Annotated in this window: 897 protein-coding genes, 14 tRNA genes, 2 other RNA genes, 3 pseudogenes and 2 riboswitches (2 of these 918 only partly in view); of the genes and pseudogenes, 569 read left to right on the top strand and 347 right to left on the bottom strand. The window is 37.6% G+C overall.

All coding sequences use genetic code 11. The features are described from left to right. A protein-coding gene (locus UCH001_RS02350; protein WP_067173836.1) for a methyl-accepting chemotaxis protein crosses the window boundary here: on the bottom strand, positions 1–68 show its 5' portion. It extends 1,918 nt beyond the left edge of the window; 68 of the gene's 1,986 nt are visible here — the first part of the coding sequence; its start codon is at positions 66–68; its stop codon lies beyond the left edge, outside the window. A gap of 130 nt (positions 69–198) precedes the next feature. After that, positions 199–627: a desulfoferrodoxin family protein gene (locus UCH001_RS02355; protein ID WP_067173839.1), complete on the bottom strand. Its 429-nt coding sequence runs from the start codon at positions 625–627 to the stop codon at positions 199–201. A 184-nt stretch (positions 628–811) separates the two neighbouring features. Between UCH001_RS02355 and UCH001_RS02360 the strand changes: the two genes are divergently transcribed. Beyond that, a complete protein-coding gene (locus UCH001_RS02360; RefSeq protein ID WP_067173842.1) occupies positions 812–1,408 on the top strand; it encodes a superoxide dismutase in 597 nt (198 codons plus the stop codon). Positions 1,409–1,455: 47 nt separating this feature from the next. Here UCH001_RS02360 and mscL read toward each other — a convergent pair whose 3' ends face one another. The 3 genes from mscL to ribA are packed head-to-tail and all read right to left on the bottom strand — an operon-like array spanning position 1,456 to position 2,892. Next, positions 1,456–1,884: a large conductance mechanosensitive channel protein MscL gene (mscL, locus tag UCH001_RS02365; RefSeq protein WP_067173845.1), complete on the bottom strand. Its 429-nt coding sequence runs from the start codon at positions 1,882–1,884 to the stop codon at positions 1,456–1,458. Beyond that, entirely contained in the window at positions 1,868–2,320 is a 453-nt protein-coding gene (locus UCH001_RS02370) for a GNAT family N-acetyltransferase (RefSeq protein ID WP_067173848.1), read from the bottom strand. The genes mscL and UCH001_RS02370 overlap by 17 nt, the downstream gene beginning before the upstream one ends. 8 nt (positions 2,321–2,328) lie before the next feature. Then, positions 2,329–2,892: a GTP cyclohydrolase II gene (gene ribA / locus UCH001_RS02375; RefSeq protein WP_067173850.1), complete on the bottom strand. Its 564-nt coding sequence runs from the start codon at positions 2,890–2,892 to the stop codon at positions 2,329–2,331. 77 nt (positions 2,893–2,969) lie between these two features. Between ribA and hemB the strand changes: the two genes are divergently transcribed. From hemB to UCH001_RS02400, 5 genes are read left to right on the top strand one after another with little or no spacing between them, the layout of a single operon-like run. Further along, on the top strand, positions 2,970–3,944 hold the full coding sequence (gene hemB, locus UCH001_RS02380) for a porphobilinogen synthase (RefSeq protein ID WP_067173853.1): 975 nt from the start codon (positions 2,970–2,972) through the stop codon (positions 3,942–3,944). Position 3,945: 1 nt separating this feature from the next. Then, positions 3,946–4,872 (top strand): ornithine carbamoyltransferase, encoded by a 927-nt coding sequence (gene argF / locus UCH001_RS02385; protein ID WP_067173864.1) that lies wholly within the window; start codon positions 3,946–3,948, stop codon positions 4,870–4,872. A gap of 29 nt (positions 4,873–4,901) precedes the next feature. Continuing rightward, positions 4,902–5,360, top strand: a complete 459-nt coding sequence (locus tag UCH001_RS02390) for a DUF2603 domain-containing protein (protein ID WP_231963951.1) — start codon at positions 4,902–4,904, stop codon at positions 5,358–5,360. A gap of 8 nt (positions 5,361–5,368) precedes the next feature. Then, positions 5,369–6,742, top strand: a complete 1,374-nt coding sequence (gene hemN, locus UCH001_RS02395; RefSeq protein ID WP_067173869.1) for an oxygen-independent coproporphyrinogen III oxidase — start codon at positions 5,369–5,371, stop codon at positions 6,740–6,742. Positions 6,743–6,745: 3 nt separating this feature from the next. After that, a complete protein-coding gene (locus tag UCH001_RS02400) occupies positions 6,746–8,008 on the top strand; it encodes a (Fe-S)-binding protein (RefSeq protein ID WP_067173872.1) in 1,263 nt (420 codons plus the stop codon). A gap of 43 nt (positions 8,009–8,051) precedes the next feature. On the opposite strand, the gene UCH001_RS02405 is transcribed toward UCH001_RS02400, so the two are convergent. Continuing rightward, positions 8,052–9,230 (bottom strand): sugar transporter, encoded by a 1,179-nt coding sequence (locus UCH001_RS02405; RefSeq protein WP_067173874.1) that lies wholly within the window; start codon positions 9,228–9,230, stop codon positions 8,052–8,054. A gap of 140 nt (positions 9,231–9,370) precedes the next feature. Here UCH001_RS02405 and UCH001_RS02410 point away from each other — a divergent pair, with 140 nt between their 5' ends. The 11 genes from UCH001_RS02410 (at position 9,371) to UCH001_RS02460 (ending at position 23,169) form a co-directional block, all read left to right on the top strand. Beyond that, on the top strand, positions 9,371–9,772 hold the full coding sequence (locus tag UCH001_RS02410; protein WP_067173877.1) for a YchJ family protein: 402 nt from the start codon (positions 9,371–9,373) through the stop codon (positions 9,770–9,772). A gap of 2 nt (positions 9,773–9,774) precedes the next feature. Then, complete coding sequence (locus UCH001_RS02415) at positions 9,775–10,431, top strand: Crp/Fnr family transcriptional regulator (RefSeq protein WP_067173881.1); 657 nt, start codon at positions 9,775–9,777, stop codon at positions 10,429–10,431. Positions 10,432–10,501: 70 nt separating this feature from the next. After that, complete coding sequence (locus UCH001_RS02420) at positions 10,502–10,930, top strand: Hsp20/alpha crystallin family protein (RefSeq protein ID WP_067173884.1); 429 nt, start codon at positions 10,502–10,504, stop codon at positions 10,928–10,930. Between the two features lie 118 nt (positions 10,931–11,048). Continuing rightward, positions 11,049–13,343, top strand: a complete 2,295-nt coding sequence (locus tag UCH001_RS02425; RefSeq protein WP_231963987.1) for a diguanylate cyclase — start codon at positions 11,049–11,051, stop codon at positions 13,341–13,343. Positions 13,344–13,397: 54 nt separating this feature from the next. Then, a complete protein-coding gene (gene lgt / locus UCH001_RS02430) occupies positions 13,398–14,216 on the top strand; it encodes a prolipoprotein diacylglyceryl transferase (protein ID WP_067173890.1) in 819 nt (272 codons plus the stop codon). A gap of 187 nt (positions 14,217–14,403) precedes the next feature. Next, positions 14,404–15,186 (top strand): fumarate reductase cytochrome b subunit, encoded by a 783-nt coding sequence (locus UCH001_RS02435; protein ID WP_067173892.1) that lies wholly within the window; start codon positions 14,404–14,406, stop codon positions 15,184–15,186. Positions 15,187–15,188: 2 nt separating this feature from the next. Further along, positions 15,189–17,174: a fumarate reductase flavoprotein subunit gene (locus UCH001_RS02440; RefSeq protein WP_067173895.1), complete on the top strand. Its 1,986-nt coding sequence runs from the start codon at positions 15,189–15,191 to the stop codon at positions 17,172–17,174. Beyond that, entirely contained in the window at positions 17,171–17,893 is a 723-nt protein-coding gene (locus UCH001_RS02445) for a fumarate reductase iron-sulfur subunit (RefSeq protein WP_067173897.1), read from the top strand. The genes UCH001_RS02440 and UCH001_RS02445 overlap by 4 nt, the downstream gene beginning before the upstream one ends. 127 nt (positions 17,894–18,020) lie before the next feature. Then, positions 18,021–20,393, top strand: coding sequence for a dynamin family protein (locus UCH001_RS02450; protein WP_067173900.1), 2,373 nt, complete (start codon positions 18,021–18,023; stop codon positions 20,391–20,393). Next, positions 20,390–22,414, top strand: a complete 2,025-nt coding sequence (locus UCH001_RS02455) for a dynamin family protein (protein WP_067173903.1) — start codon at positions 20,390–20,392, stop codon at positions 22,412–22,414. The genes UCH001_RS02450 and UCH001_RS02455 overlap by 4 nt, the downstream gene beginning before the upstream one ends. A gap of 92 nt (positions 22,415–22,506) precedes the next feature. Further along, positions 22,507–23,169 (top strand): Bax inhibitor-1 family protein, encoded by a 663-nt coding sequence (locus tag UCH001_RS02460; RefSeq protein WP_067173905.1) that lies wholly within the window; start codon positions 22,507–22,509, stop codon positions 23,167–23,169. A gap of 39 nt (positions 23,170–23,208) precedes the next feature. Here the strand turns inward: UCH001_RS02460 and UCH001_RS02465 are convergent, their stop codons facing one another. From UCH001_RS02465 to panB, 3 genes are read right to left on the bottom strand one after another with little or no spacing between them, the layout of a single operon-like run. After that, positions 23,209–24,249 (bottom strand): AI-2E family transporter, encoded by a 1,041-nt coding sequence (locus UCH001_RS02465; RefSeq protein WP_067173908.1) that lies wholly within the window; start codon positions 24,247–24,249, stop codon positions 23,209–23,211. Further along, positions 24,246–25,268 (bottom strand): Holliday junction branch migration DNA helicase RuvB, encoded by a 1,023-nt coding sequence (gene ruvB, locus UCH001_RS02470; protein ID WP_067173910.1) that lies wholly within the window; start codon positions 25,266–25,268, stop codon positions 24,246–24,248. Before ruvB ends, UCH001_RS02465 begins: the two co-directional genes overlap by 4 nt. Before the next feature lie 5 nt (positions 25,269–25,273). Continuing rightward, a complete protein-coding gene (panB, locus tag UCH001_RS02475) occupies positions 25,274–26,062 on the bottom strand; it encodes a 3-methyl-2-oxobutanoate hydroxymethyltransferase (protein ID WP_197651433.1) in 789 nt (262 codons plus the stop codon). A gap of 79 nt (positions 26,063–26,141) precedes the next feature. Here panB and UCH001_RS02480 point away from each other — a divergent pair, with 79 nt between their 5' ends. Together UCH001_RS02480 and trpA are read left to right on the top strand one after the other, a co-directional pair. Next, the gene (locus UCH001_RS02480) at positions 26,142–26,552 is read left to right on the top strand and encodes an Hpt domain-containing protein (RefSeq protein ID WP_067173913.1); all 411 of its coding nucleotides are present in this window, start codon (positions 26,142–26,144) and stop codon (positions 26,550–26,552) included. Continuing rightward, positions 26,549–27,289, top strand: a complete 741-nt coding sequence (gene trpA, locus UCH001_RS02485; RefSeq protein ID WP_067173916.1) for a tryptophan synthase subunit alpha — start codon at positions 26,549–26,551, stop codon at positions 27,287–27,289. The genes UCH001_RS02480 and trpA overlap by 4 nt, the downstream gene beginning before the upstream one ends. Positions 27,290–27,323: 34 nt before the next feature. On the opposite strand, the gene UCH001_RS02490 is transcribed toward trpA, so the two are convergent. After that, a complete protein-coding gene (locus tag UCH001_RS02490) occupies positions 27,324–27,923 on the bottom strand; it encodes a phospholipid-binding protein MlaC (RefSeq protein WP_067173919.1) in 600 nt (199 codons plus the stop codon). A gap of 3 nt (positions 27,924–27,926) precedes the next feature. Further along, complete coding sequence (locus UCH001_RS02495; protein ID WP_067178442.1) at positions 27,927–28,673, bottom strand: VacJ family lipoprotein; 747 nt, start codon at positions 28,671–28,673, stop codon at positions 27,927–27,929. 227 nt (positions 28,674–28,900) lie between these two features. On the opposite strand from UCH001_RS02495, the gene rpsB reads away from it, so the two are divergent. The 9 genes from rpsB (at position 28,901) to UCH001_RS02540 (ending at position 37,113) form a co-directional block, all read left to right on the top strand. Next, positions 28,901–29,692, top strand: a complete 792-nt coding sequence (rpsB, locus tag UCH001_RS02500) for a 30S ribosomal protein S2 (protein ID WP_067173921.1) — start codon at positions 28,901–28,903, stop codon at positions 29,690–29,692. After that, positions 29,692–30,759, top strand: a complete 1,068-nt coding sequence (tsf, locus tag UCH001_RS02505) for a translation elongation factor Ts (RefSeq protein WP_067173924.1) — start codon at positions 29,692–29,694, stop codon at positions 30,757–30,759. Before rpsB ends, tsf begins: the two co-directional genes overlap by 1 nt. Positions 30,760–30,817: 58 nt before the next feature. Next, entirely contained in the window at positions 30,818–31,462 is a 645-nt protein-coding gene (locus UCH001_RS02510; protein ID WP_067173926.1) for an ABC transporter ATP-binding protein, read from the top strand. A gap of 1 nt (position 31,463) precedes the next feature. Beyond that, positions 31,464–32,237 carry a flagellar biosynthetic protein FliR gene (fliR, locus tag UCH001_RS02515; protein ID WP_067173929.1) on the top strand — a complete coding sequence of 258 codons (774 nt, stop codon included), beginning with the start codon at positions 31,464–31,466 and terminating at the stop codon, positions 32,235–32,237. A gap of 305 nt (positions 32,238–32,542) precedes the next feature. Further along, complete coding sequence (locus UCH001_RS02520; protein WP_067173932.1) at positions 32,543–33,739, top strand: hypothetical protein; 1,197 nt, start codon at positions 32,543–32,545, stop codon at positions 33,737–33,739. A gap of 2 nt (positions 33,740–33,741) precedes the next feature. Continuing rightward, a complete protein-coding gene (gene gmk / locus UCH001_RS02525) occupies positions 33,742–34,356 on the top strand; it encodes a guanylate kinase (protein WP_067173935.1) in 615 nt (204 codons plus the stop codon). Between the two features lie 81 nt (positions 34,357–34,437). Continuing rightward, the gene (locus UCH001_RS02530) at positions 34,438–34,671 is read left to right on the top strand and encodes a twin-arginine translocase TatA/TatE family subunit (protein WP_067173937.1); all 234 of its coding nucleotides are present in this window, start codon (positions 34,438–34,440) and stop codon (positions 34,669–34,671) included. A gap of 9 nt (positions 34,672–34,680) precedes the next feature. Next, entirely contained in the window at positions 34,681–36,267 is a 1,587-nt protein-coding gene (gene argS / locus UCH001_RS02535; protein ID WP_067173939.1) for an arginine--tRNA ligase, read from the top strand. Between the two features lie 9 nt (positions 36,268–36,276). Then, on the top strand, positions 36,277–37,113 hold the full coding sequence (locus UCH001_RS02540) for a DNA/RNA non-specific endonuclease (RefSeq protein ID WP_067178443.1): 837 nt from the start codon (positions 36,277–36,279) through the stop codon (positions 37,111–37,113). 52 nt (positions 37,114–37,165) lie between these two features. On the opposite strand, the gene UCH001_RS02545 is transcribed toward UCH001_RS02540, so the two are convergent. Beyond that, entirely contained in the window at positions 37,166–37,576 is a 411-nt protein-coding gene (locus UCH001_RS02545; RefSeq protein ID WP_067173942.1) for a Fur family transcriptional regulator, read from the bottom strand. A 172-nt stretch (positions 37,577–37,748) separates the two neighbouring features. Here UCH001_RS02545 and UCH001_RS02550 point away from each other — a divergent pair, with 172 nt between their 5' ends. Then, complete coding sequence (locus tag UCH001_RS02550; RefSeq protein WP_067173945.1) at positions 37,749–38,777, top strand: cytochrome-c peroxidase; 1,029 nt, start codon at positions 37,749–37,751, stop codon at positions 38,775–38,777. A gap of 45 nt (positions 38,778–38,822) precedes the next feature. Here the strand turns inward: UCH001_RS02550 and nadD are convergent, their stop codons facing one another. Continuing rightward, positions 38,823–39,704 carry a nicotinate (nicotinamide) nucleotide adenylyltransferase gene (gene nadD, locus UCH001_RS02555; protein WP_067173947.1) on the bottom strand — a complete coding sequence of 294 codons (882 nt, stop codon included), beginning with the start codon at positions 39,702–39,704 and terminating at the stop codon, positions 38,823–38,825. A gap of 114 nt (positions 39,705–39,818) precedes the next feature. Here nadD and gap point away from each other — a divergent pair, with 114 nt between their 5' ends. Genes gap through UCH001_RS13250 form a run of 6 tightly spaced genes read left to right on the top strand, consistent with a single transcriptional unit; the run spans position 39,819 to position 44,729 of the window. Then, positions 39,819–40,817, top strand: a complete 999-nt coding sequence (gene gap / locus UCH001_RS02560) for a type I glyceraldehyde-3-phosphate dehydrogenase (RefSeq protein WP_067173950.1) — start codon at positions 39,819–39,821, stop codon at positions 40,815–40,817. 12 nt (positions 40,818–40,829) lie between these two features. Then, positions 40,830–42,029: a phosphoglycerate kinase gene (gene pgk, locus UCH001_RS02565; protein ID WP_067173951.1), complete on the top strand. Its 1,200-nt coding sequence runs from the start codon at positions 40,830–40,832 to the stop codon at positions 42,027–42,029. 2 nt (positions 42,030–42,031) lie between these two features. Continuing rightward, on the top strand, positions 42,032–42,745 hold the full coding sequence (locus UCH001_RS02570) for a triose-phosphate isomerase (RefSeq protein WP_067173954.1): 714 nt from the start codon (positions 42,032–42,034) through the stop codon (positions 42,743–42,745). A 14-nt stretch (positions 42,746–42,759) separates the two neighbouring features. Then, on the top strand, positions 42,760–43,581 hold the full coding sequence (gene fabI / locus UCH001_RS02575; protein WP_067173955.1) for an enoyl-ACP reductase FabI: 822 nt from the start codon (positions 42,760–42,762) through the stop codon (positions 43,579–43,581). Between the two features lie 8 nt (positions 43,582–43,589). Further along, positions 43,590–44,555, top strand: a complete 966-nt coding sequence (locus UCH001_RS02580; protein ID WP_067173958.1) for an ABC transporter permease — start codon at positions 43,590–43,592, stop codon at positions 44,553–44,555. 21 nt (positions 44,556–44,576) lie between these two features. Beyond that, positions 44,577–44,729 carry a hypothetical protein gene (locus tag UCH001_RS13250; RefSeq protein ID WP_173636807.1) on the top strand — a complete coding sequence of 51 codons (153 nt, stop codon included), beginning with the start codon at positions 44,577–44,579 and terminating at the stop codon, positions 44,727–44,729. A 56-nt stretch (positions 44,730–44,785) separates the two neighbouring features. Here UCH001_RS13250 and nusA read toward each other — a convergent pair whose 3' ends face one another. Next, positions 44,786–45,910, bottom strand: coding sequence for a transcription termination factor NusA (gene nusA, locus UCH001_RS02585; RefSeq protein WP_067173961.1), 1,125 nt, complete (start codon positions 45,908–45,910; stop codon positions 44,786–44,788). A gap of 252 nt (positions 45,911–46,162) precedes the next feature. Here nusA and UCH001_RS02590 point away from each other — a divergent pair, with 252 nt between their 5' ends. From UCH001_RS02590 to UCH001_RS02615, 6 genes are all read left to right on the top strand, one after another. After that, the gene (locus tag UCH001_RS02590; protein ID WP_025343768.1) at positions 46,163–46,405 is read left to right on the top strand and encodes an HP0268 family nuclease; all 243 of its coding nucleotides are present in this window, start codon (positions 46,163–46,165) and stop codon (positions 46,403–46,405) included. A gap of 60 nt (positions 46,406–46,465) precedes the next feature. After that, a complete protein-coding gene (miaB, locus tag UCH001_RS02595) occupies positions 46,466–47,731 on the top strand; it encodes a tRNA (N6-isopentenyl adenosine(37)-C2)-methylthiotransferase MiaB (RefSeq protein WP_067178444.1) in 1,266 nt (421 codons plus the stop codon). Further along, complete coding sequence (locus UCH001_RS02600; protein WP_067173964.1) at positions 47,712–48,347, top strand: lysophospholipid acyltransferase family protein; 636 nt, start codon at positions 47,712–47,714, stop codon at positions 48,345–48,347. Before miaB ends, UCH001_RS02600 begins: the two co-directional genes overlap by 20 nt. Before the next feature lie 125 nt (positions 48,348–48,472). Further along, on the top strand, positions 48,473–49,546 hold the full coding sequence (locus UCH001_RS02605) for a hypothetical protein (protein ID WP_067173966.1): 1,074 nt from the start codon (positions 48,473–48,475) through the stop codon (positions 49,544–49,546). Continuing rightward, positions 49,543–50,064: a hypothetical protein gene (locus tag UCH001_RS02610; protein ID WP_067173969.1), complete on the top strand. Its 522-nt coding sequence runs from the start codon at positions 49,543–49,545 to the stop codon at positions 50,062–50,064. Before UCH001_RS02605 ends, UCH001_RS02610 begins: the two co-directional genes overlap by 4 nt. Beyond that, on the top strand, positions 50,057–50,599 hold the full coding sequence (locus UCH001_RS02615; RefSeq protein ID WP_067173971.1) for a hypothetical protein: 543 nt from the start codon (positions 50,057–50,059) through the stop codon (positions 50,597–50,599). The genes UCH001_RS02610 and UCH001_RS02615 overlap by 8 nt, the downstream gene beginning before the upstream one ends. Here the strand turns inward: UCH001_RS02615 and tilS are convergent. From tilS to panC, 3 genes are read right to left on the bottom strand one after another with little or no spacing between them, the layout of a single operon-like run. Beyond that, a complete protein-coding gene (gene tilS / locus UCH001_RS02620) occupies positions 50,580–51,572 on the bottom strand; it encodes a tRNA lysidine(34) synthetase TilS (protein ID WP_067173973.1) in 993 nt (330 codons plus the stop codon). The genes UCH001_RS02615 and tilS overlap by 20 nt on opposite strands. Then, on the bottom strand, positions 51,547–52,857 hold the full coding sequence (gene rimO, locus UCH001_RS02625; RefSeq protein ID WP_067173975.1) for a 30S ribosomal protein S12 methylthiotransferase RimO: 1,311 nt from the start codon (positions 52,855–52,857) through the stop codon (positions 51,547–51,549). Before rimO ends, tilS begins: the two co-directional genes overlap by 26 nt. Positions 52,858–52,870: 13 nt before the next feature. After that, positions 52,871–53,692 (bottom strand): pantoate--beta-alanine ligase, encoded by an 822-nt coding sequence (gene panC / locus UCH001_RS02630; RefSeq protein ID WP_067173978.1) that lies wholly within the window; start codon positions 53,690–53,692, stop codon positions 52,871–52,873. A 101-nt stretch (positions 53,693–53,793) separates the two neighbouring features. Here panC and prfB point away from each other — a divergent pair, with 101 nt between their 5' ends. The 4 genes from prfB to UCH001_RS02650 are packed head-to-tail and all read left to right on the top strand — an operon-like array spanning position 53,794 to position 57,384. Next, positions 53,794–54,888: a peptide chain release factor 2 gene (prfB, locus tag UCH001_RS02635; RefSeq protein ID WP_067173980.1), complete on the top strand. Its 1,095-nt coding sequence runs from the start codon at positions 53,794–53,796 to the stop codon at positions 54,886–54,888. 14 nt (positions 54,889–54,902) lie between these two features. After that, positions 54,903–55,226, top strand: a complete 324-nt coding sequence (locus UCH001_RS02640; RefSeq protein WP_067173982.1) for a hypothetical protein — start codon at positions 54,903–54,905, stop codon at positions 55,224–55,226. 12 nt (positions 55,227–55,238) lie between these two features. After that, positions 55,239–56,633, top strand: coding sequence for a hypothetical protein (locus UCH001_RS02645; protein ID WP_067173984.1), 1,395 nt, complete (start codon positions 55,239–55,241; stop codon positions 56,631–56,633). 4 nt (positions 56,634–56,637) lie between these two features. After that, on the top strand, positions 56,638–57,384 hold the full coding sequence (locus tag UCH001_RS02650) for an EI24 domain-containing protein (RefSeq protein ID WP_067173987.1): 747 nt from the start codon (positions 56,638–56,640) through the stop codon (positions 57,382–57,384). On the opposite strand, the gene UCH001_RS02655 is transcribed toward UCH001_RS02650, so the two are convergent. From UCH001_RS02655 to rho, 3 genes are read right to left on the bottom strand one after another with little or no spacing between them, the layout of a single operon-like run. Further along, a complete protein-coding gene (locus UCH001_RS02655; protein WP_067173990.1) occupies positions 57,381–57,875 on the bottom strand; it encodes an asparaginase domain-containing protein in 495 nt (164 codons plus the stop codon). The two genes, UCH001_RS02650 and UCH001_RS02655, sit on opposite strands and share 4 nt — an antisense overlap. Before the next feature lie 2 nt (positions 57,876–57,877). After that, the gene (locus UCH001_RS02660; protein ID WP_067173992.1) at positions 57,878–59,560 is read right to left on the bottom strand and encodes a DNA polymerase III subunit gamma/tau; all 1,683 of its coding nucleotides are present in this window, start codon (positions 59,558–59,560) and stop codon (positions 57,878–57,880) included. Between the two features lie 17 nt (positions 59,561–59,577). Continuing rightward, the gene (gene rho, locus UCH001_RS02665) at positions 59,578–60,975 is read right to left on the bottom strand and encodes a transcription termination factor Rho (protein ID WP_082705650.1); all 1,398 of its coding nucleotides are present in this window, start codon (positions 60,973–60,975) and stop codon (positions 59,578–59,580) included. Between the two features lie 197 nt (positions 60,976–61,172). Between rho and UCH001_RS02670 the strand changes: the two genes are divergently transcribed. Together UCH001_RS02670 and hcp are read left to right on the top strand one after the other, a co-directional pair. After that, positions 61,173–61,859, top strand: a complete 687-nt coding sequence (locus UCH001_RS02670) for a di-trans,poly-cis-decaprenylcistransferase (RefSeq protein WP_067173997.1) — start codon at positions 61,173–61,175, stop codon at positions 61,857–61,859. 87 nt (positions 61,860–61,946) lie between these two features. Next, positions 61,947–63,278, top strand: coding sequence for a hydroxylamine reductase (gene hcp, locus UCH001_RS02675; protein WP_067173999.1), 1,332 nt, complete (start codon positions 61,947–61,949; stop codon positions 63,276–63,278). A gap of 37 nt (positions 63,279–63,315) precedes the next feature. On the opposite strand, the gene UCH001_RS02680 is transcribed toward hcp, so the two are convergent. Together UCH001_RS02680 and UCH001_RS02685 are read right to left on the bottom strand one after the other, a co-directional pair. Next, on the bottom strand, positions 63,316–63,960 hold the full coding sequence (locus UCH001_RS02680) for a DUF2971 domain-containing protein (RefSeq protein ID WP_067174002.1): 645 nt from the start codon (positions 63,958–63,960) through the stop codon (positions 63,316–63,318). A gap of 34 nt (positions 63,961–63,994) precedes the next feature. Further along, complete coding sequence (locus UCH001_RS02685) at positions 63,995–64,201, bottom strand: RNA-binding S4 domain-containing protein (protein WP_067174004.1); 207 nt, start codon at positions 64,199–64,201, stop codon at positions 63,995–63,997. 227 nt (positions 64,202–64,428) lie between these two features. Here UCH001_RS02685 and UCH001_RS02690 point away from each other — a divergent pair, with 227 nt between their 5' ends. Genes UCH001_RS02690 through UCH001_RS02700 form a run of 3 tightly spaced genes read left to right on the top strand, consistent with a single transcriptional unit; the run spans position 64,429 to position 66,345 of the window. Next, positions 64,429–64,929 (top strand): ubiquinol-cytochrome c reductase iron-sulfur subunit, encoded by a 501-nt coding sequence (locus tag UCH001_RS02690; protein ID WP_067174007.1) that lies wholly within the window; start codon positions 64,429–64,431, stop codon positions 64,927–64,929. After that, positions 64,926–66,086, top strand: a complete 1,161-nt coding sequence (locus tag UCH001_RS02695) for a cytochrome b N-terminal domain-containing protein (protein ID WP_067174010.1) — start codon at positions 64,926–64,928, stop codon at positions 66,084–66,086. The genes UCH001_RS02690 and UCH001_RS02695 overlap by 4 nt, the downstream gene beginning before the upstream one ends. Next, positions 66,073–66,345 carry a hypothetical protein gene (locus UCH001_RS02700; RefSeq protein WP_067174013.1) on the top strand — a complete coding sequence of 91 codons (273 nt, stop codon included), beginning with the start codon at positions 66,073–66,075 and terminating at the stop codon, positions 66,343–66,345. Before UCH001_RS02695 ends, UCH001_RS02700 begins: the two co-directional genes overlap by 14 nt. Before the next feature lie 3 nt (positions 66,346–66,348). Here the strand turns inward: UCH001_RS02700 and hemJ (UCH001_RS02705) are convergent, their stop codons facing one another. Further along, positions 66,349–66,861 carry a protoporphyrinogen oxidase HemJ gene (gene hemJ, locus UCH001_RS02705; RefSeq protein WP_082705651.1) on the bottom strand — a complete coding sequence of 171 codons (513 nt, stop codon included), beginning with the start codon at positions 66,859–66,861 and terminating at the stop codon, positions 66,349–66,351. 110 nt (positions 66,862–66,971) lie between these two features. Between hemJ (UCH001_RS02705) and UCH001_RS02710 the strand changes: the two genes are divergently transcribed. After that, entirely contained in the window at positions 66,972–68,198 is a 1,227-nt protein-coding gene (locus UCH001_RS02710; RefSeq protein WP_067174015.1) for a DEAD/DEAH box helicase, read from the top strand. A 5-nt stretch (positions 68,199–68,203) separates the two neighbouring features. Here the strand turns inward: UCH001_RS02710 and UCH001_RS02715 are convergent, their stop codons facing one another. Further along, on the bottom strand, positions 68,204–69,826 hold the full coding sequence (locus tag UCH001_RS02715; RefSeq protein WP_067174018.1) for a YcaO-like family protein: 1,623 nt from the start codon (positions 69,824–69,826) through the stop codon (positions 68,204–68,206). Between the two features lie 130 nt (positions 69,827–69,956). Continuing rightward, positions 69,957–70,334: a transfer-messenger RNA gene (ssrA, locus tag UCH001_RS02720) on the bottom strand. Positions 70,335–70,407: 73 nt separating this feature from the next. On the opposite strand from ssrA, the gene UCH001_RS02725 reads away from it, so the two are divergent. Then, a complete protein-coding gene (locus UCH001_RS02725) occupies positions 70,408–70,911 on the top strand; it encodes a hypothetical protein (RefSeq protein ID WP_067174020.1) in 504 nt (167 codons plus the stop codon). 84 nt (positions 70,912–70,995) lie between these two features. Here the strand turns inward: UCH001_RS02725 and UCH001_RS02730 are convergent, their stop codons facing one another. Further along, a complete protein-coding gene (locus tag UCH001_RS02730) occupies positions 70,996–72,594 on the bottom strand; it encodes a cache domain-containing protein (RefSeq protein WP_082705652.1) in 1,599 nt (532 codons plus the stop codon). An 84-nt stretch (positions 72,595–72,678) separates the two neighbouring features. Here UCH001_RS02730 and UCH001_RS02735 point away from each other — a divergent pair, with 84 nt between their 5' ends. The 12 genes from UCH001_RS02735 to UCH001_RS02790 all read left to right on the top strand — a co-directional run bounded on the left by UCH001_RS02735 (position 72,679) and on the right by UCH001_RS02790 (position 87,565). Continuing rightward, entirely contained in the window at positions 72,679–73,353 is a 675-nt protein-coding gene (locus UCH001_RS02735) for a response regulator transcription factor (protein ID WP_067174023.1), read from the top strand. A gap of 162 nt (positions 73,354–73,515) precedes the next feature. After that, on the top strand, positions 73,516–74,505 hold the full coding sequence (locus UCH001_RS02740; protein ID WP_067174025.1) for a TRAP transporter substrate-binding protein: 990 nt from the start codon (positions 73,516–73,518) through the stop codon (positions 74,503–74,505). Between the two features lie 340 nt (positions 74,506–74,845). Beyond that, positions 74,846–76,090, top strand: coding sequence for an OprD family outer membrane porin (locus tag UCH001_RS02745; protein ID WP_067174027.1), 1,245 nt, complete (start codon positions 74,846–74,848; stop codon positions 76,088–76,090). A gap of 160 nt (positions 76,091–76,250) precedes the next feature. Continuing rightward, positions 76,251–77,552: an OprD family outer membrane porin gene (locus tag UCH001_RS02750; RefSeq protein WP_067174030.1), complete on the top strand. Its 1,302-nt coding sequence runs from the start codon at positions 76,251–76,253 to the stop codon at positions 77,550–77,552. A 183-nt stretch (positions 77,553–77,735) separates the two neighbouring features. Next, positions 77,736–78,953 (top strand): OprD family outer membrane porin, encoded by a 1,218-nt coding sequence (locus tag UCH001_RS02755; protein ID WP_067174032.1) that lies wholly within the window; start codon positions 77,736–77,738, stop codon positions 78,951–78,953. Positions 78,954–79,115: 162 nt separating this feature from the next. After that, positions 79,116–80,234 carry an ABC transporter substrate-binding protein gene (locus UCH001_RS02760; RefSeq protein WP_067174034.1) on the top strand — a complete coding sequence of 373 codons (1,119 nt, stop codon included), beginning with the start codon at positions 79,116–79,118 and terminating at the stop codon, positions 80,232–80,234. Between the two features lie 100 nt (positions 80,235–80,334). Further along, positions 80,335–81,231: a branched-chain amino acid ABC transporter permease gene (locus tag UCH001_RS02765; protein WP_197651434.1), complete on the top strand. Its 897-nt coding sequence runs from the start codon at positions 80,335–80,337 to the stop codon at positions 81,229–81,231. A 13-nt stretch (positions 81,232–81,244) separates the two neighbouring features. Continuing rightward, the gene (locus UCH001_RS02770; RefSeq protein WP_082705739.1) at positions 81,245–82,273 is read left to right on the top strand and encodes a branched-chain amino acid ABC transporter permease; all 1,029 of its coding nucleotides are present in this window, start codon (positions 81,245–81,247) and stop codon (positions 82,271–82,273) included. Next, positions 82,270–83,037: an ABC transporter ATP-binding protein gene (locus UCH001_RS02775; RefSeq protein ID WP_067174038.1), complete on the top strand. Its 768-nt coding sequence runs from the start codon at positions 82,270–82,272 to the stop codon at positions 83,035–83,037. Before UCH001_RS02770 ends, UCH001_RS02775 begins: the two co-directional genes overlap by 4 nt. After that, entirely contained in the window at positions 83,030–83,725 is a 696-nt protein-coding gene (locus UCH001_RS02780) for an ABC transporter ATP-binding protein (RefSeq protein WP_067174040.1), read from the top strand. Before UCH001_RS02775 ends, UCH001_RS02780 begins: the two co-directional genes overlap by 8 nt. Before the next feature lie 177 nt (positions 83,726–83,902). Further along, the gene (ccsA, locus tag UCH001_RS02785) at positions 83,903–87,049 is read left to right on the top strand and encodes a cytochrome c biogenesis protein (protein WP_067174043.1); all 3,147 of its coding nucleotides are present in this window, start codon (positions 83,903–83,905) and stop codon (positions 87,047–87,049) included. 69 nt (positions 87,050–87,118) lie between these two features. Beyond that, the gene (locus tag UCH001_RS02790) at positions 87,119–87,565 is read left to right on the top strand and encodes a hypothetical protein (RefSeq protein ID WP_067174046.1); all 447 of its coding nucleotides are present in this window, start codon (positions 87,119–87,121) and stop codon (positions 87,563–87,565) included. Between the two features lie 7 nt (positions 87,566–87,572). On the opposite strand, the gene UCH001_RS02795 is transcribed toward UCH001_RS02790, so the two are convergent. The 7 genes from UCH001_RS02795 to UCH001_RS02825 form a co-directional block, all read right to left on the bottom strand. Continuing rightward, positions 87,573–87,647: transfer RNA gene (locus UCH001_RS02795), tRNA-Glu, on the bottom strand. Positions 87,648–87,672: 25 nt separating this feature from the next. Then, positions 87,673–87,748, bottom strand: a tRNA-Lys gene (locus tag UCH001_RS02800). Positions 87,749–87,797: 49 nt separating this feature from the next. Continuing rightward, a tRNA-Asp gene (locus UCH001_RS02805) sits at positions 87,798–87,874 on the bottom strand. A 5-nt stretch (positions 87,875–87,879) separates the two neighbouring features. Then, positions 87,880–87,955, bottom strand: a tRNA-Val gene (locus tag UCH001_RS02810). 28 nt (positions 87,956–87,983) lie between these two features. Continuing rightward, positions 87,984–88,059, bottom strand: a tRNA-Glu gene (locus UCH001_RS02815). A gap of 13 nt (positions 88,060–88,072) precedes the next feature. Next, positions 88,073–88,148 (bottom strand) — tRNA-Lys (locus UCH001_RS02820). A gap of 55 nt (positions 88,149–88,203) precedes the next feature. Then, positions 88,204–89,313 carry a CinA family protein gene (locus UCH001_RS02825; RefSeq protein ID WP_067174049.1) on the bottom strand — a complete coding sequence of 370 codons (1,110 nt, stop codon included), beginning with the start codon at positions 89,311–89,313 and terminating at the stop codon, positions 88,204–88,206. Between the two features lie 147 nt (positions 89,314–89,460). Between UCH001_RS02825 and ileS the strand changes: the two genes are divergently transcribed. From ileS to UCH001_RS02900, 15 genes are all read left to right on the top strand, one after another. Continuing rightward, positions 89,461–92,217 (top strand): isoleucine--tRNA ligase, encoded by a 2,757-nt coding sequence (ileS, locus tag UCH001_RS02830; protein WP_067174051.1) that lies wholly within the window; start codon positions 89,461–89,463, stop codon positions 92,215–92,217. A gap of 117 nt (positions 92,218–92,334) precedes the next feature. After that, a complete protein-coding gene (gene gatA, locus UCH001_RS02835) occupies positions 92,335–93,693 on the top strand; it encodes an Asp-tRNA(Asn)/Glu-tRNA(Gln) amidotransferase subunit GatA (protein ID WP_067174053.1) in 1,359 nt (452 codons plus the stop codon). A gap of 9 nt (positions 93,694–93,702) precedes the next feature. Next, complete coding sequence (gene guaB, locus UCH001_RS02840; RefSeq protein WP_067174056.1) at positions 93,703–95,154, top strand: IMP dehydrogenase; 1,452 nt, start codon at positions 93,703–93,705, stop codon at positions 95,152–95,154. A 44-nt stretch (positions 95,155–95,198) separates the two neighbouring features. Further along, on the top strand, positions 95,199–96,311 hold the full coding sequence (locus tag UCH001_RS02845) for a homoserine O-acetyltransferase (RefSeq protein ID WP_067174058.1): 1,113 nt from the start codon (positions 95,199–95,201) through the stop codon (positions 96,309–96,311). 1 nt (position 96,312) lies between these two features. Beyond that, complete coding sequence (gene xseB / locus UCH001_RS02850) at positions 96,313–96,516, top strand: exodeoxyribonuclease VII small subunit (RefSeq protein ID WP_067174062.1); 204 nt, start codon at positions 96,313–96,315, stop codon at positions 96,514–96,516. Beyond that, complete coding sequence (locus tag UCH001_RS02855) at positions 96,513–97,304, top strand: carbon-nitrogen hydrolase family protein (protein WP_067174065.1); 792 nt, start codon at positions 96,513–96,515, stop codon at positions 97,302–97,304. The genes xseB and UCH001_RS02855 overlap by 4 nt, the downstream gene beginning before the upstream one ends. Further along, positions 97,301–97,966, top strand: a complete 666-nt coding sequence (locus UCH001_RS02860; RefSeq protein WP_067174067.1) for a ThiF family adenylyltransferase — start codon at positions 97,301–97,303, stop codon at positions 97,964–97,966. The genes UCH001_RS02855 and UCH001_RS02860 overlap by 4 nt, the downstream gene beginning before the upstream one ends. 30 nt (positions 97,967–97,996) lie before the next feature. Continuing rightward, positions 97,997–99,127: a succinyldiaminopimelate transaminase gene (locus tag UCH001_RS02865; protein ID WP_067174069.1), complete on the top strand. Its 1,131-nt coding sequence runs from the start codon at positions 97,997–97,999 to the stop codon at positions 99,125–99,127. Beyond that, positions 99,124–100,434: a UDP-N-acetylmuramate--L-alanine ligase gene (gene murC / locus UCH001_RS02870; RefSeq protein ID WP_067174071.1), complete on the top strand. Its 1,311-nt coding sequence runs from the start codon at positions 99,124–99,126 to the stop codon at positions 100,432–100,434. Before UCH001_RS02865 ends, murC begins: the two co-directional genes overlap by 4 nt. Continuing rightward, entirely contained in the window at positions 100,434–100,778 is a 345-nt protein-coding gene (locus UCH001_RS02875) for a hypothetical protein (protein ID WP_067174073.1), read from the top strand. The genes murC and UCH001_RS02875 overlap by 1 nt, the downstream gene beginning before the upstream one ends. After that, positions 100,778–102,979 (top strand): endonuclease MutS2, encoded by a 2,202-nt coding sequence (locus UCH001_RS02880; RefSeq protein WP_067174075.1) that lies wholly within the window; start codon positions 100,778–100,780, stop codon positions 102,977–102,979. The genes UCH001_RS02875 and UCH001_RS02880 overlap by 1 nt, the downstream gene beginning before the upstream one ends. A gap of 74 nt (positions 102,980–103,053) precedes the next feature. Then, a complete protein-coding gene (gene dapE, locus UCH001_RS02885) occupies positions 103,054–104,166 on the top strand; it encodes a succinyl-diaminopimelate desuccinylase (RefSeq protein ID WP_067174078.1) in 1,113 nt (370 codons plus the stop codon). Beyond that, on the top strand, positions 104,163–104,534 hold the full coding sequence (locus tag UCH001_RS02890) for a RidA family protein (RefSeq protein ID WP_067174080.1): 372 nt from the start codon (positions 104,163–104,165) through the stop codon (positions 104,532–104,534). Before dapE ends, UCH001_RS02890 begins: the two co-directional genes overlap by 4 nt. Before the next feature lie 78 nt (positions 104,535–104,612). After that, positions 104,613–105,953 (top strand): FAD-dependent oxidoreductase, encoded by a 1,341-nt coding sequence (locus tag UCH001_RS02895; RefSeq protein ID WP_067174083.1) that lies wholly within the window; start codon positions 104,613–104,615, stop codon positions 105,951–105,953. Between the two features lie 48 nt (positions 105,954–106,001). Then, positions 106,002–106,691 (top strand): class I SAM-dependent methyltransferase, encoded by a 690-nt coding sequence (locus UCH001_RS02900; protein WP_067174085.1) that lies wholly within the window; start codon positions 106,002–106,004, stop codon positions 106,689–106,691. On the opposite strand, the gene UCH001_RS02905 is transcribed toward UCH001_RS02900, so the two are convergent. Further along, entirely contained in the window at positions 106,688–107,173 is a 486-nt protein-coding gene (locus UCH001_RS02905) for a hypothetical protein (RefSeq protein WP_067174093.1), read from the bottom strand. The two genes, UCH001_RS02900 and UCH001_RS02905, sit on opposite strands and share 4 nt — an antisense overlap. Positions 107,174–107,255: 82 nt before the next feature. On the opposite strand from UCH001_RS02905, the gene UCH001_RS02910 reads away from it, so the two are divergent. Together UCH001_RS02910 and UCH001_RS02915 are read left to right on the top strand one after the other, a co-directional pair. Next, on the top strand, positions 107,256–107,723 hold the full coding sequence (locus UCH001_RS02910) for a GNAT family N-acetyltransferase (protein ID WP_067174094.1): 468 nt from the start codon (positions 107,256–107,258) through the stop codon (positions 107,721–107,723). Positions 107,724–107,785: 62 nt separating this feature from the next. Then, on the top strand, positions 107,786–108,934 hold the full coding sequence (locus UCH001_RS02915; RefSeq protein ID WP_067174096.1) for a S41 family peptidase: 1,149 nt from the start codon (positions 107,786–107,788) through the stop codon (positions 108,932–108,934). Here the strand turns inward: UCH001_RS02915 and UCH001_RS02920 are convergent, their stop codons facing one another. Further along, positions 108,935–109,990 (bottom strand): chemotaxis protein CheX, encoded by a 1,056-nt coding sequence (locus UCH001_RS02920; protein ID WP_067174098.1) that lies wholly within the window; start codon positions 109,988–109,990, stop codon positions 108,935–108,937. A 129-nt stretch (positions 109,991–110,119) separates the two neighbouring features. Here UCH001_RS02920 and UCH001_RS02925 point away from each other — a divergent pair, with 129 nt between their 5' ends. The 28 genes from UCH001_RS02925 (at position 110,120) to UCH001_RS03060 (ending at position 132,401) form a co-directional block, all read left to right on the top strand. Continuing rightward, positions 110,120–110,572 carry a hypothetical protein gene (locus tag UCH001_RS02925; RefSeq protein WP_145973099.1) on the top strand — a complete coding sequence of 151 codons (453 nt, stop codon included), beginning with the start codon at positions 110,120–110,122 and terminating at the stop codon, positions 110,570–110,572. Positions 110,573–110,652: 80 nt separating this feature from the next. Continuing rightward, positions 110,653–112,098, top strand: a complete 1,446-nt coding sequence (pyk, locus tag UCH001_RS02930) for a pyruvate kinase (protein WP_067174102.1) — start codon at positions 110,653–110,655, stop codon at positions 112,096–112,098. 132 nt (positions 112,099–112,230) lie between these two features. Beyond that, the gene (rplU, locus tag UCH001_RS02935) at positions 112,231–112,539 is read left to right on the top strand and encodes a 50S ribosomal protein L21 (protein WP_067174103.1); all 309 of its coding nucleotides are present in this window, start codon (positions 112,231–112,233) and stop codon (positions 112,537–112,539) included. 38 nt (positions 112,540–112,577) lie between these two features. Continuing rightward, positions 112,578–112,838 carry a 50S ribosomal protein L27 gene (gene rpmA / locus UCH001_RS02940; RefSeq protein ID WP_067174106.1) on the top strand — a complete coding sequence of 87 codons (261 nt, stop codon included), beginning with the start codon at positions 112,578–112,580 and terminating at the stop codon, positions 112,836–112,838. A gap of 122 nt (positions 112,839–112,960) precedes the next feature. Then, positions 112,961–114,067 carry a GTPase ObgE gene (gene obgE / locus UCH001_RS02945; protein WP_067174108.1) on the top strand — a complete coding sequence of 369 codons (1,107 nt, stop codon included), beginning with the start codon at positions 112,961–112,963 and terminating at the stop codon, positions 114,065–114,067. Continuing rightward, positions 114,048–114,812, top strand: a complete 765-nt coding sequence (gene proB, locus UCH001_RS02950) for a glutamate 5-kinase (protein WP_067174109.1) — start codon at positions 114,048–114,050, stop codon at positions 114,810–114,812. Before obgE ends, proB begins: the two co-directional genes overlap by 20 nt. 1 nt (position 114,813) lies before the next feature. After that, positions 114,814–115,737 (top strand): methionyl-tRNA formyltransferase, encoded by a 924-nt coding sequence (fmt, locus tag UCH001_RS02955; RefSeq protein ID WP_067174111.1) that lies wholly within the window; start codon positions 114,814–114,816, stop codon positions 115,735–115,737. Then, positions 115,700–116,353, top strand: a complete 654-nt coding sequence (locus UCH001_RS02960) for a biotin--[acetyl-CoA-carboxylase] ligase (RefSeq protein WP_231963953.1) — start codon at positions 115,700–115,702, stop codon at positions 116,351–116,353. Before fmt ends, UCH001_RS02960 begins: the two co-directional genes overlap by 38 nt. Further along, positions 116,350–117,135, top strand: a complete 786-nt coding sequence (locus UCH001_RS02965; protein ID WP_067174115.1) for a ParA family protein — start codon at positions 116,350–116,352, stop codon at positions 117,133–117,135. The genes UCH001_RS02960 and UCH001_RS02965 overlap by 4 nt, the downstream gene beginning before the upstream one ends. Positions 117,136–117,139: 4 nt before the next feature. Then, positions 117,140–117,994 carry a ParB/RepB/Spo0J family partition protein gene (locus tag UCH001_RS02970; RefSeq protein WP_067178448.1) on the top strand — a complete coding sequence of 285 codons (855 nt, stop codon included), beginning with the start codon at positions 117,140–117,142 and terminating at the stop codon, positions 117,992–117,994. 143 nt (positions 117,995–118,137) lie between these two features. Further along, positions 118,138–118,560 carry a FoF1 ATP synthase subunit B' gene (locus UCH001_RS02975; protein WP_067174117.1) on the top strand — a complete coding sequence of 141 codons (423 nt, stop codon included), beginning with the start codon at positions 118,138–118,140 and terminating at the stop codon, positions 118,558–118,560. Positions 118,561–118,571: 11 nt separating this feature from the next. Beyond that, positions 118,572–119,087, top strand: a complete 516-nt coding sequence (locus UCH001_RS02980; protein WP_067174119.1) for a F0F1 ATP synthase subunit B — start codon at positions 118,572–118,574, stop codon at positions 119,085–119,087. Next, on the top strand, positions 119,087–119,617 hold the full coding sequence (locus UCH001_RS02985; protein WP_067174121.1) for a F0F1 ATP synthase subunit delta: 531 nt from the start codon (positions 119,087–119,089) through the stop codon (positions 119,615–119,617). Before UCH001_RS02980 ends, UCH001_RS02985 begins: the two co-directional genes overlap by 1 nt. Before the next feature lie 50 nt (positions 119,618–119,667). Continuing rightward, positions 119,668–121,173 (top strand): F0F1 ATP synthase subunit alpha, encoded by a 1,506-nt coding sequence (gene atpA, locus UCH001_RS02990; protein ID WP_067178449.1) that lies wholly within the window; start codon positions 119,668–119,670, stop codon positions 121,171–121,173. Positions 121,174–121,182: 9 nt separating this feature from the next. Beyond that, positions 121,183–122,067 (top strand): ATP synthase F1 subunit gamma, encoded by an 885-nt coding sequence (gene atpG, locus UCH001_RS02995; RefSeq protein WP_067174123.1) that lies wholly within the window; start codon positions 121,183–121,185, stop codon positions 122,065–122,067. A gap of 32 nt (positions 122,068–122,099) precedes the next feature. Further along, positions 122,100–123,497: a F0F1 ATP synthase subunit beta gene (gene atpD / locus UCH001_RS03000; RefSeq protein ID WP_067174125.1), complete on the top strand. Its 1,398-nt coding sequence runs from the start codon at positions 122,100–122,102 to the stop codon at positions 123,495–123,497. Between the two features lie 19 nt (positions 123,498–123,516). After that, positions 123,517–123,912: an ATP synthase F1 subunit epsilon gene (atpC, locus tag UCH001_RS03005; RefSeq protein WP_067174129.1), complete on the top strand. Its 396-nt coding sequence runs from the start codon at positions 123,517–123,519 to the stop codon at positions 123,910–123,912. A gap of 5 nt (positions 123,913–123,917) precedes the next feature. Then, entirely contained in the window at positions 123,918–124,505 is a 588-nt protein-coding gene (locus UCH001_RS03010; protein WP_067174131.1) for a MotA/TolQ/ExbB proton channel family protein, read from the top strand. Next, positions 124,506–124,898 carry a biopolymer transporter ExbD gene (locus UCH001_RS03015; protein ID WP_041956711.1) on the top strand — a complete coding sequence of 131 codons (393 nt, stop codon included), beginning with the start codon at positions 124,506–124,508 and terminating at the stop codon, positions 124,896–124,898. Positions 124,899–125,041: 143 nt separating this feature from the next. Beyond that, positions 125,042–125,677, top strand: coding sequence for a TonB C-terminal domain-containing protein (locus UCH001_RS03020; RefSeq protein WP_231963954.1), 636 nt, complete (start codon positions 125,042–125,044; stop codon positions 125,675–125,677). Positions 125,678–125,683: 6 nt separating this feature from the next. After that, positions 125,684–126,949 (top strand): Tol-Pal system protein TolB, encoded by a 1,266-nt coding sequence (tolB, locus tag UCH001_RS03025; RefSeq protein ID WP_067178450.1) that lies wholly within the window; start codon positions 125,684–125,686, stop codon positions 126,947–126,949. A 66-nt stretch (positions 126,950–127,015) separates the two neighbouring features. After that, positions 127,016–127,513, top strand: a complete 498-nt coding sequence (locus UCH001_RS03030; RefSeq protein WP_067174136.1) for an OmpA family protein — start codon at positions 127,016–127,018, stop codon at positions 127,511–127,513. 11 nt (positions 127,514–127,524) lie between these two features. Next, a complete protein-coding gene (locus UCH001_RS03035; RefSeq protein WP_067174138.1) occupies positions 127,525–128,466 on the top strand; it encodes a tetratricopeptide repeat protein in 942 nt (313 codons plus the stop codon). A 110-nt stretch (positions 128,467–128,576) separates the two neighbouring features. Continuing rightward, positions 128,577–129,206 carry a peptidylprolyl isomerase gene (locus UCH001_RS03040; RefSeq protein WP_067174141.1) on the top strand — a complete coding sequence of 210 codons (630 nt, stop codon included), beginning with the start codon at positions 128,577–128,579 and terminating at the stop codon, positions 129,204–129,206. 25 nt (positions 129,207–129,231) lie between these two features. Beyond that, positions 129,232–129,957, top strand: a complete 726-nt coding sequence (locus UCH001_RS03045; protein ID WP_231963955.1) for a Fis family transcriptional regulator — start codon at positions 129,232–129,234, stop codon at positions 129,955–129,957. Positions 129,958–130,016: 59 nt separating this feature from the next. Beyond that, positions 130,017–130,940 (top strand): ACP S-malonyltransferase, encoded by a 924-nt coding sequence (gene fabD, locus UCH001_RS03050; protein WP_067174146.1) that lies wholly within the window; start codon positions 130,017–130,019, stop codon positions 130,938–130,940. An 11-nt stretch (positions 130,941–130,951) separates the two neighbouring features. Then, positions 130,952–131,647: a 5'-methylthioadenosine/adenosylhomocysteine nucleosidase gene (locus UCH001_RS03055; protein WP_067174149.1), complete on the top strand. Its 696-nt coding sequence runs from the start codon at positions 130,952–130,954 to the stop codon at positions 131,645–131,647. Beyond that, positions 131,640–132,401 carry an ATP-binding protein gene (locus UCH001_RS03060; protein ID WP_067174152.1) on the top strand — a complete coding sequence of 254 codons (762 nt, stop codon included), beginning with the start codon at positions 131,640–131,642 and terminating at the stop codon, positions 132,399–132,401. The genes UCH001_RS03055 and UCH001_RS03060 overlap by 8 nt, the downstream gene beginning before the upstream one ends. Positions 132,402–132,488: 87 nt before the next feature. Here the strand turns inward: UCH001_RS03060 and recO are convergent, their stop codons facing one another. Continuing rightward, positions 132,489–133,106, bottom strand: a complete 618-nt coding sequence (recO, locus tag UCH001_RS03065) for a recombination protein RecO (protein ID WP_067174154.1) — start codon at positions 133,104–133,106, stop codon at positions 132,489–132,491. Between the two features lie 239 nt (positions 133,107–133,345). Between recO and gltB the strand changes: the two genes are divergently transcribed. From gltB to UCH001_RS03105, 8 genes are read left to right on the top strand one after another with little or no spacing between them, the layout of a single operon-like run. Further along, positions 133,346–137,770: a glutamate synthase large subunit gene (gene gltB, locus UCH001_RS03070; RefSeq protein WP_067174157.1), complete on the top strand. Its 4,425-nt coding sequence runs from the start codon at positions 133,346–133,348 to the stop codon at positions 137,768–137,770. Position 137,771: 1 nt separating this feature from the next. Next, entirely contained in the window at positions 137,772–139,154 is a 1,383-nt protein-coding gene (locus UCH001_RS03075; RefSeq protein ID WP_067174160.1) for a glutamate synthase subunit beta, read from the top strand. 10 nt (positions 139,155–139,164) lie between these two features. Further along, positions 139,165–139,890: an inositol monophosphatase family protein gene (locus UCH001_RS03080; RefSeq protein ID WP_067178451.1), complete on the top strand. Its 726-nt coding sequence runs from the start codon at positions 139,165–139,167 to the stop codon at positions 139,888–139,890. 23 nt (positions 139,891–139,913) lie between these two features. Beyond that, entirely contained in the window at positions 139,914–140,792 is an 879-nt protein-coding gene (gene accD / locus UCH001_RS03085) for an acetyl-CoA carboxylase, carboxyltransferase subunit beta (RefSeq protein WP_067174163.1), read from the top strand. Beyond that, positions 140,789–141,244 carry a 23S rRNA (pseudouridine(1915)-N(3))-methyltransferase RlmH gene (locus UCH001_RS03090; protein ID WP_067174165.1) on the top strand — a complete coding sequence of 152 codons (456 nt, stop codon included), beginning with the start codon at positions 140,789–140,791 and terminating at the stop codon, positions 141,242–141,244. Before accD ends, UCH001_RS03090 begins: the two co-directional genes overlap by 4 nt. 53 nt (positions 141,245–141,297) lie before the next feature. Then, positions 141,298–141,657 (top strand): RNA polymerase-binding protein DksA, encoded by a 360-nt coding sequence (gene dksA / locus UCH001_RS03095; protein WP_067174168.1) that lies wholly within the window; start codon positions 141,298–141,300, stop codon positions 141,655–141,657. A gap of 13 nt (positions 141,658–141,670) precedes the next feature. Then, positions 141,671–142,681, top strand: a complete 1,011-nt coding sequence (locus UCH001_RS03100) for a fatty-acid--CoA ligase (RefSeq protein WP_067174171.1) — start codon at positions 141,671–141,673, stop codon at positions 142,679–142,681. Then, entirely contained in the window at positions 142,678–143,616 is a 939-nt protein-coding gene (locus UCH001_RS03105) for a tRNA-dihydrouridine synthase (protein WP_067174173.1), read from the top strand. Before UCH001_RS03100 ends, UCH001_RS03105 begins: the two co-directional genes overlap by 4 nt. Here the strand turns inward: UCH001_RS03105 and UCH001_RS03110 are convergent. Genes UCH001_RS03110 through fliN form a run of 4 tightly spaced genes read right to left on the bottom strand, consistent with a single transcriptional unit; the run spans position 143,610 to position 146,088 of the window. Next, positions 143,610–143,972 carry a hypothetical protein gene (locus UCH001_RS03110; protein ID WP_067174176.1) on the bottom strand — a complete coding sequence of 121 codons (363 nt, stop codon included), beginning with the start codon at positions 143,970–143,972 and terminating at the stop codon, positions 143,610–143,612. The genes UCH001_RS03105 and UCH001_RS03110 overlap by 7 nt on opposite strands. Then, the gene (locus tag UCH001_RS03115; protein WP_067174177.1) at positions 143,969–144,898 is read right to left on the bottom strand and encodes an AEC family transporter; all 930 of its coding nucleotides are present in this window, start codon (positions 144,896–144,898) and stop codon (positions 143,969–143,971) included. The genes UCH001_RS03110 and UCH001_RS03115 overlap by 4 nt, the downstream gene beginning before the upstream one ends. A gap of 6 nt (positions 144,899–144,904) precedes the next feature. Next, complete coding sequence (locus tag UCH001_RS03120; RefSeq protein WP_067174180.1) at positions 144,905–145,780, bottom strand: hypothetical protein; 876 nt, start codon at positions 145,778–145,780, stop codon at positions 144,905–144,907. Further along, positions 145,777–146,088 (bottom strand): flagellar motor switch protein FliN, encoded by a 312-nt coding sequence (gene fliN, locus UCH001_RS03125; protein WP_067174184.1) that lies wholly within the window; start codon positions 146,086–146,088, stop codon positions 145,777–145,779. Before fliN ends, UCH001_RS03120 begins: the two co-directional genes overlap by 4 nt. Before the next feature lie 250 nt (positions 146,089–146,338). Between fliN and UCH001_RS03130 the strand changes: the two genes are divergently transcribed. Together UCH001_RS03130 and UCH001_RS03135 are read left to right on the top strand one after the other, a co-directional pair. After that, positions 146,339–147,613 carry a sulfite oxidase gene (locus UCH001_RS03130; RefSeq protein WP_145973100.1) on the top strand — a complete coding sequence of 425 codons (1,275 nt, stop codon included), beginning with the start codon at positions 146,339–146,341 and terminating at the stop codon, positions 147,611–147,613. Between the two features lie 11 nt (positions 147,614–147,624). Then, complete coding sequence (locus UCH001_RS03135) at positions 147,625–148,038, top strand: hypothetical protein (protein ID WP_145973101.1); 414 nt, start codon at positions 147,625–147,627, stop codon at positions 148,036–148,038. Between the two features lie 29 nt (positions 148,039–148,067). Here the strand turns inward: UCH001_RS03135 and UCH001_RS03140 are convergent, their stop codons facing one another. Next, a complete protein-coding gene (locus tag UCH001_RS03140) occupies positions 148,068–148,832 on the bottom strand; it encodes an exodeoxyribonuclease III (protein WP_067174186.1) in 765 nt (254 codons plus the stop codon). A gap of 159 nt (positions 148,833–148,991) precedes the next feature. Between UCH001_RS03140 and UCH001_RS03145 the strand changes: the two genes are divergently transcribed. Next, the gene (locus UCH001_RS03145; RefSeq protein ID WP_067174189.1) at positions 148,992–149,240 is read left to right on the top strand and encodes a hypothetical protein; all 249 of its coding nucleotides are present in this window, start codon (positions 148,992–148,994) and stop codon (positions 149,238–149,240) included. Positions 149,241–149,286: 46 nt separating this feature from the next. On the opposite strand, the gene UCH001_RS03150 is transcribed toward UCH001_RS03145, so the two are convergent. Continuing rightward, complete coding sequence (locus tag UCH001_RS03150; protein WP_067174191.1) at positions 149,287–150,213, bottom strand: AEC family transporter; 927 nt, start codon at positions 150,211–150,213, stop codon at positions 149,287–149,289. 114 nt (positions 150,214–150,327) lie between these two features. Between UCH001_RS03150 and UCH001_RS03155 the strand changes: the two genes are divergently transcribed. The 3 genes from UCH001_RS03155 to UCH001_RS03165 all read left to right on the top strand — a co-directional run bounded on the left by UCH001_RS03155 (position 150,328) and on the right by UCH001_RS03165 (position 151,852). Next, entirely contained in the window at positions 150,328–150,762 is a 435-nt protein-coding gene (locus tag UCH001_RS03155; RefSeq protein ID WP_067174193.1) for a MarR family winged helix-turn-helix transcriptional regulator, read from the top strand. A gap of 107 nt (positions 150,763–150,869) precedes the next feature. Continuing rightward, positions 150,870–151,265, top strand: coding sequence for a cupin domain-containing protein (locus UCH001_RS03160; protein ID WP_067174195.1), 396 nt, complete (start codon positions 150,870–150,872; stop codon positions 151,263–151,265). 101 nt (positions 151,266–151,366) lie between these two features. Next, a complete protein-coding gene (locus tag UCH001_RS03165) occupies positions 151,367–151,852 on the top strand; it encodes a HugZ family protein (RefSeq protein WP_067174197.1) in 486 nt (161 codons plus the stop codon). 30 nt (positions 151,853–151,882) lie between these two features. On the opposite strand, the gene thiC is transcribed toward UCH001_RS03165, so the two are convergent. Beyond that, entirely contained in the window at positions 151,883–153,751 is a 1,869-nt protein-coding gene (gene thiC / locus UCH001_RS03170; RefSeq protein ID WP_067174199.1) for a phosphomethylpyrimidine synthase ThiC, read from the bottom strand. Continuing rightward, positions 153,750–153,867: riboswitch (TPP riboswitch) on the bottom strand. It overlaps the preceding gene by 2 nt. Before the next feature lie 117 nt (positions 153,868–153,984). After that, the gene (locus tag UCH001_RS03175) at positions 153,985–154,401 is read right to left on the bottom strand and encodes a chemotaxis protein CheX (RefSeq protein WP_067174201.1); all 417 of its coding nucleotides are present in this window, start codon (positions 154,399–154,401) and stop codon (positions 153,985–153,987) included. A 196-nt stretch (positions 154,402–154,597) separates the two neighbouring features. Here UCH001_RS03175 and UCH001_RS03180 point away from each other — a divergent pair, with 196 nt between their 5' ends. The 8 genes from UCH001_RS03180 to UCH001_RS03215 all read left to right on the top strand — a co-directional run bounded on the left by UCH001_RS03180 (position 154,598) and on the right by UCH001_RS03215 (position 166,749). Continuing rightward, positions 154,598–155,935: an amino acid permease gene (locus tag UCH001_RS03180; protein ID WP_067174204.1), complete on the top strand. Its 1,338-nt coding sequence runs from the start codon at positions 154,598–154,600 to the stop codon at positions 155,933–155,935. A 122-nt stretch (positions 155,936–156,057) separates the two neighbouring features. Then, complete coding sequence (locus UCH001_RS03185; protein WP_067174206.1) at positions 156,058–156,807, top strand: sulfite exporter TauE/SafE family protein; 750 nt, start codon at positions 156,058–156,060, stop codon at positions 156,805–156,807. After that, positions 156,804–159,620, top strand: a complete 2,817-nt coding sequence (gene uvrA, locus UCH001_RS03190) for an excinuclease ABC subunit UvrA (RefSeq protein ID WP_067174208.1) — start codon at positions 156,804–156,806, stop codon at positions 159,618–159,620. The genes UCH001_RS03185 and uvrA overlap by 4 nt, the downstream gene beginning before the upstream one ends. Positions 159,621–159,751: 131 nt before the next feature. Then, entirely contained in the window at positions 159,752–161,077 is a 1,326-nt protein-coding gene (locus UCH001_RS03195; RefSeq protein ID WP_067174210.1) for a cation:dicarboxylate symporter family transporter, read from the top strand. Between the two features lie 229 nt (positions 161,078–161,306). Further along, positions 161,307–162,635 carry a cation:dicarboxylate symporter family transporter gene (locus tag UCH001_RS03200; protein WP_067174212.1) on the top strand — a complete coding sequence of 443 codons (1,329 nt, stop codon included), beginning with the start codon at positions 161,307–161,309 and terminating at the stop codon, positions 162,633–162,635. An 85-nt stretch (positions 162,636–162,720) separates the two neighbouring features. Then, a complete protein-coding gene (locus tag UCH001_RS03205; protein ID WP_067174214.1) occupies positions 162,721–163,530 on the top strand; it encodes an HDOD domain-containing protein in 810 nt (269 codons plus the stop codon). Between the two features lie 25 nt (positions 163,531–163,555). Further along, positions 163,556–166,213, top strand: a complete 2,658-nt coding sequence (polA, locus tag UCH001_RS03210; protein WP_067174216.1) for a DNA polymerase I — start codon at positions 163,556–163,558, stop codon at positions 166,211–166,213. Continuing rightward, complete coding sequence (locus tag UCH001_RS03215) at positions 166,210–166,749, top strand: manganese efflux pump (protein WP_067174219.1); 540 nt, start codon at positions 166,210–166,212, stop codon at positions 166,747–166,749. Before polA ends, UCH001_RS03215 begins: the two co-directional genes overlap by 4 nt. A 45-nt stretch (positions 166,750–166,794) precedes the next feature. On the opposite strand, the gene UCH001_RS03220 is transcribed toward UCH001_RS03215, so the two are convergent. Continuing rightward, positions 166,795–167,415 (bottom strand): outer membrane protein, encoded by a 621-nt coding sequence (locus UCH001_RS03220; protein WP_067174220.1) that lies wholly within the window; start codon positions 167,413–167,415, stop codon positions 166,795–166,797. Between the two features lie 213 nt (positions 167,416–167,628). Between UCH001_RS03220 and UCH001_RS03225 the strand changes: the two genes are divergently transcribed. Next, positions 167,629–167,892: a helix-turn-helix domain-containing protein gene (locus tag UCH001_RS03225; protein ID WP_067174222.1), complete on the top strand. Its 264-nt coding sequence runs from the start codon at positions 167,629–167,631 to the stop codon at positions 167,890–167,892. On the opposite strand, the gene UCH001_RS03230 is transcribed toward UCH001_RS03225, so the two are convergent. Together UCH001_RS03230 and dnaJ are read right to left on the bottom strand one after the other, a co-directional pair. Further along, positions 167,871–168,485, bottom strand: a complete 615-nt coding sequence (locus UCH001_RS03230; RefSeq protein WP_145973102.1) for a M48 family metallopeptidase — start codon at positions 168,483–168,485, stop codon at positions 167,871–167,873. The genes UCH001_RS03225 and UCH001_RS03230 overlap by 22 nt on opposite strands. Before the next feature lie 3 nt (positions 168,486–168,488). Further along, the gene (dnaJ, locus tag UCH001_RS03235) at positions 168,489–169,622 is read right to left on the bottom strand and encodes a molecular chaperone DnaJ (RefSeq protein WP_173636810.1); all 1,134 of its coding nucleotides are present in this window, start codon (positions 169,620–169,622) and stop codon (positions 168,489–168,491) included. A gap of 153 nt (positions 169,623–169,775) precedes the next feature. On the opposite strand from dnaJ, the gene UCH001_RS03240 reads away from it, so the two are divergent. The 4 genes from UCH001_RS03240 to recR all read left to right on the top strand — a co-directional run bounded on the left by UCH001_RS03240 (position 169,776) and on the right by recR (position 172,862). After that, complete coding sequence (locus UCH001_RS03240) at positions 169,776–170,279, top strand: Spy/CpxP family protein refolding chaperone (protein ID WP_067174226.1); 504 nt, start codon at positions 169,776–169,778, stop codon at positions 170,277–170,279. A gap of 101 nt (positions 170,280–170,380) precedes the next feature. Next, positions 170,381–171,052 carry a response regulator transcription factor gene (locus UCH001_RS03245; protein ID WP_067174229.1) on the top strand — a complete coding sequence of 224 codons (672 nt, stop codon included), beginning with the start codon at positions 170,381–170,383 and terminating at the stop codon, positions 171,050–171,052. Then, positions 171,049–172,296 carry an ArsS family sensor histidine kinase gene (locus UCH001_RS03250; RefSeq protein WP_067174231.1) on the top strand — a complete coding sequence of 416 codons (1,248 nt, stop codon included), beginning with the start codon at positions 171,049–171,051 and terminating at the stop codon, positions 172,294–172,296. The genes UCH001_RS03245 and UCH001_RS03250 overlap by 4 nt, the downstream gene beginning before the upstream one ends. Continuing rightward, positions 172,293–172,862, top strand: a complete 570-nt coding sequence (gene recR / locus UCH001_RS03255; RefSeq protein WP_067174233.1) for a recombination mediator RecR — start codon at positions 172,293–172,295, stop codon at positions 172,860–172,862. Before UCH001_RS03250 ends, recR begins: the two co-directional genes overlap by 4 nt. 3 nt (positions 172,863–172,865) lie before the next feature. Here recR and UCH001_RS03260 read toward each other — a convergent pair whose 3' ends face one another. Continuing rightward, positions 172,866–175,061, bottom strand: coding sequence for a bifunctional diguanylate cyclase/phosphodiesterase (locus UCH001_RS03260; RefSeq protein ID WP_067174235.1), 2,196 nt, complete (start codon positions 175,059–175,061; stop codon positions 172,866–172,868). Positions 175,062–175,321: 260 nt separating this feature from the next. On the opposite strand from UCH001_RS03260, the gene UCH001_RS03265 reads away from it, so the two are divergent. After that, positions 175,322–175,585 (top strand): zf-TFIIB domain-containing protein, encoded by a 264-nt coding sequence (locus UCH001_RS03265; RefSeq protein WP_067174237.1) that lies wholly within the window; start codon positions 175,322–175,324, stop codon positions 175,583–175,585. Between the two features lie 37 nt (positions 175,586–175,622). Here the strand turns inward: UCH001_RS03265 and UCH001_RS03270 are convergent, their stop codons facing one another. From UCH001_RS03270 to gatC, 12 genes are all read right to left on the bottom strand, one after another. Next, entirely contained in the window at positions 175,623–177,263 is a 1,641-nt protein-coding gene (locus tag UCH001_RS03270; RefSeq protein ID WP_067174240.1) for a fatty acid--CoA ligase, read from the bottom strand. 20 nt (positions 177,264–177,283) lie between these two features. Then, entirely contained in the window at positions 177,284–178,075 is a 792-nt protein-coding gene (locus UCH001_RS03275) for a shikimate dehydrogenase (RefSeq protein ID WP_067174243.1), read from the bottom strand. Positions 178,076–178,082: 7 nt separating this feature from the next. Then, positions 178,083–179,495 carry an anthranilate synthase component I family protein gene (locus tag UCH001_RS03280; RefSeq protein ID WP_067174246.1) on the bottom strand — a complete coding sequence of 471 codons (1,413 nt, stop codon included), beginning with the start codon at positions 179,493–179,495 and terminating at the stop codon, positions 178,083–178,085. A gap of 1 nt (position 179,496) precedes the next feature. Then, on the bottom strand, positions 179,497–180,240 hold the full coding sequence (locus UCH001_RS03285; protein ID WP_067174249.1) for an SPOR domain-containing protein: 744 nt from the start codon (positions 180,238–180,240) through the stop codon (positions 179,497–179,499). A 24-nt stretch (positions 180,241–180,264) separates the two neighbouring features. Next, complete coding sequence (locus UCH001_RS03290; RefSeq protein ID WP_067174252.1) at positions 180,265–180,807, bottom strand: DUF1882 domain-containing protein; 543 nt, start codon at positions 180,805–180,807, stop codon at positions 180,265–180,267. An 8-nt stretch (positions 180,808–180,815) separates the two neighbouring features. Further along, complete coding sequence (locus UCH001_RS03295; RefSeq protein WP_067174254.1) at positions 180,816–182,063, bottom strand: serine hydroxymethyltransferase; 1,248 nt, start codon at positions 182,061–182,063, stop codon at positions 180,816–180,818. A 2-nt stretch (positions 182,064–182,065) separates the two neighbouring features. Then, complete coding sequence (gene lysS, locus UCH001_RS03300) at positions 182,066–183,583, bottom strand: lysine--tRNA ligase (protein ID WP_231963988.1); 1,518 nt, start codon at positions 183,581–183,583, stop codon at positions 182,066–182,068. Between the two features lie 27 nt (positions 183,584–183,610). Next, entirely contained in the window at positions 183,611–184,072 is a 462-nt protein-coding gene (locus UCH001_RS03305) for a Fur family transcriptional regulator (RefSeq protein ID WP_067174260.1), read from the bottom strand. A gap of 12 nt (positions 184,073–184,084) precedes the next feature. Continuing rightward, positions 184,085–184,618, bottom strand: a complete 534-nt coding sequence (locus tag UCH001_RS03310) for a CvpA family protein (protein ID WP_067174263.1) — start codon at positions 184,616–184,618, stop codon at positions 184,085–184,087. Then, positions 184,618–185,565, bottom strand: a complete 948-nt coding sequence (locus UCH001_RS03315) for a GGDEF domain-containing protein (protein ID WP_067174265.1) — start codon at positions 185,563–185,565, stop codon at positions 184,618–184,620. Before UCH001_RS03315 ends, UCH001_RS03310 begins: the two co-directional genes overlap by 1 nt. Before the next feature lie 89 nt (positions 185,566–185,654). Continuing rightward, the gene (locus UCH001_RS03320) at positions 185,655–186,722 is read right to left on the bottom strand and encodes a type IV pilus twitching motility protein PilT (protein WP_067174268.1); all 1,068 of its coding nucleotides are present in this window, start codon (positions 186,720–186,722) and stop codon (positions 185,655–185,657) included. Between the two features lie 25 nt (positions 186,723–186,747). Next, positions 186,748–187,038 carry an Asp-tRNA(Asn)/Glu-tRNA(Gln) amidotransferase subunit GatC gene (gene gatC / locus UCH001_RS03325; RefSeq protein WP_067174271.1) on the bottom strand — a complete coding sequence of 97 codons (291 nt, stop codon included), beginning with the start codon at positions 187,036–187,038 and terminating at the stop codon, positions 186,748–186,750. 144 nt (positions 187,039–187,182) lie between these two features. On the opposite strand from gatC, the gene UCH001_RS03330 reads away from it, so the two are divergent. From UCH001_RS03330 to hisG, 5 genes are read left to right on the top strand one after another with little or no spacing between them, the layout of a single operon-like run. Continuing rightward, positions 187,183–187,764 carry a hypothetical protein gene (locus UCH001_RS03330; RefSeq protein ID WP_067174274.1) on the top strand — a complete coding sequence of 194 codons (582 nt, stop codon included), beginning with the start codon at positions 187,183–187,185 and terminating at the stop codon, positions 187,762–187,764. Continuing rightward, positions 187,764–188,774 (top strand): PQQ-binding-like beta-propeller repeat protein, encoded by a 1,011-nt coding sequence (locus UCH001_RS03335; RefSeq protein ID WP_067174277.1) that lies wholly within the window; start codon positions 187,764–187,766, stop codon positions 188,772–188,774. Before UCH001_RS03330 ends, UCH001_RS03335 begins: the two co-directional genes overlap by 1 nt. Before the next feature lie 30 nt (positions 188,775–188,804). Next, complete coding sequence (locus tag UCH001_RS03340) at positions 188,805–189,131, top strand: hypothetical protein (protein WP_231963956.1); 327 nt, start codon at positions 188,805–188,807, stop codon at positions 189,129–189,131. Next, on the top strand, positions 189,118–189,744 hold the full coding sequence (locus tag UCH001_RS03345) for a type III pantothenate kinase (protein WP_067174282.1): 627 nt from the start codon (positions 189,118–189,120) through the stop codon (positions 189,742–189,744). The genes UCH001_RS03340 and UCH001_RS03345 overlap by 14 nt, the downstream gene beginning before the upstream one ends. A gap of 14 nt (positions 189,745–189,758) precedes the next feature. After that, entirely contained in the window at positions 189,759–190,379 is a 621-nt protein-coding gene (hisG, locus tag UCH001_RS03350; RefSeq protein ID WP_067174285.1) for an ATP phosphoribosyltransferase, read from the top strand. Here hisG and UCH001_RS03355 read toward each other — a convergent pair whose 3' ends face one another. From UCH001_RS03355 to UCH001_RS03380, 6 genes are all read right to left on the bottom strand, one after another. Next, on the bottom strand, positions 190,380–190,760 hold the full coding sequence (locus tag UCH001_RS03355; protein ID WP_067174288.1) for a response regulator: 381 nt from the start codon (positions 190,758–190,760) through the stop codon (positions 190,380–190,382). Positions 190,761–190,770: 10 nt separating this feature from the next. Next, entirely contained in the window at positions 190,771–194,010 is a 3,240-nt protein-coding gene (locus UCH001_RS03360; RefSeq protein WP_067174291.1) for an ATP-binding protein, read from the bottom strand. Between the two features lie 15 nt (positions 194,011–194,025). Continuing rightward, the gene (locus UCH001_RS03365) at positions 194,026–194,424 is read right to left on the bottom strand and encodes a sel1 repeat family protein (protein ID WP_067174293.1); all 399 of its coding nucleotides are present in this window, start codon (positions 194,422–194,424) and stop codon (positions 194,026–194,028) included. Then, entirely contained in the window at positions 194,421–195,611 is a 1,191-nt protein-coding gene (locus UCH001_RS03370; protein WP_067174296.1) for a hypothetical protein, read from the bottom strand. The genes UCH001_RS03365 and UCH001_RS03370 overlap by 4 nt, the downstream gene beginning before the upstream one ends. Before the next feature lie 61 nt (positions 195,612–195,672). Beyond that, entirely contained in the window at positions 195,673–197,472 is a 1,800-nt protein-coding gene (gene uvrC, locus UCH001_RS03375) for an excinuclease ABC subunit UvrC (RefSeq protein ID WP_067174299.1), read from the bottom strand. Next, on the bottom strand, positions 197,466–197,804 hold the full coding sequence (locus UCH001_RS03380) for a hypothetical protein (RefSeq protein ID WP_231963957.1): 339 nt from the start codon (positions 197,802–197,804) through the stop codon (positions 197,466–197,468). The genes uvrC and UCH001_RS03380 overlap by 7 nt, the downstream gene beginning before the upstream one ends. A gap of 87 nt (positions 197,805–197,891) precedes the next feature. Between UCH001_RS03380 and UCH001_RS13320 the strand changes: the two genes are divergently transcribed. The 19 genes from UCH001_RS13320 (at position 197,892) to argH (ending at position 221,640) form a co-directional block, all read left to right on the top strand. Beyond that, positions 197,892–198,041 (top strand): hypothetical protein, encoded by a 150-nt coding sequence (locus UCH001_RS13320; protein WP_231963958.1) that lies wholly within the window; start codon positions 197,892–197,894, stop codon positions 198,039–198,041. Continuing rightward, complete coding sequence (gene nadB / locus UCH001_RS03385; protein WP_067174305.1) at positions 198,038–199,498, top strand: L-aspartate oxidase; 1,461 nt, start codon at positions 198,038–198,040, stop codon at positions 199,496–199,498. Before UCH001_RS13320 ends, nadB begins: the two co-directional genes overlap by 4 nt. Then, positions 199,495–200,844, top strand: coding sequence for a sodium:proton antiporter NhaD (gene nhaD / locus UCH001_RS03390; RefSeq protein ID WP_067174307.1), 1,350 nt, complete (start codon positions 199,495–199,497; stop codon positions 200,842–200,844). The genes nadB and nhaD overlap by 4 nt, the downstream gene beginning before the upstream one ends. Positions 200,845–200,857: 13 nt before the next feature. After that, on the top strand, positions 200,858–202,393 hold the full coding sequence (gene guaA, locus UCH001_RS03395; RefSeq protein ID WP_067174309.1) for a glutamine-hydrolyzing GMP synthase: 1,536 nt from the start codon (positions 200,858–200,860) through the stop codon (positions 202,391–202,393). A 3-nt stretch (positions 202,394–202,396) separates the two neighbouring features. Beyond that, entirely contained in the window at positions 202,397–203,023 is a 627-nt protein-coding gene (locus UCH001_RS03400; RefSeq protein ID WP_067174312.1) for a uroporphyrinogen-III synthase, read from the top strand. Between the two features lie 274 nt (positions 203,024–203,297). Next, positions 203,298–204,572: a phosphoribosylamine--glycine ligase gene (gene purD / locus UCH001_RS03405; RefSeq protein WP_067174314.1), complete on the top strand. Its 1,275-nt coding sequence runs from the start codon at positions 203,298–203,300 to the stop codon at positions 204,570–204,572. After that, a complete protein-coding gene (locus UCH001_RS03410) occupies positions 204,562–205,017 on the top strand; it encodes an RDD family protein (RefSeq protein ID WP_067174316.1) in 456 nt (151 codons plus the stop codon). The genes purD and UCH001_RS03410 overlap by 11 nt, the downstream gene beginning before the upstream one ends. Then, positions 205,007–207,124, top strand: coding sequence for an LPS-assembly protein LptD (locus UCH001_RS03415; protein ID WP_231963959.1), 2,118 nt, complete (start codon positions 205,007–205,009; stop codon positions 207,122–207,124). Before UCH001_RS03410 ends, UCH001_RS03415 begins: the two co-directional genes overlap by 11 nt. Before the next feature lie 38 nt (positions 207,125–207,162). Beyond that, positions 207,163–209,409: a polyribonucleotide nucleotidyltransferase gene (locus UCH001_RS03420; protein WP_067174320.1), complete on the top strand. Its 2,247-nt coding sequence runs from the start codon at positions 207,163–207,165 to the stop codon at positions 209,407–209,409. A gap of 102 nt (positions 209,410–209,511) precedes the next feature. Then, positions 209,512–209,814, top strand: a complete 303-nt coding sequence (locus UCH001_RS03425; protein WP_025343956.1) for a F0F1 ATP synthase subunit C — start codon at positions 209,512–209,514, stop codon at positions 209,812–209,814. Positions 209,815–209,863: 49 nt separating this feature from the next. Next, a tRNA-Leu gene (locus UCH001_RS03430) sits at positions 209,864–209,948 on the top strand. Positions 209,949–210,045: 97 nt separating this feature from the next. Beyond that, on the top strand, positions 210,046–210,306 hold the full coding sequence (locus UCH001_RS03435; protein ID WP_067174323.1) for a hypothetical protein: 261 nt from the start codon (positions 210,046–210,048) through the stop codon (positions 210,304–210,306). A 90-nt stretch (positions 210,307–210,396) separates the two neighbouring features. Then, a complete protein-coding gene (locus UCH001_RS03440) occupies positions 210,397–212,505 on the top strand; it encodes a sensor histidine kinase (protein ID WP_231963960.1) in 2,109 nt (702 codons plus the stop codon). Further along, positions 212,502–213,143: a response regulator transcription factor gene (locus UCH001_RS03445; protein ID WP_067174324.1), complete on the top strand. Its 642-nt coding sequence runs from the start codon at positions 212,502–212,504 to the stop codon at positions 213,141–213,143. The genes UCH001_RS03440 and UCH001_RS03445 overlap by 4 nt, the downstream gene beginning before the upstream one ends. A gap of 186 nt (positions 213,144–213,329) precedes the next feature. Further along, the gene (locus tag UCH001_RS03450; RefSeq protein ID WP_067174327.1) at positions 213,330–216,155 is read left to right on the top strand and encodes an FAD-binding and (Fe-S)-binding domain-containing protein; all 2,826 of its coding nucleotides are present in this window, start codon (positions 213,330–213,332) and stop codon (positions 216,153–216,155) included. Between the two features lie 172 nt (positions 216,156–216,327). Beyond that, positions 216,328–216,558 (top strand): sodium pump decarboxylase subunit gamma, encoded by a 231-nt coding sequence (locus UCH001_RS03455; protein WP_067174328.1) that lies wholly within the window; start codon positions 216,328–216,330, stop codon positions 216,556–216,558. 34 nt (positions 216,559–216,592) lie between these two features. Continuing rightward, the gene (locus UCH001_RS03460; protein WP_067174331.1) at positions 216,593–218,410 is read left to right on the top strand and encodes a biotin/lipoyl-containing protein; all 1,818 of its coding nucleotides are present in this window, start codon (positions 216,593–216,595) and stop codon (positions 218,408–218,410) included. A 201-nt stretch (positions 218,411–218,611) separates the two neighbouring features. After that, positions 218,612–220,189: a phosphoenolpyruvate carboxykinase (ATP) gene (gene pckA, locus UCH001_RS03465; protein WP_067174337.1), complete on the top strand. Its 1,578-nt coding sequence runs from the start codon at positions 218,612–218,614 to the stop codon at positions 220,187–220,189. Between the two features lie 65 nt (positions 220,190–220,254). Then, on the top strand, positions 220,255–221,640 hold the full coding sequence (gene argH / locus UCH001_RS03470; protein WP_067174351.1) for an argininosuccinate lyase: 1,386 nt from the start codon (positions 220,255–220,257) through the stop codon (positions 221,638–221,640). 36 nt (positions 221,641–221,676) lie between these two features. On the opposite strand, the gene UCH001_RS03475 is transcribed toward argH, so the two are convergent. Then, on the bottom strand, positions 221,677–222,033 hold the full coding sequence (locus UCH001_RS03475; RefSeq protein WP_067174354.1) for a histidine triad nucleotide-binding protein: 357 nt from the start codon (positions 222,031–222,033) through the stop codon (positions 221,677–221,679). A 175-nt stretch (positions 222,034–222,208) separates the two neighbouring features. Here UCH001_RS03475 and pheS point away from each other — a divergent pair, with 175 nt between their 5' ends. The 11 genes from pheS to UCH001_RS13440 all read left to right on the top strand — a co-directional run bounded on the left by pheS (position 222,209) and on the right by UCH001_RS13440 (position 237,077). Next, positions 222,209–223,201: a phenylalanine--tRNA ligase subunit alpha gene (gene pheS / locus UCH001_RS03480; protein WP_067178455.1), complete on the top strand. Its 993-nt coding sequence runs from the start codon at positions 222,209–222,211 to the stop codon at positions 223,199–223,201. After that, positions 223,198–225,537: a phenylalanine--tRNA ligase subunit beta gene (pheT, locus tag UCH001_RS03485; protein WP_067174356.1), complete on the top strand. Its 2,340-nt coding sequence runs from the start codon at positions 223,198–223,200 to the stop codon at positions 225,535–225,537. The genes pheS and pheT overlap by 4 nt, the downstream gene beginning before the upstream one ends. Beyond that, entirely contained in the window at positions 225,534–226,817 is a 1,284-nt protein-coding gene (gene aroA, locus UCH001_RS03490; RefSeq protein WP_067174359.1) for a 3-phosphoshikimate 1-carboxyvinyltransferase, read from the top strand. Before pheT ends, aroA begins: the two co-directional genes overlap by 4 nt. After that, positions 226,814–227,647 carry a 4-hydroxy-3-methylbut-2-enyl diphosphate reductase gene (locus tag UCH001_RS03495; RefSeq protein ID WP_067174362.1) on the top strand — a complete coding sequence of 278 codons (834 nt, stop codon included), beginning with the start codon at positions 226,814–226,816 and terminating at the stop codon, positions 227,645–227,647. The genes aroA and UCH001_RS03495 overlap by 4 nt, the downstream gene beginning before the upstream one ends. 64 nt (positions 227,648–227,711) lie before the next feature. Then, a complete protein-coding gene (locus UCH001_RS03500; protein WP_067174365.1) occupies positions 227,712–229,388 on the top strand; it encodes a 30S ribosomal protein S1 in 1,677 nt (558 codons plus the stop codon). 3 nt (positions 229,389–229,391) lie between these two features. After that, entirely contained in the window at positions 229,392–229,880 is a 489-nt protein-coding gene (locus tag UCH001_RS03505) for a hypothetical protein (protein WP_067174368.1), read from the top strand. Continuing rightward, entirely contained in the window at positions 229,877–231,463 is a 1,587-nt protein-coding gene (gene serA / locus UCH001_RS03510; protein ID WP_067174371.1) for a phosphoglycerate dehydrogenase, read from the top strand. The genes UCH001_RS03505 and serA overlap by 4 nt, the downstream gene beginning before the upstream one ends. A gap of 235 nt (positions 231,464–231,698) precedes the next feature. Beyond that, the gene (locus UCH001_RS03515) at positions 231,699–233,036 is read left to right on the top strand and encodes a TolC family protein (protein WP_067174373.1); all 1,338 of its coding nucleotides are present in this window, start codon (positions 231,699–231,701) and stop codon (positions 233,034–233,036) included. Then, a complete protein-coding gene (locus tag UCH001_RS03520; protein ID WP_067174376.1) occupies positions 233,033–233,842 on the top strand; it encodes an efflux RND transporter periplasmic adaptor subunit in 810 nt (269 codons plus the stop codon). Before UCH001_RS03515 ends, UCH001_RS03520 begins: the two co-directional genes overlap by 4 nt. A gap of 3 nt (positions 233,843–233,845) precedes the next feature. After that, complete coding sequence (locus UCH001_RS13435; protein ID WP_067174379.1) at positions 233,846–235,435, top strand: efflux RND transporter permease subunit; 1,590 nt, start codon at positions 233,846–233,848, stop codon at positions 235,433–235,435. Further along, positions 235,422–237,077, top strand: a complete 1,656-nt coding sequence (locus tag UCH001_RS13440; protein ID WP_067174381.1) for an efflux RND transporter permease subunit — start codon at positions 235,422–235,424, stop codon at positions 237,075–237,077. Before UCH001_RS13435 ends, UCH001_RS13440 begins: the two co-directional genes overlap by 14 nt. Positions 237,078–237,105: 28 nt before the next feature. Here UCH001_RS13440 and UCH001_RS13200 read toward each other — a convergent pair whose 3' ends face one another. Beyond that, positions 237,106–237,273, bottom strand: coding sequence for a hypothetical protein (locus UCH001_RS13200; protein ID WP_158508927.1), 168 nt, complete (start codon positions 237,271–237,273; stop codon positions 237,106–237,108). Then, complete coding sequence (locus tag UCH001_RS03535) at positions 237,270–237,518, bottom strand: DNA-binding protein (protein WP_067178456.1); 249 nt, start codon at positions 237,516–237,518, stop codon at positions 237,270–237,272. The genes UCH001_RS13200 and UCH001_RS03535 overlap by 4 nt, the downstream gene beginning before the upstream one ends. Before the next feature lie 220 nt (positions 237,519–237,738). On the opposite strand from UCH001_RS03535, the gene efp reads away from it, so the two are divergent. The 4 genes and pseudogenes from efp to UCH001_RS13445 all read left to right on the top strand — a co-directional run bounded on the left by efp (position 237,739) and on the right by UCH001_RS13445 (position 242,596). Further along, positions 237,739–238,302: an elongation factor P gene (efp, locus tag UCH001_RS03540; RefSeq protein WP_012856424.1), complete on the top strand. Its 564-nt coding sequence runs from the start codon at positions 237,739–237,741 to the stop codon at positions 238,300–238,302. Between the two features lie 1,032 nt (positions 238,303–239,334). Continuing rightward, a pseudogene (locus UCH001_RS13540) lies at positions 239,335–239,935 on the top strand (methyl-accepting chemotaxis protein); the annotation flags it as partial. A 353-nt stretch (positions 239,936–240,288) separates the two neighbouring features. After that, positions 240,289–240,834, top strand: coding sequence for a DJ-1 family glyoxalase III (locus UCH001_RS03550; RefSeq protein WP_067174386.1), 546 nt, complete (start codon positions 240,289–240,291; stop codon positions 240,832–240,834). Between the two features lie 148 nt (positions 240,835–240,982). Then, positions 240,983–242,596 (top strand): methyl-accepting chemotaxis protein, encoded by a 1,614-nt coding sequence (locus UCH001_RS13445; protein ID WP_067174388.1) that lies wholly within the window; start codon positions 240,983–240,985, stop codon positions 242,594–242,596. A gap of 33 nt (positions 242,597–242,629) precedes the next feature. Here the strand turns inward: UCH001_RS13445 and UCH001_RS03560 are convergent, their stop codons facing one another. Next, a complete protein-coding gene (locus UCH001_RS03560) occupies positions 242,630–245,563 on the bottom strand; it encodes a DNA mismatch repair protein (protein WP_067174389.1) in 2,934 nt (977 codons plus the stop codon). Between the two features lie 138 nt (positions 245,564–245,701). Here UCH001_RS03560 and UCH001_RS03565 point away from each other — a divergent pair, with 138 nt between their 5' ends. Genes UCH001_RS03565 through UCH001_RS03575 form a run of 3 tightly spaced genes read left to right on the top strand, consistent with a single transcriptional unit; the run spans position 245,702 to position 248,172 of the window. Continuing rightward, a complete protein-coding gene (locus UCH001_RS03565; RefSeq protein WP_067174391.1) occupies positions 245,702–246,106 on the top strand; it encodes a DUF2721 domain-containing protein in 405 nt (134 codons plus the stop codon). Positions 246,107–246,121: 15 nt separating this feature from the next. Continuing rightward, the gene (locus UCH001_RS03570; RefSeq protein ID WP_067174393.1) at positions 246,122–246,961 is read left to right on the top strand and encodes a S1 RNA-binding domain-containing protein; all 840 of its coding nucleotides are present in this window, start codon (positions 246,122–246,124) and stop codon (positions 246,959–246,961) included. Beyond that, positions 246,958–248,172 carry an NAD(P)/FAD-dependent oxidoreductase gene (locus UCH001_RS03575; protein ID WP_067174396.1) on the top strand — a complete coding sequence of 405 codons (1,215 nt, stop codon included), beginning with the start codon at positions 246,958–246,960 and terminating at the stop codon, positions 248,170–248,172. The genes UCH001_RS03570 and UCH001_RS03575 overlap by 4 nt, the downstream gene beginning before the upstream one ends. Here UCH001_RS03575 and hemJ (UCH001_RS03580) read toward each other — a convergent pair. The 8 genes from hemJ (UCH001_RS03580) to UCH001_RS03615 all read right to left on the bottom strand — a co-directional run bounded on the left by hemJ (UCH001_RS03580) (position 248,169) and on the right by UCH001_RS03615 (position 257,752). After that, positions 248,169–248,693 (bottom strand): protoporphyrinogen oxidase HemJ, encoded by a 525-nt coding sequence (gene hemJ, locus UCH001_RS03580; RefSeq protein WP_067174397.1) that lies wholly within the window; start codon positions 248,691–248,693, stop codon positions 248,169–248,171. The genes UCH001_RS03575 and hemJ (UCH001_RS03580) overlap by 4 nt on opposite strands. A 61-nt stretch (positions 248,694–248,754) precedes the next feature. After that, complete coding sequence (cowN, locus tag UCH001_RS03585) at positions 248,755–249,057, bottom strand: N(2)-fixation sustaining protein CowN (RefSeq protein WP_067174400.1); 303 nt, start codon at positions 249,055–249,057, stop codon at positions 248,755–248,757. A gap of 60 nt (positions 249,058–249,117) precedes the next feature. Then, positions 249,118–250,362, bottom strand: a complete 1,245-nt coding sequence (locus UCH001_RS03590; protein WP_067174402.1) for a GGDEF and EAL domain-containing protein — start codon at positions 250,360–250,362, stop codon at positions 249,118–249,120. Positions 250,363–250,514: 152 nt separating this feature from the next. Next, positions 250,515–250,949: a host attachment protein gene (locus UCH001_RS03595; RefSeq protein WP_067174404.1), complete on the bottom strand. Its 435-nt coding sequence runs from the start codon at positions 250,947–250,949 to the stop codon at positions 250,515–250,517. Positions 250,950–251,043: 94 nt separating this feature from the next. Then, positions 251,044–252,069, bottom strand: a complete 1,026-nt coding sequence (locus UCH001_RS03600) for an NADH:flavin oxidoreductase/NADH oxidase (RefSeq protein WP_067174406.1) — start codon at positions 252,067–252,069, stop codon at positions 251,044–251,046. A gap of 10 nt (positions 252,070–252,079) precedes the next feature. Beyond that, the gene (locus tag UCH001_RS03605; protein ID WP_067174407.1) at positions 252,080–253,480 is read right to left on the bottom strand and encodes an efflux transporter outer membrane subunit; all 1,401 of its coding nucleotides are present in this window, start codon (positions 253,478–253,480) and stop codon (positions 252,080–252,082) included. Next, positions 253,470–256,598 (bottom strand): efflux RND transporter permease subunit, encoded by a 3,129-nt coding sequence (locus UCH001_RS03610; RefSeq protein WP_067174410.1) that lies wholly within the window; start codon positions 256,596–256,598, stop codon positions 253,470–253,472. Before UCH001_RS03610 ends, UCH001_RS03605 begins: the two co-directional genes overlap by 11 nt. Further along, positions 256,598–257,752 (bottom strand): efflux RND transporter periplasmic adaptor subunit, encoded by a 1,155-nt coding sequence (locus tag UCH001_RS03615; RefSeq protein ID WP_067174412.1) that lies wholly within the window; start codon positions 257,750–257,752, stop codon positions 256,598–256,600. Before UCH001_RS03615 ends, UCH001_RS03610 begins: the two co-directional genes overlap by 1 nt. Before the next feature lie 179 nt (positions 257,753–257,931). Here UCH001_RS03615 and UCH001_RS03620 point away from each other — a divergent pair, with 179 nt between their 5' ends. From UCH001_RS03620 to dnaE, 4 genes are all read left to right on the top strand, one after another. Continuing rightward, a complete protein-coding gene (locus UCH001_RS03620) occupies positions 257,932–258,327 on the top strand; it encodes a PAS domain-containing protein (protein ID WP_067174413.1) in 396 nt (131 codons plus the stop codon). Further along, complete coding sequence (locus UCH001_RS03625; protein ID WP_067174415.1) at positions 258,328–260,031, top strand: cache domain-containing protein; 1,704 nt, start codon at positions 258,328–258,330, stop codon at positions 260,029–260,031. A gap of 97 nt (positions 260,032–260,128) precedes the next feature. Continuing rightward, positions 260,129–260,647 (top strand): hypothetical protein, encoded by a 519-nt coding sequence (locus tag UCH001_RS03630; protein ID WP_145973103.1) that lies wholly within the window; start codon positions 260,129–260,131, stop codon positions 260,645–260,647. A 126-nt stretch (positions 260,648–260,773) separates the two neighbouring features. Further along, a complete protein-coding gene (dnaE, locus tag UCH001_RS03635; protein WP_067174418.1) occupies positions 260,774–264,319 on the top strand; it encodes a DNA polymerase III subunit alpha in 3,546 nt (1,181 codons plus the stop codon). An 11-nt stretch (positions 264,320–264,330) separates the two neighbouring features. Here the strand turns inward: dnaE and UCH001_RS03640 are convergent, their stop codons facing one another. Then, positions 264,331–265,347 (bottom strand): PAS domain-containing sensor histidine kinase, encoded by a 1,017-nt coding sequence (locus tag UCH001_RS03640; protein WP_067174421.1) that lies wholly within the window; start codon positions 265,345–265,347, stop codon positions 264,331–264,333. A gap of 68 nt (positions 265,348–265,415) precedes the next feature. Here UCH001_RS03640 and UCH001_RS03645 point away from each other — a divergent pair, with 68 nt between their 5' ends. Next, on the top strand, positions 265,416–266,684 hold the full coding sequence (locus UCH001_RS03645) for an aminotransferase class V-fold PLP-dependent enzyme (RefSeq protein ID WP_082705740.1): 1,269 nt from the start codon (positions 265,416–265,418) through the stop codon (positions 266,682–266,684). 169 nt (positions 266,685–266,853) lie between these two features. Continuing rightward, positions 266,854–268,674: a KUP/HAK/KT family potassium transporter gene (locus UCH001_RS03650; RefSeq protein WP_067174423.1), complete on the top strand. Its 1,821-nt coding sequence runs from the start codon at positions 266,854–266,856 to the stop codon at positions 268,672–268,674. A gap of 12 nt (positions 268,675–268,686) precedes the next feature. Here UCH001_RS03650 and UCH001_RS03655 read toward each other — a convergent pair whose 3' ends face one another. From UCH001_RS03655 to UCH001_RS03675, 5 genes are all read right to left on the bottom strand, one after another. Beyond that, positions 268,687–270,126 carry a TrkH family potassium uptake protein gene (locus UCH001_RS03655; RefSeq protein WP_067174425.1) on the bottom strand — a complete coding sequence of 480 codons (1,440 nt, stop codon included), beginning with the start codon at positions 270,124–270,126 and terminating at the stop codon, positions 268,687–268,689. 14 nt (positions 270,127–270,140) lie between these two features. Further along, complete coding sequence (locus UCH001_RS03660; RefSeq protein ID WP_067174427.1) at positions 270,141–271,481, bottom strand: NAD-binding protein; 1,341 nt, start codon at positions 271,479–271,481, stop codon at positions 270,141–270,143. Between the two features lie 133 nt (positions 271,482–271,614). Beyond that, positions 271,615–272,094 carry a hypothetical protein gene (locus UCH001_RS03665; RefSeq protein WP_067174429.1) on the bottom strand — a complete coding sequence of 160 codons (480 nt, stop codon included), beginning with the start codon at positions 272,092–272,094 and terminating at the stop codon, positions 271,615–271,617. A gap of 50 nt (positions 272,095–272,144) precedes the next feature. After that, positions 272,145–272,221, bottom strand: a tRNA-Ile gene (locus UCH001_RS03670). Positions 272,222–272,301: 80 nt separating this feature from the next. Then, entirely contained in the window at positions 272,302–273,408 is a 1,107-nt protein-coding gene (locus UCH001_RS03675) for an FtsW/RodA/SpoVE family cell cycle protein (RefSeq protein WP_067174430.1), read from the bottom strand. Positions 273,409–273,466: 58 nt separating this feature from the next. Here UCH001_RS03675 and UCH001_RS03680 point away from each other — a divergent pair, with 58 nt between their 5' ends. The 12 genes from UCH001_RS03680 (at position 273,467) to UCH001_RS03735 (ending at position 286,693) form a co-directional block, all read left to right on the top strand. Continuing rightward, complete coding sequence (locus UCH001_RS03680; protein WP_067174432.1) at positions 273,467–274,447, top strand: RluA family pseudouridine synthase; 981 nt, start codon at positions 273,467–273,469, stop codon at positions 274,445–274,447. Next, positions 274,374–275,630: a hypothetical protein gene (locus UCH001_RS03685; protein WP_231963961.1), complete on the top strand. Its 1,257-nt coding sequence runs from the start codon at positions 274,374–274,376 to the stop codon at positions 275,628–275,630. The genes UCH001_RS03680 and UCH001_RS03685 overlap by 74 nt, the downstream gene beginning before the upstream one ends. 9 nt (positions 275,631–275,639) lie before the next feature. Further along, positions 275,640–276,818: a tRNA (guanosine(46)-N7)-methyltransferase TrmB gene (gene trmB / locus UCH001_RS03690; RefSeq protein WP_067174433.1), complete on the top strand. Its 1,179-nt coding sequence runs from the start codon at positions 275,640–275,642 to the stop codon at positions 276,816–276,818. Beyond that, positions 276,802–277,473, top strand: a complete 672-nt coding sequence (locus UCH001_RS03695) for a cell division ATP-binding protein FtsE (RefSeq protein WP_067174436.1) — start codon at positions 276,802–276,804, stop codon at positions 277,471–277,473. The genes trmB and UCH001_RS03695 overlap by 17 nt, the downstream gene beginning before the upstream one ends. Further along, entirely contained in the window at positions 277,460–278,269 is an 810-nt protein-coding gene (locus tag UCH001_RS03700) for an ABC transporter permease (protein ID WP_067174438.1), read from the top strand. The genes UCH001_RS03695 and UCH001_RS03700 overlap by 14 nt, the downstream gene beginning before the upstream one ends. After that, complete coding sequence (locus tag UCH001_RS03705; protein ID WP_067174439.1) at positions 278,266–279,495, top strand: murein hydrolase activator EnvC; 1,230 nt, start codon at positions 278,266–278,268, stop codon at positions 279,493–279,495. The genes UCH001_RS03700 and UCH001_RS03705 overlap by 4 nt, the downstream gene beginning before the upstream one ends. A gap of 67 nt (positions 279,496–279,562) precedes the next feature. After that, complete coding sequence (gene pyrH, locus UCH001_RS03710; RefSeq protein ID WP_067174441.1) at positions 279,563–280,282, top strand: UMP kinase; 720 nt, start codon at positions 279,563–279,565, stop codon at positions 280,280–280,282. A gap of 9 nt (positions 280,283–280,291) precedes the next feature. Then, positions 280,292–280,507 carry a DNA-directed RNA polymerase subunit omega gene (locus UCH001_RS03715; RefSeq protein WP_067174443.1) on the top strand — a complete coding sequence of 72 codons (216 nt, stop codon included), beginning with the start codon at positions 280,292–280,294 and terminating at the stop codon, positions 280,505–280,507. Positions 280,508–280,516: 9 nt separating this feature from the next. Beyond that, complete coding sequence (locus UCH001_RS03720) at positions 280,517–282,673, top strand: bifunctional (p)ppGpp synthetase/guanosine-3',5'-bis(diphosphate) 3'-pyrophosphohydrolase (RefSeq protein WP_067174445.1); 2,157 nt, start codon at positions 280,517–280,519, stop codon at positions 282,671–282,673. Positions 282,674–282,700: 27 nt separating this feature from the next. Continuing rightward, positions 282,701–283,906, top strand: coding sequence for a tyrosine--tRNA ligase (gene tyrS, locus UCH001_RS03725; protein WP_067178459.1), 1,206 nt, complete (start codon positions 282,701–282,703; stop codon positions 283,904–283,906). Beyond that, complete coding sequence (locus tag UCH001_RS03730) at positions 283,906–285,003, top strand: nitronate monooxygenase (protein WP_067174447.1); 1,098 nt, start codon at positions 283,906–283,908, stop codon at positions 285,001–285,003. The genes tyrS and UCH001_RS03730 overlap by 1 nt, the downstream gene beginning before the upstream one ends. Next, positions 284,972–286,693, top strand: coding sequence for an N-acetylmuramoyl-L-alanine amidase (locus tag UCH001_RS03735; RefSeq protein ID WP_231963962.1), 1,722 nt, complete (start codon positions 284,972–284,974; stop codon positions 286,691–286,693). The genes UCH001_RS03730 and UCH001_RS03735 overlap by 32 nt, the downstream gene beginning before the upstream one ends. Here the strand turns inward: UCH001_RS03735 and UCH001_RS03740 are convergent. Genes UCH001_RS03740 through aspS form a run of 3 tightly spaced genes read right to left on the bottom strand, consistent with a single transcriptional unit; the run spans position 286,680 to position 289,750 of the window. Then, positions 286,680–287,414: a molybdopterin-binding protein gene (locus tag UCH001_RS03740; RefSeq protein ID WP_067174451.1), complete on the bottom strand. Its 735-nt coding sequence runs from the start codon at positions 287,412–287,414 to the stop codon at positions 286,680–286,682. The two genes, UCH001_RS03735 and UCH001_RS03740, sit on opposite strands and share 14 nt — an antisense overlap. Next, a complete protein-coding gene (locus tag UCH001_RS03745; RefSeq protein WP_067174454.1) occupies positions 287,415–287,987 on the bottom strand; it encodes an adenylate kinase in 573 nt (190 codons plus the stop codon). It abuts the gene before it with no gap. 14 nt (positions 287,988–288,001) lie between these two features. Continuing rightward, on the bottom strand, positions 288,002–289,750 hold the full coding sequence (gene aspS, locus UCH001_RS03750) for an aspartate--tRNA ligase (protein ID WP_067174456.1): 1,749 nt from the start codon (positions 289,748–289,750) through the stop codon (positions 288,002–288,004). A gap of 169 nt (positions 289,751–289,919) precedes the next feature. On the opposite strand from aspS, the gene UCH001_RS03755 reads away from it, so the two are divergent. Next, complete coding sequence (locus UCH001_RS03755) at positions 289,920–290,759, top strand: GGDEF domain-containing protein (RefSeq protein WP_067174458.1); 840 nt, start codon at positions 289,920–289,922, stop codon at positions 290,757–290,759. A 35-nt stretch (positions 290,760–290,794) separates the two neighbouring features. On the opposite strand, the gene UCH001_RS03760 is transcribed toward UCH001_RS03755, so the two are convergent. Next, positions 290,795–291,361, bottom strand: a complete 567-nt coding sequence (locus UCH001_RS03760; RefSeq protein ID WP_067174461.1) for a YajG family lipoprotein — start codon at positions 291,359–291,361, stop codon at positions 290,795–290,797. Positions 291,362–291,461: 100 nt separating this feature from the next. Between UCH001_RS03760 and UCH001_RS03765 the strand changes: the two genes are divergently transcribed. From UCH001_RS03765 to mrdA, 15 genes are all read left to right on the top strand, one after another. Continuing rightward, positions 291,462–292,340: an NAD(+) kinase gene (locus tag UCH001_RS03765; protein ID WP_067174464.1), complete on the top strand. Its 879-nt coding sequence runs from the start codon at positions 291,462–291,464 to the stop codon at positions 292,338–292,340. Next, positions 292,337–293,878 carry an AAA family ATPase gene (locus UCH001_RS03770; RefSeq protein WP_067178460.1) on the top strand — a complete coding sequence of 514 codons (1,542 nt, stop codon included), beginning with the start codon at positions 292,337–292,339 and terminating at the stop codon, positions 293,876–293,878. Before UCH001_RS03765 ends, UCH001_RS03770 begins: the two co-directional genes overlap by 4 nt. A 101-nt stretch (positions 293,879–293,979) precedes the next feature. Beyond that, complete coding sequence (locus UCH001_RS03775) at positions 293,980–295,629, top strand: lactate permease LctP family transporter (protein ID WP_067174466.1); 1,650 nt, start codon at positions 293,980–293,982, stop codon at positions 295,627–295,629. Positions 295,630–295,752: 123 nt separating this feature from the next. Continuing rightward, the gene (locus UCH001_RS03780) at positions 295,753–297,006 is read left to right on the top strand and encodes a diguanylate cyclase (protein ID WP_067174468.1); all 1,254 of its coding nucleotides are present in this window, start codon (positions 295,753–295,755) and stop codon (positions 297,004–297,006) included. Continuing rightward, a complete protein-coding gene (locus UCH001_RS03785; RefSeq protein WP_067174470.1) occupies positions 297,006–297,806 on the top strand; it encodes a TatD family hydrolase in 801 nt (266 codons plus the stop codon). The genes UCH001_RS03780 and UCH001_RS03785 overlap by 1 nt, the downstream gene beginning before the upstream one ends. Before the next feature lie 37 nt (positions 297,807–297,843). Beyond that, a complete protein-coding gene (locus tag UCH001_RS03790) occupies positions 297,844–299,088 on the top strand; it encodes a lytic transglycosylase domain-containing protein (RefSeq protein ID WP_067174472.1) in 1,245 nt (414 codons plus the stop codon). Next, complete coding sequence (locus tag UCH001_RS03795; RefSeq protein ID WP_173636811.1) at positions 299,069–299,869, top strand: septal ring lytic transglycosylase RlpA family protein; 801 nt, start codon at positions 299,069–299,071, stop codon at positions 299,867–299,869. Before UCH001_RS03790 ends, UCH001_RS03795 begins: the two co-directional genes overlap by 20 nt. Position 299,870: 1 nt before the next feature. Beyond that, positions 299,871–300,443: an imidazoleglycerol-phosphate dehydratase HisB gene (gene hisB, locus UCH001_RS03800; protein WP_067174474.1), complete on the top strand. Its 573-nt coding sequence runs from the start codon at positions 299,871–299,873 to the stop codon at positions 300,441–300,443. Then, entirely contained in the window at positions 300,443–300,940 is a 498-nt protein-coding gene (locus UCH001_RS03805; RefSeq protein WP_067174476.1) for an HAD family hydrolase, read from the top strand. The genes hisB and UCH001_RS03805 overlap by 1 nt, the downstream gene beginning before the upstream one ends. A gap of 50 nt (positions 300,941–300,990) precedes the next feature. Next, positions 300,991–301,473 carry a hypothetical protein gene (locus UCH001_RS03810; protein ID WP_231963963.1) on the top strand — a complete coding sequence of 161 codons (483 nt, stop codon included), beginning with the start codon at positions 300,991–300,993 and terminating at the stop codon, positions 301,471–301,473. Beyond that, positions 301,474–301,938, top strand: coding sequence for a lipopolysaccharide transport periplasmic protein LptA (lptA, locus tag UCH001_RS03815; protein ID WP_067174481.1), 465 nt, complete (start codon positions 301,474–301,476; stop codon positions 301,936–301,938). After that, complete coding sequence (yihA, locus tag UCH001_RS03820; RefSeq protein WP_173636812.1) at positions 301,935–302,537, top strand: ribosome biogenesis GTP-binding protein YihA/YsxC; 603 nt, start codon at positions 301,935–301,937, stop codon at positions 302,535–302,537. Before lptA ends, yihA begins: the two co-directional genes overlap by 4 nt. Beyond that, a complete protein-coding gene (locus UCH001_RS03825; RefSeq protein ID WP_067174485.1) occupies positions 302,534–302,992 on the top strand; it encodes an N-acetyltransferase in 459 nt (152 codons plus the stop codon). The genes yihA and UCH001_RS03825 overlap by 4 nt, the downstream gene beginning before the upstream one ends. Continuing rightward, positions 302,941–303,432, top strand: coding sequence for a hypothetical protein (locus UCH001_RS03830; RefSeq protein WP_231963964.1), 492 nt, complete (start codon positions 302,941–302,943; stop codon positions 303,430–303,432). The genes UCH001_RS03825 and UCH001_RS03830 overlap by 52 nt, the downstream gene beginning before the upstream one ends. Next, positions 303,429–305,246, top strand: coding sequence for a penicillin-binding protein 2 (gene mrdA, locus UCH001_RS03835; protein WP_067174487.1), 1,818 nt, complete (start codon positions 303,429–303,431; stop codon positions 305,244–305,246). Before UCH001_RS03830 ends, mrdA begins: the two co-directional genes overlap by 4 nt. A 17-nt stretch (positions 305,247–305,263) precedes the next feature. Here the strand turns inward: mrdA and UCH001_RS03840 are convergent, their stop codons facing one another. Genes UCH001_RS03840 through mobB form a run of 7 tightly spaced genes read right to left on the bottom strand, consistent with a single transcriptional unit; the run spans position 305,264 to position 310,772 of the window. Then, positions 305,264–305,842 (bottom strand): DJ-1/PfpI family protein, encoded by a 579-nt coding sequence (locus UCH001_RS03840; protein WP_067174490.1) that lies wholly within the window; start codon positions 305,840–305,842, stop codon positions 305,264–305,266. A gap of 3 nt (positions 305,843–305,845) precedes the next feature. Beyond that, positions 305,846–306,265: an rRNA maturation RNase YbeY gene (gene ybeY / locus UCH001_RS03845; protein ID WP_067174492.1), complete on the bottom strand. Its 420-nt coding sequence runs from the start codon at positions 306,263–306,265 to the stop codon at positions 305,846–305,848. A gap of 11 nt (positions 306,266–306,276) precedes the next feature. Next, complete coding sequence (locus UCH001_RS03850) at positions 306,277–307,281, bottom strand: hypothetical protein (RefSeq protein WP_067174496.1); 1,005 nt, start codon at positions 307,279–307,281, stop codon at positions 306,277–306,279. Further along, positions 307,278–309,212 (bottom strand): methionine--tRNA ligase, encoded by a 1,935-nt coding sequence (gene metG / locus UCH001_RS03855; RefSeq protein WP_067174498.1) that lies wholly within the window; start codon positions 309,210–309,212, stop codon positions 307,278–307,280. The genes UCH001_RS03850 and metG overlap by 4 nt, the downstream gene beginning before the upstream one ends. A gap of 34 nt (positions 309,213–309,246) precedes the next feature. Continuing rightward, entirely contained in the window at positions 309,247–309,444 is a 198-nt protein-coding gene (locus UCH001_RS03860) for a hypothetical protein (RefSeq protein ID WP_067174501.1), read from the bottom strand. After that, complete coding sequence (locus tag UCH001_RS03865; protein ID WP_067174503.1) at positions 309,437–310,273, bottom strand: class 1 fructose-bisphosphatase; 837 nt, start codon at positions 310,271–310,273, stop codon at positions 309,437–309,439. Before UCH001_RS03865 ends, UCH001_RS03860 begins: the two co-directional genes overlap by 8 nt. A 1-nt stretch (position 310,274) precedes the next feature. Next, positions 310,275–310,772: a molybdopterin-guanine dinucleotide biosynthesis protein B gene (mobB, locus tag UCH001_RS03870; RefSeq protein ID WP_067174506.1), complete on the bottom strand. Its 498-nt coding sequence runs from the start codon at positions 310,770–310,772 to the stop codon at positions 310,275–310,277. Positions 310,773–310,872: 100 nt separating this feature from the next. On the opposite strand from mobB, the gene UCH001_RS03875 reads away from it, so the two are divergent. Next, positions 310,873–311,349 (top strand): hypothetical protein, encoded by a 477-nt coding sequence (locus UCH001_RS03875; RefSeq protein WP_067174509.1) that lies wholly within the window; start codon positions 310,873–310,875, stop codon positions 311,347–311,349. Here the strand turns inward: UCH001_RS03875 and UCH001_RS03880 are convergent. The 8 genes from UCH001_RS03880 to UCH001_RS03915 form a co-directional block, all read right to left on the bottom strand. Then, on the bottom strand, positions 311,291–312,934 hold the full coding sequence (locus tag UCH001_RS03880) for a lytic transglycosylase domain-containing protein (RefSeq protein WP_067174512.1): 1,644 nt from the start codon (positions 312,932–312,934) through the stop codon (positions 311,291–311,293). The two genes, UCH001_RS03875 and UCH001_RS03880, sit on opposite strands and share 59 nt — an antisense overlap. Then, positions 312,924–313,220 carry a YggT family protein gene (locus UCH001_RS03885; protein ID WP_082705655.1) on the bottom strand — a complete coding sequence of 99 codons (297 nt, stop codon included), beginning with the start codon at positions 313,218–313,220 and terminating at the stop codon, positions 312,924–312,926. Before UCH001_RS03885 ends, UCH001_RS03880 begins: the two co-directional genes overlap by 11 nt. Next, positions 313,217–314,392, bottom strand: a complete 1,176-nt coding sequence (locus UCH001_RS03890; RefSeq protein WP_067174515.1) for a glutamate--tRNA ligase family protein — start codon at positions 314,390–314,392, stop codon at positions 313,217–313,219. Before UCH001_RS03890 ends, UCH001_RS03885 begins: the two co-directional genes overlap by 4 nt. Beyond that, positions 314,385–316,640 (bottom strand): glutamine--tRNA ligase/YqeY domain fusion protein, encoded by a 2,256-nt coding sequence (locus UCH001_RS03895; RefSeq protein ID WP_067174518.1) that lies wholly within the window; start codon positions 316,638–316,640, stop codon positions 314,385–314,387. The genes UCH001_RS03890 and UCH001_RS03895 overlap by 8 nt, the downstream gene beginning before the upstream one ends. 237 nt (positions 316,641–316,877) lie before the next feature. After that, entirely contained in the window at positions 316,878–318,227 is a 1,350-nt protein-coding gene (locus UCH001_RS03900; protein WP_197651435.1) for a hypothetical protein, read from the bottom strand. A gap of 82 nt (positions 318,228–318,309) precedes the next feature. Further along, on the bottom strand, positions 318,310–319,563 hold the full coding sequence (locus UCH001_RS03905) for an OprD family outer membrane porin (protein ID WP_067174523.1): 1,254 nt from the start codon (positions 319,561–319,563) through the stop codon (positions 318,310–318,312). 162 nt (positions 319,564–319,725) lie between these two features. Next, positions 319,726–320,436, bottom strand: coding sequence for a response regulator transcription factor (locus UCH001_RS03910; RefSeq protein ID WP_067174526.1), 711 nt, complete (start codon positions 320,434–320,436; stop codon positions 319,726–319,728). Between the two features lie 14 nt (positions 320,437–320,450). Continuing rightward, positions 320,451–321,887, bottom strand: a complete 1,437-nt coding sequence (locus UCH001_RS03915) for a DASS family sodium-coupled anion symporter (RefSeq protein ID WP_067174529.1) — start codon at positions 321,885–321,887, stop codon at positions 320,451–320,453. A gap of 93 nt (positions 321,888–321,980) precedes the next feature. Between UCH001_RS03915 and UCH001_RS03920 the strand changes: the two genes are divergently transcribed. The 3 genes from UCH001_RS03920 (at position 321,981) to UCH001_RS03930 (ending at position 326,051) form a co-directional block, all read left to right on the top strand. After that, positions 321,981–324,404: an ATP-binding protein gene (locus UCH001_RS03920; RefSeq protein WP_067174532.1), complete on the top strand. Its 2,424-nt coding sequence runs from the start codon at positions 321,981–321,983 to the stop codon at positions 324,402–324,404. Positions 324,405–324,491: 87 nt separating this feature from the next. Next, positions 324,492–325,412 carry a cache domain-containing protein gene (locus UCH001_RS03925; RefSeq protein WP_067174535.1) on the top strand — a complete coding sequence of 307 codons (921 nt, stop codon included), beginning with the start codon at positions 324,492–324,494 and terminating at the stop codon, positions 325,410–325,412. A 3-nt stretch (positions 325,413–325,415) separates the two neighbouring features. Then, positions 325,416–326,051 (top strand): hypothetical protein, encoded by a 636-nt coding sequence (locus tag UCH001_RS03930; RefSeq protein WP_067174538.1) that lies wholly within the window; start codon positions 325,416–325,418, stop codon positions 326,049–326,051. A 31-nt stretch (positions 326,052–326,082) separates the two neighbouring features. Here UCH001_RS03930 and UCH001_RS03935 read toward each other — a convergent pair whose 3' ends face one another. Further along, positions 326,083–326,982: a LysR family transcriptional regulator gene (locus UCH001_RS03935; protein ID WP_067174541.1), complete on the bottom strand. Its 900-nt coding sequence runs from the start codon at positions 326,980–326,982 to the stop codon at positions 326,083–326,085. Positions 326,983–327,163: 181 nt separating this feature from the next. Between UCH001_RS03935 and sdhA the strand changes: the two genes are divergently transcribed. From sdhA to UCH001_RS04005, 14 genes are all read left to right on the top strand, one after another. Beyond that, positions 327,164–329,014 (top strand): 8-methylmenaquinol:fumarate reductase flavoprotein subunit, encoded by a 1,851-nt coding sequence (gene sdhA / locus UCH001_RS03940; RefSeq protein ID WP_067174543.1) that lies wholly within the window; start codon positions 327,164–327,166, stop codon positions 329,012–329,014. After that, positions 329,014–329,973: a succinate dehydrogenase/fumarate reductase iron-sulfur subunit gene (locus UCH001_RS03945; RefSeq protein ID WP_067174546.1), complete on the top strand. Its 960-nt coding sequence runs from the start codon at positions 329,014–329,016 to the stop codon at positions 329,971–329,973. The genes sdhA and UCH001_RS03945 overlap by 1 nt, the downstream gene beginning before the upstream one ends. 3 nt (positions 329,974–329,976) lie before the next feature. Further along, complete coding sequence (gene sdhE / locus UCH001_RS03950; RefSeq protein WP_067174548.1) at positions 329,977–330,831, top strand: 8-methylmenaquinol:fumarate reductase membrane anchor subunit; 855 nt, start codon at positions 329,977–329,979, stop codon at positions 330,829–330,831. Between the two features lie 65 nt (positions 330,832–330,896). Beyond that, positions 330,897–332,240: an OprD family outer membrane porin gene (locus tag UCH001_RS03955; RefSeq protein WP_067174550.1), complete on the top strand. Its 1,344-nt coding sequence runs from the start codon at positions 330,897–330,899 to the stop codon at positions 332,238–332,240. Positions 332,241–332,347: 107 nt separating this feature from the next. Continuing rightward, entirely contained in the window at positions 332,348–333,961 is a 1,614-nt protein-coding gene (locus tag UCH001_RS03960; protein ID WP_067174553.1) for a methyl-accepting chemotaxis protein, read from the top strand. A gap of 82 nt (positions 333,962–334,043) precedes the next feature. Further along, positions 334,044–334,766 carry a sulfite exporter TauE/SafE family protein gene (locus UCH001_RS03965; RefSeq protein WP_067174556.1) on the top strand — a complete coding sequence of 241 codons (723 nt, stop codon included), beginning with the start codon at positions 334,044–334,046 and terminating at the stop codon, positions 334,764–334,766. 115 nt (positions 334,767–334,881) lie between these two features. Continuing rightward, entirely contained in the window at positions 334,882–335,520 is a 639-nt protein-coding gene (locus tag UCH001_RS03970; protein WP_067174558.1) for a Crp/Fnr family transcriptional regulator, read from the top strand. A gap of 217 nt (positions 335,521–335,737) precedes the next feature. Then, the gene (gene nrfH, locus UCH001_RS03975; protein ID WP_067174562.1) at positions 335,738–336,271 is read left to right on the top strand and encodes a cytochrome c nitrite reductase small subunit; all 534 of its coding nucleotides are present in this window, start codon (positions 335,738–335,740) and stop codon (positions 336,269–336,271) included. 11 nt (positions 336,272–336,282) lie between these two features. Next, complete coding sequence (gene nrfA / locus UCH001_RS03980; protein ID WP_067174564.1) at positions 336,283–337,815, top strand: ammonia-forming cytochrome c nitrite reductase; 1,533 nt, start codon at positions 336,283–336,285, stop codon at positions 337,813–337,815. 104 nt (positions 337,816–337,919) lie between these two features. Further along, positions 337,920–340,301 carry a cytochrome c biogenesis protein CcsA gene (gene ccsA / locus UCH001_RS03985; protein WP_067174567.1) on the top strand — a complete coding sequence of 794 codons (2,382 nt, stop codon included), beginning with the start codon at positions 337,920–337,922 and terminating at the stop codon, positions 340,299–340,301. Between the two features lie 37 nt (positions 340,302–340,338). Beyond that, a complete protein-coding gene (locus UCH001_RS03990; RefSeq protein ID WP_067174569.1) occupies positions 340,339–340,989 on the top strand; it encodes a hypothetical protein in 651 nt (216 codons plus the stop codon). 16 nt (positions 340,990–341,005) lie between these two features. Next, a complete protein-coding gene (locus UCH001_RS03995) occupies positions 341,006–341,668 on the top strand; it encodes a Crp/Fnr family transcriptional regulator (RefSeq protein ID WP_067174572.1) in 663 nt (220 codons plus the stop codon). A 20-nt stretch (positions 341,669–341,688) separates the two neighbouring features. Then, positions 341,689–343,062, top strand: a complete 1,374-nt coding sequence (locus UCH001_RS04000; protein ID WP_067174575.1) for a type IV pili methyl-accepting chemotaxis transducer N-terminal domain-containing protein — start codon at positions 341,689–341,691, stop codon at positions 343,060–343,062. A 56-nt stretch (positions 343,063–343,118) separates the two neighbouring features. Continuing rightward, positions 343,119–343,688 (top strand): alpha/beta hydrolase, encoded by a 570-nt coding sequence (locus UCH001_RS04005; RefSeq protein WP_067174579.1) that lies wholly within the window; start codon positions 343,119–343,121, stop codon positions 343,686–343,688. Between the two features lie 7 nt (positions 343,689–343,695). Here UCH001_RS04005 and UCH001_RS04010 read toward each other — a convergent pair whose 3' ends face one another. The 4 genes from UCH001_RS04010 to UCH001_RS04025 are packed head-to-tail and all read right to left on the bottom strand — an operon-like array spanning position 343,696 to position 347,194. Then, the gene (locus tag UCH001_RS04010; RefSeq protein ID WP_067174582.1) at positions 343,696–344,406 is read right to left on the bottom strand and encodes an LrgB family protein; all 711 of its coding nucleotides are present in this window, start codon (positions 344,404–344,406) and stop codon (positions 343,696–343,698) included. Next, complete coding sequence (locus tag UCH001_RS04015; protein ID WP_067174584.1) at positions 344,403–344,750, bottom strand: CidA/LrgA family protein; 348 nt, start codon at positions 344,748–344,750, stop codon at positions 344,403–344,405. The genes UCH001_RS04010 and UCH001_RS04015 overlap by 4 nt, the downstream gene beginning before the upstream one ends. A 42-nt stretch (positions 344,751–344,792) precedes the next feature. After that, positions 344,793–346,118, bottom strand: a complete 1,326-nt coding sequence (locus tag UCH001_RS04020) for a TIGR04283 family arsenosugar biosynthesis glycosyltransferase (protein WP_067174587.1) — start codon at positions 346,116–346,118, stop codon at positions 344,793–344,795. Beyond that, the gene (locus tag UCH001_RS04025) at positions 346,100–347,194 is read right to left on the bottom strand and encodes a phosphotransferase (RefSeq protein WP_067174590.1); all 1,095 of its coding nucleotides are present in this window, start codon (positions 347,192–347,194) and stop codon (positions 346,100–346,102) included. Before UCH001_RS04025 ends, UCH001_RS04020 begins: the two co-directional genes overlap by 19 nt. 209 nt (positions 347,195–347,403) lie before the next feature. Here UCH001_RS04025 and UCH001_RS04030 point away from each other — a divergent pair, with 209 nt between their 5' ends. Genes UCH001_RS04030 through UCH001_RS04055 form a run of 6 tightly spaced genes read left to right on the top strand, consistent with a single transcriptional unit; the run spans position 347,404 to position 353,683 of the window. Beyond that, the gene (locus tag UCH001_RS04030; RefSeq protein WP_067174593.1) at positions 347,404–347,844 is read left to right on the top strand and encodes a rhodanese-like domain-containing protein; all 441 of its coding nucleotides are present in this window, start codon (positions 347,404–347,406) and stop codon (positions 347,842–347,844) included. Positions 347,845–347,866: 22 nt separating this feature from the next. Beyond that, the gene (locus UCH001_RS04035) at positions 347,867–348,304 is read left to right on the top strand and encodes a rhodanese-like domain-containing protein (RefSeq protein ID WP_067174596.1); all 438 of its coding nucleotides are present in this window, start codon (positions 347,867–347,869) and stop codon (positions 348,302–348,304) included. Further along, the gene (locus UCH001_RS04040; protein WP_067174599.1) at positions 348,304–348,975 is read left to right on the top strand and encodes a TVP38/TMEM64 family protein; all 672 of its coding nucleotides are present in this window, start codon (positions 348,304–348,306) and stop codon (positions 348,973–348,975) included. Before UCH001_RS04035 ends, UCH001_RS04040 begins: the two co-directional genes overlap by 1 nt. Before the next feature lie 58 nt (positions 348,976–349,033). Further along, on the top strand, positions 349,034–350,068 hold the full coding sequence (locus UCH001_RS04045; RefSeq protein WP_067174601.1) for a (Fe-S)-binding protein: 1,035 nt from the start codon (positions 349,034–349,036) through the stop codon (positions 350,066–350,068). Between the two features lie 35 nt (positions 350,069–350,103). Next, positions 350,104–350,709: a TVP38/TMEM64 family protein gene (locus tag UCH001_RS04050; RefSeq protein ID WP_067174603.1), complete on the top strand. Its 606-nt coding sequence runs from the start codon at positions 350,104–350,106 to the stop codon at positions 350,707–350,709. Beyond that, complete coding sequence (locus UCH001_RS04055; protein ID WP_067174605.1) at positions 350,699–353,683, top strand: DUF5714 domain-containing protein; 2,985 nt, start codon at positions 350,699–350,701, stop codon at positions 353,681–353,683. The genes UCH001_RS04050 and UCH001_RS04055 overlap by 11 nt, the downstream gene beginning before the upstream one ends. A gap of 76 nt (positions 353,684–353,759) precedes the next feature. On the opposite strand, the gene UCH001_RS04060 is transcribed toward UCH001_RS04055, so the two are convergent. Next, positions 353,760–353,972 carry a 4Fe-4S dicluster domain-containing protein gene (locus tag UCH001_RS04060; protein WP_067174608.1) on the bottom strand — a complete coding sequence of 71 codons (213 nt, stop codon included), beginning with the start codon at positions 353,970–353,972 and terminating at the stop codon, positions 353,760–353,762. Positions 353,973–354,152: 180 nt separating this feature from the next. Here UCH001_RS04060 and UCH001_RS04065 point away from each other — a divergent pair, with 180 nt between their 5' ends. The 12 genes from UCH001_RS04065 (at position 354,153) to UCH001_RS04120 (ending at position 366,104) form a co-directional block, all read left to right on the top strand. Continuing rightward, positions 354,153–355,289 carry a hypothetical protein gene (locus UCH001_RS04065; RefSeq protein WP_067174611.1) on the top strand — a complete coding sequence of 379 codons (1,137 nt, stop codon included), beginning with the start codon at positions 354,153–354,155 and terminating at the stop codon, positions 355,287–355,289. 261 nt (positions 355,290–355,550) lie between these two features. Continuing rightward, positions 355,551–356,921 (top strand): OprD family outer membrane porin, encoded by a 1,371-nt coding sequence (locus UCH001_RS04070; protein WP_067174614.1) that lies wholly within the window; start codon positions 355,551–355,553, stop codon positions 356,919–356,921. 287 nt (positions 356,922–357,208) lie between these two features. Next, on the top strand, positions 357,209–359,998 hold the full coding sequence (napA, locus tag UCH001_RS04075) for a nitrate reductase catalytic subunit NapA (RefSeq protein WP_067174616.1): 2,790 nt from the start codon (positions 357,209–357,211) through the stop codon (positions 359,996–359,998). A gap of 8 nt (positions 359,999–360,006) precedes the next feature. Continuing rightward, complete coding sequence (gene napG / locus UCH001_RS04080; protein WP_067174619.1) at positions 360,007–360,822, top strand: ferredoxin-type protein NapG; 816 nt, start codon at positions 360,007–360,009, stop codon at positions 360,820–360,822. Further along, positions 360,819–361,652: a quinol dehydrogenase ferredoxin subunit NapH gene (gene napH / locus UCH001_RS04085; protein ID WP_067174621.1), complete on the top strand. Its 834-nt coding sequence runs from the start codon at positions 360,819–360,821 to the stop codon at positions 361,650–361,652. Before napG ends, napH begins: the two co-directional genes overlap by 4 nt. Then, positions 361,649–362,173 (top strand): nitrate reductase cytochrome c-type subunit, encoded by a 525-nt coding sequence (locus tag UCH001_RS04090; RefSeq protein ID WP_082705659.1) that lies wholly within the window; start codon positions 361,649–361,651, stop codon positions 362,171–362,173. The genes napH and UCH001_RS04090 overlap by 4 nt, the downstream gene beginning before the upstream one ends. A 2-nt stretch (positions 362,174–362,175) precedes the next feature. After that, entirely contained in the window at positions 362,176–362,691 is a 516-nt protein-coding gene (gene napF / locus UCH001_RS04095) for a ferredoxin-type protein NapF (protein ID WP_067174624.1), read from the top strand. Further along, positions 362,688–363,635, top strand: a complete 948-nt coding sequence (locus tag UCH001_RS04100; RefSeq protein ID WP_067174626.1) for a WD40 repeat domain-containing protein — start codon at positions 362,688–362,690, stop codon at positions 363,633–363,635. The genes napF and UCH001_RS04100 overlap by 4 nt, the downstream gene beginning before the upstream one ends. Further along, complete coding sequence (locus tag UCH001_RS04105; RefSeq protein ID WP_067174629.1) at positions 363,632–363,985, top strand: chaperone NapD; 354 nt, start codon at positions 363,632–363,634, stop codon at positions 363,983–363,985. Before UCH001_RS04100 ends, UCH001_RS04105 begins: the two co-directional genes overlap by 4 nt. A gap of 9 nt (positions 363,986–363,994) precedes the next feature. Next, positions 363,995–364,531, top strand: a complete 537-nt coding sequence (locus UCH001_RS04110; RefSeq protein ID WP_067174631.1) for a PAS domain-containing protein — start codon at positions 363,995–363,997, stop codon at positions 364,529–364,531. A gap of 178 nt (positions 364,532–364,709) precedes the next feature. Continuing rightward, positions 364,710–365,678, top strand: a complete 969-nt coding sequence (locus tag UCH001_RS04115) for an SLAC1 anion channel family protein (protein WP_067174633.1) — start codon at positions 364,710–364,712, stop codon at positions 365,676–365,678. A 39-nt stretch (positions 365,679–365,717) separates the two neighbouring features. Then, positions 365,718–366,104, top strand: coding sequence for a DUF6858 family protein (locus UCH001_RS04120; RefSeq protein ID WP_067174636.1), 387 nt, complete (start codon positions 365,718–365,720; stop codon positions 366,102–366,104). A 1-nt stretch (position 366,105) separates the two neighbouring features. On the opposite strand, the gene UCH001_RS04125 is transcribed toward UCH001_RS04120, so the two are convergent. Beyond that, the gene (locus UCH001_RS04125; protein WP_067174638.1) at positions 366,106–366,696 is read right to left on the bottom strand and encodes a DUF134 domain-containing protein; all 591 of its coding nucleotides are present in this window, start codon (positions 366,694–366,696) and stop codon (positions 366,106–366,108) included. Positions 366,697–366,811: 115 nt separating this feature from the next. Here UCH001_RS04125 and UCH001_RS04130 point away from each other — a divergent pair, with 115 nt between their 5' ends. Both UCH001_RS04130 and ychF read left to right on the top strand, forming a co-directional pair. Further along, entirely contained in the window at positions 366,812–367,177 is a 366-nt protein-coding gene (locus UCH001_RS04130) for a NifB/NifX family molybdenum-iron cluster-binding protein (protein ID WP_067174641.1), read from the top strand. A gap of 100 nt (positions 367,178–367,277) precedes the next feature. Then, positions 367,278–368,378: a redox-regulated ATPase YchF gene (gene ychF / locus UCH001_RS04135; RefSeq protein ID WP_067174643.1), complete on the top strand. Its 1,101-nt coding sequence runs from the start codon at positions 367,278–367,280 to the stop codon at positions 368,376–368,378. Between the two features lie 48 nt (positions 368,379–368,426). Here ychF and UCH001_RS04140 read toward each other — a convergent pair whose 3' ends face one another. After that, a complete protein-coding gene (locus UCH001_RS04140; RefSeq protein WP_067174646.1) occupies positions 368,427–369,170 on the bottom strand; it encodes a ferredoxin-thioredoxin reductase catalytic domain-containing protein in 744 nt (247 codons plus the stop codon). Positions 369,171–369,398: 228 nt separating this feature from the next. On the opposite strand from UCH001_RS04140, the gene UCH001_RS04150 reads away from it, so the two are divergent. From UCH001_RS04150 to UCH001_RS04245, 20 genes are all read left to right on the top strand, one after another. After that, positions 369,399–369,959 (top strand): molecular chaperone, encoded by a 561-nt coding sequence (locus UCH001_RS04150; RefSeq protein ID WP_067174651.1) that lies wholly within the window; start codon positions 369,399–369,401, stop codon positions 369,957–369,959. Then, positions 369,956–372,232, top strand: coding sequence for a molybdopterin-dependent oxidoreductase (locus UCH001_RS04155; protein ID WP_067174654.1), 2,277 nt, complete (start codon positions 369,956–369,958; stop codon positions 372,230–372,232). Before UCH001_RS04150 ends, UCH001_RS04155 begins: the two co-directional genes overlap by 4 nt. A gap of 12 nt (positions 372,233–372,244) precedes the next feature. Next, positions 372,245–372,883, top strand: a complete 639-nt coding sequence (locus UCH001_RS04160; RefSeq protein ID WP_067174656.1) for a 4Fe-4S dicluster domain-containing protein — start codon at positions 372,245–372,247, stop codon at positions 372,881–372,883. 4 nt (positions 372,884–372,887) lie between these two features. Further along, the gene (locus UCH001_RS04165) at positions 372,888–373,250 is read left to right on the top strand and encodes a hypothetical protein (protein ID WP_067174659.1); all 363 of its coding nucleotides are present in this window, start codon (positions 372,888–372,890) and stop codon (positions 373,248–373,250) included. 81 nt (positions 373,251–373,331) lie between these two features. Continuing rightward, positions 373,332–374,024 carry a response regulator transcription factor gene (locus UCH001_RS04170; protein WP_067174662.1) on the top strand — a complete coding sequence of 231 codons (693 nt, stop codon included), beginning with the start codon at positions 373,332–373,334 and terminating at the stop codon, positions 374,022–374,024. A gap of 1 nt (position 374,025) precedes the next feature. Beyond that, entirely contained in the window at positions 374,026–375,681 is a 1,656-nt protein-coding gene (locus UCH001_RS04175) for an ABC transporter substrate-binding protein (protein ID WP_082705660.1), read from the top strand. After that, the gene (locus UCH001_RS04180; protein WP_231963965.1) at positions 375,674–377,338 is read left to right on the top strand and encodes a sensor histidine kinase; all 1,665 of its coding nucleotides are present in this window, start codon (positions 375,674–375,676) and stop codon (positions 377,336–377,338) included. Before UCH001_RS04175 ends, UCH001_RS04180 begins: the two co-directional genes overlap by 8 nt. Positions 377,339–377,464: 126 nt before the next feature. Beyond that, positions 377,465–377,653, top strand: coding sequence for a hypothetical protein (locus tag UCH001_RS04185; RefSeq protein ID WP_067174666.1), 189 nt, complete (start codon positions 377,465–377,467; stop codon positions 377,651–377,653). Further along, entirely contained in the window at positions 377,647–378,765 is a 1,119-nt protein-coding gene (locus tag UCH001_RS04190; RefSeq protein WP_067174669.1) for an OprD family outer membrane porin, read from the top strand. The genes UCH001_RS04185 and UCH001_RS04190 overlap by 7 nt, the downstream gene beginning before the upstream one ends. A gap of 199 nt (positions 378,766–378,964) precedes the next feature. Beyond that, positions 378,965–379,639: a response regulator transcription factor gene (locus UCH001_RS04195; protein ID WP_067174672.1), complete on the top strand. Its 675-nt coding sequence runs from the start codon at positions 378,965–378,967 to the stop codon at positions 379,637–379,639. Next, positions 379,632–381,269, top strand: coding sequence for an ABC transporter substrate-binding protein (locus UCH001_RS04200; protein WP_067174673.1), 1,638 nt, complete (start codon positions 379,632–379,634; stop codon positions 381,267–381,269). The genes UCH001_RS04195 and UCH001_RS04200 overlap by 8 nt, the downstream gene beginning before the upstream one ends. After that, on the top strand, positions 381,262–382,917 hold the full coding sequence (locus UCH001_RS04205; protein WP_067174675.1) for a sensor histidine kinase: 1,656 nt from the start codon (positions 381,262–381,264) through the stop codon (positions 382,915–382,917). Before UCH001_RS04200 ends, UCH001_RS04205 begins: the two co-directional genes overlap by 8 nt. 113 nt (positions 382,918–383,030) lie before the next feature. Beyond that, positions 383,031–383,603 (top strand): cytochrome C, encoded by a 573-nt coding sequence (locus UCH001_RS04210; protein ID WP_067174678.1) that lies wholly within the window; start codon positions 383,031–383,033, stop codon positions 383,601–383,603. 19 nt (positions 383,604–383,622) lie between these two features. Next, positions 383,623–386,160: a molybdopterin guanine dinucleotide-containing S/N-oxide reductase gene (locus UCH001_RS04215; RefSeq protein ID WP_305809507.1), complete on the top strand. Its 2,538-nt coding sequence runs from the start codon at positions 383,623–383,625 to the stop codon at positions 386,158–386,160. Positions 386,161–386,314: 154 nt separating this feature from the next. Next, complete coding sequence (locus UCH001_RS04220) at positions 386,315–386,608, top strand: c-type cytochrome (protein WP_067174684.1); 294 nt, start codon at positions 386,315–386,317, stop codon at positions 386,606–386,608. A 14-nt stretch (positions 386,609–386,622) separates the two neighbouring features. Further along, positions 386,623–387,120 carry a ubiquinol-cytochrome c reductase iron-sulfur subunit gene (gene petA / locus UCH001_RS04225; RefSeq protein ID WP_067174686.1) on the top strand — a complete coding sequence of 166 codons (498 nt, stop codon included), beginning with the start codon at positions 386,623–386,625 and terminating at the stop codon, positions 387,118–387,120. 9 nt (positions 387,121–387,129) lie between these two features. Next, positions 387,130–388,380, top strand: a complete 1,251-nt coding sequence (locus UCH001_RS04230; protein ID WP_067174689.1) for a cytochrome bc complex cytochrome b subunit — start codon at positions 387,130–387,132, stop codon at positions 388,378–388,380. After that, positions 388,377–389,231, top strand: a complete 855-nt coding sequence (locus UCH001_RS04235) for a c-type cytochrome (protein ID WP_067174691.1) — start codon at positions 388,377–388,379, stop codon at positions 389,229–389,231. Before UCH001_RS04230 ends, UCH001_RS04235 begins: the two co-directional genes overlap by 4 nt. Positions 389,232–389,276: 45 nt before the next feature. Continuing rightward, positions 389,277–390,863 carry a methyl-accepting chemotaxis protein gene (locus tag UCH001_RS04240; protein ID WP_067174693.1) on the top strand — a complete coding sequence of 529 codons (1,587 nt, stop codon included), beginning with the start codon at positions 389,277–389,279 and terminating at the stop codon, positions 390,861–390,863. Between the two features lie 288 nt (positions 390,864–391,151). Continuing rightward, a complete protein-coding gene (locus UCH001_RS04245) occupies positions 391,152–392,351 on the top strand; it encodes an OprD family outer membrane porin (RefSeq protein ID WP_067174696.1) in 1,200 nt (399 codons plus the stop codon). Positions 392,352–392,396: 45 nt separating this feature from the next. Here UCH001_RS04245 and UCH001_RS04250 read toward each other — a convergent pair whose 3' ends face one another. Next, entirely contained in the window at positions 392,397–394,385 is a 1,989-nt protein-coding gene (locus tag UCH001_RS04250) for an EAL domain-containing protein (protein WP_231963966.1), read from the bottom strand. After that, a complete protein-coding gene (locus UCH001_RS04255; protein WP_067174701.1) occupies positions 394,321–395,211 on the bottom strand; it encodes a phosphatidylserine decarboxylase in 891 nt (296 codons plus the stop codon). Before UCH001_RS04255 ends, UCH001_RS04250 begins: the two co-directional genes overlap by 65 nt. Positions 395,212–395,377: 166 nt before the next feature. Here UCH001_RS04255 and dbpA point away from each other — a divergent pair, with 166 nt between their 5' ends. After that, on the top strand, positions 395,378–396,748 hold the full coding sequence (dbpA, locus tag UCH001_RS04260; protein ID WP_067174703.1) for an ATP-dependent RNA helicase DbpA: 1,371 nt from the start codon (positions 395,378–395,380) through the stop codon (positions 396,746–396,748). A 3-nt stretch (positions 396,749–396,751) separates the two neighbouring features. Beyond that, positions 396,752–397,321 (top strand): hypothetical protein, encoded by a 570-nt coding sequence (locus tag UCH001_RS04265; RefSeq protein ID WP_067174706.1) that lies wholly within the window; start codon positions 396,752–396,754, stop codon positions 397,319–397,321. Here UCH001_RS04265 and UCH001_RS04270 read toward each other — a convergent pair. Continuing rightward, the gene (locus UCH001_RS04270) at positions 397,318–397,929 is read right to left on the bottom strand and encodes a transcriptional regulator (RefSeq protein WP_067174709.1); all 612 of its coding nucleotides are present in this window, start codon (positions 397,927–397,929) and stop codon (positions 397,318–397,320) included. The two genes, UCH001_RS04265 and UCH001_RS04270, sit on opposite strands and share 4 nt — an antisense overlap. 91 nt (positions 397,930–398,020) lie before the next feature. On the opposite strand from UCH001_RS04270, the gene UCH001_RS04275 reads away from it, so the two are divergent. From UCH001_RS04275 to UCH001_RS04285, 3 genes are all read left to right on the top strand, one after another. Then, the gene (locus tag UCH001_RS04275; protein ID WP_067174712.1) at positions 398,021–398,872 is read left to right on the top strand and encodes an NAD(P)-dependent oxidoreductase; all 852 of its coding nucleotides are present in this window, start codon (positions 398,021–398,023) and stop codon (positions 398,870–398,872) included. Between the two features lie 394 nt (positions 398,873–399,266). Continuing rightward, positions 399,267–400,583, top strand: coding sequence for a 2-isopropylmalate synthase (locus tag UCH001_RS04280; protein ID WP_067174714.1), 1,317 nt, complete (start codon positions 399,267–399,269; stop codon positions 400,581–400,583). A gap of 89 nt (positions 400,584–400,672) precedes the next feature. Further along, positions 400,673–401,362, top strand: a complete 690-nt coding sequence (locus tag UCH001_RS04285; protein WP_067178467.1) for an MOSC domain-containing protein — start codon at positions 400,673–400,675, stop codon at positions 401,360–401,362. Positions 401,363–401,397: 35 nt separating this feature from the next. On the opposite strand, the gene UCH001_RS04290 is transcribed toward UCH001_RS04285, so the two are convergent. After that, on the bottom strand, positions 401,398–402,108 hold the full coding sequence (locus UCH001_RS04290; RefSeq protein ID WP_067174718.1) for a YebC/PmpR family DNA-binding transcriptional regulator: 711 nt from the start codon (positions 402,106–402,108) through the stop codon (positions 401,398–401,400). 97 nt (positions 402,109–402,205) lie between these two features. On the opposite strand from UCH001_RS04290, the gene UCH001_RS04295 reads away from it, so the two are divergent. From UCH001_RS04295 to UCH001_RS04315, 5 genes are all read left to right on the top strand, one after another. After that, positions 402,206–402,802: a lactate utilization protein gene (locus UCH001_RS04295; protein WP_067174721.1), complete on the top strand. Its 597-nt coding sequence runs from the start codon at positions 402,206–402,208 to the stop codon at positions 402,800–402,802. A 178-nt stretch (positions 402,803–402,980) separates the two neighbouring features. Continuing rightward, positions 402,981–403,922, top strand: coding sequence for a TAXI family TRAP transporter solute-binding subunit (locus UCH001_RS04300; RefSeq protein ID WP_067174724.1), 942 nt, complete (start codon positions 402,981–402,983; stop codon positions 403,920–403,922). A 59-nt stretch (positions 403,923–403,981) separates the two neighbouring features. Next, positions 403,982–406,048, top strand: a complete 2,067-nt coding sequence (locus tag UCH001_RS04305) for a TRAP transporter permease (protein WP_067174726.1) — start codon at positions 403,982–403,984, stop codon at positions 406,046–406,048. 11 nt (positions 406,049–406,059) lie between these two features. Beyond that, positions 406,060–406,422 (top strand): DUF1850 domain-containing protein, encoded by a 363-nt coding sequence (locus UCH001_RS04310; protein WP_145973105.1) that lies wholly within the window; start codon positions 406,060–406,062, stop codon positions 406,420–406,422. A 34-nt stretch (positions 406,423–406,456) separates the two neighbouring features. Beyond that, positions 406,457–407,290, top strand: coding sequence for a YitT family protein (locus UCH001_RS04315; RefSeq protein WP_231963967.1), 834 nt, complete (start codon positions 406,457–406,459; stop codon positions 407,288–407,290). Here UCH001_RS04315 and UCH001_RS04320 read toward each other — a convergent pair. From UCH001_RS04320 to groES, 3 genes are read right to left on the bottom strand one after another with little or no spacing between them, the layout of a single operon-like run. Beyond that, a complete protein-coding gene (locus UCH001_RS04320) occupies positions 407,287–408,096 on the bottom strand; it encodes a hypothetical protein (protein ID WP_231963968.1) in 810 nt (269 codons plus the stop codon). The genes UCH001_RS04315 and UCH001_RS04320 overlap by 4 nt on opposite strands. Before the next feature lie 35 nt (positions 408,097–408,131). Next, positions 408,132–409,772, bottom strand: a complete 1,641-nt coding sequence (gene groL, locus UCH001_RS04325) for a chaperonin GroEL (protein WP_067174732.1) — start codon at positions 409,770–409,772, stop codon at positions 408,132–408,134. Between the two features lie 30 nt (positions 409,773–409,802). Then, positions 409,803–410,069 (bottom strand): co-chaperone GroES, encoded by a 267-nt coding sequence (gene groES, locus UCH001_RS04330; protein ID WP_067174733.1) that lies wholly within the window; start codon positions 410,067–410,069, stop codon positions 409,803–409,805. Positions 410,070–410,281: 212 nt separating this feature from the next. Here groES and UCH001_RS04335 point away from each other — a divergent pair. After that, a tRNA-Met gene (locus UCH001_RS04335) sits at positions 410,282–410,358 on the top strand. A gap of 88 nt (positions 410,359–410,446) precedes the next feature. Beyond that, complete coding sequence (locus tag UCH001_RS04340; protein ID WP_067174744.1) at positions 410,447–412,288, top strand: site-specific integrase; 1,842 nt, start codon at positions 410,447–410,449, stop codon at positions 412,286–412,288. A 51-nt stretch (positions 412,289–412,339) separates the two neighbouring features. Here UCH001_RS04340 and UCH001_RS04345 read toward each other — a convergent pair whose 3' ends face one another. Then, positions 412,340–412,906: a hypothetical protein gene (locus UCH001_RS04345; protein ID WP_067174754.1), complete on the bottom strand. Its 567-nt coding sequence runs from the start codon at positions 412,904–412,906 to the stop codon at positions 412,340–412,342. Beyond that, positions 412,903–413,523 carry a hypothetical protein gene (locus UCH001_RS04350; RefSeq protein ID WP_067174757.1) on the bottom strand — a complete coding sequence of 207 codons (621 nt, stop codon included), beginning with the start codon at positions 413,521–413,523 and terminating at the stop codon, positions 412,903–412,905. Before UCH001_RS04350 ends, UCH001_RS04345 begins: the two co-directional genes overlap by 4 nt. Before the next feature lie 195 nt (positions 413,524–413,718). On the opposite strand from UCH001_RS04350, the gene UCH001_RS04355 reads away from it, so the two are divergent. Genes UCH001_RS04355 through UCH001_RS04365 form a run of 3 tightly spaced genes read left to right on the top strand, consistent with a single transcriptional unit; the run spans position 413,719 to position 416,403 of the window. Beyond that, positions 413,719–414,858, top strand: a complete 1,140-nt coding sequence (locus UCH001_RS04355) for a replication endonuclease (RefSeq protein ID WP_067174760.1) — start codon at positions 413,719–413,721, stop codon at positions 414,856–414,858. Then, a complete protein-coding gene (locus UCH001_RS04360) occupies positions 414,848–415,102 on the top strand; it encodes a hypothetical protein (RefSeq protein WP_067174765.1) in 255 nt (84 codons plus the stop codon). Before UCH001_RS04355 ends, UCH001_RS04360 begins: the two co-directional genes overlap by 11 nt. A gap of 47 nt (positions 415,103–415,149) precedes the next feature. Then, a complete protein-coding gene (locus tag UCH001_RS04365) occupies positions 415,150–416,403 on the top strand; it encodes an FtsK/SpoIIIE domain-containing protein (RefSeq protein WP_158508931.1) in 1,254 nt (417 codons plus the stop codon). Positions 416,404–416,457: 54 nt separating this feature from the next. Here UCH001_RS04365 and UCH001_RS04370 read toward each other — a convergent pair whose 3' ends face one another. Together UCH001_RS04370 and UCH001_RS04375 are read right to left on the bottom strand one after the other, a co-directional pair. After that, positions 416,458–417,627, bottom strand: a complete 1,170-nt coding sequence (locus UCH001_RS04370) for an SEL1-like repeat protein (protein WP_067174774.1) — start codon at positions 417,625–417,627, stop codon at positions 416,458–416,460. Between the two features lie 20 nt (positions 417,628–417,647). Beyond that, positions 417,648–418,706 (bottom strand): SEL1-like repeat protein, encoded by a 1,059-nt coding sequence (locus UCH001_RS04375; RefSeq protein ID WP_067174777.1) that lies wholly within the window; start codon positions 418,704–418,706, stop codon positions 417,648–417,650. Positions 418,707–418,918: 212 nt separating this feature from the next. Between UCH001_RS04375 and UCH001_RS04380 the strand changes: the two genes are divergently transcribed. The 3 genes from UCH001_RS04380 (at position 418,919) to UCH001_RS13240 (ending at position 420,035) form a co-directional block, all read left to right on the top strand. Then, positions 418,919–419,185, top strand: coding sequence for a hypothetical protein (locus UCH001_RS04380; protein WP_145973107.1), 267 nt, complete (start codon positions 418,919–418,921; stop codon positions 419,183–419,185). Positions 419,186–419,817: 632 nt separating this feature from the next. Next, positions 419,818–419,925, top strand: coding sequence for an SEL1-like repeat protein (locus UCH001_RS13545; protein ID WP_082705663.1), 108 nt, complete (start codon positions 419,818–419,820; stop codon positions 419,923–419,925). Then, a complete protein-coding gene (locus tag UCH001_RS13240; protein WP_162492340.1) occupies positions 419,907–420,035 on the top strand; it encodes an SEL1-like repeat protein in 129 nt (42 codons plus the stop codon). The genes UCH001_RS13545 and UCH001_RS13240 overlap by 19 nt, the downstream gene beginning before the upstream one ends. Before the next feature lie 217 nt (positions 420,036–420,252). On the opposite strand, the gene UCH001_RS04385 is transcribed toward UCH001_RS13240, so the two are convergent. The 5 genes from UCH001_RS04385 to hemH all read right to left on the bottom strand — a co-directional run bounded on the left by UCH001_RS04385 (position 420,253) and on the right by hemH (position 425,808). Continuing rightward, positions 420,253–421,419 (bottom strand): amidohydrolase, encoded by a 1,167-nt coding sequence (locus UCH001_RS04385; protein WP_067174785.1) that lies wholly within the window; start codon positions 421,417–421,419, stop codon positions 420,253–420,255. Between the two features lie 320 nt (positions 421,420–421,739). Then, on the bottom strand, positions 421,740–422,447 hold the full coding sequence (locus UCH001_RS04390) for a LytTR family DNA-binding domain-containing protein (protein ID WP_067174789.1): 708 nt from the start codon (positions 422,445–422,447) through the stop codon (positions 421,740–421,742). Continuing rightward, the gene (locus UCH001_RS04395; protein WP_067174791.1) at positions 422,425–423,447 is read right to left on the bottom strand and encodes a sensor histidine kinase; all 1,023 of its coding nucleotides are present in this window, start codon (positions 423,445–423,447) and stop codon (positions 422,425–422,427) included. Before UCH001_RS04395 ends, UCH001_RS04390 begins: the two co-directional genes overlap by 23 nt. Beyond that, positions 423,440–424,867 carry an NAD(P)/FAD-dependent oxidoreductase gene (locus UCH001_RS04400; RefSeq protein WP_067174794.1) on the bottom strand — a complete coding sequence of 476 codons (1,428 nt, stop codon included), beginning with the start codon at positions 424,865–424,867 and terminating at the stop codon, positions 423,440–423,442. Before UCH001_RS04400 ends, UCH001_RS04395 begins: the two co-directional genes overlap by 8 nt. Further along, a complete protein-coding gene (gene hemH, locus UCH001_RS04405; protein ID WP_067174796.1) occupies positions 424,864–425,808 on the bottom strand; it encodes a ferrochelatase in 945 nt (314 codons plus the stop codon). The genes UCH001_RS04400 and hemH overlap by 4 nt, the downstream gene beginning before the upstream one ends. Before the next feature lie 275 nt (positions 425,809–426,083). On the opposite strand from hemH, the gene UCH001_RS04410 reads away from it, so the two are divergent. After that, on the top strand, positions 426,084–426,338 hold the full coding sequence (locus tag UCH001_RS04410; RefSeq protein ID WP_067174798.1) for a hypothetical protein: 255 nt from the start codon (positions 426,084–426,086) through the stop codon (positions 426,336–426,338). Further along, positions 426,335–427,870: an AarF/ABC1/UbiB kinase family protein gene (locus UCH001_RS04415; protein ID WP_231963969.1), complete on the top strand. Its 1,536-nt coding sequence runs from the start codon at positions 426,335–426,337 to the stop codon at positions 427,868–427,870. The genes UCH001_RS04410 and UCH001_RS04415 overlap by 4 nt, the downstream gene beginning before the upstream one ends. A gap of 314 nt (positions 427,871–428,184) precedes the next feature. Here the strand turns inward: UCH001_RS04415 and UCH001_RS04420 are convergent, their stop codons facing one another. The 3 genes from UCH001_RS04420 to UCH001_RS04430 all read right to left on the bottom strand — a co-directional run bounded on the left by UCH001_RS04420 (position 428,185) and on the right by UCH001_RS04430 (position 429,400). Continuing rightward, positions 428,185–428,484 (bottom strand): hypothetical protein, encoded by a 300-nt coding sequence (locus UCH001_RS04420; protein ID WP_067174802.1) that lies wholly within the window; start codon positions 428,482–428,484, stop codon positions 428,185–428,187. Between the two features lie 73 nt (positions 428,485–428,557). Beyond that, positions 428,558–429,001 (bottom strand): hypothetical protein, encoded by a 444-nt coding sequence (locus UCH001_RS04425; RefSeq protein ID WP_067174804.1) that lies wholly within the window; start codon positions 428,999–429,001, stop codon positions 428,558–428,560. 51 nt (positions 429,002–429,052) lie between these two features. After that, a complete protein-coding gene (locus UCH001_RS04430) occupies positions 429,053–429,400 on the bottom strand; it encodes a hypothetical protein (protein ID WP_145973108.1) in 348 nt (115 codons plus the stop codon). A gap of 128 nt (positions 429,401–429,528) precedes the next feature. Between UCH001_RS04430 and UCH001_RS13340 the strand changes: the two genes are divergently transcribed. From UCH001_RS13340 to UCH001_RS04515, 17 genes are all read left to right on the top strand, one after another. Beyond that, positions 429,529–429,879: an aldehyde dehydrogenase family protein gene (locus UCH001_RS13340; protein WP_067174808.1), complete on the top strand. Its 351-nt coding sequence runs from the start codon at positions 429,529–429,531 to the stop codon at positions 429,877–429,879. Beyond that, positions 429,822–430,987, top strand: a protein-coding gene (locus UCH001_RS04445) for an IS3 family transposase (RefSeq protein WP_145973095.1) whose coding sequence is annotated in 2 segments (ribosomal slippage) — positions 429,822–430,074 and positions 430,074–430,987 — 1,167 coding nt in all. Because the reading frame shifts where the segments join, the coding sequence is not laid out codon by codon here. The genes UCH001_RS13340 and UCH001_RS04445 overlap by 58 nt, the downstream gene beginning before the upstream one ends. Before the next feature lie 98 nt (positions 430,988–431,085). After that, complete coding sequence (locus UCH001_RS04450) at positions 431,086–433,758, top strand: bacteriohemerythrin (protein WP_067174811.1); 2,673 nt, start codon at positions 431,086–431,088, stop codon at positions 433,756–433,758. Positions 433,759–434,198: 440 nt separating this feature from the next. Beyond that, a complete protein-coding gene (locus UCH001_RS04455) occupies positions 434,199–435,764 on the top strand; it encodes a flavocytochrome c (RefSeq protein WP_067174812.1) in 1,566 nt (521 codons plus the stop codon). A 2-nt stretch (positions 435,765–435,766) separates the two neighbouring features. Further along, positions 435,767–436,201 (top strand): cytochrome c3 family protein, encoded by a 435-nt coding sequence (locus UCH001_RS04460; protein WP_067174815.1) that lies wholly within the window; start codon positions 435,767–435,769, stop codon positions 436,199–436,201. Then, positions 436,198–436,833 carry a NapC/NirT family cytochrome c gene (locus UCH001_RS04465; protein ID WP_067174817.1) on the top strand — a complete coding sequence of 212 codons (636 nt, stop codon included), beginning with the start codon at positions 436,198–436,200 and terminating at the stop codon, positions 436,831–436,833. The genes UCH001_RS04460 and UCH001_RS04465 overlap by 4 nt, the downstream gene beginning before the upstream one ends. Positions 436,834–436,914: 81 nt before the next feature. Next, a complete protein-coding gene (locus UCH001_RS04470; RefSeq protein WP_067174819.1) occupies positions 436,915–438,291 on the top strand; it encodes an OprD family outer membrane porin in 1,377 nt (458 codons plus the stop codon). Between the two features lie 78 nt (positions 438,292–438,369). Next, entirely contained in the window at positions 438,370–438,531 is a 162-nt protein-coding gene (locus tag UCH001_RS13205; RefSeq protein WP_158508933.1) for a hypothetical protein, read from the top strand. Positions 438,532–438,706: 175 nt separating this feature from the next. Next, positions 438,707–439,474 (top strand): winged helix-turn-helix domain-containing protein, encoded by a 768-nt coding sequence (locus UCH001_RS04475; RefSeq protein WP_082705666.1) that lies wholly within the window; start codon positions 438,707–438,709, stop codon positions 439,472–439,474. Between the two features lie 436 nt (positions 439,475–439,910). Next, complete coding sequence (locus UCH001_RS04480) at positions 439,911–441,233, top strand: TolC family outer membrane protein (RefSeq protein ID WP_067174822.1); 1,323 nt, start codon at positions 439,911–439,913, stop codon at positions 441,231–441,233. 31 nt (positions 441,234–441,264) lie between these two features. Beyond that, a complete protein-coding gene (locus UCH001_RS04485; RefSeq protein ID WP_067174824.1) occupies positions 441,265–441,909 on the top strand; it encodes a transglutaminase-like cysteine peptidase in 645 nt (214 codons plus the stop codon). Continuing rightward, positions 441,906–443,867 carry a LapD/MoxY N-terminal periplasmic domain-containing protein gene (locus tag UCH001_RS04490; protein ID WP_067174826.1) on the top strand — a complete coding sequence of 654 codons (1,962 nt, stop codon included), beginning with the start codon at positions 441,906–441,908 and terminating at the stop codon, positions 443,865–443,867. Before UCH001_RS04485 ends, UCH001_RS04490 begins: the two co-directional genes overlap by 4 nt. Positions 443,868–443,869: 2 nt before the next feature. Next, complete coding sequence (locus UCH001_RS04495) at positions 443,870–446,038, top strand: type I secretion system permease/ATPase (protein ID WP_067174828.1); 2,169 nt, start codon at positions 443,870–443,872, stop codon at positions 446,036–446,038. After that, the gene (locus tag UCH001_RS04500) at positions 446,035–447,360 is read left to right on the top strand and encodes an HlyD family type I secretion periplasmic adaptor subunit (protein WP_067174834.1); all 1,326 of its coding nucleotides are present in this window, start codon (positions 446,035–446,037) and stop codon (positions 447,358–447,360) included. The genes UCH001_RS04495 and UCH001_RS04500 overlap by 4 nt, the downstream gene beginning before the upstream one ends. A 1-nt stretch (position 447,361) precedes the next feature. Further along, positions 447,362–447,976, top strand: coding sequence for a response regulator transcription factor (locus tag UCH001_RS04505; RefSeq protein ID WP_067174835.1), 615 nt, complete (start codon positions 447,362–447,364; stop codon positions 447,974–447,976). Between the two features lie 112 nt (positions 447,977–448,088). After that, complete coding sequence (locus tag UCH001_RS04510; protein ID WP_067174836.1) at positions 448,089–452,555, top strand: retention module-containing protein; 4,467 nt, start codon at positions 448,089–448,091, stop codon at positions 452,553–452,555. A gap of 128 nt (positions 452,556–452,683) precedes the next feature. Next, positions 452,684–453,259 (top strand): hypothetical protein, encoded by a 576-nt coding sequence (locus UCH001_RS04515; protein WP_067174837.1) that lies wholly within the window; start codon positions 452,684–452,686, stop codon positions 453,257–453,259. 62 nt (positions 453,260–453,321) lie between these two features. On the opposite strand, the gene UCH001_RS04520 is transcribed toward UCH001_RS04515, so the two are convergent. The 7 genes from UCH001_RS04520 to UCH001_RS04550 form a co-directional block, all read right to left on the bottom strand. After that, entirely contained in the window at positions 453,322–454,266 is a 945-nt protein-coding gene (locus UCH001_RS04520) for a M14 family metallopeptidase (protein WP_067174839.1), read from the bottom strand. Beyond that, positions 454,263–455,210: a M14 family metallopeptidase gene (locus UCH001_RS04525; protein ID WP_067174841.1), complete on the bottom strand. Its 948-nt coding sequence runs from the start codon at positions 455,208–455,210 to the stop codon at positions 454,263–454,265. Before UCH001_RS04525 ends, UCH001_RS04520 begins: the two co-directional genes overlap by 4 nt. Then, complete coding sequence (locus UCH001_RS04530; RefSeq protein ID WP_082705667.1) at positions 455,207–455,992, bottom strand: transglutaminase family protein; 786 nt, start codon at positions 455,990–455,992, stop codon at positions 455,207–455,209. The genes UCH001_RS04525 and UCH001_RS04530 overlap by 4 nt, the downstream gene beginning before the upstream one ends. Beyond that, positions 455,976–456,638: an alpha-E domain-containing protein gene (locus UCH001_RS04535; protein WP_067174845.1), complete on the bottom strand. Its 663-nt coding sequence runs from the start codon at positions 456,636–456,638 to the stop codon at positions 455,976–455,978. The genes UCH001_RS04530 and UCH001_RS04535 overlap by 17 nt, the downstream gene beginning before the upstream one ends. Further along, positions 456,635–458,008: a circularly permuted type 2 ATP-grasp protein gene (locus UCH001_RS04540; RefSeq protein ID WP_067174847.1), complete on the bottom strand. Its 1,374-nt coding sequence runs from the start codon at positions 458,006–458,008 to the stop codon at positions 456,635–456,637. The genes UCH001_RS04535 and UCH001_RS04540 overlap by 4 nt, the downstream gene beginning before the upstream one ends. A gap of 223 nt (positions 458,009–458,231) precedes the next feature. Further along, the gene (locus UCH001_RS04545; RefSeq protein WP_067174849.1) at positions 458,232–459,587 is read right to left on the bottom strand and encodes a hypothetical protein; all 1,356 of its coding nucleotides are present in this window, start codon (positions 459,585–459,587) and stop codon (positions 458,232–458,234) included. A 109-nt stretch (positions 459,588–459,696) separates the two neighbouring features. Then, complete coding sequence (locus tag UCH001_RS04550) at positions 459,697–461,310, bottom strand: methyl-accepting chemotaxis protein (protein WP_067174851.1); 1,614 nt, start codon at positions 461,308–461,310, stop codon at positions 459,697–459,699. A gap of 209 nt (positions 461,311–461,519) precedes the next feature. Between UCH001_RS04550 and UCH001_RS04555 the strand changes: the two genes are divergently transcribed. The 3 genes from UCH001_RS04555 to UCH001_RS04565 are packed head-to-tail and all read left to right on the top strand — an operon-like array spanning position 461,520 to position 462,795. Continuing rightward, positions 461,520–462,137, top strand: coding sequence for a TetR/AcrR family transcriptional regulator (locus UCH001_RS04555; RefSeq protein ID WP_067174854.1), 618 nt, complete (start codon positions 461,520–461,522; stop codon positions 462,135–462,137). Next, positions 462,134–462,481 carry a multidrug efflux SMR transporter gene (locus UCH001_RS04560; RefSeq protein ID WP_067174857.1) on the top strand — a complete coding sequence of 116 codons (348 nt, stop codon included), beginning with the start codon at positions 462,134–462,136 and terminating at the stop codon, positions 462,479–462,481. The genes UCH001_RS04555 and UCH001_RS04560 overlap by 4 nt, the downstream gene beginning before the upstream one ends. Next, positions 462,481–462,795: a multidrug efflux SMR transporter gene (locus UCH001_RS04565; protein ID WP_067174859.1), complete on the top strand. Its 315-nt coding sequence runs from the start codon at positions 462,481–462,483 to the stop codon at positions 462,793–462,795. The genes UCH001_RS04560 and UCH001_RS04565 overlap by 1 nt, the downstream gene beginning before the upstream one ends. Before the next feature lie 38 nt (positions 462,796–462,833). Here the strand turns inward: UCH001_RS04565 and UCH001_RS04570 are convergent, their stop codons facing one another. Continuing rightward, positions 462,834–464,864 carry a heavy metal translocating P-type ATPase gene (locus UCH001_RS04570; protein ID WP_067174861.1) on the bottom strand — a complete coding sequence of 677 codons (2,031 nt, stop codon included), beginning with the start codon at positions 464,862–464,864 and terminating at the stop codon, positions 462,834–462,836. After that, positions 464,851–465,228, bottom strand: a complete 378-nt coding sequence (locus UCH001_RS04575; protein WP_067174862.1) for a helix-turn-helix transcriptional regulator — start codon at positions 465,226–465,228, stop codon at positions 464,851–464,853. The genes UCH001_RS04570 and UCH001_RS04575 overlap by 14 nt, the downstream gene beginning before the upstream one ends. Positions 465,229–465,492: 264 nt before the next feature. Here UCH001_RS04575 and UCH001_RS04580 point away from each other — a divergent pair, with 264 nt between their 5' ends. Both UCH001_RS04580 and UCH001_RS13095 read left to right on the top strand, forming a co-directional pair. Then, the gene (locus UCH001_RS04580) at positions 465,493–466,755 is read left to right on the top strand and encodes a serine hydroxymethyltransferase (RefSeq protein ID WP_067174864.1); all 1,263 of its coding nucleotides are present in this window, start codon (positions 465,493–465,495) and stop codon (positions 466,753–466,755) included. Positions 466,756–466,779: 24 nt separating this feature from the next. Continuing rightward, positions 466,780–468,051: a methylated-DNA--[protein]-cysteine S-methyltransferase gene (locus tag UCH001_RS13095; RefSeq protein ID WP_082705669.1), complete on the top strand. Its 1,272-nt coding sequence runs from the start codon at positions 466,780–466,782 to the stop codon at positions 468,049–468,051. A 2-nt stretch (positions 468,052–468,053) separates the two neighbouring features. On the opposite strand, the gene UCH001_RS13550 is transcribed toward UCH001_RS13095, so the two are convergent. Then, the gene (locus UCH001_RS13550) at positions 468,054–468,656 is read right to left on the bottom strand and encodes a methyl-accepting chemotaxis protein (protein ID WP_371258012.1); all 603 of its coding nucleotides are present in this window, start codon (positions 468,654–468,656) and stop codon (positions 468,054–468,056) included. Positions 468,657–470,016: 1,360 nt separating this feature from the next. Here UCH001_RS13550 and UCH001_RS04595 point away from each other — a divergent pair. From UCH001_RS04595 to UCH001_RS04605, 3 genes are all read left to right on the top strand, one after another. Beyond that, positions 470,017–471,897 carry a methyl-accepting chemotaxis protein gene (locus UCH001_RS04595; RefSeq protein ID WP_067174867.1) on the top strand — a complete coding sequence of 627 codons (1,881 nt, stop codon included), beginning with the start codon at positions 470,017–470,019 and terminating at the stop codon, positions 471,895–471,897. A 105-nt stretch (positions 471,898–472,002) separates the two neighbouring features. Then, the gene (gene thiE / locus UCH001_RS04600; protein ID WP_067174870.1) at positions 472,003–472,629 is read left to right on the top strand and encodes a thiamine phosphate synthase; all 627 of its coding nucleotides are present in this window, start codon (positions 472,003–472,005) and stop codon (positions 472,627–472,629) included. Between the two features lie 10 nt (positions 472,630–472,639). Beyond that, on the top strand, positions 472,640–473,626 hold the full coding sequence (locus tag UCH001_RS04605) for an acyltransferase (RefSeq protein ID WP_067174872.1): 987 nt from the start codon (positions 472,640–472,642) through the stop codon (positions 473,624–473,626). 35 nt (positions 473,627–473,661) lie between these two features. Here the strand turns inward: UCH001_RS04605 and UCH001_RS04610 are convergent, their stop codons facing one another. The 3 genes from UCH001_RS04610 to UCH001_RS04620 all read right to left on the bottom strand — a co-directional run bounded on the left by UCH001_RS04610 (position 473,662) and on the right by UCH001_RS04620 (position 475,473). Further along, a complete protein-coding gene (locus UCH001_RS04610) occupies positions 473,662–474,171 on the bottom strand; it encodes a ferritin family protein (RefSeq protein WP_067174875.1) in 510 nt (169 codons plus the stop codon). Positions 474,172–474,297: 126 nt separating this feature from the next. Then, positions 474,298–474,780: a ferritin family protein gene (locus tag UCH001_RS04615; RefSeq protein WP_067174877.1), complete on the bottom strand. Its 483-nt coding sequence runs from the start codon at positions 474,778–474,780 to the stop codon at positions 474,298–474,300. 66 nt (positions 474,781–474,846) lie between these two features. Continuing rightward, the gene (locus UCH001_RS04620; RefSeq protein WP_197651436.1) at positions 474,847–475,473 is read right to left on the bottom strand and encodes a hemolysin III family protein; all 627 of its coding nucleotides are present in this window, start codon (positions 475,471–475,473) and stop codon (positions 474,847–474,849) included. Positions 475,474–475,661: 188 nt separating this feature from the next. Between UCH001_RS04620 and UCH001_RS04625 the strand changes: the two genes are divergently transcribed. The 4 genes from UCH001_RS04625 (at position 475,662) to UCH001_RS04640 (ending at position 479,151) form a co-directional block, all read left to right on the top strand. Then, complete coding sequence (locus UCH001_RS04625) at positions 475,662–476,288, top strand: LysE family translocator (RefSeq protein WP_067174881.1); 627 nt, start codon at positions 475,662–475,664, stop codon at positions 476,286–476,288. A 168-nt stretch (positions 476,289–476,456) separates the two neighbouring features. Continuing rightward, positions 476,457–477,200, top strand: a complete 744-nt coding sequence (locus UCH001_RS04630) for a (Fe-S)-binding protein (protein WP_067178470.1) — start codon at positions 476,457–476,459, stop codon at positions 477,198–477,200. Beyond that, positions 477,197–478,570 carry a lactate utilization protein B gene (locus tag UCH001_RS04635; protein WP_067174882.1) on the top strand — a complete coding sequence of 458 codons (1,374 nt, stop codon included), beginning with the start codon at positions 477,197–477,199 and terminating at the stop codon, positions 478,568–478,570. The genes UCH001_RS04630 and UCH001_RS04635 overlap by 4 nt, the downstream gene beginning before the upstream one ends. Continuing rightward, complete coding sequence (locus UCH001_RS04640) at positions 478,567–479,151, top strand: LUD domain-containing protein (RefSeq protein ID WP_067174887.1); 585 nt, start codon at positions 478,567–478,569, stop codon at positions 479,149–479,151. Before UCH001_RS04635 ends, UCH001_RS04640 begins: the two co-directional genes overlap by 4 nt. A gap of 39 nt (positions 479,152–479,190) precedes the next feature. On the opposite strand, the gene UCH001_RS04645 is transcribed toward UCH001_RS04640, so the two are convergent. Further along, entirely contained in the window at positions 479,191–480,096 is a 906-nt protein-coding gene (locus UCH001_RS04645) for a DMT family transporter (protein ID WP_067174888.1), read from the bottom strand. 81 nt (positions 480,097–480,177) lie between these two features. On the opposite strand from UCH001_RS04645, the gene UCH001_RS04650 reads away from it, so the two are divergent. Next, complete coding sequence (locus UCH001_RS04650; RefSeq protein ID WP_067174890.1) at positions 480,178–480,825, top strand: arylesterase; 648 nt, start codon at positions 480,178–480,180, stop codon at positions 480,823–480,825. Here the strand turns inward: UCH001_RS04650 and UCH001_RS04655 are convergent. Continuing rightward, on the bottom strand, positions 480,805–481,059 hold the full coding sequence (locus UCH001_RS04655; protein ID WP_067174891.1) for a hypothetical protein: 255 nt from the start codon (positions 481,057–481,059) through the stop codon (positions 480,805–480,807). The two genes, UCH001_RS04650 and UCH001_RS04655, sit on opposite strands and share 21 nt — an antisense overlap. 130 nt (positions 481,060–481,189) lie before the next feature. Here UCH001_RS04655 and UCH001_RS04660 point away from each other — a divergent pair, with 130 nt between their 5' ends. Further along, entirely contained in the window at positions 481,190–483,007 is a 1,818-nt protein-coding gene (locus UCH001_RS04660) for a putative nucleotidyltransferase substrate binding domain-containing protein (RefSeq protein ID WP_067174893.1), read from the top strand. A 1-nt stretch (position 483,008) separates the two neighbouring features. Next, positions 483,009–483,620 (top strand): 3'-5' exonuclease, encoded by a 612-nt coding sequence (locus UCH001_RS04665; protein WP_067174894.1) that lies wholly within the window; start codon positions 483,009–483,011, stop codon positions 483,618–483,620. Here UCH001_RS04665 and UCH001_RS04670 read toward each other — a convergent pair. Continuing rightward, on the bottom strand, positions 483,617–484,015 hold the full coding sequence (locus tag UCH001_RS04670; protein WP_067174896.1) for an Rrf2 family transcriptional regulator: 399 nt from the start codon (positions 484,013–484,015) through the stop codon (positions 483,617–483,619). The two genes, UCH001_RS04665 and UCH001_RS04670, sit on opposite strands and share 4 nt — an antisense overlap. Positions 484,016–484,235: 220 nt before the next feature. Between UCH001_RS04670 and UCH001_RS04675 the strand changes: the two genes are divergently transcribed. From UCH001_RS04675 to arsB, 5 genes are all read left to right on the top strand, one after another. After that, the gene (locus UCH001_RS04675; protein ID WP_067174898.1) at positions 484,236–484,823 is read left to right on the top strand and encodes a hypothetical protein; all 588 of its coding nucleotides are present in this window, start codon (positions 484,236–484,238) and stop codon (positions 484,821–484,823) included. Next, positions 484,820–486,475, top strand: a complete 1,656-nt coding sequence (locus tag UCH001_RS04680; RefSeq protein WP_067174899.1) for a cbb3-type cytochrome c oxidase subunit I — start codon at positions 484,820–484,822, stop codon at positions 486,473–486,475. Before UCH001_RS04675 ends, UCH001_RS04680 begins: the two co-directional genes overlap by 4 nt. Positions 486,476–486,525: 50 nt before the next feature. Next, positions 486,526–487,134: a hypothetical protein gene (locus tag UCH001_RS04685; protein ID WP_067174902.1), complete on the top strand. Its 609-nt coding sequence runs from the start codon at positions 486,526–486,528 to the stop codon at positions 487,132–487,134. A 36-nt stretch (positions 487,135–487,170) separates the two neighbouring features. After that, positions 487,171–488,784 (top strand): methyl-accepting chemotaxis protein, encoded by a 1,614-nt coding sequence (locus UCH001_RS04690; RefSeq protein ID WP_067174904.1) that lies wholly within the window; start codon positions 487,171–487,173, stop codon positions 488,782–488,784. Between the two features lie 231 nt (positions 488,785–489,015). Beyond that, positions 489,016–490,071, top strand: coding sequence for an ACR3 family arsenite efflux transporter (gene arsB, locus UCH001_RS04695; RefSeq protein WP_067174907.1), 1,056 nt, complete (start codon positions 489,016–489,018; stop codon positions 490,069–490,071). A 42-nt stretch (positions 490,072–490,113) separates the two neighbouring features. Here arsB and metE read toward each other — a convergent pair whose 3' ends face one another. Continuing rightward, a complete protein-coding gene (gene metE / locus UCH001_RS04700) occupies positions 490,114–492,309 on the bottom strand; it encodes a 5-methyltetrahydropteroyltriglutamate--homocysteine S-methyltransferase (RefSeq protein WP_067174909.1) in 2,196 nt (731 codons plus the stop codon). 84 nt (positions 492,310–492,393) lie between these two features. Continuing rightward, positions 492,394–492,762, bottom strand: coding sequence for a hypothetical protein (locus UCH001_RS04705; RefSeq protein ID WP_067174912.1), 369 nt, complete (start codon positions 492,760–492,762; stop codon positions 492,394–492,396). Between the two features lie 113 nt (positions 492,763–492,875). Between UCH001_RS04705 and htpX the strand changes: the two genes are divergently transcribed. After that, positions 492,876–493,727, top strand: coding sequence for a zinc metalloprotease HtpX (htpX, locus tag UCH001_RS04710; RefSeq protein WP_067174916.1), 852 nt, complete (start codon positions 492,876–492,878; stop codon positions 493,725–493,727). A 20-nt stretch (positions 493,728–493,747) separates the two neighbouring features. Then, a complete protein-coding gene (locus tag UCH001_RS04715) occupies positions 493,748–494,122 on the top strand; it encodes a cupin domain-containing protein (protein ID WP_067174925.1) in 375 nt (124 codons plus the stop codon). A gap of 23 nt (positions 494,123–494,145) precedes the next feature. Here UCH001_RS04715 and UCH001_RS04720 read toward each other — a convergent pair whose 3' ends face one another. Next, positions 494,146–494,682 (bottom strand): alpha/beta hydrolase, encoded by a 537-nt coding sequence (locus UCH001_RS04720; RefSeq protein ID WP_067174933.1) that lies wholly within the window; start codon positions 494,680–494,682, stop codon positions 494,146–494,148. Between the two features lie 97 nt (positions 494,683–494,779). Between UCH001_RS04720 and UCH001_RS04725 the strand changes: the two genes are divergently transcribed. Continuing rightward, a complete protein-coding gene (locus tag UCH001_RS04725; RefSeq protein ID WP_067174940.1) occupies positions 494,780–495,328 on the top strand; it encodes an isochorismatase family protein in 549 nt (182 codons plus the stop codon). Positions 495,329–495,351: 23 nt separating this feature from the next. On the opposite strand, the gene UCH001_RS04730 is transcribed toward UCH001_RS04725, so the two are convergent. The 11 genes from UCH001_RS04730 to folD all read right to left on the bottom strand — a co-directional run bounded on the left by UCH001_RS04730 (position 495,352) and on the right by folD (position 504,219). Continuing rightward, positions 495,352–496,194: a protein-glutamate O-methyltransferase CheR gene (locus tag UCH001_RS04730; RefSeq protein WP_067174942.1), complete on the bottom strand. Its 843-nt coding sequence runs from the start codon at positions 496,192–496,194 to the stop codon at positions 495,352–495,354. Further along, positions 496,194–496,763 (bottom strand): chemotaxis protein CheB, encoded by a 570-nt coding sequence (locus UCH001_RS04735; RefSeq protein ID WP_067174944.1) that lies wholly within the window; start codon positions 496,761–496,763, stop codon positions 496,194–496,196. The genes UCH001_RS04730 and UCH001_RS04735 overlap by 1 nt, the downstream gene beginning before the upstream one ends. Positions 496,764–496,902: 139 nt before the next feature. Beyond that, positions 496,903–498,354, bottom strand: a complete 1,452-nt coding sequence (locus UCH001_RS04740; protein ID WP_067174945.1) for a leucyl aminopeptidase — start codon at positions 498,352–498,354, stop codon at positions 496,903–496,905. Beyond that, positions 498,323–499,033: a DedA family protein gene (locus tag UCH001_RS04745; RefSeq protein WP_067174946.1), complete on the bottom strand. Its 711-nt coding sequence runs from the start codon at positions 499,031–499,033 to the stop codon at positions 498,323–498,325. The genes UCH001_RS04740 and UCH001_RS04745 overlap by 32 nt, the downstream gene beginning before the upstream one ends. Positions 499,034–499,037: 4 nt before the next feature. Next, positions 499,038–500,243 carry a tryptophan synthase subunit beta gene (gene trpB, locus UCH001_RS04750; protein WP_067174947.1) on the bottom strand — a complete coding sequence of 402 codons (1,206 nt, stop codon included), beginning with the start codon at positions 500,241–500,243 and terminating at the stop codon, positions 499,038–499,040. Then, a complete protein-coding gene (locus tag UCH001_RS04755) occupies positions 500,243–500,800 on the bottom strand; it encodes an adenine phosphoribosyltransferase (RefSeq protein ID WP_067174948.1) in 558 nt (185 codons plus the stop codon). Before UCH001_RS04755 ends, trpB begins: the two co-directional genes overlap by 1 nt. 170 nt (positions 500,801–500,970) lie before the next feature. Beyond that, complete coding sequence (locus UCH001_RS04760) at positions 500,971–501,303, bottom strand: hypothetical protein (protein WP_067174949.1); 333 nt, start codon at positions 501,301–501,303, stop codon at positions 500,971–500,973. Positions 501,304–501,305: 2 nt separating this feature from the next. Further along, the gene (rpiB, locus tag UCH001_RS04765; RefSeq protein ID WP_067174951.1) at positions 501,306–501,734 is read right to left on the bottom strand and encodes a ribose 5-phosphate isomerase B; all 429 of its coding nucleotides are present in this window, start codon (positions 501,732–501,734) and stop codon (positions 501,306–501,308) included. A gap of 87 nt (positions 501,735–501,821) precedes the next feature. Further along, the gene (locus tag UCH001_RS04770; RefSeq protein ID WP_067174954.1) at positions 501,822–502,475 is read right to left on the bottom strand and encodes a site-2 protease family protein; all 654 of its coding nucleotides are present in this window, start codon (positions 502,473–502,475) and stop codon (positions 501,822–501,824) included. Next, positions 502,475–503,365 carry a signal peptidase I gene (gene lepB, locus UCH001_RS04775; protein ID WP_067174956.1) on the bottom strand — a complete coding sequence of 297 codons (891 nt, stop codon included), beginning with the start codon at positions 503,363–503,365 and terminating at the stop codon, positions 502,475–502,477. Before lepB ends, UCH001_RS04770 begins: the two co-directional genes overlap by 1 nt. A gap of 11 nt (positions 503,366–503,376) precedes the next feature. Then, positions 503,377–504,219, bottom strand: a complete 843-nt coding sequence (gene folD, locus UCH001_RS04780; protein ID WP_067174957.1) for a bifunctional methylenetetrahydrofolate dehydrogenase/methenyltetrahydrofolate cyclohydrolase FolD — start codon at positions 504,217–504,219, stop codon at positions 503,377–503,379. Positions 504,220–504,289: 70 nt separating this feature from the next. Between folD and UCH001_RS04785 the strand changes: the two genes are divergently transcribed. Genes UCH001_RS04785 through recG form a run of 7 tightly spaced genes read left to right on the top strand, consistent with a single transcriptional unit; the run spans position 504,290 to position 510,887 of the window. After that, positions 504,290–504,634: a cytochrome C oxidase subunit III gene (locus tag UCH001_RS04785; protein WP_067174959.1), complete on the top strand. Its 345-nt coding sequence runs from the start codon at positions 504,290–504,292 to the stop codon at positions 504,632–504,634. A 54-nt stretch (positions 504,635–504,688) separates the two neighbouring features. Next, on the top strand, positions 504,689–505,975 hold the full coding sequence (hemL, locus tag UCH001_RS04790; protein WP_067174961.1) for a glutamate-1-semialdehyde 2,1-aminomutase: 1,287 nt from the start codon (positions 504,689–504,691) through the stop codon (positions 505,973–505,975). Next, positions 505,972–506,268 (top strand): AtpZ/AtpI family protein, encoded by a 297-nt coding sequence (locus UCH001_RS04795; RefSeq protein WP_067174963.1) that lies wholly within the window; start codon positions 505,972–505,974, stop codon positions 506,266–506,268. The genes hemL and UCH001_RS04795 overlap by 4 nt, the downstream gene beginning before the upstream one ends. Then, the gene (locus tag UCH001_RS04800; RefSeq protein WP_231963970.1) at positions 506,252–506,752 is read left to right on the top strand and encodes a hypothetical protein; all 501 of its coding nucleotides are present in this window, start codon (positions 506,252–506,254) and stop codon (positions 506,750–506,752) included. Before UCH001_RS04795 ends, UCH001_RS04800 begins: the two co-directional genes overlap by 17 nt. Further along, positions 506,736–507,785, top strand: a complete 1,050-nt coding sequence (locus UCH001_RS04805; RefSeq protein WP_067174967.1) for a dehypoxanthine futalosine cyclase — start codon at positions 506,736–506,738, stop codon at positions 507,783–507,785. Before UCH001_RS04800 ends, UCH001_RS04805 begins: the two co-directional genes overlap by 17 nt. A gap of 44 nt (positions 507,786–507,829) precedes the next feature. Continuing rightward, complete coding sequence (locus UCH001_RS04810; protein ID WP_231963971.1) at positions 507,830–509,080, top strand: pitrilysin family protein; 1,251 nt, start codon at positions 507,830–507,832, stop codon at positions 509,078–509,080. Beyond that, positions 509,067–510,887 (top strand): ATP-dependent DNA helicase RecG, encoded by a 1,821-nt coding sequence (recG, locus tag UCH001_RS04815; protein ID WP_067174970.1) that lies wholly within the window; start codon positions 509,067–509,069, stop codon positions 510,885–510,887. Before UCH001_RS04810 ends, recG begins: the two co-directional genes overlap by 14 nt. A gap of 20 nt (positions 510,888–510,907) precedes the next feature. Here recG and hpf read toward each other — a convergent pair whose 3' ends face one another. The 6 genes from hpf to fliW all read right to left on the bottom strand — a co-directional run bounded on the left by hpf (position 510,908) and on the right by fliW (position 517,889). Further along, complete coding sequence (gene hpf, locus UCH001_RS04820; protein WP_067174972.1) at positions 510,908–511,429, bottom strand: ribosome hibernation-promoting factor, HPF/YfiA family; 522 nt, start codon at positions 511,427–511,429, stop codon at positions 510,908–510,910. A 90-nt stretch (positions 511,430–511,519) separates the two neighbouring features. Further along, the gene (locus UCH001_RS04825) at positions 511,520–511,981 is read right to left on the bottom strand and encodes a hypothetical protein (protein WP_067174975.1); all 462 of its coding nucleotides are present in this window, start codon (positions 511,979–511,981) and stop codon (positions 511,520–511,522) included. Next, the gene (locus tag UCH001_RS04830; RefSeq protein ID WP_067174977.1) at positions 511,981–512,949 is read right to left on the bottom strand and encodes a type II secretion system protein; all 969 of its coding nucleotides are present in this window, start codon (positions 512,947–512,949) and stop codon (positions 511,981–511,983) included. Before UCH001_RS04830 ends, UCH001_RS04825 begins: the two co-directional genes overlap by 1 nt. Next, positions 512,946–513,608 (bottom strand): hypothetical protein, encoded by a 663-nt coding sequence (locus UCH001_RS04835; protein ID WP_067174980.1) that lies wholly within the window; start codon positions 513,606–513,608, stop codon positions 512,946–512,948. Before UCH001_RS04835 ends, UCH001_RS04830 begins: the two co-directional genes overlap by 4 nt. A 2-nt stretch (positions 513,609–513,610) precedes the next feature. Then, on the bottom strand, positions 513,611–517,438 hold the full coding sequence (locus UCH001_RS04840; protein WP_067174982.1) for a hypothetical protein: 3,828 nt from the start codon (positions 517,436–517,438) through the stop codon (positions 513,611–513,613). 52 nt (positions 517,439–517,490) lie between these two features. Next, positions 517,491–517,889: a flagellar assembly protein FliW gene (gene fliW / locus UCH001_RS04845; RefSeq protein WP_067174984.1), complete on the bottom strand. Its 399-nt coding sequence runs from the start codon at positions 517,887–517,889 to the stop codon at positions 517,491–517,493. Between the two features lie 166 nt (positions 517,890–518,055). Here fliW and UCH001_RS04850 point away from each other — a divergent pair, with 166 nt between their 5' ends. Next, positions 518,056–518,703: an outer membrane protein assembly factor BamD gene (locus tag UCH001_RS04850; RefSeq protein ID WP_067174987.1), complete on the top strand. Its 648-nt coding sequence runs from the start codon at positions 518,056–518,058 to the stop codon at positions 518,701–518,703. A gap of 117 nt (positions 518,704–518,820) precedes the next feature. Then, positions 518,821–521,244 carry an endopeptidase La gene (gene lon, locus UCH001_RS04855; RefSeq protein WP_067174989.1) on the top strand — a complete coding sequence of 808 codons (2,424 nt, stop codon included), beginning with the start codon at positions 518,821–518,823 and terminating at the stop codon, positions 521,242–521,244. 121 nt (positions 521,245–521,365) lie between these two features. On the opposite strand, the gene rpsR is transcribed toward lon, so the two are convergent. The 6 genes from rpsR to UCH001_RS04885 all read right to left on the bottom strand — a co-directional run bounded on the left by rpsR (position 521,366) and on the right by UCH001_RS04885 (position 526,433). Continuing rightward, on the bottom strand, positions 521,366–521,632 hold the full coding sequence (rpsR, locus tag UCH001_RS04860; protein WP_041959792.1) for a 30S ribosomal protein S18: 267 nt from the start codon (positions 521,630–521,632) through the stop codon (positions 521,366–521,368). Between the two features lie 18 nt (positions 521,633–521,650). Then, positions 521,651–522,163: a single-stranded DNA-binding protein gene (locus UCH001_RS04865; protein WP_067174992.1), complete on the bottom strand. Its 513-nt coding sequence runs from the start codon at positions 522,161–522,163 to the stop codon at positions 521,651–521,653. Positions 522,164–522,176: 13 nt separating this feature from the next. Continuing rightward, positions 522,177–522,578 carry a 30S ribosomal protein S6 gene (gene rpsF / locus UCH001_RS04870; RefSeq protein ID WP_067174994.1) on the bottom strand — a complete coding sequence of 134 codons (402 nt, stop codon included), beginning with the start codon at positions 522,576–522,578 and terminating at the stop codon, positions 522,177–522,179. A gap of 120 nt (positions 522,579–522,698) precedes the next feature. Beyond that, positions 522,699–523,685: a DNA polymerase III subunit delta gene (holA, locus tag UCH001_RS04875; protein WP_067174996.1), complete on the bottom strand. Its 987-nt coding sequence runs from the start codon at positions 523,683–523,685 to the stop codon at positions 522,699–522,701. Next, positions 523,678–525,624, bottom strand: coding sequence for a ribonuclease R family protein (locus tag UCH001_RS04880; protein WP_067174997.1), 1,947 nt, complete (start codon positions 525,622–525,624; stop codon positions 523,678–523,680). Before UCH001_RS04880 ends, holA begins: the two co-directional genes overlap by 8 nt. Continuing rightward, complete coding sequence (locus UCH001_RS04885; protein WP_067174998.1) at positions 525,621–526,433, bottom strand: HDOD domain-containing protein; 813 nt, start codon at positions 526,431–526,433, stop codon at positions 525,621–525,623. Before UCH001_RS04885 ends, UCH001_RS04880 begins: the two co-directional genes overlap by 4 nt. A 141-nt stretch (positions 526,434–526,574) precedes the next feature. Between UCH001_RS04885 and ilvC the strand changes: the two genes are divergently transcribed. The 7 genes from ilvC to UCH001_RS04920 all read left to right on the top strand — a co-directional run bounded on the left by ilvC (position 526,575) and on the right by UCH001_RS04920 (position 532,052). Further along, positions 526,575–527,597: a ketol-acid reductoisomerase gene (ilvC, locus tag UCH001_RS04890; RefSeq protein ID WP_067175000.1), complete on the top strand. Its 1,023-nt coding sequence runs from the start codon at positions 526,575–526,577 to the stop codon at positions 527,595–527,597. A 119-nt stretch (positions 527,598–527,716) separates the two neighbouring features. Next, positions 527,717–528,526: a septum site-determining protein MinD gene (gene minD / locus UCH001_RS04895; RefSeq protein ID WP_067175002.1), complete on the top strand. Its 810-nt coding sequence runs from the start codon at positions 527,717–527,719 to the stop codon at positions 528,524–528,526. After that, positions 528,523–528,762, top strand: coding sequence for a cell division topological specificity factor MinE (gene minE / locus UCH001_RS04900; RefSeq protein WP_067175006.1), 240 nt, complete (start codon positions 528,523–528,525; stop codon positions 528,760–528,762). Before minD ends, minE begins: the two co-directional genes overlap by 4 nt. Before the next feature lie 237 nt (positions 528,763–528,999). Further along, positions 529,000–529,914, top strand: coding sequence for a divergent polysaccharide deacetylase family protein (locus UCH001_RS04905; RefSeq protein ID WP_231963972.1), 915 nt, complete (start codon positions 529,000–529,002; stop codon positions 529,912–529,914). Beyond that, positions 529,914–530,687 carry a DNA-processing protein DprA gene (locus UCH001_RS04910; protein ID WP_067175018.1) on the top strand — a complete coding sequence of 258 codons (774 nt, stop codon included), beginning with the start codon at positions 529,914–529,916 and terminating at the stop codon, positions 530,685–530,687. The genes UCH001_RS04905 and UCH001_RS04910 overlap by 1 nt, the downstream gene beginning before the upstream one ends. A gap of 9 nt (positions 530,688–530,696) precedes the next feature. Next, entirely contained in the window at positions 530,697–531,500 is an 804-nt protein-coding gene (locus UCH001_RS04915; protein ID WP_067175020.1) for a sulfite exporter TauE/SafE family protein, read from the top strand. A gap of 27 nt (positions 531,501–531,527) precedes the next feature. Next, positions 531,528–532,052 (top strand): hypothetical protein, encoded by a 525-nt coding sequence (locus UCH001_RS04920; RefSeq protein WP_067175022.1) that lies wholly within the window; start codon positions 531,528–531,530, stop codon positions 532,050–532,052. Here the strand turns inward: UCH001_RS04920 and UCH001_RS04925 are convergent. Continuing rightward, positions 532,049–533,239, bottom strand: a complete 1,191-nt coding sequence (locus UCH001_RS04925) for an L-serine ammonia-lyase (protein ID WP_067175024.1) — start codon at positions 533,237–533,239, stop codon at positions 532,049–532,051. The genes UCH001_RS04920 and UCH001_RS04925 overlap by 4 nt on opposite strands. A 132-nt stretch (positions 533,240–533,371) precedes the next feature. Here UCH001_RS04925 and ruvX point away from each other — a divergent pair, with 132 nt between their 5' ends. The 5 genes from ruvX to thiS are packed head-to-tail and all read left to right on the top strand — an operon-like array spanning position 533,372 to position 536,841. Further along, on the top strand, positions 533,372–533,779 hold the full coding sequence (gene ruvX / locus UCH001_RS04930; protein ID WP_067175026.1) for a Holliday junction resolvase RuvX: 408 nt from the start codon (positions 533,372–533,374) through the stop codon (positions 533,777–533,779). Further along, positions 533,772–534,380, top strand: a complete 609-nt coding sequence (locus tag UCH001_RS04935; protein WP_067175027.1) for a trimeric intracellular cation channel family protein — start codon at positions 533,772–533,774, stop codon at positions 534,378–534,380. The genes ruvX and UCH001_RS04935 overlap by 8 nt, the downstream gene beginning before the upstream one ends. 38 nt (positions 534,381–534,418) lie before the next feature. Beyond that, positions 534,419–535,606 (top strand): aspartate aminotransferase family protein, encoded by a 1,188-nt coding sequence (locus UCH001_RS04940; protein WP_067175029.1) that lies wholly within the window; start codon positions 534,419–534,421, stop codon positions 535,604–535,606. Positions 535,607–535,615: 9 nt separating this feature from the next. Continuing rightward, on the top strand, positions 535,616–536,641 hold the full coding sequence (locus UCH001_RS04945; protein WP_067175032.1) for an SAM-dependent methyltransferase: 1,026 nt from the start codon (positions 535,616–535,618) through the stop codon (positions 536,639–536,641). Beyond that, entirely contained in the window at positions 536,641–536,841 is a 201-nt protein-coding gene (gene thiS / locus UCH001_RS04950; RefSeq protein WP_067175034.1) for a sulfur carrier protein ThiS, read from the top strand. The genes UCH001_RS04945 and thiS overlap by 1 nt, the downstream gene beginning before the upstream one ends. On the opposite strand, the gene acpS is transcribed toward thiS, so the two are convergent. From acpS to UCH001_RS04975, 5 genes are all read right to left on the bottom strand, one after another. Beyond that, complete coding sequence (gene acpS / locus UCH001_RS04955) at positions 536,842–537,216, bottom strand: holo-ACP synthase (RefSeq protein WP_067175039.1); 375 nt, start codon at positions 537,214–537,216, stop codon at positions 536,842–536,844. It abuts the gene before it with no gap. Next, on the bottom strand, positions 537,213–537,746 hold the full coding sequence (fliL, locus tag UCH001_RS04960; protein ID WP_067175040.1) for a flagellar basal body-associated protein FliL: 534 nt from the start codon (positions 537,744–537,746) through the stop codon (positions 537,213–537,215). The genes acpS and fliL overlap by 4 nt, the downstream gene beginning before the upstream one ends. 61 nt (positions 537,747–537,807) lie before the next feature. Continuing rightward, on the bottom strand, positions 537,808–539,163 hold the full coding sequence (radA, locus tag UCH001_RS04965) for a DNA repair protein RadA (RefSeq protein WP_067175043.1): 1,356 nt from the start codon (positions 539,161–539,163) through the stop codon (positions 537,808–537,810). Beyond that, positions 539,156–540,040: a signal recognition particle-docking protein FtsY gene (ftsY, locus tag UCH001_RS04970; protein ID WP_067175044.1), complete on the bottom strand. Its 885-nt coding sequence runs from the start codon at positions 540,038–540,040 to the stop codon at positions 539,156–539,158. The genes radA and ftsY overlap by 8 nt, the downstream gene beginning before the upstream one ends. Beyond that, on the bottom strand, positions 540,040–540,588 hold the full coding sequence (locus tag UCH001_RS04975; RefSeq protein ID WP_067175048.1) for a TlpA disulfide reductase family protein: 549 nt from the start codon (positions 540,586–540,588) through the stop codon (positions 540,040–540,042). Before UCH001_RS04975 ends, ftsY begins: the two co-directional genes overlap by 1 nt. Positions 540,589–540,742: 154 nt before the next feature. Between UCH001_RS04975 and UCH001_RS04980 the strand changes: the two genes are divergently transcribed. From UCH001_RS04980 to UCH001_RS05005, 6 genes are all read left to right on the top strand, one after another. Continuing rightward, positions 540,743–541,402, top strand: a complete 660-nt coding sequence (locus tag UCH001_RS04980) for a 5-formyltetrahydrofolate cyclo-ligase (RefSeq protein WP_231963973.1) — start codon at positions 540,743–540,745, stop codon at positions 541,400–541,402. Further along, positions 541,308–542,864, top strand: a complete 1,557-nt coding sequence (gene rny, locus UCH001_RS04985; RefSeq protein WP_067175057.1) for a ribonuclease Y — start codon at positions 541,308–541,310, stop codon at positions 542,862–542,864. Before UCH001_RS04980 ends, rny begins: the two co-directional genes overlap by 95 nt. A gap of 59 nt (positions 542,865–542,923) precedes the next feature. After that, complete coding sequence (locus UCH001_RS04990) at positions 542,924–544,729, top strand: ABC transporter ATP-binding protein (protein WP_067175064.1); 1,806 nt, start codon at positions 542,924–542,926, stop codon at positions 544,727–544,729. Then, the gene (locus UCH001_RS04995) at positions 544,710–545,375 is read left to right on the top strand and encodes a lipid-binding SYLF domain-containing protein (RefSeq protein WP_067175071.1); all 666 of its coding nucleotides are present in this window, start codon (positions 544,710–544,712) and stop codon (positions 545,373–545,375) included. Before UCH001_RS04990 ends, UCH001_RS04995 begins: the two co-directional genes overlap by 20 nt. A gap of 8 nt (positions 545,376–545,383) precedes the next feature. After that, a complete protein-coding gene (locus UCH001_RS05000) occupies positions 545,384–545,947 on the top strand; it encodes a DedA family protein (RefSeq protein WP_067175075.1) in 564 nt (187 codons plus the stop codon). 246 nt (positions 545,948–546,193) lie between these two features. Next, positions 546,194–546,853, top strand: a complete 660-nt coding sequence (locus UCH001_RS05005) for a LexA family transcriptional regulator (RefSeq protein WP_067175077.1) — start codon at positions 546,194–546,196, stop codon at positions 546,851–546,853. 20 nt (positions 546,854–546,873) lie between these two features. Here UCH001_RS05005 and UCH001_RS05010 read toward each other — a convergent pair whose 3' ends face one another. The 4 genes from UCH001_RS05010 to UCH001_RS05025 all read right to left on the bottom strand — a co-directional run bounded on the left by UCH001_RS05010 (position 546,874) and on the right by UCH001_RS05025 (position 551,866). After that, the gene (locus UCH001_RS05010; RefSeq protein ID WP_067175079.1) at positions 546,874–547,782 is read right to left on the bottom strand and encodes a bile acid:sodium symporter family protein; all 909 of its coding nucleotides are present in this window, start codon (positions 547,780–547,782) and stop codon (positions 546,874–546,876) included. A gap of 110 nt (positions 547,783–547,892) precedes the next feature. Beyond that, the gene (locus UCH001_RS05015; RefSeq protein WP_067175086.1) at positions 547,893–548,387 is read right to left on the bottom strand and encodes a peptidylprolyl isomerase; all 495 of its coding nucleotides are present in this window, start codon (positions 548,385–548,387) and stop codon (positions 547,893–547,895) included. A 63-nt stretch (positions 548,388–548,450) separates the two neighbouring features. Further along, entirely contained in the window at positions 548,451–550,601 is a 2,151-nt protein-coding gene (locus tag UCH001_RS05020; protein WP_067175089.1) for a hypothetical protein, read from the bottom strand. Continuing rightward, positions 550,577–551,866, bottom strand: a complete 1,290-nt coding sequence (locus UCH001_RS05025) for a hybrid sensor histidine kinase/response regulator (RefSeq protein ID WP_067175095.1) — start codon at positions 551,864–551,866, stop codon at positions 550,577–550,579. Before UCH001_RS05025 ends, UCH001_RS05020 begins: the two co-directional genes overlap by 25 nt. A gap of 127 nt (positions 551,867–551,993) precedes the next feature. Here UCH001_RS05025 and UCH001_RS05030 point away from each other — a divergent pair, with 127 nt between their 5' ends. Then, positions 551,994–552,686 carry a response regulator transcription factor gene (locus UCH001_RS05030; protein ID WP_067175098.1) on the top strand — a complete coding sequence of 231 codons (693 nt, stop codon included), beginning with the start codon at positions 551,994–551,996 and terminating at the stop codon, positions 552,684–552,686. Here the strand turns inward: UCH001_RS05030 and UCH001_RS05035 are convergent. The 4 genes from UCH001_RS05035 to UCH001_RS05050 form a co-directional block, all read right to left on the bottom strand. Then, positions 552,667–554,466, bottom strand: coding sequence for an EAL domain-containing protein (locus UCH001_RS05035; protein ID WP_231963974.1), 1,800 nt, complete (start codon positions 554,464–554,466; stop codon positions 552,667–552,669). The two genes, UCH001_RS05030 and UCH001_RS05035, sit on opposite strands and share 20 nt — an antisense overlap. Further along, complete coding sequence (locus tag UCH001_RS05040; protein WP_067175100.1) at positions 554,396–556,573, bottom strand: ATP-binding protein; 2,178 nt, start codon at positions 556,571–556,573, stop codon at positions 554,396–554,398. The genes UCH001_RS05035 and UCH001_RS05040 overlap by 71 nt, the downstream gene beginning before the upstream one ends. Beyond that, on the bottom strand, positions 556,570–557,796 hold the full coding sequence (locus UCH001_RS05045; RefSeq protein WP_067175103.1) for a sensor histidine kinase: 1,227 nt from the start codon (positions 557,794–557,796) through the stop codon (positions 556,570–556,572). The genes UCH001_RS05040 and UCH001_RS05045 overlap by 4 nt, the downstream gene beginning before the upstream one ends. Before the next feature lie 79 nt (positions 557,797–557,875). Further along, a complete protein-coding gene (locus UCH001_RS05050) occupies positions 557,876–558,928 on the bottom strand; it encodes an FIST signal transduction protein (protein ID WP_067175105.1) in 1,053 nt (350 codons plus the stop codon). Between the two features lie 134 nt (positions 558,929–559,062). Between UCH001_RS05050 and UCH001_RS05055 the strand changes: the two genes are divergently transcribed. Continuing rightward, a complete protein-coding gene (locus tag UCH001_RS05055) occupies positions 559,063–559,467 on the top strand; it encodes a PAS domain-containing protein (RefSeq protein WP_067175107.1) in 405 nt (134 codons plus the stop codon). Here the strand turns inward: UCH001_RS05055 and ybaK are convergent. Continuing rightward, positions 559,464–559,946: a Cys-tRNA(Pro) deacylase gene (gene ybaK, locus UCH001_RS05060; protein WP_067175110.1), complete on the bottom strand. Its 483-nt coding sequence runs from the start codon at positions 559,944–559,946 to the stop codon at positions 559,464–559,466. The two genes, UCH001_RS05055 and ybaK, sit on opposite strands and share 4 nt — an antisense overlap. Next, the gene (locus UCH001_RS05065; protein WP_067175113.1) at positions 559,943–560,560 is read right to left on the bottom strand and encodes a hypothetical protein; all 618 of its coding nucleotides are present in this window, start codon (positions 560,558–560,560) and stop codon (positions 559,943–559,945) included. The genes ybaK and UCH001_RS05065 overlap by 4 nt, the downstream gene beginning before the upstream one ends. A gap of 148 nt (positions 560,561–560,708) precedes the next feature. Between UCH001_RS05065 and UCH001_RS05070 the strand changes: the two genes are divergently transcribed. Next, positions 560,709–561,155 (top strand): hypothetical protein, encoded by a 447-nt coding sequence (locus tag UCH001_RS05070; protein WP_067175116.1) that lies wholly within the window; start codon positions 560,709–560,711, stop codon positions 561,153–561,155. A gap of 41 nt (positions 561,156–561,196) precedes the next feature. Further along, on the top strand, positions 561,197–561,547 hold the full coding sequence (locus UCH001_RS05075) for a hypothetical protein (RefSeq protein WP_067175117.1): 351 nt from the start codon (positions 561,197–561,199) through the stop codon (positions 561,545–561,547). 73 nt (positions 561,548–561,620) lie between these two features. Here the strand turns inward: UCH001_RS05075 and UCH001_RS05080 are convergent. Together UCH001_RS05080 and UCH001_RS05085 are read right to left on the bottom strand one after the other, a co-directional pair. Continuing rightward, positions 561,621–561,696 (bottom strand) — tRNA-Met (locus UCH001_RS05080). A gap of 18 nt (positions 561,697–561,714) precedes the next feature. Next, positions 561,715–561,790, bottom strand: a tRNA-Gln gene (locus UCH001_RS05085). Positions 561,791–561,882: 92 nt separating this feature from the next. Between UCH001_RS05085 and UCH001_RS05090 the strand changes: the two genes are divergently transcribed. The 3 genes from UCH001_RS05090 to UCH001_RS05100 are packed head-to-tail and all read left to right on the top strand — an operon-like array spanning position 561,883 to position 565,121. Further along, complete coding sequence (locus UCH001_RS05090; protein ID WP_067175120.1) at positions 561,883–562,905, top strand: bifunctional 3,4-dihydroxy-2-butanone 4-phosphate synthase/GTP cyclohydrolase II; 1,023 nt, start codon at positions 561,883–561,885, stop codon at positions 562,903–562,905. A 30-nt stretch (positions 562,906–562,935) separates the two neighbouring features. Then, positions 562,936–564,630, top strand: coding sequence for a monovalent cation:proton antiporter-2 (CPA2) family protein (locus UCH001_RS05095; protein WP_067175123.1), 1,695 nt, complete (start codon positions 562,936–562,938; stop codon positions 564,628–564,630). A gap of 2 nt (positions 564,631–564,632) precedes the next feature. Next, complete coding sequence (locus UCH001_RS05100; RefSeq protein WP_067175126.1) at positions 564,633–565,121, top strand: META domain-containing protein; 489 nt, start codon at positions 564,633–564,635, stop codon at positions 565,119–565,121. On the opposite strand, the gene UCH001_RS05105 is transcribed toward UCH001_RS05100, so the two are convergent. Genes UCH001_RS05105 through UCH001_RS05135 form a run of 7 tightly spaced genes read right to left on the bottom strand, consistent with a single transcriptional unit; the run spans position 565,118 to position 571,342 of the window. Continuing rightward, on the bottom strand, positions 565,118–565,795 hold the full coding sequence (locus UCH001_RS05105; RefSeq protein WP_067175128.1) for a histidine kinase dimerization/phospho-acceptor domain-containing protein: 678 nt from the start codon (positions 565,793–565,795) through the stop codon (positions 565,118–565,120). The genes UCH001_RS05100 and UCH001_RS05105 overlap by 4 nt on opposite strands. Beyond that, a complete protein-coding gene (locus tag UCH001_RS05110; RefSeq protein WP_067175130.1) occupies positions 565,785–566,546 on the bottom strand; it encodes a metallophosphoesterase in 762 nt (253 codons plus the stop codon). The genes UCH001_RS05105 and UCH001_RS05110 overlap by 11 nt, the downstream gene beginning before the upstream one ends. A 12-nt stretch (positions 566,547–566,558) precedes the next feature. After that, the gene (locus UCH001_RS05115) at positions 566,559–567,098 is read right to left on the bottom strand and encodes a YceI family protein (protein ID WP_067175132.1); all 540 of its coding nucleotides are present in this window, start codon (positions 567,096–567,098) and stop codon (positions 566,559–566,561) included. Next, positions 567,088–568,083, bottom strand: coding sequence for a hypothetical protein (locus UCH001_RS05120; protein WP_067175133.1), 996 nt, complete (start codon positions 568,081–568,083; stop codon positions 567,088–567,090). Before UCH001_RS05120 ends, UCH001_RS05115 begins: the two co-directional genes overlap by 11 nt. Further along, positions 568,076–569,653, bottom strand: coding sequence for a cbb3-type cytochrome c oxidase subunit I (locus UCH001_RS05125; protein ID WP_067175137.1), 1,578 nt, complete (start codon positions 569,651–569,653; stop codon positions 568,076–568,078). Before UCH001_RS05125 ends, UCH001_RS05120 begins: the two co-directional genes overlap by 8 nt. After that, the gene (locus UCH001_RS05130; RefSeq protein WP_231963975.1) at positions 569,637–570,263 is read right to left on the bottom strand and encodes an ABC transporter ATP-binding protein; all 627 of its coding nucleotides are present in this window, start codon (positions 570,261–570,263) and stop codon (positions 569,637–569,639) included. Before UCH001_RS05130 ends, UCH001_RS05125 begins: the two co-directional genes overlap by 17 nt. Further along, positions 570,260–571,342 (bottom strand): FtsX-like permease family protein, encoded by a 1,083-nt coding sequence (locus tag UCH001_RS05135; RefSeq protein ID WP_067175144.1) that lies wholly within the window; start codon positions 571,340–571,342, stop codon positions 570,260–570,262. Before UCH001_RS05135 ends, UCH001_RS05130 begins: the two co-directional genes overlap by 4 nt. 138 nt (positions 571,343–571,480) lie before the next feature. Between UCH001_RS05135 and UCH001_RS05140 the strand changes: the two genes are divergently transcribed. Further along, positions 571,481–572,368 carry a 3'-5' exonuclease gene (locus UCH001_RS05140; RefSeq protein ID WP_067175146.1) on the top strand — a complete coding sequence of 296 codons (888 nt, stop codon included), beginning with the start codon at positions 571,481–571,483 and terminating at the stop codon, positions 572,366–572,368. A gap of 139 nt (positions 572,369–572,507) precedes the next feature. Next, a complete protein-coding gene (locus UCH001_RS05145; protein WP_067175148.1) occupies positions 572,508–573,341 on the top strand; it encodes a universal stress protein in 834 nt (277 codons plus the stop codon). Positions 573,342–573,349: 8 nt separating this feature from the next. Here the strand turns inward: UCH001_RS05145 and ybaL are convergent, their stop codons facing one another. From ybaL to UCH001_RS05185, 8 genes are all read right to left on the bottom strand, one after another. After that, positions 573,350–575,047 (bottom strand): YbaL family putative K(+) efflux transporter, encoded by a 1,698-nt coding sequence (gene ybaL, locus UCH001_RS05150; protein ID WP_067175150.1) that lies wholly within the window; start codon positions 575,045–575,047, stop codon positions 573,350–573,352. Between the two features lie 117 nt (positions 575,048–575,164). Further along, complete coding sequence (locus UCH001_RS05155) at positions 575,165–575,896, bottom strand: HAD family phosphatase (protein ID WP_067175152.1); 732 nt, start codon at positions 575,894–575,896, stop codon at positions 575,165–575,167. 17 nt (positions 575,897–575,913) lie between these two features. Continuing rightward, a complete protein-coding gene (locus tag UCH001_RS05160) occupies positions 575,914–576,372 on the bottom strand; it encodes an isoprenylcysteine carboxylmethyltransferase family protein (RefSeq protein WP_067175155.1) in 459 nt (152 codons plus the stop codon). A gap of 41 nt (positions 576,373–576,413) precedes the next feature. Then, a complete protein-coding gene (locus UCH001_RS05165; RefSeq protein ID WP_067175159.1) occupies positions 576,414–576,722 on the bottom strand; it encodes a DUF6172 family protein in 309 nt (102 codons plus the stop codon). Positions 576,723–576,784: 62 nt separating this feature from the next. Next, positions 576,785–577,177: a thioredoxin family protein gene (locus tag UCH001_RS05170; protein ID WP_067175161.1), complete on the bottom strand. Its 393-nt coding sequence runs from the start codon at positions 577,175–577,177 to the stop codon at positions 576,785–576,787. Positions 577,178–577,661: 484 nt separating this feature from the next. Continuing rightward, on the bottom strand, positions 577,662–578,363 hold the full coding sequence (locus UCH001_RS05175; protein WP_067175163.1) for a hypothetical protein: 702 nt from the start codon (positions 578,361–578,363) through the stop codon (positions 577,662–577,664). A gap of 24 nt (positions 578,364–578,387) precedes the next feature. Next, on the bottom strand, positions 578,388–578,936 hold the full coding sequence (locus UCH001_RS05180) for a hypothetical protein (RefSeq protein WP_067175165.1): 549 nt from the start codon (positions 578,934–578,936) through the stop codon (positions 578,388–578,390). Between the two features lie 16 nt (positions 578,937–578,952). Further along, positions 578,953–580,194 carry an MBL fold metallo-hydrolase gene (locus tag UCH001_RS05185; RefSeq protein ID WP_067175168.1) on the bottom strand — a complete coding sequence of 414 codons (1,242 nt, stop codon included), beginning with the start codon at positions 580,192–580,194 and terminating at the stop codon, positions 578,953–578,955. Positions 580,195–580,394: 200 nt separating this feature from the next. Between UCH001_RS05185 and UCH001_RS05190 the strand changes: the two genes are divergently transcribed. Next, positions 580,395–581,318, top strand: coding sequence for a YafY family protein (locus UCH001_RS05190; RefSeq protein WP_067175171.1), 924 nt, complete (start codon positions 580,395–580,397; stop codon positions 581,316–581,318). A 79-nt stretch (positions 581,319–581,397) separates the two neighbouring features. Then, positions 581,398–582,225 (top strand): Sir2 family NAD-dependent protein deacetylase, encoded by an 828-nt coding sequence (locus UCH001_RS05195; protein WP_231963976.1) that lies wholly within the window; start codon positions 581,398–581,400, stop codon positions 582,223–582,225. Between the two features lie 85 nt (positions 582,226–582,310). Here the strand turns inward: UCH001_RS05195 and UCH001_RS05200 are convergent, their stop codons facing one another. The 7 genes from UCH001_RS05200 to UCH001_RS05230 all read right to left on the bottom strand — a co-directional run bounded on the left by UCH001_RS05200 (position 582,311) and on the right by UCH001_RS05230 (position 586,746). Continuing rightward, positions 582,311–582,637: a hypothetical protein gene (locus tag UCH001_RS05200; protein WP_197651437.1), complete on the bottom strand. Its 327-nt coding sequence runs from the start codon at positions 582,635–582,637 to the stop codon at positions 582,311–582,313. A gap of 268 nt (positions 582,638–582,905) precedes the next feature. Beyond that, complete coding sequence (locus UCH001_RS05205) at positions 582,906–584,345, bottom strand: histone deacetylase (RefSeq protein ID WP_067175178.1); 1,440 nt, start codon at positions 584,343–584,345, stop codon at positions 582,906–582,908. Next, entirely contained in the window at positions 584,329–584,712 is a 384-nt protein-coding gene (locus UCH001_RS05210; protein WP_067175181.1) for a hypothetical protein, read from the bottom strand. Before UCH001_RS05210 ends, UCH001_RS05205 begins: the two co-directional genes overlap by 17 nt. Next, positions 584,709–585,248 carry a hypothetical protein gene (locus UCH001_RS05215; protein WP_067175184.1) on the bottom strand — a complete coding sequence of 180 codons (540 nt, stop codon included), beginning with the start codon at positions 585,246–585,248 and terminating at the stop codon, positions 584,709–584,711. The genes UCH001_RS05210 and UCH001_RS05215 overlap by 4 nt, the downstream gene beginning before the upstream one ends. A gap of 80 nt (positions 585,249–585,328) precedes the next feature. Then, positions 585,329–585,859: a hypothetical protein gene (locus UCH001_RS05220; protein WP_067175187.1), complete on the bottom strand. Its 531-nt coding sequence runs from the start codon at positions 585,857–585,859 to the stop codon at positions 585,329–585,331. Positions 585,860–585,934: 75 nt separating this feature from the next. Then, a complete protein-coding gene (locus tag UCH001_RS05225) occupies positions 585,935–586,342 on the bottom strand; it encodes an ankyrin repeat domain-containing protein (protein ID WP_067175191.1) in 408 nt (135 codons plus the stop codon). Beyond that, entirely contained in the window at positions 586,342–586,746 is a 405-nt protein-coding gene (locus UCH001_RS05230) for a hypothetical protein (protein ID WP_067175195.1), read from the bottom strand. Before UCH001_RS05230 ends, UCH001_RS05225 begins: the two co-directional genes overlap by 1 nt. Before the next feature lie 253 nt (positions 586,747–586,999). Between UCH001_RS05230 and UCH001_RS05235 the strand changes: the two genes are divergently transcribed. The 10 genes from UCH001_RS05235 to UCH001_RS05285 all read left to right on the top strand — a co-directional run bounded on the left by UCH001_RS05235 (position 587,000) and on the right by UCH001_RS05285 (position 600,891). Continuing rightward, entirely contained in the window at positions 587,000–587,746 is a 747-nt protein-coding gene (locus tag UCH001_RS05235; protein ID WP_082705673.1) for a chromosomal replication initiator protein DnaA, read from the top strand. A 5-nt stretch (positions 587,747–587,751) separates the two neighbouring features. Then, the gene (locus UCH001_RS05240) at positions 587,752–588,252 is read left to right on the top strand and encodes a WD40 repeat domain-containing protein (RefSeq protein ID WP_067175198.1); all 501 of its coding nucleotides are present in this window, start codon (positions 587,752–587,754) and stop codon (positions 588,250–588,252) included. Further along, positions 588,195–589,360 (top strand): IS3 family transposase gene (locus tag UCH001_RS05250; protein ID WP_145973095.1). Its coding sequence is split into 2 segments (ribosomal slippage): positions 588,195–588,447 and positions 588,447–589,360, totalling 1,167 coding nucleotides; the frame shifts between segments, so codons are not numbered across the junction. Before UCH001_RS05240 ends, UCH001_RS05250 begins: the two co-directional genes overlap by 58 nt. Before the next feature lie 13 nt (positions 589,361–589,373). Continuing rightward, a complete protein-coding gene (locus UCH001_RS05255; protein ID WP_067175201.1) occupies positions 589,374–590,207 on the top strand; it encodes a J domain-containing protein in 834 nt (277 codons plus the stop codon). 360 nt (positions 590,208–590,567) lie between these two features. Next, positions 590,568–591,029, top strand: a complete 462-nt coding sequence (locus UCH001_RS05260) for a hypothetical protein (protein WP_067175205.1) — start codon at positions 590,568–590,570, stop codon at positions 591,027–591,029. Positions 591,030–591,051: 22 nt separating this feature from the next. After that, positions 591,052–591,960, top strand: a complete 909-nt coding sequence (locus UCH001_RS05265; protein WP_067175208.1) for an HAD family hydrolase — start codon at positions 591,052–591,054, stop codon at positions 591,958–591,960. 11 nt (positions 591,961–591,971) lie between these two features. Continuing rightward, positions 591,972–593,267 carry a DUF262 domain-containing protein gene (locus UCH001_RS05270; RefSeq protein WP_067175211.1) on the top strand — a complete coding sequence of 432 codons (1,296 nt, stop codon included), beginning with the start codon at positions 591,972–591,974 and terminating at the stop codon, positions 593,265–593,267. Beyond that, positions 593,251–595,095, top strand: coding sequence for a DUF262 domain-containing protein (locus UCH001_RS05275; RefSeq protein WP_067175215.1), 1,845 nt, complete (start codon positions 593,251–593,253; stop codon positions 595,093–595,095). The genes UCH001_RS05270 and UCH001_RS05275 overlap by 17 nt, the downstream gene beginning before the upstream one ends. A 17-nt stretch (positions 595,096–595,112) precedes the next feature. After that, positions 595,113–597,575, top strand: a complete 2,463-nt coding sequence (locus UCH001_RS05280) for a PD-(D/E)XK nuclease family protein (RefSeq protein ID WP_067175218.1) — start codon at positions 595,113–595,115, stop codon at positions 597,573–597,575. Beyond that, on the top strand, positions 597,568–600,891 hold the full coding sequence (locus UCH001_RS05285; protein ID WP_158508935.1) for an exodeoxyribonuclease V subunit beta: 3,324 nt from the start codon (positions 597,568–597,570) through the stop codon (positions 600,889–600,891). Before UCH001_RS05280 ends, UCH001_RS05285 begins: the two co-directional genes overlap by 8 nt. 184 nt (positions 600,892–601,075) lie before the next feature. On the opposite strand, the gene UCH001_RS05290 is transcribed toward UCH001_RS05285, so the two are convergent. Next, positions 601,076–601,921, bottom strand: a complete 846-nt coding sequence (locus tag UCH001_RS05290; protein ID WP_067175224.1) for a gamma-glutamylcyclotransferase — start codon at positions 601,919–601,921, stop codon at positions 601,076–601,078. Between the two features lie 895 nt (positions 601,922–602,816). Between UCH001_RS05290 and UCH001_RS05300 the strand changes: the two genes are divergently transcribed. After that, a complete protein-coding gene (locus tag UCH001_RS05300) occupies positions 602,817–603,518 on the top strand; it encodes a hypothetical protein (RefSeq protein ID WP_067175232.1) in 702 nt (233 codons plus the stop codon). A 104-nt stretch (positions 603,519–603,622) separates the two neighbouring features. On the opposite strand, the gene UCH001_RS05305 is transcribed toward UCH001_RS05300, so the two are convergent. The 3 genes from UCH001_RS05305 to UCH001_RS05315 form a co-directional block, all read right to left on the bottom strand. Next, positions 603,623–604,000 carry a hypothetical protein gene (locus UCH001_RS05305; protein ID WP_067175235.1) on the bottom strand — a complete coding sequence of 126 codons (378 nt, stop codon included), beginning with the start codon at positions 603,998–604,000 and terminating at the stop codon, positions 603,623–603,625. A gap of 46 nt (positions 604,001–604,046) precedes the next feature. Continuing rightward, on the bottom strand, positions 604,047–604,298 hold the full coding sequence (locus UCH001_RS05310) for a hypothetical protein (protein WP_067175238.1): 252 nt from the start codon (positions 604,296–604,298) through the stop codon (positions 604,047–604,049). 136 nt (positions 604,299–604,434) lie between these two features. Then, positions 604,435–605,615, bottom strand: a protein-coding gene (locus UCH001_RS05315) for an IS3 family transposase (RefSeq protein ID WP_145973094.1) whose coding sequence is annotated in 2 segments (ribosomal slippage) — positions 604,435–605,327 and positions 605,327–605,615 — 1,182 coding nt in all. Because the reading frame shifts where the segments join, the coding sequence is not laid out codon by codon here. 295 nt (positions 605,616–605,910) lie between these two features. Here UCH001_RS05315 and UCH001_RS05325 point away from each other — a divergent pair. The 6 genes from UCH001_RS05325 (at position 605,911) to UCH001_RS05350 (ending at position 610,765) form a co-directional block, all read left to right on the top strand. After that, on the top strand, positions 605,911–606,444 hold the full coding sequence (locus UCH001_RS05325; RefSeq protein ID WP_067175241.1) for a WG repeat-containing protein: 534 nt from the start codon (positions 605,911–605,913) through the stop codon (positions 606,442–606,444). A 495-nt stretch (positions 606,445–606,939) separates the two neighbouring features. Then, positions 606,940–607,308, top strand: coding sequence for a hypothetical protein (locus tag UCH001_RS05330; RefSeq protein ID WP_067175244.1), 369 nt, complete (start codon positions 606,940–606,942; stop codon positions 607,306–607,308). A 29-nt stretch (positions 607,309–607,337) separates the two neighbouring features. After that, positions 607,338–607,961 (top strand): hypothetical protein, encoded by a 624-nt coding sequence (locus UCH001_RS05335; protein ID WP_067175247.1) that lies wholly within the window; start codon positions 607,338–607,340, stop codon positions 607,959–607,961. 114 nt (positions 607,962–608,075) lie between these two features. Next, positions 608,076–608,564, top strand: a complete 489-nt coding sequence (locus UCH001_RS05340; protein ID WP_067175251.1) for a GNAT family N-acetyltransferase — start codon at positions 608,076–608,078, stop codon at positions 608,562–608,564. Beyond that, positions 608,554–609,855, top strand: coding sequence for an ADP-ribosylglycohydrolase family protein (locus UCH001_RS05345; protein WP_067175254.1), 1,302 nt, complete (start codon positions 608,554–608,556; stop codon positions 609,853–609,855). The genes UCH001_RS05340 and UCH001_RS05345 overlap by 11 nt, the downstream gene beginning before the upstream one ends. 46 nt (positions 609,856–609,901) lie before the next feature. Then, positions 609,902–610,765, top strand: a complete 864-nt coding sequence (locus UCH001_RS05350) for a hypothetical protein (protein ID WP_067175257.1) — start codon at positions 609,902–609,904, stop codon at positions 610,763–610,765. A gap of 57 nt (positions 610,766–610,822) precedes the next feature. Here UCH001_RS05350 and UCH001_RS05355 read toward each other — a convergent pair whose 3' ends face one another. Next, the gene (locus UCH001_RS05355) at positions 610,823–611,206 is read right to left on the bottom strand and encodes a PH domain-containing protein (RefSeq protein WP_067175260.1); all 384 of its coding nucleotides are present in this window, start codon (positions 611,204–611,206) and stop codon (positions 610,823–610,825) included. 148 nt (positions 611,207–611,354) lie between these two features. Here UCH001_RS05355 and UCH001_RS05360 point away from each other — a divergent pair, with 148 nt between their 5' ends. The 5 genes from UCH001_RS05360 to UCH001_RS05380 all read left to right on the top strand — a co-directional run bounded on the left by UCH001_RS05360 (position 611,355) and on the right by UCH001_RS05380 (position 616,556). Continuing rightward, entirely contained in the window at positions 611,355–612,992 is a 1,638-nt protein-coding gene (locus UCH001_RS05360; RefSeq protein WP_067175262.1) for an ATP-binding protein, read from the top strand. A 98-nt stretch (positions 612,993–613,090) separates the two neighbouring features. After that, positions 613,091–613,663: a hypothetical protein gene (locus tag UCH001_RS05365; RefSeq protein ID WP_067175265.1), complete on the top strand. Its 573-nt coding sequence runs from the start codon at positions 613,091–613,093 to the stop codon at positions 613,661–613,663. Positions 613,664–613,779: 116 nt separating this feature from the next. Then, on the top strand, positions 613,780–614,244 hold the full coding sequence (locus UCH001_RS05370) for a hypothetical protein (RefSeq protein ID WP_067175267.1): 465 nt from the start codon (positions 613,780–613,782) through the stop codon (positions 614,242–614,244). Positions 614,245–614,247: 3 nt separating this feature from the next. Beyond that, positions 614,248–615,732, top strand: coding sequence for a DUF2779 domain-containing protein (locus UCH001_RS05375; RefSeq protein WP_082705677.1), 1,485 nt, complete (start codon positions 614,248–614,250; stop codon positions 615,730–615,732). Beyond that, positions 615,729–616,556 (top strand): hypothetical protein, encoded by an 828-nt coding sequence (locus UCH001_RS05380; protein ID WP_067175269.1) that lies wholly within the window; start codon positions 615,729–615,731, stop codon positions 616,554–616,556. The genes UCH001_RS05375 and UCH001_RS05380 overlap by 4 nt, the downstream gene beginning before the upstream one ends. A 39-nt stretch (positions 616,557–616,595) precedes the next feature. On the opposite strand, the pseudogene UCH001_RS13555 reads toward UCH001_RS05380, so the two are convergent. Together UCH001_RS13555 and UCH001_RS05385 are read right to left on the bottom strand one after the other, a co-directional pair. Beyond that, a pseudogene (locus UCH001_RS13555) lies at positions 616,596–616,740 on the bottom strand (ATP-binding protein); the annotation flags it as partial. 723 nt (positions 616,741–617,463) lie between these two features. Continuing rightward, on the bottom strand, positions 617,464–617,688 hold the full coding sequence (locus UCH001_RS05385) for a helix-turn-helix transcriptional regulator (protein ID WP_231963977.1): 225 nt from the start codon (positions 617,686–617,688) through the stop codon (positions 617,464–617,466). 377 nt (positions 617,689–618,065) lie between these two features. Between UCH001_RS05385 and UCH001_RS05390 the strand changes: the two genes are divergently transcribed. Together UCH001_RS05390 and UCH001_RS05395 are read left to right on the top strand one after the other, a co-directional pair. Beyond that, positions 618,066–618,401: a hypothetical protein gene (locus UCH001_RS05390; protein WP_067175271.1), complete on the top strand. Its 336-nt coding sequence runs from the start codon at positions 618,066–618,068 to the stop codon at positions 618,399–618,401. Continuing rightward, positions 618,398–618,577: a hypothetical protein gene (locus UCH001_RS05395; RefSeq protein ID WP_067175274.1), complete on the top strand. Its 180-nt coding sequence runs from the start codon at positions 618,398–618,400 to the stop codon at positions 618,575–618,577. The genes UCH001_RS05390 and UCH001_RS05395 overlap by 4 nt, the downstream gene beginning before the upstream one ends. Positions 618,578–618,792: 215 nt before the next feature. On the opposite strand, the gene UCH001_RS05405 is transcribed toward UCH001_RS05395, so the two are convergent. After that, a protein-coding gene (locus UCH001_RS05405; RefSeq protein ID WP_145973094.1) for an IS3 family transposase occupies positions 618,793–619,973 on the bottom strand; the annotation gives its coding sequence in 2 pieces (ribosomal slippage) (positions 618,793–619,685 and positions 619,685–619,973; 1,182 coding nt in all). A 97-nt stretch (positions 619,974–620,070) separates the two neighbouring features. Here UCH001_RS05405 and UCH001_RS13450 point away from each other — a divergent pair. The 3 genes from UCH001_RS13450 (at position 620,071) to UCH001_RS05420 (ending at position 621,127) form a co-directional block, all read left to right on the top strand. Continuing rightward, positions 620,071–620,205 (top strand): hypothetical protein, encoded by a 135-nt coding sequence (locus UCH001_RS13450; RefSeq protein ID WP_256363684.1) that lies wholly within the window; start codon positions 620,071–620,073, stop codon positions 620,203–620,205. Beyond that, entirely contained in the window at positions 620,198–620,488 is a 291-nt protein-coding gene (locus UCH001_RS05415) for a hypothetical protein (RefSeq protein WP_067175286.1), read from the top strand. Before UCH001_RS13450 ends, UCH001_RS05415 begins: the two co-directional genes overlap by 8 nt. 162 nt (positions 620,489–620,650) lie before the next feature. Then, complete coding sequence (locus UCH001_RS05420) at positions 620,651–621,127, top strand: hypothetical protein (RefSeq protein WP_145973111.1); 477 nt, start codon at positions 620,651–620,653, stop codon at positions 621,125–621,127. Between the two features lie 55 nt (positions 621,128–621,182). Here the strand turns inward: UCH001_RS05420 and UCH001_RS05425 are convergent, their stop codons facing one another. After that, positions 621,183–621,863 carry a hypothetical protein gene (locus tag UCH001_RS05425; protein WP_067175290.1) on the bottom strand — a complete coding sequence of 227 codons (681 nt, stop codon included), beginning with the start codon at positions 621,861–621,863 and terminating at the stop codon, positions 621,183–621,185. A gap of 109 nt (positions 621,864–621,972) precedes the next feature. On the opposite strand from UCH001_RS05425, the gene UCH001_RS05430 reads away from it, so the two are divergent. Continuing rightward, positions 621,973–622,899 (top strand): hypothetical protein, encoded by a 927-nt coding sequence (locus UCH001_RS05430; protein WP_067175292.1) that lies wholly within the window; start codon positions 621,973–621,975, stop codon positions 622,897–622,899. A gap of 24 nt (positions 622,900–622,923) precedes the next feature. Here the strand turns inward: UCH001_RS05430 and UCH001_RS05435 are convergent, their stop codons facing one another. Continuing rightward, positions 622,924–623,697 (bottom strand): hypothetical protein, encoded by a 774-nt coding sequence (locus UCH001_RS05435; RefSeq protein WP_067175299.1) that lies wholly within the window; start codon positions 623,695–623,697, stop codon positions 622,924–622,926. Between the two features lie 166 nt (positions 623,698–623,863). Between UCH001_RS05435 and UCH001_RS05440 the strand changes: the two genes are divergently transcribed. From UCH001_RS05440 to UCH001_RS05465, 6 genes are all read left to right on the top strand, one after another. After that, entirely contained in the window at positions 623,864–624,412 is a 549-nt protein-coding gene (locus tag UCH001_RS05440) for a hypothetical protein (protein WP_067175302.1), read from the top strand. Positions 624,413–624,475: 63 nt separating this feature from the next. Then, positions 624,476–625,570, top strand: coding sequence for a hypothetical protein (locus tag UCH001_RS05445; protein WP_067175307.1), 1,095 nt, complete (start codon positions 624,476–624,478; stop codon positions 625,568–625,570). A gap of 135 nt (positions 625,571–625,705) precedes the next feature. Next, positions 625,706–626,038 (top strand): AlpA family transcriptional regulator, encoded by a 333-nt coding sequence (locus UCH001_RS05450; RefSeq protein ID WP_067175310.1) that lies wholly within the window; start codon positions 625,706–625,708, stop codon positions 626,036–626,038. A gap of 472 nt (positions 626,039–626,510) precedes the next feature. Further along, positions 626,511–627,017 (top strand): hypothetical protein, encoded by a 507-nt coding sequence (locus UCH001_RS05455; RefSeq protein WP_067175313.1) that lies wholly within the window; start codon positions 626,511–626,513, stop codon positions 627,015–627,017. 82 nt (positions 627,018–627,099) lie between these two features. Then, positions 627,100–627,627: a hypothetical protein gene (locus UCH001_RS05460; protein WP_067175316.1), complete on the top strand. Its 528-nt coding sequence runs from the start codon at positions 627,100–627,102 to the stop codon at positions 627,625–627,627. Beyond that, entirely contained in the window at positions 627,624–628,655 is a 1,032-nt protein-coding gene (locus UCH001_RS05465) for a hypothetical protein (protein ID WP_067175319.1), read from the top strand. Before UCH001_RS05460 ends, UCH001_RS05465 begins: the two co-directional genes overlap by 4 nt. A gap of 30 nt (positions 628,656–628,685) precedes the next feature. Here the strand turns inward: UCH001_RS05465 and UCH001_RS05470 are convergent, their stop codons facing one another. Then, complete coding sequence (locus tag UCH001_RS05470) at positions 628,686–629,372, bottom strand: helix-turn-helix transcriptional regulator (RefSeq protein WP_067175322.1); 687 nt, start codon at positions 629,370–629,372, stop codon at positions 628,686–628,688. Between the two features lie 87 nt (positions 629,373–629,459). On the opposite strand from UCH001_RS05470, the gene UCH001_RS05475 reads away from it, so the two are divergent. From UCH001_RS05475 to UCH001_RS05490, 4 genes are read left to right on the top strand one after another with little or no spacing between them, the layout of a single operon-like run. Next, positions 629,460–629,870, top strand: a complete 411-nt coding sequence (locus UCH001_RS05475) for a hypothetical protein (RefSeq protein WP_067175325.1) — start codon at positions 629,460–629,462, stop codon at positions 629,868–629,870. Further along, positions 629,863–630,192 carry a hypothetical protein gene (locus UCH001_RS05480; RefSeq protein WP_067175328.1) on the top strand — a complete coding sequence of 110 codons (330 nt, stop codon included), beginning with the start codon at positions 629,863–629,865 and terminating at the stop codon, positions 630,190–630,192. The genes UCH001_RS05475 and UCH001_RS05480 overlap by 8 nt, the downstream gene beginning before the upstream one ends. Continuing rightward, positions 630,185–631,363 carry a site-specific integrase gene (locus UCH001_RS05485; protein WP_067175331.1) on the top strand — a complete coding sequence of 393 codons (1,179 nt, stop codon included), beginning with the start codon at positions 630,185–630,187 and terminating at the stop codon, positions 631,361–631,363. The genes UCH001_RS05480 and UCH001_RS05485 overlap by 8 nt, the downstream gene beginning before the upstream one ends. Before the next feature lie 27 nt (positions 631,364–631,390). Beyond that, positions 631,391–631,765 carry a YbgC/FadM family acyl-CoA thioesterase gene (locus UCH001_RS05490; protein WP_067175334.1) on the top strand — a complete coding sequence of 125 codons (375 nt, stop codon included), beginning with the start codon at positions 631,391–631,393 and terminating at the stop codon, positions 631,763–631,765. Here the strand turns inward: UCH001_RS05490 and UCH001_RS05495 are convergent. From UCH001_RS05495 to UCH001_RS05525, 7 genes are read right to left on the bottom strand one after another with little or no spacing between them, the layout of a single operon-like run. Continuing rightward, on the bottom strand, positions 631,762–633,093 hold the full coding sequence (locus UCH001_RS05495) for a hypothetical protein (protein WP_067175337.1): 1,332 nt from the start codon (positions 633,091–633,093) through the stop codon (positions 631,762–631,764). The two genes, UCH001_RS05490 and UCH001_RS05495, sit on opposite strands and share 4 nt — an antisense overlap. Continuing rightward, complete coding sequence (locus UCH001_RS05500; RefSeq protein ID WP_067175340.1) at positions 633,090–633,752, bottom strand: uracil-DNA glycosylase; 663 nt, start codon at positions 633,750–633,752, stop codon at positions 633,090–633,092. The genes UCH001_RS05495 and UCH001_RS05500 overlap by 4 nt, the downstream gene beginning before the upstream one ends. A gap of 35 nt (positions 633,753–633,787) precedes the next feature. Then, positions 633,788–634,783 carry a leucine-rich repeat domain-containing protein gene (locus tag UCH001_RS05505; protein WP_067175343.1) on the bottom strand — a complete coding sequence of 332 codons (996 nt, stop codon included), beginning with the start codon at positions 634,781–634,783 and terminating at the stop codon, positions 633,788–633,790. Beyond that, a complete protein-coding gene (locus UCH001_RS05510; protein ID WP_231963978.1) occupies positions 634,776–635,039 on the bottom strand; it encodes a hypothetical protein in 264 nt (87 codons plus the stop codon). Before UCH001_RS05510 ends, UCH001_RS05505 begins: the two co-directional genes overlap by 8 nt. Position 635,040: 1 nt before the next feature. Beyond that, positions 635,041–636,153 carry a homocitrate synthase gene (nifV, locus tag UCH001_RS05515; protein ID WP_067175346.1) on the bottom strand — a complete coding sequence of 371 codons (1,113 nt, stop codon included), beginning with the start codon at positions 636,151–636,153 and terminating at the stop codon, positions 635,041–635,043. A gap of 10 nt (positions 636,154–636,163) precedes the next feature. Continuing rightward, positions 636,164–637,594, bottom strand: coding sequence for a nitrogenase cofactor biosynthesis protein NifB (gene nifB / locus UCH001_RS05520; RefSeq protein ID WP_067175349.1), 1,431 nt, complete (start codon positions 637,592–637,594; stop codon positions 636,164–636,166). A 60-nt stretch (positions 637,595–637,654) separates the two neighbouring features. After that, entirely contained in the window at positions 637,655–638,746 is a 1,092-nt protein-coding gene (locus UCH001_RS05525; protein ID WP_067175351.1) for an HD-GYP domain-containing protein, read from the bottom strand. A gap of 117 nt (positions 638,747–638,863) precedes the next feature. On the opposite strand from UCH001_RS05525, the gene UCH001_RS05530 reads away from it, so the two are divergent. The 4 genes from UCH001_RS05530 (at position 638,864) to UCH001_RS05545 (ending at position 643,031) form a co-directional block, all read left to right on the top strand. After that, positions 638,864–639,532 carry a response regulator transcription factor gene (locus tag UCH001_RS05530; protein WP_067175354.1) on the top strand — a complete coding sequence of 223 codons (669 nt, stop codon included), beginning with the start codon at positions 638,864–638,866 and terminating at the stop codon, positions 639,530–639,532. Between the two features lie 96 nt (positions 639,533–639,628). Further along, positions 639,629–641,410, top strand: coding sequence for an EAL domain-containing response regulator (locus tag UCH001_RS05535; protein ID WP_067175357.1), 1,782 nt, complete (start codon positions 639,629–639,631; stop codon positions 641,408–641,410). Continuing rightward, complete coding sequence (locus UCH001_RS05540; RefSeq protein ID WP_145973112.1) at positions 641,398–642,612, top strand: PAS domain-containing sensor histidine kinase; 1,215 nt, start codon at positions 641,398–641,400, stop codon at positions 642,610–642,612. The genes UCH001_RS05535 and UCH001_RS05540 overlap by 13 nt, the downstream gene beginning before the upstream one ends. Continuing rightward, positions 642,612–643,031, top strand: a complete 420-nt coding sequence (locus tag UCH001_RS05545; protein WP_067175363.1) for a response regulator — start codon at positions 642,612–642,614, stop codon at positions 643,029–643,031. Before UCH001_RS05540 ends, UCH001_RS05545 begins: the two co-directional genes overlap by 1 nt. On the opposite strand, the gene UCH001_RS05550 is transcribed toward UCH001_RS05545, so the two are convergent. The 3 genes from UCH001_RS05550 to UCH001_RS05560 are packed head-to-tail and all read right to left on the bottom strand — an operon-like array spanning position 642,996 to position 644,965. Then, positions 642,996–644,228, bottom strand: coding sequence for an FprA family A-type flavoprotein (locus tag UCH001_RS05550; RefSeq protein WP_067175366.1), 1,233 nt, complete (start codon positions 644,226–644,228; stop codon positions 642,996–642,998). The two genes, UCH001_RS05545 and UCH001_RS05550, sit on opposite strands and share 36 nt — an antisense overlap. Then, entirely contained in the window at positions 644,209–644,583 is a 375-nt protein-coding gene (locus UCH001_RS05555) for a NifB/NifX family molybdenum-iron cluster-binding protein (protein ID WP_067175369.1), read from the bottom strand. Before UCH001_RS05555 ends, UCH001_RS05550 begins: the two co-directional genes overlap by 20 nt. Before the next feature lie 4 nt (positions 644,584–644,587). Next, positions 644,588–644,965 (bottom strand): 4Fe-4S dicluster domain-containing protein, encoded by a 378-nt coding sequence (locus UCH001_RS05560; protein WP_067175372.1) that lies wholly within the window; start codon positions 644,963–644,965, stop codon positions 644,588–644,590. A 229-nt stretch (positions 644,966–645,194) separates the two neighbouring features. Here UCH001_RS05560 and UCH001_RS05565 point away from each other — a divergent pair, with 229 nt between their 5' ends. From UCH001_RS05565 to mmuM, 3 genes are read left to right on the top strand one after another with little or no spacing between them, the layout of a single operon-like run. Further along, positions 645,195–646,541 (top strand): nitrogenase component 1, encoded by a 1,347-nt coding sequence (locus UCH001_RS05565; RefSeq protein ID WP_067175375.1) that lies wholly within the window; start codon positions 645,195–645,197, stop codon positions 646,539–646,541. Next, positions 646,526–647,818, top strand: a complete 1,293-nt coding sequence (gene nifN / locus UCH001_RS05570; RefSeq protein ID WP_067175378.1) for a nitrogenase iron-molybdenum cofactor biosynthesis protein NifN — start codon at positions 646,526–646,528, stop codon at positions 647,816–647,818. The genes UCH001_RS05565 and nifN overlap by 16 nt, the downstream gene beginning before the upstream one ends. A gap of 42 nt (positions 647,819–647,860) precedes the next feature. Continuing rightward, a complete protein-coding gene (mmuM, locus tag UCH001_RS05575; RefSeq protein ID WP_067175381.1) occupies positions 647,861–648,799 on the top strand; it encodes a homocysteine S-methyltransferase in 939 nt (312 codons plus the stop codon). Here the strand turns inward: mmuM and UCH001_RS05580 are convergent. The 4 genes from UCH001_RS05580 to UCH001_RS05595 all read right to left on the bottom strand — a co-directional run bounded on the left by UCH001_RS05580 (position 648,786) and on the right by UCH001_RS05595 (position 654,579). After that, positions 648,786–649,640, bottom strand: a complete 855-nt coding sequence (locus tag UCH001_RS05580) for a DMT family transporter (RefSeq protein ID WP_067175383.1) — start codon at positions 649,638–649,640, stop codon at positions 648,786–648,788. The two genes, mmuM and UCH001_RS05580, sit on opposite strands and share 14 nt — an antisense overlap. Before the next feature lie 124 nt (positions 649,641–649,764). Next, a complete protein-coding gene (locus UCH001_RS05585; RefSeq protein WP_067175386.1) occupies positions 649,765–650,286 on the bottom strand; it encodes a ferritin-like domain-containing protein in 522 nt (173 codons plus the stop codon). 119 nt (positions 650,287–650,405) lie between these two features. After that, positions 650,406–653,525 (bottom strand): transporter substrate-binding domain-containing protein, encoded by a 3,120-nt coding sequence (locus tag UCH001_RS05590; protein WP_067175389.1) that lies wholly within the window; start codon positions 653,523–653,525, stop codon positions 650,406–650,408. Between the two features lies 1 nt (position 653,526). After that, positions 653,527–654,579, bottom strand: coding sequence for an HD domain-containing phosphohydrolase (locus tag UCH001_RS05595; RefSeq protein ID WP_067175393.1), 1,053 nt, complete (start codon positions 654,577–654,579; stop codon positions 653,527–653,529). 249 nt (positions 654,580–654,828) lie between these two features. On the opposite strand from UCH001_RS05595, the gene UCH001_RS05600 reads away from it, so the two are divergent. From UCH001_RS05600 to UCH001_RS05640, 9 genes are all read left to right on the top strand, one after another. Then, positions 654,829–655,185, top strand: coding sequence for a NifB/NifX family molybdenum-iron cluster-binding protein (locus UCH001_RS05600; RefSeq protein ID WP_067175396.1), 357 nt, complete (start codon positions 654,829–654,831; stop codon positions 655,183–655,185). Positions 655,186–655,189: 4 nt separating this feature from the next. Next, positions 655,190–655,630: a NifX-associated nitrogen fixation protein gene (locus UCH001_RS05605; protein ID WP_067175399.1), complete on the top strand. Its 441-nt coding sequence runs from the start codon at positions 655,190–655,192 to the stop codon at positions 655,628–655,630. 3 nt (positions 655,631–655,633) lie between these two features. Then, positions 655,634–656,152, top strand: a complete 519-nt coding sequence (locus tag UCH001_RS05610) for a flavodoxin (protein ID WP_067175402.1) — start codon at positions 655,634–655,636, stop codon at positions 656,150–656,152. A 19-nt stretch (positions 656,153–656,171) separates the two neighbouring features. Beyond that, complete coding sequence (locus UCH001_RS05615; RefSeq protein ID WP_067175405.1) at positions 656,172–656,504, top strand: nitrogenase-stabilizing/protective protein NifW; 333 nt, start codon at positions 656,172–656,174, stop codon at positions 656,502–656,504. Next, complete coding sequence (locus UCH001_RS05620) at positions 656,494–656,859, top strand: nitrogen fixation protein NifZ (RefSeq protein ID WP_231963979.1); 366 nt, start codon at positions 656,494–656,496, stop codon at positions 656,857–656,859. Before UCH001_RS05615 ends, UCH001_RS05620 begins: the two co-directional genes overlap by 11 nt. Before the next feature lie 29 nt (positions 656,860–656,888). Then, positions 656,889–657,224 carry a hypothetical protein gene (locus UCH001_RS05625; protein ID WP_067175408.1) on the top strand — a complete coding sequence of 112 codons (336 nt, stop codon included), beginning with the start codon at positions 656,889–656,891 and terminating at the stop codon, positions 657,222–657,224. A 10-nt stretch (positions 657,225–657,234) separates the two neighbouring features. Beyond that, positions 657,235–657,531 carry a 2Fe-2S iron-sulfur cluster-binding protein gene (locus UCH001_RS05630; protein ID WP_067175411.1) on the top strand — a complete coding sequence of 99 codons (297 nt, stop codon included), beginning with the start codon at positions 657,235–657,237 and terminating at the stop codon, positions 657,529–657,531. 149 nt (positions 657,532–657,680) lie between these two features. Next, entirely contained in the window at positions 657,681–658,907 is a 1,227-nt protein-coding gene (locus UCH001_RS05635; protein WP_067175414.1) for an RNA polymerase factor sigma-54, read from the top strand. After that, positions 658,904–659,263, top strand: a complete 360-nt coding sequence (locus tag UCH001_RS05640) for a nitrogen fixation protein NifQ (RefSeq protein WP_067175417.1) — start codon at positions 658,904–658,906, stop codon at positions 659,261–659,263. The genes UCH001_RS05635 and UCH001_RS05640 overlap by 4 nt, the downstream gene beginning before the upstream one ends. A 4-nt stretch (positions 659,264–659,267) precedes the next feature. Here UCH001_RS05640 and UCH001_RS05645 read toward each other — a convergent pair whose 3' ends face one another. Then, positions 659,268–661,535 (bottom strand): EAL domain-containing protein, encoded by a 2,268-nt coding sequence (locus UCH001_RS05645; protein WP_067175420.1) that lies wholly within the window; start codon positions 661,533–661,535, stop codon positions 659,268–659,270. A 44-nt stretch (positions 661,536–661,579) separates the two neighbouring features. Next, positions 661,580–662,812, bottom strand: coding sequence for a DUF711 family protein (locus UCH001_RS05650; protein WP_067175423.1), 1,233 nt, complete (start codon positions 662,810–662,812; stop codon positions 661,580–661,582). A 134-nt stretch (positions 662,813–662,946) separates the two neighbouring features. On the opposite strand from UCH001_RS05650, the gene blaOXA reads away from it, so the two are divergent. Together blaOXA and UCH001_RS05660 are read left to right on the top strand one after the other, a co-directional pair. After that, on the top strand, positions 662,947–663,720 hold the full coding sequence (blaOXA, locus tag UCH001_RS05655; protein ID WP_067175426.1) for a class D beta-lactamase: 774 nt from the start codon (positions 662,947–662,949) through the stop codon (positions 663,718–663,720). Between the two features lie 36 nt (positions 663,721–663,756). After that, complete coding sequence (locus UCH001_RS05660) at positions 663,757–664,359, top strand: hypothetical protein (RefSeq protein ID WP_067175429.1); 603 nt, start codon at positions 663,757–663,759, stop codon at positions 664,357–664,359. 50 nt (positions 664,360–664,409) lie between these two features. Here UCH001_RS05660 and UCH001_RS05665 read toward each other — a convergent pair whose 3' ends face one another. Next, positions 664,410–665,486 (bottom strand): OmpA family protein, encoded by a 1,077-nt coding sequence (locus UCH001_RS05665; protein ID WP_067175432.1) that lies wholly within the window; start codon positions 665,484–665,486, stop codon positions 664,410–664,412. Then, entirely contained in the window at positions 665,486–666,643 is a 1,158-nt protein-coding gene (locus UCH001_RS05670) for a MotA/TolQ/ExbB proton channel family protein (RefSeq protein WP_067175435.1), read from the bottom strand. Before UCH001_RS05670 ends, UCH001_RS05665 begins: the two co-directional genes overlap by 1 nt. A 182-nt stretch (positions 666,644–666,825) precedes the next feature. On the opposite strand from UCH001_RS05670, the gene UCH001_RS05675 reads away from it, so the two are divergent. Genes UCH001_RS05675 through UCH001_RS05685 form a run of 3 tightly spaced genes read left to right on the top strand, consistent with a single transcriptional unit; the run spans position 666,826 to position 669,062 of the window. Next, positions 666,826–667,701 (top strand): CHAD domain-containing protein, encoded by an 876-nt coding sequence (locus tag UCH001_RS05675; protein WP_067175438.1) that lies wholly within the window; start codon positions 666,826–666,828, stop codon positions 667,699–667,701. 15 nt (positions 667,702–667,716) lie between these two features. Next, positions 667,717–668,220 carry a YgjP-like metallopeptidase domain-containing protein gene (locus UCH001_RS05680; protein WP_067175441.1) on the top strand — a complete coding sequence of 168 codons (504 nt, stop codon included), beginning with the start codon at positions 667,717–667,719 and terminating at the stop codon, positions 668,218–668,220. A gap of 35 nt (positions 668,221–668,255) precedes the next feature. Beyond that, on the top strand, positions 668,256–669,062 hold the full coding sequence (locus UCH001_RS05685) for a PhzF family phenazine biosynthesis protein (RefSeq protein WP_067175444.1): 807 nt from the start codon (positions 668,256–668,258) through the stop codon (positions 669,060–669,062). 23 nt (positions 669,063–669,085) lie between these two features. Here the strand turns inward: UCH001_RS05685 and UCH001_RS05690 are convergent, their stop codons facing one another. Beyond that, on the bottom strand, positions 669,086–669,961 hold the full coding sequence (locus UCH001_RS05690; RefSeq protein WP_067175447.1) for a DMT family transporter: 876 nt from the start codon (positions 669,959–669,961) through the stop codon (positions 669,086–669,088). A gap of 231 nt (positions 669,962–670,192) precedes the next feature. On the opposite strand from UCH001_RS05690, the gene UCH001_RS05695 reads away from it, so the two are divergent. After that, positions 670,193–671,143, top strand: coding sequence for a multidrug resistance efflux transporter family protein (locus UCH001_RS05695; RefSeq protein WP_067175450.1), 951 nt, complete (start codon positions 670,193–670,195; stop codon positions 671,141–671,143). 51 nt (positions 671,144–671,194) lie between these two features. Continuing rightward, entirely contained in the window at positions 671,195–671,719 is a 525-nt protein-coding gene (locus UCH001_RS05700; RefSeq protein WP_067175453.1) for a hypothetical protein, read from the top strand. Here UCH001_RS05700 and UCH001_RS05705 read toward each other — a convergent pair whose 3' ends face one another. Both UCH001_RS05705 and UCH001_RS05710 read right to left on the bottom strand, forming a co-directional pair. Next, positions 671,720–672,862 carry a GGDEF domain-containing protein gene (locus UCH001_RS05705; RefSeq protein ID WP_067175456.1) on the bottom strand — a complete coding sequence of 381 codons (1,143 nt, stop codon included), beginning with the start codon at positions 672,860–672,862 and terminating at the stop codon, positions 671,720–671,722. 71 nt (positions 672,863–672,933) lie between these two features. Further along, complete coding sequence (locus tag UCH001_RS05710; protein WP_067175460.1) at positions 672,934–674,319, bottom strand: PLP-dependent aminotransferase family protein; 1,386 nt, start codon at positions 674,317–674,319, stop codon at positions 672,934–672,936. A gap of 102 nt (positions 674,320–674,421) precedes the next feature. Here UCH001_RS05710 and UCH001_RS05715 point away from each other — a divergent pair, with 102 nt between their 5' ends. Together UCH001_RS05715 and UCH001_RS05720 are read left to right on the top strand one after the other, a co-directional pair. Continuing rightward, positions 674,422–674,790, top strand: coding sequence for an FMN-binding protein (locus tag UCH001_RS05715; RefSeq protein WP_067175463.1), 369 nt, complete (start codon positions 674,422–674,424; stop codon positions 674,788–674,790). A gap of 8 nt (positions 674,791–674,798) precedes the next feature. Beyond that, positions 674,799–675,407 (top strand): pyridoxamine 5'-phosphate oxidase family protein, encoded by a 609-nt coding sequence (locus UCH001_RS05720; protein WP_067175466.1) that lies wholly within the window; start codon positions 674,799–674,801, stop codon positions 675,405–675,407. A gap of 41 nt (positions 675,408–675,448) precedes the next feature. Here UCH001_RS05720 and dat read toward each other — a convergent pair whose 3' ends face one another. Then, positions 675,449–676,303, bottom strand: a complete 855-nt coding sequence (gene dat, locus UCH001_RS05725; protein ID WP_067175468.1) for a D-amino-acid transaminase — start codon at positions 676,301–676,303, stop codon at positions 675,449–675,451. A gap of 123 nt (positions 676,304–676,426) precedes the next feature. Here dat and UCH001_RS05730 point away from each other — a divergent pair, with 123 nt between their 5' ends. The 5 genes from UCH001_RS05730 (at position 676,427) to nifK (ending at position 682,043) form a co-directional block, all read left to right on the top strand. Continuing rightward, positions 676,427–677,449, top strand: coding sequence for a sensor domain-containing diguanylate cyclase (locus UCH001_RS05730; RefSeq protein WP_158508943.1), 1,023 nt, complete (start codon positions 676,427–676,429; stop codon positions 677,447–677,449). 258 nt (positions 677,450–677,707) lie between these two features. Further along, positions 677,708–678,619, top strand: coding sequence for a nitrogenase iron protein (gene nifH / locus UCH001_RS05735; RefSeq protein WP_067175474.1), 912 nt, complete (start codon positions 677,708–677,710; stop codon positions 678,617–678,619). A 24-nt stretch (positions 678,620–678,643) separates the two neighbouring features. Then, entirely contained in the window at positions 678,644–679,003 is a 360-nt protein-coding gene (locus tag UCH001_RS05740; protein WP_067175479.1) for a hypothetical protein, read from the top strand. Between the two features lie 30 nt (positions 679,004–679,033). Continuing rightward, positions 679,034–680,488 carry a nitrogenase molybdenum-iron protein alpha chain gene (gene nifD, locus UCH001_RS05745; RefSeq protein WP_067175482.1) on the top strand — a complete coding sequence of 485 codons (1,455 nt, stop codon included), beginning with the start codon at positions 679,034–679,036 and terminating at the stop codon, positions 680,486–680,488. Positions 680,489–680,498: 10 nt separating this feature from the next. Continuing rightward, positions 680,499–682,043 (top strand): nitrogenase molybdenum-iron protein subunit beta, encoded by a 1,545-nt coding sequence (nifK, locus tag UCH001_RS05750; RefSeq protein ID WP_082705678.1) that lies wholly within the window; start codon positions 680,499–680,501, stop codon positions 682,041–682,043. A gap of 39 nt (positions 682,044–682,082) precedes the next feature. Here the strand turns inward: nifK and UCH001_RS05755 are convergent, their stop codons facing one another. Further along, entirely contained in the window at positions 682,083–683,645 is a 1,563-nt protein-coding gene (locus UCH001_RS05755; protein ID WP_067175488.1) for a transporter substrate-binding domain-containing protein, read from the bottom strand. A gap of 137 nt (positions 683,646–683,782) precedes the next feature. Here UCH001_RS05755 and UCH001_RS05760 point away from each other — a divergent pair, with 137 nt between their 5' ends. After that, positions 683,783–687,214, top strand: a complete 3,432-nt coding sequence (locus UCH001_RS05760) for a GLUG motif-containing protein (RefSeq protein WP_067175491.1) — start codon at positions 683,783–683,785, stop codon at positions 687,212–687,214. Between the two features lie 15 nt (positions 687,215–687,229). Further along, entirely contained in the window at positions 687,230–688,912 is a 1,683-nt protein-coding gene (locus UCH001_RS05765; RefSeq protein WP_067175493.1) for a ShlB/FhaC/HecB family hemolysin secretion/activation protein, read from the top strand. A 57-nt stretch (positions 688,913–688,969) separates the two neighbouring features. Here UCH001_RS05765 and UCH001_RS05770 read toward each other — a convergent pair whose 3' ends face one another. The 3 genes from UCH001_RS05770 to UCH001_RS05780 are packed head-to-tail and all read right to left on the bottom strand — an operon-like array spanning position 688,970 to position 690,985. After that, complete coding sequence (locus UCH001_RS05770; RefSeq protein WP_067175496.1) at positions 688,970–689,317, bottom strand: hypothetical protein; 348 nt, start codon at positions 689,315–689,317, stop codon at positions 688,970–688,972. Next, positions 689,314–690,363: a HAMP domain-containing sensor histidine kinase gene (locus tag UCH001_RS05775; protein WP_067175500.1), complete on the bottom strand. Its 1,050-nt coding sequence runs from the start codon at positions 690,361–690,363 to the stop codon at positions 689,314–689,316. Before UCH001_RS05775 ends, UCH001_RS05770 begins: the two co-directional genes overlap by 4 nt. Beyond that, on the bottom strand, positions 690,350–690,985 hold the full coding sequence (locus UCH001_RS05780) for a response regulator transcription factor (RefSeq protein WP_067175503.1): 636 nt from the start codon (positions 690,983–690,985) through the stop codon (positions 690,350–690,352). The genes UCH001_RS05775 and UCH001_RS05780 overlap by 14 nt, the downstream gene beginning before the upstream one ends. 130 nt (positions 690,986–691,115) lie before the next feature. Here UCH001_RS05780 and UCH001_RS05785 point away from each other — a divergent pair, with 130 nt between their 5' ends. Beyond that, complete coding sequence (locus UCH001_RS05785; protein WP_067175506.1) at positions 691,116–691,439, top strand: DUF1104 domain-containing protein; 324 nt, start codon at positions 691,116–691,118, stop codon at positions 691,437–691,439. 30 nt (positions 691,440–691,469) lie between these two features. Here the strand turns inward: UCH001_RS05785 and UCH001_RS05790 are convergent, their stop codons facing one another. The 3 genes from UCH001_RS05790 to UCH001_RS05800 are packed head-to-tail and all read right to left on the bottom strand — an operon-like array spanning position 691,470 to position 694,157. Further along, positions 691,470–692,384 (bottom strand): alpha/beta fold hydrolase, encoded by a 915-nt coding sequence (locus tag UCH001_RS05790; protein ID WP_067175510.1) that lies wholly within the window; start codon positions 692,382–692,384, stop codon positions 691,470–691,472. Continuing rightward, on the bottom strand, positions 692,374–692,895 hold the full coding sequence (locus UCH001_RS05795; protein WP_067175513.1) for a 3-isopropylmalate dehydratase: 522 nt from the start codon (positions 692,893–692,895) through the stop codon (positions 692,374–692,376). Before UCH001_RS05795 ends, UCH001_RS05790 begins: the two co-directional genes overlap by 11 nt. Next, a complete protein-coding gene (locus UCH001_RS05800; RefSeq protein ID WP_067175516.1) occupies positions 692,892–694,157 on the bottom strand; it encodes a 3-isopropylmalate dehydratase large subunit in 1,266 nt (421 codons plus the stop codon). Before UCH001_RS05800 ends, UCH001_RS05795 begins: the two co-directional genes overlap by 4 nt. A 94-nt stretch (positions 694,158–694,251) precedes the next feature. Here UCH001_RS05800 and UCH001_RS05805 point away from each other — a divergent pair, with 94 nt between their 5' ends. Beyond that, positions 694,252–695,073 carry a LysR family transcriptional regulator gene (locus UCH001_RS05805; protein WP_067175519.1) on the top strand — a complete coding sequence of 274 codons (822 nt, stop codon included), beginning with the start codon at positions 694,252–694,254 and terminating at the stop codon, positions 695,071–695,073. A gap of 31 nt (positions 695,074–695,104) precedes the next feature. Here UCH001_RS05805 and UCH001_RS13560 read toward each other — a convergent pair. The 9 genes and pseudogenes from UCH001_RS13560 to UCH001_RS05850 all read right to left on the bottom strand — a co-directional run. After that, a pseudogene (locus tag UCH001_RS13560) lies at positions 695,105–695,653 on the bottom strand (methyl-accepting chemotaxis protein); the annotation flags it as partial. Positions 695,654–696,423: 770 nt separating this feature from the next. Next, positions 696,424–697,266 carry a substrate-binding domain-containing protein gene (locus UCH001_RS05815; RefSeq protein ID WP_067175525.1) on the bottom strand — a complete coding sequence of 281 codons (843 nt, stop codon included), beginning with the start codon at positions 697,264–697,266 and terminating at the stop codon, positions 696,424–696,426. 139 nt (positions 697,267–697,405) lie between these two features. Then, a complete protein-coding gene (locus tag UCH001_RS05820; protein WP_067175528.1) occupies positions 697,406–698,830 on the bottom strand; it encodes a glutamate synthase subunit beta in 1,425 nt (474 codons plus the stop codon). Further along, positions 698,827–699,180: a hydrogenase maturation nickel metallochaperone HypA gene (hypA, locus tag UCH001_RS05825; RefSeq protein WP_067175531.1), complete on the bottom strand. Its 354-nt coding sequence runs from the start codon at positions 699,178–699,180 to the stop codon at positions 698,827–698,829. The genes UCH001_RS05820 and hypA (UCH001_RS05825) overlap by 4 nt, the downstream gene beginning before the upstream one ends. 6 nt (positions 699,181–699,186) lie before the next feature. Then, complete coding sequence (locus tag UCH001_RS05830; protein WP_067175534.1) at positions 699,187–699,660, bottom strand: 4Fe-4S dicluster domain-containing protein; 474 nt, start codon at positions 699,658–699,660, stop codon at positions 699,187–699,189. A 1-nt stretch (position 699,661) separates the two neighbouring features. Continuing rightward, a complete protein-coding gene (locus UCH001_RS05835; RefSeq protein ID WP_067175537.1) occupies positions 699,662–700,750 on the bottom strand; it encodes a nickel-dependent hydrogenase large subunit in 1,089 nt (362 codons plus the stop codon). Then, a complete protein-coding gene (locus UCH001_RS05840) occupies positions 700,743–701,237 on the bottom strand; it encodes an NADH-quinone oxidoreductase subunit C (RefSeq protein WP_067175540.1) in 495 nt (164 codons plus the stop codon). Before UCH001_RS05840 ends, UCH001_RS05835 begins: the two co-directional genes overlap by 8 nt. Beyond that, entirely contained in the window at positions 701,238–701,663 is a 426-nt protein-coding gene (locus tag UCH001_RS05845) for a 4Fe-4S binding protein (protein WP_067175543.1), read from the bottom strand. Next, positions 701,660–702,073, bottom strand: coding sequence for an NADH-quinone oxidoreductase subunit B family protein (locus UCH001_RS05850; RefSeq protein WP_067175546.1), 414 nt, complete (start codon positions 702,071–702,073; stop codon positions 701,660–701,662). The genes UCH001_RS05845 and UCH001_RS05850 overlap by 4 nt, the downstream gene beginning before the upstream one ends. 176 nt (positions 702,074–702,249) lie before the next feature. On the opposite strand from UCH001_RS05850, the gene UCH001_RS05855 reads away from it, so the two are divergent. Then, positions 702,250–702,813 (top strand): HDIG domain-containing metalloprotein, encoded by a 564-nt coding sequence (locus UCH001_RS05855; RefSeq protein ID WP_067175549.1) that lies wholly within the window; start codon positions 702,250–702,252, stop codon positions 702,811–702,813. Here the strand turns inward: UCH001_RS05855 and UCH001_RS05860 are convergent, their stop codons facing one another. Beyond that, positions 702,814–704,025, bottom strand: a complete 1,212-nt coding sequence (locus UCH001_RS05860; protein WP_067175552.1) for an MFS transporter — start codon at positions 704,023–704,025, stop codon at positions 702,814–702,816. Positions 704,026–704,274: 249 nt separating this feature from the next. Between UCH001_RS05860 and UCH001_RS05865 the strand changes: the two genes are divergently transcribed. Both UCH001_RS05865 and ldhH read left to right on the top strand, forming a co-directional pair. Further along, positions 704,275–704,838 carry a lactate utilization protein gene (locus UCH001_RS05865; protein WP_067175556.1) on the top strand — a complete coding sequence of 188 codons (564 nt, stop codon included), beginning with the start codon at positions 704,275–704,277 and terminating at the stop codon, positions 704,836–704,838. Next, the gene (gene ldhH, locus UCH001_RS05870) at positions 704,835–706,961 is read left to right on the top strand and encodes an L-lactate dehydrogenase (quinone) large subunit LdhH (protein ID WP_067175559.1); all 2,127 of its coding nucleotides are present in this window, start codon (positions 704,835–704,837) and stop codon (positions 706,959–706,961) included. Before UCH001_RS05865 ends, ldhH begins: the two co-directional genes overlap by 4 nt. Positions 706,962–707,006: 45 nt before the next feature. On the opposite strand, the gene UCH001_RS05875 is transcribed toward ldhH, so the two are convergent. From UCH001_RS05875 to cstA, 5 genes are all read right to left on the bottom strand, one after another. Continuing rightward, the gene (locus tag UCH001_RS05875) at positions 707,007–707,477 is read right to left on the bottom strand and encodes a peptidylprolyl isomerase (RefSeq protein ID WP_067175562.1); all 471 of its coding nucleotides are present in this window, start codon (positions 707,475–707,477) and stop codon (positions 707,007–707,009) included. After that, the gene (locus UCH001_RS05880) at positions 707,474–708,595 is read right to left on the bottom strand and encodes a pyridoxal phosphate-dependent aminotransferase (protein WP_067175565.1); all 1,122 of its coding nucleotides are present in this window, start codon (positions 708,593–708,595) and stop codon (positions 707,474–707,476) included. Before UCH001_RS05880 ends, UCH001_RS05875 begins: the two co-directional genes overlap by 4 nt. Before the next feature lie 84 nt (positions 708,596–708,679). Next, positions 708,680–709,729, bottom strand: coding sequence for a GTP-binding protein (locus tag UCH001_RS05885; protein ID WP_067175568.1), 1,050 nt, complete (start codon positions 709,727–709,729; stop codon positions 708,680–708,682). Further along, positions 709,707–709,907, bottom strand: coding sequence for a YbdD/YjiX family protein (locus UCH001_RS05890; RefSeq protein ID WP_067175571.1), 201 nt, complete (start codon positions 709,905–709,907; stop codon positions 709,707–709,709). The genes UCH001_RS05885 and UCH001_RS05890 overlap by 23 nt, the downstream gene beginning before the upstream one ends. Positions 709,908–709,967: 60 nt before the next feature. Then, positions 709,968–712,091, bottom strand: a complete 2,124-nt coding sequence (cstA, locus tag UCH001_RS05895) for a pyruvate/proton symporter CstA (RefSeq protein WP_067175574.1) — start codon at positions 712,089–712,091, stop codon at positions 709,968–709,970. Positions 712,092–712,422: 331 nt separating this feature from the next. On the opposite strand from cstA, the gene UCH001_RS05900 reads away from it, so the two are divergent. The 5 genes from UCH001_RS05900 (at position 712,423) to UCH001_RS05920 (ending at position 717,693) form a co-directional block, all read left to right on the top strand. Then, positions 712,423–713,550, top strand: a complete 1,128-nt coding sequence (locus tag UCH001_RS05900) for an aldo/keto reductase (protein WP_067175577.1) — start codon at positions 712,423–712,425, stop codon at positions 713,548–713,550. A 1-nt stretch (position 713,551) separates the two neighbouring features. Continuing rightward, positions 713,552–715,189, top strand: a complete 1,638-nt coding sequence (locus UCH001_RS05905; protein ID WP_067175581.1) for an L-aspartate oxidase — start codon at positions 713,552–713,554, stop codon at positions 715,187–715,189. A gap of 9 nt (positions 715,190–715,198) precedes the next feature. Continuing rightward, a complete protein-coding gene (nifT, locus tag UCH001_RS05910) occupies positions 715,199–715,408 on the top strand; it encodes a putative nitrogen fixation protein NifT (RefSeq protein ID WP_067175585.1) in 210 nt (69 codons plus the stop codon). A gap of 73 nt (positions 715,409–715,481) precedes the next feature. Beyond that, on the top strand, positions 715,482–716,879 hold the full coding sequence (locus UCH001_RS05915) for a sigma 54-interacting transcriptional regulator (protein WP_067175588.1): 1,398 nt from the start codon (positions 715,482–715,484) through the stop codon (positions 716,877–716,879). Continuing rightward, the gene (locus tag UCH001_RS05920) at positions 716,866–717,693 is read left to right on the top strand and encodes an SIR2 family protein (RefSeq protein WP_082705681.1); all 828 of its coding nucleotides are present in this window, start codon (positions 716,866–716,868) and stop codon (positions 717,691–717,693) included. The genes UCH001_RS05915 and UCH001_RS05920 overlap by 14 nt, the downstream gene beginning before the upstream one ends. A gap of 15 nt (positions 717,694–717,708) precedes the next feature. On the opposite strand, the gene UCH001_RS05925 is transcribed toward UCH001_RS05920, so the two are convergent. From UCH001_RS05925 to UCH001_RS05935, 3 genes are all read right to left on the bottom strand, one after another. Beyond that, positions 717,709–718,101 carry a class II SORL domain-containing protein gene (locus UCH001_RS05925; protein ID WP_067175591.1) on the bottom strand — a complete coding sequence of 131 codons (393 nt, stop codon included), beginning with the start codon at positions 718,099–718,101 and terminating at the stop codon, positions 717,709–717,711. A gap of 134 nt (positions 718,102–718,235) precedes the next feature. After that, the gene (locus UCH001_RS05930) at positions 718,236–719,081 is read right to left on the bottom strand and encodes a heterodisulfide reductase (RefSeq protein ID WP_067175593.1); all 846 of its coding nucleotides are present in this window, start codon (positions 719,079–719,081) and stop codon (positions 718,236–718,238) included. 9 nt (positions 719,082–719,090) lie between these two features. Continuing rightward, complete coding sequence (locus UCH001_RS05935; RefSeq protein ID WP_067175597.1) at positions 719,091–719,768, bottom strand: DUF5644 domain-containing protein; 678 nt, start codon at positions 719,766–719,768, stop codon at positions 719,091–719,093. Positions 719,769–719,970: 202 nt separating this feature from the next. Here UCH001_RS05935 and UCH001_RS05940 point away from each other — a divergent pair, with 202 nt between their 5' ends. The 16 genes from UCH001_RS05940 (at position 719,971) to UCH001_RS06015 (ending at position 738,770) form a co-directional block, all read left to right on the top strand. Then, complete coding sequence (locus UCH001_RS05940) at positions 719,971–720,798, top strand: thiamine-phosphate kinase (RefSeq protein ID WP_067175600.1); 828 nt, start codon at positions 719,971–719,973, stop codon at positions 720,796–720,798. A 79-nt stretch (positions 720,799–720,877) separates the two neighbouring features. Continuing rightward, positions 720,878–721,963, top strand: a complete 1,086-nt coding sequence (gene truD / locus UCH001_RS05945) for a tRNA pseudouridine(13) synthase TruD (protein WP_067175603.1) — start codon at positions 720,878–720,880, stop codon at positions 721,961–721,963. A gap of 12 nt (positions 721,964–721,975) precedes the next feature. After that, an RNA gene (gene rnpB / locus UCH001_RS05950) (RNase P RNA component class A) lies at positions 721,976–722,311 on the top strand. A 25-nt stretch (positions 722,312–722,336) separates the two neighbouring features. Then, complete coding sequence (locus UCH001_RS05955) at positions 722,337–723,515, top strand: cation:proton antiporter (RefSeq protein WP_067175605.1); 1,179 nt, start codon at positions 722,337–722,339, stop codon at positions 723,513–723,515. A 13-nt stretch (positions 723,516–723,528) separates the two neighbouring features. Further along, positions 723,529–726,483 carry a cache domain-containing protein gene (locus UCH001_RS05960; protein ID WP_067175608.1) on the top strand — a complete coding sequence of 985 codons (2,955 nt, stop codon included), beginning with the start codon at positions 723,529–723,531 and terminating at the stop codon, positions 726,481–726,483. A gap of 106 nt (positions 726,484–726,589) precedes the next feature. Then, positions 726,590–728,467 carry a TonB-dependent receptor gene (locus tag UCH001_RS05965; protein WP_067175611.1) on the top strand — a complete coding sequence of 626 codons (1,878 nt, stop codon included), beginning with the start codon at positions 726,590–726,592 and terminating at the stop codon, positions 728,465–728,467. Then, positions 728,455–728,868, top strand: a complete 414-nt coding sequence (locus UCH001_RS13215; protein WP_067175614.1) for a hypothetical protein — start codon at positions 728,455–728,457, stop codon at positions 728,866–728,868. Before UCH001_RS05965 ends, UCH001_RS13215 begins: the two co-directional genes overlap by 13 nt. Beyond that, a complete protein-coding gene (locus UCH001_RS05975; RefSeq protein ID WP_158508945.1) occupies positions 728,816–730,336 on the top strand; it encodes a sensor histidine kinase in 1,521 nt (506 codons plus the stop codon). Before UCH001_RS13215 ends, UCH001_RS05975 begins: the two co-directional genes overlap by 53 nt. A gap of 10 nt (positions 730,337–730,346) precedes the next feature. Further along, on the top strand, positions 730,347–732,347 hold the full coding sequence (locus UCH001_RS05980; RefSeq protein ID WP_067175618.1) for an EAL domain-containing protein: 2,001 nt from the start codon (positions 730,347–730,349) through the stop codon (positions 732,345–732,347). 57 nt (positions 732,348–732,404) lie between these two features. Beyond that, positions 732,405–732,514, top strand: a riboswitch (TPP riboswitch). A gap of 60 nt (positions 732,515–732,574) precedes the next feature. After that, positions 732,575–733,378, top strand: a complete 804-nt coding sequence (gene thiD / locus UCH001_RS05985; RefSeq protein WP_067175621.1) for a bifunctional hydroxymethylpyrimidine kinase/phosphomethylpyrimidine kinase — start codon at positions 732,575–732,577, stop codon at positions 733,376–733,378. Continuing rightward, entirely contained in the window at positions 733,375–734,586 is a 1,212-nt protein-coding gene (cytX, locus tag UCH001_RS05990; RefSeq protein ID WP_067175624.1) for a putative hydroxymethylpyrimidine transporter CytX, read from the top strand. The genes thiD and cytX overlap by 4 nt, the downstream gene beginning before the upstream one ends. Beyond that, a complete protein-coding gene (gene thiM, locus UCH001_RS05995; protein ID WP_067175627.1) occupies positions 734,565–735,368 on the top strand; it encodes a hydroxyethylthiazole kinase in 804 nt (267 codons plus the stop codon). The genes cytX and thiM overlap by 22 nt, the downstream gene beginning before the upstream one ends. Before the next feature lie 77 nt (positions 735,369–735,445). Next, positions 735,446–735,961: a ferritin-like domain-containing protein gene (locus UCH001_RS06000; protein WP_067175630.1), complete on the top strand. Its 516-nt coding sequence runs from the start codon at positions 735,446–735,448 to the stop codon at positions 735,959–735,961. Between the two features lie 16 nt (positions 735,962–735,977). Continuing rightward, positions 735,978–736,823 carry a zinc transporter ZupT gene (zupT, locus tag UCH001_RS06005; RefSeq protein WP_067175633.1) on the top strand — a complete coding sequence of 282 codons (846 nt, stop codon included), beginning with the start codon at positions 735,978–735,980 and terminating at the stop codon, positions 736,821–736,823. Positions 736,824–736,916: 93 nt separating this feature from the next. Further along, complete coding sequence (locus tag UCH001_RS13490; RefSeq protein ID WP_067175636.1) at positions 736,917–738,020, top strand: methyl-accepting chemotaxis protein; 1,104 nt, start codon at positions 736,917–736,919, stop codon at positions 738,018–738,020. Between the two features lie 9 nt (positions 738,021–738,029). Further along, on the top strand, positions 738,030–738,770 hold the full coding sequence (locus UCH001_RS06015) for an MBL fold metallo-hydrolase (protein WP_067175639.1): 741 nt from the start codon (positions 738,030–738,032) through the stop codon (positions 738,768–738,770). Positions 738,771–738,774: 4 nt separating this feature from the next. Here UCH001_RS06015 and UCH001_RS06020 read toward each other — a convergent pair whose 3' ends face one another. The 4 genes from UCH001_RS06020 to motA form a co-directional block, all read right to left on the bottom strand. Next, the gene (locus UCH001_RS06020; protein ID WP_067175642.1) at positions 738,775–739,074 is read right to left on the bottom strand and encodes a hypothetical protein; all 300 of its coding nucleotides are present in this window, start codon (positions 739,072–739,074) and stop codon (positions 738,775–738,777) included. A gap of 37 nt (positions 739,075–739,111) precedes the next feature. Further along, a complete protein-coding gene (locus tag UCH001_RS06025) occupies positions 739,112–740,938 on the bottom strand; it encodes an ABC-F family ATP-binding cassette domain-containing protein (RefSeq protein WP_067175645.1) in 1,827 nt (608 codons plus the stop codon). Between the two features lie 118 nt (positions 740,939–741,056). Beyond that, positions 741,057–741,854: a flagellar motor protein MotB gene (gene motB, locus UCH001_RS06030; protein WP_067175648.1), complete on the bottom strand. Its 798-nt coding sequence runs from the start codon at positions 741,852–741,854 to the stop codon at positions 741,057–741,059. Between the two features lie 9 nt (positions 741,855–741,863). Beyond that, the gene (gene motA, locus UCH001_RS06035; RefSeq protein WP_067175651.1) at positions 741,864–742,640 is read right to left on the bottom strand and encodes a flagellar motor stator protein MotA; all 777 of its coding nucleotides are present in this window, start codon (positions 742,638–742,640) and stop codon (positions 741,864–741,866) included. A 185-nt stretch (positions 742,641–742,825) separates the two neighbouring features. Between motA and UCH001_RS06040 the strand changes: the two genes are divergently transcribed. From UCH001_RS06040 to UCH001_RS13220, 5 genes are all read left to right on the top strand, one after another. Beyond that, entirely contained in the window at positions 742,826–743,482 is a 657-nt protein-coding gene (locus tag UCH001_RS06040) for a TetR/AcrR family transcriptional regulator (RefSeq protein ID WP_067175654.1), read from the top strand. A gap of 111 nt (positions 743,483–743,593) precedes the next feature. Next, positions 743,594–744,754 (top strand): efflux RND transporter periplasmic adaptor subunit, encoded by a 1,161-nt coding sequence (locus UCH001_RS06045; RefSeq protein ID WP_067175657.1) that lies wholly within the window; start codon positions 743,594–743,596, stop codon positions 744,752–744,754. 3 nt (positions 744,755–744,757) lie between these two features. Next, on the top strand, positions 744,758–747,886 hold the full coding sequence (locus tag UCH001_RS06050) for an efflux RND transporter permease subunit (RefSeq protein ID WP_067175660.1): 3,129 nt from the start codon (positions 744,758–744,760) through the stop codon (positions 747,884–747,886). Next, a complete protein-coding gene (locus UCH001_RS06055) occupies positions 747,876–749,300 on the top strand; it encodes an efflux transporter outer membrane subunit (RefSeq protein WP_067175663.1) in 1,425 nt (474 codons plus the stop codon). The genes UCH001_RS06050 and UCH001_RS06055 overlap by 11 nt, the downstream gene beginning before the upstream one ends. Positions 749,301–749,590: 290 nt before the next feature. Then, positions 749,591–749,752 (top strand): hypothetical protein, encoded by a 162-nt coding sequence (locus tag UCH001_RS13220; RefSeq protein WP_158508947.1) that lies wholly within the window; start codon positions 749,591–749,593, stop codon positions 749,750–749,752. A gap of 207 nt (positions 749,753–749,959) precedes the next feature. Here UCH001_RS13220 and UCH001_RS06060 read toward each other — a convergent pair whose 3' ends face one another. From UCH001_RS06060 to UCH001_RS06105, 10 genes are all read right to left on the bottom strand, one after another. Continuing rightward, complete coding sequence (locus UCH001_RS06060) at positions 749,960–750,688, bottom strand: TIGR03915 family putative DNA repair protein (RefSeq protein WP_067175665.1); 729 nt, start codon at positions 750,686–750,688, stop codon at positions 749,960–749,962. Further along, positions 750,688–751,914, bottom strand: a complete 1,227-nt coding sequence (locus tag UCH001_RS06065; RefSeq protein ID WP_067175668.1) for a putative DNA modification/repair radical SAM protein — start codon at positions 751,912–751,914, stop codon at positions 750,688–750,690. Before UCH001_RS06065 ends, UCH001_RS06060 begins: the two co-directional genes overlap by 1 nt. Before the next feature lie 112 nt (positions 751,915–752,026). Then, the gene (locus UCH001_RS06070; RefSeq protein ID WP_067175670.1) at positions 752,027–752,656 is read right to left on the bottom strand and encodes an NAD(P)H-dependent oxidoreductase; all 630 of its coding nucleotides are present in this window, start codon (positions 752,654–752,656) and stop codon (positions 752,027–752,029) included. 82 nt (positions 752,657–752,738) lie between these two features. After that, positions 752,739–754,088: a deoxyribodipyrimidine photo-lyase gene (locus UCH001_RS06075; protein WP_067175673.1), complete on the bottom strand. Its 1,350-nt coding sequence runs from the start codon at positions 754,086–754,088 to the stop codon at positions 752,739–752,741. A gap of 2 nt (positions 754,089–754,090) precedes the next feature. Further along, a complete protein-coding gene (locus UCH001_RS06080) occupies positions 754,091–755,038 on the bottom strand; it encodes a DUF523 and DUF1722 domain-containing protein (protein WP_067175675.1) in 948 nt (315 codons plus the stop codon). 224 nt (positions 755,039–755,262) lie between these two features. After that, a complete protein-coding gene (locus UCH001_RS06085; protein WP_067175678.1) occupies positions 755,263–756,561 on the bottom strand; it encodes a phenylacetate--CoA ligase family protein in 1,299 nt (432 codons plus the stop codon). A gap of 3 nt (positions 756,562–756,564) precedes the next feature. Beyond that, positions 756,565–756,999, bottom strand: a complete 435-nt coding sequence (locus UCH001_RS06090) for a hypothetical protein (RefSeq protein WP_067175681.1) — start codon at positions 756,997–756,999, stop codon at positions 756,565–756,567. After that, a complete protein-coding gene (locus tag UCH001_RS06095; protein ID WP_145973114.1) occupies positions 756,999–758,297 on the bottom strand; it encodes a phenylacetate--CoA ligase family protein in 1,299 nt (432 codons plus the stop codon). The genes UCH001_RS06090 and UCH001_RS06095 overlap by 1 nt, the downstream gene beginning before the upstream one ends. Further along, positions 758,294–758,830, bottom strand: coding sequence for a 2-oxoacid:acceptor oxidoreductase family protein (locus UCH001_RS06100; protein WP_067175684.1), 537 nt, complete (start codon positions 758,828–758,830; stop codon positions 758,294–758,296). The genes UCH001_RS06095 and UCH001_RS06100 overlap by 4 nt, the downstream gene beginning before the upstream one ends. Before the next feature lie 2 nt (positions 758,831–758,832). Further along, positions 758,833–760,644, bottom strand: coding sequence for a thiamine pyrophosphate-dependent enzyme (locus UCH001_RS06105; protein ID WP_067175687.1), 1,812 nt, complete (start codon positions 760,642–760,644; stop codon positions 758,833–758,835). A 218-nt stretch (positions 760,645–760,862) separates the two neighbouring features. Here UCH001_RS06105 and UCH001_RS13255 point away from each other — a divergent pair, with 218 nt between their 5' ends. Further along, on the top strand, positions 760,863–761,030 hold the full coding sequence (locus tag UCH001_RS13255) for a symporter small accessory protein (RefSeq protein WP_173636813.1): 168 nt from the start codon (positions 760,863–760,865) through the stop codon (positions 761,028–761,030). Next, positions 761,030–762,670 (top strand): sodium:solute symporter, encoded by a 1,641-nt coding sequence (locus UCH001_RS06110; protein WP_067175690.1) that lies wholly within the window; start codon positions 761,030–761,032, stop codon positions 762,668–762,670. Before UCH001_RS13255 ends, UCH001_RS06110 begins: the two co-directional genes overlap by 1 nt. 18 nt (positions 762,671–762,688) lie before the next feature. Here the strand turns inward: UCH001_RS06110 and UCH001_RS06115 are convergent, their stop codons facing one another. Genes UCH001_RS06115 through UCH001_RS06130 form a run of 4 tightly spaced genes read right to left on the bottom strand, consistent with a single transcriptional unit; the run spans position 762,689 to position 765,371 of the window. Next, on the bottom strand, positions 762,689–762,940 hold the full coding sequence (locus UCH001_RS06115) for a hypothetical protein (RefSeq protein WP_067175693.1): 252 nt from the start codon (positions 762,938–762,940) through the stop codon (positions 762,689–762,691). Then, a complete protein-coding gene (fliS, locus tag UCH001_RS06120; protein WP_067175696.1) occupies positions 762,927–763,304 on the bottom strand; it encodes a flagellar export chaperone FliS in 378 nt (125 codons plus the stop codon). The genes UCH001_RS06115 and fliS overlap by 14 nt, the downstream gene beginning before the upstream one ends. Before the next feature lie 15 nt (positions 763,305–763,319). Then, a complete protein-coding gene (gene fliD, locus UCH001_RS06125) occupies positions 763,320–765,005 on the bottom strand; it encodes a flagellar filament capping protein FliD (protein ID WP_067175698.1) in 1,686 nt (561 codons plus the stop codon). A 3-nt stretch (positions 765,006–765,008) separates the two neighbouring features. Beyond that, positions 765,009–765,371 carry a flagellar protein FlaG gene (locus UCH001_RS06130; RefSeq protein ID WP_067175702.1) on the bottom strand — a complete coding sequence of 121 codons (363 nt, stop codon included), beginning with the start codon at positions 765,369–765,371 and terminating at the stop codon, positions 765,009–765,011. A gap of 182 nt (positions 765,372–765,553) precedes the next feature. On the opposite strand from UCH001_RS06130, the gene UCH001_RS06135 reads away from it, so the two are divergent. From UCH001_RS06135 to UCH001_RS06225, 19 genes are all read left to right on the top strand, one after another. Next, the gene (locus UCH001_RS06135; RefSeq protein WP_067175706.1) at positions 765,554–765,916 is read left to right on the top strand and encodes a hypothetical protein; all 363 of its coding nucleotides are present in this window, start codon (positions 765,554–765,556) and stop codon (positions 765,914–765,916) included. Continuing rightward, a complete protein-coding gene (gene rsmD / locus UCH001_RS06140) occupies positions 765,906–766,481 on the top strand; it encodes a 16S rRNA (guanine(966)-N(2))-methyltransferase RsmD (protein ID WP_067175709.1) in 576 nt (191 codons plus the stop codon). The genes UCH001_RS06135 and rsmD overlap by 11 nt, the downstream gene beginning before the upstream one ends. Positions 766,482–766,485: 4 nt before the next feature. Then, the gene (locus tag UCH001_RS06145; protein ID WP_067175712.1) at positions 766,486–767,211 is read left to right on the top strand and encodes a DUF1003 domain-containing protein; all 726 of its coding nucleotides are present in this window, start codon (positions 766,486–766,488) and stop codon (positions 767,209–767,211) included. A gap of 41 nt (positions 767,212–767,252) precedes the next feature. Further along, positions 767,253–768,305: a flagellar basal body P-ring protein FlgI gene (locus UCH001_RS06150; RefSeq protein WP_082705684.1), complete on the top strand. Its 1,053-nt coding sequence runs from the start codon at positions 767,253–767,255 to the stop codon at positions 768,303–768,305. Further along, positions 768,305–768,598 carry a rod-binding protein gene (locus UCH001_RS06155; protein WP_067175718.1) on the top strand — a complete coding sequence of 98 codons (294 nt, stop codon included), beginning with the start codon at positions 768,305–768,307 and terminating at the stop codon, positions 768,596–768,598. The genes UCH001_RS06150 and UCH001_RS06155 overlap by 1 nt, the downstream gene beginning before the upstream one ends. 61 nt (positions 768,599–768,659) lie before the next feature. Further along, positions 768,660–768,860 (top strand): flagellar biosynthesis anti-sigma factor FlgM, encoded by a 201-nt coding sequence (locus tag UCH001_RS06160; RefSeq protein ID WP_067175721.1) that lies wholly within the window; start codon positions 768,660–768,662, stop codon positions 768,858–768,860. Positions 768,861–768,885: 25 nt separating this feature from the next. Continuing rightward, on the top strand, positions 768,886–769,314 hold the full coding sequence (locus UCH001_RS06165) for a hypothetical protein (protein ID WP_067175724.1): 429 nt from the start codon (positions 768,886–768,888) through the stop codon (positions 769,312–769,314). 2 nt (positions 769,315–769,316) lie between these two features. Then, a complete protein-coding gene (gene flgK / locus UCH001_RS06170) occupies positions 769,317–771,164 on the top strand; it encodes a flagellar hook-associated protein FlgK (protein ID WP_067175727.1) in 1,848 nt (615 codons plus the stop codon). Between the two features lie 17 nt (positions 771,165–771,181). Beyond that, positions 771,182–771,976 carry an ABC transporter permease gene (locus UCH001_RS06175; protein ID WP_067178479.1) on the top strand — a complete coding sequence of 265 codons (795 nt, stop codon included), beginning with the start codon at positions 771,182–771,184 and terminating at the stop codon, positions 771,974–771,976. Then, complete coding sequence (locus UCH001_RS06180) at positions 771,966–772,721, top strand: TIGR02757 family protein (protein ID WP_067175730.1); 756 nt, start codon at positions 771,966–771,968, stop codon at positions 772,719–772,721. The genes UCH001_RS06175 and UCH001_RS06180 overlap by 11 nt, the downstream gene beginning before the upstream one ends. 8 nt (positions 772,722–772,729) lie before the next feature. Further along, positions 772,730–774,424, top strand: a complete 1,695-nt coding sequence (locus tag UCH001_RS06185) for a SulP family inorganic anion transporter (protein ID WP_067175733.1) — start codon at positions 772,730–772,732, stop codon at positions 774,422–774,424. 2 nt (positions 774,425–774,426) lie between these two features. After that, positions 774,427–774,633, top strand: coding sequence for a 4-oxalocrotonate tautomerase family protein (locus UCH001_RS06190; RefSeq protein WP_037955736.1), 207 nt, complete (start codon positions 774,427–774,429; stop codon positions 774,631–774,633). A gap of 61 nt (positions 774,634–774,694) precedes the next feature. Then, complete coding sequence (locus tag UCH001_RS06195; protein ID WP_067175736.1) at positions 774,695–775,372, top strand: F0F1 ATP synthase subunit A; 678 nt, start codon at positions 774,695–774,697, stop codon at positions 775,370–775,372. Between the two features lie 14 nt (positions 775,373–775,386). Continuing rightward, complete coding sequence (locus UCH001_RS06200; protein WP_231963981.1) at positions 775,387–775,668, top strand: hypothetical protein; 282 nt, start codon at positions 775,387–775,389, stop codon at positions 775,666–775,668. After that, positions 775,643–776,200, top strand: a complete 558-nt coding sequence (locus UCH001_RS06205) for a thiamine phosphate synthase (RefSeq protein ID WP_067175741.1) — start codon at positions 775,643–775,645, stop codon at positions 776,198–776,200. Before UCH001_RS06200 ends, UCH001_RS06205 begins: the two co-directional genes overlap by 26 nt. Positions 776,201–776,215: 15 nt before the next feature. Beyond that, on the top strand, positions 776,216–777,646 hold the full coding sequence (gatB, locus tag UCH001_RS06210) for an Asp-tRNA(Asn)/Glu-tRNA(Gln) amidotransferase subunit GatB (protein WP_067175744.1): 1,431 nt from the start codon (positions 776,216–776,218) through the stop codon (positions 777,644–777,646). Then, positions 777,639–778,544 carry an NAD(P)H-dependent glycerol-3-phosphate dehydrogenase gene (locus UCH001_RS06215; RefSeq protein WP_067175747.1) on the top strand — a complete coding sequence of 302 codons (906 nt, stop codon included), beginning with the start codon at positions 777,639–777,641 and terminating at the stop codon, positions 778,542–778,544. The genes gatB and UCH001_RS06215 overlap by 8 nt, the downstream gene beginning before the upstream one ends. A 2-nt stretch (positions 778,545–778,546) precedes the next feature. Next, the gene (locus tag UCH001_RS06220; RefSeq protein ID WP_067175751.1) at positions 778,547–779,644 is read left to right on the top strand and encodes a glycoside hydrolase family 3 N-terminal domain-containing protein; all 1,098 of its coding nucleotides are present in this window, start codon (positions 778,547–778,549) and stop codon (positions 779,642–779,644) included. Continuing rightward, positions 779,634–780,860, top strand: a complete 1,227-nt coding sequence (locus tag UCH001_RS06225; RefSeq protein WP_067175754.1) for an amidohydrolase family protein — start codon at positions 779,634–779,636, stop codon at positions 780,858–780,860. The genes UCH001_RS06220 and UCH001_RS06225 overlap by 11 nt, the downstream gene beginning before the upstream one ends. A gap of 4 nt (positions 780,861–780,864) precedes the next feature. Here the strand turns inward: UCH001_RS06225 and truA are convergent, their stop codons facing one another. Genes truA through glmU form a run of 6 tightly spaced genes read right to left on the bottom strand, consistent with a single transcriptional unit; the run spans position 780,865 to position 786,583 of the window. Then, positions 780,865–781,599 (bottom strand): tRNA pseudouridine(38-40) synthase TruA, encoded by a 735-nt coding sequence (gene truA / locus UCH001_RS06230; RefSeq protein WP_067175757.1) that lies wholly within the window; start codon positions 781,597–781,599, stop codon positions 780,865–780,867. 6 nt (positions 781,600–781,605) lie between these two features. After that, positions 781,606–782,631 carry an LptF/LptG family permease gene (locus tag UCH001_RS06235; RefSeq protein ID WP_067175760.1) on the bottom strand — a complete coding sequence of 342 codons (1,026 nt, stop codon included), beginning with the start codon at positions 782,629–782,631 and terminating at the stop codon, positions 781,606–781,608. Beyond that, complete coding sequence (locus UCH001_RS06240) at positions 782,624–783,352, bottom strand: A24 family peptidase (protein WP_067175763.1); 729 nt, start codon at positions 783,350–783,352, stop codon at positions 782,624–782,626. Before UCH001_RS06240 ends, UCH001_RS06235 begins: the two co-directional genes overlap by 8 nt. 6 nt (positions 783,353–783,358) lie before the next feature. Then, positions 783,359–784,081, bottom strand: a complete 723-nt coding sequence (locus UCH001_RS06245; RefSeq protein ID WP_067178481.1) for a hypothetical protein — start codon at positions 784,079–784,081, stop codon at positions 783,359–783,361. After that, positions 784,078–785,289: a bifunctional phosphopantothenoylcysteine decarboxylase/phosphopantothenate--cysteine ligase CoaBC gene (gene coaBC, locus UCH001_RS06250; protein WP_067178480.1), complete on the bottom strand. Its 1,212-nt coding sequence runs from the start codon at positions 785,287–785,289 to the stop codon at positions 784,078–784,080. Before coaBC ends, UCH001_RS06245 begins: the two co-directional genes overlap by 4 nt. Further along, positions 785,279–786,583 (bottom strand): bifunctional UDP-N-acetylglucosamine diphosphorylase/glucosamine-1-phosphate N-acetyltransferase GlmU, encoded by a 1,305-nt coding sequence (gene glmU / locus UCH001_RS06255; RefSeq protein WP_067175766.1) that lies wholly within the window; start codon positions 786,581–786,583, stop codon positions 785,279–785,281. The genes coaBC and glmU overlap by 11 nt, the downstream gene beginning before the upstream one ends. A gap of 157 nt (positions 786,584–786,740) precedes the next feature. Between glmU and fliP the strand changes: the two genes are divergently transcribed. Continuing rightward, entirely contained in the window at positions 786,741–787,442 is a 702-nt protein-coding gene (gene fliP / locus UCH001_RS06260; RefSeq protein ID WP_067178482.1) for a flagellar type III secretion system pore protein FliP, read from the top strand. Then, positions 787,396–788,241 carry a D-hexose-6-phosphate mutarotase gene (locus UCH001_RS06265; RefSeq protein ID WP_082705685.1) on the top strand — a complete coding sequence of 282 codons (846 nt, stop codon included), beginning with the start codon at positions 787,396–787,398 and terminating at the stop codon, positions 788,239–788,241. Before fliP ends, UCH001_RS06265 begins: the two co-directional genes overlap by 47 nt. 2 nt (positions 788,242–788,243) lie before the next feature. On the opposite strand, the gene UCH001_RS06270 is transcribed toward UCH001_RS06265, so the two are convergent. Next, on the bottom strand, positions 788,244–788,621 hold the full coding sequence (locus UCH001_RS06270) for a helix-turn-helix domain-containing protein (RefSeq protein ID WP_067175773.1): 378 nt from the start codon (positions 788,619–788,621) through the stop codon (positions 788,244–788,246). 135 nt (positions 788,622–788,756) lie between these two features. On the opposite strand from UCH001_RS06270, the gene UCH001_RS06275 reads away from it, so the two are divergent. Further along, positions 788,757–789,347, top strand: coding sequence for an NAD(P)H-dependent oxidoreductase (locus tag UCH001_RS06275; protein WP_067175777.1), 591 nt, complete (start codon positions 788,757–788,759; stop codon positions 789,345–789,347). Positions 789,348–789,380: 33 nt separating this feature from the next. Here the strand turns inward: UCH001_RS06275 and UCH001_RS06280 are convergent, their stop codons facing one another. From UCH001_RS06280 to UCH001_RS06290, 3 genes are read right to left on the bottom strand one after another with little or no spacing between them, the layout of a single operon-like run. Then, positions 789,381–789,902, bottom strand: coding sequence for a diacylglycerol kinase (locus tag UCH001_RS06280; RefSeq protein WP_067175781.1), 522 nt, complete (start codon positions 789,900–789,902; stop codon positions 789,381–789,383). A 45-nt stretch (positions 789,903–789,947) separates the two neighbouring features. Continuing rightward, a complete protein-coding gene (locus UCH001_RS06285) occupies positions 789,948–790,259 on the bottom strand; it encodes a thiamine-binding protein (RefSeq protein WP_067175784.1) in 312 nt (103 codons plus the stop codon). Positions 790,260–790,274: 15 nt separating this feature from the next. Continuing rightward, positions 790,275–791,990 (bottom strand): YgiQ family radical SAM protein, encoded by a 1,716-nt coding sequence (locus UCH001_RS06290; RefSeq protein WP_082705686.1) that lies wholly within the window; start codon positions 791,988–791,990, stop codon positions 790,275–790,277. 112 nt (positions 791,991–792,102) lie between these two features. Here UCH001_RS06290 and UCH001_RS06295 point away from each other — a divergent pair, with 112 nt between their 5' ends. Next, the gene (locus UCH001_RS06295; protein ID WP_067175787.1) at positions 792,103–793,368 is read left to right on the top strand and encodes a glucose-6-phosphate isomerase; all 1,266 of its coding nucleotides are present in this window, start codon (positions 792,103–792,105) and stop codon (positions 793,366–793,368) included. Between the two features lie 39 nt (positions 793,369–793,407). On the opposite strand, the gene UCH001_RS06300 is transcribed toward UCH001_RS06295, so the two are convergent. After that, the gene (locus tag UCH001_RS06300; RefSeq protein ID WP_231963990.1) at positions 793,408–793,797 is read right to left on the bottom strand and encodes a TerB family tellurite resistance protein; all 390 of its coding nucleotides are present in this window, start codon (positions 793,795–793,797) and stop codon (positions 793,408–793,410) included. A 114-nt stretch (positions 793,798–793,911) separates the two neighbouring features. On the opposite strand from UCH001_RS06300, the gene UCH001_RS06305 reads away from it, so the two are divergent. The 10 genes from UCH001_RS06305 to nikR all read left to right on the top strand — a co-directional run bounded on the left by UCH001_RS06305 (position 793,912) and on the right by nikR (position 805,493). Continuing rightward, the gene (locus UCH001_RS06305) at positions 793,912–794,499 is read left to right on the top strand and encodes a TetR/AcrR family transcriptional regulator (protein ID WP_371258010.1); all 588 of its coding nucleotides are present in this window, start codon (positions 793,912–793,914) and stop codon (positions 794,497–794,499) included. Next, positions 794,499–795,389 carry a hypothetical protein gene (locus tag UCH001_RS06310; RefSeq protein ID WP_067175796.1) on the top strand — a complete coding sequence of 297 codons (891 nt, stop codon included), beginning with the start codon at positions 794,499–794,501 and terminating at the stop codon, positions 795,387–795,389. Before UCH001_RS06305 ends, UCH001_RS06310 begins: the two co-directional genes overlap by 1 nt. Then, positions 795,376–796,719: a nickel-dependent hydrogenase large subunit gene (locus UCH001_RS06315; protein ID WP_067175799.1), complete on the top strand. Its 1,344-nt coding sequence runs from the start codon at positions 795,376–795,378 to the stop codon at positions 796,717–796,719. Before UCH001_RS06310 ends, UCH001_RS06315 begins: the two co-directional genes overlap by 14 nt. A gap of 242 nt (positions 796,720–796,961) precedes the next feature. Then, positions 796,962–798,119 carry a hydrogenase small subunit gene (locus UCH001_RS06320; RefSeq protein ID WP_067175801.1) on the top strand — a complete coding sequence of 386 codons (1,158 nt, stop codon included), beginning with the start codon at positions 796,962–796,964 and terminating at the stop codon, positions 798,117–798,119. A gap of 15 nt (positions 798,120–798,134) precedes the next feature. Further along, positions 798,135–799,883, top strand: a complete 1,749-nt coding sequence (locus UCH001_RS06325; protein WP_067175804.1) for a nickel-dependent hydrogenase large subunit — start codon at positions 798,135–798,137, stop codon at positions 799,881–799,883. 20 nt (positions 799,884–799,903) lie between these two features. Continuing rightward, positions 799,904–800,578, top strand: coding sequence for a Ni/Fe-hydrogenase, b-type cytochrome subunit (cybH, locus tag UCH001_RS06330; protein ID WP_067175807.1), 675 nt, complete (start codon positions 799,904–799,906; stop codon positions 800,576–800,578). Positions 800,579–800,590: 12 nt separating this feature from the next. Then, complete coding sequence (locus UCH001_RS06335) at positions 800,591–801,130, top strand: HyaD/HybD family hydrogenase maturation endopeptidase (RefSeq protein ID WP_067175809.1); 540 nt, start codon at positions 800,591–800,593, stop codon at positions 801,128–801,130. After that, positions 801,127–802,791, top strand: coding sequence for a hypothetical protein (locus UCH001_RS06340; RefSeq protein ID WP_067175811.1), 1,665 nt, complete (start codon positions 801,127–801,129; stop codon positions 802,789–802,791). The genes UCH001_RS06335 and UCH001_RS06340 overlap by 4 nt, the downstream gene beginning before the upstream one ends. Beyond that, positions 802,781–805,000, top strand: a complete 2,220-nt coding sequence (gene hypF / locus UCH001_RS06345; protein WP_067175813.1) for a carbamoyltransferase HypF — start codon at positions 802,781–802,783, stop codon at positions 804,998–805,000. The genes UCH001_RS06340 and hypF overlap by 11 nt, the downstream gene beginning before the upstream one ends. A gap of 79 nt (positions 805,001–805,079) precedes the next feature. Beyond that, complete coding sequence (nikR, locus tag UCH001_RS06350; protein WP_067175816.1) at positions 805,080–805,493, top strand: nickel-responsive transcriptional regulator NikR; 414 nt, start codon at positions 805,080–805,082, stop codon at positions 805,491–805,493. A gap of 2 nt (positions 805,494–805,495) precedes the next feature. Here nikR and UCH001_RS06355 read toward each other — a convergent pair whose 3' ends face one another. Beyond that, positions 805,496–806,179 (bottom strand): hypothetical protein, encoded by a 684-nt coding sequence (locus UCH001_RS06355; RefSeq protein ID WP_067178484.1) that lies wholly within the window; start codon positions 806,177–806,179, stop codon positions 805,496–805,498. A gap of 100 nt (positions 806,180–806,279) precedes the next feature. On the opposite strand from UCH001_RS06355, the gene hypB reads away from it, so the two are divergent. The 7 genes from hypB to UCH001_RS06390 all read left to right on the top strand — a co-directional run bounded on the left by hypB (position 806,280) and on the right by UCH001_RS06390 (position 811,078). Next, positions 806,280–807,131, top strand: a complete 852-nt coding sequence (gene hypB / locus UCH001_RS06360) for a hydrogenase nickel incorporation protein HypB (protein ID WP_067175819.1) — start codon at positions 806,280–806,282, stop codon at positions 807,129–807,131. A 2-nt stretch (positions 807,132–807,133) separates the two neighbouring features. After that, entirely contained in the window at positions 807,134–807,409 is a 276-nt protein-coding gene (locus UCH001_RS06365) for a HypC/HybG/HupF family hydrogenase formation chaperone (RefSeq protein ID WP_067175822.1), read from the top strand. Next, a complete protein-coding gene (hypD, locus tag UCH001_RS06370) occupies positions 807,396–808,520 on the top strand; it encodes a hydrogenase formation protein HypD (RefSeq protein WP_067175824.1) in 1,125 nt (374 codons plus the stop codon). The genes UCH001_RS06365 and hypD overlap by 14 nt, the downstream gene beginning before the upstream one ends. Then, positions 808,517–809,521, top strand: a complete 1,005-nt coding sequence (gene hypE / locus UCH001_RS06375; protein WP_082705688.1) for a hydrogenase expression/formation protein HypE — start codon at positions 808,517–808,519, stop codon at positions 809,519–809,521. The genes hypD and hypE overlap by 4 nt, the downstream gene beginning before the upstream one ends. Then, positions 809,521–809,862, top strand: coding sequence for a hydrogenase maturation nickel metallochaperone HypA (gene hypA / locus UCH001_RS06380; RefSeq protein WP_067175827.1), 342 nt, complete (start codon positions 809,521–809,523; stop codon positions 809,860–809,862). Before hypE ends, hypA (UCH001_RS06380) begins: the two co-directional genes overlap by 1 nt. A gap of 77 nt (positions 809,863–809,939) precedes the next feature. Then, complete coding sequence (locus UCH001_RS06385; RefSeq protein WP_067175830.1) at positions 809,940–810,440, top strand: GNAT family N-acetyltransferase; 501 nt, start codon at positions 809,940–809,942, stop codon at positions 810,438–810,440. Between the two features lie 2 nt (positions 810,441–810,442). Next, positions 810,443–811,078: an HAD family hydrolase gene (locus tag UCH001_RS06390; protein WP_067175834.1), complete on the top strand. Its 636-nt coding sequence runs from the start codon at positions 810,443–810,445 to the stop codon at positions 811,076–811,078. On the opposite strand, the gene UCH001_RS06395 is transcribed toward UCH001_RS06390, so the two are convergent. Continuing rightward, the gene (locus UCH001_RS06395) at positions 811,071–813,632 is read right to left on the bottom strand and encodes a DUF3971 domain-containing protein (protein WP_067175837.1); all 2,562 of its coding nucleotides are present in this window, start codon (positions 813,630–813,632) and stop codon (positions 811,071–811,073) included. The genes UCH001_RS06390 and UCH001_RS06395 overlap by 8 nt on opposite strands. Between UCH001_RS06395 and mltG the strand changes: the two genes are divergently transcribed. The 10 genes from mltG to UCH001_RS06445 all read left to right on the top strand — a co-directional run bounded on the left by mltG (position 813,523) and on the right by UCH001_RS06445 (position 824,048). After that, positions 813,523–814,512 (top strand): endolytic transglycosylase MltG, encoded by a 990-nt coding sequence (gene mltG, locus UCH001_RS06400; protein WP_371258013.1) that lies wholly within the window; start codon positions 813,523–813,525, stop codon positions 814,510–814,512. The two genes, UCH001_RS06395 and mltG, sit on opposite strands and share 110 nt — an antisense overlap. Before the next feature lie 63 nt (positions 814,513–814,575). Next, complete coding sequence (locus tag UCH001_RS06405; protein WP_067175844.1) at positions 814,576–816,813, top strand: NADP-dependent isocitrate dehydrogenase; 2,238 nt, start codon at positions 814,576–814,578, stop codon at positions 816,811–816,813. Between the two features lie 29 nt (positions 816,814–816,842). Beyond that, complete coding sequence (mdh, locus tag UCH001_RS06410; RefSeq protein ID WP_067175847.1) at positions 816,843–817,793, top strand: malate dehydrogenase; 951 nt, start codon at positions 816,843–816,845, stop codon at positions 817,791–817,793. Between the two features lie 173 nt (positions 817,794–817,966). Then, positions 817,967–818,917, top strand: a complete 951-nt coding sequence (gene mdh, locus UCH001_RS06415) for a malate dehydrogenase (RefSeq protein ID WP_067175850.1) — start codon at positions 817,967–817,969, stop codon at positions 818,915–818,917. Between the two features lie 127 nt (positions 818,918–819,044). Continuing rightward, positions 819,045–820,214, top strand: a complete 1,170-nt coding sequence (sucC, locus tag UCH001_RS06420; protein WP_067175853.1) for an ADP-forming succinate--CoA ligase subunit beta — start codon at positions 819,045–819,047, stop codon at positions 820,212–820,214. Positions 820,215–820,216: 2 nt separating this feature from the next. After that, positions 820,217–821,092, top strand: coding sequence for a succinate--CoA ligase subunit alpha (sucD, locus tag UCH001_RS06425; RefSeq protein ID WP_067175855.1), 876 nt, complete (start codon positions 820,217–820,219; stop codon positions 821,090–821,092). 94 nt (positions 821,093–821,186) lie between these two features. After that, positions 821,187–821,504: a 4Fe-4S dicluster domain-containing protein gene (locus UCH001_RS06430; RefSeq protein ID WP_067175857.1), complete on the top strand. Its 318-nt coding sequence runs from the start codon at positions 821,187–821,189 to the stop codon at positions 821,502–821,504. A gap of 9 nt (positions 821,505–821,513) precedes the next feature. Beyond that, positions 821,514–822,647, top strand: a complete 1,134-nt coding sequence (locus UCH001_RS06435; protein ID WP_067175859.1) for a 2-oxoglutarate synthase subunit alpha — start codon at positions 821,514–821,516, stop codon at positions 822,645–822,647. Further along, positions 822,647–823,480, top strand: coding sequence for a 2-oxoglutarate ferredoxin oxidoreductase subunit beta (locus UCH001_RS06440; RefSeq protein WP_067175862.1), 834 nt, complete (start codon positions 822,647–822,649; stop codon positions 823,478–823,480). Before UCH001_RS06435 ends, UCH001_RS06440 begins: the two co-directional genes overlap by 1 nt. Before the next feature lie 10 nt (positions 823,481–823,490). Next, positions 823,491–824,048, top strand: a complete 558-nt coding sequence (locus tag UCH001_RS06445) for a 2-oxoacid:acceptor oxidoreductase family protein (RefSeq protein ID WP_067175865.1) — start codon at positions 823,491–823,493, stop codon at positions 824,046–824,048. A 55-nt stretch (positions 824,049–824,103) separates the two neighbouring features. On the opposite strand, the gene UCH001_RS06450 is transcribed toward UCH001_RS06445, so the two are convergent. The 3 genes from UCH001_RS06450 to UCH001_RS06460 form a co-directional block, all read right to left on the bottom strand. After that, complete coding sequence (locus tag UCH001_RS06450) at positions 824,104–824,544, bottom strand: hypothetical protein (protein WP_067175866.1); 441 nt, start codon at positions 824,542–824,544, stop codon at positions 824,104–824,106. Between the two features lie 119 nt (positions 824,545–824,663). After that, on the bottom strand, positions 824,664–824,963 hold the full coding sequence (locus UCH001_RS06455) for a hypothetical protein (protein ID WP_067175869.1): 300 nt from the start codon (positions 824,961–824,963) through the stop codon (positions 824,664–824,666). A 26-nt stretch (positions 824,964–824,989) separates the two neighbouring features. Continuing rightward, positions 824,990–825,064 (bottom strand) — tRNA-Gly (locus tag UCH001_RS06460). A gap of 155 nt (positions 825,065–825,219) precedes the next feature. Between UCH001_RS06460 and fumC the strand changes: the two genes are divergently transcribed. Further along, a complete protein-coding gene (gene fumC / locus UCH001_RS06465) occupies positions 825,220–826,611 on the top strand; it encodes a class II fumarate hydratase (RefSeq protein WP_067175871.1) in 1,392 nt (463 codons plus the stop codon). A gap of 37 nt (positions 826,612–826,648) precedes the next feature. Here the strand turns inward: fumC and UCH001_RS06470 are convergent, their stop codons facing one another. Further along, positions 826,649–827,950: a TolC family protein gene (locus UCH001_RS06470; protein WP_067175874.1), complete on the bottom strand. Its 1,302-nt coding sequence runs from the start codon at positions 827,948–827,950 to the stop codon at positions 826,649–826,651. Positions 827,951–828,079: 129 nt separating this feature from the next. Between UCH001_RS06470 and UCH001_RS06475 the strand changes: the two genes are divergently transcribed. The 4 genes from UCH001_RS06475 to UCH001_RS06490 are packed head-to-tail and all read left to right on the top strand — an operon-like array spanning position 828,080 to position 833,049. Then, on the top strand, positions 828,080–829,237 hold the full coding sequence (locus tag UCH001_RS06475) for an HlyD family secretion protein (RefSeq protein ID WP_067175877.1): 1,158 nt from the start codon (positions 828,080–828,082) through the stop codon (positions 829,235–829,237). A gap of 7 nt (positions 829,238–829,244) precedes the next feature. After that, positions 829,245–830,858 carry an ATP-binding cassette domain-containing protein gene (locus UCH001_RS06480; protein ID WP_067175879.1) on the top strand — a complete coding sequence of 538 codons (1,614 nt, stop codon included), beginning with the start codon at positions 829,245–829,247 and terminating at the stop codon, positions 830,856–830,858. Further along, positions 830,855–831,973, top strand: a complete 1,119-nt coding sequence (locus UCH001_RS06485; protein ID WP_067175882.1) for an ABC transporter permease — start codon at positions 830,855–830,857, stop codon at positions 831,971–831,973. The genes UCH001_RS06480 and UCH001_RS06485 overlap by 4 nt, the downstream gene beginning before the upstream one ends. Beyond that, positions 831,970–833,049, top strand: a complete 1,080-nt coding sequence (locus UCH001_RS06490) for an ABC transporter permease (protein WP_067175885.1) — start codon at positions 831,970–831,972, stop codon at positions 833,047–833,049. Before UCH001_RS06485 ends, UCH001_RS06490 begins: the two co-directional genes overlap by 4 nt. 14 nt (positions 833,050–833,063) lie before the next feature. Here the strand turns inward: UCH001_RS06490 and UCH001_RS06495 are convergent, their stop codons facing one another. After that, entirely contained in the window at positions 833,064–833,669 is a 606-nt protein-coding gene (locus UCH001_RS06495; RefSeq protein WP_067175888.1) for a MarC family protein, read from the bottom strand. Here UCH001_RS06495 and UCH001_RS06500 point away from each other — a divergent pair. From UCH001_RS06500 to UCH001_RS06535, 7 genes are all read left to right on the top strand, one after another. Beyond that, positions 833,661–834,341, top strand: a complete 681-nt coding sequence (locus UCH001_RS06500; RefSeq protein WP_231963982.1) for a hypothetical protein — start codon at positions 833,661–833,663, stop codon at positions 834,339–834,341. The genes UCH001_RS06495 and UCH001_RS06500 overlap by 9 nt on opposite strands. A 12-nt stretch (positions 834,342–834,353) precedes the next feature. Then, positions 834,354–835,016, top strand: a complete 663-nt coding sequence (locus UCH001_RS06505; protein WP_067175891.1) for a DUF1847 domain-containing protein — start codon at positions 834,354–834,356, stop codon at positions 835,014–835,016. 62 nt (positions 835,017–835,078) lie between these two features. Next, positions 835,079–836,446, top strand: coding sequence for a diguanylate cyclase (locus tag UCH001_RS06510; RefSeq protein ID WP_067175894.1), 1,368 nt, complete (start codon positions 835,079–835,081; stop codon positions 836,444–836,446). Between the two features lie 278 nt (positions 836,447–836,724). After that, on the top strand, positions 836,725–836,922 hold the full coding sequence (locus UCH001_RS06515; protein ID WP_067175895.1) for a twin-arginine translocation signal domain-containing protein: 198 nt from the start codon (positions 836,725–836,727) through the stop codon (positions 836,920–836,922). Positions 836,923–836,944: 22 nt separating this feature from the next. Further along, positions 836,945–839,806: a formate dehydrogenase subunit alpha gene (locus UCH001_RS06525; protein ID WP_231963983.1), complete on the top strand. Its 2,862-nt coding sequence runs from the start codon at positions 836,945–836,947 to the stop codon at positions 839,804–839,806. Between the two features lie 7 nt (positions 839,807–839,813). Beyond that, complete coding sequence (fdh3B, locus tag UCH001_RS06530; protein ID WP_173636814.1) at positions 839,814–840,419, top strand: formate dehydrogenase FDH3 subunit beta; 606 nt, start codon at positions 839,814–839,816, stop codon at positions 840,417–840,419. Between the two features lie 11 nt (positions 840,420–840,430). Next, positions 840,431–841,333, top strand: coding sequence for a formate dehydrogenase subunit gamma (locus UCH001_RS06535; protein ID WP_067175903.1), 903 nt, complete (start codon positions 840,431–840,433; stop codon positions 841,331–841,333). Between the two features lie 37 nt (positions 841,334–841,370). Here UCH001_RS06535 and UCH001_RS06540 read toward each other — a convergent pair whose 3' ends face one another. From UCH001_RS06540 to murJ, 11 genes are all read right to left on the bottom strand, one after another. Next, a complete protein-coding gene (locus UCH001_RS06540; RefSeq protein ID WP_067175906.1) occupies positions 841,371–842,642 on the bottom strand; it encodes a 4Fe-4S dicluster domain-containing protein in 1,272 nt (423 codons plus the stop codon). 145 nt (positions 842,643–842,787) lie between these two features. After that, positions 842,788–843,465, bottom strand: a complete 678-nt coding sequence (locus UCH001_RS06545) for a YggS family pyridoxal phosphate-dependent enzyme (RefSeq protein ID WP_067175909.1) — start codon at positions 843,463–843,465, stop codon at positions 842,788–842,790. After that, positions 843,455–844,513 carry an RIP metalloprotease RseP gene (rseP, locus tag UCH001_RS06550; protein WP_067175912.1) on the bottom strand — a complete coding sequence of 353 codons (1,059 nt, stop codon included), beginning with the start codon at positions 844,511–844,513 and terminating at the stop codon, positions 843,455–843,457. Before rseP ends, UCH001_RS06545 begins: the two co-directional genes overlap by 11 nt. Continuing rightward, positions 844,513–845,055 carry a CDP-diacylglycerol--glycerol-3-phosphate 3-phosphatidyltransferase gene (gene pgsA / locus UCH001_RS06555; protein WP_067175915.1) on the bottom strand — a complete coding sequence of 181 codons (543 nt, stop codon included), beginning with the start codon at positions 845,053–845,055 and terminating at the stop codon, positions 844,513–844,515. The genes rseP and pgsA overlap by 1 nt, the downstream gene beginning before the upstream one ends. Further along, positions 845,052–845,819, bottom strand: coding sequence for an enoyl-ACP reductase (locus UCH001_RS06560; protein WP_067175918.1), 768 nt, complete (start codon positions 845,817–845,819; stop codon positions 845,052–845,054). The genes pgsA and UCH001_RS06560 overlap by 4 nt, the downstream gene beginning before the upstream one ends. Further along, on the bottom strand, positions 845,819–846,712 hold the full coding sequence (gene dapA, locus UCH001_RS06565; protein WP_067175921.1) for a 4-hydroxy-tetrahydrodipicolinate synthase: 894 nt from the start codon (positions 846,710–846,712) through the stop codon (positions 845,819–845,821). The genes UCH001_RS06560 and dapA overlap by 1 nt, the downstream gene beginning before the upstream one ends. A 1-nt stretch (position 846,713) precedes the next feature. Further along, positions 846,714–848,015: a pitrilysin family protein gene (locus UCH001_RS06570; protein WP_067175923.1), complete on the bottom strand. Its 1,302-nt coding sequence runs from the start codon at positions 848,013–848,015 to the stop codon at positions 846,714–846,716. 6 nt (positions 848,016–848,021) lie between these two features. Beyond that, entirely contained in the window at positions 848,022–849,086 is a 1,065-nt protein-coding gene (locus UCH001_RS06575; RefSeq protein WP_067175926.1) for a quinone-dependent dihydroorotate dehydrogenase, read from the bottom strand. A gap of 73 nt (positions 849,087–849,159) precedes the next feature. Continuing rightward, entirely contained in the window at positions 849,160–850,875 is a 1,716-nt protein-coding gene (locus tag UCH001_RS06580) for an ABC transporter ATP-binding protein (RefSeq protein WP_067175928.1), read from the bottom strand. Beyond that, positions 850,875–852,272, bottom strand: a complete 1,398-nt coding sequence (gene cysS, locus UCH001_RS06585) for a cysteine--tRNA ligase (RefSeq protein WP_067175930.1) — start codon at positions 852,270–852,272, stop codon at positions 850,875–850,877. The genes UCH001_RS06580 and cysS overlap by 1 nt, the downstream gene beginning before the upstream one ends. Continuing rightward, positions 852,259–853,668 (bottom strand): murein biosynthesis integral membrane protein MurJ, encoded by a 1,410-nt coding sequence (gene murJ / locus UCH001_RS06590; RefSeq protein ID WP_067175932.1) that lies wholly within the window; start codon positions 853,666–853,668, stop codon positions 852,259–852,261. The genes cysS and murJ overlap by 14 nt, the downstream gene beginning before the upstream one ends. A gap of 137 nt (positions 853,669–853,805) precedes the next feature. On the opposite strand from murJ, the gene UCH001_RS06595 reads away from it, so the two are divergent. The 9 genes from UCH001_RS06595 to UCH001_RS06635 all read left to right on the top strand — a co-directional run bounded on the left by UCH001_RS06595 (position 853,806) and on the right by UCH001_RS06635 (position 863,463). After that, positions 853,806–855,737, top strand: a complete 1,932-nt coding sequence (locus UCH001_RS06595) for a flagellar assembly protein A (RefSeq protein WP_067175935.1) — start codon at positions 853,806–853,808, stop codon at positions 855,735–855,737. Then, positions 855,734–856,291 (top strand): Holliday junction branch migration protein RuvA, encoded by a 558-nt coding sequence (gene ruvA / locus UCH001_RS06600; RefSeq protein ID WP_067175938.1) that lies wholly within the window; start codon positions 855,734–855,736, stop codon positions 856,289–856,291. Before UCH001_RS06595 ends, ruvA begins: the two co-directional genes overlap by 4 nt. Before the next feature lie 51 nt (positions 856,292–856,342). Beyond that, entirely contained in the window at positions 856,343–857,377 is a 1,035-nt protein-coding gene (locus tag UCH001_RS06605) for a D-alanine--D-alanine ligase (RefSeq protein ID WP_067175941.1), read from the top strand. A 53-nt stretch (positions 857,378–857,430) separates the two neighbouring features. Beyond that, the gene (locus UCH001_RS06610; RefSeq protein ID WP_067175944.1) at positions 857,431–857,655 is read left to right on the top strand and encodes a type II toxin-antitoxin system Phd/YefM family antitoxin; all 225 of its coding nucleotides are present in this window, start codon (positions 857,431–857,433) and stop codon (positions 857,653–857,655) included. Next, positions 857,648–858,367: an alpha/beta fold hydrolase gene (locus UCH001_RS06615; protein ID WP_067175947.1), complete on the top strand. Its 720-nt coding sequence runs from the start codon at positions 857,648–857,650 to the stop codon at positions 858,365–858,367. The genes UCH001_RS06610 and UCH001_RS06615 overlap by 8 nt, the downstream gene beginning before the upstream one ends. After that, entirely contained in the window at positions 858,364–858,633 is a 270-nt protein-coding gene (locus UCH001_RS06620) for an acylphosphatase (protein ID WP_067175950.1), read from the top strand. Before UCH001_RS06615 ends, UCH001_RS06620 begins: the two co-directional genes overlap by 4 nt. A 3-nt stretch (positions 858,634–858,636) precedes the next feature. After that, positions 858,637–860,073, top strand: coding sequence for a UDP-N-acetylmuramoyl-tripeptide--D-alanyl-D-alanine ligase (locus UCH001_RS06625; RefSeq protein WP_067175953.1), 1,437 nt, complete (start codon positions 858,637–858,639; stop codon positions 860,071–860,073). Positions 860,074–860,143: 70 nt separating this feature from the next. Continuing rightward, a complete protein-coding gene (gene pta / locus UCH001_RS06630) occupies positions 860,144–862,252 on the top strand; it encodes a phosphate acetyltransferase (RefSeq protein ID WP_067175956.1) in 2,109 nt (702 codons plus the stop codon). Then, positions 862,249–863,463: an acetate/propionate family kinase gene (locus UCH001_RS06635; RefSeq protein ID WP_067175959.1), complete on the top strand. Its 1,215-nt coding sequence runs from the start codon at positions 862,249–862,251 to the stop codon at positions 863,461–863,463. Before pta ends, UCH001_RS06635 begins: the two co-directional genes overlap by 4 nt. A 42-nt stretch (positions 863,464–863,505) precedes the next feature. Here UCH001_RS06635 and UCH001_RS06640 read toward each other — a convergent pair whose 3' ends face one another. Then, the gene (locus UCH001_RS06640; protein ID WP_067175962.1) at positions 863,506–863,952 is read right to left on the bottom strand and encodes a GatB/YqeY domain-containing protein; all 447 of its coding nucleotides are present in this window, start codon (positions 863,950–863,952) and stop codon (positions 863,506–863,508) included. Positions 863,953–864,032: 80 nt separating this feature from the next. On the opposite strand from UCH001_RS06640, the gene flgH reads away from it, so the two are divergent. Further along, positions 864,033–864,740 carry a flagellar basal body L-ring protein FlgH gene (gene flgH / locus UCH001_RS06645; protein WP_067175965.1) on the top strand — a complete coding sequence of 236 codons (708 nt, stop codon included), beginning with the start codon at positions 864,033–864,035 and terminating at the stop codon, positions 864,738–864,740. A 24-nt stretch (positions 864,741–864,764) separates the two neighbouring features. Then, complete coding sequence (locus UCH001_RS06650) at positions 864,765–865,208, top strand: hypothetical protein (RefSeq protein ID WP_067175968.1); 444 nt, start codon at positions 864,765–864,767, stop codon at positions 865,206–865,208. 50 nt (positions 865,209–865,258) lie between these two features. Here UCH001_RS06650 and UCH001_RS06655 read toward each other — a convergent pair whose 3' ends face one another. The 14 genes from UCH001_RS06655 to UCH001_RS06720 all read right to left on the bottom strand — a co-directional run bounded on the left by UCH001_RS06655 (position 865,259) and on the right by UCH001_RS06720 (position 879,009). After that, the gene (locus tag UCH001_RS06655) at positions 865,259–866,500 is read right to left on the bottom strand and encodes a type II secretion system F family protein (RefSeq protein ID WP_067175970.1); all 1,242 of its coding nucleotides are present in this window, start codon (positions 866,498–866,500) and stop codon (positions 865,259–865,261) included. Further along, positions 866,497–868,248, bottom strand: a complete 1,752-nt coding sequence (locus tag UCH001_RS06660; protein WP_067175973.1) for a GspE/PulE family protein — start codon at positions 868,246–868,248, stop codon at positions 866,497–866,499. The genes UCH001_RS06655 and UCH001_RS06660 overlap by 4 nt, the downstream gene beginning before the upstream one ends. A gap of 63 nt (positions 868,249–868,311) precedes the next feature. Beyond that, positions 868,312–869,178, bottom strand: coding sequence for a hypothetical protein (locus UCH001_RS06665; RefSeq protein WP_067175976.1), 867 nt, complete (start codon positions 869,176–869,178; stop codon positions 868,312–868,314). Further along, positions 869,171–869,980, bottom strand: a complete 810-nt coding sequence (locus tag UCH001_RS06670) for an ATP-binding protein (protein ID WP_067175979.1) — start codon at positions 869,978–869,980, stop codon at positions 869,171–869,173. Before UCH001_RS06670 ends, UCH001_RS06665 begins: the two co-directional genes overlap by 8 nt. Next, positions 869,973–871,490 carry a pilus (MSHA type) biogenesis protein MshL gene (gene mshL / locus UCH001_RS06675; RefSeq protein WP_082705689.1) on the bottom strand — a complete coding sequence of 506 codons (1,518 nt, stop codon included), beginning with the start codon at positions 871,488–871,490 and terminating at the stop codon, positions 869,973–869,975. The genes UCH001_RS06670 and mshL overlap by 8 nt, the downstream gene beginning before the upstream one ends. Continuing rightward, on the bottom strand, positions 871,468–871,896 hold the full coding sequence (locus UCH001_RS06680) for a hypothetical protein (RefSeq protein WP_067175984.1): 429 nt from the start codon (positions 871,894–871,896) through the stop codon (positions 871,468–871,470). The genes mshL and UCH001_RS06680 overlap by 23 nt, the downstream gene beginning before the upstream one ends. Further along, on the bottom strand, positions 871,893–872,540 hold the full coding sequence (locus UCH001_RS06685) for a hypothetical protein (protein WP_067175987.1): 648 nt from the start codon (positions 872,538–872,540) through the stop codon (positions 871,893–871,895). Before UCH001_RS06685 ends, UCH001_RS06680 begins: the two co-directional genes overlap by 4 nt. Continuing rightward, on the bottom strand, positions 872,533–874,059 hold the full coding sequence (locus tag UCH001_RS06690; protein WP_067175990.1) for a hypothetical protein: 1,527 nt from the start codon (positions 874,057–874,059) through the stop codon (positions 872,533–872,535). The genes UCH001_RS06685 and UCH001_RS06690 overlap by 8 nt, the downstream gene beginning before the upstream one ends. 61 nt (positions 874,060–874,120) lie before the next feature. Continuing rightward, the gene (gene era, locus UCH001_RS06695; RefSeq protein WP_067175993.1) at positions 874,121–875,011 is read right to left on the bottom strand and encodes a GTPase Era; all 891 of its coding nucleotides are present in this window, start codon (positions 875,009–875,011) and stop codon (positions 874,121–874,123) included. A gap of 13 nt (positions 875,012–875,024) precedes the next feature. Beyond that, entirely contained in the window at positions 875,025–876,350 is a 1,326-nt protein-coding gene (gene hslU, locus UCH001_RS06700) for an HslU--HslV peptidase ATPase subunit (protein ID WP_067175995.1), read from the bottom strand. Positions 876,351–876,353: 3 nt separating this feature from the next. Further along, positions 876,354–876,890, bottom strand: coding sequence for an ATP-dependent protease subunit HslV (hslV, locus tag UCH001_RS06705; RefSeq protein WP_067175999.1), 537 nt, complete (start codon positions 876,888–876,890; stop codon positions 876,354–876,356). Positions 876,891–876,895: 5 nt separating this feature from the next. Then, positions 876,896–877,342 carry a 50S ribosomal protein L9 gene (gene rplI, locus UCH001_RS06710; RefSeq protein ID WP_067176002.1) on the bottom strand — a complete coding sequence of 149 codons (447 nt, stop codon included), beginning with the start codon at positions 877,340–877,342 and terminating at the stop codon, positions 876,896–876,898. Between the two features lie 9 nt (positions 877,343–877,351). Continuing rightward, positions 877,352–877,774 (bottom strand): rhodanese-like domain-containing protein, encoded by a 423-nt coding sequence (locus UCH001_RS06715; protein ID WP_067176005.1) that lies wholly within the window; start codon positions 877,772–877,774, stop codon positions 877,352–877,354. A 5-nt stretch (positions 877,775–877,779) separates the two neighbouring features. Beyond that, positions 877,780–879,009, bottom strand: a complete 1,230-nt coding sequence (locus tag UCH001_RS06720; RefSeq protein ID WP_067176007.1) for an argininosuccinate synthase — start codon at positions 879,007–879,009, stop codon at positions 877,780–877,782. 156 nt (positions 879,010–879,165) lie between these two features. Here UCH001_RS06720 and UCH001_RS06725 point away from each other — a divergent pair, with 156 nt between their 5' ends. Genes UCH001_RS06725 through UCH001_RS06745 form a run of 5 tightly spaced genes read left to right on the top strand, consistent with a single transcriptional unit; the run spans position 879,166 to position 882,821 of the window. Beyond that, on the top strand, positions 879,166–879,411 hold the full coding sequence (locus tag UCH001_RS06725; protein WP_067176009.1) for an RNA-binding S4 domain-containing protein: 246 nt from the start codon (positions 879,166–879,168) through the stop codon (positions 879,409–879,411). Next, on the top strand, positions 879,411–880,394 hold the full coding sequence (gene trpD, locus UCH001_RS06730; protein ID WP_067176012.1) for an anthranilate phosphoribosyltransferase: 984 nt from the start codon (positions 879,411–879,413) through the stop codon (positions 880,392–880,394). The genes UCH001_RS06725 and trpD overlap by 1 nt, the downstream gene beginning before the upstream one ends. Beyond that, positions 880,391–880,822 carry a tRNA (adenosine(37)-N6)-threonylcarbamoyltransferase complex ATPase subunit type 1 TsaE gene (tsaE, locus tag UCH001_RS06735; RefSeq protein WP_067176015.1) on the top strand — a complete coding sequence of 144 codons (432 nt, stop codon included), beginning with the start codon at positions 880,391–880,393 and terminating at the stop codon, positions 880,820–880,822. The genes trpD and tsaE overlap by 4 nt, the downstream gene beginning before the upstream one ends. After that, on the top strand, positions 880,809–881,531 hold the full coding sequence (gene lptB / locus UCH001_RS06740) for an LPS export ABC transporter ATP-binding protein (RefSeq protein WP_067176018.1): 723 nt from the start codon (positions 880,809–880,811) through the stop codon (positions 881,529–881,531). The genes tsaE and lptB overlap by 14 nt, the downstream gene beginning before the upstream one ends. A gap of 18 nt (positions 881,532–881,549) precedes the next feature. Then, positions 881,550–882,821: an RNA polymerase factor sigma-54 gene (locus UCH001_RS06745; RefSeq protein ID WP_067176021.1), complete on the top strand. Its 1,272-nt coding sequence runs from the start codon at positions 881,550–881,552 to the stop codon at positions 882,819–882,821. On the opposite strand, the gene UCH001_RS06750 is transcribed toward UCH001_RS06745, so the two are convergent. From UCH001_RS06750 to UCH001_RS06765, 5 genes are all read right to left on the bottom strand, one after another. Next, positions 882,818–883,648 (bottom strand): adenylosuccinate lyase, encoded by an 831-nt coding sequence (locus tag UCH001_RS06750; RefSeq protein ID WP_067176024.1) that lies wholly within the window; start codon positions 883,646–883,648, stop codon positions 882,818–882,820. The genes UCH001_RS06745 and UCH001_RS06750 overlap by 4 nt on opposite strands. Positions 883,649–883,710: 62 nt before the next feature. Continuing rightward, entirely contained in the window at positions 883,711–884,436 is a 726-nt protein-coding gene (locus UCH001_RS06755) for an arginyltransferase (protein WP_145973116.1), read from the bottom strand. Positions 884,437–884,439: 3 nt separating this feature from the next. Further along, the gene (locus tag UCH001_RS13260) at positions 884,440–884,610 is read right to left on the bottom strand and encodes a hypothetical protein (RefSeq protein WP_173636815.1); all 171 of its coding nucleotides are present in this window, start codon (positions 884,608–884,610) and stop codon (positions 884,440–884,442) included. A 112-nt stretch (positions 884,611–884,722) separates the two neighbouring features. Further along, positions 884,723–884,807: transfer RNA gene (locus UCH001_RS06760), tRNA-Leu, on the bottom strand. A gap of 84 nt (positions 884,808–884,891) precedes the next feature. Beyond that, the gene (locus tag UCH001_RS06765; protein WP_037955478.1) at positions 884,892–885,170 is read right to left on the bottom strand and encodes an HU family DNA-binding protein; all 279 of its coding nucleotides are present in this window, start codon (positions 885,168–885,170) and stop codon (positions 884,892–884,894) included. 232 nt (positions 885,171–885,402) lie between these two features. Between UCH001_RS06765 and UCH001_RS06770 the strand changes: the two genes are divergently transcribed. The 4 genes from UCH001_RS06770 to UCH001_RS06785 all read left to right on the top strand — a co-directional run bounded on the left by UCH001_RS06770 (position 885,403) and on the right by UCH001_RS06785 (position 893,327). Then, complete coding sequence (locus UCH001_RS06770) at positions 885,403–887,973, top strand: flagellin (RefSeq protein ID WP_231963908.1); 2,571 nt, start codon at positions 885,403–885,405, stop codon at positions 887,971–887,973. A 173-nt stretch (positions 887,974–888,146) separates the two neighbouring features. Beyond that, positions 888,147–890,180, top strand: a complete 2,034-nt coding sequence (locus UCH001_RS06775) for a DNA translocase FtsK 4TM domain-containing protein (protein ID WP_371258005.1) — start codon at positions 888,147–888,149, stop codon at positions 890,178–890,180. 28 nt (positions 890,181–890,208) lie between these two features. Continuing rightward, positions 890,209–892,767 (top strand): bifunctional aconitate hydratase 2/2-methylisocitrate dehydratase, encoded by a 2,559-nt coding sequence (gene acnB / locus UCH001_RS06780; RefSeq protein ID WP_067176031.1) that lies wholly within the window; start codon positions 890,209–890,211, stop codon positions 892,765–892,767. 62 nt (positions 892,768–892,829) lie between these two features. Further along, positions 892,830–893,327 carry a peptidylprolyl isomerase gene (locus UCH001_RS06785; protein ID WP_067176034.1) on the top strand — a complete coding sequence of 166 codons (498 nt, stop codon included), beginning with the start codon at positions 892,830–892,832 and terminating at the stop codon, positions 893,325–893,327. Here the strand turns inward: UCH001_RS06785 and ppsA are convergent. Next, the gene (ppsA, locus tag UCH001_RS06790; RefSeq protein ID WP_067176037.1) at positions 893,324–895,705 is read right to left on the bottom strand and encodes a phosphoenolpyruvate synthase; all 2,382 of its coding nucleotides are present in this window, start codon (positions 895,703–895,705) and stop codon (positions 893,324–893,326) included. The two genes, UCH001_RS06785 and ppsA, sit on opposite strands and share 4 nt — an antisense overlap. 311 nt (positions 895,706–896,016) lie before the next feature. Here ppsA and UCH001_RS06795 point away from each other — a divergent pair, with 311 nt between their 5' ends. The 5 genes from UCH001_RS06795 (at position 896,017) to UCH001_RS06815 (ending at position 903,649) form a co-directional block, all read left to right on the top strand. Further along, the gene (locus tag UCH001_RS06795; protein ID WP_067176039.1) at positions 896,017–897,237 is read left to right on the top strand and encodes a tyrosine-type recombinase/integrase; all 1,221 of its coding nucleotides are present in this window, start codon (positions 896,017–896,019) and stop codon (positions 897,235–897,237) included. A gap of 74 nt (positions 897,238–897,311) precedes the next feature. After that, a complete protein-coding gene (locus UCH001_RS06800; RefSeq protein ID WP_067176042.1) occupies positions 897,312–897,968 on the top strand; it encodes a hypothetical protein in 657 nt (218 codons plus the stop codon). An 84-nt stretch (positions 897,969–898,052) separates the two neighbouring features. Continuing rightward, positions 898,053–899,612, top strand: coding sequence for a type I restriction-modification system subunit M (locus tag UCH001_RS06805; protein ID WP_067176045.1), 1,560 nt, complete (start codon positions 898,053–898,055; stop codon positions 899,610–899,612). A 9-nt stretch (positions 899,613–899,621) separates the two neighbouring features. After that, entirely contained in the window at positions 899,622–900,779 is a 1,158-nt protein-coding gene (locus UCH001_RS06810) for a restriction endonuclease subunit S (protein ID WP_067176047.1), read from the top strand. Positions 900,780–900,787: 8 nt separating this feature from the next. Continuing rightward, the gene (locus tag UCH001_RS06815) at positions 900,788–903,649 is read left to right on the top strand and encodes a type I restriction endonuclease subunit R (RefSeq protein ID WP_067176050.1); all 2,862 of its coding nucleotides are present in this window, start codon (positions 900,788–900,790) and stop codon (positions 903,647–903,649) included. 309 nt (positions 903,650–903,958) lie between these two features. Here UCH001_RS06815 and UCH001_RS06825 read toward each other — a convergent pair whose 3' ends face one another. Further along, the gene (locus UCH001_RS06825) at positions 903,959–904,360 is read right to left on the bottom strand and encodes a hypothetical protein (RefSeq protein WP_067176055.1); all 402 of its coding nucleotides are present in this window, start codon (positions 904,358–904,360) and stop codon (positions 903,959–903,961) included. A 456-nt stretch (positions 904,361–904,816) separates the two neighbouring features. On the opposite strand from UCH001_RS06825, the gene UCH001_RS06830 reads away from it, so the two are divergent. Together UCH001_RS06830 and UCH001_RS06835 are read left to right on the top strand one after the other, a co-directional pair. Further along, on the top strand, positions 904,817–905,452 hold the full coding sequence (locus UCH001_RS06830) for a recombinase family protein (protein ID WP_067176058.1): 636 nt from the start codon (positions 904,817–904,819) through the stop codon (positions 905,450–905,452). Between the two features lie 660 nt (positions 905,453–906,112). After that, positions 906,113–906,325, top strand: coding sequence for a hypothetical protein (locus tag UCH001_RS06835; RefSeq protein ID WP_067176061.1), 213 nt, complete (start codon positions 906,113–906,115; stop codon positions 906,323–906,325). A 6-nt stretch (positions 906,326–906,331) separates the two neighbouring features. On the opposite strand, the gene UCH001_RS06840 is transcribed toward UCH001_RS06835, so the two are convergent. Then, a protein-coding gene (locus UCH001_RS06840) for an IS3 family transposase (protein WP_145973094.1) occupies positions 906,332–907,512 on the bottom strand; the annotation gives its coding sequence in 2 pieces (ribosomal slippage) (positions 906,332–907,224 and positions 907,224–907,512; 1,182 coding nt in all). Positions 907,513–907,600: 88 nt separating this feature from the next. On the opposite strand from UCH001_RS06840, the gene UCH001_RS06850 reads away from it, so the two are divergent. Beyond that, positions 907,601–907,870: a hypothetical protein gene (locus tag UCH001_RS06850; protein WP_067176064.1), complete on the top strand. Its 270-nt coding sequence runs from the start codon at positions 907,601–907,603 to the stop codon at positions 907,868–907,870. Positions 907,871–908,126: 256 nt separating this feature from the next. Here UCH001_RS06850 and UCH001_RS06855 read toward each other — a convergent pair. Next, positions 908,127–908,204: transfer RNA gene (locus UCH001_RS06855), tRNA-Pro, on the bottom strand. A gap of 115 nt (positions 908,205–908,319) precedes the next feature. Between UCH001_RS06855 and UCH001_RS06860 the strand changes: the two genes are divergently transcribed. The 3 genes from UCH001_RS06860 to trmA are packed head-to-tail and all read left to right on the top strand — an operon-like array spanning position 908,320 to position 911,717. Further along, positions 908,320–909,834 (top strand): B12-binding domain-containing radical SAM protein, encoded by a 1,515-nt coding sequence (locus UCH001_RS06860; RefSeq protein ID WP_067176066.1) that lies wholly within the window; start codon positions 908,320–908,322, stop codon positions 909,832–909,834. 25 nt (positions 909,835–909,859) lie between these two features. Continuing rightward, positions 909,860–910,570 (top strand): hypothetical protein, encoded by a 711-nt coding sequence (locus tag UCH001_RS06865; protein WP_067176068.1) that lies wholly within the window; start codon positions 909,860–909,862, stop codon positions 910,568–910,570. A 43-nt stretch (positions 910,571–910,613) separates the two neighbouring features. Continuing rightward, on the top strand, positions 910,614–911,717 hold the full coding sequence (gene trmA / locus UCH001_RS06870; protein WP_067176071.1) for a tRNA (uridine(54)-C5)-methyltransferase TrmA: 1,104 nt from the start codon (positions 910,614–910,616) through the stop codon (positions 911,715–911,717). Positions 911,718–911,731: 14 nt separating this feature from the next. On the opposite strand, the gene UCH001_RS06875 is transcribed toward trmA, so the two are convergent. Next, the gene (locus UCH001_RS06875) at positions 911,732–912,913 is read right to left on the bottom strand and encodes a methyl-accepting chemotaxis protein (RefSeq protein ID WP_067176074.1); all 1,182 of its coding nucleotides are present in this window, start codon (positions 912,911–912,913) and stop codon (positions 911,732–911,734) included. A gap of 124 nt (positions 912,914–913,037) precedes the next feature. Between UCH001_RS06875 and UCH001_RS06880 the strand changes: the two genes are divergently transcribed. Both UCH001_RS06880 and ilvA read left to right on the top strand, forming a co-directional pair. Further along, positions 913,038–913,472, top strand: a complete 435-nt coding sequence (locus tag UCH001_RS06880; protein WP_067176076.1) for a CoA-binding protein — start codon at positions 913,038–913,040, stop codon at positions 913,470–913,472. Beyond that, positions 913,472–914,683 carry a threonine ammonia-lyase gene (gene ilvA, locus UCH001_RS06885; protein WP_067176079.1) on the top strand — a complete coding sequence of 404 codons (1,212 nt, stop codon included), beginning with the start codon at positions 913,472–913,474 and terminating at the stop codon, positions 914,681–914,683. Before UCH001_RS06880 ends, ilvA begins: the two co-directional genes overlap by 1 nt. A 34-nt stretch (positions 914,684–914,717) precedes the next feature. Here the strand turns inward: ilvA and UCH001_RS06890 are convergent, their stop codons facing one another. From UCH001_RS06890 to UCH001_RS06910, 5 genes are all read right to left on the bottom strand, one after another. Then, complete coding sequence (locus UCH001_RS06890) at positions 914,718–915,167, bottom strand: hypothetical protein (protein WP_067176082.1); 450 nt, start codon at positions 915,165–915,167, stop codon at positions 914,718–914,720. Between the two features lie 25 nt (positions 915,168–915,192). Beyond that, the gene (locus UCH001_RS06895; RefSeq protein ID WP_231963991.1) at positions 915,193–915,921 is read right to left on the bottom strand and encodes an amino acid ABC transporter ATP-binding protein; all 729 of its coding nucleotides are present in this window, start codon (positions 915,919–915,921) and stop codon (positions 915,193–915,195) included. Positions 915,922–915,948: 27 nt separating this feature from the next. Continuing rightward, positions 915,949–917,034 carry an amino acid ABC transporter permease gene (locus UCH001_RS06900; RefSeq protein WP_067176087.1) on the bottom strand — a complete coding sequence of 362 codons (1,086 nt, stop codon included), beginning with the start codon at positions 917,032–917,034 and terminating at the stop codon, positions 915,949–915,951. A gap of 1 nt (position 917,035) precedes the next feature. Then, a complete protein-coding gene (locus tag UCH001_RS06905; RefSeq protein ID WP_067176089.1) occupies positions 917,036–918,190 on the bottom strand; it encodes an amino acid ABC transporter permease in 1,155 nt (384 codons plus the stop codon). Positions 918,191–918,258: 68 nt separating this feature from the next. Next, the gene (locus UCH001_RS06910) at positions 918,259–919,287 is read right to left on the bottom strand and encodes an amino acid ABC transporter substrate-binding protein (protein WP_231963909.1); all 1,029 of its coding nucleotides are present in this window, start codon (positions 919,285–919,287) and stop codon (positions 918,259–918,261) included. A 408-nt stretch (positions 919,288–919,695) separates the two neighbouring features. Here UCH001_RS06910 and UCH001_RS06915 point away from each other — a divergent pair, with 408 nt between their 5' ends. Both UCH001_RS06915 and UCH001_RS06920 read left to right on the top strand, forming a co-directional pair. Next, positions 919,696–921,807: a methyl-accepting chemotaxis protein gene (locus UCH001_RS06915; RefSeq protein ID WP_067176096.1), complete on the top strand. Its 2,112-nt coding sequence runs from the start codon at positions 919,696–919,698 to the stop codon at positions 921,805–921,807. Positions 921,808–921,880: 73 nt separating this feature from the next. After that, positions 921,881–922,746, top strand: the 5' portion of a protein-coding gene (locus UCH001_RS06920) for a class II 3-deoxy-7-phosphoheptulonate synthase (protein WP_067176098.1). It continues 499 nt past the right edge of the window; only the first 866 of its 1,365 coding nucleotides appear in the window; it begins with the start codon at positions 921,881–921,883; the stop codon falls past the right edge of the window.

Raw genomic sequence — 922,746 nt, forward strand, 5'->3', positions numbered from 1 at the left:
AGTAGCAGTGCTACAAAAACAACAACAATAGAGACTAATGTTAATTGTCGTTTGATGGTTCGTCGCATTTCATTCTCCTCAAGGAATCTTTTCTTAAAATTTTATGATAATTTTTGATTATACTCACTATGTAAACTAAAATGCATTGATATAAGTCAAATCCTTTCAAGGGTAGGCTCCCTTGAAAGGAGAGAGAATTTAAGAAAGCTTGAGAGACGAAGTATAATCTCCATGGAGATTACAGCGAGCAACGGCTGAGAGTGTTTGAATATTTTTTGTATCGACACGTGCTGCAAGATAGCCTCTTGAAGTTTTAGGCTCTAATGAAACCAGTGCTACTTTTTGACCATCAGCAAAAAGAGTAATTTCATAGATCCAATGATTTTCAACGCTTGGATGAAGTACACCTTTTTGTCCTACATTGACTTCGACAAGAGCGAAACCATTTTTATCAGGTGAACCTACGGTAATTTCAGGAGAATGTTTGAGTTCTGCTTCTGTTGGGTTAGCAGGGTCTTTGATACTCATCGCTTGTTTATTTACGATTAATTTCTCATCATACGCACTAGCAACGGTTGTTGATAAAACTGCAAGTGCAGCAACTTTTAGAGCATCTCTACGTTCCATAATAGACTCCTTACGTGCAAAATGTAAGAAAATTATACATGAAAAGAGGCGTAAATCACTTAAGATAAAATATTAAAAAAGAGTTATTCCCATTGAATTAAAATTAAATCATACGATTTATCATTCATTTATCAAGAAGCAGTAAAATGAACCCATCATTATATTTTAGACAAAGGAGTTTTTTATGGCTATAACATTACCTGCGCTTCCTTACGAAGCTAACGCACTAGAACCTTATATCACAGCCAACACCCTCTCTTTTCACCATGGCAAGCATCATCAAACGTATGTTACCAACCTAAACAATCTTATTCAAGGTGGAGAACTTGCTGATAAAACTCTTGAAGAAATCATTTTAGCAGTTGCTAATAAACCTGAAAAAATAGGTATCTTTAATAACGCTGCTCAAGTGTGGAATCATACGTTTTACTGGAATTCTATGAAAAAAGGTGGTGGTGGCGCTCCAACTGGCGCGATTGCTTCAAAAATCAATGAAGATTTTGGAAGTTATGACGCATTTGTCGATGCATTTAAAAATGCAGGCTTGACACAATTTGGTAGTGGTTGGGCATGGCTTGTTCTGGATGGCGGAAAGCTAAAAATCACTAAAACCGCAAACGCAGACACTCCAATGGCGCATGATCAAAAAGCGATTTTAACGGTTGATGTATGGGAACATGCTTACTATCTTGACTATCAAAACAGACGTGCTGATTATTTGGATCTTTTCTTGAAACATTTAGTCAATTGGGATTTTGCTAACGCTAATTTGAAAGGCTAATTTTTCTTATGACATGTAAGCCATTTTGCTTACATGTCATAGCTTTATCACTCCTGTATACTGATACAATGAGGACATTTTTTTGCAGTAACGGGTATTGACATTGAACACTCTGGACATATCTTTGTTGCGGGAGCTGCTACTTCTTTAGGGGCAAGTTTGTTGTACCCTTTAATCATCATAAACATGACAAATCCCAAAATAACAAATGAGGTGATATCATTAAAAAAGACACCCAGCTTAATGGCAGGTGCTCCAGCTTTTTCCAGATCTGCAAGCGAAGCGTAACTTTTACCATCAAGTGCGATAAACAAGGAAGAAAAATCAACATTGCCCAGTAAAAGCCCCACCGGTGGCATAATAATATTGGTGACCAATGACTTCACAACGGTAGCAAATGCTGCACCAAAGATAAAACCTACCGCCATATCGACAACATTTCCTTTGATAAGGAAGTTTTTAAACTCCTTTAGCATCATAACTCCTTTTTAATGTGATCTGTTTAACATAATATTTGGAAGACTCTACATACCCATGTTGTTCGTAAAATCTGTGGGCATCTTTTCTGCGCTCATGGCAGTGTACTTCGATGCGATCACATCCTTTTTCTTGGGCAATGTGTGTTGCAAAAGCTTCAAGCTCTGAACCAATTTTTAAAGAACGAGCATTTTCTTCAACGATAAAGTAACTGATACGTAAAAATGAGCCAAAAAGCGCGATTTGTGGAATAATATGTAAAGAGAGGAGGGCAACAGGGAGGCCCTCTAATTCATAAAGAAAGAGCATCGCATCAGGATGTTCTAATAATTCATTAATGCGGATGGAAATAAACGATGACGTATCTGCGTATCCGAGCTCAGCAAGAAGCTTTTCAATGACATAAGCATCTTCCACTGTCGCAGGGCGTATCATAGTTTCTCCTAGAAAAGGTGTCCCATTTTCTCTTTTTTGGTTTTTAAATAACCTTCATTAAATTTGTTTGATGGAATAATGACTGGAACGCGCTCTACAATTTCAACATTTTTCAAACTTTCAATTTTTTTAGGGTTGTTGGTGAGAAGTTTGATTTTGTTGATTTTATAATAATCCAAAATAAATTCAACCATCTCATATGTTCGTTCATCATCTAAAAAACCGAGCTGATGATTGGCTTCAATGGTATTAAACCCTTTATCTTGGAGAGCATACGCATTGACTTTATTTAAAAGTCCTATGTTACGCCCTTCTTGACGTAAATAAATCACCATACCACCTTGCTTTTCAATGGTCGTTAACGCAAATTCAAGCTGATCACGGCAGTCACATTTAAGACTTCCCATACTATCACCTGTCAAACATTCACTGTGCACACGCACTAACGGAATCTCACCTAAAGGCTCTTTAAAAACAACAAGATGCTCTTTAATACCCTCTTTAAAAGATTGGATTTTGAACGTTCCAAAACGTGAGGGAAGGTTCGCAACCTCGGAAATTTCTATTTTCATTTTCTTTTATATCCAGTTATGCTAAAATCACTACTTTTTATAACGAGGTCTAATTTTAACCAAGATAAGGCAAAAGAATGTTTAAAAGATTTAGAAGACTTAGAATGAATGCAACTCTTCGTTCTTTAGTGCGTGAAACAACCCTTAGTATGGACGATTTTATTTATCCATTATTTGCTAAAAGCGGTGAGGGAATTAAAAAAGAGATTGGCTCAATGCCCGGTGTTTACCAGATGAGTATCGATGAGATACTTAAAGAGTGTGGTGCACTTCAAGAGCTTGGTATTAACTCTATTATTTTATTTGGTATTCCCGAAGTCAAAGACAGCGTTGGAAGTGATGCGCTTTGTGAGCATGGCATCATCGCAAGTACAGTTAAAGCAGTTAAAAAAGCGTACCCAAATATGTTTGTCGTCACCGATCTTTGTTTTTGTGAATTTACAGACCACGGACATTGTGGCATCTTAGACATCGAACATGAAAGTGTTAACAACGATGCAACGTTAGAAATTTTAGCCAAACAAGCACTTGTCCACGCTCATGCAGGAGCTGATATGATAGCACCTTCAGGCATGATGGATGGTATGATTGAAGCACTACGTGACGCCTTAGATGCTGAAGGCTTTGTCAATCTTCCGATTATGAGTTATTCGACAAAATTTGCAAGTGCCTATTATGGGCCATTCCGTGATGTAGCAGAGTCTGCTCCAAGTTTTGGTGATCGTAAAACGTACCAGATGGACCCAGCAAATCGTCGTGAAGCCATTGCTGAATCGGTGGAAGATGAGATGCAAGGTGCGGATATCTTGATGGTCAAACCAGCCCTTGCTTACCTCGATGTTATTCGTGATGTACGCAATGCAACTTCATCACCTTTGTGTGTTTATAACGTGAGTGGCGAGTACGCGATGCTAAAAGCTGCTGGTAAGGCAGGCGTGATTGATTATGAGCGTGTGATGATGGAAACAATGATCGCCTTTAAACGTGCAGGGGCTGACATTATCATCAGTTATCACGCAAAAGAAGTAGCTGAGATTTTAAGGAGAAAGTAATATGCGACATTTTTTAACACTAAAAGATTACACTAAAGCAGAAATTTTAGAGATTATCAATCTTGCTATTGCCATTAAAAAAGAGGCAAAAGCAAAAAATTATGTGCCATACCTCAAAGATCAAACCTTAGGTATGATTTTTGAAAAAAGCAGTACACGAACACGTGTGAGTTTTGAAGTAGGCATTCATCAACTTGGTGGTGTGGGTTTGTTCCTCTCATCAAATGACTTGCAACTTGGACGTGGTGAGCCTATGAAGGACACAGCACGTGTCATTAGCCGTATGGTCGATATGGTGATGATCAGAACCTTCGCACAAAGCACACTCGAAGAGTTTGCAGCGTATTCAAAAGTGCCTGTTATTAGTGGGCTTAGTGATTCGTACCATCCTGTGCAACTTATGGCGGACTATCTCACGATGGTTGAGTATAATAAAGCGACCAACCCTATCGTAGCGTATGTTGGAGATGGTAACAACATGACCCATTCATGGTTGATGTTGGCATCTAAGCTTGGTTTTGAGCTTCGCATTGCAACGCCTAAGGGTTATGAAGTAGATGCAAAAATTTTAGAAGATGCGCTCTCATTTGCTAAAGAGAGTGGCGCGGTGATTAAAATCGGCAATGACCCTAAAGAGGCGATCAAAGGGGCTACGGTTGTGACAACCGACACATGGGTTTCTATGGGACAAGAAGCGGAAAAAGCAAAACGTGTCGCAGCGTTTCAAGGATACATGGTCGATGATGCGATGATGAGCTTGGCAGCAAAAGATGCGATGTTTTTACACTGCTTGCCAGCGTACCGTGACTATGAAGTAAGTGAGAGTGTCTTTGAAGCACATGCGGATGAGATTTTTGATGAGGCAGAGAATCGTCTTCATGCCCAAAAAGCCGTTATGGTATGGCTTGATAGGCACAGAAACAGCTAATGGAATTCAAACGAAAAAAAGAGTTTAAGATGATAGAAAAAATTTCTAAAAATTTAAGCCCAACGAAACAAAAAGAACAAACCATTTTAGAGATAGTGCCAAGTGAGGATGAAAGCACAAAGCTTTTACGCCTTAAAAATGGCTCATGGGATAATGCGAAAGAGCCATGGCTTGTGTACGATGAGAAGCAAAAACTTCATGCGCTTCTTTCCATCGATACGTTGACTAAAATGATAGAGCACTTTAAAAAAGCGGAGCAAGAGACACTTTTCCTCAAATTAGAAAAAAGTATTTTGCAACAATTGCCACTTGACTTTCAAGATGTATGGACAGTGGCTATGGAAGAGATTAAAAAGAGTAAAAAAAGCGAAATTGATTTCGACAAGTTGATCAAAAAGATCAAAAAAGATCACCCAAATCTCTTTTTAGACCTCAAAGATCTCTATTTGCCTGAAGGGGCGAGTATTATCAGCGCGATAGAGCGTTAGGATGAAACATGATTGATTTTGAAAAGTTTGCAAAGTATTCTAAAGCGGGGCCTAGGTATACGAGTTACCCAACGGCTCCAGAGTTTCATGAAGGATTTACCGCAAAAAGTTATGAGAGTATCTTGGCACATCAAGATAAAAATCGTAAGCTCTCTTTATATTTTCACCTCCCTTTTTGTAGAAGTGCCTGTTATTTTTGTGGTTGTAACGTAGTTTATACCAGTAAAGAAGATAAAAAAGAGCGCTACATAGACTATTTGGAGCGTGAATTAGAACTTCTTTCCAAACATCTTGACACTTCAAGGGAAGTGATTCAGATGCACTTTGGTGGTGGTACACCAACCTTTTTCAATACAGCTCAATTAGAGCGTATCATCGGTGCTATCAAATCACACTTTAAAAATTTTGCCAAAGATGCTGAGATCAGCTGTGAAATTGACCCTCGTTTTTTAACCAAAGAGCAACTTGATGTTTTAACCAGCAATGGTTTTAACCGAATTAGTTATGGTGTTCAAGATTTTAATGATGAGGTTCAAAAAGCAATCCACCGCATTCAACCGTATGATGTTACTCAAAATGCTGTAAAGATGGCAAAAGAAGCAGGTATTAAATCAATCAATATGGACTTGATCTATGGCTTACCATACCAAACGTTTGAGAGCTTTCAAGAAACACTTCGCCTAGCCGTTTCGCTAGATCCAACGCGTTTAGCCGTCTTTAACTACGCTCATGTGCCGTGGATGAAAAAATCGATGCGTAAGATCGATGAAACTACGCTTCCTCATCCAAGTATTAAGCTTGCTATCATGCGTTATACCATCGACTACTTAGAGTCAAATGGCTATAAAATGATCGGTATGGATCATTTTGCAAAACCTGATGATGAGCTTTTCCTTGCCATTGAAAAAGGCGAATTGCATCGTAACTTCCAAGGGTACACAACAAAAGGTGGTGCAGACTTAATTGGTATTGGACTGACCAGTATCGGCGAAGGGTTAAACCACTATGTTCAAAACTTCAAAGAGATGGACGAGTATGAAAAAGCCATCGATGAAGGTGTTTTACCAGTTCATCGTGGACTTGTTTTAAATGATGATGATGTACTAAGAAAAGCAGTCATTATGGAGATGATGAGTAACTTTAAACTCAATATCGCAGGTATTGAGAAAGCATTTGGCATCGACTTTTTTGAGTACTTCGCTGATGCTATAGCCGCCCTTGCTCCATTTGTCGAAGAAGATTTGGTTGTGATTGATAAAGTAGGTAAAAAGATTTTAGTCAATACCACAGGTACACTGCTCATTCGCAATATTGTAATGCCTTTTGATGCGTACCTCCAAAAAATACCTGAAGACAAACGACGCTTCAGTAAAACGGTGTAACAGATGTTTAAATTTAATGTAACCAGCGATGCGTGTGTTAAGTGCGGTAAGTGTATTCCTGTATGTACGATTCACGAAGTCAACCGTGACGAAGTTACCAGTCCTAGAGGTTTTCTTGATCTTTTGGGTGCGTACCAGAGGGGTGAGTTAGAACTCGATAAAAACGCTAAAAATATTTTTGAGAGCTGTTTTTTATGTACCAATTGTGTTGATGTCTGTCCAAATGACTTACCTGTGGATATGCTCATTGAGCAAGCACGCAATGACATCCGTAAAAAGTTTGGCTTGGCATGGTACAAAAAGCTTGCCTTCTTCTTGCTTCGCAATCGTAACATCATGGATGTTCTCGCACGCTTTGGTTACATGTTCCAAACCTGTGGTTTCAAAATGGTTCCAAAACAAAGCTCTATGTACCTTAGAAATTTTCCTATCATCAAGATGGATAGACTGTTCCCAAGCCTAAAGAAAAAGACATTTTTAAATTCACATCCTGATGTGATTTATAACGGGGGAAAAGGCAAAGTAGGTATTTTCATCGGTTGTTTGGCAAACTATATGTACACCGACATCGGCAAGGCGCTGCTTGAGATATTAAAAGAGCTACAAATAGACGCTTACCTTATCAAACAACAAAAATGCTGTGGTGCACCACAATACTTTACGGGTGATTTTGACAGCGTGGATTATCTTGCAAAATTCAATATCGAATACATTGAAAGCTTTAAGGATGAACTTGATGCTATCATCATTCCTGAAGCAACCTGTAGCGCGATGATCAAAGCTGACTATGTACACTTTTTCCATGATCAACCAGAATGGCAAGCAAGAGCAAAAGCCATCGCTCCACACATCTTTATGGCAACCGAATACTTAGAGAAAAAGACCAATCTAGCAGAGATTTTGGCAACCAAAGCTAAACAAAGTGACACTGTCACTTACCATGACCCATGTCATGCACGTAAAATGCAGGGCGTGTGGAAAGAGCCTCGCAATCTTATCTCTAAAAACTATGTGATTAAAGAGATGAGCGACCCGAACCGCTGTTGTGGATTTGGCGGTGTGACGATGCAAACAGGAAACTACCGCTTTGCCAAAGCTGCAGGACTTCCAAAAGCTGCTATGATTAAAGAGAGTGGTGCTGAATACGTGAGTGCTGAGTGTAGTGCCTGTCGAATGCAGCTCAGTGATGCAATGCACGGTCAAAAAGTAGATGTTATCTTCAAAAACCCGATAGAACTTATCGCTAAAGCCCTAAAAGAGGGCTAATCTAAAAATTTGCATGTAAGGCTGAAAGCTTTACATGCAAACACTACGCTTTTTTCAAAAGATACTTCTTCCAAATCCAAATCGCTAAAACAAGAGCCGCACTGCCAAAAAGGGCTCCGAAAATTCCTACATTTTTCATAGAACTGTGCGATATAACCAAACTTCCTACAAAAGCACCTCCACCAATACCAATGTTATAGATGCCAGAATATAAAGACATCGCAACATCAGTGGCATCAGGTGTGAGTTCTAAAACAGTGACTTGAAGAATGAGACTAATGAGACAAATTGCAATGCCCCAAAATAGGCATAGAATACTAAGTGGAATTTGGTAAGGTGCAATAGGAAGCATAAAGATGAGCGATACAATCAGTGCAGTAAGCGAGCTTACCACAATCGTAAAAGGGTATGTGTGTTTGAAGTGGGCAAAGATCGTGCTTCCAAGCATACCTGCGATACCGAAGATAAAAAGTGTAATAGTTGCAAAATCACCACTTAAAAGAGCAATTTGTTGTATAAAAGGCTCGATGTACGAGTACGCCGTAAAATGGGCGGTAATGGCTAAAGCGGTTAAAACATAAACGCCCATAAGGGCAGGTCTCTTAATCAAAAGAGGTAAGCTTTTGAGTGAGCCTGCATTGACACTTGGTAGCTGTGGTAGAAGTTTTAGAAGAAAAAATAGCATTACAAAGGCGACTAAAGCGATGCAGGCAAAAGTAGCGCGCCAGCCTAAACTTTGACCAATCAGTCGCCCTAAAGGCAAGCCCAAAACGATGGCAAGTGATGTGCCTGTCGCTAAGATACCAAGAGCTTTTGTTTTTTTACCATGAGGTGCAAGACGGTACGTGAGTGAAGCGGTAATCGACCAAAATATGGCATGTGAAAAAGCAATCCCAATGCGTGAAAGCATCAAAATCCAAAAATTCCATGCTAGTACAGAGAGTATGTGACTCACTATAAAAAAAGAAAAGAGTAACAACAATAATTTTCGGCGTTCCATATCTTTGGTAAGTAGCATTAGGGGCAACGACATCGTTGCTACGATCCACGCATAAGCGGTCATCATAAAGCCTGCATGCGCTTCACTGATGTGAAAATCCGCCGCAATGTCGGTAAGTAAGCTAATGGGAGCAAATTCTGTGGTATTGAAAATAAATGCAGAGATCGTGAGACAAACAACAGGAAGCCATGGTTTCCATGACATCAAAAGGGAAGCAAACATACGAAAAAAGCCTTGTAGAAAATGAGGAGAAATTCTAGCGCATCAGAGAAAAGAAACAGTTGAATGTATAGAGTTAGAAGAGGGGATTTAACGAAATATTTGTATAATAATCTCTCAAATGCAAGCAAAAAAGAGGATGAATGAAGGAAGAAAATCTTTGCCCTTGTGGCAGTGGTAAAACGTATGCTACCTGTTGCGAACCCTACCACAAACAGCATAATGCGCCAACGTGCGAAGCGCTTATGCGTTCACGTTACAGTGCGTTTGTTTTTGGCTTGATAGATTATCTTTTTGAGACGACACACCCTAATCATCGTGCAAAAAACCTGAAAGCAGACATAGCCTCTACGTGTAAAGGTTTGGCATGGACTGGCTTAGACGTGCGTGATGTATGGCAAGGTAGCGAAAAAGATAAAGTAGGTAAAGTCACTTTTCACGCTTCTTTTGTTCAAGAAGGAAAAAATGGTGTGCATGAGGAGCATTCTCGTTTTAAACGTTTTGGAAAAGCGTGGATGTATGTCGATGGTGAAGTGAAAGGGTAGCGATGTACGCACTGGAAGTCATTCAGCAAGAACTCAAAGAGGACATTGAACGTTTTGGGCGTGTAGTACATGTCAGTAAAGGCGAAATCTTAATGCGTCCAGAAGAGTGCATGGAGCATTTTTTTGTCATTTTAGAAGGACGCGTTAAAATCTCGCAAATAAACTTTGAAAATGGCAAAGAACAGATACTCTATCTTTTATCCAAAGGCGATATGTACGACATCATCACGCTTTTAGATGCCAAAGTGCATGAAAATGTGGCGATGGCACTGGATGATGTTACTTTACTTGTTTTTCCTATCGAACTCTTTCGTGAATGGATCGAAACCAAGCCTTCGTTTAACAAACTCTTTTTACCGTATGTTGCCAAACAGCTTCGTGAGGTTGAAACCTTGGCAAGTGATCTTTCTTTGTATGACACCACAACGCGTTTAGTGAAATTGATCGCTAAAAACATTGAAAAACAAGGCGATAAACAAACGCTCAAACTCATCAATAACCTTTCCCATGAAGAGCTTGCAAGTCTGATCGGTACCGTGCGTAAAGTGCTCAATCGCAATCTTCAATCGCTTAAAAGGCAAGGGCTTATTGATGTGAAACGTAAAGAGATTTTCATCAAAGACTCACAACATCTTCTTGAACACCTCCCTGAGGAATAGTGCTACTTAAGTGGCAGACAGGCATACAAGTGTTGCGTTAAACTTCTTTCAAAAAATAAAGGAGTTTAACATGTTAGTCACACGATTTAACCCATTCAAAGAACTCAAAGAGTTGGAAAATAGACTGTTCAACTATTACCCTGCTGAAGTAGATGAAAGCGGTATTTCTGCATTTCGCCCAACAGTGAGTACCCGCGAAGGTGAATTTGCTTACCACATCGAGGTTGACCTCCCTGGTGTTAAAAAAGAGGACATTAGCATCGATATCAAAGAGAATCAAATCGTTATCTCAGGTGAGCGAAATTATAAAGAAGAGCGCACTGATAAAGACTACTACAAAGTAGAAAGCTCTTACGGTAAGTTTCAAAGAAGCTTCGCATTGCCAGAAAATGTTGATGTAGAGAACATTGAGGCGAGTAGCACCGATGGTGTACTTGAAGTAACGCTTCCAAAACTCAAAATCGAACAAGCAGAAGTTAAAAAAATTCAAGTCAAATAAGTTACTAGATGCAAGGGAGTAAATTCCTTGCATCTAATAATATTTTATATAGATTATTTTTCTCAATTACGCTACAATCTCCTGCAACATCGGTGTGAGGAGAACTTTCTTGAAACGCGTGTGGGAATCTAAATTCTTACCATGGATTTTTTTGCTCTTAGGTGTGTTGTTTTCCATGATGATTGCATGGAAGAGTGATCTTTGGGTCAAAGAAACAGAGCAACTTCGTTTTCAAGCAGCGTCTCATCATATTACAAATTTAATCGAAAAAGAACTTGATGCGCACATTCAACTTATACACAGCGTAGCTGCGTTTATGAATGCTTCTGATGAAGTATCACGGGATGAGTGGAAACGATATGCACTTGAAAATCATATCAATGAACATTTTCTAGGATTTACAGCTTTAGGCTACGCTCCCTTGATTCAACCTTCTGAACGACTCAAGCATGAACAAAGCATTCGTGATGAAGGATTTTCTAATTACACTATCTTTCAAATAAATACATCCACCAATTCGGCACTCTTTCCTATAACATATCTTGAACCTATGTCTGAACTGAATAAAAAAGCGTTTGGGTTTGACTTGGCTTCAGAGATTGTGCGTAAAGATGCATTGCATCAATCTTTTGTACGAGCAGACGCAACGCTCTCTTCCAAAATCGATTTAGTGCAAAAATATGTCACTGACCATCAGGCAGGTTTTTTAATTTTCTTTCCTTTGTATCAGAGCAAAGATGTCCCCTCTTTGCCTGAAGAACGTTTACACAATGCTAAAGGGGTTGTGTACATTGCCATTGATGCAAAAAAGTTGTTTGAACAACTTTTACAAAGCAGTTATATTTTAGTTGACTTTGAAATCTACGATGGCGTAGTTCCATCAAATGAAAATCTTCTCTACAACTCTAACGCTAATTTAGTGAATCCAAGACTGAGTCATAACGTTTCTTTAGAATTTTATGGAAAAGTATGGACCATTCATTTTAAAGCGCATGATGTCTTAGAAATGAGCAGTAGCCGTTATTTACCGTGGTTCCAAATACTTTTTGGCTTACTCCTATTTAGTGTAATTAGCGGTTTAATTTATGTACTGCAACATACGCAAAAAAAAGCGTATGAAATAGCCAATGCAAAAACAAAACTTCTTGCAAAATCAGAATCAGAAATACGCTCTATTTTTCAGACAATGCAAGAAGGCATTTTGGTACTAAATGATGCGGGAATGATTCTTGAGTGTAATTTAGCGGCGCAAGAGATGCTACAACTTTCTAAAAGTGAGATTATTGGGAATTTCAGTAGCGATTCAAAATGGAAAGCGGTGCATGAAGATGGTTCGGTATTTGAATTGGAAGAGAGACCTTTTTATAAAGCATTACATACAGGTGAGCCACAAAACAATATTATCATGGGAATTAAACGAGGTGATGGTACCTATGTATGGGTGAAAGCTAATGCGCAACCTATTTACTCTGATGATTTTGAGAAGATCAATTCTGTATTGATTACGTTTAGTGATATTACTGCTTATCGCAAATCAAAATATGAACTTGAAAAATATCTTCAAATCATTGATATGCATGTCATCATTTCTAGCACAGATTTATATGGAATCATTACAGAAGTCAGTGAGGCTTTCTGTGAAATTTCAGGCTATACAAAAGAAGAACTTATTGGTAAGAGCCATAATATCGTGAGGCATCCAGACATACCATCATCCATCTACAAAGAGATGTGGGATACGTTGAAAAAAGGTATTTCTTGGTCTGGTGAAATCAAAAATAGACGCAAAGATGGGTCTGATTATTGGATAGAAACAATCATCGAGCCTAGATACAATGAAGAGTACAAAATGGTAGGTTATACAGCCATTCGCCATGATATCACAGATAAAAAAAGAGTTGAAGAACTCTCTATCACGGATCGTTTAACAGGTTTATACAACCGTCTTAAATTGGATGAACTTTTTGCATCGTATCTTAGCATTGCCAAACGCCACCAAACACCTTTCTCGATCATTATTTTGGATATTGATAAGTTTAAATCAGTCAATGATACCTATGGGCACCAAGTCGGCGATAGTTTACTCCAAGAACTAGCGAAGCTTCTAAAAACCAATATTCGTTTTGAAGATGCCGTTGGAAGATGGGGTGGAGAAGAATTTTTGATTCTTCTACCAAACAGTGATCTTGAAAGTGCACGTTTATTGGCAGAAAAACTTCGTAGTCTCATGGAAACCCAAAATTTTGCGTATGTTGGAAGACGTACTAGCAGTTTTGGTGTGGCATCGTACCATTTACACGATGATGAAAAAAGTATGATAGCAAGGGCCGATGCCGCATTGTATCTTGCAAAAGAGAATGGACGAAATCGTGTTGAAATAGAAACATATATGTGTACTTTACCTGCATTCTAAACTCCCTCTTAATCTAAATACAGTAAAATATTTTTTTATCATGTAAGGATTTGAATGCTTTTTTGGAATAACATTTATAGCCAATTTGACCCTGTCGCTTTTAAATTAGGTCCTGTTTCTGTGCATTGGTATGGGCTTATGTACATGCTTGCCCTTCTTGGGGCACTTTACGCTGCAAAATGGTTTGTTAAAAGAGACAACCTTGGATTTACCAATCAAATTTTAGAGAGTTATTTTATTTGGATTGAAATTGGCATTGTATTAGGGGCTCGTATTGGGTACATTCTCTTTTATGATCCGCATGTAGATTATTATCTCGCAAATCCATGGCAGATGTTCAACCCATTTATGGATGGAACCTTTGTAGGTATCCGCGGTATGAGTTATCATGGTGCAATTGTTGGATTTTTTCTTGGAACATGGTTTTTTTATCTTAAACACAAAATCAATGTTTGGAGGCTACTGGATGTCGTAGCCATCAGTGTTCCTGTTGGTTACATTTTTGGTCGCATTGGTAATTTTCTCAATCAAGAACTTTTCGGTCGTCCAACCGACGTGGCATGGGGTATTTACGTGGATGGCGTGCTTCGTCACCCTTCTCAACTCTATGAAGCATTTTTGGAAGGATTGATGGTTTTTGTGCTACTCTATGTCTATCGAAAATTTAAAAAATACGATGGCGAACTCATCGCTTTATATGGGCTTTTTTATTCTATTGGCCGCTTTATTGCAGAGTTTTGGCGAGAGCCAGATTTTCAAATTGGCTTTGTTTATGGCGAATGGATGAGTAAAGGACAAGCTCTTTCTATCCTAATGGCTTTGGCTTCTTTAGCATTATACATACTGATAATTAAACGGGGTAAGAGAGGATAAAAAATCCCTTTTAAATCCCCTTTCGTGTATTATAATTTCGATCAGTATGTACAAAATAGCATAGTTGTGACGAAATCAAATGAACGAAAGAGCCCTAAAATAGGCACTTTGATAACAATTGATATTCATGAGTGTGTTATCTTGCACATTTATGAGTGTTTATAAAACTTCACAAAAAGGATGAGATGTGAGTGACCTACTTGAAGGTTTTTTAGGTACGAGCGTTGAGGGAAAAAAGAGTAGAGTTCCTGCGAAACTTGACTATGTTCAAAGTGCAACAGGACTATTCTTAGGTTTGTTTATGTGGGGACATATGTTCTTTGTTTCAACTATCTTAGTTAGCAAAGATTTTATGTACACAATAACAAAAATGTTTGAAGGCAGTATGTTCTTAAGTGAGCCACAGCCTTGGATCGTTTCTGCGATCGTATTGTTTGTATTTGCTGTCTTTATTGTACACGCAATGCTCGGTATGAGAAAATTGCCTATTACATTTAGACAATATCAAGCATACAAAACACATATGGGCATGATGAAACATGATGATACGACTATGTGGTTTACACAAGCGTTCACAGGTTTTGCTATGTTCTTCCTTGGTTCTGCACACCTTCTTATGATGGCGGTTAAAGCAGATGAAATCGGACCATACGGTTCAGCTGATAGAATGTACTCTGATTTTATGTGGCCATTTTATCTTCTTCTTCTTTTAGCAGTAGAGTTTCACGGTGGTATTGGTCTTTATCGTCTCTGTGTTAAATGGGGATGGTTTGAAGGCGAGCATGCAAAAGAGTCTCGTAAGAACCTTAAAAAAGCTAAATGGGCAATTACAGCATTTTTCTTGGCACTTGGTCTTCTTACCCTTGCAGCGTATGTCAAAATCGGCTACGAGCACAGAAACAATGCGGGTGAGGCATATAAACCATCTGCTCAATTAGAAGTAAGATATGATGTGAAGGTTGGGGCGTAAAAATGAACGTAAAATATTGTGATGCACTGGTAATCGGTGGTGGTTTAGCAGGTCTTAGAGCAGCGATTGCAACTCAATCTAAAGGTCTAAGCACAACAGTTTTAAGTCTTTGTCCAGTAAAGAGATCTCACTCTGCTGCGGCACAAGGTGGTATGCAAGCAAGTCTTGGTAACTCAAAAATGAGCCGTGGTGATAATGAAGATGTTCACTTTGCGGATACTGTAAAAGGTAGCGACTGGGGTTGTGACCAAGAAGTTGCACGTATGTTCGTTACTGTTGCACCTAAAGCTATCCGTGAGTTAGCTGGTTGGGGCGTGCCTTGGACTAGAATTGCAAAAGGTAGCAGAGAAGCAATCATCAATGCTGAGAGAACAACTATCGTTGAAGACGATGAAGTACATGGTTATATCCACTCTCGTGACTTTGGTGGTACTAAAAAATGGAGAACCTGTTATACAGCGGATGCTACAGGTCATACCATGCTTTTTGGTGTTGCTAACGAAGCGTTAAAACACAATGTAAATATTGAAGATAGAAAAGAAGCGATTGCGCTTATTCATGAAAACAACCGCTGTTATGGTGCGATTGTAAGAGACCTCGTAACAGGAGAGCTTTGGGCTTATGTTGCTAAAGGTACTTTGATCGCAACAGGTGGTTACGGTAGACTTTATAAACAAACAACCAACGCGGTTATTTGTGATGGTATTGGTGCTGCTATTGCTCTTGAGACTGGTGTTGCGACACTTGGTAACATGGAAGCGGTACAATTCCACCCAACTCCAATCGTTCCTTCAGGTATCCTTTTAACAGAAGGTTGTCGAGGGGACGGTGGTATCTTACGTGACGTTGATGGTCATAGATTTATGCCAGACTACGAGCCAGAGAAAAAAGAACTTGCAAGCCGTGACGTTGTAAGTCGTCGTATGATGGAACACATCCGTAAAGGTAAAGGTGTTAAATCTCCATATGGCGAGCACTTATGGTTAGATATCTCTATCCTTGGTCGTGCACACATTGAAAGAAACTTAAGAGACGTACAAGAAATTTGTCAAATCTTTAACGGTATCGATCCTGCGGATGAAGGTCCAAAAGGTTGGGCGCCAGTTCTTCCAATGCAACACTACTCAATGGGTGGTATCAGAACAAAACCAACTGGTGAGTCTCCAACTCTAGCAGGTCTTTTCTCAGCAGGTGAAGCTGCATGTTGGGATATGCACGGATTTAACCGCCTTGGTGGTAACTCTGTAAGTGAGACTGTTGTTGCTGGTATGATCGTTGGTGATTATTTTGCTGATTACTGTTTATCAAATGAGGTAAATGTTAACACCGCAACGATTGAAAAAGCATTGAAAAAACAAAAAGATTTCATTGACCATTTATTGACTAACAAAGGTAAATATAACATCTTTGAAATCAAAAACAGAATGAGAGACATTATGTGGGAAAAAGTTGCGATTTTCCGTGATGGCAAAGGTCTTGCTGAAGCGGTTAACGAACTTGAAGAACTTCTCAAAAAATCTCATGACGTTACTGTTAAATCTAAAACAACATCTGCGAACCCAGAGCTTGAAGAAGCGTATCGTGTTCCTATGATGCTTAAACTTGCACTTTGTGTTGCTGTTGGTGCAAGAGATAGAACAGAGAGTCGTGGTGCTCACTATAGAGAAGACTTCCTTAAACGTGATGATGCTAACTGGTTGAAACGTACACTCACTTCATGGAAAGATGGTGCTACACTTCCAACAGTTACATACGAAGATTTAGATATTATGAAAATGGAAATTCCACCAGCATTCCGTGGATATGGCGCAAAAGGTATGATTATTGAGAATGAACTCAGCCTTAAACGTCAAGAAGAAGTGGATAAACTTCGTGAAGAGATGGAAGCAGCAGGCAAAGATAGACATGAAATCCAAGATGCGCTTATGCCATTTGAGCTTCAACCATATTATAAAGCTAAAAATGAGAGATTTGGAGATCCAAAATGAGTAGAACTATTACCATAAGGGCTATGAAATATAACCCACAATCAAAGCTTTCAAAAGCACATTTTGCAGAGTACAAACTTGAAGAAACAGATGGTATGACACTGTTTATTGCGCTTACAAAAATTCGTGAAACTTTAGATGCAGATCTATCGTTTGACTTTGTATGCCGCGCAGGTATCTGTGGAAGTTGTGGTATGATGGTTAATGGAACTCCAAAACTAGCATGCCGTACATTAACAAAAGATTTTAAAGATGGCGTTATTCAATTAATGCCTATGCCAGCATTCAAACTGATCAAAGATCTTTCTGTTGATACAGGTAACTGGATGAACGGTATGAGTAAGAGAGTTGAGAGTTGGATTCATACAAATCATACTGTTGATATCTCTAAACTTGAAGCACCAATGGAGCCAAAACTCGCTGATGAGACATTTGAGCTTGATCGTTGTATTGAGTGTGGTATCTGTGTTGCAGCATGTGGTACAAAACTAATGAGACCAAACTTCATTGGTGCTGTTGGCTTGAACCGTGTTGCTCGTTTTGCAATGGATCCACATGATAATAGAACTGACGAGGACTTCTATGAACTCGTTGGTGATGATGACGGAATTTTTGGATGTATGAGTCTCGTTGCGTGCGAAGACAACTGTCCAAAACACTTACCTCTTCAATCAAAAATCGCTTATATGAGAAGAAAACTCGTAGCACTTCGCTCGTAATCTTCGCTTTTAGAGGAGTAAGGTACTTGCCTTGCTCCTCGCCTTAATCTTGACATTTAGTCTCGCAATTTTGTTTCTATTATAAGAAATCTTGATATAATCAAAAAAACTTTAAAGATAGTATCACATGCATGTCATCAATGATTTTTTCTTACTCATTTGGAGTGAGAGGTTAAATAAAGACGCTGTTTTCGATGAAAAACATAAAGTAGAACTCGATAAAATTCTTTCACATACATTCGATAATTTTTGTGATGGTGCTGCCATCTTACTTATCATTAGTCCTCAAAATTTTGCCAATATGGCTACTCTTGAAGAACCCAAAATTGTTTTAAAAACACTTTTCCAAGAATCAATATTTAGTAAAGAAACCATACAATATGCTCAAAGCCAACTGCTCGGATATCTGATAACTCTTGGCAATCTACAGATTAATCATGCGATTAGTAAACGCTTAGAACTTTTAAAAAAAGAAGGTATCCTCTCTTATGATGCCCTGCGTTCACTTGGCAGTATCCTTTCGCTTATAGAAGAGAAAAAAATTGAAGTTGCTACCTTAAATGTTAAGAGTGCAACGACACAAGAAAATTACTATAAAACAGCACTACATTTGTTAGTAACAGCCATAGAAAACCTAAAGCAGGCTGTTGAAATCCCTCGTTTGAATGAACGCTTACATGCTATTCCTGAAAGACTTGAAAATCAACGTTTTTCAATTGGTATTACAGGTGTGATGAACGCTGGTAAATCTACAATGCTCAATGCTCTTTTAGGGCAAGAAGTTTTAGGAACATCTGTTGTGCCTGAAACTGCGAATCTTACGCTAATTAAATATGCACAAAACCCATATGCCGTTGTCAATTTTTGGAATGCCAAAGAGTGGAGTAAAATCGAAGAGGGCGCAGCAAGTCTTAAAAGTTTAGAAGCGTTTGTGAAAGAGAGTAAAGCGCATTTTGGCGAGAAGTTTCATACCTTTGTGACTCCACAAGGTGAGAGCGAAACGATTCCTGTACAAGAGTTAGCACTTTATACATCTGCGAAACATTCCGATAAAAAATGTAACCTTGTCAAAAGCGTTGAACTCTATACAGATTTGAAGTTTGTTCAAGACGGTGTTCAAATCGTAGATACTCCAGGTCTGGATGATCCTGTTGTCCAACGTGAAGAGATTACCCTCGAATATCTCAGCGAATGTGATCTTATGATTCATCTTATGAATGCGGCACAAGCGGCAACTCAAAAAGATGTTGATTTTATTATTGATGCACTTTTATACCGTAACGTTGCACGTTTGCTGATTGTCATTACACGTATCGATGCAATTAAAGAAAAAGAGTTACAAGAGGTTATTGATTATACAAAGCGTAGTATTGAAGCGAGGTTAAAAGAGCAAAATAAGGGTGCAAAACTCGATGAGATTATTGCGAAAATTGTCTTTATTCCTATTGCTGGAAAACTTGCATTGATGCACAAATTAGGGCAAGTAAAAGAGGCCTTAGCACTTGGTTATGATATGGAACGTACGGGACTGCCTTTGGTTGAGGCGTATCTTGAAGATGTTCTTTTTGGTAGTAACAGTGAAAAAGCCAATCTCATTATCTCCGCTAATCGTAAAGAGATTGAGTCCATTATTGCTGAATCGATGGCATCATTTGAGCAAGAACTGCATTACTTAAATATCTCACATGAAGAGATAGAACAAGCCTATGTAAAACACCAAGAAGATAAAAAAGCAATGGTGCATTTTTTAGAACAGATTAGGAACAGTGTCTCTCAAAGCAAAGAGGAGATGCAAAACTATTTTAACACATTGCAGAAATTTGCGAGCAATCAACTTGATAAACTCCAAAGTATTGTTAAGCGTCGTATTACGGATGACGTAAGCTATGAATTTAGTAAAAATAAAAAAGCGCCTAAAGAAGAGCGCATTAGTTCGATGATAGAGACAGCTATTAAAGATGGTATGGTTGATCTTATTCGTGACTATCGCTATGAATTTCAAAAGAAAATGCAAAGTTCATTAGACTATATGGATGCAAAATATGGAGAGTTTAAAAACGATACTGCATCGAATCATTTTGACGCAAAAGCATTTTGCGAAGAACATTTAGGCTCACTGTTGATCTTTAAAAATAGTGCGATTGTGAGTGCTGGAGCCAATGAAGCCATTAAAAAGTATGGCAAAAATGACATGAGTATGCTTTCAACGACACTGGATGCTCTCTTTGGAGCAGAATTCTTAACTATTAAAGAGATGTTGCATGATAAGCTCGTCAAAGTCAATCAAGAACTTTTGGCTTCATTTGTAAGTCTCTGCGAGGCACCTGCTCGTAGTATTGAGGAGCGGTTTAGTGCAGAAGAGGCATTGATTGAACGTGCGATGCGTCAAATGAAGGATGCAACGCAAAGTCGTGAAGCGCGTATTTTAGAAATTAAAGAAAAAGAACGCTTTATGGGCATAGTGTTACATGACTTAAGTGCTACAAAGGAGTCAAAATGAGTCTTATGGAAAGTTTTATAACCTCATATAAAGAAAACTTCTTAAGAGTAGTACCTGAGTTTGATGCCACACTTCTGGGTGCGCTTAAAAAAGTTCAGTATGTGCTTCTCTCCGAAGAACAGCTCCCATCCATTCAACTTAAAAAAGCGCTTGATCGTCTTCAAATGCGTTCTGAAGAGCCTATGAAAGTAGCCATTACAGGGCAATTTTCTAGTGGAAAATCCACCTTTTTGAATGCCCTTTTAGCAAAAAGTATTTTGCCTACAGGTATCACACCCGTTACATCCAAGGTTAATTATATACGTTATGGAGAAGAGTTTAAAATTCGTGTGCGTTACAAAGATGGTAGAGATGAGTATCATGACATTAGCAACATTGCCCATTTTACAGACCAAAGAGAGCATGTTGAAGATATCGCTTATCTTGTATTGTATGCACCACTAAATATTCTTAAAGATGTTGTTTTTGTCGATACCCCAGGGCTTAACTCACAAGCAGCGAGTGACACTCAGACGACAGAGCGTGTTTTGAGAGAAGTTGATGGCATTATTTGGCTAACACTGATTGATAATGCTGGCAAGATGAGTGAACTTCAAGTATTAGAAGAGTATTTGGGAAAATATCAAAATAAATCTCTTTGTGTTTTAAACCAAAAAGACAAATTTACACCACAACAAATCGAAGAGACGACCAACTATGTCAAAACGGCATTTAAAGAGTTTTTTAGCGATGTTATTCCTATCTCGGCGCGCCAAGCTTTAGAATCACGCAGTCATGATAAAAAAGTGATGATGGAAGAGAAGCTTGAAGAGTTTATGCACGATTTGCATACAAAGCTACAAAGCAGTGGAGAAAGACTTGATTTTGTTGAAGTTGAACATGATTTTAAAGCATACCAGAGAACGTTAGACTCTATCTTGCAAAGTGATTTAGGTGCAAATCTAAAGCTGTTAGAAGAGTCCAATATCGATAAAGTATTGGATTTTATTCGTAATGAAATTCAACCTAAATCAACGCAGTCAAAAGAATTTGCTATTACCAAAGAGATCAAAGATATTGCATCGAAATTGCTTGCACAACATCAACTCTTTTTAGCAATTTACGATGAACTTTTAGATGAAATTGTACGTTTTGAAGCAGAAGCCAAGGGGCTTTTTTCAGAATTTAAAGGCAAGTTTTCACATGATCTTAAAAGCGCTTTTATGCGCATAGAACAGATTATTGAAACGGTTGCTGATGCGATTTATAATCAAATCACTACTGAAAAACTGGTTCGTTATGAAGCCCAAAAAGCGGGACTTTTCAGTAAACAACCAACGTATGTTCCTTTTGAATACCAAGCACCTAAAATCAACTCAGATCTTATCTACAAAAGCCTTTTTTATGAAGAGAATCTTATTGGTAAAATGTTTAAGCAATATGTGCGAAATCTTGGATCTATTCAAAATGAAGTCAATGATAAAAACCGTTTGGTTTACCGCTCTTTGGAACAAGGCATTCTGAAATGGCAAGCACCGTATGAAGTCATTCGTAAAAGTGAAGAGTTGCATTCAGATATTGAATTTGCCAATATGCGTCGTTTTGCTTCAAAAGCTTATGAGAGTATCTTGAAACCTTTTAATGATGAGATTGCAGATTCATATGCAAAAATTAGCTCAGAATTCAATCACCTCTCCAGTGCGGTGAGTTTCAACTATCAAAACGCCACTGAAGTGTGTGTAGCATTTTTGGAAAATAAAATTGAAAAATCGGTAAAACTCTACGAAGCAAATCCAACAAAATTTTCCCTGTATCAGCCGAAACTTGATGAGATAAAAGAACGTCTTAGAACATCATTCCATCTCTATGAATTAGAGAATATGATGAACACAAAAAATACATTCTTGAGTAAAGATTACGATCGTCTAATCAGCCAATTTACAGCGATTAAAGAAGAAAAAGTGGCATTTTTAGAAGAACGTAAAGCGAGACATAACAAGATCATATCACAAATCGAAACATTGGTGAAAGAGGTTATATAACATACCTCTTTTGCCTTTTCCTCTCTAGACTGAGCAAAGAAAGATACGCTAAAATACTCTTCCAAACGCAACTTATATCTCTAAGGATTTCTATGGAAGAACATGTATCTACTCAATCTCTCCTTAGTACCGCAAAGTATAACATGGTTATTGGGCTTGTTCTGTGTTGGGGATTTTTAGTCAATTGGTTGATGGTTATTTTTATGAACCCAATGGCAGTGTTAGAAGTTGTCAATGGGTGGATAGTACTTGTTCTGTACAGTGTATCATCCTCAGTTGGTTACTATCTTTTTGTAACGTATAACACTCCTCGTATGAGCTTTATAGGGTATAATTTAGTTGTTTTACCTTTAGGCTTTGTTTTGAGTTTAGCACTGTATGATGTTGCTCCAACGTTATTGTTTTTTGCTTTAGGTATCGCATTTTTTTTAACACTTCTCATGACGCTTTTTGGTTATCTATTTCCCTCATTTTTTCAGAAAATCTATAGTGTTTTAGCGGTTGCACTTTTAGGTGTTGTCATGATCGAACTCTTTCAGACCTTTGTACTTGGTGTTCCACAAGAATGGATAGAGTGGGTTGTTATAGGGGTGTTTTGTGGCTACATTGGCTACGACTGGGGCGTTGCCAATCAAGTAGAAAAAACACTTGATAATGCTATCGATAGTGCTGCAATGCTGTATATGGATATTATTATCCTTTTTATACGAATTGTGAAAATTATTGCTCAAATTGCTGGGAAAAAAAGTTCTTGATAGTGTAGGAGATAAGGCTAAAATCTAGCCTTATCTTTTTTAGACATAGTGTTTTTCTTTAAGTAATTTATAGAGTTTGAGAAGCGATAAAAAGAGTGTCGTAATCGCTGGTCCTAAGATCATACCCCAGAAGCCAAATGTCGTAAGTCCCGCAAAAATAGCAAAGAAAATCAGCAATTCATTAACCGTAGTAGGTGTTTTGACCATTTTATCGTTGATGTATTTGATAATCAGTGGTTTGATGAACGTATCTGCTATTACTGAAATAACGATAATAGAATAAGAGGCAATAATAATAGCCGTTGTTGTATTGCCATGAGCTACTTCTAATGCGCAGATTGGTACCCACATGAGTGCGCCACCAATAATAGGAATCAGTGATGCAAAGCCATAGAAAATACCCAGTAAAAGGCCATCATACCCAAAGTACATCCCAATAACAGAAAAGAGCGCTCCTTGCAAAATAGCACTGAGTAAAATAGAGTAAAAAACAACGCTCATCACATTCGTGACTTCAGAAAAAACGATATTGACCTCTTTGGCATCAATAGGCATAACGCTTTTAATGTAATCAATCATATCTTTACCATTGAGTAGGGCAAAGAAGAAAAAGACAACAATAAGCAACATATCTTTTAAAAATCCTGCACTGTTTTTACCAATCGAGCCGAGGTACGAAAGTGTAGTACTCGAAATTTGAGCAATATTGAGATTGTTAATAAAATCGTCTAGAGCAGGTTGCGCCGAAGCAAGGGGCGCTGGCAGTTGATAATCTAAACTGCGTAAATACGTTTGCACTTTTTCAATCATTGAAAAATCAAAATTATTAACAATGCCCCCAATAGAGGTCAATGTATAGACAATAGGCCCAAAAAGAAGAACAGATAAAAATAGTGTTGATAAAGCCGCTGCAAGGTGTCTATTTTTCGTTAAACCGTATAGTTTGAGATTGAGGCTATAGGTTGCCATAGCGAGCAAAGATGCAATGGCGATAATCATCAAAAAAGGCTGATACAACTTGAGGATTGAAAACAATACAGCAAGAAAGATAGCAGTTAAAAAGAAACGATGTTCATTCATAGAGTATCCTCAAAAAGTCCATTTTGTAATGTAGGCGGCGTTAGCCTAAAAAGCTCGTACGTTTTGGGTGTTGCGATACGCCCACGGGCCGTTCGTTCAATATAACTGTTTGCCAATAAATAAGGTTCTATCACATCTTCAATGGTACCTTCATCTTCACTGAGAGCTGCTGCAATGGTACTAAGCCCTAAAGGACGCCCTTTACTTTGCAATAAAAGCTCAAGGTATTTAATATCGAGTTCATCAAAACCAAGATCATTTACACCGAGTTCATTAAGTCCATACTGTGCACGTTCTTTATGAATGTGATCTTCATCTTCTACGTCAGCATAATCACGAATACGCTTTAAAAGACGAAGTGCAATTCTAGGGGTTCCTCGTGAGCGGCGTGCCATTTCCACAGCGGCGTCTTGCAGACATATTTTCTCAAGTTTATGGGATGCTTTGGTGATGATGAGCGCAAGTTCTTCTTTGGTGTAAAATTGCAAACGGAAATGCATACCAAAACGATCTCTTAAGGGAGAGCTTATCATACCAGCACGTGTGGTTGCACCAATGAGTGTAAATCGAGGCAAGTCGATTTTGATGGTTTGAGCCGCAGGACCCGAACCTATAATGATATCAAGACGAAAATCTTCCATAGCAGGATAGAGAATCTCTTCAATGGCGGGAGAGAGTCTATGAATCTCATCGATAAAGAGAATGTCTCCTTCTTGAAGGTTGGTTAAAATTGCCGCCAAATCACCACTTTTCTCAATCATAGGAGCTGCGGTAATTTTCATATTGGCACGCATTTCATTTGAAATGATATGTGCTAACGTCGTTTTACCAAGACCAGGAGGTCCAAAAAAGAGGATGTGATCTAAACATTCAGAGCGTTTTTGTGCTGCCTGAATAAACACTTGCAAATTTTTTTTGATCTTCTCTTGCCCTATGTAGTCATCAAATGAAGAGGGGCGCAAACTTTTTTCATAGTCATTCTCAAAAGAAATCTTCTCTATTTCAACGATGCGTTCCATCTCACTCACTTTGTATACGTGTAGGGAGCTTCTGGAAAGCTACGTTCTTGAACTTCTTTAACATAAGCATCTACGGCATCTTGTACCAGTGTGGCACCTTCTAAGTAGCGCTTAACGAATTTAGGTTGAAAGGCTTGGAAAAAGCCTAACATATCGCTCCAAACCAATACTTGACCGTCGGTATATTTACCTGCTCCTATGCCAATAGTAGGGATAGTGATAGCTTCAGAAATACGTCTAGCTGCTTCTTCAACAACACCTTCAATCACCAAACTAAAAGCACCTGCTTCTTCAACGGCTTTGGCATCCTCGATTAATGCAAGAATATCTTCTTCACTGCGTCCACGTACTTTATAACCACCTTCGCTTCTGACATATTGAGGCATCAGTCCAATATGTCCCATAACTGCAATAGAGTTTTGTGTCAATGCCTTGATGATATGTGCACGACTCACACCACCTTCTATTTTCACAGCATGCGCATTGGTTTGGCTGTATACCATTGAAGCATTATGGAGTGCCATCTTCTCATCGGTGTATGTTCCAAAAGGCATATCACAAACAATGAAAGTCTCTTTTGCACCTGCACATACAGCTTTGGTGTGATAAAGCATGACTTCCATGCTCGCTGAGAGTGTGTCAGGTTTAGCATTAAAACTCATATTTAGGCTATCGCCAACAAGGATGATATCAACTCTTTGATCGAAAAGAGATGCAAAGAGCGCATCATAAGCAGTGATAACGGTGAGGGGAGTTTTCCCCTTCTGTTGTTTAATAGATGTAATTGTTTTCATGGCCTCATTATACCCTATTTTAGGACAAGAAAATTTTATAAAAAACATGGTACAATGAGCAACTTCGGAGGTAAGCAACATGGGTGTTTTGGCACAATTGGAAGTTGATTTTGACATCGAAATTGTAGGAGATTTTATCTCTCACTATGCCATTATGTGTGAAAATATGGAGCCTCTGATTATTGGGCTCAGTAAAAAAGAGCGCTATTCTGAAAACATTGGAGATCTTTTTCGTATTTTCCATAATATGAAATCAGCCGCAGGATTTTTAAAACTAGATCCTATTATAAAATTGGCAGTATTGTGTGAAGATATTGTAGAAGAGGCGCGAACGTTGCAAGGCCCCGCGAGTGAAGAGTTTATCGATTGGTTACTTTTAGTCAGCGATCAGTTTGAAAAGTACCGACAAGATGTTGAAAATGATGCATCGTTTTTTACTGTATTAAATCCGTTAATTATAAAAGTACCTCATACGTTGGAGAAAGAGTGAAGCAATTAGTTGCCTATATTACGGCGGGTTTCCCCGATAAGAATTTTTCATTGGACTTGGTTTCTGCACTAAAAGAAGCAGGTGTTGACAAGCTAGAGTTAGGAATTCCTTTTTCTGATCCTGTTGCAGATGGTCCTATTATTGAAGTTGCCAATTTGCATGCATTGCAAAATGGATTTAAAATGCAAACATTGTTTGATATTTCTTCAGTTGTTGCGCCTACTATTGAGACGTACTGGATGGGTTATTTTAATCCTTTTTATCATAAAGGTGTTGAAACATTTGCGCAAAAAGCGACAGAATTTGGGGTTAAAGGATTTATCATTCCAGATCTTCCACACGAAGAAGCGCTCCCTTACCTGCCTCTAATGGAACAATATGCCCTTTCTATGGTCAGTTTTGTAGCTCCAACAGATAGTAAAGAGCGTATTGCCAAAGTCGTTAAAGATGCAAAAGGGTTTATTTATCTTGTGGCATACGCTGGAATTACAGGGGCTCACGCGAGTGAAGATCTTACAAAAACGATTCAAGCGATCAAAGAGCAGAGCGGGACACCTTTATTTGTAGGTTTTGGTGTGAATGAAAAGACAGCAAAAGAGAGAGCTCGCGGTGTGAATGGTGTTATTGTGGGAAGTGCATTTGTAGAAGTATTACTTAATGAAAACCTCAGTGCAGCTCAAAAGATCGACACAATTGCACAAAGAGCTAAAATTATAAAAGAGAAAATTAACGCTTAAAAAAAGAAGGCAATAGTGACACACTTTGGTGTTACTATTGTTTTTGTGCTGGCTCGTCAGGTTGCTTGAGCTTTTCAAGCAATTTTTCAAATGGTTCTTTCGCCAAAATTTCAGCAAACTGTGTACGATACGTTTGAATGATACTGACACCTAAGATATCAACATCGTAAATCATCCAACTTCCATTTTTATCTTTGTAGAATTTATAGATAATTTCATAGACTTCACTATTTTTCATCAAATGCGTTGTAAGATGAATACGCGCGTCTTTGATTTTTTCCAAATTTTTAATAACAATTTTTTCATCGGTATAGAGATCTAGTTTTTCCATATACGATTTTTTGAGTTTTTGCTCAAAAAGCTTTGTAAACTCACTCTGTTTTGCAGGTGGCAGTGCTGCCCATTGTTTTCCACCAAGTGCTAATTGTGCCATGAGTGTGTAGTCAAAAATCGAATCAAAAATAGCATAAAGTTTTTCAGATTTTTCATTTTTTTGTATTTTTTTATCACGTAAAATCGTTGTTGCATTATCAATGTTGTTTTGCATAAATGTTGATATATCATGTTCTTCTATTGCAAAAATAGATTGCACACATAGAAGCGTTAGTACTACAACAGCAAGAATTTTTTTCATTGTTTATTCACTTATAAGTTTATTTCTTCTTGATTCGTAAAAATTACGCAAGAACGGATAGAGCTCAATAGCATCTTTTTTGAAGTTGTCATACTCTTTTACATGTAGAGATGTTTTATTGATTGTATAGAATGCTGTTGTCGCGATAGACTCTTCTGTACTATCAAGTAAATTAGCATCACGCGCTTCAAGGTAATTAATTGGGTTAAGCCACATATCGCCAGCAAGACCAACAATATCACGTACATTCGAAGGTCCTAAAAGTGGTAAAACAACATGGAAACCACTACCTACGCCATAATATCCCAATGTTTGACCAAAATCTTCATCATGTGCTTTAATACCTAATTCTTCACCTGCTATATCGTGAAAGCCTAAAATACCCATGGTTGAGTTTAATACAAAACGCTCTGTCTCTTCCCAACTGTTATAAAATTTTAATTGTAAAAGATTGTTCACAAGGCGAATAGGATAAAAAAGGTTATCAAAGAAATTTGCTATACCATTACGTGCCATCTTGGGAACGATGTAAGCATATCCTTGTGCTGTTGGCCTAAGAAGATATTCGTAAAATGTATCATTAAAACTTGTCATGATTTCGTTATAACCACTCAATGGATCAAACAATTTTGCATCGTTTTTGGCGTTAAATTCAGCCTCAAAATCATCACTGCCATATGAATTAGCTCCCATGTATTCTGCTGACGACAGCAAAGAAAGGCTTAATAAACAGGCCAAAATTATACGCAACATAGTACCTCTATGGTTTTAAGATTTGCGCAATTATAGAACTTTTTTGATTTAAAGTAAATTAAAGCATTACAAATAGAACTTATTTTTAGATTAAAACAAGCAAAATTTAATATTTTTTTGAATATAATCACGGTCCAAATCTCACACACACCAATCCTTTACGGTTGCAGTTGTTACTGTTGATGGGTGTGGAGGCTAAACCAAAAAAACATAAGGAGCGCTTCATGGTAACCATGAAAGACCTACTAGAGTGTGGTGTACACTTCGGACACCAAACAAGACGTTGGAATCCAAAGATGAAAAAATTCATCTTCGGTGAAAGAAAAAATATCTATATCGTAGATTTACAAAAAACACTACGTTACTTCAGATATACATACAATGTTGTAAAAGATGCAGCAGCAGAAGGCAAAACAATGCTTTTTGTCGGTACAAAAAAACAAGCTAGCCAAGCGATTAAAGAATACGCTGAGAAATGTGGTATGCCATATGTTAACCACAGATGGTTAGGTGGTATGTTAACAAACTATCAAACAATCAGACAATCAATCCGTAAACTTGACATCATCGAGAAAATGGAAGAAGATGGACAAATTGACCTTCTTACTAAAAAAGAAGCGTTAATGCTTAGAAGAAAAAAAGAGAAACTTCTTGATTATCTTGGTGGTATCAGAAATATGAAAAACTTACCAGATATGATTTTTGTTATTGACACTGTAAAAGAGAAAATTGCAGTTCAAGAAGCAAGAAGACTTGGAATTACTGTTGTAGCTCCACTTGATACCAACTGTGATCCAGATGTTGTTGATCTTCCAATTCCAGGAAATGATGATGCGATTCGTTCAATTCAACTTTTCTGTAAAGAGATGTGTGAAGCAATGACTGAGGGTTATGAAATCCGTTCAAAAGATGCTCCAGCAACTGAAGAAGCAGCTGAAGTAAGCGAAGAAGAGAAAAAAGAGATTATTGACGAAGCATTAAGCGAAGAAGAATTTGCAGTAGAGGAAGGCGAATAATGGCTGAGATTACCGCTGCTTTAGTAAAAGAACTACGTGAGTCCACTGGGGCTGGTATGATGGACTGCAAAAAAGCACTAGTCGATACCGATGGTGATTTTGAGGCAGCAAAAGACCTTTTAAGAGAAAAAGGTCTTGGTAAAGCAGCTAAAAAAGCTGATAGACTTGCAAGTGAAGGTTTGGTGAATGTTTTCGTTGACCCAAGCTTAAAAATGGCAACTGTTAGTGAAATTAATGCTGAAACTGACTTCGTTGCAAAAAATGAAGGTTTCATTAATTTAACAAAAGAGACAACAGCACATATCCAAGCGACAAATGTTGAATCAACTGAAGAGTTGATGAAAACAACTATCAATGGTACTGTGTTTGAAGAATACTTTGCTACTAAAGTTGCTACAATTGGTGAGAACTTAGTTGTTAGACGCTTTGCAACATTAAAAGCTGGAGCAAATGGCATTGTAAATGGTTATGTTCATTCAAATGGCCGTGTAGGTGTTCTCATTGCTGCAAGTTGTGATAGCGAAAAAACGGCTGCAGCTGCAGGTGAATTTATTAGAAATCTTTGTATGCATGCAGCAGCTATGAAACCAAGTTTCTTAAGCTATACAGAACTCGATCCTGAGTTTGTTGAGAAAGAGACTATTGGTATCAAAGCTGATATTGAAAAAGAGAATGAAGAGTTAGCACGTCTTAAGAAACCTCTTAAACGTATGCCGCTTTTTGTTTCTCGTGTTCAATTAACAGATGCTGTTTTAGAGAACGCTAAGAAAGAAATGCAAGCTGAGCTTAAAGCACAAGGCAAACCTGAGCAAATCTGGGACAAAATCATTCCTGGTCAAATTGAGCGTTTTATCGCTGATAACACACAACTTGATCAACAATATACACTTTTAAGCCAATTCTATGTTATGGATGATAAAAAAACCATTGCACAAGTTGTTGAAGAAAAAGCTAAAGAACTTGGTGGTAAAATCGAGCTTGTTGGCTATGTTCGTTTCGAACTTGGTGAAGGCTTAGAGAAAAAAGCATGTGACTTCGCTAGCGAAGTTGCTGAGCAGCTTAAATAAGTATTAAATTCTTTGTGGTGAAGAGGAGACTCTTCACCCCTCTCTTTGAAGGACATTGATGTCTTTACTTCACGTACAAAATATTTCACACGCTTTTGATTATCTTCTTTTCGAGAATGTTCATTTTGATCTTGCTCCTAAAGAATCAATGGCCATTTTAGGTGTCAGCGGTAGTGGAAAATCAACGCTTTTGCATATTTGTTCAACCTTGCTGAAACCAAATAACGGTGAAGTAATTTTGTGTGATCATAATATTTATCACGATAATGATGATGCAAGATTAAAGCTTAGACGTTATGACGTAGGCATTATTTTTCAATCGCACTATCTGTTTAAAGGTTTTTTTGCTAATGAAAATATTGAACTAGCTTCATTTATTAGTGATAAAACAATCGATAAAGGAATATTAGAGCGTTTGGGTATCGCTGATTTTATGCATTATAGAGTAGGCGATCTTTCTGGCGGGCAACAACAGCGTGTTTCTATTGCTCGTGTTCTTGCCAAAAAACCTAAAATTATTTTTGCAGATGAACCAACAGGAAACTTGGATGACAAAACAGCCCAAGAGGTTATGAATGTTTTATTTGAATACATTGAAAAAGAGAATGCTGCACTGCTTTTAGTGACACATAATCATCAGTTAGCCAAACAGTGTACATATGTACGCCATCTCCATGTGGATGGATTAAAAGAGGAAGCATAACGTGGAGTCACTGGTTAAACTTTTTGGTGAACATCAAGTGATTCTATTCTTTCTTCTATTTGCTAGAATTAGTGGGCTTTTCGCTTTTTTTCCTTTTTTCTCTCACGCAAATATTCCATTAACTATTAAAACATCTATGACGTTTTTTATGGTTATTTTTCTATTTCCACTTTTGCCTGCCTTACAGGTGACTCCAACATTACTGAATCTTACACTTGCAATAGTTGGTGAATTACTGATTGGTTTCGTTGCGGGGCTATTTTTAACTATTACGATTTCTATTTTACAAATGGCAGGTATGCAAATTTCGTTTATTATGGGTTTTACAATGGCGAGTGTTATTGACCCACAAACAAGTACCTCTATCCCTATATTGTCACAAATACTTTCCTTAATTGGTCTTATGGTTGTTCTTGCATTTAACGGGCATCACCAAATGCTACTTTTTATTGCGGATTCATTGACTCTTTTGCCGTTAGGAAACTTTTATCCTCAGACGAATATGTTAACGTATCTGCTCAAAGCTATGACAGGGATGTTTGTCTATGGATTTATTCTTTCATTTCCCGTTGTTGCTTTTTCTTTACTTTTAGATGTGGTTTTTGGAATGCTTATGAAAACAATGCCACAATTTAACCTTTTGGTTATTGGTTTCCCCATTAAAATTACGGTTTCATTTATTGTAATTGTTGCCACTTTAAGCTCTATCATGCTTCTCTTTAAAAAAGAGTTTATCGAAGCATTGAACCATTTGACACTTCTTTTTGTCCGTTAAAGCAATCATAAATTTTTTTATACTACAATGAGAGTTATTAATTCTCATTCAGGAGTGAGCATGCGCCTGTTACTACTCAATAATAATCCCGCTGTTTCAAGATTAATCAAACTTAGTGCCGAAAAAGCTGGGTATGAGTTAGACGAGTTCGAAGATTATGTGGCTTAGTACCACTCACAACATATGATGTCATTTTAGTTGACAATGAACTTTACGAAGAGAGTGCAGTAGCAGGACTACGTGAACATACAGGGTGTGACTATGTTGTTTATATTTGTCAAAGAGGTGCTAAAAAACCTGAGGCAATGAATGTTTCTTTGGAAAAGCCTTTCTTACCAACGGATTTTTTAGTTTTGATGGATAAGATTAAAAATGTTATTGCAAGCCATAAGTTAGAAGAGCCAAATGAGGAAGAGCCTATTTCTCAAGCCGATAAAGAAGATGCTGATGCATTTGATATTGATAAAATTGATGCTGAAGATGATGATATGCTACCAATCAATTTATTGGAAGAGCATCCAGATGATTTTAAAGAAGAGGAAGAAAATAGTGAAAAACTCACTTTTGATGATTTGGAATTAGATGATTTAAATTTAGAAGATGAATTATTTGATTCAAAGACATCGGATGAAAAAGAGTTGTCACACAGCGATGATAATTTCTCTTTTGATGATGTTGAACCTTTAGGAAAAGAAGACGTAACTTCGTTTGAAGATTTTGATTTTGAAGAAAATGAGCACCATGATACTGTCAATACTCTTGAAGCAGAAGAAAATGATTTCGAAGAAGAACATAATCCTTCTATTCTAGATAAAGATGATATTAATGAAGTAAAACAACTCTTAGATGAAAGTGACGAGAATGATGATGATGAAAAAGAAATTGCTGCATTGTCACTTGACGCATTAGGAGAAGAAGATGATACTGCTGGAACATTTTTCTTTGATGAAAAAGAGAGAGAAGAAGATCCTTTGATGAATAATGAGCTATTAGGTATTGAAGAAGAGGAAGAGACTGCTGAAGAGTTGAATCTTGAAGAAATGGCATTACCTGTTGAAGAAGATACAATGACAGAGTCATTTGAATCAGAGAGCAATACTTCTGTAGAGGAAAATCAAGAAGAGATTATCGATGACTTTGCAGAAGTGATTGATGAAAAAATTGAAGAAGAAAAAGAGCAAGTACTAGAAGAGGAAGCATTACTCCCAAAAATCGATGTAGCACTAGGCAATTTGGATCAAATAGGTGATATTGATTCCTTAGATGATCTCAATGAGAACATGTTGAAACAGGCATTTGGAGAAGAGATTGAAGAGAATGAGGTTTCAGCTCCAACACTAGTTGTTCCTGAATCAAAAAGCCATGAAATTGAAGTCATTCGTGATGAAATAGAAAGTAGTATTGCGAAAAGTATTTCAAGTTTAGCACAAAGTGACATTTTGCGTGAAGCTCTTAAAGGTATGCGTCTTAATATTTCTATTACATTTGATGAAAAAGAGTAGAAGTGAAAGGTAACCTTTTAGTCATCTCAGGACCGAGTGGTTCAGGTAAAAGCTCTTTAATGAAAGAGGTCCTGAAAGAAATTACAGATTCTTATTTTTCGATTTCAAGTACAACACGATCTATTCGTGAAGGTGAAGTGGATGGGATTAATTACCATTTCATCTCCAAAGAAGAGTTTGAAAAAGACATGGATGCAGGATTTTTTTTAGAATGGGCAAAAGTCCATGATAATTATTATGGAACATCACTCAAACCAATTTTAAAAGAGTTACATGCAGGAAAACTGGTCATCTGCGATATTGATGTACAAGGACACAAAATTGCTCGTGAGAAGTTTGGAAGCTTAATTACATCTGTTTTCATTACGACACCTGATCAGAAAAGTTTGAAAGAAAGACTGATTAGTAGAGGGACAGATAGTTCAGAGGTCATCGAAAAACGTCTTGCTAACGCTGTTTCTGAGATGACACGTATAAGGGAATATGATTATGTGTTAATTAACGATGATTTTAAAACAGCTTTACATGATTTGCTAGCAATTGCATATACTTCGCGGAAAAAAATGGAGTTGATGGACTTAGGTGAGTTTATCAGTGCTTGGGCAAATATCGAATAAAAAAGTGGTTCATTTTTAGTTTATAAAAAAATGCTACAATATCAAGATAAAGTATATCGTCATTAAGACAAAGGAGATAGTATGGGTTCATTTAGTATAGGTCATTGGTTAGTTATTTTAGCAGTTGTTGTTTTACTATTTGGTGCTAAAAAAATACCAGAACTTGCAAAAGGCATTGGTCAAGGTATGAAAGATTTTAAAAAAGCTATCAAAGAAGATGAAGAAGTTAAAACGACTGTGGATCAAGTAGAATCAAAACCTGAATCTACTGCTACAACAACAGCAGCACACACAGATGAAAAAAAATCTGTATAAGGTTATGTATTGAAAAAATCGGTTATTCGTGTTATTAAAGAGAAATTACAAAGAGAGTTTGTTTTAGAAAAACCTACCAATCTCTCTTTTGGTCATTACGCTACGCCTATCGCTTTTTCTCTAGCTAAAGAGTTAAAAAAATCACCTATTGCTATTGCAGAAGAGATTTGTACTCAGTTTGATACTGGAGAAATATTCCAAGAAGTGACACCTATTAAAGGGTATATCAATTTCAAGTTGAGTGAACAATTCTTGGATCAGTATGCTACATGGGCAATTCAGAATGAAACTCTATTTGGTAAAGATGAACAAAGCGAAACAATCTTACTCGAATACGTGAGTGCAAACCCAACAGGACCTTTGCATATTGGACACGCACGTGGTGCAGTAATTGGTGATGCTTTATCTCGTATTGGTTCTCATTTAGGATATAAAATCACGACAGAGTATTATGTTAATGATGCTGGTAACCAAGTAGATCTTTTAGGTCTTTCTATTTATCTTGCAGGACGTGAGCATATTCTTCGTGTATATGTTGAATGGCCAGAAGAGTTTTATCGTGGAGAGTATATTGTTGATTTAGCACATGTTGCTAAAGCTGAACTCGGTAATGCTATTTTTGAAGATGAAGCAAATATCAAAACGCTTTCTGTGTGGGGCAAAGATAAGATGCTTGAACTCATTAAATCTAATCTTGCCGACGTTGGTATTGAATTTGAACAATTTGTCAGTGAAAAATCTCTTTATGATAAATGGGATGAAAGCTTTGCAAAACTCCAAAAAAACGATAAAACCTATGAAGACGGTGGTAAAATTTGGATTCGTTCTACAGAGCTTGGCGATGAAAAAGATCGTGTTGTTGTAAGAGAAGATGGTAGACCAACGTATCTTGCAGGCGATATCATCTATCACGATAATAAATTTCAAAGAAACTACGATAAATACATCAATATCTGGGGTGCTGATCATCATGGGTATATCACACGTGTAAAAGCAGCGATAAACTTTTTAGGTTATGATGAACAAAAACTTGAAGTTCTTTTAGCTCAAATGGTTTCTCTTCTTAAGGGTGGTGAGCCATATAAGATGAGTAAACGCGCAGGAAATTTCATTTTGATGAGTGATGTTGTAAGTGAAGTGGGCAGTGATGCGCTTCGTTTTGTTTTTTTAAGCAAAAAATCTGACACACATCTTGAATTTGATGTAGATGTCTTTAAACAAGAAGACAGCAATAATCCAATTTTCTATATTAATTACGCACATGCTCGTATTAATCAAATTTTTGCAAAAGCAGAAAAAAGCCTTAGTGATGTACAAAATGTAAAGCTTGAAAACCTTAGTGAAGATGCACAAAATCTTCTTTTTAGTGCTCTTTTATTACCAGAAGTTTTAGAAGACGCATTTCACTCGAGACAAGTACAAAAAGTGACCGAATATCTGAAGAACCTTGCTGCAAGTTTGCACAAATTCTATAATGAAAACCGCGTTGTTGGAAGTGTTGATGAATCAAAACTTCTGAAGCTTTTTGCTGTTGTTGGATTGTCTCTTCGTGTAGGACTTAAACTTATAGGTATTGACGCAAAAGACAAAATGTAGAGTGTGGTTGTGAGAAGACTAAACCTCATTTCGTCAATTCTAACATTCGTAATTAGAAATCCAAAAGCCTTAATCATAGCCTTCCTTTTAGGAGGGCTATCGTACTCGTATGAAGTTTTCATTGCACGTGATACAATGGCTTTTGCTGGTATCCCTAAAGCCATGGACAACTCCATTCAGACCTATACACGAATTTTCAGAAATAGTGCTTATATGGTTGGTTATTCCGATATCAAAGGCAACCCTTTATGGGTTGTTTATAAACTAACTCCCCCAAGTGAAAATGCGCCTCGTTTAAAACGCCCTGAAAACTTTAATGCTGATTGGCGCAATTTCGGATTCATTGACTCAAATGACTATACGAATAGTGGATATGATAGAGGGCACATGGCTCCTAATCATGCCATTTCACTTCTTTATGGAAAACAAGCACAAATAGAAACTTTTTTAATGACGAATATCACCCCTCAAAAACCATCGCTCAATCAAAAACTTTGGCAACGTTTAGAAGAGATTGAACTTGAATCTTTTACCTCAAAATTTAAAGAGGTATGGGTTTATACAGGACCATTGTTTGATGAGAAGATAACACACTTAAAAAGCTCACGTTTTGTTGAAATCCCTGATGCATTTTATAAAATCTATGCTGGTATTGAGGAAAATGGTACGATTAAAGTATTAGCAGTCATTGTGCCTCAAAATGCTAAAACAAATGATCGTATTGAAAAATATATTGTAAGCATTGATGAAGTTGAACGTCGTAGTGGCTTTGATTTTTTACATCAATTAGAAGATAGCCTAGAAATCATATTAGAAAAAGAGATTAATCTAGCACCTTGGTTTTAATACCATTTTATAAGATTTAAACGATGTCATCAAAAACTGTCACTTTGATATTTTACTTTTTGAGATGGCATGATTTACATATACCATTCATTACAATAAAGCTATTGTTAATATAAAAACCACTTTTTGAAGTGATAGTTTCTAAAAGAGGTTTTGTTTCAACAAACATGTCTTCGACACTTCCACATTCACTGCATAAAAGATGAATATGAGGGACTTTTTTGATTTCATATTGTTGTTTTTGCTGTGGAAGTTTTACCTCTTCTAAGATATGAAAAGAGATCAGATCATTGATATTACGATAAAGTGTTGCTTTCGACATTGTAGGATACTTTTGGAAAATAAAATCATACAGTGTATCGATGTCAACATGACCAAAGTGATCGATTGCATCTAAAATGGCAAGCCTTTGATGTGTAGATTTGAGATTGCTTGCTTTTAAAACGTCTTTAAACCGATCCATTTGAATACTGTCCTTTATATATAATATAAAATTTTATAGGAGCTGAACTTAATAAGATATTAACTATCCTATTTATTTAAAAATATAATAGTAAATTATTCTAATTAATATTAATTACTATTTAAGATAATTATTCATATACTTCTTTTTATAATCTTAAAAAGGAGAAGAAATGCAGATTTCTAAGGTACTTAGTCTTTGTGCACTCAGTGCAACTGTTGTTTTGGGTGCAAATAGCCTTGTTGATAAGGTTAAACAAAATGGGATAGAAGCTATTCCTGTAAGCCAATTGGAAATTTTAAAATTAATTGATGATCCTAAAGATCCAATAACTGATGCTAAGGTTGAGTTGGGAAAAAAACTTTATTTTGATCCTCGAATGTCAAAAAGCTCCATCATTAGCTGTAATACGTGTCATAATTTAGCAACAGGTGGAACAGATGGAATTAGTGCAGCAATTGGGCATGGCTGGACAGCGAATCCACATCACCTAAATTCTCCAACAGTTTATAATGCCGCATTTTTTAAGGCGCAATTTTGGGATGGAAGAAGTCCTCACTTAGCAGATCAAGCACAAGGTCCAGTACAAGCAGGACCAGAAATGGCAGCGCCACCAAAGTTAGTTGAAGAACGTATCAATTCCATTCCTGAATATGTTGAATTTTTTAAGGGTGCATATGGAGATAATGTAAAAATTAACTTTGAAAAAATTACTTCAACCATTGCAATTTTTGAAAAAACCTTGGTGACACCATCTCGTTTTGATGACTTTATGAATGGAAAAGATAATGCACTCTCTAAAGCAGAAAAAGAGGGACTTGAGGTGTTTATAGATAAAGGATGTGCAAGTTGCCATAACGGTATTGCACTAGGAGGAACGATGCAACCATTCCAAGTAGCTGGTAAATATAAATTTGCACAAGTCGGTGATTTTAAAGGTGATCAGAATGGTATGGTCAAAACACCAACATTAAGAAATATCTCAGAGACAGTACCATACTTCCACAATGGTGCAATTTGGACGCTTAAAGACGCTATCAAAGAGATGGGCAGCACTCAGCTTGGAATTAGTATTAGCGATGCGGAGAGTACAAAGATTGAAACATTTTTGAAAGCATTGAAAGGTAGAAAACCAGTGATTATTTATCCTGAGTTACCTGAAAGTAGTGAAAAAACGCCAAAACCTGACGCTAAATTTTAGTGTAGTATGACCTTCCTAGTTTTGCTAGGAAGGTGTTTTTATGGTTTATTCTACGCCTCTTACTTTTTTCATCTCATCTTCTCTTTCTTTGAGGAAAAGTTCTAAATTATATTTTTGGCGGTATTGCGGTGTCATAAGATGAATGAGTACATCTCCCATATCAATGACTGTCCAATTCTCATCAGCATCAACGTGTAAGAAACTTTCACCTGCACCTTTAAGTTCTGTTTTTAGATGGTCGAGTAGTGAAAGCCCATGTCTCTCACCCATTGTTGTTGCAATAACAACGGTATTGACAAAGTAGTCTTTGCCTGTCATATCAAATACTTGTATATCTTCTGCTTTTTTATCGCTTAATGCAGTTACGATTCTTTCAATTCTATTATCCATTGGATTCCTTGTATAAAACGCTATCACTTCATTTTCGATGGCTTTGGGGATAAATCTATGGTCCAAAAATGAGCGGAGCTTTGAAGAGCTGATATTAACATTAATTGGCAAAATTTTCAAGTCTTTTGGCGGTGTAAATTCTCCCCTTGGTGCTACAACAAATTCAACAAGTGTACAGAGTTCGTCATAACGATTCCATTTTGGAAGTGAGGCAAAACTATCGCTTCCAACAATCAAAAAGAGTTTAGCATCAGGATATAAACTTTTAATATGTAAAACGGTTTCAATGGTAGGAACCTGTCTTTTTTGGTCACATTCGTATGAAAAAATTTCTACTTTGTCAATGCCTTCAAAGATTTTAGCCAGCCAGCTTTGTCGTAAGTCAGCAGGAGCACAAAAATTTTCTTTAAAGGGACTGAGATAGGTTGTTACGATGAGAAGCTTGTCAATATCAAGGATTTCTAAGGCTTTTTTGACAATGAGCTCATGCCCGGTATGTGGAGGATCAAATGATCCACCAAAGATAGCTATGTTCAACTGTGGGACTCCATGGACTTTAAACTTTTTTATACATCATTTTTGCTAAAATAATTCGCTTTCCTAAATGAAAGCAGATGGATTAAAACGACTATTATATCAAAAGGAATACCTATGGCACTCAAAATTGCTATAAATGGATTTGGCCGCATTGGAAGATGTGTTGCAAGAATTATTGATTCACGAGATGATGTTGAGTTGGTGTGTGTCAACGATACGGCAGATCGTTCTATGACTAAACAATTACTCAAATACGATAGCGTACATGGTATTTTCCCTGGAACAGTTGAGTTATTAGAGAATGATTATATGCAAATAGGAAAAGCAAAAGTTAAAATGTTTTCAACCCGTGATCCTAAAGCTTTGAATTTTGCAGACTATGGTGTGGATGTTGTCCTTGAATGTACGGGCGCGCTTCTCACACAAAAAGATACACAAGTTTTTATTGACAATGGCATTAAGAAAGTCGTTATGTCTGCTCCTGCAAAAGATGATACTCCAACGTTTGTTATCGGTGTGAATGAAGACAAATATGCTGGTCAAGCCATCGTTTCTAATGCAAGTTGTACAACAAACTGTTTAGGGCCAGTAGCTAAGATTTTAGATGATGCTTTTGGTATTGACAAAGGTTTGATGACAACGGTTCACTCTTACACAAATGATCAAAATATTTTAGATGTTAAACACAGTAAAGATTTACGTCGTGCGCGTGCTGCTGCGATCAATATGATTCCAACCAGTACCGGCGCAGCGAAGGCTATTGGTTTAGTACTTCCACACCTCAAAGGTCGTTTACATGGACAAAGTGTTCGTGTACCAACTCCAAATGTTTCTATTGTTGACCTTAACGTTGTTATTAAAAAAGATACAACAAAAGAAGAAGTGAATGCACTTTTCACACAACATGCGAATGGAAATTTAAAAGGTATTTTAGAAGTAGATGTTGAGCAAAGAGTTTCACAGGATTTTATAACGACAACATGGAGTTCAATTGTTGCAACAGATTTAACACAAGTCATTGGCGGCAATATGGTTAAAGTGATGGCTTGGTATGACAACGAATGGGGCTATTCGACTCGTTTAGTTGATATGGCTGTACACGTAAGCAAATAAAAAGGATAAGGAATGATTCGCTCTATTAGAGATTTGGATATTGCAGGTAAAAAAGTTTTTATTCGTTGTGATTTCAATGTGCCTTTAGATGAGTTTGCTAATATCACTGATGATAGACGTGTACGTTCAGCAATCCCTACCATTCGTTACTGTCTAGATCATGGTTGTTCTATCATTCTAGCAAGCCACCTAGGTCGTCCAAAAGGTGTAGTGGATGAAAAATACTCACTAGCACCTGTTCAAATGAGACTTAAACGTCTTTTGGAGAAAGAAGTTATTCTTGCTACAGATGTCATTGGCAAAGATGCATCTGAAAAAGCAGCGGCATTGCAGCCAGGAGAGATTTTACTTTTAGAGAATCTTCGTTTTTGCAAAGGCGAAACTGCTAATGATGAAGAATTTGCTAAAGCTTTAGCTGATATGGCAGAAGTGTATATCAATGACGCATTTGGTGTATGTCACCGTGCACACGCTTCGGTTGAAGCTATCACACATTATTTCAATGAAAAGAGTTCTGCTGCTGGATTTTTACTTCAAAAAGAAGTTGAATTTTCTAAAAATCTTCTTCGTCGCCCAACACGCCCGTTTGTTGCCGTTGTTGGCGGAAGTAAAGTGAGTGGAAAACTCCAAGCATTGGTTAATCTTCTTCCGCGTGTTGATAAATTGGTCATTGGTGGAGGTATGGCATTTACTTTCCTTAAAGCGCAAGGACTTGATATCGGTAATTCATTGGTAGAAGATGAACTTCTTGATGAAGCAAGTCGTGTCATGGAAGAAGCAAAACGTCTAGGTGTAAAACTTTACTTACCTGTTGATGTGGTTGCTGCCCAGACATGTTCACAAGATGCAACGATTAAGTTTGTTACCGTTCAAGAAATTCCAAAAGGTTGGATGGGCCTTGATATTGGACCTGCAACGTCACGTCTATTTAGAGAAGCGTTAGCAGATGCTCAAACGATTCTTTGGAATGGTCCAATGGGTGTATTTGAACTCGAAAAATTCTCTAAAGGCAGCTTTAAAATGTCTCATGTCATCGCAGAAGCACATGCAACAACGGTTGTAGGTGGTGGTGATACTGCTGATGTGGTTGCACGTGCAGGTGACGCTGATGAGATGACATTTATCTCAACCGGTGGTGGTGCGAGTTTAGAACTCATCGAAGGAAAAATCCTTCCAGGTGTTAAAGTACTAAGTACAAGTGAGACTGAGTAAGCATGATCATTGCTTCAAATTTCAAAACAAACTACACTAGAGGTTCTGCTAAAGCATTTATAAAAGAGATACAAACATTTGTTTCTCATACAAAAAGCGAGCAAAATGTACGTATTTTTGCTCCCTTTACCGCATTGGATCGGTTTGATGAGATACAAAATATCAAAGTAGGCGCTCAAAACTTTTATCCAATTCAAAGTGGTTCATATACAGGTGAAATTGGTTTTGAACAACTTGAAGAGTTTGGTATCGATACCGTATTGATTGGACACAGTGAAAGACGTCATATTTTAAAAGAGTCACAGAGTTTTATTGCAGCAAAATATGACTTTGCGAAAGCCAGAGAAGTGGAAATTGTTTATTGTATAGGAGAGCCTCAAGAAATTCGTATGCAAGGCATTGATGCGATTATGAGTTATCTCTGGGAGCAATTTGAAGGCATTGACATTCATTATGATAGGCTTGTTATCGCATATGAACCAGTTTGGGCTATTGGTACAGGGCTTAGTGCAAGTTTAGAAGATATCGAAGAAGTTTTAACAAGACTTCAAGAGAAACTCTCTGCGCCGTTACTGTATGGTGGCAGTGTAAAAGTAGAGAATATTGAATCTATTTTGAATGTGAAAGCGTGCGAAGGTGTGTTAGTTGGCACAGCAAGCTGGAATGAAAAAGCGTTTTGTGAGATGATTCGCATCGCTGATACTGTAAAAAAATAAGAGGAGTTTGAGTTATGTTCATGAAAGGTAAAAAAGGTCTTATCGTAGGAATTGCTAATAATAAATCTATTGCATATGGAATCGCTAAGGCGTGTAAAGAACAAGGTGCGGAGTTAGCATTTACGTATTTAAATGAGCAACTAGAAAAAAGAGTTCGCCCTATCGCTGAAGAATTCGGCTGTGATAAAGTGTATGAACTTGACATTAACAATCCAGCCCATTTAGAGGCTTTAACAGCTTCTTTGGAAAAAGATTTTGGCAAGATTGATTTTGTGGTTCACTCTGTTGCGTATGCACCTAAAGAAGCATTGAGTGGCAAATTTGTAGATACGACTAAAGAAGCATTTGACATTGCTCTTGGAACATCTGCGTATTCACTGGTTTCACTCTCTCGCGCGTGTTTACCTGTTATGAATGACAATGGCTCAATCTTGACGTTAACATACTTAGGTGGACCACGTTATGTTCCTCACTATAATGTTATGGGTGTTGCTAAAGCAGCATTAGAAGCATGTGTACGTTACCTTGCTGTTGATCTTGGAAGTAGAGGCATTCGTGTGAATGCTATCAGTGCAGGTCCTATCAAAACACTTGCAGCTAGTGGTATTGGCGATTTTAGAATGATCCTAAATTGGAATGAAATCAATGCACCACTTCGTAAAAATGTTACAACAGATGAAGTCGGTAACAGTGGAATGTATCTTTTAAGTGATCTTGCAAGTGGTGTTACAGGTGAGATTCACTATGTAGATGCTGGCTATAGCATTATGGGTATGGGTATGGATGAGACAGATGAAGAAGGCCATACTGTACTTGCTTGGGATATGAAAAAGTAAGGAAAAACATGAAGCTAGTACTGCAAAAACTTTGTTATGTGGTACTTATGCTCTGTATTATCTCTCTTATCTCTTTTGGAGCGATTCATCTCGCTCCTAACTCTTTTTTCGCTAGTGGCGATCTCAATCCAAATATTACTCCTGAAGCACTAGAGCAACTAAAGCGTGTTTATGGGCTTGATCAATCTTTGTCTGTGCAGTTTTTTTCTTGGTTTAAAGCTATGTTGCAACTTGATTTTGGGATTTCATTTGCAAGTGGTAAAGCCGTACGCGATGAGATTCTTGAACGCCTGCCAATTACGTTATTAATGAATGTCATTAGTATGATTTTAGTCTTTATTTTAGCCCTTTATTGGGGCATAAAATCAGCTATGAAGCAGTCAAGTTTTTATGATAAAAGTGTCAAACAGCTTGCGCTTATCAGTTATGCGATGCCTTCATTTTACCTCTCTTTACTTTTAGTGATTCTTTTTTCCGTTTACTGGAAAGTTTTTCCTATTTCAGGGCTTCATTCTCAAGGCATTAGTGGGCAAGGCATTGTTTATATTGCTGATATGGCATGGCATTTAGTTTTGCCTATTTTTGTTATGGTTTTTGGAGGATTAGGCAGCTTAATTTTGTATGTGAGAAGTTTAACGATCAATATTTTAAAAAGTGACTACATCTTTTTTGCCAAAAGTAGAGGTATTGAAGGAAGAGCTCTTTTAATGCGCTTTATTCTCCCGAATCTTTCACCTCCTATTATAACTATTTTAGGGCTTTCCCTACCTGGTCTTATTGGTGGTAGTGTCATTCTAGAGTCTATCTTTGCTATTAATGGTATGGGACTTCTTTTTTATCAAAGCGCACTCAGTCGTGATTATCCCGTCATTATGGGGATACTCATTATTTCATCATTTTTAACTTTATTAGGTAATATGATTGCCGATTTGGTTTTAACAAAACTCAATCCTCATTTTAAACGTAGAGGATAAATAATTTTCAAGGATCAAATAGTGAAAAGTATTTTTTTAGCTCTTATATTAGTTGGACTTATAAGTGGTTGCGCAACATGGGGTGGTATAAAAAAGGATGCAAAAGACGGTTATGAATGGACAAAAGAAAAGATCAATGATGGTGCAAGCTACGTTAAAGAGAAAACTGAGTAAAGAATAACGTGGTTACGTGTAAAGTTTCAAACTTTACACGTAAGAGAAGCAATTAATTATAAGCCACCGAAAAGATTTTTTAAGGCATTTGGATCGCGTTCAGGTTGATCATCGTGGCTAGAAGATTCTGCAGAAACTGTAGATGAACCTGATTCTACTAATTCTATTTCAAATCCAGTAAGCATAGATGTTAAACGAATATTAATACCATTTTTACCGATTGCTTTTGATTTTTGATCGCTTGGTAGTGTAACAATGGCTTTACCATTTTGAATTTTTACATTTGAGATAATGGCAGGTGAAAGTGCACGAGCGATAAAAATTTCTGGAATGTTTGAGTACTCAATACAATCAATATTTTCATTGTGTAACTCTTTACTGACAGCATTGATTCTTACGCCTTTTGTTCCAACCGTTGCACCAACAGCATCGATATTTGGATGTAAAGAACTTAATGCAATTTTTGCTCTCTCGCCTGGAATTCTGGCACTTCCTACGATTTTAATCATCTCATCTTTAATTTCAGGAACCTCAAGTTCTAAAAGAGACTCTAAAAATTTTGGGCTTGTACGTGAAAGTTCAACATACATACCTTGTGATTTATCGATAAGAACTTTGCGAATAACACTTTTGACAACATTGCCAATTTTAAATTTTTCGCCTTTAATACGGTTTTTACGTGGCAATACTGCTCTAATCTCTTCAATCTCAATATAAGTGTTTTCATCGTTGTCGATACGAACAACCGTACCAAAAACAGTTTTGCCAACTAATTTTTGGTATTTCTCAAAAATATTATTTTCTAAAAGACGCTGAATATGGTATTCAAGCTCTTTTTGAAGTGTAGCTGCAGCTGTTCTGCCTAAATTATCTAATGGTAATTCATAGGTTAGTTCATCACCAATCTCTATATCAGGATCGACTTCTTTTGCCTCTTTTATAGCAATAAAATTTTCATTACCTTCTAATAGTCTTTCATCATCAGGTGCAACTACAATAACTTTTTGATAGAGTTTAAGTGTTTTTGTTGCAGGATCAATTTCTGCGCCGTATTCGTATTCAGAACCGTAAACACGTTTAGCAGTCTTGATAAGTGCTACAGTAACGGTATTTTTCACTTCGTTAATGTCAAGCCCCTTTTCATGGGCAATAGATTCTATAATGTCTACAATTTTTTCCATAAGTTTCCTTAAAAAGATACATATTTTTTATGTCATGTGTGATAATCGCAATGATGAAAAATCAAAATGGAAATTTAAACGATTGCGGTGAAGAATAAGGATTATAGCCAAAATCTTCTTTTATTTTTCTTTATGAGTAAGCGTTTGTTTACTTTTAATGAGGAATTTATCGAAAATAAAGTATACTTCGCGATATATCTTTGTGCATAGTGGACACATACGATAATTTTCTCGATAGAAAAGAGGTTTACGATGGAAATTAAATTAGCAAGAAATGAAATTAATGGAAAACCAAAGACAATTACATTAGACAAAGTGACTGAGATTATCGAAAAAGAGGGCCAAAAGATTTTTTATTTTGATAAAGAAAACTCTCACAAAGACCTTGTAGCACTTGTTGAGCATTTTGAAGCACAAGGTTTCAGCGTTTATTTAAGAGATATTCGTTACGGCTTAGGCGAGAGCGATTACATGTACGAAGTACATATTCTCTAAGGCTAAATTTTGGGTATTTTAGAAGAAAAAAAGCTTTATATAGAAACCCTTGGTTGCGCAATGAATGTGCGAGATTCAGAGCACATCATTGCCGAACTTGGGGATAGAGAAAATTATGTTTTAACCAGTAACGTACAAGATGCTGATCTTATCTTGATCAACACCTGTAGTGTACGTGAAAAACCTGTGAGTAAACTTTTTTCAGAAATTGGTAAGTATAACCTTCAAAAGAAAGAAGGTGCAAAGATCGGTGTATGCGGTTGTACAGCAAGCCATTTAGGAAAAGAGATTTTTAGACGAGCACCTTATGTGAGTTTTGTAATCGGTGCGCGTAATGTTTCGAAAATTTCTACAGCAGTCAATACAGATAAATTTTTAAGTGTTGATACCGATTATGATGAAAGTACGTACGCCTTTGGTGAGTACCGTAATAGTTTGTATAAAGCGTATGTCAATATCTCTATTGGCTGTGACAAAAAATGCACCTACTGTATTGTACCTCAAACAAGAGGTGAAGAAATTTCTATTCCTGCAGATCTTATTGTCAATGAAGCACGTAAAGCTGCACAAAACGGAGCAAAAGAGATCTTTTTACTGGGTCAAAATGTCAATAATTATGGCAGACGTTTTAGCGGCTCCATTGACTACAATATCGATTTTTCTGACCTTTTGAATCTTATCAGTGAAATCCCTGAAGTAGAGCGTATTCGTTTTACATCGCCTCATCCATTACACATGGACGATAAATTTTTAGAAACATTTGCAAATAACCCTAAAGTATGCAAATCCATGCATATGCCATTACAGAGTGGCTCAACACATATTTTAGAACAGATGAAAAGAGGCTACAGTAAAGAGTGGTTTTTAAATCGTGCTTTAAAACTTCGTGAAATGATTCCTGATGTTTCGATTAGCACGGATATCATCGTTGCTTTCCCTGGAGAGAGTGAAGAAGATTTTGAAGATACTCTTGATGTAATGAGACAAGTGAAATTTGAGCAAATTTTTGCATTTAAATATTCTCCAAGACCATTAACGAAAGCAGCAGAATTTACCAATCAAATTGATTCTGAGATAGGCTCCGCTAGACTTGAACGCTTACAACTGCTTCAAGATGAAATCTTAGATGAAATTGCCGAATCACATCGTGACAAAATTTATTCTGTGTATATAGATGAATTACGTAATAGTGGTTTTTTAGCAGGTAGAAGTGATAATAATGCTCTTGTACAGATTAAAGGTGATGAAAACTTATTAGGACAAACAGTCAATATTAAAATCACTAATCCAAAACGACTTTCACTTTATGGCGAACTTGTTCTCTAAAAATACGAAACGTAAACTTTTGGTGTGGATTATCCCGCCACTGGTTTACATACTCATCAAACTTTTATTTTTAACCTGTAAGAAGAAATTTCATCTATCGCATAATGGTTCATTAAATCCTAGTATTTATGTGCTTTGGCATGGTGAAATTCTTATGGCTGCAGCAGCTTATACGTATTATACACAGCGAAGAGAAGTTGATACCATTGTGAGTAATCATTTTGATGGTGAATTAGTGGCAAGACTTATGCAACTTTTTGGTGGAGGAACGATACGTGGAAGTTCATCTAAAGGCGGAGCTTCTGTGTTAAGAAATGCTTTAAAATCTCTTCAGAAGGGGCGTGATGTCGCCTTAACGCCTGATGGTCCACGAGGACCGAGGCATAGTGTTGCAGATGGAGCAGCCATTCTTGCTATGAAAAAAGAAGCGCCAGTGATTGCTATTACATGTCAGCCATCATCATGTTGGCGGATGAACAGTTGGGATAAGTTTTGTATTCCAAAACCTTTTAGTACGCTACATTTTTATTTTAGTGATCCTTTTTATGTCCATGATCTCTCTTTAGAAGAGGCAAAAGATCTTATTAAAAAACGTCTTTTGGAACATGCTGCTTGATTCTATACAATCAAATGGTATTACTTTTGCTTGATATTTTACAAAACTTAAGCAATATTAGTCTAATATATAGTACAAATTCAAAATTAACACAAGAGTAGTGATGTGAACAAAGAGTCATTAATATGGGCATAAGAACTGTTCTTCAAAAAAAATTTCAGAATCTTTTTGTCGCTATTGTGTTAAATGAAACAGAATGCGTACTGCGTTGTAAAGTACTAAAAAATGGTGCAATTACAAAAGTATTTACTAAAACATTTGCATTAACCCCACCACTAGATGCTCTTGATAAAACAATCGAAGATTATTTGATGAATTTACAAGATGAGTATCAATTTGTCTATATTGCTTTTCTACTGAACTCATTAGGTCAGGGTGCTATCTCTGGTACCGGAAATGCTACTTTTACTAAACATAATGTTGATATCCAAAATGTTCACAATGTAACATTACACAATCAATGGTCTGCTTATGCTTCATATATTGAAATTAAATGGGCAAAAAACCTTTTTTCTGAAGTTGGACTTGATTTTATTTACTCTCCTTTTATCATTTTAAATGATTTTGTTGTTTCTCAAAAACTCAAAAATAGACCAACATGTTATATTCTAAACTGCCAAGATTTTTTTATTCTCGCTATTTTTGAAGAAAAACAACTTCATTTTGGAGCTTTTTTCAAAACCCAAACAGATACGGCTTTTACACATAGTGATGATGTCAATGATTGGGAAAATGAACAAGAAGAAGAGGGAATCCTTCGTTCTGAAGAGTTACCGGAAGTCACCAATACAGACGATGATGAGCATGAGGGCATTGAGGAACTGAGTGAACTGACCGAGCTTGGAGAATTAGAAGATATTGATGATTTGCGCTCAACGGACTCTTTTTCTGACATTGATGATAAAGGAATGAATGCATTTCGAGGTATGGAAGGGCTGAAAGAAGAAGATATTAGTCTAGAGCTTTATGGACGTGATCTTTTAGTCTATAAATATCTCAGAACAGCTCTTGAAGAGTACTATCACAATCCATTGTATAAAAGTGAATTTATTGACGAAATTATCATTTTTGATAGTTATGAAATTAGTTCAGATCTCATTCATCAGCTTGAAGATGAATTGATGATGGATGTTGAAATTCATAAAGTAGACGTTAGTGACCGCATGTGTGACATTGCCATTAAAGAGGTTTTTAAATGAGACTAAGTTTCATAGCCCCTAGGCCAAAACCGTTTTTATCACTCTTTAGTAAAATGTGGGTGGTTTTTATTGGTTTAATGTCTCTTTTTATGATCATTTTTAATTTTTATATTGTCATTGAGATGAGTTCATTTAAACACGGTGTGGTTGATTTAACCAAAGAACGTGAAATGCTAGAAGTGAAGATTGATGAAGATGATGAAGCTATTGGTCTTATTTTACGCCAAAAAGCCATTTCTGAAGAAATTTTTTCTAACAATACGCTTTTAAAAGAGAGTATGAAAAATTTATTTGATTTAGTGCCAGATCAAATTACCCTTAAAAAGGTTCAGATGGAACGTAATTCGTTGATTTTATATGGTATTTCACCAACACAAGACACCTTTAATTTCTTGCTAGCGGCACCTCTAAAATCAATTTTTCATACGAGCAATACAACATTTTATCTTACCAAAGAGGGTTGGTATAATTTTGTAAGCATCAACAAAATTATTGGCGAGGATGGCATACGTGAATAGTTTTGATCGAAGCTTAGATAAAATCGATATTATGAAGCTACTCATTTTTTTAATGGTCTTCATCATTATCACATTTATGTTTGTATTTTTATTGATTATTCCGAATGTAAAAGAGCATAGAGTTCTACAAGCAGAATATAAACGTGTTTTAGTGCATAAAACACGTGTTGAAAATCTTTTTTTAGAACGTGAAGCAGAGCTTTCTAAACTTAAAGCAGAAAATGTTCATATTATTGGAGCGTTTAAACACCCCTTTACACAAGAAGAATTTTTGCGCTATGCAGGTAAGTTTTTTAATCAAGTCTCGTTGATGGAAGTCATAAAATCAGACTATAAAAAAGAGTTTGTTGAGTATGAACTCAACGTCACTTCGACCCTTAAAACACCAAGCAATTTCTATAATTTTTTAGAGGGACTCAATCGTTACAGTAGTATCGTTCAAGCAGATTTTCCAATTAATTTAGAATCCAATAAAGAGAGCATTAGCTCAACCTTTAAAATCAAAGTGTATGATCTTAACGCGACAACGCGCTAGGATCAATTCCTTCTTGAAATAAGTAAGGACGTATTTTCGAAGGAATACGCTCTTTACGACATACTTCTTTAAATTTTTTATCCATCTCTATTTTACAATATGGTGCTATAAAAATTTTCTCATCTGCATAACAAACCGCAATTTTCCCACCAATAACACAGGAGTGTGTTCGTAAAATTTCATCACGCTGTGCTTTCGAAGGAAGTATGCCCAGAAGTTTAAGTGCTTTATCGATTTGCCTGATATTCAGAAGTTCGTCACTTTGTTTTGGAATGATAAACAGATCATTGATACGCTCCATAATAGAAGGTAACAGACGTTTTTTATCTTCTTGAAGATACGCAAAGCTTTTGGCTATTGCTGTCTCATAATCATCTATCATAGGATGTGCATAATGATGTCTAAATTGATTGCGTTTATAGTGTAACGAGTCATTACTTTCATCATTAAAATAGAGGATGTTATACTCGTTCAAATACGTTTGAAGTCTTTTTTTACTGATATGCAACAGTGGTCTAACGATGGTATAGTTTTCTCGCTCTTCTATCTCTTGCATGCCTAACATCTCTACAAGTCCTGCACCCTTACAGAGTTGCATTAAAAACCACTCCAGTTGATCGCCTAAATGATGAGCTGTCAGAAGTGTTTCGTAGTTGTGCTCTTGTATCACTTTTACAAAAAATGAATAACGTTCTTCTCTAGCATGGTGCTCAAAATTAGACGCATCAAGTTTACACGTTAAAGTAAATAGTTCTTTTGTATGCGTAGTTGCAAGAGTCCTAGCATAGGCTTCTTCTTCATTACTTTGTGCTCTGGTTTGGTAATTTACATGCACAATGTCAAAAGGGATTTTGTTTTCAAAAAGTAAAAAGAAAAGAGCGGTGGAATCTCCACCGCCTGAAAATGCCAATAAATTTTTAGTATGTCGTAAATACTCTAGTGTTGCTTCATGCAACAGCGGTAATGGTTGCAACGAGTTGATTCCCCACACATTCGGTAATGGTGGCGCGATAGCATTTGCCAATTTCAATATTTTCAATATCTGAGTCATTGACTAAGACTTCACCATCAATACTTGGCGCCCAAAGAAGTTCGCGCGCACCCATGAAATACTCATGTTCGCTGCTTTCTCCCTCAACTATAATCATCACCTCTTTGCCAACTTCTTTTTCAAAGCTTTTTTTGGTTTTAGCTTGAACGATTTTATCTAGTTGTTTGATACGTTTATTGATCGTTTTTGTATCGATTTTTTCATCCATTTCATAAGCGCTTGTATCTTCTTCATCCGAATATGCGAAGATATTTACACGGTCAAAGTCGAATGTTTTTGCAAAATCAAGAAGTTCGTTAAATTCTGCATCGCTCTCTCCTGGATGTCCTACGATAAAACTGGTGCGAATAAAGCTATTAGGCGCTTTTCTCATCATCTCCAATTGTTCGATGATGCGCTCTTTTCCCGCACCTCGTTTCATGCGTTTGAGCATAGAATCACTGATATGTTGGATAGGCATATCAAAGTAGTTATGAAACAGAGGTGAAGCGATAATACGCTCAATAAGGGCATTGGATGTGGTCGTAGGGTAAAGGTATAAAATACGCGCACTCTTAACCCCTTCTATTTTCTCAACGGCATCGATCAGTTTGATAAGCCCCTCTTTTTCGCCTATATCTCGAAGGTAAGAACTACTGTCTTGAGAAATAAAACTAAAGTCATAAAAACCTTTTGCAACAAGTGCTTTTACCTCTTTTACGAGTGACTCAAGAGTGCGTGAGTGAAGTTTACCTTTAAAGCCTGGAATTGCGCAAAAGCTACATGCTTGATTACACCCTTCTGAGAGTTTGACATAGGCATGAGCGTTAGAACCTGTAATGACACGCTCTTCTTCATTGAGAAGATATGTGGCAGGGCTAAAACGGTTTTGACGTAGAGCAATAATTTCATCGATTTTATCGTAGTCACCAACGCCTGTAAAAAGGTCAACTTCTTTGAGTTCTTTGGTAAGATCTTCTTTATAACGCTCGCTCAAACAGCCTGCCATAACAAGGACAGAGCCCTTTTTACGGGCTTCATGAAGAGAGAAGATGGTGTTAAGACTCTCCTCTTTCGCTGGTCCAATGAAGCCACAGGTGTTGACGATGAGTACGTCTGCTTTGGAGGGGTCATCGCAGAGTTCATACGCTTGAAGTTTTCCTAGCATAACTTCACTATCAACGAGATTTTTATTGCATCCTAATGAAACGAGATGTAATTTTTTCAAATATTTCCTTTTTTTAAATCCATAAATTATCAATGAGGCGGGTAGTGCCAACTTTTGCGCAGACTAAAATGATAGAGTTGCCTATTTCGATAGTAGATATTGTATCAAAATCACGATTTAAAATTTCCACGTATTCTACATGTAAAGGTTTGAGTGTATGCAACATTTCAGTTTTAATTTTTGCGATATCGCGTTCTCCAGAAATGACAGCATGTGTTGCCACTTTCAGTGATTCACACAAGAGAAGGGCATCTTGGCGCTCTTTTGTACTAAGATAGACATTTCGACTGGAGAGTGCTAATCCATCATCTTCTCTGACGATTTCACATGGCACAATTTCAAGGTCCAAAAAGAATGAAGCCACCATATTTTGTAAAAGATAGAGTTGTTGTGCATCTTTTTTCCCAAAATAAGCACGTGTAGGTTTTGTGAGATTAAACAGTTTTAAAACTACACGTAAAACGCCATCAAAATGACCTGGTCGTGCTAAGCCTTCTAAGATATAGGCTTTAGAACTTGGTGCTAAGATGGTTGGCTCCATTTTGGAGTACATCATATCAGCAGTGGGCATAAACAAAATGCTTACACCTGCAAGCTCACAGATTTTAATGTCAGCTTGGGTACGTTGTGGGTATTTGTGAAAATCTTCTCCTTCTAAAAATTGAGTCGGATTGACAAAAACAGAGACGATGGTATGATCATTCTCAGCGATGGATTTTTGCATTAAAGAGAGATGACCATTGTGTAATGCACCCATGGTTGGGACAAAACCGATGCTGCCATGAAGCTCTTTTCTCGCTTTTGATAATTCTTCAATGGTTTTTACTATTTTCATTTTAGGCACTTTTGAGTAGAATATAATATTAGACTTCTGCGACATAATGTCTTATAGAGGTCTCATAAATTGAAGCGAGTATTATAGCAAAAGGAAACCATTTGGATAGTTACGAATATACCGAACTTCTCAAAAAATTAACCACAAAAGTGGACAATATCGCGCAGATCATTAAACCAGAGGATTTGTCTTCAAGGCTTAAAGAGATTGAAGAGATCGAACAAGACCCTGAATTTTGGAACGATGCAAAAAGAGCTGCGGAGTTACAAAAAGAAAAAACATCGTTGAATTCCTTACTTACACGTTATACTAAAGCGAAAAATGTCGTTGTGGACGCAGTTGATTTGTATGAGATGGCAAACGCAGAAAACGATGAGTCGACCATAGAAGAGCTTTATAAAGACGCGGAGCATTTGGAAGATCACATCACCAATTTAGAAATTGCCATGATGCTTAGTGGTGAAAATGACAATAAAAATGCCATTATCTCCATTCACCCAGGTGCGGGTGGTACAGAGAGTCAAGACTGGGCGAGCATTTTGTACCGTATGTATCTTAGATGGGCAGAACGCTGTGGATTTAAGATTGAAGTTTTAGACTACCAAGAGGGTGAAGAAGCAGGACTGAAAGATGTTAGTTTTATCATCCAAGGTGAAAATGCTTATGGTTACATGAAAGTAGAAAATGGTATTCACCGTTTAGTACGTATTAGTCCGTTTGATGCGAATGCAAAGCGTCATACATCGTTTAGCTCTGTCATGGTTTCTCCTGAAGTAGATGATGATATTGACATTGTCATTGAGGAACGTGATCTCAAAATTGATACTTACCGCGCAGGTGGAGCTGGTGGTCAGCACGTTAATAAAACCGATAGTGCTATTCGTATAACACATATTCCAACGGGCATTGTGGTGCAGTGCCAAAATGACAGATCACAGCATAAAAACAGAGCATCGGCTATGAAGATGTTAAAATCACGTTTGTATGAGCTTGAACTTGAAAAACAACAAGCAGAAAAAGATGGTGTTGAAAAAAGTGAAATCGGCTGGGGTCACCAGATTCGCAGTTACGTATTAGCGCCGTATCAGCAAGTCAAAGACAATCGTAGCAACATCGCTTATTCACAAGTCAATAATATTTTAGATGGTGATATTTCAAAAATGATCGAAGATGTGCTCATCGCACAAAAACGTTAAAAAGGGGATAAAACATGCAAAAACAAGCAATCTTAACACAACTAGGTTACAGTGTCACTCCAAATGCAGAAGCGCAACTTGAGCGCGTTATCAACAATACCGTAGGGTTTGAACATGTTGAAAAACATCTGATCGCATTACACGATGCACTCCAAGTTCACCACTCTTTTGTTGCACTTTCTAGTAACAAAGATTACTTCAAAATTAAAAATGAAGCCGCAAGCGCTGAAGAGATCGCTGAGGTCAATGAAATGATCAGCAAATGGGCTGCTAAATACAAAATAACTTTGGAAAAAGTTCCTAACAAAAATACCTATTATGTCATAGGTTATAAATAACAAAGGCTCTTTATGTCAAAAACAAAATATCTGGTTATCTCTTCTGTTGTTGTGGCAGCACTTGCTGCCACACCTCTTTTTGTCTCTCAAAAAGTGGATAGCACTATTGAGGCAAACAAAACACTACTTGAAAAAAATGGCTTTAAACAAGAAATTTTGAGTAAAAGTGGTTATCTTTCTAGCAAAAGAGCATTTAGCCTTGAAGTCACTGATGCAAAAAAAGCACGTGATTTTTTACTGGCTCAGTTAGTGGAGAAGAATGCACAATATAAGCTTTTTGCACAAAGCTTACAAGAAGAGAGTAATGAAGGGATCAATCAAGCGTTTGATGGCTTAAAATTCAAAGGAGAGATGACAAACTCTAACCTTTTACCGAGTGATGTTAAAGTTTCACTCTCTCTTGATCAATTACCAAAATCGATTCAAGAAGAACTTGCAAATGATAAAGCTGCAAGTGATGTGATTTTGCCATTGTTAGCACGAGGTGTTTTAGCGGTTGATATGACCTTTACAAGTGACCAAAAACTCAAAGACCTCACATTAAAAGATATCAAAGAAGAGATTAAAGCAGAAGGTGCAACTCTTAACATCGATACAGAAAAGCAACTCCTGTCGCTTAATGAGCGAGGTGGTGTTGTACAAGGTGTTTTAGGTGTTGGTAAACAAAATTTGGGCGTTAGTGGTGAGATGTTTTTACTCAAAAGTGAGTTGAAAGATTTTATCTATAACTTCAACTATAAAGACGATCTTAACAACCAAGGCGATATTAGCATTGGTAAGTATGCACTCGAAATCAATGACGAATATACCAATCTGAAGTTTGATTTAGGAAGTCTGAAAGCAAAGAGCAGTGTTGAGGATGTAAAAAAAGATCTTCAAATTAAAGCGGATTATACGTTAGATAATATTGCATTACTGAATAGTGCTGATGACATTAAACTTGAAAAAATGTTTGCAAAACTCTTTTTAAGAGGCATCAATTCAGATACCATGAAAAAAGTTCAAGCAGACTATAACACCTTGCTTCTTGGTACAACACCTATAGACGATAAAGTGTTAATTGATGATTTTGTTGCGCTCGTTAACCATGGTGTAAAAATCGACCTTGGTCTTGCATTTAAAGGATTGAGTATGGAAATGCTTGCTCTTAAAGATGTGAGTGTTGATACAACACTTGAAATTGCTCCAAATAATTACAATGACAAACAAAGCCCATTGGCACTCATTGGTCTTTTAGACATTACGTCAAAAGTAAAAGTACATAAAGATGATCGCAAAATGCTTGAAGAGATGGGTTTAACTTCGGCTGAAGATTTTGCACTTGGAAAGCCTGATGGTGACTTTTTCATCTATGAAATTGCGATGAAAAAAGGTGCTATCAGCGTTAATGGTCAAGTGATTCAGTAAATCAATGAACACACCTTCAAAAACAAATATCTTTGCACTGGCTCTTGGAGATACACTCTCTCCAAGAGTTCTGCTTGTCTCGTTGGTCTCTTTTATTTTAACCATTCTTGTATTTATCGGGGCTATTTGGCTCTTATTTGGTGGAATGGGTGCACTTACTGCATGGATTACCGAAAGTTTACAGCATTTTGAAGGAAGCATTGAGCAGAGCTGGTTTTTGAGTATGGTTTCGCTCATTTTTATTACAAAAACCGTTGTTGCCATTCTTTTCTTTTTTACATCGGCTATGGTAACGTACTATCTTTTTTTGATGGTCTATTCGGTTATCGTAGGTCTATTTGCAGGGTATTTTATCAAAGAAATAGGCTCTCTTTATTATCCAAAAGTTGCATTTATGGGCATGGGGCTTGTAAGTTATCTTTGGATGGTTTTTAAAACACTCTTGTGGACAACACTTATGTTTGTGTTGCTTTCTCCTTTGGTTTTTGTTCCGCTGTTTAACTTCATCCTTTTAGTACCTGTCTTTTATCTGTTTCATAAACTTTTGGTTTTGGATGTGTCTTCTATGGTCAATTCAACGGAAGAGTATAAAGAGTTAAAGAGGCTGTATGCAGGACAGATGAGAGGTATATCGTTGGTCTGTTTTGCTCTGACCATCATTCCTTTTTTAGGAGTTGTGATCTATCCTTATTATGTTATCGTGATGAGTCACTTTATCTTTCGGAAAACAGAGGGGCTAAGAGTTCTTTAACAGAGCTCAAAAATCCCTTTTGGTCTATTTTTATAGATGCTTCCATGACGTGCAATTGCACCATGCATTGCAAGATAAACGCCATGTTGCTCCCTACACATCAAATCACCCAGTGCCATCATAAAATTGCTTGTTGCTTCCACGGTATCGATGCTAAAAGGAACCATCGCTCCTGTTAGCGTGATGATCTTATCTTTGATATGTAACGCTAAAAAAGTAGCCGTTACATCCATGGTGTCTGTACCATGAACAATGAGAACTTTACGGCATGAAGAGGACTGAATCGTCTTGACAATAAGTTCACGATCTTCTTCTGTCATCTCAAGGCTATCTTTATGAATGATATTTAGAAGTTCATACGATGTATTGTTGCAGTAACGTAAAATCCCATCCAACGCAAGGCTGTCTTTTGGGACTTCAAGTTCACCTTTAAGAGGGTTATAACGTTTATTAAACGTGCCACCTGTGTTGAGGATAAGGATTTTTTCCATCATTACACTTTCTGACGAATTTGAATTTTTTGTGGATCAAAAAGCTCTGTAGCTCTTTGTACAAAAGGGGTATTGAGTATCTCTTTTGCATCAATTTCTCGTTTGCCTGACAACATCGCACCTGTAGCACAACTCTCGCTTTGAGGCTCATCTGCAAATTCAAGACTTTCCATCATAGAAGAGCTCTCTTCATTGGCACTGAGTTCTGCTTCACACATTTGCGCTTCATAGTTAGGCTCAAATGAAGGCTCAGGTTGTGGCATTTCTTGAATGGCTTGAACTTTGTTGATCTTAATTTTTGTCTCTAAGCCAAAGAGTTCTTGAACAAAATGTTTGATGATGCTGTAATACGTGTTAAGCGTTTTACTGGCTTCGCCTTCTGCGCTAGAAGTAAGAATAAGCAGATCATCTTCAAAGCTGACAAAACGAATGTGTTTTTTGAAGCATTCACCAAGCTCTGCATTGCGGTCCATCAATTTATCACAAAGGCGTGTAAAAAGCATTGCTGAAGTGACACCTTGATCTTTGATGTGTTGCACTTCTTCTTCCACTTCTGGTGCTTCAGAAGGAGCGGTTTCAACACTTGGCGTTACTTCTGGTTTTGGATGTGAAGCCGGTAAACGGAATTTCTCATTTTCGAGTGAATCTATCATCTCTTCAATGGTCTTAATATTGGTCGCTTCGATCATTTTAAAGAAGATCAAAGAGAGTACAAAACCATTGTTTGCATTGATATAAAGCAGGCTTTTTGCTTCACTGAGAATCTTGAAAAAACGCTCATAAAGTAGGGTGGAGAAACGACGATCTTGCGCAAAAAAAGCATTTTTTAGATAAGCGATTAACTCATCGATGACTACTTCACATTCATAACTCTCAAGCTCTTTGATGAGATGCAACATTTCATTTTTATTGCCACTTAAAATCGATGTAAAAATGGTTTCTAGTTGGTTAGGATCAAGAAGACCAAGCATGGATGCTACATTTTCAGGGTTAATGTAGCCTTTAGAGAAAATGATCGCTTGATCGAGCAAGGTTAATGTGTCACGTAAGGAACCATTACCTGCACGGCTAAGCATTTCAAGCGCTTCTTTTTCATATTCAATATTTTCAAGATTGAGAATATGGCAGAGATGGTTAACCACATCACTCTGTTTGATCTGTTTAAAACGAAAATGTTGTGCACGCGATAAAATGGTTGCAGGCAATTTTAAAGGATCGGTTGTCGCAAGAATGAATTTTACATAACTTGGAGGCTCTTCGAGTGTCTTTAAAAGTGCGTTAAACGCCTGTGTGGTGAGCATATGAACTTCATCGATGATGAAGATTTTAAAACGCGCAGATGAGGGTTTATACTTCGTACTTTCAATAAGCTCACGAATATCATCAATGCCTCGGTTGGAAGCGGCGTCCATCTCGATGATGTCGATGTGGCGGTTTTCATTGGCACTTAAGCAGTGTTCACACACTTCACACGGTGTTGAACTTGGACCTTGGTCGCATACAAGGGCTTTTGCAAAGATACGCGCTGTTGAAGTCTTACCACTTCCTCTAAGTCCTGAGAAAAGATAGGCATGAGAGAGCCTATCTTGGTTAAGCGCTAAACTAAGTGTTTGTGTGATCGACTCTTGGCCGATCAGCTTATCAAACGAGGAAGGACGATATTTAAGAGCAAGTACTTGTGACACAGCGCAACCTTTGGGTTTTAGTCATTCATAATAGAAAGTAGTTCTTCATTGTCCTTGGTTTTAAGCATCTTAGCATACAAGAATTTAAGTGCTTCAACATCATCCATTTGGTTGATAGCACTTCTAAGTGCCCAGATTTTTTGAAGTTTATCTGGAGTGAGAAGAAGCTCTTCTTTACGTGTTCCTGACTTCATAATGTTGATGGCTGGGTAGATTCTTCTATCAGAGATGTTTCTATCGAGTACAATCTCGCTGTTACCTGTACCCTTGAACTCTTCAAAGATAACTTCATCCATTCTACTACCTGTCTCAATCAATGCGGTTGAAATGATGGTTAAACTGCCGCCATCTTCGATATTTCTTGCCGCACCAAAGAAGCGTTTTGGTTTGTGAAGTGCATTGGCATCCACACCACCACTTAAGACTTTACCACTGGATGGGGTGACGGTGTTGTACGCACGAGCCAAACGGGTGATAGAATCTAAAAGGATGATGACATCTTTGCCCATCTCAACACGACGCTTTGCTTTTTCGATAACAAGGTTTGCAACACGAACGTGATTTGATGCTGGCATATCAAAGGTTGAGCTATAGACTTCACCTTGAACACAACGTTGCATATCGGTTACCTCTTCAGGTCTTTCATCAACAAGTAAAACGATGAGTTCTGATTCGGGGTGATTACGTGCAATTCCGTGTGCAAGCTCTTTCATAAGCTCTGTTTTACCACTTCTTGGAGGTGCAACGATAAGACCACGTTGACCTTTACCAATAGGCGTAAAGAGGTCAAGTACACGTCCTGTGATTTTCATTGGATCGTATTCGAGTTTGATTTTTTCTGTTGGATAAAGAGGTGTTAGGTTTTCAAATAAAGGACGTTTTTTGCTCTCTGCAAGAGGAAGATAATTGATTGCTTCTATTTTAAGAAGGGCGTAGTAACGCTCTTGATCCTTTGGAGGTCTTACTTGTCCAGTAACAATATCACCAGTACGAAGAGCAAATTTCTTAACTTGGGTACTGCTGACATAAGCGTCATTAGCACTGTCTGAGAAGTTGGCGTCTGTAGCACGTAAGAAGCCATATCCTTCACCAGCAATCTCTAAGATGCCCGTAAAAAGGATAAATCCACCTTGATTGACTTGTGATTTTAAAATTTCAAACATCAAGTCTTGGCGTTTTAATTCATTTGGGTTTTCAATGCCAAGCTCTGTTGCGATCTCTAAAAGTTTTTCAAGAGGAGTCGTTCTTAAACTTTCTATTTTGTAGCCATCGACTGGGACGTGTGTTCGTGATTTGTTATGATGAGTTGGTTTTGCTTGTCCGTTCGCAGGGGCTGTATTCGCGCAGGGTTGATTGTTTGAGGTAGGAGTGTTTCCGCTCATTGTGCCTTCTTTGTTGTTAGTTTGATCGTTCATGAAGCTAGAGTCTCTTGATGGTGAAAGGATTCCCAAAGATAGAGTTGCTTGAGTCGATTTTTATGAGACTACTTTGTGAGAATTCTAAAAAGTAGTAATGGCGTAATTTTAGTCAAAGTGGCAAGATTTGTCAAGGTGGGCTAAAGAGAAAAAAGATAAAATGGCGCTCATAAATTGTAAGCTAAAAAGAAGTGAAAATGAATGATTTAGTGCATTTGGCGATTATCATGGATGGCAATGGCAGATGGGCAAAACGCCAAGGCAAAGAGCGCTCTTTTGGACATAAAGAGGGTGCAAAAAAAGTACGAGAGATCACAAAATATGCTGCTAAAATGGGCATTAAATATCTTACATTGTATGCGTTTAGTACAGAAAATTGGAATCGTCCAAAAACTGAAGTGACTGTTTTGATGAAATTACTTTCTAAATATCTGCACAGTGAAATCCCCACGCTTTTAGAAAACAATATCCGCTTTGATGTCATCGGCGATATCAGTAAATTTTCTGCTTCTTTACAAAAAGAGATCACATATGCCAAAGAGATGACAGCTCATTGTACAGGGCTTAGACAAATTTTGGCTATCAATTATGGCGCGCAGGATGAAATTCTTCGTGCTATCAATAAATCGCTTCAAACACATAGTGAAATCACGAAAGAAATTTTAGAGTCCAATCTTGATACCGCAGGCATTCCTGCTGTGGACGTACTTATTCGCACCGGTGGTGATTGTCGTCTTTCTAACTTTTTGTTGTGGCAAGCAGCCTATGCAGAACTTTTCTTTAGTAAAACACTTTGGCCTGATTTTTCTGTGGGAGAACTTGAAACAATCGTTTCAGAATACAAACAAACAGAACGACGTTTTGGAGGCGTTGTAACCCCTTAAATGTTTAAAAGTCTTGATTGAGATCAATCAATGACTTACCTCTCTCCTCTTGATAAGATACCGCAAATTTTTGAAAGAGGATAAAAAATGTCTTTAAACATGTTATGTGATCAATGTTCGATGAGTGCCATCAATGGCTGTGGTTCTAAAGGTCAAGATATAGGAACGTGTGGCAAAGATGCCAACTTAGCAAAACTTCAAGACATCATGATTTATGGTCTTAAAGGTCTTAGTGCTTATAGAACACATGCAAATGAATTTGGTGCAGACACCAAAGAAGTTGATGATGTCATCGCTCAAACACTTTATTTCACCCTTACCAACGTGAACTTCAACTTTGACGACCACATCGCTCAACTGATGAAAATTGGTTCTGCGGGTGTTAAAATGATGGACATTTTAAGCGAAGCACACACTTCTCACCTTGGTGTTCCAACGCCTGTTCGTATTTCTCAAAACAAGGCTGAGGGCAAAGCGATCTTGGTCAGCGGTCACAACCTTGACATGCTACTTGAACTTCTCAAACAAACCGAAGGCAAAGGCATCAACATCTACACCCACTCTGAGATGATCCCAGCGCACGGTTACCCAGAACTTAGAAAATACGCGCACCTTAAAGGTAACATCGGTAAATCATGGTTTGACCAAACCAAACTCTTTGAGCAATGGGGCGGAACCATCATCGTGAACACCAACTGTATCGTGCCTCCAAAATCAAACTCAACCTATGTCGATAGACTCTATACGTACGACATCGTAGGTATCAAAGAGGGCAAAAAAATCCAAAACAACGACTTTAGCGAAGTTATCGCTCAAACATTAGCCCTCCCAGATGTAACAGGCTTTGACAGTGACGAGACACTTGTAACCGGTCACCACTATAAAACCATTTTAGGACTTGCTCCACAAATTCTTGAGGCAGTTCAAGCAGGAAAAATCAGCCAGTTCTTCGTTATCGCAGGGTGTGACGCTCCAGGAACGGGCGGTGAATACTACAGAAAAATGGCAGAGAGTCTTCCCAATGACTGCGTCATCTTGACATCTAGTTGTGGTAAATTTAGATTTAACGACATCGACTTTGGAACGGTGGCAGACACAGGCATTCCTCGCTACCTAGACCTTGGTCAATGCAATGACAGTAACGGTGCTGTTCACATCGCTCTAGCCCTTGCTGGCGCTCTTGGTGTGACGGTTCATGACTTGCCAGTTTCTATCGTTCTTAGCTGGATGGAGCAAAAAGCAGTTCTTATTCTTCTAGGACTCTTTAGCCTTGGCATCAAAAATATCTATCTAGGACCAAAACCACCACAATTTGTTAACGATGACATCTTCTCATTCTTGCAAGAGAACTTTAACTTGCATTTAACAGATGATGCAACATCCGATATGGAAAAATTGTTGATTAAAAAATCTGCGTAATGTAGAGGAGGCCCTATTTTAGGGCTTCTTTATAAATTTAAAACTCTATGTCTTTTACCATTGTAAAATCTGAATAAGAAGCTTTTACTTTGAAAATATTGATGTCCTCAGAGCCATATTTTTGGGTAATCTCTTCTCTTGTTGTTTGAGATCTACATCCGATGATTACTTCTTTTAAAACAACATCTTCCGAGTCTGAAAAATTATAATAGTATTTATCCTCGTATTTATGCGCTAATTCAGTAAATAGACGAATTTCTTTTTCGTATTTCCAATCTGTATGTTTCGTAGATAATATTTTACGCATTTCTTCTACATTGTTCTCTTCTATAATTTTATGAAGCTTACGGTTGTATCGTTTATTAATATAAGTTACATTTATTGGTTTTGCTCTCTCAGAAATTTCAAATCCTAAACATATCCCTTGATGATTACCTGCATAATGTGCCCATAGCAAAGGACTGTTCCAATCCAGACTAAAACAAAGAATACCGTATTTTTGACTAATGAAATTTTTTAGTTTTTCCATTAGTTCATCAAGTTCCTTATCGTATTCTCCTAATAGTTTAAGCGCTAGCAGTTCAAATGGGTCATTCAATTTATCAATAAGCGAAATTTTTAACCGTTTATCTCGTAAACTATCTAATCCATGTTCTAATTTTATAAAATGATAGACTCTCATTCTATTTACCCCATAAGGTTATTTTTTTAAATTTTTAACTCTCAACCTCTATCACTTCCCCACCCACTTCAATCCTCTCACCTGAAACAATCTTCGCGCGCTTCCTTGTCTCAATTTCACCGTTTAGTTTAACTTGCCCCTCTTCGATAAGCGTTTTTGCATGAGCGCCACTCTCAGCTACACCCATCACTTTGAGCAGTTTAAACAACTCGATGTACTCTTCGTCTAGTTTAAATTTCATATGCAATCCTTTATGGGTAAAATCATATCCGAATTTAATGTGCGATGTAAACCTTGTGAACGAAGTAAAAGCACCAAAGTTGTGCGGGCATTCCGCCAAGGAAAACTTAGCGTTAGCGTAGCTTGTCGAGCTTTGCTTGAAAAGCGTGTTAAGAGTTCTTTGAACTCTATTGATAAAAGTTTTGGTAAAATGGCTACGCGCAAAGCATGGCATAAAGGAAAATTGGGATGGATCGAAATCGAAGACTGGTGAATTACTCGCTTTTAGCACTCACAGGAACGGGTGTTTACCATGCGATAGGTACGATGTTTCAGTCTTTGGAACCCCCTAAAAAAGCCCTCCTTGATGCGGCAACCTTTATAGATACGGCAGCTTTACCACTCAATGAAATTTCTTATCTCTCATGGCAAAAAAAACCACTGTTTGTTTTAAAAAAAGACGCCTCCATGGTGCTCGATAAAAAGCGTGACATTCAAGTTGGGGATTATTACTATACCCTGATGGTGGGCATTTGCACCCATTTAGGCTGTGTTCCAAAGTACGATGCAAAGGCGGAGCGTTTTATCTGTCCGTGCCACAATGGGCAGTTTGACTACAATGGCAACGCCCTTGCAAGTCCGGTTACCAAGCCTTTGGTCATTCCTCCGTTTAAAATTCAGGGTGAAACCATCATCGTTGGAGAAGTAAGCGAAGCGTACCTTCAACTCATGGAGGCGGCAAAAGCATGAATCTCAAAATACATAATTTCAATATACTCCTTTACACAGGCGCCATCATGGTTGTCGTGTGTCTTTTACTGCTTGTTTCAGGCATCTTTCTTGCGATGCACTACATCCCAGATGCAAGCAAAGCGTTTGAGAGTGTGCATACGACCATCATGCAAGAGGTCAATTATGGTTGGCTATGGCGTAAAATCCACGCGGTTGGCTCAACCTTTTTCTTTTTATTGCTCTACATTCACCTTTTAGGAATGCTCTATTTTGGGTTTTACAAACATGGCAAAACGAAGTATTGGTACAGCGGTATGGTGCTGTACTTTTGCTGTATGGTCATCGGGTTTACGGGCTATGTGCTTCCGATGGGGCAGATGAGTTACTGGGCAGCGCAAGTCATCACCAGTTTGCTTGAGTACATCCCTGGCGCGGGTGAGGACATCGTGCTGTGGGTGCGGGGTGACTTTAGTGTGAGTGGCATCACGTTGTTACGCTTTTATACCTTGCACATTGTTGTGATGCCTTTAGCCATTGCTTTAATGGTACTGGTGCATACGGACTTTATGAAGTGGTACGCTACCAATAAGCTCTCATGGAATCGCAAAGGCTTGCATATACAAAAAGTTGAGCGTTTTAGCAAACACGACATCATTCCCAAAGAGCCAAAACCGTTTTTCTCCAATGCCGTTTTAAAGCCACTTTTAGCGTGTACACTCTTTTTGGCACTCTTTTTTTACTGTGTTTTTTTTCATGATTATTTAGCATTTGATGCGCTCAACCTAACGCCTGCAAACCCAAGCGATACGCCTGCACATATTTATCCTGAGTGGTATTTTTTATGGATGTTGCAGTTACTTAAAAGCTTTTTCTTTGACATTGGGATGATTAAGGGTTCGTACATCGGCATGGCATCGTTAGTGGTGGTTAATGTTGGGCTTTTACTGATGCCACTGTTAGATAAAAACCCTCGTCGTATTCCCGCACATCAACGTCCTTACTTTTTTGTGTGGTTTTGGGCATTGGTGGTTTCTTTAATAGCATTGAGTATTTTGGGTAAATTGCCAAGTTCAAACATAACCCTATGGATAGGCTTGTTCTTTTCGACTATTTTGATAGTACTGTTTTTCATTTTGCCGTTTCTCTCAAAAAAGGAGTCTCATGCCAAATCGTAAAATTTTTGCGGCAATCGCGCTGTGCGTTTTTGTGTTGGTGATGGGGCTAGAGTGGTTACCAAAACAGTTTGTTGCAGAAAAAAGTCTTGTTGTCACAGAGCAAACGCTCAAAACAACGACACAGGAAGAAAAAGCGATGTCTGAAATAGAGATACATAAGCGCGATACGATGGGCTATAGCATTGTGGGGTATTTTCTTTTACTTTCTGTGTTGCTCTATATCAAAATACATTTGCAACGCTCAAAAGTCAACGAATAAAGATTACGATTTTTTCTTTCCATCTAAAATAACGTCAATAACCATCGCAAAGATACCTAATGTTATGAGGGTAAATGCCCATGAAAAACTTTTGGTAATGACGTATCCGACAATTAAAATGGCAAGTGCGGTTGGAACTTCGTTGTAAGCTCTAAAAAATTTTCCATCTTTGGTACAGGTACCATTGGCAAGTTGTAGGCGATACTTTTCCAGTGAAAATGAGTAGAGTGTAAGCGCAATGAGTACCGTAAACTTCGCATATATCCATCCTCCGCTTGAGAGCAGTTGAGGGTCGGCAATAATCATACTAAGTCCACTAGCAAGGGTCGCCCAAAAAGCAGGAAGCCCGATGTACTTGTAGATTTTGTACTCTTGGATTTTCACGACTTCCACAAATTCTTTTTTTTCAGCATGTTCGACGTGGTACACAAAAAGTCGTGGCAAGTAAAATAACATCGCCATCCATGACATCAACGCGATAATGTGAAAAGCAAGAATCCATTTATAGTGATCCAACGTTCATCCTTTTTTCATTTGCAAGCGCGTTATCATACCAAAAACTTACCTCAAACTCCTCTAAAGTGAGATTATCCTACAATGCTGACAAAGATTTAAAGGATACGCTTATGCCATTTACCACACTTTGCCTTGCCATACAAAAAGCCATTCATGAAGTAGGTTTTAGTGAGCCAACAGAGATTCAAAAAAGCGTCATTCCTTTAGTTTTGGAGCGCAAAGATATTATGGCTAGAGCGCAAACGGGAAGTGGTAAAAGTGCTTCGTTTGTATTGCCTATTTTAGAGCTGTGGCAAGAAAATAAGGGTGAAGGCAAAGCAAAAATTAAAGCACTGGTGTTAACCCCAACGAGAGAGTTAACACAACAAGTAGCAGAAGCATTTGTTAGCTTTGGAAAATTCTTGCCAACGAAGCCAAAAGTGGTGAGTATCATCGGTGGAGAGAAGATCGGCGAACAACTCTACGACATTCAACAAGGATGTGACATCGTCGTGGCGACCTCTGGGCGATTGCTAGACATTATGAGTAAAAAGCAAATCAACCTCTCGCATGTAGAATTCTTTGTGCTCGATGAAGCAGACAAGATGTTAGACCTAGGATTTGAGCAAGAGTTGGAGTCTATACTTAAAGCCCTCCCTGAAAAACGCCAAAACCTTCTGTTTTCAGCAACGTATCCTGAAAAAATGCAGGCTATTGCCTCTAAAATAACTCAAAATGCAGTTGAAGTAAATGTGGAAGCAGAGCAATTAAATGTTGAACATATCGCTCAGCGTGCTATCTTGGTGAATAAAGAAAACCGTGCTCCTTTATTGCGTCATCTGCTTAAAACTCACAAATGGAAAAAAGTGTTGGTGTTTATAGCAAATAAAAGAGCATGTGAAAACATCGCCATGAAATTTCGCAAGCATGGATTTAGCGCAGAGGCGTTTCATGGGGATTTGGTTCAAGAGGGTAGAAACTGGGCACTTCAAGCTCTAAAAGAGGGCAAAGTAAACATTCTCTTTGCCACAGACATTGCCGCGCGTGGACTTCACATCGAGGATGTGGAATGTGTCATCAACTTTGATTTACCGCGTTCGCCTTTAGATTACGTTCACCGCATCGGGCGAACGGGTAGAGCTGGGAAAAAGGGCGTAGCGATTTCGTTTATTGACCATGAAGATGAGGCTCATTTTGCGCTCATTCAAAAACGCTGTGATGTCAAGATGGAAAAAGAGAGCATTCAAGGGTTTGAACGCATCGGTGAAGCACCTAAAAAAGAGAAGGGGAGTGCTCCTGTAAAAGGGAAGCGAAAAAGTAAAAAAGATAAGCTACGAGAGCAGGCGGGTCAAGCCTGACTCTCTTATGCGACAAGTGCGCTTTTTTTAACTTCGAGTCTATCGTAGAGATCTAACATATTGACATAGTGAGGATGTAGACTTACATCGATAAAGTAGGCTTTCCCATCTAATATATTGAGTGCGTGTGTTACATTTTCTTTGCCAAAAATATCTTCAAAAGCACTTTCGTATTCACTCCAAAGATGTTCTTGGTCTCTTAAATGAATGATCTCACTGAGAAGCTTACTCATTGGATTTTCACTCAATGCTAAAAGACTTTGTGCCTCTTCATAATTCTCCAACAGTAAATGAATTTGTGCTTTGAGGTCTATCATCTGAAAGTTTTGCTCAAAAATAACACCGATATATTTTTCCATATTGAGCGAATCTTCCAAAGGCTCGATGGTTTCAAGCAATGTTTCGTGGTCTTCTTCTTTAAAGTTCAATACCGCATGACGTATAAATTTACCGCTGTTTCGATTTTGATAAACCATATCTTCGATAGGATACACCTCGGATATGCTAGGAATGATCATTTGGCATGAGTAAAAGTTAAGGTAGGTATATTCTCTTAGATAAATCTCTTTATCCATAGACTTTACGATGTTACATAAAAAGGCGTATTCATCGTCACTTCCATCTCCTTGATACTTCCAAGGCACATACTCAAAACTTTTAGTAGCACTTAAAAAAGGAAAACCCATTTTGCCGTTGGAGTCGATGAAGTGTGCTTCAAGGTTGAAGCTGTCACCCACAAGGCTCATATTAAATGTTGGCATCTCAAACGCATCAAGGTTTTCAACACCTCGCCCTTGCATCAGCTCACTCATGGTACGCTCTAAAGAAACTTCTAAAATAGGATGAGCGCCAAAGGAGACAAAGAGTGTGCCATTACGTGGGTTGATAAGCGAGATAGCAGTTACTGGGAACTTCCCACCCAACGAGGCATCGAGAATTTCAACGATGAATCCCGCATTTCTAAGCTCAACCAAATCAGCATGAAGTTTTGGAAATGAGGCAATGATCTCCTCTGGATACTTTGGAAGTGCGTAACCGTTTTTGATGATTTCCAGTTTTGCATGACGCTCAAAAATCTCACTCAAAGCTTGCACTTTAGCTTCATCAGCTGTATTACCGCTTGCTAAGCCGTTACTTACATATAGGTTGCTTAAGATATTGAGTGGAATGTAAACTTCTTCTTTGCCAAACACGCTTTGAAAAGGAAGAGCAACGACTTTATCCGTATAGTCACTGTTAAAATCGACCCAGTCTTCATGACTCATCTCATTAGATGTATTATAAATGGTGTGTAACGTGTCGTTGAGGTATGCTCCGCCAAATTCAAATACTTTTTGATCAGGGTAATAGGTACGGTTTGGAAGGTGAAAGTCGATGAAAAAGTTGTTGGTTTGAAGTCTTTCGATGTACTCTCCAAGCGCGCTGGCTTTTGAAGCAAGAGAAAGTGTGCCTTTGCCGTTTGAATAGATGTGATTAGGCGCCTCAGTTGATGCAAGATTTACAGAGTAACAGTTTTTCAGTGGATGCTTTTCGCTGGCAAATTTTAGTCCACTGTCAAGATCGTTTAAAATAGCCTGCATTTTTAAAATAGAATCTTCAAGTGACGCATTTTTAGAGAGTATATTCATAATGTAATAATTCCTTTAGATGTAACACAATGTAAAAACAATGAGTAGAAGAAAAGAGTTTTTAGAAGGTAACGAGGAGAAAACAGAAGTTTTGACACTTCTATTTTTACCGAGTTAAAATCAACAAGAATGGTGGAGCTGTGGGGGATTGAACCCCAGTCCAAAAATAGCCACCTATGACGTCTACATGCTTAGATATTGTTGATAGTGTTTAATTTTGCTTCGTACAACAATCAGAAAACTACACAAAACGAGCCTTTAACTTCGTTGCACGTAAAGGCGTTCGTGCAATATATCTACTATGCCTATGATACTCTCTAAAGACTTCCTCAAGTAGCGTTGGAAGAGAGAGCAGTCCTAATTAATTTAAATTACGCTGCTAAAGCGTAAGCAGGACGATAGTTACTGTTGTTAGCAGTTATTGTTTGAAGGTTGTCTAACGGAAGACCCTCACTCCCGACATGCAGCCATAAGCTAAAACTACTCCTGTCGAAGCCATGTCAGCCCCATTCAAGAAACGAATTTTACCATAATAAATAGGAAATTTTGCTATAATCCGCAAAAATGTATAAGGAATTGTTTTGAAAAGAATTTTATCGTATCTTGGTGTAGCTCTTTTGTTTTTATTGATGCAAGGATGTGCATCTCGTACACCGCCTGCTTCAACTGTTACAACCTATGCCAATGATAAAGAAAATACCAATCCAAAACTTTCAAAGCTTGTTGGTAAAAACTATATCAAAGGTGTCGTTATCTCTTTGAAACAAGATGTGAATGCACAAGCATGGAATTATGAAATTGATGGTATTGAAACAACCAATGGAAAATTGCCTTATGCAAACTTCAATCATAAAACAGTACTTGCTAATGAAGGTGACCTTGTGTATGCTTCATTTGATGGTATGAGAATGACTGAAATGTTTGTCATTAAGCCGGGATTTTACAAAGGTGGAAAGATAGCGACTTCAACTCCTCCAGTGGCTAGAAAAAAAGCTTCTAGCAATGCAGAAGCAAGTGCAGGAAAAAGAGATAAAGCTCACCAAGTGATAGGTGTTCCACAAGAAGAAAGTATTAAATTAAATTAGGTTTACTTTTGTTAACCGATCGTTTACTTTGAGTTTCTATACTTCTCTTAGCGAATTTCATATTTTCTTCTGAATTATGGAGACTCAAAGAGGCGATCCGCCAAGCGCCTCTTTGAAACCTTTTTCTAACTCTATCGTAAAAATAGCTCCCCCATTTTCATTCTTTGCTTCAAGTTTACCTCTCATACTCTTTTCGATAATAAGTTTTGCCATATAAAGGCCAATTCCTGTACCTTCGTTTTGTTCTTTCGTACTGACGTATGGCTCAAAGATTCTTTCAAGAGGTTCTATTTTGATGCCGCCGCCATTATCTTGAATGATAAGGCGAACATTTGTTTCATCACTTTCTAGACTAATCGTGATTTTAGCACCCTTTTTACCAGAGGCAATGATGGCATCTTTAGCGTTTGAGAGAAGGTTTAAAATCACTTGTTCATATTCATTTTTATAACCGACAATATACTCATCGTGTAAAATGTTAACTTCTATAGCAATTTCTTGATTGGTAATTGACATTCCGATGATACGCAACACTTCATCGATAGAGGTTTGGATACTAAAGGTTTTTTTGTCTTTATTGGGCATAAAGAAGTTACGAAAATCATCAATAGTATGAGACATATACTCAACGATATTTTCAGCCTCAATACATTTAATCTCCATAGCCGTTTTATCGAGTTTATCCATGTTGTATTTGAGTTTGAGTGTCATCAAAAGCGCAGAGAGCTGAGAAAGAGGCTGTCTCCATTGATGTGCAATGTTACTGATCATCTCTCCAAGTGCAATAAATTTAGACTTTTGAATAAGAAGCTGTTCTTGTTCACGATTTTTTTTGATTTCTTCTATAACGCGACTCTCTAAAGTACGGTTGAGATTTTCAAGTTCGAGAGTTTTTTGCTGAACTTGTCGGTGATAATTATTTAAAAATCGCTCTATGCGTTTACCTAACATAACGGCAAATGTGTTGGCGATGAATGCAAACAGTAAAAAGATAATAACCGCAGAAGTAACTTCAAGCTTCATCTTCTTTTTAAAGTCGGCTTTCGCAATGTCAATTTCTTTATCGATATCATCGGTATAAGCGCCAGCGGCAATAATAAGATTCCACTCTTTATAGAGTTTAAAGTATGAAACTTTAGGGCGAATAATAGGGCTGTCAGGTTTTTTATATATGTAATCTACAAAAGAATACCCTTTCTCATGAATATCTTGTAAAAATATTTTACGAAACGCTTTGCCATTTTCATCGGTATAGGCGTCGGAAATATATTCGCCTTCCAAATCAGGGCGATTGGGGTTGATAAGCATTTTTGCAAATTTGTCACCACCGCTCATACGCTCAACCTGATAGACAAAAATGTAGTTATGTTCTTGCCCTCCGTATCGAATATGACGAATCCAGTCATATACTTCACGTTTCATGGCTTCAACCGCTTTGGGATCTGCTAAGTTCGTACGATTTTTTTTGAATTCGATAAATTCAATAATGGCATCAACTTCACGTTTGAGGACATTACGTTTACTTTCAACAAAGGTTTTCTTACTATCCTCAATTTGTGCTTGTAAAATTTCATACTGTTTTGTAATAAAAAAGTAGCCGTTGAACAGCATCAAAGAGCTGATAATAAAGATGGTACTAAAGATAATGATATTGGAGATATTGCTCTCTTTAATAATTTTCACGAAAAATTCCTGTCATGACTGCTATAATTGTAATTAATGAAAAAGAATCATAGTCATTCTTTTGAGAAATGTAAAGGGTTTAAAATGGATGAAAAGATGCTAAAAAAGCTTTCTCCTTATAGAGTTTTATATGCAGAAGATGACGCAGGTGTACGTAAAAATGTTTATGAATTGCTCTGCCTTTTGTTCAAAGAAGTTTATCTTGCAACTGATGGCGAAGAAGCGTATGAGCTTTTTGTCAAACATAAACCAGACCTCATTATAACAGATATCAAAATGCCGCAATTAAGTGGTATAGATTTAGCGAAGAAAATTCGTGAAAGTGATAACAAAGCTCATATCATCATCATTACAGCCTATACTGAAGTTGACTTTATGCTTGAAGCGATTGAACTTTCTTTACTTCGCTACATTGTTAAACCTATTACAGAACCTAAACTTTTTGATGCACTTGAAAAATTTTTACAAGCAAAAGAGAAAGCGCATTTACAAGAATTAGCACCTGATTGGTACTATGACTCTATGCAAAAAATCATTACACATCATAGTGAACTTTATGAACTTACAAAAAAAGAAGCAAAATTAATCGAACTTCTTTTGGAAAAAGATTCTATTATTACATATGAAGAAATAGAGCAAAATTTGTGGGAAAGCGAATACATGAGCCTTAACGCATTGCGTCTTATGATTAAAAACTTGAGAAAAAAACTACCAGAGGGTACTTTGAAAAATATACAAGGGATCGGCTACAAACTGTAGTGTAAAATAAACAAAGCCTATTTTATGTAATGAGTTACAAAAAGAAACTTCTTAACGTTTATTTGTTGTGTAGTTCCTCCCTATATAAATATATAGATAATTTTGGCATAACATTCATCTATAATCAATAGTAAAATTATATAGTTTGAATAAGGAGTTGATATGACTAAATTGCTGAAAATTATGGTAGCTACAACGCTTCTTGTCTCATCTGCGATTGCAGCAGAATATACGATTAAATTAACGCATGTTGTTAGTCCAAACACTCCTAAAGGTATGGGAGCTGACTTTTTTGCAAAACGAGTTGGTGAACTTACAAATGGTAGAGTAGAGGTTGTTGTCTTTCCAAACTCTCAATTATATGGCGATGGTGAAGAGATAAAAGCACTTAAACTTGGGAATGTACACATTGCGATGCCGAGCTTTTCAAAATTTACAAATATTGTTCCTGAAATGCAGCTTTTCGATCTTCCATTTATTTTTAGAGACAAAGAGCATCTTTATAAAGTCTTAGATGGTGAAGTTGGGCAAATCCTCAAAGATAAGGTTACCGCAAAAGGGTTTGTAGCCCTTGATTATTGGGATGCAGGTTTTAAACAGCTTTCTTCTAATAAAAAAGCTATTTTGATGCCAAAGGATGCGGAAGGACAAAAATTTCGTGTTATGAATTCTCATGTTCTAGAAGCACAATTTAAAGCGGTTGGCGCAAATCCTCAAGTGTTACCATTTTCAAAAGTCTACTCAGCATTGCAACAAGGTGCAGTAGATGGCACTGAAAATCCACTTTCAAACTTTTATACTAAAAAGTTTTATGAAGTTCAAACAGATCTAACACTTTCAAATCATGGTTATCTTGGTTATTTGGTGATTATGAGTGAAAGTTTTTGGAAAAAATTTCCAGCGGATTTGAAACCAATGATTCTTCAAGCGATGAAAGAAGCAACAGAATACGAAAGAAAACTAGCCGCTCAAGATGATGACGAAATGCTTACAAAGCTAAATGAGTATGCAAAAACTTCTGTAAATTTTAAAATTCATACATTAAGTCAAGAGCAAAAAGTAGCATGGCAAAAAGAAATGGATGCAATTTATCCACAATTTTATAGTGTTATAGGTGAGGATCTTATCAAAAAAGTTCAAGCTGTAAAATAACATACTGGAAAAATAAGGCAAACAATCTGCTTTGAAAAAGACTATATTTAGTAAAAGCTGATATAACGCTAGAATTTTTCTAGCGTTGTTATTGTATAAAATAATCTTTTTTGAGGAAATGCTGCATTGTGTTTAGCTTTTCTATAGGGTAAATTGAGTTTAGTTTTATTCAGAATTCATTATGTAAAATAAAGTTTACATCTACATTTTCTAGTAACTTCATTGATAACAACATCATTACAAAAGCCGTCAAATGTGACATTTTCTTTAGAGATTTATTGTAATTTATTATTTTTTGTGATAGACTTACCTCGCCTTCAAAAAAATTCAAGGAGATAATATGAAATTAGCTAAACTTAGCTTGGCGGCTATGGTAGTTGCAGGTCTTGCATCTAGCTCTTTTGCGGCAGACACTCTTGCTGACGCATTTAAAAACGGTAAAGTATCTGGTGAGTTGAGAGCATGGTACTTCGATAGAGAAGGATCTGCAACAGCTAATAATGCTGCTGCAAAAGCGATTAATTCTGACATTTTTAATACTGGTGTTGTTCTTGGTTATGTAACTGATAGTTTTTATGGTTTTAAATTAGGTGCTACATTCCAATCAAACTATGCAGCATTCGCTGATGGTTCATTATCTCAAGCTGGAACAGCAAAAAGTGATTTTAAAGCAGATGAATATGGCTCAGGTGCAGTTCTTTCAGAAGCTTATGTAGAATATTCAATTGGCAAAACAACAGCAAAAGTTGGTCGTCAGTTTATTTCTACTCCACTTGTTAATGGTTCTGGATCACGTATGATTAAACAAGCATTTGAAGGTGCTGTTGTAACAAATACAGATCTTCCACAAACAACATTGGCAGCTGGTGTTGTAACTAAATACCAAGCAAGAACAGATAGTGCTGGTAATGTAGGTAAATTTGTAACTCTTGATAGCATGAGTGCCTCAGTTGGTGAAGGTGATTATGCATATACATTGCTCGCAATTAATAAGTCAATTCCTGGTACAACTTTGACAGCTCAATGGGCGGAAATTGTCAATTTAGTTGATATGTATTATGCAGAAGCTGCGTATGCAGGTAAGGCTGGCGAATTTACTTATGGTTTAGCAGCGAACTATCAGATGGCTGATTGGGAAGGTAATGCTGATGAAGGTACAATGTATGGTGCGAAGTTAAGCTTAGGCTTTGCAGATTTTAATACCTACGTTGCTTATACTAAAATTACTGATGACAATACAGTTGCAGGCATTGATGGTGGCGCAGGTTTAGGCGGTGGTGCTCAAACTGCATTTGCAAAAGCGTATTCAAGTAAAACAGGAACATATGACAGAGATACTAAAGCGTATTCTGTTGATGCAAATTATAACTTTAAACAAATTGGCTTATTAGCTGGTGCTAGATATACAAGTGTATCTGTAGATTCTGCAGCTGTAGGTTTACAAGATAGAGTTTATACAGATATTTATGCTATTTATAATTTTACTGGTGCACTTAAAGGTCTTCAAGCAGATGTCTCTTACCAAGACTGGTCAAAAGATGTTGATGGACACGATTTCTGGTTTAAAGCTAACTACAAATTTTAATTTATAGTTAATTCTAAAAGGCGGTAATATTTTGCCGCCTTCTACTACATCTTCTTCTTCTTCTTTTCCAATATTTAATAAATTATCAAAAAAATCATTTTCGCGTCACTTCTTTAGTGTATACTAACGTGCATTTATTATCAAACTTAAGGAGATAAGTATGAAATTAGCTAAACTTAGCTTGGTGGCAATAGTTGTTGCTGGATTTACATCTAGCTCATTTGCAGCAGATACACTTGCTGATGCATTCAAAAATGGTAAAGTAAATGGTGAGCTTAAAGCTTGGTACTTTGATAGAGACAATGGCGCAGCGAGTGGCACAACACATGAGAATATCTTAAGTACAGGTGTAATGTTAAATTATGTCACAGATGCTTTAATGGGCTTTAGAGCTGGTGTAACATTTCAGTCAAATTATGCTCCTTTTGCTGATGGAGCTGCTGGAGTCAATGGTTCTAAAGATATGTACAAAGGTGATATGTATGGTTCAGGTGCAGTTCTTTCAGAAGCATATTTAGGTTATGCAATTGGCAAAACAGATGTCAAAATTGGCCGTCAATTTATCTCTACACCGTTAGTCAGTGGTAGTGGCTCTCGTATGGTAAAAGAGTCATTTGAAGGTGCAACTCTTGTAAATACTGATATACCTCAAACAACATTAATAGCAGGATATGTTAATAAGTTTCAAGGTAGAACAAGTACATTAGAAAATACAACAGATTATGGTAGTATTGGTGATTTTAGTAAGGTATATGCTCTCTCAACTGGCAAAGGTGCCTCTGTAAGCAAAGCATATATTGACGATGCTTATACTGCAGGTATTATTAATAAATCAATTACTGGATTAACATTAACAGGACAATATGCTCTTGCTAATGATGTTGCACATCTTGGCGATGCGAGCATTTATCACTTAGAAGCAAATTATGTTATCCCAATGAATGGTTTTAAATTAGGCTTTGATGCAATGTATCGTGCTTCATCTACAGATTCTGCACTTGATAGCTACTTACTTCAAGGTAGTTACTTAGGCGGTAGAATTAGTATTAATGAACTTGCTGGATTTGGTATTAGTTTTGCAATGGCAACAAGTGATAAAAGTGATGATTTAATTGCAGGACTTGGTAATGGACCAGATAGTACCTATACTGGCAGTATTTTAACATCAAGTCATTCATATGCTAGAGATACTAACTCTTATCAAGGTAAAATTTCTTACGATTTTACAAATGTAGGAATCAGTGGATTGAGTACATATGTCATTTATGCTGTTGCTGATCAAGGATCTGCTCAAACTAGTGGAGATTGGAAAGATGCAGCTGTTGATTTAACATATGCATTTTCTGGTGCGCTTAAAGGATTTACAGCATCATTGCAATACGAAAATAATAAAAATGACAAAGGAACAGCGGCTACTGTAACCTCAGAAGAATATAGATTTAGAGCAAATTATAAATTCTAATTTGAACAATTCTTAAATTTATATAGCAGTGGTATTTAGCCACTGCTTCTTCAAAATCTTTCAAATTATGTTTAAATTCTAAAAAGCTTACTTTTTCATCACACATTTTAGTTGACTTTAGTATTTTTTTTTGTATACTTCTTTTTGTAACCAAATGGTAATAAACATTTTCAAGGAGAAAATATGAAATTAGCTAAACTTAGCTTGGCGGCTATCGTTGTTGCTGGACTTACATCTAGCTCATTTGCAGCAGATAATCTTGCTGATGCATTCAAAAATGGTAAAGTAAGTGGTGAACTCAAAGCTTACTATTTTTCAAACAAAGATGATGTTGGTGATAAAGACAGCATTTTTACAACAGGTGTTTTGTTAAATTATAAAACAGATACACTTTATGGCTTTGGTTTGAACTTGACAGCACAAGGTAGTTCTTCTCCTTTTGCTGATCATGGTGCAAAAGATGATTATAAATATTCAATGTATGGACCAGGTGCTCAAATTTCTGAAGCGTATCTCTCATATACTCTTGGAAAAACAACAGCACTTGTTGGCCGCATGTTTTTAGATACTCCACTTGTTGCTTCCAGTGGTTCACGTGTTATCAAAGATGCATTTGAAGGTGCAGCAATTATTAATACAGACCTTCCCAATACTACTTTAATTGCTGGATACGTACAAAAAGGTCAAGATAGAACAAACTACAATGATGGAATTGGTAAATTTACAAAATACTTTGCAACAGGTTCTTTATCAATAGGGCAATTACCGGTAGAAGCTGAAGATGGTGCATATACACTTGCAATTATTAATAAATCAATTACTGGTTTAACATTAACAGCAGCATATGCAAACGCATTTGATATTGCTCAGTTAGCTTATATTGAAGCCTTATATGAAGGTAAAGCAAGTGAATTAGGCTATACATTGGGTGCTCAATATTACTATAACAAAATTGACAGTTCATTAAGTGTCGGTATAGATGATACAATTAGTAGCTATGCTTTCAAAGCAGGGCTAAGCTATAAAGGTATCAATGGTACAGTTGCTTATTCTCAAACTAGCGACGATAACGTACTATTAGGCGAGCTTGTGTCTGGGTTAGGCAATGGTGCAGATTTATTGTATACAGATGCGGTGATTTCTTCTCCTGGTTATGTAAGAGACACAAAAGCTTATCTCGTAGATATTAATTACGATGTAACTGCAGCTGCAAATATTGGTGCACGTTATGTCCAAGCTGACTATGATGTTACTAATGAAAAAGCTTCTTTTACATCAATTTATGGTTCTTACAAATTTGATGGCGCTTTAAAAGGTTTCAAACTTGGTGCTGAATTTGAAGACAAAGGAAAAGATGCAAGTGGTAATGACCTTTGGGTTAAAGCTAACTATAAATTCTAATTCTATTTTTCTTCTCTCCGCCCCTTTTGGGGTGGAGCTCTTCTATTTCTTTTCGTAACATTTTTTAATTGCATATTTTTTATACAACATCTTCAAAACTTCACATTCATTCTTAAGTAACTTTTTTGTACTATATTTCTATAACTACACTAAGGAGTTTTCATGAAGAAACTAGCTCTGCTTGCTACATCGGTTGCTGTTTTAGCATCATCTTCAGTTGCTAAAGAGATCAATGTAGGTGTTACGATGTCTATGAGTGGACCACTCGCTGCGTATGGACAAACTGCGTATGAAGGTATTGAGTTTGCAAACTCTTTGCAGCCAAAGCTCAAAAATGGGGACACTGTTAAATTGGTACTTATTGATACCAAAGGTGACAAAGTTGAATCAGCAAATGCTGCTACAAGACTTATCAGTTCTGATAAAGTTGTAGGTATTATTGGTGAATTAACCAGTACTAACACAGCTCAGGTTATGGCTATTGCTGAGAAAAAGCAAATCCCTGTGATTGCTCCTGTTGCAACTAATGATAAGTTAACAGAGCAAAAAGAGTTCGCAAATCGTGTTTGTTTTACTGACTCTTTCCAAGGTGCAGTTGTTGCGAACTATGCAGCAAAAGATCTTAAGCTTAAAACAGCAGTCGTTGTTGTTGATCAAGCACAAGTTTACTCTTTAGGACTTGCAAAAGCATTTACAGATGCTTTCACAAAAGCTGGTGGTAAAATTGTAAAAGAGATTAAGGTAAGCTCAGGCGATAAAGACTTTAAAGCGGTTGTTTCTCAAATCAAAGCAGCAAACCCTGACTTTATGTTCCTCCCAATGTACCATCCAGAAGTTTCTATGATTGCTCGTCAAGCAAAACAAATTGGACTTTCTAAACCGATGTTCTCGGGAGATGGTGTTGCTAACCAAACCTTTATTGACTTAGGTGGCGATGCGGTTGAAGGTTATATGTTTACAGATTTCTTCGACTATGGTGCACCTCCTACACAACGCTCAAAAGATTTCATTGCAGCATATGCTAAAAAAACGGGTAAACAAGATATGAATTCATTCGTAGCTCTTGGTGCAGATGCATACAACGTTATGGTTGATGCAATGAATCGTTGTGCAAACCCAGAAGATAGCGTATGTATCAATAATGCTATCAAATCAACTGTCAATTTCGAAGGTGTTTCTGGCGTTCTCAACATTGATAAATCAGGTAACTCAACACGTTCAGCTGTTATCAAAGTCGTTCAAAACGCAAAAGCAGTCTATAAAGCAACTGTTAATCCATAAGTTTTTTCTCTCTTTACACGTAAAAGTGTAAAGAGAGATTTTAGAGCAATTTTCATTTTAATCAGTGAGCATTGCTCTAAAATATTTTAGGAGAATCTATTTGGATTTAATCATGTTTATGCAGCAAATGGTCAATGGCTTTAGCCTTGGCAGTATGTATGCACTCATTGCCATTGGGTATACCATGGTGTATGGAGTATTAAGGCTCATCAATTTCGCGCATGGCGATATTATGATGGTAGGTGGATTTTTAGGTTTTTTTGGTATTGCTGTTTTAGAACTTCCTTTTGGAGCAGCCGTTCTTTTAGCTATTGTAGGTTCAGCACTTTTAGGTATGGCAAGTGACCGTATAGCGTATAGACCACTACGTAGTGCCCCTAAAATCTCTCTTCTAATTACTGCTATTGGTGTAAGCTTTTTTCTTGAAAATGCTTTTAACGTATTCTTTGGAGGTGTTCCTAGAGCATTTCCTGTACCTGCATACTTAGAAAATGTTGTTGATTTTATAGGATTAACGATGCCAATTTCGGCTATTATAGTGCCTATCATCACAGCATTTTTATTAGCAATTATTTTATGGGTGTTGTATAAAACAAAATATGGCATGGCCATTCGTGCTCTTGCTTTTGATGTTGGAACAGTGAACCTTATGGGTATAGATGCGAATCGCATCATTACTTTGGTGTTTGGTATGGGCTCAGCGCTTGCGGCAGTTGGTGGTATCTTTTGGGCAGTAAATTACCCTTCAGTTGAGCCTATGATGGGTGTACTTGTAGGACTGAAAGCTTTTGCTGCAGCTGTTGTTGGTGGTATCGGTAGTGTTGGTGGAGCCGTTCTTGGAGGATTAATTATCGGTTTTACTGAAGTCGTTGTCATTGCATTCTTCCCTGAACTTGGTGGTTACAAAGATGCATTTGCATTTATCTTTTTGATTTTAATCCTTCTTTTTAAGCCCACAGGTATTTTGGGTATTGATTTTGAAAAAAGTAGGTTTTAAAATGAATAGTTTTATGATAAAAAAAGAACAATTATTAAAAATTTCATTTGTCGTTATTACACTCTGGTTTATTTGGTTTGCTAATACACATTTTGACGAATATACTGTAAGGATTCTAAATAACATTGCTATTTTTATTATTTTGGCAGTAAGTTACAACCTTATCAATGGTGTGACAGGTCAGTTTTCGCTTGAGCCTAATGGTTTTGTCGCCATCGGTGCTTATGTCGCTGCGTTATTATTGGTTAGCCCAGAAGCGAAGCAGTATCAGTATGCAATCGTTGATCCGTATCCTTTTGTTTTGACTCTTCATGCCAATTTTGTTGTAGCACTCCTTTTAGGTGGTTTTTTTGCTGCCACATTAGCTGCGATTCTCTCTTTCCCTGTATTTAGAGTTCGTGGAGATTACTTAGCGATTGTTACACTTGGATTTGGATTTATCATTAAGATTTTGGCAATTAACCATCCTGAAGTTACCAATGGCTCATTAGGGCTCAATGATATTCCAGAGTTTTCCAATCTTTATTGGACAGGGGGTATTGCAATGGTTGCTGTCATTGTTGTACTCAATATCATAAATTCTAAATTTGGCCGTGCAATGAAAGCAGTTCGTGATGATGAAGATGCTGCCATTGCAATGGGTGTTAATACATTTAAAGCTAAAACACTTGCATTTTGTACCAGTGCCTTTTTTGAAGGTGTCGGTGGTGGTCTTTTGGCTGCGTTACTTACCAGTATTTCTCCTGATCTATTTGACTTCTTCTTTACATTCCAGCTTTTAATTATCATCGTTCTTGGTGGACTTGGAAGCACAACCGGTGCTATTATTGGTACGGTATTTGTTATGGGAGGAAGTGAATGGATGCGCTTCTTGGATGAGCCAATGCATCTTTTTGGATATGAAACAGCAGCAATGCCGGGTATGCGTATGGTTGTTTTCTCTCTCATCCTTATTTTTATTATGCTTTTTGCACGTGAAGGTATTATGGGTAAACGCGAATTAACAGATATTTTAAAATGGCGTAAAAAGGGTGGCAAATGATCTTAAAAATTGATAATGTCACTAAAAATTTTGGTGGCGTCACTGCCATTAAAGAGACCAGTTTTAGCGTTGCGCCTAAGGAAATTTTTGGACTTATTGGACCTAATGGTGCTGGTAAAACAACTATGTTTAACATCATTACTGGTAATTACACACCAAGTTCAGGTCAAGTTATTTTTAGAAATGAAGCAATTAATGGTTTGAAGCCACATCATATTGTACGTAAAGGTATTGCAAGAACCTTTCAAAATATTAGACTTTTTTCAAGTATGAGTGTTTTGGACAATGTTCTAATAGGCTTTGATTTCCAAGCTCGTTATGGATTTGTTGAATCAATTTTGCGTTTCCCTCGTTTTATTAGTGAAGAAAGACGTATTAAAGAGCGCTCAATGGAAATTTTGGATTATTTTGGGATGAGCTCTTTTGCCCACGAAAAGGCTGTTGATCTAAGCTATGGACAGCAAAGAAAAGTTGAAATTGCGAGAGCATTAGCGACCAATCCTGAACTTTTACTCCTTGATGAACCAGCTGCTGGTATGAACCCATCTGAAACGGAAGAGTTGGGAGATATTATTAAAAAAGCACGTGTAGATTTTGATTTGACGGTTCTTTTAATTGAACACGATATGAAGTTTGTCAATCAGTTATGCGATAAAGTATTAGTATTAGATTATGGTAAAACAATTTTTGAGGGTAAACCAGCTGATGCGATTCAAGACCCTGAAGTTATAGCAGCGTATTTAGGAGATTTTCATAATGATTAGTGTTAAAAATTTACATGTCTATTATGGACTCATAGAGGCTGTTAAAGGGATTGATTTTGAGGTTAAAGAGGGAGAAATCGTCTCTTTGATCGGATCGAATGGTGCGGGTAAAAGTTCAACGTTAAAAGCCTTACTCAATAGCGTTAAAAAAACAGGTGACATTAATTTTTTAGGTTATGATACACGTAATCACAAAACTCATACACTGGTTCAACATGGACTTTCATTGGTTCCAGAAGGACGTAAAATTTTCATTAACTTGACGGTTGAGGAAAATTTACGCATGGGTGCATTTAATAATGATGAGAACTACGAGCATCTTCGTGATACGATGTATGAACTATTTCCTCGAATCAAAGACAAACGCTATCAACTTGCAGGCACCATGAGTGGTGGTGAACAGCAAATGTTAGCTATTTCTAGAGCACTCATGGGCGAACCAAAATTGTTGATGCTTGATGAGCCTAGTCTTGGACTTGCTCCTAAAATTGTAGGTGAAGTGTTTGAGATTATTATGCGTTTGCGTGATGAAGGAATCACAATTCTTTTGGTTGAGCAAAATGCTTTTGCTGCACTGAAAATATCTGATAAAGCGTATGTCTTGGAAAATGGTAAAATCGTTATGAACGGTCTTGCAAAAGATATGATCGGTGATGACACTATCCGCAAAAAATATCTCGGTGGTTAAACCAACTTTTTTCTGCATGTAAACCTCCTAAATCAGGAGGTTTTCTCTTCTTTAATGATTTATAAATTATTTACTCTAAAAAGGTAACATAACTCATAGACTTTTTCGATAACCCTTTGGATATTTTATGTAACAAAGGTTATTAAAAAAGTCTCATTTTCCAGGTAAGGGAGTTTTATGGATTTTGTATTGAAGCAGGTTTTTTCGATGAAGACAGCCATCATCCTTTTAGTGTTTTTTGGACTATTTAGTGGAGTTGCAACTTTTATTGAAAATGATTTTGGTGTCGAGACGAGTTGGGCACTAATATATACCTCATGGTGGTTTGAGTTACTACAGGTTGCATTAGGACTTATTCTAATTTACAATATCATTCGATATAAAATTTATACACTCGATAAACTACCTTCTTTTATATTTCATATCAGTTTTATTTTTATTCTTATTGGTTCTGGAATGACACGCTACTTTGGTTTTGAAGGAACCTTGCATGTAAGAAATGGTATGCAAGAAAACAAAGTACTTTCAAGTGATGCATTCATTCAGGCAAACGCTCTTAAAGACGGAAAATCTTACAGCTATAGTCATCCTCAGCTTATCTCGCAAGTAGGTCATAATAATTTTTCTTTTAGTTTTGATGTCGCTGGAGATAAAGCAACCGTTAAATTTAAAGAGTATCTTCCAAACGCTACCGCAAAAGTGGTTGATGATCCATCAGGTGTTCCGATGATTTCAATGATGCTAAGTGGTTATGGTGAAAGTTTGAGTGTTGTTTTAAAAGAGGGGGATACATACGAAACAAGCGAGTACGTCTTTAGTTTTAATGGCAAACCTTCGCAAAGTCGTAAAGAGGAAATTCGTTTTACCCTTGAAGATGGTAAGTTCTATTTTACATCAAAGTCGAAAATTGCATGGTTTAAAATGGCAGAAAATAAACGTGGTGAGTATGAAGCTGATAAAAAAGAAGATTTTGTTACAAACCAGCTCTACACTATTGGAAATGTAAATTTTGCTCCACGATATATTGGACTCAAAGGTAAAGAGAAAGTCGTTGCCGATAAAAATCCTATGGGCAAAGGCAATTCAATTTCAGCAGTTATCGTTGATGCAACCTATAAAGGGGAAACGAAAGAGATAGCTATGTTTGGACAAGGCAAAGGAAGCGAAGGACAACAAACGAAAGAGATGATTGCAGGTGTTCCATTCGTTTTCGAATGGGGAGCTCAACTCTTTACACTTCCTTTTAGCATTAAGCTTAATGAATTTCAATTAGATCGTTATCCTGGTTCTATGTCACCTATGTCATATGCAAGTGAAGTAGAAGTTGTCGATAGTGAAAAAGGAGTTCATATGCCATTTCGTATTTATATGAATCATGTACTTGATTATCGAGGTTTTAGATTCTTCCAAAGCTCTTACGATAAAGATGAAAAAGGAACGATCTTGTCTGTCAATAATGATCCTGGAAAATTACCAACCTATTTAGGGTATCTGTTATTATCGATTGGACTCTTTTTCAATCTTCTGAATTCAAAAAGTCGTTTCCGTAAGCTTGCAGGAATGGTACAAAAAGATATGAGCAAAATGAAATCGATTCTTTTAGCCCTTTTTATGGGCTTTGCTTTAATGCAAGGAAATAGCTTACATGCAGCAACAACGTATACAACACAAGAATATCTAACTTTTTTAAAGCAATATGATGCAAAACATTCCGATAAATTTGGAAGATTACTCGTTCAAAGTGTAGATGGAAGAATTAAACCTATTGACACCGTTTCAACAGAACTTCTCAACAAGATTTATGGCAGTGCAACTTTTGAAGGAATGAGTGCAAATCAAGTAGCGCTTAGTATGATGAGTTCTCCTGGTGAGTGGCAAGCGATACCTATTATTAAGGTATTTCACCCTGAACTTAAAAAAATTATTGGAATTCCAGAAAATCAAAAATATGCTTCTTTTAATGATTTTTTTGAGAAAGAGGGCGATCACGGTTTTAAATTAACAAAATATTCAGAAGAAGCCAATCGTAAAAAACCTGCCCTTCGTAATCAATTTGATAAAGATGTGTTAAAAGTAGATGAGCGTGTTAATATCTGTTATATGGTTTATACAGGTGAAGTTTTCAAAATGATTCCTAAACAAAATGACCTAAATAAACGTTGGTTTGCACCTCAGGAAGCAGTTGGAAGTTTTTCTAAACAAGAAGGTGATGAAGTTAGAGCACTTCTTGGAGGTTATTTTGAAGCTATTGGAGAAGGATTAGAAAAAGGTAATTGGCAAAATGCTAATAAAGCTGTTGATAAACTCCAATCGTATCAAGAACAATATGGGTCAGAAATTATTCCAAGTGAAAGCCGCATTAAAGCGGAGATTTTCTTTAATCATGCCAAGATTTTTGATCGCTTAACTCCTGTGTATTTACTCAGTGGTTTAGTACTACTCTGTTTCATTTTTGCAAAAATGGTGAAATCAACACTACGTATAGGAATGGTTACTAAAATTGTATTAGGCGTCAATTTTGTAGCGTTTGTAATTCATACGGCAGGATTAGGGCTAAGATGGTACATTTCGACACATGCTCCATGGAGTGATGGGTATGAATCAATGATTTATATTGCATGGGCAATAGCATTAGCAGGTATCTTCTTCTCTCGTCAATCAGTGGTATCACTTGCATTAACCTCTATTTTGACGGGTGTGACCTTGTTTGTTGCTCACTTGAGTTGGATGGATCCTCAAATTACAAATTTAGTACCAGTCCTTAAATCATACTGGTTGAACATTCACGTTTCCGTTATTACAGCAAGCTATGGCTTTTTAGGTTTATGTTCACTTTTAGGATTTTTCACGTTGATTCTATTTATCTTACGCAATAAGACTAAAACAAAACGTAATGAGGAGATTGACCGGAACATTGTTGAAGCAACGCGCATTAATGAAATGGCAATGATCTTGGGACTAAGTCTTCTTACTGTAGGTAACTTCTTGGGCGGTGTTTGGGCAAATGAGTCATGGGGAAGATACTGGGGTTGGGATCCAAAAGAGACATGGGCATTGGTATCTATTTTATTTTATGCAGCAGTTGTTCACTTTAGGTTTATTCCAAAGCTCAATACGCCTTTTGCATTCGCTGTCGCATCAACCGTTACATTTGCGTCCATTATCATGACATATTTTGGCGTTAACTTCTATCTTTCAGGTATGCACTCTTATGCCTCAGGAGATCCAATCCCTGTACCGACATTTGTTTACTATACCGTTGCAATTGTTGTGGCAGTCATAGCCATAGCTTTCCCTAAACGCGATATCGCAAAAACTTTATAAAACAAAAGAGGGATATGTTCCCTCTTTTTAAGTTGTGCTATAATAGGCAAAAACTTAAGAGACTCCTGTATGCAAGAGAATTATCTCATCATCTCAATAATCGCTGTTATTGCCATTGTTCTTATCTCTCTTTTTATTGTCGTTGCGAATTTACAAAAAACAGTTGTTATTGAATCGCCAACTCCTACACCAGAACAAAAAGAAAAAGAACAAAAAATTGCTATTGAAGCGCTTATTGAAATTGCTGCTAAACGTACTTCAACACGCAATGAACTTGCAAATGCCATTATAAGGGCTGCAAAAGATTGCCCGTTTCCTGTTAAAGAAAAAGGCGTTGCGCCAAAAGTCTCTAAGATATATCTCAATTTTGTTTTATTGATAGCAAGTCATCGTAATGCCGATGCAAAACTAATTGCCTTTATGGATGAAGAACTCAAAAAAACAAATCCAGAGTATAAACGTGAAATTGATTTGTATGAAAATGAAGGGATTAATCAAAGAGGAAATCGTATTTAAGAAGAAATGGCGACCCCAGGGGGACTTGAACCCCCGTTCCCGCCTTGAGAGGGCGGTGTCCTAACCACTAGACGATGGGGTCGCACAAGTGTGTTTGTTTAGGACAATGGTGACCCGTGATGGATTCGAACCATCGACCACCTCCTTAAAAGGGAGATGCTCTACCTGCTGAGCTAACGAGTCATGCTCAGGCAGTTTCATAACATAATAAGAAAATGCTGAGGGAAAAAAGTGGCGCGGCGGACGGGGCTCGAACCCGCGACCCCCGGCGTGACAGGCCGATATTCTAACCAACTGAACTACCGCCGCGCATATGGTGGTCGTTAGAGGACTCGAACCTCTGACATCCACCTTGTAAGGGTGGCGCTCTACCAACTGAGCTAAACGACCAAAAGGGACATTAAAGAAGAAAATAATTTGGCGACCCCAAGGGGATTTGAACCCCTGTAACCGCCGTGAAAGGGCGGGATCCTGGACCACTAGACGATGGGGTCGCACAAAAATGAATGGTGACCCGTGATGGATTCGAACCATCGACCACCTCCTTAAAAGGGAGATGCTCTACCTGCTGAGCTAACGAGTCATTCACCGTTCTTCTCGTAATGAGGCTGAAATTATAGAGAAAAAAAATTCATTTGTCAAGACATTTTTTCACTTTTTAAAAAAATATTTTCACCAACATGTAAAAGTAACTTCAAAGCATGGTATGCACTTTGGGTTTGAATGTATTCGCGATCCCCCTCTAATAGGAGTCTTTCGATCATAATATGTCCCTCTTTATTACGAGCACCCACATAAACTGTTCCGACTGGTTTTTCAATGCTTCCACCATCTGGACCTGCAATACCACTGGTTGCAATGGCATAATCTGATAAGCTGGCATTGAGTACACCTTCTAGCATTTCACGTACACATAGCTCACTTACGGCACCAAAACGCTCAATGGTATCAGGGCTTACACCAAGCCATGATTCTTTAATTTCATTTCCATAAGAGACAATGCCACCTTTAAAGATCGCAGAGATACCTGCACGTTTTGTTAACATAGATGCTATAAGACCTCCTGTGCAACTTTCTGCAATGCTCAGAGTTTTGCCTTCTTTTTGCAAGCAGTGTGAAATATGCTCAATAACATCAGGGTGATTGATGACTTTTGTAGGAAGTAAAGATTTAATGGCTTTAAAAAAGCTTTCCAAGTTACCATACTTGTTAGAAATAGCTTCAACCATAATCCATCCATCAACGATAGTGGTAGGAGTTATACGTATTTCATAGTTTTGAGCAAGAGGTTCAACAAGAATTTTTAAAGAGTCTTCGTCAATATTGATAATAGAGAAAAGTTCAGAACTATTGCTATTTTCAATGAGTATAAGAGGTAGCTTTTTATTTTCGCATGCTTTAATGACATTGATGTGCTTTCCATCGCGTGCTAACAAATAGCTATTTTCTTCAAAGCGTACAGCTTTGGAGGGAATGAGCATGCCAGCTTTTAATTCTAGCGATTCTTCTCCAAGAGTAGCGATAACTTTATTGACTAAATTGAAACTATCATGAGATGTAACGATGACGATTTCATCAGCGTGTGCAATGGACTCTTCCAATACAAAAAAGAGATCTTTGTCATTTTTATCGATATAAACGGTTTGATCCGGTAAGTCAATATGCTTCGTAATGGTTGCATGGATGTAATTTAAAAATGGCAGATTGTATCGCAGTGCTTTACCGACTACGATCAAAGAGCTTTTCATAGGAATACCTTTTTTAGTTTGTATTATAGCATCTTGCGAATGCGTAAGTGCTTCTTAAATAGATTTTAGATAAACTTGCCTCATTTTAAGAGACGCTTACATGTAAAATTTTTTCACTGCTGCGTAGCTTCCAAGGAGAGATTATTAATGGACTATAAAGAGACCTTGCTTCTTCCTCAAACTGATTTTCCAATGAGAGGCAATCTACCCCAAAATGAGCCTGCTCGATATGCAAAGTGGTTTTCCAAAGAGGAAAGTGCTTATGCTAGAATGATTCAAAACAGAGAAAATGCCCCCACAACATTTATTCTTCATGATGGCCCTCCGTATGCAAATGGGCACATTCACATCGGTCACGCACTCAATAAAATTCTTAAAGACGTGATTATTAAAACACATTATTTCTTTGGCGAAAAAGTGCGCTATGTTCCAGGCTGGGATTGTCATGGTTTGCCAATTGAGCAGCAAGTGGAAAAAAATCTTGGAAAAGAAAAAAAAGATGCACTCCCTAAGAGTAAAATTAGAGAATTGTGCCGCGAACACGCACGAAAGTTCATTGATATTCAAAGAGAAGAGTTTAAGTCATTAGGTGTTATTGGCGATTGGGATAACCCTTATATGACGATGAAGTTTAAATTTGAAGCAGATATTTATCGCGCATTATGTGGTGTAGCAAATCGAGGATTACTCATTGAGCGAAGCAAGCCTGTGTATTGGTCGTGGGCTGCAAGAAGTGCTTTAGCAGAAGCTGAAGTGGAGTACGAAGACAAAGAAGACTACTCTATTTTTGTTGCGTTTAAACTAAGTAGCGAAGCAAAAGCAAAACTGGATATCAGCAGTGATGCATCTGTTATTATTTGGACAACAACACCTTGGACATTACCTGCAAACGTAGGTATTGCCTTTAGCCCCGATGAGGATTATGTACTTACCAGTGATGGTTATATCGTAGCAGAGCCTTTACATGCAAAACTTGTTGAACAAGGCGTTATTGCAGGTGAGATTGTCAAAACATTTAAAGCGAATATTCTTGAAAATAGCTTTGCAATTAACCCACTAAATGGCAGAAATTCACAATGTGTTTTAGGTGAACATGTTACGATGGACGGTGGTAGTGGATGTGTTCATACCGCACCAGGACATGGTGATGAGGACTATAAAGTAGGACTTCGTTACGGTTTAGAAGTGGTTATGCCAGTAGATGAGAGAGGCTGTTACGATGAAACAGTAGTTCGCTTAGGACTACTTCCTGATGCGGCTTCGTTTGTTGGAGAACATATTTTCAAAAGCAATGAACGTATTTTAGAACTTCTTGGAAGCGCATTACTTAAATGTTCAAAGTTTACCCACTCGTATCCGTTTTGTTGGAGAACCCATCAGCCAGTTATTTATCGTGCGACAAAACAGTGGTTTGTTGCAATGGATGAAGCAGTTTCTGGACGTGAGAGTCTACGTAAAATGGCGATGGACGAAATCTCAAAAGTACGTTTCTATCCAAAATCGGGCATCAATCGCTTAGGTTCGATGATTGAAAATAGACCTGACTGGTGTATCTCAAGACAACGTGACTGGGGTGTGCCAATTGCTTTCTTTAGAGACAAAAAAACAGGTAAGCCTATTTTTGATACTAAAATTGTAGAGCATATCGCAGCTATTTTTCAAGAAAAAGGTGCTGATGCTTGGTGGGATCTAGAAATCAAAGACCTCCTTGTTGCCAACAGTGGCTACAATCCAGAAGACCTTGAAAAGGTAATGGACATCCTTGATGTGTGGTTTGACAGTGGTAGCACATGGAAAGCCGTTCTTCAATCAAGTGACTATGATGCGGGTACTTATCCTGCAACGATGTATTTAGAGGGAAGCGACCAACACCGTGGTTGGTTCCAAAGCTCTCTTTTAGTCAGTACCGCAAATAATGGCATCGCTCCGTACAGTAAAATCTTAACACATGGTTTTACGGTCGATGAGAAGGGCGAGAAGATGAGTAAATCTAAGGGCAATGTGGTTGCACCAAGCGATGTTGCAAAACAGTACGGTGTTGAAATCTTACGTCTTTGGGTTGGAACAAGCGAATACACAACCGATCTTAAAATCAGTGACAATATCTTAAAACAAATCAGTGAACAATACCGAAAAATCCGCAATACCTTTAGATTTTTATTGGCGAATGTCAATGATTTAGAATCGATCATGCCTGTTTCAGAAATGGGTACACTCGATCAGTGGATTTTAGCACATGCAAAAGCGGTTTTTGATGAGGTAGAAGGCTATTTTAAAGAGTACGAATTCTCCAAAGGGTTTGCACTTCTTAACCATTTTATCGCAGTAGAGCTTAGCGGTATTTACTTGGATATCTCTAAAGATAGACTGTATTGTAATGCTAAAAATGACTCTATTCGCCTTTCAGCACAAAGTGCGATGGCACTCATTGCTGAGAAATTGATGGCGTTAATGGCTCCAACACTCACTTATACGATTGATGAGATGTTAGAGTATGCTCCTGCTATTTTGAAAAAAGAGAGTGTATTTGATCTTGTTTACACATCACTTCCAAATATAGCAACATCATTTGATGAAGCGTATATGGTAGAAGCGCGTGAGAAATTCTTTGAAATTGTGGATGCGCTTAAAAAAGAGAAAATCATCAAATCAACGCTTGAATTGGTACTTCAAACAAACTCACCAAAAGTTGCAGCCCTTGAAAAAGTAGATGCTGAAGATTGGTTTACGGTCAGTAAAGTGATTGAGCATGACGAGAGTGGTGAAATGGGTGTCTTTGAAGTAGGAGATGATCGCTTTAAAATTTTAAAAGCGTCAAAATGCAAATGTCCACGTTGTTGGAAATACCGTTCAAAAAGCGAAGAAGAACTTTGCCATAGATGTAATGAGGCACTCAATGGTTAATTTGAGTTCCCCTGTAGAGCTTAGTTTCATTTTTGAAACGATTGGCGCTATTTTTGCCGTTATCGGTGTATGTGTTTATTTGGTAAATCAAAGAACGAAAAAGTTAAAGGATATGAAGTGATAACCTTAAAAGAGGCGTTAAAACTTCCTAAAGAAGAGATTGAGGCGTTTAGAAGTGACCTCAAAAAAGAAATAGAAGCTAAAAAAGCGTTAGGTGCTTATGTTGAGCAGTTAACAGGTAAAAGTATTAGCGAATATGGCGCTGGTATTCCTATTGCGATTAAAGATAATATTCAAGTCAATGGTTGGGAAATTACCAGTGGATCAAACATTCTTCAAGGCTATGTTGCTCCATATAACGCGACGGTCATTGATAATATGCTTCGTCATGGGCTCTCTCCATTTGGTCGCACCAATATGGATGAGTTTGCGATGGGAAGTTCTACTGAATCTTCATTTTATGGAAAAACACTTAACCCTCACAACCCAAACTGTGTTCCAGGTGGTAGTAGCGGCGGTAGTGCTGCTGCGGTTGCTGGCGGCATTGCCATTGCAGCACTTGGTAGCGATACGGGTGGAAGTATTCGTCAGCCCGCAGCATTTTGTGGATGTGTTGGATTTAAGCCAACGTATGGAAAAGTCAGTCGTTATGGTTTAGGTGCGTATTCTAGTTCACTGGATCAGATTGGACCAATTACTCAAAATGTAGAAGATGCGGCTATTTTATATGACATTATCGCAGGGCATGAACCCAAAGATTCTACAAGCGCAAATATAGCACATGAGAGTGTTTCTGATAAACTCAATGCGAACCGTAAAATGATGATCGCTGTGATTGAGAACTATTTGAATGAAGCAAGCCCAGAAGTTCGTGAGCGTATGATGGATGGTATTCGTGCACTTGAAAAAGCGGGTCATACTATTATTTATCGCAATTTCATTAACTCAAAATATGACATCGCAACGTACTATGTTATCGCAACAGCAGAAGCAAGTGCGAACTTGAGCCGTTATGATGGCGTTCGTTATGGAAACCGTGGAAGCAATGAAAATCTGAAAGAGATGTTTATTCAAAGTAGAAGCCTTGGCTTTGGTGAAGAGGTAAAGCGTAGAATTCTTCTTGGGACATTCGTTTTAAGCAGTGGATATTATGATGCATACTATATTAAAGCACAACGTGCTCGTCATTTTATTAAAGCACAGTATGAGGCAATTTTTAAAGAGGCTGATCTGATTTTTATGCCAGTCACACCAACATCAGCGTTTGAGTTTGGTTCAAAAGCAGATCCATTAGAGATGTATTTGAGTGATATTTATACGATTTCACTTAACCTCGCAGGGCTTCCAGGTATTTCTGTTCCTCTTGGTATGGATAGCAAAGGGCTTCCTGTAGGAGGACAACTCATTGGTCAAGCGTACGGTGAGCAAGCACTTCTGGATGGAGCGCTAAGCTTAGAGAGAGAATTAGGGTTATAGGAGAAACACATGAAAATTAGAAAAAGAGCATTAACATTTGAAGACGTATTGTTGGTACCAAAATATTCAGAGATTTTACCTAAAGAGGTAGATATCAAAACACAACTTACTAAAAATATTACACTGAATATTCCTTTGGTATCAGCGGCGATGGATACGGTTACAGAACACAGAGCTGCTATTATGATGGCACGCCTTGGCGGACTTGGCATCATTCATAAAAATATGGATGTTGAATCTCAAGTAAGAGAAATTAGACGTGTTAAAAAAAGTGAGAGTGGAATCATCATTGATCCTGTCTCCATTAAAGCAAAAGCAACATTGCGTGAAGCATTAGAAATCATGTCAGAATACCGTATTTCTGGTGTTCCTGTTGTTGAAGATGATAATGAAACACTCATTGGTATTTTAACAAACCGTGACCTTCGTTTTGAAAATGACTACTCTAAAAAAGTAGAAGAACTCATGACAAAAATGCCTTTGATCACTGTAAAAAAAGGTACAACTCTGGATGATGCAGAAGCCATTTTTAGAACCAATAAAGTAGAAAAACTTCCAGTAGTTGATGAAAATAATAAACTTGCAGGACTTATTACGATCAAAGATCTTAAAAAACGTCAAGAATACCCAAATGCCAATAAAGATGCTTTTGGTAGACTTCGTGTAGGTGCGGCGATTGGTGTGGGTCAATTGGACCGTGCTCGTGCACTAGAAGCTGCAGGGGCTGATGTGTTGGTTCTAGATTCTGCACATGGTCATTCAAAAGGCATTATCGATACCGTTAAACTCATCAAAAAAGAGCTTAAAATTGATGTTATCGCTGGAAATATCGCAACTTCAGAAGCGGCTGAAGCACTTGTGGCTGCAGGAGTGGACGGCATTAAAGTAGGTATTGGACCAGGAAGTATTTGTACAACACGTATCGTCTCTGGTGTGGGTGTGCCTCAAATTTCAGCGATTGAAGAGTGTTCAGAAGTTGGTCGAAAACATGGTGTACCTGTTATTGCCGATGGTGGTATTAAATACTCTGGTGATTTTGCAAAAGCATTAGCAGCAGGCGCTCAAAGTGTTATGGTAGGAAGTTTACTTGCAGGAACCGATGAGAGTCCGGGTGAACTGATTACGTATCAAGGACGTCAATACAAAACGTATCGTGGTATGGGAAGTATTGGTGCGATGACAAAAGGAAGTAGCGATCGTTATTTTCAAGAGGGAACCGCTGCGGATAAACTTGTTCCAGAAGGTATCGAAGGACGTGTACCACATGCTGGCTCCATTCGTGATGTTATTTTCCAACTCGTTGGAGGCTTAAGATCGTCTATGGGTTATGTGGGTGCACGTGATATTGTTGATTATCAAGAAAAAGCAGAATTTGTAGAAATTACCAGTGCGGGACTTAAAGAGAGCCATGTACATGATGTTATCATCACACATGAAGCACCTAATTATCGCGTTAACTAATCAATGATGGGGCGGTTTTATCGCCCCAATTTTAAATAAGGTCAATTGTGAAGATACAAACTTTTGTAGAACATTTTGACGAACCACTCTACTTAGAGAGTGGACGTATTTTAGAAACGTATGATCTCAAATACGAGATGTACGGTGAAATGAATGAAGACAAAAGTAATGTCATCATTATATTTCACGCACTTACGGGAAGCCATCATGCAGCAGGTCGCTATGAAGGTGAAACCAAAGCAGGCTGGTGGGATCCACTCATTGGCGATGGAAAAATTGTTGATACAACCAAGTATTGTGTGGTGTGTGTCAACATATTAGGAAGCTGCTTTGGCTCTACTGGACCTATGAGTATCAATCCTAAAACCAAAGAACCTTTACGTCTTAAATTTCCTGTTCTTACCATTAGTGATATGGTTAGAGCTCAAATGAATCTGTTTACGAGGCTTGGTATAAAAGAGGCGTATGCGATTCTTGGAGGATCTCTTGGAGGAATGCAAGGACTTTGTATGTCCATTGAATATCCTCATTTTGCCAAACGTGTTATTTTACTTGCAACGACGTATGCTACGGGACCTTGGGCAATTGCTTGGAATAAAATCGCGATGGAAGGCATTGTCAATGATCCGCGTTTTAAAAATGGCAATTATGATCCAGAGGATTTTAAAGAAGAGGGATTGCTGAGTTTTGCTATTGGTCGTATGGCTGGGCATATCAGCTTTCTAAGCCCACACTCAATGAACAAAAAATTTGGGCGCAATTACGTGGAAACCGATGGTTTGTATGAACTTTTTGGACGTTTCCAAGTGGAGCGTTATATGGAATACAACGGTTATAGTTTTGCCAAACGTTTTGATCCACTCAGTTATCTTTATATTATCAAAGCGATGAATATTTTTGACGCAACTCGTAATTATGACTCACTTGATGATTCTCTCAAACATATTAAAGCAAAGCTCACGCTAATCTCATTCCAAGGGGATTGTCTTTTTATGCCAGAAGAGATGGGACTCATCAAGACTACAATGGAAAATATGGGAAGAGGCGAGAGAGTGGACTATGTGTGTATTGATAGCCACTATGGACATGATGCTTTTTTAGTTGAGTACGATAAATTTGATTTTTACATAAAAAAAGCATTGGAAGCGAAGGTATAACATGCAAGAAGAGAAACAGAGTTTTGAAGCAAAGCTAGAGAGAGCCAAAGTGATTTTAGATACACTCTCCGACCCAGAGCTCTCTTTAGAAGAGGGGATGAAGAAGTATCAAGAAGGAATTGCGATTTTAAAAGAAGCAACCAAAATGCTTGAAGAGGCAAAACTAACATATACTAAATTGCAAGAAAAGGAAGAATTGGCATGAAAATAGCAGCACTGCAACTCAGTACCTTACCGATGAGCGAAGCAAAACTTGACTATTATTTTCGCATTTGCAAACAAAAAGAGGTTGAAGTCGTATTGCTGAGCGAGTATGCGCTCAATAGCTTTTTCAAAGAGCTGGAGAGTATGCCAATTTCAATGATAAAAGAGCAATCAAACCATAAAATCGAAGTACTTAAAAAGCTTTGTGCAGAGTATGATTTACATGTCATTGCTCCTATTGTCAATGTGAAGGGCGAGTTTTGTTATAAATGCAATGCTCATTTTTCACCAAAATCCGTTCATTTTTTTGATCAACAGTTTTTGATTAACTATAAACATTGGAATGAAGAGAAGTTCTTTGCCAACACGGTTTCTAAATACACACTTCCGCTCTTTTTATTAGGCGGTATTCGTTTTGGTATCGTCAGTGGTTATGAGCTTCATTTCGATACCGTGTGGATGGAAGTCATGAAGAAAAATGTAGATGTGGTTTTAACAGCCACTTCGTCCACATTTGATTCGGCACGTCGTTGGGAAGAGCTTTTAAAAATGCGTGCTATGCTAAACAACGTTTACATCTTACGCGCCAATCGTGTGGGAAGCTATAAAGAAGAAGAGACATGGCAGTTTTATGGACAAAGTAGCCTTATCTCTCCATTTGGCGATGTGGAGTTGACATTGGGTGATAAAGAAGAAATGCTTGTTGCTACCATCGAAAAAGAGAGTCTTGTTGAAGCACGAAAACTTTGGGGATGGAAAAAACAAGTCAGTAAAAGGGAAGCGTTATGATGCGCTATTTCCACAGGCAAGTCCAGCTGTGGGGAGAGGCAACACAAGAGAGTTTACAAACCAAAAAAATTGTTATCATCGGTTGTGGAGGTCTTGGAAGCTCTTTAGCGTATGCTTTAGGAAGCTCGGGTATTGGTGAAATTCACCTTGTTGATTTTGATGACGTGAGTGTTCATAACATTCACCGCCAAATCGCATTTAAAGTAGGCGATGAGGGTAAACTAAAGGCTAATGTAGTCAAAGAGAGCATCGAAAGCCGTTCCCCTTTTGTGAAAGTGCATGCGCATATAGGACGTTTGGAAGATTTTATAGCGAAAGAAATTACGGTTGATCTCATTATTGATGCTACCGACAACTTACCTACACGTTCGCTTATTGATACGTATGCCAAAGAAGTTAATACACCTTGGCTTTATGGCTCAGTGGAAGCTTTTAATGGGCAGGTGTGTTTTTTTGAAAAGAGTAGTTTTAAAGCTTTTCAAATCAGCAATAAAACTCCAGCAGGCATTGCAGCACCTATCGTAATGCACATAGCATCCCTGCAAGCGAATTTGGCGTTGCGTTATCTCGCGGGGCTCAGTGTGAAAAAAGATTTGTTGTACTATCTGTACATCAATGAAGAGGGTGAGCTTATTACCCAAAAATTTAGAATGCCCTATTAAAAAATTGTTTTACATCTAAAAGGAAAACCCTTGCATTTTGAACCCTATCCCTTTGAAAAATTAGCAGAGTTATTAAAAGATATTACGCCAAATAGTGACTATCTAGCAATTTCACTGACTATTGGCGAACCACAGTTCGATACGCCTGATTTTATTCAAGAGGCGTTTAAAAAAAACAGTGCCTTACTCAATAAGTATCCAAAATCTTCAGGTGAGGCGTATGTGAATGAAGCCCAACGTAATTTTGTCCAAAAGCGTTTTGGTGTTGCGTTAAAATCAAGTGAACTTCTGTGTACGTTTGGAACCAGAGAAGTGCTTTTTAACTTTCCACAGTACCTCTTACATGATAAACAAAATCCTGTGATGGCATATACAAATCCTTTTTATCAAATATATGAAGGTGCAGCAATCGCAAGTCGTGCAAGGACTGTTCATCTTAACCTCACCAAAGAAAATTCTTTTAAACCAGACATTAATTTGCCAGCTTTAAAAGAGGCTGATCTTATTATTCTCAATTTCCCCAATAATCCAACCACATCGGTTTTGAGTCTTGAAGAACTTGGTGAGTGGGTGAAGTTTGCTCTTAAATACGACATTGTGCTTCTCAATGATGAATGTTACAGTGAGATTTATGTGGGTGAAAAGCCACCATCGTTACTAGAAGCAAGTGTCCATGTAGGAAATGAGAGTTTTAAAAATATTTTAGTCATCAATTCTATCTCTAAGCGCAGTTCTGCTCCAGGGCTTAGATCTGGTTTTATCGCAGGAGATGAGAAGATTCTTAGTGGTTATATGAAGTATCGAACCTACATAGGTGCAGGTATCCCTTTACCGCTTCAAATAGCATCTGCTGTTGCATGGAATGATATGGAACATGTCGAACTCACGCGTGCTCAATATGCAAAAAACCTTCGTTTAGCACATGAGATTTTAGGCGTACAAGAAATTGATGCGACATTTTATCTGTGGTTAGAAGTAGGGGATGATTTGGAATTTACCCGCAAACTGTATGCAGAAAAAAATATTAAAGTACTTCCAGGTCGTTTTTTGGGCCGTGGTGGTATGGGAGATGGTTATGTTCGTATCGCACTGGTTGAAAACAGTGTGAAAACGGAAGCGATATTAAAAGAGATAAAAGATTTTATAAAAGGTTTGAATTGAAAAAAGTTCATTTTGTAGGCATTGGTGGCATAGGACTTTCTGCATTAGCAAAATATCTCAAGCAAGAGGGTTATGAGATTACAGGCTCTGATATTAAAGCAACGAAAATTACAGCAGGACTCGAATCGTTAGGTATTCCTGTGCGTATTCCCCATGATCCTGAGTGTATTACCGATCAAGATTTGGTGGTGTATTCGGCGGTGATTAAACCTGATAACGTAGAACTTGTACGTGCCCGTGAAAAGGGTATGAGCATTATGCCTCGTCGTGAAGCACTGTTATTTATCTTGAAAAACAGACGTGTTTTTTCTGTGTGTGGAGCACATGGAAAAAGTACTACCAGTGCAATGCTTGCTTCCATGGTTGAAGGCTCACTCGTCATCGGAGCTGAGAGTAAACAGTATGGCTCAAATATGTACTACAAAGAGGGAAATAATGTGATTTTTGAAGCGGACGAAAGTGATGAAAGCTTCTTAAACTCTAATCCTTACATCGCGATTGTAACCAATGCAGAACCAGAGCATATGGAGTATTATAACTACGATTTAAACCGTTTTTATGGCGCATATAGACACTTTTTAGAGAGCGCGAAGATTCGCGTTATTAATGCCGAAGATCCTTTTTTAAGTACGCTCACTGAACTTGAAGCATATCGTCTTTATCCAAGCCGCGATATTCGTGAGATCGAAACGGTTATGAGAGATGGCGAGCCTTATACATCATTTGTTTTGAAAGATTTAGGACGTTTTGAGGTATGGGGTATTGGTTCCCATATGGCACTTGATGCGTCTTTAGCGATTTTGGCAAGTTTGCATGAGATGGATGTTGAGACAGCACGCGAAAAGCTTAAACAGTATAAAGGTATCAAAAAACGTTTTGATCTTCTAACCAAGAATGAACATTTTGCTTTGATCGACGATTATGGGCATCACCCAACAGAGATTAAGGCGACATTGGGTTCTGCTAAAATTTATGCAAAACTTATGGGACTTAAAAAAATTACAGCCATTTGGCAACCGCATAAATACTCACGAACTATTGATAATTTAGAAAGTTTTGTGAACTGTTTTGAAGGTGTCGATCAGCTCATTATTTTACCAGTATGGAGAGCAGGAGAGAAAGAGGTTTTTATCGATTTTGAAAAAGAGTTTGCACGGTACTCTCCACTTTTTCCACCGCGTATTTACCGAAAAGATGATAGTATAGAGATATTTCCTTGTGAAGCAAATCAGCAGATTTTTGATGAAGGTTTGGTCATTAGCTTTGGCGCAGGCGATATCACCTATCAACTCAGAGGAGCGATGTAATGCAATTCATACTTTTTTTGGCAGTGGCTTTTTTGATTGTCTTTGGACTGTATGCAAAAAAAAGTACATTACCTAAAAAAGCGAAAATTGCGTTACTTGTAACCTTAGTGCTCATTATAGGTTTTGCATGGTGGTACGAATCGTACAATGCAAAAGAGAGTGAACAAAATAGAGCGATGATTAGTGCCTTTAAACAAGGTAAAACGCTCTATTGTGAAGGTAGAGAAATTAGTTCTGCTACATTTGTTTTTGTGAGTGGAACACTCAGTTTTATTCCTAATGATAAAAATAAAAATGATAAAGGCGTAGTCATCGATATGGCTACATGTACGATTGAACGATAATGGAAAAACTTTTTTCTAAACTTGATCTTGCTGATTATGCAAGTTCCTTTAAACACTTTTTGGCACGTCAAAAACCTCTGTTCATGGAAGGCGATGCCAATTTGCATTATAAGCTCATTCATGAACTTTTAATGCGTGATCGCCTCAAACCACTTCCCGAAGTTCCCTCTTTAGATGTAAGTTTAATGCATCTGAGTAAAATGGGAGTTTTGCGACTTCAAGAGATTTTTGCATTTGTTCAGATTATCAATTATATGCAGTATCTTAAAAATATATTGAATGACCAAAGTCTTGGTGAGTGGATACAGCGTATTCTTATTCCTAGCGAGATTACAAACATTTGTGGCTATTTTGATGACAAAGGTGAGCTTAAAGCCAGTGTAGATGAGCAGTTTGCAAGTATTGCTCAAAGTCTTAAAATGGTCAAAGATGAGATGAATAGCACACTTCGTCGTCTTATCTCAACGGAGAAAATTGCACTCTACCTAGCAGACAAGCAAATTCACTACATCAATAACCAAGAAGCGCTTTTGGTTCGTGGCGGTTTTAACCATGTTTTAAAAGGTAATGTCATCGGGCGTAGTAGCAGTGGTTTCTTTTATGTAGTCCCCGAAGCACTTTCTAAATTAGTGAGTCGTGAGAGTGAACTCTTAGACCGCAAGGAAGAACTGACTTATAAGTATGCGAAACAGATCTCTTCTGTTTTTACCAAACAGCTTAAATTTTTAGGCTTTATCAACAAAGAGTTTGACCGTTTTGATGCGTATTATGCCAGAGTGGCTTACGCAAGGGAAAAAGATATGGAATTTGTACTTCCCTCTAAAAACAACGTCATTAAATTAGATAATTTTGCGCATCCAGCTTTGGCAAATCCTAAGCCGATTACGATTGATTTTTCTAAGCAAGTTTTGATGATTACCGGTGTGAATGCAGGTGGTAAGACGATGCTCTTAAAGTCCATCCTCTCCGCAGCCATTTTAAGTAAATACCTCCTTCCAATGCGCATCGATGCAAAACACACGAGCATTGGTTCATTTAAAGAGATTTTTGCGATTTTAGATGATCCTCAAAATGTTAAAAATGACATCTCAACGTTTGCAGGACGTATGAGCGAGTTTAGTAAACTCTTTGGCAAGAAAACAGCTTTAGTAGGTGTCGATGAGATCGAACTTGGAACAGACGCGGATGAAGCAGCCAACCTTTTTAAAGTGATGATTGAAAAACTCATCGATAAAGAGATGAAAATCGTCATTACCACACACCATAAACGCTTGGCTTCCTTACTTGCAACCCATCCTGAAGTGGAACTTTTGGCTGCTATTTATGATGAAAAAACGGAACGCCCAACCTATGGCTTTTTAAAAGGAACCATTGGAAAGAGTTATGCGTTTGAAACAGCCCTTCGTTACGGCATTCCTCAAATGCTCGTTGCTGAAGCACGTGTGCTGTACGGCGAAGATAAAGAGAAGCTCAATGAGTTGATTCAGAAAAATATTGACCTTGAACTAAAGATGCGTCAAACCTCTGAAGAGCTTGATGCAAGGCTCAAAGAAGTAGAAAAACTCAAAGAGTCTTTAAGAGATGAAAAAGAGCGTGTCAGAGAAGAGTTTGACCATGCTTACTCTAAAATGTCTAAAGAGTTTAATCAAGCCATAGGGGAAGCAAAAAAGGCGATTAAAAGCTCGGACACCAAAGAGTCTCACCGCCTTCTAAACAAAGCAAACCAGCTTCATCAAGAGACTAAACGTGTTGTGCCTGAGCAAAAAGCAGAGTCTTTAGTTGTGGGCGATAAGATTAAGTATGGAAGCTCAAAAGGTGTGATTAAGAGCATCAAAAAAGATGAAGCAATGATAGAATGCGATGGCATTAGCCTTCGTGTCCCACTTTCTAAACTCAAGCGAAGCGGCAATCAGCCAAAAGTACACAAATCAGGGGTTGTCATTTCTAAAGAGACACCGAGTGGTTCAATGATTTTAGACTTACATGGACTAAGAGCCGATGAAGCGGTTGAAAGACTCGATAAGTTTTTAAGCGATGCTCTCATTAATGGCTTTGATGAGGTGTTAGTTTATCATGGCATTGGAACAGGAAAATTAGCATACGCAGTACGAACGTTTTTAAGTACCTATCCTTCCTTAGTTTCCTATGGAGATGCACCTATGAATATGGGTGGCTTTGGGGCGACACTTATTAAGCTTTAAAAAAGCTTGATACAAGAGCATAAACTTTAAAATCATATAAAATCTAAACAAGACTCTTTTATAATAAAGGTACTATGGTGAAAACAGAAGAACTCTTTTTAAAACTTTTACGCTTTGTTTCAGTCACGCCTGAGGATGGCGGTGCATTTGCATTTATGAAAGAGTACCTCAGTGACTTTGAAGTGATTGAAGTCAATGTTGAACAGACAAAAAATCTCTTTTTATACAAACGCTTTGGGGATGGTCCTCACCTTTGTTTTGCGGGTCACATTGATGTTGTTCCAGCAGGTCTTGGTTGGGACAGCGATCCGTTTGAGCCTTTAATCAAAGAAGGTGTTGTATTTGCTAGAGGTGCACAAGATATGAAAAGCGGTGTGTGTGCCTTTTTACAAGCACTTAAAAGTGCGCAAAATTTTCATGGTACTCTCTCTGCCCTCCTAACCAGTGATGAAGAGGGTGATGCAAAACATGGTACAATAGAAGTATTAAAAGAGCTACAAAAACGCTCTTTTTTACCCGATTATGCCATTGTCGCTGAGCCGACATCGGAAGTCGTGTTTGGAGATGCTATTAAAATAGGACGTAGAGGTTCTATTAATGGGGTGATTGAGATTTTAGGAAAGCAAGGTCATGCGGCATATCCTGAAAAAGCGATCAATCCTGTTCACCAAATAGCCCCAGTTTTGGAACACCTAGCGGGTCACCTACTGGATGCTGGCGATGAAGCTTTTACCCCATCTCAAATGGTTATAACAGACATCAGAGGTGGCATGGAAGTGACAAACGTAACGCCAGGAAATCTAAAAATTATGTTCAATGTTCGCAATTCAACCAAAACAGATGAGAAGAAAATTCGCTCTTATGTAGAAGGTGTTTTATCAGGACTTAATTTTTCATTGCAGCTTAGCCAAAGTGCACATCCTTTTGTAACCTCAAAAGATTCGTTTGTTGTTCGAGCCGTCCAAAACGCACTTTTGCATGTAACAGGTAAATCGCCTAAGCTCTCAACAGCGGGAGGAACAAGCGATGCACGATTTTTTGGAGCTTTTGGAGTTGCAACCATTGAATGTGGTGTCGTAAACGATACCATCCATGCACCAAATGAGTGTTGTCCATTGCATGAGGTTGAATCGTTGGTAGAAGTGTTTAAACATGTAATAGCAAATTTTGAAAAGGAAGATGTATGAAGATAGTCTCAACGACCAATGCACCTGCTGCTATTGGTCCGTATTCACAAGCTATTGTTGTGAATGATATGGTGTTTACCTCTGGGCAAATCGCACTTAAGCCCGATGGTAGCTTTTTGGAGGGTGATGTGGAAGCACAAGCAACCCAAGTGTTAGAAAATCTCCAAGCCGTTCTTGCAGAAGCGGGCAGTAGTTTGCAAAAGGTAGTTAAAACAACGATCTTCTTAGCAAATATGGATGATTTTGCGAAAGTGAATAGTGTATACGGCTCTTTTTTTGGAGAGCACAAACCTGCGCGGAGTACGGTTGGCGTGAAAACATTGCCTAGAAATGCATTGGTTGAAATTGAAGCAATTGCAGTAAAGTAACAATTTATTTTAAATAACTTTAAAGTTTTTATAATAGAATGTCACACCCTAAAATCTTAGAGTAGGAAGTTGTTTAGCATGACAAAAAATCACTATGACGTCTTGGTCGTCGGTGGCGGAATCTCAGGTGCAGCTCTGTTTTATGAGCTTGCAAAATATACAGACGTTAAGCGTATCGCACTCGTCGAAAAATATGAGCGTTTAGCAAAATTAAATTCTGCTGGAACGTCAAATTCTCAAACCATTCACTGTGGTGACATAGAGACCAACTATACTCTAGAAAAAGCCAAAAAAGTTAAAGAAACTGCTAGCATGATTGCAAAATATTGTGTTAATCATGGGCATGAGGGCAAATTCTTATTTGCACATCAAAAAATGGCTATCGGTGTGGGTGACACCGAAGTTGAATACATGCAAAAACGTTATGAAGAGTTCAAAGAACTTTATCCGTATTTGGAAGTATTTGATAGGGAAAAACTCTCTAAAATTGAGCCTAAGCTTCTTTACGATGCAAATGGTAAAGAACGTCCTGAAAACATTATCGGTGTTGGTGTTGAAGGTGGCGAGTATAGTACTGTTGATTTTGGTGCTATGACAGAGAGTTTGGTCAATGAAGCGCAAAAGATTGAAGGCAAAGTTGCTGATGTCTTTTTGAATTCACAAGTAACCAATATCACAAAGCTTGGTGATATGCATGTTGTTATGACAAAAGATCATACCTTTACGGCAGATTTTGTTGTTGTTAATGCAGGTGCACATTCACTTTATCTTGCTCACGAGATGGGTTATGGACTTGATTTTGCATGTTTACCAGTCGCTGGTAGTTTTTACATGACAAAGAAAAAAATGCTTAATGGTAAAGTCTATATGGTGCAACACCCTAAACTTCCATTCGCAGCATTACATGGCGATCCAGATATTTTAGCAGATGGCTGTACACGTTTTGGTCCAACAGCGTTGGTTCTTCCAAAATTGGAGCGTTATACAGGCGGTACGTATCTTGATTTCTGGCAAACACTCCAGTTTGATAGTAAAGTTGCAAAAGTATTCTATGATTTGATGAAAGACAGCGACATTCGTAATTATATTTTCAGGAATTTCTTCTTTGAAGTACCAAAATATGGTAAAGAACTCTTTGTAAAAGATGCACGTAAAATTGTACCTTCACTACAAGTAGAAGACATTGAATATGCACATAACTTTGGTGGTGTAAGACCTCAGGTTATTAATAAAACAGAACAAAAATTGATGCTAGGTGAAGCAAGTATCAATCCGGGTACTGGTATCATCTTCAACATGACGCCAAGTCCAGGAGCAACAAGCTGCCTTGGTAATGCACGCCGTGACGTTAGAATCGTGTGTGAATACTTAGGTAAAACCTTCAATGAAGAGCTCTTTAAACAAGAACTCGTTGATTAAACTATCTTCATGGGGCTTTCGTAGTAAAGCCCCAAAAAAAGCTTACATATGATAAATCCTCTTGATCTTTATGCCAAAATAGAATCACTCATTGGTTTTGATGCACAGTATGAAAAACTGTATCAGGTTTACTTGCAGCTTCTTGATTCATTGCATGTCAAAACTATTTTAGATGTGGGATGTGGCAATGGTAAATTTCTAAAGCATTTAGAAGGTAAACAGTTTAGTGCATGTGGCATCGACAGAAGTGCTACTATGGTGGAGCGCGCATGTGCTTTAGGTGTTGATGCAAGTACTAAAGAGCTTGATGCTTTTAGTGAAGCTTCCTTTGAGTGCGTTGTAGCGATTGCCGATGTGCTGAATTATATTCCTGTAACAGAGTTAGACTCTTTTTTTGAGGCAGTGGCAAGAGTATTGCCAAAGAATGGCTATTTTGTATGCGACATCAATACGCTGTATGGTTTTGAAGGTGTAGCAGAAGGGGTTATGTGTCAAGACAAAGAGAGTCAATTTTTATGCGTTGAGGCAACATTTGAAAATAAAGAACTGTTAACAAAAATTGTTTTATTTGAAAAAGAGGGTGATTTTTACCGTAAAGAAGAGGGATTGATTACGCAGTATTTTCATCCGCTATCTTTTTTTAAAAAAATGAAAATGTTTAAACTCTGTTCTACCAAGCCCATCACACTTTTTGGGGACGAGCCTGATAAAACAATCTTAGTTTTTCAAAAACGTTAACTCATTTTTTGCAAGAATGTACTCAATGTTGAATTTTGCTGATCAAGCTTATTTTCTGCATTGAGCTTATCCATCAGTTGTTTACGAAAATCACTCAACATCTGATCTAATGTTGCGAGTGCTTCGGTTCTTGCATTACCTGTTAATGGCGGTTGTGCTGATTCGCCAAGCCCTAGCTTATCCATCAGTTCTGCTTTTTTCTCTTCAATCATTTTTTCAATTTTTTCATTGTTGTAATCTTGGAAAAATGTTAATGCGCCTTTTGTTCCTAAGGTATTTTTGAACTCTTCTACCATTGTATCTGATTCACTGGTTTCAGTCGCAGCAGGCTTGTTTGGATTTGTATTGCTGATAGAAGCGAGTTGTTTATGAAATTCCTCTGCAAAAGAAGATATTAAATCTGAAGCGTTCTCTTTTTTAGTGATATTAAGCGTATTGCTAAACAATTGTCCGATCTTATTTTCAGTATCTTTGATAGTCATCAAAAACTCCTTATAGCATTATGATTTCTAACAAGCAAAAAAGGTTCCGATTGTTACAATTAGAGAAAGAGAAAGGAGTACTATGTTGATCGTTGAAGAGGCAAAAAGTTCAGATATTGAAGACTTAGTTGATTTATTGATATTGCTCTTTTCTCAAGAAACAGAGTTTGTGCCAGAACGTGATCTTCAAAGAGCTGGTCTTAGAAGCATTATAGAAGATGCTTCTATTGGAACGATCTTTGTACTCAAAGAGAAAGGTGTAATTATTGGTATGGTAAGCCTTCTATGGAGTGTTAGCACTGCACTTGGTGGTAAAGTGGCTTTTTTAGAAGATATGATTGTACGACCGGAGTATCGAGGGCAAAAAAAGGGAACTGTATTGATTGAGTACGCCATAGCATATGCAAAAAAACATGCGTGTAAACGTATTACGCTTTTAACTGACAACGATAACTTTGCAGCGCATCATTTTTATAAACACTTTGGGTTTAGAAATTCATCAATGCAACCGATGCGTTTGATTTTAAACAACACATCATGTGAAAGTTGATTTTTGCAAAAAGAGTGTGAAAATAGTACTATTATAGAAATAGGATAAAGAAGGATTTTTTTTTGAGACGTTTTTTTATTTTTTTAAGTATCATGTTGACCCTGCTCAATGCCACACCGAACGACCCTTACCTTTTATATCAGGAAGTTGTACAAAAGATCAAAGATGAATCTATTCATCCTTTTGATGAAAAGCGTCTTATGGAGAATTGTTTAGATGGAATGGTGAATAGTGTTGATAAAAATGGACGTTATTTGAATGAAGAAGAGTATGAAACACTTTACCTTAGTTCTAAGCCAGTTGCAGGCATTGGGCTCTTCATTGCACAAAAGCGCAATCGCATTCTTGTAAAGTCTGTTGTTGAGCATTCTCCTGCACATAAGGCAAATCTTCAAAAAGGCGATGAAATCATTCAGGTCGATGGCATTTTAGTCCGCGATCTTGACTTTGATGAGGTTGTCTCTGCATTAAGAGGCTCGCCCAATACCAAAATAAAATTGATTGTACAAAAAGCCAATACTTCGAAGCCTATTGAACTTTCGTTAACACGTAAAGTCGTCAATATTGATCTGATCAGCTCCTTGATGTTTGAAAATAACATTGCCTATATCAAGATAAGTTCTTTTGCACAAGATACGCTTCCTACAATTTTAGAAGCAATAAAATATCTTTATGAGGCGCAACATCATAAAATTAATGGAATGATTTTAGACCTGCGTGATAATCCAGGAGGAATTTTTAGCAGTGGTATCGCTGTGACGTCTCTTTTCTTGGAAAAAGAAAAACTCATTATAAGTGTTAGAAGCCGTCATAAAGAGGACAAAAAACAGTATAAAAACACGCCTCAAGATTATGAAGGAAGTGAGTATGTAGATAAAATAGAAGCACTCTCATTTTTAAAGAGTGTTCCTTTAGTGATCTTGGTGAATGCCGATTCTGCAGGAAGTTCCGAAATTGTCTCTTCCGTACTACAAGAGTACAATCGTGCTACGGTTATAGGTGTTCCAACATTTGGAAAAGACACCTTTGCAACACTCTTCCCACTCAGTGCAAATACTTCAGCCGTCAAGTTTGCAACAGCACGTTGGTATACGCCAAAAGGTAAAAGTGTGTGGCCAAGTGGTGTGATTCCTAATATTGAAGTAAATCAAGAAAATGAAGAGGAAGATCTCCCTCTTCAAGAAGCATTAAAAGTATTGCAGAAAAAATAGTTACTTTGTGATAAACATATAAAAAGGTTTCTCATCAAGTTGCATATCAATCCAAACGCCGTTTGAACCGAGCGTGTCACTTAGTGCTACTTGTAAAGAAAGATACGTTTTTGGCAATTCGAAAAGAACTTTTAATTTTTTGTTTGAAAAGGTAACTTTAGCTCCGCCAGTAATGATATTGCAAAACTCAGCAACACCATCTACAATGGCTGCTGTATCATCTGCTTCAAGGCTTTCTCCGAGCATCGCTTCCAGTGCTACAAGCGCTAGTTCACGAGGGAAAATAAGAAAGAAAATACCACTGATATCTCCTTTAAATTTCATAGCAGCGATAATGACTTGTGAAGGAATTTTCTCATTAAACGGTCGTATTTCGTGTTTAATCTTTTGCGCTTCTAGTCCTGTAATCGTTACGAGTGAATTTACTGCCGTATCGATAAAAACAGGAAGATTGAGTACCAGTTGCTTTGAAAGCCCCAAGCTTTGGGTTGTTGAAGATTTGCTCTTGTTTTGATTAATGGCTGTATGTGTAATCGTCATATCATACTTTTTAGCAGAAGCTTTTATTTTGAAATCTTCTGCATTTTGAGCATGAACGATAGAATATCCTAGTTTAACAAGCTCTGTAGCAATTTTATCGGCGTTTTCTCTGTCTTCATCGTAAATGAGTACAGCAAGTTCTTTTTTGAGCGCACTTGGGTTAAAAAAGAGAAGAGCCGTGTTAATGTTTTGGAAGAGTTTAACCGATGTATCAGAACTAAGTTTTTTGAGATACGAAAATGTGTCTCTTTTGTAGTCTCCAATGGCTATAGGTATATCGATTGAATGACTGAGTTTATCAAGTTGAGCTACTAAGTTCTCTAAATTAGGATTTTCCTGTTTTACTAGAGGAGAATAGGGTGCATCTTTGAGTGAGACGAGAATACCTTTAATGCCTTTTTCTTTCAGAGTGACTTTTTGTCCTAGAATAGTATTGCATAAGACAGTATTACGGCTTTCAAGGATAGTTTCGTTATAATTGAAAATAAGAATAGAGTGTTGGATGATGCTTGTCATGACCTTGTTTCAACCGTTTATATTAATTAGGATTATGAGTAAGGATGATACCATAGAAAGCTTTTAATTTTATTGAATTGATCTGACGGTATAATACAGATTAAGAAAACTATGAGGTACAAAAAGCCGATGAAATCTCGTTTTGCTGATATTGATAACGCTATAAAAGTCTATATTACTAACGAAATTTCTATGGAAAAAAATAAAGAACTCGAAGAGTTAGTTTTCTTCTCAAGCTACACTATTAAATTTGATGTTTTTAAAAAAGCCACTCAAAAACTCAAAAAAATATTACGTCAAAAACTTCCATATGAATGGCATGTATGGAATGAAGATGCTACACATATCATTGAAAAATACCAACTCGATGTAGCATATGGAAGCGAGCGTTATACCTACCTTTTGCAATCCCTTCTTAAAGCACAAATTAAAATTAATGAAGCTGTTATGGGACATTTTATTGGTCTATGTAAAAGAGCACACTCATTTGAATATATCGAAAGTCGAGCAGAGCAAATTTACAGACTACTTTTTGATGATGCCGAAAAAGAGACTATGGCTAAAACTTCATCACTACTTTAGGGATTTGGCGTGACGCTTATGATATAATTTTGTAACAAAAAAGTGATACAATAGAACTCATTTTGAAAAAGGAAACAGATATGGATAAAAAGACAAAAATCCTAGCAACCGTTGGACCAGCAAGTGATAGCGTAGAAGTATTAGAAGGATTAATTAGAGCTGGTGTTAACGTATTTAGACTTAACTTTAGTCACGGAACTCATGAGTATCATGCAAGCACATTAGCAAAAATTAGAGAAGCAGAAAAAAATGTACAAAAAAAAGTAGGTGTTCTACAAGATATTTGTGGCCCTAAAATTCGTGTTGGCAAATTAGAAGATGACTTTTATTTAGAAGCTGGCGATAAGCTTTACTTTACAAAAGAGCAAATTGTTGGTAAAAAACTTGAAGAGGGCAAGTACGAACTCTGCATTAACCAACCTCAAATTTTAGATATGCTCAAAGAAGGTGAATACATTTACCTTTATGATGGCAATATCCGAGCGAAAGTAATTGAAACTGGGAAAAAAATTGTCACTGAAGTTGAAAACAGTGGTAAGCTCTCATCCAATAAGGGTGTGAATTTCCCTAATACCGTGATTAATATTGAAGTCATCACTCCAAAAGATGAAGCAGACCTTTTATGGGGTGCGCAACACGGTGTTGATTTTGTTGCCGTATCTTTTGTTCAAAATGCTAAAGATATTTTACATGTTCGAAAAATTCTTAAAGAGCACAAGTCTCGTGCCCATATTTTTGCAAAAATTGAAAAATTTGATGCTGTTGAGAGAATTGATGAAATCTTAGAAGTGAGTGATGGTATTATGGTTGCTCGTGGAGATCTAGGTATTGAAGTACCTTACTACAAAGTTCCAAGTATCCAAAAGAAAATTATTGCAAAAGCAAATGCTGCTTCTAAACCTGTTATAACAGCAACGCAGATGCTTCTTTCTATGGCTGAAAAAGAGATGGCAACCAGAGCAGAAATTAGTGACGTAGCTAATGCTGTTCTTGATGGAACCGATGCCGTTATGCTCTCTGAAGAGAGTGCTATTGGTAAAAATCCAATCCATGTTGTTGAGGTTATGTCCAATACAATTAAAGAGACAGAATCGATTTATCCTTATGGTAAATTTGAGGTTTATCCTTTCTTAGACGAAACCGATATTATCTCTTCTTCAACAGCACGTTTAGCGGATCGTTTAGGTGTTGAAGCGATGATTTCATTGACCAGTTCAGGTAAATCAGCACGTAAATTAGCACGTTATCGTATTAAAGCAGATATTTATGCCGTAACACATGATGAACGCACAGCTCGTTCTTTAACCATCGCTTGGGGTATCAAACCGATTATGAATATTGAAGCAAGTAACCTCAATATGATGCTCGGAAAAACCCTTCAAAGAGGTATTGAACGTGGTGTAATCGACAAAGAAAAAACATATATCGTTACAGCGGGTTATCCAGCGGGTGTTGAAGGTAGCACAAACTTTATTCGTATTTTGAAAAAAGCGCAGATTGAATACTACACTGACATGGTGTTGTAATTTTACAGAGAAACAAATTGAGCCTTTGTGAGTGTTTCAGGAAGGCTCAATCCTTTTACTTTAATCTTACCTTAAAGAAGCTTTAGGTAAAATCCATACCTCAAAATAAATCTCTCCCAGAAGGACATACGGATGTATGCAATTATTAAAAATGGCGGGAAGCAATACAAAGTTCAAGAAGGCGACTATTTAAACATCGACAAACTTGACGCTCAGCCAAAAGAGAAAATCGTAGTGACGGAAGTTTTAGCTGTAAATAACGGCGAACTTAAAGTGGGCGCTCCATTCGTCAATGGTGCTACAGTAGAACTAGAAGTTGTTACTGAAGGCAAAGACAAAAAAGTTATTACTTTCAAAAAACGTAGACGTAAAGACTCAAAAGTCAAACGTGGTTTTAGAAGACAATATACTAGAGTAAAAGTTGTAAGCATTAAAGCTTAACCCACAAACGTTACATAAGAAAAGATTAGGAGTAACCAATGGCTCACAAGAAAGGTCAGGGAAGTACCCAGAATAATAGAGACTCAGCTGGACGTAGACTGGGTGTTAAAAAATTTGGTGGCGAATTTGTACGTGCAGGCAATATTATTATTCGCCAACGTGGAACAAAAGTACATGTAGGAAATAACGTAGGTATGGGTGTTGATCACACTATCTATGCATTAGTTGATGGTTTTGTACAATTTCAACGTAAAGATAAAACACGAAACAAAGTTTCTGTTATCCCCGCAAGCTTGTAATTTAAAGGTGGAGTTCGCTCCACCCTCTTTTTTCTCCCCAAAATATTAAAATACCTCTAATGATTATACGCTTTCATGTAATGATTAAAGGTATTATTCTACACAATTAAAAGGTTTTTACGATGTTTATAGACAATGTATCACTCACACTAAGTTCTGGTAAAGGCGGCCCTGGTTGTGTCTCTTTCAGAAGAGAAAAGCATGTTATCCAAGGTGGTCCTGATGGCGGAGATGGAGGTCGTGGCGGAAATGTCTATTTTCAAATTGATAGAAATACACATACCCTTTCACACTTTCGTAACAATCAGCACTTAAAAGCTCGCAATGGCGAACAGGGTATGGGAAAAAAGATGTACGGTAAATCAGGCGAGCATTTGATCGTAACTGTTCCTCCTGGAACACAAGTTTTAGATGCAGAAACAGGTGAAGTACTTTTAGACCTTATTGACGATACAGATAAAAAGCTTTTCTTAGAGGGTGGAATAGGCGGACTTGGAAATACACACTTTAAAAGCTCAACAAACCAAAGACCTGAATTTGCACAACCTGGCAGACCGGGTACAACCAAAGCAGTTAAACTTGAACTCAAACTTATTGCGGATGTTGGACTAGTAGGTTTCCCTAATGTTGGAAAATCAACGCTTATTTCGGTTGTTTCAAATGCTCAACCTGAGATTGCGAATTATGAATTTACGACACTAACACCAAAACTGGGTGTGGTTGTTACGGATGATTTTCGCTCTTATGTTATGGCGGACATTCCTGGAATTATTGAGGGTGCGAGTGAAGGTAAAGGACTTGGTATTGAGTTCTTACGCCATATTGAGCGTACAAAATTCTTACTTTTCATGGTCGATCTTGCAAATTACCGTGATCTTAAAGAACAGTACTATACGCTTAAACAAGAGCTACGAAAGTTTTCAGAAAAATTAGCGCTTCGTGATTATGCGATTGCACTGACACGTTGTGATACATTAAGCCCTGAAGAAACCAATGAAAAAGTAGATCAATTTTTAAAATTACTTGGCCTTGAAGCAAATAAGTTGGCTGATAAGTATAAAGTAAGAGAAGATTTGCATACGTATTGCCAAGATGTCCATGAAAGAGAAAGAGCTTTGCCATTCTTCGTGATGCCGATTTCTTCTGTTTCTAAGATCAATATTGATCCTATTAAATATGCCCTATCAGATGTTATAACAAAGGTTCGTGATGAAAAGAGTAGTTGTTAAGGTTGGCACGCATGTCCTTAGCGAGCAAAACCGTTTATGTAAAGAGCGCATTCTTAATTTAGTTGAATTTTTAGTCGCGCTTATGGAAAAACATGAGGTCATTTTGGTCTCTTCAGGTGCTGTTGCTGCTGGTTATTCTATTTTAAAACTCGATAAAAAATTACTGCATAATCGCCAAGCGATTGCTGCAGTAGGACAACCGCAACTGATGGCAACCTACAATAAAAAATTGGAAAAATTTGGTAAAAGTGGTGCACAACTTCTCTTAACAGCAGATGATTTTGACTCACGAAAACGCTGTTATCATGCAAAATGTACAATAGATACATTGCTCGAAAATGGTATTTTGCCTATCATTAACGAAAATGATGCAACAGCAACAGAAGAGCTTGTTTTTGGTGATAACGATCAACTCTCTTCTCGTGTAGCATACTATTTTGGTGCAGATCTTTTAATTTTACTCTCTGACATTGATGGCTATTATGACAAAGACCCTCATAAACACGATGATGCGAAAATGCGAAAAATTGTTCATGAGATTGAGCCTTCTGAATTGGAAGTTGAGAAATCCACTAATTTTGCATTTGCGACAGGTGGCATTGTTACAAAACTCAAAGCAGCAGACTTTTTACTCGAGCGTAAAAAATCAATGTTTATTGCCAGTGGATTTGATCTTAGTGATGTCAAAAGTTTCATGTTAGAGGGCGTTCATAAAGGTGGAACACTCTTTACTTCTAAGGACTAAAATGCGCGTTGTTTTTATGGGAACACCCTCTTATGCGACAACTATTTTGAGAGCATTGTTTAATGACGCAGATATTGAAGTAGTACTTTTGGTGACTCAAGAAGACAAACCAGTAGGGCGAAAACAGGTTTTAACACCTCCGCACATTAAAGCGTGGCTTCTTGAGCAAAATGTGCACATTGAAATTTATCAACCAAAAACCTTACGTGACAAAGAGGCACACGCAAAGATTGCCTCTTTAAAGCCAGATTTTATTGTTGTAGCAGCGTATGGACAAATATTGCCTAAAGCAGTGCTCGATATTGCTCCATGTATTAATCTTCACGCTTCACTGCTTCCAAAATATAGAGGTGCTAGTCCTATTCAATCCACTCTTTTAGCAAATGAAATGTATGCAGGTGTCACTTCGATGCTTATGGAAGAAGGGCTTGATACAGGTGCAATGCTTGGTTTTTCGTACTTAAAAATCGAACCAAAGCATAATGCCTCTCTTTTATTTGATGAATTAGCAGAGTTAGCAGCAAAACTTACCCTCACAACTCTTAAAAATTTTACTTCTCTTCAACCATTGACGCAAGTGGGTGCTAATGCTACGCATTGTAAGAAAATTAAAAAAGATGACGGTTTAGTCACATTTGAACAAAATGCACAAGATATTCTTATCCGTTATAAAGCTCTTTCTCCATGGCCTGGAATTTTTCTAGAATCTGGATTAAAACTGCTTGATATTGAATTTGTTCCTAATAACAATAATGCAACATCTCCGATTGGTGTTATTCAAGAAATAACACATACGGGTTTTATTGTTTCATGTAAACAAAATTCACTTCTTCTAAAAATGCTTCAACCTGTTTCCAAAAATGCAATGAATGCACAAGATTATATTCGTGGTAAAAGGCTTAGCATTGGTGATTCATTGGTTTGATACGCTTCCTTCTACCCATAATTATTTAATAGCGTCCCTTCGTGAAGGTACACTTTTTGCACCATGTGCCATCGGCGCTACGATACAGACACATGGCGTAGGAAGTCGTGGTAACAGTTGGCTTGGAGAAGCAGGAAATCTCTTTTTTTCTTTTTGTGTAGAAGAGAAACAATTACCACAAGATTTGCCTCTTGCATCAGTTTCGATCTATTTTTCTGCTTTGATGAAAGAAGTTTTAGAAGAGCAAGGCTCGAATGTATGGTTAAAGTGGCCTAATGATTTTTACCTTAATGAAAAAAAAATTGGAGGAATGATTACTACAAAAATTGGTTCAACCATTGTAGGCTCCATAGGCCTTAATATCAGCATAGCACCTGAGAATTTTGGGATTTTAGATATCTCTATTGCTCCTTATGCTTTAGCTGAGCAATTAATTGAGAAGGTTGAGGAAAAAATATCGTGGAAGAAAGTTTTTAGTAAATATAAGATAGAATTTGATCAAAATCGAAATTTTTCTTTCCATTTAGATGGCAAATTGGTCTCGTTGCGTGATGCAATATTGTGTGATGATGGCTCTATAGAGCTAGAAAATAAAAAGGTGTACAGTTTACGATGAGTGAGATTATAGCGATAGCAAATCAAAAGGGCGGAGTTGGTAAAACAACGACTGCTATCAATTTGGCTGCCTCCTTAGCAGTTGCTGAAAAGCGCGTTTTATTGATCGATATTGATCCACAAGCCAATGCTACAACTGGTCTTGGTTTTCACAGAAGTGACTATGAGTATAACATTTATCATGTTCTTATTGGAAGAAAGCGTCTTTCTCAAGTTATCCTTGAAACATCTCTTTCAACGTTACATGTAGCACCGTCCAATATTGGTCTTGTTGGCGTTGAAAAAGAATTTTACGACAATAACACCAAAGGGCGTGAGCTCATTTTAAAAACAAAAATTGAAGAGATTAAAGACCAATACGATTATATTATTATTGATTCACCTCCTGCTCTTGGAAGTATTACCATTAATGCTTTAAGCGCAGCAAATTCAGTCATTATTCCTATTCAATGTGAATTTTTTGCATTAGAAGGTTTGGCTCAGCTACTTAATACTGTGAAATTAATTAAGAAAACAATTAATCCAACCTTGGAAATTAAAGGCTTTTTACCAACCATGTATAGCACGCAGAACAATCTCTCTAAACAAGTGTTTGCAGATCTTAAAGAGCATTTTAAAAGCAAATTATTTATTGACAAAGAGAGTGCTTCTTACGTGGTTATTCCTAGAAATATCAAACTTGCAGAATCCCCAAGTTTTGGTAAACCTATTATTTTATACGATGTGGAATCGCCTGGTTCTAAAGCGTACCAAAATCTTGCCAATTCAATTTTAGTGAGCTAATGTGATGAGTGCAAAGAAGGTCTTAGGACGGGGATTAAGTGCAATTATTGAGGATGTAGAGGAAGCGTATAAGCAAGATATCGAACAGGCAAAAGACTTGGTTCGTGAAATTGACATTGAACGTATTACGCCTAACCCGTATCAACCTAGAACACATTTTAATGAAACGGCATTAAAAGAGCTTAGTGAGTCAATTAAGCGTCATGGCTTATTGCAACCTATCATTGTTGTTGCTAAAGATGAAGGATATATGCTTCTTGCTGGTGAGAGGCGTCTTAGAGCAAGTAAACTTGCAGGTTTTAAGAAGATTAAAGCCATTGTTGCAGACATTGAATCAAAAAACTTACGTGAATTAGCACTTATCGAGAATATTCAAAGAGAAGATCTCAATCCTGTTGAACTTGCTATTGCGTACAAAGAACTTATTGAAGAGTATAAAATAACTCAAGATGGTCTTTCTGAAATTATTCACAAAAGTAGAACACAAATTACCAATACAATTCGTCTTTTAAGTTTGAGCGACCAAACGAAAAAATATCTTGCTGAAGGTGTTCTTTCTCAAGGTCATGCCAAAGTACTTGTAGGACTTGATCCAAAAGATGAAGAGACAATTGTAAACACTATTTTAGGCCAAAAACTAAGCGTTCGTGAAACAGAAACATTGGTAAAAAAACTAAAAAGTGCTGATGAAACAATTGGTAAACAAGAAAAGACCAAATCCGCTATTCCTGAAGAACTCCATACGCTCAAAAACAGGCTTAAAGAGCTTGGTTTTGAGGCTACACCAAAAGCAAATACTATAACAATCCATTTTAAAAACGGTGAAGCAATTTATACTTTTTTGGAGCAATTAAAATAATAAAATTAGTTATTTGAGTTAATTTAATAAACTATTTTCCTTTGCTGTGTTACAATTCGCGCAAAATTTTGATACAGCAATCTTGTTTGTGCTAAAAAAATCTTAAAAATTGAGTCTGATCTCGAGCTAAAGGAGCAAGAAATATGTTGGATATTATCCCAGCACTGTTACTGGTGACTGGAACTGTATTTTTAGTTTTGTTAATCCTACTTAACAAAACACTTTATAAACCCCTGTTGGAGTTTATCGACAATAGAAATAACTCTATTAATCGTGATTTAGAAAATGCAGGAAAAAATGCCAGTGATGTTGTAGCCTACTACAAAGAAGTAGAGACAATTTTGTCTGAGGGCAAAATGGAAGCAGCTAAAATTAGAGAAGCTGCGCTGAATGAAGCTAAAGAAAAAGCTGCAAAAAAAGTTGAGCAAAAAAAGAGTGATCTTGAAGCTCAAAGTGTAGCGTTTTTTAAAGCTTTAGAGTCTGAAAAAGATGAGTTCAAAAATGGTCTGTTGGCACAAATGCCTCTTTTCAAAGAGAGTGTTGCTGCTAAACTGAGCCATATCTAAGGAGTGTATGAATGAAAATAAACTATTTTTTAATCTTAGTAGCTCCAATCGCACTTTTTGCTAGTGGTGGTGAAGGTGGCGGGTCAACCGATATCATCCCTAGAACTATCAACTTTTTAATCTTTGCTGCAATTATGTATTACTATGTTGCAGATGCTGCTAAAGAGTGGTATCTTGGACGTAAAAATGAGATTGCAACAAAATTAGATTCTATTCAAGTAAAATTAAAAGAGTCTAATAGTAAAAAAGAGATTGCACTTGCTAAAGTTGAAGAAGCTAAAGCTAATGCAAGAGCTCTTGTTGAAACAGCAAAAAAAGAAGCAGTTCTTTTAAGCGAAAAAGTTGCACAAGAAACAGAAGCTGAGATTGAAAGCTTGGAAAAAGCATTTGAAGATCGCGTTAAAATTGAGCGTCGAAAAATGCAAAGAGTGATCGTTTGTGAAATTTTAGATGAAATGTTTAAAGAGGGTTCTATTTCTCTTGATAATGACGAGATTGTCAAAATTGTTAATAAGAAGGTTGCATAATGAGTGGAGCTATAGCAAAGAAATATGTTAATGCTCTCATGAGTGGATGTAATGATGCAGAGTTAGCAGATGTTTATGGTTTACTAACTCAATTGGTTGAAGCATTTAAGATAGAAAAGTTTAACAACATTATTCTCTCTCCTGATGTTTCTGCAAAAGCTAAAGAAGAATTGGTTTTATCTTTAGTTGAAACTAAAAACACGAAATTTCAAAATTTCATTAAATTATTGAGTAACAATGATCGATTGAAATTAATTCCAGTTGTAGCAAAAGAGTTAAAGTACCAACTCTCTTTGAAAAACAACACCTACGAAGGTAGTGTTTCGACAAACTTTAAAATGAGTCAAGCACAAATTTCTATGTTAGAAGATAATTTTAGTAAAAAATTTAATGCTAAAATCAAATTAAACGCTAATGAAAACAGCTATTCAGGAATTAAAGTAGAGCTAAATGACTTGGGTATTGAAGTGAGTTTCTCTGTTGAGCGTCTTAAAGCTCAAATGACAGAGCATATTTTAAAAGCAATTTAACAATAATAAATAGATAAAAGAAAGTTAAGGAGTAATTTGTGGGAGCAAAAATGAAAGCTGATGAAATCAGTTCAATCATTAAAGAGCGTATTGAAAACTTTGAACTCAATGTAGATATCGAAGAGACAGGAAAAGTTATTTCTGTAGCGGATGGTGTTGCAAACGTTTATGGTTTGAAAAACGTTATGGCTGGTGAAATGGTCGAGTTTGAAAACGGTGAGAGAGGAATGGCACTTAACCTTGAAGAATCAAGTGTTGGTATCGTTGTTCTTGGAAGCTGTAATGAAATTAAAGAAGGCTCTTCTGTTAAAAGATTGGCAAAACTTCTTCGTGTACCAGTTGGCGAGGCACTTGTTGGTCGTGTTGTTAACTCACTAGGTGATCCTATTGATGCAAAAGGACCAATCAATGCAACTGAAACACGTTTCGTTGAAGAAAAAGCACATGGTATTATGGCTCGTAAATCAGTACATGAACCACTTCAAACAGGTATTAAAGCGATTGACGCACTTGTTCCAATTGGTAGAGGTCAAAGAGAGCTTATCATCGGTGATAGACAAACAGGTAAAACAACGATTGCAATCGATACAATCATCAATCAAAAAGGTCAAAATGTTACATGTATCTATGTAGCAATTGGTCAAAAACAATCAACAGTTGCTCAAGTTGTTAAAAAACTTGAAGAGCATGGTGCTATGGAATATACCATCGTTGTTAATGCAGGTGCAAGTGACTCTGCTGCAATGCAATTCTTGGCTCCATATGCGGGTGTATCTATGGGTGAATACTTCAGAGATAATGGTAAACATGCATTAATCGTTTATGATGATCTTTCAAAACATGCGGTTGCTTATCGTGAAATGTCATTGATTTTACGCCGTCCTCCAGGTCGTGAAGCATATCCTGGTGACGTTTTCTATCTACACTCTCGTCTATTAGAAAGAGCTGCAAAAGTTAATGATGAATTAGGAGCGGGTTCTTTAACAGCGCTTCCAATTATTGAAACACAAGCAGGTGACGTTTCTGCGTATATTCCAACAAACGTTATTTCAATTACTGACGGTCAAATTTTCTTAGAATCAGACTTGTTTAACTCAGGTATTCGTCCAGCGATTAACGTTGGTCTTTCAGTTTCACGTGTTGGTGGTGCTGCACAGATTAAAGCAACAAAACAAGTTGCAGGAACAATGAGACTTGACCTTGCACAATACCGTGAACTTCAAGCATTTGCACAGTTTGCAAGTGATCTTGATGAGTCAAGCCGTAAACAACTAGAGCGTGGTCAACGTATGGTTGAGATTTTGAAACAACCTCCGTATGCTCCAATTGCAATTGAAAAACAAGTACTTGTTATCTTCGCAGGTGCTAAAGGTTACTTAGATAGTATTGATGTTAAATCAGTAGGCCGTTTTGAAGCGGAACTTAACTCTTATGTTGAAGCAAAATATGCAGATATTTTTGAACAACTTAAAGCTAAAAAAGCGATTGATAAAGAGCTTGAAGAGCTATTACATAAGGCATTGAGCGAGTTTAAAGCGACGTTTGCAGTCAAGTAAGGATAAGCTATGGCAAACCTTAAAGAGATAAAAAGAAAAATTAAGAGTGTTCAGAATACTCAAAAAACAACACGTGCTATGAAGCTCGTTTCAACTGCAAAGTTGAAGCGAGCGGAAATGGCCGCTAAACAGTCTCGTGTGTATGCCGTTAAAATTAACGAAGTACTCTCTGAAATTGCTTACAAAATCAATCAGTACAAAAATGGTGCTGTTGAAAGTCGTTTTTTTGATAAAAATGAAACTCCAAGTACAGTGGACGTTATTTTTGTGACAGCTGATAAAGGTCTATGTGGTGGTTTTAATATTCAAACGATTAAAGCCGTTCGTAATCTTTTAGCAGAGTATGGATCACAAAAAGTAACAGTAAGACTTCGTGCTGTGGGAAGAAAAGGTATTGCGTTTTTTAATTTTCAAGGTGTAGAGCTTTTAACCTCTTATGCAGGGGTAAGCTCATCTCCAAGTTATGAAAAAGCACAAGAAATTATCAAGAGTGCAATCGATGATTTTGTTGAAGGTAAAACAGACAAAGTTATTTTAGTACATAATGGTTATAAAAATATGATTTCTCAAGAATTGAAAATCGTGGATGTTGTCCCTGTACAATCTCCTATCGAATCACGCGAGACAAGCTCTCTCATGGAGTTAGAGCCTGATGAGAGTGGTGAAGAGATTTTAGATTCTTTATTGCAAAAATATTTTGAATACAACATGTATTATGCACTGATTGATTCATTAGCGGCTGAACACAGTGCGCGTATGCAAGCAATGGACAATGCAACGAATAATGCGAAAGAACGTGTTGGTGTTTTAACACTGGCATATAATAAAGCTAGACAAGAGTCTATTACTACTGAACTCATTGAGATTATCAGTGGTGTAGAGTCTATGAAATAAACTGTTTGTAAAAAATAAAAGGAGAATATTCAATGAATGGATTAATTAGCCAGGTTATGGGTCCAGTTGTTGACGTCGATTTTAATGGCTACCTTCCAAAAATCAATGAAGCGATTGAAGTAAATTATGAAGTTGAAGGCAAGAAACAAAAGTTAATTCTTGAAGTAGCAGCACATTTAGGCGACAACCGTGTAAGAACAATTGCGATGGATATGAGTGAAGGTTTAACAAGAGGTATTGAAGTTAAAGCTTTAGGAAATCCTATTCAAGTTCCAGTAGGTGAAGAAGTTCTAGGACGTATTTTTAACGTTGTTGGTGATGTTATTGACCAAGGACCAGATGTTGTAAGTAAAGCGAAATGGTCTATTCATAGAGAACCACCAAAATTTGAAGAACAAAGTACAAAATCTGAGATTTTTGAAACAGGTATCAAAGTTGTTGACTTACTTGCTCCTTATGCAAAAGGTGGTAAAGTTGGACTCTTCGGTGGTGCTGGTGTCGGTAAAACCGTTATTATTATGGAATTAATCCACAACGTTGCATTTAAACACAGTGGTTACTCTGTATTCGCAGGTGTTGGTGAAAGAACTCGTGAAGGAAATGACCTTTATCATGAGATGAAAGAATCAAACGTTTTAGACAAAGTTGCTCTATGCTACGGTCAAATGAGTGAACCACCAGGAGCACGTAACCGTATCGCTCTTACAGGTCTTACTATGGCTGAATATTTCCGTGATGAGATGGGACTAGACGTATTGATGTTTATCGATAACATTTTCCGTTTCTCTCAATCAGGTGCAGAGATGTCAGCGCTTCTTGGACGTATTCCTTCAGCGGTAGGTTACCAACCAACGCTTGCAAGTGAGATGGGTAAATTCCAAGAGAGAATTACATCAACTAAAAAAGGTTCAATTACTTCTGTTCAAGCAGTTTACGTACCAGCGGACGACTTAACTGACCCAGCTCCTGCAACTGTATTTGCGCACTTAGATGCAACAACAGTACTTAACCGTGCAATTGCTGAGAAAGGTATCTATCCTGCGGTTGATCCACTTGATTCAAGTTCACGTATGTTAAACCCAGAAATTCTAGGTGCAGAGCATTACAATGTATCTCGTGGTGTACAAGCGGTACTTCAAAAATATAAAGATCTTCAAGATATTATTGCAATTCTTGGTATGGATGAACTTAGCGAAGAAGATAAGGTGACTGTTGATCGTGCTCGTAAAATTGAACGTTTCTTATCACAACCATTCTTCGTTGCAGAAGTATTTACAGGTAGCCCTGGTAAATACGTTACACTTGAGGAGTCAATTGCAGGCTTTAAAGGTATTCTTGAAGGTAAATATGATGATTTACCAGAAGCTGCTTTCTATATGGTTGGAAGTATCGAAGAAGTTCTTGAGAAAGCTGCAAAACTAAAAAGCTAAGAAGCGATAAGGTTAAAAAATGAATACATTAAAATTGGAAATTGTGACTCCTGAGGGTCAGATTTTTGCCAACGATGTAAAAAGTGTTACGCTTCCAGGTAAAGAGGGTGAGTTTGGAGTACTTCCAAACCACGCCTCATTAGTAACGCTTTTACAAGCAGGTGTGATTGATATTGAGCTTAAAGATGGTAACCATGATGTTGTCGCTATTAATTGGGGACATGTGAAGGTTGATGAAAATTCTGTCACTGTCTTAGCTGATGGAGCAGTTTCAATTGGTGGAGCTAGTGAAAGTGAAGTTGCTAAGTCATTAGAAGCAGCTAAAGCTCTTCTTGAGAGTATTAGTGATTCTGATGTCGCTATTGCTATGGCTACTGCTAAAATTGAGACTATTGCAAAAACAAGGAAATTTTAAATCTTATGTCATCGTTTGAATTATTCTTGAACTATTTTGCAAGAAGTGGTTTTTTTACATGGGTTATTTTGATTTGGTTGTCAGCCTATTTTGTAATTACATTTGGTATTTTCTTTAGTAGATACTTGTACTTAGGGCATTGGCTTTCTATTGAGAAAAGTTCTCTAGAGTCAATGCTAATGGGTGCAAAAAATGTACGCGATGATTCTATTTTACGAAAATGTTCTAGTGCTGCAGGTGCGTCAGAAAAGTTACTTAATGTATGTAAAAATGTTGCTGAAAAAAATGCAACCAGTGGTTTATGGATGCTTTCTATTATTGCCTCGACTGCACCATTTATCGGATTGTTCGGTACGGTTGTTTCTATTTTGGAAACTTTTAGTGGCCTTGGTCAATCTGGAAGTGCTTCTTTGGGCGTTATCGCACCAGCGATTAGTGAAGCGTTAGTTGCAACGGCAACAGGTATTTTTGTTGCGATTCCTGCATACAGTGCCAATCTATTTCTTAGAAGAAAAGCGTATGAAGTAATTGTATATGTACAAAGAGAAGTAGATATCTTACTTTCTGCAAATGAGTCAAGAAGAGATAGCTAAATGATGAGTCAATTGGATGAAGTACCTGAGTTAAATATTACGCCATTAGTTGATATTATGCTAGTACTCCTTGCCATCTTAATGGTAACGACACCTGCTTTGGTGTACGAAGAGGTTATTAAATTACCTGATGGGAGTAAATCTTCTGTTGTGAGTAAACTTCCAGAACTAGAAATCAGGGTGACAAAAGATCGTAAAGTTTACATTAAAAATGACAGCTTTATGCTTGCGGAATTCCCTGATAGTTTTATGATGCAAAAAAGTAAATATCCTCTTAAAAGTATTGTTTATATCAAAGCGGATGAAGGTCTCTCATATAAAGACGTAATGTTTGTACTTAAAACGATTAAACAGGCTGGTTTTACTAACGTATCTTTAGAAACGAATGGATAGATTCTGTGTCAAGTGTGAATAGATATGCCTCTTTCGGATGGACTTTGTCCATCCTCCTCTATGTTTTTCTCTTAGTTTGTCTTGCTTATGTTTTGAGTTCTCAAAAAGATACGATCAAAAATTATACTTCCAACAAAGAACCAATGAATGTTGCTTTGGTTGAACGTAAAAAAAATGATTCTGAAAAATTAAAAGAAGAACGTAAAAAAGAAGAGGTTCAAAAACCCGTTGAAAAACCTGTTGAAAAACCTGCAGAAGAGAAAAAAGTTGCTTCTTCTCCTAAAGAAGCTGTCAAAAGTCAATCACTAAGAGGTCTATTTGAAGATATTAATACTTCAAAATTACCTCCTGAAGCAAAAGAACAGAAAAAAACTCAAACTGCACCAACTCGTGTGAAACCAAATAAAGATGAAACAAAAGAAAAAAGTGAAAGTGCTGCATCAAAAATTGCAAATTCACTCAATTTCTCAGAGCAAAAACATTTGGTTGATAGTAAAAAAGGTGGTGAATATGATCCATTTATTGGTAAAGTTCAAGAGATTCTAGAAGAAAATTGGCAAAAAACAATTGATACTGAAAATGGCAATGTTGCGAAGGTTGTCATCAAAGTAAGTGACAAAGGAACTTTTAGTTATAAAATAGTTTCATTGTCTTATAATAATGACTTTAACAATAAGCTTAAAGAATTCCTCAAAGTAATGGAAGGAGTTGAGTTCCCTAAATATGAAAAGGGACCACTTTTTGAAATGCAAGTGGAATTCAAAGATATTAAGGAGTAAAATATGATTAAAAAGCTCGTTGTCTTCTTATGTTTGACAGTTTTTTCATATGCTGCTGATGCAACAGTTGAAATCGTAAAAAAGATAGATGTACTTCCAAAAATTGCAGTTCAAGATGCAAGTCCTAAAAATGTCGATTTAGAGTCTAGGAAAAGTTTTTTTAAGCTCATAGCAGGTGACTTACGTGTAAGTAGCCATTTCAATGTACTTGATGATTATTTGCAAAGTAGCTACGAAGGTGGTCCATTAGAAAACTTTTTGTCAGATAAAAAAGTTGATATGATCCTACGTTTTAGCCTCACTCAAGATATGAATGCGGCAACAGCAAACGTAAAATTGATTAATGCAAAAACAGGTGTCACAACATTTGAAAAAGTATATAGCATCACGGATAAAAAGAGAAACCCTTTCTTGGCACATAAAATTGTTGTTGATGTAAATGACCAAGTAGGTGCACCTTCTGTTAAGTGGATGGAACAGTCAGTTATTTTTGCAAGATATACCGATGCTAAAAAAAGTGAAATCGTAATTTCTGATTATACGTTGAGTTATACAAGAACAATCATTACCGGAGGACTCAATATTTTCCCTAAATGGGCGAATAGTGAGCAAAGTGCATTTTATTATACTTCTTACAGTGGCGCTGAGCCAACAATCTACCAGTATGATTTAAAAACTGGCAGTAGAAAAAGTATTATTTCTAGTCCAGGTATGGTTGTATGTTCTGACGTATCTAAAGATGGAACAAAATTACTTTTAACAATGGCACCAAAAGATCAAACAGATATTTATCTTTATGATCTTAATACAAGAAAAATTAATAAGATAACAGATTATTCTGGTATTGATGTAAATGGTAATTTTATCGATGATGATAAAAGAATTGCATTTGTTTCTGATCGTTTAGGAAGTCCTGATATCTTTGCTCAAGGTATTTACGATAAAAGTTTTGAAAAACTTGTATATCATGGTAAAAATAAAAACTCTATTTCTACATATGATAATTATATTGTTTATTCAAGTAGAGAAGCTGATAGTGAATTCGGAAGAAATACGTTTAATCTTTATTTGATTTCTACAAAAACAGATTATTTACGTCAATTAACAGCAACAGGTGAAAATCTTTATCCACGTTTTGCGAAAGATCCTGATACAATTATGTTTATTAAACAGTTTGGAAATCAGAGTGCATTAGGCATAATTCGCCTAAATGCGAACAAAACGTATCATTTTCAGCTAAAAACTGGCAAACTTCAGTCAATTGACTGGTGATTTTTTAAAAAAAGTATGCTATAATTCCGAAGTTTTTAAATTTGAACTTTTAAAAAGGATCTAATAATGGGTAAATTAGCTTTAACAAGCTTAGCGGTAGCGGTTTTGGTTTTAACAGGTTGTAGCCAAAAAAGTCCAGAAGTCGATATGACTAAAGGTACTAGTGATACAAAAGGTACTACAGATGGTATGAGTGCACTTCAAAAATTGATTGCTTCTTTAGAGGCTAACTCTAAAACAATCTATTTTGATTTTGACAAATACAACATCAGAAAAGATCAACAAGCTAATATCGATGCAAACGCAGCATTATTCAACTCTGCTGAAGCAAAAAGCTTCTCAATCAAAGTTGAAGGTAACTGTGACGAATTCGGTACAGACGAATACAACTATGCACTTGGTCTTAAAAGAGCAAAAAGTGTTAAAGATGGTTTAGTTGCAAAAGGTATGGTTGCTGATAGAGTAACTGTAGTAAGTTATGGCGAGAGCAATCCTGCATGTACAGAGCACAATAAAGATTGTTGGTCTAAAAACAGAAGAGCAGAATTTAAAGTACTTCCATAATTTTTGCTTTGATGAAAAAACAAATTTTTCTATTTTCGATAGCGTTGCTGCCTATAGCAGCGCTATCGAGTGAACCCTCAGCTTTTGGATCCAGCGATTTTAGTAGCGGAACTTCCAGTTCTTCTTCATATAGTAACACAGTAAGTGTTAGTGACAAAAAACCTCAAAACAATCAAAGAACAGCAACTATTAATGAAAGTATAAGTAGTAGTAGCAAAGCTGATTTGAGTAATGTTTCTGAACAGTACGAAGGAATGCGTTCTGTCATGGACAGTTATGCGACTAAAATTGCCAAACAAGATGAAAAAATGCGTCAGCTTGAAGAAGAAAATAAAAAACTTCGAGAGTATGTTGAAGAAAGTCGCAAAATTCAGATTGAAAACCAAGATAAAATCAAAGTTGTTGTTGGTGAACTTGGTACACTAATTGATTCAATCAATAAAAACTATGTTCCTAAAGATAAATTTGATCAACTTGCTAATGAAGTTAGAGGCGGCAAAGGAGCTTCTTCTAAGGCCACTACAGCACCAGAAACCACAAAAAAAGACGCTACTAAAGAAACAGCGCCAGCATCTTCAAAAGTAATTTCAGCGAAAGAGTTGAGCACAAAAGATAGTGCAACGCTAATGAAAGAGGCAGATGAGTATTATGATAAAAAGTCTTATACTGAAGCGCAAGCTTTATATAATGAGCTTTTAAATCGTAATTATAAACCTGCAAAAGTAAATTTTAATCTTGGTGAAATTTCTTTTAGCCAAAAATCCTACACTACTGCGATAGAACACTATAAATCAAGTATTGCACTCTTTGATAAAGCTGCCTATACTCCTACACTTCTTTACCATACAGGTGCTTCATTTGAAAAACTTGGAAAGACTAAAGAGGCTCAAGGTTTTTACAAAGCTCTTAAAGAGAGTTATCCTGACTCACCAGAAGCTAAAAAAGTTAAATAACACTTTTTTAACCATACTTTTGCACAAAAAATAGACTTAAAACTTCCGCCTAAGGGCATATACAACAAATATATGTTACAATCCCTTGTTTATAAATTAAGGGAGAACATATGAGTATTAGTGATAATCAAGTAGTTTCAATCCATTATGAGCTTAGAAATGTTGATAATGGTGAAATATTAGATAGTAATATTAATGCAGCACCACTCTCTTTTATCGTTGGAAAAGGTCAAATTATTCCAGGATTAGAAGAGAAAATCAAAGATCTTAAAGTTGGTGAAAAAGCAGATATTAAAGTAGCAGCAGTAGATGCATATGGTGTATATGATGATAATGCTGTTCAAACATTACCAAAAGAGCAATTTGCTGGACTTGAGCTTCAAGTTGGTATGACTCTTTATGGTCAAGGTGAGCACGGCGAGACAGTTCAAGTTATTGTTAAAAACTTTAATGATGAGACTGTTGAAATCGATTTTAATCATCCATTAGCTGGAAAAGATCTTTTATTTGCAATCAATGTTGTTGAAGTACGTGATGCAACAGCTGACGAAATCTTAAATGGTTACGTTGGTGGTGGACACGGTGGTTGTGGATGTGGTTCAGGTGGCAGTTGCCACACTACAGATAGTGATGATGATGAATGTTGTGGTGGTCATGGACATGATCATGCGCATGGTGAAGGTGGATGCTGCGGCGGTGAAGGTCACTCACATGGTGGCGGATGCTGTGGATCACACTAATTATATAGCGAAATCAAGAGCCTCTATGGAGGCTCTTAAATCTGCGAATCTCCTCAAAAGTGTTACCATCAATGCACTGATTTTAGGCGAAAGTGGTGTGGGTAAGCAAACACTTGCTCAACATATTGTCTCAGCACCTATTGTCGATGCGAGTGCTTTCAATGAACTCTTAGCGCTTATTGAAACAAACAGTAGTCTCATCGTCAAAAACTTTCATAAAATTACAAATTATAAAAAACTAAAAATTGCATTGGATGCACATAAAACACGCATTATTGCAACTTCAAGCTTGCCAATAGGTGAGCCATTAATGGATGAATTCTTTAGTCTCAAAATTGTTATTCCACCACTGCGTGAACGAGAAGAAGATGTTATCCCATTAATGGAAAAATTTGCTCATGAGGCATGCATAATGTTTGATGGAGAGTTTGGAGAAACACCTTGTTTAGATGAGATTACACCAGATCTTACAAAGAATTGTTATTCACTCAGACGATCTGTTTATAATGCGTATTTAATGAACTCATTTGGTGAAGATGAAATTCTAGTCATGATGGAACGTTTCTTGTCTCAACGTATTGGTGGACGAAATGACTATCGTGATCTCTTGTACCTTTTTGACGTGCCAATGATTAAAAGTGGTTATGCCAAATTTGGATCACAACTTGCAATTAGTGAAAAATTTGGACTTAATCGAAATACACTGCGTAAAAAAATCAACGATTACAAAGATAGATTAAAAATAGACTAGGTTTTACGTTTATTTTTTGACGTAAAAAACCTATATCATAAAATATAAAAGGTTAATCAATGAATAATAGTATCTTTATTTTTCCCGGACAAGGAAGTCAAAAAATTGGTATGGGAAAAGATTTTTACGACAACTCTTCACTCGCTAAAGAGATGATTGAAAAAGCAAGTCAAAGAGTAGGTTTTGATTTTGCACATCTTTTATTTGAAGAAAACGATAAATTAGATCAAACAGAATACTCACAACCAGCTATTTTATTGGTGAGTTTAATTGCGCACCGTCTTTTTGTCGAACAATGTAAAATAGCTCCTAAAGCAGTTTTAGGACACTCTTTAGGCGAATTTTCTGCAATTAGCGCAGCAGGTGCTATGGATTATTTAGATGCGGTTGAATTGGTTCATCAACGAGGGCTTTTAATGAAGCAAGCATGTGAAGGCATTAATGCTGGGATGATGGCACTTTTAGGTCTAGATGATGGTACCGTTGAAAATCTTACAGAAAAAGAAAGAGAACTAGGGAAAAAAGTTTGGGCTGCAAATTATAATGGTGATGGTCAGATTGTTATTGCAGGTAACAAAGATGATTTAGCATCTTTAGAGCCACTCTTTAAGGAGGCTGGTGCTAAAAAATCTGTTCTGCTTCCTATGTCTGTAGCGAGTCATTGTCCATTGTTAAGTTCTGCTCAGCCACAACTAGAGGCTTATTTGGATAAATGGCTTAAAGAGAGTTTTCTAACACCTGTAATCTCAAATGTGACAGCACGTGCTTATCAAACAAAAAATGAAGCTACAAAACTCTTATCAGAGCAATTAGTCTCACCTGTAAAATACAAACAGTCTATTTTAAATGTAGAGTCCTCGATAGAGTGTTTTATTGAATTTGGTGGTTCTGTGTTAAAAGGGTTAAATAAACGAATTTCTCAAAAACCAACACATAGCATTACGGATATGAAAAGTTTAGAAGAAGTGCTTGCACTTTTATAATAAGGATAAAAATGAAAATAGCAATTATGGGTGCGATGGTCGAAGAGATTACTCCACTTTTAGAATTTTTTGGAAAATATGAAACATTAGAATTTGCAAAAAACCGTTATTACACAACAACCTATAAAGGTTTGGATTTAGTTATTGCATACAGCAAAATTGGTAAAGTGAATGCAAGCTTGACGGCTTCAACGCTTATCGAAAAATTTGGTGCTCAAAAACTTCTTTTTTCAGGTGTTGCAGGGGCCTTAAATCCTTCTTTAAAGGTAGGAGATTTACTTGTCGCAACAAAGCTGACTCAACATGACCTTGACATTACAGCGTTTGGGCATCCTCATGGTTATGTACCAGAGGGCTCTGTGTATGTTGAAACAGATAAAAATTTAACTGCATTAGCTAAAAAAATAGCAACTGCTCAAAAGATTAAATTACTTGAAGGCATTATCGCGACAGGTGATCAATTTATCTGCGATAACGTTAAAAAAGAGTGGATTCATACAACATTCAATGCAGATGCTACCGAAATGGAAGGTGCCTCCGTTGCTGTTGTGTGTGATGCTTTAAATGTACCATTTTGTGTTTTAAGAGCAATCAGTGATGCTGCTGATATGGATGCTGGATTTAGCTTTGATGAATTTTTAGTAAGCTCAGCAAAAGAGAGTGCTGCGTTCATTATAGCGATGTTGGACGAATTAGCCAATGCTTGAAATTAGTAAACGTCTTTTACGTATAGCAGGTCGTACCAATGCACGTTATAACCTCATTAAAGAGGGCGATAAAATATTGCTCGGTCTTAGTGGTGGTAAAGACTCTTTAAGCCTTGCACATATTTTAAAACACATGCAACGTGTAGCTCCTTTTGATTTTGAATTTAAAGCAGTTACCATTGCGTATGGTATGGGTGAAGATCTCCAAACATTACATAATCACTGTTTAGAGCATGGTATAGACCATGAAATTGTTGATACAAAGATTTTTGATTTAGCACAAGATAAAATTCGTGAAAATTCTTCTTTCTGCAGTTTCTTTTCGCGAATGAGAAGAGGGGCATTATACACGTATGCACTTGAGCATGGTTATAAAAAATTAGCATTGGCTCATCATCTTGATGATGCTGTTGAGAGTTTTTTTATGAACTTTTCACACAACGGAACGCTACGTTCTATGCCACCCATTTATAAAGCACAAAATGGTCTATTGGTTATTCGTCCACTTATACATGCGCGTGAGAGACAATTACGTGATTGTGCGAAAGAACACAATATGCCAACCATTGGTGATGAAGCATGCCCAGCAATGCGTTTTGATGTTAAAATGCCTGTTATGCGTGCACAAACAAAAGAGATGCTAGCCAATATGGAGAAAGAAAATCCTGAGCTTTTTGTTTCACTCAAAAAAGCATTTGAGAATATTCAAGTAAGTAGTTTTTGCGATGAGCGTTTCTTAGAAGAACTTTCTTAGCACATACTCTGCTTCGAAAGAAGTAAGCTTTAGCGTATAGTGCAGCGTAGGTTGTTAGGCTTTGCCTAACAGCCGTATAAAATAAAATCAAAACCCTTCTAATAAAATTTTCCACAACACATCGATTTGTTCATCATCAAGCGCTATGGTGCTTTGTTCCTCAAAAAGATGTTTGATATGTTTATGTTCAAAAGTTTGATTCCACGCACATGTTTTATGTGCAGGTAAAAAAGCGCGTATAAGCGTTAAATCTTCTACAATCTCTTCTTCACAATTGAAACAGATAAAATCATCATGTAATCGCCCCTCATAGGCTAAAAGCTTGATATACGCCTCAATAGCAATACGTTTAGGGTTCTGTTTATGCCAAATGGCAGAACACTCTTCTAGGAGTTCAAAATAGAAGGGATCAATAGTTGCGATATCTTTGAGATGCATGTAAAAGAGCCTAATAAAAGGCTGCCAAATGAGCATGCGTTCTCGCTGATTATTCCAAGGCGTTCCAAGATGCATAATGGAGCGAAGCTGTGATAGGGAAGATTTGAGAGAAGGAATAGCCTCAAAATCGATTTTATAACCCAAATGAATGGTAGAGTGGCGTGCACCATAAAATCTATAAACGGTTTTGATGCTATTTTGCGTTAAAATAGTGACAATTAAGTCTTCATCTTTAACACGGTTCAAATTGATAATATATCCTTGCATAGAGAATTTTATCATCTATCTATTTTTTTATTCTTAAATAAAAAAATTAGTTAATATAATTTATATTTTAAAATTTATTGACAATTAATTTTATTTATGGTAATAAAGTCTTGCAAACATCGAAAAATAGTGTTTAATTGAAAAATAAGCATTATTCGTGTATCATCCCTCGCTTTTAGCTTAAAAATTTGTCAGATTTCGTCAGAATTTTGATGAAAATTCCACAAAAGGCTTGTGAAATGGATCTTATTACAGGATTTAAAGACAATTGCGGTTTTGGTTTAATCGCAAATATAAAAAACATTCCAACCCATGAAAATGTTGAAGACGCTATCACGGCATTAGAGAGAATGATGCACAGAGGCGCTATTGCTGCAGATGGCAAGAGTGGTGATGGCAGCGGACTCCTTTTCTCTATGCCAAATGAGTTCATGAAAAAAGAGGCACATAAATTAGGAGTTGATCTTCCAAAGCAATTTGCTGTTGCTATGATTTTTTTAACAACGGATGAGCAAAAACGAATTTTTGAAGAAACCTGTGAACAAAACGATCTTAAAGTTCTTTTGTACCGCGATGTTCCTGTAAAAACAAAAGCCCTTGGTAAATTAGCACTTGATTCGTTACCTCAAATTGTTCAAGCGTTTGTCACATCTTCTTCTTTAGTTGCAACAAAACGTTTTGAAGCGCTTTTATACCTTACCCGTAAAATGGTAGAGAAAAAACTGGCAAATGAATCTGATTTTTATATTGCGTCATTTTCAAGTAAAGTGATTTCGTATAAAGGTTTAGTGATGCCTACCTACATCAAAACCTTTTTCCCTGACTTAAGCGATACTGATTTTAAAGCAACGTTTGCACTCTTTCACCAACGCTTTTCAACCAATACTCTTCCAAAATGGAAATTGGCTCAGCCATTCCGTACTTTAGCGCACAATGGTGAAATTAACTCAATTTCTGCAAATCGTTTCTATACACAAGTGAAGAGTGAGTGCATTAAAAGTGCTATCTTCTCTGACGAAGAACTTCAAAGACTTTATCCATTAACAACTAATGATGTCAGTGATAGTGCAAGTTTGGATAATATGTTTGAATTTATGCTGATTAATGGATTTGACTTTTTTAAAGCCGTTCGATCACTTATCCCAGCTCCATGGCAAAATGCCCCACATATGGACTCAGAACTAAGAGCATTTTATGAATTTTCAAGTATCAATTTTGAGCCATGGGATGGTCCAGCAGCGATCTCTTTAACCGATGGTCGTCATATCGCCTGTGTTTTAGATAGAAATGGTCTTCGTCCTGCAAAATACATCATCACTAAAGATGATCGTATCATTATCTCTTCAGAGTATGGTGTTTTAGATATCGAAGAAGACAACATCATTGAGCGAGGTCGTTTACAAAGTGGTCAGATGATCGGGCTTGATCTGAAATTTGGCAAGATCATGAAAAATGATGATATTAATGATTACCTCAAAAGTTCAAACACCTATACAGAGTGGCTCAATAAAGGGCTTGTTTACTTACAAGAGTTCGTAGACATTCCTTTTTCAAAAACAACAGACTATGTACGTGAAAATTTAGAACTTGAACAACGCTACTTCAACATCACTCAAGAAGTCAAAAATATGGTTATTGAGCCGATGATGAAAGACGGTAAAGAGGGTGTTGGCTCTATGGGCGATGACACTCCAATGGCTGCCTTTAGTAAAGTACAACGTAATTTTAGTGATTACTTTAAACAAAAATTTGCACAAGTTACCAACCCACCAATTGACCCAATTCGTGAGAAAGTGGTAATGAGCTTAAATACCAGCTTTGGTGAAATTCGCAATATCTTGGAAGAGAACCCAGGTCATGCGGTACGCATTAAATCAATTTCACCAATTATGATGCAAGAAAAATACGAAATCTTAGACTCTTTTGGAGATCCAAGTAAACCACGTTATAAAGATGAGTATAAAAACCGTTACTTCTCGACTCTTTTTGAAGATAACTTAAAAGGTAGCCTTGAAGATCTAGCGTATGACATCGTTCAAGCAGTTAAAAATGACGGTATTCGCATTATCTTCCTCGATGACCGTGGTATGAGCGCTAAATTAAAGCCAATGCCGATGATCATGGTTATTGGTCGTGTCAACCAAGTCCTTTTAGATGAGGGTGTTCGTTCATTGACATCTATTGTTGCCATTTCAGGCGAAGCGATCGATACACACTCATGTGCATGTATGGTTGGTTTTGGTGCGAGTGCTATTTACCCATATTTACTTTATGCAACGGTTTTAGATGAATGCAAAAAGAGTGAAATGGGCTCTTATGAAATCAAAACAAAACTAAAAAATGTAAACCATGCTTTAGGACAAGGACTTTTAAAAGTCATGTCAAAAATGGGTATCGCAACCATCGCATCGTACAGAAACTCTGCATTGTTTGACGTTTTAGGACTTGGCAAAGATATGGTACATGAATGTTTTGATGGTGCTATTTCATTGATTCCTGGACTTTCATATGAAGATGTTGAAGAGCGTCTCGTTCGTAATCATCATCATGCGTATGAGTTAAACATTACTAAAAAACTATTCCCACTTGAAATTGGTGGTTTTTACAAATACATTGATGGTCAAGAGTATCATGATTATCATCCACATGCTATTCATGCAATTCATAAAGCAACCGTTACGGGAGATAAAAAAGATTTCCATGAGTTTACAAAGCTGGTAAATAACCGTGGCTTTAAAATGATTCGTGACTTTTTTGAACTTAAATCGGATCGTGAGCCAATAGCATTAGAAAAAGTAGAGTCAAAAGAGGCAATCTTTAAACGTTTTGCAACGGCTGCGATGAGTCTTGGTTCTATCTCACCAGAGGCACATGAGGCACTCGGTGAAGCGATGAATAAGATCGGTGGTATGAGTAACTCAGGTGAGGGTGGTGAAGCGCCAGAGCGTCTTAAAACCAATAAAAATTCAAAAATCAAGCAGATCGCATCAGGACGTTTTGGTGTTACTCCTGAGTATTTACGCTCAGCGACAGAGATTCAAATCAAAGTAGCACAAGGTGCAAAACCAGGTGAGGGTGGACAACTTCCAGGACATAAAGTAACGCCTTTAATTGCAAGCCTTCGTTACACCATCCCAGGTGTTACGTTGATTTCACCACCACCTCATCACGATATTTATTCGATTGAGGATTTGGCACAGCTTATTTTTGATATGAAACAGATCAATCCTGAAGCAATCATTACCGTTAAACTCGTATCAACTGCGGGTGTTGGAACGATTGCAGCGGGTGTGGCTAAAGCGTATGCCGATAAAATCATCATTTCTGGTGGTGACGGTGGTACAGGTGCGGCTCCATTAACTTCGATCAAATTTGCGGGCAATCCATGGGAAATTGGCTTAAGTGAAGCACACAATGCACTTAAAGCAAACCATCTTAGAGATAACGTTCATCTTCAAACCGATGGTGGACTCAAAACAGGTCTTGATGTCATTAAAGCAGCTCTTTTAGGCGCTGAGAGTTATGCATTTGGTACACTTTCTCTAACCATCATCGGTTGTAAAGTACTTCGTGTATGTCACCTAAACCGTTGTTCTGTGGGTGTGGCAACACAAGATGAGAAACTAAGAGAGCACTTTGTTGGAACAGTTGATAAACTCATCAACTTCTTCACCCTGTTAGCAGAAGATGTAAGAGAGATCTTAGCGCATCTTGGCTACGAGAAATTGGAAGACATCATTGGTAGAAGTGATCTACTTAGCGTCATTGATGACGAATTTGCTAAAAAATTCGATTTCTCATCGGTACTCATGAGATTAGAAGGTCCAAATACACACAATGGTAAAGCGAACGATCCATTCGATAAAAATGAGTTTGAGAAAGAGATTTTAAAAGAGATCTATAAAGTCATCGAAAACCCAGATGAGAAAATTGTTTTACATCGAAGTATTTGCAATACAAACAGAAGTTTTGGAACACTCATTAGTGGTGAGATTGCGAAATTCTATGGTAACAAAGGCCTTAAAGATGACAGCATTGTCTTTAGACTTAATGGCGTTGCAGGTCAATCATTGGGTGCTTTCTTGGCAAATGGACTTAGCATTAATCTTAAAGGTACCGCAAATGACTATGTTGGTAAAGGTATGAATGGCGGTAAAATCGTCATTGCTCCAAAATTCCAAGGTAGAGGCTATTCATGTGCAGGTAATACCTGTTTGTATGGTGCAACGGGTGGAAAGCTCTACATCGCAGGTAATGTAGGAGAGCGTTTCTGTGTTAGAAACTCAGGTGCTACCGCTGTTGTTGAAGGAACGGGTGACCACGCGTGTGAATATATGACAGGTGGTGTTGTTGCAATCCTTGGAAATACAGGTGTCAACTTTGGTGCAGGTATGACAGGTGGTGTTGCATTTATCTACGATGAGTCACGTGATTTTATCGATAAACTCAACCAAGAATTGGTTATTGCAGAGCGTATTGATACCGATGATATGGATGAGGCACGTCACTTCCTAAAACGCCTTTTACGAACCCATATCAATGAGACAGCAAGCTTTAAAGCGACACAAATTTTAGAGAATTTCCGCCATGCGGTAAGAGATTTTTGGATAGTGCGACCTAAAGACATGACCAAGGTACCACTCAATCCGGAGCAAGGAGACTAAGATGCAAAATTTTGTGAATGAAGAGAGATATGAGCCAAGAAAGCGCTCAACTGGCGATAGAGTAAAAGATTTTAAAGAAATTTACGAAATTTTTAGTAAAGAAGATGCATCGTCTCAAGCGGATCGTTGTATCCAATGTGGTGATCCATTTTGCCATAGTAAATGTCCTTTGCACAACTATATTCCGTTTTGGTTAAAGGCAACGAGTGCTATGAAGAGAGAACTTGCGTTTAATCTCTCCAATGAGACCAATCCGTATCCTGAAATCACAGGACGTATTTGTCCACAAGACCGTCTTTGTGAAGGCGATTGTACGCTCAATGACGGGCATGGTGCAATTACCATTGGTGCGATTGAAACGTTTATCTCTGAGGAAGGCTTTAAAAAAGGGCTTAAACCGACCTTCCCTGGTATTACTACTAAGAAAAAAGTGGCGGTTATCGGAGCCGGTCCTGCGGGACTTGCTTGTGCGACATATCTATTACGTGCAGGTATTGCGGTTAGCATGTACGATAAACAAAATAAAGCGGGTGGTCTTTTAACCTATGGAATCCCTGGCTTTAAACTGGATAAAGATGTGGTAGCGCGCCGTGTTAGATGGCTTCAAGAGGCTGGTATGGATCTTCATGTTAACACATACGTTGGTAAGGATGTCAGCTTTGATGAAATCGCACACAGTCATGATGCACTCTTTTTAAGTATTGGTGCAGAAAGCCCTCGTAAAGCAAATGTAGCAAATGAAAATGCGCAAGGTGTTTTCATGGCGATTGATTTTTTACGCTCCATTCAAAAGAAACTTTTTGGTGAGAGTTACGATAAAAAATTTGAAGTAAAAAATAAAAATGTCGTCGTTATCGGTGGTGGTGATACCGCAATGGATTGTTTAAGGACATCTATTCGTGAAGGTGCTAAAAGTGTCACCTGTCTTTACAGACGCGATAAATACAATATGCCAGGCTCTAAAAAAGAGTTTAAAAATGCGATTGAAGAGGGCGCAGAGTTTGTGTATAACGTTACTCCTAAAGAGATTTTAGTGAACTCTGAAGGTCAAGTGATTGGTATCGATATGCATAAAACGATTTTGGGTGCAAAAGATGCAAGTTGCCGTCAATGCGTTGAAATCGTCAAAGGTGGCGATTTTAGAGTTGATGCAGATGTTATTATCTTTGCACTTGGCTTTACACCAACTGTACCGACATTCCTTGCAGAAAATGGCATTGAAGTCAATAAAAACGGTTGTATTGTTGTCAATCATGAGTACCAAACAACAAAATTGGGCGTTTATGCAGGTGGAGATTGTAAACGAGGCTCTGATCTTGTTGTAACAGCTGCTAAAGAGGGCAAAGAAGCCGCTCTTAGCATCATTAAAAAACTGCTTGGATAATGAGCCTAACGTGAGCTTTATAGAAGCTGCTTTACGTGCAAACAGAGAACTCTCAGAGCTTTTGCATATCAAAGGATTGGATGTCTCACATCATCAATCCTTTGAAGTAGGTGCTGGGGGTGATAGAAGTGCTGGAATTGATCTTGAAGCAGAACAGATTTTTATAAAACATTTGCTTCCTTTTGGTGAAATTATTTCTGAAGAGAGTGGGGTTATAGAAAATCCTTCCTCTTCAGTGCGTATCGTACTTGACCCCATCGATGGCAGCGATAATCTTCTCTCTCATCTTCCTTATTATGGGACTTCCATTGCCTATTTTGAAAATGAGATTTGCACGAAGGCGATGATTACCAATCTTGCGAATGGTGACGTTTTTATTAAAGATGAAAATGGTTTACGTCAAGGTAAAATTGGTAAAAATGAGTTCTCTTTAGTCACCAATAACTCCTTTTCAAAGGTAGGAATATTTGAGCGTTCTTACTGCTCTTATGTAGCACACGAAAAGTTACAAAGTGCTCATATTAAGTATCGATCTCCTGGAGCATTTGCCCTCTCTTTAGCCTATGCACACGATGTTTCTTTTGTCCTTTATGAGGGAGCTATGCGTTCGTATGATGTTGAGGCAGGTCTCTTTATGTGCGAGGATTTACATAGCTTTTATGAGGGGAATATTTTCCTCGTAAGCAAAGATAAGGAAATTTTTGATAAAATAAAAAGTTTATTTATAAGCAATTAGCTTTAAAAAGAGGATAAAAACCTATGCGATTTGCAGAAATTTTCTCTAAAATCCGAAAGACTCAATCTGCTCCAAGCGAAGCTCCAAGCCACTGGGTTAAGTGCAGTGCATGCCAATCTTTAATGTATTACAAAGAGATCGAACAACGTTTCAATGTGTGTCCTAAATGTGGTTTTCATATGCGTATTTCTGCGAAACAACGCATTGAACAGCTATGCGATGAAGGAAGTTTCGTTGAATTTGATGCTAATTTAGTGCCAATTGATCCTCTCAAATTTGTGGATAAAAAATCGTACAAAAAGCGTATTGAAGAGGCGCAAGAAAAAACGGGCAAGAACTCTTCCGTCATGTGTGGTTCATGTAGCATTGATGGTATTAAAACACAACTAGTTGTATTTGATTTTGCTTTTATGGGTGGTAGTTTAGGTTCTGTTGAAGGTGAAAAAATTGTACGTGCCATAAATAGGGCTATTGCCAACAAAGAAGGCGTCATTATCGTGAGTGCCAGCGGTGGCGCTAGAATGCAAGAGAGTACATTCTCACTACTTCAAATGTCAAAAACATCTGCAGCGCTTAGTAAGCTTGCCGATGCTAAGTTACCTTACATTTCTATCTTAACTGATCCAACCATGGGTGGAGTTAGTGCATCATTTGCCTTTTTGGGCGATATTATTATGGCTGAACCTGGTGCTCTTGTAGGATTTGCAGGACAAAGGGTTATCAAACAGACCATAGGTGCCGATTTACCAGAAGGCTTCCAAAAAGCAGAGTTCTTGTTAGATCATGGTTTGATTGATATGATTGTGACACGTACTGATATGAAAAAAGTCGTTGCCGATTTATTGAGACTTTTGGGCGAGAATTGTAAAAAAGATGACTTTGAGTTAAGACTCAAAGCATGAATGTAAAGGTCTTTACGATCGAAAAGAGTAGCGATAAGTCACTTGAGGCTATCGCAGGCGAATACACCAAAATGATCTCTCGCTTTGCAAAAGTTGAAGAGATCAAGATCTTTAATAAACAGATTGCCTCAGCACAAATGATTGGTGAGAAAGAGGCACGTGCTTCTTACACAAAAGCATACGAACCTTATCTAAAAGGCTACAATGTTGCCTTAGATGTGGAGGGTGAACAGTTAAGCAGTGAACAATTTAGCGCACTTTTTGATCAAGATGTGAGTATTAATTTTTTCATTGGCGGTGCTTTTGGGTTTGATGAGGTCTTTTTAGGTAAAACTCAAAAGATTATAAGTTTAAGTAGATTAACATATGCGCACAAAATCGCTAAGGTGGTTTTATTTGAGCAGATTTATCGGGGATTGTGTATAAAAAACAACCATCCCTATCATAAATAGTTGATTATAATGCAGGGCAATTTTAGGTCAATTTTTTGTAAAGGAAACAAAGGATGAGAGAGCACGAATTAAAGCATTTTGAGGACATTCTCAAAGAGAGAAGAGTTCAAATCAAAAAAAATATCGAAGACTCAATGCGAGAGATCGAAGACCTCAAAGATACCGATGTTGGCGATGAAGCAGATCATGCTTCAGTAAGTACTGATCGTATGATTGAACAAGCAATTAGTGCACAGCAGATGAAAGAGCTTAATGAAATTGAGTTTGCTATCAATAAGATTAGAAATGGTAGTTATGGTATCTGTGAAATGTGTGAAGAAGAGATAGGCTTTCAACGCCTTAAAGTAAAGCCACATGCAAGATATTGTATTGTGTGCCGTGAGATTATTGAAAAATCAGCAAAAAATAAGTAGGTAGGACAACCAAATGGGAATCAAACGTTATATCATTGTAACATTAATCTATATGTTAGCCATTGGACTGTATGTCTATAGTTTTAATGGTGAGAGTTTTACACTTGAATTGTTTGGTCTCTCATTGACCCTTCCTGTAGCATTTTGGATGGTTGTTCCAGTCTTATTATTGGCTATTGCTTCTATCGGACATTTGGTGTTTTATAACTTCAAAGATTTTTTATACAAAAGAGCTTTGAAAAAAGATATTGAACAGTTTCAAGAAGCGGCTAAAAGTCGTATTTTAGGTGAAGATGTTACTACGACTTATAAAACAGATGGTTTTAAATTTGCAGGTAAAGTGCTTCAAAGTATGCGCTTTGATACGACGTTACCCGCATCTTTTATTGAAGAAGATGTTGCCAATGCATGTGCTGTTGCTATTAGCGTTGCAAATGGAAACTATGAAGATCTCAAAAAATACAAGTTATCCAAAACAAATCCTCTAGTGATTCAAAATAGTATTAATCGCCTCAAGATTGAGCCTCGTTTTGCGCTTGAAGTGCTTAAAAACTGCAAAGAGCTTAACAGTGAATTGTGCCTCAAAGCGTATGATGCACTTCTTGATTTTGCAAGTTTCAATGAAATTAAACGCTATGACTTCCCACAAGATAAACGTACGTTCCGCCGTATGATGGAGCGTTATTTAGACGCTGATGATAGTTTTGATATGGATATTAAATCCATCGAAGATATGTTAGAGCAATTTAATGCAGACCGTGCAGATTATCTTGAGCTGGCACGAGAAATTAAAATTAAACTTAGCCCAGATGCGCTTATTGCCCTTTTTGAAAAGTTATACAACTCAAAAGGCAATGTTGCAGCTGACGCATACTTATATGTACTGTATGATTTACAAATGATTGATAAAATTCGTGAACTTTTACTCAACTCAGATCCTGAGGATTTTGTGAAGTTTAAAACGATTATGTTCCTTAGAGATCATGGTAAAAGTATCGACATTGACAAATTTTTGCGTTTATGATTCACGAGATAGATTTTGAGCGGGGCATTTTAGCCCTTGCTCCCCTTGCTGGCTTTACTGACCTCCCATTCCGTTCTGTTGTTAAAAAGTTTGGTGCAGATGTTACCTTTTCTGAAATGATTAGTGCAAATGCTTTGCGTTATCGTTCTGAGAAGACCTTTAAGATGTTGACAAAATCACCACTTGAAACACCTTACATCGTTCAAATTGCAGGCTCTGATTTGGAGTCCATCAAAGAGGCTGTATTAGTCCTTAATGATATTGAAGGCATTGATGGGATTGACCTTAATTGCGGTTGTCCTGTACCAAAGATTATCTCTCAAGAAGCAGGTTCCTCTTTACTTCTCAATCTTCCGCATATGCAAAAGATCATTGAAACCATTAAAAAGTACTCTAATAAGCGCTATACCAGCGCAAAAGTACGCCTTGGTTTTACCACTAAGATTCCAGAAGAAATCGCAAAAGCGTGTGAAAGCGCAGGTGTAGACTTTATGAGTATGCATGGCCGCACTCGTGCAGGTGCGTATAAAGCAGAAGTTGATTATCAAGCTATTGCAAGAGCGCGTGCTGCTGTTAAGATCCCTCTTATTGCCAATGGTGACATTACGAGTTACGAAAAAGCGTTGCATGTTAAAGAGGTGACAGGCTGTAACAGCTTGATGATAGGACGAGGTGCTGTGGGAAATCCATGGATTTTTTACCAGATACAAAATGAACTCACACATGTTGAAAAAACAAAGATTTTAGAGATTGTCTTAGAACACTTCGATGCTATGGTGGATTTTTATGGAGAAAAAGGACACTCCATTTTTCGTAAACATTTGCATACCTACTCGAAAGGGTTTCGTGAAGCGTCTGAGTTTAGAGATAAAATAAACCGCATCGAAGATGATGCACTCATGCGCGAAACGATAGCGACTTTTTTCGCTCAGTAACCGTCATCAAAGCCTTGTGCTTTATGTTTTTCTTTTTTATAGCTTCCCCGATATTTCTCTTTCTCGAGCAAATTTGCCTCTTTCAAGAGGCGTTTATGCGTCTCTTCAATATCTCTATCTTCGATATGCGTAATGCTATTTGAAACTAAATTAACATAGTTTTGAAGAGCATTGGTGTAGGTAGAATCCAGTCTTGTTGGTTCAACTTTCTGCAGTGTTTTCAGACCTTTTTCTGCACGTTTCACAAAGAGTGCAAAGTCAAAGTTTTCATTTTTAAGGGCATTGACACAACTCCCTAAAAAGCGCTCTAGAGCTCTAATGTATTTGACTCTTGCATCTTTATCATTTATCTTCATGGCATACTCACGATATTGAGGTAATGTAAAAGATTGCTCACTAAAATAAAGAAAGGGATAAATACTAAAGATGTAAAAAAGACCAACACGGTTACATCCAGCGGTTTGCATTCATACAAAGCTGCTAGATTGACATTGGTTACTGCAAGTGGAACAATGAGTTCAATGAAAATAAGTGTTGCGACCATCGGCTCTAAATTGAGTACTCCGTAAAGAATGGATGCAGCGATAATAGGTGTTATACCAAACTTAATGAAGCTTACATGTAAAAGCAGTTTATAATTGATACTGCGAAGCTTGATGTTGTAAAGGTACATTCCAAAGATAACAAGCTGAATGACCATGGTACAGTAAGCGCCCATTTCTAAAGGCGTTTTCATTGCAGGATGGAGTTTGATCTCAAAGACATTCATCAAAAGTGCTAAAGAGGCAAACCAAATCACAGGCAATTTTATGATATTGAAAAGAGACTGTTTGATGCTAAAGTTACCGCGTGAATAGAAAAAGACACCGAGCGTGTAAACAATGAAAACATTGGTGATATTAATCATACTCATGTAGATGATGGATGCGTCACCAAAAAGTGCAATACCTAAAGGAATACCTAAATTTCCTGTATTACCGATGATAACACAAATGATAATAATAGACTTTTCTTTGATGTCATCTTTGAAAAAGAGTATGGCTATAACGGAGCTGATAAGAACACAGATCAATGAAATCGCTAAGTACCAGAAAGGAGCTTGTAAAAGTGAAAAATCAATAGGTTTGCTTGAAAGTCCCCAAAACGATAGCATGGGTTGCAAAAAGTAGATGGAGAGAAGAATCATCCCTTTTTCGTTCATCTCATCTTTTAACATTCTTTTTGCCATAAAACCAAGCAAAATAAAGGCATAAATAGACAAAATCGAGATGGCGATGGTCATAAGGTATTAACGCATTGCATCTAAGGGCGTATAATCTGCCGAAGCTTTATTTTTATAGGTGCTGAGTTTATTGTCTTGTAATTTGAGATAATCATCCAAACGTCTGCGATTTTCTTCAAAAACCTTTTCAAAATCATTGTCATCTTTGACTTCACCATTTTGAAATTTTTCCAAGAGAACATTGGAATTTCCTGTCATAACAAGGTATTTGATGGTGCCATATTCAAATAAAACGACACTGTTTTGATTGTCAATCTGTTTTTTGTGAAGTACATTGACCTCTTGTTGAGAGCCTGTTTTTGGGTTGAAAAGCCATGATTTTCCACCACCATTACTCGCAGCAGCTGGTCTAATTGTTTGAATACCCAAGCGTTTTTTAATCCAGAACATCAAAGCAAGTAAGAAAAGCAACGTAAGAATAACAATAATATAGCGTGTATCGATGAAATCTGTTGCGGAAGATGATGTCGCAGGTAGCGCAGTAGCAGCAGTAGTAGATTCTGCTGAACTTTGTGCAGGTGCTTGCATAATGCTACTTCTGATGCGAAGACCAAAACCATCAACGGTTTTAGACGCAACAACACTGACTTTTTTATCACTTTTAAGAACGACTTTGAGTGTATTGTTTTTTTCAGGAATAATCGCGAGTTCTTGAATGATGTTAGAGTTAATACTCTTTTCGATCATTTTGTCATAACCAAGATCATTGATGGTGAGTGTGATAGAAGTAGCGTCACTTTTTTGAGAAATACCACCTTCATGAGGAGCATCGAAGGAGAGCATAACATCGACACGATCACTTCTTTCATAGACATTGTATGTTAAAAGATTAGAAGCACTTAGCCACGTTACTGCACTAATAAGAACGAATAAAAGTCTCATAGGCTCTCTTTTTTAAAGTATTGAATCACCGTTTTAGAATCTAATATTTCATTGATACGAATTGCAAGGTTTTTTTCATAAACCATGACTTCGCCTTTACCAAAAATCTTGCCGTTGATGTAAAGTTCCACGCTTTCACCTGCAGGTTTTTCAAGGTCAATAACAGAACCTTTTTCAAGTTTGAGCAGACGCTGAATCGTGATATTTGTCGTGCCAAGTTCTGCAACAAAGTCAACACTAATATCTAAAAGATTTTCAAACCCTGAGAGAAGTTTGCGTGCGACATATTCTTGATCGACTGCGTCCAATGTTATTCCTTTAAAGATGAGTTAACCTATGTAAGCAAAAACTCTTCCAAACCTTGGTATATACGTCTTATTATAGTTTATTTTGTTTAAATTGTTTATTAAGCTGTTTGTCTGCCATTGGTGTGTCTTTTTAGTGATAACAAAAAAATATCTTAAATTATTGAGTTGACTCAAAAAAAGAGCATTGGTTTTTTCTATACCAAACTATAATGCTTGGGTATCCCCATTTTGTTGACAACAAGGAGAATGTATGAGTCAAAACGCATCCCTCGATCGACGTGGTTTTTTTAAGAAGAGTGGCATCCTTGCCCTTATGAGTGCAGTGGGAAGTGAAATCCCTTTTGTACGTAATTTTCCAGGAGGTCTAGTTCCCGTAGCTATGGCTGCACCCACTATGGTGGAGCTGAACATTCCTGGTAAGAGTTTAGAGTTGGTGGTTCTTGGTGATAAGCCAGTTGTGGCTGAAACACCACCGCACCTTTTGGATAGTGAAGTCACGCCAAACGATTTGATGTTTATTCGTAACAACGGCTTGGTTCCAACCAACATCAATGCTGCGACATGGACACTCACCATCGGCTCTGAAGCAACACCAAATTCTCCAGCAAGGGAAAGTGAGTCCACTAAGCGTACAGTGACATTTACGATAGCAGAACTCAAAAGTAAATTCAAAAACTACACCAGCAACTTGGTGATCGAATGTGGAGGTAACGGGCGTTCAGAATTTAACCCTCCAGCAAAAGGCAATCAATGGACATTAGGAGGAGTGGGCTGCCCTTCTTGGACAGGTGTGCGCCTTAAAGATGTACTAGAGTATGTTGGACTCAAAAACGATGCTGTGTACATTGGGTACTATGGTTCAGACCCACATTTGAGTGGTGATGCAACTAAAGTGCCGATTTCTAGGGGTGTTCCGATTAAAAAAGCGTTGCAAGAAGATGCTTTGATTGTATGGGAAATGAATGGAGCACCACTACCTATACAAAATGGCTATCCTTTGCGCCTTGTCATCCCAGGTTACCCAGCATCTGTGAGTGGTAAGTGGTTGAACCGCATTGTCGTGCGCAATAAAGTACATGATGGCCCTAAAATGGTGGACGACTATCGTAATCCTTGCACACCTGTAGAGCCTGCAAGCGATGTGCCTAACAGCAACATGTGCGTCATTGAAGAGATGCCGATCAAATCACTTATTACCTACCCAGCATCCGGTGCAAAATTTAACTTCGGTGATAAAGTCGAAATACGAGGCAATGCGTGGAGTGGCATCGGTGATGTTAAAGAAGTGTTTGTTTCCATTGACTTTGGGGCAACATGGATCAAAGCAAACCTCAAAAAACCTGTCAACAAATTTGCATGGCAACGTTTTAGTGCCAATTTGAAATTTCCTTCTAAAGGGTATTATGAGCTGTGGGCGCGTGCTGTTGATAAAAAAGGTGTTTCTCAACCGATGGTAATTCCTGGATGGAATCCTAAAGGCTATCTCAACAATGCAACACACCGCATCGCTGTAAAAATTGTCTAAAAGGAGTTCAGATGGGAAAAATCACAACGAGTTTGTTGGTTTTTATCGGGCTTTTGGTGTTAGGGTGTGCTCCAAAAGAAGAAGCGAGCCTTGTGCCTGTTAAAGCAGAGCCTGCTAAAACGGTAAAAGCAGAAGCAAAAACCACTAAATCGCCTGAAATAGACAAAGAGACTGGCCTTGTTATCGCAGAAGGGTTTGAAGTCGTCAAAGGGAACTGTACGGTGGCGTGTCACAGTGCAACACTCGTGACGCAAAATCGCGGGAATGAAAAGTATTGGAAAGATGCCATTGTGTATATGCAAAAAAACCAAGGTCTTTGGGATTTGGGGGCAGATGAGCCACGCATCATCAATTACCTAGCAACACATTATGGGCAAAGCCCTGTGTATCGACGTTCGCCTTTAAAAGTGAAATGGCAAGAATAGTACGTCGTTAGCTCCTATGCATATAGGGGCTAACACTCCAATTCTATGCCAACAGGGCAATGATCAGAGCCATAGATATGCGGTAAGATAAACGCATCTTTTAGTTGTCCCTCTAGCTCTTTAGAGATAAAAAAGTAGTCAATCCTCCATCCAACATTTCGCTCTCTCGCTCCCGCTCGGTATGACCACCACGAATAACACTCTGTTTTATCTCCATGTATATGCCTAAAGGTATCGATATACCCTTTCTCTAAAAGTGTGTCTATCCATGCACGCTCGATAGGTAAGAAGCCTGAAGTGTCTTCATTGGCTTTAGGATGAGTGAGGTCGATTTCACGATGCGCGGTATTGACATCGCCACAGATGATGATGCCTTTTCCCTCTTTGCGCAATGCTTCAGTATGCGCTAGAAAATCGCTGTAAAACTTCATCTTGTGGGCAAGACGTTCTTCACTTTGTTGACCATTTGGAAAGTAAACATTGAAAAGTGCTATGTTATCAAAGTGATGCTCTAAAATACGTCCTTCTTGGGTGTGGTCGATGTGTAAAGCGGTATCGGTTTTTTCAAACATTCGTGTGGAAAAGCTCATCGTACCCGAGTAGCCTTTTTTGCTTGCAGAGTTGATGTGTTTTGAGGTAAAAGGGTGTTGAAAAAGCGGTTCAGGAATTTGATGTGCTTCTGCTTTGATCTCTTGCAAACACAGAACATCAGGTTTAACTTCATCGACCCACGTAAAAGCATTTTTACTCGCAACAGCACGAATGCCATTAACATTCCACGATATCAGTTTCATACGCATTCTCCTTTAATTCTCTGAAATGGTATCATAAGTAACTAAGGGCTTTGGTATATCTTTTGCAAAGGTGATCTAAAAAGGAGTAACTGTGTTATCTTTTTCATGTGGGGCTAATGCCCATTTTCGCACTATCAATACCCATTTAAGCAGTGATTCATGCAACAATGTTTAGAGTATATCTGCAGGGAGTTTGAAAAAGTCAAAGACTATTTGCATTATCCAAGTCCTGCGAAAGAGCTGATTATCAACAATCTTTTTGAAAACTTTATGAAGTGCTTTTTAGAGTATCCGTTTGAAAAAAAGCGTTATCCCAAAGAGTTTTTAGAAACCGCCAATCTTTACAATGACGGTGATGTCGTGACACTCAAACGTTTTGAAGACATCGGTTGCGCTATTTGCTCTTAAGTGACTTTTACGACTATGTGAAAATCACCCATCTCTACCAAAAAATCTAACCCAAATGTGCGATATCAAAGTAAGCGAGTAGGTAACTTACCATCAGCAAAAAAGGAATAAACAGAAGCGAAGTAAAGAGTATGAGGCTTGCTACATCCACAGGTTTGCAGTCATAAAGGGCTGAAATGTTTACGTTGGTAACCGCCAGTGGCACGATGAGTTCTAAAAAAAGTACCGAAGCAACAAACGGCTCTAAGGGGAACACAAAAAAGAGCAGCCACACCGTAATGATAGGCATGATGACAAATTTGATGAGGTGAACGTGCAACAACAGTTTGTAGTTCAGCTCTCCGAGTTTCATGTTGTAAAGGTACATTCCAAACACAATGAGTTGAAGTACCACCATACAGTACGCCCCCATTTCCAGCGACTTAAAGAGAGTAGGGTGAATCACAATGCCTGCAAAATTAAGTCCAAGTGCGAACATCGCCGCCCAAATGACGGGCAGTTTAAAGATGTTCAAAAATGCTTGTTTCATACTTGATGTACCTGCAGAGTAAAAAAATACACCCAAGGTATATGTCATAAGGGTATTGGCAACACTCATCATGCTGGTGTAGATGATAGAATCTTGTCCAAAGATGGCGATGCCAAGAGGAATGCCCAAATTGCCTGTGTTGTTAATCGCCGCGGCTATGGTCATGATGGAGCGCTCTTTCACATCTTCAAAAAACATTCTTGCAAAAATAAATCCTACGACAATGGTAAGAAGCGAAAAAAGGACATAATAAAACGGCACTTGCAACAGCTCTAAGCTCATCGGTTTCGTGGAAAGTCCCCAAAATGAAAAGATGGGGTGCAGAAAATAGACCGAGAGAATGACCATACCGCGCTCAGCCAACTCTTCTTTGAAAATCTTTTTGGCAATGTATCCGAGTAGAATGAAAACATAAATGGCAAGAATGGAAAGCGCTATGTTCATGGTAAAGCTTTATGTGCAAGATTTTGAAAAGGGTATTGTAACGCAAAATCTCTTTCTCCTATCCATAAAATGAGGCACTTGACATTAATTAGATATCTAACTATAATGCGGCTTATGAAAAATCAAAGACTTATAGCGCTTTCCAGCAGACTTGCAGAGAAAGCCAATAAATTTATTATTGCAGAGCTGAAAAAATATGAACTGACAGATATTGCGCCTAGTCATGGTGATATCTTAAGTTTATTATTTGATGGTAGTAGTTATGAAATGGGCGAAATCTCGCGTAAAATTCACAGAACAAAACCCACAGTAACGGTTCTAGTAGAAAAGCTTGAAAAAAGCGGTTATGTACAACGTGTAAAATCAGATGTGGATGCCCGTTTTACGATGATTTCTCTTACCGAAAAAGGGTTTGCGCTTAGACCCATTTTTGAAGCTATTTCGAAAGATCTCAATGCATTAGCCTATGCGGGGCTTAGAGAAGAAGAGGGGATGTTACTCGAGATATTGCTTGAAAAAGCAATTATTAATTTTGAAAAGAGAGAGTAAAAAATTAGCCATATAGTTAGATATCTAATTAATTAAGGAGGCGAAAAGTCATTTTTATATTTTAAATTTAGTGTGAATAAACAATAAACTCAATCAAAGGAAAAATTATGGAAAAAGTAGGACAAAATTATAAAGTTATCTCATGCGGTGATGTCGCATCATTAGGTCGTGTTGTACTGCACGATGTTTTGGCATTAAGTGGTGCAGAAGTCTCTGTCAATGAACTCCCTGCAGGTGTAAGTGTTCCTTTTGTACATGCACATAAAAACAATGAAGAGATTTATGTAGTGCTTAGTGGCAAAGGGCTTTTATACATTGATGGCGAAGAGTTTGCCATAAAAGAGGGCGATGCGTTTCGTATAGACCCTAAAGGGGAGCGTTGCATCAAAGCGGACAATGCAAGCTCACTTCGTTTCATCTGTATTCAAGCCAAAGCAAAGAGCTTAGATGGCTATACCGAGAGTGATGGTGTTGGGGTTGACGCAAAACCGTCGTGGTTATAAGATTGCCTCGAAAGAGGCAATCTTAGTTTGCAGAGTTAATTAGCATTTTGGAGCACTTTTTTAACGCCTTCGTGTTAGACTAAAAATAAAAAAGTGAATCCATGAAAGAATTTATCGCAACTATTCAAACTGCCATCATCGGTACCCTTGATAGTAAAGGGCACCCTTTTAGCTCTTACGCACCTTACATTTACAACAATAACCGTTTTTACGTTTATATCTCCGACATTGCAACACATGCTAAAAATTTGCAAAAAAATCCCAAAGCATCACTCTTTTTTGTAGAAGACGAGAGTAAAACCGACAACCTGTTTGCACGAAAACGTGTGAGTTTACAATGCGATAGCCAAAAGATAGAGAGAGGAAGTGAGCGTTTTGTGGAAGTGTTAGGACTTTTTGCTAAGAAGTTTGATGCCAAGATGGTGGGGACACTTAAAAAGATGTTGGACTTTAATCTCTATGAGTTCAAAGTAATGTACGGCGAAGCGACCTTTGGATTTGGAAAAGCCTATTTTGTGGGTGGGGAAAATATGGATGAGCTGATTGCTAGAACTGAAGGCAATGGACATCATGGAGTAAATAAGTAGTTTTTAGCCCTGCAAAAGGGCTAAAACTTTTTATTGATAAATCTGTCCACCACTCTCTTTAAAGTGTTCGGCTTGTTCTTCCAAACCTTTTTTAAGTGCCATACTTACATCATCTGTACCGATTTTTGCAGCGTAGTCACGTACATCTTGTGAGATTTTCATGGAGCAAAACTTTGGTCCACACATCGAGCAAAAATGTGCTACTTTGGCACTCTCGACGGGTAAGGTTTTGTCGTGGTATTCACGAGCACGGTCTGGGTCAAAACCGATGTTGAACTGGTCGTACCATCGAAACTCAAAACGGGCTTTGCTCATGGCATTATCTCTGATTTGTGCTCCTGGAAAACCTTTAGCAAGGTCGGCTGCGTGTGCGGCGATCTTGTAGGCGATGATGCCCTCTTTAACGTCTTCTCTGTTTGGTAAGCCTAAATGCTCTTTAGGGGTAACGTAGCAGAGCATGGCGGTACCGTACCAGCCAATTTGTGCTGCACCGATAGCTGAGGTGATGTGATCATACCCCGGAGCAACGTCGGTGACGAGCGGTCCAAGCGTATAGAACGGTGCTTCAAAACAGTCCTCTAACTCTTTGGTCATGTTTTCTTTGATTTTTTGCATCGGAACGTGTCCTGGTCCTTCGATCATCACTTGAACATCATGTTTCCATGCGATTTTGGTAAGTTCACCCAACGTTTCCAGTTCAGCAAATTGCGCTTCATCGTTGGCATCATACAGTGAGCCAGGGCGTAAGCCATCTCCGAGTGAAAACGCCACATCGTAGGCTTTCATAATCTCACAGATTTCCTCAAAATAGGTGTAGAGGAAGTTCTCTTTGTGGTGGTGCAGACACCATTTAGCCATGATGCTTCCACCTCGAGAAACGATGCCTGTTAGTCGTTTTGCCGTCATCGGTACGTATGCTAAGCGAACACCTGCATGAATGGTGAAGTAGTCCACCCCTTGTTCTGCTTGCTCGATAAGTGTGTCACGGAATACTTCCCATGTCAAGTCTTCGGCGATGCCATTGACCTTTTCTAGGGCTTGGTAAATTGGCACGGTACCAATCGGCACAGCTGAGTTCCTCAAAATCCACTCTCGTGTTTCGTGGATGTTTTTACCTGTGGAGAGGTCCATCACGGTATCGCCACCCCAACGGGTAGACCAAAGCATCTTTTCGACCTCTTCTTCGATGGATGAAGTGGTTGCAGAGTTTCCGATGTTGGCATTGATCTTGACCATGAAGTTACGACCGATGATCATCGGCTCGGCTTCTGGGTGATTGACATTGAGCGGAAGGACTGCACGACCTGCGGCGATCTCTTGGCGGACAAATTCAGGAGTGTAAACCTCTGGTAAGTTTGCCCCAAAATGCTCGCCTTGGTGTTGAGAGCCAAGGAGTTTGTTTTTGCGTGCCTCTTCAAGATTACAGTTTTCACGAATGGCGACATACTCCATTTCTGGCGTAATGATGCCTTTTTTTGCGTAGTGCATTTGGGTGATGTTTTGACCACTTTTTGCACGGCGTGGTTTTTTGAGGTTGGGGAAACGAAGCGCGTTTAGCTCGGCATCATCATGGCGTTTGTGAAAATAGACAGAACTAAAATCGCTCAGTTGCTCAGTATCGCCTCTTTCTTCTATCCATTTGGCACGAATAGGCTTTAAACCTTGGTGTAGGTCGATTTTAACGTTTGGGTCAGTGTAAACACCTGAAGTATCGTAGACATGAAGTGGTGGGTTTTCTTCGAACGTTCCATCACTTTTAGCCGTTGGACTGAGTTCTATCTCACGCATTGGGACTTGAATGTCAGGGCGTGAACCTTGGATGTAAATTTTCTTGGAACTTGGAAAGTTTTGAATGTAAGATGAATCTATTTTTTCAAGATTGTCGAGTACTTTACTCATGCGTTTATCTCCTTATTTCCTACGCTGGCATTACCCAGATCAGGTTCGTGAAGCCACATTAATGGACTTCTTGGGGTATTATCTCAGCCCTAAGTTCGGCACCCCCACAGACAATGGTAAACAATTAAAAGAAGTTGATTATACAGAACTATGCAAAGAGGCGACTTAAGAAAAAGAGTTGGGTTTAAAAAGCAGTACGTTTGTTTAAGTGTCGTTTCGTTTATTTACATTTCTTAACGTGCAATCACAAATGTACTGTTTTTGATGAGGTAATGGTGTGTGTCTTGAAGCTGAATGGGAAAAGGTCTACAAACATTGCCCATAAATTCAGGAACATTGAGTTGATAGGTATTATTGGGGTATTTTTCTTCTAAAAGAACTTTTGCAGAACCGATGATTTGGTTGGCGATCTCTTTTAAAAGGTCATCTAAGTCATTTTCACAAAGATTTTCTTCAAAAAGAAGGTTAAATGCAATTTCACTCAGTACCTCTTTTTCAAAGAAAAGATACCATGTGTGTTCTGTATCGTTTTCAAGAAGAGAAATGGCAGAACCATAAAAGTATTCTCCCAAATTAGCTGCTTTTTGAGGCAGTTCACATAAAATAGTTTCACAAAAACTGCGTGTGGCTTCAATGACGGCTTGATTCATTCATAACCCCTTAATATGCGCTAAGAGAACATTATATTTGAAACTATTTAAATTATATATTAAAGAAAATCCTAAGATGATAAAGTGATTTTAAAAAGAGAATTTTTTATACATAAGAATATTTTTTAATCACAGCATTGGAATAATTTTTTTGAAAAACGCTACAATAGCGCGTTAATTTTTTTGAAGGAATTTTATGCACACAAAAGGGCTTTCAAGAGGCTTGCAAAATAGACACGTCCAGCTTATTGCATTGGGTGGAGCTATTGGTACAGGTCTATTTTTAGGGGTTTCTACAACCGTACAATTGACAGGTCCCGCGGTACTTTTAGGGTATGCGCTGGGTGGATTTATTGCATTTATGATTATGCGACAACTGGGTGAAATGGTTGTTGAAGAGCCAGTTGCTGGATCATTTAGTCACTTTGCAAACAAATACTGGCATCCATTTGCGGGTTTTGCATCGGGCTGGAACTACTGGATTCTTTATGTTTTAGTAGGTATGGCAGAACTAACAGCGATTGGTACGTTTGTTCACTTTTGGCTTCCAAACATCCCAACATGGGCATCAGCAGCGTTTTTCTTTGTTTTGGTTAACCTTGTAAACTTAGTCAATGTCCGTATTTACGGTGAATTTGAGTTTTGGTTTTCTATCATTAAGGTAGCGGCTATTATTGCGATGATTGCATTTGGTAGTTACTTGCTTGTCAGTGGTAATGGTGGCGAGAGTGCACACTTTAGTAACCTTTGGGCATTAGAAGGCGGCTTTTTTCCACATGGGATTAAAGGCTTTTTGATGGCGATGGTATTCATCATGTTCTCATTTGGTGGGCTTGAGTTAATTGGTATTGCTGCGGCTGAAACAGACGATCCAAGTCATACCATTCCAAGAGCGACCAATCAAGTTATTTACCGTATTCTTATTTTCTACATTGGTGCACTTGCGGTACTTCTGTCTTTAATGCCATGGATGCAGATGACCAAAGAAGTCACGCCATTTGTAATGGTTTTTAGCACGATCAATCAAAATGTTATTGCACATGTACTCAATGCGATCGTTTTAACAGCGGCACTTTCAGTCTATAACAGTGGCGTTTACTCAAATTCACGTATGCTGTTTGGTTTAGCAGCACAAGGCAATGCACCTAAAATGATGATGCGCCTAAACAGTAAAGGCGTTCCAGTCAATGCCGTACTATTCTCTGCGCTCATTACAGGTACATGTGTCGCGCTTAATTATTTTATGCCAGAGGGTGCATTTCAGTTTTTGATGGCACTTGTTGTTTCAGCGTTGGTAGTTAATTGGTTTATGATTAGCTTTGCGCATCTTAAATTCCGTTATGCAAAAATTAAAGAGGGCATAGAGCCTAAATTTAAAGCATTTTGGTTCCCAATGGGCAACATTATCTGTCTAGCGTTTTTCGTGATGATTTTGGGTGTGATGCTTTTTATTGATGGTATCAATATCTCTGTTTATCTTATTCCTGCATGGTTGATTGTATTAGCCATTGGGTATAAACTCTCTCGTAAATAACTATTAGGCTCTTTGCATGAATTAAAATGCAAAGAGCTCATCTTCTTTTAACATCCACTTTAAATCGTTTATTAAGAGCGCATCTAGTACAATCAATCATCTTATAATTAAAGTTGGCATATATGTTAGTGGGGCTTGCATTTTTCGGTATTTTAGTAGGATTTTCTTCTGGTTTCTTTGGCATCGGTGGAGGAACGATTCTTGTACCTGCATTGATTTATTTTGGTTACGACATCAAAATGGCTATTGGTATTTCTGTTATGCAGATGATATTTAGTTCGATGTTTGGCTCCTACGTCAACTATAAAGCAGGTGTCTTGCAACTTAACAGCGGTATTTTCTTAGGATTTGGTGCACTTTTTGGTGCAGCACTTAGCGGATTTATCGTTGACGCACTACCTCGAATTGCGCTTTTAATTCTTTTTGCAACGATTTTAGCGATGTCTATTTATAAGTTTTTTACAGCACCCACTGTTTCGAAAAGTGAGCCGAATGAGTCGAAGAGTTTACTCTTTGTTGTCGGTGTTATCATAGGTGCTATTGCCATTAGTACGGGAACGGGTGGTGCCATTTTCTTAACACCTGTTTTGGTAGGTTTTATGAATTGGGACATTAAAAAAGCGGTTGGTACAACACTCTTTTTTATTATTTTTGGTTCCATATCTGGGTTTATCAGTTTGGCTTCGCATGGGCATGTGGATTATAATGCCGGTGTTGCTGTGGGCATTGGTTCGTTAATCGGTGTCTATTTTGGGGTGAAAGTTTCCCATAAAGTTGAAAAAAAGGTGCAAAAAAGAGCCCTTTTAATCTTGTATGTCATTATGTTTATACTAACAATCAATAAAATTTTAAGTGAGTTAAATGTCCTATGATAAAAATTTACGGTGCTAAAGAGAACAATCTAAAAAATATCAATTTAGAAATTCCAAAAAATAAGCTTGTGGTTTTTACAGGTTTAAGTGGAAGTGGTAAAAGTACTCTAGCGTTTGATACGCTTTATGCAGAAGGGCAACGTCGCTACATCGAGTCTCTTTCTTCGTATGCGAGACAGTTTTTGGACCGTGTGGGTAAGCCTGATGTAGAGAAAATTGAAGGTTTAACACCTGCTATTGCGATCGATCAAAAAACAACCAGCAAAAACCCTCGCTCTACGGTAGGAACGATTACTGAGATTTATGACTATTTGCGTTTACTCTATGCACGCGTTGGTAAACAGCATTGTCATCTTTGTGGTAAAGAGATCTCACAAATGTCAGTGGCAGATATCATTGAACAGGTATTAAAGCTTCCTCCTGAGACAAAACTTTCTATTTTAGCGCCACTGGTACGTGAGAAAAAAGGTAGTTTTGCTGATATGATCGAATCTTTACGCCATAAGGGCTATGTACGTGCGCTTGTTGATGGTGTCATGGTGCGTTTGGATGAAGAGATAGAACTTTCTAAAACGAAAAAGCACACGATTAAAGTAATTATTGACCGTGTTGTGGTGCGTGATGAGAACAAAGAGAGAATTGCTACTGACATTGAAAAAGCACTGTTGGAGAGTTATGGTGAAGTGGAACTTGATATCGCCAATGCCGAAGAAGTAGGCCTTGCAACTTCTCATATTCACTACAGTGAGCATTTGGCATGTTTTGATTGTAAGATCAGTTTTGAGCCACTTGAGCCACTTTCGTTTTCCTTTAACTCACCCAAAGGTGCATGTCCGACATGTGATGGTCTAGGCATTCGCTATACCCTCGATCTTAAAAAAATCATCAATGAAAATGTAAGCATCAGTGAAGGAGCAATCAAAATCTTTTACGGCTTCAATAAAAGCTTTTATGCCAAATTTTTAGAGGCATATTGTGAAGCAGCGGGCATTAGTACTCGTATTCCGTATGAAGAACTTGAAGAGCACCAGCAAAAGGCGATTTTACACGGTGGTGTGGAAGAGGCGACTTTCTTTTGGAAAAAACATAAACTCACCCGTAAATGGGATGGTGTCATCAAAATTGCCTATGATATGCTTAAAGATGAAAAAGAACTAGGCGATTACATGAGTGAGAAGACGTGCGATACGTGTGGTGGATACCGTCTTAAAAAAGAGAGTTTAGCGGTAAGGCTTGCAAAGAAAAATATCGCAGATATTTTAGAACTTCCAATAGACCAATGTTTAGCTTTTTTCCAAGATGAAAAGAACTTTGCTTCTATGAAAGCACAGCACAAAATGATCTCTGAGCCTATTTTGAAAGAGATTAAAGAGAGGCTCTTCTTCTTATTTGATGTGGGACTTGGATACATTAGCCTTGGACGGGATGCAAGAACTATCAGTGGCGGTGAAGCGCAACGTATTCGTATTGCTTCACAGATTGGTAGTGGACTCACAGGTGTTATGTATGTTTTAGATGAGCCTAGTATTGGGCTTCATGAACGTGACACGCTTAAACTGATTCGTACGCTTCGAAGCTTACAGAAAAAAGGAAACTCTGTCATCGTGGTCGAACACGATAAAGAGACCATTAAAACGGCAGATTTTATCGTGGACATTGGACCAGGGGCTGGAAAATTTGGTGGTGAAGTGGTCTTTAAAGGAACCAATGAAGAGCTGTTAAAAAGCAATACGCTTACAGCACAATACCTCAATGGCACACGAATCATTAACTACCGCGAAAACCGTAAACAAGAGCGTTGGATAGAACTCAATAATGTAACTATTAACAATATCCAAAATCTCGATGTGAAAATTCCTTTAGGCAATCTTGTGGCGATTACAGGTGTGAGTGGTAGCGGTAAAAGTTCACTGATTCTCCAAACGTTGCTTCCTGTTGCCAAAGAGTATCTCAACCGTGCAAAAAAAGTGAACAAGGTTGCAGGAGTAGAGTGTATAGGACTTGATCAGCTTGATAAAGTGATTTATCTTGACCAAAGCCCTATTGGTAGGACTCCTCGCTCAAACCCTGCGACTTACACAGGTGTTATGGATGAGATAAGAGCACTCTTTGCCAAAACCAAAGAGGCGCAAATAAGGGGTTACAGTGTTGGTCGTTTCTCCTTTAACGTCAAAGGTGGACGTTGTGAGAAGTGTCAAGGCGATGGAGAAATCAAAATAGAAATGCACTTCTTACCGGATATTATGGTGAAATGTGACAGTTGTAAAGGGCATCGCTACAATGCGCAAACGTTAGAGATCAAATACAAAGGCAAGTCCATCTCTGATGTACTCGATATGAGTGTTGATGAAGCCTTTGAATTTTTCAAAGCCATTCCAAAAATTCATCAAAAAATTCAAACCTTAGTAGATGTTGGTTTGGGCTACATCACTCTAGGACAAAATGCCGTTACACTGAGTGGTGGTGAAGCGCAGCGTATCAAACTAGCAAAAGAGCTTAGTAAAAAAGATACAGGCAATACCCTCTATGTTTTAGATGAACCAACCACTGGCTTACACTTCGCAGACGTAGATAGACTGGTAAAAGTGTTACACCATCTCACAGATATGGGTAACTCTGTTTTAGTGATAGAACACAACATGGATGTCATCAAAAATGCAGACTATATGATCGACATGGGACCTGAAGGTGGAAGCTATGGAGGGCGCATAATAGCGATAGGAACGCCATTTGATGTTGCTAGGGACGCTGAAGCATCTGGAAGCTATACAGGAAAATTTTTAGCATTAGAATTGGAATCAGAAAAGCAATAAATAAAAATGTTTCTTTTGGTAACTCTTTTTATCTTAAAAAATCCTATGAATTCATTTAGAATGAAACATACATAAGTTAGACATAATTTTTAACTATAATCGATTCATCTAAATATTCAAAAGGATCTTTCTTGGAACAGACAGTAAATGTTGTAAAGAAAAAGGACTGGAAAAGCTATACAATTAAAAGTTTAGCTTTCTGGGTTGTTTTTGCGATTATCGCGGGTATTGCGTTTGGTATGTATGACCCTAAAATGGCGATTGCAACAAAACCAGGTATTGATTGGTTTATTCAAGCACTTAAATGGCTTGTAGGACCGATTATCTTCCTAACAATCATTTCAGGTATCGTAGGACTTGAGAGCTTAAAAGAAGTTGGCTCTATTGGTCTTAAAGCGTTTATTTATTTTGAAATTGTCAGTACGTTTGCTTTAGCTATTGGCGTACTTTTTGGTAACGTATTTGGTCCAGGACACGGCATGAATCTTTCTGTTGAGTCACTTGATGCAAAAAGTGTGGCAAAATTTACGACAAATACAGGTGATGTAGGCTCAATTTGGTCTATCCTTAAAGGTGCGATTCCAAGTGATCCTATTACTCCATTCCTTAATGGTCAAACACTTCAAGTATTAACAATGGCATTGGTTTTAGCAATCTTAATTTCTGCGTTTGGTGGAAAACATAAGCCTGCGATTTTAAAGCCTCTTGAAATTGCACAAAATTTCTTCTTTAAAATTTTAACTATCTTGATGTGGTTAAGCCCAATCGCTTCATTTAGTGCTATGGCATTCTTGATCGGTAAATTTGGTATTTCATCATTGATTAACATGGCAAGCTTACTTGCTGTTATGTTAGTTTCTGTTTTAGTATTTATCTTTGGTGTTTTAGGAATTATTTTATGGTTCTATAAAATCAATGTTTTCAAATTTATGCGCTTTATCGCTAAAGAAGTACTTATTGTATTTGCAACATCTTCAAGTGAGTCTGCTCTTGCACCACTTATGAGAAGACTTGAGTCAGCAGGCGTAAGTAGAGGTACAACAGGACTTGTTATTCCTACTGGATATTCATTTAACCTTGACTGTACAAATATCTACTTGTCATTGGCAATTATCTTCCTCTCACAAGCGTTCAATATTCCATTGAGTATTGGTGAGCAGTTAAGCATTATTCTTATCTTAATGATTACCTCAAAAGGTGCTGTTGGTGTAACAGGTTCAGGCTTCATCGTTCTTGCAGGAACACTTTCTGCAATGGGCGGCGCAATTCCTGTTGTAACGGTTGCGGTTCTTCTTGGTGTTGATAAGTTTATGAGTGAGATGAGAGCGGTTGGTAACTTGTGTGGTAATGCCGTTGCAGCTGTTGTTGTTGGTGCTTGGGATAAACAAATTGATATGGAAAAATTCAGATATGCATTGGATCATCCAGAGACTGTAGCAGACGCTATTCCAGGTTGATACGATTTGGCTAATGAGAGGTAACTCTCATTAGCTTTCTTTTACATTAGCTCTATTTTTCTCTCGAAAATTTCTTGAAAAATCTCATTAAAATCCCCTTTCATATGTCATAATAAACATAAACCACTCAATGCTTTATAACATGAGATAAATAAGGTTGATCTACAGCGTCCTCGCTATAGCATAACTTTTATAGCATTGTTTTTAAAGTGAGAAAGAAGGCATTTCATTGGAAACTGTTGAGCAAAAAAAGGTAGTTAAGCGAGATTGGACACACTATACAATCAAAAGTTTAGCGTTTTGGGTTGTTGTGGCAATTATTGCAGGTATTAGTTTTGGTATGGTTAATCCTGCGATGGCAGTAAAAGCAAAACCAGGTATTGATTGGTTTATTCAAGTGCTAAAATGGCTTGTAGGACCGATTATCTTCCTAACAATCATTTCAGGTATCGTAGGACTTGAGAGTTTAAAGGAAGTTGGCTCTATTGGTCTTAAAGCGTTTATTTATTTTGAAGTAGTGAGTACTTTTGCTTTAGCTATTGGCGTTTTATTTGGAAATATTTTAAAGCCAGGTACGGGAATGAATCTTTCCGTTGAATCTTTAGATGCTTCCAGCGTAGAGAGTTTTACTAAAAATGGTCAAGAAACTGCAACGGCTTGGAGTATACTTAAAAGTGCTATTCCAACAGATCCTATTACACCGTTTCTTTATGGCAATACACTGCAAGTACTTGTGATGGCTCTTACGATTGCTATTTTAATTGCAGCATTTGGGGATAAATATAAATCCGCTATCTTAAAACCACTCGAAAAAGTTCAAGATTTTTTCTTTAAAATTTTAACGGTTGTTATGTGGTTAAGTCCACTTGCTAGTTTTAGTGCCATGGCATTTCTTATTGGCAAATTCGGTATTGCTTCATTGATTGGAATGGCAAGCCTTCTTGGTGTTATGCTTGTTTCTGTTTTAGCTTTTTTATTTGGTATTCTTGGCATTATTTTATGGTTTTATAAAATCAATGTTTTTAAATTTATGCGTTTTATTGCTAAAGAGGTACTTATTGTATTTGCAACATCTTCAAGTGAGTCTGCTCTTGCTCCTTTGATGCGTCGTTTAGAAGCAGCAGGTGTTAGTCGTGGTACAACGGGACTTGTTATCCCAACAGGCTATTCGTTTAATCTTGACTGTACCAATATTTATCTTTCTCTTTCTATTATCTTTTTGGCACAAGCTTTCAATATCCCTTTAACACTTTCACATGAACTTTCTATTATTTTCATTTTGATGGTTGCATCTAAAGGGGCGGTTGGTGTTACAGGTTCAGGATTTATTGTTCTTGCAGGTACGTTGTCTGCAATGGGCGATGTAATTCCTGTTGTAACGGTTGCGGTTCTTCTTGGTGTTGATAAGTTTATGAGTGAGATGAGAGCGGTTGGTAACTTGTGTGGTAATGCAGTTGCAGCTGTTGTTGTTGGTGCTTGGGATAAACAAATTGATATGGAAAAATTTAGATATTCACTTGATCATCCAGAAAGCGTTGAAGACACAATACCTGGTTGATACGATTTGGCTAATGAGAGGTTTCTCTCATTAGCTTTTTAACTAAAGCGCGCTATAATCTAACAAATTCATAAAGAGAGATGACATGCTAGAAGAGATAGCTGAGCGCATCAAAGCACTTCCTCCACTTCCTAAAAGTTTTTATCAGATGAGTTTGATCTGCCAAGATCCAAATGCAAGCATTAGTGACCTTGCTCGCGTGATCGAAGAAGATCCGATGCTGGTTGCTAACCTTTTAAAAGTCGCAAATTCTCCTCTCTATGGTTTTAGACGTGAAATTAAAAATGTGACGCAAGCTGTTAGCCTTTTTGGGATGTCCACAACACGCTCTTTAGTCACTGATATGTCTATTAAAAAACTTTTACAAGTCGACATGGCACCTTATGGTGTTACCCCTGAAGAGTTTGCTGCGATTTCAAATTTGCAAAGTGCTCTTATTATGCAGTGGTACAGCAAAATTGATCCATCAAAAACAGATTTTCTTTTTCTTGCAGCGCTTTTGCAAGAGACAGGAAAAATTCTGATCGCCGATGAAATTGTAAAAAATAATGAAACCTACCAATTCAAATCTGAAATTGAAAATAGCACCAATATCGCCGATGTTGAGCGTATGTTTGTGCGTATTACGAGCAGTGAAGTGGCTGCATTGATCTTCAAACATTGGAAATTTGAAGAAAAAATGGTTGAAGCGATTGCGTATTCAGACGCTTTAGGCGCTATCCCCGATGAGATACGTCCTTACGCATTTGCTCTTAAAGTCGCTAAAACGGCTATTCCTATCAATTCCCCTTTGAGCGAGAGAAGTGTCAATCTTGCTCTTAAACTTTTAGAAAAAGAAGAGTTAGATCAAAATACTTTCCTTGATGTTGTTGACAAACTCAAAGAATCTTACTAACCCCTTACACCATAAAGGCGCTTTCGTGAAAACACTTACCATTATTGATACATTTGGCTTTTTTTTTAGAAATTATTATGCTCTTCCCCAATTGCGCAATTCGCAAGGTTTCCCAACAGGACTTTTAACAGGATTTGCCAATTTTATTTATGCGATTAAGAATGAACATGATACCGATTATTTGATGTTCGCACTAGATAGCAAAGGTAAAAACTTTCGTCATGAGATAGACCCAAACTATAAAGCCAATCGTCCTGAAGCACCGGAAGATCTCAAGCGCCAACTTCCTGTAGCAATTTCATGGATTGAAAAGATGGGCTTTAAATGTTACAGCGAAGAGGGATATGAGGCCGATGATGTCATCGCTTCTGCAGTACGCTTTGCTAAAAGCCACGATATTAAAGTGCGCATTGTAACGCACGATAAAGACCTCTACCAACTTATAGATGATGGACGAGTTGTCATTTATGATCCTATGAAAAAAAGTGAAGTCGATACAGAAAAGTGTTTTGAAAAATTTGGTGTATATCCCAATAAAATTAACGAATACCTCTCTTTAGTAGGCGATACCGCCGATAATATACCAGGGGTAAAAGGCATAGGTCCAAAAGGTGCAAAAAAACTTTTAGATGATTTTGGAACGGTGGAAAATGTTTATGCAAACTTAGAGCGTGTCGGAAATCCTCGCGTACAGAGTATGCTTGAAGAGGGAAAAGACAAGGCTTTTTTAAGTAAGCAGTTGGTCCGTTTAGATGATTCACTGAGTATCGCTGATAAATTTGAATCGTTCCATTTCCCATGCGATAATCCTTTAATAAACATTGCAGATGAATTAGAAAAGTATGAGCTACGTCATATGCTTTCTCGTGTACGCAATGAAGCTTTACATGCAAAGCCAAAAGAAGAGGCGAGTAATAGTTTTAAAGCGATCTTAGTCGATGATGCGAAAATGTTGTTCAACATCATTGAGGGAATCGAAGAGGGGTCTATTGTAGCGTTTGATACAGAGACCAATGCCCTTGATGCCTACAACGCTAAAATCGTAGGCTTTTCTTTTGCTATAAATGATAAAGAGGCGTACTATGTCCCGATCGCACATCACTATTTGGGGGTGGGTGAGCAGATTAGCTTTGAAGATGCAAAGCGTGCATTAAGCGAGCTTTTTGCTCATAAAATTGTAGGACAAAATCTCAAGTATGATCTTGCAGTTATTGAAAACAATTTTGGTATCCAAAATATCTCTATTTACGCCGATACAATGCTCCTTGCATGGCTATTAAATCCAGAGAGTAGTGTAGGACTCGATACGCTTGCGCTTCGCTTTTTTAACCACTCTATGGTTAAGTTTAAAGATGTAGTAGGCAAAGGTGAAAACTTTAGTACGGTCGCACTTGAAAAAGCATGCGAATATGCCGCTGAAGATGCATGGATGACACTCAGGCTTTATCATAAATTGCATGAAATGTTAGAGCCTGCTTTGCTTGACCTTGCCAAAGAGGTAGAGTTTCCATTTATCAAAACACTGATGAAAATGGAGAAAGAGGGTATTAAGGTCGATAGTGGTTATTTTGAAACACTTTTAAAGCGAACCGATCATGCCATAGAAGCTCTAAAAACAGAAATTTTTGCATTGTGCGAAACAACGTTCAATCTCAATTCGACACAGCAATTAGGCGCTGTTTTGTTTGAACAATTAGGACTTCCTACGGTGAAAAAAACAAAAACAGGCTATAGCACGGATGAAAATGTTCTGAATGAACTTTTAGAGAAGCATCCAAGTATTGCTAAAATTTTAGAATACAGGGAACTTTATAAATTGCGCTCTACCTACATTGAGCCACTTTTAAAACTTTCAAAAGAGTCACCTCTTGGACGTGTACATACTTCATTTATGCAAATAGGAACAGCAACGGGACGTCTAAGCTCTAAAGATCCAAACTTACAAAATATCCCTGTAAAAACAGAGTTGGGACGTGAAGTGCGTGGTGGTTTTGTTGCAAAAGAAGGGTATAAACTTATCGGCATCGACTATTCGCAGATTGAACTTAGACTGTTGGCACATTTTAGTGGTGATGAAGCGATGGTAGAAGCGTTTAGGACAGGTAAAGATATCCATAAAGAGACAGCATTAAAACTCTTTGGTGAAGAAGAGGCAGTGGCAAAACGTGGTGTGGCAAAAAGCATTAACTTTGGTCTGCTTTATGGAATGGGACCAAAACGTCTTTCTGAAACCATTGGTATCTCGATGAAAGAAGCGAAGAGTTATATAGAGAGTTATTTTGCAACATTCCCGACGATTAAAAATTACCTAACAGCTGTCGCAGACAATGCGAAAGAGAAAGGTTTTGTACAAACTCTTTTAGGGCGAAAGCGCTTTTTTGATTTTGAACATGCCAATGCAATGCAATACGCAGGCTACCTTCGTGAAGCGGTCAATACCGTTTTCCAAGGAAGTGCAGCAGATCTTATCAAGCTGTCAATGAATAAAATTATGACAACACTGGTGGATGATGAAGCAAAACTACTACTTCAAATTCACGATGAGCTTATCTTTGAGGTAAAAGAAGAGAAGGCAGAAGCATTTGCTAAAGCGGCACAAAACGTTATGGAAGAGATTTATACACTCAAAGTACCGCTAAAAGTTTCTATTGCGATAGGTAATAATTGGGGAGAGTTAAAATGATAGAAGTGTTGTTATTGGCATTTGCCCTTAGTATGGATGCTTTTGCTGTTTCCATCGGATTGGGCTCAAAAAATGTTGAGAGCACAAAAGCATTAGCCCTAAAAGCGGGGCTTTTCTTTGGTATTTTTCAAGCATTAATGCCACTATTTGGTTATTTAGGTGGACGAGGATTGCTAGGTTTTGTAAGTGATTATGCGCATTACATTGCTTTTGCACTTTTAGTACTCATTGGCGCTAAAATGATTTATGAAGGCGTGAATGAGGGTGTAGAAGAAGAGCTTGCAAAGATTACCAATAAAGTGATGCTTACCCTTGCCATTGCAACGAGTATCGACGCAATGGCAGCAGGATTTAGTTTGATGCTTCTAGAACTGAATCCTCTTCTTGCGTGTGGTATTATTGGACTTACGACGTTTATCATTAGCTTCATAGGTGTCTATGTTGGTAAATTAAGTGGTACGTGGTTGGAAAGTAAAGCTGAAATTTTTGGTGGTGTTGTTTTAGTCGCTATTGGTTTTAGGATTTTATTTTTTTAGAAATCGTTATCTTTAGCTCTAGGCTAAAGATAACATTAGAATAATTTAGAATTTGTAGTTTAGACCGACATAATATTGAATGATTTTTTCAGATTCGATTTTAATACTTGCTGAATTAGTACCATCATTTATAGAAAAGGTATCTTTTACATCACTAATCATATAGCGAACACCTATCTCTAGCTCAGTATTTTTAGTCATTGAGTATAGAAAACCAGCTTCTGGACCATAGTTAAAACCTTTTGGCTTATCAAGTGATAATATTTCTGCATTTTCAAATGACCATTTAGCTTTGCTATAAGAAACATTTAGACCTATAAAGGGAATAAAATCCGATTTGTTTTTAAATAAATAATCATATCCCAAACCAAATGTATAAGAGGATAAATCATCTTTTTTATTTTGATATGCAAAGTTTCCGTAAACTCTTCCAAATTCGAAATATTTACCTACTTTTATGCCTTCATAAGTACTATCAATCGTATCTTTATCAGTACCTGAGGTGTTGTATCCTAAACTAGGAATATTAGCGTAACCGGAAGTTTTTGTATGTACATTCATACCACCAAACTCACCACCGACAAACCAACTATTATTTGTTTCTGATGCAAGCAGTCCTGATAAACTTGCACATAGTAATGATACTACAATCAAACTCTTTTTCATATCTTTCCTTTTATAAATTTAAAGTGACCTGCAATTAAAGCATATTTAATGAATCAAAATCAAATAGTTATTACTAGTCGTTTTCATTCTATAAAATATAAAGAAAATATTTCTATGGTTGTGACGCATTCTGTGACGCGCTAGTACTATAATTAAGATTATAAAATCAAATAGCAAGGTTAGCTATACATATATTGATAAAGGAAAATCTCTTTGAGAACAGTTGAAAATTTAGATAATTACTCTATTGAAAAATTTCATTATACTATCGGTAAAAACGTTAAAAGGTTACGAGAACGTAAGGGGTATTCACAATTAGCTCTTTCTCAAGCTCTAGGACACAAATCAGTTGGGCTTATTTCTCAAGCAGAAATTTATTATAAACAACAACATTTTAATCTAGAGCATCTCGTCAAGATTGCTTATATTTTAGAATGCACGGTAGCAGATTTTTTTCAAGAAAGTGTTGGTGAATAGTTTCTAAGCACCTTCTCACACTCTTTATACTCTGGCATAAATTCTTTAACACATTCCCAAAACGCTTTTTGATGATGTTTGTGTTCTATGTGAGAAAGTTCGTGAATGACAATGTATGTAACGCATTCTAAGGGTAATTGTGCAAGGCTGAGGTTAAAGCTCAGCTCATTGGTGTGTGAGCAACTTCCCCATCGTTTTTTTGCCTTACGAAAGCTTATCTTGGTTGGTTTAACCCCCATTAAAAAACTCCATTCTTCCACAAGGCGTATGACTAAGGGGATAGTTTTTTCTTTGTAAAAGGCTTCTGGTGTTTGATGTGCATGAAGTAAGATAGCTTCGCCCAAATAGAGGACTTTCCCTTCGTCTTCAAAGAGAGAAGGGAGTGTTGTTCTTTTTTGCAGAGCATTCATTTTGGAAAATATCCATTGTGCCTTTTGAAGAACCAGTGCGTGGATATACTCTTTGGTGTAAGAAGGAGTTTTAACAATGACGCCTTTGATAGGGTCTATCTTAATGTAGAGATGCTTTAGGCGGCGATTTGTGATGATAGAGTAACAAAGCGTTTCGCCTTGATACTCTATGGTTGCTTGCATTATTTAGTTAAACCAGCTTTTGATTTTATCGAATACGCCTTCAAATTTTTCATCTTTATGTTTGGATTCAATGCCAAACTCTGTTTGAAGTTTTTCGAGTAATTCTTTTTGCTCTTTAGTGATTTTTTTAGGGTAACGAATCGAAATTTGAGCAATCATACTACCAAGTTGATGCGTATGAACATTTTTGACACCCTCTTTTTTGAAGATAAACTGTTGTTTGTCTTTTGCTCCAAGAGGAAGTTCTAACTCTGTTTCGCCTCGAATGGTTGGTATTTTAATGGTTTCACCAAGTGCTACTTGTGTAAAGAATACAGGCACTTCGATGTAGATATCATCATTGTGACGTACAAAATGTTCATCTTCTTTGACATGAACTAAGATGTAAAGATCGCCTCTTGTACCTCTTTCATCGATGTTTCCTCGCCCTGCAACCCGAATGCGGTTGTTGTTGTCAATGCCTTCTGGTATGTCTATGGTAACTTTATCGTCTACTTGAGTAAAGCCTTTGGCATTACAACTTGGGCATGGATTGGTGACGACACTTCCTTTCCCATTACACGCAGGACACGTTTGTGAAAAAGTCATAAACCCTTGACGGTAAAATACTTGTCCTTTGCCTTTACACTCTTTACATGTTGCCTTAGATTTATCTTTGCTTCCTGTACCATCACAGGTTTCGCAAGGTTTTTTATAAGAAAAACTGACCTCTTTTTTTGTGCCAAAAATAGCTTCATTAAATGCTAAAGTAACTTCAGCTTCAAGGTCAAGGTTGTACTTTCGGTTTTGTTTAGAACTACTTCCTCCAAAACCACCACTACTGAAGCCTCCACCAAAAACAGACTCAAAAATAGAGCCAAGATCACCCATAATGTCTTCATAACGCATATCGGAGAAGTGGCTAAAGCCTTGAGAATCAAGCCCTTGTTTTCCATAACGGTCGTATGTAGCACGTTTTTGTTCATCGCTTAGGACTTGGTAAGCTTCATTAATGGCTTTGAATTTTTCTTCAGCCTCTTTGTCACCTTGGTTACGATCAGGATGGTATTGCAGTGCAAGCCTTCTATACGCCTTCTTAATCTCTGCTGCATCAGCAGATCTTGTAATTTCCAGTACTTCGTAATATTCTAGGTCCACTATTATTCTCTTTACATGTAAGTTTAATTGAAGATCAAGATTTTATCAAAAAGTAGTTTAAATTTTGGTTGTTAAGGTTGATTAACAAACCGTTAAAAGCTCGTTAAGAGCAGGAGCGTATTATTTCATCATAAAACTTTTAAGGAGTACACAATGAAAAAGACAATTTTAACACTAGCAACATTAGTTGCGCTTGGCACAACCAGCGCTTTCGCATTTGGTGGCGGTCAATGCCAAAATATGCAATCAGGTATGGGAATGATGCAAGGTGGCTGTGGCATGGGTGGATCAGGTATGATGATGGGTGGTAAAGGTGGCATGATGCCTCAGCTTATGCAACTCAATCTTACAGACGATCAACGTCATAAGCTAGCTGTTTTACAGAGTGAAATGAAATTAGAAATGACTAAAATTCGTGATCCAAAAATGATGACAAAAATGCAAGATTTGATGAGTGCAGATTCCTTTAACAAAAAAGAGTTTATCAAGATTCATAATGAAATGCACGAGAAGATGTTAGCGCTTCAAGCAGATCACATGGAAAAAGTATTTAATCTCTTAACCAAAGAACAACGTGCTGAGCTTAAAACATTGATGGCACAAAAACCACAAAAACCTATGCCTATGGCTCCTGCTGCTGCACCTTCAAGTAAATAAGAATTTATTGTAATACCCCTTTAGACCTCTTCGGAGGTCTTCTTTTTTTAAAACTCTTCCAAATTCAGTATAATTATAAAAAACCTAAATGAGGTTAGAGAATGATTAATGTCTTAATGATAGAAGATGATGAAGAATTTGCAGAGATTTTGAGTGAATACCTCGCAAAATACAATATTAAAATTACCAATTATGCAGATCCTTATTTGGGATTAAGTGCTGGAATTAAGAAGTATGATCTTCTTATTTTAGACCTTACCTTGCCAGGTATGGATGGACTTGAAGTATGTAAAGAGGTTGTTGCAAAATATGATATTCCTATTATTATCTCCTCTGCACGTAGCGATATTAGCGATAAAGTGATTGGGCTTCAAATTGGTGCGGACGATTATCTTCCAAAACCGTATGATCCTAAAGAGATGTACGCGCGTATTCAAAGTTTGATTCGTCGTTATAAAAAAAGCTCTACCCCTGAAGAGCAACAAACACAAAGTGTCTTTTTTGTGGATGAAAAGCGCCATGAGATCTCTTTTAAAAATGAAGTTTTAAGTCTAACACCTGCAGAGTATGAGATTCTCTCTTATATGATTAAACAAAATGGTTTTTCTATCTCTCGTGAGCAGCTTGTGTATAACTGTAAATCACTCAAAGACAAAGGCTCAAAAAGCCTAGATGTTATCATTGGTCGTTTGCGTGCAAAAATAAATGATGATTCTAAAAACCCTGAATACATCCACTCGGTTCGAGGGATTGGATATAAGCTGGTTGGATGATTAAAAATTCGATTTTAAACAAGATCAGCGCGATCTTTTTTCTCTCACTCTTTTTGTTGGCAATGTTTTTTGCTCTTTTACTTGAGCATCAAAGTGATAAAAACTTAGAAAATATGAAGCAGCGCCAAATTCAGTCGGTTAACTACCTGTTAGTGATGTACCGTAACAACGTCCAACCTGGTGACATTGAGGAATATTTTAATAACTTTGGTCTTAAAAAAGTTTCCAGTAAACACTTACGTGATTCTGTACTCGCTAATGGTGTTGTAATTTTTCAGAAACTTTCACCCATTAGTCGTTTTTCTTCTATTGTCTATAATGACCGTTACTATCTTTTCATCGATAATTTTGAATCCAGTGTTCTTTTAGAGAGCCAAGACTACAAGAATTTCAATGAGAGTTTATGGGTCGTTTTTGTGATTGCTCTTTTGATTTTACTCTACATGTATGTTTCTATTTTCAAAAGTATTGCTCCTTTGAAGACACTCAGTTCTCAAATACGTAAGTTTGCATGTGGTGACTTAGAGATTGAATGTAAAAGCAATTCCAATGATGAAATTGGTGAGGTGGCCAATGAATTCGATAGGGCTGTTAAAAAGATACACGACCTCATTAACTCCAGGCAACTTTTTTTACGTACCATCATGCATGAGCTTAAAACGCCTATTGGCAAAGGGCGTATTGTAGCGGAGATGCTCGAAGACGCAACTGCGAAAAAAAGACTCGTAGGTGTTTTTGCACGGTTAGACCTTCTTATCTCTGAGTTTTCAAAAATTGAGCAGATTACTTCTAAACGATACGATTTGGCACTTAAAGAGTATCCGCTGATGCATGTGATTGACCAAGCGGTTGATCTTTTGATGTTAGATGATCAGAAAAAAGAGGAGTTGGTGAAAATCGAAGGTGATTTTGATTTTGAAGTGGTCGTTGACTTTGATTTGATGGCATTAGCGCTTAAAAATCTGATGGACAATGCGATGAAACACAGTCTTAGTCATAAAGTCTATGTTCGAAGTGACAATAAAACTGTTATTATCGCTAATGAAGGTGAACCTCTTAAAATGTCCATAGATGAATATTTCCAGCCTTTCGTTTCTGGTTCCAAGGCATGTGGAAGTGGACTAGGTCTTGGATTGTATATCGTTAAAAATATCATTGCCCAACATGGTTTAGAGGTGATATACCGCTATGAAGATGGTCTGCACCAATTTAGTATTGATTTTGCCAAAGGATGCGTAGCATGATGCGTGGATTAGAGAAGTTCAATAAGCTGGTTGAAGCTTTTGAAAAACTTCCAACGGTTGGACGAAAGTCTGCTGTTAGGTTTGCTTATCATCTTGTTTTAAACGATACATTTTCAGCCATGAAACTTGCCAATGCCATTGAAAGTGCGATTAAAAGCATTCGCAAATGTGAGCGTTGTGGAGCGTTAAGTGAGCATGAAATTTGTGATATCTGCCTTGATGATAGACGTGATGTGCAAAAATTGTGTATGGTGGAGAGTGCAAAAGATATTTTTGTATTAGAAGAGCATAAACTTTTTGACGGACGTTATTTTGTGCTTAGTGACCTTGAAGAAGAGACGCTTGAAAAACTTGAAAGCATTGTCAAAGAAGGTGTAACAGAAATGATTTTTGCACTGACACCATCGTTAGCAAGTGATGCATTGATTTTATTTATTGAAGATAAACTCAAGAACCACTCACTTCACTTTACAAAGATTGCACAAGGTGTCCCTACAGGCGTTCATCTTGAAAATGTCGATATGCTCTCTTTATCTAAGGCGTTAGAGTCTCGCACAAAAATCTAGGCGTTATGTATCGAGATGGCTGAAAAAGGCATAGCAATTTTTGCCTGATTGTTTCGCATAGTACATTGCTTTATCCGCATGTAAAATTAACTCTTCCGCACCTAGAGAATCATCAGGGTAAAAACTGATACCTATACTCGCTGAGATGGATAGATCAATACCATGAATTTCAATAACCTCGTTCATGGACTGTAAAATACGCTTGACAATAGGCTCACACTCATAAGGCTCTTTAAGATCGGTGAGCAGGGCTACAAACTCATCACCACCTAAGCGTGCAATCGTCTCATTTTTGCGCAATAGACTTGTAATGCGTTTAGAGACAGCGATAAGAAGTTCATCTCCAACATTATGACCATAGGTATCATTGACCTCTTTAAATCCATCCAAGTCAATGTATAAAACGGCTAAATGGGCATTGTAACGCTGTGCCTCAGCGATGGCTTGTCCCAATCTATCCCAGAGTAATATACGATTAGGCAACGATGTTAGCGCATCGTGCTGTGCAAGATGTTCGAGTTCTTCCTCATGCTCTTTCATAGTAGTAATATCTGTAAAGAGTGCCACAAAATTTTGAACTTCACCTTCACTGTCTTTGATAGCGCTGATGGTAAGCCTTTCTGCGTAAATACTGCCATCTTTACGGCGATTCCAAATCTCTCCTTGCCAATTTCCTGCAGTAAGAATGCTTTGCCACATTTGTGTATAAAAAGGCATCTCTTGTCTGCCAGATTTTAAGATACGGGGATTATTACCAATGATTTCAGAAAGAGGGTATCCGGTTGTGCGTACGAAAGCGTCATTTGCTTCAATGATTGTCCCATAGGGGTCAGTGATAATGATACCTTCTTTAGCATACGTAAAAACACTTGCTGCCAGTTTTAGTTTTGCATCGCTTTTGCTTTTCTCAATAGCCAGTGCTATAAATTGTACTTCATCTTCGATGAGCTTCATTTCGCGAAGTGTAAGCGGTTGATGTTGTAATGAACAGATAATGAAAAGACCTAATGGTTTTCCAAAGGCTGAAACAACAGGATTTAACCAACAATGTTCAGCATTCTCAAGAGTGATGCATTTTATGTTTTCATACCACCATGCTTCTTGATTGAGCGAGCTAAAAAGATGAGGTTGAGGGGATAGGTGCATCAGATGGGTTAAAAAATCATCATTGTTACGTGCTGCACTAATGATGGTACTATTTAAAAGTTCAAGGGCATTCGATGTTGCACCAAGGGTCAATTTATGGTTTGTTTCATCAAAAAGAACAATACTACATCCTATACGATGGTGATGGATGGCTTCTATATCTCCAATCATCGCATGTAAAATCGTAGAAAGAGGTGATGTGTTGGCAATCATCTGTAAAATTTGTTTATGGTGCTGTTCACATTGTTGGATGTATTTGCGGTCATCAATATCGGCAATGACACCAACAAGCCCAATTTCTACACCTTTGGCATCATAAAAGCGTTTTCCTGTGAGTCGCCCCCAAAAACTACTACCGTCTGACCTACGGTAGATACGCTCTAGATCGACTGATGCAATTTTACTACCCAATAGGGCAAGCATTTTTTGGCGTCCAATCTCTTTTTCGGAAGAATGAATAAGTTCTACATACTCTTTACCTTGCAGTATCTCTTTGTTTGGATAGTGGAACATCTCAGCCATACGTTGATTGGCTTGCGTGATATGTCCTGTCATATCTACTAAAAAGATAGCAACACTGGAAGTATCTAAAATTTGTTTAAAGAGTGTCTCTTGAGTTGCAAGATCTTCGCTTTTTTGTATGAGTTCTTGTTCAATTTGTTTACGATCGGTTATATCGTGTATGATGGAAAAGAGTACTTTTCTTTCTTTGAGATTGATAGGTGTTGAAAAAACCTCTACATCTCTTATTTCACCATTGGCACGTTGATGTTTAAAATTGAAATAGTTACGCTCTTCCATAAGAGCGCGTTTTCGCTCCTCTTTTACACGTTCAGGTGGAAGGGTGTTAATCGTCGCGATAGACATTCCAACAAGGTGTTCTAAGGGGTAACCATAATAACGTGACGCTGCCTCATTGGCATTGATAATTTCGCCACTTTCAGGATCAAGTAAAAGCATAATGGAGCTACTGGTATCAAAAAAACGATACAGTGCATTGTAATTGTCATCTGACGAAAAAAAGGTATGAAAAAGTCTTGAAATAAAATTCATGAAATACTCTCTTTAGTAAATGTCACACCTATAATAGTATTAGTTTAACATAAAATTTTTAATGTTTGGATGTATAAATTACTTTTTTTTAAGCACAAAATCAAAATTTAAGAAGCCGATAATCAATAATGCCAAAATACAGGCTTTTTATATTGATGATTATGATAAATGAAGACGTAAAAAAGAGGACGAAAAATTTAACATTTATTTACTCTTGATTGTTATAATTAAAGACAATAGCATTAAAAGGAGTAAAAATTATGCGATGTCCCATCTGCCAGAATGTTGATCTTTTACTAAGTGAACGCGCAGGAATTGAGATAGATTATTGTCCACAATGTAGAGGTGTGTGGTTGGACCGTGGTGAACTTGATAAAATCATTGAACGTAGTACAACCTATAGTTCTACACCTTCTAAAAGTTATGAGAAAGAACGTAAGCACGACACCTATCATGAAAAATCAAATCACCACGGATACCCTAAGAAAAAAGAGAGTTTTTTAAGTGAATTGTTTGATTTTTAAATGAAGAAGGAAGTTTAGACAAACTTCCTTTATACGGTTAGAAAGCGTATTTTTTTCGAAGCTCTTTTTTGTTGATTTTACCAACACTGGTTTTATCAATACTTTCAACGCATTTTATTTTAAGCAACATACCTTCGCGTGCCATAATTCCTTTTTTGATGAACTCTTTAGCATGGATCAGTAACTCTTTTTCATTGGTAGGTTTCGTAGAGTCTAAAACGACAAGTGCAAGAGGTCTTTCTCCCCATTTCTCATCTTCTACTCCAATCACTGCGACTTCTTTGACACTTGGGTGTTGGTGAATGATGTCTTCGAGCTCCAAAGATGAAACCCATTCTCCACCCACTTTGATGATGTCTTTAACACGATCGGTGATTTTGATATAACCACGCTCATCCATGTTCGCCATATCTCCCGTATGTAAGTAACCGCCTTGCCAGAGAATTTCAGAGTTTTTTTGATCTTTAAAATAGCCTTGAGTAAGCCATGGAGAGCGTACAACGATCTCTCCCGTACTCATACCATCTTTAGGAAGTGCTTGCATCTTCTCATCAACCACTTTAATCTCAACTAGACCCATAGGACGACCTGTTTTAATGCGTATATCGCTTTGGGCGTCATCATCAAGTTCCAACATTTCAGGAGTAAGTTGCGCGAGACTCAAAATAGGGCAGGTTTCACTCATCCCGTATCCTGTGAACATATCGATACCTTTTTTAAGAGCCTCTTTACACATAGCCTTAGGAAGAGCAGCTCCACCGATGATGACCTTCCATCCTTTAAGATTGACATCATGAATTTTTGGAGAGTTAAAAAGCATGTGCATGATGGTAGGAACACAGTGTGAGAACGTGACTTTTTCTTTATCAATTAGGTCTAAAAGAAGATCAGGGATATAACGACCAGGATATACTTGTTTCACACCGAGCATGGTCGCAACATAAGGCAACCCCCACGCATGTACATGAAACATCGGTGTGATGGGCATATAGACATCACCTTGATGAAAGTTTCCTTGTTGTGGAGCACTGCCAAGTGTAGAGAGAACGCCCAATGTATGAAGAACAAGTTGACGATGGGTGAAATAAACGCCTTTAGGAAGCCCAGTAGTGCCAGTGGTATAAAAGGTTGTAGCCCGTGTATTTTCATTAAAATCTGGAAAATCAAAAACATCGGCGTGTTGACTGAGAAGTGCTTCGTATTCACCTTTAATATCCAAGGTTGTTGAAGGTACTTTTTCATCATCCGCTAAGACGATAAAGCTCTGCACATCGAGTCTTCCTTTGATTTGCTCCAAGGTAGGTAAAAAATCTGTATGTGCTAAGATAACGTCATCTTCTGCATGATCTATGGTGTAGAGAATTTGCTCAGGAGAAAGACGGATGTTGATCGTATGAAGTATGGCCCCAAGCATTGGAATCGCAAAGTAGCATTCTAAATAACGATGAGAGTCATAGTCCATAACTGCAACGGTATCGCCTGCTTTGACACCCATCGAAGTGAGCATATTGGCAAGTTTATGAACACGTTTTTTAAAAGTCGCATAGGTGAAGCGTTTCTCTCCGCGATAGACGATCTCTTGGTTTGGATCATAATAAATAGGGGCATTTAGAATATTTTTAATTAGCAGTTGATAGTCATGTGCGTAGGGATTTCCCAATGTTCTTTCAAGTTGCACATACTCTCCTTTAGGAAAATTTAGAGTTCAAAAGCAGGGCGCATCAGAGTTTCGATGGTCTTTAGATCATAATGCTTGGAAAAAAAGAGGTTAAAAGCAAGTACTCCTTGATAGAGAAGCATCTCTTTACCATCTTTGCAGCGTATGTTACAACTTCTTGCCAATTCTAAAAAAGGAGTTGGTTTGTTATAAATCACATCAAAAGCGTATTTTGACTCTTTAAAAATGGTTTTTAAAAGTTCTTTATCACAAGGGTATTCTTCATCTTTTAGTCCAGCAGAAGTGGTGTTGATGATGAGGTCATAAGGTTTTGATTCAAACGTATCCCATGTTTGGCACGTAAAACCTCTTGATGCAAAAAAAGAGAGTCTGGAAGCAGAACGATTGAGAATGGTTGTCTCTATATCATGACTTTTTAAAATAATAGCAATGGCTTTAGCCGTTCCACCTGCCCCCAAAATAAGGGCATTTCGAATATATCCAAAACTTTTTATTGCTTCATAAAAGCCTTCTGCATCCGTGTTATAACCAATGACGCGCTCGCCTTCTCGTACCAGAGTATTGACTGCGCCTATCTCTTTGGCAATGCCTCTTACTTCATCACATTGTTCGTATGCAGCTTCTTTATGAGGAACGGTTACATTTGCACCTGTTAATTTCATAGCGTGGAAAGTTGAGAGTAATTTTTCAGGCTCGGTAATGGCTTTTCGTACATAGCAGCCATCTAATTTTAGTGCTTGTAAAACGCTGTTGTGAAGGCGAGGAGAAATAGAGTGGGTTACGGGGTAACCAAAGATACTAAAGAGTAACATACGAGTGCTACTCTTTAAGGTCATCTAAAGAGCTAGTCATGGCTCCTAGTTTATTGGTTACTTCAAGATATTCAAGTTCAGGTTGACTATCGGCTACAATGCCTGCACCTGCTTGAAAGATAATCTTTTCATCATCCAAATAAGCAGTTCGAATCATAATACAACTGTCCATATTGCCATCAAATCCAAAATATCCAGCAGCTCCACTGTAAAAGCTACGCTTTATACCTTCAAAATCGCTAATGAGTTCCATAGCCCTAATTTTAGGCGTTCCTGTCATCGTGCCAGCGGTAAAAGTCGCGGCAAAAAGATCAAACATATCATGTTTAGTATCTAATGTAGCTTCAATATCGCTGACCATATGCATGACATGAGAGTATCGCTCCACTCTCATCATCTCTTTGACTTTTACACTTCCTACTTTTGCAACACGACCAAGATCATTTCGCCCAAGATCAATGAGCATCAAATGTTCAGCTCTCTCTTTTTCGTCACTGAGCATCTCTTTTTCATAGGCTTGATCTTTTTCATACGTTGAGCCACGTTTACGCGTTCCTGCAATAGGGCGTAGTAAAATATGACTGTCTTTGAGTCCTACCATCACCTCTGGAGAGCTTCCTATGATTGCAAACTCTGGATAAGAGAGGTAGAACATATAAGGAGATGGATTTTTTTGACGCAAAATACGGTAAAAACTGAGACGATCAATTTTCGTGTATTGTGTAAAACGATTTGACATTAAGATCTGAAAGACATCTCCGCTTCGAATCATCTCTTTTGATTTACTGACCATTTCAAAAAAATACTCTTTTGAAAAAGCGAAGGAGCCTTTTGCTTTATCGACATATGCTGTTTGGATAGGAATGTGAATATGCGGCTCTTTAAGTAGCCCCTCGATGGTATTTAGTTGCGAAGCCAATTCTGAAACAAATGTTGTTAACGTAAGTGTATTGGATTTGTGCGAGAAGGTACAGACTAACTTTGGACGCATCAGATCAATTTCTGGAATGTGAAGATCATCCTTAAGTCCATCCATATGAGCTTTCAAACGAGGCTCAAAAATTTTGACAGCGTCATACCCAATATAGCCGATAAATCCATCTACAAAACCAACGCCAAGTTCTTTAGCATAGTTTTTATAGAGTGTTTTATCAAGCTCTGCATAACGTTTTTTTAAAAAAGTAAAAGGGTTAGCTCCCAAATTGTGTGAAGTGCCATCTTCATCGATATGAACACTCTCACCGTCTTTGTGAATTACACGCTCACGTGCTCCAATAAAGAGGAAACTAAAGTTGCCATCGTTGTTATTGATGGCACTTTCAAATAAAAAGCAGAGCTCACCTGAAAAATGATTCTGCAATTTTGCAAAAATCGTGATGGGGGTGAGCTGATCAAAAAGAATTTTACGAGAGCTAAGCACCTTATTTTACCCTGTAAATGAACGCGTTTTTATTGATACTTGAACGAATCAAGACAAGAGCACTTTCTGCATCACTTGATTTTGCATATGGTCCTATAAGAATCTTAGTGACTTTGTTACCATTAACAACTGTTGTATAAAGTTTGTACTCAAAGCCTTTTGCTTTGATATCACTGAGTTGTTTCGCATCAGGAGCAGTGGCAACAGCACCCACTTGAACATAAATACCTGCATCAGCACTTCCACCAGTCGATGGATGTGAGTCGACTTCTGTACTGCGAAGTAGAGGTTGTGCTTTAGGCTCTTCTTTTACTTTAGCAGGCGCAGGCTCTTTTGTTTTAGCAGGCGCAGCTTCTTTAACTGGTGCAGTTGTTACTGGAGCGGTGGTTGTCTCTTTAGGTTTTACCTCCGCACCTTTTGCCTCTTCTTGTTTTTGAGCCTCTTTTTCTTTAAGTGTTTTGATCATATCTTCAAAACTCTCTTTTTTAGGGTTCTCTTCAATAATCGGCACTTGTTTAAAGAGCTGATCGTCTTTAGGAACTTGTGTCTCTTGCGTTGGTTCTGGTGGCAAAATCAACTTAGAAGCATCTTTACCTTGATCTTTGTTTGCTACTTTCATGCTTGCGAGGGCGACCAAAAAGACAAGAATCAAAAAAGCAACTAAAATAAGGATACGCTTCATCTTAAGGGTTTTGTTATCCCCTTTTTCTAACACAATATCACTGAGTTCATTTCTATTTTCCATCGTTTCTCCTTAGAATGATGTTTACTACATATGCTTCGACCAAGAAGCGCCTCGCTCTTTTTGGTACAAGTCATAAGGCAGTGCCAAAATGTTAAACTCTCTTGGAAGCTCCTGTGTCGGGAACATTCTCCACTCACGAGGAAGCTTTTGCGAAAGCTTTGCTGAGAGCATTTTAGCGATCTGATACCCCTCTTGTAAGGTAGTATGACCTTTATGAACATACAGATGTAGATGACCCTCCGTTTTACTCTTATACGCAGTAAAATTGATGAATCCTTCTTCTCTAAGCAAAAGTTGTGCCCTATGCCAAAATCGCTCGGTATTTCTTCCATTATAGTCGAAAACGATGTTCTCAACTTTGTCAAAACGATTGATCAAAGAATGCGCAACCGTAATCTTTCCATCAAGGTGATCTTTGATGATACTGTTGTTCAAAGGCTGATCAATACGTTCGAATTTATCAAAAAAGACTCTCCCTCCAAAATCGATTTTTTGGACAATGTTATCACGTTTAATCCAGTAGTGATCGGTTATCATTTTGATGAGAGAGACGTCAATATTGTACATAATTTCCCTTAGTAGGTTGGTCTATCATAAATAATAAAATTGCTTGCCAATGCTTTCATTTCATCTTTGATTTTTGCATGGAGCGCTTCATCATTGATGTTATCAAGAACATCTGCGATTTTGTTTGCAATGATTTCAAACTCTTTTTCTTTCATACCACGAGCAGTCAAGGCTGGTGAACCAATGCGTACGCCACTGGTAACAAATGGACTTCTAGTTTCGCCTGGAACAGTATTTTTATTGACGGTAATACCTGCACGTCCAAGCGCTAGATCTGCATCTTTTCCACTAAATTCTTTGTTGAGGAAAGATACCAATACAAGATGGTTATCTGTACCACCACTTACGATGTCGTAACCTCTTTTAATAAGAACGTCTGCAAGTACTTTTGCATTTGCACGAACTTGTTTTGCATAGACTGTCCATTCTGGTTTTAAGTTTTCTGCAAAACCAACGGCTTTAGCAGCAATAACATGAACCAATGGACCACCTTGAATACCAGGGAAAATCGCGCTGTTTACTTTTTTAGCAATCTCTTCGTCATTGGTAAGGATGATACCACCTCTTGGTCCACGAAGTGTTTTGTGTGTTGTTGACGTCACAACATGACAGTGCGGGAATGGACTTGGATGCTCACCTGCTGCAACCAAACCAGCGATATGTGCGATATCTGCAAATAAATATGCACCAACTTCATCTGCAATTTCTCTAAATTTAGCAAAATCAATCTCTCTTGGATATGCACTCGCGCCACAAACGATCATTTTTGGTTTAACGATATGTGCAATTTCTCTTACTTTATCATAGTTAATGCGACCATCAAGCTCTACACCATAGAAAAAGCTAGAATACGTTTTACCAGAACTGCTGACTTTTGCACCATGTGTTAAGTGACCACCATGGCTTAGATCCATACCTAAGATTTTATCGTATGGGCTTAAAAGGGCTTGATAAACACCTTGATTTGCTTGACTACCTGAGTTTGGCTGAACATTAGCATAGGTACAACCAAAAAGTTTGCATACTCTATCAATTGCAAGTTGCTCAACAGCATCTGCAAATTCACAACCACCATAATAGCGTTTACCTGGATAACCTTCTGCATATTTATTGGTGAAAACACTACCCATTGCTTCCATAACAGCAGGGTAGGTAAAGTTTTCACTAGCGATCATTTCAAGATGGTCACATTGGCGGTTTAACTCTTTTAGCGTTAAGTCATAAACAACAGGGTCAACAGTTTTTAAAATACTCATTTTTATTCCTCATCTTTTTGTGTTTGTTCATCGTTGTCATTAAGCGGTTTCATGGCTGGGAAAAGAATGACATCTTTAATGGATAACTCATTGGTGAGTAACATCGTCAAACGGTCAATTCCAAGTCCCTGTCCCGCTGTTGGTGGCAAGCCGTAACCTAAAGCATAGACATAGTCTTCGTCCATCTCATGGGCTTCATCATCACCTGCGTTTTTTGCCTGCAATTGTTTTGCAAATCTCTCGTACTGATCCAAAGGATCATTCAGCTCATTAAATCCGTTGGCAATTTCGCGACCCGCGATAAAGAGCTCAAAACGCTCTGCAATATTTGGGTTCGTCTCACTTCTTCGAGCCAATGGGCTGATTTCAATCGGATAATCAATAATAAATGTAGGATTGATAAGCTTCTCTTCTACAAAAAGATCAAAGAGTTCTTCATAGAGTTTTCCAAGGCTTAAATTTGCTTCTACACTAAAGCCTTTATTATTAATGTATTGCGTAATTTGTGCACGGTCATCTAGTATTTCATCTGGAACACCACCAATTTCACTCAGCGCTGCTCTAAAGGCAATTTTTCTAAATGGCTTTGAAAAATCAATCTCCATTTCCCCATAAGGAAGTTTACGTGGAAGCTTGAGTTTTTTAAGAAGTACATCAAACATCTCTTCTGTTAAATGCATTAAATCATGGTAGTTATGATATGCCCAGTAAAATTCAATCATTGTAAATTCTGGGTTATGCGTTTGGTCCATACCTTCGTTTCTAAAGTTACGGTTAATTTCAAAAACAGCTTCAAAACCACCTACAACAAGACGTTTGAGATAAAGTTCTGGCGCAATTCTTAAATAACGATCTACTCCTAAAGCATTGTGATGAGTCACAAATGGCTTTGCATTCGCACCACCTGCAATAGGGTGCATCATTGGTGTTTCTACTTCTAAAAAGTCTCTTTCTTCAAAAAAGTGGCGGATTTCACTGACAATTTTACTTCTGATTTTGAAAGTTTTGCGTACATCGGCATTCATAATCATATCAAGATAGCGTTTGCGGTATCTAAGCTCTTTATCTTGAAGACCATGGAATTTTTCAGGCAATGGAACAATTGATTTTGTTGCTACTTCTAATGCTTTTACATGGAGTGAAAGTTCACCGGTTTTTGTTACGAAAGGAAAACCCGTAACACTAATAATATCGCCTACCTCTACAAGTTTTTTAGCTTCATCAAACCAATCATCGCCAATAGATTCGCGACTAAAATATATTTGTAAAAGGCCATGCTCATCTTCAATTTTTGCAAAGGCGGCTTTCCCCATATGGCGTAAAAATTTAATACGTCCTACAACAGTATTGTTCTTGTTTTCATCACGTTTGAGTTCGCTCTCTATGACGTACTCATAACACTCTAAAAACTCTTTTGTGCTCGTGTCTTTAATTATATTGTGTCGATAAGGATTTCGACCAAGCGCTTGAAGTGCTTTACCTTTTTCGATACGCTGTTGTTGGTATTGGTCTTGAAATATCAAAATTACTTCCTCTTTTCTAAATGTTTACTTTTCTTTTGCACACTCTTCGCAAAGACCACGCAATTGCATTAAATGACTGGTGATAACAAAACGATTTGCTTTTGCAATTTCGAGTTGCAGTTGTTCAATTTTGTCATTTTGGAATTCAATGATGAGTCCACAGCTTTTACAGATCATATGGTCATGGTGAGGCTTATTGGCAAGTTCAAATTTTTTGCCTGCAACACCAAAAGAGATAGATGTTACCATGTGAGACTCTTCAAGAAGGTTAAGTGTTCTATACACCGTAGCGATGCCAATATTAAGTTCAGGATAAGTACTTTTTAGAAAAATATAGAGGTCCTCAGGTGTGAAATGCTCATTCTTTTCATACAAAGTTTTTAAAACAACTTCACGTTGTTTTGTAAATTTTAGGCTATTGTTTTTCAAGAGCTCTTTAAAACTTGCGAGCAAAGAGCTGTATTCAAGATTTTCAAATGTACTCATTGTTGACCTCTTTTAAGGGTTTGTTTTCTCTTTAGGCTGAAGGCTCTCAAACATCGTATTGGTATCAAGCTTAACAATATATTTTCCCATTTCTAAGAAAAGTGGAAACATCATACTTTTAGCAACATAAGGTTCCATTCTTGACTTGATAAACTCAATATTGCTCAGTGTAACAGCGAATACGGAGAAAACTAAAAATATTTTCATGCTTCCTATAACAAAACCAGCAAGTTTATCAATCATGCTAAGACCGCTCAGACTTAATGCTTGTGCGATTAAATAGCCTAAAAAAATACAGGTAATCCATACGACAATCAAAACAGCGATGAATCCAAAAAGATAAAGCGATGCTTGATTCCCAAAGGCAAAAATATGATCACTAATCATTTTGCCGGCAACAGGTGCATAACGTGATGCGAAATAGATACCACCGATAATACCTAAAAGACCAAAGACTTCTTTGACAAAGCCGTTGATAATGCCTTTAATGCCTAAAATCAGCACTAAAGCTAAAGAAATAATGTCAAACATAGAAACATTCGCCATTAATTTGCGCTCCTAAAACAATTTTTTCCACTACGTTTGGCTTCATACAGTGCTTTGTCTGCTTTATCCAATAAATCATCTGCACTAATGTTCTGTTTGTGTGAACAAATACCGGCACTCAGAGTTAAATGAATGTCGTGGTTTTTATAAAGTAATTTACTATCACTTGTTTCTTTAATGATACGTTCTACAATTTTAGTGGCTTCATCAAATGAAGTACGATTCAGAATAACCACAAATTCTTCCCCACCATAACGATAGATACGAGTACCTCGACGTAGTGAATTTTGAATTAATTTTGATAAGAAAATAAGCGTTTTGTCCCCTGCAATATGACCAAAAGAGTCGTTGATCTGTTTAAAGTCATCTGCATCAAACATGACAAGGTGCATATCCATATCTTTATCTTTGCCAAAGCTGAGTACTTCTTCTAAGTCTTTAACGAGAACTCTTCTGTTATGTGCTTTTGTCAAAGGATCAATGTTTGATTCTCTCTCCAAGCGTTCAACTTCTAATTTAAGTTTTGCGATGGTTTCATCCGCTGCTTGAAGTTCTTGAAAAATTTTACCTTGAAAACTATCGAAAGCTTGAAGGATTTGGTGGGTATCAACACTTTCGTAATCTTTTTTGATATTGTCAATGTTGATGGCGGTTTCATCTGAAATAAACTTGAGATTATCGTTTGTTTTAACAAACTCCTCTAGCCCTTTTTTCATTAAACCAAAGCATGTTTCGCTTACCATCTCTTCTTGAGAAGCGTTGGAGAAAAGATAACTGTGTTTTTTTGAGAGGTCTAGAATTTCTGGGTCACCGCTTTTTTGCATGGTTTCGACAAAGGTATCGTGGTAGTATTTAGGGTATGGAGGAATATTTAAGTCTTTTAATTTTGTAAATGTTTCCTCTGCAAGTTGAAAAACCATTTCTGCGATATGATTACCATTGTTCATGACTTTAGGTGCCTTTTTACCCATTATTTTAGATTTTTTTGTGCTTTAGTATAGCTTTAATAAGCTGTAATATTAGTAAAACCTTCTTTTTATATCCCCATATTGTTGAGGAGTTCTTGAGGTTGGGTAGAGTAACGAATGGCATCTTCTTTTGTAATAAGATTTGCTCGTAAGTTTTTCATCATAGCTTGAGTCTGTGTAATCATCCCCGTTTTTTGTTGGTTGAGTTGCATTTGAGAATAGATTTGATGAATTTTATTCTCACGGATTAAATTGGCAATTGCAGCGTTGTTGATCATAATTTCATGAATAGCAACCCTGCCACCTCCGACTCTGGGGAGTAAGCTTTGCGAAATAACCGCATGAAGAGATGTCGCTAGCATATTACGTACTTGTACTTGCTCTGCGCCTTCAAAGCTGTCGACAATTCTGTTAATTGTTTGTACTGCAGAGTTTGTATGCAATGTTCCTAAAACTAAGTGCCCCGTTTCAGCAGCAGTAATGGCGGTACTAATGGTTTCTTGATCTCTCATCTCACCTACAAGGATGATGTCAGGATCTTGTCTTAGCGAAAACTTGAGTGCTCTAGCAAAACTTTTTGTATCTTCTCCTACATTTCTATGTGAGAAAAGGCATTTTTTGTTCGTATGAATAAACTCTACAGGATCTTCAATTGTAATAATATGTCGATGTTCAAAAAGATTGATTTCATTTAAGAGTGCAGCGAGTGTAGTAGATTTACCGCTTCCTGTTGGACCTGTAACTAAAATAAGCCCTTTTTCCCGTTTAACTAACTCTTTAAAAACGATAGGAGCATTGAGATCATCCAAAGATGGAATATCGATAGGAATAATCCTAAATGCAGCTGCTAATTCTCCATTGATAGTGTAGTAGTAGTTGGCACGGAAACGACCAATGTCTGGAAACATGATTGCAAAGTCGAGCTCTTTATCTTCTTCAAGTTTCTTTTTTTGTTTATCGGTAATTAGTGTATAACAAATCTCTTCAATTACTGTACCGCTAAGTTGTTCCATATCGAGTGGAACAAGTTTCCCATCGATTCTGATTTGAGGTTCACTACGACCTACAAGATGTAGATCGGACGCTTTGTATGCGACCACATTCTTCAATAATGCCTTAATATTGAGTGAACTCATAATCTTTGTCCTTGCTAATTAGAGATTATTCGATAATTTTTGGAACAACAAAAAAGCCATTTTCACTTTGAGGAGCATGTTTTAAAATTGTTTTGATAATGTCATTATTAACATTTGGAGTATCTTCTCTAAAAGGAGTGCCACCATTAAGGGTTGTGAAGGTTGCTTCTTCGCCTTCAAGATTAAGCTCATTAAGATTTTCAACAAAAGAGACAATTTCACTTAACTGATTGATCACACCTTCTCTTTTTTCGTCGCTAATTTTTAAAGAAGAGAGCCTTTCTAGCTTTTGCAGTAGTTCATTATCAATTTTCACGGTTTTAAATCCTTCGATTACTTTTTAAAAATTGATTATAGCGAATTCTCTTTTGGTGCATACTGAAATAACATTAGTGGCTTTTTATATTTCTTGTGATAAACTTTGTTATATTTTTCAAAAATCGCTTAATAAGGATAGTGTTTGGGACTTAAAGAGAATATTAAAGCGGTCAAAGAAGAGATTAGTACTGAAGAGCAATTCTTAGAAGGAATGATCAAAAGTGAGCGCTTCTTTAACCGCAATAAAAAATATATTATCTCAGCATTAGTGCTTTTAGCTTTAGGTGCTGGTGGTTATGCTATCAATGATGTTATGGCAAGTCAGCGTTTGAAAGTGTCAAATGCTGCATATCAAGCACTTTTAAAAGATGCTAACAATACTGCTGCACTCGAAACTCTTAAAGCAAAAAATCCAAAGCTTTATGCAATGTATACCTTTGAGACGGCACTGGCAAAAGGTGATATCGAGGCATTAACTCAAGTATCCCTTTCAAAAGACAATCCTATCTTAGCAGATTTGGCGACGTATCAACTCTCACAGCTTGATGCCAATAAATCACCTAAAGGGGAATTACTATCAGGCATGGTACTACTTCAAGAGGGGTATGAATTACTCAAAGAGAAGAAAGTAGAAGAGGCGAGGTTGAAGTTTGCTCAAATTGAGACGAATTCACCACTTAAACAGATTGCAAAAAATCTAGAACACTATCAAGGTTTAAAATAATGAGATACGCAAAAATTGTTTTTTCACTTTTGGCTTTATTGTTAGTTGTTAGCGGCTGTGGCACAAAACGTCAATATTTTGAACCAGAATCACTTTCTGGCAAAGTCAGTTATGATGGATCTCTTCCTGGAACTATTGTTGATGCTGTAAGGGATGGCGCAACATTATCTAATGGTCAAGTTGTTACGAAAAAAGGTCTTTCTAATATTGTTTTATCTGAAGGGTTTGTTTATCTTGCAGAAGATAAAGGACGTTATGTCTCTGCATCTAAGTGTGGAGCTTTACAAATTGTAGATGCAAATAAAAAAGTGCTTTTCTCAAAAGAATGTAGCGTTTCTGTAGCATCTGCATCATTGAAAAATAACCTTTTAGCAGTTGTACTAGGCTCAAATGAATTAGTGCTTATCGACATCAATGATGGCAAAGAAATGATGCACCTTAAGCAAGACAATGTATATGTTCTAGACTCACGTATTGCTTCACCTTATTTTTTAGGTGACTTGATTGTTTTCCCAACATTAGATGGTAAATTAGTGATCGTAGACGAGCAAACAAAAAAACCAATTCGTGATGTTGTCGTAAGTAACGAGAAGTTCTTTGGCAATATCATTTATCTTCAAGTTTTGGGTGACCGTTTAGTTGCGGCAACAAAAAGTAAAGTGGTTTCTATTAGCCCAAAATCAATTAACTTCTTAGAGACTGATGTCAAAGATGTGATTGTTCTTGAAAATCGTATTTTTGTTTTCACTAAAGATGGACGCGTGATTTTAGCAGATGCTGATCTTAAAAAGTTAAAAGAACGTAAATTCCCATTTGCAACATTTGCTGGAACCATTTACGGTGACTTTGTTTATATGATTGAAAAAGGTGGCTATGTCATTGCAACAGATTTAGATTTGATCTCAACCAATGTTTATAAACTTCCAGATGAAATTGAAAGTCACGTCTTTACAACAGGTGATGCACTTTACTATAAGAATCATTTCTTTAAACTCAATCGTAAAAAATAGGTATTGGGTTGTGTTACCATCATGAAGGAGATGTTAGAGCGTATTTGTCATAATAAACAGGTCGTTTTTACATCTCTAGATGTGGTGGATCCTCAAGTCCTTCATACTCGCAAAAAACTTTCTATTTTTAGTGGTGTTGATCAAAAATCTTTTTATCATCTTATCTTTCGAATGGATCAAAAAAGCCGTTTTTTACGAAAAAATGTTGATGAAATTATAGACCTCTACAAAAGTTTAGAACAACATGTTAATCATGCATATAAGTATAAGCATTTGCTCATTAATGCTCCTTTGTGCTCTAAGGCAGCGCTACTTCTTAATGAAAATGGTTGGAAGGTTTATAATGATTTTATGTGATATTGGTAATTCAAATGCTGATTTTTATCAAGATGGTAGGGTTTGGAGTTTATCTCATAAGCAATTTAAAGACTTTGCCACCAAAGAAACAGTGTATTATATTTGTGTCAACGATACTTTGAAACATTGGGTACAAGGTAAATCAAACTTTATTGATTTAGAGCCGTACTTTGAATTTGACACAATTTATCAAGGTATGGGGATTGATCGTATCGCAGCATGTAGTACGATTGAGGATGGAATGATTGTCGATGCTGGAAGTGCAATAACAGTGGATATTATGTCAGGAGGTATGCACTTGGGTGGGTTTATTCTGCCTGGACTTGCTGCGTATGAAAAATGCTACGCTTCCATTTCTCCACGCCTAAGCTTGCCTATCAATCCTAGTATTGCTTTGGATGCATTACCTCAAAAAACAAATGATGCGATTTCTTATGGAGTTGTGAAATCAATCCTTTTACTTTTAGAGGCAACCTGTAAGGACAAACGTATTTTCTTCTTAGGTGGAGATGGAAAATTTTTCTCTAAATTTTTTAGTAATGCGATTTTTGATCGTACGCTCATTTTTAGAGGTATGCTTAAAACAATTAAAAAAACACAGTTAGAACATTAGGATAAAGGGATAAAATGTTAACAGTAGCATTGCCAAAAGGCAGAATTGCAGAAGAGACATTGGAAATTTTTGAAAAAATTTTTGGAACAGCTTTTCGTTTTGATGATAGAAAATTAATTTTAGAAGCAGACGGTTTTCGATTTTTACTTGTGCGAAATCAAGATGTTCCTGCATATGTTTTACATCAATCTGCAGATATCGGGGTAGTAGGATTAGACGTATTGGAAGAAAAAGATGAGGACCTTCTTCGTTTGCTTGATCTTGGTATTGGAAAATGTAAAGTATGTGTAGGTATACAAGAAGGTAAAGAGATTGATTATAGTGCGCCTGAACTCAAAGTCGCTACTAAAATGACCAATATCGCGCAAAAATATTTCTCAAAAAAAGCAATGGCAGTTGATATTATCAAATTGTATGGCTCTATTGAATTAGCACCACTTGTAGGTCTTTCAGATGTGATTGTTGATATTGTTGAGACAGGAAGCACCATGAAACAAAATGGACTTAAAGTTGTTGAGACAATCTTGGATTCATCGGCATATTTGATTGCGAATAAAAACAGTTTTATTGAGAAAAAAGAGGAGATAACATCGTTATATTACAAGATAAATGAGGTTATTCAACGAAGTTGCTGATCAAAAAAGATCAGCAACTTTCGCTATTTTACTACTTAAGTCATGTTCACGTATTGGTTTTACTAAAAAATCAAAAGCTCCATGATCAAATGCTTCATGCTTACGAGTTTCATCTGTTGTTAACACAATCACAGGAAGCTTTTTAAATTCACCCATAGATTGAATGTTTGTGAGAAATTCAATACCATCCATAACGGGCATTTTAATATCAAGCAATACTAGGTCAATATCACCTTGTGTTTTTAGAAGATTGATTGCATCAAGTCCATTTGTCGCTTCAATGATCGCACCAACTTTTTCATTTTTTCGCAACATTGAACTAATCAATTTAAGATTGATAAAATCATCATCTACGGCTAGAATTTTCAACTGTTTTTCCATATGTTAGCCTTTAAATAAACTTGTGAATCAATATTTCAAGATCTTTTTTACTAATTTGGTTCGGTAAAATAGCATCAAAGGCAACAGAGATATCTTGGTTTTTATCTTTTGGATCAATAAACATAATAGTATTGATCTTTCCAACGTGGTGAGATTTTTCAATAGAAAGAATCCACTCTAAAAATGCATCCGCATCTTCTAGAAGCATTTCTTTATCAAATAGAACAACTTTATAATGTTTGGATTCTATTTTTTGTTTGAGATCATTGTATGAAGTAGCTGCTTCAACGCTCTCACACATTTTACTTAAAACACTTGTGAAAATTTTAGTTTCTATAGGGCTTTTTTTCAACACAATCACATCGAGAATATCGATAGAGGAGAGTGCATTACTCATACTTTCTTCATCACTCTTAGCTTCAGGAAGATTCATGCTAGAGATTTCTTGCGTTGTTGGTGCATCTTCTATCAAGAACGAAGGTTTTGGCTCTTCTTCAAATGTTTCTATCATTGGTATAATTGGAGCAGTAGGTTTCGCTGCTGCCTCTTCTTCTTGTGCGGAGTAGTCAATTTTATCTTGGATGAAAAGATTGAGAATGCTTATGATACTGTCTTTTTTGATTGGTTTAGTGATGTATTCATCTAAACCTTCTTTCATAAAGCGCTCACGATCACCTTTTAGCGCATTGGCAGTAATAGCCACGATAGGAATGTGTGGAAGATGGTTTTTCTCTTCATATTCTAAGATTTTATGTGTTGCCTCAATACCATCCATAACAGGCATTGCGATATCCATGAAGATCATATCAAAGTTTTCGGTTCGACGACGCTCAAGAGCTTGTAGCCCATTAGGAACGATGGTAATATTAAGTCCTAAATCTTCTAGGGTTCTGCGAATGAGTTTTTGATTGATTTCATTGTCTTCTGCTACGAGAACATCCGCTTTGAATTTTTTGCCAAAGGTAGTTTTTTGAATTGGTTGTGGTTCAATACGATCTTCTTTGGCAGGTAAAAATTCGCGCTTTGCTTCTAATGCTTTCACCAATTTTGATACATTAATTGGTTCATAAATTGGAGTGATATATTTTGTATTGTATTCATTAAATTTCGATTGCTGTGAAGATTTAAAGATCAAAATAATTGGCAATTTAATTTTTTTATACTCTTCGAGTTCTTCTTTTGTAAGGTTGTTATAATCTGCAACAATGATATTGCTACCAGCTTTAAAAATGAGATTTTTAAGCGCTGGGAAGTCAGTATAATATTTTGCATGTGCCCCAAAATAGGTAAAGTAATCATACATAAATTCGGTATGTGCTTTGGAACTATTGAGTGGCGAATAGATAGCACAGTTAAAATCACTGAAATGATCTTTATAGTCAGTGCCACTTGCTGTTGATTCTACAAGATCTAATACAAAGAAGAAGCGGCTTCCCTTTCCTTCTTCGCTTTCCACCTCTAGTCTTCCACCCATGAGAGCAATATATTTTGAAGAAATAGTAAGACCTAAGCCTGTTCCTCCAAATTTACGTGTAATGGTTGAATCTGCCTGATTAAAGGCATCAAAGATACCTTCAATTTTATCTTTATGAATACCGATACCAGAGTCTTGAACACTAAAGAGAACGCGTGCTTTATCCAATGGTGCATTATTTAAACGTTTGATTTCAACGGTAATTTGACCATTGTTTGGTGTGAATTTAACCGCATTACTCATTAAGTTAATCAAAACTTCTTTAATTTTAACAGCATCACCTTTGAGGTAATTGTGTAGACTTGGGTCAATATATAAAGAGAGTTGAATATTTTTTTCAGATGCTTTTGGTCCATACACTTCCACAGCATTTTCAAATTCATCGATAGGGGAGAAAAGAATTTCATCGATTTCAATTTTATTACTTTCTACTTTTGAAAGGTCTAGGATATTATTGATAATCGCTAAAAGGTTTTCAGAACTTTTCTCAATAACATCTACGAATTCACGTTTTTCATCATCGAGGTCTGAATTTTTGAGGAGTTCAGTAAATCCGATAATACCATTAAGTGGTGTACGAATTTCATGTGACATGTTGGCAAGGAAAATACTTTTTGCAGCACTTGCTTCTTCTGCATTTTGTTTTTCTTTCGCAATGTTCTCAATGGCTTTATCAATAATTGCATAGGCAACGTTCATACCTTCTGCGGTATTAAAATCAACTTTTTCTTTTGTTTCAGCAAGTTCTTCAACACGTGTAAAGATGTTTTCAAGTCCTTGAACGTTCTTTCTAAATTGACCTGAAAGTCCAAATCCTAAGAACATCAGAACAATAGAGATGACCCATGTTAAGCCTGCTCCGATAAGCTGACCCATATTTTGCGTGTCATAACGTTGTTCTTCTTCATGCAATGATGCTTTAATAATTTGTGCTGATTTATCAAGAATATCGATTTTTTTTGTTAAAAGACCGAACCATAGAGTAGGGTCAATCAAATATTCACCACTTTGAGCCGCAGTAATCAGTTCAGCTTTGACTTGTGTAATTTCTTCTTCAAGTTTAATGTTTTCAGGAAGTTTGTAAAGATTTTCGATTTGTGTTTTTGTTTTTTGGTCATTAAGGGTTGTGTGATCGAAGATATTGGAAACACCAAATATATTAATCCAAATTTCAAGATCTTTAGGGCTAAAAGGTACGTATTGACTTAAAATTTTTGATACAAATCCACGTTCTTGCCCTAAATATTCAATATTTTTATAAAGTGAAACAAGTGAATAGGTTAGGTTTGAGATATTGGAGTTGGTATTGATGGTACCGATGGTTTCAAGTTCTTTTAAAAGATGCGAGTTGATCTGACTGTAGTAATCAAAGAACATTTTGTTAAAATCAATTGCAAAGCTGTCTACAGCTTGACGCATTTCCACAATTTTAGTGATGTACGTAATAATGTTTTTGATATTTGCTGTTACTTCATGGGTCTGATAAAAATCATGAAACTCTTTAATTGCTTTATTAACATTGGCACGTTGTTCTTGTAACGCTTCTTTTGCAATACTTCCTTGGCTAGAAAGGTATGATGCACTAAGTCCCCTCTCTTTTGCAAGCTCAATGGAGAGCGCACTTAAAACTTTTGTACTTTCTATTTTATTTTTAAGTGTTAGAGTAGTATCAAATTGGGTATACGATAAAAAAAGAAAGTAACTCGAGAAAATAAAGAGAATAATCAGAGGGTATTGACTGATAAGCCTAAGAGTATGCTGGGTCGTTAATTTCATGGTTAGTGTCCTTTATTAACTGTTTAATTGTATATTGTAAGCAGATGCAATATCTTTACAGGTGATGCTCTCTTTAGCCCCTTGATTAAGAAGCAAAATAGCATCATCATGTTTGATTTTATTCTTAAGATAGGCTTCAGCAAGATAACATTTTGCTTTTACATTGCCTTTCATCACCGCTTGTTCTAAATAAGGTATGGCAAGAGACGTATTGGCTTCAATACCTTCTCCATAAAGATACATTTTGCCAAGATAAAAATAGCCCTGAATAGCATTTTCTTTTTTAATAGAAAGTTCAAAAAGCTCTTTTGCCTGTGGGTAGTTACCTGCTTTGTACGCTAGCATTCCGTCGCGAAAATGATCAGCAAATGCGGAAGAGAGTAATAAGCATATTATTAAAAGAATTTTTTTCATTGTACACTCTCTTTAAAGCGTGTAACTGCTTTTTGGAGAGCTTGGAAGGTATGTAAAATCTCTTCTTTTGTGTCAAATTCTAAACTGGTTTCCAAATGTTCAAAGTGGTGAAAGAGTGTTGAAATTTGCAAATGAAGCGCAACGCTCTTTAGATGAGAAATTTCTTCTTTTGTACGAGTTCGGTTATTTGCATTAATCGACTCCTCTAATAGAGGCATATTCAAATCGAGAGTATGTACATATTCTTCGATAATTTGCGCTAACGTACTAATGTCTAGTCCTAATTCTTCGGCACATTCTGAAAGATCAAACTCTTCATCGTGCTCAGTCATAGGGGTATTTGAAGAAATTTTTAGTTCTTCAACGTGTAATGTTGGATCTTCTAAAAGATCTTCAACTTTATCTTCTGGATAGCTTTCAAGAGGTGCAACAAAATCAAGATCTTTGATTTTAATCTGATCAATAGACTCATATTCTAAAGGGGCTGGAGAATCTTCTTCAGTTACTTCAATGTCTTTATGCTCAGGCTCTTCTAGGATTGTATGATCAAATTTAAGTTTAAAATCAAACGTTTCATCGTTAGCAGGAGCTGATGGAGTAACTTTAAAATCATCCAGTTCGTCATCTTCTATTGGTAAAATAGGTGTTGGTAATGGCTCTGTAAATGACGAAGTATAGTCTTCTTCAAAAGATGTTTTAATCGAAGGAAGTGTTGTTTCAAGCTCTGAAGAAGGAAGAATAGATGGTGCGTCTTCTTCAAAAGAAGTTTCATATGAAGAAAGCATTGGTGGGGGTGGTGTATCAATGCTAGGTTCTAATCCTTGCGGTTTATTCATTGAAATAGGTAAATCATGCTTAAATGGTGCATTCGTTAATTCAACGCTAAAAAAAAGAGGCGAACCGTTGATCTCTTTTTGAAGGTATATTTCATTAATATTTAGGGATGTTTCAATCTCTTTCCCGTTTTTGGTACGAATAAGAACACGTTTGTTCGGAGTGCCGCTATGTTGGGCATAATCAATCCATGAGAAGTTTTTGAATTTGAAGATAAAACCAGGTTTATTTACAAAAAGATCAGCAAAATCATTGTGATAATTACGAAACTCTTCCATGTCTTCATACCCTAGAAGGTACAACTCTTGGTTTCCCATACCCAGAAACAGACCACTCTTATCGTAAAGTATCAAATGACGATCCTTTAATAAACGTTAAAAAGTCCATTCTAACTCACTTATACTTAAAACTAACCTACTTTCTTAAGCCATGAAATAGATTAGCACCTAGCTTTTTACCAACGGTTACCTCTAATTCTTCCTGTGTAGCGCTGTAAATCGCTTCAAAAGTTCCAAAATAAAGGAGCAATTTTTTGATGGTAGCAAGGCCTACACCTTCAATTTTTTGAAGTTCTAAACTCATGTCTCGACCACGTTTTTTTTGTTGATGGTAGGTAATGGCAAAACGGTGAGCCTCATCACGAAGTTTTTGAATAAATTGCAAGCGTTTGTCGCTTGGTGGTAAGTGAAATGACTGGTTTTGATTGTAAAGTAGATCGTATGCACTACCCTTTGAACGGTATGCTTTTGCATCACGTTTTTCTTTTGCAATAGCAAGCAGATCGATAAAAAGACCTTTTTGAACGAGCAGTGTTTTTGCCAGCTTGAGGAGTGTTTCCCCACCATCTAAAATCCAAAGATCAGGTGGCGATTCTTTGGAAAAATCATTAATTCGTCGCTCTAACATCTCTTTCATTTGAGAATATTCATCTATATGATGCAGTTCATAGCGACGGTAACTTGATTTATCAAATCCTTCATCCCACACCACCATAGCACCTACTGGCGATTTTCCACCCAGATGCGAGTTGTCAAAAATCTCAATGCGTTTTGGAAGAGAAGAGAGGTCAAAAAGTGTTTGCATCTGTTCAGCAAGGGTATTATTATTTTTTATACTATGCTGCAAAATGAGTGTTTTCGCATTCTCCTGTGCCATTTGCGTTAAATAGAGTTTTTCACCTCTTTGTGGAACGTTAATGGTCATTTTCTGACCAAATTTCTCACTTAAAAATTGGCTCATATACGTTTGTTCGCTAAATGTTTCCGCAATGAGAATATGTCTCGCAAAGGTTTGATTCATCGGGTTATAAAACTCAAAAAGAGCACGTTGGTAGAGCTCTTCTTTTTCAAAGCCATAGGCATTGTGCATCAAAGTATGGGATGTTGAGACTATTTTCCCCGCACGAATAAAGAGACGCATGACGACTGCTGTTTTCTCCATGATTTCTATGGCAAAAACATCATAATCTTCTAACTTTGAAAGCTCAACATGTGTTATGTGAAGAGCGTCTTTAATAGCGTTGATGATATCGCGAAGTTTTGCTGCTTCTTCAAAGTTGAGTTTCATCGAAGCCTCTTCCATTTTAATCTGTAGAAGGGCTATGAGCTTCTTTTGATCGTTTAAAGACTCAAGAGCTTCTTGAACAATTTTAGCGTAAGCGTAAGTGTCAATTTTCCCTTCACAGGGTGCTAAACAGCGATGAATTTGATAAAAAAGGCAGGCTTTTTTTCCTTTCAGACATCCTTTCTTTTGCACCAATGGAAAAGCGAGGTAGAGTGCCTCTAAAAGGGCTTTTGCTGAACCTGAAAGTGGACCAAAATATTTGATATTTTTGTCATTAATAATTTTGCGTGTCACTTCAAAACGTGGAAAAGGCTCAGAGAGATCAATCGCTAGATAGGGATAGGTTTTATCGTCTCGTAAAAGAATATTATATTTTGGTTTGAGTTGTTTAATCAGTGAGTTTTCTAGGATTAAAGCATCATGTTCGCTTTGTACAACAATGTATTCCACGTTATGCACTTCACTAACCATTTTTGTGATACGAGGTGAAAGGTTTGGTGCAGCTGAGAGTTCTCCTGAAAAACGAAAATAACTCTTCACTCTGTTCTTGATACTTTTGGCCTTACCTACGTAAAGGAGAGTTCCTTGGTCATTAAAATACTGATAAATTCCTGCGCTATCGGGTGCATTTTTAAGTTTTTGGGCTAGCATGCTCTGTTTTTTGTAATGGTTTCTTTGATGGACTCAAATAGAGAACGTAATTTTTCATCTTCGCACAATGTTTCAAAGTTTCCTGTGGCTTGTTCGGCATAGAAAATCTCAGAAGGGCTTGAGGCAATGAGTGTCTCTTCTTCACTTTTTTGATTCGTAACAAACGCTTGCACGTCTTTAACATTTAAGCATGAACACTCTGGAAAATGGGACTGAATTTCTTTTAATAGACTCTTTATTAAATTACGTTTATAATTAAACTCCATTTTTGCGCAAGGATGATTGAGTACAAAAAAGAGAGTCTCATTTTTAGTGTACACAAACCGTATCATACTTGTGAAGCTTTTGGGTAACACACTGAGCAATCTGTCGTAACAGCGTATCTGCTCATATTTCTTCATAGAAGGTTGTTGTACAAGATGAGAAATTATACTTTTGGAATCTTTCATGTTCTCATTATAGCATGTTTAGGCTTTGCTCTTTTTGGATGTGGTTTTAAAGGACCACCGATTTACAAAGAGAATAACGAAACGAAATACCCTAAAAATATACACACAACGATCAAATGAAAACCTCTTACGATGTGCTTATCGTTGGCACAGGTATTGCGGGCTTGAGTGCTGCTTTGGCGTTACCAAAGTCCTTAAGTGTTCTTATCGTTTCAAAAGATTACGCTTGGGAATGCAATACCTTTTACGCACAAGGAGGAGTCGCTGTTGCTAAAGATGACAACGACATTCCTGTGCATATCAACGATACCTTAGATGCTGGAGCTGGACATTGTAACCTTGAAGCTGTTAAGGTGCTTTGTTCAGAAGGTCCTCTGGCTATCCAACGTTTGATAAACATGGGTTTTAACTTCGATAAAGATGAACATGGAAATCTTCTTTACACGAAAGAGGCTGCGCATAGCACAAACCGTATTTTACACGCAGGCGGTGATGCAACGGGACGTTATATTCATCTCTTTTTAATGCAACAATTGCCATTCCCCATTCTTTATAATACGCAAGTAACCGATCTGCTCATTGATGAAGGTATTTGTTATGGTGCACGTGTTTTCCATAACGATAAAATTTTTAATCTTTATGCTAAAAAAGTCATTATCGCCAGTGGTGGCGTAGGATCACTTTATGAATATCATACCAATGCTCGAACAATTAGTGCCGATATGCAGGGCATTTGCCTGAGCCATGGTATTCCTCTTGCCGATATGGAGATGATGCAATTTCATCCTACTGCATTTGTCCTTGGAAATAGCGTACGCAAACAGCTCTTAAGCGAGTCATTAAGAGGTGAGGGTGCTATGGTTGTCGATGAAGATGGCAAACGTTTTGTGTTTGACTATGATTCAAGAGGAGAACTAGCTCCTCGGGATGTCGTAAGTCGTGCTATTTTTAAACATAAACAACAAACGAACAAAGAGGTTTATCTCGACCTTAGTGCATTTTCAAAAGAGCATTTTAAACAGCGCTTCCCAAGCATATATTTCAATATGACCAATATAGGTTACAATGTGCCTGAACAAAAAATTCCTATCTCTCCAGCATTCCACTACTCTATGGGTGGCATTAAAACAGATTTGCATGGAAGAGTACATACTATTAAAAATATCTATGCGGTTGGGGAATGTGCACATACTGGAGTACATGGCGCCAATAGGCTAGCAAGTAATTCTTTGCTGGAAGGCTTAGTCTTTTCAGCGCGTGTCGCGGAAGAAATTACAAAGAGTATATTTGAGCCTCACGTGCAAAATCTCTTCCCAGAAACAGAAGAAGTACTCATACGAGAAAATGATAAAACACTTAAAAATGAACTGCGCCATTTAATGTGGAATTATGCAGGGATAATACGAGAGAAACAGACCTTACAAACAGCATTTAATCGTGTTAAAGAGATACTTGGATTACCGATTGGAAAACTTTTAAGACTTAGACTTTTAGTTTCACAAGAGATTATAACCAGTGCATTGAAACGTAAAACATCACTAGGTGCACATTACATCAAAGAGGAAGTTACATTATGAAAATAGTGTTCGCGTTATTACTTTTAGCTAATACTATTTGGGCTTCAAGTGGACAAAATTTGAGTTCAACATGGGTGGGAATCACTTCATTGGTTATTTTTGTTTTGGGGTATTATGTCATTGCCGCGGAAGAAAAATTTCATATCAATAAAGCAAAACCTGCATTATTTGTAGGAACATTTATATTTATTTTGATCGGTTTTTACAACACAATCAATGGACTTGATCCAAAACCTTTAGCCCATGAAATGGAATTGTTGATTTTTGAAATTGCTCAAATCTTCTTTTTCCTTTTGGTGGCTATGACGTATATTGAAGTGATGATAGAAAGACGCATTTTTGATACATTAAAATACAAACTTGTCTCAAAAGGGTATTCTTTTAAAAAACTTTTTTGGTTTACAGGAACACTTGCATTTTTTATAAGCCCTGTTGCGGACAACTTGACCACAGCATTGATTCTCTCTACCGTTTTGATTACTATTGAAAAAAAGAATCCTGCTTTTTTAGTACCTGGAGCGATTAACATCGTTGTTGGAGCCAATGCGGGTGGTGCGTGGAGCCCTTTTGGTGATATTACAACTCTGATGCCTTGGATTGCTGGTAAAGCTGAATTTTTTGACTTTTTCTATCTTTTCCCTGCTGCCTTTTTAGGTTGGTTAGTTACTGGCTGGTTGCTTTCTTTCTCTGTACCAGAAGGTAAGCCTCTTTTTGATGCAAACACGGAAGAGCGTGTAAGAGTGTTAAAAGGTGGTAGAACAGTCATTTATTTGGGTGCATTCACTATCTTCTCAGCGGTCATGTGTCAGCAAGTATTTGGCATTCCACCTATGTGGGGTATGATGTTTGGTTTTTCTCTTTTGAAACTTTACAGCTATCAGCTTAAACGTAGTCATGATGAAGAATTAAAAACATTTATTGCGATCAGTAAAATTGAACACGATACATTACTCTTTTTCTTTGGTATACTTGCAGCTGTTGGTGGCTTACATTATGTTGGCTATTTAGACTTAGCCGTTAAACTTTACGATACGGCAGGCGCAACGGCTGTGAACATTGGTGTAGGATTTTTATCGGCCTTCATCGATAATGTTCCTGTGATGAGTGCGGTATTAAAAGCAAGCCCAAATATGGGTGTAGATCAGTGGTTATTGGTCACTATGACCGCGGGTATTGGTGGAAGTTTGATTAGTTTTGGATCTGCTGCAGGTGTTGGAGTAATGGGAAAACTAAGAGGTGTTTATACTTTTGGTTCTCATATGAAATATGCATGGACAGTGCTTGTAGGTTACATACTATCATTAGTCATTTGGTATGTACAATTTGAAATACTTGGTTTATATTAACAGAAGGAAGTAAATGAAAGAAGTCCCTATTTTAGTCTTAGATTTTGGGTCACAATATACACAGTTGATTGCACGTAAGCTTCGCGAAAGTGGTGTTTACTGTGAAATCGTCCCTTATAATGAAAAGATCGAAGATATTAAAAAGCGTAACCCTAAAGGTATTATTTTAAGTGGTGGTCCAGCATCAGTATATGCTAAAGATTCGTACCATCCTGATCCAAAAGTCTATGAGTTGGGTCTTCCTATTTTGGGTATCTGCTATGGTATGCAGCTTTTAACACAACATTTTGGTGGTAGCGTTATTCCTGCAACTCATCAAGAATATGGCAAAGCTGAGCTTAAATTTGAGAGTGATCACAAGATTTTTAAAGATACTACATGCGGACAAATTGTATGGATGAGTCATGGCGATCGTGTTGAGTCATTACCAGCAGGATTTGAAAAAATTGGATACAGTGAGAACTCACCTTATGCTGCAATTGCGGATGAAAAGCGCAATATGTATGCATTCCAATTCCATCCAGAAGTTTATCATTCTGAGCAAGGTAGCAAACTGCTTAAAAACTTTGCAAAATATATTTGTGGTTGCGAAAGCACATGGAACATGGGCTCATTTGCAAAAGAGCAGATTGCAAAAATTAAAGCGAAAGTCGGTACTAAAAAAGTTCTATGTGGTGTCAGTGGTGGTGTGGATAGTTCTGTTGTAGCAACACTTTTAGCAGAAGCTATTGGTGATCAATTGGTCTCAGTGTTCGTTGATAATGGACTTTTACGTGCGAATGAGCGTGCACAAGTTGAAGCGATGTTTAAAAGCAGAGGCGTGCCACTCATTACCGTTGATGCAAGTGAGAAGTTTTTAAGCCGTTTAGCAGGTGTTACTGACCCTGAGAGAAAGCGTAAAATTATTGGTGAGACATTCATTGAAGTATTTGATGAAGAAGCTAAAAAACACAATGGTATTGAGTTCTTAGCACAAGGCACACTCTATACGGATGTTATTGAATCTGTATCGGTTAAAGGCCCTTCTAAAACCATCAAATCACATCACAATGTTGGAGGACTCCCAGACTGGATGACATTTGAACTCATCGAGCCATTGCGTGAGATTTTTAAAGATGAAGTAAGAGCACTTGGTGCAGAACTTGGTCTTCCAAAAGATATGCTAGGTCGTCACCCCTTCCCAGGACCAGGTCTTGCAATTCGTATTATGGGAGAAGTGAATAAAGATGATTTAACACTTCTAAGAGCAGCAGATGTCATTATGTTAGAAGAGTTACGTTCTACTGGCTATTATGATAAAACATGGCAAGCCTTTACGGTTCTTTTAAATGTTAAGAGCGTTGGTGTTATGGGTGATAATCGAACCTATGATAATACCGTTTGTGTAAGAATTGTCGATGCAACCGATGGTATGACTGCAACGTTTGCACATATCCCACATACTATTTTAGAAAATATTTCTAGACGCATTATCAATGAAGTCAATGGTATTAACCGTGTAGTGTATGATATCTCTTCAAAACCACCTGCAACGATTGAATGGGAATAAATAATGATCTACTTCTTCAGCGATAAAGCGTATGAGGGGGTAGTGCATCTCCCACTTTTTGAGATCGCATTTGATCCGATTTCCATTAATTTGGAGAAGTTTGATGCGATCATTTTTACTTCTAAAAATAGTGTCAAAGCACTTGAAAAAAGCAATGCCCTCTGGAAAGAAAAAGAGGCATATGCTATTGGTAAGGGCACAGCTTCATACATTAAGCATTGTGGCGGAAATCTTGTGTTTACCTGTCAAGAATCGTATGGCGATTCCTTTGCTACAACGCTTATTTCACTACTAGATGCAAAAAAAGTTTTTTTCCCTCGTGCCAAAGAAGTGGTTTCGCCTATTTTTGAGATATTACATGGTGCGAATATTGCTATTCAACAACACGTTGTGTATGAAACACATTGTAAACATTATCCTAGATCTTCTGCCCCTTCACAAGGCGCAAAATTAATCTTTACTTCTCCTTCAACAGTGCACTGTTTTTTAGAGAATTTTCCTTGGGATGAGAGTTATACGGCTATTGCTATTGGTAAAAAAACAGCTGCCGTTTTGCCTTCATCTGCAAAAATGATTATCTCTTCCATCCAAAGCATTGAGCACTGCATTACCTTGGCAAAAGCTCTTTAGAAGCTAAAATTATTTATAATTAAGGAACTTTAGTAATTTACCTTGCCTGGGTGAAGCGACAACCGTTTTCATGAGGGTCCAACAATTAGTATAAGGGAATTCGTACATTTTTGGTGTGTCTGTGGTTTTGTTTGAGCTTTGCAAAAAGTGAGAAATTGCAGCCTAAAGAAAAAGTCGCTTCCCAGAAGTTGGCTTATTAGGGCCGCTTCAATCTCGGAACGCTCACTTGGGTTTTATCGGTAAATAAAAAATACGATTTTTTTGGAGAACGTTAATGAAAGTCATGGTTGTTGGTAGTGGTGGTAGAGAGTATTCTATAGGTTTAGCACTGAAACGTGATCCGAATGTTACTGAACTTTTTTTCGCACCAGGCAATGGTGCAACTCCACAACTGGGACAAAATGTTACTTTTAAAGACTATGAAGAATTAGCTGATTTTGCTAAAAAAAACAGTATAGAACTTACGGTTGTAGGACCTGAAATAGCTCTAGTTGAGGGCATTGTTGATATTTTTAAGGCTAAAGGCTTAGTTATTTTTGGCGCCTCAAAAGCGGCTGCAAGGCTTGAAGGCTCAAAAATTTTCATGAAAAATTTTCTTTCCCGTTATAACATTCCAACAGCAAAATTTATTGAAACGAGTGATGCTAAAAAAGCTAATGCTTTTATAGAAACTTTGGATTTACCTATCGTTGTGAAAGCAGATGGATTATGTGCGGGCAAAGGTGTTATTATCGCACAAAGCAAAGAGGAAGCCAAAGAAGCTGTTGCCGATATGCTAAGTGGCAAAAGCTTTGGAGAAGCTGGTCTTGGCGTTGTCGTTGAAGAGTTCCTTGATGGATATGAACTCTCGTTATTTGTTGTTTGTGATGGTACTGATTATAAAATTCTTCCTGCTGCTCAAGATCACAAACGTCTTAAAGATAATGATATTGGACCAAACACAGGTGGTATGGGAGCGTATGCTCCAACACCATTGATTGATGAAGAATTGTACAAAAAAGTTGAAGAACGTGTTGTAAAGCCTACTTTAGCAGGTATGCAAAAAGAGAATGCCCCATTTGAAGGCGTTTTATTTATTGGCTTGATGATTGTTAAAAATGAGCCAATTGTTTTAGAATATAACGTTCGTTTTGGTGATCCAGAGTGTGAGATTTTGATGCCTCTTTTGAAGACACCAGCAAGCGAACTTTTCTATAAAGCTGCTACAGGAAATCTAAAAAATTTAAAGATTGAATTTTTTGATAAGTATGCTATTGCTGTTGTTATGGCAAGCGAAAATTATCCGTATGGCAATTCAAAACCAGCAGAAATTATCATTGATAAGAATGTGCATGATGGTTTAGAAAATACACATATCTCGTATGCTGGTGTGAGCCTGGAAGATGGCAAGCTTTATGCAACAGGTGGACGTGTATTGCTGTGTGTAGGGGTTGGGGAAAGCATTAAAGAGGCACGCGATCGTGCGTATTTACTGTGTGGACAAGTCCATTTTGCGGGTAAACAATTTAGAAGTGATATTGCGTATCAGGCACTCAAACATGACAAATGAAGAGTTGATTGAAAAATTTGAAAGTGAAAATATTACGTTAGCATCGCTTCAAAAACGAGGTCTTGCGTATTTCATTGATGAAATTTTGATTTCGGTTTTATTCTCTTTAATCTATTTTGATCAAATTCCTGAAAATATGAGTACTGAAGAGATGATCGGTGCGATTAATAGTTTGTTCGGTTATGTAGTTGTTTTAAAAGTCATCTATCAAACTTATTTTGTTTGGATGTATGGTGCGACATTAGGTAGAATAGCAATGAAAATTAGGGTTATCTCTACAGATGACTTAGAAAATCCTTCCTTTTTGCTTTCACTTAGCAGAGCGGCATTTAGAATTATCAGTGAGTCCATATTTTACTTAGGTTTTTTATGGGCAGCTTTAAATCCAAAAAGAGAGACATGGCATGATAAAGTTGCCAGTACGTTGGTGGTCAATGCGAATTAAATTTTTTGTTTTATTGGTGCTTTCATTAGGAAGCATGTGGGCAGCACAAACACAAAAGACTCCACAAGATGTTGAAGTCTTAGCACAGAGTGTTACTAAAAATGGTACGTTGATACATGCTGTTAATGATGTTGTTCTTTACAGTCCAAAATATCTTATTACCGCTGATGAAGCGTATTATGATCATGAAAGTGGAGATTTAGAACTTTTTGGCAATATTACAATGTTGGAGGGTGTCAGTTACGCATCGCGTAGTGGTCATACAAAACTCAATCTTAACACGGATAAAGGTATTTCTGATCCTCTGTTCTTTTTTGATGAAAAATCAAATGTTTGGATCAAATGTGAAAATGCTATTTTAAATCCAGAAACGTATGTGACAGAAAAATCAATTGTTTCAAGTTGTAATACACAAGAACCTGATTGGAAAATCGCCTTTACAACAGGCGAATTCAATAAAGAGAGTAAGTGGTTACATCTTTATAACCCAGTTTTTTATGCGAATGATGTTCCTCTCTTTTATCTTCCTTATTTTTCATTTTCAACAGATACAACACGTAGAACAGGGCTTTTAAGACCGGAGTTTGGATTGGGACGCACAGAAGGGTTTTATTATATGCAACCTATTTACATCGCTCCTGACGTTGATTATGATGTTGAACTTCGTCCACAAATAAGAACGAATAGAGGCGAAGGAATACATGGAACCTATCGTTTTGTTGATTCTGCTTATTCTTCTGGAGAATTGACAACAGGTTATTTTAAAGAACATAGTAATTATGCCGAAGAAGAAAACCTTAAAAATAGCTCTCATTATGGTTTTAGGATGATGTATGATCGTAGTCAACTTTTAAGTCGTAAATACGATTTTGAAGATGGATTGTGGTTCGATATTAATTATTTGAATGACATTGACTATTATAATACCATGCGTAATGAGACCTTAAGTTACGATAAATTAGCTACTTCTAGACTTAATTATTATGTTACTAAAGATTTGGATTATGTTGGTATGTATGCAAAATATTATATCGATACTTCTAAAGTATCTAATGATACAACGTTGCAGGAGTTACCAACTGTGCATTATCATCATTTTGCAAATCCACTTTTTTTAGATAATTTATTTTATTCTGTGGATTATAAAGCAAAAAATTATGATCGAAAAGAAGGTATGACTGCTTTTCAAAATGAAGTTGATGTTCCTTTTACCTTCTACTTTTCACTTCTCGAAGATTATTTGCATGTAAGTGTTTCAGAAAATCTCTATGCATCCCATATCGCATATGGAAGTGATGATACGCAAGAAAATGAAGGAAAATATTGGAGAAATTATCATAAAATCTCACTCTATACAGAACTAGCTAAACCGTATGATTCATTTTATCATACGATGTTTATCGGTCTTGACCATATTATCCCCAGTAAAGAGGATGAAAATGGTTATATGGCAGATTTTATACCACTCAATACACTTGCAAAGAGTACATCTTTAACATTAAAAGAGTTTTTTTATAATAGTGATGCTGAGAAGAAAGTTAGTCATAAAATGAAACAATTCTATTACAGTGACTATAATTATAAATATGGTGATTTAGAAAACGATCTACAATATTACATAACAGATAAAATTTCATTAGGCCATAATATTCACTATTCTCATGAGTTTAGTAAAATTTCACGTAATCAGATTTCTATCAATTACATGGATGATATTTACTCAACTTCATTACGTTATACATATCAAGGCACTACTTATAAAGAAAATACAATTTATAAAATCATTGAAGATTCGACAGCAAAAAAAGATTATAGTTACGTTACATTATATGCTGATAGTAAATATTTTACTCATTATAAAGTATTTACCTCAATCGATTATGATGTTCGTGAAGATGAGTTCAGATCGTGGGCATTAGGGTTTAAAAAGAGCTTGAAATGTTGGGATTATTCTATTCAGTATAAGGATACAACAACTCCAAAATCAACAAGTTCAACTAATGGAATTGATTCTGTAAATAGACAGGGTATTATGTTTTTGTTCAACCTCTATCCTATGGGAAGTGTTGGATATGAACTTTCTAAAGAGTCAGAACAAAAGTTATAAAACAATGAGATTGAGTTAAAAATTGAAGGAGCATAAGAGTGGAATATAAAATTAATGTTAATAACCAAGAAGAGATTTATGATCTCGGCAAAGTTGCAAAACAAGCAGCAGGTGCTGCATTATTAAAAATTAAAAATACGGTTATTTTAGCAACAGTTGCAAGAGATGATACTCAGGTTGCTGAGAACTTTGTACCATTAACAGTGCAATATATTGAAAAAACATATGCCGTTGGAAAAATTCCTGGTGGTTATTTTAAACGTGAAACCAAACCGGGTGATTTTGAAACTCTAACGTCACGAATTATTGATAGAAGTCTTAGACCACTTTTCCCAAAAGGGTATGCTTATCCAACTCAAATTACTGTTTTTGTATTAAGTTGTGATTCAGAAGTTGATCTCCAAGTAGCCGCTCTAAATGCTGCTAGTGCTGCTCTTTATCTTTCCGATATTCCTGTAAATAAAGCAGTTGCAGGTGTGCGTATTGGCTATATTGACGGACAATATGTTGTGAATCCTTCAAATTCAGCTTTAAAAACGAGTTCATTAGATCTTTACGTAGCAGGAACTAAAGAAGAGCTCTTAATGATTGAAATGCGCTCTATTGCTTCAATGGAAACGATGAGCCTTCCTGTCATGGCCATTGATCCTATGCTGGATCCGACACTTGCAGAGAGCGTTATCGCTAAACAATCTGTAAATGAATTTGATGAAGATGCTATTTTAGCTGCAATTGATAAAGCTCAAAGTGCTATTACAGAAGCTACATCAGCTTATGAAACTACATTTAAGCCTTTGAAAAAAGAAGATGCTATTCTTGATTATAAGCAAGATTTAGTCAATGATTCTATTTATGCCTACATTGACGAATTCTATAAAGAAGAAGTTTATAATGCCATCAATCAAATGGCAAAAAGTGAACGAGCAAGTGAGCTTGGAAAGATTGTTACTAAAATCTTAAGTGATGAAGTTGCCGTTTTAGAAGGTTGGAGCAAAGACCTTGTTGATAGCGTTGTCAATGCCTATAAAAAGAAAATTGTACGTGAAATGATTATTGAAAAACGTGTTCGTGCTGATGGTAGAAAACTTAATGAAATCAGACCTATTAGCATTGAGACAAACTTATTACCTCTTGCGCATGGCTCATGTCTCTTTACACGTGGACAAACACAAGCTTTAGTTGTTGCGACATTGGGTAATGATAAAGATGCACAGATGTATGATCTCTTAACCGAGAAAAATACAATTAATGATACATTTATGGTGAATTATAACTTCCCAGGTTTCTCTGTGGGTGAAGCTTCTCCACTCCGTGCACCAGGTCGAAGAGAATTAGGTCATGGCAATCTTGCTCGTCGTGCATTAGAACCAGTTGTTGATATGAATCGCTTACAAACCATTCGTCTAGTTTCTGAGATTTTAGAATCCAATGGTTCTTCCTCTATGGCGACTATCTGTGGTGGTGCATTAGCCCTTAAAGCTGCTGGCATTCATCTTGAAAAACTTGTAGCAGGTATTGCTATGGGGCTCGTTTTTGAAGGGGATAAACACGCGGTTTTAAGTGATATTATGGGCTTAGAAGATCATGATGGCGATATGGACTTTAAAGTAGCTGGAACAAGAGATGGTATTACGGCTCTTCAGATGGACATTAAACTGGGTGGTATTTCGCGAGATGTTCTAAAAGAAGCTTTATATCAAGCAAAAGAGGGTAGAGCACATATTTTAGGCTTGATGGAAGCTGCAAATGAAGAAATTGTAGTTAATAATGCTATTTTGCCAAAGCTAGAGCTTTTCAATGTTGATCCGTCTAAAATTGTAGACATCATTGGTCAAGCCGGTAAAACGATTCGCGAAATTATTGAAAAATTTGAAGTCTCTATTGACCTCGATCGTGAAAAAGGTGAAGTTAAGATTGCTGGCGAAAATAAAGAAAAAGTAGAAGCAGCAAAAGAACATATTATTCAGATTACAAATAAACCTGCATTTGGTGGACGTGGTGGTCATGGAAGAGATCGTGGTGACAAACACGGACATGGTCACAAAGAAGAGAAACCTATCCCAACATTTATTCAGGATGAAGTTGTAGATGGCGTAGTAAAACGCATTGTCGATTTTGGTGCATTTATTGAGCTCCCTGGTGGTATTGATGGTCTTTTACATGTATCAAAAATTGCTGATCATCGCGTAGATAAAGTAAGTGATTACTTGAGCTTAGAGCAAAAAGTACGTGTTAAAATTTTGAAACAAACAGGAAATAAAATAGAGTTAGGTTTAGAGCGCTAACTTTAAAGGGTTTTTAACAATTGGATAGATATAATCTCGCTCACAAAGTGGAAAGTAGGGATTATATCCGAACAGACTTTGAAAAAAATATAGGAGCAATCTTTGAAAAAGATTCTTTTTTTAATGGTAGCATTTGCAACATTTGCATTTGCAGGTGAAGGTGAAACAGTTAAAGCTTATTCAGCACTTGCTGTAGGTATCGTACTTGGTCTTGCTGCACTTGGTGGCGCAATCGGTATGGGTAACACTGCATCTTCAGCTATTTCTGGAACAGCAAGAAATCCTGGTCTTGGTGGTAAACTTGTAACTACAATGTTTATTGCACTTGCGATGATCGAAGCACAAGTTATTTATGCACTTGTTATCTCTTTGATCCTTCTTTACAAAAACCCATTTCTTGGTTAATTAACAAGTAAATAAAACGAGACCTTTTTTAAGGTCTCACTCCTTTTATGCGGACGTGGTGGAATGGTAGACACACTACCTTGAGGTGGTAGCGCACTACGTGTGTGGGGGTTCAAATCCCCCCGTCCGCACCATTCATTTTCTTCTTAAATTTACTTTCCTATTTTTATAAAATTCGATGTTTAATTATGTTACTATATACCTCCATTTTTCAAGTTTGAAAGGTTGTTAATGAGAGAGTTAGAGCTAAAAAATGTCATTAAAATTGATGGCAGAGAGTTTTTAATTTCTACAATTAGTATGCATGTCAGACACTCGTTTTTCGAAGGTGATTCTAAAAAAATTGTTTACGAGACAATGGTTTTTGAGATCATTAATGATGAAGTACAGTTTCATCATCCTATTTTCAATGAACGCTACAATATGCCTGATGAAGCTATCGCTGAGCATGGTGCAATTATTAAACATCCTGAAAACTTTTTCATCATCTAGATATCCTTTTTCTTGCTTATGAGAAAGATTTTTTTCCTCTTATGTCTTTTCTTCGGAACACTTTGGGCGCAAAATACCAAAGATATTTTGTTGCTTCATTCATATCATAAAGGATATAAATGGAGTGATGATATCTCCAAAGTTATTGAAAAAAATTTTTCAGATAAAGATAATACATTTGTATCGACAGTCTATATGGATACCAAACGTGTTGATACCCCCGAATATTTAGAAGAGTTTTATCATTACTACAAAGAACGATTTAAACATTATAGTTTTGATATTGTCATGGCAGTTGATAACAGTGCTCTTGCTTTTGTGCAAGAGCATTATGAAGAACTCTTCAAAAATACTCCTATTGTTTTTCTTGGTATCAATAATTTTGAAAACAGTTTGATTCAAGGAATAAAGCGAGTCACGGGTGTAGTTGAAAATGTTGATATAGAAAAAAATCTTGATTTAATGCTCGCACTGCAACCAGAATTAGATAAGATCTTGGTGATTAATGAACAGTCTATTACAGGTGATGCTATCCGTAAGGAGATTGATGCAGTTGAGTCAAAATACCGTAGCCGTGTCGAGATAGAGCATATCAATAGTATGGATATGGAAGAGATCGCCTCAAAAACTGCGGAGCTTGGTAAAAATAGTGCAATTTTGTGGGTTCTACTTTTTAAAGATAAAACAGGACGATTTTTTACCTACAAAGATAATTTACAACAGATTCGTAAAATTACAAATACACCTATATATGGACTTTGGGATTTTTATTTAGATTACGGCATTGTAGGCGGTTTTTTAACTAGTGCGACTTCTCAGGCAGAAGCTGCCTGTAAAATCGTGGATCAAATTTTTGCGGGGAAAGATCCGAGTCATATTCCTATTGTAGAAAAAAGCCCCAACCGTTATATGTTTGATTACAAAGAACTTGAAAATCATAGAATTGATCCTTCTCCTGTTCTAAAAAATTATGAAATTATCAATAAACCATTCTCTTTTTATGAAGAGTATAAACAATATGTTTGGCTATTTGCGGCTATTTTTAGTGCAATTATCATGATAGTACTCTTTTTGATGCAAAATGTACGTATTCGAAAACAGAGTGAATTAGCACTTAAAAACCAACTTGAATTTATTAAAGTTCTTCTCGATACGATTCCCAACCCAATCTATTTTACAAATGTTGCAGGGGAATATATTGGTAGCAATACCGCATTTGCAAGACTGTATGATCGTACAAAAGAAGAGATGATTGGAAAAACTATTTTTGATTTTTACCCTGGGGAATGGGCTTCAGAGAGACGCAAAAATGACCTTGAACTTTTGGAAAATAAAGGTTCTGAAACCGTAGAATTGATGTTACATCTTCCGAAAAAAAGAGCACGACTTTTTACACTCAGTAAAGCTGTTTATAGCAATAGTGATGGAAGTGTTGGTGGAATTGTATGTGTCATGGATGATATGACAGAAAGAATGCAACAACAACAATTTTTGATTCAACAATCAAAACTAACAGAAATGGGTGAGATGATTGCAGGAGTCGCACATCAATGGAACGAGCCTTTGGTTGAACTTTCTGCTATCATGCAAGATATGGAATTTTGTTTTAATAGCGGTGAAATGGATCGAACTAAAATGAAAGAGTTTGTTCGAGATGCTATCATTCAGATACAATATATGTCACAAACGCTTAAAGATTTTAGAAATTTCCTTAAGCCATCAACACGAAAAACACTTTTTTGTGCGAAAAAAGCATTGAATGAAGTTCTTGAAATCATTGGTCGACAGATTTTTTATGCACATATTGATTTGCGTGTACATTATCTCAAAGATGAAGAGATATTCCCTGTCTATGGTTATGAAAACGAGTTTAAACAAGTTTTGATTAATGTCATCAATAACGCTAAAAATAAACTTGTTAAGTCTAAAAAAGGAGGGAGTATTACTGTCGAGGTGGATCGTGAAATCATCCATACTAAAATCATCGTGAGTGATGATGGAGGCATTATTCCTGAGAAAATTATTGGATTTATTTTTGATCCGTACTTTACAACAACAAAAAATGGTACGGGACTTGGCCTCTATATGGCAAAAATGATTATTGAAGATAAAATGGGTGGTAGTATTCGTGTTCAAAATAGAGGTACGAATACGGTTGAATTCAGAATTTTAGTTCCCAATACGAAAGGCGGAGAATGAAAATTTTACTTTTAGAAGACAATGCACGTCTCAATGCAACCATCGTCAAACGTCTAGAGGCAAAAGCGTATAGTGTTGACTTTTTTATTGATGGGCAAGAAGCTTATGATGCCCTAGATAATGGCTATACTTGTTTTATACTAGACATTAATGTGCCTAGCCTCGATGGAATTGAAATTCTGAAACAAATACGTGATTTTTATCCTGAAACTCCAGTCATTATTATTAGTTCTAGTGTTGAGCTGGAAGTGATTAAAGACGCGTACAGCTATGGATGTAATGATTTTCTAAAAAAGCCTTTCTTCATTGATGAATTAGAAATAAAAATTGAAAAACTGTGCAATATTCGCCACGATATTGTGGATTTAGGTCATGACTGTCAGTTTGATTTCAAAACGAGTTTATTGCGTATTGGAAGTACAGAGGAACACCTTTCTCGGAAAGAAAAACTGTTATTGAATGTATTAATTAGCGAAAAAGGAAAAGTTGTCACATTTGATAAAATTCAAGCGATGGTATGGGAAGGTAATTTTGCAAGCCTGGATTCTATCCGCTCTCTCATGCGACGATTACGCAAAAAAATCCCTTTTGAATGTATTGAGACTGTAGTAGATGTAGGTTATATTTTACGTTATTGAAATAGTACCTGTAAATGCCTTCGCAAATTTAAGAAAATAAAGTTCGCTTCTTTTATACTTGTAGGTAAAGTATGTCACCTTTTTTCTTCGTATACTTTACCTATAAAAAATTTCATATAAATGTCATATGTTTTTTATGCCAAATTGCTACACTGATTAAAAACCCCATATTGTAAGGATGTTCGGATGCCATTGAGTGGAAATTACCTTAATTTCTATAATGAAATTGTGAATTTTATCCCTGAGAAGAGAATTTTTACAGACCCTCTTCACACCATTGCCTATGGCACAGACGCTTCGTTTTATAGGCTTATCCCTAAAGTCGTTATTTGGGCAAATGATGCCGATGAAGTAAGTCAAATCCTTAAAATCAGCTCGTCTCTCTCTTTGCCTGTTGTTTTCCGCGCAGCTGGAACAAGTTTATCAGGACAAGCGATTACTGACTCTATATTGATCGTGACATCACGTGACTGGAGAGGAATATCCGTCAATAAAGATGTGAGTTTGATCACCATGCAACCTTCTGTTATTGGTGCTGATGCGAATGCATATTTGCTCCCATATGGTAAGAAAATCGGACCAGATCCTGCGAGTATTGGTGCTGCAATGATTTCAGGTATTGCTGCAAATAACGCCAGCGGTATGTGTTGTGGTACGACAGACAATTCATATAAAACCTTAGAGTCGATGAAAATTATTTTTCATGATGGTACAGAGCTTGATACAGGTTCATCTGAGAGTATTAAAGCATTTAAACAGTATCACCATGCTCTTGTAGAACGCATTGGAACTCTTGCAAAAGAAGTAAGAGCCAATCCAGAGCTTCATGAAAAAATTGTACGAAAATTTAAAATCAAAAATACCTGTGGTTATAGTCTAAATGCACTTGTAGATTATGAAGATCCGATTGATATTATCGCTCACCTCATGATTGGTAGTGAAGGCACACTTGGATTTATCAAAGAGATTACATTTAAAACGGTTCCTGAGTATAAAGATAAAGCCAGTGCTTTAATGATCTTTAAAAATATTAAAGATGCCTGTGATGCGGTTATTGTGCTTAAAACACAATGTAAAGAAAATGTTGCCGCTGCTGAAATGATGGATAGAGCGGGACTTAGAAGTGTTGAAAACAAAGAAGGTATGCCAAGCTTTTTGAAGACACTAAGCCCTACTGCAACGGCAGTTCTTGTTGAGAGTCGTGCCGAAAACGATGCAAAGTTGGATGAAAATATCGCAGTTATTTTAGAAAAACTAGCACATATTGAGCCAGAAATGCCATTACACTTTACAAAAGATGTGTATGAATATACAAAGTATTGGAAAATTCGTAAAGGACTTTTCCCTGCTGTTGGCGCAGTGCGTGAGAGTGGTACAACGGTTATCATTGAGGACGTAGCATATCCTATCGAATCACTGGCTGATGCAACATTAGAGTTGCAAGAGTTGTTCAAAAAATATGGCTACAACGAGGCTATCATCTTTGGACATGCCCTAGATGGCAATCTTCATTTTGTCTTTACACAAGCATTTGAAGACCCTAAAGAGATTAAGCGTTATGAAGATTTTATGCAAGAAGTCGCAGAACAGGTCGCTACAAAATATCATGGAAGTCTCAAGGCAGAACATGGAACAGGCCGTAATATGGCTCCATTTGTTGAGTTAGAATGGGGTAATGATGCCTATGTGCTTATGAAAGAGATTAAGGCGATTTTTGATCCGAAAGGACTTTTAAATCCTGGTGTTATTATCAATGCAGATCCAAAAGCGCATCTGAAAAATTTCAAAGAAATGCCTAAGACCGATGACTATATTGATAAATGTATTGAGTGTGGATTTTGTGAGCCAGCATGCCCTTCCAATGCGCTTACTCTAACGCCAAGACAACGTATTGTTGTCAATAGACGTATGACAACATTGAAAAATCAAGATGAAATGGAAGCATTTGAAGAGATGCAAAAGCTTTATCAATATGATGGAGTAGAGACATGTGCGACATGTTCACTCTGTTCACTTGTTTGTCCAGTCGGTATCGATACGGGTGCTTTAACGAAGAAAATTCGCGCACATCAAATTACACCAACACAACACAAAATTGCAGGTATGATCGCCAATAACTATGGAACAGTTTTAGGTATTGGTAGCTTTGTACTAAGTGCTGTAAAAGGTGTCAACGCTGTTATACCTGATGGTGTGATGAAGGCAATGAGCGCAGGTGTTACGGCACTTAGTGGAAATAAATTGCCACTATGGACAGCTAGCCTTCCAGGAGGACATACGTTTAAGGACAGTCGAAAGCTCTTTGGTGCTGCTGAAAAAGTTGTCTATTTTTCATCCTGTTTAAATCGTACGATGGGAAATCCAAAGCCAAAAGGTGAAGAGAAAGAGTTAGATGAACTCATTATTGGTATTTTAGAAAAAGCAGGTTATGAAGTCATTTTCCCTGAACAGTTAAAGCCACTCTGCTGTGGTATGCCTTTCTCTAGCAAGGGATATAAAGCTGAAGGCAAACAAAAATCAATGGAGTTAGAGGCAGCACTCAATAAAGCAAGTGAAAATGGAAAATATCCTATCTTGTGTGATATGAGTTCATGTACAAAAACAATGATGGAGTATTTTGATACAGGATTAAAAGTGCATGACCCTATTGAGTTTATTCACGATTATCTTTTAGATAAATTAACCATTAGACAAATCAATGAGCCTGTTGTGATTCATACGATTTGTAGCACCCGTAAAATGGGCCTAGCAGACAAGTTTGAGAAGATTGCACGTTTGTGTAGCTCTAAAGTCACAGTTCCTGCAGATGTTACATGTTGCGGTTTTGCTGGAGATCGTGGATTTAATTATCCAGAGTTAAACAAATCAGCTTTGCGTCATTTAAAAGCATCTATTCCAAGTGATACAAAGCTAGCATTTTCAACAGGTAAACCATGTGAAATTGGTTTGAGCGAAGAGAGCGGACTCGAATATCGTTCATTATTCTATCTACTAGAACGCGCAATTTCATAAAAACTTCTTCATATAAAAGAGGTCAATCTTATTGTTTTATCATGAAAAGATTGACCCTCTTTTAACCTTCTAAAAGCACTTTTTCATAGGTTTGATTTAATAAATAAAATGATAAAATACTAAAATTTTGACTATGTTTTTTAGTTAAATTTAAACAAAAAGGGTTGCGTCTATGGAAGTTAATCTAATTGTGGAAATCTTGAAATTCTCATTTTCTGGTATCTCCACAGTGTTTGTGTTTTTAGCTTTAATGGCTGTTGTCTTGGTGCCATTAGTTAAAAGCATAATAAAATATTTTCCTCTTTGCGAGGGGAATGTCTTTATAAGTAATTCTACCCAAGGATTATTTCAAAAAGGTAACTTCTCAGTTGTTGCAGCCGTTGCTGCTTCTATTAGGTCATAAAACAAAATCAAAATAGTAAAAAGGGCAAAGTAAGATGGCTAAAAAATACATCGATGTGATGGATACGACGTTTAGAGATGGGTTTCAGTCGGTTTTTGGTGGACGTGTACTTATGGATGATTTTCTTCCTGCGGTAGCCGCAGCAAGAGATGCAGGTATTAGCCATTTTGAATTTGGTGGTGGAGCGCGCTTTCAAAGTCTTTATTTCTACCTCAATGAAGATGCTTTTGTAATGATGGACAAATTTAGAGAAATTGCTGGTCCAAATGCAAACCTCCAAACATTAGCACGTGGCGTTAACACTGTGATGCTTGATACAGGTAATCGCGAACTTATTGATCTTCATGCTAAAATGTTTAAAAAACATGGCACAACGACTATTCGTAACTTTGATGCTCTCAATGATGTAGAGAATCTTAAATACAGTGGTGAACGCATTGTACATCATGGTCTTAAACATGAGATTGTTGTTACAATGATGGATCTTCCTCCTAAATGTGTGGGAGCGCACGATGTAGCGTTTTATGAAAAAACATTACGTGCGATCTTAGATTCAGGTATCCCATATCATAGCATTTGTTTCAAAGATGCAAGTGGTACTTCAAGTCCTCAAAAAGTGTATGAAACTCTTAAAATGGCACGTAAACTTGTTCCAGAAGGAACTCATTTACGTCTTCACACGCATGAAACAGCAGGTGTCAGTGTTGCTTGTTATTTAGCAGCACTTGAAGCAGGTGTTGATGGTATTGATCTTGCAGCTTCCCCTGTAAGTGGTGGTACATCTCAACCCGATATTTTAACAATGCTTCATGCGGTTAAAGGTAAAGATTATGATCTTGGTGGCCTTGAGCTTGAAAAAATTCTCACGTACGAAGATGTGTTACAAGACTGTTTAAAAGATTATTTTATGCCACCAGAAGCTGTACAAGTTTCTCCACTTATCCCTTTTTCTCCAATGCCAGGTGGTGCTTTAACTGCCAATACTCAAATGCTTCGTGACAATAACATCCTTCACAAATTCCCAGAAGTGATTAAGGCAATGCGTGAAGTGGTTGAAAAAGGTGGATATGGTACAAGTGTTACTCCTGTATCTCAATTCTATTTCCAACAAGCATTTAACAATGTTATGTTCGGTCCTTGGGTAAAAATTGCTGAGGGATACGGCAAAATGGTACTTGGTTATTTTGGAAGAACTCCTGTTACTCCTAATGCAGAGGTTGTAGCACTTGCGAGTCAACAACTTAAACTTGAACCAACAACTAAAAATGCTCTTGAACTTGCCGATGCAGACGAGACTAAATCACTTTCTCATGTAAGAAAAATGCTTGAAGAAGCGAATCTTACAGTGACTGATGAAAACTTATTGATTGCAGCTGCGTGTAAAGAAAAAGGTATTGCATTCTTAAAAGGCGAAGCAAAAGTCAATGTTCGTAAAATTGAGAAAGAAAAACCAGCAACTCCAGCCGCATCAACAGGTAGTTCAGAGTTTACAGTCACTGTAAATGGTCAAAAATACCATGTAAGATCAGAAGGTAACGATACAACATTTGTTATTGATGGAGAAGTGTATATTATCGATGTAAAAGATGGTGCTGAAGAAGGCGTTGCTTCTTGTAGTGCTGCTGCATCGAATACAAATGGTGGTCGTGAGATTAAAGCAGGATTACCAGGGTCTATCTTTAAAGTGCTTGTTAATGAGGGTGATAAAGTCAAAAAAGGGCAGCCTGTTATTGTGATTGAAGCAATGAAAATGGAGATTGAAGTAACTTCTCCAGAAGATGGCGTTGTTAGTAGTGTAAAAGTAAAACAAGGTGATACAATCGTTAACAACCAAGTTCTTGTAACTTTATAAATGAGATTGGTTCGTAAAGTATCGTAAAACTCTCCTTCTCTTGTTTTGAACAAGAGAAGGAGAATCGTGTAAAAGGTCTAAAAAAAGATCCAGTGAATATGCTTTCAATGGGTCCTAGTGTGGCAGGTCTCATTGGCTCTGCGGTTGCAGCATAGATGCTGTTGTCTATTTTTAAAAAAACGTTTTGAGGATATAAATACTATGTCGAAGATTAATGAAATTGAAAAGTTAGGCTTAACCAATATTGGTAAGATTCACTATAACCTAAGCTATGATGAACTTTTAAAGCATGAAATTGCAAACAATGAAGGTCATCTTACAAGCAATGGCACATTTAGTGTAGATACAGGAATTTTTACTGGAAGAAGCCCGAAAGATAAATATTTTGTAGATCAAGAACCTTCTAACAAATATATCGCATGGGGAAAAATGAACCAGAAGATTAGCAAAGAGGTTTTCGATGAACTTTTCGCTAAAGTAAAACAACAACTCTCTGGTAAAGATATATATGTTCAAGATGCTTACAGTGGCGGCAGCTTGGCAAGTCGTAAAAGTATTCGTGTTGTTACCGAAATTGCATGGCAAGCTCATTTTGTAAAAAATATGTTCATTCGCCCAAATGAAGAAGAACTTGCTCATTTTAAACCAGATTTTGTACTTTATAATGCGTGTAAAATGTCAAACGAAGATTATAAAAAACATGGTCTTCATTCTGATGTATTTGTAGTTTTCAATGTTGAAGAAAATATTGCGATTATTGGTGGTACCTGGTACGGTGGAGAGATTAAAAAAGGTATCTTCTCTATGATGAACTACTGGTTGCCATTAGAGGGTAAACTTTCGATGCACTGTTCTGCAAATGTTGGTGAAAAAGGTGACACAGCTCTTTTCTTCGGTCTTTCAGGAACAGGTAAAACAACACTTTCAACAGACCCAAAACGTAAATTGATTGGTGATGATGAACATGGTTGGGATGATGAAGGCGTCTTTAACTTTGAGGGTGGCTGTTACGCAAAATGTATCAATCTTGACCCAAGCAGTGAGCCTGAAATTTATGGTGCAATTCGTCAAGATGCTCTTTTAGAAAATGTTGTTATTAATGACAACAAAGAAGTAGATTATGCAGATGCTTCAAAAACAGAAAATACTCGTGTTTCTTACCCTATTTATCACATTGACAATCATGAAAAAAGCCTCCAAGGGGGTCACCCTAAAAAAATTATTTTTCTAAGTGCTGATGCATTTGGTGTTTTACCTCCAGTGTCAAAACTCACAAAAGAGCAAGCAATGTACTACTTCTTAAGTGGATATACTGCTAAAGTTGCGGGAACTGAGCGTGGTATTACTGAGCCAGTAGCAACATTTAGTGCATGTTTTGGTGAGGCGTTCTTGCCACTACATCCAACTGCTTATGCGAAGCTTTTAGGTGAAAAAATTGCAAAACACAATGTTGATGTTTATTTGGTGAACACAGGTTGGACTGGTGGTAGTTATGGTGTTGGTAAACGTATGAGCATTAAAGCGACACGTGCATGTATCAACGCAATTTTGGATGGTAGTATCAATGAATGTGAATTTGAAAGTATTCCTGTTTTCAACATTCAAGTGCCAAAAGCATTAGATGGTGTACCAACTGAAATTTTAAATCCTAAAAATACTTGGGAAAACAAAAGTCTTTATGATGCAACCAGAGATGAACTTGCTGAAATGTTTATTGAGAATTTTAAAAAGTATATTACCGCTGATTCTGATTTTTCGAGCGCTGGTCCAAAACTCTAATTCTAACATGACACGTACGGGGGTTTAACACTCCTGTACTTTTTTACAATCAAGGAGATTTCTTAATGTCAAAGCTATGGTCTGGCAGATTCGCCGCAAGTGGAGCAGCACTTCTCGATGAATTTAATGCTTCATTACCTTTTGATAAAAAATTATACGAAGAGGATATCAAAGGCTCGATTGCACATGCAACGATGCTAGCAAAACAAGGTATTCTCACACAAGATGAAGCCGATCAAATCGCTCGTGGGTTATTACAAATTAAAAAAGAGATCGAAGAGGGAATATTTGTTTTTGATATTGCCCATGAAGATATTCATATGTCTGTTGAAACGAGGCTGATTGATTTAATTGGTGAAGCAGGTAAGCGCTTACACACGGCAAGAAGTCGTAATGATCAAGTTGCAGTTGATTTTAGGCAGTATGTGCAAAAGCAGACTTTAATCATTGTTCATGTTTTAGAAGAGGTGATTGATGTATTGATGAATATTGCAAAAGAACATACTCAAACATTACTCCCTGGTATGACACATCTTCAACATGCACAACCTATCAACTTAGCATTTCATCTCTTAGCATACGTTTCGATGTTCAAACGTGATATTGAACGACTGGAAAGTTCATATCAGCGTAACAATGTTTTACCTCTTGGCTGTGCCGCACTTGCTGGAACACCACACAACATTGATAGAGAGTATGTAGCGCAACTTTTAGGCTTTGATAGTGTCAGTGTAAACTGTCTTGATACGGTGAGTGATCGTGACTTTGCACTAGAGATTCTTTTCAATATTTCAACTATTATGATGCATGTTTCTCGTTTTGCGGAAGAGCTTATACTATGGTCAAGTTACGAGTTTAAGTTTGTGACACTCAGTGATGAATACTCAACGGGTAGTTCTATTATGCCTCAAAAGAAAAATCCTGATGTTCCAGAGCTTTTACGTGGTAAAACAGGTCGCGTCAATGGCAATCTTATCTCGTTATTGACGGTACTCAAAGGATTGCCATTAGCTTATAATAAAGATATGCAAGAAGATAAAGAGGGTGTATTTGACAGTGTCGAAACCGTTTACATGTCTCTTAATATCCTCAAAGAAGCGGTACGAACAATGACAATTAATGTTGATCGTATGAAGCAAGCCTGCGAAGTAGGGCATCTTAGTGCAACCGATTTAGCAGATTATTTAGTACAAAAATGCGATATTCCATTCCGTGAAGCACATTTTATTACAGGACGTGCAGTAGCGCATGCAGAGAGCTTAGGAATTGATTTAAGCGTAATGAGTGTCACTGAACTTCAAAAAGTTGATCCACGTATTGGAAATGATGTATGTGAGTATCTCTCTTTGGTCAATTCAATGAATGCACGTACTTCTCAAGGAGGAACAGCAGTTTCTTCTACATGTAAACAAATTGAAATTTTTGAAACGTGGATGAAAGCACGTAGATAAGAAAAGTAAGAAGAGGTGAAAACCTCTTCTATGATGTTATAAAAATTTGTGTGAATCGCTGTCGCTTAAGTGATTCCATGAAAGTTTTGCACCACCTAAAAGATGAAAATGAAGATGCATTACCTCTTGTCCACCATCACTACCATTATTTGTAATTAAGCGATAACCACTCTCATCAAGCCCTAGAAGTTTTGCAACTTGATGTGTAAATTCTGTTAACCCCACCATGATTTTTGGGTCAACTTCTTGGAAATTTTTATACTCTTTTTTGGGAATAATTAAAATATGAATAGGCGCTTTTGGATTAATGTCATGAAACGCTAAGAACTCCTCATTTTCAAGTACTTTGTTGCAAGGAATTTCACCGCTTACAATTTTACTAAAGATAGTCATAGCTTTCTCCTTATTTTATGATCTTGATAGATTGAAACTCTAAAAGCGTGCAATCAATGTGCCAGTATTTAGAATAAACATTAGATTTTAACCTTTTATAATTAAAGTTTGACTAAAATGAGCTTCTTATTAGACTTAAGAGCGCCATGAATGCTCGTGAATGAAAGGTAACCCTTTGAAAGATATGGAAAATGCGATAGCAGCGTGTACATCGCTCGTTGAATTGGAAAAGATGCGCGTCTCTCTTTTTGGTAAAAAAGGATATTTTGCGGCACAGTTTGAAGAGCTTAAAAAGCTTGAAGGTGATGCTAAAAAAGAGTTTGCTCAAAATCTCAATATTAATAAAGAAAATTTTTTAGAACGACTCAATGAGAAAAAGAGTGCACTAGAAACAATTATGATTGAAGAGCAGATGCGTAAAAGCAGTGTTGATGTGACATTGTTCAATCAAGAGAGCAGTGCTGGTGCTTTGCATCCTGTTATGGATACGATGGATAAAATTATTGAATATTTTGTAAGCATGAACTTTTCGATTGAAGAAGGTCCTTTAGTTGAGGATGATTTCCATAACTTTGAAGCACTAAATCTTCCAAAGTATCACCCAGCGCGTGATATGCAAGACACGTTTTATTTTAAAGATTCAATGCTTCTTCGCACACACACTTCACCTGTTCAAATTAGAACAATGCTCAAACAAAAAGCACCTATTCGTATGATTTGTCCAGGAGCAGTTTTTAGACGTGATTTTGACATCACCCATACGCCAATGTTTCATCAAGTAGAAGGACTTGTTGTTGATAAGGCAGGAAAAGTCTCATTTGCTAACCTAAAATTTATTCTTGAAGACTTTTTGAAATATATGTTTGGTGACGTAAAAGTTCGTTTCCGTCCTAGCTTCTTCCCATTTACGGAGCCAAGTGCAGAAGCAGATATTAGCTGTATCTTCTGCCATGGCGAAGGATGTAGAGTGTGTTCACACACTGGCTGGCTTGAAGTACTTGGTTGTGGTGTTGTTGATCCAAACGTATTTAAAGCCGTAGGCTATAAAGATGTAAGTGGGTATGCTTTCGGTCTTGGTGTTGAGCGCTTCGCAATGCTTTTACATCAAATTCCAGATTTACGATCTTTATTTGAGGGTGATTTGAGATTATTGGAGCAATTGAGATGATAGTAACAAAACAATGGTTAAATGAATGGATTGATTTAGGTGCGATTGATACCGATAAAATTTCACTAGCACTCAATGCTATTGGTTTGGAAGTCGATGGACTGACAAAAATAAGAATCCCTCAAAATGTTGTTGTAGGAAAAGTAATCTCTTGCGAGAAACACCCTAATGCAGATAAACTCAATGTATGCCAAGTGGATGTTGGAGAGAATGTTCAACAAATTGTATGTGGCGCTAAAAACGTTGCAGCAGGACAGATGATTGCCGTTGCATTGATTGGCGCTGAACTTCCTGGCGGATTAAAAATTAAAAAAGCAAAACTGAGAGATGTTGAGTCTTGCGGCATGATCTGCTCTTCTACAGAGCTTGGGCTTCCTAAAATCAATGATGGCATCATGATCTTAGATGAGAGTATTGGTAAACTTGAAATTGGAAAACCTCTTTGTGAATATCCACTTATTAATGATGATGTGATTGAAATTGGTTTGACACCAAATCGTGGAGATTGCCAAAGTATTTATGGTGTTGCTCGAGATCTTAGTGTTTATTTTGATCTTGAAGTGAAAACATTAGGCAGTAAAGAGGAAGAAGAAAAACAACCAGGCGTTGGAAGAGTACTTCATCTTCATGGAAGCGAAGCTCTGGATGGCTCTTATATGTATAAAGTGTTTGATAATAAAGAGATTGACGTCCCACTTCTTATTCAACTTCGTTTAGGATTTGCAGAGATTGATAATAGCTGTCTTCTTGGTAAATTAATTGATTATTCGACCTATGTAACAGGTGTTTTGCTTCGCGCATACAATCAAAGCTGTTTTGGTGCAAAAGATGAAAAAGCAAAAATTGCAATTGCTAAAGATGAAAATGGTTTAGATGCAATTTTTGGTTTGAATGGTCAAAAAGTGGCTATTACAGGTATAACACAAATAGTAGAGTGTAAAGCAACAGCGATGGATGAACGCATTATTGTTGAAGCTAATTATACTCACCCTGAAATTATTGCATCTAGGAGTGCCAATAAAAAATTGGGTGGTGACAAACATCTTTACCGATCTTCCAGAGGAAGTGAACCCCATCTTGCCTTTGGATTGAATTACTTTTTTAAAATGCTTACAAAGCGTTCACAAGTAATGCCTTATGCGGATTCTCAACAAATTACACAAGATTTTGAAGAAAAAATTATTAACATTCATCAGAGTGAATTAACACAAATGATTGGTGAAGAAATTCCTAAAAGTCGAATTATTAAGATTTTAAAACATTTAGGATTTGGCGTAAATTTTGCATTTGAGCAAGATGTTATGAATGTCAAAATCCCACAATTTAGATCAGACGTCCTCAATACACAAGATATTTGTGAAGAGATCGTACGTATTGTAGGGATTGATAATATTACTTCTAAGCCATTTGTATTTGCAGAACAATTGAAAATTAATCAGCCTTACCTAAACTTCAAAAAAAGACAGATGTATCGTCATCGTGCAGTATCTGCTGGCTTTTTTGAAACATTGCACTTTGTGTTTGATGATGCAGAGAATGCTAAAAAATTCCATTTGCCACTTCTAAATGAAGCATTAGAGGTTGCAAATCCTATTACGAGTGAGTTAAATACGTTACGAAGTTCACTGTTACCAAATATCTTAAGTGCTGTTTCAAACAACCTTAAATTTGGTAAAAAGCGTGTAGCCCTATTTGAAGTGGGTAGCGTTTTTGATAGCGAAAGAAATGAGAGCAAAAAAATAGCGTTTGTGTTTAGTGGGGAAAATGGTATTCCTGAAATTGCTAACCATGGAAAACCAACTGAAATCGATTTCTTTGCATTCGCTGGAAAAATTCAAAGTATTTTAGGTAACTTTACACTGCTTCCACTTAGCGATGTTAATGGTCTTTGCAGCCCATATGAGGCAGCACGTGTAATGATTGATGGCGTAGAAGCTGGCTATATGGCACGTGTGAATGTTCAAGTCGAAAAAGAGCTTGACTTAGATAGAACCTATATTTGTGAATTAGATTTTGATGCACTTTCATACAAGCGTAAAATTGCAAAAGAGTACTCTAAACTTCCATCTTCTTCTCGTGATTTAAGCCTTTTAGTTGATGCAAAAATGCAGTATTCTGAATTAGAGAGTTTTATTGCTTCTATTGCACCAAAAGCTTTGGTTAAATTTGCCGTTATCGATCGTTACGTGCATGAAAGTCTTGGTGATAAAGTTAGTCTTACACTTAAGCTTCAATTTCAGTCGATGGATAAAACATTTGAAGAAGAAGAAATCGCTTCTATGGTTGAGGCATTGCTTTCAAAAATTCAAGAAAAATTTGGAATTACTATCCGATGAAAACATTACATGTAAACCCCAAAGCCTCTTTTGAGTTTATAACCGATCAAATTGCCAGCGATAAGTCTATCTCACATCGCTGTGCGATTTTTTCACTTTTAAGTGACAAACCCTCTCATGTCAAAAACTACTTACCTGCTGAAGATACTATGTGCACATTAAGTATCGTGCAATCTTTAGGAGCAGATGTTGAAACAGCTGAAGATGGAACACTGACGATTACACCACCAACGAGTATTGTAGAGCCTCCACTCATTCTTGATTGTGGCAATTCAGGCACTGCTATACGCCTTTTGATGGGCTTTCTCTCAAGTTGTAAAGGTTTCTTTGTTTTATACGGTGACAAATATCTTTGTTCTCGCCCTATGCGTCGTGTGGCTGACCCTTTGCGTGAGATTGGTGCGCATATTGATGGTAGGAACAATGGCAATTATGCACCATTGGGCATTCGCGGTGAAACGCTTAAAGCCTTTCATTATGAGAGTAAAATTGCTTCTGCACAGGTCAAAAGCGCACTTATTTTAGCAGCGCTTCAAGCAGATGGTATCTCTACATTTAGTGAACCAGAGCTGAGCCGTGACCATAGTGAGAGAATGCTTCGTGGTATGGGTGCAAATGTCATTTCTGATGGATTAAATGTAACGATTCATCCTCAAACGACACCACTTAAACCTCTTCATATGAGAGTCCCGAGTGATCCTTCTAGTGGCTTTTTCTTTGCTGTTGCTGCAGCCATTAATGAAGGAAGCTCCGTTACACTCCACAATATGCTTTTAAATCCAACACGAATTGAGGCGTATAAAGTACTTGAGCGTATGGGCGCTGAGGTTTTATTTGTTGAAAAAGAAAACGTGTATGAAAGTGTTGGCGATATTATTATCAAAGGCAAAGCTTTGCATGGTGTTGAAGTAAGTGAAAATATTTCATGGCTTATTGATGAACTGCCTGCGCTTTCTATTGCGTTTGCATGTGCACAAGGAAAAAGCCTTGTTAAAAATGCACAGGAACTTCGCGTCAAAGAGAGCGATAGAATTTCTAGTGTTGTGAAAAATCTTCGTTTATGTGGCATCGCTGTTGAAGAATTTGAAGATGGCTATGAAGTTACTGGCAGTGCATTACACAGTGCTACTATCAATAGTTTTGGAGACCATAGAATTGCAATGAGTTTTGCTATTGCAGGAACAAAAACACCAATGATTATCGAAGATATTGACTGTATTAACACCTCTTTCCCAAATTTTATTGAGCTTCTTGCTCAAATAGGAACTGTTAACCAATGAAAATTAAACTCGCTTCTAGCTACGGTTTTTGTTTCGGAGTAAAACGAGCCATTAAAATTGCCGAAAATACGAAGAATGCTTCAACGATCGGACCGCTGATTCACAATAATGAAGAGATTAATCGTTTACGTGAAAATTTTAATGTTAAAACACTGCATGATATTTCTGAAGCTAAAGATGTAGATAAAGCTATTATTCGTACGCATGGTATCCCTAAAAAAGACCTTGAAACACTCGTTAAAAGTGATGTTCAAGTCATCAATGCAACATGCCCTTACGTGACAAAACCTCAAGAGATTTGTGAAAAAATGAGTATGGAAGGGTATGAAATTGTCATTTTTGGTGATGCAGACCATCCTGAAGTCAAAGGGGTTGAGAGCTACGCCATCCATGGAGCACATGTGGTACAAAGCGTTGCTGAGCTTGAAAAAGTGAAATTTAAAGGCAATAAAATTGCAGTCGTTTCACAAACCACGCGAAAAATTAGTGAATTTTTAGAAATTACCAATTATTTAGAAACACGATACAAAGAAGTGAGAGTTTTTAATACGATTTGTAATGCGACTTTTGAGAACCAAGATGCTGCACGAGAGCTTGCAAAAGAGGCGGATGTGGTGATTGTTATTGGGGGCAAAAACTCTTCTAATACCAAGCAATTGCATAGTATTTGCAAAGAGTATTGTGAAGATAGTTTTTTAGTAGAGAGTGATAAAGATTTGGATCCAGCTTGGTTTGCAGGTAAAACGCTTTGTGGTGTGACTGCGGGTGCTTCAACGCCTGATTGGATTATCGAAAAAATAGTTGGAAAAATCAGCGAAATTAAAGTATAATAGGCAACTTTTACATGTTTACATGTAGCTAAATGTGTCAAAAATCAATCAAAAAGGGTATAAAATGGTAAATGAGGCGAACAAAGCTGTTCATACTGACGCCGTAGACGAGCATGAGGAGATGGATTTTGCGGCTATGTTGGAAGAGTCTTTTAAAGATTCTGAGAGAGATGCACTCATCAATGGTGTTGTTGTAGCAATCAAAGAAGATGTCATCCTTGTTGATGTGGGCAAGAAGTCTGAAGGACGATTGAACGCATCTGAGGTTACAGATGAAAATGGCAACATAACATGCAAAGTGGGAGATGTAATCCCTGTAGTTATTACAGGATTCAGAAACGAAAGACCAGCTGTTTCGCACAAAAAGGCCCTTCGTAAAGATAGAATTAAGTCGTTCATCGCAGATTTTAAAGAAGAAGACGATGTTGTTCTTGATGTTAAAATCACTGGTAAAAACAAAGGTGGATTTATCGCTGAGAATAAAGAAGGCATTGAGTTCTTCCTTCCACGTTCACAGGCAGCTGTAAAAGATATGAATGCGCTTATGGGTAAATCACTCAAAGTTAAAATCATTAAAATTGATAATGAAACAGAGTCCATCATCGTTTCTCGCAAAAAGTTCTTAGATGATGAGCGTAAAAAACGTAAAGAAATCGTTCAAGAATTGATTGATCGTGATGAAGTAGTTGAAGGAACCATCAAAAAAATTACAACTTATGGTATGTTTGTTGATGTTGGTGGAATTGACGGCTTGGTTCACTACAGCGAAATCAGTTATAAAGGTCCAGTAAATCCTGGTACACTTTATAAAGAAGGTGAAGTTATTCCTGTTAAAGCGATCAAATATGACAAAGATAAACGTCATTTATCTCTTTCAGTAAAAGCAGCTATGCCAGATCCATGGGATGAAATCAAAGATGAATTAGAGACAGGTGATTCAATTCAAGTAACCATCAGCAATATCGAACCATATGGTGCGTTTGTTGATCTTGGAAATGATATTGAAGGTTTCCTCCATATTTCTGAAATTTCATGGGATAAAAACATCAAACACCCACGCGATTATATCGAAGAAGGTCAAGTTGTTGATGTTGAAGTTATTGAAATCGATGCTAAAGAGAGAAGACTTCGCGTATCACTCAAAAATGTCCTTCCAAAACCATTTGATGATTTCATGAAAAAATTCAAAGTAGGTGATGTTGTTAAAGGTGAAATTACAACGATTACAAACTTTGGTGCTTTTGTAAAAATCGGTGGAATTGAAGGTCTTTTACACAATGAAGATGCTTCTTGGGATCGTAACAACAAATGCAAAGAATTGTTTGCAGTAGGCGATGTTGTTGAAGTTAAAATTGTAAAAATTGATGAAGAGAACGAAAAAGTATCTTTGAGCAAAAAAGAGCTTGAAGATAGTCCAATCCAAAAATATGCAAAATCACATGAGAATGGTGACATCGTTCATGGTAAAATCAGAGATATTAAAGAGTTTGGTATCTTTGTTGAACTTGAAGATAATGTAGATGCACTTATTCGTAAAGAAGATTTAGGACAAGTCAACGAAGCTGATCTAAAAATTGGCGATGAAATCGAAGCGGCTATTACCTTTATTGATGACAAGAAAAATCGTATTCGCCTCTCTGTTAGACGTCTTTCAAAACTCAAAGAGAGAGAAGCGTTAAAAGAGATCAATAAAGAAGAGAAAATGACGCTTGGAGATATTCTTAAAGATCAATTGAAATAAGCGATGCAAAAAAAAGTACTTGGCGGACTCTTTTTACTCCTCTTCGTAGCTGTAGGGTTTTTTCTTTCAAAACTTCTACATCAAGATGTGGATGTTAATGTAGAGGTCGCTAGGTACGAACCTTACAAAACGCAAGAAATCAAACAAGAAACATCACAAAAAGCGTGGATCAAAGAGATGGCGCATAAAGACGCTAGGGAATTTGTATTTCCTGTGAATGAGCTCTTTATGCAAATCGATGCGTTTGGTCAAAGAAATGGTAGCGTAGGAAAAGTAAAATCGTTTCGCTTGGTGATTGATAGAGCGGATCGCTACTCACTTTTTTGTATTATTCAAACGCTCACCTCTTTGCGCCTTCCCTATATGGTGATAAAGGAAGACAAGGTTCCTCTCATCTATATAGAAGAAAAGAGTGAGAAACAACTGGAAAATGTTGTTTTAGAACTTGAAAAATACGATATAAAATCAAAAATTGTCGAGGTTTGGTTATGAAACAAAAGAAAATCATTGTGTGTGATGCGATACATGAAAAAGGTTTTGAAATCTTACGTACTGAGAAAGATATCGAAGTTATTGATGCCGTAAAAGTACCAAAAGATGAGCTTCTTAAAATACTTGGTGATTGCGATGTTGCAATTACACGTAGTTCAACCGATGTTGATGAAAAATTTTTAAATGCTGCAACAAATCTCAAAGCAATTGTTAGAGCAGGTGTTGGTGTAGATAACGTTGATCAAGAGGGATGTAGCCGACGCGGTATCATCGCAATGAACGTACCAACAGCAAATACAATCGCGGCAGTAGAACTTACCATGGCACACATGCTTGGATGTGCAAGAAGTTTTCCAAATGCAAACAACCATCTTAAACTTGATCGTGTATGGAATCGTGAGAAATGGTACGGTGTTGAGCTTTCTGAAAAACGCCTTGGTGTCATTGGTTTTGGTAACATCGGAAGCCGTGTAGCTATTCGTGCAAAATCTTTTGGCATGGAAATTGTTGCATATGATCCATACATTTCTGCTTCAAAAGTAACCGATCTTGGAATGACTTATACGACAAATTTTGATGATATCCTAGGTTGTGATTTTATTACCATTCATACGCCAAAAAACAAAGAAACAACGAATATGATCTCTCACGATGAGATCGCAAAAATGAAAGATGGTGTTCGTTTGATTAACTGTGCGCGTGGTGGTTTGTATAATGAAGAAGCGCTTGTTGCGGGACTTAAAAGCGAAAAAATCGCATTTGCAGGCATTGATGTATTTTCAAAAGAGCCAGCAACCAACCATCCTTTACTTGATCTTGAAAATGTGTGCGTAACACCTCACCTTGGTGCAAATACACTAGAATCACAAGAGAAAATTGCTATTCAAGCAGCAGAGAATGCTATTAGCGCAGCACGCGGTATTAGTTATCCTAACGCGCTTAATTTACCGATCAAAGCGGAAGATATGCCAGCATCTTTGAAACCATACCTCGAATTGGTTCAAAAAATGGGCTTTTTGGCTGCTCAGCTTAATCGTTCAGCGATTAAATCAATCCGTTTGGAACTTGAGGGCGATATCGGCGAGCATGGCAAGTCACTTCTCACATTTGGTATCGTTGGTGCATTAAAAGAGACCAATGAAACGACTGTAAATTATGTGAACGCAGAGTTTGTTGCAAAAGAGAAGGGCATTGAAAGTAAATTCGAAGTTCTTGGAAGTACCAGTGGCTATAAAAATAAAGTAACATTGATTTTAGCAACTGATAAAGATGCCGTAAGCATTAGTGGTACAGTCTTTGGAGAAGATGAACAACGTATCGTTGGCATCAATGGCTTCAAGTTTGACTTTAAACCAAAAGGCAAAATGATTATCTTTAAAAATAACGACGTACCAGGTGTTATTGCTAACATTGCCTCTATTTTGGCAAAAGAGGGCATTAACATTGCAGACTTTAGATTGGGTCGCGGTGCGCATCAATTTGCGATGGCAGTTATTCTTGTAGATACTGACATCGATAAGAAAATTATTGCTGAGCTCAATAAACTTGAAACTTGTGTATGGGTTGAATACGCTGTTTTATAATTTTGATTTGATTTTATAGAGGAGTACGCTATAAGCGCACTCCTTTCCTTCTTTTGTTTAAATATAATTAACTTATTTTTCTTTATCTCCTATTTTAAAGCCTTTTTGTAGCATTATAAAAGTAAAATTTTATTATCTTTAGCTAAAACAATCTGCTTAATATTTTTCAGTAAATAAACAAATATTATACGTTTGATAATATAATAGTAATAATAAAAGAATAAAAAGGTTTTGTATGCGAATCCTTCTGATTACTTTACTTGCATTTCATCTCTGTTTTGGAGATGATGGTCTAAGTTTGGATGATGCGATCAAAAAAGTAAAAGAACACAATAGTGAAATTGTGATTGCAAAATTTAATGAAAGAATTAAAACATTAGAGCATCAAGCTGCTCTTGGAGTTAACTACGGAAGTTTAGAGCTCTCTCAAGCAGCACTACGCAGTAATGATGCACTGAATGTCTTTGGATATAAACTTCAATCACGTGAAGCGACGTTTGCTGATTTTGGTTTTAAACAATTCAATGGGTCTAATTATATGCTTTCCCCTGAAGATCTCAATAATCCAAAAGACCGTAACCATTTTCAAACAAAAGTAGAGTACACACTTCCTCTTTATACAGGCGGAAAGCTAGAACAATATGGCAAAATCACAAAAGCATTAGAATCTATGAGCACGCTTGATCTTGAATCATTACGCCTTCAAAAAATTTACGAAATCAAAAAAAGTTTTTATGCGATTTCACTTTTAGATACCTATCTTTACAACTTACAACTTATTGCGTCCAATACTAAAAAACTTGAAGCAAAAACAGCAGCAATGATGGAAGAGGGGTATGTCAAAAAAGTAGATCTCTTAGAGGTACAGAACAAATACTCAGATGTAGAGAGACTCATCGCTCAAGCGGAAGCTAATCGAACGCTTTTATATCATTTCATCTCTTTTTTGGTAGACGAAGAGGTTACTGCTATTAAAGGGCATTATGACGAGGTGCAAGACGTTTCTATAACGGATGAGCGCATTTTGAGTGATAATCTGGATATTAAAAAAGCAGAGCAAGGTGTTGAAATCTCTAAGATGAACATTGCTTTAGCGCAAAGTGCATTTTTACCTCAGGTTGGGGCTTTTGCAAATTACGGTAGTAGTGACGATAAACTGATGAATGATTTTTCTAAAAATGATGCCTATACTGTAGGGCTTCAAATAAAATGGAATCTTTTTAATGGTGGAAGTGATAAAAATAATGTCGAAAAAGCACGGGTAGAGAACCTCAAAGCTTCCCAACAGTTAGTACTGGCAAAGAAACAAATCGCTTTGTATCTCAAGCAGCTTCAAACACAGATAAAAAATGATGAGTACGAGATAAAAAGTTTGAAAAATGAGGTTGATCTTGCTCATGTGATTTATGAAAATTATGCAGGTAGGTACGAGCAAAAACTTGTTTCAATCAATGATGTTTTAATAAAGCAATCCGAAGAACTTAGCAAAGTACTCAGACTGAAAGAGGTACAAAATGCACGCAATGAAAAGATCTTTGAGCTTCAAAAATTAGCCAGTAAGGAAATGTTATGAAATCTTCTTTCTATGTAAAAAGTACGGTTATCTGTTTGATAGCCAGCCTATCCTTAAATGCGGCTAGTTTGAATTTAAGTGGAAGTGTTATCTCTGAAAATCAAAAGACATTATCAAGTCGTTATATGGGGTTTATTCAAACGGTCAATGTCAATGAAGGAGATGTCGTCAAAAAAGGCGATTTACTCTACAGTATCGATTCTAAAGAAGTGGATACGGCTCTTGCCCAGAGTGATCTTGCTATTTCTCAAGCGGAGTTAAATCTTCGTATGTATCAAAATCAATACCAAAACGCAGCGCTTAATTTAGAACGCTACCAACGTTTGCTTGCCAAAGATATGGTTGCAAAATATGAAGTGGAAAACCTCGAACTCTCAGCGAATAATTTCAAAGCAATGGTAGAGATAGCGCAGAAGCAGATAGCACAAGCAAAGCAAAAGCGTCAAGAAGTTTTAAACCAATACCAATACCTCAAAATCAAAGCACCCAATGAGAGTGTTGTTATTGAAAAACATATCAAAGCAGGGGAACTGGCACTCGCAGGTGTCCCAGCACTTGTTTTAGCAGATTTGAGTTCACTAAAAATTACTACAGAAATTGCAGAGAGTTATCTTAGTGGTGTAAAAATTGGAGACCGTGCGCGTGTAGAAATACCTTCTATTGGGTGTATTAGCGAAGGAAAAGTGGAAGCCATCATTCCTAGTTCTAACCCTATGGCACATACGTTTAAAATGAAGCTTTCTTTTAACTGCAAAGAGCTCAAAGCGTACCCTGGCATGTATGCGGTTGTGGTTGTGGGTGAATAAAACATGAAATACAAAGAAAAATACCTTGCAGGTTATCTTGCGCGACTCTTTTTGCGCAATCCATTAACGATGATTTTAGGCATAACGCTTATTACTTTAGGTATCGTAGCGCTTTCTTTAATGCCCAGAGAAGAAGATCCACAAATCTCTATCAGTGGGGGTGTCGTTGTTGTTTCTATGCCAGGTGCTAGTGCAGCTGAAGTAGAGCAAGTGGTTGTCCGCCCGCTTGAGAGGCGTATCAAAGAGATTAAAGGTGTGGAGCACATTTATGGTGTGGCGAGCGATAATGTAGGCATTGTAAATGTGATGTATTATATCGGTGAAAACCGTGAAGCATCCAACCTCAAACTCTACGATAAAGTGATGCAAAATATGGATCAATTACCTGAGGGTGCTTTAACTCCACTGGTGCGTCCTTTTGATATAGATATTGACATTCCCATTCTTTCTATCGCGTTTTACGCAAAAACACCTCAAGGGGTTGATAACGTAAACCTTTATAAACGCGTAGAAGCATTTAGAAATTCGCTCGGTAATGTGGATAATGTTGCTAAAACAGAGATCAAAGGCGAACATAAAGAGCAATTCAACATAGAGATTGATCTTAGTAAACTCTCGGCGTATCATCTTTCATTAGAGCAGATTGTGGGTGCGCTTAAATCACTGACCGCCTCGTCTCCTGAAGTGAAAAATAGAACGCAAGAGGGAAAACTGATTGTTTTTGGTGTTAAAAATGCGTTGGAGAGAGTTGAAGATATTCAAAACCTCATTGTGGCAAATTTTGGTGGATCAGTCGTTTATTTAAAAGATATCGCTGCTATTCATCTAAGTGATGACATTCAAAATAAAAAGAGTGCACAAATAAGTTATAAACAGGGTGAGGCTATGACACCTCTGCAAGATCAAGTCACACTGAGTATTTCGAAACTAAAAGGCTCCAACGCTGTGGTGATTGCGAATGATGTACTCAAACGCCTTGAAGCATCAAAAAATGAGTTAGACAAAGAGGGCATAGGCTACATTGTGACTCGAAACTATGGAGAACGTGCAAATGAAGCAGTCAACGAACTGGTCTTTCACTTGCTCATTTCCATCGTGATTATTGCATTGTTGCTCATTTTTATCTTAGGCTGGAGAGAAGGACTTATTGTAACACTTACCGTTCCTGCTATTTTAGCCATTACCATTTTTATTGCGTATATGAGCGGACAGACGATTAATCGTATCACGCTTTTTGCCTTTTTACTGAGTTTAGGACTGTTGGTCGATGATGTGATTGTTGTCATTGAAAATATTCACCGTCATTTGCATAGTAAAGATTCTCAGGATAAAGAGATGGATGAACTCCTTATCGAAGCAACCGATGAAATTGGTGCACCAACCAATCTCGCAACCATTGCGATTATCTTAACGATGGTTCCAATGGCATTCGTAGGGCAGATGATGGGAGAGTTTATGAAGCCCATTCCTCTTAATGTCCCAGTGGCAATGCTGTCTTCACTGCTAATTGCTTATATCTTTACGCCATTTTTAGCACGTAAATTTCTGAAAAAGCCAAACCATAAAAAAGGAGAGAATCATGGAAAAATTTGAGCACTTTATCTATTCTCTCTTAGTGGAAGAACGTAAGAAAAAACTAGTGCTTCTTTTAACATTGGTGGCGTTTGTTTTGGCTATCTTGATGTTCCCTAGCAAAATCGTCTTAGCAAAGATGCTTCCTGGAAAAAGTACCAATACCTTTTCCATTTATGTTGATCTTCCTAATGGACGCTCTTATCAAGAGACAAATACTATCAACCAGTGTGTTGTATCTATTTTGCAAAAAGAGAAAGAGATACAAAATATTGAAGTCTTTAATGGTATGGGCTCGCCTCTTGATTATGCAGGCCTGGTAAAAGACTCAGGGCTGAAAAGTGGCGAACATGTCAGTGAAATCGTTGTCAATCTGAGTGGTATTCATCAACGAGATGAACGCTCCTATGCGATGGTACACCGTTTACGCCCACTCATTCAGAAAAACTGTGAAGGACTCATTCCTCAAACCTCCATCAAAATGGTTGAGCAGCCAGCAGGTCCACCAACGATGGCAGCACTTGTCATTGAGCTTTATGGCGAAAATTCAGAGCGTCTAGGTACTCTTGCAGGGCGCATCAAGCAGATATTAATGCAGACAAAAGATTTAGTTGATATTGATATCATGAGTGATGAGATTTATGAGAAGTACTCGTTGGTGCTGGATAAAGAAAAAGTAAGCCGTTCACAACTGAGTATTCAAAAAGTTAATGAATTACTCTATCTTGCATTTGAAGGAATGCATGTTGCGCATAAAAATAGTGAAAACTCACCGTATCAAATACCTTTATACGTTGTCCTTAGCGAACACTCAAAGTCTCTTCCTTATGCTTCAAAAGAGGAACTAAGTGCTAAGCTAAGCGCGCTCAAACTGATAAATGCTGTAGGTATGATGGTCCCTCTCTCAGAAGTGGTCCGTGTTGAAAAAGTAGCGTCTAGCCCTACCATCATGTCAAAAAATCTCCAAAAGATGGTCAGCATCGTAGCAGAAGCAGATTTGGTTTCACAAGTCTATCCACTCTTGGAAGCACGTTCGAAAATAAAAGAGGCGTTTCAATCAGAGTTTGAAGTAAGCAATAGTCATCTGTTTGATATAACGCTTAAAGATAAAAAGAATGGTGAAGTGTATGAACTGGTTTGGGATGGCGAGATGAAAGTAACTATGGATACCTTCAGAGACTTAGGCGGTGCATTTATTGCAGCGCTTGTGCTGATCTTTTTGTTAATGGTTGTTTATTACAAAAGCTTTGCACTTTCGGGCATCGTATTGCTGGGTAGCTTTCTCTCTATCATCGGTGTTATTGTGGGACATTGGTTTATGGACCTCTTTTCTTCAACAACATTCTTTCTTACAGCAACATCTCTGATCGGGTTTATTTCCTTGATGGGGATTAGTTCACGTAATGCACTTTTGTTGATTGATTTTGCTCAAACGCTGATTGCTCAAGGAGTAGGAAAAAAAGAAGCCATCGCAAGGGCAAGTGCGACACGTGCAAAGCCGATTTTTTTAACAGCTGCCGCGATTATTTTAGCGAGTACGCTTCTTGCGACAGATCCTATTTTTGGGGGGTTGGGAGTTGCACTTATCTTTGGAACGATTGCTGCGGTTATCGTCTCTTTAGTGGTTGTACCTGTTCTAATGGATAATACAAAAGCAATTTAAGACATTTACATGTAAAAGATAGGAAATCTTATCGTTTTACATGTAAAAATTTTCGACGCGTCGAAACCAAGAGACGCATCATACGATACACAAATAAACGTTTATTAACAGGACTAATCTTACGGCAATTTTCATCTTTTAAACACTCGAACACTTCTTCTAACGCCAACTTTTCACTCACGGATAGATTTGTCATACCGTTCCTTTTTGCCCGTCATTTATTTTGCGTACCAGTCTTACAATATCTTCATCTCTTAACATCCCAAGCATATTGAAAACAACAGGAATTCCCATAGGTGCACTACTACCAAGTCTCCACTCTTGATAGGTACGCATTGAAATACCACAGTTTTCTGCCATCTTCTTTTGAGAAATTTTTTTGCCCATATTCTCAGCTTCAATAGCATTATGTAAAAGATTGATGATATCGCTTGTTTTCATCATATGATTGTACAAAAAAATGTATTAAATATAAATTAAAATGTATTAAATATACTAATTAAATTATATTTTAAACTTTATAACAGATATTATATCTTATTTATTGTTAAAATAATTCTTTATTTTGATTAAAATATACAAAATATTGTATAAAAATACTCCATTTTGTTGTCGTGATTTTTTTCGCTATAATGGCGGAAACTAAAATTTAGGAGAATTTATGGCCTCTATTTCTATGGGCGACTTAAAAAAAGGGTTAAAAATCGAAATTAACGGTACCCCTTATAAAATCGTAGAGTATCAACATGTTAAGCCTGGTAAAGGTGCTGCATTTGTACGCTGCAAAATCAAATCATTTATGGATGGAAAAGTTATTGAAAAAACATTCCACGCAGGTGATAAATGTGAGACTCCAAATCTTGAAGACAAAATCATGCAGTTTTTGTATGACGATGGTGAATTTTTACAATTTATGGACAGCGCAACATATGAGCAAATCGCTTTAACACACGATCAAGTGGGTGAAGCTGCAGATTGGATTATTGATGGTATGAATGTTGATATGCTTTACCACAACGGCAAACCTATCAGCGTTGAAGCACCACAATTTGTTGAGCTTAAAATCGTAGAGACACCACCTAACTTCAAAGGCGATACACAAGGTGGTAAAAAACCAGCAACACTTGAGAGTGGTGCGGTTGTACAAGTACCTTTCCACGTTGTTGAAGGCGATGTGATTAAGGTTGACACTGTTCGTGGCGAATACTTAGAAAAAGTAAAATAAGTTTAGACTACATCTAAAGCATAGCGTAATTATTTTACGCTATGTCCTCTTCCTCTTTCCTTCTTTAATGCTATAATATAACCTTATAACCCAAGTGTTTAGGAGGTTGTCATCATGTTTACGAATCTCTCCATTAAAGCTCGCAATATTATCTTAGCATGTGTCGTGATTCTAGGATTGACAGCTATTCATAGCACTGCAAAATTTTTCAATGATAAAGAGAAAGAACTGCTTCATCTTAGAGTGGATATTATGACATTAAAAGAAGATATCTTGAACTTGCGTAAGCATGAAAAAGATTTTTTAATGCGTAATGATCTAAAGTATGAAAAAGCGCTTCTCGAGTCTGCTTCAAAACTCTCTGCAAAACTTGGAACTATCGCTAAAACAGCCGATACTCTTGGTATTCAATCAACAGAGATAATTCGCTTACAAGAAGTCATTACCACGTATACGACCGTTTTCAATGAAGTAGTTGCCCAAAAAAAGAAGTTAGGACTAAGCCCGGAAGAGGGCTTAGAAGGAGCAATGCGTAAAGCCATTCATGAAGCGGAAAGTGGATTTAAAGAGCTCAAAGATTATAAGATGCAAACGCTTATGTTGACGCTTCGTCGCCATGAAAAGGACTTTATGCTCCGTTTTGCACCCAAGTACAGTGAAGAACACAGCGCGACGTATAAAAAAACGCTTGAGTATGTGCAAAGCCATGAGGAACTTGCCTTTTCAGTAAAGCTATTAGAGGCATATCGACAGAGTTTTGTCGAATTTGTCAAGGCATATGAAGTCTTAGGCTTGGATGAAAAGAGTGGGCTAAATGGAAAATTACGTGATACGGTGCATCAAACGGAATCTTTAGTGGAATCCTCTGTTAAAACGATCGATCAAGAGATAGCCTCAACCCTCCAGCGAACAACCGTAGTGTATGTTATCGTAGGTGGTATGGTTGTTGGCATAGTTGTCTCTTTGATTTTCCTCATTATTCGCAGTGTTCTTGTTCCCTTACGTGCATTAACAAAAGCGATTGTTTCAAACGAACGGGATTTGACGCTTCGTTACAGTACCCCTTATAATGACGAACTTAAAGAGATTGCCGATGCACTCAATGCCTTTATGGAGAGACTACGACAGATTGTTGTAGGCGCCATTCATGCGAGTGATGAAAATGCTGCTGTCTCACATGAACTCTCCACAACATCCAATAACATTGGCAAGCGTGCAGAAGAAGAGAGCCACATTGTAGCGCGTACAACTCAAACAGGAAATCAAGCACGCGATAAGATTGATGATTCTGTTGATAATTCAAAAAAAGCTCAAACAGAAATCGCACAAACCAATGAAGCCCTAACACAAGCCAATGAGATTTTTGGTGTTTTGATTGAAAAGATTGAGCAAACCAGTAGTGTTGAAAATGAACTACAACACAAAATGATTACGCTCTCACAAGATGCAGAAAAGGTGAAAGATATATTGAGTGTGATTAGCGATATAGCAGATCAAACGAACTTATTGGCACTTAATGCCGCTATTGAAGCAGCACGTGCAGGAGAGCATGGGCGTGGGTTTGCGGTTGTGGCTGATGAGGTCAGAAAACTGGCTGAACGCACTCAAAAAAGTTTGATAGAAATTCATGCAACAGTAGGTGTGATCGTTCAGGCGATTGTTAATTCTGCTGATCAGATGGAAAAAAATACAAAGCTGTTTGGTGGGCTTGTTGAACAATCAACAGTGGTATCGCATAAAATAGAAACATCTGTTACTCTTATGAAAAATGCTATTGATGTGGTTGCTTTGGCAACGCATACCTCAGAAGAGACAGGCAGTGAGATCAAAAATATTGTTGATGAGATCAATGAGATCAATCACATTACCTCAAGCAATGCAAGGGATATTGAAGAGATTGCTTCGGCTGCGGAGCATCTACACAGCGTTACGCAAAAGTTGAATGACCAATTGCATTACTTTAAAGTTTAATACAAGGAGTTTACTATGAAAAAAGTTATCGTTCCTCTAGCACAAGGTTTTGAAGAGATTGAGGCATTAACGATTGTAGATATCTTAAGACGTGCCAATGTGGATGTAACCATGGCAGCATTAGAATCATTGCACGTTAAAGGCGCACACGGTATTGTGGTTGTTGCCGATGTACTTTTAAAAGAGATAAATGTAAACAACTTTGATATGATAGCCCTTCCAGGAGGACTTCCTGGTGCGACCAATCTTGCAACTGATCCCACAACGCAAACATTGCTAAAAGAATTTGATGCCAAAGGCAAAATGATAGCTGCTATTTGTGCTGCTCCTTATGCTCTAAAAACAGCAGGTGTCCTTAAAAAAAGCTACACATGTTATCCTGGATTTCAAGCAAAAATTGCGCAAGAAGGGTATAACGCCAACGATAAAGTCATTCGAGATGGTAACGTCACAACTTCGCAAGGTCCAAGCACAGCGATGCTCTTTGCACTCTCTTTAGTTGAGCAGTTGTGTTCAAAAGAGGTTGCCCAATCCTTATCGCATGATCTACTCCTCTCTTAGTCATAGTTAGCTGTAAAGATGTAGTATTCTTTACAGCTTTTTTGATAGATTTTTATACAGATTTATCCCCATTTTTTGTTCTCATTAACATTTCATTACTTTGTCGGAGTATAATTTCACGTATTTTTTAATAAGGCAAGGATCTTAAATGGCGTTTAGAACAATTAAGAGCAAATTGATTTTGCTTTTAACGATTGTGGGTGTAAGTTTTATTCTTTTGGGATATTTAATAACAAAAACAAGTAATGAAGCACAAGATGCAGCAAGAAAAATTTGGTTAACGGGGCAGATTCAGTATGAGTTAGCGGTGTGTGGTATGGAAGTACGTGGGTATCATCTTCTTGCAAAACCAGAATCCGTTGAGCAGTATCAAAGTGCCTATAAGCGACTTTTATCGCATATGGAAACGTTGAAAAAGATTGTGGATAAACCTGAAAACAGAGTCAAAATTACAGAGCTAGAGCAAAAAATTGAACAATGGCATAACTTAAATCAACCACGAATCGATATTATTGGGCAATACAAACACGCTGTCCATGCTACTAATTTTCAAATAGAACATCCTGAAGCTTATGCACAACTCAATACACTGATAGCGCAAAGTGCTACTTCATACGAAGTGATTTTTGAACAAGTAAAAGCATTGGAAGAACGTTTTAAAGAGGGCAATTTAGGAAAGATTGTCTCCAATGAACGTATTTCCCAATTTGTTTTAGTTGTTGTAGCTCTTTTGGTACTCGCACTTGCATTTATAGTCATGCGTTCTATTCGAAACTCAGTTAAAAAAGCGAAAGAAGGTTGTATTACTATGCGCCAAACAAAAGCGTTGAATCGTCGTATTGAAACAGAGAGTCATGATGAAATCAATGAAGCGATGGAAGCGGTTAATCTTCTCTTGCGTGATCTATCGTTAGCGATTAATGAAGCAAAAGATAATGCTTTAGAAAATGCTTCTGTGGCAGAAGAACTTTCTCAAAGTAGCTTGCAAATTGGGAAGCGTGCTGAAAATGAGTCTAAAGTGGTTTTCCAAACCACTCAAGAGACGAAAAGTGTTTTGGGACATATTAAAGAATCTGTACAAAAAACAACTGATGTACGTCATGTAACCCTAGAGGCACAACAAGGGCTTGGCTTAGCACAAGAGACACTAACAACAACGCTAGAACACCTCAATCAAACTGCCTCAAATGAAGCACAAATCAATTCACAATTAATGCATCTAGCCAACGAAGCAGGACAAGTAAGAGAAGTCTTAAATGTGATTGGTGATATAGCGGATCAAACCAATTTGTTAGCACTCAATGCCGCCATTGAAGCAGCAAGGGCTGGAGAGCATGGACGTGGTTTTGCGGTTGTAGCCGATGAGGTGAGAAAACTTGCAGAGCGAACACAAAAAAGCTTGGTCGAAACGAATGCTACGATTAATGTTATCGTTCAATCTATCACCGATATTAGTGGTCAAATGAATGAAAATGCAAGCCGTATTTTAGGCGTTTGTGAGCTTTCCAATACTGTGGCTGAGCATACCCATATGGCAGTAAATCTTCTCAATCAAAGTGTGGTAGCCATCGAAGATGTGGCAAAAGACGCCCAAGACAATCAAGAGCAGTTAGATACCACAGTGCTGGGTAGAATAGAATCTATCAATGGATTTACAAGTTCTAATGCGAGAAGTGTTGAAGAGATTGCATCAGCTGCAAATCACCTCTTTAAACTCTCTGAGGGACTCAGCTCGACACTTTCTCAGTTTAAAACCGCGTAAATATTGTGGGTAAAGAGTGCATTTATGCGCTCTTTACTTCTCCTCATAGTGAAGTTTTAATCCTTCGCTGCTCATGACAAAGCCATTAATCGTAATTTTACCTTCATGCACCATTTTGTGGTGTTTTGCACAAAGCGGTATGAGGTTGTAGCGGTGGTTTTGATGAAAGTGCTCGATGTTTCCGTTAGCATCAGCATTCTCTTGCGCTTTGATGTGATGTACCTCTTCCACATACTCATCACAAAGAGCGCATTTGGAAAGGTAAAGGTTTTTGTTGTATTTACTGCGTTTTTTCTGTTTGAGGAGTTCCACTTCGCCCAGTTCACCTGCAAGACTTCGCCTAATGTCATAAGCGGTTTTAATGAACTCTTTATCCATATGCAAAGACTTTGCAAACTCTAAACCATAGAGCGAACTACCACTGCCAAGCTCTAACTTTCGATTGTAGAGGAGCTTGTCATTCTCTTCATCGTAACTCACTCCTAAATGCAGATAGATGACCTTTTTAAGCTCACTAATGAGTGGAAGGTGACTGAGCTGATGCAGATGGGTCGCAAAGACAAAAAATGAGCCTAAGCTATGCATTTTGGTAATGGCACTTGCAACAATGGCAAGGGCAGATTCGGTTTCAGTACCATGACTGATCTCATCTCCCAAAACAAGTGAAAATGCCGTAGCACGGTTAAAGATGTTTTTGAGCTCCAACATCTCTACGGTGAATGTTGAAAGCCCTTTGTAAAGGTTGTCATGGCTGATAATACGTGTAAAGATTTTATCGAACAGGTTAAAACGCATACTGGCACACGGTACAAAAAAGCCTGCTTGTGCCATAATGACGGCAATGCCCAAACTTTTCATTAAGGACGATTTACCACTGGAGTTAATGCCATAAAGCAGTATTCCTTGTACATCATTGGCACTGCATGCTTCGAGTGTCACATGGTCGTGTGTAATGTCTGCTGAGCAATGTCCTAAGAAGAGATCGTTAGGAATGTAGATGCCATTTTCTTCGCGTGATTCGATGAGTGGATGGCGAAGCCCAATCGCTTCGATAAAGCGTTTTTCTTCTTGCATCGGTAGAAGCTCTGGTCTGGTGTAGTTATACAGTACCGCGCATTTTGCATTGCTCAGCGCAACATCGAGTGTCCCTACAAATGAGATGAGATGCTCCAATGTCAGGGCATAATGCGTTTCAATTTTTTCCAGTATCTCATCATAACGCTGTTTCACTAAAGCGATCATTTGAAGATTACTCAGTACAATCTCTTGGGAAATCTCTTCGATGAGTGTTGCTGAAATCTTGACACTGTTTTTGAGATGCCTAAAGGTAAAGTCTTTAAAAAAGTAGTGTTGATCACCTATGGTAATGAAGCTTTGCATGAGCTTCTCTTCAATCAGCGCAAAACGATTTTTACTGATGGAAATATAATGTCCTTCGCTTTCCAGCCATTCGATACTAATGGTTGTTCGATTGTTTTCCTCAAAGAAACTTTCAATACTTCGTGCAATATGCTCTAATGCGCTAAAACGCTCAGCTTTGCTTTGCTCAATCTTATCAATTTGAGGGAATACGCCTTTTAAAAAGAGGTTCTCATTGATCTGATCTTTACGAAACTTCGCGCAGACATCAAGCACAAACGTGCTTTTTAACATCTCTAACAGCGCTTCACTCTCATCAAAAAGGTTTTTAGGTGTAGGAACTTTCTTAAGCTCAGCTTCTTTTAGAATGCCCAAAATAGCTTCAAGGGAGGTACTGAGATAATCAAGCTCTAAAGGGTGCAATTTTTTAAGAGCAATGCGCCTTAAAATGCGCTCTAAGTCATAGACCTGTTTGAGGGCTATCTCAAATTTTTTATAGTCATGAATGAGTTGTGTACTGAGATCAAAGCGCTCATTCAGTGTTTTAATGTCACAAATCGGGTTGAGCAAACGCTCTTTTAAAAGACGTTTTCCAATGGCAGTAGAGGTTTGATCGATCAGGTTTAAAAGCGTCATCTCTGAAGGGTTTTTAGAGATGATGTCCAACTGTTCAAGGGCGTTGTTGCCGATGTAGAGATAACGGCTATTTCCTAGTAAAATAGGGCGGCTCATCTTTTCGATAATGTTGGCATCATGCTCAATGATAAAATCACACAAAATCGCTAAAGATTCACTGGCATAAGGGTAACGCTCAATGTCAAGGTACTCGATAGGCGAGAGCAGGGAGCGAATCGCATAGATACGTCCGAAAAGCTCATTTTGGTAGGCGACTTTAAGACGCTCTTTGTTGATACTATGTGCCACACTTGGAGTGATTTCAAGGTAATTTTGCACCCACTCTTTATCGATACTTTCGGTATTAAATGTTAAGACAATTTCACTGGTTTTATAGGTTTGCAAGAGGTTGAAAATCTCATCTAAGGCATAGGTTTTATCTTCTCTGGTACCATGTACTTCATTGATGATGGTTTTGCCAGTTGTTACATCAATGGCACTGTAACCGACTGAATAGATAGAATGATTGCAATCCACTAAAAGTGAAACAAGGTAGTTTTCACTGGACTCGATGAGGTAGTCAAAGTTCGTACCTGGGCTTATGATGTTGGAGATATAACGTTTCACATGAGGTGGTTCACCTTTTTGGCGTACTAAAACGATGGTGTATTTTTTAGTCTGTACCAAACGGCTTAAGTAGCGATCGAGTGAAACTGCGGGTATGCCTGCTAAAAGTGGATTTTGTAAAGAATTTTCTAAAATGGATTTATTTTTACGTGTGAGTTGAATGTTTAAAAGTTCTGAAACCTCTTTGGCTTTTCCAATTTGATGGGTTTCATTGTTGACTTCATACGTTTCAAAAAAAGAGCCGATCTCCATAAAAACAATGGTATTTTTGCCATATTTTTCTTCAAAAAAGAGTTGCAGGTCGAAGTAAATTTCGGTCAGTAATCTCTCTTTTGAACAGAGCATTTGTGCAATATTTTCAAGCATTCGTTTCGTATCCACTTCTGTAAATTAAGTAGATTATAGCGCACGAAAGCATAAAGTTTGGTTTGAGCTAAAGCAGTTGTTTGGGTGATTTAAGGTACAATAGATCATCACACGATAAGAAAAATGTTAAGGATTACTATGGAGATTGAGATTTCAACACCCGCACTTTTATTTCCTGCTGTTTCATTGCTTTTACTTGCCTATACCAACCGATTTTTGGCTGTAGCGCAACTGATTAGAATGTTGCACCGTCAGTCAATGGAAAGAGATAATTGCGAAGAGTACAAACAAATCAATAATCTCAAACATCGTTTAGAGCTCACCAAATGGATGCAATTTTTTGGCGTGCTTGCCATTCTTTTATGTACCCTTTCCATGTTTGAACTTTTCTTAGGGCTCTTTGGCATTGGCAAACAGATTTTTGGGCTTAGTTTAATCGCGATGTGTATCTCCCTTTTCATCTCACTATGGGAAGTGATGATCTCTACACGTGCCCTTAATATGGAGCTTAGTGATATGCATGATAAATGCAAAATAAAATAAATTTAAAGAAAAATAATGAATAAATACCTTTTAGTAGGCGAAAAAAATCGCCTTAAAATCAATCGCTATACCGATAATGGCGTTTATCTGATCTGTGAAGATAAAGATGAAGTTTTACTTCCTAACCAGTACGTCAGTTATGCGATGAAAGAGGGCGATGAAATTGATGCGTTTGTCTATTTTGACTCGGAAGATCGCATCGTCGCAAGTACCGTTTTTCCTAAAGCGATGCTCGATGAATTTGGCTGTTTTGAAGTGGTCGATGTGACTCCTTTTGGAGCATTTGTGGATTGGGGCTTACCTAAAGACTTACTGGTTCCTAAAGCGCTTCAAAAGTTTCCATTTCATGTTGGCATGAAAGTCATCGTGCGTGTCTGTTTGGATGATGAGACAGGACGCATTGTGGGCAGTCAAAAGTACAATGAATTTTTGAGCAAAGATTTTAAAAACCTCAAAGTGAACCAAGAGGTAAAACTTTTGGTGCGCGAGAGAACGCCTCTTGGTTTTAAAGTTATCGTTAACAACCTATACGATGGGCTTATCTTCCACAATGAAATTTTTGAAAACATTGAAGTAGGGGATGAAAAAATAGGTTACATCAAGACGCTTAGAAAAGATGGCAAACTTGACATCATTTTACAACCTATTGGCGATAAAAGCGATGAAGTAGCGGTTTCTAAAATCGTAGAGATTTTAAGCCTTACGGGTGGTAGATGCGAGATGAACTATAAAAGCACACCTGAACTTATCTCAGAGCGTTTTGGGCTTAGTCGAAAAGCCTATAAAAGGGCTCTTACGAAACTTATTGATGCCAAAAAACTTGAAGTGAATGACGAAGGCATGCGTCTTTTATGAATCGTGTTGCTATCATTGGAGCGGGGGCTTCTGGACTTGTTTGTGCCATTGAAGCAGCGCGTAAAGCCCATCAAGTCACCGTTTTTGAGAAAAACAGTAAAGTAGGACGCAAAATCCTTGCAACGGGCAATGGCAGATGCAATATCTCCAATGAAAACATTACGCTCTCTCGTTACCATGGTGAAGCACCTCATGCTGCCAAAGAAGCACTAAGACGTTTTGATACCTCTACATGTAAAGCCTATTTTAGAGCATTGGGACTTGAGATGCGTGAAGGTGAAGAAGGTAGACTCTACCCGATGAGCCATCAAGCCTCTTCAGTGGTTGATATGCTGTTGCATGAAGCACGCTCACTTGGGGTTCATTTTTGCCTTGAATGTGAAGTCACTGAAATTAAAAAAGATGGTGCAGCGTTCGTTGTTCATACCAAAGAGCAAAAGCAGACGTTTGATGCCTGCGTTATCGCCACTGGAAGCGTTGCGATGCCTCCCCTTGGAAGCAGTGGTAGTGGCTATAGTTTTGCTAAAGCATTAGGTCATAATGTGATAGAGCCATACCCTTCTTTAGTACAATTTATCAGCGATGAGCCTCATCTTAAAGAAGCCAGTGGTGTAAAAGTAGATGCAGGTGTTGAGCTCTACATTGACAATCAAAAGCGCCAAAGTGTGCAGGGTGATCTGCTCTTTACTGCGTATGGACTTTCTGGCTCTGCCATTTTAGATGTCAGCCGTACGGCATCGAAAGCCTTTGTAGAAGGAGAGCGTGTACATGTAGTATTGGATCTTTTGCCAACTTTATCCCGTGAAGCACTGACATCACTACTTCAAAAAAGAATGAGTATAGCAAAAGAGAAATCTCTCTCCTTATGGCTAGAGGGAATCATCCCTAAAAAGTTGGCACATTTTATCATTCAAAACACCAAACTAGGGCACATCAAAGAGGCATCTATGCTTGGGGCTAAAGAGATCAAAAAGATTGTTTTTGCGTTTAAAGCGCTACGTATTGACATACATGCTACTAAAGGGTTTGAGAGTGCGGAAGTGTGTGCGGGTGGTGTGGATGTGCGAGAACTCGATGCAAAAAATTTGATGTCACAAAAGATGAAAAATCTCTATTTTTGTGGGGAAGTATTAGATATTGATGGAGATTGTGGAGGCTTTAACCTCCACTTTGCTTGGGCTTCTGGATATTTAGTAGGTCAAAGTCTTTAGTCTCTATTACCCTTATGCGCAGGTTGTTGAAAAATCATGTAGATGATAAATGCAAACAGCGCAACTGCAATACTTGTGAAAAGAAGTGAAAATGTTTTAACAACGACGTACGCTACGATCAAAATTGAAAGTAGGGTTGGAACTTCATTGTACGCTCTAAAAAACTTACCACTGCGTTCACATTCATCTTTTTCAAGTTGTGCTCTAAAATACTCTAAAGAAAATGAATAAGCTATCATGAGGGCAACAACGACAAGTTTAGCATAGAGCCATTCGCCACTCTCAAATAAAATAGGGTTGATGATGAGCATCGCGGTACCACTGATAAGAGTTGCCCAAAATGCTGGAAGACCTATGTACTTATAGACTTTATATTCTTGAATTTTAACGACTTCGACAAATTCACTTTTGTGAGAGTGTTCCACATGGTAAACAAAAAGACGTGGCAGATAAAAAAGCATCGCCATCCACGACATAAAAGACATAACGTGAAACGTTAAAATCCAACTATAATACTCCATTTTTCGCTCCTGCAAAAATATGCGTGCATTATAACAAGTATAAGAGGTTTTTTAGGGATTTTTAACAGCACTCCATCTCTGCTTTTTCCATGAGTTCTACTCCTTTGTCAAAATCATACTCTTCAAAGAGAGCGGAGAGGTAAAAAACATGAGAGCAGATGTGGTATAAAATATCTTTAGAGTCATGCTTTGCAAAAACTTCTTTATAATTTGAGGGGATAAGGGTTTCAAAACGAATCCACAAATCATCTTTTGCTTCGGGATGAAGCTCAAAGAGTTCATACATAGCATCGAGCACTTGAGTTGCGTTTTCATAGCAATCGATGTTATGAAAACTCACATATCGGTCGCGAATCTCTTCCATTCATGCAGCCTTTTTAAGAGGCTTATGCACGTTGTGTTCCACGAGAAAACAAGTTTTGATTTAATACAGTGCCAAATTTTCCAAAGGCATAGGCTCACTCCACAAATAGCCTTGAAAAAAGTCAATACCTAACTCTTTACATGTTAAGTATATCTCTTCATTGGCGACGAATTCTGCCACCGTTTGCATACCTACTTTTTGTGCAAAGGTGACAATCGCTTCAACAACGGCTTTATGAATAGCATTTTTATGAATGTTTTTTATAAGCGAGCCATCGATTTTGATGAAGTCCGCTTGGAGTTTCACAAGGTATTCAAAGTTTGAGTAACCTGTTCCAAAATCATCGATGGCGATTTTCACCCCTTGGCTTTTCAGCAAGGTTAAAAACGAGATGACTTCAGGGTGATTTTCGATACCTTCACCCTCTGTGACTTCGATGGTAAGGCGTTCTCCCACATTGTATTCGTACATTTTCTCCAGTAAAAAATCGACTCTATTTTGGTCTAAAATATCACTGAGTGAGAGGTTAATGGAGAATTCTGCTGTTTTATTGGCAAAAAATGAGAAGGCTTTTTGGATGACGATTTTGGTGATGTTGCCATACAGGTTGGCTCGTTTGGCATGTTCTAAAAAGAGATATGGCGAGATGATTTTTCCCTCGGCATTGCGCAGACGTACCAAGCATTCAAATTTGGGGATTTTACCACCTTCAATGCTTTGCGCAAATACTTCAAAACGGTCTTTTTTAAGAGCTTCTCGAATGGTCTTTTCCCACTCAACATCGGCTCTGGCATTGGATTGGGGATTGCACAAAGAAGGGATAGAAGCATCGTAAACCATCAAATCTTTACCGATGCGCTTTGCTTGTTTTATCGCAAATTCGGCATTGAGGAAAAGATCATCGTAACCTACAGCAACACCGATGCGAAGGGGTGTATAGATTTTTTCATTGTCAATCTCAATGGGTGAATAGCCAAAGTACCAAAGGCATGACTCAATGTTTTGTAAAAAGTGCTCTTGGGGCACCTCTTTGCCTGAGAGGATAGCAAATTCATCGCCACCTAGATGGAAAACAACAGCTTGTGTGAAACGACGTTTGAGCCTTTGCGAGATGGTTTTAAGTATTTGATCTCCCACCTCATAACCAAAAGAGTGGTTAAAGTTCCAAAAGCCGTTAACGTTTAATAGGGCAAGTTTATTGGCAGTGGAATTAGAAAGCGTATTGATAAAGCGTTGGCGGTCAGGCAGTTCAGTTAACGGATGAATTCTTCCATAACGCAATTCATATTTGAGCTCTTTTCGCATACGCGCTTGCACCTTTGTGTTATTTACGTGATAGTTTAAATAGTATGTCTATTATTGTACTATGCCATTATTTAAAAAATCATCTATAACATTGGTGTAGGTATCTTTTTTTTGGCATCAATGAATTTTATTTATCCATTGATGCCAAAAAACTACTTGTCAAAATGACCTAAAATTTCATCTGTTGGAGTTTTGGTCAAATCGAGTGCAAGATTTTGTGTAATGTTTTTTTGAAGAGCAGGGGAAAGTGCTTCAATGATTTTATGGTTGATTGATTTTGGTGCGGCAAAATAGCAGAGCTCATGTGGATACTTTTGCAAAGCTTCTGAAATTTGTTTAGAGAGTTCATGAAGGCGTTTTCGCTCTTCTTCTTCAGCCATATTATGATTTTCGCCACCACCTTGAACACCCCATGCTGTTTCACAATGCCCAAGCCGGTCGGAGAGTTTTTCACTTGGCTTTTGATGGATGTCTAGAGAATCACTGCTTAAAAGGCACTCGAGCGATTCTCTTTTCATAGGATCTGCTTTAACACGAAAGAGTTTAAAATGCTGTAAGTCAGCAACAATGACAAGTTTGGAAGACATGTTAACTCCTTTTTACGCGTTTGTAGCGCTAAGATAACTTATTATACTCCAAAGTTTTTCAAAAGATGTCACGTTTTTACAGTTATATAAAAGATTAAAAAGCCCTCAAATAGGATACTTCTATCAAATCTCGCAGTCCATGCTCTTTTGCTGCAAAAAAGACAAAGTTAGGATTTCGTAACAATTCTCTACCATAGGCAACAAGATCACAACCTCCATCACGCAGTAGCGCTTCGCCTTCGTGTGCTGTGGTAATTAATCCTACTGCAATGGTTGCTACATCAACCTCTTTACGAATGGTTTTTGCATAACCTGCTTGATAGAGTGGTGTAAGAGGAGGCATGATTTGTTTCTCTTGGTTGCCACCAGCAGAGACATGAATGAATGTAACGCCAAGCTCTTTGAGTTTAGAGGCAAGGTAAATACTCTGCGCAATGTCCCATCCTCCTTCAACCCATTCATCTGCAGAGATGCGAACACACAATGGTAAGCCTGTTGTTTGTATGAGTAAATGAGCAATTTCTAATGTAAGTGCACAACGATTTTCTAAGCTTCCACCATAAGCATCGTCTCTGGTGTTGGTTAGGGGTGACAAAAATTCACACAGCAAGTAACCATGTGCCGCATGTAACTCTAACATATCATATCCTGCTCGAGCCGCACGAAGTCCTGCTTGAACGAACTGGGTTTTAATCTGTGTGATTTCATCAAGAGATAAGGCGTGAGGAAGTTTAAATCCATTGGTTTGACTGTAAGCCATAGCACTTGGAGCTACTGGAGTTGTTTCTTTGCAGATACTCTTACGTCCAGCATGTGCGAGTTGTACCGCCATTTTTGCTCCGTATGCATGGCAGCTGGCAACTAACTTTTTATGTGCTTCTATGTGCGTGTCATCCCATAGTCCTAAGTCATTGTCCGAGATGCGACCACGAGGTTCTACGGCTGTTGCCTCAACGATAATAAGCCCTACACCACCTAATGCACGTGCCGTGTAATGGGTAAGATGAAAGTCTGTCATATTCCCATTGGTGTCTGCTTTATACATACACATAGGAGGCATAACCACCTTGTTTTTAAGGTGGATATACGTATGTTCGTAAGGACTTAACAGTAGGCTCATGGTCACTCCTTTATTTGGCAGTTATAAGATCAGTTTCTTTCCAACCTCCACCCAATGCTTTGAAAAGTTCAGCTTGAGAGGTAAGGAGGTACTGTTTAGTCGCAACCACATTTAAAGAAGCACTTAAAACACTTTTTTGAGCATCTAGAACTTCAAGTTGGTTGGCAACACCCTGATTGAAGCGTTTGGTAGAGAGATCAAGTACCTTTTGGTATGCTTTTAGCTCTTCTTCTTGGAATGCAAGTCTGCTTTTTGCAAGGTTTTCTTTTGCTAAGGTATCATGTACCTCTTTATAGGCTTTTTTCACACTTTGTTCGTAACTCACTAAAGAAGATTGCAAATCGGTCTCTGAGATAGAAACACGCTGTTTGATGCGTCCAAAATCAAAGATAGGCACACTGAGGCTTGGTCCAAAACTCCATCTGTTTGCGGTTGATTTGAGAATGTTGTTTAGGTCATCGCTTTGTTGACCATATGTGCCTGTCAAACTAATAGTTGGGAAATAGGCTGCTTTTTCAACACCAATGAGCGCATTTTTACTTTTGAGATTTTCCAATGCTTCTTTAATATCAGGGCGATTTTCCATCAGCGTAGAAGGAACACCCGCTGGAACTACAAGTACATTTGGAAGTGTCATATCTGCTGTTTGCATCTCAAAGAGTGCTTGAGGATTTTTTCCTAGCAAAATAGCAAGAGCACTTTGTTGAAGTTTGTAACTCTCCATCAAACTATTTTTAGAGGCTTGAACATTGTTGTATTGCGCAAGCGCTTGGTTAGCTAACACATCGCTGATGGTTCCCACTTTTTGCTGTTTAGCGCGAAATTCATAGCTTGCTTTATAAGCATTGGCACTTTGTTCTAAAATTGCCATACGTGCTTGCAAGGAAGCTAAGTTAAAATATGCACTGATAACATCGTGAATCAGGCTATTGCGTAGTGTCTCACGTGCTGCTTGTGTACCAAGATAGAGTGACCAGTTAGACTCACTCTGACTTGAGAGTCTTCCCCAAAAATCAATCTCATACGCCAAACTACCACCTAGGGCATAGTCAGAGTACTCTGCGCGTTTGTTTTTAGTACTAAATGCTTCATTGCTGGTTTGCTGGCGACTACCACTAGCATTAGCACTGAGAGTTGGCATCTCATTCGCCTCACTCAGCCCAAACGCTTGGCGCGCTTTAAGCACTTTAAGTGCTGAGAGTTTGAGGTCGTCACTACCAAGAAGTGCCTCATCCACAAGAGCATTGAGTTTTGGGTCATTAAACTGTTTCCACCACTCTTTGTTGACATTTAACGTCTCTTGTGTACTTTGTGGCGTCTCCATTTTAGGAACATTTAACTCAGGTTTCAGTGAACATCCACCCAAAAATAAAGCAGCAACCAGTGAGAGAAGGGTGATGTTACGAGACATGAGCAACTCCTTTTTTCGTAAACTTTTCTTTGGTTTTCATAATGAGATAGAAAAAGAGCGGCACAAAAAACGTACCGATCAAGGTTAATGTAACCATACCACCTACAACGGTTGTTCCGATGATATGACGGCTATTAGCACCCGCTCCTGTGCTAATTGCAAGTGGTAATGTTCCTGCGATAAATGCAAATGAGGTCATAACGATAGGACGGAAGCGAATACGTGCTCCCTCGATGGTTGCATCAATGAGGCTGTAACCTTCTTTGAGTTTGTGCATCGCAAATTCGACCATCAAAATGGCATTTTTAGAGGAAAGTCCAACAAGGGTGACAAGTCCTACTTGAAAGTAGATGTCATTTTGTAAGTCTCTAAAATAAACCGAAAGTGCTGCACCTAGAAGTGCAAATGGAACGGCTAGAACGATTGCAAAAGGAATCGTCCAGCTTTCATAAAGCGCTGCTAGAATCAAGAATACAAAGATAATAGCATAGATGAAAGCCGTGTTACCGCTTTTTTCTAAAAGCTTTTCTTGATACGACGTTCCCGCCCAAGCGATGGTATAACCATTTGGAAGAACACTTTTTGCCACCTCTTCAATGACACGAAGTGCATCACCCGAGCTGTATCCAGGACTTGGTTGACCTGAAATTTGTGCTGCTTGGAACATATTGAATTTTTGAATAATAGAAGGTCCTACGATACGCTTAATAGTCGCAAGTGAGCTGATAGGAATGAGCCTTCCTTCACTTGATTTGACAAAGACGTCATTGTAGTTTTCAGTTCCTTCTCTAAAGGTGCTATCACTTTGAACATTGACATGGTACGTACGACCAAAAAGGTTAAAGTCGTTGGTATAGGTATTACCAAAGGTGGCTTGAATGGTCGTGAAAATATCAGCGGTATCGACACCAAGTGATTTTGCTTTTTCGGTATCGACACTGATCAAGAACTGTGGAACATTCGTGTTAATGGTTGAACGCATTGCAGCAAGTTCTTTACGCTCAGCCGCTTTTGCTAAGATCTCTTTCACATAACCATCAAGTACTTGGATATTGCCACCTGTTCTATCTTGAACGTACATCTCAAAACCACCGGTAGTACTCATACCCATGATAGGAGGAGGCGTAACGGCGATAAGCATTGCCTCTTTATTCTGAGAGAGTCCGCCCATCATTTTAGCCGCAATGGCTTGCGACGTTTGATCTGCACGTGGTCTCTCGTCCCATGGATGAAGGCGAATGAAGCTAATACCCGAATCGGTTTTATACGCATTGATAATAAAATCAAGTCCAGACATAGCACCTACACGTGCAACATCAGGCTGGCTTAACGCAAAGTCACTGACTTCTTGGCTCACTTTTTGTGTACGATGAAGAGAAGCACCTGGCATAAGGTTGTTAATGACTAAAATCATACCTTTGTCTTCGTTGGGAACCAAACCTGTAGGAATGCGTGATGTGATGAGGAAAATCGCTGCAATCATAACACCGAAAATCGCAACATTCATCAATCCAAAGCGAATGGTTTTACGAACACCTGTTGAAAACAGTTGTGTTCCCACTTCAAAGAGTGCATTGAATTTTTGTATAAACCAAAAAGGCTCACTCTCATGTTTACGTAAAAGAAGCGCACACAACGCAGGTGTTAATGTTAATGCTACGATACCAGAAATGGTAACGGAGATAATAACGGTCATTGCAAACTGTTTATACATCATACCGCTAAAGCCACCCATGAAAGCAGCTGGAACGAATACAGCAGATAAAACCATTACGATGGCAATAACCGGATTGGTAATCTCACGCATCGCTTTAATGGTTGCATCTTTAACGCTAAGCTCTTCCTCTTCTCGAAGGATCCTCTCAACGTTTTCGATAACAACGATAGCATCATCAACAACCAGACCAATCGCTAAGGTAAGACCAAAGAGCGTGAGAAGGTTGATGGAAAAGCCTGCCGCATAAAAACCTGCAAACGTTCCAACGATGGAAACAGGGATGGCAAGTACAGGAATAAATGTTGCACGAAGATTACCCAAAAAGAGATAGATAATGCCTACAACAAGGGCAATTGAAAGGATGAGTGTAAAGATAACTTCATGGATAGATTCACGTACGAAAATGGTTGGATCGTACGCGGTATCGATTTCAAGATCACTTGGGAAGTTCGGTGAAATTTCAGCCAGTTTTTGTTCCAAAAGATCCGATACTTGAAGCGCATTGGCCCCAGATGCTAGGAAGATACCAATAGGAATCATCGGCTTGTTGTTAAAAATACCACCAAAATAGTATGACTCAACACCAAGCTCTACTTTTGCAACGTCTCTTAGTTTTAAAGAGGAGCCATCGGCATTGGATTTGATAATGATGTTGTCAAATTCGCTCGCGTTTTTAAGCCTTCCATCGGTTTTAACGGTATAAGTGTAGGTTGGCTGTTTATCCATCGGCTCTTGTCCGATTTGACCTGCGGCATACTGCTCATTTTGACTTTTAATGGCGTTAATGACTTCTGCAGTCGTGAGTTCATACGTTGCTAGTTTGTCAGGTTTTAACCAGACACGAATCGCATAGTTTTTGTTACCAAAAATGGTGACATCACCAATACCAGGAATACGTTTTAAATCATCAACAATGTTTACGAGTGCGTAGTTTGAGATGAACGTGGTGTCGTGTACATTGTTTTTAGATGTCAGTGTTAAAACTTTCAAGATATCAGGAGAGCGCTCTCTTGTTGAAACACCTTGTTTGCGTACCGCTTCTGGCAGTTTGTTTGTTGCAATTTGCACACGGTTATTGACATCCACTTTTGCTTGGGCAACATCGGTTCCAATTTGGAAATAGACATTGATGCTCACACTTCCACTAGGCGATGCTGTTGTAGTCATGTAAAGCATATTGCTTACACCGTTGATCTCTTCTTCAAGCGGTGCTGCAACGGTAGTCGCGATGGTAGCTGCATCTGCTCCTGGATAGGTTGCAGAAACGATGATTTGCGGTGGCGCAATACTAGGGTACTCTTGAACGGGGAGCGACTTAATCGCAATAACACCCGCCAAGATAATTACAATCGAAACAACGGTTGCAAATATTGGGCGGTTAATAAAAAACTTTGAAAACATTATTTAGCCTCTTCGTTGATCACTTTATCAACTTTAACAGGTGCGCCTGCTTTGATTCTAAAGAAGTTATTGACGACAACAACATCACCTTCTTTGAGCCCGTTTTCAATGACGTAGTCATTTTCACTTGCTTCGCCGACTTTAACTGGTTTGACAATGGCTTTGCCATCTTCAACAACAAAAACTACCGTTCCAAGAGGATTTTGAAGCACTGCTTTTTGAGGAACTTTGATGACATTTGTACGTGTAAGACCTACAAGATTGACTTTGACAAATTGGTTAGGGAGAAGCTCTTTCCCTTCATTTTTAAAGGTAGCTCTCGCTTTAAGTGAACCTGTTTTCGCGTTGAGTGAACTGTCCATAAAATCAACAACACCGACCTCTTTAAACTTTGCATCACCTACTTGAAGGCTCGCTTTTAGTTTCCCCTCTGTTGGGTTTGACCATTTGCCATTTTTGATGTTGTATTTTTGTTTCATCACATCAATGTCAGGAATAGAAAATTCTACGTGCAATGGTGTGATTTGTGTGATGTCAACCAATGCAGTACCATCGCTCACAAGTGCACCAACATCGACTTGTTTCAGACCTGTCATACCGCTCATTGTTGCTTTAATGGTTGTACGATCAAGGTTAATGGTCGCTGTTTGTAGAGAAGCTTTTGCACTCGCTAAAGAAGCTTTTGCACCTTCATACGTCCAGTATGCGCTGTCTTTTTCTTGCTCACTTGAAGCACCTGATTCATAAAGCGCTTTAATTCGTTCCCAATCTTTAGTCGCTTTTTGTAATTGGACATCAAGCGCATTTACGTTTGCTTTAGCAAGATTGAGGGCTGCTTCGTAGGTATCTGGCTCAATTTTGTAAAGCACATCACCCTCTTTGACGAAGTCACCTTCATTGAAGAACTTTTTCATCAAAATACCATTAGCTCTGGCTTTTATGGTAACACTTTGTGAGCTTATGGTTTTACCCGGGTATTGTAGGCTGAGAGCCTCTTCTTTAGCAGAAGCGATTTTATAAACATCGACTGCTGGAGCAGGAGCGTTTGTTGTTGCAGGTGAGGGCTGTTTTTTAGCCTCTTCAGCAGCATAGCTTTGCGCACCGAGCGCAAGACATGTAACGAAAAGAAAGATCTTTTTGTTGAGTAAAAACATCAGCATTCCTTGTGAAACTTTCCTCAATAACATTGCAAGGTTATGAAAGAAGTTATTTAATAAATGACTAAATTGTAACATAAGGAGATAAATATTGTGTTAATAGTAAAAATATTTAATCAGCTTTAAATCTAACTCACTTTATACTCAAACCAAAGATGGAATTTAAGGATACACGAATGCAAACCTTAGGTGATGAAATTTTACTGGATGATACCTCCTTATTGGTTTCCGAAACGGATGCAAAAGGGATTATTGTTTATGCCGATGAAACCTTTGTTAAATTTTCAGAATACGCCTTAGAAGAGCTTATAGGCAGACCGCATAATATGATTCGTCATCCTGATATGCCAAAAGCTGCTTTTAAAGAGTTATGGGCAACGGTAAAATCAGGCAATGTTTGGCAAGGATTTGTTAAAAATCGAACAAAAAATGGGAAATTTTATTGGGTGTATGCGACGGTTTTTCCTTTTGGCAAAGACCATTATCTCTCTGTTCGTAAAATGGCGAGCCGTGAAGAGGTGGAAAAATATTCAAAACTGTATGCCACAATGCGTGCAAGTGAGGGAAGATAAATGAAAGCATTAAGTATTCAATTTAAAGTAACCATGTTAGTGGTTATTTCCCTTGTATTAACAGCTGTTGTTTCGACATTAGTGGTTGCTTTTTTGATGCACAATGAAGCAACAGAGCGTTTAGAAGGCACACGCGCGGTGATGACACGTGAAAAAGTAGAAGCACTTTCTGATAAAGTAAAAATTGCTTACCATGTGGTGAACTCCTTTTATGAAGCATTGCAAAATGACGCTGATAAAACAGACCCGAGTGTGGTTAAAGCCTACCAAGAAAAAGCAAAAATAGCGATCAAAAAGCTTCGTTTTGGAGAAGATGGGTATTTTTGGATTAATGATTTTACCCCTAAAATGGTGATGCATCCTATAAAACCAGCTTTAGATGGGGCAGATTTGAGCCAATCAAAAGATCCAAAAGGCAAATTTTTATTTAATGAGATGGTGGACGTTGCTACTAAAAATGGCAAAGGCGTAGTCAATTATATGTGGGAAAAACCAGGGTTTGATACACCACAAGCCAAAATTTCGTTTGTAGAAGGGTTTAAGCCTTGGGGATGGATTATAGGCACAGGTGTGTATGCAGATGATATTGATGCACTCGTTGCTAAAGAGAAACAAAAACTTGATGATGCTTTGATCAATTTGATGATTCGCAACAGTATCATTCTTCTCATTGTAGTTGCTCTTTTCTCTTTCGTGTCACGTTATTTGAGTCAAAAACTCATTGGAAAAAGAATGGCAGATTTGAAGCGCTATGTTGAAGATTTTGGGCTTTATGTCACCAACAAAAAGAATTTAATTGATTATCGCCTAGACGATCATGCCGATGATGAAATAGGCTCAACAGTAAGCGTCATTGATAAAACATTTAAAGACTTCGAAAAGCTACGTTTGGATGATTTGCGTGTAGTGGGTGAAGTATTGATTATTTGTTCCAAAATGTCAAACGGTTATATGGAAAACAAGACCTCTTACGTCTCTTCAAATTTCCTTACCAATCGCCTCTCCTATGAAATTGATGCAATGATTGCTAAGGTCAATGAAGTGATGAATGCAACACTCTTATCTTTGAAAAATTTTCAAAACGGTGATTTTAGTAAGCCCATAACCATTTCAACAAGTGGCGAGCTTAAAGAATTGGTTGATGGCGTGAATGCGCTTGGTAGTTCTTTGGCCCAAACAATTGCTGAAAATGCAGAACAGAGTGCAATGATTCGTGAGAGTTCTAAACAACTTGCAAACTCAGTTGCAACCATCAAAAATGAACCACTCAGCGATCTTAATCGCATTGTTAAGAAAACAACAGCATCCATGCAAGAGATGGGTTCTATTCAACAGCATCTTGCCGAAACGTTGAGCACGCTTACGCAAAATGCTAAAGAGGCAAATGATATCTTAAATATGATCGGAGATATTGCGGATCAAACCAACTTGCTAGCGCTTAATGCTGCTATTGAAGCCGCTCGTGCGGGTGAGCATGGACGAGGTTTTGCAGTTGTTGCGGACAATATTCGTGAACTTGCCGATAAAACAAACCACTCTTTGACGCAAATTCAAGCTACTATTGGGGTAATTGTTGGTGGGATTGTGGATAGTTCTGCAAAAATGAGCCACAATGCAAAAGAGATGAACACGTTAACCAGTGATGTTGAAGAGATTCAAGAAAAGACAGGTGATATTCTTTCTATCATGAGTAAGCTCGGCTAATGCAAACGTTACATGTAATTTTTTTTACATGTAACGCCTCTTTCTTCTTAAAGACCTTCATATTTTTTTCCTCTATCCGATATAGCTTTGGGGGCACATGAAAACAGAAGGAGATGGTTCTATGAACACCATTAGCACATCGTATTCATCCCAAGTTTTGGTAGACCAAGGTACTACCAATAATAGTTCAAGTGTTGTAGCTTCTGCAACAAAAGAAGATAGTACAGCGAATGTAGGTAGTATTCCTGTTGATAGTGTTGAGATTTCTGATGAGGCAAAAGCTCTAGCTTCAAATGCTTCATCTTCAAGTTCATCAACATCATCAGAGAGTTCTAGTGAAAATAAAACTTCTGGTAATGCACAAAGCGGGGGCGCAAGTGCAGCTTCAGGAGCGAGTGATTCGTCATCTTCAAGTAGCAGTACGATTGAAGAACAAATAAAAGCTTTAGAGAAGAAAATTGCTGTGTTGGAAAAAGAAATTGCTGCAGAGCAACAGTTATCTAAAAACGATGAAGCACATGAAAAAAATCTTCAAATAAAACAAGCACTTCTTGCTACGTATCAGGCTCAACTCGCAGAGCTTGAACAAAAAGCAGCAGAGGCAACATCTGCCTAACAATCCCTTTGGCTTGGGTAAAAGCTTTACATGTCAATGTTACATGTAAAGCTTTTAAATGACTTCTTACACCCTCTTAAGCGCTCATTGGGTACAATCTGAAAAACTATATTGAACAGAGAATTTATGAGCGAAATACCTTACACACACTTACATTTACACACCGAATATTCACTTCTTGATGGCGCAAACAAGATAGGAAAGCTTGCTAAAAAACTCAAATCGCAAGGCGTGACTTCTGTTGCTATCACCGATCATGGCAATATGTTTGGTGCGATTGATTTTTATAAAACCATGCGTAAAGAAGGCATTAAGCCTATTATCGGAATGGAAGCATACATTCATAACCAAGATGACATTGGTGATAAGAGTACAAAACAACGATTTCACCTCTGTTTGTATGCAAAAAATGAGATAGGTTACAAAAATTTGATGTATCTCTCTTCTATGAGTTATATCAAAGGGTTTTACTACTATCCTCGTATCAACAAACAGCTTTTAAAAGAACATTCTGAAGGACTGATCTGCTCAGGTGCTTGTCTGCAAGGCGAAGTCAACTGGCATCTTAATCTTAATAATAAACGAAATGTCCAATTTGGAGCACGTGGTTATGAGAGAGCTAAAGAGATAGCGCTTGAATACAAAGAGATTTTTGGTGAAGATTTTTATCTAGAAATTATGCGTCATGGTATTACCGATCAGCATTTTATTGACGATGATATTTTGAAACTTGCTAAAGAGACCAACATTAAAATTATCGCAACCAACGATACGCATTATTTGGAGCAAGATAACGCCGAAGCGCATGAGGCATTTATGTGTATCGCGATGAATAAAGAGTTTGATGACCCAAATCGTCTGCGTCACTCCGTACATGAGTTTTATCTCAAATCTCCAGTTCAGATGAGTGACCTTTTTGCGGACATCCCTGAAGCGATTACCAACACCCAAGAGATTGTGGATAAGTGTAATTTAGAGATTAAACTAGGCGATCCAACCCCTCCAAAATTCAAGTTTATGAAAGAGTATGCGCAAAAAGAGGGACTTAGCTTCGAAAGTGATGATGACTTTTTTGCGTACCAGTGTCGCAAAGGTCTTGAAAAACGTCTAGTGCATATTGACACTAGCAAGCATGAAGAGTATAAAGCAAGACTAGAGAGAGAAATTGACATCATCTGTAAGATGAAATTCCCAGGCTATATGCTTATCGTTTGGGATTTTATCCGTGAAGCAAAAGAAAGAGGCGTTCCTGTAGGACCTGGAAGGGGTTCTGCTGCTGGTAGTCTGGTAGCATTTTCACTTTTCATCACCGACATTGACCCGATGCCGTACAACCTCCTTTTTGAGAGGTTCTTGAACCCTGAACGTATTAGTATGCCCGATATTGATATTGACTTTTGTCAAAGCAGACGTGGCGAAATCATCGACTATGTTGTTGAAAAATACGGCCGTTATAATGTGGCGCAAGTTATCACCTTTGGTAAGCTTTTAGCAAAGGGTGTTATTCGTGACGTTGCCCGTGTTTTGGCTATTCCTTATGCCGAAGCGGATGCGATGGCAAAACTCATTCCTGATGAGCTTGGCATTACGCTTAATGGAATTGGTGTAGAAGGAGAAGAGGGGTACAAACCAGGTGCGTACCAAAAAGAGCCAAAGCTTCGTGAACTCATCGAGAGCAGCCCTAAAATGCAGCGTGTCTGGAAGTTTGCGTTAGCTCTTGAAGGACTGAATCGAAACTCTGGTATGCATGCCGCGGGTGTGGTTATCAGTGATGAAGAGTTATGGCATAAAACACCACTCTATCAGCCTTCAGGCGAAGACCATTTAGTAACGCAGTATTCTCTGAATTACCTAGAAGATGTTGACTTAATCAAGTTCGACTTCTTGGGTCTTAAGACCCTCACGGTGATTGATAATGCACTGAAACTCATTAAATCTCGTTATAACACAGAGATCAACTTTAATACCTTAGATGTGAATGATCCTAAAGTCTATGAACTTATTCAAAGCGGTGATACAGTAGGCCTTTTCCAGATCGAATCGAGCGGTATGCAGTCTTTGAATGAGCGTTTAAAACCAACTACTTTTGAGGACTTAATTGCGGTTTTGGCATTGTATCGTCCAGGTCCGATGGAATCAGGAATGCTCGATGATTTTATTGACCGTAAAAATGGACGTAAAGAGATCAAATACTTTTTTGACGAGTTCACCGAACCTCTAAAACCAATCCTTGAACCAACCTATGGAGTTATCGTCTATCAAGAACAGGTTATGCAGATTGTTCAAAGTATTGGTGGGTTTAGTCTTGGTGAAGCGGATTTGATTCGTCGTGCGATGGGTAAGAAAAAAATCGACTACATGAAGCAAAAAGCCGAAGAATTTGCGGAAGGTGCAGTAAAACAGGGGTTAGATAAAGACCATGCAATCGAACTTTTTGGTTTGATTGAAAAGTTTGCGGGCTATGGTTTTAACAAATCCCACTCCGCAGCCTATGCAATGGTAACGTTTCAAACCGCGTATCTTAAATGTTACTATCCACAAGAGTTTATGGCGGCTCTTTTAACCTCAGAGCAAGACAATACCGACAAAATCGTTAAGTACATTGATGAGGTTAAACGCTTAGGCATTAAACTTTTACCGCCAAGTATTCAACACAGTTTGATTGAATTTAGCGCGATTACCGATAGCGATGGCGAAGAGGCGATTTTATTTGGTATGGGTGCGATTAAAGGTGTTGGAAATGCTGCCATCAGTAAAATCTTAGAAGCAAGAGCTGAAGCTCCGTTTGCTGATATTAGCGATTTTATTTCGCGAATAGATAGCTCAAAAGTCAATAAAAAAGTCCTAGAATCATTCATAAAATCGGGCAGTTTTGATGACTTTGGCTATACCAGACGCGCACTTTTGGAAAATATTGATAGCATTATTGAAGCAAGCGCTGAGTGCAGTCGTGCTAAAAAGATGGCTGAGTACTCGCTCTTTGGTGATATGGTAGAGATGACAACCGTTCAGGTGAGCATCGACAATATCCCTGAGTTTGATAACAAACGTATGCTTGAGCTTGAAAAAGAGACTATTGGTTTTTACATCTCAGGACATCCACTCGATGCCTTTAGGGCTGAAATTGACGAGATGAGCTATACGCTCTCCAGTGAAAAAGATCAAATTGAAGATGGAAGTAAAGCCTTATTTATCGGTAAAGTTGAAGGTATTACGGAGAAGATCAGCAAAAAAGGTAATAAGTTTGGAATTATTACGCTTATGGATTTCCATGGCAGTATGGAATTAACTGTCTTTGAAAAACAACTCGAATCTCTCTCTAAGATGGACCTTGAAAACCCTCTCTGTTTTAAAGTCGAAGTAACCAATGACGGGCAAAATACAAAAATGCGTGTCATGAAAATCATGGAGCTCAGCGAGGCTAAAAAAGAGAAGATTGAGACAAAAGTTATTGAAGTTCCGCTCGATCCAAAAGTTCTTTTGATTGATCTTAGTGATGATCCAACACAATTAGAGATTTTGTATCAAATCGTGCGTGAATGTTCAGGGCGAAGGCCTTTGCATTTAGTGATTACATCCAAACTCCAAGATGTTGTGATTGAAACAGGTTTTGGGGTGGACGATAGTATTGATGAGAAGATTGCAGAATTAGAGTATGTAAAGGTGATCTAACCTTTACATACCTATTTTGCGATTTTGATTTCAAAACCTTTAGGCTCTTCAAGCAGATTGATTTTGCCATTATGCGCTTGAATAATTTGCAGTGAAAGAGCCAACCCTAGCCCATTTCCTTTTGTTTTGGTTGTTTTAAAAGGCTCAAAAAGAATATTTTTATTTTCGATAGGTTTACCATCGTCTTTTACGTGTAAGATGACATATTCACTATCTTCCACAAATGAAATACTGACATTTCCACTCTCTTTTTCGCACTCTTCAATTGCGTCAATCGCATTGAAAATAAAGTTTTGAAGCACTAAGTTTAGAAGTTCAAAATCTGCTTTAATCTCAACGTGCGGTAAATCAAAATGAAAAGCAACTTCTTTTGTATAGGAGTAATGTGAAATAGCTTGTTCACACTCTTTAATTAAACGATCAAGATAGAAAAAACTAGGATTGATCTGTACGCTTTTTGTAAAAAGAAGCGTCGCTTTAATAATGCGTTCTACTCGCCAAATCGCTTTTTTGATCTCTGTGACAAGCGGCTTTACATTTGGGTCTACTTTTTTAAGAAGAGTAGATGCCAGCAGGGAAACAGAGCCTATAGGATTGCGGATTTCATGAGAGAGATGAGCAGCGACTTGCCCCATGGAAACAAGGCGTTCTTGACGTTTCCCCTCGGTAATATCTGTGGCTGTAATAATTTTTTTATCGCTTTTCGTGACACTTTTAATGAGGTAAGACCTACCTTCAAAATCGACTTCACTCTCTTCTTCAAGTGACAATCCTTCTAAGATGGAGCCAATTTTTTTAGCTTCGCTGTTTTGTAAAAAGATAGCGCCATCATTGTCAAAAACCCATAAAGCATTGGGTTGTACTTCAATAATTTGGCGAATAAAATCTTGCAATGCTGTATAGGATTCACCTAACTTTTTGTACTCATCTTCAATAACATAGGTTTGGTTAATCAGATCTTCCAAGCCCTGTTTAAACAGCTCTTTTTCTTTGGCACTGAGGCTGTTGAGCAACGTTTCATCAATCATTTTTGATTCCCATCATCTCTTTAAATGTTTATAAAGGGTATAATACCGAAAAATTTTTGGATAAAGTAGTGCAAGCGATACGCAAAAATATCATTAAAGATAAAAATATTCTCTATTTTGACTATACCGCATCAGGGCAGGGGTATAAGCCTATTGAAAAGCAAATGCTAGAGATACTTAAAACCTATGCAAATACCCATTCAGAGGTCTCTTCGAGTGCTGTTAAAACCAGCGAATATTATACAAAAGCGAGAGATGATTTACGCGTGGCCCTTGAGCTAGATGATAGTTTTTACATTTTCCCTTGTGGAACAGGTGCAACGGGTGCTATCAAAAAATTTCAAGAACTGATGGGAGTTTACATTCCCCCTCGTACGCTTAAACGCTACGGACATAAACCTGAAAACCTTCCCGTCGTTTTTGTTGGACCGTATGAGCATCATTCAAACGAACTGAGTTTTAGAGAAGGTTTATGTGAAGTGGTACGCATACCACTCGATAAAGAAGAAAAAATTGATATTGGCTTTTTAGAGAGTAAACTAGAAGCCTATAAAAACCGTGAGATTATCGCTTCTTTTTCCGTGGCATCAAATGTTACGGGCATTATGAGTGATTACAAAAGCATTTATAAACTCATTAAACGTTATAACGGTATTTTGTGCCTTGATGCGGCAGCGGCTTCACCTTATATTAACATTGATTGTAACTACTACGATGCTCTTTTCCTCTCTCCTCATAAGTTATTAGGTGGTGTTGGATCATGCGGTATATTGGTGATGAAAAAAGAGCTTTGTTGTGAGACAACACCAACGTTTGCAGGTGGTGGAACAGTAGGGTACGTTTCTAGAACATCTCATAATTTTTTAAGCGATATTGAACTTATTGAAGATGCAGGAACGCCTGCTATCTTGCAATTTATAAAAGCATCCCTTGCCTACAACCTTCGTAACGAAATAGGACTCGATAAAATTTATGCCATTGAAACAGAACTCAAGTTTTACTTTGGCTCGCGTATTCGTGCCATTGAAGGGGTGAAACTTTACTGTAAATATTCGCAAGATAAACTTCCTATCTTTTCACTCAATTTTGAAGGTATCAATCCTTATGATATTTCACAATACCTCTCTGAGCATTTTGGTATTCAAACCAGAGCAGGATGTAGCTGTGCAGGACCGTATGGACATGATCTTTTGCATTTAAAAGATGGACAAAGTTTTGATGAAAAACCAGGTTGGTTACGCATCTCTATTCATTATACGCACACTAAAAAAGAGATAGATAGGCTTTTAGAAGCAATTAAAAAAGCGGTAAAAGCGTTACGTAAATCTCATAATTAATCTACATTATGTAAGGTTTTGTGCATTCAAAAACCTTACATCCCTCTTTTCCTCTTTCTCTTTAAAAATACTATTTAGGATACTTTAATATTGTTAGCATTAGAATAACAGCTTGCACTTAAAAAAAAGAGCATAAAATGCTTCTCTGTGAAAAAGAGGTTAAGTCTGTATGACGTTAAAAGAACGCATTAAAAATGAAACGATGGTTGTCAAGGCGTTAGGTGTTGTCTATGGGGATATCGGGACAAGCCCCATCTATACCTTAGCGGTTATTTTTCTAATTGTTCCTCCACTACTGAGCAGTGTGTATGGCGTTTTATCATTTATTTTTTGGGCACTGATTATTATTGTCACCGTACAATACGCATGGTTGGCTACGAGCTTAAGTGAAAAGGGTGAAGGCGGTACGGTTGTACTTATTCAAATGTTAACACCTTGTCTAAAGAGCGCTAAGATGGTGACAATCGTTTCTATTTTAGGTTTTTTAGGCTTATCGTTAATGATTGGCGATGGTGTTATTACGCCTGCTATTAGTATCCTAAGTGCGGTGGAAGGTATACTCCTCATTCCTGCGTATGATGAGACACCTCAAGTAACGCTTTTAATTATGGCAAGTTTAATTGCTTTTGCTCTTTTTGCTGTTCAAAGAAAAGGCATTGAAAGAGTTGCTGCTGCTTTTGGTCCTATCATGGTGATATGGTTCATTAGTATCGGTTCAGTTGGACTGTGGTATGTTTTTAAAGACTTATCAATTTTTGCCGCAATGAATCCTATGTATGCAATCAATTTTACACTAGATCATCCTGCGATTGCATTTATTATTTTAGCCGACATTGTACTAGCAACAACAGGTGGTGAAGCACTCTATGCAGATATGGGGCATTTAGGGAGATTACCTATTGTCAAGGGATGGGTGTTTGCCTTTTGTGCGCTTGTTTTAACCTATTTTGGGCAAGGTGCCTTTGTTCTTACGCATCCAGATTCTGTAGGCAGTCCACTATTCGAGATGATGCATGAATTTGCGCCTTCATTGTATATCCCTTTCCTTATTTTGACAATTATGGCAACCGTTATTGCCTCACAAGCGATGATCAGCGGTATCTTCTCTGTGCTTTATCAAGCGATGATTACGCGTATTTTCCCTCACTTTAGAGTTCAATATACATCACGTGAACTTCACTCTCAAATCTATATCAGTTCTATTAACTGGTTCTTGTTTACCTGTGTAATCATTATGCTCTTTGTCTTTAAAGAATCAAGTAAACTTGCTGCGGCATACGGCTTGGCAGCATCGGGTGCGATGAGCATTACTGGTACTATGATTACTATCATTTTTGCGTACCGCAAAGCATGGATTAAAATGATTTTTTCATCCATTTCTGGTACGGCAAGCATAATCTTTTTTGCTTCGTGTTTGCTCAAAATCCCGCATGGTGGGTATTGGTCTTTGCTGATCGCCGCAGTGCCTTTAAGTTTTATCGTACTTTATACACAAGGGCAACAACGCCTTTACTCTTCGTTTCACTCCATCGATAAAGCCTCATTTTTAGAAAAATACAAACAACACTATTCGCAAGAGTCTCACATCGAAGGTACAGCTCTTTTCTTTGCACGAAAGGCAGAAAATATTCCTGCGTATATTCCAAAAACCATGTTTCAAAACGGTATCATCTATGAGCGCAATGTCATTGTTAAAGTAAAACCAACATATGAGCCTTTTGGTATTCGAAAAGAGTTTAGTTCTTTATGTGAAGGTTTAGATCTTTTGGTGATTCATGTAGGGTACATGGAAGTCTTCAATGTTGAAGAGATTCTTAAAGAGCAAGGTATTAATGAGAGAACGATTTTTTATGGTGATGAAGAAATCGTTTCAAAACATATAGCATGGAAACTTTATGCTTTTGTCAAAGATATGTCACCAAGTTTTGTAAGCTTCTACAACTTCCCGCAAGAAAAACTCATTGGTGTTTCGCGTCGTATTGAAATCTAAAACGGAAGAAGTTTAAAACTTCTTCCAAAAATTACGACTGAGCATCATAAAAACAGTATAACACTCCAATCGCCCTATAATCATTGCAAATGAGAGAATAATTTTATCGTACCATGAAAAAAAGGCATAGTTTTGAGAAGGGCCTGTGAGATTAAGTCCTGGCCCAATATTACCGATCATGGAAATAGAGGTACTAAAAGCGGTTAATAAATCAAAACCTCTGGCAAAAAGATACATGGTCACAAAAAAGGCTGTTAGAATAAATAACGCAAAAAAACCAAAGACAGAACTAATGATAGAACTTTTAATCTGCTTTCCATCCACAAAAATAGACGTAATCACATCGGGCTGAATGGTGCGTTTGATTTCTAAGGCAATATTTTTAAAAAAGAGCACATAACGAATCATCTTTATACCGCCTGCTGTTGAGCCAGCATTCGCACTCATGATCATAGCAAGGATAGCAATCATCATTGTGAATTGACCCCATTTTTCATAGTCCAATGAGGCAAAGCCTGTCGTTGAAGCAAGCGTCGCAACGGTAAAAAATGAGTGCATCAAAGAGTTGTAAAAAGAGTTTTCTGATGTGATGCTATGTTCTAGCGCCATTGCAAAAGCAAGAAAGAAAATGAGCCCGATGTACCATTTGTTTTCTTCCGTATTAAATGCTGCTTTATCGCCATTAAAAAAGCGAATATGTGCTAAAAAGTTGATACCAGAAATAACCATAAAGAAAGTCGTTGTCCAAACAACACCATCGCTAAAACCTGCTAGGGAAGTATTTTTAGTCGAAAAGCCACCTGTAGAGATAGTTGCAAAGGCATGGTTAATCGCATCGAACCAGTTCATACCAAAGAGCATTAAAAGAACAAAATTGGCAAGTGTGAACAAGATATACACTGCCCAAATACGATTTGCTGTATCTTTGATTTTTGGAGTGATTTTATCCATAGAAATACCAGTAGATTCAGCTTTGAAAAGACTGACAGAACCACTTGGATTGATCAACGGAAGCAGTCCAACTCCAAGCACGATGATCCCAATACCACCAATCCAATGCATCAGACTTCTATGAAAAAGAATGGATTTTGGAAGAATTTCTACATCGGTATAAACGCTTGCACCTGTTGTTGTAAAACCACTAATGGCTTCAAAAAAAGCGCCAGCTGGATCAATTTTGGTATAAAGAACCATGGGAATAGCACCACCTATACCCAAAAGAATCCAGATAAAATTAACAGAGATAATGCTCTCTTTTATACCTAAAACCATCTCATCATTTTGAAGAATTAAAAATGTTGAAAGATTCACAATAAAGAGTGCAAACATCACAACGGTATAGATAAAAACGTCTTCGTTGTGAAAAAAACCTACAATAGGAGGTATAAGCAGAAGAAAAAAGACAACTAATCCAACGGCTGAGACAAATTTTAAAATGCTTTTAATACTCATGGCGCTCTTTTAGCTTAGGAATTTTGTTGAAGCCATTTGGCTACAATCTCATAATCAGACTCTTTGGTGAAGGCAACAATGACATCATCTTGCTGAAATGTTGGAATAAGACGATACTCATAGATATCATTGTCTCGAAGGATAATGAAATGTCCTCTATCATCGACTTTATCAGGCAAAGGAAGCTTTTCTCCAATTAAAGAGGATGTTGCATCGATTTTTCGCATCAGTACAGAACCCTCACCCCCACAAAATTTCTTTTGAATAAAAGTATTGTTGGATTGAATGCGCTCTAAAATAGAATAATATGCATTGATTTTCTCACCTCTTACTACTTCGATGTTGAGATTACGCATTAGCGAAGAGTAGGCAATGTCATTGTTGATACCAATGATCTTCTTGATGCCTTTTTGTTTGGCTTCGATACATTTGGTAATGTTATATTCATCGTTTTTTGTTGCGGCAATAAACATGTCGGTATCAAAACGGGTCTTGTTAACGATATGGTCAGCATCGTAGGTTGTTTTAAGCACAGTGGCTTTATTTTTAAGCTCAATATTAGCTTTACGACAAAGCTCAATATTTTTATCCATAATTTGGACATCAATACCTTTTTTAAGAAAAACTTTTGCAATCTCAACACCTAATGAATCTGCTCCAAAAATAACACAGTTTTTGATAGGAGAAGAGGGTTCGCTACTCTCACATACGAGTGAACGAAGCGATAAAATAGCCGATGGGAAAGCTAAAAAATAGACCAAATCATTGGGAAGCATTGTCTCAACGGGTTTAGGTACAAAAAACTGTTTTTTTCTCTCCATACCTGCAACAGCAAGCTCGCCATTAAGCTCTCCAATAAACGTTGAAATCATACGAGGCGTGAAGTCATCTTTGAGCCTGATAGAGACCAATAACGCTTTTGTATAGGCAAAAGCTTTAGCATTGTGGGCATGTGGAAAATCGATAAGATATTTAAACGGTTGCGCTGCCTCAAACGAGGGAACGATGGTATCGTTGATGTTGAGTTTACCTTTAACCTGTTCACTAGCAAAGAAGTTATTTTTTAAGCGAATAATTTTGCGCTTAACGGTGGCAATATTGTCAATAATTAAAGAGGAGAGAAGATTGACTTCATCTGAATCTGTCACTGCAATAAAAAGGTCAATTTGAGGATTGATACCAAGATAGGTATGTGGGTTTTCAATATTTCCACATATGCCTAAAACATCGAGGTTTTCATGGATGTTTTGGATGGCATATTCATTTTGGTCGATAATGGTAACGCTATTATTGTGCATTAGGTGTTTGGCGATGTTGTAGCCAACTTTTCCCGCACCAGCTATAATCACTTGCATAGGATTCTATCTCTCGTAATAATATTTTTTGATGATGTATAAAGAAGTATTGTATCACATTCTCATGTAAAAAAAGAGGAGATTTGAAGAGTGAAATAAAGCGTTAAAAAAGCCCCAGCGGGGCAGCCAAAAATTACTTTCGGCTACCTGTTTCGCTGTATTGTTTCATACTTTCAAAGTAAGTATCACGAAGAGCATTCACATATGCAGCAGCTTTTTTTGTATCGGTCATAGTAATGAGTGCTTCATTACCAAATTTATCGCTGATTTTTGAAAGCTCATATGCAAGTTTTGATTTTTCATTGAGTTTTTGAAGTGCTTTAAAGAAAGCCTCATCCATCTCTTTATTTTTAAGTTTGTCATTTTGGTAGAGGTAGAGCGCTACGCGGTACACTTCATCTTTATCCGTGCTGTAAACTTCAACATATTCAATAGCATTGTCTAGAAGTTTAATGTTAAAATAATTTTGATCTTTAGTGACACAAGAAAATTCTGTACATTTAAAGCCATTAGCTTCTAAATACGCTTTGTCTTTACCAATAAGATCATCTAAAAAACCTGCGAAGAGAGAGAGGTGTGAAACGAGTGCTAGAAAAAGAACAACTTTTTTCATAACATTTACCTTTGTATATCAAATTAAACGAATGCAAATCAAGAAGCGAGTGGTGGGTCCTGAGTGGCTCGAACACTCGACCACCCCGTTATGAGCGGGGTGCTCTAACCAACTGAGCTAAGGACCCATTTTAAAGAGTGAAATTCTACCTTTTTAATTGTTAAAAGAACATAAAAAATAGATGAAAAAAGAACGTTAAATAGGGCGTTAGAGCGAATATTTAATCGAGCGATACGTCGGATCAAATCGAAATGCTAAAAGGTTTTCCAAAATACCAAAAAGAGCGAAAAAGGTGATAAAACTACTGCCCCCATAACTATAAAAAGGAAGTGGAACACCTACAACAGGGGCAAGCCCTATGGTCATAGCAATGTTAATACTCATGTAAAAGAAAATCAGCAAAGAGATACCGCTCGTAATGACTCTGGCAAAATAATCTTCCTTAAGCAGAAAATTGAGACTCAGTAAGTGCATGACCAAAAAAGCATAGCAGAGGATGAGCCCTAGAGCGCCCCAAAAACCAAGACGCTCAACGGTATATGCAAAGATAAAATCACTGGTGGCAATGGGTAAAAATTTGTAATGGGTTTGTGTTGCTTCATTACGTTCTTTACCTGTAAGTCCACCTGAACCAATAGCAATAATAGATTGTTGGACATGGTAGCTTGGTTTTTCAGACATAAAATCTGCAATACGCTTTTTTTGATAATCGTGCAAGCCATTGTACATAATAGGACTGCTGATACCTACAACGATTGCAAGGGTTATCCATATTTTTTTATTGACACCAATGACAAAAAGAGTACCGTAACCTAAAAGGAGTAAGATCATCGCCGTCCCAAGATCGGGCTCTTTTGCAATCAATACAAACGGGAGTAGAATATAAAAGCTGAGTTTGAAAAACGATTTCCATCCATACCCGTTTTCATCAGGCGGGTTATGTTTAATCAAATAAGCCAACATCAAAATAAAAGCTGGTTTGAAAATTTCGGAGGGTTGAATGGTAAAGTGAACAAAAGGAATTTCTAACCATCTTCTCGCACCCAGTTTTGCGATACCAAAAAAATCAACACTTAACAGTAAGATGATCGTAATCCAGTAAAAAAATGGGATAACCCATTCGATTTTTTTAATAGGAATAATAAAAAAAACAAGAAATGTGGCAAAGCCAACGGTGTAATAAACAATCTGCTTATTTGCAAGCATTGCATTGGCTTCCGAGATAAGATAATAAGAGAGAACAATGATAGGAAGTACGAGTATAGGAATTAAAAAATCAAAATGTGTTAATATGCGCCTATCAATTTGAAACACTCTATACCTTTGGAAAGTTTTCGCAAAGTATAGCAAAAATTAGAGGAAAGTGGGCTGGATGGAGTTTATCTGTAAAGAGTCAAAAAGACTTGATGTTGTAATGAGTGAAACACTGAATTTACCGCGAAATCAAGTCGAAAAACTCATAAAAAATGTCGGTGTATATATCGATGACAAGTTGACGCATAAATGCAGTATTAAGCTTGTTGAAGGCAATGTGGTGCGTTATGAATTTGTTGAAGCCAACGAGAGTCCAAGCCAATATGAAATCAACTTTGATGTGCCTATTTTATATGAAGATGATGATCTTTTAGTCATTAATAAGCCACCTTTTTTAACCGTTCATGCAGCACCAAGCGTCAAAGAAGCAACGTTGGTTGACTGGCTTAAATTTAAAGGTATTAATCTCTCTACAATTAGTGGGGAAGAGCGTCATGGTATTGTGCATCGCATCGATAAAGAGACCAGTGGGGCATTGGTGATTGCAAAAAATAATGAAGCACACGTAAGTCTCTCTACGCAGCTAGAAGATAAAAGTATGGGAAGATATTATCTTGCGATAATTGACCTTCCTCTAAAAGAAAATGTCGTGGTTGAACTACCTATTGGACGTAGTCTCAAGAACCGTTTAAAGATGGATGTTGTCAAAGATGGCAGAATGGCAAAAAGTGCTTTTGCCAAATTGGTACTCTCAAAAGATACTAAAAAAGAGCTCATTGCTGCAAAGCTTTTTACAGGACGGACGCATCAAATTAGAGTGCATCTTCAGGCACTTTCACGCCATATTTTAGGTGATAGTTTATACGGCTTTAAGAGCCAAAATGGTACAATACCAAGAGTTATGTTACATGCATATATTTTGTATTTAAAACATCCAAGGACAGGGCAATTATTGCAAATAAATGCCCCATTATGGGATGATTTTAATACCTACTTAACACACCATTTCACTAAGGAAGAGGTCAATGAAAAAATTACTTTGGATAGCATCGTTAATGGTTTTGGGTCTCATGATAGGTGGGTGTACAAAAACACCTGAAACACCAAAAGAGCCGGTAGTAGACGCTTCTTTACCCCGTATAGAAGGCCTTCGCACACTTGCTGGATCAACTGAAGTTGGTTTTGAATGGACACCTATTTACAGTGCAGAAATTGAAGGTTACTATTTGTACCGTCAAGATGGCAATAGTATGAAAAAAATTGCTACGATAAAAGACAGATACATCTCACATTATGTTGACACCGACTTGAAACCGAATGCAACATATTCTTATCAAATGAGTACCTACTCAGCGGATAAACATGAATCAGGTTTAAGCATGCTTGCAAGTGTGACGACAACAGCACCTGTTGCGAAGACGGCGACACTTGGCTCAGTAGAGCCTGTTTCCTTTATTACGGCCGTTTCAGGATTGCCTGCTCGTATTAAGGTGATTTGGAGACCGCATTCGTTTGAGAATGTCGAATATTATATTATTGAGCGCAATGAGTACAAATCGACTTCATGGGAAGAAGTTGGTAAAGTTAAAGGTAGACTCAATGCTGAGTATATTGATCGTGATATTAAAGACAACTATACCTATCGCTATCGTGTAAAAGTGAAAACCAATGATGGCGTTCTTTCTAAACCAAGCGATACCGTCGAAGCACATTCGAAGCCGCTCCCTCGTGCTATTACAGGAGTAAAAGCAACTTCAGATTTGCCTAAAAAAATTCTTTTAACATGGAATCCTTCTACAACAAGTGATTTTGCATATTATAAAATTTATCGTTCTCCGACATCAAGTCTATTTTATAGCTTTTACGGCAAAACAGCCAACACAGAGTTTGAAGATTTGATTAGTGAAAATGGTAAAACCTATTATTACCGTGTTGTAGCTGTTGATGTTGATGGCCTTGAATCCAAACAAGAGGGTACCGTTACGGGTATGACACTTGCAGCTCTTAATGCTCCTGTTGTTAGCTCTGCTAGATATGATGGTGGCGCTATCTTTATCACATGGGGTGGCGATGAAAATGCGATTAAATATAGTGTAACTAAAGAATTTGAACTTTCAGGAAAAACACAAAAACAGAGTTTTACAGGTATTTTTGAGAGTAATTTTGTTGATCAAGACACAGTTCCTGGCGTTGAGTATAAATATAAAATTATTGCGATTGATAAATACGGTATTGCTTCTAGCCCTTCTGATAGTGTTATTATTAAGACTCCGAAGGAATAATTGTAGCTAATGCCAAATTTTCATACGCAAACACTGAAACCATTAAGCTACCCTTGTACGTATAAAGAGACAACATTTAGTTATGAAGCTCGCTCTAAGCGAGGTAATAAACTTGTGATGGCCTCTACGCAAGGGGAGAATATTCTTATTCGTATTCATCAGAAAGAGGGCGGGGAACTTCTTGTAAAAGGAGATAAAGTAACTCGCCCAACACAAGCATCTTTTTTACAAAAAATTTTGATTGATTTTAGAGATGCAAGTGAAGCAAAAGAGCAATTTTCAAATATCGAACCTAAAAAATTCCTAGAAGTTAAGCATTCACCATATCTTAAAGAGATTGAATTTTTTGCGAATCATTTCATGGTTGAGCGTGAAATCTGGGTTGAGATTGGTTTTGGAAGTGGTCGTCATTTACTACATCAGGCAAAGAAAAATCCGCATATTCAATTTATTGGCTTGGAAATTCATAAGCCTTCCATTGAACAGGTCTTAAAGCAGTGCGAACTTCAAGGCATTGAGAATATCTTAGTGATTGATTATGATGCGCGTCTGTTTATGGAATTTTTGCCTTCTAATGTGGTAGGACGTATTTTTGTACATTTCCCTGTTCCTTGGGATAAAAAGCCACATCGTCGTGTATTTTCAGCTGCTTTCATTGAAGAAGCTCTGAGAGTTTTACATGTCAATGGAACATTGGAACTTAGAACAGATAGTCAACTCTATTTTGAATTTACATTTTCACAGATGATGCAACTCTCAAAAGCAAACGTACAGGTTAAGAAAAATGCTGAGTTAGAAATCACGAGTAAGTATGAAGACCGCTGGCGTAAAATGGAAAAAGATATTTATGATGTGACGCTTACCAATGAAAGTGCATCGCTTCCTATTCCAAAACTAGGTACATTACGCTTTGATGAATGCGTTGATTTCTCAAAAGTACTAGATGGTTTTAAAGACGATCTTCTGCGCGGAGATGGATTTTTTGTTCACTTCGAAGAGTTGTTTGAAATTGATGACAAAAGCGGACTCATTCGTCTCTCTTTTGGAGCAAATGAGCGCAATGAGAAGTGTTATATCTTGATACAAGAAGGAAAGCTTTCGTACCTTCCTGATCGTATTTTAGCAACTAAAAGTAATTTGGCTGCACATACCTTAATAAAAGAGTGGTTCCATGGAATATGTGATTAAAGCCAATGGCTTGAATATCAGCTATGGCAGGGACGAACCTATCATTACTGACGCAAGTATGCAAATTAAAGCACAAGAATTTGTTTTTATTACTGGCAAAAGTGGTAGCGGTAAATCAACCATCATTAAATCACTCTATGGTGAGCTTTTCCCAAATCGCGGTGAACTTAATGTGTGTGGCGTTGATTTTAAAAACATTAGCAGTTCTAAACTCAATCTTTTACGCCGTTATTTAGGTGTTGTTTTTCAAGATTATAAACTCATTGATGAATGGACAGTAGAGCAAAACGTTATGCTTCCTCTTATCATTGGTGGATTTTCAAAAAGCGTGTGTATTAAACAAGCACATAAGCTTTTAAAGCATGTTAAATTATTACATAAAATTAACAAATACCCTTACGAGTTGAGTGGTGGTGAACAACAACGTGTTGCTATGGCAAGGGCATTAGCGCATAATCCTGTACTCATTTTAGCCGATGAGCCTACAGGTAATCTGGATAGTTATTCAAGTGAAGTGATTTGGAATTTGCTCAAAGGTGCAAAAGAGCACTTAGGAACGACTGTATTGGTTGTAACGCATAATATTCCTGCAACATTGGGAATTGATTATAAACACTATTTTTTAGAAGGTGGCGTCTTGCATGAGGTCAATTAATAGCCATTTTTCCATTATGATTTCTGTTTTTGTTTTGCTCTTTTCGTTTCAATTTACCAATGTTATTAAGAGTGTGGTCAATGATTATGCAAGTAAAATAGTCAATGATTATGCCATTGTGGTTGTCTCTTCCGCAGAATTAAAAGAAGAAGAACTAAAAAAGCAAATCCCTGAAATCGAGAGTTTGTCTGAAATTAGCAGTAAGAAGATTTTAGATCGACTGAAAAATGATATGTCTTCTAAAAATTTAGCACTTTTACAAGTAGCACTTCCAAAGTTTTACTCTTTAAAACTTGAATCTATTCCCAATAAAAAAAGGATAGAAGCGATTAAGCAAAAACTTTTAAGTATCAATACGATTACGCGTATTGAAACATTTGCTAAAACGCATGAGAAGATGTTCAAAATGCTACAACTTCTTCAAGCAATGGTTTATATTTTTGCTTTCTTCGTTGCTTTTGTGGCAATTTTACTGATATTTAAACAGATTCGCATTTGGACGTATGAGCACAATCGACGTATGTCGATTATGACGCTTTTTGGTGCCTCATTTTTTATGAAAAGTGCCATGTTATATCGTATGACGATTGTTGATTCCCTCTTTAGTTCATTCCTTGTATGTGCACTCTATACCATTGCCCCAAAATTGGGTGTTGTAAAAGATTTTGCAGCAGAACTGGATATTGTCATACCTGAGTTTAATATTGTCTTTGAGGGTGGTGTTTTGGTTGGTGCATCGCTTCTCTTTTCATTGCTTGCTGTAACTATCGTTGCTCGTAAGATTGGACGTGTATGAAAAAATGGCTTTTAAGTGTGGCATGTTCTCTGCCACTGTTTCTTGTCGCAGCTCCTAATACTGCACAAAAGATTGACGAAAAAGCAAAAACACTACAAGAAAAGCTTCAAACTGAAAAGCAGATTCATGGAAAACTACAAGATATTGCCAATGATATCGTAGAGGGCGAAAAAGAGATTGAGAAAATTAAAGACAAGATTGAGACGTTAAGTAAAACGATAGATGAATCTCAAGAAGCCATTCAACGTAAAAATGAGTATTTGGATAAACTCACTAAAGATACGCAACAACTCTCTTCTCAAAAGAAAGATTTAGAGCAAAAAATTATTAAAATTATTGCAGAAGATTTCTCTTTTTATTTGGTATCAGATAGCGATTATTTAGACAATGAAGATGGCATATTAGTCGATGAAGTGCTCCAAAAAATGGACACGATTATGCGTAAAGAGTTTGGAAAACTCGCGAGCGACTATAAGCAGGTAAATGATCAGATCTATTCCCAAAGCCAAGAGATTAAAACCATCCATGGTGAAATTCAAAGTGCTAAAAATAAAAAAGATGAGTTGCTTGCTTTAGAAAAAAAACGTGAAAGCTCTATTGTCGCACTTAATTCTAAAAAAGAGAGTTATAAAAAGCAGCTTGATGATATTCAAAAAGAGCGTGATGAAATTCGTACAACGCTTGAGCAACTTAAGATTATTAAAGTACAAGAAGATAGTAAACTCTTAGCAGAGAAAAATGCTGCTGCAAAACGAGATAAAGGACCGACAACAGTTGGTGGAGGAGACAACAGCATTCGTCAAATTGGCTCTTCTTACCAAAATAGTAACGTCAAAAAATATGTAGGCGAACGCACTATCGCACCTCTAGATAGTTACAGTGTAAAACGCAAATTTGGTGATTATGTTGATCCTATCTATAAAATTAAAATCTTTAACGAATCGGTTGTTTTAGCTTCCTCCACGCCAGATGCAACCGTCAAAAGTGTTCTTAATGGTAAAGTCATTTTTGCTAAAGACACTGCTTCTATGGAAAAAGTAGTTATTATCGAAAATGGGGATGAAATCCATACCATTTACGCGCATCTCTCTAAAATTGCTCCAACCATCCAAGTAGGACAAAAAATAAAAAAAGGGTATGTCATAGGTCGTGTTGATAATGATCTTACCTTTGAAGTGACTCAGAAGAATTTTCATATTGACCCACTAGAGCTGATTGCAAAGTAACTTTTTAGGTCTTTTAGTGTAAAATAGAGAAGTTTTCTATGCCTAGATGCAGAAAGGTTTATACAATATGGAGAAGAGAAAAAGGGTATTAGTTAAGTTCTCTGGTGAAGCGCTTGCTGGTGATAATGGATTTGGTATCGACACATCTATTTTAAAGTTTATTGCTGATGAAATTAAATCATTGGTGATTCATGACATTGAAGTAGGTATCGTTATCGGTGGTGGTAATATCATTCGTGGTGTTAGTGCTGCAAAAGATGGTATTATCAAACGCACCAGCGGAGACTATATGGGAATGCTATCCACCGTGATTAATAGTATTGCGATGCAAGAAGCATTAGAGCACGTTGGAATGGAAGTACGCGTTCAAAGTGCTATTAAAATGGAAGCTATTTGTGAAACGTTTATTGTTAGACGTGCACAGCGCCATTTTGAAAAAGGACGTATCGTTATTTTTGCTGCAGGTACAGGAAATCCTTTCTTTACAACAGATACTGCTGCAACACTCCGTGCTATTGAGATTGGTGCTGATATGATTATTAAAGCAACCAAGGTCGATGGCGTTTATGATAAAGATCCAAAAAAATTCCTCGATGCTCAAAAACTAAGTGAGCTTACATATGATAGAGCGATGGATGATAATATCAAAGTAATGGATGACACATCTATTGCGCTTGCAAAAGATAACAATCTTCCAATCGTTGTCTGCAATATGTTTGCAAAAGGGAATTTACTCAAAATTATTGAAGGCGACTTAAACAGTTGCTCAATCGTTAGAAATAAATAAGGAAAAAGAATGCAAAGAACAGAAGAAATTACAGCTAAAGCATTAGCGCGCGTTGGACAAGATCGTTATAAATTGGTTATGCTTGTTTCAAAGAGAGCAGATCAGTTGGCAAATGGTGCAGAACCATTGGTTAAAGCAGATAAAAACAAACAAAAATTCACTGACATTGCACTTCTTGAAATTTCTGAAGGCAAAATTAGATTAGAATCTATCACTGATTTATAGCAGTTTGACTTGGAAGAGTTAGTCGAAATTGTAAAAGAGTGTAAGCGCTCTGATAAAGCAGTTGAACTCTTATACAAATATATCAAACCAACCCCCAATATTGAAAAAGCCGTTGCTTTTACGATAGCCAAACATCAAGGGCAATATCGTAAAAGTGGCGAAGAGTATGTCATCCATCCTATCTTAGTGTGCGTTTTTGTAGCGTACTTAGGTGGTGATGAATCGATGATTGTTGCTGGCTTATTGCACGATGTTGTTGAAGATACGTCTTGTTCAACTGAAGAAGTCAAAGCAATGTTTGGTGAAGAAGTAGGGCATTTGGTTGATGGGTTGACCAAAATTGTTGAAATCCGCGACATTGAACTTATACCATCTTCCTCAAATGATAAATTAGTTGCTTCGGCTCTCACATTTAGAAAAATGCTGATAGCTTCTATTCGTGATGTGCGTGTTTTGGTCGTAAAGTTATGTGACCGTTTACATAACATGCTTACTCTTGCAGCACTTGATCCTGTCAAACAGCGTCGTATTGCGGAAGAGACTTTAGTTGTTTATGCTCCTATTGCCCATCGTTTGGGTATTTCTTCAATTAAAAATCTTTTAGAAGATCTAAGTTTTTACTATGTTATGCCTAATGAATATAACAAAATTGATGGCTACATCAAAGAGCATGGGCAGCAACTTCAATTGCGTCTTAATCACTTTATCTCAAAGATTAAAAATCACATGCTCAAAGAGGGCTTTATCGAGAGTGATTTTACAATACAAAAACGTATCAAACACTATTATTCTATTTACATGAAAATGCAACGCAAAGGCGTGAGTATCGAAGAAGTCCTAGATCTTTTAGCCATTCGTATTATTGTACGTACACCAATTGATTGTTACCGAGCGCTTGGTATTGTGCATCAACATTTTAAACCGCTTATTTCACGGTTTAAAGATTATATTGCCATTCCTAAAGAAAATGGTTATCAAACCATTCATACCACGGTTTTTGATGATAAATCGATTGTTGAGTCTCAAATTAGAACGTACGATATGAATAAAACTGCTGAGTATGGCGTTGCAGCGCACTGGAAGTATAAATCTGGTGGACTTAACCCTAAACTTGATTGGCTCAATGAACTGAATAATCAAAACGAAGAGATTGAGAACATTGAAGATTTTTATGCCATCGCTAAAGATAATCTCTACAGTGAAGATATAGCAGTTTTCTCTCCAAAGGGTGATATTTTTACATTGCCTCGTGGTGCGACAGTACTTGACTTCGCGTATGAAGTTCATACAGAAGTTGGAACCTATGCCGATGAAGCCTATGTCAACAAACAAAAAGTGCCATTGCTTAGCGAGCTAAAAAATGGTGACATTGTACGCATCGTTACGTCTAAAGAGCCAAAATACCGCTGTAGTTGGGTCAATAGTGTTAAAACAGGTAAGGCAAAAAGTACTATCCAAGCAAATTGTCGTCAGAAAATTAAAGAGATCAATCATAAAGTTTCCATCAAAATTCTTGCGCATACGTTTGGTGTAGCTGAAAATAAAGTCGAAGCGTGGGTCGAACAAGAACACGCGATGAAAAAGATCTTTAGAATAGCGACAGACTCAATTTATTTACAAGACGTGACCAATACATTAAAACTGTACGCGATGCAAGATACGCTTCTTTTCCCATTGTTGAAAAAAGATCGTTATCTTGTACGAAAACAGAAATTTGAAAATATTGTTATTTACTCAAATCATCATATTTCCAATGTCTATTTTGATTACTGCTGTCATCCTAAACGAGGGGATGATATTGTCGGATTTCAAAAAGGCAATGATGTGTTCGTGCACCATAAACTCTGTGAGCGTGCTGCAATACTAATGGAAGAAAATGAACCAATGGTGTTTGTAAAATGGACCAGAGAAGCCCCAGATCGTTACAAATTGATTGTAAGCCTTGAGAATAAAAAGGGTTCTTTAGCCTCGTTTTTAGCTTATTTGGCTAAAATGCAGATTAATCTGGTGACCATTGAGCTTGGAAAAGCTGAAGATGAAGGACATGCAGATTATTTTGAGATGATTTTAGAATTGCCTGATAAAAATGTCAGTGCTGTTCGTGAAAACCTCAAAGGACGCTACCGCGTGATCGAATTTGTTTCGGTCAATGATGCTTATAAATAATCGAAGAAGGAAATAAGAGATATGGATATGCGGATTCAAAATGCGCTTAAAGAGATCAAACGAGGTATTAGTGAGATCATCGATGAAGAGCGCGTTGTTACATTACTCAAAAATTATTTTGAAAAAGGCGAGACTTTCTTAGTCAAAGCTGGTTTTGACCCGACGGCTCCAGATCTTCACCTAGGACATACCGTATTGCTTCAAAAGATGGCATTACTTCAAAAATTTGGTGCAGTAGTTCAATTCCTTATTGGTGACTTTACTGGAATGATTGGTGATCCAACAGGTAAAAATGAGACACGTAAGAAATTAACACGTGAAGTTGTTTTAGCAAACGCTCAAAGTTATAAAGATCAAGTTTTTAAAATTTTAGATCCAGAAAAAACTGTGGTTATGTTTAACTCAGAGTGGATTGAAGGGCTAGGCGCTGCTGGTCTAGTAGAACTTACTACCACATTTAACGTAGCACGTATGCTTGAGCGTGAAGATTTTGAAAAACGCTATAAGTCTCAAACCCCTATCTCTATTAGTGAGTTTTTATATCCATTACTCCAAGGTTATGACAGTGTCGCGATGAAAAGTGACATTGAAATGGGTGGTACGGACCAGAAGTTTAACCTCTTAATGGGACGTCATTTACAACGTGCGTATAACATTGGAAAAGAGCAAGCTGTTATTATGATGCCACTTCTTGAAGGACTTGATGGCGTCAATAAAATGAGTAAATCTTTAGGTAATTATATTGGTGTAACAGATTCTCCAAGTGATATGTTCGGTAAGATGCTTAGTATCAGTGATGAATTGATGTGGCGTTATTATGAACTTCTCAGCACTAAATCACTGGAAGAAATTGCTACACTCAAAGAAGAGGTTGAATCAGGTTCTGTGCATCCAAAACATGCGAAAGAGATGATTGCGTTAGAGATTATTGAGCGTTATCACAGTCAAGCTAAAGCATTAGAAGCAAAAGCAGAGTTTGATCGTGTGCATTCTCAAAACGAGATTCCAACAGACATTGAAACTTTTATCATCAATGAATCTCCTCTCTGGATCGCAAAAGCGCTCGTAGATTGTGGACTGGAGTCTTCGACATCACAAGCAAGACGTGACATTAAACAAGGGGCTGTAAAGCTCGATCAAGAAAAAGTAGATGATGAGCAGCTACAGCTGGCATGTGGAGAGTATATTCTCCAAGTCGGTAAGCGCAAATTTGCTAGATTAAAGGTGCAATAATGTCATTAAATGCTCTAAAAATTGGCAAATATACAATTGAATATCCTATTGTTCAAGGTGGTATGGGACTTGGTATTAGCTGGGATAAACTTGCAGGAACAGTGAGTTTAGAAGGTGGTCTTGGTGTCATCAGTTCTGTTGGAACAGGATACTACAACAGCAACCATTTTAGTAAGAAAAACATTAATTCACGTCCTTTTGAGACAGAAAACTTCTACTCAAAAGAGGGGCTAAATGCTATCGTAGCAAATGCACGAAAGATTTGTGGTGACAAACCACTTGCCATGAATATTCTTTATGCTATTAATGATTACGAACGTGTTATCAAAGATTCATGTGAAGCAGGTGTAGATATTATTATTACGGGAGCTGGACTTCCAACAAATATGCCTGAATTTACAGCGGACTATCCTGATGTTGCATTAGTACCGATTGTTTCATCTGCAAAGGCTCTTAAAATTATTTGTAAACGTTGGACACAACGTTATAATCGCTTGCCTGATGCGATTGTCGTTGAAGGACCACTGAGCGGTGGACATCAAGGTTTTACGTATGAGCAGTGTTCTCAAGAAGAGTATCAGCTCGAAAACTTGATAGCACCGATCAAAGAAGAGATTAAACTTTGGGGTGACTTTCCACTAATCGCTGCTGGTGGCGTATGGGATCATAACGATATTCTCAAAATGATTGCCTTGGGTGCAGATGGTGTTCAGATGGGAACTCGTTTTATTGGAACACATGAGTGTGATGCCGATCAAAACTTTAAAGATGTTTTATTAAAGGCGACAAAAGAGGATATTCAACTCTTTAAATCTCCTGTTGGTTACCCAGCTAGAGGTGTAAGGACCAATCTTATTCAAATGGTTGAAAAGAGAGAAGGACCTGCTATTCGCTGTATTAGTAACTGTGTAAGTCCATGTCATAGAGGACAAGAGGCTAAAGCAGTAGGGTATTGTATTGCCGACCGTCTGAGTGATGCGTACATGGGAAAAACAGAAACGGGGCTCTTCTTTACAGGAGCCAATGGTTATAAACTGAATGAAATTATAAGTGTTAAAGAACTCATTGCAAAGTTGGTACATGGGGAAACACATTAGAGCCTTTTTTGTTTTGCTGTTGACATGTATAGCACTTTTTGGTGCACCTAATTACATGCAACAGCTTGAACAATATGATGCCCAAATGAAGGGTGCAAATAACGATGAAATGTTACGTGTCTTTCATGGACTGAAAGCGGTTTATATACAAGCTATTATCAGTGGTGATGAGAATCTAAAAAAAGAGACACTAGAGCGTCTTATTAAAACAGCCAAAATTCTTAAACTCGATGCCTCTAAGTATGAATCTGAACTTGCAACCATGAGCAGAGAGACGAAAAAAGCTGCACCTTCAAAACCACTTGTTCCTCCACCAGCCTCCGAAGAGAGTTTTGGAACATCCACCAGTAGCAGTACTGCACATGCAAGTAGTACTCCTTCTGCTTCATCATTTTCGACTTCAACACCAGCTACTGCTCCTGTGATGACAAAAGAGAGTAAGATCGCTACTTCTCCTCAAAGTGCTACCACATCCAATACAGCTTCATCGCTTCCCAAAAATTATAATGGGAAAAACGTACTTCACCATGTAAAAACAAGTGAAGAAGAAATCGTGCTTGATTTTGGCTCTGCAGTAGCGGAAAGCAGTGTAAAAATCTTTGTGCTTAAAACAACAGATGGTTATAAAAAGATTATTGATATTCCTGCCATCATTATGAATGCTCCGCTGAAGATTTCTACACCTAAAAAATTACAAAGTTTGCGTATCAGCCAATACAATGCAACAACTATTCGTATTATTTTAGATGCGCCAAGTGCATTTGAAACCTATGTGAGTGTTTTGGATACTCAGGTTATTTTATCACTCGATAAAAAACCGATTTTGACAGAAAAAAGAATTATGCCTCCAACTGAAGCACCTAAAAAAGCTCCTGTTGTAGCTGCCGCTACTCCAGCACCTGAACCCACTGTAAAATCTCCAACGATAGTTTCTTCCGCACCTTCCACTATGCCGATAGAAGCAGCGCCTGTTGTTGCAAGTAAGGGATCAAGTAAAAAAGGTCAAAAACGCGATAAGACAATTGTCATTGATGCGGGACATGGTGGTAAAGATGCAGGCGCTATTGGTTATAAACAACGTATGGAAAAGCATTTAGTGCTTGATATGGCGCTACAATTAGGTAAAGAGCTTAAATCTCGTGGTTATAAAGTCTATTATACACGCCAAAAAGATGAGTTTATCAATCTTAGAGATCGTACCAAAGTAGCGAATGATAAAAATGCTGATTTATTCGTGTCATTGCATGCTAATGCTGCACCAAATGAGGCTAAAAAACTCTCTATGAAAGGGCTTGAGACGTTCTTCCTTTCTCCCGATCGCTCTGAACGCTCCAAAAACGTAGCTGCTTTAGAGAACCAATCCGATATGGAAGAGATGGATTTTTATTCAAAAGAGACCTTCCTCAATGTCTTTAATCGTGAAAAAATTGTTCTCTCTAATAAAGTTGCTATTGATGTGCAGTCTAGTATGCTTAAAAGTGTAAAAAAGAAATACAGTGTTGAAGATGGTGGTGTAAGAGAAGCTCCATTTTGGGTCTTAGTGGGGGCTACGATGCCTTCCGTTCTTATTGAGTTAGGTTACATTAGTAACCCTGAAGAGTGCGATAATATGTTCAACCCTCAATACCAAAAACATCTTGTTGATGGTATCAGTGATGGTATTGATCAATATTATACTAACAATCCTTAATCATTTTCCCTTTAGAGCGTACAGCGTCTTTAAAGTACTGAGACCATTGTTCTACTATTGATTGTTCGTGATGTGCAAGATAAATTTCTACGATACGTTTTTCCCCAATAAAACGAGGTAATGAAGAAAAATGGAGCTCTTTAGGTAGGGCTTCCATAATCTCTATTAAATCATTTTCAGCTGATTCCACAATAAAAGACGTGCTATAAAGTTGTGGTTGACTAGGAAAGTGTTTATCAAGAGCTTCTTTAATCATTGGCCATGACATAGATGGAAAGCCTGGCGTGAAAAAGAAACGATTGAAGAGTGAAAAACCTGGAACATTATTGACGACATTATGTAATAGCTTTGCATGCGGTGGTAGCATTGCCATAGTAATACGATAAGGATACGCTTCATTGCCAAATTGTTTTTCAATCAGCTCTTTTGCTGTTGAATGTAAAGCTAAAGGCTCTCCTGTAAATACTTCGCTTGCAATAGCCCGAGTTAAATCATCAGGTGTTGCACCAATACCACCAAAGCAAAACATAACACTTTTGGGGTCTTGTAAAATCATATTGAAACAATTTTGAATAAGTATAGGGGAGTCTTCGACAACAAAACTGCCTTTATGTGAGAGCCCACGATCACGAAGTTCTTGATTGAGAAAGGCGAAGTGTTTATCTACTCTGCGACCATTGAGCAATTCAGACCCAATGATGACAGAGTAGAAATTTTGCATTTAGATATTGCTTTTTACGAAGCTTTCCATCTCATTTACGATCTCTTCGATAGTACGTTCGCCGTTGATTTTATGAAGAAGATTTTTAGCACCGTAGAACGCTTGAATACCCGCTAATGGCTCTGTATAGACTTTCATACGGTTTTTGAAGACTTGAACGTTATCGTCTGCGCCACGTGCACGTCCTAAAACTCTGTCACATGCTACTTGTTCGCTGACTTCAACTTCAATAACTGAAACCAGTTGAACGGTTGTCTCTTTGACAAGAATCGCATCAAGTGCTTTCATTTGTTCGTCAGAACGTGGGAAGCCATCAATGAGAATGACATTTTTAGGGCTATTTTTGATGGCACTAACGATGGTATTGATAACGATGTCAAGTGGTACTAGATTACCTGCACTAACATACGAATCAATGGTTTTACCTAGTTCACTACCACGTGCTACTTCATCACGAAGTAACTCACCTGTTGAATAGTGTGCGATTACATCGCTGTTTTTTTCTGCGATTAAACTCGCATCTGTTGTTTTACCACTGCCTGGGGCGCCAATAATCAAAAATAGTTTCTTCACGTTTACTCTCTCCTTTATTTGGTTTTTTCTCTAAGTCTAATTCCAAGGTCACGTAATTGGTCATTTTCTACTTCGCTTGGTGCGCGAGTAAGAAGACATTGTGCTTTTTGGGTTTTAGGGAAGGCAATAACATCACGAATACTATCACTTTTCGTAATAAGCATCATCAGACGATCAAGTCCGATTGCCAAACCACCGTGTGGTGGTGCACCAAATTTAAGTGCGTCAAGCAAGAATTCAAATTTCTCATGCGCTTCTTCATCACTGATGCCAAGAAGGTTAAAGACTTTTTGCTGAATCTCTTTTTTGTGAATCCTGATACTACCACCACCAAGTTCAACACCATTGAGAACGACATCGTAAGCGACAGATTCCATCTCATCAATTGGGGTATTGTCAATATCTTTTGGCATAGTAAATGGATGGTGAAGTGCTTTTACTTTTCCATCTTCAACTTCAAACATTTCAAAGTCAACAACCCAAACAAACTCAAATTTGTCTTTAGGAATGATGTTCATTTGTTCTGCTAAGAAAATACGGAAACGTCCCATATAGTCAAGAACAAGTTTTTTTGGACCCGCACCAAAGAAAATAGCATCTCCTACTTGAAGGTTCGCTGCATCGACAATTTTTTGAAGATCTGTATCATCAAAAAATTTTGTTAAAGGTCCTTTGAGACCATCTTCTTTCATTTGGAAATACCCAAGTCCTGTAGCACCGAATTTTCTTACATACTCTTCAAAACCTTGCATTTGACGTTTTGAGAAGATATTGTCGCCATTTGGTACTTTGAGTGCTTTGATACGGTTTTTCTTAGTATCTTTCGCGATGTTGCTAAAAATTTCATTTTTACAGTTTGCAAAGATATCGATGACATCAATCATACTAAGGTCATAACGAAGGTCAGGTTTATCAGAACCATACTTCTCCATAGCCTCTTTGTATCGAATACGATTGAATGGGATTTGAATTTCATGTCCACATGCTTTGAAAACATCTTTCAAAAGATTTTCTGTGACTTTCATGACATCTTCTTGGTCGCAGAAACTCATCTCAATATCAATTTGTGTAAATTCTGGTTGACGATCTGCACGCAAGTCTTCATCACGAAAACATTTTGCTACTTGAAAATAACGATCAAATCCAGCACACATTAAAAGTTGCTTGAAAAGCTGAGGAGATTGAGGAAGCGCATAAAATTCTCCATTGTGTACACGACTTGGAACAAGATAATCTCTTGCACCCTCTGGAGTTGATTTGGTTAAGATAGGTGTTTCAACTTCCAAGAAACCTTGTGAATCGAGTGAATTACGAACAGCAACGGTTGCTTTACTTCTGAGTTTAAAAATTTCATATGATTTGTGGTTACGAAGATCTAAGTAACGATATTTAAGGCGTACATCTTCACCGACATTGTTATCGCCAATGACGAACGGAACGGTCTCACTTGCGTTTTCAATGATAAGTTCATCGACAATAATTTCGATTTTACCTGTTTTAAGGCGTGGGTTTTCTAGTCCTTCACCACGTGCTCTTACTCTACCTTTTGCTTTGAGAACAAACTCATCTCTGACATGAGAGGCAATGTCGTGTGCAGTGGCACTATCTGCTGGATCGCATACCAATTGAACAAGACCTGATTTGTCACGAAGGTCGATAAAGATAACACCACCATGATCTCTATGACTGTTTGCCCAGCCACACACTTCTACAATTTCGCCAATGTTGGCGACATCTAAATCTGTACAATAATGACTTCTCAATGTTTATCCTAAATGAAGGGTTCTTGTCGTACCCTTTGAATGTCGTTTTTTAAAAGATATTAGTATAGCTAAATGTAGCTTTTCTTTAGTTTATTTTAGAAAACATTGTCATCTTTTGTGGTACAATCCTTCACTTGCTGTTTAAAAAATTCTCTAATCTTGGGGTTACATGCATCCAGTTATGATTATCTTTGAATTAGCGTTACTCGTTATTGGTGCTCTTTTTTTAGTGCGTTCTCTTACTCCCATCAAGCGTTTGATTCTTGAACTTCCAGACGGAAATTTGAAAAAACGTTGGAAAGTTTTAAGTGTTCTTATCCTCTTTTTTATCATCTGTTATTTTGTTTTTGGATATAACCTTTGGCTTATGCGTGAAGAACTGAGTCTTCTTTCGATTGTTGTTTCCGTTATGCTTCTTTTAGAGGGTATATTTGCTTATGTCGTAGGACAGCTCGCGCTACAAACAACAAATGATGTAAAAGATATTGCGATTTTACAACATGAAAGTATCACTGATGCACTAACAGGGCTCAAAAATAGACGTTATTTTGATCAGAGAATTTGTGAAGAAGTAGCCCTCTCAAAACGGTATAAACTTCCTTTAACGTTGATACTACTGGATGTTGATTATTTTAAAAAAATCAACGATACGTATGGGCATACTGTTGGTGATGAAGTGCTGACAAACCTATCTAAACTTGTATTGGAAGTTGTGCGCGATAGCGATATCGTTGCACGTTATGGTGGCGAAGAGATTGCGATCATTACACCAAATACGAGTAAAGCGGAAGCTGAACTTTTAGCAGAAAGATTGCGTGGAAAAGTTGAAAAAACAACGGTTGCAATGGTTGGGGCAACACAAGAAATTGTTCAAGTTACCGTCAGTTTAGGTATTTGTTCTCTAAGCCCTGTCATTACTGACAAAGAAGCTCTTTTAGAAGAGTCGGATCAAGCGCTTTATTTAGCGAAAAAATATGGAAGAAATAGGGTGGTTGTGAGTAATTGGTAAGAGAGGAGGGAAGAGAATCTCTCTTCCCTTTAGTGTTACATACGTGTTAAACGTGCGACGATTTGATCGATACTATCTGCAAAGAGTGTGTATAAGAAAGGTTCTAAATCTTTAGAACTGTAAGATGGAGCAATCCATTTACTGCCTTTTTGTCTAAAGTTTTGTGTAATAACTTCATCACCTTTACGTACAACAACTTCGATTTCAATTTCACCTTTGAGATTTGCATCAAAGTTTTTATCATTGTAAACAATCTCAATGTCTTTGATCGCAACTTCAACCACTAAATTTGCTTCATTTGTTGACGCATTGGTGTTAAAGCCAGCGAGATTAAGGGCATAGCCCAACCCTTCAGTATATTTTTCAGCAAAGTTTTCATTGCTGTAGAAGTAGATTGTGTTGGTACTTTTTTGATCAACATAACCAATAATATTCTTCTTCGCACGTAAGTCTTTTACGGTTCGTAAATAGACGATTTTCTTATCACGTGAGAGTGGTCCTTGGTACTCTGCTTTGTAAGATTCTAAGTTCAGTGCTTCATTTTTGTAGGTACAACCACTGAATAACAACAGTGCCATAGCTACGAAAAAGAGATGTTTCATTGTAGTGCTCCTCGTATTTTAACCTCTTTAGAAGGTCTGTCATATCGGCGAATTATAGCATAAACACTGATTAATAAAAGACACGCTAGAATGAGTTATCATGAAAATAACCAATCATACTCAAAAATTAAAGACTATTTCGACAGTGGGACTTGTCAGCAAGCCCAATGATGGCACACTGTGTGGCTATGTGCATGAGATTGAAGCTGCACTGAGCAAACACAATGTCAAACTGTTGATAGAAGAGAAAAGTGCCCAAATATTGGGATGTGGTCAAGGTGTAAATTTTGATCAAATGTGCAAAGAGAGCGATTTTCTGATCTCTCTTGGTGGTGATGGTACACTGATCTCACTGTGTCGTAGAAGCTTGATGTACCATAAGCCTGTTCTTGGCATCCATGCCGGACAATTAGGCTTTTTAACCGATATTCAAACGGATGAGATTAGCCATTTTATTGAAGATCTTTTTATTGGAAATTACCGTATTGATACACGAATGATGCTAGAAGTCTCATTACATGTCAATGGAAAAGTTGAAAAAGTAGTTGCATTTAATGATGTCGTTTTATCGCGTTCAAAAATTTCTCATATGAGCAATATTAAAGCGTATGTTGATGGTCAACTTTTTAATTCTTATTATGGCGATGGGCTTATCATCTCAACCCCAACGGGTTCAACAGCCTACAATCTCTCCGCTGGTGGTCCTGTCGTTTTTCCCCTCACTGAAGCACTTATCTTAACACCGATTTGTCCACACTCCTTAACACAACGACCTTTGGTTTTGCCTGTTGATTTTGAGGTTTCCTTTGAAAGTGATGGGGATACCGTGATTGTTGTTGATGGGCAAGATACCTATACCATGAATGAAGTTGAACGTGTAAGTGTATGCATCGCGGAACAAGGTGCTGAGCTTATTCATAGTTTAGATCGTGATTATTTTGAAATTTTGAAAAAGAAATTGCATTGGGGGCATGTGTGATAGAGCGATTGTTAATAAAGAACCATCTCTCGTTTGCTGAGTGTGATATCGAGTTTAAAAAAGGTTTAGTCGTTTTTAGCGGTCCAAGTGGTGCTGGTAAATCTGTCTTAATGCAAGGCTTACTCTCCTTGTTTGGTTATGGAGAAGTTCATGCAGATGTTATAGAAGCTATTGTTGGGCAAAACTTAGGATTAGAAGCATTTGGATTTGAAGAGGAAGAACCGAATGTTTTTAAATTTCTTCGAGCAAAAAATGCGCGTTATTTTATCAATACACAAGCCGTTTCTAAAAAAGGAATGGTAGAACTCTCTCGAACATTTATCAATTATCTCTCCATGAAAGATAACAGTGAATTTGAGAACAATCGTCTTTTAGGCTTGCTGGATGGCGTTTGTGCAAGCAAAGAGCCTGCTCATACAGATAATGTGAGTAAATTTGAAACATTATTTAACGAATATAAAAACGTTAAAGAAGAGCTAGATCGCATTGAAGCAGAAGAGAAAAAAATTGAAGACCTTAAAGAGTTTGCACGTTTTGAAATAGCCAAAATCGATGAGGTCTCACCCAAGATCGGTGAAGATGAAGAATTGGTAAGTTTTAAAAAATCACTCTCTAAAAAAGAGAAGATCGAACAAGCTATGCAAAAAGCAAGTACGGTCTTTGAGCTTGAAGGCAGTGTTATAGAGGTTTTAAATCTTATCGAAGCCGATAGTAGCTTTTTTGATGCGTGCATGAATGAATTAAGACTCGTTTTTGAAAAACAAAATGAAACCTTAGAAGCACTCGAAGAGATTGATGTCGAATCTCTTTTAGATCGTATCGAAAAGATTGCACAGCTTAAAAAACGGTATGGCTCCATTGAAGAAGCCTTGGAGCACAAACAAAAGCGCCAAGAAGAACTTGCACGTTATGAAAACATTGCTTTTGAAAAAGCGCAACTTGAAAAAACAGTAGCTAAATATGAGAGCAGTGTCACTGAGCAAAGCCGTAAAATCAGCCAAGTACGCCAAAAATATCTCCCTTTATTGGAAGAGCGATTAAACGATTATCTTGCACAACTCTATATGCCAACACTTCATTTACGACTAGAAGAGGGTACCTTGTGCGAGTTAGGATTTGATGTTTTACACGTCAATCTTGGAAAAGTAGATCTTAAAAAAATAAGCTCAGGTGAGTACAACCGAGTACGCTTAGCTTTCCTTGCAACTCACAATGAATTTTTACTCTCAAAGGGTGGTGTTTTAATCTTAGATGAGATTGATGCAAATTTGAGTGGAAAAGAGTCCATGAGTGTGGCAAATGTTTTAAAAACGCTTTCAACTAAGTATCAAATCTTTGCAATCTCTCATCAGCCACAACTCTCTTCTGTGGCGAACCAACACTTTTTAGTGACCAAAGATGCTTCCCATGCAAGCCACGTTGTACCACTTCAAAACGAAGAACGCATTGTTGAGTTGGCCCGAATGGTCAGTGGTGAAAATGTCAGTGAAGAGGCAATTGTTTTTGCAAAATCCCTTTTAGAGAGTGCAAATTTGTAACATCTTTTTTGCACCTCTTTTCTGCTTGTTGTAAAAATCATACGATTATCATACCTTTCCTTTACTCTGCGTGTAGAGTTTACATTTATGAGGAGGTTTGTATGCAAACTTGGCAACAAGTTTATGCGCCCGTTGCGGGCAGTTTAGGACTATCAGCACTTGTGGCGCTGATCCCTATTGTCTTTTTCTTTCTAGCACTTGCTGTATTTAGAATGAAAGGTCATTTCGCTGCTACCATTACACTTGCACTTTCAATGATTGTTGCAGTCGTAGCATTTGGTATGCCTACCAACATGGCAGTTGCTTCTGCAGGTTATGGATTCTTGTACGGTCTATGGCCAATTGCTTGGATTATCGTAGCATCCGTTTTCCTTTATAAGTTAACGGTTAAAAGTGGTCAGTTTGGAATTATTCGTAACTCCATTCTTACGATTACAGACGATCAACGTATCCAAGTTATCTTAATTGGTTTTGCCTTTGGTGCTTTCCTTGAGGGTGCTGCGGGCTTTGGTGCACCTGTTGCAATTACAGCAGCAATTCTTGTAGGTCTTGGCTTTCAGCCAATTTATGCCGCAGGTCTTTGTTTGATCGCAAATACTGCACCAGTAGCGTTTGGCGCATTGGGTATTCCTATTTTGGTTGCGGGTAAAGTAACAGGCATCGATCCATTTTTAGTAGGTGCGATGGCGGGACGTCAGCTTCCATTCCTCTCTATCATCATTCCTCTTTGGATTGTTGCGATGATGGACGGTTGGAGAGGTGTAAAAGAAGTATGGCCAGCAGCGATCGTTGCAGGCGGTAGCTTTGCATTGTCTCAATATTTAACATCAAACTTTATTGGACCAGAGTTACCGGACGTAACATCTGCAATCTTTTCTATCGTTTCTTTAACTGTTTTCTTAAAATTCTGGAAACCGAAAAATGTCTTAAAAGGTCATGTATCAGCAGAGCTTGAAAGAGAGACACAAAAAGCGCATACAGGTGGAGAAGTTCTAAAGGCATGGTCTCCATTTATTATTCTTTCTATCATGGTAACCATTTGGACAACCAATGCTTTCAAAGCGTACTTTGCAAAAGGCGCTATTATGGCGGGTACCATTTTTAACTTTGAGTTTAGTAGCATCAGTAATGCGATTTTTAAAATGGCTCCAATTGTTGCTAAACCAACAGCTTTCCCTGTCATCTATACCTTTAACCCAATCTCTGCAACAGGAACTGCTATTTTCTTTGCAGCGATTATTTCTATGTTCATTCTTAGAGTTAATATCCGCACAGCGATTAAAACAATGGGTGAAACCTTGTTTGAACTCAAATGGGCAATTTTATCTATTGGTATGGTTTTAGGTTTTGCATTTGTTATGAACTACTCAGGTATGTCAACAACAATGGCACTTGTGCTTGCAAACACTGGTTTCTTGTTCCCATTCTTCTCTCCAATCTTAGGTTGGTTGGGTGTATTCTTGACAGGTTCAGATACTTCATCAAACGCACTCTTCTGCGGATTGCAACAAAATACAGCACAACAGCTTGGTCTCAATGAAACCTTGATGGTTGCAGCAAATACAACAGGTGGTGTATGTGGTAAGATGATTTCTCCTCAGTCCATCTCTATTGCATGTGCATCTGCAAGTATCGTTGGCAAAGAGTCAGACTTGTTTAGATTTACTGTAAAACACAGTTTAATTCTTGTTGCTATTATGGGCTTAATGACAATGGCACAAGCGTATATCTTTACGTGGATGATTCCTTAATTTACGCTCGTTTATACACTTTTTAGGCGGTGGTTTGATCCTCCACCGCCACCTCTTTAGAAAACTCCCAAAAAGTTTATGTTAAAATCAAACTAAGATTATATGTAATGTTTAGGATGATTGATGGCACGCGAAAAAATTTTAATTGTTGAAGATAACAAGGCACTTTCCAAACTCATCATTAAAAAAATGGAAACAAGTTTAGACTTTGATGTTGATGCAGCCTATACGTTTGAAGAGGCAAAAAGCCTTGTTGAAAAAAATAGTGACTATTTTGTAGCACTACTTGATCTTAACCTTCCTGACGCACCTGATGGCGAAGTGGTTGATCTGATCTTGTCGTATAAAATTCCTTCTATTATTCTTACAGGTACTATGGATCAAGAAATACGTGAAAAAATTTTAAAAAAAGATGTAATTGATTATGTGTATAAGGGCAATATTGATGATGTCAATTATATCTTTACACTCATTGAAAGGCTTCATAAAAATCGCGATATTAAAGTGATGATTGTTGATGATTCGATGGCAACACGCTCTCAAGTAAAGTCCCTTTTACAGCACCAGATGTTTAAAGTTCTTGTGGCTGCACATGGTGAAGAAGCACTTGCTTTTTTACGTGACAATCCTGATATTAAACTCATTTTGACAGACTATTTAATGCCTGTTATTGATGGTGTTGAACTCACCAAAGAGGTACGCAAGCTTTATAGTAAAAATGAGCTTTCTATTATTGCGATGACGGCAAGTAACCAAGAGCTCATTTCGGCTAAGTTTCTCAAAATTGGTGTCAATGATTTTATCAATAAACCTTTTACTAGGGAAGAGATTGCGTGTCGTATCAATAACTCCCTTGACTCTTTAGAATATATCGCTAAAATTGAAGATATGGCGCAAAATGATTTTTTAAGTGGACTAGCGAACAGACGATACTTTTTTGATGCGATGCAAACATATTATAAAGAAGCAAAAAAGAAAAATGAGTCTTTTGCGTTGGCGTTGATTGATGTTGATAGTTTTAAACAGATAAACGACACATTAGGACACAATGTTGGAGATGCCGTGATTGTTGAGCTCGCTAGGGCACTTGAAAAACAGTTAACACATGAGCATTTAATTGCGCGTTTGGGTGGAGATGAGTTTTGTGTCGTACTCAAAAATAGTGATCAGAAAAAAGCATTAGAATTTTTCTTAAAACTCAAAAATGCGATTTCTCCATTACATATAAAAGTAAAAGAGGCAAAAAATCTTAATGTAACTGTCTCTATTGGTGTAACATTTAATGATCTAGAGAGTGTCGAAGAGATGATCAATCAAGCCGATAAGGCACTGTATACTGCTAAAAAGAATGGAAAAAATAGGGTAGAGGTTGCTTGATGATTATTGATACGCACTGTCATCTTGATGATGCACGTTTTCGTGATGATGTTGATGATGTTATTAAAAATGCTTATGAACAAGGGGTGCAAGGTATTATCATCCCTGGTGCTGATATTGAAGATTTAAGCTATGCCCAAGAGCTTTCTCATCGCTATAGTCATATCTTTTTTGCAACAGGTATCCATCCATACCATCATGAACAGTATGACGAAAAAATACTACGATCTTTTTTGAGCGATGAAAAATGTATTGCGGTAGGAGAATGTGGGCTAGACTATTTTCGATTGCCAGAAGATGCCGCAGAAAAAGAGGCTGAAAAGCAGAAACAAAAAGATGTATTTGTAAAACAAATTGAGCTTGCCAAAGAGCTCAAAAAACCTTTGATTGTACATATCCGTGATGCAAATGAAGATAGCAAACATCTTTTAGTTGAAAAAAATGCTGATGTCGTTGGCGGTGTTTTACACTGCTATAATGCTTCAAAACATTTACTTGATTTAGCGGATAAAGGGTTTTATTTTGGCATTGGTGGCGTATTAACATTTAAAAATGCTAAAAATTTAATCGAAGTTTTACCGCTCATTCCTAAAGATAAATTGCTTCTTGAAACCGATGCCCCCTACCTTACGCCTATGCCGTATAGAGGTGAACGCAATGAACCTTCCTATACACTTTTAGTAGCTCAAAAGATGTCTGAGCTTTTAAACATAAGTGTCACTGAACTTCACAATTTGACCTCAAAAAATGCTTTTACACTCTTTAAAGCTTTAGAAAAGATAAAGTTAGATACAATCTAATAAATACTAAGCGATAAATACACACTAAAGGAGAGGCATGTATAAGGTTATTTTAATCCTTTTTTTCCTGTTTCAGAGTCTCCATGCTTTTTTAAATACCGATAATAACTACGAAAAACAACTCACCGCTCTTAAAAACTTCGACCTTCCAAACACCTTTTTAAAAGATTCTATCTTTATCTCAATGAAAGAAGATGTTGAAGTTTATAAGACCAAACACTTTTTGCGTACGCTAGAAAGTGGCGATCGTTTTGTGCCTATCTTGCAGAAAAAAATGCAAGAAGCAGGAGTCCCAACAGAATTCTTATACCTTGCTATGACTGAATCAAGTTTTGATCCTTATTCTTCTTCTCCTGCTAAAGCTTCTGGTCTTTGGCAGTTTATCCCAGAAACAGCGCGTCGTTATGGACTTGTTGAAAATGCTTTCGTTGATGAAAGACGTGATCCTATCAAATCCACAGAAGCTGCTATTGCATATTTAAAACGTTTACATGATATGTTTGGAAAATGGTATCTTGCTGCATTAGCGTATAATTGCGGTGAAGGTGCTGTTACAAAAGCGATTGCAAAAGCGGGTACAGATGACATTAATGTTCTCTTAGATGAGAGCCAAAAGTATCTTCCCAAGGAAAGCAGACTTTATATTCGCAAAATTTTGATGATGAGCTTTATCTCAGGTAGTACAGATATCATGCTTGACAATGGCTCTGAATACCTTTTAAATCGAGCCAATAATGCAACGTTTGTTTCAGTCTCTGTACCAAGTGGTACACACCTTAAAGATGTATCTGAAAGTATTGGTATTTCGTTACGTGAACTAAAATCGTACAATCCTCATCTAAAACACGCTTTCACTTCTCCTATCGGATCAAAAGGGTATCTTTATATTCCGCAAGATCGTCAAATTGCATTCACTCAAAATTTTGATCAAACCAAAGAGCCTCAAAAATATGCTGTTTACACCACCCAAAAAGGTGACTCTCTACAAAGTATTGCTAAAAGATATGGGATGAGTACTCAATCGTTAATGGAACTTAATAATCTTAAAAGTGCTGCACTCAAGCCTAAAACAGAATTGGTTGTCGCTGGTGGTACACCGATGCCAGTTTCAACTCCTGCCTCTACAAGTGGCGCTGAAAAAATTTATATTATTAAAGCAGGCGATACGATAGAAACTGTATCTAAAAAATACGATATTCCTGTCGCACAATTGATTAAAGCCAATAAGAAAAAGAATGCCCTTGTGAAAGTGGGAGAGAGTATTGTCATTCCGAAAAATTAGTGGATTAAGCCTTTGTGTTGTGATGCTTTTATCCTTTTATGGATGTGCTTCTAGAAACGATAGTTATGCTTATCGAGGTCCTCGTCCTACGCCTACAATGGCACCACCTGAAGGAAGCGGCCCTATTAATGATTCTGCCGCGATGCATAAAGCAACGATGCGTCCTTATACCATCGATGGAAAAACGTATACACCTACCATGGTTAGTGTAGGAGATTATTTTAGTGGAATCTCCAGTTGGTATGGTAAAGATTTTCATGGTAAAAAAACTTCCAATGGTGAAGTTTACAATATGTATGATATGACAGCTGCGCATAAAACACTTCCAATGAATACGATGCTTAAGGTGACCAATCTCAAAAATAATAAAAGTATTGTGGTACGTGTCAATGACCGTGGTCCTTTTGTTGGTACACGCATTATTGATCTCTCCTATACGGCTGCAACACGCATAGATCTTGTTGCCAATGGCACAGGTCCTGTTGGAATTGAAGTTATAGGTTTTGCTGGTGTTGTAGCCCCTGCAGGAGTTCCAAAAGAGAGCGTGGTTGAAACAGATTATCTCATCCAAATTGGTGCGTTTAGAAGTAAAGATGGTGCAACACGTTATGCTCAAAGCAATATGAATGTTAATAATCGCTACAATGCGATTATTAAAGAGGGAACCTTTGAAAATCAACCGATTTATCGTGTATGGCTGAAAGGATTTGGCAGTGAAGCAGAAGCCTCTGATTTCATTGCAAAAGGGCTTTATAAAGGCTCATTTATCGTAAGGGAATAGTATGCAAACAGTACAACGCATAACCAAAGAGACACAGATTAGTGTGGAATTAGAAATAAATGGTACAGGAACTGCCAATATTAAAACAGGTATTGGTTTTTTTGATCATATGCTTGAAGCATTTGCAAAACATTCATTCATCGATTTAACACTTAGTTGTAAAGGCGATACGCATATTGATTTTCACCACAGCGTTGAAGATGTAGGTATCGTTTTAGGACAAGCCTTGCGTGCTTCTATTTACCCAATTGAGTGCGTTGAGCGTTATGGAAATGCTGTTGTCGTGATGGATGAAGCTGCGGTTGAGTGTGCTCTTGATCTCAGTAATCGTGCTTATTTAGTCTATGAAGTTGATATGGAAGGCAAAGTAGGCGAGTTTGATGTTGAACTCGCGGAAGAGTTTTTTAGAGCGCTTATAGTGAATGCTGGCATAAGTGCACATATCGTAGCACGCCGTGGAAAAAATAAGCATCATCTTTTAGAGGCTGCGTTTAAAGCATTTGCTGTCGCACTTCGTCGTAGTCTTGTTAAAAATGAACGTGCTGGAATTCCTAGTACTAAGGGTGTATTGTAATGATTGAATTATTGGTTTTTGATGTGGATGGTTGTCTTACCGATGGTGGAATTATGTATGGCAACAGTGACGTTGAAGAGTTTAAAACGTTTCATGTTAAAGATGGTTTTGGTATTGTTTCATGGATGAAGTTAGGTAAAAAAACAGCCATTATTACAGGGAGAAGTTCACGTGTTGTAGAGCGTCGTGCAAAAGAACTTGGCATTACGTATCTTTATCAAGATGTGAAAAATAAAAAAGCAGTCTTGCAAGAGATATTAGAAAAAGAAGGACTTCGTTTTGACCAAGTCGCCGCTATTGGAGATGATTTGAATGATTTATCTCTTTTACGTGCAGTTGGACTCTCTTTCGCTCCAGCAGATGCTTTGCCGATGGTGACAGAATCTGTTAATATTGTGCTTACAAAAGAGGGTGGAAAAGCGGCAGTTCGAGAGATGATCGACATTGTAGTCGAAAAAGAAAACTTGAGTGAGGCATTTGTAAAACTTTGGCTCTAAAACTTCTTTCATACACAACATTACTTTTCTTCGGCATGATGATATTTTTAATGATTAAAGAGCCGTACACCATTAATATTGTAGATACTGATGGCAATTTAATTCCTGAAGTAGAGCTCTTTAATGCTCAAAACTATCAGATTAAAGAAGGATTGGTAGAGAGTATTGTGCATTCAGAACGTGTAGCACGTTTTCAGGATTTTGATAAACTGTATGTCATCAATGCAGGACATAAAACCAAAGATGGATTACGAGGTGTTTTAACCTCAGATGAGGGTGTACTGCAAAATAATATTATGCATTTTAAAACGAATTCGCATTATTATAGAGATGATGGCGTTTCTTTGGATGGTGAAGACATCTTTTATGACCTTAAACAAGAGATTTTAAGCAGTGAAAAACCCTTTATTTTTGCACAGCAACAGAGCCGTAGTCATGGGCTTTCATTTGTTTATCAGATGAAAGAAGGCACAATAAGTGCAACAAATATACACTCCTTTATACAAGAACCAGTAGGAAAGAAGAAAAAATAGATGAAAAGACTTATAGCACTTTGTTTAGGTATTTCAAGTATGCTTGTAGCTGCAGAAGTTGAAGTGACAGCAGAGAAATTTTTTGCAGATGAAAAGAAAAAAATCAGTATTTTTGAGGGACATGTTGTTGTCATCAAAGAGGGTGATAAGTTGACTGCAAAAAAAGTGACCATAGAATTTGATGATAAAAAACAGCCTATCCGTTATATTGCTACAGGTGATGCAAAAGGCAACTTAACGATGAACCAGAAGAAGTATTATGGTGAAGCAGAAAAAATGACATATGAGCCAAGCAAAAGCCTTTACACATTAGAGAAAAAAGCATTTTTGCATGAGATTGAAACCGATAAAAAAGTGTATGGTGATTTTATTCGCGTAGACCAAATCAGTGGTCACTATGAAGTAGATGGCAAAGGTGCTGCACCTGTAAAATTTATCTTCAAGGTTGAGGATAAAAAACAGTGATCAAAGTTAAAGACGCTTTCTTTGTGAAGTCTGCTTCCAAAATGGAAGAGACGACACCAGAAGGTATGAGCGAGGTCGCGTTTATTGGGCGAAGTAATGTGGGTAAAAGCTCCATTATTAATGCACTGACCAATAAAAAAGGACTGGCAAAAAGCTCTTCAACCCCAGGTAAAACACGGCTTATCAACTTTTTTCAAATTGTTTTGAGCAAGGATGAAAAAACATACCATGCGCAGTTGGTTGATCTTCCAGGCTTTGGATATGCAAAAGTATCTCACAGCCTTAAAGAAGAGTGGCAGAAAAACTTGACAGATTATATTAAAAGACGTGCTTCCATTCGTACATTTGTACACCTGATTGATTCAAGACACCCTTTCTTAGAGATAGATCAAGCGGTACATGACTATTTACAAGAAATTGTAAGACCTGATCAGACTATTTTACGTATTTTTACGAAATTGGATAAATTAAAACAGAGTGAAATTAGTGTGATTAAAAAAAATTATCCAGATGCTATTTTGGTTTCTAGCAGTAGTAAAAAAGGAATTGACAAGGCTTTGAACGCTATTTTTGAAACGCTTTTTGGAGAGAAATTATGATTACTTATACCAAAGCAAAACTCAGCGATATTGTACATATGCAAGATGTTGTTAAGCCAGAAGTAGAAAAAGGTATTATTCTCTTTCGAAGTTCGGATGAGATGGCAACCAATATTCGTTCTTACATCTTAGCGAAAGAAAACGATCAAATCATTGGATTTGGCGCTCTACATTTTCATGCCGATGATCTAGCAGAAATACGCAGTCTTGTTGTAAAAGATGGTTGTAGAGGTAAAGGTGTTGGTAAAGGAATAATCGAAAACCTCCTAAAAGAGGGTGAGTCATTAGGTGTTAAAAAAGTCTTTACACTAACGTATCAAAAAGCTTTTTTTGAATCAGTTGGTTTTAGTGAAATTCCTAAAGAGGCGCTTCCTGCTCATAAAATTTGGGCGGATTGTATTAAATGCAAACATTTTCCAATATGCGACGAAATAGCGCTGATCAAAACTATCTAACCCTCTTTTGGATCAGTGGATGGCTACTTGCTGGCCTTGTAATGTCATCACTTTATCCATTTATCCCTTCTTTTGTGGGCGTGGTTTTTTGTTATCTTATTCTTAATTTTAATCGACATGAAGAAAATGCTATGCCCTTATTTTTAGCATTTCTCTATCTATGTGTGTATGACCTCTCTAAAGGTTTTTATCTTTTTTCATACGTGATTTTATTTGTAATTGTTTACAAGTTTGCAATTTATAAAATTCAAAATGTTATTACATGCGATAATTGTATTTTAGCGGCATATGTGAGCATCGCTTATCTTGGACATTTTTTATTGAATGCTTTTTTTGCGTATTTGGACAATGAGACATTTCCTTATTTTTCAAATTACTATTTTTACTATATCGCGATTGATTCTATTCTCTCCTTCATGTTTTTTAGGGTGTCCCGGTGAGAATTAAGATTACGCTTGCTATCTTCATTTCGGTGTGGATTGCTCTTTTAGTACGGGTTTATTATATTAGCATTAAGTCCAATGCATATTATGAAGAGATAGCAAAACAAAATGCGGTTAAAGTAGAAGAACTTGCGCCTTTACGTGGAGTTATCTTAGATCGCAAACTTAAACCTCTTTCTGTCAATCGTTTAGGTTTCTCAATTGGATTAAAACCAAGACTAAGTCTCAAATCAAATCGAACTGTGTTAGAAGAAGAGATTGCTTTTTTAGCAGAGACATTGCCAGATGCGAGTGTGAAAGATATGATGAAAGAGTATGTCAAAGCAGACTCTGCATACAATCATGATTTTGTCGATGTTATTAGTTTTATCCCCTATGAAAAACTGATTCCACACTTTGCCAAAATCGCGCAACATGACAACCTTCAGATCAAAATTACTTCTAAAAGGCATTATCCTTATGGCTCGCTTGCCTCACATGTGATTGGTTATGTGGGTAAGTCAAATACTCAAGATGTTGCAGAAGATGCTACAGCCAAGCTAGTAGGTTTTTCAGGTAAAACAGGTATTGAGAAGTACTATAATACTGTTTTGCAGGGTATTAAAGGTGAAAAAAAGACAAAAGTAACAGCGTTTAACCAAGAGATTGAGCAGGTGAGTAAAACACTGCCTGTCAGTAATGATCTTGTGCTTAGTCTTGATTTAGAATTGCAACGTTATATTGCAGAACTTTTTGGAGATGATAGTGGTGCTGTGGTGGTTATGAATGCTAAAAATGGTGAAATATTAGCAGCAGCCAGTTTCCCAGAGTATGATTTAAATAAATTCGTGAGCGGTATCACTCGGGAAGAGTGGGCAATCTTAGCAAATGATTTAAACCATCCTTTTACCAATAAACTCGTTAATGGTCTCTACCCTCCAGGCTCTGTTGTCAAAATGGGCGTGGGAATGGCAATGATGAATTCTGGCATTATTACTCCCAATACAACGTTTGAATCTACCGGTACGATGGAACTTGGTGGACGGGTGTTCCGTGATTGGAAAAAAGAGGGACATGGTATGATCTCGTATGTTCGAGCAATTCGTGAGAGTTGTGATGACTACTTTTACAAAGCAAGCCTCAAAACGGGTATTGATATTATTGCACCATTTCTTTCTAAAATAGGATTTGCTGCAAAAACAGGTATTGATCTTCCTCGTGAGTTTATGGGAACCGTACCAAGCCGTGAATGGAAAAAAGCACGCTTTGGTAAGGGATGGTCACAAGGTGAAACGCTCATTAGCTCCATTGGTCAAGGATACTTCCTTGTAACGCCTGTTCAAGTAGCCAAATATACCGCTTTCTTAGCGACAGGTAATGGAGTTACCCCTCATTTTGTAAGTAAAATAAACGATGTTCCACTTGATTTTCCAGTTGATCCTAATATTGTCAGTGAGAGCGAAAAACGCTATCTAAAAGTTACTCGTGAGGGTATGTATGAAGTTGCCAATGTCCCTGGTGGTACGGCATTAAGACATATCAATGTAACAGCACCTTTTAAAATCGCTGCAAAGACAGGAACAGCACAAGTTGTTGGTATTTCTCAAACTGATAAAAAACGTATGCGTGAAGAAGATATGGACTATTATCAACGCTCTCACGCATGGTTAACAACGTATGGCCCTTATGAAAATCCTCAGTATGTTGTCACTGTTTTAGTTGAGCATGGAGGTCATGGTGGTAGTGAAGGTGGACCAATTGCCTCTAAAATCTTCGATAAGCTTTATCAAATGGGTTATATCACTATCGATACTCCTACTAAAGGAAAATAAAACGTTTTTAGTGTGAATTAAAGATGCGTTATATTGATTTTATATTCAATTTTATCAGCAACTTCTTGCGCTAAGGTAACCCCAAAGAGTTCACGTAAAAGATAAAATCCCAATTCCAATCCTGAACTGACTCCACCTGCGGTAATAATCTTTCCATCATGTACTACTTTGGAAGAGACAACGTTAACACCATAATTTGCCAGTTCATCAAAGGCACTATGATACGTTGTTGCTTCTTTACCTAAGAGCATACCCGCTTCTGCAAGAAAAAACGCTCCTGTGCATACGGACGCAAGGTATGTCAACTCTTCGTAACGTGTTTTGATGAATGTTTGTATCATAGATTTTTGCATCCATTCACTTCGGCCTTTTCCACCAGGGAAAAGTAAAATATCTAAGGGAGGGCAATTCTTCAAAGTGACATCGGGGAGGACTCGAAGACCATTGAATGCGTGAATGGGCTCTTCTGTTGGAGCGATAAGAAGGACTTTTGTACTATTGGATTGTATTTTATTGATATAGCTTAACACTTCAAAAGGGGCTACAAAATCAAGCTCTTCGACTTGTGGAAAAATCACAATACCAATCGTTACCATACATTACTCCTCTGTGCGAACAATTAAACTTTCTGGTAAATTATACTGCTTGATCCATGCTTTTTCTTCTTCTCTCATTTCTCCATGATCAATTTCATGATCAAAGCCTAGTAAGTGCAGCATCCCGTGGATAAAAAGAAGCGTTGTCTCTTCCTCTATAGTATGACCTAACTCTTGTGCTTTTTGAGAAGCTAGCTCGTAGTTAATGACAATAGAACCAAGAGGGGCATGTGGAAAATCATCAACAGGGAAGCTTAACACATCTGTCGTTTTATCCATACCCCTATGTTCAAGATTGAGCTCGTGCATACTTTGCCCATCAATGATGAGCAGTTCAACCTCTTTTGATGTATGCTCTTTGCAGATTTTTTCCAAGATATCAAGCTGTAAAGGTGTATTGGATTCGTTATCGATGAGTAACATAAAAACTCCTTTTAAAAGAGGCTAAGTTGGGTTGTAGATGTTTTGGTAAACAAAGGCTCAAAATCTTCTCTATCACCTAAAACAAGAGCATATTGAAATGATTTTTGACTTAAAATGGCGAGATCTTCGATGGTTTCAAAATAAAAAATCTCTCCTTTAAAAGCAAAAGTATTTTTGTGTTGTTTTGGAAGGCAGAGAATAAGCTTTGAAAAATCAATCTGTGATTGTACATAAGAGATCAACGTTGAAAAAAGCGTTTCTTGTGGTTCAAAAATAAGCGCTTTTGAACTACTTCCAAACTCTTTTTTGCATAAATTTTGAGTAATGAATTGCGGATAGCAATGTTCATTAAATCCAAGGTGTTCTAAGGTATAGGAAATAGTATGCGTATCACAAAACGTTAGTAATGCGAGGAGCTCTTCCACAAAAAGAGAAGGAATTTTTTGCTCTACATAATAGCGATCTTGGTAGCCAAAAGAGCTCAAAAACAACCCTTTTTGAGCGATCGTTGGCTTTGTATGCACGGTAGTTTCAATTTTGTGTGCAACAGGAGCGATTTGTTCAGCTAATGCACGATTACTAAGGCAAAAGCGATCTTCTTCTTTTGCCGCGAGAATGGTTTTAGAAATCGTGAAAAGATCATCTCGTAAGTATTTGATACTGCGAGGTGTTTGAATCATCTCTAAAAGAGCAGCTTGCACAGGCGAGAGTACTATCATCTCAAGTGACTTTTGTGTAATGGTATAACGTAAAAGTTTGATAAGGATATGTTCTATAGAGCGTACTTCGATCCAAGCGCACTCATCATCTTCGTGTTCAAATGTAAGGGTAGTAACAATGGCATAAGCACCTTTTAAAAGGGCTTGATGAATTTGTTCGCGTGATGCGTTAATATCAATAAAGAGATCGCCATGTGAGACACGAGAGGCATCGAGGCAGATAGTAGCAAACGCATCAATAGGAGGCGTTGTAATAAGCCTCCCATCAATGATGCGTACAAAGTTGTCTATTTTCATCCAATAGATGCGCCAGTTTGGCGTGGTCGTTCAGGTCGTACAAGGCAAAGTCCCTCTTTATCTTTAGCCGCTAATAACATACCTTGGCTGAGTAATCCTTTGATGGTTGCAGGCTTCAAGTTTGCTACAACACACACTTGAGTGTTGATAAGCTCTTCAGGAGTGTAATATTCACGAATACCCGCAACAATTTGTCTAGGTTCACTCTCACCAAGATCGACTTTGAGTTTTAAGAGACGATCACTTCCCTCTAAGATACTCGCTTCTAAAACGGTTCCAATTTTGAGAGAGGTTTCAAAAAATTGATCAATAGTAATGATAGACTCAATTTTTGCCTCTTTTTTATCTTTTTTTGCAGGTGCAGCTTCAACCACAACAGGTGGTGTTGGTTGTGCCATCAATTCTTCTTCAATACGAGGGAAAAGAGGTGGTACTTTTTCAATTGGGAATTCATCTAAAAAGCTTTTTCTAACAACATATTTATCATAGTTTGCTGTTGTGATCTCAAAGCCTAATGCTTTAGCAATCGTTACAGTCGTTTTTGGCATAACAGGATGGAGTAAAATTGCAACGCGTGCCAAGATATTCGATACCAATGCCACAAGTGCGAGTGCTTGATCAACTTTGCCTTCTTTGATTTTTACCCATGGCTCATGCACGGTAATGGCTTGATTCGCAATACTAAGGGCTTTCCATAGATCTTCTAAATAACGGTTCGTTTGAAGCTCTAAAAGGTTGTTTTCTACATTTTTTAAAATCTCATCGACTGCCGCAAGTTCGTTTGCATGGAAATTGCTTACATCTTTAGAATTAACCACACCATTGCTGTATTTGCCACTCATACCTATGATACGATTGAGGAGGTTTCCAAGTTCATTCCCAAGGTCTGAATTGATGCGATCCATCAACGCTTTTTGGCTAAAGTCACCGTCTTGACCAAACGGAACTTCACGAAGCATAAAATATCTAAAGTTTTCTAAGCCATACGCATCAGCAACCTCTTTAGGGTTGACGACATTGCCTTTGCTTTTACTCATTTTCTCGCCATTACGTGTCCACCAGCCGTGTGCCGCAACGTGTTTTGGCAGAGCCAAACCAAGGCTCATCAAAAATGCTGGCCAGTAAATCGCATGAAAACGAAGAATGTCTTTACCCACAAGATGAATGGTTGCCGGCCAAAAGTCCATATTTTTCTCATCGGTACCATACCCTAAAGCAGTTGTGTAGTTAAGAAGGGCATCAAGCCAAACGTACATCACGTGTTTATCATCGTTCATGGAAGCAGGAAGTTTTACACCCCAATCAAAGCTGGTACGCGTGATGGAAAGATCACGAAGTCCTTGTTTGACAAAGCTGATGACTTCATTTTTTTTGCCTTTTGGAAGGACACATTTCTCATCGTTGTTGTACCATTTGATAAGGTCTTCTTGGTATTTTGAAAGTTTAAAGAAGTAGCTTTCTTCTTTGACTAAACGTGTGAGCTTGCCACAATCAGGGCATTTGTCTTCATCAACGAGTTGGGTGTCTGTAAAGAATGTTTCACAGCTGACACAGTAGTGACCTTCATATTCACCTTTGTAGATGTCACCTTTGTCAAACATCACTTGAAAGGCTTTTTGAACACCTGTTTTATGCTCAACATCGGTAGTACGAATAAATTTATCGTAGCTTATTTCAAACTCATCCCAAAGTGCTCTAAATTTTCCACTGATTTCATCAGCATAGGCTTGTGGTGTTTTACCACGCATTTTTGCCGCTTCTTCAATTTTTTGACCGTGCTCATCGGTACCTGTTAGAAAATAGGTCTCATAGCCTTTAAGACGGTAGTAACGTGCCATGGTATCTGCGATAATGGTCGTGTACGCATGTCCGATGTGAGGAACATCGTTAACATAATAGATCGGGGTTGTAATGTAGGCTTTTTGAGACATCGTTCTTCCTAGTTAAATTGATTCATTAATATTGTTAAAACTCAAATCCGCCACCTTGTCCTTTAGCCATACTTTCATAAACAGCTTTGACATAGGTTTTACGGGTTTCACACTCAAACATTTTTTCACAATCGCTGCATGTCACAACATTTTTATTCTGCTGGCATGCTTGCAGGAGTACTTTTTTCTCTTGCAGGTCTTGTTCGTAAATATCGTTTACTTCACTACTCATAACACTTCTTAACGCGTTCTATTTCAGCATGTGATCCAAAGAAACATGGTGTAGTATCATGAGGATGTGAAGGAGAGAGGTCAAGTACTCTTCTTTTGCCATCGATTGCTTCGCCACCCGCTTTTTCATAAACGAATGCAAAAGGGAAGACTTCAAAAATCATACGAAGTTTGCCTTTAGGCACATCACTGGTTGCAGGATAAGAGAACAGTCCACCACCTTTGAGAAGGATTTGATGCAAGTCTGGCACCATACCTCCAGAGTAACGTAAACGATACCCATCAGCAAAAATGGCATCAATAAGGGCTTTATGTTTAGGCTCCCAACACATTTGGGTTGAGCCTGGAGCGTTGAGTTTACCTTTTTCTTTCAGTTTAATCTCTTTGATGAAAACAAATTCGTTATTTTTATTGAGGCGGTACATTTTGACATCATCTTCTGCGATGACGAGTTCAACACGAGGACCATAAACAACATAGACGGCTGCTTTAAGATGTTTACCATCGTAACCACCTTCATAGATACCAAAGATAGAACCAACGCTTAAGTTCACATCGATGAGGCTAGAACCGTCTAGCGGGTCATAACCAATGCCATAGATGCCATTGTCATGCAGAGGCGTTTTGTCTTCTTTTTCTTCGCTGACAATTTCTTTGATAGAAAGAACTTTAGCAAACTCTTCTTCGATGATGAGGTCACTTTTGATGTCCAGTTTGAGTTGGGTATCACCCGTAGAGTTGATGTTCTCAGAATAGCCTGTATCATCAAATTCAATCGCTTCACGAATTCGAATAGCAGAACGTTTTATAGCGTCATAAATTTCTTGCATGTTATTTCACTTTCTTAGCATGAGTGTGTATCCAAGCAACGACTTGCTCAGGGTTGTTGAGATCTAAAATCGCAATATGTGAAGGGATGTTATAGTCGCTTACGTTGATGCTGTCATCAATCGCAATTGCGTCAGAACAGTCAAAATAGTCCTCATTGAGTGAATTGCGAAAAATAGCAATACGAGGCAATGGTAATGTTTTGAGTCCCTCTACCAACAAAAAGTCGAAATCACCTAACATTGCGATGATGTCATCCAAACTTTTATGACGTTTGGAAAAAAGTGTCGTTCGCGTAGGCGATGTAACAACTACTTCAGCACCTGTTTGTGCAAACTTCCAGCTGTCTTTGCCCTCAACATCGAAGACAGCTTTATCGCTGGGGTCATTTTTGATAATGGCTAACGCGTACTCTTTTTTAAGAATATTTGCCACTTTGAGGATGAGCGTTGTTTTTCCGCTGTCCGATGGTCCTGTAAATGCAACAGCCAAGGATTTCATTTTTTCCTGCTTTTTATGTTATTATCATAGTAATAATAGCAAAAAAAGATTTAGCTTTTGATGAGTTGATATTTGCAAGAGTTAAGAATGAGGAATGATGATGCGTTTTATGGCAGTGGTTTTAGTAGCGTTTTTAATGAGTGGGTGTGCTTCAAAATTGGCTGATAATATGGATGAAAAAACACTTGACTACAGTATGGCAAACTCGAAAAAAATAGAAATAAAAAATTCTGAAACCTCTAAAACTTTTGTCATTATCACCTATATCAATCCAATCAATCATGAATTAGTGACACAAGAGAGTGAGAAATTTATTGTTGGAACATACAAAGCATCAGGCGATGGCGCGTTCGAAAAAGTAACACTTTCTGGTTTTCAAGTCAATGGTTCCGATGAAAATCTTACCGTCGCTCCTTTAAATAGAGATTATCCATTGCTCAAATTACTTCCAACAACGAATGCATGGACCAACTATGTGTTAGTCCAAGCACCAAAAACAGATGAAATTGAGATGGAAATTAGTTTCGAAAGCGATCAGTCGCAGCGGGTACCAGTAAAATTTCGAAAAGATTTTTAATCGAAACATCTTCTCCTAGAAGATGACGATATACGACATAGTTCGCGAGTACTTTTTTACCGTACTCTCGACTCTCTTCATTGATCATAGTCTCCATACTTAAAAACGGCTCATACCTTCCATCACTAAACGCACCTGCTTGAAGATGTTTCTTCGTAAAGCCCATTCCACCGTTATAGGCATACGCTACAAAGAGCGGGTGGTATAAACTTTTTTCTAAGAAATTGAGATGAATATTGCCAAAGAGATAGGCGATACGTGGATCAAACATAGCGGAGACTGAAAAATCCTCTAGCTTCTCTTTTTTTGCAATATCCCGAGCGACAAATGGCATAAATTGCATCATTCCTAAGGCATACGATGTTGAAACTACAGAGGGGATAAATCGGCTTTCTTGGCGCGCAATGGCTAGCATAAGCGCTTGACGATGAATCGTATAACTACTAATTTCTTCAGGATACGGAATAGGGTAATAATTCTTGCTATAGCGAGTAGCACGCTCCATCAGATAGCTGTAATGTGGCAAAGTATTGGCATATTTAAAACTTTGTGCGAGTGTTTCAACCTCTTCACTATTCATATGATAAACTTTATTCATTACTTTGATCCATGCAAAAGGATCGTTGACATTGAAACTTGGGTGTATACCTTCCAGCACAGGTGAGACGATATTTTTATATGGCAAATCAAGCATCTCATACGCATAAAGAGAATACATATTGATGTCGTTGTCTTGTACGATGCGCTCTAAATAGTGTTTATCTTTTGTGACAAGGTATTGCCAAAAGAGGGCTTTGTCTTTCTCTTCTCCTTTGGTTGAGCGTTCATTCGAGAGTTCAAAAAAGTAAAGGGCGCGTTCTTTTTCTTCGTATTTAAGCGAATTGAGTCCTAAATAAAAGAGGGCTTTGGCATTTACACCCGCTGCAGGAGTTACATATAAGAGTGATTTTTGAACATTATCGAGTTTATCATTTTGCGCAACATTGTAGGCAAATTGATTGAATTTCGCAGAGTGGGAAAGTCTATCCATCTGCTCTTTTGGAATAATATTTTGATTGAAAATGGCAGCTTTATAGGCAGTAATGCTGCCATTAAAGAGGGTTAGAAAGGTGTTTATATCACTACTCAGAGCTGCTTCATAAACATTTTCATTTTCCATCAACGTAATAAGGTTGACAAGCTCTTTATTGTGTTTAAGACGAGGTTTGATGAGCTTGAGTTGACCTTTAGGAAGTGAAGTCACTTTCGCGATATTAATACCCATATTGAGACATTCGTCATCTTCTTTTAGTAAAGCACTTACGTCTAAATCAACACACTTAGAGATTTTTTTATACTCAAGATTGTCCATTTTCTTTGCAAAAAGGTGGAAAAAGCGCATGTTCATGGTATGCACCATCCCAAAGAGCGCTTTAGCTTCTTTGGGAGTGACCGCATCACTTTGTACATATTCGTAGATGTAAAAATCTTTCGCAAGACTGCGTGGTTTATCATTGAAAAATGCAAAATTTACGGGCTCATCAGCAAACAGGTCAATGCAAATACAAAGGCAGAGAAAAAGGCCTATAAAAAATTTATAAAGCATTGGCGAGCGCAAAAAGAAGTTTAACTGCAAAAAGATCAATAAATTGTAATGTTAAAATTACAATCAACGGTGCAAGATCGATCCCACCAATAAGGGTTGGAACAAGCCTTCGAATAAAGGCATAAACTGGGTTCGTTAAGCGAAAGAGAATCTGCACAATAGGGTTGTACGGATCAGGTCGCACAAAGGTAATAAGAGCTGCAATAATCACCACCCAAATATAGATGTTGATTAAGGTATGTAAAATGGTGGCAAATGCTTCAATGAGTGTCGCTAAAACGATCATCTAACAATCTCCTTCAGATAGTTTTTAATCAGTGGATACATAAGAGCCAGTTCAAGACCTTGAACTGACCCGCTTAGCCAAAAATGAAGCGGTTTAAAAAACGCTTCATCATGTAGGTTACTTTTCTCTAGCAAATAGGCTTGAAATTCATCAAACATTTCAAAATAGGGCGCATTGAAAATAAGCTCTTGAAGTAGTTTACTCTCTGCCTCAAAGGTCGCAAGTGGCTCTTTTTTGGCAAAGATAACATCTATTTTTTGTTTGATTTCAAGGGTTGTGCTCACTTCTTTGGTGTAAAGCTTTGCTAGTTTCCCAATGTTTTCACATGCATATCCGATACGTTTTGACAGTTCCATATCAGAGAGCTTTTTGATGTGTTCACGGTTGATGAAACCAAGTTTTTCCATATCAAAATGCACAGAATCTTTGGAAATAGTGGCAATGTCAAACCATGAAAGTGCCTCTTCCAGCGTGAAGATTTCTGTTGGTGTTGGAGTGCTTAAAAGCAGAAGATAATTCGCAATCGCTTCAGGCATATAGCCTTGATCTAAAAGCCACTGAACGCTTTTCTCACTTTCATGTACCGTCGGTAGATGCGTATATGAAATGGCTTGATCATAGCCGATAGCATGGCGGATAAGCTCTTCTTTAGAGCTGTTTTCAAGATATGCTTCATCTTGGATAATGGTAGAAACGCCTTGAAGCATGTCATCAAATGCGCATGCAAAAGTATAGGTTGGGTATTTATTTCGCGCCATAATAACAAAGCTATCACTGATAGGTTCTGTTTTCATGCGAATCACAAAGGGGTTTGGATTGTTCAACACTTCATCAGGACTTAGATGCTCGCATCTGCCATCATATGGAGTTGCTTTTTCATCGGGGCAAAAACAGATAAAGGCTTTTTTTCTATCTAACAATGTTGATGCGAACTGAAGATGGTATTTAAAGTTGTCGCTTTGGTAGTAAAGATGCGAATACGAAATGCCAAAAAGAGCTATTATGTCTAAAAGCTCTTGGTCTTTTCCGTCGATATTATGGGCTTTATCGCCATCTTCAACACGCACGATGAGATGCTTGCCCGTTTGCTTTGCACAGATGTAATTTATCAAAGCAACTCTAAGGTCGCTTAGGTGCAGATCACGCGTAGGGAAGAGGGAAACTCTATACATGCTTGAGTTTCTCCGCTACAAGGTCGTTGACAACACTTGGATTTGCTTTGCCACCACTGCTTTTAAGCACTTGTCCTACAAAGAAGCCAAAAAGATTGGTATTGCCTGCTTTGTATTTTGCGACATTGTCAGGATTTTTTGCGATGACATCATCGATGAGAGGTTTGAGTTTTTCAGGATCGCTGATTTGAACGAGCCCTTTGGCTTCAACAATGGCTTTTGGTTGTTCTCCTGTTTGTGCCATCTCTTCAAAGACTTGTTTGGCGATTTTATTTGAAATAACACCTTCATCGATCATTTTAGCGAGTTCTGCAACTTCTTTTGCGCTGAATGTGAGTTCACTCGTTTGTTTCAGTTCACGTGCGACTTCATTGGCGATAATATTGGCAAGCGTAATAGGGCTTTTAAAGACACTAAGCGCTTCGTTGTAAAAGCGTGAAAGCTCAACATCACGCGCAAGCGTATTGGCAATTTCTGCATTGAGTTTTAACTCTGTTGTGTATGTATTAAAAAGTGCTTGTTCTTCCTCATTCATAGGTGCAACTTCGCCTTCAACGTGAGCAACTTTTTGAGCTTGAGGTTTAGGTGTTGGTTTTTCGGTAGATTCTACTTTTTTTGCCCAAGAGTCTTTCAGACCTACGATTTTGTTAAAGACAGGTTTTACATCCGTATAATCTATTGGGTCTGCATAGAAATAACCTTGTCTCTCAAACTGGAATCTCACATCGGGTTTTTCACTAATGACAGCTGGCTCAACATACGCATTTTTAAGGATGTGCAGAGAATCAGGGTTAAGATCTTCCAACCCTTCAGGCGCATCAACTTTGTAGAGTCTTTCATACAAACGTACTTCAACATTCTTCGCGTGTTTTGCACTCACCCAATGAATCGCGCTTTTTGTTTTGATGCCACTGGTATCCTCGCCACTTTTGGAATTAGGCGCATAGGTTGCTTTGATTTCTACGATCTTTCCGTGAGCATCTTTGATGACCTCTTTAACGCTGATAATATAGGCGTGTTTGAGGCGCACGGGTTGTTCTGGGCTAAGACGGAAATAGTCTGCTGGAGGATTTTCCATAAAGTCATCACGCTCGATGTAAATCTCTTTTGAGAAAGGTAGTTTGCGTGAACCTTCTTTAGGAACATCGTGAGGATAGTACGAAGCATCAATCTCTTCTTCACCTTCGTAATTTTCAATGGTCACTTTAAGTGGGTCTAATACGCACATGACACGAGGAACTTTTTTGTTTAAATCATCTCTAATACAAAATTCAAGTTGCGCGACATCGACCATGGAGTTCGCTTTAGCGATACCGATTTGGTCACAAAAATTGATGATCGATTCTGGTGTATAACCACGTCGTTTATAGCCAGCAATCGTTGGAAGGCGAGGGTCATCCCAGCCATTCACATAGTTGCCATTGACGAGTTCTAAAAGTTTTCGTTTGCTCATGACGGTATAGTTCATGCCCAAACGTGCAAATTCATGTTGATATGGGCGTGGAGGCGTGAGTTCGAGTGCATCGAGTACCCAGTCATAAATGTCACGGTTGTTTTCAAACTCTAAGGTACAGATAGAGTGCGTTACCCCTTCGATGTAGTCTGATAAGCAGTGGGCAAAGTCGTACATTGGGTAGATGCACCATGTGTCGCCTGTTCTAAAATGGTGCGCGTGGCGGATACGGTATAAAAGAGGATCTCTCATTTTCATATTGGCAGCAGCCATATCGATTTTAGCTCTTAAAACATGCTCACCATCTTTAAATTCACCCTTTTTCATGCGCTCCAGTAGGTCTAGATTTTCTTCAATGCTGCGTTCTGCGTATTTACTTCTACGCCCTGGTTCTTTAATGGTTCCACGGTATTCGCGGATTTCTTCTTCGTTCAGGCTATCGACATACGCTTTGCCCATCTTAACGAGCTGTACAGCATAGTCATAAATCTTAGGAAAATAATCTGATGCGAAATAGACGGTGTCCTTCCAATCAAATCCAAGCCATTTTACTGCATCTTTAAGCGCTTCAACGTATTTCATATCTTCTGTTGTCGGGTTTGTGTCATCCATTCTGAGGTTACAATGCCCTTTGTAATCACGGGCAATGCCGAAATTGATACAGATAGACTTAGCATGTCCAATGTGAGGGAATCCATTAGGCTCAGGAGGAAATCTCGTAACGATGTTTTTATATTTTCCAGAGGCTAGGTCCTCTTCAACTTTCGTGCGTAAAAAATCTTTGCTCTCGCTCATTTTCTTCAAACCTTTTGATGTAGAACTCTTATATGTTTGTATTTTACCATTCTCTGTATTAATAAACCCAAAAGTGCTAAAAAAAGAGTGGAAAACACCTTATGATGTTATGAAGTTTTCTTGATAATTTGGATGGATGTATATGCTAAAAATGGTAGATAAAGTTCCATCACATCATCATATCTACGAGAAAATAAAATATGATGATGTGAAAAAGATTGGATAGTTTTATGTAACTTATCTTGCGGGAACTCTTGTTGAAAGTGGTGCTGGTTTGTACTCAGGTAAAATACGACAATCACCTTGTGGTTTCCATTTTGCATCCAGTGTAATACACTTTTGTGCAACGTCTTGAGGTGTTGGTTTTTTCCCACTCTCTACCCATGTAAGAAGGGCATTCATGGCGGCTACATATTGTGCGTCGCTCAGATAACTATGTTCTTTATCGTTGGTATAAAGCTGAACTAAGTTTTTACTGTGTCCTGCTTTTGCAACGGTCTCTTCCCATGCACTTGCGAGCTCAACAAAAGCGATAGAATCATTGACAGCACGCATTGTGATGATTGGAAGTGCGATATTTCCTGTTGGATTGGTATCTTTACCAAAATCAGCAACAGCAGTTGGATCTGCTTTATAGCGAAGCACTTTTTTATTAAGCTCTTCATCATTAGATGAACCAACATACTTCACGTTTTCATTCCCAAATGGGTTACGACCATCTAAACGGTTGAAAACGATGTCTTGGAAGTGTTGTGTTGCCCAAGCAAGATGCCCTTGAATACTTTTTTCAGGGATTTTAATGACATTGACAATGGTTTTAAGGTTTTCTTTCTGTTTCTCTGAGCGTTCCGCTTCTGGTTTATTGAGTCCTAAACATTCATTGACTCTTTGAGTGAGATCTTCTTTACTCATTTTGGCGTCTTTTGAGGCCAACCCTTGCCAGAGAGGGTATTGAATCTCATTGGCGCGCGGATGATTTTCACAAAGAGCTTGCCATACAACTCTTAAATCCAGTCTAAAATCATACGATTTTGTACCGCCTGCAAGAACGCCACTTGTAAGGAGTACAGCATCGATTTGAGGTTGTACTTTTGAAAGAGGGCCACCTACTTCAGCAGCACGCGCAGCGACACCACCGCCCCATGACTGTCCATGTAAAATGACTTTCTTTGTCTTACCTACCAGTTTGGAAGCAATAGGTAAAAGACGTGCGGTATCTTCTGCGGCTGACATAAGGGCTACGCCACCTTGTCTATAAGATGTGACAGCGAGAGCATTACCGCTTCGCACCCAAATGGACCAGCGTTCAAAATCTTCAATAGCACGTTCTGCTTTAGGGTGTTTCCCAAGAGCAGGACCTCCGTGTGAATGAAGCACTAAATTGCCATTCCACTCTTTAGGTTTTGCAACCCAATAATAGGCACCCGCTTCATCTTGTCCTGACCAACATGTTGTTTCTGCAGGAAGATCTTTTACTTCAGCAGGGCATGGTTGTTGTTGAGGTGCAGCAAAAGAAAAAGAGAGTGCAGTGCTTGCTAAAAGACAACTTTTGATTAAAATTGATGATAATTTTGGTTTAGATTTCATAATAGATTGCTCCATATCGTTATACAGGTTAACCCATGAAGCAGCGTTTTACTGCTTCATCGGAACTTACAAAAAGGATGTATTAAAATTTATAGTTGGCTTTAAACCAAAGTTCTTCGCCTTTACCAGTGCCTGCGGATGCTGTTTTTTCTGATTCGTCACCGAGGATGGTATAAATGATATCAGCTTCTAACCCTTTAAGGGCGCCGACGAATTTATAGCTGCCGTAAAGGTCAGTGATCGTTTGGTCATTATTGGCAGGTTTTGATGCGACATCAAGCGCTGTATAGCGAGCACCTGTGGTTAGACCAATTTCTTTAAAGTTATAGTTGGCATCTACAGTATAACCTGTTGTGTCTGAGCTATAAGTTCCAACTCTGACTTGTTTACCTTTGACATAGTTAGGTTGTGCACCACCACCAAGACCTGCTTTAACACCTTTGTTGCCATCATCATCACTGATAGTGGAGTATGCTACATAGGTTTTGAAATCTCCATATCCAAGACTTAATTTAACACCTAACATGGTTGCTTCGTCATAATGCTTCCAGTCAGAATAGAGGTAGTTCATGGCAATGCCATAATCAAAATTGTTGTATTTGTTTGTATATTCTGCTTCAAAGTAGTAGTCTTTATAGCCTTGAATACGGCTGCTTGCACTTGAGCCTTTTGCATCATCATCAAAGGTTAAGTACTGAACTGTTAACTCTACATTAGGAATAGATTTGTTGACAATCATTGCTGTGTAGGCATAATCATGGTCATTGTTAAGTTCATTGAAGTTAGATACATTACCCGCACCATCGGTTCTATCTTGGTATTTTGTAATAGCTCCAACCATAACACTTGTGCTTGGAAGATCAGTATTGGTTACTAATGCACCTTCAAACGATTGTGTAATTGGTCTAGAAGTACTGCTACCAATAAGAGGTGTTTTAATAAATTGACGACCGATTTTAGCGGTTGTTTTGCCTAATGTATAAAGAACATAGGCTTCTGAGAGTTGTGTTCCAGAGCCATAGATATCATCATTTGTTCCGCCTGTTCCAAAAACAGCTTTAGCCGTTGCATCTGCAAATGGTGCTGCACTTGTTTGGGATGTTAAGCCTAAGCTAAGGCCATAAAATGTGCCTGTTTCATAGTGAAGTTGCATACCTGTAATAAAAATGTCAGCACTTGAATTTGCTTTATCTTTATCACGATCAAAATACCAAGCGCGAAGCTCTCCACTAATTTTTCCCTCTTTAAATGCATCAGCGAGTGTATCTGCTGCAAATGAACTGGTTGTAAGACCAGCAACGACGATAGCCGCCAAACTAAGTTTAGCTAGTTTCATACCTTTCTCCTTGTGTGAAATAATTCTCAAGACAGAAGAAGTTTAGGAGAAAAAAGTTTCTGGAAAGTCGCTTTTTGAACCTTTAAAAAAAATGATTGCATAGGTCGGCTTAAAAAGGGGTGCAGTAGTAAAGAAGTCACTCAAAGAAACAAAAAAGAGGTTTTAAGCAAGAAGAATACGATACCCAACCCCTGAGATATTTTCAATAGATTCTTTGCCTATTTTAGAACGGAGTTTATTGACAAGGCTTTTAAAGGCACTTTCACTACCCATGTCTTCATCCCAAAGGCTTTTTTGAAGTTCTTCTTTTGAGGTCATACGACTTTGATTGGAGATGAGATGATCTAATAGTTTGACCTCTTTTGCCGTCAAAGAGTGGATAGTATTATGGTATGTGACACTGCGTTGTTGATAACAATAGATTGCGCCAGAGATAAATTGTACATTGAGCGTTTTATGTTGAATGACTTTACGCGCAGCGTTTTTCAGTGTTTTCTCTAGCATGGTAAAGTCAATAGGCTTGGTGAGATAATCCACCAAAGAGAGTTTAACCGCTTCTAAAAGATACTCTTTATCGGTATAGGCGGTGAGAAGAAAGATTTGAGATTTTTCGTCAAATTGACGTACCCATTTCACAAAATCAATACCACTCATACCAGGAAGATTGATATCGCAGATAATAATGTCAGGATGAAATTCTTCATACGCTTTTATGGCTTCTTCGGCAGATTCAAGGGCTAAGATAGCATCACTAAAGTAATGTAGTACCTTTGTGATGGTCACTCGAATGGAAGCATCATCTTCGATGTAGAGAATATGAAGTGATTTGAGTGTTGTTTGTAGTGAAAAATCATTTTCAACGTGGTACGACATAATTCATCCTTGTTTTAATAAAGTCCAACCATTTTCCACCATGCAAGACCCACTACAGTGAAAATAAGCTGATTGAGTAGGTTAATCATAAAGCCAGCACTTAACCACTCTTGTTTTGTGACATAGCCTGAGTCAAATATGATAACCCCTCTGGCATGGGTATAGGGTGTTAGTGAACCGTATAGACTACTGGAAAAGCCCAAAAGTAGGGCTAATGGATAAATAGGAATACCAAGTTTAATTCCTACTCCCAAAAAGACGACATATAAAGCCGCTACTTGGGCTGTACCACTGGCAAAAAAGTAATGTGTATAGGTATAAATGGCATTGAGAACGACTAAAATAATCACCCAGTGCATAGAGGTCATAATCAGTAAGTGCTCTCCAATGATTGATCCAAACCATTTTGTAAAGCCAAGTTTATGCAAAAATTCTGCCATCATCAGTAGTGCTGAAAGCCAGATGAGGGTGTCCCATGCTGTTTTTTCACTTTTGACATCATCCCAACTTAACACCCCAGTGATAATGAGCGTACTAAGTCCAATAAGTGCCGTTGTTGTGGCATGAATACCAAAGCTTGTTCCAAAAACCCATAAGAATAAAACGCCTATAAAAGTAATGCCCATAATAAGTTCATTTCTAGAAAATGAACCTTTCTTGACAAGCTCTTGTGTCGCAAAATGATGGGCTTCCCGTGTCTCTTCAATTTGTGGTTTCATAATGAAATAAAGCGCAATCGGAATAAAAAAGAAAGAGATGAGAGCGGGAATACTTGCGGCAATAAACCAATTTCCCCAACTTAATTGAACTCCAAAACTACTGGCAAATTTAACAATCAGGGGATTTGCCGCATACGCTGTAATAAAAAGCGTTCCTGTAATATCGTTGATATGACTAATGCACATCATAAGATAGGCACCCATTTTTTTTCGTGTAGGATCATTGGGATAGGATTTGAACGTATGTGAAAGTGCTGTTGCAATAGGATAAATTACACCACCCGAACGAGCCGTACTACTAGGTGTCGCAGGTGCTAAAATGAGGTCTGCCAAAGAGAGCGCATATGCAAGCCCAAGGGTACGTTTACCAAAATAACGAATCATTAAAAGGGCGATGCGCTCACCAAGTCCCGTTTTGATAAAACCTTTTGCCATAAAAAATGCAATGACAATTAACCAAATAAGGTCACTGTTAAAACCACTGAGCGCATCGGTAACCGCTTTTTTGGATGAAATGGCTCCTGCTGCTCCCGTGATAGCAAATAGAGTGATACTTACGATGCCAATAGCACCCATAGGCATCACGTTAAACATAATCGCGGCAATGGTACTAAGGAAGATAATCAGTGTATGCCATGAGTGTAACTCGATGACTTCGGGCCTAATAAACCATGCAATCGATGCAATCAGTGCGATAGTAAAAAAAGGGATGATTTTGACATGATCATGCATCTTTGATCCTCACATATGAAAGAAGGTAGTGTTATTATAAGCAAAAAAAGTCGCTAATAAGCTTTTTTTTGTTTGTATGTTATGATAATTGCCATGAAGCAATTCACCCTTTTTGTTCTCTCATTGGTTTTACTGTCAACTGCGCTGTTTTCAAGTACAGAAACTTTTTTAAACAAAAAAGAGAAAGCCTACATCGATGCGAAACCTGTTTTGAACGTCTATGTCGAACCTGATGTCTATTTTTACAGTTATACGTATGATAATTATTTAAACGGTTATGCCATTCATTATTTGCGTCTTTTGGCAAGAAAACTCGATGTCGATCTTAACTTTGTAACCAACATCTCACGAGAAGAGGCAAAGAAACAACTTGCTTCTGGAATGTTAGATGCCGCACTTTTCCCAAGTTTTGAGCCATTGGACGACACTGCGTTTCAGTTTAGCAAATTTCCCATTGGCGTTTTACAACCTGCTTTGTTGTTGCCAAAGATTTATCAGCTTTCCCCGACATTAGAGTCGATTGAAAAATTGCGTATTGTCATGCTCAAAGAAGATGCGTTTGCTACTACGATCAAAGAGAAAAATCCTGATGCCAGCATTGAAATCGTAAACAGTGTAGAAGAGGCTGTCGTAAAAGTGGCGGAACAAGAGGCAGACCTCGCCATTGGATTACATGAAATTTTTACGGTGCATTTAGAGTCTAAAATGATCTCTTCTTTGCAAAGTATCCCTTTGCATAATAATGCAGATTTTCCGATGGTAAAGATGTATCTCACAACAGCAAAGGAAAATATTGTATTTATCTCCATCTTAAACAAGGCTATGGCAGAGATTGACTACAAAGAGATGGTCTTTGCACGAAATCGTTTTTTTCCTTCTAACTCTTTTCGTCAAACCAACATCAAAGTCCCCCTCAGCCAAGATGAAAAATTCTTTTTGATGGGACAGCATGTTTTACAGTTTTGTGCTATTCCAAACAGCCTTCCATACGGCGATATCGTGCAAAATCGCTATGATGGAATGGGTGCAGATGTAATCGCTCTTTTGGAAAAGAATTTGGATATTCCACTCCAACTTGTGCCTACACGTTCAAAAGAAGAGTCCATTCAAAAGTTACTCAGTCATAAATGCGATTTTATTGCTATGACAAGTGAATCTTTAGATACGGATGCAAAAATAGCCGTTACATCGTCTCTTTTAGATGTGCCTCTTGTAGTGTTAACCACTGATGATAGGGGTTATGTCTCAGACTTTAAAGAGATTGCACAGCGTCCGTTTGCGATACAAAAAGACCATCCAATGATTTCTAATTTACATGCTACATTTCCCTCTTTAACACTAAGCTTAGTGCATACAGAGCTAGAAGGCTTAAAAGGCGTAGAAGAGGGGAAATATTATGGATTTATTACCTCCAATTTTACAGTTTCTCATCTCTTTTCACACCATATCGCCAATAACCTCAAAGTATCTGCACAAATTCCACTTTCTATGCCTATTGGTTTTGCACTTTTATCGGACAATCAGCCTTTGCGTTCTATTTTAGAGCAAACAACGCAGAGTGTCTTAAAAGAAGAAATGCCACGGTTAATCCAGAAGTGGATTCCTGAACGTTCCCCAAAAGGGTTTGATTACAGTGTTGTTTTGCAGCTCGTATTCTTTTTTATTCTTTTCTCTGCCATTGCTTTTGCGCTTTATTTTGAGATGAGGCTAAAAAAGAGCCGCCTAGAAGAGGCTACAAAATCTTTAGATACCCTAAACCACGAATTAGAATCACGTATTAAAAAAGAAGTTGAAATCAGCCGTGAAAAAGATATGGTGATGTATCGCCAAAGTAGGTTCGCAAGTATGGGTGAGATGATAGGCAACATCGCACATCAATGGCGACAACCATTGATGGAATTATCGGCAATTTTGATGGATTTGCAAGCGGCGATTCATTTTAAGGCCAAAGTCACAGAACATGATGTGGTCGATACCATTGTCTCTTCAAACCGAGTCATTCAATTTATGTCTCGAACCATTGATGATTTTAGAAATTTCTTTTCACCGCAAAAAGAGCTAAATGCTTTTTGTATTAATGAAGTGGTGGCTGAAGCGATCAACATTATGAAAGCGACTTTGCATCATCACCGCATTACATTAGAAGTCGTTGAACATCTACCCAATGCTATGGCATATGGGCTCAAAAATGAGTATGCGCAAGTGATCATCAACTTGATTTCAAATGCAAAGGATATTTTAATTGCAAGGGCCATAGCGAAGGGACGTATTGTCATTGAAATCGATCAAAATGTAGAATATTCGAAAGTTTCTGTCATTGATAATGCTGGAGGTATTAAAGATGAAGATTTTTCTCATATTTTTGAACCTTTTTTTACAAAAGAGAAGAGTAATGGTACAGGTATTGGGTTGTTTATGTCTCGAATGATTATTGAAAATAATATGAAGGGTATTATTACGGTTGGAAATGTCGATGATGGTGTGGCGTTTTGTGTAACGGTTCCAAGACCTCGTTAGACATTAAAAAGCAACTTTAACGCAACTTTTTTTAGCTATAGTCATCATGTTATGGTGTGCTAGAAAGCTTTACAGATAAGGATAAGTATGTCATGGACGTTTAACGAACGCGTTGCTATGGTTGCAGGCGTTTTACTCACTTTTTTTTTATTGCTTTTTGGAAGTGTTTCGTACTTTAAAATGAAGTTTTATTTGGAAAAAGAGATTACTGCAAAGCAAATAAGCATTATGAAATCGCTTCAAACAGACATTAATGGATGGATGCAACCGAGCATGCGCCAAGTTCAAGATGTTGCAAAAGAATTAGAAATGCATGCGCCTTTTACGAAAGAGGAGATTGTTCCCATTCTAGCACGTTATAAAAAATCAATTAATGCTGTTCAGGTCTATTTTGGTTTGGAAGATGGCAGAATGATGTATGACACCGGGAAAGAGCTAAACCGCGACTGGTATGACCCTCGTAATAGACCATGGTATGCAGAAGGACTTGAAGCAAATGCAACAGTGATTTCAGAGCCTTTTGTAGGGTTTGCCAGCAACCAACTCACAGTAACCATTATGACTCCAGTATTGGTCAATGGCAAAAAGGAAGGTGTTGTAGCCGCATCGTTTTATGTCAATAAACTCTACCGTAAAATTAAAACTATTGCTATGGACGAGGGGTATGCGTTTATTGTCAATGCCAGTGGAAAGATTATTATTCACCCTGATAAATCGATGATTAATGTTAATTTACAAGACCAAAATTCAGCGTTTAAGAAAATGTACGAGTATATGATAAGTCAAAAAGAGGGTACATACTCCTATGAATTTGATGGTGTAAAAGAGCTGATTGCTTTTGGAGAATTACATAATGGCTGGTTTAGTGTTGTCTCTGTTGATACTGAAAAAGCATATGCGTTTAACCATAGTATGCTAAAGCTTTACTGGATTATGGGTTCACTGATGATAGCTCTAACAGTGATGATTTTAGTGCGTATGAGTCGTAAAAGTAATGAAAGCGTATAAGTAATGAAAGCATTTCTAACCCTTTGTTGTGTTCTTTTGTACAGTTATGGAGCTGTTTCCGATGAGGTTTTTCAAGAGGCGCAGCGCATTTTACAGACACATCAAGAGAGCCACTACGACCATAAAACATCGATTGATGAAGTAAAAGGGTATTACCGTGTGGATTGCTCTTCGTTTGTCAGTTATATTTTGCATAAAAAAGCACCTTCGGCACTTACACTATTACCAATAGATGCTAAACATACCCGTTCAAGAGCGCAAAATTATTATGATTATTTTAAAGGTTTAGAGACTCCAAATAACCATTGGATGGCTATTAAAACCATTCTTGAACTTGAGCGTGGCGATATCATCGCATGGAAATATGACCCAAGTTTGCAAAAAAAAGATACAGGGCATGTTGTGATTGTCTCGCAAAAGCCAGTTCAAGAAGAATCTCATCTTTTTCGTATTCGTGTGATCGATGCTTCAAAAGGAAAACATGCCAATGATACCAGAGAAGAGGGAATCGATGGTATCGGCAGTGGCGATATGTGGTTTCGCATCAATGACAATGGCTCTCCTATAGGGCTTTACTGGTCAAGCAAAGAGAAAAAAGAGAGCCAACACCCTATTGCTATGGGACGAGTGCTCCAATAGCTCTATAATCTTTCCTATTTTTCAAGGTCATTTACACACTTTTTGCAATAGATAAAAACTCATATGCAATTCTCGATAAACGCTTATCTTTTCGATACGCAAGAACAATGGTACGTGTTAAGAGTGGCTCATCAATACTAAAAAGCATGAGTTTATCTTGTTTGTCTTCTTTGATAAATTGAGGTAAGGTAAAACAAGCACCGATGCCTGATGCAACGATAGAATTGGCAATATCAAACGTTTCAGTTTCGCAAAAAACTTTTGGTTCAAATCCTGCTTTTTTAAAGATAGAATCATAAATAGGACGGCTTCTTTGGCTATCTTTAGGTAGGATGAATTTTTCATTTTTGAGTTCACTTAAGTCAATCGTAGGGTAGCCCTTCGCTTTTTTCTTTGTTTTTTGAGCAAGCGGATGCGTAATAGGCAGTGCAAGACATACTTGTTCTTCTTTGATAATCTTATACTTTAACTCTTCTGTATTGAGTGGTAAGATCAGCGTTCCTATATCAATATCGCCATCGAGAAGCATTTTTTTCAAATTGAGCGTTGAGAAGACTTGTGTAATGTTCAAATCGGTATTTGGAAATTTTTTATAAAACGTTGAGAGCGCATCTTGAATGAAATGATAACCTGTCTGTGTAATTCCTAACCGCAATTTTCCATTTTCAAATCCTGTCACATCACGCATTTGTACATTAAGATCATTATAGAGGTCTATGATAGCGTTAGCTTTTGAGAGATAAATCTCTCCTGCATGGGTGAGGCTAATAGGTGTTGTACTTCGATCAAAAAGAGGAACCCCAATCTGCTTTTCTAGAATATTGATACTCTGACTTAAGGAAGGTTGCGCAATTTTAAGCTTGTGTGCAGCCTTTGTAAAGCTTTTTAATTTCGCAACCATGACAACACATTCTATTTGTTTTAAACTCATATAAACTCCTTTATTACGATATTTTGTAAGGTTTTCTATCATAATGAAAAACCTATGAGAATATACATAAAATGTACTTTGACTTATGGGTAAAAGTGTATTAATATTTTGCTGTTATTAAATTTAAAAAGTATTTGAAAAAAATAATTTTAAATTTATAAAATCATTTAGAGGAAATCTTATGAGTGAACAGTTTACCAGAAGAGAGTTTCTGCAGTCTGCTTGTATTACCATGGGTGCGTTGGCTGTAAGTACAACGGGCGCTGACAAAGCGTTTGCTGCAACTTCTGCCTCTACACCAAATACATCAGGGATACCAAGCTGCGATGTATTGATTATAGGTTCAGGTGCCGCAGGTCTTAGAGCGGCTGTAGCAGCACGTAAAAAAAATCCAAATTTAAGCGTTGTTGTTGTGAGTAAAGTGATGCCAACCAGAAGTGCTACAACCATGGCAGAGGGTGGAATTAACGGTGTTATTGATTTTAGTGAAGGCGATTCTTTTGAACTTCATGCAAAAGACACTGTTAAAGGTGGTGACTTCTTGGTAGATCAAGATACAGCTATGAAATTTGCTACCTACGCAGGTGCGGCAATTCATGAACTTGATTACATTGGTATGCCTTTCTCTCGTAATGCCAAAGGTGAAGTGGACAAACGTTATGCTGGTGGTGCTTCAAAAATCCGCTGTAACTTTGCCTCTGATAAAACAGGACATATCCTTACCCATACCTGTTTAGATGATGCCCTAAAACACGGTGTTAAGTTTTTGATGGATCATCATATGCTCGATCTTAGCATTGAAAATGGTCACTGCGAAGGTGTTGTTTTACGTAATATTAGAACAGGTGATATTGCTCCTGTTCGTGCAAAATCTGTTGTTTTGGCAACAGGCGGTTATACGCGAGTATTTTGGAACAGAACATCAACGCCTTACATCGCAACGGGTGATGGCGCTGCTGCAGCTCTTAGAGCTGGTTTAGCGTTTAAAGACCCTGAGATGCTTCAATTCCATCCAACGGGTGTCTGCCATGGTGGTACGCTCATTACGGAAGCGGCACGCGGTGAGGGTGGTATCTTGCTCAACAACCAAGGTGAGCGTTTTATGAAACGTTATGTTCCAAACAAAATGGAACTTGCACCTCGTGATATTGTTGCACGTTCTATTGAGACAGAGATTCGTGAAGGCCGTGCGTTTGGTCACGATATGGAAGCGTATGTTCTTCTTGATGTAACGCATTTGGGTAAAGAAAAAATCATGAGAAACTTACCTCAAATTCGCCACATCGGTCTATTGTTTGAAAATATGGACTTGGTTGAAAAACCAATCGCGATTCGTCCTACAGCACACTACTCTATGGGTGGTATTCACGTTACAAGTATTGATACGATGTCAACAACAGCTCCAGGACTTTTTGCAGCGGGTGAAGCTTCATGTGTTTCTATCCATGGCGCAAACCGCCTTGGTGGTAACTCATTGTGTGATGCAACGGTTACAGGAAAAATTGCAGGTATCAATGCTGCCGAATACGCGGCTAAAGCAGACTTCGGTTCTGGTAAACGATTGCATGATCTTACGATTAAATGGACAAGTCATTTTAAAGAGATTACCGGCTCAAACAAAGGTAATGTAAACGATATGTACGCTCTTCGTGAAGAGATGGGTGCGGCTAACTGGTATAACATGGGTATCTTTAGAACAGAGTCTAAATTACTCGCTCTTGCTGACAAACATGCTGAATTCCAAGCGCGATATGAGGCAATTCGTATTCCAAATTCAAATCCAGTATTTAATACTGCGTATACAGAATATGTTGAACTTGGCAACTTGCTTCTTGCATCTCGTGCCGCACTTATGGGTGCAACAGCACGTAAAGAATCACGTGGTTCTCACTTTAGAGAGGATTACCTCAAACGTGATGATGTTAACTTCTTAAAACACTCGATGGTTACCATGGATGAGAGCGGTAAAATGCATTTAGACTGGAAAGATGTTGTTGTCGGTCAGTTTAAAATTGAAGAGAGGAAATACTAATGAAATTTATCATTGATCGCTTTGATGGCAAAAAAAATTATCAACAAACCTATACGGTAGAAAAAAAGGATATAGAAGCATTGACCTTGTTAGGAACGTTGCTTTTTATTAAACAGCATCTTGATTTAACACTTAACTTTACTGCATCGTGTCGTATGGCGATTTGTGGTGCGTGTGGTGTGCGTGTCAATGGTCACTCTTATCTTGCCTGTGATACCAAAATGACAGAGCTTTTTGAAGAGTACAAAGATGCCGATACGTTTCGTATCTCTCCGCTTTCAAACTATACGGTCATTTCTGATCTTGCTGTAGATTGGGAGCCTGCAATTGAGAATCTTCGCAAAGTAAAACCAGGTTTGGTTGCGAAAGATAAATTCTCAGAAAAAGAGGGTTGTATTCAAAACCAAGAAGAGTACGACCGTATTGTGGGACAATGGGATTGTATCTTATGTGGTGTGTGTGCTTCTGAGTGTAATAAACTCACAGCAGATCGTTCTGACTACATGGAACCGTTTGTCTATACACGAGCATGGAAAGTTGCCAATGACTCACGTACGAAAGATCCAATGATTCACGTTAAACCGGCAGTTGCTAATGGTCTATGGAACTGTGTTCACTGTCATGAATGTACCAACCGTTGTCCAAAACACATCAGTGCTGCAGAAGACATCGCAGGACTTCGTGCAATGGCTATGAGAAAAGGTCTAAACTCTGGTGTTGGTCCAGCACACGCAAAATCATTCTACACAGACTTAGTGGAAGATTCAGGTCGTTTGAATGAAATCCGTCTTGCTCTTAGAACTGAAGGTGTCAGTACAGCGCTTCGTGCAGGTACAGCCATTACCTTAATGCGTGCAGGAAAAATGAATCCACTCGAAATCTTTGGTGGTCATACCATTGAAGGTCATAAAGACTTAGTAAAAATGATTGAAGCAGCAAAAGCTGCAAACAAGGAGTAACGTATGCAAAATGAATTTGCTTTTTTCCCTGGATGCGTGCTTACTCAAGCCGCTATTGAAGCGAAAATGTCTCTTGAGGCAATAGCCCCAATTTTGGGAATTAAATTAAGAGAGATTAATGGATGGAGTTGTTGTGGTGCTTCTCAAGCACAAGACGTTGATCCTCTAGCAACACTGGTTGCCAATGCGCGTAACCTAGCTTTGGCAGAGAAGATGAACTTGCCACTGCTTACAACCTGCAGTACATGTTTATTGATGTTACGTCGTGCGAAAGCACAATTAGACAATGGTCAAAAAGAGAAAATCAATACCTACCTTGCTAAAGGAAATATGAACTATAAAGGTAGTAGTGAAGTGACAAGCCTTCTTTGGGTATTGGCTCAAAATGCTGAGATGATTAAATCTAAAGTGAAAAAACCTCTCTCAGGTTTAAAAGTCGCTGTTTTTTATGGATGTCACAGTGTCAGACCAGGTAAAGATCTTGGGTTTGAAAGTTCAACCAATCCAACCAGTTTTGAAACCGTTGTTAAAGCTTTGGGCGCTGAGGTTGTACCTTTTAGCAAACGTTTGGATTGCTGTGGTTTCCATGCGGTATATCCTGCGGAGAAGTCTGTTATGAAAATGACCAGTGGCATTGTAAACAGTGCGGCTGAATCAAAAGCGGACTGTGTCGTCACACCGTGTCCTCTGTGCCAAATGCAATTAGACATTTACCAAGATGATGCACAAGAGACTACTAAATCAAAAGCGCGTGTACCAGTACTTCACCTCTCACAATTAGTTGGTCTAGCACTTGGTATTCCTGCTAAACAGCTTGGACTTGATTACAACGTTATTAGTGCGAGTAAATTAGGATAATGCTTTTAAGCCCATTCTTCACACCATGGAGTATGGGCTTCTTCTAAAATTAAAAAAGGATAGTTATGCAATTCGTAAAATTGAGTTTAGTAGCAGTAGTCGTTGCAAGTCTTGCATCACATACATTTGCCGCAGATACGCTTGCAGATGCATTTAAAAATGGTAAAGCAAGTGGCGAGCTTAGAGCATGGTATTTTGATAAAGATACAGAGAAACTGAATTCTTCTACAGCTCCTACAAGCGTTGTTAAAGATACCACAAAATCAGGAGATATTCTTAATACAGCGCTTATCTTAAATTATGTGACCGATACGTTTTATGGCTTTAATGTTGGTGCAACGATGCAAGCCAATGCTGCACCATTTGTTGATGAAGAGGGTAAAGAAGCTTATAAAGATGATATGTGGGGTTCAGGTGCTGTTCTATCAGAAGCGTATTTAGGCTATACCATTGGTAAAACCAATGCAAAAATTGGTCGTCAATTTATTTCAACACCTATTGTTAATGGTAGTGGTTCACGTATTGTAAAAGAGTCTTTTGAAGGTGCAACGATTGTCAACACAGACGTTCCATCAACCACATTGATCGCTGGATATGTCGATAAATTCCAAGGAAGAACCAGTACGGGTATGGGTTCAAGTGATGGTGATGCTCCAACATTTGAAAAACGTGCTATTTTCTTAGGAGTTAGTGCTAGTACAACTTATGCATTTGATGATGCTTATACGGTTGCTATTATTAATAAATCGATTCCTAATCTTACATTAACAGGTCAATATGCATGGGCAGGTGATGTTAACAAAGCTGATGATGTCGATGTTTACTATACTGAAGCCAACTACGTTCTTCCAATGAACGGTTTTAAACTAGGATTCGATGCAAATTTCCGTGGATCTAAAACAGACTTGGTTACAGGAACGGGTGTGAACGCAGTCTCTTACGATGGTACACAAACTGCAGGACGTATTTCAATTAGTGAATTGGCTGGTTTTGGTGCTGCATTTACTGCTGCAACCAACAGCAAAGATGATGCTGTCATCGCAGGTATGGGAAATGGCGCATCAAGCTATACAGCAACATTGGTAAAAGCAAGTAGCCCATCTTTAAGAGCAAATACAGACTCTTATCGTTTTGATTTAACCTATGATTTTTCTAAACTAGGTGTTACAGGATTGAAGAGTATTTTACAATATGCTCTAGCAAATCAAGATCGTGTTAAAAGTGCTCAAACAAGCGCTGACTATACATCCTATGCTGCTGGTATAAGCTATGCAGTTCCTGCATTAAAAGGACTTAGTTTAGAGCTTCAGTATGAAAAACAAGAGATTGAAACAACACGTTATTCAAACAATACCAAATTTACAGCAGATTTGGATGAGCTAAGATTTAAAGCAAATTATAAATTCTAAGAGGTGATGCCTTTTTGAAGATAAGAGGGAGTATCTCTTCAGATATTCCCTCTATACGTTAAAAACTTGTGACAGCATAGACTCTGTTACTTCAGTAAAGGATCTATATGACTCTTGCAAAACAACTCCTTACGATGTTAGCATCGGCTATTGTAGGCGCATCTATTATTTTTAGCATTAGCCTTGTAAAAATGGATCAAATCTATATAACAACAACGACATGTCAAACAAATACATTACCAAGTGTTTTATTGCTAGATGATATGCAAAGAGGGTTTTATCGTATTAGGCTTTTATTGTGGGAACATATAGGAACGGAAGTAAGTAATAAAGATGAAATGAAAGTCTTAGACGATAGGTATCGTACTTACCGCGGAGAGTTTGAAAATAATTTAAAGATGTATGCCTCATTTGCCACTGATGCAAAAGATCAAGAAATTTATGAGAAAGAAAAACAACTCTACGCTATTTACATTACAATGGCAGATACTGTTTTACAGATGTCACGAGAAGATAAAAAAAGTGAAGCCAAAGAGTTTATGCTTAAAAATCGAAAAATGTCACGTAATCTAACGGATACTATTGACGAACAAATGACATACAACAAAAAACTCTCCGAAGATAACGCTTTAGTGGCACACGAAACCAAACAAATGGCACGTGTTGAAATGACCATTATTATAGCTTTGGTAATACTTTTAACGCTAATACTTAGTTATCTCATCCGCAAGAACATTATGGATGGCGTACACTTGATACGAGACAGTATCACAAACTTTGTACGCACTAAAGAGCTTCGCTTTAGAATTACCTATGCTAAACAAAATGAAATTAAAGAGATTGTAGATAGCTTTAATGACTTGGTCAATACCTTAGAGCATACCATTACTGATGCTAAAACATCTTCCAATGAAAATGCATCGGTTTCACATGAACTCAGTACCACCAGTATGCAAATAGGAAGAAATGCAGAACAAAGCTCAAGTATTGTTGAAAATACCATTCATGAGATTGATACGATTAAATCCTTTGTACAACAGACAGCTAAACTCTCAGAAGGAATGAAAGAAGAGATCACCGATGCAGGTAAAAAACTAAACCATGCACAAGATGAAATCATTGCATTACGTAATGAAGTGGATCAAGCCAGTGAAGCTGAAACTGCCCTTGCAGGACAGTTAGAACAGATGAGTAAAGATGCAGAACAAGTTAAACAGATTCTTACGGTGATCTCAGATATTGCAGATCAAACAAACTTACTTGCACTTAATGCTGCTATTGAAGCAGCAAGGGCGGGAGAACATGGACGAGGATTTGCAGTGGTTGCTGATGAAGTACGAAAACTAGCAGAGCGAACACAAACTTCTCTTACTGAGATTAATGCTACGATCAATATCATTGTTCAATCGATTGTGAACTCCTCAGATCAAATGAATAGAAATGCTAAAAACATTCAAAGACTCTCCACTGTTTCAAGTACTGTTGAGAGTACTATTGTAGGAACAACGAAAGTCATGCACAATAGTATTGCCTCTGTCACGCAAAGTGCACAAAACTCATTAAAGATTGCACACGATACCGATAAAATTGTAGAGATGGTTTCTAACATTAATACCTTAACCTCTCAAAATGCCAGAAGTGTTGAGGAAATCGCTGCTGCTGCCGATCATCTCTCTAGGTTGTCAGAAACATTAAACAGTAAGCTTCAACAGTTTAGATAAACGTATAAATTCAAGGTACAATCTCTACATAATAATGAAAAGGTGTATCTTGAATGTTTTAAACTTTTAGGAAGATGATGTCATGGATACATTCATTTTAGGCTTTATGAGCTTTGGTACTTCCATTATAACTGCTGTTGTTGGCATTGGAGGTGGATTATTGCTTATATCTATACTTCCCTTTTTTTTACCTACCAATGCACTTATCCCTATCCATGGATTGAACCAGATTACAAGCAATATATCAAGAGCCTATTTTGGCTATAAAGATATACAGTTTCATGTTATTCCAAAGTTTTTAATAGGCTCTTTCATTGGTGTTGGAATCTTCATGTCTTTTTTAAAGATGGTATCAGTGACTTATATTCCTTTGTTCTTAGGTATTTACATTTTATTGTCCTTATGGTCTCAAGCTTTTAATGAGGCAATTATGAAGTATGAAAGCTATTATGTCATCGGTTTTTTTCAAACAGGTTTATCCGTTATCGTAGGGACAACAGGGCAACTTACGGTGACAAAGTTGCTAAAAGAGTTTCAAGACAAAAATAAAGTTGTTGCAACATCTGCTATATTGATGTGCATAACACATATCCTAAAAATCATAGTGTTTATCTATTTTGGATTTGTGTTTCGCGATTATCTAGATGTTGTACTGAGTATGGCCATAGGTTCTATTTTAGGTTCTTATATCGGAACGCACGTACGAGATAAAATCGATGGTAAAAAGTTAATTTTTATTCTAAAAATCTTTCTTTCGCTTCTTGCTGCAAAAAGTATTTTGAGTGTTATAACTCCCCTATGTTAAGGCACATTTGATAGAAATGTAAAAGGAGAAAAAGAAAATATTTTATAATTTAAAGAAAGTTCTAATCATGCTTAAGTTAGGATAGCCTCTACTTTTATTGTAAAGGCTTTGTATTATGGATAGAATTAGAAACATTTCATGTTTTTCAAAACTTACGGATGCGCAACTTGAAAAGCTGAAGAAGATTTCTGTGATTAAAAAGTATAAAGCAAAAGAAATTCTCTTCTATGAAGGTGATGAGCCTACATATCTTTATGTGTTGCTTCAAGGTACTTTAAAAGTTTATAAAACAAACCACAAAGGACAACAGATCTTTTTGCACCAATTTTACCCAGGTGGGTTGGTTGCGGAACTCGCTAATTTTGAAAATATTCCTTATCCTGCAACGGCTGAGTTTATGAGTGACAGTGAAGTGTTGCGCATTGATTATCAAGCACTTGAGAAAGATTTTTTCAAAAACCCCGAAATCTCTTTTGAGATTATCAAAAGCCTCATTGCAAAGCATAAAATCCTTATTGATGTTATTCAAAAAGAGGTAATTCTTACTGCTGACGCTAAGGTGGCTAAGTTTATTTTAGAAAACGAAGATCTTTTTAAGAAACTGAAAAATACTCAGGTCGCTTCTATCTTGAACTTGACTCCCGAAACACTGTCTCGTACCCTTTCAAAATTCAAATCTTCAGGGATTATTGACCTCGATGAGAAACATCATATTCGTGTTCTTAATCCTCAAAAACTAGAAGAAGTACTATAACTTTTTTTCATAACTGCTTGACATAAGTCAAGGTTTTTTTTCGCCTTTCTTTATACAATAGCTGCTAACTTTCATTATATTGTTTGTTTAATAATAAATTAATAATAGGAGGTTGTGAGTCTTTTGGCGCAAGATAAGCTTTTTTATCTTGTATTGGGTCTGGTTAGGCGTTGTTGCTTTGAGCTACAAAGCGACAAAGAATATCAAAGGAGGAAATGTGAAAAATAGTAATTTCCTAAAGTACGCGGCACTCTTGGTGTTTGTGGTTGCCATAGGCTTTTTCGCTTATATGGTACACGCATCCAAAGCGTTGTCGTATCTCTCCAGCGATCCTAAAGCCTGTATAAACTGTCACGTCATGAATACGCAATATGCGACATGGCAACACAGTTCACATGCTGAACGGGCTGGCTGTATCGATTGTCACTTACCACGTGATAATATGGTTAATAAGTACATAGCAAAAGCACGAGATGGTTATAACCATAGTGTTGCTTTTACATTCAATACGTACAAAAATGCCATTAAGATTAGTGATGATGGAGCGAGAAGAGTACAGGAGAATTGTATTTCTTGTCATGCGAGTTTAACCTCTCAAATGGCAATAAATAGTGACAAAGACCACAAGTATGATGATCCAAGCGTTGCTACTGGTAGACGTTGTTGGGAGTGTCATAAAGGTGTACCACACGGTAAAGTCAGAGGTCTTACAACGACACCAAATAACTTGGGTGTCAAAGAAGTTAAGTAAAAGGAGAAATGATGATGAAGTTCAAATTGTTGCTTGTAGGTTCTTTGGTCGCCATCGGTGCAATGGCGTTACTTGCAAACAATATTAATGACAAAGAAAAACAAAGAGTAGAACTTGCTAAAGCTCCAAGCCAAGCTGGCATTGAGGGTAAAGCAAAAAGCGAAGAGTGGGCAAAATACTATCCAAGACAGTTTGATTCTTGGAAAAAAACAAAAGAGAGTGATGATATCGTCGATATGCTCGATAAAAAACCTTACCTAGCAGTTGCTTGGGCAGGGTATCCATTTTCTAAAGACTATAATGCTCCACGTGGTCACTACTATGCAGTACAAGACAATGTTAACACATTAAGAACAGGTGCTCCAGTTGATGCAAAAACAGGTCCTCTTCCAACAGCATGTTGGACGTGTAAATCTCCAGACGTTCCTCGTTTGATCGAAGAAGATGGTGAGTTAGAATACTATACAGGTAAATGGGCAAAATACGGTTCACAAGTGGTTAACTCTGTTGGTTGTGCAACATGTCACGATGACAAAACGGCTCAACTTTCTGTTCGTGTTCCACACTTAAATCGTGGTTTACAAGCAGCTGGACTTAAAACATTTGAAGAGTCAACGCACCAAGAGAAACGCTCTTTGGTTTGTGCTCAATGTCACGTAGAGTACTACTTCAAAAAGACAGAGTGGAAAGATGACAAAGGTGCTGATAAAACAGCGATGGTGGTCACCCTTCCATATGCTAAAGGTTTAACTGTAGAGGCAATGGAGCAATACTACGATGAGATTAATTTCTCTGACTGGACACACAGTATCTCAAAAACACCTATGCTTAAAGCACAACATCCTGATTATGAGTTCTGGAAAACAGGTATCCATGGTCAAAAAGGCGTTTCATGTGCTGATTGTCATATGCCATACACTCAAGAAGGTGCTGTAAAATACTCAGACCACCAAATCCAAAGTCCTCTTAAAACAATGGATAAAAGCTGTATGAACTGCCATAGAGAAAGTGAAGAGAAACTTAAAGGTATCGTTCACCAAAAAATGGAGAGAAAAGACTTTATGATGGACATCGCATTTGATAACATTGGTAAAGCTCACCTAGAAACTGGTAAAGCAATGGAAGCAGGCGCAAGTGATGAAGAGCTTAAAGAAGTTCGTAAGCTTATCCGTCATGCACAATGGAGAGGCGATATGGCTATTGCTGGTCATGGTAACTTCTTCCACGCGCCAGAAGAGACATTGCGTATGCTAGGTTCTGCAAACGACAAAGCACAACAAGCGCGTATTAAACTTGTAAGCATCCTTGCAAAACACGGTGTCATGGATTATATGGCTCCAGATTTTGATAAAAAAGACAAGGCTCAAAAGCTTGCAAAACTTGATATGCCAGCACTTACTGCTGAAAAACTAAAATTTAAAGAGACACTTGAAAAAGAATGGAAAAAAGAGGCTGCTGCTAAAGGCAGACTTGCTCCAAATTCGGTAGCTCTTGATCCAGCAGTAGATAGCAAATCTTCTTACTTCGATAAAAATAAAAAGTAAGGTTTATATAGGAGAGAGATGAGTCTCTCTCCTACCTTATGATATACTAAAACTTCCAAAGGCACTTTTAGTGTGTCATCATATAAATATTTCCAAGGAAAACGGTGCTATTCAAAATTCTTAGCTCTTACAAAACGATGCTCTTTTTGCTCTTTTTTTTAGCGCTAGGTGCAGCCATCGCAACCTTTGTTGAGAACGATTTTGGCACAACCGTTGCGCGCCATTATGTGTATAACGCCATTTGGTACGAAATGCTTTTAAGCTTTGGCGCGCTCAATATTCTCCTTGTTCTTTACAAAACACAGATGATAAAACATCTTGCAAAATTTACATTTCACGCAGCATTTATTCTTATTCTCATTGGCTCTGGGCTGACACGATATTTGGGCGTAGATGGTGTCATGAAAATACGCGAAGGTGCAAGCACCAACATTATTTTTTCAACTGAAAAAAATGCAGAGATTACGCTTCCTTTCTCTGTTTTTCTTAAAGACTTTGAATTAGAACGCTACTATGGTAGTCGTGCACCTTCCGCCTACAACAGCGATGTGCGTATAGTTGATGGCAATACGACATTGGATGCGCAAATCTATATGAACCATACGCTAACCTACAAAGGGTATAAATTTTTTCAAACGTTTTATGATCCTGATGAAAAAGGCACCATTCTTTCTGTTACAAAAGATCCTGGAGTAGAGGTGACGTATGTGGGGTATGCACTACTGTTTTTAGGGCTTATACTCAATCTCTTTGATTCAAAATCACGTTTTAGAAAACTCATTTTACAAGTCAAACATAGCTCTTTAGTGGTGCTGTTACTTTTCATGGTACAAGCGCCTCTTTTTTCCCAAAGCGAGTACGTGCAAAACTACTTAGACGAGCACCAAAGTAAAAGTAAAGAAGTGAGCAATGCCTTTGGCAAATTGGTTGTTCAATCACGTATGGGGCGTATGAAGCCTTTTGATACGTTAAGCCAAGAAGTTTTATATAAACTCAGTGGTAAAAATAGTCTTTATGGCATGGATGCGATGCAAATCTCTTTAGGCATGCTTTCACATCCAACGGTGTGGAAAAACCTTCCGATGATTCAAACGAAAACACCAAGACTTAGAGAATTTATAGGCATTCCAAAAGAGCAAAAACTCGCTTCTTTTGAAGATTTTTTTGAAGGACATCGCTATAAGATAGACGCGGAACTTCAAAAAGCGCTTGCGATGAAACCAAGCCAACGTGGAACATTTGAAAATGACCTTATTAAAGTCGATGAACGCTTAAGCATCGCCTTTATGCTCTATCAAGGTGTACTCTTTAAAATCTTTCCATTACCAAACGATGCCAATCACACATGGTTAGCCTTCGAGCAGATGTTTGCACAACTTGAAGGGGTCGAAGCTGAAAAACTACAAGAGAGTTCAACGGCTTTTATTGGAGCACTCTTTGAGCGTAATTATGACAAAGCACTCTCTTATGTTAACGTATTTTCAGAGTTTCAAACGAAGTATGGCACTGATATTATGCCTACAAAAACGCATATTGAAGTTGAAATACTCTTTAATAAACTGATGATTTTTGAGCGATTGACATTGGTGTATGTTCTTTTGGGACTTGTTCTTTTAGTGGTCGCTTTTGGACGTGTCTTTACCCCTCAAAAATTTCCAGCTAAAATCGATAAAGTCCTTTTTGTGATTGTCGCAGCATTATTTGTTATACATACCTGTGGGCTAGCTCTTAGGTGGTATGTGAGTGGTCATGCTCCACTTAGCGATACATATGAGTCGATCGTTTATATCGCATGGTCGTGTCTGCTCTTTTGTATGCTCTTTTTACGCCGTTCGCTCTTTGCACTCTCAGGCTCAGTAATGATGGCAGGCATCTTTATGTTTGTGGCACATCTTGGGCATATTGACCCAGAAATCACCAATCTTGTGCCTGTGCTAAAATCATTTTGGCTCTCTGTGCATGTTTCTATCATCACGGCAAGTTATGGCTTTTTGGCGCTCGGCTGTGCATTGGGATTTTTTACGCTGATTTTATTCGCACTCAAGCCATCTTCGCAAACCATCTCTACCATCAAACATTTAACTACTATCAATGAAATTACCCTTATTTTAGGGCTTTCTCTTCTCGTCATTGGTAACTTTTTGGGTGGCGTTTGGGCGAATGAGTCATGGGGACGTTACTGGGGGTGGGACCCTAAAGAGACATGGGCATATATCTCAATTTTGGTGTATACGATTATTTTACACGTACGACTTGTTCCAAAATTTTATTCACATTATCTCTTTGCAGTCCTTTCTCTCTTAGGATTTGCTTCTATTTTGATGACCTATTTTGGGGTCAATTTTTATCTTGCTGGTATGCATTCTTATGCTACTGGCGATCCTGTACCTATTCCTGGTTGGGTATATGTTTGTACTTTTGTGGTAGCATTGCTGATTATAATATCGTATAAAAATAGACTTCTAACGAAGTCTTCTGATGCGTAAGCATCAAGCTTTACTAAAATAAATTTAAAGGAAAAAAATGAATAAAATGAAATTAGTAGCTCTTTCGTTAGCACTTATTGGTAACCTCCATGCAGGCGATGTATTTGAGGGAACTGTTGTTGACACTTTACAAGGTGGCGGTTATACGTATTTGCAAATTGATGATACTAAGAAAAAATACTGGGTAGCTGTTGAAGGTACAAAAGTAGAGAAAGGAACAGAAGTTCGTTTTACAGAAGAATTACGTGCGAAAGATTTTGAAAGTAAGGCACTCAACCGTAAATTTGATGAAATTGTGTTTGCTTCCAATTTACAATACCGCACAAATGTACCTGAAAAAGGAAATCTATCGCTTATTACAGAGCAGGTTAAAGAGTCTCCTTACAAACAAAAAGATACAATGAGTATTAAAGAGGCATGGGAAAACCGTGTCAGTTTAAAAGATAAAACCATTGCGATTCGTGGTAAAGTTGTTAAGGCATCTCCAAATATTCTTGGACGTAACTGGGTTCACATCCAAGATGGTACAGGCGAAGGCACTGAAGTAGGACGTATTGTATTTACTTCAAGTGAACTTCCAAAAGTAGGAGATATTGTCACCGCTAAAGGTGTTGTCAATGTGGACAAAGATTTCGGTTCAGGGTATTCTTACAAAATTATTATTGAAAATGCTACATTTAGCAAATAAAATATAAAGAGGTTTGATGGCAAACGATCCTTTAACATTAGTTTCTTCATTGCCACTGTTTGATTCACTTCAACGTGAAGACATCGAAAAAATAGCCTCATTTTGCAGCGTGCGTCATCATAAAGCGGGTGACGTACTCTTTTATGAAAAAGACACCAAAGACGCGATTTACTACATTATTCAAGGTTCGGTCAAATTTTATAAGGTTGATCGTTTTGATAATGAAATTTTCCTCTATAAACTCTACTCAAACTCACTTATTTTTAACGTCTCCAAATTGATTGATAGCTTTTTTATCAGCTGTTATGCCAATGCGGAATTTTTAGAGGATAGCACAATTTTATGCATTCAAAGTCAGCCATTTCGCGAGATGATTTATGCAAATCACCGTTTGATGACAAAGATTTTAGAAGAGTCATTTAAGATGATACAACAGATGCAGTGTATCATCAGTCGTGACGTCGTGTTTGATGGAACGGCAAAAGTGGCTCATATGCTTGTTAATGAACTTGATACATTTAATAAACTCAAAAAACATGAAATTGCGTATATGTTGCACATTCAACCTGAAACACTTTCACGTATTTTAAATAAACTGACTCGTAATGGAACGATTGAGATTGAAAAAAACAGCGTTGTGATCTTGAATATTCAAGAGCTCAAAGATATTTATGAATAAATTTTTTAGGACATTGTAAAATGAAACCAACCGCTATTAGTGCAAAGATGCGCCTCGCTGGGGGATTGTTGTCGTTTGTCATTATATTTATCATCTCTTTAACCGTTATGATGAATCAAATGAGTAAAAAAGACTCTTACATCATTAACATTGCGGGTAAGCAGCGTATGCTCTCTCAAAAGATGAGCAAGGAAGTTTTCTTCATCGTACACCGACATACGAATGACTTTCGTGAACTCAATACGGCTGTGAACCTTTTTGAAAATAGCCTCAAAGATCTTTTGTATGGCAATGATGCCAAAGGCATTTATGCTCCACAAAATGAGCGTATTAAAAGCAAACTTGAAGAGGTCATGAGCCTTTGGTTACCATTTCGTGAAGAGATTGAAGCTTTAAAATCTGGCATTGAAGCAGTACGCCCTGATATGGAAGTCTTAACACCTCGCATCGAGAAGTTGTTGGTACTCTCCGATAATGTTGTTCAACGTATGGTTGCTGCAAATTTAAGTAATGTGCATATCGACCTTTCTGGTCGTCAACGTATGCTTTCTCAACGTATGGGTCTCTATGTTAACCGTTATTTGCGCACATCAAACGCACAGGATTTACTTGTTTTTGCAGATGCGAAGGCTTTGTATAACAAAACGATAAAAAGCTTTTTAGATGATCCTGCAGTAAAGAGCTCTCCTGAGGTATATGCTATTGTTAAAGAGACTAATGCCTACTGGGAAGAGTACATCCTTTATTTAGACCATATCATGAAAGAAGAGAGCGAAATCAATAAGCACTTGGCATTTGTGTATGAAAAAAACGTCCAACTGCTTAATGCGATGGATGAAGCCGTCTGGCTCTATACCGATCACAGTGAAGCTAAAAACGATATGTTCCTCAAATTCCAATATATCGCGCTTTTGGTTGGACTTATCATCATTGTCTATGCGTTTGTGATGACCAAAGAGATTATCGAGCATTTAGAAGGATTTGTTCAAAAAGCCAAAGAGCTTGCTCATGGTGACATCAGTAGTTTTTCTGCCAAGCCTGTCACACTCTCTGAAAACAGTGAAGATGAACTCAAAGAAGCTTCTACACACATCTCACTCTTTGTTCAAAAAGTCAATCTTGCGATGAAAGACTCAGAAGATGCCCTTAAAAAAGCTGAAAATGCAGTTTCTCAGCTGCAACAACTTGCTCTTGAAGTTGAAGATGTTATCGAAGATATGGGCATTGATGAGAATGAAAAGAAGACATTTGATAGAAATGTCAATGCCACGGAAGATATCGCCATTCAATCGGCTGAAAATCTCATTCATGTCAACCGTATGCTTCAGAAATTGAAAAAAAGTCTCAATTCGATGGTTGAGAGTAATCAATTGGAAGAAAAAAAAGGCGAGTAACAATTTATTTAAACTCTTGATGTATCATAATTTTAAAGATACACCAAGAGGCTTGAATGAAAAAAGTATATATTATTCATGGCTATTACGCTTCGCCACATGAACACTGGTTTCCATGGTTTGTTGAAAAAGTCCAAGCAGGATATGGCATAAATATAGAAGTGTTACGTATGCCAACCCCTGAATCTCCGCATGTTGATGCATGGCTTGAAAAATTGCACAGCAAAATTGGAACACCCAACAATCAAACATTTATTATCGCGCATAGTTTAGGATGTATAGCGCTTTTACGCTACTTAGAGAGTTTGCAGGAGAGTTTCTCGCTTGGAGGGATGATTCTGGTCTCGCCTTTTGATAAACCCCTTGAAATCTTTCCTCATCTTAATGACTTTGTTGATGTTACACCTAATTATGCAAAGATAACTCGCAGTGTCTTGCAAAAATATACAGTTTTCTCCGATAATGACATGTACATACCTGCGTCCATCAGTAAAAATGTAGGTATTAATCTCGATAGCGCACTCTATGAAATCCCTCGAGGAGGGCATTTCTTAGGCATTGAAGGATTCGAGACATTTCCTGAACTGTACGAGATTTTTAGACAAATGATGAACAAGTCTGTTTAAGGAATTTCTATAAAAAACCAATCACAATTGGCAATAAAACAGCCGTAAAGACACCGACCAAACCCATCGCTAAAGCAGCGAATGCGGCTGCATTTTCACTGATTTCAAGAGAACGAGCGATGCCAATCGCATGCGAAATAAGTCCGAGTGTAAATCCTTTTGCCGCGTCATGTTTGATTTTTAGAACTTTAAATACAAATGTTCCAAAAAGCGCGCCCAAAAGTCCTGTTAGAACAACAAATCCCATCGCTAATGAAGGAACGGCTCCAATGTCTTGCGCGGTTATGAGCGTAATAGGTGCTGTAACAGACTTTGTTGTCATAGAGAGCATCGTGATTTTTGAAGCGTCAAAAAGCCATAAGATCCCAACAGCACTAAGAATTGTAAATGTTCCACCCGCAAAAAGCGTAACGGTAATAGGAAGAAAATAAGCACGAATCAACTTGAGATTTTTATACAGAGGAAGTGCTAGTGCTACTGTAGCAGGTCCTAGAAAAAAGTGCAAAATAGAGACTGACTCAAAATACTGTTTGTACGGGATTTTTGCAAGAATGAGAATAGGCAACATAATAAGATATGCGATCACAATAGGCTGCAGCAAAGAGTGCTTGCCACTTTTTTCATAAACGAGGATGCCTATTTTATAAGCACTAATGGTGATAATAATCCACGTTAATGGGGTACTTGTTACATATGCTATCAGTGCGTCAGTATTCATTCTCTCTCCTTTCTTGAAATTAAAACATCGATGAGTTTTGCACTAAAAGCAAGGGCTATAAATGTTCCAACAACTAATGAAGTAAGTATGGCAACAAGTTCATTGGTAATCGTATCAACTTGTGTGATGATGCCTGCGGCGGCTGGAATGATGAAAAGCGGTAAATAGCGCAATAACCAAAAAACAGAGGTGTCGAGTGCATGAAAACTACCTTTTCGAACAATCAAAAAGAGTAAAAGTAAGACCATCCCGATGATAGCGCCAGGGACTTTTAGCTCAAAAAGTTTTGTAATGCACTCTCCCACAAATTGGAAAAGTAAAAGGGTCAATATACCGTGTAACATCTAGATTCCTCATAACAAAATTGCAGAATGATTATACAAAATTTAGTTGCGATGCGTTTTATAGTGATGAATTAATTTTTCTGGTGAAATACCTATGGCGTAGAGTAAGCTTAAAACACGGTTGCGAAGTGTCGTGTAAAAAATGCCTTCTTTATGCCATCTTCGTGCCGAAGTGAGAACTTTTGGTTTTAATAAAGCAACTTTTTCACGATGATGTTTGATGCGCTTCATCATCTCTACATCTTCCATTAAAGGGATGTTTTTATAGCCACGAAGCGTTTTGAAAAAAGAAGTTTGAAAAAAATGTGCTTGGTCACCATACGGAATATGAGTAATTGATGTGCGAAGATTTGCCATGATCTCAATGCATCGAAGAAAAAGATGCGTGTCATCAATAGCCAGTGAAAAGGCTCCTGCTTTATGTTTTTCTAACGCCTGTATTATCCATCGATCCCAATGATACGGAAGGCGTGTGTCAGCATGCAAAAAAAGCAGTACTTCTCCTGATGCTCTTAGCGCTCCTTCATTCATTTGGTTGGCTCTGCCTTTTTTTGCGTAAGTAAGGTGTACATTTTCAAGTTTCAAACGGTGTACTGTCGTGATCGCATGCGTATCTACTACAATGATTTCATAATTTTGGGCGTATGCCATAGTTCTTAAATGCGCTATAGTATGCAACAAGGTCTCATCTTCATGGTACACAGGAATCACCACACTAATGTGAGGTTGTTTCTCTAGTGCTTGTTTGGCAAAATCATACAAAGGAGTGTGAGACGCTGTGCTTAAGTACGCACGAAGATCTTCTAGCGTATCGATATCACGAAGTAGAGCGCCTTGCGCTACATGGAGATGTGAAAGTTTGAAAAGAGTGTTGGCATACACATCTTTTTGGCTATACATGATCCCCTCAAATGCAGCTTTGCAAAAAGTCTCCTTTTTGAAGCCGATAAGATAGTATCCGCCATCGTGTGTTGGACTTAGGATGGCATCGTTTTGAAGAAGCAAACTAAAGGCTTCTGTAATAATACCTTCATCGATTTCTGGAATATCAGAGCCTATAAGGATAGCGTTTGTATACCCTTGTTCAAATACTGTTTTGAAGGCATTTTGCATACGCTTACCCAATCCATCACCTGTTTGATAAAAAAGCGTTTTTCCTTCCACGTAAGAGGGCAAAGCAGTCTTTTCTTCATCATCATAAGCAATGATGACATCACAGTTTTGGGGCATTGTAAGATTTAAAAGCTGTTCGCACATCAAACGGTAGAATGTGGTCGCCGCTTGAACACCAATGCTGTTTGCAAGGCGTGTTTTGACACGACCAGGCAAGGGTGCTTTCATAAAAACAATCAGTGCATTTTGTCGCATAAATGCTTCTCAACAAGGCTTATAAAATCTTCTAAACTTTTCATCTCGAAAAAGCGTTCAATCATCTCAATGCTTAGTTGTTCACAGACTTTGTAGGCTTTTTCTTTTGCTTCCAATGTGGCTATGGCTTCAAGTGGTTTAGCCTTTGCGGGTACAACCAAGCGGCGCGAAAGCTCTGCACCGCAAAAACCAACACTTTGTTGCAAAATGTGCTCAGGTACAATCGCGATACCTTTTTCAAAAGCTTTCCAGAGTGAGCGGACAATAGGCTGAAACTGAATGGGCTTGCTCTCAAAACAGTTATAAATTTCACCAAAAAGAATGTGTGCCAGCAGAGTTCCTATGTCAAATCCTAAAGGGGCGAAAAGGGAAAATTCTGCATCAATAATAGCGAGGCTTTCATTCTTAATCATCACGGAGCCTGTGTGCAAATCACCATGAATTAAACACTCTTTCTCTTCTTGGAAGAGCTTAAGAAGGTGTGCGATATTTTGCATAAAGTGTGTACTTTTAGCTTTAGGTGTAAAGTACGAAGGACACAGCAGGGCAGGGTGATTTTCAATATAAGGAAAAATGAAAATATACTCTTCACTAATACGTTTCAATGTAGCATTTTCATAGTAGTGTATCTCGTGTTTTGGCGGTGGTGTTTTGGTGTAGAGTGTCGCTAGAAATGTACCAAGTTTGGCGTAAAGTGAAAGCGAAATAAACTGCGACAACTGTGCACTTTGCAAAAGTTTATAGCTGCTAAGATCTTCCATCGCAAAACAAAATGCCTCTTCATCACAATGATAAATCTCAGGAATCAATGAAGGTGCGATATTTTTAAAATAAGAGAGTGTATGCATTTCCACACAAATACGCTCTTGTGGTAGAGGAAAATCTTCACCAAGTAGCCTAAGATAGGGCGCAGCGTATTTGAGAATCAATGAAGTTCCGCTGTCATCACTAATACGAAAGATAAAGTTTAAGTTACCATCTCCTATCTCTTCTACATGGAGGGTTTCGTTTTTAAAAAAAGCTTTTAAATGAGTTGTCTTGTCGATATAGCGAATAATGTCGTTTTTCGTTTTCACGCGCAAAATCCTTTTTTGAAAAAGCACTATTATAGCAGAACAAGTCAAGAAACATTGACCACAATTAACCTTTTTCTAAGTCTCAAAAGCTTATCATACATTTAACTCATGTAATGGCTTAAGGATTAAGCATACATCAAAACGACATGACACTGCTCTTTTGATACCCCTTTATACTCTTACATGTAGAATTTCCCTTAGGAGACTCGATGAAACTTTTTTCATTGTTAACAGTACCCATTGTGGCATTATTGCTCATTGGATGTGGTGGGAGTGTAAAACCAAATCCCAAATACAACTACATTACAGCAGATGAAACAGCGAAGTTGATACGCGAAAATGCAACGTCTATTGTGCTTGTAGATATCCAAGAAAAAGGTGATTTTGAAGAAGAACACTTAAAAGGTGCTCAGCCAACCTATGCATACCCTGTCAAAACCGATGCTGAAAAAGCACGTTTAGCAGAGCTTATTCCAAATATCAAACCGGATCAAAAAGTCATTATTATCTGTCCAAAAGGCGGTGGAGGGGCTGATAGAGCGTATGATTTTTACCTTGAAAAAGGGCTCAAAAAAGAGCAACTTTTTACGCTTAAAGGTGGTCAGTATGAGTGGCCAAGAGACCGCATCAAAGATGTCTTAGCAAAATAAAATCACATTAAAAAGGAAACAGATGAAACTCTCTAAAGTATTGGGCGCGTTAGCAGTTGCTACGCTTTTTAAAGGTGCGCTTGTCGCTGGAATTTTTAGCAATTACAATTACATTTCTCCAGAAGAAACGGCAGAACTTGTACGCAATAACCCTTCTAAAGTGGTAATTGTGGACATTCAAGAAAAACCAGGTTTTGAGAAAGAACATCTTAAAGGTGCACAGGCAACGTATGCGTATCCTGTGAAAACGGAAGATGAAAAAGGGCGTTTAGAAGCACTTTTACCAACATTTAAACCTGATCAGAAAATTGTTATTGTTTGCCCAAGAGGCGGTGGAGGAGCGGATCGTGCGTATGATTTTTACCTCTCTAAAGGTGTGAAAAAAGAGCAACTCTTTACATTGACAAAAGGTCAAGAAGGTTGGCCACGTGAGAAAATCACAGACGTGCTTGAAAAATAATGTTCAAACCTTCTAAAATCGCGATACTGCTCTTTAGCGGTGTCGCCCTTACCCTTATCTTCATCTGTCCACAAAGCAGGAACTACTTTTTTGAGTTAGTGGGACTGTTTCAAAGTCTAGATATCGATAAAATCAAAGAGTATATTCTCTCTTTTGGTATATTAGCGCCACTCATTTCATTTTTATTGATGGTCTTTCAAGCTATTTTAGCGCCATTGCCTGCATTTCTCATTACATTTGCCAATGCCACGCTCTTTGGATGGGTCTATGGAGCAGCTCTTTCATGGGCAAGTGCTATGGTTGGAGCACTCCTGTGTTTTTATATCGCTCAGTTTTTAGGACGCGATGTGGTGGAGAAGCTCACGAGTAAAATGGCACTAGAGAGTGTGGATGCTTTTTTTGAAAGACATGGTGTGTATGCGATTTTAATCGCACGATTGCTTCCATTTATCTCTTTTGATGTGGTGAGTTATGCTGCTGGACTTACCTCGATGAAACTTCGTTCATTTTTGGTGGCTACTGGCATTGGACAACTACCTGCAACGCTGGTGTACTCCTATGTGGGAGGGATGCTCACAGGCGATGCAAAAACGGCAGTGTATGGACTTTTAATTCTCTTTTCTGTCACTATTTTGATTTATCTCATCAAGCGGGTCTATCGTGGACGCTAACATCAAAATGTATGAAAGCGAGTGTGTGGACTGCAGGAGTTGTATGAAGGGCTGTCCGATGCTCTATAACTTTACGATTTCGCCTAAAACTTTATTGACAAAATTTACGACAGAACACCCCTCTGCCCACATGGCGTTTGCGTGTACAAACTGTGGGTTATGTGCGCATCTGTGCCCTAAAGATATTGATTTTGGAGGGATGTTTACTGCTTCAAAACAAAATTATGCCGAAGATAAAAATGTGTTGAAAAAGTATGGCTATGGTGGAGTGATCTTTCACCAAAAAAGTAGTTTTTCAAAACTTTTTTCTACTACAAAAAAGTTTACCAAAGGAGAGTACACCCATATGGCATTTATGCCAGGATGTGCACTTAGCTCGTACTCTCCGAGCCTTGTTCATACAGTATTTAATTATTTACAGTCCAAATGCTCAGGCATTGGCATTATTCAGCAGTGCTGTGGCACACCTACGCGTATGATGGGCGATATGAAGCAATTTCATGCGTACCACTCGCAGCTTGAAGAAGACCTCGCAAATATGGGTGCAACGACGGTTGTCACTGCATGTGAGAACTGTTTTATGAGTCTTAAAACCTATGCCCCACACATCAAGATTATTTCACTCTATTCACTCTTAAGGGAAATTGGATTACCAGAAGGTGCAAAAGAGCGTTATAAAAATGCCCCTATGATGGCGCTGCATGACCCTTGCCCTACACGCTATGAGACAAAAATACACGATGATGTAAGAGCGCTTTTAGATGTTGTACAACTGCCCTATGAAGAGTTTAAACACAACCGTGAAAAAACCTTGTGTTGTGGTAGTGGTGGTATGTTAGAGCTAACGCATGCGGCTTTAGCCAAAGAGCAAATGCGTACACGTGCCAATCAGACAGAGTGTGAAAGCATCGTCAGTTATTGCCAAAGCTGTGCTGAGTCTATGAGTAAGGGCGGGAAAAATGGCGTACATTTGCTTGATCTTATCTTTACTCCTGAGTTTTCGATGAAACAAGAAGCGCAAGGGAGTCTTAAAAAATGGTACAACCGTTTTAATTCACGTCAAATGATCAGCGCTTTAAAGGATAACGCATAAAAAAGGCGCTTCTTTTTTTAGCCTTTGGGCTTTTAATGTTTATTTTTTATCAAAATGGCGTACTCTCTTACGCACAAGTTGAAGCGATTAAAACCTTTGTGCTTGGCTTTGGCATCTATGCACCGCTTATTTTCATTCTGCTTTTTACATTAGCACCCCTTATCTTTTTTCCTGATGGCATTTTAGCCCTTGCAGGTGGGCTGATCTTCGGTTTTGCATGGGGGAGCCTTTACATCGTTTTGGGAGCTCTTTGTGGAGGGACACTCTCATTTTTTCTTGCACGACTTTATGGCAAAGCTATGCGTGAAAAATTAGCGCATGAGAAGCTGATGAACTTCCAAAAAAGCGTTAAAAAGCATGGGTTTATGATGATCTTACTGTTGCGTTTAGTGCCGCTTGTTCCCTTTAATATCATCAGTTATAGCGCTGGGTTTTCCACGATTCGCTACGTGGATTTTTTCTTCGCAACACTTTTGGGAATGTTGCCAGGTGTTTTGGTGTATGCGAACATTGGGGCTCAATCGTTGGCATTTGGAAGTCATGAGTTTTACATCTCCATTAGTTTATTGGTCGCATTAGTTGTTGTTTCAATGATTTTAAAACATCGTGTTAAAAAGAGGTTAGAGGCATATGAAAAATAATTGGCAGAGAATAGTGTTTGAGGGATCACCTATTTACGTGCATCGTCACAGTGCAGACTGGTTTGTTCCTAACGAGAGCGCAGATAGAGTGTTGCAAAATGAAGAAAATAGCTTTTCGTATCAACAGTTGCAACACCGTATCTCTGCTCCCAACCCTTTGGTATATATGCCAAAACAAACCTCAAAAACAACGCTTCAAGAGTTTTGGATACACCTGACCAATCGTTGTAATCTTTCGTGTTCTCACTGTCTGTTTAGCTCTGCCCCTAGTGAAAAAGATACACTCAGTCTTGAGAACATAACATGTCATGTCAAAGAGGCGTATGCCCTTAGCTGTAGATTGTTTGTCATTAGTGGTGGAGAACCGTTAGTCCATCCTGAACTGCTTTCTTTGGTCGAAATGATTTTAGCATTGAATGATACGGAAGTAGTCATCTTAACCAATGGCATGTTGCTTGAAAACGTTTTTACAGACAAAGCATTTCCAAAATCGAGACTGCATTTTCAAATTAGCCTTGATGGGCTTCCACAAGAACATGATGCCATTCGTGGGCGCGGAAGTTTTGCAAAGTTAGATAAAAACATCGTTTGGCTTCAAAAAATGGGTTATTCGTTTTCACTTTCACTCTGTCTTCATCCGCTTAATATTCAAAGCTTAGAAGAGATGGTAACACTGGCACATACGCTCAAAGCGGGACATCTGCACTTCCTATGGTATTTTTCACGAGGACGAGGCGTTAATGAGGGATTAATTGCAGAAAATACGCTTTTTAATACACTTATCAACGCCTATGAGAAAGCCCAAAACTTAGGGCTTGTCATCGACAATTTTGAAGCACTCAAAACTCAAATCTTTGCACCCAAAGGCACGGTACACGATGGCTCAAGCTCTGGGCGTAGTTCTATCGCTTTGGGATATGATGGGCATTTTTATCCGAGTGCGGCTATGGTAGGGGAGAGCGCACTTTTGATGGAAGGAGAGAGCATCGCTCAAGCACTACAGAGTAAGGTAGCTAAAGCCATTGCTTCACAGTCCATTACAACGCTTACGTCACCGCTTCGTTTTTTACTCGGAGGTGGCGACTTAGACCACAGTTTTGCTCATGCTAAAACGTTTATGGGCGATGATCCGTATGAACCACTTTTAGAAAAACTTGCTTTATGGCTGATAACGAGAGAAGCAAAGCGTTATGATAGACTTAAAAAGCCAGCTTTATGCCTAGAGATGGGCGATATACTTTATAGTTGTGGGGCAAACGAAGGTGTAGCACATACACATGCCAACTGTCTGTTTGCCACAGGTGAGAGTGAGTCATTGCGACTGGTCAAGTCCTTTTACCACGATGCGGCGCTAGAAGATAAAGAAGACATTTTAAATCCCGCGTGTTATGAAGAATCATACCTCTCTCACATTCCTTCCCATTTGCGTTTTCGGGGTTATGGGTGTGGAAGTCCGATTTTAGACGCTAACCTCAAAGAGGGTGAGAGCATGTTAGACCTTGGTTCTGGCAGAGGCATTGAGTGTTTTATCGCCTCTAAGCTCGTGGGTAAAAATGGGCGTGTTATGGGTGTGGATATGCTGGACTCCATGCTGAAAATCGCTCGTAGTGGCGCAGAAGAAGTGGCAAAAAGTCTTGGCTATAACAATCTCGCCTTTGCCAAAGGCTACCTTGAGGCATTGCCAGAAGAAAATGAGAGTTTTGATGTCATTACTTCCAACTGCGTGCTCAATCTCTCCAGTCACAAACGTAAACTTTTTGCGGAAATTTTTCGCGTGCTTAAAAAGGGCGGAAGGCTCGTGGTCTCCGATGTTATCTGTGATGAAGAAGCGAGTGCCCTCATTCGCAATGACGCAAAGCTTAGCGGAGAGTGCATCGGTGGGGCATTGACACAAGCCCATCTTTTAGGGCTTCTTCGTGAGAGTGGTTTTGAGAACATTCAGCTTCTCAAACGCTTTTTTTACCGCAAAGTGAAAGGGCATACCTTTTATTCACTGACCTTTCAAACACATAAAACAGAGGTGCAAAAGAGGGTTGAAGTTATCTATAAAGGTGTGGGAGAAAGCCTTACTTTGGAAAATGGCGTAGTGCTGTTTAAAGGAGTTAAAACGCGCATTGATGAGGTTTTGGCTAAACAGTTAGAGAGTGAAGTGTTTATTCTCGATGAACAGGGCAATGTCAGTAATCAAGAAGGGCAAAGTTGTTGTTGCGCGACACCACCTGAGAAAAAACAAAGTCTGTTATTGACTCCAAAACCAATGGCACATCTTTCTTTTAGCGTATCCCCCAAACAAACGCACAACTGTATGGTCTGTGCATCCGAGCTGGTGTATAAAACCACACTGGAAGAGTCAACCTGTTATTACTGTGGAAGTGTTACGCATCAGAGCGTGATGTGCCAAGAAGGACACTATGTGTGCGATGCTTGCCATGCCAAAGAAGCGTTAGAAGTGATAGAACACATCTGTAAAACATCGAAAGAGCGCGATATGCTCAAACTTTTTCGCCAGATACGTGAACATCCAAGCATTCCCAAACACGGACCAGAACACCATGCAATGGTTCCTGCCATTATCGTAACCGCTTATAAAAACAGTGGTGGAAAAGTGAACGAAAATGCCCTAAAAACGGCTCTTTCAAGAGGATCGAGTGTAATGGGTGGAGCGTGTGGGTTTTTGGGCATTTGTGGTGCAGCAAGTGGTGTTGGCATCGGTTTTGCCATTGTTTTAGAGTCTTCGCCTATGGCAAAAGTTGCACGTTCAATGGCTCAAAAAGTGACGCATGCTGTACTTGGCAAAATAGCCGAGTACGAAGCCGCACGCTGTTGTCATAGAGAAGTGTGGACAGCGCTCAACATCGCTTCAAGCCTCTCGGAGAGATTTTTACCAGTTAAATTGTTAGCCGAGATAGAGATTAAATGTGATCAAAAGCGTTTCAATCAGTATTGCTATGGAAAAGAGTGCCCAATATTTTAAAGGATGATAGAGAGTGGTGTTGAAAAAAAAGATGGTAATTTCAACACCATTTTTAAACTACGTGCGAAATGATGTATTACGCGCCTAGAACAATACAGCCTTCTGTTGGACAAACTTCCATACATGCAGGTGATGAGTGATGCCCTACACACTCTACACATTTATCAGCATACACATAATACGCATCTGCACCTGTTGGATTGTCGCTATCATCTACGATAGCTCCTACAGGACATTCATCGATACAGGCTCCACATGAGATACAGATATCTGTAATTTTAACAGCCATAACTTCTCCTTATTTTGGGTTTTGCGAAAAAATCTTACAATAAGTGTATAGCATGAAAATAGCTTATAAAATTCGTTATAAAAAGTACAAACGTTACATAATTCTGTTCACATTCTCTTTTCTAAGCAATTGTATAGCAAAAGGAGACTATAAAAGCAGAATGAAAATAGAAGGAGTTGTATGCACAATCATAATGAAATTGATGACATTAATGTATCTGCATGGACCGATAAATACTTTTCCAACACAAAAGCTATCATTGAACATTTTGGCGATACTGAAGTGACGTATGCTTTCTTTCTACGTCGTCCCGTTCTTTCGGCCACACACTTAGCTACACGGTGGGCACAAGCTCAAGCCAAACAGAATAATCAGCACATTACTGTAGAAGTGATGCATCAAGAGGGAGAGTGGGTAGGTGCGGGTGAACCATTGTTTTATCTGAGTGGTTCGTTTGCTTTTTTAGCAGAGCTTGAAACACTGATATTACAAAAGCTTGGCTCTGCTTGTGTTGCTGCTTACAATGCTTATGAAATGTGCCAGATTCTGCCGCAAGTATCATTTTTAGCAATGGATGCAAGACACTGCGCAGGAACTGAAATGGCTGAAATCATGGCATATGGCGCATCGGTGGGGTCAAATGCCGCCAAGCGAAAGTTTGGAGCTATAGGGTTTATCGGTAATGCAACGGATGCAACTGCACATTTTTTTGGTCGTGAAAAAGGGCTTGGTACGCTACCTCATGCGCTCATCGGCTACGCTGGCTCAACACTGAGGGCTGTTCAGATGTTCCATGAATGTTTCCCAGACGAAAACATCCCTATATTGGCAGATTATTTTGGTCGAGAGATTACGGATACACTAGAAGTCTGCAATGCTTTTGCAGATTTAGCACATACTGGAAAGGTTGCTGTCCGTCTTGACACACATGGTGGACGTTTTTTAGAGGGGCTTGATACGCAAAAAAGTTATGATGCTCTTGGTCGCCATGCACCTGATGCGGTGCGTGACTATCGTACGGAAGCGGAACTTCATGATCTTATCGGCACGGGTGTTTCGGCTGCTGCTATTTGGAGTATGCGAGAAACTCTTGATAACGCGGGCTTTAACCAAGTACGCATTATCGCTTCTTCGGGTTTTACACCGCAAAAATGCCGTTCGATGGCATGGGCAAAAGCGCCTATTGACATCATTGGCACAGGCTCATTTTTGCCAGATAAGTGGAGTGAGACATGTGCCACAGCAGATATTATCGCTTATGATGGCGTACCAAAAGTGAAAGTGGGACGAGAATTCTTGCTTAAAAAAGCGCAATAGAAAGATACAAAATAACGGTAATTTGCTTCACATTCTTTTCATTCTTCTTTACGCTGCCTCTTTTTAGGGGCAGAATGTTTTTCAAACTACTATTCATTTACAGAACAAAAAACTCTCTATACTTCTTAAGAAAATATTAAATTATCATGCTATTTTCATGCTACGCATTTCATGTAAGATTTGAGCAGACGTTTTACATAATCCTAGTTTTTAGTGCAATGAGATGATGTAAGCAGTTTCAAACTTTTATAAGGAGGATTTATGAAGTTAGCTAAACTTAGCTTGGTGGCTATGGTTGTTGCTGGACTCGCGTCTAGCTCATTTGCAGCAGATACACTTGCTGATGCCTTTAAAAATGGAAAGGTAACGGGTGAATTAAGAGCGTGGTATTTTGATAGAGATACAGGTAACGCTAACCCAGCTACATCTATACCAGGAGGAGCACCAGCAGGAACATTAGGAAAAGGTAACGCGGATCTTTTTTCTACAGGTGTTATACTTGGTTATATCACAGATTCATTGTATGGATTGAGTTTTGGTGCAACATTCCAAGGAAACTATGCTCCTTTTGCTGATAAAGACGCAAAAAATCTTTATGCTCCAGATATGTACGGTTCGGGCGCAGTACTTTCAGAAGCGTATGTGACCTATACCCTTGGTAAAACAACGGCAAAAGTGGGTCGCCAATTTATTGCTAGCCCATTGGTTAACAGTTCTGGCTCACGTATGATTAAAGAAGCGTTCCAAGCAGCAGTTCTTATCAATACAGACCTTCCAAACACAACATTGGTTGCTGGTTACTCAGACAAATTCCAAGGTAGAACCTCTGATTATGATAAAAGCGTAGCGGGTGGTGATTCTGAAATGCCTAGCTTTAAAAAAGAGGCAGTATTCTACGGAACAGGCTCAGCTAATGGCGGATCAAACGTTTTTGGATTTGATGGAGCGTACACCGCTGCCGCGATTAATAAGTCTATTCCAAACTTGACATTAACAGGTCAATACCTTTTTGTTAATGCTGTCGAATTAACCAATGGTGGTGATGCAAATGTCTTCTATGCTGAAGGTAATTATGTAGTGCCTTTAAGCAATATGAAATTACTTATTGATGCAACATACCGAGGGTCTAGAACATCCAATGCTACATTTGATAGTTTCCATGTTGAAGGCGATATGTATCAAGGACGTATTGGCATTAGTGAGTTAGCAGGCTTTAATGCATCTTTTGCATATAGTACCGTATCAAGTGATCAGTCTGTTCTTTTAGGTGCTGGTAATGGTCCTACAACGTATACTGCTCCACTCATCAAAGGTGCTGAAGTTACTTCTGGTGCAAATACTGATGCCTATAAAGTTGAAGTGGGTTATGATTTTACAAAAGTGGGTGTTACAGGTCTTAAAGTTTTAGGTCAATATACTAAAATTAATCAAGACAAACCAACTATTACAGGAACAGTCTTGAACAGCGTATCTGCTGATACAGAATCTACGTATTGGAGTGGACAAATCGCATATGACATCCCTTCTCTCAAAGGCTTAACACTCTCTTTAGAGTATGAAGATGCAAAAAAAGAAGATACAGCTACTGTAAATTCTAATGAACTAAGATTTAGAGCGAACTACAAATTTTAATGTGTCTACGCTTTAATCTTTTCTAAAACAGTGGCAGTTATGCCACTGTTTCTTCTTTCATTTTTTCACATCAGACATTCTTTTTAAATAATTATTTTATTGATTATTTTTCCTTTGTTCTCATCTTATATAACTTCTTCAAAAAATTTCACTAATTCTTTTTGCAATTAAATCCCAAAACTAAGGGAATCATTAAAATTTTTAAACTAAATTATTGACTTAAGTCATAGATTGGTTTTTTGCTTAGTGATAGAATGACCGCGTAACTCAAATCAGGAGGTATCAATATGTCGCTTTCAAGAAGAGACTTTCTAAAAACAACTGCCGCTGCAAGTGCTGCTGCTGCCGTAGGCATCAGTGTACCAGCCGAGCTTAAGGCCGCTGGCGAACAAGCAGAAGCAGGTTGGCGTTGGGACAAATCCGTTTGCCGTTTCTGTGGTACCGGTTGTGGTATTATGGTTGCGACCAAAGAGGGTAAAATTGTCGCAGTAAAAGGTGATCCAGCAGCTCCAGTAAACCGTGGACTTAACTGTATCAAGGGCTATTTTAATGCCAAAATCATGTACGGTGCAGATCGTCTAAAAGAACCACTTTTACGTATGAATGATAAAGGTGAATTTGACAAAAAAGGTCAATTCAAACCTGTTTCATGGAAACGTGCGTTTGACGAGATGGAAAAACACATGAAAGCTGCGATGAAAGCAGGCGGTCCAGAAGCGATTGGTGTATTTGGTTCAGGTCAATATACCATCATGGAAGGTTATGTTGCTGCGAAGCTTATGAAAGCAGGTTTCCGTTCTAACGGTATTGATCCAAATGCACGTCACTGTATGGCTTCAGCGGTTGCTGGTTTTATGCAAACATTTGGTATTGATGAGCCATCAGGCTGTTATGATGACATCGAGCTTACTGACACCATCGTTACATGGGGTGCCAATATGGCTGAGATGCACCCAATTTTGTGGTCACGTGTGAGTGATAGAAAATTGACGAATCCAGATCGTGTTAAAGTTATCAACCTTTCAACGTATACTCATCGTTGTTCTGACCTTGCAGATATGGAAATCATCTTCTCTCCAAGTACAGACCTTGCGATTTGGAACTACATCGCTCGTGAGATTGTTTACAATCACCCAGAAGCGATTGATTGGGATTTCGTTAAGAAAAATACCATTTTTGCAACAGGTTTTGCAAACATCGGTTACGGTATGCACACTGAAGCAGCCGCTAAAAAATTAGGTTATTCTGACAAAGAACTTGAAATCATCAAAAAAGAAGATGCAAAAGTTATTTCTGAGAAAGAAGCTCCAGGCCTTGCACACTTAGGCATAAAAGCAGGCGATACCATGAAAATGGATAAAGCTGCAACTGCGGGCGTTCACTGGGAAATTACCTTTGAAGATTTCAAAAAAGCTTTAAATCCTTATACACTTGATTACGTTGCGAAAATTTCAAAAGGTAATCCAGATGAAAAACTTGAAGACTTTAAAGTAAAACTTCAAACACTTGCAAACCTTTATATCGAAAAAAATAGAAAAGTTGTCAGCTTCTGGACAATGGGTATGAACCAACACCAACGTGGTACGTGGGTTAATGAGCAATCATACATGGTTCACTTCCTTCTTGGTAAACAAGCTAAACCAGGTGACGGTGCGTTCTCTCTAACAGGACAACCAAGCGCATGTGGAACAGCTCGTGAAGTTGGTACCTTTACACACAGACTTCCAGCAGATATGGACGTTTCAATTCCAAAACACAGAGAAATTACAGAAAAAGTATGGAACTTACCAGCGGGAACATTAAACCCAATGGGTTACCAACACATTATGAACATCCATAGACAAATTGAGAGTGGAAAAATCAAATTTGCATGGGTTAACGTTTGTAATCCATACCAAGATACAGCAAATGCTGAGCACTGGATCAAAGCGGCTCGTAAAGAGGGCAACTTCATCGTTTGTTCAGATGCATACCCTGGTATTTCAGCAAAAGTATCTGACCTTATCTTACCTTCAGCGATGATCTACGAGAAATGGGGCGCTTACGGTAATGCTGAAAGACGTACTCAACAATGGAAACAACAAGTACTTCCAGTTGGCGACGCGATGAGCGATACATGGCAGTGGGTTGAGCTTTCAAAACGCTTTACAATTGCTGACGTATGGGGCGAGCAACCAATTAAAGATGGAAAACTTCCAAACGTTATCGAAGCAGCAAAAGCAATGGGTTATAAAGAGACAGATACCCTCTTTGATGTTCTTTTTGCGAATGACTTCTTCAAATCATTTAAAGCAAAAGATCCTATTGGTGAGGGCTTTGATAACACTGAAGTGTTTGGTGACAAACGTGGTGTTATGGGTAGTGATGGAAAAGAGTGGAAAGGATATGGCTTCTTCTTACAAAAAGCAATTTGGGAAGAGTACCGTAAGTTTGGTTTAGGTCATGGACATGACTTAGCAGACTTTGATACGTATCACAAAGTAAGAGGACTTAAATGGCCAGTTGTTGATGGTAAAGAGACACAATGGAGATTTAACGCGAAATACGATCCATATGCTGCAAAAGCAAATAATGGTGACTTCGCATTCTATGGTGATGCAATGAAAGCTCTTAAACGTGGTGACCTTGTAAAACCAACCACAGAAGAGACATTCCCACTTAAAAATAAAGCAAAAATCTTCTTTAGACCTTACATGGATCCATGTGAAATGCCAGATAAAGAGTATGACATGTGGTTATGTACTGGACGTGTTCTTGAGCACTGGCATAGTGGTACGATGACCATGCGTGTACCTGAGCTTTATCGTGCGGTTCCTGAAGCACTTTGTTATATGCACCCAGAAGATGCAAAAGCAAAAGGCTTTAAACAAGGCGATATGATTTGGCTAGAAAGCCGTAGAGGTTCATGTAAAGCACGTGTAGAAACTCGTGGACGTAATAGAACTCCAAGAGGTTTAGTTTATGTTCCGTGGTTTGATGAGAAAGTATTTATCAACAAAGTGTGCCTCGATGCAACATGTCCGATCTCTAAACAGACAGACTATAAAAAATGTTCGGTTAAGCTCTATAAAGCGTAACTAAAATAATGGAAACAACAAATAAAATCGCAATTACTGAGCGCAGAAGATTTTTAACCTTGATGGCTCAAGGTGGTGGACTTGTGGCGCTTAGTGGTATGGTTTGGACTGGGTACTTGGAAGAGGCAAAATCAGCTCCGCTGATTTTAAGACCTCCTGGGGCTGTTGCTGAGAGGGACTTTATGCGCTTGTGTATCAAGTGTGGGCAGTGTGTTGAAGCCTGTCCGTACCATACATTGCATTTAGCAAAACCTGGTGACACTAAGCCTATGGGAACGCCTTTTTTCATCCCAAGAGAGGTACCGTGTTATATGTGCACCGACATTCCGTGTGTGCCTGTATGTCCTACAGGAGCATTGGATGCAAAGAGTGTTTCAAAAATCACTGAAGGTGTCAAAGAACTTGACATCACCAAGGCGCGTATGGGACTTGCAGTCGTTGACGTTGAGTCATGCATCGCTTTTTGGGGTATTCAGTGTGACGCGTGTTACCGAGCGTGTCCAATCATGGATAGTGCGATAAAGTTAGAGTATAGACGAAATGAGCGAACAGGCAAACATGCCTATTTGACCCCTATTGTGAATAGCCTTACCTGTACGGGATGTGGTTTGTGCGAAAGAGCGTGTGTTACTGAGAAAGCGGCAATTCATGTGCTTCCTTTGGATATTGCTAAAGGTGCTATTGGCGCACACTACATCAAAGGCTGGGAACAAGGGGATGAGAAGCGTTTAGAAAAAGCGGGCAGTGATGTCACCACCCACACCAAACGTAGTGAGAAATCGGCACAAGATTATCTCAATACGAATGAGGAGTTGTTCAAATGAGAGAATGGATCAGAAGCCACCGTTTTATGATGGCGCGACGCTTCACTCAAGTGGGCATCTTTGTGTTGTATGTGGCAGCTAATGTCTATGGCTTTATGCTTTTAAGTGGCAATCTAAGCTCTTCTTTAGTCATGAAAAAGCTGCCTTTAGCCGATCCATTTGCGCTGTTGCAGATGTTTTCAGCAGGCGCACTTTTGGGGCTAGATGTACTTGTTGGCGGCGCTTTAATTTTGCTTTTTTACACTGTTGTTGGTGGACGGGCGTTTTGTTCATGGGTATGCCCACTCAATATGGTTACCGATGCAGCAAACTGGACACGAAGAGTTATTCTTTTGGACAATGCGACCCAAAAGAAGCTTTGGCTCAGTCGTAATGTGAGGTATTGGGTTCTAGCCCTAAGCCTTATTTTATCGTTCATCACGGGTGTTGCAGCATTCGAGATGATAAGCCCTATCGGTATTTTGAGTAGAGGCATCATCTTTGGAATGGGTATGAGCGTTGCACCTATACTCTGTATTTATTTGTTTGATCTTTTTGCTGTGAAAAATGGCTGGTGCGGGCACATCTGTCCTTTAGGAGGATTTTACTCCATCGTAGGACGTCTAAGTCTTATTCGTGTTAAACACGATCACACGAAATGTACGCTGTGCATGAAGTGTAAAGAGATTTGTCCTGAAAAACAGGTTCTTGGCATTATCTCCAAACAAAGCGGTGCGATTGTTTCTGGAGAGTGTACGAACTGTGGCAGATGTGTAGAGGTGTGTGAGAGTGATGCACTCTCTTTTGGTGTGAGAAATTACATTAACACAAATGTAGGAGAAAAAGAATGATTAGTACAAAAACATTGATAATGGTTTCTTTGTTAGGCGTTATGGTAGCCAGCGGATGCGCGGTATCTCAGTCATACAAAGAAGAGGAACTAGGACTTAGAAAGGTTGATCTCTACAGTGAAAAAACAGTTGTTGCTGAGCCAACATCATACTCTACTGTAGCTGCAGGTGAATCTAAAGTGATTCAAAGATCGTTTGAAAATGCACCTCCGATGATCCCTCATGATGTCGAAGGTATGTTGGACATGACAAAAGAGAATAACGCGTGTACAGGTTGTCACTTGCCTGAAGTTGCTGAGGCAGTGAAAGCGACTCCAATCCCAAAATCGCACTTTTTTGATATGAGAACACAAAAAGTGTTGACTGAAATGAGTCAAGCGCGTTACAACTGTTCAGCATGTCATGCGCCACAATCTGCAAATGAGCCTTTGGTTAAAAATGAATTCCAACCAGAGTATCGTAAACAAAATGGTGCACAACGTTCAAACCTTCTTGATACACTCAATGAAGGCGTGAAGTAACCATGACAAATGGCAGCAGAAGAGGGGTTCTTACCTCTCTTTTTGGTATGAAGAAGGCGCAAAAAATTCAAAATGAGTTGTGTGTGCGCCCTCCATATCATCAAGAGGGATATGCTTTTTCTGAGATTTGCGTTACATGTCAAGATACGCCTTGCGTGAACGCATGCGAAGAAAATATTATCTTCCTCGATGCTGCACATACTCCTTGCTTAGACTTTACCAAACGCGGTTGTACGTTTTGTGAAGCGTGTGCAAGTGCATGTCCTAATGGAGTACTTGATCTTAGTCGTAAAGATGAAAAAGATCTACAGGTAAAAGCTGAAATTGATATCATGGCATGTATGGCATGGCACCAAAGCTTATGCAATAGCTGTTTGGATGCATGTGAACCTAAAGCCATTCTCTTTTTAGGACTGTTTAGACCTCATATTGAGATGGATGTATGCAATGGATGCGGTATGTGTATAGGCATCTGTCCTAGCAGTGCAATTAGCATAAAATACGAGGAGAAAGCATGAAATATTTTCTACTCTTAGGTGTTATTAGCAGTTTACTTTTTAGTGCAGAGCTTCAGCCACGAAGTGTGATTGAAGCCAGTGGAAATGTACAGCAGGTTGCATTTGTTGATGGCAACATCATCGCTGGAACCAGTGCTGGAACGCTAGAAGTGTATAAACTCAGTGATGCAACAAAACTTTCAAAAATAGAATTTCCTAAAATCAAAGATTTTACAGGAGATGAAGTTTCTCCAAAAATTTTCTCAGTCGATATGCTAGAAAAGACCCTTTTAGCGGTAGTTCAAGCAACCAATGGTTCACGTGAGCTCTATCTTGTTGAAGATGGAAAACCAAAGGTACTGATAGATTCAAAAGCCAATTTGTTTATCTCAAAAGCGAAATTTGTCGATAAAAACCGTATTTTAGTGGCGCTTTTGAGTAATGAGATGCTTTTATGGGATGTCAAAAACAAAAAAGAGATTTATCGTATACAGCCCAATCCATCGCATTTTAGTGACTTTGCTTTGAATGAAAGCAAAACGATGGCTGCTAGTTCATGTGAATCAGGAGAGATTACCCTTTTTGATGCTCTTAGTGGCAAAATCATAAAAGTGCTCAAAGGTGCTAATGTCGATAATGTCTATAAAGTAGATTTTAAAAAAGAGAAAGTATTGTGTGCAGGGCAAGATAGACGAGGCATCGTTTATGATGTGAGCAGTAGCGCATATGATCGCTTTGATGGTTCATTCCTACTTTATGCAGGTGCCCTTAGCCCGAGCCTAAAATTTGCAGCTTTTGCTTTTAATGAACAAAATGATATTGTCTTGTTTGATCTTGCATCCAAAAGCAAAGCTCATACACTAAAAGGACAAAAAAGTACCCTCAATACCATCGTCTTTGCGAACGACAAAGAACTTGTAAGTAGCAGTGACGATCAATTTATTATGATTTGGAGACTCCCATGAATATTTCTAGTATAGTGATACAAACAAAGCCTAAGTATGTTGAAGAGATTATCGCTGTGTGTGAAGCGAATGATTTTTGCGACTACCATTTTCACGATGTAGAAAAAGGTAAGATCATTGTCACCATCGAAGGTGAAAATATCGATGAAGAGATGGCTAAGATGAAAAAAATCGAACAAATTCCTCATGTGATTTGTGCCGATATGATGATGGCATACAGTGAAGATGAACTCGATGCCGAGAGAGCAAAACTTGAACAAGCAGACGTTGTTCCTCCTATCTTAAACGATGAAACAATTGCGCTTAAGGACATCGTCTATAAGGGTGATTTGAAAAAGAAAATACACTAAGGTCATACCATGCAAACGACGTATCAGATGTTTACGGAAACCATTGTTCCAAATGATGAACTTATCGTCTCTCGTACAGACTTAAATGGCAAAATAACCTATGCCAACGAAACGTTTGCTCAGATTTCTGGTTATGAGATCGATGAGCTTATCGGTAAACCTCATAATATCGTTCGTCATCCCGACATGCCTCACTCTGTCTTTAAAACACTGTGGGAGACCATCAAACGAGGCGAGATGTGGAAAGGGTATGTTAAAAACTTGCGTAAAGACGGTGGGTATTACTGGGTTTATGCTGAAGTCTCAGGTGTTTATAAAGATGGTGTCTTAATAGAATACAAATCGCTTCGTGCCCCAATGGATGAGGAGATGAAAGCAAAAATGCAGAGCCTTTACGATGAAAAATGCGAACGTGAAGAGCAAAAAAGTCGTGTGGTTGTCTATCTTCAAAGCGACCTTGTTCATAAAGTCGAAACACTTGCACGTGAACAAGCATGCTCAGGCGATAAAATTATCAATGATATCCTAAGCGATACACTCTTCTAATTTCTTTATGATGGATTGAAATGCAAACGCATTTTGGTCCATTCCTCTATTTTTACCCAATATAGCCATTTCTAAATATATTTAATGCAAAAAGCTAGCTATGTACATTTATACTTTTCTAATTAATAAAAGTATATTCTTATAATTATATTTACTAAAAATTATATTAGGAGTAAGAATGGATGAAGTTCTTGCCTGTGAAAACAGCAGAGTAAAATTTTTCCCCATTATGATGTACGCGATGGTTATGGGTATGAGTGGATTGACGATTATGTACCAAAAAGCGACTCTTTTTTTATCGTTTAACGAGATGATAGGAACACTTTTGATGGCATTTTCAACCACGTTGTTTGTGGTCATCTCTCTTATCTACCTTGCGAAATTCATCAAATACACTTCTAGCGTTCAAAAAGAGTTTTCACATCCGATCAGACTCAATTTTTTTGCGGCAATTTCGATTTCAATGTTGATGTTAGCGATTATTTACAAAGAGGTTAATGTAAACGTTTCGGCTCTTTTTTGGTACGCGGGAGCTACGCTTCATTTTTACCTTACTATGCACACTATCTCTTTTTGGATAAATAACAATCAAGAGTTAGACCATTCTAATCCCGCTTGGTTTATCCCTGTGGTGGGCAATGTCCTTGTTCCCATAGGTGGCGTTGGATTTGCAAGCCAAGGAGTGCTCATGTACTTTTTTAGCTGTGGCATTTTCTTTTGGGTAATCCTTTTTGCCATTTTGCTCAATCGTATCATTTTTCATCATCAGTTAGCGGTGAAGTTTATGCCAACCATGTTTATTCTCATTGCTCCTCCGGCAGTTGGTTTTATAGCTTACTATAAAATGTTTGGAGTGGTTGACTTCTTCGCGACAATGCTGTTTAATCTAGCACTTTTCTTTACACTTTTAGTGGCGTTTATGTATAAAAATTTCGTTAAAATCAAATTTTTCATCTCATGGTGGGCATTTGTTTTCCCTCTTGCAGCTATGGCTATATGTTCGATGTTGATGTACCATGAAACTAAAGATGTAATGCTATTGGCTCTTTCTTATGTGATGGTAGCTGTCACAACGGTGGTTATTTCGATTGTTATTTACCAAACGATAGCACATATATGCAAAGGCGAAATCTGTGTGCAAGAGTAAAAACGCTCATTATTGTTATTACATTTAAGGAAAACCTATATGAAAAAAACACTTTTTATGGATAAGTATCCTATTCATTCGTTGACGCTCTACAAAGAGAAGCTTCAGTATAAGAGCATGACGCAGTTAGTTGAGTATTTTAAAGAGAAGATTACTACCCATCCAGTAGCTCATTTTATCGCTATTTTCGATCATTATGCTCATACAAAGGCACTTGGTGGAGAGATCATGGAAGGATTAAAAGATGTTCAAAATGTTGTCTTCTGTTTTGGAAGTGCTATTCCTAGTACCAGCATGGTTGCGGTTCGTCCACGAAGTATTGGTATTTGCGAATTTGAAGATCGCTTTGTCATCGAATTTATGGAAGCACCCAAAGAAGAGCTTCACGCGGTAATGCAAGCATGGGTCAAAGCTTTGGTAGAGTAATCTACCAAAGTGCTGTAATCTCATTTTCTGTAATCGTTTCTTTCAATAGCACAAAGACACCTTTGGTCGAGAGGGTACTTTTAAATCCCTGCCCAATAGCGCTTGTAACAAAGACATTGACACGCTGGTTGACAAAAAGTTCACTGAGTGTCAATGAAGGTTTTGCATTATGCAGTAAAAGCAGAGGATTTTCGATCATATGATGTTCACTGATCTGATGTTGTTCAAGTGTAAAAAAATGAATATATTTACTTTTTGGGCTTAGTCCACTATACGGCGAAGTGCTATTTTCACTACACAAGGCAATCACATAACGCTCTTTGCTATTTTCAAGATGCAGTGCCTTTCCTCCAAGAAGTGCTAAGGCGACTTTATTTCGTGCTGATTTGATAATACGTGCAAAGGTAGGGCGAGATACTTCCATCTTGAGAGCGGCTTCTTCTTGATAGAGCTCCAATAAATCCATCAAATAGAGTGCTTCCACTTCTTCTGCTAAAAGGGTTATGGTTTCGCTTGAAGTATGCTCTTTAGGAGAAAAATCATTACAAAGAGGGCGAAATGAGATGGAGCGTTTACTTTTATGTCGTGCCATACAACCTCTTTATATCTTGATAGCACATTATAACATGATTTAAAAATACTTGACATATGTTCATTATAGTAGTATTATTTTGGTCATATGCTCAAAATAATTAAAAGGATAAAAAATGGTCATTATTTTCCCAACGATGAAAGAGGAAGGTCTGAGCGCAAAAAGAGGTGCACACTTTGGTAAGGCGGCATTTTATACAGCTGTCAGTGTTGAAAATGGTGCGGTGAAAGAGGTCAATGTGCATAAAAACCCTGGTCATGTTACAGGAGGATGTGCCAATGCCGTAGCAAATATACAAGCTCTTGGTGCAGATACTTTGGTTGTTTCAGGCATCGGTGGTGAGCCATTGAAAAAGTTTTTAGCAGTGAATGTCGCCGTTTACTTTGATGATAAAAATGCAACTGTAGAAGAAGCCCTTAAGGACTTTTTAGCGGGAAATACCCCAAAAATAGACCCAAATCATACCTGTTCTCACCACTAAGCATTTTCTCTCTATAAGGACGAAGCAGATACAAATTCCCATATTTAAGATGATTTAAGGTACACTTGAACATTCAAAGTTAACTATAAAGGTCATAAATATGGGTTTAGGTGTCGGTATCGTTGGACTCCCAAATGTCGGAAAATCAACTACATTTAATGCATTAACCAAAGCGCAAAACGCAGAATCAGCAAACTATCCATTTTGTACAATCGAGCCAAATAAAGCGGTCGTTCCCGTACCAGATCCTCGTTTAGAAGAGCTTGCAAAGATCGTCAATCCTGAACGTATTCAACACTCAACGGTTGATTTCGTCGATATCGCAGGCTTGGTTAAAGGGGCAAGTGCGGGTGAGGGACTTGGTAACCAATTTCTTTCAAACATCCGTGAAGTAGAAGTCATCTTACACATGGTTCGTTGTTTTGAAGATGAGAACATCACCCACGTTGAAAACAGCATCAACCCGCTTCGTGATATCGAAATCATCGAAAGTGAGCTTATTTTTGCGGACGTACAACAACTCGATAAAAAACTAGACCGTTTAAAACGTCAAGCCAAACTCGAAAAGGGTGCACAAGCACTTGCTGAGATCGCAACGGAGCTAAGAGCGCACCTTGATGAGATCAAGCCTGTAAGCACCTTTGCACGCAAAGACGATGAAAACTTCCAAGCACTCGATAAAGAGCTACGTTTTCTCTCTAACAAAACCATCATTTACGGTGCGAATGTTGATGAAGCAGGACTTTTAGAAGAAAACGAGCATGTTAAAGCGGTTAAAGCACACGCAAAAGAGGTCGGTGCAGATGTTGTCGTACTCTGTGCGAAAGTCGAAGAAGAGATGATCGCTCTTGAAGAAGAAGAGGCAGAAGAGTTCTTAAAAGAGCTTGGCATTGAAGAGTCAGGTCTTAAAAAAATTATCCGTCTAGCATTTGATAAACTAGGTCTTGCATCGTATTTTACAGCAGGTGTTAAAGAGGTTCGTGCATGGACGATAGAGAAGGGTTGGAAAGCTCCAAAAGCAGCAGCGGTTATTCACAATGACTTTGAAAAAGGCTTCATTCGTGCGGAAGTCATAAGTTACAATGATTTCATCGCTTATAAAGGTGAGGCTGGCTCAAAAGAGGCTGGTAAAATGCGCCTTGAGGGAAAAGAGTACGTCGTTCAAGATGGCGATGTCATGCACTTTAGATTTAACGTATAAAAAACAATACTCTCTTTTACAGGCAAACGCCTGTAAAAGAGTTCTTTCTTACTCTCCGCTTTCACATTCTCCATCATACGCCATAATGCCATATTCAAGATTGATTACGGTTTTATAACCCATATGTTTTAAAATACGTTGACAATACGCACTTCTACTTCCGCTGTAACAGTAAACAATGACCGGTGTGTTTTCTTTTCCGTTTAGCTGAGAGAGCGCATTGTGAAAGCTGGTGGTGGGGATGAGGTAGTCTGTACCTTTAATGCGGTTTCCTATCCACTCCATCCATTCGCGTGTATCGACAAGGTTGAACGCTACTTTGCCATCTTCTCTCGCTTCTAACAACGCTTCAAGTTCACTACCATCTAATTGTTCTTTTTTAAGCAACACCTCACACTCTTCTTTACTTAAACCTCTGGCATGTGTATGTACAGCTTCTTCTGCGCTCTCTTCTTGGGCGAGTTCACGTGCATGTTCTGGGGTACAAAAGATCGTACAGTGGCATTTCCCATGTTGTGGAATTTCAACCGTGAGTGCATGGGTACAAGGACAGAGGCGATTATTCTCTTTGGCTTGCTCTTCAGGAGTGTTTCCAATCACCATAAAACAGGGGCAATAGCGCTTGCCATAGATGAGTTTATTGCGAGTTAAGCCTTGTTGTATCGACTCTTTGACTTCATCAAGGGGAGTGTAAACAAAACCAAATTGTGCGCAGACTTTATCGGTAAATGCTTCTGTTTTTTCAAATTCTGCTAAAAATTCTGCTGAGTTCATATCTATTTTAGTTATCAAAGATATTCCTTTTTTTTATTTTCACCATTATAGAGAGTTTGTATTGGAAGAAGATTAAAAGAGGGGGTTAGATGAAAAGTATCAAAAAATGTAAGGTTCGTCGCATGATGACTCGCTTCAAATGTCAAAAAATTACATATTAAAACGCTTTTTGCGATTTTTTTGCTCTTTTTTTTCTTTACCATTTCTCCAGTTTGTTAAAAAAATAAATTAAAAAAAGAGTTTAAGATGCAAACGATTCAACCACAAATGATTTCAAGATTGGATGCGTGTAAATACCTTCGAGACATTTTCAATGCTCAAAACTCTAAAGCACTCAAAAAAGCTTTTGATGCACTTGGCTCTTCTATAACTATTTCAGAAGAAGAGCTAGAAGTAACATTCAATCGTTACTTTGTAGGACCGATGGAACCTGTTGCAGACCCTTTTGCTTCAGTTTATTTGGACAATCCAGATGTTGTGATGTCTCAAAGTACCTTACAGGTAAGAGAACTCTACGAAACCATGGGCTTTACATATCCCCTTAAAAATGTCATTCCCGAAGATCATCTAGGCGTTGAACTCGATGCGTATTACCAATTGCTTTATCTTGAAGAGAAAAAAGAGATCACCTACTTAAGTGAACTTCGTCACTATTTTTTACATGAACACATGAACCTTTGGGTGCCCCGTTTTATCGAGAAAGCCTTAAGGGAGAGTGAACATGACTCTAAAGCCATTACCTTTATTTTATTACAGCTCAAATCGTTATTGATAAGAGAAACAACTACACAAGGAGTTACCGCATGAGTTACTCAAAGGAAAACGTTGAATCCATTGTGAACAATGGGCTCAGCCGAAGAAGTTTTTTAAAAGGGCTTGCAGCCAGTGGTGTGTTGTCATCATTTCCAGGAGGTATCCTCCAAGCAAATGAAGACCTCAATACAAAAATACCTTATTTAGGGCAAAAGAGCTATCAAACATTCCGTAATGCCTGTCCTAGAAACTGTTATGACACCTGTAGTATTAAAACCTACGTTAAAGATGGTGTTATGCAGTTTATCGAAGGTGCACAAGAATCAACCTATACCAGAGGAGGGTGTTGTGTAAAGGGTAATTCGTATGTGAAGAGAGTTTACTCTGCACGTCGTTTAAAATACCCAATGATGCAAGTAGGTGGCAAAGGCTCAGGTAACTGGAAGCGTATCTCTTGGGATAATGCAATCGATATTATCGCTAAAAAGCTACTCGAGATAAAAAAAGAAGATGGCACACTTTTAGGTGCAGCCCTTACAAAATACTCTGGTAACTTCGGTATTACGCATTATGGTATTGAGGGTATGTTTAATTCTATCGGCTATACTACAAGACTTGCGGGAACACCGTGTTGGCCAGCGGGCATTGATGCGCAAAACCTTGATATGGGCGATATGTGGTGTAACGATCCTGAAGAGATGAAAGACAGTAAATTTATCATTCTTTGGGGTGTGAATCCTGCTGCAAACTCTATTCACTCGATGAAATACATCTATGAGGCGAAGAAAAAGGGCGCTAAAGTTGTCGTGATCGACCCTATTTTTACAGAAACAGCTTCAAAAGCGAGCCAATACATTCAAATCAAAACAGGAACTGACGGTCTTCTTGCTCTTGGTATGGCAAAAATCATCATTGAAGCGGGATTGCATGACCAAAAATGGTTGGATGCAAACTCTAAGGGGTATAAAGAATACAAAGCATACCTCGATAAAGAGATCAAACTGGATGATGTAGCAAAAACTACAGGTATCCCTTTAGCGATGATTAAAGAGTTGGCTTTATCATTTGCCAAAGCGAAACCTGCAACCATCTGGATGGGCTATGGTATGCAACGCCACACCAATGGTGGCTCAATGATAAGAGCGATTGATGCGTTTGTTGCAGTCTCTGGAAACATTGGCAAATATGCTGGTGGAGCGCGCTATGGACACCTAAGTACATGGGGCTTTAACTATGCAGCGCTTTCTCAGCCAAAACCTGAAGGCAGTGTAGGCTACAGTGGACCAGAGGGTGCTAAAGGTGAGTTTGCTCAAGTGGGTGGCGCAAAAGCAGCCTATACAGATCGTTTCTTAAACATCAACAAAACAGCACGTGAACTTTTAAATGCAAAAGAGCCAAAAGTAAGACTCCTTTGGGTTGCATGTAAGAACGTCTTTGCTCAAGACTTTGACCGCAATCAACTCATCCGTGCATTCCAACAACTTGACCTTGTTGTCGTAGCAGATCAATTCTTCAATGAAACAGCGAAATGGGCAGACATCGTTCTTCCTGTAGCAACACAGTTTGAAGAGTACGATGTGAACGTCTCTTACTGGCATTATTGGTTAAGCCTTAATGAGCAAGCGATCAAACCTCTGTTTGAAGTCAAATCCGACCTTGAAATCGCAGCAATGCTCTCAAAACGTATGAATCAACTCTCTGCAGGCTCATGTACGTTCCCACAAAGTGCCGATACCAAAGCGATGATGGTTAAAGAGTTTAACCCTGGTATTTATGAGCAGTTTGGCATCAAGTCATGGGAAGAGCTCAAAAATGGACCAGTGAAAGCAAAAGCGGTCATTCCGTATGCGGATGGCAAATTTAAAACACCAAGCGGTAAGTTTGAGTTTTACTCCGATAAAGCGTTAGAGCTTTTTGGTAGTGCCTTACCAGCGTATCTTGAAGTGCGCAAACCATACGATAAATTCCGTATGACATCTCCTCACAGCAGATGGAGCCTCCACTCTCAGTTCCAAAACTTAGAATGGATGGAAGATGTGCATCCTGAGCCATACGTTTACATCAACCCAGATGATGCTGAGGCGAAGATGGTCAAAGAGGGTGACACCGTAGCAGTCTTTAACAAACAAGGACTTCTAAGACTCAAAGCAAAGCTTACGGACAATGTACAAGCAGGTACACTCTTGATGTACGAGCAATGGTATAACAACAACATTTACAATGTCAATGAACTGGTCGATGACACGAGCTCAGATATGGGTGCATTTAAAACAGGTGCTCCTGGTGTTGCCCTGCACGATACCTTTGTCAATTTTAGAAAACTATAACAGGAGATTGTGATGCAAAAAGCTTTTTTAGTCGATGGCAGTCTTTGCCTAGGATGTAATACATGTGCAATGGCCTGTAAAAATCAGTACCATCAAGATAAAGGAATTTTGTGGCGTAAAGTGCGTGAAATAGGTGCGGAAGAGTATCATCACGATAACAATAATATTCTGCCAACCTTAGTCTCGTACCAAAAAGCGCCCAAAGCGCAAATGCCTATGGAGCGTTTTTATTTTTCATTGGCATGTAACCACTGCGAAAATCCAGCGTGTGTGGCAGTATGTCCTGTTGGAGCGCATACGAAAGACCCTGAAACGGGCATTTGTAAACATGACCAAACGATTTGTATCGGGTGTGGTGGTTGTGTAAAAGCGTGTCCATTTGGTGCTTCAAAGTTTAATGAGAAGATGAATCAAGCCGAGAAGTGTAGTATGTGTTGGGAGAGACAAGCCGATGGTAAAACAACAGCGTGTGTGCAGTCTTGCCCAGTTGGCGCCATTGCCATTATAGACTTGCATGATCCAAAATACAAAGAGTACGCCAATGCTGCGCCTATTGGTATAGACTACGCGATTAATGCGGAGACAAAGCCTAGTACGCGCTTTATTCATCCAACGATGCCAAAAGAGGTCTATAGACTTCCAAAAGGATAACGCCATGAGAGCAACACTTCTTACGTTAGTGTTGGCTTACAGTGTTGTGTTTTCTTACGCTTGGGGGAATCCTCCCCCGAATACCTGTAGTTTTGGAGACCCACATTTTGAGGCATTGTCGCATCAAAATGTTACGCTCATAGAGCCTAAAAACTACGTGGTTGGCGAAGAAAACTTCGTTATAATACAGCTCGAAAAGCCTGAACTTCCCTCTGGGTATATGGTAAGCGTTTTTGTGGATACCCTCAAATCACCTAAAGGTGAGCCAGAAGTGCAGGGTTGGTACCCGAAAACAAGCATAAAGCCTTTGGATGAGGGAGTTTATGAGATGTCAGTTCGCGTGAATCTGATGTATAAAGGGAGCTGAGGCGGTATTTTGGTTGCAAGTCTTGCAAATACAAAGATTCGTTTTACCGCAAGAAAGTTGAAATGATAAGGAGCATCAAACGTGGATAAACTGTTTTTAGAACGATTGAAAACGCTCAAAATTCTCTATGCTGAAGATGAAGAGGGTATAAGAGATAACATAGCAGCATCGCTTCGTTACTATGCTAAAGAGGTCATCGAAGCAGAGAATGGAAAAATTGCACTAGAGCTCTACAAAAGTGAACATCCTGACATTGTAATTACCGATATTTTAATGCCTGTTATGAACGGTGTGGATCTTGTAAGAGAGATTCGTAAGACCGATGAAATGACACCGCTGGTTATCATTTCCGCACATACCGATAGAGAGTATCTGCTTAAAGTCGTTGACTTGCATTTAGAACAGTACATCATCAAGCCAGTAACACTCAATGGCTTGCTCGAAGCACTCTCTCGCTGTTTAAAGCGCATTTCTCAAACGCATACCATTGTCTATGAACTTCCCTGTGGTTATATGTACGATGTTGACTATAAACATTTAACCTATGAGGGTGAGACCATTCATCTCAACAAAAAAGAGTCGGGATTTTTAGAGTTACTGCTTCATAATAAACAACGCATTGTTACCTATGATGAACTCCAAGCCAACGTATGGCAAGATGACGTGATGACAGACAGCGCACTGCGCTCATTGGTCCGCAACTTGCGCAAGAAGTTGCCGAAAGATTTTATTACCAATTTATCGGGAGTGGGGTATCGATTTGAGATGTGCTAGAGTGTTTTGGTTACTGCTGGTTTTGATGAACTTTGGGTATGCAGGGGAGTGGAAGAATCCCTTTTATTACCGCAGTGACGACACCGCATCTATGCTCATTAACGAACGTGTTTCTGGCTCTCACATCAAAGTTTTTTTACCCACTATGCCCTATTTGTATGTCTCTAAACTGGTGAATGGTACACTGGTGCGCTCAAGTGGAAACCGTCAAGGTTGGGAGTATATGATGGCAACATCCTATACAAAAATAGATGATCTCACCTATGAGTTCTCCTTGCGTAAAGGAGTCCTATTCCAAGATGGAACACCCTTTAATGCGGATTCGGTGGTAGAGAATTTTGACTATTTTATGAAAGATCCTGTGGTGTATTCGGACATTCATAAACGACTCAAAAGCGTCACCAAAGTCGATGAACATACCATTCGTATTCATCTGCATAAGCCGTATGGGCTTCTTTTTAGTGACCTTACCTCTATCAATCTTTATACATCTGCTTACCTCAAACGTTATGGTTGGAGTACGAAAGAGGGCTCTACATGTAACAGTATGCAAGCCCCAGGTCCTTATGGGCTAGGACCTTATATCCTTAAACAAGGCTATGCGACAGGGCGGTTTCAAACGCCTATTTTAGAGCTTATAGCCAATCCTAACTACTATGAGGTAGGCTTGCCGTACATTGAAAACATTACCATCTATACAGAGTTAACGTCAAAACAATCGGTGAGTATGGCTTTAGAAGAGGAGAGCTTAGATATAACGCCCATCCCTTTCAATAAAAAAGTTGAAACCGTACTCTCAACGTATGCAAGACTCTATACCAAGCCTTCAACACACAGTATCTCGATTTACTTTAATCTTTTAAAGCCTAACAGTAAACTCAAAGACCAAAACATTCGCATAGCGCTCAATAAAGCACTCAACCAAGCCAATCTCCTCAACTTTGTGTATAAAAAAGAGGGTGAACTCGCACCCACAGAAGCTTCTGTGAACTATCGCTCTGTTAAACGGGCAACCGAGCATCTTCAAACATGGGGTGAGCGTGCTCGTCAAAATCCTGAAGAAGAAAAAGAGCTTAAAAAGATTTTGAATGGCTTGGAACTGGATGTCATTACGATGGACCGCTTTATGTTTTTATGGCGAGGCATTGAGCATCAGTTGAAAAAATACGGCGTAACCCTTCGCTATACGACCACACCCAATGAAAAAGAGATTTACGAGCAACTATTAACCAACAGAGCATCGCCTAAAACATGGGACATCTTAACATGGGGCAATGATGACTGGAGTAGTAACAACCCTTGGACAGCGTTTTTTGCGTATCGCATCTCCGATAAATGGTCGGCAATCGATAAAGACGATGTGATGCAAGAGTACATTGAGCGTTTCTTTGATGTTGAATTTCAAAGTGAAGCATTTGATGAGGTGGTTTCAAAAATCGTTAAAAGAGCCTATGAAAAGGCATATATGCTGTTTGTGCCTTCTCCTAACATTGTTCTAGCGGTCAATAAAGAGGTGCGTTATGAGCCTTCATCGGTTTTGATGATGCCCTTATGGAAGGCAAAGCTGACCAAATACCATTGGTCGATTAGGAACAATGCAAGTTATCCCAAAGAGCGTGAAGCACCGATGCTTCCATTAAGGTTTGATTATGATTAAGTATCTTTCCATGCGGTATAAATTTTTTTTGATGGCGTCTTTGGGCATTTGTGCGATTGTCACGCTCTCTTTTTTAGCGTTTGACATTACCAACAAAGGTGTGGTTAATGTCAACAACGTTTTTGAAGGCTCAAAGCGGGTACAAACCATTCAACAAACTTACATTTTGCCACTCTTTAAGCTTCGAGAACAATCACTTTCGCTTATTATGGCGCCCAATGAAGACCTACGTAAGGACATCCTCAAAAAAATAAATGAGATGCATGCTCAAATGGAAGGACCTTTTAGCAAGCTTCCTGCGACCGTGTATTACCAATGGAAAAATTATGTAGCGCTTATCTTAGCCAATCAAGCCTACCTCAAAGATGACTTTGAAGAGGGGGCTTTTATCAATGCCAATACGGTTGAACGCGACCAGTTTTACGCACTCATGGACTCACTTGAAGTGTTACAGCAAAACGAACTCACGCATTCATCTGAAACGTATGCTAAAGCCAATAAAGAAGCGGTCAATTCGCGTTATTTTATTGCGACGTGGCTCATCATCATCGTTCTGTTAACCTTCTTGGTCGGCTTTTTTATCGCAAAAAATATCGTAGATTCTATTTTACTTGTAAGACGTGGACTTAGAGAATTTTTCGACTACTTAAAATCGCCTTCAACAGAAGAAGCGACACGCATTCACATCCCCCTTGCCAATAAAGACGAACTGGGCGATATGGCAAAGCAGATCAATAAAAACATTGAGATCATTCAAGCCAATTTAGAGCAAGACAGCAAACTCATCGAAGATGCGACCAATGTTGTGGAAGACCTAAAATTAGGCAACCTTGATCGAAGGCTTGTCGCATCTGGAAACTCTGACCAGCTCAATCTTCTTAAAGCAGTGATGAATGAAATGCTCGATAACTTAGAACTTCGCATTCAGCAAGAGATCGATGAGCGGACACGACAAGAACAGCTTCTCATTCAACAAAGTAAGCTTGCTGCTATGGGCAATATGATCGGCAATATCGCCCATCAATGGAGACAACCGTTAGGTGAAATCAATGCACTTTTAATGATCATTCAAGTCAGACAGCATTTTGATGACTTTAATGAAGCATTTTTAACGGAGAAGATCGAGGAGTGTAACCGCATCACTGCCTATATGTCCAACACCATCAGCGACTTTCAAAACTTTTTCAAACCTTCCAAAGATAAAGAGATTTTTGAGATCAACAATGCGTGTGAGCGAGCAAGTTCCATCATTCAAGCCTCACTTCGTTACCACTCTATTGAGTTTTCATTTAATCCAGCAGATGAGATCAAAGTGCTAGGCTACCCTAATGAGTTCGCTCAAGCGCTTCTTAACATTCTCTCCAATGCCAAAGATGTCTTAACAGATCGCAATATCGAAAATCCTTTTATTCGCATGAGTGTCAAAAAAGGTGAAAAATACACGCTCATTAAGATTGAGGACAATGGCGGGGGAATCGCAGAAGAATATATCGAGCGTATATTTGAGCCTTACTTCACAACCAAACACGCTAAACAAGGCACAGGCATTGGACTTTATATGACGAAGATGATTATAGAAAATAACATGAATGGTATCGTTACGGTTAAAAATACCGAAGAAGGAGCGCTCTTTACAATTAAAATCAAACATCATTAGCTTATCACTGATGAGTTTATTGTATTTTATATACCTTTTTTACACCACTATTTACTCATTTTTTCTACATTTAAACTTTTTATACTAGCTTGCATTTTTAAAATTACTTAAAGATAAGGAGTAAATATGAAGTTAGCTAAACTTAGCTTGGTGGCAATTGTTGTTGCAGGATTGGCATCAAATGCCTTTGCTGCAGACAACTTGGCAGATGCTTTTAAAAAAGGCACAGTTACAAGTGAATTAAGAGCATGGTATTTCGATCGCGATAACGGTACAACCGCGAATGAAAGTATTTTAATACAGGTGTTATGCTAAACTATATCACGGATCCTTTGTATGGATTTAGATTAGGCGTCACGGCTCAATCCAATTATTCTCCATTTGCGAGTGCAAATGAAAAAGCGCTATATCAAAATGATATGTATGGTTCAGGAGCTATTCTCTCAGAAGCATACTTAGGCTATGCAATTGGTAAAACAGATATTAAAATAGGACGCCAATTTATCACAACTCCTTTGCTTGCTGGTAGTGGTTCACGTATGATTAAAGAGTCATTCGAAGGTGCAACTATTATCAATACAGATATTCCTGCTACAACTTTGGTTGCTGGTTATGTCAATAAATTTGAAGCAAGAACAAGTACGTTTGCAGCTGCAACAGATGTTGGCTCTGTAGGTGATTTTACAAAAACATTTGCACTCTCAGTTGGCAAAGGTGGAGCTATTACAAAAGCATATATTGATGATGCTTATACAATGATGGTTACCAATAAATCTATTAATAACCTGACTCTTACCGCTCAATATGCAGGAGCAGAGGATGTTGCACATCTTGGCAATGTTAATCTCTATCATGCAGAAGCAAATTATGTACTCCCAATGAATGGTTTTAAATTGGGCTTTGATGCAATGTATCGCGCATCTAGTACGGATTCAGCCTTAGATGATAAACTTCTAGAAGGTAGCTATCTTGGTGGACGTATTGGTATTTATGAACTTGCTGGTTTTGGAATTAGTTTTGCAGCAAGTAAATCAGATAAAAGTGATGATTTAATTGCTGGTATTGGTAATGGTCCAGATTCAACCTATACTGGAACAATCTTAACAGCTGTACAATCTTATGCACGAAATACTACTTCATATGAAGGTAAAGTCTCTTATGACTTTGCGAAACTTGGGTTAGTTGGTTTAACATCATATGTATTGTATGCACACGACGATCAAGGTTATACATCAGGTGTTGCACAAACCAGTGGTGACTGGGATAATATTGCATTTGATATCACCTATGCTCTTTCTGGCCCACTTAAAGGTCTTACTCTTTCACTACAGTATGAAAAAGATGATAATGACAAACTTAATGCAGCTGGCGTTAATACAAATGTAAAATCAGATGAATACCGCTTTAGAGCAAATTATAAATTCTAGAGTTTTCGTGGGTAGTAGCAAAGGCTGCTACCCCATTCTTTTTGCCATTTTTTCTCCATTATTTTGTGTCATATTTTCATAAAATAAATGATTTATACACAAAAATGACATTTTTTAGATAATGTAACATTGTTGTTTAATTTTTATAGTGCAATGATTATAATCCATTTAATCAAAGATCAAAAAGAGGTTTCTCATTATGTCCCATAATCCATTAAAACACCTGAGCATCCTTTTTGTTGAAGATGAAGATCGTATACGTAAGCACATAACAAACTCTTTACGTTATATTGTTCAAGATGTTCAAGAAGCAAGCAATGGCAAAGAAGCGCTTGAAATTCTTAAGCATTTCTCTCCTGATATCATTATCACAGACCTTGAAATGCCTGTCATGAACGGAGTAGATTTTATTAAGACCATACGCAACAATGGTCTTGATACATGTGTTGTTGTGTTAACTGCGCATACGAATAATGAATATCTTTTACCTTTGATTAATGCTCATATTGAGCATTATATTGTTAAGCCTATTCGTTTTGAAAAAATGTTGCATATTCTTCAACTATGTAATGCCAAATTAACAAAACTAAAAGATAGTCAAGATCTTCCAAAAGGTTATAGTTACGATTGGAATCAAAAGATGCTGAGTTATGAAAATCAACAGATTGTATTGACAAGAAAAGAGATTGCTTTTTTAGAGCTTCTCTTTCAAAATATGCACCGTATTGTTACCTATGATGAGTTTCAGCAGCATGTTTGGGTAAATGCAGTCATGACAGATGATGCAATTCGCTCTCTAGTCCGTAACCTTCGGGCTAAACTACCAATAGATATTATTAGCAATTTATCGGGGATTGGATATAAAATTGAATAGAATTTTAACTCTATTTTTACTTTGTATTAGTATTCAGCTTTTTGCTGTATCTGAGTATGCCGTAGATAAAGCTTCTGAAATAAGCCTTACAGAAAAAAATAATTCATCACATCTTAATGTTTACATTCCATCTTTACCCTATGCGTATATTATGAGATTAATTAATGGCACTTTAGTGAGACTAAGTGATTCCCCTCAAGGATGGGAGTATTACATAGCATATAGACACAAAAAAATAGATGATATCACCTATGATTTTTGGTTACGTCATGATGTAAAATTTCAAGATGGTACACCTCTTGATGCAGACGCTGTTGTGAATAATTTTAATCACTTTTTACAAGGTGCCTTTACCTACACCGATATTCATCACAAATTAAAATCTGTTAAAAAAATTGATAATTATCATATACGTATTCAACTTAATGAGCCTTACGGAATGCTTTTTCATGATTTAGCAAGGATCAATCTTTATACGACAGAGTATTATAAGCATCATAAATGGTCCAAAAGCATTACTGCGGAAAATACAGCGATTACAGGGCCTTATGGTGCTGGACCTTATATACTCGTATCTGGTTATGCTACTGGGCTTACGCAGAGTGATACAGTTGAATTAAAAGCTAATCCATATTATTATGAAGAAGAAAAACCCTACATCCAAAACCTTACAATTTACACACGAAAACCTGTTGAACACGTTATTGAAGAACTGGCCAATGAAGAAGGGAAGATGGATATTGCCTTTATCCCATTGAATAAAAAAACGGAAATTGTAAATTCTAAATATGCAAAATTAGTTACAATTCCTTCGACGACGACGCTTAGTTTTCATATGAATTTGATGAACCCACATACCCCTTTGCATGATATCCGTATTCGTCAAGCCCTTAATCAAGCTCTAGATCAAGAAAAACTTGTCAAATTTGCGTATAAAGGTGAAGGTGTTATCTCTCCTTTCCCTATTTCTTCAAATATGCCTTCTGCTTATGCACTTTCCAAAGAGTATACACTTCATCCTCCTCATTCATTTAGCCAGGAAGAATTGAAAGCTATTTTAAATGGGCTAACATTGAAAATTATTACGCAGGATAGATTTTTACCCATTTGCAAAGGTATCGAATATCAGTTGAAAGCATATGGGGTTACACTCCTTTATGATATTACCAGTGATGAAAAATATGTTTTCAAAAAATTATTGACTAATCGAGAAAATCATTTTGATTGGGATTTTTTAATATGGGGTAATGAGGATTGGTATGGACACCCTTGGGCAACAATGTTTACATTTTATACGCAGAATCAATGGTCCTCTATTGATGAAGATAATACCTTAGATGAGTATATTAGAACATTATTTACACTGGATAAAACAGATAATAAATTTATTCCATTAGTTGAAGCTATTTTAAAGCATCTTTATAATCAATCTTACATGTTGAGCATTCCTTCTCCAAATACTGTCATTGGGATGAATAAGGAAGTAGATTTTATTCCTTCATCTGTAGCAATTATGCGCCTATGGGAAGCGAAAATTACCCCTTATCACTGGTCTATACGAGGTAACAAATCTCTTCCCAAAGAGCGTTTAGATTATCAACTACCTAAAAGGCTACACCCAAATGAATAACTTTAGTATCCGTGCAAAATTTCTTATTTTAGGTATCATTGGACTTATCTCATTCCTCTCGTTGGCTCTTTTGTCTCTCAACATCAACCAAAAAGGGTTTGATAATCTTCAAAATGTTTTTACTGACTTTAAAAAAGTTCAAAATATTCAAAGTGACTATATTGAGCCTCTTTTTGTGATTCGAGAAACTATTTTAACTTTAGTAATGTCACCCAACGATGAATATAAAAAAGGCGCGGATGAGCGTCTTTTTCCCCTCATTGAAGAGATAAAGAGTCGTTTTCAAAATGTCCCTGAAGTCCTTCAAAAAAAGTGGCTAGCGTATGAGCGTTCTCTGCAAACTACCCGTCAATACGCACTAGAAGGATTCGATGAAGGCTCATTTATGAATGCCGTTTCAGATGAGAGAGAAGCATTTTATCAGCTTATATTTCAACTTAAAAACTTACAAGAAGAACGTCTTGAATTGTCCCAAAAAACATTTAATAATGCTGAAAATACTGTTTTACAAAGTCATTACTATTTAATTGCTGGATTTGTACTTATAGGATTAATCAGTTTTCTTTTCGACTCAATTATTGTGAAACAAATTGTAAGCTCCATCGAAAAAGTCCAACAAGGACTTAAATCGTTTTTTATCTACTTGCGCCATCAAAAACCCTACGATGAAGAGCTGTTTATTCACATTGAACACAACGATGAGCTTGGTAAAATGGCGGAAGCGATCAATCAGCGTGTTGCTGAGATTCAAGAAGCACTCCACCAAGACAGACTACTTATCCAAGAAGCCACAGAGACCGTGAACAATCTCAAAGAAGGAAAATTTGGACAACGCTTGCACAGTAGTGCTGATTATCCAGAGCTCAATGCCCTAAAAGACGTGATGAACGCCATGATCGATAATCTGGAGCGAAAAATTCAAGAGGAGATAACTAGACGTAGTGATCAAGAAAAGCTACTCGTCCAACAATCAAAACTAGCAGCCATTGGTAATATGCTCGGCAATATCGCACACCAATGGCGACAACCCATCAGTGAAATCAATGCTATTTTGATGGAGATTGAGGCTATTAGCCGTTATCATACCCTTACCCAAGAGGTACTCATCTCAAATCTTAAACTCTGTTACGATGTGACAGACCATATGTCCAACACCATATGCGACTTTCAAAATTTCTTTAAACCCTCCAAAGAGCAAGAGCATTTTAGTGTCATTGAGGCGTGTAACAATGCTGTTTCTATTATCAGTTCTTCATTAAAATTTCATAATATTACACTTGTCTATACAACTACCAGTAAAGATAGTTTTGTTTTAGGCTACCCTAATGAATTTTCTCATGCTATTTTAAATATTCTCTCTAATGCAAAAGACATTTTAGTGGAACGAAAATGTGAAAATCCGTGCATTACATTGAACATAAAAATGGGAAAAAAATTTACCATCATTCGTATTGAGGATAACGGTGGTGGAATTATTTCAGAGAATATAGAGCGTATTTTTGAGCCTTACTTTACGACCAAACACGCTAAACAGGGCACAGGTATTGGCCTGTATATGACAAAATCTATTATAGAAAACAATATGCAAGGTTATGTCAGCGTTGAAAACACATCAAAAGGAGCCTTGTTTACTATCAAAATTCGTTAATTTTTCTTTATTTTTACATTTTTTTGCCATTTTTACCCCATCAATTCACCGTTTTTCTTCTTTATACTTCTTACTAGTTCCTTGGAATAATCTTATATTACGGAGGTAGTTTTATGCTAAAGAAAACCATCAGTGTCTTACTTGCATCAAGCGCATTGTTTGCTGGCGATGTATTGTATTCGGTGAAAGACAAACCTGTCTATTCAGATGCAACTTCAACAAAAGTGATTGGAAAGTTGCTTCCAACCAATGCGATTGAAGTTCTTGTAGAAGAAGGCGAGAGAGTTAAATTTAAACTTAAAGGGTATCAAAATCCAACAGCGCCAAATGTTATCTATTTTACAGATAAAGCGCGTATCTTTTCCTTAGCGTTTGCTAAAACAGCAACACCTGATATTAAAGTGGATGTTAAGGGCGAAAATGGAAAATGGAACAGCGTTAGTGTAGAAGCGTACACGACAAAAGGTGATTTTGAAAATAAAATGGAACCAATGATGGAAAGAGCAAGTAAGCTCTATTCAGACAATTGCTCTATTTGCCATACCCTTAATACTGTAGATCACTTTACTGCCAACCAATGGCCTTCAACATTTCGTGCAATGCTTGATAGAACGCCAATCCAAAAAGAGGATGTTTGGTTAGTCATTGAGTATCTACAAAAAAATGCTAGCGATATGAAAAAATAAGGAGCTTCGTATGGAACAAATAATCAGTAGAAGAAATTTTTTAAAGATCGGCGCTTCACTAGCGGCAGTTCCTGTTCTTTCGCATTTAACAGGAACTTATACACTTTTTGCACAAGAGATGTCTTCAGACTTAATCAAAAATGGTGAAGTGATGACAGGTGCTCACTGGGGTGTACTTAAAATTACTCTAAAAGATGGCAAAATTGTTGATTCAAAACCTGCGTATACTACGAGTACCATTCCAAACTCACTGCAAGTTAATACTGCTGATATGGTTTATAAATCACGTGTTAAATACCCAATGGTAAGAAAAAGCTATCTTGAAAACCCAGACAATCCAAAATCAGCCCTTAGAGGTAGTGAAGAGTTTGTGCGTGTGAGTTACGAAGATGCCATTAAACTGGTTGCGAGAGAGCTTAAAAAAACACGTCAGCAAAAAGGATCTGAAAGTATTTTTGCAGGTGCTTATGGATGGAAAAGTGTTGGTAATGTTCATAACTCAAGAATTTTACTGCATCGTTTTATGAATCTTAGTGGTGGATTTACAGGAACATTAGGGGATTATTCAACAGGTGCAAGTCAAGTAATTATGCCACATGTGCTTGGAAGCATTGGAGTTTATGAGCAGCAAACCAGCTGGCCAGTTGTTTTACAACACTCTGATGTCGTTGTTATTTGGGGTGCAAATCCTATTTCTACGCTTAAAATTTCATGGCAGATTGATGATGGACAAGCGTTTGCATACCTAGAAAAACTCAAACAAAGCGGTAAAAAAATTATCATTATTGATCCAAGACGTTCTGAAACTGCACGTTATTTTGATCAAGCGACATGGATATCTCCACTTCCAAATACGGACGTTGCGATGATGCTTGGTATGGCGCATCACCTCTATAGCAACAACAAAGTCAACAAAGAGTTCCTTGACACGTACACCTTTGGCTTTGATAAGTTTAAAAGCTATCTTTTGGGCAAAGAAGACGGCATTGAAAAAAATGTTGCATGGGCAAGCAAAATTTGTAAAATTAGTGAAAAAATCATTAAAGAGCTCGCTGAACTCTTCTTCGATAAACGTACGTTCATCATGAGTGGATGGGGTATGCAAAGAGCGCATCACGGCGAACAACCACACTGGGCACTTGTTACTTTGGCATCGATGATTGGACAAATCGGCCAACCTGGTGGCGGTTTTTCACTAGGTCATCATTATAGTGGAGCAGGTGTTCCAACACGTAAAGGTGCTGCAATTGGTGGTATGAATGCTGCAAGTTTGGGTTTTTTCGATAAAGATGGAAAATTTGTTGGTACAAAAGCAGCAGACGCAGGTGAAAACAATACTGGTGAAAGTTGGAAACAAAAAGTTTCAGCATCTTCATTCCCTGTTGCAAGAATTTCAGATGCACTTTTAAATCCAGGAAAAACTATACAACACAATGGTAAAAACATTACTTACCCAGATATTGACTTTATTTATTGGGTCGGTGGTAATCCATTTTCACATCACCAAGACACCAATACTCTTGTAAAAGCATGGAAAAAGCCACGTACGGTTGTTGTGAACTCCATCTACTGGACTCCAACAGCAAAAATGGCTGATATCGTTTTTCCTACGACCTCACAATACGAGAGAAATGATATCGCTATGATTGGTGATTACTCTAAACATGGAATTGCCCCTATGAAACAAGTGGTTGCAAAACAGAATGAAGCGCGTGATGATTATCAAATTTTTTGTGACTTATGCCTTGCATATGCTGGTAAAGAGCTCTTCAATGCTTATACAGATAATGGTAAAAAAGAGATGGATTGGATCGAAGAGTACTACAATACTGCTTACAATACAATTCTAAAAACACCACAACTCATTACCGACATGAAACCATTTAAAGAATTTTGGGCTACGAATAAGCCAGTTACATTTAGTTCAACTATGGAAAGTGAAGAATTTATTAAATTCAAAGATTTTATAGAAGATCCAATTTTACAACCACTAGGTACCCCTTCTGGTTTGATTGAAATTTATTCTGAAACGATTGCCAAGATGAACTACGATGATTGTAGAGCATATCCAAGTTGGTTTGAACCAGCTGAGTGGCTTGGAATGAAAAATAAACCGGCAGAGTTTCATATGATCAGTGCCCATCCTCATGATCGTTTGCATTCTCAACAAAATCAAACAAGCCTACGTGATTCATACGCAGTAGCTGGACATGAGCCAATTTATATCAATACCAAAGATGCGGCAAAAAAGGGTATTAAATCGGGTGATGTAGTACGTGTCTTTAACAAACGTGGTGAGATTCTTGCAGGTGCCGTGGTCACTAATGACATTATGGAAGGTGTTGTCAATATCTATGAAGGTGTTTGGTATGATCCTGAAAAACCAGGCGTTTCAGGAAGTATTTGTAAAAATGGTAGTCCAAACCTTTTAACACTCGATATCCCAACTTCAAAATTGGCAAACGGCAATATTTCACATACAGCACTTGTTAATATCGAAAAATTCAAAGGTTCTAAAAAACCACTCACCGCATTTACGGCTCCAAAAGGCGCTTAAGTCTCTAGCTCTTTCCTGATATTTGGGAAAGAGCTTCTTCTCCCTTCCATAATACCTTTTCATATACAATAATTTTTAAATGTCATTTGTTTTAACATTTTTTTCCTATTTTTTTTTAATATGATTAACACATATTTTTTTAAGGAGAGTAAAAATGAAACCAATCGTAAGAACAATAGCAATGGCTATTATCGTAGGCGCAGTAAGTGCACAAGCAACACCACTTTATACCAAGTGTGTAGCGTGTCATGGTGCAGAAGGGGAAAAAGCGGCATTAGGTAAAAGTATGATTATCAAAGATATGAGCAAAGCAGATTTTATCACTGCAATGAAAGGCTATAAAGATGGCTCATACGGTAAAGACCAAAAAGCACTTATGAAAGCTCAAGTAACTGCTCTTAGCGATGCGCAAATTGAAGAGATTGCCTCTTTTATCGTAAAAAAATAAGTGAGCTAAAAACAATGGCTCAAACTAGACGAGATTTTATAGGAATGGCACTAGGAGGCATCACTGCAGTGGGTGGTGTCTATGCTCTTGGTGCTATGAAAAAGAGTTGGGATCCACTTCCAAGTGTTCAATCTGCTGGATTTGTTACTGTAGATGTCTCTTCGATGAATGAAGCAGAAGTACGTACCATCCAATGGCGAGGTAAACCTGTATTTATTCTTCGTAAAAGTGTAGATATGCCAAAGAATCCAGCACGTGATATCACCATTGGTGAAAAAAGCTTTGTTGTGGTTATTGGTCTTTGTACACACCTTGGGTGCATCCCTTCATGGGCTCCTGCAACCAAACAATTCAAATGTGCGTGTCATGGTGGAGAATTCGATGCCAGTGGTATCAATACCTTTGGACCACCACCTAGGCCTCTTGATATTCCTCCCTTTAAAGTTTCAGGCGAGTCTTTAGTGCTTGGTGAAGAAGGCGAAGAGTATAAAAAAATGATGAAAAAAGCGTAGGAGTAGGGCATGGCAGAAATTAGAAAAAGCGAAGGCTTTATAGATTGGCTTGACCAACGCTTAGCCGTCAAAGCATTTATGCGTGTGATGATGACTGAATACTGGATTCCTAAAAACATCAATTTTCTTTGGGCAATGGGTGTTGTTTTAGTAGTGCTCTTTGGTGTGTTATTGGTCACGGGACTTTTGTTATTGATGTACTATAAACCCGACATTAATTTAGCGTTTGATAGTGTCAACTACACCATTATGCAAGAAGTCGAGTATGGCTGGTTGTGGCGTCATATGCACGGAGTTGCAGCATCTGCTACGTTTTTGATTATCTATATTCATCTTTTTACAGGCATTTACTATGGTTCCTATAAAAAAGGCAGAGAGATGATCTGGATAACGGGTATGGTGCTTTTTATTGCCTTTTCTGCAGAAGCGTTTAGTGGCTATATGCTCCCTTGGGGACAGATGAGTTACTGGGCAGCACAGGTCATTACCAATCTTTTTAGTGGTATACCTGTCATTGGTGATGCTGTGGTGATTTGGATCCGTGGTGATTATGTCGTAGCCGATGCTACCCTCACTCGTTTCTTCATGCTTCACGTGGTGCTTTTACCATTGGTGATTATTTTGGTGATTGCCGTGCATTTCTACTCGCTTCGTTTTCCGCATGTGAACAACGAATACTCTGAAGAGCTCGACTTTGAAAAAGAAGCAGAAAAATACCTAGATGGACGTAAAAAAGAGTCTAAAGTAGTGCCTTTTTGGCCAGTGTTCCTCTCCAAAGATTTCTTTGTGGTAGGGTTCTTTATGACATTTTTCTTCTTCCTTTGCTGTTATCATTTTGACTTTGCGATGGATCCGATCAACTTTGAACCCGCAAACTCGATGAAAACGCCAGCACATATCTATCCTGAGTGGTATTTCTTGTGGAACTATGAAGTCCTTCGAGGCTTTTTCTTTGATATCGCAGGTATCGCAGCGATGGATATTGGCTTAATTGCATTTGTTATCGCTAACATGGTCTTTTTCGTCTTGCCATTTTTAGATCGCAATCCGATGAATACAGCACCTGCACATAAACGTCCTTTATTTAAGTACTGGTTCTGGATCTTGGTAGCGGATATGATCGTTCTAACCGTCTATGGCAAACTGCCTCCAACAGGTGTCAATGCATGGGTAGGCTTCTTTGCAGCTATCCTCTTTTTAGGGCTCTTTATCGCCTTACCATTTATCACTAAAAAAGAAGCGAAAGGAGATGCACAATGAGAGAGATTAAGATTTTAGCCATTGTGATTTTCTTTACCGCAGTTACCTATTGGGGTGTTGAGCCTTATGCACATTCACAAATGCACCCGCATGTTGCGCCTGCTGATTTTAGCTTTAAAGAGATGCCTTCCATCGCACTCAATGGCAATATCGATAATGGCAAAACGCTCGTTGAAGCTAACTGTATAGCATGCCATAGCATTAAAAGTTTAGGCTTTGAGGCACCAATGAGTAATGATGATGCGGCTGGTGCGTACGGCGTTGTCCCACCTGATCTTAGCCATGCAGGAGCCATTTACGATAAAAACTACCTTGCAGGCTTTTTAAAAGATCCTGTCAGTGCGACTAAACTTTCACATAAATTTGGTGATGCAAAACCTTATGCGATGCCAAGTTACAGTTATTTAAGTGAGCAAGAGATTGCGGATATTGTGGCGTATCTTAAAAATGTTGTCGCAACAAAACCTACCGATAAAATGGTCTTTGAAGAGGCGTGTGGAAGATGTCATAGTATGAAATACGATAGTTTTAAAGCACAGACATCAAGCACATTTATGAAAAACTATCTGGGCGCTGAAGCACCTGATCTATCGATGATGATTCGCTCCAAAAAAGCGGAATATCTCACAACATTCATCAATGAACCGCTAAAGATGGTTGAAGGCATTGCAATGCCTCGCGTAGGGCTAACTGCGGCATCTCAAGAGCAAGTGATTGCGTACATGGAACATGTGGGTGATCGCAAAAAAGCAGAGCGAGAAGATCTCGGTCTGAAGCTCATTGGATTTATGGCTATTTTTACCCTAATAGCGTATGCATGGAAAGTTCGAATTTGGAAAGAGGTGGCGTAAGCCTCCTCTTTTATGTTGAGAATATTTATAAGCTAAAGGACATTGATGTTAAAAACAATCAAAGCAAAAGCAATTTTCACTCTTTTTGTTGCAACTTTTGGAGCTTTTAGCCTTTTATTTTTTTTGATATCAAATGATTATGAAAAATTGGTCAAAAACCAATTTCAACACTCTCTTACAATGTTGTCGTCTTCTATTTTTCAGACTATTAAAGAAAGTATGAATTCGGGTGATCCTCAAACGATTAACACAGCTATACAAAACGCTTCAACCATTCAAGGCGTAGAACAATTACATGTTTATCCGAGCGATTCTGTCAAAGCACTGTTTTCTAAACAAAATGACTCAACCCCTTCTGATTTAGCACCTTTGTTTCAGGCGCAAAAAGAATTTTTTGAAGAGAGAGGAAAAAGCGTTCGTATAGCATTTTCTCTCAAAGCAGAAGAGAGCTGTCTTGCGTGTCATACCAATGTACAAAAAGGAGATGTCTTAGGGGTAAGTGAGCTCATCATCTCCGCACAAGAATCGTATGATAACATCGCATCTGCAAAGCGTAGAGTCGTCTTTTTTATGGTGGGTGTTTTAGTCTTAGTTTTAGTCAGTTTTTCGCTTTTTTTTAAAAAAGAAATTTTTGATGTGATTGAAAAATTACGATTTATGGTTTTTAATGTTGCCAAAGGTGATTGTGACTTAACGAAACGCCTTGAAATCAAACATTATGATGAATTAGGCGTTGTTTCTTCACTCATTAATGAATTTTTATCAAAGATACAGACAACACTGAATGTTGTGAAGCAAAGCTCATCTTCTAATTTAACATCATCAGAAGAACTTACCTGTATCGCAGCATTGTTAGTTGAAAAGCTTTCATCGCAGATAGAAGCGATCGCACAAGTGCATCATTCCATTATAGCAATCCGCACTGAAACCAATGAGTCTTATACTCTCTCTCAAATGAGTTCTAAAAATTTAAAAGAAGCACGAGACTTTTTAGGGAAACTTTTTTTAGAGCTTGAGAGTTCTGTGAAAAGTATACAAAATGACAGCCAGCATGAAAAAGAGCTTGCCATGAAAACATCACAACTCACTGCTCATGCAGAGCAGATTAAAAGCGTGCTCGAAGCGATTGAAGAGATTGCATCTCAAACAAATCTTCTCTCCCTCAATGCTGCCATCGAAGCAGCACGTGCAGGTGAACATGGACGAGGTTTTGCTGTGGTTGCTGATGAAGTACGAAAATTGGCTGAGAAAACTCAAAAAAGCCTTGAAGAGATTAGTGTTGTGGTTCATGCGATTAGCTCTGGAATATCAGAAGTGAGTACAGAAATCGCAAAAAGTTCTGAAAATGCAGTCGTCATTTCATCGCATTCGCAAACACTGATCGATGAAGCCCGTAAATCCGATGAAAAACTCTCTTTAGCAGCCAATAATGCAGAAGCAACGATGATAAAAAGTAGCCAATCTTTACATCACATTGAAGCATTGGTTGATGTAGCACAAACGATGGTCAGTGTGGCAGAAGAGACGAAAGTAACTTCATTAAAATTTCAAACCATTGCTTATGAACAAGCACAAAAAAGCAACGAACTTCAAACAACACTTCAAGCTTTCCATTCACAAAACGACGCGTAATTGTTCTTTTCAAAGAGGTGTTAAACACCTCTTTTTCTTACGTATATTTCTTCTTTTTTTTTCGTCATAAAACTCTTTTATTCTTCGATTATTTTGCTCTTTTTTTTATTTAAAATTTTCTTGAAGCTTCAAACTAATTGTTTAATTAACGGTACATACAAGAATAAGACAGATGGGTTTATGCATCTGTCGTGATGTGTTTGGTTCTATGACTCGCACATCATTTATAGGCATAAATTAACGTCAAAACATTTTGATACAAAGTGTTTTACTACGAAGGAGAAACGTATGAAATTGGCAAATCTTAGTTTAGCAGTGCTTTGTGTCGCAGGGCTAAGTACCTGTTCTTTTGGTGCAGATACACTTGCGAATGCATTTAAAGAGGGCAAAGTCAGTGGGGAATTAAAGGCATTTTATTGGGATCGTGACAGAAATCCAGCCATTCCAAGTGATTCTATTTTTAATACGGGTGTTACACTAAACTATGTAACAGGTTCTTTGTATGGTTTTAGTCTTGGATTAACAGGGCAATCCAACAGTGCACCTTTTGCAAGCGCAAATGCCAAAACACAATTTGGCTGGGATGAGTACGGTTCAGGAGCACAACTCTCTGAAGCGTATTTGGCGTACAATGCTGGTAAAACGACCGTTCAAGTTGGACGTATGTTCCTCAACACACCGCTCATTGCATCTTTAGGCAATCGTATCGTCAAAGAATCGTTTGAGGGTGCTAGCATTGTCAATACAGACATTCCAAACACCACACTTACCGCAGCATATGTACAAAAATTTCAAGCACAGACGGATGGTGCTGGACACATTGGCGAGTTCACAAGATACAATAATCCCTATGGCACATCACCACTCTTAGAAGACGGTGCGTATACCTTAGTCGCGGTTAACAAGTCCATTACAGGCTTGACGCTCACAGCAGCGTATGCAGAAGACATCAATACTAAAGGTGCTATGGCGTATGCTGAAGCGGCGTATGCCTTTAGTGTCAATGCCCTAAATTATGGTCTTGCTGCACAATACTATTATAACGACAAAGATATCACAGGAAGTAAAAGCTCTGATCTCTTAGGCTTAAAAGCCAGTGTAGGTTATGGCGCTCTTAGCGGATATGTTGCGTACAGCACTGTCAGTAAGGATGCAACAGTTACTCCGGGTATTGGTTGGGGTGCAGACCTTGCTTATACAGGAACGATTATTCTCTCTAGCAGTTATCCTGCCAATACAGATGCTTATGCAATAGGTCTTGGTTACGCATTTACACCGAGCACAACGCTCAATGTTGCGTATACCGTAACAGATGATGATGACCTCTCTTATGGCAAGGCTTCTTATGTATCTCTTACTGGCAACTATGCCTTCTCTGGGGCACTTAAAGGGCTTAATTTCCTAGTGATGTACGATAAAGAAAATCGTGATAAAGCAGGGACTAAAGATAAAGACGAATTTAGATTTAGCGCAAGTTATAAGTTCTAAAAGCGTGAAGCTCTTTGACATGGTTTGTTCATGTCAAAGAGTCTTCTAAAACATCTCAGGTTTTCCGAAATAAAACCCTTGTGAATAATCAATCCCCATATCACGGACAATTTCGTAGATGGTCTCATTTTCCACAAATTCAGCTACAGTACTTAAGTTTTGTTTTTTAGCAAAGAGCATGACAGTTTCTACGATGTGTTGATTAATTTGATTGTTGTGAATATTTTTAATTAAACTCCCATCGATTTTAAGGATGTCTGGTTCATAAGAGAGCAATCGCTCAAAGTTCGAGTAGCCTGTTCCAAAATCATCAATAGCGATTTTTACACCCTTTGCTTTTACTTTTTGAATAAACTGCTTGATGAGTGCAAAGTCTTTGATATCTTCACTCTCTAAAAGCTCGAAAATGATGCGATGCGCTTCATCTTCATGTTGTACGAGCAGATTTTCAATGTAGTGAGTGATCTCATCACGCTCAATGTCATGGACAGAAAGGTTGATGGAGATAGCAGCTTCTGAAATTTTATAGAGTGCCGCAAAAGAGTTTTCCAAAACAATTTTGGTGATTTTTGAGTAGTAACGCCCTTTTTTGGCGGTATCTAGAAAATACAAAGGGGTAAGAAGCTGTCCATCTTCTGTGACAAGACGAACCAATGACTCGTATTTTTCAATTTTTTGAGTTTGGTTGTTGACGATAGGCTGAAAATACGAGATGATTTTGCGATTATCGATAGCGGTTTTAATGATATGAATGGTTTCGATATTTTTCAGAGCATTATCATACTCAATGCCAGAGAGTCCATCAGCATAGACGATAGGCTGTTTTGTTTGAATGGCATTTTCAATACCAATTTTAGCGTCTTCAAAGATTTTAAAGATGCCGTACGTGAAGCTACAAATAGCCGAAATGTCATACTCAATAGAATCGATTTTAACAACATACTCTTTAACATTCATCAAAAATTGCTCTAACACCGCGTGGATTTCTTCCTTACTGGCTTTGCAGTTTCGTCTATCTATTGCAAAGGCATACAACCCATTTTCCAGATGATAAACTCTCTGAAAACCCCAACGATTTGGCATAAGATAGAGCATGTTCTTGCCAAAAGCATCTTCGATTTTTTCAACGCTGGCTTTATCGTAAAACTTCTCTAAAATGTTGTAGTCTTCTATTTGCACCAAAATGAGTACAGAGAGGCGATTGGCTTCTAGGAAGTCGAAAAGTTGTTTTTTATCGCTCATGATAGCTGTAATATCATGGCGCAATGAGATGTACTCTTGTACTTCACCCTCAGGATTTAAGATGGGTTGAACAGTCGTCTTGACATAGTAAGTATCGCCATTCTTAGCGCGGTTCTTTACAATGCCTTGCCATGTTCTTTTCTCATCTTTGATGGTTCTCCAAAGATCTCTAAAAGCAGTTTTTGGCATATCTGGATGACGTATAACGTTGTGAGGTTTACCGATGAGCTCCTCTTTTGTGAAGCCAGAGATTTGACAAAATTTTTCATTCACAAATGTAATGACACCCTTAGGATCTGTCTTGGAGATGATAGAACTTGTATTTGTAATGTTTTCGTACTGTTTGAGTAAGAGCGAATTTTTTTTGTTTTCATAACGTAAATGGAGTTTCTCAACCACTTTGCCGATACTTCGAATAAGCTGTGTGACATTGAGCGGTTTGATCAAATACCCATCTACACCTGCTTCTATGGTTTGAGTAAGAAAGCTAGTCTCATTATGTGCAGATAGGACGATGATGGCAATATCGGGATTGATCTGTCTGATGGCGTGAATCATCTCGATACCATTCATGCGTGGCATCGTAATGTCTGTAATGACTAGATCAATTTTATGGTAGTTTGATGCAAATAAACGAGCACCATCCTCTCCGTCAAAACCTACGATGACGTCATCGAAAAAGTCTGAAAAGAGGCTATTGGCGGCATCTCGTGCTTGAGGATCGTCTTCAATGTATAGAAGCGTCATCCCCTTGCTCATTTGTTTGAGTGATGCAATCTGCGTGCGCTCCATTCTTTATTCCCCCTATTGGTTGTCCAAACTTAACATGAGTAATTCCTTCAAGTTCGAGATTGATGGAATCCTTTTCAAAAAGCATAACGATGGTTGAACCCATCTCAAAATGACCTAGTTCATCTCCTTTCGAGATAACAAGATTGTCATAAAGGTAACACTGTTGAAGACTCGCTTTTGCGTTTGTCTTGATTGTAGCATCAAATGTGAATGTCATCTTCCCTACATTGAGCGCACCTACAAAAACCATATAAAAAAGCTTATTTTCTTTGGTATAACACTCAAGAACAACACGTTCATTTTCAACAAAAAGCCCTTCTATCTTTTTAAGCCACGTTAAATTGACAGGATAGAGTTTCCCAGGGATGTGGACTGCTTTTACAATGCGCATATCGATAGGTGCATGGTAACGATGATAATCACGTGGTGAGAGATAAAAGTTGACAAATGCTCCATCTTCCAAACGATCTTTAGCACTCTTGGCAATATAATCGCCAAGCAAACTTCGTACATCGTAACTAAAACCTTTGATTTGTAACGCAAGGTTGTTTGTAATACTTCCAAAGGCGCTTACAAAACTGTCACATGGAGAAATGAGCGTTTTCTCACAAATGTTAAAAAGACGACGTGTTTTAAACCGTCGGGTAAAAAGCGCGTTTAGACTCTTGTATGAGCTCGCTTCTTCAAATTCCATCAAATCAACCTTCATCATTGAGGTGTACGTTTGATTGATGATACGTTGTATTGCGCTTGGGAACTCTTTGGATGCAAATGTTCCAAAAAGACGTGACGCAATAGAACTTTTAAAGTTAGGGTAGCGTTGCATAGGACTCTTTTATATAACTTTTTTCATGTTTTTATGCTGATAAAAAAAGTTATGGGATTTTGTAAAGAATAGATTATACCAAATGAAATAACTTTTTGTTGTTCAAAGAGCAACCACACTAAAATTATGCTACGATTTTAGATATATCATCACCTCAAAGGTTCCCATGTTCAACACGTTTATCAAAGATCCAAAAATGCTTCAAAACCTCAAAGATTTAGGCTATGTGACGATGACACCCATTCAAAAAGAGTGTCTTCCTCTAGCACTTGCAGGTCGTGACCTTATCGCAAAAGCTAAAACGGGGAGTGGAAAAACGGCTGCATTTGGACTACCGCTTCTTCTAAATCTCAATGTCAGCTCCATGCGCATTCAATCCATCGTGCTGTGTCCGACTCGTGAACTTGCAGAGCAGGTGAGTGGAGAGCTAAGAAGGCTTGCCAGATTTGCGCATAACATCAAGATCGTTACACTCTGTGGTGGGACGCGCTTTGTACCGCAGTGTATCTCTTTAGAACATGGTGCACACATCATCGTAGGAACACCAGGACGCATTTTGCAACATTTGCAAGAAAAAACTATCAATTTTGAGCATGTTAAAACATTAGTCCTTGATGAAGCAGACAGAATGCTTGATATGGGTTTTTATGAGGACATAGAAAAGATCATCGCAAAGATGCCACACAAACGCCAAACCTTGCTTTTTTCCGCAACTTTCCCGAAAGAAATAGAGCAGATGTGCAACGAAGTGCAAACAGACGCCATTCGTGTAAGCATCGAAGAAGAAGCGCATACATCACCCAACATTACCCAAATCTGTTACAGCGTAGAAGAACATGACAAAGAAGAAGCGCTTAAGGGTGTTTTGTTGGAGCATGACGCAAAGTCGGCCATCATCTTCTGTAAAACAAAAGTAGGCGTAGCTGAGCTTCAAAGTTATTTGGTTGATGAAGGGTTTGACGCACTCTCTTTGCATGGTGATTTAGAGCAGATAGACCGTGACGAACACTTGCTTCTCTTTGCCAACGGTAGTGCTCAAATCTTGGTTGCAACGGATTTGGCTTCTCGTGGTCTTGACATCAAAGATGTGGAGATGGTCATTAACTATGAGCTTCCACAAACGATGGAGATTTACACCCACCGCATTGGTCGAACAGGACGCATGGGCAAAGAGGGCTTAGCGGTGAGTTTTGTCACACCAAAAGAAGAGGGCTTTTTTGAAGAGCTTAAAGAGGCAAATTTCAACTTTGTTTGCAAAGCCATAAGTGAGCTCAATCCAAGCCGAACAACGCCTCAAAAAGCGCTTTATATCACACTGTGTATTGATGGTGGTAAAAAGCAAAAAGTAAGAGCGGGCGACATTTTGGGAACTCTGACCAAAGACCTTGGACTTGAGGGCAGTGTGATAGGTAAAATCGACATCTTGGAAAAATACGCTTACGTAGCTATACAACGTGACTACGCCGATAAAGCCTTTGATGGACTATGCTCTACCACCATTAAAAACAGGCGCTTTAAGATATGGAAATTGGGATAATGCGTGATCATTCTTCTTGCTACTGATATTTTTGGCATAACAGACGCTGTGGAAAATTTGTCCAAGCGTTTGAATGTCGTGTGTGAAAGTGTGAAAATATTAGACCCTTACGGTGCAAAGCATATGGATTTTCAAGATGAAGATAAAGCGTATGAGGCATTTAACCAACTCTGCGGACTTGAAGCGTATGCTACGTTGTGCACAAAAGCACTTGAGGCACGTTTAGATGAAGATCTTGTTATGATAGGCTTTAGTATGGGCGCGTCAGCCATTTGGAAAGCCTTAGATGGACGTACAAATGTCAATATAAAAAGCTTTTATGGATTTTATTCCTCGCAAATTCGCTACTTTTTAGATGTCAAGATAGATGTGTCATGCACACTTGTTTTTCCAAAATGTGAGAAGCATTTTGATGTGGATGAGGTGATAACACAGCTTGTCAACCATGAAAAAATCACCTGTTTAAAAACAGAGTATTTACATGGGTTTATGAACCCATATTCGATTAACTATGATGCTAAAGGGTATGAAGAGTATAGTCGATGGATAGAAAAAAAACTTGAATTGTTTTAGCCTCTCACCGCTTTAAGCCAGTTATAAATCGTAGCTTTTGAGACGTTCAATACTGAGCAGATGTAGCCTACAACGTTTCGAATGGCAAAAATGCCTTCGCTTTCTAAGAAGATGACTAACTCTTTTTTATCGTCGCTTGAAAGTCCTGAGAGGGCAATGTTTTTGCTACTCAAATACTTTTCAATGGTTTCATCCGTATGTTCTCTCCAACTTTGTGAGAAAAGCACTGATGGTTTAGGCTCTGCTTCACTCATATGTAAAAAGCCTTTGAGTGATTCAAAAAGTGCTTCTATCGGCTCTGTGTTGTAGTTAATGCAAATCATCCCGATAGGCTTTTCCTCGACATCACGCACGATGATGCTGACGGCTTTGAGGCGTTTACCATCACTGCTGATTTTCTCGTATGGTCCTACCCAGTTCTCTTTAATGCTGTTTAGATCTTTGAGTTCACTTAGCATCGCATCGCCTACACGACGCTTAGAAAAGGCATTGACGATGTGCACAAGTTTTTTGGCTTCTAAGTCGTGCATAACAACTTCAACATTAGGGTAAAATAGTTTGCCGATAGCATCGCACAAGGCGAGATAAGGTTTGAGCTCTTTTTTCATAAAGAAATCATAACACATTTTTTTAGAAAAATATCTTGATAAATAGTCTAATTTAGACTATAATTCTAAAAAATAACACAAAGGAATAAAGATGGCGATTGGTTTTATAGGTTTAGGAAACTTGGGCACAGCCGTTGCAAAACGCTTACAAAGCATGAATGAGGACGTTTTAGTTTGGAATAGAACCAAAGCAAAAGCAGAAGCAAAAGGCTTTGTATGTGAGAATTCGCCAAAAGCACTCATCGAAAAATGCGATACGGTACTTATGTGTTTATTTGACTCAGCAGGTGTACGAGATGTACTCAGTATGCAAGAAGGACTTTTAAGCGCAGACCTTAAAGGTAAAACTATCATTGATTTAACGACCAACCATTTTAACGATGTCATAGAGTTTCATGCGATGGTAGAAGCCAAAGGTGGCAGTTACTTAGAATGCCCAGTGCTTGGCAGTGTTGTACCTGCAAGTAAGGGAGAACTCACTGCCGTATGTGCTGGAAAAGAAGCGGTTTATTTGCATGCTAAACCATTGCTTGAGAAATTTGCTTCAACCATTTTCCATCTCAAAGAAGCAGGTTTCGCGGCAAAGATGAAACTTATCAACAACCTCTGCCTTGGCTCATTCATGGCAACGATTGCAGAGTGTGCAGCACTTGGTGAGGCATGTGGCATTGAGAAAAAAGAACTTTTAGAGATTTTAGGTGCAGGTGGTGGAAAATCGCTCGTGCTTGCAGCAAAAACACAAAAACTCATAGATGAAGACTTTAGCCCGCATTTTAGTAATGCTGCTATCAATAAAGACTTGCATTGTTTACAAGATTTAGCTTATAGCCTCAATCGACCACTTTATACGGCAAGTGTTACGAAAGAGCTTTTTTCTAAGATGAAAATGATGGGCAAAGGTGATGAGGACTTTAGTTCTATTTATCAACTTTTCAAAGCGTAACAGTTTATGGGCGTTTTAGATTTTAAGCGCCCACTCTTTACATTTTAGAAAAACCTGTGCTATACTTCGCGTTACAAATTTTCTTATAAGGAGCCTCAGATGGAAACATTTATCACCCATCACAATACATACCAACCTCAGAGCATTGCGCAATTTTCTAACGCATCTCTCGTCGTCGTCCTCCTTCTGAAGCTCCGTTAAACCTTCACACTCACCCCTTTTTTTTTCACTGTTGATTTTTAAATTGGCTTTTTAGCTCTGAGGATACCTCTATCTAATTAGCACAATTTTTATCATTTTCATTGTTGTTTTTCTTGTTCTAATACGAGATTTTTCTGCCTGATTTTAGGCATGTATGAGCTTGTAGCTCATTTTATAACATAAGGATATTTCTATGCAAAGTACACAAACATTTAAAAAATACAAACCGTACCCATTGGTGCCTTTATCTCACAGAGAATGGGCGAGTAACATCATTACCCAAGCTCCTATTTGGGTTAGTACCGATTTAAGAGATGGCAATCAAGCGTTGGTTGAGCCAATGAATGCGAGCAAAAAATTGGCATATTTTCAAAAATTGGTTGAGATGGGCTTTAAAGAGATCGAGATTGCCTATCCGAGTGCCTCTCAAACAGACTTTGATTTTTGTAGAGCGTTGATTGAGCAGAAATTGATACCAGATGATGTACGCATTAGCGTTTTAACACCTTCAATTGAGAAACACATCAAAAAAACGTTTCAAGCCATCAAAGGTGCAAAAAGAGTAACAATCCATCTTTACAATCCAACAGCGGATAACCAGCGCAAAATTGTGTTCAACAAAAGCAAAGAAGAGATCATCACTTTAGCGTTAGAGGGCACACGTATCATCAAAGAAGAGGCGGAAAAATTCAAAGGTGATGTGATGTTTCAGTACTCTCCTGAGAGTTTTTCTCAAACGGAGTTGGAGTTTGCGAGTGATGTTGTGAACGCGGTTATCAGCGAGTGGATGCCAACCAAAAATGCACCGATGGTTATCAACTTGCCTAACACTTTGGAAGCGTGTACACCTAACATCTATGCCGATAGAATCGAGTGGATGAGTAAACAGATGTTGGAACGTGACGCGGTTATTTTAAGTGTTCATCCACACAATGACAGAGGTACAGCGGTTGCGAGTGCGGAGATGGCGATTTTAGCGGGTGCGCAAAGAGTTGAGGGAACATTGATGGGAAATGGTGAGAGAGCAGGCAATGTTGATTTGGTTACGTTGGCGTTCAACCTTTACTCACAAGGGATTGATCCGATGTTGGATGTTCATAACATCGATGCCGTGTTGCAAGAGATCATCACATTGACGCACAGTACCATTCATCCCCGTCACCCCTATGTGGGCTCTATGATTTACACGGCTTTTTCGGGCACGCATCAGGACGCAATAAAGAAAGGTATGGAGCATCAGAAGGACGTGTTAGATGGTTATTGGCACGTACCGTATCTTATTATTGACCCAAAGGACATTAAGCGGGATTATCGTGATGTGGTGCGCATCAACTCTCAGTCAGGCAAAAGTGGTGTGGCGTATGTCCTTAAAGAGTTTTATGGCATTGAAACAACCAAAACGATGCAGATAGAAATTGCCACAGAGGTACAAAAATTGTGCGATGAAAAGGGTATAGAAGTCAATGCAGAAGAGATTTTTAAAGTCTTTAGACAAATGTGCAAATTGTAAGCATTTTCAGAGAAAAAATTTGATGTGTATCAGTGCAAAATGCAAAAAGTTGTATTAGAATGAACACAGAAGATAAAGGAGAAAATGCAATGGCAAATGTACTTTCCCTGCAAGTTGGGCGTGCAAAAACGTATGGCAATGCGCAGTCAAAAGATTTTTTAGATAAAGAGTGGCACAGTGCTTCGTTCAAAGAAGTAAGCAAGACACCACTCTTTGCACGTTTTATAGGCTTAGATGGCGATGAAGTTGCCGATACGACGCATCATGGTGGAATCCATAAAGCCATCTTTGCCAATAGCTATGAAAATTATGCGTATTGGGCTTCCTTTTTGGGCGTTGAGCATTTGCCTTTTGGAGCATTGGCTGAGAATTTAACCATCACAGGTTTGCATGAACGAAGTGTAATGCTTGGGGATGTTCATCAAATAGGTACAGCCATACTGCAAGTTTCACAACCACGAAAACCATGTTGGAAAATTTCACGAAGATGGAACCACACCGCTTTTACCAATGAAATTTTTACCAGCGGGTTGACAGGTTGGTACTATAAAGTGCTGCAAGAAGGAGTTATAGGCTTAGGCGATGAGATCAAAGTCGTAACACAAAAAAATGCTCATGTCACCATCTTAGAAGCCAACGAAGCATTTAGAGAACCTGAAAAATACAGATCAGTACTTGAGACTATTTTAGAGATTCCTTCTCTTGCTACTTCTTATAAAGAGAGCATTATCAAGCGGTTGAAAAATGAAAGTGATCTTTCGTATATGAAAACGCAGTAAAAGAGAAGGGCTTTTTAGAAAAGCCCTTAAAAAGGTTAACCGAGGTTGGTGTAAACCGCTTGGACGTCGTCGTCTTCTTCAATGCGCTCTATGATTTTTTCAATATCTGGCATTTGTTCTTCGGTTGGAGTAATAGGTGTGTTCGCAATACGCTCTAAGGTTGCTTTGGTTAAAGCGATACCTAAGCGTTCAAACGCTGCACTTAAACTTCCAAAATTGGTGTAATCTGCATATACAAGGACGATGCCATCTTCTTCTTCAATCTCTTCGAGTCCTGCGTCAATGAGTTCAAGCTCTAATTCTTCCAAGTCCATATCGGCTATTTTAGCAAACTCAAAAACAGCTTTGCGAGAGAACATAAAATCGAGAGAGCCATTGTTGACCATCTCGCCGCCTGCTTTTTTAAAGGCACTTTTGATGTTAGCAACGGTTCTGGTGTTATTGTCAGTCGCACATTCAACAAAAAAAAGTGAGCCATGCGGTCCTTTACCTTCATAAGTTGTCTCTGTAAGCGTCTGTGCGTCTTTGCCTAAAGCTCTTTTGATAGCAGCATCAATGTTGTCTTTTGGCATATTTTCCGCTTTCGCATTGAGGATAGCGGCTCTTAATTTTGGATTCATGTCAGGATCGCCACCGCCTTCTTTTGCGGCGATCATGATCATACGACCAAGTCTTGGAAATACACGGGACATATTGCCCCATCGCTTCATTTTTGCGGCTTTTCGGTATTCAAACGCTCTTCCCATGGGAATTTGTTCCTTCTTGTGTGTTATAAAATTTCTCTTATTATACCTTGTTGAAAATAAGAGTATTATTTTGGCAAAAAATTGAAGGAGTTTGTCTATGGAAGTACTGAAAAAAATTTATAAAAAACATGGCTTTGAGTTGATCTGTGTTCCTACTCAAGAGGAAGCACTGAGTGTTGCAATGAGTTTCATTAAGCCTCATATGAGTATTGGCATGGGCGGTTCGACGACAGTAAAACAAATAGGGCTTTATGACTATGTTACTTCTCGTAAAGATATTACCCTTTACAATCAGTACGAACCAGGTATTAGCATGGAAGAAAATATGCAAAGAAGACGCCAAGGGTTGGTCTCTGATCTTTTCATCTGCGGTACGAATGCATTAACAAAAAATGGTGAATTGGTGAATGCAGATGGTAGTGGAAATAGAGTTGCTGCACAAATTTTTGGACCTAAAAAAGTGTTGATTATTGCGGGCATTAATAAACTCGTTGAAAACGTGGAAGAGGGCTTTAAACGCATTCATGATGTTGCAAGTCCTAAAAACATTGAGCGTATGAATAACGTTGCTATTAGCATGGGAAAAGAGCCACGCTACACTATGAGTAATATTGGTAAAAAATTTGCCTATATCAATGGCGATGAAGAAGGTCGCACAACAATTATTTTGGTAGACGAGGAACTTGGCTATTAAAATGCTTCTCATGGAAACACTTTAGGTGTAAAGATTTAAAGGTGTGACTTTTTTAGATTCTCCAAGGAAATTTGCATTAAAGTTTAATTATAAGAAGTTTATTGAGCCCTACACATTACAATAAAGCAAATGGGGCTTAATAAACCAATGTAATATCAAATTTCACAAGGAGTTATCGATGAGAAAAACGTTTTTAGCAGTAAGTGCGGCTATATGTTTAGCGACAGCAGTTTCTGCAGCAGAGTTTATCAACGTTCTTACGGGCGGAACGAGCGGTATTTATTATCCTTTGGGTGTAGCACTGTCACAGATGTATGCCAAAGCGATTCCAGACTCTAAAACAGCCGTTCAAGCGACCAAAGCAAGTGTTGAAAACCTCAATCTTCTTCAAGCAGGACGTGGTGAAGCTGCGATTTCTTTAGGTGATTCGCTCTCAGATGCGTATAAAGGAAATACAGAAGCTGGCTTTAAAGCACCACTTTCAAAACTTCGTACGATTTCAGCACTCTATCCAAACTACATTCATTTTGTTGCAGCGGCAGATTCTGGCATCAAATCATTTGACGACATTAAGGGTAAACGTATCTCTGTAGGTGCGCCAAAATCAGGAACAGAACTTAACTCAAGAGCTATTCTTGCAGCAGCAGGGATTAGCTATAAAGACTTTGCAAAGGTTGAATACCTCTCTTACGCTGAGTCTGTAGAGCTCATGAAAAACAGACAACTGGATGTGACCTTGCTTTCTTCAGGAGCTGGTGTAGCAGCACTTCGTGACTTAGCTACTTCACAAAAGGTTGTGTTCTTAACGATTCCAGAAGAAATTGTTAAAAAAATTGATGATCCTGCATACCAAGTCGGTGTTATTCCTGCCAATACCTATGAGGGGCAAACCAGTGATGTTAAAACAGTTTCTGTTCAAAACTTCCTTGTCACACACTCTGGTGTATCTGAACAAACCGTTTATACGATGACAAAAACGATGTTTGAAAATTTAGACCAAATGGTTGCGGCTCATGCTGCGGCTAAAGGCATTAAGCTTGAAAATGCAGCAAAAAATCCTCCTGCACCATTACACCCTGGTGCTGAGCGTTACTATAAAGAAGTAGGTGTTTTAAAATAATATAAAGCCCTAGAATAGGGCTTTATCTCATGAATTAGTTCACTGTTGAAGGAAGGGATATGTCTGCCTTATTACACGAAGAAGCCCATGAAGAGGCTTCTGATTTTGAAGAGCACGGGCACCAGCGTCAACTTTTAGGTTGGGCATCACGTTTGGTGATGTTTGGTGCGCTCGCATTTTCTGCTTACCAGATTTCTGTTGCGGCGTTTCATCCGTTTTCAAGTTTGATTATAAGGTCTTTGCACGTAAGCTTTCTAATCTTTTTGATTTTTATGCTTTATCCTGCAACCCCAAAAGGACGTTCTCAAACAAGTATTCCTTGGTATGACCTTTTACTCTCGCTCTTTGGTTTTTCACTGGGTTTTTACCATCTTGTTTTTGAAGCAGAGCTCATCGAACGCTCTGGTGATCCAACGATTATGGACCTTGTTGTAGCAACAGCGGCAAGCATACTGGTCTTTGAAGCAGCGCGTCGTGTTGTAGGCTGGGCGTTGACACTGGTCTGTGGAGCTTTCTTGGCGTATGGCTTTTTTGGGCAATACTTGCCTCTCTCCATTGCACACCGAAGGTTTGGGTTTGACCAAATCGTAGGGCAACTCTATCTAGGAAGCGATGGTATATTGGGTACACCAACACTGGTGTCTGCCACTTACATTTTCTTATTCATTCTTTTTGGAACGTTTTTAGAAAATGCAGGTATGATCCGTCTTTTTAACGCTCTCGCACTTGGTCTAGTGGGACGAGCACAAGGAGGACCTGCAAAGGTTGCGGTTATCTCTTCAGGACTCATGGGCACGATCTCAGGTTCTGGTGTTGCGAATGTTCTTACCGTAGGACAATTTACCATTCCTTTGATGAAACGTTTTGGTTACACACCTGTGTTTGCGGGTGCTGTGGAAGCAACAGCTTCTATGGGTGGACAGATTATGCCTCCTGTTATGGGTGCGGTAGCGTTCATTATGGCAGAAACGCTTAATGTGCCATATTCAGACATCGTTATGGCTGCGATTATTCCTGCACTTCTTTATTACTTTACCGCATTTTGGATGGTCCATCTTGAAGCAGGTAGGCTGAAACTTTTGGGTATTCCTGAAGATCAATGCCCGAACCCGTGGAAAGAGCTCAAAGCCAGTTGGTATCTGGCACTTCCATTAGCTGCACTTGTCTATATGCTCTTTCATGGCTTTACCCCTATGTTTGCAGGTATGATGGGTTTAACCCTAACATCTGTCCTTATTTTGGGTGCAGCAATTGCCGCACGCATTTCACAAACAGCTTTACGTTATGTCTTTTGGTTTGCGCTTGGTTTAAGTGCTGCTTCGTTTATAGAGTGGGGAATAGTGCCTGTACTTGGGGTTATTGCTTTTTTAGTGGTTTTAAACTTTGTCGTACAAGGTGGACGTGACACACTTCAAACGATGAAAAATGCGCTGATTGATGGAGCAAAACAAGCCCTTGGTGTAGGAATTGCCTGTGCGATTGTTGGTGTCATCATCGGTGTTTTAACGCTGACAGGGGCTGCATCTAATTTTGCAGGGTTCATTCTTGAAGTAGGAGAAAAAAGCCTCTTCTTATCCTTGCTGCTTACGATGGTGGCATGTTTGATTTTGGGTATGGGAATTCCAACCATTCCAAATTATATCATCACAAGTTCTATCGCAGCACCAGCTCTTCTTAAGCTTGGTGTGCCTCTTATTGTAAGTCATATGTTTGTTTTTTACTTTGGTATTATGGCAGACTTGACGCCTCCAGTAGCGCTCGCAGCGTTTGCAGCAGCATCCATTGCCAAAGCATCAGCAATGCGAATAGGTTTTAAGGCCACACAAATCGCCATCGCAGGCTTTGTCGTGCCTTTCATGGCTGTATATGACCCCGCACTAATGCTTCAAGGCGATCCTACATGGATAGCGGTTGTCTATATTGTGGTTAAAGCATTGTTAGCAATCTTCTTATGGGGCTGTGCTGCCATAGGCTATTTGTGGTCACCATTGCACATGTTTGAACGGGTTATTGCAGCTTCCATTGCGGCACTCTTAGTCGCGGCAATTCCTTTGACAGATCAAGCTGGTTTTACCCTAGGTGCTTTGTTTATTGTATGGAATTGGTGGAAAACGCGTAAACGATGATGGCTTTATGTATGAGTGCAGGAGCAGTGTCTGTAACACTGTTTGTGCACTCGTTTACCCTTGCATGGATGCATTCCGTGGAAAAAATTCGCTGGGAAGAGCAGTGGAAAATCGAGGGTAATTTTTTACAGGTAACGGAAGCGAGTATTCGTGGAAGCGGAGCAGGGATGGAACCACCCTCTGATGCCCTCTTTAAAGAGGGAGCATGGCACTATACACCGCATGTGCCTCCTTTGAAAGCAGTGCGACTTTCACATTCTCCTTATACCAAAGAGTATGAACTTTGCTTTGATGGCAGATGCACACCACTCAATGATTTCTTTGAGAATCTCCCCGAAACTGATACTATTGTTCTTGAAGCCTGTGAACGCTAAAATAGCGCCAATTTTTTACAGGTAAGGTATTTTCTTGAAATCAGAACTCAAAAATTACAGTTATATTTTTATAGGCTCACTCTTCTTGTCGTATGGTGTGGTCTCTTTATTTATCCCCAATGCCCTTGTAACGGGTGGAACATCGGGTATGGCGATCTTGGGACACTATATCTTCAAGCTTCCCGTTGGAATGCTTATGGTGCTCATTAATGCGCCACTTTTACTGTTAGGCACAAAATACTTTGGTAAACATTTTACGATTCGCAGCATTATTGCCATTGGTTTTACCTCTTTGTGTATCGATCTCATGGTTGAATTTTTACATGTCAATGCACTAAGCCATGACGTTATTTTAGCGGCTATTTTTGGTGGTATCGCCGTTGGTATAGGGTTAGGGTTTATTTTAAGCGGTCATGCATCTGCGGGTGGCTCTACGATTATTGCAAAAATCATTGCGTCAAAGACAAGCATTAAAGCCTCCTCTGTGATGCTTGTTATTGATATGCTTATTATTATCTCGATAGCGTTTATCTCTAAAAATATTGATTTGGCATTGTGGAGTTTAGTGAGTATTTATATCAGTGCTAAAAGTATCGATATTTTCCTCACCCGTGGACCTTCTAAAAAAGTTGTACATATTGTTTCAACGAAAATTGAAGAGCTTTGTTCTCAAATCGTCCACCATTTGGGCAAGAATGGCACGATAGTGCAGGGTAATGGTATCTTTGAGCATGAAAATAAACGCATGATTTTTCTCGTGGTTGAAAACGGAAAAGTACCTCGGTTAAAAGAGTTAATTCAAAAAGTAGATAACGAAGCGTTTATGGTCGTTATGGAAGCATCAGAGCTTTTAGGACGTGGGCATTAAAATTTACTTTTGAGATTGATATTAAACTGATTGTTTTGTTTATCAATGCCCGTTTTATCATACGATATGCCAAAATTAAGCCCTTTGGCTATCTCATCAATTTGAAATGTGCTATAAACACCTGTATACGAGAAGGTATTTTGCATATCGTTAGCTATGACATAACGAGAGCCTAGCAGTATATCTTTTCGTGGTGCATAGTTAAAATCCAGTGCATAGGCTTGTGTATTTGGAGCATAGTTGTTGGAGCTAAGAACTGAGGATGTTGGCAAAAGCTGATCTTTTCCCTCCAAATCGCTATAAGCGCTGTGTCTACCATCAAGCACTTTTGAGTACGCAACATAACTTCCAAAATTTTCATAATTCATTTGTGCTTTTATTCCTACAGCATTTGTCGTACTGAGCTCACTTTGTGCGATACTTTGACGATAGGTATCCGCATAATAATTCGCACTCAGTTTATATCCTAACATATCTGTTTTTCCATCATAGAGGGCTTCCGTATAGTACAGAGTATTGTCTGTAGTTCTTTGGCGTGTCTCTTTGGCAAAAGATTGGGTGGCAACTTCGAGTCTTATACCTTCCATGGGTGCTGTTTTGTAGTAAAGAAGGACTTTTTGAGTTTTTGTACTGGAAAAAGGTGTCTCTTCTTCATTGCCTTCATTATAGTTTGCATTGATTTTATGAGTAAGATTGCCATCTAGTAGGGCATCAATGAGTGTATCAGCTGCAAAGAGGGTGTGGTGGAAAAGAATGATGAAGTAAAAAATGAATTTTTTCATAGTATTTTGAAAGCGTAAAGTCACCGAAGTGACTTTACATATGAAGCAGAGGGAATGAATTACATCATTCCGCCCATGCCTCCCATTCCACCCATGCCGCTCATATCTGGCATCGCAGGAGCTTTGTCTTCTTTCGCATTTGTAATTGTTGCTTCTGTTGTTAAGAGTAGGCTTGCTACAGAAACAGCATTTTGAAGCGCGATACGTGAAACTTTAACAGGATCGACGATACCTGCTTCAAACATGTCAACATACTCACCCGTTGCTGCATTAAAACCATAGTTTGCTTTATTGCTTGTGAGAACGTTGTTTGCAACAACGCCTGCATCAAAGCCCGCATTTTCAGCAATTTGTTTTAGTGGAGCTTTAAGCGCACGTGTAACGATCTCAGCACCGATAGCTTCATCGCCAGTTACATTGAGTTTAATTTTTGCATTTGCAAGGAGAAGTGCTGAACCACCACCTACTACGATACCTTCTTCAACCGCTGCTTTTGTTGCTGAAAGGGCATCATCCACTCTATCTTTTTTCTCTTTCATTTCAGTTTCAGTTGCTGCACCCACTTTAATAACCGCAACACCACCACTGAGTTTTGCTAAACGCTCTTGAAGTTTTTCTCTATCGTAGTCGCTGCTTGTCTCAGCAATTTGCGCTCTGATTTGTGCAACACGCGCATCAATTCTTGCTTTTTCACCATTTCCATTAACGATAGTTGTGTTGTCTTTATCGATAACGATACGTGCTGCTTGTCCAAGATCTGCAAGTGTTGCGCTCTCAAGTGTGCGTCCAAGCTCTTCACTGATAACTTCACCACCACTGATGATAGCGATGTCTTCTAACATTGCTTTTCTTCTGTCACCAAAGCCTGGAGCTTTAACTGCAGCGATGTTTAGAACGCCTCTGAGTTTGTTCACAACAAGGGTTGCCAATGCTTCACCATCGATGTCTTCAGCGATGATAAGTAAAGGTTTTCCTGTTTTTTGAACTTGCTCAAGAACTGGTAAAAGGTCTTTAAGATTCGAAACTTTTTTGTCAAACAATAAAATAAATGGGTGCTCCATAATGGTTTGCATTTTCTCAGGGTTGGTTACAAAGTATGGAGAGAGGTAACCACGATCAAATTGCATACCCTCAACAACGTCTAATTCGTCTTGAATACCTTTTGCTTCTTCAACAGTGATAACGCCATCTTTGCCTACTTTTTCCATTGCTTCAGCGATTAACTCACCGATGACTGTGTCTGAGTTTGCAGAAATCGTTGCAACTTGTGCAATCTCTTTTTTATCTTTAACGGTTTTTGCCATACTTTTAAGCTCAGCGATGATCGCTTCTGCTGCTTTGTCCATACCACGTTTTACTTCTACTGGATTTGCACCAGCAGTGATGTTTCTAAGACCTTCTTTGAAAATAGCGTGTGCTAAAACAGTTGCTGTTGTTGTACCATCACCTGCTTGGTCAGCCGTTTTGCTAGCAACTTCTTTAACCAGTTGTGCACCCATGTTTTCGATAGTATCTTTAAGTTCGATTTCTTTTGCAACAGAAACACCATCTTTTGTGATGCTTGGTGCACCAAAGCTTTTTTGAATTAAAACATTGCGACCTCTTGGTCCCATCGTTACTTTTACTGCGTCATTAAGTTTTTTTACACCTTCATAAAGTGCATTTCTAGCGTTATCTGAAAATTGAATATCTTTTGCCATGCTTATTTCCTTTTTTATATATGTAATAAATTATAAAATACCAAGAAGATCGTCGAGGTTCATCACAAGATAGGTTTTGCCATCCAGTGTTAACTCCGTACCAGCATATTTGCCAAATACAACTTTATCCCCAACTTTAACAAGTCCTTTTTCTTCAACTTTAGGACTGACTGCTCTAACAATACCGCTAAGAGGTTTTTCTTTGGCATTGTCAGGGATGATAATACCTGTAGCTGTTGTCGTAGCTTCTTCAACTCGCTCAAGAAGTACGCGTTTTCCAAGTGGTTTGAAAGTCATGTGTTTGTCCTTTTGACTAAAATTTTTAGCACTCGTTTATTTCGAGTGACAAAATTTTACACAAAAGTAGCTCAAAAGTCAAGAAAAAAGTGCTAAAAGTTTAGTCTATAGTACTCAATGTTTTTTAGTTTTTTCAATATTCACTAAAAATACTCTTTGATTAACCTTGGTATAAGCTTTATACCTATATAATGCCAACCTCTTTTGAACGTGTCAAGGTAGCTCAGCTGGTTAGAGCGCTGGTCTCATAAGCCGGAGGTCGAGGGTTCGAGTCCCTCTCTTGACACCAAAACCCCCATAAATACGCACTTTTGTTGATTTTTACCTCCTTGTTTTACAAAATGTTGCACTTTTTGTTTCACTTTCTTGGAGCAGAAATGAAATATCTTGTTGAACATCGCGAAACATTCTATTATCGCCGTAAAATCCACTATCAGACGCTTTGTGTGTCCCTCAAAACAAAAAATAAAGTCGAAGCTAAATACGTCCTTGGTATAATCAATTCTAACATTGAAGTATTGAGGTATCATATGAATTTTGAAGAAGAATTAGATTACATCAAAGATATTATTCATAAATATGTTGATTTGGCGAAAGTTCAGTATAAAGAATTAGCGGATAAAAGAGAAGAAAAATACTCTTATTTCAAAAAAGATGGAAAAAAACTCAAGGGTAGCCATCCCAAAGCAATCAAAAAAGCCATCAAAAATCTTGAAGAAGACCTCCACTCCGATAGAAACAATCAATTAGCACAAGAAATTGCAGATGCTAGCAATATTAAAGAAGAGTTTCGAATAGCGCTTCAAACATTATCAAAAGAAAGCCAACAACGCCTAAGAGATGAAATTATCAAAGCAGAAATAGAGCTTTTATATTTTGATAAAATGAGAAATGAGTCTCGTTCAGATGATGATAAATTGCAACCAACCTACATCCAAGAAGCCATTTCTCCAAAGCAAACAACATACAATGATGCCATTGAAATGATTACAATGATTGATAAACAAAGTAAAGATAAGTATCGACTCAAAAATAAAAATGAAGTATATGTAGAATATATTGAGTTGATGAAAGACCAAAAACCAGCTGAGTTTGATAAAATCAATTTAGTGATTAAGACACTTTTACAAAGTGCTGATACTGAGTATTTGATTGACTATACAATGGCAGATTACGAGCGTTTTTTTTATGCGCTGATATATACACCTGCAGGTATTTCTCTTAAAAAGCGTCTTTTTAAAGCTTATGATGAAAATATTGTCTTAATAGCAGAAGACTTTAAAATGAGTCTTGAAAATAATGACGAAAATTTTGGTGAAGAATTCAATTATGAGCTTAAGTTGCAAAGTGCTGCTAATATCTCTGAAAAGTTAAGACATCTTGATGATTTTTTGAATGACTGTGTAACAAATGATGCGGTTGAAAAAAATGTAATGCTTAATAATCGAAAATTTAGTGACAAAATATACAAAAATATTTTAAAATCAGCGACAAAAAGGAAACCTTTTAACACAGATGAATTAAAATCAATGCTTGGTTTAATGGCAGCAGAAATAAATGGTTTGGGTTTTATGGCTGAGCCTTTTTATATCCCTTTGATTGCACTATACAGCGGTATGAGGGTTGAAGAGATATGTAAACTCAAAACAAAAGATATCGCTTTAGAAAATGATGTTTATTATTTTAATATCAATGGTGCAGTAAAAACAGAAAATAGTATTAGATGTGTACCTATTCACAGCGATTTGCTAAATTGCTTTGATTTTTTAAAATACCTCAAAACTAGAGAAAAGAATGAGTTCCTTTTTAATTTAAGTCCATTAGAGATAAAAGCAACAAAAAAGACTAAATATTCTCACTATTATTTAAGAGATTTTACTCGTATTAGAGATAATTGTGTGAGCGAAGAACGCATTGAAAATGACCTCATTAGTTTTCACAGCTTTCGGCATACATTTGCAACGCGATTGCATCAAAGTGGTGTTCCTTATACAATCATTTCAGCACTCTTAGGACATCGCCTTGATACAGTTATGCAAATGTTCGAAAATATCGTCCTAAATCATTCTCAAAGTGAAACTGAAAGGTATATTCACGAGGGTAAGCCCAATTTGAAGCAGTTGGAAGAAAATATTAATAAGCTGTATTTGGAAGATATTAAAGAAAATATAGATTTATTAGCTAAAGCTTTTAAAAATTGTTCAGATAAAGGTTTTTAAATATTAAGGGATTAGAAAGATTAGCCCCTAATATAGGGGCTAAAATAGATTTTATAGAGAGTTGAGGATATCTGGTTTAACTTGATTTTCAAGAATTCCTAATAAACTTTTGTGAATCAATTCTTTCAACCCATTTAATGGACTAGAAACTCCAACTAAAGTAATTAATACATCATTGGATTCTTTAATTGTATAAGTCTTTTTTAGAATTAATTTATCTTTTTTATAAACTTCAATTGAATAATTTAAGGTAATTGTTGAACCATCACTTGGTTTATTGAAAAGATACGAATAATTATCTATTTTAGATTTAATAATAATATCTGCTTTTTCACTAGGATTAATTAATTTGACATTTGAAAAATATTGAGAGAAAAATTCTTTTGAAATATTTGAATTAATATCTCCAGTTTCAAGGTTTAATGTGATTTTACCAAGAGCTACATTATCACTCTCTCGAGGAAGAATTTCATCATTTTTAATAATTCCAACAGAAACAGAATCAACTTTTTTGTAATTCTTTTCAATAGACTGAGAAACATAATCAGGATTATATTTACCAGCGACACCGCAACCCGTTAAAAATAAAAGAGGGATGATTAAAAGAAGAGATTTCATTGTACGCCTCCTAGATTTTTATTAAGCATTTCATAAATTGAGTTTTCTGCAATTTTGTGAATGTTTTGTTCGACATTAGAATAATCAGGATTCCAAGCAGCTCTAATAGTAAAATTGTAATTATCTCCTTTTTTCCCAAGCGTTTTATCCATTTTATTATTGACTGTGAATTCTTTTACTACTCCATTCGTAACTACTTTGACTCGAATTCCCATTTCAACAACGATGTCTGATAATTGATTGAGCCATTTTTCTTGTTCGTGGATATAAGTAAGGGTTACTTTTGGGTTTAAAATTTCACACGTAGCTGAATTATTAGCACCGCTTACAATGTTGTAATCCTCAGCTAAAAATGTTTTTAAAACATTTGCACAAGATGAAGCATCTATTGAAAAGGCTGGTTTATTGAAAGAAAAATCATTACGATTGGTTTCAACAACAAAGTCAAGTTTTTTACTTTGTGATGCAACAACGTTCATATCCTGCGTCTTTTTTTCAAGCTTTGCTTTGAATGGATTACCTAGAAGTTTTGAGTAACTTCCATCTACTACGATATCAGATGCAAAAAGACTAACTGCACCGATAACTAATACGCCCATCGTCCGTTTTAACTTCATAATGCCCCCTTATTAAAATCAAAAATTATAATAAAAATATTCTTTATTGTCACATTTTTTCAAAAAAATAACTTTTTTAGTTTCCAACTGATTTTTTTTGAAAAATCGTCTTACAACATACAAAGAGTTTTATGTTTACAAATTTTTTAAAAGTATTCCTTTGAGGGATAGAGCATCTCAAAAAAGGATATTAAAATGCTCTATTCATCAAAAAGGCTACAAGCAACAAAGCGTTACAAAGAGTTTTCTAGTTTAGCAGATAGATATTACAAAATAAGTCTTGAAAAAGAACACGCACAGCAGTCTTTTTTTAAAAACAACATCATTGCAAATTCAAGTGGTGAGTGTTTTCAAATGTATCACTCATTTGAAAAATACTATAAAGTTTACACCAAGTCTATCGAGCAAAAAGTTTATACAATCGAAGCTCTTGCTAAAGAAAAGAATCTTGTTCCTGTATTCATCACGCTTACTTTACCATCACATTATCACCCATTTCAAAGCATTGAATATAAGGGTAAAAGGTTATATACATCGCTAAATCCTGATTTTAGATTTGACTCCATTAACTCAGCGATTGACGAGGGCTATCACTTTTTAAATGAGGTGTATAGAATTTTCTATAAACGCATACAAGCTAAAGTACGAGAACTTTTTTTTATAAAAGTTTTTGAACTACATAAAACACTTATACCACATCTTCACGCACTTTTTTATATCTCTAAAGAAGAAATCAGGATTTTTTCTAAGCATTTTGCTAAGATTTGTGCAGAGTTTAACTTAATCGAAACTGAAATAAGTTTTGATAATGCTGATGAGGATTCATTTTCAAAAGTCAAAACTAACATCAATAGAGCGAGTCTCTATATGATGAAATATATCACAAAGAATCTAAATGATAACCGTGATATCTATGAAGCCCGTGTTCTTGATGGGCTAAAAAGAGAGTATAAAATGCGGATGATAACAATGTCAAATTTGCCATTGTCATTATCAGACTATAGAGTCATCTATCATAATTTAGATGAAGAAAATAAGGAAAAATTACTCTTAGAAGCTAAAGACTCAGGGGTTAATTTATTTACATATTTATTAAAAAATATGTATCAAGCAACTGTTATTAAGGATGTTGATAGCAATAGTAAACATTTAATACAGTTTGGAAAAATTGAAAAATCAAGAGTTCAGTTTTTTAAAGTAAAGACTCGTATGGAAAGAATTGGCGGTGGTTATTCTACAACAGTAGAAAGCCTTACCTTTTTTGTAGAACATATTCAAATCTACAAAAAAGAGAAATTTCAAATAATCAAAAGAGGACAAACAAATGAATACTAAACTTATATTAAATGGGCAAGTCTATGCGATTGCGAAAAAAAACTTCAAAGATGAAGAGACAACTTATGCACAATTTTTAAATAAAACAGAAAATGGCGGTGTTGAAGTACTCCAAGTTAAACTTACAGATAAATCTGACATTACAACGCTTAAAGAAGCTATGCCAGTGAAGATTCCTGTCAAGGTTTCTCAGTACAACGGAAAGCTATTTTTTACACAAGTTGATGCGGTAATCAAACAATGATTTATGGCATCATCAGTTTTCTAAAGAGCCTTCTTATTAGGGGCTCTTTGCTTGGAATTTGTTTTGCGCTGTATGCTTATTTTACAGATACATCAATAGATGATTATAAAGCAATTTTTATTGTTTTATTTAGCATTATTTTTATTGAACGAGCGGTGTATTATTTGACGTGGTGGAAATTTATTATTTTGCCGTACTCGCTCAATTTACATAGTAATTTCAAGGATGATACAAGTAAAAATAGTCTTTATGTTGATAAATTTGTAAAGTTTAAAAAATTAAAGCCAAAGTCACATTTAGAGCAAGTAATGGCTATTGGATTAAAGTCATTTTCCTTGGAGTATAGGAATTTTGTAGCAATTAATGTTGATGATTATAAGGAAAATGCAGAACGAATTTTGCATTTTCTTGGACTCATTGATAAACGCTATGAAGTAAAGGTATATCATAAGAAAAATAGAAATGTGGTGCTTGTGTTTTATAGTTTGCCATACGAATATAGTGTTGATTTGAGCTATTTCAAACCGAATAAATTATTTTTAGGTATCTATGAAAAAGGTCTATATTATCGCAAACTCAATACTCTTGACCATCTTCTTTGTGTGGGCGAAAGTGGCTCGGGAAAGAGTAATTTTATGCATCTTTTGAATATCAATTTTTTGTTCAATCTGCATAAAATCAAAAAAATGTATATGATAGATTTAAAAGGAGGTGTTGAGCTTAAACGGTATGAGAAGCTTGATAATGTTGAATTTGTTTCTAATATTGAAAGATTAAATGTACTTCTTGATGATGTTTTAGAAGATTTGAAAGAATCACAAAATGAGCTTTTACTAAGCAATAAGCGAAAAAGTGATGATTTAACGCTTATTGTTTTTGATGAAGTTGGGGCAGTAAGCACATATCCTGACAAGAAGATACGAGAAGCTATTTTTGATAAGTTAGCTCTAATATCAATGCAGGGGCGTGCTAGTGGAATTTTACTTTTTCTATTTGCACAAAAAATTGATAATACAATCCTTCCGAGTTCAATAGTTAATAATTTACAAACAAGAGTTTTACTCAAAACATCAAATGATAACAATATCAATATTATAGATTTAAAAGATAATATAAGAGAAAAGATTACTTGGGTTGAAGTGCAAGATTTTAACAAAGGACGAGCTATCTACAAAGACGGTCTTACATCTGATAAATCATTAATTCAATTTCCTATTATTGGAGATAAACTCCTTAATTATATTATCTCTAACAATATGATTGATGTTACACACGAATTGCTAAACCAAAAACCCCTGTAGGGGTTTGAGGTTTGGCACTTGACTTTCTTTATACAAAGTGTCAAGAAAAGAAATTTATTGACCTAATTGCTTTTTCACAATAGCATAGTTTTTACAACCCTGTTCATCTTTCATATCACACGCCTTTCCAAACAACTCTAAACCTTTTTTTGAGTTTTGTTTAACCCCTTGACCATTGTAATACATAACTCCAAGATTCGTGCATCCTTGAGTATCGCCACCATTGCACGCTTTTTCATACAACGAAACAGCTTTAACATCATCTTTCTTTACACCTTTACCTTGTGCATACATCAATCCAAGATTCGAGCATCCTCTTGCTTCGCCACCATCACACGCTTTTTCATAGAGTTGAACAGCTTTAAAATAATCTTGTTTGACCCCTTGACCAGTTGCATACATAAATCCAAGATTCGAGCATCCTCCTGCATTGCCACCATTACACCCTTTTTCAAACAATGAAACAGCTTTAAAAGTATCTTGTTTAACCTCTTGACCATTGACATACATCAATCCAAGACTCGTGCATCCTGTTGCATCGCCACGATCACACGCTTTTTCATATAATGAAACAGCTTTGAACAAATCTTGCTTAACTCCTAGACTTTTTTCATAATGCAAACCAAGATTCGAGCATCCTGTTGCATCGCCACCATCACACGCTTTTTCATACAGAGAAACAGCTTTAAAAAAATCTTGTTTGACCCCTTTACCATTGGCATACATAAATCCAAGATTCGTGCATCCTACTGAAACTTTATCATTACAGATTTTTTCATAGAGTTGTACTGCTTTTAAATTATCTTTTTTGACGCCTTCTCCATTATCATACATCTCTCCAAGATGTAAACATCCATATTGTTCATTGCCATCACAACCTTTTTGGAATAACTCAACAGCTTTAGTGAGGTTTTGTTTAACGCTCTTTCCCATACGATACATTTGCCCAAGGTTAGTACAACCAACTTTGCTGTCTCCATTGCAACCCTTTTCATAAAGTTGAAATGCCTTTGAATCATTCTGTTCAACACCTTGTCCAGTCGAATAGAGATTTCCAAGCAAAGAACATCCTTCCATATAATTTTCATTACACGATTTTTCAAAAGCAGTCTTTGCAGCTGTAAAATCATTGATCATATAAGCTATTAATCCTTTACCAAAATCATCATTTGCAGATATTACTTCCGATAAAAATAAACACCCTAAAACTATAAAACGTTTCACAATATCTCCTTTTGTAAGTTTTATTTTTCTAAAATTTGTTTTAAAAGATTATAAGCTTGACAAGATTCTGCATTCCCGCTAGAGCAAGCTTGTCCAAATAGTTTTTTTGCAATAAGAGGATTTTGTTCAACTCCTTCACCTTTAGAGTACATTAATCCAAGGTTATAACATCCTGAAGCATTACCACCAGTACAAGCTTTTGTATAAAATAAAATAGCTTTTTCAATATCTTTTTTTAAGCCAATACCATTTCTGAACATTAATCCAAGGTTATAGCATCCTGAAGTATTGCCACCATTACAAGCTTTTTCATATGAAGAAGCTGCTTTAGAATAGTCTTGCTTGATTTTTACACCTTTTGTGTATATTGAACCGAGATTTACACAGCCATTTGAATCTCCACTATCACAAGCTTTTGTATAAAAGGTTATTGCCTTGGCATAGTTTTGTGGTACATTTGTACCTTCTTCGTATATGAAACCAAGGTTATAACATCCTATAGCCATTCCATTATCACAAGCTTTTGTGTACAACAGTATTGTTTTATTTAAATCTTGCTTAACCCCTATTGCATTTTCATACATTTGCCCAAGATTATAGCACCCAAAAACATTTCCACCATCACAAGCTTTTTCATAGAGCAATATTGCTTTATTATATTCTTGTTTTGTACCTTCTCCTTTTTCATACATCACTCCGAGATTAGTACATATTTCGAAAACTCCAAGATCGCAAGCTTTTGTATACAAAAATATTGATTTACTTAAATCTTTTTTAACTCCTTTGGCATTTTCATACATCATTCCAAGATTAGCACACCCTTGTCCAAAAGCAGCGTCACAAGCTTTAGAATAAAGAGATATTGCTATGTTATAGTCTTCCTTTACACCTAACCCATCTTCGTATATTGCACCAAGATAATTGCACCCTAAAAAATCACTATTATTACACGCTTTTTCAAATAATTCTTTAGCTTTAGGATAATTCTTATTTTGAATAGCTTCTAAACCATCATCAACATAGTCTGCAAACAACCCACTTGATAAAAACAATAACATTAGAATCATAAAGCGTTTCACGAGGAATCCTTTGTAATTAACATCTTTAGAATGAACTATATTAATAAAAAATCTCTTTAATGTTTTTTAATCTTAAGTTACTTGATATAATTTAACAATAGTTAATTTTTGGAGTTTTAATGCATTATCTAAACAAAGCAATGATTAATTTATGCGCCATAACGGTACTTATAGGCTGTAGTTCAAAAGATATGAAACAACTAGGAGGCAATATGATGACAACTGCAGGAGGGAGTCCTATTGGCACATTGGTTGGCGTAGGCTTAGGAGGTGTAATTTATGGGCTAGGAGCCTCAATGGAAGATACTGCAATTGAGCAAAAATTAAAAGAAGCAGAAAAACCATTATTTGAAGAAGAATCTCGTGATGAAAATATGACGATAAAATTTGAGCCATTATCCATCACAACAAAAGAGGTTAAGAGTCAAGTTATTGAAAATAATGTTACTATGGAAATAGATTCTAATAACTCTTTATAAGGTAAACTTGTAGCCTGTTTTTAAGCTAGAATAGTTGATAATGCAGGAATTAAATACTAAAAACACAAAGTGTTGCACAATTTGTTTTACAAAAAAAGTCAGATTGCGTAGTTATCGGATTTAGCTTCAAGAAATGGGGTCTCCCTCTCTTGACACCACTCCTAATTCCTAAAATACGGTGTTTTAATCAAACAACTAACTAATAAAAATCTTTAAGTTTTTTTCAGGTGAGACTTTTGCTTTTACTATCAATTTACTAAATCTTTACTACATCACAAGCGAATAAGCTAAAAAAATATTAATTAAATAAAAATATAAAGCTTCTGTTTGGCTAGCAAAAAATGTCTAAAATTAGATTTATTTATCCAATTTTACGTTAGAATGACTTCTTTTACGGTATAAGGCTACTTCTATATTCCATCTTTAAAATAAATACAAAAGGATGACTTATAAAACATTGTTATCTACTGGTATGGTTACTTTTATCTACGTGTTTATATGCAGGTGAGGTTTCAGATAATGTTAGTGATGGATTACAAGCTATTCAGCAAAATGATTTTATCATAGCAAAAGAGCTTTTTGAAAAAGCGTGTGATGAAGGCGATGCAGCAGGATGCTATAATCTTGTAACTATGTATGAAAATGGTCAAGGTGTTAAACAAGATTTATTTAAAGCGGTTCAACTTTTTGAAAAAGCGTGTGATAATGGCTATATAACAGGATGCTCGATCTTGGAGTAATGAATGTAAAGAGTTTAGGTGTTAAGCAAAACTCTAAAAAAGCTTTAGAATTGTTTGGAAAAGCATGTGATATGAAAGATAAAAATGGTTGTGAATTTTATGCACAATGAAAAAAAGAATAAGGACATAAATATACTCAAAGCTTTTAAATAGAGCATTGCATTCCGAAGCGTTACCTTTAAAATCCACCTTAAAAAGGTTGAATATTCTCTCTTTTGAATTTAGATGTGTTTAAATTTGATGTTTTTTTAGATATAACCGGTGGTATTGTAAATACAAGAACATAAGTGGATTTGAATCTATACAAATCCACTTATGTCTTCCATACTATTTATTTAAAAAATCAAGAGCAAATTGTACGTGTAGTGCTGTACCATATTTCATATAGTCTTCATCAATCTTATATTTTTCATGGTGTGGAAAGTATATAGCTTCTTTTGCCTCATTTCTATATCCAACAAATGCATACACTCCTTTAGCCCGCTCAAAATAGTATGGCATATCCTCTGATCCCATATATTTAGGTAAAGTTTTATTTTTGCCTTCTCCAAAGACTTTTATTGAAGACTTGTCTGCTAGTGCTGCTAAGTCTTCATCATTCCAAAGACTAAGGGCACTTTCTTCTATTCTTACATCAACCTTAAGCTCATAAGCATCTGCAATTGCTTTTGCATGTCTTTTTATTGATTCATGAGCTATTTCCCTAACCTTTGGGTTAAAGTATCTCATGGAAATATCAATCTCTGTATATTTAGAAACTATATTTGCCTTTGTTCCTCCAACGAACTTTCCTACAGAAATCACTATCGGCTCTTGTGCATTAATATTTTTAGTAACTATTCCTTGAAGGTCTGTAACAAAAGTACATGCAGGATGAATAGTATCCTTTGCCAGATGTGGAACTGATCCATGTCCTGATACTCCTTCAAATTTAACATAAATGGTATCGCAACCTGCCATTCTATACCCTGGTTCAATATTTACATATCCTGTCTCTAATTCTGGCATTCCATGCATACCAAAACAAGCATCTACTCCATCCATTCCACCTGCTTCTATGATTTTTTTTGCACCTGAGAATGTTTCTTCTCCTTCTTGAAAGAAGAACCTAACCTCACCAGGTATCTCATCCTTCATTTCCGATAAAATTTTTGCTGCACCAAGAAGCATAGATGCGTGAGCATCGTGACCACAAGCATGCATTAATCCAGATGTTTTAGATTTAAATTCAACATCTGTTTCCTCTTTTATTGGAAGAGCATCTATGTCTCCTCTTAAAGCTATAGTTTTTCCATCTTTCCCACCTTTTAAAGTGGCAATCAAAGAGGTATTTCCTGCTTTCTTATAGGTTATTCCAAGTTTATCTAATTCTTTCATAATCTTTTTTTGAGTTTTAAATTCCTGACCACTAAGTTCAGGATTTTCATGTAAATCTCTTCTAAAATTAATAATATAGTTCTCAATTTCTTTAGCTTTATCTAGTATATTTAACATATAAATACTCCCTTTCTATATTTTAAAATATATAATAAAAATTTTTAACTTCAGTTAGAGAATGTTTTTAAATGTAATTATGTCTCTAATGAAATCGAAAACTTTTATAATATTACTATTTATTTTATCTGAAAAAATTAACTAGCTTTTTTTTGATTTTGAATGTCCTCATTTTTCTTAGGGAGGAACTGTTCAGAATTCTTTAGTAACACCAAGTAGTTCCTAAAATTGTGTCTACAAATAGGGGGCATCTCAGTCATTGAAAATTTTGGAGTTGAGTAGCTTTCTTATGAAAAAAGTGAAACATCTAAGAGTATGTTTTATGAGGTTAATTCTTTGAATAAATGGCGGAAGTGTTTTGCTCCTTCTTTGGAGCTTTCGATAGACTCTTTAATTCCCTCAAATGTGAAAGAGATTCGGCTTTGATCGATTGTCTCCATTTCTTTGATGCGATTAAGATTGATGAGATAGGAGCGATGAACTCGTAAAAAACCGTATGGTGCAAAGAGAGCTTCAAGATCTGAAATTTTTTTTGGATAATACGAAAATCCTTTATCTGAGCGGAAGATTACTTCAGTAAGATCAGCTTTGATGTAATAGATGTCTTCTGGTTTGAGGAGATAGTGATTGTTTCCCGCTTTGGAAATGAAGCGCAACTCTTCTTTGGACTCTGCCATTTTTGAGGTACCACGTGCAATAGAGCGTTTCAGCGATTCGAGTGAGTAGGGCTTGAGGAGATAATCTATTGCTCCCACATCGAATGCTTTTAGGGCATGATTCTCATGAGCGGTCTGATAGATAATGGCAAGATTTTCATCCGCATATCGCAGTGCATACCCTAGTTCAATTCCATCTATCTCCGCCATAGAGATATCTAAAAATACCAAATCAAATTGTGTTTTAGTAGTGATTTTTAATGCTTCAATACCACTAGTGGCTGTCGTGATTTCGGTATATCCGAGTGAGCCTAGAAGACGCTGCAGTCGAGATAAGGCAAGAGGTTCATCATCGACGAGTAGAATTTTCATAGTGTTCCTTTAAAGTGATAAGATAGGTGGGAGGATCATAGCTGGTGATGGTGATTTGACCCTCTACGAGATGCTGTAAACGCTCCTGTAAATTTGTTAGTCCAATCCCGAAAGTTGATTTTGTGATTGCTTTGCCGTTATTGGAAACTTTGAGTGAAACCGTCTCATTTTTGAAACACTGAATCGTAATTACAAAAGGAGTTTTGGTATCGATCATCCCATGTTTGATCGCATTTTCACATAACAGCTGAATCGAAAACTTTGGAACCAGTACATTTTGAACAGTAAAATCGGACTCTATGATGAGAGTAATGTTTCCATCAAAGCGGATATTTTCGAGCTCGACGTAATCACTTGCATTACACAGTTCTTCTTTGAGAGGAATCATCGGGGTTTCACTCATCGTATTACGTAAAAACATCGATATTTTCAGTACAGTATCCTCTGCTTTTTGCGGGTCTTGGTGGATTAACTCAGCCAAAGAGTTTAGGGCATTATAGAGAAAATGGGGGTTGAGCTGGGTTTCAAGCGAACGGACACGACTCTCTATAAAAAGCTGATCGATGTGCTCTTTTTCGTTACGGGTTTTGACAAAACGATAGATGAGCGCACCGATGAGATAGGTGAGAAATCCGATGATAGCAGAGCTGATAAAAGGGTGCTCTTGCACGAGAGCAGCCGTTGTTATGTCATTATAAATCAGTAGAACATAGGTACAGAGTGTACCTAAAAAACCCGATAAAAAAGAAAAAATTGCCGCTATCAAATTCCACCACAGTTTTGGGAGTTTTGGGAGAAGATAGCGGTTCATAGTGGTAATAAATAACATCGAAAATAAGGTGATAAAAAAGCCTAGAAATACCCCGAAAAGAACACCGTCACTTAAAGATAAACGCAGAATGTAATAGCTTAACATAGAGAGAAGGGTAGAAAAAGAGATACCGATTAGAAATACACTAAACCAATCGTCGCGAGTAATTCGAAGTTCGATATCACCCATGAATCAGCCTCGCGCAATTCATAACCCCCATCACGACACCAGGCCACCCTTGTGCTGCATAAGCAGTATCACCAACTTGGTATAATCCCTTAATAGGTGTATCATTCGAGGGAAGGCGAGGAAGGAGATTTTTGAACGTCAATGCATTGCCTCCTAGTTGGCTTCGATGGATATACTTTTTAAATGTTTTCGGAGTTGCCGAGAAGCATTTGAGTATCTCTGCTTCTGTTATGGAGAGTGTATCACAAATGTGCTTTTTAAGTAGCGATTCAAGATCACTCTTTTGCTTTTTGTATTGAGCAGGCTCGAGATTTATCCACCATCTCGCATCGGTATGAATCGAGGCGGTAACACTGTATGTTCCCTGCGGGGAAATTTGATTGTCCCTAGCATCGCTAATAGATACAAAAATCGATTTAGATAAAGTATGCGCAAGGGTATTTTTCGAGATGATTTGGGTGTGATGCTCAAAAGTACGATCGGTTTTGAGAGTCATATAAAGAACAAATGCACTTTGATGATTGTTTTTTTTCTCGTAGCGGTTATAGTAATCTACAATCTCTTTATCCATAAACCACTTGGAACTCTCAAAATGAGATGTCCCCATAATGAGATTGCGTGCTTTGATTATCCCTTGTGAAGTGTTTAGGTGATAAATTCCGCCAATACGCCCGATCGACTTGACTTCACAGCTTGTGCGTACATCGACCATTTTAGAGGTGATACGCTCACATACTGCTCCCATCCCGCCGATTGGATAATGGGTTTCGTTAAACGTGTACCCTAGGGCCAGTGCTGCTGTAAAAAAATTAATATGTTTACTTGTGGCTTGCGTGACAATCAAAATTTGCGCATCCAAAAAATCAATAAAGGATTCACTCAAATTACCGTAAAAGTTATGTATGAATCTGTGGGCGTTGGTATACAGATAAGGCCAGAACTTTTTCAGAAGAGGAAAATAACTAAATAAAGATCGGAGTTTATCAAACGTCGATTGATTGGAGTACCAAAACCCCTCCATTGTATAGAACGCATCACCAATTGCGTGAACTAGATTCCAAAATTCAGCATGTTTAGGATGGGGATAAAAGCGCTCCATCTCTTGGATAAACATAGCCAGATCGCAGTATCTGCCGCATGTTTTACCTTCTTGGATAATGGTAATTGGCTTTTGAGTGGGTATGACATCGAGTTCAACTCCGATTTGATTACACAAAGAACGTACAATTCCCCCATCGTGATACCCTGCGAGGGTAGTTGCTCCTGCATTGTAGAGATTTCTGTCGTGTTTAAATGTTGAAGCGCATCCTCCGAGTGTCGGCTCTTTTTCGAGCAGGAGCACATCATGTCCTTGAGAGTGGAGCAATGCTGCAATAGAACATCCTCCCATGCCACCCCCGATAACTGCAAATTCTCTCATGCGTTTTGCATCTGAGTGTAAAGATTTTTCAAACTTTGGATAAAGAGAGGATGATCGTTTGGAGCTTTTGCGACACGGTAGGTTTCAAATCCAAATTTTTGGGCTTTTTCACGGTATTCGATCTCCAACTCACACTCGGTTTCGGAGTTGTCGATGGTAAATGCGATAGGAAAAAGGATCACTTTTTTCTTTGTGAGCATTGAGAGTTTATCTTCAAGATACGGACGTATCCACTCTAAGGGGCCTAGACGCGATTGATAGGCGAGATGGGTTTTGTGAAAAAATACTCCTGCCTCATTGAGGGCACGGCGCGCAAAATAGACATTGTAGCGTATGTGACGCTGATATAAATCCCCTTTTTCGATGATTTTTTTAGGAAGTCCGTGAGCTGAAAAAATAAGTTCATACTCAGCTGGATCATCACCATTCAATGCCTCTTTGATTCGCTCAACAATCGAAGCAATATAATAAGGTTCATTGTAGTAACTATCTACTGTTTTGATCTTATGCGAAATCCCCAATTTTTTTGCTTCATCAAAAAGGGCATCGAACGATGAGAGCGTGGTAGTAGATGAAAAGTGAGGATAGAGGGGTATCGCATAGATTTCGTCATAGGATGCAATCGATTGTAAAACATCATTTGTGTATGGAGGCGTGTAGCGCATTACATAATGGACATCAGCATCAACGATCTGTGAGAGTGCATCCACTACCCGACGAGTGTGACCTACGATTGGCGATTTTCCGCCGATAAGAGAGTAATTATGCTCGGCCTCTTTGTGTCTACGTGACGTGATGAACCAAGCGATCATTTTACGTATTGGTTGGGGGGCACTAATAATGCGGGGATCGTTAAACATATTATTCAAAAAAACTTTTACTTCAGATATATTATTGGGACCTCCCATATTGAGTAAAAGAATTGCTTTACGTTTAGTCATTGAAGAGCTCCATTCTGAATGAAATAAAGTATTGTACAAACAATGATGACAGAACTGATGAGTGAAAAGAAAAAGAAAGGATAAGACGGGGACAATTCATTCATTGTATGTACTCCAAATAAAAAATGATGTTAATAATAGGAAAAAGTATATTTTTTTCGTAGAGGCTTTCTGTTAGTTGATAGTATTTTTTTTGAAATCAATTAACAAAAATGATCTACCAATGTTTCGGCTTTGAAGATTATAATTCTGTACATTTATCAGAGGAGTTTATTATGTTAAAAGAATTATTGTATACAGGAATAGGCGGTGCATTGTTGTTTAAAGAGAGAGTTGAAGAGGAGCTTAAAAAGCTCGAAGAAAAAGGAAAACTCAATGCCACTGATTCTAAAAGTTTTTTAGAAGGTCTTCAAACGCGTGGAGAAGATGAAGAAAAACGATTAAAAGAAGAGCTGAAAACTGCTATTAAAGAGGTGATTGAAGAACTTGGCCTTGCGACAAAGAAGGATATTGAAGCGTTAAAACAGTGAAACAAATCTATTCACCGCGCAGACTGTGGAAAGTTTTTAGACTACTATTGTCCTTTTATTTACTGATTAAAAAAAAGAGACATTTTATGGGGATTTCTCCCCTTGAACCCCTTGTTATGCGTGCTTATATTGTTGATTTGGGTGCCAGTTTTATTAAATTAGCACAAGTATTGGCAACGCGTAATGATTTTTTTGAAACACCTTATTTGGAAGTACTCAAAACCTTACATGATGATCTTCCAGCAATGTCTGATCAAATATTCCAACAAGTTTTTGATAGAGCGTTTCCAGTGAATCCCTTTGATCGGTTTAATCCCATTCCTATAGCCGCTGCTTCGATCGGACAGGTACATGAGGCATGGCTAACATGTGGTACCAAACTGGCAGTCAAGATTCGACGAGAAGGGATCGAAAAAAGGGTACGTGCTGATATATGGATTTTAAATTTTTTTAATACATTTTTCCGCCCTCTTTTTTCTCACACAACCCGGCACTCGATAGAGTCGGTGATTGCAGAGTTTTCAACGATGATTATTCAAGAATGCAGTTTAAACCAAGAGAGAATCAACCTCGATAAATTCTCTCAGATGTACGTTTCTTCTGGTGTCATCTTTCCAAAATCCTATCCTCAGTATAGCTGTGATGATGCACTGGTTATGAGTTTTGAGGAAGGATGGCGGTTCGATGATCGCATTAGTATAGCAAATGCAAAAATTGATATACATCCCCTTATTGATCAACTCGTCCGATTCTATACGGATCAAATGTTGATAAAAGGGTACTTTCATGCAGATCCGCATCCTGGAAATCTGCTGGTTAGCCCAGAGGGGAAACTAATACTACTTGATTTTGGAATGGTGAAGCGGGTTTCCAATCCGACTCGTATTGCTATTATTGAACTTATACGAGCCGCTAATGAACAAGATTATGAGGCATACGTCAGTGCATCGAAACGATTGGGTACTGTTGCATATGATGCTCCAGTTACTGAATTGGCTGAATTTACGGAGAGAATGTTTGTTATATTTTCTAATGATGCACTCGACAGCGGCAGTATGCAGAAACTAGCATTTGAGGTGATGGAACAGACTCGAAATCTCCCCTTTAAGCTTCCGCAGGAGGCTATTTATATTTTGAGGGTTAGTGCTATTATCGAAGGATTAGGAACGATGTATATTGAAAATTTTAACGGTATAAAAGACATCCTTCCAATCTTGCAACGTAATATCCCTAAAGCATTAGGGATGAAAGAATCATTCATTGAAACTATCATCGATGAAATTCGTCATATACCTGACGATGTTGCTGCATTACGAGAAACACTTCGTAAAACAAGTCGTGGAGAGCTTGAAGTAGTGATTTCATCATTGCAATACGATCATATTAAAAGTGATCTACAAAAAGCGCTTAATCCATTATATACCGCTATGGCACTAGGGCTTGGAGCGTTCGGAGTATGGATAGGAGGTTTTCACGAATTTTCTTATCTATTATTGGGTGGCGCGATAATTAGAATTTGGTTTAGAAGATAATTAAATCAATTATTACTCTCCTAATAAACAGAGTTGTTTTTTTAATTAGCATATCTCTTTTCACATTCAAGTGTGAAATATGCTAGCTAATTATCTATCGATTTTATTAGGGGAGTAATAGATGTCAGACGAAGTGCTAAACTCGTCAGTTGAAAATGTGATTTGAGAGTTGCAGTTTGTCTGTGAAGTTGTAATACTTCTTTGACAGGTGAGGGCATATAAACGGTATTGACAGTGCACGTCTTGGTCTCTTTTAACTTGCCTTGCTGTTGACTGTGTTTATTCTCGAAGTTAATATCAACCTATTGTAATGGCTACTCAGATATTTCATACTTGGTAGGAAATTTTCCTCTTGCACCAACGCCAAATTCAATGGGGTTAATAAGTCCGCGTCTTTCGAGTGCTTTAACTGTTTGGCTATCAATTTCCCATTCAAGTTTAACCGTTCCATCTGGAATACATTTCGTCTTAACATTGGGATAAGACCAACGCCCAATGCTACTAATTTTTTTTGTGACAGGATCATACCAAGGATATTTTTTATACTCTATGATTCGATACTCTTTTAACGTATTTAGTTTATCTTGCATTAATGCGGAAAGTGCATTGACCATCTTCGTATTTATCCTTTTGTATGAGTAATTATAGTCTTCTATTCATGAGTATTTTTTAGTTCTTAGGTTCAAATTATACATGGTGTGTGCTAGAAAGTATATTATGAAATACTTCTAAGAGTGATAACGATGCCAATGGGGAAGCATTTAATAAATGAAGAAAAGATTCTTTTGTTACAACACCTTCATTAAAAAGGGCATTGAGTTCTTCCTCATCACACTCGCGTACTATCTTAGCAAAAGCAATTCTCTCACGAGAAGTTAATTTAGCATAGCTTTTTTTAGAGAAAAGTTTGAAGATTTCAGTGTCACTAAATTGCTCTTCTGATTTGAGATGGCGATTCAGCATAACCATGATATTGTTTGGAGCTTTTTTGGCAATACACGATTCAGCATACTGAGCGTCAATATGTTTAAGAAGCAAATAGAGTTTATGTTTTTTATGTGATGGATGGCTCCACTCTTTAAAGGTACTTCTTGGGATATCTAAAAGATTCAGTGCTTGTGTCTCTTGCATGGCTCTCTCCTAGATGGAATTATAGCCGAATATCGTCTATAAAACAACATTTTAAGCTTTGGTCAATAAGTGTTCCATAGCCACTGTGAATATCAGAGTGAAATAGTTAATATCCCATGAGAAATGTTGGAAAAGTTCTCTTTTTAAGCGAGCTGACTTTGTTTGTATTGGATTTAGTGCTGAGATTCCATTGTCTTTAAAGAGCACAAAGTCGGTCATGTATTCTGCATGGTGAAAGATGTATTCAACTTTTCCATCGTCTCCAAAGATAGGCACATTCCAAGGACTCCCAAAGCCACTACTCCCATCTCGAAGGGGAACATCGTATCTTTGAATGCCTATAATGTCTGTTGTGCCATACTTCACAACACTGTCTAAAAAGATATGAAGATTACTCACACCTTTAAATAATTCAAACAGCATTTGATACAAAAAGATGATTTGGAACTAGGGAATTAAAGTGCGAGTTTTTAGCGATTTTTTTTCTTTATCATTGATCCAATAATTCTACATAGGAGAATCAACATATGAAAGAGTATATGCCGTTTATCAAAGGAAGAAATATTCCATCTAAAGAAGGCAAAATAATCGATGATAGAAACCCTGCAACGGGAGAAGTATTTGCTAAAGTGCACTTGGCAAGTGTGGAGGACATCGAAGAAGCCATCAGTACTGCATATGCAGCATCAAAGCTTTGGGCAAAGACAACTCCACGAGAAAAAGAAGCGGTCTGGAATGACCCCACAACACTAGACACTCTTGAAACTGTTAATACGGTCGATAATGACCACATGAAACATCAAGAGGAGAAAGTAATTCCATGGCAAATAAACTATACACAGACGAGTTCAAACAAGAGGCAGTCAATCAAATTGTAAAAAATGGCTATCCCATTAAAGATACCGCACAAAGATTAGGAGTGCATCCTGATTCACTCAAAGCATGGATAAAAATCTATAGTAATCCTCAAAGTACCTCACAACACCAAGCTTCCAAAGATTTATCATCCGAGAATAGGAAGCTCAAAGCAGAATTAAAAAGAGTCACCGAGGAGCGTGACATTCTAAAAAAGGCCGCAGCGTACTTTGCCAAGAATCAAAAGTAAAGTACGCCTTCATTAAAGAGTATAAGCCATTTTATCCCGTGCGAAGAATGTGCAAAGCTTTGCAAGTCCATTTTAGTGGTTATTATGCATGGAATAAACAACCAGAATCAAAACGTGATAGAGATAATAAAGTGGTCTTGCAACACATTAAAGAGGCTTATGAACACAGTGGTCGTATCTATGGATATCGAACTGTTACCAAAGATCTTATAGCATCAGGTATCAGTGTGAATAAAAAAAGAGTCGCAAGACTTATGAACATAGCCAAACTCTTTGGTGCAGGTGTCAAACAGAAAAAACCTCGTTATAAAAAAGGGCAGAGACATTTGGCACATCCTAACCATCTTGGGCAGTGTTTCAATGTTCAAGAGCCAAATCACACATGGGTAACAGATATAACCTATATCAAAACACATGAAGGATGGTTTTATTTAGCGGTTGTATTAGACCTTTTCAGTAGAAAAGTTGCTGGATGGGCAACAAGTCATCGCATGACAACACAGTTAGCTCTAAAAGCTCTGGAAATGGCAACCTTTAGACAAAAACCACATCATGAAGTTATTGTACACTCTGATCAAGGATCACAGTATAGCTCTTACGAGTGGCAAGCACTCCTAAAAAAATACAACCTGATTCCTAGCATGAGCAGGCGAGGCAACTGTTATGATAATGCAGTGGCTGAAAGCTTTTTTAAAACATTTAAGCGTGAATGTGTCAAAAAACAGATTTATATTACACGAGAGGAAGCACAATCAGACATATTTTATTACATTGAAATGTTTTATAATTCAACCAGAAGGCATAGCTATCTTGGTTATATTTCGCCCAATGAATTTGAAAAAAGATATAATGAGAAATTAAATATGGCTTCGCAGAATTAGAGTGTGTCTACAAATGTGGGGTCATTCCAGATTGCTATACAACTCCAATGCAACACGTATATGGTAGTATTGAACAACGATTCGTAGCAGGAAATTGTATGAACAGAATAGATGTAATTCCATGGGATAATAATTTTAATACAGGTTTAACAGAAATAGATGCCCAACATCGTAAGCTTGTAGAGATCATTAATCAACTTGCAGCGAGTTTTGCGTTTGATGCATCTACTATCAATCTTTCAACAGTTTTTGATGAGCTCATCGCCTATACACACTATCACTTTAGTGCAGAAGAAAGCATATGGAATTCATATTTGCTGAATGAAAAAAGTGCAATTCAACATAAACATACACATGAATCTTTCATCCAAACATTATCAGATATTATTGAAAAACAGCAGGGGAAAGAGATTGAAGAAGTTGCTGAAAACACCTTAGATTTTTTAGTGCAATGGCTTGTATCGCATATCTTGGAATCGGATCGTTATATGGCATATTTAGTCTTTGCTATCCAAGATGGGAAAGATTATACACACGCAAAAGTGTGTGCACAAGAGAAGATGAGTGGGCATACTCGAGATATGATTGATATAGTGATGGAAATTTATAAAATTCTGTCTCGAAATACACTTCAATTAATGCGTAAAGTGACATTACAACAAAAGATAGAACGTCAACTCCAATTTAAGGAACAATTTTTACAAACACTTATCCATCAAATTCCAGACATTATCGTGATGAAAGATGCAGATGGTCATTTTATCTTAGCGAATGAAGCAGCAGCTCATTTTTACGGAACAACTTCGGAAGAAATGATTGGTAAAAAAGATATTGATTTTGGTGTCTCTCAAGAGCTTTCAAATATCTCACAGATACGTATGCAACAAATCATAGAAAGAGGTGAAACTGAAACGGTCTATGAAGATCGTGAAAATGTTTTAACCGGAGAAATACGACACTTTAAATTGATTAAAAAACCAATTCAAGATAATGATGGAAATAATCATCTAATAAGTATTGCCTATGATTTAACGGAAGAGCAAAAAATTAAATATTCACTAGAACAACGTACCAGTTTCCTCAAAACCCTTATTAAGACTATCCCCGATCTTGTTTGGGTTAAAAATCCCGATGGAATTTATATGCTGTGCAATCCTCGCTTTGAAAAATTATATGGTGCGCCAGAAGAAGAAATTATAGGAAAAAACGATTATGATTTTGTGAGTAAAGAACTTGCAGATTTTTTCCGCCAACAAGATTTTAAAGCAATGGAAAAAGGGACATCGTCTTTCAATGAAGAGTGGCTAACATTTGTTGATGGGCATAAAGAACTTGTTGAAACGACAAAAACACCAATGTTTGATAGCAAAGGAAATTTACTTGGAGTTTTGGGTATTTCTCGCGATATCACGGAGCGTAAATTTATCGAGCAAAAATTACATCATGCTGCTTATTATGATTCGCTAACAAATCTGCCAAATCGCTTGCTATTATCCGATAGACTTGAACAAGCCATTATTCATACAAAACGCCATCAGTCCTCTATGACAGTTATTTATCTGGATATTGATGAGTTTAAAGAAATTAACGATAAATATGGTCATGATATAGGCGATAAAGTATTGAAATTATATGTACAGCGTTTAGAAAGAGTTCTAAGAGAAGAAGATACTCTTTCAAGGCTTGGCGGTGATGAGTTTGTCATTATTTTACAAAATGTTAAAGAGACTGAACATATCAAATCAACGTTAAATAGAATATTGCATGTCACTACGCAACCTTTGAAAATTGAAGAACACAATTTAAAAATATCTGCAAGTCTTGGTGTTACATTCTATCCTCAAAATGAAGAGATAGATGCAGATCAATTATTACGTCAAAGTGACCAAGCTATGTATCATGCAAAGCAATTGGGGAAAAATCGATATCATATTTTTGACTCGAACCATGATAAAGCAATGCGTACACATTATGAAAAGATTGAGTGTGTTAGAAAAGGGTTGAAAAATCAAGAGTTTATTTTATATTATCAGCCTAAAGTCAATATGCGAACAGGTAATATATTTGGTGTCGAAGCATTGATACGTTGGCAGCACCATGAACATGGATTTTTGCCACCAGGAGCATTCTTACCAGATATTCAAAGTCATCCAATAATTGTTGAACTAGGAACATGGGTGTTGGAAAAAGCAATGCAGCAAATTGAGGATTGGCATCTACAAGGAATTCACCTACCTATTAGCGTTAATATCGATAGTATGCAACTTCAACAACGCAATTTTATGGAAATAGTGCAAACACTTCTTCAGCGCTACCCCAACGTACAAAAAGGTGACATAGAGTTTGAAATTCTTGAAACAAGTGCATTAGAAGATGTTACTTTAGTCTCCGAGATTATAAGTCAATGCCAAAATTTAGGAATTCATTTTGCATTAGATGATTTTGGAACAGGGTATTCTTCACTGACCTATTTAAAAAGACTCCCTGTTAAGACACTCAAAATTGATCGAAGTTTTATTCATGATATTTTAAACGACCCAGAGGATTTAGCGTTGATTGAAGGTATTTTAGAATTATCACGAACATTTCATAAAGATGTAATTGCTGAGGGGGTGGAAAGTCTTATGCACGGATCAGTGTTATTGAGTATGGGATGTGAAAATGCACAAGGATATGCAATTGCAAAACCAATGAGCCCTGAAGAAATCGTTGAATGGATGGCTGATTGGAGATCACCAAAAGAATGGACAGATCCAGCAGATATTTTATAAAAAATGAGTTCTTTTAAATAGATTACAACAAGGAGATAAAATTAAATGTAAAATCACGTTTTTATATCATAATTATCAAATTACTATCTAATCTTTTAATACACCATCTTACAAATAGACATTCTATCTTTCTTCCAAAATTTTTTCATTATATTTTTAGTGTTATCGTAGTGACCTTACGATGTAGACAAAATCGTAAGCAAACAATAATCCGTTATTAGCTTAATAATAATGTTTAGTTTTATGTACTTTTTTTGCAATTACTATCCCCTCTAATGTTCTAAATAGCCTTTATTTAGGCTTTTCTACAAACCTTCAGTATAAGAAGTAACAATCTTTATCTCGAAAGTACAAAATTCTTCATATCTCACATTAAATATCACAGTTAGTTATTAAAATTAAGTCAGAAATAAAAAACCATTTCAAAAAGGAGTTACACAATGAGTCAAGAGACTATGTCCAGAAGGGATGCTCTAAAATTCGGTATGATGGGTGCTGGCGCAGCAATGCTTGCTGCATCAAATGCAATGGCAGCAGCCCCAACAGAAAAAGATGTTAAATTTGATGAAGAGTATGATGTTATTGTTATTGGTTCAGGATTTGCAGGTTTAGCTGCAGCAGCAAAAGCAGCTGAGAGAGGTTATAAAATTCTTATTCTCGAAAAAATGGGTCGTGTGGGTGGTAACTCTGCTATCAACGGTGGTGCTTTCGCTGTTCCTATGAATAAAGATCAAAAACAATTTGGCATCCAAGACTCTAAAGAACTCTTTATTAAAGATGCACTCAAAGCAGGTCTTGGTATTAACCACGTTGAGATGTTAGAGTTGATCGCAGATCGTGCGCAAGAAGTATTTGATTTTACCGTAAAATGCGGTGCAAAATACCAAACAGGTAAAAAACCAACCCATTTTGGTGGCCACTCAGTGGCTAGAACCATTGTTACTGAAAACATGAGTGGTTCTGCAATCATTCAACCAATGGCTGCATTTGTTGAGAAACTTCCAGGTTGTAAACTATTAACCCGTGCAAAAATGGACGACTTTGTTATGAGCAATGATGGTACAACGGTTATTGGTGTCACTGCTCGTATTAACTACCGTTTTGACAATAAACTTTATAGTGATGACCGCGATAATAAATCAGGCGAGAAAAAAGTGTACCGCGCGAAAAAAGGTGTTGTTTTAGCGAGTGGTGGTTTCTCTATGGATAAAGATTTTAGACAAATTCAAGACCCACGTATGACCCCAGATATGGACGCAACAAACCACGATGGTGCAACAGCGGGCGCACTTCTTAAAGCATTCCAAATTGGAGCACTTCCTGTACACATTAGCTGGATTCAAGAAGGTCCATGGGCAAGCCCAGATGAGAGAGGTTTTGGCGTAGCACCTCTTCTTACTCAACAAGGTTTATTTGTAAAAGGTATCGCTGTTGATATTAGAAACGGTAAACGTTTTATGAATGAAATGGCAGATAGAAAAACAAGAGCGGACGCTGAATACGTCATCTTAAGAGAAGCGCCAAAAGCATACCCAGTTGCTATTGGTACGTACAATACATTTGATGAGCAAATCTTTGCAGCGATTGACAAAGGTCTTCAAGGTGGCGTTATGAAAAAATTCGATACCATCGATGCTTTGGCTGCAAATTACAAAATTCCAGCAGATGCCCTTAAAGCAACTATTGCAAAATACAATGAAGATGCTAAAAACGGTGTAGTAGATGAATTTAAAAAACAAACACTTGCTGATATGAAGGGTAAAGAGTGTATTGAAATGAAAGGACCATTCTATGCGATTCGTTTGGTTCCAAAACCTCACCATACAATGGGTGGTCTCAAAATCAATACAAAAGCACAAGTTATCTCTGCTAATACTAATAAACCAATCCCAGGTCTTTTTGCAGCAGGCGAGGTTACAGGTGGTACACATGGAGCGAGTCGTTTAGGTAGTTGTGCGATTGCGGACTGTTTAGTATGTGGTTTTGTTGCAGGAGAAAACATCTAATCATGCGTAACAAAAAAACTCTTTTAGCATTAGGGTTTTTTCTCATTCTTGGTGTGGCGTCTTTAGTGGGGAGTGAAGTGAAAGCTTCCTCTCCTCAGATGAACATCACTCCTGAAATGAAAGAAAAATTCCCTATAAAGCCTCATCATGCCAAGTTATCGTTTAAATGTACGGATTGTCATGAAGGTCAAGGGGATGACCCAGAAAATTTTAAAGCGATTGAAGATAAAGGGTGTTTGTCTTGCCATAAAACAAAACAGTATTTGGCAGATAGACTGAAATTTATGGATGCGTTGCATACCAATCCACATAACTCTATTCACGATGGACCAAAACTCTATTGTGATGAGTGTCATTTTGAACATAAAAAGTCTGACAATATGTGCTTAAGCTGTCACAGCAACGATGTAAAACTTTGGATGAGGGAGACACCATGATGAAAAAACTATTTCTCCTCATCAAAAGCAATATTTTGCTCACAGCATTAGTAGGCGTTTTTATTGGATTACTGTGTTCGTGGATTTTATATGAAGGTCTTCATAGAACCAGTGATGATAGATTTTGTATCGTTTGTCATGAAATGAAACCTATGGTTGCGGCATACCACAATGATGTACACGGTGGAAATGGCAAAGTTGGTATTAAAGTGACGTGTGTTACTTGTCACTTACCGCATGACAATGTCTTTGCGTATATCTTAACAAAAGCACGCAATGGTGTTATGGAAGGGGCAATTCACTTCTTTGGCAATCCAGATAACATTGATTGGCAAGCCAATCGTGCCAATCGTGCACACTTTGTTAAAGATGAAGCGTGTTATGGTTGTCATACCAACTATAAAACCAATGAAGCCATCAGTGAACAAGGTCGTAAAATGCACGCGCATTATGACAGCTTAAAAGAGACAGCAAACGAGATTAGCTGTGCTTCATGTCACGTAGAAGTAGGGCACAAAGGACTTAGAAGTATGCTCAATTACTATAAGCCTGAGTACAGTTACTACAAAGGCAAATTAGATAAGAAAAAAGAAGAGGCTGAGAAAAAATTGGCCGAAGAGATGAAAAAATAGCCTTAGTTATTCATGTGATGAATAAGATAGAAGAGTTGAGTGTTCTTTCTTGGGCACTTAACTCTTAAAAAAGGAGAGAAAATGAGATTTGTTAAACTTAGCTTGGCGGCAGTTTTAGTTGCAGGAATGACATCGAGTTCATTTGCTGCAGATACACTTGCAGATGCATTTAAAAATGGTAAAGTGAATGGAACGTTAAAAGCGTGGTATTGGGATAGAACGGATGAGGGAAACTTCGGAGGTGGCGCGTATCATAATGAAAACATCCTAAACTTGGGTATTGAATTAGGATATGTTTCAGATTCATTCTATGGTTTTAGAACAGGTTTTACATTCCAAGGAAGTGCGACTCCTTTTGCTGAAGAAAATGCGAAAAAACTTTTCAATAAAGAAGAATCAGGACAAGGCACGGTACTTTCAGAAGCGTACTTAGCGTATAAAATTGGCAAAACAGACATTAAAGTAGGTCGTCAATACATTACAACGCCTCTTATCTCTGGAAATCCTACACGTTTCTTTAGAGAGTCTTTTGAAGGTGCTGCAATTTCCAATATGGATATCCCTCAAACGACAGTTTATGCAAACTATGTTGATAAATTCCAAGGTAGAACGGGTGATGTTTACAATGGCAATTCTGTTGCAACATGGTCGTATGATGCACCAAAATTTATCAAACAAATTATCGTAGCAGGTGCAGGTCCAACTGCGTATGAATTTGATGGTGCTTACTCTTTAGGTGCGATTAATACCTCCATTCCAAATCTTAAGTTAACAGCACAATATGCACAAGCAAATGATGTTCATATGAAAGCTGCTATTGGTGCGTATGGACTTACTATAGATAAAACAGATAACATCGCATTTTTCTATACAGAGGCAAATTATGTTCTACCTGTAAGCAACTTCAAACTCAATTTTGATATCAATTATAGAGGCTCACGTGCAGGAAGTGAATTAGATGCAGCGCATATTGATGGTAATATGCTTGGGCTTCGTGCAGGTTTCTCTGAACTTTATGGATTTGGCGCAACGATTGCTTATACAACAGTCAGCGATGATGATGATGCACTGCTTGGACTTGGTAATGGACCATTCTGTTACACCATGCTTTCCATTCGTGGTCCTTTAGTATTTAATAGCTTTGCAGGAATGGATACCTATAGATTTGGTGCGACTTATGATTTCTCAAAAGTGGGTATTACTGGACTTACCTCTGAGTTGGCATATGTTACTGCTTCTCAAGATGCTCCATCAGCTGCTACGATTACGACAAGAGCAGGGTATAAAGCAGACATTGAGGGCTACTCAGCAAAACTTAGTTATGCGGTACCTTATCTTAAAGGCTTAACAACTGACGTGACATATGTTACATTTGAAAAAGAAGTTACGACGTCAGCAAATGTTGTAACCAAACTCGATACAGATGAGTTATGGTTTAACGTTAACTATAAATTCTAAGATCTAAATTATGAGGGCTTTATGATACATATAAAGCCCTATTTTAGGGTGTACACTAAAAATGTTAAGAACCAATAAATGAAAATTTTTATCCTTGTTATAAAGAGCGAGCCATACGATGAACGCGTTATAGAATCGTGTAGGTATTCTTTAAAAATTGAAATGCGTGATGCTCTTTTTTCTGCTAACAACTACATCTTACCTAATAAACTCTATATACCATGCGAGATTATTTTATGATTGGAATGATGGTTGAAAGGAATCATATATGTTTAAGAGACACGTATAAAAAATTGATTTTGAGGCTTTATACTTACATTATTATTGTACTTTTAGTTTTATAGTGCTAAACTGACGAATATATAAAGAAAAAAAATTAAATTGGCTGTCCAAGAAATAATGAAAAAGGAGTAACGTGAAAGTTTTTCTTCTTGAACCAGATGGAGAGTTAGCCGATAGTATGGATGTATATTTAAATAGTTTACGTCTCAAAATGAAAATAAAAAAAGTGAAAAACGAAGAAGCTCTCTTTGCCGAAGATGTTTCACTTTTGCCTACTTATGCTCTATTCATCCTCAATCTTAAAAATCCTGTAGATCCAACGATAATGCATTATTTACGAGAACATGGGGTGGATGTACCGATCTTATTGATTATTGAATCCACTTTTGATACTAAAGATTTTAAAACACTCTACTATCTTTCTTATGATGACATGATAGTAAAGCCCTTTACACCGCAAGAAATTGCGTTTAGAATTTATAAACTGTGCGATATTTGGAATGACGATACATTCTTTGTAACCAAAGATGTCTATTTTGATTTTAAACATGCAAAGTTTGTAAATCGCGATGAAGAGGTTATTTTAGGGAGAAAAGAGGCATTATTGCTCAAATTACTCTTTATGAAGTCTCATCATGTTGTCTCTTCTCATGAAATCGAGTACTATGTTTATCAAGATGAGGCAGTAAGTGAAGAGCGCATTAGATCTTTAATCAGGCAGTTACGCGCTAAATTATTGCCTTTTCATTTTATTGAAACGGTTAAAGGGGAGGGCTATAAAATCATCGATACAAAGATAGAAGAGCCTTCTTCCGTTAAAGAGGTAAGCCGTAGTGCCATCATGAGTGGTTTATGCTTACCATGGTTACCATTAGCGGATTGTAGTCTTTTCCTATTATGATCCAGCAATAAAACACTTCTTACTTTCAAATATGCCTTTTTTAGGGCATATTTGAAACATCAAACGCTTCCTTTCTTCATTTTCAATGTATGTTGAAAACAGTATCTTTGTGACAAAAACTGTGACATCTTTTCGTTAAAATGATTCATCTTTTAATAAAGTTAGAAGTGATAAAAATTGCACTTAAAATTATTTGGAAATCTTAGAAAATAAAATTTTTTTGCCTTTTTTTGAAAAGATTTTTATCGGTGATTTATTCTCAAAGATACGTTAAATAGAGGCTAAAGTGTGTATAAATCTTTTTTCAAAAGCAAGAATGAGTAGTTTGTGCCTTATAATCCTCATGTTGTCTTGTAGTTGAAAAAAGAATATGATACAATGAGTTCAAAGAGCAGATATAGCCGTCTCGCTTTTAGATCCAACGAAGGAGGAGATCATGAATCTCGCAAAAATATTATCTTTGGTGGTCATTAGTCTTCCAGTAGTTGCTTTTTCCTTAACATTAGAGGAAGGCGCAAAAACAATTCTCTCCTCAAGTCCAAAAGTGAAAGAGAGCGTGGAGAATTTTAATGGTGTGAAAAAAGAGTACAACATTGCAGAGAATGGGTATCTTCCAACACTGGATTTAGTAAGTTCGTACGGGCACGAGACTATTAAAGAACCAGGTTCAACGAAGATCTCTAGTACTATGGATGAAACGTCCTTAGTTTTAAATCAAAATCTTTTTAATGGTTTTGCAACAGAAAATGCGATTAAACAACAAAAAAGTAGGCTTGAGGCAGCATCATATGGTGTTACTGAAAAAGCAGATAGAACGTTACTTTCTTTTGCAAATGCCTATATTATGCTGTTAAAACATAAAGAATTGCTCGCTTTAGCGCAGGAAAATGTTAAAACACATGAAGCGATTTATAAACAGATCAAAGAGCGTTCGGATTCTGGTTTTGGACGTCTTTCTGAAACACAACAAGCAGGAAGTAGATTTACTCTTGCTAGGTCCAATCTCATAGCACAAGAGAATAACTACAGAGATGCGATTTCGACATTTGAAAAGCTTTATGGTCAAAAAGTAGATGCAGATGAGTTGATCAAACCAGACTTTACATCAGTCATCCCTGCAAATTTTGAGAAAATTAATGAAAAAAGCTTTACATGTAATCCTTCCATTAAGGTTCAAGAAGCGAATGTAAGACTTGCAAGTGCTTTGTACGAAGGGTCTAAATCTGCTTTTTATCCAAAAGTTGACTTTGAAGTTGCTGGAACTGTTGGTCATGACATCGATGGACTTGATGGACGTAAAGAGAGCACATCGGCACTGTTAAAGCTTCGTTATAACCTTTACAACAAAGGTGCTGACATGCTTAACAAAGAGAAATATGCCATCTTGATGATTAAAGAGAAAGAGACATTAGGAACATTAGAGCGTGATCTCAAAGAGAGTGTTAAATTTTCATGGGAGAGTTATGAATCAACTCAAAAACGTATTGCGTTCCTAAAAGAGCATAGAGATTTCAGTAAAGAGACTCTTACTGCATATCAACAAGAGTTTGCGATCGGTAAGCGCGATCTTATCAACCTTTTGGATGCTGAGGGTGAGTACTACTCTGCTAGACAAGCTTTAGCAGAAGCAGAAGCAACTTTGATGTATGCTAGATACAGACTTTTAGATAACATGGGTGTTATTACAGATTACTTTGAACCATCTTTTGCTCAAATGTATGATGTTCAGTCATGTTCTCATAGAAGCGTTTCATTTTAAATGAGCTATGGCTAGAGCCATACTAAAATAGATGCGCCAAAAGCTCTTCTTACTCATAGCGTTAGTCGTTGTCTTAACGCTGTATGCGGGGCAAGAGTTTTTTACGCAAGAAGTACTAAAAAAAGTAGAAGTAAAATACGGAGGACAAGCGAAGCGAAGAGTTGAAGCCCTTAATGGGCTGATGCTGTCGCTTCAGGCCTCCCCAGAGCCTGAGAAGCTTGAGAAGGTCAATAATTTCTTTAATCAGATGCGTTTTGCCTCTGATGAAGAAGTGTGGCATCAAAAAGATTATTGGGCGACACGTATGGAATTTATCGGTAAAGGTGCAGGAGATTGTGAGGACTTTGTGATAGCTAAGTACTTTACATTAAAGCAGCTTGGAATTTCCACGAATAAGCTTTTTTTTACGTACGTTAAAGCTGTCAAATACCAACAATCGCATATGGTGTTGACCTATTTTGAAACACCAACTTCTGTTCCTCTTGTTCTTGATAATATCAATTTTAAGATTCTACCAGCAACGCAAAGGAGCGATTTGATCCCCGTTTATAGTTTTAACGGTGATGCCCTCTACCTTGCTAAACAACAGGGGTTAGGACAAATTGTACCTTCTGGGATGGAAAAAAATAAAAAATGGTTTGAGTTGGTAGATAAGATAAGGAGAGAAGGGTTATGACACTTTTTAAGCAGATCATTATTGTTTTGTCTATATTTCAAACATTGATTTTTGGTGCTGTGATGTGGTTTAACTTTAACAGCTCAAATGAATATGTGAAACAACAAGCCTATACTGATGCATTGCATACAGCAAATTCGCTTGGCTTGTCTATTAGTTCTATTGCGACCGAAGAAGACACCTCCATGGCTGAAACGATGATTAATTCGGTGTTTGATAGTGGTTATTATGAAAAAATTATCCTCGAAAATATGAATAAAGAAGTTTTAGTAGATAAGATTCAAAAGGTCATTGTTGCAGATGTGCCTGATTGGTTTGTGAAGTATATCAAAGTAGAAACACCTATAGCGACATCTCAAATTATGCTTGGTTGGACACCTTATGGTATTCTCTCCGTACAACTCAATAGTGGGCATGCGTATCGTCAGTTATGGACGATTTTTAAAGAAGTGCTTGCTGTCTTTATTGTTGTTTCTATCATTGGATTTTTCTGTTTACAGTTGATTTTAACGATTGTATTAAAACCACTCAAACGTGTGAAAGAGCAAGCCGAAGCTATTTTGGAGAGCGATTTTATTATTCAGCGCGATATTCCTTTTACGGAAGAGCTTAAAAATGTTGTTTTTGCTATGAACAGTATGGTGAAAAAAGTCAAAGAAATTTTTGAAAAAGAGGCTGAGGCTGTTCGTCTCTACCATGAACTTCTATACCAAGACACAGTTACTAAAATGTATAACCGTCGTTATTTCAACATCAAATTACAAGAGTATCTCTCCAGTGAAGCGAAAAATGCGCAAGGTGCTCTTATTTTAGTCTCATTAAATGATTTTGAACGACTCAAAAGTGAGCTTGGGTATCAAAAGAGTGAAGCGTTTATCAAAGAGATGGCTGCGTGCATTACGACGGCTATTCATAATCAAAAAGAGTATGTCAGCGCAAAACTCAATGATACTGATTTTGCTATTTTGGCTCCTGCTTCTTCACAAGCATCGTTTGATCTTTTGTGTGAAGAGATCAATACGATGGTGAAAAATCTAACAAAACATTATGAGCTCAATGAAAAAGAGCACTTTATAAACATTGGCTATGCCAAATACTACGCAAAATCAGACTCCAAAGAGCTCTTCTCAAAAGCAGATTTTGCACTCTCTTCGTCTAAGGCTAAAGGTGCATTTAGCATTAACAGCTTTATCGAAGAAACAGGTGAGAACCAACTTCTTCTTGGCAAAGAAGCATGGACACAAGAGCTTAAAAGTGCTATGGATCAAAAACGATTTAAACTTGCTTATCAAAATGTTGTGGCGATCAATAACGTTTCTGACGTTTTCCAGAGTGAATTTTTCCTAAGACTGCAAGATTACAATGGGCATCTCCATAATGCAGGGTATTTTATGCCAATGGTTATGGAATTAAAGCTCGGTGCGCTTTTAGATCATTATGTGATTGCAAGAAGTATTGAAGTGTTAAAAGAGCAATTATTTACCTCAAAATCAATCTGTATTAACCTTGGTAAAGATATTTTCATGCAAAGCAATGATTGGGCATGGTTGGAAGACAGTGTTGAAAGTTTTAAAAAAGTCGGGCTTGAAGAGCTCTATTTTGAGATGCCAAGTTCTGTAGATATGCCGATTGAAATTCTGGTCAAATTTTCTAAATACTTACGTAATTTTGGCTATGGATTTGGTATTGATAATTTTGCGATCAACAGTGAGAGTCTTCTTGCAATTCAGCACATTAATCCAGATTACATCAAAATTCAAGCCTCCTATATGATTGATCTTTTTGGCGAAACTGGCTTAGATGCTCCAAATCGAAGTCTTGGCATTATCACCGATAGTATGGAAATTAAAGTGATTGCAACCAATGTTGAAAACAATGAGCAACGAGACAAATTGCAAAAAATGGGTATTAAGTATATCCAAGGCAGTTTTATTGCAGAACCTAAAATTATAGGATAGTTATGGAATCACAAGTCGAAGTTAAACCTACCTATAAACTCGATCCATTATTGTCGTGTTTAGTTCTTTTTACTAAACTCTACAATGTCCCTTATAGCGCAGAAGCGCTCATGGCAGGCTTGCCTATTGAAAATGGATTTAGTTCTGTGGAACTTTTTTCTCTTAAAGGTGGCTCCAAATCACTTTTCTCACGTGCAGCAAAGCGTGCAGGATTTCTTACAAAGTTGGTACAAAAAGATCTCTCCGATCTTTCTCCATTGATTTTACCTTGTATATTGCTTCTGAAAAATCGTGGAGCTGTTATTTTAGAGAGTTTTGATGAATCACATAAAAAAGCAAAGATTATTCATCCCGATATGGGAGAGGGCGAAAATTGGGTTAATGTAGAGACATTAGAGCAAGAGTATTTAGGATTTTGTTTTCTCCTTAAAAAAGAGTTTATGTCTCAAGAAGGTAGAGATAAGGTTTTAGAAAATGCCGGAAGCAATTGGTTCTGGGGAACATTGGTGCGTTCTAAACAGATCTATTTTGATGTTATTTTGGCTTCATTTGTGGTAAATCTTTTTGTCTTAGCCAGTCCATTGTTTACGATGAATGTTTACGATAGAGTCATCCCAAACAATGCAACAGAGACATTGTGGGTACTCTCCTTAGGTCTGTTTGTTGTGTATATTTTAGACATTGTTTTAAAGTTTGTGCGTTCTTACTTTCTTGAAATTGCAGGCAAAAAAAGTGATGTCATTATGTCATCTATCCTCTTTGAAAAAGTAATGGACCTCAAGATGGCGGCACGACCAAAATCTGTTGGTGCCTTCGCAAGCAATTTGCGTGATTTTGACGCTATACGCAACTTCTTTACATCCTCAACGTTAACAGCTTTGATTGACTTGCCTTTTGCACTGATGTTTTTAGTGGTGATCCACTTTATTGCTGGTAATTTGATGTTTGTACCTCTTGTCTTAACATGGATTATTTTACTCTATACCTTTATGGTCAAAAACCCATTACAGCAAAGTATCCAAAGTACCTATGCAGCTTCTGCTATAAAAAATGGTATTTTGATAGAGAGCCTGAATGCCATCGAGACGATTAAAACACTCTCGGCTGGTGGACATGCTCAGTGGAAGTGGGAAGAGGCCAGTGGTGAGATTGCTAATCGTGGTCTAAAATCTAAAGTTTTATCGAACTCTATTACGACTATTACCTCTTTTTTAGTTCAGCTCAATACCGTCATTGTCATTTTAATTGGCGTTTATATGATCAAAGAGGTTGAATTGACCATGGGTGGGCTTATTGCCGCTGTGATTTTATCTTCACGTGCGATTGCTCCTATGGGACAGGTTGCTGCACTCATTGCCAATTTTGAGCAGACACGTACAGCATACAGAGCACTTGATAACATTATGCAACTTCCTGTTGAAAGACCTGAAGGCAAAAAATTTGTCAGACGTGAGCGCTTTACAGGACGTATTGAGTTTAAAAATGTCTCTTTTGCGTATCCCGAGAGCAATAAACATGCTTTGGAAAATATCTCGTTTAAAATCAATGCGGGAGAAAAAGTGGGTATCTTAGGGCGTAATGGCTCAGGTAAAACAACTGTTGAAAAACTCATTTTAGGGCTTTATGCACCCGATAGCGGTTCTGTTTTAATTGATGGGATTGATATCAATCAGATTGATCCTGTTGATTTGCGTAAAAACATCGGTTATGTACCACAAGACGTAGTGTTATTTCACGGTACAGTACGTGAAAACATCGTCTATAAAGCGCCTTATGTGGATGATGAGACCATCTTAAAAGTAGCAAAAATTGGTGGTGTTGATGAGTTTGTCGATGGACATCCTTTAGGGTTTGATATGCCAGTTTTGGAAAGAGGAGATGGTGTCTCAGGAGGACAGAGACAAAGTATCGCCATTGCAAGAGCATTTTTAGTGAATGCACCTATTATGCTTTTAGATGAACCAACCAATTCATTGGATAACACTTCTGAGGGACGCATAAAACACCTTTTACACGAAGCAATTAAAGATAAAACCACTATTTTGGTAACGCACAAAATGTCCCTTCTAGATTTGGTTGATCGTTTAATTGTCATAGACAATGGTCAAATTCTCTTAGATGGCAAAAAAGAGGATGTTTTAGCGAAACTGGGTGGAGCGAAACAGCCATGAAAAAATATTATGATGAAAATGATTTAGAGTTTATGTCGAGTCTTAGTGAGGCAGTGTTGCAAAAAGCACCGAGTTCTTCTCGTAAGATTCTGTGGGTTATAGCGATTGCTGTATTTTGGGTTATTCTTTGGGCAAGTATTGCTGAAGTGGATGAATTAACAAGAGGCGAAGGAAAAGTTATTCCGACACAACAGTTGCAGGTGATTCAAAACTTGGAGGGTGGAATTGTCTCTGAAATTCTTGTCAAAGAGGGTGATAACGTTAAAAAAGGGCAAGTTCTTCTTAGAATTGATGATAAAAATTTTGCAAGTTCCTTTGGTGAGAGCAGACTACGCTATGTTGAGTTAAAAGCAAAATCGATGAGGCTTGAAGCAGAAGCCAATGCCCAACCATTTTCTATCAATAACGATACAAGTCCAGAAATGCAAAAGCAAATCGCATATGAAAAAAGTTTATACGACTCTAATCAAGAACAATTGTTAAAAAATATTCAAATTTTGCAAGAACAAGCACGACAAAAAGAGAATGAGCTTACGGAGTTAGAATCCAAAGTATCGCAATTACAAAATAGTTACGAGTTGGTAAAACGAGAGCTATCTATCATGGAACCACTTGTTAAAAAAGGATTGGTTTCTGAGATGGAATTTTTACAGTTAAAGCGCCAAACCAATAATATTCAAGGTGAATTGCAAACAACAAGACTTGCTATCCCAAGAGTTCAATCAGCCATTTTAGAAGTAAAAAGTAAACGTGGTGAGGCTGAGCTAAATTTTAAAAATCGTGCTAAAAAAGAGCTCAATGAAGCTGTTGCTGAAATGTCTCGTCTTCAAGAAGTGCATACTAGCTTAGAAGATAGGGTACAAAGAACACTTGTTCGCGCTCCAGTTGATGGGACGATTAAACAATTGCTGGTCAATACTGTTTCAGGCGTTGTCAAACCTGGTATGAATATTTTGGAAATTGTACCAACCGAAGATACGCTTTTAATAGAGGCAAAAATTAAGCCTTCTGATGTTGCTTTTTTAAGGCTCGGTCTTGATGCAACGGTCAAATTTACAGCCTATGATTTTTCAATTTATGGCGGACTTAAAGGTAAATTGGTCTTTATCAGCGCAGATACTATTACGAATGATAGAGGAGAAAGTTATTATTTGGTACATATTAAAACCGATAAAAATCATCTAGGAACACCTGAAAAACCATTGGCATTGATGGTTGGTATGACCACAACGGTTGATATTTTAACAGGTAAAAAAACCGTTTTAGATTATTTGCTCAAACCAATTTTAAAAGCCAAACAGAATGCATTGAGGGAGCGTTGATATGGTAATCCTTTACTCTTCTCATCCTGAAGTTATTCAATCATGGCAAAGTGCTTTAAAATCTGAAGAAATTCATATATGTCATCATGAAAAAGCACTCTTATCACTTTTACAGACTGTAACATCTAATGTTGTTTTATTGCTTGAAGAGAGACATTATGATGATGATGGTATGGAAGGTTTTCTAGATTTGTTACAAACAGAATATCCTTATGTTAAAACAATGGTCTTTAGTCACAAGCCAAACTACACACAAGGCTCTATATTTTTGAAGTTTGGTATCAAAGCTTATGGTAATACACATATGGCACCTATTCACCTTCAAGAGGCGTTGAAAGTTGTGAAGAATGGTGACATTTGGCTCTATCCTGATTTTATTCAAACAATGATTCAAACACTCGCGTCACAAAAAACATCTCTACATGTTAGGCATGATTTGCTAGAAAAGCTCTCTCATAAAGAACGTGAAGTGGCTCTTTTAATTAAAGAAGGACTTAGTAACAAAGAGATTGCTACACGTGAAGGTACTACTGAGCGCACGGTTAAGGCACACCTTAGTTCCATCTACGAAAAAATTGGTGTAAAAGATCGTTTAGCTCTTGCACTGCTTCTCTAAAAATTAATCTTATAAGCTTATATTTTTATAAGATTTAATTACCCATTGGTACAATAGACGCTCTTTTTCTTTTGTGTTAGTATGTCTCTAACAACAAAAAAAGGAGGCAATCATGGCACTCTCTATAGGAACAATTAAGCAAATGAGCGGCCTTGTGATGGCGAAGAATTCACAAGGAGAAGATCGTGTTTTGAAAGTAGGTGATACTGTCTTTTTTGAAGACAATATCCGTACTATTGGTGCAGGTTCACATATCGTTTTAGGCCTCAATAATGGTCAGGAGATCGTTTTAGATGGAAACGATGCTGTTTTCCTCGACAAAAGTGTCTATGTCGCGGAGTCATTTGGTGAGGAAGCCGTTGTCGCGGGTAAAACAATGGATAATGTGGTCTCTGGTAAAAGTGTTGAAGAACTACAAGCGGCTTTATTAGAAGGTAAAGATATCAATGAACTTCAACCTACTGCTGCGGGTGAAGGTGGTGCCACTGTTGGCGGTGAAATGTCAACCAATGCGATGGCACGTTATGTTACGGGTGGTAACGAAAGTAATGTCGTTGCAGATTATCGTACCATAGGCGGCACAGGTGCAGGAGATGTAACGTATACAGCTCCAACCGGCGCTGTAACACCTATTGTCAATACTCCACCTTTAGGCAGCGATCTAGAAGTCATCACCAAAGAAGATACAAGTATTACAAGTGCACTTCCTGTTGCAACAGATGCCGATGGCAATGCAATTACGTATGCGCTTGCTGATGCTACCACCAATGGTACTGTTGTGGTCAATGCTGATGGTACGTATACTTATACACCAAATGAAAATTATAATGGACCAGATAGTTTTACCTATACCATTAATGATGGAAATGGTGGAGAAAATACATATACGGTATTTATTAATGTAACTCCTGTTAATGACCCTGCCATCTTAAGTAGCGCAACTGTAAGCCTTGATGAGACCAATGCAGTCCTTACTACAGGCGGAACACTCACTGTGACTGACGTAGATGATGGAGAAGCAGCGTATGTGGCACAAACCAATGTGGCAGGAACCTATGGTACGTTCTCAATCGCTGCAGATGGCACATGGAGCTATGTCGCTAATGAGAGTTATGACTCACTTAATGCCGGTGATACGATTAGTGATACCTTTAGTGTTGCTAGTATCGATGGAACAACGAGCAGTGTTCAAGTAACCATTGTAGGAACCAATGATACAGCAATTCTAAGTAGCGCAACTGTAAGCCTTGATGAGACCAATGCAGTCCTTAGTACAGGCGGAACACTCACTGTGACTGACGTAGATGATGGAGAAGCAGCGTATGTGGCACAAACCAATGTGGCAGGAACGTATGGTACCTTCTCAATCGCCGCAGATGGCACATGGAGCTATGTTGCTAATGAGAGTTATGACTCACTTAATGCGGGTGATACCATTAGTGATACCTTTAGTGTTGCTAGTATCGATGGAACAACGAGCAGTGTTCAAGTAACCATTGTAGGAACCAATGATACAGCAATTCTAAGTAGCGCAACTGTAAGCCTTGATGAGACCAATGCAGTCCTTACTACAGGCGGAACACTTACGGTTACCGATGTGGATGATGGAGAAGCAGCGTATGTGGCACAAACCAATGTGGCAGGAACGTATGGTACCTTCTCAATCGCCGCAGATGGCACATGGAGCTATGTTGCTAATGAGAGTTATGACTCACTTAATGCGGGTGATACCATTAGTGATACCTTTAGTGTTGCTAGTATCGATGGAACAACGAGCAGTGTTCAAGTAACCATTGTAGGAACCAATGATACAGCAATTCTAAGTAGCGCAACTGTAAGCCTTGATGAGACCAATGCAGTCCTTAGTACAGGCGGAACACTCACTGTGACTGACGTAGATGATGGAGAAGCAGCGTATGTGGCACAAACCAATGTGGCAGGAACGTATGGTACCTTCTCAATCGCCGCAGATGGCACATGGAGCTATGTTGCTAATGAGAGTTATGACTCACTTAATGCCGGTGATACGATTAGTGATACCTTTAGTGTTGCTAGTATCGATGGAACAACGAGCAGTGTTCAAGTAACCATTGTAGGAACCAATGATACAGCAATTCTAAGTAGCGCAACTGTAAGCCTTGATGAGACCAATGCAGTCCTTACTACAGGCGGAACACTCACTGTGACTGACGTAGATGATGGAGAAGCAGCGTATGTGGCACAAACCAATGTGGCAGGAACGTATGGTACCTTCTCAATCGCCGCAGATGGCACATGGAGCTATGTTGCTAATGAGAGTTATGACTCACTTAATGCCGGTGATACGATTAGTGATACCTTTAGTGTTGCTAGTATCGATGGAACAACGAGCAGTGTTCAAGTAACCATTGTAGGAACCAATGATACAGCAATTCTAAGTAGCGCAACTGTAAGCCTTGATGAGACCAATGCAGTCCTTACTACAGGCGGAACACTTACGGTTACCGATGTGGATGATGGAGAAGCAGCGTATGTGGCACAAACCAATGTGGCAGGAACGTATGGTACCTTCTCAATCGCCGCAGATGGCACATGGAGCTATGTTGCTAATGAGAGTTATGACTCACTTAATGCGGGTGATACCATTAGTGATACCTTTAGTGTTGCTAGTATCGATGGAACAACGAGCAGTGTTCAAGTAACCATTGTAGGAACCAATGATACAGCAATTCTAAGTAGCGCAACTGTAAGCCTTGATGAGACCAATGCAGTGCTTAGTACAGGCGGAACACTTACGGTTACCGATGTGGATGATGGAGAAGCAGCGTATGTGGCACAAACCAATGTGGCAGGAACGTATGGTACCTTCTCAATCGCCGCAGATGGCACATGGAGCTATGTTGCTAATGAGAGTTATGACTCACTTAATGCGGGTGATACCATTAGTGATACCTTTAGTGTTGCTAGTATCGATGGAACAACGAGCAGTGTCACTGTCAATATTATCGGTACAAACGATGGTCCAATGGCAGAGTCAAAAGTCTTTACAACAGCAGAAGATACGCCAATTATCATTACGGATGCGCAGCTTCTTGCAAATGCAACAGACATCGACTCTAATGATATTTTAAGTATCAATAACGTAACATTGGTCGATAATGCTAATGGTACACTGATTGATAATCACAATGGAACCTATACGTTTATACCAAGTACAAACTACAGTGGTAGTGGTATCGAGTTCATGTTTACGGTTACAGATACTAGTGGTATGACTGATACACAAGATGTTACGATAAATGTAACACCTGTTGCAGATGCTCCATTGTTAGATGTGAGTGTTTCTCAAGGCGATGTCATCATTAGTCCAGAATACCCAGCACCTGTTTTCAATGGACATCTTAATGCTGGTAGTACAACTGGTAATATTGTCTTTGATGGTTATACTAAAACAGCGGCTATTGATATTAAGAGTTATAAAACGAGTGTTGATGATGGACGCATTGTCTTCCTTAGAGATGGTGTTGTGGTTAAGGAAGTCTTGATCGATACTTTACTTCCAACTGCCAACAATACACCTGTTCATTTGGAGCTCAGTGCGGATGAGTACTTCAATACCGTTCGCATTGATAATTTTGCAACCAGTAACGATAAAAATGCTGAATTTAAGATCGACAGCGTGAGCTTAATCTCCGATATTGCCGTTGAATACAACATCAATATCGCAGCAGCAGTGACCGATAGTAACGAAACATTGAGTCAAGTGTTGATTGATCAATCAACATTACCAATGGATGCTGTCGTGTATGAAAATGGGGTTATCCAAAGCGCAACCGATGGATATTATAGTGTTGATCCTGATGCGACAGTAACCTTTACAACAGACCATTACATGACTGTCGATGAAATCAATGCGATTACAAGCAGTGTCACTTCTTGGGATGCTACTGACTATGCGACGACAACGCAAACAGCATTGAATGAAATCAGTGGCACAACGGGCGATAATGAGCTCTATGGATCAACAGGTGATGATCTGATGCAGGGCTACGCTGGCAATGACGCCCTCCATGGAGGTATAGGCGATGATGCCCTTTATGGCGATAGCGGTGATGATGCCCTCTATGGTGACAGTGGTAATGACCATTTGGATGGTGGACTTGGAGTGGATTCTATGTATGGTGGAGCGGACAATGATACTCTAACATACGATAGCCATGATACTCAAGCAGATGGTGGTATTGGTGTTGATACACTATTGGTCAAAGATGCAGTTATGGATTTTAGTGCAATTGATGACGCAAAAATTGAAAATATCGAAGTCTTGGATCTTTCTAAAGCAGATGTTTCAATCATCAATCTTAATCCAAACGATGTCTTTGATATCACAGATAATGCCAGCACGATTTTGAAAATTATTGGTGATAGTGATGATAGTGTTGCTAGTACCATTACGGGTGGTGATTCTCCATGGGCAGTCGTCGCTGACCAAACAGGAGTCGATGATGGCTTTACGCGTTATGAAGGCACTTTGGATGATGGTGTCACCAAAGTTATGGTCGACATTCAAGATACAATTGTCCATACTGACTTTGATTAAAAAAGGAGGGAACTTTCCCTCCTTAAATTTTTTTGTAGCCTACATTTGATACAATCTATATATAAAGTGTACTGATGTACATAAGACATGGTGTTATTTTTATTCAATAGTTATCAAGGGAATTTTTTATGGCATTTTCGGTTGGAATTATCAAAGAAATTAGTGGTGTTGTTATCGCAAAGAACAGTGTAGGACAAGAGAGAATTTTAAAAGTAGGGGATAACATCAACTCAGAAGAAACTATCAGTACGGTTGGTGGAGATTCTCATGTATTACTTGTCTTAACAGATGGTCGCCATATCTTTTTAGGCGGTAATAATGTTGTTGTCCTTGATAAAAGTCTTTATGCCTCTGATGAAGGATTTGAATCGGATGCTCTGTCTGAAAAGCATTCGTATCTCATCAGTGAAGATGGAGGTGTGCACTTTAGCAATCTTTCTTCATTCCATCACAACTTAGCGTCAGATACTTTAGACATAATACCAAATAACACGCATCTTTCTATCAATCCTGCAGATATCTTAGATCTCACAGAAAAGAACAATGAAATTTTAAAAATTTTTGGTGAAGCATCTCCTTCTACTTCTCTTAGTTCATCTTCTTATGCAGTTTTTTCAGATTACAGCAGTATGCATACAAGCGCTACTTATTATGACACTGCCGATCATAGTCTAAAACTCGATCTTCTTCATACGTACTTTTAAAAAGTATACTGCATCGCGTAAGCCTTATGCAGGTGCTTAACGCGATGATAAAGTCAATATAATTAGTGTGGCAACGTTAATTTTACGATGCGAAATGCCACCGCATTTTGAAAAATGAGCGGATAGTCGTATTTACACGAAATAATCCCTTCACAGGGAGAAATGATGGTTTGTAGCAGTGAGCCATCGAGTGCGTTATAGATGCGTGCTAAAGGTTGACCGTGTACCACGTGTTCACCAATGGGTGCGAGAGCATCAAAAAGCCCTGCGGAACTGCTTTTAACCACTTCCATATCCTCACTGGTGATGATGTTCCCTACGGCTCCCTCAAAAGCACTGTATTCTATGATTCCTTTTTTAGCCAAAAAGCGAATCAGAGCATCAAATACTTTCGTCGACTCTATTTTTCTAAGCGTACCTTTTTTACCTGAGATGATGGAAAAAGACTTTGCATTCCAGATTTGCCAGTTATAATTGAGTGAAACAGTATCGCTAGGCGTTGGGTCTTTGTAGTGGATAAATTCGAGTCCAAACGCTTGTGCTTCATTCACATCTTCATATCCTGTACGAAGCACTTTAACATAAGGAATGCACTCCACACGATCTTTGCGTGCTTCAAGAAGGACGGCATAGTCAAAATGATTGATTTTTTCAAACAGCTTCGCTGCGATGCGCTGAGTAGTTTCGCCTTTGTTGTAGCCGGGGAACATCGCATCAATGTCGGTATTGTCCATAGGCCAGAAGGTTTTACCCATGTTAAATGAGTAAGGATTGACTGCTGGAACGACTAAGATTTCGCCTTTAATGAAGGTGGGGTTTTCCAGTTCTTGCTGGCGTAAAAAGCGTACCAGTCTGGAGGCAACCCACAGTTGGTCGATAGCAGTTCCTGTAAGTGGTCCTACGATAACGCAGCTTGGTTTGCTGTTGGGAATGCCAAAACGAAACCCTTTGATACGAAGTGGCTCACGGCTGAGTGAGGTAATTTCGCACAGTATCTCTTCTCTCATTCATTCACCTCACATGGATTTTCTAAAATGCGTGCAAGCAAAGAGCCTTCATACACGACAGGGTACTCTCTGATGGTGAACAAAAGCCCATCACAAGGACTTAGTAAACGCTCTTTTATGATGCCTTCTAATGGGTCAATGATTTCGCCTAGTTTCTCACCTTTTTTTACCATGACGTTATGCTCTAGGGTTGGTATAAATATCCCTGCCTCAGAGGCATTGATGAAATGCACCTCTGAGTTTTGAGTTGAGATGGACGTTTTACAAGGATGCACTGGTTCATCGATGATGCCTACATGTGCCATAAAATTGAGCAATCCATTGGCAAGATTTTCTCCATACTCTTTGGTGATGCGCATACCAACACCCATTTCCACCACAAGGGTTTTAGTGCCAATGGAATTCATGGCGTGCGAAAAGGTTGACTCTAAAACGGTTACAGCGTCATGCACCCAGATAAAATCAATGCCGATTTTCTCAGCTAAGGGAACAAGCTCATGCGCATTTGAGCGACTGATACGTACTTGTGGTAGCTCTTTTAGGAAGATATTGCTCGCATGAATATCAATGGCAAAGTCACTGCCTTTCACCGTTTCCACAATAGCACTTGCCACTTGCGCAGGCAGAAAATCTGCGGTATGACCTGGAAATGTACGATTGAGGTCAACATCGTAAAAAGGAAAATGACGGTTGATACTATCGATGCCCATAGGATTCATGGCAGGGTAAATATCTACAATACCTTTAATCTTTTTTGGATTTTCCCTAAGCCACTTGATGAGCAGATAACACACATACTGCCCCTCAAGCTCATCGCCATGCGTTCCTGTGACGATAGAGATACGCTTTGTAGATGTGGTGATATCGGGTGGATTGAAACGGTTTCGTTTGAGCTTTAACGTCTCATCCACAGGGAGTTTTACACTAAAAACTTCTTCTATCATTGCTCCTCCCTTGCAACGGTCACGTTGACGTATAAGTTTTGTTGGCTCTTGCCTATAAATACACCACGGTTGAGGCGGCAGTCCATAAAATCTCGTCCATGTGCAATTTTGATGTAAGGCTGATGTTCTAACATGATCCCATTGGTGGGGTCAAATCCTCTCCAATACCCATCAATAAGCGCTTCCACCCACGCATGACTTTCACCCTCACCATCGATAAATCCCGCCACATAGCGTGCGGGAATGTGGCTTAGGCGAAGTAGCGTAATGAGCAAATGACTAAAGTCTTGACAGACTCCATGATGGCGCAAAAGTAGGGCATCGGCATCACAGGAGGTCGTTGAAACACCTGCTAAATACTCGAAGTTTTGGAAAATGGTTTGGTTAAGCATTTTCGCTAAACTAAGAGGCGATTGAGGAAGCATCAAGGTCTCCACATAATCACGCGCAAGAGGTGAAAAAGGCGTGAGTGTGGTTGGATGTAAGTACAACGCAGCATTTTCGTTATCTTTGTACTGATAACTTCCATGAAATGCCACACTGCCTTTGAGCACCGCTTCAAAATTACGGTGTGATTTTTCAATCGTTCCAAAGAGTAGGGCATTGCCAAAACCATCATGACTCAAAAAGAATGGCACATCATTGTTGATGTGAAGTTCCCAATCCAGCAAGGTTTGTACGCCATTACTGAGGGGAAGCATACGCAAGCAAAAGGCATGCTTACGTACGGACTCTTTGAAGTTGAGCGTAAACGCGTATGAAAAATTAACTCTCAGAGACATAGGCAAGTGTTCCGTAAATAGAATTTATTTTTTCTAATGTTTTGTATTTGTTGCTTGATGAAAGAGCGACATGCTTGTGGTTTGGTCTTATCTTCTCTGCAATGATGTTGAGCTTTTCCACATCCAAAAGTGCTGCTTCGATGCTGTCATACATACGGATATTCAGATCCATTCTCTCTACCACTTTTCCAAACTGAATAAGAGGAGATTCTTTGGCTTCGACTAAGGAAAGCTCTAAATTTCCCCAAATGGCATCAAGTTCTTTGAGCGTTGACTCTAGCCAGAAAAGGGAAACCACTCTTTCTTCTTTTGCCTTTTGATAGGCAAGATAGAGAGCATTGATACGGCTAAACATACGGTTTGAGAGGTGAGATCGTGTTAAAATCGCATTTTCTCTTGCATAATGAATGACAGAGATAAGACTGGCATGTTCTACCTCAAAAACGCTTTGTCTTAAAAATGCTTGCGAAGAATCATAATCCATTGCAATTCCAAGCCTTGCATAGAAATTTTTTGCATCATCAAAGTCCTCATCGAGGATTTTATCGAAAAGGGAGATCACAAGACGTGTCATGGTTTCTGCTCTTTGGATATAACGCCCCATCCAGTAAAGGTTTTCGGCTGTTTTAGGTGAGATAAGTATCATTTGCTCTCCTTTAATATCCATGTATCTTTAAACCCGCCACCTTGTGAGGAGTTGACGATGTAACTGCTCGGATCCATCGCAAAGCGTGTGAGTCCGCCTGGCCAGACAAAAATATCCTCTCCATAGATGGAAAACATACGTAAATCAGCCTTGCGAGGAGAGAGAGTTCCATTTTCATCAAGGCATTCGATATCATAAAATTCTATCACTTCTTGCGCGATAAAGCGGCGAGGTTCAGCGATAATAGCGCTTTTAAGTTTCTCACGTTCACTTTTGGTCAGTTTTGAGCCAAAGACAACGCCATATCCACCCGCTTCTGCAACATCTTTGATGACAAGGTTACGCATATTTTGCAAGATATGGTTGCGATCTTTCTCAAAAAAGGCAAGATAGGTTGGTGCATTTTGTAAAATCGGTTCTTCTTTCATGTAGTAGCGAATCATCTCAGGTACAAAGTAGTAGATGCCCTTATCATCGGCAATGCCGTTTCCTATGCTGTTCATAATCGCTACATTACCAGAGCGATACACTTGTGTGATGTTAGAAACACCGATGAGTGAGTCTGGATTGAACTCGATAGGATCGAGCGCTTCATCATCAAGTCTTCGATAAACCGCCCCAACACGCGCTTTTTTGCCACTGTATGTTTTAAGGTAAAGCTTGTCTTTCTCCACGACTAAGTCATCTCCTGATGCTAAAATCGCTCCGCTTTCTTTGGCTAAATAAGAGTGTTCGTAAAAAGCAGAGTTATAACGCCCTGGTGTTAAGATGACATTGATGCCCCCACGATTGACATACTCCATCGCTTTTTCCAAACGTTTTGGATAGTCATGCACCCTTTGAATAGGCAGTTTTTCAAAAAACTCAGGAAACACTTTGCGTGTGAGCATGCGAAGTGAGAGTGGATAACTCACACCACTAGGCACTCTGAGGTTATCTTCTAGCACGACCCAACCATCGCCAACACTGTTTTTGACAAGGTCAATGCCACTGATGTGTACACGAATGTTCTTCGCCACAGGTGTGTTCGCAAAAGCGGGAAGATAGGCTTTGGATGAGAAGACAAATTCGCTAGGAATGATGCCGTCTTTGAGAATTTTTTGTGCTCCGTAGATATCTTCTAAAAAGAGATTGAGTGCGTAAATGCGTTGTCCAATTCCTTTTTCAAGGTATGCAAACTCCTCAGGTGGAACGATACGAGGAATAATGTCAAATGGAAATTTACGCTCAATAAAAGCATTATTTTTGAAAAGGTTGAAGTTAATCGCTTCGGTGTTCATGTAAGCGAGTAACTCTTGGACGCGTTTGGTATCTATAGTGTTTAAAATGCTTTTAAAAGCATCATAATGTGGACTGTGTGACTCAATCATAACCTGTACCTTTGCCCTTTTTTACTCAATCTTGACACGCTTTTAAAGCAAAGCTTTAAAAACTACGCTAACACTAAGTTTTCTTCGGCAGAATGCCCGCACACCTTTGGTGCTTTTCCTTTTTGCAGAATGAATTTTTAATGTCATAAAAGTAGTTTAGCACAAAATTAAGCAGAGAAAGTGAGTAAAAAGGCAGTTTTCTGCCTATTTTTTAATCAGTTCTTTAGAGCGACCACACGTAGGCAAAAATGAGACCTTCTATGAGGAAAATGAGACAAAAAAGAAGATTCCAGCGAATTGAAACATCAAAGGGCGTGACATGCAAAAATTTCGCTGTCATCAGCGACATTCCTGCAAATGGGGAGATGATAAATGCGATAGCAGAGGAGAGCATTAAAATTAAAGCTATGGAGACATGATTGAGTGGTAATGTTAAGGCTAAAAGAATTTTGCCAAGCATGACTACCAGTACAAAAGGATGAATTCCACATACTGCAATAGCGATAAATACGACAGGAATAATCAGCAAGGCAAAAACTCCCAGCTGATTCACACTCTCTTGCAGTAAAGGTTGGATATGTTCTAAAACGCCACTATGATCTACTGCTCCTGCAAAAAGTCCTATAGCAATAAAAAAGAGCGAAAAATCAGTTGCTTGCGTAATGCCTCCTTGCCAATAAAGCGCAGCAACCTCTTTAAGCTTAGCATGTCTTATATAGTAAAGAATCCAAATGCTTGAGACAAGAAATCCAGCAAGCAGAATTCTTCCTGTGCTGGTGCCAATGGAGAGCATCTCAAAAAGAGAGATTGATGAGATAAGTCCTAAAATGACAAGAATGATGTGAAAAGACTTGTGTGTTGCTTCGTTTTGTGTGATGGTGAGTGGGGCAGAAATGTGCGTTAAAATAGGCTTGTTGAGCCCAGAAAAGTGTTCAATCACATAAGAGGTCAGAAGCCCAATGATGCTTATGATAAGACCAGGAATAAAAAGCTGTGACCATGTAATATGTGTGACTTGCATGACTAAGAGAATCATCACAGCACCGGGTGCCCAAAAAAGCACCAGCGTGTAACCACGCATAATGGCAGTCGCAAAAAAACGTTTATATTCGGAAATGCTGTTCTTTAGGGCTTTATCAAAAAGGGCAACCATCACGGGAACGGTACCAAAAAGTAAGAAGCTTGAAAACAGATTGGTGACAACCATGGCAAAGAGGTACAAAGAACTCTCTTTTTGAAACAAACGCTTCAGCCAATACTCGACAGCATCGCTGTACTCTCCCACTTCGATAGGAAGGGCAAAAAGCTGCATAACGACAATAATCGCGATAATGTTGGTCATGGAATTGAGTGAACTGACCCAAATAGAAAAAGGGAGTTTATACGCGATCAAGATGCCAATACCAAAAAGTAAAAAAAGAAGCGTAATGGTGCGAAAGCCTTTTTTTTGAGCAGGAAGCCCAAAAAGAAATAAAACCAGTGTCAAACACGCAAGGATATTCTCATACAAAGGGGTAATGATGTGCAGTACATGAAGAAACGTAATGCCCAAGATGGCATACTTACAGATTTTTTGCATTCATACTTCCGAAAAATCAGATGTGTTATTTTATCAAAGAGTTTTCAAGAAATGCTGATGAAAAAAGAGTAGTAGTGTAAGAGAGAAGGCGGACTAAGCCGCTTTCTCTTTATTGGAATTGGTTGAGCTTTTGGTTTAGACTCTCTGACAACCTAGAGAGATGATCAGCAGCAGCAGCGATTTCCTCAACACTTCTGGCATTTTGAGAGGTTAAGGTGTTAATGTTAGAAACCATCTCTACAATTTTATCGGTATCGTGTGCAATCTTTAATGAGTTTTGTGCACTTTGCGTGACAGAGGCAATACTATTGTGCATGACTTTCGTTGTTCCTACAATAGTACTCTCAACAGTACTTGAAACAGTGGAGAGTCTTTGAATGTTTTTAGCATTTCTATTCATTTGATCTGAGGAGTTCACAATCGATTGAACAATGATATTGATCGTAGCATTAATCTCAGTAAGAGAAGTTTGTGTTCGCTCTGCTAGTTTTCGTACTTCATCAGCAACCACTGCAAATCCTCGTCCATGTTCTCCCGCCCTTGCTGCTTCAATAGCAGCATTAAGTGCAAGTAAGTTTGTTTGATCTGCAATATCTGAGATCACCGTAAGAATCTGTTTAACTTGTTCTGCATCTTTACTCATCTGTTCTAACTGTCCTGCAAGGGCAGTTTCAGCTTCACTGGCTTGATCCACTTCATTACGTAATGCAATGATTTCATCTTGTGCATGGTTTAGTTTTTTACCTGCATCGGTGATCTCTTCTTTCATTCCTTCTGAGAGTTTAGCTGTCTGTTGTACAAAGGATTTAATCGTATCAATCTCATGAATGGTATTTTCAACAATACTTGAGCTTTGTTCTGCATTTCTTCCTATTTGCATACTGGTGGTACTGAGTTCATGTGAAACCGATGCATTTTCATTGGAAGATGTTTTAGCATCAGTAATGGTATGCTCTAAGGTATTGACCAAGTCATTAAAGCTATCTACAATCTCTTTAATTTCATTTTGTTTAGCATAGGTAATTCTAAAGCGAAGCTCTTTAGTGCGTACAAAGTTTGTGATACTGTCTCGTATCAAGTGTACGCCATCCATGATGTTCTTGCGGATCAAAACGCTTAACGCTATCACAGAAGTTGAGATAATTAAAGCAATAATAATCATCCAAAATGTTGCACTTTGCTTTGTTTCCACAGCAATTTTAGCATCTTGTGATGCAAGGACTTGATTGTAGTCCATGTGATCTTCAAAAGTTTTTAAAAGCTCTTGGGCTATAGGACGATTGGCAAGAAATAGACTTTTTGCATCCGATAATTTACCTTCGCTGGATAATTTTAGAATTTGGTCAACAACAAGGCTGTACTGGGCGAAGAGCTTTCCCTCTTTTTCATAGAGTTCTTTATCTTTGGCATCGGAAAGTAAAAGCTCATAGCTTTTATAGTCTTTATCAAACTTTGTTTTAACGGTTTTGTAACGTTCCATTAGCTTTTGAAATTCATTTGCATCATGAGAATCTGATGTCGTTGTTTCCCAAAGAATCAGTCGAATACGATATATCCCTTGCAACAAATCATCCATCACGAGGATGCTGGGTAATGAGTTAACATTACAGGTATTTGTTTTTTCAAAGACTTGATCCATTTTTGAGAGACTAATACTAAAAATAAGAATGAACCCAAGTAGCGACAAGCCTAACATGGTCATTAACTGTTTTGAGATATTCATGGGGATACTCCTTTTTGTTTCTTGAGTAAAATAATAACCTTTGAGTGTGACATATGCGTTGCAAAATTATAATTTGTCAAGAAAAAATAACATTATGCAGTATCTCACAAAAAGTACAAAGTGGATCATTCTATATAGACTAGTGGTTTAATTAAAATAAAAGTAGTGAATCATTATAATTAGACCACTGGTTTATTTAAAGGAGTTTTATGCCAAAGAAGGTCAATGTAGACGATAAACTCGAGTACATTTGCGAAAAAGCGTATGAAGAGTTGTTAAAAAATGGCATCAACCATTTTTCGCTTAACAAGTTTATTGATTCGCTGCAGATGTCAAAAGGACAGTTTTATTATTACTTTAAAACAAAAGAGGCATTGATCTGTAAGACGATCGATCAGAAGTGTTATGAAGCATTTGCCTATACGTATGAACAGACAAAATCAAAATCAACGTTTTTAGACAAAATGAACACTTTTTTTGCCTTTTTTTTGGGCAATGTAGAGCCAAGATTTGCGGATTTAGATAGGTTGTTAAAGAGCACCTTTCATTTGTATGTCAATGCCGATAACAGCGCAATAAAACAACTCAATACAGAATTTTACCAGTTACTCTTTTCATATATTGAAGAGATTTTTGATGAGTTGATTGAAAAAGGATACGTACCTCAAAATGCTAAAAAACTGGCACGCAGTCTGATTGCGACTGCGGATGGGATGTATCTGCACGCATTGATGAATGACAATTACGACATGAAAGTCTATTTTAGTGAGTATTTGGTCATGCTAGATGCGCTACTTAAACTGGACAATGAAGGAAAGAAAAAATGAATCTATACTGGATGGCTATTTTTGTAGCGACAGTGTTTGAAGTGTTGTGGGTTATTGGTTTGAAGCATGCTTCTAACCCTTTTGAATGGATAGGCACGGCTTCATGTATTGTTACGACATTTGTGTTGTTGACGTTTGCTGGTAAAAAGCTTCCTATTGGAACGACCTATACTGTATTTACAGGTATTGGTACGGTTGGCACAATTGTGATAGATACACTGTTTTTTGGTGAAACGCTCGGTGTTGTGAAAATTCTTTTAATTGCACTTTTACTCTTAGGTGTGATTGGGCTTAAGATGATTACAGAAGAGCACGATGTGAGTATTGAAAAGGTACACGCTTAATGGATTGGATAGCACTTATATTTGCAGGATGTTTTGAAGTTTTTGGTGTTGCAATGCTCAATATTTATAAAAAACGAAAAGAGTGGAAAATCATTGTTTTAATTGCTCTAGGTTTTGCATGTAGCCTTTTTTGTTTATCGTATGCTATGAACACGCTGCCTATGGGACTTACCTATGCCATATGGACAGGCATCGGCGGTGTTGGGGGCGCTCTTGTAGGTATGGCATTTTATGGTGAGTCAAGAGAGTGGAAACGTATAGGTTTTTTAGCGATGATTATCGTGAGTGTTATGGGATTAAAACTGACAGCATAAAAGAGAAGATGCCCTAAAATAGGGCATCTATAAAGTATTTATTTGTGTGTTAAGACACGTGTCGCGTTAAGAACGGCAATGAGTGCAACGCCCACATCACCAAAAACCGCTTCCCACATGGTAGCAACACCAAATGCTCCCATAATCAAAATAGCCCCTTTGACTCCGAGTGCAAAGATGATATTTTGCCATACGATGACGTGTGTTTTTCGAGCGATTTTAAGCGCAGTAGCTACTTTACTAATCTCATCGGTCATGATGACCACATCGGCTGCTTCAATGGCGGCATCAGAGCCTACACCACCCATAGCAATTCCAATGTCTGAACGTGCGAGTACAGGGGCGTCATTAATGCCATCACCCACAAAGACCGTTTTACCTTTGCCACTTTTTCGCGCCATGATCTCTTCAAGTTTTTGTACTTTTTGATGCGGTAAGAGCTCTGCTTCAACCTGTGTGATACCAAGCTCAGTAGCTACTTTTTTTGCTGTCTCTTTATTGTCGCCTGTGAGCATGACAATCTCTTTGATACCTAGCGCTTTAAGGGCTAAAATGGCTCTTTCACTGTCTTCTTTTGGCTCATCCGCGATGGTAAGGTAACCCGCTAAAATACCCTCAACAACGATGTAAACAATGGTATCTGGTGTTGAAAGCACCTCATGTTTAATGTTTTGATCTAAGAGAAGTTTACCATTTCCTGCTAGGACACGTTTGCCATCAATGAGCGCTTTTACACCATAGCCTGCTAGCTCTTCATACGAGCTCACAACTGCTTCTAAAGGCTTCGTGTAGGCACGCTTGATTGAAAGAGCGATAGGATGGTTTGAGTGCATCTCAGCTAAGGCTGCAAGGCGTAGTACATCCTCTTCACTGTATCCTTGAAGTGCGGTAATGGAGGTGACGCTAAAGACACCTTTTGTAAGCGTTCCTGTTTTATCTAAAACAACGGTATCGACACTGTTCAGTGCTTCAAGGAAGTTTCCACCTTTGACTAAGATACCATTTTTAGACGCACCACCGATGCCTCCAAAGAAGCTAAGGGGAATGGAAACGACAAGCGCACATGGGCAGGAGACAACAAGGAAAACCAAAGAGCGTCTAAACCATTCGCTAAGAAGTGCATCTTCCATCAAAAGAGGTGGCAAGAACGCAAGCAAAGCAGCGGAGATAACGACAAATGGCGTATAGTACTTTGCAAACTGCGTGATGAACTGCTCTGTTTTAGCCTTTTTGGAACTTGCATTTTGCACAAGGTCTAAGATTTTTGAAACGGTAGACTCTGAGAAGAGTTTTGTGGTTTCAACAATGAGTACACCCGTTTTATTGATCGTGCCTGAGAGCACTTCATCGTTTTTATTAACCTCTTTTGGAAGAGATTCACCTGTGAGGGCAGAGGTGTCAAGTGTAGAACGACCCTCAATGATGATGCCATCGAGTGGAATTTTCTCACCTGGTTTTACGATGATGCGACTACCCACACTGACATCATTTGGGCTGACTTTCTCTTCACCATATGCCGTTTGAAGGTTTGCGAAATCAGGTCGAATGTCCATCAGTTTCGTGATGGATTTACGAGAACGATCGACCGCTAAGTCTTGGAAAAACTCACCAATGCGGAAAAAGAGCATGACCGAGACACCTTCTGGGTATTCGCCAATGCTAAAGGCACCAACCGTTGCAAGACCCATCAAAAAGTTTTCATCAAATAGATGCCCTTTAAAAAGGTTCGTCAGCGCCATATATAAGATTTCGCCACCGACTAAGAAGAAGCTAATGAGGTATGTCCAGAACATCAAAGGATTGCTTTCGTCCATCAGTAGGGCAGCGATAAAAAGCACTGTTCCTATACAAAACGTGATGAAATGCCACGATGTCAGCATCTCTTTCAAACTAGAATCACCTAATCCGTGGTGATGATGGTCGTCATGGTCATGACTATGCTCGTGATCGTGGTCATGATCATGGCTATGACTATGATGTTGTGGAATGGCTGGTTTACACCTTGAGCAACAGCTTCCTGTTGTGGTGTCGCACACTTCTGGTTCGGGTGCAGTTTTATGAAATTGCATACTCATATCCTCGTGGTTCTAATATATGTTCTAAGCCTTGATTGAAAATGGTTTTGATGTGTTCATCGTCCAAAGAGTAAAAGACAACTTTGCCTTCTTTGCGGTGTTTTACAAGCCTTGCTTGGCGAAGGACGCGAAGTTGGTGTGAAATGGCAGACTGTGTCATACTTAAAAGCTCTGCGATGTCACACACGCACATCTCTGCTTCAAACAGTGCCGAGATGATCTTCACACGTGTCGTGTCACCAAAGACTTTAAAGAGTTCAGCGAGGTCGTACAGCTTCTCCTCTTGGGGCATCTTTTGTTTGACCATTTCGATGATGTTATCATGCACAATATCGCAACTGCAAAATTCATCGCCCATTTTTCATCCTTTTAAAATTATATAAATGTTCATATGAACAATTGCTCATATATTAAAGCAACTCACATTAGAGTATGCTTAAAATGATAGCCAAACTCAAAAAAAGATGTAATGGGTAATAATGGAGGAGATGGCATGAATAGTAATGACGCATCAAAGGTAAAAATCCAAAAATTGCTTTTACCCAAAAAAGAGGGCAATTTTTGGATTGAATGAATTTTTTGAGGGTGCTACACTTCTTTCTATTAAGTCAAAGGAGTCACAATGAGTTACATCAAAAATGATCGCTTAGCAACAGCAGACAAGAGGGTATTTAGCATTCTTAACAATGAGTTTGAACGACAGGCGACGCATCTTGAAATGATCGCTAGTGAAAATTTTACCTCACCTGCAGTCATGGAAGCAACGGGAAGTATCTTTACCAACAAGTATGCGGAGGGTTACCCACAAAAGCGGTATTACGGTGGTTGTGAATGTGCCGATGAGATCGAACAGCTTGCCATCGATAGGCTATGTGCTATTTTTGGCTGTAACTATGCCAATGTACAGCCTCATTCGGGTAGCCAAGCCAATGGTGCGGTCTATGCGGCACTTCTTCAAGCAGGTGATAAACTGCTCGGTATGGATTTGCAACAAGGTGGACACTTAACCCATGGTGCAAAAGTGAGCTTTTCGGGTAAAAATTATCAGTCATTCTCGTATGGCGTTGATGCTCAGGGTTTTATTGATTATGAGAAGGTTCTAGAAATTGCAACGATTGTTAAGCCTAAGATGATCGTGTGTGGTGCTTCGGCGTATGCACGCGAAATTGACTTTGCAAAGTTTCGAGAGATTGCAGACGCAGTAGGAGCGATTTTATTTGCGGACATCGCACACATTGCAGGTTTGATTGCTGCGGGTGAGCACATGAGTCCTTTCCCCTATGCCCATGTAGTCACTTCTACGACGCATAAGACACTCAGAGGTCCAAGGGGTGGTGTGATTATGACGAACGATGAGGCGCTTGCCAAAAAGATCAATTCTGCCATTTTTCCTGCCTTACAAGGTGGACCATTGTTACATGTTATCGCGGCAAAAGCGGTGGCATTTGGTGAAGTGTTGGATCCAATGTGGAAAGAGTATGCAAAGCAAGTCAAGCTCAATGCACATGTTCTAAGCAATGTTTTACTGCAAAGAGGCTTTGATCTTGTCAGCGGTGGAACAGACAACCACTTGATTTTGGTATCATTACTGCATAAAGATTTCTCAGGCGATGAAGCAAGTCAAGCGTTGGAGCGCGCGGGTATCACGGTCAATAAAAACAGTGTCCCCAATGACACCAGAAGTGCTATGCAAACTTCAGGTGTTCGTATCGGATCTTCCGCACTCACGACACTAGGTATGAAAGAAGCAGAGTTTGAGCTCATCGCTCACCGTATTTGTGATGTGTTAGATGATATCACCAATGTTGCACGTCATGCTGAGATTAAAAAAGAGTTGGTAACTCTTTTGCAAAAATTTAGTGTGTATAGCTGTTCGACCTATTAAACGTTTTAAAATGGAGGGACTTAGATGAGCGATATCGAAACGCTGCATAGTAATTACCAGCTGATTGAAAAAGCGATCAAGTATATCGATGCGCACTTTAAAGAACAGCCCTCCATCGATGTCATAGCAAGCAATATTGGTATGAGTAAGTACCATTTCATTAGAGTCTTTAAAGAGTACGTGGGCGTCACACCTATGCAGTTTTTACACTCGGTGACGCTGAATTATGCCAAAGAGCACATCAAAGAGTCGAAGTCCATTTTGGACAGTAGCCTAGATATCGGGCTTTCGAGTGTAAGTCGTTTGCATGAACTGTTTGTCAATTTAATCGGTGTGACCCCAAAAGAGTGGAGAGAAAAGGGCAAGGACGTTGTCATCACGTATGGCTTTGGATTAACCCCTTTTGGACAGGCGCTCATCGCCTATACCGATAAAGGTATCTGTTATTTAGGCTTTATTGACAACAATCAAGAGGCTATTTTTGCGAGGTTTAAAGAGTTGTGGGAAAATGCGAACTTGGTGCATGATGATCTAAAAGCACAAACCTACTTAGAAAATATTTTTATCAACAATAAAAAATACAACCTTTTAGTCAAAGGAACCAACCTTCAAGTCAATGTTTGGAAAGCACTGTTAAACCTTCCCAATGGGGTGATAGCAACCTATCAAGATATCGCGAATTACATTGAAAAACCAAATGCCGTCAGAGCCGTTGCCAGTGCTATTGGAAAAAATCATATAGGCTATCTTATCCCGTGTCATCGTGTTATTGCCAAAAGTGGTGCGATGAGCGGGTATCGTTGGGGAATTGAGCGAAAGAAAATACTTATAGCGTATGAGTCAACCCATAAAGAAAATGCTGTAGAAGTACGAGATGCAACACTCGAAGACGTACCTAGACTGTGTGCATTCATGAAGAGCGTTTCGCCCAAGAAGAAAGAGGATGAATGCGATCATGCTGCAATGCTTTCTCATTGGATTGAAAATACACATAGCCATTCTCTGCTTCTAGCGATACAAGAGCAAGAAATCGTAGGTATGGTTACTCTTATGCACACCACATCCCTTTTATCGGGGGAGCGAAGTGCTTATGTGATGGAGCTGATTGTCTCGAAACAAAACGAACAGAGCGCTTTGAACGCATTGTTTGAATCCGCCATGTCTGTTTGTGCCAAAAAAGGGTGTCAAAAACTTGTTGTTTTGTCAAAAATATCGGATGCAAAACTCTATAAGACACTAGGCTTCAAACAGACACAAGAAGAAACGTTTGTATACACGATCCCTTCAGACAAGTAAGATTAAGCCGCTAGTTTAAGGCGTTCTTTTTTCTCTTCTACGCTGATGGTAGCGCTTTCTTGATGTAAAAACTTGGAAAGTAACTTCGTCAGTGTATGTGAAATCTCAAAAAGCTCTTCAGCCACATTGGCAACCGCTTGCCCATTGCCTCGGTTGGTAACGCTGAGTGCTAGTGTTTCTTGCATTTGAGAAATAAGCGTATTGACATTATGAGAAACAGAGTGAGAGAGTGAAACGGCTTGGTTCGCGACACTAAGCGAATGGGTAATTTCATTTTGCGTATTCGTTGCGATTTGCCCTAAAGATGCCATTCGTTTACTGGTATCTTCCATTAGAATGCTTACATGATCGAGTCGTTTTGTATTTTTGACAACCCCTTCGATAATATGTTTTACAATGATGTCAATATTTCCCAAGCTCTCTTGTGTGCGTTCTGCAAGTTTTCGCACTTCATCCGCAACCACAGCAAAACCACGTCCATGCTCTCCTGCACGCGCTGCCTCAATGGCGGCATTGAGGGCTAAAAGATTGGTTTGTTCTGCAATTTCATCGATGAGGTTAAAGACATTTTTCATCTCATCGACCTGTTTTGTAAGCTCTCTCATTTGTTGATTGACCGCATTTTGTTCACTTTGGCTCTCTTGAACATCGGTATGTAAGGCTTCCAAGTCCTTCATAAAATGCCCCATAACGCCCATGTTTTGTTTGAGAACATCTCTGGTTTGTTCACTCACGCCTTCTGATTCACTGAGTGTTTGTTTCAAAGTTGCTATAGGTTTACGCATGGTCTCAATACTGCTTTCTTGCGCATGGATTGTGCCTAAAAGTGTTTGAGACGTTTTTTGCAAGCTTTGCGCCGAATTATGGGCATGATGTCCGATGTCGCAGATACGAATAATCGTCTGTTCAACATTTGTAAATACGGAGCTAATAACACGTGCAATTCCATCTAACTCGTCTTTAGTGTCTGCAACCGTTTTAATTTTTTGACGAAAATCGATATGGTTAGAATCTTCAATGACGGTTTGCAAATAGCTTCTCATGTGCAGGGTTTCTACCACAATGAGTCGAATAGCAAAGAGTAATAAAAGCAACGTCAGTATAAAAACCAGAGCAGCGATACCTAAGTAGAAGGTGTAAGTATGATTGGCATCATGTAATGCTAAGAGCGCTTGATTACTCTCTTCAAGCTCATTGGTGTCACGGGTAAGATTGGTATTAAGATGGCTAAGGTTGGCTTTCACTCCTGACATGGCCTGTTGCGTTTTATCATTAAACGCAAGCGCTTCTTCAATAATTTTTCCCGTAATATCTTCAATCACCAAAGCAATATCTCGCACAGCATCTTCACTGGGATTGGTTCGCATGAGTTCTGCTAATATGGTAAATTGCCCTGCATAGGGCGCTATAAAAGGGCGTTTGCCTGCAGGCGTGTTTTGCCATGCGATCAGATCGTCCATAAGACGCTCTAGCTTACGTTGTTGTGAAGGCTTGAAGTTGAGCGTAGAGAGATCATTGCGTATATTGCGCAACGTTGAGAGATCATTGTAAAGTTGTCCAACATCTTGCGCTTGTGTTTCAAGTGTGGAAAAATCATGAATGGTTTTAGTATTGACGTGTGTAGTTTCTACAAGGTTGTTTTTTAATGTATGTGATTTTGTAATTTGCTCATTAAAAAAATTTTGAGTATGAAAGTAGTTCATTCCATAAATGAGTCCCATAATAAGAAAAGAGACAAAAATCGTTAAAAAGCCGAGATAAAAACGATGCGCGATGGAAAGTTGTTTAAGATAGTGAATAAAAAGATGTGGCATAAATGTCTCCAAAACGAAAATTAAGATGAAGTTTAAATAAAATTGATTGCAAAATTATTACTTCGCTTATTTTTTAAACATTTTGTGCAACGCATTTACAACGAACCACCGATATACTTCAAATAGAGAATAGCCACTAAAAGGAGTGCTTATGTCATTTAAAGCCAAGATTATCCTAACCATCTCCGTATTGATGTTTTTAAGTTTGAGTATCTTTAGCATGGTAAGCTATATGGATACGAAAAAGAACAGCATTATCCAAATTGAAAATAGTTTGAAAATGGCATCGCGGGCATTGACAGATTATATTGATGTTTGGTCTGCAGGTAAAAAAAGCGGTATGGAAAGTTCTGCAAGAACATTGAGCGATATATCGACGATGGATGAAGCAGAAGTTCGTGCAAAACTTCAAGAGACAACCAAAACCTTGGGCGGTTTTGATACAACAGTAGGTTTAGAAACAGGAAAAGCGATTACCGGCACAGGCACACCACTCCCTGCTGGGTATGACCCAAGGGTTAGAGGCTGGTATAAGACGGTTAAGGCTTCTGGAAAAGTGGGCGTAACGGATGCGTATGTCGATGCTACCACCAATAAACTTATCGTCTCTTTTATGGCGCCAATTATTAAAAATGGAACATTTTTAGGAGCCGTTGTTATGGACATTGCTCTTGATACCTTAGTGAAAGCAACTGCAGATGTTAACTTTAATGGTGGGTATGGCGTACTGTTTGATACAAAACAAGTGATTATTGCGCACCCAAATAAAGATTTGTTGGGTAAAGAGTTACCTTCTATCTTGCCGGAGCTTAGTAAAAAACTAGAAGGCAAAAAAGATGGATTGATTGAATATACATACAATAACGATCAAAAAGTATTTGCTTTCAAAGTTTCATCTGAGACAGGTTGGACGCCAAGCATTACCTTTGATAAAGATGTCGCCTATAGCTTTTTATCCGCACAAATGAAACAACTCATCCTTGTAGGTTTTGTAATGCTTATTCTCTCCATCGGAGTGATGATTGTGCTAATTAAAGCTCTACTCAAACCACTGGATAACCTCAATGGTGTAGTACAAGAGCTCTCAAGTAGTGAAGGTGATCTTAGACAAAGACTTTCTGTTGCTTCCAATGATGAATTTGCTCAAGTGTCACGTAACATTAATAAATTCATTGAAAAGCTTCATGAGATTGTGAAAAAGTCTAAAACGATTAGTAATGAAAATGCCTCTATCTCAGAAGAACTCTCACGTACCGCATCAGAAGTCGTACGTAATGTAGACACAGAGTCTAAAATCGTTGAGAGTACAAAAGAAGAAGGTATTGCATTAGTTAAAAGTATTGAAACCTCTGTTGTAAAAGCCAAAGATTCTCAAAAAGCACTCAGTGCTACTCAAAAAGATATCTCTGATGTAAAAGCTAAAGTAGAACAACTCGAATACACCATGCAAGCCACAGCTGCAAAAGAGCAAAACTTGGCTGAACGTCTTAATACAGTAAGCCATAATGCCAATGAAGTCAAAGATGTTCTAAACATCATTAGAGATATTGCCGATCAAACCAACCTTTTAGCCCTCAATGCAGCGATTGAAGCTGCAAGGGCAGGAGAGCATGGACGTGGTTTTGCCGTGGTTGCCGATGAAGTACGAAAGTTGGCTGAGAGAACACAAAAAAGCTTGGTTGAGATTGATGCAACCATCAATGTGGTGGTTCAATCCATTATGGATGCCAATACTGATATTGCTGCCAATGCAGGAGAAGTCAATGCATTAGCATCTATCTCTATAGAACTTCAAGATGGTATGAACAGTGTCGAAACCATTATTCATAAAACCATTGATGAATCACACCATACAGTTAATGACTTTATCGATACCGCTTCTAAAATCAAAAAGATTGTGGATGAGATCGAGAAGATCAATACCATCTCTAAAGAGAATGTTGGAAGTATCGATAATGTCTCTCAAGCCTCTGAACACCTTCATGTGATGACTGAAAACCTTAACAACGAACTGGGTAAGTTTAAGTCGTAAGGAAACCTTTTTTCTCTTGAAATTGCCTACGCTGTGTTACATCGCGTGGGCAATTTAAGCTTTGGACGTGTACAATCTTTGTAAAAAATTTTATAGAGAGTGTCCATGTTAAACAAAGAACTACTTTCTGGACTCTATGTCCTAACCGATGCAACGTTAACTCCAGAAGAGACAATGCTTGACCAAATCGAGCGTGTTTTAAAATGCGGTGTCAATGTCATTCAATACCGCGATAAATACGCAAGTGAGGAAGAGGCTGAAAAACAGTGTCTAAGACTTCAAGCGTTATGTGACTACTATGAGGCAATTTTTATCATTGATGATAGACTTGAACTTGCACATAGAATCAATGCCGATGGTTTGCATATCGGCGAAGATGATGTGACCTATGAAGAGGCACGCGCACTTTTAGGCAATGAAAAAATCATTGGAGTTTCCTGTTATGGAAACATTGAACGTGCCCAAAAATACGCTAATTTAGGTGCAGATTATGTGGCGTTTGGCTCATTCTTCCCATCTCCTACCAAACCGCATGCTAAAGTCGTTGAACCAGAAATACTCAAGATTGCAAAAGAAAAACTGAATGTACCTATTTGTGCTATTGGTGGCATTAATGAAGAAAACATAACGTTGCTTTCGCGTTACAACATTGAAATGTATTCACTTATCAGTGCCGTATATAAAGACGATGCCATTGAGGAAAATTTAAAAAAATTACACGCAAAAATCTAGAGGAGTCTTTATGGTTATAGAAAAGTTTGATGTCTCCATCACTAATGCAAGTAAAGGAATGGCATTGATGCTTATTTTGTGGCATCATCTTTTCTATGAGAAGCCAGAATCTGGTTTTATCGTTTTTCAAACAGCTCTTTTAGCCAAAGTATGTGTGGGTATCTATGTTGTGCTAAGCGGATACGGTTTAGCAGAATCGATAAAGAAAAAAGGGCTTGAATTAGGCGCATTTTATAAACGTCGTTTGCTCAAGTTATATATGAATTATTGGCTGATAGCACTTATTTTTGTTCCTTTTGGAGCATGGTTTATGGACAGAACGCTCTCTAGTGTCTATGGGGAGCACGTATTTCAAGGTTTTATCATTCAGATGTTAGGGCTTCATATGTTTACATGGGTCAGTTATGGCTACAATGCGACATGGTGGTTTATGAGCCTCATCATTGTTTTATATGCGATTTTCCCTTTTGTGTATACATTGACTAAAAAATTTCATCTTTGGTTTTTAGCGTTTACTGCGGTGCTTTTGTTTGTACCTATTCCACTCGTGAATGACTGGATATTTCCATTTTCTGTGGGTGTCTATCTTTCTCAAAAAGATGGCTTTGTCAAAATGCTCATTTGGTTTGACAAACAAGGGCGTTGGCGCTTTTTAACCTTGGCAATTTTTACGGCATTTGTAGCATGGTATCGTCAAAATGGTTGGTATTTTGACAGTATACGAGCCGATACTTTCTTTGCGATTTTACTCATTCTTTGGACAACAGAATTGGTTGTTTTTTCTTCATGGGCGAAGAGGGCATTTGAGTTCGTAGGAATTCATTCGTTCAATATCTTTTTATTCCACACATTCATTTACTATTACTATTTTCCTGAGTTTATCTACAAATTTCATAACCCTGTGTTGATTTTTGCAGTACTTTTAGGCGTGTGCTTGCTCGTTTCTGTAGGGATTGAGAGTTTTAAGAAGAAGATAGGATTTGATAAACTGATCTGATAGATGAATAAGATGCCCTAATTTAGGGCATCTTATTAAAGTGTAGTTTTTTGAACAAACTTCTCGCTTAAATGGTTAAACTCAGCACTCTCTACCCAAGTTTGAGGGGTTGAGATATACTCAATCACATTTTCCAAAAGAACATAATGCGCTCTTTCTTCTTCTGCAATGCGTAAAAAGGCCTGTTTTTGTTCTCCCTCTTCAAGCATTAGTGCTTTTTCGGTATAAAATTTGTAGCTATTTTCTTCAGAACGTAGCGCATTTTTATAAAACTCTATTTGATCTTGACTGAAATTAGGGAGTTGATTTTCTTTTTGCATTTTCTCAAAGATATTTTTAGTGTTCTTAAAAATATCAACACTGGATTGTGTAGGGATGATCTGATTTTTGCTCATTTTTTCAAACACAACGTAATGTTTGACCTCTTCATCGGCAAGCATTGTCAAAATAGACTTGACACCAGGATCCTCTGTTTTGGATGCTAAATCGCGGTAGTATTTCTCTCCATCTTTTTCGACTTTCATCGCATATTCATAGACATTCATCGTACACCCCTTTGTTTTGGTTTTGATACTAAGATAAATCTATACTCATTTTATAAGAAAGCTATGATAAAAATCTGATAAAGAATTCGGCTTAATTTATCATTGAAAATAAAAAAAGCCTAAAAATTATAAAGGCATTTTGAGTTCGTGATTTTCAATCCACGTTACAGGGTCCATAGCAAATGTCAGAAGATTTTGAAGCAAAATCATATGTTCTCTTTCTTCTTCTGCAATACGTAAAAATGCCTCTTTTTGTTTTCCATCTTCAAGCATATTACCTTTTTCCATATAAAATTTGTAGCTGTTCTCTTCCGTACGAAGAGCACTTCTAAATGACTCTATATAAGAACGAGAAAAAGAAAAATGAGGATTTTCTTCGCGCATTTTACGAAACAATGCAAGCGTATGCTTGATTAAATGTGTTGAATGTTGTGTCGTAAAAGATTGCTGTTTATTCATTTTCTCAAAAATAATATAGTGCTTGATCTCTTCTTCTGCAAGCATGATAAAAATGCTTTTGATTCCTTTGTCTTCGATTTTTTCAGCAAGTTCGCGATAAAAACGTTCACCATCTTTTTCAAGCTTCATCGCATATTCGTAGATATTCATTGTATCCCTTATGATGTCCTAATGAAGATATTGTATAAAAATTTAGTGATAAATCTCTTGAAAGCGCTAAACAGAACTCTCCAAAATCAGTAATAAAACGACAAAAAAGTGGAAAATAGAACCGCCTAAGACGAAAAAATGCCAAATGGTATGACTGTACGCAAGGCTTTTCCAAACATAAAAGATGATTCCTACCGTGTAGGTCAATCCTCCAGCTAAAAGCAAAGATAATGGCAATAATGTCAGATTTTCAATCAATGGATTGATAGCAAAAACAACCATCCATCCCATTAAGGCGTATAAGGCTAAAGAGAGCTTATGAAAGCGTTGTGGATAGATAATCTTAAGACTAATTCCAAAAGCGGCGATTGTCCATGCAATGCTAAAAAGTATCCATCCCACAACACCTTTGATACCCAAAAGTGACACAGGTGTGTATGTACCAGCGATAAGAACATAAATTGCGCTATGGTCGACTTGTCGTAAAATGGACTTTACATTAGGAATGCGAATGGCATGATACAGTGTCGATGCACCATACATGACGATAAGCGACAATCCAAAAACGAGGGCGCTTGCGATTTTTGCACCATCGCCACTTTGTCCCGCAAAAACACACAGCAGTGTTAATGCGCTTACACTGAGTAAAAGTCCAATTCCATGAGTAATGCTATGCCAAATCTCTTCGATCAAAGAGTAAGAAGTTGTTGTTTCGATGGTGTCTCCTTTCTTAAAAATTTTAAGAGCAACGTACCTATTATACTGTGATTTTTGTAATATCGTTTCTAAATTGATCTATTCAAACAATTTTTTTTGGAGTATAGTCTAAGGCGTTTATCGCTACAATTTCTCAATCTTTTGTATCCTAAAAGGAGATTGTAATGCTCGAATTTCAAACGATTGTGATGTTTGTGACCGCTTCAACGCTTTTGGCACTTGCCCCTGGTCCTGATATCCTTTTTGTCTTAACCCAATCTATGGCAAAAGGTAGCCGTTCAGGTATCGTGATTGCTCTTGGATTATGCAGTGGACTCATTTTTCATACAACAGCTGTTGCACTGGGTGTTGCTGTCATTTTTCAGACGTCAGCGGTAGCATTTACCATCTTAAAATTTGTAGGAGCAGCCTACCTTTTATACCTTGCTTTCATGGCATTCAAAGATGCGAGTAAGAGTAAATTAGAGAGCGATAAAACACCTATTAGCCTCAAAGCGCTTTACAGACGCGGTATTTTTATGAACATTACCAATCCTAAAGTATCTATCTTCTTTTTGGCTTTTCTGCCTCAATTCACCAATCCCGAAATAGGAAATGTTACAGGACAGATTTTTCTTTTAGGCGCATTGTTTATGCTAAGTGCGTTTACTGTTTTTACACTTGTCTCTTTGTTGGCTGGTCGTGTCGGTGCGTGGTTTTCTAAAACACAAAATGGTGAAAAAATTCTCAACCGTGTTGCGGGAACTGTTTTTGCGGCTTTAGCCATTAAATTAGCCCTCGCATCACGATAGGGCTTATCATGAAAAAATCTCAACTTCTCGCGATCATCCTTGCACTTTTTTTCGGAGTGTTACTTATTGAAATCATTTTGAAAAATATTTTAGGCTCATAGAAAATATCATACAGTTGTTCGTCGTAGCTGTTACGATAAGGTAAAAAGAAGTCTAATGGGAGTCTGTATGAAAATAGGTCTTTTTATCCCCTGTTTTATGAATGAGTTATATCCTGAAGCCTCTATGGCAACGCTTAAAGTGCTAGAGAATTTAGGATTGGATGTGGAGTATCCACTAGAGCAAACCTGTTGTGGACAAGCACAAGCCAATACGGGCTGTGCTAAAGAAGCAGGTGTTTTAGCTGAACGTTTCTTCAAAATCTTTAAAGATTATGATTATATCGTTGCTCCGAGTGGAAGCTGCGTAAGTATGGTACGTCACAATTATGCACAATTTTTAGAGGGCCGTGATGGTTTTGAGCGTATGCGAAGTCATACCTATGAGCTTGTCGAATTTTTGCATGATGTGATCAAACCAACCTCTATGAATGCTACATTTAAACACAAAGTTGGAATTCATAACAGCTGTCATGCTCATAGAGAACTTGGTATGGCAAGTATGAGTGAGAAAAATGTACCCGAATTTTCAAAAATCAAAAATTTACTGGACAAAGTAGAAGGCATTAGTTACTCTGAACTCACGCGCAAAGATGAATGTTGTGGTTTTGGCGGAACATTTGCCATTACAGAAGAAGCAATGAGTGTAGCGATGGGACGAGCGCGCTTGCAAGACCATCTTGATGCAGGCAGTGAATACATCACCGGTGTTGATATGTCATGCTTGATGCATATGCAAGGTGTCATTGACCGCGAGAAACTTCCACTTAAAACGATTTATATTGCTCAAATTTTAGCAGGAGATGTGAAATGAGTATTAACCATCCTGAACTTGCAGAAAAATTCGCTACGAATGTAGAGCGTATGAAATGGCACGACAAAGCGCTTTGGTTTGTACGTGTTAAACGCGACAATCAAGCAAAAAGCTTAGACGAATGGGAAGAACTTCGCAACACTGCTGATAAGATCAAATCTCATACGTTAAGCCATTTGGATGAATACCTAGAAGTCTTTGAGAAAAATGCGCAAGCACGAGGTATTCATGTGCATTGGGCAAAAGATGCGAAAGAGCACAATGAGATCGTTCTAGAGATTTTACGCGCTAAAAGTGTGAAGATGATCGTGAAAAGTAAGTCCATGCTCACAGAAGAGTGTCATCTTAACCCATATCTTGAAAAAAATGGTATCGAAGTGGTCGATACAGATCTTGGAGAGCGTATTGTTCAACTTCGCCATGAACCACCATCTCACATTGTACTTCCAGCAATCCATCTTAAAAAAGAAGACGTTGGAACAACATTTGAGAAATTCCTCAAAACAGAAAAAGGCAATTCTGATCCGACATACTTAACCAGAGCAGCTCGTGCACATTTGCGTGAGAAGTTTTTAGGGGCAGATGCTGCGATGACAGGTGTGAATTTCGCGATTGCTGAGACGGGTGGCATTGTTGTTTGTACCAATGAAGGAAACGCAGACTTAGGTGCAGCACTTCCAAAGCTTCATATCGCGTGTATGGGTATTGAGAAGATTATTCCTCGTTTGAAAGATTTAAGTATCTTCACACGTCTTTTAGCAAGAAGTGCAACGGGACAACCTGTAACGACCTATACATCGCATTATCATGGACCTGTTGAGGGCGGAGAGATGCATATTGTTATCGTTGATAACGGTAGATCAAAGATTCTTTCTCAAGAGCGTTATATCAAATCACTTCAGTGCATTCGTTGTGGTGCATGTCTTAATACATGCCCAATTTATAGACGAAGCGGTGGGTACAGCTATGGCTATACGATTCCAGGACCTATTGGTTCAACTTTAGCACCAAGTCGCGATCTTAAAAAATACTATAGTTTACCGTTTGCATGCTCACTCTGTTCTTCATGTTCAAACGTGTGCCCTGTAAAAGTAGATTTAGCGCAACAACTCTATTTGAAACGTCAAGATGTTGTAGATGCTGGGTATTTAAGCCCGACAAAACACAATGCCCTCAAAATGGCAACATGGTTGATGTGCCGTCCAAAACTTATGGATTTTGCAGGCTTTATGGCGCGTAAGATGGTACCGTTATTGCCTCGAGCATTAGTCTATTCTAAATTCAACTTATGGGGAAAAAATAGAGAATTACCACCATTCCCTAAAAACAGTTTTAAAGAACTTTACAAAGAAAAGAAGGGTATCCAATGAGTTCACGTGAAGCCATTTTAAAAGCAATTAGAGAAGGCAGACCTTATAGTGAAGATGCGCTTCCAGAGGTCAATATCGTTCATACGACGTTTGAAGACTTGGAAGGAAAATTTGCAACAACACTCGCTGGTGTTGGTGGTAATGCTGTTTCGTTAGAAAATATGAATTCCGTTGAAGCGTACATTAAAGAGCATTATAAAGATGCGTCTGTCATCGTCTCCACAGTAGGTGAGCTTAAAGGAACGAAAGAGCTTGGTGCGACCGATGATCCACATACGCTCAAAGATGTTGATTTGGCTATTATCAAAGGTGAATTTGCCGTAGCTGAAAATGGTGCCGTATGGGTCAAAGAAGCAGATGCAAGACATAGAGCGCTTTATTTTATTGCTCAAAAATTAATGATTATTGTGCCAAAAGGTGAACTGGTTCATACAATGCATGAAGCCTATGCAAGGGTGAGTTTTGGCTCAAAAGATGTATTTGGTATTTTTATCAGTGGACCTTCAAAAACGGCTGATATTGAACAATCTTTGGTTATTGGAGCACATGGCGCTACAGAAGCGTGCGTGGTGTTTGTTTAATGCTGATACACTCTGAGGGAAAACCCTCAGAGTTCTATTTTACAGTAGCTTCTCTTTAGCCCTAAATTTTGGGAGCTGAGAAATAATAATTCCTCCAAAAATCACAAAACTTGCCATCATCTCCGTTTGACTAAGAACTTCACCTAAAAAGAGATACGCCAAAAGTACGGTAAATACAGGAATGAGATTGACAAAAACAGAGGCTTTTGAGGCTTCAATACGACTAAGCGCTAGGTTAAACATACCATAACCTCCAAGCGTCACCACAATACCTAAGTAGCAAATCCATCCGATAACGTCCCAAGAGATAGTGAGTGGCACTCCCCACGATTCCCAAACGGCTAATGGGAAGAAAAAGAGCATGCCTACAAACGCCTGTATGGCTGTTAAGAAAAGGGCTGAAAATCTTTGACTAAGATATCGCACAGAAATTGCATACCACGTACCACAGATCATGGCACAAAATTCCAAGAAATTACCAAGCAGTGGATTGCTTGCGTGTTCACTGCTTTGCGCTCCAAGACTTAGCCAAATAGCACCAGCAACCGCTAAAACAGAGCCTATAACGACACGCTTGCTTAGGTACTCTTTGAGTACGAAACTAGCAGCTATCGCAGTCATGAGAGGCATCATAGAGGTGATCATACCCGCTTGGGATGCTGTGGTATATTGTAATGCTTTAGCTTCAAAGATGAAGTAAAGACATGGTTCAAAAAGTGTAAGCAAAAGAATGTATTTGATATCTTTTTTTGTAAATTCAAGTTTTCTAAATTGATTGATAAAATAGACAAAGCAAAGACTAGCTATTACCATACGTCCAAAAACAACACTCATAGGTCCAAGGGGTCCAATAGCAGCTTTGAGGGCTATGAACGAGCTTGCCCATGTGAGCATGGCAATCAGTAAAAATAAAATGCCGATCAAATCAATACGCTGTTGCTTCATTGTGTAATCTCTTTAATGAAAAAATGTCTGCCATTGTATCTTTTGTTTGCTAAAATCAGCGCTATAGTGTAGAATGAGTGCATGGAACTTTTTAACATACGTAACATCATTCTTGTCATTGTTCTTATCCTCGGCATCAACTACTACAAAAGTAAGCAAGAGGTTGATGTGCAGAGTCTCTCTTTACCTCTGGATACCAAAATATTGGCATTTGGCGATAGCCTAACGTTTGGTTATGGAGTAGCGCGTGATAAAAGTTACCCCTCACTGCTGGTCGATCTTTTACATGTAACCGTCATTAATGAAGGCTTCTCAGGAGAACTGAGTGCTCAGGGGTTGGCACGTTTACCAAGTGTGCTTGAACGCCATAAACCCGATATTTTAGTCTTGTGCCATGGTGCAAATGATATGTTGCGAAAGCAAGACTTAACACAAACCAAAGCCAATCTCAACCAAATGGTCAAAATGGCAAAAGAGAAAGGTATCTATGTTTTGTTAGTAGGCGTTCCAAGTTTCGATATTTTAACGTTTAATGTACCTTCGTTTTACTATGAAGTTGCCAAAGAAAATAACATTGAAATCGAAGATAAAAGCCTGAAAAAGATTATGGATGGTGAAAATCTCAAATCAGATAAAGTGCATCCTAATGAACAAGGCTATGAATTAATGGCTAAAAATATCGCACGAATACTCAGTGAAAACTACCATTTATCCGCGAAAACGTTTTAAAATCCCCTTCAAATACTCTTCTGCAAGTGTCGCAATTTCAGCTTCTGAAAGTGTAATCGGCGTTGTTTTACTAGGAACATTGTTTAGAAGTACCGCAAGTTGTGTGCATGTTTTAAAAAGCTCTTCAGGCGCCATTTTAACCATGATTTGTACAACATCATTGGGAAGGTTTTTAGGTTCTAATTGATGTAGTGCTGTAATATGTGCTAAAAATGTTTCGATGGTTGGATGCAAGATCATTTCCTTATTTTTTGTGTGCAATTATGCCACATTCTTGAGGCGTCTTATCCATTAACTTTTTCATGTAAGGATGAACTCCACTCTTCCACGTTACAATCTGTTCATTACAGTTAAAGGGCTTTGCATGAGTATGTACGATCTTGAGGCGTTTTTACGCTCCATTCACCCGTTTCAACTGCTGACAAAAGCGGAGATAAGTAAAGCCATAGGTGCTATGAACATCGCCTATTATAAAAAAGAGACTGTGCTTCTCTCTCCTTCAAAGCCTTCTGAGTTTTTATACATCATCATCAAAGGTGAAGTAGGGGAGTATAACGAAGAAGAACTGCTTAAAGTGTACAGCAAGTCCAATTCATTTGATGCGGATGCACTGATTTACAACAAAAGCGAGAGCTGTTTTAAAGTCCTTGAAGAGCTTATCTGTTATGAACTCAAAAAAGAGGACTTCCTCTCACTCCTTGATAGCAATGCCGCATTTAAGGCATATTTCATTCAAGACCTTGCCAATAAAATCCAATCTGCTAAAGCTAAAGAGTATACCACTGAGCTTTCGGGTTTTATGATGGCACGGGTGCAAGACAGCTATTTACATGAGCCAACTATTGTTGAGAAAGAGTGCTCCATCATGGATGCGCTCAAGCAGATGGAGGCCAAAAAAAGCAGTTGTATCATCGTACGTAATGGCGATGGTTATGAGTATGGCATTGTAACTGATAGTATTGTGCGTCGTCATGTTCTTTTTAACGAATATGACAAACATGCCGCAATTGGACCGATCGCACTGCATCCTATCATAACCATCGAAGCCGATGACTATTTATTCAATGCGCTTCTTAGCTTTACCAAGCATTCGATTAAACGCATTGTTGTAACGCGTGATGGTGAAATTATAGGTATTTTAGAGCAGTTGGATTTGCTGAGCTACTTTGCCAATCATACCTATCTTGTTGCCGTTCAGATACGAAAAGCAACGACCGTTGATGAGCTAAAACAAGCCAGTTCTGACCTCATTAACATTGTAAAAAAGCTACATGTAAAAGGGACAAAGGTTGATTATATCGCTAAGCTCATCTCTGAAATCAATGAGAAGATTTACGAAAAACTCTATGGGATGATTTTACCACCTGAGTTGGCTAAAAAAGCGTGTTTGATTGTTATGGGGAGTGAAGGGCGTAAAGAACAACTCTTAAAAACCGACCAAGACAATGCCCTTATTATCGATGATGGTATGGATGAAAGCCTGTATGTTCCTTATATGCAACGCTTCACCGAAACGCTCATCGACTTTGGTTTCCCCCGCTGTGAAGGTAACATCATGGTTTCAAACCCTTATTGGTGCAAGCATTGGAGTTCTTATCATAAAGAGATTATGAGGTGGTTTGATGCTCCAACAATGGAAGATGTGATGAACCTTGCGATCTTTTTTGATGCGATTCCTGTTGCAGGTGAAAGCTCAATGCTTCTTAAACTTAAAGCTGAAGTATTTGAGCGAGTAGAGGGGCAAAGCCCTTTTTTAGCCAACTTTGCTAAGGCTGCCATAGCGTTTGAAACACCCATAGGCATTTTTACAACACTGATTTCTGAAAACAATAAAATTGATGTCAAAAAAGGGGGTATCTTCCCCATCGTTCAAGGAGTGCGTGCACTTGCATTAGAGCATAAAATCGAGCCTACCGATACAGTAACACGCATTAAAAAACTTGCAAAACTCGATGTCATCGATAGTGATTTTGCAGGTGCGCTCATCGAGGCACTTGATACGCTTCTAAACTTGCGTCTCAAAGAGCGTTTAGCACGAGGCGAGGGCAAAGGGCTCGATAACTTTGTTAACATCGAAAACCTCAACCAATTAGAGCTAGAACTTCTCAAAGACAGCTTTAAAATTGTCAACAAATTTAAGAAGTTTTTGATGCATCATTTTAAACTCTCTATGGTGAGTTAAGATGTTTGCCTCTTTTTTTGCCAAGCGTAATGCTAAAAACCTTAACGATGAACAGTACCGTTTTTTATTTGAGGAAGCTCCTTTGGATGAAGTGGTGGTCTTTGATACCGAAACAACAGGCCTCAATCCTAAAAAAGATGAGATTCTCTCTATCGGAGCGGTAAAGCTCAAAGGCAACAAAATCTTGATGTCCGAAAAGTTTGAACTCTTTGTAAAACCCACACGAGAGATCAATGAACAGAGTATCAAGATTCACCAAATTCGCAATATAGACCTACAAAATGGGTGTGAAGCACGTGAAGCGATTACGAAGTTTTTACACTTTATCGGATCTCGTCCGTTGGTCGGTTATTACCTTGAATTTGACATCAAGATGATTAACAAATACCTAAAACCCTATCTTGGCATCACTTTACCAAACCGACAAATTGAAGTCTCAGGGCTCTACCACGATAAAAAGATAAAGCTCATTCCTGATGGCGTTATAGATTTACGGTTTGATGTTATGATGAAGGATTTGGGCTTGCCAATTTTTGGCAAACACGATGCCCTCAATGATGCTGTGATGACAGCGATGATGTACATTAAACTTCAAAATATTGAGAAGGTCTAGTGTTTTTTATGAAGATCTTTGAGTGTAGAGTTTTTAAACATTTCATCGATGAGTTGCTTAGGCTTTGACCAACATTCATGCAAAGCACAATGCTCACCTTGCCCACAGAGTCCTTCTCCCATAATACATACATCATCATTTAGATCATTCATTACTTCTAAAATATCGTAAAGGGTGATTTCCTCAACAGGTTTTGCAAAGATAAATCCACCATTTTTCCCTCTGGTTGAACTAATAAATCCAGCTTTTCCTAGATTAGTCATAATGCGTGTGAGATATTTATAAGGGATATTGAGTGTTTCTGAAAGTCCTTTTGCAGTATGCTGGTCTTCTTCATGAAGGCTCATGTGTGACAAAATGCGTAGAGCATATTCAGATGTTGTTTTAAGTTTCATACGATTCTCCGTCAATTCATAAACTTCTTGCTATAGAAAATTGATTGTAGTGTTCTAAGAAGTCATCTGTATTGTATAGAAAAAATATTAAACACAGATAACACAATAAATATAGTATTTTTAAAGTAAAAATCTATCAGCAATTTTTAATTTTCGCTTTAGTAGTATTGCACTGGTTAAATACTACCTTTTGGTAGTAATAAAAAACAAAGGATGAGGTATGACGTTTTTGAACTCTTTAGAGTTGTTGGCATTCCACAATGTTGCATATACCATTTATGCATTGCTCATTATTGCGATCATTGCTTGGTTTGGTTATAACCTTACACGTAGTGAAGCAGCAAAGCCTTTAGTGCGCATCCCTTTTTATGGGTTTATCGCATTTTTGGTGGCAGCGGGAGTCGGGCACCATATTTTTACGTACAATGTAGTTCCTTGGGTTGCACAGGACATTATGCGTGAAAGTATCACACCAGATAAAGTCTATAAAGTTGTGGTTGAAAAACATCAGTTTCAACTTCCAAGTGAAAAGCTTGTCGTCGAATGCGGGCAAAAAATATTGTTTGATGTTACGAGTAAAGATTTGGTCTATGGTTTCGGACTATTCCGTAAAGATGGAACCATGGTAACGCAAATGCAAGTCAATCCAGGTTCTAAAAATACCATTTTATGGACATTCCATGATGAGGGTGTATTTGATCTTATGTCGACAGAGTACTCTGGTCCAAAAGGAAATGGTATGTTCGTACCTAGCATTATGGAAGTGAGAGGTTGTAAAACCAAATTGGCTCAAGGAGGTTCTAAATGAGTTTTATGCATGATTTTGTTCATGGCGCAGATAATAAATTTGATCATATGAGTTTGAATGCTTTACAAAAAGCAACACTAAGAGCCGTTGTCGTTTCATTTTTATTTTATGGATTGGCAGCGTTAGAGGGTATGATTATGCGTGCAGCGTCTATTGCACCTTCTGTTCCTCCTGTTCATGGTAGTGTCGATCATTACTTCTCTATTATGACCGTTCATCCTATCGTTGGTATTTTTGGTTCAACCTATCAGTTAGTGTTTGGAGCATTTCTTTTCCTCGTGCCATTTCTAACAAAAAAGCCGTTGTATAGCATTAAATTAGCGAATGCTACATGGATTTTAATTACGGTTGGAACAATGACATCGTGGTTAGCTTCATTTGTTTATAACTATGCACCGCTTTATACGCTTTACTGGCCATTGCCTGCGGATACAACACAATTTAAAGCGATTGGTGGCGTTATGTTTATCGTCGGTGTTGCGCTCATTATGATAGGAACATTGCTCTTTATTTATAACATTTATGCAACCGTCTTTTCAAAAGTGGGTGTTCATAAGAACAAAACAACAAAAGAGCTTCTTATCTCTGGTTTTGGTATCGATGGTATGCTCAATCTTGTTCATAAACTGACTGGTAAACAACCGTATTCAAAAGAGCCAGCGCTTTCGTTACCTGTTGTTGCTATTTTTAGAGGAACAGTCGATACCTTCCTCGATGCGCTTGTTATTTTATCAGCGGGTGTTTTAGTTCTTGTCTATCTTCTTGCCGATATGGGTGGCGTTAAATTAGATGTTGCGTCTATTGATGCGCTGTTATATAAAAACTGGTTCTGGTGGGGACTTGACCTTGTTGCTGATGGATTGGTACTTATCTATGTCGCGGGTTCTTGGTATCTTTTAGCAACACTGATAACAGGGCAAAAACTTTTTATGGAAAACGTTGCACGTGCGGCGTTGATGCTAGAGCTTTTGGTTTCATGGATGGTGTGGTCTCACCACTTGCTTGCAGATCAAGGTCAACCAGAAATGATGAAACTTATCTCTGGCGAGATGGTAACGGCGTTTGAACTTTTGACACAAGGTTTAGCGCTGTTCATTACACTTGTAACCCTTTGGAAAGCAAGACCGCTTAAAATGACAATGGAGCTCAAATACCTTCTTGGCGGTTTAATCGGATTTGGTTTGGCTGTTCCTGCGGGTATCATTCAAGCCGATATGGCAATGAACCGTGTCCTTCACAATACGCAATGGATCATCGGTGCGCACGTACATATTGCAATTATCGTTGGTCTTTATATGACACTTTATAGTGCGGTATATGTCCTTTGGCCACTGGTAACCAACAATGCAAAGCTTTGGAGTACAAAACTAGCCAATGCGCATTTCTGGTTACACCTTATTGGTGGTATCGGTATGGGTGCATTTATGGGTATGGCAGGACTTGATGGTATGCTTAGACGTCATCTTTACTTCAATGGCGAATATAACCTCTTTATGATTCTTGCAGCGATTTGTGGCACGATGTTACTTGTTGCTTGGCTTCTTTTCTTGTTCAACGTCATTATGTCTGTTGGACTCAAAGGTCTTATTGGTATCTTCTTACCATCAAAGAACAAAGAAGCAAGCTATGGCATTGAGCCAGCAAATGCTTAATCTTTTTTGCACCGCTTTATGCGGTGCAACTTCTTTATAAAGTGTCAACGATGATACATTTAGAACGTGTTGCACGAGAGATTAAAACCATAGGGCTTTATGATTTAGTCTATCAAGATGTTGAAAAAGCGCTTGGTAAGAAACATATCGAACTCATCGATATAGAACACTGTTTACAAACACATCCTGAGATTTTAGAAGCTTACAAACAAACAAACCTCGAATACAACATCAGCAATATCCATATCAAGCCTATTGATGAAGCATTGGTTGATACGGAAGATAAAAAAGATGTAAGGCGTGTGAATACGAATTTAGCAACACTACAAGAGATTGAAAAATACACGATTGATTTTGAACAAAGTTCGATTCTTGTCATTATCATGTCAATCGAATTTTTTGTCCTCTTTTCGGTGCAGTATTTTATTGTCTTGCTTAACTTAAAAGAGTGGCAGTGGGAGATTTACGGTGTGTTTGGGCTCTCTGTACTTTGGGCTTGGCTGTACGCTAAAAAAGAGCGCAAAAAGTTTGAGCATCATGCATGCATGTATGCAAAACTTTATGAAGAAACACTTCAACTCTTGGATGCTCTTGAGAGTAAAGGATGCATTGAGAGAAAAAATTTAATGATACAAGAGAGTAGTGAAGACCATATTTAAAAAGATTGAAAATTAAAATAAAATCAAGGGATAGATATGTTTTTTGCGACAATTAAAAGAAAATTGTTCCTTATGTTAGGTATTTTATTCATAGGTGTTTTTATTTTAGGCTATGAAATCATCACCTTGAGTCATGATGGTAAAATGACTGCTACACGGTTATGGATCATCGGAAAGGTAGAAACTCACGTTGCGCAAAGCATGATGGAGCTAAGAGGTTTTCAACTCTTCCTTGATGCCAAACGTTTAGAATCATTCGAGCAAAATTATAAAGAAACGCTCTCATCTATCGATACACTTTTCCCCATTTTACTTGCTAAAATAAACCAAGAGAGAATTGTTGCATTAAAAAACGATGTAGAGAAGTGGTACGCAATTAGTAAAAAACGTGTTGTATTACTTCAAAAACATGGATCTGGTATTCAAGAGAATACTTTTGCCCAAACCAACGCAGCAGAATATGAAGAGTTTAAAGCACTTACTCTCCAATCTGCTACACTGTTTGATGCGATTATTCATCAAACAAACGTTTTAGGCGAGGGTGTAAAAGAGGTCAATTTTGAAAGCCTTGATAACAGTGCTATGATGGGAAAAATTGCACTGGGTAGTGTTTCTTTGTTTTTGCTGGTTCTTTTTGGCATAACCAACCAAAGCATTCAAAAATCTGTGATTAACGCAAAAAAATGGATAGAGTATATTCAACACCATAAAGACTTACAGGTCAAGATAGATACGGGTTCAAACGACGAAATTAAAGAGACAATGAACTCACTCAACCTTCTGCTCGATGAGATATCTCGTACGCTCAATGCTGCTAAAAATAATGCCTTTGAAAATGCATCTGTTGCCGAAGAACTTTCCCAAACATGTTTTCAAATTGGTCAAAGGGCAGAAGAAGAAGCGGGTATCGTCACGGTAACAACACACGAGGCGCAACATGTGTTGTTACAGATGGAAGAGATGAATGAACGTACCAATGAAGCGGAGAATATAACCCTTGAGGCACAAAAAAGTTTAACCATAGCACAACGTTCATTAGAGGAAACATTAACCCAACTCAATGAAACCGTACTTATTGAAACACATATGAATGAGAGACTGAATCATCTTGCAACCGAAGCGGTTCAAGTAAAATCAGTTTTAAATGTGATTAGTGAAATCGCAGATCAAACTAACCTTTTAGCCTTAAATGCGGCTATTGAAGCGGCACGCGCAGGGGAACATGGACGAGGTTTCGCGGTGGTGGCTGATGAGGTAAGAAAGTTAGCAGAGCGTACGCAAAAAAGTTTATTGGAAACCAATACTACGGTCAATTTAATTGTACAGTCAATCAATGATATTAGTGGCGAGATGAATACCAATAGTGTGCGTATTCATGCGCTATGCAATCTCTCTGAAAAAGTTTCAGTCCAAACCAATGAAGCTGTTTCTATGCTGAATCAAACTACCGATGTGACTCATCATGTTGCTCTTAAAATGAAAGAGAATATCAAGCTTGTTCATGAAGCGGTCATCACTAAAATAAGTATTATTAACGAGCTCTCAAGCTCCAATGCTAGAAGTGTCGAAGAGATCGCATCTTCTGCAAAACATGTTTCTGCTTTAGCTGAGGCACTTAGCCAATCTCTCGCTGTTTTTAAAACCGCATAAGTGTGAGGAGAAAATTCTCCTCATACTCCTAGATGATGCATAAATCCATAATGCTTATGCTATGTCTATGCTACGAAATTGATATAATATAACGTGATAAATATTTGATGCGACAACTATAGCGTTTGAGATAAAGTTGCCGGTTTGTACTGGCTCATTTATAGCAGTTGTTGGTTTTCAAAAAGACTGACAATTTACATCAATATATGTTGATATATAAAGGATGTTGTGATGCAAAATGAATCTACAAAAACCGCTTCTGGTATGGGCTTTTTTGAGCGTTATCTTACCGTGTGGGTGGCTTTGTGTATTGTTGTAGGTGTTGCTATTGGTCAGTTTTTTCCTATTATCCCTCACACGTTAAGCCGTTTTGAATATGCCAATGTCTCCATACCTATCGCGATTCTCATTTGGTTGATGATTTACCCGATGATGCTCAAAATTGACTTTGCGAGTATTTTAGATGCGGGTAAAAAACCTAAAGGTTTGTGCATTACCTGTACGGTGAATTGGTTGATCAAACCGTTTACGATGTACCTTATTGCGGCATTATTTTTTAAAGTAATTTTTGCAAGCTTTTTGCCTGAAAATCTTGCGAATGAATACTTAGCAGGAGCCATCTTACTAGGCGCGGCTCCTTGTACGGCGATGGTGTTTGTATGGAGCCATCTCACCAAAGGCGATCCTGCTTATACCTTGATTCAAGTAGCGGTGAATGATTTGATTTTACTTATTGCATTCACGCCCATTGTGGCTTTTTTGCTGGGTGTAAGCAATGTTTTTGTCCCTTATGACACGCTCTTTTTATCGGTGATTTTATTTGTTGTTATTCCTTTACTTAGCGGGTATCTTTCACGTCGTTACGTCATAAAGCACAAAGGGCTTAGTTACTTTGAAAATGTGTTTATTAAAAAATTTAACAACACGACCATTTTAGGGCTTTTGCTCACACTTATCATTATCTTTACGTTTCAAGGCGATATCATTCTCAACAACCCGTTGCACGTACTTTTGATTGCAATTCCTCTTACTATCCAAACGTTTTTTATTTTTTACATCTCGTATGGTTGGGCACGTGTGTGGAAACTTCCTCATAACATTGCAGCACCTGCTGGCATGATAGGTGCAAGTAATTTTTTTGAGCTCTCTGTAGCCGTAGCGATTACGCTCTTTGGATTGCAATCAGGTGCAACACTCGCAACAGTCGTAGGGGTACTGGTGGAAGTGCCTGTCATGCTGGCATTGGTGCGCATAGCAAACAATACAAGAGAGTGGTTTGAAAAGTAAGGAACATATAGGCTACGAGAGGTATCCCCTCTCGTAGTGATTTTAGCGTGCTAACTGCACCGCTTTAATCATGTTGGCAAGTGCCGCTTTGGTCTCCTGCCAACCTCTTGTTTTAAGCCCACAATCTGGGTTGATCCAGAGTTGCTCTTTAGGCAGAACCTGTAAGAACGCTTTGATCTGCTCGCTCATCTCTTCTACACTTGGAATACGCGGTGAGTGAATGTCATACACCCCTGGTCCAATTTGCGCTTTGTAGTTTGCTTTTTGAAAGACTTTGAGCAGTTTATTGCCACTGCGTGAAGTCTCAATGGTGATGACATCAGCATCCATACGCTCTATCGTGTCAATGATGTCGTTGAAGTTACTGTAACACATATGAGTATGAATCTGTGTTTGATCCCACGCCGTTCCAACAGAAGCTTTGAAACTCTCCACGGCCCATTTTTCATAGGCTTTGATTTTTTCTTCACGTAAGGGATACCCCTCTTTAAAGGCTGCTTCATCCACTTGAATGATCTTGATGTCGTGACGTTGTAGATCATCAACCTCTTCAGCAATCGCTTTGGCAACCTCAAAAGCGACTTCACTTTTTGGAATGTCATCGCGCACAAACGACCAGTTCAAAATGGTCACAGGACCTGTGAGCATGCCTTTCATTGGCTTATTGGTTAGACTTTGTGCATAGACTGTCCAGTCAACACTAAGCGTTTGTTTTCGTTTCACACTGCCGTATAAAAGCGGAGGTTTGACACAACGGCTGCCATAGCTTTGAACCCAACCGTTTTGACTAAAGGCAAAGCCTTCTAAGAGTTCGCCAAAGTATTCGACCATGTCGTTGCGCTCAAATTCGCCATGTACTAAGACATCAAGACCAAGCTCTTCTTGAATGGTAACACACTCTTGTATGGATGTTTTTAGGGATGCTTCATACTGTTCTTGTGATATCTCACCTTTCTTATAAGCATTGCGGACCGCTCGTGTCTCTTTGGTTTGAGGGAAAGAGCCAATGGTTGTGGTTGGGAAAAGTGGTAAGTTGAGTGCTTTTTGTTGCAATAAAGATCGCGTCGCATAAGAAGAGCGTGTATAAAAAATAGCAGCACTTTTTGTGGAAGTCGCTATTTTAGGGCATTCGTTTGCTATAGGTTTTTCTTTTTTCTCCCATAGTGTGTTTATGTGCTCTAACTCTGCTAATTTTTCCAGTGCAAAGCTGAGGCGATTTTTCACTTCAGGCTCCATTTTTTCTTCAAAACGAGTGCTAAAAGGGACATGCAAAAGAGAGCACGACGTGGAGAGAATGAGACGTTTGGCATCAACGGTTTCGCTGATTTGCTCTAAAAGTGCATAGGTTTTAGCCGTATTGTTTTTCCAAACATTTCGTCCATCGATAATACCAGCAATAAGCATTTTATCTTTAAGATGCGAAAGCGCTTTGAGGTTTTCTTCTCCATACACAAAATCAAGCCCAATAGCCCAGATAGGGCAATTTCCTAGTACTTCAACCGCTTCATTAGCACGATCGAAGTAGGTTACAACCGCGATTTTAAGATTGTGGCTTGTTGTGCCAAGCGTATCATAAGCGATTTTGAGTAAGCTCAAAAACTTTGGCTCTAACGTCTTGGCAAATAAAGGTTCATCAAATTGTACGACAATCTCTTCACCTAAGCTTTCAATCGCTTTTAAAACTTTTTCATACGCTTCTAGGATGCTATCAAATAGCGAGAAAATATCGCTTCCATCGACAGGATTTGCAAGGGCAAGAAAGGTTAAAGGGCCTATAAGATTTATCTTTGGATTTAATCCAAGTGCCTTAGCCTCGATGTACTCATCTACAATTTTTGAAATGTCCACGTGAAACGCCATATGCGCATGAATTTCTGGGACAATGTAGTGGTAATTGGTATTAAACCACTTGGTCATCTCCATAGCAGCGCGTTGTGCATCACCCCTTGCCATTGCAAAATAACGTTCCGTTTTATCTTCGATTCCGACAAAACGAGGAGGAATAGCTCCTAGCATAACGATGGTATCGAGCATTGTGTCATAAAGGCTAAAATCATTGCATGAAATAAAGTCGATGTGATGTTCTTGTTGATACTTCCAGTGGCGTTCGCGTAATGTTTTCGCAACTGTTTTGACCTCTTCAAAAGAGGCATTCCCTGCCCAAAATGCTTCCAATGCAAATTTGAGCTCACGTTTTTCCCCGATACGAGGAAATCCTGTAACATAAGTTTTGGACATACTTTTTCCTTGTTTTATACCTATCAAAAAAGCCATACTTTTTTGAAAAATGAAACCAGCTAAAATGCGTGGCAAAGCGTGTGATTAAATGGGTTGTAAAAAAGGAAAAAGAGGAGGGTGGATGCCTGAACGGCGAAAGCTGAAATAGCGGCAGTTACAATTAGATTTACGTCTTTTTTTGGCACGCTTTATGGCGGAGTGGGCACGTTTTGCAAAAAGGCGACTGCATTTACAAATACGAGGACGGTAGGAAGAGACAAATCCTAAAAAGGCAACGGCGGTAAGTGGAGGTGGGTCATCTTCGATGATTTCTTCATCGCAGGTATCGGCAAACAGACGTGTCGTATGAATCAAGCGTGTTTGATGGCGCTTTGTTTTATACTCAATCGTTGATGCTTGAATGGAAGCGAGCCTAAAATAGCCCTTTTTGCCGAAACCTAGAGGCAATCTCACGTGATAATCGTCCTTAAATATGATCTTGGCATTATAGCACAATGGCTTACATGTAAAAACTATTTACTATACTTCGCTAAAATAAAGCCATCTTTATTTGAAGGAGAATGGATATGGAAGTTGTTAAAACCGTCGTATTATTAACCTTAATGACATTGATGTTTGTATGGGTTGGTGGCATGATGGGAGGCTCTCAAGGCATGTTAATTGCCCTTGTTATGGCTGGTGTCATGAACTTTGTGAGCTACTTTTATTCCGATCAGCTCGTTCTTAGACATTACAATGCTGTGCCTGTAACACACCAAGAAGCGAGCGGACTTTATGCTATTGTTGAGCGTTTAAGTTCAAAAGCGAATATTCCAGTGCCTCAAGTCTATATTATTCCCGATTCTACACCCAATGCGTTTGCCACAGGGCGCAACCCTTCACATGCTGCCGTTGCAGTCACAGAAGGGCTTTTAGAGCTTTTAGATGATGACGAAGTAGAAGCGGTACTTGCCCATGAGCTTAGCCACGTAAGGCACTATGATATTTTAGTGGGAACCATTGCAGCAACAATCGCAGGTGCAATTGGTGTTATTGCCAATATGATGCAATTTGGTGCTATATTTGGTGGAGATAGAGAAAATCGTCCTAATCCTATTGTGATGATTGTTCTTGCGATTATTCTACCGCTTGCAGCGGCAGTCATTCAGATGGCGATTAGTCGGAATCGTGAGTATATGGCAGATGAAGGTGCGGCTCGTTTAACAAAACACCCTGAATGGTTGCAAAGTGCGTTAGCAAAACTTTCCAATTATAATCAACGAGGTATGGTACACGAAGCGACACCAGAGAGTGCGCATATGTTTATTATTAACCCTTTTTCGGGTAAGGACATCTCTTTTGCATCCCTTTTTTCAACGCATCCTTCTACAGAAGATAGAATTGCAAGGTTAGAAGAGTTAAAATTTGAAATTCGTTAATTTTATAGCAAAGGCTTATTATGAAAAAATCTCTTAGTGAAATTCCAAGTACTCCGCTTCAAGCAGGTGAGGGTGCAAGTATGCAGATGCTCATTTCTCCTGAAGTTGCGCCTCATTTTGCAATGCGTAAGTTTGTCATTAAAAAAGATGGGCATATGCCATTTCATACCAATACGGTTGAACATGAGCAGTATGTTTTAAAAGGAAAAGCCAGAGTGCGTATGGGCGATGATAGTTTCATTGCAGTCAAAGATGATGTCATCTTTGTTCCAGCAGGTGTACCTCATTCGTATCATGTGATTGGTGATGAAGATTATGAATTTTTATGCCTTATCCCAAATCAAGAAGACAAAATAGAAATGGTAAATGCCGGCGGTCAGAGCTGTGGTTGTTAGATATGAAGCCTCATACTGAGGCTTCATGCACGTTGAAGCTGTCCTAAGTAAGCGTTTCCTTCTTCCCATGAACCAATATCACTCGCACTGTTAATGTGCCCTTTGTCTCCTACGTTAACAAAAGCACTTCCCCACGCTTTCGCCAAACTTTTTGCATAATCTATCGTTGCATATGGATCGTTCGTACTAGCGATAATAATACTTGGAAAATCAAGCAATCCCATAGGAGTGTTTTCAAACCCCTCAGCAGCAGTTGGAAAAACGGCAGAATGTGGATCTGGAGGTGCAACAAAAAGCGCTCCTTTAATAGAAGAGTGTATCTTTTGTGCATCCCAATGTGCAACCACTAAGCAGGCAAGGCTATGTGCCACAAGGATGACATCTTCACCTGCCTCTGCAACGGCTTCTTCAAGTTTCGCTACCCATTCATGACAAATAGGGTGTTCCCAATCGTTTTGAATAACCCGTTTAAAGTCAGGATTTTCTTTCTCCCAAAGCGTCTGCCAATGCTCAGCTCCTGAGTCTTGATACCCTGGTAAAATAAGCACAGATGTTGCCATAAATCCCTCATAAAATCAATTTTAAAGATTATTGTAGTCTAGCATGACTTAATTAAGAGCGAGTAGGTTATGATAATAAAAAAAATAAGGAATTTTCATGCGCCTTTTTCCTGAAAAAACAGCGATGCTTTTAGTGGACGTTCAAGAACGCCTCTTTGTGCATATCGAAGATCATGAACGTATAGAAAAACATTTAATAGCACTTATACAGGGACTTCAGCATTTAGAAATTCCTATTTTATGCAATCAACAATACACGCAAGGTTTAGGCGAGACTATTAGCTCTCTACGTGCCGTTCTTCTCGAAAAAAGTGTGTATGAAAAACGCACTTTTAGTTGTTGTCAAAATGATGATGTTATGTCTAAGCTAAGGGATTTAAATGTTACGTGTGTGGTTGTTGTAGGTGTTGAGAGTCATGTGTGTGTGCTGCAAAGTGTACGTGATCTTATCGAAGCAGGCTTTGAAGTGATGTTATGTGTCGATGCTATAGGCTCTCGAAAATATAAAGACCATGAAGTAGCCCTTCACCGTATGGAAAAAGAGGGTGCATGGCTTTGCACAACAGAGTCGCTTTTATTTGAACTGGTGCAAAGTGCAAACCATACACATTTCAAAGCCATAAGCGCATTGGTTAAAACACTCTAAAAACAGTTGCTATGTAAAGAAGATTAGGACTTTTTTACATAGTAAGAGAGACGATGATCGGTATGTTTTATAAAATAAGGATTCTCAGGGATGATATCTGCATGTCCTAAGAAGAGTTTTCCCTCAGGTTTGAGAAGTGTCGCGAAACGCTCAATCGTTTTTAGACGAAAGTCATCATCAAAGTAGATGAGCATATTACGTGAAAATATAATGTCAAATTTGCCCAACGAGAGGAACTCGTGTTCAAAAATATTGACTTTCGTGAAAGAAATAGACGAAAAATATTCGCGCTTTGCACGGTAAAAGCGATCTTCTTGTGTAAAAAATTTCTCTTTAAGACGTTGATCTAATTTATGCAAAGAGCGTTCTGAAAAAAGACCTTTTTGTGCCTTCTCGATCGCTTCTGAATTAATGTCAATACCCGTAATACTAAATTCTCTTGGTTCTCTTCTTCTCTCTTGTAACATCATAGAAAGAGAATAGACCTCTTCACCTGAAGCACATGGTGCACAAAGAATTTTGACATTGGGAATAGAGAGCGCAAAGTTAACTGCTAAATCAAGTTGTGACTCTTCACGGTAGAAATAGGTTTCATTGACGGTGACTAAGTCAATGAGGTCTTGTCTCAGTGCTCTATCATGTTGAAGCGCTTCAAAGAGTTTGCGAAAGCTGTAAATCTCTTTGCGTTCACAAAAGAGGCGGAGTTTGGTTTCAATGACACTATTTTTTGAGAAAAGATCAATGCCGATTTCACGTTTAATGTAATGCAAAAGATCTTGAAGCCCAAAAGTGTTGAACTCTTGAGGAGCTGCAACTTCGTTTTTAAGTGCGATTTCTGGCTCTTTTTTTCTTTTCCAAAACAACATTAAGATTCTCCAAATTTTTTAATGGTTTGAACAATATCGTCTAATGGTAATGAGACAATATTGGGATTAATTTCTATAGCACGCTTTGGCATTCCATATACTATAGCACTTTTTTCACTTTCTGCTATGCATTTTGCGCCAATTTTTTGCAATTCACTAAGTCCATTGGCACCATCATGCCCAATTCCAGTGAGTAAAACAGCTAATATCTCTGCATCTTTCGCACATTCAACGCTAGAAGAAAAGAGTGAATCGATGCTTGGATTGTAAGGAGTATCTCCCTCTTCAACAGGCTCAATTTTAGGTGAAAAATCTCCCTTTCGCATACGACAGTTTTGAGGGCAAATGTAGATGTTTGCGTTATGTAAACTCATTTTTTTATCGACAGCATGAACGGGCAGATTGAGTTCGTTTTGAAATTGGCTGATGAAACTAGGAATAAATGTCGCATTCATATGTTGAGCGATAACAATAGCACCGTTAAACGTTGGCGAAATAGCAGATAAAATTTTTTTGAGATGACCAGGACCTCCAGTAGAGGCCCCAATCAAGACGATTTTGGGTTTCATTAAACTCCATCTTTTATAAGAGTTCTTGTGAACTCTTTATTAACGATCTTTGGGCAAAGCTCAAAGACCTACGCTAACCGCTATGGTTCTAAAGCTTGCCTCTTTTGAGGCAGAACTTTCTTGCAATTTTGCAAGAAGCCTATTTTTTATTTTCTTCGATCATCCAGTAAAGATTCATTCTTACTCCTGCACCTGTTGCGCCAAATTGGTTATAACCCCATGCTTTTTCAAGGTACGCTGGACCTGCGATATCAAGGTGTAACCATTTGTCTTTATTCTCTTCTTCGATAAAATTATCAAGGAAAAGACCCGCAGTAATAGCGCCACCATAACGGCTTGAACTGATGTTTGACATATCTGCTACAGAGCTTTTGAGAAGTTTTCTGAGGTATTTATTAAATGGTAGAACTCCGCTGAGTTCACCGCTTTTATCAGAAGCTTTACGCATAGAGTGTTTTAGTTCACTGTTGTGACCCATAATACCTGTTGTGTATTCGCCAAGGGCAACCACACATGCACCCGTAAGAGTCGCCATGTCAACCAGTAAATCAGGTTTGAGCTCTTGTGCGTAGCAGAGACAATCAGCTAAAACTAAACGACCTTCCGCATCTGTATTGCGTACTTCAATAGTTTTGCCATTTTTTGCAACTAAAACATCATCAGGCTTGTAGGCATCGCCTCCGATCATATTTTCAGTTGCCCCAATAATGGCATGAATTTCATATGGCAGCTCAAGCGTAGCAGCACCTTTTAAGATAGCCATCACGGCAGCTGCACCGCTTTTGTCGGCTTTCATAGTGACCATATGCTCACTTGGTTTTAGGCTAAGTCCACCACTATCATACGTTAAACCTTTACCTACATACACAAAACGTTTTTTGACCTCTTTTGGCTTATAGGTAAGATGAATAAGGCGTGGAGGATGGACACTTGCACGATTAACAGCGAGAAATGCATTCATGCCTTGTGCTTTCAAAAAGTTCTCATCCATCACTTTACAATAGACATTTGGAATAGAGGTTAGGGTTTGAGCAACATCCGCGAGTGCCATAGGTGTCATGTCTTGCGGTGTTGCATTGACGATTTCTTTTGCAAAATTCGTTGCTTCTGCTACAGCAGTTGCTGAACGTAGTGCTTTAGTAGCTGTTTCGAGTGAAACATCAACACGGCTATAATCATCTAAACAGATGATGATTTTTTCAAGTTTTGAAGGCTCTTTTTTACTTTTGTAGGTATCAAAGGTATAGCTCCCTAAGATAAAGCCTTCAACAAGAGCTTTGATATTTACACCAGGGCAGTCATTGGAGTAGGTTCCAATAGCAAGTGATTTGAGATTTGTTTTTTTGATGCATTCGAGTGCTTTTGAAGCTGCAAGGCGAATTTCATCGGCATCTAGCGAGTCACATCCTACATAAATGGTTTTACTTGAAGGTACAAAGAGTGTCTCTTCACTTTCACCTTTAAATCCCAAAAGCTCTAATGTCTCTTTATCTGCAATAGAAGCGTGATTTAGGTCTTTATTAATAACGAAGACGATTTTTGCGTCTACGATTGCTTCATTAATTTTTTTGTTCAGTAGTGCGATTTGCATGTTTTTCCTTAAATGTCTTGTCTGTAACTTTATGAAAATAATAAGAGATACCACCACCAATGATAGCAGCTAATGGAATAGCAAAATACCAGTGTTGTTTTGCCCAATGTATCACAATAAGAATCTCTTGACCAAAATACCATGTTGGAATAATCGTCAGTGCCGCCCAAAACCATGCGGAAATAAGATTGATAAAGGCAAACATTTTCCCACTGTAGCGTGTAAGTCCAATAGAAATTGGAATAACGGTACGAAGGCCATAGAGATAACGTTGGATAAAAATAATCGGCCAACCGTATCTTTTTAGAAGCAGGTGTGCAAGAGCGAGTTTACGGCGTTGACCTTTGAGCTTTTTATGAACAAATTTTTTGTTAAAACGTCCGATGTAAAAGTAGACTTGATCACCTGCAAAACCACCGAGTCCTGCTACAAAGATAGCAAGAAAGAGGTTCATGTCACCTGTATGGGTGAGTAAGCCTGCCATAACAAGACCCATTTCACCCTCTAGCATACCCCAGAAAAAGAGAATGATATAGCCATACTCTTTCATCAAATAGATGAATTTATTTTCCAATCCAACAACAGGAGCCATGTATAAAACATAGCCTAATGTAGAGAGAATAACGACCATAAAAAGAGTGAAAAGTTTTCCAGAGTGTTTATTTAAAAATTCACTCATGGTCTTATCCTATATTCAAAATTGATTTTGCTTGAACCATATCTTTATCCCCACGGCCAGAGAGATTCACAATAATGACTTTGTTTTTGATCTCTTCTTTAGGGATTTTTTTAAGGTATGCTACGGCATGAGCACTTTCAAATGCAGGGATAATGCCTTCTTTACGGCTCAACCATACAAAAGCATCTAATGCTTCTTGATCGGTGATATTATCGTATTTAGCAATACCAAGGTCTTTAAGATACGCGTGTTCTGGTCCAATGCCTGGGTAATCAAGTCCTGCAGAAATAGAATGTGCCTCAAGAATTTGCCCATCATCATCTTGGAGGAGGTAACTCATCTGTCCATGAAGTACACCTGGGCTTCCTTTGGCGAGTGAACAGCCATGTTTATCGGTATCAACGCCATGACCACCGGCTTCAATGCCGATGCATTGGACACCTTCTTCACCTAAGAAATGGCTAAAGATACCCATAGCATTGCTTCCACCACCAATACACGCTACAACCATATCGGGAAGACGTTTTTCTTTCACTAAAATTTGTGCTTTTGCTTCATAGCCAATAATTGCTTGAAAATCACGCACCATCATAGGATAAGGATGTGGACCTGCAACGGTTCCAATGATGTAAAACGTGTCGCGTGCATGAGTGACCCAATAACGAATCGCTTCATTCATCGCATCTTTGAGTGTTTTACTTCCACTCTTAACAGAGTGAACTTTTGCACCTAAGAGTTTCATACGAAAAACATTGAGCTCTTGTCTCTCAACATCTTTCTCACCCATGAAGACTTCGCATTCAAGTCCTAAAAGTGCTGCAATGGTTGCTGTTGCGACACCATGTTGTCCGGCACCCGTTTCAGCGATAACACGCTTTTTCCCCATCTTTTTAGCAATCAAACCTTGCACGATGGTATTGTTGACTTTATGCGCACCGGTATGGTTTAGATCTTCTCGTTTCAGATAGACTTTAGCCCCCAACTCTTGTGAAACGTTTTTAGCGTAGTAGAGTGCGGAAGGACGACCTACGTAGTCTTTCATGTAGTGTTCAACTTCACTCCAGAAGTTTTCATTGAAACGAAGGGATTGATACTCTTTTTCAAGCTCTAAAAGAACAGGCATCAGTGTTTCAGGAACATATCTCCCACCAAAAATACCAAAATGTCCATTTGCATCAGGGTCAAATTTAGAAGCTCTAGGAATGTACATTAGAACACCTCTAATACAGAATAAACAGAGGTGGTTTTTTTAATGTCTAAATCGCCTTGTAAAAATGTGAGATTGATAATAAAACAGGCTTCAATACACTCTGCACCTGCCTTATTGATGAGATTAACAGCAGCAGTAGCTGTTCCTCCTGTTGCGATAAGATCATCAATAAGTAGAACTTTTGGTTTTGATGATTGTACAGATGAAAAAGCGTCGATATGGATGCATACTTCATCAACACCGTACTCTAGGGAGTATTTTTCACTAATGGTTGTGTAAGGGAGTTTGCCAGGTTTTCTTATAGGAACAAATCGTGTTTTAAGACGTGCTGCAAGTGCTGCACCAAAGATAAATCCACGGCTTTCAATACCTGCAATATAATCGATCTGCATGTTAGAATAACGCTCAGCCAAATGATCCATTAAAAGTGTAAATGCTTTTGCATCGCCTAAAAGGGTTGTGATATCTTTGAATTTAATGCCTGGTTTTGGAAAATCTTCGATTTCGCGAATAGAATTTAAAAGATAGTTTTTATCAGCTTCACTTAAATGACTCATACAATAACCTTTTTCATTTTTTATACGCTTTTCAAGCAAAGCTCAAAAAGCTACGTTTGCCACTAGGGCGCAAAACAAGGGCATTAGCCCGATGTTTCTCTGAAAAGCTTGCCTCTTTGAGGCAGAAAAATGTTGACATATAAACACAAAAACAAAAGAATACACGTACATTATAAAAGTGCTTCGATCTTTCCTTCAAGCTCTTTAATATGCTGGCGGAGTTTGTCTCCTTCCATGCGGTATTGACTATTACGTGTACGGAGTGATTTGAGGTCATTCTTGACCTTTTTGAGTTCGTCACTTAAAATATCAATATTGCCCAGTGATCGTTGAAGCTGGACTTGATATTTACGAATGACAACCTCGGCATCATTAAGGGTTTGTTTGACGACAATATTACTGCGCTTCTCTTTACGTAGAAGCGTTTTGAAGTAAAACACCATAATCAACAAGTAAATACAAGCGGAAAACAGTACCGTTGTTACAACCCATTCGAGTGCCATGGTTATAACTCTAATTTTTCAACACGTTCAGCGTGTCTGCCACCTTCAAATGAAGTAGCACACCATGCTTTGAGCATAGACTCGACAACACCAAGTCCAACGATACGTTGACCAAAACAGAGTACATTAGCATCATTATGTGCACGTGCCATCTCTGCGGTGTAAGCGTCGTGACAAAGAGCAGCTCTAATGCCAACATGCTTGTTGGCTGCTAAACTCATACCGATACCCGATCCACAGATAAGAATACCCTGTGTTCCACTGTTTTTGAGAACTTCAAGGCAAAGAGCATGTGCGTAATCAGGATAATCAACGCGTTCATCATTAAATGGTCCAAGATCAATGACTTCGTGCCCCATGTGTTGGAGCATCACAATGACATCAGGTTTGATGGCAATGCCTGCATGATCGGTTGCTATAAAAAACTTCAAGGAAATGTCCTTCTATAAGGGAATAAGGACGATTATAGCACAAGGATTATTATAAATTCCAAAAACAGACCTCCCTTAGGAAGTCTGTTAATATAACCATCCGATAACGTAGCGAATAGGCATAAAAAAGTAGTGTGAAAGTGGTGTAGCAATGAAGAGAATGAGGATAATCATTCCATAACGCTCCATAGATTCGTAAAGGCGAACTAAGCCATTCCAACCCATAATCATACCAAGGTACGTAAGAGCATGTGAGCCATCAAGTGGTGGAATAGGGTAGAGATTAAACAGTCCTAGAACCACATTGTAAATAAGCGATTGGATAAAGAAATAGACAACAAAATACTCTATATAGCTGTTGACTTGGTGTAAATCTTGGAAGAAGCTAAGCACTCCTGCACAGATGAGTGCAAGTATAAAATTGTAGGCAATACCTGCGAGTGAAACATGAATAGCTGCTTTATACCCACCATTGCGAATAACGGTAGGAATGAAAATTGGTACTGGTTTTGCCCAACCAAACATAAATGGCGCACCACTGAAAAAAAGAACTGCAGGTACAATAATCGTACCTACAATATCAACATGCACAATAGGATTAATGCTAAGACGCCCTTGATATTTAGCCGTGTTGTCTCCATAGCGATAGGCAACATAACCATGCATGATTTCATGCCCAATAATAGCTATCATAAGGGCTAGAACAGTGGCTATAATTTCAAGAAGATTAACGGTATCCATTAAAAGAAGCTTTCATCATATTGCATTGTTTCTACAAAACGACCAATACGATTCCATCTGATGGTGTATTCGTCTGTTTTTTTCCATGATGCTAACTCGCTTGGTGAGAGGAGTTTCTCTTCTTCTGGACCTTTTTTCTCCCATGAAAAATAGATAAACCAAGGCTTACCGACAATCAGTTTATAAGGAACACTGCCCCAAAAACGGCTATCATTAGAGTGGTCACGGTTATCACCCATCATAAAAAAGTTGTCTTTTTCTACTTTGGCATAAAAAGCGTTAAAACTATACCCTGAAATAGCAGGAAGTTCTTGTACAAGGGCTGGTTTCATCGCAAGCTGATTCGCTCCTAAATGAAGTACCATTTGCTGAAAAAGATCCACAGAATCATCGTACTGAATACCGTGAAATTTCTCTTTATACGGATTGTTAACCCATAATTTACCAGCAATAGTTTTGATTTTTTCTGCTGGATAATTTGCTTTGATGTATTCATCCCCTTCACTAAAGTGAATATAGAGGTTTTTCTCTTGGAAAAGAATTTCATCGCCTTCTGTCGCTACACAACGTTTGACGTAGTGTACTTTCTCGTCTTTTGGATAACGAAAAACAACAATATCTCCGCGTTTTGGACGCTCACCTTCGATAAGATGACCATTGCCATTAAAGTCTGGCAATACTGGAATTTCAAGCCACGGAATATGTGGAGTAGCGATACCATACGAGAATTTTTTAACAAAAAGATGATCTCCCACAAGCAAGGTTCGTTTCATAGAACCACTCGGAATAACAAACGCTTGTGCAACAAAAAAGATGACAAAAAGTACGATGACAAGAGTTCCTGTCCAACTGTTAGAAAAAATGTAAAAACGGTTAAGTAAATTTTTCATGAAAGTCCTAATTATAAACGATGCTTCGCTGCTTTGATGGTGTTCTCTAACAACATCGCGATGGTCATAGGACCAACTCCACCGGGGACAGGGGTAATGAAAGAACATTTTGGAGAAACAGCTGCATAATCGACATCTCCAACAAGACGACCGTCTTCTGTTTTGTTGATACCAATATCAATCACAATAGCGCCTTCTTTAACCATATCCTCTTTGATAAGATTTCGACAACCGACACCCACGATGACAAGATCTGCTTTTTGTGTATGCGATTTAAGATCTTTTGTGAAAATATGGCAAATGTCAACCGTTGCACCTGCATTAAGAAGAAGATTCATCATCGGTTTACCAACGATATTACTTGCTCCCACCACACACGCATCGAGCCCTTTTGGATCAATGTTGTAGTGCGCTAAAAGGCGCATAACACCAAGAGGTGTACAAGGAACAAAACTATCTAGTCCTGCAACTAAACGTCCAACATTAAAAGGATGAAAACCATCGACATCTTTTTTAGGGTCTATTGCTTCAATAATTTTTGTCGTATCGATATGCTTTGGAAGAGGAAGTTGAACAAGTACGCCATCGATGTTAGGATTATTATTAATCATAGAGATAGTTTCTAAAATTTTCTCTTGTGAAATAGTGGTTGGCATTTTATGAATAATCGAATAAATTCCAGCCGTATCACATGCTTTTTCTTTCATTTTGACATAGGTTTGACTCGCCGCATCATCACCGACTAAAATAACAGCAAGACCTGGTGTAATGCCTTTTTCATTTAGCTTATCACTCTCTTTTTTGAGTTCAATTTTGATTTGATCTGACAGTGCTTTTCCATTGAGGATCTGCATTCAAACATCCTTTTAGTTCATTTTTGGTACTATACCAAATTACGAATAAAGAGAGGATAAAGCAGTTTTGATGCGGTTTTTGCTTACCTGTAATGTATGTTTATTTTTGCTCTCAACTCCTCTTTGGAGCGAGGACTTTATTACCAAAATGGAATATGCGAAGATGCTTTATTCCAACCCTAGAGGCATTGGCTGTAACAAGTGCCATGGGGAAAAAGGTGAAGGTTCTGTTATCTCTCAATACCCGCACAAAGGCAAGATGGTTGCACTTGAAGCCCCAAATATTACCAATGTGCCAAAAGAGCGTTTTTTTCAAGCGTTAACCTCTCAACACCGCGTTATGCCAACGTACTTTTTAACATGGCAAGAGATCGATAGCTTGTATTATTACGTTTCTAGCGAAGTGAAAAAGTAGTTTGTTTAGAAACTTTTTGTAAAATAATCAAAAATGAATGAAGGAATTGTGACAATGCATTACGATAAAAGCATTAAAGCGTATGAAAAAGCACGAAATGTTATTCCTGGTGGTGTTGATTCGCCTGTTCGTGCGTTTAAAAGTGTAGGTGGAACGCCTCTTTTTATTAAAAAAGGTGAAGGTGCTTATCTTATCGATGTAGATGGCAATCGTTATGTTGATTATGTTCAAAGTTGGGGTCCATTGATTTTTGGACATGCCAATAAAACGATCGAAAAAGCGGTGATTAAAGCTGTTAAAAAAGGACTTAGTTTTGGAGCACCGACAAAGGCAGAAACCAAACTTGCAACTCTTATCTGTTCTATTTTCCCAGACATGGATAAAGTGCGTTTTGTGAGCAGTGGAACAGAAGCGGTCATGAGCGCAATTAGATTAGCACGTGGTTTTACAGGTAAAGATGACATTATTAAATTTGAAGGCTGTTACCATGGCCATAGTGACTCACTTTTAGTACAGGCGGGAAGTGGTGCAGTCACCTTTGGTAGTCCAAGTTCTCCTGGTGTACCAGCCGACTTAACAAAACATACGCTTTTAGCAAAATACAATGACATTAAAAGTGTCAAAAAATGTTTTGAGAATTCTAAAAATATAGCATGTATCATCATTGAACCAATTGCAGGCAATATGGGGTTTGTTCCAGCCGATCCAAAATTTTTAGAAGAGTTGCGTGCTCTTTGTGATAAACATGGAACACTTTTGATTTTTGATGAAGTTATGAGTGGATTTAGAGCAAGTCTAAAAGGCGCTCAGGGTATCTACCAAACACTTCCTGATTTAGTAACGTTTGGTAAAGTTATCGGTGGTGGTATGCCTGTGGGTGCCTTTGCAGGACGAGCAGAAGTGATGGATAAACTCTCTCCAGATGGTTCCGTTTATCAAGCAGGAACACTTAGTGGTAATCCTGTCGCGATGGCTGCAGGTTTGGCTTCATTAGAGCAAATTGTGGATGAGTCAGATTTATATGTAAGACTTGAAAAGAAAGCAAAAAGATTGGTTGACGGTTTAAAAGAAGCTGCAAAAGAAGTAGGTATACCGCTTCAAGTAGGCGCTATTGGTTCTATGTTTGGCTTCTTCTTTAATGAGAAACCTGTGAAAAATTTTGATGATGCTCTTAAGTCAGATACAACTCGTTTTGCAGCATTCCATCAGGGTATGCTTCGTGAAGGATTTTATTTTGCGTGTTCACAATTTGAAACAGGTTTTATCTGCGATGCGATGAGCGATGAGATCATTGAAGAGACTATCGAAGCAGCTCAAAAAGTCTTTAAAGAGATTGCATGAGCGAAAAAGAAAAACCAAAATACGGTAAACTCATTGAAGGTGCAGAACAGCTCTCTTTAGGCATTTCCATTGTAGTGGCGATTCTTATTGGTATTGGACTTGGAATGCTGATGAGTGACTGGTTTAATACGCCATGGCTATTATGGGTGGGTGTATCATGGGGTGTTGGTGGAGCTATTTTAAATGTCTATAAGGCATACAAAAAAAATGTTGCATCCCTTGATGAGCTTAAAGACGATGTGAGATATAAAAAATATCAACAACAAAAAGATGATGATGAAGACGACAAGTAAGCTGTTACGTTTTTATCTCTTAGGTGATCTTGTTGTTATTGTGTTTTCATTGGTGCAAGGTGGTCATTGGTTACTCAATACGCAACTGGCTTTTATCTGTTCATTATTGATTACACTTGCATCATTTCGTTCGTATCATACGTTTGTGAAGCGTCGTGTTGATGCAGGGCTCATACCTGATGATAAGTTTGATAAATACTATGAAGACGATAAAGAAGAAAACGATGAGGAAGAGAGTGCTCATCCAAAAGTCGCTAAAGTAGGTTTTAAACAAAGCTTTCAAAATCTTGCTTTAAGCTATAAAAGTGCACTTTCACTGTATCGTATTCTCTCATATGGCGTGCTGTTTTTAGTGGTACTTTTTTTAATTCGCCATGAGACATTAGATGCAGTTGCATTTTTTATAGGCTTAAGTGTGGTACCGCTCTCAAGCTTTTTATCTGTTGTGTTTGTGAAAAAGGGTTTAAATGAAACGAATGAGTAATGAAGAAGCTTTACGTTTAATTCGTGAGGCAGATTTGAATACACTAGGCGAAATGGCGTTTAAACGAAAGATGGAACTTCATCCTGAAAATCTCACGACATTTGTTGTTGATCGTAACATTAATTATACCAATGTGTGTTGGGTTGATTGCAAATTTTGTGCATTTTATCGCCATCATAAAGAGGATGAAGCGTATGTGCTCTCTTTTGAAGAGATTGGTCAGAAGATTGAAGAGTTGATTGAAATTGGTGGGACACAGATTCTTTTTCAAGGTGGTGTGCATCCAAAGCTTAAAATCGAGTGGTATGAAGAGTTGGTAGAGTGGATTAGTACCAATTATCCAAGTATCACGATTCATGGTTTTTCAGCCATCGAGATTGATTACATCGCTAAAATTTCTAAAATTAGTTACCAAGAAGTACTCCTTCGTCTTCAAAAAAAAGGACTCTATAGCATCCCAGGTGCTGGTGCAGAGATTTTGAGCGACCGTGTTCGTGACATTATCGCGCCTAAAAAACTAGGAACCGATGAGTGGTTAGGTGTACATAGAGCAGCCCATAAAATAGGCATGCGCTCAACGGCTACTATGATGTTTGGAACCTTAGAAACGGATGAAGAAATTATTGAGCATTGGGAAAAAATCAGAGAACTTCAAGATGAAACAGGTGGGTTTAGAGCGTTCATTATGTGGAGTTTTCAAAGTGATCATACAAAGCTGAAAGAAGAGCATCCTGAAATTAAAAAACAATCAGCCAACCGCTATCTTAGACTTTTAGCGGTAAGCCGTTTGTATTTGGATAATTTTAAAAATATTCAAAGCTCTTGGGTCACGCAAGGAAGCTACATCGGCCAACTAGCGCTCATGTTTGGGGCAAACGATCTTGGTAGTACGATGATGGAAGAAAATGTGGTCAAAGCTGCAGGAGCAGCAAATAGAATGAACCAAACAGAGATGATTAAGCTCATCAAAGATATTGGTTCAATACCAGCCAAACGTGATACTTCGTACACGATTTTGGAGAAATTTGCATGAAAAAAGTGTTGTTAACAATAATGATTTTGGTACAAGGAGTATTAGTGGCTCAAGAAGTCAGTCAAATCAATGTAAATGGTGTAGAAATCCCTGTGGTATTTGAGAAAGATACCTCTTTGCCTATTGCTTCAGTACAACTTGTTGTTAGAAATGCTGGAAGTATGGAAGATGGTGCCAATGAAGGTATCGCGAAGTTTTTAGCTGCTATGCTTGGTGAAGGAACCAAAGAGATGGGCTCAACAGCTTTTGCAGAAGAATTGGAATTTCGTGCGATTAGCCTTGGTGCTCATAGTGGCGTTGAGACCCTTGTATTTGAAGCTTCTGCCCTTAAAGAGCAGTTTCCTTACGCTATGGATATGCTCAAAAAATTACTCAAAAGCCCTAACTTTAGCAAAGAAAGTTTTGACAAAATCAAGCTTTTAACCCTTGGAATGCTCTCAAACAAAGAGAGCGATTTTGACTACATCGCAAATCTTAATTTACAAAAACTGATCTTTGAGAATACCCCTTTTGCGCATGCATATAGTGGTGATGTCAAAAGTATTAAAGCACTGAAACTCAAAGATGTTGAAAATTTTTATAAAGAACGTGTAAATTTGGAGAGTCTTATCATTGTTGCAGGTGGTGACATTGAGTTAGAGGAACTTAAAAAATTAATTGCACCGGTTCTTTCTGAAATTAAACATGGAAAGCGTCGAGAAATTGCCTATTATGACGCGAATAAAAACGCCAAAGAGTTGATTGTCGATAAAGAAAGTGAGCAAGCCTATATCTACTTTGGTGCCCCTTTTTACATGAAAAGTGGCGACCCTGAAGCGTATAAAGCAAAAGTTGCAAGCTTTATTTTAGGCGAGAGTGGTTTTGGAAGCCGTTTGATGGAAGAAGTACGTGTCAAACGTGGACTTGCGTATTCAAGTTACAGTAGAAGCAATATTGGTAAATCGAGCAGTAGTTTTACAGGGCATCTTCAAACTAAAAATGAGAATTTAGACGAAGCCAAAAAAGTTGTTGCTTCAGAGATCAAACGTTTTGTAGAAGAGGGTGTAAGCGCAGAAGAGCTTGCTCAAGCTAAGCGCTTTTTATTAGGGAGTGAACCTCTTCGAAACGAAACGCTTTCTCAACGACTTTCTCGCGCATTTTTTGAATACTACAGTGGATTTGAGTTAGGTCATTCGAAAAAGCAGTTAGAAAAGATTGAAACATTAAGCTTAGAAGAGTTAAACAGCTTCATAAAGAAACACGATGAGATCACAGCACTTAGCTTTTCGGTAGTCACGAAACGTGCAAAACCTTGATCTTGACCCTATAGATAAAGAACGTTTAAAAAAAATAGGAGCAGGAACGCTTTTAGATTTAGCGCTCCTGTTACCTCATTCTTACGAAAACACAACACTTACGCCTACACCTCTTTTAGAGCAGACTAACACAATAGCGGTTAAAGTCCTCTCTGTAAAACAAAGTCCTAAAGTATTTCAAATAGCATTTTACGTTGAATCCTGGAATACCCATCTTGATGGAGTCATCTTTGCGTTCAAGCCTTATCATAAAGCACAATTTAGAGTAGGAAGTGAACTCTTTATCCATGGAAAAGTAAGTTACAATGGTGGCAGATTGCAAATGGTTCAGCCAAAAATCATCACAACCATCAATACATTAATTCCAAAATATAAAACACCGCTTCAAAATAAAACGGTGATAAGTTTGATGCAACGCTATCTTACACTTGATGCACTCTTACGTGAAGGACTCAACGAAAAAGAAGCTAAAACGCTTTTACGTCTGCATTTCCCGAGTGCTAAAGAAGCCAGTACTATAAGTAGTTTTGGTTACTCAGAATCCATCCTAAATGTACTGAAATATGTCGAAATACATAACTATCTCAAAAAGCTTTCTGGAAAAAAAGTAAGCTTCCCTTCATGTGCTAAGCTAGATGGTGATGAAAAACCTTTTATAGCTTCGCTTCCTTTTACATTAACGGCCGATCAACAAAAAGTTATTGGTGAAATTAAGCGAGATTTTCTAAGTGAAAATGCAGCAAAACGTGTCATTATGGGTGATGTAGGCTGCGGAAAAACGATGGTGATATTGGCTTCTGTGATGATGACATATCCTAGAAAAGCCGTTCTTATGGCCCCAACCACGGTACTTGCCAATCAACTTTATGAAGAAGCTGTAAAGTATTTACCAAAGCATATTAAGACGATTTTGATTACTCAAGAAGCTGATAGCAAGAAAAATATAGAGAATTTTGATTTTATTATTGGGACACACGCTCTACTGTATAGAGAACTCCCACACTGTGCACTGGTGATGGTTGATGAACAGCATCGTTTTGGCACGAAACAGCGTTCTTTACTCTCCGCTCTTGTTTCAAAAAAAGCGTGGCATCCACATTATTTGCAGTTTTCCGCCACACCAATTCCACGAACACTCAGTATGATTCAATCCTCTTTAGTCGATTTTTCATTTATTAAAATGCTTCCATTTCCTAAAGACATTACCACTAAAGTCATCGCTAAAAAAGATTTTAAAGCCTTGGTTGAACATATCAAAAATGAAATTGTACAAAAACACCAATGTATCATTGTTTATCCACTTGTGGAAGAGAGCGAAATGATCAATTATCAATCGATCGATGAAGGACGTGGTTTTTGGGAAAAACATTTTGAAGGTGTTTTTGTTACGTATGGTAAAGATAAAAACAAAGAAGAGATTCTAAAAACGTTTAAAGAAGAGGGTAATTTACTCATCTCTACGACTGTTGTAGAAGTAGGTATCTCTCTTCCTCGTCTTTCGACCATTGTGATTGTTGGTGCTGAACGTTTAGGACTTGCTAGTTTGCATCAGCTTCGTGGACGTGTGAGTCGTAATGGTTTAAAAGGTTACTGCTATTTGTATACCAATCTTGCAAAAAGTGAAAGACTGGAAAAATTTAGCCAGACATTGGATGGATTTGAAATCGCAGAATTGGATTTAGAGTACCGCCAAGGGGGAGACGTCGTTGGCGGACTCATTCAAAGTGGTAAAAAATTGGTTTGGTTTGAAATGGGGTGTGATGAAGAAATTTTAAAAGAGGCAAAAAAAAGAGTTGAGGAGGCGTAAAGCCTCCTCAAAGTTTAGGTTTAATAAAGACCAAATCTTCCATCTGTTTTTTTATACATAACGCGGAATTTATCTTCCATATCATGGAATACAATAAATTGTCTATCTGAAGCTTTTAGTTCATTCATAGCATCTTCAACCTCAATAGGTTTGTAGCTGTTAAGACGCATTGGAACGATCTCATCATCGCTTCCTTCCGCATTTTCAGGTGTTTCTACTGCTTCAAGGCCTTCAATAGGCTTATGCGTGTTAATTTTATCGTGGTGACGGCGTAGAACTTTTTTTGCACGCTCAATCGCTAGATCAATCGCAGCATAGACATCTTTGTCTTTTTGTTGAATAACAACAGTGTTTTTATGCGCCATGTTAATAGCAAATTCAACGTTAAAGCCTTTTTTGCCATTTTTTTCATCCGCTGAGATCACAGTACGCACAGAGATAATGTCCAAATTGTATTTGCCAAGAGCATCAACTGCACCTTCAATGTAAGCTTTGATAGGCTCGGTCAAATCAAATTGTTTTCCTACGATACTTGTGTTCATCTTGTCTCCTTTTCCTTCCCTTTTTCAAGGGTTTATGAAGTCAGTATAACAAATAAAACCTTAAATGAAAAGGAGGTTTAAAAGCTGAAATTACGGCTTTTGGATGGTTCGTCTGTGTAAGCGAATGGGTTCTGTTGAGATATTATTGTCCGTTGTTGTTGAAACTATTGTATCAATAATAACGGTGATGTTAGAATCATCAGTTGCAACAAGATCGCTTAGGATATTACAGTTATTATTAGAAGCTGATGCTAGTCCTCTGCCTAAGTAATTGATCGTTACATTAATATCGAACATCGCTGTAGCCCCTGCTTGGGGATATTGTGCGTTGATAGCATTTAAACAGCCATTTGTTGTATTGATGTCATGTCCACTGATAGCAAGGAGAGCGTATTCTGTGCCACTTTGTACCAAAAGCTCTGCCTGCTCACGAAGGAAGAGATCACTGGTTTGCTTCGTTGAAAACGTTGAAAAAGAGAGTGCTAAAGCAGCAATAGTAGCAACTAAGACGATAAAAATAATTGCAGTGATAAGTGAGAAACCTTTACGCATTAGAATATCGCCTTTTCTTTGCAAGCACTAAAGTCAAAGTTACCGCTTTGATTATTATCATGAATGCACAGTTTTATACGAATGGCATCACCTATTTGAAGTATACGAAATGTACTTACATTTTGGGCAAGAATAGAAGATGTTCCATTCACGGCATAATTCTCTCCTTCCCATGGTTGGTAGTTATAATGTAAGGTAAGGTTAAAATCATTAGCATTGCCTACTGGTACAAGAGCATAAGCGGTATGTGAGAGATAGTACTGTTCAAAAAGATCACCAGAGCCATCTCCATCGTAGTCAATCAAGTCATCATTAGCGACATTGGAATTAAGTTGAAGAATCGTAAGGTTAGTTGCACAATTACTATTTACGCAACGTACACGTCTTGCATAGGGGTTGTTGGCAATCGTTGTTGCATTTTCATAATAATTTGAAAATGTACCTGGTTTTGGACCTTTGAAAAAAAGTCCAGGTCTTTTTGCTCCAGCTGTTGCATCTAATGAAACAGAATTATTTGTAAGAGCTTTTATAATGTCATTTGTAAAATCAAGTCGGCTTCCAGGTGATGAAAGTGTCCTACTCGCATGGCTTGTATTGACATCACTCATATCAATAAATCCACTCCAACCAGGAACGACAGATGTTCCATTGTGCTCACCTAAAAAGCTTTCATTACTAACACCGATCCATTCAATAATATTGTATCCAGGAACAGCACTAGAAAGTGCAACCCAATTAACACCATTATCATTACTCGCTCTTACACTATCTTTAATGCGGTACTGTAGGCGTTTAGCTATTTGTTCTAATACGATTTCTGTTTGACTCTCAAGGCGGGTAATGGCGCGTGTCCGAAGGTAGTTCTCATAAAGTTTAGCAACAATCTCTGATCCAATACTAGCAACGATACCAAAAACAACGATGACCATTACGAGTTCTATCATCGTAAAAGCAGGGTGCTTTTTCATAAGTAAGGCCTTGAAGGAAGCAAAGAAGATTCTCCTATATTGCATGAAAAAGTACGCAAGGTAATATTTTGGTTACCTCCTGAAGCTGTGACTGCAATGGTTTTTATATTTGTTCTAACATTTGCATTGTTAGGATTAAATGTAAAATTATTCAATGGTGTATTACTATATGTTGCAGTATCACTGGCATAAGTTATTGTTGGCGTTAATGTTAGTGCAGTAAAAACATAATCAAGTGTTCCCGCTCCTTCTAAAGTGGCAGTAATGGTTGTAGCTTGTCCATTAAAATCATCAATATCATCAAGTCCATCAGTACCAATTGCAGATGCTGTATCACCAGCAAGAGAACATTTACGTCTATAATCTGCGTTGACATGTCCTATTCGTCTAAAAGTTGTAGCTGAACAATTCAAATCTCCATCACCATTGATTGCTGTTAGAACAAATGATCTCTGAGCTGCTGCGTCATAACTATTGTGATCCCATTCATAGGTCAAAATATCACCTATCTTTGTTTTTGCTGCAAGGATAGCTTCTTGTTGTAATGAAAAAGTATTGTTTGTTTGTACTTGCGTAAGGATAAGTGGTAGACTCATAACGGCAATGCCCATGACTACAATAGCGAAAACAAGCTCTAACATTGACATAGCAGAACGCATTACTACCACTCCATTCGACGATTTGTTCGTGTTGAAGCATTTACATCAACGGTTTTTCCAAGATCACCTTGCCCTGCCCAGTTGCCAGAATTAATAAATTCAACATTAAAATCATTCGTTGTAGCTGAGCTAGTGAAAGGATTATAAATGAGCCATGAAGATGGTCGCATATGAATACGATCAGTATATGGAGCTGTAGCGTTTGTAAGTGTATGGCTAGTATCAAAGCCATTTGCATTAATAGTACTTAGATTTGGATTTGCAATATTAGTAGTACCCATTTTAGTAAATTGAAAAACATTTCCAAATGTTGTGTTTGTATGGAGAGGATTTTGATACCAATAAAATGACGTAGGACTTTGTAACCCTGTGATGTTGAAATTAGCTTTTATACATTCATTACAATAAATCTCATAACGAATCGTTGTATTAATAGGACTTGTTCCTCTATAATCTGTTGAGTAAACCCGACCATAATAAAATGTTGCGTTTTGATCTGTAAAAGCTTTTGTTCCTGTGCGATTATCTTGATTAGATGTATTGACATCACTTATTCGAAAAATAAAAGGTTGCACAGTTTTTGTCATGTTACGATCAAAATTTACAAGGTATTGAACTTGTGCTGTGCCATTAGCGTCGTTACTGTCAAATTGTGTATTATTGAGTGGCATTGTGTAGCTTGAAATATTTGCTAAAGCTATGCTTCCATTGAGATCATGTAATCTATCATACCAAAGTAATCTGTTTAATCCTGTCAATGTGTTTCCAACTGTAGCTGTATTGATGGTAAGATTTGCATCTTTAGCATAACAGAGAGATGTATAATTAGAAAGAATAGCGTTTGTAGCACTGCGAGCAGAAATATTAAGATCAAGTAATGCAGAAATGTTTCTATCAGCAGGGTTGGGATATGTTTCAAAATTGGAAAGATATGTAAAGCCATTTCCACCATTTGTAAAATTACCATCAATAGTAAAACTATTTGGGACAACTTTGATTTGTCTCGTGAAAGGAGAAATAAAACGTTGAGCATCTGGTGTATCGTCTGCATCAACAAGGGCATATTCAGAACCACTGGTTTCATGTATTGTCATATTAAAATCACCAACATTAGGAAGCGAATATGTTCTTGTAACTAGTCCATTTGTAAAATCAATTGAAGGTGAAAATTCAATAGAAGGAACGGCACATGTTTTGCTACTATCACTGATGTTAACATCTACTTTAAAAGAGCTGTTTACTGTCTCATTATAATCTGTCGTACCTGTTCCATTGAATTGATTAGCATAAAATGAAATTGTAGTATTTTGATCGGCTATAAATTGTTGGTTTGCTGCAATTGTACTATTGAAATCATTTGGACGAATAGCAAAATTATCACGAGAACAATTGGTTGATCCATTAACTTTATCTGACAGACACATAAGACAACCGTAAGCATTATTGTACTTTGGAGGATAGATATTTCCTTTACTACCAGCATTTGTATAAGCATTCGAATTACAAGGAGCATCTTTTCCTGTTGGAGCAGTTATACATTCTGTCACATCATATGGAATAATGTCATCAATTTTATCTTCATTTCCATTAAGGCATTGTGGAACACCTTTTAAATTTCCAGTAATACTACTATTATTTGTACAGTTGTTTCCTACTAAATTTAACGATACTTTATTCCAATCGATAAAATGAGCTTTAATACGGGCATTTCGTTTTGCTTGATTAACCAATGTAAAAGAATTTGATACAGCGGTATATTGATTACCATCACGAGCAAAAGTAGCGGTTACATCAGTAGTGCTACTTAAAGGATTATCCTCTGTACAAATACTATTAGATAATCTGAATAAAATGAGCATATCGTAAGAAGCACTGCTATAAATTGTTGGTTGAGGATTCGAAGTATTACTACCCAAAAAGACAGCTTCTAGGGTTTTATTGCTTATATTGGCAATACTTGTTTTTAATCCGTCAAGGACATTATAGTTGTATGCATTATTATATGTGTCAACAATATCTATAAGAGAAGGAGATGTAACAAGTCCACCAACTGTTCCTGCTGTATTAATATTGCTCATTCCTTCTAATAAAACTGCTTCATGTGTCGCTGCATTATAATAATGAGTGTATGCAACATTAGTAACATTTTGTTCAGATAATGTTTGATCATAATCGTCGCGTATTTTTACAGAAAATTTCATTAATTCACGGGCATTGACAGCCATATATGGAACATTACACCATACTTTCGTTGCTTTGGAAATATTATTATCTGCATAATCTACTGAACAATTAGCATCTTTTAATAATGAGACGCAGGCAGGATCTGTTGATCCTATCGCACAATGATAATTTGTTTCTGAAGATGTTTTGAGACGGATACTATTTTTAATAGCAGTTGCATTACGATCAATAATATCTAAGAGCATATCACCACCAACAGAAGAAGAAAAGGTGTCATATATCGTAATGTTTTCAGCAGCTTCATTACCAGAATTATTTAAATCTAATGTATACTGAACATAATCACCAGGATAAAGAGCTTGAGTAGGGGTTGTATTGGATTCTTTTCTAAAAGAACTAATATCAGGTTGATACATGTCTACTGAAAAAGCAACCATACCAGGAAAAGATTGATCGCTTGTATTATTATTATTTTTTACACTTAGTTGCAATATAGTGCTGGTCTGATTCATATCAATACACGCTACTGTAGCTCCTGAACTATTTTTACAACTTGTTTTAATATCAAAAACATCTAAATCAATACCTGGGTTATAAATACGTGTGCTATTCAGTAAAGTTCCAAAAATGGAAATAGAATCATTCAAAAATGATCCAACAGGATTTACACTGTTATATACATCTTGTAGAGTACCACTTTTATTGCTTAATTTTACTTTTTCCCCTGTAAGTTGTTTTTCTGCACCCATAGCATAGAAAGCCATAGATCCAGTTGGCACTTGACTTAATGGGGTTAAAAATCCACTAATATTAATATCAATCGATTCTGTTTGATTGGTTGGAGGAAGTAAAAATTTAAAACCATCATAAATCGATACATTTTTATATTTTTGACCAGATGCGATTGGTCTTACATATTCAACAATGAGAGACCATCCACCCATTGGACCCCATGTAACATTTCCCGCAATTTCAGGTTCATACATAGTACTATCTAGACCTGCAGTTGTTTTTATATTTCCTACAGTGAAAGTTTTTTTATTTGAAGCGTATCCTCCATTTTTGACAATATCAGTGACATCTGCTGTCGCTTGATAGAAAAGACGAAATCCTTTAATATTAGTGGTGTTGTTAAGATAGGCATAATAATTAACTTTAGTTGAATCATTTGCATTAGCTGTAATCGTGTGATCTACGCCATCAGGAGTTCGAAAAATGACACTGTTGAAGCCTGAAGTTGCAGTATCATACGCTAACTGTGTTGCAGTTGTTCCATGTATATGCCCATTCCAGTATAAATAAGCTTTAGTAATATTTGCATCTGATGGAATCGTTAAAGTTGCACTAGAAGAGTTGAGAGGAATTTGTGATGTAGGTATGTCTGTTAAGAACATACTGTCTGCATTTGCCAATAAACCAGTATAGTTCCAATCACATTTTGTTCCATTCTTAACACATAATATGGGAGCTCCAGTTACGTTAAAATCACCATAGATATTAACTCCAGAAGTACCACTTGTATTTCTTAAGCTAAAAGAACGTTCATTCTTGGTAATCCATCCAGCAAAAGAAATACTAGTTACAAGAATACATAACACAGTAATTTTAGATACAGAGTGAAAAAAAGATAGGTAGTTACTTTTCATAGACAACCTCCGTATTTTAACAAATGAAATCCAAAATGGATATATCTGGATTTTACTCAGACTTCTCTTTATTTAAAAATTGCGAAATACTCTCCATCAATCCAAAATCAGGATATTGATTTGCATCTAAAACAACTTGTGCAACTGTTCCATTATCAACATTAAATACGAGAGGCGCGATAAAGTTAATTGTTGAGGTTTCAATAGGTGTCGCAACAATCATAATATTTAAAATAAGAATATTTGTAGTTTTTTCATTGATATCTAGTAATGCTCTAAAGTACTCAGGAATTTCAAATTCATACGGACGAATCATAAAAGGGTTAATAAGAACAAAGGTTGTTGCATCGGACTTTGATATAAATTTTACGAAGAAATCATCAACTTTTTCAAGTTCTGCTTCTTTAATTGATTCAAATCCAGGGATCGGTGCTTTCACAGAAAAGATCATATTATTCCTTTTAAAAAACAAATATTTTATCTATTGTATCATTTTGTACGTTAAATGAGGCAAGTTGTTTGAAAGAAATGTACTTCAAAGCAAAAAAAATCATTTTTATTTTAAGATAACAAAAAAGAAGATACAATAGGTTTTTTTAACACAAAGGATAGAGTGAATGAAGATAGCAAATGTTCTTATTGTGGCGTCATTAGTGGCTTTTATGAGCGGTTGTGCCTCCAAGGATAAAGAGGTTTTCAATATGCCCGCAACCTATTGGTACGAAGAGATTGCAAAACAAATAAAAAGTCAAGATTTAGAAAAAGCCGATTCGCTTTATACTTCATTAGCCAGTGAGCATATTGAATCACCACTTTTACCTGATGCTATGATGATGCTTGCCAATGCACATATGCAAGATGAAGAGTATGTACTAGCTAACTTTTATCTTGATGAGTATTTGAAGCGTTATGGAAGTAAAGCAAATGCAGATCATGTTCGTTTTATGAAGATTAAAGCAAATTATGAGGCATTCCCAAACCCAAATAGAAATCAGCAACTATTGATTGATACCATCAATCAAACAAAAGATTTTTTAGCACGTTATCCAGATTCAAAATTTAGACCATTAGCTGAGACGATTTTATTACGATTAGAGCTAGGTGAATATTTCTTAGATTCAAATATCAAAGACTTGTATTCAAGAGTTGATAAACCAGAAGCAGCAAAAGCATATGACGAAAAACTCAAAAAATCTTCACTTGGTGAAGCAAAAATCGTCGAACCAAAAATCCCTTGGTATCGTTCTTGGTTTGAAAAACAATAAACACTATAACTTTTTATTTACTTCTTTACTATACAATCTAATTATCGCATAAGAGCTTAGCTCTTATGCCCTTACATGTACAATACAAAAAAAGATAAACTAAATGGAGATTGAGCGATGAAACTCAGTGACTATACCGCGTTTCCTGCGGACATACCTATTGTCGTTGAAGACAATTTATTTTTATACCCTTTTATGATTTCTCCTCTATTTTTAACGGATGAAGAAAACATTCGTGCCGCCAATGATGCCTTAGATCATAACTCTTTAGTTATGGTATGTACAGCCAAAGTAGGCAATGAGCATGGGCGCGATTTTAATGCAATTTATCCAGCAGGTGTGATTGGTTCTATTATGCGTAAAGTAGATCTTCCTGATGGCAGAGTAAAAATCCTTTTTCAAGGAATGCAAAAAGGAAGAATTTTAAAAGAACTCTCTACAACACCTCTACGTGCAACGGTTGAACTTATTCAAACACATCATTCTGAGCCGATGAAGGTAGAGGCAACCTTAGCTGTTTTACGTGAGAAAATTGCACAACTTGCATCTTTGGGCGGGCAATTCCCACCAGATTTGATTAAAACGATTGAAGATAACAGCGATATTCATCGTATAACGGACTTAGTGGCAAGTAGTATGAAGCTCAAAAAAGAGCAAGCCTATAAATTGTTTATTGAAAGTGATGATGAGACAAGACTTTTACAACTTATTGATTATGTGATTGAAGAGATTGAATCAAGTCGATTAAAAAAAGAGATTAAAACAAAGGTACATTCACAAATTGAAAAAGTGAATAAAGAGTATTTCCTTAAAGAGCAACTTAAACAGATTCAAAAAGAGCTAGGAACGGACAATCAACGAGAAGAAGAGATTGAAGAGTATCGTAAAAAGCTTGAAGCAAAAAAAGAGCATATGGAAGAGGATGCCTATAAAGAGATTAAAAAGCAGATCGATAAACTTTCTCGTATGCATCCAGACTCTGCTGATGCCAATTTAATTCAGAGTTATCTTGACTGGGTTATTGAAATTCCTTTTGGTAAAGCCGCTAAAAAAGACCTTGATGTTTTAGAAGTTAAATCACAACTCGATAAAGATCATTACTCGCTTGAAAAACCAAAAGAGCGTATCGAGGAGTTTTTTGCGGTACGTGAACTTCTTTCTAAACGAGGCATTGCTGATAAATCAGCCAATGGTGCTATTTTATGTTTTGCGGGCCCTCCGGGTGTTGGTAAAACATCTTTGGCCAATTCTATTGCAAAAGCATTGAAACGTAAACTGGTTCGTATTGCCTTGGGTGGACTTGAAGATGTTAATGAGCTAAGAGGCCATAGACGCACCTACATTGGCGCGATGCCTGGTCGTATTGTTCAAGGTATTATCGAAGCAGGGGAAATGAACCCAGTTGTTGTTTTAGATGAGATCGACAAAGTAGCAAGAAGCTTCAGAGGAGATCCTACAGCGGTTCTTTTAGAAGTTCTGGACCCAGAACAAAACAACAAATTTAGAGATTATTATCTCAATTTCAATATTGACCTGAGCAAAGTCATTTTTATTGCTACCGCAAATGAAGTTGGCTCGATTCCTGCACCATTACGTGATCGTATGGAGTTCATTTTTGTCAACTCATATACACCTCAAGAAAAGTATGAGATTGCAAAGAAATATTTGATTCCTCAAGAGCTTAAAAAGCACGGTTTGAAAAACAGTGAAATCAATATTTCTAAACCTACATTGCAGTTAATTATTGCCAATTATACACGAGAATCAGGTGTAAGAAATTTACGCCGAAGAATTGCAGATATCTTACGAAAAGTAGCGAAGCAGCTTTTAATGGACCCTTCCATTGATAAAGTAACGATTACACATACCAACTTGAAAGATTACTTGCCAAAAACTGTTTTTGAAATTGATGAAGTCGATAAAGAGAACAGCGTGGGAATTGTCAATGGTTTGGCATGGACAAGTGTAGGTGGCGATGTGTTGAAAGTAGAAGCGATTCGCATTCAGGGCAAAGGTGGCATTCAAATCACAGGTTCACTCGGTGATGTTATGAAAGAATCGGCTAAAATTGCTCTTAGTGTTGTTAAAGTTTTAATTGATAACAAAAAAATTCAAGTGCCACTTTCTATTATCCCGACATCGGGACTTGATAAAGAAGAGTGTGCAAAAGCTGTTGAACCAAGTGATGTTTACAGACGTTATGACCTTCATATTCACGTGCCAGAAGGCGCTACACCCAAAGATGGCCCAAGTGCTGGAATTACTATGGCAACAGCGATTGCTTCGATTTTATGTGATAAAAAAGTTAAAAGTGATGTTGCAATGACAGGTGAACTTACCTTAACGGGTAAAGTTCTTCCAATTGGTGGGCTTAAAGAAAAACTCATAGCTGCCTATAAAGCGAAGATCAAAACAGCATTGATTCCAAAGAAAAATTATGAAAAAGATTTGGATGAAATTCCTGATGAAGTTAAAGAAAAAATGAAAATTATCCCTGTCTCTCGGGTAGAAGAAGTGTTGGAATTTGCGTTAGTCAAATAAATTTTTAAGAGGGCTATTCAGCTAGGGTAGTCCTCAAAACGAATGAGTGATTGAATTTACGAGTTAGATGGTGAACGAAGTAGATTTAAAAGAAGAAAAGCCCCATATTTGAGGCTTTATGCTATTGTTGTAATTGTTCGAAAGGAACAGCAACAACTTTTTGAGTGTCAATGATGTAAGGGATAACTGCTGTAGCACGTGCGCGTTTGATCGCTAGTTCTACCATCTCTTGATGTCTTTTGCAGTTACCAGTTAAACGACGAGGCATAATTTTGTATCTCTCAGAAAGAGAATGTCTCAAAATTTTTGCATCTTTATAGTCAACGTATTCTACTTTTGCTTCACAGTATTTGCAGTATTTGCGTGCAAATTTTCTTTTCTCTGCCATTTTTTATCCTTTTATTTACTAAAACGGTATTTCATCATCGTTAATATCGATGTCTGGAATTTCATGACCACTATATTCAGGAGTAGATTGTCTTGGATATGCAGCTGGCTTTTGTTGGTTGGCAGCATTATAGCCAACATTTGGTGTGCCCATCATAGTTTCACCATAACTTCCACCCATATCTGCACCACCGCCTTCTTGTCCACCGCGAGTATCCATCATCTGGAGTGTTTCAACAGTGATAGAGTGCTTTGAGCGCTTTACACCTTGTTGATCTGTCCATTGATCAAGTTTTAAACGACCTTCAACCAACACTTTTTTGCCACGGCTTAGGTATTGATTAGCGATCTCTGCGGTACGTCCAAAAAAGGTGATGTCGATAAAGCATACTTCTTCACCTTGGCTACCATCTTGCTTTTTGAAGCGACGATTGGTCGCAAGTCCCGTGGTACAAACTGCGCCACCATTTGGTAGATAACGAAGTTCACAATCACGTGTCAGGTTACCAAGCATAATTACTCTATTGAACATCATGGCTCCTTAATTAAGCTTCAGTTGTAACAGTGTCTTCTACAATCTCTTTAGATTCAACAACTGCTGGTGCATCACCTTTTTTAGTGATTTTCTCAACTTGTTTGTTCCAGAATCTAAGTTCTTTTTGATTTTCAAATTTAACAGTCATAAAGCGGATAAACTCTTCAGTAATTCTGATAAGTCTTTCAACCTCAGCAATAGCAGCTGTAGGAGCAGTAAAGTAAAATACTACGTATGTTCCACGCTCAAATTTATCGATTTGATACGCAAGTTTACGTGTACCCATCTCAAGTGTTGCAGAAATAACTGCACCGTTTTTTTCTAAAATTTCTTTTAGATAGTTTAGTTTTGCTTGTAGCTCTTCTACCGTTAGTGTAGGCTTTACTACAACAAGCAACTCATAATGTCGCATCGTTTCTCCTTCTGGATTTCACCCAAATAGATCAGTATTTGAGTAAGGATTTTTTAGAATAGGCGTGGATTATACTGTAATTCACCTTATGCATTTCTTACTTTGCATAAAGGATAAATGCTATAAAGAGCTTTGGAGTTTGATAAGGCTTGAGAGCAGATAGCTTGTTTTTTCAACATTGCCTGCCTTTTTTAGGCGGTATTCTGCATCAATCAGAAGGTTTGAAAGTTTATGATACGTTGCAAGATCTATTTTAATTGATTGTTGCGAGCGTTGTGCAGCAAGTTGGGGAGGAAGTGGGTAGCCCAGAATTGCTTTTGCGTCAAATGAACCATGTAATTTAATATAAGAATGAAATAAAAAGAGTTGTGTTACATGTGCTTGAATGGCATTGATAATACGAATTTCTTCAATACCATCTCCATCAATAAGTCGTTCAAATTCTTCTTTAATGTCTTTTTTTTCTAAGAGTTTTGTAATGAACTGATCCATTGAAACAGAACCTAGACCATAGACTAACGTATTAATGTCATTCACACCGATTTCTTTACCTAAAACTAAAAGCTTTTCACATTCGTTGACACACAATGAAAGATCCTCGGTATGGATCATATAAAGATGCTGTAAAGCATAACGGTCAATGGAAAGTCCAATAGCATTCGCATGATTTTGCAAAAGCTGCATAGCTTCATTAAAATCCGCTTTAAAGAGACGTACAAACACACCGTCATTTTGTTTATCAAAAAGTTTTGTAAAAGGCGTTGCTTTTTTATCTTCCCCAAAATATTGATAAATAAAATAACTTGAGTCGTTTTTAGCACACAACCCAACAAGAATTTCAAGCTCTTTTGTTGGAATGGTTTTGTCTGTTTTAACGATTAAAACATTGCGATCGCCAAATAAAGACGATTGAGAAAGAAAATTTTTAGCTGAAGTGAAATTGTACTCATCAAAATACATCATGACTTTTTCTTCACTTCCAACTTGTAGAAGCGTTAAAAGCTGTTGGGTGAGAACATTGTTTTGATAAGCACATGCTCCATATAAAAGAGTTGATTTTGGTGCTTTACCTGATTTTAAAACACCTTCAAATTCTCTTTTATACATCAAAACTCCTCGTTACGCGCGCATAAATTCGAGCGGTTGCAATGTTGCTTTCAACAATTTTAATTTCAACACGCTGTAATAAGTGAACGTCATTGTCTAGTAAGAAGATACGAGCACCCTTAAGTTCATCATCGAGCTTTGCAATCGGATTTTGTTCTGTTTCAACAACAATGGCTTTAAAATTGTCACCAACATGTTCTGCCATGAAGCGAGCAAATTTACGATCCATATAATCCCAAGCCACTTTATCACTCTCTCGCTCTAGATTACTTATTTTTTCACACAGTGGACCTATGTCTTTGAGTAAAAAGGTGAGTTTTTTCTCATCATTCGCCATTTTTGCTTTTAAAAGACGGTGCAAAGTTAGATCACTATAACGTCGAATCGGTGAGGTAAAGTGCGTATAGATGTCAAATCCAAGTCCAAAGTGACCTTTGTTCTCAGGCTCATAAATGGCTTTCTTTTGACTTTTAATAATCAGCTTATCGACTTCCTCTCGAAGCCCTAAATCATCGGCTTTAGCTTGAATACCTTGAATCATTTTTGGAAGATCACTACTGAGTTTTGCATTGATACCAATGAGCGCTAAGTCATTTAAAAGTGCTTCCATACGCTCATATGAAGGGCTTTCATGTGTTCTAAAGATACCAAAGCCTAGCTTTTTAGCTGCTGCTTTATTGGCTAAAAGCATACAATCTTCAATAAGCCCATGAGAAGGCGTTTCTTCTTCTATTGTCGTTGAGATAAGATTTTGGTTTTCATCGACTCGCATTCTAATTTCTGCTGAGCGGAATGAAAAGGCATTTTCAAGCCGTATATCTCGTAGTTTTTGTGTAAGTGTATGTAGGGGTAAAAGGTATTCTAATATCGTTTTATCAGCATTATCGGCATCGTCTGTTTTTCCTGCCAAAAAATGGTCTATTTGTTCATACGTATAGCGTTTGGATGAATGAATGACACTTTCAAAAAGCTCTTCTTTAAGAGGGTTGCATGTCAAAGGATCCAGTGTTATTTTAAACGTATATGCAAGTCTATCTACATTTGGTTTTAATGAGCAGATATTTTCACTGAGAGCTCTTGGAAGCATGGGAATCGATTTATGAGGGAAATAGATGGAAAAGCCTCGTTCAATTGCTTCTTTATCGATAGGTCCCATAGGATACACATATTCACTAACATCTGCGATGGCAACATAAAGCGTGTGATTTTGGACATCAAAATAGATAGCATCATCAAAATCTTTGGCATCGACTGGATCAATCGTACAGAAAGGAAGATGTGTCAAATCTATGCGCTGAGGGTAGTATGACTTTTCTACAAAATCACCATGGCTTTTTGCTTCAGCTTCAGCTTCTTTACTGAAAAACTCTTTTTTATCGAAAAGTGCTAAAGATATTTTCTCATCAACTAAAGGATCACCAATAACACCTAGAACTTCTTCAATGACATTGCTTACATTGTCGATTTTTAAAACACTGCCAAGAGGAAGCTGTTTGAGTGATTTTTGACTGGCTGTAATGTCAAACAAAGATTCATTTTTAACATTACACCCAACCACTTTACCTTTGCTCATTTTTGTATAGACAATGCTCTTTGCAAAAGCACGCTGTGCTATATAGACAACGAAAGCTTTAGCACGTCCTCCTCGTTTGTTTGCCACTCTTTTCGCCACAACTAAATCACCACGCATCCCACCATTTAGGTCTTTTGCTTCGATAATGATATCTTTTGCACGTGTAGGTTCGAGTGAGCTTAAATATCCTGTACCACTAAATGCAACATCTAATTTACCAACGATGTACGAAGGATCAAGTACATAAAGATCTTTTTTAGGTTGAAGAACTCTAAGTTGAATGAGGGCTTTAAAATGAGGGAGAAAAGAGGCAGGCACATTCTCTTGTGCTACCCCTTCTTTAAGGCTTAAAAGGAAATTTTTCACTGTCTAAATTGCTCAATTGTTTGTAAAAATGGCTCATGGTTTAGACCGTATTCATCTAAAAGTTTTAGTGAACGAGCAATTGAGGCATCATCAAGTTGACCAAAAATATTGATGCTATTTTTTACCACATTAAGTGCGGCAGAAAATGCTTTGATATGTTCTGCTGCTTCAAAAGGATCGTTTGAAAATTTGATAGATTCAACCAATTCACTTTCTAAATTCCATTGTTCAAAGATTTTGGCGGTAATTTCTTCATTGGAGAAGCCTACGTACTCTTTTTCAAGTGCTGAGAGTTCATGTGGTGCTTTAATGGACGCAAGTGCTGTTTGAAAAGCTTCATTTTTTTGTTGTTCGATGAGTTCATGTGCAATGATGATTTTACCAACTTCCATCATAAAAGCTGCAGGTTGTAGTACGTCAAGCATTGCTTTGTTCACTTTTGAATACCATTTGAACATAAAGGTGCTTTGAAGCGTGCTGATATCTAAAAAAGTTGTATTAGAAATACGATAAGGAGTAAGATCAATTTTAATATTTTGTTTAATAGCACTAGAAAGAGCAAAACCACGTACTGTTGCCATTCCAAATAAAGACACAGCATGCGAAATGTTTTTAATTTCTCTACTGAAGCCATAGAGTGGGGAATTGGAAGATTTTAAGATATTGGCAGTGAGCATAGGATCGCTCTCGACTACCTTGACAAGATCAGCTAAAGAGCTGTTTTTATCGACGCAAATACGTTGTATTTTGAGTACCGTATCATCAAGGGGCGGAAGCGCTTTGATTTTTTTTAAAATATTTTCGTCCATAACTGATTCCTAGTGATTTTGTTTATACCCAAATTCTATCTCGTGTTGGTTTATAGTTTGCTTTGTTGGTTCATATGTAAAGTTTTTAAGTAACTATTCTGTAAAATACCGACATTTAATATTACACGTAAGGATTGACAAATGGCAATAACCGTCTTTTATGACAAAGATTGTGATTTAAGCATTATTCGCTCTAAAAAAGTAGCGATGATTGGTTTTGGTTCTCAAGGACATGCGCATGCAGAAAATCTTCGCGATAGCGGTGTTGAAGTCGTTGTAGGTCTTAGAAAAGATGGTAGTTCATGGGCGAAAGCAGAAGCAAAAGGTTTTAAAGTGATGACTGTTGCAGAAGCAACCAAATATGCTGATGTTATCATGATTTTGTTACCAGATGAGATGCAAGCAGATGTATTTGCTGCTGAAATTAAGCCAAACTTGACAGCTGGTAAAGCAATCGCTTTCGGTCATGGTTTTAACATTCATTATGGTCAAATTGTTACTCCAAAAGGTGTAGATTGTATTATGATCGCTCCAAAAGCACCAGGTCATACCGTAAGAAGTGAATTCGTAAACGGTGGTGGTATTCCAGATCTTATCGCAATCGATCAAGACGCAACAGGCAAAGCAAAAGCGTTAGCACTAAGCTATGCTTCTGCAATTGGTGGTGGTAGAACTGGTATCATTGAAACAACATTCAAAGATGAGACAGAGACAGATCTTTTTGGTGAGCAAGCAGTTCTTTGTGGTGGTGCAACTGCGCTTATTGAAGCTGGTTTCCAAACACTTGTTGAAGCTGGATATGAGCCAGAAATGGCATACTTTGAGTGTTTACATGAGCTTAAACTTATCGTTGATCTTATGTACCAAGGTGGTATTGCTGATATGCGTTACTCTATCTCAAATACAGCTGAGTACGGTGATTATGTAAGCGGCAAACGTGTTATCAATGAAGAATCTAAAAAAGCGATGAAAGAGATTTTGGCTGAGATTCAAGATGGCCGTTTTGCAAAAGATTTTATCCTTGAGAGAAAAGCAGGATACACTCGTATGAACGCAGAGCGTGCAAAAACTGAGAGAAGTCTCCTCAATCAAACAGGTGAGAAATTAAGAGCTATGATGCCTTGGATCACATCTAAAAAAATCATCAACAAAGACAAAAACTAATCAATAATTATTGCCCGTAAAAGTGGGTAAACAATTGAATGGCAAGTTAAGTAATGCTTTCTTGCCATTCTCTTAAGTACATTTCATCACATTTGATATAACTATTTTAAAGAGGTTACATGGGCATTGTTATCACCGTAACGTCTGGTAAGGGTGGTGTTGGTAAATCAACGACTACAGCAAACCTTGCCGTAGGACTTGCAAATTTAGGCAAAAAAGTTGTTGCGATTGACTTTGACATAGGTCTTAGAAATCTTGACATGATTTTAGGACTGGAAAATCGCATTGTATATGATGTTGTTGATGTCATGGAAGGTCGTTGTAATCTTGCTCAAGCTTTGATTAACGATAAAAAGTCTAAAACACTCTATTTTTTACCTGCGAGTCAGACCAAAGATAAAGATATTTTGAACAAAGATAAGGTCAAAGCTTTGATTGAAAACCTCAAAGAGAGTTTTGACATTGTATTGCTTGATTCTCCTGCCGGAATTGAAAGTGGTTTTGAACACTCAATTTTCCTAGCAGACCGTGCGTTGATCGTTTCTACACCTGACGTAAGTTCTGTTCGTGATGCTGATCGTGTTATCGGTATTATTGACGCGAAGAGTGAAAAAGCGAAAAATGGACAAGAAGTTGAAAAACACATTATTATTAACCGTATTAAGCCAGAGATGGTGGAAGCTGGTAATATGCTAAGTGTTGAAGATGTATTGAGTATTCTTGCGTTACCACTTATTGGTATTGTTCCAGATGATGAAGATATTATTACATCAACAAACACTGGATCACCTATTGTCAATAAAGAGAAATCGCTCTCAGCGGAAGCGTATCGTAATATTGCGCGTCGTATCTTAGGCGAAGAGGTAGAATTTTTAGATATTAGAGCCAAGAAAGGACTTATCGCAACTCTGAAAGGAATTTTTAAATGAGTTTCTTTGACAATCTTTTTGGACGCAATAAACCAACAGCTGATGTAGCAAAAAATCGTTTAAAAATTATGCTTGCGCATGAGAGAGCAAGTTGTAAATTACCATATATGGACGATCTTCGTAATGATTTAATTGCGGTAATTCGTAAATATACAAAAGTAGAAGATGTTAAAATAACCTCTCAAACCAATCAAAATCTTGAGTTATTAGAAGTAGAAGTCATCCTTGGAAAGTAAACTGCATTCATGGTAAAAAAGATTAAAGAAAAACATTCCCCGAAAGAGTCCCCTTCGTTCCATGAGATAAGATCAGCGCAACTGAAAAAGTATAGCCTGATCTTAATGCTCATTCTAACTTTAAGCATGATCGCTTTTGGTGTTTATTTGTATATGACTACTTCATATCAACAATATCAAATAGTGCAAAAGAATCAAACATCCTCTAGTGATGAACTCATGCGTAAAATGAAACAGATGTTAGATGAGGAAAAAGCACGACAAGTGACTTTACCGCCTACTCCTACACCTGAAACAAATATGTCAACAGTGATTGAGAGCAATCAAAGTGCTGACAAAGCTCTTGAGCATAATGAGACACAAGCAATAACACCAGCCATTTCTCAAGCACATGAAGAAGAGAATAAAGCGCATGAACTTTCTGAGGTCAGTGACTATCAGCGTAGCATAAAGGAGAGTGGAAAACCTCATAAGCCTCACGAAGTTATTCGTAAGAAATACCCTGAGGGTACAACACCAAAACTTGCTATCATTATTGATGATGTCTCTTTCCCTTGGCAAACACGCATGATAAAAGATATACCGTATAAAGTAACGCCTTCTTTTTTCCCTCCTACAAAAGGACATCCTGAAACAGTGCGTTTGTCACATGAGTTCGAATTTGCGATGATCCACTTACCGATGGAATCAAAAAACTACTCTTCGCCAGAGCCTGATACATTGAATATTGTAGATTCAAGTGAAGTGATTGAGCGGAGAATCAAACGTATTAAAGAGTGGTTCCCTGAACTTGTCTATTATAACAATCATACAGGTGGCTCTTTTACAGCCGATTATAATGCGATGGATCGTTTGGTAAAAATCATGAAAGAGCATGGTCTTGTTTTTGTTGACAGTCGTACCGTTGGAAATTCTAAAGCGCCTGAAATTACAAAAAAATACGATATGTTCCTCTATTCAAGAGACGTATTTTTAGACAATTCGTTAGATAAAAACTTAATCCGCATACAACTTAAAGAAGCGGTTATGAAAGCGAAAAAACACGGTTATGCGATCGCTATTGGGCATCCACATAAAAATACACTCGAAGTTCTCCGTGATTCAAGGGATCTTTTAGAGGGTATTGATCTGGTTTATCTCAAAGATTTATGATGATTCAAACGATAGACTTTCACGTTCCTGAATTGGAAATGATGAAAGTCTATCCAAAAACACTCTACTATTTGGGCAAAATAGAGCTACTAAAACGTCCAAAAATCTCTATCGTTGGAACACGTCATCCCATCAATTACACTAAAATTTATACACAAGAACTTGCACGAAAGCTTTCTTTAGCAGGGGTTTGCATTGTCAGTGGTGGTGCACAGGGTGTTGATGCCTTAGCCCATCAAGCAGCCGGTGTTTCAAATACCATTATGGTAGCAGGAACAGGACTTGATGTTCGCTATCCAGCAATTCATCAAAAGTTGATTGCTGAAATTGAAAAAGAGGGATTGGTTTTGAGCCAATTTGAAGCGGGACAACCTTCTTTGAAGTGGAATTTCCCTCTTCGCAATGAACTCATTGTCGCTCTAGGCGATGCACTCATCGTTACGCAAGCAGATTTAAAAAGCGGAACGATGCATAGCATCGAATTTGCTCTTAAAATGCAAAAGCCCATCTATGTTTTACCTCACCATTTGGGTGAAAGTGAGGGAACAAATTGGCTCTTATCTCAGGGACTTGCAACGCCTATTTATGACATTGAAGCATTTGTGGTACAATTTGGTTCTGCAGATTTAATCGACGAAACAGATGATTTTTTAGTCTATTGTGACACGCATCCATTCTATCATGATGCTGTAGCAAAATTTGCAGAAAAAGTATTTGAATACGAATGTTTAGGTAAAATAAAAGTTGAAAATGGACGCATAAAGCGTACGTAAAGGACACGTATGGGACTTGAGTGGATTGTAGCATTCTTAGTGTTAGGGTTAGTCGTTGGTTTTATGGCTGGGCTGCTTGGTATTGGAGGGGGAGGCATTATGGTGCCCGTGCTTACATCCATTTTCTTAGCACAAGGTGTTCCTGTTGAACAGGTAGTTCATATGGCACTTGGTACCTCTATGGCATCTATCGTTTTTACCTCATTTGCAAGTATGCGAGCACACCATAAAAAGGGTGCGGTGATGTGGAATGTGGTGAAGGTCATGGCAGGTGGTGTTATTATCGGAACGTTTGCTGCAACATTTTTAGCAACGTATATGAAATCCGTACATCTGGCAATTTTCTTTGCTATTTTTATGGCTTATGTTTCTATTCAAATGGCCATTGATAAAAAACCAAAACCAAGTCGCGAACTCTCCACGCCTGTTTCTTTATTTAGTGTAGGTTCACTCATTGGTATTGTCTCAGCACTTGTATCTATTGGTGGAGGGTCTTTGACGGTACCTTATCTTGTATGGCAAAATATTGATCTTAAACGTGCTATCGCTACTTCTGCAGCTATTGGATTTCCACTTTCCATTGCAGGTACTGTTGGTTATATTGTCAATGGTATGATGCATGCAGAAGGAGGTGCAGAGATGATGTTAGGTTTTGTGTATCTGCCTGGTGTTTTACTGATCTCTCTTGTGAGTTATTTTACGGCACCACTGGGTGCAAAGATGGCACATACCCTTCCTGTTGGTAAACTTAAGAAGATTTTTGCTTTACTATTGATGATACTTAGTATTAAGATGTTGACATCTGTCATTTGAAATGATGTGTATAAAAGAGGATTTGTGATGCATAGAGGTTTTTTTATGGCGCTTTTATTGCCTTCTCTGCTTGTATGTGCAAGTAACCTTTTTGAGGAAAGTCACGTTGCAGCAGTTCCAAACGGTTGTATGGAACGCATTGAAATCAAAAATAGTTATACGCCTATTGATTTGTTCAAATCCAGTGCCGTCTGTATTGAAGAGCAAAAATACCCACAAGCGGTTGAACTCTATCTTGTTGCTACGGCATATGGTTATTTTGATACAGAGCGTGTGGTTGATAAAAGTACGAGAAACGTTCTAGATACACTAAAAACAGAGATCTTTGGCCCCATTAACGCGAATAAACGCAACCAGTTTGCAGAAGCGTTACGTGCAAGATTGGACGATATGAAATCAAGCTGTTCGTTTCTTGCAAAATTAGGAATCCCAACGTATTATCCCGAGTATATGGTCCAAACAGGCGTTACACGCGGTGATGGACTTATCTTAAACTACAATGCAAAAGCATTATGGGAAGATACACGCCTTAATTATCTGCGTTGTCCTTAAAGATAACGCTTTGCCAGACCTCCGAGTGAGGTCTCTTTGTATTTGGTATTCATATCTTTACCTGTCTCTACCATCGTTTGAATAATCTCATCAAAACTGACTTTATGTGCTCCATCCGTGTACGAAGTGTATTCTGCTGCATCAATAGCACGAATGGCAGCCACAGCATTACGCTCAATGCACGGCACTTGCACGTACCCTGCGATTGGGTCACATGTCATGCCTAAGTGATGCTCTAGTCCCATTTCTGCCGCATAGTCAATCTGCTGCAAATTGCCTCCAAAAAGATACGAAGCCATCCCTGCTGCCATAGAGCAGGCAACACCCACTTCTCCTTGGCAACCTACTTCTGCGCCTGAAATAGAACCATTGAATTTTACGATATTGCCTAAAAGCCCAGCAACGGCAAGAGCACGTAAACAATCAGTTTGATCTAAGTTGTAAAGTTCTTTGAGGTAACGAAGCACCGCAGGTACAACTCCACATGCCCCACAGGTAGGTGCTGTAACAACGACATTGCCCGATGCATTTTCTTCGCTGGTTGCAAGGGCATAAGCGAAGATCATGCCGTGCGCACGTTTTTCTTCCTTACGTGCTTTGGCAAAAAACATGGGTGCTTTTCTAGGGTATTGAAGGATACCTGGTAGTACGCCAGTTTGTTTCAGTCCTCGATCAATTGCTGCTTGCATGGTTGTCCAAACCTCTTCAAGGTAATTCCAGATCTCTTTACCTTCGTATTCTTCAACGTATTGCCATAACTCTTTATGTTCCTTCTGACACCATTGCATGATGTCATTCATTGTCGTAAGAGGGTAAATAGATGGCTCAGAAAGAGGGTTTTCATTTGCTTCTTTGAGTGCGCTACCACCTACACTGTAGACTTCCCATGAGCCTAGAAGCTCTTTTTTATCATCAAATGCTTCAAAAAGCATACCATTGGAGTGAAAAGGTTTTGTAATGTCAGGTCGGAAAATAATGTCAACTCCAGAAGAGGCTAGAGCTTGGCGTAGTGCTTCATCGGTTAAGTGTCCTCGTCCTGTCGCAGCAAGAGAGCCAAAAAGTGTCACTCGGTATAAAGATGCGTTAGGAAAGCGTTTTTTAAAAAGTGTTCCTGCGTTATAAGGCCCCATTGTATGGCTTGAAGAAGGACCATGTCCAATGCAGTAAAATGATCTGAGTGATTGCATAATACACCTTTGTAGTTGACGAAAAATTGGCGGATTATAACATACAAATCTATTTTTTCTGGGAGACGCAAAGAGCGCTTTAAATCAATTTGATGTAAAATTAAGGATACATTATACAATGAAGAGTTTTATGTGAAAAAAATAGCAAGTATTGATATTGGGCTCAAACGAATCGGTGTTGCACTCTGTTTGAGCTTAGATATTGTGACACCGCAAGAAGCAATCCTTCGTAAAAATCGTGATCAAGCAGCGCGCGATGTGGATGCATTTTTAAATGAGTGGAATATCGAGCTTTTAGTCGTGGGGCTTCCTAAAGGGGGCAGCAGTAGTGAAGAGATGGAACGACGCATTAAACATTTTGTATCCCTCTTAGCGTTTAGCGGAGAAGTTGTGTATCAGGATGAATATGGCTCAAGCAATGAGGCTAAAGAGATGATGCAAGGTGTGATTCGCCAAAAAAGAGATGGCAGGATTGATTCTATGGCAGCAAAGGTCATATTGGAGCGTTATTTGGATGCGAGAAAGGTACAGCATGGTTGAGCTCATGGTCGCCGATATCATCGGTACAGTTGCTTTTGCACTCAGTGGTTTTTATGTTGCCGTAAAAGAGAAACTTGATTTATTGGGCGTATTTATTGCTTCGTTTTTAACTGCGCTTGGTGGTGGATTGGTGCGTGACATGCTTGCAGATCGGCCTCCTTACACATTCACGAACCTAATGCCTACTTTTTTGGTTTTGGGCGTTATTGTTTTTAGTATAATGTTTAAATTACACCAAAAAGATGAGATAGAAAAGACCTTTTATTTTATCGTGAGTGATACATTAGGACTAGTCTCTTTTTCAATTACAGGTGCGCTTATTGGGTTACAAGCTGGATTTAATTTCTTTGGAGTGATTTTGCTTGCGCTGATTACTGCAGTTGGCGGTGGCGTAGTACGCGATATTTTACTTAATCGTGTACCACTTTTGTTAACCAGTGAGTTTTATGGAACGGTTGCGCTGTTGGTAGGAGCGATTTTATTTGTATTCGCACAGTTTGATATAAGTGGTTATATGCCATTGATGTTCGTTTTTACATTTGGGGTTGCCCTTAGGTTATTGGCATATTACAAACAGTGGAATTTACCTAAAATTGGGTAGCAATCCGCTATAATTGCGTTTTTTTAGAGGAGTACGTTATGGATTTTGAAACAATGGATAAAGAGTATGTGTTGCAGACTTATGCGAGAAACTATGTCAATTTTAAACACGGTATCAACGCAACACTTTTTGATGATAAAGGAAGAGATTATATCGACTTTACGAGTGGTATCGGTGTTGTAAGTGTTGGACATGGCAATCAAAGACTTGCTGATGCGATCAGCGATCAAGCACGTCATATTATTCACACATCAAATCTTTATATGATTGAGCCACAAGCAAGACTTGCTAAAAAAATCAATGAACTTACAGGTTTTGATGTTGGTGTCTTTTTTGGAAACTCAGGGGCTGAAGCCAATGAAGGAGCCATCAAACTTGCTCGAAAGTATGGAGAGAAAAAATTTGCCAATAAAAAATATAAAGTTTTAACTCTTGAACACTCATTTCATGGAAGAACCATCACAACGGTCAAAGCAACAGGACAAGCAAGTTTTCATAAAAGTGCTTTTGCTCCATATCCAGAAGGGTTTTCTTATACAAAAGAGATTGCGGATCTTTATAATACCATCGATGATGAAACCGTTGCTGTAATGATAGAACTTGTGCAAGGCGAGGGCGGGGTTAAGGCATTCCCAAAAAAAGATATTCAAGACTTGGCAAAATTTCTAAAAGAAAAAGAGATTTTATTGATTATTGATGAAGTTCAAAGTGGCGTTTTTAGAAGTGGTGAGTTTTTAGCAACATCACTTTATGAGATTGAACCAGACATCATTACACTTGCAAAAGGTTTAGCAGGTGGTGTGCCAATTGGTGCTGTGGTGACAAAGCATAAAGACATTTTTGAAGCAGGTGATCATGGCAGTACGTTTGGTGGTAATTTCCTCTCTACCCGTGCAGGACTTGAAGCACTCGCTATATTGGATGAGTACAAACAAAGCGGAATGCTTGATGAAGCATTGATCTATTTTGAGGGCAAACTCAAAGCATTGTGCAAAGCATACCCAACGTTGTTTGTAAGTGTTGAAGGTCTTGGATTGATGCGTGGTATGAGATGTGCAAACGGTGAGATTTTAGCGAGCCTTATTAAGAAAGCCTTTGAACACGGTGTATTGGTTTTAAAAGCGGGACAAAATACACTACGCTTCTTGCCACCACTGACCATTTCTAAAGAAGAGATGGATGAGGGCTTTAAGCGCTTAGAAAGTGCATGTCAAGCACTTTTGTAAAAGAGATTCGTGAAATTTAGCGCCTATATGCATGAGTGGCTCTATGGCAAGGAGGGCTACTACACCAAAGAACGAACTATCGGAAAAGAGGGTGATTTTTACACTGCTGTAAGTACGAGTATGTTCTTTGGTGGAGCTATTGCCAAACGGTTACTCTCAACGATTGAGAGTGGATTTTTAAGCTCTTCATGCCACGTGGTTGAGATTGGTGCGCATAAAGGCTATCTTCTTGCAGATATGATTCAGTTTATCTATACTCTCAAACCTGTATTGTTATCCTCCCTAAAATTTGTTATTGTTGAGCCTTTTGAGGCGAATCAACTTATGCAAAAAGCCTATTTTGAAGAAGCATTTGGTACTGCTATAACTCTCAAACATGTCAAAAATTTAGATGAACTGAGATGTGAAGAAGCATTTTTTGTTGCCAATGAAATTTTCGATGCGTTTCCATGCGAACTTATCAAAGAAGATCAAATGCTTTTTGTCGACAAAGAAAGTCTTTTTTTTGACACGATGGATGAAAAAATGAAAGCAAAAGCAGATGAATATGGCATCAAAAAAGGCGAACTTTGTTTAGAATATGAGCCTTTTGCTAAAGCAATGCATCACTGTTGCAATCGCTTTGAATTTGTAACATTTGATTATGGTGACAAAGAAGAAAGAGGTGATTTTTCTCTGCGTGTATATGCCAACCATCAAGTCTATCCTTTCTTCACATTGACCTCTTTGGTTGAAGAAAAACTTCGCGAAAAAAATGATTTTAATGCTTTTTTTGCCAAATCAGACATTACCTATGATGTTAATTTTAGTCATCTTTTTCATGCCTTTGAAAAAAATGGCATAAAAATTCATGTGTACAGCACCCAAATGAAAGCGTTGGTTGAGTTTGGATTAACGGAACTTTTAGAACTTTTCGCAGAAAATGTTTCTCAAAAACAGTATGAAGCTGAAATGAATAAAATTAAAATATTGATCGATCCTTCTTTTATGGGAGAACGATTTAAAATGGCATGTTTTCGTAAGGGAGAAGTATAATGAAATTAATTATAAATGGTGAAGCCAAAGAAAGTAATGCGCGAACAATTCAAGAATTGATCGATGAATTAGAGATTGAGAGCAAAGTCATGGCATCAGCGGTTAATATGAATGTCATCAAAAAAGAGCAGTGGAAGAGTCATCAACTCTTGGAAAATGACAAAGTAGAATTTTTACAGTTTGTAGGTGGAGGCGCTTAATCAGTGCCAAAGTTGGCGAGTCTCTTTTTTGCCTTCAATGACAGCTACAGCAATCGCAAAACCTTTATCGTGGGTGATGGAGAGTGATACATCAGTGATGTTGTAATCTTCAATGAGATGGCGTGAAAGCGTAAAAGAGGGTGCATTTTTAGCGTCTTTATAAATCTTTATATCCATAAATCCACATTTTTCACTAATGCCGATTCCAAGTGCTTTTGAAATAGCTTCTTTCGCAGCATAGAAACCAGCAGCAGTAGCATCACTTTTTGCAAGAGTCATTTCTTCAGGAGATAAAAATTTTAAAAGCGCCTTGTCTCCAAAGCGCTTTTTGAGTTTTGTGATACGTTCTATCTCAATGAGGTCTATACCGATCATTGAACCACGAAGTCTGTAAAGTAGATGTTTTTGACTTGTCCATCAGAGAGATTTTCATTGATTTTATCTAGGACTTCATCTTTGAGTTTATCTTTACCTTTGAGTGTGCTAATCTCTTCAAAGGTTTTAGATGAGAATGTACGAATGATGATGTCACGAATCAGAGACTTTTTATGATCCATTTCTGGTTGTAACTTTGGATCACTCAGTTCTAAGTCTATAGAGACTTTTAAAAAGCGGTTACCACTTTCGCTGAGTAAGTTAACAACAAATTGTGCCATAGGATACATTGGACCAATAGCTAAATGATCTGTTGATTTTTTGCTACTTTTTTTCTTCTCAGTTTTGACATCTTGTTGTGTAGTTTGTGTTGGTGCTGCCTCATCATGGCTTCCTAAAAGTAAAAAAGCTGCTGCTCCTCCACCTATTAGAAGTACTACTAACAATACGACGACAATAATAAGCACCATATTGCTTTTAGGTTTTTTATCAACGGCACCATCAGCATCTTCAGGTTTTTTACCAGCCATTCTCTATCCTTTTACATGTAAATATACGTTTCATCATATATCGTTTATTTTTATTAAAAATTTACATCCATTCGATTAATTTTGACACTTCATCGATATTATAGCACTTGATACCATCGATTTTTTCTAATGGTAGAGATGGAACAACTGCTTTTTCGAACTGCTGGGACTTAGCTTCTTTGAGTCTTAGGTCAAGATTAAAAATGTCACGCACATCCCCAATCAGTGAAACTTCACCAATGAAAATGGTGTCTTTACTAATAGGGCGATTACGATAAGAGCTAATAATCGCTGCAATAATTGCAAGATCTGCCGATGTTTCATTGATCTTAATACCACCGGCAATGTTGATGTAAACATCATATTGGTTAAACGGTAAATCCAGTTTACGCTCCAAAAGCGCTAAAAGCATTGTAAGACGATTGAGTTCATACCCTGTAGCACTACGTTTAGGGTTAGGATATCCGCTGTCGCTGACTAGTGCTTGTACTTCCAAAACAATAGGGCGGCTTCCTTCCATCATAACCGTAATAGCTGAGCCTGCTTGCGCTTTTCCTCTTGTAAAAAACTTTTTAGAGACATCTTTAGCACTCACAAGGCCCACTTTAGTCATCTCAAAAATACCCACTTCACTGGTTGTTCCAAAACGGTTTTTAAAACCACGAAGAAGACGTAGCTCACGAGAAGAATCGCCTTCAAAGTAGAGTACGGTATCGACCATGTGCTCTAAAACGCGAGGACCGGCGATAGAGCCTTCTTTAGTGATATGTCCGATGATAAATGTTGCAATGTTCTTTTCTTTTCCAAAACGCATTAACTCAAAAGTGATTTCTCGTACTTGTGAGACACTTCCCGGTGCTGAGGCAATTTTTTCACTGTAAATTGTTTGAATAGAGTCGATAATAAGTACTTCAAACGCATGTTTTTCTAGCTCTTTAAATATCGTATCGAGTCTGATTTCAGAGAGAAGATAAAGATTTGGATAATTGCTGTCCACACGGTTTGCTCGCAATTTGATCTGACTTGATGACTCTTCCCCACTGACATAAAGAACTTTTTTACCTTCACGAGCGAGGTTTCCTGCTATTTTAAGAAGTAAGGTTGATTTACCCACACCTGGGCTTCCACCGATGAGGGTAAGGCTTCCTTGAACAATACCTCCGCCAAGCACCAAATCAAGTTCCTGATCTCCTGAGCTATAACGCTCAATTTGCTCAAAACTCACTTCAGTAATAGGAATAGCGTTACTTTGAGTATTGGCTATTGGTTTAGAATTGATCTCTTTGAGTACTTCTATCTGTTTATCGCTGAGTTCAATGTACTCATCCCATGCCCCACAATTAGGGCATTTACCAAGCCATTTGGCACTTTGATGCCCACAGGCTTGGCATTCGAAAAGAATCTGTTTTTTAGCCATTGTTCGTAGTAAAAATAGAATCTAAAATCGTGTCGATGTAATGATCTGCATTAAATGGGATAAGGTCGTCTCTGCCTTCTCCTACTCCCACATAGATGATAGGAAGCTCTAGTGCTTTAGCAATTCCAAAAAGTGAACCACCTTTGGCTGTACCATCAAGTTTTGTGATGATAATTGCATCAATACTTATCATCTCATGAAACGCTTTAGCTTGATTGATCGCTGATGTTCCTTGTGTCCCATCTAGAATGAGAATTTTACGATGTGGTGCGCCAGTCAGTGCCTTATCGCAGATACGAACGATTTTTTTGAGTTCGTTAGCAAGATTGACTTGATTGTGCAATCTTCCTGCTGTATCGATAATAACATGATCGATCTTTTTAGCGACAGCTGAACTGATGGTATCGTATGCCACAGCGGAAGGGTCATGCCCTTGTTGCGTGTAAATGATGCCCACGCCAATTTTCTCTGCCCAACTTTTGAGCTGCTCAATCGCTGCGGCTCTAAAGGTATCAGCAGCACCCAAGAGTACGCTTTGATTTTCTTTTTTATAGTTGTGCGCTAGTTTGGCGATGGTGGTTGTTTTACCTGCTCCATTCACTCCAATAACGAGTTCAACAAAAGGTTTTTGCGATAGATCTTGTGTCGTTGTGTCGTATTTGAAATAGGCTTTTAAAACACGTCTCACATCTTCACGTGCAACATTCTGTGCAGGTGGAAGATAGTAGAGAATCTCTTCAATCAACTCATAAGGAATATCAGACTCGATCAGAATTTCTTCTAGGGTCGTTTTATCAATTTTTTCGACTTTTTCAGGCAATATTTCCTTGATAGCTCCAAGGGTTTTGTCGAGACCTTTTTTAATAAAACTAAACATTAGAGTACTTTTTTGATGTCAGCATCGATCATCTCTTCTGGAATTGCGCCTACATAATGTGTAGAGTATTTGCCGTTTTTATCATATAAGAACATCAAAGGAATGTTTTTAACGCCACCAGCGCTCTGAGCAAGTTTGAAATTGTCAATACCATTGGTGATGATATAATTGATATTGTTATATTTTACAAAGCTGTTGATTTCTTCATTGGATTTGTTTTCTTCCAAAAGAACACTGATGATGACAAAATTGTCTTTGTATTTTTCTTGAAGGTTAACAAGGTGAGGAATTTCAGCTTTACATGGTGGACACCACGTCGTAAAAAAGTTAACTAAAACAATTTTATTTTCATATCCAGCAAAACTAAACCCTCTTTCAAGTGGCGTAACAACAATTTCTTTCCCTGAAATGTCTTGAAGTACAATTTTTTCATTTTTAACCTCTTCTTTGACTTTCGAAGAGTTCTCATCTACTTTCTTTTTTTCAGAAGAACAACCGCTAAAAAAAAGCATAGAACAAGAAACAAATAGAGCAAACCAAAACTTCATCATAATCCTTTATTAAGAGCTCTTCAAGAACTCTGTATTCCATATTTTATTTGCTATAACCTTGCCTCATATGAGGTAAAAACTTCTTGCAAAACTGCACGAAGTCTATTATAATGGCTATGATTGTATTCAAACATGCCTTAAAGTGACAACAATGCAAAAAATTAAGTTTGAGAGTAAGTCGGAATTTCGCTCTTATGCAAGAGAAAAATTGTGTTCAGTACACAATCCTTATAAGCGTGATAAACTCGTTGAAAAACACATTTTAGAACTGTTGAAACATGCCCATGCACGTTCCATATTGCTCTATGTTTCTCTCCCTATTGAAGCCAATACAAAAGGCATTATTGCAACATGCAGGCGAAGAAAATGTAAAGTCTATGTTCCGTTTATGGAAGGCGTCAGTTTCAAGATGGTAAAATGGAGATTGCCTTCAAGTAAGAAAACATTTAACATAGAAGAGCCAAAGAACTCTTTTGCTGTTAAACCAAAAATTGATTTTGCAGTAGTGCCCGTCATAGGGGTTGATGGGGCATTGAAAAGAATTGGTTTTGGTAAAGGGATGTATGATCGTTTTTTTGCATCGCTTGAGCCTAAACCTCCAATAGCATTTGTTCAAAGGGAGTTTTGTATGACACAAAGCCTTTTATCTGAAGCACATGATATTGCAGCTGATATTTATTTAACCCCCTATAAAACTATTATTAAAAGAGGGACAAATGGTCTTAGAGTCATTAGCGGTCGGCGGAGCTGCGCTAGCAAGCGGCGTTGCAGGATTTTTCATCGCGAAAAAGATGGAAGCTGCAAATTATGAGATACATGTTGCTCAAGCAAGAGCTAAAGCAAAAGCCATTGAGCATGAAGCAGAGTTAATTCTTAGTAATAGCAATATTAAGGTTAAAGAAGCAGAACTAGAAGCGAAACGAAAATACGAAGATCGTACGATTACGCTTAAAAAAGAGCATTCAGAAAAAATGCTTGAACTAGAGAAAAAAGAGCGTACTTATAAAGAGGAACTCAAAAAAATCACGAAAGATCGTGAAGACCTTCAAGTGTTGCAAACAAGCGCAAATGCTTTGTTCGATGAAGGACAACAACTCAAAGAAGAATACACCTCTAAAGTCAATGAAGCGCTTATGGTGTTAGAGCGTTCAGCAGGACTTACTCAAAATGAAGCAAAAGAGATCGTTTTAGCCAAAGTAGAAGAACAATCTCGTGCAGAAATTGCACATACGGTTAGACGCCTTGAAGAAGAGGCAAAACAAGATATCAAACGTCGTGTCAATTACATCCTTGCTCAAGCAACAACCCGTTTTGCAGGTGAGTTCGCGGCTGAGCGTCTTATCAACGTTGTTAATATTAAAGATGACGAGCTTAAAGGTCGTATTATTGGTAAAGAGGGTCGCAATATCAAAACCCTTGAGATGCTTTTAGGTGTTGATATTATCATCGATGATACACCAAATGCGATTATTTTAAGTAGCTTCAACCTTTACAGACGTGCCATTGCAACGAAAGTGATTGAGCTTTTAGTTCAAGATGGCAGAATTCAACCAGCACGTATTGAAGGCATCTATGAAAAAGTTAAAGATGAATTTGATCAAAGCTTAATGGAAGAGGGTGAAAATATTATCATCGATCTTGGTCTTTCTAAAATGCATCCAGAGCTTGTAAAATTGATTGGTCGTTTAAAATTTAGAGCAAGTTATGGACAAAATGCTCTTGGTCACTCACTTGAAGTTGCTCATTTAGCGGGTATCATTGCAGCTGAAACAGGCGGCGATGTATTGCTTGCTCGCCGTGCAGGTATCTTACATGATATCGGTAAAGCATTAACACATGAGACAGCAGGAAGCCATGTTGACTTAGGTGCTGAAATTTGTCGTCGTTATAAAGAGCACGATGTGGTTATCAATGCAATTTTTGCACACCATGGACATGAAGAACCAACATCTGTTGAATCAGCAGCTGTTTGTGCAGCAGACACCCTTTCTGCGGCTCGTCCAGGTGCTAGAAGAGAAGTTCTTGAGAGCTTCTTAAAACGTGTTCAAGATATTGAGGAGATTGCAAAAAATAAACAAGGTATTAAGCAAGTCTATGCGATCAATGCGGGACGTGAAATTCGTGTTATTGCAAATGCAAAACTCATCAATGATGATGAAGCAGTACTCCTTGCTAAAGAGATTGCACAAGAGATTGAAAGCAAAGTTCAATATCCAGGTGAAATTAAAGTCAACGTTATTAGAGAACTTCGCGCTGTTGACTTCGCACGCTAAACACATTTAAATGTAGAGGCTTTATGCCTCTACAGCCTGCTTTTTAATGGATACAAAAAATGCATACGCACTACAGCTTCAAAACCCTTTTTGATGAGATAAAACACTACAAAAAAGAGCTGATATTAGCCAATATCATTGCTTTCTTGGCCGTGACTATTAGCACGCCTGTGCCTCTTTTAATGCCTATGTTAGTGGATGAAGTTCTTTTAGGCAAGCAAGGGGTTATGACACACTATGTAGATGCTCTATTTGGAGCTTCAAATCCGGCGTATTTTTATATTGGTGTGGTTTTAGTTATTGTTGTTTTGCTAAGAGTCATCTTTTTTCTTTTAAACTATTTGCAAACAAAACTGTTTACGATCGTGTCTAAAAATATTGCTTTTAAGATTCGCAAAGACGTCTTAGAACATTTGAGCCATGTGGCAATGAACCAATTTGAGTTTTTTGGTTCAGGAAAGGCTGCTTCTCTCCTCGTAACCGATGTTGAGACAATCGATAATTTCTTAGGTGTTTTTGTCAGTCGTTTAATTATCTCAGTATTTACTATTTTAGGGGTAGGTGCTGTTTTATTGATGATTCATTGGCAACTTGGTCTTTTCATCTTAATTCTCAATCCAATCGTCATTCTTTTTACTACGAAATTGGCTAAAAAGGTGGCAAAGCTTAAAAAAGAGCAGAATAAAGCTTTTGAGCTTTTCCAAGAAGCACTCTCTGAGACACTCGATATGTTTGTGCAAATTCGTGCAACCAATAAAGAGAGACTCTTTTTTGATAAAGTGGATGAACACGCTAAAACCATTAAAGAAAGTTCAATTATTTTTGGTTACAAAAGTGATGGCGCTAATCGTCTCTCTTTTCTTGTATTCTTATCAGGATTTGAGCTTTTTCGCGCAGCAAGTATCTTTGTGGTTGCGTATTCAGATCTTAGTATTGGCGCAATGCTTGCTATTTTTGGTTATTTGTGGGTTATGATGCCGCCTATTCAAGACATACTCAATATCCAGTATACCTATCACAATGCAAGCAAGGCATTAGGCCGTATTAACGAAATTTTGAGTCTAAAAAAAGAAGAGAGAGGATCACACATCAAAAATCCTTTCTTAGAAACATATACAAATGCAATTGAACTTAAAGACGTCAATTTTAGCTATGATGGAACAAAACAGATTCTTGAAGATATTAATTTGACAATTCCAAAAGGTTCAAAAATCGCTATAATAGGCGCTAGTGGAAGTGGTAAAACAACATTGGCACATCTTTTGGTAGGACTGTATCCATTAGAATCTGGTGATATTTTCTTTGATGGCATTTCAGTCAAAGAGATTGGTTTAGATGTGGTAAGAGATCATCTCTTTTTAGTGTTACAAAATCCACAACTTTTCAATGCTTCTATTGCTCAAAACTTGATGATTGATGAAAAAACCGATAAAGCACTCATTCATCAGGCGTTACAAATTGCTCAGTTGGAGAGTTTTATTGATGAACTTCCTGAAGGGCTACAAACGCAAATAGGCAAGCATGGCATTAAGCTTTCAGGTGGACAAAGACAACGTCTAAGCATCGCTCGTATGGTGCTGCAAAATCCTAATGTTGTTATTTTGGATGAGTCAACATCAGCATTGGATGTTCATACGGAAGTAAAGCTTTTTAACGCACTTGAAAATTATCTAGAATGTAAAACAACCATTATTATAGCGCATAGGCTTAGTACGATTAAAAAGGCCGATTTTATCTATGTGTTGGATAAGGGGCGTATTGTTGAGTCTGGCACACATGAGGAACTTATGCGTCAAGAGGGCGCATTTTATGAATACGTTGTACAAAATAGAAGGAGTAAAGATAATGAAAAAAATATGGCTTAGTTTAATTATAAGTTTTGTAATGACCACAACACTTTTTGCATCTGCGGAAGAGAAACTTTTGGATTCCTCCAATGCTCTTAAAAACATGATATATGATTCAAAAATTAAAGTACCACAGAAAATTCTTGAGCGTGCTCAGGCGATTGCTATTTTCCCTGGAACGATTGAAATTAGTATGTTCTTAGGTGGGAAAACAGGTAATGGTGTTATGGTCGTTCGTAGAAGTGACGGTTCATGGAGCTATCCATTTTTTGTGAAACTTGGTGGAGCGGGACTTGGTTTTCAACTCGGCTTTGAGAAAAAAGATATCTTGATGATTTTCCAAACAAAAGACAGTATTCAAAAATTGATGAATAATAAAATTACACTTGGAGCAGATGCATCTGTTGCTGCAGGTCCTGCAGGTGAGAGTGCTGGTAGAGGTAGTGAGCTTGATTTTAAATCAGAGGTCTATACCTATACGAAGACAGAGGGAGCGTTTGTGGGTGTGTCAATTGATGGATCTGTTATGAACCATGATTATGACCAAAATATCGAACTCTATGGTAATAATATCACCCCAGCACAAATTGTAGAATCGGATGGACTGATCTCTTCATATGCTGTTGAAGAATTCCTCAAAGCAATACAAAAATTGACACGTTAAGGATTAGTGTGGAAGATATATTAAGTTCTCTCTCTACGTATGGATATATTATCCTTTTTTTATATTCGTTTGGCGGCGGTATGGTCGCCATTATTGCTGCTGGAGTGCTATCATATGCAGGTAAAATGGACTTAAGTGCATCAATCGCAGTGGCAGCGTGTGCGAATATCATCGGTAGTTCATTTTTATTTTATATGGGACGTTACAATAAAAAAGCGTTAATGCCTTATATTAGGGATCATCGAAGAAAGTTAGCACTCAGTCATATTTTGATGAAAAAGTATGGAGATAAAATTATTTTCATTCAAAAGTTTATTTATGGGCTAAAAACACTTGTGCCTATGACCATTGGATTGACAAAGTATCCACAAGTGAAATTTCATATACTCAATACAATTTCAGCTATTGTTTGGGCCGTAGTTTTAGGTATAGGAAGTTTTATGACAGGCGATATTTTAATGCGCATTGCTGCGTATTTTTCTGAAAATACCTTTTTAGCACCATTGATTTTACTCTCTATCATTGGGCTTATCTGGTTTTACTTCCAAACTGCTACTAAAAAGAAAAACTAAACTTTAAGTGCATTGCCAACCTGCCAGTAATCGCTACTGGCAGGTTACTTTAAAATATTTTATTACTTAAAATAAGCATTTTTTGTTCAAAACGATTCATAAACTCATTGTAAACTTTGCATGAATGACTGATGGTACAGATTAAACTTTTCATAGAAGGCTCCTCTGTTATAAAATTTTCAATATTGTAATAAAAATAGAAAATATGCTATAATTTTATTTCAAAATGAAATATTGGAGGATAATATGCCAGATATTTTAACGGTTTTGAACAGGGTTAAGGATATTTTATCTCAAGAATTAGGTGATCGTAAGGTATTTGACAAAGATGTTGCAGAAGCTCTTGGCATCAATCAGCTCACCCTTGCAACAATGAAAAATCGTGCCAAAATTCCGTATAAAGAAATTCTTGAATTTTGTGCGAAACGAAAAATTTCCATTAATTGGCTTTTGTTTGACCAAGTTGTTGAGAGTTTACAAGCAGAAACAGATAAATTTGCCAGAGTGCATTATTTTAGAGACATATATGCTTCAGCAGGCGGTGGTGCTTTGAATGAAGATGAAGAGGGCGAAATGATGTATCTTGATGAAGAGATTGTTCAAAAGCTGGGTGGTCTTGGAATGATCAAACATATTCAGGCTATTAATGTTTTAGGCGATTCTATGGAGCCCACACTGTACAGTGGGGATGTTGTTTTTATCAATAAAGAGTACACAAATGCACGCAAAGCAGGCATCTATGTTGTTTCAACGCCAGTAGGACTTTTCATCAAACGTTTACAACTTCATGCTAATGGAACAGTCGCTTTGGTCTCTGATAATGAAGCGTATTCACCTGAGATTATTAATGCAGAGGATGTTCAAGTTCTCGGGAAAGTGGTTGGAAAACTCTCCGCAAATGTTTAGAGTTTAAGAGAAGCGTTAATCTATGATCTCTTCTTTGCCCAAAAGGCTGCTAGGAAGGCTCCTGATATATTTTGCCAGACACTAAAAATTGCTCCAATAAGAGCACTTAGGGGAGTAAAATATTTAATAGCTAAGGCAACAGCTAAGCCAGAGTTTTGCATTCCTACTTCAATTGCAATGGTTTTACAAATTGCATGATTGTATCCAAGCCATTTTGCAACACAATAACCACTCGCAAGTCCTACGCTATTGTGAAGTACAACGCCGATGATGCTCAAAAATCCTATAGTTGCTATATGTTCTTGGTTGATAGCCACGATAATGGCAATAATAAAGACAATAGAGAGCATAGAAAATGTTGCTAAATAAGGCTCATAGCGTTTAATGCTTTCATGTAAAAAATAATTGATGATGACTCCAAAAATAACTGGTACAACAACAATTTGCAAAATGCTCATCAACATTTCATTGAATGGAACAGGAACACTTTGACCTACATATAAAAGGGTTAAAACAGGTGTTACAACAACTGAGAGTAGGGTTGACGTCATTGTCATTGTGATAGAAAGCGCTACATCTCCTTTTGCTAAGTAAGTAATTACATTCGATGCTGTTCCTCCTGAAACGGAGCCTACGAGGATCATCCCTACTAGTAATTCTGTTGAGAAGCCTAGTGCTTTTGAGAGTATCCATGCAGAAAGAGGCATGATAAAAAATTGTAATGCTACTGTAATTGCGATAGGTTTAGGGCGATGAAGCACACGTGCAAAATCTTCTAGACGAAGAGTAACACCCATAAAAAACATAATAGCCATCAGAAGCGGAGCAATGTAGCTTTTAAAAGAAAGAAAAATAGGTGGAAGAAAATAGGCACAAAAAGAGAGTAATAAAACCCATAGAGGGAAAAGAGCATTAAGACGATTAATCATTAAAATCCTTGTGCAAAAAGATGGAGGAGATTATAACAAAAATGTGGATGGGTACTAAAAGAAGAATGAAGGACATGTAAAGAGTCAGGCTCTTTACATGTAGGGATTTTTTAAAGTTTGTCTTTGATTTCGATCGTGATCATTTTGTCGTTTTGTGTAATACTATCAAGTACTTTAAAGCTCTCTTTGTCGTCTTTATCAATAGCACCAAAAACGGTGTGAACACCATCTAAGTGAGGACAATCAACAAAGCAGATGAAGAATTGGCTACCGCCTGTGTTTGGACCTGCATGTGCCATTGAAAGAGAGCCACGTTTGTGTCTGCTCTTTTGACCTCTACATTCACATGCGATGCTCCAACCAGGGCCTCCTGTTCCTCTTCCACTTGGACAACCACCTTGTGCCATAAAGTTTTTGATAACACGGTGGAAAATAAGCCCATCATAAAACTTATCATTCGCAAGTGTTGCAAAGTTAGCAACTGTAGTTGGTGTCTCTTCTGGATTAAGCTTAATAACAATATCGCCTTTTTCAGTTTTAATAATGGCATATTGAAAAGCGCTTAATTGCTCTTTTGTGTAATCGTATGTTTTTAATTTGCTCATGTGTTAAAGCCTTTATTCTTTAGTTTGGTCGTGGATTATAACAAGCGATTCCTATAAGCTGTATTAACCCATTTTTTTAGCAGGAGATTTTCGATAAGTGAGTACCTGTTTAGGGTAAATAGGATCTTCTTTAGGAGCTGAAGAGATAATAATACGTTGAAGAACATCCAATTTATGATTTTCTTTTGCGAATTCGCTTAAACGTTTGTCCATAGGAAAAAATTGTAAATACGTTAAAAAGGATTTTTCCCAGTCAATAGCACTATCCATCATTTTCTGCGCATCATGAAATTGTGAAATATAGATCTTTTTCATAATGTTTGCAATGTGTTGTTTACAAATGGAAATTTTCATATACGGTTCGATGTTTTTAAATACTTTATCATACTCTTTTGCTTCAACAAGCGTTATTTGATGGTCATGGAAGGTTTGTTTCATCTCTTCTAATTCTCCAACAAGAGCATAATGACTTTGAAGTTGGTATTGATCTTGTGTTTTTACTGCCTCCAAAAGCATTTTATGTTCGATTTGATACTCTAAAATCAATAAAGCTTTAGAAGCCTCTTTTAGCTTAGTGGCTTGATTTTGATACGGCCTAAATTGATATAAAATGTCGGCTAGTATGAGAGATTGCTGATAATTTTTTTCTTCTAAATATTTGAGAGTTTCTTGTTGTAAGCGCTCTCCTACTTGAAGAACTTTTTGATACAGTGGAGTTGATTCTAAAAAGTTGTTTTGAGCTACAAGACGAAAATAAAAACTAAAGTGTTTTTCCTTCACAGCTGTTTCTGCAAGCGTAAACGTTCCTGAGCGTTTGAGCATATTTTCAATAAGAGGTTTTTTTTCTTCCACATCTAAGAAAGCATGCAAACTCTCTTTCGCTGCTTCTTTGTTTAAGAGAGGTTCACGTGCAAGTAAAATTTGTGCTGTTTGAAGATTTTTACTCCATAATGCCTCGATCTGTTTAAAAAGTGAGCTTTTTTTAAGTTCTGGTTTGAGTCTAACAAGATCATACGCAGGAGCATAACTCATACTTCTAATGTAACGTTGAAGTGCCATCAAATCAGGCTGTAACTCTTCAATTTCTGCAAATTCGAGTTTACATTTAGGATGAAATAAAAATGGTTCAGCAATTTTTTGTGCTTGCTCTATATCGCCTCTTGAGAGAAGGTTCATGATCGTCTCTTTTTGTTCTAACCAGTACTCATAAATCTTTTTTGTTTCCCTATGAGACATTAAAAAGATATTTTTTTGGAAAATAAGACACGCTTCTTTTACTTGTTTGAGTTTTATGTAATTAATAAACTCCTCTTCAAATTCTCGATGGTTGTAAAACAGTATTTCACCTGTTTTAAATCCCATAATAAAGTATTTTTGTGTACGTGAAAGGGTTGTGACACCATGGTAAGGTAATTTTACTTGATAGAGTGTATCAAGGGTTTTAACATACACAGCAAACAGAATGGATTCACGTGTTCCAACATAGACAAATTTTTTACTATGAGAAAGTACCATAACAGAAGGCCAAACATTTTGATCAAGAAGCTTTTCTTGAATCACTTTGCCTTTATAAAGGTCTATCTTTAAAATTTTGCCATTACGAGTAATCGCAAGAAGGGTATATTCATCGAGAAATGTCATCATTTCAATAACGGCATTTAATTTTTGTTCAAAGGCAATACTAAAGCTGTTGATTTTATAGACAATCAGTTCACGAGAGAATGAGGCATAAGCGGCTCGTTGGTACTCTTCGGAGATAGCCACAGCACTAATGGCGTCGCTTGTAACGGGAAGTTCTGCTTGGATTGTGCCATCTTCTGGGCAAATAATATAGCTTCTTCCTCGTTCATTACCTGTGATAAGGTAGCGATCATTTTCACTCAGTGCAGCTTTGCTTACAACTTCATTTTGATTGTACTTAAATGATGTAACACTTAAAAGCTGAGATTTTATGTCAAAAACATGTTCTAAGCCTTGATTAGAAGAGGCACTGTATGCTAAGTTTTGTCCGATACTAACAGGACGTTTGTAGTAATCAAAAAGTGTGGGTGACATTCCACTGCTTAGGGGTGTACTTCTTGTGATTTTTAATTCACCAAGATCAATTTTGTGCATACGGCACTGATTGTCTATAATCTGAAGAGTGGATTCATTTGCGACACTCGCACAGGAGATCGCAGAGTGAAATGCTATCTCTCTTGAACTTGGCAGCATAATTCGAAGTCCTCTTGTTTGACGATACAGATCATATAACGATTTGGCGCATATTGACTAATTTTAACCAAAACTTCAAGCATATGCCCTATGGATTTTACAATTCCTTTAAAGGTAATGTCTCCATCATAAGGCCAGTTGTTTTTTATATCTTCAATGCTTGTGAAAAAATCCATCTCTTCAAAATCAACCAACTCTTTTAAATGAAGTGACTGTTGTGTCAGTTTTGTGAGTAAACGCTCATCGGTATGGTTGTTTACAAGCTCTTCAAAGAGTTTGTTGTAGTTTAAAAAGGTCAAATCATCACTCAAAAGAGCAGAACAAAAAGGAATGTTTTTTAAGAGTTCATCTTCTTTGATGTTTATCGCAAGATTGATATTTTCTTTTGATTTCTCTTCTTGTTTTTTGTAGATCTCGGTAATATCTTGGATAATACTAATGTACTCCATGATATTGCCTTGGCTATCAAAAATTGGAACAATAGTTTTATAGTGATATAAGGGCTCAAGAGTACGTGTCTGGCTGATAATCAGCCCTTGCCATGTTTTTCTAGCTAATAGAGCCTTCCAAATTTCATCATAGAGGGCGGGATTTGTCGAAGGGTGCGTAATGACCTTATAACTCTGTCCAACAATTTCATCTCTACTATAGCCTGTTGATTTGCAAAAATTTTCATTAACATCGGTAATAATGCCATCTTTATTGGTTATAGAAACAATGGTTGCTTTATCTAATGCTTCTTTATAAGCTCTAAGAAGAGATGTTTTCATATCGAGTGATTTAGACTGCATATGCGCAAATTTTTTCAGTTTTTCGTTGGCAATTTCTAAATCTTGCTTGTATTGATCGAGGAGTTGTTCTTTATGTATTTTTTCAACAATAGAATGTAGAACATTTAAGATTTGGTCACTTTGCAGTGGTTTTGTGATAAAGTTATTGACCCCAAGGTTAATGAGTTTTACTAAGTATTCGCTCTCATTGTGTGCGGAAGTGACAAGAATAGGTTGTTGCGGATAGAGTTCTTTAATCTTTTCAATCATCTCTACTCCATCTATAATCGGCATACGAATGTCTGTAATAACGAGATGATAACGGTTTTGTGCTAGTTTTAAAAGTCCTTCTTCTCCATTGCTTGCTACATCAACTTGTTTAAAAATATCATTGAGAAAAAGGCTAATCTCTTCACGCAGTGCAGGGTCATCTTCAACGTATAAAACCTTTAGATCTTTACTCCAAGTGATAAGTTGGTTTACCACATTTTCCATAATGACTCCCCAGATGGATTTATGCTTTAATTATATACTCTTGACGTTGTATTTGTGTTGTATTTTTTGATATACTTTCCGCGATATGTGCTTATATTTTGGCAAATCTACTCATTGAGGAATAAAAGTGAGTGAATCATTGTCTTTACTCCTTGTAGAAGATGATCTCTCTTTAAATGAAGAGTTGGGAATCTTCCTGTCTGATTTTTTTGATAAGATTGATTCTGTTGATTCAGCAGAAGAAGCTTATGAAAAATACCTCACTTCTACGTATGATTTGGTAATTACTGATATTCAGCTCCCGCATCAAAATGGTCTGAGTTTAGTCGAAAAAATTAGGAAAAAAAATCCCTCTCAAATGGTGATTGTTATCTCTGCGTATAAAGAAGTTGATTATTTTCTCAAAAGCATTGATTTAGGAATTTACAGTTTTTTAACAAAGCCTTTTGACTCTCAACTCTTAATCAACACGATGATAAAAGTGACAAATCAACTGCATCATAAACATACGCCTTTAGAGTCTAGTATGGTGTCGTTGCATGATGGGGTGAGTTTTGATTTGAAAGCAAAAAGTCTTTTTGTCAATGGTGTTCTTAAAGAACTTACGGAAAAAGAGGAGTGTTTACTCTTCCTTTTAGTGAAAAATGCAAATACTTTTGTACGTAATGAACAACTCTCACAAGCGATTTGGCAGAGTGATGAGATCAATAACTCTACACTTCGAGCACTCGTGAAGCGTGTTCGGGATAAGCTTGGCTATGATGAGTGTATTATTAACTTAAAAAATAGAGGTTACAAGCTTACCGCACATCCTTCATAGGAAGCTCTAAGGGGGCGTTAAAGAAAAAGCCTTGAGAGTAGTGTACTCCCAATTTTCTAACCATCTCAAACTCTTCTTTTGTTGAAATAAATTCAGCGACAACTTTGATACCAATCTTTTGTGCCATAGATGCTATAGACTCTACAATGTCTTGATTACGAGGGTTTTCGTGAATCCCCTTGATAAACTGACCATCAATTTTAATAAAATCCACACCTAGCGCCTCTAAGCGGTTGAAATTTGATCTATCACTTCCAAAATCATCTAATGCAAGAGAATAACCCATACTTTTGAGTATCTGTAAATTTCTAAGAGGTTCACGATTGATATCACTGATGATAATATCTTCTAAGATTTCAAACGTAACGAGCTTTGGATCAATTGTGTAAAGCTGTTGTTTTGCTTCTAAAAAGTCTATAAAAGCCTTATTCAGAAGGTCTTCATTGGTGATATTGATCGAAAATGCTACATTCTGTCCAGAGAAAATTTTAAATGCTTTATTGATCATAATACGTGTAAGATTACTCATAAGACCACTGCGCCTTGCTGCCTCTAGAAAATGAGCTGGAGAGATGATTTCGCCATCATCTTCCACGCGAGCCAGACATTCGTATTTGACAATTTCTTCGGTTTGATTATCGATAATAGGCTGAAAATAGGGCACAACACGATCTTCTTCTAACGCGATACGAAACTTTTGTATCCATGTTGTTTCAATTTTAGAACGTTTGAGAAAAATATCTTGCGTATTGTAAATGTTATATTGGTTTGGTACGCCTCGCATTCTTGCTTCCCTGAGTGCAATACGTGCATTTGGAAGAAGTGCTGCAGGTGAGTTGGCTGTGGCTATACCGCATGAAAGAGTAATATACACAGGCTGATTCTCGTACTCGCCAATAGGGGTTTCGTGAAAAAAGGCTTGAATTTGTATCGCAACGAACTCAGGATTAATGATTTGCGGATCGAAAATAATAACAAATTCATCTGAATTGTAACGATAGAGATGTACCTCTTTTGAAAGATTGTATTGTAAGTATTCACCTACTTTAAAAAGGGCTTGATCTGCAAATCCTGAGCCATAGGTTTGATTGATGAAACTGAAATTATCGATATTGTAAAGCATAATGGTTAATGAATGTTCTTCATCAAAATTATCTAAAAAGTGATAAAGCATGGTTGCGTTTTTGAGTTTTGTGATTTTATCAATGGTTAAAAACTCGTGTACAAGTTGAGAATTTTCTGCAAGTTGTTTACTCTGCTCATCGAGTTTTTGTTGCAATTTTGCATGAATAGATGCTTTTGTAAAGCGCTCTTTTACCAATGAAGCGACTTTAAAAAGTGTTTCTAAAAGCTGGTCAAAATCGATTGGTTTTAAGATATAGCCATTGACATTATTGCGAATACTCTCTAGAAAAAATTCTGTTTCATTGTGCGCTGAAACAACGATGATAGGTTGTTTTGGATTAATAGATTGAATATTTCTAATGAGATCCATACCATTCATATGAGGCATGTTAAGATCGGTAATGACAATATCATAACCATTAGGATGTTCTTTATAGCATTTAAGTGCTTCAACACCATCGCTTGCTTCATCAATTTGATGAAAAAGATCACGCAGGAGTGCAACAGTGTTTTCACGTAATACCACATCATCTTCGACGTATAAAACATGTAAATTAGAAGTAAGGCTTAAAAGATCGGTAAGGCTAATTTGCACTGTTGTGTTCTCCGCGAATTTTGATGGTAAATTTTGCACCATTTGGTGTATTTTCGACATATAAAGCACCATGACAGTGCTCTTCAATAATCGTTTTTGACATATAAAGTCCTAGCCCCGTACCATTACGTTCGGATTTCGTAGAAAAATATGGATCGAATATTTTCGTAATGATAGACTCAGGAATGCCACCGGCATTATCCTCAATAGTGATGACAAAAAACGCATTTTCTTCATACGCATTAAGCCATATAGTACCATTTTCTAACTTTTTTTCGAGAATAACGTCTTGTGCATTTTTGATAATATTAATGATGACTTGCATCACTTGGGTTTCATAGGTTATGAGGTCATTGTCTGAACTATTGGTAAAGTTCAAGGTAATTTTGTGTACTTCTAAGCTTTTTCCAATAAGATTGAGTGCTCTTTCTATGATGATTTTAAGCGAAGTTTGCTCGTGTTGTTGTTCTGGTCTAAAAAAGTTTCTAAAATCATCAATGGTGGTCGTAAGAAATTGGATGTAATTATCTATTTTACTGATAGATGTTGTTAAAAATGCTTCTTGTTCTTTTCTTCCTTCTTCGGTAAGCAAATCAAATTTTTTAAGGCTCTGTTTGAGTTTTATGCTAGCAGTGACGGCTGAAATCGCACCAAGAGGCTGGCGCCATTGATGGGCTATCATACTGATCATTTCACCCATTTGCGCCAAACGTGATTGGTAAATCATCATTTTTTGAGTTTCCATTTTTTCAACGACACCCTCTTTAATTTTCCGATCCATAGAGTCATAAAGTTCTTGAAGCTCTTGGCTCATAGCTGTGAAATTATCTAAAAGTGTATTGATCTCGATAATATGTGAACGTTCCATCTTCATTGTTGTCAGTTTATCTTTAAATTTTTTTGTCGCTTCAATAAGTTCATACAATGGAGAAAGAATTTGGTTTGAAAATTGATTGGCACGGCTTAGGAGTGCAAAAAGAAAAATGAGATAAAAAAGTACCATAAGTCCCAGTGCTATAAAGCCGACAACATTTGTTTTATCTTTGAGTTTGGTGCTATTGGCTAGCAAGGATTCTTTATCGAGCAGAAGAACAAACTTCCAGCTCGTTTGCGGGATGTTATGTTGCGTGATAATCAAATCACCATGATCGCTGTGAAATTCTGTCATACTATTGTTTTCTTGTATTATCCTACCCAATGATGTTGCAAGTGCATTGTTTTTGTTGGTAAAAATATTAAAGTCTTGTGGCTTACTGATGGTTGTTTCAATAGGTGCTTTGTAACTATGTGAGGTTAACTCTTTGATCCCAAGATAGGGTTCTAATGCCTTACTCATGCCCAAAATATGGCCTTTTTCATCCACAAGCATCGCCATTGAGGTATAAGGAAGCTGTATAGAGAGAATATTGGTAATAAGTTGATCAATGGTGACATCGATGCCCACAACACCTTCTAGAAAGTCTCCTTTATAGACTGGAGCTATAGCACTGATCATCCAGCCCAGCCCTGCTGGGTCTAAGTAGGCATCCGTCCAAACGACTTTTTGTTGTGGATTGTGAATTTTGTCGGCAAGGTAGTAAAAGTTGAATGTTGGAATATTGATGTCATGCGCGTATTGGCTGAGAGCGTCTGGCATAAAAGGACAAAGTCTGTTCATGGAATCATACGAGTTAAAATAGACCTGTGCAATGTTTTCGTTGGTATTTAAAATGGCATTGTAAAAAGCATCCAATTTTTCCGTAGCAATAGCTTTTTCAAGCCGATGAGGTTCTTGTTTTTGAACATTGGAGAAAAATAGCGTACAAGAGTCCTCTCTTTTTTTTGTGTTTGTAATGACCCCTGTGTCAGTCACACTGTACGAACTATCTTTATTTATAATCAAAGAAGGGTTATAAGAAGCAAAAAAGTTTTCATGCTCTTTTTGAAACAGTAAAGTAATGTCTGAGATGGCTTTAAACTCACTATTGATGATGGTAGCAGAGCGCTTACTGATCTCTTTAATATGTACTTTACTTTCTTCAATCAAGGTGTTTTGTGTAGCGGTGTTGACGTAAGCGTTACTCCAAAAATATGCACCCAAAAGCATTGCTTCAATCAGAAGTAAAGGATAAATAATTGATTTTAGATACTCTTTTTTAACCAGTTTTGAGAGGGAGTATTGCATCATATCAATGAACCTTCTTTGAGTTTAATGGTAAATTTAGCACCTGTTGGTGTATTGGAAGCTAAAATTTCACCATTGCAATGCTCTTCGATAATGGTTTTAGACATATAAAGCCCCAATCCTGTACCATTTTTTTCACTTTTTGTTGAAAAATAGGGTTCAAATATATGTGGTAATATATGTTTAGGAATGCCTCCCGCATTATCTTCAATGCTAATTGTTTGCCATTTTTCTTCTTTCCCAATGGTAATAGCGATATGCGCATGATGAATTTCGCGTTCTTTGATAACATCTTCCGAATTTTTAAGAATATTAAGTATAACTTGCGTGACTTCATTGGCGTAGGTAAAAATCTCACGGGTGGCATGCGTTTCGACTTTCACAGTAATTCCATTGATTTCAAGGGCTTTTCCGATAATTTCTAATGTGCGGTTTACCAGTTGTGTGAGAGTAACGCTCTCTTTTTGTTTGTTGGGTTTAAAAAAGTTACGAAAATCATCGATGGTGTGGGTTAGGAATTGTACATACGATTCAATTTTACTCATTGCTTCGCTGATAAAGCGTTTGCTCTCTTCTTGACCTTCTGGTGTTGAGTAATCAAAACGATTGAGTGTGGTTTTAAGTTTAATAGAAGCAGACACAGCAGAAATAGAGCCTAATGGTTGGCGCCATTGATGAGCGATCATACTGATCATCTCGCCCATTTGCGCAAGACGAGATTGTTGTAAAATATGTTGATCTTTCTCTCGATTTTTTTTTACCTCTTCTTCTACTCGACGTTCCAACGTCTGGTTGATTTCGATCAGCTCAAGATGGTTTTTACAGGCACGCACAGCATTCTCTAGTTTTGATTGGAAAGAGATGATGATAGCTTTTATGAGCTCAATTTCACTTTTGCTTGCTTGAAAAATAAACACAATCCAATCATCACCTAGTTTGATATATAGAAAAGATTTTCCACTTTTTGCATCATAATGTATAGATTCATTTTTTATCAGTGCGTGCGGTGCAATAAAAATTTCTTGATAGGCTTTTTTACCTTGCAGACAAAGTTGTCTATACTGTTTTGAGTGTTTGTCATGCTCCCAATAAATTGCAGCAAGAGCACCTGTTTTTCGTGAAAAAACTTTTAAAAAATGCTCCATCATCTCTTTGAGTTGAAGGGATGTTCCTATTGCGCTGACACACTCGAATGTAATTAAAAGTTGTTCGTTGAGTTGTTGCATTAAAGGCTCCTAAAGCACATATTGTACGCTAAAGTGAAGAGACTATAAAGATGTTGATACATATAAAGGTTAAACATTTTTATAGTGTCCCTACAACACATGTGCTATTATAAAATTCGATATTTTCTTGGCTGTCATTAGCAATTTCACCAAGGCTTATAACACCCCAAAGAATGGTCTTTGGAGCATAAACACTACGAATGGCACGCATTTCTTCTTTAAATGATTTATCCAATAAAGAATATCTAGAAATACAATCTATCATCAAGACGGATTGAATGTTTTCATCTTCTTTATCTGCATATGATATTTCTGCAGCTTCTTTGGCTGCTTCTAGAAGGTTTTCTTTTTCAGCCTTGAGAATTGATAATACAGAATTACAATCGAGTTTTCCAACTAAAACGATATTATGACCATCGGTTGTAACAGGTTCTCGTACAATAAAATCTTTATTATAACGGACGATTCCTAATGGATAACGTTGTGAAATTTTGAAAAACGGTGTACTGTCGAAGCGTATATTACTGTCTTTTTCTATTGCTTCTTTGTATACATTAAATGCATTTTTGAAATTGATTTTTTCTAAAACATTTCCGTTACATGTTGTCGCTATAAAAGGTCCAACAAGGGGTTTCCATCCATGTTTTGTACCTAGACCAATTGTACTTGTTGACGTAATGATGATTGCAGCATTCATATAAAAACGATGAGCATCAAATAAAATAGGTTCTTGTATAAGGCATGTTTTACCTGCACCGCCACCGATAAGTTTTGTTTTTTCGGGTAAAAATGAGTAAAACTCTTCTAAAAAATCATCTATTTGAGATGAAAAGCCATCGACAATTACTAGAGCAGAATTGATATCTGATTTGGGTTGGAGTGGATTAGGTGTATCCATATCAAAGATATGTAGAGATGATGTTGAACTCAGTTTTGCAACGATAATGCCACTTGCATACGTTTTGCCTTTAAAAATCACTCTTGGAAAAATGGCACCACAAACATTCACATCTTCATATTTTGGTATTTCTAAGAAAGGTGTATCTTCTGCAATAAGCAGTAAATACGAGCCTTCCCGAAGTTTTGCATGTAAATCTTCAATGCGCTGAACAAAGGTGATGCGTTCAAACATGGTTACTCCAAAAATTTTTCTGAAGTTATTGTATTACATAAGTGTGATAAACGCGTTGCAAAATCAATATAACACGATTGCAACATTCGCGTGTTATGATTTTGCTATTTAATGAAAAGGTAAAGGGTAAGTTGATGGAAGAACTCGAACAACGTTATATAAATATGTTAAATATCGCAGGACATGGTGTCTGGGATTGGAACGCTGTTACGAATGAGGTGTTTTTTTCGACACAGTGGAAAAAAATGTTGGGTTATGAACCTGATGAAATTCATAACAATGTAGAGGAGTGGAGTTCTCGTGTACATCCAGATGACTTCAACCAGTGCATCAATGAACTTGCAGCATTATTTAGTGGTCAGATAGAACATTACCGTAATGAACATCGCATTTTATGCAAAGATGGAACGTACCGATGGATTTTAGATCAAGGAAGTGTTGTTGAAAAGAATGCAAAGGGAGCACCTGTGCGAGTTGTTGGTACTCACACAGATATAGATGATCTTAGACGTGCTTTAGAGGAAGCAAAAGGGCATTAACCCTTAATCAATGCTTCACATGTTGCATGAGATGCTTGTATCAGTACATCAGGAGAAAGACACAACTGTGCACCTCTGAGTCCTGCACTCACATACACTTTGTCATGTTCTTTGACAGAACTATCGATAAACGTAGGATAGTTTTTTTTCATTGCGAGTGGTGAACAGCCACCTCTGATATAACCTGTAAGTCCTAAAAGTTCTTTAACGGCAACCAGCTCGCATCGTTTTACTTTGGCAACACGTGCCAATGCTTTAAGATCAATCTCTGTTGCTGCTGGAATACATGCAACGATAATATGTTTTGCATCATCTCTGGCTACTAATGTTTTGAAAACACAAGAGGCATCAACACCAAGCGCTTCAGCCGCGTGTGTAGCACTTAGATCTTCCTCATCTACTTCATAAGAGGTCATCTCGTAAGAAAGTTTGAGTGTATCTAAAAAGCGTGCAGCATTTGTTTTTTTAAGACTACTCATTTTTCTATCTTTTTATAGGTAGTTTTAATGCCTAAAAGATTCAACTCTATTGTTTTTTCATTGGTGATATAAAAAGGTATACGCATTTTAGTATTTAGGTCAGTGACTTCAACATACTGTTTTTCGATGGTGTATTGAATAGGTGTGCTAATACCGTTGGCTAAAATTTTATCTTTTTGAAATTCAATGTCACCGGTTGGGGCAAATATATTGCTTTTCTTTTGAGGTTGCCATTTACCAATGAGTGGATTTGGTGTTTCATGCAGTGCAATAGCCATAATCACTGTTCCAATAAGAACAGCAGCAGCACCTATAACGATTCTTGGGTGATGTTTTGGATTCCAATCTCGTTCTTTCATGCATTGTCGCATCTTTTCTAAAACAGACTCTCTGTTAGGCTGATTTTTAGGCTGAATTCGTGGTTCAGGACGTACATTCTGATGCTCTAATACGTTGTTTTCTTCTTCAAGTTGTCGAAAAAATTCATCTTCATCTTCTTGATTCAAAGGATCTTTGAGAATTCTTTTTTTGTTTTTAAGAAGCTTGTCTGGATCCATATAATCAAGCGTTTCATCGGGTTTTACTTCAAAAAATTTCATAAATTTAGAAAACATTGTTTGCCTTGTACATAATCTTACAATGCCGAAATTATAGCATTTGAAACTTTTAATGACGATGAGAAGGGCAAAAAGGTTCATGAAGTTCTACAATATATTAAAGTGCTATAATGGCATACATGGAAACACTAAAATAAGGTACCCAATGCGCCCCAATGCGTTAAATCCCAAAAAAGACAAACCTATAAAGCCAAAAACTGTGGCTAAAAAGAGAAATCTAAAACCGCAGAGTAAAGCAGCAAAAAAGAGCTCAAAACGTCCTTCGCTGTTGTTAAATCTATTGGCAAGCTGTGTTGTTATTTTTTTTGTAGGGTTTGGTATAAAATATGCGATTGATCATACGATCAACTACAATCCTCTTTTAGGTAAATGGAGAGCTCAAACGGTTTTAGGTATTATGGAAATAGAATTTGATCGAACTTCCATGTCTTCTTTTGGCACAAAAAATCCTGTCACTTATGATGTTTCAGAGAATAAAGTCATTGTCATTGACGATACAATAAAGGTAGGTAACACCTATAAAATCATAGATGAAAATACTATCTCCTCCGAAGCGGGTGGTTTTAAAACGGTTTATAAACGCGTGAAATAAACAACACATGAAATGTTGTTAAGACAAGTAAGGTAATTAAAATGCTTCACAAAGAACGTAGAATACTCAATCTACTAGGGCAGTTTTCACAAAAATTGCAACAATCACAGAGTAAAACAGACGATAAAGAAAAGATGATGTTTCGAGAATTGGGTGAGTTGATCTCAACATCAGACCTAAAAAGAAGTAATCCCAATACTACATTTGGCATACCAAATTTCATTTGGTATTTGATTATGATAGGTATGGTGGGTTATCTTATCAAAGAGGTTTTTTTGTTAAATAACATGAAGGATGTACCTAGTGTTGTATCGACCATCACTAAAGAAGTCAACGAAATAAAAAATACAACCAACAAAGCTTTAGAAAATGCCAAAAAGGAGCATAAATAAAACGGCACTAAGCATTTTTTGATAGGGTGTTTGTGATATTTTGAATTTTGCTTGATAAGTTTTGAAGAAGAAATGGTTGCGGGAGCCGGACTTGAACCAGCGACCTTCGGGTTATGAGCCCGACGAGCTACCAACTGCTCTATCCCGCGACGGAGAAAGTTAAAAGGTGGATGGGGTAAAGGGATTCGAACCCCTGAAATGACTGGACCAAAACCAGTTGCCTTACCGCTTGGCTATACCCCAATGCCTTAAACGAGGTGAAATTATAGTCACTTTTAATTTGTTTGTCAAGGGTTTTTTTCTATAATCTTTTAAAACTATTATTTGGAGCAAAGATGCCTATTCAAAGAGTCAAACAAGCAATAGAAGATATTAAGCATGGCAAAATGGTAATGATGGTCGATGATGAAGACCGAGAAAATGAGGGTGATCTTGTTTATGCAGCAACATTCTCGACTCCTGAAAAAGTCAATTTTATGGCCTCTGAAGCAAAAGGCTTGATTTGTGTTTCATTAAATGAAGAGATCGCGAAGCGTTTAGATTTAACTCCTATGGTTAAAAATAATGACTCTCAGCATGAAACAGCTTTTACGGTTTCAGTGGATGCGCGTGTTTGCTCTACGGGTATTTCAGCGTATGAGCGTGACATTACGATTAAAATTCTTGCCGATTCTCTGAGCCGTCCTTCCGAGCTGGTTAAACCAGGTCATATTTTCCCACTTATCGCACGCAAAGGCGGTACATTGGTTCGTACAGGACACACAGAAGGTTCTGTCGATCTTTGTCGTTTAGCAGGGCTTAGTGAAGTAGCTGTTATTTGTGAAGTCATGAAAGAAGATGGTCATATGGCTAGACGTGATGATCTTGATCTTTTCTGCAAAAAACATGATATTAATATTGTCTACATTTCTGACATTGTGGCATACCGTATGCAAGCAGAATCTTTGGTACGTGAAGTCACTTCAGGACTTGTAGAGTTCTTTGGTACAGAAACACGTAAAATTGATATGGTAGATCATGAAGGAAATCATCATATTGTTTACGCATTTGGTGACATTGGTAAAACAAGTGCGGTAAAATTCCATCACATCTTGCCAGATAACGAACTATTAGCCAATGAGAAAAAGTTCCAAGGTGTTTTAAAAGCGATCGAGTATCTTAAAAAGAACAATGGTATTTTTGTCTTTATCGATAGCGAATACACTACAAATCCAGAACTGAGAGAATTTGGTATTGGTGCGCAAATTTTGAAAAAATTAGGCATTGAAAATATCAATTTACTTTCTACGACTAAACGCAAAGATTATGTTGGATTATCTGGTTTTGGGCTGAATATTCATCAAGAGATTGTTTTGTAACATATCATCTTTAACATTCAAAGGACGTAGATGGATTTTTTCCTTTTCTCAGTGTTGGTACTGCTCGCTGTAACTGCAATTATGGTAACACTCTCAAAACGAATTGGACTTGGTTCAATTTTAGGGTTGCTGATTGCAGGTATTATAGTGGGTCCACATACAGGTGGCTTTACCGTAACGAGTGAAGTTGAATCATTACGCCATTTTACAGAATTTGGGGTTGTACTATTGCTCTTCATCATTGGGCTTGAAATGCAACCCTCTAAACTTTGGTCGATGCGAAAAGAGGTCTTTGGACTCGGATCGTTACAAGTGATCGCCTCTGGCGTTGTTCTTGGTTTGTATATGAACTTTTTTGTAGAGAGTCTAGCCGTAGCAATGCTGATTGGTTTTACACTTGCGCTTTCTTCGACAGCATTAGTCATGCAACTCTTACAAGAAAAAGGAAAAATCAACACCGAACACGGTAAAAACGCTTTTGCTATTTTGCTGCTTCAAGATTTAGCGGTTGTCCCTTTATTGGCCGTTCTTCCTTGGCTTTCATCACAAGAACAAAATGTAGATACGTCTTGGGTTGAGTCATTAGCAACCGTTGTAGTGATGTTCGCACTTTTAGTGGCGTTTGGTCGTTATATCATTCCAAAAGCACTTGATAAAGTAGCTAAACAACGCAATAAGGATGCATTTTTACTGCTAACATTGCTTAGTGTTGTTCTTGCAGCATTTTTAATGGACCATGCGGGACTTTCAATGGCACTGGGTGCTTTTTTGATGGGTATGTTTCTCTCTACCTCTCGTTATAGTTTTCAGATCGAATCAAGTCTTGAGCCTTTTAAAGGTATCTTGATGAGCCTTTTCTTTATTGCTGTTGGTATGTCGATTGATTTTAATGCAATTTTTAAAGATCCTTGGATTTTTAGCACACATATCGTAGTCATTCTTGTTTTAAAAGCACTGGTTGTTTTTGTCTTGGTGCTCCTTTTTGGTGGCAATAAAAGTGGTGCGATCAAACTTGCATTTTTGCTCAATCAAAGTGGTGAATTTGGTTTTGTTCTTTTTGGTGCGGCAAAGGCATTGGGAATTATTGACGATACACTTTTTGTTGTGGGTATTGGAGTTATCTCTATCAGTATGCTCGTAACACCTGTGTTGTATAGTTTTGGCTGTACGATCGCTAATAAACTTGCCAATCTTTCACAATTTTCGTATTTCAATACCGACAATGCAAGCATGGAACAAAAAGTTGTGGTTGCCGGTTATGGTAGTACAGGAAAAGTCATCGCTAAAATGCTCAAAAGTAGTGGTATCCCTTTTATGGTTTTTGACATTAATACAACAGAAGTGGCGCATGGGCGAAGAGAGGGATTACCTGTCTTTTTTGGCGACATCACCGATATGAAACTGCTCAATACCATCAAACTAGATCAAGCTTCGATGGTCATTGTCTCCATCGATCATAGTCTCAACGCTATCAAAGTAGTTAAACACATCAAAGAGAATTATCCGCATATTAAGATTTTAGCACGTGCTTTAGACATTAAAGCGATGGATAAATTGTTATTATCGGGTGCGAGTTGGGTTATTGCTGAAACATTGGAGAGTAGTATTCGTACAGGTGAAGAAGCTCTTAATCAAATGGGTGTACCAAATGATGAAATCAATGCATTGCTTGAATCATTACGTAAAAATGAGTATGAGCTCATTCGAGAGATGACCAAGGAGTAACAATGAATCGTTTATGGATTATGGTAAGTGTATGTATCTTTGCCTTTGTTTTGGTTGGCTGTGCGGCCTCTGCAACACAAGAAAAACCAGCTGAAGTCATTTCCTCAGAGTCAGTGACTCCTGAGGCTAATGTGCCAGAGAAGCGCTTACAAGAAGTCTATTGGAAGCTTATCGGAGTAGAGGGAAAAGCAGTGATTGAAGATCCTCATGCACGTGAGGCTTATATCATATTAAGACTTGAAGGTCATCGTTTACAAGGCTTCGGCGGATGCAATATTTTACTCGGAAGTTATGAATTAAATGAAGCTTCTTCTCACGTAAAATTTTCACGTGTGGCTTCAACGATGATGGCGTGTCCAAGACTTCGCGATGAGTCAGCGTTTTTGAAAGCTTTAGAGAAAGTAGAATCGTACAGCATTGAAGAGGGTGTTTTACTGCTTCAAAAAGAGGGCAAAACTGTAGCAACATTTGAGGCGGTATATCAGCCTTAAGTCGCTGCATTCTTCGTACAAAAAGCCTTTTTGATTTCAAGAAGGGTTTTTGTATGTGTCCCTAAATCTTCAAGTTCATTTTGTGTTTCTAGTAGATCGTATTCTGCTAAAAAAAGTAAGTCTTCCATCAATTTTTGAAGTGTTTTAATCTCTTCAAGTTGTGTTTGTAAAATCGTTTGATACTCTTCATTTGAGCGTTCTTTACGCAAGGCTATCTCTATTTCTCCTCGCATAATGGTCAGTGGTGTACGCAGTTCATGGGATGCATTGGTATTAAACTCTTTAACCCCACAAAAAGCTTTTTCAAGCCGTTCTAACATTTCATTAAACGCGATAGCTAAATGGTTGATTTCATCATTGAAAGGACGTTGTTTAATGCGCTTTGAAAGGTCTTTTGGCGTAATCGCTTGAATCTCTTTGAGCATATGTTGAATGGGTTGAAAGTACTTTGTAATCAAAACATAACCGCCAATGCTTGAAAGTAGCACGATAAATGGGGTTAGTATCCACATTCTTGATAAAAAATGCTCAACCAGCTCATGGGTTTGATGGGTTGCATAAAATTTTTCAGTGAGGTGGTGTTCTATATTAAGATAGAGTGCGTAATTAAAACTTGCCAAGATGAGTGTTTGAATCGCAAGAAACCACAACAACAGTTTAATTTTAATTTGCATGGATTTCCTTTATAAGTTTGATAATAGCTATTTCACTTGGAGCGCAAAAACGAAAATTAAAGCCCCAGCTTCCATACCCTGTATTAACATAAATCTGCGTTTTACCGTTTTTATGCAAGCCTTTTATATAAGGCTGAAAGAGTCTTACGATATAGCCAAAAGGGTATATCTGCCCACCATGGGTGTGACCACTAAGCTGCAAGTCAATGGAAAATTCTTTTGCAAAACGTATGTCTTTGGGTTGATGTGCGAGAAGGATGGATGGAACGTGTGGCGTCAGTTTGGAAAAAAGTGCTTTTTCATGGCGCTCTAAGCCAAAGTAGCGACTAAAGGCGTCACTTAAGCCCAAAAGGTGTAAATGCTCACCATCTCTTTCAAGTGTAATGAGCTGGTTATCAAGGAGTATAAAACCCAGTTTTTTCACTTCATCAAAAAGACGTTTTCGTGCAAACGTAAGGTCATGGTTGCCACTGACAAAATAAACAGGATGTTTTAATTGCTTTAAAATTTCTAGGTGGGTGCGAATTTTAAAAAGTGAAGCATCAAAGAGATCGCCCGTTAGAGCGATCATGTCGATATCAAATGTGTTGATCTTCGCTACCAATGTTTCAAGTGCGTGAAGAGGCGTTTTCGCATTAATATGCACATCGCTTAAATGCACTATGGTAAAGTTTTCAAACGAAGCAGGCAAGTTGTCTATGCCTACGAGTACTCTTTTAATAGTGAGTTTCTCATACGCTTTTTCAAACATGGTATTCTACTTCTATTGCTTTGCCAATGCAAGATCATACGTAATCGCTACTTCGTCTCGTACACTTAAAAAGAGCAATGTTGGAGGCTCGATACCAAACTCAGTCATCTTGATATTAAAACCACCTTTGAGTTTCACAAGGTTGTTTTGCTCTGAAATTTCGGCTTTTGTGTCAATGGCTTTGATTTGATTGTTGAGGGTCAATACGCCTAAAATATGGTAACCATCTGCCTCTTTTTTAACTTCTTTGAGCTTAAAGTTGGTACTTGGATGCTCTTTAACATGAAGCGTTTCATGCATATGTTCATCACGTTTTTCGTTCTCGCTTTTAAGACTCAATAACTCGAATGAAATATCGCCATTTAGGGATTCTAGTGTTTCATCCATAGTTAGTTTAGTAATGATATGACTGCTTTTAGGTGCAATGTTGCTATCGCCTAAGATTTCTGTTTGAGCCTGTATAAAACCTTCTTTAAAACTAAGCTCTTTTGCATACATAGCACCGCATAACAAAGAAGAAGCCAAGAGAGATAAGGTAATTTTACTGAACATTGTTGATCCTTTTTTGAGAAGTTTGATACACATAGTGATAGATTTCGACACATAAAAGCATACAGATAAAGATAACCCCAATATAGGTGTAACCAAAAAGTGCGCTCATAAGTCCACCGCCGCCTGCAATCCAGCCTGTAAAAACCATGATGATGCCAAGAAATCTAAGATTGCCAAAATTCGAGAGTCGCTTCATAATGACAAAGTTATAGTACGAGATGACAAAAGGGTATACCATGCTTAAGAGTATGGCTTCTCGTGCTGCATAGAGCATATAACTCATCGCAAATAAAAGTGCGATAATAAACGAATGGTACTCTCTCAGTGCATCACGAAACAGGTATGCCACACCCATACCCACCAAGTGAAACACTAAAATGATATGCCATGTTGGCTCTCTCCAGATAGAGATATCCACACTTCTAGAGAGTGTTTCAAAAAGGTTAGCATCCAAATACGCCCAAACTGCCATCGATACAACCGCATAGAGTGTAAGACTTCTTTGCTCAATGAAAGGCTCAGGTACGTGGTGGAGAAAGAAACTACACACCAATGCAATGAGTGAGAGAGCGATGGCTAGATTGCCTCTTAAAATAGGCTCGTATGTAAAGAGTGCCGTAGCAAGGGCATAGGTAAACCCAAGGGCTATGGCGATTTCACTGTAACGTCCACGTGTGAGTTTAATCAGCAAAGGAGCGCTCATGCCAAGGCTTATGCCAAGAAGACCCAAAACGACAAGGTTGAGTGATGGATAAAAGAGCGAACAAAGAGCTTGAAGCCCTATGAAAAAGATGATCTTTCTCTGGTCGGTATTTAACCAGCCAAAAGAGCGGTACACCAGTAAACTTCCCAATACTCCACCGAGTGGAAGCGTAAAGAAGGCTTGAATGTCAGAGTGGGACACTTCCACAATGCCCGTTTGTGCGATGAGTAAGTAGTAGCAAAACTCACTCGCAACAAAGAGCGTAAAGAGGGCACTAAACATAAAGTCTCCTTTGTAATTTTGCTTGGAAGATGATATACACACACGCAAAGACAAGGTCATAAATGGCGATGAGCATACCTTCGATGCCGAGTTGATGCGAAAGATAAAGCGATAAAAACATCGCAGAAACCGCGATACGGTTAAACGCACTTATCTTCGCAAGCAAAAGCGCATGTGAGGGCTGCGTCAAGCCAAAGAGATGAATGATGCCCGTTGTCATCATAAACGCAAAGACGATGTACTCATACTTTCCTTCAAAGCCAAAGCCTAAAAGTGGGTAAAGTGTTGCAGCAAAAACAAACAAAAAGATACCACCCAGTGCATCTGAGAGGAAGCCTGTAAGATGGTAAAGCTTTAATGTGTCAATTTTCTGGGCATTAAGCCCAAATTCTGGGTAGAAAAAGCCCATGGTCACTAGGATAATGAAGAGTCCACACAGCATACGAATCGTCCATAAAAGGTTGATGTCCGCTTGCATAAAGCCCGCTTCCATAAGTCCTGCCATGGAAAGTGCGATAAGCATCAGTGTAAAACCTAGTGTATAAAAGAATCCAAACGCTTTTTGGTTGAGATTTTTAAGGTACGGTGAAACAACTGCCATTGCCATAAAGAAGATGCCAACACCCATAGCGATGTGTGCATGAGCCACAACAAGGTCATTGCGGTGAAACAACCAGCGAATAGAAGGGATAAACAAGATGTTTCCCTCGATGTCTACAAATAAAAAGGAGTAAACAGAAATCACGAGAAAAGGACTGTTTTTCAGCGTAAGCTTCGCATCTTTGAGCCATTTGATGAGCAATGGCACAAAACAAAGGGTTAGGTACTGAAAAAACCACTCTTGGTTGTAGCTCAAATCACCTATGAAAATGCGGTGAGCCACAGAAGCGATGTAACCCACAAGTGGGATAATCCACATGGCATGGTATTTTGCGACAAAAGGTTCTTTGGCATGGAGTTTTATAAGCAGATAAAAGATAGGAATGAGAGTATAACTCATGCCAAGAGTATTGTCTCCGTGAGGTCCTACGATAGTTTTTTCCACTTGCCCGATGACAGGGTTCATAAGCACCAAAAGCGCGATAGGCGAAGCGATAACAAGGTATAAAGAGACTTTGATCCACAGTGGTATGACTTTGTACTCTTTGATGTAGTCATACAGTGCTAAGATGTAAAAAACACCTGAAAAAGCGAGGATGAAGTTGAACTCATATGCAAAATCATAAAAAACAAGTCCTCGATGAACACCTAAAAGAAGGCTGATGGTCATAAAAACTAAAAAGATACACCAAAGTGTAAAGTATATTTTGAGCTTTTCAAGCCCTTTTTCACTGTGGATATTCTCTTTTTCCATCAACACAAATGGTAAAAAAGAGAGCATTAACGGCACAAAACCATAGAGCATCAAGGAGACATGCGCACTTCTAGCATTGACCGCTGAAAGTGTAGAAGAGGGGAGAAAATAGCCCAAAAGATTGAGTGAATACTCAAACCCACATGCCAAACCTAGCACAAAAAATAAAGAGCCTATGACAAAGGCTTTTTGTATAAAACTAGAGAATTTTTCCATCTTTTACCTCGATAATTTTGTCTGCATACTCGGACACTTTACGGTCATGCGTTGCAATGATAATGGTCGTACCACTTTTAGAGAGCATTTTAAAAAGTTCATAGATATTTTGTGAATTGTGTGAGTCTAGGTTCCCTGTTGGCTCATCCGCAAAGATGATTTTTGGAGCATTTACCAAAGCCCTAACAATGGCTGCACGTTGGCGTTGTCCTCCTGAAATCTCATCGGGGTACTTGTCTTTAATAGCTTCGATACCACACTGTTTTAAAAGTGCATCAATAGCGCTGTTTTGTTTGTTGATAGCTGCAAGTTTAATGTTTTCCAAAATTGTTAAGTACCCGATGAGGTAATGAAACTGAAAGATAAACCCAACCTCTTTTTGACGAAATGCATCGATGTCTGGAATGAGCGTGTAAGCTTTTCCCTCAAAAAACAACTCGCCATGACTAGGGCGTAGTAGTGAAGAGAGGATGGAAAGAAGCGTGGACTTTCCACCACCACTCTCTCCTACGATAGCGATAAAATCGCCACGTCTTGCTTCAAAGTTGACATTGTCAAGGGCTAGGTCGTTTTTATAATAGTGGGTAATGCCATGTGCCTCAAGTATCATAAAGCACCTCTTTGAATAAGAATAATCGGGTCTATTTTTGAAGCACTGTACGCAGGCAAAAATGCACCAAGAAGCGCCATAAAGAGAGAGAAACAAAATACTGCAACAACCGTCTCTAGGCTTAGTTCACCATTGACATACCCTTGAAACTTCTCGATGTGGGCTATCATAAACAAAAGCGCCTTGGAGAATAAAAGTGCTGAGATAAAACCAACACAGGTGATGACAAATGTCTCACCGACAATCATGCTCATAATGAAACGTGATGATTTTCCGATAGCTCTTAAAATGCCAAACTCACTACGTCGTTCATTGATAGTGATGCTGATAAGACTAGCAATCCCTAGCAGTCCCATTAAAAACGCCACCGCACTAATGACATTGGAAGAGGTTTCGATGATTTTGAATTGGTTGTAGTTGTCCACAAACTCGTGCGTTGTTTTGGCTTCGATGTCTGAACTTTGAGCATTGATGTGCTCTATGATTGTTGTTGCTTCAAAGTTTCTATCCATGCTCACGAGCAAGATAGACGCTTCTTTGTTAAAGATGGCGCTAGCATCTTCTCGGTTAAGCACAGCCCCACCATCTTCAAAGCCCACACCGTTTTCAAAGATGCCAGAAGCAGTGTATGTTTTGTTAGAAATAGTGACAAATTTTGGAGAGTGCAGTCTTGCGTTGATGTTCTTACCCAGAATGACTTCGCCTTTTTTAGGGTAGGCTCCTTCTGTGAGTCTATACGCCTTGAAGCGGTTTTCACTTACGCCGTAAATTGCGGCAATCGGAAGGTCATTGATAGGAGAAGCCCCTAAAATGAGTGCATAGACCTCTTTCACTCCTGCAATGTTTTTGATTTTCTCTGCAAGATATATGTTGACGTCACTAAAGAAAGTATCGGCGATTTTAGCTTGTGTAACGATGATGTCTCCATCGCTTTTGAGCATCGTGGAGTACATCCCGATAATACCTCTTGAGATCGACGTTATCATAAAGATAGCCGTAATCGCAACAGTGATACTGAGATAAATGAGAAACGTTTTAAAGCGGTTGCGATTTAGCGCTTTGAAAAAAAGTCCAACCACGCAAATTCCTTGTTGTGATAATTTAATGACAATTTTAGAAAATTAAGATGAACGGAGTATGAATTTTCCTTAGATATAAAACATTTGAAAGCAAGAATGACGTACAATGGAGGATAATCACGCACGAAGGCGCGCTTCATGAAAATCATTGTGTTAGATACTGAAACAACGGGTATGTTAGAAAAAGACCGCATTTGTCAACTGAGTTATTTGGTGCTCAATGAAGATTTTGAGATAGAAGAGGTGCATAATGATCTGTGTATGCCACCATTGCCTATCTCTTATGAGGCGATGGCGATTCACCACATTACCCCTGAAATGCTTGAAGGCGAGCCAAGTTGCGTGCAAACCAAAGCCTATAAAAGACTTTTGGAACTCAACTCCCCAGCCAATCTGATGGTCATACAAAATGCGGCGTTTGACCTTGGAATGCTCTCCAAAGAGGGGTTTTCTTTGAAGATGAATCTTATCGATACCTTTCGAATTCTAAGAGCATACTATCCGCTTGATGGTACATCGTTTAGTTTGCAATACAAACGCTACCAATGGGGACTGTATAAGGAAGAAGAGGGCTTGGCTAAAAAGCTTGGCATTACCATCAAAGCACATGACGCTCTTGGCGATGTCATCGTGCTTAAACACCTTTTTGAGCGACTCTGCGAAGAACACTCTATGCCAAAGATGATTCTTCTTTGCTCAGAACCTATCATCTTAAGTCACATTCCTTATGGTAAAAACAAAGGCAAAAAGTTTGTGGATGTTGCTAAGAGCGATCGTCAAGACTTGCACTATATGCTTAATGCCAACGGACTTGACGCGGATGTCAAAGCGTCCATACTCCACGCCCTTGAAGCTACTAAAGAGAGTGTGACTCTTACTATCGGCTTTGGCAAATATGCAGGCAAAACCCCTGAGGAAGTTTTAGAAATCGATAGAAACTATCTTTTATGGATGGTCAATAAGATGGATAACCTGAATGCTGAATTAAAAGAGGCGATAGAAAAGATTTTGGTTTCATATCCATAATCACCATATAAATTTTCACTTCACTCATATAAATTGTTGTAATGGTTTGAACTCATTTTAAAATTGACACTACTATTTAAAAAAGTTATAATCGTTTCAATAGCTCATAGCATGATAAAGCATACTTAAGGAGTAATGAATGCAAAATTTAACTATCTTAATAGCAACAGATTTTTCAGAAGGCTATACAGCTTTACTTAAAAAAGCAATTGATTTTGCAAAAAAGAAGCAAGCCAAACTTCATGTTCTTCATGTCATTGAAAAGACTTTTTTCAAGAAAAAAAATCTTGATTCTATTAAAGAACATTGCTGGAATACATTGCTCTCAGAGTATCCTACGTTGTCAAAAGAACAATTTCATTGTCTTGAGGGCAACCCTGAAAAAATAATTTCGATTGTAGCGCAGACGATTGATGCTCGTATAATCTTGATTGGTGATAACCGCAATAAACACCCGATGGAAGCTATTTTTATGGGTTCGGACACTAAGGCAATTATTAGAGAGTCGCGTGTACCTGTTTTAGTGACAAAAAAACCTGAGTATACAGACTATGAGACGATTTTAATCCCAACAGATTTGTCAAATGACTCGTTAGAGATGATTCAGCATATTGCTATTTTATTTCCACATGCTTATTTGATTTTGCTTCATCTTTACAGTGTCCCTTTTGAGTTTAGGCTTGGAATGTATGGATTTAATGATGATGAAATATCGAATTTTAAAGAAGAGAGTCGTGTAGGTGCTGAAAGTGAGCTCAATCTTTTTATACGAAAATTGAATATACCCGCAAAAAAAATTATTCCTATCGTACGTAAAGATTTGCTCAGTTCTGAGCGCTTTGAAGACCATCATAAAGATTTAAAAGCTGACCTTGTTGCCATTCATACGACAGGGCAGATCAGTTTTTTTGCTTTCGACCTCTTAGAAAAATCCACGAATGACGTTTTAGTTTATAAAATTACACGTGGATAATTTTGTGCTTAATGCTGAGGTATGAAACGCAACAAAACGTGATTTGTCATACCTTTGGCAAGCTCTTCTTCTCCAAAAAAGACAGTGCCAATGTTATCAGACTGGAGCAAAGAAGCTTCATCTTCACTATGCGTACGAAGAATAAGCTCAATGGTGGGATTGAGTGAGCGTGAAACTTCTGCAATTTTACGTACATTGATCGCATCAGGCGTTGCGATAATCAACATAGCCGCTTCATGGATGTGTGCATTGTGAAGAATGTCTGCATCTGTTGCATCACCTGAAATGGCGTTAAAGCCTTGATGGCGTAATGACTCTACAAGTGTTCGGTTTTGTTCTACAATCATATAAGGCAAATTTTGCTTTTTAAGTGCTTCTGAGATGCGTTTACCAACGCGTCCATAGCCTACAAGAACAACATGCCCTTTAGGTAGAGAAGGTTCATCATTTTCTGGAAGTTTTGTCGAAGGGTCTTTTCTTGCATCCAAATGACGAGCATAAGCTGAATGCTTAAGTATCCAACGACTAATGGGTGTTAATGTGTTAAAGATAAAAGGGTTGAGTGTAATTGAAATAATGGCACCCGCTAAGATCAAACTATACCCTTCTTGTGGTAAAAGCCCAAGAGTCATACCAAGACTGGCTAGAATGAAGGAAAATTCCCCGATTTGTGCAAGGCTCGCTGCAACGGTGAGTGCTGTATGCAAAGGGTATCTCAAAGCTAAAACCAAAAGAGCGGCTGCAAGCGATTTACCAAGGATAATAATAGCTACAACACATAAGACTTCTAAAGGCTTAGTTATTAAAATTTGGGGTTGAAAAAGCATGCCTACTGCCACAAAGAATAAAACAGCAAATGCATCACGCAATGGAAGTGATTTTTCTGCGGCTCTGTGACTGAATTCCGACTCACGTAAAACCATACCTGCAAAAAATGCGCCTAATGCAAATGAAACACCAAAAAGCTCAGATGCTCCATAAGCAATGCTTACAGCAACAGCAATGACTGATAGTGTGAAAAGTTCTCTTGAGCCTGTGCGAGACACTTGCCAAATACACCATGGAATAACTCTTTTACCTACAAAAAGCATAATGACAATAAACGCTATGACTTGCAGTAGTGTCTGACCGACAGTCATGAAAAGGGAAGATTGGTCGTGTGAAGCAGGTGCATTTCCGCCTAAAAGATTTGCTAGTGGCGGTAAAAGTACCAGTACAAGTACGGTTGCAAGGTCTTCCATAACTAACCAACCAACAGCGATGCGTCCATTCATGGACTCTAAAATATTTTTAGCTTCTAATGCTTTGAGTAATACCACGGTACTTGCACACGAAAGTGAAACGCCAAAGATGAGTGCAGCACCAAAACTGTATCCCCACCATATGGCCATACCCATGCCAAGCAGTGTCGCAACACTCATTTGAATCACTGCACCAGGGATGGCGATACGCCTTACCGATAAAAGGTCTTCTAGTGAAAAGTGGAGCCCAACTCCGAACATTAAGAGCATAACGCCAATTTCAGAAAGTTGCGCAGCAATTGTCATGTCCGCAACGAAACCGGGTGTAGTAGGTCCTATAAGAATACCAGCAAATAAGTAACCAACCAAGGCTGGGATTTTCAGCTTGGTGGCAATGAAGCCAAAGATAAGCGCCAATCCAAAGCCAAAAGCAATGGTGCTGATTAAGGATACGCTATGGTCCATTGGCTTTTCCTCCTGAGCTTTTATGTGAGATTGTATGATATAGATATATATTTATCATACAATAAATTATTTAATAATATGTAAACTCATTTGAAAATATTAAAGCGTCAAGGCTTGCTAAATGGTTGTTCCATGCTCTTTTTGTACGTGCAAAAGCAGTGTTCTAAAATCTTCAAAATACCCAATGGATCGTTTTTTTAGCTCTGCTTCTTCATGTTTGGCATATGTATCAAACATAGCGATAACATCGATGCCTGCATTTCGTGCGGCTTCAAGCCCTACTAAAGAGTCTTCAATGACTAAGCACTCCTGTGGTGTGACATCAAGCTTTTGCATGATGAAATGGTGTACTTCAGGATGGGGTTTTATCTTACTCACCATTTCTCGTCCTAAAATGAGCGAAAATATCTTTTCAAAATTCACTTTTTGGCGCATGGCGTTATTTTCATGGATGTAGATGTTGAGATTGTTTTGACTGGTGGTGCTTGCGATGACAAGCTGATAGCCTCGCTCTTTGAGGTAGTGCAACAGCGTGTGCGCATCTGGTTTGAAGTCGATGACATTTTTGAGGTAATGCTGAGCAATAGCGTAGCGCATGGAGCGGATCTCTTCTTTAGAAAAAGGTGCATTATACGTGTGTGCTAAAAAGTCGCAGTATTCTAAGTAGGCATCTTGGGTGTGGCTAAATGAGCGTAATAGCTCATCGCGTTTTTGTTGTATACTCATTTCATCTAAAGCTTCTCCACCAAGACGCGTTATAAGCTCTCTATCGACAACGTTCCAAATGCCCACAGAGTCGATGAGTGTGCCGTCCATATCGAAGATGATGACTTTTTTATCTTGAAACATAAAACTCCTTGAAGTATTTATAAGAGGAAAGGGATGATTCTTTTTGTTTTTTGCATATAGTTTTTATACTCATTTGAGCGTTTTATCCATAACATTTCCTCTTTTTTAGCTTTTAAGGAGAGTGTTACAACTAAAAGCGCATAAACAAAAAAACTTAAAATTGAAGGTTTAGAAAGTACCACACCAAGCATCATCACAAGAACAGAAAAGTACATTGGATGTCTGATGTATTGGTATGCTCCTGTAGTGATAAGCAAGGCGTCTTTTTTGATCTCTGGTGTAATGTTGAAGTTGCCAGGTTTGTTATGACGTATTGTATACAGTCCAAAAAGAGCTCCTAGAAAAAAGAGAAGCAGCGCAAAGGTATTTGGCATCTGTATGCCATGGAGTAACAAAAGAAGTGCGATAAAGACAAATTGTTGAATGACTAAAAGATACGAGTTACTTTTACTTCTTGTCTTGAGGTGTTTTCGCATGTAAAACCTAAAAAAACATTCTGTATTTTACATGCAAAACATTACTCTGCCTCTTCGCTTTTTTGCGAAGTTACAGATTTTTTAGCAGGTTTAGCGATAATCTCAATATAACATTCGCCCCAATTCTCAGCGTGTGCTTTGTCGATGGCAGCTATGAGTTCTTGTACAGGAATTTCTTCTGCATTTTGGCTATTTTTTCCTGCTTTGCAATCAAAAATCCAAAAAGGAGCCCCTTCTGGTAGTTTTTTATTGCGCTCACGTTTAAGGTATTTTCGGATTTCATGTTTGATCGCATCAACAACTCTATCGCTGTTTTTATTTTCTTCATGAAGATGAAATATTTTTTTCAAGAATAACCTTTTAAATGATGAATATTTGAATAAGTATTGTACTTTGTTTTAGCTTTGAATGCCTATTTAAACTCTGCTTTATATGCATCGTCTAATATTGCCATAAAGGATGTTGCATCCATATATCCTGTATAACCTTCGATGATGCTATGGCGTGTTGGTGAAAGAATAGCATTGGCTGGAGTGTACTTGGTGCGTAAATCTTTAGGCAAAGATGGGTCATAAAGATCGATGGAGACAAAAACATATTTTTGCTCAATCTGCTTTCTATACGTTGCGTTACTAAATATTTCTCTATCCATCTGTTTACAGTAAGGACAATTTTCTGTTACGATGTTGACAAGAATGAGTTTTTTCTCTTTAATGGCTCTCGCACTTTCTTCTTCTAAGAAGCTCGCTTGTAGTGCAATCACACTCAAACATACTGTCATAAGAACTTTAGATAACCAACGCATTGATGGACTTCCTTTACAATAAAGTATTGTAGAACAATACAACACACATGATATAATAGAGATAAAATACGAGAAGAAGTATAAGGAATGTAATGAAAACACGAGTGTATTATGATGATATTTATTTTCTATAGTATCTAAAAAATATCCATAAAATAGGCTTTTTATCCAATAAGTTTTCAAGAAAAAATATTGCAAACTAGGAAAAATAGTCAAGAAAATAGTCAAGAATTTTGAGCGTACGTCTCTTAAAAGGTAGAGTGTTGTTGGTAAAATACTGATGATCTGGGAGTGTAATATCTGCAAGTTTTTAATATTTCTATTTGGAACAAATATGTAATTGAAAAAATTAGGTTTCTTTTAATAGGGAACTACACTTTGGTTCCTAATAATCGTTTCTTCAAGCAAAAAATTTCATAGTCATTTTGTTGTGCCATTATCCAATCAAACCAACTCTGGTTAAAATGGAGATCGCTCAAATGTATTAAACGCATTGGGCTTCTTCAATGATTAATTGCGATTGTTTTTCTTGTTCAAGTATCTCTTTTTCATACGTAAATTCTATAACGTCATTTTGAAATACTTTATTTTTAGAATGACATTTAGGCCAAACAACAGCTTTTTGAATAGAGCATCTATCCCATTCTAATCCATAGATTTTCAGTAAGTCGTAAAAAAAATCTGCTTGTTCTTTGACAATAGCTTCAAAATCATTTACTTGTTTTTGAAGTTCTGTTAAAAACCTTGAAGATTTTAGTTCAATAATATAGAGTTCATTATTTTTGCTAAAACCTAAAATATCATTGACAATTTTTTGATTTGCTTGATCATACATCACTAACTCGGATGTAATAAATTGAATATTATCTCCAAACGGTAATAGATGAGAAGGATGACCCATTGCTTTGTCGATAATAGTCGCTTGCAAAAGTTTTTCAGGAGTTTTTCGTTTTGGTTTTTCTAATACTTTCTTAGGAGATATAAGTGTCATAAATTTTTCTTCTGTTTTTATACCAGAATATCCCATTTCTGGTGTTTTTGAGTCTAATGATACAAGTGATATCCCTTTCACATTGCCACGGCAATGCATTTTACCCTGATTATCTTTGTCTGTTTCATTAAGTTTATCCTTGTATTTTTCGTTCAATCTTTTTGCTAATTTGAAATACTTGAATGCGTCTTCCATCTTTAAATCCTTTGGTATATATTTTTAAAATATAGCTTTTGTGAGTGTTATTTGAACATCGACAGTATAGTAATAATTTGATAAATAACATGCTTCTTCATTTGCAATATAGCCTCTTGTATTATCTATAAATTCCTGTGTCTCCTCATGAAGAGCATCATCAAAAACGTCAATTTGTCCTTGGCTCATATCATCATCTAATTCTTCATATTTATTTTCTATTTTTGAACAATGATCTTCATACATATCGATATACATCGCATCATCATGCTTATAAGAATCATACGCATAATGATCGTGAAAAACTACATCAACCTTCTCAATGGTATAATCCAAAGGAAAATCGCCTTCTAAAATAGTCTCTATGTCATTGTAGATGAAGGAACTTTTATTGGTTTCAATATTCAAGTATTTTTTGACATTAGCGATAATATCTTCTTTAATATCTTCCATCTCTCCATCAATACTTTCACTTTTAAATTCTGTTAAATCATGAATCTGATAGCCTCTGTAACTATTTTCTTTATAAACATTTTCAAACGTTAAAATGAGTGTTTCATTTGATTCTTGCATGGTTTTTCCTAATGTCTTAAATAACAAATGGCATACCGTCTTCAAGGACAACGGTATTTTCAAAATGTTTACAAAACGCATCTTTATGTTCTGTATGAATAGGAATGAGAGCTTTTGGACTTAATGCTTCTGAAAACTTTTTTAAACTTTCAAGATCAGCATGTCCACTGGTATGTGCATAAATCCAGTTATGATTTTCTTGCAGTTTTTGATATAGCTTGATCGTTTTTGCATCGCTAAATTCAGGCTTTAAATAACCAAGCCATTGAGAATAGATAATATTTGCACTCAGAATATCAAGCTTGCTTAAAAGTTTTTCAATATGCCAAGGAGAAATTTTTACATAATAGCGTGATGGCTCTTTTTTAATATTATCGATTGAAATTATATTACTAAAAAGTCTGTATTGAAAATCCCCAAAGTAGTCACGATTTTTTTTGATTTTCTCATAATAGCTTCCACCATACACTTTCAATACAAAAACATTTTTCCAATCCATCGTTGGAATAGATGTTGAAACACTTGACATTTTTTCAAGTATCCATGCGGTGTACATATCGATTACAAAGATTTTTCCTGTTTTTTTACATGCCCTGTAAGCAGAAACGAGAGAGTCAATGTTTTGGGAAGAGCCTACCATAAACGTAATGGTTTCTGTATTTTTTAGCGTCTCAAGAATCTTGTTTTCGACACTGATTTCATTGGGAAACTCTTCGTTGCTTCGTTGTAGCATCGTTCCTTCCATCAAAAGAAGATCAGCATCTTTGAGCTTCTTTTGTTTAAGCATGTTTTCAAAGAGTTTTGATTTTCTGCCATTAGCTCTAAAATCACCACTATAAATTACTTTTTTACCGTTATATTCAACTAAAAAAGCATACGCATCGACAGCACTATGGTCAACCAAATAAGGAGTTATGGTTATATCTCCAATTTGAAAGGGTTTCCATGCTTCAAAATGATAGAACTTATTTTCCAGTAAACCTTGTCCCGTAAAAAGCTTCGTTGCATTCATCAGCTCTTTTGAAAGCTTCCCACAATAAATAGGAATCGTTGTTTCAACCGTTGTAATTTCGCCAAAATGATCTTGATGAGGATGAGAGATAATAATGGCATCAACCTTTTTATTTGTAAAATGAAGTTTTTTTGACTCCAAATTTAGTGGTGTTCCATAATCAAATAAGAGAGTTGTATTTCGAGTTGAAAGCTCTATACAACTTCCACCAATTTCATTTGTTCCTTTGTGGATCGTTAGTGTCATTATATACCTTACATAAAAAGTAGATCTTTTAAAAATAAAGAGTCTTTATTTTTGAAAATTTACCGCAACGAGAATAATTTCTATAGTATACGGGATATGATATAAAATTTTAGCAAGTGACTAAGACAAATTTATGTCTATTTTTAAAAATATAATTACAATATTCATGTATAATCTGACAAATGTTCTAAAGGATATGTATGCCAAAAGTCGAACGGCCATCAAATAATTCAAAATGGGAACGTATCAACACTATTTACGAGCTTTTAAAACAATCATGCGATGGTATGAGTATTCAAGATCTCTCAAAACAAATGGATGTTAGTACAAAGACCATTCAGCGTGACTTGTATGAAGTTTTAGGTGAGTATGGGGCTGTTAAACAAGGACGAATGTGGAAGCTTGATAACAAAAAAGCCGAAGATAATCTTAATTCCAATGAGCGCATTATTCTCGGTATTTTAGATGAGATGGCAAAAAATGCTGGCAGTAGTTTTTATGGCAAGGCACATTCTCTGCTGAAACAAATCTCTCAACAATTAGAACATCCTATTTTTGCGAATGTCGAGAGTGAATCCTTGGATGAAAGCCATATAGAGCTTTTTTCTTTGCTGGAAAAAGCGATTAAAACAAAGCACACCGTTAGCTTTACCTACAAAAAACATGTTTTTGACGTTCAACCACTTAAATTAGCATTTTTTGACAGCTTTTGGTACCTCTTAGCACTTGATATCAATGAAGAGAATAAATTTAAAAAGTTTTATCTTAAATCCATTAATAGTCTCACAATCCAAGATAATACATTTGCGATCAATACAACGTTGGAAGAACGTTTAAAAAAGGCAAATTCCATTTGGTTTGATTTGGATAAAGAGCTTTTTGATGTGCATTTACTCATTGATAAAGAAGTAATAACCTATTTTGAGCGTAAACCACTGAAAGGACAAACAATTATAGGCAAAGATGCTGATGGTTCAGTAGAGATTATTGTACCTATCACGCATGAAATGGAAATCGTGCCTTTGATCTTTTGGTATGTCCCTTACATTAAAGTCTTAGAACCTCAATGGATTGCCGACATCGTGAAAGAAAAAATACACGCTTATCATCAAAGTATTCAATAAAGAAGACATCTTTATGTCCGTAAAATGAGATAAAGTTCTGTTAATGCAGACTTATAGTAGTGGACATAAAGGATACAAAGTGCAACTTGAAGAAACCATAAACATTGCAAAGCAACTGATTGAAAATGCCGAAGCGATTCTCATCACAGCAGGTGCTGGCATGGGTGTCGATAGTGGCTTACCCGATTTTAGGGGAGAGGAGGGCTTTTGGAGAGCTTATCCACTTCTAAAAGATAAAGGACTTCACTTTGAAGATATGGCTACGCCAAAACTTTTTAAGACAGATCCTTCTCTTGCTTGGGCTTTTTATGGTCAAAGGCTCAATTTATACCGTGCTACTACGCCTCATAAAGGCTTTGATGCTTTAAAAGAGCTTGTTCATTCAAAAAATAACAATTATTTCATCTATACTTCCAATGTTGATGGGCACTTTCAAAAAGCAGGATTTGATGAAGAGAAAATCGTTGAAGTTCATGGAAGTATCCATCATTTGCAGTGTTTAACTCCATGTTCAAAAAAGATATGGCGTGCAAACGATACGTTTGTTAACGTTAATTTAGACACATTTCGTGCTCTTAACATACCTTCATGTCCTTATTGTGGTTCTATCGCTCGGCCGAATATACTGATGTTTGGAGACTGGTCTTATTGGAACGAAAAACGTTTTAATCAACAAATCGCAAGATATCGTAAATGGCTTAAGCAAAATAAAACAGCCCATATCGTTGTAATAGAGATTGGCGCTGGAACTGCGATTCCAACCATACGTTATGAAAGTGAAAGAGTCTCGAAACAGTTTTTGAATGCATATTTAATTCGTATTAATCCATATGATAGTTTTATCGATAAAAGCGTCAAAAGAGGGCTCAGTATTCCCTTGGGTGGACTTGATGGAATAAAAAAATAGTAGCTAGTTTATCAAAGAATTATGTTTAGAAATTTTAAGCGATACTTTAGCTGTAGGGAGTTAAAGAACAGTCTTAAAAGTTACATTATTTAGCAGAAAAAACACACTTTTCATCAAACCATGCGAGTTCATCGATGTACATTTTCCCAGAAATTTCAGGCATCAAATTGCGATGAGAATCATAGTTATAAATTCTCACTTCTTTGAATTCTTCCAAAAACTCTCTTTTTTTTGTTAGAGAATTTATATTGGAAGAATTCCCAGCTGGCCAATGACTAAAAATGAGTAATTGTTCTGCTTTTGTTATAAGTGTGTTCCACTCTTCCTTACTTGGTTGCTTTTTATTGAATAGTCTGCCAACATATACTTGAACTTGTTCTTCATCAGAATTGTAAATCCAATTCTCTTGCAATATACGTTTTGCAAATGTTTGTTCACATGCTTTGCCGATTTAGAGTAGCACATGTGAACCGTACACTGGATGAGTACCATAAATCTGATAAACTCCATGGTCAGTATCTCCTTTTAAAGATTTTACTTTTTCAAGAGAATAAGGACCTTTCCATTCGATGTATATTTCTGTCATGATTTATTTTCCATTTATTCATTATTCCTATCTATGAGTAATTATAAAACAAAAAATCATAATTTTATATACTTTTAAAAGGTTTTTTAACCATTTAAGAATCCACCATAAGCTCAATAACGGCTTCAAGGCTTTCACTAACAGCCTTATAATTTTCTACACCATAGCCACCACTCAAACACATCATGATCGGTATATGACGTTTTTTAGCTTCAGTGAAGATCATGATGTCTCGTTGCTTTAGCCCTTCTGCTGAGACTGCCAATTTACCAAGAGGGTCGCCTTTGAGTATATCGCTGCCGCCATTGTAAAAAATGAAGTCGGGTGCTATGTTATCTATGAGTGGCGCAACAGAGTGTTTCAATAGGGTGAGATACTCTTTATCTGAAGTAAACAATGGAATTCCTATCAAAGTAAAACGTCCATCTTTACTCTTTTTTGTCGTTCGTAAGTCTGCTTGAAACGTGTTATACATATCAAAGATATAAAAATTATCCATGTGTGTTGCAAATTCGATAACGCCATCGCCTAAATGAGCGTCAAGGTCAATGTAAAGAATTTTCAATGATGGGTTAGCCTTTCTTAATTGTAGTGTTCCAAGCGCGTAGTCATTGAAAAAACAAAAACCGCCGCCTTTGTTTTTATGCGCATGATGGAAGCCTCCGCCAAGATTTATCGCCCAACCAACCTCTAAAGCCAAAAAAGAGGCTTGAATTGTTCCATTAGCCATTGCACGAAGAGGATCAATCAAATAAGCATTGCTCATAGGTGCAGGGACTAATTTTAAAACATCTAAATTCAATACCGAACTTATCGTATGTTTATCGCTTCTGACGTTTAGAAGGTATTGACGTGTATGATAAGCATTCAGTTCTTCATCTATCAATGGCTCTATGTGCCGTGCGTCCAAGCGATACTCAAACGATAAGTTATGAGCAATGCGATCAAACTTTCTTAGATCTAAAGGATAGTTACTCTCACGAATTGCATCTTCCACAACAGATGGCAGATAAAAATTATAAGTATGTAAATCATACATAATGGGTAGAGCCTTTTTTTGTAGAGAATTCATTTTAGGGAAAGCGACAATTTCCTCACAATATTGATATCTAGGAATAAGCTCCCAATGAACGTGTGATATGCTTAAAATCTCATCCCAGTCGAGATTTGATGTCACCAATGTACGAAGCAAATCGCAATGAAATTCACCATAAAAAGGATGATCAAGCATCGTTTCATACTCATTGTGATTTTCTCCATCATTTAAGTGTGAGTACTTTGTTTTATCTGATATATTTTTTAATCTATCTTCCTTTTCCCATAAAGGATCGTCAAATGAATCATTATAGAAGGCAATTTTGACATCTAGTTCGTAATCATACGACCCCTCTTTTTTTAACCTTAACGCCTCTTTCAATGCTCCATCTAACACGACTGCCTTTTCAACAATCGCTTTTTCAATCTGCATTAAATAAGCATTGAGATTTCGAATTGCGGCGATCGTTTCATGTGTTACATTATCGTTTTTGTGCATCGTTGTCACCTCTTAATCGATAAAAAAATATGCTCAGATGAATTTCATCAAGGCTCAATGTTTCATTGGTTTGAGTATCAAAGGTAAGATCATACTCATCGGCTACATCCATGATTTTTCCCATGGCTTCGCTAAGTTCATACAATGGATAACTTGGATGCATTTCAAACGAGATATACCACTGTGTATAACTTAAGAGCATTAATGTTTCTTTGTTTAAAAGGCTCAGTAGTTTACATGTAGCGTTAAGTGCTGCATGGTCGCACAAAGAGGCATTTTGCGTGATTAAAATAAACTCATTGTCATGAGATAGATCGATTCCAAAGTTTTTTGCAGTGTTGAAAACAGCTGAATTTAAATATTTCATCTACATTCCTTTTCACGTGGAATTGCTTCATAGAGCATTTTGTAAAAACCATCCATATAGGTATTTATGTCTTGATGCATGCAATCGTGAATGAGGTTTCGATCTGAAAAAATTTTATGTTGCACATCTAACTTATGAAAGGTTCGCTCCATCTCTTTTGCGCATAGATGTTTGTTTTTCCCTTCAAAATCAAAAGGTCGTACCGCTATAATAAATAACTTTTTTCTAGATTTTGAAGAACTGTTGGCTAAGATTTTTTGCAATACTGTCGTACTGTAACCCCCTCCAATACCAATAAAAACAACACATCGTGTGTAAGTACTCATAACAAGTTCAAAATCGAATGTATGAAAGAATGTGTCAAAGGATTGAATTACATGTCCGTGTTTATCTGTCAGAAATGTAGGCATTGTGTATTTATTGGGTAAAAATTCATCTGTGATAACTAATATATTATACTCGGTGATAGTATTGAGGTATTTTGTTGAATTAAGCATATGTTGTTCAAAAGAGCCAATACCTAGCGCTAGCTTCATAAAAATCCTTTTAAGTTTTATGAAGTTAGTATAAGCTATTTTATGGACATTATTGTGTCCAATATATTAAAAAGATACTACTATTGAATCACTTTAGATAGATCAGTATCGTTTTCAATATAATCCACTAAAGCTGTTCCAAATGGATAAGGATCTTTTACATGTATAACTTCTTTTTTTACGCAATTTCCGCCAGTAATATAATAAGCTACACCATTTTTATCTTTATCACTATTAGGCAGTCTACAGCTCGTTACGATAACGCCACTAAACCATGATGCTTTTATTCTCAGCTCAACGTTAGAGTCTGAATGATCAAGCGCTTCACTGTTAGGATTTGATAAAAAAAGATCATCAAAGCGTTGTTCTGTTTTATTGAAAAGTGATGTCAGAAATAAAGTATGTTCACTTAGTTGCCAATAACATATAAAAATTCTTTCTTTAGATTGAGGTTTAAATCCATCATTTGGTAAGCCTTTCTCTTTGAGTAAAGTGACTAAAGGAGAAACATATTTTCTTTTATCTTTTAACGTTTCTTGAACCGATATAATGTATAAATTTATACCACTCTCAACATCTATTAATTTATCTCGCTTAAGAGGAAAACTCATGTGTGCTCCTTTGATCTTATTATCATGACATCATAACAAATTTATAAGGCATCTTTCTGAAATAAGGCATTACTCTCATAATGATTTTTGATCATTCACGACTAAAAGAAAGTCCTCAAACACATTTATTTTAGGCTCCCCAACACTGTAAAAAGGTTGTAACTTTGCATACTGTTTTAAGAGAATAATGACATCGCGATCGTTTTTAAAATAAGCCCATTTTGAAGCCGTCCAACCATCGTGATCTTTTTCATAGATAGATGCTTTATAGTACAATAATAGTTTGATGATTTTAAGATGAGACTTGGCACACGCCAGCATCAAAAGCGTTATATTTGAAGAGTCTTTTGCATTTGGATTTACTCCAACCATCAGCAATAACCTCACCATAATGACACGATCATTTTTGACTGCTTCAATGATCTTTGCATCACTATAATTGATTAAAGCGTTACGTAATTTTTTTAATGGACTGCGTATCATCAAATTTTCCTTTGTTGTTTTTCAACGTCATAGTGTTTTATGACATACTCTGTCTTTGATATTTTTCTCTTTAACCAGTTCTTTTTAGTGATCAAACCTTGCTTCTCAGCGAATCGTAGATAAAGCATTAAGCGAAGTTGCATCGGAAATTTTTTCTTTTCCATTTGGAGTGTTTTGCACAATTTAGCAAGCGTTATAGGTGAACCATAACGAAAAAAAGCTCTATAAAGCATCACGTACGCAAAACTCTCAAGAAGGTCGATACCCCATTCTTTTGCGAGGGCATCGATACTTGGCTCTTTTGGTGTTGTTTTACGTTCTAGAAAATAGTGTTTTGTGAGCTTTTTAACCGCTTTTTTATCGAGCAATAACGCTTCGATAAAGAGAGATGAATGTTCTACCATCTCTAATTCCTATACCAGAAGCGCATGAGTTAGCACTTGGATTGTGCAACATGGCAGCTCTTTTTTCAATAATTTATTGTTTTCAAATTTACTAAATTCAGTGCTATGTTGAGTGAATGCCAAATTCTGTAATTGCATATGATTATCCCTGAGTTACGATTTTAATGTGTCATGATATCTTTAAAATGGGACATAAATATGTCTAGCTTAGGTGTTAAAATCGATATAAAATTTTTCAAGAAAAGGATTTAGTATGTCAAGTGAAACTAGCGCTACAGTGCTAAATAAGATGTATACATTTGATAATTATGTGGTTGGGAATTTTAATCACGTATCCTACACCATAGCTAAACTAGTAGCAGACAAACCAGGTGTTATGTATAGTCCAGTTTTCATCTATGGTCCAATAGGCGTTGGCAAAACCTATCTTATTCATGCTATTGGTAATTATGCTCAAAGTAAAGGCAAAATCGTTATTTATGCGACGATTGAGCAGTTTATGAATGACTTTACCTATAATCTTCGCAACCAATCAATGGATCGTTTCCGTGAAAAATACCGTAGTTGCGATGTTTTACTTATCGATGACATACAAGATTTGGCCAATAAAATTCAAACACAAGAAGAATTTTTTCATACCTTTAATGAACTTTACGCTGCAGGTAAACAGATTGTATTAACCTCAGATAAACCACCAAAGATGATTAATGGTCTTGAAGATCGTTTAAAAAGTCGTTTTATAGGTGGATTTATATCTGATATTGGGATACCAGAACTTGAAGATAAAATAGCTATGATTAAAAAGAAATGTGATATTTTTGAATTCTCTTTGGGTGATGATATTATCAATGATATTGCAGTAAACATTGGTGATGATATCCGTGAAATTGAGAGTTTTGCTATTAATTTAAATGTTTTGAAAAACTTGATACATCAAAAAAACATGATTGATATTATTCAAAAAATTTTAAAAAATTTTTTGAATATGCCAATTGAATAAACATTATGAACAATGAATTAACAACCACTAACAACGATCATCAACTCGTATTGGCAAGATCCAGAGTCTTATTAAAGATAACGAAAAAAATACTTGTCAATATACAAAAAAGTAACCCAAGTATAAAATACCCAATAACATTAATACATAGTGATAATGTTGTTGAATCTGTTGCAATTTCTTCTGATGGAAAGTATATGATTTCTGGAAGTAGAGATGCGACTATTAAGCTTTGGGATTTACCTAGTGGAAAAGAGATTCAGATATTTAAAGGGCATAAAGATTGTATCAATTCTATTGCTATTTCTCATGACAGCAATAGAATTGTATCTGCAAGTGACGACAAAACAATTAAAGTATGGAATGACCCCACAACACTAGACACTCTTGAAACTGTTAATACGGTCGATAATGACCACATGAAACATCAAGAGGAGAAAGTAATTCCATGGCAAATAAACTATACACAGACGAGTTCAAACAAGAGGCAGTCAATCAAATTGTAAAAAATGGCTATCCCATTAAAGATACCGCACAAAGATTAGGAGTGCATCCTGATTCACTCAAAGCATGGATAAAAATCTATAGTAATCCTCAAAGTACCTCACAACACCAAGCTTCCAAAGATTTATCATCCGAGAATAGGAAGCTCAAAGCAGAATTAAAAAGAGTCACCGAGGAGCGTGACATTCTAAAAAAGGCCGCAGCGTACTTTGCCAAGAATCAAAAGTAAAGTACGCCTTCATTAAAGAGTATAAGCCATTTTATCCCGTGCGAAGAATGTGCAAAGCTTTGCAAGTCCATTTTAGTGGTTATTATGCATGGAATAAACAACCAGAATCAAAACGTGATAGAGATAATAAAGTGGTCTTGCAACACATTAAAGAGGCTTATGAACACAGTGGTCGTATCTATGGATATCGAACTGTTACCAAAGATCTTATAGCATCAGGTATCAGTGTGAATAAAAAAAGAGTCGCAAGACTTATGAACATAGCCAAACTCTTTGGTGCAGGTGTCAAACAGAAAAAACCTCGTTATAAAAAAGGGCAGAGACATTTGGCACATCCTAACCATCTTGGGCAGTGTTTCAATGTTCAAGAGCCAAATCACACATGGGTAACAGATATAACCTATATCAAAACACATGAAGGATGGTTTTATTTAGCGGTTGTATTAGACCTTTTCAGTAGAAAAGTTGCTGGATGGGCAACAAGTCATCGCATGACAACACAGTTAGCTCTAAAAGCTCTGGAAATGGCAACCTTTAGACAAAAACCACATCATGAAGTTATTGTACACTCTGATCAAGGATCACAGTATAGCTCTTACGAGTGGCAAGCACTCCTAAAAAAATACAACCTGATTCCTAGCATGAGCAGGCGAGGCAACTGTTATGATAATGCAGTGGCTGAAAGCTTTTTTAAAACATTTAAGCGTGAATGTGTCAAAAAACAGATTTATATTACACGAGAGGAAGCACAATCAGACATATTTTATTACATTGAAATGTTTTATAATTCAACCAGAAGGCATAGCTATCTTGGTTATATTTCGCCCAATGAATTTGAAAAAAGATATAATGAGAAATTAAATATGGCTTCGCAGAATTAGAGTGTGTCTACAAATGTGGGGTCATTCCAGAGAGCTCATTCAAAAAATATTACATGTAAAACAAGAGATACATCATTTTACTACAGCAGAAAAAAGAGCTCGTTTTCAACATTTGAGAGAGAAGTATGCAGCTTTAAAACAAGCTATTGATATGAAAAAAACATATCAATCTTCTCTTGAAGAAGCACTGGCAAAACTTAATCCTTTAGATGATACCTACCATGAACTTTATGAAAAAATAAAAGTTTTAAAAGAAGAATTAAATGTTGCAGAAGAGGCTTTGAATCAAAAATATCAGAAAGCGATAAAAGAGTTTGACGAAGATCCTGACATGCAAGAGTACGAAGAAACTAAACGTATGTATGAAGAATTTAGAAATAATTTTGAAGAAGAACTCAATGCTAAATTATTTGATCTTAGTGAAAGCGAGAAAAAAGAACTTAAACAGCTCTATAGGCAAGCCAGTAGACTTTGCCATCCAGATATCGTAGCTGATGAACTGAAAACTCAAGCGCATGAGATGATGCAAAAACTCAATGATGCCTATAGTGAAAAAAATTTAACAATTGTTAAAGAGATACTTTTCGCGTTACAGCATGATATTGGCTTTACTGTTGCAAGTAATAATATAAATAATAAAGAAAAACTTAAAGCAAAGATTGTCAAACTTAGAAAAAAGCTTAAAATCACTGAAAACGAAATAACAGAAATAAAATTAGATGAAACATTTGAAATTATTAAAGATTTGGATAATTGGGATACATACTTTGAAGAGCTTAAAGGGAATCTTGAATATGAACTCATGTCTCTTATGAATAATTATAATGCACTTAGGTTTTATTCTTGAGATGAAGAAATACTCTTGGTAGATAAATAAAACGTCTTGACACACAAACAAGACGATTTCTGTATAAGATAGAAGTTTCAAAACCAAGTAAGCAGACCCGCGCAAAGATTTGGAAATCAAAAGTTCCAGATCTCTCAAATGAGATCATTGCATCCATTGCTCATTATGAATTAAGTGGTGGTCAAATTGAAAATGTGGCACGTAAGTGTTTACTAGATGCCATATTAAATTTAAAAGAGATATGTGTTGAGGATTTGAAAAAATCATGTACTGATGAAATTCAGTTCAAAGAAGAGAAATGTTCATAACTAGGTTTTATTTAATACCACATTGTCTATAATCACACAAAAGGATAAGCCCATGCCACAGCTACTTTATACTATTGAGGAATACATAGCCAAACACCGTAAAAAAGACTCTATTTGGATGGTGTTCAATACTCGTTACAATGAAATACACGCGCTACACCAGAAAATTTCTGATGAGGAAGCCTTTAGTTTTTATAACCGTCAATTCACAGATGAAATAGCGCGAGAAAACTTTTTAGAATATATGAAAACCAATTTTCCGCAAACAGCACTCTTAGAAGTATTTGATTTAGTAGGTATAGAATGGCTTCAATGGCCCTATCTTGGAAGCATTGCTATTGATACTGACATCGGTAGTGAGGTTTATAATGCACTTTGTGAGAAGTATGGCGATGCCTATAAAGACCCCATATCTACAAACCAAGCACTTTGGGTTATGGAATATAAAGACGCCAAAGTAATCCATGAAAAACGGTGTAAAGCCATTGATGAGGAATTTGGAGATGATGAATGATGTATTTCTTAAAGAATTTTAAATGAATAATATCATCGCACTTATTTTTGACTTTGATATAACCCTCTCACCAGAATTCCAGCAACAGGTCATTTTTGATCATTGGGGTGTTGATGCAGAGACGTTTTGGCGTGAATGTGGGGTATTGGGAAAGCAAGGATACGATCTAGAGCACTCTTATATGCGTAATATGATCGATTATGGTAGACGCGATAGTAAATACGCACTCACCAATGAAAAATTACGTGAATTTGGGCGTCAGGTGGAACTATATCAAGGGCTTAGCCGTAAAGATGGGTTCACCTCGGTTTTTGATGATCTTAAAACACTTCTTAACAAAAAAGAGTTCGCCGAACATAATATAGAGTTAGAGTGCTACTGTATCAGTGGTGGACTTAAACCGATGATAGAAGGCGCTTTTGAAGCACATGATCTTAATGGTTATTTTAAAGAAATATTTGCATGCGATTTTGATGAAGACGACACGGGAAAGCTCGGGTACATCAAAGAAACCGTTGGCCATACCATAAAAACTCAAAAGCTTTTTATGATAGCTAAGGGAGTTTCTCCTAAAAATGGCGATCATCCTTCACTTGTAAATGAAGTGATCCATCACTACCGAGTACCATTTGAGAACATGATCTTTTTGGGAGATGGACAAACGGATATTCCCGCCTTTTCCTTGGTCAATAAAAATGGCGGTAAATCAATTGCCGTATATCGTGAAGAGAAAACTAGTGATGGCTCAATAGATGAAGAACACACCCTTGAAACTTATCTAAATGGCTATAAACTCGCCATCGAAGCCAATCGTGCAGAGCAATTATTGCCTGCTGATTATTCGTTTGGTAAACCGCTAAAAATGGCTTTGCTTGGGTATGTTGAGAGTGTGGCAAAAAATATTATGAATAAATCGAATAGTAAAATTTAAAGGATATATTTTTGGAATCCAACGAAATCATTAAAGTAAAAGATTTATTGAATAAAACTAATCTGCAAATACCAGAATATCAAAGGCCATATAAGTGGGATATTTATAATATCAATCAGCTTATAGATGATATTTTACGTTTTAATGACAAAGAAACATATAGACTTGGTACTATTGTTTTGCACAAAGAGAATGAAAAATTAAATATCGTTGATGGTCAACAACGAACTATATCGCTGTTACTAATTTACCATGCTCTTAAAGAAGTTAACCAAAGATATGTAGGCTCATTGACCATAAATTTTGATTGGAAATTTAAGAGTGATATTTCAAAGTTTAACATCCAAAATAACTACCAAGCTATCAAAAGGAGAGCTAATGAGTTTGATGAGAAAACAATCAAATTTATTTTTGAAAAATGTGAAATTGTTGTTATTACTCTTAATGATCTAACGGAAGCTTTTCAATTTTTTGATTCACAAAATGCAAGAGGTAAAGATTTAGACCCTCATGATTTACTGAAAGCGTATCATTTAAGAGAAATGGATGAAGTTGAGGAGAAAGAAAAAATAAAAATTATCAAAACGTGGGAAGATGTGAATCCTGAAGAGTTAACTAGGCTTTTTGAAGATAATCTTTTCCGTATACGCCAATGGAGCAAAACTCGTTCAGCTCGATTTTTTACTAAAAAAGACATTGGTGTATTCAAAGGATTTAACCTACATGATATGAATGAATACATGTATTCCAAAATACAAGTAATTGCTAATTCCTACATTAATCATTACAATCAAGAGTATATCCATCAAATCGATTCAAATACAATGAATTATCCATTTCAGATAGATCAAACGATTATCAATGGTAAACGCTTTTTTGAAATGGTTACTTACTATAAAAAGTTTAAAGAAAAAATGAAAGAGATTAAAAATGAGATTTTGATACTGCTGGATTCATACGAATCAAAAAGTAGAACAGGTGATAAATATGTTCGTATTCTTTTTGATTGCGCTTTAATGTATTACATTGACAGATTTGGAGAAGTCGAGCTCGACAAAGCGATTGAAAAATTCTTCATTTGGGCATATTCATTAAGATTAAAACAACACTCTGTCCAAATAGCTTCAATGGATAATTATGCCTTAGCCTATATAGAAAATATCAATATTTTTCAACACATAAGAGAAGCAATTAATCATAAAGAAATTATCAATTTACAATTAGAAATTGTAAGCCAAATAGTCGCAACTAAAGTTAAAGAAATAGTAGAAAAATTTGAGGAGTTGGGTTATGTCACAAAACAATAATATACCTAAAGTCTTTTCTATAGAAAAATTGTTTGAAAATGGAGACTACATTATTCCAGTATATCAGCGAAATTATGCGTGGGGTGAAAAAGAGATAAATCAGCTGATAGATGATATTTATGATTATTGCGAAGAAAATGAAAAAAACAATGATAAAAAAAACTATTATATTGGGACTCTGATAGTTTTTAAAAGAGATAAAGCATTTGAAGTGATTGATGGACAACAACGACTTACAACATTATTTATATTGATGAGTGTCTTAAATAAATTAAATGAATCATTTAGATTAAAATTTGAAAGTAGAGAAAGAGCAGAAAAAACGTTACAAGAGATTAGAAGACAAGAGTTTAAATTTGACAATTATTTGAAAGAAGAATTAAATATAAACATTTTAAATGCCTATGTGCTTATTCAAAAAAGATTCAAAAAATTAAATGAAAAATTTATTGATTATTTTCTAGATAAAGTTCAAATATTAAGAATCGAAGTTCCAGAGGACACCGATTTGAATCATTATTTTGAAATTATGAATAATAGAGGTGAACAGCTAGAAAAGCATGAAATTTTGAAATCACGGATGCTTGCAAAATTAAAAGATGACAAACAAGCAACAAGTATGTTCAATACAATTTGGGAAGCTTGTACTAACATGGAACGATATGTTCAGTATGGTTTTTCACATGAACAACGAAAAAATATTTTTGGTAATAATTGGAACGAATTTCAAAAGAAAAGTTTTGATGATCTGCTCAATCAATCAGATCAAATTCAAATGAGCGAAAATGCAAGTACTATAGCGGAACTTATCGGAATTAATGCAAAGAAAATGTCGTCACCTGAACTTGTAAAAGATGATGATAATCCTGAAAGATTTAATGCGGTTATCAATTTTTCAAACTTTTTGTTGCATGTGTTAAGAATTCAAACAAATGAGGATATCCCTCTTGATGATAAGAGATTGCTAGAAACATTTAATGGCAAATATGAGTCAATGGAAGATGTTAAATGTTTTGGATTTAACCTTCTAAAAATGAAGTTTTTATTCGATAACTATATCATTAAAAGAGAATATACAGCTAAAGGCGATGAATGGAGCTTGAAACAATTAATCAAAAATGATCATCCAAGTAAAAATAATTCTGCTTATTATAAAAATAGATTTAATGATGAAAGACAAAACAAAAACATCTTAATTCTTTTATCAATGTTTCATGTCTCAGCACCTACTCTAATATACAAACATTGGTTGAATGCTGCACTAAAATATTTATTTGAAAATAGCGAAATTCAAGATAGTTGTTATATTTCTTATTTAGAAAAAATAGCTAAAACTTACATGAAAGATAGATTTTTAAGTATATCTCCAACTGATTATTACGAAATTATCTATTGTCATAATGGCGAAAGTAAAAATAGTGCAATTGATTGGAATAACTTAAACCAAGGGACAGATGTTGAAAATTATATTTTCAATTATCTTGATTATTTACTATGGAAAAATGAAAATTTTAATCAATTTAAAGAGAATTTTTCATTTTCATTTCGCTCATCTGTTGAACACTATTATCCACAAAAGACAATGAAAAATATAGACAAATTAGATGGTCCGATATTAAATAGCTTTGGTAATTTATGCTTAGTAACAAGTAGTGAAAACTCTAGACTAAGTAATTTTACGCCTAAGGCAAAAAAAGAGTTTTATTCAAAGCAATCCAACAATAGCATAAAGCAACGAATTATGATGGAAAGTGAGAACTGGACTGAGTATGAAATAAAAAAACATCAATCTCAGATGATTGAATTATTAACTAATGAACTGTTGTAATGTAGAGGCGGAGATCAATGATTAAATTCTTGCAAACCCTTTTTATCGCCCGATCCAACGATTCAGCTGACAAGTACCTCTCTAAGCATTCAGGGGCTATAAAAGTCATGACATTGGCTTCACTCCTCTCTTCAGAAGAATTAACACGATCAGTAGCTATGGATGCATTTATAGCAAAGATAATACTTCATCATGCTATTCAAACCCTGAAATTAGATCACTTTGATTATCTATGTAATGCCGAAGCATCAGTCAATGAAGTATATACACATATCCTTGCGTGTAAACGAAACTGTATAGGGCTTGATGTCTTTGAGTATGAGACACAAAAACATATTGAGTTACAACAGATCTGGAATGCATACGAAGAACTAAAAAACAGTTTTGGTCTTAAAGATAGTGCAGATGTTATGATGGAAGCGGTTGAGGCACTGCAACATACAAAGTATTTTACGCAATTTTCAAGCGTGGTGTTAGATGTATTTGAGGAGGAGGGGATTCGATTTTACGCTAATACCTTAGAACACAAAGCACTTGAGATCATTAGGGCTATATCTCATGTGGAAGTTTTAACACCACAAATATCGGATTTAAAATCTATCGAAACATATACCTCTCAGCAGTCATATTTTGATGAGGCACTGTTTGCTATCAAAGCTGCTCGAAAATTGATGGTAGATGGGGTGCAGGATGGTGACATCGCTATTGTCACTGGCAATCTGTTACGCTATCGTCGTATCTTAGAAAGTAATGCTTTTGAATATGGTATGAAGCTTCGCTTTAGCTCAGGAATACCGATACTACAAAGTTCTCTTTTTGCCAAATTTTTAAAGGCTAAGACCTTTGACAAATTTAAAGAAGACGTATCATTCAGAATTACCCAAGATTATCAGCGAGGGTTGATTGATGAGAGTAAATTAGAAGAGGTTAAACTTCATTTTACTCAAATTAAATCACTACATTACCGAACATTAACCATCATTGAAACAGCTAAAAAACTGTTTGATGAGGTACTTGAATATAAAAAAATCATCCTCTCTCTTGCAGAAGAGGCTTTTATTCCACCGTTGAAAGATCAAGAAGGCATTTGGGTCAGTGAACCAAACCAAATACCAAATCACCGTTTTAGGCACATCATTTTTATTGGAACCGATCTTTCGCAATTTCCTCCAAAGATGAGAAGTAATTTCTTAGCAACGCCAGAGCAAAGAGAGCGCTATCTTGGGGTAGATAATGCATACCGCCTTAGTCAATACTACTTTTCTCAAATGCTTAAAAATAGTGAATCACTGCATGTATGCACTGCAATGCAGGAGGGTAAGAAGAAACTATTTATCTCTCCGGTCATCACTAATCTTCCTCACAAATCTTTTACAGACTATGAGTGTGCTTCAGTGCGTGAAGTACTACATGCAAAGTGTCGTTATAAACAAGATGAGTTATTTGAAACATATGTTGAAGCAGCATTATCTCCAGCACGTACTCTTTATGATGGTTTGAGTCAAGATTTTACGTATAAAAGTGGTGTACTATCAGCGTCGAGTTTAAATGAATATGCTAAATGTCCCCTTCGTTATCAGCTTACGTTTCACTACAAGGCTGAAGCCTTAGCCGTCGAAAGAGATGATGATGAGCTTGAAGCAAGCGATATTGGAACTATTTTTCATTCAATAGCAGAACAGTTTGCCCAGGATGTTAAAGCGAATACAATAGCATTAGGCGCATTACCAACTTATAATATCAAAGAACATCTTCACGCAATAGCAACACGTAAACATCAAGAGTATATTCAACAAAAGATTATTGATGAGGGGAAAATACCGACAGTATTTCATGAAATTGTTCTGCATGATTTGACGAAAGGGTTATTTGAAGAGCACCATGAGAAGGGCTTACTGGTACGTTTTTTAGAGTATGTGTATCAAAATGGTAGGCTTGAAGATTTTGAACAAAGTGAACATCGTTTTATGCTTGATAGTGATTTTTGTATTACAACAGAGAAAGACAAAGCGATTATTAAGGGCTTTATCGATCGAATTGATCGCAATCACACCCATCAAACCGTAACGATCATTGACTATAAAACGGGCAAATATGCTAAAGAAAAAGAGATGAAACTCATTGAAGGGATGAATAACTATCAACAATTTCAACTGCCTCTTTATCTTCTTTATGCATCCCAAGCATACGATGATTACACTATAAATTCGCATCTTTTATCGATGCGTTGTGAACAAGGAACGAAAGAGTATGCACACATTAGTACCTCTGCTGAGAATGGGCTTTGTTTTGATGAAGCATATGAACAAGGACTCAAAGAGAAAATATACTCATTTAAACAAGCCATCGAGTCAGGTGAGTTTGCAATGACCCCATCAGAAGAGAATTGTAGTTATTGTCCATATGAAAAAATTTGTCACAAAGAGATACTTGTTCATAAAGTATTAGAAGATGCAATGAGTGGAGATGACAATGAGTAATAAATTTGATATCTTTAACCATGTCTCCATCAGTGCCGGTGCAGGATCAGGAAAAACGTATACACTTTCAAGACGCTACATTAACATCCTCGTAGGATTCAATCTTTTTTTTGAAGGAACGGATAATAGGCCTTCATTTGAAACCTTAAAACCTTCGCGTCCAAGTGAGATTGTTACGATCACCTATACCGAAGCGGGTGCGTTGGAGATGAAAAGCCGTATATACGCCTTAATTCAAAATGTCATTGCTTATACGGATGGGAATCTTGATGCTACGCATAATGATTATGCATCAATTAACGATGCTTTTAAAGCACTACCCCAAGATCCATGTTGGGTCAATCACATACGTCTTGTTCTTATAAACTCTCTTTCTGAGCTGTCATCTGCTACGATCAGCACGATTCACTCGTATTGTCTTGATTTAATTGAACAGTATGGTGATTATCTCAAACTGGATGCAAAACCAAAAATTGTCAAAGACGATGAAAAAATGGTTGCTTATACGGATGCTTATCGCAATGTACTCAATAGCGAAGATCAAATCGTAAAAGAGATCAATCAAACCATCTCTTTATATCAATTATCTAAAATTGCTCAAAAATACAGCTTTAATGCACAATTTCGAGAAGCCTTTAATGCATATGCGATTCTATGTGATGATAACAATTTTTCCTTGAGAGATACGTGGATGGCAACGCTACTCCCCGCGTATCAAGAGCGTATTGAAAAGGGGTTATATGCATTACAAGCACTCAAAGAGCAAGATTCGTTAAAGAGTGATTTATGTGATGCCATACGCGTGAATTTAGAAAGTGTTTTAAAAGGTAAGGGTGAATGGATAGAATATACTGGGCAATTAAGAAAAAATAAGCAGATCGATTTTGAGACATTTGAAGCGGTTAAAGCATTGCGAGACAGTGTCAATAATTTGCGTTGGAGTATAGTCGATCCTGCTGCAGAGCAGCATTATTTACATACGCTAAAAGCGATTCACGCATTGTTTATAAAAGTATATGAGCGATTCCGAAAAATTCTTAGCGAGGATGGTTATACAGATTTTGAGACAATTTTACAACAAGCAAATACTTTATTAGAGCAAGATATTACAATTCTTACACGTTATTTTATGGTGGATGAATTTCAAGATACGAATGGTTATCAATGGGGAATTATCACAAAAGCAGCTTCGAAAAATGATGCAAATCTATTTATCGTCGGAGATGAAAAACAATCAATCTTTTCATTCCAAGGTGCTGATGTTTCCGTTTTTGCTAAAGCGAGCCAATCTCTAGGTCTAGCAACACCAATTTCAATGGAAGTAAATCGTCGAAGTGATCGTGCTATCATCTCTCTTGTCAATGATGTTTTTGCATCTGCGATGATCGAAAAAGGAATGACTACTTTCAAACGAATTGAATGCTGTAATGATGAGAAGCTGAATCGCAGTATTGATCTATTTAACCACTATGCCCAATTTACACCTATCAAAGTAGATTTTGAAGCTAAATATGATCCCCTTAGTGTACCAGCAAATAAGGAAGAGGGCACTTTGTCAATATTAGCGACACCTGTTGATCATACATTGCCTGATTGTGCAGAAGAATGCTCAGAAAGTATTCAAGAGCTCCGCCACATTGCTTCATTTATTAATTCCATTATTCAAGGAGAGCATCCTCAGTATAGTGATGTTATGAACGCGTACAAACGTGGCGAAAAAGCAATAGCCATTTTATTTGATTCACGCAAATTTATGTTGCCTTTGAAACAGTGTTTATTAGAACTTGGCATCCGAGCAAAAGTCAATGATAGTGGAAATTTCTTTGCTACCAAAGAGGTTAATGATATATTTATTGTGCTCAAGCTGCTTTCACTGATGGATACATTGCGTTGGGAAAAGATTTCTGCGAAAATAAAATATGTTATTGTTGGAGCCTTACGATCAAATATCCTGCGATACAATGCTGATCAAATCGAATCTTTTATGCGTACTCAAACATTACCGGCCATACTTCAAAAGTGGCAACAACTCTCATTATATTGTCCCATTTATGAATTGATAGAACGTGTGGTTAAAGAGAGTCAATTACTTCATTTTTATCGTCATATTGCTGGGTATGAACAGCGAGAAGCAAATATTGAGCAACTTATGGACATGGCGTATGACTACTCTTTAAACAAAGGATCAGATCTTAAGGGCTTTGTAGATGAACTCGAAACATTCATTTATAATGAGGATGTGAGCGAAGATGAAGCGTTTGTGATAGAAGAGGGCGTTGGCTCTGTTGAAATTTTAACGATGCATGGCTCTAAAGGCTTAGAATGGCCAATGGTCGTTGTTGGTAGTATGAATCGCTCTTTTTTAGGGATGTCTAAACAAGAAACACTCGTCTATGATCGATTTGATGGTAAAGAGATGATAGGGTTTAAAGTTGGTAATTATGAACCTTTAGTCTATAAATTTATCAAAGAACGTATTAACCAAAAGCATATTGCGGAACGTAAAAGGCTTTTGTATGTTGCTATGACACGTCCAGAGCATCATTTAGTACTTTCAACAGCAATCAATTACTATGGGAAAGAGCCTAAACTATGCCGTAACTGTGGAGATAATAACTACTTTACACTTGTCAATAATGCATTAGGTATTAACTATACAGAACTGTATGAAGGAACTCTCCAAGAGGTGAATAACATAAAGGTGTTTTATCCATCGCCATGGAGAGGTAATAATGTTATTTTACCAACGATTGAAGCCATTGATCCTATTTTAATTCAAAGACAATCCTTTACACCTGTTTCAGTCATTCGGCCAAGTGGAAAAATAGACCCACTTGCGTTCTTAAAAGATGATGTTTTCGATACTGCAAGTGCAGGTACAATTGTTCATAAAATTCTTGAAAAACATTGGCACGAGCTGGAAAGAGATGATATCTTCGAAAATTATTTTACCGCATATGCTGTACCTGAGAGCTTCAAACACAACATCATTCAAATGTCTCGCAATTTTTTAAGCACAACGCATTATAAAAAATTAAAAGAGGGTGCTGAAGCGTATTTTGAATATGATTTTTCAATAAACCATAAAGGGCAGCAAATCCAAGGTTGTATCGATCTCTTTTACTTTGACAAAGAAGCAAATGGATGGGTCATCGTAGATTTTAAAACGACATTGCTCAAAGGGAAAGATCCACAAACCGTTATACAAGAAAATGAATATGATGTACAGTTAGAACTTTATCACGTTTTTATTTCCACCGTAGTTGGTGCTGAAAATGTCATTTCAAAAGATATATGTTGGTTGAACTTTTCTTAAAAATTTAGTTTATTTATTAAATTATGTAAGAGGCTACATTTTATAGCTAAAGATTTATTTGATATTGTATTAAATGTCAGGCAAAGGACAATTTTAGGAATAATGAATTCATTTAAATCCCTATATGAAGGGATTAACTTAAAAGAAACCTGCCTATTTCAACACTTCACCCGACAATAGAGAACTATTCCAATTCAAATATACTCTTTTGTCCTTCGAAAACCTCCAAACAATCATATTTTTTATAATTTATTTTTTCATTGAGAAAGTAAACTAAAGCTCGTTCTTTTTGATTATCTTCTTGCAAAATATCAATTTCACAACGTGTATAATGTTCAGGATAGCCTTCTAGCTCATCAATCTTTAATAGCGTTGGATAATCAATTTGATATAACTCTCCTTGAACCTGTAAGCCTTTTTTGGGTTTATTGATTAAATAGGGAAAAGCTTTATGTTTTAAAATCATAGGATATGAAAGTGCTGTTTTGGCAGTACCTAACAATGTAGCAGTTTCAAGATAGTGATGATTTCCAAACCCTTGTTTTAAAGTTCCATAGACAAATAAGTTAAATTTTAAAGATTTGCTACTTGGTAAAAAAAGAACCATCGAATCTTTTAATAACCTCTCCATTGTGAGATTGCCCTGTATGATGTGCAGTAAATCTATAGGTACATTAGCACTAAAACATGTTTGCATACCACGGGATGAACGTTTTTCAAGAATCTCTTGTAGTGTTAATGGATCTTGCCATGCGTGTATATTTAGTAAGAAAAGAACGGGTGTCTCGGTTAGAAGTAATAAGTCTATTGTAGGATTATGGAGTTCTTTTAAAGTATCATAGAGCATAAAATTTCTGTTTTGTTTTAAAAGCGTATAATGCATTTTCTCTAAAATTGAAGGGAACATAAGGTCGTCTGGGAGAACAAAATAAACCTGCTTATATGTAAAATAATTAGAGCAAAACATCGTTGCTGCCTTATAAGGCATCTCTAGTTCTTGGTGCCAAACGTAGGGCTGAAATGTTGTCATGTGTCCACCTTTTTTTATTGTTTTCGCATGAGAATTATAAAAAGTTAAATGGACAAAAATTTGTCTTACTCTGACCGTATAATGTAATCCATATATCTTTTTATTAAAGTGGAATTTCAAATGCCTCATATAAAAACTTACATCTATTTTTTCACCTTACACTATCTTGATAGTAATGCAGTAATTTTTACTATGTTTTTTATAAAAAGTATTATAATTTTAAAAATTTTTAGAAGTCATGGTCCGCGATTCTGCAAGTGTAAAAGACATTATCATAACTTCTATAATAGTATTAAATCCTAGTGAATATATTTTATATAAACTTGGGGAAAAGACTATCGATCAAGTATGCAACGCGAATTGAAGATGCATGTGAAGTTGAAATTGAAGAATTCTATGATATTTCTGGAAAGGGTGGCGCTAGATTTCAAGCTAATGCTGAAAATATTAATTTTGATATGAAAGTAGAAGAACAAAAAAATAACAGTCGTGTTCTTATCGAAAAAAACCAATGTTGGCCTTCTAAATGACTTTGAAAAAAAGGTATTAAAGAAGATATTGAGTGAATTTGCCAAATACTTATAGATCCTAAATAAAAAAGCTTAGAATATGGTATTTCAGCGTTTATAGCCAATCGCTATGATGATAGCTTAAAAAATACACTAAATATTATTGAGATGAAGATAAAATCTATTGTTCAAACTCATGGACTTCATTTTTTTAAATATGAACAATTAATTCAACACTCTAACAAAGAATGGAAAGCCTTGGCTATCATTTATGGTGCACAATCATGTATGTTGTGATTTAAGTCGTGAATTAACTGTTTATTTTAAATATTATTGTAACATCCTAAAAGAGGCTAATAAATTTATTTTCAATTACAAGGTCAAAAATGGATTATCAAAGAATTGCTAATTATAAATTAATGATTAATTCGCAGTTGCAAGATGGAATTGGCGTGAGAAATTTTAAAAAATTTTTTGAAATTTTTATAGAAAAATTTGCACAAAAAAGTACAAAATATTTTGATATTACAGATGACTTATTATACATATATCGTGAAAAGCAACTAAATACAGTAATTGCACCTATTTTGGATGAGATTGCAACAGCTTTCTTATGCGAATATCCTACTGAACGTAAATTTAGTAAAAAAGAATCTGATAAAAGCCATGGATGGATAGATTATTGGGTGAAGGATAATAGTACAATATATTTAATTGAACTTAAACATTCATACAATGGATTACAAAATGATGATGTTTTAAAATCAAGTGCTATTCATAATTGGAAAACAGCGGTAGATCAATTGATTCAAGTAAAAAACGATAAGAATTTTACATTGAACAATGAAAATGTTTTAAAAATTGCATTAATAGTTGTTGTGACAATAACTTCTTCGAAGAAAAAAATTGTTAATAATGAAGAAAAATGTGAAAAGATACAAGCGTTACTTGTCAAAGAACTTAACTTAAAAAATTCATTTATTGTTGCTAACTTAATTCCTTGTGATACAATGTGCAAACTATATAAATATGCTGATGGTGAATTTAGCTATCCATATATCCACATAGTAGCTCAAATTATTAAGTGATTTGCATAATAGAACGTATTGTAAATATCTATAGGTTGACCCTAAAATCTTATATAAAGAGCATAAGCTAAGAGTATTTTGTTTCTACTCCGCAAGCATAAGATTTATTTACTATTTTTCAGATGATACGCAATAGGAGAAATTTTCATACATGAAGAAGAGTGTTTTATAATCAAGCCTCGCTTTTCTGCAAACCGAAGATAAAGCATTAATCGAAGTTGTTGTGAAAATTTCTTTTTTTCAATCTGAAGGATTTTACAAAGCTTTTGTAGTGTAATAGGTGCACCATAACGAAAACATGCCCTATGTAGCATTAAGTATGTAAAGCTTTCAAGGATAGAAATATTCCACTCTTGTGCCAATAGATTAATACAAGAATATTTAACTACTGTATTGCGCTCCAAAAAGTAATGTTGCGTGGCTTTTTTGATCGTTCTTTTATCGAGTAAGAGTGCTTCACTAAAAATAGTCGAATGTTTCAACTAACACACCTTTTTTATAAACTTTTGAACGAAATTTCTCTCTTTATTATTTATAAACGACAACAACAATCATGTCCATTTCGCAAACTTCCGAAATATCACAGGTATTAGAGCTAAAAAACATATCAGCATCTTCATATGTAGCGTCAATAATTTGCTGCGTTATAGAACTAATTAATGGCAACATTGAAAAATCATTGTTATTATTACTCATAATCTTAAAATGAACCAATACTACTTTCTGTTTTTCTTTTAAATTATTCTCAAAACAAAATTCTTCTACTATTTGAACTATCATTGATGGATCGCTGTTTTGATTGATTTTTAAATGCGTTATATATAATTCTTTGCCTTCCTCTAATATGGTATTAATATCTTCATGGTCAAAACCAATTGATCTGTCAACACTTTATGATACACAGAAATAAATATGTCTAGGCACTCATATCGTTTTGTAACAGTTTATTTTCAAAATCCACTGGTGACAAATAACCATTACTAGAGTGCAACCTCTGTCTATTATAAAACACTTCGATATATTCAAATATAGCTTGATTTGCTTGGCTCCTTGTTTCAAATTTCATATGGTGCGTAAGTTCTGTTTTTAAAGAATGAAAGAAACTCTCGGCAACAGCATTATCATAACAATTTCCCTTAGCACTCATACTTTGGACGATGCCATATTCTTTAAGCATGGCTTTATGGGCATCGGAAGCATATTGACTGCCACGATCGGTATGCCAGATGACACCCTGCGGAGGATTGCGTTTTTTAAGCGCCATAAAAAGCGCATCGTTGACAAGTGTTGCACTCATATGTGCATCCATAGACCAACCAATAACTCTTCTTGAATATAAATCAATGACGACAGCTAAATAGAGCCATCCTTCTTGTGTCGGGATATAGGTTATATCACCTACATACATTTGATTAGGAACTGAGGCATAAAAATCTTGTTGAATTCGATTAGGGGCAATAGCATAGGTATGATTGGAGTTGGTGGTAAGAACTCTAAAACGACGTTTATTGCGACAACTTAGCCCAAGTTTTTTCATAATCCTTGCAATACGTCTACGAGAGACGATCAATCCATAGAGTTGTTCAAGTCTCTTTTTCATTCGGCGTGTGCCGTACGTTTGATAAGTGCTAAGAAAAATATCTTGAATCATGGTGTTTAATACCATATCTTCTTGCCTCTCTATTCGAAGCCATCGATAATAACAGTTACGAGAAACCTCTAATAAATGGCACATGTGCGCAATATTGAATTCATTACGATGCTCTTTAATCCAGGCGTACTTCAATGAGCTTCTTTCGCGAAGAACGCCGCTGCCTTTTTTAAAATATCTCTCTCTATCTTCAACTTTGAGTTCTCTTTACGCAGTCGTCGATTCTCCTCTTCAAGACTTTCTTTGGGTGAACTATTGGTAGTTCGGTTCGGTAATTCAGAAATTAAGTGATGCTTTTTCCTATAGTCTCGTAGCCACGCATACAGTGTTTTATCACTCATCCCTAAATCTTGTGCTATTTGATAGGCTGATTTTTCACTATTGAGGGCTAATTGTATTGTTGAGTTTTTAAACTCTTGAGTATATTTCTGAGCTTTGTTGACCATATTATCAATCCTTCCTTATTATGTAGAAATCTTATCATTTCTGTGTCCTAATAAGTGTAGCCAGATCAAATAGCCAATAGCCAATTACCGAAAATAGAATGTTTATAAATTATTTTTTTATGTTTTGCATTTTGAATTAATATTTTTTTCTTTCGCACATCTATTTTGTTAACGCTCGTCTTGTTGTCTTCCATGGATACTCTTTTATTAAATTTGACAAATTCTATCAATACAAATAGACAAATATATGTCCAGATTACTTTGTAACATGCGACTTATAGTTCAAGGAGTTTGCATGTCAAATAAGCAGTACAGCACAATAGCCCCATTTTATGATGATATAGCCATTGTTAGTGTTAATATTGCAGATCCGAAAAGTCCTGATAAACCACGTACTTTTTACGGAGCAATCAACAAAGAAGGTATTGAAGTCGTTCCACCTATCTATAATATTTTATGGTTATTTAATGAAAAAAAAGCGGGTGTTTGTAAAAATGATAAGTGGGGATTCATCGATGCTGATGGTAAGATAATTGCCGAATGCAAATACAATGAGATATGGCATTTTTCAAATGGCATGGCCCGTGTAAAAGTCAAAAGTAAATGGGGCTATATAAACGCTGAAGGAGAAGAAGTTATTTCTTCAAAATACGACACCGCTTTTGATTTTAAAAATGGCACTGCCATTGTAAAGCAAAATAATTACTATGGGTTAATTGATAAACAAGGCAATGTACTTCTGCCATTTGAATATGAAATGATTGAGCCAAGCATTAATGGAGTGAGAAAAGTAAAAAAAGATGGCAAATATTTATTGCTTCATTGTTGACAATCCCCCATCTAAGAGTAGGGATACGTTAAAATAGCCATTTATCCGTCCATAGTTAACACCATAATAGTATTTTTTATATACAAAAGTAGGTCATTTTTATAATAATCCAGTCTATTCATGTCAGACGAAGTACAAATTTAGCCATAGAAAATTCTTTTAAATGCCTAAAATAGAGCTTATCTTTAAAAATACCTGACCATTTTAGCACTTCGTCTGACACATAATCCATTATTCATTATTGCAGATGAACCAACAGGAAATTTAGATACATATTCAACAGAGGTTATTTGGAATCTTTTGCAAGGTATCAATAAAAATTTAGGTACTACAATTCTTCTTGCGACACATCAAGTTCCAAATTTATCGCAGCTTAGTTTTAAACATTACAATCTCCATGAGGGACAATGCAAGAATGCTTCTTACAGGACATGAATATGTCCATATAAAGTTTTAGAATTTCATTGTTCAAACATTACTCTTTAAAGGTTTATCATGACACATTTAACTCTCTTATCTTCTTTACCTGCTTCTGCATCTTTATTTTTTATTGGAGCAATAGAACAAAAACAAACTTTATTTGTAAAACATTTTTTAGATACTTATTTACCAAATATTCAATACGAACATATAGAAAATTTTAATACGTGGAATCATCATCTCACTAATGTAAGAGATGGTTTTTTTATCCCTGCACCCGAAGCTTCTTTAGCGTATCAATTGATTGTTCAACATATTGGAGACATTGGATCAATGGGTTTTGAAGGAGATTTTGTAGTGGGATATAACACTAAGGAGTACTTTATCAGTCTTCTTGATGCCATGCAGTCTTATGCTGCACAAAATGAGATACCACAGGCCTAAATAAATCTATAAAATAAAAAGGACACATGATGTTAAAAGATGTCATTAAATTAACTACAAGAATTTATAATGAAATACTCAATGAGTCTCATGTCCCATTATCCGCTATCTCTTTGTACGATTCTTATCGTAAGCTAGGAGAAGTGATAGAAAATACACATTTAGTTGCCAACCATTATTTAGCATTACGTTTTGATGAAGGTTTTTTGCAAAACTCCTCGTTTGGAGAGCCTATTGATAAATGGCACTATTTTTTCAATCAAGACTTAGAACGTCTTAATAGTGCTGTTAAAAGTCATTTAATTCAATTGCAAGGGTTAGGCATTCAAGACCCGCAAAATCCAGATGATAGAATTTTCATTCTTGATACGCTTTTTTATGTTAAAAGTTATTATGGTTTTGTTCGAAATCATTACAATGTAGGGTATTTAAACCGCAAAGGAACACACATTAGTTGCTATGTTTTAATTACCAAGTATGATCATCAAACAGTGTATGTTTCAGAAGGTAAAAACATTGATGTATCTACTTATGAAAAGCGTTGTGAACTCAAGGCATCATTGTTAGTCAAACTTGAGAAATTGCGCAGTTTACATCAAAGATTAGGTTTATATCTTAAAGAACATTACACGATCAATGATCTTATTCGGTAAAGAGGTGTTCATCATGATCCTTTTATTCGTGATACCAGTTTTATAAAAATAGAGATTATGAAAAGATTATTGTTTAAAGCTTAATACATTGAGTATTTTTAAAGGACAACTCTTATGATAATTAAACCACTGAGTTTTGATAGGCTAGAAGAATCAAATACTCTTAGAAATAGGGTATTTAAGTATCTTTCATTAGAGGAAAAACAAACACTAAATGCCAGTCTAGATGCTCAAAACTATTCTTCTATTTTGGCTAAATTAGCGTTAATGTCATTAGAATATTGGGTTGCAATCTATGAAAATAAGGTTGTCGGACTTATTGGTTTATATGAAGAGACATCAGACCATGAAGATTCCATTTGGCTTGGATGGTATTGTGTAGATGAAAAATATCGAGGTCTAACCATTGGTAAAAAACTGATTAGTTTTGCGATTGAAGAAGCCAAGAAAAAAAATAAATATTTTTTGAAACTCTATACAACCCTTCATGACGAATATGCGGTAGCAAGGGACTTATATGAAAAATTAGGTTTTTTCGTCACATTCCATAAAGGAAAAACACTTCATTATCATTTAAACTTAGGAAATAAAGATGCTCGCTAATACGTTTCGCACACTTTTAGGGCTTAGCATCGGTGACGCCTATGGCATACATTTTGAGTTTATGAGCCAAGAAGATATTGCAGATAATTATCTTGAGAAACCTCAAACAAGCCTTGGCGGTGGGCCATTTCAATTTTTACCCGGTGATTTTAGCGATGATACGGAAATGGCTCTTTTAACCCTTTACTCTTTAATGCAAAACGGGTGTGTGGATACCCAGCATATCAAAGCACTTTATACGTTATGGTCGTATCATGCTAAAGATATAGGTGTTCAGACACAAAGAGCATTGCAGCAAGGGATTATCGATCCTAAAGGCGAGGGTAATGGTGCCTTGATGAGGATTTTACCAAGCATTGTCTATATGCATGATGTATTACATTGGGATAACGAAAAGATTAAAACCTCTGTTCATGCAATTAGTAGTATCACGCATGATTCTCTCAATATTCATCGCATTAATAATTTCTTTGTTGACCTTATATTGAGAAAAAATATTCTACAGCATGCTCATGCTTCCCTTATAGTAGATTTGTTACGAGCCACTGGTAATAGCGGTTGGGTTATCAATACTGCACGCATTGTTTGGTTTAGATTGATGGAAAGGCATCTTAGCTTATTGGATGGGATGTGGAAGATAATATCTTATGGCGGTGATACCGATACCGCATGTGCCATTTACGGTGCTATCAAAGCGTATAAAGACCCTGAATCACTTCAATCTCTTCAACTGGATGTTCTTTTAAATCGCAAAAGTCAAAAGGTCTTGGAAACATTTTTACAAACACGTCTACATTACTACCAGCCAGACAATCAATTGTTTCCTACATTATTTGCAGGGCAATATCCTGGTTCAAAAAATGCGGCTTTGCATGCTATAAAACTCTATGACCTAGAAATGTTGAATATTGACTGTATAGTTTCCTTGATGGAAGTTTCAGAGAGTAAACGGTTTACTCCTTATCAGCAAACACTCATGCAACAAAATCCTACAATAGAATTTTTTAGCTATCCAATAGTTGATATGGGTATTCCAACACCAGAACAATTGAATATGATAATTCAACATATTCAAACATTGCTTATATCCAAAAAACGTGTTTATATTCATTGTTGGGGTGGGCATGGTAGAACAGGCGTGATTGTGGGAGCGTTATTAATCTATAATGGGTATACTCCTCAAAATGCATTAGTAAAAATCAAAGAAGAACGAATGAACACTCTCTTTGGGGAAGAACCTTCTCCGCAGACGGAAGAGCAAGTAAATTTTATCTATAAGATGTTACAATGAAATATTAAGAAATGACAGATGACAAACACAAAAAAGGTTGCTAAATATGAAAAAAATTATGATTGATAGTATAGATTGGCACTATGAATTATCATTATCAGACGATTCCACCCAACTCTGTATTCAATTTTGCACTCCTGTTTTATTTCCTTGTCAAAAATCCACTGACCAACAAATTATCAATCGTTTTCACAAAAATGACACATTAAAGGATTGGGTAGAAAATAGGCTAAATGCTGCATTTCAATCAAAATACAATAGTAAAATAATGGATAGTTTTGAAACTGTTTGGAGAACGGCCGTATTTGGGTTGTTTAATCAAGATGAAGATCCTACACCAGAGTCATTAAGTAATATAGACTTGAACGGTGTTGATGATGAAGTTGCAAGATTATATGCTGGGAGGTATTTTCAGTATCATAATAGTTATGAGAAGAAGAGAAAAAATATTGATAACTGGCTCTATAGAAGAGCCGATGGGTCACAAGAGATTTTTAATTCCCTAAAGAAACAGTATAAAAATATTATGCTTGAAAGATTTAAATTGGTAGATTTTAAAAAGATGCTATTAACGCAAAAGTGCGCATATTGTGGCATTACACTTGAGCAGTTAAATAAACTCCGAGCTGATACCAAAATTTATTCAAAAAGTGGTAGAGGTTTTAGTTTAGAAATTGATAGAAAAAAACCAAATCAAGAATATACCGAAGAAAATTGTTGCATGATTTGTTACTGGTGCAATAATGCTAAAACAGATGAATTTTCCCCAAAAGAGTTCAAAGAAATCGCACGAGGTATCAATGCCACTTGGAAAGCAAGACTTAGCACTGTAAGCCATAACGAAAAAATTGATTTTGATGGAAATGCAAAAATTTGGGATGTTGACCACGACTCACAATTAGAAAAATAATATATTTTACACAATTTTTTGAAAACTCTCGAACAAAGGGTTATTAACCCTTTGCCTTTATAAATTGCTCTCAATGCAACGCTTCACAAAAATAGGATTATCAATCATCGTAAACTCAAATAAATTACCACCGCGACCGGTAATTTTGACTTTGCCATAACCAAAAATTCTGCCTAAAATTCCCTGCCTTATTTCAACGGTTTCTAGCGCTTTTAAGCTCATTTCTTCACTATTTCGGCTAATGATGCCTTTTTTGACAATAACTCGTTTATTTGTTAAACCAAATTCGGTTGTCTTTAACACAAAAATGTCGTAAATCCCAAAAGGTATCAAAATAATTGTGATCATTTTGATAGCGATAGGAACCCATATGAGCCAATGGTAAAAAAATAGAGCCTGAATCTCTTCATCTTTAGAAAGTGAATCAACAATATACGACATAGTGCCTCCTTAATTTGAATGACATTATAAAAGGAGAATTGGACATTAATTTGTCTAAATAAAAGTATTCTGGAATTCATAAAAAGAGACATATTACTGTCCAACTTTGCTGCTAATCTTTCACGGTAAGTTTATACAAGGAGTTTTCATGTCAACATCTATTTTATATAGCCAACTTATCAAAGAAGTTCCCGATAAAGCTTTTTTATTAAAACCAAAACAATCTAAAGAGTTAAAAAAGCTTATGCAACAATATGACTTGAGCTTGCATGAAGCGACTCTATTTACCTATATTCTGAAACTGTATGTTCAAAAAGGACGTAATGTCTCTTTAGATGAATTAGAAGATAATGAACTTGATATTACAGTTGGCAACGATAACTATTTGAAATTAGTAAAGATCGTTCATACTTTGATTAAAAAAGATCTTTTGATTGTTGAGAATAGAAGGAACAGAAGCAATCTTGTAAATCCTGATGTATGCGTTGATGAAACTATTTTTTCTAAAATCGTTTTGGGTATTGACATGCATAGTCAAATAGATTTTACAAATTTCTATTCTATTGCTCAAGCCGTCCAAGATCTTTTAGAAAAAAGAGACGAAAAAAAATTGAGTGAAGATCGATTTTTTAAAGAATTTGAAATGCTTATTAAAAAAATTGATTCATCTTTGAAGCTGGGAGATTTATTAAAACCATATACACCTATTGAACAAGTTATGTTTTTTGCAATATGTGTTAAAGCGATACAAGGTCATACATCGTTAGAATGTAATCGGTTTGCAACAGATATTTACGATGATCTTTCTAGTGTCGCTTGGTTTATGGAACATATTTTTCAAAACAAATTTCAGATTTTTAAAGATGATATTTTAGAATTAACGGATGAAGATAATTTTAGAATTGATCCTGATTTTAAATTGAGTGCTAAAGTACATCGTGCTATTTTTGGATCATCTCTAAAAAGCAAACAGTGTTTCGAAGCACATTTAACTAAGCATATTTCTTATAAAACATGTAAACAAACACTTTTCCTAGATGAGACTATTGCTAATATCACACATACACTTGCCACTGCTATCTCCAAGGAACACTATAAACGTATTGTAAAAGAACTAAAAGATGCTCAATTACCTAGTGGATTAGTGACGCTTCTGTATGGCTATCCTGGAACTGGAAAAACTGCTACTGTCTATGAAATTAGCAAGCTAACAAAACGAGATATTTTACAAGTTGATATTGCTTCGATTCGTGATAAATATGTTGGAGAGAGCGAAAAAAAACTCAAAGGTATTTTCAAAGAGTATGCAAGAGCTAAAGAAGAATTAAAACATGTTCCAATTTTATTGTTTAATGAGGCTGATGCGCTTTTTGGGCAGAGAATGGATACTAATGATAGTGTAGATGTTATGAACAATTCCATGCAAAATATTTTACTTGAAGAGCTTGAAAAGTTTGAAGGGATTTTTTTTGCTACAACTAATCTTATTAATAATATGGACAATGCATTTGATCGCCGTTTCCTCTACAAAGTAGAGTTTACAAAGCCATCACAACAAACCAGAGCAAAAATTTGGCAATCTAAACTACCTCAATTAGATGCTAAAACATCCCAAATCATTGCGGAATATGATTTGACTGGTGGACAAATTGAAAATGTAACACGTAAATATATGGTTGATAAGATTTTAAATCTCAAAGGTTTTAATCTTGAAGAATTAAAGCAATTATGTCGCAATGAACTTCATTTTAAACAAGAAAACAAACAACTAGTTGGGTTCCGATAACTCAGCATTAAAGAGAAGATGTGTTTCTAAGATAAAAAAACGCTTGTTGCTGTGTAAGCTCATAAATTGATTGATAATACTTTAATGGTGAGATAAAAATGTTGACACGTAGAGATTTTTTTAAGGTACTAACGGTTTGCTCATTACCTGATGAAAAGAGTACCGCCTCAAATAATATACTAGAATATGTTGATTGTGAAATATCATTTCCCTTTGCCAAAGAAGATGATATCTATTCACTTCAGATTTATCAGCATACTATGACCATGATTCAAAGCATGGTAGAGAACCCAAAAGAAACAGTACTGATACAGATGGGAACTCATGATAATACATTGTATGATCATCGAATTGATGAGTTATTGTGCCAATTAAACATATGCGGTATTTACGATTATCTTACTTATCCAAAAATTAAATTTTTTTATAAAGAACAAGAAATAAAAACGCCAAATATCTCTCTTGTATGTTCCTTTGAAAACCCTATTTTTTATTTTACTCGGAATCAACAATTATCTATCAAACCGAGTCTTGATAAACTCTTTACACATTATCTTAACAATCCATGTTATCCTTTAGATGAATTAATCATTCATATGACTGTGGATTTGCACTATTATGATATTGCAAGACCCAATAAAGTATTTGATATCAGATCTTTAGCACAATAAATAATAGACACAAAGTTGTCTTTTTTAGTAGTTAAAATAATATTTATTCATTAAAAAAAATGTGCTTAGTGAAATTTTAATGATGTAGTAAATATAATGATACAAAGGATAATACTATGCCTCAAGTACTTTTTACCATTGAAGAATATATTGTTAAACACCGTAAAAAAGATACCATTTGGATGGTGTTTAATACTCGTTATAATGAAATTCATGCACTTCATCAAATCATTGATGTAGAAGATGAATTTGGTTACTATGACAAACGATTTACAGATGAAAAAGCACGTGAGAATTTCTTAGAGTATATGAAAAATACTTTTCCAGAGACTCCTTTATTAGAAGTTTTTGATTTAGTAGGTCGTGGATGGTTACAATGGCCTTATCTTGGTAGTATTGCTATCGATACGGATATTGGCAGTGACGTTTATAAGGCATTGTGTGAAAAATATGGCGATGCCTATGAAGATCCAAAAGAGACTCATCAAGCATTGTGGGTTATGCGCTATGAAGATGCAAAAGTTTTTCATAATGAGCGTGAAAAGTATATTGATAGTTTTGATGATGAATTAGGAGACTAAAGCGTGCATTTATCCAAATCCCTCTACACCAGAGGACTTCAATGTGTTAAATCTTTATGGCTTAAAAAATATAAAAAAGAGCTTTTAACACCTCCTGATGCATCGGCTCAAGCTATCTTTGAAACAGGTAATAGCGTGGGCGATTATGCCTGTAAACTTTTTCCTAACGGCGTTAAGATTCCTTTTGAAGGCACAAGCTTTGAAGATAAAATCATCCTAACTCAAGATTTAATTAATCAAGGGCAGAGTGTTATCTACGAAGCGACTTTTCAATATGAAGGTATTTTAGTGATGGTGGATATCCTAACCATTCATGATGATGTAATGGCTATTTATGAAGTAAAAAGCTCCACCGAAGTCAAAGAGGTTTATCTCGATGACGCTTCTATCCAATACTATGTGCTTAATGGTCTTGGATATGATGTCAAAAAAGTCAATATCATTCACATCAATAACGCCTATGTAAGAGGTGATGAACTTGAAATTCATAAGCTCTTTAATATTGTGAATGTCACACAAGCTGTCTTAGAAAAACAATGTAATATCCCTTTTTATCTTAAAGAATTTGAGCGTTGTTTAGCCAATAAAGAACATGAACCAGATATTGACATTGGACTGCATTGTAGTAGCCCTTATGAGTGTGATGCATGGCAGTACTGTTGGTATGAACAAAGACAGATACCAGAGTATAGTATTTTTAATATATCTAGATTGAATGCTAAAAAAAAGTTTGAGTACTATCAAGAAGGTATTGTGCATTTTCATCAGTTAAGTGACATCTCTTCTTTCTCCTTATCTCAACAAATTCAAATCACCTCAGAGTTAGACCAAAAAGAAATTATTCATAAAGAAGCGATTCAAGCTTTCTTTCAAACATTAACATATCCCGTGTATCATCTAGACTTTGAGACATTTCAACAATCCATACCCCTATGGAAAGGAATAAATCCTTATTGTCAAATACCGTTTCAATACTCTATTCACATTGACTATGGCGATGGAAGATTGGAGCATAAAGAGTTTTTAGGTGATGAAAACAGCGACCCACGAGAAGCCTTAGCAAAACAGCTTATCAACGATATCCCTACTAATGTCACCGTACTTGCTTACAATATGGGATTTGAAAAAGGGGTGATTCGAAAACTGGCTCAAAGCTATCCTGATTTAGCTCCAATGCTTATGGGTATTCATGACAATATCAAAGACCTTATGACACCGTTTCAAAATAAAGACTATTACCATCCTAATATGAAAGGAAGTTACTCTATCAAGCGAGTCCTTCCTTCTTTGGTTCCTGAAATGGCAAAAGCCTATAAAGACTTAAACTTAGTCCATCATGGAGGTGAAGCCATGCAAACTTTTGCAAATTTGCCACACATGGATGATGAAACTAGACAAGCGTATCGAAATGCCTTGTTGGAGTATTGTAAATTGGATACTTTGGCGATGGTGAAAGTGTTGGAAATATTGAAAGGAACTGTACAATGAGTACAATGATCCCTAATCTAATTGAGTATATTGTAACCGAATTAAACAGATTAACCAATTCTGAACCATTGAATTATCTGTCTCTAAACAGAACAATATGGCTAAACGAGCGCGTAACAAAAGAATTGTTAGACATTATACAAGCTTTTGATTTATCAAATACCAATATATCCCCATTTGAAAAAGATGTGCTTTTGAAATTTGAACTTAATAACCAAATCAAAAACTTAAACGACACAACAAGGCGTCGACAATTAGATAAATGGATTGTATGTTCTTGGGGTGGAATTTCAACACATAGGGATTTTGAATCGATATATGATCTAAAAACCCAAAGATTATATGATCGAATCTCAAGTTGGTCTAAAATACTTTCGTTTGAAAACATCGAAACAGACATAATCTACGACTCCCGTGTAATTTATTCGCTTAATTGGCTGATTTATAAATATAATAAACTTCATGGCACTAATAAAAAATTTTTGTTTCAGCCAGATGGTAGAAATAAAAAACTCAATCTTTTACCGGTCGAGGCAATCATAAATTTTGAGTATTCATCACATTACGACTTGGATAAACGAGGGGATAAGGTATTTTGTGAGTATTTTTGTGATAAAAATGAATGTTATGAATATGCTAGGAAATTAATTTTTGAGATAAATCAAAAACTTTTTGAAAATGTAAAATCAACTCATATTGGAGATAGGGCTATTCTGCACAAAAATTTTCCATTTTTTAGTGAGATGATTTTGTTTGAAATTGCCAATAAAGAGATATTTGAAGATATTAGAAAATTGATTACCGTATCTATAAACGAGATTTAATTAAATACCTAAAATGGCAGTTGTAACGATTTTATCTTAAGCAAATACTTGACCCCATTTACTGAATACCAAGTTTGATGTAAAGATGGTGGAGCTTTTTTCATAGCGTTTGGAAATAATCTGAAAAAAGTGATTGGCTTCCTAGTTACTCATAATTAAAGTAGCCTATTTCATCAATAACCAGATATTTATTTTTTAATATCTAAAAATATCCATGAAATCGACTCTTTATTCAATAATTTTCAAGAAAAATATTGTAAACTAAAAAAAATCAAGAATTTGATATTGATATATTTATTCGAGAGCTAGTCTTGTAAGTTTGTGTTAGACGCAGTAGCAGAATAATCATCTTAATATTTTAAAAATATTCTTTGTTTAGGCTTTTTAATCAACTTAAACATGCTTAAAACTACACTTTGTCTGACATTGATTAGTTGTCACAAGTAGAAAGCGAGAAAAAAGTTATTAATTCTTATACTTCTTCATTTTATTATATATTTATTGTATGGTATATTATACCACTTTTTACAATAATGTATTATACAAGAATATGTGATGATGACTATTTTGACGATTACGATGGATATTTTTTATTTGTTTGTTCTATTCCTATATTTAATATTTTTGTCGCGTTTGTCATTCTTGTTAGGTTGTTTTTTTATTATATAAAAAAAGTTTTTTAATAAGAATTTATAACTTAATCCAAATCGCTCTATTACTGAAATAAGAATACCTCGTAGTTGTAAAAAAGACCAATGGTATCTGATTGGAATAGAATCACATTTTAGTACTCGAACAGGAAGAGTGAATCGATTTATCCTCTCAGATGATGCAATCTTGTTTCTGAGTAATCAACTCTATGCAATGCAGTTAGAACTTTAGTCTTATTTTCCAAGGAGGAGCGCCTCTACTTCTCCTCCAACATTCTGCCTAACTCCATCATCTTATCAAACATTCTAGCCTTAGCATAATTCTCCAACCAACTCCATGCCCAATAAGGAGCTGCTTGTGTAGATTCCCAAGCATTGACACTTTGGTAATTCATATTTAGCATAGTGGCAAACTCTTTTTTAGTAAGACCAGCTTGTTTAAATAAACGATTGAGTTTTTCTCTCTGATAGATCGTTTCCACTTGACTTTTTCCTTGTATTATGTATTTATATAAATATATTTAATTATATATAGATATGTTTTAAAATATTCTTTTGTATTGATTTTATTATGTGATTTTTCTATAATGCTTGTATTCAAAAATACAAAGGAGAACGATCATGCGACACAGAAACATTGAACAAAAACTCATCTATAGAGAACACTTTTTTGCCCTAACTCTTACAAGTCTAGAGCTTATGAATGTTGTTATGCATTGGAGCTAATAGTACAAGCTTCTTCTAAACATTTACATTATCAGATCCCCTAGATAACCATTTTTAGATTATGTGCCTCTTTTTTAAAAGAGGAAAAATAAGCCCTAGTAGAGCTATGCCTAAAAAAAGGAGTGTTATAGCCATGTCAGCCAATTACTTACTCTTAAAAGAAAACAAACAAGAGATGAATACCTCTATGAATCAAACTATTCTCAAAGAAGATGCCAATACCTCTTCTAATCGTTCTACGTTTGAAACCATGGAACTTAGTTTTAGTATCTTTATCATGCTAACCCTGATCTTTCTTAGTATCACTGTCTTTTTTAAACTTATTGGAAAGCTATTGGATTACCTTAGAAAGAAACTACATACCTATTGTTCTAAGACAAGCACTGCTTGTGATAAAGCTAAAGAGAATAACAGCTCTTCATCAAACAACATTCAAAGTGATCTTGAATCTTCAAAGGATTTCCAATGAGTAATAGTCATTATCCAACCCTGTTTATTGCACTTTTAATGATGGTCTTACTCTTTGCATTTCCTCTGATCTATCCAAAAAGAAGCTTTAGATTATCCATACTGTTTCAGGTCTTTACATTAGGTATGGCGCTTTTACTTCTTATCATTGAACTTTACCAAGCACTCATGGAATAGGAGAAGAAGATTATGAAATACGCTTATTCACTTTGTTTAGTATTAGGAGCCTATCTTCTCTATAACTCTGGTATGGATAGTAATGCTCTTAGGATGTTATACCTTTTTTTAATCTTTGCATCACTTAGTGTGCTCTTTGAATATGTAAGTGCGTATGCTTTTTTTAGAGCATGGCTGATCTGTCAACACTTTATGATACACAGAAATAAATATGTCTAGGCACTCATATCGTTTTGTAACAGTTTATTTTCAAAATCCACTGGTGACAAATAACCATTACTAGAGTGCAACCTCTGTCTATTATAAAACACTTCGATATATTCAAATATAGCTTGATTTGCTTGGCTCCTTGTTTCAAATTTCATATGGTGCGTAAGTTCTGTTTTTAAAGAATGAAAGAAACTCTCGGCAACAGCATTATCATAACAATTTCCCTTAGCACTCATACTTTGGACGATGCCATATTCTTTAAGCATGGCTTTATGGGCATCGGAAGCATATTGACTGCCACGATCGGTATGCCAGATGACACCCTGCGGAGGATTGCGTTTTTTAAGCGCCATAAAAAGCGCATCGTTGACAAGTGTTGCACTCATATGTGCATCCATAGACCAACCAATAACTCTTCTTGAATATAAATCAATGACGACAGCTAAATAGAGCCATCCTTCTTGTGTCGGGATATAGGTTATATCACCTACATACATTTGATTAGGAACTGAGGCATAAAAATCTTGTTGAATTCGATTAGGGGCAATAGCATAGGTATGATTGGAGTTGGTGGTAAGAACTCTAAAACGACGTTTATTGCGACAACTTAGCCCAAGTTTTTTCATAATCCTTGCAATACGTCTACGAGAGACGATCAATCCATAGAGTTGTTCAAGTCTCTTTTTCATTCGGCGTGTGCCGTACGTTTGATAAGTGCTAAGAAAAATATCTTGAATCATGGTGTTTAATACCATATCTTCTTGCCTCTCTATTCGAAGCCATCGATAATAACAGTTACGAGAAACCTCTAATAAATGGCACATGTGCGCAATATTGAATTCATTACGATGCTCTTTAATCCAGGCGTACTTCAATGAGCTTCTTTCGCGAAGAACGCCGCTGCCTTTTTTAAAATATCTCTCTCTATCTTCAACTTTGAGTTCTCTTTACGCAGTCGTCGATTCTCCTCTTCAAGACTTTCTTTGGGTGAACTATTGGTAGTTCGGTTCGGTAATTCAGAAATTAAGTGATGCTTTTTCCTATAGTCTCGTAGCCACGCATACAGTGTTTTATCACTCATCCCTAAATCTTGTGCTATTTGATAGGCTGATTTTTCACTATTGAGGGCTAATTGTATTGTTGAGTTTTTAAACTCTTGAGTATATTTCTGAGCTTTGTTGACCATATTATCAATCCTTCCTTATTATGTAGAAATCTTATCATTTCTGTGTCCTAATAAGTGTAGCCAGATCAGGCTTCATCGCTGGTTTTAGGAGAGAGTCATGATACATACCTATACCCTTAAAACACAAAGTCTACGTTCATCTTGGTATCGTATACATCTAAGAGAAGAGATGCGAGTAACACTCTTTAAAGCACTGCGTGCTTATGTACTTCAAAGGAGTCATCATGCCTAAAGAGATCATCACTGCTTCTTTGAATAAAAAGAAGAAACAAACTAAAAGGCAAAAGCTCTCATCAACCAAAGAGAAGAAGACTTCTGTTGATGTCATGGAGAGTATGGAGAAAACAATTACCGACAATGCTTCAAAAGGTAAACACAATACGTTGGATGAAAGTACTCTCAATCCAAAAGCTAAAGCACTCTTAGAAGAGCTAAGCAGTGAACTTGGTGTATCCAAAGAGGTGATAGCAGAACTGGCTATCACACTCTATAGATTTTACAAGGATAAAGTATGAAACACGATCAACAATTATGAATCAATTTCTTTTGAAAAAGATATTCTATCTTGGATTATAAAATGTCAACATGAAGTGCATAATATTACAAATCTTAATCAAGCCTTTGAAAACTACAAATGGATTGTACAAAAAATTACAAAGAAATACAGGAGTCATGTGATGTCTTTTGAAGAATTTTTAGAAAACAATAAGGGGCAAATTAATGAAGAAACCATTAAAAATGTTTTGAATGAAATTGATGCATTGCAAGAATATACTAATCAGAATTTTATTAATGAACTCGCTAAAATTTGTATACCAAAAGGTTTTCACAAAATTGAGTCTCAACCACATGCCATACAAAAAGACTATGATTATTTTTCTATAAAAGTATTGACCAATTTAGCTAAGAAGGAATGTTGTATTCAAATATTTTCTAAGAAAAAATTGGAAGAAACAGAAAAAAATAACTATTTAAAGAAAATTCAAGAAAAAATAAAAGATAGAATATTAAAGAACAATAATTCTGACTATCCTCGCGATTTATTATATGGTATTATACAGTTTGACTATAATAAAAAAATCAACTTTCAGAATAAAGACTTACTTCTGACATCTATTGAAAAAGATTTAGAAATACTTGAAGAAATTTTATAGGTATACCCTCTTTCAATTTTTAGTAAAATCAACCAATACAAGAGAGATATTTTATTCAGATATTTCTCTTTGCTACTCTCAGTTCCTGCACTTCTAAAACAAGATCATTAATCGAAACATTAGCAATTAAATAGGCTTTTACTTCTTCTTCAATCACGATCAATTGCTTCAAAACAGCTAACCCTTCTTTTTTTACATCTAATCGTTTTTCATAGGTCGAAAGATCAATCAAAATAGTCTCAATTGGATTATTTTTAAATTCCTGAAAGTTAATAACTGTTTTTTGCAATGTGCAGGAATTCTCTAGTATCAATCCACAAGAATAATGAGCTAGAAGAGCACCATAAAAGTTTTTATGATTAATATACTCATCCAGAGGTCCTTTTTGCATTACCTGAAATTCTAAATTATCATCTTCATCATCGTAACTTAGATATTGCAATTGAAATAAATAGGATTGAACTTTAGAATTAGCTCGTGTTAAATCTCTATTGAGCACGTCTCTCCATTTTTCTTCTGCTGAATTATACGACGTTGTTTGGACTAAAAATTCCTCTTCAAATGTTAATGTTAAATAATGCTCCAATACGACATGAAACTCACAATTCATAGCATGTAGAGCACGATAAAGATCATAATAAAGTATTTTGCGAATTGATAGTCTTGAATTTTTAATCTCATCAAACGTCATTTGGGTCAGCTTCAAAATATCATCAAATATACCTTGAGTCTTCATCTTGCATTCTCCTTATCTTCTTTTATTGAATTATATCAACAATTAATAGACAGTATCTTGTCCAAATTTTATTATAAACTTTATGATATTTAAAAATAAAGGAGTTAGTGTGAATCTCATTATTGATGATCAACATAAAGCAATGATGCAATTTTTATCAGTTAATCAAAATTTTCATGATACAAACTTTTATTTTTTTAGAGATTATCCATATCTCTCATCTTTTGAAGGGATGACCTTTAATGAGGCAGTATGTCATATCCTTGGTATTAGCCCAAAAAAGGGGAATAAGGCACTCAAAAAAGCTTTTTATACATCATTAAATACTCTTACACACTCTAATACTTCGTATTCTCCTTATGTTGATTTTTTATTAACTTCAATGTTTAGTGATCATAACTATCTTATACCTCTTATTAAATTACCATTTGAGCAAAAAAAGAGACTTATTGATCTTCCTTTGGCTTCAGAGGAACAGATAACCCAATTGTGGTTTTTTCTCAAAAATCGACTTTCAAAAAAAGCACTTTTTACTTTAATACTTGATTTTTATTCGCAAGAAAATATGCACGACATATACAAAAATATTGTATCACTTTATTGTCAATATCAACTTCTATTAGAGGAGAAATTCATTACATGTAAAGCTTCAATGAATGATCTTCTTAGAATATTTACGTTTCTTATTCAAAATCATTATGTTCAAAAAATAACATATTATTATCAAGCACATGCAGTGATGCAAGAGATGGTTGTTGGAGATTTAGAGTTTAGACTTCCTTGCAACTCGCATGAACTTTGTTTATGGGCACAAATACTTCAAAATTGCCTTCTTACGTATATGGAAAAAATTCCTCAGTACTCCATTGTATATGGTGTTTTTAAAAAGGGACATTTATTGTATGCCGTCGAAATCTATAAAAATAGAATGATACAAATGAGTGGGATTCAGAATATGGAAATTCCACCAATGGATGCTAAGTCAATTTATCAGTGGATTGACCAAGGTTATTCAAATAGCCTCTATTTGACATAAGAGGCTATTTGAAATAATAGTAACTTATTCTTCTAAATTCAAAAGAATTTCTTTGGTAATTTTTCCCTGCTTAACTAAATGTTGATAAAGCTCTGCAGCTCGATTATACCCCATGTGTAAATTTCTTTGTAAAAAGAAAACAAATAAATCTTGGTTATTGGATAACAAATCTAGCGCTTGTTTTTCCAATAGTATAGTGTCTTTTTGAACTATGAAATTTAAAATAACCTCTTGTCTGGAAATATCATCATGTGTATACATCCAAAATATATCGTTTGGACTATCACTAGTTTTTTTAGTATTAATATCAGGGATGTCATCGTATAAATATATGTCTTTGTGGTAACCTTCACGTTGTATCATTGTATCGATAAATAGGTATCGTTCGGATGTCTGTTTGTAATTATTTAGAGGACCTCTAATGATAATTGGAGGTTGAAAACGTCTCATGTACTTTTTTACACTATGAAAAACAAATTGCTTGAGGATTGCTCTCACTTTTTTGGATTTCACATATTTTTTAGTCGATAATCCATCGTATTCTTTGTGATTATGTATGTATTGATAGCGAAGCTCTTTTTTATTCCATTGTGATAACTCAATAGAGTAGCCGAAATTTATAATCGGCAAGTACAAATATTTGCTATATGCTTCTACACTAAAATGCGATTCTAAAATAATATTCAAATCTTGGTAGAGGAATGAATAACAGAATTTTCGCTCTAGTTCTAAATTACTATTGTATCTATCTTCTTCATAACATCGCACTAATTTTAGGCCATCTGCCAATTGAAACATTTTCCCTCCTTTTGATGAAAAAGAAAGTATAAAATTAAATATGGACATTAATATGTCCTCATTATAGTCTAAAGTTCTATCTAACAAACACAAAATAGAGAAATGGATGAAGCAAGAAGTATCTCTATTTTTGAATTAATTCTAATATTAAAATGAAGGAGTTTACATGCGAAGAAGAAGTTTCTTTAAAAATCTTGCAATTTTTCCACTTGCATGCCTAGGTGAAAACAAAAAAGACAACGAAAAAAATATTTTAGAAAATGCTACCATCCAAATCTTGCTACCTTTTTCATTAAACTCTTCCCAGAAAAACAAAATAGGTTTATTCGCTATAGATAAGCCAATGCGTGAACTTAGATCAAGATATTTAAACAGTATTTTAGAATCACTGAGACAATGGGAGAATCAAGGGATTATGCTTCATTTTCATGAAGATGAATCTACTATGTATAATGTTGCAGTAGATAAAATGCTTTGCAATGAAAAACTAGCCTCTCAGTTTTTATACTATCCTACTATAAAGTTATTTGATGATCAAGAAGAGTTGTTTTTGCCATCAATGAGTCTTTTTACCACAATGAAATACCCATCGTTTACTAGCACTGATTCAATGATTATAGTTAATGGTGATTTAGAATATTTAGATATGGATAAAATTGGAAAAATAGTGAATTTAAAAAAATATAAACAACCAAAAGAACCAAATTTTCCTTAAATAAGACAGGATGTTGTTGTTTTTTGATTTTATAATACTCTAATTTAAGAATTGAGGTATTACATGGAAATCTATACAGACACTATTATCGAACATACAATCTTCATTCCTTATGATGAGCAGTTAATTATCAGAGATTGCACTGTAAAAATTGAACGTAATGCACATATCATTTGTTTAGGGAAATTTGAAGCCTCAAATGTTAATTTTGAACCAATAGAAGATACTTTTGGTGCTATTGCAATTATGAGTTATAACAAAGAATCTAAAATTTCTCAATGCATTTTTAAAAAAGGCTCTGGTATCCCGCGAAAACATTTTCAAAAATTACCCATTTTTTGGGAAATATTCCCTTTGGAAGATTGGGAATATAATGATAATGAAGAAACTCGTCACACTATTCTTAAGACAAAAATAGCAGGAGCTCTTATCTGCATTGATACTAAAATAGATCACTGTACTTTTGAGGATTGTCACAGTGAGGATTGTGGTGGAAGTCTTTATGCTGTTCGATCCACAATTAAAAATTCAAATTTTATTAATTCACATTCTAAAGGTGATTGTGGAGCAATTTGCGGAAAGGAAAGCAATATTATAAGATGCTCTTTCATAGACTGTATAGCAGATGATTCAGGTGGTGCTCTGGGGCGCTATGATCTTAAAATAGATGATTGTTTCTTTATTCGGTGTCATGCAAAAGAGGATGGTGGCGCTATTTTTTGCTCAGAACAAGGATCAATTCACCATTCTAAATTTATTAATTGTACTGCACGAAGCGGTGGAGCTATTGCTGGTACAAGTCATGTGAGCCATTGTATTTTTAAAAATTGTAGTGTTAAGGATAGAGGTGGAGCAATAGAGTTGTATTCACGTGTTGCTTGTATTAGTGATTCAAAATTTATGAATTGTTATGTAATAAATAAAGATGCACCTTCAGATGTTATTTTTTGTTGTTGTGGTGTAACATTTATTATGGATTGTATGTTTAAAAATACTCAAGAGAGTTGCAAAGTATTTATTTATGGCTGCAGTTTTAAAGTTTTTTGGTCAAAATTTACTTCTAAATGCCAACTTCAAAAACCCATTGATGGCTGTTGTGAAATTAAAGTTATGGCATGTTCTTATAATAGTAAGAATGTAATTTGGAAAAATATTTAAAAGAATTTAGCAGCTTATCTTAGTGTACAGGAAAGTGTGGAAGCACTCTCCTGTATTGATAGAGTTGCAAAAGACGCATAGGTAGTCTTTTGTAATTTGAATTATAATTTTATTACTTCACTCAAGAATTGTCAAATGAATATAGCATTCGAGCACTTAGCGTTATTGCCTGAAATCTTAGAAAAATTAACATTGATTGAAAAAAATATGTCTAATTTTGAATCAAAGCGTTGGATGAATGTGAAAGAAGTTGGAAAATATTTAGGATACTCAACGGATCATATCTACAAACTACGTGACGAAGAATTCACTGAAGGGATTCATTTTCATAAAAAAGGCAAATTACTATTTGACCGTCTTGAAATAGATAGATGGGTAATAGGAGGTTCTAATAATTTACATCAAGCAACGAAAGATAGAGTAAATGAAATTATAGAATCAGTGCTTGAAAATCATAAAAAGCGATAATTCTCATAGATAGAATTTGTTACACTCTCTGGCTGTAACGACCAAGTATTTCGTTGAATATAATCTGCACTTTTATAGCATTGCATCTTGCTTGATAAGTTAGTTTCTTATCCCCTTTTTTAACGAAGGTTAGCGTTTTATATGCAGCTCGTGTGCATAAAAGAGTTGGCGTATGCTCTGCGCATTACAACCCATAGCTTAGTAGCTATATAACAAGAATCTCTAAATTAGAAGATAACGAAAGTATAGCACCAAAAAAAGATACTCTTGCCTTTTTACCCGTTTTGGTATGAAGAGAAAAGAGCAGTTTGTAGTGCCAAAAAATACCACTCTATCGAGCTTCTAAAAAACAGTGTCCGTTGAATTTCATTTTTTAATTCAATGGCTAAATTCAACACTTTTTTCAACGTTTTTTATTTCATTTCAAAACAAAAACGAATAGTAGTATCTCACATTAAAAAAGGATACCGCTATGAAACCAATTTCTTCTAAACAGTTGTTGCATCTGCTTGCCAGAATGCCAGAGCCTCTCCAGCAAGAAGTCATTGAAAAAACATTTGAACGTTTTTATACTTTGAAAAGTAGAAATACTGAAGGTCTTAATCGATCCATACTTTATCATCAAGCATTACTTTTCGTTCTTCAAAACTATCATGATACTTTGACAATGGGTTCAGCTAAAAAGCATTCTAAGGAACTTTATAGCCTGAATGAAAAAACCAAACTGCAACTTAAAATGTTCGATACATCCAAAAAAAGAATTCCCAAAAAACGCGCCAAACTACTTGATCAATATGCTCCACTGATTTATCAGCTAAAAGAGGAAAAGGGACAAAGCTATTCTCAGATCTGCACATATCTTGCAAAATTTAAGAAATTAAAAATTGATAAGACGTATATCTGCAAAATTTACCCAAAAATAAAACAAACGGTTGAAGATATTAAAGCCTTTTCTTCGAAAGAAAATAGCATTTTATGAAATTGGACCATTTCAAAACGAATAGTATATATAAAGCATTATGTTTTATACCAAATTTTATTTATCCAAAAAGGAGTGAAGTATGGATACCGTTATGATTCCTCTTATACACGAGTTATATCTGGAAGCAGAAAAAATTGAAATTCCAGAAAATAGAGTTGTTCCAATATCGATTAGTGATTCTGGGAAAATTCTAAAGGCTCAATTGCTTGTAAAATCTCGAGATCATTTTATTCTTGAGTCTATTTCTTGGGGGCAAACACGCCTTGTAACGGGAATTTTCATCCACCATTTTCATGAAATTATCATGGCATTTGTGCACAATCGTTTACGTAAAGAGCAAGAGCATTTCATTTTCAATAAAAAATATGGATATGGGGTCAATCTATTCTACGGTAAATCGAAAGAGCCTGATCTTCAAATGAAAGTGTATGATAGAAAAACAAATAGCTTTATCTTAGTGCAAAGCTTTTCTAAAATTGAATGTTGCCTCATTGTACGAGTTTTGAATAACTATCTGTATAAAGGTGAAATCAAAGAGGAGTATATGGAAGGTGATGTTAAATGCAACTATAGTGGTAAGAGCTTTACACCAAAGACATTATCATGAGAGGATCCATACATTATCAAACAGGAGAACTTGCGAAAGTTCTCTTTAAGTCTGGTATGTCAAAGTCTGAACAAAAAAGATCTGGCTTCATTGCCAATGCAAAAACACTTGAAACGTATCGTGAAGTTTGGAATGAACTGGGAATATATGTCAAAGAAAATTTTGCACTCAAAGATCTACAGGAATTGAACGAGAAGCATATTGTGCACTATATGTATTATAAAGTGTACCAACAGATTAGCGAACAGCGCTTAGAACTCATCTCAAGTGCTTTGCATAAGCTAGAAATTGCCTTGCGGAAGCTCAATGCAAAATACTCTCTTGAGAGTTCACGCTACAACTTAAACATAGATAGAGAATATGATTTTTCAGTTCGTCATGAAATCCTTAATGAAGCACGTAAAAATCTACTGGTAGCAGAAACCAGTGATGAGCCAACATTTCGTAGAGCCTATGATGATCCGAAGGCTCTAATAGATGCAATTACTGATCCTAGCTTCAAACTTGCTGCAAAAATTCAGTATGAAAGCGGTGCTAGACTCGAAGGAATTGAGCGTATTGATCATTACCTTAGTATCAAAACACAAAAGCTACACGATAATCGGCTGAGTGACAGTATTGACTACATAAGAATAGATGATATCAATAGCAAAGTAGAACAACTCCAAGGGATTGAATATGATAGCTTAGAAGCTATGCAAAAAGGTCGAATATTTGACATTGAAAAAGGTGGAAAGCCGGGAATCTTACTTGTTCATGTCGATACCTACAAACAGCTAAAAGCTCACTTATTAAAACATGATGTTTTTCATATTGATATTAACAAATACAGGACCGCTCTTAAAAAAGCTGCACAAATCACCAACCAGGAATATCAAGGCAGTCATGGCTTAAGATGGAATTTTGCAAGAGAACGTTTTTCAAAGATTCAAATAATTGGCGGGTTGACTTATGATCAAGCACTACAGCAAGTGAGTTGGGAGATGAAGCATGAGAGGGCGAGTATCACAGAGCATTACTTAAGGTAATGCTCTGTGAAAAGTTTTTGCTAGTTAATTCTAGTTTTTTGTATTAAGATCATTTAAGTGAATTGATTTTAAAAAAGGAGATAATGCTTCAAAAATCATTTTAGAATTTTTAAGAATTATGTAACATCCCATGTCATCTATTTTTTCTATTGCATTTATGACTTCATCTTTTGATAAATAGACAAATTTAAAGTGGTCATATAAAGTAACAATGTGTTCGTTTATTGCATTGAGTAATAAATTTCGAGCATTCTCATAAGTTATATTTTCATTATTATTGATATTTTGCAAAGAACGTAAAAGATAAAAAATAGCACCTATACGGTCTCTGTGACCATTTATTATTTTACGCCATAATGGTTTTTCATCCCCCAAATCTCGAAACACAGGTAAGATGTTTTTTTCAATATATGTGAAATAAAGAGATTCCGCAATTTCGCTTTTTGATAAAGATTCTAAAATGACTTCATGTTGTTCAAATGATAATTTGTTAATATTATTCATTAAAAATATAGGTTCTATATTATTAATTAACCAATTTGCCGAGATATGAAGCTTCGAAGAAAGATTATAAATAATAGATAGAGGTAAATCTCTTTTTTTTTGTAAATAGTTCTGATAGGCAGGTTCACTAACTTCAATAATTTTACAAAAATCTTTTTTTGATAATTTTAAATCACTACGTACATTCTCAACACGAAAAATAATAGTTTCCACTAATGCCCCCCCTTTGACAATTAATAATTGTTTTGATAAAGTGTTTAAAACAAAACAATTGTTAATTTTAATAACTTGGATTATTTAATGTATAATAACTATTTGAATTATAACACAAAAGAAACTATTATTGAGAAAGATACAACAAATGATAGATTAGAAATATTAAAAGTACTTTTATTTATAACTAATTATCAAGAGTTATCTAAGTGGGTATCTATAGTTTCATTAGGAAAAAGATTTATGCCTTTCCCAAAATATTCAAATCAAATCGATCGTGAAATTTGTCTCTTTGCAATTCAGAAAATTATTTTTTTAGCGTTGCAAGATATAAAAAAACGACGTAAAAATGGTCGTGATGTTAAGCTTCTTGAAGCTGTAAAAAACAATAATTATTTTGATATTGCTAATATATTAGCTAGTGCTGCTAGGACATTTTGGTTAGACCATGGATTCTCGTATTCTAATAAATATGAAGGTAATAATTATAATGTTTAAAGAATTAGAAAATACACTCAAAGATATAAAAAATGAACTTATTTTATATCGAGAACTTTTTGCACTAAGTTTAGATTCACTTACTACACAAAAACAAGTTGCGAAGTTTCTTGGAATATCACAAAAGACTCTATGTACATACATTAAAAATGGAGTTTTGATTGAAGGAATTCATTTCATTAAAAATAAGAAAAATGAATTTATACCTTACAAGATTATAGAATTCAAACAACAAAATAGTTCTAAAAAATTTATTGTCAATAAAGTTGATCATTGTATCAACCCACTTGTAGCTAAATTTTTGAAACAAAAACATGGCTAAATTTAAATCTATTAAATATATTTATGCAGATATAAAATTCACAATTAAAGATCAGTTTGGATATTTGTACCTTGATTTTTATTTACCAGATGGTAGGCGTAGTCGCGGTAGCACTAGGCTAAAAGTAACAGACGAGAATCTTAAAGTATTGAAAAAAACAATAATCCCAGATATTGTTTTAGGTTTGGGCAAAGAAGCACCACAAATTGATGTAGCTAAAGAATGGACATTGGATGATTTTGCAAGTGAGTATTTTGAATTACAAAAAACACAAATTAGGGCACATACACTTCATAAAAATATCTTAAATTATAATAAACATATTTCTCCTTATTTTGGGTATAAATTGATAAATACACTTACCCCTATGCAATTTGAAAAATGGCAAAATAAATTACTGTTAAATTATAAATATTTAACAGTACAACGATATCGTTCCATACTTTATTCAATTCTTGAAAAAGCATATAAAAATGATATTATTGTTAAAAATCCACTTGTAAAAGTGAATGCTCCAAAGATGCAGCAAAAGGCATTGTTAGAACAAGAAGAGTCACAAGATCCTTTTACTCAGGATGAAATCAACACTATCATGAGTCACGCTACAGGTTACATGGCTAATTTTATTAAAATTATGCTTTCAACAGGTATGCGACCTGGAGAGATTATTGCTCTTAAATGGTCGGATATTGATTTCAATCGTAAGATTATCAGCGTTACAAAAACAAGACTTCGTTCGCCAAGAAAAAACGAAGTAGCTATTGATGGTCCTGTCAAAACTAATGCAGGCAAGCGCAGCATAGATCTTTTCCCTGCTACTGAACAAGCCTTTTTAAAACAAAAAGAGTTAACCGGTTGGCAAGAGTATATTTTTATAAATCCTTCAAAAAGACCATTTTATAATCACGATGTTATTGGTGTTAATTTTAAAAATTTACTTTTAAAAAGTGGTGTAAAAGTTAGAGTAATGTACAATCTTAGGCATACTTTTGCGTCACAATTGATATCCAATGGAGCAGATATTGTGTATGTAAGTAAAACTTTAGGTCATAAAGATGTGTCTATTACACTTAAAATTTACACAAAATTCATAAAAGAAGAAGATACTGTAAGATTAGAGAAAATGAAAATAATAGACAAGTTTATGGTCAAGTTTGAAAATGATGATTGATTAAATACCTAAAACAGGGGCTTTGAGATGAAAACACGAGTTTATTATGATGATACGGATGCGGGTGGTGTGGTTTACCATGCCAATTATCTGAAATTTTGCGAACGCGCACGAAGCGATATTTTTTACGAAAATGGTAGAAGTCCTGCCGTAAATGGTGGGCATTTTGTGGTGCGTCATCTTGAAGCGGATTTTATAAAATCTGCAAAATTAGGTGATTTGATCGAAGTGAAAAGTGAGATGATAGAGCTTAAAAATGCTTCGCTTATTTTAAAGCAAGAAGTGTGGAGAGATGATGTAAAACTTTTTGCGATGACTTCCACTCTTGCGTATGTTAAAGAGGGAAAGCCATGCAAAATCGATGAAGAGACAAAAGCCTTTTTTAAAAGCGCTATTTATTAGTTTCCGCGAATAAATTCATTGCGACCAGGTTGGTATAACGAGGTGTTATAGATAACTTGGTTGCCTGAGATACCTTCTTTAAATGATCGAGAGATTTTGCCATCAAAGAACTGCTGACACAAATAATCTGCACCGATAGATGTCGAGTAGTTGACCCAGTCATAAACAATGTCATGTCCAAACATGGTATTGATCTCTTCCAATGCTGGAGGTGCTTTTTGGATAGAGTTTGCGATATACATTTTATCTCTATCTTCATATTGTGTTAATGTTAACAGCAATGGATTGTAGTTGACTTGTGTTGAAAGCAATGCGTAAGGATGAATGTCATTGGCTCGAAGCTGAGACGCTATAAGGCTCGCTGTAACAAGTTGTGTATTGAGATAGAGTGATGCATTGTTCAGTGAGCTATTGCCTTTGAACATCTGTTTAAAGTTTGCTTTTGGACTCTCTACACGTTTTTCATAAAAAACACGGTTATTATTTTTTTTGACATATCCATTGAGTTGGTAACTAAGACTGCTGCCATCTTCAAATGTTCCAACACGCTCATTAGCTTTTTCTGCAAGCATAGCGATTTGCTGGTCATAGTCTATACCACCAAAGATGATGTTTGAATTTGTACTTCGTACGCTAGAACGGTGAAGTGTTGGAATAAAGACAAGGGTGTCTGTAACACGACTAGCAATGATGTTTGCACCATCAGCAGTTACAGGTGCTATGATGTAGTGATAGCCTCCTGCTTGAATGTCAGAAAGGGCTTTGGCAATAGACTCTTCTCTCTCATCTCCTGAATTAAAGACATTGAGATCAAAGTAGTAGTTTTTATACAAAAGATAAGAAATAACAGAGTTTACAGAAGTAATGGCATATTTTTTGATAGTTTTTTGTGGTACTAAAACAGCGATTTTGATCATTGTGCTGTCATCATTGAGTGGTTTTGGCATTGGCGCTGCAAGAACAGGTGTCACAAGTGTTTCTTGTGAGGCAGATGCATCTGATGGCGCTGATGATGGTGTTGTTAGCTCAACGGTTGTGCTTGGCGTTGGTGTTGCCATTGCAAGTGTTGTTGATTTGATCGTTGTGTCTTCTATAACCACAGGAGGTGTTTCAACACTTTGGCTGGTTGTAGCACTTGGTGTTTTTGTACTTACCTGTTTTTCAGAACCAGGATAGCTTGCAGTACTTTTTTGATTAACGGTTGCGCCTTTTTTAGCGCTTGCTGAAAGGTTATACGTGCTTGGTTTGTAGGGTTCTGGGCTTTGGCTGGTGGTCGTACAGCCTGTAAAAATCAAGAAACTGATGGCTAGGGGCAACCAAAATTTCATAACATGCTCCTTACTTTTAGCATATCTGCAAAAACCTCTTTTTTAGCGCTTGGGTTTCGCAGTAAAAAACTAGGGTGAAACGTTGGAATCAATTTGGCTTCACCAAAATTGAGGACGCTTCCTCGTATTTTATCGATAGGTGTATCATACTCTCCTGTGAGATGATGAAAACTGGTTGATCCAAGAGCAACGATGATTTGTGGTCGAATCGTTTGGATCTGCTGCATGACATACGGCTTACAACATGCAACTTCTTCTGGTGTTGGTACACGATTATCGGGTGTTTTACATTTCAAAATGGTCGTAACATAGACCTCTTCTTTGGAGAGAAGAAGGACTTTTTCGATCATGTTGGCAAGCATTTCACCGCTCTTACCTGTAAAAAGCATTCCTGATTCGTCTTCGCTGACTCCAGGATTATCTCCTATGAACATCACTTTGGCTTTCAGGTTTCCAGCACCAAAAATGACATTTTTACGACTCTTCGCAAGTGCACAAAGATGACACTGTGCGACACTGGTTTTTAGCTCTTCTAAGTTGTGCGAGAGTGCGGGTTGTTTGCTCAAAGAGAGCGGTCTGTACTCCTGAAAGTACTCAAATCCCATCGCTCTATACTGGTATAAAAGTTTTAAAAGTCGTATTTTTTCAATGTGAGTCATTCTTATATGGTAGCCTAGTGGGAGTTAAAGTATCCTTATTTGATATCGCAGTACTCTAAAGAGGGGAGGTTTGGCTTTTGTAGATTGTGGTTATTGGCAATGAAAAGATTTTTAAGATGAACAAGGTTTTTTAGGGAATTTGGAAGCGAGCTTAAGCAGTTTTCTTCTACATCAAGCTCATACAAGTTGTTTAGATTTCCAATGCAATCAGGAAGCGTTTTGAGCTTATTGGCACTGACATCAAGTGAAGTCAGTTTAGTAAGCTTGCATAGGCTAGAAGGGAGAGTTTCAAGTAAATTATTTTCTAGAGAGAGAATTTGCAAATCTTCAAGTTTGGAGAGATCAAAATCGATAGAGCGAAGATGGTTGGACGCAAGATTGAGTTTTATAAGCATATCGTGTGCTTCTAGGGAAGGAAGATTTTGCAGTAAATTGCCCTCCAGAATGAGCGTTTCAAGTTCTTGTATCTCGCTTAGTGAGTCTGGGAGCGTTGTTAATTTATTGAAAGAGAGGTCAAGATAATAAAGCGATTGCATTGTGCTAAAAACATCTGGCAGATGCTCAAAATAATTGGTGTCAAGACTAAGATGAAGCAGTTTTTTAAGGTTTTTAAAGGCTGTATCTAAGTGGCTAAGGCGATTCACTGCAAGAGTTAAACGTGTGAGATTTGTTAAGGTGTAAAAGCTTTGTGGTAGTGTACTTAGTTTATTACCATTAAGGTTTAAAATTACTAACGATGATAGTTCACCAAAATGCTCGGGAAGGCTTTGTAAAAGATTGTTTTCGCACTGTAAATTCCGAAGATTTTTGAGTAAACATATGTTGCTAGGAAGCTCTCTCAAACGATTTCCTGAAATTTTAAGCACGCTGAGATTTTGAAGTGCACCAATGCTTTCAGGCAAACTTTTAAGTTTTTTGCGGCTTAAATCAAGGCTAGTAAGATTTTCAAGTTTGGAGAGTTCACGAGGAAGTGTGTGCTCTAAGCCTTGAGATTTTATCCATTGTGCAAAATCGCGAATACTCTCACTCATCACTCTCTCCTTGGTCTTCAAAACGACTATTTTTTTGATCAATCAAAAAAGCAATCTCTTCGTAGTCAATTTCTCCAAATTCCACCATGTTAAAGAGTGCCATCAATGGGCGCCTGCAACAGGTTTGATTGCATTGCGTAACGAGTTTTTTAGCTTTTTTATAGGGTAGGGTTGTGGCTTTGAAAATCTCTATAGCATCTTGAATGGTTTTTTGTCCGCATTCACAGATGATTTTAGAGGCATACTCATGCATCATTTTATCCTGCTTTGGAAGCAATATAGAGGGCTTCTAGCTCCTTTTTATTGAGCACTTTTTTACGTTTTGTGACCATCTCACGCACATGAGGAAGCATTTTGTTGATGACCTCATTTTCAGGCTCATACCCCATAGCACGAAGATGAAATAAAAGAGTGGAACTGCCTGAATGTTTGCCGATAGGGTAACTTCGCTTCATTCCTACACTGTGAGGGGGAAACGCTTCATAGGCTTTTTCATGCTTGATCATGCCATTAACATGAATACCTGATTCGTGAGAGAAGATGTGTTTTCCAATAATCGGCATCGTGGCAGAAATGCTCTGTTTTGAGGCTTTTTCCACCAGCGAAACTACATGTTTAAGGGCATCTGCATGAATGAGGCGTTCTTCACCAAAGAGATGTACAAGGCTCATTAAGACCTGTTCAAAACTTGCATTTCCAGCACGTTCTCCAAGACCGATAACCGTAGTATTGACACTGATTGCTCCCGCTTCTAGACCACTAATGGCATTTGCGGTTGCCATTCCAAAGTCATTGTGAGTATGCATTTCGATCTCTAAGAGTTTGAGGTTTGAAAGATACGCTATATGCTCATAAATCTGATGTGGTCGCATAATGCCTACGGTATCGCAATAACGAAAACGATGTGCTCCTACACTTTTTCCTAACTCCATCACCTCTTTTAAAAATCCTAGATTCGAACGAGAACTATCTTCTCCTCCAATGCATATAAAAAGTCCTTCATGATAGGCTGTGCATAAAACTTCTTCAAGGTTTTTTAACAGATGTGTTTTATTGCCTTTAAATTTCGCTTCGATGAGAATATCCGATACAGGGATGGAAAGATCAACCGCTTTTAATCCACATTTCAAAGAAGCTTCAAGGTCACTCACGGTGGCACGATTCCAGCTCATAATGCGAAGAGGCAGATCAAGGGCTAATATCTCTTTGATGTCAGCTTGTTCTCTCTCTCCCATTGCGGGTATTCCCACTTCTAGCTCATCTGCTCCTGCTAAGTAGAGTGCAGAGGCAATGGCAAGCTTTTCTTGCGTGTTAAACGCAACATACGGTGCTTGTTCGCCATCTCTAAGCGTTGTATCGTTGATAATCATTTTATGCTCCTTATGAAGCGGATGGAAAAAAGTGCTTTCGCACGCCTTTTAGGACAGATATCTCAATCGGCTCATCCGCAAAACTCTCATCACAGGTTAAATGAATGCTCTCTAACTCTTTTTGCGGGCATTCGCCGATTTTTTGAGTCAGTAAAAGGTTGCAATCAGAGAGAGCATTTTTGATCTCATCGATAGGGTAAGAGCCATCGCATCCCTCTTTACCCATGCAGTACGATTTTTCGACTTTTCGGTGCATGATAAATTTGATCGCTTTATCGCCCGCTTCGTAGATGAGAAACTCTTTGGCGCTTCCGAAATGGTCGTTAATGAGTCCATTGCCACGCGTTGTAACAGCCACTAGCATGGTATTGCCATTGGAGCTTAGTTCTTCTTTGTTGGCGGCTTCTTGGCTGATTTTACCATTTGCCGCTCTAAGAGCTCTTCTCCATGTTTCAATGCTCTCATGCGTTTTCATACGTTGGTTAAGGTTGTAATGATGAGAGAGTTCTTCAAAACTTTTTTCAGCAAAGCTTTCTTTGAAAAACTCATCGCTCCTGTCTTCACCCAACAGTCCTACGGCATCAGCACGACATTGACGGCAGTGTCGCATCATCTTCACGTTGACATCACACGCTTCTTGCGCCTTCATAAGTTGTTTATGGCTGGCACTTGGCACACCATCAAGTCCAAATTTGGTTCCAAATTCGGGCTTTGACATCAGTGGCATTACGTTGAAGATAAAAACACCTAACTCTTTGACTTTGCGCGCAACAAACGGTAGATGTTCTTCATTGACTCCTGGAATAAGGACAGAGTTGACTTTGACCAAAATGCCTCGCTCAACGAGCATCTTAATGCCTAAAAGCTGTTTTTCAAGCAGAAGTTTTGCCCCTTCAACGCCACGATGTTTTTTGTGTTCGTAAAAGACCCATGGGTAGATTTTAGAGCCGATTTCACCACTTTCATCAACGCTGTTAAGCGTTACCGTGACGTGTTCGATGTTGTATTTTGCGATCTCATCAATGTGCTTGTGAATCATCAAACCATTGGTGGAGAGGCAGAGTTTAATATCAGGGGCATATTTTTTAAGAAGAGCAAACGTTTTAAAGGTTTGCTTAGGGTTGGCTAGTCCATCGCCCGGTCCTGCGATGCCCACAACACTAAGTTGCTGTATGAGTCCCCCGACGTGTAAAACCTTCTTTACGGCTTCTTCTGGGCTTAGTTTATAGCTCGTAACCCCTGGACGGCTCTCATTTGAGCAGTCGTATTTTCGGTTACAGTAGTTGCATTGGATGTTACATGCTGGAGCAACCGCTACATGGATACGCGCATAATGTTGATGAGCATCTTGGCTATAACAAGGGTGGTTGTTAATCTTTTGCAAGATGCTGGCATGAAGTTCATTTTGGGTGTTAGTGGATGATGTACAAGAACAACTCATGTGCGATCCTTTAGAATTTCGTTATCCTAAAGTTTGCACAAAGTGTTCCCCTGAAAAGGGTTAGTCTTTTAGCTCCTGATAAATGGTACGAATTTTTTCAATGTTTTCATTAAAAAGGGCAATGAGTGCAGGGTCAAAATGGGTACCACTATTTTCATTGAGAAGGGTATGCGCTTTTTCAAAACTCCACGGTTCTTTGTACGGGCGCACTGAGATAAGCGCATCAAAGACATCGGCGATAGCAACAATACGACCAAAAATCGAGATTTCTTCTCCTTTTTTACCGTGTGGGTAACCTGTTCCATCCCATTTTTCATGGTGTTCAAGTGCAATCAGTGCTGCTGCTTTGAGGTATTCGTTTTCTTCGTCAAAGAGAAGATCGTGTCCTAACTGAGTGTGTGTTTTCATCATCTCAAACTCATTTTTACTCAGTTTGTCGGGTTTGAGTAAGATTTTATCGGCAATACCAATTTTCCCAGCATCATGCATCGGAGCTGCCAACTCTATTTTGGCGATATCTTCTTGACTAAGCCCGTATTTTTCTGCCAAAAGTGCACTATAAAGTCCAACACGTTTGGTGTGTTTTGATGTTTCTTGGTCTTTAAATTCTGCAGCGGAGGCAAGTTTGTTAATGATTTTGGTTTGAGTGTCACGCAATTTGTCGTACAAAATAGCATTTTCTATAGCAGAAGCAGCATAATTGGAAATTAACAGTAAAAGTTCGGCATCGACGTTGGTAAAAATGCCTTGCTTTTTATTGAGTGCTTGAAACACACCAATCGTATTTTCTTGGTTATCTAAAAGTGGTACAGAGAGAATCGTGTGAGTGAGATACCCCGTAGCTTTATCAACTTCACGATTAAAGCGATAGTCATTGTATGCATCCACAACGATTTGAGTCTCTTTAGAAAGTGCCGCATAGCCTGCGAGACCTCTTTTGGCAGTAATACGGATAGGATGAACTTCATGAGCGACTTTTGACCACAGTTCATCTTTGTTTTTATCGTAAATAAAAATAGAACAGCGATCCGCTTGTAAAATGTCTCGTGCAAAATTTGCCATAGACTCTAAAACATCATCCAAGCTTTTGGTTTTGTTGATAACTTTACCAAATTCCAATAAAATAGCAAGCTGTTTTTCTGCTGAGTTCATGGTCGTCTCTTAAATGGAAGATGTATGTGTATTATAACAAAGTTTTAAATTCTTATATGCAAAACTATCTCCTTTATGTATAATACAAAATAATAAATTTTTGGAGTGGTTATCAAAATGCAAAAGAAAATTAAAGTCCTCTTAATAGAAGATGACTACACTGCTGCAAGTCAAGTTGCACAATACCTCGAGAGCGTAGGGTTTGAACTTGATATTTCAGAAACAGCAGTCGATGGTCTTTTAAAACTTTCAGCACAACATTATGATATTTTATTGCTCGACCTTAGTCTTCCTGATTTTAGTGGTTTTGAAGTCATTAAACAGATTAACAACCAAAGTAACATTCCAATTATCGTTTTAAGCTGCCATTCTAATCTTGAAGCCAAAGTGCAAGCATTTCGCTTTGGTGTGGATGATTATTTGTGCAAACCGTTTATGCTTGAAGAGCTTGAAGTGCGTATTTGGGCAATTTTAAAACGTTGCTCAATGATTAAAATGGAATTTAATAAAAACAATCTTGTCATTGATTATAACAATCAAACGATTTTGCTTAACCAAAAACCACTTTCTCTAACAGCAATTGAACATAAAATCCTTTCTTTCCTCATAGAAAACAAAAATAGGGTTGTTTATCGTAATGTTTTAGCCATTCATCTCTCATCTTTAAGCTCGCCACAGTCTTTGAATTATCATATTCAAAATATTCGTAAAAAGCTTGGCGATGACCCAAAAAAGCCACGATACATCGTAACAGAGTATGGAACAGGATACCGTTTAGTGTTATAAAAGCGTTACATTTCTTATAATCCTCATAAAAAACTGATAATGAGCCATATTTTTGGAGTATAATGAAAATATTGATCCAAGAATATGAGGAAAATGATGGACACATCAGCGATGGAGCGTCTGAAATCTCGTTGTAAAAATATACGCATTTTATACATTGAAGATGATGAAGTTACGAGGAAATATACGCATTCGATTTTAAGTGAATTTTTTGATACTGTTGATGTTGCCAGTGATGGGCAAAGTGGTTATGATATGTTTGTTGATGCAGAGATTGCCATTCCTCATTTAGGACTTTCACCCGTACTCAATATCCAAAAATACAATCTTATTATTACCGATATTAAGATGCCCAAGATGGATGGCATCTCTCTTATCTCTAAAATCCGTAAAATCTGCAAAGAAACAGCGATTATTGTGACGTCAGCACATAATGATATTGAATATTTGATCGAGACGATTCGTTTAGGTGTTGATAGTTACATATTAAAGCCAATCGAGCTTGACCAGCTTTTGGATTCGCTTTCATCAACGATTGAAACAATTTTGTTAAAAGAAGAGAGTCACGCTTATACCAATTCTTTAAAACAAACGATTGAATTGCAACAATCTGCCCTAGATGAACAGCTCCATACCGATGCACTTACAAAACTTCCTAATAAAAATACACTCGATAATATCTTATCGCAAATTCAACCCGTAGAAGTTCCCTCACTTTTCCTCATAAACATTGATAATTTCAAAAATTACAATAAGCTTTATGGTCTTGATGCTGGCAATCAGATCTTGCAAGAGTTCGCACACCACTTAAAAGCGATTGCAAGCTCGTTGTGTTACGATGTTTTTCGCATCTCATCGAACGAATTTGTCATGCTTCGCCTTGATACGCACCTTGACCCTGATAAGATTTATGATGACATTACCAAAACACTTGAAGTGCTTAATGGTATTGAAATTAAAATCAAAGGACTGAATGAAAAAATCTTAGTCAACATCTCCATGGGTGTGACGTTTGATCAAGAAAATCTTTTCAATAAAGCCTTTACAGCGCTCGATTTTGCCAAACAAACAGGTAAAACATTTGTCGTGTATACAAGCAACCTCGATGAAACAGAGTCCCTTGCCAATGATTTTTATTGGCAAGATGTCATTGCTGATACACTTGATAAAGACAATGTTGTACCTTTCTTCCAACCGATTTGTGACAAAAGTGGTCAGATCATTAAATATGAAGCGCTTATTCGTATTAAGACAAAAGATAAGCAAGAACAAGAACAATACGTTTCTCCATATTACTTCTTAGATATCGCACGACGTACCAGACAGTACGATAGCCTCAGTCATAGAATGATAGAAAAAGTGCTAGAAATGATGACATTATACCCAACGGTAACATTTTCAATCAATTTTAGTTTTAGAGATATGCTCAATAAAGAGATCAGAGATATGGTTCGCTCTAAAATTGTTGAAATGCGTGAAGAAAATAAGGCAATCAACCTTATTTTTGAAGTGGTTGAGAGCGAAAAGATGACTGATATCAATGCCATTAAAAACTTTTTAAAATACATCAAATACGATGATGCGCCTATTGCTATTGATGACTTTGGAACAGGGTATTCTAACTTTTCTCATTTGATGCAGATGGAGCCTTCTTATCTGAAAATTGATGGTAGCCTCATTAATGAAATTGATACCAACAAAAAGACACTTTTGCTCGTCAAAGGTATTGTCTCATTTGCTAAAGCGTTACAGATCAAAACGATTGCAGAATATGTACATAACAAAGCGATTTTTGACCTACTGGTTGAAATAGGTGTGGATGAATTTCAGGGTTACTACATAGGTGAACCATGTTTGGAGCTACAATGTCAACTATAACCTTCGATACAATGCTTATTATTTTAGGTGGTGTTCTACTCTTAGGCATATTGTGGATTTATCTGCTGACCAAACAACGTCAGAAATTCAAACAGTTGATTGATTTTGCGATTGAAGGCTTGATTATTTCTCATAAAGGGTGTGTCGTTGAAATTAATGCACAAGCCTTAAAACTTTTTGGTGGGACGGATAAAGAAGAGATTTTGGGTAAGTCTATGTTTAAGTTTATTGCTCCAGAGTCTAAAGAGCTTGTGCAACAGCAGTCTGAGAAGAGTCATACCGAAATGTATGAGTGTATGCTTTTACGCAAAAATGGAACTAGTTTCCCAGCATTGGTACGTGGCTCTGATATGATAAGTTTTGGCAAGAAAATGCGTGTTTCAGCTGTTATCGATTTGAGTGAACTCAAAGAAGCTCAATACGCATTGCAAGCACTAAATGACAATTTAGAGATGCAGGTACAAACGCAAATTGAAAAAAATCGTCAACAAGAAATGATGCTCTTCCAACAATCACGTCACGCTCAAATGGGCGAAATGATCAGTATGATTGCGCATCAATGGCGTCAACCGCTAAATGTCCTTTCACTTCTAGCGCAAAATATTGTTTTCAAATACAAACTTCATAAATTGGATGATACCGTTCTTGATGAATTCAAAGAGGACTCTATGCGCCAGATTTTACAGATGTCTAAAACGATTGATGATTTTAGAGACTTTTTTAAACCCGATAAAGCTATAAAAATTTTCGATGTCAAACAGCAACTTTTTCATGCGGTTGAGATGGTAAAGCCTATTGTAGCAAGTCATGGAATTGAACTCACTTTTAATGCAGAAGATAATTTAAAAATAGAGAGTTTCCCTAACGAGTTTGGTCAATCCATCATCAACATCTTGAATAATGCGAAAGATGTGCTTTTAGAGAGTTGTGGCGATCATACAAAGCAAATTATCGTTGAGGCGAAACGTGGAGAAAATTTGGATATTGTTGTAAGTATTGAAGATAATGGTGGTGGCATTGATGAGATTGTTATGCCTTATATTTTTGAGCCGTATTTTTCTACAAAAGGTGCACAACATGGCACAGGATTGGGGCTTTATATGACGAAGATTATTGTTGAAGAGCATATGCATGGGCGTATTAGTGTAGAAAATACGCCTGAGGGTGCGAGATTTCAAATTGTTTTGCGAGGGTTGGAGTAATGGATTTAAGTTTACTAAGGGACATCCGTCCTTTGATTATCGAAGATGAATCTGATGCAATGAATTCAATGTTTTCCATTTTTGATACCGTTTTTGATATTTTTTATACGGCGCGCAATGGTGAAGAAGGGTTATACCGTTTTTACAAAGACACTCCCGATGTTATCATCACCGATTTGCAAATGCCTTTTATGAGTGGCTTTCGTATGTTAGACCGTATTCGCATGGAAAATAAAAATATCCCTATCATTGTAACATCCGCTCATGGGCATAAAGAGCACGTTGAAAAAGCAGATGATCTAAATGTCAATGCATATCTGATAAAGCCTTATGATATGAACATATTGTTTGAAAAAATTTATGAGTGTTGTTATATTAATACTCTAAGCAAGATCGATCTCGACCAATTTACCGTTTAAAATTTCTGCAAACTCAACCCCATAGCTATAACAGCTTTTTAGTTCCTGCTCACTAGGGATCAGTTTGATCTTTAGTGGTGTCAGTGGTGGTACGCGAAGCTTCAGTGATTTGAGTCGCGCTAATATATGATCCACCGCTTCGCCACTCCAACCGTATGAGCCAAAAGCACCAGCACACTTTCCCTGCTTGTCTAAAAACATGAGACATGAAAGCAAGTCCCAGACTGGTTTTGGTGCATCGGCATTGATGGTTGGTGTGCCAATTAAGAAGCCATCGCTCTCCTCAAGAATAGCTATCATGTTTTGTGCTTCGATGGAAGCTAAGTCATACATGTTGGCAACGACACCCTCCACACTTTCGCATCCTTCAAAAATGGCTTGTGCCATCTCTTGTGTGTTTTTATAACTGGTAAGATAAAAGATGGAGAGAATCTTTTTCCCCGCTTTATGCTGTTCTATCTTGTGACTCCATTGGCGGTACAACTCAATGTACTGCTCTGGTTTTTCACGCAAAATAGGTCCATGCAGAGGTGCAATGAGTTCAATCTCAAAGCGTTCGTAGAGCTTTAATGCACTTTTAACATAGCTTTGAAAGGGGCGCATGATGTGGTCGTAGTAGTAAGCAAAGGCATAGGAAAAATCGCCCACTTTATCGTTGAAAAGGCGTTTGTCATAGTAGTGTGAGCCAAAGACATCACCACTAAAAAGGAGTCTGTCTTCATGTACATAGCTGCTCATCGTCTCAGGCCAGTGCAGGTAGGGAGTCGTCAAGAAAGTGATGGTTTTACCACCTAGCGTTAATTGTTTGTTCGTCCAAATGGCCTCAAAGTTGATCTCTTCGCAGTTTGTGAGTGCTTTGAGCATCATGGTCGCTTGTGGCGAGATAAGCACTTTAGCGTGTGGTGCTCTTTGAATCAGCTCTGGCAAAGCTCCCGAATGGTCAGGCTCGATGTGATGGATGATGACGTAACGTATCTCATCGTAAGAACAGAGCGTTTCAATAGACTTGAAAAAGCTTTCTTGAAACTCTTTTTTGACCGTATCAACGATGATGACACCATCGTCTGTTTTGATAAGATAAGCATTGTAGCTTGAGCCATTGGCAGTTCGCATCACGATGTCAAAGGTACGAATATCTGGGTCAAAAACGCCTATATAGTATATGTCACCAGCGATTTTAGGAGGTAGTTGGCGCATGGAGAAACCTTTGCATCCACAAAGGTGGATTGCTGTTTTTTAAGGCTATCAGCGTGTTTAAAAGCGTCTCTATAGGCTCATCTTCTTTCTCTGTTTTGAGCACAAAGATGCCTGAGCTCTTCACCATCAAAGAAGCCCTCGGTCCAATGTGTGAGGCACACACGATGTTCGCATCTTCTAAGCATTGGATTTTATAAGAGAGTTTATCGCCTTCTTCTACTATCTCATTGGGTGAGAAAAGGGCTTTTAAAAACGTAAAGGTATCGTCTTTTATTTCATAGAGATAAAAGCATTTGCACCAGCCAAAATGGTCGTTCACATGAATGTTATCAGTGGATGCAAATGCTATTTTCATCTTCTTACTCCGCTACTGGAGTATGGGCTTGACGTGCAGCGATAGAGATAGCTTCACGGTAAGGTTTTGGAGACACCGCAGGAAACATGATGCCATTTTTTTTGTGTTCACGAATGTTGTAGATGCCACTCTCATGTCCCGCCACATAATAGGCATTGTATTCAGCCGTATATGGCATATCCCAGACGATAGCACCTTCTGTTGGACAGGCATCTGCACATTTTGGCATCGTGCCATCAGAACACTCGATACATTTTTCTGGTTTGACATAAGTTGTCTCACCATTTACGGGTGAATCAGAAGCGCTGACAATCGCGGTTGCTGGGCACTCATCGATACAACTGTCGCAGTTGATGCAAAGGTCTGTAATTTTTACTGCCATGATAAATCCTTTTTGAACAAGAAGTTGTTGTCTCTCAAAAAACCTTTGAGAAGAACCACGATGCACAAAGGGCTTTACACATCGTGGCAGTTGAGTAAGGGTTTTTAAAGGTACACGCTTCTTTCTTTGCAAGAGGTGTTCCGTAGAAAAACGAAAGGCTCTTTTTCGTACATTTGCTTACAAAATAGGAGTTATATTTATATGGAATAGATTATGCAAATTTATCTGCATGGTAAATACAAAACTCATCAAAGATTTGTTAAACGAGAGTGCTTGTTCTCATAACAAAACGAAAAAGAGTAGCTGTGACAAACCAAAGCCTGGAGCAACAAGCGGAGGGTGTGCGTTCGAGGGGGCGCAAATATCACTTTTTCCTTATGCGGACGCTGTGCACTTGGTGCATGGCCCCGACACGTGTCTTGGTGCTTCTTGGGAGACTCGCGCTACACTGACAAGCTATGAAGGTGAAAACAACACGCCACTTGGCTATTGTACCAATGTCACCACGCAAGACATCATCTTTGGTGGGGATAAAAAGCTAGGCGATGCTTTGGCGTACATCGTAGAGCACAAAAAGCCTAAGGCGATTTTTGTCTATGAAACCTGTGTGACCGCCATGATAGGTGATAACATCGACTACACCTGTAAATGTGCCGAAGAGCAGTTTGGCATCCCCATCGTTGTGGTGCATTCTCCAGGGTTCGTGGGCAGTAAAAACTTAGGCTCAAGGCTGGCAGGTGAAGCCGTTTTGGATGCACTCATTGGGAAAAAAGAACCAGAAGAGATTCATCCTTTTGGCATGAATCTCATTGGGGATTACAACGTCACGGGCGATATGTGGCAGTATAAGCCTATCTTAGAGCGCATTGGTATCAAAGTCGTCGCTACCCTCTCGGGCGATGGCAGAATAGAAGATATACAGCAAGCGCACACTGCCAAGCTCAATGTCATCGTTTGTGCAAAATCCTTAGTGACGTTATGCCGTAAGATGCAAGAACGCTTCAACATCCCTTATGTCAGCGTCTCATTCTATGGCAAGCGTGACACATCCAATGCCATTCGCTCTATTGTCAATGCCTTTGGTGATGCGGAGCTTATCGCTAAAGCCGAAGCGATTATCGCCGAAGAAGAGGCGAAGTTAGAAGAGCGTTTGCGCCCGTACCATCTGATGCTCAAAGGCAAAAAAGCCATTTTGAATACGGGTGGCAATAAATCGTGGTCGATTGCATCTGCACTTCAAGACATTGGCATCGAAGTGGTGGCAACCTCCATCCAAAAAGCCACCGAAGAGGACATCGCCATCGCACAAACTTACGTGCCTATCGTCTTTAAAAGTCCTGCCACTGAGCAGCCACGTCTCATTGATGAGCATAAGGTGGACATTTTGCTAGCAGGCGGGCGCAGTCTTTACACCGCTATCAAAAAGCGCATCGCTTTTGTCGATGTCAACCAAGAGAAAAAGGTCAGTTACGGCGCGTACGGTGGGCTTGAAAACCTTGCCATCGATGTGTGTGCCGCTTTGGCAAACCCTGTGTTTAAACTGGTCGGAAGGAGTGTCCCATGGGAGCAAGCGTAAATCTCAAATCCTTTAAAGCAACGACGCTAAAACCGTTGCACATCAACCCCTTAAAACTTTCCCAACCGATGGGCGCAACCTTGGTATTTTTGGGCATCAAAAATTGTATGCCGTTGATGCACGGTGCGCAAGGGTGTGCTTCTTTTACCAAGGTGCTTTTTACACGCCATTTTAACGACCCTATCGCTATTCAAACCACCGCGGTCAATGACATCACCGCGGTCATCGATGGTGGCGATAAAGGCATTTCTGAAGCGGTTGAGAACATCACCAAAAAAGTGATACCTGATTTGGTGGGGCTTTTTACCACAGGCATGACCGAAACCAAAGGTGATGACATCAAAGGTGCAACCTTGCTTTTAAAAGAGAAGCAAAAAATGGTTTATGTGCATACGCCTGATTTTGAGGGTGGATTGGAGAGTGGTTGGAGTTTGAGTGTACAAGCCATCATCTCCCAACTCATCGCTCCTACCGCAGAGTGTAAGCATGACAAGGTACTGCTTATCCCCAATATCAATCTAAGCCCGATAGAAGTCGAAAAACTCAAAGAAGCTTTGGAGTTGTTTGACTTTGATGTGCTGGCACTACCAGATTTAAGTGATTCGCTTGATGGGCATTTGGGTGTCAAACAAGGAGCCCTTAGTAGTGGGGGCATTAGCGTTGCGGATATTGAAAAGCTAGGCAATGCAGGGCTTGTCATTAGCATCGGGCATTCGGTGAAAAAATGCGGCGAACTGTTTAAAGAGAAATTTGCTCAAAGCACGCATTTGCATTTTGACAGTCTCATGGGACTAGAGGCATGCGATGCGTTTTATGCAAAACTGCTTGAATACACGGGCTCAAAAAGTGTACCAAGCTCAGTAAAACGCTGGCGCGCACGGTTGCAGGACGTGCTTTTAGACACACATTTTGTCATTGGGAAATCCAACATCGTGATTGCTGATGAGCCAGATAGTGTGTATGCGATGAGCAAAGCCTTGCAAGAAGTAGGGGCGAACATCAAAGCGTTTATTGCTCAAAGAAGCCCTATTCAAGAGCACTTTACGTGTGATATTGCCGTAGGCGACTTTGAAGATGTGGAGTATGCCCTAGATGGCGCACAGATGCTCATTGCGAACTTTCACGGTGAACGCATCGCACATAAGCACCATAAAGCACTGATTATTCGAGGGTTCCCAAACTATGAGCAGGTCGGAATTGGGCTACGTCACAACATTTTGTACGAGGGAAGTTGTCATTTTTTATGCGAGGTCAACAACCTTTTAGGACATCATTAAATGAGAAATGATAGTATTTTCTAAAAAGAGGGAGTATAAACATTGAACCCTATAGAGAAAATACTTTCAACACAAAAAGTTCTCATTTTAGATGGTGCCTTTGGTACCGAGCTTGAGCGTAAAGGGTATGACATCAATGACTCCCTTTGGTCAGCGAAGTTCCTCATGGAAAAGCCTGAGGCGATTGCTGAGGTGCATAAAGACTACCTTGAAGCAGGTAGTGATTGTGTGACAACAGCGAGTTACCAAGCGACATATGAGGGTTTTATGAAGCGAGGTATGAGTGAAGAAGAAGCCAAAGCACTCATCCAGTCTTCAGTGAAAATCGCTCAAAAGGTACGTGATGATTTTTGGAGTGAACCCAAAAACCATACCAACCGACAAAAGCCTCTAGTTGCAGCTTCCATTGGTCCTTATGGAGCGTATTTGGCGGATGGATCAGAGTTTAGAGGTGATTACGGGTTAAGCCTTGAAGATTTAAAAGCGTTTCATACCAAACGTCTTGCTACACTTATTGAAACCAAGCCTGATTTACTCGCGTGTGAAACAATTCCTTGTCTGATTGAAGCACAAGCATTGTGCGAACTTCTCAAAGCCTATCCAGATGTTTATGCGTGGGTGAGCTTTAGTGCTAAAGATGGTAAGCATATTAATAGTGGTGAGAGTATCAAAACGTGTGCGGCTTACTTAGACGCAGTGCCTAATGTTGTCGCTATTGGTATTAATTGCACCGCACCACAGTATATTGAATCTCTTATTGATGAAATAAAAACAGCCTCAAGTAAGCCTATTATCGTCTATCCTAATGGTGGAGCAACCTATAACGCCCTTACCAAAACATGGGATGGCATTTCAAAAAGTTCATCGTATGGGAAAATGGCACAGATGTGGTATGAAAAAGGTGCGAAGCTGATAGGAGGATGTTGCCAAACAACCCCTATGGATATTGCTCAAGTCGCAAAATGGGTTAGGACTGTTTAAACGTACTCCCTGCAATAGCAATGACAATAAGAAAAATCGCAATCCATTGATGCAGTAACAACGCTTCTCCTAAAATAGCCCAACCACACAGTGCGGCAATCACAGGAGAAGCACTGACGATAATGCTAAAAATGTGTGTAGGTAAGCGTTTTAGCGCGATCATTTCTAAAGGAAAGGGAAGGGCGCTTGAAAAGAGAGCAACCATAAGCCCCATAAACAAAATAGAAGGCGAAAATAAGGCACTTCCCGCTTCAATGATGCCAAAAGGTGCTGCAACACAGGCTGCTATGAACATACCAATCGCAACAGTGTTTAGTGTCGAATCTGTCGAAAGCTTTTTACCTACCAAAATATAACACGCCCATGCAATTGCTGCTCCAATGGCAAATAAGATACCTACGCCATCTAACGCAGCATCGTGTGTTTGCAAAGGAAGAAAAAGGCTCAGTCCCACTAACGCCAAAATAAACCACACAAAATCAATCACGCGTCTGGCACTGGCTAAAACCACGCCTAAAGGTCCTAAAATTTCAATGGCAATCGCAATACCAATAGGAATACGCGCAAATGCTTGGTAAATGAGCAGGTTCATCAGGCCTAATATAACGCCATAGATAGCGATAATTTTGAGGTTTTGAGCGTTGGGAAATTTTCTCCATGGACGACAAATCAACAGTAAAATAACTGCAGCAAAACCGATACGTAAAGAGGTCATACCAAAAGCTCCAATGAGTGGAAAGAGATGCTTTGCAAAAGCTGCACCTGCATTGACACTAATGCTTGAGGTTAAAATGGCAAGTATGCCTAAACCGGTTTGTTGATGTATTTGTGGAGTGTTCATGGGAAAGAAGTATATCTTCTCAAAGCGGTAAGTTGCCTTAACATATTTTTATGAGTGTTTTTCGCTGAGAAGCTTTTATGTTTGGGTGTGGATTACCTGTAAGGAAAACCTTACAGGTAATAGTTTATGCCATTTCTCCTGTAGGAGCAGCGGCTGCAGCCATCGTTGCTTTTTTCTTGCTGCGTTCCATAGATTGAAGGACTAAATATTGTTCTCCAAACTTGAGCATATTTTCCATCTCATCATCAAATTCTGCGAAGTGTCCTTCTTCTTCAAGGACAAGTTCTTCGAACAGTTTTTTAGAGACGCTATCAGCATGCGTTCCGCACTCTATTGCAAAGTTGTTGTACATGACAATGGCGTCTTCTTCACTTTGACGTGCAAACTCAAGCATCGCTTTGACATCGGTAATTTGTTTGACCTCTTCAGAAGCTTTCATCTCAATGGTTCCTTTTAAGAAAAGAACTCTGTCTGCAAGGCGTTCTATATGAAGCATCTCTGCAATGGCGGTACGTTTAAAAAGGGTGGAAAGCAGATCATAACCTTGGTCATCACAATGAAAATGTAAGAACATATATTGGTGTACGGCAGAAAGTTCATCTGCAATAGCACGATTGAGCAACTCGATACTTTTATCTCTTTTCATAGAACACTCCTTTAAGATTTCTTTGAATCAATACTACCATAAAATAGGCTTTTAAACGATTATTTTTTACTATTTTAATGGAGAGTTTCATGCTTTTTTAAAAAGCGATTAGTCAGAGTTTAATGAATTTTTTGTGCCAATGTTTTCATGATTTTTGGATAATCATGCAAGAGCGTTTCTATCTGAGCAATATCGAATGTGTCGATTTTGTCTAGCAATGTTTGGCTATAGTGTTGCAGATAAGAGATATTGTATCGTGTTGATAATTCTAGTAACGTTGACGCGAATTTTGCCATCAGTTGAAGATCATTTTGCGTAATGGCTGCTTGATATAATGGCTCTACATTTAGTTCGTGCAAGAAGTTTTTTAAATCTTCTACATTTTCTACTGAAATGTTCTCTTCATGATGTATTTCTGGTGCTCTTTGTGTATATTTGAGAAATTTTGCAAGCTCATTCATGAGCTCATTTTTTGAAACAGGTTTACGCAAGTAGCCATCAAAGCGTTGCTCTTTGATCTTGGTTAAATCTTCTATCATAATAGACGCAGTCAGCGCAATGATAGGAATGTCAAAAGATTCTTTGATGATTCTTGTTGCACTGTAACCGTCCAACAGTGGCATTCTAATATCCATTAAAATGAGATCAATAGGATGCGTTTTTACTTTTTCAATGGCTTCTTGTCCATTGACAGCTTCAATAATCTCAATAGCGGTATTATCAAAACTCTCTTTAATAAGGTTTCTGTTTTGTTCGACATCATCTGCAACTAAGATAACGGCTTTTTCAAAATCTATTGCACCATAATGCATCATTTGCTCATTTTGAGCATTGATCGCTTGAAGGGAAGCAATATCTAAATTATTGAGTTTGAGGATAAAGATGGAACCTTTACCTACATCACTTTCGACTTCCAATGAGCCACCCATCAGTGTTGCTAATTTTTTGCTTATGGCTAAGCCAAGCCCTGTACCACCGTATTTTCTTGCATCTTGGTTGTCTTGTTGCTCAAACATGTTGAAAATCTTACTTTGGGCTTCTTTAGGTATGCCAATGCCACTATCTTGCACTCTGATAACGATGTCAATTTTACTAAGATGTTTATGGACACGATGCACTTCTACAATGACTTTGATGAACCCCTCATCGGTAAACTTTATAGCGTTACCAATAAGATTCGTAATGATTTCTTTAAGTCTAAAAGCGTCCACAAAAATCACTTTTGGGATTTTTTTATCAATACTCAGCTCTAAATCAATACCTTTTTGCTCTGCTTGCAGGGTAAATGTTGCAATCGTCTCTTCCAATAATTTTTTGATAGGAGTTGCTTTGTTGATAATCTCAAATTTCCCTGATTCGATTTTTGAGAGATCTAAAATATCATTGATGAGCATGAGTAAGCTTTCGCCAGAACTGCGAATAGTTTTAATGAACGATTTGAGTTTTTTATCTTCTATCTTCTCATCTAAAAGTTCGGCAAAGCCTAAGATGGAGTTCATTGGTGTTCGTATTTCATGGCTCATATTTGATAGAAAGTTAGATTTTGCGTTTGTAGCGCTTTGTGCTTCTTGTGTTGCGATAACCAGCTTTTTGTTTAATTCTTGCAAAGCCAATTCAACGGCTCTTCTTTTTTCTATCTCTGCGGAGAGCTTTCGATTCCAAAAGAGTGTGCCTATGAGAATGAGCAACATGATACCTATAATCTCAAAAACGATGGTATAATCGATACTTTTATCGTATTTGACCTGTACCCATTGGTTGTAGATATTGTTTTTTTCATCTTCAGTAATAGAGTCTATTGCTTTATTGAGGACGGATATACCCTCATTCTCCCAGTCATTGCGCAGAGCCATATGAAAGTTTGACTCATATTTGCTAATACCAGAAATTTTTAGATTTGAAAATCCATTTTTTTGGATATAGCTACTTGCTACGGGTAAAAGTTCTACATAGGCATAAGCATCACCTTCTACGACTGCTTTAAACGCCTCTACAATGTCTTTGACGATAAGCGCATGGATTTGGGGATGCTCATTTTGAATGATTTCACTTTGTGCATAGCCTTCCACTAAAGCAACTTTTTTCCCATATAACTCTTTAATGTCCGTTATAAATTTAACATCGTTTCGCGTGATGAAGACTTGAGGCATAGTGATGTAAGGTTGTGTAAAATTGAGAATTTGATCTCTTTGCGGTGTACGTGTGATACAGGTATACATGTCTGCTTCATGCGCATTGAATTTTTCAACACTCTGTGACCATACTTGTGTTGGTACTTTAACAAAGTTTATGCCCGTCTTTTGAGCGATAAGTGCCAAATAACTACTTGCAATACCTCCATGTGTTTTGCCATCTTTTGTGAGGTATTCTATAGGGTCAAACTGGTTGTCAATGACATAACGAATCTCTTTATGTTTATTGATCCAAGCTTGTTCTGCTTCTGTAAAATTCATAAGTCCTTTAGATGCTTCGAGTGTTTTACTCCATTTGCTGTTAATGACTTGTGACTCTTTAGGCGAGATATCTTTGAGTGTTTTTTGAATGATGCTAAAGAGTAGAGGGTTGTCTTTGTCGATAGCAAGGCTAATTGATGTTTGAAATTCTTCTAATTTAGCAACGATTTTGACGTTATTGAGTAAGTACTGATTCATAATATATGCGGTAACGGCTAGATTACCTACATAGGCATCTACTTTACCTAATGAGAGCATTTCTAATGAATCTTCGTTGGATGTAGAAGGCAGAAGTTTGATAGAAGGGTATTTTTCTTGTAACCATTCATGGATGTACGAGCCTTTGTTGATCGAAACAACTTTGCCTTTGAGATCATCCAGTGTTTTGATGTCGGTATTGTTAATATTGGCTACAATGACCATAGGAACGGTAAGATAGGGATCGGTAAAGTTAAGGTATTTCTCTCGCTCATCTGTTTTAACAGCACAGGTTAGTCCATCATACTTTTTATCTTGCATATTTTTGATGGTTTCTGCCCAAACAGCTGGGTAAATATCAAATTTTAGACCACTTTTTTGAGAAATAAGCTGTATGTAGTCATAGGAAAGACCTGTTGGTACACCATTTTTATCGACAAAATCAAAAGGGGGCCATTTATAATCAGAACCTAACGTGACAACAGGATGATTGTCGATATAAGCTTGTTCTTCCGCCGTAAATGTAGGCGTAGCATACAGTGTAGAAATAAGAATAAAAAAGATGGCTAAAAAGCGCATCATCATCATTCTAATTCTTCTCTTCTATGATTTTTCTAAAGCTTTCTAAATTTTCTTCAAAAAGCTTTACAAGATATGGATCAAACTGTGTCCCTTTACGCTCTATAATATAATGTGAAGCCGCATCAAAATCCCATGGCTCTTTATAGACTCTTACATGAGTCAATGCATCTAAAACATCAGCAATGGCTACAATGCGTGCATAGATATGAATTTCTTCTGCTTTGAGTCCTTGAGGATACCCTGAACCATCCCATTTTTCATGGTGTTGGTAAGCGATGATGTCACCTGCTTTCATAAGCCTTCGGCTTGATTTTTTCAGTAAATTATGTGCATTAGTGGTATGTGCTTGCATCACATAAAACTCTTCTTGTGTGAGTTTTCCATGTTTGTGGAGAATCTCATAAGGGATGGTAATTTTGCCTATATCGTGCAGTGGTGCGGCAAAAAAGATATCGTCTATCTCCATGTCAGATAAACTGTGGTGCAGTGTTGCTAATAACTTTGAAATTTCCGCTACGCGTTTAATATGCTTGCCTGTTTCATCAGAGGTGTCTTCCATCAGTTCGGTCAACACGTAAATGATCTCTTTTTGACTATTTTCTAATTCAGATAAAAATCTCTTTTCACTTTGAAGAATTTTGACATGCAAGTCTAAATTATTTTGCTGTAGTACTTTTTTCGCTCTATACAGCTCAATATGAGTTTTAACACGTGAGATGAGTTCATCCGCATAAAAAGGCTTTGTAATATAATCAACTGCTCCCACTTTAAAGCCCTTTGCAAGAGAGTCTAAGTCCGCTTTTGCTGTGAGAAATATAACAGGAATGTCCTGCGTCTGAGGGTCTCTTTTGAGATACTCACAGACTTCAAAACCGTTCATGTGTGGCATCATGATGTCAAGTAACACAATATCAAAGGATTTCGTTTTGATGATTTCTAACGCTTGTTTGCCATTGAGTGCAAAAGAAAAGTTGTAGTTGTTTTCTTTGAGGATATTCATTGCAATTTTGATGTTATCGCTCACATCATCGACAATCAAAACATTATAATCAGCACTCATCCTTAATCCTTCTGCAAAATGTTTTATTCTTGAAATACGCTTTTCACTTTAAATCATTTATAGGATCATGTATGCAAACAATGACTCTTTAAATTCTAGCACAAATTTTTAAAGCTTGGCATACTTTGTACAAAATACTTTTTTGATAAAGCTATAAAATAGGCTCTGATGCGATTTAAAAGTAACCATACCCAACGGAACACTTCTTGTAAATGTATGAATAACGTTTAGCATAGGAGGATACAAAAGATGGTCAAGGTAGCGTTTTTTACGAACGATCTTAAAAACATAGATGCCCATTTTGGCTCAGGTGAACAGTTTGCTGTCTACGACGTGAATGGAGCAGGGTACAACCTCCTTGACGTCGTTCAAACAGGTGAAGAGCGAACAGAAGGCAGGGTTGAGATGTTACAACATGAACACATTGACATTGTCTATTGTGTTGAGATTGGACCAGCAGCCGCCGCAAAAGTGGTCAATAGCAAAATTTTTCCTATCAAATACAAAGAAGTCGTGAGCATAGAAGCAGAGCTGGATAAGCTTCAAAGTATGATCGCAACCAATCCTCCTCCTTTTATCAAAAAAATCATAGAAGCTAGAGGATAGGGCGATGAGCGAACTTGAAACACTGTTCATTGAAACATTAACATCGCAAATTAGAGCACTCGATCAATTTGGTGTTTGGGCAAAAAAGAGCAATGAAGAGGTGCTCTGTGAGAAGTATGTTAAGAGTAAAGAGCAACTCAAAAACATCCCTATTATTGCCGACATTGATGAGATGCAAATCAAAGACATACGTTTGATTTTTCAATCTATCGCTTTAGCGTTTGAGCTTAAAACAGGAGTCATGTGCTCTGTTGTGATGGAAATGAGTCATGAGGGATTTGGACGAGCGGTGGTGTTAGCAGAAAAAATTGCCATCACGAATAAATTTTTTAAAGACGCGCATCGTTACAGTTTTAGAACATATGAAGATCTCATCAAAGAGGGTGGCAAGATGTTAAAAGATGCCATTGAAATTTATGAGATGCATCAACAAAAGGCAGGATAGAACATGTCAAAAGTAGGGATTTTTTACGCAAGTGCGGGTGGTAATACAACCTTGGTGGCAGAAGCTCTCAAAGAAGCGTATGAGCTAGAAGATGAAGATTGTGTCTTGATGGAAGATGATTTTGACAGTATTGAGCAGTTTGAAAACTACGATGTGCTTTTCTTTGGAAGTTCAACCTGGGGACAGGGCGATGTTCATTTTAGTTGGGTTGACGCACTTTTGGAGATCAACTCGGAAAAGATGAGTTTTGAAGGCAAGACCATGGCATTTTTTGGGGCGGGTGATAGCAAAACACATGGAGAGCATTTTTGCAGCGCACTAGGGAAATTTTACCAACAATTCTCAAAAGCAGGTGCGAAGGTCGTTGGTTTTGTGGATAAAGAGGACTACACCTATGAGGCATCTTTGGCAGAAGTCAATGATAAGCTCTGTGGTTTAGCGATTGATAACATCAATGAAAAAGAAAAAACAAGCGAGCGCATTGAAAACTGGATAGAGCAGTTACAAAGCGAGCTTGCCTAAATCAACGAAAGGATAATGCATGAAAACGCTGAATGATTTTTATCAACAAAAAGATGCGGAAGATTATTTTCATTTTTTTGGCATCGACTATGATGAGCATATTGTCTCAGTGAAGCGTTTTCATATGATGAAAGAGTATGGCGCACTCGTTAAAAAGGGTTTTGAAAATTATAACGGTGATGAAAAGTACTTGATGGATTTTTTAAAATTTGCGCTTATTCGTGTCTATATGGATTATAAAAATGGACATTCTCCTAGTGCTGCTGAGGTTTGGGGACTGATCCAAGATGGTAAAGCAAAAGGGTGTTTAGCGTGTGCTATGTCATCACAAGGAGGAAACTGTGCTTGCTAGTGAAGAAGTGGTGTTACATAACACCGTAATGGCAAAACTCTCAGGTAAAGACGAAGCAAAAGCGAAATTTTTCCTTGGTCAAAAAGTGAAATTGTTGGAAGATGTCAAAAATGATGGAACATACCCTTATTTAGCCATCGGTGAAGTGATGATTAAAAAAGGCTCCATTGGGTACATCAGAACCATTGGTGAGTTTTTGCAGGTCATTCGAGTGTATGAAGTCCATTTTTTAGATGCTGAAGCGGTTATTGAAGTGATAGGGTGCAGAGAACACGAGCTTGAAGCGCTTGAACCGTACCGTGACCTTGAAGCGGAAGAGCGCGAGTGGATGATGAACCACTATAAAAATAAATAGTAAATAAAAAATCTTGAAGGAGGAAAGTTATGGCAAAAGTGATCTTTATGCATTTTGATAAAGAAAAAGATGGTATCTACGATGCCAAAATAGGCGAGCCCGTTGTACGTCTAGCAAAAGAGAAGGGGATACCTATCGCTTTTGATAAAGACTATTCAAAATGCTTAGTCAGCGTTGAGCATATCAGTGATGAAGAGCCAACAAGTTACATGGAAGATGAAGAACTTGATGAACTTGTAAAACTTGGTGCGATTAGCCAAGAAGATGCAGATATCTGCCAACAATTTACCGTTAGCCCAAAAGTTCGCATCGCTTCAATGATGATGATTAAGGGTGATGTTTTGATTAAACCATTTAACAAGTAAAGGATACACAATGACAACAAGAGTAGAAATCGTCAATGATTTTTTAGCAATCAATGTAAAGCCAGGTGCAACCATTCAAGACGTTGTAGAAGCAAGCGGTAGTGCACTGCCTTTTGGATGCCGTGATGGACAATGCGGAACCTGTGTGGTTGAAATCGTTCAAGGTATGGAATTTTTATCTCCTAAAAATGAAAAAGAGTTCAAAGTGCTTAAAGAAGTCTGTGCAGGTACATGTTCAGAAAATGCACGCCTTGCATGTCAAATGAAAATTGAAAAGCCAAATGGCGTTGTACGAATTAAATACTAGAATAGATCATAAACCTTTTTCAACGCCACGTCAAATCTCTCTTCATAGTGGCGTTGAGACTCTCACACTTTAAAAAATCTTTTTTATTTGTATAAATTTTAATCAAAAATAGTTCTAAAAAACGTACAACATTTAGGCATAATTTACGCATGAGAAGTATTAACCTAGAATTCAAGCAAAAGCAGAGTTTAAATCTCTCTTTGAAGCTTTGGCTCCCATTGTTACAGCTTCCACTTGGGGAGTTAAGTACGCATCTAGAAACCTTGTCGTACGAAAACCCTTTCTTAGAAGTGAAGCGACCTTTTGAGCAAAACCTAGGCTCTAGCCATGGGATAGTCGAAGAGTTGATTCTTGGTAGTGAATCGTTGCATGAAAAAATTATTGAGCAAATTGTACCTCCACTTTTTCCTACGCCTATCTCTCAAAAAGTTGCACATGAAATACTGTGTGACATCAATGAGGAGGGATATTTTGATGGAAACATCGAAGATATCGCGCAAATGTGTGGAGTCTATACAGAGTATGTGGAGCGCATACGTCAACGTTTTTCCAAGTTAGAGCCTTATGGTATCGGGGCTCTTGATAGTAAAGAGTCGTTTGTATTTCAACTCGATGCCTTAAGCGATGATATTGATGATGAGCTTTATAACTTGGTGCTTAAAATGATCGACCAAATGGCAAAAGTGGATAAATTTTTTAAACATGGACGTTTTGAAGAAGCAAAAGCAATCATCAAAAAATTTGCCAATCCGCCTGCTGTAGAGTATCAAGCGGCGTCAAAACAGATCATTCCTGATTTTTATGTGGAAGTAGGCGATGACATCACACTTCGCATCAATAACGACTATTATCCAGATATCTTAATCAATGATCCATTTTCGAGTAAAAGCGAGCATATCAAAGAAAAGCTCAAAGAAGCACGAGATATTGTCAATCTTTTGGAACTTCGAAAAACCACACTCTATAAGATAGTCCTCTTAGTTGTGGAGCGCCAACTCTCCTTTTTTGTGGGAGGTGAGCTTAAACCTCTTAATATGGCAAACTTAGCAGATGAACTCTCTTTTGCTGAGTCTACCATTTCACGTGCCATTTCAAACAAATACATTGAGTCCAAGCAGGGCATTTTCCCTCTCAAATCCTTTTTTACTAATGCCGTGGCAACCAAAGAGCTTTCCTCTTCTGAGATTAAGAATTTTATCAACCAACAAATCGAATACGAAGATAAAAGCGAACCACTAACAGATGATGATCTTTTAGAGCGTATAGAAAAGCGTTTTAACATCAAGATGGTTAGGCGTACCATCACCAAATACCGTAAATTGATGAATGTAGCGTCATCTAAAGAGCGAAAAAAAATCTATAAGGTACAAGCATGACAACAACCCTAGAAGTTTTACCAAGGCAATACTCTAAACTTGAGTTGATTAAATTGGAACGTGAAGTGATGATTTTTTTACAAAGTTATGCCAAAAATCGTTACTCAAAGTATGTTATAGCGCCTCATATTGCGGCTATGTCCTTGCAGATGAACCATCTTTACGAAGCGATGGGATTTAAAAACCGTGTACAAATGGGAAAATATATGAAATGTCATTTTCCTGAACTTGCAACTAAAAAACCTGTGGATAAACTATGGAAAAAGTTTATTTATGACTCTATTAGCCGTGTAGCACCTTTTTGTTTTAGCTGTAAAGATAATTCTAACTGTTTCGCGTGCGAGCTAGCAGGCTAAACTTTTACCCGTGCTTTTTCTCTTGTTGCTCAAGGAACTCTTTAAGCGCATCATAGCTTAAAGGTTTAGAGTAAAGGTACCCTTGGAAACGGTCACATCCATACTCTTTTAAAAGGTCTTCTTGTTCTTTTCTCTCTACACCTTCTGCCAAAATATACATCTCTAAATTTTTACCAATAGCGATAATATTTTGGATCATCTTTTCAGCGGTAACATCATTTAAAATTGCATCCACAAAGCTCTTGTCTATTTTAAGCTCATCAATAGGTAGTTTACGCAAAATACTTAGTGAAGAGTACCCTGTACCAAAGTCATCCATAGAGATATGAAGCCCCATCTCATGTACTTTTTGCAGGAGTGGTAAAATATAGTCTATATCTTCGATAAACAAACTCTCCGTAATTTCCAAACACAAAGAGATATGGCTAAAATTTTCTTGTTCGATTTTTTGAGTAAGACTATCTAAGAAATGAGTTTCCATAAACTGTTTTATGGAAATATTGATGGAGGTTTGGAGTGAGAGTCCAAGCTCAGTTTGCAAAGATTTCATCTCTTTAAGGGTAGTGCTTAGGATGAATTTTCCAAGTCGAGGCATTACACCCGCAGCTTCAGCGATAGGAATGAACTGATCTGGTGGAACTAATCCCATCTCTGCACTGTTCCATCTTACCAATGCTTCAACACCGTAAATCGTTCCTTCATGGTCAACTTGTGGTTGATACACCATATAAAATTCATGTTTATCAAGTGCTTTATGGAGTGCTTGTTCTACATTGACACGGTTAAGATAGCCTGATTGCATGGATGGTGCAAAAAGACGAACGCTATTTTTGTATTTTTTAGCTTCATACATCGCAATATCAGCAGCACGTAAAAGCATATCTAATGACGTACCATGTTCCGGATACTTCGCAATACCAATACTCGCACCAACAACAAAACTAAACTGTTTGATATGATACGGTTTTGAGATTTCATTAAGTATGGATTGTGAATGAGTAAGAATATCCTCTTCGTCGGTACGATAGGTCAATATAACAAACTCATCACCACCTTGACGAATCACCACACTCTCTTTTCTCACCATTGCAGAGATACGTTTGGCAAACTCCACCAAAAGGATGTCTCCAAATTGGTGACCAAAGCTATCATTGATGTTTTTAAAATGATCCATATCGAGGTAATAGAGGCTAAAAGGTGGTGCTTTGTCATAAATCCATTTTTGAATAGACTGTTGTAGATAACTTCGATTAGGCAGTTTTGTAAGTTCATCATGTGTTGCTTGAAAAATGAGATCTTTACTGCGTTTTTCTTCAGCATGAGAGATGATTTTAAAGAGTAAAAACAAAATCACATGCACGATGACAAAAATAAGCACATAGCTTATGAAGCTTTCAATAAAATCATCCACAATTTGATTATGATCGATTTCTGAGAGTATCCAAAGCTCATAACGTGGTTCATATTTGAGTGCCATTTGGACAGATTTATCATCTATTGAGGTTGTTTCTATCGTGTAGATTTCAGGTTGTTGTTTTATCTCATCAATGGAAACGTGGTACTTGCGCATCACGGTATCTAAAGTGGACATAAGAAAATTGTCTGCAAGTGGTTTCTCATAGAGATTTTTGGGTGTTTCATGATTGGATGATTGGTACTGAACGAATTGGTCGCGGTTTCGGATGAGGGTAACTTTGTTGTACTCTCCAAGCGAAAGATTTTCTGTGAAAATTTTAAAAGCACCTTCTATGGCGAGGCCTGCGGTCATGACGCCAACACGTTTACCTTCATGATCAAAAATACTTTTACGAATTGGTATGCCCCAATGTCCGCTCGTGGCGATAAAATAGGTACGCCCTAACACCATTTTTTCTTGGGTCATAGTATAATCAAAAGAGTCTTTTGTTGCCTCATGTTGTCTTAGATTTGGCAGTTTTGCTTTATTGAAGTTTGAGCTGACATGCTGATAATTTCCATCCAAATCGACAAATCCAAATGCCACAATAGAAGGGTTAAGGATAAGCAGATCATCCATGACGCGAGGGTCTTTGTCTTTTAAAATCTGATTGCCTAAGATATTAAGAGTCGTCTCTTGAGAGAGAAAAAGAGAGTGTGTCGCGTTTGAAACAAGTTTGACGAGATTGGCTTGGTCCGTGGTGTATTTTTCGTGTACACTTTCCCATTTTGTAAATGACACAATGCCTAAAAAAATAAAAGCACCGATCAGAAGAATGTAAAAAATCGTCCAAATATTTTTTTGAAGGATAGCCAAGCAAACCCCCTTTTATTCTTCAATAATCATAGCATATTTTAGTGTTACGGTACTCTTAAGACCACACTATTGCACAGATCATCGCTCTCAAACTGTGTCATATCTCCCGCTTTTAGATGTGGTACAGGGAAAAGTCGTACTGTGAGCGGTTTGTTGAGTCTAAACGCCAGCGTTCCTGTATCGCAACAAATGTCAGCGATTTTTTGTGCAGATGTATTTCCCTCAATAGGTACAGTGTCCAGTCCTATACCGCATACGGCAGAGTACTGAAGAAGGGCTCTTATATCGAACTCATCCCTCGTGGTAGCATCTGCTAAACCTTCATCTTCGACAACCGCTAGCATGAGTCCTGAAAAACCTACAAGATCACATCCTTTTTGTGCTTTAAACACTTTGGTGAGAAGTGCGGAAGCTTCAAGCGTACCTGATGCCCCAAAATAGGGCACTCCAAGAAGTTTATAAACATCAACCATTGAGGAGCAATTTTTTGAAGGTGCTGCGGAGGTATCTATACCAGCAAATTTCGTTTTATAAGGGTGTTCATACGCATTGACAATACTTACAATATCCGTGATGTGGTACTGTAAGGCATCTTTCATAATGCCATACGATTTATGCATCTTAACGTTATGGTCAGTTTCTGGCTTCAAACTCTTTAGTGCTTCAACCAACAAGTCTGGACTTTCAAGCCCTAGGGCAAAACAGTTCTCATCATGACTGTTGTGGTAGGATGCTGGAAAATAGGGGATGTGCGATTTGCAGTTGTAATTGATTGTAAAATTGAAATTACCTTCGCCTCTTGGCGTAATGCGACCGAGCTCAACGACTGATTTAGCACAACAAAGGGTCAGTTCACGATCTACCATTCCCAATTCATCAACATCAATGTTCACACAAGCGTTACAGATATCTCCATAGGCTTTAATCATCTCAGGTAACAGAGCGATTTCATCAGGAGTTTTAGCCTCTCCGATAGCAAAACGAATACGAATGTTTGGCATTGAAGGGCTTTTTAGCACATCTTGAAGGTAGTGCATATCTTTGAGAACAGCATGAAATGAAGATGTGTCAAGGTACTCACCAAATGCATTGGTAACAAGACGAACGGACTGGACATGATAACCATGTGCATGAAACTCATTAGCAAGGTCACCGCCAAATGTTGCTGCTTTGATGATAGCGTCTTCCCATTCACTTATCTCTTTTGAGAGTGTTAAAAACGAGGTGATTGTACGAATTTTACATAAATCTTTATTTTTGAGTATCTCTTTGAGCATCACATTCCCTTGATGACTTTATACTAAATAATAGCCAAATCGTTTATACATGTAAAGGCGCACTTTAGATTAAACACAGAATTTCAAGGGGGTAAAAGAGTATAATTGCACACTAGCTCATAAGAAGGAAATGTATGGTAAAAACGTTTTGTTTCATGCTTGGCTTGGTATGTTTACTTGGTGCGAAAGACGATGTTAGCATTGCTAAATTGTTTGAAAATGAGGCTATCAAAGGAACGATGATCATTGAGTCATTGGATGGCACAGAGCGTTATGTTTACAATGATGAACGCGCTCATATGCCGCTTCTTCCCGCGTCAACGTTTAAAATTCCAAATACACTCATTGCACTCGAAGAAGGTGTTGTGCGTTTAGATTCTCTTATCGTTTGGGATAAGGTAGAACGCAGTGTGAGAGCGTGGAATCAAGACCAAGATTTGCGTTCTGCATTTAAAAGTTCGTGTGTGTGGTGCTACCAATTTTTTGCCCGTCATATTGGGTTTGAAAAGTACAATGCGTATCTTCAAAAACTTCATTACGGCAATGAAAAAACAGGAATGGATGTTGAGCGTTTTTGGCTTGATGGAGAGCTTCGTATCAGTGCGTATGAGCAAATTGCCTTTTTGAAAAAGCTTTATAAAAATGATCTACCGTTTCGCCAAGAACACATTGATATTCTAAAAGCGATTATGGTGGATGAACAAGGTAAAAACTTTACCATTCGTGCAAAAACAGGATGGGCAGTGCCTAATGGAGGTGAACATCATGGTTGGTATGTGGGGTATGCGGAGAGTAGTAAAGGCGTTTATTTCTTTGCTACTAACCTTATTATCGATTCATCCGATGAATTGCCTCTTCGTAAATTATTGAGTGTTGAAGCCCTTAAAACTAAAGGGATTTTAGAGTAAGATTCGCACTGTATTTGTGGTTATGAAGGAGAAAAAATGAAATTAAAACAGAGTTTATTTTCGTTGTTGGCTTTGGGTGCTCTTGTGGCGCCACTAAGCGCAGGTGTTGATTTTGAATGGAGATTAAGCCTTAACAACCGTTATCATGCAGATCCTTATGGTTATCGCTATGGCTTAGCGGATCGTTTTCGCCTTCCGGAGTCCCGTGTTATCGTTATCCTAGATAGCGTACGTGAACCAGCCGATGCGTATATGATTTTTCGTTTAGCAGAACTTTCAGGACGACCTTATGATTATGTGTTGAGTGTTTATAGACAAAATCGCTATTCGACATGGGTAGAGATTGCTTCTTTGGTGGGTGTTATTGTTTCGTCCAATGACTTTAATGAACTTAGACATCATCATGACCTAAGAGATGACTATCGCTATGACAGCAGACGTTATGATCGTTATGAAGATAGACGTGTAATTATCAAACGTGAAGAGATTTATGTGCCTCACGTGTATCAAGAGCAACAAAGAGTTTACAGAGATCCTCATTATAAACATAACGAACACTACGATCAACGAGATGACCGTCATGAAGATAGACATGATAGAAGAGATGATGACGACAGATATGAGGGAAGAAGGCATTAATAGGCGATGTGAGCATCTTGCAAAAGAGCATTTGCAAGATGCTTATGCGTTTATTCTTTACGATTTAAAAATGTTTCGATCTCTTCAATCGCTTTTTTATTGGAGAGGTTAAACTTAATCTCGATGCGACGAGATGCTTCTTTATCTTCCACCCCATTTTTAAAGATACGATCACTGTAAGACCTACCATTGGCACTGAGGTACTTTTGAAGCATTGCCGTGCGTTTCTCATCCCCTAATGAATAAATAAACGCCATGACCGAGTAGGCGCGTTTTTGTGAAAGATCAAGGTTGTGCATATAGCTACCATCAGAGTCCGTATGTCCTTCTATCACGATATGATCGATATTTTCACGTATCGTTGTATCATCTAAAAGTACTTGCAAATAAGGTTGTAACGTCTCTTTGAGCTGTTTTTGCGCTTCTGGTTTTAACTCATATGAGCCTACATCAAACAAAACAGAAGAGGGCAGTCTGATCGCTCCACTATTAGGGTCAATGTTGATCTTTTTACCCAGTTTCTCTTTAAGCTCTTGCACCACTTTGATACGAATACCTGTAAGGTTTTTGATGCGTGATTTGGTGATGTTAAGGTCTTCCACTAACTGCTGATGAGAAGCCGTACTCTCCAAAAGTTTTGCGCTTAAAAGAGCAAGCTCTCCCTCTTTGAGTTTGAGGGTTTGTGTCGTCGTTCCTAGCTCCATTTGGCTTGCTACGAGTTCGCCTTTGACTTCATCGCGTGCGAGTTCTGTGTCAAGTAACAGTTTTTTAAGATTTTCGATTTCTCTGTCACTGAGTTGTAATTGAGCAGTTGCTTCCTCTAAGCTTGCCTCTTTTTGAGAAAGTAACTCTTGTGCGATTTGCAACGATGCACTGGTGACATTCATATCGGAACGTAGCCTTAGAAAGTCGCGCTGTTTTTGTGCTAGTGCATCTTGCGCAAGATGCAACACTCTCTTTTGCTCTTCAAGATCGTTTTTAATGCCCTTAAGATCGGTCTGTACATAGACATATTTTACGACGATAGCACCAATGAGCAAGATAAAAACAAACAACAATCCTGCCATCAAATCAGCATACGAGACCCAGAAGTTTTGGTCGGTACTTCGTGAACGGTTGTAGCGCATTATTTTAACGCATCCATTTTTTGGATGATCTCTTCAGTTTCAGCGTCGATGATCTTCAAGCTCTCTTTGAGGGACTCTACTTCTGGGTTGGTTGTATCTCCTTGAATGCTGCTTGTTTCTTGGAGCGTTCGTAAGAGTTCTTGGTTTGTTTTTACCATCTCTTCGCTGCTTTTAGCAATTTTTATCTGCAAATTGGTTGTGCTTTCATTGAACAGTGTCAGTTTTGTGAGAATGTCCTCATGAATAATGGATAGGTCACGTTGTCTGTCTTGTGAGCGTGAAAGTGCTTCCATGCCTTCTTTGATGTGTTCTGCACCACGTTTGACCGCAAGAGCTTCTAGGTTGAGCATCTCATCAAAGAGTTTGAATTTTGTCTCAATACTTTTACCAAGTCTCTCAAAGAAGTCGTTGGAGCTAAGACGCTCAAACATCTTTCCAATGCGTTCAAAATTTTGGAGATTTTCTTGTAAATAGGCTTGTTCTATCTCTTCTTTGGTCCAAAAGAGGGATGCTGTAGCATTTTGAATGACGGCTACATCTCTATCGAAACGGCTTAGTCCTCTTTTTTCAAAAAAGATCCACCATAACGAAAGCAAAATACCATAAATTGAGACATAAAATGCAGTTCCTACACCGCTTAAAAGAAGGCTTATCTCATTCTCAAGCGCACCTGCATTTTGCGATGAAAAGTCAGGAAGTGTAAGTGCAATGGAGATAAATGTACCTAAAATACCCATCGTTGGGAAGATGCTCGCTGCAACAGAAGCGTAGTTGTCATTGCGAATGCCTTTTGCATAGGTATCGATGAAGTTTTCAAACGAAGCGTTTGATTTTGTCTTTCCACCAATGCTCATCAAGTTTTTAGAGATATACTCATGAAGTTCCGTTTGAAACTCTTTGGCGTAACGCCTAAAAGTGCACACACCAAATTCGCCATTGTGCTTTGCAAAAATGAGGGAAACAATGTAAATAAACCCAATCAGTACAATACTGTGAATACCAACTTTAAAGTGTAAAATGCCTAAGAAGCCCAGCAAAAAATAGACATATGCCAATGTTGGCAACAAAATAAGCTTGAGATAAACCAAAGCGCAGTTACGCTGTGGTGCTTCCAAAGCGGCTAGATTTTGGAGTGTTTCGTTCATATTTTCTTGCATAAAAAGCCTTTGTAGTGTATCTATGTTTTTCTAGCACATTATAACGCTTCTTTTTATACCGATGGTTAACAAGAAGTTAATATTAACGTGAGATTAATCTTAAAAGACTACAATTTTTAAGGTCAATACAAAATGATGCTTCCTCTTAAAACTCCCGTTTAAATTAGATAAAGGTGCTTAAAATGTCTCCTAAAATGCACAAATTGGATCGCCACAGTGTCAAGTCTTTGCTCAAACATACGCTCTTAAAAACGATAGAAAATATTGCAACCTATTTGAGTGATTTTTTAGAGACCAAAGAGCCTGAAAGTTTGCACCAGTACCGTGTGAGTGTGCGTATGGCACGTTCCGTTTGCTTGGAATTTAGCGAATTTATGGAAGAAAAACGCAAATTTACACTAGAGAAAATTCTCAAATCTTTGCAAAAAGAGACGAATGAAATGCGTGACATCGACGTCTTTTTAGAGTGTATTGAAGCGTATAAAACACGTGTCGAGCCATCGTGTCTATATGAGCTTGAAAGTTTAGAAGCAAAACTGATGTTAGAAAAAAAAGAAGCCTACGCCTCTTTTGAGAAGAGATACACCCATGCATTTAAAGATGAACTCATAGCAAAGTTGCAGGCTATACAAAATGATGAAAAACTCTGTTTACCGAAATCAGAAGAAAAACTCTACAAATACATCAAAGAAATCCTTACAAAACGCCTTAAAAAGATAGCAAAAGCCTCAAAAAAATTACATCTTGATGCCCCAAATGAGCGCTTTCACAAGCTTCGACTTCACTATAAAAAACTGCGCTACAATGCGGACGCCGTTGAACTTACGCAATTTTCAAAGAGCTTCAAACCGTTGCAGAATGCTTTTGGAAAAGTACAAGATAAAAATACCCAAATTGAGCGCATTAAACGCTACAATACGTCTCATAGCAGCTGTTTAAAGAGCATTATCGGGCTTTTAGAACAAGAACTGATAGCCGATAAACAAGCCTGCATCGAAAAATCGAGCAAAGAGAACATCGTTAAAATGCATGAGCATTTAGACACAATATTTCCATAACAAAGATGATAACCTGTGCCAAATTTAGAATACATCGCCCATTACCCAGAACACCTCAAAGAACAAATACGCCATCTCATTAAAACCGAAAAACTAGGCGCATACCTGCTGGCAAAGTACCCCACCACACATAGCATTACCAGTGATAAGGCATTGTATGCGTATGTCATGGAGCTAAGAGCAGAGTTCTTGCGAAAAAGTGAACCCATCACCAAAGTGCTTTACGATGGCAAGATTAGTGACATCAATGACGCACTAGGCTTGCATAGAGTGACCATCAAAAACCATGGAGGTCGCCTGCGAAGCAAAAGCGAAATCCGTGTAGCATCGGTCTTTAAAAATACGCCAGAGCCTTTTTTAAAGATGATTTGTGTGCATGAACTCGCTCACCTCAAAGAGAAAGAGCACAACAAAGCGTTTTATGCCTTGTGCGAAAAGATGGAGTCAAGCTACCATCAGTTAGAGTTTGATGTAAGGATATACATGACACATTTGGATCTGTTTGGGAAGTTGTATTAATGTATGATAAATTTAACAATCAATAAGGATTTTATATGAAACTCTCTCAATTTCCCATCTACATCATCGATGCGTTTACCAAAGAACTGTTCAAAGGCAACCAAGCTGCTGTTGTACCCTTAGATAGTTGGCTACCTGAAGGCGTGATGCAAAACATTGCTTCTGAAAACAACCTCTCGGAAACAGCCTTTTTTGTACGAAATGATGTAGGAGTTTATGAGATACGCTGGTTCTCTCCACTGAAAGAGATCGACTTTTGTGGGCATGCAACACTTGCAAGTGCCTATGTCATTTTTACTCATCTTGGTGAAAAAGGTACTATCACATTTTGGGCAAAAGCAGTAGGAAGCATAGAGGTCAATGAACGTGATAATGAACGCATAGAAATGCGCTTTCCAAACCGTGAACCTGAAGTTCTCAGTGAAGTACCAGAAGCCCTAAAAAATGGGCTTTCTATAAAGCCGTTGGAATATCATAAAAACCAACAAGCATACTTTGCGGTCTATGCAAGTGAAGAAGATGTCAAAAACGTTGTGCCTGATCTAGAAAAACTAAAAACATTAGCCCCTCTTGATGTGGTCGTAACGGCTCCAAGTAGGGCATATGACTTTGCCTCACGTTATTTTTGGCCTGCCAATGGTGGTGTGGAAGACCCTGTAACAGGTTCTATCCATGCAGGACTCGCACCATTTTGGGCAAAACGCTTAGGAAAAAATGAGCTTATAGCACTGCAAGCTTCTGCTCGTTCAGGAGTGCTTTATTGTCGTGTGAGTGAAGGGTATATCTTTATCTCAGGAATGTGCAAAGAGTATTTAGAAGGCAATATAACACTTACGTATTAGAAGCTGAGGCATCGTTTGATGCCTTATTTGAGTAGTAAAAATGTCGCAACAGCAGAGATCGCAATGCCCACACATACAGCAATAGAAAGTGTAACACCCTCAAAAAGATACAACAGTAATGCAATGCTTGCAGGACTAAGATAAACATACGCCATCACTTTTTTAGGACCTATTACAACGGTTGCTTTTTGATACAAATAAACGGTAAAAAACGTAGTGATAATCGCCAGATAGAGCAAATAATTAAGATGCGTAGTGTTGAGATGTTCCCACTCGAGTGGAATATGAAAAAGCATTAACGTACTTCCCATCCACAGTGTTCCTCCAACAAGTGTCATAAACACAAGTACACCCATGTCGTCATCTTTACGATGAAAAAATTTGGTACTAATGGAGTAAAGCGCCATACAGAGAATTGCTCCTAAAAAGATAATATCGCCATAACAGAGCGAAAAACTCAAAAAGCGCTCAAGATTGCCTTTAAAGACAACGATCAGTGTACCAATGATGCCACAAATATAAATCACGAACTGTTTTTTACTGATGGGTTCTTTAAAAAAGAAGATACATAATATACCTGTAAGAAGTGGAACGAGAGTGTAAAGTGTCCCTGTACTGAGCGCAGATGTGTACTCAAGCGCTTTAAAAAAAATGATAAAGTAGAGTGCATAAAAAAAGCTGATAATCAGTGTTCTTGGAAGCACTGTGACAATTTTTGCACGCTTGATTGCATTTAAAAGTATAAAGGGGGCTAACACTAAAGAAGCAATGGAGAAGCGAAGTAAATTGAGTGAAATAGGATGAATCACCCCTGCAAGTTTTTTGGAGACGATAAAAGAGCCCGCAACCAAGAGTGTAGCAAGTAGTACCATAAAATGAGCCTTGAGTGTGCCCGACATACAAAACCTTTAAATAAAATGTCGTATAGTAACACAATAAAATGAGCATTTCATTTACCTATGTCAAGATTTTAGACACAGAGTGGTAATGTATGAGTATTTTACACAACATTATCACAATGTTATAGTGTTGATTGTCCTCTTCGAGAAGTGAATAAGTCTATTTTTCAACCACTCTTTAGACAAACGAATAGGTATAATAGCGCTTCATTTATGATACGAGGAAGATGTATGGTAGCGCTAATCGCTCTTGGTTTACTCTCAGCTCTTTTTTTCAGCTCAACCTTTGTGCTCAATCGTCTTATGAGTCTCGAAGGTGGTCATTGGGTTTGGTCGGCATCGCTTCGTTATGTTTTTATGGTTTTGTTTTTACTTATCGTCATTCGCCTTTTTCAGGGCAAAAAACCGCTTCAAGCTCTTTTGAAACTTTTTTGGGAACATTGGCTCTTTTGGATGGTTGCAGGAAGCATTGGTTTTGGTTGTTTTTACGCATTGCTTTGTTATAGCGCTGATTATGCTCCTGCATGGGTTGTTGCGGCTACATGGCAACTCACTATCATCGCTTCACTCTTTGTTTTAATGCTCTTTGGAAGAGTGTTTCCTAAACGCATTTGGGTCTTTTCGACCATCATCGTTATAGGTGTAGGACTCATTAATACATCGCATATTACGACATTTCATTTTATAGAGTTTGTTAAGGGTGCATTTCCTGTTCTCATCGCAGCGTTTTGTTATCCTTTTGGAAATCAATTGGTATGGGAGTCCAAACATGGACATGCACATTTTCCCAAAATCGACTCACCTTTGTTGGAAAATGCTTTCAATAAAGTGTTTCTACTTTCGTTAGGTTCTTTACCATTTTGGCTTGTGCTGGTTTTACTCATAAGCCCTTCAATGCCTTCATTTGGGCAAGTCTTTAATACCTCTTTGGTTGCCTTGCTCTCAGGTCTTGTTGCAACCACACTTTTTTTACTCGCACGTCATAGAGCGCACAAGTCCAGTGAACTTGCCGCAGTCGATGCGACACAAGCGAGTGAAGTTATCTTCGCTCTGCTTGGAGAGATGCTCTTCTTAGGTGCTACACTCCCTAATGCACAAGCATGGATAGGTATGAGTTTGGTTTTTGTAGGGCTTGGATTTTTTATCTATTTTCAAGAAAAAAAGAGTGTTGTTCACGATTGATTCATGAAAATGCGTTAAAATACCGCAAAAGTTTAGAAGGATTTTTTCACAATGAAAACGCTTAAAAAAGCATGGTTAGTTTTAGGATTGGCATTAGGAGTGTGTGTTTATGCAGAAACACCAAAATTGGCACTCCCATTTAACATTACACCAGAGATGTACGCTTCGTTTATGGCGCAAAATCTAGCTGGTAATTTACCTCAGACCTTTAAACATAAAGATCTCTCTTTGGTCGTCAATAAAGTTCATGCAGAGCAAAACAAAGTCTTTTTTGACTCAACCACCAAACAGTACAAACAAATCTTGGATGAGCTCAACAAGTACCACACTCTTCCTGATGACCTCAAAAAGCAGTGCAAAGACTTCTCCAAAATCGCAATGGTCGATAAAGGAGTCGAGTACTATCTAAACGTTGAAGAAGGAACTAAAAAGTTTATGGTGAAGTATGACAAAGAGGCGTGCTCAGAGAGTTTTGACCCTGCTCAAAAAATCTTTATAGGCGGATACAATCGTTACGGTTTTGATATGAATGGACGTACTAAAAATGAAAATCTTGCTAAAAAGGCTTCCAACTAATTAACGTACGCAGTTACGCCCTGCCGCTTTTGCCTCATAGAGCTTTTCATCCGCTTGGATGTAAAGCTCATCAAATCGCTTAATCTCTATACCACTCATCGCATACCCAATGCTTACTGTAAAACTGAGTGTTTTACCATTGGGGAGTGTAACAGGAAATGCGCTGAGTTCTTTGCATAGTTCTTCTAGTTTTACTTTTGCTTGTTCTTTTGTAATATGTAAAAGTAAAAAGGCAAACTCTTCACCACCCAAACGCCCTACAATGTCAGTTCCTCGCAAACTCTGCTTAAAGTAGTCAGCAATCGCTTGAAGAACAGCATCTCCTGCTGGGTGTCCAAATGTGTCGTTAATATGTTTAAAATGGTCAATGTCAAGAACAGCCAAACACAAAGATTTGCCATAGCGTAAAGAACGTTGAAGCTCTTTTTCTGCTTCGTTTAAAAAATGTCCTCGATTATAGAGTTTAGTAAGAGGATCTGTTTGTGCGAGGTATTGTAACTCACATTCTAGTACTTTTCGTCTGTCTATCTCTTCTTTGAGAAGGATTTGCTCAAAACAGAGCGCTTCATGTGTTTGTGTTGATTCTTCTTCGAAACGAGAACGATGGTACTCAATCCAAATGCTAATCATGGTTACAATCATATAAGAGATACAAAAGCGTACTTGAAAGGGCGTATGATAGAGTGCATGGATTTTAGGAACAAAGAGAAAAAGTCCAATAATCATCAGTAAAAATAAACAACTCCATATAAAACCTATACGGTTTCCCAGTAAAAAGATAATGCCTATTGGATAGCAATACGCCCATAAAATACGTGATTGCTCTGTATCTGCATATATAATATAAACCAATAAAGAAAGAAGAATAAAATTAGCGATATGATAGAGAGGATAGATTTTATCTATTTTGGGAATTAAAAGAAGTGTGCCCAATAAATAAAATGAGAAAAATGTAATAGCACCAGCAATGACGAATTCGTGGTTGTAACTATTATAAATACAAAGTCCCATTGAAAGCGGTAAAATCATGATTGCAGCCCACACGTAATGGTTAAGCCTTGCAAGTTCGTCTTTATTTTTTGAGGGAGACTGCGCAACAACAAGATCTACAATATACTGAAGTTTTGTGAGGAGGGCTGTCATCAATCTTCTTTGTGATAAAGTATTACAATTATAGATAATTTAAGCTTGTTTATCTTTAAAATAGCTATTGATTATTCATCAAGTGTTTTTAGCCAGATCTTTTTTAAAAGTTTGATGGCATCAATTATTTCACGTTCTTGCAAGCCTCCAAAACCCATTCTAAGAGCTTCCCATGCCTCACCATAGTCATCGCTTCCTAGATAAATTTTCACACCTTCTTTAAGGGCATTTGCTCTTAATTTTTGAAGATTAATGTCGATGGTTGGTCGTATGATAATGGCAAGTCCCCCGCCTTCGCTGATGATCTCTATCATGTCTTTAAATACAGTTTTGAGAGTCTCTTTCATAAGGTCATGTTTTTTACGATTGAGTGTACGAATTTTACGTAAATGACGTTCCCAATGTCCCTCTTTCATGAAAAGTTCTAATGTTTTTTGTGTGGAAAGAGATACACAGCATCTCAGATGATGCGTTTGACAGATGGTCTTATATCGCTCTATAGAACGATGAGGTAGCACAAGATAACTGACGCGAAGAGCAGGGGCGAGAGATTTGGAAAATGTTCCGATGTAGATGACACGGTCATCATTGTCAAGTCCTTGAAGAGAAGGGATGGGACGATTTTGGTACCTGAGCTCACTGTCATAATCATCTTCAATAATCATGCCACCAGTGCGCTTTGCCCAATTGAGAAGTTTGATGCGGTTGGCAATGGGCATAGTCACTCCCGTTGGATACTGATGGGATGGCGTAATATATACCAACTTTGCATCGGTTGCCTCAAGCTTATCGATCTCTAGTCCATTGTGATTGACATCAATAGGTAACAACGCATAACCATAATCGCCAAAAATTTTACCTGCAACAGGATAACCAGGATACTCGATGGCAATTTCATGGAGCTCTTTTACAAAAAGTGTGGCGATGAGGTTCATAGAGTCAGTAAAACCTCCGCATACCACAATTTGCGAAGCATCACACACTACGCCACGTGATTTGATAAGGTACTTCGCGATTTCATCTCGTAGTCCTTGTTCTCCTTGTCTATCGCCATATGCGCCAAAATCGAGTTGTGCTTCCATCGCTTTGATGAAAAGACGTTTCCAGAGTTTTAAGGGGAATGCATCATTGGTTAATCGTGCAGGAAAAAAATCATAGCGTAGTGTTGATTTTGTCTCATCGTGTGCTTTTTGCATAATGGTAGAATCATGATGGGATTCTAAAAGCGTGTCGGCAACAAAGTAACCACTTTTAGGAATACTCTCGATGTAACCTTCCGCATAAAGCTGTTTATAGGCTAATTCAACAGTGTTTTTACTGATTTTATACTCTAGTGCAATTTTACGAACAGAAGGGAGTTTTGCACCAGCTTTTAAATGATGTGTGATCTCTTTTTTGATGGCATTATAAAGCTGTATGTAAAGAGGCTCATTTATATCTTTATCTAAAACATACATCAACTGTCCCCTAAAATATTTTATAAACTGGCTCTTGTAAAGAGTACAGATTGCGAATATAATACCACACTTATGATTTAAAATAATAGGATGGAGTAGAAAATGATCTCAGAAACACTCAAACGTGTCATGCAAAAAGAAGGCGTTGTTGCCATCGTCGCTCAAGGGAAAGAGTTCCCTCATGTTGTCAATACATGGCACTCGTACGTAAAAGTAGGTAATGACAGTTTTATCGTTCCTGTGGGTGGAATGCAAGGTATGGAAGAAGCGTTACACCATGATGACAGAGTTTTAGTAACCGTTGGTAGTAAAGAAGTAGAAGGCTTGCATGGTATGGGAACAGGGTTTTTACTGAGCGGTCATGCCAAAATGGTCTTCGATGGTGATGCGTATGATGTTGCGAAAGAGAGTTACCCTTGGGCACGGGCTATCATGAAGATTACAATTTTGAGTGCTACGCAAACTGTATAGGTAAAACGATGAGAAGAGCAGAATTTGAAATCAATGACAAAGCCCTTGTAGAAGAGTTATTTGTGACATGCGAACATGGAACGCTGTGTCTTGTTGATGAAGATGAACCTTACGCTGTTCCGCTGAATTTTGTTTGGCATGATGAAACGATCTGCTTTCATGGTTCAAAAGAAGGGCGTAAAATGGAGGTAATCGCTAAAAATCCAAAAGCGAGTTTTAGTGTCGTCAAACCACTCTCTGTGTTGCCATCGTATTTTAGCAACACACGCTCCGCTTGTCCTGCCTCACAACTTTATATGTCTGTGCATGTTATAGGGCGTATTGAAATCGTAAATGATGTGGCTAAAAAAGCAGACGTACTGAATGCCCTCATGCAAAAACTACAACCAGAAGGTGGGTATGAGCCTCTTGAAGCATCCCATCCTATGTATAAAAAAGCCTTAGAGAACATAGGCATATGTAGGCTTCATCCAACATCACTCTCGTGTAAGCTCAAAGCAGGACAGAATCTCAATGAAGAACGTAAAGCTTTATTGATTGAAAAATTGAGTGAGAGAGGAACTCCACTGGATCTTTTAAGTGTAAGATGGATTCAACAAATGAGTAAAAGCGTCTAAAGAGAGAGAAAAAAGAGGCTTAAAAAAGCCTCTTTGAAGATTTAAGCATTTGCCTCTTTTAGGGCTGCTTCAACATACATTTCACGAAGTTTCTTCACCATAGGACCAGGTTTTCCACTACCGATAGGTTTGCCATCAATCTCGATGATAGGTAAAACAAAAATAGTCGCACTTGCCATAAACGCTTCGTCTGCATTTAACGCTTCTTCGATCGTAAATAAACGCTCTTCAACTTTGATGTTATTTTCTTTTGTGTATTCCATGAGAAGTTTTCTACGGATACTTGGTAAGATAGCATTTGAAAGAGGGCGAGTAATGATGACACCATCTTTAACGATAAACGCTGCTGAAGATGTTCCTTCTGTGACAAAACCATCTTCAACCATCCAGCCTTCATATGCACCTTTTTGGTGTACTTCCTCTTTCGCTAAAACTTGACCAAGTAAAGAGATAGACTTGATGTCTCTACGTTTCCATCGAATGTCTGCACAACTGACAACTTTTACACCTTTTTCTGCAAGAGGATTTTTGATGATCTCTTTTTTAAAGGTAAATGCCATAAATGTGGTTGGTGTATTTTCAGGGAAGTAGAATTCACGTGGTGCAACACCGCGTGTGACTTGCATATAAATGCCGCCTTCGACAACCTCATTTTTAGCGATCAATGTATCTAAGATCGTTTCAATCTCAGCTTTACAATAAGGTGCTTTAAGACTGATCTTGCTTAGGCTTGCATTGAAACGCTCATAAAAAGGCTCTTTATCAATTACTTTTCCATTAATAACAGGTACAACTTCGTAGATGCCATCACCAAAAAGATAACCACGATCGAAAATCGATACTTTGGCATCTTCCTCTTTACAAAAATCTCCATTTAAAAAAACAATACTGCTCATTACTGGCTCCAAAAAAAATAGTAATGAAATTGTACCACAAGGTTTCTTAGGCATCTGTGCAATAAGTAGGCAGAAGTTTTTCTTATTTTCATTTGCGTGATGTTTTTAATGTATAATAATTCCATGAAAAAAACATATGTTCATCACAATGCAAATGATGCTGATTTTACATTAAATAATATTCTGGATATTTCAAATCAAGGCTTTTGGGATTGGAATGTCGCAACAGGGCATGTTTATCGTAGTATTGGTTGGTTTCATATGTTGGGGTATGACTATGATTCATGCAAAAATGATGTTTTTACATGGGAAGATATCATTCATGAAGATGACTATCCTCATGTTATGGCTCATTTTGAAGCATATGTTACGGGTAAAAGTGACGTGTACCAAATAATGTATCGATGCCGAAAATGCGATGGTTCGTATTTGTGGATTGAAGATAGCGGAAAAATTGTGCAAAGAAAAGAGGATGGTAGTGCCCTTCGAATGATTGGTGCGCATACAAACATCCATGAAGCTAAACTTTTAAGAGATAGTTTGATTGAAAAAAATAAACTTTTAGCCAATGATAATGCTCAACTTGAAATACTCGTTAAAGAGCGAACAAAAGAGCTCAATCAAATCAATGAACAACTCAATTTACAGATAGAAGAAGCTCATTACAATGCCTCTCATGATGTTCTAACGACTTTATTGAATAGACGCGAATTTGAACGAATACTGGATAAAGAGATAGATCGGGCTAGGCGGTATATGTACCCGCTGAGTATCGTTTTAATGGATATTGATAACTTTAAAATGATTAATGATCAATATGGTCACAAAAAAGGTGATCAAGCATTGATGGATATTAGCGCTTTTGTAAAAAGTATGATTCGAAGTAGCGATGTGTTGGCAAGATGGGGTGGCGAAGAGTTTATGATGATTTTACCCGAAAGTAATCTTACAACAACCGTAGAAAAAGTAGAATCGATTCGAAAAGCGATTGCTCAAAATCTCTTTGCCGAAAATTTAAACATGACATGTAGTTTTGGAGTGACCACTTATCACAATGAAGATACTAAAGATAGCATCTTTTTACGATGTGATCAATTGCTCTATATGGCGAAAAACGCAAATAAAAATAACATACAATTTCAATAAATCATTTACATATAAAAAGAAAAGAGCTCAGGGTTAAACTTTTCATTTTATACTTCAAATAGCTGTCTTCCTTAGCGACCACTAAAATCCAAAGGCTTCTCTTCTTACCTCTATTCTTTCTCCTTTCTATCACTATACCACTTTACTATAACAGATAACTATTTTGTTTCCTATTTGAATTTTTTTCAAAAGTATTTTTCTACGGAACACTATATGCAAAATGTAGAGCGAAGTAAAAACTTACACAAGGAGAACAAAATGTCTGAGCTTCGACAGATTGCTTTTTATGGCAAAGGCGGAATTGGTAAATCTACCACTTCACAAAATACACTAGCGGCTATGGCGCACTACTTCGGTAAAAAAATTCTTATCGTTGGTTGTGACCCTAAAGCAGACTCAACACGTCTTATCTTACACGAAAAAGCACAATGTACTATTATGCAATTAGCTTCTGAAGTAGGTACAGTTGAAGACTTAGAGCTTGAAGATGTATGTAAACCAGGTGCGGCTGAGTTTCACCCAGATGATACAACCATCACAGAGGGTTACATCATGTGTACAGAGAGTGGTGGACCAGAGCCAGGAGTTGGTTGTGCAGGTCGTGGTGTTATCACAGCGATTAACTTCCTTGAAGAAGAGGGTGCATACGATGAAGATCTAGATTTTGTCTCTTACGATGTTCTTGGCGACGTTGTTTGTGGTGGATTTGCGATGCCAATTCGTGAAGGTAAAGCACAAGAGATTTACATCGTTATGTCAGGTGAAATGATGGCAATGTACGCGGCTAACAACATCTCTAAAGGTATTTTGAAGTATGCAAACACTGGTGGTGTAAGACTTGCTGGTCTTATCTGTAACGCTCGTATGACAGACCGTGAGTATGACCTTGCTAAACACTTAGCAGAACAAATCGGCACACAAATGATTCACTTCGTACCAAGAAGTAACCACGTACAACGTGCAGAGCTTCGCCGTATGACCGTTGTCGAGTTTGCAGAAAAATCTGACCAAGCGTTTGAGTACAGAGAGCTTGCAAGAAAAATCATTGCAAACGACCTTAAAGTGATCCCAAAACCACTAGAGATGGATGACCTTGAGGCGCTCTTGATGGAATTTGGTTTAGAAGAAGAAGTCGAAGCAGACGCTATCGGCAAAAAAGCAACCGCTTAATACACTAGGTATAAGGAGTACATCATGTTTATTTGTGGATACCACTTCCCAGCTACTATGGGCAATAAAGTTGAATTTGACAAAGTCATTGAAAAAGTAACAGCAGGTGCTGGTGACCTCTCAGGGGTTAGTTCTATCACTTTAACCAGTGAAACACGTGAGGGTGTAAAACTTGAAGAGATTTCTGTTCCAAAAGGTTCATTTCTTTTCACAGCATTAGTAGATTACTACAAAAACACCGACGTTGAAGGTGATTTCAAAATGATCTATTACACCAACAAATACCAAATCAGTGAGATTTCTAAAGCGGTTGATAGCGGAACTACAGCAGATATCTGTAAAAAACTCGACGATATGAATCTCTATAGGGTTAAAGTCGCTTAAGTAGCGTCTAAAAACATTAAGGAAAGAGCCATGACAGCAGAAACATTGTTAAGCCAGCAACAAGCCGCAATCGCGGAAGTGCTTGAAGCTTATCCTGAAAAAGCAAAAAAAACAAGAGCTAAACACCTCGGCGTTGACGCGCCTGATGGTATTAAAGGTGCATGCGATAGCACAAAAAGCAACAAACAAACCGTTCCAGGCGTCATGTCTCAGCGTGGCTGTGCGTATGCAGGAAGTAAAGGTGTTGTTTGGGGACCTATCAAAGATATGATCCATATCAGCCACGGTCCTATCGGTTGTGGACAGTACTCACGTGCAGGTAGAAGAAACTACTATATCGGAACAACAGGTGTTGACACCTTTGTTACGATGAACTTTTCAACCGATTACCAAGAGAAAGACATCGTTTTCGGTGGCGATAAAAAACTCAAAGCTGCGATGGCAGAGATTGATGAGCTTTTCCCACTGAACAACGGTATCTCTATTCAAAGTGAGTGTCCTATCGGTTTGATTGGTGATGATATTCAAGCGGTAGCAAAAGCGTATAAAAAAGAGTCTGGTAAACCAACCGTTGCGGTTTCATGTGAAGGTTTCCGTGGTGTTTCTCAGAGTCTTGGTCACCACATCGCAAACGATATGCTTCGTGATGAGGTCCTTCCAGACAACTCTTATAAAAAAGATTTTGTAAGCACTCCGTATGATGTTGCCATCGTAGGCGACTATAACATCGGAGGGGACGCTTGGAGTTCACGTATCTTACTTGAAGAGATGGGTCTTAGAGTTATCGCTCAATGGAGTGGTGACGCTACCTATAAAGAGATGACGATTGCTCCAAAAGCAAAAATCAACCTTCTTCACTGCTACAGAAGTATGAACTATGTTGTTCGTCATATGGAGCAAGAGTTTGGTGTGCCTTGGATGGAATATAACTTCTTTGGACCAAGCAAAACAACGGAGAGCTTACGCAAAATTGCCGCTTTCTTTGATGAGAGCATTCAAGCGAAAACTGAAGAAGTTATCGCAAAATATACCAAAATGACTGACGCTGTCATCGCGAAATACCGTCCAAAACTAGAAGGTAAAAAAGTGATGCTTTATGTGGGTGGTTTACGTCCTCGCCACGTTATCGGCGCGTATGAAGACCTTGGTATGGAAGTAATCGGTACAGGTTATGAGTTTGCACACGGTGATGACTATAAGCGTACTAAAGAAGAGTTGGCTCGTACAACGCTTATCTACGATGACGTTAATGAGTACGAATTAGAGCACTTTGTTAAAAAACTCAAACCAGACCTCGTTGCAAGTGGTGTTAAAGAGAAGTATGTCTTCCAAAAAATGGGCTTACCATTTAGACAAATGCACTCTTGGGATTACAGTGGTCCGTACCACGGATACGACGCATTCGCGATTTTCGCAAAAGACATGGATTTAGCGATGAACTCTCCAGTATGGGCTCACACTAAAGCACCATGGGACGCAAACTAAGGAGGGCATCATGCAAGACGTAGAAAACATTGTCAACGGACAAAAACTCTTTTTAAAACCTGAATATCAAGAGGTTTTTAAAAATAAAAAACAATTCGAAGGTCACGCAGGTGCTACCAATCCTGAAAAAGTAAAAGAGATTGCTAACTGGATGACTTCATGGGAATACCGTGAAAAGAACCTAGCAAGAGAGCACATTACCATCAACCCAGCTAAAGCGTGTCAACCTTTAGGTGCGGTGATGGCAGCGCTTGGCTTTGAAAACACGATGCCATATGTGCATGGAAGTCATGGTTGTGTTGCTTACTTTAGAAGTTACTTCACACGTCACTTTAAAGAGCCAACTCCTTGTGTATCTGACTCTATGAGTGAGAGTGCTGCGGTATTTGGTGGTCTTTCAAACATGAAAGAGGGTTTACGTAACTGTAAAGCACTTTACAAACCTGAGATGATCGCGGTTTCTACGACATGTATGGCAGAAGTTATCGGTGATGACTTAGATGCGTTCGTTAAAGGTGCTCGTGCTGAAGCTGAGGGAGAACTCGACAATACTCCAATCCCAGCAGCACACACACCATCATTCAAAGGTAGCCACATCACTGGTTACGATAATATGATGGAAGCGATCTTGAAAACGCTTACACCTGAAGAAGATGTAGCTAAAGATGAAGAGCGTATCAACATCATTCCTGGTTTTGAGACATACTTAGGTAGTCTTAAAGAAGTGAAAAAAATGGCAGCGATGTTTAGCGACAAAATCGTTATGCTTGGTGACCACGAAGAGCAATGGAACACAGGTGCTGGAGAGTACAAACTCTACGCTGGTGGTACTCCAATCGAAGTGGCAAAAGGCTCAAAAGGCGCTAAAGCGACCATTTCACTTCAAAAGTACAGCACACCAACTACAGGTAAGTACATCAAGAATGAGTGGAAACAAGAGTACGTTACATGTAATCCAATTGGTCTTGGTGGAACAGACGCGTTTGTGATGAAACTGAGCGAACTTACAGGCAAAGCAGTACCAGCAGAGCTCAAAAAATTAAGAGCGCAACTGGTCGATGCGATGCAAGATAGCTACCCGTATATGCACGGTAAAAAGTTTGCTATCTGGGGCGATCCTGACTTCTTACTCGGTGTGGTTTCATTCCTTGTTGAGATGGGCGCAGTACCGGTTCATGTTGTGTGCCACAATGCACCACGTAAAAACTGGGAAAAAGAGATGCAAGCCATCCTTGATAAATGCACCTTTAAAGAGGATTGCCATATTTGGGCGGGAAAAGACCTTTGGGCGCTCAGAAGCCTTCTTTTCACAGAGCCAGTTGATTTTATGATTGGTAACGTGTATGGAAAAGAGCTTTATAGAGATACGAAGATTCCTTTGATCAGAATTGGCTTCCCAATTTTTGATAGACACCATCTTCACAGATACTCTATCAGCGGATACGAAGGTGCGCTCAATCTTTTAACGTGGATTACCAATGCTGTGCTTGACGCGTTGGATGAAGAGACAAAAGATATTGCAAAAACCGATTACTTCTTCGATTGTGTAAGGTAAGAAGAGAGCTTAAGCTCTCTTCTTTATTGCTTTTATATTTCACAGCTCTATGGTGACTTGCATACCTTCATCACTATTTTGAATTAAGAGTTTTCTACCATATTTTTCAACAATATCATGGCACATTTTAAGCCCAATACCACTATAGATATTTTTACGCATATTCTCAATAATTTGAAGATCGATTCCCTGACAGTTATCATGAAAATGTATGGAAGTATCGCTTAATGTTATAACGATTTTAGGATGTTCAATACAACGCTTTTGAGCAACATTGAGCGCATTTGAAATAATATTCATCCACACTTGCATCCATTCATTTCGAATCCCCTTTAATATCGTGTGAGCTTTGACATCAAATACAACCTCAAAATTAAGATTTTTTATACGGGTATCTAAAATGCTCAAAACCGCCTTAATCGAATCGTATGCTTCAAAGGCTTGTATGCTTGTTGAGGGCTTATAGTATTCCAAAAAGTTTTGCATGGTTTCTGACATAAAATCTAAAGTTTGCTCAATCTCTTGAGTATTTTTATCCAGAAGTTCATCGGGTATTTTTTTATGTTGAATAATATGCGCACGTAGTGTTAAATTGGCATAACTAATTTTCGTCAGACTCTCTCTCCACTGATGTGATATGTTTGCAATGAGTGAGCCTAGGGCCGCTTGTTTTGATTGTTGAAAAAGCATTTTCGAGTGTTCTAGGTTTTTCTCAACTTCTTGTGCAACACGTTTTCTTAGCTGATAATTCCAAATCAGAATAAAAAAAGTAATCAGAATTAAGCCAAGTAATCCATATAAAATCCAGCGATAGTGACGCTCGTTAGTTTCGACTTTTATATAAACGTGCTTATTAATAATCTGCTCTTTTTCTTGTGGTGAAATAGCTCGAATTCCAAGGTTTAAAATATCACGCAAAAGAGGTTCATCTTTCCTCACTCCTATACGCAAAACGTTGACGTAATCTTTAGGCTGTCCCACAATTTTTAAGTTAAAAATATTCTCTTTTTTGATCGTATACGCCGTTACCATTAAAGAACGTAGTGTTAAATCGGCTTTTTGATTTTCAACCATCCAAAACGCTTCTTCTTCGCTAATAACGGGAACAATCTTTAGGTTGGGAAAATCTTTTTGAAAACGCTCAAAAACAGCGGTATCTTTTAAGAGTGCAATACTCTCATGCTTAAGTTGCGCAACATCTTCTACAAAAGTGTGTTTACTTCGTGCAACAAGAACATTGGGATCTTCTAAAATGGGGTCAGTAAAGACAAGCCATTGATCGCGTTTTGGACTTTGGTTGACCAGACTTAAAATATCGCATACTTTATTTTTTGATTTTTCAATGGTCTCTTCCCATGTTTTTGTGGGAATAAGTTGTATCGTAAGTCCTGTATTCTTAGCCACAAGTCGAATAATATCGGCAGCTATACCCTCATGCTCTTTTTTATCGTTAATAACTTCAAAAGGCGCCCAATCGGGGTCAGCACACATCGTAATTGTTTTTTTCTCACGTATATATGCCTCTTGTTCTGGTGTCAATGCAATGGCATCTCCAAAGAGGTATGTACAAAAATAGGCAACTAAAAAGAGATGTTTTTTCATACAATTAACTTATAACCAATATCGGGGATGGTATGTAAAAAGGTTTTACCAAAACGTCTTCTAATACGCATAACAAAGTTGTTGAGGGCACTACCCTTACCAACCCGACACTTGATGGCTATGCGTATGTAGGCGGTGTGGCAGGGTATGCTGGTGGCGGAAGCTATGAGATGTACGATGGAGAAGCACAATACAGTAATTTTCCGACCATCTCCAATGTCACGGTCAATAACTTTACCTATTCACATACAAAAGAGTTCACTGTAGATACACAAAATATCAACACGGAAGTTAGTAACATCGGTGCGGTTGCTGGATATATTGATGGTGCGACGCTAAGTAACCTCTTGGCAACAGGAAGCATAACAGCAAATCTTATAGCTAACAATTACAATGAATTCGAAAATTCTTATAGTACTGTAGGAATCCATGATATTGGTGGCTTATTTGGAAATATTTATAATTCCTCGCTCAATACAGCAAGTTCAAATGTTGCAATTACAGCGACGTTAACCAATCAAACTGCCCATGATAGCATTGAAACTTATGACATAGGCGGATTATCGGGAGGCGCTGGGAATAGTATATTTCAAAATACTACTGCAAGCGGAAATATTAGCATAACACACGCAAATGATGATAATGGTGTTAGTTATGCAGGATCTATCGGCGGTGCATTTGGGTCTATCTATAATTCATATGTCAAAACTTCAAGCACAACAAATGCTATTACTGTATCCGGTGCTATTACTGAAGGTATTGAATCTGTTGGCGGTTTTGCCGGAGATAGCGGGTATTCTGTTTATGATACAGTATCGACAAGTGGTGTTATGAATATTATTGTAACGGGAAATAATGTTTATAGTGCAGGTGGGTTGCTTGGGACCTCTTACAACGATATTGTAAAAAACGTTACAAGTACACGAAATATTACTCTTTCAGCTGACTATGTAGAATATATTGGTGGACTCATTGGTGGGACTGAATATTCGAATATAGATATGGCTACCTATACCGGAACACTTGATTTGAGTAGTGTGAATAATGGTGAGTCTGTAGGAGGTCTTGTCGGTTATAGTTATGGCGAAATAGATGATCACACGCAAGTTTACTTTAGCAAGGTTGTTTCTGCGGCAACAACACCGGATAATCAAGCCCAAATTGATGCAGTTAAAACAGCACTTTTAACCGCATTCAATGCCAGAGCCGATGTCGTAGCGCTTAAAGCTATGGGTTATACTGTTGAGGATAACTCTTGGGGGAATGATAATGAGCCATATTATGTAAAATTCAACCTCAAATCTCCAAGTATGGAGTGGGGTGTTATTCAAAACGCTACCGCGATAGTGGATATTAAAGCGCCAAATGTTGAAAACGTCGGCGGACTTGTCGGGTATATGGACTCGTATGATGGCGGGCAGATCATCAATTCATCTGTAGCGTCACTCGGAGGCACAGGTAAGGTACTTGGCGGTACCAATGTAGGTGGCCTTGTCGGGTACAACTCTTATGGAAATATTACTGATTCTCACGCGGCTATCGAAGTAGTCGGGAATACCGATTATGATGGTTCTTATGTCGGCGGTTTGGTCGGTTATAATGAAGGGGGAAGCAGAGGACAAGATGTTTATCCATATATACAGGATTCTTACTCTTATGCTGAGCTATCTTTTGCAAATCAATCAGATGCTGAGGCAAAACTAGCACAAATTCAAGACATATTCATTACAAATGCCCTGGCCACAAACCCTGGTTATGAGATGAATTATAATGGACTTTATGTTGCATTTGATGGAACAAATTATGTTGTAGGTGGATCGTTGGGTCTATACAAATCAACATCAACTGGCACGATCACCAACAGTTACGCTACCGGAAGAGTAACAGGCAGTAGCAATGTCGGTGGTCTTGTGGGCTATAACTATGGTGAAGATGGCGGAGCAGCGATTACCAATTCGTATGCCTCAGGAGTGGTAGTTGGTACCGATAATGTCGGCGGTTTAGTCGGATACAATGAGTATGCGATGCTAGATACCGTATATGCTACTGGTACGGTCAATGGAAACAATAAGGTTGGTGGCTTGGTCGGATATGCTACTGGATCAGAGATCATCGACAGTCATCATACGCTAGGCAAAGTGACAGGAACAGAGAATGATTCTGCAGAAGGAGGACGTATTGGTGGTCTTGTGGGCTTATTGGAAGAGTCGTCACTGAGCAACTCTTATGCAACTAGTGAAGTTGTAGGTGAAACAGTTGTGGGTGGTCTTGTGGGCATAGCTATGGGCTCTCAGATTGTCGATTCGTATGTGACAGGTAAAGTAACCGCAAGCGGTGGTACAGGAAATGATCTTTCTACGTATGGTTTTGATGCCAATGAATACATCTCTATGGCCGGTGGTTTTGTAGGTATTGCTAGTCAGTCATCTATTGAAAACTCGTATGCGACAGGTGAAGTGGTCGGTAAAGGGATATTGGGTGGATTTGCAGGTGGACTCCAGGTAACTGAAGTATCTGGTTCTCATGCGACAGGCAAAGTGACTGGAACTAACGGTCTTGGCGGATTTGTAGGGTTCTCGATAATTTCTAATATCAGCCAAAGCTACTCAACTGGTGTCGTAGACGCGACAGCCGTCACAGGCGTAGATAGCGTTACGGCTGGAAATATGGTCGGTGGATTTATTGGTCGCTCATTGGCTGACACTATTAGTGAAAGCTACACCGCAAGCAATGTCACGGGTGCTACAAATGTCGGTGGATTTGTCGGTAAGGTCAGTGATGCTGCGACTATCAGGAACACTTATGCAAGAGGCGGTGTAACGGCAAGCGGCAATAATGTTGGAAGCTTCGCAGGCTCACTCGATGGATCAACCGTGGAAAACAGTTATGCAAGCGGTAAAATCAACCAAACTGGCTTAAATCAACTGAGTGTAAAAGGATTTGTGGGTAATCATGATGGTGATATCATAAATAGCTTCTATGACAAAACAGTCAATGCAGGTCTTACTGATGATGGTAGCAACGTAGGTAAAACCACCACCGAACTCAAAACACAATCAACGTATACAACTGCTTTGGGAGATGGTGCATGGAACATGGGTGGTGAAAATGGACACTACCCTATATTGGGATTTCAAGTAGATGGTGCAGAAAGTATTTGGGTAATGGCCGAAGGTCCAATGCCAGTAGACCCAACACCAGTTCCAACACCATCGACTCCAATAGTAGAGACGCCAAAAATTATTGATGCAATAGCAAGTGGTATTGCCGTACAACCTCCTGTTGTTCCAAACTTTACACCACCTCCATTACCGTCTATACCACAGCAATTTAGCTTTGGAGGGCAAGCGGTACAGTTGATGTCTACACCATTAGGTGAAATCCCAACACAGATAATTTCTTTGGGTGAAATTCGACAGATGCAACAAGAAAATGCGAGTGGAGCAGAAGGTGTCAAAAGTCCTGATATCCGTATACCATTAGGTCAGAATTCATTGATTCAACTTGTGAATGGGGGATTAAGGCTTCCTGAGGGTATTGAACAAGAATTTTTTATGGCACAAAGATAAAAGAAGGCAAAACTGATGAAACATAAACTTATAACTCAAATTATTACATTATCGGCAGTAGCTGCAAGCACTCTTTTTGCAGCACCTCCTACCATTGGGGATATTGAAAAACAAATACAGCCTCCAAAAGAAGTCCAAGAAAGCCCTAAAAATGCGATACCAGCTATTCCTACGGAACCGCTAAAAGAAGTGATGCAAGAAGAGGGTGGAAAAACACTTTTTATAAAAGGCTTTAAATTTAGCGGTAATGCGCACATAAGTGAAAATGAGTTACTTTCACGCATCCAAAGTTATACAGGAAAAGAGTACAGTTTCAGTGAAATACAAAAAATTGCTTCATTGATTACAAAAGCATATCGTGAAGAAGGGTATTTTGTTGCGCGTGCATACCTTCCAAAACAGAATCTTAAAGACGGTATTTTAGAAATTGCAGTCATCGAAGGAAATTATGGAGCGTTTCATATCAAAAATAGTTCTTTAGTTTCTGATGAAAAAGTTCAAGGAATGCTAGATGATGTAAAAGGTGATAATGTCGTCAGCACCGATACTTTAGAACGTGCTATGCTTATTATCAATGACACACCAGGAGTAAAAGTAACAGCTGCTGATGTTAAACCAGGGCAAGAAATAGGTGCGTCTGACTTTGATATCGTTACAGAAGCTACCAATCCATACAGTGCATATGTTGTTGCCGATAACTATGGCTCTAAATACACTGGACGTTATAGAACGAGCCTTGGATTGTCTGCAAATTCACCGTTAGGGTATGGTGATAAATTGGGCATCAATGGCATCCTCTCAACAACCACAGATCTGAAAAATGGAAAGATCTACTATAACTTTCCACTGATGTCCAATGGCCTTCGAGGTGAACTTTCAGCTTCTCGTACAACATACTCTTTGGCTGAGGATTATGCTGCATTAGATGCACTTGGAAACTCTACGACATTGGAAGCTTCTTTGACATATCCTGTCATTAAAACAAGGCTTGAAACATTAGATATAACATTGGCATACGCACATAAGGCTATGAAAGATGAGGTTCGTAGTACAGATACTGTCACAAAAAAAGACTCGGATGCTCTCAATGTTACATTGGCATATATGCGTAACTGCACACTTTTTGGATTGGATAGCACTACACGTGCTAATATCACACTCACACAAGGTAATCTTGGTTTTAATGATGCTAGTGACCTTGCTGTAGATCAATCTGGCGCAAAAACAAATGGTGATTATACAAAAGTCAGTGGTAGTTTAGAAAAAGCTATTCAGTTCAATCCTCAATATGCTTTAACAACAAGTTTACGTTTCCAAAAAGCTCTTAACAATAAAAACCTAGATGGCTCTGAAGACTTTTCTCTAGGAGGCGCTTATGGTGTGAGGGCATTCCCCGATGGTGAACATTCTGCTGAAAATGGCTATATTCTTGGTGCAGAATTCTTTTATACACTTCCAAGTTATGAGGGTATAACCCATAAAGCAAGTATCTTTGCCGATACAGGGTATGCAAAAATGGAAAATGCAACAGGAGCCACAGAAGGTAGGCAGCTAAGCGATGTAGGATTAGGCTATCAGGCGAATTTCAAACAATTCTTTACAAAAGCTCAAGTTGCACGAGTTGTTGGTGGAGAAAAGGTTGAAAGTGAAACCAACCACTCTACCAAGTTGCTCTTACAAGTGGGATGGTTGTACTAAATAAAGGCTTTTTGTGCCTTTATGTTGGAATGAGAAGGAGAGTATATGCTCTCCTTCTTATCTTCCACCACCACCTCCTCCTCCACCTCCACCACTACCATGTCCATTGCTATTCCCTGCATTACCTCGCGAACCACGACCTGTTAATGCATTGATTTGCTCATTTGCTGTTTCTTCCGCGTTTTTTTCATTAAGCATTTGCATAACTTGTGTTCTTCGTTCTTGATTTTCTAACAGAGTACGTTCTTTAATTGCTTGGATATAACGATGACGGTATTGTTTAGGCGCTTGGTACATTTTGTGTGTTAACTCATCGATACTTTGTGTGTTTTGGATATCGCTGTCTATTGCATCTTCACAGTGAAGAAAAAGAACACACATGATGATCGTAATAAAAACTCTCATACATTCTTCTTTTGTGGAAATATCAAATGAATGGTTGTCCCTTTTAATTTGGTACTGTGCAGTTCAATAGTAATTTCAAGCATATCACATAAAGTCTTGACAATATGCAGTCCTAGCCCCAGTCCCGTGGCGTGCTCTTTATAGTAGCGTTCAAAAACGCGTTTTTGATCATTGATCCCTATACCTGTATCGCTGATAGTTACGATATTTTTAATATTGCCAATAATGACGTTACCATTTTTTTGATTATATTTGCAGGCATTAGAAAGTAAGTTATCAAAAATACGAGCAATTGCATCTTCGTCATTATGTATGATGTAAGGTTCCGTTTCAAATGCAAAATGCAATTTGGGGTAAAGTTTTTGATAGGGCTTTGTTCTTGATTGTAAGAGCTGTGCTAAATCAATGCGATTTTTTTTAGGAATAAACCCTTTTTGTAAACTCTCTAAATTACGATAGAGTGATGCAATAGTCTGCGCCGCAAGTTCAATACGTTCAAGTTCGTCGTTGGTCTGTTTTTTTAAAAGTGTTTTAACATTGAGTAAAATAGATGTTACTGGTGTATTAAGGTCGTGAATAACATCTTTTAAAAATATTTCTAATACATCCAGAGCTTTTTTCAAAGGATAGAGTGCATAAAATGAATAAAAAAGTGCAAATAAAGCAATTGCACAGATGATGAGAGCATATAAAGCAAGAACTTTGTAGATAATTCCCTTTTTTAGGAGATCGTACTCTTGTGAAGGTAAAATAACTTGAAACATTGAGTTTTTGGCAGTAGGAATTGAAAAGTAACCACACATGCCTTTGTTACATGGTACAAGGTTGAGTTGGTCGATGGTATCGCTGTAGGTAATGACATCAATTTCAAAACGATTGGATTTAAAATCATAAGTGTAGTCTTTCATTTGTGAAAAGATTTGCTCTTCTAAAAAATGTTTTTGCTCGTTATAGTAAAAGGAAGCTACGATACTCACTAAGAGTGCAAGTGATAGAAAAAAGATAGTGAAGGTTTTAAGAAAAGCCTCTTTTTCATACTTTTTCAAGGCGGTATCCTATCCCTTTAATATTAGTAATAATCAGGGAAAAACGTTGTTTGAGTTTTGTGAGATGAACTCTTAAAGCAACATCACTTGGCTTTTCCATAACATCAAAAAAATCATCCTTATGAACAGTTTGTGCAATGTTGCGTATGAGAAGATCAAGTATTTCTTTTTCAACATATCCTAAATCAACCTCTTTGTTATTCATAAAGACACGTTTATTGAGCATATCATAACGCATATCACCATAGGAAAGAAGGGGATTTTGCTTGTGAATGTGAGCCTTAATACGTACCAGCAACTCATCAAAATCAAACGGTTTTTTTATATAGTCATCGCATTTGCTATCGAAAGCTTTTGTAATGGTTTGAATGTCTTTGTAAGCACTGATAAAAAATGTTGGAGTTATGTCATTGTTATCACGTAGTAGTTTTAATAAATCGATACCATTTAAGGTAGGTACGTTGATGTCAAAAAGGTACAAATCAAAACGTTTATCATAGATAAAAGCTAATGCTTCTTCTCCATCACTGGCATGTGTAATTTCAAATCCTTCTGATGTCAAAAGAGAAATGAGCGTTTGGCTTAGCAAATAATCATCTTCAAGCAATAAAATTTTTGACATAATACTCTCCTTTTCAAAGGATAACACATCAGTGTTAATGGTTCATTAAGGTTAAATCTTTTTTCCCTTAACACTTAATTAACACTAAAATTATATAGTTTCATTATAACAAATATCAAAGGAGGCTATGATGAAAAAGAGTTTAATCAGTATGTGCTTTATCGGTATGAGTCTTTTTGCAGCTGATTATTCAGCTATGAGTGCAACGGAGTTAGCAGCGATGAGAGGAACCGTTCCTGTGGAAGACAGAGCGGCTTTTCAAGCAGCAATGCAAGAGAAGATGCAAACGATGACACAAGAAGAGAGACAAGCCTTAACACAAGCACGAACATCCAATCCCGGAACTGGTAATATGGGTGGAACAGGTGCTGGAAATGGAAATGCAGGTTCTAGTGGAGGAGGATTTGGCGGAGGCGGTGGTTTCGGTGGAGGTCATGGTCGAGGTGGTCGCTAAAAGCTTGAGAAGAGAGCAAATGCTCTCTTCTTATCCCCTTCGTTTTTCATCAAAAAATTTTATCATCGCTTCTAAACACATCTCAGGTTTTTCTTCAGGCACAAAATGTCCACAATTGGGCACGCCAAAGCCTTGAACATCCTCGGCAAACTGTTTCCAACCCGCTAAGACATCCCAAAGTTTACCTACAACCCCATTGGCTCCCCAAAGAGCGAGTAGTGGTGTTTTTATAGGGCGTGTTCTATCAACTTTATCATGCTCTAAGTCGATGGTCGCTGCTGCTCGGTAATCTTCGCAGATGCCATGCACACACGCAGGGTCACTGTAACAGCGGATGTATTCGTTTAACACCTCCTCAGGAAAACGCTGTGCGGCTTCGGGACCTACTTTATTGAGAAGGTTAAAACGGATAAAAAAGGCAGGGTCAGCTCCTAGTGCTTGCTCTGGAAAAGGGTACTTTTGGATGTAAAAAAACCAGTGCCAGTACTTGGTGGCAAATTCGCGACTGGTTTGTTCGTACATGTCATACGTTGGTAAGATGTCCATCATGGTGCAGGTGAGCGCTTTTTCAGGGTAGTCTAGTATGAGTCTGTGTGCAACACGCGCTCCTCTATCATGCCCAACGACGTGAAATTGTTCGATGCCAAGCTTTTCCATAACACTGACTTGGTCGCGTGCCATAACGCGCTTGGAGTAGTTGGAGTGGTCTTCCAAACCTTTGGGTTTAGAGCTATCGCCGTATCCTCTTAGGTCGGTTACCACGACACGGTAGTGTTTTGCAAGCTCTGGTGCGATGTCTCGCCAGATGAGATAGTTTTCAGGATGCCCATGCAAGAGTAAAATAGCTTCATCACCACTGCCACCCACAAAGGTGTTGATGAAGATGTCCTTTTCAACTTCAATGCTTCGTTGCTCAAAACCCTCAAAATATCCTTTAAGCGCCATGATGTAGTCCTTGCTCTAGTAAAAGTTGCTCTCGAATGAGTGGTTTTATACCACCACTTTCTAAGATTTTAAGCACATACTCAGACAGTGGTTCTGCTGTTTTGATAATGCCTTTTTCATTGCCTATGATACCACTGCTCAAATCTAAACTGATGTTTTCTCCTGGCTCAATGAGCTTTAAAATGCGAGGAGCGACGATAAGCGGTAAGCCTAGATTGATAGCATTTCGGTAAAAAATGCGTGCAAACGACTCCGCGATGATGGCACCAACACCTACTGCCTTAAGCGTAATAGCAGCATGTTCCCGACTACTGCCACATCCAAAGTTTGTTCCTGCAACGATGATGTCACCTGCTTGCACGTCTTTAACAAATTCAGGGTCTGCCCCAAACATAGCATACTTTGCAACATCTTCGACGTTGGTATACTCGACAAAACGGCCAGGATAGATTTGGTCGGTGTCGATGTTATTTCCAAAGACAAATGCCCGTCCTTTGATAAAGGTTTTCATCCATTCTCCTTTACGATATATGCTGTGGGGTCAACGATTTTACCTTCCAGTGCGGCTGCTGCAACGGCCGCAGGCGAGCCTAGAAAGATGCGTGCTTCTGTGTGTCCCATGCGCCCCGGAAAGTTACGGTTAGTGGTGGTGATACACGTCTCACCAGAGGCGATCATGCCCTCATGGGTTCCTAAGCACGCCGCGCATCCAGGGGTTACAAAGGTCGCTCCTGCTTCGACAAGGCTTTGGACATAACCTTTGCTCATGGCTTCTAAAAAGACACCTTTGGATGCAGGAACGATGACAAAGCGTGTGCGAGGGGCAATGTGTTTTCCTTTGAGGATGCCAGCGGCGATGCCGATGTCCTCAGCACGTCCGCCCGTACAAGAACCAAGATAGGCTTGGTCGATAGGTGTGCCTATAAACTTGGTGACATCATAGACATTGTCAACACTGGAAGGTGCGGCAAGTTTTGGGCTAAGATGGGTGACATCAAAGCTTATCTCTGCGGCATAGCTAAAGTCCTCATCGGTATGGTAGATTTCATACGGGCGGGTGACTTTTTCATTCAAATATGCCATAGTAATGGCATCGGGTTGAATATAGCTTGTTTTTGCACCCATTTCGGTACTCATGTTGCACAAAGCCATACGCTCTGAAATGCTCAGGTACTGCAAGGTTGAGCCACAAAACTCAACCGCCTTATAGACCGCAAAGTCAGCTCCAAGCTCACCAATGGCATGTAAAATCATATCTTTTGCATAGACCCCATGCGGTGGCTTTCCCTCAAAGGTGATCTTGATGATTTCAGGTACTCTTAGCCATAGTTTTCCTGTCGCTAGGATGATGGCAAGGTCAGTTGCTCCTACACCCGTTCCAAAGGCACCAAAGGCTCCATGTGTGGTTGTGTGTGAATCGGTGATGATGATGATCTCACCAGGATGTGCCAAGCCTTTATCTGCAACGACTTGATGGCATACGCCTTGGTCGATGTCCATGAGCATCTCGATGCCTTGATCCCAACAAAACTCACGAAACTCTTTTTGGTTTTGTGCTTGCAGGATGCTTGAAGCTGGGGCGTAGTGGTCTAAAAACATCATGACTTTGCTTGGTGAATGCACCTTCATTCCACCCATTTCATAAAATGAACGTAGTGTTTGAAGGTAAAGGTCATTTATACCTGCGAGGTCTATCTCACAGTTGAGAATTTCCCCTGTCGTGACATGCGTCTTGCCTGCTTTTTTGGCGAGCAGTTTTTCAATGGCATGCATTGCATCTCCTTGAAATAATTTTAGACGATTGTATGATAAATAATTATATAAAAGCAAATAATGTATAATCATAGACAATATAATGGAGGATAATATGGATTCAAATCTTCTCAAAGTGTTTGTGGCTGTCGCCAAACAAAAAAGCATCTCTCTTGCGGCACAAACGCTTGGTTTTACGCAATCCAACGTCACACTTCGCATCAAACAGTTGGAAAAAACACTGGGGTATGACCTCTTTCATCGTGTGCCAAAAGGGGTCATCCTCACAGAAGCAGGTGTTACGCTTTTACCGATGGCTGAGGAAATTGTTCAAAAAGTTGAAAATGCCATCATCCAGATGAAAAACAGTACGCATCAACGCCTTCTTCGCATAGGAACCAGTCAAGCCAATGCGACCATTCGTTTGTTGCCTTTTATCGAGAAGCTGCAACAGGACTTTCCTGACATCCACTTTGAACTTTATGCCAACGGCACACCGCTTGTGCTTGAACAGCTTTTAAACTACAAGCTAGACATCGCGTTTATCACGGGTGATCCAGAGCACAAAGACATTATGGTGCTTAATCAATTCGATGATGACTTATATATGATAGAGCCCAAAAATAGGGCATACCCGAACACGCTCATTGGGTATAGAGAAAAAAGTACCCATTTTGACTTTCTTAAAGCTTATGAGGAAGCAGAGGGCAATACCCACTATAAAACGATGATACTCGAAAACTATGAAGTGATGCTTGGATGTGTAAAAGCGGGGATGGGCAAAGCCTATCTCTCAAAAAAAATCATTGATAAATTTGGCTATGAGAAAAGTTTAAAGCTCACAAAATTGCCTCAAAATGCGTGTGATGTGACGTGCTTGGTGTGTAGAAAAGATAATGTGCCCTTCATCGCGGAGTATTTAAAGGCACTCTCCTAAAAAGGAAGAAGAGAGAAAAAACTCTCTTCTTTTAGACCTTAAATTCATTCAGTTTTTCATGAAGCGCAACACCCCAATTATCGAGTACGGTTGTTATTTCCATAATCTCTTCGCTTTTGGTGTAGTTGGCATGAAAGATACTCTCTATCGTGTGTGAAGCCTCTTTAATTTGCTCTGTTTCATGTTTTAGATCAATCGATTTTGCAGCAATAGCACTGGAGAGCGTTATGTTCTTATCGGCTACATGAACGAGTTGGTTGAGCACTGCATTGGCATTGGTTGAAACATCTTGTAAAATGTTGATCTCTGAAGCGTTCTGTTTCATCTGTTGGCTGATTGACGTGATAGAGCTTACGATGCCCGTGATAGTTCCATTGATCTCTTCAAGACTTTTTTGTGTCTTCTCCGCCAAAAGTCTTACTTCATCGGCAACAACAGCAAAACCACGACCATGTTCGCCTGCACGTGCTGCTTCAATGGCTGCATTAAGCGCAAGTAGGTTGGTTTGATCGGCAATGTCATCTATAACACTTAGGATGTTTTTGGTCTCTTGTGTGTCTTTGCTTAATGCATTGAGTTGTGTAACGAGAAGGTTCTCTTTTTGAACACTTTGCGCAATTTTTTCACCTAAATCGATGATGTTTTTTTGAGTATCGCTAAGGTAATGTCCGATTTGTTGCATCTCTTCTTTACTGGTTTGTGCATTGTTGCTGATATCATCGAAAACTATCTGCATATTTGTGACATGTTTTGTACTCTCATCGATCATACGCTTCTCTTTTTGTGTTTGCGCATGGAAAAAAGAGGCGATTTGTTGCAATTGTGCTGAGATTTGACTGTGTGTTGTGGCATGGGCTTGGAAACCTAAGATAGCATGTCTTATTTTCTCTTTGAAAAAGACAACAGAGTCAAGCATTTTGGATGATTCTTGGTTAAAGCTTGTGTCGATTTTGATCTCTTTTGTAAGATCCATAGATGCTAAAGCTTGGTTGATTTTAACACTTAAGTCAACACCCCATTTTTTTTCATCCACATCATGAATGATGAGAATAATAGCAATGGCGTACTGGATGATGGCACCAAGTGTGTTAGTGGTAAAAAAGAAAGCATTGAGTGGGAGTATCAAAAAAGCTGCGATGTGTATAACTCTCATTCTAAGAAATAGAGATTTCATTATTGTTCTCCTGTATGAAATAGAATTCGCATTCTACTTCATAGGAAAAAATAAAGGATTGATCTGTGTCAAAAAATAAGATAAATTTACTCTCTTTTTAAAAATTTATCGATTTTTTCTGAAAAATAGGTTTTTGTGGAAGAAGAGAGCATACCATACTCTCTTCTTAATGGAAGTTATCTGTCGTACTTTTTAGCGTATGCTGCGTCGTTATAAATAGCTTCGCCATAAAGTTCTTTTCCAAAGCTTCGAATGATGTTTTGACCTTCACCTTTAGCCACAAAGTCAATGAATTTAGCGCTGATATTTTTTTGAGGTGTATCTAAACCATTTTGTTTAAGGGCATTGTAGGTATTGACCAAGAAGATATCTCCTCTAAAAAGGATACTTTGGTTTTTAAGTTCTTTTTTTGCCGCTACCCATGTACTGCTGTCTGTCATAAAGTAAGCACCTGTCGTGTCTGCTTTTTTAAGAGTTGCAAGCATGAAGTCTTTATTGATAGTATACCAGTTACCTTCAGGTGTAATGTTCGCTTTTTTCCAAATTTCAAGCTCTTTTTTATGCGTTCCAGAGTTGTCGGCTCTTGTGTAAAAGAGTGCTTTTTTTGCAGCAATGCGTGAATAAGCTTCTACCACACTGGTTGAATCTTTAATCAATGCAGGGTCGTTTTTAGGACCTGTAATGTAAAACTCATTTGAGCCAATAAGAGATCTATCATCACTTGCCCATCCTTCTTTAACAGCTTCTTTTTCGCCTTTAGGCGCATGCACCATGATGAGATCTACGTCTTTGTTTTTAAGCAACGAAAGGGATTCGCCTGATCCTGCTTTAATCCAGCAGAGTGTTATGTCGTTTGATTTTGCAAACTCTTCGGCTAAGACTTTAACAAGACCTAATTCACCAGGGCTTCCTGTAGCAAGTTTGATTTCCAATGAACCTTTACCATATCGTTCAGTACATTCCGCACCAAACATGAAGCTACATAAAGCAAGCGTTGTAATAAGAACTTTTGAAAGCATAGAAACTCCTTTTGTAAGTGTTTCTATAAACGTATCGCAAAGTGACTAATCTTTGAGTTAAAAAGAAGGAAAGAATGTAAAAAAAAAGACAAATATGTAAATTTTACATATTTGCCGAGAAAATAAAAGCCAGAGGCTTTTACATATAAAGCTTCTGGTCTTCCACAACGCCCAGTTTTCGTGCAATCGCTACAGCAGCATTTCTTCCATCAAGTGCTGCGTTGACGACAAGGTTTGCACCTCGTACAACGTCTCCACCTGCGAAAACAAATGGGTGAGAGGTCTCTTTGTTTTCATCAACGATAAGTGTATTTGAACGCCCCACGGAGAGATTTAGTTCATCGTAAAAGCTAAAATGTTTTGCTTCAAACCCAAGAGCTAGGATGATACTATCGGCAGGAATGGTTTTAACGCTATGTGGCTTGGTTTGTAGCTTTTTGTTTTCATCCATATAGGTTTCTAAGATTTCAAGTCCAATGACACGGTGTTCGTCATCAACAAGCGCTTTTTTAGGCAGTGCGTTAAAGAGAAACTGTACACCTTCTTCTTTTGCATTCACAACTTCAGCAGGGCTTCCTGGCATACTTTTTTCATCGCGTCTATAGACACAAGTAACACTTTTTGCTTTATGACGAATCGCTGTACGAAGGGCATCCATCGCAGAGTCACCGCCACCGATAACCACAACGTGTTTGTTGCGTAAAATAGACTTTTGAAGTGCATGGTCAAAAAGGTTTTTTTGAGTTTGCGTTAGCAACGTCATGACCTGATACACACCCGTTGCATCTTCATTTTCCATATCAGCACTGCGACCTTTTGGTACACCAAGACCTAAAAAGATAGCATCAAATTTCTCTTGCAGTTCGGACATCGTGATGTCTTTACCCACTTCGGTGTTAAGATGTACTTTCATACCAGCAGCTTTCATCCACTCAAGGCGTCGTAAGATGACACTTTTTGGAAGTTTGAAGTTAGGAATACCATACATCAAAAGTCCACCGACACGGTTTTCTCTCTCAAACATTTCGACTTCAATGTTGGAGCGTAGTAAAAATGTTGCACAGCTAAGGCTTGCAGGTCCACTACCTACTACAGCCACTTTAAATTTTCGTCCCTCTTTTTGACCATAATCAGGAATAGCGCCTTGCTCATACGCTTTTTCATTTAAAAAGACTTCAACATTGCCGATAGAAACAGCATGATACTCGGTTTTTTCTAAGGTACATGAACTCTCACAAAGTCCTTTTTTAGGGCATACACGACCCAAAATTTCAGGGAAAGGGGAGCGTGCATTGGAAAGTTCAAACGCGCTTAAATAGTCGTTTTCATACGTTTTTTTGAGCCATCTTGGAATGTTATTGTTTAAAGGGCAGCCTGTACGGCAGAACTTAAACTCACTTTCAAGACCTCGGAGAAGATCAATAGGACACTGAAGACAACGACTGGCTTGTGCTTTTGCTTCACTCTCTTCAAAATTATGATAAATAGGGTAATAATCCTCAACACGCTCATCTGCAGGGCGTTTTCTTGGATAAGCTTTTGCGATGGTCTTATAGCTTCTCATCTTTCATCCTCTATGATCTCTATGCTTTTGATATGTAACTCTTGCCCACCAATCATCTTGACATCTTCACTGTGACATTTTGGGCAGATAAAATGGTTCTCTTTTACAACACTTTTTTCATGACATGAGGCGCACTGAAGCACGACCTCACACACATTGATAGCTAAGGTAGCATCATGACAAATGGTCTCTTCTTTGAACGTGTTAAAACACTGTTCTAAAAAATGAATTTCAATGCCACTGAGTCTTCCAATGCTTACTTCAAGACGTTTGATAGCTTTTGCATGATGCTTTTTCGCCTCTTTTTCACACACATCAATGAGTGACGCGACGATGGAGTACTCATGCATTGTAATCTAGCCTTTTTGTGCCATAAGCTTAGTGTATTCATCATAGTCCACGACTGAAATAGCACTGGTCGTACAGACTCGAATACACGCAGGTCCTTCAACACGATTAAAACAAAGATTGCATTTTACGGCTACTCTTCGCTCTTCTTGTTGCCTCATGGTGATTGCACCATACGGGCATACGAGTGAACAACAACTGCACCCCACACATGCCTCTTCATGAATCTTGATAAAATCGTCCATCTTCTCAATGACGCCATGCGGGCAGAGTGCTAAACATGAAGGCGACTCACAGTGCATACATTGAAGTGGAGCAGTTTTTCCATCAATCTTAACAACACGGTTACGCGAAATAAGCGGTAACTTTGTGGTATAGGCCTCTTCAAAGCTAATGCCTGCGTATGCCGCAGCACAGGCTAACTCACAACTTAAACATCCGACACATTTGGTACTGTCTGCAAATATAAAATGGTTTCGCATCTTAACGCTCGGTACAAGAGATACAAGGATCGATGCTGTTAAAAATTAATGCAACATCATCAATGCTATTATTGGGCATCATCACTTTGAGTGCTTCCCAGTTCATATATGTGGGAACACGCCATTTCATGCGCTCAGGTTTTTGCGAGCCATTGGTTTTAAGGTAATACACCAACTCGCCTCGTGGTGCTTCGGAGCGAGAGATCGCTTCGCCTTCAGGGATAAGTGAGCGTGTTGGAAGAACAACATCCCCCTTTGGTAGCATATCTAATGCTTGATGAAGGAGTTTCATTGACTCTAAAATTTCATAAAGCCTTACTTTCGCACGAGAAAGCACATCGCCATCTTTTTGAAGTACTACATCAAATGAAAGTTTGTCATAAGCGGCGTATGGAGAACGTTTTCGCACATCATTGTTAACACCGCTTGCACGTGCAACTGGTCCTACAACGCCTAATTTTAGAGCATCTTCATAACGTAGCACTCCCACGCCTCCAATGCGAGCGATCAGTGTAGCATCGGTTTCAAAAAGAGCGATAAAGGCTTCAATTTTGCTTTTATTTTTATGTAGAACTTCTCTGATAGATGCAATCAGGATTGCATCAAGGTCAAACTTGACTCCGCCGATGGTATTGGCACTTAGATCCATTCGGTTTCCCCAAATGGCCTCTTTAAGGTCTTGAAAATCTTCTCTGGTTTCTAAAAGCTTGGTCATCAGAGATTTATTGTGAATGAGATGCGCTAACATACCAAGGTTAAAGAGATGGCTTGCAATGCGTTTGATCTCATCAGCAACGACTCGAAGGTATTTTGCACGCTCAGGTAACTGAAGTCCAGCGATTTTCTCTACTGCCATACAGTAGGTAAAAGGGTGGTTGTTAGAGCAGAGCGCACACACTTTTTCAGTAATGATAAGATTTTGTAAAAAGTTTCTTTGAAGCACAATAGACTCGATACCACGATGCACAAAACCATTGATCATATCGACGCTTTTAATGGTTTTACCATCATCATTTGGTTCTATTTTAAAATAAACAGGCTCTTCAAGTGCTACGTCAAAAGGTCCTAAAATCACTTTTGTTTTATCCATGAAGGACTCCTTTTTCAGCTTTAACCTTGTCCCATAATTCTTGATTGACCTTACCACTCATTGCAAAAGAGAGTGAGTAATACTCTTTGACAAGATCCTCTTTTAGGGCTTCATCTAAGAAGAGACGTTTTGGATTAGGATGGTTTTCAAGGGTGATACCATAAAGTTCACTGAGTTCTCTCTCCGTCCAGTCTGCACTTTTAAACAAAGGTGTAATGGAAGGAACAGAGGCGTCACTCACGTGTAGTTTCATATTGAGCATGATGCCATCTAAATCAAAGTGATAAACCAATTCATGGGCATCTTCTTTTTTATAGGCAGTTATCATGCACACTCGTGCATTCAATGTTTGCAAAATTTCAGCAATGCGAAGAAAAAGCGTTTTGTCATCGATGGCGCACCAAAGACTATCTCCTTGCGTCTCAAAATGACAACTTAGTTTTAAAGTAGTGCAAATATCATTCAGTTTTTGATGTAAGGCTTTCATTTAGAGGGCTCTCTTTGCAAAAGTATGGTCACGCCTGCATGTGGGGCAGAGGTTAAAAAGTGCTGTGAGCTCTTCATTCACATTCTTAAACCCTTTTTGAAGCATGTTTTTTGGAACATTTATCATTGGTTCATGGCATTTTGAACAGGTCCCGTACTCGACGATATTTGTTGTAACTGAGGTGTACTTTTCACTTTGTGGTGTTGCCTCTGCCAGTGTAGAACTGAGTGTTATAGCCCCTGTTGGACAAAAGTATGCACAGTTTCCGCATAAGGTACAGGTATTGTGCCAGATGAAAAAGTCGTAGCTTTGTTGTGGCGTGATACACGAGATATTAATTGCACCAGCGGGGCAAACAAAAGCACAGGTTTGGCACAAAACACACTGGTCTTTTTGAAATGCAACTTTTCCTTTATAGGTATTCATGCGTTCACCTTCTCTTTCCAAAGTGCACAGGCTTTAACAAGTCCATCGACAATACTTTGTGGTGGAGGCGGGCAACCTGCGATATTAACATCTACATTGACAAAACGATCTAATGGTCCTTCGATGGAATAACTATCTCGAAAGACACCACCCGTTACAGGACAAATCCCCATAGCGACAACTACTTTATTTTCAGGCAAGCGTTTGAGGGTTGCTTCTAAGAAAGGTTTGGAGCGTGTGGTGATAGATCCTGTAACGATGACGATATTTGCCTCTTCAGGAGTGTTCGTGTAGGTGCATTGAAGGCTATCGAAGCCAAATTTTGGAACAAGGATGCTGGCTAAAAGCTCAACATCACAACCATTGCAGGAACCTGCATTGATACGATAAACGTTGATGTTATCTACCATAAAGGGTCTCTTTAGTTTATAGTTTATGACTAATATTAATTCAACCAATAAAGATTGATTTAAAGTTGGTATTGTAACACAATTATCAGTGATAACATCACAAAAAATGGAACTTTTTTTCAAAGAATTTCAGATGCAAAGCGGTAAAATAAATTATTTATAGCTAAAGGATCAAAATGCCAAAAAGAGAGGAAGCCTTTGCATTACTAAGCGCATATAACGGTGATGCGCTTGTGACACATGGATTAGCGGTTGAGGGAACGATGCGGTATATGGCGCGCAAAGCAGGAGAAGATGAAGAACTGTGGGGTATTGTTGGGCTTTTGCATGATTTGGATTATGAAAAATTTCCTGAACAACACTGTCATAAAACAGCGCAAATTTTGCGAGAAAAAGGCTATAGCGAAGAGATTATCCGTGCTATTATGTCGCATGGCTGGGGCATTTGTACGGATGTTGAACCACAAAGCAGAATGGAAAAAACCCTTTATGCGGTCGATGAACTGACAGGACTCATCACTGCATGTGCGTTGGTTCGCCCAAGTCGCTCGGTCATGGACTTAGAGCTTTCATCGGCTAAGAAGAAATATAAAGATGCGCGTTTTGCCGCAGGAGCGAGTAGAGAAGTCATCCAAAAGGGTGCTGATATATTAGGTGTTAGCATCGATGAACTCATCGTGGATGTCATTACAGCGATGAGAGAAATTGCGCCTAGTTTAAGGCTTGAGATGAAAGCTTAATTACGCTTTTGCTCTTTTGTAAATATAAGGAAAAAATAGCGCGATAATCAACAGTGCAGCGCAACCCTCCAAAAGAAGTGTTTGGGCTGCTCCAAGATAATGCGAAATGGTTCCTATAAGAAGTGCTCCAAGCGGTTGCATTCCAAAAAATGCCATCGCAAAATAGCTGATAACTCTGCCTCTCATATGCGCATCAGATGTTGTTTGAAGCAGTGTATTGATGATGGTGACATGAAGCATCATACCAAAGCCTGCGATGGTACAAAAGAGATAGGAAAAAAATAAGGTAGACGAAAGCGAGAAAAAGAGTATACCGAGCCCAAAACATGAAGTGGCAATGATAAGTAGTTTTCTAAGGTTGCTATTGGCTTTTAACGAAGCTAATAATATCGCGCCACTCAATGCTCCAAGACCCACAAAACTATTCAAATACCCATAAATAGTAGCATCCCCACCCAATGTTTCTTTAGCAATAATTGGAAATAAAGTCGTATAAGGAAGTACGAGCAAGCTCATAAGCGAGAGAAGCACGATAAGAATGCCTAACGAAGGTGTTGATCGTAAATAATGCAACCCATCTTTAAGGTCAGCAAGCATTTTTTGTGTACGTACTTGCGGTATATGTGCTGGTAGTTGCATCATCAGTAATGAGACGATCACAGCAATGAAACTAAGGGAATTGAGCATAAAACAGATACCTTCACCAAATGTTTCGAGTATAAAACCAGCAAATGCTGGACCAAGCAGGCGTGCAAGATTGACCATCGTTGAGTTCAGCGCTATGGCATTGCCAACATCTTCTTTTTTTTCAACCATATAATGCACTAAAGATTGTCGTGCTGGCACATCAAAGGCGTTGATGATACCCAAAAGAATACTAAGAACGATCAATTCAACAACAGAATAATCCGTAAAAATAACAATTAATGTGACAACAATGGCTTGAAGCATGGATGCAAACTGTGTAAAAAGTAATACTTTGAAGCGATCATAACGATCGGCGATGGCTCCACCTAGAAGTGAGAGGAGAAATGAGGGAAATTGACTTGCAAACACACTAAGACCGAGGATAAAGGCAGAATGTGTTTGCATGTAGATAACCCAATATACAGCTGTTCTCTGCATCCATGTTCCCATCAAAGAGACAGATTGCCCTGCAAAAAAGAGTCGATAATTACGGCTTTGAAAAGCTCTAAAAGTGTGAATGTTCATAGTGTAATTATAGCGGAGTTCGTCTTTGAACGTGTTTGAGAAGTGAGGGTATTTGATGAACGAAACAGTGTTACTGTATCAGAAAGTAAAGTCCCCTTTATTTCTTTTTTCAATCTTCATAATCTCATACATTCATCATTCGTGTGAGCTACAATGTTTGTATATTTGGATTAAATATAATAATTTATGTTTAATTAAGATTTTCAATATGCTTGTAAATAATATTTCACAATACAAGGAGATACGCGTATGTTTGAGAATTTTAAAGCAAGAGCTGAAAACTCAGGCAATACTGAAGTAAAACGCTTTGCAACAACGGCTGGGGCGCTTGACTTTATAGAAGAGCTTTTCAAAAAAGAGGAGATAAACAACGAAGTAGGCTCATACGCTGTTTGGGCGGATAGTCCTATTTTAAAGCAGTTTGACAACCAAGCTATGGCGCAAAAGTTTCCTGGTCTTTATTTTGAAGTTAATAAAGAGCTCGCCAAAGGCGCAAAAATTGGCATTACACAGTTGAAATGGGGTTTAGCAGAAACAGGCAGTATGGCACAAGATTCAACTGACATTGCTCAACGCTTAGCATCTGCGCTTGCGTGGATTCACGTAGCCATTCTTCCAACATCAAAAATCATTGCGGATATTCCTGCTTTGATGACAAAGATGCACCCAAAAGATGATAAATACATTACGCTCATTACAGGGGCTAGTAAAACAGCAGATATTGAACGTGTACTTGCCATCGGTGTTCATGGTCCAGAGCGTTTGGTTATAGTGTGTGTCGATGATTTAGAGTTAGAAGGAGTAGCATCATGAAACACGATATGTCAGAATCCATCCACAAAGCCCTTGAAAATCAAAACCTAGCAGGTATTTTAGACAGATGGAATTACCCAGCAACACGTGCAAAAGCGTTTGAAGGTGTTGATTTTGAGGCACTACGTACTCAAATTGCAGATATTAAAGGTGAAGCAGCTGGTCATCTTCGTGAACTTGCATACACCTTTAAGAAAAATGCCGAAGCCAATGGCATAAAAGTTTTCATCGCCAACAGTCCAGAAGCTGCGCGTGAATACATCGCAAATTTGTGTCAAGAAAAAGGTGTTAAAAAAATCGTCAAATCAAAATCAATGGCTACAGAAGAGATCCATCTGAACCATTTCCTTGATAAGTTTGACATCCAATCTGATGAAACGGATTTGGGGGAATGGATCTGTCAGCTTGCGCACCAAACACCCTCACATATGGTTATGCCTGCACTTCACTTAACCAAAGAGGAGATTTCAGACCTTTTTGCAAAAGAGACCAAACAACCGCTTGACAATGACATTCAAAAACTCGTTAAAGTTGCACGAAAAGCGATTCGCGAGAAGTTCTTTGAAGCCGATATGGGAATTTCAGGAGCGAATATCGCGATTGCAGAGACAGGCTCTATCGTCATCTGTACCAACGAAGGAAATGCACGTTTGGTCACAACGCTTCCAAAGATACACGTTGCATTGGTTGGTCTTGAAAAACTCGTACCTAACTATACCGATGCTGCACCTATTTTAGCAGCACTTCCACGAAACGCAACCAGTCAGCTTCTTACCAGTTATGCTTCTTTTATCTCTGCACCAACGTTGAATGATGATGGTTCAATGAAAGAGGTACACATTGTTTTGATGGACAATAATCGTACCAAAATGGCAGAAGATCCAAAGTTTAAAGAAGCACTTCAGTGTATTCGCTGTGCCGCCTGTTTGAACGTGTGCCCTGTTTATCGTTTGGTTACAGGACACGTGTTTGGCGACATCTACACAGGAGGTATTGGTACGATTTTAACCGCATGGTTCAACAAATTAAAGTCTGCCGAAGACATCCAAGCGCTCTGTATCGGTTGTGATAAATGTAAAGAGATATGTGCCGCTAAAATCGATATCCCTGGGCTTATTTTAGAGCTTCGTCATCGTGCGGCGGATAAAGAAGGATTGCCATTTATCTATAAAACTGCACTTGAAGTCATCAATAACCGTAGAGTCTTTCATGGCATGTTGCGTGCGGCTTCTGTACTTCAAAAACCATTTGTCAAAGAGGGTTTCATCCGCCACTTGCCGATGTTCCTCTCTGGTTTATCTGAGTACCGAAGTTTACCTTCTGTCGCCCCTGTACCATTCCGTGATATCTTTAAAACCATTGTACAGCCTAAATGCGAAGAAAAAGCAGTCTTTTACGCAGGCTGTGCACTTGATTTCGTGTATCCAGATGCAGGTGTTGCAATCGTGAAGATTTTGAACAAAGCGGGAATCGAAGTGCTCTTCCCTGATGAGCAATCATGCTGTGGTATTCCTCATTGGGGAAGTGGCTCGTTTGATATGGCAGCGGACGCGGCAGAACGCAATATCTTGCCTCTCTTAGAAGGCGATCCTAAATATATCGTGGTCAGTTGTGCAAGTTGTACCACCGCTTTGAAAAAAGAGTGGGCAAAAATCCTCAAAGAGCAACACAGAGAGGCATTAATTCCTAAAGCAAATGAAGTCTCGTCACGAACGTACATGTTCACCGAATTGGTTGACAAACTCATTAAAGAGAAAAGACTCACTCCCAAAGAAGGCGTGGAGCTTCATACGCTTACTTACCATGATTCTTGCCATGCAAAACGCCATGTGGGTATTTTCAAAGAGCCTAGAGCTGCACTGAGTGCTGCTGGTTATGAAATCAAAGAGATGAATGAGTGTGATACGTGCTGTGGTATGGGTGGTTCATATACCCTTAAACAACCAGAAATTTCAATGCAAATGCTTAAACGAAAGCTTGAAAACATTGAAGCAACAGGAGCAGAGTTTGTCACTGCTGAATGTCCAGGCTGTTTGATTCAGATACGAGGAGGGCTTGATAAGTCAGGTTCTAAAATTAAAGCGATTCACCCAGCTGAGCTGATGGTCGATAAGTTCAAATAAATCATATATTAAAGGAGGAAGAGCATTACGCTCTTCCTTTTTTTATTATCGTGCGTATTGCTCTTTAATCTCTTCTTTGGTTGCTTGACGTACATCGGCTACAACACCGTGAAAGACAACATCAATACCCGCAAAAGGGTGATTGCCATCAAGAACGACATGCTCTTTTGTCACTTCTTTTACGATATAAATAATACTCTCTTCTTCACCACTGAGTTCATCTTCAATAATCTCTTCAAATTGTTCACCAACATGGATGTGGTCGTCAAATTCACTACGAGGCTGTGTAACGACTAAGGTTTCATCGTACTCGCCAAAAGACTCTTTATGGCTAAGTGCTACTTCGATTTCATCGCCTACCGTTTTGCCTTCAAGTGCTTTCTCGACTTTTGCAAAGACATCATTGTATCCGCCATGTAAATATACAAGTGGTTCATCACCTGTATCAAGAGGTGTTCCTTTTTTATCAAGCACACGGTAACTAAGAGTTACGACGCTATTTTTACCAATTTTCATTTTCTATCCTTTAAGTAATGTTTGAGTCTTTTGACACCTTCACGCATGTGTTCGATATTTCGAGTATAGGCAAAGCGAAGATAGTGGCTTGTTCCATTGCTCCCAAAATCAATTCCAGGAGTGGTTGCAACATGGATGGTTTCTAGGAGTTCTTTTGCAAATGCAAAGCTATCATTGGAGTATTTTGAGATGTTTGCCCAGATATAAAAAGCACCTTCTGGTTTTGCATCGATCTCAAAAAGCTCTGAGAGTTCTGCATATAAAAAATCACGTCTTGCTTTGAATTCTGCTTTGATCTTGGCAAGGTAACTCTCATCAAATGCTTCAAGTGCCCCATATTGGCTCAGTGTTGGTGCTGAGATGAAAAGATTTTGAGCGACAATTTCAGCATGACGAACTTGCTCTTTTGGCACGATAACCCAACCTAAACGCTGTCCTGGCATACAATAATATTTAGAAAAACCATTGATGACAAAAACATTTTTTCTTCCAAATTCAAGTGCACAGTTCGCCTCTTTTTCATACGTCAAACCATGATAAAGTTCATCGGAGATAAATGCGATACTGTGGGCTTCGCAGTGTTCAATGAGTGCTTTTAGGTTCTCTTTGGTGTAAATATTGCCTGTTGGATTGGCAGGAGAAGAGATCTGCAATGCATCAAGAGAATGCGGTTTTAGATCATCCACATGCAATTCAAAATTATCCTCTTTACCAATAGGCATAAAATGCGGTTTGATATCAAGAAGATGTGCAAAGTTTTTATAACACGGATACGAAGGATCACTCATGCCAAGTGTTGCTCCGCTTTTAAGCGTAAGTGCATACGCAATTAAAAAAGCACCACTGGTTCCTGGTGTTAAAAAGATTTGATCGATGTCTATATGAACGCCATAGGTTGTTGCATAATGTTTCGCAACTTTTTCACGAAGAACAATAAGCCCATGACTTTGGGTATAAGAAAAGCGATTTTCATCAATGCTTTGATGTAATGCTTGTTTGACTTTAGGGGAGGGTGGAAGATCGGGTTGACCGATTTCAAAGTGGATACTATCGTCATATTTTTCAGCTTCTTTGACAATATCCATAACAATAAAAGAACTCATCTCATTGCAACGCATACAATAACCTTTGGGTGTTTAACCCTTGTTTTTTTGCGACATTATAGCCAATTAAAGAGAGAAACTTCCCCACGAAATGTGGGGCTAGGAAGCTATGGTTTGAAGAAATTGTGTTTTGAGCTCTTCATAAGGCAAATAACGCCCGATAACAACAAGCAGTGATTTTCGTTCACCTACAAAAGGAGAACCAAAGTCAAAACCAACAACTTTATGCACACCTTGAACAATGAGACGGCGCTCATCGCTATCTACAGCTAGGACACCTTTGTAACGAAGCATATCGTTACCATAGACTTCAACAAGATTTTCCATAAAGGCACCGATCTTTTTAATGTCAAGCTCTCCTGCTTCAAAGACATAGGAAGTGATATCATCGCTCCATGACTGCGTAGGCTTTTGAGCACTAAAGCTTTTGAACTGAATATTTTTGGCGTCTTTGGCTTGATAAAAGCCCTGATTGACATTGAGTGTATCACTTAGATCAAATGCACCAATCCCAATCCAAATCTCTTTAGGAAGTTCACCTTTGCATGCTTCAAAAATTTCTGCTTTAGAGTTAATCGTATTGATACGTGAAAGAACAAGCTCTTTTTGTGCCTCATCCACACAATCTGCTTTTGTAAGGATGATACGATCTGCAAAGCCAATTTGTGAAGCAGCAACGCGGTGTTCATCGAGCTGTTTAATAACATGAATCGCATCAACAAGTGTTATTACCGCATCAAGCATGATGCGTTCACGAATGATTTCATCAACAAAAAAAGCTTGAACAATCGGTGCTGGATCAGCAAGACCTGTAGTTTCTAATAAAAGACGATCTGCCTTAAATGCGCCAGAGTCCATTTTAGCAAGCAATTCGTGAAGTGCTTGGGTTAATTCTCCTCTAATGCTACAGCATACGCAACCATTGCTCAGTTCGACGATTTCAACATCTTCTGTACTTTTTAATAGAGCTCCATCCACATTGACCGCACCAAATTCATTTTCAATGATGGCAATGCGCTCACCCTGATTGTGTTCTAAAAGATAATTGATAAGGGTTGTTTTTCCCGCGCCTAAAAATCCTGTTAAGATCGTAACAGGAAGCGGGGTAGTGTGGTTTAAAATCTCATCAGCAACAGCGTGAGCTGCCATTTTTCCCTCCATAGCGTGCTTCAACACGTTCTCTGTAAAATTCTTCATAACTCATAGGTGTTTGTTCAGGATGGGTAAGACGCATATGTTGCACATAGGTATCGTAGTCAGGTACACCCACCATTAAACGCGCAGCTTGTCCTAAATATTTTCCCGCTTTTGCAAGATTCTCAAACATCTTCTATCCTTGTTTTATTAAGATGATTTGACCAAGAGGAGATCCTCTTGGTCAAACAATTTAGTGTGCAGTACCTCTAATAATCTCTTCTGCATTCGCAGGCATAGGAGCATATGGGACTTCAACAGCTGTTGGTTTGTCAGATTGAAGTGCTTTACGGCATGCTTGAACCGTGAAACCAATCATAACGACGACAACGATCATAAAGAAAACAATCAAGATACCATCGAGTTGGTTATTGAAAATAACGCGCTCTACGGCTTCTTGAGATTTAAAGACAGCATTTGGTTTAAAGTTACCACTTGCAAGAAGTGTTTGAAGTTGATTTGCTTTAGCAAAGAAGCTAACCGCTGGATCAGAATTAAATGCTTTCAACCAACCTGCACTGAGTGTACAAATAACTAACCATGTTGCTGGAACGATAGAAACCCATGCAAAAGCTTGTTGTTTCATTTTGAAAAGAACAACAGTACAAAGCATTAAAGCAATCGCTGCAAGCATTTGGTTTGTAATACCAAAGAGTGGCCATAAGGTATTGATACCACCTAATGGATCAACAACACCTACGTACAGGAAGTAACCCCATGAAGCAACAACAAGAGCTGTTGCAAGCAAGTTTGCAAACAATGAATTGGTTCTTTTTAGGCTTGGATTGATAAGACCAAGTAAATCTTGCAACATAAAGCGTGCTGCACGAGTACCAGCATCAACTGCAGTTAGAATAAAGAGTGCTTCAAACAAAATTGCGAAGTGGTACCAGAAAGACATAGAACCAAGTCCGCCTAATGCTTGATGAATGATTTGTGCCATACCAACAGCAAGGGTAGGAGCACCACCAGCACGAGAGATAATACTTTTTTCACCTACATCAGCAGCAATTTGTGTTAATGCGTCTGGTGTTACAACAAATCCCCAGTTACTTACTGTTGCAGAAGCTGCCATTGCTGCATCCGCTAAGCCTGTTGGGTTCAGTGCACCCATAGGGCTGTTCATCGCAAAGTAAACACCTGGATCAATGATAGATGCAGAAATAAGTGCCATCATCGCAACAAAAGACTCCATCAACATACCACCGTAACCGATCATACGTGCTTGAGTTTCATTTGCAAGCATTTTAGGTGTTGTACCTGAAGAGATAAGTGCGTGGAAACCAGAAACAGCACCACATGCGATGGTAATAAATAAGAATGGGAAGAGGCTTCCTGACCATACTGGTCCATGTGTATCAAAAGCGTATTTAGTAACTGCTGGCATTTGCATCATTGGCATTAACACAACAATACCAATTGCAAGACCAATAATCGCACCGATTTTTAAGAAGGTTGATAAATAGTCACGAGGTGCCAAAAGTAACCATACAGGAAGTACAGCAGCAATGAAACCATAAATGATAAGTGCCCATGTAAGTTGTACACCTGATAGATCAAAATAAGGTGCTAAACTTGGGTTAGCTGCGACATCACCACCAACAATAATTGCAAATACAAGACCCACAATACCAATAATAGAAGCTTCAAGAATACGACCTGGGCGAATAAAGCGTAAGTAGATTCCCATGAAGAATGCTAATGGAATGGTAAAGGCAACAGTAAATGTACCCCAAGGGCTGTGTGTAAGTGCTTTAACAACAACCATTGCAAGAACTGCCAAGATAATGATCATAATCATGAAACATGCAATAAGTGCAATGATACCTGGGATGGTTCCCATTTCTGTCTTAACGAGATCACCTAATGATCTACCATCACGACGTGTAGACACAAATAAGACCATATAGTCTTGTACCGCACCTGCTAAAACAACACCGATTAAGATCCAAAGCATACTTGGCAAATAACCCATTTGTGCTGCTAAAACAGGACCAACTAATGGACCTGCACCCGCGATCGCTGCAAAGTGGTGGCCAAAGAGAATAACCTTGTTGGTTGGGACATAATCAAGTCCATCGTTATGACGAAACGCTGGTGTCATACGTGTTGCATCTACTTTTAAAACCTTGTCCGCAATGTAAAGGCTGTAAAAGCGGTATCCAATCAAATAAACACACACTGATGCTGTAAGCACCCACATAGCATTGATCGATTCACCTCGATTTAATGCAATATAGCCAAACGCAATAGCGCCTAAAATGGCTACAAATACCCAAGCTATCCTTGAAGACGCGCTTGTACTGTTCGCTGTCATATCTTACCTCCGTATAAAATTTACACTCGTAGAACACAAAAGTTATTACTTAGGAAACTCTCCACTTCCTAAGACGGTAAAAGTTAGCATATCTTCTTTTAGATTAGCTTTAATTGGAGGCATCTTTAATAAAAGATAATGTATTTGTTTCAAAAAGTGGTAAATGCGATAAATAGGGAACTTGAACCAAATTGAGACTAAGCTAAAAAATGTTTTTTAGGGCGTATATTTTAAGGTTTGAGAAGATAATCATTTTATGCACGGAACGTTTCTTGTATAGACGTAATTGAAGGTTGTTTTTAAAGCACATCAATTTTATGTGAGGTACACAATGCGTTTTACTCATGCTACGCCTGAAGCAACGTATGGTTTTGCTAAACGTTTCGCGCACTATAAGGATTTTTACACAAAATATGATGGGCTTATTTTTTCTAAACTTGGTTTTGGAACGTTTAAAAAAGAGCCTTACAAAGAGGAAAATTATACATTTGATTATAAAGATGCCCTAAAAACAGCCATTCGAGGTGGTATCAATGTCATTGACACGGCGATTAACTACCGTTACCAACAAAGTGAACGTGAAATTGGCGAAGTTCTAAAAGAGTTGATACACAGTGGTGAAATCAAAAGAGAAGAGCTGATTATTTGTTCAAAAGGTGGGTTTATCCCCTTAGATTTTCCTTTTCCAGAAAATCCCTATGAGTGGATAAATGAGCATATCATTCAAAAAGGTTTAGCAACTTCTATGGATATTGAGCTCGATCAACACTGTATGACACCGGCTTTTTTGAAAGCCTCTTTAGATCGCTCTCTTGCAAACTTACAGGTAGAGTGTTTAGATGTCTATTTTTTACATAATCCAGAAACCCAACTAACACGTATAGGATATAGACAGTTTCTGATAGATTTAGAAGCTATTTTTACTGTGTTTGAAAAGAGTGTGAGCGAAGGCAAAATCAAATCATATGGTATCGCGGTATGGAATGCTTTTATCTATGATGAAAACAATAGCGAGTACATTAACCTCGAAGACGTTTATGATGTTGCACAAAAAGTAGGTGGTGCAAACCATCATTTCAAATACATACAGATACCTTTTAATCTTGCCAAAACACATGCATACAGTGTCGCAAACCAAAAAATGTCTGATGACAACTACTACACGCTTTTACAAGTTGCCTATAAATTGGGGATTGGCGTAATGAGTAGCTCTTCATTGTTGCAGATGCATCTTTTCAAAAAACCATTTAAGCCTGAAATTGGGTATTTGCTTGATTCTAAAATGGAACTGCAAAGCGACATACAGCTAGCTTTGCAGTTTGTACGCTCAACCAGAGGGATCGTAACATCGCTCTTTAGCACATGCTCAAGTGAGCACGTCAGCAGTAATCTTAGCATCGCTTCTGTGAATGCGACCAATACAACCAAATACAATCTTCTTTATAAAGTGGAGCGATAACATGACATACGACGTAATAGTCATTGGCTCAGGCATTGCAGGTCTTATGGCCGCGATTGAAGCAAAGAGCGAAACCAACAGTGTTGCCATCATCACGAAAAGCAACATCTTTAAATCCAATAGTGCGGTAGCCAGTGGCGGTATCAATGCTGTTTTAGATGAAAATGATGAGGCAGAGATTCAAAAGCATTGTGATGACACCATGAAAAGCTCTAAAGACTTAGGGGATAAAAAAGCCATTAGCTATCTATGCCATCAAGCACCATGTATTATAAAAAAGCTTGTTGAATACGGTGTTGAATTTGACCGTGATGAACATGGCACGATACTGCAAAGAAGCTTTGGCGGTGGAAGTTCTAAACGTACCTGTTTTGTAGGCGACAGTACGGGCTCAGCCATTACTCAAGTGTTAATTAAAAAAGCCAAATTAGTGGGTGTTGAATTTTTGGTGAATCATTTTGTGATGGATATTACCAAAATAGAAGAGTATGTAAGTGGTGTGGTCGCACTTAAAAAAAGTGACTCAACAGTTACGGTGTATCCTGCCAAAGCGGTGGTGTTTGCTGGTGGTGGATATGCTGGGATTTATCGAGGGTTTAGCACGAACGCTCAAGATTGTACGGGAGATCTTTTAAGTGTGGCACTCAGAGCTGGAATGAGCCTCAAAGATATGGAGTTTGTTCAGTTCCATCCAACAGGATTTGCTAAGACAAGTTACTTGGTTTCCGAAGCCGCTCGTGGTGAAGGAGGGCATCTTGTTAACTCTAATGGTGAGCGTTTTGTCGATGAACTAGGCACTCGCGATGTGCTTGCACGAGCCATTTTTGAGCAGATGAGAGCTGGGAAAAAAGTCTATCTTGATATGCGGCACATCTCAAAAGAGATACTAGAAACACGCGTCCCCTCTTTGTATAAAAATGCGTACAATCAAGTAGGCATAGACCTTTCCACCGAGCTTTTAGAGATTAAGCCTGTAGCACATTACAGTATGGGTGGTATTGCTTCATCGATGACATCAAGTGAACTAAAAGGACTTTTTATTTGCGGCGAAAGTGCTGCCCTTGGAGTACATGGAGCAAATCGTCTTGGTGGAAACTCTCTTTTAGAAGGAGCTGTTTTTGGTGAACTTGCAGGGAAAAAAGCAAAAGAGTATGCCTTCAATAAAGAATTTCTACCAATTGACTATAGCGTAGTGATCAAAAATATGGATTTAGTGCAGCGCATTTTTGATGGAGATTGTACGAAAAACTTTAATGCCATGCGTATCTCTGTCGGAAAAATCATGTTTGATAAAGCAGGTATTTTTCGTAATGAAGTCTCTTTACAAGAAGCCTTTGACTATATGAAATACCTCCGCTTAGAGTCAAATACCTTGCACTGTATCGATAAAGGAAAGCACAATAATGTGGAATTAATCTCTATTCTAGAGCTACGCAATGCACTAGAGCTTAGTGAAGCCATCATCCTCTCTGCGATGAAACGGTGTGAAAGTAGGGGTGCGCATTATAGAGAGGATTTTCCTTTTATACTTAAAGAAGGAAATGCGCATGTTCTCATCAAAGAGCTACAAAAAGGCTTCTTTAAAGTCCACTATGAAGAGAGTGGTTTAACAAAGTGGCTCAAAAAAATCTTAACATAAGGAAACAGCATGGCAAAAGTAATGCTCAGAGAAGAAGGTGGAGAGACCTGTTTTTATATCGCGAAAAAAGATATGGAAGAAACTATCGTCAAAATGGAATTTGAAAGTGACGCGATGTGGGGTGGAGAAGTGGAGTTAAGTAACGGAGAAATATGGTGGATACAACCTGGTCCTAAAAAACTTCCTAAAGAAGAAGTCTGCAAAAAGTTGTCTGATTAAAATATAAACATAAAAATTGAACATTAATTGTTCATCTTTAACTATAATATTTTAAACAGAAGAAGGAGTGAAAATGGTTGCGTTTGATGCTAAGTGTGGGGACTGCCTTACCACCAGAGAACTGATGACACTCTATGAAACAGCAACAGTGGTCTCAAACTCCTTGGATTTGGTTGCTTCTCTTGAAAAAGCTCTGTTGATTTTAAAAAATCGTTTACACTTGGAAAAATGTGTCATTCATACGTTAAACGATGAAAATCTTTTAACGGTTTATGCCTGTATTGATTTTAGCAAGCATCAAAAAGAGCTTGCAACGTATAAATTAGGCGAGGGTGCGACAGGCTTCGCAGCGGAGAGTAAAGAGCCAGTTGTCATTGAAAATTTACATAACGATATGCTTTTTCTTAATAAATCAGGCAATCGTGACCAAAATGCCATCTCTTACATCGCTGTACCTATGCTGGTCGATCAAGAAGTGATTGGCGTTTTGGGTGCGAGCATCACCAAAACAACAGCGATTGATTTTGAAAGTACGATTCGTGTTCTGACCATTTTAAGCTCTATTTTTGCGCAATCTATAAGATCGCACGACATTAATCTCAAAGAAAAAGAGCGCTTAAAAGAGCTGAAGCTTTACTACAAAATGGAATGGGACTCAAAAGTTCACAATTTCGGTGATATCATCGGTGAAAGCCCTAAAATGAAGCAAGTCTATAATGTGGTTGAGCGTATTGCGGAGAGTAATGTTACGGTTCTCGTTCGAGGCGAAACAGGCACAGGAAAAGAGCTAGTCGCAGCAGCCATTCATAAACGTTCCAAACGCAAGGATGAGCCCTTTGTCAAACTCAACTGTGCAGCAATTACCGATACGCTTATAGAGAGTGAGCTTTTTGGGCATGAAAAAGGGGCGTTTACCGATGCAAAAGAGGCACGAAAAGGTCGTTTTGAACTAGCCGATGGCGGAACACTCTTTTTAGATGAGATTGGCGATATTTCGGCCTCTGCACAAGTGAAACTGCTTCGTGTCTTACAAGAACGAGAGTTTGAGCGCGTGGGAGGGAGTAAGACCATCAAAGTCAATGTTCGCTTGGTAGCAGCAACCAACCGAAATCTTGAAGAAATGGTGAAAAATGGGACATTTAGAGAAGATTTGTATTATAGGCTCAATGTCATTCCTATAGATTTACCACCGCTTCGTGAACGTGGAAATGATATAGCGCTTTTGGTGAATTTCTTTTTGCAAAAATCGATGAGTAACCATAAAAAACGGGTGATTATCACGGATGAAGCGATGGAAATACTCTGTCAATACACATGGCCTGGAAATGTGCGTGAGCTTGAAAACACCGTGGAACGCATTGTTCTCATGGGAAGTGAAGATGGTATCAGTGCGGATGAGATGTTACTACTGCTTCCAGCCTTTAATCAAAAATTAATGTGCCAACGAAGGATTATGAGTGAAGAAGAGTGATTTAGAAGCACACATTAAAAGTGGCAATGTAGTTCCTTTCCTTGGAATGGGCGTTTTTAAAGAGACAAAAACAGACGATGGTGATCAGATCCCATTTGACAGTGACTCTATGATCCTAAGCCTTAATGGTGGACGTGCGATGTCGCCACGATTGATGTATGAGTACTCTCGTGCCGCGATGAGTTTGGAACAGCGAAAAGGTCGTGCTTTTATCGAGCAGATGACACATCATATTTTCACGCACAAGCCTTATCCTATGCCAGAAGCATATCAATGGCTTCAAACATTAATGCCCCAATATGTCGTTGATCTTAATTTGGATGATTCGCTTTTGAAACTTTATGCCGATGTCAATCACTTTTTAATTACAGGGGTCAGTCGCATTATGGCAGGGTATGATCGCTTTATTGTCTATGCGTATACGGCAAGCACAAAAGAGTATCACCCTGTTGAAAAAGAGATGCTTAACCCTTTGCTTCCCATTTTGTTTAAACCATTAGGGTGCACAGTGCCTGATAAAAATTTTATTATCTCTGATGCAGACTTTGTAGATTGGTTGACTGAAGCTATGGGTGGTTATGCATTGCCTCCTTTTCTAAAGACCTATAAAAACAGTAAAAGTTACCTTTTTTTAGGCATTGATTTTAACAGAGATACATATCGTATGGTTGCCAATGAGATCACTTTAGGGCTTGAGGGAGGATATTTGGTCAACGATAAAGAAAAAGTAAGTAAAAAAGAGGAAAAGTTTCTAAACTCTCATAGTATCGAAAAGTTAGATACTACATTAGAAGCGTTTTTAAGGGGTGAGTAACACCCCTTAAGTGTGTTACTCTTCGATAGCAACTTCTACAGGATCGCTTTCCCAAATACCATGTTTTGTACAGTAGCTTTGTGCAACAAGTGTAAGTTTTTTACCACTTGGAACAATGGTAAATGTTACTTCTGCTTGTCCTTTTTTATCTTGTCCACCAAGTGTTCCAGAAACAAAATCAGCACGTGCTAAAAGAACATCTCCATTGTACAGTTGGACGTTTGCAATGTAGTGATCAAAATCATCTGGATGTGTATAAGCATTACCAACTTTTACAGTAACTTTAAAGGGTGCATATTGTTTTGCAACTTTCTCACAGGTGATAAACGGAGAGTGTCTATCGATATAATCTTTACGTGCTTCTCTTTCAACAGTGTCAATATCAACATAACGATTGATTTTTGGCATTTAGAACTCCTTTTGAATATTAAGTTTTGAAATGATATTAAATTCTCACACAAATGTCTCTTAAGAAAGAGAGAGAATATGTCTTATTTAGATTGATTTAAGGAGTAGCGGTAAACTACTCCTAGAAAGATGTTTTATATAAGGGAAATAGCCACTTTGTGTTGATCGAGTCCAATAGCTTTTTTACTGGTCTCGCCAAAGGCTAAGAGAAGAAGTTCTGCAAGGCTTAGGACACTTAATCCAATTTCTCTTCCAGAAATTTTCTCAAGCTCTTTTTGGTAAAAGTCGAACATAATAAAGCTTCTTGCATCACACACGAGCACAAAATCAGCGGCGTTGTCAAACATATCTAGCATTGCTTTTGCAGCTAGTTTTTTTGCAAGCGAAGAGGAAGCATCATAGACTTCAAAGCCATCGCTCTCATGGCTACTTTCATGCTTGACGCATTTAAGTTGTACAGAATCAAGTAAGCGTGTTACAAGTTCTTCTTTGCGGTATTTTCTAGCTCTGCATGCATTCGAGCCAAAGAAAAGAGCTGCTTGGAAATTTCCAAATGGATGTTTCACTAAACTTGTTAGTTTTTCAGTATCCATTTCCTCTAAAAGAAGTTGTTCTAAAGAGATCACTTGAGTGTCTAAATTAAGAGAAAGGTTATGTTTTTCCAAACGTCCAGCAATTTCAAATTTGAGATTTGCATCGTTGATGAGCATATCTTTGGTTTGCGCATGACTGATAAAAGAGCTTTGCTCAAAACAGAGAATATCACGTTTTTGGTCAGCTGCAAGGGTAAGATTGTACGCATAATGCTCTAGAAATTTTAGTTTATCTAAGCCCATAAATTCGCTTCCAAGATCTGCTTTCGCCCCTTTGAAAGAGGGTGCGTCAATGCCTAAAAGTTCAATGAGTTTTCGAGCAGCAGTTATCATTGGAGCTGTTTTTTCACGCTGGATCAGCGTATCAAAAAGAAAATAATTTTTCATGGCTTCTCCTTACAAAAGTTCGATGTGATGTGAAAATTTTTCAACAAGTGTGTTTGGATAAGGTTTTAGTTTCATCACTTCATTTTTAAGTTCAGTGATTTTCTTTTCTACATCCGCACCACAAGGGTAAATTTTCTTACACAACTTCACATGTAAAAAGATGCCAGTGTGTTCATTGGCAACAACTTCAAGGATCTCACGTTTACGTTCAGGATGTTTATGAATCATGTCATACGCAAAAGCAAACAGGGCGTCACCTTGGAAACCTTCATGCAAATCAAGAACGCTTGAAGCATAATGATAAATCATATAGTGCTCAAACAATGGTCTGTCTTTACCATCAACATAAGCGTCCAAAAGATCAAAACGCTCATAAAAATCGTCTGTATTGATGATCATATCTTTTGTTGCACGTTTAGTGCTTAATGGCTCTAATGTAAGTGAGTTACCAAAAGAGTTAATGATACCATCTAATGAAACATTGCTAAAAAGCGCTTTACCATTGATTTTTAAAGCAGCAAGGTCACCTTTTGGATAATCAAAACTGCCATCTTCTGTTTTTATTTTGGCTAAAAGATCATTAACACTAAGACTACGATCAATCGTAATAAAATGTTTTTTATAGTAGGGCAAAAAATCCGTTTTAGCGTCAAAACGAAAGACGCTGAGGGCGAGTTTACACTCCATAACTTAGGGCTCCTTTTAGATGTGTTACTTGATTCTAGCGCAAGATTACTTGTAAGATTCTGTTACTTAAAAGTTAACTATAACACGTATTGAGCTAAGTGTGTTCAATGTTACATTTTTGTGATGATAGAGCCTAATGGCTTCTTAATGCACAACATCATACAATAAGAAATTCCTATACGAAGTTTAAGAGCGGAGTAACATGTCAAAAGAGGCGTTTTTTATCTCTGGATTTTCGAGTAAACATATTGGCGATGATGGGGCTATTATAAACAATAATCAGGTCTATTCTAAAGACCTTTTTTGTGAAGATATACACTTCAAACGCTCATGGATGCGCTTATCGCAAATTGCTGAAAAAAGTATGTTGGTCAATATCTCTGATGCGATTGCAATGAATGCAAAACCTAAATGGGCGATGATTGGTGTAGTTATTCCTAAGCATTTCAGTTATGCAGAATTGCAAGAACTTTCCGCAAGTTTTCAAAATACAGCTAAGCAGTATGGCATGGAAATTATTGGAGGCGATACAACCGCTGGTGAAAAGTTAATGATTTCTATCAGTGTTATCTCTGAACTTCAAGGCAAAGCGCTGTATCGTAAAAATGCAAAAGTGGGTGATTTGGTAGCATTTACAGGTCAACTGGGTGCGTCATATAAAGAACTCACTCGGTTGTTACGTGGAGGAAGCATCAGTAAACAGTCACGTTTTATGAAACCTGAGCTAAAAGCTGATTTTGTGTATAAGGCATCGAAACATTTACATGCTGCTATGGATATTTCAGATGGACTATCCAAAGATCTCTCGAGACTTCTTAAGGCAAGTGGTAATGTAGGCTTAAACGTCAAGCATCCTATGTCTAAACGCATACTGTGCAGTGGTGAAGAATATGAGATGCTCTTTAGTTTTGATGCCCGAAAAAAAGGCATTATTAAACGTATTGCCAAACAGACACGTACCAAAATCACGATCGTAGGAAAAATAGCACGCAAACGTTATGTGTGCCATTGTAAAGAACACCATTTTTGATTTTTACACGCTTTGCAAGCCAAGCTTGAAAGCTACGTAAAGCTAGCCTCTGTGAGGCAGAAACATTTGAAGGACAGTTATGATTAGACAATTTTTTCTCACCCATTCGCCTATTAGTGCGATGTTTACCAAAAATAGCAGTGATTTCGTAGTCAATGAAATTCCTCTTTATCCTTTTAGTGGTGAGGGTGAGCATTTGGTGGTGCATGTGCGCAAAAAAGACCTTACCACATGGGATATGTTGCAGTATTTAAGTGAAGTAACAGGGTGTAAAGTACGTGATTTTGGCTATGCAGGTTTGAAAGACAAAGATGGTATGACCACACAATACATTTCGCTTCATAAAAGTTACGAGCCAAAACTAGCAAACTTTACACACGATAAAATCAAAATTTTAGATAAAACGTACCATAACAATAAAATCCGAACAGGGCATCTTAAAGGTAACCGTTTCTTTGTTCGCCTCAAAAAAGTCAATCCTATTGATGCTAGAAAACTCCAAGATGGACTTAAAAAAATTGCAAAAGAGGGTTTTCCAAACTTCTTTGGGTACCAGCGTTTTGGCATTGATGGCGATAACTACCTTAAAGGAAAAGCGATTTTAGAGGGTAAGCGCAAAGAGAGAAATCCTAAAATGAAAGAGTTTTTCATCAATGCGTATCAAAGTTACCTTTTCAATAATTGGCTCTCAAAACGTATCGAAATTAGCCGTTTACTTGAAGAGTTTAATCTCTCCGATGCAACACGAGCAACGAATTTACCAAAAGAGATGGTAGAGAGTCTCAAAAAACAACCGCAATTTTTTAAACTCATGCATGGCGATGTTTTACATCATTATCCAGCAGGTAAAGCCTTTGTGTGCGAAAATGTGGAAGAGGAATTACCACGCTTTTTAGAGCGGGGTATTACTATCGCAGGCTGGCTTGTGGGTGGTAAAAACATTAGAGCTGAGTACGAAGCGGGTGTTATAGAGCAAGAAATGTTTAAAGAGAGTGAGCCTTTTTTAGACAAAATTAACGGTTCAAGACGCTTTGCATGGAGCTTTGCAGAGGATGTTGAAGGCGTTTACAAAGAAGAAGAAGCATGGTTTGAAATGCATTTTTCATTGCCTAAAGGCTCCTATGCAACCGTCATTATAGAAGAGCTAATAAAAGTTTCGCTATAATCTATCCTTCAAAAGGTACAGTAGGTGATTGCTTGAGCATTTTGCTTAAGAGGAAAGTCCGGGCTGCATGTGAGACATGGTTCCGTCTAACGGACGGCTAGGGTAACCTAAGGGATTAGTGCAACAGAGAGTAAACTACCTAGAATTTTCTAGGAAAAGGTGAAACGGTGGGGTAAGAGCCCACCAGTGCTTTGAGTAATTAAAGCAGCTATGTAAACCCAACCTGCAGCAAGAAGGGATGGTTTTGGTCTCACACACGATAAACCCTTCGCTAGAGGTCTATCGTAAGATAGATCGTAGATAAATAATCACCCACGACAGAACCCGGCTTATCGCTGTACCTTTTGTCAACAAAGCCTAAAAAAGGATGTTATTGGAAAATCTTATCTTTTTAGCGCATGTTGTGCTTTTGATGGTTCTTTCTCCTATCATTTCTAGAATCTTTCGTCTTCCAACTCCCGTTGTTGAGATTTTACTTGGCTCGCTAGCCGTTTGGCTAGGCATTTTGCACGTGGGCAATGAAGTGTTTAAAAACCTCGCAAAAATTGGGTTTTTCTATTTGATGTTTCTTGCAGGTCTTGAGATAGATATTCAACGTTTTTTACACTATCGTGATCGTTTTTTAAAAAAAGCAATTTTATATTTCATCTGTTTATACAGTATTTCCGTCATTCTTTACATCGTTTTTGGGCTTTCACCTGTATACATTGTTGCAATTCCTATTGTTTCCTTAGGAATGATTATGGCGCTTATTAATCAGCATGGACGTGAACATAAATGGTTAGAACTCTCTTTAATCATTGGTGTTATTGGAGAGCTGATTAGTATTGGTGCGCTGGTTATTTTCGATGGAGCTATTACCCATGGCTTAGGATGGCACTTTGCTAAAAGTATTTTGATGCTTATTGCGGTTCTTTTTTCCTCTTATTTTCTCTATCGTTTACTCAAAATTATCTTTTGGTGGTATCCAAACCTAAAACGTATCATCATGCCACATAATGATACGATGCACCAAAGTTTACGCTTTAGTATGGCACTCTTTTTTGTACTCATTGCTACAATGCAATGGCTTGAAATCGATATGGTTTTGGGTGCGTTTATCGCGGGTATATTTATCTCTAACTTTTTTGCGCATAAAAAAGAACTTCCACACCAACTTTCCATGTTTGGTTTTGGCTTTTTAGTACCACTCTTTTTCATTTTTGTAGGCACAACACTTGATCTCAATTTGGTTTTTACTACACATATTTTAACTCATGCACTGTGGATTGTTATTGCTATGGTGGGTGCTCGTATGGCAAGCTCTTTTGCTGCGTATTATAGTTATTTGGGCTTGCGCAGTACGGTTTTATTTAGCCTTGGTGATTCCATGCCTCTTACGTTTTTAGTAGCCATTGCGACAATTGCAGTAAAAAATGGAGCTATTGGTGATGAGGAGTATGCTTCATTCATTGTGGCAGCTTTGATGGAAGGTATTGTTATTATGACATTGATTCAAATCTTGATGTATCTTTTTCAACGCTTCGATAGGAAAAATGAAGAAAAATTATAGCTAAGGGAGTACAATGGACTTGCATAAAAAGTTGAGTGTGTTTCACTATTTTCATAGCATAGCTCTCATTTTACTCTTAACATTTGCAGCTACATTTGGTGCACTTAGCTTTTACAATGCCAAAGCAAAATATGAAAAAGAATCTGTACAGCTTCAAGAGGCGTATCTAGAGTCTAAGAAAAAGATATTGATCACGGAAGTAGATCGTTTTGTTCAACAGATTGAAGAAAAACGCCGAGACTCCTACGCAAAGACTCAACAGCTTGTTAAATCACGTGTTTATGAAGCACATGATGTTGCAAGTAAACTCTATGAAAAATATAAAAAAACCCACACTGACGCTCAAATCAAATCGATAATTATTGAGACCTTACGCTTATTACGCTATGAAGACAACAAGGGATATTATTTTATTACCGATCTAAATGGTATCGAAGTTCTTTTTTCTGACCGCCCAGAAATGGAAGGTAAAAATATGCTTGAGCTTGTTAACAGTGAAGGTCGATGTGTTGTTAAAGGTATGTTGGATATTGTGCATTCTATCAAAGAGGGGTACTATGACTATACATGGAGTAAACCTTTTGAAACTAAAGATACGTTCAAAAAAATAGCCTATGTGAAAGTGTTTGAACCTTTGGGGTGGATGATAGGTACAGGATTTTACCTTGATGACATGGAATCAAAGCTCAAAGAAGACATTCTAAACGATGACAAACATCTCATTCTCGATAAAGAGAGTGGAAATTACCTATTTATTGGAACGTATGAAGGTCTATCTCTTACTTATCCTGCTAAAAATAAAAATATGTACGCGATGCAAGATAGCTATGGTAAATTAATTGTGCAAGAGCTCATTGAGAAGGCTAAGAGAGGTGGTGGCTTTGTTGAATATGTTATGCCTCCGCTAAAAGGACAACGTCCCCTTTTAAAAATGAGTTATGTTCAGGCGATTGAGGATTGGCAGTGGTATATTGGTGCAGGTATTTATATTGATGATCTCAACCATGAGCTCCAAGAGCTTAAAAGAACGATTCAAGAAGAGTTAAAACGAACATTGTATTCGATAGCGTTTTGGATGTTCCTCTTTACCCTTTTTATTGGTGGGCTTTATTTGCTCATTAGCCGTAAAATTCGTAAAGATTTTGAGATTTTCATTGAGTTTTTTGATTCTTTGGTTACAAAAGATCAGATGATTGATATTTCAAAAGTAAAGTTTAAAGAGTTTGAAGAGCTTGCAAATCATGCAAACGCAATGCTTAAAGCAAAAATTTTTAGCAATAAACATTTAGAACAGTACAAAAAAATTGTTTCTAGTTCAGATGATTTCTTAGCTCTGATTGATCGAAATTATACATATTTAGCGATTAGTGAGGCGTATCAGAAATTTTTCAATAAAGAAAAAGAAGAGATATTGGGACATACCATGCCTGAGCTGTATGGTGCGCAATATTTTGTTGAGAATCTAAAACATTTAAGTGATCGCGTTCTTGCAGGCGAAACATTTGAGCATGAATTTTGGTCGTATTCTGCTCTTGGAAAGCGTTTTTTACACACGAAGTATTTTCCGTACTATGAAAAGGAAGATGACCCTTTGCCTATGGCGTATGTGGTTTCTGCCCGCGACAATACTGAAAAAAAAGCTAATGAAGACCGTTTAATTGCTTCTGAAAAAGAGTTAGAGTACCTAGCGCATAATGATGCTCTCACAGGACTTCCAAATCGTCTTTTACTGACAGATCGTATCTCTCATGCCATTGAGAACAGTAAACGTCAAGGCGGCATGATTGCGGTTTGTTTTATTGATTTGGACAACTTTAAAAAGGTCAATGACAGTTACGGGCACTCGTATGGTGATGAGATATTGAAACAATTTGCACTTCGTGTGCAAAGTAAAATTCGACATTGCGATACGCTCTCTCGTATTGGCGGTGATGAGTTTATTTTGTTAGTTGAAAATATCAAAGAAAAACATGAAATTGAAATTATTCTTGCAAAAATTCAAACTATTTTTGAAGAACCATTTATCAATAAAGCTCAGAAATTTTTCCTATCCGCCAGCATTGGAGTAAGTGTGTATCCAGATCATGGTACGGATGGTGAGATGCTCATTAAAAATGCAGATACCGCAATGTATAAAGCCAAAGAAGCAGGGAAAAATACGTATGCATTTTATACACTCGATATGACGGTGGCTTCTTATGAACGTGTCGGTATGGAAAATGCCCTTAGAGAGGCAATCAAAGAGAAACAATTTGTAGTTTATTATCAGCCACAGATAGATCTTAGGACACGTAAGTTGATTGGACTTGAAGCCCTTTTACGATGGAATCACCCTTTAGAAGGTATATTGCCACCAGGCAGATTTATCGCTTTTACAGAAGAGACCCATTTGATTGTTGAAATTGGAGCATGGATACTGAAACAAACGTGTATCGATCTTGTAGGATTACGTAAAGAAGGGTTGTTTGAGGGTACCGTTTCGATCAATATTTCAGGTGTACAAATTGAATATAGTGATTTTCTCACTACTTTAAAAGAGACGATTGCTGAGACAAAAGTTGATCCATCGATGCTGGAAATGGAAGTAACAGAGTCATTTATTATGCATGATCCTGAAAGGTGGATTGCACTTTTAAAAGAGATGCAAAATTTAGGGATGAATATTGCCATTGATGATTTTGGAACAGGGTACTCTTCTTTGAGTTATTTACGTAAATTGCCTATTAATAAACTCAAAATAGATATGTCTTTTGTCAAAGATATTCCTAAACTTGAAGACGCATGTGCTATTGTTAACTCTATCATTACGTTAGCTCAAACGATGAAAATTACCACTTTAGCAGAAGGTATTGAACACCAAGAACAAGAGACATATTTGTTTGAGAATGGGTGTGAGCAAGGGCAAGGATATCTCTATGCTAAACCGATGAGTCTTAGAGACCTCAGAATTTGGATTAAAAAACAGTAAAATAATGTTATATTTCGCATACAAAAGTTAAAAGAGTTCCTAATTTTGAACTAATCGTTAATATGATAGGATAATTAGCAAAAAAATAGTTTTATGTGGGGTGTTGATGCGGAAATGGCTTTTTGTCTCTTTGTCTTTACTTGGGTGTAGCATCAATGCCTTTGGTGATAGCTCTATTGAAGGGTTATTAAATACCATTGAGAAAAAAAGTGATCTTTCTGAAAAAACAAAGCTAGAAAACAGCGGTTTTTCAACAATCTATACGCGTAATGACCTCGATATGATGCAGGTCAAATACCTCAGTGATATCTATAAATACACTATGGATGGCTATCGCACAAGCCGATATGGCTTGCCTGACCCCCTTACATACGGACCCGTTCCTTTTTCTTCCAGCATGATACGTGTTTTTATTGATGATCAAGAGATTACCACTGCAATGTACGGTAGCGGTATGGTTATTCTGGGTGACTTGGACTTAGGATTTGCAGATCATATTGAAGTGTATAATCTTTCTACTTCGTTTGTTTATTCGAGTGAACCGACATCAACACTGATTCGTATTTTTTCTAAAAAAGCTGACAGAGATGCTGGCGGAAGTGTGAAGGGCATTGTAACAAGTCGTGGAGGATCTACCCAAAATGTTCAGTATATTGGGAAAGAGAATGAAACAGATTATTTAGCGCGTATCTCTTCTTCATACGATAAACGTAAAGAGTATGAAACAAGTAAAGAGGATCTTGATCGAGATGTTAAACGGTACAACCTCTTTACGAGTATCAAAGACGACACACAAAGCGTTCTTATCAATGCCTCAAAAACCAATAAAGGTGGATGGGTCGGTCCTAGCGCAGATGCGAGTTTAGATACTTCCAAAATTGAATCAGAAGATTCCCATATAGGGTACTCTAAAACATTTGATGATCTTAAATTTTCACTTGCCTACGATGGACTTAAAGATCATGCACGCTATAAAGACTCGCTGTTGTTCTATCAAAAAGGTGTTCCTATCAATAGCATTGAGAGTAAAGCCACAAGTTCAGCACTCTCTGCAGAATTAAAATACAACACAACATTGGGAGATCATCATATTATCACGGGAGCAAAATACCGTTATAAAATGATCAAATTTGATTTTTTACAGATGAATGGAGTTGATGTACCACAAGATGGGCATACTAGACAATCCATTGGTTCCCTTTTTGTTGAAGACAGCTACGCATTTGCCGATAACATTGTCGGTACTTTGGGTGCGCAAAGCAGTAATGTTGATAATAATGGTGGTTACGAGAATGAAGATGTCCAGATGTTGCGAGCTGGCATCACCTATACGAACGATCAGTGGACATCAAAGAGTTTTGTATTTCATACAGAGAGTTATATAGAGCCCTATCTGATTGGTTCATTTTACATGAAATCAGTCTATCCAGAAAAGATGACACTTGATTCAATAGCGCAAGAATTCAAATACGAAGACGGTCCGTCGCTTTATGAATTTTTTATAAGTTATGCTTGGATTCAAGATGCACCTTATGTCAATGCTAATATGCGAGTAGATACAGCAGATGCGACAACAACCCATTTAAGTTCATACCTTCAGTACACATACCAGTATGATGCCATCAATAAAATCACCTTGGCATATCGTTATAAAGAGATTGATCATGCTGGTTATCATCAAGAATTTAGAAATCATCAAGTCATACTTCGTAACCAAAATCGCTACCATAAATTCGACTTTTTTGAAGAGATGTTTGTAACACGAAGCGAATACTATGACAACGCGGGGTTTGATCTAACGCTTGGTGTACGCTATAACATTAGTGACAATCTTATCGTTTCACTTAAAGGACAAAACCTACTTAATAAAGCAGAAAAACAGACTCTATCACGTTTTGATTTTACAACATTTACGCCGATGGAGCCTTTAAAAATACCTATTCAAGAGCGAATCGTGATGTTAGGGGTTGAATGGCTTTTTTAAAACCGCTTATCTTGCTGGTATTTTCATTCACGATTAGTTTTGCAGAAACGCCTGAACAAGAGCTTATTGTAAAAGTATTTAAACTCTTGTCTATTAACAATACACCTGTATCTGTTTATGAACACAACCCTTCTATATCGTTACGAGGAAGTACGTTTACATATGTCATTGAACAGTGTAGTCATGCTGATATGATTTATGGCTCACGTTTTGAGACATTACCACAAGCGTGTAAGACGTTACCACGTTTTACAACCGAATATGAACTTTTTCAAAATGATGAACATGTCATTGGTGCCTTTTATTGGCGGAAAGGTCGTCCTCAGTTACGCTTTAGCAAAGAGCGATGTGAGAAATTTAACATTTTTCTTCCACCAGAGTTGGTACGCTATGTTCAATAAGATGACATTCTCACGTTTCCTTACTTTTGTTACGGTACTCCTTTTAGCAGCAACATTACTTTTTTATCTTTTCTTCTCACATACAAAAAATGAGATTGCGACAAGTTTTGAGAGAACAGGTGTTGAAGAAGTTGAGGAGATATCCCAAAATATATCACGTTATATTTTAAGTTCTAATGACTCGATAAATCTCTATACAGCATTAAGAGAAAACCCCAAGTTAAGAGAAGGATTAGAGCGCTTTCTTACTACGTTTAAAACACAAAAAATTCAAAATATTTTTATCATAGATAAGCCAGATACAGACTCTATTTTGTTTCGAGTTCTTCTTGATGGTGGACAGGAAAAAAGTGACAAATTTCAGTTTGAAGAGCTTTTTGAGCCAGAAGATACTTCATGGGAAGATGTGATTCGTTTTCGAGAAGCAAAAGTGATTTATCAAAAAGATAGAGTCGATGCTCTTTGGGCAACGCTGTTATATCCTATCGTTCAAAAAGATGGTCGTGTCGCTATTTTAGCACTGGATTTTTCTAAAAAACATTATCAAAAAGTTATTTCATTTCTTGTGGGTTTAGAGAGGTTTCTCAAAGCCATGGTTCCTTTCTTACTTTTTATTTTCTTGGTGATGCTCATTGTAATCCGCATTGACAAAGAGAGGGAAAAGGAGAAAATTAAGGCTCAAAAAGCTCTTGAAGAACTCAACCTTACATTAGAAGAGCGTGTTGTTCAAGAAGTAGAAAAAAATAGGCAAAAAGATCAACAACTCATTCAGCAATCCCGTCTTGCTTCAATGGGTGAGATGATCAGTATGATTGCGCATCAATGGAGACAGCCTCTAAGTGCTATTAGCTCAACTGTGCAAGGATTGCATTTAAAACTTACTTTGAAAAAATTTGATGAGACACTCTTTATTGAAAAACTGAACGATGTTAATCGTTACGCACAATACCTTAGCCAAACAATCGATGATTTTAGACAATTTTTTAAACCAAGTAAGGCAAAAGATAAAGTAAGTTTAGAAGAGGTTATTGAGAAGGTTTTAGGAATTATTGGTGTCTCTTTAGAAAACAAAAAGATTAAGTTAATCATGGAGTATAACTCTAATGAATACATAATGACATATGCCAATGAACTGATGCAGGTTTTGCTGAATCTCATTAAAAATGCAGAAGATGTTCTTCTTGAGAATAAGATAGAAAATCCTTGGATTAAAATAGCAACGTATAAAAATGATGGTAGTGTGATTGTGTCAATCAGTGATAATGGCGGAGGAATTTCAAGTGCTGTTATCGAGCGTATTTTTGAGCCCTATTTTAGTACAAAAAACAAAAAAGACGGTACAGGATTGGGGCTTTATATGAGCCATAAAATTATTGAAGAGCATTGTGGTGGAAATTTATGTGCATCAAATGGTTTAGATGGTGCTATTTTCACAGTTACTTTACCCCGCTCATCGCTTGTAAGTTAAAGGACAATAAATGGAATCAGTTTTCAAAAAATGTATTGTAGATGCCAGAAATTTAACACTTTTATACGTTGAAGATAACGTTGGGGCACGCGCAGGTTCCATGTTGATTTTTGAAGAGTTTTTTGGACGTGTTATCGAAGCAGTTGATGGTGAAGATGGTTTGGAAAAATTTAAAAATTATCATATTGATTTAGTTATCACCGATATTACAATGCCTCAAATGAATGGTTTAGAGATGGCAGCAGCGATTCGGAAGCTAAGTCCTCAAACGCCTGTTTTGATACTCTCAGCGTACAACGAAGCTGAGTATTTTATAGAGAGTATTCGTCTAGGGGTTGAAGGGTATCTTCTGAAACCTATTGAAATAGGGCAATTTATGGATGTTTTAAGTCAAGTCATTGAAAAAATTCGCCTTAAAGCAGAACACGATAAACTCCAAACACTTTTAACCCAATACCTAGAAGTTACCGATAAAAGTGCCATCGTTTCTAAGACTGACAAACATGGAGTCATTACCTACGTGAATGATGCTTTTTGTACTATTTCTGGTTTTAGCCGTGATGAAATCATTGGTCAAAAACACAGTATTGTACGGCATAAAGATACACCACAAGAGCTTTTTCAAGATTTATGGAAAACAATAAGCAGTGGAAACTTGTGGCAGGGTATTATCAAAAATCGATGTAAAAATGGTAGCAGTTATTACATCAAAACAGCTATTAAACCTATTCTCAATAAAAAAGGCGAAGTGGTTGAGTATATCGCGCTTTACAATGATATCACGGAAGTAATGAACCCTAAAAAGCAACTTTTTGACTATATCCATAGTACCGAAGAAGCCGTAGTGGTACTTCTAAAGATAGAAGATTTTGCGACTGTTGAAGATTTTTATAGTAATGAATTAATTGAGCTTTTAGAGCGTAGATTAGGGGATAAACTTTTAGAAAATATCGCCAAAGCCTGTCCTTTTGAAAAAATTTATACGTTGGGATTTGGTGAGTATGCGTTAGCTATTGATAAAAATAAATGTCCTTTAATCGCTCTTAGCTTGGGTCAAAAGATTAAAGAGCTTCTCAAAGAGATTGAAGAAGAGATCATTCATCTCAATCAAATCGAATACAGTGCTTCGTTAATAGCTAGTTTAGCATTTGGTGGGAAAGAACCGTATCAAAGTGCACATTTTGGTATTAAAAAAGCAGAGCGCAAAAAGATTAATTTTATTCTTGCCACAGATTTGATTTTAGAGATGCAAGCCCAAGCACAGGTCAATATGGGAATCATTGTTGCGGTTAAAAAAGCGTTAAATACGTCAGGCATTATCTCTTATTTTCAACCTATCATTGATAACAAAACGAAAAAAATAGCAAAATTTGAGTCTTTAGTCAGACTTGTTGATGAAAATCACAACCTCTGGTTTCCCGCAGATTTTCTAGATATTTCTAAAAAAGGGCGTTATTACACTCAAATTACGCAAAAAGTATTGGATAACTCATTTCAGGCGTTGTATCAAACATCAGCCGACATTACGATCAATATTTCCGCTATTGATATTGAAGAGCAGGTCACACGTAACAAACTGATTAATCTTTTAGATACCCATAAAGAACATGCCCATCGCATCACGTTTGAACTACTCGAAGATGCAAGCATTAAAGAGTTTGATGTGATTAAAACGTTTATTCAAGAAGTGAAATCGCGTGGTGTTTCTATTGCTATTGATGATTTTGGAAGCGGCTACTCTAATTTTGAGCGACTCCTTGATTATGATCCAGATATTATCAAAATTGATGGCAGTTTGATTAAAAATATTGCTACGGATGATTATTCTATCTCTATTGTTAAAACGATAGTGAGTTTTGCCAATGAACATAATATCAAAACTATTGCTGAATTTGTTGAAAATGAGACAATTTTTAATATTCTTTATGCACTTGGTGTGCATTATTCGCAAGGGTATTACTTTGGTAAGCCACAGTTATTAGAAGAATACAAGGGAATTTCGGGCTTTTAAACCTGCATTTTTTTGTGCTTGAAAAAACCTATAAATCAGAGTACAATTGTCTTTAATAGTTAGTGCTAGGAGGGCTGGTAAACCAGCTGAGATAAAGAATGGTGATTCTTTGATCCTTGTGACCTGATCTGGGTAATGCCAGCGTAGGAAAGCTCAATCAAAATAACACACATCTTCTCTAAATCCCTCTGCTAACTTTTTATCTCAACAGATTTGAGGAATGATTTATGAAACATTGTTTAACGATTGCAGGCTCTGACAGCTGCGGAGGTGCAGGTATTCAAGCCGATCTAAAAGCTTTTAGTGCCAATAGCACCTATGGCATGAGTGTTATTACTGCCATTACCGCGCAAAATACTCAAGGTGTCTTTGATGTCCAAGACATTACCCCATCCGTTATAGAACATCAAATTGAAGCGATTTTTGATGACATTCGTGTAGATGCCGTAAAAATTGGTATGGTTTCTCGTCCTGAAACCATCGAAATTATCGCACAGACACTTAAAAAATACTCCTTGCCGCCTTTAGTGATTGATCCTGTGATGATCTCGAAAAGCGGATATGACCTTTTGCAACCCGAAGCCAAAAGAGCACTTATTGACATTCTTTTACCGATGGCGACACTTATTACCCCCAATCTTCCAGAAGCAGAAGTGATCGTGGGTTATAAAATCGATACGATTGAGCTTATGAAAAAAGCAGCGCTTGATTTGCATAAACTTGGTTGTAAATACGTTCTTGTTAAAGGAGGGCATTTGGAAAATGATGCCACCGATGTTCTTTATGATGGTGAGACGTTTCATCTGTTACATTCAGCTCGTCTAAAAACCATCAATACTCATGGAACAGGCTGTACCCTTTCTTCTGCCATCGCAGCAAACCTTGCAAAAGGACTACCAGTAAAAGAAGCCGTTGAAGCAGCAAAAGCGTACATTACAGAAGCGATTACGCATGGCTTTAAATTAGGACATGGCGTTGGTCCCGTGCACCATTTTTACGCACTTTATACAAAAGCAGGAATTGAGTCATGATGGAAGAAAAAACAACTTTAAGTGGTTTTGGGCTCTTTGCACTTTGGTTTGGTGCTGCTGTTTCAATGGCGGAGATTTTTACGGGTGGACTTTTAGCGCCATTAGGGTTTGAGCAAGGATTAAAAGCTATTCTGTTAGGGCATCTGATTGGTGGATTGATTTTAATCTTAGGTGGTTATATTGGAGCTCAAAGTAAACTTCCAGCCATTATGTCCACACGCATCTCTTTTGGTCATTATGGCTCCTACCTTTTCTCACTTCTCAATGTTTTTCAACTCATTGGTTGGACGGCTGTGATGATTATTTCTGGTGGACGTGCTGCTAATGAACTTGGAGTTGCACTTTTTGGATTTGACAGTATCAATACATGGGCAATTGCTATTGGGATTTTTATAGGTCTGTGGATTTGGCTTGGAAAAGTAGGGTTCCAAAAACTCAATGTTGTAGCTGTTGTTCTTCTTTTTGTTCTCACACTAATTTTATGTGGAGTTGTTTTTAAAGAAGGCAATATTTTACTAGCTGCACCCACAGATGAAATGAGTTTTGGAGCTGCATTAGAGCTTAGCATCATTATGCCTCTATCATGGCTTCCTCTGATTTCTGATTATACACGTTTTGCTAAGAGTAGAAAATCTGGCCTTGTTGGTAGTTTTATGGGGTATTTTATCGGTAGTTCATTGATGTATGCGATTGGCTTAGCGATTGCATTGTATGCAAAAGACGCAAGTGTAGGCTCTATGATGATGACGCTCAATTTAGGATTTGCTGCGCTTGGAATTGTACTTCTTTCTACCATTACAACAACATTTCTTGATGCGTATTCAGCAGGGGTGACATTTACCAATATTTTCCCGCAAATGAGCGAGCGAAAAATTGCTTTTGCAATGGCTATTATTGGGCTTTTGATTGCTATTTTTACTCCTATTGAGCAGTATGAAACCTTTTTATATGCTATAGGTTCAGTTTTTGGACCGTTATTTGCCATTTTGCTAAGTGATTATTTTATCTTTAAAAAAGAGCAAATTGAGCCTTCTTTGTCGTTGCACATAGGAGCACTCATCGTTTGGGCGATTGGAGTAGGGCTCTATTATTGGTTTATGACGTTTGATTTACCACTCGGTTCAACGCTTCCTACGATGCTTGCAACAAGCATGATATTTATTATTACGAAAAAGGTTATGGCAACATGGACATTCAAGATCAATTGAACGAAGTTTTTGTAGCACTCCAAACAAAGCGAGCTTTGGTACATCATATCACCAACTATGTGACGGTCAATGACTGTGCTAACGTCGTTTTAGCCATTGGTGCTTCTCCTATTATGGCAGATGAAATAGACGAAGTAGCAGAGATGGTTGGCATTTGTGATGCACTTGTTTTAAATATTGGAACGGCAAATGAACGAACCCTTGCCTCTATGGTAGAAGCAGGTAAAGCGGCAAATGCTAAAGGGATTCCTGTAGTTCTTGATCCTGTAGGAGTAGGGGCAACATCTTTTCGAAAAAAGAGTGTTGCAGAACTCATGAATACAATCTCGTTTAGCATTATTCGTGGCAATATGGCTGAGATTAAAACCATTGCGGGGCTTGAATCTAAAAGCGCTGGAGTTGATTCGTTAGAAGAAGAGAGTGATGGTGCTATTATTGCTTCCCATTTAGCTAAAAAATTAGGATGCGTGATTGCAATAACCGGTAAAACTGATATTGTAGCTGATGCAAAAGAGTGTTATATTCTAGAAAATGGTGATGTTGCTTTAACAAATGTCACCGGTACTGGATGTATGACAACATCTTTGATCGGTAGTTTTTTAGGTGCTTCAAAAAAAGCACTTCCAAGCGCAATTGCAGGGATTTTGACGATGTCTATCTCTGGTGAAATAGCAGATAAAAGTAAAGGTATGGGAACATTTCACACAGCTTTGATTGATAGAATTAGTGAAATGAATTACATGACATTAATCGAGAAAGCTAAAATAAGTTTATATAAATAGGAATAATTATTATTTAATATATATTTTAGTTTGATAGCTGTATGATTTCTTCATAAACAATGATAAAGGAGTCAATGATGGCAAGAGTTGGAAATTCTATTATCAAAGGTATTGAGGTTCAAGAGATCATCACAACACTCAATCGTGCTTATGCTGACGAGTGGTTAGCGTATTATCAGTATTTTATTGAAGCTAAAGTGGTTAAAGGGTTGATGAAAGATGCAGCGATTGCAGAACTTGTTCAGCACGCAGCAGATGAACTCAGACACGCAACTATGGTTGCAGATCGTATCATTCAATTAGGTGGAGCTCCACTTTTACATCCAGCGGATTGGCTCAAACAGACCAATTGTGGTTATGATGCACCTAATGATTTTGATGTGGTAGCTGTTTTAAAAGATGCCATTAAAGGTGAGCAGTGTGCCATTGCAACGTATTCTAGTATCGTAGATCTTACACGTAACAAAGACATTGTCACATATGACTTAGTTTCTCAAATTTTAGCTGATGAAGTTATGCATGAAGAAGATCTTCAAAACTTGCATGACGATATTACCGAATTTATTGGCGATTTAAAGAAATCAATGCAATAACACTAAGGAGGCAGGTATGGTCGATGTTAGCTTAGAGCAGTTCATACCTGCTTTTCTTCTCACACTCTTTGCAGGGTTAAGCACAGGATTTGGAGCTCTTTTAGCCTTTTTTTCAAAGAGTAAAAGTCATACTTTCTTATCCATAGGATTGGGATTTTCAGCAGGTGTGATGGTCTATGTCTCATTTGTTGAGATTCTTTTTAAGTCAAAAACAGCCTTTAGTGCAATTTATGCAAGCCCTATAATAGGGGAGTCTTTAGCTTTACTTTGCTTTTTTGGAGGCATTGGTATCAGTGCGCTCATTGATCGGTTTATCCCTGAAGATGTCAATCCTCACGAACCAAAATCCAACAAAGAACTAAGTGTCCTCAAAGAAGGGCATGAGCACTCTCTTCTAAAAGATTCCGCACTCAAACGCACAGGTATATTTACAGCCCTTGCTATTGGTATTCACAATTTTCCCGAAGGCTTTGCTACATTTATCGCTGCACTTGATAATGTTCACATTGGTCTTACGATTGCCTTAGCGATTGCTATCCATAATATCCCAGAAGGTATGGCAGTTTCTTTACCCATTTATCATGCAACAGGAGAACGAAAAAGCGCTTTTTGGTACGCTTTTATATCAGGACTTGCTGAGCCCATTGGCGCATTGGTCGGTTTTTTCCTTCTTTTACCTATTATGGGTGAGCTTACACTGGGTATTACTTTTGGTATTGTTGCAGGTATTATGGTGTATATCTCTTTTGATGAACTTTTACCTTCAGCAAGAGTCTATGGAAATGCCCATACAACGATCTTAGGTATCGTCCTTGGAATGATGGTGATGGCTGTTAGTTTAGTTGCATTTAAACTCATTTAAGAGACATTATAAGTATTTACTGACGAAATATAAGGACTTTTAGGGGATGTTTAGGTAAACTTTTCATTAAACTATTATGAAAAGGGCACAGGAATGTTTGGAAAGAGTAAGGCGATTTTAGAAGAAAGTAATGAACAGTTCCGTTTAGAAAACGAACGTTTAAAAGCTGAAAATGAAAGCTTAAAGCAAAAGTTAGACATGCTACAACAATCTGAAGCTTCATCACAGATTACACTGAGTGAAAATCGTTTGAAAACAGCGCTAATTAACACAATGTTGGGCGGTTGTGGCAATAGCGTTAAAGAGATTCAACATGACATAGAACAGAACCTTGAGGCATCTAAAGAGATTGTCGAAATAAGTGGTTCTACTGTAGAAAGTATTTCAAATCTTAATGCTATTTCTAACAACCTATTAACCTCTCTGAGTCAAATTTCAAATTCTGCAGTTGAGTCACGTCACATGGCGGAAAATCTTCATCATAGTGTCGATGAAATCGCAAGCGTCATCAATCTTATTAAAGATATTTCAGATCAAACAAATCTTTTAGCACTCAATGCTGCGATTGAAGCGGCACGTGCTGGCGAACACGGTCGTGGGTTTGCGGTTGTTGCTGATGAAGTTAGAAAATTGGCTGAGAGAACACAAAAAGCAACAGCTGAAGTCGAGATGAACATCAATGTTCTTAAGCAAAATGCTAATTTGATGTTTAAACAAAATGAAGAAGTTGAAAACATTGCATTAGAATCAAATCAACATATTGAAAACTTCAAAGTTGAATTTGATGCATTGCAACACAGTGCGACAACGATTCAGTCTGACTCTCAAAACATCAGTTTTGAAGTCTTTACCGCTCTTGCAAAGCTTGACCATGTTCTGTTCAAAGTTTCAGGTTATGGTTCGGTGTTTGATAAAGAGCATAAAGAGCTTACTGATCATACCAATTGTCGTTTGGGTAAATGGTATGCGGGGGTAGGGCGAGAAAACTTTAGTGCAACATCAGCGTTTAAAGCATTAGAAGAGCCACATAAAATTGTACATGGTGAGATCAATCAAGCAATTAAATGTGTTAAAGAAGGAACGTGTCTCAATGACATTAATGTTGTCATTAACCATTTTACGAAAGCGGAAGAAGCTTCTAAGCACCTTTTTGGTTTACTTAACCAAATGTTAGAAGAAAAACAACATCATCATTAGGAAACGTGTTTGAAATTTGAATTTTTAGGAACAGCCGATACTGGGGGCATTCCTCTTCATCAATGCCGTTGTATCATATGCGAAGAAGCCCGCCAAAAGAGCATTCATAATCGCTCAACAAGTGCGTATTTGGAGTTAGATGATGAGAGTGTGATTCTTTTTGATGCGGGTGATGATCTTTTAATGGAACGGTTTAACACAAAGCGTATTCGAGCGGTTTTTTTGACCCATTTTCATGCCGATCATTGCTTGGGGTTGATTCGTCTACGAAAGTCAGTCGATACGATTGTTTGCTATACGCCGAATGATACACAAGGCTTTGGTGATCTTTTTGTGCATAAAGATTCGATTGACTATAAAGTGCTTGAACCGTTTGAATCAATCGAAATTGAAGGTGTTCGTATTGTTGCAGTGCCACTGCTTCATTCTAAACTCACACATGGGTATGTCGTGTTTACTCCAAAGAGTGTTGTAGCGTATTTAACCGATTGTGCAAGTATTCCTGAATCATCACTCGATTATTTAAAATCTCAAACGATAGATCATCTCTTTCTTGACGCAGCATATTCACCATGTTTTGAGTCAAAAAAGCATTTAAATTGGCAAAGTGCAGAGGAATATATCGATAGTATTAGCCCTAAAAAAGGCTATTTGATTCACGCGAGTTGTAAAACGATCTTGCCACTTCATACAAGTGGCATCGTTTTAAAATACCCTTATATTGATAAGGGGTTTTGTATAGAGGGGTGAAGAATTACTCTTCATCCTCATCGTCTTCAAAGGCTTCTTCGCCGTCTTCATCTTCAAAGTAAATATTGTCTTCATTACCATCGTAGTTATAGTCACTTTGATAAATCGGATCATCCTCGTCTTCATCAAAATCTTCTTCGTCTTCTAAATCTTCTTCATAGTCATCTTCGTTCATTAAAATTTCTTCAACTTTATCGAGGAACGCATCGACATCACCTGTAAAAAGGTGTTCATAACGCATTGCATCAACGATAAATTCACTCGAACAACCATTTTCAAGAAGGAGTTCTTTCAAGTCACGCATACTTTACCTTTGCTTTTTTCGCAATTCTACACTAATTTTAGATGTTTTTCAATTGCTCTTCATAGGACTCAAAAAGTTCATCGTGACTATGATGTAAGCTCTCAAACTGTTCATAAAGTGTTTCAAGTGCTTCTTCATCGCTTTTCAATTCTTTAGAGAGTCGTCCTAGTTCACCTACATCATTACTCGATGAGTAGGCAATCAAAGCTTCATTTTTAGTTTTTATTGCATCTTCCAGTTTCATAATTTTTGCTTCACACTGTTCAATCTGTTTTTTAAGCGGAGAAAGCTTAGCACTTCGCTCTTGGATGAGTTTTGTGCGAAGTTTTTTACTCTCATTATAATCATTTGAATTTACTTTTTTAGGTGCGGTTTCGATTTCTTCTTCCCAGCCCATTTTTTCTAAAAATTCATCATACGTGCCTTCAAAAAACTCAGCTTTATCATGATGAAAAACAATCAGTGCATCGGCAAGTTCACGAAGTATCATCTCAGAGTGGGTAACCAAAATGGTTGAGCCTTCAAACTCTTTTATCGCTTCACAGAGCGAGTCGATAGAGTACATATCAAGATGGTTGGTTGGCTCATCTAAAAAGAGAAGGTTAGCAGGTGTAGCGATGATTTTACCGAGCATAACACGGCTTCGCTCTCCACCTGAAAGTATGTTGATCTCTTTCTCTGCCATCTTACCACTAAACATCATACCACCACAGATACCTCTCACACGTGTAATACCAAGCAATGGATCAACCTCATAAATTTCATCGATGATGGTGTTTTTAAGGTTTAGGCGTTGGATATTGGTTTGTCCAAAGTGTGCAAATGCTGTCTCAGGATGAAACGAGAGTATGCCTTGTTGTAGGGGTAATTCGCCTGCTAAAACATTGAGGAGGGTGGACTTTCCTTTACCATTTTTTCCAATGATAGCTAAACATTTCCCTTTTTCAAGTTTGAAGGAGAGATTTTGGAATAAAGGACGTGCGGGGTCATACCCAAAGCCAATATTTTGCGCATCAAGAACGATTTTCGCAGGTGTTTTTTTGTAATTAAATGAAAAATGAAGATTGGCTTCTTCTTCGAGATCATCCATTTCACCCATCTTTTCAAGCTGTTTAGCTTTACTTTGCGCCATAACAGCTTTGGAAGCTCTTGCTTTTTGGCGTGTCACAAAATCTTCAAGTTCTGCGCGTTTTTTATCGAGATTGGCTTTTGTTTTGAGATAACGTTCATCATCTTCTTCGAGCTTTGCATAGTATTTTTCACTATTGCCCTCAATTATCATTAAACTTTTACGTCTAAGTCCCATGGTGTGCGTTGTGACTGCATCCATAAAATCACGATCATGCGTGATGAGAATAATCTCACCTTTGAATTCCTTCAAAAATGTTTTAAGCCAACGCATGGAGACGATGTCAAGGTAGTTTGTTGGCTCGTCTAAAAGGAGTAGGGAAGGGTTTGTCGCCAAAAGCTTTACAAGGTTGAGCCTGATTTGATACCCGCCAGAAAAACTCATAGGATCTTTGTCTAAATCTTCTTGCGAAAAGCCAAGCCCAAAGAGCATTTTTTCAATTTTATAGACATTAAACGCTTCATCGCCTTGTAAGGCGGATGCACACTCTTCACGAACCGTTTTATGCGTGAAAGCAATATGTTGGCGTAATGCTCCAATAGTATAGTTCTTAGGAATGAGAATATCGCCAGAATCAGCTTCTTCTTCACCGAGAAGAATTTTAAAAAGCGTAGATTTACCTGAGCCGTTTCTTCCAACAAAGCCTATTTTATTACCACGAGAAAGTGTAAAGCTAATGTTTTCAAAAAGGGTTTGTGCCCCAAAATGTTTTGAGAGATTTGTAACTTGAATCATAAAAAGAACTCATTATAAATAAAGATGTATGCCTTTAAAAAGGCGAGTTGTATTATAAAAAAAGTTTTGCAAGAACTTGATTAAACGGAGTGAATAGTTTTACCTCAAAAGAGGAAAACTATTCTGCTTTTTTATTGATGGTATTAAGCGTATCTAAAATGGACTCTTTTTTAGCAGAGCTATCAGGACCTGAAATGCGCATTGTAAATTCAACACGACCATTCTTTTCGCGGCCCTCTGCTGTATCGTTACTTGCAAGAGGTTTTGTGTCACCATAACCTGCAGAGCTTAAACGATCTCTTGCAATGCCATTGCGGATAAGAACACGAATGACAGCATTGGCTCGTGCGCTTGAGAGCTCAAGGTTATCTTGAAATTTAGAACCACTTGGTACAGGCGTTGTATCTGTGTAACCTTTGACAATGACTTCTACATTTTTAGGAAGCATCGCGATGATGTCAGAAACACGTTTTAAGAAAAGCATCGAATCACTGTTGATAATGTCAGCAGAACCAGGTGCAAAGAGCATTTTTGTTGGAAGTTTTAAAATAGCTCCATCGATTTTTTGCTCTAATGAGCCTTCACCGATATTCATTTTTTCAATCATTTGAGCCAAACGAGCGATCTCTTCAAGCTGTGCTGAAGATCCACCTGCATTACCTTTGTCTTTATCTTTGGCAGCTTCACCCGATTTCACTGCCATACTCATAACAGGCGTTGCTTCTTCGGGTTTTGCACTATAGTCATAAATTTTAACGAACTCTTCTTTGAGTGCTTTCATTTTTTCAGTATTGACAGAAGCAAGAGCGTAAAGAGCGATGAAAAGTGCTAGGAGAAGACTTAAAAAGTCGGCATAAGGTACAGCCCATTTCTCTCCAGCAGGACACTCGGTTGGTTTACACTTTTTCTTACCCACAAGGTTTCCTTATGCTTTATCGAATTGGCTTTTTTTCTCTTCAAGTGGAGAGAGGTAGTTAAGAAGTTTCATCTCAAGTGTACGAGGATTGTCACCGTGTGAAATTCCCAAAATACCCGCTAAGATAACATGTTTCTCTTTGATAAAATCATGTGATTTTGCTTTGAGTTTATTTCCCCAAGGTCCCATAAAGATATACGCACCTGCGATACCTGTAACGGTCGCTGTAAACGCACCCGCGATACCTGCTGCCATCTCTGCTGGGTTGTCCAATTTTTGAAGCGCAAGGATCAGACCCAAAACCGCACCGATAAGACCGATAACCGGACATGATTCACCCGCTAGTAGCCAGTAGTGTGCCGCTCCATGATAATACTCTGCTGTCTCTTCAATGAGAATTTCCAATGTCTCTTCAATCTCATGAGCCTCGACGCCATCAACCGCCATACTAAGACCTTTTTTGAAGAATTCATCATCCATCATGTTTGCATGAGATTCAAGGGCTAAGATACCATCACGTCTAGCGATAATCGCAAAATCAATTATTTGTTTGATACGTGCATGTAAATCAACAGGGGATTTTTTGAAGACAACTTTAAATTCTTTGAACGCAGCTCTTACGTATTCGGGTGCTGTTCCCGTCATTGCTGAAGCCATCGCTGTTGGTACAACGATAATAAACGAAGTGATGTGAAGTACGTGTAGAGGATTTCCGCCCTCCATAATATCTCCAACGGCAATCGAGGTAACGGAAATTACCATGCCCAAGATGACGGTTAAGTCCATACGGTCTGCTCCAAAAAATAATATTCAAAAACACTTTTCTGCATTATCGGTAAAAATGTAAAAAACTTTAATGCCAAAACAATAATATAACATTATTTCTTAGATGAAATAGTTATATTACACGCCATAAAGTGAAAAAATCAATTTGTAGTATAATGGCAAAAAAGTTCAAAGGAGGTCATGTGATGGATGAGCAGAAGTGTTGCGTGAGTAATTTTTTTAAACGATTAAGCGGAAAAGCAGAATCACGATGTACAAAAATTATTGATGTGGCACACCGACTTTTTTTAGATAGAGGCTATGAAAATGTGAGCATGAATGACATCGTAAAAGAGTCAGGCGGTTCTTTAGCAACTGTCTATAAGCATTTTGGAAATAAATCGCAACTTTTAATTAAAGTATTAGAACACAAATCAGAAGAACTCTTTGGGGACTGGGCACGTCAACGCTCAAACTATGAAGGGCGTTTAGAAGCGTTTTTAATGATGATTGGTGCATCTTACTTAGACTTAGTTGCTGATAACGATGCCATTTTATTTAATCGTTTAATTGCGACTTTAGGATACTTAGAAGAAACACGATCCGTTAATCAAACACTTTTAGATGTTATGATGCATCCAGTCAATGTGATAGCAGAGTATTTAGAAAATGAAAAACAAAATGGTCGTATTTGTGTTGAAGATACAACCTTATGTGCGCATCAGTTTTTAAATGCCCTTGAAGAGCCATTTATGTTTCCACGTATTTTAGGTGTTGAAACAGACATTTCAGAAGCAACTCGCCATAAAGCACTGACGCAATTGGTGCAAATTTTCTGCCGCGGATTGTGCGTTTCCCAATAATTACTTTTTTTACGGTAAGAGAGAAAGAGCTTGACTTATTCATTTTTTGCGACTATAATTCGCTCACAAAATGTAATGTAATGTACATTACACTAATCAATGGAGTTCAAAATGACTGAAAAAAGAGAGTATATGACGTATGCAAAATACGCCTTATTAGCAACATTAGGGGCTTTTCTTGTAGTTGGATGTTCAAGCCAAGATAAAAAAGCTGCTGGTGGTATGCATGCGATGCCACCATTGCCTGTATCCACCTATAAAGTGATTGCTTCAGATGTTCCTGTTTCACTTGAATACCCAGCCAAAGTTAAGAGTGTACAGCAAGTCAATGTTGTGGCACGTGTGAGCGGTATTTTGGAGAAAAAATACTTCACAGAAGGAAGTTTTGTCAAATCTGGCGAGACACTTTATCAAATTGATTCAGATCGTTATGAAGCTTTGATGCAAGAAGCACAGGCTGATGTGGGTGTCAAAGAAGCAACCCTAAAACAAGCAACACGTGACTGGGAGCGAACCAAAGTCTTGTTTGAACAAGATGCTGTATCTCAAAAAGAGAGAGACGCTGCCTTATCTGCCTATGAATCAGCAGTTGCTTCTTTGAAAGCATCCAATGCAGCGCTTAAAAAAGCAACCATTGACTTTAACTACACAAAAGTTAAAGCACCTATTTCAGGGCTTACGAGTCTTAATACACAAGATGTAGGCAGCTATGTAGGTTCTAGCAGTGATACGATGGCACTCACAACCATTACTCAAATGGATCCAATTTATGTTGAGTTCTCACTGCCTGATATCGAACTTTTGAAAAAACGTTATGTGATGGGCAATGGAAATTGGAACAGTATCGCGCAAGCCAAACTTCCTGTTGGGCTCTCCACCCCAGATGGTTCAAAGTATGCAAAAGCGGGAACACTGGACTTTTTAGACAGTTATGTTGATGCTGAAACGTCTACTATAAAAGCCAGAGCAACCTTTGCTAATCCTAACAATATCTTAATTCCAGGTCTGTTTGTACGTGTGAATGTTGAAGGCTTGGTCTATAAAGATGCGATTAGCATTCCTCAAGCAGCACTTCTTCAAGATGCAACAGGTTCTTATGTCTATGTTGCTAAAGAAGCGAAAGCGCATAAAGTACCTGTAAAAGCAGGAACCGCTCATAACAATACATATATCATTGAGAGTGGTTTAAATGCCGGTGATGTGGTCATTACCAACAATTTAACCAAGCTTCGTCCAGGTTCTGACGTCATTGTTGCAGAAGCGAAGGAATAACCTATGTTTTCAAAATTCTTTATCAACAGACCCATTTTTGCAACGGTTCTTTCGATTGTTGTGATTATTGCGGGTCTGATGAGTATCAAAGCTCTTCCTATTGAGGAGTATCCTGAGGTTACACCTCCGCAAGTAAGTGTTGAGGCTACGTATGCAGGTGCAAGTGCTGAGACGATTTCTAAAACGGTAGCAGCTCCACTTGAGCAGCAGATCAACGGTGTAGAAGATATGATTTATATGTCTTCAACGGCGTCATCAACAGGAACATTGACGATTAATGTCTATTTTAAAATCGGAACCGATCCTGATCAAGCGACGATTAACGTTAACAACCGTGTACAAGCCGCTTTAAATAAGTTGCCAAGCGAAGTACAAGCGCAAGGTGTAGGGGTTAATAAACAGTCGTCAACCATCTTAAAAGTTATTTCTATCATTTCTCCAAATAACAGTTATGATGAGATTTATATGGCAAACTATGCGCTGATTAACGTCATTGATGAACTCAAAAGGGTTGAAGGTGTTGGAAATGCCGCACTCTTTGGCAATCAAAACTACTCCATGCGTGTTTGGATGAAACCAGATCAGCTTGCAAAATACAATCTGACTCCAAATGATGTCATTAGTGCTATCTCTGAGCAAAATGCTCAGTTTGCAACAGGAAGGTTCAATCAAACGCCTTCAAAAACATCTCAAGCGTACACTTTTACGGTTACGACACAAGGACGTTTTGATAAAGTCGATGAGTTTGAAAACATTATTCTCAAATCAAATAAAGACGGCTCAACACTTCGTTTAAAAGATGTAGCGCGCTTAGAATTGGGTGCAGAATCATACGATGTTACAGCAACGCTCAATGGTCAAACGATGGTACCCATTGGTATCTATTTACAATCAGGCGCAAATGCCCTAGATACGGCTAAAAGAGTCGATACCGTGATGGCAAAGTTGGCTAAGTCATTTCCTGAAAATATGGAATACCGCATCCCTTACGATACAACGACGTTTATCCAAATTTCTGTCAATGAAGTTATCAAGACGTTTATCGAAGCACTATTATTAGTTATTGCGATTGTTTACTTGTTCTTGCAAAATATTAGAGCGACGATCATTCCTGTTCTTGCAATTCCCGTTTCTATCATCGGAACGTTTGCTGGGATGTATGCACTGGGTTATTCGATCAACCTTTTAACCTTGTTTGGTCTTGTCCTTGCTATTGGTATCGTTGTGGATGATGCTATTATCGTTATTGAAAACGTAGAGCGTATTCTTCACTCTAAAAAAGATATCTCCGTTAAAGATGCGACCATCCAAGCCATGAAAGAGGTTACCGGTCCTGTTGTAGCGATTGTCTTAGTCTTGTGTGCCGTGTTTATTCCTGTTTCATTTATGGGTGGATTTACAGGTGCGATGTACCAGCAATTTGCCATTACCATTGTTATCTCAGTGGTGATTTCAGGTATGGTGGCATTGACGCTAACACCAGCACTCTGTGCTATTTTCCTGAAAAAGAAAGAACCAAAACCGTTTTGGTTTGTCAAAAAGTTCAATGAGTTCTTTGATGCCTCAACCAATTGGTTCACAAATGGTGTAAGTTTGGTTGTTCGTCATGGAGTCATTAGCATCATTGTATTTGCAGCACTAATGGGTATGACCTATCAACTTTTCCAAAAGGTCCCAAATGCACTTGTCCCAATGGAAGATAAAGGCTTTTTGATTGCGGTCACTTCTTTACCTCCTGCATCATCACTGAATCGTACAGAAGCAGTGAGTGCACAAGTCAGTAACATTACCAATACCATGCCAGACATCGAATATAACATCGCTATTTCTGGTTTTGATCTTTTAAGCGGCGCAGCAAAGACCAATGCAGCAACCACATTTTTATCGCTTAAAGATTGGAGTGAGCGAAAAGGACCACAACAACATTCAGAAGCACTTAGCGGTGCGCTAAACGGTGCGTTGTTTGGTATCCCTGATGCTACGATTTTTGCACTCAACCCACCGCCTATTATGGGACTTAGTATCTCAGGTGGTTTTGAGATGTATTTACAAGATAGAACAGGTGGTAGTTTACAAGAGTTAGGCAATATCGCCAATAAAATTGTCGAAAAAGCAAGTCAACGACCAGAACTGATGATGGTGCGAAACTCGCTCAATATGAACATCCCTCAATACAGGGTAACGCTAGATCGTGAAAAAGCAAAAGCTTTAGGCGTTTCTATTAAAGATGCATTCACAACCATGCAGTCAACATTTGGCGCATACTATGTCAATGACTTCAACCTTTTTGGAAGAACCTATCAGGTCAATGTTCAGTCTGAAACGGATTATAGAGAAAAACCTGAAGATCTAAAAAATGTTTTTGTGAAATCAAGTTCAGGAAAGTTGGTACCGCTGAGTTCTCTTATTAGCTATGAGCGCACAGTAGGTGCAGATGTTTTAGAGCGTTTTAACGTCTTTACAGCTGCTAAAATTGAGGGTGAACCTGCTCCTGGGTATACATCGGGTGATGCACTAAAAGCTATCGAAGAAGTTGTAAAAGAAGTTGCTCCAGAAGGGTATGCGACTGGTTGGGCAGGAACATCGTTTCAAGAAAAAGAGATGAGTGGAAGTGGCTCACAAGCTTTTATCTTTGGTATTGTCTTTATCTTCTTAATTCTTGCGGCTCAGTATGAAAGATGGCTTATGCCACTGGCTGTTGTAACAGCGGTTCCATTTGCAGTCTTTGGAGCGATTATGGCAGTCTATCTAAGAGGACTTAGCAATGATATCTACTTCCAAATTGGTCTGTTGGTACTCATTGGTCTTTCTGCAAAGAATGCTATCTTGATCGTTGAGTTTGCGATGCAAGCGCAAGAGAAGGGTAAGTCCATCTTTGATGCAACACTCGAAGCAGCACGTCTTCGTTTCCGTCCGATTGTGATGACATCTCTTGCCTTTACCATTGGCGTTTTACCACTAGCACTTAGTTCTGGTGCAGGTGCAGGAAGTCGTCATGCGATTGGTACAGGTGTAATTGGTGGAATGATTGCTGCAACAACGATTGCGATCTTCTTTATTCCACTCTTTTACAATTGGTTAGCACAACTTAATGCCAAATTTTCAAAAAAAGGAGAGCGTCATGATGCGTAATATCTATGCCCTCTCATTATCAGCATTTATTTTCGCTGGATGTTCACTCTCCCCAGAGCTGAACATCCCCACAACACAGTTTCCGCAGGCGTATCGCTCTGATGTTAAGAGTGAAACAAGCTATGTGGATGCGGCATGGTGGAATAATTACGGTGATGCAAAACTCTCTTCTTTGATTGAAGAAGCATTGGCCAATAACCATGATCTGCAATCAGCTATGGCAAACATCTCATTGGCACGTGCGACACTTTCAAGCAGCACGTCCAATCGTTACCCAAGTCTTGATGTGCAAGGCTCAGGTCAGAGAATCAGAAGCAGTGCCGATACGTTTAATTCACAAGCGCATAACACGTACAATGACTTTTCTTTAAGTGCCGTTCTTAGTTATGAGCTAGACCTATGGGGTAAATACAAAGAAGCAGAGGCCTCATCTAGGGCATCTTTGATCGTAACCTATGCAGCAAAAGATACTGTAAAAATTTCACTAGCTGCAAGTGTAGCTGAGAGTTACTTTACCCTCATTAGTTTGTATGAGCAGTTTGACATCACTAATGAAACGATAAAGGCTAGAGAAGAGGGGCTTAAACGCAATGAAGCTAAGTATACTCTTGGTGCTATCAGTAAAACAACGCTTTTATCAGAACGTGCGGAATTGAACAATGCTCAAATCACGAAAGACGCATTAGAGCAGTCTATTGCGTTACAACAAAGTGCGCTTGCTGTTTTAGTGGGTAAGTCACCTGAAGCGATTGCTGCTTTTAGTAAAGAGAGTTTACCACGTACCTTGCCAAACGATGTCACTGTACCTACAAATTTGCCATCAGAGCTTCTAGCTAAACGTCCCGACATTAAACAAGCAGAAGAGAGTCTCAAAGCTGCCAATGCGAACATCGGTGTAGCACGCGCGGCATACTTTCCAAGCATTAGTCTCTCTGGTGCGCTTGGATTTGAAAGCACACAACTCTCCAATCTGATGAAATCGCAATCAGGCATGAACAGCTTTGGTGGAAGCCTTGTCTCACCACTGTTTAATATGGGTAAAACGAGTGCAAATGTGGAGAGTGCAAAAGCCAATAAAGAGTTAGCTGAAATCAGTTATGCAAAGAGTGTTCAACAAGCATTTCAAGAGACCTATGATGCTTTAAACAAACGTCATACATTGACTCAAAAGCTTGAACATCAACTTGCTTATGAGAAGAACATAGAGCAAGTTTATACATTGGCTAAAAAACAGTATGAGAGTGGTTATGGTGATTACCTAAGCCTTTTAGATGCAAAACGAAATCTTCTTTCTGCAAAGCTAGCAACCTCTCAAACCAAACAAGCATTGCTTAGTTCTGGAGTTTCCCTCTACAAAGCACTTGGTGGTGGTTGGGATAAAGAGGTGTTTGAGCGACACGCTAAAGAACTATAAATTGATATATTAAATGCGATTGCAATAGGGCATTTGATTATTATAGATGTGGATGATCCGTATTGTTCTAAAACTAATTGATGAGGCTAGGAGGAGTTTGTACTCCTAGCCTCATTGTTGTATTTCTTCAGTTCTACACAAAGGTAATGTATATTTTATATACAACTTTTGCCTATTACTACAAAATTATTTGAAAAAAATACAAAAAAGTCTCTTTGTATGCAAAAAAGACTCTTTCAAGAACCTTTGATTTATTATAATTTTTGTGATAATTCAAATAAGGATAAGAAATGAAATTTAAACTTTTTGCTTTTTGTCTTCTTTCTGTTTGGTGTTTTGGTGTCAATTTTATTTTTAATGGACAAACACCTAGATATGTTAATATCGTTGAGTTTCATGCTCAAGAGATATTGAATGCACACGCACAAGGTAAGCTTGTTTTGAACGCCTAAGTTTCATACACACACTGTAACGGTGGTGTCTATAGATGTCGCCGTTATGCTGTGTTAAAAAGCTCTTAAAATATCGGTAATAATGTTTTAGCGTATATATCGCATTGTTTCAGAAATGACATCTCTTTAAAATAAATGATGTCATGAAATGAATCACAGCAATGAAGTTCCTAATTCATAAAATTGCCTAATCCTACAAAAGTAAACTCATTCAAACTCACTCATATACGTACGATACAAAAGAGGAACCCAGCTTTTTTGAAGCTTTGGATTGTATCTGCTCTCAACGGCTGCTGATTTAAAAAAGGTTTTCCATAGCGCTTTAAATTTTTCCTCATCATCAGAATAGGTTGGTGCATCAAACGAGGCGATAGAGCGAATCTCTCTTATGTCATGATTTTTTATAAAGGCTAATGAGCGCTTAACATCGTGAATGATAAACGGAATGTTTCCCAAACGCTTAGCAAAGTGATCCCCTAAAAAAGGTACGATGTTAAATTTGGTCTCTATCTTTGCATAGAGTGTGCCATCTTCTAGTTCCTCAAACCGTGTAAAACCGTACATCTTATGTACCAAACTCAAAAGCTCTTTTTCAAGGTTTTGGATATAAAAAAGATTGGTATTGGTGATATTTCGAAGCTCTTTTTGGTTTTTAAATCCGATGCGTATGTACTCTAACAGTGCTAACTCATGTTCTCTGCTGTCGCACAAAAAGATATTGCAAATAGTGCGTTGCTGCTCTTTTGTAAAGTGCTTTGTGATGGCTTCAAGCACTTTTTTTGCATTTGTTTCATCAGTAAAGACTTCGTGGAAGCGCTCAAACAAAAGTGTTTTTGGTAGCTCTTTAACAATGGCATCGACACTTAGTTTTTCATAGTACACTTCATAAACCAAGCTCAAAAATCCCTCAAAGCTACCATCATAGAGTAAAACCATCACAGCTCTCCCGTGTAGATGGAAGTGTCAAATAGGGTGGGTTGAATGACGTTTGAGCCTTGATGAATGAGGGCTAGTTTGATCTTCTCTTCATACAGGCTTGTGCTTCTATGAAAATCTTTTCCCGCAATGATGAAGTAGCGTGCTTTCTTGAGTGAAATTTTAAGCTTAACAAGGTCTTCAAAGCTTAGTTGTTTAAAACGTCTTGCTTGTAAAATCTTCAAAGCTCCTCTGATGCCAATGCCTGGGATGCGCACAAGTATCTCTTGTGGTGCCTTGTTTACATCGATAGGAAAAAGATGAAGGTTTGAAAGTGCCCAAAAGGTTTTTGGGTCAAACTGGATATCGAGGTTTTGGTTTTCACTGAGTATCTCATCGTACGAAAAGCCATAAAAACGCAGTAACCAATCTGCTTGATATAGCCTGTGTTCTCTAAGTAGTGGCGGTTTTGAAAGCTCAGGTACAGGCAGATGCTTGTGGTTGTTCACTGCGATGTATGCGGAGTAATAGACTCGCTTTAGCAGTGCTTTTTGATAAAGCGATGAGGAGAGTTTGAGGATCTCAAAGTCACTCTCTCCTGTAGCCCCGATAATCATCTGTGTACTCATAGAGATAGGCTTAGCATTTCTTTGCATCGTGATGTCACGCGCGTGTTTAAGTGGTGAAAGGAGCTTTTCTTTTGTTTTATCGGGTGCAAGAAGGGCGAGGCTCTTGGAGCTAGGAAGTTCGATGTTAGAGCTGACACGATGTGCTAAAAGGGTGGCTTCTTCGATGAGTTCCTTGGATGCACCAGGGATGAGTTTTACATGAATGTAGCCGTTAAATCGGTATTCATGACGCAAAATACGCAAGGTTTGAAGCAGTAAACTCATCGTATGGTCTTCATTTTTGATAATGCCAGAGCTTAAAAACAGTCCTTCGATGTAGTTACGCTTATAAAAATTGATGGTTAAGTCGGCAAGCTCACGAGGCGTAAATGCAGAACGTGGAATGTCATTGCTCACACGATTAATGCAGTAAGCACAGTCGTAGATACAGACGTTGGAAAGTAAGACTTTAAGAAGCGATACGCAGCGTCCATCACTGGTAAAACTGTGGCAAATGCCACTGTTATGGGTACAGCCAAGTTCGCCCGTTTTGTAGTTGTTATCACTGCCACTGGATGAGCAGGAAACATCGTACTTGGCACTGCTGGCTAAGATAGAGAGTTTGTCTTGTATCGTCATTTTCATACAGTAATAGTATGATTTTTTAAAATGAGGTCACGAAAATATTTCAAAATGAAATATGAAAGGCAAAAGAAGTGGTAGAGCCTAATAGATAGGCTCTGTAAGTGTTTTATTTGATAAATTCAACCGCTTCGTTAAATGGCACTCTAAGTTGAGTAGATTGTGGGTTGATGCGGTAGCCAAAAGGCAGTACGAGTGCAAGTTGGAATTTACTGGTATCGAGTCCTAAAACATCTTCAACTTTCTCTTTCTCAAAGCCTTCAATAGGGCATGAATCAATACCGATATACGCTGCTGCAGTCATCATATTGCCCGCTGCGATATAACATTGACGTGCTGTCCATGCAAGAATGTTTTGATCTGAACTTAGGGTTTCTTTTAGGTGGTTTGCGTAGAGATTGATGTAAAAGTCTTTTTTTTCTTGTGGCATGTCACGTCTTCCAAAGCGTTTTTGTGGGATGCCGCTTTCTACTTTTACGGCGTCAATCGCTGCAAGAACAAGGACAAGGTGTGAACATGTTGTGATTTGTGGTTGGTCCCAACAAAATGGTCGAAGTTTTGCTTTAAGCTCTTTATTGGTAATCACTAGGAATTTCCATGGCTCCATACCAAAAGAAGAGGGTGACTTATGACCAGCTTCTAGGATAAAGTTGATTTGCTCATCGTTAATTTTTTTTGTATCGTCAAACACTTTACACGCATGTCTAAAATTCATCGCTTTTGAAAAATCGTTTTGCATTCTAACTCCTTGTGATGTTGTTGGAAAATTATAGTGACTTAAAACTTTATTTACCCTTACGATACTTTTGGTAAGTAATGCATTAAGCAAAGCAAGATAAGAAACGTTTTCGTGCGCTGTCATGCCCTATAATAGGTCTTGGATAACCTGCAATATCTTGTGTCATGAAGTACGCTTCTTTATGCAGTAATGCTGCTGGAATACTTTGAAGCTGTGGCAAAAAGCGTTTGATGTAGCGCGCCTCTTTGTCAAACTTCAACGACTGAGAGTAAGGGTTAAATATCCTAAAATAGGGCTGTGGGTCTATGCCTGTACCCGCACACCATTGCCATGAAAGAACATTCGCACTCGCATCATAGTCCAAAAGGTGTTTTGCAAAAAACGCCTCGCCTTGTTGCCACGGCAGCATCAAGTGTTTTGTAAAAAATGAGCCTACGACCATACGAGCACGGTTGTGCATCACTCCCGTTGTTAGAAGTTCCATCACCGCAGCATCGACAAGTGGGTAACCCGTTTGTGCATTGATGAAGCGCTTATAGGCTTCTGTGTCGTTTGAAGTTGGCGGGTTGTATTTGTAATTCTCCCAAGCAAGCTTTGGAAAGTGGTAGAGCAAATAGGCATAAAACTCTCTAAAAATAAGTTGTCTAAAGAACGGTTCTGTCTCATGCCCTTGTGCTTTTAGCTGAACTAGAAAACGTACCACTTCACGTATGGAGATGGTACCAAAACGCAGGTGAACACTCAGATGAGATGCGGCATCGATGTCTAGAAAATCTCTCTCTATAGCATACTTGTCTATCTTCGGTGCAAAGCGTTCAAGTGTTTTTTGAGGGCTTAAAAGCTCTACATTTGTACGCTCAAAGCCTAGCGCATCTAGCGTAAGAGGTAAGGAAGTTTTTACTCCATCTTTTATACTCCAAAGTACGCTATAGTCGAATGTAGAAAGGCGTTGTTCACCTCTTTTATAGCCCAATACATAAAATTTTGTGTAAAGTTCTTTGCAAGCCCTATAATAGGGCGTAAACACAAGGTAAGGTGTACCATCTTTTTTAAGCACTTCCATCGGCTCAAAAAGGTAACAGTCATTGAGCGGGTAAAAGCTTAGTAACTCCGCTATCTCCTCATCACGCTTTCTTGCATAGCTATCATAGTCCACACTCACATACACCTCACCAAAGCCTAAGGCTTTAAGGTAGGTAAAGACTTCAAGAGGTGTGCCATAAAAGATGGCAAGATCAAGCCCTAAAGCTTGAAGCTCTGCTTTGAGCTTAGTTACTTGCTCAAAAATGAATGAAATTCTTTTATCGTCCTTTTCAAGTGTGTTTAAAATGTTCGTGTCAAAGATAAAAATAGGCAGAACTTCGCCCTCTGTGGCTAAAAGCATCGAGTCATCAACACGCAGGTCGCGCCTAAACCATAACACTTTTTTCATGCTTATTTGCCTTCTTGTATGGTTGATCGAAGCGCTAAGTCTTTAGGGTAGGGGTTCAAAAACTTCTGCCCAAGAAGATAATGTATTTCATACTTTTTAGCTAAAAATTCGATGGTATTCATAACTGCTATAAGCGGAACTATCTCATCTCTAAACTCTTCAATTTGCATATGTAGTGCCTGTTTCTCAACACTTGTAAGCTCTTTTTTAAAGAAGCCCACCATGTGTTGCAGGACATTGACCGTTTTGGCGATGGTGCTTTTATGTGCGATAGTCTTTTTAAAAAGTGTGATGTACTCTTGTGTGAGCTCACTAAGGCTTTTTTTCTCATGGTTGGCGACTATCTTTCCTAAAAGACGGTAATTGCCCTCATGCTTGCTTTGCAGTAAAAATTTATAAGCGGTATGAAACGCCACAAGTTCATTCATGGTTTTGATGTGGTTTTGAAGCCTCGTAGCATCATGGTACGCAAAGAGTTGCATCACAAAGTTTTCCCTAAGCCAAGGGTCTAAAAGTCGCGCCTCTTCTTCTATAGGAAAGTCTACAAAATGCTCCTTGCAAAGTGCGGCGAAGAGTCCATCTTTTTTCCCTTCGCTCATCTCTTTAAAGTAGTACTTTGTACTTCCAAGTCCACAACTCGGTGACTTTGACTTTAGGATGATGCCACAGAGCTCTTCTTGCTTGATTTTTGCTAGTTCATGTTCCATCGCTGTGTTCATAGCACTTGTAACATCTGCTTTTGAAAAAACGGTGATGACTTTTTTTTGCTCATTTTCAAGCACAATGCGAATCGTCTCACGAGGTGTTCCAAAGGCTAAATGCTCAGGGCAAAAAGGAATAAATGAAGCATATTTGCCAAGCTTATCGGTGATAAATCGATCTCTTTGACCCGTTTTATCGTAACGGATTTGCTCGCCTAGTAAACAGGCTGAAACGGCTATCTTGAGCATGAAACTCCTTTAAAAAAAGCTATAAGTATTATAGCTATTCTTTTGATAAAAGGCTTATTCAGATTGAATGATTATAAAAATTTAAAGCTTTATATGATGTGATTAGGAAATACCGTAAATTACATTATTATGTGAGTAAATAAACAAATATAATAATAGTTGAGAATGATGATTTTATTAAAAGATAAAAGGGAGTAAGGATTTTGACCTTACGCCCTTTTAATTTACTTCGGTCGTTTATCGACCACTCTCACTGCTTTTCCCTCACTTCGTTGAAGCGATTTTGGCGCAACGAGTTTGACTTCAACATTGATGTAGAGGTTGTTTAAAAGAGCGTGCTCAAGGTTTTTCTTGAGACTTCCCAAGTAGCTTACATCATCGCTTATAAGGTGTTCATCAAGTTCGATATCGATTTCGAGTTTATCGAGGTAACCTTTTTTATCGGCGATGATTTGGTAGTTCAGCGTGATGCCTTCTTGTTTGGAAAGTACGTGTTCTATTTGTGATGGGAAGACGTTCACTCCGTTGATAAGAAGCATGTCATCACTTCGTCCTACGATGCTCTCAATGCGACCGATGGTTCTACCACAACGGCATGGAATGCGTGTGAGAGAGGTGATGTCACCCGTTCGGTAGCGAATGATCGGCAAGCCTTGTTTGGTCAGCGTGGTGATGACAAGCTCGCCACGTGTGCCCTCTGGTAGGACTTCACCAGTTTCAGGGTTGATGATCTCAGGGTAGAAGTGGTCTTCGTGAATGTGAAGCAGGTTTGAGTGCTTACAGTTACACGCCACACCCGGTCCTATGATCTCGGAGAGTCCATAAATCTCATGGTAGTCTATGCCCCAAATATGGGCTATCTCGTTTTTAAGCCCTTCGCTGGTTGGCTCAGCCCCAAAAAATCCCACACGTAGTTTGAAATCTTTTTGGATGTCATACCCCTCAGCTATTGCCACTTCTGCCATATGTAGCGTAAACGAAGGCGTTGCAGTCAACACGGTTGCGCCAAAGTCTTTGAGGAGCAAGAGTTGACGAGAGGTAAAGCCAGTGGAGCTTGGAATGACGGCGATTTTCATACGTTCAGCGGCATTATGAAAGCCAAGACCACCCGTGAAAAGCCCATAACCATGTGAGTTTTGCATGATGTCTTGACAGGTTACGCCACCCATCGTAAAAGCACGCTCCATCACTTCTGCCCAGATGTCCATGTCGTGCTCAGTATAGCCCACAACGGTAGGCTTTCCTGTTGTTCCACTGGAACTGTGGATACGTACGATTTGGTCCATATCGACCGAAAACATACCAAAGGGGTAGTTGTCGCGCAGGTCTTTTTTCTTGGTAAAAGGAAGTTTAGCAAGGTCTTCTAAACTCTTGACATCCTGTGGTAAAACACCGTGCTCGTCAAACTTTTTTTTGTAAAAAGGGACGAGATGGTAAACCCTAAGAAGCGTCTCTTTGAGATGTTTGAGTTGCCACGCTTGAAGCTCATCACGGCACAAGCTTTCATTTTTACTAAACGTCATGACTTACTCGTAAAAATGTTTAGCTTGAACGATCTCAATGTTTTTGGCTTGCAATGCAGCAATGGCATCGTTAAAGCGATCTTTGTCAACACTGAAGATAAAAATACCCGTGCTTGCTTCATAGAAACTGTAGGTATAAAGGATGTTAATGCCTTCATTTGAGAGGGCACTGACCGCCTTGTCAAAGCTTCCTACCACGTCTTCGATTTTAACACCAAAAACATCGGTAAAGCGCACGCTAAAGCCTTCATCTTCAAGCACAGCTTTGGCTTTTTCAGGATTGTCCACGATGGTTCTAACCAACCCAAAATCGGTTGAATCTGCAAGTAAAATAGACTTGATTGAGATGCCATTTTTAGAAAGGATGTGAGTTAAAACAGAGAGTTCACCCGCTTTATTTTCTAGAAAAATCGTAAGTTGTTTGATGTTGCATTTCATTAAAGACTCCTTTTATCGATGACACGCACGGCTTTGCCGACACTGCGCTCTATAGTTCTTGGCTCAACAAGTTTGATCTCTGCGTTAATGTAGAGGTTATTGAGCAATTCATGTTGAATTTTTTTCTTCAAGGCTTCAAGCTGTCCGATACTGTCTAATGGCATATCTTCGGTGACTTCAACCATGATCTCGAGTTTATCGAGGTAGCCTTTTTTATCGGCGATGATTTGGTAGTTCAGGGTAATGCCTTCGATGTTAGAGAGGACATGTTCCACTTGTGATGGGAAGACATTGACGCCATTAACGATGAGCATGTCATCCACGCGTCCCATTACACTTTTCATGCGCACATGCGTTCTACCGCACCTACATGGTGTTCTATCCAAAGAGGTGATGTCACCTGTGCGGTAGCGGATGATCGGAAACGCTTGTTTGGTAAGGCTAGTGATGACGAGTTCACCTTTTTCGCCAAACGGCAAGACTTCAAGTGTTTTAGGGTCGATGATCTCAGGGTAGAAGTGATCTTCAAAGATATGAAGGTCTTTACTCTCAAAACAGTTTGCAGAAACACCAGGGCCTATGATCTCAGAAAGACCGTAAATCTCGCAGTAGTGAATGCCCCAAACACGGGCTACTTCTTCTTTGAGTCCTAGACTGGTTGGCTCAGCGCCAAAGATGCCGCATTTGAGTTTGAAATCGTTTTGGATGTCATAACCCTCTGCGATGGCAGCTTCCGCCATATGAAGTGCAAAAGAAGGTGTAGAAGTAAGGACAGTTGCTTCAAAGTCTTTCATAAGCATCAGTTGTCGAGAGGTAAAACCACCTGAACTTGGTACAACCGTAGCGCCTACCGTTTCAGCACCGTAGTGAAGCCCTAGACCACCTGTAAAAAGACCGTAGCCATAAGCATTGTGCGATGTATCTTCGCTGGTAACACCTGCCATCGTAAAGACACGCGCCATGACTTCATTCCATGTGTCAAGATCGGCTTTGGTGTAGCCAACAACAGTTGGTTTCCCTGTTGTTCCGCTACTGCTATGCACACGTACAACTGCATCTTTTTTTACAGCAAAGAGTCCAAAAGGGTAGTTGTCACGCAAGTCTTGTTTTTTCGTAAACGGCAATTTTGAGATGTCCTCGATGGACGTAATATCAGCAGGTGTAATGCCAAGCTCTGCAAACTTCCTTTGGTAAAATGGTACATTGGCATAGACACGTGCAACGGTGTCTTGAAGCCTTTGCGTTTGAAGCTCACTTAGCTTATGGCGTGGTAATGTCTCTTCCTTTGACCAGATCATTTCCCAGCCTTTGCATCATTAATGCCTTGGTGAAGTACCGCAATGTTTTGCTCCGCTACTTTAGCATTCATTATAGTAATTGCCTCCTCAATTTCTTTTTCTGAAAATGGAAAATGAGGATCAAGCGCGAGCGTAGCTCCTAGCATATAGACGTTTAGCGCATCTATAGGAAACTCTTTCGCTTTTGCTTTTTTGAAAGCATCAATGGTGTGTGTTTCAAAGTCAACTTTTGGAAATTTTTTAGTTGCGTTAACAACAATCGTTCCTTTGTCTTTATTAAGGTACTGAATGTTACGAAGCGCTTCGTTCCCCTCTAATGCTATGAGAAGATCTGCTTGTCCTTCATCAATCGCTGGAGCGTAAAAATCGCCGATTTTGACATAACACGAAACGGAGCCACCACGTTGACTCATACCATGATTTTCCGTACCTAAGCATTTTTGGTTTTTAATAGCAGAGGCGATACTCAAAACTTTAACCAAGAAAACAGCACCTTGCCCGCCGATACCTGCGATAACGATTTGATATTTCATGGTTATTTCTCCTCTATTTTTACAAATGCATCGGTTGGACAGACGACATCAAGACAAGCGCTACAGCCTGCACATAAGAAGAGGTCGATTTCCATTTTGCCTGCTTCGTTGTAGTGCATTGGCGGACATTTGTAGTTGGTGATACACGAATCACACGCAACACATTTCTCTTCATCAACTTCTACGCTCACTTTTCCTAGACGACCTTTTGCGTTTTCTTTATCTAAGACACAAAACTCACGTACAACAGCAACAACAGGTGCATTAGCCGTTTTATAGGCTTCTTGAAGCGATTTCATAAAGTCAACGGTTTTGTTTAGGTCTGGCTCATAGATGTACTCATGACAGGTAAGTCCACAGCCTTCAACAATGCGCTTGATGTCGATTTGATGAGGATTGGTACGCTCTGGTGTCGTTTGACGTCCTGTCATCGCTGTGGTGGAGTTATCCAAAATGACCAAAATAAATTTGTGATTTTGGTAAGCTGCATTGATAAGTGGTGCAACACCAGAGTGCATAAAGGTACTATCGCCGATGGTCGCTACAACGGTTTTGTCTGGGTCTGAAATGCTAAAACCACTTGCCATAGATACACTAGCACCCATACATAAGATGGTGTCAATCGCCGCTTGATTGAGGCCAAGTGTGTAACAGCCAATGTCAGAAGTATAGATAGACTTTTTCTTTTTAAACACTTTAGTAATGGCATAGTGAACATCACGGTGTGGACAACCTGGGCACATATTGGGCGGGCGTTTTGGAAGTTCTTCTGTGTATTTTTCACTTTTATAAGCATGACTTTGAGCAATGACACCTGCATTTGCAAAAGCAGTGACAACTTTATCTTTTGAAAATTCATCAATTTGGTGGAGGTGTTTTGTCAGTTTTCCATACAGTTTTGGAGAGCTTAATTGCTCTTCTATACAAGGATAACTCTCTTCAAAAATGATGACTTTGTCATAGTTAGTAAAAAGCTCTTCAATTTTTTCTTTTGGAAGAGGGTATGGCATGTCGAGTTTTAAAATATCGGCTTTAATGCCTAGTTCTTCTACAGCTTCTCGTACATATCCATCGCCTGTACCGCTGGTGAGACAAAGCACATTCTCACCTTTAAAAGCATGTGTTTTTGGCTTGATGAGATGATCCCAGTTCCACATCTTAATCGCTTCTAAACGATCGAGTTGTTCTAAGCCTTGTCTATATCTTCCTGCAGGTGGGACAGCGCCCCAACGTGGGATATTGCGTTCAAAATCACCTTTATTGGCAGTTACTTTGATCTCATCATCAACATCGCAAATCTCTCTTGCATGACTGACGCGCATAACAGGGCGTAACATAACAACGGATTCAAATTCGTGGGAGAGTTCAACACCTAGTTTTACCATATCATAGGCTTCTTGAGGCGTACTAGGGTCAAGCACAGGAATACGTGCAAATTTTGCGAAGCTGCGGCTATCTTGTTCAGTTTGAGACGAGTAGAAACCAGGGTCATCACAGGAAATAAGGAGCATTGCGCCTTTAAGACCAATGTATGAGGCACTCATTAAAGCGTCACTCGCGACATTAAGCCCCACTTGTTTCATCGTAGCACAGGTGCGTTTACCCGAAATCGCTCCCGCATATGCTACTTCAAAACCTACTTTTTCATTAGTAGCCCATTGTGCATAGGCTTCAAGTTTGTTTTTATCTCGAAATTTTTGGAAATTTCCCAAAATTTCACTTGAAGGCGTTCCTGGGTAGCCTGAAACCATATCAACCCCTGCGTGAATCAAACCAAGGGCGATGGCATCATTTCCCATCAAAATCTGTTTCATATCGTTGTGCTCCGTTGCTGATAGATAGTAATGGTTTAAAGGGTATTGAAACTTACTTTATAAAATACTTATCTAAGCCTTTGTGTCGAAAGTGTTACACTCAAAGTGAGCATTTTTGAAACTTCATCATTTTTTTATAATCGATTAAGGATATAACTAAAGTTTCGTTAAAGCTTTTTATATTACTTTTAAGGAACTTTTAAAAAGAGAGGGGTTGTATGGGAACATTTGATCTTGGTGTGGGCTCGGCCTTTTGGCTGATGAATGCAAGTGCTCTATTGTGCGTTATTTACGGCGTCATCAACTGGGATAAAGACAAAGAAGAAAAGGTGCTTGAACGCAAGACGTGGGATAAAAATGAAGCTAAAATCAATGAGGATTTATGATGAATTTAATTGAAAATATTGTCATCATTCTCTATCTTGCTGTACTTGCATATTTGGGTTATGTTGGGTACAAACAGACAAAAAGCTCAGCAGATTACTTAATTGCAGGAGGCGATACACATCCTTTTGTAATGGCATTAAGCTATGGTGCTACATTTATTTCCACAGCTGCCATCGTTGGTTTTGGTGGTGTTGCAGCATGGTTAGGAAATTCGCTTCTTTGGCTTACATTTTGTAACATCTTTATAGGGGTGTTTATTGCCTTTGTTTTTTTAGGCAATCCTACCCGTAAAATGGGCATTCGCCTCAATGCACATACGTTTCCTGAATTATTAGGACGACGTTTTAATTCTAAGTTTATTCAGGTGTTTGGTGGTGTTCTCATCACAATTTTTATGCCTTTGTATACTTCTGCGGTTCTCATTGGTGGTACAGAATTTTTAGTAGCATACTTTAAAGTGGACTATCATCTTGCCCTTTTGGTCATGTCAGTCATCGTTACAGGTTATGTACTTGCAGGTGGACTAAAAGGTGTTATGCTCACTGATGCCCTTCAAGGTGTCATTATGTTTGTTGCAATGATTATTCTTTTAGTGATGGTTTTTGATTCTGTAGGTGGAATGGATGTGGGACTCTCTAAATTAGAGATGGTTTGGGATAAAACAGTTACACCTCTTGCAAGCGTTAATATAAAAGATTTGGCAGCGGGCAGTCCAGATTTTTTAATGAAGCTTTCAATGAACTGGGGTTTCCAAGGCTGGAATAAAATGCCAGTTTTCCTCTCAGAAGGATGGCTCTTTATTATCACAACTATCGCTATGGGTGTTGGTGTAGGCGTTTTAGCTCAACCACAACTTGTTGTACGTTTTATGACCGTAAAAAGCAAAAATGAGCTTAATCGTGCTGTTTTAATCGGGGGTATTTTTATCATTGCGATGACAGGGATTATCTATCTTGTAGGTTCTGTCACAAACGTTTGGTATTTTGAATTTAATGAGGGTAAAAATGCGCTTCAAAGTACGGGTAGCATTGGTAAGGTTATTCCTCATTTCATTAATGCAGCGATGCCAAAATGGTTTGCATTTATCTTTTTATTTGCACTTATTTCTGCGGCGATGAGCACACTTTCAAGTCAATTTCATGCAATGGGTACAGCAATAGGTCGTGATGTATTTGAGCAACTTGCAGGTAAACATAACCCAAATTCATTGCTCATTACACGTTCAGGCATCATTATTATGATCGTTATCTCCGTCTCTTTAGCCTATGTGTTTGACAAACAACCCGCTATTATCGCGCGCAGTACGGCTATCTTTTTTGCACTGTGTGCAAGTATCTTTTTACCAACCTATTTTGGTGGACTTTTTTGGAAACGTATGACTAAAAAAGGTGCCATTGCTTCTATGTTCGTAGGTACGATTGTAACGACATTTTGGTTGCTTTTCGTTCATTTTCAAGAGGCAAAAGAGCTTGGAATTTGTAAGATGCTTTTTGGCGTCAATACGCTTTTGAGTGGTAAAGTCACCTTTGTAGATGCAATGATTGTAGCATTACCACTTTCAGCATTGACAGCGATTGTTGTTTCATTAATGACAAAACCAGAGAATCCGGCACTCATCAAAAAGTGTTTTGAGGATTAAAAAAGAAGAGGGTAGTCACTACCCTCTGTACTCTTGAATGTAGGATTCTGTTGACGTATCAACAAATTTACGTGTTTTTTTAAGCTTTTGCATTGCATCAAATGTATTTGCTTTTTCTCTTTCCATAATGACTAAAGCTTCTTGTATAAGTGCACAAACAGTTTGTGCTTCCTCAATAGTTTCAAATTGAGGTATATTATCGATCAGTTCACCGATGTTTGTATGGTTTTCTTCTACAATCGCAATTGTAAAATCTTTAATCCATGACATACTCAGTCTCTTCTTTCCATGCCTGTAATAATTCTTTAGCAACATTAATGACTTCATCAAGTTTGGCTGTATCATTGTTGAGATTTGCTTCTGCAAGAAGTTTCACTTGATGAATGTAAAGACCGCTCAAATAGTGTGCGATTTGACCACCATCGTAATTAAGGGAATTAATAAGCTCTGTAAAAATCGCTGATGTTCTATTGATCCAATAGGTTCTTTTTTCAATATTGCCATCTTCAATAGCTTTTTTTGCTTGTGATGCAAAACGTAGAACACCTTCATATAGCATTCTAATCAACTTTTCAGAAGATTCAATAGAGGCGTTGTTTTGTGAGTAAGTTGAATATGCTAAGTTGGTATACATTTTAAATTCCTTTAATTATTTGCTAACGTAAGATTGTTTAATCATAGATGAGAGTGAACTAAACTCGGTATTTAGTTTACTGATGATGCTTTCATAAGCAGCAAATTTTGTTGCCATTGCATCGTATTTTGTATCCAATCGAAAAACTGCAGTTGCTCTTGATTTAGTTAATGCCGTTTTTTCAGTTGTAAGACTTTTATTGTATTGAACCAATGTACCATCTGTAGTGTTGACATAACCTGCCATCATGGTATTGAATTTTTTGAATAAACCATCTTTTGTTTTTGGCGATGAATAAACATTACTTGTGCTAAGACCCAAAGAGGCTAGGGCTGTACTCTCACCTGTAATCACAATGTCTGCACCTGCTGCGCCTTTTAGAACAATATTATTATTAGTTCCAATACTCGCAGTAATACCTGTAATACCTGCATTGTTGATCGCTGTTTTAATAGCGTCCAAATTTTCTGCTACTGTTGATGTTGAGAGTGTTGTAAACGTAATTGCTTTACCATTGATGGATAATGCATCCGCACCAATACTCAAGCCGCCCGATGAAACACTTGTACCTTTATACGATGTGCTACTATAGGTTGTTGAGCCTTGAAAATAGTCTCTAACATCAGCAGGGTCAGCTGCTACTTTTGCATTGAACGTTGTTGCGCTAAATTCAAGTTTTCCTTCTGTGGTCATACTGATACCATAGTCACTAAGGCTTCTGCCTTCACTGTCAACCCCTAAAACTTGTTTACGAATATCTGTACTTAAGGAGTTGATTTGTGTAACACCTTGAAATGTACCAGCTGTTTTTGTGGTTGTATCATAAGCTGTTGCAGTTTTCAATTTTGTCATAATATCATTGTATGAAGAGACAAGTGATTTTAGATTGGTTGTGATATTTGTCCAGTCTTGTGTAATAGAAACTGTTGTATTGGTCGCAGCATCGGTTTGCTCTTTATTTAATGTAATCGTTGTTCCAACAACAAGATCATCAATCGTATTGGTAGAGCGTGTTACATTAACGCCATTATAAATGATAGAAGCATCTCTTGCTGTTTTAAGATGATTTGCGCTTTGGTCAAGTCCTAAGTCAGTAAGAGCCGTTCCTGTGGAAGATAATGTAATGGCATTATCAGCTCCAGTTGAATTTGATTTAATGACAAGTTTATAAGGATTTGTACCACCAACATTCAAAATCGAAGCAGTAATTTTACCGCTTGCTTTTTCATTGATCATATCTTGCAGTTCTACAAGGGTAGTTGATGATGTTACGGCAATATCGTATGTGTTCGTTCCAAGTTTTAATGTCAGTGTATCATTTGAAGAGGTAAATGTACTTGTTTTACTTGTAAAACTTGTTGACTGATAAATATCTTGTTGCGCAAGCTTATCGACATGAAGTGTAAAGCTATCTACGTTTGTTCCAGATTTTGTTGTGACAGAAACAGCATCATTTGAAACCGTTGTGGTTCTTTGAAGATAGTTATTTTCTTCTGACAAAGCAGACGTTGAAGCTTTTAGAGTATTTGCCAATGCTGTAAGCGAAGCCAAATCACTTTGCTTATTGGTATTGGTTGTTAGCTTCGCATCAATTGGATTAAGTATAGCTTTTTCATCGACAGCTCTTAATTTATCAATAGTATCGTATGAAAGTGCTCCGTCACTACCTAGTCCCAATGAGCTTAAGCTTGAAGTTGCCATTGTCTATCCTTTTTTGTCGAAAATTATTCCTACGATTTCTTTCATTTTTGCAGAAAGACTCATCGCTTCTTCAGTAGGGAATTTGCGAATGACTTTTCCCGTACTCTTTTCAATTACATTGATAAACATTTGATTAATTTTATCGTTATATCCAAATGTAATATTTGTATTGAGAATATCCATTTGTTTGTTAAGTTCATTGACTGTTTCACTTAACGCTTTTGGATCTGTCTCCTCTTTTTTTGCCTGCTCATTGACTTTGTTGGTGTCAGCAGTCTGTTCTACTTGTCTTGTTGGAGCCGAGTTTTCTACTTTAGGAGAAGTTGCTGCTTCAACTTGTTTGCTGGTCGCGCTAAAGATGTCCATAATTGCCTCCTTGTCATTTTATAAATTTCCTACAAGCTAGATCGACACATATTTTTTTTTGTTTAATTATTTAAACGAGAATGATGATTGTATGAGTATATCTTCTAACTTCGCTCAAACGTATAGGAAGTCTATTAAGATTTAGTGTGTTACTATTTCATTACTATACACAGAGGAATAAGATGAAAATAGCGTTAGTTTGTCAATCATTGCTGTTAAGCCGCGCACTTAAAAGTTTTTTAGGAGAGATGGTCGTTCCTTATAAACAGTGTGATTTTGTTATCAGTGATAAAAAAATCGAACTTGATAAACCTATTTTCTATATCTCCTCAAATGAAGGAAATTTAGTCATTCCTTTTTCTAAATCCTCGCTTCTTATAGAATTGGATAAGTTTTTCCAACATCTTGTCCTAAGACAAGGTAATATGGATGATATGATGCCAAGCGCTAAAAGCACGCAAGAACTCGAGGAAAAGATTACCGCACTTACAGAAAAATTTAGAGCTGAGTTGATTCAAACGATTCGAGGTTACTATGGTAACTAAGCCTTTGTTTACAACCATTAGTGTAGGAAAATATAAAGGTAAAAAGATAGCGCTTCCTTCACTGGACAGTACACGGAGCACAAAAGCAATTCTCAAAGGTTCTCTTTTTGATAGCCTTCAATACGATATTATAGATGAAGTTTTCGTAGAAGTCTTTGGTGGCAGTGGTTCCATGGGACTTGAAGCATTGAGCCGTGGAGCTAAACATGCCTATTTTATTGAGAAAAATAAAGCAGCATATCAAACACTAAAAAGTAATTGTAAAATCATTGACGAGGCGCACACAACACCGCTTCAAGGAGATAGTTTCGTTCTTTTTCCAACATTACTATCTAGCCTTTCGTCCAAAGCCTATTTTTATTTTGATCCACCTTTTTCTATTCGCGAAGGTATGGAAGACATCTACCAAAAAGTGATTGATCTTATCGCGTCTATTCCTGTTGAAAAAATGCATTTGATTGTTATAGAGCATATGAGTACATTGACACTGCCTGAGCAGATTGGTGTCTATACACTTCAAAAAACGAAGAAATTTGGGAATAGCTCTTTAAGCTATTATCGATGAAATAATGGAAAATAGTACATTTATTAGCGATATTTCACACAAGGCTTTTCCTCTTTCTGAACGTATTTCTGCAACAACGATTCGTCATTCTATTTTAAGAGCCATACAAGAGCAGTATCCAGATTTTCGAGAAGAAAGCTATTTGTCTGTAAGCGAAATCAATGCTTTTCGTGAAAAATATATTGCTGATTATTTGGCAAAAGAGTTAGGAGAACTTTCAGATCTAGAACAACGTGTTCTTGCTTCATTTCGCAATAATTCAACATTAACAGATAAAATAGCCGATAGTGGTGACGAGAGTGTTACGTTAACATTTGGTCAAAAAATAGCCGACAAAGTAGCTGCTTTTGGTGGTAGCTGGACGTTCATTCTTTCATTTTGTTTTTTCCTCTTTGTATGGATTGCTATTAATGTGGTTTGGTTTCATAATCAAGGGTTTGATCCTTATCCTTACATTTTACTCAATTTAATTTTGTCTTGTGTTGCAGCGTTACAAGCTCCTATTATTATGATGAGCCAAAACAGGCAAGAAGAAAAAGATAGAGCGCGCTCTAAAAACGACTACATGATTAATTTAAAATCTGAACTTGAAATTCGTATGCTTCATGAAAAAATAGACCATCTCATTATGCACCAACAAGAAGAACTCCTTGAAATACAAAAAGTTCAAATCGATATGATGCAGGATATTTTACAACGCGTTAATCAAAAAGAATTGTTGGAACATTAATTGCTTTAATTTGGCACGAATGTCAAATTTAAAGGAAATTGATGAAGATACTCACATTATCTTTAATACTCATTTCAACACTCAGTTCACTCTATGCGCAACGATTAGGTGATATCGCCAATGTTATAGGTGTACGTGAAAACCAATTGATCGGTTATGGTCTTGTTGTTGGTCTTAACGGTACGGGTGATGGTTCTTCTTCTCAATTTACACTACGATCACTCTCAAATCTTTTACAGACCGTGAATGTCAAGATTGATCCTGCAGATATTAAATCTAAAAACGTCGCTGCCGTTATGGTTACTGCAAAACTTCCTCCTTTTGCTAGACAAGGTGATAAGCTTGATGTTTCTGTGTCGTCTATTGGTGATGCAAAATCTCTACAAGGTGGAAATCTTCTTCTTACAGCACTCAAAGGTGTGGATGGAAAAATATACTCTTTAGCTCAAGGCTCATTAACAATTGGTGGTATGAATGGCAAAGAAAAAGGCCAACTCAATCATCCATCTTCTGCGAATATTTTTGGTGGGGCTTTAGTTGAGCGTGAAATTGAAAATGACCTGCATGAACAAGAATTTGTCAACCTTTCTCTCAAAGAAGCGAATTTCAATACAGCTGTTTCTGTACAAAATGAACTCAATAAAAAATTTGGCAGAAAAATTGCCGTGGCAACAGACTCAAGAACCATCCGTCTTATGCGACCAGAAGGACACTCTACAGTTGAGTTCTTAGCAAAGACTTTAGATGTGGATGTTCTGTATGAGAGAGAAGAGAGAATTGTCATTGATGAACGTACAGGTACGATCGTTTCTGGTGTCAATGTCAGAGTTGATCCAGTTGTTGTGACACACGGAGATATTACGATAAAAATTGAAGCGGCTGATGTAGCAGCAGATGATAAGAATGTGGATATCGGTGGAGATGTCAAAATCGCTGGTGCAGAAAATCGTATTAAAATTAAAGAAGAGAGCATGACGGTTGCGAATATTGCGCGAGCACTTAATAAACTTGGTGCAAAACCAAAAGATATTATCTCGATATTAGAGAACATCAAACGCTCAGGTGCCATCACTGCTAAATTGGAGATCATCTAATGCAAATGGATACAAGTGTAGCACTTTTAAATGCTAATTATAATTCGCCTAAGATGGTTTCAAACAATCAAAGTGATGCTCTTTTGAGAGAACAGACAGATAAATTTGAAGCTTTTTTTGTTAAACAGGTTTTGGATATTGCATTAAACAATGAGGAAGAACATTCTTTGTTTGAAAAAGATGCTGGAGATAAAATTTATAAATCAATGTATAACGACACAATGAGTAGTGCTCTTAGTGGAAAATTAGGTTTGAGTGAGATGTTATTTAATTATTTGAAAGAAGGTCGTTAAAGTTTTATCATTTTGGACGATATGGTTGTAAGCAACTACAATCAAAACGAAAGGGTTTAAAATGATTTCAAAAGTACAAACGTCTAATGTGGCGTATTTACAACAGAGTGCTCCCAAAGATGATTCATCTAAAGGTGTCTCAAAAACAGAAAAAAGCGAAGGGATAGATAAAGTCTCCGCACTGAAAGAACAGATCGCTAATGGAAGCTATAAAGTTGATCTGGCAAAAACTGCACAAGCAGTAGCGGAAGAGTTAATCTAAATCCTTACATTTAAAGGATAATAAGATGTTGACACACTATTTGCATAATGCTATTAAAGATATAGAAAACCTCATAGAACTAACACACAAAGATATAGCTGACATCAAAGTAGCGAAACATAGTGAGGTTTTTGAGAGAGCAAAAATTAAAAACGATTTAATCCAATCATTCGAAACGAAAAAGTCTCTTTTAGATAATGAATTGATGAAAATACTTAAAGAGAGTGGTCAAACCTCTTTAGAAAATCTTTTAAGTGTTGAACAAAAAGAACTTTTAGCTCAAATGAAAGTAAAACTCTCAGAACTTAAAACGTACAACAAGCAATATGCAAAATATGTGGTGACTATCAGTCAATTTTATAACGTTTTGCTTGACAGTATTTTTCCACGTGATATGGAAGGTTACAAAGTATCAAATCATAAGCCGGCTTCTTTACTTAAAGTAAGGGCTTAGTTATGAGTAACTTATTTGGAATTTTTAATACAGGTAACTCAGGGCTTAATGCTGCTCAAGTTGCCGTTGCTACCACCAGTCAAAATATTACGAATGCCAAAAATGAATTTTATTCACGCCAGAGAGTCAATTTTTCAGCAAGTCCAGCACTGAGCTCTCAAGGTGTGAGTGTAGGTTCTGGTGTTACTATAACATCTATCGTACGTATTCATGATGAATTTGTTTTTTCAAAGCTTCGAAATGCGTCTTCAAATCTCTCTTACGATACCTATTCATCACAATCTTTACAAGAAGTTGCAAAATATTTTCCAGATTTAAGTGATGCAGGTATCGCTCAAGATTTAACAGATTATTTTAAAGAGTGGAATAACCTTGCTTCTAATGCAACAGCAGGTTCACAAAAAATAGCACTTACACAAGCTGCTACAACCCTTAGTGGTGATATACGCTCTACCAGAGAGACTATTCGTGGGTTACAAGACTCGATCAATGCGCAACTTAAAACGGCACTTGATGAGATTAACAGCCTTGGTGAAAGAATTGCAAATATCAATGGACAAATTGCGAACATTGAAGCTGATAAAGGCAACTTCGCAAATGATCTTCGTGACAAACGTGATGAATTAGAATTAACATTATCAAAAATGCTTGATGTTTCTGTTGCGAAAGGAAATATCACAAGCAATACTACCGTTGATGCAAATATGACAGACTCTGGAACGCAATATTATCTCAATATCGCTGGAGCCTCTTTTGTTGATGGCTCAACATTCCATCCTCTTGTTATTGACAATACATCCAATGGAAGTAGCTATTATTCTATCTACTCTGAAATTCAAGATGGTACACGTTATAACGTCACTGAGCAATTATCGGGTGGAAAATTGGGTGCGATGTTGGACTTGCGTGGTCGTGTTATTACTTCAGGTGTCAATGGTGGTTATCCTCAAGATGGTACTATTCAAAGTTATGTAGATAAACTTGATAGCCTTTCACAAACAATCATCACAGAAACCAATAATATTTACGCAAGAAGTGCACAAACAAGTATGCAATCTCCTAATTTAGACCTTAAAACAAACACTGCTTTACAAAATGCCTATAATAACATTGAAAATGGATCATTTGATCTTATCGTTTATGATAGTGCAGGTAAAGAGGTCGCTCGTAAAACCATTACGATTGATACAGCTACAAGTATGGGTGATGACACTTTTTCAAAAAGTATTTTGACGCAAATTAATACCAGTACAGATGATAATAAAGACAATAATGCACTCAATGACGTTGATGACTACTATAAAGCAACATTTATGGACAATGGAGCGTTTTCACTTTCTCCTACTTCCCTTAATAATGGCTACACTATAGCGATTCAAGACAATGGTACTAATTTCCCTGGCGCAATTGGTGTAAATCAGTTTTTTACAGGAACCAATGGCTCAAATATCGATGTAAAGACAGAATATAAGAAAAACCCTCTCTTGATTCAAGCCTATGGCGCACCAGTTGTTGGTAATCACGATGTTGCCAATGCTATGCTTCAGCTCCAATATAACTCATTGAATTTTTATGGAAAAGATGGAAGTTCCTCTAAAGAGACTATTGCAGGTTATTACAGTGCATTGACAACAAAAGTAGCAACAGATGCTTCTGCATCGAGCACAAGCTATGATACAAACGAAGCGCTACACAATACGATCAATACACAATATCAATCTATTAGTGGTGTCAATAAAGATGAAGAGTTAGCGAATTTGATACAATATCAAAGTTCATACAGTGCAGCTGCAAAAATTATTACCACTATTGATGAAATGTTAAATACTCTCTTAGGAATTAAATCTTAGTGAAACGATTTCCTTTTATGAGCATCACTCTGTTGGTGCTCATCTTCTTTTTTTGTTTTATCATGCCTTATTTTTATCATGGCTCTGCCTATGATCTTAATCCATCTGCAATTTTATTACCACCCAGTTTTGAACATTTATTAGGAACCGATAGACTAGGGCGTGATCTGTTTGCGCGCTTGATGATTGGTGGTCAAGTTTCTCTTCTTATTGGTATTTTGAGTGCTTTAATCTCAAGTATAGTAGGTCTCATGATTGGGATTAGCGCAGGGTTTTTTCAAAAGGGAGTCGATAAATTTATTATTGTACTTATCGATTTGTTTTTGACATTTCCAACATTCTTTCTTTTATTGGCTCTCATTAGCTATATGAGTGCATCTGTGTGGGTATTGATTTTTATCATCTCTGTAACAGGCTGGATGGGCATGGCTCGTATGATACGTAGTGAGAGTTTTGCCATCTCAAATGCTCCATTTATTAAAATTCTCAAACTCTCTAACGTTGGTACATTTAAAATTATTTTTAAGTACTTCGCACCTCTTTTAACGCCTATTTTTTTCATTAGTTTTACATTTGGCGTTAGTGGTGCCATTTTGGCAGAAAGTGGGCTTAGCTTTTTAGGCATTGGTATTACACCTCCCCAAATGAGTTGGGGTGTGATAATTAGTGAAGGGAAAGAAGTCATTGATATTGCATGGTGGTTAAGTTTTTTCCCTGGTTTTCTTATCTTTTTAGTAACCTTTTCACTGATAAATCTTTCTGATTACCTTCAAAGTAAAAGTAATGAAAAAGATGTCTTAAATGACATTTGAGGCACTTGCAAAACGTTTAAACGAAGAGGCTCATAAACGTAATCACGCAGATGAGATTAGCGTGGATCGTCCAGATCCTCTTTTAATTGCTTCTCGTCATAACGATGAATTCATCGCTCTCATATGCGCACTTTTTGCGTATGGGAATGTTTCTTCAATCATTCAATTTTTGGAAAGTTTAGATTTTTCTCTACTGGATGCAGATGAAAGTAACATTGAACAAGCCTTAGAAAGCCATTACTATCGCTTTCAAAATGCGCATGATATTCAAGCGTTATTTATTACGTTGTCACGTTTTAAAAAAGAGATAGGCTCATTAGAGTCTGTTTTCCTTCCAGCTTATCAAAAACGCTCTCATGTGATGGATGGTTTACGCGCATTGATCGCAATGTTGTATGATATTAATCCCTACCGTTCACGTGGTTATCAGTTTTTATTAGGTACAATACCCCAAGCAAACCCACACTCTCCTTATAAACGATGGCATATGTATCTTAGATGGATGGTACGTAAAGATCATCTTGACCTTGGTCTTTGGCATGACGTTGATACCAAAGATTTATTGATACCACTTGATACCCATACTTTCGCGTTGGGAAAAAAATTGGGCTTGATTCAGCGAAAATCGTATGATTTTAAGGCTGTGTTAGAGTTGAGCCAAGCGCTCCAAAAGATTGATCCAAGTGATCCTGTCAAATACGATTTTGCACTCTATCGCTTAGGACAAGAGAAAATTCTTCTTTAAGGTTCACAATGAATGTGAAGTATTGGCTCCCTAGAAGCTTTACGATTTGGAAGGAAGGGTATGATCTTGCAAAATTATCATCTGATATTGTAGCAGGTTCTACAGTTGCGATTATCGCTTTACCTTTAGCTATGGCATTTGCCATTGCCAGTGGGGTAAGCCCTGAAAAAGGGCTGTTTACAGCAATTGTTGCTGGGTTTCTTATCTCCCTTTTAGGTGGGAGTAGGTATCAGATTGGAGGTCCTACAGGGGCTTTTGTTGTGGTACTCTATGCGGTTATTTTAAAACATGGATACGATGGCTTAGTGATAGCTACGTTTTTAGCTGGAATAATGCTGTTTTTGATGGGTGTTTTCAAATTGGGAAATATCATCAAATTTATTCCTTATCCTGTAACGGTTGGGTTTACGACGGGTATTGCACTTATTATCTTTTCATCACAAATTAAAGATTTTTTAGGCTTACCGGTTGCAAAAATGCCAGCAGAATTTACAGATCAATGGCTTTTGTATTCTAAAGAAATTTTGCATGTCAATTACTATGCCCTAGCCATAGGACTTATTAGCATTATACTGCTCATAAAATTACGTCATAAATTTCCACGCATTCCTGCACCTATGATTGTTATTGTTTTATCTTCCATTGTCGTTTGGATGTTTCATTTACCTGTTGAAACGATAGGTTCAAAGTTTGGCTCTTTGCCATCAACATTGCCTACCCCAACATTGCCTCCTTTGTCATTTGAAAAGATACGTGCCGTTTTTCCTGATGCAATTACGATTGCGATTTTAGGGGCTATTGAGTCATTACTTTCGTGTGTTGTCGCGGATGGTATGACAGGAGATCGTCACCATTCAAATAAAGAGCTTATGGCACAAGGTTTTGCCAATATTGGCTCTGTTTTATTTGGTGGTATTGCAGCAACAGGTGCTATTGCTAGAACAGCGACAAATATCAAGTCGGGGGCATACAGTCCATTATCTGGAATGATTCATGCTTTAATGTTGCTGGTTTTTATGTTTTTGTTCTCAAAATTGATCATTTTGATTCCATTAGCAGCTCTTGCAGCTATTTTAGTTGTTGTGGCTTGGAATATGAGTGAATTTCACCATTTTAAAGCTATTGCTCTAAAATCTGAGCGTAATGATGTCGTGGTATTACTCATGACTTTCTTTTTGACAGTATTTATTGATTTAAATACAGGTGTTCAAACAGGTATTATGCTTGCAGGTTTGCTCTTCATTAAACGTATGATTGATGTTACAGGTATTATTGATACCAAAGAGACTGTTGTTATGCCTTTTGATGAAGCAGATGAACCTGTGGATGTGGATGATGCACATGCCATTAGTAAAAAGATCGTTCCTTCGGGTGTTGAAGTCTATGAGATTAATGGACCATTCTTTTTTGGTGTCGCAGATCGTCTAAAAAATGTTTTAGGCGAGCTTGAAGAAGCTCCTAGAGTATTTATTTTACGTATGCGCCATGTTCCTATGGTTGATGCAACGGGATTGCATGCTTTGGAAGAATTTTTTGATCTGTGTAAGAGTAATGGAACAATTCTTGTACTTTCAGGCGTGAATGAACGCATTAGGCTAAAAATGCAACGTCTTGGTTTTGAACAAAAAGTTGGAAAAGAAAATATTGCAGATCATATCGACACCGCATTAATTCGAGCGAATCAACTTTTAGACAAGGAGTAAGTATGCCTTATGTTAATATCAAAATCACCAAAGAGGGTGCAACGAAAGAGCAAAAAGCTGAACTTATTGAAGGCGTTACAAACCTTTTAGTCAGTGTTCTTGGTAAGAATCCAGCGACAACTGTTGTCACTATTGACGAGGTTGATATGGATAATTGGGGTATAGGTGGGCAACAGGTAAGCGAACTTCGCAAAAAACCGAAGCCTTAATGAACTATTAAATGATTTATAGATACAATCACGCAAAATTAATTAACGAAGGAAATGTGTAATGGGCGAAATGTTTACATTTTTAGGTCTTATTAATCACACTCATGACTTCATCTTTGTATCCCATATTATTTTAGTTGGTGTAATCAGTTTTGTTTTAGCGAAGCTTGCAACATCTAAAATGCAATTGGTACCAAGTGGTGTTCAAAATGTCATGGAAGCGTATCTTGAGAGTGTCATCTCTATGGGTAAAGATGTCATTGGTGAAGAGTTGGCGCGTAAATATCTACCACTTGTAGCAACACTTGGTTTAATGGTATTTATTGCAAATGTTATTGGTATTATCCCAGGTTTTGAAGCTCCTTCAAGCAATCTAAACATGACTTTGGCGCTCGCGCTTATGGTATTTGTGTATTATAACTTTGAAGGTATCCGTGTAAACGGTGTTGTTCATTACTTTGCACACTTTATGGGACCATTGAAAGTTTTAGCTCCACTCATGTTCCCAATCGAGATCGTTTCACATCTTTCTCGTATCGTTTCTTTGTCATTCCGACTTTTCGGTAACATCAAAGGTGACGATCTTTTCTTAGCAGTTGTCTTGATGCTTGCTCCTTGGGTAGCACCACTTCCTGCTTATGCACTTTTAACATTCTCTGCATTCTTGCAGACATTTATTTTTATGATTTTGACATACGTTTATCTTGCGGGTGCTGTTTTAATTAGTGAAGAGCACTAAAAAGTACCTACTTGTTGAAACATCAACGAATGCGTTTTGAAAAACTTCTCAGCTTTTTGCAAGGAGCCTCTTGGGCTCTTGCAATCGCTGGAGGATTTTACACTTTCTTACTTTTTCTCCCTTTTGGTTTAATCATTGCATCCATTGTGGCTCTTTTTATTTTTTTAAGCGGTTGTTTCTTTGCCATTTTATTTGTAATGGCACAAATACAATCTGATAAGCTTGAAGAGTTGAAAAAGCAGACACAACTTTTGGAAAAACTCTCATACAATGATCAAACGTTATCTCATTACTGATCCTTCATTTTATACATCTGATTCCGCAAAATTTGTGGAAAAACTGCTGTCTATTAAGGCAAAACATACACCTGATTATATTTGTTTGCGTGATAAACAAACAGCAGACTATAAAACACTGGCACAAGCTGTTGTAAAGGCTGGCATTCAAGATCAACACACAAAACTCTATTTGCATACTGATTTTGAACTAGCTCATGAACTAAGATGTGATGGTGTACATTTACCTTCACACGCACTTGATAAAATTGAAATGGCTAAAGCATTCGATTTAGAAGTTATCGTGAGTACTCATACATTTTCGGAAATAGAAGAAGCACAAAAAAGAGGTGCTGATGCCATTACATTTAGTCCTATTTTTGCGACGCCAAATAAGGGCGAACCGCTTGGTTTAGAGAAGTTAAAAGAAATAAATGATAGAATCCACATTAAATGTTTCGCGCTTGGTGGCATCATCAACACGGATCAAGTCAACGCTTGTGAAGATGTTGGAGTATATGGTTTTGCCTCAATTCGCTTTTTTTTAGATTAATCCCAAAGGCTATTTATGCAATTTGAAGTTGTGATTGGACTTGAGGTTCATGCTCAGTTAAATACAAAAACCAAGATTTTTTGCAGTTGTCCAACCAGTTTTGGAGATGAACCTAACACCAATGTCTGTGAAGTTTGTCTAGGGCTCCCTGGCGCACTTCCTGTTTTAAACAAAGAAGCTGTTAAAAAGGCTATTGCCCTAGGAACGGCTATTAATGCAACAATCAATCAAAAGTCTATTTTTAACCGCAAAAATTACTTCTATCCAGATCTTCCAAAAGGCTATCAGATCAGTCAATTTGAGATTCCTATTGTTGAAAATGGTGAGATTATTATCGATTTTGAAGACGGGGTTAAAAAACGTATTGGTGTCACACGTGCGCACCTTGAAGAAGATGCGGGTAAAAATATCCATCATGGCAATGTCTCTCATGTGGACTTAAATCGTGCAGGAACGCCGCTTCTTGAGATCGTCAGTGAACCAGATATGAGAAGCAGCGAAGAGGCTGTGTTGTACCTCAAGAAATTGCATGCGATTTTACGCTATCTTGACATCAGTGATGCCAATATGCAAGAGGGAAGCTTCCGCTGTGACGCAAACGTTTCTATCCGTCCCAAAGGCGATACAAAGCTTTATACAAGAGCGGAGATTAAAAACCTAAACTCATTCAAATTTATTCAAAAGGCGATTGATTACGAAGTACAACGTCAGAGTGAAGCATGGGAAGATGGCGTTTATGAAAGAGAAGTAGTTCAAGAAACCAGACTTTATGATACAGAAAAAAATGAAACACGAAGTATGAGAGGCAAAGAGGATAGTGCGGAGTACCGTTATTTCCCAGATCCTGACTTGCTTCCTGTTTTGATTCCAGATGATATGCTCGCAGAGTGTGTTCAGATTCCAGAGCTTCCAGACCAAAAGCGTGATCGTTTTTTAAAAGAGTATGGCATTAAAGAGTACGATGCTAATGTCATTACCTCAAGTGTTGAAATGGCACATTTTTATGAAACAATGATCAATGAAGGTGCTGGTGCCAAAAACGCTGTGACGTGGCTTACTGTTGAGCTTCTTGCACGTTTAAATAATGGTATGACACTTCTTACCTCACCTGTGGATGCGATTAAATTAGCAGCAATTGTTAAGAGGATTGAAGATGGAACCATTAGTGGTAAAGCAGCAAAAGAAGTACTTGACTATTTGATGGAAAATAAGATCAGTGTTGATGAAACAATTGAAAAACTGGGACTTAAGCAAGTAAGTGATGATGGTGCTATCTTAGCTATTATTGATGCCATTATCGCGGCAAATGCAGATAAAGTGGCAGAATATAAAAGTGGTAAAGATAAACTCTTTGGTTTCTTTGTGGGTCAAACCATGAAAGAGAGTAAGGGGACCGCAAATCCTGCTAAAGTTAATGAACTTTTAAAATCTAGACTTGATGCATAAGTTGGCTCGCGTGAGTATAGCAGTCATTGGAGCAGGCAAATGGGGGCAAGCACTTCAATTTGCCATTTCTCGTAATTTCCCTTGTAAGATTACCTCACGCCAATTCAAAGATATTGAAAATTTTGTCAGTCTTGAAGAAGCTTTAAAGTGTGAATATCTCATCTTTGCACTTCCTGCACAAGTCGTACGTGGCTGGTTGGAAGAGCATTTTACATTTAGTGGGCAAAAAATTCTTGTGGCGGCTAAAGGTATAGAGCAGGGCAGTGGATCTTTTCTTAATGAAATTTTTGCGAAGCATATTCCAGAAGATCATCTAAGCTTCTTATCGGGACCTTCTTTTGCAAGTGAGGTCATGCAAGGACTTCCTACAGCCGTCGTTATTAATTCAACCAATGAAACGCTCTCAAAAGAGTTTGCTTCTTTTTTCCCTTCATTTATGAAAACCTATACATCAAAAGATGTGATTGGCGCAGAAGTATGTGGCGCGTATAAAAACGTTCTTGCGATTGCCAGTGGTATCTGTGACGGGCTAAAATTAGGCAATAATGCAAGAGCGAGTCTCATTGCACGTGGACTTGTCGAAATGCGTCGTTTTGGGAAGTTTTTTGGTGCACATGATGAGACTTTTTTAGGCTTAAGTGGCGCAGGCGATCTTTTCTTAACAGCTTCTAGCACACTTTCTCGGAATTACCGTGTCGGGCTTTTCTTGGCAGAAGGTAAAAAACTCGAAGATATTTTAAACACACTTGGTGAAGTGGCTGAGGGCGTCTTTACCTCTGAAGCAATTTTTGAGCTTTCTTCTAAATACAGTATTTACACCCCAATTGCACATGAAATAGCGCTTATTTTAAAAGGCAAAGAGCCAAAAGTAAGCGTGAAAGATTTGTTGGCTGATTGACAATGCTAAAGCTTCTTTTCTCCTGCTTATTTGTTTTTTCTACGTTGGTTCATGCAAAAACTCCTTCATTAGAAGAGATGATTGCGCAGATGGTTATTATCGGTTTTGATGGAACAAAAGAGGGCGATAAATGGGTTGACCAAATCGCAAAAGATATCAAGCGTGAAAAAATCGGTGGTGTCTTTTTAAGTGAAAAAAATATTCAAAATATAACACAACTCAAAAAGCTCAATGAGTATCTTAAATCCAATGCCCCTAAAGAACTCCCGCTTATTGTTGCAGTTGAGCATGAAGGTGGTGATAAGAGTATATTTGATGCAAAAAAAGGTTTTACTGAAGTTGCATCTGCTTATGAACTAGCCAAAAATAAGGATATTGTTGAAACAGAAGCACTCTATCAAAAATTAAGCACTGAACTATCAAAAAGCGGTGTCAATGTTAATTTTGCTCCTGTTCTTGATTTGCAACCTAAAAAAGATATCTATGAGAGTTCAAAGTTACAACGCAGTTATTCGAGTTATGAAGAAATTGTAACAACTTATGCGATGCTGTTTATCAATGCTCTTTATGCAGAAGGTGTGATGCCTGTCGTGAAATATTTTCCAACAGCAGGAGCCAATCTTTGGAATAACTTCTCTAGTGAAGAAGATGTCACCAAAACATGGCGCTTTGAACAATTAAAGCCTTATTATGATTTGATTGCTTTTGGTAAGATGGATGCTGTTTTGATGTCGCATGTGATGCAAAAAGAGATTGATCCTAAAAATCCAACCTTGTTTTCAAAATTAGTGATTCAAGGATTGCTCCGCGATAAAATGCATTTTGAAGGTGTAGTCTTCGCTGATAATTTACGCACCAATTCTATTGCAAGCAGTGTTGATTTTAAACAACGCGTTATTCGCTCTATCGATGCAGGAGCTGATATATTGGTATTTACAAACTATTTTGCAGATAACGCAAGTATGCCTTTTACAATTAATAAAATTATTATCGATGCCATAAAAAATGGTGAGCTAAAAGAGGAACGTATAGCGCTTTCGTATGAGCGTATTGTGAAGTTTAAACAAAAACTATCAAAGAGGGGAAGCCATGTTAATTAAAAATGCTTTAGTGTCAACACCTAAAGGAGTTGTGAATCAAAATGTCTTGATTGATGAAGGTAAAATAGTTGCGATCTCAGAGCATCTTGACGCATCTAATCATGAAGTTATCGATGCACAAGGGCTCTACTTGCTTCCAGGCCTCATCGATCTTAACGTGCGCTTTTCCAATAGCTGTCTCAATCAAGAACATATTGATAAACTTTCAAATAGTTGTCTTAAAGGTGGTGTCACTACAGCGGTTGTTATGTCTGACTTTATGCCAAGACTTGATAGCGCGACACTCTTAGAACTTGTTAAGTTTAAAATTGACCAAGCAAAAATAAACCTTCAAATCAGTACACCTCTCGCAGATGAAAAAGAAGATCAACTCCATAATATTGCAACACTTCTTAATAATGGCGCAGCAGCGATATTAGCAGATTCACATCGCAATGCCAATCTGCTTAGACGTGGTATGCAATATGCAACAATGAAGCAAAAACCACTCTTTGTACAATGTTATGAGCCAAATTTGGATGATAATGGATTGATGAATGATGGCGTAATTGCTTCTAAACTTGGCCTTTCTGGAATTTCAAAAATCTCAGAAACAGCTGAAGTTGCTAAGGTTTCAGAGCTGGCTTATTTTTATGGTGCCACTGTTGTTTTAAAAGCGCTTTCAACCAAACGTTCTTTAGAGATTGCAAAAGCGCATAAAGCACTTAAAGGTGAGCTTTATACAGAGGTTTCCATTCATCATCTATGTAAAAATGACAGCAGTTGTGATGGATTTAATACCTATGCAAAGCTCATGCCGCCATTACGCGAAGAAGAAGAGCGTAAAGCTTTAGTGCATGCACTTCAAGAAGGAAGTGTTGATATTCTTACTTCAGCACATTCCCCGAAATCAATTTTATATAAAGATGTGGCATTTGAAGATGCAGCTTTTGGTATTGGCTCAATTGAAGAATTCTTAACACTTGCTCATACATTCCTTGTCAAAAATGGAGTGATTGATCTAAGTACATTGATTCGTATATGCTGCAAAAATCCTGCTAAAGTATTAGGACTAAACACTAAAGGAAGTATCGCTGTGGGATATGATGCGGATTTGGTACTCTTTGATCCTAAAGAAAGCTATGAAGTTACCAATACACACTCACTCTATTGTGGTGAGACTTTGTATGGAAAAGTGAAAAAAGTTGTTGTCGGTGGTCAGTTAATTCTAAACTAATCGTCTAGTAAAAAACACGTGAAAGATAAAGTCCACACGCTGGAATCAGTGTTGTGGATACTTTCATTTTACGATCTCTCTGTGCAATGAGATCTTCAAAGCTTAGTGTTCCATCGCACACTTTCAGTAAACTTGAGCACATCATGCGTACTTGAGAACGTAAAAAAGCATCTCCTAAAAAATAGATGATAATAAGATTTTTATGACGATACGCTCCTGCTTTAAAAATAGTACGTTCATCCTTTGTTGTCCCACCACCAAGCTTTTTAAAATACTCAAAATTATGAAATCCAACAAATGCTTGGGCATACTCATTGAGTTTTTCAACATCAATTGGTTGTACATGTAGCGCATAATTAGCCAAAAAAGGCTGATAGCCTCCATCATAGAGCACATAACGATACAGCCTTTTTTTTGCATCAAATCGTGCATGAAAAGTGGAATTTATAAGTCTGATATTGTGAATAAAGATAGAAGGTTGCAAAAAACCATTGAGATGCGATTTTAGCTTTTCGAGATCTTTCCAAAAAGAGGGTATGTCTATATGTGCAATTTGATGAGTAGCATGAACACCTGTGTCAGTGCGTCCACTGCCAACGATGCATCCTTCGATGTTAACACGTTTGAGTGCACAGGCGAGTGCTCCTGCAACACTTTGTGTCGCTTTTGTTTCATTTTTTTGAATTTGGAAGCCATGAAAAGCGCTTCCATCGTAACTTAGGGTAAGTTTAACACGCATAAGAGTTTAGAACATAGCACGAATGCGCTTTTGATAAATTTGATACGCAATCAAAAACGTTGCAATAAAGACAATAATTGGTGCACTTTGAGGATTCCATGTCGATACAAGCGTTGTGAGCGTTAGATAAATGGCAATGGTTGAAAACATAGCAATATAAATACCACCTTTATTATAACGATACGTTACAATCCCAATGCTCAGAGCGATAAGTGTTGAAGCAATTGGGAAAAGGGCAATAAGCAAGAAAAATGAAAGATCATAAGCACGTCTTTGATCTGTAAAAACTCCATTCCAATACTCTTGAATAGTTTGAATGGCCCCTACAGGTGTTTTAGGCCTAGAGTTAATATGCATTCGCTCAAAATCAGTTTGTTGAATATCTTCTTTTGTAAATTCAAAAATCTTTCCCTGATCAAGGTTAAGTCTGAGTGTTCCTTTCTCATTATCAATAACAGCATTGGTAGCGACAATAAGCTTTTCATCCTCTTTTGCTGTTGGTGCTTGATAGAGCGTAATGCCACTATAGAGTTTATTTTCATCACTGTGCTCAATGTATACAAGCCAATCAGAGAATTTTTGCCCAAACTCATTGGCTTTAATATTAAATTTCGCTTCTGCTTTTTTATATTCTAAAAAGTTTGTATTGAGTTGCTTTGAGATAGGAATAAGTACAAAAATATCTAAAACTAGAACCAATGAAAGAATACTCGATAATCCTAAAAAGAGTTGTGCTATTTTCTTAGGATTGTAGCCAAGGGTGAAGAGAACAATGGTTTCATTCTCTTTTGAGAGGTTAAAAAGCGTAATACAAAGCGCAATAAAAAATGTCAAAGGAAGTGTGTAGATAAGCGTACGTGGCAACAGATAGATGTAGAGCGTTCCCAGTTCTAAAAAGTTCATCTTGATGATGGCGGTCATAGCCGTTAATTTGATGAAAAAAACCACAGAGGTAATAAAAAAGAGAATAAAAAATAAAGAGCTAAAGAGCTCACTGAAATGTTTTAAAAGATAACGACTTACTCTATTCATAGATTAATTCCATTATGTGTAAAATTGGTGTTTCAAAAAGCCACGTGAGCAGGAGCCCAAGGGCTAAAAATGGGATGAACGCAAGCTCATACCCTTTTTTTCGTATAATCATAAAAATGATCAAAGCAATAACAGCACTGATATAAATTGCCACAAGTCCGAGTTTGATACCTAATAATGCACCTATAATACCAGCGATAATAATATCGGCCTCTCCCATCACTTCTTTTTTAGCAAGAGCTGAGATAAAAAAGCGTAAAAAAGCAAAAGCACCCATAAATAAAAGACCATTTTGTAACGATACAAGAGGGTCTCCTGTACAAAAAGATAGAATCAAAGCAGGAAGACTTAATGCATCAGGAACTGCTTTATAGCGAAGATCAATAATACTGAGCGCTAATAACAGAGCAAAAACAGAAGCGATCAAAAGAGCTTGAAGTGTATTTGCTAAATAAAAATAGATAAATGCATAAAGAAATGCAGAACTTAATTCTACCAGTGGATATTGAAAAGAGATGTGGCTTCTGCAAAAAGCGCATTTGCCTCTTAAAAAAATCCATGAAAAGAGAGGTACGTTATGGTACCACGCTAAAGGATGTAAGCATGTAGGGCAGTGTGATGCAGGAAGATTGATACTTTCATTTTTTGGTAAACGTATAATCGCAACATTAAGAAACGATCCTATACATAAACCAAAGAGTGTCACTAAAACGCCTTCCATAACTTTTTAACCCTTCACATCTAGTACCAAATCACTCAAGTCAAAAAGAGGTTTAAGCTCTTTTGTAAGAGTAAAGTGTGTAATCATACCCAATTTAGGGCTTTCTTTTTGCAAATAATATAAACTTTTTTCATACATTACGGTAATTTGAAGCTCTGATGCACTCATCATCCCTAAAAGAGGACCTAAATGTTCAGATGCGATATAAAAATGAAGTGAGGTGTCTGTTCTTTTTTGAAATTGCACCATCACTTTTTTCCCTTGATGAAGCAAAGGAAGATGAATCGTTGCTTTTGAAAGGGCTAAGAGCATATAGGTATAGGTTTTAAAGGACTCTTTTGAGAGCTGTTCATCGCCTAGTTGTTTCAGTAAAAAATCTCTAAAATCGCTATAACTAAAGCTCTCTTCATCTATGAATTGATCTAGAGAAAATGGTAAAAAATAGGCTTCATCTTCAAAAAGAGTAGGTTGTCTATAAAGATTGGAGATTGTTAAAATGCCACCTCGACCTTCTGAAAAGTTAGCCCAGTATTTTTGTCCTTCAGATAGGTTTTTACTGCTTTTTGTAGTGAGCTCTTTGCGTCCAATTTTTAGACGGTAACGTCCTGCATCCATATGTTTTATGACTTCAATACTAACAGGTAAATTGGCATTAAAATTGATACTTGAACTGCTTGTATGTTCAATATCAGAGCCTATGCCTGCTAGTTTTTGAAGTGTAGAAATCATAGGTGTGAACATTGCTCCACAATGTGTTCTGCTATCTCAAATTTACCAGCGAGGCTAAATTTTTGCACAGAAGCATTGGTAATAAAATGAATTTCGTTTTTACTGCTTCCAAAACTGTTTTGCTCTTTGAGCACATTAAGGCAAACGGCATCAAGATTTTTAGCGATAAGCATTTTACCTGCATTCTCTAATGCTTTTTTCTCATCCATTTCTGCTTTAAAACCGATCATTTTAAAGCCTTTCTTTGGGAGCGATGAAAGAACATCGACATTGCGCTTAAGCTCTAGATTATAGGTTTCACCTAATTCTTCTTTTTTGAGTTTTCCTTCATGTGTTGTAACTGGAACATAATCACTCACTGCTGCTGCCATGAGCAGATATGGGGTTTTATCATTTTTGGTGATGTATTGCATTTGTGAAAGGAGTGCTGCTTGTAGTTCTGCTGTACTTTTAACATGCAACGTATTGATAGCATGGATGTTGGGTGTTTCGCCACTACTGATAAGGGTGACATTTGCGCCTCTTAAATAAAATGCAAGGGCTAAAGCAGATGCTTGTTTTCCACTCGAAAAATTTGTAAGGCATCTGACATCATCGATTTTTTCCATTGTACCGCCACCAGTGATGATGACTTCACGTTCACTCCAAAATGGCTCTTTAAGCAATAAGCGAGCGCAGGTATAGAAAATCTGTTCAATATCGGCAAGGGCACCCACGCCTTCATCATTGCATGCAAGTAATTTGGATTGCGGAGCAACGATCTCATAGCCTAAAGAAGAGAGTTTACTAAGGCTCTCTTGTGTGATGGTATTTAACATCATGTTGGTATTGGCAGAAGGCGCTAGAACAATCGTTTTTGTAAAAGCAATAGCCGTTTGCGTCATGAGATTATCTGCAATGCCATGAGAGAGCTTGTTAATGGTATTCACAGAAGCAGGTGCTATGACGAAGAGATCTGCCCATTTGCCGGTGTGAATATGGCTTAGCCCTTCACTCCAACTTTCTGTATCTGCATGTAAAACTTTGTTTTGGCTAATGGTCTCAAATGTCAGTGGAGCAATAAAACGCTTTGCATCTTCGCTCATAAGTACTTTAACTTCTGCTCCTGCTTTAACAAAGAGGCGAATCAGCTCTAGAGCTTTGTAAATGGCAATGCTTCCAGTGACGCCTACAAGAATTTTCTTTCCTAATAATTGATTATTTCGCATCTTTTTTTCCAAAAAATTTGTAGAAGAAACCTTCAATGATTTTAAGAGGTTCTCTATTGATAGCCAGCGCACCTTGTGGGATGTCTTTAGTAACGGTTGTTCCTGAAGCGATGAGTACATCATCTGCGATGGTAACAGGTGCAACCAGTTGAGTGTCACTTCCCACAAAAACATTTTTACCAATGATCGTTTTGTATTTAGCTTTACCATCGTAATTGCAGGTAATGGTACCGCAACCGATGTTCGTTCCTTCATCAATGCTCGCATCGCCTAAATAACTAAGGTGTCCTGCTTTAACACCTTTGAGGGTAGATTTTTTGATCTCAACAAAGTTGCCAATATGCGTATCTTCGATGAGTGAGTCTGGTCGAACACGCGCCATTGGTCCAATGTCAGAATTTTTAATACTACTTTTTTCAATAACAGAATGTGCCTTAATATGGGCATTCTCTAAACGTGTTCCTTTAAGCAATGTCACACCATTTTCAAGTTTGCATTCACCTTTGATTTCTACATCTGCTTCAATGTAGATTGTGTGCGGTAAACGCATACTGACACCTTGCTCCATAAAACGACGTTTGATACGATCTTGCATCAGCTCTTCTGCTTGTGAGAGATGGTATTTTGAGTTAACGCCCATAAAGGTAGCTTCATCGACAAAAAGAGCTTTAACCGTTTTGTTCTCTGCGTTAGCGAGAGCTATAAGATCAGTGATGTAGTACTCTTTTTGACTGTTATTATTGGAAAGTTTTGGAAGGTTTTCTTTTAAAAAATCGGTCTTGAAAAGATATACGCCTGCATTGACTGCAGTCACTTTTTTTTCTTCAACACTTGCATCTTTTTCTTCTACGATTTTTTCAACATTATAGTGAGTATCCATGATGACACGACCATAACCAAATGGCTCTTTACACGTAAAAGCGCTCATCACAACATCAGCGTCCAAATGTGTAAAATTTTGCATATTTTCTGCTTCGAGAAGTGGCATGTCACCATTGAGGACAAGTAAACGCTCATACTTTGGTCTTACGCCACGGATGGCTCCACCCGTACCAGGGAAGTTTTGATGGTCTTGTATGATATAGTGAATGTTGGAGAAATAACGATTCATCCTCTCTTGAACAAGGTCTGCTTGATGGTATAAAATGACATGAATGTCATCGCTGATTTTTTGTGCTTCTTTGATGATGTGATATAACATCTCAAAACCGCTAATCTCATGAAGTACTTTTGGCAGAGTTGATTTCATACGTGTACCAAGTCCTGCAGCCATAATTGCAATCGAAATATTCATAAATAGTGTTCCTAAGCGTCAGATGAAATCTATTTTAACGAAAAGTTGTTTAAAGATTAAAACGTTTTTAACGCAAAACCAACTAAAATCATACGATTATATTGAAGGAAGCCATTTGAAAAACCTAAAGAGAATTTTACTTTTATTACTGATTTGTATGACGCCAGTGGCTTTTGCTGCCGATACAATTCCAACAGTCAACCTCTCTTTAAGTGCTCCAAACTCTCCGCAGCAACTGGTAACCAGTATGAATTTAGTACTGGTGCTAACCATTTTAGTATTGGCACCTTCACTCGTCTTTATGATGACCAGTTTTTTACGCCTTCTTATTGTTTTTTCTTTTCTTCGCCAAGCTTTGGGAACACAGCAAATGCCCCCATCTCAGGTTATGGTTTCTTTAGCGATGATTTTGACGTTTTTCATTATGGAACCAGTTATGAAAGAGTCGTATGAAGTAGCCATTAAGCCTTATTTGGCGGAGAAAATGAGTTACCAAGATGCCTTTGAAAAAGGTGCGGCCCCTTTTAAAGCCTTTATGATTCGCAATACCCGTGAGAAAGACTTAGCGCTTTTTTTCCGAATTCGTAACCTTGAAAATCCTAAAAATATCGAAGATGTGCCTTTAACCGTAGCTATGCCTGCATTTATGATCAGTGAGTTAAAGACAGCGTTTGAGATAGGCTTTTTGCTCTACCTTCCTTTCCTTGTTATTGACATGGTTGTAAGTTCTGTTTTGATGGCAATGGGTATGATGATGCTACCCCCTGTTATGATCTCTTTGCCGTTTAAACTGCTGATTTTCGTTCTTGTAGATGGTTGGAATTTACTGGTACAAAAACTTGTGGAGAGCTTCCATTAATACGCATTTTCTCACAACGACAGAGATAGGCTTTGAACTTCACCATCCTCTGTTTGATGCTTTGATTTTAAAGCAAGGTGCACAACTTATCTACTTTCAACCAAAAGGAGAAATGCCACTTTTGTGGAGTGCTTCTCTTTCTACGTATGAGAAAGGTAAAGCATTTCGTGGAGGCATTCCTCTGTGTTGGCCTTGGTTTGGGAAAGTTGGTAGTCCTGCACATGGTTTTGCGCGTATTGTTGAATGGAATCTTGTAAATCATACAGAGACGAAAGAGGGAGTAACTCTTGTATTTGAATTGTGTGATTCTCCTCAAATCCGTACACTCTGGCCTTATGCGTTTCTAGTAAGACTTGAGATGCGTTTAGGACGTGATGTCACACTCTCCTTGCATGTTGATGCTAAAAGTGAAAGCACGGCGGCACTGCATACCTACTTTGCGTGTCAAAATAGTGAAGAGGTTGTAATTTTTGGACTTGGAAATAGTTATAAAGATACATTGAACAATGGAATATCGTGTGAGAGTCAGAGTGAAATCTTATATATTAACCAAGCGATTGATCGTATTTATACTCAACCAGAAAGGAAGACGAGTTTTCAAGAAAACAACCGTAGGATCATTATTTCTCACGTAAATCATAGCGATGTTGTGGTGTGGAACCCTTGGAGAGAGGGTGCAGAAAAACTTACCGATATGCAAAATGACGACTATAAACAAATGCTATGCATCGAGACGGCTCGAATCTCAAAACCTCTTAGTACGTATGATCATTTAGAAGTAACAATAGCCATTTCCTAAAATCACACTTTGTTGGAGAGCTTAGGCTCGCAGACAGCTCCTTCACTGAGTGTACCACATGTTTTAACGTAGTCAATACCCCAGTCAAACATCTCATTGAAAACAGGACGTAGCTTTTCTCCAATAGGGGTTAATGAATAAACAACTTTTGGAGGAATCTCAGGGAAAACTTCACGCGCAATAATTCCTTTTTCTTCGAGTTCTCGTAGTTTTACAGTTAGCGTTTTTTGGGTAATTTCGCAGACTTCTTCAAACAGTTCTTTGTAACGTTTTTTACCTTCTAATAAATGCCAGATAATTCCCAATTTCCATTTATCATTAAAAATATCTTGTGCGATGGCAATGGCGCATTTATACTCTTTCCCATTGACTAAATACATGATATGTAAACCTTTTTTTATTGAATTATACCATAAATACAAAAATATATCATTACATACTAAAAGTATCGTAAGGATATATTAAGGGCATAGCCATTATAATTTTCCAAAACAAATAGATTATAAAGGAAAAAAATGAAAAATGTACTTATCATTAATGGTCATCAAAAATACCCTTTTGTAGCAGAAGGAAATCTTACTCAAGCGTATATAGATACAGCAACTGAGTTCTTTAAAGAGAATGGATTTAATGTGAAACATTCTGTTGTTGAGAGTGCGTATGATATTAAAGAGGAGCTTGAGAAATTCGCTTGGGCTGATTATATTCTCTTTCAATATCCTATTTACTGGATGGGTGTGCCTTGGATAACTAAAAAGTATATTGATGAGATTTTTTCTATGGGAAAAGATACTGTTACCTATGTAAGTGATGGAAGAACCAGAAGTGATGCTACAAAGCGTTATGGTAGTGGTGGATTAATGCAAGGTAAAAAGTATATGCTCTCTTTAACTTATAATTGTCCTACAACAGAATTTGACAACAAAGAGGGCTTTTTCAGTGGACTTAGCCTTGATGAAGCCAACGTTGCAACCCATAAAACATTCCAATTTTGTGGCGCGGAGCCATTAGAAACGTTCTCAGTGCATGATATTTTTAAAGGTGATTTAGATTTGGAAAAAGAGAAAGCACGTTTTAGTGCGCATTTGGCTAAAAACTTCAAGTAATTATAATGGTGGTATGAAAGTACCACCACTTTCTTATATATAAAGCTCAAATCCCTTTTGTTGTTTCAAAATGCTATCAAAGAGTTTTTGTGCTTCCTCAAGTAGTTTTTCATTTTGTTTTTGTGCTTTTTCTAAAATTTTGTCAAAACTTTTGAGTATAGAATCATTGGCATAGTTTTGTGTGTTCAGATCTTTAAAAGTTGGCAAGAGCGAATTGATATCATAAGCGGTATTTGTTGTTTTGGCTTGAGAAGTAGATGTTCCACTTTTTTCTACATTTTTAAGGTATTCATCCATCATAGGTTGAATTTGCTTCATAGCTGCATCGATCTCTTTTTGGTCTTGCGCATCAATCCCATTGCCTTGGTAGTGAAAACTATAGCCGTATGCATGGGACAAAGAAAGTGATGTCGTAGTCGTTGTTCCACTTTGTTCATGAGAAAATTCTACAGAGCGTTCGTCATACATACTAAGATCAATAGTATCACCACTACTGGTTTTAAGAGAAAAATCTAAACTATTGTAACTGTAATTGTTTGCGTTTATACTCTGCATGGTAACTCCTTTGTTGAAGCTACATCGGCAGAATAGTGTTTTATTTTAGATGGTGATAAGAGCGTCTAGCTTATTTTGAACCGATTCTATTTTCTGGTGCATACCATCTTCTCTATTGGGTCTTATGTCAAACTTTAAGCAGGCATAGACTCTTCCAGATGCTTCAAGAAGTGCGTACGCATTTTCAATGAGCTTTAATGCTTCAGGCATAGTAGGTGTTTCCACGACAGTACTCATTGGTGTAAGCTTATAGCTATAGCCACTCTCATGAATCATCTGCACAATACGCGCAACATCGGCACTTTTACTTCCCGTTCCTTCAAGAGGGAACATACTAAATTCCATTAAAACGCTCATTCCTGCTCCTTTGCTTTAACTGTCAAAACCACTGTGAAATTTACGCTCTTTTGCAACAACGATCTCTTTTTGACGTTCTTTTTTATGCATATCTTTTTCAACAAAAATGGGTTTACGTGTAATAGGGTGTAATCCTGTATAGTACATCAGTGTCGCGTACGTTGAAGGGGTAGGTGTAAAGATTTGTGCTTGCTCAGGATTGATTTTAAGTACATTGCTGGCAAACTGTTTAAGCGAGTGCATATGTTTCTCTTCACAACCAGGATGAGCGGCGATAAGATAGTACGTTAAAAACTGTTTCTTTCCAGACTCGCGGCTCAATCTATCAAAAAGAGCTTTAAACTCAACCAATGACTCTTTGCCTGGTTTTCCCATCAATGCTAAGATTTCATCATCAATATGTTCAGGTGCAATTTTCATTTGACCACTAAGGTGATGTTCCACAATCTCTTTTAGATACTCATACCCATAGGCTTTATCATCACTGATAAGATCATAACGAATGCCTGAAGCCACAAATGCTTTTTTAATGCCAGGAAGCGCTCTTACTTTTCTGAGTAAATCCAACTGTTTTTTATGCGTTGGTTTAAGGGCCTTACAGAGCTTTGGAAACATACAACTCTTCTCTTCACAGGTTCCTTTCGTCACCTTCTTATGACATTCATAACCGTACATATTGGCTGTCGGACCACCAAGGTCAGAGATAATACCTTTAAAATCTTTGTAGGTTGTAAAGTGTTTGGCCTCTTTAATGATAGAACTCTCGCTACGGCTTCGTATGGTCCTGCCTTGATGCACACTAATGGCACAGAAACTACATTCTCCGTAACAGCCTTGATGAGTTGAAATGGAAAATTTAATCGTTTCAAGTGCTTTGATAGCACCATCTTTTTTATGGTAAGGGTGAACATCTCTCATAAAAGGAAGCGCACTGACCTCATCCATCTCTTCTGTCGTAAGGTAGAGAGCAGGTGGGTTTTGAATGAGGTAGCGATCATCCACTTTTTGACAAAGTCCTTTAGCTGATATAGGATCATTATTGTGGTAAAAGATGTCAAACATATCCATGAATTTTAGTTTATCATCTAGTGTCTCAGCGTGACTTGGAAGAGAAAGATACTCCTCTTTTGGCTCTTTGGAGATATAACAAAGTCCTCGAATATTTAAGGGGGATATGCCCTTATTTAGGGCATCTGCAAATTCTAAAATACTTTTATCAGACATTCCATAAAGAAGATAATCTGCTTTGGCATCAAACAAAATAGGCTTTCTAAGTTTGTTGCTCCAAAAATCATAATGCGTTACGCGTCTAAGACTCGCTTCAATGCCACCCAACATAATAGGGACAGTGTTTTTAAAGTGTTGTCGGATGAGGTTGGTGTAGACAAGGCTGGCTCGATCAGGACGTTTGTTATTGATGCCACCAGGGGTGTAATCATCACTGTTTCTAAATTTTTTTGTTGCAGTATAGTTCGATACCATAGAATCAACACTGCCTCCACTCACACCCCAAAAAAGGCGTGGTTCTCCCAAACGTGTAATGTCAACACCGCTTTTAACATCAGGTTGACCGATGATGCCTACTTTATACCCAGCATGCTCTAGCACACGACCGACAACGGAAACGCCCATATAAGGGCTATCGATATACGCATCTGAGGTGATAAGTATGATGTCCAGTTGCGACCATCCTCTTTGTTTCATCTCTTCGTGTGTTGTAACTAAAAACATGCTTTTCCTCTATCGCTAATATAGATATAAATATAGCACAACACCTCTATGTTTTGGCTTTTTTAAGATTGTTAGTAGTAATATCACAGCAATTATCATTTGGAGGATAAGTTTGAAAAATTCACTCTATTTTAACATTAAAGTAGAAGAGGGCATCTTCGATAAAATCGTAGCTGAACAACAAAGCATTGGTTATTATACATTGCCAGAACAAGATATTAGCGAGCTTGTAAACTACTTAGAAGATTTTAAATCTAAAAACGATTACGATGCGATCAAAGATATCGCCATTATTGGTATTGGTGGAAGTTCACTAGGACCTAAAGCGATTTTTAGAGCATTGCAAGGTATTCGTGATTTTGACAAACGATTGCACCTTTTTGAAAGTACTGATCCTGCATCGATTCGTTCAACACTCAACAAATTAGACATTAAAAATACGCATTTCTTTGTTATCAGTAAATCAGGTACAACCATTGAGACAATCTCTGTGTACAAATATGTTCTCTCTTTATTGAAAGCAAAAGACATCTCTTTAGATTATCGTTTTACGTTTGTAACAGATAGTGGTTCAAAACTTGAAGCACATGCAAAAACGTTTAACTCTTTTGTTCTTCACATTCCTGTCAATGTCGGTGGACGTTTTTCAGTACTGAGTGCCGCAGGACTTGCGCCATTATTCCTTGTTGGTGTCGATATTCAACGATTATTAGATGGTGCAAGAGCAATTAAAAAAAGCTTCTTTGAAGATGGTTATATCAAAGAAACTTTGATGAAAAAAGCAACCTATTATGCTAAAAACTCTATGCATTATAATATCAATACACTTTTTGCTTACTCTGAGAGCTTAGACTGTTTTACAGATTGGTATGTACAACTTTGGGGCGAGAGTTTAGGTAAAAAGCAACGCCATAGTAGTTTCAACGTAGGTCTTACACCGGTTGGACTCATCGGTCCAAAAGATCAGCACTCCTTTTTACAGCTTATTGTAGAAGGTCTACGTGATAAGAGTGTTACTGTTCTTAAGATTGATAACTTTGACGATAAAATCAAAATTCCTTCTATCACACTTAAAGAGCTTGAGGGATTAGATCTAATGAATGGCATCGCATTCTGTGATCTTATCAATATGCAAGCAGACTCAACCATTGAAGCACTTCTCGATAAAAAAGATATCCCTATCGACACCATTACATTGCAACACATTGATGAAGAAAACATTGGTAAGTTGATTTTCTATTATGAGCTTCTCACATCACTTGTTGGTCAAATGATGAATGTTAATACGTACGACCAACCAGGTGTTGAGAGTGGTAAGAAAATTTTAGAGGGTAAATTAATCGAAGAGAAAAAGAATTTTCCTAAAAAAGGAAAATAAATTGCTATAAGGCTGGGAGAATATAACTCCCAGCTCTTATTATTCTGCTATAAAAACAAGCGCTTGTTCATACAAAGCTGAACCCATTTTCCCCCACATTGAAAAGAGATGAACTTCTTGTTCGCTTATATTAAAGTGGTGTGCGATTTTATCAATGATTTTATGTTCATATATGCCAAACTTATCATCGACATGCACCAAGACCATCAATGCAAGTAGGACAATTCTTTGACTTTTTGATGATGAAAAAATGGCTAAAATATCTTCCAATACGAAATTTTTTACATCAATCTCAATATTTTCAATGCCCATTTCCGTGCAGTATTCATCAACAACTTCACGCTCTTTTGGTCCATATTCTCCGTCAAGTTGGGCGACATATTGTGCAAGTTGTAAAAAAGCAAATTTTTCTTCGGTTTTGAGTTTCATAAGTAACAATTTGTACTCCTTTGATATTAAATCCCCATAATTATAGTAAAACATTTTAAATGAACATTAATAAACATGGTAAAATGAATGAAAGTGCATTTTGAAGGAAAGACCGTGGATAAAAAATTACGTAAAAGTGAAAAGATTTTAGACGCAGCATTGATGCTCTTTTCAACGCAAGGCTTTTATGCAACGACGATTCCTGATATTGCGAAAGCCATGGGGATGAGTGTTGGAAATATTTATAACTACTTTTCTTCTAAGGAGATGCTTGCAAAGGAAATTATCAAGTATTCTTCCGATATTTTAGGCTCCGAAATTCGTAAAGTCAATGAAAGTGAGGGGAGTGCAAAAGAAAAAATTCGTAAAATTGTAGCACTCTATTTTGAGATGGCATCTTCAAAACCACAACATATTAACTACTTTTTACGTGTGTATCTTGCCAACAAAGAGGTATTTAAAGATGGTTGTGAAGGAATGGTCTGTGTTTCTTCCTTTATAACAGAGCTAATGATTTTCTTTGAAGAAGGCGTTGCAAAAGGAGAACTTCGCAATCAAGATTTCTTTTCTGCCTTTGGGCTTTTTATGGGGTATTTAGGCGGTTTTGTATTTTTAAGTGGCGAGGGAGTGCTTGATAAGCCATTAACCCATTATGTGGATGAAATTTCACTTAATATTTATAACGCACTCAAACAACAATAATGTCTCATAAATCTTCTATTATTTGGCTTCAAGGGCTTACGTGTAATGGCAATAGCCACTCATTTTTAAATTATACACATATGCCAAGTTTTGCGGCATCTTTTGATATGTTATACCATCCTTTATGGTGCAGTAATGAAGAGTTTTTATCACTTTTAAATAGTGAAAAAACATTTGATTTTCTTATTCTAGAAGGCGCTCTTAGTCACGATGAGCGTTTACTTCAACGCTTTAATCTTCCTTTCTTTGAAATTCTAGATAACCTTTCTGCTCGTGCAAAACATATTATATGTGCGGGGAGTTGTGCAAGTTTTGGTGGTATCTTTAGATTGCGTGACCCACAAAAAATTACAGGAGCACTCTTTAGCGGTAAAGAGAAGGGTGGTTATTGGTTAGAAAAAAACAATGTGATTAACATTACAGGTTGCCCCGTACATCCGAGGTGGTTAGTAGAAACACTGATGACATTACATAATGGTGAACACGTATCCTTAGATGAGTATTTGCGTCCGAAAGAAGTCTTTTCATATTTGGCGCATCATGGATGTTTGAGAAATGAATACTTTGAATGGAAAGTCGATAGCAAACAGCTTGGAGAGCGAGAGGGGTGTTTATTTTATGAACATGGTTGTTTAGGACCTATGAGCCATGCCAATTGTAATAAAATTCTATGGAATGATATCAGCTCAAAGACACGAGCGGGATCTCCTTGTTTAGGGTGTACTGAGTTTGATTTTCCACGTCGAGCGCTCTATGAAACCCAAAAAAATATGTCCTTACCACAAACACCTTTTGGGATTAGTAAACGTGCTTACTACACCCTTGCAGGTGTTGCAAAAAGTTTTAAGATAGATAGACTTGAAAAGAAGTTGATTGATGAAGATAACTAAAGAGATTATTGAACGTATTGAAGGTGAAGCAACCTTAGAGTTGGAATGGGAAAATGAGCAGGTCAGTTTTGCCAAAATTAAATTTTTTAATTACAGAGGCATTGAAGAGATTTTAAAAAAACGTCCACTGCTAGATGCATTAGCGCTTACTCCTAGAGTATGTGGTATATGCTCACATTCTCATGCTATCGCTTCTGTTTTGGCGATTGAGGCGTGTTATAAAAATGCTGGAGAGCTTTTAACGATAAGCCAAAAAGCAAAAGACATTCGAGAAATCGCACTGAATGCCGAGAAAATTCACAATCATATTAAATGGTATTTTTTTACCATACTTCCTGAACTCAAAAAAATTAGCGATACATCTTATAAAGGGAATGCTTTTAAGGACAAACAATGGTTTGAGGCTCAACAAGCTGTCATTCAAACACTTAAAATGGGTTCTCATTTTACCGGACAATGGCCACATGGCTCTTTTGTTATGGCTGGTGGAGTAACGTGTGATCCTCTAAAAAGCGATATTATAGGTGCATTAGGTTGCTTGGATGCTGTCATCGCCTTTTGTGAAGAGCACTTCTATGGAATGCACTTAGAGGAGTTTTTGAGCTTTGACTCAGCACTGCAAGTTATGTCAGCTCCCTCTGCTTTGTCATATGGCATTGATGAAATGATTAAGTATGGCTTTGATCGTTTAGGACGAAGTTTTGATCGTTTTTTAGCTTTAGGAGAGTCGTATCGTTATGAGGGAAGCCTCAAGGCGGCTAAGACAACAGTTTTAGGAGCTGATCTTAAATACGTGCATGAGAGTACAGAACATACATTTTTTGAGGACAAGCACAAAGGTTATACCTATTCCAAGAGTGCGATGTATCGAAGGAATTATTGTGAAGTTGGACCTTTAGCACGTATGATGGTCTCCAAAGATGCATTGATGCGTGATTTTCATCGAAGATTTAAAGATGCAGCATTGACGCGCGTTGTAGCACGTGCTGTTGAATGTGCACATCTATTGTTAAGAACAAAAACACTTTTAGCGCAACTAAATCTTAAAGAACCTTCTTTGATTTTACCCAAAAGAGATATTTATAGCCTCAGTGGTGAAGGCATTGGTGTGATTGAAGCACCACGTGGCTCTTTGATCCATTATGTAGTAGCACAACAAGGCGTTATAGAATCCTATGACATTATCACTCCAACTGTATGGAATTTAGGAAATGGTGATAAAGAGAATCCTTCTACTGCTCAAAAAGCTATAATCGGTCTAAACTCATTTACCAAAGCAGACTTTATTCTCAAAAGTTTTGACGTTTGTTCTGTGTGTACAACCCAATGAACGTATTATTTCGCGTGTGACAATTTAGCCATTTTTAATATAATACACTTTTTATCCTCTTTTTTTGTTACTTTTCTACTCTGTTGAATTAAAATACCCTTAATTATGTGCCTTCCTGCCATATTGTGAAACATTTTTTGATTTAATTCTAAATGAATACTCATTCAGGTAAACAAATATTGTCTGTTTTCTGAATAATGCCTTAACTTTTTGATCTTGGAAAATTTACACAGGAGAGATTTATGGAACACGCTAAACTGTACGAAAGGCTTGCTGAGAGACTTAGCAATCTTGAGAAGTTCCCCCGTATTAAGGAGGACAAATCTATTGCGGCACTGATGGAAGAGAATGGTATCAGCCGTAGAGATTTTATGAAGTGGGCAGCAGGTGTAACTGCAATGTTGTCATTACCTTCAACATTTACACCGCTAATGGCACAAGCTGCTGAGCTTACTGACCGTTTACCAGTTATTTGGTTACACATGGCAGAGTGTACAGGTTGTAGTGAGAGTTTGTTAAGAACAGATGCTCCAACAATCGATAGTTTGATTTTTGATCACATTTCACTCGAATACCATGAGACACTAATGGTTGCCTGTGGTTGGCAAGCTGAGCACAACTTAGAGAGTGCGATTGAAAAATACAAAGGTAAATACATCTTAATGGTAGAAGGTGGTATTCCTGCAGGTAGCAGTGAATTCTTCTTAACTGTTGGACCACACGGACAAACAGGTCAAAAAAGTGCACAAAAAGCGGCTGATTCTGCAGCAGCTATTTTTGCTATTGGTTCTTGTTCAAGTTTTGGTGGTATCCAAGCAGCTCATCCAAACCCAACCAATGCACAACCTCTTAGTAAAGTAACCAATAAACCAGTTATCAATGTTCCAGGCTGTCCTCCAAGTGAGAAAAATATTGTAGGCAACGTTTTACATTATATTCTTTTTGGCACACTTCCAGCACTTGATGCATATAATCGTCCAAAATGGGCATATGGCCTTAGAATTCATGATCTTTGTGAAAGACGTGGACATTTTGATGCAGGTGAATTCGTTCAAGAATTCGGTGATGCAGGTGCTAAAAAAGGTTTCTGTCTTTATAAAGTGGGTTGTAAAGGTCCTTATACTTTCAATAACTGTTCACGTGAGAGATTTAACCAACATACTTCTTGGCCAGTTCAAGCAGGTCACGGCTGTATCGGTTGTTCAGAGCCAGGTTTCTGGGATAACATGGGACCATTTGAAGAACCATTAGGTGATAGATTGTACCATACAGTTTATGGCGAAGGTGCTGATAAAACTGCTGATAAAGTAGGTGTGGCACTCTTAACTGCAACTGCAGTAGGTATTGCGGCTCATGCGGCGATTGCTGCGGTTAAGGGCAGTGGAAAAACTGAAGAATAATTGAAGGATAAGATAATGAGTAAAAGAATCGTAGTAGATCCAATCACCAGAATCGAAGGTCACTTAAGGGTAGAAGTTATTGTTGATGATAACAATGTTGTTACTGAAGCATACTCTTCTTCAACACTTTGGAGAGGTATCGAGACTATCCTTAAAGGCAGAGACCCAAGAGATGCAGGCTTTATGGTACAAAGAATTTGTGGTGTTTGTACATACTCACACTACAAAGCGGGTATTATGGCAGTTGAAGACGCTCTAGGAATTGAGCCACCACTTAATGCAAAACTAACACGTACATTGATGAACAATGCACTTTTCTTACACGATCACGTTGTTCACTTCTATCATCTTCATGGTCTTGACTGGGTTGATGTTGTTTCAGCTCTTAAAGCTGATCCGCATAAAGCTGCAGCTGAGTCATTCAAATACACAGACGCTCCAATCGCGTGTGGTGCAGATGATCTTGTAGCAACTCAAAAAAGAGTAGCTGAATTTGTTAAAAAAGGACACCTTGGACCATTCGCTAATGCGTACTGGGGACATCCAACATACAAATTGACACCAGAGCAAAACCTTATCGCGGTTTCTCACTACCTTAAAGCACTTGAGCTTCAAAGAACAGTTGCTCAAATGATGGCTATTTTTGGTGCAAAACAACCACACCCACAAAGCTTAACCGTTGGTGGTGTCACATGTGTTATGGACCTTCAAACACCTTCACGTTTAGGTGAGTATTTAACTAAATTTAAAGAGATTGCAGATTTCGTTAACCGTGCATATTATCCAGACGTTGTTATGGCAGGACGTGCGTACGCTGGCGAGCCAAGTGTTACAGGAGGCTTGGGTGTACCAAATCTCTTTACACAAAAAGAGTTCCAAATTAACGCGAAAGAGTTCTTGTTTGAGAGCGGCGTAATGTTGGGCGAAGATGTTGTTAACTTGATTACAGGTAAACCATTTAAAGTTCAAACATTAGATGAGAGCAAAATTACAGAAGAAGCGACACGTGCATGGTATAAAGACAATGCTGCATATCATCCATATGAAGGTCGCCAAGAGCCTAACTATACAGGCTTTAAAGACGCTCAAACGATCAATGACAAAGGTGTTCTTGCTCCTACAAAAGTTATTGATGAAAACGGTAAATATACTTGGATTAAAGCACCTCGTTACGATGGTAAACCACTTCAAGTTGGACCATTGGCAAATATCGTTGTTAACTATGCACTAGGTAACAAACGTGTAAAAGTGGTTGTTGATAAATTCTTGAAAGATACAGGTCTTCCTATTACAGCTGTTGCTTCAACACTTGGTCGTACAGCATGTCGTATGATCGAAGCTAAAGTTATTGCTGATAATGGTTTAGAAGCATTTAACGCATTGATTCAAAACTTAAAAGTTGACGATGCTACATGTACAAGTTACAAAATTGATAAAAACAAAGAGTACAAAGGTCGCTACATTGGTCACGTACCACGTGGTGTTCTAAGTCACTGGGTTAAAATCAAAAATGGTGTGATTGAAAACTACCAAGCTGTAGTTCCTAGTACATGGAATGCAAGTCCAAAAGATGCTAAAGGTGTTAGAGGATCTTATGAAGAATCTCTCATTGGCTTGAAGATCACAGATCTTTCTCAACCGCTTGAAATTGTAAGAATCATCCACTCTTATGATCCATGTCTAGCATGTGCTGTACATGTTATGGATACAAAAGGTAATGAGATGAGCAGTTATAAGGTCAATGTTAACGGCGCATCTTGCTAAAAGCGAAAGGGAGTCTAACAATGAAAAGAGATATAGAATTTGAGTTCTCGGCAGGGCTTCGTTGGACGCACTGGCTTAGAGCAATTGCTATTTTTGTATTAACGGTGACAGGTTTTTATTTAACCTATGTGTTCATCGCTCCTGAAGCATCAGATGAGCCTATCCTCTTTTTGAATGCAAAATTCAGAATGTGGCATGAAATAGCAGGATTTTTGCTAATTGCAATTACACTCTACAAAACATACCTCTTCTGTGTTGATAGCATCAGTTCAAAAGAGAGAATATCGTTTTTAGATTTTGTAAGTCCAAAAATATGGATTCAACAGCTTAAATATTACCTTTTTATGGGGGAACACCCTCATTTAAGAGGTGTTTATAATCCGTTGCAATTTGTAGCATATGTTGGTCTTTATGCAATGATTTTCATCATTAGCTTAACAGGCCTTATTTTATATGTTCATTGTTATCAAGGTGGTGGTATTGGTCTTTTCTTATATGACTATATGCGCCCAATTGAAGCAATGCTTGGCGGACTTGCAATGGTAAGAGAGATTCACCATATCGTTATGTGGGGTATCTTGATCTTCTTACCAATTCACATCTATATGGCAATCTTTAACTCTATTATGGGTAAAGAGGGTTCAATGGATGCGATTATTAGTGGTTACAAATTTCATAAACAACACAAACACTAAGAGAGCCTTTTCTTGAAAGTGTTGATTTTGGGCATTGGCAATGTGATGTTCTCCGACGAAGGCGTCGGAGTTCATCTTTGCCGCCTTGTTGAACAAAAGTATCAGTTTTCTTCGCCAGAACACACCCTCACATTTGTTGATGGTGGAACCCTCGCACAAAGATTAATCCCTATTATTGCTGAGTATGAATATCTCATCGTTCTTGATTGTGTTGATGCCCATGATGGAGAGATTGGTGATGTGTACTTTTTTGATTTTGAAAATGTACCTAATACCATTACATGGCAAGGCAGTGCACATGAAGTGGAGATGCTTCAAACACTCACAATGATGGATATGGTAGGAGATCGTCCTCCTACAAAAGTTGTTGGTATTATTCCAGAAGTTGTAGATGACACCACATTAGAACTAACCCCTGCCGTTTTAAAAGGTAGTTCTGTAATGGAGAGCGTTTTACTTAAACATTTGGTAGAATTAGGATTTTCGTATCAGCAAATCAGCGATATTGATATCCAAAGCGTTGCCAATATGTCCTGTTTGGAGGATCGATGATCTTAGCATTCGAATTTAATTACGTTTCCAACAATGGTATTTTAGAAAATTTACTCAAAGAAATTGCGAATGATTTTGACATTAGTCATAAAATTATTCGTAAAGACTCTATCGTTACACTTTTTGTAGAAGAAGATGAGACACGCTTGTGTACGTTTGCCGATACGCTTTCTGCATCTCTTCCATTGTCAATCTTTTTTAAATCCTCTAGCGTAGAAGTTGTAGATACGATGTCTGATATTACTGAGGTTATTCCACCTCTTGCATACACCATCGAATTTACCCCAAAAATCTTAGCTTCAGTAGATAATCCAAATTCTGAATACTATCTTGCACCTTTCATTTCTTCGTCTCGTACCAATGTAAAGTTGTACCAAAACGAAAACGAACTTTTACATGGTAGTGATGCCAAAGCTTATGAAGCGGTGTATGACAGGTTAGCAGAATTGATTGCAAATGGTGAAAATGTAACTATTCAAACTAAAAATGGATCATATGTCTATGGAAAGATAGAAAATATCGCTTCATGTACACAAACGCTTGAGGTGATTGCGACCGATCTGTCTGTTGTAGAGCGTATGGTCGTTTGTAGAGAGAATGAAATTAAAGCGTTAGCATCACTTGAGCGTCCAGCCATTCGTTTTAAAGTTAATGCATTGTTTTCACAAAAAGGTATTGTGAAAGAGTCTCGCGTTATATTGAGACTTGCAGATGATCTTTTTATGTATCAGCTTTCAAAGCGCCTTTTTAGTAAAGGAGTCCAGTTCCTTTTCAAAGCAACGACGCAAAACTGTAAAGCATCTTATAGTGTTCAGTTTGATGCCAAGTTACAAGCTATTGAGCCACTATTGGTTAGTGTTCTTGAAAACGGTGCTATTTTGATTGTAAAAGGAAGCGATTATGCCTCTTCTACACTCAAAGCCAGTTTGGAAAAATTTGATGAGCCTTCTCATGGAGCATTTGCTTCTATCATGCAAGAGCATCAGCTTTTTGATGCAACGACAAGTTGTTTTTATCTAAGTACGCTTCATAATGATCGTATTATGCACTATTCGAAAGAGCATGGTATGCTCAATCTCATAGAGATTTCTCTACCGTCTTCCTTTGAAGAGCTGTTTGCTGAAATTGAGAGAAGTAGCCCGAATGCAGAGCGTTTGGTTGCTAATTATAAAGAGCAATTTCCTGAAATTTACGCTAAAGCGATTGAAACGATTATTCCAAGTGATACACCAAAAAGTATTTACTCTCTTTGGAAAATTGTTGCGATGGTCTTGGGTCTTAGTGAAACATTTGAGAGTGCTGCTGAACAATTGATCGAAAATGCTGAAGATTTTGGCGGTCAAAAAGGGCCACGCATTGACTATTTCTTGCAAAAAGAAGATGCGTTAAGCTCTGATATTGACTATGTAAGATTAGTACGTAGTGGCATTAGTTATAAATTAGCAGGTACAGATAACACAACATTGAGCTTTGGTTATATGGAAAGCCTCTCTTATTTTATCTCTGATCTTTGTGACACACATAAGGAGAATTTGCTAACAAGTAAAATTGCGCTTGGTGGTTCTTTATTTGGCTACAAACGATTTTCTGAGATGATTGCTAAAAATCTTAAACCAAATCATACGATTTGCTTTAATAAAGAATTGCCGATTGACCAATAAATCTCGTCTGATTTATCATATCGAAGGTATTGTCCAAGGGGTTGGGTTCCGCCCCTTTGTCTATACCATAGCTCTGCGTTACGACCTAAACGGTTTTGTTCTCAATAATTCTAAAGGTGTTTTGATTGAGATAGAAGGATTTAAAGAGAGTCTTGATGCATTTGAAAAGGCTTTGTTTAAAGAACTTCCGCCCTTAGCAAGAATCGATTTCTGGACTAAAGAGGTCATCACCCATAAAGGTGATACGACATTTGAAATTCGCCATAGCGATGAAGCTCATACAAAATCTTCACCTGTTTTGCCTGATATGTCTATCTGTGATGAGTGCCTTACTGAGCTAAAAGATCCTCATAATAGACGCTATCACTATTTTTTTACTAACTGTACTAATTGTGGTCCTCGTTATTCTATCATCAAAACAGTTCCTTATGATAGACCTTATACATCAATGCAACCCTTTGTCATGTGTGATAAATGTAAAGATGAGTATACCAATCCGCTGGATCGTCGCTATCATGCTCAGCCCATTAGTTGTTCAAAATGTGGACCAACACTTGTTTTACGCTCCATGCAAGGTGACTTACTAAGTAAAAACGAAGAGGCTATCATTAAATTGGCTGAGTTAATTAATGCAGGACATATTGTAGCAATGAAAGGCATGGGTGGTTTTCACTTGATGTGTGATGCGACCAATGAGATCGTTGTAGGACGTTTACGTGAGCGTAAGCATCGTCCGACAAAACCTTTTGCTGTAATGTTTAAAGATATCGAAGCGATAAAAGAAGTGTGTGAGCTAAGTTTTAAAGAAGAAGAGGGCATATTATCGCTACTTCGCCCCATTGTTCTTGTTAAAAGAAAAAGAGGTCTTTCTAAGATTAGCTCCCTTATAGCACCGCATATTGATCGCCTGGGTGTATTTTTACCCTATACTCCTTTACATATCATGTTATTTGAGTACTTGAAAAATCCTATCATTGCAACCAGTGCCAATAGAGCAGGTGAGCCTATCATTAGTGATGTACAACTCCTTGAGCAGAAATTAGATGGTGTGATTGAGTATTATTTAGATTATAATCGTGAAATTGTCAATTCCAGCGACGATAGTGTTTTGCAGTATATTGGCGATAAAATGCTGTTGATGCGTTCTTCTAGGGGAATTGCACCGCAAAGTTTTCGAGTCGATACTCAGGATAAGCGAAAAATTTTAGCAGTCGGTGCACATCAGAAAAATGCCATCGCTATCTACTTAAATCATCAAATTATTGTAAGCCCTTATATTGGCGATTTAGATAACATCGCTTCCAATGAACTGTTTGAAAAAATGATAGAAAGTTTTGCACGGTTTTATGATTTTACTCCAGATTTGATTGTGGGTGATTTGCATCCAAACTATATCTCAACACAGTGGGCTAAAAAACAAAATATACCTTTCATTCAAGTGCAACACCATTATGCACATATCCTTTCAACTATGTGTGAACACAATCTCAAAGAGACTGTGTTAGGTATTGCTTGGGATGGTACTGGCTATGGTGATGATGGTACGATTTGGGGTGGTGAGTTTCTAGCGTGTACACAAGAGAGTTATGAGCGTGTTTGCTCTTTTGAGCCTTTTTTACTTTTAGGCGCAGATGCAAGCATTAAAGATATTAAACGTATTTTAGCCTCTTTATTATGGGATGAAATGGGAGATAGTGCAGATGGGCATTTACTACACTATTTTGATGAGAAATCCCTCAAACTTCTCAAACAAATCTACACTAAAAAGATGAATTCACCTCGCTGTTCTTCTGTGGGAAGGCTCTTTGATGCTGTAGCTGTGTTGTGTGGTATGGAAGGAAACGTAAGTTATGATGGTGAAAGTGGACTCCTCATCGAATCGCTTTATGATGCAACTATTAGTGAGCATTACGTTGTTGAAATTGACGATACAATAATTCAGTATAAGTCTATGTTTGTTCAAATGCTTCATGATAAAGAACCACGTCTTATTGCTTCAAAATTTATCAACACGCTAGTGCATATTATTCTTCGTTTAAGTGTGCAATATTCTTATCCTATTGTCTTCTCCGGAGGCGTGTTTCAAAATCGCACATTAGTTGAGCAAATTCTTCAAAATGTCACACAAAATTTTTATTTTCCGATACAATTAGCTATCAATGATGGCGGAATTTGTGTCGGACAACTCTATAAAGTACTTGAAAAATAATATTAATATTTTTCTCTTTCAATATTTAAAGATTAGTCTGATTAGAATGTAATCTAAGTATATTAATCAAGGATTTACTATGGATAAAATTATTCGATTTAGTGTGTCACTTCCTGAAAAACTTTTAGAAGAGCTGGATAAAAAAGTCGATGCTCAAGGGTATGCTTCACGTAGTGAATTTACAAGAGATCTTATTCGTGAGAAAATTGTCAAAGATGATTGGCAAGATGATAATAGTGATGTGATAGGTGTTTTGACAATGATTTATACGCATCATCAAAATGAACTTGTTCAAAAAATCTTAGAAATTCAGCACGATGCGAAAGTCAACATTATGTGTAATACGCATGTTCATGTAAGCCATGAAAACTGTTTAGAAACCATTATGGTAACGGGAAAAGTTTCTGAAGTGAAAGATTTTGCACAGAAAATTGCGGGACTTAAAGGCGTTAAATTCTCTAAACTTGTTGAAGCTTCAGTTCCAGCTTCCTAATCTTACATAAAAAAGTTTTTCTTCCACAGCGTCTCTAAGATGAGGCGCTGTTCTTCTTTTGTGTAATTGAATTTGAACTCAGCTTCTTTTAGATAATAGATAAAATTCTCTTTTTTGATACCTTTAAAATGCTCCAACCATGTTTCTAAAAAATGCCAAAAATCAATTAATGCATTATCAAAACTCTTATAATGGGCTACTTTATGTTGATTGAGATAGCGTGCATACGTCTCTTTTTCGATAGAGGTGTCTTCCAAATTTTTCAGATGAGCAAATTGATCTGGAAGTAATAACGTATGGATACTTTTACCATACATCATCCCTAAAATGCCTATGGCATCAAAAAGATATTTGGGTTTACCTCTTTTTGACGTAGGGAGATAGTAGTACTCATCATATTGTGAAAATGTTTCTTGTTGATTTGTATAGAGTTCTTCTGAATATTTTATAAGAAGAAGTCGCAATTTCTGATAGACTTTTTTAATGGTAAGATAATTTAAGTGCAATTGCAAAGCACATTCATGAGCGCTTTTATTTTCTACAAATGCATTTAATATCGCTATTCCTTGAGCGTATTTATCATAACTGTATGTACGTTTACATGAGATACAACGATACTGTGAAGAGGAGACTTTATAAAGCTTTGTATGTCCGCAATAGATGCATACTTCTTGATGATTTTTCATCTCACCATTTTTCCTAAAAACAACTAAGAAACTTCTTTTTTTATTTCGCATTTAATCATTTGTTCTATAATAGTTGAAAATTATAGTCAAGGATATAAAAATGTGTAAAGATTGCGGTTGTTCAATCACTCCTTCTCAATGGTCAGCACATGCACATGAGCATTCTCACGATGGTCACACGCATACGCATTCACATGACCATGACGGTCATACTCACCATGATCATCCTCATGCGCATGATCACCATCATCACGACCATCATCATAAACATGAGGAGATTCATGCAAATCCTCAACTTAACGATAAAAAAACCATAGCGGTTATTACAAAAATTTTAGATGCTAATGATACACAAGCTGCCCATAATAGAGCGCATTTTGAAGAGCATGGTGTACTTGCTATTAACCTTATGAGTAGCCCAGGCAGTGGAAAAACAACGCTTTTGGAAGCAACCATTGATACGAAACAGATTAAACTGGGTGTTATAGAAGGTGATCTTGAAACGAATCAAGATGCTGATCGTATCATTGCAAAAGGTGCTCCAGCACATCAAATTTCAACAGGTCAAGCGTGTCACTTAGATGCCTTTATGGTTCATGAGGGACTTCATCATTTGCCTATAGATGGGCTTGATGTTGTTTTCATTGAGAATGTTGGAAACCTTGTTTGCCCTGCAAGTTATGATGTAGGAACACATCTTAACGTTGTGCTTCTCTCCGTTCCTGAAGGCGACGATAAACCTGCAAAATATCCTGTGATGTTTAGAAGTGCAGACTTGTTCTTAATCACAAAATGTGACTTATTGCCATATTTTGATTTTAGTGTTGAAAAAGCGATTCGCGAGGCTCGAAAACTCAATCCAAAAGTGGATGTTATTGAGATTGACAGCAAGTCTGGAAAAGGAATTGATCAGTGGATCAACTACCTTAAAATGAAAAAAGCATTGAGATAACTATGTGTTTGTCTATCCCTTCTAAAGTCGTAGAAATCGACGAAAATAATTATGCAACGGTAGATACCATGGGTGTTAAGCGTAAAGTAACGCTTGATTTGATTAGTGAGCCTGTATATGTTGGCGATTATGTATTGATTCATGTTGGCTTTGCTATGAATAAGATTAGTAAAGAGCACGCGGAAGATAGCATCGCTGCGTATAATGAGATTGTTGAAGCCATGAAAGATGGAAGCATTGCTGAAGATGAAGGCGAGAGTCAGTATGACAGAAGTTGATCTTATCGAAGGGTTCCGAGACCCAGAGCATATGAAGGCTTTAGCAGCACTCATTAAAAAAGAGTGTAAGTCTAAGATCAACATTATGGAAGTGTGTGGTGGGCATACACATACGATTATGAAATTTGGACTTTCACAAATTTTACCTGATTTGATTGAGTTTGTGCATGGTCCTGGGTGTCCTGTGTGTATTATGCCTAAAGAGCGCATTGATCATGCTATTGCATTAGCGTCTATGCCAAACACCATTTTAGCTACACTTGGCGATATGATCCGTGTACCTGGTAGCAAAACCTCTTTACAGAAATTGCGTGCTGAGGGTAAAGATATTCGTTCCCTTTACTCACCAATGGATGTTATAAAAATTGCACAAGAAAATCCAGATAAAAATGTTGTCTTTTTTGCGATTGGCTTTGAGACAACAACGCCGATGAGTGCTGTTTTAGTTCAACAAGCCATAGCACTTGGTTTAAAAAACGTCTTTTTTCATATTAACCATGTAACAGTGCCTGAAGCTGTTGATGCCATTATGAGTGGCGGCGATGCAAAAATTGATGCTTTTTTAGGACCTTCTCATGTGAGTGTCATTACAGGATATAAAATTTATGAACCGATTGCTGAAAAGTACCATACTCCTGTAGTGGTTTCAGGGTTTGAGCCAACCGATGTGATGGAGTCTGTTTTACGCATTGTGCGTCAAATCAATGAAGGCAAAAGCGTTGTTGACAATGAGTATGCAAGAGCAGTCTCCCGAGAGGGCAACCTTAAAGCACAAGAGCTTGTGAATACTTATTTTAAAAAGCGTGAGCATTTTAGATGGCGAGGCATTGGAGATATTCCTAAAAGTACTTTGAAACTAAGAGCCCAGTACGCGGCATACGATGCTGAGATTGTCTTTGATGATGTGCTTCCAAAAGAGGAACTGAATGATCATAAGATGTGTATTTGCGGTGATATTTTAAAAGGTAAAGCAAAACCATTTGATTGTAAAGTTTTTGGAAAAGCATGTACGCCAACGAATCCTATGGGATCATGTATGGTTTCGAGTGAAGGTGCGTGTGCGGCGTACTTCAAATATGGCAAGTTAAGCCTCAAAGGAGCAACAGCGTGAGTAAACAAATCCTTCTCTCTCACGGAGGTGGTGGCGAAGAGACCCAAAACCTCATAAAAGACCTTTTTTTCAAACATTTTGAGAATGACATTTTGCTTCGTATGGAAGATGCGGCAAGCCTTGTGATGAATGACCATAAAATCGCTTTTACAACCGACTCTTTTGTTGTGTCACCACTCTTTTTTAAAGGTGGAAACATCGGTAAATTGGCTATTGCTGGAACAGTGAATGACCTTTCGATGATGGGTGCAAAGCCTCGTTATATGACCTGTTCGTTTATGATCGAAGAGGGTTTTTTAGTCTCTCATCTGGAAGATATCGTCATGACGATGCGTGATGAAATGGCAAAAAGTGGTGTTAAAATCGTTGCGGGTGATACCAAAGTTGTACCTCGTGGTGGTGTTGATGGACTTTTTATTAACACAGCAGGCATTGGTGAAATTATGTGTGAGAACATCTCTGCACACAATTTGGAAAATGATGATGTCATTATCGTCTCTAACGAAGTGGGCAATCACGGTGCGTGCATTTTAGCGACTCGCGAAGAGATAGAACTTGAGAGTGACCTTCAAACAGACTGTGCAAGTCTATGGAAACCTGTTGAAGCATTAATAGACGCTAATGTAAAAATCCATGCATTAAGAGATGCTACAAGAGGAGGGCTCAGTGCTGTTCTTAATGAATGGGCAAGCACGTCTCATGTGTGCATTGAAGTGGATGAAGCAAAAATCCCTGTGGCAAAAGAGGTGCGAGGTGTGTGTGAACTCTTAGGGTTTGAGCCGTATGAGTTTGCCAATGAGGGCACGATGGTTATCGCTCTTCCAAAAGCAGAAGCACAGAGAGCACTCGACATTCTTAAACAGTTTGATGAAACAGCCAAAGTGGCGATGATCGGCACTGTCAGTGATAGATTTGCTGATAAAGTTGTGTTGCATACACCATGGGGAAGTGAACGCTTTTTAGAACCACCTAAGGGTGAATTATTGCCGAGGATTTGCTGATGCATGAGTTCTCCATTGTTAATGCACTCCTTGAGATGTGCGAAAAAAATGCTAAAGAACACAATGCTTCTAAAATTACCAAAGTAGAGATCAAAGTAGGTAAACTCAGTGGTGTTGAGGCACATTTGCTAGAAACAGCATTTAATACGTTTAAAGAAGAAACCGTATGTGATGGTGCAGAGTTTGTCATGCACCTTCAAGAGATTGTTATTCATTGCGAAAACTGTCATAACGAGGCAACACTGAGTCAGAATGAGTTTATTTGTCCAACGTGTCAAAGTACAGATCTTCGAGTTATTGATGGCGAAGAGATGTATTTGATGCACTTGGAAATGGAGTAAAGAGAGCCTAAGAGTCAGTAATGTATAATCAGTGATTATATATTATAAGCTCTTATAGGGCTTCAACAAGGATAACAATGCTAAATGAGCTAAGACGAGCGACTCTTGAAGATTTACCAGAAATTATTAAAATATATAATGAAGCGATAAAAGATGGTATCTCTACGGCTGATAGTAAAGTTGTAAGTGTTGAAGACAAATTAGAATGGTTTAACTCGCATGATAGCTTACATCCTATCTTAGTCAAAGAGTATCATGGGCGTATCATCGCATGGATCAGCCTACAGCCTTTTTATGCTAATTTGATGGCATACCGTCATAGTGCTCGTATCAATATCTACATTGATAAAAACTTTCAAGGTAAAAAATTAGGTCAACAATTCTTAAGTGAAGCCATTGAACAAGCAAAAGGTTATAACATCAAAACGCTTTTAGCGCTTATCTTTTCTGAAAATGCACCAAGCTTAAAACTTTTCAAAAAATTAGGTTTTAAAGAGTGGGGCAATCTCAATAGAGTTGCCAATATTGAGGGTGTGGATAAAGATCTTTTAATTCTTGGTCTTCGTATTCAAGAGTAACTATGAGAAAAGAAGCATCGATTATTTTCGATATGGATGGAACACTGATTGATTCAAGTGCAGCAATGACGCACAGTGTCAATTACGTACGCAATACATTAGGACTCTCGCCTATTGATAAAAAATATTTGGAATATCATATCAATCAACCCGATCAACATTTACCAAAAATTTTTTACAACACTGAAGAGTATGACCCTGCGCATCGTGCCTTATTTAAAGAGCATTATATGCACTTTTCTCCATCGATGATAGCGCTTTATCCTGATGTCAAAGAGATGTTGCATCTGCTTTCTCAAAAAGCGTATTTGGCAATTGCAACCAATGCGAGTGATTTTTTTGCGCGTCATATGTTAGAGCAAATGGGTGTTTTAGAGCATTTTTCTGCCATTATTGGTGCGAATAATGTTGCCGAACCAAAGCCAAGCCCTTTAATGGTTTATCGTCTCATGGAAGAGTTAGGAAGCGATGCTTCCAAAACCGTTTTAGTAGGGGATAGCATTAAAGATGAAGGCGCAGCAACCAATGCTGGAATACCTTTTATTTTTGCAGAATGGGGTTATGGAACAAGTCAGAGTGCAAACCTACGCGCTCATAATGTTCACGAACTTGTAGGTTTACTTAATACGCTTATTTAAGAAGTTCTAGTGGTAGCTCAAGCGTACGCTTGATGATATTAACGGGGCTTTTTAGCGTATCCATAATAAGATGTGTCTCAATCTTTGGATCTGTTGTAGGACCTGTAACATCCACATTCGTTGATATTCTTTTATCATCTCCTAAAATGATGCCACCCACTAATGGAATCATATCAATTGCTGAGCTAAAGGTTTTAAGTGTTTTGATTTGTAGTTTAAGATCAAGCGTATTTGGGATTAAATTTACTTTGCCTGCTCCTGCGATGTCTGCACTTTTGCCTCTAAGCTGTATCTCTTTAATATGCATCTCTTCTTTGCTTTGATTGAACTCTACATAGCCATTTTCGACAAAATAGCCTTCGGTATTAAAATTAGGGTCATTAAAGACGAGTAATGAAGGGATAGCATTAATTGTAGCCATAAGATTGTTGAAAAATTTTAGATCTTTGATATACGTTTTATGCATGATAAATGTACCTTGCATATTATGATTATCTACACCATCAATACTGAGTGAAAAATCGCCTTGATGAAAATAATGTCGATTGAAAAGAGCATTGATGGCATCGGAATCTAATGATGTTGCTTGAATGCCAAGAATTCCTTTTCTTTTTTCATATTCAAAGGAAGATTTACCACGTTTTGAATTTAGATGAACTCTATCTTTAAAGAGTGTTAATGTATAGCGTTCGCTGAGAACGGTTTTATTATTATCCATATCAAGGAAAGAGGAGTTTTCACCAAATATAGTCGTTTTTATAGGCAAATCTAAAGGATCATCTCCTTGTGGGATTGAGATATTCATATCTTTAATATGCAATGTAATTTCTTTATCATAATGAAGAGAGAGTTTATTATTTGTTGTGCTTGCATCGAGAATTTTGGTATCGGTTGTAAGTGCAACTTCAAAATCTTGAACAGGTACACGGTTTTCCAGCAGAGGAGTCTCTACATTGTAAAGATTAATTTTTGCATCAAAATTTTCAAAATCTTTGGTTTGCACACTTACTGAGCCTTCAGAAAGGTTACCATCACTCATAAATGGAGAAAACGCGGCTACTTTTGTAAGATCAGTAAGAATAAATTGATTGATGTCCTTTGCAAATGAAATTGTTGTCTCAAGGCTTGGAAGTGCCATTTTAGTTACGCCATTTTCAATTGAAAAGGAAGCATTTTGATCGGCAAGATTGTTTATTTTTAAAAGTTTTGTTCCACTAAAATCTAATAGTAAATTATTGATGTCAATTATGCCTTCATAATTACTTTTTTTGGCATCAAATGTACCAGTAGCATTAATATCAAAGAGATTTTTATAACGTAAATTGGCATTATCTAGCATAATTTTAAAGTTATCAAGTCTTACTTCACCATATTTTGTGGACATTGGAAGACCACTGAGGGTAAAATCACTAGGGGAGAGCTTGAATTTTCCTGTTGCATTAATGTCAAAAGGAAGAAATTTTATATCAAGTCTAACGTTAGCATCTGTTTTACCTGAGGTTTGTGTAATGGGAACATCAATTTTAAAAGCATGTAAAATTTTATGTATTGGTGCATCAAGTTTCGATGTAGCGTTTAAATCAACAACAATACCAGTGCCTTTCCCGATAAGGTTGTAGATATAAACATCAGCTTTTTGAATGTTTTTTTGCTCATATGTTGGCTCATGAATATCAAAAAGAAGCTTATCATCTTTAAGTTCAATTCCAATCTCTTTTACATGCGCTGGTGGCACGGTAGGCTCAAAACTGACCGTTGCATTTTTAACCGTTGCGCTTCCTCTCATCTGCATTGGAAAATAATCTAATGTAGCAAGGTCAAATTTACCTTCAAAAAAATGCAGGATATACTCTTCACCAATAATGTTTTTATCAATCCAATCTTTTGCAATTTGATCGAGTTCAACATGCGAAACAATAAAATCCATAAGGTCTTTCAGATTTTTATTTTGAAAAGGATCACTTTGTAGATGATAGGTTAAAAGCGTGTCTTTAATATCAATAAGTGCAATGCCTTTTAATCCAAATGTCTCAAAATCACCTTCAAATGAATGGTTTTTCGTTTTGAGATCAATGCGTGCTTTGCCATTTAGATGTAATGCAAAATCTTTTAAAAAAGCTTCTTGAATGTCAACTTCAATACTCCATTTTTCAATGGGCGTAATCATAAGATCGACACTGAGGTGTTTACTATCGAACTTAAAGGTATTGTCTTCATAATGAAGTGAAATGGTTTCATTGTCATAAATGATCGCATTGATGCTTATTTTGCTAAAAAATTGGTTGATATACGGAAAATTTTTAATCAGTTCAGCGGTCTCTTCTAAAGAGGTGTCTGTTTGCGTTTCTTTCTTAATATCAAGTGTTTGGATACTCACAATCAATTTTTTATCTAGTTTTATATATAATTGATCAATTTTTATCGTCGGTAATGTAAGATTATCGATTGAAATGCCATTTACTAGGGTGCCAATTAATGCTACGACAGAAAGAACTATGAATAGAAAAAATATCCAAATATTCCTAATGGTATGTGATGTTGCTTTAATAATCATATATTCACTTCTCTTTCACTTATCCAGACCAATGAGCTCAAGCTCGGTCGCCTTTGTGCCACAAGGCTCAATAGGGCAAATTATATCATATATGGTTGAGAAAAATTTTGACCTCAATGAGAAAGTTGACAAATACCTTCTCTATATGATTGGTCAACCACAATCAGGCTGGGTCAGCATTAATCAAAGTCCATTAACACGGGGTGATTTTCTCTATAAGCTTTCTCACTCAAAAGCACCTTTAAAAGTTATCACGTATATTCCAGGTGAGACAAAAGAGCTTTTATTTGTACAGATTGCATTAGCATTTGATCTTTCGTATGAAAAGCTTATGCAAGAATATGCTCAGGCAACGCCTTATGTTGATGGGTTTATTGTGCCTGAGACCTATTATATTCCTGTAGGTATTAGTGAAAAACATTTGGTTCATTTTTTATTAGCGCATGCAAAGAAGTACCACAAGGATGTGTTTGAAAAGATTTTTGGCGAGTTTAATGAGACCAAATGGCAAAAGTTTATTATCATAGCTTCGATTATTCAAAAAGAGGCTGCAAATGTTGAAGAGATGCCTCTTGTTTCATCGGTTATTTACAATCGCTTGAAAAAAGATATGAAGCTACAAATGGACGGTACGCTCAATTATGGGCAGTATTCTCATGTCAAGATTACACCACAGCGTATTCGAGAAGACACATCTTCTTACAATACGTATATGTATAAAGGGCTTCCGCCAAATCCTATTTGTAGTGTCAGTAAAGAAGCAATTTTTGCGGCCATTTTCCCAAAAGCAACGAATTATCTTTATTTCGTGAAAAATAAAAATGGCACACATACGTTTTCCCAAAATTATGAGACACATTTAGAAAATATAAAAAATTAATGATATAAATTTAATAAAGAAGCTGGTAGCATTACTAAAATTTAGTTCACAAAAGGGGTAAACATGGCTCAAAAAACAAGTAAAATCATTTATACTAAAGTAGATGAAGCTCCCGCTCTCGCAACATATTCTTTATTGCCAATTGTCCAAGCATTTACAGCTACTGCAAACATTGAAATCGAGACGAGAGATATTTCTCTCTCAGGGCGTATACTTGCAAATTTTCCTGAAAATTTAACTTCTGAGCAAAAAATCAATGATGATTTAACCTATTTAGGTGAACTGGCTAATCAACCTGAGGCTAATATTATTAAATTACCGAATATTAGTGCATCACTGCCTCAGCTTCAAGCAGCAATTAAAGAGCTCCAAGAGAAGGGCTATAATATTCCTAGTTATCCTGAAAATCCAACAAATGAAGCAGAAAAAGAGATAAAAGCACGTTATGCAAAAGTTTTGGGAAGTGCTGTTAACCCAGTGCTTCGTGAAGGAAACTCTGATAGACGAGCTCCTTTATGTGTCAAAGAGTATGCACGTAAAAATCCACACCGTATGGGTAAATGGACACCTGATTCTATGTCGCATGTTGCGTATATGAATGAGGGAGATTTTTACGGTAATGAAAAATCGGTAACAGTACCTGAAGCAACGACTGTTCGTATTGAACTTGTGAGAAAAGATGGTACAACAGCTGTATTAAAAGATAAGCTTGCTTTACTAAAAGATGAAATTATTGATGCAACCTATATGAGCAGCAAAAAGCTTTCAGCATTCTTTGAAGCGCAAATGGAAGATGCAAAAAAAAGCGGTGTTTTACTCTCTTTACATCTAAAAGCAACGATGATGAAGGTTAGCGATCCTATTATGTTTGGATACGCTGTGAAAGTCTTTTTTAAAGATGTATTTGAAAAATACGCAACCCTTTTTGCTGAGATTGGTGTGAATGCAAACAATGGTCTTGGTGATCTTTATACCAAAATTGCTACATTGCCAGCAGCACAAAAAGAGGCTATTGAAGCAGATATTAAAGCATGTTATGCAAAACGCCCAAAACTGGCTATGGTAAATTCTGACAAGGGTATTACCAATTTACATGTTCCAAGTGACGTTATTATTGACGCGTCAATGCCAGCGTGTATTAGAGAATCTGGCAAAATGTGGGGTGAAGATGGTGCCTTACATGAAACAAAAGCACTGATCCCAGATCGCTGTTATGCTAGAATTTATGAAGAAACGATGAACTTCTGTAAGAAAAATGGCGCACTTGATCCTAAGACAATGGGTTCTGTTCCAAACGTAGGGCTTATGGCTCAAAAAGCTGAAGAGTATGGTTCTCATGATAAAACATTCCAATGTGATGCTGATGGTGTTGTACGTATTGTTGACATTGCAAATGGTCATGTTTTAATGGAACATAGCATTGAAAAAGGCGATATCTATCGTGCATGTCAAGCAAAAGACGCACCGATTCGTGATTGGGTTAAACTTGCAGTGACTCGCGCACGTCTTAGCCATACACCAGCCATTTTCTGGCTTGATCCTGCACGTGCTCACGATGCCCAGATGATCAAAAAAGTCGAAAAATATCTTAAAGATCATGACACATCTGGTCTTGATATCAAAATCATGACACCTGAAAATGCCATTCGTGAGTCGTTAGCTCGTATTGTAAAAGGACTTGACACTATCGCTGTAACAGGAAATGTTTTACGTGATTATCTCACCGATCTTTTCCCGATTTTAGAAGTAGGAACATCCGCTAAAATGCTCTCTATTGTTCCATTGATGAATGGTGGTGGACTTTTTGAAACAGGTGCGGGTGGATCTGCTCCAAAACATGTTCAACAATTTGTTGAAGAAAACCACTTGCGTTGGGACTCTTTAGGTGAATTTATGGCATTAACAGCTTCACTTGAACATCTTGATAATGTTGTCGGTAACAAAAAAGCCTCTATTTTGGCTAAAACACTCGATGCGGCAACAGGTAAATTCTTAGATAACAACAAATCACCATCTGCAAAAGCAGGCGAGTTGGATAACCGTGGAAGCCACTTCTATTTAGCGATGTATTGGGCGGAAGCTTTGGCCGCACAAAGTGAAGATCAAGTGCTTGCAGAGCAGTTTAAGCCTCTTGCTTCAACACTAAAAGCAAATGAGCAAAAAATCGTTGATGAATTAAATGGCGTTCAGGGTAAACCTGTTGATATGGGTGGGTATTATATCCCTGATTTTGACAAAACAAGTCGTGCAATGCGCCCAAGTGCGACTCTTAATAAAGCTTTGGAATTACTCAAAGCGTAATTTGATTTATATGTAAAGAAGGAGTCTCTTTGTCACAAGGAAAAAAAGTCTCAATTATTGGAGCAGGAAATGTGGGAGCAACGATTTGCTATTGGTTAGCCATGCGTAAAAGTTGCCGTGAAATTGTGATGATAGACCTCGTTGAGGGCGTTGCCATTGGCAAAGCCCTTGACATCTCGCAAGCGACTAGCCCTGAAGGTAGTCACACTCTCATTAGTGCGTCTAGTGATTATCAACATATTGCAAATAGTGATATCGTGGTGATTACCGCAGGAAGCCCTAGAAAACCGGGTATGAGCAGAGATGATCTTTTAATGATCAATGCCAAAATTACCAAAGGAATCATAGAGCAAGTTAAAACCTATGCACCAGAAGCTATTATTATTACTGTTTCAAATCCATTGGATGCCATTACCTATGTTGCGTTAAAAGTTGGAAACTATCCGCGTAATCGTGTTATTGGTATGGCAGGAATTTTAGATAGTTCTAGAATGGAGACATTTATCTCTGAAAAGCTTGGATTTGGTTATGGACAGATTACTGCTAGCGTAATGGGCGGACACGGCGATGATATGGTTCCACTTCCTCGTTACTCTTCGGTGAATGGTGTGGCGCTGACTGATTTGCTGAGTGATCTTGAAATTGAAGAAATTATCGAAAAAACACGTCATGGTGGTGCTCAAATAGTAGGTTATATGGGTACATCAGCCTACTACGCCCCTGCAAACTCAACAGTCAAAATGATTGAAGCAATATTGAGTGATTCACGTGCTATTTTCCCTTGTGCTGTATTGTTAGAAGGTGAGTATGGTTACCATGATACTGTCAATGGCGTACCTGTTGTTTTAGGGGCTAATGGAATTGAAGAAATTGTCGAATTACCACTTAATCTCAATGAACAACACCAATTTGCAAAAAGTGTCAATTCTGTTGATAAACTCTTAGAAACACTCCGTAAAAATAATTTCTTTAACGCTTAAACTTCGATATGAGTCATTTCCGATCAGGCGATGACTCATATTTATTCTACATTTAAAAAAGTCTTAAAAAAAACCTCCAAATCAATTACAATATAGCATAACGATAAATGGTGATAATTCATTAAATCTGACCATTTGTCAGAAATCGTATATAAAAATATAAGGAGTCTGCATTGTTAAGAGGGAAGAAAGTTTCGATTATTGGTACGGGAAATGTAGGTGCAACAGTATGTTATTGGCTTTCAATGCGAAAGAAATGCCGTGAAATTGTGATGATTGATAGGCACGGCGTTGTAGCACATGGAAAAGCGTTAGATATCTTACAAGCAACGAGTCCAGAAGGAAGCCATACGCAAATTTACAATTCGACAGATTATGCCATGATTGAAGATAGTGACGTTGTTGTTGTAACAGCAGGTGCAACTCGAAAACCGGGAATGAGTAGAGATGATCTATTGCTACTCAATGCTACTATTACGCAACAAGTCATTCATGAAGTACGAAAATATGCACCCAATGCCATTGTTATTATGGTGTCCAATCCACTTGATGCAATGACGTATGTTGCCATTAAAGCAGGGTGTTACCCAAAAAATCAAGTCATTGGCATGGCAGGCATTTTAGATAGCTCAAGAATGGAGACATTTATATCACAGAAACTCGGTTTTGGATATGGACAAGTAACCGCAAGTGTCATTGGTGGACATGGTGATGATATGGTACCGTTACCACGCTACTCATCTGTAAATGGTGTGGCATTGACTGATTTACTCAGTGATGAAGAAATTAAAGAGATTATTGAGTTAACAAGGCAAGGTGGGGCAGAAATCGTAGGTTATATGGGAACATCCGCATATTACGCACCTGCAAATTCCATTGTGAAAATGATTGAAGCCGTTTTAAATGATTCTCGTGCTATTTTTCCGTGTGCAGTATTATTAGAAGGAAAATATGGATACAATAATACTGTAAATGGCGTGCCTGTTGTTCTAGGAGCAAACGGGGTTGAAAAGGTTCTCGAATTACCTTTGAATTTAGAAGAGCAACAACAATTTGCAAAAAGTGTGAATTCTGTTGAAAATTTATTGGATACATTACGAAAAAATAACTTTTTTGCGTCATAAATATGTCATGTTAACTTAAAGTAGAAACAAAAAAAAGATATAGTTAAGATTTTTATTGATTATGATGTTCAGATAACTATAGAGTCTTGGTATCGAAAGTTTAATTTAAGTCAAGCAGGGAGGTTTTATGAATATTCATGAGTATCAGGCAAAAGAGATCTTTAAAAGATACAATGTTCCCACACCCAATGGTTACGTGGCCTTTAGCGTAGAAGAGGCTGTTGAAAATGCGAAGAAGCTTGGTGGCTCTCTCTGGGTCGTCAAAGCACAAATTCATGCAGGTGGACGTGGCCTTGGTGGTGGTGTAAAACTCGCCCGAAGCTTGGAAGAAGTTAAAACATTAGCTGGTCAAATTCTTGGTATGACTTTGGTGACACACCAAACTGGTCCTGCAGGTAAATTGGTTCAAAAGATTTACATTGAAGAGGGCGCTGATATCGCTGATGAACTTTACCTCGGTGTCGTTTTAGATCGTGCCCGCGAAATGCCTGTTATTATGGCATCACGTGAAGGTGGTATGGAGATCGAAAAAGTAGCAGCTGAGTCTCCTGAAAAAATTATCAAAGTTGCAGTTGATCCATTTATTGGTTTTCAAGCATTCCATGGTAGAGAACTTGCTTATGGACTTGGTCTCGCGCAAGAAGAGATTAGTAGTTTTATTAAATTTGCAGCAGCCCTCTATAAAGTCTATATGGAAAATGACGCTGAGATGATTGAAATCAATCCTTTGGTTAAAACAAAAAGCGGTTCATTCATTGCGCTTGATGGCAAAATGGGTTTTGATGATAACTCATTATTCCGTCACCCAGAAATTGAAGCAATGCGCGATGAAACAGAAGAAAATCCAATAGAACGTGAAGCTTCAAACTATGGTCTTAGTTATGTAAAACTCGATGGAAACGTTGGCTGTATGGTCAATGGTGCTGGTCTTGCTATGGGAACCATGGATACTATCAATTATGTTGGCGGTACACCTGCTAACTTCTTAGATGTAGGTGGTGGAGCAAATGCTCAAACGGTAGCAAAAGGCTTTGAGATCATCTTAAAAGATCCAAACGTCAAATCAATCTTTGTCAATATTTTCGGTGGCATTGTACGATGTGATCGTATTGCAAATGGTATCCTAGAAGCGACAAAACTTGTAGATGTACATGTTCCTGTTGTTGTCCGCCTTGATGGAACCAATGCCAAAGAAGCAGCCGAAATTCTCAAAAATGCAAATATCAAAAATATTATTACTGCAAGTGATCTCAACGATGGCGCTAACAAAGCTGTCGCGTGTGCTAAAGGAAACTAATTATGAGCATATTGATTGACAAAAATACAAAAGTAATCGTTCAAGGTTTTACAGGTAAAGAGGGTAGCTTTCATGCCGAACAATGTTTAGCATATGGTACGAAAATCGTTGGTGGTGTCACACCAGGTAAAGGCGGAACAACGCATCTTGGAAAGCCTGTCTTCAACACTGTTCGTGAAGCTGTCTTGGCAACAGGTGCAACCGTAAGTATGGTTTTTGTTCCACCTGCTTTTGTTGGAGATGCAGTTTTAGAAGCTGCCGATGCTGGCATTGAACTCTCTGTTATTATCACAGAAGGCTCGCCCGTACGTGATATGCAAAGAGCAAAGGCTTATGCAGTTAAAAAAGGCATGAAAACCATTGGACCAAACTGTCCTGGAATTATTACAGCTGAAGAGTGCAAGATCGGTATTATGCCAGGAGCTATTTTCAAAAAAGGTAACATCGGTTTGATTAGTAAATCAGGAACTTTGACCTATGAAGGCGCAAACCAAGTATGCAATGAAGGCTTTGGTATTACCACAGCAGTTGGTATTGGCGGTGACCCTATTATAGGGCTTTCGTATTTACAACTTTTACCTCTTTTTGAAGCAGATCCTGAGACGGAAGCGATTGTTATGATCGGTGAAATCGGTGGCGATCTTGAGATTCAAGCAGCTAAATTTATTAAAGAGCATATTACAAAACCTGTCGTTGCTTTTATTGCAGGTCAGACTGCACCTAAAGGAAAACGTATGGGACATGCAGGTGCTATCGTCAGTGGAAGTGCAGGCACTGCTGCTGAGAAGATGGAAGCACTAAGCAAAGCAGGCGTACATGTTGTTAAATCCCCTGCAGAGATAGGTAAAAAAATAGCAGAGGTTTTAAAGAAATCATAATAATTAAGTGAGCTAGATGGTGTACTATTGTACAATCTAGCCACTGTATAATATTATTTTTGCAAAGAAAAGATATGATAAAGGAGAGAGAATAATGGGTTTAATTACCGCTCCAAGTAATACACCAGTGTGGGTTAACGTCGCTAGGTGTAAAGCTTGTGATATTTGTGTCAGTATGTGTCCAGCAGGTGTTTTGGCAATGGTTCAAGCACCAAACTCGACTTTAGGATCAATGATAGAGGTTGTTGTACCAGATGCCTGTATTGGATGTAGGGATTGTGAATTGCATTGTCCTGATTTTGCTATTTACGTAGCAGACAAAAGTGAATTTAAGTTTGCAAAACTTTCAGAAGCTTCAAAAGAGAGAGCTGAAAAAGTTAAACAAAACAAATTTAGAAAATTAAGTGCATAAGGAAGCAAGATGGCAAGAGAAGTAATATCAAGCGGTAATGCACTTGTAGCAAAAGCGGCTGTTGAATGTGGCTGTAAATTTTTTGGTGGGTATCCAATCACACCATCGAGTGAAATTGCAGAGGATTTAAGTAGTTTACTTCCAAAAAATGGTGGTAAATTTATTCAAATGGAAGATGAAATTGGTGGTATTTGTGTAGCTTTGGGTGCATCTATGAGCGGAACAAAGTCTATGACTGCTTCATCTGGTCCTGGAATCTCTCTTAAAGCAGAACAAATTGGTTATAGCTTCATCGCTGAAGTCCCATTAGTCATTGTTAACGTTATGCGTGGTGGTCCATCAACTGGTCTTCCAACACGTGTTTCTCAAGCAGATATTGGACAAGCAAAATACCCAACACATGGTGACTTTTCTTCTATCTCACTTTGTCCAGGTAGTTTAGAGGAAGCCTATACTGAAACCATTAGAGCATTCAATATCGCTGAAAAATACATGACTCCTGTTTTTGTTCTTTTAGATGAAACACTCGGTCACATGCATGGTAAAGCAATTCTCCCTGATCTTGCAGACGTAGAGAAAAGTATTGTCAAACGTGCAGAGTTCACAGGCGATCCAAAAGACTATAAACCTTATGCAGCAGCTCCAACAGAACCAGCTGTACTTAACCCTTTCTTCAAAGGCTATCATTATCATGTAACGGGACTTCATCACGGTGACATGGGCTTCCCAACAGAAGATGGTGCAGCATGTGAGTATAACATTGAGCGTTTGACCAACAAAATCAAAAGTAAGTCTGATGATCTAGTCAAATACGAAGAGTTTATGCTTGATGATGCTGAAATGTGCATTATTGCTTATGGAAGTATCAGTAGAGGGGCTAAAGAAGCGGTTATGAAACTAAGAAACGATGGCATCAAAGCGGGTCTATTTAGACCAATTACACTTTGGCCAAGTCCTGTAGCAAAACTCCAAGAAATTGGTAAGAAATTCAAAAAAATCATGGTAACTGAACTTAATATGGGTCAATACCTTGAAGAGATTCAGCGTGTTATGAAACGAGATGATTTTGCGACATTGCACAAAGCTAATGGTCGTCCAATCGCTCCACTTGAAATGGTAGCAAAAGTTAAGGAGATGATGTAATGGCATTTAATTACGATAAATATCTACGTGTAGATAAAATGCCAACCTTATGGTGTTGGGGTTGCGGTGATGGTGTTATTTTAAAATCTGTGATTCGTGCTATCGATGCAATGGGTTGGGATATGAACGATGTATGTGTGGTTTCAGGTATCGGATGTAGTGGACGTTTTAGTTCATACATTGACTGTAACACAGTCCATACAACACATGGTCGTGCCATTGCATACGCAACAGGTATTAAGCTAGCAAACCCAGATAAACACGTCATCGTTGTAACAGGTGATGGTGATGGTTTGGCAATTGGTGGTAACCATACCATTCATGGATGTCGTAGAAACATCGATCTTAACCATATTTTGATTAACAACTTTATCTATGGTTTAACAAATTCTCAAACCAGTCCAACAACACCTCAAGGTATGTGGACATCAACAGCAAATTACGGTAATGTTGATCCAACGTTTGATGCCGCAAAATTGGCTGATGCTGCAGGTGCAACCTTTGTTGCGCGTGAGTCTGTGTTAGATCCACAAAAATTAGAGAAAATGTTTGTAGCAGGTTTCTCACACAAAGGATATTCATTCTTTGATGTATTCTCAAACTGCCATATCAACCTTGGACGTAAAAACAAAATGGGTGAAGCAGTTCAAAACCTTGCATGGATTGAAAATCGTATCGTAGGTAAAAAGAAGTTTGATCTCCTCAGTGATGAAGAGCGCGTAGGTAAATTCCCAACGGGTATCTTGAAGCAAGAAGAGGGCAAACTCGAATATTGTGAAGCGTATGACAAAGTTATCTACGCAGCACAAAATAAAACCACAGTACAGTTATAAGGAGCCCTTGATGAGAAGACAATTACGTTTCGTAGGTGTAGGCGGTCAGGGTGTTATCTTGGCGGGTGAGATTTTAGCGGTTGCAAAGATCAAAGAAGGCGGGTATGGTGTTAAGGCATCAACTTATACCTCTCAAGTTCGTGGAGGGCCTACAAAGGTTGATATTTTGCTCGATGAGAGCGAGATTTTATTTCCTTATGCCAATGAGGGTGAAATTGAGTTTATGATCGCAACAGCGCAAGTAAGCTTCAATCAATTTAAAGATGGCGTAAAACCAGGCGGTATTATCGTTGTTGAGCCAAATCTCGTTAAGCCAACCGAAGATGATCGTAAAAAATGGAAAATCATCGAAATTCCATTGATTACCATTGCAAAAGAAGAGGTTGGTAATGTTATTACTCAGTCGGTTGTAGCACTTTCAATAACTGTTGAGATGACAAAGGTGCTTCCGCATGAACTTGTAAAAGAAGTTATGCTTTCAAAAGTTCCTGAAAAAGTACATCCAGAAAACAAAAAAGCATATGAACTTGGCGTTAAATACGCACAAGAGGCGCTTGCAAAACTCTAAAAATAGTAAGCTCTTTGGAACTTTCCAAAGAGCTTAACTCTTTCTTCTTATCAAATCAAAAACTAATATTACTAAACTCAGAATTTGTCAAACTTGCTGCAACCATAGGCGGTTTTGCAACGCTAATGCCTTCAACAAGTGCTGAAACGTCTTTCCCACTATTTGGTAAAAAGAGTGGGCACACAGTTACATTTGCACCTGCTTTGATGAGACCTTGAAGTGCTGCTTTTGGGTTTGTAGCTGTTCCATCTGGTTTTTTCACTGTTTCTGCTGTAAAGTCTTTAAGAGCCAAGTTCCCTGCAGGACCACATAATGTGATGTTTAAAGCTTTCTTTTGGTCATTCAAAACACTACCACCTAGTACCATCCCCATCATTTGAGTTTGGGCATCTGCTGATGTCATTAGAACATTTAATCCTTTCAATTCCGCACTACACAAAAAGCTAGGGACTGCAATAGCAGCAACAAGTAAGGCACTCTTCGTAAATAGTCTCATGAATAACCCCTTAATAAGATGTATAGATTAGCTTCAGTCATTATGAAGATAATCTATAACAATTATAATCTAAATATATCTAAATTATAGATGAGAAGACGGGTGGAAGAATAGGTATGTTAGAAAAACAACCACACAAGTAACACAATGCCAATACTAAGGTTCAACCAACTGACACCATCCTCAAAAAGCTTGATGAGGAGTTCATAGTTATAGCGTTCTAGGGTTGCAGGATGTAAACTTAGTGCATTTTGCGCATAGTGCACAATGTCAGATGCCCAAAAATAGGCAATGATTTCAGGAGCGATGAAAAAGAGTATAACGCCTAAGATTCCCCAAAGAGATTTTTCGGGTTTCATATCGGAAAGTACTTTTTTTGTCGCAGGATGTCGTACAATTTTCTGGAGTTTTTCTCTCACTAAAAGACCTTTGGGAAGTTGAAATGTGGAGCGGGTGACGGGAATCGAACCCGCTACTTTCAGCTTGGGAAGCTAACACTCTACCGATGAGTTACACCCGCATTTAAAAGTGGCATTATAGCACACTCATCTTTTGCTGGCACACAAAACGTTGATATGTAAAAGTAAACTTTAGCTTTTACAGATAGTTTTAAAAGTGTTATTTTTTTCAAACTTTGCTGTGCCATAATGACCCAAATATTATCAAGGAGTCATTATGGAGTATAGAATTGAAAAAGATACGATGGGTGAGATAAAAGTTCCTAATGATCGTTACTGGGGTGCACAAACAGAACGTAGCCTAGAAAATTTTAGAATAGGCACTGAAAAGATGCCAAAAGAGCTCATTCGTGCATTTGCACTTTTAAAACGCTCTTTGGCTGTCGTCAATCAAAAATTAAACAAACTCGATACCAAAAAAGCAAATGCCATCATACAAGCGTGCGATGAAATTCTAGCAGGAAAATTTGATGGCGAGTTCCCTCTTGCTATCTGGCAGACAGGAAGCGGCACACAGACCAATATGAACCTCAATGAAGTGATCGCCAATCGTGCCACAGAGATATTGGGTGGTGACTTTAGAAAAGAGAAATTAATTCATCCAAATGACCATGTCAATATGTCTCAAAGCTCAAACGATACCTTCCCAACAGCAATGCACATCGCAAGTGTCATTGAAATCGAAGAACAATTGCTTCCTTCATTAGAAAAACTCAAAGAAGCGCTTGAGCTCAAAGAAAAAGAGTTTGCAGGCATCATCAAAATAGGACGTACACACTTACAAGATGCGACACCTCTTACCTTAGGGCAAGAATTTAGTGGGTATCGCAGTATGCTAGAACACTCAGCCTCTCATATCTTGCAAGCCCTGGAGTCTTTACGTGAACTTGCCATTGGTGGAACGGCTGTTGGAACAGGTCTCAATGCGCATCCAAAGCTGAGTGAGTTTGTGAGTGAAGAGCTCAGTAAGCTTACGGGAAAAGCATTTATCTCTGCCCCCAATAAATTTCATGCCCTCACATCGCATGATGCTTTAGTATTTGCCAGTGGCGCAAATAAGGGCTTAGCCGCAAACTTGATGAAAATAGCCAATGACATAAGATGGCTAGCTTCTGGACCAAGATGTGGTATAGGTGAACTTTCGATTCCTGAGAATGAACCGGGTAGCTCCATTATGCCAGGTAAAGTCAATCCAACGCAAGCTGAAGCAGTGACGATGGTTGCGTGTCAAGTGTTTGGCTCGGATGCTGCCATTGCTTTTGGTGCAAGTCAAGGTAATTTTGAACTCAATGTCTTCAAACCTGTCATCATCCTCAACTTTTTGCAACAAGTAAGACTGCTTGCAGATGTGATGGAGTCATTTCGTATTCATTGTGTGGAAGGCATTGAAGCCAATAGCGAGAAGATAGCACATAACCTGCACAACTCGTTGATGCTTGTAACCGCACTCAATCCTTACATCGGTTATGAAAACGCCGCAAAAGTCGCAAAATTAGCGCATAAAGAGCATTTGAGTCTTAAAGAAGCGTGCGTCAAGCTTTCACTTTTAAGTGCTGAAGAGTTTGATCGTTATGTTATTCCTGCTGAGATGATTCATCCTAAAGAGTAAAACGAAAAAGGGTAGCGACAGAGTTTGTCGCTACACCTTAATACTGCAGAAGTGCTTTTTTCTCAAAAACATTCCATCCACACTCTAGCCATAAACGGGCACTTTGATTAAAAAGTTCACTCTGTAATGTTGCTACTTTAGCTTTCGCACTGGCCAGATTTGCAATGGCACGGCTGAGTTCATCTGCACTAATAAGTTGGTTATCGAAGCGTCCTTGTGTGAGATGGGTATAGGATTCGCTCGCTTTGGCTTCTAGAAGCGCACTTTGGAGTTTTGCTTCAAAGGTTTTGAGTTCAAGTCCAGTATTTTCTACCTCTAAGCTCACTTGTTGTTTATACTCTTCTAGATTGAAAAAAGCTGACATTTTAGCAGCTCTTGCGGCATCGATAGCATGAGCATCACTGAAGCCATTAAAAAGATTCCATGATGCGCTGATGCCTACATAGCTTTTATCGGCATTGGTATAGCCATCGCCATTGAGCTCTAAAGAGTCTCCTTGACGTTTGGCAACGCCTACAAGGGCAATATTAGGATAATTTTTACTTTTTGCAAGTTCTATAGTGCTTTGCGCTACATCAATGGTTTTTGCCATCGCTTGTAGATCTTCACGCTCATTAAGTGCTATCGTTGTTACTTCACTCAGCTCTGGAGTATCAAACGCTTTGAGTGAGGTGGATTGTACGGTTTCAATTTTGGTATTGAGAATGTAAGAGAGTTGATTAAGAAGTTGTTGTCTCTGATTTTGGTGGTGGAGGATTTGTGCATCAATGTCATATTTTTTTGCCTCAATAGCGTAGAGTTCGCTTTGTGCTAAAAGACCATTGTCATAAAACCCTTTAGCTTTTTTATACGATTGATTGATAGCAGATTGTGAACTTTGAAGCGCTTCTATCACTTTTTCTTCTGCGATGATGGTACTATAAAGCTGTGTAACATGCATAGCAAGGTTTCGTTTGAGATTGGTCATTTTTAGAGAAGCTTGTTCACTCTCCAGTTTGGCTTTATCGATGCTCGCTGAAATAGCAAAGCCCGTAAATAGGGGGTAACTTAAAATAAGTGCGCCTTCAAGATGTTTACGTGTTCCGACATTTGCTGTTGTTGCTGGAAAGGAAGGCAGATGCAGTGACATATTGGGAATTTCATTAAACTCAATAGCACTGAGCGTTGCATCAAGAGAAGGAAGGTTCTTACCTTGTGCGGCAAGATAGAGTGACTGGGATGCACTCTCTAACTCTTTGGCACTTTTATAGCTGTTATTTTTTTCAAGTAAATTCAAAAGCTCGGTATACGTTTGTGCACTAAGACACAAAGGCAGAAGAAAAAGGAGTAAATGTCGCATGAAACGTCCTTGCGAAAGATCATGATTTCAAAATTTATAGTATTGCTTATCCTATTAATTTGCTCTTAATTAGGTAAAAATATAACAAATAAGTTATATAATAAACTACTCTTCATCCAAGGAGCGTGTATGTTAGAACAAATTAAACAGTATCGTTTAGGTGTGGCTATCTTAGCCTTGGTCGTCATTGCATTAGGACTCATCGTCAATAAACTGAGTGCTCCTACATTAGCCGCCAATCTGGTGCAAGGTTCAGGTCGTATGGATGGCGATTTGATCAATCTTAATGCTAAGTACGCTGGGCGCATTGCATCTTTAAATATAGAAGAAGGGCAGCGTGTATCGGTAGGGCAGAGTATTGCTGTGCTTTCAAGCGAAGAGTATGAGGCACAAAAAGCCCAAATTGAAGCGCAAATCACTGCGAGAGAACAAGAGCTAAGCGCTAAAGAAACGGAGCTAGAGATTGCTTCTAAAACCATTCCTGAAACACTCTCAAAAGCAAAAGCAAATCTTTCCATTAAAAATCATCAGCGTGAAGAATTAAACAAAAGTATTGCTTCACAAACGAGTGTTCTTTCACAAGACAAGCGTGATTTAGAACGTATGAAAAATCTTTATGAGCAAAATCTTATTGAAAAACGACAAGTTGAAGTCGCAGCTTTGAAACATCAAACCAGTAGTGATCTTCTAGCAGGCTTAGAGCAAAAACGTGAGCAGATGAATCAGCTCATTCGTGTTGCTGAAAGTGAATTGATAGAAGCAACTGCTCATCAAAAAACATTGTATGCCATGAGCCAAGGGATTGAAGCGTTAAAGTCCTCTCTTAAAGCTTTAAAAGCTTCAAAAACTCAAATAGAAGCAGTCTTAAATGAGATGACACTGCGCTCATCTATCGATGGAGTAGTCGTGGAAAAAATAGCCAATCAAGGTGAAGTTATAGGGGCTGGAAGTGTTGTTGCGACCTTGCTCGATCCAAACTCACTCTATCTTAAAATTTTCATCGATACCAAGCAAAATGGAAATCTTCATGTGGGGAATGATGCAGTCATCTTTTTAGATGGAAAACCCAATGAAGCCATTCCTGCGAAGGTTATACGTATAGAACAAAAGGCAGAGTTTACTCCTAAAGAGGTCAGTGTGCCCAGTGATCGTATACAGAGAGTTTTTGCTCTGCACATTAAACCACTTTCTCCTCAAACAACCCTAAAACTGGGTATTCCTGCTGTGGGTGTTGTCTCTATGGATGGAAAAGGGTTACCAAAGAGTTTGAAAAACGTTCCAGAATGAGACCATCATGGAATTGAATGTTGAAAATGTCAGGGTTTATCATAAAAAAAGCTTGGGAATTGAAAACGCAAGCTTATCTGCAAAAGAGGGCGAAATCATTGGGTTTATCGGTGCAGATGGTGCTGGGAAAAGCTCACTGATTCACGCCATTGCAGGGGTCATCCCTTTTGAAGGTAATGTCACATTCGATGGTGTGACGTATCATTCTCCCAAAGAAGCGGAACCACTCAAATCTTCTATTGGTTTAATGCCTCAAGGTATTGGACTCGTACTTTATGATCTGCTCTCTGTTGATGAACATTTACGTTTTTTTGCCAATATTCACAACATCAAACAAGATGCGGCATTTGAAGCCTATAAACTACGTCTTTTAAAAATGGCGGGTTTAGATGCTTTTCAAGATAGACAAGCAGGTAAACTCAGTGGTGGTATGATGCAAAAGCTCTCACTCATTTGCACCTTATTGCATCGTCCAAAATTGCTTCTTTTGGATGAACCAACCACAGGTGTTGATCCACTGAGCCGCATCGAGCTTTGGGAAATTCTGGATGAAATACGCAAAAGCGAAGGAACCATTTCGATCATCAGTACAGCGTATATGCAAGAAGCCGCAAAGATGGATAAGATCTTGCTCTTTGATGAGCAAGAGATCATCGCACAAGGTACGTCAAGCGAACTTATAAACTCTGTTCGCTCTATGAGTTATATTGAAAATGTTCAAACAAAAGAGTCTTGTATTCATACACTTCATGCAACCTATTGTTTAGCTCCATTAGAAGCTGAACACATTGAGCCAAGCCTTGAAGCACTCTTTTTTGTCAATGCCCTTCAAAAGGGCAGAAAAATGCCACTGATTGAGATAACACCAAAAGAGCAAACGATTGATCTACCTAATATCGTTATGGAAGCAAAGGGGCTTACCAAGGTTTTTGGCAGTTTTGTTGCGAATGAAAATGTCGATATGACACTCCATAAAGGTGAAATTTTAGGCCTATTAGGAGCAAACGGTGCAGGGAAAACGACGTTCATCAAGATGCTTTTAGGGCTTTATCCTATTGATGGGGGAGAACTTACACTGCTTGGAAAAACCATTCAAACGCAAGAAGACCGACAAGCTCTTAAAGCGAGCATTGGTTATGTCAGCCAGCATTTTGCTCTGTATAATGATATGAGTGTAGAGGAGAATTTACTCTATTTTGCCTCTATGCGAGGCATCGCTTTGGATGTTGCAAAAAGTCGCATTTCTCGTTATGCCCTAGAATTGGGCTTTGATGAGTACTTAAATGCTATGCCTCATGAGTTGCCTTTAGGAATCAATCAGCGTTTTTCTTTGGCTTCTGCTTTGTTGCATGAGCCTGTTATTTTATTTTTGGATGAGCCAACCTCGGGCGTAGATGCTATCGCAAGGGCTAAATTTTGGGAACTACTTAAAGCACTGAAAGAGCGCTGGGAAATTTCTATCTTAATTACCACACACTACATGAGCGAAGCAGAGTTTTGTGACCGTGTTGTTCTACTCAAACAGGGGAAAAAGATCGCCGATCATGCCCTTGAAGAGTTTTACGCAAAGCATCCTCATGCAAAAAGCTTTGAGGAGATTTTCTTGGAGTACTACCGATGAAACTAGGTGTTGTTAAGGCGTATGTACTCAAAGAGCTGACAGAAATCATACGATCACGGCTTATCATCATGGTTTATCTCATGCCAACCATGGTACTCGTACTGTTTGGATATGGCATCCGTATGGAAGTTACGAGTGCGCGTACACTTATCATTGACAATGACCAAAGCCACTACTCACAGCTTCTCATCAGTAAATTTGAACACTCCAAATATTTTGATGCAACGATTGAGAAAAGAGGTGAAGAAAAAGCACTGGATGAAATTCATAAAGCAAAAAGTGACATACTCATCATCATCCCTGAGAGCTTTGAAAAACGTCTTTTACATGGGCAAAGTACACAAATCGGCGTGTTTGTGGATGCTGCTTTTCCGATGCGTGGCTCAACCATGGAAAGCTATGTGAAAGGTGTCGTTTTAGATGCTGCAAGTGAGATGTTAGAGCGCTTAGGCGGAAAGATGCCTACTATTAGTATCAATCAGCGAACACTCTTTAATCAAGCTATGCGCGATGAAGATGCCATTGTTCCGGGGCTTATTGGCTTAGTGTTACTCATTGCTCCTGCTATCTTAGCGGCTTTATTGATTGTGAAAGAAAAAGAAAAAGGGACAATTTTTAATTTTTATGCTTCGCCTGTTTCAAAAGGTGAGTTTATCGCCGCAAAACTCATCCCTGTTTTCTTGCTCCATTCTATCAATATTTTCATTTTGTTTTTATGGGCAACCTATCTGTTTGAAGTGCCATTTCGTGGGAGTTTTTTGCTGTATTGGTTGACATCAGAGCTGTATTTGATCATTAGTCTTTCGATTGGTATGATTATCTCCATCATTACACGCACACAAATTGTAGCAGTGGTTTTAACAGTCATTGTTACCATCATCCCAGGGTTTTTATATTCAGGTATTTTGATGCCTATCTCTTCTATGGTTGGTGTTTCACGCTATGAAGCCCATATTTTCCCTGTAATGTACTACAATCATATTCTTTATGATGTTTTTTTAGTCGGAGAAGGGTTAGCATCTTCTAAAACAGAACTTTACATCTTCATCTTGGCGTTTTATGCGTTTACTATGCTCACCCTTGGCAGTTTCTTGCTTAAAAAGGAGCTACGATGAAAGTCTTTTGGGCAGTTGTGGGTAAAGAGTTGCTCAGTTTTATACGTTCATGGCAACTTGTTTTTGTCGTTCTTTATGCTTTTAGTTTTGAAGTCTACATCGCAGGCAGTGGCATTGAACTCAAACCTCGCAATATTGCCGTTGGCTATGTTGATAGTAGTGGAGGAGGACTTAGTTCAAAATTTTTGAGTTATTTTCATGCGCCAGAGTTTTTAGAGCCTATCTTGTTTGAATCTCAAGAAAAACTCTCTCAAGCAGTCTTTGATAAAGAAATTATGGTGGGGCTGGTATTTGATGATACGTTTGAGCAAAGTTTTCGTAAAAATAAACAGACCACACTGCATCTTCTTCTTGATGCAACAGCTGCTTCACAAGCGTTTACAGCTTTGAGTTATTTACAAAACATCGCCATCAACTTTACGGCACGAAATTTTCCTGTAGAGCTTGTAACACACAAACTCTTCAATGAAAATGCAGACAATCACACGTTTATGGCGCTCACGGAGCTGCTCTCCATCGTCACGCTTTTATCGGTCATTCTTACTGCTGTGGTGTTTGTAAAAGAGAAAGAAGATGGCACGTGGGACATTATGCTGCTTATGCCAGTCAATGCAAAAATTATCATTTTAGCGAAGTCCTTTTCGCAAGTGATTATCGTCATGGTAGGGATTGTCATCTCAGTAGGGTTTGTTATCTTTGGTGTGTTTGACACACCCATCAATGGCTCTTTCTTCGCTTTTATGCTGCTTAGTTTTCTCTATGCGTTTACTGGGGCAGGTATTGGGCTTTTTATCGCTGCGATTGCTAAAGATGTGATGCAAGTAGCTCAACTCTCCATTGTCATCATGTTACCTCTTATTTTCTTAAGTGGTGCATGGACGCCCATTTATGCGATGCACCCATGGCTACAAACGTTTTCGCTTATTTCACCACTACGTTATTACATCGAAGGAACGGAGAGTATTTTCTTTAGAGGAACGCCTACATTGGAGCTTTATCCCTATTTTCTAGGGATGACATTGGTTGGAAGTGTTGTGTATATGATAGGATTTCGTAAAATCGGGCGATTGTTTTAACCGCCCAATGAAGGTTAATGTAGAAAGTTTTTAATACCTGTAAAGACAAGTTGTGCTGAAAGAGCAGCTAACACAAGCCCTGTGACTTTACTCAGTACAATAAGCCCTGTACGTCCGATGAGTCTTTCAATATGTCCTGAGAGATACAGTAACAACCCTATACTAAAAATAGCCGATAAAAGCGCACTTGAACCTAACATCAAATCTTCAATGCTATCCATGTCCGCACCCATAACCATCAGCGCACCTACTGTTCCTGGTCCTACGGTTACAGGAATGGCTAAAGGAACAACGGCATGTTTTAAAATGTCTGTTTTACAGGTTGGCTCTGCATTGATCTCTTTTTGTACCAAATCAACAGCTGTTAAGAAAAGAAGCGCTCCAGCACCGATTCTAAAAGCATCCAGTGTGATGCCAAAGAGTTCAAAAATGTATTTACCGAAAAAGAGAATAACAAGACATGTGATAGAAATAGCAAGAGTTACTTTAATGGCAAGGCGCTTTTTATCGCTTTCTTCAACACCTTTGGTCATCGACAAAAAGATAGTCGTCACAAAAAAAGGCGTCATAATAAAAAAGAATTTGACATAAATTGCAAAAAAAGCTGAAAGATGAATCATAGTGCCTCCTTAAAAAGAGTTGGCATTATAGCACTTTTTCAGTTCTGCTTTGGCAGAATGGACTTTATGAAAAAAGAGATACTTTACCTCATTGAATATTTAGCCAAAAGTGAAAGCGCTCAAGAGAGCGCTTTTTATACAGTGTTGATGCAAAACCTTGCTTCGCATGAACTCTATACTCCTACAAAATTTACACATGTACAAATTGGCTCTTTGATGCAACGCCAAGGCATATCTCTGCCCATAACGTTTGAAGAGGGTGTAAAAGCGTTAGACATGGCATTAGACCAAGAGTTGCCAAAACCTTTGCAAGAAGCAAAAAAAACACTTTTTATGACTCTTTTACATGCCAATTTTCCTAAAAAGAAAAGTTTTTTAAGCGTTTCATTGGATATGTTTCTTTCTCAATTAGAGCCTGTAGAAAAAAGTATCTATGAAAATCTTTTAGCCTATATCTCAGGACTTAATCGCTCTCTAGCACTCTTTTTTGTATTGGCAAGAGAAGATGCTAAAGTGTTTACACCTGAGCGTTTAGTATGTTTTGGTGAGTTATTGCATGAAAAACTTTTAAATCTCCTCTTTAACGAAGAAGAGAAGATGCATTTGAGTCAAGGACTTAAAGAATTACTTGGTGTTTATTTGAGTTTATATGGCAAATACCTTTACATGTAGAAGGGAATGTAGATGAAAGATGAAGAAGAAAAAGAACTCAGTTGTGCTGAGTGCGGGACATTGAATTGTCATAAACATGAAAGCCGATATCCTAAGTTTTGTCTTACCACAAATGTCGATGAAGAGATGCTTGAAGAGTCTCTTGAATGCTATAAAGATGAAGAGGGTATTGATAGAAAAATTGCTCTTGCTGCAGCTGATATTGAGGGTGAATACTATGGCAAACTTACGCGCGTAGAGGAAATTTTAGCCTTTGCTAGACGTATTAGTGCAAAAAAAATCGGCATCGCTTCTTGTGTAGGACTAGCTCAAGAGTCTAAAATCTTTGCTGAAATTCTCAAAAACAACGGATTCGATGTTTTCATGGCGATTTGCAAGGTAGGCTCCCGCGATAAATGTGAGATAGGACTGAAAGAAGAGCAAAAAATTCGCCCAAATACGTTTGAACCTATGTGTAATCCTGTACTTCAAGCCAAGTATTTAAACAAAGCCAAGACAGACCTCAATGTCATTATGGGGCTTTGCGTTGGACATGATTCACTTTTTATCAAATACGCAAAAGCTACCACAACCTATCTTGTTGTAAAAGATCGTGTTTTAGGGCATAATCCCGTTGTTGCACTTTATACAACAGGCACGTACTATAAAAAACTGTTAAGTCCAAAAGAGTACTAATCGATTATAGTGTTTTGTATCTATTATGTAAATTTTGATTGAGCGTAGGGAGAAGAGTGGTAATGAAGCTTTGGTTACTATGTATAGTGTTTATACCATTCTCTCTTTTTAGTCTTGATTTAACTCCTGATGAAAAACTTTACCTTGAAAAATTAGGAACGATTAACGTTTGTGTTGATCCAGATTGGGAACCTTTTGAAATGATGGATAAAAAAGGTCACTACACAGGTATTGGAGCAGACCTTTTACACTTAGTGGCACAAAGAGTTGGTATAAATGTTACTGTATTACCGACAAAAGATTGGGATGAAAGTGTCGCATTTTCAAAAGCGGGCAGATGTCAAGTCATCAGTTTCTTAAATCAATCACCTTACCGCGATACATGGCTTCTTTTTACACAACCTCATTTTAGTGATCCTAATGTTTTTATAACAAGAGAAGAGCATGCATTTATTGGTGATCCAAAGGATTTACGAAACGAAAGTATGGTTTTCCCTACTGGTACTGCGATGGAAGAGTTTATACGAAAAGAGTACCCTCATTTTAAAATAATGACAACATCTTCTGAGTTGGATGCTTTTAAAATGGTTTCAAACAAACAAGCAGACATCGCTATGCGCTCTTTAGTAGTTGCAGCATACACGATCAAAAAAGAGGGAATGTTCAATCTTAAAATTGCAGGGCAACTTCCTGATTATACCAATCAATTACGCATTGGAGTCATCAAAACGGAACCAATGCTTCGCAATATTTTAGATAAAGGAGTCGCAACGATTACTTCAGAAGATCGAAATGCCATTGTTAACAAGTATGTTTCCATTAAAGCGCAGTCAGTCTATGATTACCGTTTGGTTATCAAAGTGATCTTTGGTTTTATTTTGATAGGACTTCTTCTTTTATGGCGATACTATGAGCTTAAAAAATACAATCAAAAACTGCTTTATCTCTCCGAAACAGATCTCTTAACCCAGATTTACAATCGCACAAAGATCGATCAAGCATTACATGATAACATCGATACTGCTAAAAAAACACGTGAACCATTGTCTCTTTTACTGATTGATGTTGATTATTTTAAGACAGTCAATGACACGTTTGGGCATCCAGTAGGAGATCAAATCCTAATCGAGATGGTTCAATTAATTAAAGAGAGTATTCGTCGTTATGATATACTTGGGCGTTGGGGTGGAGAAGAATTTTTGATTTTGTGCCCAAAGACAACACAAGATGAAGCGTTAAAGGTTGCAGAACGTATCCAGAAGAAAATCAAAAATGCTGTTTTTACCACACAACAACGTCACAGTGTTAGTATTGGTATTGCTACATTGCGTTTAGATGACACACCTCATACATTCATTTCACATGCAGATGCTGCATTGTATCAAGCAAAAAAAGATGGTCGAGATACCATATCAATTGCTCCTCACTAAATTTTAGACACTAATCTTTACACATCGGTATAAACAAATTTACCAAAAAAAACAATCTTTTCTCTTTTTTAATTAAAAACTCCCATTTTTCTCCCTTTTTCTTGCTATTATCACAGCCAAAATGTCACATTATTATAAAATTAATCTTAATTTAATTATGTAACTTGTACTCTTACGCTTTTTAAAATTTTCGAGATTTCACCCGAAAGAATAAAGTGTTTCTTTGGGGTGATCTCTTTAAAAAATGAATGAGATCAAGATTAATAAGGAGGTGCTCGATGAACGAAAGCAGACGTGGCTTTGTTAAAAAAGCTGCTCTTGTGGGTGCAATTGGTGCAACAGGTGTTGTAAGTGTACAAGCAAGTGCTTCGGGTTCAAAAGGTTCAAACGGAGTGGTAAAAGGTAAATCACCAAAAAAAGAGATTACCTATACTAAAACACAGGCATGGGAAGATTATTATAAATCTGCCCTGTAAAGAAAAGAGAGGATAACGCGTAATGGAAAGTACAACGGCGCGTGCTCTTACTACGACCGTAGGTCGAAGATCATTTTTAAAAATGGTAGCATTGGGAAGCGTTTTTGGCGCGACTTCAAGCTTTGCTAGTGAAAAAGTGACAAGAGCCGCAACAGAGGAAGAGATCAAAGATCCATTTCCTGGAAGTAAAAAAGTAAAAACTATCTGTACATCATGTTCAGTTGGTTGTGGTGTGATCGCAGAAGTTCACAATGGTGTATGGGTTCGTCAAGAAGTTGCTCAAGATCACCCAATTAGCCTTGGAGGACACTGCTGTAAGGGTGCTGATATGATCGATATGGTTAGATCAGAAGTACGCCTTAAGTATCCAATGGTCAAAGAAAATGGTCAATGGAAACGTTTATCATGGGATGAAGCCCTCAATAGAATTGCTAAAAAACTCAAAGAACTCAAAGAAAAAGATGGTCCAGATGCTGTTCAGTTCTTAGGTTCAGCAAAAATGAGCAATGAGCAAGCATATTATTTTAGAAAGTTTGCTGCATTCTTTGGAACAAATAATATAGATCATCAAGCGAGAATCTGACACAGCTCCTCAGTCGCCGGTGTGGCGAATACATTAGGATATGGGTCTATGACAAACTCGTTTGGAGACATCCAAAACGCAAAATCTATTTTTATCATTGGTTGTAATCCAGCGGTAAATCACCCTGTAGGTTTTGGTCATATATTAAAAGCAAAAGAGAGAAATAACGCAAAAATTATTGTTATTGATCCACGTTTTACAAAAAGTGCTGCTAAAGCAGATTATTTTGCACAAATTCGTCCAGGTACTGACATCCCTTTTGTTTATGGTATGTTACATATCATCTTTAAAAATGGTTGGGAAGATAAAAAATACATTGAAGATCGTGTTTATGGTATGGATGAAATCCGTGCAGAAGCTCTCAAATGGACACCGGAAGTTGTTGCGGATGTCACAGGTGTAAGTGCTGAAACATTGATGGAAATTACAACCGTATATGCGAAAAATTCTCCTGGTACGCTTCTTTGGGCGATGGGACTAACCCAACACACTATTGGTACAGGCAATACACGTATTGCTCCAATTCTTCAAATGGCGCTTGGTTACATGGGTAAAGCAGGTGGTGGTACAAACATTCTTAGAGGTCACGACAACGTTCAAGGTGCGACCGATATGGGCTGTTTGGCAGATACACTTCCAGGTTACTATGGCTTGATTGAAGGCTCTTGGAAATACTATGCTCGTATGTGGGGTGTTGAGTATGACTACTTAAAATCACAATTTAAAGATGCTTCATGGATGGGAAAACCAGGCTTTACATTAGCTCGTTGGTGGGCAGGTGTACTTGCTGGAAAACCAGGTGAAGATGCTATTGAAAATGCAGGTACTAACCTAAAAGCACTTGTTGTTATGGGTTGTGGTATTACATCAACTTCACAAAACCTCAAAATTCAACAAGGTCTTGATAACTTAGAGCTTCTTGTACTCGCAGATCCGTTTGTAAACGAAGCAGCTATTTTGACCAATAGAAAAGACAATCTCTTTATCTTGCCAAGTGCAACACAATTTGAGAGCAGTGGTACCGTTTCTGCAACCAACAGAAGTGCTCAGTGGCGTTCTAAAGTTGTTGAACCACTTTATGAGAGCAAAGCCGATCAAGACATTATGTTTGAACTTGCAAAGCGTTTAGGTTTCTATGAGCAATATACCCGTTCAATGATGATGCACCTCAAAAGCGATGGCTACCTTGAGATGACACCAGATAAAAAAACATTCCAATGGCCTGAAGATGCGACAATTGAGATTTCACGCACGCTTAGAACCATCGGTATGATGGGCTGGACACCAGAACGTATCAAAAAACATACCGACAACTGGCATATGTTTGATGAAGTAACAGGTGCAGGTAAAGGCGAAATGAAGGGTGAATTCTACGGACTTCCATGGCCTTGTTGGAGTGTTAAACACGGTGGAACGCCAAATCTTTACAATGTAGATGTTCCTGTAAGTCAAGGTGGTATGGGCTTTAGAAATAACTTTGGCTTAGAAAAAGATGGTGTAAGCTTACTCTCTGGTCATGGTTCAGCTCCAATTGGCTCTAAAGTCGATGGTGGTTACCCTGAAATTACGAAAGAAAATATCGAATCATTGATCGGTAGAAAACTCAGTGATGCAGAAAAAGACCTTTGTGGTGCAAACTGGAAAACATGTACGAGTGGTAAATTGGTTGATTTAGCGCTTGAAGCAGGCTTGACACCTTATGGTAACGCAAAAGCACGTGCGGTTGTGTGGAATTTCCCAGATCGTATTCCACTTCATCGTGAGCCACTCTATTCACCACGTCCTGATTTAGTTGCAAAATACCCAACGTATGCGGATAAAGCAAATCACTTCCGTGTAACAACAAAATATGCATCTATTCAAAAAGAACAAGACTACACCAAAGAGTTCCCAATTGTTATGACAACAGGTCGTTTAGTAACAATGATGGGTGCTGGTTTAGAAAACAGAGCTTCTAAATACATTTGTGCACTCACACCTGAGATGTTCTGTGACATTCATCCAGAACTTGCAAAAAAACACGGTATTCAGAATGGTAAGATGATGTGGGTACACTCACCAGCAGGTACAAAAATCAAAGTTAAAGCGAAGTATTCTCATACTGTTTTACCAAATATGGTTTTCTTACCATTCCACTTTGGCGGATATATGCAAGGTGTAGATATGACGGGTAATTTCCCAGTAGGAACAAAGCCGTATGCAAGTGGCGAATGTGCCAATACGGTAGTTAGTTATGGTTATGACATCATTACGCAGATTCCTGCATCAAAAGCTGGCTTATGCCGCGTAGAGAAAGCGTAGGAGGTTGATGATGGAAAACGCTAGAATGAAATTTTACTGCGATGAGAGCAGATGTATTGAATGCGATGGTTGTAGTATTGCATGTGCAGAAGCACATGAACTACCTGCAGGAATTGCACGAAGAAAAGTCATCACCATTCACGAAGGAATCCCTGGTAAAGAAGTCTCAACTTCAGTAGCATGTATGCACTGTACCGATGCACCTTGCCAGCAAGTATGTCCTGTTGATTGTTTTTACATCAGAGCTGATGGTGTTGTTCTTCATGATAAAGAGAAATGTATCGGTTGTGGTTACTGCTTGTACGCATGTCCATTTGGTGCTCCACAGTTCCCAAGAGATGGTGCGTTTGGTACTAAGGGAGCAATGGATAAATGTACCATGTGTGCAGGTGGTCCATTAGCAACCAATTCACATCATGAATTTGAACTCTATGGTCAAAACCGTATTGCAGAGGGAAAAGTGCCTGTATGTGCAGCAATGTGTTCAACTAAAGCGCTTTTAGTAGGCGATGCAGAGTCTGTATCTAATGTCATTAGAGCACGTGTTATGGCTCGTGGCGGAAAAGAAATGAACTCATCGTATGGCTGGAATATTGCCTACAAAAACAAATGAAAGGAATAGCAATGAGAAAGTATATCTATGCACTCATTGCGCTTCTAGGTTTAGCTACTGTGGCATTTGCTGCTACAGATAGCCAAATCTGGGGTGAAATGCGCATTCAAAATATTTTAGGATACGGACAAGAAGAGACGCTTAAATTAGGCGCTTGGTTTACATTATTGCAAAGTAAATACTTCGCATGGGTATTTTTAGGTGTTTTAATAGGTGTTCCAACGGTCTTTTTCCTACACTATAAAATTGTAGGACAAAAAGTATTTCCACACAGCCATAAGAAACATTATGCTTTTAACCTGTTTCATAGAACAGTTCATCAAATAGCAGCAGTGAGCTTTTTGGTCATTATTCCAACAGGTTTTATCATCGTTTTTGGTGACTTCTTTGGTGGTGGTACACTTGTAAGAATGGCAAAAAACCTTCATGGTATTTTCACTATTCCTTTTGCTATCGTGATTCTTCCAATGGCACTTATGTGGATTAAAGAGGCTATTTTTAATCTTGAAGATATTAAATGGTTCATGATCTTAGGTGGTTACCTTTCTAAAGAGAAACGTATCATCAATGCTACACAATTTAATGCTGGTCAAAAAATGTGGTATTGGGTATGTGTTCTTGGTGGATTAGTGATGATCTTAAGCGGCGCCATGATGTTCTTTATGGATTTTAAAATCGAGATGTTACATAACCTTACAGGTCTTAGTCACATTGATATGTTAAGAGCTTCTGCTATTGTCCATAATGTTATGGGCTTTATCTTAGTAGCAGTGTTTTTTACCCATATCTATATGGCCGCAGTTGCTATCAAAGGTGCAATTCACAGTATTATTACAGGCTATGTTGAAGAAGAAGAAGTTAAGTTCCTTCATAATGCATGGTATAAAAAACTCAAAGAAAAAGGTAAATTCTAATTCTTTGATAAGTTGAAGCCCTACATTAGGGCTTCTCTTATTTCATATCCGCTAAAAGCTTTCCAAAATAGCGTGACTTAATCTGCTCACTTGCCATAATTTGTTTAATAGGTGGAAGTTTCAAAAGTACCCCTAAAATAGCTGCCATTGCTCGATGATTCCAAAGGGCTTGGTTGTCAAAAATCAAATCCTGCAATTTACCGCGCTCTATGGCCATCATCACTGTTTTATGCGCCGAGTTAATCGGTGTAATGATGCGTTTAGCACGCTCTTTGAGCGAAATAACACTATCTTTACACGCCGTGACACAAACGCCACAGCCTAGACATCTACTTTCATCAAGCAAGGCTTTCATTTTTTTAGGTTTTTGAGAATCATGGGCAGATACCATCGAAATAGCCTCAACAGGGCAGGCTTGAGCACACTTGCTACACCCATTGCAGGTAAGGTCTATTTCGGGTAAAAAGTTCGTTGTTTCGACGGGATTTAAAAAGGCAAAACGCCTTGCCGCCGTAAGTGCTTCACAACAGCAACTACAACAGTTACAGATAAAATTAACTCCATTTTGTGCATTTTCGCCAAATTGCACAAGCTTATGTTCTCTTGCTCTCTCTAGCAGTTCTAATCCTTCACTTTTTTCTACAAGGCGTGTATAGCCATGTTTTGAAAGCGAGTGGGCTGTGTTTCCAAACGTCATACAAATATCCATAGGTGCATCACACGCCGTGCCTAAGTGTTGCTTTTTATGTCGGCAATAACACATGCCAACACCCATATACTTGGAGCTTTCTATAATGTGTGAAGCGCGTTCATAATCGAGTACATGTAAGCTATTTTGAGGAGAGAGGGCATTTTCATTGACAAACGTTCGACCTGGTTTTGTATCACCCACAAAGAGGGCTTTAATAAACTCTTCTTCGACACTGAGGTATTGGTAAAAGAGTTCAGAAATCAGTTTTTGATCAACATGCCCACCGGTTCGCATCAAGCTAAACTCAAAAAAACCTGCCATCGGAGGAGGGAGCACATAGGTAGAACTTCCCTCTTGCTCAATGTCGATAAGAAGGGCTTTCGAGCATAACGTATCGAGCATCTTTTGTGCTTTAAGAAGCGACACTTTCCAGTTTTGTGCGGCAGTTTCTGCTTTAAACGGTTTGATGGGAAGTAACGAGACGAGTTCCGCTTCTTTTGGAGTGAAGAGGAGGCTTAAAATTTCATAGAGAGTTTTAGAAGGAGGCGCACCTAAAGGAAAGCGGTTAAGTCTTTCAATCAGATGCGTATAACCTTCTCGTGAAGTAAGGTGTGACATGTGATCATCTCCTTTAAAAAAGGTAGAGAACTTATTTAAATAAAAGCACCAAAGGTGCGTGAGCCTTCTGCTGAAGAAAACCCAGTGTTAACGTAGTCTTTAGAGCTTTGCTTTAAAGACGTGTCAAGAGAGTTCTTACAGAACTCTACTTAAATAGTATACTACCTAAGCGAATCATATTTGAACCACAGGCAATAGCAAGCTCGAAGTCTTGGCTCATACCCATTGAACAGTGTTTTGCACCTTTATTTTGTAGTGCATCAAAAATTTTATAAGTCATCTCAAAACTTTTTTTGATAATTGCTGTATCTTCACTATGCGCACCAATGCTCATAACGCCTTTGAGGTGGAGGTTCTTACAGCTAGAGCTAATGTTTTCATACACTTCAAGTGCTTCTTCTGGCAGAACACCCGCTTTTTGCTCTTCATAAGCGCTATTGATTTGAAGTAGCACATTCATTGTCTTACCTTTTACCGCTAACCGCTTATCAAGCTCTTGAGCAAGTTCAATGGAGCTTAGTGAGTGCATTAAAAAAGGATCAAGATCGATGAGTTGGTTAATTTTATTGGTTTGTAAACGCCCAATAAAATGCCATTCTAAGGGTAAGTGAGCCAGCGCGTGAACTTTCTCGCTCATATCTTGCACTTTGTTTTCACCAAAAGAGCGCTGACCAATGTTGTACATTGCTTCAATCATATCGGGTGTTGCGCTTTTACTTGCAGCAACAATCTTTACAATGCGGTGTTGGTCAACACTCAAACGCGCTTTTTCGATGCGTGTAAGAATTTCATCCATAGTGGTTACAAAATTTTTAGTTTCCATTGGTTAACCTATAAATGTCATTGAAAATACTTAAAGCCATAAGACTAAGGAGTAGGAGCCAGCCAGCTGTTGTCATACTTGTTAATACACGCTCACTTGGCGCTTTTTTGGTAATAAGTTCATACGCATTAAACATAATATGCCCGCCATCAAGGGCAGGAATAGGAAGTAAATTTAAAACTCCCAAGTTAACAGAAATAAGTGCAGTAAGAGCAAAAAGTGCCACAATACCCGCTTCACTTGCTTCTGATGTTACTTGAACGATAGAGATAATGCCACCTAGTTCTTTAGGTGAGACAACGCCTTCAACCAATTTTTGAAGACTTGTTAAAATCAATGTCGTAGCTTTGATAGTTTGATCGTATGCAAAGCCTATAACTTTATCTGCGCTATAGCTTACTTCAATCATTTTACCACTTGGAGCTATACCAATCATTTTTTTCTGTTTGATTTCACCAAACATATTTTGGTATTCATTAATTTTAGGTGTAATGATAAGTGTTTGGACACTTCCAGCACGTTCAATTTTAAGTTCAAGTTTTCCCACACTTTCTTGTATATGTGTACTTACATCTTCCCATGCTTCAATAAGTACGCCATTAATCATGACTATGCGGTCATTCTCTTGAATTCCTGCTTCAAAAGCAGGGGAGTTTTCACTGATTTTACCGATGATAGGAGCGTATTTATTCACACCCATGCTTCCAACAGCAATGAAAAGTAAAAAGGCGAGTAAAAAGTTTGCAAAAGGACCAGCAAAAAGTATGATAATACGTTTCCAAGGGGCTTTTGTGTTATAACTGTCTTGATCATAGCTTACTTTGGTTGGATCCATATCGTCTTGACCTTTCATCTGCACATAGCCGCCAAGAGGAATAAGGCTTAAACAATACTGTGTATTACCAACCACTTTTGAGAAGACTTTCTTCCCAAAACCAATGCTAAATACTTCGACATGAACGCCAAAAAAACGAGCTGCAAGAAAATGGCCAAGCTCGTGGAAAAAGATTAAAAAAGAGAGAACCAAAATGGAGGTAAGTGTTCCCATTAATTGGTCCCTTTTTTGGTATAGCCGATAATGTATTCATAACCAGAGTAAAGTGTAAGGGCAACAGCTAACCACAATAGAAGATTTGCAAAAGGCCAGTTCATCATTAAAAAGCCAATAGCAATCATTTGAAGAACAGTTTTTACTTTACCTGCCATACTAGCAGCGATATCTTTTCCTTCACCTATAGCTGCCACACGAAGTCCAGTGATGAAAAATTCACGTGTAAGAATGAGAAAAATTGCCCAAGCATTTGCACGATCAATCATCATAAGCCCTAAGAATGCAGCAAGTGTGAGCATCTTATCTGCTAAGGGGTCAAGAATAGCACCCAGTTGTGTTTTTTGATCCCAATTGCGTGCAATATAACCATCAAAAAAATCAGTCGCACTGGCAATGACAAAAATAAGCGCAGCAAAATAGTCTAACCAACTGACATGGATGCCTTCAAAAATTGTTAAATCACGGTTGACTAAAAAGACAAACATGAGTGGTGCTAGACCTATGCGTAAAGAGGCTAAAAGATTAGGTAGGTTCATCATTTAAATGTTGTTCCACCATCAATAAGCATGGTATGACCTGTAATCCATGATGCTTTATCAGAGCATAGGAATAAACAAGCACCTGCTAAATCTTGTGGTTGTCCCATACGACCTAGTGGTGAAAGTTTTGCTGTAATATCACGTACTTCTTCATAATTTGTAAATGCTCTTAATGCATCTGTTTCAATTGGACCACCACTGACTGCATTTACACGAATACCAAGAGCGCCAAGCTCTGCAGCTGCATAACGTACCATTGTCTCAACAGCAGCTTTTGCTGTACCGTGTCCTGCATAGTTCTCAATATAGACAAGGTTCCCAGTGGAAGAAAGAGAGATGATGCTACCACCACCTACTTTTTCCATACGTTTTGCTGCTTCTTGAGCGCCAACAACGAAAGCATTTACGGTTGCTGTAAAGATATTGTTAATACCTTTTGGCTTAAGTTTCATAAATTTTGTGTATCCACCAACAACTGGGCGACCCGAAATAATAGCATTAGAAATGAAAAAATCAACACGGTCAAAATCTTTATCGATTTCTAAAAAAAGATCTTTATAAGTCTCTGGTTCTAAAATATTAAGTGGATACGCTTTTGCTTTAATGCCATAATTTTTTTCTAAATCTTTTACTTGCTCTATAGCTAATTCTTCATTTGAATTATAGGTGAATGCAATATTGACACCTTCTCTTGCAAATTCGTAAACGATGGCTTTACCGATACCTCTTGTACCGCCACTAATAACAAGTGTTTTGCCCTTCATTAAAATCCTTTTATTGTATATTTTTTGAGTGTATTTTCAATACGTTTCATATTCTCATTACTTGGCGCACAAAGTGGCAAGCGATATTCTAAACTTTCAAGAAGTCCTGCAATGTACATTGCCGCCTTGATTGGAATAGGGTTACTTTCACAGAAAAGTATTTTATTGATCTCGTACAATGAGTCATTAATCGCTTTTGCACCGTGATAATCACCTTCAAGTGCCAAATGTGTTAATTCTGAAATTTGATCAGGTAAAATGTTTGATGTTACAGATATAACACCTGAACCGCCATTAGAAAGAATAGGGTAGTTAATAGCATCTTCACCACTAAACACTGCTAATTTTGGTTGATGTGCCAATAAATCAACACAACGATCAATAGAGCCTGTTGCCTCTTTGACACCAAAGATGTTTGGGCATGCTTCAAAAAGTCTAAAGATAGTGTCTGGTAACAAATCACATCCTGTACGACCTGGTACATTATACAAAAGGACAGGAATATCTACAGAGTTTGCAATCGCTTTATAGTGTTGAAACAAGCCTTCTTGTGTTGGCTTATTATAGTATGGTGTTACAGAAAGTATACCATGTGCGCCATGTGCTTGTGCAAATTTTGCCAAACCAATTGCTTCGTGTGTAGCATTGCTACCTGCGCCGGCAAGTACTTTAACATTGCTGTTTGAACAGACATCAACTGCTATTTCAATACAGCGACGGTGCTCTTCATGATCAAGTGTAGCACTCTCACCAGTTGTTCCTACAGGGACAACCACATCGATACCATTTTTTATTTGTCTTTCTATCAATTTTGCATATTGTACTTCATCGAGTTTGCCATTTTTGAATGGTGTGATAAGAGCTGTCATCGCTCCTTGTAACGCATGTTGCATTTTAGTAATCCTTTCTTAATATCACAGTAGTGGATGATTGTTGAACTAAATATTTATTAACAGCCTTGATTATATCTTCTTTTTTTAATGCATTGATACGCTCTTCATAATTAAGTAACGGGGAGATGTCTCCCTTCGCATAGTATGAACCAAATAGGGTAGCAAGTTCGCTTGAACTTTCTAAATTATGAATAAAATCAGCTTTTGTGTTGATCTTAATTTTTTCAATATCTTTATCACTGACATCGCCTTTTTTAAGGCTTTCGATAATTTTTAAAATTTCTGCTTCAACATTTTCTGCTTTAACACCAGGATTACATACTGCTAGAAATAAAAAGACAGAAGGGTCTTTTGCTTCCATCGCGTAACCATAAATTTGGTTGACAAGTTTTTTCTCATCAACAAGAATTCTCTGAAGTTTGCTACTTTTGCCACTGCTTAAAAGCTCACTTAATGCAGAAAGCGCTGCTTGGTCTTCATGCAAGAAGTTAGGAATTTTATAGGCAATAGCTACCATTTCCACTTCGCTTTCTTTTTTGATCATTAAACGTTTTGCGCCATCTTGTTGTGGTTCAATTTGGTGATGTGCACTTGGGATAGGTGAAGCATTTTTAATAGCGCCAAAATATTTAGTTACATTTTCAAAAACAACTTCTGGTGTTATATCACCTGCTACAACAACAATGGCATTGGCAGGTTGATAATACTTTGAGTGAAAACTACGAATATCCTCAATACTCCAATTTTTAATGTCATCTTTAAAACCAATTGGTGTCCAATGGTATGGATGGTAGGTAAATGCATTATTGAACAGTCTAAAGTACAGATACCCAATAGGTGAGTTGTCAGTTCTCCATAAACGCTCTTCTAAAACAACATTACGTTCAGGTTGGAACTCTTCATCGGTTAGTTTGAGGTTTTGCATCAGTTCTGCAAACAACTCTAATGATTTTGGCAAATTTTTTGATGAACTTTTGATGTAGTAATGTGTATAGTCAAAGCCAGTAGAAGCATTATTTACACCGCCAAAACCTTTAACGATTTCGTCAAATTCACCTGCTTTTAGGTTCTTTGTCGATTTAAAATTAAGGTGCTCTAGCATATGTGCAATACCACTTTTTCCCATAATTTCATTACCACTACCCACTTTATAAAAAATATCTGTAGTGATGACATCACTTTTATTGTTCATGGGAATAACAACAATTTGAAGACCATTTTCTAATGTCTTGGTGAAATGCTCAGGTAGTGAGTTAGCCATCAATGCTCCTAAAAATGTTAAAAATAGTAGTACTTTTTTCATACCTTATCATCTCCTATCGCTTCCTATTACTTCGCTGATATGTGCAAATCCATCTTTTTCCATACGTTCCAAAATTCCAAGATTGATAGCACGATTAAGTGATGGACCTTTGAAAATAAAGGCTGAGTAAATTTGAACAAGGCTTGCTCCCGCTTTTAATCTTCGGTATGCTTCATCTGCTGAGTCAATACCACCGACTGATATAAGCGTCGTTTTTCCAAAAAACTCTTTAGCAAGTGCTTCAAACATTGCAAAACTTTTCTCTGTTAATACTTTACCACTTAGTCCTCCAAAATCTTTTGCATTTGGTAGGAGTGAATAATCGATTGTAGTATTAGTTGCTACAATACCTGCTGCACCATTGTCAAGAGCTGTAGAACAGATTGTAAGGGCGTCAGCAACGGCTAGATCAGGTGCAATTTTTAAAAGCACAGGTTTTGTCGTTAACTCTTTTGCCATTACAAAAAGATCTTTGATAAATTGTTCATTTTGTAAATCTCTTAGTCCTGGTGTGTTAGGAGAAGAGATATTAACCACTAAATAATCACTTAAATCTTTAAAACGTTTAATAAGTTTTTCATAATCTTTTAGTGCATTTTCTGCAGTTGTTGTTTTGTTTTTACCAATATTTGCACCTAATGGTGTTGCAAAAGGGTAAAGCGCCTCAACACGCTTAGCGATTGCATTCATACCATCATTATTAAAGCCCATCGCATTTTGAATAGTTTCATACTCTGGAAAACGAAAACAACGTGGTTTTGGGTTGCCACTTTGAGGTTCTGGCGTCATTGTGCCATATTCAATGTGTCCAAATCCAAGTGCTGTAAGCATTTTAATCATGGTTGCATTTTTATCAAAACCCGCACCAATACCTATTGGATTCAGAAATGTTTTTCCAAAAAGTTCTTGTTCAAGACGTTTGTCATGAATAAAAAATTGCTCTGCAATAGGAGAGAGAATAAAAGGTGTAAATTTAGCGCCATTTTTGAAGAAAAATTCTGCAATCGTGTGAGCATTCTCTGGTGAGAAGTTAAACATCAATTTTTTCATAATGGCATAATAATCAAACATCTTTTATTTCCTTCAATATAAAGTACGCGATTATACTCCATAAAAGATAAAAGATGGTTGATTTTAGGCTTTCTTAGTGTTGTAAACCTTTGAGCTTTAGATACTCTTTGGATGTTTGCAGTAGCTCTTCATCACTGCCAATAGCACAAATTTTGCCGTGTTTTAACAGAGCAATTTTATTGGCTTTTTTGATGGTACTTAAGCGATGTGCAATCACAAACGTAATTTTGTCTTTAATGAGATTTTCAATAGCTTCAGTAATTTTTTGTTCACTATGAGAATCAAGTGCAGAAGTTGCTTCATCCAAAATGAGTACTTGAGGATTCGTATAAATAGCTCTTGCAATTGCAATACGTTGACGCTGGCCTCCTGAGAGGTTTGTACCAAACTCATCTAAATGTGTATAAATTCCTTCGTTCAAATTTTGTACGAATTCATATGCATTTGCTTTTTGTAACGCATCAATCACTTTTGCTTCATCAATTTCTTTGCCATATGCGACATTGGCTGCAATGGTGTCATGAAAAATATAAACGCGTTGAGTAACCATTGCAACGTTATAACGAAGCTCATGAAAATTGAATGTTTTAAGATCAATATTGTTAATTTTAATACTACCAGAGGAAGGATCATAAAAACGCATGAGCATATTCATAAGTGAGCTTTTTCCGCCACCACTATCACCAATGAGGGCAATCATTTCTCCTGCTTTTGCTTCAAGACTTACATCGTGTAATGCTTGTTTATCACCGTAAAAGAGGGAAACCTTATCAAACGTAATGGATTCAATTTTTTCAGGTAAAGAAGTCTTACCGTTGATGATAGAAGGTTGTTGATCTAACAAAAAGAAGATACGTTCACTTGCAACTAATGCATCTTGCATTCTGTTGTAAAGTCCTGATATCCTTTTAATAGGCGTATAAAGCATAAACAAAGCTGTTAAAAAAGAAAAAAATGCTCCAACACTCATACTTCCTTCAATAACCTCTTTACCACCTACTAAAATTACAACAGCAACACCAATTGAACCTAATGTCTCCATTACTGGGCTAACAAGTTCATTGACTTTGACTGATTTCATCGTCAGTTTGAAAAAGCGTTCATTGTCTTTTTTAAAAAGTCCATGCTCAAATTTTTGAGCATTATTGGCTTGAATAATTTCAATATTATTAAAAATTTCACTCAGTTTTGCAGTAATATCAGAGATTTTTTCTTGCGATTGACGTGAAACTTTTTTCATTTTTTTTGAAAGAACGCTCAATGGATAGATAGCCAAAGGCATGACAACTAATGCATAAAAAGCAAGTTCATAACTTTGATAAATAACAACACCAATAAGACCTATAATAGTGAATGATTCTCGTAAAAATTCGGGAATCAAATTTGAAACGACTGTACGGACACGTTCAACATCGTTGGTGTTACGGCTGATAAGTTCACCAGTCCTGTATTCATGGAAAAAAGAAAGATCGAGTTTGAGTAAATTTTCCAAAATATTTTCACGAAAACGTCTAATGATATCATGTCCAATATATGCAGTATAATAAGCTTGCATGTATCTGCCAGCTTCTTTGATCGCATAGACGGCAATAATAGCATAAGGCAAAAGCTCAAGCATTGTTCTATCTTTTGCGATGAAAATTTCATCTAAAAGAGGTTTCACAAGATATGCAGAATAAGCGGTACCTCCACTTGCAAGTCCCATACCAATAATCGTTAAAATGAAATAAGGTATGTAATCTTTGTAAAAAGGAGAAAAACGCTTAAATACATCTTTGAAGCTATACATTAATTCACCTTTTCCCATTGTGTGCCTGTCGCCGTGTCCATAAGCTGAATATTTCGAGCTTCTAAAAGTGTGCGAATTTCATCAGCTTTGGCAAAATCTTTTGCTTTTTTAGCCTGTGTACGCTCAACAATTAGTGCTTCTATCTCTATTTTTTCAACATTACTGATACCAATTTGAAAGTAAGCATATGGATTGTAAAGCCCAATACCAAGTAATGCTTCGATCCATATGAGATTTGCATGTGTCGTAGCTTTAAACGCTTTATCTTTAGGATTTGCATCAAGCATTTCATTGGCATAAGAGATCATTTCATCCAAAGCAGCAAGTGCTTTGGAAATATTAAGATCATCACTAAGTGCTTCAAGCATCGTTTCTTTAAAACTTGATGAAATTTCACTTGGCGTGCTTTCAAATACTCTTTTTTTCAGGCGATAAAGCTTATCAAGTCGTTTTTTTGTATTTAGTAAGTCTTCTTCTGCAAAGTTGAAATTAGCCCTGTAATGTGTTGCAAGCAGGTAAAAACGAAGCACTTCACCACTGTAAATAGCAAGAGCGTCTTTTAGGAAAAAGCTATTGCCCAGTGATTTGCTCATCTTCTCTCCACTGATGGTTACAAAACCATTATGCATCCAGTACTTTGCGAGCTCTTGGTCACTTTTACATCTGGTTTGTGCAGCCTCATTTTCATGATGTGGGAAAAGAAGATCTGCGCCTCCCGCGTGAATATCGATCTGATAATCTCCACTGCTTGCAAGGTGTTTTTCAATCATTGCAGAACACTCAATGTGCCATCCTGGTCGTCCAATTCCAAAAGGAGCAGGGTAACTTGGTTCATTGGTTTTTGAGAATTTCCAGAGTGCAAAATCCTTTTGATCTTTTTTTTCTTCTTTTTGTTCTACTCTGGCTTGTGTTGCATCTTCATCAATGGCCCGATGGCTTAAAGAGAGGTATTTTGTATCTTTTGAAGTATCAAAATAGATACCATCACTGGTAGCGTAAGCAACTTTTTTACCTAACATCACATCAATAAAAGAGACAATCTCAGAAACAGTCTCTGTGGCCTTTGGTTCGATGTCCGCATCATTCACATGTAAAGCATGCATCTCGTTTTTATAACGATCTATATAAAATGAGGTAATTTCTTCAAGTGATTTGCCACTCTCTTTCATTTTATTGATAATTTTATCATCGATGTCTGTGAAGTTTTTAACAAATGTCACAGTATATCCGAGCGCTGTAAAAACACGGCGTAAAAGATCAAAAGCGATAGCACTACGAGCATGGCCTAAATGTGCATCATCATAAACAGTTGGTCCACACACATAAATTTTAACTTCGTTTTCCTTGATGGGGATAAACGGTACTTTCTTCTTTTGTACCGAATCATAAATAACCATGAATAAGTTCCTTTACATAGCTTAAAATTCCCCATTCGACAAGAAGGAGTGCTACTAATATGAGTGTTTTTTTACTATATAGTATAGCAAAAAACTTTGAGAGCCCAAAAGAGCGTAATGTAAAAAAGAGTAAGACAAAAGCAGATAAAGAGCCTGCAAGTGCAAGACCAGCAGCACCCATAGGTTTAATAAGAGCAAAAGAGAAGATAAGATTGGAGGCTAGCGAATACATGGCAATAATTGCCGCTTCTTTTTGGCGCATACCTGCATAAAGCCATAGTGAAAAGAGCTTTGCTAAGCCAAAGGGGATAAGTCCTATCATATACATTGCCAGCACAAAGCCTGTCATTTGGGTATCTTCTTTAGAAAAAGAGCCATGTTCAAATAAGAGCCAAACAATTTCATGACTGAGCATATATCCACCAAGTGTCGAGGTCGTCAGTAAAAATGCTAAAACCCAAAAACCTTGTGTTAGAAGTCTAGAGGCTTCTTCTTCGTTATTGGCTTTAAGAAGTCTTGTAATCTTTGGAAAAATACCTGTTGTAAGAGCAATAGCAAAAAGTGCGAGTGGAAGCTGAAAAATACGGTTTCCATAGTACAGATAACTAATGCTTCCTGTGACCAAAAAGCTTGCTAATGTTGTATCAACAAATGAGACGATTTGTGGTGTTGAGTTACCAATAATAGAGTGCCAAAAAGAGCGATTGAAACTTTTATTGCTCACTTCAAGGGCACTGTCTCTTTTATGACGGTGTTTGAAACCAAGCGCAAAGAATTTACAAAAATTATCCTGCTTCAAAGCAATAAGATGGGAAATAACTTGAAGCAGTCCACCTACTAAAACACCATAACTTAGGGCATATACAATTGTTTTTTTATCGTAACCTTGATATAAAAGTAACGCACCTATCATTCCAATATTCAGAAGTGCCGTAGAAAAGGCAGAAACAGCAAAGTGATGTTTATACTGTAATAATGAACCAAAGAGTGTTACACAGAAAATAAGAGGAAGATAGTAAAAGTTAATAGCCACAAATGGTGCAGAAAGAGCTACGGTCTCCTCATCAAAGCCAAAAGCGATTATTTTGGCAAAAAATTCACTAAAAAGAGTGACAATCAATGAAAAAAGAATGAGGAAAAGGAAAAAACGTATAAAAATCGTATAGGTAAAGAGCGCTTTACGTGGTGTTTTAATAAAACTAGGAATAAAACTTTGTGTAAACGCCCCTTCTGCAAAGATTCGGCGAAAAAGATTGGGAAACTTAAATGCCACGAAGAAAATATCACTATAGATATTTGCACCTAAAATAGAAGCGCTCAACATGTCTCTGATAAAGCCAAAGACGCGTGAAACAAGTGTACCGATACTGTTTGTGAAAAATGATTTTATAAGCATTTGGAATTTTAGCCAAATAACGTTTAAACGAAATTTTTATCTATTTTTCGCTAAGATAAGCAACATTTATATAACTTTCAGCCGATATACAAACACATGGGTTCAGAAACTCACATAAATTTATTTAGAGGTGCACATTGGGATTATTTGACAAAATAACAGGAAATAATACGGATGAGGCAAAACTAAGTGATGGTGGTACGTCTGAATTTAAGTCCATCGTCATTGATACTACAAATGTGATGAAAGAGCTCAAGAATGTTGCTATATCGCATCATCTTAAGCCAACAGATCTTGCTTTTAAACTTCTTCGTACAACAACATATTATAGTGATGAGAAGAGTGAAAACAACGAAATGACAGAAGAAGAATTAAAGTTGCTTCTTGATGATAGTTTTTTACTCAATCCCAATTTGAAATTAACCCAGCATTATCGTGTTGAGATTTTTAGGGTTGAAGATCAAGAAGATGATCATACAATTCTTCCTGATATTACACTCAGTGGCAATAAAAGTCTTACCAAAATTATTGCTATGGTAGCGCAAAATCATGATGTAAAATATACTTCAAAACTTGAAGAAAAAATGATTGAAGATATTCAGATCAAAAAAATCAAAGCAGGTATTTTAGTTGGAATTCGCGATCAGAATATGTACAAGGAGATCAAAAAAATTGTTGCGAATATTCGCGTCAATGGCATCATAGATCAAAATCAAACCTTTGTTGTATGTCAAGGTGTTGATGAAGTACCTTCCGTAAACGATGATCTTATTTTCCATTACAAGAAAAAGATAAATCCAAAAACAACCGATGGTAAAATAGATTATTCTAAACGAGGATTTGTATTAGCTGTGGATAAAGATGAGTGTATTATCGAATACATTAAGCCTCAACTTGGAACTCCTGGACGAAATTGTAGAGGAGCATTTTTACCAATTAAAGAACCTCGAAAAACAAATGATGCACCTATCTTAATTACTGCAAATTTGATCAAAAAAGAGAGTGAAACGAGTATTAAGTATATTGCAAATCGTGGTGGCTATGTTAATTTTGAAAAAGGAACATATGATATTCAAGACCAAATGGAAATTAACGAAATTAGCTTTAAATCCACAGGTTCAATCGATGCGAGTTTGGGTTCAAATATCAAGATAAACATTAAAGAAAAAGACATACTCAAAGATGCCATTGGTGCAGGTATGAGTGTCGAAACAACTGAAGTTCATGTTCAAGGAAACATTGGCAGTGGCGCTAGAATTAAGGCTAAAATTGCTGATATTGGTGGACAAACCCATCAAACTGCTTATATTGAAGCCGATAAAATCATTATAGCAGTACACCGTGGAGAAGCCAATGGTGCTGATGTAGAGATCGACCGTTTAGAAGGTGGTAAGGTCATTGGAGATATTGTTCATATCAATCATATGATTGGTGGTGAAGTTATTGCCAAAATTGTTAAAATTGAAAATTTGATGTCAAATGCCAAAATAACAGCGTCTGAAATCTTGGAAGTCACTGAACTTAAAGGAAATAATAATAAATTTATTATAGATCCTAGTGTCACTAAAGAATTTAATGAAATGATTGACTCAATTAATAAAAAAATTGAAAAATTAGAAGAAGAACTTAAAGCATATCCCAGACAGCTGAGTGCAAAAAAAGAGTTTATCGATAAAAATAAACCTATGGCTGAAATGGTCAAAGATAAAATTATGGAGCTTAAACGTACAGGTGTTGAGCCTCCCGTAACACTCTTTGCAAAGATTAAAGATTTTCAAGAAAAAGTCATTGATTATAACAATGTATTGCAAACATTTAAAGATAAAAAAGAGGAATTACAAGAATATCGTGAAGATCTCAATCGCATTCAAAATAAAGTATTTTCAGCAAAGATCATTAATCATTCCTCATGGAAAGAGTTTAACGAAGTGCGTTTTAGACTGATTTATCCACCTAAAGATATCACGTATAATCCAAAAGAGCGCGAAATTGCTCGTGAAATTACGCTCAAAGATATGGGCAATGGTGAACACAGAATTATTCGATCAGGTGAGTATAGTAGCAAATGATAGTAGGTATTGAAGGTAAAGTAGTAAAAAAAGAGGTGACATTTGTTCATATCAAAACGTCATCAGGATTAACCTATAAGGTTTTTGTGTCATTGTCATGTCTTGGCAAAATAAGTAGTGATGCCATTGCTCTTCATGTTACTCAGATTATTAGGGAAGATCAGCACAGTCTGTATGGTTTTATCGACGAAAATGAAAAAAAAGTTTTTGATACACTGATTAAACTGAATGGTATTGGCCCTTCTACGGCACTTGCCGTTTGTTCGACGCTTAGCCCAGATGATTTTGCTGGTGCACTCCTTTCTCAAAATATTCAAGCATTTCAAAAAGTGCCAGGAATTGGCCCTAAAAGTGCAAAACGTATATTAGTGGAGCTTAGTGATTTTTCATTGCAGTTACACAATGAAGAAAGCGCAAGTGGAAGTCTTCTTGAAGCATCTATGGCACTTGAGAGTCTTGGATTTAAAAAAGAGATGATTAAGAAAGTCCTTAGTACATGTCAAGGAAATGATACTCAGACGTTGATTAAAGAAGCACTTCGAAAACTTAGCTAGAAAATAATCAAAATTAACAAAACAGTAAAATAATTATAATAAAGGAAAAAGATGACTATAGCCGTTTTATTTGGCGCTCAAAGTTTTGAACATGAGATAAGTGTGGTCAGTGCCATTGCGTTAAAAAAAGTTCTTAAAAGTGATATTGTTTATATTTTTTGTGATTATGAACGTAATTTTTATTTAATACCAACAGATAAAATAACATCAAAACGTTTTAGTAGTGGTGAGTATAAAAAAGATAAACCTCTTTACCTTAAACAGGGTGGTTTCTTTGCAAAGAAAATGTTAGGCGAGGAAAAAGTGACATTTGATGTCATGATTAATCTTATCCATGGTCGTGATGGTGAAGATGGAAAAATCAGTTCAATGTTGGATTTTTTCAATGTGCCATATATTGGGCCAAGAACAGAAGGTAGTTGCATCAGTTACAATAAACTTTTTACAAAGCTTTATGCAAAAGAAGTCGGTGTCAATGTTTTAGATTATCAAGCGTTGCGTAAAGGTAGCAATGAGTCGATTAGAATTCCTTACCCTTTTATTGTAAAACCTCTACGTCTTGGTAGCTCCATTGGAATTGGTATTGTTAAAGAAGAAAAAGAGCTTTCTTATGCACTAGATGTTGCGTTTGAATTTGATGATACTGTACTTATTGAACCGTTTATGAGCGGAGTCAAAGAGTATAATCTTGCTGGTTGTAAAACAAATACTTTTCATTTTTCAATCATTGAAGAACCACAGAAAGAAGAATTTTTAGATTTTGATAAAAAGTATTTAGATTTCTCTCGCACAAAAAGAGTCAATGAAGCTACTCTTGATTCAAAAACAGAAGAGGGTATTCGTGAAGCATTTGTGAAGCTTTATGATCCACTCTTTTTAGGTGCTCTGATTCGCTGTGACTTCTTTGTAATTGATGAGAAAATTTATCTTAATGAAATTAACCCAATTCCTGGAAGTATGGCAAATTATCTTTTTGATGATTTTGATAGCATTATTACAATGCTTTCAGGGTACTTACCTAAAAGTATCACTATGAGTAAAGAATACCGCTATATCAATTCCATTCAAGCTGCTAAAGGGAAGTAAAAGTCTTCTTTATGTAGGATATTACATAAAATTTTGCACAAAGGTTTGCTGTAATGACCTATGCCAAGAATGAAATAATGACTGCTACCGACATGGTGCGTAATTTTAGCTCTGTGTTGGGCAGTTTAAGTAAGGGTGAAAACAAGCGTGTTGTCATTGTGAAAAATAATCGCTTTGAAGCGGTGATGATCACAGTCGATGAATACGAAAAAATGAGTGAAGCAGTTCAAATTTTAGAAAAAATCTATGCCAGTACGAAAAAGAAGAGTGATGGCTAAGAAAGAGATTTTATTCCAAAATAACACATATGCTCTTGCATATGAGATACTCAATTTTGGTCAACCCAAAACAATTCTTTTTTTACATGGTTGGGGAAGTAATAAAGAAATTATGAAACAAGCGTTTGGTAAAACGTTTGTTTCGTACCAACATGTTTATCTGGATTTGCCTGGATTTGGTCATTCATCTATTGATTCTGTCATTGATACTGATGTATATGCTGCAATTGTTCAATCTTTTTTAGATGCTTTACAGATAAAGCCTTTTATGATTGTAGGGCACTCTTATGGTGGAAAAGTTGCAACACTTCTTAATCCTGAAGTTCTTGTTTTGCTCTCTAGTGCTGGAATTGTTGCACCAAAGTCGTTGAAGGTTAGAACAAAAATAGCACTTTTTAAACTATTAAAACCTTTTGCACCGCGATCTTTCTATCGCTTTTTTGCAACAAAAGATGTTGATGGCATGAGTCAGGTAATGTATGAAATTCTCAAACGTGTTGTTAATGAAGATTTGAGTGAAAAATTTCATGCACGAAAAGCAAAAACATTTATCTTTTGGGGTAAAGATGATAAGGCAACACCTCTTTCTAGTGGTGAAAAAATACATAGTTTAATTCATGGGAGTCATTTTTATCCTTTAGAAGGAGATCACTTTTTCTTTTTAAAACAATACCGGTGCATTGAGAAAACGCTTTTGGAGTTTGGGTTTTGAATACATACAAGTTAATGGTTACAGGTCGCGTTCAAGGTGTAAATTATAGACGTTTTGTGGTTGAAATGGCAAAAGCGTTAGATTATGTTGGTTACGTTACAAATCTCAATGATGGTAGCGTTGAAGTGGTTATAAATGCGACCTATGAAGAGGATTTAGAATTTTTTATCAGCAAGTTATATGATGGCTCAATGTTTTCGGATGTTCATGATGTTACATGTGAAAAAATTGGTCATATGATTTTTGATGATTTTGAAAAGAGATAACATATGGAACAAATACTTTTAAGCATAGTTCATCTAGGTTTTATATTAGGGATAGGTTTTTATTTTATAACGGCTATGCAATGGTATAGTTACAGAGTGGAGCGTGTTTTATTTCACTATAATCGTTATGACTGGCATGCTTATTTCTTTGGATTGCCTCTTTTAGGGTATTATGCTTTAGAAGGCGCTTTGTTTTATGGTTTTGTGATACTTTTTTTAATCTTGCTTTTTATATGGCACAGAAAGATGGACAAAAAGCTTGTTTGGACAAGTAGAATTAAACGCTTTTTTCTTTTTTTAGTTTTAGCAACACTGTTTCAAGATCTTCTATGTGGATTCTTCGCTTCGTGTTTAAAACTCGGTGTTATTATTCCTCTTGTGATTGCACAGATAATGAGCATGCTTTATGAAAAACTACTTTTTATGAGTTTTCAAAAAGAAGCACAAAAAAAACTCATGTCAAATCATGCGCTTAAAGTTGTTGCCATTACAGCAAGTTATGGAAAAACAAGTATTAAAAACTTTTTAGCACACATTCTTTCTACAAAATTGAATGTCTATAAAACACCCAGAAGTGTCAATACTTTAGGGGGTATTGTTAAAGACATTAATGAATCTTTGCCTGCGTTATGCGATGTGTATATCGTCGAGGCAGGTGCGCGTGCGCGTGGTGATATTCATGAGATAGCACAATTTGCCAATCCTCACATTGCAATTGTTGGGTGCATCGGAGAACAGCATATAGAATATTTTAAAACCTTAGAAAATATTCGCAATACAAAAATGGAGCTGATACACTCTTCAAGGCTTGAAAAAGCTTTTGTGCATGAAAGTGCCCATATTAAGGGTACAGATACCATTCTTTCTTTTGGCGATGAATTAGGCGATGTTGAGTCAACATTACAAGGTCTTTCTTTTACCATGATGTTGGATGGTAAAAAAGAACATTTCCATTGTAACCTTTTGGGTGCTTTTAATGCTATCAATATTGCGGCAGCGATTCATGTCGCTCGAACTCTTGGCCTTAGTATAGAAGAAATTAAAGAAGCTGTAGCTACGCTCAAAGGTGTTGAACATCGTCTTCAAAAAATTGAGGCAGGTGGCAAACTGATTATTGATGATAGTTTCAATGGTAACCTAGAAGGTATGATTAGCTCCTATGCGTTAGTGGCAACTCATAGTGGTCGTAAAGTGATTATTACTCCTGGCATTGTAGAAAGTACTGAAGAAGCCAATACGATACTTGCTAAAAAGATTGATGAAGTGTTTGACCTTGTCATTATTACAGGAAAAATGAATGTAAATATTTTAGATTTTTCTATCAAAAAAGCACAAAAAATTCTTCTAACAGATAAATCCAAGCTACAAGAGACCTTAGCTGAGTATACACATGCAGGAGATGTGATACTTTTTTCTAATGATGCACCAAGTTTTATCTAAAAAAAATATTTTATTATACGAATGTTATACGATCTAAAGTATCATGAGGGACAAATTTAAAAGGAGTGGGATGAAAACGAAGAGTTTGTATATCTCATCGCTTGAACAAGCAGCGGGTAGTTTGATTGTTGCGATGGGTATTATGGAGCTGCTAAAAGGGCGGCTTGGTAAAGTGGCTTTTTTTCGTCCAGTCATCTTAGATACGACTGAGAAGGATAAAGATATTGCATTTATGCAAGAGTATTATGCTCTTAGTATGAATGAGGAAGAGATGTATGGTTATACTGTGCATCAAGTTGAAAGTTTGATTGCTGAAAATAAATACAATGAAGTTTTGGAAAACCTCATTGATAAATGCAAAATCTTAGAAAGTAAATATGATTTTGTTCTTATTGAAGGGCTTAATCAAGCTAATTTTTCGCAAACCCTCGATTTTGATATTAATCTCTCTATTGCTAAAAACCTTAGCAGTCCTTTTATTAGTATTCTCAAAGGTAAAAATAAAAGTGTTAAAGAGGTAATCGATGAGATTCATATTGAAGCAGAAGCGATTAAAGCTGCTGGCTGTCAACATTTTGCAACATTTGTCAATCGTTTAGGTGAAGCGGAGTTTGAAGAGTTAAAAATACTCAACAAACAAGAGCCATTGCATAATGCACCTATTTATTTCTTACCAGAAGTTCCAGAACTTGATACACCAACCGTTGCTGAAGTAAAAAAAGCGCTTGGATGTATGCATATTTATGGTGAAGAAAAAGACTTAAGACGTGTTGTGAAGCAAAGTAAAATTGCTGCAATGAAATTGGATAATTTTCTTGAGTATATTGAAGATGGTGATTTAGTCATCACTTCTGGAGATAGATCTGATATTATTGTTGGTTGTCTTAGTACGGTCTTCTCCAATAATTATCCTAACATTTCAGGTATTTTGTTGACTGCCGGTATGATGCCACACAAGTCTATCAATAAGCTCATTGCTGGTTTTAAAGATCTTTCGATTCCTATTTTAAGCGTAGAAGATGGTACCTTTAACACTGCTGTTAATGTTGCCAAAGTGCCAGCAAGAATTACGCCTCAAAGTGTGAGAAAAATTGCACTTGCAATGGGTCTTTTTTCGGCTAATGTAAATGTCTCAGAAATAGAGCAATCAATCAATACAGAGTCTTCAACAAGCTCTATTACTCCTATTATGTTCGAATATGCACTTTTTGAACGTGCTCGAAAAAAACGTAAGAAAATTGTACTTCCAGAAAGTAATGATGAGCGAATTTTGCGTGCAACAGAAATTTTGTTACGCCGTGATGTTGCTGATATTATTCTTTTAGGTGTTGAAGATGAAGTTCGACAAAAGAGTGCAAGCCTTGGTCTTGATATTAGTAAGGCAACTATTATTGATCCATTATCATCACCATTGATGGAAGAATTCGTAACATCTTTCTATGAAATGCGTAAAGCTAAAGGATTAGCGCTAGATGTAGCACGTGATAGTATGATGATGAAAAACTATTTTGGTACGATGATGGTTTATTCTGGTTATGCTGATGGTATGGTCTCAGGTGCCATTCATACGACGCAAGAAACTATTCGTCCTGCGCTTCAAATCATTAAAACAAAACCGGGTATTTCTATCGTTTCAAGTCTCTTCTTTATGTGTTTAGAGACTAAAGTTCTTGTGTATGGAGATTGTGCCGTTAACCAAGATCCAAACGCAGAAGAACTAGCGCAAATCGCTATTTCATCAGCTGATACTGCTAAGATGTTTGGTATTGAGCCAAAAATTGCAATGCTCTCTTATTCGACAGGAGATTCTGGTAAAGGCGAAGAGGTTGAAAAAGTCAGACTTGCGACAAAAATCGTTAAAGAGACGCGTCCTGATCTTCTCGTTGAAGGACCTATCCAATACGATGCTGCTATTGATCCAACTGTTGCAAAAACCAAATTACCTAACAGTAAAGTAGCTGGTGAAGCAACCATCTTTATTTTCCCAGACCTCAATACGGGCAATAATACCTATAAAGCAGTTCAAAGAAGCTCTGGAGCTGTGGCAATTGGACCTGTTCTTCAAGGGTTACGTAAACCAGTGAATGACCTCAGTCGTGGTTGTTTAGTTCCTGATATTGTCAATACTGTAGCTATTACTGCGATTCAAGCACAAACCAACGATGGAGCAAATAAGTGAAAATTTTAGTCTTAAATGCAGGTAGTTCTTCCGTAAAATACCAACTCTTTAATATGACTAATAATGCTGTGTTAGCCAGTGGTATTATTGAACAAATTGGCGAAAAAGAGTCAATGGCTAAAATTAAATACAAAGATAGCAATGATGTTGAACAGAAAAAAGAAGAAAAATGTTCCATCAAAGATCATGATGAGGCTTTGAAATGGATGAGTGAAGCCTTAATTCAATCAGGTGTGATTCATGATCTTAATGAACTCGATGGTATAGGTCATCGTGTTGTTCAAGGTGGCGCTTCTTTTCAAGAACCTGCTATGGTCAATGAGTACGTTATGTCTGAAATTGAACGTCTCATTCCTCTTGGACCACTACACAACCCAGGACATTTAGCTGGAATGAAAGTATCTGTACACCAAAGCCCAAATGTTCCTCAAGTAGCAGTTTTTGATACAGCGTTTCACTCGACGTTGCCAAAATATGCTTATATGTACGCTATCCCTTATAAATATTATGAGGATTTACGTATTCGCCGTTATGGATTTCATGGAACGTCCCATTATTATGTAACAAAAGAAGCAGCTAAATATTTAAAAAAAGAGATGAATACACTCAATGCTATCACTCTTCATTTAGGTAATGGTGCAAGTGTTACAGCAATTGAAAATGGTAAAAGTGTAGATACTTCTATGGGCTTAACACCGTTAGAAGGTTTAGTTATGGGAACGCGCAGTGGCGATCTTGATCCAGCAATCCTTTTCTATCTTGCTCGTAAATGTGGGCTTGGTATTGATGAATTGGATAAAATGCTCAATAAAGAGAGTGGACTCAAAGGTATATGTGGCAACAATGATATGCGTGAAATTATGCGCATGTCAGAAGAGGGTGATGAAAAAGCCACATTAGCTCGTGAAATGTTCATTTATCGCTTAAAAAAATATATCGGTTCATACAGTGCTGTTCTTGGACGTGTTGATTGTATTGTTTTTACAGGTGGTATTGGTGAAAATGATAGTGGTGTACGTCTAAAAGCTTGCGAGAATTTAGAAAATTTAGGGATTAAAATTGACCCGAAATTGAATGAAATGCACTCAAGTGAAATTATGCAGATTAGTACACCTGAGAGTAAAGTCAAAGTTTTAGTTATTCCAACAAATGAAGAACTAGAAATTGCTATTGAAACGTTGGAAATGATTGAAGCACACCATACAAAATAAGTATGCTTGAAGACATGTAGAGAAAAGTTCTCTACATGTCATTTACGATAAAAGTTCTTTTGCAATCGTATTGATTCGTTTTCCATCAGCAACACCTTCGCATTCAGCAAGAACACTACCCATAATTTTACCAATCTCTTTAAGAGATGTTGCACCACTTAATTCTATGTGTTTTTGAATAATAGCTTTAAGAGCTTCATCACTGAGTTGTTGTGGTAAGTATGATTTCAAAATAGCTGCTTCTGCAACTTCTTTATCATATAAATCAATGCGACCAGCCTCTTTGAATGCTGTAGCTGCATCATCACGTTGTTTAAGTGATTTTTGGATGATTTTTAAAATATCAGAATCACTCAGTTCTTTACGCTCGTCGACTTCAATTTGTTTAAGTGCGCTCATTAAAAAACGAATAGCATCACGTTTGAAGTTGTCTTTATTTTTCATAGCATCTTTAAGGTCATCTTGAAGTTTCATTTTGAGTTGTGACATGTGTTTCCTTGGAGCTTAATTTGCTTTAGAGAGGAGTATTTTATAGTATAATGGTAAAAAATAGAATAAAATGGAGTTATATGAGAGTTTTTGCATGTAGCTTTGTGGCAGTTTTAGTTTTAGCAGGGTGTTCAGTACATCCAGCCGATCCAAAAATTAGCATGAAAGCACCTGTTTATGTTGATGAAACACCTTCTAAAGTAAATGAAACGATGGCTCCTAACCCTGGTAGTCTTTTTGGACAAGGAGATAACCCATTATTTTCTGACCTTAAAGCAATGCATCTTAATGATGTCGTTACTGTTACTATTACAGAAAAAACAGCACAATCGTCAACAGGTAAAAAAGCTTTAACAAAACAAAGTTCAGATTCTCTTGGTGCAGGTATCACAACAGCAGCAGGAGGAGGCGTTTTAGGAGCAGTTGCAAAAAACTTAAATGAAGTTGGCAATATAGGCTTCACAACAGGTTCTAATAATGCATTTACAGGAAATGGTAGTAATACACGTAACGAAACATTTACAACGACTATTTCAGCACGTATTATTAAAATTCTTAATAACGGCCATTATTTTATTGAAGGAAGTCGTGAGCTTCTTATTAATGGAGAAAAACAGATTATTCAAGTGAGTGGCGTTATTCGTCCATACGATATTGATAAAAACAACAATATTGACTCTAAGTATATTGCAGATGCAAAAATCTTATATAAAACAGAAGGCGATATTGATCAAACAACAACCAAACCATGGGGTGCCAAATTTATGGAAACCATTTGGCCATTTTAATGTATTTATTGTAAAGGATAGTTATTGGAAAACGTTAATCAACCTAAATTTATCGAAAGAGATAAAATTTTTAAAGCAAAAGATATTATTGTTCCTCTCAAATATTTTGGAGCAAGCTTTGATAAATTAAAAACAAATGCCCCTGAGCGTGCACGTGCTATTGTCTTAGGTTATAAAGCATGGAAACTAGGTTTAAATGAAACACAACTACGTTCTGTAATTGAGCGCAAAGTTGATGATAAAGAAATTATTGAAGTGTTAGGATACAAAGAAAAGAAGAGTATTCGTAGCTGGAGTATTTATACAAAAGTGAAAGAAGATGATTACCGAGTTAAAGTAGAGCGCTTATGGTGTAAAAAATTAGGTGCTTTATGTTTAATTGGAAAATTTGGCCAAAAAGAGCTCATTGAGCTTGCAAAAGACAAATTTAAAGAAAATTTGGATTGTACAATTCCTAAAGAGTTTTAATAATTGACTTTGCCTTATGCATAAAAACATAAGGCAAAGTACCTTATTACTTACGTTTTGACAGCTTTTGCCATATCCCACATTGGCATAAAAATTCCAAGTGCCATTAATAGAACCATAGCGGCGATAAAACCTAATAAAATAGGCTCAATATAACTAGCGATATTATCAATAATTTGGCTAAAGCGTGATTTGTAATAAAGTGTGACTTTCTCAAGCATTTTATCGAGTGTACCACTTTGCTCACCTGCTTGTATCATTTGTATGAGCATACCTTCGAAGAGTTCGGTATCACGAAAAGATTCCGTGAGAGAAATACCTCTTTGAACAGAAATTTTAACAGCAGAAAGCTTTTTTTTAAGATGCGTATTGTCAAGAGTCAATAAGGCTGTATCTAAGGCATCGGCAATAGGAATACCTGCACGAATTAATTCTGTAAAAACAAGGCAAAAACGACTAAGCGTAGCATAGAAAATAATATCGCCAATGAGATAAAGTTTTAGAATATATTGATCGTATTGCTTTTTAAATTCTTCATTGTTGTTCAGCATATACTGGAATAGTATAATGATTGCAGCAATAGCAGCGAGAAGATAAAGACCATAGTTGTTGATCAGATTTTCCATAAGAAGAAGTATTCTTGTTGGAAGTGGAAGTTCTGCTTTAAATTGTGTAAAAATATCTTTGAATTTTGGTACAACATAAATCATAAGAATAGAAAAAGCAATAGCGATAGCAACAACAACGGTAAGAGGGTAACGCATTGCTTTTTTAAATTTTTGTCTATTTTCTTCTATTTCATCGAGAATCTCAGCTAATTTTTCCAAAGACTCTGCCATATTTCCAGTACTCTCGCCAAGTTCTACCAAAGCGATAGTAACATCACCTACTTTATCTCGGTAACTCATAAGTGACTGTGTTAGACTTAGGCCAGAGTTTAAATCATCATTAACACTTTTAAAAATCTCTTTTAGTGTTTTATCGACTGTAGCGTTTGCAACCTCTTTAACACTATCATGGATTGAAATACCAGCATTGGTCATAACACTTAATTGCCTAATAGCTGCTATAAGGTTCGGCATTTTTATTTTTTTACGAAAGAGGGCACCTAAAAGTTGCGATTTTAATTCACTAAGCTGATCTTCAAGTGGTGCAGAAGTCTCTTTAACATTTAAAATAACGCCTGGTATTTTAACTTTTGCAATGGCTATTGCATCACTTCTATTAGGTGATTTAACAATTGTTTTTGTTTTTTGGCCTTTAAAAAGGTAGTTCACTTCGAAGTATTTCATCCTTTTGCCACCCTTGCAATTTCATCCAATGAAGTAATTCCATTGGCTGCTCTTGTTATACCATCTTGGTACATATCGATAAAGCCTTCTTTTATAGCTTGCTCTTTAATATCACTCTTTGAAGCACCTTGGGCAATCATACTTGATATTTTTTCACTTACTGGTAAAATCTCAGAGATCATTTCACGCCCTAAATAACCTGTCTGAGAACATTTCTCGCAACCATTATTTTTATAAAATTGATAATTCTCAGGTAGCATATCTTTTATTTCATCATAGGCAGTTTTAGGGAGTGTATATTTTGTTTTACAGTAAGGGCAGAGTTTTCGCACGAGTCTTTGTGCTTCAATAGCGATAAGTGAACCACTGATTAAATAAGGTTCAATTCCCATGTCTACGACCCTTGTTACAGCACTAATAGCATCATTTGTATGAAGTGTTGAAAAAACCAAGTGACCTGTAAGTGCGGCTTGAACGGCAATACGAAGTGTTTCAGTATCGCGGACCTCACCAATCATGATAATATCAGGGTCTTGTCTTAAAATAGAACGAAGCGCAGATGCAAATGTTAAATTCGCTTTTTCATTGACTTGAACTTGCTGTGTTAAGGTTAATTGATACTCAACAGGATCTTCAACGGTAATAATTTTACTTTGAACGCTTTTAATTGCATTGAGTGCCGCATAGAGTGTTGTTGTTTTACCGCTTCCTGTAGGACCCGTAACAAAGATGATACCGTATGGAGTACGCATTGCTTGAGCAAATTTAGCATAAGTAGCAGGTTGCATTCCTAAATCTTCAATCTTAATCATAACTTTTGATTTATCAAGAATACGAATAACGATGGATTCTCCATTGATCGTCGGTAATGCAGAAATCCTGAAGTCATATTCTCGACCTAAAATAGTAGCTGAAAAACGGCCATCCTGTGGCTTACGTTTTTCGGCAATATCCATATTTGAAAGTAGCTTCATACGAGATGCTAGTGGTGGATAAATGTCTTTATCAAAAATAAATGTCTCCGTCAACATTCCATCGATACGGCTTCTAACAATACAGTTGTTTTCTGTTGGTTCTATGTGAATATCGCTAGCACGCGCTAAAATAGAAGTCTTCAAAATAATTTCAATGAGTTTTAAAATACCAGAAGATTCTTGTGGATTTTCTGCGGCACTCGAAGTAATTTCCTTACGGATTTCACCAATAAGCCCTTTAATACTTTCACCAAGTTCCATCTTTACAAGATATTTATCGATTTGAGTAGGTTCTGCGATAATCACTTTAAGAAGTTTACGTGGGAAAATTCTTTGAACACCTTCTTGTGCATTGATATCCATAGGATCTTTTAGTGCAACAAAAATATTAATTTCATCTTCACGGATAGGAAGTGCTTTATATTTTTTTAGTTGAGCAAAAGGAAGCTTTGAGGCTAAACGGTAGTCTATATCAATAGAGTCTAAATCGAGATATTCATAATTAAGGTTTTTTGCAAGGGCTTGTAAAAATTTTTCATTGTCAATAGCAAAATTGGTATTGACATCTTCTAAACTAAGATAACCTTTTTTAAAAAATTCAATCACTAAAATAAGCAAATCTTCTTTAGTAAAAAAGTTATTTTCTAGTAAAATTTCACCCAAAACTTTATGGTTGTTTTGTTTTGTCTCTTCTTTTATTTTAGCAGCACTATTTTCGTCGATAATACGGTTATGAATAAGGTATGTTAATAATGTTGTTGTAATATCGCCCATGTTTTACCAATGTATATAAATTTTTACTATTGTACCATTTCAAAACAAAGAAACAAAATCTACTTAATCAATCACTTCACCTAAAGTAATTTGGTTTAAAAGACTTTGTGCTGCTTTAGATTTGTTGTTTTTCAAATAGGCTTTAAGCGCCAAAATAGCATCTTCTTTATGTCCTAATTTTAGTTTTGATTTGGCAAACCATATCCAACTTTTTTCATTTTCAGAATCAACATTATTGGCGATAAGTGCCCATTTATTGCTTTCATTATAATTTTTTGTAAGATAGTACTCTTCTGCGAGCATGAGTGCAAATACAATATTGTGTGTTTTTTCAAATTTTTCTTTGAGATATTGAATAGAATTGACTTCATGTGTTTCAATTTTAATAATACCCTTCTGTTTTGGTTCCTCAAGTAAAGGAGGAGGGAGTAGGGCAGTATCAATTTTATCTTCTTTTGAGCGATAAAAATTTTCTTCATTAATATTTTGAGTTTTTCGTGCAAGAATTTTATTTTCAAGTTCTTCTTCTTGTATACCAAAACTTGCTTTTTTTTCTAAAGATTCAGGAACATAAGAAGTTTTTTTATCAGAATTATTTTTATTACTAATGATAGGAAGTTGAAGCAGTAATGTTTCATCTGTTTTTTGTTCAATAATAGAATCAGGAGAATATTTGACTGAGTTATTTGTTTCCAAAGGAGTGATGATTGTTGTATTATTCTCAACAATAGGCTCAGTTTTATTTTGTAATATAAGGTCTGGTTGTTTTTGTACTTCTTCTGTAACGCGATTAAAAGAAGGATAGAAAATAAATCCACTGACTAGTAGCGTTACAAATAAGAAAGTGAGAATAAAATAATGAATACGTTGTTTGAGTCTGTATTTAAAGACTTTTTTTTCTAGTTCTACAATTTCAACAGCACTAAGCATGGAGCATTCCTAAACTAATACCTGCCATCTCAATATACTTAACATGTAAAGCATTTGTTTTAATTAGTGATGGTTTATGGATATCGTAATATTCAAGAATTTCAAATAATTTATACATAAGCTTATTGATTGTTCTCAAATTGCCACCTGTAATTTTTGCAATAAGCTTGTAGTGTTTATCTTTAAAGAGATTAAGGTACTCAAAGCGATTATGGAATAGAAGTTTCTTTTCAATATATGTTTTAATTTCGTTTTGTGACGCATTGTCGATTTCAATCGTTTCCCAAATACGCGTTTGAAAATAATCTTTAGCCAATACATCCTCTTTCTCAGTTTTATGTACTGTGAAGAGAAATTTGAAAAGACGTGAATCTGCCATAAGGCGAATTTTTTCAATAAGGTCTGTTGGATAGAGCTGTGCTTCGTCAATTAAAACAGTAATCGCTTGATCTGTTGAAGTGATATGTTTGCTTAATAGAGCTAAAAATTCGTTATAGTTAGAAAATTCAGGAGACTTTCTCCCAAAAATATGTTCATAGAGTGCTTTGATAAATATTTTTTCTTCAAAGAAAGGTCTTGGAAAAAATATAATACGCTTTTTTTGTCTCAAATCATTATAGATTTTTTGGAGTAAAAACGTTTTTCCAGTACCGGGTTTACCATAAAATAAAATCAATTTTAATGGTTTATCTAATGTCTGGACTAATTTATCATAAGTCATTGCAGACTGATCTAAATTGACATAATCAAAAATTTCACCATCAACAAAAATGGTTTTTAAATCGCTATAATTGCTATTCATATACTTTTTGACTGTAACCAAGATCTTTAAGTGTTGCTTTGTCTGTTCCCTTTGTTCCAATGATACGTGGTGTAATGACAAATACTAATTCATTTGTTGAAATAGTATCCGCAGAATGTTTGAATGCTTCACCAAGAAGAGGTATACTGCTCAGTAATGGTACGCTACTTTCTTCTTTACCTTTTGTATTTGCGATAAGTCCACCTAAAATAATTGTACTTCCATCTTTGACTTTGACGACAGTTGAAAGCTTTTTCTCTTGAGTATCTGGTGCAATTTCTCTTGGATTAGTTGTTTTGGCATCGTCTGATGAATATTTAAAGTTACTTACAGAAGGGTTGATCCTTAAAATAATTTCATTATCTTCAGAAATTTCAGGCGTAATATTAAGAAGTACACCAATAAAGATAGAATAATTAGTATATGTTGTTGTAAGTGTTGTTGTTGTTGTCGCTGTATTGGTTGTATCTTCTGGAATACGATAATTAATGTTGTCACCTACTGTAATAAGTGCTTGTTGATTATTCATCGTCAAAACTTTTGGACTTGAAACAACTTTTGTATCTCCACTAGAACCTAAAAAGTCTATAAGACCAGAAATTGAAAATACCGCATCATTAACAACTGTTAGATTATTTAAGTTATTAGAAACTGAACTTCCTGTGCTATTATAAAGCGTTTGAGGATTTGAATTTGAAAGAGTACCTTGGTTACTATTATTAAACAAAGCATTGCTATTAATGTTTAAAGAAAACTTGCTCCAATCTACTCCTGTTTTATTACTACTACTAAGAGCGACTGAAATGATAGAAACATCAATGAGAACTTGTCTATGGAGTCTATCTTTAAGAAGATCAATATAATCAGAAACTCTGTCTAATTGTTTTTTTGTTGCAGTCACAGTAATCATGCCTGCATTAGCATTGATAATAGGAGCTGCTGCTTTATAACTTTCTCCTCCTGTATTAAGAACGGAGGTTAATTCTGCTGAAATTGTTTTCCAAAAGTCAAATGACTCATTAGAGGAAATAGTATTTTGGCTTTGTAATGCAGTGTTTTTTGTGCTTGTCCCAGTGGCCTCTATTGGTGTTGCATCTACTGAAGCATTAATAACAGCCTTTCCTTCACGAATTGAAGAAATGTAATCAACTTTAAAAGATTTTGTATTTAATGCAGAGATTTTTAAATAATTTTTGTCATACGTATAAAAGAGGTCATTGTCTTGAATGACAAGTTGAAAAACTTCATCTAAAGAGAGATTTTTAATGTTGATACCGTTTAAATTTTTTGCGAGTATTCTTTCTGCTTCAGTATCTTTAACAACGATGCTAAAATCACATACTTCTGCAAGTTCGGCTAGAAGTTCAGCACCTGTTGCCTTATTATTCGTTTTAATATTAAACGTACGATATTCACATGTTTTATTTTTTTCAGCAGCTTGAATGGGCGAAAGGGCGATCATTACTATCGCTGCAATTGCAATAATGTTATTTGGAAAATATTTTAACATTGCTCTCATCTTTTGTCCTTATTTCAAGTTCTTTTTTTTCAATTTCATTTTGGAGAATAACACTGTTTCGCGTAATTTTAACTAATTTAAAACTCCCAACCGTCTCATTCTTTTTGTACCAGATACCATTGATTTTAGCTTTTTGGTCGAATGTAGCTTCTAAAATATAAACAGAAGATTCAGTTGTTTCATTATTGTCTGCTTTATTTTGATCGATATTATGAATCACAAAAGGGTTTTCAAGCTTATCAATCATAATCATATCAGCACCAGATCTTTTTTCCGCGATACGTTCAAAAATTTTATCATACTCTTTAACTTCGCCACCAAGTGACAAATTTTCTTTGGCATTGGTTATCGTCACAAAAAGAGATGATATTAAAAGTATTTGGCATAATGTTTTCAATATTTCATCCCCCATACTGCAATATTGAATTGTCCTTCTATATTTTTTTGACCGGAACAATTGAGTTCATAAATATCTACAACAAGTTCACTTTCTTCAATTGCATTCATAAATTTCATTGTATTCGCAAAAGAACCACTAAAATCAACTTTTAAAGTTAAAATTTGTTCTATTTTTTGAATACTTGGTTCATTGATTTTATTTTCAATTACTTTGATACGAACAGAGTATTTTTGCGCTAATTGTGTAATTGAATGAAGGAACTTTGCCCAGTTCTCATCATTAAAAAGAAGGTACGATAGCTCTTTTAGTTTATTATCAACATAGGCATTTGTATAAGTTGTTTTTTCCAAAAGAAGTTTTGCGTTTTCAATATCTGATTTTGCTTTTTTAATAAAAAATTTATCGTCGCCATCTCTTGATACAGAAGCTAAGTAAGATTGTTCATCTTTTAGTTTTTTTTCAATTTCTTTTGCATGACGCATAGTTTGGTTGAGCATCTTTTCGGTAACAGGAAAGAGGTAGCTATAAAAGATAAAACCAATTAGGGCGAAAACCATAGCAAAGACAAGGTATGTTTCACTGCTCTTTTTACCTTGAAAATAGAGATCAATTTTATCTAAAAGAGTATCAATACTATTCATCGTTCAATCCTATAGAGATTTTACTGGTATAGAGTTTGATTTTATCATCCTGTTGAATTTTTTCTGTATTGATTTTGTATTTTTTTAAAGCTGTTAAATCTTTAATAAATTCAGTAATTCTTTTTTCACTTTGGTTACGAACGAAGAAATTTAGTTGTTTTTTCTTAAATTCTATAGCTTCAACTTTGCAGCCATTTTGGTTTGAAAGTTGAAAGATTTCCAAAAGCATTAAAGCTTTCATTGGATAAGAGATTTTTTTATGATAAATTTCACTTAAAAGTTTTTTTCTAAATTCAAACTTAGTTGTTTCATTATTGACTAAAGCGTCTACTTTTTCTTTTTCAGCTTTTAACTGAGCCAGTTCTTGTCTAATAGCAGAGGTTTTTTGAAAAAGTTCATTGTACTCGCTCGTTTCTTTAGCTGCTTTAATGCTTAGAAAAGTATGATATGCAAATTGATAGGTAGGATATGCAAGACTTACAATAATACTAGCAGCTAATATACCAAGAAGTTTACCTGATGCTCTGTATTTAAGAGGAGGGGGCCTTTTGTAGATTGAAAAGTTCAGATTATCATCTGGATTTTCCATATAAAGTTGTGCGCTTAGCATCATCAAAATATGAATTTGATCGATGTACCATTCTTTTGAATTAATAGCAATACTGAAATTAAATTCAAATGATTCTAAGCCAAGATAACTCTTTCCATACTCTTCAATACCAGAAAATGCACCAATCTCTGATCCGAGATAGATACGATCAATAAAATCAATATTATAAGAGCGTTTTGTGAAAACTAAAACATCACTAATATATAAAAATATCTCACCGAATAGTTGCATCAAATGTTGCTGATATTGACCATTAGACGTTCTAAGCCCTTCAGTGGTTAAAAGCTTATAAAAGTCTTCTTCATCTATACGTTCACCGACGAGTTCACAAAATTTTTCATTAATTTCTTTAAGCGAGTAGTGTAAAGATTTTGAATAAATATACTCTCCACCTTTGTAAATTGCTAAAAAAGCATCTGATTTTTGGAAATATACAAAACAATGAGTTCCATCTGGCTCAATGAAATTTTTACGATATAACGCCTTAATAAGGAAAGGTGCAGTAGTTACATAGTCAATATATCGGGTTTTTTCTTTAATAGGAGTCAGTTTTGAATGGATAAGTGTTGCGTCGATGATAAAAACATTGAAAGATCGATTTTTTGTGTCTTTTGAATCTGTTTCAGTGTAACTAATGACATATTCAATCGCTGAATCAAGGGCTAATTCATCATATACTTTAATTTCTATAGCGTCTTTTAGATCGCTGTCTGGAATATTACGGCTTATATCAATGGTGGCACTAATAACGTCACGTGTTTGAAGATAAGAAATAAAGAAAGCATTTTTGTCGCTTTTTTCTAGTTTATTGAGTTTAATTTCATTTTTTGAATAAGCATACGAAACAAGCGACAAAGGGTCTATAGATACAATTTCTGAGCTATAACGTCTATCCTCAGGTGCGGCCATTTTTAAAACCCCTTTATTTTAAAAATTATCATAGCAATAACTATAAGTAATTATAGTTACTTTATTCTACTATATAACCAATTTTCTTCAACATTTCTTTATCTTGACTCCAACCTTGCTTGACAACGACGACGAGTTTCAAAAAGACACGTTTTTGTGACAAGGATTCAATTAATTTTCGTGCACTTGAGCCAATTCTTTTTATGGTTTGTCCCTCTTTGCCGATGACAATTCCTTTTTGACTCTTTTTATCAACAATAATAGTAGCATAAATATTATCGATTGTGTCTTTTTCGTCGACTTTATCGATGATTACATCAGCAAAGTAGGGTATTTCATCACTTGTATTCTCAAAAATTGCTTCTCGTATAAGTTCTTTATAAATATCGCGAGAACGCTCCGTTGTAAGAATTTCAGGGTCATAAAGGTATGGATGTTCGGGCATATATTTTGAGATAGTTTCTAAAAGATAGGATTGTGAGATTCCTTTTTTTACTGAAACGGGAATGAGTGCTGCAAATTTATCTTGATACGTTTGATATTCTGTAATTTTATCAAAAAGTGCCGTTTGAGAAACACTATCTGTTTTTGTAAGTAAAACCATATGTGGAATATTGGCTTTATTGAGCGATAAAAAGTCAATATAGTTTTGAATACTATCACTTGCTGGCGCTAAAAACAGGATAAGATCGCAATCTCCCATTGCTTTCATCGCTTCTTCTAGCATAAACTGATTTAAGAGGCGTTCTTGCTCATGAATACCAGGAGTGTCAATAAAAATAATTTGGGTGTTTTCATGCATAGCAATGATATTGAGGCGTTTTCGAGTGGCGTTGGCTTTGTGTGACACCATTGCCAGTTTTTCCCCAACTAACCAGTTAAGAAGTGAGCTTTTCCCAGCGTTTGGTCTGCCAATAACGGCAACGTATCCTGTTTTTGTTTTTTCGTTCATTTTGCTTCTTTAATTATAAAATATAGCGACTGCTATCTTCACTCTCAACAATGGCATCAAGTTTTGCATGTACAAGTTCTTTTGTAACATGTAATGTTTCGCCAGTATGTTCATCTGCGCTATAGCTAATATCTTCTAAGACTTTTTCTATAATGGTATGTAGTCTTCTTGCCCCAATGTCTTCTGTTTTTTCATTGGTGATTTGTGCAATTTTTGCGATTGCTTTAATGGCTTCATCTTCAAAAACCAATTCCACACCTTCTGTTTTTAAGAGAGCTTGATATTGGCGTAGTAAAGAGTTTTTAGGCTGTGTCAATATCTGATAGAGAACTTCTTCTGTTAGAGAACTTAATTCTACACGAAGAGGAAAACGCCCTTGAAGTTCAGGAATAAGATCACTTGGTTTACTAAGATGAAACGCACCTGCAGAAATAAAAAGGATATGGTCCGTTTTGATACTTCCATACTTAGTATTAACATCACTACCTTCAACGATAGGAAGAAGATCTCTTTGTACACCTTCTTTGCTTGGATCACTTCTATGGGATTGTGAAGAATTTACAGCAATTTTATCGATTTCGTCGATGAAGATAATGCCACCATTTTGAGCGCGCTCTCTTGCTTCGCTTTTTACAGCTTCCATATCCAAGAGCTTTTCGCTTGCTTCCATTTTTAGCGCTTCTTTGGCATCTTTAACTTTCATCTCTTTTTTGATGTTACCTTGTCCAGAACCTAAAATTTTGATGAAAGATTCTTGCACTTTGATCATTTCAGGAGGTAGTGATGAATCGCCTAGATCACCGCTGTTTTGAGAAATTTCAACTTCAATTTTAAGCTCGTCCAACTCTCCATCACGGAGTTTTTGACGCATTTTTTCGAAACTTTTTTCATAATCAGCTTTTTTTTCTTCACTCACACCTTTTGGAAGAGGAGGAAGTAATTTTTCTATGATAGATCTTTCTACATGTAAAGCAATATCTTCTTGATTTTTTTCTTTATGCTCAGCTTTCACTAAATTGATAGAAGCCATCATAAGATCACGCACCATAGACTCGACATCACGACCAACAAAGCCAACTTCTGTATATTTACTTGCTTCAACTTTAACAAAAGGTAAAGAGAGCATCTTTGCCATTCGGCGAGCAATCTCCGTTTTACCCACACCTGTAGAGCCAATCATAAGAATGTTTTTTGGCATGACTTCTTCTGCCATTTCACCTTCAAGTTTCAGTCTTCTATAACGATTTCGAAGCGCAATAGCAATGGCTTTTTTTGCGTTAAATTGACCGATAATATACTCATCTAAATAGGCAACGGTTTGTTTTGGTGTTAAGTTCATGAATTATCTCTCTAAAACAAATGTTTTGATGTGATCATTGGTATAAATACAGAGCTCACTAGCAATTTTTAAACTCTCTTTGACAAGATGTTCTTCATCTAAGCTAGCATGACGATCAAGAGCACGTGCCGCAGAAATGGCATAGTTTCCACCACTACCAATCGCGGCAATTTTCCCATCTTCAGGTTCCACAACATCACCAGTACCACTTAAAATAAAAATATGTTCACAGTTTAAAACAATCATCATCGCTTCTAGACGGCGCAACATTTTATCTTTACGCCACTCTTTTGAAAACTCAATGACAGATTTATATAAATCACCTTTTTTCTGCTCTAAAATACTTTCAAACATATCAAAAAGATTAAAAGCATCTGCCGTACTACCTGCAAAGCCTGCTAAAATTTTTCCATTATAGAGCTTACGGATTTTTGTAGCATTGTTTTTAAGAACTGTATTGCCGAAAGTGACTTGTCCATCACCGCCAATGACTGCCTTGTCTTTACCTCGACACGCTAGGATGGTGGTTGCTTCAAACATTGTGTTTATTCTCCAATAATACTAAGTTTTAGTACAGCGTGGATACCATGACCTAATTTTATGCTGACATCAAAATCGCCTGTTGTTTTAATGGCATGTTCAATTTCAATAGTTTTTTTGTCAATGTCAATGCCATGTTGTGCTTTTAGTTCATGTGCAATTTCATCTTTAGTAACAGCACCAAAAAGGCTACCATTTGCACCTAATTTGCGTTTTACAACAAGTTTCAACTCAGCTAATTTTTTTTCTATTGCTTTGAGATTAGCGATTTCTTCAGCTTCTGCAGCAGCTTTTTTACGTTGGTCTGATTCGTATTTTCTCATCACTTCATTTGTTGCAAGAAGTGCAAATCCTTTACCAATAAGGAAGTTTTGACCGTATCCGTCTTTAACTTCTTTAATTTCACCTTTTTTACCTAGATCTTTAACATCTTTAATCAATAAAACTTTCATTTTTTATCCTTAAAATCGAATATTTTTTGGAAGCGGAGCATTTTTTAGTTTTTCACCATGGTATTTAGCAATGCCTCCACTAAGGTGAGCAATATTTAAAAAGCCCATTCTACGTAAAATAAATATCATTTGTGCCGTACGTCCAGCAGTATGACAGTAAAAAATCAAAAGTTTACTCGAGAGTTTTTTTAACTCATCCATATGAAGATGAATGGTTGAAGTAGGTAAGAGCATGTCAGTACCTTTAATACTTGATTCAGAGTATTCAAACATCTCTCTAATATCAATCAATATAAAGTCAAGTCTCTTTTGCGATCTTAGATTTAGCATAACATGTAACTCTTCACCGCTCACTTCACAGCTTTTTGTTACGGTTTTTACTAAATTCATAATTGCTTCTTCATTCCATTCATTCTCGTATGGCTCATCCATAAGGATTAAGCTTTACCTTGATTTTTTCTATTTTTACCACTAATAATAAAACGTAGTGCATTAAGCTTAATAAAGCCTGCAGCATCTTTTTGATTGTAAACTTCATCTTCTTCAAATGTACAGAATGCCTCATTGAAGAGGTTGTTTGTTTTTGAATCTCTACCAATGACAGAAACATTGCCTTTGTAAAGCTTCAATTTAACAGTACCGTTGACAGTCTCTTGTGATTTATCAATTGCTGCTTGCATCATCTCACGCTCTGGAGAGAACCAGAAACCATTGTAGATGGTTTTTGCATAGCGAGGCATGATCTCATCTTTAAAATGTGCTGCTTCACGATCCAAAGTAATACTCTCGATGGCTCTATGAGCTCTTAGCATAATAGTACCACCTGGTGTTTCATAACATCCTCTACTTTTCATACCTACGAAACGGTTTTCAACGATGTCGATACGACCAATACCATGTTTACAACCAATTTCATTTAGTTTTGCAAGCATGTTTGCAGGGCTTAATTTAACACCATTAAGTGCTACTGGGTCACCTTTTTCATACGTTAATTCAATGACTTCTGATTGGTCTGGTGCTTTTTCAGGGCTTACTGTCCATCTCCACATATCTTCTTCTGGCTCTGCAGCTGGATTTTCAAGTACTAAACCTTCATAAGAGATATGGAGTAAGTTTGCATCCATAGAATACGGTGATTTACCTGGTTTCTTTTCGATGCTAATACCATTTTTTTCTGCGTATGCAAGAAGTTTTTCGCGAGAGTTCAAATCCCACTCTCTCCATGGAGCGATGATAACAAGGTCTGAATTCATGCTGAGATAACCCATTTCAAAACGAACTTGGTCATTACCTTTACCTGTTGCACCATGACTTACACCATCTGCGCCAACAAGAGCTGCGATTTCAGCTTGACGTTTTGCAATAAGAGGACGTGCGATTGAGGTACCAAGAAGATATTCGCCTTCATAAATTGCATTTGCTCTGAACATTGGGAATACATAATCTTTTACAAATTCTTCTTTTAAGTCTTCAATAAAAATATTCTCAGGTTTAATGCCTAAAGAGATGGCTTTTTTACGTGCAGGCTCTAATTCTTCACCTTGTCCGATATCCGCTGTAAAAGTAACAACTTCACATTTGTACTCGTCTTGGAGCCATTTTAAAATAATACTGGTATCAAGTCCACCTGAATATGCTAAAACTACTTTTTTGACATTTTTTTTCATGACACGAATCCTCACAGAATTTATAGAATTTCGTGATGGTAGCGCAAGTTTGTAAAAACTTTGCTTATGCTTTAGCCGCATCTTTACCTACAGGGGTAAAAAAGCAAGTTTAAATATTCTTTTGATAGAATGAGCGTTAAATCCTGAGGATGGGGTATGCGAGTCGATAAATTTTTAAACAGTGTCAATATTACAAAACGTCGAGCAGTGTCAGAAGATATGTGCAAAAATGGCGTAGTAAGTATCAATGGTGTGGTAGCTAAGCCCTCTAAAGATGTCAAAGTTGGCGATATTATTACTATTCAGTATCTTGAAAAAGCAGTTAAATACGAGGTTTTACAAATTCCTGTAACCAAAACCATTCCAAAAACAAAACAAAATGAATACACAAGGGAAGTTTGATGAATTACCAAGATGCCTATAAACAGTTTAACGCGCTCTTTGAAAATGAGCTAAGCGTTGAAGAAGCAGCACAATTTTTAGTAGAACTCTATGAGCGGGGAGAGAGTTTTGAAGAAATTGCAGCAGCTGCAAAAGTTATGCGTGAACATAGTGTTAAGCTTGATATTCCAGAGCAATTAAAAGAAGAAATTATTGATATTGTAGGCACAGGTGGCGATAAAAGTGGTACATTTAATATTTCGACAACAACATCTATCGTTTTAGCATCTCTTGGTTGTAAAGTTGCCAAACATGGTAGCGGCTCAGCAACATCACTTTCTGGTAGTGCGGATGTCTTAAAAACATTGGGGTTAAATCTTATGTTAACACCAGATAAGCAGATCAAAATGCTTGAAGAGTGTGGTTTTGTTTTTATGTTTGCCATGAACCATCACCCATGTATGAAGCATATTATGCCTATTCGAAAAAGCCTTCCTCATCGTACTATTTTTAATATGTTGGGACCTCTTGCAAATCCAGCAGGGGCACAAAAACAGATGGTAGGTGTTTTTCATGTAGATTACATTGAACGCTTTAGTAAAGCTTTACGTGAACTTGGAACAACAAAAAGTATGGTCTTAAGCTCACTTGATGGACTCGATGAAGTTAGTATTTGTTCACCTACACGTTTTACAATGATTGAAAAACAAACCATGACTGATGGTGAAATTGATCCTCAAGCATATGGTTTTAAACTCGCTCCTCTTGAAGCGATAAAAGGTGGCGATAGTATTCAAAATGCTGAAATAACACGTGCGATTTTGCGAGGCGATGAGAAAGGTGCAAAATTGGATGTTGTCCTTTTAAATGGTGCATTAGCACTTATCATTGATGGCAAAGCAAGAGATATGCAAGATGGTATAGCAATGATGAAAGAAGCTATTGAAAGTAAAAAGGCTTGGGATAAGCTTGGCGAGATTATCAAGCTTTCGTACCTTATATGAGTAAAAGCTATGAAAAAGTGTGCGATTTAGCACACTTAGATGCCTTTGCAGAAGAAATCAAACGCGAACTTGGTCATTCTGGTGTACTTCTTTTACGAGGTAATCTAGCCAGTGGTAAAACAGCCTTTGTAAAGGCTTTCGCAAAAGTTCTCGACATAAAAGAATCGATATCTTCGCCAACTTTTTCAATTTTACATGAATATGAAGGCAAGCTATTTCATTATGATATCTATCAATGTGGAACAGATGGTTTTTTAAAAAGTGGACTTATTGAAAAATTAGACGTAGATGGGTATCATCTGATTGAATGGGGAGAAAGCGAATTTGAAAAACTCTTGCATCATTTTGGTATAGCTTACAGTACAATAGACATAGAAACAATGGATTTAAAACGCAAATACAAGGTTCATATTAATGCATACGCTTAAAGTTCAAGAATTACAAAAAGTTATTAAAAAAACTGAGATTATTAAAGGCGTTTCACTGAGTGTGCAAAGTGGTGAAGTCGTCGGTCTTTTAGGACCAAATGGTGCTGGTAAAACAACAATGTTTTATATGATTTGTGGACTTATTTCACCAAGTGCTGGTGCAGTCTATTTTGACAATCAAGATGTCACGCAAATACCTTTGCATGTGAGAGCAAAATTGGGTATTGGTTATCTTCCTCAAGAATCAAGCATCTTTAAAGATCTAAGCGTTGAAGAAAACATTATGCTTGCTGCTGAAATTGTTTATCCTAACAAAGAAGATGCGATGAATCGTGTTGAAGAGCTTCTTAATCTTCTCAATATCGAGCCTATTCGCAAGCGTAATGGCGTAAGCCTCAGTGGAGGGGAGCGACGTCGTTGTGAAATTGCACGTTCACTTGTTTTGCAGCCTAAATTTCTTCTTTTAGATGAACCTTTTGCAGGTGTTGATCCTATTGCAGTTTCTGATATTCAAAGTATTGTTCAAGAACTTGCAAAGCTCGATATTGGTGTTTTAATTACAGACCACAATGTTAGAGAAACATTGGCAATTTGTGATAGAGCTTATGTTTTAAAAGATGGTGCATTACTTGCGAGTGGTAGTAGTAGCGAAGTTGCGGAAAATAAACTGGTCAAAACCTATTATCTTGGCGAAGATTTTAGATTTTAATTATAGGGGAGAGGGTTTTTGAAACTTAGAGTTTCTGGCACACAAACAACCAAACAAAAGTTCTCCTCAACACTTCGAGGTTGGCTTCCTATACTTCAAGCTAACCTCGATACTTTGGTAGAAACGCTTGAACCTTTTGTACAGGAAAATCCTTTTATTAGCGTCAAATCGGGCTCTGAAACACCTGATAAACGTTTTGAAAAGAAAAGCTTTTTTTCAGAAGTTGCCAAAGCATCAGTTTCAGATACCATTGAAGCACTGACACTTGATAAAAAATCTCTTTTTCAAACTTTGCATGAACAGATCAATCCACCTCTTTTTCCTACAGAAAAATCCCAACGAATTGCATATGAAATTATTGAGAACATTAACTCTGAAGGTTATTTTGAAGCTGCTTCTTTAGTTGAAATTGCAAAAAAACTTGCAGTTTCAACTGAGGAAGTCGAAAAGATAAGACAACGTTTTGCGTATCTTGATCCTTTAGGCATCGGCGCATTAGATATCAAAGAAACTTTTTTATTTCAATTACAAGACCTCTCTTTAGAAGACACGCTTTATGCAATGGTTGAGAAGCTAATTATCAATTTTGAAGCTATTGAATCATTCAGTAAAGAGCCTCTTTTTCATGAAGCACTGAGTGTCATAAAACGTTTTCGCAACCCTCCAGCCATTGACTTTTTAGAAGATGAAAAAGAAGTGATTCCAGATATTTTCATCTATGATTTGGCAGGTGCTATTGAAGTCAGACTCAATGATGCTTACTACCCTGAAGTCATCCTCGATACGGAAGGACTCGATGAAAATCATAGTTTTGTTTCTCAAAAAATAAAAGATGCGAAAGATCTGATCGATGCTCTTGAAATGCGAAAAGCGACTCTTTATAAAATTGGATTAATGATTGTAGAGTACCAGTATGACTTTTTCTTTGGTAAAGCTATCAAACCTATGAAGCTAAAAGATTTAGCAGATGACTTAGGACGTAATCCTTCAACTATCTCACGAGCCATTGCAGGTAAATATCTTTCATGTTCACGTGGAGTTATTCCTTTAAAACAGTTCTTTGCAACTGCAGTCGAAGAAGACATCTCGAATAGTGCCATTAAAGAGTACATGCTTGAGTTGGTGAAAAATGAAAGTAAAATAAAACCACTCAGCGATATAAAACTTTTAGAACTTATTGAAAAAAAATTTAACATCAAAATGGTTCGTCGAACCATTACAAAATACCGTCAACAGTTCAATATAGCAAGTTCATCTGAACGGAAAAAACTCTATACTTTAAAATTCTAAGCGATTTGAACATCTGCATGCTTGAAATGCATTTTGAGCATTTCATAGGCATTTTGAACTTCTTGGAATTTTGCTACATATTTAACGTGCAAGTCACCATCGTATAAACCACAGCTATCAGGATGGTATTTTTTAACAAGGGATAGATAATTTCTACGAATAATTTCAAATGAGTCTTCAACTTTACACCCTAAAATCCCAAAATACTCCTCAAGAAGTGAGAATAGGGCGTTGTGACGGCTTCGTTTTGCTCGTTTTGCTACAAAACTTTTTTTGTATGCTAGTAAATCTTCTTGAATATAGGAAAATTCTACAAAACAACCAAATAGCTCTTTTTGATCCAATAATTTTTCTAAAAGACGAACCGTAATATCAGAATTTGGATAAAGAGTGATTGTGCCGTTTTTTGGACGAATTCTTACTAAATGGTCTTTAAAATAACTTTTAAGATAAGATGCAAACAACGTGTTGTGCGAACCCATATTGAAAATAACAGCATAATTGTCTTCAATAGAAAGGTTAATATTCATTTTTTGAAGAACTTGATTGGATTTTAAAAGGGATATTTTGATGCTCTTGTCAATCGCGTTTTCAATGATATGTGCTTGCTCAGTATTGCCTGTTTTGCGAAGATATATTTTACTAATCAATTTTAAAAAATAACGGCGTTGAACTACCTCGTCTTGTTCTTTAAAGATGATCATTTTTTCTTTACGTCCGATTTTCTTTTGGAAGTTTTTATCGGCAATATTTTGTAAATAATAAAATGTTTTAGAGTCTTCTTGTATCGTTATGGCAAGCATGTCATGAGAAAGTGAAAGGTGCATCAATTCATCCTTTTGTATCAAGTTATTAACTTTAAAGCAAAAAGAATTCCAATTTTAGAAAGTCATATCCAAATAGCATCTTCATCTAAGTTTGGATAACCTTGTAGTATTTGATATGGCTGGTAAGAGGCTTTGTATTTGAGGCTTTGACAATGTTCCACATAATAACCCAAATAAATCCAATCAAGGTCATACTCTTTTGCTAAAATGATTTGCTCATAAATAGAGAGTCTACCAAGAGAGAGCTTTTCAAAATCAGGGTCATAGAAAAAATAAATTGAAGAGATACCATCACTTAAAAAATCAATCAAATCAACACCAATGAGCCTATCTCCATGAAAATAGAGCACTTCTTTACCAAAATTATGTGCACCACTAACATAAAGCTCATGATAGCTTTGTGGCTTAAGGTTGTAATATTGCCAACCTCGCTTTTGTTCCATAAAGCGATGGTATTTGTCATAAAGTTCTAAATGTTCATTGCTGATGGTAGGGGACTGAATGACATAGCGCAATCCCTCAGCTTTTTTAAATGCTCTTTTTGCAGAGCGAGAAAAATCATAATTTTTTACATCGATTCGTAAACTAAGACAGGATGTACATTTTTGACATTGTGGGCGAGAATAGTAGTGCCCAAAACGTCTCCATCCTCTTTCAACTAGTGCTTGATTGAGTTCCATTGTTGCATTTTCAATGTATTTATACTCCATACGTGTTCTACAACCATCAAGATAAGAACATTTGGTTTCTAATGTTGAGAATTCAATCATGCGTGAAAAAGAAGTCATGGTTTAGTGTAGTTTTTTAACTCCAGAATTTTGCATAAATTTTTCAAATTGCTCGTGCAGTTTTTTTTCTTTCTCTTTTTTTTGCTCTTCTAGAAGTTTTTCTTTATTGTTGTGTTCATCTTGGTTCATTTTTTCTTTAAGAGATTTAAGATCATCAAATAGATTGCTTTGCATTAAATGCCTTTTCATGTAAATAATAAATAAGGTCGGATTATAGCAAAATTTATTACAAACAAGATTAGTTAAGATGGTTATATCTAGATATTTTTAGGATAAAAAAGAAGTGTGGTACCTGAGGCCGGACTCGAACCGGCACATGTCTCCATACTAGATTTTGAGTCTAGCGCGTCTACCAATTTCACCACTCAGGCACTATAAATTAAGAGTTGGAATTATACAAAAAAAAGCTTAAACATCAGTAAAACTGAATGTCTAAGCTTTTCGAGGTGAAGAAATTATGCTTTTGCTACAGCATCTTTAAGTTTTTTACCAACTTTAAATTTAACAGCTGTTGTTTTTGCAACGTCTACGACTCTGTTTGTACCAGGAACTCTAGCTTTTCTAGCAGCTCTTGTTGCAGTACTGAATGTACCAAAACCGATAAAGCTTACATCTTTGCCAGCAACTAGTGCTTCGCTGATTGCTTCTAAAGCTGCATCAACAGCTTTTTGACTATCTTTCTTTGAAAGACCAGCTTTCTCAGAGACTGCTTGGATAAATTCCGCTTTTTTCATTGCTCATTCCTTAAAATAAAGTGTTTGTGCGAGGATTGTACAATTTTTTTTAAAAAAAGACAATAATATTTTTTAAAAAGTTAAAGAATATTCCCCAAAAGACGATATTTTGCACAAGGAATTAAAATTGCTTGTACTTGAAGAATGAAAATTAATGGAGTAGATTATGAGAATTACAAATTCACTTTTATTCAACACATCAATTCGTAATTATAGAAACGCAACAGAAAGAATGTATAGCGTTAATCAACAAATTGATACTAAATTGAAAATACAAAATAGCTATGAGAATACAAGTGTATATATAGATGCTATGCGCCTAAATAATGAAATTGAAACTTTGCAACAATCTTCTGATAGCAGCTCTAAAGCTAAAACTTTTGCTGACAATACAGATACAGCATTAACGAGTTTCAGTGAAAAACTAGATCAATTTAAATCTAAACTCAATCAAGCATCTACTTCTTCAAATTCTCCAACAAGTTTACAAGCGCTTGCAAATGATATGCAAGGAATTAGAGATTATTTAGTCAATTTAGCCAATACTTCCATCAATGGTCAGTTTTTATTTTCAGGTTCTGCACTATCTCAAAAACCAGTTAATAGCGATGGAACATATAATGGTAATGCAGAGAGTCTGACTGCTATGGTAGGCTCAGGTGTTGAATTACCTTATAATATCTCTGGACAATCTCTTTTCTTAGGTAAAGATACAGATTATAATAGAATAGTATCTACCAATGTGACTATGTATAATCAATCAAAATTAAATCCTTCAATTATGACTGCCGATCAAAATGCAACTTCATCGAAAGTCTTTTTAAAAGATACAGATACGATTAGAGACCTCGTTGGTGATAAAAACAATGTTAGCACTGATGACCCTAAAGCTGTGTTCTATCTTTCTGGTAAGAAGAGTGATGGAAAAACATTTTCAACTACTATCGAAATGGATACTAGCTCAAAAGTCTCAGATTTGCTACAAAGTATAGGCAATGCATATGGCAATACAGCCACCAATAAACTTGTTGATGTAAGCATGAACGCACGTGGGCAGATAGAAGTTAAAGACTTGAAATCTGGCAATCAACTTTTAGAAATGAATATTTTTGGCGCTGTTGATAGAAGTGCTCTTCCTGGCACAACGGGTAATGCAAAACAAATCATGAACGTAGATAATTTATTGACAAAACCCAATATTGATATTATTGCCTTTAATAAAAGCAATTACGAAACAACGGCTTCAAACTCAGATTTGACGATGCGATCAGTAGGTTTATCAGCAGGTACGTTTGCTATAGATTTTCCTTTACAAAATGTATCCAATTCAAACATGACATCAACAACACTTTTAAGCGGTATTTTCCCCTCAGATGTTGATCATTTAGACTTTGGAGCAACATCTTTTTCTATAGCAGGAAAAACTGTACAAGATTTAATGACAGCGATTGAAACAGAATATGGACTTGGTGCAGGTAATGTTACATTATCTGGTGGACGTATGTATGTTAATGATCCTACAAATACATTTAGTGCGTCTTTACAACCAAAAAATGTGAATAATGCGATTGCTCATGGTGAAGCACTGCCTGATGCAATGAATTATTCAAGAAGAGGCTTTGAAAAAGATGGCAATACCCTAACAGGTAATGTATCACAAGTCGTTAAAAGTACCAGTGATTTTGCGACAGCAAGTACAAAACTTGTTGATGTTGCAGGTGTTGATAGTTTAAATGGTAAACAAATGGTTCTTAATTATACAGATAAAAACGGTAACAAAAGAACAGGCACTCTAAATCTTGATACAACGAATACAACATTTTCTATTGATTTAGATGGTGATGGAAATACAACAGATCCAAACGAGACATTCTCTATCTACAATGGTAGTGGTGATCCTTTGAATTTAAATACAACTGCTGATAATATGACATATCAACAACTTAACGATCTAATCAGTATGGCAACATCTGGTACCTTACCAAAGCAGGGTGTTTCAACAACAGCTCAAACAGCGATTAATAACGCCATCGCTTTTGGTGTTGCTGGTAATGCTGCTAATCTTGCAACACAAACAGCACTAGCGAAAACAGGTGTCTCAACTGAAACAGCAAGCTATATTCAAAAGGCTATTGATGCGGGTATTATACGCGATAATCCTGCTTCATCTGCTGCACAAGTTGCGCAAGCAACACTTGATTATAACAATGCGATTGGTAATGCCAACCTTGCAGAATATAATTATGCTGTTAGTACCGCAAAGAATAGTGTTGAAGTGAATTTAGATTATCAAGGGAAAATGACAATTAAAGATAAAACAGCGTCTGAGTCAAAAATTGACTTTACGATGTATGATGCAAGTGCGACTAATTTTACAGGTGTTGGAAGTACAGCACTGACATTCATGGCAAATAATTCTGTTACGATTTCTAATCCATCTATTGATATGTTTAAACAATTGGATGAAATGATAGCAGCGGTTCGTTCTGGTAACTTCCGTATGGATTCAACATCAGATGATCCTCGTAATATTGGTATGCAAAATGCCATTACTCAACTTGATCATATCGCAGATCATGTTACAAAGGCTCAAACTAAGATTGGTGCGCTTACCAATGCACTAAGTGATGCTAATACCAGATCTGAAATGCTTAGTGTAAATGTAAAGACTGTTCAAAACAGTGTTATTGGAGTTGATACGGCAGAAGCATATTTAGAATTGCAGTCACTTCAGACATCATATCAAGCGATGTTATCGACAATGGCGTCTATTAATAAAATGTCTCTTTTAGATTACATGTAATAATCTGTTATAATATCAACTCTATTATTACATGTAAAGGATCTGCTATCTTAAAAGAGACTCTTTTTATTATTTTTATTGCTATTGCACTTTTCTTAGGCGTAGCAACCATTTTACCAGATGCTTCCGTTGTCGGAAAATTTGGCGCATTTCTTGGAAAATCAAATCAACATGTGTTTGGTTACGTAGCTTTTTTGTATCCATTTGTATTGATCTTACCAGCTTTTGCTCTTTATAAAGAGAGCACACTAACAGAGCGTCGTATTGGTGTTTTCCTTGCATCTATGATACTTCTCTTTAGCTTTTTAATGGCACAGTCAATTATTGTAAAGAGTGAATTAAGTGGCTCTTTTGGTCGTTCAATTGTTGATATGCTCATTGCATCGATTGGTATTATGGGTGTTTGGCTCTTTATAGTGGCTATTTTTCTGCTTTCTATGACACTACTTGTCGAATCAAGTATCAGTGATTTTTTAACCCTTATTAAACCGACTTTTACAAAAACAAAAATCAAAGAGTACAAAGCTGAAGTTGAAGAAAATGAAAGTCCAAGCCCTATTATTGGAGAGAAAAAACAAAAGAGTGTTAAAAAACAAAGTAGTGTAGTTGAAGAAAAGAGGGTGTTAGATGATGACACTCCTGATGAGAACCCTGCTATTCTTGAACCGCTTTATCCTGAGCAAAAAGAGACTAAAAAGCCACTCGTACGATTAAAAAATGCACAAAAAGTTGAGATATTAAGTGAAGTTGCAGAAAATACTAAACTACTCTCAGAAATTGACCAAGGTGAATGTGACAAGCCAAAAGATTTCAAACTTCCACCACTGACATTTTTGGCAAATCCTCCAACAAAATCAGTTCATGTCAATGAAAATGAGATCGACCAAAAAATTCAAGATTTACTCGAAAAACTACGTCGATTCAAAATCGAAGGCGATGTCGTACGTACCTATTCAGGTCCTGTTGTTACAACGTTTGAGTTTAAGCCAGCACCACATGTTAAAGTTTCGCGTATTTTAACCTTACAAGATGACCTCGCGATGGCGCTCAAAGCGAAAACAATTCGTATTCAAGCACCCATTCCTGGTAAAGATGTTGTAGGTATAGAAGTTCCAAATCAAAAAATAGAAACCATTTATCTCAAAGAAATTTTAGAAAGCGAAATTTTCAAAAAATCATCTTCGCCTCTAACTATTGCCCTTGGTAAGGACATTGTAGGCAATGCCTTTGTTACTGACCTTAAAAAACTTCCACATCTATTGGTTGCTGGAACAACAGGTAGCGGTAAGAGCGTTGGTATCAATGCGATGTTACTCTCTCTTTTATACCGCAACTCACCTGATACATTACGCTTTTTAATGATCGATCCAAAGATGTTAGAGTTTTCAATTTACAATGACATCCCACACCTTTTAACACCAGTTATTACAAAACCAAAGCAAGCGATTGTCGCACTTGCAAACATGGTAGGTGAGATGGAGCGACGTTACCAGATGATGAGTCGTTCAAAAACTAAAAATATTGAAAATTACAATGAAAAAGCAAAAAGTATTGGTGTTGATCCGCTGCCGTATATTGTCATTATTATTGATGAATTAGCAGACCTTATGATGACCAGTGGTAAAGATGTTGAATTTTACATCGCACGTCTTGCTCAAATGGCACGAGCGAGTGGAATTCACATCGTAGTAGCTACACAAAGGCCTTCGGTTGATGTTGTAACTGGTCTTATTAAAGCAAACTTACCTTCTCGTATTAGTTTTAAAGTAGGGCAAAAAATTGACTCAAAAGTCATTTTGGATGCTATGGGAGCTGATTCTTTACTTGGAAATGGCGATATGCTTTTCACGCCTCCAGGCACTTCTGGGCTCATTCGTTTACATGCTCCGTACACCTCTGAAGATGAGATTGACAAGGTGGTTGAATACCTCAAGAAACAGCGCCCTGTCGTATATGACGAGAGTTTCTTGAAAGAGAGTGAAGAAGGTTTTTCAGCCTCTTCAAGTGGTAAAGATAGTGGCGATTTGGATGAGCTTTTTGAGGACGCAAAAGCCATTGTCCTTAATGAAAGAAAGAGCTCAATTTCTTATATTCAAAGAAGATTGAATATTGGCTATAATAGGGCAGCGACGATTGTCGAGCAACTGGAGGCTATGGGAATACTCTCTTCTCAAAACGCTAAAGGGCAGCGTGAGATCATCGTATAAACTTACCAACTATAAGGAGTCAGTCACAATGAGTTTTTTCCAAGCATATGAAGCAGAAGTGAATGAAAGAGCAAAGTTAGGTGTTCCTCCTTTACCTCTTGATGCGAAAAAAACAGCAGAGGTAGTAGAGCTTTTGAAGAAAGAAGAGGGTGATCAAGCCTTTTTAAAAGACTTATTGGCAAATCGTGTTCCACCCGGTGTGGATGAAGCAGCCTATGTAAAAGCAGCTTTTTTAAATGATGTAGCACAGAAAAAAGTGACCTGTAAAGCTATAAGCCCTGTTTATGCGATAGAGCTTTTAGGAACGATGTTTGGTGGCTACAATGTTCAGCCGCTTGTAGATGCTCTTAGCTCAAATGATGATTCAGTAGCTCGTGCTGCATGTAATGCACTTAAAAATATTGTCCTTGTTTATGGCTCATTTAATGATATTGAAACCTTAGCAAAAACCAATGGTTATGCTAAAGAAGTGATGACTTCTTGGGCGAATGCAGAGTGGTTTACAACAAAGCCTTCTATGCCAGAAAAAATCACGGTAGCTGTTTTAAAAGTAGCAGGTGAGACCAATACAGATGACTTAAGCCCCGCAAGTGAAGCATTTACCAGAAGTGATATCCCACTGCATGCCAATGCTATGCTTGTCAAAAGACTTCCTGGCTCCATTGAAAAAATCAAGGAATTGATTGCTAAAGGATATGAAGTTGCTTATGTTGGTGATGTTGTAGGAACTGGTAGTAGCCGAAAATCGGGCATTAACTCAATCCAATGGTTTATGGGACGTGAAATTCCTAATGTACCAAACAAAAAAACAGGTGGATTGATTTTAGGATCAACCATTGCTCCTATTTTCTTCAACACAGCAGAAGATAGTGGAGCACTTCCTATTGAAGTAAATGTTGAAGGTTTGGAAACAGGAGATATTATCGATGTTTATCCACTGGCTGGAAAAATTGAAAAAAATGGCAAAGTTGTTGCAACATTTAAACTCTCTCCAAACACATTAGCTGATGAGTACCGTGCTGGTGGTCGTATTCCTCTTATTATTGGTCGTGGTTTGACTACCAAAGCTAGAGCAAGTCTAGGCATGGGCGCAGAGAACATTTTTGCTAAACCAGAACAACCAGAAGAACAAAAAGGTGTTGGTTATACGCTTGCACAAAAGATGGTAGGTCGTGCGTGTGGTGTTGAAGGTGTGCGTGCAGGTATGTACGTTGAGCCTCATACATTAACCGTTGGTAGCCAAGATACAACAGGACCAATGACTAGAGATGAGATCAAAGAGCTTGCAGCCCTAGGTTTTAGCGCAGATCTTGTGATGCAAAGTTTCTGTCATACGGCAGCGTATCCAAAACCGAGCGATGTTAAATTACACCATACATTGCCTTCATTTATAACATCTCGTTCAGGTGTAAGCCTTAGAGCGGGTGATGGCGTCATCCACTCTTGGTTAAATAGAATGGTTCTTCCTGATACTGTTGGAACAGGAGGCGATAGCCATACACGTTTCCCTATTGGTATCTCTTTCCCTGCTGGTTCTGGACTGGTTGCGTTTGCGGCAGTTACAGGAAGTATGCCTCTTAATATGCCAGAATCTGTTTTGGTACGTTTTAAAGGCGAAATGCAACCAGGTATCACACTTCGTGACTTGGTAAATGCGATTCCATACTATGCCATCAAAAAAGGGCTACTGACTGTTCCTAAGAAAAATAAAAAGAACATTTTTGCAGGGAAAATTCTTGAAATTGAAGGACTTCCAAAACTTAAAGTTGAACAAGCGTTTGAGCTTAGTGATGCTTCGGCTGAGAGAAGTGCGGCAGCATGTACTGTAGCACTCGATACAGAACCTGTGATTGAGTATCTTAAATCAAACATTACATTGCTTGAAGCAATGATTAAAGCAGGTTATGCTGATGCTAAAACATTGCAAAGAAGAGCTGATAAAATGAAAGCATGGATTGCAGATCCAAAATTGCTTAAAGCAGACACCAATGCACACTATGCGGAAATTATTGAAATTGATTTGAATGAGATAAAAGAGCCTATTTTAGCGTGTCCAAATGACCCAGATGATGTTGCAACCTTAAGTGAGGTTTTAGCAAACCCTGAGCGTCCTCATAAAATCGATGAAGTGTTTGTAGGAAGCTGTATGACTAACATTGGACATTACCGTGCACTTGGTGAAGTTCTTCAAGGTGAAGGTAAAGTACCAACCACACTTTGGATCGCTCCTCCAACAAAAATGGATAAAGACCAACTTACTGCAGAGGGCTATTATTCTATTTTTGGAACTTCAGGTGCTCGTATTGAAATCCCTGGATGTTCACTTTGTATGGGTAACCAAGCCAATGTAAGAGAAGGTGCAGTTGTATTTTCAACATCAACCAGAAACTTCGATAACCGCATGGGACCAAATTCTAAAGTCTATCTTGGTAGTGCAGAATTAGCAGCACTTTGCGCACTGTTAGGAAGACTCCCAAGCGTTGAAGAATACATGAGTTTAGTACCTAAAAAACTTGCTGGTAAGACAGATAAAGTCTATAAATACCTCAATTTCAATCTTATTGAAAACTACGAACTCGCAAATTAATGCGTTAAAGCCACTCTTATAAAAAGGGTGGCTTTTTTTACTTTAAATATCTAAGGACTCTTTTGATTATCACTAAAAATTGCCTCGTAACCCTTGACTACACTGTTTTTGATACAGAAAATAACCTTTTAGACAGTGGCGCACAACCCCTTATCTACTTACATGGTGGATATGGTGATGTTTTTGAAAAAATCGAAAAAGCGCTGGAAGGGAAAAGTATAGGGGAAAGTATTCATATTCAACTCTCACCAAAAGATGCCTTTGGTGAATACAAACAAGAATTTGTGCTTATCGAAGATCGTAATCAGTTTGAAGATGATTTAGAGGTCGGTCAGAATGTTGAAATGGTTTTTAGTGAAGGCGAAGATGAGGAAATCGTCTTGACATATAGTGTTGTTGAGATTTTAGAAGATAAAGTTATTCTTGATGCTAATCATCCGCTTGCTGGAGTGACAATTATCTTTGATGGTACTGTCATTGGTGTAAGAGAAGCAACAAGCGATGAAATTGAAAAAAGGCTCTTAGCACATGAAGAGCCTTTAGTTGTACAACACAATTAAGAGAGTTTTTCTTCTAAGCTCTCAATGACTTGGTGCATTTTATAGAGTGAATCGGGATTAAGTGAGATAGAGTCTATACCATTTTTCACTAAAAACTCCGTGATTTCAGGGTAATCTGATGGCGCTTGCCCACAAATACCGATGTATTTTCCCCTGCTTTTACACGCGACAATCGCCATTTTCAGCATTTGCGTTACAGCAGGATTTCGTTCATTGAAAATATGTGCAATGAGTCCACTTTCTCTATCAACACCTAAAACAAGTTGTGTAAGGTCGTTTGAACCGATGGAGTATCCATCAAAGACTTTTAAAAACTCATCGGCGATAATGACATTCGCAGGAATTTCACACATAGCGTAGATTTTAAGACCATTTTCCCCTTGAATCAGCCCTTGTTCATTCATAATACGAATGACTTTCTCTCCTTCTTCAGGGGTTCTGACAAAAGGAATCATAATAATGACATTGGTAAGCCCCATGTCATCTCTTACACGTTTGAGAGCTTCACATTCCCACGCATATGCCTCTTTATAACTTTCATCATAGTAACGACTAGCACCACGAAAACCTATCATTGGGTTTTCTTCTTCTGCTTCATAGGCAAATCCACCGGGCATATTGCGGTATTCATTACTTTTAAAATCACTGGTACGAATGATGACAGGTTTAGGATAAAACGCAGCAGCAATCATTCCAACACCTTCACTCAGCTTTTGTAAAAAAAATTCTTTGGCATCGCTGTACGGAGCCATGAAAGAACGAATATTTTCTTCATCTTTGACACGGTTACCTTTATGCATATTAACAAGTGCCATTGGATGGGCATTGATAGAGTGCGTCATAATGAACTCCATGCGCGCAAGTCCTACTCCATCATTGGGCATTTTAGCAAGATGAAAGGCTTCAGCAGGGTTGCCAACATTCATCATTAATTTCGTTTTTGTCTCTTTGAGAGAACTAAGGTCTATGGTTTTACAGCTAAATGCAATCTCGCCATCATAGATATGTCCTTCATCCCCATTGGCACAACTAACAGTAACTTTTTGTGCATTTTTTAGAACTTCTGTAGCATTGCCACATCCTACCACAGCAGGAACACCTATCTCACGTGCAACAATTGCTGCATGACAGGTTCGGCTACCTCTATTGGTGACTACTGCCGAAGCTTTTTTCATGATAGGTTCCCAATCAGGGTTGGTTGTATCTGCGACCAGAACATCACCTGCTTTAAAGAGAGAAAATTCAGAGGTATGATGAATGACTTTAACTTCGCCACTCCCTATTTTATCGCCTACCGCACGACCTGAGGTGAGAAGTTTTAAATCTTTGGTGCTATTTAAAGCATATTTTTCAATGGAAATGTTATTTTGGAGCTTGCTTTGAACGGTTTCTGGGCGTGCTTGCACGATGTAAAGTTTGCCATCAAAGCCATCTTTTGCCCATTCAATGTCCATAGGACGTTTGTAATACTCCTCAATAATCAATGCTTGACGTGCGAGACTCATGACCTCATTATCACTAATAGAAAAACGTTGTTGCTCTTCTGGAGTTGTTGCAACATTAACCGTATGCCCTTCGTCGCTATAGAGCATTTTCTCTTTTTTGCTTCCTAGTGAGCGTTTTAAAATGGTACTGAGTCCTTTTTTGAGTGTAGGTTTAAATACAAAAAATTCATCTGCATTAACTCTACCACTCACCACATTTTCACCAAGCCCCCAAATGGCATTAATCAATATGAGATTTTCAGAGCCACTTTCGGTATCGATGCTGAACATAATACCACTACTGGCTTTGTCACTTCGTACCATTTTTTGAACACCTACGGAGAGGGCTACCTTAAAATGATCAAATCCTCGACTGGTTCTATAACTAATGGCTCGATCTGTAAATAAAGAAGCATAACACTGTTTCACACTTTGTAAGAGTTTTTCAGGTGTTTGAATATTTAAAAAAGTCTCTTGTTGACCCGCAAAACTGGCATCAGGCAAATCCTCTGCCGTGCCTGATGAGCGCACTGCTACATCGCAATTTTCAACACCATACTCTTGTGAAAGCATATGATAAGCACTTTGAAGCTCTTTAATAAGCTCTGCGGGGAGGGTGGAGTTTAAAATAAGTTCACGAATAGCATGTCCACGCTCTTGTAAACTCTTTGTATCAGAAATATCAAGATTTTCTAGAATTTTTTTAATTTTTTCTCTAATACCATTTTCATCAAGTAGCAAATGATACGCTTCACTGGTTGTTGCAAAACCATTTGGAACATGAATGCCTTTTGTCGATAATTTTTGGTACATTTCACCAAGGCTGGCATTTTTGCCACCTACTAAAGGAATGTCGCTAAGATGGAGTTCATTGAAGAAACGAATATAACGCATAATAACCTCCCATAAGAAAAGTTACATCTATGATAGCACAAAAGAGAATCAAGGTAGCTATAAGAGAAAGATTAAATTAGGAGGAAATAAGAAAAAACGAGTACCAAATGGTCGGAGTGACGTGATTCGAACACGCGACCTCTACCACCCCAAGGACCGACGGTTAGGGCATTTGCGAGGTCTTTCGAGGTTTTTAGAAGCTTTGGTTAAGGATGTTTTCGGACAATCTTGAGACAGCCTTGAAGAGTTGTTAGACTTAGTCAAGTCCATAAACTATTACACAGGATAGACTCTTTTTTGAGGGTCTATATATGTTAAATGTTACAAAAAGCCAATATGGTGTCTATAGATTTCGACAAAGAATAGACACTAATCTACGTAAATATTTCAACCGTTCAGAGATAAGTATAAGTCTTAAAACAAAGTCACTTCCTGAAGCACAGGCTAAAGCTTCCATCTATCACAAAGAGTTTTTAGCTATAAGGTTTCATGCAAGTATTCACTTCATAGACCCTTCAGTCGTTCAGAAGTTAGTCGATAAATTCTGTGAGGATGTCTTAGGCGTTGTTACAAAGCCTGTGGAAGTCCCAAAAGAAGAGATGAGCTTCAAACAAAGCATAGAAGATTTTTGTTACTACTATAAGGCTAAAAACATCGGCAAAGGCACGAGAGATTCTGTTACACACTTTCTTAGCTCTATCTTTCTTGACATTATTGGAGCAGAGACCAAAGTCAAAGATACAACTGTCAAAGACCTAGTGCGTGTCAAAGAGCAACTCTTTAGACTCCCGCGTAGGAATATCCCAAAGTATCAAGATAAATCAACAAAGCAACTGCTAAAGATGAATATACCTGAAGAAGATAGATTGTCTATCAACAGGGTACAGGGCTGTGTCAACTACATCAAACGATATTTCAACTATTGTTTTGCACAACAGCTCATTCCTTTTAACCCTGCTAACTTTATCTCAGTGACATGTGAAGAGACAGCTATAGACGAGCGTGAGCCATTCTCAAGGGACGAGGTGAGGGAACTCCTACAGCTCACTGATACACTCAACAATAAACATGCTAGAACTATTTATTATACATTGGCATATACAGGCATGAGGCTTTCAGAGTTGTGGAAATGTACAATAAATGAGATAAATGGTATCTACTGTTTTGACCTTACAAGTAAGCGTATCAAACTAAAGACTAAAAGCAGTCACAGACTCATACCTATACACGACAAGCTTATTGAATTAGGAGTGCTTGAAAGCTTTGCACAGGCTATACAGGTCTATAAATCTAAATCAATAGGATGCCACTATAAGAGAAATCTAAGAGGACGAGTTACAGACAATCCTAAAAAGGTCATGTACTCACTAAGACACTCCTTCGCCACTGAGCTAAAGTACTCTAAAGTAGACCCTTTAGTCATCTCTGAGCTTATGGGACACTCTCACGAGGGTATGACGATGGGGAGATATGCAAGTAGGTATCCTGTTGAGATACTCAAGGAGGCTATAGACCATCTTAACTACTCGTAATGTTTAACAGTTTTCAAGTCTGTTCTCTTAGAGCTTTTTAGTTAACATATCAAAACAAGAAAAAGGAAGATTTTATGGAAGATATATCGTTACGCATACAGTTTGAAATGGATACATCGCTCCCTCAAGATAATATGACTCCTGAGGAGTATGTAACGTACATAAGCGGTAAAATAGAGATATACAATGAAATGAAAGACGATTTTGTTTTAGCAGGAAAAATACAGCTCTACTTTTGTGATATGTTGTCAGCTTATGACAATCATTGTAGTTTGTTTGACGTTATGGATAGTCACTCTTCAACCTTGGAGGAGTTTTTCACAATACTTTATAATCCTTCAACTGAAGAGCTAAGAACATCTATAAGTAAGTTATTAAATCTTGATGAATCTGATTGTGACAAGAACATACTTATCTTCGATAGAATAGAGCTTCTCCCCGAATACAGAGGGCTTGGTATAACAAAACGAGTAATTAATCACAGCATCAAACTATTTTCAAATCAGTGTAACTTGATAGTATTGCAGTGTTTTCCTTTGCAGTTATCAACTAAAGAACAAGAAAAAGAGATTCAAAATATTGAGTGGCATAATAGCTTACAGCTAGATATACTTGAAAAAGATAAGAAAAAAGCTACAAAATCTTTATCCAACTACTATAAAAGTTTAGGGTTCATTAGCATACCTCGTACAAACTTCATGCTAATCAAAAATCCATTCAATAACTGGTAGAACATTTTATACCTTTTTTATCTTTTGTTATGAACCATTCTTGTATACTAAGTAACACAATGATTTAAAGAGGTATCATCACACATGGGCGAAGAGCAAAAGAAACTATTAGAGCAACAACTATGGAATATCGCAAACACCTTGCGTGGTAAGATGGATGCCGATGAGTTTAGAGATTATATCCTTGGGTTTATTTTTTACAAGTATCTTTCAGAGAAGATGGAAGACTATGCCAACACCTTACTTATCGAAGATAACATCACGTACTTTGAGATTATCGGTTCAAGTGATGAAGAGAGCTATATCGAAGCTATCAAAGATGCGTCTATCCAAAAGTTAGGCTACTTTCTAAGACCTGAAGAGCTTTTCTCAGAGGTTGCCAAACGAGGCAATGGAGTTACAAACAACTTTATCCTTGAAGATTTAACAACGATTCTTAGAAATATCGAACAGACTACTATGGGTACTGAGTCAGAAGATGACTTTGTACACCTCTTTGAAGACCTTGATTTAAACTCTACGAAACTGGGTAAAACCGTTGAAGCACGTAACAAGATTATCGTTCAAGTGCTCACGCACCTCGATAAAATAAACTTTGAACTTAAAAACCATGACAGAGATGTGCTAGGCGATGCCTATGAGTATCTCATCGCTCAGTTCGCTGCAGGAGCAGGTAAGAAAGCAGGAGAGTTTTACACGCCTCAACAAGTCTCTAAAGTCCTTGCCAAAATCGTCACCAATGGCAAAAGCAAACTAAAATCTGTCTATGACCCGACATGTGGGTCAGGCTCTTTGCTTTTACGTGTTGCCAAAGAGGTCGAAGATGTCTCTAACTTCTACGGTCAAGAGCTGAATCGTACCACCTATAACTTATGCCGTATGAATATGATTATGCACGATGTTCACTATAGAAAGTTTAGTATCAAGCAAGAAGACACTCTTGAGCACCCTCAGCACCTTGACCATCGCTTTGAAGCCATCGTTGCCAATCCTCCTTTTTCAGCTCAATGGTCAGCACATGACCTCTTTTTAAATGACGATAGATTCTCACAGTATGGCAAGTTAGCACCATCTTCTAAAGCAGACTTTGCCTTTGTGCAACATATGATTCACCATTTGGATGAAAACGGTACTATGGCTATCGTACTGCCTCACGGTGTTTTATTTCGAGGAGCCAGTGAAGGGCACATAAGACAGTACCTCATAGAAGATAGAAACTACCTTGATGCGGTCATAGGTCTACCTGCCAATATCTTCTATGGTACAAGTATTCCTACGTGTATCTTGGTCTTTAAGAAGTGTAGAGAAGATAGCGCTAACATCCTCTTTATCGATGCTTCCAATGAGTTCGAGAAAGTCAAAACACAAAACTATCTTACTGAAGAAAACGTAGCGAAGATAATCACTACCTACGCCACACGTAAGGTCATAGAGAAGTACTCTTACTTGGCATCACTGGATGAGATAAAAGAAAATGACTACAACCTAAACATCCCCCGTTATGTCGATACCTTTGAAGAAGAGGAAGCCATTGACCTAGATGTGGTCAGTCAAGAACTACAAGCCCTTGAAGTTCAGATGAAAGCCACAGATGAAACCATCGCAAAGTTTTGTGATGAGCTTGGCATCGCTAAGCCATTTTAAGGGATGATGATGAGTCATGTACCAAAACTTAGGTTTAAAGAGTTTAGTGGGGAGTGGGAGGAGAGACAGCTTATAGATATTTCACAATGGCTATCTGGAGGAACACCCTCTAAAGATAACCCATTATATTGGAATGGTAATATCCCTTGGATAAGTGCTTCATCTATGAGAGGACACTACTTTAGTACGTCTGATCTAATGGTAACAAATGATGCTATTGGTAATGGAACTAGGCAAGTACCTGAAAATACTATGTTGTTACTTGTAAGAGGAAGTATGCTTTACAACACTATACCTGTAGGTTTGACAACTAGAAATGTAACGTTTAATCAAGATGTTAAAGCCATTAGTTTTAAAGAAGGTATTTCTAGTAAATTTATGCTTGAGTGGTTTCTTCATTCACAGAATAGACTCTTAAATATGGTAACAGGTACAGGTATTGGAGCTGGAAAATTAGAAACCAGTGAATTGCATAGTATGCCCATATTAATACCCTCAAAACCCGAACAAGAAAAAATAGCTTCATTTCTCACTTCAGTCGATACAAGAATAGAACTGCTCGTCAGAAAAGAGGAGCTTTTGCAACAATACAAAAAAGGCGTGATGCAAAAAATATTTAGCCAAGAGATACGATTTAAAGCAGATGATGGTAGCAAGTATCCTGAGTGGGAAGAGAAAAAGTTGGGGGAAGTAACAAAGAAAAGGTCTTCCAATATATCAGCAAATACTTTAGAAGAGAATAATGGTAATTATAAAATATATGGAGCTACTGGTCATCTAAAGAATATTGATTTTTATACAGAAGATACACCTTATATCTCAATAGTTAAAGATGGTGCTGGTGTTGGAAGAGTACTACTTTGCGATGCTAAAAGTTCTGTTTTAGGAACGTTGGACATTATTCAAAACAATCAGAATATGAACTTATACTTCATCTATCTGTCATTATTTAGAATACATTTTGAAAAGTATATAGTTGGCAGTACAATTCCCCATATTTATTACAAAGATTATTCTAGTGAAAAAATATATGTACCTTGTCTCAAAGAACAAACCAAAATAGCCAACTTCCTATCATCTATCGACAGTAAAATAAAGCACATCCAAAAACAACTAAACGCTACTAAAGCGTTTAAAAAAGCACTGCTACAGCAGATGTTCGTGTAAGGGAAACGATGAGTAAACAAAGTGAAGCCGTCCTTGAAGAGAACCTACTCAAGCAGTTAACCTCTCTTGGGTATGAAAAAGTCCTTATTAACGATGAAGTGGCACTCCTTGCCAACCTCAAAGCCCAACTGGAAAAACACAATAAAACAACCATTAGTGCTGCCGAGTTCAGTCGCATCTTGAATCATCTCAATAAAGGCAATGTTTTTGAGAAGGCAAAGATACTTAGAGATAAATACGCTTTAATCAAAGATAATGGCGATACCTCTTACATAGAGTTCCTAGACTCAGAACACTGGTGCCAAAACCTCTTTCAAGTAACCCATCAAGTTACCATCGAAGGGCAGTACAAAAACCGTTACGATGTCACCATTCTTATCAACGGTTTGCCACTGGTACAGATAGAACTGAAGCGAAGAGGCTTAGAGCTCAAAGAAGCCTTCAATCAAATCAACCGTTACCAAAAGCACAGTTATGGCTTTAACTCTGCTCTGTTTCACTACGTCCAAATCTTTGTTATCTCCAATGGTGTTAATACCAAGTATTACTCCAACAACAAAAAACAAACCTTCAAACAGACCTTCTTTTGGGCTGATAAAGAAAATAACAACATTAAAAATATTGAAGCCTTTACAAGTACTTTTTTGGAGCGATGCCATATCTCTAAGATGATATGCAAATACATCGTCCTTGCTGAAGTGCCAAAGATACTGATGGTACTAAGACCCTACCAATACTACGCTGTTGAAGCCATCGTTGATAAAGTGAAAAACACAAATAAAAACGGCTATATATGGCACACGACAGGCTCAGGTAAAACACTGACCTCCTTTAAAGCCTCTCAGATTCTTACCAAGCTCCCTGAAGTGGATAAAGTGGTCTTTGTGGTCGATAGAAAAGACTTAGACTACCAAACCAGTAAAGAGTTCAACAGCTTCTCCGATGGCTCCGTCGATGGAACCGATAACACCAAAGTGCTTGTCAATCAGTTCTTAGGAGAGCACAAAGATAAGAAAGGTGCCCTCAAAGAGAGCAATCTCATCATCACCACCATTCAAAAGCTCAACACTGCCATCTCTAAAGCGCATTACCTCAAAGATATGGAAGCACTAAAAGATAAACATATCGTCTTTATCTTTGATGAGTGCCACAGAAGTCAGTTTGGAGAGACCCATAAAAACATCACAGGCTTTTTTACCAATGCTCAGCTTATCGGCTTTACAGGCACACCTATCTTCCCTGAAAATGCTGTAGGCAACAGGTACGGTAAACGAACCACCACCGAGCTTTTTGGTGAGTGTCTGCACCGTTATGTCATCACCGATGCGATAAGCGATGATAATGTTTTAAAGTTCTCTGTAGAGTACATAGGCAGATACAAAAAGAAAGAGAACGATGAAGTCTTCAAAGACTTTGAAGTCGAAGGCATTGATATCAAGGAGTTGATGGATGATGAAAGAAGACTGGAGCAAATCGTAGACTACATCATCACGCATCATGACCAAAAGACCCACTCTCGTGAGTTTACAGCGATGATGTGTGTCAGCAGTGTGGATGTGCTGTGTAAGTACTATGAGCTCTTTAAACGTAAAAAGCACCCTTTAAAAATAGCGACTATCTTTAGCTACAGTGCGAATGAAGAAGATAAAGATGCCAACGGTATCTATGACTTAGATGAGAATGATGGGGCACATGTCGATGAAGCGCATATCAATAAACACTCACGAGATAAACTAGAAGAGTACATCCAAGACTATAACAAACTCTTTGGCTCAAAGTTCACTACCAAAGATACTCAAAGCTTTTACAACTACTACAATGACATCTCCAAGAAGGTGAAAAACAGAGAAATCGACATCCTTCTTGTTGTTAATATGTTTTTGACAGGCTTTGATAGTCCAAGTCTCAATACCCTTTATGTCGATAAAAACCTCAAGTATCATGGGCTCATTCAAGCGTTTAGCCGAACCAATAGAATCTTAGGTGAGAAGAAGTCTCAAGGCAATATTGTCTGCTTTAGAAACCTCAAAAAATACACCGATGATGCCATAGCACTCTTCTCCAATAAAGAAGCGAAAGATATCATCTTAATGAAGTCGTATGCCTACTATGTTAAGGTGTTTAATAACAATGCTCAAGAGATGTTTAAAATCGCTCCAAGTGTTTCAAGTGTTGATTTACTTCCTGATGAAGAAGCACAGGCACAGTTTGTTGTTGCCTTTAGAGCGTTGATACGAACAAAGAATATCTTAGAAGGCTTTAGTGAGTTTAGATGGTCTGATTTGGAAATGAGTGAGCAAGAGTTTGAAGACTATAAATCCAAATACCTTGACTTGTATGACCAGATGAAAGGTCAAGGGATGGGCAAAGTAGGCGAAAAAGTCTCTATCTTGAACGATGTTGACTTTGAGCTTGAACTCATCCATAAAGATGAAATCAATGTCGCTTACATCTTGAAGCTTTTAGCAAAATACGCAGAGGCAACACCTGAGGATAAACCAAAACAGCGTGAGAGTATCGTCAACATCATTAACTCTAACCCTCAACTACGAAGTAAAAAAGAGCTGATTGAAAAATTCATCGATACTACGCTTGAAGGCATTAGTGCCGATGATGTCGAAAATGCTTACGATACGTTTGTGGAGAGTGAAAGAGAAAAAGCATTTGATGAGCTTGCAGAGAAAGAAAACCTACACAAAGAGGAGCTACGTAACGTCATCGATACCTACATCTACGATGGACGAAAGCCCCTTGATGACGACATCGCTAAAACACTTCAAGTCAAACCTAAACTGTTAGAGCGCAATAAAATCTTACCTCGACTGTTGGATAAGATTATAGGGTTTGTCGAGACGTTTTATGAGAGGTAGATAAAAGCTGTCTCTCACAATCACAAAGCCATAGATACTATAGCTCCCGTAATAAGGGTAGATTTTAGGTCTGCTCTGATAATAACTAGTAACCTCTGATTTTTTTATTAGAATATTGATATAAAAATGCCCCTGGAGCTATCATTATTATCATGGTAAGATAGTTAACAATATTGAATGGGTTTAACACACTTAACATAGCACTAAAGCCTTCAGCATACCATATTCCACCTAATCCAATAATAATACAAAGCTCACCGAGTATGACTAGTGTAAGTCCGAGCCCTCTTAATATTTTCCATATTGACATTAGTTGATTCCCTTTATTACTAAAACTGTAGTTTGATGAATCGCCTCAAACATTTGTAATGACTCGTAGTAACGTTTATTTTCTACAGCTTCTTCAATAATAAACTTACCAGCACTTTTTCTTAAAGGATTATTCACAACTAAAACAAAAGCCAAAAGACCGACTGGTATCCATCCACTAAAGCTATTGTCAGTAAAGAACCAAGCAATACCCATAATACATCCTATATACAAACATCCAAGGTATGAAAATAGCGACAAGTAATGAGCGTATTTACGAGCTTTAAACATATGGTCTATAAGAGGACTTCTAGGGTTCATTAGATTCATAGCTAAAGATAAATCTATGCTAATAGTTATCTCTTTATTTTGATATTTTGATTTTAATTCTTCCCATTCCAAGACATTCTCCGATATGATTTAAAGGTAAGATGATATGATTTTATATGTCATATCATGCTTAAACCGACTTATAAAAAATACTAAAAATATCTGAAAGGGCATATCAAAACGTCACCAATAGGAAATACCCCCGTATGCCCTCCCGTTTCATCCAAAAGTGTCTCTGTGGTGGACACTATGGAGAGGCTTTAGCATTTCAAGACGACTCATAAGTACCTCTAAACATCTCCACAGGCTCTCACAGAGCAAGGTTACACCAACACAGATGATACTTCATCAAGTGAGTACCATAGTATCTCTTTGACCTCTACTTCATCTCATCAAAGGTTTATCTAGTTTATTAACTCTTAACCATCGTTATACATGATTGTATTTGTATTGTCTTATACTTGACATAGTATTTATAATCTGATAAAGTTTCAAGCAATAAATACGTTAAGTCTTAAAGGGTGTCACATGATAGTAGGCTACATAAGAGTTTCAACAGATACACAGGTCACATCTAACCAAAAGAATGAGATATTAAACTACGCCCATGAGTTACATGTAAAGGTGGATAAGTTTATAGATGTCACCATGAGTTCACGTAAGAACATGAGAGACAGACTCATAGATGACTTATTCACCTCTCTAAGCTTGGGCGATATGCTTATCATTAGTGAACTCTCACGACTTGGTAGAAGCACTCAAGAGGTTCTACAGACCATTGAGAAGCTTATGAGTATTGGAGTAGAACTTCATATCATCAAACAGAAGATGGTTATTAACCCCAACAATAAGAATGATTTTGTCTCTAAGGCTATGATAACCCTTATGAGTCTCTTCTCTGAGTTAGAGCGTGACTTGATTAGTCAAAGAACCACAGAAGCTCTCAAGGCGAGGAAAGCTCAAGGGGTTGTATTGGGTAAACCAAAAGGGACAACTCAGAAGTCTAAGTATGATGCACATGTTGATCGTATTGTGGAGCTTCATACGCTAGGTTTATCTCTCAATAAGATTGTCTCAAACCACTTAGAACCTGTCATGGGTAAAGGGAATTGTAGTGTGGCTAGTTTATCTGTCTATCTCAAACGAAGAGGATTAGTTAAATAGACCAATCCTCAAAGCCTACAGAGAGCAAAAGGGGTCTTAAGGTGACTCGTAGCTCTCCTTGTGGTACTTCTACAACCTCACACATACTTTACACATTATTTTACATACTATTTCTAAAAGTGCCTATTTTAGGGCTCTCGTTGAGTTCACCCCCTATAGGAGAAATAAGGGCTCACGTAACAGACGAATAGAGTATCTCTCCAAGTGCCTATTTTAGAGCTCTGAGGAGGTGGTCGTGCTATAGGAGTAGAATCTATTAATCCTTCTATTTTCAATCATAAACTATTTATCCTCTCTAGGAGTATCTTAGAGCCTCTTTACATCTCATCTACACAATGAAGCAGTCATTTATCGTTTGTCTCTCTGTAGGCTCTCACAGGGCTATAAGTGACACCTATGTAAGTAGGAATAGTCTGTATCCGTTATAGTGTAAATGGGGACTGCCACCTATAGGGGAGAATCAAATATCACCTCATTTAAAGGGTGCTACAAAAGTGCCTATTTTAGGGCTCTCGTTGGGACTACCCCCTTATAGGAGTAAACACCCATCAAAACACACACTAAAAATAATGCTAGAGGTGAGTCTATTATCACGATAGATTGACCTGTAGTCTTCTTTCATAAACACATAATCAAAAACATGAAAGGAGGTTCTATACAATGGAACTAAAACACACAATCACTATCTATGATGCTGTCATGGGTAGTGGCAAGACTACACACATTATTCAACATATGAATAGTAACACACAGCACAAATACATCTATATAACACCCAACTTAGAGGAGTGTCAGAGGATTGCTGAATCCTGTCCGAAGTTGGACTTTAAGCATCCTAGTGATCTGTCAACACTTTATGATACACAGAAATAAATATGTCTAGGCACTCATATCGTTTTGTAACAGTTTATTTTCAAAATCCACTGGTGACAAATAACCATTACTAGAGTGCAACCTCTGTCTATTATAAAACACTTCGATATATTCAAATATAGCTTGATTTGCTTGGCTCCTTGTTTCAAATTTCATATGGTGCGTAAGTTCTGTTTTTAAAGAATGAAAGAAACTCTCGGCAACAGCATTATCATAACAATTTCCCTTAGCACTCATACTTTGGACGATGCCATATTCTTTAAGCATGGCTTTATGGGCATCGGAAGCATATTGACTGCCACGATCGGTATGCCAGATGACACCCTGCGGAGGATTGCGTTTTTTAAGCGCCATAAAAAGCGCATCGTTGACAAGTGTTGCACTCATATGTGCATCCATAGACCAACCAATAACTCTTCTTGAATATAAATCAATGACGACAGCTAAATAGAGCCATCCTTCTTGTGTCGGGATATAGGTTATATCACCTACATACATTTGATTAGGAACTGAGGCATAAAAATCTTGTTGAATTCGATTAGGGGCAATAGCATAGGTATGATTGGAGTTGGTGGTAAGAACTCTAAAACGACGTTTATTGCGACAACTTAGCCCAAGTTTTTTCATAATCCTTGCAATACGTCTACGAGAGACGATCAATCCATAGAGTTGTTCAAGTCTCTTTTTCATTCGGCGTGTGCCGTACGTTTGATAAGTGCTAAGAAAAATATCTTGAATCATGGTGTTTAATACCATATCTTCTTGCCTCTCTATTCGAAGCCATCGATAATAACAGTTACGAGAAACCTCTAATAAATGGCACATGTGCGCAATATTGAATTCATTACGATGCTCTTTAATCCAGGCGTACTTCAATGAGCTTCTTTCGCGAAGAACGCCGCTGCCTTTTTTAAAATATCTCTCTCTATCTTCAACTTTGAGTTCTCTTTACGCAGTCGTCGATTCTCCTCTTCAAGACTTTCTTTGGGTGAACTATTGGTAGTTCGGTTCGGTAATTCAGAAATTAAGTGATGCTTTTTCCTATAGTCTCGTAGCCACGCATACAGTGTTTTATCACTCATCCCTAAATCTTGTGCTATTTGATAGGCTGATTTTTCACTATTGAGGGCTAATTGTATTGTTGAGTTTTTAAACTCTTGAGTATATTTCTGAGCTTTGTTGACCATATTATCAATCCTTCCTTATTATGTAGAAATCTTATCATTTCTGTGTCCTAATAAGTGTAGCCAGATCACAGGGCTACAATATGGTCTTATGACTAGAGCCCTTGTAGATAAATTCCCTATGAAGACATCACAGTGGCTTATCCTTCGTATGGGTAATCGTATCAGAGACCACATCTTAGGTGAAGGTCAAGACTGGAACAATGCCACTACAGCACAACTTGAAGAAAGACTAGCACTGCAATCAAAGATTATGACTGCATGTGAGCTTTTAGATGATGGTATCAGTGAAGAGGAGTTCTGCAAGAAGGTGTTTAGAGTAAAGGAGCTTGACAGAAAAGAAGTACAAAGAGTAGCATAATAAAAACCTGTGGTAGCTATGGGAATCCCTCATAGTTACCTTGTAGTTTTTCTATCTCTCCACAGGCTCTCAGACACTTATAATCACCTATTTGTTTTCATTAGTTTTCTATAGTACGACCTCTAGTCTACTATTACACAAACCATTACACAAACTAAGGATTTTTTAGGTTTTTAGAGGGTACTATTCGTCTAGCTATCTTGTGTAAAGAAAGTCTTAAAGACTCCCTAAAATAGCCACTTATGAAGCATAAAAATGGTCGGAGTGACGTGATTCGAACACGCGACCTCTACCACCCCAAGGTAGCGCGCTAGCCAGGCTGCGCTACACCCCGACGCATTCAAGAATTTGGATTTTAACCAAGATAACCAAAAAGTTTTATTATAATAAGTGATCTATAATTAACGACACGATCGAATCATTTTAGAAAAAATCAACACTGGTACTCTATGAAAGAAATTCTCTTAACAACGTTTAACGCACGTTATACACATACCTCTATTGCGCAACGCTATCTTTTTGCAAACCTCGAAGAGCTCAAAGACAAAGCTAAGATTTTAGAGTTTGTCATCAACTCTCAAGTGGCGGATGCTGCAGAAGAAATTTTGAGGTATGAGCCTAAAATCGTGGGCATTGGTGCATACATTTGGAATGCGTTGGAAGTACAAGAACTCATTACCATCCTTAAAAAAGTAGCACCACAGGTTCTTATCATCTTAGGCGGTCCCGAAGCGAGCCATTTTCCACATCGTGTGGATTTTAGTGGTGCAGACTACATTATTCAAGGTGAGGGTGACATCGCTTTTTATACGCTCTGTAAAACACTCCTTGAGGGCAATATGCCAAGTGAACGTGTTATCAAAGCACCCATGGTTAACTTAAGTGCCATAAAATTGCCATATGATTACTACACAGACCATGACATCAAAAACCGTTACTGCTACGTTGAAGCGAGTCGTGGATGTCCTTTTACGTGTGAGTTTTGTCTCTCATCGGCCGATAAAAAAGTACGTGACATCGAAATAGGGCGTTTTATAGGTGAACTTGAAAAGCTTTGGCAGCGAGGGGTGCGTAATTTTAAGTTTATAGACCGCACGTTTAATCTTAGCATTGAAAATGCGACCAAACTGTTAGACTTTTTTCTCTCAAAAACGGAAGAGTATTTTGTACATTTCGAAGTGATACCAGATCATTTTCCTGCTATCCTTCGTGAAAAAATAGCTCAGTTTCCACCTGCTGCATTGCAACTTGAAGTGGGCATCCAAACACTTGATCCTGAGATTTCTAAAAACATCCATAGACGTTTAAATATCCCTAAGATAGAAGACAACTTGGCATTCTTGCAAGAGCAAACGCATGCGCATTTACATGTTGATCTCATTATTGGCTTACCAGGTGAAAGTTTGGAGGGGTTTGGACACAATTTAGATAAACTTTACTCCCTTACACAGTGTGAAATTCAAATCGGCATTCTTAAAAAGCTTTCAGGAACGACTATCTCAAGGCACGATGAGATCTATGGGATGGTGTATTCCGATAAACCACCTTATGATATTTTGCAAAATGATTTAATTCCATTTAAAGAGATGCAAAAGATAAAGCGCTTTGCCCGTTTTTGGGATATGGTTTATAACAGCGGTAATTTTAAAAAGAGTGCTACATTGTTATGGAAAGAGGGCAAAGTCTATGAAGGTTTCTATGCTTTTAGCGAATGGCTTTATAACCAAACTGAATCCACATGGCAAATCTCACTTGATCGTTTAGCTCAGCTTCTTTTTCGTTATCTTTGTGAAGAGATGGAACATAGTGAAGAGGAGATCAAAGCGCTTCTCATTGAAGATATTATGACGGTTCGAGGACGTAAAATGCCTTCATTTTTACGTGAAAACTATGTGCCTCATGAGGAACAAAAAGAAGGCTACGCAAAACTCAATAAACGCCAGTTAAAACATGCCACAGTATAATGGCGCTTTTTTATAAGGAGGAAGAATGAAAATTGATAAAAGTTGGTGGACTGACATCATCAGTGTTGGACTTATTGGTCTATCATTTGTGATTCCAGAGCCGTATGCACATTGGAGTTTACTTACAGGTCTTTTTGCTTTTTCAGGGGCAGTAACAAACCAAATCGCTATTCATATGCTATTTGAAAAAGTACCATTTTTGTATGGTAGTGGTGTTATTCAGCTACAATTTGAAGCATTTAAAGCTTCTATCAAAAACTTGATGATGGAACAGTTTTTTACTAAAGACCAGTTGGATGCTTTCTTTGCGAAAGAAGAAAAAAAGCTCGATTTAACGCCTATTATTGCAGAAGTAGACTTTTCACCTGCGTTTGATGCATTAACAAAGACAGTTATGGAGTCATCATTTGGTGGAATGCTTGCTATGTTTGGTGGAGCAAGCGCTTTAGAAGGGCTTCGTGCGCCATTTAGTGAAAAACTAAAAGATTCTATACTTGATATTAGTGAAAGTAATGTATTTCAACAAAAAATAGTACAAAGCATACAAAATTCATCACTTACAGATGATATGCTTATAACCATAGAACAGATGATCGATGCGCGATTAAATGAGTTAACACCACAGATGGTAAAAGAGATCGTACAAAATTTCATTAAAGAACATTTGGGATGGCTCGTTGTTTGGGGTGGTTTTTTTGGTGCGCTAATAGGTTTACTTTCAACATTAGTTCTATAATACATATAATTTTACATAAAATAATTAGTAATAAAGAGGTTTCATGGAGTGTTCTTATTTTGGAAAATGCGGTAGCTGTACGCTTTATACATTAGACTATGATGCACAGTGTGCCCATAAAAAGGCTCATATGTATGCTTTATTTGAACCTTTCAATGTTAAGCATTTCGATTTCTTTGAGTCTGTTTCTGAACACTACCGTGGACGCTCTGAGTTTCGCATTTGGAAAGAGGGTGATACGATCAGTTACGCCATGGGAGCTGTCGATAAGAAAGGTGCTGTCTGCATCGAAAACTGTCCAAAAGTCGAGATGAAAATCTATACACTAATGCCAAAACTTTTACAACAGATCGAAAGCTCGCCCATGCTTCGTGAAAAGATTTTCGCCATAGAATTTTTGGCTTCTTCAGAGCATCTTTTAGTCACACTTATTTATCACAAGCCTTTAAATGAAGTATGGGAAAGTGAAGCAAAAGAGCTTGAAAAAGCATTTCGCATTTTTATCATTGGTCGAAGTCGTGGAATGAAAAGGGTTCTTAGTCAAGATTTTGTAGAAGATCGTTTTGATATTGCTGCTAAGACTTATCGTTATAACATCATTGAAGGTGGATTTTCACAACCAAACCGTGCTATGAATCAGAAGATGATCAGCTGGGTTTTAGGTCATCTTGAGAACTGTGAAGATTTATTAGAGCTGTACTGTGGCTATGGTAATTTTACCATTCCAATGGCTGGAAGATTTAAAAAAGTTTTAGCAACTGAGATTTCTAAAACATCCATTGCATCGGCGCTTCAAAACTGCGAACTCAATGATACGCATAATATCACTTTTCTACGCATGAGTGCCGAGGAGCTTACTTCTGCACTGAAAAAAGAACGCGAATACAACCGTTTAAAAGGCATTCATCTTGAAGATTACCGCTTTAGCCATGTCTTTGTTGATCCACCTCGTTCAGGTATGGATGAAGCAAGTTTAGAGTTTATCTCCCAATTTGAGAACATCATCTACATTTCATGTAATCCTGAAACGCTTAAACGTGATCTTGAAGTGTTAACGAAGAAGTACGCCATCTGCCATTTTGCACTATTCGATCAATTCCCGAATACGGAGCACTTGGAGTCTGGCGTTATTTTAAAGCGAATCTAACCCTAAAAAGAGGGTTAGATTTTAAAGAGAGCAAGTTTAGACGCTAGGGTTTCAGAGAGTCCTAAAAGTTGTTGTGAAGATGTGTTTAGATTTTTGACATCATTGCTATTTTGCATAGATGACTCGTAAAGTTCACCGATATTTTTTATGATCGTTGCGGTGTCATTTGAGAGTTTTTGTGACACATTAGAAGCAATTAAAGAGGCATCAGATGCTTCTTTGATAATGGCTTCCGTATTACTGATTTTAGCTTCTACTTCTTCAGAATTATGTGCCATTTGTTCGATAAATTTATAATTTTTACTCATTTGATCGCTTGCATCCATGATATTTTGAACAATCACATTGATCGTTGCATTAATTTCTGTCAAGCTTTTTTGTGTTCTCTCAGCTAAGTTTCGTACTTCATCTGCAACAACGGCAAATCCACGTCCATGTTCTCCTGCTCGTGCAGCTTCAATAGCAGCATTAAGCGCTAAAAGATTTGTTTGATCTGCGATATCTGAGATAACCGTAAGAACATTTTTGACTTGATTGGCATCGTTGCTGAGTTGTTGGAGGCGCTCAGACGTATGAGATTCTACTTCTGATGCTTGTTGAATATTATTAACTAAGTTTTTAATCTCTAATGCAGTGGTATTAAGCGTCTGGGAAGCATTTAGAATATTTTGGCTTGTTTGAGAGGCATTGCATGTATTTTGCTCTAGTGTTAATTTCATGGCATCGCCCAAATCTTTTGTTTTCTTTACAAAATCACGCTCTTCCGCCATACGTTTATCGACATCATTGGAAATTGCTGAGAATTGGTGTGCCATTTGGGCACTTTGTGACGATGTTTGTGTCGATGTAACAACGGTTGTGTGAATTTTTTCGATGAATTGATTGATGTTGTCTGATAGATCAGCAATCTCATCTTTTGAATTAATTTGAATACGTTTGGTGAGATCTCCACTTCCTTTTGCAAGATCAAGTGTAATGGCAAAAAGAGCATCTATGGAGTTTGTCATACTTACAATCATAACACGTGTAAAGACGAAGAAAAATATCATACCGCATATGGATCCAATAATTAAAATCAATCGCTCAGTTCCTGTAATGAGAAAAGAGACCAAGATAATATTGGCCATAAAACCACACAAAACTCCAATGGCTAAAAACCAGCCCTTGGTTTTAATCTTAATTTGATTAAGAAACATTAACCCCTCCTTATGTATGTAAACCCCCTGATTATAACAAATTAACATGACAAAAGCCATGGATAATCGAGGCAAAAGCTATGAAGTGCTAAACTTCTAACTTAATTTATTTTAAGGAGCCAAAATGGAATGCGACATTTCAAACATTAGCATGCCTGGTGATGCAGGCATTAAAGACATTTTTTCGATGTGTAAGAGCATTGCCATTATTGGACTATCTCCTGATCCTACCAAAGATAGCCATAGAGTAGCGCGCTACTTACAAGGACATGGGTTTAAAATTTATCCGATTTATCCGAAAGAAGAGACAATTTTGGGTGAGAAAGTTTACCGTAGTCTTTTAGACATCCCTGGGCAAGTGGATATGGTAGATATGTTTCGCAAACCTGAAATTGCAGATAGCTTAATCGAAGAAGTTTTAAAAAAAGGTGACGTTAAAGTCTTTTGGTTACAAATAGGTATCATCAACAATAAAGCATGTGCTAAAGCACAAGAACATGGCTTAATTGCCGTGCAGAATCGATGTACCAAGGTAGAATATGAAAGGTTAATGAAATAATGATATCTCTTAGTGAAATTGTAAAAGCAAAACGACAACTGGGAAACGTTGTCACAAAAACACCTTGTGCATTGGCTCCACATTTAAGTGATGAAGTAGGTGCCCAAGTCTATTTGAAAAAAGAAAATCTTCAAATTACAGGTGCCTATAAACTTAGAGGTGCTTACAATAAAATAGCCTCTTTAACGAAAGAAGAGCGTAAAAAAGGTGTTATCGCAGCCAGTGCTGGCAATCATGCGCAAGGCGTTGCATACTCAGCACGTAGTTTTGGAATCTCAGCAACAATTGTTATGCCTGAAGCAACCCCTCTTTTAAAAGTAACAGGAACAAAGGCTTTGGGTGCTGAAGTGATTTTACATGGTGATAATTACGATGAAGCTTATGCGTATGCGTTAACGTATGCAAAAGAGCATGGACTGACTTTTATCCACCCTTTTGAAGATCCTACGGTGATTGCTGGACAAGGAACGGTAGCACTTGAGATGATTGATGAGATCAATGATCTTGATATCGTAGTTGTTCCTATTGGTGGAGGAGGGCTTATCAGCGGTATGAGTTCTGCCATCAAACAGATCGATCCAAAAATTAAAGTCATTGGTGTTAATGCTTCTGGTGCACCTGCTATGTATGAATCATTTTATGCCAAAAAAGCTATTAACTCTAAAAGTGTTCGCACCATCGCTGATGGTATTGCTGTACGTGATGTCAGTGAGTCGAATTTAGAGCATATCCTAGAGTGTGTAGATGAAGTGGTAACCGTTGATGATGAAGAAATCGCTGCTGCAATTTTGTTTCTACTTGAGCGCCAAAAACTGGTTGTTGAGGGTGGAGGAGCAGCGAGTGTGGCTGCTATTATGCATCAAAAATTTGCTTTTACGAAAGATATGAAAATTGGAGCTGTTTTAAGTGGTGGCAACATCGATGTGCAGATGCTTTCTGTCATTATCGAAAAAGGTTTGATTAAATCACATCGTAAAATGAAGTTGGTCATTACACTTATCGATAAGCCGGGCTCACTGATGCGTCTGACAGACCTATTTAAAAATGCTAATGCCAACATTATTCAAATTGATTATGATCGTTTCTCAACGAAACTTTCTTATGGAGATGCACAAATTACGATTATGCTAGAAACAAAAGGGTTAGAGCATCAACAAATGATTCGTGGACTTTTAGAAGAAGCTGGGTATCCATTTACAGAAGAAGTTTAAAGAAAGAGTGAGGAGAAAAGCTCCTCACTTGTGTTTAATCTAGTTGTTCGTATGCTTCCAAAAGACTTTCTCGAAGCACATCTGCAAGTGCTTCTCCATCGACACAATACTCTTTAAGAAATGTATCTAAGTGACTTAAAAGCTCAAAAAGCTCTGCTTCAATTTCTTGTGAACTTTTTTGTTTTGCCATGAGTGTTTCAAAAAAGACTAGTTTGCGAATGAAGTTAGAAAGAAGCTCTAACGCTTCTTCTTCATTTTTTCCTTCAAGAAGTTTAAAAGGACGCTCATTAGGCGTTTTAGAACTATCAAGGCTCTGTTTGATTTCACGTACACGCTCTTGGATGATCGCTGAGAACTTAGCATAACGTTCATGTGAACTTTCATCAACAAAGGTATCTAACCTGTTTGTTAATTTACCTATCTGTTTTACCAGTACAAAAGCTACCATCGCTACAATCATCAAAACAGGAATCAATTGCTCCATCTCTTATCCTCATCTTATAACAAAATCAGTGCGATAAGATTTGCTCCAAAAAGAGTTTAAGTCGATCTGACTCAGGATTTTGGAAAAACTCTTCAGGTGTGTTTTCTTCAACGATTTGACCTGCATCCATAAAGATAATTCTATCGGCTACCTTTTTAGCAAAGCCCATCTCATGCGTTACACACACCATTGTTTTATCTTCGCGTGCTAATTCTATCATAACATCCAAAACTTCAGCAACCATTTCAGGATCAAGCGCAGAAGTTGGCTCATCAAAAAGCATAATTTTTGGATTTTTACATAAACTTCGTGCGATCGCAACGCGCTGTTGTTGTCCGCCTGAAAGCTGATTTGGGTATTTGTGTGCTTGATTTGCAATACCTACGCGCTCCAAATACTTCATTGCCATTGCTTCTGCCTCTTTACGTGGCATTTTTCGAACCCAAATAGGCGCAAGTGTAAGATTGTCTAAAATCGTTAAATGCGGGAAGAGATTAAAGTGTTGGAACACCATGGCAACTTCTTCACGAATGGCTTTGATTTTTTTAACATCGTTAATAAGATCAATGCCATCCACGGTGATGCTACCTTCTTGAAACTGCTCTAAGTAATTGATACAACGAATAAGTGTTGATTTACCTGAACCTGAAGGTCCACAGACAACGATGATTTCACCTTTTTTAATTGTAAGGTTGATGTCTTTTAATACATGAAAATCACCATACCATTTGTTTAAGTTTTTAATTTCTATGATATCTTTTCTATCTTTCATCTTCTATTCCTATCTCAAATTGGTATTAAATCGTTTTTCGAGCTTTTGGCTAAAGTTAGACATAGAGTAACAAAAGAACCAAAAGATAAAGGTAACAAACACATAACCTTCCGTTTCATACCCTAACCAGTATGAGTCTGCAGCACTTAAGCGAACCATCGCAAGCAGGTCAAATAGCCCAATGATAAGCACAAGCGTCGTATCTTGAAAAAGGGCAATGGAGACACCAACAAGATTTGGAATGGCTACTTTTAATGCTTGCGGAAGAATGACTAAAAACATTTTTTGCCAGTATGAAAGTCCTATGGCATCAGCAGCTTCGTATTGACCTTTTGGAATAGACTGAAGTCCACCACGAATGTTTTCTGCAATATATGCAGCTTCAAACATCGCAATACCAATAAGAGCTCTGAGCAATTTATCAAATGTCATGCCCTCAGGAAAGAAGAGTGGCAAAATAATCGATGACATAAATAAAATTGTAATAAGCGGCACACCCCTGATAAACTCAATATACGTAACACTGATACTTTTAATGATCGGTAAATGTGACGCACGACCAAGGGCTAAGAGTACACCCAAAGGAAATGCAGCGACAATACCCACAGCCGCTACCATAATGGTCAGCATCAAACCGCCCCATTTATCGGTAGGCACTGTTTCCATACCAAAGAAACCACCATGTACGAGGAAAAAGCCAGCAATAAAGTAAATATGGGCTAAAGCCACTTTGAGTAAAGGACTTTTAAGGTACTTAAACGCGACAATAAGGACAAAGAAAAGTCCATAAACGCTATTAACCCTCCATCTCAGATCAGAAGGGTAAAATCCATACATAAACATATCGATTTTCATACGTATAAATACCCAACACGCTCCGCCACTGACACAATCTTCACGTGTTGAGCCCGCAAAGTTTGCATTGATATAAGCCCATTTGACAAACGGTGGAATAATCCAAAAAAGAATCATCACACCTAAGAGCGTTAGAGCAACATTAAGCGGTGATGAAAATAGATTTTCTCGAATCCAAAATGTCGCACCTTTTGTATTAGAAGGCGCTTTACGTTCTTGTTTTTTTTCATAGGTTGCCATATTAGCGCTCCTGAATCTTCATTTTATGGTTGAACCAGTTCAGAAGTGCCGATACGATTAAACTGATGATGAGATAAACGAGCATCGTCATCGAAATAATTTCAATCGCTTGTCCTACTTGGTTCAGTGATGTTCCTGCAAAAACAGTAACAATTTCAGGATACCCTACAGCCGTTGCTAATGAAGAGTTTTTAATGAGATTGAGATATTGGTTAATAATCGGTGGAATAGCAATACGGATTGCTTGAGGTAAAATAACCAATTTTAGAGATTGATACGGACTAAATCCCATAGAGGCAGCAGCCTCTTTTTGACCGTGACTGACCGCTTCAATACCTGAACGAACTGCTTCTGCAATAAACGTTGCTGTATAGATAGTAAGTGCAAATGTCAATGCTAAAAATTCAGGAGAGAGTGTTTTCCCCCCTTTGAAGTTAAAACCACGAAGCTCTGGAAAACTAAAGTTTAGATGTGCTCCACCTATGAAATAGGCAAGAACAGGAAAGAGTATAAAGATTCCTATTGCAAATGGGAAGACGATAAAATCTTCACCCGTGGCTTCTTTACGCTTATTTGCCCAAGCATTGAGCGCGATAGCAGCAAAAAGAGCACAAAAAAGACTTCCAACCATCATAAAAAACGTTGTATTGTATTCAGGAAGAGGGAAGTAAAGGCCTCTGTTATTGATAAATATCATATCAAAAAAGTTAAAACTCTGTTTGGGATTTGGCATAGCGCGAAGTACTACGTTGTACCAAAAGAGTATTTGAAGCAAAAGCGGTATATTTCTAAAAAAATCAACATAGGCTTTTGCAAGTTTTGCGATCAACCAGTTGCGAGAAAGTCTCAAAATACCAATAATGAGTCCCACAAGTGTTGCACAGATAATACCAACAAAAGCGATAATGATTGTATTAAGAAGTCCTACAATAAAAACACGTCCATGTGTGTTTTCTTCTGTGTAAGGGATAGGTGATTGATCAATACCAAATCCAGCTGTTCCATTCAAAAAGCCAAAGCCTGTTTGAATGCCCCTTTGTTCTATATTGGCGACAGTATTGGTGCCAATATACCACAAAAAAGCAACCAAGCCAATAACGGTCAATAATTGGAAAATAATTCCTCTAATCTTTTGATTTCTCAAAAGTGTTAACATACGTATTCCTTTATGCTTTAAGATTAAGGGCAGAAATCTGCCCTTTGTATGACTTAATATCTAATCTATTATCTAAAAGGAGGTGCGTATTGGAGTCCACCATGTGTCCAAAGAGCGTTGTAACCTCTTGAAATTTTAAGAGGAGAGCCTTGTCCTACAGTTTTTTCGAAAGATTCGCCATAGTTACCAACTTGCTTGATGATGTTATAAGCAAAATCTTTTTTAAGCCCTAAGTTTTCACCCATCTGTCCTTCAACGCCTAAAAGACGTTTGATGTCTGGGTTGTCAGATTTGAGCATCGCATCAACATTGGCACTTGTAACACCTGCTTCTTCAGCTGCCAACATTGCATAAGATGTCCAGCGAACGATGTCAAACCATTTACCATCGCCCTTACGAACAACCGGTCCTAAAGGCTCTTTTGAGATAACTTCTGGAAGAACGACAGACTCATCAGGTTTTAAAAGTTTGATTCTCAAACCGTAAAGTTGAGATTGATCTGAGGTTAAAACATCACATCTACCGCTTTCATACGCTTTAACCACTTGGTCATTCGTATCGTAAGAGACGAGTTTGTATTTCATTTTGTTAGTTCTAAAGTAGTCAGCAACATTTAGCTCTGTTGTCGTTCCTGTTTGAAGACAAATAGAAGCGCCATCAAGTTCTTTTGCACTTTTAACGCCTAACTTTTTAGTCACCATAAAACCTTGACCATCATAATAGGTTACACCTGTGAAGTTGAGACCTAAAGAAGTGTCACGTGTCTGAGTCCACGTTGTGTTACGTGAAAGCATATCGATTTCGCCTGATTGAAGCGCTGTCAAACGCTCTTTTGCATTAAGGGCAATATATTTTACTTTCTTTGCGTCACCCAAAACAGCTGCTGCAACAGCGCGGCATTGGTCAACGTCAATACCTTTATAGATACCATCACTGCCTACTTCTGAGAAGCCAGGGAGTCCACCATCAACACCACATTTTACAAAACCTTGTTTTTGTACCTCTGCGAGAGTATCTGCACTGAGTGTTGTTGAGCCAAGACCCAAAACTGTAATGGTTGCTAAAGAGATCTTAGCAAATTGAGAACGTAACATCATTATCTTCCTTTCTAAGTTGATATGAAAAGAATTTTACACACTAAATTTTATTTTTCGGCGAAAAAACTGCCTATTTATTAATCAATATGACATAGTGTGTAAAATTGCTATCTTTTCGCTTATTTTCACTTTTTTAATAAAAACTGATTAATTTTTAATCATATCTTGCATTGAAAGAGTTTTCACATTTTTGTATAGTTTATCGTTGTTTTTTTAAATATACAAAGCTTTAAAAAGACGATATTTCGGTGAGTTTTAGTTTGATAACACTTAGTGTAGGTAATGCGTCAATGTCGCTTTTTTATTACTACATTTAACGAAGTGTTTCGTATTACATTATTACTCATTACGATAAATATCATTGCATGATTAAAAATTAATCAAATTAAGGCATGAAGGAGCTTTCTTTTGTTCTCATTTAAAGATAAATGTATCATCCTACCAAAATGGTTTAGAAACAAAGCGATGTTGAGCGCAGTAGAAACTGCCTTTGATGGTATTGCACAAACACGAAAACGTATTATGATTGAATGGGCAAATGAAATTTGGCGTGAAGTTGAGAATAGTGCAATTTTATTAGAACAAGAAGAATGTGACGTTGTTTCTATATTGAAAGAGCAAGAAAAACTGAGTGAAGCTATCTTAGAATACTATGTGCTTAATTCTGCAAAGAAAATGCTTTTTAGTTCAAACAACCGACCATTAAAAGAGTACAAATACGATGAAAGCGGTTTTGGTGAAGCACTTGACTATGTATTACTTGGATCATCTCAACTTTTATTTGGTCCTTATATCGATGATGATACGCTCTTTTTTAAACCAAAAGCTTCAACATTTCATGACCGAGTCACACTTGCGTTTATGAAGAGTTTTAAAATCAACAATGAAAGTTGTGTTTTGGTAGCACGTGTCTCCAATGACACTCTTAGCGATCTCATTCAACGCGAAGCAGGGCATATTTTCAAAGAATCGGGCGATAACTATTTGTTCATGATAGAACCTTATTTTAATAAAAACATCAAAACAGGTACGGCACTTTCTCGCTCACGTTTTGAAGACAATACCTTCAGTTTTGGAGAAAACCTCAAAGAGGGTGTGCATACAGAGCAAGGTATTATTTCCATCAAACAGCATACCGAATTTGAAATTGTCTTTAATGACCCTTCCACTGGTGCGCTTCATCCTGGAGTTGCCAACACTATAAAAAAAGGCTCAAACCTCTTTTGTGCATATCCTGGATATCCTGATTATAGGGGTATTCCTGTCATCGGAAAAGGAATTACGGTCACACTTCCTTACAGCTTAGATAAATGGGGAATGATGTGCGAGGGTGATCTTTTAGAGGTTTATGACATTATGCAGTTTCGTCATAAGATCTATTTTAAAATGGCGATTTTAATTGGCTTATTTATTCCGAGTGCTTATTATGTAACACTTAGTTTTATGCCATTTTTAGGCCGTATTCAAGAGGTCGGATTAATAACCATAGCATCCCTTTTGATGATACTAGGTATGATGGGCAAAGAACTTTCTGATTTTTTTGCCAAATACGCTTCACTGCGGGCCCTATTGCAAGGATTTGTTGAGGGTGATGGCGACATTACAAAACGAGCAGATCTTAACAGATTTGCCAAAGATGAGAACAGACGTACTGCCGTTTGGATTAACAGTGTTATCGACATCTTTGATACCATTTTGAAAAAAACCAAAACATCACTTATCAATCTTCTCAATCTCAACCAACATCTAACCAATACCATTGTGGTGACAGGGAAAAAGATCGAGCAAATTGGTGTGAGTATTCAAAATATTGTTTCACACATCCAAACACAAAATAACTCTATTCAAAACTCAGTCAATAAAGCAGATGCTATGAGCCAAAAGATCGCTCATACACAAACGCAAGTTGCCAATAGTCTTGGTAATGTTGAGTCATCCATAGGCAATATTAAGGCTATTGCCAGTGACACAACAAAAATTATCTTTACACTAGAACAAAATGTGGCAGAAGTCTCTTCGATGATAGAAACCATTAAGGATATCACCGATAAAACCAATCTTCTCTCTTTAAATGCTGCGGTTGAAGCCAGTCGTGCAGGAGAACAGGGGCGAGGATTTGCGGTAGTGGCAGAAGAGGTGAGAAAACTTGCAGATATGACCGATAAAGCAACCGTTCGCATTGAAGCGATAGTCAATAACATCAATGGAAATGTCAATGAAGCGCTTTCTAGTATGCAAAATGTTAACAATACAGTCGATAAAGGCATTGAAATTTCAACACATTCATTACAAACAATTGATGCTATTTTAGTGGATCAAAAAGAGGTTATCTTAGAGATGAAAGAGGATGTGTATAAAATTTACGAAGACTCCAAAAATACAATGATGCATGCCAATGCCATTAGCAGTGAAGTCAGTGAGTTAACACACCTTAATCATCAAGTCAAAACCATCTCAGATAGCGTGACACACCATGTTAATTCACTGAGCAAAACTGTAGGGCAGTTTAAAACTTCATGATTTTGTTTTGCTATTCAATTGTCTTTAAAGCCAATCGCATTATAATAAGTAAAAATTCTATTAAGGGTCATTTATGAGTTCTTGGACGCGCGCATCATGGAGAGAAAAACCAATCAAGCAACAACCAACTTATACGAACCAAGAGTTGTTGAAAAATGTTGAGCAAGAACTCAGCAAATATCCACCGTTAGTTTTTGCTGGAGAAGTGCGTCAACTTAAAGCATCGTTAGCAGATGTTGTACACGGTAAAGCTTTCTTGCTTCAGGGTGGTGATTGTGCTGAGAGCTTTAGTGAGTTTAACGCTGTCAATATTCGCGATATGTTTAAAGTCATGCTTCAAATGGCTGTTGTTTTAACATTCGCTGGTGGTTGTCCTATCGTTAAAGTAGGACGTCTTGCTGGTCAGTTTGCAAAACCTCGCTCATCTGACTATGAAGAGTTAAATGGTGTAAAACTTCCGAGCTATCGTGGTGACATCATTAATGATATTGACTTTACAGAAGACGCAAGGGTTCCAAATCCAAAGCGAATGCTCAAAGCCTATAACCAATCAGCAGCAACAATGAACCTCCTTAGAGCGTTTTCACGTGGTGGTTTGGCAGACTTGCACCAAGTTCACAAATGGACACTTGGCTTTGTAAAAGAGAGTCCATTGGGCGACCGTTATGAACACCTTTGTGAGCGTATCTCTGAAACATTGGCATTTATGGAAGCGTGCGGCATTACTTCTGCTAATACACCAAATATCAATGAAACAGTCGTTTACACATCACACGAAGCACTTCTTTTGAACTATGAAGAGGCACTTACTCGCCAAGATAGTTTAACCAATGACTGGTACGACTGTTCAGCGCACATGCTCTGGATAGGTGATCGTACACGTGATGTCGATGATGCGCACGTAGAATTCCTTTCAGGGGTTAAAAATCCTATTGGCAT

This window comes from Sulfurospirillum sp. UCH001, assembly GCF_001548035.1.
Lineage (GTDB): Bacteria > Campylobacterota > Campylobacteria > Campylobacterales > Sulfurospirillaceae > Sulfurospirillum.

Bases quoted from the DNA above. Each gene is read 5' to 3' on its own strand.
- UCH001_RS02355 (WP_067173839.1), bottom strand. From the start codon at position 627: ATGGAACGTAGAGATGCTCTAAAAGTTGCTGCACTTGCAGTTTTATCA.
- UCH001_RS02360 (WP_067173842.1), top strand. From the start codon at position 812: ATGGCTATAACATTACCTGCGCTTCCTTACGAAGCTAACGCACTAGAA.
- mscL (WP_067173845.1), bottom strand. From the start codon at position 1,884: ATGCTAAAGGAGTTTAAAAACTTCCTTATCAAAGGAAATGTTGTCGAT.
- UCH001_RS02370 (WP_067173848.1), bottom strand. From the start codon at position 2,320: ATGATACGCCCTGCGACAGTGGAAGATGCTTATGTCATTGAAAAGCTT.
- ribA (WP_067173850.1), bottom strand. From the start codon at position 2,892: ATGAAAATAGAAATTTCCGAGGTTGCGAACCTTCCCTCACGTTTTGGA.
- hemB (WP_067173853.1), top strand. From the start codon at position 2,970: ATGTTTAAAAGATTTAGAAGACTTAGAATGAATGCAACTCTTCGTTCT.
- argF (WP_067173864.1), top strand. From the start codon at position 3,946: ATGCGACATTTTTTAACACTAAAAGATTACACTAAAGCAGAAATTTTA.
- UCH001_RS02390 (WP_231963951.1), top strand. From the start codon at position 4,902: ATGATAGAAAAAATTTCTAAAAATTTAAGCCCAACGAAACAAAAAGAA.
- hemN (WP_067173869.1), top strand. From the start codon at position 5,369: ATGATTGATTTTGAAAAGTTTGCAAAGTATTCTAAAGCGGGGCCTAGG.
- UCH001_RS02400 (WP_067173872.1), top strand. From the start codon at position 6,746: ATGTTTAAATTTAATGTAACCAGCGATGCGTGTGTTAAGTGCGGTAAG.
- UCH001_RS02405 (WP_067173874.1), bottom strand. From the start codon at position 9,230: ATGTTTGCTTCCCTTTTGATGTCATGGAAACCATGGCTTCCTGTTGTT.
- UCH001_RS02410 (WP_067173877.1), top strand. From the start codon at position 9,371: ATGAAGGAAGAAAATCTTTGCCCTTGTGGCAGTGGTAAAACGTATGCT.
- UCH001_RS02415 (WP_067173881.1), top strand. From the start codon at position 9,775: ATGTACGCACTGGAAGTCATTCAGCAAGAACTCAAAGAGGACATTGAA.
- UCH001_RS02420 (WP_067173884.1), top strand. From the start codon at position 10,502: ATGTTAGTCACACGATTTAACCCATTCAAAGAACTCAAAGAGTTGGAA.
- lgt (WP_067173890.1), top strand. From the start codon at position 13,398: ATGCTTTTTTGGAATAACATTTATAGCCAATTTGACCCTGTCGCTTTT.
- UCH001_RS02440 (WP_067173895.1), top strand. From the start codon at position 15,189: ATGAACGTAAAATATTGTGATGCACTGGTAATCGGTGGTGGTTTAGCA.
- UCH001_RS02445 (WP_067173897.1), top strand. From the start codon at position 17,171: ATGAGTAGAACTATTACCATAAGGGCTATGAAATATAACCCACAATCA.
- UCH001_RS02450 (WP_067173900.1), top strand. From the start codon at position 18,021: ATGCATGTCATCAATGATTTTTTCTTACTCATTTGGAGTGAGAGGTTA.
- UCH001_RS02455 (WP_067173903.1), top strand. From the start codon at position 20,390: ATGAGTCTTATGGAAAGTTTTATAACCTCATATAAAGAAAACTTCTTA.
- UCH001_RS02460 (WP_067173905.1), top strand. From the start codon at position 22,507: ATGGAAGAACATGTATCTACTCAATCTCTCCTTAGTACCGCAAAGTAT.
- UCH001_RS02465 (WP_067173908.1), bottom strand. From the start codon at position 24,249: ATGAATGAACATCGTTTCTTTTTAACTGCTATCTTTCTTGCTGTATTG.
- ruvB (WP_067173910.1), bottom strand. From the start codon at position 25,268: ATGGAACGCATCGTTGAAATAGAGAAGATTTCTTTTGAGAATGACTAT.
- panB (WP_197651433.1), bottom strand. From the start codon at position 26,062: ATGAAAACAATTACATCTATTAAACAACAGAAGGGGAAAACTCCCCTC.
- UCH001_RS02480 (WP_067173913.1), top strand. From the start codon at position 26,142: ATGGGTGTTTTGGCACAATTGGAAGTTGATTTTGACATCGAAATTGTA.
- UCH001_RS02490 (WP_067173919.1), bottom strand. From the start codon at position 27,923: ATGAAAAAAATTCTTGCTGTTGTAGTACTAACGCTTCTATGTGTGCAA.
- rpsB (WP_067173921.1), top strand. From the start codon at position 28,901: ATGGTAACCATGAAAGACCTACTAGAGTGTGGTGTACACTTCGGACAC.
- tsf (WP_067173924.1), top strand. From the start codon at position 29,692: ATGGCTGAGATTACCGCTGCTTTAGTAAAAGAACTACGTGAGTCCACT.
- UCH001_RS02510 (WP_067173926.1), top strand. From the start codon at position 30,818: ATGTCTTTACTTCACGTACAAAATATTTCACACGCTTTTGATTATCTT.
- UCH001_RS02520 (WP_067173932.1), top strand. From the start codon at position 32,543: ATGAATGTTTCTTTGGAAAAGCCTTTCTTACCAACGGATTTTTTAGTT.
- UCH001_RS02530 (WP_067173937.1), top strand. From the start codon at position 34,438: ATGGGTTCATTTAGTATAGGTCATTGGTTAGTTATTTTAGCAGTTGTT.
- UCH001_RS02545 (WP_067173942.1), bottom strand. From the start codon at position 37,576: ATGGATCGGTTTAAAGACGTTTTAAAAGCAAGCAATCTCAAATCTACA.
- UCH001_RS02550 (WP_067173945.1), top strand. From the start codon at position 37,749: ATGCAGATTTCTAAGGTACTTAGTCTTTGTGCACTCAGTGCAACTGTT.
- gap (WP_067173950.1), top strand. From the start codon at position 39,819: ATGGCACTCAAAATTGCTATAAATGGATTTGGCCGCATTGGAAGATGT.
- pgk (WP_067173951.1), top strand. From the start codon at position 40,830: ATGATTCGCTCTATTAGAGATTTGGATATTGCAGGTAAAAAAGTTTTT.
- UCH001_RS02570 (WP_067173954.1), top strand. From the start codon at position 42,032: ATGATCATTGCTTCAAATTTCAAAACAAACTACACTAGAGGTTCTGCT.
- fabI (WP_067173955.1), top strand. From the start codon at position 42,760: ATGTTCATGAAAGGTAAAAAAGGTCTTATCGTAGGAATTGCTAATAAT.
- UCH001_RS02580 (WP_067173958.1), top strand. From the start codon at position 43,590: ATGAAGCTAGTACTGCAAAAACTTTGTTATGTGGTACTTATGCTCTGT.
- nusA (WP_067173961.1), bottom strand. From the start codon at position 45,910: ATGGAAAAAATTGTAGACATTATAGAATCTATTGCCCATGAAAAGGGG.
- UCH001_RS02590 (WP_025343768.1), top strand. From the start codon at position 46,163: ATGGAAATTAAATTAGCAAGAAATGAAATTAATGGAAAACCAAAGACA.
- miaB (WP_067178444.1), top strand. From the start codon at position 46,466: ATGAATGTGCGAGATTCAGAGCACATCATTGCCGAACTTGGGGATAGA.
- UCH001_RS02600 (WP_067173964.1), top strand. From the start codon at position 47,712: ATGGCGAACTTGTTCTCTAAAAATACGAAACGTAAACTTTTGGTGTGG.
- UCH001_RS02605 (WP_067173966.1), top strand. From the start codon at position 48,473: ATGGGCATAAGAACTGTTCTTCAAAAAAAATTTCAGAATCTTTTTGTC.
- UCH001_RS02610 (WP_067173969.1), top strand. From the start codon at position 49,543: ATGAGACTAAGTTTCATAGCCCCTAGGCCAAAACCGTTTTTATCACTC.
- panC (WP_067173978.1), bottom strand. From the start codon at position 53,692: ATGAAAATAGTAAAAACCATTGAAGAATTATCAAAAGCGAGAAAAGAG.
- UCH001_RS02640 (WP_067173982.1), top strand. From the start codon at position 54,903: ATGCAAAAACAAGCAATCTTAACACAACTAGGTTACAGTGTCACTCCA.
- UCH001_RS02645 (WP_067173984.1), top strand. From the start codon at position 55,239: ATGTCAAAAACAAAATATCTGGTTATCTCTTCTGTTGTTGTGGCAGCA.
- UCH001_RS02650 (WP_067173987.1), top strand. From the start codon at position 56,638: ATGAACACACCTTCAAAAACAAATATCTTTGCACTGGCTCTTGGAGAT.
- UCH001_RS02655 (WP_067173990.1), bottom strand. From the start codon at position 57,875: ATGGAAAAAATCCTTATCCTCAACACAGGTGGCACGTTTAATAAACGT.
- rho (WP_082705650.1), bottom strand. From the start codon at position 60,975: ATGAACGATCAAACTAACAACAAAGAAGGCACAATGAGCGGAAACACT.
- UCH001_RS02670 (WP_067173997.1), top strand. From the start codon at position 61,173: ATGAATGATTTAGTGCATTTGGCGATTATCATGGATGGCAATGGCAGA.
- hcp (WP_067173999.1), top strand. From the start codon at position 61,947: ATGTCTTTAAACATGTTATGTGATCAATGTTCGATGAGTGCCATCAAT.
- UCH001_RS02680 (WP_067174002.1), bottom strand. From the start codon at position 63,960: ATGAGAGTCTATCATTTTATAAAATTAGAACATGGATTAGATAGTTTA.
- UCH001_RS02685 (WP_067174004.1), bottom strand. From the start codon at position 64,201: ATGAAATTTAAACTAGACGAAGAGTACATCGAGTTGTTTAAACTGCTC.
- UCH001_RS02690 (WP_067174007.1), top strand. From the start codon at position 64,429: ATGGATCGAAATCGAAGACTGGTGAATTACTCGCTTTTAGCACTCACA.
- UCH001_RS02695 (WP_067174010.1), top strand. From the start codon at position 64,926: ATGAATCTCAAAATACATAATTTCAATATACTCCTTTACACAGGCGCC.
- UCH001_RS02700 (WP_067174013.1), top strand. From the start codon at position 66,073: ATGCCAAATCGTAAAATTTTTGCGGCAATCGCGCTGTGCGTTTTTGTG.
- UCH001_RS02710 (WP_067174015.1), top strand. From the start codon at position 66,972: ATGCCATTTACCACACTTTGCCTTGCCATACAAAAAGCCATTCATGAA.
- UCH001_RS02715 (WP_067174018.1), bottom strand. From the start codon at position 69,826: ATGAATATACTCTCTAAAAATGCGTCACTTGAAGATTCTATTTTAAAA.
- UCH001_RS02735 (WP_067174023.1), top strand. From the start codon at position 72,679: ATGGATGAAAAGATGCTAAAAAAGCTTTCTCCTTATAGAGTTTTATAT.
- UCH001_RS02740 (WP_067174025.1), top strand. From the start codon at position 73,516: ATGACTAAATTGCTGAAAATTATGGTAGCTACAACGCTTCTTGTCTCA.
- UCH001_RS02745 (WP_067174027.1), top strand. From the start codon at position 74,846: ATGAAATTAGCTAAACTTAGCTTGGCGGCTATGGTAGTTGCAGGTCTT.
- UCH001_RS02750 (WP_067174030.1), top strand. From the start codon at position 76,251: ATGAAATTAGCTAAACTTAGCTTGGTGGCAATAGTTGTTGCTGGATTT.
- UCH001_RS02755 (WP_067174032.1), top strand. From the start codon at position 77,736: ATGAAATTAGCTAAACTTAGCTTGGCGGCTATCGTTGTTGCTGGACTT.
- UCH001_RS02760 (WP_067174034.1), top strand. From the start codon at position 79,116: ATGAAGAAACTAGCTCTGCTTGCTACATCGGTTGCTGTTTTAGCATCA.
- UCH001_RS02770 (WP_082705739.1), top strand. From the start codon at position 81,245: ATGATAAAAAAAGAACAATTATTAAAAATTTCATTTGTCGTTATTACA.
- UCH001_RS02775 (WP_067174038.1), top strand. From the start codon at position 82,270: ATGATCTTAAAAATTGATAATGTCACTAAAAATTTTGGTGGCGTCACT.
- UCH001_RS02780 (WP_067174040.1), top strand. From the start codon at position 83,030: ATGATTAGTGTTAAAAATTTACATGTCTATTATGGACTCATAGAGGCT.
- ccsA (WP_067174043.1), top strand. From the start codon at position 83,903: ATGGATTTTGTATTGAAGCAGGTTTTTTCGATGAAGACAGCCATCATC.
- UCH001_RS02790 (WP_067174046.1), top strand. From the start codon at position 87,119: ATGCAAGAGAATTATCTCATCATCTCAATAATCGCTGTTATTGCCATT.
- UCH001_RS02825 (WP_067174049.1), bottom strand. From the start codon at position 89,313: ATGAAAAGCTCTTTGATCGTAGTCGGTAAAGCACTGCGATACAATCTG.
- ileS (WP_067174051.1), top strand. From the start codon at position 89,461: ATGGACTATAAAGAGACCTTGCTTCTTCCTCAAACTGATTTTCCAATG.
- guaB (WP_067174056.1), top strand. From the start codon at position 93,703: ATGAAAATTAGAAAAAGAGCATTAACATTTGAAGACGTATTGTTGGTA.
- xseB (WP_067174062.1), top strand. From the start codon at position 96,313: ATGCAAGAAGAGAAACAGAGTTTTGAAGCAAAGCTAGAGAGAGCCAAA.
- UCH001_RS02855 (WP_067174065.1), top strand. From the start codon at position 96,513: ATGAAAATAGCAGCACTGCAACTCAGTACCTTACCGATGAGCGAAGCA.
- UCH001_RS02860 (WP_067174067.1), top strand. From the start codon at position 97,301: ATGATGCGCTATTTCCACAGGCAAGTCCAGCTGTGGGGAGAGGCAACA.
- UCH001_RS02875 (WP_067174073.1), top strand. From the start codon at position 100,434: ATGCAATTCATACTTTTTTTGGCAGTGGCTTTTTTGATTGTCTTTGGA.
- UCH001_RS02880 (WP_067174075.1), top strand. From the start codon at position 100,778: ATGGAAAAACTTTTTTCTAAACTTGATCTTGCTGATTATGCAAGTTCC.
- dapE (WP_067174078.1), top strand. From the start codon at position 103,054: ATGGTGAAAACAGAAGAACTCTTTTTAAAACTTTTACGCTTTGTTTCA.
- UCH001_RS02890 (WP_067174080.1), top strand. From the start codon at position 104,163: ATGAAGATAGTCTCAACGACCAATGCACCTGCTGCTATTGGTCCGTAT.
- UCH001_RS02895 (WP_067174083.1), top strand. From the start codon at position 104,613: ATGACAAAAAATCACTATGACGTCTTGGTCGTCGGTGGCGGAATCTCA.
- UCH001_RS02900 (WP_067174085.1), top strand. From the start codon at position 106,002: ATGATAAATCCTCTTGATCTTTATGCCAAAATAGAATCACTCATTGGT.
- UCH001_RS02905 (WP_067174093.1), bottom strand. From the start codon at position 107,173: ATGACTATCAAAGATACTGAAAATAAGATCGGACAATTGTTTAGCAAT.
- UCH001_RS02910 (WP_067174094.1), top strand. From the start codon at position 107,256: ATGTTGATCGTTGAAGAGGCAAAAAGTTCAGATATTGAAGACTTAGTT.
- UCH001_RS02920 (WP_067174098.1), bottom strand. From the start codon at position 109,990: ATGACAAGCATCATCCAACACTCTATTCTTATTTTCAATTATAACGAA.
- UCH001_RS02925 (WP_145973099.1), top strand. From the start codon at position 110,120: ATGAAATCTCGTTTTGCTGATATTGATAACGCTATAAAAGTCTATATT.
- pyk (WP_067174102.1), top strand. From the start codon at position 110,653: ATGGATAAAAAGACAAAAATCCTAGCAACCGTTGGACCAGCAAGTGAT.
- rplU (WP_067174103.1), top strand. From the start codon at position 112,231: ATGTATGCAATTATTAAAAATGGCGGGAAGCAATACAAAGTTCAAGAA.
- rpmA (WP_067174106.1), top strand. From the start codon at position 112,578: ATGGCTCACAAGAAAGGTCAGGGAAGTACCCAGAATAATAGAGACTCA.
- obgE (WP_067174108.1), top strand. From the start codon at position 112,961: ATGTTTATAGACAATGTATCACTCACACTAAGTTCTGGTAAAGGCGGC.
- proB (WP_067174109.1), top strand. From the start codon at position 114,048: ATGAAAAGAGTAGTTGTTAAGGTTGGCACGCATGTCCTTAGCGAGCAA.
- fmt (WP_067174111.1), top strand. From the start codon at position 114,814: ATGCGCGTTGTTTTTATGGGAACACCCTCTTATGCGACAACTATTTTG.
- UCH001_RS02965 (WP_067174115.1), top strand. From the start codon at position 116,350: ATGAGTGAGATTATAGCGATAGCAAATCAAAAGGGCGGAGTTGGTAAA.
- UCH001_RS02970 (WP_067178448.1), top strand. From the start codon at position 117,140: ATGAGTGCAAAGAAGGTCTTAGGACGGGGATTAAGTGCAATTATTGAG.
- UCH001_RS02975 (WP_067174117.1), top strand. From the start codon at position 118,138: ATGTTGGATATTATCCCAGCACTGTTACTGGTGACTGGAACTGTATTT.
- UCH001_RS02980 (WP_067174119.1), top strand. From the start codon at position 118,572: ATGAAAATAAACTATTTTTTAATCTTAGTAGCTCCAATCGCACTTTTT.
- UCH001_RS02985 (WP_067174121.1), top strand. From the start codon at position 119,087: ATGAGTGGAGCTATAGCAAAGAAATATGTTAATGCTCTCATGAGTGGA.
- atpA (WP_067178449.1), top strand. From the start codon at position 119,668: ATGAAAGCTGATGAAATCAGTTCAATCATTAAAGAGCGTATTGAAAAC.
- atpG (WP_067174123.1), top strand. From the start codon at position 121,183: ATGGCAAACCTTAAAGAGATAAAAAGAAAAATTAAGAGTGTTCAGAAT.
- atpD (WP_067174125.1), top strand. From the start codon at position 122,100: ATGAATGGATTAATTAGCCAGGTTATGGGTCCAGTTGTTGACGTCGAT.
- atpC (WP_067174129.1), top strand. From the start codon at position 123,517: ATGAATACATTAAAATTGGAAATTGTGACTCCTGAGGGTCAGATTTTT.
- UCH001_RS03010 (WP_067174131.1), top strand. From the start codon at position 123,918: ATGTCATCGTTTGAATTATTCTTGAACTATTTTGCAAGAAGTGGTTTT.
- UCH001_RS03015 (WP_041956711.1), top strand. From the start codon at position 124,506: ATGATGAGTCAATTGGATGAAGTACCTGAGTTAAATATTACGCCATTA.
- UCH001_RS03020 (WP_231963954.1), top strand. From the start codon at position 125,042: ATGAATGTTGCTTTGGTTGAACGTAAAAAAAATGATTCTGAAAAATTA.
- UCH001_RS03030 (WP_067174136.1), top strand. From the start codon at position 127,016: ATGGGTAAATTAGCTTTAACAAGCTTAGCGGTAGCGGTTTTGGTTTTA.
- UCH001_RS03035 (WP_067174138.1), top strand. From the start codon at position 127,525: ATGAAAAAACAAATTTTTCTATTTTCGATAGCGTTGCTGCCTATAGCA.
- UCH001_RS03040 (WP_067174141.1), top strand. From the start codon at position 128,577: ATGAGTATTAGTGATAATCAAGTAGTTTCAATCCATTATGAGCTTAGA.
- UCH001_RS03045 (WP_231963955.1), top strand. From the start codon at position 129,232: ATGGAGGCTCTTAAATCTGCGAATCTCCTCAAAAGTGTTACCATCAAT.
- fabD (WP_067174146.1), top strand. From the start codon at position 130,017: ATGAATAATAGTATCTTTATTTTTCCCGGACAAGGAAGTCAAAAAATT.
- UCH001_RS03055 (WP_067174149.1), top strand. From the start codon at position 130,952: ATGAAAATAGCAATTATGGGTGCGATGGTCGAAGAGATTACTCCACTT.
- UCH001_RS03060 (WP_067174152.1), top strand. From the start codon at position 131,640: ATGCTTGAAATTAGTAAACGTCTTTTACGTATAGCAGGTCGTACCAAT.
- recO (WP_067174154.1), bottom strand. From the start codon at position 133,106: ATGCAAGGATATATTATCAATTTGAACCGTGTTAAAGATGAAGACTTA.
- gltB (WP_067174157.1), top strand. From the start codon at position 133,346: ATGGATCTTATTACAGGATTTAAAGACAATTGCGGTTTTGGTTTAATC.
- UCH001_RS03075 (WP_067174160.1), top strand. From the start codon at position 137,772: ATGCAAAATTTTGTGAATGAAGAGAGATATGAGCCAAGAAAGCGCTCA.
- accD (WP_067174163.1), top strand. From the start codon at position 139,914: ATGCGATTTGCAGAAATTTTCTCTAAAATCCGAAAGACTCAATCTGCT.
- UCH001_RS03090 (WP_067174165.1), top strand. From the start codon at position 140,789: ATGAATGTAAAGGTCTTTACGATCGAAAAGAGTAGCGATAAGTCACTT.
- dksA (WP_067174168.1), top strand. From the start codon at position 141,298: ATGAGAGAGCACGAATTAAAGCATTTTGAGGACATTCTCAAAGAGAGA.
- UCH001_RS03100 (WP_067174171.1), top strand. From the start codon at position 141,671: ATGGGAATCAAACGTTATATCATTGTAACATTAATCTATATGTTAGCC.
- UCH001_RS03105 (WP_067174173.1), top strand. From the start codon at position 142,678: ATGATTCACGAGATAGATTTTGAGCGGGGCATTTTAGCCCTTGCTCCC.
- UCH001_RS03110 (WP_067174176.1), bottom strand. From the start codon at position 143,972: ATGAAGATAAATGATAAAGATGCAAGAGTCAAATACATTAGAGCTCTA.
- UCH001_RS03115 (WP_067174177.1), bottom strand. From the start codon at position 144,898: ATGACCATCGCCATCTCGATTTTGTCTATTTATGCCTTTATTTTGCTT.
- UCH001_RS03120 (WP_067174180.1), bottom strand. From the start codon at position 145,780: ATGAGACTTTTATTCGTTCTTATTAGTGCAGTAACGTGGCTAAGTGCT.
- UCH001_RS03130 (WP_145973100.1), top strand. From the start codon at position 146,339: ATGAGTCAAAACGCATCCCTCGATCGACGTGGTTTTTTTAAGAAGAGT.
- UCH001_RS03135 (WP_145973101.1), top strand. From the start codon at position 147,625: ATGGGAAAAATCACAACGAGTTTGTTGGTTTTTATCGGGCTTTTGGTG.
- UCH001_RS03140 (WP_067174186.1), bottom strand. From the start codon at position 148,832: ATGAAACTGATATCGTGGAATGTTAATGGCATTCGTGCTGTTGCGAGT.
- UCH001_RS03145 (WP_067174189.1), top strand. From the start codon at position 148,992: ATGCAACAATGTTTAGAGTATATCTGCAGGGAGTTTGAAAAAGTCAAA.
- UCH001_RS03150 (WP_067174191.1), bottom strand. From the start codon at position 150,213: ATGAACATAGCGCTTTCCATTCTTGCCATTTATGTTTTCATTCTACTC.
- UCH001_RS03155 (WP_067174193.1), top strand. From the start codon at position 150,328: ATGAAAAATCAAAGACTTATAGCGCTTTCCAGCAGACTTGCAGAGAAA.
- UCH001_RS03160 (WP_067174195.1), top strand. From the start codon at position 150,870: ATGGAAAAAGTAGGACAAAATTATAAAGTTATCTCATGCGGTGATGTC.
- UCH001_RS03165 (WP_067174197.1), top strand. From the start codon at position 151,367: ATGAAAGAATTTATCGCAACTATTCAAACTGCCATCATCGGTACCCTT.
- thiC (WP_067174199.1), bottom strand. From the start codon at position 153,751: ATGAGTAAAGTACTCGACAATCTTGAAAAAATAGATTCATCTTACATT.
- UCH001_RS03175 (WP_067174201.1), bottom strand. From the start codon at position 154,401: ATGAATCAAGCCGTCATTGAAGCCACACGCAGTTTTTGTGAAACTATT.
- UCH001_RS03180 (WP_067174204.1), top strand. From the start codon at position 154,598: ATGCACACAAAAGGGCTTTCAAGAGGCTTGCAAAATAGACACGTCCAG.
- UCH001_RS03185 (WP_067174206.1), top strand. From the start codon at position 156,058: ATGTTAGTGGGGCTTGCATTTTTCGGTATTTTAGTAGGATTTTCTTCT.
- uvrA (WP_067174208.1), top strand. From the start codon at position 156,804: ATGATAAAAATTTACGGTGCTAAAGAGAACAATCTAAAAAATATCAAT.
- UCH001_RS03205 (WP_067174214.1), top strand. From the start codon at position 162,721: ATGCTAGAAGAGATAGCTGAGCGCATCAAAGCACTTCCTCCACTTCCT.
- UCH001_RS03215 (WP_067174219.1), top strand. From the start codon at position 166,210: ATGATAGAAGTGTTGTTATTGGCATTTGCCCTTAGTATGGATGCTTTT.
- UCH001_RS03220 (WP_067174220.1), bottom strand. From the start codon at position 167,415: ATGAAAAAGAGTTTGATTGTAGTATCATTACTATGTGCAAGTTTATCA.
- UCH001_RS03230 (WP_145973102.1), bottom strand. From the start codon at position 168,485: ATGCAAGCAACCATAGAGTATCAAGGCGAAACGCTTTGTTACTCTATC.
- UCH001_RS03240 (WP_067174226.1), top strand. From the start codon at position 169,776: ATGAAAAAGACAATTTTAACACTAGCAACATTAGTTGCGCTTGGCACA.
- UCH001_RS03245 (WP_067174229.1), top strand. From the start codon at position 170,381: ATGATTAATGTCTTAATGATAGAAGATGATGAAGAATTTGCAGAGATT.
- UCH001_RS03250 (WP_067174231.1), top strand. From the start codon at position 171,049: ATGATTAAAAATTCGATTTTAAACAAGATCAGCGCGATCTTTTTTCTC.
- recR (WP_067174233.1), top strand. From the start codon at position 172,293: ATGATGCGTGGATTAGAGAAGTTCAATAAGCTGGTTGAAGCTTTTGAA.
- UCH001_RS03260 (WP_067174235.1), bottom strand. From the start codon at position 175,061: ATGAATTTTATTTCAAGACTTTTTCATACCTTTTTTTCGTCAGATGAC.
- UCH001_RS03265 (WP_067174237.1), top strand. From the start codon at position 175,322: ATGCGATGTCCCATCTGCCAGAATGTTGATCTTTTACTAAGTGAACGC.
- UCH001_RS03275 (WP_067174243.1), bottom strand. From the start codon at position 178,075: ATGTTACTCTTTAGTATCTTTGGTTACCCCGTAACCCACTCTATTTCT.
- UCH001_RS03285 (WP_067174249.1), bottom strand. From the start codon at position 180,240: ATGGAAAATAGAAATGAACTCAGTGATATTGTGTTAGAAAAAGGGGAT.
- UCH001_RS03290 (WP_067174252.1), bottom strand. From the start codon at position 180,807: ATGTACAATATTGACGTCTCTCTCATCAAAATGATAACCGATCACTAC.
- UCH001_RS03295 (WP_067174254.1), bottom strand. From the start codon at position 182,063: ATGAGTATTTTAAAAACTGTTGACCCTGTTGTTTATGACTTAACGCTA.
- UCH001_RS03305 (WP_067174260.1), bottom strand. From the start codon at position 184,072: ATGAGTACATTTGAAAATCTTGAATACAGCTCTTTGCTCGCAAGTTTT.
- UCH001_RS03310 (WP_067174263.1), bottom strand. From the start codon at position 184,618: ATGGCGAATGTTTCTATGTTTGACATTATTTCTTTAGCTTTAGTGCTG.
- UCH001_RS03315 (WP_067174265.1), bottom strand. From the start codon at position 185,565: ATGAACAATGGTAATCATATCGCAGAAATGGTTTTTCAACTTGCAGAG.
- UCH001_RS03320 (WP_067174268.1), bottom strand. From the start codon at position 186,722: ATGAGTTCACTCAATATTAAGGCATTATTGAAGAATGTGGTCGCATAC.
- UCH001_RS03335 (WP_067174277.1), top strand. From the start codon at position 187,764: ATGAGATACGCAAAAATTGTTTTTTCACTTTTGGCTTTATTGTTAGTT.
- UCH001_RS03340 (WP_231963956.1), top strand. From the start codon at position 188,805: ATGTTAGAGCGTATTTGTCATAATAAACAGGTCGTTTTTACATCTCTA.
- UCH001_RS03345 (WP_067174282.1), top strand. From the start codon at position 189,118: ATGATTTTATGTGATATTGGTAATTCAAATGCTGATTTTTATCAAGAT.
- hisG (WP_067174285.1), top strand. From the start codon at position 189,759: ATGTTAACAGTAGCATTGCCAAAAGGCAGAATTGCAGAAGAGACATTG.
- UCH001_RS03355 (WP_067174288.1), bottom strand. From the start codon at position 190,760: ATGGAAAAACAGTTGAAAATTCTAGCCGTAGATGATGATTTTATCAAT.
- UCH001_RS03360 (WP_067174291.1), bottom strand. From the start codon at position 194,010: ATGAAATTAACGACCCAGCATACTCTTAGGCTTATCAGTCAATACCCT.
- UCH001_RS03365 (WP_067174293.1), bottom strand. From the start codon at position 194,424: ATGAAAAAAATTCTTTTAATAATATGCTTATTACTCTCTTCCGCATTT.
- uvrC (WP_067174299.1), bottom strand. From the start codon at position 197,472: ATGCTAGCCCAAAAACTTAAAAATGCACCCGATAGCGCAGGAATTTAT.
- UCH001_RS03380 (WP_231963957.1), bottom strand. From the start codon at position 197,804: ATGATACGGTTTGTGTACACTAAAAATGAGACTCTCTTTTTTGTACTC.
- UCH001_RS13320 (WP_231963958.1), top strand. From the start codon at position 197,892: ATGAGAAATTATACTTTTGGAATCTTTCATGTTCTCATTATAGCATGT.
- nadB (WP_067174305.1), top strand. From the start codon at position 198,038: ATGAAAACCTCTTACGATGTGCTTATCGTTGGCACAGGTATTGCGGGC.
- nhaD (WP_067174307.1), top strand. From the start codon at position 199,495: ATGAAAATAGTGTTCGCGTTATTACTTTTAGCTAATACTATTTGGGCT.
- guaA (WP_067174309.1), top strand. From the start codon at position 200,858: ATGAAAGAAGTCCCTATTTTAGTCTTAGATTTTGGGTCACAATATACA.
- UCH001_RS03400 (WP_067174312.1), top strand. From the start codon at position 202,397: ATGATCTACTTCTTCAGCGATAAAGCGTATGAGGGGGTAGTGCATCTC.
- purD (WP_067174314.1), top strand. From the start codon at position 203,298: ATGAAAGTCATGGTTGTTGGTAGTGGTGGTAGAGAGTATTCTATAGGT.
- UCH001_RS03410 (WP_067174316.1), top strand. From the start codon at position 204,562: ATGACAAATGAAGAGTTGATTGAAAAATTTGAAAGTGAAAATATTACG.
- UCH001_RS03415 (WP_231963959.1), top strand. From the start codon at position 205,007: ATGCGAATTAAATTTTTTGTTTTATTGGTGCTTTCATTAGGAAGCATG.
- UCH001_RS03435 (WP_067174323.1), top strand. From the start codon at position 210,046: ATGAGAGAGTTAGAGCTAAAAAATGTCATTAAAATTGATGGCAGAGAG.
- UCH001_RS03445 (WP_067174324.1), top strand. From the start codon at position 212,502: ATGAAAATTTTACTTTTAGAAGACAATGCACGTCTCAATGCAACCATC.
- UCH001_RS03450 (WP_067174327.1), top strand. From the start codon at position 213,330: ATGCCATTGAGTGGAAATTACCTTAATTTCTATAATGAAATTGTGAAT.
- UCH001_RS03455 (WP_067174328.1), top strand. From the start codon at position 216,328: ATGGAAGTTAATCTAATTGTGGAAATCTTGAAATTCTCATTTTCTGGT.
- UCH001_RS03460 (WP_067174331.1), top strand. From the start codon at position 216,593: ATGGCTAAAAAATACATCGATGTGATGGATACGACGTTTAGAGATGGG.
- pckA (WP_067174337.1), top strand. From the start codon at position 218,612: ATGTCGAAGATTAATGAAATTGAAAAGTTAGGCTTAACCAATATTGGT.
- argH (WP_067174351.1), top strand. From the start codon at position 220,255: ATGTCAAAGCTATGGTCTGGCAGATTCGCCGCAAGTGGAGCAGCACTT.
- UCH001_RS03475 (WP_067174354.1), bottom strand. From the start codon at position 222,033: ATGACTATCTTTAGTAAAATTGTAAGCGGTGAAATTCCTTGCAACAAA.
- pheT (WP_067174356.1), top strand. From the start codon at position 223,198: ATGATAGTAACAAAACAATGGTTAAATGAATGGATTGATTTAGGTGCG.
- aroA (WP_067174359.1), top strand. From the start codon at position 225,534: ATGAAAACATTACATGTAAACCCCAAAGCCTCTTTTGAGTTTATAACC.
- UCH001_RS03495 (WP_067174362.1), top strand. From the start codon at position 226,814: ATGAAAATTAAACTCGCTTCTAGCTACGGTTTTTGTTTCGGAGTAAAA.
- UCH001_RS03500 (WP_067174365.1), top strand. From the start codon at position 227,712: ATGGTAAATGAGGCGAACAAAGCTGTTCATACTGACGCCGTAGACGAG.
- UCH001_RS03505 (WP_067174368.1), top strand. From the start codon at position 229,392: ATGCAAAAAAAAGTACTTGGCGGACTCTTTTTACTCCTCTTCGTAGCT.
- serA (WP_067174371.1), top strand. From the start codon at position 229,877: ATGAAACAAAAGAAAATCATTGTGTGTGATGCGATACATGAAAAAGGT.
- UCH001_RS03515 (WP_067174373.1), top strand. From the start codon at position 231,699: ATGCGAATCCTTCTGATTACTTTACTTGCATTTCATCTCTGTTTTGGA.
- UCH001_RS03520 (WP_067174376.1), top strand. From the start codon at position 233,033: ATGAAATCTTCTTTCTATGTAAAAAGTACGGTTATCTGTTTGATAGCC.
- UCH001_RS13435 (WP_067174379.1), top strand. From the start codon at position 233,846: ATGAAATACAAAGAAAAATACCTTGCAGGTTATCTTGCGCGACTCTTT.
- UCH001_RS13440 (WP_067174381.1), top strand. From the start codon at position 235,422: ATGGAAAAATTTGAGCACTTTATCTATTCTCTCTTAGTGGAAGAACGT.
- UCH001_RS13200 (WP_158508927.1), bottom strand. From the start codon at position 237,273: ATGACAAATCTATCCGTGAGTGAAAAGTTGGCGTTAGAAGAAGTGTTC.
- UCH001_RS03535 (WP_067178456.1), bottom strand. From the start codon at position 237,518: ATGAAAACAAGCGATATCATCAATCTTTTACATAATGCTATTGAAGCT.
- efp (WP_012856424.1), top strand. From the start codon at position 237,739: ATGGCCTCTATTTCTATGGGCGACTTAAAAAAAGGGTTAAAAATCGAA.
- UCH001_RS03550 (WP_067174386.1), top strand. From the start codon at position 240,289: ATGAAAAAAGTTATCGTTCCTCTAGCACAAGGTTTTGAAGAGATTGAG.
- UCH001_RS13445 (WP_067174388.1), top strand. From the start codon at position 240,983: ATGGCGTTTAGAACAATTAAGAGCAAATTGATTTTGCTTTTAACGATT.
- UCH001_RS03560 (WP_067174389.1), bottom strand. From the start codon at position 245,563: ATGCTTGAAAATATTGCACAAATGCTCTGTTCAAAAGAGAGATTACTG.
- UCH001_RS03565 (WP_067174391.1), top strand. From the start codon at position 245,702: ATGGAGATTGAGATTTCAACACCCGCACTTTTATTTCCTGCTGTTTCA.
- UCH001_RS03570 (WP_067174393.1), top strand. From the start codon at position 246,122: ATGAATAAATACCTTTTAGTAGGCGAAAAAAATCGCCTTAAAATCAAT.
- UCH001_RS03575 (WP_067174396.1), top strand. From the start codon at position 246,958: ATGAATCGTGTTGCTATCATTGGAGCGGGGGCTTCTGGACTTGTTTGT.
- hemJ (WP_067174397.1), bottom strand. From the start codon at position 248,693: ATGGAGTATTATAGTTGGATTTTAACGTTTCACGTTATGTCTTTTATG.
- cowN (WP_067174400.1), bottom strand. From the start codon at position 249,057: ATGGAAGAGATTCGCGACCGATATGTGAGTTTTCATAACATCGATTGC.
- UCH001_RS03590 (WP_067174402.1), bottom strand. From the start codon at position 250,362: ATGCGAAAAGAGCTCAAATATGAATTGCGTTATGGAAGAATTCATCCG.
- UCH001_RS03595 (WP_067174404.1), bottom strand. From the start codon at position 250,949: ATGTCTTCCAAACTTGTCATTGTTGCTGACTTACAGCATTTTAAACTC.
- UCH001_RS03600 (WP_067174406.1), bottom strand. From the start codon at position 252,069: ATGAGCCTACTGTTAAGTCCTTACGAACATACGTATATCCACCTTAAA.
- UCH001_RS03605 (WP_067174407.1), bottom strand. From the start codon at position 253,480: ATGTCTCGTAACATCACCCTTCTCTCACTGGTTGCTGCTTTATTTTTG.
- UCH001_RS03610 (WP_067174410.1), bottom strand. From the start codon at position 256,598: ATGTTTTCAAAGTTTTTTATTAACCGCCCAATATTTGCAACCGTTGTT.
- UCH001_RS03615 (WP_067174412.1), bottom strand. From the start codon at position 257,752: ATGTTTTTACTCAACAAAAAGATCTTTCTTTTCGTTACATGTCTTGCG.
- UCH001_RS03620 (WP_067174413.1), top strand. From the start codon at position 257,932: ATGCAAACCTTAGGTGATGAAATTTTACTGGATGATACCTCCTTATTG.
- UCH001_RS03625 (WP_067174415.1), top strand. From the start codon at position 258,328: ATGAAAGCATTAAGTATTCAATTTAAAGTAACCATGTTAGTGGTTATT.
- UCH001_RS03630 (WP_145973103.1), top strand. From the start codon at position 260,129: ATGAAAACAGAAGGAGATGGTTCTATGAACACCATTAGCACATCGTAT.
- dnaE (WP_067174418.1), top strand. From the start codon at position 260,774: ATGAGCGAAATACCTTACACACACTTACATTTACACACCGAATATTCA.
- UCH001_RS03640 (WP_067174421.1), bottom strand. From the start codon at position 265,347: ATGATTGATGAAACGTTGCTCAACAGCCTCAGTGCCAAAGAAAAAGAG.
- UCH001_RS03650 (WP_067174423.1), top strand. From the start codon at position 266,854: ATGACGTTAAAAGAACGCATTAAAAATGAAACGATGGTTGTCAAGGCG.
- UCH001_RS03655 (WP_067174425.1), bottom strand. From the start codon at position 270,126: ATGAGTATTAAAAGCATTTTAAAATTTGTCTCAGCCGTTGGATTAGTT.
- UCH001_RS03660 (WP_067174427.1), bottom strand. From the start codon at position 271,481: ATGCAAGTGATTATAGCTGGTGCGGGAAAAGTTGGCTACAACATCGCC.
- UCH001_RS03665 (WP_067174429.1), bottom strand. From the start codon at position 272,094: ATGAAAAAAGTTGTTCTTTTTCTAGCACTCGTTTCACACCTCTCTCTC.
- UCH001_RS03680 (WP_067174432.1), top strand. From the start codon at position 273,467: ATGGAGTTTATCTGTAAAGAGTCAAAAAGACTTGATGTTGTAATGAGT.
- UCH001_RS03685 (WP_231963961.1), top strand. From the start codon at position 274,374: ATGAAAAAATTACTTTGGATAGCATCGTTAATGGTTTTGGGTCTCATG.
- trmB (WP_067174433.1), top strand. From the start codon at position 275,640: ATGCCAAATTTTCATACGCAAACACTGAAACCATTAAGCTACCCTTGT.
- UCH001_RS03695 (WP_067174436.1), top strand. From the start codon at position 276,802: ATGGAATATGTGATTAAAGCCAATGGCTTGAATATCAGCTATGGCAGG.
- UCH001_RS03700 (WP_067174438.1), top strand. From the start codon at position 277,460: ATGAGGTCAATTAATAGCCATTTTTCCATTATGATTTCTGTTTTTGTT.
- UCH001_RS03705 (WP_067174439.1), top strand. From the start codon at position 278,266: ATGAAAAAATGGCTTTTAAGTGTGGCATGTTCTCTGCCACTGTTTCTT.
- pyrH (WP_067174441.1), top strand. From the start codon at position 279,563: ATGGAGAAGAGAAAAAGGGTATTAGTTAAGTTCTCTGGTGAAGCGCTT.
- UCH001_RS03715 (WP_067174443.1), top strand. From the start codon at position 280,292: ATGCAAAGAACAGAAGAAATTACAGCTAAAGCATTAGCGCGCGTTGGA.
- tyrS (WP_067178459.1), top strand. From the start codon at position 282,701: ATGCGGATTCAAAATGCGCTTAAAGAGATCAAACGAGGTATTAGTGAG.
- UCH001_RS03730 (WP_067174447.1), top strand. From the start codon at position 283,906: ATGTCATTAAATGCTCTAAAAATTGGCAAATATACAATTGAATATCCT.
- UCH001_RS03740 (WP_067174451.1), bottom strand. From the start codon at position 287,414: ATGCAAAATTTCTACTCTGTCATCATTGGGTCTGAATTGCTCAATGGT.
- UCH001_RS03755 (WP_067174458.1), top strand. From the start codon at position 289,920: ATGCATCCAGTTATGATTATCTTTGAATTAGCGTTACTCGTTATTGGT.
- UCH001_RS03760 (WP_067174461.1), bottom strand. From the start codon at position 291,361: ATGAAACATCTCTTTTTCGTAGCTATGGCACTGTTGTTATTCAGTGGT.
- UCH001_RS03765 (WP_067174464.1), top strand. From the start codon at position 291,462: ATGAAAATAACCAATCATACTCAAAAATTAAAGACTATTTCGACAGTG.
- UCH001_RS03775 (WP_067174466.1), top strand. From the start codon at position 293,980: ATGCAAACTTGGCAACAAGTTTATGCGCCCGTTGCGGGCAGTTTAGGA.
- UCH001_RS03780 (WP_067174468.1), top strand. From the start codon at position 295,753: ATGGCACGCGAAAAAATTTTAATTGTTGAAGATAACAAGGCACTTTCC.
- UCH001_RS03785 (WP_067174470.1), top strand. From the start codon at position 297,006: ATGATTATTGATACGCACTGTCATCTTGATGATGCACGTTTTCGTGAT.
- UCH001_RS03790 (WP_067174472.1), top strand. From the start codon at position 297,844: ATGTATAAGGTTATTTTAATCCTTTTTTTCCTGTTTCAGAGTCTCCAT.
- hisB (WP_067174474.1), top strand. From the start codon at position 299,871: ATGCAAACAGTACAACGCATAACCAAAGAGACACAGATTAGTGTGGAA.
- UCH001_RS03805 (WP_067174476.1), top strand. From the start codon at position 300,443: ATGATTGAATTATTGGTTTTTGATGTGGATGGTTGTCTTACCGATGGT.
- UCH001_RS03810 (WP_231963963.1), top strand. From the start codon at position 300,991: ATGATTAAAGAGCCGTACACCATTAATATTGTAGATACTGATGGCAAT.
- lptA (WP_067174481.1), top strand. From the start codon at position 301,474: ATGAAAAGACTTATAGCACTTTGTTTAGGTATTTCAAGTATGCTTGTA.
- UCH001_RS03825 (WP_067174485.1), top strand. From the start codon at position 302,534: ATGATTACTTATACCAAAGCAAAACTCAGCGATATTGTACATATGCAA.
- UCH001_RS03830 (WP_231963964.1), top strand. From the start codon at position 302,941: ATGCAAACATTTTCCAATATGCGACGAAATAGCGCTGATCAAAACTAT.
- UCH001_RS03840 (WP_067174490.1), bottom strand. From the start codon at position 305,842: ATGGTAACGATTGGTATTGTGATTTTTCCACAAGTCGAAGAGCTTGAT.
- ybeY (WP_067174492.1), bottom strand. From the start codon at position 306,265: ATGTTACTCATCGATAACGAATCCAATACACCTTTACAGCTTGATATC.
- UCH001_RS03850 (WP_067174496.1), bottom strand. From the start codon at position 307,281: ATGAAAATAGACAACTTTGTACGCATCATTGATGGGAGGCTTATTACA.
- metG (WP_067174498.1), bottom strand. From the start codon at position 309,212: ATGTCTCAAAAAGCCTACATTACAACCCCGATCTATTATGTTAACGAT.
- UCH001_RS03860 (WP_067174501.1), bottom strand. From the start codon at position 309,444: ATGAGTAGTGAAGTAAACGATATTTACGAACAAGACCTGCAAGAGAAA.
- UCH001_RS03865 (WP_067174503.1), bottom strand. From the start codon at position 310,273: ATGCAAGAAATTTATGACGCTATAAAACGTTCTGCTATTCGAATTCGT.
- mobB (WP_067174506.1), bottom strand. From the start codon at position 310,772: ATGAAATCCTTGGCTGTTGCATTTACAGGACCATCGGACAGCGGAAAA.
- UCH001_RS03875 (WP_067174509.1), top strand. From the start codon at position 310,873: ATGCGTTTTATGGCAGTGGTTTTAGTAGCGTTTTTAATGAGTGGGTGT.
- UCH001_RS03880 (WP_067174512.1), bottom strand. From the start codon at position 312,934: ATGCTTTATAAATTTTTTATAGGCCTTTTTCTCTGCCTTTGTATTTGC.
- UCH001_RS03885 (WP_082705655.1), bottom strand. From the start codon at position 313,220: ATGATCGTTTTAGCGACACTCATTGAAGCATTTGCCACCATTTTACAT.
- UCH001_RS03890 (WP_067174515.1), bottom strand. From the start codon at position 314,392: ATGTATAGAGTTTCCCTCTTCCCTACGCGTGATCTGCACCTAAGCGAC.
- UCH001_RS03895 (WP_067174518.1), bottom strand. From the start codon at position 316,640: ATGAGCGAGAGCAAAGATTTTTTACGCACGAAAGTTGAAGAGGACCTA.
- UCH001_RS03900 (WP_197651435.1), bottom strand. From the start codon at position 318,227: ATGAAATCTAAACCAAAATTATCATCAATTTTAATCAAAAGTTGTCTT.
- UCH001_RS03905 (WP_067174523.1), bottom strand. From the start codon at position 319,563: ATGAAACTAGCTAAACTTAGTTTGGCGGCTATCGTCGTTGCTGGTCTT.
- UCH001_RS03910 (WP_067174526.1), bottom strand. From the start codon at position 320,436: ATGTCGTACCACGTTGAAAATGATTTTTCACTACAAACAACACTCAAA.
- UCH001_RS03915 (WP_067174529.1), bottom strand. From the start codon at position 321,887: ATGCATGATCATGTCAAAATCATCCCTTTTTTTACTATCGCACTGATT.
- UCH001_RS03920 (WP_067174532.1), top strand. From the start codon at position 321,981: ATGAAGCAATTCACCCTTTTTGTTCTCTCATTGGTTTTACTGTCAACT.
- UCH001_RS03925 (WP_067174535.1), top strand. From the start codon at position 324,492: ATGTCATGGACGTTTAACGAACGCGTTGCTATGGTTGCAGGCGTTTTA.
- UCH001_RS03930 (WP_067174538.1), top strand. From the start codon at position 325,416: ATGAAAGCATTTCTAACCCTTTGTTGTGTTCTTTTGTACAGTTATGGA.
- UCH001_RS03935 (WP_067174541.1), bottom strand. From the start codon at position 326,982: ATGAGTTTAAAACAAATAGAATGTGTTGTCATGGTTGCGAAATTAAAA.
- sdhA (WP_067174543.1), top strand. From the start codon at position 327,164: ATGAGTGAACAGTTTACCAGAAGAGAGTTTCTGCAGTCTGCTTGTATT.
- UCH001_RS03945 (WP_067174546.1), top strand. From the start codon at position 329,014: ATGAAATTTATCATTGATCGCTTTGATGGCAAAAAAAATTATCAACAA.
- sdhE (WP_067174548.1), top strand. From the start codon at position 329,977: ATGCAAAATGAATTTGCTTTTTTCCCTGGATGCGTGCTTACTCAAGCC.
- UCH001_RS03955 (WP_067174550.1), top strand. From the start codon at position 330,897: ATGCAATTCGTAAAATTGAGTTTAGTAGCAGTAGTCGTTGCAAGTCTT.
- UCH001_RS03960 (WP_067174553.1), top strand. From the start codon at position 332,348: ATGACTCTTGCAAAACAACTCCTTACGATGTTAGCATCGGCTATTGTA.
- UCH001_RS03965 (WP_067174556.1), top strand. From the start codon at position 334,044: ATGGATACATTCATTTTAGGCTTTATGAGCTTTGGTACTTCCATTATA.
- UCH001_RS03970 (WP_067174558.1), top strand. From the start codon at position 334,882: ATGGATAGAATTAGAAACATTTCATGTTTTTCAAAACTTACGGATGCG.
- nrfA (WP_067174564.1), top strand. From the start codon at position 336,283: ATGATGAAGTTCAAATTGTTGCTTGTAGGTTCTTTGGTCGCCATCGGT.
- UCH001_RS03990 (WP_067174569.1), top strand. From the start codon at position 340,339: ATGAATAAAATGAAATTAGTAGCTCTTTCGTTAGCACTTATTGGTAAC.
- UCH001_RS03995 (WP_067174572.1), top strand. From the start codon at position 341,006: ATGGCAAACGATCCTTTAACATTAGTTTCTTCATTGCCACTGTTTGAT.
- UCH001_RS04000 (WP_067174575.1), top strand. From the start codon at position 341,689: ATGAAACCAACCGCTATTAGTGCAAAGATGCGCCTCGCTGGGGGATTG.
- UCH001_RS04005 (WP_067174579.1), top strand. From the start codon at position 343,119: ATGAAAAAAGTATATATTATTCATGGCTATTACGCTTCGCCACATGAA.
- UCH001_RS04010 (WP_067174582.1), bottom strand. From the start codon at position 344,406: ATGAATACTGACGCACTGATAGCATATGTAACAAGTACCCCATTAACG.
- UCH001_RS04015 (WP_067174584.1), bottom strand. From the start codon at position 344,750: ATGTTACACGGTATATTGACCCTTTTACTTTTCCAATTTGTGGGAGAG.
- UCH001_RS04020 (WP_067174587.1), bottom strand. From the start codon at position 346,118: ATGCGACAAAATGCACTGATTGTTTTTATGAAAGCACCCTTGCCTGGT.
- UCH001_RS04030 (WP_067174593.1), top strand. From the start codon at position 347,404: ATGAAACTTTTTTCATTGTTAACAGTACCCATTGTGGCATTATTGCTC.
- UCH001_RS04035 (WP_067174596.1), top strand. From the start codon at position 347,867: ATGAAACTCTCTAAAGTATTGGGCGCGTTAGCAGTTGCTACGCTTTTT.
- UCH001_RS04040 (WP_067174599.1), top strand. From the start codon at position 348,304: ATGTTCAAACCTTCTAAAATCGCGATACTGCTCTTTAGCGGTGTCGCC.
- UCH001_RS04045 (WP_067174601.1), top strand. From the start codon at position 349,034: ATGCTCTATAACTTTACGATTTCGCCTAAAACTTTATTGACAAAATTT.
- UCH001_RS04050 (WP_067174603.1), top strand. From the start codon at position 350,104: ATGTTTATTTTTTATCAAAATGGCGTACTCTCTTACGCACAAGTTGAA.
- UCH001_RS04055 (WP_067174605.1), top strand. From the start codon at position 350,699: ATGAAAAATAATTGGCAGAGAATAGTGTTTGAGGGATCACCTATTTAC.
- UCH001_RS04060 (WP_067174608.1), bottom strand. From the start codon at position 353,972: ATGGCTGTTAAAATTACAGATATCTGTATCTCATGTGGAGCCTGTATC.
- UCH001_RS04065 (WP_067174611.1), top strand. From the start codon at position 354,153: ATGCACAATCATAATGAAATTGATGACATTAATGTATCTGCATGGACC.
- UCH001_RS04070 (WP_067174614.1), top strand. From the start codon at position 355,551: ATGAAGTTAGCTAAACTTAGCTTGGTGGCTATGGTTGTTGCTGGACTC.
- napA (WP_067174616.1), top strand. From the start codon at position 357,209: ATGTCGCTTTCAAGAAGAGACTTTCTAAAAACAACTGCCGCTGCAAGT.
- napG (WP_067174619.1), top strand. From the start codon at position 360,007: ATGGAAACAACAAATAAAATCGCAATTACTGAGCGCAGAAGATTTTTA.
- napH (WP_067174621.1), top strand. From the start codon at position 360,819: ATGAGAGAATGGATCAGAAGCCACCGTTTTATGATGGCGCGACGCTTC.
- UCH001_RS04090 (WP_082705659.1), top strand. From the start codon at position 361,649: ATGATTAGTACAAAAACATTGATAATGGTTTCTTTGTTAGGCGTTATG.
- napF (WP_067174624.1), top strand. From the start codon at position 362,176: ATGACAAATGGCAGCAGAAGAGGGGTTCTTACCTCTCTTTTTGGTATG.
- UCH001_RS04100 (WP_067174626.1), top strand. From the start codon at position 362,688: ATGAAATATTTTCTACTCTTAGGTGTTATTAGCAGTTTACTTTTTAGT.
- UCH001_RS04105 (WP_067174629.1), top strand. From the start codon at position 363,632: ATGAATATTTCTAGTATAGTGATACAAACAAAGCCTAAGTATGTTGAA.
- UCH001_RS04110 (WP_067174631.1), top strand. From the start codon at position 363,995: ATGCAAACGACGTATCAGATGTTTACGGAAACCATTGTTCCAAATGAT.
- UCH001_RS04115 (WP_067174633.1), top strand. From the start codon at position 364,710: ATGGATGAAGTTCTTGCCTGTGAAAACAGCAGAGTAAAATTTTTCCCC.
- UCH001_RS04120 (WP_067174636.1), top strand. From the start codon at position 365,718: ATGAAAAAAACACTTTTTATGGATAAGTATCCTATTCATTCGTTGACG.
- UCH001_RS04125 (WP_067174638.1), bottom strand. From the start codon at position 366,696: ATGGCACGACATAAAAGTAAACGCTCCATCTCATTTCGCCCTCTTTGT.
- UCH001_RS04130 (WP_067174641.1), top strand. From the start codon at position 366,812: ATGGTCATTATTTTCCCAACGATGAAAGAGGAAGGTCTGAGCGCAAAA.
- ychF (WP_067174643.1), top strand. From the start codon at position 367,278: ATGGGTTTAGGTGTCGGTATCGTTGGACTCCCAAATGTCGGAAAATCA.
- UCH001_RS04150 (WP_067174651.1), top strand. From the start codon at position 369,399: ATGCAAACGATTCAACCACAAATGATTTCAAGATTGGATGCGTGTAAA.
- UCH001_RS04155 (WP_067174654.1), top strand. From the start codon at position 369,956: ATGAGTTACTCAAAGGAAAACGTTGAATCCATTGTGAACAATGGGCTC.
- UCH001_RS04160 (WP_067174656.1), top strand. From the start codon at position 372,245: ATGCAAAAAGCTTTTTTAGTCGATGGCAGTCTTTGCCTAGGATGTAAT.
- UCH001_RS04165 (WP_067174659.1), top strand. From the start codon at position 372,888: ATGAGAGCAACACTTCTTACGTTAGTGTTGGCTTACAGTGTTGTGTTT.
- UCH001_RS04180 (WP_231963965.1), top strand. From the start codon at position 375,674: ATGATTAAGTATCTTTCCATGCGGTATAAATTTTTTTTGATGGCGTCT.
- UCH001_RS04185 (WP_067174666.1), top strand. From the start codon at position 377,465: ATGAAGTTAGCTAAACTTAGCTTGGTGGCAATTGTTGTTGCAGGATTG.
- UCH001_RS04190 (WP_067174669.1), top strand. From the start codon at position 377,647: ATGCTAAACTATATCACGGATCCTTTGTATGGATTTAGATTAGGCGTC.
- UCH001_RS04195 (WP_067174672.1), top strand. From the start codon at position 378,965: ATGTCCCATAATCCATTAAAACACCTGAGCATCCTTTTTGTTGAAGAT.
- UCH001_RS04205 (WP_067174675.1), top strand. From the start codon at position 381,262: ATGAATAACTTTAGTATCCGTGCAAAATTTCTTATTTTAGGTATCATT.
- UCH001_RS04210 (WP_067174678.1), top strand. From the start codon at position 383,031: ATGCTAAAGAAAACCATCAGTGTCTTACTTGCATCAAGCGCATTGTTT.
- UCH001_RS04220 (WP_067174684.1), top strand. From the start codon at position 386,315: ATGAAACCAATCGTAAGAACAATAGCAATGGCTATTATCGTAGGCGCA.
- petA (WP_067174686.1), top strand. From the start codon at position 386,623: ATGGCTCAAACTAGACGAGATTTTATAGGAATGGCACTAGGAGGCATC.
- UCH001_RS04230 (WP_067174689.1), top strand. From the start codon at position 387,130: ATGGCAGAAATTAGAAAAAGCGAAGGCTTTATAGATTGGCTTGACCAA.
- UCH001_RS04235 (WP_067174691.1), top strand. From the start codon at position 388,377: ATGAGAGAGATTAAGATTTTAGCCATTGTGATTTTCTTTACCGCAGTT.
- UCH001_RS04240 (WP_067174693.1), top strand. From the start codon at position 389,277: ATGTTAAAAACAATCAAAGCAAAAGCAATTTTCACTCTTTTTGTTGCA.
- UCH001_RS04245 (WP_067174696.1), top strand. From the start codon at position 391,152: ATGAAATTGGCAAATCTTAGTTTAGCAGTGCTTTGTGTCGCAGGGCTA.
- UCH001_RS04250 (WP_231963966.1), bottom strand. From the start codon at position 394,385: ATGGAGCGCACGCAGATTGCATCACTCAAACAAATGAGCAAGGGGATG.
- UCH001_RS04255 (WP_067174701.1), bottom strand. From the start codon at position 395,211: ATGCAACGCTACCCTAACTTTAAAAGTTCTATTGCGTCACGTCTTTTT.
- dbpA (WP_067174703.1), top strand. From the start codon at position 395,378: ATGTTCAACACGTTTATCAAAGATCCAAAAATGCTTCAAAACCTCAAA.
- UCH001_RS04270 (WP_067174709.1), bottom strand. From the start codon at position 397,929: ATGAAAAAAGAGCTCAAACCTTATCTCGCCTTGTGCGATGCTATCGGC.
- UCH001_RS04275 (WP_067174712.1), top strand. From the start codon at position 398,021: ATGGCGATTGGTTTTATAGGTTTAGGAAACTTGGGCACAGCCGTTGCA.
- UCH001_RS04280 (WP_067174714.1), top strand. From the start codon at position 399,267: ATGCAAAGTACACAAACATTTAAAAAATACAAACCGTACCCATTGGTG.
- UCH001_RS04285 (WP_067178467.1), top strand. From the start codon at position 400,673: ATGGCAAATGTACTTTCCCTGCAAGTTGGGCGTGCAAAAACGTATGGC.
- UCH001_RS04290 (WP_067174718.1), bottom strand. From the start codon at position 402,108: ATGGGAAGAGCGTTTGAATACCGAAAAGCCGCAAAAATGAAGCGATGG.
- UCH001_RS04295 (WP_067174721.1), top strand. From the start codon at position 402,206: ATGGAAGTACTGAAAAAAATTTATAAAAAACATGGCTTTGAGTTGATC.
- UCH001_RS04300 (WP_067174724.1), top strand. From the start codon at position 402,981: ATGAGAAAAACGTTTTTAGCAGTAAGTGCGGCTATATGTTTAGCGACA.
- UCH001_RS04305 (WP_067174726.1), top strand. From the start codon at position 403,982: ATGTCTGCCTTATTACACGAAGAAGCCCATGAAGAGGCTTCTGATTTT.
- UCH001_RS04310 (WP_145973105.1), top strand. From the start codon at position 406,060: ATGAGTGCAGGAGCAGTGTCTGTAACACTGTTTGTGCACTCGTTTACC.
- groL (WP_067174732.1), bottom strand. From the start codon at position 409,772: ATGGCAAAAGATATTCAATTTTCAGATAACGCTAGAAATGCACTTTAT.
- groES (WP_067174733.1), bottom strand. From the start codon at position 410,069: ATGACTTTCAAACCACTTGGAAAACGCGTACTTCTTGAGCGAGTTGAA.
- UCH001_RS04340 (WP_067174744.1), top strand. From the start codon at position 410,447: ATGAAATATCTTGTTGAACATCGCGAAACATTCTATTATCGCCGTAAA.
- UCH001_RS04345 (WP_067174754.1), bottom strand. From the start codon at position 412,906: ATGAAATCTCTTCTTTTAATCATCCCTCTTTTATTTTTAACGGGTTGC.
- UCH001_RS04350 (WP_067174757.1), bottom strand. From the start codon at position 413,523: ATGAAGTTAAAACGGACGATGGGCGTATTAGTTATCGGTGCAGTTAGT.
- UCH001_RS04355 (WP_067174760.1), top strand. From the start codon at position 413,719: ATGCTCTATTCATCAAAAAGGCTACAAGCAACAAAGCGTTACAAAGAG.
- UCH001_RS04360 (WP_067174765.1), top strand. From the start codon at position 414,848: ATGAATACTAAACTTATATTAAATGGGCAAGTCTATGCGATTGCGAAA.
- UCH001_RS04380 (WP_145973107.1), top strand. From the start codon at position 418,919: ATGATGACAACTGCAGGAGGGAGTCCTATTGGCACATTGGTTGGCGTA.
- UCH001_RS13545 (WP_082705663.1), top strand. From the start codon at position 419,818: ATGTATGAAAATGGTCAAGGTGTTAAACAAGATTTATTTAAAGCGGTT.
- UCH001_RS13240 (WP_162492340.1), top strand. From the start codon at position 419,907: ATGCTCGATCTTGGAGTAATGAATGTAAAGAGTTTAGGTGTTAAGCAA.
- UCH001_RS04385 (WP_067174785.1), bottom strand. From the start codon at position 421,419: ATGTTAAATATACTAGATAAAGCTAAAGAAATTGAGAACTATATTATT.
- UCH001_RS04390 (WP_067174789.1), bottom strand. From the start codon at position 422,447: ATGAAAATTCTACTCGTCGATGATGAACCTCTTGCCTTATCTCGACTG.
- UCH001_RS04395 (WP_067174791.1), bottom strand. From the start codon at position 423,447: ATGGGTGATATCGAACTTCGAATTACTCGCGACGATTGGTTTAGTGTA.
- UCH001_RS04400 (WP_067174794.1), bottom strand. From the start codon at position 424,867: ATGAGAGAATTTGCAGTTATCGGGGGTGGCATGGGAGGATGTTCTATT.
- hemH (WP_067174796.1), bottom strand. From the start codon at position 425,808: ATGACTAAACGTAAAGCAATTCTTTTACTCAATATGGGAGGTCCCAAT.
- UCH001_RS04410 (WP_067174798.1), top strand. From the start codon at position 426,084: ATGTTAAAAGAATTATTGTATACAGGAATAGGCGGTGCATTGTTGTTT.
- UCH001_RS04420 (WP_067174802.1), bottom strand. From the start codon at position 428,484: ATGGTCAATGCACTTTCCGCATTAATGCAAGATAAACTAAATACGTTA.
- UCH001_RS04425 (WP_067174804.1), bottom strand. From the start codon at position 429,001: ATGCAAGAGACACAAGCACTGAATCTTTTAGATATCCCAAGAAGTACC.
- UCH001_RS13340 (WP_067174808.1), top strand. From the start codon at position 429,529: ATGAAAGAGTATATGCCGTTTATCAAAGGAAGAAATATTCCATCTAAA.
- UCH001_RS04450 (WP_067174811.1), top strand. From the start codon at position 431,086: ATGAACAGAATAGATGTAATTCCATGGGATAATAATTTTAATACAGGT.
- UCH001_RS04455 (WP_067174812.1), top strand. From the start codon at position 434,199: ATGAGTCAAGAGACTATGTCCAGAAGGGATGCTCTAAAATTCGGTATG.
- UCH001_RS04460 (WP_067174815.1), top strand. From the start codon at position 435,767: ATGCGTAACAAAAAAACTCTTTTAGCATTAGGGTTTTTTCTCATTCTT.
- UCH001_RS04465 (WP_067174817.1), top strand. From the start codon at position 436,198: ATGATGAAAAAACTATTTCTCCTCATCAAAAGCAATATTTTGCTCACA.
- UCH001_RS04470 (WP_067174819.1), top strand. From the start codon at position 436,915: ATGAGATTTGTTAAACTTAGCTTGGCGGCAGTTTTAGTTGCAGGAATG.
- UCH001_RS13205 (WP_158508933.1), top strand. From the start codon at position 438,370: ATGAAAATTTTTATCCTTGTTATAAAGAGCGAGCCATACGATGAACGC.
- UCH001_RS04480 (WP_067174822.1), top strand. From the start codon at position 439,911: ATGAATCTCGCAAAAATATTATCTTTGGTGGTCATTAGTCTTCCAGTA.
- UCH001_RS04485 (WP_067174824.1), top strand. From the start codon at position 441,265: ATGCGCCAAAAGCTCTTCTTACTCATAGCGTTAGTCGTTGTCTTAACG.
- UCH001_RS04490 (WP_067174826.1), top strand. From the start codon at position 441,906: ATGACACTTTTTAAGCAGATCATTATTGTTTTGTCTATATTTCAAACA.
- UCH001_RS04495 (WP_067174828.1), top strand. From the start codon at position 443,870: ATGGAATCACAAGTCGAAGTTAAACCTACCTATAAACTCGATCCATTA.
- UCH001_RS04500 (WP_067174834.1), top strand. From the start codon at position 446,035: ATGAAAAAATATTATGATGAAAATGATTTAGAGTTTATGTCGAGTCTT.
- UCH001_RS04505 (WP_067174835.1), top strand. From the start codon at position 447,362: ATGGTAATCCTTTACTCTTCTCATCCTGAAGTTATTCAATCATGGCAA.
- UCH001_RS04510 (WP_067174836.1), top strand. From the start codon at position 448,089: ATGGCACTCTCTATAGGAACAATTAAGCAAATGAGCGGCCTTGTGATG.
- UCH001_RS04515 (WP_067174837.1), top strand. From the start codon at position 452,684: ATGGCATTTTCGGTTGGAATTATCAAAGAAATTAGTGGTGTTGTTATC.
- UCH001_RS04520 (WP_067174839.1), bottom strand. From the start codon at position 454,266: ATGAGAGAAGAGATACTGTGCGAAATTACCTCACTCAGCCGTGAGCCA.
- UCH001_RS04525 (WP_067174841.1), bottom strand. From the start codon at position 455,210: ATGATAGAAGAAGTTTTTAGTGTAAAACTCCCTGTGGATGAGACGTTA.
- UCH001_RS04530 (WP_082705667.1), bottom strand. From the start codon at position 455,992: ATGTCTCTGAGAGTTAATTTTTCATACGCGTTTACGCTCAACTTCAAA.
- UCH001_RS04535 (WP_067174845.1), bottom strand. From the start codon at position 456,638: ATGATACTTATCTCACCTAAAACAGCCGAAAACCTTTACTGGATGGGG.
- UCH001_RS04540 (WP_067174847.1), bottom strand. From the start codon at position 458,008: ATGATTGAGTCACACAGTCCACATTATGATGCTTTTAAAAGCATTTTA.
- UCH001_RS04545 (WP_067174849.1), bottom strand. From the start codon at position 459,587: ATGCAAAAAATCTGTAAGTATGCCATCTTGGGCATTACGTTTCTTCAT.
- UCH001_RS04550 (WP_067174851.1), bottom strand. From the start codon at position 461,310: ATGAATATCTCAAAACAGTTAATGACCATGTTAGGCTTGTCGCTACTT.
- UCH001_RS04555 (WP_067174854.1), top strand. From the start codon at position 461,520: ATGCCAAAGAAGGTCAATGTAGACGATAAACTCGAGTACATTTGCGAA.
- UCH001_RS04560 (WP_067174857.1), top strand. From the start codon at position 462,134: ATGAATCTATACTGGATGGCTATTTTTGTAGCGACAGTGTTTGAAGTG.
- UCH001_RS04565 (WP_067174859.1), top strand. From the start codon at position 462,481: ATGGATTGGATAGCACTTATATTTGCAGGATGTTTTGAAGTTTTTGGT.
- UCH001_RS04570 (WP_067174861.1), bottom strand. From the start codon at position 464,864: ATGCAATTTCATAAAACTGCACCCGAACCAGAAGTGTGCGACACCACA.
- UCH001_RS04575 (WP_067174862.1), bottom strand. From the start codon at position 465,228: ATGGGCGATGAATTTTGCAGTTGCGATATTGTGCATGATAACATCATC.
- UCH001_RS04580 (WP_067174864.1), top strand. From the start codon at position 465,493: ATGAGTTACATCAAAAATGATCGCTTAGCAACAGCAGACAAGAGGGTA.
- UCH001_RS13095 (WP_082705669.1), top strand. From the start codon at position 466,780: ATGAGCGATATCGAAACGCTGCATAGTAATTACCAGCTGATTGAAAAA.
- UCH001_RS13550 (WP_371258012.1), bottom strand. From the start codon at position 468,656: ATGAGAGAGCTTACAAAACAGGTCGATGAGATGAAAAATGTCTTTAAC.
- UCH001_RS04595 (WP_067174867.1), top strand. From the start codon at position 470,017: ATGTCATTTAAAGCCAAGATTATCCTAACCATCTCCGTATTGATGTTT.
- thiE (WP_067174870.1), top strand. From the start codon at position 472,003: ATGTTAAACAAAGAACTACTTTCTGGACTCTATGTCCTAACCGATGCA.
- UCH001_RS04605 (WP_067174872.1), top strand. From the start codon at position 472,640: ATGGTTATAGAAAAGTTTGATGTCTCCATCACTAATGCAAGTAAAGGA.
- UCH001_RS04610 (WP_067174875.1), bottom strand. From the start codon at position 474,171: ATGAATGTCTATGAATATGCGATGAAAGTCGAAAAAGATGGAGAGAAA.
- UCH001_RS04615 (WP_067174877.1), bottom strand. From the start codon at position 474,780: ATGAATATCTACGAATATGCGATGAAGCTTGAAAAAGATGGTGAACGT.
- UCH001_RS04625 (WP_067174881.1), top strand. From the start codon at position 475,662: ATGCTCGAATTTCAAACGATTGTGATGTTTGTGACCGCTTCAACGCTT.
- UCH001_RS04630 (WP_067178470.1), top strand. From the start codon at position 476,457: ATGAAAATAGGTCTTTTTATCCCCTGTTTTATGAATGAGTTATATCCT.
- UCH001_RS04635 (WP_067174882.1), top strand. From the start codon at position 477,197: ATGAGTATTAACCATCCTGAACTTGCAGAAAAATTCGCTACGAATGTA.
- UCH001_RS04640 (WP_067174887.1), top strand. From the start codon at position 478,567: ATGAGTTCACGTGAAGCCATTTTAAAAGCAATTAGAGAAGGCAGACCT.
- UCH001_RS04645 (WP_067174888.1), bottom strand. From the start codon at position 480,096: ATGAAGCAACAGCGTATTGATTTGATCGGCATTTTATTTTTACTGATT.
- UCH001_RS04650 (WP_067174890.1), top strand. From the start codon at position 480,178: ATGGAACTTTTTAACATACGTAACATCATTCTTGTCATTGTTCTTATC.
- UCH001_RS04660 (WP_067174893.1), top strand. From the start codon at position 481,190: ATGAGTATGTACGATCTTGAGGCGTTTTTACGCTCCATTCACCCGTTT.
- UCH001_RS04665 (WP_067174894.1), top strand. From the start codon at position 483,009: ATGTTTGCCTCTTTTTTTGCCAAGCGTAATGCTAAAAACCTTAACGAT.
- UCH001_RS04670 (WP_067174896.1), bottom strand. From the start codon at position 484,015: ATGAAACTTAAAACAACATCTGAATATGCTCTACGCATTTTGTCACAC.
- UCH001_RS04675 (WP_067174898.1), top strand. From the start codon at position 484,236: ATGACGTTTTTGAACTCTTTAGAGTTGTTGGCATTCCACAATGTTGCA.
- UCH001_RS04680 (WP_067174899.1), top strand. From the start codon at position 484,820: ATGAGTTTTATGCATGATTTTGTTCATGGCGCAGATAATAAATTTGAT.
- UCH001_RS04685 (WP_067174902.1), top strand. From the start codon at position 486,526: ATGATACATTTAGAACGTGTTGCACGAGAGATTAAAACCATAGGGCTT.
- UCH001_RS04690 (WP_067174904.1), top strand. From the start codon at position 487,171: ATGTTTTTTGCGACAATTAAAAGAAAATTGTTCCTTATGTTAGGTATT.
- arsB (WP_067174907.1), top strand. From the start codon at position 489,016: ATGCAAAATGAATCTACAAAAACCGCTTCTGGTATGGGCTTTTTTGAG.
- metE (WP_067174909.1), bottom strand. From the start codon at position 492,309: ATGTCCAAAACTTATGTTACAGGATTTCCTCGTATCGGGGAAAAACGT.
- htpX (WP_067174916.1), top strand. From the start codon at position 492,876: ATGGAAGTTGTTAAAACCGTCGTATTATTAACCTTAATGACATTGATG.
- UCH001_RS04715 (WP_067174925.1), top strand. From the start codon at position 493,748: ATGAAAAAATCTCTTAGTGAAATTCCAAGTACTCCGCTTCAAGCAGGT.
- UCH001_RS04720 (WP_067174933.1), bottom strand. From the start codon at position 494,682: ATGGCAACATCTGTGCTTATTTTACCAGGGTATCAAGACTCAGGAGCT.
- UCH001_RS04725 (WP_067174940.1), top strand. From the start codon at position 494,780: ATGCGCCTTTTTCCTGAAAAAACAGCGATGCTTTTAGTGGACGTTCAA.
- UCH001_RS04730 (WP_067174942.1), bottom strand. From the start codon at position 496,194: ATGTTGTTTTGGAAAAGAAAAAAAGAGCCAGAAATCGCACTTAAAAAC.
- UCH001_RS04735 (WP_067174944.1), bottom strand. From the start codon at position 496,763: ATGAAACCCAAAATCGTCTTGATTGGGGCCTCTACTGGAGGTCCTGGT.
- UCH001_RS04740 (WP_067174945.1), bottom strand. From the start codon at position 498,354: ATGCAAATCGCACTACTGAACAAAAAAATTAATGAAGCAATCGTAGAC.
- UCH001_RS04745 (WP_067174946.1), bottom strand. From the start codon at position 499,033: ATGAGTGAATTTTTAAATAAACACTCTGGAAAACTTTTCACTCTTTTT.
- trpB (WP_067174947.1), bottom strand. From the start codon at position 500,243: ATGTACATTCCTAGAGCTTCTAAATTTGACCCTGATGCAAATGGACAT.
- UCH001_RS04755 (WP_067174948.1), bottom strand. From the start codon at position 500,800: ATGAGTCATTTAAGTGAAGCTGATAAAAACTATCTTTTAAATTCTATT.
- UCH001_RS04760 (WP_067174949.1), bottom strand. From the start codon at position 501,303: ATGGCACTCGAATGGGTTGTAACAACGGTACTGTTTTCCGCTTGTATT.
- UCH001_RS04770 (WP_067174954.1), bottom strand. From the start codon at position 502,475: ATGGATACCGTTAATCTTCTTGAAATTATAGCCACTGTTCTAGCCCTT.
- lepB (WP_067174956.1), bottom strand. From the start codon at position 503,365: ATGAAAAATTTACTTAACCGTTTTTACATTTTTTCTAACAGTTGGACA.
- folD (WP_067174957.1), bottom strand. From the start codon at position 504,219: ATGCAGATCCTCAATGGAAAAGCACTGTCAGATCAAATCAAAATTGAA.
- UCH001_RS04785 (WP_067174959.1), top strand. From the start codon at position 504,290: ATGCGGTTTTTGCTTACCTGTAATGTATGTTTATTTTTGCTCTCAACT.
- hemL (WP_067174961.1), top strand. From the start codon at position 504,689: ATGCATTACGATAAAAGCATTAAAGCGTATGAAAAAGCACGAAATGTT.
- UCH001_RS04795 (WP_067174963.1), top strand. From the start codon at position 505,972: ATGAGCGAAAAAGAAAAACCAAAATACGGTAAACTCATTGAAGGTGCA.
- UCH001_RS04800 (WP_231963970.1), top strand. From the start codon at position 506,252: ATGAAGACGACAAGTAAGCTGTTACGTTTTTATCTCTTAGGTGATCTT.
- UCH001_RS04805 (WP_067174967.1), top strand. From the start codon at position 506,736: ATGAAACGAATGAGTAATGAAGAAGCTTTACGTTTAATTCGTGAGGCA.
- hpf (WP_067174972.1), bottom strand. From the start codon at position 511,429: ATGAACACAAGTATCGTAGGAAAACAATTTGATTTGACCGAGCCTATC.
- UCH001_RS04825 (WP_067174975.1), bottom strand. From the start codon at position 511,981: ATGCGTAAAGGTTTCTCACTTATCACTGCAATTATTTTTATCGTCTTA.
- UCH001_RS04830 (WP_067174977.1), bottom strand. From the start codon at position 512,949: ATGAAAAAGCACCCTGCTTTTACGATGATAGAACTCGTAATGGTCATC.
- UCH001_RS04835 (WP_067174980.1), bottom strand. From the start codon at position 513,608: ATGCGTTCTGCTATGTCAATGTTAGAGCTTGTTTTCGCTATTGTAGTC.
- UCH001_RS04840 (WP_067174982.1), bottom strand. From the start codon at position 517,438: ATGAAAAGTAACTACCTATCTTTTTTTCACTCTGTATCTAAAATTACT.
- fliW (WP_067174984.1), bottom strand. From the start codon at position 517,889: ATGATCTTTTCTGTGAAAGCACCGATCCCTGGATTTGAATCAATTAAA.
- UCH001_RS04850 (WP_067174987.1), top strand. From the start codon at position 518,056: ATGAAGATAGCAAATGTTCTTATTGTGGCGTCATTAGTGGCTTTTATG.
- lon (WP_067174989.1), top strand. From the start codon at position 518,821: ATGAAACTCAGTGACTATACCGCGTTTCCTGCGGACATACCTATTGTC.
- rpsR (WP_041959792.1), bottom strand. From the start codon at position 521,632: ATGGCAGAGAAAAGAAAATTTGCACGCAAATACTGCAAATACTGTGAA.
- UCH001_RS04865 (WP_067174992.1), bottom strand. From the start codon at position 522,163: ATGTTCAATAGAGTAATTATGCTTGGTAACCTGACACGTGATTGTGAA.
- rpsF (WP_067174994.1), bottom strand. From the start codon at position 522,578: ATGCGACATTATGAGTTGCTTGTTGTAGTAAAGCCTACACTAACGGTA.
- holA (WP_067174996.1), bottom strand. From the start codon at position 523,685: ATGTATAAAAGAGAATTTGAAGGTGTTTTAAAATCAGGTAAAGCACCA.
- UCH001_RS04885 (WP_067174998.1), bottom strand. From the start codon at position 526,433: ATGGACGAAAATATTTTAAAAAAAATCAAAGCGCTTCCGCCCCTTGAT.
- ilvC (WP_067175000.1), top strand. From the start codon at position 526,575: ATGGCAATAACCGTCTTTTATGACAAAGATTGTGATTTAAGCATTATT.
- minD (WP_067175002.1), top strand. From the start codon at position 527,717: ATGGGCATTGTTATCACCGTAACGTCTGGTAAGGGTGGTGTTGGTAAA.
- minE (WP_067175006.1), top strand. From the start codon at position 528,523: ATGAGTTTCTTTGACAATCTTTTTGGACGCAATAAACCAACAGCTGAT.
- UCH001_RS04905 (WP_231963972.1), top strand. From the start codon at position 529,000: ATGTTAGATGAGGAAAAAGCACGACAAGTGACTTTACCGCCTACTCCT.
- UCH001_RS04910 (WP_067175018.1), top strand. From the start codon at position 529,914: ATGATTCAAACGATAGACTTTCACGTTCCTGAATTGGAAATGATGAAA.
- UCH001_RS04915 (WP_067175020.1), top strand. From the start codon at position 530,697: ATGGGACTTGAGTGGATTGTAGCATTCTTAGTGTTAGGGTTAGTCGTT.
- UCH001_RS04920 (WP_067175022.1), top strand. From the start codon at position 531,528: ATGCATAGAGGTTTTTTTATGGCGCTTTTATTGCCTTCTCTGCTTGTA.
- UCH001_RS04925 (WP_067175024.1), bottom strand. From the start codon at position 533,239: ATGCAATCACTCAGATCATTTTACTGCATTGGACATGGTCCTTCTTCA.
- UCH001_RS04935 (WP_067175027.1), top strand. From the start codon at position 533,772: ATGGTTGAGCTCATGGTCGCCGATATCATCGGTACAGTTGCTTTTGCA.
- UCH001_RS04940 (WP_067175029.1), top strand. From the start codon at position 534,419: ATGGATTTTGAAACAATGGATAAAGAGTATGTGTTGCAGACTTATGCG.
- thiS (WP_067175034.1), top strand. From the start codon at position 536,641: ATGAAATTAATTATAAATGGTGAAGCCAAAGAAAGTAATGCGCGAACA.
- acpS (WP_067175039.1), bottom strand. From the start codon at position 537,216: ATGATCGGTATAGACCTCATTGAGATAGAACGTATCACAAAACTCAAA.
- fliL (WP_067175040.1), bottom strand. From the start codon at position 537,746: ATGGCTGGTAAAAAACCTGAAGATGCTGATGGTGCCGTTGATAAAAAA.
- radA (WP_067175043.1), bottom strand. From the start codon at position 539,163: ATGGCTAAAAAACAGATTCTTTTCGAATGCCAAGCCTGTGGGCATCAA.
- ftsY (WP_067175044.1), bottom strand. From the start codon at position 540,040: ATGTTTAGTTTTATTAAAAAAGGTCTCGACAAAACCCTTGGAGCTATC.
- UCH001_RS04975 (WP_067175048.1), bottom strand. From the start codon at position 540,588: ATGAAGTTTTGGTTTGCTCTATTTGTTTCTTGTTCTATGCTTTTTTTT.
- UCH001_RS04980 (WP_231963973.1), top strand. From the start codon at position 540,743: ATGCAAAAAATTAAGTTTGAGAGTAAGTCGGAATTTCGCTCTTATGCA.
- rny (WP_067175057.1), top strand. From the start codon at position 541,308: ATGGTCTTAGAGTCATTAGCGGTCGGCGGAGCTGCGCTAGCAAGCGGC.
- UCH001_RS04990 (WP_067175064.1), top strand. From the start codon at position 542,924: ATGCATACGCACTACAGCTTCAAAACCCTTTTTGATGAGATAAAACAC.
- UCH001_RS04995 (WP_067175071.1), top strand. From the start codon at position 544,710: ATGAAAAAAATATGGCTTAGTTTAATTATAAGTTTTGTAATGACCACA.
- UCH001_RS05005 (WP_067175077.1), top strand. From the start codon at position 546,194: ATGCCAGATATTTTAACGGTTTTGAACAGGGTTAAGGATATTTTATCT.
- UCH001_RS05010 (WP_067175079.1), bottom strand. From the start codon at position 547,782: ATGATTAATCGTCTTAATGCTCTTTTCCCTCTATGGGTTTTATTACTC.
- UCH001_RS05015 (WP_067175086.1), bottom strand. From the start codon at position 548,387: ATGAGCAAATTAAAAACATACGATTACACAAAAGAGCAATTAAGCGCT.
- UCH001_RS05020 (WP_067175089.1), bottom strand. From the start codon at position 550,601: ATGCTGCCAAGTTCAAGAGAGATAGCATTTCACTCTGCGATCTCCTGT.
- UCH001_RS05025 (WP_067175095.1), bottom strand. From the start codon at position 551,866: ATGGAAAATGTGGTAAACCAACTTATCACTTGGAGTAAAGATCTAAAG.
- UCH001_RS05035 (WP_231963974.1), bottom strand. From the start codon at position 554,466: ATGTCGAAAATACACCAAATGGTGCAAAATTTACCATCAAAATTCGCG.
- UCH001_RS05040 (WP_067175100.1), bottom strand. From the start codon at position 556,573: ATGATGCAATACTCCCTCTCAAAACTGGTTAAAAAAGAGTATCTAAAA.
- UCH001_RS05045 (WP_067175103.1), bottom strand. From the start codon at position 557,796: ATGCAACAACTCAACGAACAACTTTTAATTACATTCGAGTGTGTCAGC.
- UCH001_RS05050 (WP_067175105.1), bottom strand. From the start codon at position 558,928: ATGTTTGAACGCATCACCTTTGTTCAGCGCATTGAAGATTTACATGCA.
- UCH001_RS05055 (WP_067175107.1), top strand. From the start codon at position 559,063: ATGGAAGAACTCGAACAACGTTATATAAATATGTTAAATATCGCAGGA.
- ybaK (WP_067175110.1), bottom strand. From the start codon at position 559,946: ATGAGTAGTCTTAAAAAAACAAATGCTGCACGCTTTTTAGATACACTC.
- UCH001_RS05065 (WP_067175113.1), bottom strand. From the start codon at position 560,560: ATGTTTTCTAAATTTATGAAATTTTTTGAAGTAAAACCCGATGAAACG.
- UCH001_RS05070 (WP_067175116.1), top strand. From the start codon at position 560,709: ATGCGCCCCAATGCGTTAAATCCCAAAAAAGACAAACCTATAAAGCCA.
- UCH001_RS05075 (WP_067175117.1), top strand. From the start codon at position 561,197: ATGCTTCACAAAGAACGTAGAATACTCAATCTACTAGGGCAGTTTTCA.
- UCH001_RS05090 (WP_067175120.1), top strand. From the start codon at position 561,883: ATGCCTATTCAAAGAGTCAAACAAGCAATAGAAGATATTAAGCATGGC.
- UCH001_RS05095 (WP_067175123.1), top strand. From the start codon at position 562,936: ATGGATTTTTTCCTTTTCTCAGTGTTGGTACTGCTCGCTGTAACTGCA.
- UCH001_RS05100 (WP_067175126.1), top strand. From the start codon at position 564,633: ATGAATCGTTTATGGATTATGGTAAGTGTATGTATCTTTGCCTTTGTT.
- UCH001_RS05105 (WP_067175128.1), bottom strand. From the start codon at position 565,795: ATGCAAATTAAAATTAAACTGTTGTTGTGGTTTCTTGCGATTCAAACA.
- UCH001_RS05110 (WP_067175130.1), bottom strand. From the start codon at position 566,546: ATGTTTGAAAAAGCGTATGAGAAACTCACTATTAAAAGAGTACTCGTA.
- UCH001_RS05115 (WP_067175132.1), bottom strand. From the start codon at position 567,098: ATGTTCAGTAAAATTACCTTATCTCTCTTGGCTTCTTCTTTGTTATGC.
- UCH001_RS05120 (WP_067175133.1), bottom strand. From the start codon at position 568,083: ATGTTTAGTGCCCTCTTTACGCTCTTTGTTGCGAGTGAGTTTTGCTAC.
- UCH001_RS05125 (WP_067175137.1), bottom strand. From the start codon at position 569,653: ATGGAAAAATTCTCTAGTTTTATACAAAAAGCCTTTGTCATAGGCTCT.
- UCH001_RS05130 (WP_231963975.1), bottom strand. From the start codon at position 570,263: ATGATACTTGAGGCACATGGCATTACCCACTATTATAAAAACGACCTA.
- UCH001_RS05140 (WP_067175146.1), top strand. From the start codon at position 571,481: ATGAAAATCATTGTGTTAGATACTGAAACAACGGGTATGTTAGAAAAA.
- UCH001_RS05145 (WP_067175148.1), top strand. From the start codon at position 572,508: ATGCAAAATTTAACTATCTTAATAGCAACAGATTTTTCAGAAGGCTAT.
- ybaL (WP_067175150.1), bottom strand. From the start codon at position 575,047: ATGGACCATAGCGTATCCTTAATCAGCACCATTGCTTTTGGCTTTGGA.
- UCH001_RS05155 (WP_067175152.1), bottom strand. From the start codon at position 575,896: ATGTTTCAAGATAAAAAAGTCATCATCTTCGATATGGACGGCACACTC.
- UCH001_RS05160 (WP_067175155.1), bottom strand. From the start codon at position 576,372: ATGCGAAAACACCTCAAGACAAGAAGTAAAAGTAACTCGTATCTTTTA.
- UCH001_RS05170 (WP_067175161.1), bottom strand. From the start codon at position 577,177: ATGCGTTGGTTATCTAAAGTTCTTATGACAGTATGTTTGAGTGTGATT.
- UCH001_RS05175 (WP_067175163.1), bottom strand. From the start codon at position 578,363: ATGGAAGACGCATTCAAGTATTTCAAATTAGCAAAAAGATTGAACGAA.
- UCH001_RS05180 (WP_067175165.1), bottom strand. From the start codon at position 578,936: ATGCAAGAATCAAATGAAACACTCATTTTAACGTTTGAAAATGTTTAT.
- UCH001_RS05185 (WP_067175168.1), bottom strand. From the start codon at position 580,194: ATGACACTAACGATCCACAAAGGAACAAATGAAATTGGTGGAAGTTGT.
- UCH001_RS05190 (WP_067175171.1), top strand. From the start codon at position 580,395: ATGCCAAAAGTCGAACGGCCATCAAATAATTCAAAATGGGAACGTATC.
- UCH001_RS05205 (WP_067175178.1), bottom strand. From the start codon at position 584,345: ATGCACAAAAACGATAATGTAACACATGAAACGATCGCCGCAATTCGA.
- UCH001_RS05210 (WP_067175181.1), bottom strand. From the start codon at position 584,712: ATGAAATATTTAAATTCAGCTGTTTTCAACACTGCAAAAAACTTTGGA.
- UCH001_RS05215 (WP_067175184.1), bottom strand. From the start codon at position 585,248: ATGAAGCTAGCGCTAGGTATTGGCTCTTTTGAACAACATATGCTTAAT.
- UCH001_RS05220 (WP_067175187.1), bottom strand. From the start codon at position 585,859: ATGAGTTTTCCTCTTAAGCGAGATAAATTAATAGATGTTGAGAGTGGT.
- UCH001_RS05225 (WP_067175191.1), bottom strand. From the start codon at position 586,342: ATGATACGCAGTCCATTAAAAAAATTACGTAACGCTTTAATCAATTAT.
- UCH001_RS05230 (WP_067175195.1), bottom strand. From the start codon at position 586,746: ATGGTAGAACATTCATCTCTCTTTATCGAAGCGTTATTGCTCGATAAA.
- UCH001_RS05235 (WP_082705673.1), top strand. From the start codon at position 587,000: ATGTCAAGTGAAACTAGCGCTACAGTGCTAAATAAGATGTATACATTT.
- UCH001_RS05240 (WP_067175198.1), top strand. From the start codon at position 587,752: ATGAACAATGAATTAACAACCACTAACAACGATCATCAACTCGTATTG.
- UCH001_RS05255 (WP_067175201.1), top strand. From the start codon at position 589,374: ATGTGGGGTCATTCCAGAGAGCTCATTCAAAAAATATTACATGTAAAA.
- UCH001_RS05260 (WP_067175205.1), top strand. From the start codon at position 590,568: ATGCCACAGCTACTTTATACTATTGAGGAATACATAGCCAAACACCGT.
- UCH001_RS05265 (WP_067175208.1), top strand. From the start codon at position 591,052: ATGAATAATATCATCGCACTTATTTTTGACTTTGATATAACCCTCTCA.
- UCH001_RS05275 (WP_067175215.1), top strand. From the start codon at position 593,251: ATGTCACAAAACAATAATATACCTAAAGTCTTTTCTATAGAAAAATTG.
- UCH001_RS05280 (WP_067175218.1), top strand. From the start codon at position 595,113: ATGATTAAATTCTTGCAAACCCTTTTTATCGCCCGATCCAACGATTCA.
- UCH001_RS05285 (WP_158508935.1), top strand. From the start codon at position 597,568: ATGAGTAATAAATTTGATATCTTTAACCATGTCTCCATCAGTGCCGGT.
- UCH001_RS05290 (WP_067175224.1), bottom strand. From the start codon at position 601,921: ATGACAACATTTCAGCCCTACGTTTGGCACCAAGAACTAGAGATGCCT.
- UCH001_RS05300 (WP_067175232.1), top strand. From the start codon at position 602,817: ATGGATTATCAAAGAATTGCTAATTATAAATTAATGATTAATTCGCAG.
- UCH001_RS05310 (WP_067175238.1), bottom strand. From the start codon at position 604,298: ATGATAGTTCAAATAGTAGAAGAATTTTGTTTTGAGAATAATTTAAAA.
- UCH001_RS05325 (WP_067175241.1), top strand. From the start codon at position 605,911: ATGTCAAATAAGCAGTACAGCACAATAGCCCCATTTTATGATGATATA.
- UCH001_RS05330 (WP_067175244.1), top strand. From the start codon at position 606,940: ATGACACATTTAACTCTCTTATCTTCTTTACCTGCTTCTGCATCTTTA.
- UCH001_RS05335 (WP_067175247.1), top strand. From the start codon at position 607,338: ATGTTAAAAGATGTCATTAAATTAACTACAAGAATTTATAATGAAATA.
- UCH001_RS05340 (WP_067175251.1), top strand. From the start codon at position 608,076: ATGATAATTAAACCACTGAGTTTTGATAGGCTAGAAGAATCAAATACT.
- UCH001_RS05345 (WP_067175254.1), top strand. From the start codon at position 608,554: ATGCTCGCTAATACGTTTCGCACACTTTTAGGGCTTAGCATCGGTGAC.
- UCH001_RS05350 (WP_067175257.1), top strand. From the start codon at position 609,902: ATGAAAAAAATTATGATTGATAGTATAGATTGGCACTATGAATTATCA.
- UCH001_RS05355 (WP_067175260.1), bottom strand. From the start codon at position 611,206: ATGTCGTATATTGTTGATTCACTTTCTAAAGATGAAGAGATTCAGGCT.
- UCH001_RS05360 (WP_067175262.1), top strand. From the start codon at position 611,355: ATGTCAACATCTATTTTATATAGCCAACTTATCAAAGAAGTTCCCGAT.
- UCH001_RS05365 (WP_067175265.1), top strand. From the start codon at position 613,091: ATGTTGACACGTAGAGATTTTTTTAAGGTACTAACGGTTTGCTCATTA.
- UCH001_RS05370 (WP_067175267.1), top strand. From the start codon at position 613,780: ATGCCTCAAGTACTTTTTACCATTGAAGAATATATTGTTAAACACCGT.
- UCH001_RS05380 (WP_067175269.1), top strand. From the start codon at position 615,729: ATGAGTACAATGATCCCTAATCTAATTGAGTATATTGTAACCGAATTA.
- UCH001_RS05390 (WP_067175271.1), top strand. From the start codon at position 618,066: ATGTCAGCCAATTACTTACTCTTAAAAGAAAACAAACAAGAGATGAAT.
- UCH001_RS05395 (WP_067175274.1), top strand. From the start codon at position 618,398: ATGAGTAATAGTCATTATCCAACCCTGTTTATTGCACTTTTAATGATG.
- UCH001_RS13450 (WP_256363684.1), top strand. From the start codon at position 620,071: ATGATACATACCTATACCCTTAAAACACAAAGTCTACGTTCATCTTGG.
- UCH001_RS05415 (WP_067175286.1), top strand. From the start codon at position 620,198: ATGCCTAAAGAGATCATCACTGCTTCTTTGAATAAAAAGAAGAAACAA.
- UCH001_RS05420 (WP_145973111.1), top strand. From the start codon at position 620,651: ATGTCTTTTGAAGAATTTTTAGAAAACAATAAGGGGCAAATTAATGAA.
- UCH001_RS05425 (WP_067175290.1), bottom strand. From the start codon at position 621,863: ATGAAGACTCAAGGTATATTTGATGATATTTTGAAGCTGACCCAAATG.
- UCH001_RS05435 (WP_067175299.1), bottom strand. From the start codon at position 623,697: ATGTTTCAATTGGCAGATGGCCTAAAATTAGTGCGATGTTATGAAGAA.
- UCH001_RS05440 (WP_067175302.1), top strand. From the start codon at position 623,864: ATGCGAAGAAGAAGTTTCTTTAAAAATCTTGCAATTTTTCCACTTGCA.
- UCH001_RS05445 (WP_067175307.1), top strand. From the start codon at position 624,476: ATGGAAATCTATACAGACACTATTATCGAACATACAATCTTCATTCCT.
- UCH001_RS05450 (WP_067175310.1), top strand. From the start codon at position 625,706: ATGAATATAGCATTCGAGCACTTAGCGTTATTGCCTGAAATCTTAGAA.
- UCH001_RS05455 (WP_067175313.1), top strand. From the start codon at position 626,511: ATGAAACCAATTTCTTCTAAACAGTTGTTGCATCTGCTTGCCAGAATG.
- UCH001_RS05460 (WP_067175316.1), top strand. From the start codon at position 627,100: ATGGATACCGTTATGATTCCTCTTATACACGAGTTATATCTGGAAGCA.
- UCH001_RS05465 (WP_067175319.1), top strand. From the start codon at position 627,624: ATGAGAGGATCCATACATTATCAAACAGGAGAACTTGCGAAAGTTCTC.
- UCH001_RS05475 (WP_067175325.1), top strand. From the start codon at position 629,460: ATGTATAATAACTATTTGAATTATAACACAAAAGAAACTATTATTGAG.
- UCH001_RS05480 (WP_067175328.1), top strand. From the start codon at position 629,863: ATGTTTAAAGAATTAGAAAATACACTCAAAGATATAAAAAATGAACTT.
- UCH001_RS05485 (WP_067175331.1), top strand. From the start codon at position 630,185: ATGGCTAAATTTAAATCTATTAAATATATTTATGCAGATATAAAATTC.
- UCH001_RS05490 (WP_067175334.1), top strand. From the start codon at position 631,391: ATGAAAACACGAGTTTATTATGATGATACGGATGCGGGTGGTGTGGTT.
- UCH001_RS05495 (WP_067175337.1), bottom strand. From the start codon at position 633,093: ATGAAATTTTGGTTGCCCCTAGCCATCAGTTTCTTGATTTTTACAGGC.
- UCH001_RS05500 (WP_067175340.1), bottom strand. From the start codon at position 633,752: ATGACTCACATTGAAAAAATACGACTTTTAAAACTTTTATACCAGTAT.
- UCH001_RS05505 (WP_067175343.1), bottom strand. From the start codon at position 634,783: ATGAGTGAGAGTATTCGCGATTTTGCACAATGGATAAAATCTCAAGGC.
- UCH001_RS05510 (WP_231963978.1), bottom strand. From the start codon at position 635,039: ATGATGCATGAGTATGCCTCTAAAATCATCTGTGAATGCGGACAAAAA.
- nifV (WP_067175346.1), bottom strand. From the start codon at position 636,153: ATGATTATCAACGATACAACGCTTAGAGATGGCGAACAAGCACCGTAT.
- nifB (WP_067175349.1), bottom strand. From the start codon at position 637,594: ATGAGTTGTTCTTGTACATCATCCACTAACACCCAAAATGAACTTCAT.
- UCH001_RS05525 (WP_067175351.1), bottom strand. From the start codon at position 638,746: ATGAACTCAGCAGAAAAACAGCTTGCTATTTTATTGGAATTTGGTAAA.
- UCH001_RS05530 (WP_067175354.1), top strand. From the start codon at position 638,864: ATGCAAAAGAAAATTAAAGTCCTCTTAATAGAAGATGACTACACTGCT.
- UCH001_RS05535 (WP_067175357.1), top strand. From the start codon at position 639,629: ATGGACACATCAGCGATGGAGCGTCTGAAATCTCGTTGTAAAAATATA.
- UCH001_RS05540 (WP_145973112.1), top strand. From the start codon at position 641,398: ATGTCAACTATAACCTTCGATACAATGCTTATTATTTTAGGTGGTGTT.
- UCH001_RS05545 (WP_067175363.1), top strand. From the start codon at position 642,612: ATGGATTTAAGTTTACTAAGGGACATCCGTCCTTTGATTATCGAAGAT.
- UCH001_RS05550 (WP_067175366.1), bottom strand. From the start codon at position 644,228: ATGCGCCAACTACCTCCTAAAATCGCTGGTGACATATACTATATAGGC.
- UCH001_RS05555 (WP_067175369.1), bottom strand. From the start codon at position 644,583: ATGAAAATAGCATTTGCATCCACTGATAACATTCATGTGAACGACCAT.
- UCH001_RS05560 (WP_067175372.1), bottom strand. From the start codon at position 644,965: ATGGCAGTAAAAATTACAGACCTTTGCATCAACTGCGACAGTTGTATC.
- UCH001_RS05565 (WP_067175375.1), top strand. From the start codon at position 645,195: ATGGTAAATACAAAACTCATCAAAGATTTGTTAAACGAGAGTGCTTGT.
- nifN (WP_067175378.1), top strand. From the start codon at position 646,526: ATGGGAGCAAGCGTAAATCTCAAATCCTTTAAAGCAACGACGCTAAAA.
- UCH001_RS05580 (WP_067175383.1), bottom strand. From the start codon at position 649,640: ATGAACACTCCACAAATACATCAACAAACCGGTTTAGGCATACTTGCC.
- UCH001_RS05585 (WP_067175386.1), bottom strand. From the start codon at position 650,286: ATGAAAAGAGATAAAAGTATCGAGTTGCTCAATCGTGCTATTGCAGAT.
- UCH001_RS05590 (WP_067175389.1), bottom strand. From the start codon at position 653,525: ATGATGATGATGCGCTTTTTAGCCATCTTTTTTATTCTTATTTCTACA.
- UCH001_RS05595 (WP_067175393.1), bottom strand. From the start codon at position 654,579: ATGAGTGCTGATTATAATGTTTTGATTGTCGATGATGTGAGCGATAAC.
- UCH001_RS05600 (WP_067175396.1), top strand. From the start codon at position 654,829: ATGGTCAAGGTAGCGTTTTTTACGAACGATCTTAAAAACATAGATGCC.
- UCH001_RS05605 (WP_067175399.1), top strand. From the start codon at position 655,190: ATGAGCGAACTTGAAACACTGTTCATTGAAACATTAACATCGCAAATT.
- UCH001_RS05610 (WP_067175402.1), top strand. From the start codon at position 655,634: ATGTCAAAAGTAGGGATTTTTTACGCAAGTGCGGGTGGTAATACAACC.
- UCH001_RS05615 (WP_067175405.1), top strand. From the start codon at position 656,172: ATGAAAACGCTGAATGATTTTTATCAACAAAAAGATGCGGAAGATTAT.
- UCH001_RS05625 (WP_067175408.1), top strand. From the start codon at position 656,889: ATGGCAAAAGTGATCTTTATGCATTTTGATAAAGAAAAAGATGGTATC.
- UCH001_RS05630 (WP_067175411.1), top strand. From the start codon at position 657,235: ATGACAACAAGAGTAGAAATCGTCAATGATTTTTTAGCAATCAATGTA.
- UCH001_RS05635 (WP_067175414.1), top strand. From the start codon at position 657,681: ATGAGAAGTATTAACCTAGAATTCAAGCAAAAGCAGAGTTTAAATCTC.
- UCH001_RS05640 (WP_067175417.1), top strand. From the start codon at position 658,904: ATGACAACAACCCTAGAAGTTTTACCAAGGCAATACTCTAAACTTGAG.
- UCH001_RS05650 (WP_067175423.1), bottom strand. From the start codon at position 662,812: ATGCTCAAAGAGATACTCAAAAATAAAGATTTATGTAAAATTCGTACA.
- blaOXA (WP_067175426.1), top strand. From the start codon at position 662,947: ATGGTAAAAACGTTTTGTTTCATGCTTGGCTTGGTATGTTTACTTGGT.
- UCH001_RS05660 (WP_067175429.1), top strand. From the start codon at position 663,757: ATGAAATTAAAACAGAGTTTATTTTCGTTGTTGGCTTTGGGTGCTCTT.
- UCH001_RS05665 (WP_067175432.1), bottom strand. From the start codon at position 665,486: ATGCGCTACAACCGTTCACGAAGTACCGACCAAAACTTCTGGGTCTCG.
- UCH001_RS05670 (WP_067175435.1), bottom strand. From the start codon at position 666,643: ATGCAAGAAAATATGAACGAAACACTCCAAAATCTAGCCGCTTTGGAA.
- UCH001_RS05675 (WP_067175438.1), top strand. From the start codon at position 666,826: ATGTCTCCTAAAATGCACAAATTGGATCGCCACAGTGTCAAGTCTTTG.
- UCH001_RS05685 (WP_067175444.1), top strand. From the start codon at position 668,256: ATGAAACTCTCTCAATTTCCCATCTACATCATCGATGCGTTTACCAAA.
- UCH001_RS05690 (WP_067175447.1), bottom strand. From the start codon at position 669,961: ATGTCGGGCACACTCAAGGCTCATTTTATGGTACTACTTGCTACACTC.
- UCH001_RS05695 (WP_067175450.1), top strand. From the start codon at position 670,193: ATGGTAGCGCTAATCGCTCTTGGTTTACTCTCAGCTCTTTTTTTCAGC.
- UCH001_RS05700 (WP_067175453.1), top strand. From the start codon at position 671,195: ATGAAAACGCTTAAAAAAGCATGGTTAGTTTTAGGATTGGCATTAGGA.
- UCH001_RS05705 (WP_067175456.1), bottom strand. From the start codon at position 672,862: ATGACAGCCCTCCTCACAAAACTTCAGTATATTGTAGATCTTGTTGTT.
- UCH001_RS05710 (WP_067175460.1), bottom strand. From the start codon at position 674,319: ATGTATGTTTTAGATAAAGATATAAATGAGCCTCTTTACATACAGCTT.
- UCH001_RS05715 (WP_067175463.1), top strand. From the start codon at position 674,422: ATGATCTCAGAAACACTCAAACGTGTCATGCAAAAAGAAGGCGTTGTT.
- UCH001_RS05720 (WP_067175466.1), top strand. From the start codon at position 674,799: ATGAGAAGAGCAGAATTTGAAATCAATGACAAAGCCCTTGTAGAAGAG.
- dat (WP_067175468.1), bottom strand. From the start codon at position 676,303: ATGAGCAGTATTGTTTTTTTAAATGGAGATTTTTGTAAAGAGGAAGAT.
- UCH001_RS05730 (WP_158508943.1), top strand. From the start codon at position 676,427: ATGAAAAAAACATATGTTCATCACAATGCAAATGATGCTGATTTTACA.
- nifH (WP_067175474.1), top strand. From the start codon at position 677,708: ATGTCTGAGCTTCGACAGATTGCTTTTTATGGCAAAGGCGGAATTGGT.
- UCH001_RS05740 (WP_067175479.1), top strand. From the start codon at position 678,644: ATGTTTATTTGTGGATACCACTTCCCAGCTACTATGGGCAATAAAGTT.
- nifD (WP_067175482.1), top strand. From the start codon at position 679,034: ATGACAGCAGAAACATTGTTAAGCCAGCAACAAGCCGCAATCGCGGAA.
- nifK (WP_082705678.1), top strand. From the start codon at position 680,499: ATGCAAGACGTAGAAAACATTGTCAACGGACAAAAACTCTTTTTAAAA.
- UCH001_RS05755 (WP_067175488.1), bottom strand. From the start codon at position 683,645: ATGAAAAAACATCTCTTTTTAGTTGCCTATTTTTGTACATACCTCTTT.
- UCH001_RS05765 (WP_067175493.1), top strand. From the start codon at position 687,230: ATGAAACATAAACTTATAACTCAAATTATTACATTATCGGCAGTAGCT.
- UCH001_RS05770 (WP_067175496.1), bottom strand. From the start codon at position 689,317: ATGAGAGTTTTTATTACGATCATCATGTGTGTTCTTTTTCTTCACTGT.
- UCH001_RS05780 (WP_067175503.1), bottom strand. From the start codon at position 690,985: ATGTCAAAAATTTTATTGCTTGAAGATGATTATTTGCTAAGCCAAACG.
- UCH001_RS05785 (WP_067175506.1), top strand. From the start codon at position 691,116: ATGAAAAAGAGTTTAATCAGTATGTGCTTTATCGGTATGAGTCTTTTT.
- UCH001_RS05790 (WP_067175510.1), bottom strand. From the start codon at position 692,384: ATGGCGCTTAAAGGATATTTTGAGGGTTTTGAGCAACGAAGCATTGAA.
- UCH001_RS05795 (WP_067175513.1), bottom strand. From the start codon at position 692,895: ATGAAAACCTTTATCAAAGGACGGGCATTTGTCTTTGGAAATAACATC.
- UCH001_RS05800 (WP_067175516.1), bottom strand. From the start codon at position 694,157: ATGCATGCCATTGAAAAACTGCTCGCCAAAAAAGCAGGCAAGACGCAT.
- UCH001_RS05805 (WP_067175519.1), top strand. From the start codon at position 694,252: ATGGATTCAAATCTTCTCAAAGTGTTTGTGGCTGTCGCCAAACAAAAA.
- UCH001_RS05815 (WP_067175525.1), bottom strand. From the start codon at position 697,266: ATGCTTTCAAAAGTTCTTATTACAACGCTTGCTTTATGTAGCTTCATG.
- UCH001_RS05820 (WP_067175528.1), bottom strand. From the start codon at position 698,830: ATGAGAAGCTATAAGACCATCGCAAAAGCTTATCCAAGAAAACGCCCT.
- hypA (WP_067175531.1), bottom strand. From the start codon at position 699,180: ATGCATGAGTACTCCATCGTCGCGTCACTCATTGATGTGTGTGAAAAA.
- UCH001_RS05830 (WP_067175534.1), bottom strand. From the start codon at position 699,660: ATGCGAAACCATTTTATATTTGCAGACAGTACCAAATGTGTCGGATGT.
- UCH001_RS05835 (WP_067175537.1), bottom strand. From the start codon at position 700,750: ATGGATAAAACAAAAGTGATTTTAGGACCTTTTGACGTAGCACTTGAA.
- UCH001_RS05840 (WP_067175540.1), bottom strand. From the start codon at position 701,237: ATGAAAGCCTTACATCAAAAACTGAATGATATTTGCACTACTTTAAAA.
- UCH001_RS05845 (WP_067175543.1), bottom strand. From the start codon at position 701,663: ATGAATACCTATAAAGGAAAAGTTGCATTTCAAAAAGACCAGTGTGTT.
- UCH001_RS05850 (WP_067175546.1), bottom strand. From the start codon at position 702,073: ATGGTAGATAACATCAACGTTTATCGTATCAATGCAGGTTCCTGCAAT.
- UCH001_RS05855 (WP_067175549.1), top strand. From the start codon at position 702,250: ATGCCAAAAAGAGAGGAAGCCTTTGCATTACTAAGCGCATATAACGGT.
- UCH001_RS05860 (WP_067175552.1), bottom strand. From the start codon at position 704,025: ATGAACATTCACACTTTTAGAGCTTTTCAAAGCCGTAATTATCGACTC.
- UCH001_RS05865 (WP_067175556.1), top strand. From the start codon at position 704,275: ATGTTTGAGAATTTTAAAGCAAGAGCTGAAAACTCAGGCAATACTGAA.
- ldhH (WP_067175559.1), top strand. From the start codon at position 704,835: ATGAAACACGATATGTCAGAATCCATCCACAAAGCCCTTGAAAATCAA.
- UCH001_RS05875 (WP_067175562.1), bottom strand. From the start codon at position 707,477: ATGAAAATTGGTAAAAATAGCGTCGTAACTCTTAGTTACCGTGTGCTT.
- UCH001_RS05880 (WP_067175565.1), bottom strand. From the start codon at position 708,595: ATGCGTTGCAATGAGATGAGTTCTTTTATTGTTATGGATATTGTCAAA.
- UCH001_RS05885 (WP_067175568.1), bottom strand. From the start codon at position 709,729: ATGGCAGCTCACGCTGTTGCTGATGAGATTTTAAACCACACTACCCCG.
- UCH001_RS05890 (WP_067175571.1), bottom strand. From the start codon at position 709,907: ATGTTTGAGAATCTTGCAAAAGCGGGAAAATATTTAGGACAAGCTGCG.
- cstA (WP_067175574.1), bottom strand. From the start codon at position 712,091: ATGACAGCGAACAGTACAAGCGCGTCTTCAAGGATAGCTTGGGTATTT.
- UCH001_RS05900 (WP_067175577.1), top strand. From the start codon at position 712,423: ATGCGTTTTACTCATGCTACGCCTGAAGCAACGTATGGTTTTGCTAAA.
- UCH001_RS05905 (WP_067175581.1), top strand. From the start codon at position 713,552: ATGACATACGACGTAATAGTCATTGGCTCAGGCATTGCAGGTCTTATG.
- nifT (WP_067175585.1), top strand. From the start codon at position 715,199: ATGGCAAAAGTAATGCTCAGAGAAGAAGGTGGAGAGACCTGTTTTTAT.
- UCH001_RS05915 (WP_067175588.1), top strand. From the start codon at position 715,482: ATGGTTGCGTTTGATGCTAAGTGTGGGGACTGCCTTACCACCAGAGAA.
- UCH001_RS05925 (WP_067175591.1), bottom strand. From the start codon at position 718,101: ATGCCAAAAATCAATCGTTATGTTGATATTGACACTGTTGAAAGAGAA.
- UCH001_RS05930 (WP_067175593.1), bottom strand. From the start codon at position 719,081: ATGAAAAATTATTTTCTTTTTGATACGCTGATCCAGCGTGAAAAAACA.
- UCH001_RS05935 (WP_067175597.1), bottom strand. From the start codon at position 719,768: ATGGAGTGTAAACTCGCCCTCAGCGTCTTTCGTTTTGACGCTAAAACG.
- UCH001_RS05940 (WP_067175600.1), top strand. From the start codon at position 719,971: ATGTCAAAAGAGGCGTTTTTTATCTCTGGATTTTCGAGTAAACATATT.
- truD (WP_067175603.1), top strand. From the start codon at position 720,878: ATGATTAGACAATTTTTTCTCACCCATTCGCCTATTAGTGCGATGTTT.
- UCH001_RS05960 (WP_067175608.1), top strand. From the start codon at position 723,529: ATGGACTTGCATAAAAAGTTGAGTGTGTTTCACTATTTTCATAGCATA.
- UCH001_RS05965 (WP_067175611.1), top strand. From the start codon at position 726,590: ATGCGGAAATGGCTTTTTGTCTCTTTGTCTTTACTTGGGTGTAGCATC.
- UCH001_RS13215 (WP_067175614.1), top strand. From the start codon at position 728,455: ATGGCTTTTTTAAAACCGCTTATCTTGCTGGTATTTTCATTCACGATT.
- UCH001_RS05980 (WP_067175618.1), top strand. From the start codon at position 730,347: ATGGAATCAGTTTTCAAAAAATGTATTGTAGATGCCAGAAATTTAACA.
- thiD (WP_067175621.1), top strand. From the start codon at position 732,575: ATGAAACATTGTTTAACGATTGCAGGCTCTGACAGCTGCGGAGGTGCA.
- cytX (WP_067175624.1), top strand. From the start codon at position 733,375: ATGATGGAAGAAAAAACAACTTTAAGTGGTTTTGGGCTCTTTGCACTT.
- thiM (WP_067175627.1), top strand. From the start codon at position 734,565: ATGGACATTCAAGATCAATTGAACGAAGTTTTTGTAGCACTCCAAACA.
- UCH001_RS06000 (WP_067175630.1), top strand. From the start codon at position 735,446: ATGGCAAGAGTTGGAAATTCTATTATCAAAGGTATTGAGGTTCAAGAG.
- zupT (WP_067175633.1), top strand. From the start codon at position 735,978: ATGGTCGATGTTAGCTTAGAGCAGTTCATACCTGCTTTTCTTCTCACA.
- UCH001_RS13490 (WP_067175636.1), top strand. From the start codon at position 736,917: ATGTTTGGAAAGAGTAAGGCGATTTTAGAAGAAAGTAATGAACAGTTC.
- UCH001_RS06020 (WP_067175642.1), bottom strand. From the start codon at position 739,074: ATGCGTGACTTGAAAGAACTCCTTCTTGAAAATGGTTGTTCGAGTGAA.
- UCH001_RS06025 (WP_067175645.1), bottom strand. From the start codon at position 740,938: ATGATTCAAGTTACAAATCTCTCAAAACATTTTGGGGCACAAACCCTT.
- motA (WP_067175651.1), bottom strand. From the start codon at position 742,640: ATGGACTTAACCGTCATCTTGGGCATGGTAATTTCCGTTACCTCGATT.
- UCH001_RS06040 (WP_067175654.1), top strand. From the start codon at position 742,826: ATGGATGAGCAGAAGTGTTGCGTGAGTAATTTTTTTAAACGATTAAGC.
- UCH001_RS06045 (WP_067175657.1), top strand. From the start codon at position 743,594: ATGACTGAAAAAAGAGAGTATATGACGTATGCAAAATACGCCTTATTA.
- UCH001_RS06050 (WP_067175660.1), top strand. From the start codon at position 744,758: ATGTTTTCAAAATTCTTTATCAACAGACCCATTTTTGCAACGGTTCTT.
- UCH001_RS06055 (WP_067175663.1), top strand. From the start codon at position 747,876: ATGATGCGTAATATCTATGCCCTCTCATTATCAGCATTTATTTTCGCT.
- UCH001_RS13220 (WP_158508947.1), top strand. From the start codon at position 749,591: ATGAAATTTAAACTTTTTGCTTTTTGTCTTCTTTCTGTTTGGTGTTTT.
- UCH001_RS06060 (WP_067175665.1), bottom strand. From the start codon at position 750,688: ATGGTTTTACTCTATGATGGTAGCTTTGAGGGATTTTTGAGCTTGGTT.
- UCH001_RS06065 (WP_067175668.1), bottom strand. From the start codon at position 751,914: ATGACGATACAAGACAAACTCTCTATCTTAGCCAGCAGTGCCAAGTAC.
- UCH001_RS06070 (WP_067175670.1), bottom strand. From the start codon at position 752,656: ATGCAAAACGATTTTTCAAAAGCGATGAATTTTAGACATGCGTGTAAA.
- UCH001_RS06075 (WP_067175673.1), bottom strand. From the start codon at position 754,088: ATGAAAAAAGTGTTATGGTTTAGGCGCGACCTGCGTGTTGATGACTCG.
- UCH001_RS06080 (WP_067175675.1), bottom strand. From the start codon at position 755,038: ATGCTCAAGATAGCCGTTTCAGCCTGTTTACTAGGCGAGCAAATCCGT.
- UCH001_RS06085 (WP_067175678.1), bottom strand. From the start codon at position 756,561: ATGACGTTTAGTAAAAATGAAAGCTTGTGCCGTGATGAGCTTCAAGCG.
- UCH001_RS06090 (WP_067175681.1), bottom strand. From the start codon at position 756,999: ATGAAATGCAACATCAAACAACTTACGATTTTTCTAGAAAATAAAGCG.
- UCH001_RS06095 (WP_145973114.1), bottom strand. From the start codon at position 758,297: ATGATCTGGTCAAAGGAAGAGACATTACCACGCCATAAGCTAAGTGAG.
- UCH001_RS06100 (WP_067175684.1), bottom strand. From the start codon at position 758,830: ATGAAATATCAAATCGTTATCGCAGGTATCGGCGGGCAAGGTGCTGTT.
- UCH001_RS06105 (WP_067175687.1), bottom strand. From the start codon at position 760,644: ATGAAACAGATTTTGATGGGAAATGATGCCATCGCCCTTGGTTTGATT.
- UCH001_RS13255 (WP_173636813.1), top strand. From the start codon at position 760,863: ATGGGAACATTTGATCTTGGTGTGGGCTCGGCCTTTTGGCTGATGAAT.
- UCH001_RS06110 (WP_067175690.1), top strand. From the start codon at position 761,030: ATGAATTTAATTGAAAATATTGTCATCATTCTCTATCTTGCTGTACTT.
- UCH001_RS06115 (WP_067175693.1), bottom strand. From the start codon at position 762,940: ATGTCATGGATTAAAGATTTTACAATTGCGATTGTAGAAGAAAACCAT.
- fliS (WP_067175696.1), bottom strand. From the start codon at position 763,304: ATGTATACCAACTTAGCATATTCAACTTACTCACAAAACAACGCCTCT.
- fliD (WP_067175698.1), bottom strand. From the start codon at position 765,005: ATGGCAACTTCAAGCTTAAGCTCATTGGGACTAGGTAGTGACGGAGCA.
- UCH001_RS06130 (WP_067175702.1), bottom strand. From the start codon at position 765,371: ATGGACATCTTTAGCGCGACCAGCAAACAAGTTGAAGCAGCAACTTCT.
- UCH001_RS06135 (WP_067175706.1), top strand. From the start codon at position 765,554: ATGAAAATAGCGTTAGTTTGTCAATCATTGCTGTTAAGCCGCGCACTT.
- rsmD (WP_067175709.1), top strand. From the start codon at position 765,906: ATGGTAACTAAGCCTTTGTTTACAACCATTAGTGTAGGAAAATATAAA.
- UCH001_RS06145 (WP_067175712.1), top strand. From the start codon at position 766,486: ATGGAAAATAGTACATTTATTAGCGATATTTCACACAAGGCTTTTCCT.
- UCH001_RS06150 (WP_082705684.1), top strand. From the start codon at position 767,253: ATGAAGATACTCACATTATCTTTAATACTCATTTCAACACTCAGTTCA.
- UCH001_RS06155 (WP_067175718.1), top strand. From the start codon at position 768,305: ATGCAAATGGATACAAGTGTAGCACTTTTAAATGCTAATTATAATTCG.
- UCH001_RS06160 (WP_067175721.1), top strand. From the start codon at position 768,660: ATGATTTCAAAAGTACAAACGTCTAATGTGGCGTATTTACAACAGAGT.
- UCH001_RS06165 (WP_067175724.1), top strand. From the start codon at position 768,886: ATGTTGACACACTATTTGCATAATGCTATTAAAGATATAGAAAACCTC.
- flgK (WP_067175727.1), top strand. From the start codon at position 769,317: ATGAGTAACTTATTTGGAATTTTTAATACAGGTAACTCAGGGCTTAAT.
- UCH001_RS06175 (WP_067178479.1), top strand. From the start codon at position 771,182: ATGAGCATCACTCTGTTGGTGCTCATCTTCTTTTTTTGTTTTATCATG.
- UCH001_RS06180 (WP_067175730.1), top strand. From the start codon at position 771,966: ATGACATTTGAGGCACTTGCAAAACGTTTAAACGAAGAGGCTCATAAA.
- UCH001_RS06185 (WP_067175733.1), top strand. From the start codon at position 772,730: ATGAATGTGAAGTATTGGCTCCCTAGAAGCTTTACGATTTGGAAGGAA.
- UCH001_RS06190 (WP_037955736.1), top strand. From the start codon at position 774,427: ATGCCTTATGTTAATATCAAAATCACCAAAGAGGGTGCAACGAAAGAG.
- UCH001_RS06195 (WP_067175736.1), top strand. From the start codon at position 774,695: ATGGGCGAAATGTTTACATTTTTAGGTCTTATTAATCACACTCATGAC.
- UCH001_RS06205 (WP_067175741.1), top strand. From the start codon at position 775,643: ATGATCAAACGTTATCTCATTACTGATCCTTCATTTTATACATCTGAT.
- gatB (WP_067175744.1), top strand. From the start codon at position 776,216: ATGCAATTTGAAGTTGTGATTGGACTTGAGGTTCATGCTCAGTTAAAT.
- UCH001_RS06215 (WP_067175747.1), top strand. From the start codon at position 777,639: ATGCATAAGTTGGCTCGCGTGAGTATAGCAGTCATTGGAGCAGGCAAA.
- UCH001_RS06220 (WP_067175751.1), top strand. From the start codon at position 778,547: ATGCTAAAGCTTCTTTTCTCCTGCTTATTTGTTTTTTCTACGTTGGTT.
- UCH001_RS06225 (WP_067175754.1), top strand. From the start codon at position 779,634: ATGTTAATTAAAAATGCTTTAGTGTCAACACCTAAAGGAGTTGTGAAT.
- truA (WP_067175757.1), bottom strand. From the start codon at position 781,599: ATGCGTGTTAAACTTACCCTAAGTTACGATGGAAGCGCTTTTCATGGC.
- UCH001_RS06235 (WP_067175760.1), bottom strand. From the start codon at position 782,631: ATGAATAGAGTAAGTCGTTATCTTTTAAAACATTTCAGTGAGCTCTTT.
- UCH001_RS06240 (WP_067175763.1), bottom strand. From the start codon at position 783,352: ATGGAAGGCGTTTTAGTGACACTCTTTGGTTTATGTATAGGATCGTTT.
- UCH001_RS06245 (WP_067178481.1), bottom strand. From the start codon at position 784,081: ATGATTTCTACACTTCAAAAACTAGCAGGCATAGGCTCTGATATTGAA.
- coaBC (WP_067178480.1), bottom strand. From the start codon at position 785,289: ATGCGAAATAATCAATTATTAGGAAAGAAAATTCTTGTAGGCGTCACT.
- glmU (WP_067175766.1), bottom strand. From the start codon at position 786,583: ATGAATATTTCGATTGCAATTATGGCTGCAGGACTTGGTACACGTATG.
- fliP (WP_067178482.1), top strand. From the start codon at position 786,741: ATGACGCCAGTGGCTTTTGCTGCCGATACAATTCCAACAGTCAACCTC.
- UCH001_RS06265 (WP_082705685.1), top strand. From the start codon at position 787,396: ATGGTTGGAATTTACTGGTACAAAAACTTGTGGAGAGCTTCCATTAAT.
- UCH001_RS06270 (WP_067175773.1), bottom strand. From the start codon at position 788,621: ATGTATTTAGTCAATGGGAAAGAGTATAAATGCGCCATTGCCATCGCA.
- UCH001_RS06275 (WP_067175777.1), top strand. From the start codon at position 788,757: ATGAAAAATGTACTTATCATTAATGGTCATCAAAAATACCCTTTTGTA.
- UCH001_RS06280 (WP_067175781.1), bottom strand. From the start codon at position 789,902: ATGCAGAGTATAAACGCAAACAATTACAGTTACAATAGTTTAGATTTT.
- UCH001_RS06285 (WP_067175784.1), bottom strand. From the start codon at position 790,259: ATGAGCGTTTTAATGGAATTTAGTATGTTCCCTCTTGAAGGAACGGGA.
- UCH001_RS06290 (WP_082705686.1), bottom strand. From the start codon at position 791,990: ATGTTTTTAGTTACAACACACGAAGAGATGAAACAAAGAGGATGGTCG.
- UCH001_RS06300 (WP_231963990.1), bottom strand. From the start codon at position 793,797: ATGAAACTCAAAACCGAAGAAAAATTTGCTTTTTTACAACTTGCACAA.
- UCH001_RS06310 (WP_067175796.1), top strand. From the start codon at position 794,499: ATGTCTCATAAATCTTCTATTATTTGGCTTCAAGGGCTTACGTGTAAT.
- UCH001_RS06315 (WP_067175799.1), top strand. From the start codon at position 795,376: ATGAAGATAACTAAAGAGATTATTGAACGTATTGAAGGTGAAGCAACC.
- UCH001_RS06320 (WP_067175801.1), top strand. From the start codon at position 796,962: ATGGAACACGCTAAACTGTACGAAAGGCTTGCTGAGAGACTTAGCAAT.
- UCH001_RS06325 (WP_067175804.1), top strand. From the start codon at position 798,135: ATGAGTAAAAGAATCGTAGTAGATCCAATCACCAGAATCGAAGGTCAC.
- cybH (WP_067175807.1), top strand. From the start codon at position 799,904: ATGAAAAGAGATATAGAATTTGAGTTCTCGGCAGGGCTTCGTTGGACG.
- UCH001_RS06340 (WP_067175811.1), top strand. From the start codon at position 801,127: ATGATCTTAGCATTCGAATTTAATTACGTTTCCAACAATGGTATTTTA.
- nikR (WP_067175816.1), top strand. From the start codon at position 805,080: ATGGATAAAATTATTCGATTTAGTGTGTCACTTCCTGAAAAACTTTTA.
- UCH001_RS06355 (WP_067178484.1), bottom strand. From the start codon at position 806,179: ATGAAAAATCATCAAGAAGTATGCATCTATTGCGGACATACAAAGCTT.
- hypB (WP_067175819.1), top strand. From the start codon at position 806,280: ATGTGTAAAGATTGCGGTTGTTCAATCACTCCTTCTCAATGGTCAGCA.
- UCH001_RS06365 (WP_067175822.1), top strand. From the start codon at position 807,134: ATGTGTTTGTCTATCCCTTCTAAAGTCGTAGAAATCGACGAAAATAAT.
- hypD (WP_067175824.1), top strand. From the start codon at position 807,396: ATGACAGAAGTTGATCTTATCGAAGGGTTCCGAGACCCAGAGCATATG.
- hypA (WP_067175827.1), top strand. From the start codon at position 809,521: ATGCATGAGTTCTCCATTGTTAATGCACTCCTTGAGATGTGCGAAAAA.
- UCH001_RS06385 (WP_067175830.1), top strand. From the start codon at position 809,940: ATGCTAAATGAGCTAAGACGAGCGACTCTTGAAGATTTACCAGAAATT.
- UCH001_RS06390 (WP_067175834.1), top strand. From the start codon at position 810,443: ATGAGAAAAGAAGCATCGATTATTTTCGATATGGATGGAACACTGATT.
- UCH001_RS06395 (WP_067175837.1), bottom strand. From the start codon at position 813,632: ATGATTATTAAAGCAACATCACATACCATTAGGAATATTTGGATATTT.
- UCH001_RS06405 (WP_067175844.1), top strand. From the start codon at position 814,576: ATGGCTCAAAAAACAAGTAAAATCATTTATACTAAAGTAGATGAAGCT.
- sucC (WP_067175853.1), top strand. From the start codon at position 819,045: ATGAATATTCATGAGTATCAGGCAAAAGAGATCTTTAAAAGATACAAT.
- sucD (WP_067175855.1), top strand. From the start codon at position 820,217: ATGAGCATATTGATTGACAAAAATACAAAAGTAATCGTTCAAGGTTTT.
- UCH001_RS06430 (WP_067175857.1), top strand. From the start codon at position 821,187: ATGGGTTTAATTACCGCTCCAAGTAATACACCAGTGTGGGTTAACGTC.
- UCH001_RS06435 (WP_067175859.1), top strand. From the start codon at position 821,514: ATGGCAAGAGAAGTAATATCAAGCGGTAATGCACTTGTAGCAAAAGCG.
- UCH001_RS06440 (WP_067175862.1), top strand. From the start codon at position 822,647: ATGGCATTTAATTACGATAAATATCTACGTGTAGATAAAATGCCAACC.
- UCH001_RS06445 (WP_067175865.1), top strand. From the start codon at position 823,491: ATGAGAAGACAATTACGTTTCGTAGGTGTAGGCGGTCAGGGTGTTATC.
- UCH001_RS06450 (WP_067175866.1), bottom strand. From the start codon at position 824,544: ATGAGACTATTTACGAAGAGTGCCTTACTTGTTGCTGCTATTGCAGTC.
- fumC (WP_067175871.1), top strand. From the start codon at position 825,220: ATGGAGTATAGAATTGAAAAAGATACGATGGGTGAGATAAAAGTTCCT.
- UCH001_RS06470 (WP_067175874.1), bottom strand. From the start codon at position 827,950: ATGCGACATTTACTCCTTTTTCTTCTGCCTTTGTGTCTTAGTGCACAA.
- UCH001_RS06475 (WP_067175877.1), top strand. From the start codon at position 828,080: ATGTTAGAACAAATTAAACAGTATCGTTTAGGTGTGGCTATCTTAGCC.
- UCH001_RS06480 (WP_067175879.1), top strand. From the start codon at position 829,245: ATGGAATTGAATGTTGAAAATGTCAGGGTTTATCATAAAAAAAGCTTG.
- UCH001_RS06485 (WP_067175882.1), top strand. From the start codon at position 830,855: ATGAAACTAGGTGTTGTTAAGGCGTATGTACTCAAAGAGCTGACAGAA.
- UCH001_RS06490 (WP_067175885.1), top strand. From the start codon at position 831,970: ATGAAAGTCTTTTGGGCAGTTGTGGGTAAAGAGTTGCTCAGTTTTATA.
- UCH001_RS06500 (WP_231963982.1), top strand. From the start codon at position 833,661: ATGAATCATAGTGCCTCCTTAAAAAGAGTTGGCATTATAGCACTTTTT.
- UCH001_RS06495 (WP_067175888.1), bottom strand. From the start codon at position 833,669: ATGATTCATCTTTCAGCTTTTTTTGCAATTTATGTCAAATTCTTTTTT.
- UCH001_RS06505 (WP_067175891.1), top strand. From the start codon at position 834,354: ATGAAAGATGAAGAAGAAAAAGAACTCAGTTGTGCTGAGTGCGGGACA.
- UCH001_RS06510 (WP_067175894.1), top strand. From the start codon at position 835,079: ATGAAGCTTTGGTTACTATGTATAGTGTTTATACCATTCTCTCTTTTT.
- UCH001_RS06515 (WP_067175895.1), top strand. From the start codon at position 836,725: ATGAACGAAAGCAGACGTGGCTTTGTTAAAAAAGCTGCTCTTGTGGGT.
- fdh3B (WP_173636814.1), top strand. From the start codon at position 839,814: ATGATGGAAAACGCTAGAATGAAATTTTACTGCGATGAGAGCAGATGT.
- UCH001_RS06535 (WP_067175903.1), top strand. From the start codon at position 840,431: ATGAGAAAGTATATCTATGCACTCATTGCGCTTCTAGGTTTAGCTACT.
- UCH001_RS06540 (WP_067175906.1), bottom strand. From the start codon at position 842,642: ATGTCACACCTTACTTCACGAGAAGGTTATACGCATCTGATTGAAAGA.
- UCH001_RS06545 (WP_067175909.1), bottom strand. From the start codon at position 843,465: ATGGAAACTAAAAATTTTGTAACCACTATGGATGAAATTCTTACACGC.
- rseP (WP_067175912.1), bottom strand. From the start codon at position 844,513: ATGGGAACACTTACCTCCATTTTGGTTCTCTCTTTTTTAATCTTTTTC.
- pgsA (WP_067175915.1), bottom strand. From the start codon at position 845,055: ATGATGAACCTACCTAATCTTTTAGCCTCTTTACGCATAGGTCTAGCA.
- UCH001_RS06560 (WP_067175918.1), bottom strand. From the start codon at position 845,819: ATGAAGGGCAAAACACTTGTTATTAGTGGCGGTACAAGAGGTATCGGT.
- dapA (WP_067175921.1), bottom strand. From the start codon at position 846,712: ATGCAACATGCGTTACAAGGAGCGATGACAGCTCTTATCACACCATTC.
- UCH001_RS06570 (WP_067175923.1), bottom strand. From the start codon at position 848,015: ATGAAAAAAGTACTACTATTTTTAACATTTTTAGGAGCATTGATGGCT.
- UCH001_RS06575 (WP_067175926.1), bottom strand. From the start codon at position 849,086: ATGTTTGATTATTATGCCATTATGAAAAAATTGATGTTTAACTTCTCA.
- UCH001_RS06580 (WP_067175928.1), bottom strand. From the start codon at position 850,875: ATGTATAGCTTCAAAGATGTATTTAAGCGTTTTTCTCCTTTTTACAAA.
- cysS (WP_067175930.1), bottom strand. From the start codon at position 852,272: ATGGTTATTTATGATTCGGTACAAAAGAAGAAAGTACCGTTTATCCCC.
- murJ (WP_067175932.1), bottom strand. From the start codon at position 853,668: ATGCTTATAAAATCATTTTTCACAAACAGTATCGGTACACTTGTTTCA.
- ruvA (WP_067175938.1), top strand. From the start codon at position 855,734: ATGATAGTAGGTATTGAAGGTAAAGTAGTAAAAAAAGAGGTGACATTT.
- UCH001_RS06605 (WP_067175941.1), top strand. From the start codon at position 856,343: ATGACTATAGCCGTTTTATTTGGCGCTCAAAGTTTTGAACATGAGATA.
- UCH001_RS06610 (WP_067175944.1), top strand. From the start codon at position 857,431: ATGACCTATGCCAAGAATGAAATAATGACTGCTACCGACATGGTGCGT.
- UCH001_RS06615 (WP_067175947.1), top strand. From the start codon at position 857,648: ATGGCTAAGAAAGAGATTTTATTCCAAAATAACACATATGCTCTTGCA.
- UCH001_RS06625 (WP_067175953.1), top strand. From the start codon at position 858,637: ATGGAACAAATACTTTTAAGCATAGTTCATCTAGGTTTTATATTAGGG.
- pta (WP_067175956.1), top strand. From the start codon at position 860,144: ATGAAAACGAAGAGTTTGTATATCTCATCGCTTGAACAAGCAGCGGGT.
- UCH001_RS06640 (WP_067175962.1), bottom strand. From the start codon at position 863,952: ATGTCACAACTCAAAATGAAACTTCAAGATGACCTTAAAGATGCTATG.
- flgH (WP_067175965.1), top strand. From the start codon at position 864,033: ATGAGAGTTTTTGCATGTAGCTTTGTGGCAGTTTTAGTTTTAGCAGGG.
- UCH001_RS06655 (WP_067175970.1), bottom strand. From the start codon at position 866,500: ATGAAATACTTCGAAGTGAACTACCTTTTTAAAGGCCAAAAAACAAAA.
- UCH001_RS06660 (WP_067175973.1), bottom strand. From the start codon at position 868,248: ATGGGCGATATTACAACAACATTATTAACATACCTTATTCATAACCGT.
- UCH001_RS06665 (WP_067175976.1), bottom strand. From the start codon at position 869,178: ATGCTTAGTGCTGTTGAAATTGTAGAACTAGAAAAAAAAGTCTTTAAA.
- UCH001_RS06670 (WP_067175979.1), bottom strand. From the start codon at position 869,980: ATGAATAGCAATTATAGCGATTTAAAAACCATTTTTGTTGATGGTGAA.
- mshL (WP_082705689.1), bottom strand. From the start codon at position 871,490: ATGTTAAAATATTTTCCAAATAACATTATTGCAATTGCAGCGATAGTA.
- UCH001_RS06685 (WP_067175987.1), bottom strand. From the start codon at position 872,540: ATGAATAGTATTGATACTCTTTTAGATAAAATTGATCTCTATTTTCAA.
- UCH001_RS06690 (WP_067175990.1), bottom strand. From the start codon at position 874,059: ATGGCCGCACCTGAGGATAGACGTTATAGCTCAGAAATTGTATCTATA.
- era (WP_067175993.1), bottom strand. From the start codon at position 875,011: ATGAACGAAAAAACAAAAACAGGATACGTTGCCGTTATTGGCAGACCA.
- hslU (WP_067175995.1), bottom strand. From the start codon at position 876,350: ATGAACTTAACACCAAAACAAACCGTTGCCTATTTAGATGAGTATATT.
- hslV (WP_067175999.1), bottom strand. From the start codon at position 876,890: ATGTTTGAAGCAACCACCATCCTAGCGTGTCGAGGTAAAGACAAGGCA.
- rplI (WP_067176002.1), bottom strand. From the start codon at position 877,342: ATGAAAGTTTTATTGATTAAAGATGTTAAAGATCTAGGTAAAAAAGGT.
- UCH001_RS06715 (WP_067176005.1), bottom strand. From the start codon at position 877,774: ATGGATGAGCCATACGAGAATGAATGGAATGAAGAAGCAATTATGAAT.
- UCH001_RS06720 (WP_067176007.1), bottom strand. From the start codon at position 879,009: ATGAAAAAAAATGTCAAAAAAGTAGTTTTAGCATATTCAGGTGGACTT.
- UCH001_RS06725 (WP_067176009.1), top strand. From the start codon at position 879,166: ATGCGAGTCGATAAATTTTTAAACAGTGTCAATATTACAAAACGTCGA.
- trpD (WP_067176012.1), top strand. From the start codon at position 879,411: ATGAATTACCAAGATGCCTATAAACAGTTTAACGCGCTCTTTGAAAAT.
- tsaE (WP_067176015.1), top strand. From the start codon at position 880,391: ATGAGTAAAAGCTATGAAAAAGTGTGCGATTTAGCACACTTAGATGCC.
- lptB (WP_067176018.1), top strand. From the start codon at position 880,809: ATGCATACGCTTAAAGTTCAAGAATTACAAAAAGTTATTAAAAAAACT.
- UCH001_RS06750 (WP_067176024.1), bottom strand. From the start codon at position 883,648: ATGCACCTTTCACTTTCTCATGACATGCTTGCCATAACGATACAAGAA.
- UCH001_RS06755 (WP_145973116.1), bottom strand. From the start codon at position 884,436: ATGACTTCTTTTTCACGCATGATTGAATTCTCAACATTAGAAACCAAA.
- UCH001_RS13260 (WP_173636815.1), bottom strand. From the start codon at position 884,610: ATGCAAAGCAATCTATTTGATGATCTTAAATCTCTTAAAGAAAAAATG.
- UCH001_RS06765 (WP_037955478.1), bottom strand. From the start codon at position 885,170: ATGAAAAAAGCGGAATTTATCCAAGCAGTCTCTGAGAAAGCTGGTCTT.
- UCH001_RS06770 (WP_231963908.1), top strand. From the start codon at position 885,403: ATGTATAGCGTTAATCAACAAATTGATACTAAATTGAAAATACAAAAT.
- acnB (WP_067176031.1), top strand. From the start codon at position 890,209: ATGAGTTTTTTCCAAGCATATGAAGCAGAAGTGAATGAAAGAGCAAAG.
- ppsA (WP_067176037.1), bottom strand. From the start codon at position 895,705: ATGCGTTATATTCGTTTCTTCAATGAACTCCATCTTAGCGACATTCCT.
- UCH001_RS06795 (WP_067176039.1), top strand. From the start codon at position 896,017: ATGTTAAATGTTACAAAAAGCCAATATGGTGTCTATAGATTTCGACAA.
- UCH001_RS06800 (WP_067176042.1), top strand. From the start codon at position 897,312: ATGGAAGATATATCGTTACGCATACAGTTTGAAATGGATACATCGCTC.
- UCH001_RS06805 (WP_067176045.1), top strand. From the start codon at position 898,053: ATGGGCGAAGAGCAAAAGAAACTATTAGAGCAACAACTATGGAATATC.
- UCH001_RS06810 (WP_067176047.1), top strand. From the start codon at position 899,622: ATGAGTCATGTACCAAAACTTAGGTTTAAAGAGTTTAGTGGGGAGTGG.
- UCH001_RS06815 (WP_067176050.1), top strand. From the start codon at position 900,788: ATGAGTAAACAAAGTGAAGCCGTCCTTGAAGAGAACCTACTCAAGCAG.
- UCH001_RS06830 (WP_067176058.1), top strand. From the start codon at position 904,817: ATGATAGTAGGCTACATAAGAGTTTCAACAGATACACAGGTCACATCT.
- UCH001_RS06835 (WP_067176061.1), top strand. From the start codon at position 906,113: ATGGAACTAAAACACACAATCACTATCTATGATGCTGTCATGGGTAGT.
- UCH001_RS06850 (WP_067176064.1), top strand. From the start codon at position 907,601: ATGACTAGAGCCCTTGTAGATAAATTCCCTATGAAGACATCACAGTGG.
- UCH001_RS06860 (WP_067176066.1), top strand. From the start codon at position 908,320: ATGAAAGAAATTCTCTTAACAACGTTTAACGCACGTTATACACATACC.
- UCH001_RS06865 (WP_067176068.1), top strand. From the start codon at position 909,860: ATGAAAATTGATAAAAGTTGGTGGACTGACATCATCAGTGTTGGACTT.
- trmA (WP_067176071.1), top strand. From the start codon at position 910,614: ATGGAGTGTTCTTATTTTGGAAAATGCGGTAGCTGTACGCTTTATACA.
- UCH001_RS06875 (WP_067176074.1), bottom strand. From the start codon at position 912,913: ATGTTTCTTAATCAAATTAAGATTAAAACCAAGGGCTGGTTTTTAGCC.
- UCH001_RS06880 (WP_067176076.1), top strand. From the start codon at position 913,038: ATGGAATGCGACATTTCAAACATTAGCATGCCTGGTGATGCAGGCATT.
- ilvA (WP_067176079.1), top strand. From the start codon at position 913,472: ATGATATCTCTTAGTGAAATTGTAAAAGCAAAACGACAACTGGGAAAC.
- UCH001_RS06890 (WP_067176082.1), bottom strand. From the start codon at position 915,167: ATGGAGCAATTGATTCCTGTTTTGATGATTGTAGCGATGGTAGCTTTT.
- UCH001_RS06900 (WP_067176087.1), bottom strand. From the start codon at position 917,034: ATGGCAACCTATGAAAAAAAACAAGAACGTAAAGCGCCTTCTAATACA.
- UCH001_RS06905 (WP_067176089.1), bottom strand. From the start codon at position 918,190: ATGTTAACACTTTTGAGAAATCAAAAGATTAGAGGAATTATTTTCCAA.
- UCH001_RS06910 (WP_231963909.1), bottom strand. From the start codon at position 919,287: ATGATGTTACGTTCTCAATTTGCTAAGATCTCTTTAGCAACCATTACA.